A 907,019-nucleotide genomic window follows, 5' to 3' on the forward strand; every position below is an offset into this window, starting at 1 on the left:
TCCTTCATCCAGCCGGTGCCGCGATAGCGGTTGAAGGCCTCCGAGTTCTGCCAGATCCAGGCGATCGAATGGTTGGAGCGCACCGATTCGAAGTCGAGCCCGGTGATGCTCTCGGCGGCGTGGCAGGGCAGCACCTTGCCGGCCGGCGAGATGTTGAAGAATTGGCGGCCCCAGCCGCCCATGCACTTCTTCGGCCGCAGCGCGTAATAATCGGGCACGACATAGTCGATCGTCAGCCGGCCCTTCAGCCGCTCGCGCGCCTCCTCGACGTTGCGGGTGCACTCGTCGAGCTGCGCCACCGTCGGCATCAAGGCGGCGCGGTTCTTCAGCGCCCAGCCGTAATATTGGACGTTGGCGACCTCGAGCCGGTCGGCGTCGAGATCGACCGACATCTGGATGATATCAGGCAGCTGATGCAGGTTCTGCCGGTGCATCACCGCATTCACGGTGAGCGGCAAATCGAGCTCGCGCGTCCATTTTGCGACTTCGAGCTTCTTGCGGTGCCCGTTTTTGTAGCCGCCGACGCGATCGGCGAGGGCTTCTTCAACGCCCTGGAAGCTGATCTGGACGTGGCAGAGCCCGGCATCGGCAAGCTCGCTCAGCCGCTCGCGCGTCAGCAGCACGGCCGAGGTGATGAGGTTGGTGTAGAGGCCGACGTCGCTGGCATGCTTGACCAGCTCGACCAGGTCCTTGCGCGCGGTCGGCTCGCCGCCGGAGAAATGCACCTGGAGCACGCCGATCTCGGCGAGTTCGCTCAATACCTTCTTCCATTCCCCGGTGGTCAGCTCCATGCCCGAGCGGTCGAGCTCGACCGGGTTGGAGCAATAGGGACATTGCAGCGGGCAGCGATGGGTGATCTCGAGCAGCACGGCGAGCGGAATGCCGAACGTCTCTGCCGTCGAGCGGCTCTTCTCCAGCACCGCGAGGCTGTCGCTGGCGTCGGGCGGGATGGTGGGATTGCCGAGCACATCGCTCATGACGTCTTCTCCCGGGCCTCCGTGAGAAAGCCCTTGTCGGCGAGATCCTGCAGCATGACAATGACGTCGGCCAGGATCGCTTCGCGCGGCGCGGCGTATTTTGCCGCGAGCTGGTCGGCCATTTCGCCGACATTGCGCTCGCCGTCGCAGAGCTGCAAGACCTCGACCGCGATCTCGTCCGGCGCCAGCACGCGTTCGGGCGCCAGGATCACCCAGACCTTTCGCGTCTCGTCATATTTCAGCTTGGCGTGCCGCGGCAGCACCGGCCGGCTGGTCTCGCTGACGCTGATGTGACGCGGCCCGGCCATCGCTTGTTCCTCAGCTCGCTTTTTGGTGTTCTTGGGGCACGAACGCGCCCGGCGGAATGTTGCCCTCGACATAGGCGTGCTGGAGCGCGTCGAGCTGCACCCATAACACGTTGGTTTTGAAGATCAGCGCGTTGCAGACCGACGCGCGTTGCTCGGGCGTAGTGGCATGCGCCTTGACATAGTCGAGCGCAAAGCCGGCGTCGCGCGGCGCCTGTGCCAGCCGGCGTTTGAAGTAGCTCATGATATCAGGATTGACGAAGTCGTAGTGCTCCAGCATTCCGGCAATGCGCTCTTCGTGCAGGTTCGGCGCGAACAATTCGGTGAGCGAGGAGGCGATCGCCTCCAGCGGCGACTTCTCGCGGCAATAGTGCACATAGGCTTCCACCGCAAAGCGCGTCGCGGGCAGGATGCCTTCAGTCGATTCCACGTAAGCCGTGTCCAGCCCGAGGCCGTCGGTCAGCTTCAGCCAGCGCTCGATACCGCCTTCGGAGCCGATATCGCCGTCATGATCCTCGATGCGGTGGCGCCATTCCACGCGCGTGGCGCGGTCGCGGAAGCGCGAGATCACCACCGCGTCCTTGATCGGGATGGTGCTCTGGTAATAGTAGCGGTTCAGCGCCCAGGCCTGGACCTGGCCCTTGTTCAGCTTGCCGCCGTGCAGCATCTTATGGAACGGATGCAGGCTGTGATAGCGCGTCGCACCGATATGGCGCAGCGCCGCCTCCAGCTCCTCGGCGCTAGTGAGCCTGATGTCCTTGCCGACCGAGAGCGCGGTCATTCCACTCAGTGAGGCGGCATTCACAGCACGATCTCCGTTCCGTCAGCGGGTATCTGCCAGCCCGCCGCTTCAGCGGCCTTGCGCTCGGGGGAAGCGGGCAGCAGCGCCGGGTTCGAGTTATTGATATGCAGAAATATCTTCCTGTCGAGTGCGAGGTCGGCGAGCCGCGCGATGGCGCCGTGGTCGCCGGACATCGCGACGTGGCCCATGCTCTTGCCGGTCTTGTGGCTAAGCCCAGCCTTGATCATCTCATCGTCCTGCCACACCGTGCCGTCGAAGAACACCAGCGCAGCGCCGTCGATCTCGGCCTTGAGCGCGTCAGTGACCTCGGCGCAGGCGGCGATGAAGTAGAAGCATTTGCCAGTCGATTTATCGGTGATCTTCAGCCCCAGCGTATCGCCCTCGCCGGCGTCGCCGCCCGGATGCGCCTTGCCTTCCAGGTACCAGGCCGATTTGCCCGAAACCGCGAAGGGCAGCACCTCGATGCCTGAGCGCGCCCCGTCCGGCAGCCGCGGCTCGAACGGCTCGTTGATGTCGACTGGCTGGCGCTGCACGTTCTTCTCGTTCAGCACGTTGAAGATGCTATTGGCCTTCAGGATCGCCAGCACCTTCTCATGCGCATAGACCGTGAAGGGCGAGCCCTCGCGCATCGACAGCAGGCCTGTCACCGCGTCCACTTCGCTGTTGGTTAGGATCACGCCTGCGATCGGCGTATGGCGCAGCGCGCCTGCCTTCGGATGCAGCCGTGGCGTGGCATTCAGTTGCTGGCGGAGGTCGGGGGAGGCGTTGATCAAGAACCAGTGCTCGCCGTCGCCACTGAAGGCGACCGAGGCTTGGGTCCGTTGCAGCTCTTGGCCGTTTTCACGGGCCGTCCGGCAGCCCTCGCAGCCGCAATTCCATTGCGGCACTCCGCCGCCGGCTGCGGCGCCCAGGACGACGACGCGAAGCATGATCCGTCTCCTGGAAGCAATGTCGCGAGGTGGACCTCACGCAAACACAAATCCTGTCTTCCGGACATGCATCGTGACCGAAAGATCCACCTGCGCAGAACGCGAATTCACCAACCGCTTACTTGCGGGTGGCGCTCACATACATGTTGATTTCCATGCCACAGGGCACTTCGACGATCTTCGGGGCTTTCCAGGCCATTTCGGCTCTCCATTTTCGAGATTTCGGACGTGTCCGCCCGGGGCTAAGTTACTGCGAGCACAAAAGTTCGCCAGTGAAATTTTCCCGAACAAGGGCATATTGCGCCGCGAGAAAAGCGCGGGGAACGGTACTTTCTGGTGATGCGGCCCTGCGCTTGGCGCATTCGGTCGCGAACCCTGTCCTGATAAAGCAGTTGTGAGTGCAGTGCAGCTTTCAATCCGGTACAGGCGACCCAACTGGAACTTCGTGATGCCCAGATATTTCTTCAACACCCGTATCGGCGACGAACTGATCGTGGATCCTGAGGGAGAGGATTTGCGCAATCCCGATCGCGCCTGGGAGGTTGCCCGCCAGATGATTCTGGAGGTGCTGAGATCGGAAGGCACCCAGCCGGCCCTACTTGAGGCCGTCATCGAGGTCACCGACCGCGAAGGCGAGATCGTGCTCGAATTCCCCTTCACCGAGGCATTGCTGGACACCCCGGACCGGTCCGCGACGCGGCACTAGCCCCCGACTCTCTCCCCGTCATTGCGAGGAGCCCTTGCGACGAAGCAATCCAGACTGCTTCGGCGGAGGCAGTCTGGATTGCTTCGCTTCGCTCGCAATGACGGAGAATGAGCCTCACCCGGCACCCGCCCTTCGCCTTCGCCCCTGCGAAATCCGCATGGCTTTGCCGCGTTCCCGGGGCTAAAAGACGCCGGTTAAACGGAGCAAGCCATGCAAGATCTCTGGCGCCTGTCGGCGGCCGACCTCGCCAACCTCGTCAAAACCAAAAAGGTCTCCGCCAGGGAGGCCGCGCAGGCCGGCTTGGCCCGGCTCGACGCCGTCAATCCCAGCCTCAACGCCGTGATCGACCACCGCCCGGAGGACGTGCTCAAGCAGGCCGACGCCGTCGATGCCGCCATCGCCAGGGGTGAGGACCCCGGTGTGCTGGCCGGCGTGCCCGTCACCATCAAAGCCAATGTCGACCAGGCGGGCTTTGCCACCACCAACGGCCTGAAACTGCAGCGCGACCTGATCGCGCGCGAGGACAATCCGGTGGTCGCCAATTTCCGCAAAGCCGGCGCCGTTCTGCTTGGGCGCACCAATTGCCCGGCCTTCTCCTATCGCTGGTTCACCACCAATCTGGTCCACGGCGACACCAAGAACCCCCGCGATGCCTCGCTGACGCCGGGCGGCTCGTCCGGCGGCGCCGGCTCGGCGGTCGCGGCCGGCATTGGCCATATCGCCCATGGCACCGATATTGCCGGCTCGATCCGCTATCCCGCCTATGCCTGCGGCGTGCATGGTCTGCGCCCGACGCTCGGCCGCATCCCGGCCTTCAATCCGGCCCTGCCGGAGCGCCCGATCGGCCCGCAGATCATGGCGGTGTCGGGCCCACTGGCGCGCACCGTCAACGACATCAGGATTTCGCTCGCGGCGATGTCGGCCCGCGACATCCGCGATCCCTGGTTCGTGCCGGCACCGCTGGAAGGCCCGGCGCGGCCGAAGCGCGCCGCGCTGTGTCTTAATCCGGACGGCCTGGCCACCGCGCCCGAGGTGAAGGCTGCCGTCATCGACGCCGGCAAGCGGCTCGAGCGTGCCGGCTGGACCGTCGAGACAATCGAGAACACCCCGCCGATGCGCGAGGCCGTCGAGTGGCAGATCAAGCTCTGGCTGGGCGACGGCTACGAGGCGCAGCTGGAGATGGCCGAGCGTGAGGGCGATCCGGGCGCTCTGGCGTGCCTGCGCGGCAATCGCGCCAGGCTTACGCCGATGGACCAGGCAAATTACGCCAAGGCTTTGACCCGCCGCGCCACGCTGACCCGCGACTGGATGTTGTTCTTCGAGACCTATGCCGTGCTGCTGACGCCGGTCTCCGGCGAATTGCCGTTCCCCGATCATCTCGACCGCAAGGACGACGAGTCCTTCAAACGCGTCTGGGAAGCACAGCTGCCGCAGATCGCCATTCCCTTCATGGGCCTGCCGGGCCTCGTGGTCTCCACCGGCCTCGTCGGCAAGGCGCCCGTTGGCGTGCACATCGTGTCCGGCCGCTATCGCGAGGATCTCTGTCTCCTTGCCGGCGAAGCGATCGAGGCGGGCGGCGTGCCGCCGTCGCCGATCGATCCCGTGGGTTAGCGATGTCGGTGATCTACGACTTCAAGGCCAACTCGCTTCTCGGCGAAGAAGTGCCCATGCGCAGCTTCGAGGGGCAGGTGCTGCTGATCGTCAACACCGCGAGCAAATGCGGCTTCACGCCGCAATATCGCGGGCTGGAGGATCTGCATCGCGATCTCAATCCGCGCGGCTTCTCGGTGCTCGGCTTTCCCTGTAACCAGTTCGGTGCGCAGGAGCCTGGACCGGCGAGCGAGATCCAGGCGTTCTGCTCGACCAATTACGACGTCACCTTCCCCCTGTTCGAGAAGATCGACGTCAACGGCAGCAATGCGCATCCGTTGTATGAGTACCTGAAACGCCAGCAATCCGGCCTGCTGGGCGCCTCCATCAAATGGAATTTCACCAAATTCCTGGTGGATCGCGCCGGCAAGGTAGTTTCGCGCTATGCGCCGACCGCGCGGCCCGAAGGATTGCGGCAGCAAATCGAGACCCTGTTATGAGCGAGACAATCATGAGCGACGAATTTCCGGACCGCCTCTCGGTCGATCCGAACAGCCCCTTTTACAATGCAGACATCCTGGCGCGCGACGTCGGCATCCGCTTCAAGGGTGTCGAGAAGACCAATGTCGAAGAATATTGCATCAGCGAAGGCTGGGTTCGCGTCACCGCAGGCAACGCCAAGGACCGCCACGGCAACCCGCTGACCATCAAGGTGCACGGCCCGGTCGAGCCGTATTTCAGGGATAAGAAGTAGGAGCGCGCGCTCTCCACCCGTCATCGAGCGCGCTCTCTCCTTGTCATTGCGAGCGTAGCGAAGCAATCCAGGATCTTTCCGCGAAGGCAGTCTGGATTGCTTCGTCGCAAGAGCTCCTCGCAATGACGAAAGTGAAAGGCCAACCCCATGTCCGTCCGCATCGTCGACGTCCGCGAGATCACGAAACCGATCTCTTCGCCGATCCGCAACGCCTATATCGATTTCACCAAGATGACGACGAGCCTGGTTGCGGTCGTCACCGATGTCGTTCGCGATGGCAAGCGCGTCGTCGGCTACGGCTTCAACTCCAACGGCCGCTACGGGCAGGGCGGCCTGATCCGCGAGCGTTTTGCCGCGCGCATCCTGGCGGCCGACCCGAAATCGCTGCTGAACGCGGCCGGCAACAATCTCGATCCCGACAAGGTCTGGGGCGCGATGATGACCAACGAGAAGCCGGGCGGCCATGGCGAGCGCTCCGTCGCGGTGGGCACCATCGACATGGCGGTGTGGGATGCGGTGGCGAAGATCGCGGGCCAACCGCTGTTCCGCCTGCTCGCCGAGCGTCATGGCGTCAAAGCCAATCCACGCGTGTTCGTCTACGCCGCCGGCGGCTATTACTATCCGGGCAAGGACCTTTCAATGCTGCGCGGCGAGATGCGCGGCTATCTCGATCGCGGCTACAACGTCGTGAAGATGAAGATCGGCGGCGCCGATATCGAGGACGATCGCGCCCGCATCGAAGCGGTGCTGAAGGAGATCGGCAAGGACGCGCAACTCGCCGTGGACGCCAACGGCCGCTTCGATCTCGAGACCGGCATCGCCTATGCCAAGATGCTGCGGGACTATCCCTTGTTCTGGTACGAGGAGGTCGGCGACCCCCTCGACTACGCGCTGCAGGCAGCGCTCGCCGAATTCTATCCGGGACCGATGGCAACGGGCGAAAACCTGTTCAGCCACCAGGACGCCCGCAATCTGATCCGCTACGGCGGCATGCGCCCCGACCGCGACTGGCTGCAATTCGACTGCGCGTTGTCCTACGGCCTGTGCGAATACCAGCGCACGCTGGAGGTGCTGAAAACGTATGGCTGGTCGCCGAGCCGCTGCATCCCGCACGGCGGCCACCAGATGTCGCTCAACATCGCAGCCGGCTTGGGCCTCGGCGGCAACGAGAGCTACCCCGATCTGTTCCAGCCCTATGGCGGCTTCCCCGACGGCGTCCGCGTCGAGAACGGCCACATCACCATGCCCGACCTGCCGGGCATCGGCTTCGAGGGGAAATCGGATCTCTACAAGGAAATGAAGGCGCTGGCGGAGTAGCCCGACGCGAGGGGCCGCACACTCCGTCATTGCGAGCGCAGTGAAGCAATCCAGAGTCTTTCCGCGGGCGCAGTCTGGATTGCTTCGTCGCATCAGCGCAAATTGCTTTGCAATTTTGTCGCGAACTCCTCGCAATGACGATGTGGCGAAAGTCTCGCAATCATCTCTTGGTTGTGATATCATGAAAGCTCTCCTCTGCTGAGCACGATCATGAAGCAGTTGCGTGTACATGTTCGCCAATCGTCGCAACGGGACGATCTATACAGGCGTCACGTCCAATCCACCGCGCCGCGCGTTCGAGCACCGCGAGGGCTTGGTGAAGGGGTTCTCGTCAAAGTATGGCTGCAAGCTTCTCGTCTGGTACGAGCTGCATGCGACGATGACCGACGCGATCACACGCGAGAAGCAGATCAAGGCCGGCAGCCGGGAAAAGAAGCTTGCGCTGATCGAGAGCGTCAATCCGGATTGGATGGATTTGTACGAGACGCTGATCTGATTGCACCAGGTGTCACCACACACTCCGTCGTTGCGAGCGTAGCGAAGCAATCTCAGGTGTCGCCACATACTCCGTCATTGCGAGCGTAGCGAAGCAATCCAGAGTGTCTCCAAGGAGGCAGTCTGGATTGGCTTCGTCGCGAGAGCTCCTTGCAACGACGGTGGCGAGGGTGATGTCTCTCCTGTCAGCGCCTAGACCGGGGACGGTGGTCTTGATGCCTCAGGTGTCACCACACACTCCGTCATTGCGAGCGCAGCGAAGCAATCCAGAATCTTTCCGCGGCGCGGTCTGGATTGCTTCGTCGCAAAAGCTCCTCGCAATGACGGCGGAGAGTGCGTCGTCGGCTGCGTTCGCATTGACGATGTGGCGCGAGCCGGACGTCCCTTACGACAGCCGCATATCCAGCAGCCGCCGTCCTTCGCCCTTCAAGAGCTTCTTCACCGCGCTCGAGGCCACGACCTCGCCGTCATTGGCGTAGGCTTCGTGGTTCTTCTCGATGTCGTCGAGGCGGTAGAGGTAGTTGACCATCACGCCGGCGGACTCGCGCACGCCCTTGGGCGAGAGATCGCCTAGCCAGTTGATGCGCTCGAGGCGGGCGCCGTTGCCGAGATGGAAGCGGGCGACGGAGTCGATCAGCTTGCCTTTCGGCGTGCGCGCCTTAAGGAAGTAGTGCGCCGCGAGCGGTTCGATCACGCCACGCAGCAGCGTGGTCGTCTCGGGGTTCTCGAACCATTTGGGATCGTCGAGGCGCTTCAGCACTTCGCGGTCCTCATCCGACAGCGGCAAATCCTTGTCCTGCTTCACCCATGGCATGAAGCCCGGCACCGGCGACAGCGTCACGAAATTGTCGAGCTTGGGCAATTCGCGGCGCAGCTCCTCCACCACCTGCTTGATCAGGAAGCTGCCGAACGAGATGCCGCCGAGACCGCGCTGGGTGTTGGAGATCGAGTAGAACACGGCGGTGCGGGCGCGCTCGATCGGGACGGAGGGGCGATCGACGGCGAGCAGCGGCGCGATCGCGCCGGGGATCGTCTCCGTCAGCGCGACCTCGACGAAGATCAGGGGCTCGTCCACCATTGCGGGATGGAAGAAGGCGTAGCAGCGGCGGTCGACCGGATCGATGCGGCGGCGCAGATCGTCCCAGTCGCTGATCTCGTGCACGGCCTCGTAACGGATGATCTTTTCGAGGATGTTGGCCGGGGTCGACCAGTCGATCCTGCGCAGCACGAGAAACCCCCTGTTGAACCATGACGAGAGAAGATGCGAAACGTCGCGATCGAGCGCGGCGAGATCGGTGTGCCCGTTCCTCATGTCGAGCAGGTCGGCGCGCATCTTGACGAGATCGCCGGTGCCGCCGGGTGCGCGGTTGAGGCGGCGGATCAGCTCCTGCCGGCGCGGCTCGGAGGCGAAATGAAGCGCGCTGGCATCCTCGTCTGCCGGCTTGGCACGCCATGTCTCGATCGCCTTGGACAGGCGTTCCCGATCCGGGCCGAAATCGCGCACCAGGGCTTCGAAAAAGGCGCGACGTCCCGCCGCATCCAGCTCCTGGTAAATGTCGAGCACCTCACGCGCCATCGCCGTGCCCGAAGCTTCGCCCCGGCCCGACAGCAGCGCGCCACAGAGCTCGATGAGCCCGTCGGCGTCCGGCTTGGTGTCGGCAGAATCCCCGCGGCGAAGCAGCGTGCGGCCGCGCTCGGAGATGGTAGTGAGCAAGTCGGAGAAGAAGGCGTTGGCCATCGGGGCTTTCGTGTCGGGTTTGTGCGGTGCGGGAATCTTACACGGGATTTGGGCGGAAGCCGATCACAATCAAGCGGGGGAATTTGGCAAGTTTAGCGGCGGCGTGCGTTTCGAAAACCCAGAGAAAGCTGTCATGCCCCGGCTTGACCGGGGCATCCAGTATGCCGCAGCTTTTCGGTTCTAGCCGCGCCGTCCCCGAGTACTGGATCGCCCGGTCAAACCGGGCGATGACACCGAGTGTGTAGCAAACTCCGTCGGGGTCCGCCCCGTTACCTGACGGAACGCTGCGGAAAACGCAGGCACGCTGGCATAGCCGAGCTGGGTCGCGAGCTGCTTCACCGACACATTGGCATCGGTCGACAGCCGCTGGATCGCCGCCGCAATTCTTGCGCGCTGGCACCAGCTCTTGAAGCTCAGCTGCGTCTCTGTCGAAAACAGCCGCGACAGCGTGCGCGCGGAGGTTCCGACCTCGCGCGCCAGCGCGTCGATGTCGTGCAGGCCGGTGGGATCGTCGAGCACGATCATGGCCGCGCGCCGGCAGCGCGGCTCGTGTGGCAGCGGCACGAAGGTCGCGGAATCCTCGGCCTGGACCAGTTCCAGCATCACCAGCCGAACCAGCAGATCGGTCCGCTCCTCGGTATTGCGCGCATCGAACAGCGCGAGGATCGCCTGGTTCAGCAGCGGCGACACCCGCACCACGAATTCCCTGGTTAGTCCCTCATGGCGCTGCTCGCGCTTCAGCCAGGCGAGGTCGAAATAGAGCGTCCGCATCTCGATGTCGGCCAGCAGATCGATGGCGTGCCGGAGCCCGGCCGGCACCCACACCGCGCGGTCCGGCGGCACCAGCCAGCGGCCCCCGGGCGTCGTCACCTGCATGGTGCCCCTGGCGGCATAGATCAGCTGCGCCTCGCGGTGCAAATGCGGATCAATCCGCATGCCCTTGGGATAGTCGCGCGCGACCAGATGCACGCCCGCGGGCGAGCGATGATTGCTCCGGACCGCCCGGAGGATTGGCGTCTCGACGACAGTCATTGGCAGCATCCCGTCATGCCCAAGACATATAACTCATTTCGGAGCAGGAGAGGATTCCCATGAACAGCCCCAGCCGGGTGATCAGTTTCGTCAACGCGGGCCATTTCATCGACCATTACGCGATGCTGATTTTCGCCGCCGCGGTGATCATCATGGGACCGGCGCTCGGCATGGCCTATTCGGAGCTCTTGCCTTATGCGACGCCGGGCTTCGTCGCCTTCGGCGCGGGCTCGCTGCTCACCGGCTGGCTCGGCGACCGCTGGAGCCGCCGCCACATGATGCTGATCTTCTTCGTCGGCATCGGCGCCTCCATGATCTCGGTCGGCTTCGTGCAGACCCCGGCACAGCTTGGCGCGGCGCTGTTCGCGATCGGCATTTTTGCCTCGATCTATCATCCCGTCGGCACCGCCATGATCGTCTCCTACGCTGACAGGCTCGGCCGCGAGATGGGCATCAACGGCGTCTGGGGCAATCTCGGCGTCGCATCGTCGGCGCTGGTCACCGGCGTGATCGGCCAGTATCTCGGCTGGCGCTTCGCCTTCATCGTCCCGGGCATCGTCACCATCCTGATCGGCATCGCGTTTGCGATGATGGTCGTGCACGAGGACCGCAAGGGTTCGAAACAGGCGGCGGCGCAGGCGCGCGTCGCCAAGCAGGACATGTGGCGCGTGATCCTGTCGCTGCTGATCGTGGTGATCGCGATCTCGACGACCTTCAATGCCGTCACCGTCGCGCTGCCAAAGCTGTTCGCCGAGCGGCTCGCCGATCTCACCAAAAGCCCGGCGCTGCTCGGCGTCATCGCGGCCTGCGTCTACGTGTTCGGCGCAATGACGCAGTACACGATCGGCCGGCTGCTCGACCGCTATTCGCTGAAGACGGTGGCGCTGCCGCTGTCCTTCATGCTGGCGCCGTTTTTGTATCTGGCCGCGAGCCTGTCCAATTTGCCGCTGATCCTGGTCTCGATCGGCATCGTCATGGGCGCGTTCGGGCAGGTCACGGTCAACGACGCCATGGTCGGCAAATACACCAGCGAGGAATGGCGCTCGCGCGCCTATGCCGTGCGCTATTTCATCGGCTTCACCGCCGCTGGCGCCTCGGTCGGCCTGGTCGCCTGGCTCTACGAGCAGGGCGGCTTCGTCACCATGCTGCATGCCTTCGCCGCACTCTGCCTGCTCGCGATCGCAGCGGCGATCATTCTCCCGCGCGAGATCAGGACACCGCAGGCCGTGTGAGGGATCGGCGTGAGGCGCGCGCCCGTTTCAATCCCGTCATTGCGAGGAGCGTAGCGACGAAGCAATCCAGAATCTTTCCGGGGGAGGATTCTGGATTGCTTCTGCCTTCGCTAAAGCTTCGGCTGACAAATCGCTTCGCTCGCAATGACGGGGGGGGTCGGGGCATGTCACGCATGCCATTCGATGATGCCATCATGCCAGTGTTTTGCCCGACGGAGCAAGCGGTTTTCGGCAAATACGAAATATGATTTCGGCGCACACAAAATTTTCTCCAGCCTTTTCAACCTCATCTCTACTGTGCATGGGGTTGTTTTCGCGTTTTGTTGTTGTTGTCCCGTAACCCCCCCCCTGCAAGCGACAGGAACCCGCTGCGCCCACCGCGGGTTCTATCCCCGTCATCCCGGCACCTCGCCGGGGCAGATGAAGGGGGAAAATTCCTGCATGCAGTGGAGCCTGCTCCGACCGGTCGGCCTTGTCGCCGCGGCTCTCGTCCTCACCACTGTTGCGGCCAGTGCCGAGGGCGGCAAATCGGCCGGTCCGTCCGAATTCCTGCTGGTGGCCCAGATCGTGCTGTTGATCGCGGTCGGCCGCGGTCTCGGCGAGATCATGCAGCGCCTCGGCCAGCCCTCGGTGATCGGCGAATTGCTCGCCGGCATCCTGCTGGGCCCGTCGCTGTTCGGTTGGGTCTGGCCTGACGCACAGCACGCGATCTTCCCCAGAACGCCCGAACAGAAAGCGATGATCGACGGCATCGCGCAGTTCGGCATCCTGCTTCTGCTGCTGCTGACCGGCATGGAGACCGACCTCAAGCTGGTCAGGAAGGTGGGCAAGGCCGCGATCGCGATCTCGATCGCGGGCATCCTCGTGCCCTTCGCCTGCGGCTTCGCGCTCGGTGAATTCCTGCCGGACGCGCTGTTGCCGAATCCGCAAGCCCGCCTGGTTGCGTCGCTGTTCATGGGCACGGCGCTGTCGATCTCCTCGGTGAAGATCGTCGCGGTGGTGGTGCGCGAGATGAATTTCATGCGCCGCAATGTCGGCCAGATCATCGTCGCCACCGCCGTCATCGACGACACCATCGGCTGGATCATCATCGCCGTCATCTTCAGCCTGGCCTCGCACGGCACGCTGGATATCGCCTCGGTGGCGAAAGCCGTGCTGGGCACGCTGGCCTTCCTCGCCATCAGCTTCACCATCGGTCGCCGCCTCGTGTTCCAGCTCATTCGATGGGCCAACGACAATCTCGTCAGCACCGCCCCGGTCATCACGGTGATCCTGCTGCTGATGTGCGCCATGGCGCTGATCACCCATCTGATCGGCGTCCACACCGTGCTCGGTGCCTTCGTCGCCGGCATTCTGGTCGGGGAGTCCCCGATCCTGACGCGGCAGATCGACGAGCGCCTGCGCGGGTTGATCTCGAGCTTCTTCATGCCGGTGTTCTTCGGTCTGGCCGGCTTGAGCGCCGACCTCACGGTGCTCCGCGACCCCCATCTACTGATGCTCACCGGACTGCTGGTCGTGATCGCCAGCGTCGGCAAGTTCGGTGGCGCCTTCGTCGGCGGAACCGTGGGCGGGCTGAACACGCGGGAGTCGCTGGCGCTCGCGAGCGGGATGAACGCGCGCGGCTCGACCGAGGTGATCATCGCTACCATCGGTCTTTCGATCGGCGTGCTCAGCCAGAACCTTTTCACGATGATCGTCACCATGGCGATCGTGACCACGATGGCAATGCCACCGATGCTGCGCGCCGCGTTGGCGAAGCTGCCGATGAACAAGGAGGAGCAAGAGCGCCTGGAACGCGAAGAGTTCGAGAGGCGCGGCTTCGTCGCCAACCTCGAACGTCCGTTGCTCGCAGTGGACGAAAGCGTCAACGCCACCTTCGCCGCCCACATCGCCGGCCTGATCGCCGGCATGCGCGGCTTGCCGATCACCGTGCTGCACATCGGCAAGCGCGCCAAGGATCAGGAGAAGGGTCGCGACGAAGAGGAAAGCCCCGAAACCGTGGTGAAGAAAGCCGCTGAGGCGGTATCGGCCCATGGCGATGGCGATGCCGGCAGCGTCGACGTCGTCACCCGGGCAAGGCGTGCGGAGCTCGGCGAGTCCATTGCCGACGAAGCGCGCAAGGGCTTCGATCTCCTGGTCATCGGCGTCGACAAGGTTGCTGCCGCGAAGGATCGCTTCGATCGGAGGATCGAGGGCATTGCAGCGAAGTTCGAAGGACCGCTCGCGATCGTGGCGGCCAAGGGCAAGCACCTGAAGCAGCCGACGCCCGAGGCGCTCAACATCCTCGTTCCGGTCTCCGGCAGCGGCGTCTCCAAGCGCGGCGCCGAGGTCGCGGTCGCGCTGGCGCAGGCGGGATCAGGCTCGCTCCGGGTGATCTATGTCGCGACCACGCGCGACAAGGGCGCGCAACGCGGCGCCTCTCCTGGTCTGAGCCACGAGGCCGGCATCCTGAAGGACGCCAGCGATCTCGCCGCCCGCTACGAGGTCGACATCACCACGACCTTGCGCGCGAACCGGGCGCCGGAAGCGGCGATCCTGCGCGAGATCGAGACCACCGACGTCGATCTCGTGGTGATGGGCGTCGATCGCATCCAGGCCGATCATCTCTCCTTCGGCGGCGTCGCCGACGCCGTCCTCAGGCAGGCGAAGGTCTCGGTGCTGCTGGTCTCGAGCGGTGAGGCGCGGCAGGTCCCTGCGGAGAAGGCCTAGGACTTCACCTCGGCCACCGACACCGCCTTCGGCGTCTTCTTCGAGGCACGCCAGTTCTCGAAGCGCTGCACCACCACGAAGAACGCCGGCACGAACAGCACCGCGAGGCAGGTCGAGGCCAGCATGCCCGAGAACACGGTGATGCCGATCGACTTCCGCGCGCTGGCGCCGGCGCCGGTCGCGATCACCAGCGGCACCACGCCGAGGATGAAGGCGAACGACGTCATCAGGATCGGGCGGAAGCGGGCGCGCGCGGCTTCAATCGCGGATTCCAGCACCGGCTTGCCGTCGCGGCCGTGCAGCTCGAGCCCGACCTCGACGATCAGGATGGCGTTCTTGGCCGACAGCGCGATCAAGAGGATCAGGCCGATCTGGCAATAGAGATTGTTGTCGATCTTCAGGGCATTGAGGATCAGCATTGGTCCGAGCAACGACAGCGGCACCGCCAGGATCACCGAGATCGGTGCGTACCAGCTCTCGTACTGGCCGGCGAGCACGAGATAGACCAGCAGCATGGCGAGCCCGAACACCCAGTAGATCTGGTTGGAGACGGCCTTCTCCTGATAGGACATCGCGGTCCATTCGAAGCCGGTGCCCGGCGGCAGCGTCTTGTCCGCGATTTCCTCCATCAGCTTCAGCGACTGGCCCGAGGAGTAGCCCTGCGCGGGCAGGCCGATCACGGTCGACGACGGATAGAGATTGTAAAGGCTGATCAGCGAGGGGCCCGTGGCCGGCGTGATCGTGGCGACGGTGCCGATCGGGATCATGTCGCCGTTCGAGTTGCGCACCATCATGTTGGCGATGTCGCGCTCGGTGACGCGGAAGGCGGGATCGGCTTGGGTGTAGACCTGGAACACGCGGCCGAACTTGTTGAACTGGTTGACATAGGACGAGCCGAGGTAGGTCGACAGCGCGGCGAACACCTGGTCGGTCGTGACGTGCAGGGTCTGGGTCTTGATGCGGTCGATCTCGACGTTGAACTGCGGCACCGACGAGCGGAACGAGGATTGCACGCGCTGGAGCGCGCTCTGGCTCTGGCCATTGCTGACCATCGCGCCTGTGATGGCCTGGAGCTTGGCGAAATCGCTGTTGCCGTCGCGCAGCTCGACCTGCATCGAGAAACCGGCGGCGTTGCCGATGCCCTGGATCGGCGGCGGCGGCAGCACCAGCGTGCGCGCCTCCATGATGACCGCGAGCTTGTCGTTCAGCCCGTAGACCAGCGAGCGCAGATCTTCGCCCGGTCCTTTGCGCGCGTCCCAGTCCTTCAGGATGATGTAGGCGACGCCGGCATTGGCAAGGCTGGCGCTGTTGTCGAGCGCGGAGATGCCGGCGATGGTGATGACCTGCTGGACTCCCGGCGTGTCCTTGATCAGCTCGCTCGCTCTGTCGAGCACCTTCTGAGTCCGCTCCAGCGCGGCACCGTCGGGCAGTTGCACGGCGGCGATCAGGTAGCCCTGGTCCTCGATCGGCAGGAATCCGGTCGGCACCCGGGACAGGCCATAGCCGCCGATCCCGATCAGCACCAGCGCGAACGCGACCGAGATCGTGGCATGCCTGCACAGGAAGCCGATCAGGCTCGTGTAGCCGCGCTCGACGCGGTTGTAGACCGCGTTGAAGCCGCGATAGAAGAAGTTGCGCTGCTCCGGCGGCACCGTCGGCCGCAGCCACAGTGCGCATTGCGTCGGCTTCAGCGTCGCCGCGTTGATGGCGGACAGAAGCGCGGTCGCGGCGATCACCAGTGCGAATTGCGAATAGATGCGGCCGGTGAGCCCGGCGAGGAACGAGGCCGGCAGGAACACCGAGATCAGCACGAGCGTGATGCCGACGATCGGCGCGAACAGCTGGTCCATCGCCTTGATCGCGGCGTCGTGGCCGTTCATGCCCTGCTCGATGTTGTGAGCCGCGCCTTCGACCACGACGATGGCGTCGTCGACGACGATGCCGATCGCCAGCACGATCGCGAACAAAGTCGACATGTTGATGGTGAAGCCGAGCGCCGCCATGGCGGCGAAGGCGCCGATGATGGTCACCGGCACCGTGGTCGCCGGCACCAGCATCGCGCGCCAGTCCTGCAGGAAAACCAGGATGACGACCAGCACCAGCAGGCCGGCCTCGATCAGCGTCATGTAGACCTCGTGCACCGAGGCCTGCACGAATTTGGTGGTGTCGAACGGCGTGTCGTATTTCATCCCTTGCGGGAAGGCCTTTGCAAGCTCCGCCATCTTCTTCTCGACGGCCTGCTCGACCTGGAGTGCATTGGCGCCTGGCGACTGGAACACGCCGATGCCGGTGGCCGGCTGCTTGTTCAGGGAGAAGATCTGGCTGTAGGTCTGCGCGCCCAATTCGACCCAACCGACGTCGCGCACCCGCGTGACGTCGCCGCTGGTGCCCGATTTGACGATGATGTTCTCGAACTCGGTGGTGTCGTCGAGCCTGCCGTTGACGTTGAGTGTATACTGAAACGCCTGTCCCGGCGGCGTCGGCGGCGCGCCGACCTGGCCGGCGGAGACTTGCTGGCTCTGCTGCTGGATCGCCTGGATGACGTCCTGCGGCACCAAACCACGGACCTGCAGCTTGTTCGGATCGAGCCACACCCGCATCGAATACTGACCGGCGCCGAACACGGTGACGTTGCCGACGCCGGGCAGGCGCGAGAGTTCGTCGCGGAGGTTGATGGTGGCATAGTTGCTCAGATAAAGGCTGTCGAACGTCTTGTCGGGCGAGGTCAGCGTCACGAACAGCAGGATGGACGTCGACCGCTTCTGCACGGTGACGCCCTGGTTCTGCACCGACTGGGGCAGTTGCGACAGCGCGCTGGAGACGCGGTTTTGCACCAGCACCTGCGCGAAGTTGAGGTCGGTGCCGATCTTGAAGGTCACGGTCAGCGTATAGGTGCCGTCGGAGCCGCTGTAGGACTGCATGTAGAGCATATCCTCGACGCCGTTGACCTGTTGTTCGATCGGCAAGGCAACCGTGTCGATCACGGTCTTGGCGCTGGCGCCGGGATAGCGGGTCGTGACCTGCACCGTCGGCGGCACCACGTCGGGATATTGCGCGATCGCGAGGTTGAACAGCGCGACGCCGCCGATCAGGATCATCAGGAGCGCGATGACGTTCGAGAGGACCGGCCGCTCGATGAAGAACTTTGAGATCATGGCAGGCGCTCCTACTTACTTGGCAGACGCCTGCGGCTGCTCGATCTTCGTCACCTGCGGGTCGATCTTCTGGCCGGGAATGACCCGTAGCAGCCCTGCGATGACGATTCGATCCTCCGGCTTCAAGCCGCTTTCGATCACGCGCAAGCCGTTGTCGACGGGACCGATCTGCACCTTGCGCTGCTCGACAACGTTGTCGCCGTTGACGACGAGGAGATAGCGGCCGCCCTGGTCGCTGCCGAGCGCGGTGTCGGGCACGAGCAGGGCGTCCTTCTCCTGGGTGAAGGGCACGCGAACGCGGACGAAATAGCCGGGCAGCAGCACCCGCTTGTCGTTGGGCACGAGACCGCGCACCGCGAGCGTGCCCGTCGACTGGGTGAGGGTCGGGGCGACATAGTCGAGCCTGCCCTCATGCGGATAGCCGGCCTCGGTCTGCAGGCCGACTTGAATCGGAAATTGCTTCATGTCGGCGGCGGTGAGCCCCCGGCGAGCGGCCTCGGCACGGATGCGCAGCACGTCCTGCTCGTTGACTGTGAAGTTCACATAGATCGGATCCATCGCGACGATGGAGGCGAGTTGAGTCGGGGAGGAGACCCCGACGAGTTCGCCGATCGAGACCATATGGGCGCTGACGACGCCGTCGAATGGTGCGCTCACCTTGGTGTAGCCGTAGTTGACTTCGGCGAGGCGGGTGTTGGCCTGGGCCTGCTGGAGGTTGGCCTGTGCGTTGTCGCGGTTCGAGGTCGAGCTGTCCAAAGTCGCTTGCGAGACCGCTTGCCGCTGCACGAGATCGCTCTGCCGCTTGAAGTCGGCTTCCGCCTGCCGGAGCGAGGCCTGCGCGCCGGCCTCGGCTGCCTGCGCCTGATCGAGCTTGAGCTTGTAGGTCTCGGGCTCGATCGTGAACAGCTGGGTGCCTTGCTTGACGAACGCGCCGTCCTGGTAATCGATCGATTGAAGGAATCCTTGCACGCGCGCGACGAGATCGACATTCTTGACCGGCGCGGTGTTGCCGGTGGCCTCGACATACCGCGTCACCGGGCGCTGCACCGGCGCGGCGACGTCCACCTTGGGCGGCGGCGGGGCGACGAACGTATTCTTGTCCTCACAGCCGGCGAGGATGGCAACGGCCGCGACGGCGGCCACAGCCGGCCCGACATGCCTCCAGGCCCCAATGCGCTGTGCTGGTGATGCGAGATTCGCGCGCGTCATTCGGTGGCCCCGGTTGCTATCTGTCGGTGCGGCAGGCTACCAACAAACACCCGGCCATGGAACACCATAGCCATGGCAGTCAGCGGCCTTGAACTGCAAGCGGCGGTGTGGCCTTTGACGGGGTTTGTCATGACAAACCGCTTTTCATCGCGCGCACGATCGACCACAATTATCTCAAAGGCCGAGCGACGACGCGCGAAGCGTTCGGGACGAACAAGAGAAGAATAAAGGAAGAAAAGGTCGGGAGATCATGACATGCCCACGTCTCTCCAGTCGGTCCTTAAGTCGGTCCTTGCCGGCCTCGTTCTCGCCGCGGCCGTTGCCATGCCCGCGCTAGCCGATGGTCTGAAGGACGAGATCGCACCGACCGGCAAGCTGCGGGTTGCGATCGCAATCAGCCCGGCGGGCGGTGCATTCTGGTCTACCAAGACCGAAGCCGGTTATGCCGGCGTGCCCGTCGATCTCGGCAGGGAAATGGCCGCCCAGCTCGGCGTCCCCGTCGAATATGTCGTGCACCAGAATTCCGGCCAGATCACCGATGCGGCATCGAAAGGCGCTCTTGAGAAAGGTGCTTGGGACGTCACCTGGCTCCCCAAGGATCCCGAGCGCGAGACCAGGATGATGTTCGGCCCGATCTACGAGGTCGCGGACGCCACCTACATCGTTAAGGCCGGTTCGAACATCACCAGTTTTGCCACGCTCGACCAGTCCGGCATCAAGGTCGCGGCCGTCAACGCCACGACCACGATGCGCGGCGCGGTCGCGCATCTGAAGAACGCGAAGGTCACGGGCTATCAGACCTACGACGAGATCTTCGGCCTCCTCAGCAGCGGCGAGATCGACGCCTTCGCGCTGTCGCGCGACCAGCTCAACAAGATGGCGCAGAAGATCCCCGGCACGCGCGTGCTCGACGAGACCTTCAAGAAGACCGTCACGGCCGTCGCTGTCCCGCTCGGCCGCAGCCAGGCTTTGGCGTTCGTGAGCAAGTTCATGAACGAGGCGGTGACGAACGGCACCTTGCGCAAGGCCTATGACAACAACGGCCTGAAGGACACGCCGATCCGCACCGAATAAGACGGCGGCGCAGGATGGCTGCGCCGCGCTCCGGCCCTACGGCTCCGCGGTGCGGATGCCCGCGGGGCTCACTTGCATCTTGAGCGTGGATGTCTTGTTCAGCGCCTTGCCGTCGAACGAGAAGGCGATCAGCTCGTTTTCGACCATGCACTGGGCCACGACATATTTGGAGTCCTTGGACCACACCATGCCCTGGCACCAATGGCCGATCTTGGCTTCCGTCACCGGCGTAAGGTCAGTGCCCGAAATCTTGTAGACCTTGAGCAGGCCGAAATCGTTGAAGAACGGCGAGGCCGACGGCTTGTTCGAACCGTTCATGACGGTCACCGCCACGTAGTTGCCGTCCGGGGACATCTTCACGGCTTCCGGCGTCTGGCCGACGCTCACCGTCGTGACGACGCGGACCGGTTTCGCCGTCATGTCGATCAGGCTGATCGTGTCGTTGTCGCCGCTGCTGGCGCCGACATTGCCGACGATGGCGGCGGCGCTGCCGGTGAGGTCGATGTCGTAGGGGCGGATGCCCGTGGAGAGATCGCGCTTGGCGTACTCGACCTTGCTCCCGTCCACAGTCAGAAGCGAGATCTTGCTGTCTCCGTCGCGCGTGACCAGCGCGGTCGCGCCGTCATGGGAAAAGACGGCGTGGCTGGGTCCTGATTTGGCGTCGCCGAGCTGGATCTTGCCTGCCGCCGCAAGCGTGCTCCCGCTGATCGTGAAGACCGAGACCGTGCCTTCGCTGCGGTTCGCAACCAGTGCCAGTGTGCCCGCACGGTTGATCGAAACGCCGGCAGCGCCGGCGCCTGCTTGCAAGGTCGCCAGCACTTTGGGGGGCGCGGATTTCAGGTCGATGACCGAGAGCTTGTCGTCAGGCACCGTCTTGGCCGGATCCGCAGGATCGAGCTTCATCGCGCCGGTGACGAGGGCGAACGCGCCATCCGGCGCAATGGCCACGCTCGGAGGCGGGCCGACGACGCTGGCCGGGGCGGGCACTTCGCCGAGAAGTTTCAAGCCACCGTCGGTGAAGTCGATGACGCTCACCGTGTCCGGCAGCGGCTGCTTGCGCACCACGGCGCTGCCGTTCTCGAGCACCATCTTGCCGTCATTGGCCGTGACGACGATCTCGGCATGCGCGGCGAAATTGGCCAGGCCGGCCAGCGATGTTGAGATCAAGGCCCATGCGGCACGGTGCGTGCGCTTGCGAAGAGCGGCTGTCATGTGTCCCCCGAGATTTGTTCTTGTCCGGAGAAGCTAAATGCACCGGGCGCAGGACGCAATGACCAGGCGGCGACCGTTTGCCTTTGAAGACGCCGACGGACGGCTACACGGCGGGAGCTAGCTCTCACCCGCGTGCCACGCGGCGACGCCCCTCAACGCGGCTTGATCTCCGCATATTTCGCCATCGCCTTCTCGAACTTCCGCTTGAACAGCCACATCGCGCCAAGGATTTCCCGGAAGCTTGCCGAGGTGCGCGCCCGGTCGGCCTGTCCGAATGCGAAGATGCTGTTGTTGCGCAGGTGCTTCATGATCGTCGGACTGGACACCCTGTGGTTCAGGAGATCGCCGGACTTGAGCGCCGACCGCGTCGGCGTAGGAACGATCTGGATCAGCTCGAACAGCTTCATCTGGTCGATCGGGTCGGGCAGCGTCTTCACGATTCCCGGGATCTCCCGGAAAACATCCGCATGCGCGTTCATCAGGCCGTCGCGCACGTTGGTCCAGTGATTGAAGCGATGATCGGTGCCGCGGGCGCGCGCCTCCTCCTTGTCGTTGCGCGCGCTCAACCCGGGATCGGCGGCCGCGATCTCGGCCTTGATGGTCTCCCATTTCCTGCGGCCGTTGCGGTCCTCGGATGGGCCGGTCTGGAAGCTGCCCATATAGGTGTTCGAGCGCCCGTTGCGGACGTTCTGCTTGCCGTTGGTCTCGGCGAAGAACAGCCCGAGGCTGATCCGGCCCGCGGCTTCGGCGTGGTCAGGCGCCAGCCCCTTGGCGCGCGCGATCGCGACCGCGAGATCGACCACGTCCTTGAACGGCGTCGCCGAGTTCTGCGCCCCGGCCGGCGGCGCCTCCATGATCTCGAACAGCTTTGAGTATTCGTCGACCAGCGGCTCGATGTCGGCATCGAAATAGGCCGGAGGTATCTCGAACTTGTTGGGCCTGCCGATCCGCGACGGCATGGCGTCGGTGAGATCCTTGTAAGCACTGATCACGGCGACGCGTGCCAGATACAGCGCCTGGCCCGGCAGGTTCGGCAGCGGCTGCTTGGCGTCGATCTGGCGGCGCCGCTCGGCCAGAATCGCCTTGAAGTCGCCGAGCGCACGGTCGTAGTTCGCAACCGCCTCCGATTGCCTGGCAGTGAGCGTTTGCGCCCGGCACGGGACCAGCGTTGTAAGGAGCAGCCCAAGCGCCGCGATGATTGCGAGGAGTTGACGTCGTGCAGGCATGGCCGGTTCCCCCAACGATTCGTCGGTCGGGGGATCGTAGCCTAGTCGTTGGCTTCGGGCGGCAGGAAGTCGACCTCGTGCAGCGCCGAGATGCGCACGACCTCGGCCGGGTCGGTCAGGTCATGGAGCTGATTGAACAACGCCTCCAGCTTCTGCATCGGCGAGACCCAGAACAACGCACGGGCCGGCTTGTCGGATTTGTTGAAATAGCCATGCGGGATGCCGCGCGGCAGGCGCACGAGGTCGCCGGCGTGGGCCTTGACCCATTGGCCGTCGAGCTTGAGGTCGAGCGTGCCTTCCTGCATCAGGATGAATTCGTCCTGGGTCGGATGGATGTGCACCGGCACGAATTGGCCGGGATCGCTGTTGGTCTCGAACGCGAAAGTGGACTCGGTGACGGCCTTGGGGAAGTAGACCTGGCCGAGGATGTTCCAGGTCTTGCCGCCATAGCCCGTACCGTTCGCGGTGATACCTTTTTCGAGTGACGTCATGGCTCGCCTCCAATGGGATTGTAACTGACACGGAGTGTTGCGCAGCAGCCATGCGCTGTCCATGCGCAAGACGCGCCCTAACGCCTGTCGCGTTCAGCGGCCTGCCTGCGCAGAAAGCCTTCGAGATCGGCCTGCACCGAATAGGGCGTCGGGATCGGATCGCCAACCGCGTCGACGGCGGTGTCGAGAGAGCGGCGCAGCATGCGCGCGAGCTCGGCCTTCCGATAGGGCTTTGTCAGAAGCGGCGCGCCCTTGGTGGCGCGTCCCTGCGCATGCGGAGCGTCGTAGGCATAGCCCGACGTGAACAGCACCCGCAGCGAGGGGCGCGCTGCCACCATCTCGTCGGCGAGCTCTCGTCCATTCAAGCTGCCGGCCATCACGATGTCGGTGAAGAGCAGGTCGAAGGGCGTGCCTTCGGCCGCGATGGCGAGTGCCTCGGCCGCATTGGCGGCCGGGATGACCTTGTAGCCGAGGCTTTCGAGCTGGACCGTAACGTACTGGCGGACGTCGCGGTCGTCCTCGACACAAAGGATGGTTTCCGTCCCGCCCACGACCTTGCGCTCGTCATAGCCGGTCGGGCGAAGCGTGCTCGCCTCCGCCTTCGGCAGGTAGATCGTGAAAATCGTGCCGCGTCCTTCTTCGGAAGCGACCTTGATGCCGCCGCCGGACTGCTTGATGAATCCGAACACCATGCTGAGCCCAAGCCCCGTGCCCTTGCCGACGTCCTTGGTCGAGAAGAAGGGATCGAAGATCCGCTCGAGAATGGCCGGCGGAATGCCGGTGCCGGTGTCGGCTATCTCGATCTCGACATAGTCGCCGGCATATCCGGCCCCGACCGCCACGGCCTCGCGGACGCCGAACACGACGTTGCGCGTCGTCAACGTCAGTCTGCCGCTGTCCAGCATCGCGTCGCGGGCGTTGATCGCGAGGTTGAGAAGTGCCGAGCTCAATTGGCCGCGATCGACGAGGGCGAGCCAGATGTTGCCGTCGAGCCGGGTCACGATCTCGATCTTCTTGTCGAAGGTTGCCCGAAGCAGCTTTGCGAGCTCTTCGAGCAGTTCGTTGACATCGCTCTCGGCCGGCTTGAGCGCCTGCTTGCGGGCAAAGGACAACAGGCTCGACGTCAGCGCGGCGCCGCGGTCGGCGGCGTCGCTGATCAGCTTGGTGATGGTCGCAAGCGGCGGATTGTCCTTCACGGCGTCGGCGAGGATCTCGATCGTGCCGGTGATCACGGTGAGCATGTTGTTGAATTCGTGCGCGATGCCGCCGGTGAGCTGGCCGATCGCCTCCATCTTCTGGGCCTGGATCAGCTGCTCCGCGGCGGCGCGCTTCTGGGTGACGTCCTTGACGAAATTGTTGATGAGGGTGCGCCCCCCGATGCGGAGCGCCGTGCTGGAGGCCTCGATCAGGATCTCGTCGCCCTCCCGGTGCAGCAGGGTCGCTTCGAACCGGATGCCGATCGGCGTATCCGACAATTCCGGCAGCAGCCGCATCATGCGTTGCCTGAAGCCGTCGCGCAGCGGCTCGGCGATGAGGAGGTTGACGACGTCGGTGCCGAGCGCCTCCTTGCGCGTCCATCCAGTCAGGGCCTCGGCCTGAAGACTCCATTCCAGCACGATGCCGCTCTGGTCGGTCTGAATGAAGGCGTCGAGCGCGGTCTTGATGACGGCTTGCGTCATCTGCGCGCTGGCCTGCGCCTGCTCGGTCAGTAGCGCGGCGGCGCGTTTTTCCTGCGCGGTTTCGATCGCGCGCGTGCACAGACGAGCGAGCAGGACCGCAATGGCGCCGCTTGCGAGCAGGGCGACGATCTGGGCAATGCCGAACCCGGTTCCGGTCGCGGCATAGGAGACGAGGAGAGCCGCCGCGGTCACGATGACCTGCGCGGCCATCGCGAGTGTCAGAAGCCCCCTGAGTTTCATGGTCTCACACCAACGCGTCAGTCGCGGCCCCGTGGCCGCCCTGTCAATGTCCGGCTCCACGTCAGCTACAGATGTGAGCTACAGATTCCGCGCGGCGGCGTCGAGGGGCAATTTGCGGTGGTGCCGGGTTGGCGGCGCTTCAACCTGCCGGCGAATCGGTCTGGCGCAGCGTGGTCACCCAGATCACGCGGGCCGTCTGCTGGGTCGGGTTGTCGAACATGTGCGGAACGATGCTCGGAAAGCGAAAGCTGTCGCCGGCCTCGAGCAGATGGGCCTGGTTGTCGAGCCACAGCCGCAGGCTTCCCGAGAGGATATAGCCCGCCTTCTCGCCGGTGTGCTGCAGGAAATCAGTGCCGGACGAGGCGCCGGGATTGAGCGTGAGCTCGTAGAGTTCGAGCTGGCCTTTGTCTGCCGGCGTCAAGGCCTCCTTGACGACACCGCTGGCGGTGAGCCGCAGCAGACGCCGGCTGTTCTTGCGCACGATGTAGCGCTGCACATCGGCGGGATCGGTGGTCTCGAAGAAATAGGAGATAGGAACGTCGAGCGCGATGCTGAGCAGGCGCAACGTCCGTATCGACGGCATGGCACGCGCGCGTTCGAGCTGGCTGATCATGCCGTTGGAGAGGCCGGTCTTGTTAGCAACGTCCTGGATCGAAAGGCCCGCACGCTGCCGCAGCAGCCGCACGGTCTCGCCCAGGCGCTGGTCGACGGCATCGTCGGCCTCGGTCGCCGGGGCATCCTTCGGATCGCTGATCTCGCCGCGACCATCCATGTCGCTCTCCCGTGCATCATCTCAGCCCCGGACAACGACGGTCTGGCGCTTCAGTCGAAGTGAAAAGGTCGCGCATCCTAGCAATGCGATTGACAGCTGTATTTAGTCGTGATGAACTTTTGATAGAAAAATTTAGAAGCACTAAAGCCCACTCCTGTCCCTTTGCCGGGGATCTCGGGGTGCGGGAGACGGTGCCGCGTGCGACAACGGAGAGTGGTCATGGCGGACGACACCGGGAAGTTCGGCGTTGGGGCACTGTATCTCGGCAATCCGAACCGCCGTCAGATATTCCAGCTCGGCGCGGGCGCCGCGGCGGGCTGGACGCTTTCAGGCCACGCATTCGCGCAGACCGAACGCCCGACCAATCCGTCGGACAAGCCGCGCGGACAGGTGATCGCGGCGCTGTCGCAGGAGCCGACGGTCTTTCATCCCCTGATGCCGGGCATCGAAGTCGATCAGGGCATCTGGTGGCAGGTGTTCTCGCCGCTCTGGTTCATCGATCCCGACGGCAAGTTCGTTCCCGACCTCGCCCGCGAAGTCCCGACCCTCGAGAATGGCGGCCTGTCGGCCGACGGCCTGACCTGGAAGATCAAGCTCCGCAGCGACGTGAAATGGCACGACGGCACGCCGTTCACGGCCGACGACGTCAAGTTCTCGCTCGAGCTGATCAACAATCCCGATTTCCGCGCGCGCAGCCGCGTCGGCCATAGCCTCGTGAAGGACATCAAGGTCGTGGCGCCCGACGAGATTCACTGGCGCATGGAAGCTCCCTATTCGCCCTACATGTCAATCCTGGGATCGCTGACGTTCATCGTGCCCAAGCACATCCTGGAGAAGGTGACCGATCCGAACGCCTCGCCGTTCCACAACGCGCCTGTCGGCACCGGACCGTTCCGCTGGGGCGAGCGCGTGCCGGGTGACCACATTCAGTTGAATGCTCACACCGGCTATCACGGCAAGGGGCCGTACGTCGAACGCGTGGTGTTCAAATACATTCCCGATCTCACCGTCCTCTACACCCAGTTCCGCACCGGCCAGGTCGACTACACCGGCCTGCAAGGCATTCTGCCAAACTTCGTGCAGGAGGCGAAGACGCTGAAGGGGCGCAAGATCTTCGTCTCCTCGACGTCGTCGGTGGAGCACATCGCGCCCAATCTGGAGTTCGGCGCGTTGGCCGACCGCACCGTGCGCGAGGCGCTGTATCTCGCGATCAACAAGCAGGCGATCATCGATGCGCTGAACTACGGTTTGCCGACGCAGACCGAAAGCTTCGTGCCGCAACAGGCGTGGTCGTTCCAGCAGGGGCTGCCGCAGCACAAATACGATCCGGCCAAGGCCAACACGCTGCTCGATGCGGCCGGTTGGGTCCGCGGCGCTGGCGGCGTACGCGAGAAGGGCGGCGTCAAGCTCGAATTCACCAACTCGACGACGTCGGGCAATGCGGTGCGCGAGCAGACCCAGCAGTTGCTGATCCAGGACTGGCGCGCAATCGGTGCTGCGATGCGCGTCAACAACATGCCGGCCGCGGTGATCTGGGGCGACTTCTGGCAGCAATCGAAATTCAACTCGGTGATCGTGGGGGTGAATTTCATGCTCGGCAGCGACCCCGACGTGACGCCCCGCTTCGGCTCCGGCGCCATTCCTGCCAAGGGTGGCCGCGGCTACAACACCTATCAGTATCGCAACCCGGAGGCGGATCGGCTTCTCGCCGAAGGTGCCAAGCAGTTCGATCTGGCGCAGCGCAAGACGACCTATGGCAATCTGCAGAAGCTCATCCGCGACGACCTCGCGATCCTGCCGCTGTTCCAGGGCTTCATCGCCGAAGGCGTGAAGGAAGGACTCCAGGGTTTCCGCCCCAACATCAACATGTCGATCAACTGCTGGAACATCCGCGAATGGTATTGGGCCTGATGGTTCAGGTGCGCGAGATCGCCTGAGATGGCCCGTTACGTCGCCAATCGCCTGGCGCAGGCGATCATGTTGCTGGTGATCGTGTCCGCGATCGGCTTCGCCATCCTGCATCTGGCGCCGGGCGGCCCGCTCTCGCAATTCGCGGCGTCCGCGCAGATGACGCAGGAGGATCTCGATCGCGTCACCAGGCAGCTTGGCCTCGATCGTTCGCTGCCGATCCAGTATCTCGACTGGTTCGGCCGGATGCTGAGGGGCGATTGGGGCCGCTCGTATCGCGACGGCGAGCCGGTGCTGGCGGTGATCTCCTCGCATCTTGGCGCCACGCTGGAACTGATGGCGACTGCGACCATCATCGCGGTCCTGCTCGGCTGCTGGATCGGTGTGCTCGGTGCGCTGCGCCGCTATTCGCTGTTCGATTCGCTGGCGACCGTCGGCGCCATGATCGCATTGTCGATCCCGACCTTCTGGTTCGGCCTCGTTACCATCTACGTCTTCTCGGTGAAGCTCGGCTGGCTGCCGGCGGGCAACCGGCAGACCGTCGGCGACGGCTCGCCGCTCGATCTGCTTCATCATCTCATTGCGCCGGCGCTGGTGCTGGCGCTGGTCGAGACCGCGATGTGGGGCCGCTTCATGCGCTCCTCGATGCTCGAAGTCATCAACCAGGACTACATCCGCACCGCGCGCGCCAAGGGCATGCCGGAATGGCGAATCCTTACGGTTCACGCCTTGCGCAACGCGCTGCTGCCGATGATCACGGTGGGCGGCCTTCAGTTTCCGACGCTGCTCGGTGGTGCGCTGGTCGCCGAGACCGTGTTCACCTGGCCCGGCATGGGCCGGCTGTTCCTCGATTCTATCGGCTATCGCGACTATCCCGTGGTGATGGGCATCCTGATGTTCTCGGCGGTCATGGTGCTGATCGGATCGCTGCTCGCTGACATCCTCTATGCCGTCGTCGATCCGCGCATCCGGGTGGGCTAGGGATGACGACTGCCGCCCGCTCCACCGATCAAATTGCGCCCGGCCAGGCCGCGTGGCGGCGATTTCGTCGGCACCGGCTTGCGCTTGCAGGCGCGGTGATCATTCTCGTCCTTGTTCTCGGTTCGGCATTCGGCCCGTACCTCCTGCCGTTCGACGACACCTATATCGACATCATGAAGCGGTTCGCACCGCCGCTGTCGGGCGCGCACATCCTCGGCACCGACGAGCTCGGCCGCGACGTGCTGGCGCGGCTGATGATGGGCGCGCGTGTCTCGCTGTCGATCGGCTTCGTCGCGATGGTGATGGCGATGGCGGTGGGCATCGTCGTCGGCGCCTTCGCCGGCTTCTATGGCGGCGTGGTCGGCGCGGTGCTGATGCGGCTGGTCGATGCCATGCTGTGCTTTCCGACCATCTTCCTGCTGCTTGCGCTCGCGGCGCTCATCGAGCCCGGCTTCGTCACCACCACCGTGCTGATCGCGGCAACCGCCTGGATGTGGGTGGCCCGCGTCGTCGAGGCCCAAGTGCGCTCGCTGCGGGAACGCGAGTTTGCTGTTGCTGCACTCGCGTTCGGCTCGTCGAACCTGCGGATCATGTTCCGCGAGCTCGTGCCCAACGCGGTCGCGCCGATCGTGGTGGCGGCGACGCTGAACGTCGCCAAGGCAATTCTGCTGGAATCCTATCTCAGCTATCTCGGTTACGGCATCCAGCCGCCGGCCGCGAGCCTCGGCAACATGCTCAACAACGCGCAGATCTATCTCACCAGCGCGCCCTGGCTCGCGATTGCGCCGGGCCTTGCCATCACGCTGGCGGTGACGAGCTTCAACTTCCTCGGCGACGGCTTGCGCGACGCGCTCGACCCGCGGATGAACATCCCATGATCTGCAAACTGGCGACGAGCCGAGCTGTCTCGATCGAACTGAATATCTGGAGTGTCCCATGTCCCCGCCGCTCACCCGTATAAACAGTGACGAGCGCCTGCCGGCGCAGGTGGATGTCGTCGTCATCGGCGGCGGCGTCATCGGCGTTTCCGCGGCCTATCATCTCGCGAAGAAGGGCCTCTCCGTCGCCCTGATCGAGAAGGGCCATGTCGGCGGCGAGCAGTCGAGCCGCAATTGGGGCTGGTGCCGCCAGCAGGGTCGCGCGCGTGAGGAGATCCCGCTGGCCCGCGAGGCGCTGCGCCTGTGGGAGGACATGCAGAACGATGCCGGCGTCGATGCCGGCTTCCGCCGCACCGGCGTGCTGTTCCTGACCAAGAGCAAGGATGAGCTCGCGAGTTGGGAGCGATGGGCCGCAACGGCGGGCGAGATGCAGGTGCACTCGACCGTCCTGACGCCGGCCGAGGTCGCCGAGCGTCTGCCCGGCAATTCCGAGACATGGGTCGGCGGCCTGCACACGCCGAGCGACGGGCGCGCCGAGCCGTCGATGGCTGTGCCGGCGCTTGCGACCGCCGCGCGAAAACACGGCGTCACCATTCACCAGGGCTGCGCCGCGCGTGGGTTGGAGACGCAAGGCGGACGGGTGAGCGCCGTCGTCACCGAGAAGGGTACCATTCGCACGCAATCGGTGCTGCTGTCCGGCGGAGCGTGGTCGTCGCTGTTCTGCCGACGCCACGGCATCGAGCTGCCGATCGGCCTTGTCAACGCCACCGCGTGCCGGACCACGCCGGGGCCGGAGATCACCTCCGGCGCGCTCGGCACCGACTTCTATTGCATCCGCCGCCGCCTCGACGGCGGCTTTACGCTGGCGCTACGCAACCGCGGCACGGTCGAACTGTCGCCCGATCTGTTCCGCTACGCGCGCACCTTCTGGCCGACCTATCTGCATCGCAAGAACGGGTTGAAACTGTCGTTCGGCAAATCCTTCTTCGACCAGCTCATGCGCGGCACGAGCTGGAGCTTGGACAAGCCGTCGCCATTCGAGACCGAGCGCGTGCGCGATCCCGCGCCTGACATGTCGCTGGTCAATGCCGCGCTGGCTTCGCTGATCAAGTCGAACCCTGAATTGAAGGACATCGAGATCGCGGAAGCCTGGGGCGGGACGATCGACTGCACGCCGGATACCATTCCGGTCATCTCGCCGGTCGACGCCATGCCCGGCTTCTTCCTGGCCACCGGCTTCTCCGGCCACGGCTTTGGCATCGGTCCAGCGGCCGGCAAGCTCGCCGCCGACATCGTGACGGGCGCGACGCCGCTGGTCGATCCCGCGGCCTACAGCCACAGGCGCCTGATCGACGGCCGCCGGCTCGCGCCGGTCAGCCCGTTCTGAGGGTTTGGCGGCATGACGCTTCTCTACAAGGCCAACATGGTTCGCGGCGCGGAATGGGCGGGCTTCTTCGCCGATCGCGCGCCCGATGTGCCGTTCCGGCTCTGGCCCGACATCGGCGATCCCGCCGACGTCCGCTATCTCGTGGCGTGGGTGCCGCCGGACGACATCGCGACGACGTTCCCCAATCTCGAGCTCGTCTTCTCGGTCGGTGCGGGTGTCGATCAGTTCGACGCGTCAAAAGTTCCGCCGCACATTCCGCTGGTGCGCATGCTGGAGCCGGGCATCGCCGAAACTATGGTGGAATACGTCACCATGGCGGTGCTCGCCCTGCATCGTGATCTCCTGCACTTCATCTGCCAGCAGAAGGCGCAGGTCTGGCGCGAGATCCGGATCACGCCGGCCAAACGTCGTCGCGTCGGCGTGATGGGTCTTGGCCTGCTCGGCCAGGCCGTGCTCGAACGCCTCACGGCGTTCGGCTTTCCGCTTCTCGGCTGGAACCGTTCGCTCCGCGAGATCGACGGCGTCACCTGTTACGCGGGCATGGAGACGTTGCCGGATTTTCTTGCGCAGACCGACATTCTCGTCTGCCTGCTGCCTCTGACCGATCAGACCCGGGGCATCCTGAATGCGGATCTGTTCGCGCGCCTGCCGCGCGGCGCGTCGCTCGTCAACGTCGGGCGTGGCCCGCATCTGGTCGAAGCCGACTTTCTCGCGGCGCTCGACAGCGGCGCGTTGTCGGGTGCCGTCCTCGACGTCGCCGAGCCGGAGCCGCTGCCTGCGGGGCATCCTTTCTGGAGCCACCCGCGCATCCTGGTCACACCGCACAATGCCAGCATGACCACGCCGGATACGGCGGTCGATTTCGTGCTGGACGTGATCGCGCGCCACCGCCGCGGCGAGGAGCTGCCTGGGCGTGTCGATCGTAGTCGTGGCTATTAGGACACCGGCATGAGCATGGGCGCAAGCGGAGCTGATCAAGTCGCTGCCAACGCGCCGTCGCCGGTGCTGTCGGTTTCCGGCCTGACGACGTCCTTCCTACGTGAGCGGGAATGGAGTCCCGTCGTCCGCGACGTGTCGTTCGATATTGCCTCGGGGGAAACCGTGGCGATCGTCGGCGAGTCCGGTTCGGGCAAGAGCGTCACCGCGCTCTCGATCATGCGGCTCATTCCGAAGGAGAACGGCCGAGTCGAAGGCAGCGTCCGGCTTGCCGGTCGCGAGCTGCTGACGCTGCCCGAAGCGAGCATGAAGGATGTTCGTGGCAACGACATCGCCATGATCTTCCAGGAGCCGATGACGAGCCTCAATCCGGTGCTGACCATCGGCTTCCAGATCGCGGAAGCACTGATCCAGCACCGCGGCCTGTCGCGCGCGGCGGCGGAGGTCGAGACCATCCGCCTGCTCGACCGCGTGCGGATACCTGCGGCGAAATCGCGCTTCCACGAGCATCCGCATCGTTTCTCCGGCGGCATGCGCCAGCGCGTGATGATCGCGATGGCGCTGGCCTGCAAGCCGAGGCTGCTGATCGCGGACGAGCCGACCACCGCGCTCGACGTCACCATTCAGGCCCAGATCCTGGAGCTCCTGAAGGAGCTTCAGCAGGAAGAGGGGATGTCGATCCTCTTCATCACCCACGACATGGGCGTGGTGGCCGAGATCGCGGACCGCACCGTGGTGATGTATGGCGGCCAAGCGGTGGAGACCGACCATACCTCGCGCATCTTCGCCGCCCCTTCGCATGCCTATACAAGGGCACTGCTCGCGGCCGTGCCACGCCTCGGCTCGATGGATGGGCGGATGCGGCCGATGCGTTTTCCGGTCGTGGACAAACTAACGGGGACCTCGGACGAGCCGGCAGAGACGCCCGATACGGTTTCGATTGCCGAGCGACCGCTGCTCGAAGTCTCCAACCTCACGACGCGCTTTCCAATTCGCTCGGGCCTGTTCGGCAAGGTCTCGGGCCGCGTCCATGCGGTCGAGAACGTCTCCTTCTCCTTGCGCGCCGGGGAGACGCTGGCGCTGGTCGGCGAATCCGGCTGCGGCAAATCGACGACGGGCCGCTCCATTCTCAAGCTGACGGAGCCGGACAGCGGCACCGTTCTGATCGACGGGCAGGATGTGCTGGCCATGAATGCCCGCACCTTGCGTGATTTTCGCAAGCAGATGCAGATCGTGTTCCAGGATCCGTTCGCGAGCCTCAACCCCCGCATGTCGGTGGGAACGGCGATTGCGGCCCCATTGCTCGCCAACGGGCTCGCCACGGCGTCGCAGGCACGGGAGAAGGTCGCCGACCTGCTAGTTCGCGTTGGTCTCACCGCTGACATGGCCGCGCGCTTTCCGCACGAATTCTCCGGTGGCCAGCGCCAGCGCATCTGCATTGCCCGCGCGCTCGCGCTCGGACCGAAGCTGATCGTCGCGGACGAAGCGGTCTCGGCGCTCGACGTCTCGGTCAAGGCGCAGGTCGTCAATCTGATGCTGGACCTTCAGGCCAGCATGGGACTTGCCTACCTCTTCATTTCCCATGATATCGCGGTGGTCGAGCGGATGAGCCATCGCGTCGCGGTGATGTATCTCGGCGAGATCGTCGAGACCGGTCCGCGCGCGGCCCTGTTCGGCAATCCGCAGCATCCCTATACGAAGAAGCTGATGGCAGCCGTGCCGGTGCCCGATCCAGCGCGCCGCGGCACCAGGCGCGAGGTAGCGAACGACGAGATCAGAAGCCCGGTGCGCGCGCCCGACTACCAGCCGCCTGTTCGGCAATATCGCGAAGTGTCGCCGGGCCATGTCGTCCAGGCCTGGGGCGAGGAATGGTCCAACTGACGTGCGCAGACTGTGAGCGCAAGGCTCTGTCTATCCATCATTTCCAAAATGCACGATGGAATCGCGCAGCAATCTGTCGGGCAGGTCAACGGTGTTGTCCTTCGCGACGCCGGGCCGGTGACATCACGCTGAAATCACAATGAAATCATCGCGGCGCAATCTGGTGCGAGGGCCGACCGCGCCAGCTTCGTGCTATGCGCTGCAGCTGGACCGTCGGCCGGCGATCTCCGATAATGCGCGGATCTCGGGAAGGCTGGCGAAGACGTGCCTTTACGGATGGATTTACTAAAATGACCCAAGCAGGCGTCTACGGGCAGAGGCTCGGGCAGGGCCTTCGCTCGAAGCAAGCACCGGTTCTGATCACGCGTTCGCTGCACAGCGCCGAGCTCGCGGTCACCGAAGTCCGCAACGACGATCCGACACCGGATATTTCCGGCTCGCTGGCTGCGGAAGATGCCTATCTCCTCAGCCTGAAACTCCGCGACTATCCGGATTGCGAATGCTGGGAGGAGGGCCGCTGTGTCACCAAGGCGGATGTTCGCGCAGGTGCGACCTATCTGTACGACCTCAAGCGCGACCCGCGCTATGTGATCGACAAGCCATTTCACTCGCTCTTCTTCTATTTGCCGCGCTCGGCGCTCAACGGCATTGCCAGGCAACCGGGCGGACCGCGCGTTGGCGAACTCAGCTACGAGCCCGGTGTCGGTCATGACGACGAGGTCGTTCGACATGTCGGTGCCTCGTTGCGGCAAGGACTGTGTCGGCCCGACGAGACCAACCAGCTTTTCGTCGATCACATGATGCTCGCGCTCACCGCCCATGTCGCCCAGACCTATGGCGGGCTGAAGCCAGCCGCAGAACCAACGCGCGGCGGTCTCGCGCCATGGCAGGTGAAGCGTGCGTGTGACCGGCTCGATTCCGACCTCTCGGGCAAGATCGCGCTACAGCTGATCGCGACCGAGCTTGGCCTGTCAGTCAGCCACTTCTCACGCGCATTCCGGATCTCCACGGGCCTGCCGCCGCATCAATGGCTGCTCCAGCAGCGCGTCAAGGCGGCCAAGCAACTGATGTCGGTCCGCGACCTGCCGTTGTCCGAGATTGCCATCTCGGCCGGATTTGCCAATCAGAGCCATTTCACCCGGGTGTTCTCGTCCATGGTCGGCGTCAGTCCGGGCGCGTGGCGCCGCGAAACGGATGGCGGACGGGAAAAGATCTAGTCAGCGCCGCGTTTCTAGCGAATAGGTGTAGGCCGTGCGGCGCGCCGCAAAGATCTCGTCCGGCGGATGGCCGATGCCGTCGGCAAGATTGTCCGGATTGAAGATGGAGCCGTCGCAGGCCTCATTGGCCTCGAGGCTGGTGATGACGATGGTCCCGAGCCGCACCTGTTCACGGTTGTCCTCGTCCGGCCATCGCAGGGTCACGTCCATGGTGGGATCCTCGGGGCGGTCGAGCAAGGCCATCACGTTGAAGCGGACGTCGCCGGCTGCGATCCTCCGCGCGAGATCGTCATGGAGGAAATCGACCGATTTTGTCCTGGCTTCGTCTTCGCTCAAGGCGACGTCGCCGCCGACAGGCGCGACCTTGAACTTGATAAAGCGAGTCTCGCCCTTCGCGTTCGTCGCGGGAAAGGCGTGCACGCCCCAATAGGTCGTGCCGGAAAAACTGCCGGGCAGCCGGCGCGCCGCGATGTACTTCGCCTGGTTCAGCGTTTCAGGATTGGCCGCGGAAAAAGCCCGGACCTTCTCGATGTCAGGCTCGCCGTCCGCGCCCGGAATTCGCGCCTCGAGGAAGGCGAGCATCTGGTCGAGCGTCCGTGCAAAATGCACCGGAGCGGTTTCGGTCACCATGTCGGAGCGATGGGCGTCGTCGCCAAGCCTGAAGCTGAAGCCGCGCAGCACGAGGTTGTTGGTGTCGGTCACCCCGGGATTGCCGCCGCCAACGGAGAAGCGCGCCAGCACGCGCGAGGTCTTGGTGAAGCTCAGCGATCGCGTGATCTCTGCGGCGCGGTCGGACGGGGCATAGGTCCCGCGCACGCATCGGCCCTTGGCGAAGCTCGCACGCACCTTCGGCGGATTGCCTGCGACCGTTTTGAGCGCGTCGACGATCGCGGCCGGGGTGGCGGCAGGGGGTGGCAATTCGGACATGGCTTGGCCTCCGGCGGGAGCGGCATGTCCGTGTTTTAGGTTTGGTGCAGCGCCGGTGTCTTTCCCAAAGCCGCGCCGCCTTGTCCGATCCTGCTGAAGAAATGTGGCGCGGCTTCAGGAGTTCACGTGCACGAAATCCCGCAGCAGCGGGTAGATCTCGTTGTTCCAGCGCTTGCCCGAGAACACGCCGTAATGGCCGACGCCGGCCTGCATGTGGTGGACGCGGCGGTAGGCGCGCACGCCGGTGCAGAGGTCTTGCGCGGCCAGCGTCTGGCCGATCGAGCAGATGTCGTCCTTCTCGCCCTCGACCGTCATCAGCCCCATGCGGCTGACGGCCTTGGTGTTTACCGGACGTCCCCAATGCATCAGCTTGCCCTGGGGCAGAAGATGCTCCTGGAAAACGTCGCGCACGGTCTCGATGTAGAATTCCGCGGGCAGGTCCATCACGGCGAAATATTCGTCGTAAAAGGTCTTGATGCTGGCCGCCTTCTCCTTCTCGCCCTTGGCGATGTGATCGGCGAGATCGATGTGCTGCTTGATGTGGCGCTCGAGATTCATCGAGACGAAGGCGGTGAGCTGCACGAAGCCGGGATAGACTTTCCGCAAGGCACCGCGGCACTGCATCGGCACGTAGTTGATCAGGTTCTGCTCGAACCAGTCGATCGGCCTGCTCTTGGCGAATTCGTTGACCCTGGTCGGCAGGATGCGCGTGTCGATCGGCCCGGCCATCAGCGTCAGCGTCGCGGGCCGCGAAGGATGGTTGCCCTCGCACATGATTGCGGCGGCCGCGAGCGCCGAGACCGAGGGCTGGCAGATCGCGACCATATGCGGGCGCGGGCCCAATTGGCCGAGGAAGTCGATGAGATGCTCGGTGTAGTCGTCGAGCCCGAAGCGGCCCTCGCTCCGGGGAATGTCGCGCGGATTGTGCCAGTCGGTGATGTAGACATCGTGATCCTGCAGCAGCGTCTTCACGGTGCCGCGCAGCAGCGTCGCGAAATGGCCGGACATCGGCGCCACCAGCAGCATGCGCGGCTGCTCGCCCACGCCCTCCTTCTTGAAACGCAGCAGCGAGCCGAACGGGGTCGCGTAGGCGATCTCCTCGGTCACGGCGACCTCGCGATTGCCGACCATGACGCTGTCGATACCGTAGGCGGGGCGGTGGTAGGTGAGGGTGGAGCGGGAGATCAGCTCCAGCGCGGCCGACAGCCGGCCGACGACCTGATCCGACAAGCCCTGCGGCACCAGATTGAGGAATTTGACTGCGGAGGAGGCCCCCGACCGCCACGGCGCCGTCAGGTCCATATGGTTCTGAAAGGCCTGATAATACATCGACATCATACTGAAACGCCCACCTATCCCCGTGCTGTTATGCAATATCGAAGCCAAACCCGGGATGGGCCGCTCTCAAGATTGGCACGTCGCTTGCTGCTCTTTTCGCGGGAAGCACAGGCGGTGCGCACTCCCGCAGAGTCCGGGCAGGGTGCGAGTCACAGGCGTGAGGGAAGGCCACATGGCGAAGGCGATACTGACCATCAGCAGCAAGAACTATTCGTCCTGGTCGCTGCGTGGCTGGCTGCTCACGAAATTTTCCGGGCTCGGTTTCGAGGAGATCGTCACCGCACCGGACGACGCGTCGGCGCGCGCCGAAATCCTGCTGTTGTCGTCTTCGATCCTGGTGCCGTGCCTGCGGCACGACGGCGCGATCGTCTGGGATACGCTGGCGATCGCCGAATATCTCAACGAGGCGATGCCGGATGCCGGGCTGTTGCCCGCGGATCGCGTTCAGCGCGCGCATTGCCGCTCGATCTGTGGCGAAATCCATTCAGGCTTCACCACCTTGCGCGCGTCGCTGCCGGTCAACCTGAAGGGGCACTTCCCGGACTTCAAGATCTGGTCGCGCGCGCAGGCCGACATCGATCGCGTCTGGGCGATCTGGCGCGACTGCCTGGACAAATCGGGCGGGCCCTTCCTGTTCGGCGAGACCCGCACCATGGCTGATGCGATGTACGCCCCGGTGGTGACGCGCTTCGTGACCTATAACGTCAAGCTTGAGCCGCAGCTGCAGGCCTATGCCGATACCATCATGGCCATGCCGGAGATGAAGGAATGGATCGCGGCGGCCAGGGACGAGCCGGCCGAGATCGAGGAGCTCGAGGTCGAATATTAGGCAGGCCGGGTGCCATCTGCCTGTTTTGGGAGCGAGCATCCAACCGCCGCACCCCCGCAGTCATGTCATCGAAGCCGTTAACGTTCGACGCCCAGTGCCGGCTGGGCTGGCTCACGCGCTGTGCAGATATTGTGTGCGCGCGCTGGCTGCTTGCGACATCTAGCCGTGAACAGACGCGTACGGGGGCCTACGGCTGATTCGGACGTGATTCGTTCGGGCCGCGTTCCGAAGGTTAAGCCGGGACGCGGCCCCGTTGCATTTTGAGACAGAAATCAGGGCTCAGGCCACGCCCGAATGCTTCATGCGCGGGACGCGCCAGCCGATGACGGTTGCTTCGACTGCGACGCCGGCCGCGTGGTTCTGCCAGCGTCCCTCGACATAGCGGCAGGCGAACGGCAGCTGATAAGTCCCGCTGTGGTCCTCGCACAGCACTTCGACTGCAAGGCCAGGCGGCGGTTCTCCGGCGCCGTCGAATTCCGCCAGTCGTCTGTCGCGCGTTGCCATCAAAAACTCCCCTAAACAAAGCCGCGGAAGGAGCGCCCCATTTCCTCCGCGTGCAGATCATCGCTCCCCGTCCGAGGGAACAGCGCAAGCTCAACGCGAGAATGCGGTGCGAGTGTGGTAGCCTCGACAGGCTGCGTGCAAAAAGCGCACATTGCCGTGATTGATTTGACGAGGAACCTGCATGCTGCTTCGAAGCGCCGGCGTCTGTTTCGCGATGTCACTGCTCGCCACGCTGGCGATTGCGCCGGTCCGCGCGCAGGACGTGCCCGGCATCGAGATCTGCACCGTCGAGAAGACCATGGAGCGCCGCACCAGCTGCCTCCAGAGCAACATCGACTTCCTGCAGAAGACGATCACCAAGCTGAACCTCGATCACCAGCAAAAGCTGGATGCCGCGGCTCGTCAGATCGATGCGTTGAAGACGACCGTGGCCGGCTTGCAGAAGATGCTCGGCGATCTCCAGGCCGCGCAGGCGAAGACCGCGGAGGATGTGAAGAAGAAACAGGATGCGCCGCCGCCGAAGGATGCGGCGAAATAGGCGCCGCACTCAGGCGACGCGATATCGCTCCATCACGCTGCGGTCGGGCTCATAACCGAGCCCAGGCCCGGTCGGCACCGCGACATGGCCGCTGGCATCGACATCGGCGCGGCCGCCCCACAGGCAGGCCTCGCGCTTCAGGTAAAACATCTCGACGAAGCCGTCGTCGCGCCCCGCCAGCAGATGCAAGGTCGCCAGCAGGCCGGGGCCGAAATACGGGGAGTGCGGAACGATCTTGACGCCGACCCGATCTGCGAGCGCCCCAACCTTCAGGAATTCCGTGATGCCGCCGACCTTGGTCACCGACGGCTGGGCGTGGCTGACCGCGCCCGCATCCATCATCTGGCGGAATTGATATTCCGTGCAGGCGTTCTCGCCGGCGGCGACGCCGAGCCCGCCCTTGCTGCGGACCTCGGCGAGCGCCGCAAAATCCTCCGGCGGCCAGACCGGCTCCTCCAGGAACATCGGCTGCGCGTCCCGGCATGTCCTGGCGAACGCGATCGCCTCTTCGCCTGACAGCGGGCAGTTCATGTCGACCATCAGCGGAATGCCGGGCCCGATCGCCGCGCGCGCGGCAAACACCGCCGGCGCCGTGGTCTCGTGCAGCTTGATGGCGCCGTAGCCGAGCGCCAGCGCCTTCTTGCATTCGGCGGCGATGTTGTCGGGCGAGCCGATCCGCAACAGGCTCGCATAGGCCGGAATGGCCGGGCGCCTGGTGCCGCCGAGCAGGCGATGCACCGGCACGCTCTTGATCTTGGCGGCGAGGTCCCACAGCGCGATGTCGAGTCCGGAGATCGCGAACATGGTGATGCCGTATCGGCCGAACAGATGCAGGTTACGCTGGATCTGCTCCGTCACCGCCGGAATGCCGGCAGCATCGGGAACCTCCAGCCCCCGCGCCTGCGGTGCGATCATTTCCTCGACGGCACTGCGCGTGGTGCGGGGGCAGACATAGGCGAAGGCATCGCCCCAGCCGGTCAACCCGGCGTCGGTGGTGACCTCGACCATCACCATGTCGAGGGCGGTGATGGCGGAGGCGCCCTGACGGAAGCTCGCGACACCGGCGTCATAGGGGATGCGGATATGGTGCGCCCGCACATCGGTGATCTTCATGACGCAGTTCCTCCTGCTTTCTCGTGAGCGGTTGCCAGGACGTCCCGAGTGTAGCCATGAACGCCCGGACGTTGCCAGTGGCTGTTCCGGCGTTATCATCTTGCGGGACCGCAACGCCGATCAAGCGAAGCCTGCGGACTTCCGTGCATCATGATCGCGCTTCGAACGAGAAACGCCATGAACCCAGCCCAGCGCGCGCTCTGGTATGTCGAGAGCCATCTGGCCGAGCCGATGACGCTCGATGAGATCGCGGCGATATCCAGCGTGTCGCGGTTCCACATCGTGCGCGCGTTTGCTGCCGCGACCGGCCTGCCGGTGATGCGGTACGTGCGCGCGCGGCGGCTGAGCGAAGCGGCGCGCAGTCTTGCGAACGGCGCGCCGGACATCCTGTCGCTGGCGCTGGAGGCCGATTACGGCTCGCACGAAGCATTCACCCGCGCGTTCCGCGACCAGTTTGGCACCACGCCCGAAGCGGTGCGGGCCGCGCAATGCACCGGCCATCTCAAGCTTCAGGAGCCGATCCTCATGGACTCGACCATCTCCGACAAACTCGCCGCCCCGCGCTTCGAAACCACAAAGGCCTCCCTCGTCGCAGGCATCAACGAGCGCATCTCCTGCGACAACGGCGCGGTCATTCCTGGACTGTGGCAGCGCTTCCACCAGGAGGTCGCCGACATTCCCGCGCGCGTTGGACCGGTCGCCTATGGCGTCTGCTGCAACGGCGACGATGCCGGCAATTTCGACTACATCGCCGGCGTCGAGGTCGCCGATTTCTCCGAGCTGCCGCGCCGCTTCGGCCGTATCCGTATCCCCGAGCAGCGCTATGCGGTGTTCACCCACGCCGACCACGTCGCCTCGATCAGACGCACCGTCAACGCGATCTGGAATCAGTGGTTGCCGGCCTCCGGCCTGAAGGCGGCCGATGCGCCGAACTTCGAACGCTATGACGAGAAATTTGATCCCGCCACCGGCAATGGCGGCCTGGAGATTTGGATACCCGTGCGAGATTAGCGCGCAACGCTGGCATACCATCCCGCTTGCTTGGCAAGCCCCCGCGACTTTGTCATAACCGCAGGCAATCTTGCGTGTGGGGCCGTGCCGGACATCCCGTGCAAGTCATAACAAGCAGCCGGGAGGGTCCACATGTCCAACGTCCGCGTTCTCGCCACCGACCTCGAATTTCCCGAAGGGCCGGTCGTGATGCCGGACGGCTCGGTTGTGCTGGTGGAAATCCGCGGCCAGCGCCTGACCCGAATCCATCCCGACGGGCGCAAGGAGATCGTCGCGAAGATTCCGGGCGGCCCGAACGGCGCAGCCCTCGGCCCCGACGGCAAGATCTACATCTGCAACAATGGCGGCTTCTCCTGGATCCCGACCCGCAACATGATCATGCCGGGTCCGCAGCCCGACGATTATCTCGGCGGCTCGATCCAGCGCGTCGATCTCCAATCCGGCAAGATCGAGACCGTCGTGACGAAATGCGGCGAGCACGATCTGCGCGGGCCGAACGATCTGGTGTTCGACAAGCAGGGCGGCCTCTGGTTCTCCGATCTCGGCAAGCGCCGCGCGCGCGAGATGGACGTCGGCGGCATGTATTATCTCAAGCCCGGCATGAAGGAGATCGTCGAAATCGTTCATGGCGTATTGCCGGCCAACGGCATCGGCCTGTCGCCGGACGAGGCCACCGTCTATATCGCGGAGACGCCGACGGGCCGGCTCTGGGCCTACGAGCTCTCCGCGCCCGGCACGCTGAAGCCGCGCGACGTGATCTATCGCGGCGAGCGCGGCAAACCGATCTGCGGCCTCGGCGGCTACCAGATGTTCGACTCCCTGGCGGTCGAAGCGAACGGCAATGTCTGCGTCGCCACCCTCGTCTCCGGCTGCATCTCGGTGATCGCGCCCGATGGCACCCTGGTCGAGCAGGTCCCGACCGGCGACCGCGTCACCACCAACATCGCCTTCGGCGGCCCCGAGCTGAAGACCGCCTACATCACGCTCTCAGGCAAGGGCGAACTGATCGCCATGGACTGGCCGCGTGGCGGTTTGCCGCTCAATTTCCTAAACAAGTAAACGGTGCTAGTGACCGTCATTGCGAGCGAAGCGAAGCAATCCAGGAATGCGTCCGCGGTGACAGTCTGGATTGCTTCGTCGCTTCGCTCCTCGCAATGACTAAAGAGAGAGTTTCAAATGCCCTGGCCTGATCCCATTACCCTGCGCGGACAGCATGCCGGTCTGGAGCCGTTGTCGCATCAGCATCGCGAGGGGCTGATCGAGGCCGTGAAGGACGGCGAGCTCTCCACCATCTGGTACACCGCGATTCCGACGCCGGACAACATGGGCAAGGAAATCGACCGCCGGCTCGGACTTCAGGCCGCGGGCTCGATGCTCCCCTTCACCGTGTTCGATGGCAGCGGCAAGATCGTGGGCATGACGACCTACATGAACATCGATGCCGCCAACCGCCGCGTCGAGATCGGCTCGACCTGGTATGGCAAGAGCGCGCAGCGCGGCCCGCTCAACACGCAGTGCAAGCTGCTGCTGCTCACCCACGCCTTCGAAACCCTGGACTGCATCGCGGTGGAATTCCGCACCCACTTCTTCAATCACCAGAGCCGCCGCGCCATCGAGCGCCTGGGCGCCAAGCAGGACGGCATCCTGCGCAGCCATCAGGTCGCGCCCAACGGCACGCTCCGCGACACCGTGGTCTACAGCATCACCGCGGCCGAATGGCCGACCGTGCGAATGCATTTGAATTATCAACTCAATGACAAGCCGCGCTAGAGGCGGCCGAGGCACCATGGACAGATTTGATTATGTGATCGTCGGCGCGGGCTCCGCCGGTTGCGTGCTCACCAGCCGGCTGAGCGAAGACCCTGCTACCAGCGTCTGCGTACTCGAGGCGGGCCCGAGCGACTGGCATCCCTACATCCATCTGCCGGCCGGCTTCATCAAGACCTTCCACATGAAGAGCATCAACTGGGCCTACCAGCAGGAGGTCGGGCCCTGGACCGGCGGGCGCAGCATCTACGCGCCGCGCGGCAAGACGCTCGGCGGCTCGTCCTCGATCAATGGCCATATCTACAATCGCGGCCAGCGCATGGATTTCGACACCTGGGCGCAGATGGGCAATCGCGGCTGGGGCTATGCCGACGTGCTGCCTTACTTCCGGCGGCTGGAGAAGCGCGTCGGCGAGGGCGAGGATGTTTATCGCGGCCGCGACGGCAATCTCACCGTCACCACCATGAACTGGCGCGATCCACTTTGCGAAGCCTTCATGGAAGGCGCGGTGAGCCTCGGGATTCCGCGCAATCCCGACTACAACGGCAAGACCCAGGAAGGCGTCTCCTACTGCCAGCGCACCATCGATAGGGGCTTGCGCGTCTCCGGCGCCACCGCGTTTCTCAAGCCCGCGATGAAGCGTCCGAACGTGCATGTCCACACCCACGCGCACGCGACCGAGATCATCTTCGAGGGCAAGCGCGCCGTCGGCGTGCGCTACATGAAGGGCGGTAGTGGCGGCACGCCGGTCGAAGTGCGCGCCAACAAGGAAGTGATTCTCTCCGGCGGCACTTATAATTCGCCGCAGCTGTTGCAGCTCTCCGGCATCGGCTCGCCAGATTTGTTGAGCGCCCACGGCATCGCCGTGCGTCACGCGCTTCCGGTCGGCGAAGGCCTGCAGGACCATTACGCCCCGCGAACTGTCGCGCGCGTCAAAGACATCAGGACCATCAACGAGCTTCGCCGCGGCTGGCGTCTCTGGGTCGAGGCGATGAAATGGGCGACCGCGCGCAAAGGCCTGCTGTCGCTGTCGCCGACCATGGTCTATTGCTTCTGGCATTCCGGCGAGAGCGCCGACAGCTCCGACTTGCAGCTCACCTTCACGCCGGCGAGCTACAAGGAAGGCGTGCAGGGCCAGCTCGAGGACGAGCCCGGCATGACCGTCGCCTCCTGGCAGCAGCGCCCCGAGAGCCGCGGCTATGTCCGCATCCGCTCGGCAGATCCGTTCGCGCCGCCGATCATCCAGACCAACTATCTCGACGCCGAGCTCGACCGCCGCGTCATCGTCGGCGGCATGAAGCTGGCGCGGCGCCTGCTGAAGAGCGCGCCGCTGTCGCCTTACTACGCCTACGAGGATTTCCCGGGCCCGAACATCAACACCGACGACGAGTTCTTGGCCGCCGCCACCGAACGCGGCACCACCACCTTTCACCCCGGCTGCACGTGCCGCATGGGCCCGGCGGACTCCACCTGGGCGGTGGTCGACGACCAGCTCCGCGTTCACGGGTTGCAAGGTCTCCGCGTCATCGACGCCTCAGTGATGCCGCGCATGATCTCGGCGAACCTCAATGCCTCAACCATGATGATCGCCGACCGCGCCTCGGACCTGATCCGCGGCAAGCAGCCGATGGAAGCCGCGCGCGTGCCGGATGCGGCGGTGGCGTAGCAGGTCTCGTTCCCCGCGCGCAGCGCAACGCTTCCCCGGCGATGCGAAGCGTCATTCGGTGCCGCGGTGCGCTGCAGAGCCGAAGGCCCATCTCACGCGACCTTGGTCCGCCCCTCGCGATTTGAAACGCGAGTTCGAGAGGGCGATGCTCGCCCTTGCTCCGTCATTGCGAGCGCAGCGATGCAATCCAGGATCTTTCCGCGGAGGCAGCCTGGATTGCTTCGCTGCGCTCGCAATGACGAGGTGGAGAGAGTGCGCCACACTCTCGGTGTCATCGCCCGGCTTGACCGGGCGATCCAGTATTCCAGAGGCGGTTATGATTGAGTCGAGAAGCCGCGGCGTACTGGATTCCCCGCCTTCGCGGGGAATGACACCGGAAGGTGGGGCGGCAGCGGGGTGCGCTCGAACCTATACTTCCCTCCGACTCAGGAACGCCAGTCGCTCGAACAGATGCACGTCCTGCTCGTTCTTGAGCAGCGCACCGTGCAGCGGCGGGATCAGTTTTCGCGGGTCGCGTTCGCGCAGCTGCTCGACGCTCATGTCTTCGTTGAGCAGCAGCTTGAGCCAGTCGAGCAGCTCCGAGGTCGACGGCTTCTTCTTCAGACCGGGCACCTCGCGGACCTCGAAGAAAATGCGCAGGGCTTCCTCGACCAGCCGCTTCTTGATGCCGGGGAAGTGGACGTCGACGATCCGGGTCATGGTGTCGGCATCGGGGAACTTGATGTAGTGGAAGAAGCAACGGCGCAGGAACGCGTCCGGCAGCTCCTTCTCGTTGTTGGAGGTGATCATCATGATCGGGCGCTGCTTGGCCTTGATCGTCTCACCGGTCTCGTAGACATGGAATTCCATGCGGTCGAGCTCGAGCAAAAGATCGTTCGGGAATTCGATGTCGGCCTTGTCGATCTCGTCGATCAGGAGGACCGGGCGCTGCTCGGCGGTGAAGGCATCCCACAGCTTGCCGCGCTTGATGTAGTTCTTGATGTCGGACACGCGGGCATCGCCGAGCTGGCTGTCGCGCAGGCGCGACACCGCGTCGTATTCGTAAAGGCCCTGCTGCGCCTTGGTAGTGGACTTGATGTGCCAGGTCAGGAGCGGGGCGTTCAGCGCCTTCGCCACCTCCTCCGCCAGCACCGTCTTGCCGGTGCCGGGCTCGCCCTTGATGAGCAGCGGGCGCTCCAGCACGATCGAGGCATTGACCGCGACCTTGAGATCGTCGGTCGCGACATAGTCCTTGGTGCCGGTAAATTTCATCGTGCGTCCTTGTTGGTCGTCGTCCCAGGAATTGCCAGTTTCATGGCCCTGGTCCAACAAACGGAACGGCCGCGCGTGGCGGCCGTTCCTGGTTCGGTCAGGCTTTCAGACCCGTTTTATCAGCGAAAGGATGACGAGCACAATCACCGCGCCGATCGTGGCATCCACGATGGCCCCGACCGTGCCGGTTGCGAGCTGGATATGCAGCTGAGGCAGAATCCAGCTGGCCACGAGCGCACCGATGATGCCGACGACGATGTTGCCGATCAGCCCAAATCCCGCCCCATGGACAATCTTGCCGGCAAGCCAGCCTGCGATCGCGCCAATGATGAGCGCTGCGAGAATTCCCATTGCAAACGTCCCCAAAACAACCCCGTGAGACCGCCAATTCTAGAGCAAAAAGCCTCCCGGTCCAGCGCAGAGCAGTGGCCTCCGCCCCTTGACGTTCGCCCCCCGACGGGCAATCTGTCACCCATGTTCCTGCAATTCTTCACTTCTCTGCGCGATGCGCAGGTCCCCGTGACGCTGCGCGAATACCTCACGCTGATGGAGGCGCTCGACGCTGACCTCGCGGACTACTCGGTCGAGAATTTCTACTATCTCTCGCGCACCTCGCTGGTGAAGGACGAGCGCAACCTCGACAAGTTCGACCGCGTCTTCGGCACCGTCTTCAAGGGGCTGGAAAGCCTGCTCGACGCCATGGAGGGGGCCGAGATCCCCGAGGAGTGGCTGAAGAAGCTCGCCGAGAAATACCTGACCGAAGACGAGAAGAAGCAGATCGAGGCCATGGGCTGGGACAAGCTCATGGAGACCCTGAAGAAGCGCCTCGAGGAGCAGAAGGGCCGGCACCAGGGCGGATCGAAGTGGATCGGCACCGCCGGTACCTCGCCGTTCGGCGCCCATGGCTACAATCCGGAAGGCATCCGCATCGGCCAGGACAAGAACCGCAACAACCGCGCCGTGAAGGTGTGGGACAAGCGCGAGTTCAAGGATCTCGACGGCAATGTCGAGCTCGGCATCCGCAACATCAAAGTGGCATTGCGTCGCCTGCGCAAATTCGCGCGCACCGGCGCGCCTGACGAACTCGATCTCGATACCACCATCCGCGAGACCGCCAATCACGGCTATCTCGATGTGCACATGCGGCCCGAGCGGCGCAACGCGGTGAAGCTGCTGGTGTTCTTCGACATCGGCGGCTCCATGGACGCGCATATCGAGCAGGTCGAGGAGCTGTTCTCGGCCGCGAAGAGCGAGTTCAAGCACATGGAGTATTTCTACTTCCACAACTGCCTCTATGAAGGCGTGTGGAAGCAGAACAAGCGCCGCTTCACCGACCGCACCCCGACCTGGGACGTGCTGCACAAATACCCGCACGACTACAAGATCGTGTTCGTCGGCGACGCCTCGATGTCGCCCTACGAGATCATGGTGCCCGGCGGCTCGGTCGAGCACGTCAACGAAGAGCCAGGCTCGGTCTGGCTCGACCGCATCATCCGCACCTATCCGCATTCGGTGTGGCTCAATCCCGTGCAACAGAAGCACTGGGACTATTCGGAATCCACCACCATCATCAAACGCATCTTCGCCAACCGCATGTACCCGATCACGATCGAGGGGCTTGAGGGTGCGATGAAGGAATTGACGCACTAGCTCGCGCTCCGCGCGCCCCGGAATGACAACAAGAGGGAGAACCACGTGCCCCAGACCATCACCCGCGGCATCAAGGCGCTGATCGACGAGGCCAATGCCGAGATCGAGACGCTCACCGCCAAGGACGCCATCGAGATCTCCAAGAACGGCGACGTCGTCATCGTCGATATCCGCGATCCCCGCGAGATCGAGCGCGACGGCCGCATCCCGGGCGCGTTCGCCTGCACCCGCGGCATGCTCGAGTTCTGGATCGATCCGCAGAGCCCTTATGCGAAGCCGGTGTTCCAGGAGGACAAGAAGTTCGTGTTCCATTGCGCCGGCGGCTTGCGCTCCGCGCTCGCCGCCAAGACCGCGCAGGACATGGGCCTCAAACCCGTCGCCCACATCGCCGGCGGCTACGCCGCCTGGCGCGACGCCGGCGGGCCAACCCAACAGTGGGAGCCGAAGAAGAAGGGGTGAGGGTGCTGCGCTGCCGCTCCAATCTCCGGCGTCATTCCCCGCGAAAACGGGGAATCCAGTACGCGGCGGCCTTTCGGCCCAATCGCAATCGCGTCTGGAATATTGGATCGCCCGTTCCTAGTGCGTAATTGCGCACTGGCCGGGCGATGACAGCGGAGTTGGATGCACACTGCTTCAACCTCGCTCACGTTGCGCTAGCCCGGAATGACAAGAAAGACCTCGCATGACCACCGATCCCCTCGTCTCCACCGAATGGCTCGCCGCCCACATCAACGATGCCAACGTCAAGGTGCTCGACGCCAGCTTTAAGCTGCCCGGCGTGCTGCCATTGCCGAAGGATGATTACCTCGCCGCGCATCTGCCAGGCGCAGTGTTCTTCGACGTCGACGCGGTCTCGGACCATTCCAACCCGCTGCCGCACATGTATCCGAGCGCCGAGCAGTTCGGCCACGACGTCGGTCATCTCGGCATCTCCAATGCCGACACCGTCGTGATCTACGATGCCGGCGGCTGGGTCGCTGCTCCCCGCGCTTGGTGGATGTTCCTGGCTTTCGGCCATAGCAATGTGAGCATCCTCAATGGCGGCCTGAAGAAGTGGCGCGCCGAGGGGCGTCCCGTCGAGAGCGGCGAGGCGAAGCCGAAGCCAGCGACATTCAAGGCGAGCTACGATTCCAAGCGCGTGCGCAGCATGCAGCAATTGATCGCCAACGTCGAAAGCCGTGCCGAGCAGGTGATCGACGCGCGCGCCGCCGACCGGTTCGAGGGACGGGCGCCGGAGCCGCGCGCGGGCATTCGCTCCGGCCATATCCCGGGCGCGCGCAACGTGCCCTACAATCTTCTGTTCGACGCCGCTACCGGCACGATGAAGCCGCTCGATGATCTCCGCGCCGCCTTCACGGGCGCCGGCGTCAAGCTCGATGCCCCGATTGTGACGAGCTGCGGCTCCGGGGTCTCTGCCGGCGTGCTGACGCTCGCGCTCTATCGCCTCGGCATCACCGACACCGCGCTCTATGACGGCTCGTGGTCGGAATGGGGGCAGGAAAAGGGACCGCCGATCGCGACGGGGCCAGCGTAACCCTACTGACGTGCGCGCGCGGTCGTCGTCGCGGCGAGCGTGGGTTGCGGCTGCCCGAACGGATCGAGTTGCTGAACCGGCGGCGGCGGACGCCGGACAATGCGGCGGCGCTTCTTCACCCGATGCGCCCGCGGCTTGGTCGCCTTGCTCTCCGGCGAACCGCTGTCGGCCTTAGAGTCGGCCTTGGCTTTCGCCGGCGGATCCTTCCAGGCCGTGGTCGCCGGGTCGTTCAATGCGGCGAACTTCGCGCTCGCCATGTCGAACGTGGACGAAGCCGGGGCTCCGCTGGGGGCGGCAGGTGCTGGTTTGCTCGTGAGAGCGATCGAAACAGCCTTGGTCTCGGCGATGGATGCGCTGGCGTCGGCCGGAGTCAGCGTGTTGCTTGAGGCCGGCGCCGCGGCGTCCATCGTCCTCTCGGCCTTGGTCTCGGCCTCGACATTGGCCGGCTCGGCCGGGACGTCGGCCGGAGGTGCAGCGACCTGCGGCTGACCGTCGGTCTCGGTTGTCAGCGCGACGACCGGCTCGGGCTCGCTCATCGGCAGCGCGATGGTCGGGACTTGATCGCGCAGCGACGGTGTCGGATCGGTGGCTGCTTCCGGCTCGGCGCGCAGGACCGCGAGCACCGGCAGGGCCGGCTCGGGAGCCTGTGCAAACACCTGCTCCTGCGGACCATTCCGCCAAGAGGGGTTGCTGACATACTGCTCGTGGCTCGCCCGCAGCAGCGCGGCGGCGCCCAGGCCGAACACCAGGATGGAGGCTGACAGCAGGATCGCGGCAAACAGGAAGCGAAAGCCGGGAAGCATCGAGGGATTGCGAATTTCCGCCCCGGCGGCGAAGTGGCCAGGGCCCATGAGCCATCTGAACGCGGTGACGGTACTGCTTGCCGCGTTCGCCACGCGGGGATCGAAGCTCAAAGCGGAGGCGAATCAGGCTGATTCGAACATACCGCAACGATTCCGCGCCGTTCCGTAAAAAACGGAGCCGGCGACTCCTGCGATCTCGGGCGTGGGCTGATTTTCGTCCCCTGATGCAAGCAGGCAACGGTAGTCTTGCGGATCACAAATCGGCAAATCAGGCACAAATCCGCCTGTCATGTCTTGAATGTGCCGCTATCTTCCGTCATCTGGCCGTTAACGGTCCGGACGGGGCCCGGGGACTATACAAGAGCGATGATGATCAAACATTTTCTGACGATATGCGCTGCCGCAACAGTCGCTGCGGCGGGAACCTCGCTCGCGCAGGCCCAGAGCTATCCGGTCCAGCAGGCGCCGAGCTATGGCGCGCCGGCCGAATATCGGCCCGGCGACCGCGCGCCGAGTTTCGACGCGCTGGACGATGAAGACGATTCGATGCCGCAGGCAGCGCTGCCGCCGCCCGGCCCGGATCCGCGCTACGGCCGTCCGCCCGGCGCTCCCCCGGTGTATTCCGCCGCGCCGCCACAGGGGCCGGTGATGTCGCCCGATGATCCCCGTTATGGCCGTCCCGCCGGCGCCCCCGTCTACTCGGCCGCGCCGCCGCAGGGGCCCGTGACATCCCCCGACGATCCGCGCTACGGCCGCCCTGCCGGCCCGCCCGCGGTGATCTACGCCGATCGTCCGGCTCAGGCGCCCGGCAGTGACGGCCTGCGTCCGCCCGAGGCTGTCGGTGGTCCCGGCGCGACCGGAACGGTCCAGGCCGGGCAGCCGCCCGTGGGTGCCGACGGCCGGCCGATGGCGATCGCCTCGCTCCCGCCCGAGGAGCAGCCTGACGCTGCCCCGGCGCAGCTGCCGCAGAACCTGCGCCGCCAGGAAGTCTCGCTGGCGACCAAGGAGCCGGCCGGAACGCTCATCGTCGATACCCCGAATACCTACCTTTATTACGTGCTCGGCAACGGCCGTGCGATCCGCTACGGCGTCCGCGTCGGCCGCGACGGCTTCACCTGGACCGGCGTGCAGAAGATCACTCGCAAGGCCGAGTGGCCGGATTGGCATCCGCCGACGGAAATGATCGAGCGCCAGCCTTATCTGCCGCGCTTCATGGCCGGCGGTCCCGGCAATCCGCTCGGCGCCCGCGCGATGTATCTCGGCTCGACCGTCTACCGCATCCACGGCACCAACCAGCCCTCGACCATCGGCAAGTTCGTGTCCTCCGGCTGCATCGGCATGCTGAACGAGGACGTCTCCGATCTGTTCGATCGCGTCAAGGTCGGCACCCGCGTGGTCGTGATGCCGGGTGGTCCGCCGCCGGGAACTGCGACCGCATCCGCCGCGCCCGTGCCCGGCGCTGCCGGCCCCGCTCCGATGGCCGCACAGGCCGGCCCGGTCGGAGGCACCCAGCCGACAGTGGTGCCGCCGCTGCCCGCGCCCGTCACCGTGCGCTGAACTGGCCTCGCAAGAATTGATCTAGCAAGAATTGATCTGATGACGGCGCGTGGCCTTCGGTCACGCGCCGTCATCATTTGGCGCATGCGCGCATGTCTCGCTTGCGTATGCGCGTGCCTTGCTTGAACCGCTCCGCACCTCGATTACGTCCGGGAGGATTGCAACGAATTGAGGAGCACAGGATGCGCATCTTTGTTGCGGGCGCGACCGGCGCGGTCGGCCAGTATCTTGTTCCGGCGCTGGTCGCCGCGGGTTATTCGGTGATCGGCACGACACGGAGTGCGGCAAAAACAGATCTTGTGCGGCGATTGGGTGCGGAGCCGATCGTCGCCGACGGCCTCGATGCCGACAGCATGCGCGCTGCGGTGATTGCGGCAAAGCCCGACGCCGTCATCCACCAGATCACAGATCTCGCGGCCGCCACGGACCTCCGGCATTTCGATCGGGCTTTCGCGCGAACCAACGAGCTCCGCACCCGCGGAACCGACATTCTGCTGAATGCCGCACGCGAGGCCGGCGCCAGGCGCTTCATCGCGCAAAGCTTCTGCGGCTGGACCTTCAGTCGCGCCGGGGGAACGGTGAAGACCGAGACCGATGAACTTGACCCGCATCCGCCGCGAGAGCTGCGACGCACGCTTGAGGCGATCCGGTATCTGGAGCGAAGCGTCACCGCTTCGACGAAGCCGGAGGGCATCGTGCTGCGCTATGGATTCTTCTATGGACCAGGTACGGGCACGCTCTCGCCGGCGATGATCGACCAGCTGCGCCACCGGCGTGTTCCTGTGATCGGCGATGGCGGCGGCACGTGGTCGTTCATTCACACCGAAGATGCCGCCTCTGCCACGCTCGCCGCGCTTGAATGCGGACGCGCCGGCAGCATCTACAATATCGTCGACAACCATCCGGCGCCGGTGAAGGACTGGTTGCCCGCGCTGGCCGAATTGCTTGGTGTCAAGCCGCCGCGTCACATTCCCGCCTGGCTCGGGCGCCTGCTTGCGGGCGAGCATATGGTTGCGATGATGACGGAGGTGCGCGGAGCATCCAACGCCAAGGCCAAGCGCGAGCTCGGCTGGCTGCCGGCGCATGCCTCCTGGCGCCACGCCTTTGCCGATGCAGCGCGGCAGCCCGCCGGCCACCGCACGGCGGCCTGAGGCTTAGGCCAGCTTCCGCGGCAGCCCGCTGCCCTTGGTGAAGGCGTCGATCGCCTCGACCATCTGGCCGTAATGGATGCGCAAGCCGTCCTCGGTGGAATAGCCGAGATGCGGCGTCAGCACGAGGTTGTCGAGCTTGCGGAAGGGATGGTCCGTCGGCAGCGGCTCGACCGAGAACACGTCGATGCCGGCGCCTGCAATCCTCTTCTGCTGCAACGCCTCGAGCAGCGCCTGCTCGTCAACGATCGGCCCGCGCGCGGTGTTGACGAGGAAGGCCGTCGGCTTCATCCGCGCGAGATCGGCAGCCCCGACCAGCCCGCGCGAGCGCTCGCTCAACACCACATGGATGCTGACGATATCGGCCTTGGAGAACAGCTCCTCCTTGGTGGCGTAGCCGATGCCGGCGTCCTTGCACTTCTCCGGGGTCAGGTTCGGGCTCCAGGCGATCACGTTCATGCCGAACGCCTTCGCGATATCAGCCATCTTGCTGCCGAGCTTGCCGAGCCCGACGACGCCGAGCGTCAATCCCTCGATCTCGACGCCGGCAAAGGCCTGCCAAGGCTCGCCCGCATGCATGCGTGCGTTCTCGCGGCCGATGCCGCGGGTCAGTTCCAGGATCAAGCCCATGGTGAGGGGCGCAGTCGGATCGCGCGAATATTGCGTGCCGCCGATCGTGATCCCGCGCGCCTTGGCGGCCTCCATGTCGATGGAGGCGTTGCGCATGCCTGATGTCAGCAGCAGCTTCAGCTTCGGCAGGCTTTCGAACAGGCTCTTCGGGAACGCGGTGCGCTCGCGCATCGCACAGACGATCTCGAAATCGGCCAGCGCGCTCGCCGCGGCCTGCTCGGAGGCGAAGGGGTGGCTGAACACGGTGACGTCGATCCGGTCGGACAGGCTTTGCCAATCGGCGACGTCGAGGGCGAGGTTGAAATAGTCGTCCAGAATTGCACAGCGCAGCCGCATCAACAGCGTTCTTCCATGGCGAGAGGTGGAACCAGGCCATGGTTGCGCGCAATCAGGACCGTGCGCAAGCCGTTCGCGTCTTCAAAAATCCGACAGCTGATAAAGGCTCAGAGGTCGCGGGGCTTGAGCCGGAACGGCGCATTCATGCCGTGCTTGGCACGCCAGGCGGGGCCGGGGCCGCGCATGTAGTGCAGTTCGGGCCGGTAGGGATTGAAAGCGGTGGCGAAGAAGCGCTTCCAGAAGCCCTTGATCTCCGAGGCAAATGCGGAGGCGCTGCCGGCTTCCGCCGGAACGGGAAGGGAATGGGTCTCGATCATGGCCATGACGCTGTCTCGCTATGCTCCCCGTTCATTCTGAGCGGGTGGCGCTGTTTCCGCGCAAAACCGAGCTTTGGCCTGATTTATTAAAAGATGGTTTCAATTGTCCGGATCGGCGGCGGGATGGTGTCCGTCCCGTATTCGTCCGTGGTGAACGGAGGGAAAACATTGCCCTTTGGGGGCGGGATCGCTACATCGGCGGCAAGCAAATTTCCTCAAATCGAAGGTTTTCGGGACCGATGGCGCGCCAGTTCATCTATTTCATGCAGGGCCTGACCAAGAGCTACCCGACCCGGAAGGTGCTCGATAACATCCATCTGAGCTTCTACCCGGACGCCAAGATCGGCGTGCTCGGTGTCAACGGCTCGGGCAAGTCGACGCTGCTCAAGATCATGGCCGGCCTCGACAAGGAGTACAACGGCGAGGCCTGGGTCGCCCAGGGCGCCCGCGTCGGCTATCTCGAGCAGGAGCCGCATCTCGATCCGGCACTCAGCGTGCGCGAGAACGTCATGCTGGGCGTTGCCAAGCAGAAGGCTATCCTCGATCGCTACAACGAGCTGGCGATGAACTACTCCGAGGAGACCGCCGACGAGATGACCAAGCTGCAGGACGAGATCGAGGCCCAGGGCCTCTGGGATCTCGACAGCAAGGTCGACCAGGCCATGGATGCGCTGCGCTGTCCGCCCGACGATGCCGACGTGTCGAAACTCTCCGGCGGTGAGCGCCGTCGCGTCGCACTGTGCAAGCTGCTGCTCGACCAGCCTGAGTTGTTGCTGCTGGACGAACCGACCAACCATCTCGACGCGGAATCGGTGTCGTGGCTGGAAGGCCATCTGCGCAACTATCCCGGCGCGATCCTGATCGTCACCCATGACCGCTACTTCCTCGACAACGTCACGAGCTGGATTCTCGAGCTCGATCGCGGCAAGGGCATTCCCTACGAGGGCAATTACTCGTCCTGGCTGCAGCAGAAACAGAAGCGGCTCGAGCAGGAGGGCCGCGAGGACGCTGCGCATCAGAAGACGCTCGCCCGCGAGCAGGAATGGATCGCGTCCTCGCCGAAAGCCCGCCAGGCCAAATCCAAGGCGCGTTATCAGCGCTATGACGAGCTCCTGAAGCAGGCGAGCGAAAAGCAGACACAGACCGCGCAGATCACGATTCCGGTGGCCGAGCGCCTAGGTCAGAACGTGGTCGACTTCGAAGGGCTCAGCAAAGGTTTCGGCGATCGCATGCTGATCGACGATCTCACTTTCAAGCTGCCGCCCGGCGGTATCGTCGGCGTGATCGGCGCCAACGGCGCCGGCAAGACCACGCTGTTCAGGATGATCACCAAGCAGGAACAGCCGGACAAGGGCACCATCACGGTCGGCGAGAGCGTTCATCTCGGTTACGTCGACCAGTCGCGCGACGCGCTCGATGGCAGCAAGAACGTGTGGGAGGAGATCTCCGGCGGCAACGAGCTGATCCTGCTCGGCAAGAGGGAAGTCAATTCACGCGGCTATTGTTCGTCGTTCAACTTCAAGGGCGCCGACCAACAGAAGAAAGTCGGCGCGCTCTCCGGCGGTGAACGCAACCGCGTGCACCTTGCGAAAATGCTGAAATCCGGCGCCAACGTGCTGCTGCTCGACGAGCCGACCAACGACCTCGACGTTGACACGCTGCGTGCGCTCGAAGAGGCGCTGGAGGATTTTGCCGGCTGCGCCGTCATCATCAGCCATGATCGCTGGTTCCTCGACCGTATCGCGACCCACATCTTGGCCTTCGAAGGCGACAGCCATGTCGAATGGTTCGAGGGCAACTTCCAGGACTACGAGAAGGACAAGATGCGCCGGCTCGGCCAGGACAGCATCATCCCGCACCGCGTGAAGTACAAGAAGCTGACGCGGTGATCTCGGCATGATGCGGCGGGTGCTCATAGCTGCGGTGATCGCTATCACCTGCGGCCTGTCGCCCGCCCGCGCCGCTGATGCCGCCTTCACGCAGTTCATCGCCTCGCTGTGGCCGGAGGCGGAGACCGCCGGCGTGTCGCGCGCGACGTTCGAGCGAGAGACGCGCGGGCTCGAGCCGGATTACAGGCTGCCGGATCTGATCCTGCCGGGGCGGCCCGCGACCGGGGCGCCGTCCCAGGCCGAGTTCGTGCAGGTGCCGGCGGACTATGTCAGGGAAGCCTCGATCGCGCGGCTTGCGGGCGAGGGGCAGCGGCTGCTGCAAAAATATCGTCAGGCGCTGACCGAGATCGAGAAAAGCTCCGGCGTGCCGGCCACCGTCATGCTGGCGATCTGGGGCCGCGAGACCGACTATGGCCGCTACACACTGCCCTACGATCTCGTCCGTGTGCTGGCGACGCAGGCCTATGTCGGTCGCCGCAAGGACACCTATCGCAACGAGTTCATCCTCTCGCTGAAAATTCTCGGCGACGGCGTGGTGACCCGCAAGGACATGCGCTCGTCGTGGGCCGGGGCGACCGGACTCACGCAGTTCTTGCCGTCCGAATATTACAAGCACGGCGTCGATTTCGACCGCGACGGCCGCATCGACATCTGGCATTCGGTGCCGGATGCGCTGACTTCCGCCGCGCAGCAGCTCGTCAACAAGGGCTGGCAGAGCGGTGTGCGCTGGGCTTACGAGGTACAGGCACCGGCCAAGGCCGATTGCACCGCCGGCGTGCCCGAGGTGACGAAGCCGATCGGCCAGTGGCTGCGCGAAGGCTTTGTGCCGGTGCGTGGACAAAAGCTCACTGCCGCCGAGCAGGCCCAGCCGGCCTCGCTGCTGCAACCCGAAGGCATCTACGGCCCGTCCTTCCTGACCACGAAGAACTACTTCGTCATCAAGGAATACAATTTCTCCGATCTCTACGTGCTGTTCGTCGGCCATCTCGCCGACCGCATGACGAGCCCGCAACCGTTCGCGACGCCGTGGTCTGCCTCGAAGCAATTGCGAACCAGGGATGTCGAGGCGATGCAGCGCGGGCTCACGCGCGCGGGGCTCTACAAGGACAAGATCGACGGCAAGGCGGGCATGCAGACGCGCGCTGCGCTCGGCGCCTACCAGAAGTCCGCAGGCCTCAAGGTCGATTGCTGGCCGAGCGAAGAGGTGCTGCGCTCGATCCAGGCGGCGCCGTAGGCACAGGGCCAGCTAAAAGAAAAAAAGCCCGGCCGAGGTGCTCGGCTGGGCTTCGATCGCGGCGCTCATGTGCGCCATGCGATCAGATCAGTAGCAAACGCGAACCGGGCGGACGGTCCAGCCGTAGCCGTCCCAGTAGCGCTGGCGCTGCCAGTAGCAGGGCGGCGGCGGCGGGCCGGGCTCGGCCACGTAAACCGGTCCACCATAGGCGGGACGGCTCGATGCGATTGCGCCGCCGACGATCGCGCCGCCGATCAGGCCGGCTGCGATGCCGACGCCGACGCCGTCATGGGCCTGGGCGGATGGCGTAGCGGTCACCAGCGAACCGGCGATCGTCGCAACCGTGAGGGCGGCAACTAAAGTCTTCTTCATACTCTTGGCTCTCCTGAGAGATGGATGCTCCTTGTTAGGAGCGCCCGGGGTTCAAAGGTTCACGCAGACTCTGATGGAATTGGCCTTGCAGCTAGGAAGCGCGCAAATGGTCAATCCGCGGTAAACGCGCACGGAGCTGTGACGAGAAAAAGCGGTCTTTTTCAGGCCCCTAGATGAACGGCGCATCTGGAATGAACCGGCTTGGGGCGACTTCAGCCACAGACTCTGGCGCGGCGGACGCGCCAGGCATAACCGTCCCAGAAGCGCTGCTTCTGCCAGACGCAGCCGTTGCCGTAATAGTCGTCGGCGACGTAGCCCGGGCCCGGCGCGTAGTAGCGCGGCGGATAGTAGCCCGGGCTATATCCCGGACCATATGCGTAGCCGGGGCCAGGGCCGGGCCCGTAATAGTACGGAGAGGCCAGCGCCCCACCGACAATGGCGCCCCCGATGATTCCGGCTGCCACGCCCGCGGCAACGCCGCGTTGCGCCTGGGCTGGTGTAGCGGCGCTAAGGGCCACAGCGGCGACGGCAGCGATTGCCAGGAGCGACTTCTTCATTGACTGACCTTTCGAGCAAAACACGCGGGAACTCTTTGGGGTAAAGTTCCATACTTCGATTGAATGATCAATGAACGGCACCTTTGCCCGGGGCGACCAATTAACATGGACCGCAGCTCTGCCAGGGGAGGGCGATGATGGGCAACGCGATGATAAATGCATTGATCGCTGCCGGGATCGTCGTCGCGATCGGCTACGGCTGGATCACCCATCTCCAGAACCGCGGCCAGCGGCGCTCCCGCGCCGGGGCCAGCGGCAATAGCGGTGGCGACACCTCCGCGGGCACGAGCGACGGCTTCTCCTTGGGGAGCTGGTTTTCCAGCGACAGTTCCGGCAGTTCGACCGACGGCGGCAGCTGTTCCAGCAGCGATGGCGGCAGTAGTGGCGGAGATTGCGGGGGCGGCGGCGATGGTGGAGGCGGCGGAGGCGACTAGATCCGCCGCAATCTTGATACAGCGCAAGGACCTGTTTTAGAGCCGTTCTAGGCTGTTTCCGGGCTAGTTTGGAATAGCTTCAAATTCCGCTTTTTCCTTTTGCATCCGGCCGGCCCCTTAAATATCGATGATGGCGCATCACCAAAGGGCCTGCCGCTTCCATGATCGTTTGTTCCTGTAACGTGCTGAGCGATGACGACATCCGCGCCGCCGTCGCCGAGTCCGACGACGCCGTGCGCCATGCCAAGCAGGTCTATGGATGTCTCGGCTGTAGCGCCGAATGCGGCCGCTGCGCCCGGACCATCAAGACCATCATCGATGAAGCGCTCGGCCCCTGTGCCTCGTCCTGCTGCTCCGGCTGTCCGCACAATCACACTGTGGCCGCCAATGACGAGACGGCCCAGCCGGCCGAGTTCGCCCTCGCGGCCTGCTGAAATCTTCCGCAACCCTGACTGAGCTTTTCCCCGGCTGCGTCCCCGTAGCCGGTTGCCCCAGTCTTCAAACTCATTTAGAAGCGTTCTAAATTCGGTTTTACGGCCGATTTGGACTGCAAGAGCTGGAGTGAACCATGCAGGGCGACGCAAAAGTTATCGACTATCTCAACAAGGCACTGCGTCACGAGCTGACTGCGATCAACCAGTACTGGCTGCACTACCGCTTCCTCGACAATTGGGGCCTGCGGGACATGTCCAAGGTCTGGCGCAAGGAGTCCATCGAGGAGATGGAGCACGCCGACAAGCTCACCGAGCGGATCCTGTTCTTCGACGGCTTCCCGAACATGCAGGTGCTCGATCCCTTGCGTATCGGCCAGAACGTCAAGGAGATCATCGAATGCGATCTCGCCGCCGAGATGAGCGCGCGGGCGCTCTACCAGGAAGCGGCGACCTACTGCCACAGCGTCAAGGACTACGTGACACGCGACCTGTTCGAGAAACTGATGAGCGACGAGGAGCACCACATCGACTTCCTCGAGACCCAGCTCGACCTGATCGGCCGCATCGGCCTCGAACTCTATACCCAGAAGCACGTTGGCGGGCTCGAGGGCGAGGGGCACTAGTTCGGCGCGTAATCGCTGCCACAAACTCCGTGCCGGTCTGATGCACAATTGCGCGCCAGGCCGGGACGGCAGTCCAGGACGCCAGCTACAACTGCGTCTTGTAGAGCTCTTCCACGATCTCCTGGCTCTGCGGCTCACCAAGGCCGGTCTGCTCGTGGACCACCTCGACGATGCTCGGCATCACCGAGCGCGGCACCTTCTCGGATGACCACAGCTTTGAGCGCATCAGTGCCTTGCCGCAGTGGAAATAGACTTCGCTGACGGCGACGTTCAGCACCGCGCGCGGCGCCTTGCCAAACTCCACCATCGAGGCGAGCAGGTCCGGATCGGCCGACAGCGTGCCGCGGCCCCCGACGCGCAGCGTCTCGTCGATGCCGGGGACGAAGAACAACAGATGCACGAAGCCCGAGCCCTCCACCACATTCCGAAAACTGTCGATCCGGTTGTTGCCGGAGCGATCAGGCATCAGCAGCTGGTTGGGGCCGGCGACGTGGACGAAGCCAACGCCGCCGCCGCGTGGTGAGGCATCCACGCTGCCATCGGCTCCCGACGTCGCGAGCACGCAAAACGGCGACATCTCGATGAATTTCTTCGCGTGCGCATCGATCGCGGGGCGCGCTTTCGCGATTACGCGCGGGCTCGGCTGGGCATAGATGGTAGCGAGGTCTTCGGCGCAAAGATCAGTCACGAAGGTCTCCTTGGTGGAATGTCTGAGAATATCATCTCCCGGCGCGATCGCTATCCCCCTTGTCACGCCGCCACGGCCAGTCGATCACGCCAGCGCAGTACAAAGCCCACCAGATCAGCACCGGCTGCAGCGCCAGCCGCGGCCCGTGATAGAGCCAGCTGTTGGGGATGGGTGGAAGGTCGATGCCCTCCAGGGCATGCTTGATGTTGGCCGGCCACACGCAAAGCGCATAGAGCGCGAGCGCAACGCCTGCCCACCAGCGCAGCGGCTTCGTCACCAGCGCAACCGCTCCTGCGATCTCGCAAACGCCAGTGATGAGGATCAACTGTGTTGCAAACGGAACCCAGGCCGGCGTGATCGCAAGCAGCTTGTCGGGGACCCGCAGATGCGCGATGCCGGCCACGATGTAAAACGCTGCCAGCACAAAGCGCATGACCGCGCGCGTTCTGTCGTTCGCAGGAGCCATCGGCCGAACTAGCACGCGCGGCGCCGAGGCGCTATCGCGCGCTACACCGCATCGGCCGGCACGAAGCAACTAATGATGACGGCGCCGCGGTGACGGACGTACCACACAACGGCCTGACCGACCGGATTGCCGCGGTCGCGGATGATGGCGCGCTCGGGCACCTCCATCCATTGTCCCTCGATCGGCACCCAATAGGCACCGCTGCGCACGTCGTACTCCGTGCGATGGCCGTCGGAGACGTCACAGCAGGGCACGCCGTTCGGTGCGATCACGCTCTTGAACCAGGCGCGGATGTCGGGCGGGACGTGATCATATTGCCCGTTGTCGAACGCGAACGCGGCGCCCGTCAGTGCCGCGAGCCAAACGCACAGTGCGAGCCTGTGCATGCGATCCTCCTCATCGCGTGTCGTGCCGTTGGCGCGCGATTTTCCCACGCGTCGATTCGGACATCGACGCAATTAAGCCCGAGCCGTCAGCGTAATGCATGCTCAAATAATATGCGGGCTAGACGACCGTTGATGCGATGCAAAATCAGCGGCGCGCAGATTCGATCGTTTGCTGCGGCGCGGCTTGCAGAAATTGCTGGATCTGCTCGCTGTAGAATTTGGCGTTTCCGGTGGTGCCGTGGCCGCGCGTCTCGGTGCTTGCCGGGATGAGATACAGTTTGCTGTTCTTGACCCGCGTCATCGCAGCGTCCGTGATGCCGGTCTCAGGCGGATTGCGTTCGTCGTCGGCTGAATTGATCAGCAGCAGCGGCGCTTCGATGGCCCCCAGCTTCTCGCCGGCATTGTAGTCATGCGAGGACTCCCACTGGTAGACGAAGTCGTTGGCATCTGCCGTGATCGGCATGGCCAGCCGCTCGTCGACGATCTTGTCGGCCTTCGCCGCCGTCGGCGCCTGCGATTGATAGGCCAGCGTTCCACCGATGCTCGCAATGCCGTAGGCGGTGATGGCGTATTTCATCATGCGCGGCTGGCTGGTGTAATTGCCGCCGTTGTAGTCGGGGTCGCTGCGGATGGTGTCGAGCATGATCCGCCGCAGCATCCAGTTGCGCGACGCCATCTCGGTCGGCTGCGAGGCCATCGGGATCAGCGCGTCCATCGCCTTCGGATATTTCTCGCCCCACAGCCAGGTGTGCATGCCGCCCATCGAATTGCCGATGACCAGCCGCAGATGCTTGACCCCGAGCCCTTCCGTCACCAGGCGATACTGAGCTTCGACCATGTCGTCGTAATCGTATTTCGGGAAGCTCGTCTTCATCCCGTCGGACGGTTTTGACGATTTGCCATGGCCAATATTGTCGGGGATGATGATGTAGTATTTGGAGGCATCCAGTGGCTGCCCCGCGCCGAACAGCTCGCCGCCGAAGGCGGGTGACAGCATGCTCGCGCCCGAGCCGCCGGTGCCGTGCAGCACCAGGACGGGCTGGCCGCTCGGCTCACCGACCGTGATGTAGTGCAGCTTCAGCTCCGGCATGGTCTCGCCGGTGTGGAACTTGAAATCCCTGGCGACCCAGTCGCCCTGTTTCGGCGCCGGATAATCGGCCGCCCATGCGGATGTCGAGATGGCCGACAAAGAGACGGACAACAGAATGGCTGACAGCGCCGCGCAGGAAGCTTTCATGTCTATTTCCCCCGTGCGGCTCTGGTCGGCGGCCGCGTTGCGGCGGAACTTAGCAGAACTGTGCGGAAGGATGTAGGATTTCGTTTTCGCCGGTCGTCCTTGAGGGAAAGGTCAGGAGAGACTGCATGTGCCGCAACATAAAGACGCTGTTCAACTTCGAGCCGGAGGCGACGGAGGATGAGATCCACGCCAGCGCGCTCCAGTTCGTCCGAAAACTGTCCGGCTTCAACAAGCCGTCGCAGGCCAACGAGGCGGCCTTCGACCGTGCGGTGGCGGAGGTCTCGGAGGCTGCGCGAAAACTCCTGACGTCGCTGCACACCCATGTCCCGGCGCGCGACCGCGAGGTCGAGGCGGAAAAGGCCAAGGAACGCTCGCGGCTGCGGTTCGGTTAGGCGGCTCGCGCGTCCGTTCCGTGACCTGGCTCACGGTGAAAACGGTCTCAACGCGCGATGATGTTCGCCGGGCCTTTGACACCCGGGAGCACGACCATGAGCCGCCCTCTTCTTCCGCTGAAAGCAGGTGCCATCGTCTTCACGCTGCTGTGGACCGCGTGGATGACGTGGTGGAGCGGCTCGTTCTCGAGCGCGAACGTCGTGATCCTGGCCTTGTGCGGCGCAGCGGTCGGCTATCTCTGGTACCGCGCCATGCGCTGGCAATTCGAGCGCATGGGCATGCTGCCACGACGCGAGAATGGGACGAAATAGATTCGTCTGTCACTCCTTGTGGCCGTGTTTCTTCTTTTTCTTCTTTTTCCTGTGATCGCCTTCGCTGTCCTCGTCTTCGTCACCGAGGGGCGCGTCGTCGGTCTCCTGCACGGCGGCTTCCAGCGCCTCGCGCTCGGCAGCTTCATGCTCGCGCTGGCGGCGCCGCTCGTCCCAGGCGTCGAACAGCTGATCGAGCCACGGCAGCACCTGCTCGATCGACGGCAATGGGCCGGGCGGCCCGGCCTCGCCGCGCGGGCCTTGCGGCCCCGCCGGCCCTTGCGGTCCGACAGGTCCCGATGCACCGGCCGCCCCGCGCGGTCCGGCTTCGCCCTGCTTGCCTTGCGGACCGGGCTTGCCCAGAGGTCCGGGCTTCCCGATCGGCCCCGGCTTGCCCTGAGGTCCTGGCTTGCCGCGCGCGCCATCCGGCCCGCGCTTGCCCGGATGACCCTGCGGTCCCGGCCGCCCCGGTTCGCCCTGCCGTCCGCGCGGTCCCTGAGGTCCCTGCCGTTTTTGTTCGTCTGCCACGCCGCTGCTCCCTCAACCGGAAGCAAGCTAATTAGCGGCGTTTGACGACAGCGGCAATTCCGCCCGGGCCCGCGCCTGCGCATGATCAACACCAATCGGCCGCACGTCGCGCGCTAGTCGTGATAGGCCGGCACCTCGATGCCGGACGCGGCATAGAGCCTGATCTTGTTGCGCAGCGTGCGCACCGAGAGGCCGAGCACGCGCGAGGCGCGCGTGCGATTGCCGTCGCAGCGCGCGAGCGTCTGCAGCACGAGCTCACGCTCGACCTCGTCGACGGTCGCGCCGATCAGCAGCGGAACGATCTGGTTCGGTGAAAGGAAATATGCGCCCGGTTCGGACGCAGCGACGTGAACAGTGGTCATCGACACACTCCCCGATCAACGCCCGCTTCCGTCTTTGGAAGCGGATCGAGAACAAACGACCCCCAAGCCGTAGATCTACGGTGGGCGGGTTTGGTTAACGAAACGTTAACCGCAGGCGATCGCACGAATTGACCTTGGGAATGCCGCCGCACCGCCGCGATTGGCACGGATTGCATATTCCTGCGAGCATACCCTGCGTTACGGAGCGGGCATCACCCCGCTCACACCGTCCGGTATCCGCCGTCCACCATCACGATCGTTCCCGTGACGTAGGCCGACATTTCCGACGCAAGGAAGATCGCGGGACCCACGATGTCCTCGGGCTTGCCGGTGCGCGCCAGCGGGGTGTGATCGACGAAGGCCTGCACCAGCACCGGATTCGTCGCGCGCACATTGGCGTTGATATTGGTCTCGATGAAGCCCGGCCCGATCGCATTGACGCGCACGCCCTCCTTGCCGAGCTCGACCGCGAGCGCCTTGGTGAAGCCGAGCACGCCGTGCTTCGAGGTGGTGTAGGCCGCCGAGCTCGGCGTGCGCAGATGCACGAACGACTGAATCGAGCCGATATTGACGATGCGGCCCTTGGCTGCGCGCAAGGGGCTGAGGAACGCCTGCGTCATGTTGAAGACGCCGTTGAGGTTGAGCGAGATGATGTCGTTCCAGTCCTTCGCCACTGTCTCCGGCTCCGCGGTGAAGGCGTTGCGGCGGGTGATGCCGGCATTGTTGACGAGGATCGAGACCTGCCCGACCTTGTCGGCGACTTGCTTGGCGAGCGCAAAGCAGTCGTCGCGCTTGGTCACGTCGAGCGCAAAGCTCTCGGCCTTGCCGCCGGACTTGCGGATCTCCACGGCGGCTTCCGCGACCGTGTCGGCATTGACGTCGAGCAACACCACATGCGCGCCCTCGCGGGCGTAGCCGGAAGCGATGGCCCGGCCGATACCGGATCCGGCGCCCGTGATGACGGCGACGTGGTTTTGGAGGAGAGGCATGGGCGTTTCCTTGGCTGGGTTTTCAACGTTGCCGGCAAGACTAGTTGAAAACGGAAGCGGCAGAAACGCCATGCCGCGCTGACGCCTTATGCAATCGGGCGTCGCGGTGACTTCCGATGGACGTGGCAAAGATGCCACGGCACGGCACGAACATCGCCAGTTCGTTCTTGTCTGATCCGCCGTCGCTTGGGTCCAAGAAGTTTGGCGCCGTCAGCGTCACATCTGTCTCGAATATTTGGGGCGGCGGCGATTCCGCGCGGACGGGGTATTGGGCATGAAGAAATTGAGGGGCGGAAGCGCGGCTCTGGTCGCGTTCGTAGCGACGGTGCCTGCCTTGGCGGCGGATATCGGGGCCGCGCCCACCTACAAGGTCCCATCGGCGGTCACGTCGACCTGGGGCGGATTTTATGCCGGTCTTGGGCTTGGTTTCCGTGGTTCGCGCACCGACGCCACGACGACATCGGAGACGGTCGCCGGCGCCCCGCAGAATCTGGCGGACGGCCGGCCGACAAGCGCGTCCTTCGACGGGCTGGGCTTCCGCACCAGTGCCTTTAGCGGCTTCAACTGGCAATTGGCGCCGCAATGGATTGCGGGCCTCGAAGGCGATGTCGGCTTCGCCGACCAGTCCACCACGCGCCAATCGCTGGCCTTCTCCCCCGGCTTCGTCCGCTTCGCCTTGCCGCCCGACAGCCTGACCGTAAAGACCGAGTGGGACGCCAGCCTGCGTGCCCGTCTCGGCTTCCTGCTCACACCTGCCACGCTGGCCTATGCGACCGGTGGCATCGCCTGGCAGCGTAGCTACATCAATTCGAACTGCGCCAACTGTCCCGGCTTTACGTTTTCGCCCGCCGTGATTTCCGCATCGTCTATCCAGGTTGGTTGGACCGTCGGTGGCGGCATCGAGACCGCGCTGGGCGGCAATTGGTTTGCACGCGCCGAATATCGCTACGCTGATTTTGGCGCTACACCGTTCACCATTGCTCGGACCGCCGTGCCCGCTTCGGGCTTCAATTCGACCGCGGACAAATTCGATCTCAAGATCCAGACTCACGCCGCCTCGTTCGGCCTGGCCTACAAGTTCGGGGACCCGATCGTGGCAGGAGCGCAGGCAGCGATGATCACCAAGGCAGCGCCGATCGCGATGTCGTGGACCGGCCCCTATCTCGGTCTTGGACTCGGCGTCCGCGCGCAGCAGGTGGATACGGCGGCAACGTCGGAACTGTTTGGCGTTGCACTGATCCCGCTCGAGAAGAACACCGTGCCGTTCAACGGCACCGCCTTCCGCGCCAGTCCCTATGCCGGCGTCAACTGGCAATTCGCGCCCAAATGGGTCGCCGGCATCGAGGGCGACGCCGGCTTTGCCGACCGGACCGTCACGCTGAGCGGATATCCGGTGTCGCCGGCGTTCGGCACCTTCCACGAGAGCGCCGATTCCCTAGTGGTGAAGTCAACATGGGACGCGAGCCTGCGCGCGCGTCTCGGCTTCCTGGTGACGCCGGCGACGCTGCTATTCGCGAGCGGCGGTGCGGCGTGGCAGCATGACGAGGTGATCTCGACCTGCGGGAGCGCGCCCTGCCGGACCTTGTTTAATTTATCGCCGTCGGTGATAACGAACTCCACGACGAAACTGGGCTGGACCCTCGGCGGTGGCCTGGAGACGGCGCTGGGCCATCACTGGCTGGCGCGCGCCGAATACCGCTTCGCCGATTTCGGCACGTCGACTTACGCAATCAGCCGAACGTCGCACTTCGCGCCCAGCAACACCGTCGATACTTTCGATGTCACACTGCGCACCCACGTTGCGACTTTCGGTCTCGCATATCAGTTCAACTGATCCGTGCCGGGTCTGGCGGCCCATCCGGCGGAGGCGTAACGACCGCGATGGGTCTGCGCGCAGCTGCGACAATTTCCTTCAGGATTCGTTTCTAAGTTTCATGAAAGGCTAACTCGAAATTAAGGGGTCGGAAACGGCGGCCTTGGCATACTGGTCTTGATTGCTAAACGTTGCGCGCATGATGGAACGGCTTGAATCCTGGAAACTCGCACTCGAACGCCTGCGGTCGGCGGACGGCGCCGATTGGGCCGAGGCCGGACGGCTCGTGGCCGAGATCGCGCGGATGAGCACCGATACCATGCTGCGTCAGGCCGCCGAGCAGGCGCTTCCGGTGCTGCGCCAGGCCGTGGACAATGACGATCACAGCGTCACGCTGGCGGCACGGCGCCGTCTCGGCGTGGTGCTCGATGTCGTTCACGACCTGACCGCGCCGCGCTTCGGCCGCCGCAATGCTGCGCCGAAAAAATTGTCCAGCGAGGATCGCGCCCGCAAGGTGCTCGGCCTGCCGCTTGCGGTGCAGCTCACCTGCGAGGACATCAACCAGGCCTATCGCCGCGCCGCCAAGGGCATGCACCCCGACCAAGGCGGCAGCGCGCAGGCGTTCATCGACCTCGCCGCCGCGCGCGATATCCTGATCCATCCCCGCGCGTACAAGGACGCGTGAGGGCTCAGCTCTTGTTCACGCAGCTCGGATAGGGCGCGGCTTCGCCTGCTACGATCGCGCAGAGCTCGATCGGGCTGAGTGCGCGCAAACGCGCCTGCCAGCGGTCGTCGTTCACCGGCGGCTCGTCGCTTTCGGGGCCGCGCTCGGCCCACTGGATCGTGTAGTAGTCGGTCGTACCCTTCAGCGTGACCAGGAGCGCGGTCTCGCTGTGCCAGGTCGGGCCGCTGTCGACGCGGCCGCAGCCGATCACGGCGACGAAACCTTCGAAGCGGCCGAACGCGGTGGCGCCAAGCGACCTTGCCGCAAAGCTGTCGGGGCAGGCGGATTTGAAACCGCCTGCGATCGAGCCCGCGAATTTTTCCGGCGATGAACCGGGAGTGGTCGTCATGCCCTTCTCGCCGGTCACGGTGATCATCTCGGTCCAGCGTTCGGGCGTCTCGCCCTTCAGCACGGCCTCGCGGATGTAGTGGCCGCCCTTGGTGTTCTCGAACACCGCGGAAAAATTCGAAGGCATCGCGAAGCTGACAAGCTGGCCGAACAGCGGCGAGATTACGCGGAAGGATTGCGGGGCCTGTGCGTTCGCCGTTGCGGCGAGAAGCAGCGATGCGGCCAGAACCGTGGCTGTCGTCGGCGCGCGCATCGATTGGCTCCAAAGCCAGGAGGTGAAAAAACAAGCGGGCAAAAACAAGCGGGCAAGGATGCTGGTTGGCGCGGGGCGCTGGGGGGCGCCCCCGACAAGATGTGAGTAGGTCCGCCAACGGGCCAGGTTCAAAGCGCGTGCGCGGAAAATGCGCGATGTCGGCCGAAAAACCAATGGCGCGTCCAAAAAGAAAAGGACGGACCGCTCGCGCGATCCGCCCCTTGAAATCCGGTCTGTCGCCTCACGCCTAGAGCGTGCAGCGGCGCTCCGCGCGCAGCTTGATCTGGAGCTCCGAGGCGGCCGTGAAGGTCGGGAGCGGCTTGCTGACGACCTTGTAGGTCGACACGCCCCATTGGAACGGCTTGTACTTCAGGTCCTCGTTCCAGACCTGGCAGATGCCGGTGTTGTCCCAGCGGATCACGTAATAGCCGACCGCCGCGGAGGCCGGCACGGCGAACACGGAGGTGGCGATGCCGGCAACGGCACAGAGGGCGAGAACGCGACGCATGAAATATCTCCTGATGGGAACGTGAGACGGAAACTGGTGCGGCAAAATGGTGCGGCTGGCAAGCGGGGCGGCGACCGTTCACGGATATGTCAGCCGTTCGTCGGCTGTTCGGACGACCCTTATCCCTTGACTATCGCCTGACGAGCACACGTCTACCCCTTGGCCAGCGACGCCACGGCCTCGATCTCGATCAGCATCTTCGGATCGGGCAGCGCGTGGACCACGCAGGTGGTGCGGGCGGGGTAGGGCGGCGGGCCGAAGGCGCCGGCATAGAGCGCGTTCATGGCGGCCACGTCGGAGGCGCGGGTCAGCAGCACGTTGACCTTGACGAGATCGCGGATCTCGGCGCCGGCCTCTGCCAGCACGCGCTTTATGTTGACGGCGACGTTGGCGAACTGCGCCTCGAAGCCGTCCGGCAGCGCGCCGCTCGCGTCGAAGCCGGGAATGCCGGAGACGAACAGGAGATCGCCGGCGCGCGTGGCGAAGGACAGCGGCGGCGCCTTGACGTGCGGCGGGGGTGCGAAATGCTGGATCGGCATGGATCACCTCGGGTGAACAGCTGGAAGCGCAAGCGTAGCGGCAGGTCGGGGCGCCTCCAACAAAAAACGCGAAAACAACCCCATGCACGGTAGGCATCCGGCGGAAATCATTGATGTTCCTTTTGACTTCGGGAAAAGCAAAATATCATTTGCTCCGTCGGGCAAACAGGGGCAGAATGGCATGGTGGCGAGTGAGCGTCTCGTTGCGCCAATCTCCGTCGTCATGCCCCGGCTCGACCGGGGCATCCAGTACGCCGCGGCGTCTCGGTATCCCACCGCGATCTCTGGAATACTGGATCGCCCGGTTAGACCGGGCGATGAGAGTTGAGTGCGTTGCTACAGACCGCGACTCACGCCCAGCCCATCATGTTGCCGCCCCGATCCATCGGATACATTCGCGGCGTCTGATTCGTTTTCCTCCTTGAAGAATAGCCCCCCGGAGACCCCCATGAAGTTCGCATCAATCTTCCGCGCCGCGCTGGTCGGCATCGCCGCGCTGGCCGGCCTCTCGACCTCGGCGCTGGCCGACGGCGGCACCGTGGTGCTGACGATCTACAAGGCAGGCTGGATCATCGGCGGCTCCGGCGGCTCGGGCGTGATGAACTTCCGCGGCCGCGCCTATTCGCTCTCGACCGGCGGTCTCGACTACGGCCTCGTCTTCGGCGGCTCCAAGACGGTGCTGCGCGGCCGCGTCTCCAACATCAACCGGCCCTCCGACATCGCCGGCGTCTACGGCGCCGCCGGTGCCGGCATCGCAGTGGGCAGCGGCGCCCGCGCCATCGTGCTGACCAACCAGAAGGGCGCCGTGCTCGAGCTGTCCGGCACGCAGGTCGGCCTGATGGCGAATGCGGATCTGAGCGGGCTCGCGATCACGATGCGGTAGCACGGCGATCACCGCAATTCGTAACCCGCATGAGCGTAAGCAACATGCGCGACTGCTCTCAAGCCCGGATGTCGCTGTCGCTCATCCGGGCTAAGCTCCCGTTACCGCTGCATGAATCCGCTCGCAATGCGCGACGAGATTCTTCTGCGCATCGACGAACGACTTGAGCGGCGTCGGGATCGGAAAGTAATAGATGTTGGCGATGAAGCCGTAGATGCCGGCATCGATGCTGGTCGGCGCCTGGCCGTGGACGAAGCCGCTCGCCGGCACGATCTCCGCCAGCACTTGCAGATCGGCGAGCCCCCGCGCGTAGGCCTGCTCGGGCGTGTAGCGGCCGATGCCCTGGTAGTGATAGCGCTGCGCGTTGTAGGCCTTGGCCTTCTCGAACCCTGCCGCGTCGATCTGCGGATGTTGCGCGATGAAGGCGTCGCGGAACGCGGGATAGAAGCGCTCGTCCTTCCAGCGCGAATACGACATCACCCAGTAGAGATCGTCGAGCATGCGCGTGACGAAATGATCGGTGCGGCGCTGCTCCGGTGAAAGCCCCGCATCGATGGTGAGGCGGTATTTCGCGGTCGCGTGCGCGATGATGGTCTCGCTGTCGCCGATGGTCTCGCCGTCATCCACGATATAGGGCAGCTGCCCGCGCGGCGCGGTGGAGGCATCGAACACGTGCTCATGCACAAACGGCACGCACGCGAGCTTCAGGAAAGCATAGACCTTGAGGCCGTAACCGTTGTTGTCGGCTACGCCGAACAGTTCTGGATAGGAATAGAGGGTCAGCATGGGCGGGCTCCTCAAGCTGAAGTCGTATCGCCGCAGTGACGCCCTTGCAACAGTCTCGCGCCTTGTGCGCCGCCTCCTTCGATCGGAGGACGATTGGCGTCGCCCGTTCGCAGTATGGAATCGCTCGACATTCCTGCAGCGACCCAAGGCCCGACATGCGACGTTCATCGACCCGCCGAATGATTGCCGCCCTGCGGTGTGGCACGGCAATTTTGGCCGGACTGGCTCTCGTAGCACCCGCGAAGGCCGCAGACATCGCGCCAAAACCATACACGAAGGCGCCGCCGCTGGCGGCCTCGTCCTGGACCGGCTTCTACGCCGGGCTCGGCCTCGGCTTTCGATCGATCAGCGCCGATCTCACCACCACATCAGTGCTGCAAGACGGCGTTCCCCGCGACTTGACCGGCGCTGTGCTGACCCAGCCGTTCGACGGTGCCGGCTTTCGCGTCAATCCCTATGCCGGCTTCAACTGGCAGGTGGCACCCAGCTGGGTCGTCGGCATCGAAGGCGATGTCGGCTTCGGGGACAAGACCACGGCACTTCCCGGGTTTCGCGCCTCGCCCTGGGCCGGCTCGTCCACCTTCGGGATCGACAGCGTTTCAGTCAAAGCCGGTTGGGACGCGAGCCTACGCGGCCGCGCCGGTTATCTGCTGACGCCGGCGACGCTGGTCTATGCCACCGGCGGCCTCGCCTGGCAGCACTATGACGTCACCTTGATCTGCGTCAGCGCCAGCTGTGCCAGCAACGGCCTGGCACCCAATTTGATCTCGAATTCCACGACCAGGACCGGCTGGACTTTAGGTGCCGGCATCGAGACCGCGCTGTGGGGCAACTGGCTCGTGCGCGCCGACTATCGCTACGCGGATTTCGGCGCTGCGCCGTTCAATTTCACGCGCACGGCGACTGCAGGGCCGGCGCTCACGGTCGACAATTTCGACGCGAGCTTGCGGACGCACACCGCAAGCGTCGGCCTCGCCTGGAAGTTCGGCGAGCCCGTCACCGGCGGCCGTTCGCATCCGCTGGCTGCGCAGGCCGCGATCCTGCCGTCCTGGACCGCCGCGTATGTGGGCTTGGGTCTAGGTGCGCGCGCCACGCGCACCGATCTCATCACGACGTCCGAATCGCGTGCCGGCTTCCCCGAGGATCTGACGCGTCGCGCCAACATTCGCCCGATGGACAACACCGCGTTCCGCGTCAACCCCTATGCCGGCTATCTCTGGCAGTTCGCCCCGCAATGGACCGCGGGGGTCGAAGTCGATTTTGGCTTTGCCGACAGCACCACCACGCGCGAAGGCTTCACCAACATATCGCTCGCCGATTTCCAGTCGCGCGGCGGGAGCACGGCGGTCCGCGCCAAATGGGACGCCAGCCTGCGGGGCCGGCTTGGCTATCTCGTGACACCGCGGACGCTGCTCTACGCGACCGGCGGCGTGGCCTGGCAGAATGTTCAGCTGACCTCGACCTGCGTCAGCGTCACCTGCAGCGTTTTCGGGTTGACGCCGGCGATCATCACGGGATCGACCACAAAAGCAGGGTGGACAGCCGGCGCCGGCATCGAAACCGCGCTCTTCGGCCATTGGCTGGCGCGTGCCGAATACCGCTATGCCGACTACGGCAGTTCGTCCTTCACGGTCGCGAGATCCGCCACCGACGCCAGCCGCAATCCCACCGTCAACACCTATGACGTGACGATGCGAACGCATCTGGCGACGTTCGGGGTGACGTATCGGTTTGATTGAGAAGAGCGACAGCCGCTTGCTGTGATCCCGCGGCGCTGGTTTGTCCCCGACAACGCCGCCTGAAATCGCTACACTCTGCATCCTGGTGACGTCAGCAGGATGGGATCCCATGGCGAAAGAGTTGGAAGGCAAGGTTGCAGCCGTGACCGGGGCTGCGTCGGGCATCGGATTGGCCAGCACCGAGGCGATGCTGGCCGCGGGCGCGCGCGTGGTGATGGTCGACCGCGACGAGGCCGCGCTCAAGGCGCTCTGCGACAAGCACGGCGACGCAGTGATGCCGCTGCTGGTCGACCTGCTCGACCCAAAAGACTGCGCAACGCTGCTGCCGCGCGTTCTGGAGCAGGCCGGCCAGCTCGACATCCTGCATGCGAATGCCGGCACGTATGTCGGTGGCGATCTGGTCGATGCCGACACCATGGCGATCGACCGGATGCTGAATTTGAATGTCAACGTCGTGATGAAGAACGTGCACGACGTGCTGCCGCACATGATCGCGCGCGGGACCGGCGACATCATCGTCACGAGCTCGCTGGCGGCGCATTTTCCGACGCCATGGGAGCCGGTCTACGCGTCGTCCAAATGGGCGGTCAACTGCTTCGTCCAGACGGTGCGGCGCCAGGTCTTCAAGCACGGCATCCGCGTCGGCTCGATCTCGCCCGGTCCGGTCATCAGCGCCCTGCTTGCGGACTGGCCGCCGGAGAAGCTGAAGGAAGCCAGGGACTCCGGAAGCCTGCTGGAGGCCAGCGACGTGGCCGAGGTCGTGATGTTCATGTTGACGCGGCCGCGCGGCATGACAATTCGTGACGTGGTGATGCTGCCGACCAATTTCGATCTTTAGAGCGCTGCGGGTTACGCTTCGCTAACTGCCCTGCGAACCCTTCGATGCGGCGGTGAAAACCGCCAATTGCGCGTCGAACGCGCGCCTGAAAGCGGGCCGTGCTTCGCCGCGGGCGACGTAGGCGGCGATTTCTGGATATTCGTCCAGCAGGCCTGACGCGTTCAACCGGCGCAGCACCGTCACCATCATGAGATCGCCGGCGCTGAACGCACCGTCGAGCCAGTCGGCATCGCCGAGGCGGCGGGACAATTCGCCGAGCCTGACACGGACGCGATCCTGCAGCATGGGCAGCCGCTCCGCGTACCAGCTCTTGTCGCGCTCGAACAGCATGGCCATCCCGAGCTCGACGGTCGGCGGCTCCAGCGTGCTCAGCGCGGCAAACATCCACGCGATCGCGCGGACCCGGGCGTTGGCGTCGTCAGGCAGCAGCCCGGCATGGCGCTCGGCGATATGGAGCACGATGGCGCCGGACTCGAACAAGGCGAGATCGCCGTCCTCATAGGTCGGAATCTGCCCGAACGGATGCAGGGAGAGATGCGCGGGCGCCTTCATGTCCTCGAACGAAACCAGACGCACGTCGTAAGGCTGGCCGACCTCCTCGAGCGCCCAGCGCACCCGCATGTCGCGGGCCTGTCCGCGGCCGCGGTCGGGCGAGTTGGCGAAGCCGGTGATGGTGGGGGGCATGGGAGGTCTCCATTCGTCGTCATTGCGAGCGCAGCGAAGCAATCCAGACTACAACCGAGGAGACAGTCTGGATTGCTCGTCGCAAGGGCTCCTCACAATGACGAGGTTTGTGGCAGCGCGCCCCTCACAGATCACGATGCCAGCGAGGTGTTCGGTTCAGCGCTTTGCGTCCAGAGGACGAACGACCGGCGCGGATTCCGACAGATTATCTCGTTTTTTGCTCGCGCACTGTCGGGGTTGAAAAATTCCACGTCTCATGTCGGAACGTCCCGCGCAGCCTCGTCCTTGGAACATCGGCGCGCCGCCGCGCGCCCGCCCGAGGCAAAAGGATATCCGTTCATGACCTCCATCACGCCGTTTCTCTGGTTCGACAACAACGTGCCGGAGGCCGTCGCCTTCTACAAATCGGTGTTCCCCAACGCCAAGGTTGAGACCGTCAGCGACTTCATGGCGGTGTTCGAGCTCGAAGGCCAGCGCTTCAACGCGCTCAATGGCGGGCCGCAATACAAGTTCAACGAAGCGGTGTCGTTCTTCGTCAGCGTGGAGACGCAGGCGGAAGTCGACTATTTCTGGGACAGGCTCACCGCCGACGGCGGCGAGGAATCCCGCTGCGGCTGGCTCAAGGACAAGTTCGGCCTGTCCTGGCAGGTGATCCCATCAGCGCTCGGCCGCTACCTCGGCGATCCCGACCGCAGCAAGGCGAACCGTGTCATGCAGGCGATGATGCAGATGAGGAAGATCGTGATTGTGGATCTGGATAGGGCGTATGCGGGGTGAGGGGCTGAAGGATGTAGTTTGCAGACGCGAGGTGGTGGGTTACGCTGCGCTCACCCACCCCGCGAACCCCAGATCCGAGACCTGCCCATGCTGGATAGTTTCGTATGGCCCGAGCCGGACGGGGCTCCCGACGAGATACTGTTCCGCAATGTTCGGGAACACGGCTGCCATCTGATGGGCATCGCCGCTGCGGCGCAGACCCCCGCTTATGTTTTCTCGATTGGCCTCTACCTCAACTACGCGCACGCCGAACTCGTCTTGTTCGGGCTCGACTCCAAGGACGCTTGCGCCGTCATCAACGCCGTTCGCGACCGAGCCGCAGCGGGACGGCGCTACGTCGCGGGCGACGTTTGCGACGACCTTCCGCTCGAGCGTAAGGTCTGCTTCGTCGAGGTGCCGCTCAGGGCCTATGAAGCCTATCTCGGCACGGCGATCTGGTTCTATGCAAGATTGCTGTGGCCGTTTCCCTGCCTTCAGATCGTATGGCCGGATCGCGAGGGACGGTTTCCTTGGGAAGCGGGGTACGATGTGAGTCTCAAAACGTATCAACCGGTGTTGAGATCGTTTTCCTGAAGCTTGCCGATCCACTCGGCCAAATCGTGCCACGGCTCCAATGTCCAATGCCCGGACGCCGCGCCCGACGGCGAGGGCAGCACGAACACCTCAGGCAAAATCTCATCGCGCTTCTGCCGCCCCAGCGCAATCACGCTCGACGGCCTGCCATAAAACAAGCTCGCGGCCTTCTTGCTCGTGAACGCAATAGTCCTCGGGCGATACTTCTCGATCTTGGCCCTGAATCCCGGCACGTCGATCGTCTCAGCCGCGATCTGGTGATCCATCCCGGCGCCCGACTTGGACAGATCGGTGAAGCCGATCCCGAGCTCGAGCAAGCTTGCGAACTCGCCCGGCTGATAGCGCCGCGGCGTGATCCCGGCCTCATCGATCGCACGCCAGAAGCGGTTGCCGGGATGGGCGTAGTAGTGCCCGAGCTCGGCCGAGCGCGTGCTGGCGGCGGTGCCGACGAAGACGAGGCGGAGATTGGGGCGGAGTTGATCCGGGAGGCGGTGGGGGAATGTATCGGGCACGTCAATTATCCGCGGCTGTAGCCCGCATGAGCGGAGCGATATGCGGGATGGCAAAGACCCGGATGTCGCTGCGCTCATCCGGGCTACGCTTGCTGGCGTTAGTCCGATTTGCGCGTCACACGCAACGCCCGAGCCGCTTCTAGTTCATAAATTCCGTTGGTGCAGTGTCCTGTCAAAAGATCGAGGCTGAATGATATCCAAGAGTCTCCAATGGGAGACCATGCCTCGCCGGTGAGCATGGTTTCTTGAACATTTATCTTGCGGAAGCCATCCCACGAAATCTGCGGACTATTCCATCGCAAATTATCTGACCGAATTGCGCTGAAATCGACCGACCCTTGGAAAACGACTAATCCAAGAGCCGGTACGGCAATTGCACGCGCAGTGTCACTTGCAATGCGATCTCGAACGGCGTGGTGTTCCGGATCGATAATGCAAGTATCGCCGCGAGCGACAACGATCACGTCTCTTCCGTTGGGATGATCGAGCACAGTCGTGTAATCGAAGATGCCTCCCACGAAATTGCCGATCCATGGATCGGAATCGTTGGGATAGAAGCGGACTACCAAACCTTCCCGAAATTCGCGCTCACCGCGCCCGGTTAAAGAGATGGCCGGAGGTCCGTACGGTGGTAGTCCTGGTAGTATTTCAAACCGCATGGGCTGTTCGTATTGCGTTTCCAACTTTGGGGGCGACGACCGTCGCCCCCAGAATTCGCACGGGCGCCCCTCACAACACCCGATTGCTCTCCTTCACCTTCTCCGCATCGAGATACAAGCTCTCGCCCATCTCCTTGAACTTCGCGCTCATCTGCTTCATGCCGTCTTCGGCCGTCCCGCTCATCGACATCCCCACGCCGTTGGGATCGTTCAGCGTCGCCGCATAGTCCCGCACGTCCTGCGTGATCTTCATCGAGCAGAATTTTGGACCGCACATCGAGCAGAAATGCGCGACCTTGTGGGCTTCCTTCGGCAGGGTCTCGTCGTGGAAGTTCTTTGCGGTCTCGGGATCGAGGCCGAGGTTGAACTGGTCGCTCCAGCGGAAGTCGAAACGGGCGCGGGACAGCGCGTCGTCGCGCAGCTGGGCGGCCGGGTGACCCTTGGCCAGATCGGAGGCGTGGGCGGCGATCTTGTAGGTGATGACGCCGACCTTGACGTCATTGCGGTCGGGTAGCCCAAGATGCTCCTTTGGCGTGACGTAGCAGAGCATGGCGCAGCCGAACCAGCCGATCATGGCCGCGCCGATGCCTGAGGTGATGTGGTCGTAGCCCGGCGCGATGTCGGTGGTCAGGGGCCCGAGGGTGTAGAACGGCGCCTCGCCGCACTCCTTGAGCTGCTTGTCCATGTTGATCTTGATCTTGTGCATCGGCACGTGGCCGGGACCCTCGATCATGACCTGGCAGCCCTTGTCCCACGCGATCTTCGTGAGTTCTCCGAGCGTCTCCAACTCGGCGAACTGCGCGCGGTCGTTGGCGTCGGCGATCGAGCCCGGACGCAGGCCGTCGCCGAGCGAGAACGAGACGTCATACTTGCGCATGAGATCGCAGATCTCGTCGAAATGGGTGTAGAGGAAGCTTTCCTTGTGATGCGCCAGGCACCACTTCGCCATGATCGAGCCACCGCGGCTGACGATGCCGGTGACGCGGTTGGCGGTGAGGTGGATGTATTGCAGGCGCACGCCGGCGTGGATGGTGAAATAGTCGACGCCCTGCTCGCACTGCTCGATCAGCGTGTCCTTGTAGAGCTCCCAGGTCAGCTTGACCGGATCGCCGTCGCACTTCTCCAGCGCCTGATAAATCGGAACGGTCCCGATCGGCACCGGCGCGTTGCGCAAAATCCATTCGCGGGTGGTGTGGATGTTGCGGCCCGTCGAGAGGTCCATCACGGTGTCGGCGCCCCAGCGGATCGCCCACACCATCTTCTCGACCTCTTCCTCGACCGACGACGTCACCGCCGAATTGCCGATATTGGCGTTGATCTTGGTGAGGAAGTTGCGGCCGATGATCATCGGCTCGAGTTCGCTGTGATTGATGTTGCAGGGGATGATGGCGCGGCCGCGCGCGATCTCGCTGCGGACGAACTCCGGGGTGATGAACGCGGGGACTTCCGCGCCAAAGCTTTCGCCGTCGGCAAGGGCTGCTTCCGCACGCTCGAGCTGCTCTTTGCGGCCGAGGTTTTCGCGCGCGGCGACGTAGATCATCTCCTTGGTGATGATGCCGGCGCGGGCGAATTCGAGCTGCGTGATCTTGTGGCCGTCGAGGCCGCGCAGCGGCTGGTGATAGGCCGAGAAGGCGCGCGCGGCCTTGTCGGTGGAGACGCTGCCATTGTCCTCCGGCTTGATCTGCCGGCCCTGATATTCCTCGACGCCGCCGCGCTCCAGCACCCAGGCCTTGCGGCCGCGCGCGAGACCGGCGTTGACGTCGATGGTCACGCTCGGGTCGGTGTAGGGGCCGGAGGTGTCGTAGACCGGCAGGTTCGGCTCGCCGGCGCCTTCGGACAGGATGATCTCGCGCAGCGGCACGCGCAGGTCGGGCGCGGCATCGGGCGAGGCGAAGATTTTTCGCGACGAGGGCAGCGGGCCGGTGGTGACGGCGGGGACAGTCTTGTCGGGGTTGGAGCGGATGTTCATGGGATCCTCCTTGAGTTCGTTGATGTCGTTGCGCGTGCGTCAATTGCGACTGTCATCCCCGCGAAGGCGGGGATCCAGTACTCCGAGACGGTGCGGCTCAAGCCGAGAAGCCGCGGCGTACTGGATCGCCCGGTCAAGCCGGGCGATGACGACGGAGTGTGTGGATGGCCTGGGAGGTGAAGCATCATGCGGCCTCCTTGGACAGGCCGAGCCATTGCCGCACCCGCGCATCCGGGTCGGCATTCTGGGTGACGTCGGAAACGACGGCGATGGAATCTGCGCCCGCGGCAAAGATCTCCGCGGCGTGCTCGAACTTGATGCCGCCGATCGCGACCAGCGGGATATTGCCGATGCGCTTCTTCCATTCCGTTATCTTCGGAATGCCCTGCGGCTCGAAGCGCATCGATTTGAGCGTGGTGAAGAAGATCGGACCCAGCGCGACATAATCGGGCTCGGCCGCGAGCGCGGTGTCCAGCTCGTCCTCGTCATGAGTGGAGACGCCGAGCGACAGGCCGGCCTCACGGATGGCAGCGAGGTCGGCGTCCGCCAGGTCCTCTTGGCCGAGATGCAGATATTTCGCGCCGGCGACGATCGCCGCGCGCCAATAGTCATTGACGACGAGCTTGGCCTGCGTGCCCGCGGTGATCGCGAGCGCATCGGTGACGATCTGGAGCGACTGGGAGTCGTCGAGGTCCTTTGCGCGCAGCTGGATGGTGCCGACGCCGAGCTTGGTCAGGCGCTCGACCCAGGCGAGGCTGTCGACGACGGGATAAAAGCGATCAGGATACGGCATGCCAGAACGGTGTCCCAACGACAGGGGTGGAGGGGGAGGCGAAATCGCGGGCGTTCATCAGCCCGGCTTCGTAAGCGGTGCGGCCGGCCTCGATACCGAGGCGGAAGGCGTTGGCCATGGCGACGGGATCGGCGGCTTTGGCGATGGCGGTGTTGAGCAGCACGGCGTCGTAGCCGAGCTCGAGCGCTTCGGCCGCATGCGACGGCGCGCCGATGCCGGCGTCGACCACCAGCGTGATATCGGGCAGCCGCTCGCGCATCAGCTTGAGCGCGTCACGGTTGGTGATGCCTTTTGCGCTGCCGATCGGCGCCGCCCACGGCATCACCACCTTGCAGCCGGCATCGACCAAGCGGTTCGCAACCGAAAGATCCTCGGTGCAATAGGGGAACACCTCAAAGCCGTCCTTGATCAGGATGGTGGCGGCTTCGACCAAGCCGACAACGTCGGGCTGCAGCGTGTCGTTGTCGGCGATGACTTCGAGCTTGATCCAGCTCGTGCCAAACAATTCGCGTGCGAGCTTGGCGGTGGTCACCGCCTCGCGCACGCTGCGGCAGCCGGCGGTGTTCGGCAGCACGGTGACGTCGAGCTCGCGGATCAGATTCCAGAACGCATCGCCGGTCTTGCCGCCGGCGGATTCGCGCCGCAGCGACACCGTGACGATGTTCGAGCCGGAGGCGCGGATCGCCGACTGCATGATCGCAGGCGAGGGATAGAGCGCGCTGCCGATCAGGAGGCGGGAGGGGAAGGTCTTGCCGTAGAAGGTCACCATGTCGGTGTCTCCTCGATTGACGCAGTCATCCCCGCGAAGGCTGGGATCCAGTACGCCGCGGCCGTGCGGCTGGAGCCGAGACGCCGCGGCGTACTGGATCGCCCGGTCAAGCCGGGCGATGACGGCGGAGTGTTTGGCGAGCGCACCATCTTCACCCTCCCTGCCGCGGCGTGATGATCTCGATCTCGTCGCCGGCCTTCAGCGCCGTCTCGGCCCAGCGGCTCTTCGGCACGACGTCGTAGTTGAGCGCGATCGCGAAATGGGTGCCTTCGTAGTCGAGCTCGCTGAGCAGCGCGTCGACGCTGGCCGAATTCACCTCGCGTTGCTCGCCGTTCACGATCACGCGCATTGCATCACCTCATTGTCGATCTGGCCGCGCTCGACAAAGCTCAGCGTCAGCTCGGCCAGAACAGGCGCGATCAGGAAGCCGTGGCGGTAGAGGCCGTTCACGCTGATCGTGCCGTCACGGATGCCGATGCGCGGCAGATTGTCGGGAAAGGCGGGGCGCAGGCCGGAGCCGAATTCGACGATACGGGCCTCGCCGAAGGCGGGATGAACGGCATAGGCCGCGCCCAACAGCTCCAGTGCCGAGCGCACGCTGACGCCGGTGTCCTCGGCCTCGATCGAGGTCGCGCCCAACATGAACAGATTGTCCTCGCGCGGGATCACATAGAGCGGCCAGCGCGGATGGATCAGCCGCACCGGGCGCGCGAGCTGCACCTCGGCGGTCTCGATCAGGATCATCTCGCCCTTGACGCCGCGAAGCTCCGGCTGCTCGTCGCGCGCAGAAAGGCCGCGGCAGTCGATCACGATGCCTTCAGGATCAAGTTTTGCGAGTTCGGCCGCGGCGACATCACTTTCGAATTTGATGGTGCCGCCGGCGGCGCGGATGCGCTCGTGCAGTTTCGGCAGCACGCGGCGCGGCTCGACATGACCCTCGGTCGGAAAGAACAGCGCGTCGCGGAAGCGGCCTTCGAGCGACGGCTCGAGCTCGGCAAGGCCGGCGGCATCGAGCCGGCGATGGCCTTCGGTCATCCGGGCGAAACGCTCGAAGTCGCTGCGCTCGCGCGGGTGGGCGACGACCAGCGAGCCGTTGAAAGGCGTGTCGGGCAGCTCGCGCCGCCAGATGTCGAGCGAGCGCAGGCCGAGGCGGCTGATGACGGGTTCGGAGACTTCCGCCTCGCAATAGGGCGCGAGCATGCCGCCAGCCCAATGGCTGGTGGCATCGGTCATGTCGGCGTCACCGCGCTCGTGCAGGGTGACGGCGTGGCCGGCCTGCGCGAACAGCAAGGCCTGCCAGGCGCCCGCAATGCCTGCGCCGATGATGGATACCGGGGAATCCGGTCGCTTGGTCGTCTGCAACATCCCTGTCCCTTCGCCGGCATGACCCGGATCAGGTTCAAAGGGTCACCGCGGTCCTGGGCGGATTTGCCCATTTAGCGGTATCTCAGCTCCTCCTCGGAGCACCCCTCGGAACGGCTCTAATGTATGCCAGCAGGGCTGGGTGGTCAACGCGCTTGGTGCGAACCGCGCTTACCTGGGCGCCTGCGCCCGGGCGTTGCGGACGCGCTGGGCGAGCTTGCGGTGCGGGACGCTGCCGAACATCGGCTGCGGATTGCCGTTTGGCTCGAGCCAAGGGGCGCCCATATTGGCCTCGCCCATATTGGCGACCTGCACGGCCTCCTGCCGCTGGCGCTTTGCGGCGTAGTAATAGCCGCCGGCGAAATAACGAACGGCCCGGGCGTGATCGCCACTGGCGGCGTGATAGGCGCCGGCGAGATATTTCACGGCATAGGTGAGGTTGGTATTGGGATCGCGCAGGCCGGCGGCGTCGCCGGTGTAGCCGACCCCGCGGGCGGTCGCGAGCTTGATCTGCATCAGCCCGATGGTGCCGCCATGGCCGACCAGGCCGGGCTGGTAGCGGCTTTCGCGCATGATGACGCGATGCACCAGCGCCTCCGGCACACCGTTGGCGCGCGCATGGGCCGCGACCATCTCGGCGTACTCCGCTTGGCCCGCGAATGCGGCCTGCGGCGCCGTCAGTCCGGCCGCGAGCAGCGCGGCAACATGTAAAATTTTCATCAGATTTCCCGGAGGTCCCTGAGACTGATTGAAGGCCTGCGCCCGGCTGCCGTTTAGGCCTCCCGAACGCGGCGATGATGTGACCAAACGCCGCCGCTAATTTTTTCGCGGCGTCGAGCCGCAGTGACGACTCAATGCTGGCGCCAGAGTTCCCTCAGGCGGACAAACTCGCGACAGCAGGCCTGTCTATTCGCATGTGCGGACGAAAGCGAGTATGTCACGGCCAGCGAATCGGGAGAGGTGCCATGACAAAATCAACCATGGTCAAAGCCCACAGTGGCGACATGTCGGAACACGATTTGCCCAGAAACAACCCCTGTGCCCAATGCGGCACGCTGATCCCGAGGCCCGACTGGATCGAGCCGGGCGAAGGGCGTGTCTCCTATCTCTGGACGTGCCACGCCTGCAATTATCGCTTCGAGGCGATTGCGATCTTCGACGAGGCCGCCCTCGAGCACCCGCCGCTCGCTGCCTGAGTTTAGGCCGCAAGCCGCGGCTGCTGCCATGCCTGCAATTGCATCCGCACGATCAGCCCACGCGGCTCTCGGCCGTGCAGCGACAGCTCGCCGCCATATGCGATCGCGCGCGCCGCGTGATCATCGAGGGGATCGTGCGCTGCAAAATGTTCCTGAGTGACTTAGGAACAATCGCACGCGGCTTCGATACTCGCGCAGCACGCGACGAAATTGCAGCACGCGCGGAACTGGGACTGATCCGAGCTGTTTTCTCCGCACGAGTTTTCTGCTGAAGGAGAGGACAATATGTTGATGAAATCGATCGCGGCCGGTCTCGCCGGTACCGCACTGCTCGCAACCGTTGCGTTCGCGCAAAATCCGACCGCCACCACCGACAAGGCGCCGGCTGCCGCCGCCTCGACGACCACCACGACCGCGTCGGGACAGTGGCGTACGTCCAAGATGGACGGCATCAAGGTCTATAACGACGCCAACGAGAACATCGGCTCGATCAACGATCTGCTGATGGACAAGAGCGGCAACATCAAGATCGCCGTGATCGGCGTCGGCGGCTTCCTCGGCCTGGGCGAGCATCTGGTTGCCGTGCCCTATGAGAAGCTGAAGTTCGTCAACGAGGCCGTCGCCTACACCGGCGCTGCCGGGAACAACCCGAACAGCGCAGCCAACCGGCCCGCGGCGACCACCACGACGGGTGCCGCGACCGGCACCGACAACAAGCCCGCGACGACAACGACGGCCACGTCCTCGTCGAAATGGTATCCGGACCACGCCGTGTTCAATGCGAGCAAGGATGAGCTGAAGAACATGCCCGAGTTCAAGTACTCGGAGTAACGCGGCTCTGAACGGCTAAACGAAGCGCGCCCGGTTTTTGCCGGGCGCGCTGTCGCGTGTTTTTTCGCCTCCGGTCATTGCGAGGAGCTGTCATTGCGAGGAGCTTGCGACGAAGCAATCCAGGCTGCCACCGCGGAAGCATTTCTGGATTGCTTCGCTTCGCTCGCAATGACGGAGAATGCCCCTAGTTTCCCTTCACCAGCGGGCAGCCGCCCTTGTCCAGCGGACGGAAGGCTTCGTCGCCAGGCACGGTGGCGATCAGCTTGTAGAGGTCCCACTCGCCCTTGGAGTCCTCGGGCTTCTTGACCTCGAACAGATACATGTCGTGGACCATGCGGCCGTCGATGCGGATCTTGCCGTTCTTGGCGAAGAAGTCGTTGACCGGCGTTTTGCGCATCTGCTCCATCACCTTCGGTGCCTCGTCGGTCTTGATGGCGTCGATCGCCTTCAAATAATGCATGGTCGCCGAATAGAGCCCCGCCTGGATCATGGTCGGCATGTGGCCGACCTTCTCGTTGAAACGCTTGGAGAACGCGCGCGTCTCCTCGTTGGTGTCCCAGTAGAACGCGTCGGTGATGATCAGGCCTTGCGTCGACTTGATGCCGAGCGAATGAACGTCGGTGATCTCCATAAGCAAGGCGATCATCTTCTGGCCGCCCTGTACCAGGCCGAACTCGGCCGCCTGTTTCAGCGCATTGGTGGTGTCGCCGCCGGCATTGGCCAGCGCGACCACCTTGGCTTTGGAGGCCTGGGCCTGGAGCAGGAACGAGGAGAAGTCCGACGAGTTGAGCGGATGGCGGACCTCGCCGAGCACCTTGCCGCCGCTCTCCTTGACGACGTTGGCGGCGTCGCGCTGCAGCGCCATGCCGAAGGCGTAGTCGGCGGTGACGAAGAACCAGGTGTCCTCGCCGCGCTTGACCATGGCCTTGCCGGCGACGTTCGACAGCGCATAGGTGTCGTAGGTCCAGTGCACCGTGTTGGGCGAGCAGGCGACGCCCGTGATATCGGATGAGCCGCCGCCGGAATTGATGTGGATCTTGTTCTTCTCGCGCGTCAGCGCCGAGATCGGCAGCGCCACCGACGAGGTCGGCACGTCGAAGATCGCGTCGACCTTGTCGTTGTCGTACCAGTTGCGGGCGATGTTGACGCCGACGTCGGGCTTGTTCTGGTGATCGGCGGAGACCACTGCGACAGGCTTGCCCGCGACCTTGGCGCCGTAATCGGCGACCGCCATCTCGACGGCAGCGAGCGAGCCTTTGCCGGTCGCGTCCGCATAGAGGCTCGACATGTCCGTGAGCACGCCGATCTTGACGACGTCGTCGGAAATCTGCGCCTGGGCCGTGCCTGACGTGGCGGCGAGAGCGAGCCCGGCCGCGATCGCGGCGATGAGTTTTTGCATTTTGTTTTTCTCCCTCAGCGTTGTTGTTTGGGCTTTGTTGCGGGAGCCGTTCTAACGACAATCGGTCGCGGGAGCAAAGCCCGGAATGCGCGAGGAGGGTTGAGAAATAAGCAGGGCGCTGCGGTGTTTTTGCCCTCTCCCCGCAAGCAGGGAGGGGGAGAAGTCTCACGCGCTGCTGCCCTTGAGCCGTTCGTTGCGTCGGCGCAGGCCTTCCAGGGTGGCGAGCAGGATGACCGAGACCGTCGTCAGGATCACCGCCGCGGCCGTGATGGTCGGGCTGATGTTCTCGCGGATGCCGCTGAACATCTCGCGTGGCAGGGTCCGCTGTTCCGGACCTGCCATGAACAGCACGATCACCACCTCATCGAAGCTGGTCGCGAAGGCGAACAGCGCCCCCGATGCCACGCCGGGCAGGATCAGCGGCAGGATCACGCGGCGGAACGCGTCGAGCGGCGAGGCACCGAGCGAGGCGGCGGCGCGCGCCAGATTGGTGTCGAAGCTCTGCAGCGTCGCGCCGACCGTGATCACGACGAAGGGCGTCGCCAGCGCGGTGTGGGCCAGGATCAAGCCGAGATAGCTGCCGGTCAGTCCGATCGGCGCGAAGAAGAAATACAGGCCAACCGCGGTGATGACCCCGGGCAGGACGACCGGCGATAGCACGAAGGCCAGCACGAGCGGCTTGAACCGGCTCTTCCACTGCGCCAGCCCCAGCGCCGCCAGCGTGCCAAGCACCATCGACAGCAGGGTCGAGGCCACACCAATGATCATGCTGTTCTTCAGCGAATTCATCCAGCGCGGCGAATTGATGAAGTCGTCATACCAGCGCAGGGAGAGGCCCGGCAGCGGATAGGTGAGGTACGAGCCCGAGCTGAAGGACAGCGGCATGATCGCAAGGATCGGCGCGATCAGGAAGATGAACACCAGCGTGGAGATCACGATGGTCGCGGTCCACGCGATACGCTGGCTCGGCGTGTGGATTGAGGAATTGTCGCTCAATTCTTCATCCCTCCCGTGACCTGCTGTCCCTGCACCAGCTTTCCGTAGACGAGCGCAAGCAGAACAGTGGCGAGCAGCAGCACCGCACCCAGTGCCGAAGCAAGGCCCCAATTGGCCGTCTCGGTGGTGTAGAGCGCGATGAAGTAGCTGATCATCTGGTCGGCGGCGCCGCCGACGAGTGCCGGCGTGATGTAATAGCCGAGCGCCAGGATGAAGACGAGCAGGCTTCCCGCGCCGATGCCGGGCAGGGTTTGAGGCAGGTAGATCCGCAGGAAGGCGGTGAGGGGTGGTGCACCGAGCGAGGCGGCGGCACGCATGTAAGCAGGCGAGATTGCCTTCATGCTGCTGTACAGCGGCAGGATCATGAACGGCAGCAGGACGTGGGTCATGGCCACGCAGACACCGAAGCGGTTGTAGATCAGGCGCAACGGCGCGTCGATGATGCCAAGCCAGAGCAGACTGTCGTTCACCACGCCTTTGCCCTGCAACAGAACGATCCAGGCGCAGGTGCGGACCAGCAGCGACGTCCAGAACGGCAGCAGGACGAAGATCATCAGCAGGTTCGACCGGCCGGGCGGCAGCGCCGCCAGCAGGTAGGCGACCGGGAAGCCGAGGATCAGGCAAAGTGCCGTGACGCTGAGGCTGATGAGGAAGGTGCGGGCGAACACGTCGCGGTAGATGGCCTGATCCGGCGGGGCTGCGATAATCGCGCCGTCCGCGTTCCGCGTCAGATCGAGCGCCGACAAAAGGTAGAAGCCAGTCATGGGACCACGGGCATCCTTGATCGTGGTCCAGGTGGCGCGTTCGCGCCAGGCCGGGTTGATCTTGCCGAGCGTCTCCCTCGCCGTGCCGGGCTCGGGCGCAGTCTTCAGATTGCGCGCGGTGGTGGCCAGGATGGTGCGGAAGCCGTTCAGTACGTAATTGAGCCGCTTGGCCGCAATCGCAATGGTGCCGGAAGCGCGCGCCGCCATGATGTCGCCCGCCAGCGCCGCGTAGGCCTTTTCATCCGGCAGATCCCTGCCGTCCCAACTGGCGAGAGCCGCGATGGTCTGAGGCAGAACCAGACGCACCTCCCGGTCATCGACGGCACGCCACAGCATGCCGGCGATGGGCCCAGCGAAGGTGAAGAGCAGGAAGACGAGAAGCGGCAGAATGAGTGCCAGCGCCTTGACCTGGCGTGCGCGCTCCGCTCGCCGCAATCGGCGCTTGAGCGGCACCTCGGTCGACGCATCGGCGCCGGTCAGGAGCGCATCCGTCATTCGTGTTACCTTCGGTCGAGCCCTGCGGGCGCGCTATTTCGCGGCCCATTTATTGAAGCGCTCGGTCAGGCGGTCGATGTTCTCGAGCCAGAAGGCAACGTTGATCTCGACCGCATTCTTGATGTTGTCAGGCGCTGTCGGCAGGTCCTTGAGAACGGCAGGCGCGAGCAGGGCGGCTGCGTCCTTGTTCGAGGTGCCATAGGCAATGTTCTCCGACAGTTTCGACTGGTTCTCCGCTTTGCCGACGAAGTCCAGGAACTTGTAGGCCGCGTCCTTGTTCGGGCTGCCTTTCAGGATCACCCACGTGTCAATGGTGAAGAGCGCTCCGTCCCAGACCATGCCGAAATTCTTCTTCTCGTTCTTGTTCGCGGTGTCGATGCGGCCATTGTAGACCGAGGTCATCGCCACCTCGCCCGAGGCGAGCAATTGCGGCGGCTGGGCGCCGGCCTTCCACCAGACGATGTCGCCCTTGATGGTGTCCAGCTTCTTGAACGCGCGCTCGATGCCCTCGTCGGTCGCCAGCACCTTGTAGACGTCCTTTGGCGCGACGCCGTCGGCCATGAGGGCGATCTCCAGCGTCGTCTTCGGACCCTGACGCAGGGCACGCTTGCCCGGGATCTTCTTGGTGTCGAAGAAGTCGGTCCAGCCCTTCGGGGCCTCCTTGAGCTTGTCCTTGTCGTAGCCGAGAACGAAATCGTAGAGGATGGCGCCGACGCCGCAAGCGTTGACTGACGGCGGGATATAGGCGGCCTCGCCGCCGATCTTCGAATAGTCGAGCTTTTCGAACAGGCCTTCCTCGCAGCCAACCGCCAGTTCGTCGCTCTCGACCTGGACGACGTCCCAGGTGGCGGCACCACCCTGCACCTTGGCGCGCAACACGCCGACGCCGCCGTCCCAGGATTCGTCGTTCATGGGCACACCGGCCGCTTTCTTGAACGGCTCGAAATAGACCTTCTTCTGGGCATCCTGATACGCGCCGCCCCACGACACGACGGTGAGGTCACGCGCCTGCGCGACCGTGGCCAGCGCCGCGCTGGCGGTGAGTGCGGCGGCGAAACTCAGGACAATCTTGCGCTTCAGCATGGTCTTGTTCCTTCTTCTTCACGTGAATTGCTTTGAGCTTGGTCGGTGCAGGTCTGCCCGCGCTGGAGCGATGCTGCATGGTTGGATCAGACGGGGTCGAGGGCCAGGCAGTCCTCCGCGCGGAAGGTGATGAATACGTCATCGCCGGGTGTAAGGCTGCCAGCTCTCAGGCTGCCATGCGTCCCCGGCTGAAGCTTGACCATGAACTCCTTGTTGTCGGCGACGTCGAGCACGGCCAGCGCGTGGTCGCCGAGATAGATGGTGTTCTGCACCTTGGCTGGCAGTCGGTTGGGTTCGTCGCTGGAGGTGCCATCCAGAATAATGGCGATCCGCTCCGGCCGCACCGACAGCGAGGTCGATGCGCCCGTGCCCGATACGTTGACCGCGCGTGCGGTCACGGCGCCGCCGCCCGCCAGCGCAACGCGGCAATATTGTTTCTCGACCGTCTCGACGGTGCCGGACAGCACATTGTTCTCGCCGATGAAATGGGCGACGAAGCTGTTCACCGGATGCTCATACAGCGCGTCGGGCCTGTCGATCTGCTGCACGATGCCGTCGTTGAACACGGCGATGCGGTCCGACATGGTGAGCGCTTCACTCTGATCGTGGGTGACATAGACGACGGTGATGCCCATCGTCTCGTGCAGCTGCTTGATCTCCAGTTGCATCTGCTCCCGCAGGCGCTTGTCCAGGGCGCCCAGCGGCTCGTCCATCAGCACGAGTTGCGGATTGAAAACCAGAGCGCGGGCCAGCGCCACGCGCTGCTGCTGGCCGCCGGACAGCTGCCCGGGCCGCCGCTGCGCCAGGGTTTCCATCTTGATCATGCGCAATGCCGCTTTGACACGATCCTGCGCTTCGGCCTTGTTCGTGTTGCGAACCGAGAGCGGGAAGGCGATATTTTCCGCAATCGTCAGGTGCGGAAACAGGGCATAGTTCTGGAACACCATGCCGATGTCGCGCTTGTGTGGCGGCACGTTCTTGATCGGCCGGTCCGCGAGGTAGATCTCGCCCTGTGTCGGAACCTCGAAGCCGGCCAGCATCATCAGCGTGGTCGTCTTGCCCGATCCGGACGGGCCGAGCAGGGTGACGAACTCGCCCTTCCTGATGTCGAGATCGAGGTTCTTCACCACGAGGTGCTCGCCATCGTAGGTTTTCTGAATGCCGGAAAAGCGCACCAGCGCCGGCGCAGGCGTGACCATGCCGGCTTCCATGTCGTCCTCGCGTTATCAGCTACGATGCTGTCAGGACCTCGTCTGAGGTTGTGAAGAGCAGCTTAGCATCCTCCGACCAGAATGCCAGCGGCGCAAGCGACGGCGCGAACGGATCCGTTGAGGAAAGGCGCGCGCTACATTCCCGACAGCTTGGTGACGTACACATTGAGCGAGCCGCCGGCTTCGGCGACGATGCGCAGCGTCTTGGAATCGAAGGCGATGTCGGCGAGAGTGAGGCTGTCGATCTTGGCATCGACCTTGAGGCCGTCCTCGTTCTTCTGGTAGTCGGCGATCGCGGCCGCGATCTTCTCACGGGCGTTGGCGGCGATCGGCTTCAGGTCGAGAGACGCCTTCTGCACCAGCGCCTGCTGCATCTGCGGCACGACCGCGCGCGCCGCCGCGCCGAGCAGGCCGAAGGCCGCCTCGGATTCCACCGCGAGCTGGATATCGGCGAGTCGCAGCGTCTGCTGCGCCTGGTCGAGCATCGGCCGGCCCCAGATGTGCACGGTCGCTTCGGCGCCGAGACCGAGCCAGCTCTTCTTCTCCTTGGCGCGCACCAGCAGCGAGATCAGGAGGCGCTCGCCAGACGGGACCACGTTCACGCTTTTCACCGTGACGTCCACGGGACCGGAGCCGTCCTCGGGATAGGTGTGGCCGACCATCTGCGCCGCGATCAGCTTGTTGATCTCGGTGAAGGGCACGTCGATAGGCACGCCGATGTTCAAGCCGGTGCCGGTCGGCGGCACGATCGAGATCTTGTCGGGGAACGGACACTCCGGCTTGGACGGTGTCGAGATCACGCGCGTCTCGAGCTCGAGGCCAAGCAGCAGCGTCACGTTCTGTGCGTCGACGCGCGGCTGCGCCGCGATGGCGCGGGTCGGCTTCATCTCGAGCCAGAGCGGCGGCAGCGCGGCGGAAGACCCCGAGCCTTGCAGCGGAATCGAGCGGCAGGCCTTGGCCCATTGTAGCTTCGCATTCTCCCGCAGCGACGGATCGTTGCGGATGCGCTCGGAGACGATGTTGATCTGCTCGCCGACGTTCTTGTCGATCAGCGGCTTCACCTGCGCCGGCACGTTGACCTTGGCGCCGGCGACGTTGAGGTTGGTGTCGCCGAGATTGACCTGGGCGCCGAGATTGGGCTCGAGATGCCAGTTCGCGGCGAGCTTCGGGCGCGAGGTGATGACCACGTTACCCTTGATCTCGGCGCTGGCATTCAGGTTCTTGATGTTGACCGCGCCGATTCGTTTCGCCGCGTCACCGCCGAGCACGCCGCTGAGCGCGTCGCCGAGCGCGCCGGTGGCCTTCGAGGACAGCGATCCCGTCACGTTCAGCTTGCCGCTGAGTGGCGTCGAGATCGTCAGCACGTCCTTGTCGCCGGCAGCCGCCATCGGCCCGCGTACGGCGGACCAGCCGATGTCGGCGTTCTCCAGGATCTGCGAGATCGGGTTCTCGGCCTTCCCCGCGAAATTACGCGGCGCGGCCTTCTCGGCCTGCTCGCGGATCGCCGACACCGCGATGGCGACCGGTGCGATCACGATCGAGCTCTTGGAGGCCGGCGGCAGCGGCGGCAGTTGCGCGACCGGAGGCGCGGAATTGGTCGCGCGCGGCGACAGCCAGTCCATCGCCTTCAGGCTGATGAAGAACGACGCCGCGAGCACCGCGATGGCGATCAGGATAGTCTTCAAGTTCAGCGTTAGTCGCATCAATCCCCCAGGCCGCCCGGAGCGGAAGTCTACAGGGCAGGCGAGGAGGGCGCTAGCCTAGCGCGTGGGCGCCGGGGCGCTACGATCAACGAAAAGCAACACTGCAATGGCCAGCATGACAGCGCCAAGGATGCCTTCTTGTAGCTTGGCAAACCAGGCATTGCGGGAAAGCCAGCCGCCAACGTTGGAAGCGCCAGCGGCGATGCCGACATAGACGACGCAGCCAAGGGTCTTCGAGACTACTGCAAGAATCAACAGTTGTTCCCAGACCGGACCAACAGTGTGATCAGTGAATTGGGGCAGGAACGCCGTCATAAACAGGAAGACCTTCGGGTTGAGCAGGTTCGTAGTGAAGCCCTGTATGAAAGCAGCTCGGTGTGCGCCTGCCGGCGCCGCGCGTGCTGTATTCTTATCGAGGCGAATACTCCGCCAAAAAGCGCGAACACCAAGGTATGCTAGGTAAGCCGCACCGAGCAATCTCACGGCGGAGAACAGTTCCGGTGAATGCTGGAAGATTTCGGCGAGACCTAGAACAACAAGCGGTATTTGGATGAATCCGGCAAAGAATGTCCCCAAGACGCTCATGAAGGCAGCTCTAAAGCCTTGCGTCATGCCGCGCGTGAGCGTCAACATCATGTCCGGACCTGGAGTAATGTTCAGCACCAGCGATGCAAGGGTGAACGCGAGCAGAACGTGAGCGTTGAACATAGAAAGGGATACCGTGAAAAGGAATGAGCAGTATGAGATAAGTAGTGCGGAGGCCGACTGTCAATCCATTCATCGGTTCAACCCGCATTGGGGCGAGCGTCTTTCGTACGCCCCTTAGGAATGTGGCTAGGCACTCACGTCCGCATGATCGCAGCGAGCGCAACAGCCAAGTGTCGGCAAGCCATCTTGAATAAAGCTGTGGGGCCCATCCTGAGATTAGCCGCGCCGGGGACGGCGGACGGCTCTCACATTGCCGCGATTTCCCCCGCCGCAGAACAAGTGATCGCCGCCGTCGGACTCGAGCCCTGAGACCATGGCACCTGAAGGCAGGTCGAGCTGCTCCAGCACCTTGCCCGTCTCGGGGTCGATCCGCCTGATGTCGCTGTCCTCGCCTTCCCAGGTGCCGTGCCAGAGCTCCCCGTCGACCCACGTCACCCCGGTGACGAAGCGCTTGCTTTCGATGGTGCGGAGAATCGTTCCCGTCTGGGGATCGACCTGATGGATCTTGCGCTCCCGATACTGTCCGACCCAGAGCGAGCCCTCGGCCCAGGCCAATCCGGAATCGCCGCCGCCGCCGGGGGCAGGGATGGTGGCGAGCACCTTGCCGGTCGCAGCGTCAATCTTCTGGATGCGGTCCTCGGCGATCTGGAACAGGTGGCGGCCGTCGAACGCCGTTCCCGCATGCGCGGCGACATCGATGGAGCGGGTGATCTTGCCATCGGCCGGGTCGACCGCGTTCAATCTGTCGCCGGATGCGAACCACATATGGCTGCCGTCATAGGTGACGCCGTGCACGGCTTCGACCCCCGCAAAGGGTCCGTATTCCCTGACGATCTCGGCGGCTGAACGTTTCATCTGCTCGGTCCCTGTGGTGTGAATCCCACTTTACGTCTTCATGAGCGGTCCGGGGAGTAACAAGCCTGTCGGGAAACCCGGGACGGGCGGCGTCATCCAGCGCCGCGCCCGTCCGTGGCCGAAGGACTGCACCTTGTTCGATCGCGCCAGCTCTTCGAGAGCGCGTTGCACGGTGCGCGCGCTCGTTCCCAGCGCCAGCGCGAGCGCCGAGCTCGACCAGGGCTCGCCGTCGGAAAGGAAGGCGAGCACATTGGCGTGCTTCTCCTCGACGGGCCGTGCGAGGACGAGAACCTGCCACGTGTTGTGCGGCGTCAGCGCAAAACCTTGGCTGGTCGCGCTGACATCGGCGAGGGGCTTGAGCTTGGTGCGGAGCCGCCCGATTTCGACGCGCAGCCGGGCGCGATGCGATTCATCGACGTGCCTTGCCTGAAACGCTCCCGTGATCAACGCTTCCCGCGAGACGTCCGCGGGCCAGGCCTGCGCCAGGATGCGGGCGAGCGCGAACAGCACCGGCCGCCTTCCGAGCGGCACGAGGATGCCTCGTCTGCGAACCGCGTGATGGAACGTGTCCACCACGAGCGCCTCCGATGTCGCGAGGTCCTCGACCTCCTCGAGCCGCAACGGCCGTTCGTGCCCGCGCGTGATCAGGCGCGCTGCGGGCGTGTCGAGCACGTGGCTCGCGCTTTCGACCTCGGCTGCAAGCGCTGGAATGCCGGCCTGCCGTGCTGCGCTCGCCGCGCGCCCGAGCGCCGCGCGCGCGTCTTTGGTTCGGAGCCGCCTGATGGCGATGCCGGCGATCACGAGCTCACGGGCGACCTGCGAAGCCGGGGACAGCGGCGTGGAGTTGATCTCGGCCAGCGTGCGTTCGGCCTCGTCGAGGCGCCCGAGAAGGAGAAGTCGGCGCGCCTCGATGTGACCCGCATGGGCGGCGTTGGCGAGGTCGCCGTGGCTTGCAAGCGTCGCTCGCGCCGCCGCGAGCGTGTTGGCCGGCCAATTCAGGTCGCGCGAGACGAGTGCGATCTCGGTTTCCGCGACCACGCACCTGGCGCGCGCGACCGCCTCTCTCGGGCCGAAGGCGCGCGCGGCGCTGCGCAGCAATGTCTTTGCCTTTGCGAGATCGCCGAGCTGCGCCATCGCGATACCGCGCAGCGCCAGCGAAGGTGCATCGTTGCGCAGTGCGACGCGGTTCAGCGCGCCGAGCGGATCGCCGGCTTGGAGCGCGCGGGCCGCCGCCGTGATCAGCGACTCCATTCAAATCCCGCCACACTTGTTACTCCCACCACGCAACCGTCCGGTGCGAGAGATCGTTGACGGCCGACGATGTGCGGCGAGGGACGAGCGGTTCCGGATCTCGCATCGCGAGATACGGAACGGCCGCCCGGGAAAGTTGGAGAGCCATGATGACATCAGCTGACAACGCAGGAAACAACGGACAGGCCGCCATGCAAATACCGCCGGTGGTGTCGCCGCAGGACTGGGAGGCCGCCCGTCAGCAACTGCTCGTAAAGGAAAAGGCGCATACCCGTGTCCGCGACGCCCTGGCCGCCGAGCGCCGGCGCATGCCGTGGATGGAAGTGACGAAAACCTATGCCTTCGAGGGGCCCGGCGGCAAGGTCAGTCTGCACGACCTGTTTCAGGGCCGGCGGCAACTGATCGTCTACCGCGCCTTCTTCGAGCCGGGCGTGTTCGGCTGGCCGGATCATGCCTGCCGCGGCTGCTCCATGGTGGCCGACCAGGTCGCCCATGTCGCGCATCTGAATGCCCGCGACACCACGCTGGTGTTCGCCTCGCGCGCACCGCAGGCCGATATCATCAGGCTGAAGCAGCGGATGGGCTGGACCATACCATGGGTCACCGTCACCGACAGTTTCGATGCCGATTTCGGCGTCGACGAATGGCACGGGACCAACGTGTTCTTCCGCGATGGCGACCGCATCTTCCGCACCTACTTCGTCAAGAGCCGCGGCGACGAGCAGATGGGCGGCACCTGGAATTACCTCGACATCACGCCGCTGGGACGGCAGGAGGTCTGGGAAGATTCGCCGAAGGGCTATCCGCAAACGCCGACCTACAAATGGTGGAACTGGCACGACAGCTACACCGAAGGTGCGGCACCCGACAAGAAATGGGTCGAGATCTCGACCGCCGGCGAGAAGGCTTTTCGCGAGGAGGCCGCGGAAGGACGTGACTAGTCCCGTCAGCGCAACTGTCGGCGCGAGCCGCAACGGCGTGGTGGCCGCGCGCCACCTCGCCAGATGGCTGCGGCTGGTGGCGACCCCGACCTTCGCCATCATGGCCGTGCTGACGGCCATGCTCGATGGCCCGGCGGACATGCTGTGCGGCTCCGGACATGGGGCGATGCTCGGAGGGATGGTGCCGATGTATCTTTTGATGAGCGCGTTTCATTCGGCGGCGTGGCTGAGGCTGATTGCAGAGCGGTGGGGCCGGTGGCTCTACCGCGAAGCCGCCTGCAAATAGGCAACGACCTTCGCCGCTTCCTCCGCCGAGACGCCGCCATAGGGCTGCATCTTGTTGCCGGACACGACCTCGTCCGGCTTGACCATGAAGCGGGTCAGTTTGTCCTGGTCCCAGACGAAGCCGGCTTCCTCCATCGACGAGGAATAGTTGTAGTTCGGCAGCGAGCCGGCCTTGCGTCCAACGATCTTATTGAGGTTGGGGCCCAGACGATTGTCGCCCTCCTTCACCGAGTGGCAGGTGCGGCAGGAATTGTTGAAGGCCTGCTGGGCTGCGTCGTCGCTCGCCGGCTGCTGTGCGAGCGAGGGCGCGGACAGCAGCAGCGTCAGTGCGCCGGCGATCGCGCGGAGCCAAGTGCCTTGCGGCGATTGCGGACGTGATTGCATTCGCGCCTCCATTGGGGATCGCGCCGCAGCACGCGCGCGCATCGGGATGCCGAGGGCAAACGAAAACGGCCCCGGTGGGTTCCGGGGCCGTTTGCGTCACAATGTCCTGTCGCTTACCGCGTTGCGGCTCCGAGATCCGCGCGGCGTTCCGTCATCGGCAGCACGATCACCTTGGTGCCCACGTTGACGCGGGAGTAGAGATCCGCGACGTCGTCATTGGTCAGGCGGATGCAGCCGGAGGAGACGTGCTTGCCGATGGTGTCGGGCGCGTTGGTGCCGTGGATGCGGTAGATGGTGCCGCCGAGATACATGGCGCGGGCGCCGAGCGGATTGCCGGGGCCGCCGGCCATATGGCGCGGCAGATAGGGCTGGCGGGCGATCATTTCCGGCGGCGGGGTCCAATCCGGCCACTCGGCCTTCTTGGTCACCGACTGGGTGCCGGACCAGGTGAAGCCGTCGCGGCCGACGCCGATGCCGTAGCGCATCGCCTGGCCGTTGCCGAGTACGAGATAGAGGTAGGTGTTGGGTGTATCGATGATGATGGTGCCCGGCGCCTCACGCGTCGCGTAGGAGACGGTCTGGCGGCGGAAGCGGGCCGGCGTTTCGACGGCGTCCTGATCTTCGGACGGCGCGGCCTGATAGGGCGTGGCTTGATAAGGCTGATACGGCTGCGGCGCCGCGATCGGCGGCAGCGGCTGGAAGAACGGGAAGAGCTGCACGGGCGCGGCCTTCACCGGGCCGGCGAACGCGATCGCGGTGACAGCCACTGCGCCAAACGCAACGGCGCGCGAATAAGTCTTCAACGTCTCCAGATTGATCATTGGTCGCCCCTGTTTGCGCGGTGTTTCTTGGTCACCCCGGCACCGTTTCGGTGCTCTGTTGCCTAGATCACTAACGAAAAGAAGTTTCGGGACGTTTGCGCGGAAAACCGAAAACGGCTTCATGCCGGCAAGGATTGTTTCATGACGGTTTCGTGGCTGCGCGGACCCGTTAACGAACAAAACAGCGGGCCGACACTTCCATGACGTCACACGCCTGAAATATCCGTGGTTGATGGTCCAAAGCCGAGAATCATAAAAATCTCGGGATTTCCCCATGCGGGTATTAATCGCGACTGACGCCTGGCATCCGCAGGTCAACGGTGTGGTGCGGACGCTGACCTCGCTGGCTGGCGCGGCCAAGGCATTGGATGTCGAGATCGACTTCCTGACGCCGGACGGCTTTCGGTCGTGGCCGCTACCGACCTATCCGGGGCTGCGCGTTGCGCTGCCGAGCGGCAAGGAGATTGCGCGGCGGATCGAGCAGGCGGCGCCCGAGGCGCTGCACATCGCGACCGAAGGGCCGATCGGCTGGGCGGCGCGGGCTTATTGCCGCCGCAACCGGCTCGCCTTCACCACCTCCTACACCACGCGGTTTCCCGAATATGTCTCGGTGCGAACCGGCATTCCCGCGAGCGTCGGCTACGCCGTGCTGCGCCACTTCCACGATGCCGCCGCGATGACGATGGTCGCGACGCCCTCGCTGCGGCAGGAACTCTCCGAGCGCGGCTTCAAGCGGCTCGGCTTCTGGACCCGCGGCGTCAACACCGAACTGTTCCATCCTGAGTCTTCGGCCAGGCTCGATCTGCCCGGGCCGATCTTCATGACGATGGGCCGCGTGGCGGTGGAGAAGAACCTCGAGGCGTTCCTCTCGCTCGACCTGCCCGGCACCAGGGTCGTCGTCGGTGACGGCCCGCAGAAGGCCGCGCTCGAAAAGAAATATCCCGATGTGGTCTTCCTCGGCGAGAAGAAGGGCGCCGATCTGACCGCGCATCTCGCCGCCGCCGACGTGTTCGTGTTTCCGAGCCTGACCGACACCTTTGGTGTCGTGCAGTTGGAGGCGCTCGCCTGCGGCACGCCCGTGGCGGCGTTCCCGGTGACTGGTCCCAAGGACGTCATCGCCGATCATCCGATCGGCGCGATCGACCACGATTTGCGCGCCGCGTGCCTGCGCGCGCTCACCATGTCGCGCGAGACTTGCCGCAATTTCGCGCTGGAGCGCTCCTGGGAAAATAGCGCGCGCCAATTCGTCGGCAACCTCACTTCACTTCAGCCCAGCCGCGCCTTGCGCGCCTCGCCCGTCATGGCGCGGCGGCCGGTGCGCGGTTGACCCAAACGTTTTGAACCACAGCGAGAACCTCATCGATGGCTAAGATCATGAACCTTGACGGCACCCAGCAGCTCGACCTCACCCGTGGCACGGTCGAGCAGGCCTATGATCGCTGGGCACCGGTCTACGACCTCGTGTTCGGAGGCGTGTTCGCCAAAGGCCGGCAGGCCGCGATCGCGGCCACCAACAAGATCGGCGGCCGGGTGCTCGAGGTCGGCGTCGGCACCGGCATCTCGCTGCCGCTCTACGCGCCGCATCTGCGCATCTTCGGCACCGACATCTCGGAGGCGATGCTCGACAAGGCGCGCCAGCGCGTCGCCGAGGGCGGCCTAGAGCACGTCGAGGGCCTCGCGGTGATGGATGCCGAGAAGCTCGAATTCCCCGACAATTCCTTCGACGTCGTGATGGCGCAATACGTCGTCACCGCCGTGCCGAATCCGGAAGTCGCGCTGGACGAATTCGCCCGCGTGCTGCGTCCGGGCGGCGAGTTGATCATCCTCACCCGCGTCAGCGCCGATACCGGCATGCGCCGCTTCATCGAGCAGAAGTTGCAGCCGGTGGTGCGTCCGCTCGGCTTCCGCACCGCCGAGTTCGCCTGGTCGCGTTATGCCAAATGGCTCGCCGGCGCCGACGGCATCGAGCTCGCCGAGCGCCGCCTGATTCCGCCGCTCGGTCACTTCTCGCTGGTGCGCTTCCGCAAGATCGACGTCGCAAAAGCGGCGTAACCCAAGCTCACGCGTGCGTCACCGCGTCGCTGCACATCGTCACATGACAAAATGATGATGTCACACGGCCTACATCGAATCTCTGTAAATCTTGAACCCGAAAGCATTTGGGGGAGAGCATGATCAAGAACTATCTCGAGCAGCTGCGGATCCAGCGCTGGGACGACCATCGCTACTATCACCACAGCCGCATCAATCAGAGCCTGCACTTCGTCAGCGCGCTGAGCTTCCTGTTCGCCTATGTCTGGCTGTTCATCGATCCCATGGTCTCCGCGCTGGTCGGCTGGCTGGTCTCGATGACCTCGCGCCAGGCGGGTCACTTCTTCTTCGAGCCGCACGGCTACGACCAGATCAACCAGGCGACGCACGAGCACAAGGAAGAGATCAAGGTCGGCTACAATCTTCGGCGCAAGGTGGTGCTGATGTCGATCTGGGCGCTGTCGCCGCTGGTGCTGCTGGTCGATCCCACGCTGTTCGGACTGTTCACGCCCTGGGCGGGCGCGACCGATTTCATGCGGCAGGTCGCCAAGGTCTGGCTCGTCGTCGGCGGCGGCGGTCTGATGTTCCGCACGGTGCACCTGTTCTTCATTCGCGACGTCGAGACCGGCCTCGTCTGGATGACGAAGATCCTGACCGATCCCTTCCACGATTTGATGCTCTATCGCAACGCGCCGCTGGCGCTGATGCGCGGCGAGTTGATGGACCCCGGCCTGCACCTCAACCCCGAGCATACGCTGGGCCTCATCGGCGAGCCCCCGCTCGAAGAGCGGCACGCCTGAGCGCCGCGATCTCACCAAGGCTTCCGATGTCTGGTGGTTGCGTCATGCCCGGGCTCGTCCCGGGCATCCACGTCTTGCGGCTTTCGCGCGGAAGTGCGTGGATGGCCGGGACGGGCTCGGCAATGACGGCATTGGCGGACTTGGCCTCAGCGCGCGAAACGCCTGGCCAGCATCTCTTTCAGGATCTGCCGCTTGATGGCCTTGTTGGTGAGGACGCCATCGTGCCACCAGAAGCCGTCGGCCTTCATCTTCTCGGCCGCGCGGACGAAACGCTCGGCGACCTCGGTGAAATCGGCATCGGTGTAGTTCAGGCTGAAGATCAGCCGGCCGGTGCCGACCCAGCTCAAGGACAGGCCTTCGGCGCGAAGGTAGTATTGCAGCATCCAGTTGTAGCGGGATGGCGTGGTGTATTTCACCGTCCAGATCGAGGAGAAGTTGGCGAACCGCACCGGCAGGTCCGCGCCCTCCATCATCCGGTTGAGCTTTTGCGCGCGCTCGTTCCAGGTCTCGTCCAACCCGTCATAGACGGCGCGGAAGTTCGGGCTGGCGAGCCGGCTCAGAAATTCGTCCATCGCCGTCATGACGTAGGGGTGCGAGTTGAAGGTGCCGCGGGCGAAGCAAACGTCGGCGGGGCGATCGTCGCGGAAGCGGCGCATCAGCTCGCGTCGGCCGCAGACCACGCCGACCGGCAGGCCGCCGGCGAGGCTCTTGCCGTAGGTCACCATGTCGGCCTTGATACCAAAGTATTCCTGGGCGCCGCCTGCGGCGAGGCGGAAGCCGACGAAGACCTCGTCGAAGATCAGCACGATGCCGCGTTGGTCGCAGACCTCGCGCAGCTTCTTGAGCCATTCCGTATAAGCCGCGCGATCGAAATTGCCGCCGCGGGAGGAATCAACCAGCGAGGAGTCGCCGGGCGCGTTGCCATTCGGATGCAGCCCCTGCAGCGGGTTGACCAGCACGCAGGCGATGTCCTTGCGCGTCCGCAGCACGTGCAGCGTCTTCTCCGACATCTCGGCGAGGGTGTAGGTCTCGTGCGCGGGAATCGGATTGCCGACTCCGGGCTGCACGTCGCCCCACCAGCCGTGATAGGCGCCGGCGAAGCGGACGAGATGGGTGCGCCTGGTGTGATAGCGCGCGAGCCGCACCGCCTGCATCACGGCTTCGGTGCCGGACATATGGAAGGAGACTTCGTCGAGGCCCGAGATCTGGCACAGCCGCGCCACGTTCTCGAGGATGACGGGATGGTAGGGGCCGAGCACCGGTCCGAGCGCGTGCGCGCGCTTCTCGGAGCCCTCGATGCATTCCTTGTAGAAGTCGTTGCCGAAGATGTTGACGCCGTAGGACCCCGTGAGGTCGTAGGAGGTGTTGCCGTCGACATCCGTGACGGTGACGCCGCGCGACGACTCCACGAAGGTCGAGGTGCCCAGATGCTCGCGAACGAGGCGCGAGAACTGGAACGGCACGCGGTAGCTCTCGGTGAAGTGCAGGTCGGAGATCTTCTCCGCCGCCTCCCTCGTCATCGCGCGGCCCTTGGGGTAGCGCTCGGCGTAGAGACACGCGAGACGGAAGAAGCCGTCCTTGCGCTGCGTTGCGACGTTCGCCGGCGCGCCGTCGCAGGCGAAGTACGCATCGCCTTCGAATTCGTAGAACGGGAGCAGCCTCGCCACCCGGCGGGACATCTTGGAATGTCCCGCGAGCGAGCGGTGCTTGGCGCGGGACAATTCGAGCCGCGCCTTGATTTTCGGGAAGGCGGCGGCAGCGGACGCTGCGGCGGCCACGGACAAAGAAAGAATCGGAAGTGTCGTTTCCATGACAACAAGCGCTAATACTGCGAGCTGACAGATTCATGACAGTCAAAGCCCTCATCGCCTCTTTCACCCAGCAGGAAGACCTCAACTTCCTGTTGACCAACCGCATCCCCCGCGCGGCCCTGACCCGCTTCATGGGCTGGTTCTCCAAGATCGAGAACCCGCTGGTGCGGGACGGCTCCATCGCGCTGTGGAAGCTGTTCTCCGACCTCGATCTGTCTGAGGCGCGCAAGACCCATTTCAGGAGTCTGCACGACTGCTTCACCCGGGAGCTCAAGCCCGGCTTGCGGCCCTTTGATCCGGACCCCTCCATTGTCGCCAGTCCGTCCGACGGCATCGTCGGCGCCCATGGCCGGATCGCCGACACCGAGCTGTTCCAGGTCAAGGGCGCGCCGTACTCGCTGCTCGATTTGCTCGGAGACTCCGTGCTGGTCGACCAGCACCGCAACGGCTCCTTCGTCACGCTGCGGCTGACCTCGAGCATGTATCACCGCTTCCACGCGCCCTTTGACGCGCATATCGAACGCGTCACGCTGATCCATGGCGATGTCTGGAACGTCAACCCGATCGCGCTGAAGCGGGTCGAGCGTCTGTTTTGCAAGAACGAGCGCGCGGTGATCCGCACGCGTTTGCCGACGGGCGAAGCCGTGACGCTGGTACCGGTCGCCGCGATCCTGGTCGCAAGCATCCGTCTGCACTTCCTCGACATGGTGCTGAATGCGCAGACCAGGGGGCCGGTCAATTTCCCCTGCGACGTCAACGTGAGCAAAGGCGAGGAGCTCGGCTGGTTCGAGCATGGCTCGACCATCATCATCCTCGCGCCCGGCGATTTCACCTTCTGCGACGGCATCGCCGAAGGCACGCGTATTCGCGCAGGTCAAGCGCTGCTGAGAAAAAACTAGCCTTCAATCTGCCGCGTCGGCTGCCTATATCGTTCGTGGGGACGTTTCTGCGACGACGGATTGGGTGATGGCACGGGCGCCGGTCATGGCGGCGGGTGGTATTGTGCTGCGGCGAGGTGCGCCGCCGCTGATTGCCGTCGTGCGCCAGCGCAAGCGCAACGAATGGGTCTTGCCCAAGGGCAAGCTCGACGACGGCGAAACGCCGAGAGAAGCCGCGCATCGCGAAGTGCTGGAAGAGACCGGTCACGACGTCACCATCCACGAATTTTTGGGCACACTCGTCTACCAGTCGGGCGGACGTTCAAAGGTCGCGCATTTCTGGCGCATGGAGGCCGGGGACGGTCCGGTCCGCAAGCTGATGAACGACATCAAGGCCGTCGACTGGCTGACGCTGGAAGACGCGCTCGGGCGCCTGTCGCGCGAGGACGAGCGCGTGTTCCTGACCCAGGTTGGCCCGATCGCGCTCGCGGCCGCTGGGCTTGCGCCGGGGGATGCCGACGTCAGATCGCCGCTCGCGACCGAGGATGTCGATGCAGCCTTGCAGACGCTGACGCCAGCCGAAGCGGCTTCGGTCGGCGAGTTGCGGCACGGTCTGTTGCAGAAGGTGAAGGCCTGGCTGCGCGGTGAGGCGTGAGTTTTCTTCACCTCGCCCCGCGTTGACGGTGCACCCTCTCCCACAAGGGGGCGAGGGGTGTCTCTCCACGCGCGAAGCTGTCGCAATGGATTCGCGGTGAGAACCCCTCATCCGGCGCTTCGCGCCACCTTCTCCCGCAAGGGGAGAAGGAAGAAAGTCATCGCCGCTCCTTCTCCTTCGGAACTGGCGCTGGCCTTCGCGGCGCTACGGGACGTTGCGCGGCGGGGAGGCGCTGCTGGAATCCGCCCGGGCGCTGCATGCCCGGAGGTTGAGCGGCGGGCGGCTGCCCCGGCTGCATGCCGGTGCGCGGAAGTTGCGGCTGCACGTGGGGCTGCTGCTGCGTTCCGGCCGGCTGCTGCGGCGCGACTCCGCCGGGCTGCGTCGGAATCTGTCCACCGCGCTGCGGCTGGTTTTGTGGCCTGCCGTCAGGCTGCGTGCCTTGACCGGCGCGCGGTAGGCCTGCCGGACGTCCCGCGCCTTGCTTCTGGCCCTGTTGCTGCTGACCCTGACCCACGCGCGGCGTACCGGGCTGCACGGCGCCGCCTTGGCCCGGCGCTTGGCCCTGCCGCTGCGGCGGCTGGCTGCCTTGACGGCCTGGCGTGCCTGGCTGTTGCTGCCCCGGACGGTTGTTCTGACCGGGCTGACCGTTCGGCCGCTGGGGCTGTTGCGGCTGTTGTCCTGGCGCCGTGCTCGGCCGCAATTGTTGCTGTTGCGGCGGCTGGAACGGCCGCGGAATGCGCGGGCTCGCGGTCGGATTGGCGCGGCGGAAGTCGCGCTGCTCGGTGACGATCTGCCGGCCCGTGGTCTGCGCCAGATGCACCTGGCTGACGAAGCCGCGGTCGCGCGCGATCTGCTGTGGTGCGATCGTGATCGGCACCGCGGCAAAGTGCATGACGCCGGCCGCGGCTGCGCCCGGCCGGATCGCAAAACCGCTCGCGCCTTGCGTCAGCGCGCCGAGCCGCGTCCCGCTCGTGCGGTCGTCGACGTCGATGTGTCCGACCCGGCCGTCGGCGTCGGGATAGAGCTTGATGTTGACGTTGTTGGTCTTGTTCGAGGCCGCGCCTTCCGGCACGTCGACGACGCCCGTGGTGCCGCGGATGCCCAGCGTCGCCGTCGGCGTCGTGATTTTCATGTTGCCGGTCTTTGCCACCGCCGCCGCGACGAAGGCGACCGTGCCCTTGCCGATGTCGAAGATGCCTGCGTTCTGCTTGCCGCCGTCCTCATAGACGTAAGTGTCGATGGTGATTTTTGCGCTGGCCGAGAGGTTGAACGTGGTCGCGTCGTTGAAGGTGATGCCGAGCGAGGAGTTCGACGAAGTCTGCACGACGTCGTTGAGATAGATGTCGTCGCGCACGCGCAGCGGATAGGAATTTTTGTCGCGGATCACGGTCGCGATGCCCGTCACCGTCGCGACGTTGCCGATCGGCTCGACGGCGGCGGGCTGCGCCTCGGTCGGGGGAGCGGGTGAAGCCGATGGCGTCGGCGAGGGGGCGGGCGACGGTTGCGCTTCTGGCTGCGCCTGCGCAAGCTCGATCGCATCGGATGCGAACGCAACGCTTGCCCCGGCCGGCGGCAACGCCAGCAGCGCAAGCGCGAACATGAAGCGGCGCCAGGCCACGATAAATGTCACGAAGAGTCCCGGTGAGAAACGCGAGGCGAGATCGACCGATATCAGCCGGATACAGCTGAACGGCGGATGAATGTCTATCGCACGTGGGCGGTGAACGTTCAAATGGTACGCGACGTTAGCTTGTGGCCAAGCCTCTCCACCGTCATGGCCGGGCTTGTCCCGGCCATCCACGCCTTAAGCGCAGGACTAAAAACGTGGATGCCCGGGACAAGCCCGGGCATGACGAAGAATGTGCATGTGTTGGAGACGACACCTGCGGCGTCAGCTCACGCGCTTCCAGGTCTGGCCGCCGCAGAACATGCCGCCGAAGGCGCAGCCCTGCACGCGCATTGCATTCGGGCCCTTCATCGCGATCGTCGAGTCGTAGTTGCGGCCGGAGTCGGGATCGTGGATGCGGCCGCTCCACTTCGCGCCGTCGGGCTTCATGTTGATCAGGATGCGCTCATTGGTCTTCGCGGCGTAGCCGCAGAGATTGACGCCGCACTGTTCGACGCGGACATTGCCCTTGTTCTCTTCGGTGGCCCAGACGCCGATCGGCGTGTTGGCAACCGCAACAGGCGCGGCGGCGACCGGAGCGGGGGCCGGAGCAACCGCGACGGGCGCGGGCGCAGCAGCGGGCGCGGTCTGCGTCGTGGCGTCGTAGCCGGTGGACGGAGCAGCGGCAACCGTCGTGCTCGGTGCCGCGATAGCGGGCGCTGCCGGCGCGGTCGCCTGCACCGGGGCCTGCTGCACGGGCTGCTGCACCGGAGCCGGCGCCGGCTGCGCGGTCGTGGCCGGAGCCGGCGTGGTGTCGACGTCGTCGTCCTTGGAGCTGGAGCCAAGGCCCTTGAGGTTGATGTTGTTCAGCTTGATCGGCTTGTCCGACAGGCCCGGCGCCACGATGGTCACGCAATTGAGCGAGGCGCAGTTGCGCGGCGTCTCGATGCGGATGTTCTGGCCTTCGATCTGGAACGAGATCGCATTGCCGGCATGCGCGGCGGCGGTGGACGCGAGGAAGAGAGCGGTGGCGGCGATGGTGAGCTTGTTCATGACAACCTCCGAAGAATGTGTGGGTCCCGATGGGACTGAAGTCGCGGGTGGATGAAGCGTGGTTCGACCCTACGCCGGGCTGGTCGGGCGTTCTGTGATAGACGTCACAACGGCTCTCCTCTGCTGGGTGAGGCAGCGCACATTCAGCCGCGATTCCATCTGTGTAACGTCGTCGCCACACAGAGGGAGGCGCCGATGATGCGGCTTGTGACTTCGCTTGGCACCTTGATCGCGCTGATGGCGATTGCGCCCGCAGCCGAGGCCGGATCCTACGCGTTCTCGATCGGCGGTCATCGATTCCAGGTCGAGTCGCCCAGGAATTGCCGATCGGCTTCCTGTGTCGCGGTTTCCTCCCATCGCAGCTTTCGGCCGGACGTCGATACGACACCGGCGCCGACGCCGGTGCTACCGCCGCCGCAACCGCTCTATCCCGTGGCTCCGGTCAGGCCGGCGCCAGCCATTGCGGTCGCGCCTTCACTGGCGCCGGCGGCTCCTGTCCTTGCCTCGACGACGTCGCAGCCAATTGTCCTGCCGCAGGCGGCAAGCTCCAATCCCCCACGGGTGGTGCTATCGCCGATAGATCCGCCGAAGACCGTCGCGCTCGATCCGCCGCGCATGGAGGCGCCGGTCGTTGCGCCGAGGCCGGTGCTCGAGCAGGCGGTGACGAGCCCTGAGCGCAGCGACGACGAACTCGCCTATTTGCCGCTCGGCGAATGGGAGAGCGCAGGCGCCAAGGGCACGGTTCGCATCGAACGCTGCGGACCGGCACTGTGCGGCTTCGCGCTGACGGAAGCATCGACCAGGGGCGAGAGCGTGCTCGTCAACATGAAACCGAAAACGCACGACGTCTGGACCGGCAACATCTACAGCCGCTCCAGCGGCAGCACCTATTATGCGACGATGACGCTGAAGGGCTCCGGCAAGCTTCACGTCGAAGCCTGCGCAGTCGGCCATTTCTGGTGTTCCGGCAACGACTGGACGCGAGCCGAAGAGCGGCCGGAGAAGCTGATCACGACGTCGCGGCAGTGGAGCGCGCGGTCGTAAGGGACGCGTTCGATACCTCCGGCTGAAGCCGCTAGATCATGCCGAGCACGATGGCACCGACAAAAGCCATGGCGAGGTACGCGGTGATAACGCTCAGTCTCCCGGCGAACGTCATGAGGTCGCTCCCGCTGTCGCGCCGCCCTGCGCGAGAGGATCATGGTTAACAGAGAGTCTCTTTTCGAAAAAGTCAGCCTTGCTGTCGCTCGTCACCGGCAGGCGCTCCTGCTGGCGCGGGCTGACATGGTTAAAGAACACTGAAATCAACACGTTGAAGAGTCTTTAAGTAAATTCATCGAACGTGCGTGCATGACGCGCGGAGTTCGTTTGTATCTCGTCGGCTCCATCGTCCTTGTTTCGTTAGCGGGTTGCGGACGCGGCGTCTTCCAGGCCGAACGTGAACCGTGGCGGGCCGAGGCCGAAGCCGCATGCCTGAAATCAGGCGCGGTGAAAGAAGGGCCGGATCTCGTCCGCATCGACCCGATCTCCGGGCCGGGCATGTGCGGCGCGGAGTTTCCGCTCAAGGTCGCCGCCCTCGGCGAAGGCTCGAGCAGCTACGGCTTTGCCGATGAGGAATTGCGACCGCCCGGGAGCATCGGCAACCAGCCGCGCTGGCCGGTGACGCAGCCGCGATCGAATTACCCGCAGAGCCAGAACTATCCGCAACGCTCAAACTATCCCGAGAGCGCGGTGCGTCAGCCCTCCGGCTATGGCGCTTCGCCAGGCCCGATGCCGTTGAACGCGCCGGGCGTGGCTCAGCAGGAGGACGAGATCGACCTGCCGCCCGAGGGCACCGATGCCGCGGGCGCGTCGCGCTACATGAATGCGCCGAGCTATCCGGCGCGGCCGGCGCCTTACTCGCAGGGGCCCGCGCAGCAACCGCCGCCGCGTCTTGGTCCGGCACAGGGCAATCCCGTCACCGCCGTCGGCCCTGTTGCGATCAAGCCGGTTGCGACGCTGGCCTGTCCGATCGTGTCCGAGCTCGACCGCTGGCTTGCCGACACCGTGCAGCCCTCGGCGATGCGCTGGTTCGGCACCCGCGTCGCGGAGATCAAGCAGATCTCCGCCTATTCCTGCCGCGGCATGAACGGCAATTCGCATGCCCATATTTCCGAGCACGCCTTCGGCAATGCGCTCGACATCGCCGCCTTCGTGCTCGCCGACGGCCGCCGCGTCACCGTGAAGGATGGCTGGCGCGGCATGCCGGAAGAGCAGGGATTCCTGCGCGACGTGCAGTCGGGCGCCTGCGTGCATTTCACCACGGTGCTGGCGCCGGGCTCGAACGTCTATCATTACGATCACATCCACGTCGATCTGATGCGCCGCGCCAGCCGCCGCCTGATCTGCCAGCCCGCCGCCGTCTCCGGCGAAGAGGTTGCCGCGCGAGCGGGCGGGCGCAATCCCTATGCGAATGCGCGCGATCCCTCCGTGACCGGCTCGCTGGGGACGCGCAAGAGCATGGCGCGAAAGCACGAAGAGGACGAGTACGCCGACGACTGAGGATTGCGCGTGGCCCGTAGCCTGGATTACGGGCAGCGCAATAGGGAAGGTGTTCCCGCATTCCGCTTCGCTGGATGCGGGCTACGATCCCACGCCGGCCGGCTTCGCGCTGACCCCAGCCTGTTCAGCCGGCGTCGCGTCTTCGGCAGAGCGCATCTCGGGCGCAAAAATTTGCGCACGCGCAAATCTCGCCTAAGCCATTGAAGTCAGAAAGACAATTGTGCTGCCGCGGGCTTTTTCGGCAGTTGGCACGGTCGCTGCAATGAGGAAGCTGCCACGAAGCGGCGCTGCCGGCGCCGTGAGCCAGCGGATCCCGTCATGCAGATGCCTGTCACCCCTCCTTATTCGGATCTCGAACAGCGCGTGCTGTCGCGCATCACGGAGGAGCGCTGGCTTGAGCTCGCGTCCGAGCTGATCCGCACCGGCCAGCCCCGTTCCGGCAATCCGCTGGATCCCGATTTGCCGCCTGCCGAGGAAGAGGCGATCTCGATGCTGGTCGCGGGCAAGCTCGAAGCGCTCGGTATGGAGGTCACCAAGCACAGCGCGCAGCCGCACCGGCCGAACGTGCTGGGCGTGCTCAAGGGACGCGACGGCGCGCCTTCGCTCATTCTCAACGACCATCTCGACACCTATCCGGCCGTCGAGCCGGAGAAATGGCACATGACGGATTTCGATCCGTTCAAGGCGACACGCCACGGCGATCTGCTCTATGCGCGCGGCACGTCCGACACGCGCGGCAACCTCGCTGCATCGTTGCTCGCAGTGCAGGCCTTGACCGAAGCGGGTGTGAAGTTCGATGGCACCCTGATGTGCTGCTACACCGTCGATGAAGAGCGGAACGGCACCGAAGGCTCCATCTACATGCTGAACAAGGTCGGCCTGACCGCCGACTACGAGATCACCGCCGAGCCGACCGCCTGGGGCGACGTCAACAAGGACTGGGGCATGAACCTGTCGGTGGCCAATTCCGGCCACTGCCTGATCGAGCTTACCGTTCACGGGATCAAGTCGCACATCTGGCGACCGGACATCAGCGTCAACGCCATCATGGAAGCGGCAAAGCTGTTGCCGAAACTGAAGGACATGGCGTTCACGCATATCCCCAGCAAGTTCATGGGACATACGCCACCCTGCTGCGCCGTGGTGCGCATTCGGTCCGGCCTGCCTGGCGAGATGCAGTTTTCGCCGGATGCCTGCACCATCACACTCGCCGTGGTCGGCATCGTGCCCGGCATGACGCTGTCGAGCGTGATTGCGGACATCGAGCGTCTCGGACGGGACACTTTTGCCGGCGTGAACGACGTCAAGGTGGAGGTGCGCCAGGTGCCCGGCTCGCTGTTCGTCAACGCGACCGAACCGGTGCCGGTCGAGGAGGAGCCCTGCCGCTCCCTGCGCGCGGTTTACCGGCGTCTGATGGGCCGCGAGCCCGGGGTCAACCGCAAGAACGCCTTCAATGACACGATCCGCTTCCGCGAAGCCGGCATCAATGCGGTGACGTTCGGTCCCGGAGAAGACGGCTGGGCCGTCGACAACGAGAACATCTCGATCACCAAGTCGGTGATGGCGACGCGGATCTACGCGCTGACCATCATGCAGATCCTGGGAGTGCGGACATGAGCGTCGAGGCGACCCACATGACGATTCCAATCTCGCCGGATCGCACGCGACGCGGCAGCTTGCGGCTGCGGCTTCCGAAGGTCTCGCGATCGGTGCTGCTCTCGACGTTGACCGTCGCCGTGCTGCTGGCCGGCTGGGCCATTGTCACGGAGAGAGGCTGGGCCAACGAGCTGTTCCTGCCGAAGCCGCAGGCGGTTTGGGCCGCGTTCGTCAAGACGATGACGAAGGGATATCAGGGCGCGACCCTGCTTCAGCATCTCGGCGCAAGCCTCTATCGCATCCTCACCGCCTTCACGCTGGCCTGCTTGATCGGCGTTCCGCTCGGTGTCCTCATGGGCGTGTCGCGCAACGCACGCGCGCTGCTCAATCCGTTGATCGAGTTCTACCGGCCATTGCCGCCGCTCGGACTTTATACGCTGCTGGTGATGTGGCTCGGCATCGGTGAGAGCTCGAAGCTGTCGCTGCTGTTTCTTGCCGGTCTTCCGGGCATCGTCATCTCGACGATCCAGGCCGTCACCAGCGTGGACCCGGTCTACGTGCGCGCCGCCCAGTCGCTCGGCGCGACCCGGCGACACCTGCTGTTTCACGTCTATTTGCCGGCGGCGGGACCGCTGATTCTGGCCGGCATGCGCATCTCGCTCGGATTCACCTACACCGTTCTCGTCGCCGCCGAAATCGTCGCGGCATCCGCCGGCATCGGCTGGATGATCTGGGACGCCGCAAAATTCCTGCTGTCCGACGTCGTGATCATGGGGCTGATCGTGCTCGGTCTCACCGGCGTCGTGCTCGACCTCATGATGCGCGGCATCGCGAAACTGTTGATGCCGTGGGCCTGAATCCAATTCTGATCGTAGGGGAGACCTCCATGAAGAGACTGATTGCGACGCTCGCGGTTACCACGTTGGCGCTCACGGGTGCAGTCCGCGCCGAGGACAAGCCGGCGAAGGTGACCGTCGGCTATCTGAACCTCGTCAACGCGCAGCTGGTCACCAAGCATCTTGGCCTGCTCGCCAAGGAGATGCCGGGCGTCGACATCAAATACGTCAAGATCGGCGGCGGTGGCGACATGCTGCGCGCGATCGCTGGCAACGACGTCGATTTCGGCGGCCTCGGCAACCCGCCGACCGCGATCGGCGCGACGCGCGCCCTGCCGATCAAGGGCATCCTGGTGATCAACATGCTCGACTACGTCGAGTCGATGGTGGTTCGCGCCGACAAGAACATCACCTCGCTCAAGGACCTCAAGGGCAAGACCGTGGCGGCGCCGTTCGGCTCAACGACGCACTACCTCCTGCTCCAGGCGCTCAAGGACGAGGGTGTCGATCCCGCCTCGATGAAGATCCTGGACCTGGCGCCGTCGGACATCGCGGCGGCCTGGCTTCGCGGCGACATCGACGCGGCCTGGTTCTGGGAGCCGAATCTCGGCAAGGCTGTGAAGAACGGCGGCAAGATCCTCGTCACCTCGGGCGAGATGGCCAAGCGCGGCTACCCGACCTGGGACATCGGCGTCGTCATGAACGCGTTCGCGGAGAAGTATCCGTCCTACGTCGACAAGTTCATCAAGGCCGAATGCGAAGGCATCGACTTCTGGCTGAAGAACCCGGAGAAGACCGCCGAGATCATCGCGGAGGAGCTTTCGCTGCCCATCGAGGACGCGCAGCGAATGATGAAGGGAACCGGGATGATCCCCTGCAACAAGCAGCTCACGGAGGAGTATCTCGGCACATCCGCGAAAAAGGGGAAGTTCGTCGACACGCTGATCTCGACCGCCGATTTCCTGGTGAAGCAGGAGCGCCTGCCGAAGCTGCTGCCGCGCGCCGACTTCGAAGCCTTCATCCAGCCCGCCTATCTCGAGAAGGTGATCGGCCGCTAGGATCGGTGCCGGCGGGTCTGCCTCGCCGGCACATTGCCAATTCCCGCAAGCACGTGACCGACATGAATCTCGCACCTCGCCATCTCCGTGCCGCCTATCGCAGCGGTGAGCTCAAGCCGTCCGATGTCGCCGCGCATGTGTTGTCGCGCCTTGACGACGCCGACCAGAGCGGCGTCTGGATCTCGAGGGCAAATCCAGACGGCGTCATGGCGAAGGCCCGCGCGCTCGATGCGCGCATTGGCGAGATCGGCGAGCTGCCGCTCTACGGCCTCGTGTTCTCGGTCAAGGATTGTATCGACGTCGCCGGCGAGCAGACCACCTCGGCCTGCCCGGAATTCGCCTACACCGCGAAAGACACCAGCCCGGTTGTCGCCGACGCCATCGCCGCCGGCGCGATCTATCTCGGCAAAACCAATATGGATCAGTTCGCGACCGGCCTCGTCGGCGTGCGCTCGCCCTATGGCATCGCCCGCAACCCGCACAACCCCGACTACATCCCCGGCGGCTCCAGCTCGGGCGCAGCGGTGTCGGTCGCGACGGGCACCTCGTCCTTTGCGTTCGGCACCGATACTGGCGGATCGGGCAGGGTGCCGGCGTCCTATTGTGGCGTGACCGGCTTCAAGCCGGCGCCCGGCGCCTTCAGTCAGCGCGGCATGGTCTACGCGTGCCGTAGTTTTGATACCATCTCGCTCTATACGCGCGACCCCCGCGATGGCCACGACATCTATCGCGTGTTGGCGCGGTGCGATGCCGGGGACTGCTTTTCACCGGAAGCTTTCGCCGGATGGACGGAGCAGGTTCCTCCAGCGCGGCCGCTCAACATCGCAACGCCGCGTCCGGATCAGCTCAGGTTCTTCGGCAATGCGGAGACGGAGGCGCTGTTCGGCGATGGGCTGCGCAAGCTGCGGCAACTCGATCTGTCGGTCGCATCGGTCGATTTCGCGCCGTTCATCTCGGTCAACGATTTGATGTTTTTCGGACCGTTCCTCGCCGAGCGGGACGTCTCGGTCGGCGCATTCCTTGACGCCAACCCGGACGCGGGCGTGAAGATCGTGCGCGACCTCGTCATCGGCAGCCGGAAGTTCACGGCGGCCGACGCCTATCGCGCGCTCTACAAGGTCAAGGAGGTCCAGCGGTCGCTGCGCGATTTCTGGCAAGTTCACGACGCGCTGGTCGTGCCGACGGTCGGCACCGTGCTGAGCATCGACGACGTCGCGCGCGATCCGCTGACGGCCAACTTCAACAACGGCTATTACACCAACTACGCAAACCCGCTGGGCCTTGCCGCCATCGCCGTTCCGAACGCCGTCACCGCAGCCGGCGTGCCCTATGGCGTCACGTTCCTGGCGCCGGCTGGCCGGGAGCGTCTGCTCACCGATCTGGCCTGCGCTTTCGTGGAGGCTTCAGTCGGGCCCGACCATCTGCGCCGCGTTGCAATCTGAGCGGAGACCTCCTAGCCTTCGAGCCGTCACTCGAAGGGAGACCGATCGTGGAGCGCAGCGATGCGCATGAGGTGGCCGATCCCGCTGAGCCGCGCGCCGAACTGTCACGGCCCGGGACCGGACGTTATGTGCTGAAGGCGTTGGACAAGCCCGATCTGGAGCTGGTGATGCGAACCGGCCGGCTCGCGACCTACCAGAACCGCGAATATCTGCTGCGGGAGGGCGAGCCCGCAAACGGCGTCCACATCATCCTGAACGGAATCGTCGAAAGCACCCATGCCGGCACGCAGGGGCGCGAATTGATGCTGTCGACCTGGGAGGCAGGCGACTTCGTCGGGGCGCCCTATATCCTCGGCGATCACCGCCACAGCTGGTCGGCCCGCGCGCTTGGGCGCGTCGAGGCACTGCATCTCGACCAGGACGCGGTCCGCCGGTTGATCGCGCAGTCGCCGTCGTTCGCAGTCGCGCTGATCGAGTGTCTCGGCTTCAAGGGCGAGACCTATTCGATGCTGGCGCAGACGCTGGCGGGACAGAAGGCGGCGGAACGGCTGGTGCTGCTGCTGGTGAAGCTGTGCGAGAACGCGGCCCAGGACGAGAGCGGCCCGATCTCGCTCGGCCGCATCACGCAGGCCAATCTCGCGCGCATGATCGGTGCGACGCGCCAGTCGATCAGCCTGATCCTCAGCCGCCTCCAGGACGACGGCATCATCTGGACCGGCCCGACCAAGATGGTCGTCAACGATCTCGCTGCGCTCAGGAAGCAGGTGGCGGACTAGGTGTGGTCTTATAAGGTCAGCCCACCGTTGCAAACGGAAGTCTTCCGCGTTGAGCATGATGGACGGCTTGTGACCCGTTGCGGACGATCGCAGCAATGCACATCGACTACGATACCAGGCCGAGGCAATCGGCTAGATCGGCCCAAGGTTTTTACTCGGCACTTGCGCCAGTGCGGCATCGATGGCGGTTTGCAACTCTGCTAGCAAGCAAGGCTTTCTCACGACCGGGGTGCCCCTGAAGGCATCAGGCACACCCGACGATCCGTAGCCGCTCACGAAGAAAAAGGGCTTGCCGCGTCCCGCAACTGCTGTGGCGATTGGCTCGATGGTGTCGCCGCCGAGATTGATGTCCAGGATCGCGAGATCGAACTCGGCATCCGTCGCAAGAACGGCACCCTTGGTGACGTTTCCCGCTTCTGCAACAACTGAATGACCCGCTTCCTCGATCATCTCGACCAGCATCATTCGGATGAGCGCTTCATCTTCAATGAGGAGGACTGATGCAGACACGGATCTCGCCGTTTCTCAGGCGGGACCCGTCTGCTGCGAGGCCGCGTTCAGGAGCTGGGAAACAGCCGAAACGACTTGCGCGGGCGCAAATGGTTTCTGAAGCAGAATGCTGTTCGGTACACCGAAGATGGGCCATTTATCGGCCGCGCCGCCGGTCATGTAAACCACGGGAAAATGCGGGTCGATCTCACGGGCGGCCCTTGCGACCTCCCAGCCGTCGAGGCGCCCCAGCAGATTGACGTCAGTGACGAGCGCCCGGTAGGGCTGACCACCCTTCAGGAGCGTGACGGCTTCTTCGCCCGTCTTCACGGTCGCGATCTGAAAGCCTCCCTCCGAGAGAGCGTCTTCGACGATGAGCTGGAGCGCATCCTCGTCTTCGATCAACAGAATGGTTGGAAGTTCCGCCGTATTCACATGTTCCCCCTGCTTCGCCCAACGTTACAAAGTGCACATAAGGTTCTTTGTTCCATCGGTGGAACGAACAAAGCGAAGCAGTTCAAGCTACGCCGGGCACTTAGAGACCAGTACGTGCCATTCCTCCCGCGGCGCCAATTCCTCTTCAAAATTAATGGAGGAACATTCCTGCCATTGCCAAGTTTTCCCGATACCCTTCCCCAAGGGTGACCCCAATGGCCCCAGCTCAATGCCCCCCCGCGAGCTGGGGCCTCTTTTTCCCTGACGATTGAGCTGACATCGGGAAGCACAACCGCTTCTTGTCAAAGGAGTGCACGCCCGAGCGCCGGGCGCCGTAGCAAATCATTTTCGGGCCGACTTCGACGGTGCTGGGACCAGCCCCATACACAGCTGCACCTCGGCCGGGACATTGTAGGTCCGCATGATGTGGCGGCTGTCGCGCAAGCCGGATGCCTCACGCTGCACCACGAACATCCAGAGCGCGTGACCGGCTTCCATCACCAGCTTGCGCCTTGCCGGTTGCATCGAGTCCGGCACCTCGGGGAGGGCATGGGCGGCGTCGAACTCGCGCAAGCGCGCGAGCGCCTGCTCGAGCGTGCGGCCCATCCGTCCAAGCGCGGAGGCCTGTTCCTGAACGATCTCATAATGGAGGATATCGACCGGCGGCCGAAGATCACGGGACATGAGGCCCAATATAGGAGCGCCGGAATGGCCTGCAACGCATGCCCGCCTGGCGCTACTTCGCCCGATAAGCCGCCAGGAACATCCGCGTCGCGCTGTCGACGACCTCGCTCATGCGTTCTTCCGACGGTGCGGGCGCGGCCTGGAAGACGAAGGGCAGGAAGAGCGAGGCCTTGCACAGTTCCATGAACTGCGACGCCGCCAGATCGCAATCGTCGATCTCGAGATCGCCGGAGGCGACATGGGTGTTGAGATAGTCGGAGAGGCGGTTGATGGATTTGTCCAGCACGCGCGCATAATAGCGGCGGCCGAGATCGGGCATGCGCTCGGCGATCGCCATCACGGTGCGGATCGCGGACCCGCCGCCGGGCCGGCACAGCAGACGATTGTAGGCCCGGCCGAAATCCTTCAGCGTGGTTTCAACATCGCGTGCCGGATCGAAATTGAACGCGACCTGCCCGTGCTGGAGCGCCTCCTGCTCGAGGATGGCTTCGAACAGCGCGCATTTGTCAGCGAAGTAGACGTAAAGCGTGCCTTTGGAGACCTGCGCCGCGCGGGCGATTTCGCCCATGCTGGCACCGTCAAACCCGAGATCCATGAACACCTTGCGGGCCCCGTCCAGGATCTGGCGGCGTTTGGAGCTGTCCTCCTCTTGGATGACGTGCAGATGTTCGCGGCCGGCTACAACCATTGGTTCAGGGTCTCGGAAAGTTTTTGCTTCGGTCGAGGGTCATGAAACCGAAATAAAGGATTCGGGCCAGTAGGGTCTGCCCGGGAATATTATCTATATTGACCGAACCGTTCGGTCAATGATATTTGGGATCGGCGAGAGGGACCCGGCCGCACGGCGGCCGTCCCTCATTGCGCTTTTTTGGGGGAGGCCTCCATGGCCGTAGTGAGAGACCAGGCTGCGCGCGTCCTTCGCCCGGACGCCGTGGAGACGCCGACGCCCGCGGGTGGTGACGCTGCCACCGAGACGTCTGTAGCTCTCGCCGAGCAGTTGCGCTCTCATGTGGCCGAGGAAACCAAGCGCCGCCCCAGCGAGGCGCCGGAGACGCCCGTGACCGACAAGCCGGCCGCAGCCCCCGCCGCCGCCGGCGCGCCGAAGTCCGGCAAGCGCAAGTTCGTGATGATGGGAGTAGGGCTGGTGCTGGCGCTCGCCGCCGCGAGCTATGCCGGCTATTACACGCTGGTCGGCCGCTTCTACGTCGCGACCGACGACGCCTATGTCCGCGCCAATAACACCATGCTGGGCGCGCGCGTTGCCGGCCACGTCTCCTCGATCCTCGCCGGCGACAACACGACGGTGCGCGCCGGTGACATCGTCTTCCGCATCGACGACGGCGACTACAAGATCGCGGTCGACGCCGCCGCGACCAGGATCGCGACCCAGCAGGCCACCATCGATCGCATCGGCCGCCAGGTCGCGGCACTCGACAGCCAGGTCGCGCAGGCCAAGGCGCAGCTCGTCTCCGCCGAAGCCGGCCTCAAGCGCGCCGACCTCGATTATGAGCGCCAGCAGGCGCTGAGCAACAAGGGGTTTGCCTCGCGCGCCACCTTCGAGAGCTCCGAAGCCGGACGCGACCAGGGCGCCGCCGCGGTCAAGGCTGCGCAGGCCGCCTACGACGTCGCGCTCAGCAATGTCGACGTCGCCAAGGCGCAGCAGGCCGAAGCGCAGGCGCAGCTCGCCGAGCTCAAGACCACGCTGGCCAAGGCCGAGCGCGATCTCGCCTTCACCGCGGTGCGCGCGCCGGTCGACGGCACGTTCTCGAACCGCCTCGTCAGCGCCGGCGACTTCGTCGCGGTGGGCCAGCGGCTCGGCAACGTCGTGCCGCTCGACAACGTCTATATCGACGCCAATTTCAAGGAGACCCAGCTCAAGCGCATCCGCCCCGGCCAGCCGGTGACGATCAAGGTCGACGCCTACGGCATGCGCAAGTTCTCCGGTGTCGTCGACAGCATCGCGGCGGGGTCGGGCTCGGTGTTCACGCTGCTGCCGCCTGACAACGCCACCGGCAACTTCACCAAGATCGTGCAGCGCGTGCCGGTCCGCATCCGCGTGCCGAAGTCGGTCGCAAAGCAAAACCTGCTCCGCGCCGGCATGTCGGTCACTGCGACGGTCGACACCAACAAGGGCGCGGCCGACGCCGACAGCGAGGTCGATCTCGACGACGCCACCATGATCCATCCGCAGTAGCGCGCCTGCGCCGCGAGGTCAGACCATGGCGAACGCCACGATCGCTTCACCTGCCATGATGGCGGACCCCGCTTCGGAGCGCATCGCGCCGAAGCGGCTGTTCGCTTTCATCATCATGGTGTTCGGGATGTTCATGTCGATCCTGGACATCCAGATCGTCTCGGCGTCCCTGAGTGAAATCCAGGCCGGCCTGTCGGCAAGCTCCAGTGAAGTCTCCTGGGTCCAGACCGCCTATCTGATCGCCGAAGTGATCGCGATTCCACTGTCGGGATTTCTGTCGCGCGCTTTCGGCACGCGGCTGTTGTTCGCGATCTCGGCGGCCGGCTTTACCGCATCGAGCCTGCTCTGCGGCTTCGCCACCACCATCGAGGAGATGATCCTCTGGCGCGCGCTGCAAGGTTTTCTCGGCGCCGGCATGATCCCGACGGTGTTCGCTTCGGCCTACACCGTCTTCCCGCGCACCAAATTCCACATCGTCGGTCCCATCATCGGGCTCGTCGCGACGCTGGCGCCGACCATCGGGCCGACCGTCGGCGGCTACATCACCGACCTGATGTCCTGGAACTGGCTGTTCTTCATCAACATCGTGCCCGGCATCGGTATCACCATCGGTGTGCTGGCGCTGGTCGATTTCGACGAGCCGCATTTCGAATTGCTCGATCGTTTCGACTGGTGGGGGCTGCTGTTCATGGCCGGGTTCCTCGGCACGCTGGAATACGTGCTGGAGGAAGGGCCGCAATATGAATGGATGCAGGACCCCTCGGTCGCGATCTGCGCCTGGATCTGCGGCATCTCCGCGATTGCCTTCTTCTGGCGCGTCTTCACGGCGGCCGAGCCGATCGTCAATCTACGCACCTTTTCCAACCGCAATTTTGCGATCGGCTGCGTCCTTCAGTTCTGCATCGGCATCGGCCTCTACGGCCTCACCTACATCTATCCGCGCTATCTCGCCGAAGTGCGCGGCTATAGCGCGCTGATGATCGGCGAGACCATGTTCGTCTCGGGCATCACCATGTTCCTGGTCGCGCCGGTGGTCGGCCGTCTCATGGCGAAGTACGACATGCGCTACATGATCGCCTTCGGGCTCGTCGTGTTCGCGCTCGGCTCCTACCAGATGACCTGGATCACGCGCGACTACGATTTCTACGAGCTGTTGATTCCGCAGATCCTGCGCGGCATCGGCATGATGTTCGCGATGGTGCCGACCAACAACATCGCGCTCGGCACGCTCGCGCCCGACCGGGTGAAGAACGCCTCGGGCCTCTTCAACCTGATGCGCAATCTCGGCGGCGCGGTCGGTCTTGCCGTCATCAACACCGTGCTCAACGACCGCACGGACCTGCACATCACGCGCCTGCAGGAGCGCGTCACCTGGGGCAACGCGACCGCGACCGAAACCCTGACCATGTTCATGCAGAAGTTCCAGGGGCTCGGCGATTCCACGCTGATGGCGATGAAGCAGCTGTCGCAGCTCGTGCATCGCCAGGCCGTGGTGATGGGCTTCGGCGATGCCTTCTTCATCCTGACGCTGTTCTATCTCGGCCTCACCCTGCTCGTCACACTGTTGAAGAGGCCGGCCTCGCCGTTCGGCGCCAGCGGCGACGCGCACTAAGCCAGCCACTCATTCGGTGTCATCGCCCGGCTTGGCCGGGCGATCCTGTATTCCGAAAAGCCTGTAATAGAGCCGAGGCGCCGCGGCGTACTGGATGCCCCGCCTTCGCGGGGCATGACGGAGGAGAGCGCGGCGATGCGTACTAATTTGCAACACTCGTGCGTGATCTCGCGCGAGCCCCGTTGCAAATCACCAATGACACATCTATAAAGCGCACCTCATTCCATCGAACCGGGAGGATTTGCATGATTTCGTCGCATTCGCAGATCGCACGCCCGCGCTCGATGATGTTCTGGCTCGGTATCTGCTCGGCCTCCTAGAGGCCTCTTCCGCCAGCTTCGATTGGGCTTCCAGTCCCGATCGCTCCGCTCCCCAAGTCCAAAGCCAACTTCAAGTGACGCCGTCTCGGCCCTCGCGGCCGGCCTGTGTCCATCAATGGAGCCGGCCCGCGGCATAAGCGGCCGGATGATGCCATGACCGCTCTGTCAAAAAGGCCCGCGGCGATACGCGTGGTGCTGCCCTTCGTGTTCCGGCACTGGCTGAAGCAGCCGGGGCGTACGCTCGTCGTGGCCGGCGGCTTGTTGGGTGCGACCATCGCCGACCTGTTCATGCCGGTCTTCTCCGGACATCTGGTCGACGCCCTGACGCGCGGCCCATCCGATCCCGCCGCGCGTCACGCGGCGCTGATGGCATTGGGCGGTATCGTGGCGCTGGGCGCAGCGTCCATGGTGCTGCGGCTGACCGGCCTCCAGGCCATCGTGCCGTTCTCGCTGAAGATCATGTCCGAGGTCGCGCAGGAAGCCTTCATGCGCGTGCAACGGTTCTCGACCGACTGGCACGCCAACTCCTTCGTGGGATCCACGGTGCGCAAGGTCACCCGCGGCATGTGGGCGCTCGACCTGTTGAACGACACCATCTTGATGGCGCTGGCGCCGTCGCTGCTGGTGCTGATCGGGTCGATGATCCTGCTCGGCGTGCACTGGGCCTCGCTTGGCGCGGTGATCGCGCTCGGCGCGCTGGCCTATGTCACGATGACGGTGCTGTTCTCGACGCGCTACATCGCGCCGGCCGCGCGCGTCTCCAATGCCTGGGACACCAAGGTCGGCGGCACACTGGCGGATGCGCTGACCTGCAACGCCGTGGTGAAGTCGTTCGGCGCGGAGGCGCGCGAGGATGCGCGGCTTGCCCGTGTCGTCAACCGCTGGCGCGTGCGCGTGCGGCGGACCTGGCTGCGCTACAACTACACCAATCTGGCGCAGCTCTCGGTGTTGCTGGCCCTGCGCGCCTCCGTGATCGGCGGTGCCGTGCTGCTGTGGATGTCGGGGCAGGCCTCGCCCGGCGACGTCACCTATGTGCTGACGAGCTACTACGTCATCCATGCCTATTTGCGCGACGTCGGAATGCACATCAACAACCTGCAGCGCTCGGTCAATGACATGGAAGAGCTGGTGGCGATCCACGACGAGCCGATAGGGATTGCGGATGCGACGGACGCGCGGCCGATCACGATCGAGCGCGGCGAGCTCGTGTTCGACGATGTCACGTTCCATTACGGCGGCCACCACGCGCCGCTCTATGACGGACTGTCGGTCACGATCCACGCCGGCGAACGCGTCGGTCTCGTCGGCCGCTCCGGCTCCGGCAAGACCACCTTCGTCAAGCTGGTGCAGCGGCTCTACGACGTCACCGGCGGCCGCGTTCTGATCGATGGGCAAGACATCGCCAAGGCCACGCAGCACTCGCTGCGCAGCCAGATCGCGATCGTGCAGCAGGACCCGATCCTGTTTCACCGCTCGCTCGCCGAGAACATCGCCTATGGCCGGCCCGGCGCCAGCCTGGACGCGATCGAGCAGGCGGCACGGCTGGCCAACGCGCACGACTTCATCGTGCGCCTGCCCAAGGGCTACGGCACGCTGGTTGGCGAGCGCGGCGTCAAGCTCTCCGGCGGCGAGCGGCAGCGCGTGGCGCTGGCGCGCGCCTTCCTCGCCGATGCGCCGGTGCTGATCCTGGACGAAGCGACCTCGAGCCTCGATTCGGAATCCGAGGCGCTGATCCAGCAGGCGATGGAGCGGCTGATGAGAGGCCGGACCTCGATCGTGATCGCGCACCGGCTGTCGACGGTGAAGAGCCTCGATCGCATCCTGGTGTTCGACCGCGGCGAGATCGTCGAGCAAGGCACGCATGCCAAGCTCGCGGCCAAGCCCGGCGGCATCTATCGGGGGCTGTTCGAGCGCCAGGTGGTGGAGCTCGGACAGATCGCAGCGGCGGAATGAGTGACGCGCGGCCGGTGGACCAATGTCGGCCGCGTCGCCGAAGAATCGGTCAAGGATGGGTGACATGAAAGACCTGACCAACGGCTCCATCGCGAAGCACATTATGGGCATGGCGCCGCCGATCATGGTCGGTATGGTCACGATCATGCTTTGCCAGCTGGTCGATCTGTACTTCGTCTCGGGCTTGGGCGATGCCGCGGTCGCGGGCGTGGCGGCGGCCGGCAATGCCGGCTTTCTCATCAACGCGCTGATGCAGGTGCTCGGCGTCGGCGCGGTGTCGTTGATCGCGCATGCCGTGGGACGCAAGGATCGGCCGGATGCCAATTTGATCTTCAATCAGGCGATCGTGCTGTCGGTGCTGTTCGGACTGTTGACCCTGGTCGCAGGCGCGGCGCTGTCGCGCGCCTACATGCATGCGATCGCCGCGGACGAAGCCACGATCGAGGCGGGGACCACGTATCTGCTGTGGTTCATGCCGGCGCTCGCGTTGCAATTCGCGAGCCAGGTGATGGGATCCGCGCTGCGCGCCACCGGCATCGTGCGTCCCACGATGCTGGTGCAGGCGCTTGCGGTGGCCATCAACATCGCGCTGGCGCCGGTTCTGATCGCGGGCTTGGGCACGGGCCATGCGCTCGGCGTTGCCGGTGCGGGGCTGGCGAGCTCGATCGCGGTGCTGATCGGCGTCGTGATGCTGCTTGCGTATTTTCGTAAGGTCGAGCGCTATGTCGCCTTCAATCCGGCGCAGTGGCGTCCGCAGGCGCAGCATCTGAAGCGCATCCTCAATGTCGGTCTGCCTGCCGGCGGCGAGTTCGCGATGATGTTCATCTTGATGGCGGTGGTCTATTTCGTGCTGCGCGATTTCGGTGCGGCGGCGCAGGCGGGTTTCGGGATCGGACAACGGGTCCTGGGCCTGATCCAGATGCCGGCGCTTGCAGTTGCGCTCGCCGCCGGGCCGATCGCCGGCCAGAACATGGGCGCCGGAAAAGGCGAGCGCGTGCGCGAAACCTTCGTCAAGGCGGCGCTGATCACCAGTGTCGTGATGATCGGCTTCATGTGCCTCGCGCAGTTGAAGCCGCAGCTCCTGCTCGCGGGGTTCTCGAACGACCGGGAAACCATGGAGATCGCGTTCCTGTTCCTGCGGATCATCTCGCTCAACATGGTGGCGCAGGGCGTGATCTTCACCTGCTCGAGCATGTTCCAGGGCCTTGGCAATACCAAGCCGGTGCTGTGGAGTTCGGCAACGCGCGTGCTCACCTATTCGCTGCCGGCGATCTGGCTGTCGACGCGGCCGGGTTTCCGGATCGAGCACGTCTGGTACCTGTCGATCGCGGCAACCACGCTGCAGGGGGCCCTGAGCTTGTGGCTGCTACGGCGTGAATTCAGGAAGCGCCTTGTCATGCTCCGACACGAGGAATCCCCGGAGCAGGCTGCGCCGGAGCCCGTGGCGTCTCCTGTACGCGCGCCGGCGTAGCGATCGCTTGTCCCCGCCCCACGGCTCCGGCAAACTTGCCGCGCCGTGGGGATCGCCTGCAGGGGCCAAATGACCGGAGTGTTGTACGAGCAGCGGCCCAATTCCTGGCTCTCCGCGATCTGGGCGGCACGCTATCGCACGCCAGCCCGCTTCGTCGCGCTGATCGCGTTGCTGTTGCCATGGACCACGACCGGGCTCGTTTTCGCGCTCATTCCCTGGCTGATCGCGTTCGCGTTCCTCGACCTTCGCGAATTTCCGCGTTCGCTGCTTCGGCCGATCTGCCTGCTGCCGATCGCGCTGGTCGCACTCGCCGCCATCGGCACGCTCTGGTCGGATGCGCCGTGGCCGGACCGAATCCATGCGATCGGCCCGGCAGCGAAGCTGCTGGTGATTCCGCTCCTGATCTACCAGTTCGAGCGCTGGCCCTATGGCAACTGGGTGTTTTCCGCGTTCCTGGTGTCGTGCACGGCGCTGATGCTCTATTCCTTTGCCGTTGCCGCCGATCCCGCACTGTCGCTGAAACTCTATCTGTCGCGCGGGCCTTACAAGGTCGAAAGCGGGATCGCGGTACGCAATTATATCGACCAGAGCCAGGAATTCGCGCTCTGTGCGATCGCGCTGGTTTATCCCACCGTGTCGCTGCTACGACGAGGCCGCTACCGTAGCGCGGCGCTGTTCGTGGCGCTCGCGATTGGATTCCTCGCCAACATGATGTTCGTCGTGGTCTCGCGCACGGCGCTGGTGACGCTGCCGATCCTGATCGTGGTCTTCGCGCTCTTGCATTTGCGCCGCCGCACCGCGCTGCTCGCCGTCGGTGCGATGGGGCTGTTGGCCTTGACGTTGTGGACCGCCTCGCCGCATCTGCGCACGACCGTCGCCAAATTCAGCGGAGACTACGAGGTCAGCATCGTCGGCAACGACGTCAGCGGTATGGGATCGCGACTGGAGTTCTGGCGCAAATCGCTGGCCTTCACCGCGGACGCGCCGCTGCTCGGTCACGGCACCGGCGCGATCCGCGGCCTGTTCGCGCGCGCGGCTGTCGGCGAGAGCGGGGTTCGGGCTGAAATCGTCGGTGATCCCCACAACCAGACGCTCAATGTCGCCGTGCAATGGGGCGCGTTGGGCGTCGTGATCCTCTACGCGCTCTGGTTCGCGCACCTCTCGCTGTTTCGCGGCGAGGGGCTGGCCTGCTGGGTGGGGCCTTCTGGTCATGGTGCAGAACTTGCTCTCCTCGCTGCTCAACTCGCATCTGTTCGATTTCGCCGAGGGCTGGATCTACGTGCTTGGAGTCGGCGTTGCCGGCGGCATGGCGCTCGCCGCGAAGACAATACGGAGCTAGTGCGTGCCCAAACTGTTCCAGACCAGGCCGAGGCCCGACAGGAACAAGAGACCGAGCACGACATCGCCAAAATGCTTGTCGCTCAGCGCGTGGTAGACGCGCGCGCCGGCCCATGCGCCGATCAGCGTGCCCGGAAATGCGATCACCGCGAGCCAGATCACCTTGAACGCGACGAGGCCCGAGGCCGTCTGCAACACCAAAGCGGCGGCCAGCACGGTGAAATTGAAGAGCTGGAAGATGCCGCGCCGCTCGTGCTTGTTCCAGCCGCGGATGTTGGCCCACAGGATCGGAAGCGGCCCCGACAGTCCGGCAAGGCCACCTAATATGCCGCCGGCAAAGCCGATCGCGCCGTCGGCAATGCGGCCGCCGAAGGTGACGGCGAGCGGCTGCTTGTTCAGATAGAGAGCGGTTGAAAACACCAGGATCAGCACGCCGACGCTCAGCTTGAACACTTTTGGATCGGCGGAGGCGACCAGCATGGTGCCCAGCGGCACGCCGATCAGTCCTCCAATCAGGAACGGCCAGACCAGCGAGAGATCAAAACTTTTCCACATCGAGGGCAGCGTCGAGCTCTGCGCGATCACCGAGCAGATCAGCACCAGCGGCACCGCGAGCGAGGGCGGCAGCACGTAGAGCCAGATGCCGAGCGCCATCAGCGCCGTGCCGAATCCGGCAAGGCCCGAGACGAAGCCCCCGGCCAGTGCGCCGAGCAGCAGCAGCGCGTAGGTGAGTATTTCCAACAGATAGTCCCTGTCGCCTGGGCGATCCCGAACTGTTGATCGCCATTGCTCGCATAGCACAGCTGCGGCCGTGCAGGTCAATTTCAAAGCCGCACGCAAGCGTGATCCCCAGCGGCGGGCGTTCGCGAAAGACAGGCCCTAGATGATGCTCGTACTTAAACCGGGGGGTCCGTTCGACGCCATCATGCGGTTCGATCGGTGATTTCCCGAATGAGCGTATGGAGAAGGACGATGACCCGCACGAAGATTGCCGTCGCGGCCGCGCTAGTGGCGGCGGCGGCCTTGATGCCGACAATGGCGCAGGCCCAGTTTTCCGAGCCTGCGGCCTATCAGGCTGCTCATCCGGACCGCGACGTTCTGAATGGCGGCCAGCTCACGCCCGCCGCGCGCGGGGCTCGCGGCCAGTCGTTCGCGCCGAGCGAAGCCTATGCGGCCTATCCGTCTCCCGTCGCGCCGGTCGTGCGCTCGCGGCATCGCCGCCAGCATCAATAGGCTATTGCTAGACGATCTGTCTGGTGTCGGCGGGCCTGTGCAGCGCGCCGACCAGGATGCGCAGCGCCTCCGTCAATTCCGCCCTGTTGCGCGCCGCGCCTAGCGAAACGCGTGCCGCGTGTGGCGCGGTCCCGTCGACGGTGAAGGCCTCGCCGGCGACGACTGCCAGTCCATTCCGCAGCAGATGTGCCGCGACGTCGGGACGGTCCTTGGGCAGCCGCAGCCAAAGATGGTGAGCGGCGGACTTGGCCTGGAACTCGAAGCCTTTGAGCGCGCGTTGCGCGAGCTGCTGCCGGCCGACGGCCTCGCTCCTGATGGCGGTGATGATGCGGTCGGCGATGCCGGTCTCGATCCAATGCGTCACCAGCGCGACCATCAGCGGTGCCGGCATCTGCACCGTCGCCTGCAAAGAGTTGCGCATCTCCCGCTGCGAGCTGCTATCTGGCGTCACCAGATAGGCGACCCGCAGCGCGGGCGCGATGCATTTCGACAGCGTGGTTGCGAGATATGTCCGTTCCGGAATGAGATTGGCGATCGGCGATGCCGACCGATCGAGCAGCCCGTAGGCGTCGTCCTCGATCAGAATCGTATCGGCATCTTTGATGATCTTTGCGAGAGCGCTGCGGCGCTCGGGGAGAAGCGTCGCAGTGGTCGGATTGTGCAGCGTCGGAATGAGATAGACCGCTTTCGGTCTATGCGTGCGGCAGGCCTTCGCCAGCGCGTCGGCCAGGATGCCGCCGTCGTCCATGGCGACTCCGACGAGCTTGATGCCGAGCCGCGCCGCGGCGGCCTTGATGCCGGGAAAGGTGAGCGCCTCCGTCAGCACCACGTCGCCGGGCCGGGCGAGGTGGGCGAGCAGGCTGAACAGGATCGTCTGCGCGCCGGGAAAGATCACGAGCCTGTCGGCATGCGCATGCGGCACGCGTGCGCGCATCCATCGCGCGGCGACCTCGCGCTCGTGTGCGCTGCCGCCGGGCGGCTGGTAGTTGAGATGCGCCGTCAGGCCCGATTGCGCGCGGATGGCTTCCATCCCGGCGATGATGCGCTCGTCGAGTTGCGCTTCGAGAGGTTGCGGCGGCACGTTCATCGAGAGGTCGATCGCGACGGGATGCGGCAGATCGACCGCGCGGCGCGCGCTGGTCTCCGACACGAACGAGCCCTGGCCGACCCGGGCCTCCATGATGCCGCGGCGCCGCGCCTCGGTGTAGGCGCGCGTCACCGTGGTGAGGTCGATGCCGAGCGCCTTTGCCAGCGCCCGCTGCGTCGGCAGTTGCTGCCCACGCACCAGCCGGCCCGCCACGATATCGGCCTCCATGGCCTCGACGATGCGCTGATAGCGCGGCCCGCTCAGCTCCGAGATTGTAGGGGTCCAATCCATGCAATTAAGGCCTATATCCTTTGAATGTATGGATGCAAGATCTTATTGTATGGATCGTAGAAAAGGAAGAGGTGGGGTCATGGCGACCGGTTCAGTCTCTCTCACGAAAGCGATGTGGCGCGGTTTCTTGGGCAAATGCCCCAATTGCGGCGAGGGGCACGCGTTCGGCCGTTTCCTGAAGGTGGCGGATACCTGCGACCATTGCGGCGAGGAGCTGTTTCACCAGCGCGCCGACGATTTCCCGGCCTATCTCGTGATGGTCGTCGTCGGCCATCTCGTGGTGCCGGCAATCCTCGCGGTCGAGACCGCCTATGCGCCGGCCGTCTGGCTGCAACTGGCGGTGTGGCTGCCGGTGACCCTGTTCGCTTCGCTTGCGCTGCTGCAGCCGACCAAGGGCGCCATCGTCGGGCTGCAATGGCAGATCGGCATGCACGGTTTTGAGGCGGGCAAGCTGCGGCGCGAAGCTGCTCAGGGTGCACCCGTTTTCGTCAAGGTGAACACGCGCGCGGCTTAAGGGGCCTTAGCGTTTACATCGCGAGACCGGCCGCTACACTCCATCGTACAAACAAGAACGATGGAAACGCCGATGGCCGCACCCTCAAAAACCTTCCTGCTTTGTCACGGCGCGTGGTCCGGCGGGTGGGCCTGGAAGAAGATGCATCCGCTGATGGCGCAGGCCGGGCATCGCCTGATTGCGCCGACCTATACCGGCCTCGGCGAGCGCGCGCATCTGGCTAGTCCCGCGATCGATCTCGATACGCATATCCAGGACATTCTCAATGTCATCAGGTTCGAGGACCTCGAGGACATCGTGCTGCTCGGCCACAGCTATGGCGGCATGGTCGCCACCGGCGTCGCCGATCGCGCGCGCGAGCGGGTGACGCAATTGATCTACCTCGACGCCTTCGTGCCGCGTGACGGCCAATCGCTGTTCGATCTCCATGAGGGCGGGCGCGAGCCGATGCGCAAGGCTGCAAGCTCAGGCGACGGCTACCGCATCCCGCCGAACCCGCCGCCGCCGGACACGCCGCAGGCCGATCTCGACTGGCTCAACGCGCGCCGGATCAACATGCCGATGAAATGTTTCGAGACGAAGCTGAAGCTCGAACATGGCGAGCCGGTGATGCCGCGCAACTACATCTATTGCACGCGCATTCCGCCGGGCGACGTGTTCGGGCAGTTTGCGAAGCGCACCAAGAGCGAGGATGGCTGGCGCACTTTCGAACTCGACGCGAGCCATGCACCGAATGTCACGGCGCCGGAGGCGTTGATGGCGGTCCTGGAGAAGATCGTCGGATAGAGAGCCAAAATGGTGAGGGGCCCGATGCATTAACACCGAGCCCCTCGTCACTTCTTGGTAAGACACGTTTTCTTCACGCGAACCGGAAAACCACTTCGCTCGAAAACGCTTTAGAATATCAGCCGGCCTGTAAGCCGGGTTCTGTAAGGCACCGTCCGCTTGCGCGAACGATACGTGACGGCCATTCCTCTGGGACCATGTTTGCACAGGGCCTCGAGCAACCTACCCGGACGGCGGGCCTGACATCGCCCCGCGGCGTTATCGCTTTCGCGAACAGCCCGCTACGCCGTCCCTATTCGGTTTTGCTCCCGGTGGGGTTTACCATGCCGGCTCCGTTGCCGCAGCCGCGGTGCGCTCTTACCGCACCTTTTCACCCTTACCTGCCTACGCAGCTTGCGCTGCTACGGCGGGCGGTTCGTTCTCTGTGGCACTTTCCCTGGGGTCGCCCCCGCCGGACGTTATCCGGCACCGTATGTCAAGGGAGCCCGGACTTTCCTCCCCGGCGGCCTTTCGGCACTTGCCGGAGCGGCCGTCCGGCCGACTGACGGCTTACGCATGAAGCATTTGTGTCGGTTCCGCAAGCCGATAACGCCATGCACGGTTCGCCCGAAATAATTTATCCTGAAGATGTCGTTGGGTGCGTGTCCCGTTCGACTGGATGTCGGCGATCCAGCCGTGCAACAGGAGTTAAGCGATGCAGTATTTGCTGATGATCTACCAGAACGAAGCCGAGTACGCGAATATGCGTCCGGCGGCCGGCCAGCAGATGACGGCGGAATATCAGACCTTCACGCAAGGCATCATCCAGAGCGGCAATTTCAAGGCCGGCGACCGGCTGCAGCCGACCACGACCGCGACGACCGTGCGCGTGCGCGATGGCAAGACGCTGACGACCGACGGCCCGTTTGCCGAAACGCGCGAGCAGCTCGGCGGCTATTACCTCGTGGAGGCCAAGGATCTCGATACCGCGATCGAGATCGCGTCGCGGATTCCGTCGGCGCGCATCGGCTCGATCGAGGTGCGGCCGATCTGGGTCTACGACAAGTGAAGGCGCAGTCGCGCATCGACATATGACATTGTCCGAGATCGACAAGATCTTCCGCGACGAGGCGGGGCGGGCGCTGGCCACGCTGATCCGCCTCGTCGGCGATTTCGATCTTGCCGAGGACGCGCTCCAGGACGCGTTTGCGGTGGCACTGGAGCGCTGGCCGGCGTGCGAGGTCCCCGACAATGCGCGTGCCTGGCTGGTCAATGTCGCCAGGCACAAGGCGATCGACCGTATCAGGCGCCAGGCCGTTTTCCGTGGCAAGGAGCAGGCGCTCGTGCACGAGCTCGAGCTGAACGCGCAGGCGCCCGTCGAGCCGCCGGCGATGGTCGACGACGACATGCTGCGGCTGATCTTCACCTGCTGTCATCCCGCATTTGCGCCCGAAGTCCAGGTCGCGCTGACGCTGCGCACCGTCTGCGGGCTCTCCACGGCGCAGGTCGCGCGCGCCTTCCTCGTCACTGAGGAGGCGATGGGGCAGCGTCTCGTCCGCGCCAAGCAGAAGATCCGGCTCGCCGGCATTCCTTATGAGGTCCCCGAGCGCGACACGCTGGTGCCGCGGCTCGAGGGTGTGCTTGCCGTGATCTATCTGGTCTTCACCGAAGGCTATGTGGCGACGTCAGGTGCGGATTTGATGCGGCCCGATCTTGCGGCCGAGGCGATCCGGCTTGGCCGCTTGCTCGACCGGCTGTTACCCGATCGCGCGGGGATCAAGGGCCTGCTGGCGCTGATGCTGCTGCACGATGCGCGCCGCGCAGGGCGCCAGACCGCCGCCGGCGACATCGTGCTGCTGGAAGAGCAGGATCGTTCGCGGTGGGGCCATGCACAGATCGAGGAGGGTCTCCGTCTGGTGGACGACGCACTGCGCGTGCCCGGCCGGCCGCAGCCCTATGCAGTCCAAGCCGCGATCGCCGCGCTGCATGCGCGCGCGCCGAGCTATGAGCAGACAGACTGGCCGCAGATTGCCGGGCTCTACGAAGTACTATTGCGCATCAACCCGTCGCCGGTGATCGAGCTCAACCATGCGGCGGCGGTGTCGATGGTCGATGGGCCGGCACGTGCGCTCGATCTCGTGGATGCGACTACTGCGCGCGGCGGGCTTCGTGGCTACGAGCTGTTGCCGGCGGTGCGGGCCGATCTATTGCGGCGGCTCGGCCGGAATGAGGAGGCGCGCGAGGCCTATCGCGCTGCGACGGAGGCGACGCAGTTGGAGCCGCTGCGACGACTTTATGCGCGAAGGATGAGGGAGATGGAGTAGTTGCCCAATACTCCTGGATTGCTTCGCTTCGCTCGCAATGACGGGGTGTGTGGCAGTCGTCGTCACTTCGTCGCGACGGCCGTTGTCTCCTGAGGGAGACTCCCCAACAGCGCCTGCAAGGTCGACAGCGTCGAGTGATCCGCGACCCCATCCAGTCGCGCCGGGCGGAAATGGCGCTGGAACGCGGTGACGACTTCCATGGTCGCGGCGTCGTATTTGCCGGTGAGGGGAACGCCGTAGCCGTATCTGGCGAGCGCCTGCTGCAGGCTCAGCACCTCGTCGCTGATGGTGCCGAGCATCAGGCTCTCGCCGCGCACCACCGGCGCGGGCGTGACCCAATGGCCGACGCCGGAATTGGCCAGCGAATGCCACGGAAATTTTTCGCCGGGATCCTTCTTGCGCGCGGGCGCCACGTCGGAGTGGCCGAGCACCCGGTGCGCGGGCACCTTGCGGCGAAGCATGATGCCGCGGCACAGCGCGATCACGGCGGCGATCTGGCGCAGCGGAAACTCCGGATAACCCCAGTCGTGGCCGCGATTGACGATCTCGATCCCGATCGAGCAGGAATTGATGTCGTCCTCGCCGGCCCAGGCGGACACGCCGGCATGCCAGGCGCGCCTGGCCTCGGGCACGCATTGCACGATGCGGCCGTCTTCCAGCACGACATAATGTGCCGACACCTCGGTGCCCGCCGAGCAGAGCCGCGCCAGCGCACCTTCGACGTCGGGCATGCCGGTGTAATGCAGCACGATCATGTCGGGCTGCCGGCCCTTGTTACGGTCGCCATGGTTCGGTGAGGGGATGATGTCGGAGACGATCGAGGAATCCGGTTCGAACGTCCGCATGTTCGCGGCGGCCTTGGGAACCGGGAGAACGCGTTGACGCTTCGAATCAGATCCAGACGGCGTGGACGAACCGGACGACATAAACAGCTCGAGACAAACAGAGAGTGGGCCAAGCCCTTCTCTTTACTATTCCTTTACCCTCCACCGTGCGCAACCGCGCGACGAGGTTAACGGATGCATTTTGGCGCATGTGTGTGGATGAAGCATCACCGCCGCGTCAGCTTTTCGACTTGTCGCGAGCCGATCAACGCTTTCTTAACGCTAAGGGCCGTTACTGAGGGATGAAGAGCCGACCCGCGTCCGGAGGCGGCCAAAGCGTATTTTGGCTCGAAATCCCATGGCTGCCCGACAAATTCCAAGGGGAATACTGGGTTGGTGGCCCGGGACGACCGGGCTCGGTAACTATGTTGGACGGGGGTTGGGTCGTGGAACCGCCGCGACGCGGAATCATTCGAGGCGTTATGAGCTTGTTCGTCCCCGATCTCACTTGGGAGTCCGGCGGGGCGATCGGCAGGCTTGGCGCATGAGCTCGGTTCCGCACATCCCCGTTCTTGGCCGCGAGGCCATCGACCACCTCGCCCCACGCGAAGGCGGCCTTTATATCGACGCGACCTTTGGTGCCGGCGGCTACAGCCGCGCGATTCTCGACGTGCCGGGAACCCGAGTGATCGCCATGGATCGCGACCGTACTGCGATCGAGGGCGGCGCCGACCTGGTCGAACGCTCCGCAGGCAGGCTGACCCTCGTTGAAGATCGTTTCTCCAACCTCGCCGATGTCTGTGCGGCGCAAGGCCTCGCAGGCGTCAACGGCGTCGTGATGGACGTCGGGGTGTCCTCGATGCAACTCGACCAGGGCGGCCGTGGCTTCTCGTTCCGCCTCGATGGTCCGCTCGACATGCGGATGGGGCAGGCGGGCCCGACTGCGGCCGATGTCGTGGCGCGCGCGTCGGAAGGCGATCTCGCCGACATCATTTATCTCCTCGGCGAAGAGCGGCAGTCGCGCCGGATTGCCCGCGCCATCGTCGCGGACCGTCAGGAGACGCCGTTCACGACCACGCGCGCGCTCGCCGATCTCGTCGGCAGGGTGGTTCGTTCCAAGCCTGGCGATATTCACCCGGCGACGCGGACGTTCCAGGCCCTGCGCATCTTCGTCAACGAAGAGCTCGAGGAACTCCAGAGCGCGCTCATCGCTGCCGAGCGTGTGCTCAAGCCCGGTGGTCGCCTCGTGGTCGTCTCGTTCCATTCGCTGGAAGACCGCATCGTCAAGAACTTCCTCGCCGAGCGCAGCAAGACAGGTGGCGGCTCACGCCATTTGCCGGAAGTGTCTCAGGCGGTGCCGAGCTTCCAGCTGCTGACGCGGCGGCCGGTGATCGCGGGCGAGGACGAAGTCGCGCATAACCCGCGCGCGCGGTCGGCAAAACTGCGCGCCGCCGAGCGCACCTCGGCTCCCGCGCATGACGATCGCGAGCAATCGTCCTGGCCAAAACTCTCCGACGTCATGAGAGGTGGCTAGCGCATGCGCTTCATCCACCTCCTCGTCATCGGCGCGCTGATCTTCGCGGCGGCTCATGTCTACCGGATCAAGATGGACTCCACGGCGCGCACCGAAAAGGTATTGCGTCTGCATGCGGAGATCCGCGAGCAGCGCGATGCGATCGCGGCGCTGCGCTCCGAATGGGCCAAGCTCGATGCGCCCCTGCGCCTGCAAGGCCTGTCCGACCGGCATCTGCAGCTCAAGCCGGTCAACGGCACGCAGTATGACTCACTGAAGAATTTGCCCGAGCGTCCGCCGCGGATGTTCAGGCCGGGCGAGCCGGATCCAATCGGCGCCATGCTCAACACCATCGAAGCCGCGAGCGATCCCGATAATGTGACGGGCTCCGTGCCTCAGCCCGAGGACAAGCCATGAGTGCTGTGACCCCGGCCAAACCCACAGAAAAGCCGACCGAACCTTGGCGCCAACGGCTGATCCGCAGCCTGCTGTACGGGCGCAATGTCGATCGCGCGGCCAAGGCGCGGGCGCGCGTCGGCCTGGCGATGCTCGCCTTTGGCGCGGTCTACGCCCTGATCGGCGGCCGGCTCGTGATGTTCGCGATCGGCGCCGACGCCCACGGCGCGCGTCGCGCCGCGGCGCAGGAGGTGGTCGCGACCGCGCGGCCCGACATCGTCGATCGCAACGGCGCGATCCTCGCGACCGACGTCAAGGCGTCGAGCCTGTTCGGCGAGCCGCGCCGCATCATCGACAAGGACGAGGCGATCGAGCTTCTGACCGCCACCGTGCCCGACCTCGACGAGGCCGAGGTGCGCGAGCGCCTGAAGACGCGCAAGGGCTTCGTCTGGCTCAAGCGCGAGATTACGGCGAAGCAGCAGCAGGACATCCACAAGCTCGGCATTCCCGGCATCGGCTTCCTGCGCGAGAACAAGCGCGTCTACCCCACCGGCAACGAGGTCGCCCACCTCATCGGTCTCGTCAACATCGACAACCAGGGCATCGCCGGCATGGAGAAGTGGCTCGACAATCAGGGGCTCGCCGATCTCCACCGCGCGGGCTTTGCCACCGACCGGCTGCAAAAGCCGATCGAGCTCTCGGTCGATCTGCGCGTCGAGCACGCACTGCGGGACGAACTTCTGAAGGCCAAGGAGAAATACCACACCAAGGCCGCCTCCGGCATCGTCTCCAACGTCAAGACCGGCGAGATCGTGGCGATGGTCTCCCTGCCGGACTTCGATCCCAACAATCCGAAGGAAGCGCACGACCCCGACCGCATCAATCGCCTGACTACCGGCGTCTACGAGATGGGCTCGACGTTCAAGGCGTTCACGCTGGCGATGGCGCTCGATTCCGGCAAGATCAACCTGAACTCGATGTGGGATGCACGGGGAAACCTGCACTACGGCAAGTTCACCATCCATGACAGCCACGCGCTCGGACGTTTCATCAATACCAAGGAAGTGTTCACCTTCTCGTCCAACATCGGCGCCGCGCGGATCGCGCTCGGCCAGGGCGTCGAGGCCCACAAGGCGTTCCTCGCCAAAATGGGCCAGTTGACGCGGCTGCGCACCGAACTGCCGGAAAGCGCGGCTCCGCTGATACCGCGCCGCTGGGGCGAGCTGAATACGGTGACCATCGCGTTCGGCCAGGGCATGTCGGTGGCGCCGCTGCAGGCGGTGATGGGCATCAACGCGCTGGTGAACGGCGGCTATCTGATTCCGCCGACCTTCATGAAGCGCACCGAGTCCGAAGCGGCGTCCATGGCCAAGCGCGTCATCAAGACGGAGACCAGCGACAAGATGCGGTTCCTGATGCGGCTCAATGCCGAAATCGGCACCGCCAAGACCGCCGACGTCAAGGGTTACTATGTCGGCGGCAAGACCGGCACGTCCGAGAAGGTCATCAACGGCCGCTATGCCAAGAAGCGGGTGCTCAACTCCTTCACCGCAATCATGCCCTGCGACGATCCGAAATATCAGATCCTGATCATGCTGGACGAGCCCCAGGCGATTCCTGAAACGAAGGGTTTCATCACCTCGGGCTGGAACGCGGTGCCGACCGGCGGCAAGGTGATCGAGCGGATCGCGCCGCTTTTAGGCGTCGAGCCGCGGTTCGACCTGCCGCCGTCCGAGCGCCTTATTCTTGCAGCATCCAGGACAACCCAGTAATCAACCGGATGGGCCGTTGCCGCTGCTGAGTCGGGATTTCCCTGGAAATTCGGCGATCCGGTCCGGCATGTCGACTGGAAGACCATGAAGCTGCGCGACCTCCTCGGTCAGGACGTTCAGGGCAATGATGCCGCAATCGAGCCCGCCGTCGCGGCGCTCGACGTGAACGGTGTTGCCCTCGACAGCCGCGCGGTCAAGCCGGGCGATCTCTTCTTCGCGCTTGCGGGCAGCAAGACCGACGGTGCGCGCTTCATCGATGCCGCGATTGCCGCAGGCGCGGTCGCGGTCGTCGGCGACCACGCGCCTGATGGCTGCAAGGTGCCGTTCATTGCGGTTGCCAATCCGCGCCGCGCGCTGGCGCTGGCCGCGGCAAGATTTTTTTCCGCGCAACCCGCGACAATTGCGGCGGTGACCGGCACCAGCGGTAAGACCTCGGTCGCAGCATTCACCCGGCAGATCTGGGAGCGGCTCGGGCATGCCTCCGCCAGCATCGGAACCATCGGGCTCGTTTCGCCGAAGCGCACCGTCTATGGCTCGCTGACGACGCCCGATCCGATCGCGCTGCACCGGCAACTCGACGAGATCGCGCGCGAGGGCGTCACGCATCTCGCCTTCGAGGCCTCCTCGCACGGGCTCGACCAGTATCGCCTCGATGGCGTGCGGGTTTCCGCCGGCGGCTTCACCAATCTCTCGCGCGACCACATGGATTACCATCCGACCGTCGCGCATTACCTCGCGGCCAAGCTCAGGCTGTTCCGAGAACTTGTCCCGCCCGGGGGCGCGGCCGTGATCTCCGCCGATCATGATTGCTCGGCGGAGGCGATCAGTGCTGCGAATTCGCGCGGCTTGCGCGTCATGGCGGTCGGTCGCAACGGCGACGGGGCGGGCGAGGACATTCGTCTCGCCGGTGCGGAGGTCGAAGGATTTTCGCAAGTGCTCGCGCTCGACCATCGCGGCAAGCGATATGCGGTCCGGCTGCCGCTGGTCGGCGAATTCCAGATCGAGAATGCGCTGGTGTCGGCCGGTCTCGCCATCGGCACCGGCAGCGACGCCGCAGACGTGTTTGCGAGTCTCGAACATCTCGAGGGCGCCAAGGGCCGGTTGGAGCGTGTCGGCGAGCGCAACGGTGCGCCGATCTTCGTCGATTACGCGCACAAGCCCGATGCGCTGGCCAAGGCGCTGCAGGCGCTGCGTCCCTACGCCAGGCGCAGGCTGGTCGTCGTGTTCGGCGCCGGTGGCGACCGCGATGCCGGCAAGCGTCCGATCATGGGCGAGATCGCGGCTGGCAATGCCGACGGCATCATCGTCACCGACGACAATCCGCGAAGCGAGAAGCCGGAATCCATTCGCGCCGAAATCCTCGCTGCCGCCAAGGGTGCCCGCGAAATCGGCGACCGCGCCGTTGCGATCCGCACCGCGATCGCGGAATTGGAAGATGGCGATGCGCTGCTCATCGCCGGCAAGGGCCACGAGACCGGGCAGATCGTCGGCGGAGAGGTTTTGCCCTTCAGTGATCACGAGGCGGTCGCCGCCGCATTATCGTCGAGGATTGCATGAGCGCGCCCATATGGACAGTGGCCGAAGTGGCGCGCGCGCTGGGCGCCGCGGGGGCGTTCCCGGACACGCCAATCGACTTCGTCACCCAGGACAGCCGGCTGGTGAAACCGGGTAGCCTGTTCGTGGCACTGAGCGGCACCCCGAGCGGCGGCTTCATCTCGGCCTTCGCCAGCGCGCGTGACGGCTGGGAGTTCGCGGTCAAGGCGGAAGCCTCGGGCGCGGTCGCGATGATCGTGCCGCACGAGATCGCGGGCATCCGCATTCCCCAGATCGTCGTCAAGGACACGCTGATCGACGGTCTCTGGGGTCTAGCGCGCGCGGCACGCGCGCGCTTCAACGGGCCGGTGATCGGGCTCACCGGCAGCGCGGGCAAGACCAGCACCAAGGAATTCCTCGCGGCCTACCCCAATGCCTATGCCAGCCCGTCGAGCTTCAACAATTTCTGGGGCGTGCCGCTGACGCTGTGCAATGCGCGGCCCGATGCCAGTCTCTGGGTCGTCGAGATGGGCATGAACCAGGCCGGCGAGATCGCGCGGCTCAGCGAGCTGACGCGGCCGACGGTCGCGCTCGTCGTCAACGTCCAACCGGTGCACCTGGAGAAACTCGGTTCGCTCGAAGCCATCCGCCGCGAGAAGGTGTCGATTGCCCTCGGCCTGCCTTCGGAAGGCGTGCTGGTGCTGCCCGCGGGGATCAAGGCGCCGGACTGGAAGGGCAAGGTCATACGTTTCGGCGACAAAGCCGAGGTGCACGAGGTCGCGCACGCCCCGCACGGCGACAGCTGGCAGGTCGTGGCCGCGCTCGGCAAGAAGGAGATCGCGTTCAGCCTGACGCCGGGCGCGCCGCACCGCGTTCAGAATGCGCTCGCCGCGCTCGCATCGATCCGTGCGGCCAACCTCGATGCGGCGACGCTTGCGATCAAGCTCGACCGGGTCGGCATCATGACCGGCCGTGGCGTCGAGCAGGCGGTCGGCGGCGTCACCGTGATCGACGACAGCTTCAACGGCAATCCGGCCAGCGTGGCTGCCGCGCTGCAAAGCCTGCAGGCGCGCAACACGACCGGCGGCCGCCGCATTGCCGTGCTGGGCGACATGCTGGAGTTGGGCGATGGTGCGCCCGGCTATCACACCGACCTCGCCAGGCATCTCGACGGCATCGACGGCGTCTATTGCGTCGGGCCCCTGATGCGTCACCTGTTCGAAGTGCTTCCAGCCGGCAAGGGTCTCGGCTGGCACGACGACCCCGTCACGCTGAAGCCGGGCGAGGTCGCAAATCTGCTGAGGGCAGGCGATGTCGTGGTTGTCAAGGGCAGCAAGAAGATGTTCTGGGTCAACAAGTTTGTGCCGGGCCTAGTGGCCGCCTTGCAGGCAAGGGCGTAAACTGCTTGGAAGGCGCTGTTCCCGAATCCCACCCTTTCCGGCGCGAAGCCGTTCGTTTTCTTAGAGGTCGCCCGACCCCAGGATGAAGACCAGCGAATGCGCGTGAGACAGGTTGATAAGGCCAAGATCAAGGCGCGTGCAAAGGCGCCATAGGACCGTCTGAATGTTTTACTGGCTGATCGAGCTCTCCAACACATTTCCGGGCTTCGGTGCCGTTCGCACCTTCCTGAACGTCTTCCGCTACATCACCTTCCGCACCGGCGGCGCCGTCGTCACCGGCGCGCTGTTCGTGTTCCTGTTCGGCCCCTGGATCATCGACCATCTGCGCATCCGGCAAGGCAAGGGCCAGCCGATCCGGGCCGATGGTCCGCAATCGCATCTCGCCAAGAAAGGCACGCCCACCATGGGCGGGCTGATGATCCTGTCCGGGCTCACGGTGGGCACGGTGCTGTGGGCCAATCCGCTCAACCCTTACGTCTGGATCGTGCTGGCGGTGACGCTCGGTTTCGGCTTCGTCGGCTTCTATGACGACTATCTCAAGGTGACCAAGCAGACCACGACCGGCTTCGGCAGCAAGCTTCGCCTGCTGATCGAGGCGGCGATCGCGCTGGTTGCCTGCTACGCGCTGGTGCGGCTGAACCGCGATCCCGCGTCGACCGCGCTGACGATTCCTTTCCTGAAGGACACCGTGCTGCATTTCGGCTGGTTCTTCGTCGGGTTCGGCGCCTTCGTCATCGTCGGCGCCGGCAATGCGGTGAACCTGACCGACGGTCTCGACGGTCTTGCCATCGTGCCCGTAATGATCGCGACTGCGAGCTTTGCGATGATCGCCTATCTCGCCGGCAACGCGGTGTTCGCCGATTATCTCCAGATCAAATATGTCGCCGGAACCGGCGAGCTCGCCGTGCTCTGCGGCGCGCTGCTGGGCGCGGGCCTCGGCTTCCTCTGGTTCAACGCGCCGCCGGCCTCGATCTTCATGGGCGACACCGGCTCGCTAGCGCTCGGCGGCATGCTGGGTGCGATCGCGGTCGCGGTGAAGCACGAGATCGTGCTCGCGGTGATCGGCGGCCTGTTCGTGCTGGAGGCGGTCTCCGTCATCGTGCAGGTGGTGTCGTTCAAGATGACGGGAAAGCGCATCTTCCGGATGGCGCCGATCCATCACCATTTCGAGCAGCTCGGCTGGACCGAGCCCCAGATCGTGATCCGCTTCTGGATCATCTCGGTGATGCTGGCGCTCGCCGGCCTGTCGACGCTGAAGCTGCGGTGAGCGCTCGATGATCCCGGTCACGTCCTTTGCCGGCAAGACGGTCGCGGTGTTCGGCCTCGGCGGTTCGGGGCTCGCCTCCTGTCACGCGTTGAAGGCTGGCGGCGCCGAGGTGATCGCCGCCGACGACAATGCCGAGAACGTCGCCAAGGCGGCGCAAGCCGGCTTCATCACGGCTGATTTGCGCAACGTCTCCTGGGCCAATTTCGCCGCGCTGGTGCTCGCGCCCGGCGTTCCCCTGACCCACCCGGTGCCGCATTGGAGCGTGCTGAAGGCGCGCGAGGCCGCTATCGAGGTGATCGGCGACATCGAGCTGTTCTGCCGCGAGCGGCGCCGGCACGCGCCGGATGCGCCGTTCGTCGCCATCACCGGCACCAATGGCAAGTCGACAACGACGGCTTTGATCGCGCATCTGACCAAAGTCGCCGGCTACGACACCCAGATGGGCGGCAATATCGGCACTGCGATCCTGTCGCTGGAGCCGCCGCGCATGGGCCGTGTCCACGTCATCGAGATGTCGTCCTACCAGATCGACCTCACGCCCTCGCTCGATCCCTCCGTCGGCATTCTGCTCAATGTCAGCGAGGACCACATCGATCGTCACGGCACCATCGCGCATTACGCCGCGGTGAAGGAACGCCTCGTTGCCGGCGTGCAGGCCGGCGGCACCGCGATCGTCGGCGTCGACGATGGTTTTTGCCGCGATATCGCCGATCGGCTCGATCGTGCCGGCAAAAATGTGGTGCGCATCTCGGTCAGGAATCCGCTGGCCAGCGGCATCCATGTCGAGCATGGCAATATCGTGCGCAATTCCGGCGGCGCACGCAGTGAAATCGCGGCGCTCGGCGGCATCGGTTCTCTGCGTGGCCTGCACAATGCGCAGAACGCGGCGTGCGCCGCCGCCGCCGCGCTCGCGATGGGCATCGGCCTCGATATGCTTCAGAACGGCCTGCGCAGCTTTCCCGGCCTTGCGCATCGCATGGAGCAGGTCGGCCGCCGCGGCAACGTGCTGTTCGTCAACGATTCCAAGGGCACCAATGCGGACGCCACGGCGCACGCACTGTCGTCCTTTTCGGACATCTTCTGGATCGCGGGCGGCAAGCCGAAGGCCGGCGGAATCACTGGCCTCACCGGCTACTTCCCGCGCATCCGAAAAGCCTATCTGATCGGCGAGGCCGCGCAGGAATTTTCCGGCACGCTCGGCACGCAGGTGCCGCACGAGATCAGCCAGACCCTCGACGTCGCGGTCGAGCAAGCCGCACGCGATGCGGAGGCGTCGGGCATCACCGACGCGGTGGTCTTGCTGTCACCCGCCTGCGCCTCCTTCGACCAGTACCGCAATTTCGAAATTCGCGGCACCAGGTTCCGCGAGCTGGTGCAGGCGCTGCCGGGTGTGAAGCCGGTGGTGTGAGGCAATTCCAATCATCCGCGATTTCTTAACCTCCCGGTAACCAACCTCGGCGACCAATGGACCGACCTCTGTCCGAAAGCGGCCGCCATGCTCTCCCGTGAAGAACGCACCCCCTTTTCCGAGTGGTGGTGGACCGTCGACAAGCCGCTGATGGGAGCCATCCTGGCCCTGATGCTGACCGGCGTGATCCTGTCGCTGGCAGCGAGCCCGCCGGTTGCGACTCGCATCGGGCTCGATCCCTTCCATTTCTTCAGCCGCCACGTGATGTTCCTGGCGCCGTCCGGCCTGGTGCTGCTCGGGGTGTCCTTTCTGTCGCCGCGGGCGATCCGTCGCTCGGCGCTGATCATCTTCGCGGCCAGCATCGTCCTGATCGTGCTGACGCTCGCGATCGGTCCTGAGGTGAAGGGCTCGCGGCGCTGGATCACGCTACTCGGCGTCAACATCCAGGCCTCCGAAATCGCAAAGCCGTCGTTCGTCGTCATCGCCGCCTGGCTGTTCGCGGAATCGACCAAGCGGCCGGAGATGCCGGCGACCTCGATGGCGCTCGCGCTGCTCTTGATGCTGGTCTCGCTTCTCGTCATGGAGCCGGATTTCGGCCAGACCATGCTGATCCTGATGGTGTGGGGCTCGTTGTTCTTCATCGCGGGCATGCGGATGATCTGGGTGTTCGGGCTCGCCGGCCTCGGCGCCGCCGGACTGTTCAGCGCCTATCTTTTTGTTCCGCACGTCGCCGGCCGCATCAAGCGCTTCATGAATCCGGCCTCTGGTGACACCTTCCAGGTCGATACCGCCATGGAGGCCTTCTACAATGGCGGCTGGTTCGGGCTCGGACCGGGCGAAGGCATTGCCAAGCGCAGCCTGCCGGACAGCCACACCGACTTCGTGTTCGCGGTTGCCGCCGAAGAGTTCGGCATTATCCTGTGCCTCGCGATGCTGGCCCTGTTTGCCTTCGTCGTCATCCGCACGCTGTCGCGCGCTTATGCCAACGAGGACATGTTCTCGCGCTTTGCGGCCTCGGGTCTTGCGATCCTGTTCGGCGTGCAGGCCGCGATCAACATGTCGGTCAATCTCCAGCTCATCCCCGCCAAGGGCATGACGCTGCCCTTCATCTCCTATGGCGGCTCCTCGATCGTGTCGCTGGCCTATGGTGTCGGCATGATGCTGGCGCTGACGCGGCTGCGTCCGCGCACCGAAGTCGAGGCGAGCGGCCACGCCGAGGCGATGCGCAGCTACGCGTAGTTTTTCGTCATTGCGGGCGAAGCGAAGCAATCCAGAATCCCTCCGCGGTGGCAGTCTGGATTGCTTCGCTTCGCTCGCAATGACGGGGGAGACACTGTAAAACTCCCCACCATGGACACCTCCCCCTTGATTCTTCTCGCCGCGGGCGGCACCGGCGGCCATCTGTTTCCGGCCGAGGCGCTCGGCGTCGAGCTGATCCGGCGCGGAATCCGCGTCCGCCTCGTCACGGACGAGCGCGCGCTGCGCTACAGCGGCCTGTTCACGAAGGACATGATCGACGTCGTCTCGAGCGAGACTGCGCGTGGACGCAATCCGCTGCAGCTCGCCTATGCCGGCCTGACGCTGGCGGCCGGCACGCTGTCCGCCTACAGCCTGATCAAGCGATTGAAGCCGGTCGCCGTCGTCGGCTTCGGCGGCTATCCGACGCTGCCGCCGCTGGTCGCGGCGAAATTCGCCGGCGTGCCCGACATCATCCACGATGCCAATGCCGTGCTCGGCCGCGCCAACCGGTTCCTGTCGAGCCGCGTCCGCGCCATTGCGACGTCGTTACCCGGCGTGCTCGACCGCGATCCGGCGCTATCGGGCAAGACCACGACAGTGGGCACGCCGATGCGCCCGGCGATCCTCGCGGCGGCTGGCGTGCCATATGCTGTGCCTGAAATGAACGGCCCGCTGCGCCTGCTCGTCGTCGGCGGCAGCCAGGGCGCGCGCATCATGGCCGACATCGTGCCGGGCGCGATCGAGCGCCTCGAGCCCGCGCTGTGGAGCCGGCTCGTCCTTACCCAGCAGGTGCGCGACGAGGACATGGCGCGCGTGCGTGCGGTCTACGACAGGCTGAAGATCAAGGCCGAGCTTGCGCCGTTTTTCACCGATCTGCCGGCGCGGCTCGCCTCCAACCATCTGGTGGTGTCGCGCTCAGGCGCCGGCACCGTGGCCGAACTCGCCGCGATCGGACGGCCTTCGATCCTGGTGCCGCTGCCGGGCGCGATCGACCAGGACCAGTTCGCCAATGCCGGCGTGCTGGCCAAGATCGACGGTGCGATCCGCATTCCGCAAACCGAGTTTTCCCCCGATCGCCTCGCCGCCGAGATCTCCGCCTTCGCCGCCGAGCCCGCGCGCCTTGCCGCCATGGCGCAGGCCGCCCGTGGCGCCGGCCGGCTCGACGCAGCGGAGCGGCTGGCCGATCTGGTGGCCAAAATCGCAGGAATCTGACGCGAAATCAGCCAGAGTTCCTACTTTTGCCGTCATGGCCGGGCTTGTCCCGGCCATCCACGTCTTGCAAGAAGTGGTAAGGATTCGTGGATGCCCGGGACAAGCCCGGGCATGACGAGGGAACTGCGGGATACGCCATGAGACTGCCGCGCGAGATCGGACCCATCCACTTCGTCGGGATCGGCGGGATCGGCATGAGCGGCATCGCCGAGGTGCTGCTCAATCTCGGCTATTCCGTGCAGGGCTCGGACGCCTCCGACAATTACAATCTCGACCGTCTGCGCAAGAACGGCGCGAAGGTCTCGGTCGGCCACAAGGCGGAGAACGTCGACGGTGCCGAGGTCGTCGTGGTCTCCACCGCGATCAAGCGTGACAATCCGGAACTGACGGCGGCGCGCGAACGGCGTATCCCGGTGGTGCGCCGCGCCGAGATGCTGGCCGAACTGATGCGGCTGAAGAGCTGCGTCGCCATCGCCGGCACGCACGGCAAGACCACCACAACCACGATGGTCGCGACGCTGCTCGACGCCGGCGGCCTCGATCCCACCGTCATCAACGGGGGCATCATCAACGCCTATGGCTCGAACGCGCGTCTCGGTGCGGGTGACTGGATGGTGGTCGAAGCCGACGAGAGCGACGGCACGTTCCTGAAGCTGCCGACCGAGGTCGCGATCGTCACCAATGTCGATCCCGAGCATCTCGATCACTTCAAGACCTTCGAAGCGGTGCAGGACGCGTTCCGCCATTTCGTCGAGAACCTGCCGTTCTATGGCTTCGCCGTGATGTGCATCGATCATCCCGTGGTGCAGACTCTTGTCGGCAAGATCGAGGATCGGCGCATCATCACCTATGGCGAGAATCCGCAGGCCGATGTGCGCTTCGTCGACCTGGCCCCGACGGGCGGCGGATCGAAGTTCAAGGTTGCGTTCCGCGATCGCAAGACGGGCGCCGTGCACGAGATTGCCGATCTCATGCTGCCGATGCCGGGGCGCCACAATGCCTCCAACGCGACGGCCGCGATTGCGGTCGCGCGCGAGCTCGGCGTCTCGGACGAGGCGATCCGCAAGGGGATCGCCGGCTTCGGCGGCGTCAAGCGCCGCTTCACCAAGACCGGCGAGTGGAACGGCGTTACCGTCATCGACGATTACGGCCATCATCCGGTCGAGATCGCGGCGGTGCTGAAGGCGGCGCGGGAATCCACCAACGGCAAGATCGTCGCCGTCGTGCAGCCGCATCGCTATACCCGCCTGCAGTCGCTGTTCGAGGAATTCTGCACCTGTTTCAACGACGCCGATGCGGTGATCGTCGCCGAGGTCTATGCCGCAGGCGAGACGCCGATCGAGGGCATCGACCGCGACCATTTCGCCGCCGGCCTGCGCGCCCACGGCCACCGCGAAGTGATCCCGCTGCCGGCGGCGTCCGATCTCGCCGGCATCGTCAAGGGCGTGGCGAAGTCGGGCGATCTCGTCGTGTGCCTGGGCGCCGGCAACATCACGCAATGGGCGTATGCCTTGCCGGATGAGTTGAAGGCGCTGGGGTAGGGCAGTGAGCTTCCCCGACATCACACCCGACCTCAAAGCCGCGATGCCGGATCTTCGCGGCCGGCTGCTGGCGAACCAATCGCTCGCCGAGCTCACCTGGTTTCGTGTCGGTGGTCCCGCGCAGGTGTTGTTCACGCCGGCGGACGAGGACGATCTCGCTTATTTCCTCGCGCATCTCGCAAGCGACATTCCCGTCTATGTCGTCGGTGTCGGCTCCAACCTGATCGTGCGCGACGGCGGCATTGCGGGCGTGGTGGTTCGTCTGGCGCCGCGCGCTTTTGGCGAGGCGAGCGCGAGCGGCGATGCCGTCACCGCAGGCGCAGCAGCGCTCGACAAGCGCGTGGCGGAAGTCGCCGCGGGCGCGAACATCGGGGGGCTCGAATTCTACTTCGGCATTCCCGGCACGATCGGCGGCGCGCTGCGCATGAACGCGGGCGCCAACGGCGGCGAGACCAGGGACGTGTTGATCGAGGCGCGAGGCGTCGGGCGCGACGGCAAGAAGCACGTCTTCTCCAATGCCGACATGAAGTTCGTCTACCGCAACAGCGGCGTCGATCCCTCCATCATCTTCACCTCCGCGCGTTTCCGTGGCGAGATCAGGGATGCCGACGCAATCCGCGCGCGCATGGCGGAAGTGCAGAGCCATCGCGAGACCGCGCAGCCGATCCGCGAAAAGACCGGCGGCTCGACCTTCAAGAACCCGCCCGGCCATTCCGCCTGGAAGCTGGTCGATGCCGCCGGCTGCCGCGGCCTGCGCGTCGGCGGTGCAGAAGTCTCTGAGATGCACTGCAATTTCCTGATCAACACGGGCAATGCCACCGCGCACGATATCGAGGCGCTGGGCGAGACCGTTCGTGAACGGGTGAAGACGAATTCCGGAATTGAGCTACACTGGGAAATCAAGCGGATCGGAATTCCCGGCTAATCTGGACAAGCGACGAGAGAACATGCGCATCACCATCCTCTTCGGCGGCTCCAACCGCGAACGTCTGGTTTCGGTCGCCTCAGCCCAGGCGCTGCATCAGGCGCTGCCCGAGGCCGATCTCTGGTGGTGGGACGTTGAGGACAAGGTGCATGTCGTGCAGTCCAGACAGCTGCTCGAACATGCCCGCCCGTTCGAGGACGAGTTCAAGCCGGGCACGTCAGGCATTCCGTTGGAGCAGGCGCTCGACCAGGCTAGGGCGGAGAACCGGGTGCTGGTGCTCGGCCTGCACGGCGGGCGCGCCGAGAACGGCGAATTGCAGGTGATGTGCGAGGCGCGCGGCGTGCCGTTCACCGGATCGGGCTCGGCCTCCTCGCACCTCGCGTTCGACAAGTTCGCGGCCAAGCATTTCGCCGCGCTCGGCGGCGTGACGCCGCCGGCCAACATTGCGCTGGACCAGATCGACGAGGCCTTCGCGGAATACGGCCGGCTGATCGCAAAGCCCGCCAGGGATGGCTCGAGCTACGGCCTGATCTTCGTCAACGCCAGGCAGGATCTGGTCGCCGTCCGCAATGCCGCCAAGCACGAAGAGTACGTGATCGAGCCCTACATCGCCGGCGTCGAGGCGACCTGCGGCGTGCTGGAGCGGCCGGATGGCTCGATCATCTCGCTGCCGCCGATCGAGATCATCCCGGGCGAGGGCAGTTTCGACTACGCGGCGAAATATCTTTTGAAGTCGACCCAGGAGATCTGTCCAGGCCGCTTCACGGCGGAGATCACCGCCGCACTGAAGCAGCAGGCGATGCTGGCGCACCGGGCGATGTCCTGTACCGGCTATTCGCGTTCGGACTTCATCGTCTCGGACAAGGGGCTGGTCTATCTCGAAACCAACACGCTACCCGGCCTGACCAAGTCCTCGCTCTACCCCAAGGCGCTGAAGGCCGAGGGCATCGCGTTCGTCGAGTTCCTGCGCGGCCTGGTCGAGCTCGCCGTGGCCGGTGTGCGAAAATAATTAGGACTGGTTAACGGCCGAACTGGCGAAACGGCCGGTTTTGGAACCCAAAACCGGTAAAATGCCGGATATTGCGGCATAAATGCCTCACAGGCCTGGGCAAAACGCTCACGTCGTTAACGAACTTTACCTTTTGTTTACCAGGACGTCCGAAGGTTAACGCTGGCGGCGCATATGACGCTTTGGCTGCCGGCGCGTGGACCGTTGCGGGTGTTGTCACTCCCAGCGAACGCTCTGAAGGGGAGAGGTTTTCTTCTGCTGAAGACCAGCACCCGGCCCGGCAAGTCCGAGACGTCATGTTCGCCAGGACCCGCGCGATGTCGCGGGCAAACTGTTGACGAGCTCGTGCAATGGATGGAGCAGGAAGCCTCACTCGGTCGCTTTTCAGATCGCTGAGGCCCCAAGCTGACCTGAAGGCGGCCGCTATCGGAGCGGTCGTGCTTCTGCGCGAGTGGGTGCAGGACAAGCGTCTGGAACGAGTTCACGGCGCGCGTGCTGCGGCCAACGAAAAGATTAAAACCAAAGCCCGGGCCAAAGCCATCATCGAGCGCGAGCCGACGCCGCGGTTGGTCGCGCTGGTCGAGCGCTATCTGCCGCGCCGGGTCGGGATCAGCATGACGGTGCTGCTCCTGATCGGAAGCTGCGGCTTCGGTATCGTCAAGGGCGGCCATCTCCAGGATTTCATCACGGCGGTCAACGACACCCGCAACGCGCTGGCCAATTCCGCCGGCTTCCGCATCACCTCCGTCGTGATCAACGGCCGCAAGCAGCTCAGCCAGGACGAGATCCTCGCGATCGGCGGCGTCAGCGGCCGATCCTCGCTGCTGTTCCTCGACGCCGACGCCGTGCGCGACAAGCTCAAGGCCAATCCCTGGATCGCGGACGCGACCGTGCTGAAGCTCTATCCGGGCCAGCTCATGATCGAGCTCACCGAGCGCAAGGCTTTCGCGCTGTGGCAGGAGGCCGGCCGGCTCTCCGTCATCGCCGACGACGGCGCCGTGCTCGAACCCTATGTCTCTCGCCGGTTCCTGTCGCTGCCGCTCGTGGTCGGCAAGGGCGCCGATACGCAGGCCCGCGATTTCCTCGCTTTGCTGGCGCGCTATCCGCAGGTCAATTCGATCACAAAGGCCGCGATCTTCGTCGGGGAGCGGCGCTGGAACCTCAGGCTCAAGGACGGCCTCGACATCCGCCTGCCCGAGCAGGACGTCGGCAACGCGCTTGCGATGCTGTCCAGGCTCGACAAGGAGGACAGGCTGTTCTCCCGCGACATCGTCGCGGTCGACCTGCGCCTGCCCGATCGGTTGGTGGTGCAGCTGTCCGAGGACGCCGCCAAGGCGCGCGACGATTTGTTCAAGGACAAGAAGAAGAAAAAGGCCGGGGACGCTGCATGACCGGTCTTGATCGCACCCAGACACCGAAGACACGCCCGATGCCGCACAAGCGCGGCGGCCTCGTCGCCTGCCTCGACATCGGCACCAGCAAGATCGCCTGCATGATCGCGCGGCTGAAGCCGTCGGCGCCGAGCGAAGCCCTGCGCGACCGGACCCATGCGGTGGAGCTGATCGGCTACAGCCAGATCCAGTCCCGCGGCATGAAGGCCGGCGCCGTGATTGATCTCGGCGAATGCGAGCAGGCGGTACGACAGGCCGTCGGGCTTGCGGAGAAAATGGCCAAGGTGCGGGTCGAGTCCGTGCTGCTGTCGGTCTCCGGCGGTCGGCTCTCCGGTCAGCTGGTCGAAGCTGCGGCCGACATCCGCGGCGGCGCCGTGACGCCGGCCGATGTCAGCCGCGTCACCTCCACCGGCATGCGCCACGCCACCGGCGAAGGCCGCACCGTGCTGCACGCGCTGCCGGTCGGCTACACGCTCGACGGCGTCAAGGGCATCCGCGATCCCCGCGGCATGGTCGCGCATCAGTTCGGCATCGACATGAACGTCGTCACCTGCGACGCCACGGTGGCGCGGAACCTGATGCTGGCGGTCGAACGCTGCCACATCAACGTCGAAGCCATGGCGGCAAGCCCCTATGTGGCCGGCCTGTCGGTGCTGACCGACGACGAGGCCGATCTCGGCGCTGCCGTGGTCGAGATGGGCGCGGGCACCACCACGATCGCGGTCTTTTCCGGCGGTCGCTTCGTGCATGCCGCCGGTTTTGCGGTCGGCGGGCAACACATCACGATGGATCTGGCGCGCGGGCTCTCCGCGACCATTGCCGATGCCGAGCGAATCAAGACGTTATACGGGACCGTCATCACCGGCGGATCGGACTCGCGTGAGCTGATGTCTGTACCGACAGCCGGTGACGAGCAGGATCTGCCGCAGATCGTCTCCCGCGCTACCATCGCCAACATCGTCAAGCATCGTGCCGAGGAAGTCTTCGAAATGGTTCGGGACAAGCTGAAGGATTCGCCCTTCGCCTCGGAGCCCAACGGCCGCGTCGTGCTCTCGGGCGGGGCTTCGCAGCTCACCGGTCTGGTCGAGCTCGGAACGCAGATTCTCGGCCGGCCCGTGCGGGTCGGACGTCCGCTCGGTTTCGGCCGGCTGCCCAACGAGGCGAAGAACGCCGCCTTTGCGGTGCCGGCCGGACTGCTCGTCTACCCGCAATATGTTCACCACGAACATGTCGAACCGCGGCATACGCGGCAGCAGGTCAGGACGGGGACCGGCGGGTATTTCGGAAAGGTCGGACGATGGCTACGCGAGGGCTTCTGATGACTCCTTCCCGCAATATTCGATTTTCACCAACTCCCGCGGCCGCCGGCCGGGGCGAACCCACGCGCGCGTGATCGAGAGGCAAACATGACCATCAGCATCAATGTTCCTGATATTCACGAACTGAAGCCCCGCATCACCGTGTTCGGCGTCGGCGGCGCCGGTGGTAACGCCGTCAACAACATGATCACGGCGGGCCTCCAGGGCGTCGACTTCGTGGTCGCCAACACCGACGCGCAGGCGCTGACGATGTCGAAGGCGCAGCGCATCGTGCAGATGGGCACGGCCGCCACGCAAGGGTTGGGCGCAGGTTCGCAGCCGGTCGTCGGCGCGGCCGCAGCCGAAGAAGTGATGGACGAACTCCGCGACCATCTCTCGGGCGCCAACATGGTGTTCGTCACCGCCGGCATGGGCGGCGGCACCGGCACCGGTGCGGCTCCCGTGATCGCCAAGATCGCGCGCGAGATGGGCATTCTCACCGTGGGCGTCGTGACCAAGCCCTTCCACTTCGAAGGCGGCCGCCGCATGCGCACCGCGGAAGCGGGCATCAACGAGCTGCACAAGGTCGTCGATACGCTGCTGATCATCCCGAACCAGAACCTGTTCCGGGTCGCGAACGAGAAGACCACCTTCGCCGACGCTTTCGCGATGGCCGACCAGGTGCTCTATTCGGGCGTTGCCTGCATCACCGACCTGATGGTCAAGGAAGGCCTGATCAATCTCGACTTCGCCGACGTTCGCGCCGTCATGCGCGAGATGGGCAAGGCGATGATGGGCACGGGCGAAGCCTCCGGCGACAAGCGCGCGCTGACCGCCGCCGAAGCCGCGATCGCCAACCCGCTGATCGACGATAGCTCGATGAAGGGCGCCAAGGGCCTCCTGATCTCCATCACCGGCGGCAAGGATCTCACGCTGTTCGAGGTCGACGAAGCTGCGACCCGCATCCGCGAGGAAGTCGACCAGGACGCCAACATCATCGTCGGCGCCACCTTCGACGAAGCCCTCGACGGCCTGATCCGCGTCTCGGTCGTCGCCACCGGCATCGAGCAGGCCGCGATCGCGCGTAACAGCCAGGCCACCAGCGCTCCCGTGGCGAATCCTGCTCCGCAGGCGCAGCAGGCTCCCGCTGCTCCGGCCGCGGCTGCCGAGAGCCGTCTTGCCGATTTGACCGCACGGCTGCGCGCCGACAATCAGCGCATGGCCGAGCGCGCCCAGAAGTTCGAAGGGCAGACCCCGGCCGCAGGAACGGGCCAGTTTGCCGCCGCTCCCACGGCTCCGCGTCCGAACGTGGAGCGCGCTGCGCTTGCCGCCATCGCCGCCGCCGTTGCGGACGTCCCGCAGGCTCCCGCGCCGATGCAGACCTATGGCGACGTCACAGTGCGGCCGATCGCGCAGAAGCCCACGCTGTTCCCCGAGCCCGAGCAGGCGCCGATGGCCATGCATGAGCCGATGACGCCGGAAACCTTCATCCCGCCGCAGGCCGAGCGTGCGCCGGTCCGCACACCGCGGATGCCGCGGATCGAGGAACTTCCGATGCCCGCCCAGGCCGAGCTTCGCCAGGCCCGCGGCGAGGTCGAGGAGGAGACCCCGCAGAAGACCCGGCTGTCGCTGCTGCAGCGCCTCGCCAATGTCGGCCTCGGCCGTCGTGACGAGGAGAGCGAGGCGCCGATCGCGGCCCGCACCGCCGGTCCCGCGATGCCGCCGCTGCCCGATCGCCGGCCTCAGAAGACCGTGGCGCAGCAAATCGCTTCCACCGAGCCGGTGTCGGAGTATGCCCGTCGTCCCGCGCCGCAGGGCTTGGACATGCACGGCCGTCCCGCGCCTGTTGCCCCGGCGCCACAGGGAGACGACCATCTTGATATCCCGGCCTTCCTGCGGCGGCAGGCGACCTGAGGATTGTTACAATAAGGCAGACAAAAAGGGGTCCCGGCGGGAAGCTTGCCGGGACCTTTTCTTTTGCCCCGTGCGTATCCGGATTGCGTCGCCAAGCAACTGATTTTAAATAATTAATTACATATTCGATGGTTCAGTAAAACTACCGAAAACGGTCCCGAACTCCGGTCCAATTTGGTTAAGCCTTGGCACGAATACGGCGGGTTTGGGGTAACAATCGGTAAAAAAGCGTGAGTTGGCGCTGTTTGAGGCAGTGACTATGGTTTGCCGTGACTTGGGGATACGGATTCGGAAGCGAGCGGTCTGGGCCGCTCAGTCGGGTTCAGTATAAGTCGCAGTGGTCGTAGTGGGGCGGTTCCTGATGAAATTTAGCCGGCAAACAACGCTTCGTGCGCAAGCCAGTGTGGCAGGCGTCGGCGTTCATTCCGGTCTTCCCGTCACGCTCACGCTTGGACCCGCGCCTGTCGACGCGGGCTTTGTTTTTATCCGCACCGGGCTTGAGGGAAGTGACCGCGAAGTTCAGGCCACCGCCGAGCAGGTGATCGCGACCGATTTCGCCACCGTCCTCGGAGATCGCAACGGCCCGCTGGTTTCCACCGCCGAGCATGTGCTTGCTGCGCTGCGGGGCATGGGCGTCGACAACGCCATCATCGAGATCGACGGGCCGGAAGTGCCGATCATGGACGGCAGCGCGGCAGCCTTCGTTGCGGCGATCGACCAGGCCGGCATCGTGACCCAGCCGGCACAGCGCCGCTTCATCCAGGTTTTGAAGCCGATCTCGGTCAAGATCGGCGACTCCTTCGGCGAAATCAGGCCCTATGCTGACGGGTTCCGCGCCGAGGTCGAGATCGACTTCACCAATCCTGTCATCGGCCAGCAGAGCTACGCCTTCGACCTCAACCCGGAGCGTTTCCGCCGCGAAGTCGGTCGGGCCCGGACTTTCGGTCTGATGTGCGACGTCGCACGGCTCTGGAGCGCGGGGTATGCGCTCGGCGCCTCGTTCGACAACACCGTCGTGTTCGACGAGGAGCGGCTGCTCAACACCGAAGGCCTGCGCTACGCCGACGAATGCGCCCGCCACAAGGTGCTGGACGTGATTGGCGACCTCGCGCTGGCTGGTCTGCCGCTGCTTGGCGCCTACCGCTCGGTGCGTGGCGGCCACAAGCTCAACCACGCCGTCCTGACCGCGCTGCTCGCCGACCGTACAGCGTGGCGGGTGGTCGAGGGCGAGGCAGCCCGCCGTACCACGCGTCCGGTGGCTGAAACCGGTCGCGGCATCGTCGGCGGCCGGATCGCCGCGGTCTACGGGCCGGACGTTTCCTGAAGCGAGACGTTTCCTGAAGCGGACATTTCCTAAAGGAGAGACGGGCCTGAAGAGACCCGTCGCCGCAGGCGTTTGGCGGCGGCTTTCCCCGGGAAACTCCTGGTAACGATGATCGGCTAGGATTGCGGCGCGTTCGCCTTAATCCGGGCGGAATGCCTGCCTATCCGGTTGGTTGAAGATCGTTTTTCGGTTACACCGGCGTGGTCGCACGGCAGGCGCCACGGCTATATTTCGCGCCCAGGACGGGGTTCATGGGCTGGCGGACACCGCACCACAGGGCGTCAGGGCAATATTCATGTCGGCACAGCGTATGACGCGCGGATATCTCCAAGTCCCGTCTCGAGAAGTCTCGTCCCGAGAAGTCTCGTCTCGTGCCCGTGGGCTGATTCAGGTTGTCGCCCTCTTCGTGCTCGCGCTGCCGCTGGCCGGCTGCGGCACCGGCGCGCTGTGGGACAAGTTCACCGCCAAGGACGACACCTTCGTCGAGGAGCCCGCCGACAAGATCTACAATGAGGGCCTGTACCTCATGAACGAGAAGAAGGACATGAAGGCGGCGAACAAGAAGTTCGAAGAGGTCGACCGCCAGCATCCTTATTCCGACTGGGCCCGCAAATCATTGCTGATGTCGGCCTACGCGTCCTACCAGGGCGGCGACTATGACAATTGCATCGGCGCGGCCACCCGCTACGTCACGCTGCATCCCGGCAGCCCGGATGCGGCCTACGCGCAATATCTGATTGCCGCCTCGCATTACGACCAGATTCCGGACATCAGCCGCGACCAGACCCGCACCGAGAAGGCGATCGCCTCGCTGGAGGAGGTGGTTCGCAAATATCCGACCTCCGAATATGCGACCTCAGCCAAGGCCAAGATCGAAGGTGCGCGCGACCAGCTCGCCGGCAAGGAAATGAACGTCGGCCGCTATTACGCGCAGAAGCGCGACTACACGGCGGCGATCAACCGCTACAAGGCCGTGGTGACGCAGTACCAGACCACCCGCCATGTCGAAGAGGCGCTGTACCGCCTGACCGAGGCCTATATGGCGATCGGGATCGTCGGCGAGGCTCAGACCGCCGCCGCCGTGCTCGGGCATAATTTTCCTGACAGTCGCTGGTACAAGGACGCCTATAATCTTGTAAAATCGGGCGGTCTCGAACCGAGCGAGAATCAGGGGTCCTGGATTAGCAAGACCTTCAAGAAAATGGGTCTCGGCTAGGAAATAGAGTTCCATGCTGGCGCGTCTGTCGATCCGTGACATCGTCCTGATCGAACGGCTCGATATCGAATTCGCACCGGGCCTCGCGGTTTTGACCGGCGAGACCGGTGCGGGCAAATCCATCCTGCTCGATGCCTTTGCGTTGGCGCTCGGCGGCCGCGGCGATGCCGGCCTCGTGCGCCATGGGGCGGAGCAGGGGCAGGTCACTGCCGTATTCGATATCCCAAAAAACCATCCCGCGGCCAAAATCCTCGCGGAGAACGGGCTGGACGATACCGGCGAGATGATTCTCCGCCGGGTTCAACTCGCCGACGGCCGCACCCGCGCCTTCATCAACGACCAGGCGATCAGCGTGCAGACGCTGAAGGCGGTCGGGGCTGCCCTGGTCGAGATCCACGGCCAGCACGACGAGCGCGCGCTGGTCGATGCCGCCACCCACCGCCGCCTGCTCGACGCCTTCGCCGGTCTCGAAAAGGACGTCTCGGCGGTCGAGGCGCTCTGGGACGCCCGCCGCACCGCCAGCGCCGCGCTGGAGGAGCATCGTGCCGGCATGGAGCGCGCCGCACGCGAAGCCGATTACCTTCGCCACGCCTCCGACGAATTGAAGCAGCTCGCGCCCAAGGACGGCGAGGAGACCTCGCTGGCATCGAGGCGCACGACCATGATGCAGGGCGAGAAGATCGCCTCCGACCTGCGCGAGGCGCAGGAGGCGGTCGGTGGCCACCATTCGCCGGTCGCCTCGCTGTCGGCGGCCGTGCGCCGGCTGGAGCGTCGCGGCGTCAACTCGCCGGCGCTGGTCGAACCCGCGGTGAGGGCGATCGACATCGCGATCAACGCGCTGGAGGAGGCCGACCAGCATCTCCAGGCGGCGCTTGCGGCAACCGATTTTGATCCCTCGGAGCTCGAACGCATCGAGGAGCGCTTGTTCGCGTTGCGCGCCGCGTCGCGCAAATATTCGACGCCGGTCGACGGGCTCGCCGCGCTTGCTGCAAAATACGCCGCCGACGTCGTCCTGATCGATGCCGGCGCCTCCCGGCTGAAGAAGCTGGAGCAGGCTGCGATCGAGGCCGATGCGCGCTATGCGGCGGCCGCCAAGAAGCTGTCGATGGCGCGGCAGAAATCGGCGGAGAAGCTCAACAAGGCCGTCAATGCCGAGCTCGCGCCGCTCAAGCTCGAACGCGCCAAGTTCATGACCCAGGTCCAGACCGACGAGGCCGCTCCAGGCCCGCAAGGCTTCGACCGCGTCGAGTTCTGGGTGCAGACCAACCCGGGCACCAAGCCGGGGCCGATGATGAAGGTCGCCTCCGGCGGCGAGCTGTCGCGTTTCCTGCTGGCGCTGAAGGTGGTGCTGTCCGACCGCGGCTCGGCGCCGACCTTGGTGTTCGACGAGATCGACACCGGTGTCGGCGGCGCGGTCGCGGACGCGATCGGCGGACGGCTGGCGCGACTCGCCGGCAAGGTTCAGGTGATGGCCGTAACCCACGCCCCCCAGGTCGCCGCCCGTGCCGACCAGCATCTGCTGATCTCCAAGGACGCACTGGACAAGGGCAAGCGCGTCGCCACCCGCGTCAATGCACTCGCCGCCGACCACCGCCGCGAGGAGATCGCGCGGATGCTCGCCGGCGCCGAGATCACCGCCGAGGCGAGGGCTGCCGCGGACCGTCTGCTCAAGGCGGCGACGGCTTGATTTCGTGTCCCGGACGCGCGCAAGCGCCGGGGCCCTAAACGTTATGTCCGGGGTACGAAACTGTAACCGCCTTTACCCTCCCGCCCGCTCCATCGTATCCAAGCACCATGGCCAGAGCAGCAAAATCGAAACCAGCACCGCTTCGCGACGTCGCCGACCTCACCAAAGCGCAGGCCAAGGTCGAGCACATGCGGCTCGCGCTCGAGATCGAGGGGCACAACGAGCGCTACTACCAGGACGACGCGCCCACCGTCACCGATGCCGAGTATGACGCGCTGCGCCAGCGCTTCAACGCGATCGAGAAGCGCTTTCCGGAATTCGTCAGCGCGGACTCGCCGTCGCAGAAAGTCGGTGCTGCACCATCAGGCCGCTTCAAGAAGGTGCGGCATGCCGTCCCCATGCTGTCGCTCGACAATGCCTTTGCGGAAGAGGGTCTGCGCGACTTCGTCGGCCGCATCGTGCGGTTCCTGAAGCTCGACGACGACAGAATCGATTTCTCGGCCGAGCCGAAGATCGACGGCCTCTCGATGTCGCTGCGCTATGAGGGCGGTGAGCTCGTCACCGCCGCGACCCGCGGCGACGGCGCGGTCGGCGAGGACGTCACCGCCAATATCCGCACCCTCGAAGACGTGCCGCAAAAGCTGAAGGGCCGCAACGTCCCCGATATCTGCGAGGTGCGCGGCGAGGTCTACATGACCAAGAAGGCCTTCCTCGCGCTCAACGAGCGGCAGAAGGCCGAAGGCAGCACCATCTTCGCCAATCCGCGCAACTCGGCCGCGGGTTCGCTCCGGCAGAAGGACCCGACCATCACCGCCTCGCGTCCCCTCGGCTTCTTCGCCTATGCCTGGGGCGAGATGAGCGCGATGCCGGAGGGCACGCAGAGCGGCATGATCCATTGGTTCGAGCGCTGCGGCTTCAGGACCAACCCGCTGACCAAGCTCTGTCACTCCGTCGAGGAACTGCTGGCGTTTCATCGTGCGATCGAGGAACAGCGCGCAAAACTCGACTACGACATCGACGGCGTCGTCTACAAGGTCGACCGCATCGACTGGCAGGAACGGCTCGGCTTCGTCTCGCGCACGCCGCGCTGGGGCATCGCCCATAAATTCCCCGCCGAGCGCGCCACGACGGTGTTGCGCGACATCGAGATCCAGGTCGGCCGCACCGGCTCGTTCACGCCGGTGGGCAAGCTCGAACCGGTCGGCGTCGGCGGCGTGATCGTGCAGAACGTCACGCTGCACAACGAGGATTACATCAAGGGTATCGGCAACAAGGGCGAGGTGTTGCGCGAGGGCCGCGACATCAGGATCGGCGACACCGTCGTGATCCAGCGTGCCGGCGATGTCATCCCGCAGGTGGTCGACGTCGTCCTCGACAAGCGGCCGAAGGCTGCCAGGGAATTCCAGTTTCCGAAGAAGTGCCCGTGCCCGTTGCACACCGATGTCACGCGCGAGGAGACGGCGGCGGGCGAAGAGGGCTCACGCGCTCGCTGCACCGGTGAGTTCGCCTGCCCCTACCAGAAGATCGAGCATTTGAAGCTGTTCGTGTCGCGGCGCGCCTTCGACATCGACGGCCTTGGCGAGAAGCAGCTCCAGTACTTCTTCGACGAGGGTTTTGTGAAGGAGCCAGCCGACATCTTCACGCTGGAAAAGCGCAACGCAAAACTCAAATTGGAGGACATCGAGGGTTACGGCGCAACCTCGGTGCGCAATTTGTTCGGCGCGATCGAGAGCCGTCGCAAGATTGCACTGGAGCGCTTCATCTACGCGCTTGGCATGCGCCATGTCGGCGAGACCACGGCGCTGGCGCTGGCACGCGGCTACGGCTCCTGGGACGCCTTCCACGACGCCAGCCTCAAGGTTGCCAAGGGCGACGAGGAGGCAATGGCCGAGATGGATGCGCTCGACCAGATCGGCGAGACCGTGATCAAGAGCATCGCCGATTATTTCGGCGAGAGCCACAATCGCGGCATCGTCGAGCGGCTGACGAAGGAGGTCGAGATCATCGACGCCGAGAAGCCGAAGAGCAACTCCGCCGTCGCCGGCAAGACCGTGGTGTTCACGGGCTCGCTGGAGAAGATGACGCGCGACGAGGCCAAGGCCACCGCTGAGCGGCTAGGCGCAAAAGTGTCCGGCTCGGTGTCCAAGAAAACCGATCTCGTCGTCGCCGGCCCCGGCGCGGGTTCGAAGCTCGCGGAAGCCAACAAGCATGGCGTCAAGGTGCTGACCGAGGACGAGTGGCTGACGCTGATCGGGGAGTGAGGGCTTCTTTCGTCATTGCGAGCGAAGCGAAGCAATCCAGAATCTTTCCGCGGGTCGCAGTCTGGATTGCTTCGCTTCGCTCGCAATGACGGAGGACGCGGCGTGCCATCCCTCACATCATCCCGCTCTCTTCCTCTTCCGCCTGCTCGATCAGCGTCTCGTTCACCATGACCTCGCGGCGGGGGACGACGAAGATCATCGTGCAGGCGCACAGCAGGGAGATCGCCAGCACTGCGGCGGTGAGCGGCAGCGTGGTCGCGGAATGGCCGCCGAGATAGGCGCCGAATTGCGACATCAGCGCGCCGATGCCCTGCTGGAGAAAGCCCATCGCACCTGATGCGGTGCCGGCGGCCTCGGGACGGACGCTGATGGCGCCGGCGGCCGAGTTCGCCATCACGAAGGCATTGCCGACCATCACGATCATCTGCGTGCCGAACAGCCAGGCGGGTGCCTCGTTCCAGCCGGTGAAACTCCACAGCAGGTTCAACAGGCTGCCGCAAAGCTGGAGCGCGAGGCCGAACCAGATCAACTTCTCCAGCGAGTGCCGCGGCGCAAAGCGCACGCAGAGCAGATTGCCGACGAGATAGGCAAAACCCGTCGTCGCGAACCACGCGCCGTATTCGGCGCTGGTCCTGCCCATCTGCGTCACCACGATATAGGGGCCGCCGCCGGCGAAGGTGAAGATGATCTGCGACGCCAGCACCTGGCACATCACGTAGCCGACGAAGGCGCGGTTGCGGATCAGGATGCCGACATCGCCGCGAAAGCCGCTGCCGGCGGCGCGGTCTCGGCGCGTCTCGGGCAGCGCGAATGCGATGCCGACGGCGACGATGATCGCGGCGACGGTGATGGCGTAGAAGATCGCGCGCCAGCCGAATGCTGTCTCGATCAGGCCGCCGGTGAGCGGGGAGACCATCTGCCCGATCATCAGCGCCGCGACCACGAGGCTGATCATCGAGGCGACGCGATCGCGCTGGTAGATGTCGCGGATGATGGCGCGGCTCACCACCATGCCGGCGGCGCCGCCCAGCGCCTGGAAGAAGCGCGCGGCGATCAGCTGCGGCAGGGTTTCCGCGAAGATACAGGCGACGCTGGCGACGACCATCAGCGCCAGGCCTCCAAGCAGCACCGGGCGCCGCCCGAAACGGTCCGACAGCGGGCCCATGATGAGTTGCGACAGCGCGATGCCGACCATGTACAGCGACACCGTCATCTGCGCGACCGAGATGTCGCTGCCAAAGGTCGTCGCCAGCACCGGTAGCGCCGGAACCAGCATGTAAAGCGAGATCGGCGCGATGCCAGTCATGACGACGAGCAGCAGCAACACCACGCGCGAGGTCGCGATGTTTTTCGCCGTTTCCGGCGGCTTGCTTATCATGCCGTGCATGCCTGACCGTCTCATAGAAATTCGAATCTGACTGTAGCGCTCTCGCGCAAGACGGATATCGGCGTTTCGGAATGCGGCTATACGGATTCCGGGACGGTGATAATGGCGGCGCGATGATGATGAATTGGGCGCGTTGCTCGTGCCGCGTGACAGGTGTCATTCCCCGCGGAGGCGGGGAATCCAGTATTCCAGAGGCTGCAGTGATTGAATCGAGAGGCCGCGGCGTACTGGATGCCCTGCCTTCGCGGAGCATGACAGCTGTGGTGGAGAGACAGCCTTGCACAAAACACGTAGTGCCATGCGACGTCGCGACGACGCGCTTACGCCTTCAGCTCCGCCGTGGCCTGGTCCAGCCACGCCTTCGTCGTCTCATCCAGGACCGGCCGCACCTCGGCCCTGACGCGCGCGTGGTAGGCGTTGAGCCAGTCGAGCTCGTCTTTGCTGAGCATGCCGACATCGATCAGCCGGCGGTCGATCGGTGCCAGGGTCAGCGTCTCGAAGGCGTTCATCGATTTTTCCGCGCCCTTGATGTCGGCAGCGACCACCAGTTCCAGGTTCTCGATGCGGATGCCGAAACCCTCGGTCTTGTAGTAGCCGGGCTCGTTGGACAGGATCATGCCTCGCTTCAGCGGCGTGGTGCCGAGCTTCGATATCCGTGCCGGTCCTTCGTGCACCGAGAGATAGCTGCCGACGCCGTGGCCGGTGCCATGCTCGAAATCGACGCCGGCGGCCCAGAGATATTGCCGTGCCAGTGTGTCGAGTTGCGCGCCGGTCGCGCCGTCGGGAAAGATCGCGCGGGCGATTGCGATGTGGCCGCGCAGCACACGCGTGAAGCGGTCGCGCATCTCATCGGTCGGCTCGCCCACGGCCATGGTGCGGGTGACGTCGGTGGTGCCGTCTTCGTATTGTGCACCTGAATCGATCAGCAGCAGATCGCCGGGCACGATCCGCCGGTTGCTCTTGCGGGTGACGCGGTAGTGCACGATGGCGCCATTCGGGCCGGTGCCCGATATGGTCGGGAACGACACATCCTTGAGCGCGCCGGTATCGCGGCGGAACGTCTCCAGCGCCTCGACCGCGTCGATCTCGGTGAGCTTGCCGCTTGCCGCCTCGCGGTCGATGAAGGCGAGGAAGCGCGCCAACGCCACGGCGTCGCGCCGGTGCGCGGTTTGCGTGCCCTTGATCTCGGTCGTGTTCTTGACCGCCTTGAGCAGCGCGATCGGATCGCTGCCGCGCACCGGCTTGCCACCGGCACCCGTGATCAGCCGGCTGAGGGCATCGGCCGCGGTCGCATTGTCGAGCGCGATCGATCCACCGCTCTTGGCGAGCGCCATCAGCGTCGGCGCCATCGCATCGGGCTCGCGCACGTCGGCGGACTGCTCGAGATGGTCGCGGGTCAGATTGGAGAGCTTGCGGTGATCGATGAAGATGGTGGGACGGCCGTCCTTCGGCACCAGCGCGTAGGACAGCGGCAGCGGCGTATGCGCGACGTCGGCGCCGCGGATGTTGAAGGTCCAGGCCACAGCATGGCTGTCGGACAGCACCAACGCATCGACGCCGAGCTTGCCGATCTCGCTCCTGATCTGTGTCAGCTTCTCGGCTTCAGTCACGCCGGCATGTTGCGTCCCGTGCACCGTGACCGGCGCAATCGGCGGCTGTGGCCGGTCTTGCCAGATCGCATCGACCGGATTGCTGTCGACGGCGACCAGCTCGGCACCGGCCTTGGTGCAGGCGGCGGACAAACGCTCGGCTGCCGCAAAAGTGTGCAGCCACGGATCAAATCCTAGGCGGTCGCCGGCCTTCAGGTGTGCCGACATCCAGCTTTCCGGCGGGGGATCGATCAGAGATTCCACGGCCCAGGCCCTTGAATCGACCTGCTTGGCCGCCTGGATCGTGTAGCGGCCATCGACGAACACCGCGGCCTCGTGCGTCAGCACCACCGCCAGTCCCGCCGAGCCGGTAAAACCGGTCAGCCAGGCCAGACGCTCTTCCGACGGCGGCACATACTCATTCTGCTGCTGGTCGGCGCGTGGAATCACGAAACCGGTCAGCTTGCGGCGGGCGAGTTCTTCACGGAGTGCGGCCAACCGGGCCGTCAATGCGACGCCCGCCTCGGGCTCCTCGAATGTCTGGAAGTGCGCTTCGAACATGGTGGATCACTTTATGATCATGCGGATCAGTCCGCAATGTAGACGCATTTGAGGTCGTATCTGGCATGGACTGTGCTTGAACAAGTTCCATTCGAATTGAGTGGAGTACAGGATGCGGCAGTTGCGCTTCGTCCGGATAACAGGGAAATTCGAGCAAGTTGTTCATCTCAATGACGAGGGGACACTCGATGCCAGCGTTCACGTTTGAGAAGATTACGCCGCCGGTGCGCCGCGCCCCGGCTGCGGCAACACCGAAGAAACCGCGCGGCCTCATCAACCAGATGATCGACCGTTTCGCCGAACGCCGCGCGAGGCGCGCCTCGCGGGCCGAGCGCGCGATGCGCCCGGACGAGAAGGCGGCAAAGTAGCGGCATCTACAGCAGCACCCGTACTCACCCCATCTTCCGCAGCAACAAGCTGCTCCACCCCTCCATCCGCAAGTGCTTCAGAGGCACGAGGCCGCGCGCGCGGTAGGCGGCGATCACGGCGGGGACTTGGGGCGTCAACAGGCCGGAGAGGATGACGCGCCCTCCGGTCGCGAGGTGCCGCGTCAACGGGCCCGCCAATTGCCGTAACGGATTGGCCAGGATGTTGGCCAGCACCAGGTCGAACGGGCCGCATCTGCCGAAGTCGGCCGCCGCGAATCCGGTGGCGCGGATCACTCGCACATGGTGACCGACTTCGTTCAACAAGGCGTTCTCGGCTGCCACCTTGACCGAGGCCGGGTCGATGTCGGAGGCCAGCACCGCGCGATGCAGCGCCTTCGCCGCCGCGATCCCCAGCACGCCGGTCCCGGTGCCGAGGTCGAGCACGCGGCCGGGCCGGGTGCTTTTCAGGACATGGTCAAGCAGGAGTAAACAGCCGCGTGTGGTGCCGTGATGGCCGGTGCCGAAGGCGAGAGCCGCCTCGATCTCGATGGCGAGCTTGTTTGGCGCCACGCGGTCGCGGTCATGGCTGCCGTGGACGACGAAGCGCCCGGCCGGCACCGGGACGAGATCTTCCAGGCTCGACTTGACCCAGTCCCTGGCTTCGACGGTGTCGAAGGCCAGCGTGTCCGCGATCTCATTTCCTGCTGAGGTTGCAACGAGTTCGCGCAGCCAGGCCCGGTCCGGCGCGTTCGCGAAATGCAGCGCGACATCCCACTGTCCGTTCGGCTGCTCGAAGGCGGCGACCGCCGCATCGTCCTCGAAGAACATTTCGGTGAGGACGTCGACAATGCGCCTGGCGGCGATCTCGCTGCCGATCGAAAAACTGGCGCGATGGGTGGGGGAAGGCTGCATTCTCAGGGTTCCGTCCGGTTCAATTTTTGGAACTTTTGTTCCAATTTTTTCCAATAACTTGCATTCACGAGGTTAACCCGACCGCAGGTTGTACCACGTAGATTTGCGGGTGTTGGGCAACCCACACAGCTTGAAATGGAATAGGAGGCGAGACTTGAAGCGCATGATTTTGAAGTTCTGGACCGACGATTCAGGTGCAACCGCAATCGAGTACGGCCTGATCGCAGCCGGCATCGCGCTGGCGATCATTACCGTGGTGAACGGCCTGGGCACCACCATGAACGACAAGTTCACTTCGATTAGCAGCTCCTTGAAGTAATTTCCGCCTCCCATTTCCCGGCGGGGCCAATTCTCTATACGACTGCTTTCGAGCCGCGCCCGTCGGGGGAATTGCCCCCTGGCGGGCGCAGTCGTGTTTGGGAATTGGCTTGCACAGAATGCCCACTGGCTTACCCGCTGGTTTTTCCGGGCTTTGTCCACGGATTATCCCGCCGTTCATCCCCGGATTTTCCACCGACTTGTACTGGCTTCGGAGGAGCGTAACCCACCGCGCCTTCACAGCTTTGCCAACAGTCTGTCCACAGCCCCTCCACAGGCTTATCCACGGCTTCCGAACAACGACCGGTGATCCCTCAAAATCACCTGCGCGGCGTTGTGGCCGGGGGCGCCCGTGACGCCGCCGCCGGGATGGGCGCCGGAGCCGCAATGATAGAGGCCCCTCACGGGTCCGCGATAATCGGCATGGCCCAGCATCGGCCGGGCCGAGAACAGCTGGTTCAGCGTCAGCGCGCCGTGGAAGATGTCGCCGCCGAGCAGGCCGAACTGCCGTTCGAGGTCGAGCGGTGACAGGATCTGGCGGCCGAGCACGCTTGTCGCAAAACCCGGCGCGTATTTGTCCACCGTCGCGATCATGAGGTCGGCAACTTCTTCACGATGGTCGTCCCACGACTTTCCATCGGGAAGCTCCGGCGCCACGTGCTGGCAGAACAGGCTCGCGACATGCTGTCCTGCGGGCGCGAGCGTGTCGTCGAGCGTCGAGGGGATCAGCATTTCCACGACCGGCTCTCGGCTCCAGCCGTGCGCCCGGGCATCGAGAAAGGCGCGGTCCATGTAGCCGAGATCAGGCGCCAGGATGATGCCCGAGGTGAGATGATCGCCGTCGCCCGGCAGCGCCGTGAAGGAGGGCAGGCGGTCCAGCGCCACGTTCATGCGGAAGGTGCCGGAGCCGTTCTTCCAGTGCCGGATGCGATCGAGGAAAGTTTGGGGAAGCGCATCGGCGGCGACCAGCCGCGTATAGAGCAGCTTCGGATTGACGTTGGCCGCGACATATTTCGCGCGGACGGTCGTGCCGTTCTCCAGCGCCACGCCGACCGCGCGGTCGCGCTCGACGATGACCTCGCGCACGCCTGCATCGGTGTCGATCACGACGCCGCGGTCGCGTGCGGCGCGCGCCATGGCTTGCGTGATCGCGCCCATGCCGCCGATGGCGTGACCCCAGACGCCCTTCTTGCCGTTCACCTCGCCGAAGGCGTGATGCAGCATCACATAGGCCGAGCCCGCGGCGTAGGGGCTGGCATAATTGCCGACGATGGCATCGAAGCCGAACAGCGCCTTGACCAGATCATGCTCGAAACGTTCATCCAGCATCTCGCCGGCCGAGCGGGTGAAGAGATCGAGCAGGCTGCGGCTCTGCTCCAGAGACAACCCGCGCAGGATGTTGGCACTCTGGAATGCGTTCACGGCCTCGCGGATCGAGGCCGTGCCGAAGCCATCGAGCAGGTTTGGCGGCGCGCGCAGCACGAATTGCCGGAGCACGTCGGCGATATCTTCCAGCTCGCGCGAAAACCCGTCGAGCGCGTTTGCGTCGCGCGCGCTCAGCCGTGCGACGGATGCCTGCGTCCGCCCCTCGCCAGTGAGGAGATAGCTGCCGTCGGGAGCAGGCAGAAAATTCTGCGCGCGTCGTTCAACGATGCGCAGGCCCTGTTCGGCCAGCTTCAAGTCGCGGACCACTTGCGGATTAAGCAGGCTCACGGTGTAGGCCGCGACCGAATTGCGGAAGCCCGGATGAAACTCCTCCGTGACCGCGGCCCCGCCGACCACCTTGCGGCGCTCGACCACGCGCACGCGCAAGCCGGCCATCGCGAGATAGGCCGCGCAGGTGAGGCCGTTATGGCCAGCGCCGATGATGATGACGTCGGTTTCGATCATGAAGGTGCAAGCTGTTCCACGGTCAGTCCGGGACGGTCTGAGCGCCCCGGTTCGGAATGACATCTGTATATGAAGCATTCCCCGCTGCAACATCACGAGAGCCTTTATTGCTCGTTCAGGCGCCTTGTGCTCCATTGCGCGCGCCCGGCGCCCGCCGGGATATGCTGGAGCTTCCATGGATTCGATCGTGCAACCCGCCGCCACGGAGCAGCCGTCCTCGTCACGCAACCGGCTGCTGCTGACGGTCTACACCGCCGCGATCTTCGTCAGCGCGCTGTTGCTGTTCTCGGTGCAGCCGCTGTTCACCAAGATGGTCCTGCCGCGGCTCGGCGGCTCGCCGGCGGTGTGGTCGGTGGCGATGGTGTTCTTCCAGTCGCTGCTGCTGGCGGGCTACGCCTATGCGCATTTGTTGATGCAGGTGAGGAACCGCATCGTTCCCGTGCTGGTGCATCTCCTGCTGCTGATCGCGGCGTTTGCCACGCTGCCGCTCGGCATCGCCTCCGCCTATGGCGATCCGCCCGCTTCGGGCTACGCGATCTGGCTGCTCGGCCTGTTCGTGATCTCGATCGGGCTGCCGTTCTTCGCGCTTGCTGCCAACAATCCGTTGCTGCAGGCTTGGTTCGTCCGCACCGGGCATCCTGCCGGACATGATCCCTATTTCCTCTATGCGTCCTCCAACATCGGCAGCTTCCTCGCCCTGTTGTCCTATCCGTTCCTGCTGGAGCCGATGTTCACGCTGCACACGCAGAACCGGCTCTGGACCGGCGGTTACGGCATTCTGATCCTCCTAATCGCAGCATGCGGCGTGCTGCTGTTGCGCTCGCCGAAGCTGGCCCTGGTCGATGCACGAACCGAGGATTTGAATGCGCCTGCGCCCGGTTTCATGACGCGGCTGCGCTGGATATTCCTCGCCGGAGTGCCGTCCGGCCTGCTCATCGCCGTCACCGCGCACATCTCGACCGACGTCGCGGCCGCGCCGCTGCTGTGGGTGCTGCCGTTGTCGCTGTACCTCTTGACCTGGGTGGTGGTGTTCCAGTCGCGGCCGCTGCTGCCGCACAAATGGATGCTGATGCTGCAGCCGGTCGCGATCGCGGGCGTCGTCTTCCTGCTGGCCTTCGGCGGCGAACAGAACCTGCTGCTGACGCTCGGCGGCCATCAATTGTGCTTCTTCGTCATCGCCATGGCCTGCCACGGCGAATTGGCGCGGACCCGGCCGGCCGCGAAATATCTCACCGGATTCTATGTCGCGCTGTCGTTCGGCGGCATGGTCGGCGGCCTGTTCGCAGGGCTCGTCGCGCCGTTCACATTCTCCTGGATCGCGGAATATCCGATCCTGGTTGCGCTTGCCGCGCTCTGCCGGCCGCCGGCGAACGAGCGGCTGGCGGGCATCGTCAAATGGTATTGGCTGGCGCTTGCCGCGCTGGTCGTCGTGCTCGTTGCGCCCTTTGCCACGACGGGCGCCCTGTCGAGCTGGTTCGAGGATCACCGCGTCTGGCTGGCCAGCGGCGTCGGCGTGCTCGCCGCGCTGCTGGCGCTGGCGGTCAACGCCGGCCGCTGGAAGATATTCGCCACCTTCGCGCTGGCGCTGGCGTTGATCCGGGTTTATCCGGCGGACGAAGGCCGCGTCACCACGGTGCGCAGCTTCTTCGGCGTGCACAAGATCGTGGTGACGCCCGGCGGCTATTTCCATGTGCTGATGCACGGCACCACGATCCACGGCGCCGAGCGTTTCCTCAACAATGACGGCACGCCGGTCACCGGCCGGCCCGAGCCGATCACCTACTATCACAGGGATGGCGGCATCGGTCAGGCCGTCAGCGCGATCCGGGAACGCAAGGGCGCTCCGTTGAAGGTCGCGGCGATCGGCGTCGGATCGGGCACGCTCGCCTGCGCCGCGGAGCCGGGCGAAAGCTGGACCTTCTTCGAGATCGATCAGTCCATGGTCGACGCGGCAAGCGATCCGAAGAATTTCCGCTACATCTCGAGCTGCATGCCGGGCCTGAAGCCGGTGATCGGCGATGCCCGCCTCACCTTCGCGAAGGAGCCGGACGGCGCCTATGATCTCATCATCGTCGACGCCTATTCGTCCGATGCGATCCCGATCCATCTTGCGACCGAAGAGGCGATGAAGATCTACAAGGACAAGCTCGCTCCGCACGGCGCCGTGGTGATGCACGTCTCCAACCGCCACCTCGATCTCGAGACCGTCGTGGTCGGCATCGCCGATGCCAACGATCTCAAGAGCTGGGTCTACAACGAGGATTCGGGGCGCGATGGCGACTACATCTTCTCGACCGACGTCGTCATCTCCGCCCGCGAGGATGCCGACGTCGGCAGGCTCGCATCGTCGAAATCATGGGAGCAGACCGAGGCCGACGACAGGGTGCGGGTCTGGACCGACGATTACTCCAACATTTTGGGCGCGCTGTACCGGCGCTTGCGGGACGGGGAGTAAGGCCCGCTTCTACGGCTCCACCGGCGTCGCCGCGGGCAACGCAATTGCTTTCTCGCCCGCGACCTGTCGCAACAAATCGGGCCTGTCGGAGATGATCCCGTCGACGCCGATCTCGATCATGCGCGTCATGTCTTCAGGCTTGTTGACCGTCCAGACCACGACACGCAGCCCGAGCGCATGGGCCTCGGCGATCAGCGCCGCGGTCACATCGCCGAAATAGGGCGACCAGACCGTGCCGCCCGCAGCCTTGATGGTCCGGGGCAGCGACCCGCCATGATCGGCCGGGCTGAATCCTGCTGTCCAATTGGTCGCCTTGTCCAGCGCCACCGTCTGGCTCGAGCCGCGCTGGAGCGTCAGGTACACCGTCGGCATCTTCGGTGCCCGCTGCTGGACGAGCAACAGAGTCCGCCAGTCGAACGACTGGATCATGACGCGGTCGGAGAACTTTTCGGCTTCGATCAGGGCGAGCAGCTTGGTGACGAAAGCTTGCGGATCGAGCGTCTCGTCCGGATGGTTCGGATCGATCTTGGTCTCGATGTTGAAGCGCACGCGCGTATTGCCGGATTTGCGCACCAGCGCGAACAGCTCGCTCATGGTCGGAATGCGGGTCCCGGGCATGGCGCGCTGGTCGGGGAATTGCTTCGCGTAAGGGCTGTCTGGCCGGATCTCGCCGACGTCATAGGTTCTGATATCGGCGAGCCGCAGTTTCACGAAGGGCGTGCCGGGGGGCCGCGACATAGGCGCCGCTCGCATCCCGCGTGATATCAGGGTTGAGCCCGCGCTCATGCGACACGACCACTTCGCCATCGGCGGTGGTGCCGACGTCGAGCTCCAGCGTGTCCACGCCCATCGACAACGCATTGGCGAAGGCCGGAAGCGTGTTTTCCGGCAGCAGCGCCCGCCCGCCGCGATGGGCCTCAAGGTCGAAAGCCGAATCAAATGCCATGGCCGGTCCCGCAATGAGAAGTGTCAGTACGGTCAAGATCGTCGCAGCACGTGACGGCATGGCGGCTCGTGGGGCAAGGGGAAAGGGGCGATATTTCAACGCGTTTTGGCGCGTCCGGACGATTGTATAGGTTTTCGTGGCTGTTGAAACCTTGGGCGGTGGCTTGGGTTGCGGCCAGCGCGGGGGTATGTACTCATAGTCGGTGCCCTGGAATCCCGCCCGTGCAGCAGCAACGCGATCATCGAATTATCCGCAGCCGGCATTTTCGCCGGATGCAGCGCCGGCATTTCATCATCTTCGACGTTTTGCCCTTCGTCGGCACGCTGCTGGCGCTGCTCCTTCTGTTCTACCGCTCGATCGGCGCGATGGAGCTTGGCCTGTTCGTCGGCTTCTGGCTGGTTACCGGCCTCGGCCTTACCGTTGGCTATCACCGGCTCTTCACCCACCGCGCCTTCGCGACCTCCACAGCGATGAGTGCGATCCTGGTCGTGATGGGATCGATGGCCGGCCGCGGTCCCATGCTGTCCTGGGCGGCAATGCACCGCCGGCACCACGAATTGTCCGATCACGACGGCGATCTGCATTCACCGCGGCTGCACGGCGAGGGCGCGTTCGGCCGCCTGCGCGGCTTCCTGCACGCGCATTTGACCTGGATGATTGAGCACGATTATCCTAATATTGCGCACTATGTCCCGGATCTGATGGCGGATCGCAGGCTGGTTGCCGTCAACAGCTACTATTACAGTTGGGTCGGTCTCGGCCTGGTGCTGCCGGCCGCGATCGGCGGCCTCGCCACCATGAGCCTGTGGGGCGCACTCACCGGCTTGCTCTGGGGCGGCGTGGTGCGCATGTTCGTGGTCGAGCAGACCATGTCCGCCATCAACTCCGTGATGCACAGCTTTGGCGCGCGGCCTTTCGTCACCCGCGACGACAACAGCCGCAATCTCGGCGTGATGGCTTGGCTCGCCTGGGGCGAGGGCTGGCACAACAACCACCACGCCTTTCCCTATTCCGCGGCCTTCGGCCTGCGCTGGTTCGAGTTCGATCCCGGCTTCATCTTTATCCGGGCGCTGGAAGCGCTGGGACTGGCCTGGGACGTCAAGGTGCCGAGCGAGGAGAAGATTGCGCGACGCATGCTGCGGCAGCCGGGTGACGTTGCGCCCGATCTCGAAACGGGCTGAGCATCATCCGCCGGCTCACGCCGGCGATGGCGCGGCTTTGAACCGATGCTGTTCAACGACTATCCCTTTCTCCTGGTCTTCCTGCCCACGGCGCTGCTGATCTATCGCGTGGCCGATCCCTATCCGCATCTGCGCATCGGCGTGCAGGTCGCGCTGTCGCTCGCCTTCTATGCCTGGGGCAGCCCGTCCTTCATCCTGCTCCTGATCGGCTTGATCGTGATCAACTGGCTTGCCTCGGTCGCCTATGGGCGCTTGAAGTGGCCGGCGGTGCTGACGCTGGTGATCGGGCTCGATCTCGCGGTGCTGGCGTTGTTCAAATACGCCAACTTTCTTCTCGCCAATCTCGGTCTCGCGCTGGGTACGACGTTGCCGGTGCTCGACGTCGGGCTACCGCTCGGCATATCCTTCTTCACCTTCCACCACATCATGTATCTGGTCGATCTGAAGCGCGGCAGGGCGCCGCTCTATGCGCTCGACCGCTACGCGCTCTACATCGCCTTCTTCCCGCAGGCGATCGCCGGCCCCCTGGCGCGCTGGTCGGAGGTGATGCATCAGTTCGGCAGGCAGAACTACGTTCCGGGCTGGCAGCGCCAGTTCTGTGTGGCGACCTGCTTCATTGCGATCGGCCTGTTCGAAAAAATCGTGATCGCCGACGGCCTCGCGCATCTGCTCGATCCCATCTACGCGCAGGCAGCGAACGGGCCCTTGCCCAGCGGCGATGCCTGGCTTGCCTTCTGCTTCTCCTTCCAGATCCTGTTCGATTTCTCCGGCTATTCCGACATCGCGATCGGCCTTGGTCTGCTGTTCGGCGTGCAGCTGCCGTACAATTTCAATGCGCCGCTGCGCTCGACCAATATCCAGGATTTCTGGCAGCGCTGGCACATCACCTTGATGCTGTTCCTGCGCGACTACGTGTTTTATCCGCTGGTCAACCTGCGTCTTTTGCCGCGGCACTGGCTACCGATCCAGTTCTTCGGCGCGATGATGATCACGATGGCGCTGTGCGGCCTGTGGCACGGCGCGAGCTGGACCTTCGTGTTGTGGGGCGTGCTGCACGGGCTTGCGCTGGTTGCCTGCACGCTGTGGCGTCGCTATGGCCCGGAGTTCCCGTCATGGCTCGGCTGGACGCTCACCGTGCTCTTCGTGCTCGCGACCGGCGTGATTTTTCGCGCGGGCTCCGTGGAGGCGGCATGGCATGTCTTCTGTGGGCTGGTTTCGCCGCTGCCGCTCGAGCGCGGAAAGCATTTGTGGCCGCTGATTGTAGCGCCGCTGTTCGCATTCCTGCTGCCGGCGAGCCAGGACATCGTGGCGGTGCTCACGCGTCGCCCCAATCCGTGGCTCGCGGGTCTGCTCGGTCTTGGGCTATTCGCATTGCTGCTTCACATGGGTGGTCGGGATCTCCATGACTTCGTCTACTTCAAGTTCTGAGACCGACCCCGGCTGGGGTCGGAGCTTGCTCGCGTGTCTGGGCACGCTGATCGGGGCTGCGCTGCTGGTGCTCGTACTGATGGTGGTGGTCGATCCCTATGACAGCGGCAAGCTCGGCCTGCTTGGCATCGACGGCGTCGATAATCGTCGGACTCAGATCACGGCGGCGAGCCGCGCGCGAAATCCGGATTTCAATGCCGCGATCCTGGGCAATTCGACGGCGCAGATGATCGAGCCGATGGAACTGTCGCGCGCGACCGGCCTGCGATTCGTGCAGCTCTACATGACCGGTGCGTTTCCCCGCCAGGAGCTCGCGGTGCTGGACTTCTTCCTGCGGAATCACCGCGAGGTCGGTGCCCTGGTGGTCGTGACTGATCCCGGCTGGTGCGTGCATGCACGGCTCAAGGAGGAGGGCGGCGTCCCGTTTCCCGACTGGCTCTATGACAGAAGCGTCGTCACCTACGCTGCGCGTCTGATCTCATGGCAGGCCATCGAGCACGCTTTTCAACGCATCAGCATCGGCCTTGGCCGGCGACCACGGATGAACCCTGACGGCTTTGTCAGCTACGAGGACATCTGGCCGCCGGGCCAATTCAAGGAAGTCGGCTGGCCCAGGGATCCGGCGCCATCCTTGTCCGCCGAGATGCGGGCGACATTTCCCGAGATCGCTGCGCTGGCAGATATCGTCAGGACATTGCCGGCCGGTGCGCCCGTCGTCATCATCGTGCCGCCGACCTTCGCGACCACCGTGCCGAAGCCCGGCACGGAAGCCGCCCTGGAGCGCAGCGCCTGCGACGCGGCGCTGAAGAAAGTGGTCGCGGGCCGACCGCGCAGCAATTTCATCAACTATCGCGTTGATAACGATCTTACGCGCGACCGCGCCAATTTTGCCGACTTCATCCACTATCGCGCCATCCTGGCGCGCAAGATCGAGCAGGGGATCGTTGCGAGCCTGCGCGATGGGGAGAACGCGAAGATCGATTTCTGAGCGGTCCTCAGCCGAGCTGCTCGAAACCGCCATCGAGCCAGAGTTTGCGCGCCAGCTTGCGCTGGATCTTGCCGCTGGTGGTCTTCGGCAGGGTGCCGGGCCGGATCAGCGCGATGTGGCGCGCCGAGAGTTCGTGGTTGTCGGCGATGGCCTCCCGAATCCGGCCCCTGATCGCTTCGGTGTCGATCGAGTGACGCGCGGTGCGCTCGATTTCCTGGACGATGACGAGTGCCTCTTCGCCGGTCTCGTCGGGCACCGAGAACGCCGCGCCGCAATTTTCGCGCAAAGCTCCATCGAGCGATTGCACGGTGCGCTCGACGTCTTGGGGATAATGGTTGATGCCGCGGACGATGATGAGGTCCTTGATCCGCCCGGTGACGAACAGTTCGCCGGTGACGTCGAGCAAGCCGAGGTCGCCGGTGCGCAGCCACGCCCCGTTTTCGCCGGTAATCTGCGCATTGAGCCCCTCGTGCGTCGCCTCGTCGTTGCGCCAATAGGCGCGGGCTATATTGGGCCCATTCACCCAGATCTCACCGACGCGGTCCGCGGGCAGGCGCGTGCGGTTGTCCGCGTCCACGATGGCGATCCGCTCGTCGGTGAGCGCACGGCCGCAGCCGACGACGATCTGCGTGTCTTCGGCGCTGGAAGGCGCTTCCGCCGCATGCGCCTGAAGCGCCGTGCGGCTCAGGCTGCGTGTGACATGACCGCCGTCGCGACGTCCGCCGGAAATCAGGAGCGTCGCTTCCGCCATTCCATAGGCCGGATACATCGCGGACGGATCGAAGCCGTGCGGCGTAAATGTCTGGATGAACCGTTCGATGGTTTCCGCATGCACCGGCTCTGCGCCGTTCAGCGCGATCCTAAGCGAGGACAGGTCGACGCCCTCCATCTGGTCGGCGCGATAGCGGCTGACGCAGAGGTCGAAGCCGAAATTCGGGCTGCACGCCACTTCCGCGCGGTAATGAGAGATCGCGCGCAGCCAGCCGAGCGGCCGCTGCATGAACGCATTCGGTGCCATCAGCACGCAAGTCGCCCCAACATAGAGCGCCTGCAGTGCGTTCAGGATCAGCCCCATGTCGTGATAGAGCGGCACCCAATTGACGTAAGTCGATTGCCGGGTGTTGCCGAGCGCGAGCCGGATCATCTCGAGATTAGCGAGCAGATTGGCGTGGCTCACCATCACGCATTTGGGCGCGGACGTCGAGCCGGAGGTGTATTGCAGGAAGGCGATGTCGTCCGGCGCCGGCTCGGGCAGTTCGATTGTCTCATCATCGGCCGCGCCGAGATCGACCTCGATCCAGCGAATGTGCTCGTGCGCGAAGCGTGCCCGCAGATCACCACGGAGCGCGACGGCCGAATTGGTCAGCGCCACCGCCGGCGTGCAATTGGCGAGTATCGCGGCGCTCGCATCGCGCGCGCTGTTTCGCCGTGGCGTCATCATCGGCACGGCGATGATGCCGGCGATCAGACAGCCGAAGAACGCCACCATGAATTCGATGCCGGGCGGAAACACCAGGATGGCGCGGTCGCCGGGACGCGCGGCCAAGGTCAATCGCAGAGCGAGGGCGGATGCGGAGTGATGCAGTTGGCGGAAGGTGAGGACAGCTTCCTCCGTCCCGCGATCGGATACGAAGATGTAGGCCCTATCGTCGGCCTGCTCCGCCGCACGTCGGGCCAGCAGTGCCACGAGCGAGCGGAAGGTTTCCATGGGTTGCGCCGGCTTCTGTCGCCCTCAGGCGGCGGGACGGATTGCGCCCTTGTCGGCGAGAAATCGCGACAGCGCCTCAACGGTCGGATGGTCGTAGAAGTCGTCCGTCGATAGTTCGAGGTCGAGCTTCTCCTCGAGTTCCATCATCAGGTAGACCAGCATCGCCGAATCGAGCCCAAGGCGGCTGAATTTCGTGCCGATGTCGACCCGGTCCTTCGAAATTCGCAGGATATTTGCCAGGGCGGCAACGCAGAAATCCGAAATCTGCTCGCGTGTCATGTCATGTCCCAAAAACAATGGGACGACAATACGGGTGACCCCCTGGTTGTCAATTTGGCCGGAACGCCGCTGCGTTGAAGGTTGTGGACTGTTGCTTCCTTGCGTCGGCCGGTGCCCAATCCGTGCACAGGCTGGCGCTGTTTCCTGCGGTCGACTGCGGCAACGCGCCCGTCGCAGCAGCGGCTTTTTGATTCGCTGGCGCGGCAACGCCGCGTTCAGATAGGTCAGTTCTGGTAGTAATAGCCACGGGGTTGGTAAACCTGCCGGGGCTGCGGCTGATAGTAGGTGCCGTTGCCCTGATTGTAATATTGCTGCGGCTGCTGCTGATAGACCTGTGCGTCATAGAGCGGGCGGCTGCCACGCGGCGCCGGGTAGCGCGCGCCGGTGTCGGTGCCGTCGGCCGGATAGATGTAGTTGTCATCCTGCGGCATGTAGCGGCGGGCAGGTGCGGCCTGAGGCGTCAGGTTCACGGGATCGCCTGATGTGGCGTACTGCTCTTCGGCGGGCTGCGGCGCGCGGGCCACTGCCGTGGGGTTGCGGCCACGCGGATTGCGCGCCAGCGCCACCTGCGCCGAGCCGGTCAGCGTCACCGTGGTGTTGAGCACGCCCTGCTGCTGCACTAGCGCGTAGAGCGTCGTGGCATTCTGGCGCGACAGCCGCACGCAGCCATGCGAGGCGGGCGTGCCGAGCCGACCGACCGAGTCGGTGCCGTGGATGGCGTGCCCGACCTTGGTGAAGAAGATCGCGTGCGGCATCGGCGCGTCGTCGAATTCCTTGGAGTAGTGATCCTCTTCCATGCGGAAGGTGCGGAACGCGCCGTTCGGCGTCTCCCGCGAGGGGATGCCTGTCGACACCGGCCAGTGGTAGCGCGCGACGCCGTCGACAGCGACGGTCATCTGCTGATTGTCCTTGTCGACGGTGATCTCGACCTTGGCCTGCGCGGTGCCCGCGCTCAAAAGCATCAGGGAGGTGAAAGCAATAAAAAACGAACGCATCTGACTTGTGGCCTCCGGCCTGTTCACACTAGGCGCCGCGGCTCTCCGTCCCCCGGCGTGCACTATGCCTGCAATCCGGCTTTCGTTCCAGCGGCCTGCCCGCCCATCGTTAACGGGACGCCCGGCGTAAGCAAGGCCGCTTTGTGCCGCAAAGCCAGCGGTAGCGCTGACATTTTCGCGAGCGGGAGATGCGTTCATAATGCCGACAATTCATCAGAATGGCGCAACCATCCGGGGCGCAACCATTTGGCCGCATCGGCGTTGATGATCGCTGCCTCGACCGGCGGCTTCCGCCGCCGGTTTTACCTTTGGGAATGAAGATGAACAAAGTTTGCGTCGCCGCCGCTTCTCGGCCGGCCGGTCTGCCTTTCCGTCTGCTCTTTGCTGGCGCCGCCGTTCTGGCCGCGCTGTCCTGCATCCCACAGCCTGGCCATGCCCAAGGCATCGTTCGGGGCGCCCAGGAAGGTTCTTATGAAGGCAACCGGATAGCCGGCCCCGTGGGTGGCGTGGTTGGAGGCGCGGTCGGCGCGGGTGTCGGCGGTGCCGTCGGCGCGGTCGAGGGGGTGTTCGGCATTCCTCATCGCGGCCACCGTCGCTGCCGCGGCTATTACGACGGATACAACCGCTTCCACTGCTATCGGTGATGTCCCCGTAGCCCGGATGGAGCGAAGCGCAATCCGGGCTACGCCTCTCGATCAGTTCTTCAACCGATACCCCGTGCGGAAAATCCACCAGATCACGACCAGACAGATCACCAGGAAGGCCGTCGTCATGCCGATGCTGACGGCCATGCTGACGTCCGCGATCTCGTAGAAGCTCCAGCGGAAGCCAGAGATCAGATAGACGACCGGATTGAGCAGCGCCACCGTGCGCCAGGCGGGTGGCAGCATGTCGATGGAATAGAAGCTGCCGCCGAGGAAGGTCAGCGGCGTCACCACAAGCATCGGGATCATCTGCAGCTTTTCGAACCCGTCGGCCCAGATGCCGATGATGAAGCCGAACAGGCTGAACGTCACCGCCGTCAGCACCAGGAAGGCCAGCATCCAGGCCGGATGGTGGATGTGCAGCGGCACGAACAGGCCAGCTGTGGCGAGGATGATCAGGCCGAGGATGATCGATTTGGTCGCGGCCGCGCCGACATAGCCGAGCACGATCTCGAAATAGGAGATCGGCGCCGACAGGATCTCGTAGATCGTGCCGGTGAATTTCGGGAAGTAGATGCCGAACGAGGCGTTGGCGATGCTCTGCGTCAGCACCGAGAGCATGATCAGGCCCGGCACGATGAAGGTGCCGTAGCTGACGCCCTCGACCTGGCTGATGCGCGAGCCGATCGCGGCGCCGAACACCACGAAATACAGCGAGGTCGAGACCACCGGCGACACGATGCTTTGCAGCAGCGTGCGCCAGGTGCGCGCCATTTCGAACAGATAGATGGCGCGGACAGCGCGGTAGTTCATGACGCCCTCACGAGATCGACGAAGATGTCCTCGAGCGACGATTGCGTCGTGTCGAGATCGTTGAAACGGATACCGGCGGTGCGGAGGTCGCCGAGCAGGCTGGTGATGCCGGTGCGCTCGCCCTTGGTGTCGTAGTCGTAGACCAGCGTCGCGCCGCCGTCGCAGAGGTCGAGCTCGTAATGCCTGAGGCTCTCCGGCAGCGCATCGAGCTTGCCTTGCAGATGCAGCGTCAGCCGCTTCTTGCCGAGCTTCTGCATCAAGGTAGCCTTGTCCTCGACCAGCACGATCTCGCCCTTGTTGATGACGCCGATGCGGTCGGCCATCTCCTCGGCTTCCTCGATGTAATGCGTGGTCAGGATGATGGTGACGCCGGATTGCTGGAGCGTGCGCACCACCTCCCACATGCCCTTGCGCAGCTCGACGTCGACGCCGGCGGTCGGCTCGTCGAGGAACAGGATCTGCGGCTCGTGCGACAGCGCCTTCGCGATCATCACGCGACGCTTCATGCCGCCGGAGAGCGTGATGATCTTGCTGTCCTTCTTGTCCCACAGCGAGAGGTCCTTCAGCACCTTCTCGATATGATCGGGGTTCTTCGGCTTGCCGAACAGCCCGCGGGAGAAGCTCACGGTCGCCCACACGCTCTCGAAGGCATCGGTGTGCAATTCCTGCGGCACCAGCCCGATCAGCGAGCGCGCCTTGCGAAAGGAGGTCTGGATGTTCTCGCCGCCGACGAGGACCTTGCCTTCGCTCGGATTGGCAATGCCGCAGATGATCGAGATCAGCGTGGTCTTGCCGGCGCCGTTAGGGCCGAGCAACGCGAAGATCTCTCCGCGCTTGATGTCGAGATTGACGTTCTTGAGCGCCTTGAAGCCGGACCCATAGGTCTTCGACAAATTGGCGACGGAAATGATGGAGGACATGATGGCCGCAAGTCTGAGGGGGCGAAGGCTGGGGAGGGAGGCTGGAACCTGCCGGGAGGGGCGGGTCAGCGGAGCCCTGAGATAGGAATGCCCTTGCGCGGCTGCAATTAGCCGGAGAAAAATGGCCTCGAAACAGGCCCTTCCGAGGCAGGTTTCAGGCAAGTGTTGCGCGATGGTCACGACTTGCTGCTAAGATCGTCGTTCACGCGGCTCTTTGTTGCGTCTGCGAGCAGGCCATGGCTACGATTCCGGCCGAAGCATATTCCCAAGGAAAAGATCGATGAGACCGAACGGCCGTCACACCGCTGGCGCCAGCCAGTTGTCCGCCCTCCGTGCCTGGGCGATGGGCCTGCTCCTGCTGTCAGCTGTTGCCATGAGCCCGACCACCGCCAAGGCGGCGCCGAGCCAGGCTGCGGTCGCGACCACGCATGTCTACCTGCTCCGCGGCGTGCTCAACATCTTCTCGCTCGGGCTCGACACCATCGGCGCCCGGCTCCAGGCGCAGGGCATCCCGGTGACCGTCTCGAATTTCGTGTCCTGGTCCTCGCTCGCCGATGAGGCCGCCACCGCCTACAAGGCCGGCCGGCTCAAGACCATCGTGCTGGTCGGGCATTCCTCCGGCGCGACGGCGCTGCCGGACATGATCGCCAAGCTCAACCGTCTCGGCGTGCCCGTGAAACTCGCGATCGGGCTCGACTCCGTGTTCAAGACCAAGCTGTCGACCGGCGCGGAGCGCTACATCAACATCTATATCGGTGACGGCCCCGGCGAGCCGGTGAAGCGCGCGGACGGTTTTCGCGGCAAGCTCGACAATGTCGACGTCCGCGGGTCCGGCGTCGGCCACATCTCGATCGACAAGAACGAGGCGATCCAGCGCCGCGTGATTGCCGAGATCGACGCTGCAATCATGCGCTCGCGCGCACCTGCTCCGGTTGCCGAACCCGGCACGCCCAGGCCGGCGCGGTCGGCGGCGGCAACGGCTCCCCGGAATTAAGCCTTTCGCCGCAAGCCGCTGAATTGACAATGCCGCCGTCATGCCGACGGCGGCATTGTCGTATCTGCACAAGCCAAGCTCGATCACCCGCCGGTCGAGTGAAGGGAACTCTGCACACGATCTGGTGTTGTCACACCATGACAAGGAAACGAAACGTCGGTCCCATGGCGGTTCAGCCCGAGCGGGCGTGGGCCGGTCGGCCTGTTTCCGAAAACGTCCTTGAGAAAAAGCCGCAGCCTCAATCGAGCCAGTTGAGCACAACGCGAGCCGGCCTGTTGAGGCAGCACGCGCTGCGAACGCAGCGGGCGTTGCTCGCCGGCAACCGCGACGGTCGCAAGAGTTAAGAGTTCCTCGAATTGACAGGCCGGCCTTCCGTGTGCCGTCTGTCTGGGGCCAGTACACGTGAAGATTTTTCAGTGCCCGTCATGCCGCCATCCTGTCTCGTTCGAGCACGTCGCGTGCGCGAATTGCAGCACCGAGCTGGCGTTCGATTCCTCGCGCATCGAGATGACGAAACTTGCATCCCATCAATCTTGCCGTAACCGGGAGATCATCGGTTGCAACTGGTGTGTCGAGGGCGCCGACTGGTATTGCGACTCGTGCCGCCTCACGCGCACGATTCCGAATCTCGGCAGCACCAGAAACATCATGCTCTGGCGCCGGATGGAGGAAGCCAAGCGCCGTCTTCTCTATGATCTCAGTCGCCTCAGGCTTCCGCTTGCATCGCGCACCGGCGCACCATTGGCGTTCGACATTCTCTCGGACGAGGTCAGTCCGATACTGACGGGGCATCTCTCGGGTCTGATCACGCTCAACCTTGCGGAGGCCGATGATGTCGAGCGAGAAGCTCGCCGCGTGGCGTTCCGGGAGCCGTATCGCACGCTGCTCGGGCATTTCCGGCACGAGATCGGTCACTTCTATTGGGACCTGCTCGTTGACGGCACGACATTCCAGGCCCCGTTCAAGCTGATCTTCGGTGACCAGGCGCAGGACTATCAGGCCGCGATCAACACCTATTACAGCCGCGCCGATCGTTCATACGACCGAAGCGGCTTCATCAGCGAGTACGCCACGTCCCACCCCTGGGAGGATTGGGCGGAAACGTTCGCGCATTTCCTGCATATCGTCTCGACGCTCGATTCGCTGGCAGGTTTGCCGTTGTCGCTGGACGAGCGCGCCCGCCAGACCCTGACGGATCCCTATCTCGAGAGCGACTTCGAGGCACTCCTGGCCCTGTGGATGCCGCTTGCCCGCAGCATCAACGAGCTCAACCGCTCGCTCGGGATGAGCGACGCATATCCGTTCGACATATCGCCGGCGGTCAAAGGCAAGCTGCATCTCGTCCACATGGCGATCAGCGCATTCCGCGATCAGCAGAGCCTGGCGGCGTAAATTTCGCGGGGGATAGCCCCGTTTGAAGCAAGAATCTAGGGCTTCGGTTCTGATTCGATCAGAACCAATCATGCTCTAGGCAGCCGTCACCCGCACGGGCATGCTCTTCAGCCCACGCAGGGAATTGTTGAGCCTGCGCCTCGGCTCTGCCGTGAGCTCGATGGTCTTCACTCGCCTTGCGAGCTCGCCGAAGATCAATTCGCCTTCCAGGCGTGCGATCATCTGGCCGACGCAGGCGTGGATGCCGGCGCCGAAACCGACATGCCCGGTCGCGAGCCGTTCGACGTCGAAACGGTCGGCTCGGTCCCAGCGCGCGGGATCGCGGTTGGCGGAGGCCATGAACAGCAGGACCTTGCGGTGTGCGGGGATCACGCCGCCGCCGATCTCGACATCGCGCGTGGTGGTGCGGAAGAACGTCTGTACCGGTGAATCATAACGCAGCCCTTCCTCGAAGGCATTGCGCGCCAGCTCCGGCTTGTGGTGCAGCTTGCGATATTCATCCGGGTGAGCGGCGAGCGCGAGCAGCGTATTGCCGATACCGTTGACGGTGGTGTCGATCCCGGCGGTGAGGAACGGTCGCACCAGATGGGTTGCTTCATGCTCGCTGATCTCGCCGTCGTCAGCCGCCTGGTAGATCATCATGCCGAGCCCGTCCGGTTGCAACGCATCTCGCGCACAGCATTCCATGATCCAGCTCTGCGCCGCGAGGCCGGCTTGTCGTGACGCCGCCAACGTTTCGTTCTCCGGGCCAAAGCTGTCGAACACGAACGTGCTCCAGGCCAGCAGCCTGTCGCGGCCGTCCGGCCGGATGCCAATCGCATCCGGAAACACCTTCATCGGGTAGGCCTCGGCGAGATCGGTGACGGCGTCGAACGTGCCCTTGTCGATCAGCTCCGAAACCTTCTTCTCCGCTTCCTTCTGAAACGTCTCGCGCAGTCGCCGCGCGACACCCGGGGACAGGGTGCGACCGAGCACGCGGCGGCCCTTGTCGTGGTCGGGAGGATCGATCTGGAGCGTCAGCGGCTTTGGCAGGGCCGGGTTCATCCCGTGCAGCCCGACACCCTCGCCGCTGATGAACGTCTTCCAGTCCTTCAGGGCCGGCTCGACTTCGGCATAGCCTGCCATGGCCCACACGCCGTAGCGCTCCAACGCGAACGCGGGACCGAGCGCGCGCAACGCCTCATAGGCGGGATAGGGGTCCATCAGGAAATCTGGCGCAAACGGGTCGGCCGGACTGGATGCAATGCCGTTCATGGTCAGCTCCCGTCCACTATTGCCTGGTTAGCGGACACTGGCCTTCGCTCTCGGGGCGGAACGCGTCCTCACCCTTGATCGTGGCGACCACCTTCAGCAGGTCCCAAGTCGATGTCGACTCTTCCGGCGCCTTGACCTGGAGCAGATAGAGCGGGTGGATCTTGCGGCCGTCCTTGCGGATGTAACCCTTGCCGAACAGCGGATCGTCGGTCGGCATCTCCTTCATCGCCGCCACCACCGCCTTGCCGTCCTTGGCACTGCCGACCTTGTCGACCGCTTTGAGGTAGTGAATCACCGAGGCGTAGACGCCGGCCTGCATGTCGTTCGGATAGGCTTTCGACGGAATGCGTTCGGCGAACCGCTTGGCGAAAGCCCGCGTGCCGTCGTTCAGATCCCAGTAGAACGGGTTCATGATCTGCGCGCCTTGCGCAAACTTCAACCCGAGCGCGGGGAGGCCGTTCATGCCCAGGATCAACCCGACCAGCTTATGGTCCTTGGTCAGACCGAACTCGGCGGCCTGCTTCATCGACGTGATGGTGTCGTCACCGGCATTGGCGAAGCCGACGACGTTCGCGCCCGACGCCTGGGCCTGGAGCAGGAAAGAGGCGTAGTCGGCCGTTCCCAACGGATGCCGGACGCTGCCGAGCACCTCGCCGCCGGACGCCTTGACGGCCTCCGCCGCCTGTTTTTCCAGATCGTGACCGAAGGCGTAGTCAGCGGTGATGAAGAACCATTTCTTGCCACCCTGCTGGACGATCGCCTTGCCGAGGCCGCGCCCGTAGGCATAGGTGTCGTAGGTCCAGTGCACGGTGTTCGGCGTGCATTTTTCGCCGGTCAGCAGCACCGTACCGGCGCCCGATCCGACGAAGACCTTGTTCTTCTCGGCGCTCATGCCGGCGACGGCGAGCGCGATCGACGAGTTCGGAATGTCGAAGATCGCGTCGACGCCGTCGTTCTCGTACCAGCGCCGCGCGATGCCGATCCCGATGTCCGTCTTGTTCTGGTGGTCCGCGGCGACGACCTCGACCGGCTTGCCGCCGGCCTTTCCGCCAAAATCCTCCACCGCCATCTTGGCGGCGACGACGGAGCCTATGCCTTGATAGCTCGCGAACGGCCCCGACTGGTCGTTCAGGATGCCGATCTTCACCACGTCCTGAGCGAGGGCCGGCCCCGCCGCAGCCAGCATCAAGGCCGAAATGCACAATTTATGCAGAAATTTGCTGTTCATTGTCTCCCTCCCGTGGGCGGTCTTGGTGCCGCTAAATAATAGTTATATTTTATATCTATTTCCGGGAGAGTCAATTCGGCGGATTCTTGGGCCGCCGCGGTTCGAGGATCATGAGTTCGTGAAACCCGCAGGGAAGTCCGGCCAGCAGCCGGAGAAATCGTTGGATTTGCAGGCGCTCCAGCGCACGCCGGGCTTCATGCTTCGGCTCGCACAGCTGAAATTCTTCGAGGGCTTCTACGAAGCGTTCGCCGCATTGGGCGTGACCCCCGCGACCTATGCGATCTTCGTCGTCATTCGCGACAATCCCGGCGTTCCGCCAAGCAGCCTCGCAAGCCTGCTGCGGCTGCGCCTGCCCAATCTGATCAAGATCCTGAATGAGCTGGAGTCGTCGGGCTTCATCAAGCGCAACCGCTCCAAGGCGGATCGCCGCGCCGTCGAGCTCGTGCTGACGCCAAAGGGCGCCAAGCTCATCCACGAGGCGACGAGCCTAACGGAGCCGTACAACAAGAAGATGCTCGTGCCGCTCAGCGAAGCCGAGCAGCGCACCCTGCTCGAACTATTAAATCGGATCCTGCCGCTCTAGGTGGCCCGCATCGGCGGGCGTGCCGCCCGACAAGGACCATGGCCGTTGCTCCTGCTAGGTCAAGAACGCGCGAATGCTGTCCGCGATCTCCTTCGCGTGCGTCTCCAGCGCGAAATGGCCGGTGTCAAAGAACTGCACCACGGCGTTCGGATTGTCGCGCTTGAATGCTTCGGCGCCGGGCGGAATGAAGAACGGATCGTTCTTGCCCCAGACCGCGAGGAACGGCGGCTGGTGCGTGCGGAAATACTCCTGGAAGACGGGATAAAGCGCGACGTTGCTCTTGTAGTCGCCGAACAGGTCGAGCTGCACGTCGTGCGAGCCCGGGCGCGCGAGGTAGAAATTGTCGAGGCTCTGGCCGTCCGGTGACACGGTCATCGGATCGGGGACACCATGCGTGTACTGCCAGCGCGTGGCTTCCGGCGTGAGGAGCGCGCGGAGCGCCTCGCGATTGGCCGGCGAGGGATCCTGCCAATAGGCCTTGAGCGGAGTCCAGTTGTCGCTAAGGCCATCCTCATAGGCGTTGCCGTTCTGCGAGATGATCGCCGTGATCCGCTCGGGGTGGCTGAGCGCAAGCCGGAAACCAGTCGGCGCGCCGTAGTCGAAGACGTAGGCCGCGAACCGGTCGAAACCGATCACTTCGGTGAAGCGTTCGATCACACGTGCGACGCTATCGAACGTGTAACGGAAGCTTTCGCGCGAAGGCATGTCGGATTGGCCGAAGCCGGGAAGGTCGGGCGCCACGATATGAAACCTGTCCGCAAGCAGCGGAATGAGGTCGCGAAACATGTGGCCTGCGCTGGGGAAGCCGTGAAGCAGCAGGAGTTTTGGCGCTCCGACGAGGCCCGTCTCGCGATAGGCCACCTTGAATCCGTCGACATCCGCGCTGCGGTAGGTGATTGAGGCCATGACATTCTCCATTGGAGGTAACCTTATAAAAGCTATTTAAGAGGTTACTGTCAGGCGCTGTAACTTGTCAATGACGTTTTAACTGGTTATCTATGTCCATGTTCTCCCGACCGTCCGAGGACCGCTCATGGACCGCCCGCCCGCCATGTTCATCGCCGACTCACTCGGCCTCGACTTCCTCAACTCGGTGGCGACGCCGGTCGATACGCCCGTGGACTGGATCGACGACGGCGATGGCCTGATCGACTGGCTGGCGCAAGCGAAGCTGGTGCCGGCGGATGATCTCCACGCGCTGACAGCACGTGCCACGCCGGACGAGCTGGACAAGGTCGCGGATCAGGCGCGCGCCTTGCGCGAATGGTTCAGGGGGTTCGTGCGCAAGCATGCGGGCCGGCCGCTCACGACAGATGCCTTGCGCGAGCTCGGTCCATTGAACAGCCTGCTGGAGCGCGACGAAGCCTTCAGCCGGATCGAGCCCGGGCCTCACGATGGCGGCGCTCTGGCATTGCGAATCAAGCGGCGCTGGCGATCGCCGGAAGCGCTATTGCTGCCGGTTGGCGAAGCCATGGCGAAGTTCGTCTGCGACGAGGACTTTTCGAACGTCAAGGCGTGCGAGGGGCATAACTGCACCATGCTGTTCGCCGACCACACGCGCCGGCGCGCGCGGCGATGGTGCATCATGGCGGTCTGCGGCAACCGCGCGAAACAGGCCGCCCACCGCAGCAGGCTCAAGAGCATGCAGTGATTGGGTGTCGAGATGCTGGAATGAGCGTGGCTCGAGCCCCGGTTCCGTGCCCCAAATTCCACCCAATCGACCGTCACTAAGCGCCTTTGGGGGAGGCTGCAGCCTCCCGGAGTGGGACTGCTGGACTGATGATCGATTTGAGGCGACTTCTCGCGCTGGCAGCCGTTGCGCTGCTCGCCTTCAGCACCGGGACGGCCGTTGCCTCACCTGCCAAGACGAAGCCTGCCGCGGCCGCACCCGCCGCGCCACCGCCCCCACCGTTCGAGCCGTTGCCGCCGCCGAAAATCTACCTGTTCCGTGGCGCCATGGGGCCGTTCTTCTCCACCGGCATGGACCGGCTCGAAGAGAAGCTGACGCAAGCCGGCTTTTCCGCCAACGTCTATGAATTCACCATCTGCCGATGGATCGGCGATCGTGCCATCTCGAGCTACAAGGAAACGCCGGCGCCGATCGTGCTGATCGGGCATTCGATGGGCGGGCTTTGCTCGATCGTCATCTCAGAGATGGCGGCCAAGGAGAACGTCCCGATCAGCCTCGTCATCACCATCGATCCCGCGCATGCGACCGGCGACGTGCCGCTCAATGTCGAGCGCTTCATCAACATCTACCTCTCCGACAGCGTGCTTGGCGGCGGCAACGTGGTCGCGGTGCCGGGTTATCGCGGTCACTATGCGAGCTATGACCTGAAGGAGAACGCGCGGGTCAGCCACATCAACATCGAGAAGTCCGACGACATCCACCGTCAGATCGTCGACATGGTCACGCAGTTGCCGCGCATCCCGCCCCAGACGCAGGTCGATGCCGTGCCGCTGCGCTATCTCGTGCCGGCGAATACGCTGGTCGAATTGTGGGACAGTGGCGTACGGCTACCGGTACGCCGCGGCGACACCATGGAGAGCATCGCGGCAGCCAATCGCGTGCCGCTGTGGTCGCTGGCGCAGAGCAATTCGCTGCCGGAGAACGCAACCCTCACCCCCGGTCAGTCCATCATCGTTCCGCGCCACCTGACGCCGCCGGAGCCGACAGCCGCCATGGCGACCCCGCCGCCCGCACGGCGGTAAGCGGTCAGCAGCGGAGATGGCGGAGATGGGGCTTGGCTGATGCCAGGCACCATCCCCGCGGCACCTGTCATTCACGCATCTTGTGCCGCGGCAGCCATCTTGAGGCGGGTGTCGCCAAGGAGGAGCGAGCCGTGGCGGAAGCCCGGCCCGCCGGGCGATAGGGCGCGGTGAGAAGCATCAGAAACAACGCCCGCTCGGCCGTGTATTTGGCGGCGGGTCGGCCGTTTTCGCAGCCGTGCATGACCAGGCGTCCTTCCGTCGTGCAGACACGCCACCGCCATGTCCTTCGACCGCATTTCTTCAGGAACACTTCGAAGGTCGGGAGGTGATCGGGCATGTCGATTACCCGTGGCTGCTCGCCGTCAGGCGCGTGGCTGCGTTCCCCATCGCGCGGTTCGGAGCCTGAAAGGTGAGCGGAAAGGCGGAGACGGCGAGCTTCTCGATCGCCGAGCGCTCCTCGGACACGCGTCGCTCGATGAACCGCCGTTCGAACTCGGTCAGCTCGGTCTTGAGCAACCGCTGATAGCGGCTGATGTTGCTGCGGTGGCCGCGCAATAGGGCTAGCTCTTCATCGACCATCATCGCAATCCCCGTTGAGCTGTCGTTGCCTAGGCTGCGAGGCCGGTTCGCTCGACGGATCGCGTGCGGACCGGCTTGCCGCCCGGAGGTCCCTTCGGATGGTGGTCGAGGCTCGCGAGCGCTTCCAGGATTTCGTCGATGGTGACGGCTTTGCCCGAGCCGGGCAGCTCCCGCAATGTCGGACTCGAGGCGACACTGGCTGCGTCCGAAGCCCAGGACGCAAGGATCGCGCGCTTCTCGCCGATCGACAGCGTTGGGTCGGCTATGACGTCGCGGGGATGATCATAGACAGAGCCAGGGTGCAATATCGCGTTCAGATCGATGATGTTGTCGACATGATCGAGCATGAGAGGTCCTCCTCCTTTCTCTAAACCTCTGACTTGCATCCGGTACGCGGTCGAAGGCCATGGCCGATCCCGCCCGACCATCGGGCGGGATCACCGTCTCCGACAGACCGAATTCAGGCGGCTTTGCCTTCGAGTTGATGCACGTTGCCGGACGGCGCGGCATTGATGGCAATTCGCCGCGGCTTCATGGCTTCAGGGATTTCCCGGACCAGTTCGATCTTGAGCAGGCCGTTCTCGAACGAGGCGCTGTGCACCTGAACATAATCGGCCAGGTTAAACTGCCGCTTGAACGGCCGCGCGGAAATGCCCCGGTAGAGATATTCGCGTTCGGTTCTGTCCGGCTTGTTTCCCTCGACGGTCACCGCGTTCTGCTCGGCCGTCACCGTGACTTCGTTGGGTGAGAATCCCGCAATCGCAAGCGAAATCTGGTAGCGATCCTCGCTGAGGCGTTCAATGTTGTAGGGGGGATAGTTGTCCTCGCCGGCACGCTGTGCCGTTTCAACGAGGTCGAAAAGGCGGTCGAAGCCAACCGTCGAACGCCACAAGGGAGAAAAGTCGCAAGTGCGCATAGCCAGATCCTCCAAGGAGCAAAATGGATACGAACGACACCGGAGACGACCGGTGCCCGTCTCAATTTCCCGACCCACCAGGCGTCGGGAACGCCACCTCTCGGCGGCAGCGGAAAAATAAAAAAAGCCCGTTTTGGTTTCAAGAGGGGGTCCAAAATTTTTTGGAATCCCTGGCGGCTCCCGCTCCTACACTCTCTCCGTAAGAACGGGGAGGGCGAGACGTAGTTCGGACTACACGTTCGATCCCTGGATCGCCTCGATCACGGCATCAGTCACGTCCTTCGTCGTCGCCGTGCCACCGACATCCGGTGTCAGCACGCCGGCTGCGCATACTTTCTCCACCGCCGCCATCAACCGCACCGCCGCGTCTTTTTCGCCGAGATGCTCCAGCATCTGCGCGCCGGTCCAGAATGTCGCAACCGGGTTGGCGATGCCCTTGCCGGTGATGTCGAAGGCCGAGCCGTGGATCGGCTCGAACATCGAGGGGAAGCGGCGCTGCGGATCGATATTGCCGGTCGGCGCGACGCCGAGGCTTCCTGCCAGCGCGCCGGCGAGGTCGGAGAGGATGTCGGCGTGCAAATTGGTCGCGACGATGGTGTCGAGGCTCTTCGGATGCAGCGTCATGCGCACCGTCATGGCGTCGACCAGCATCTTGTCCCAGGTCACATCAGGGAATTCGGCCGCGACCTCGGCCGCGATCTCGTCCCACATCACCATGCCATGGCGCTGCGCGTTCGACTTGGTCACAACGGTCAGGAACTTGCGTGGGCGCGACCGCGCGAGTTCGAACGCATAGCGCATGATCCGCGTGACGCCGACGCGGGTGAACACCGCGACCTCGGTGCCGACCTCTTCCGGGAGACCCCGGTGGGCGCGGCCGCCCATGCCGGCATACTCGCCCTCCGAATTCTCGCGCACGATCACCCAGTCGAGGTCGCCGACGCCGACATTGCGCAGCGGCGAGGCGACGCCCGGCAAGATCTTGGTCGGCCGCACATTGGCGTATTGGTCAAAGCCCTGGCAGATCGGCAGCCGCAGCCCCCACAGCGTGATGTGATCGGGCACGTCGGGCGCACCGACCGCGCCGAAATAGATCGCGTCGAACTTCTTCAACTCGTCGAGGCCGTCGGCCGGCATCATGACGCCGTGCTTCTTGTAATAGTCCGAGCCCCAGTCGAACGTCTTGATGTTGAAGGCGAGGTCGCCGCTGCGTTTGGCCAGCGCCTCCAGCACGCGAACGCCGGCGGAGATGACCTCGGGGCCGATGCCGTCGGCGGGGATCGCTGCAATCGAATGGGTACGCATGAGGATGCTCCGTTGGGTGTCAGTGGGATTGCGTGACGGGTTCGACGCGGGCGGTCTGCGCCCGCGACAATAGCAGGGTCAGGACCGCGGAGAGAACCAGCAGGCCTGCAACGCAGTAGAGCCCGCCGACAAAGCTGCCGGTCTGGTCCTTGATCCAGCCGATCATGGCGGGCCCCACGAAGCCGCCGAGGTTGCCGATCGAGTTGATGGTGGCGATGCCCGCCGCGGCCGCGGGGCCGGAGAGGAATAACGTCGGCATGCTCCACAGCGGTGGCTTCGCCGAGGAGATGCCGATGTTGACGAGCGCCAGCGCGATCAGCACGGTCACGACGCCGCTCGCAAGTCCGGCAAAGGCGAGCCCCGCCGCCGCGAGCAGGCAGGCCAGAACGACGTGCCAGGTGCGCTCGCCGGTGCGATCCGAATGGCGCGCCCACAGCACCATGGCGACGACGGCGGCGCTCGCCGGCAGCGCGTTGAGGAATCCGACCTGGAGCGAGGACAAGCCGAACTGCTTGATGATCTGCGGCGCCCAGACGCCGAGCGTGTAGAGGCCGGCCGAGGTGCCGAAATAGATCAGTGCCAGCGCCAGCACCCGCGGATCGGCGAGCCCTCGCCAGATGCTATGCTTCGCGGTCGCAGCTTTGCTGGTGGTCTCTACGTTCATGGTCTCGACCAGCCAGCGCCGCTCGTCATCCGCGAGCCATTTTGCTTTCTCCGGGCGGTCTGTGAGGAATGCCAGCACCACGAACCCCAGCAGCACCGCCGGCAGCGCCTCCAGCACGAACAGCCATTGCCAGCCCTTGAAGCCGAGCATTCCATCCATCTCCAGCAGCGCGCCCGAAACGGGCGATCCCAGCACGGTCGAGAGCGGCGCCGCCGCCATGAACAGCGCAGTCACGGCCGCACGCTGGCGTGCCGGGAACCAGTAGGAGAGGTAGAGAATGATACCGGGAAAGAACCCGGCCTCGGCGACGCCGAGCAGGAAGCGCAGCGCGTAGAAGCTGGTCGGGCCCTGCACGAAGGCCATCGCGGCCGACACAATGCCCCAGGTGATCATCACCCGCGCGATCCAGATCCGTGCGCCGACCTTGTGCAGGATGATGTTGGAGGGTACCTCGAACAGGAAGTAGCCCCAGAAGAAGATGCCGGCGCCGAAGCCGTAGACGGTCGGCGACAGGCCGATGTCCTTGTTCATCGTCAGCGAGGCGAAGCCGATATTGACGCGGTCGATGAAGGCCACGAAGTAGAGCAGCATGATGAAGGGAACGATGCGCCATGTGATCTTGCGCAGCACGCGCGTCTGAATCTCGGTCGCCATCTCAGCCTCCCTGATTCCGTTGTGACGGCGGACCCTGAAGGTCCACTTCGGAGCCAAGCTAGGCGGGAGTGGCTGGGGGACTCAATTGGCGCTGGTTTATACAAAAAAATGATATAATCCTCGCCGGGAAGGCCAAGAGGACTGCGAATGGAATTGCATCAGTTGCGATGCTTCGTGGCCGCGGCCGAGCAGCTGCATTTCGGCCGCGCGGCACAGCATCTCCAGATGCTGCCCTCCGCGCTGGGCCGCCAGATCAAGCTGCTGGAGCATGATCTGGATACGCGGCTGTTCGCGCGGACGACGCGGGCGGTGTCGCTGACGGAAGATGGCGCGACGCTGCTGCGCGATGCCCGTGCCATCCTTGCCCGCGTCGAGGCGGTCGAGAGCAATCTGCGCAATCGCTCGCGCGCGGGGGCTGCTCGAAAACTCCGGGTCGGCGCGATCGACAGTGCCGCGGCGGGGCTGTTACCGGCATTGCTCCGCGACTTCCGCGCAAAGCACCCGGAGGTCGGGGTGCAGCTTCTGGAGGAGAAGACCGTCCGGCTGCTGCCGAAGATCCTGACCGGCGCGCTCGATCTCGCCTTCGTGCGTCCGCCGGCTCAGCGGGACAAGCGGCTCGAATTCCGCGATCTGCTGCAGGAGACAGCCATCGTGGCCTTCCCGCAGCGCCACGCGTTGGCCAAACGCAAGTCGATCACGCTGGTGGAGATCGCCGACGAAGCGATGCTGGTGCCGGACCGCCGCTCGCGGCCGCACAGCCACGACCTCACGATAAGACTGTTCGAGCAGGCAGGCCTCACGCCACGCATCGTGCAGGTCGCCGACGAGAAGCAGACCATCATCAATCTCGTCGCAACCCGGCTCGGGGTCGCGATCGTGCCACGCTGGAGCACGCGGATGGCGGTGTCAGGCGTGCGCTTCGTGCCGCTGCGGCCAAAGCAGATCGGACCCGTCGGCCGGCTGCCGCTCGCTGCCGCATGGCTGCGCGGCTCGCGTGACCCGACCCGCGACGCGATGCTGTCCGTGCTCGAGACGCGTCTGCGCAGCTATGCGCGCGACGCCTGAGGCGCTATGACATCGGCTGTGCGAGAGGGGTAATGCGATGACTGAACGGCAAGCTTCGAACGAATTGCGGGTTGCCATTGCAGGGCTCGGCTCGATCGGCACCAGGATCGCGACCGCGCTCGATCAGGGCATCGAGGGATTGACGCTCTCCGCCGTGGCGGTGCGCGAGCCCACAAAGCATCAGAAATTGCTCGGCGGCCTGCGCCGTCCGCCATCCGTATTGCCGCTCGACCAGCTCGGCGACGCCGCCGACATCGTGGTCGAATGCGCGCCGAGCAGCCAACTGCGTGCGATCGTCCAGCCCGCAGTGAAACGCGGCAGGGCCGCGGTCGTGGTCAGCGTCGGCGGGCTGCTCGACAATTTCGATCTTGTCGATCTCGCCCGCGCCAATGGCGGCCGCATCCTGGTGCCGACCGGCGCACTGATCGGGCTCGACGCCGTCAACGCGGCTGCGATCGGCACCATTCATTCGGTGAAGATGGTCACGCGCAAGCCGATCGACGGCTTGAAGGGCGCGCCGTTCATCGTCCAGAACAATATCGATATCGATAATCTGCGCGAGCCGTCGAAGCTGTTCGAGGGCACGGCGCGCGAGGCCGCGAAAGGCTTTCCGGCCAATCTCAACGTCGCGGTCGCGCTGTCGCTCGCGGGGGTTGGGCCGGATCGCACCCAGGTGCAGATCTGGGCGGACCCGACCGTGACCCGCAACGTTCACCGCATCGAGGTCGAGGCGGATTCCGCGCGCTTCTCGATGTCTATCGAGAACATCCCGTCCGAGAATCCCAAGACCGGGTTGATCACGGCGCTGTCCGTGATCGCGCTGCTCCGCAAGCAGCGCGCCACGCTCAGTGTTGGAACATAAACCTTCAAGCGCCGGTGACACGCCAGATCACGTTGCCGACGTCGTCGGCCATCAGCAGCGACTTCTTGTCGGGACCGATCACGACGCCGACCGGGCGGCCGTAGGATTCTTTCTCGTCGGGCGCGAGGAAGCCGGACAGGATGTCGCGTGCGGGACCCGAAGGCTTGCCGTTCTCGAACGGGATGAAGACCAGCTTGTAGCCTGACAGCTTGCTGCGATTCCACGAACCGTGCTGGCCGATCGCCATGCCGTTCGGGAAGCCGGGCAGCGTGCCCGCCGGCATCCAGCACAGGCCGAGCGAAGCGGTATGGCCGCCGAGCGCGTAGTCCGGCGTGAGCGCCTTGGCGATCATCGCCGGATCCTGCGGCACGCGATCGTCCACCGTCTTGCCCCAGTAGCAATAAGGCCAGCCGTAAAAGCCGCCATCGTGCACCGAGGTCAGATAGTCCGGCGGCGTTTCGTCGCCGAGGCCGTCGCGCTCGTTGACGACGGTCCAGAGCACACCGGTCGTTGGCTCCCAGGCGAGACCAACCGGGTTGCGCAGGCCGGCGCCGAAGATGCGGTGCGTGCCGGCGACGAGGTCGAGCTCGTAGACCGCGGCGCGGCCTTCCTCGACCTCCATGCCCATCTCGGCGATGTTGCTGAGCGAGCCGACGCCGGCATAGAGTTTTTTGCCGTCGGGGCTCGCGAGCAGGCTGCGGGTCCAGTGGCCGCTAGGCTTGAAAGTGGTGAGGCGCTTGCCCGGCGCGGTGATGCGATCGGCATTCGCCACGTAGGGGAAGGCCATCACGCCGTCGGTATTGCCGACATAGAAGGTGTCGCCGACCAGCGCCATGCCGAACGGCTGGCTGAGATTTTCCATGAACGCGCCGCGATACTCCGCGACGCCGTCGCCGTCCTTGTCGCGCAGCAGCGTTATGCGGTTGGCGCTGACGCCGAGCGCGGCGGCGCGTCGCATCGTGGCCTGCATTGCGTAGTGAAACACGGACCGCGGCGCCCCGGCGATCTGCGTCGCCTCCGCGATCAGCACGTCGCCATTGGGCAGCACCTCGATCCAGCGCGGATGGTCGAGACCGGTCGCGAACGCATTGACCTTGAGCCCGGGTGCGACCGTCGGCTTCTGTCCCTCGCCCCAGCCCCGCGCCGTCGGCATCTTCAGTGTCGGGATGGCGCCTTGCGGCTTTGCTTCGGGAATGGCGGGCGACTGGCCCCAGGCCGGCGCAGGCACGGTGCCCGACAGCTTTCGCCATTGCAGCGCGATGCCGCCGAGAAGCGCAACGAACTGCGCAAAGATGCTGGAAAAAGTCATGAGAGGCCCCTGTTTGCGCGCGCATCCAACGGGCTGACGGGGCAGACGTCAACCTGTGTGGAGCGCCGCGGGGCTCTATTCCCGTGGAATGGCAGCCGCTCGAATTTGCATGGGACGAATGCCGACAGGATGGGCCCGGAGATCAGCGGCCGATCTGCCGCTCTGCCCGGCGCGCCGCGCGAAAATCATCCAGATGATGGATGTTCGGCGCGAGCGCCGCCTCCCTGGAGAGGAGATGATAAACGCGCGCCACCGTGCGCTGCTTCTGCTTCGGCCGCCCGGGCGGCAGCGCCCGCGCCTTGCGGACGGCGGCGATCGCGTGCTCGCGAAAATAATCGTAGGCGTCGGACATGGCTCGATGCTCTGCGGTCATTGCAGGTGTCGAGGGGCTAACGGCCGCAGGCAGCAGGGGTTCCTGACAGCAGGTGTGTTGCGCACACAGCTTCCTCGGCGTCGTCCTGGCGAAAGCCAGGACCCATACCGCGGAATCCATCGACTGTATGCGGCCTCAGTTCCGGCAATCCCCGCCAAACCGCTCCCTGGGGTAATGGGTCCTGGCTTTCGCCAGGACGACTCAGGAGGTGCAGCCGCGCTACGCTTGTGATGACAGCGTTGAAGCGATACTCGCCTCAGCGCGGCGACAGGAACGGGATGATCATCGGGACGCGGCGGCAATAGGCGCCGTAGGCGTCTTCGCCGAGCTCCTTGGACAGGAACACCTCTTCCATCCGGCCCTTCTGCCACATGCCGAGCGAGATCAGGATGGCGCCGAGCATCGCGGTCACCGTGCCGACCGCGATGCCGGTCACCAGCATGCCGAGGATCAGCCCGGTGTAGATCGGATGGCGCACGATGCCGTACGGACCCGTGTCGATGACGCGGTGGTCTTGCTTGTGAGTGATGGTGTTGGACCAGAACTGTCCAAGATGCAGCCGTCCCCACCAGGTGAAGGAGATGCCGGCCAGCACGATCAGCGCCACGACGTAGACAGCATTATTGCTGAAGACCCAAAGCGGCTTCTCACCGAGCACCTCGGCGGTCCAGGGCGTAAACAGGATGCCGCCGACCAGGATCGGAATGCGATAGCGGCCGGACTCCAGCGTCATCACCTGCTTCTGGGTACGGCCTTGCCAGAACGAGGCGCCGACCCAGCTTGCGAGCCAGGCGAGCCAAATCAGGGCGAGCAGTTGCGTCGGCCAGGTCGTGGTCCAACCACCCCAGGCGACAGAGAGAAGCTTGCTGAAATCGAAGGACATGCGGAAAGGTTCTTTGGGTTGGGCGGCAGCTCAGCTGGCGCGCGAGGAGAGCGCGTGATGCTCGATGGCGCCGGAGGCAAGCGCGCCGCCGCGGGCGAGAAGATGGGTGATGGTTTCGCGCAGGACCGGCTCGATCGGGCGCGGCGCGTAGCCGAGTTCGGTGCGCGCCTTGCCGATCGAGAGGTCGCTCGCGGCGAGCGCGATGCGCACGCCCTCGGCGGTGCCGTTGGGCGGCCGGCGCGTGATACGATCGGAGAGATATTCGAGCATGATGCCCGACAGCTCGGCCACCTTGCCGGGAACGACGACCGGGAATTGCCGGCGGCCGCTCATCGCAGACATCATCCGCAGAATCTGGCCGAGCCTGACGCAGTCGCCGCCGAGGATGTAGCGCTGGCCGTGACGCCCGCGTTCCATGGTCAGCACGAGGCCCATGGCAACGTCGCGGACGTCGACGAGATTGACCGGGAAGTCGAGATGCGGCTGCACTTTCTTCTGCAGGAAGTACCACAGCATCGCGGTTGGCGGCGTCAGATTATGGTCGGCGGCACCGATCGGCATGGTCGGGGTGCCGATCACCAGCGGAAAACCTTCAGCTGCGGCCTTCGCGGCGCAATGCTCGGCCAGCGATTTCGACCGCGTGTAGGCGCCCGGCATCGCATCGGCCGGCTGCAGCGCCTCTTCGGCGGGAACACCGTTGAGGTCGGAATAGGGGAACAGGATCGATTCCGTCGAGCAGTGCAGGAAGCGCGAGACGCCGCGCTTCATCGCGGCCGCGAGCACGATCTCGGTGCCGCGACAATTGACGTCGTGAAAGGCCTGCTTGTCGGCGACCCACATGCCGGGCAGGCCGGCGAGGTGATAGACCTGATCGACACCCGCAATTGCGGCATCGACCGCGGCGCCGTCCAGCACCGAGCCACGGGCATATTCGACGTCGGCATACGGCGTGGCCGGCGCACGAACATCGAGGACACGCACCCGCTGCCCACGGGCGCGGAGCGCTTCTACGAGATGATGTCCGATGAAGCCGCTGCCACCGGTAACCAGTACGAGAGCCATGCAGAAGGTTTGCTGTTTCGCGTCTAGAACTATCGGGTTGAAAGGGAATTGGTCGGAACAGGCGCCACAATCGCGGCAAGGTCGCGACGGAAGCCCAATGCGATGAATAATTTTGCCATGACAAACATCGGTCCAAGCAGAAAATGCGTGGGGTGGTCGACCATCGACGGCTGCCGCTCCTCGAAAACCTTGTGCCCGACGATTTGCGACGCGACGCCGAGCCCGATCAGCACCGCAAAAATCGACCACATCATGACGATCGAGACCTGATTGCCGATCACGGTTGCGACCGAAAGCAGCACGATCATCGCGGCGAGGATGCCGAGCCCGATCCCGGCGTCCAGCATCAGCCAGTAGACCAGCACCGGCAGGGCCAGAATCACGGCCAGACTGACCTCGATCCCGAACACCGGGAAATGCACCAGCGTCAGCGGCAGCACGGCGCCGGTGAAGAGCAGGAGGATGCCGACCACGTGCATCGCGCAGTTCCAGGGATCGCGATGATATTCGACGTAGTCGGCCAGCTGGTGTCGAAAAGAACTGGCCATCTCGGTCTCGTGCAGCATGGGGTCGGGAAGGACGAAAAAAGCCTATAGCACCTGATAGGGCGGTGCACAAACCGGCGCTATTGTCGCGCAAGGCCACGCTGTCGCGCTGTGAGACAGGTCACAAAATGATCAAGACTTCAAAGGGTTCCGCCAGCCACCGTGGCGCGTCCGCTCAGTGTTTCTTGGCGGGCTTTTTCGCCGCAGGCGCAGGTGTCGCAACCGGATGCGCAGGCGCTTCCTCGGGTACCTTGGCGTAGGTCAGGATTTGCAACTGGGCGTTGGCGGCCGCGGTCGGCCTGGCCCGGTCGAGAAACTGCTCCTCACCGAGGCCGATCGGATGCAGCCGCTTGGTCGAGATCTTGAACGTGTTCACCAGCACGTCGCGAATCGCGTCCGCCCGGCGCTGGCTCAGGATCGCGTTGGCCTCGCGCGTCTTCGCGTTGGATTCGACGTGGCCGACGATCAGGAACGTGTAGGGCAGCAGCGAGGCATGGACCAGCGCGTCGGCGAGGCGCCCGACGGTCTGGTAGGACGCCGGCTGGATGATCGGCGTGTCGGCGTCGAACTGGATCTGCGCGGTGAAGGTCGGCAAATTGACCAGATCGGGCGCGATCAGCGGCCGGTTCACCGGACCGGGATCGTTCTTGATCCTGGCCTTGGCCCGCTCCATCACCTGCAGCTTCAGCGCGGGAAGATCGATCTCGGCGGCTTGTTCGAAATGGTTGAGCTTGCCGACGATGTCGTCGCGGGTCGGCGGCGCCGTCTGCGCTTCGGCTGTGCCCGCGAGCAAAGCGAGGCCGAGCGCGATGCATATTCCGGCGGTGGTAAGCCTGGTCGTTGGCATCACCGATACCCCGCGTCGTCGACGGCCTTCAGGCAATTGTTGCTGATGCCCTTGGGCGTCGAGACCAGGCAGGGGACCGCCTTGCTGGTCTCCTTGGTCGAGCCGCCGCAGACCTTGACGATCTCGCGCTGGCAGACGTTCGCCACGGTGACACGGGCTGCGACGCGCTTCTGGATCGCGTCGAAGGCGCCGAGATAATCGCTCTGGCACTGCTGCGAGAGCACGTCGCGGTTGCGCGAGAGGCACTCCTTCAGGCGGGTCGAATCCGGGTTGACGCCGCGGCAATTGGCAACGATTTCCGCACCGCAACTTTTCGCAAGCATCCCGATCGCATCGCCAAAGCTCATGGTCTCCGCCGCCGCAAGCGACGGCATACCCAATGCCAGCAAGATCAGTGTGATGGAGCCCCGGACCATGGCCGCATCTGATACGGGGAAGTTCGCGGTGGTCAAGGGGCGTTCGGGCGAGAAGTGTCGAGAGTCCGACCAGTGCGGCGAACAGTCCTCACTCCGTGGCCTCAGTGAGGGGTGGCCATTCGATCAGGGCGACCGTGTGCTTCCCGAGCTCGTCGGCCACATCAGGGTCGGCCTTGAGCTCGTCCAATGTCCGCGGCGGGGGAAGCTGGCGGCCGTCCGCGATCAGTTCCTGTGCATAGAACGCGAGTGCCTCGGGCGCATTCTCCAGGGCCTCATCGACGTCGTCGCCGCCGGAAATGCAGCCGGGCAGGTCGGGAAACCACACGCCGACGGCTTCGTCCGGGCCGGCGTCCTCGATGATGGCGATGTAGTGCGGCATGCAGGCCTCACGCCCGCTGCACAAAACTGTCCACGACCTTCTTTTCCCCCGCCTTGTCGAAGGCGATGGTGAGCTTGTTGCCGTCGATCTTGGTGACGCGGCCATAGCCGAATTTCTGGTGGAAGACGCGGTCGGAGAGGGAGAATTCCGAGGTCGTGCCGGTGGATTTGGCCACCAGCTCGCCCTCGATCGTCAGCGGCCCGCGGCGACGCGAGGAGAAGCTGCCGAAATCGGGCGAGGACGACTGGGACGAAAACGACGAGGCTTGTTCCTCGAAGCTGCCGCGGCCGCCATTGCCGCCCCCGCCGCCGCCACGATTGCGATTGGCCTGGGCGCGCTGCCAGCCGGGGGTCGAATAGGTGGAGCCGAACGCTTCCATGTCGTCGAAGCGGGAGGCGCCGTAGCCGCCGGTGCCGCCCCAGGCCGAGCCGCCCTTGGATTCCGTGATCTCGACATTGGCGGCCGGCAATTCGTCGAGGAAGCGCGACGGGATCGTGGTCGACCAGGTGCCGTGGATCCGGCGGTTGGTCGCAAAGTAGATTTTGGCGCGGCGGCGGGCCCGGGTCAGGCCGACATGGCCGAGCCGGCGCTCTTCCTCGAGGCCGGCGCGGCCCTGTTCGTCCAGCGTGCGCTGGCTCGGAAACAGGCCTTCCTCCCAGCCGGGCAGGAATACGTTGTCGAATTCCAGCCCCTTGGCCGAATGCAGCGTCATCAGCGACACCGCGTCCTCATCGGCGCCGCTGTCGCGGTCCATCACCAGCGAGATGTGCTCGAGGAAGCCTTGTAGATTCTCGAACTCCTCCATCGAGCGCACCAGCTCCTTGAGGTTTTCGAGCCGGCCCGCGGCGTCCGCCGAACGGTCCTTCTGCCACATCTCGGTGTAGCCGCTCTCGTCGAGCACGATCTCGGCGAGCTCGGTGTGCGAAGTGACCTCGCGCTGGGCGCGCCAGCGGTCGAACTGCGCGACGACGTCGCGTAACGAGCCGCGCGCCTTCGGCTTCAGCTCGTCGGTCTCGACCACCGCGCGCGCCGCCTCGAACAGCGGAATGCGGCGCTTGCGGGCGTGGTCGTGCAGCATCTGCACGGTGGCATCGCCCAGGCCGCGCTTGGGCGTGTTGACGATGCGCTCGAAGGCGAGATCATCGGCCGGTGAATTGATGACGCGCAGATAGGCCAGCGCGTCGCGGATTTCGGCGCGCTCGTAGAAGCGCGGGCCGCCGATGACGCGATAGGGCAGGCCGAGCGTGACGAAGCGGTCTTCGAACTCGCGCATCTGGTAGGAGGCGCGAACGAGAATCGCGATCTCGTTGAGCTTGTCGCCCTGGCGCTGGATCTGCTCGATCTCCTCGCCGATGCCGCGGGCTTCCTCTTCCGAATCCCACGAGCCTGTCACCGTGACCTTCTCGCCGTCATGGTCTTCGGTGCGCAGCGTCTTGCCGAGCCGGCCCTCGTTGTGGGCGATCAAATGCGAGGCGGCGGCGAGGATGTGGCCGGTCGAGCGGTAGTTGCGCTCGAGGCGGATGACCTTGGCGCCGGGAAAATCATGGTCGAAACGAAGAATGTTGTCGACCTCCGCGCCACGCCAGCCATAGATCGACTGGTCGTCGTCGCCGACGCAGCAGATGTTTTTGACGTGGGTTTTTTCGTTCGCCGGAGGCGGCGCCACATCGTCATTCTCGGCATCACCGGGCCGATGCGAAGCGTCGAGACCCGGTGATCCATCTGGCGAAGAATCGATGGCTTGCCGGGGCAAGCCGGGCAATGACGGATTGGACGATGGCGCCTGTGACAACAACCGCAGCCATAGATATTGCGCGACGTTGGTGTCTTGATACTCGTCGACCAGGATGAATTTGAAGCGCTGCTGGTACTGCCGCAGGATATCCGGATGCTCGCGGAAGATGCGGATGTCCTCGAGCAGCAGATCGCCGAAATCGGCGGCGTTCAAAATCTTCAGCCGCTCCTGGTAGCTCGCATAGAGCTTGCCGCCCTTGCCGTTGGCGAACACGGCGGCTTCGCCCGACGGCACCTGCGACGGCGTCAGGCCGCGATTCTTCCAGCCGTCGATGAGGCCGGCGAGCATGCGCGCGGGCCAGCGCTTGTCGTCGATATTGTCGGCTTGCAGAAGCTGCTTGAGCAGTCGGACCTGATCGTCGACGTCGAGCACGGTGAAGTTCGACTTGAGCTGCGCCAGCTCGGCGTGGGTCCGCAGGATGCGCCCGCCGATGGAGTGGAAAGTGCCGAGCCACGGCATCCCTTCCACCGCATGACCGAGCATCTGACCCAGCCGGTGCTTCATCTCGCGCGCGGCCTTGTTGGTGAAGGTCACCGACAGGATTTCGGATGGGCGGGCGCGGCCCTGGCTCAGGATATGGGCGATGCGCGTGGTCAGCACGCGGGTCTTGCCGGTGCCGGCGCCGGCCAGCACCAGAACCGGGCCGTCCAGCGTTTCCACAGCCTCGCGCTGCTCCGGATTGAGCCCGGACAGGTATTGCGGGCCCACCGAGGCCCGCGCACGCGCGGCGATGCCGCCGGCTGCGGGCTGGTGGTCGGGGACGCTCTGGGACGTGATCTTGCTCGGCTCGGTCATGCGAATCATTTGCCCCACGTTGGCACCGCGGGGTGGTGAAAGGGGAGCCTTCTTAACAGGGATTGGTCCCTATATGGGGCCGCGGGCGGAGGTTTTCCACGTGCGCGGAAAGCCAATTTGTTCCTGCGGGTCAGGCGAATTTCCGGCCCTAGCGGCTCGGAACCATTGTTCCGAGTTGGCGATTGGTTCTGCAAGTGAGGCGCGTCAGGCGCGCCGATCGCAGACAGACATCGAAACAGAGGTTCGGATCATGCTTAGCTGGGTAGTGACGTTTCTGGTTATCGCCCTGATCGCCGGTATCCTGGGCTTTGGCGGCCTCGCCGGCGCGTCGATCGAAATCGCCAAGATCATCTTCTTCATCGCGGTCGTGTTGTTCCTGGTCTCGGCCGTTGTCGGTCTGGCCCGCGGCCGCACCAGGGTATAGCGCGCTTACCGCTTCGAGGGCATCGCCACGTTCCGGCCGATGCCCTCGGGCCGTGGCACCGCGCTGTGGGTCTTGACCACCGCTGCGATGCGCTCGCTTATGTCTGGCGGAAAAGCCGCCACCTTTCGTGAGCCCATGTCGATGTGAAGCGACATGTTCTCCGACGTGGCGGATACCCAGCCTTCGGTGGCGTGTCGCAGCTCCTGGAAGGTGTGAAGCCGCTTTTCGTCGGCTTCCAGCAACCAGACCGAGACCTGCACGGGATCGCCGAGGTGGATTTCGCGCAGATACCGCACGTGGCACTCGGCAGTGAAGGTCGAGCCGCCGCGCTCCTTCATGTAGCCCGGCCCGATCCCGAGCGTCAGCCACATCTGATCGATCGCGCGGTCGAACATCACGTTGTAATAGGCCATGTTGAGGTGGCCGTTGTAGTCGATCCATTGCGGCTCGATCTGCATGATCGAGGCGCGGAACGGCGCGCCCTCGATCGTTGTCGCAGCAGTCTCCGGCATGTGTCCTTCCCCAGCTATGCGTCCGGTCGCTTGACTTGACCGGTGAGATGTCCTTTGCCACGGTTCGTCTCGTCGGGAGGAACGTCCGTGGGTACGACCATCACCAATAATCCGCCGCGGCCGGCGCCGAAAGCCCTTGCGAGCGCGCTGGAGCAGCTTGCCGCGCGGTTCGGCAACCGCCTCATCACCTCGCAGGCCGTCCGCGAGCAGCACGGCCATACCACCACATGGATCGTGAACCAGCCGCCGGACGGCGTGGTGATGGCGCAGGAGACCGCCGACATCCAGGACGTGGTGCGGATCTGCGCGAAAAACGGCGTGCCCGTCATCGCCTTCGGCACCGGCACCTCGCTCGAGGGCCAGGTCAACGCACCCGCCGGCGGAATCTGCATCGACCTGCGCGACATGAACAAGGTGCTCGCGGTGCATGCCGAGGACCTCGACTGCGTGATCCAGCCCGGGGTCACCCGCAAGGCGCTGAACGAGCATCTGCGCGATCAAGGCCTGTTCTTCCCGATCGACCCCGGCGCGGACGCCTCTCTCGGCGGCATGGCCTCGACCCGCGCCTCCGGCACCAACGCGGTGCGCTACGGCACCATGCGCGATAGTGTGCTGGCGCTGAAAGTGGTCCGCGGCGACGGCGAGATCATCACGACCGGCACGCGCGCGAAGAAATCATCCGCCGGCTATGACCTGACGCATCTGTTCGTCGGCGCCGAGGGCACGCTCGGCATCATCTCGGAATTGACCATCCGTCTGCGCGGCATCCCCGATACCATCGCGGCCGGCGCGGTGTCGTTCGAGACCGTGCACGGGGCGTGTCAGGCCGTGATCCTGGCGATCCAGACCGGCATCCCCGTGGCGCGCATCGAGCTGCTCAACGCCGCGCAGGTACGGGCCTGCAACGCCTATTCGAAGCTGACGCTGCCGGAAACGCCGCTGCTGCTGATGGAATTCCACGGCAGCGAGATCGAGGTCGGCGAACAGTCCAAGGCCTTCGGCGAGATCGCAAAGGACTGCGGCGGCGGCGATTTCTCCTGGACCACCAAGCCGGAGGATCGCACAAAACTGTGGCAGGCGCGGCACGACGCCTACTGGTCGGTGAAGGCGCTGCGGCCCGGCGATAGCATCGGCGTGGTCGCGACCGACGTCTGCGTACCGATCTCGCGGCTTGCCGAATGTGTCGGCGAGACCGAGGAAGATCTCAAGCGGCTCAACCTGTTGTCGCCGATCGTGGGCCATGTCGGCGACGGCAATTTCCACTGCTCGCTGGTCTGCGACACCAACGATGCCGACGAGATGGCCCGCGGCGAGGAGTTCATGCATCGGCTGGTCGAGCGCGCGCAGGCGATGGACGGCACCTGCACGGGCGAGCACGGCATAGGCCAGGGCAAGCAGAAATACCTCAAGGCGGAGCTCGGCCCCGAGGCGATCGATGCGATGCGGGCGCTAAAAAAGGCGCTCGATCCGCAGAACATCTTCAATCCCGGCAAGATCGTACCGGAGGCGTAGCGCGCAGGCTCACCGCCGTTTATGCTCGCTCCCTCACCACGGAGCAGGCAATGCAGTGGTTCGCGCGCAAGACGCGTCAGGACATCTGGGACGAGGCGATCGAACGGCCGCTCGGCGATATCGAGGCCGCCGAGCGCATCCGTGCGATCTGTGACGCCGCCGCGGCGAGCGCGGCAGGGTCCGCGCGCAGCGACAAGCGCGACAGCGAGCGCTACGAGCGCGCGGCGAAGGTCGCGATGGAAATCGCGATGAAGATCGCGGACGGACTGATGCGCGACGACGCAGTCCGTCGCATCGTCGATCTCTGCATGACAGCGAACGACCTCAAGACGGCGCAAATCCTGTTTCGCGCGATCCATGCCAGCTGGATCCGCGAAACTGTGCAGCGGGATCATCCGACATTGGCGCAGTGAGCGCAGTTATTTCGCCAGCTTGCGCACGGCCTCGTCGACACTGTGGAAGACGTTCTCCCGGGGCAGGGCCTCGAACAATTTGAACCGCTCGAACGCGTCCTGCGCGCGCACCGATTCCAGCCGGGCCAGCGCGACCGTGACACCCTGTTCGCTGCACACCCTGAACACATCGAGCAGGATCTGTGCGGCGGTGAAGTCGATCTCGACCATGCCGCTCGCCTCCAGCACCAGCAGCTGCGGCGGCGTCGCGCCGAGCACCTTGGTCACGTCGCTGCGAAAGCCGGGCGCGTTGAGGAACGACAGCGGCGCCTGCAGCCCGATCACGGCGACTCCGGCGATGCGCTCGCCGGCGATGTGCGGATGCGCCGGCCACCAGATCGTGGTGCCCGGCACGCGCTCGAACTCGACGAGCCGCGCGCGCGTCGTGCTCCAGATGCCGTGCAGCAGCGACAGCACGATGCCGAGGAACGCACCCTGCTGGATCGGCAGCACGATGATCAGCGCGGCGGTGGCGGCGATCAGCAGGAATTCGCTCGGGGATTGGCGATAGATCGTGACGATCTGCTTCACGCGGATGATGCGTAGCGCGACGAACAGCAGGATGCCGCCGAGGGCTGCGTCCGGAACGTGCTGCAGCAATCCCGTTCCAAACGCGAGCAGCGCCAGCACGATCGCAGCGGCGGCGAGACCCGCGAGCTGCGACTGTCCGCCGGTCTCGGCGACAATGCCCGTCCGCGGCGGGCTGGCATTGACCGGAAACGCGCCGAACAGGCCCGACAGCGCGCTGCCGGCACCCACGCCGAGAAAATCGCGATCGACATCGGCCGGCTTGTCGGGATCGGACGGGAACGAGCGCGTCGTCGCCGCGGTCTGCACCATCACCACGACCGTGATGACAAACGCGAGCGGCACGAGGCGGACCCATTGCTCCGGTGCAAGCTCGGGGAAGGTCGGCCGCGGCAGCGTGCCCGGCACGAGGCCTACGACGTTGACGCCCTTGTTCTCGAGGCCGAGCGCGATCGTGGCCAGGGTCGCGGCGACGAGCCCGATCAGTGCGCCCGGAATTTTTGCGCTGATCTTCTCAGCGACGAAGACCACGGCAAGCACGCCGAAGCCGATGGACAACGTGAAGGGATTAGTGCGGCCGAGCTCGCTTGCGAGCACACCGATGCGATCGATCGTCGGTCCGCCCGGCGAGTCCAGGCCCAGCACGCCCGGCAATTGCGACACGATGATGTGGACGGAGATGCCGGCGAGGAAGCCGACCATGACGGGCACGGACAAGAGATTGGCGATGCCGCCAAGGCGGAAGGCGCCGCCCGCCAGCATCATCGCACCGACCATCAACGCCAGCGCGATTGCGAGGCCCTGATACTCAGGCGAGCCGGCGGCAGCCAGCGCCGCCAGTCCGCCGGCGAAGATCGGCGTGATCGTGGAATCGGCGCCGCAGGACAGGAAGCGGTTGCGGCCGAGCATCGCAAAGCCGAGCGATCCCGCCATGAAGGCGAAGAAGCCGATCTGCGGCGCGAAACCGCCGAGCCGCGCCGTGGCCATCTGCTCGGGAATCGCGATCGCCGCGAGCGTCAGGCCGGCCATCAAATCGCCCGGCAGCGAATAGGACGCGAGTGAGCGAAACAGCGGCCAAGCTGGCTTGGCGCGAGCGTCGTGCGGCATCGATGTGGAGTCCCCGGAAAGCCTGGCGTCAGTCGGTTAGACTACAGCATTTCCGTATCGGGAAGCAGCAGACGCAGTTTATCTCCATCCGTCGACGGAGGACAGATCTGTCCTCCGTATCTCGCGAGTGGGGTCTCAGTACCGGCCGCGGTCGTTGTGATAATCGCCGCCGCGGCCGCCGCCCATTCCCATGCCGATCCCGACACCGATGCCAATGCCCTGCATGATGGCGCCTGGCGGCGGGCCGCGATCCGGTGGCGGCGCGCGCTCGTAGATCACCTCATCAGGCGGCGGCCGGCGTTGCCTGGGCGGCGTGTCGACCACCTTGCGCTTCGGCGGGGTGTCGTCGACGCGCTTCTTGATCACGGGCGCGACCGCCGGGTTGACCGGCGAAGCCGGCGGTGTGGGCGTCGAGCACGGGCAGGTCGGGGCCATTGCGACGGCGACCGGGGCAGGAGCGGCCGCGACCACAGCAGGCAAGACGTAGTTGCGGTTCTGCACGCGGAGCAGCAGCCGGCGTGCGGTCGCAGCCAGATCGCTGTTGTCCCAGTTCGTCAGATAAGCCTCGAACGAGGCGCGGGTGTTGATCGCGGTGGCGCGCTCCCACGCCAGCATCTGGCGCCGGCGCTCCACGATCGTGCGCAGGCGCGGGGTACGGGTATCCTGGGCGTACAACTCGATATAGGCCTGATACGCCGGCACGGTGTCGTCGGTGATCACCATCTCATAGGCGACCATGGCCGGCTTGCCCTGCAAATCCTTGCGCCAGTCCTCGAGGCTGCGCGTGCCGCTCGCAAGTGCCATGGAAGATGCGCCAGGAAGCGCAGCCTGACTGCCGCTGCCGTCGCCGCCGAAGAACTTGAAGTCGGTCGTCAGCGACGAGCTTTCCCAGGGGATCTGGCGTCCGTCGGTCGATTGCGCCACGGCGACGCGAATGCGCTTGAACACTTCCTCGATCGGCAGATTGGGCTGCTTGGCGACGGTCAGCGCCGCGGTGGTGTAGGGGCTGTCGATGCCGGAGCCATCCTCGGCTTCGGAGCCCGGCGAGGTCGAATAGGAAATGAAGGAGCCCGGCGCGCCGGCCTTGGTGTCGACGATTGCAAGCCCGTGGCCGGCGCCGCTGAGCGCCGGGAACGGGTTGTTGCGGCAGGCATCGAGCATGAAGATGCGGGCTCGTGTCGGCAGCGCGCCGAGCGTGTTGAGCAAATCGTTGAGCCGCACACCCTGCAGCGGAATGTCGGCTTCGCGCTTGGGGTCGAGATCGACGGGAACGAGATAGTTCTCGCCGTCGATCTGGAGGCCGTGGCCGGCATAGAACACCAGCGCGACGGTGTCGGCGCCGCTGGCGCTGACCTTGCCGGCGAAATCCGAGATCGCCTGACGCATGTCGTTCTGCGCCAGATTGGATGCCGTGGTGACGGTGAAGCCGGCATTGCCGAGCAGCTCCGTCATGCCCTTGGCGTCGTTGGCTGCGTTGGGCAGTTCCGGCACGGTGCGATAGGCCGATTGACCGATCACGAGTGCGAGCCGCGCTTCGGCCGCCGCATCCGTGGGCGTCGTCAATTGCGTGAGCGCGAGAAGAGCGGATCCAAGAAACAAATTGCGAAGAACTGGACGGCGCATGGTGTCACCTCCATCGGCAATGCGCGCGATGATGTCACCTTTTCTAGATGGCCGCCATGCGTCTGTCTGTGCAGTGGATCACGTTGAGCTGCGGCAAAATGGGGCAGGAGGTCTGCCAGAGCCAGTGCGGCATCGTTCTGGCGCCATCCATGTGAATTGCGCATTGATCCATGCGCCAATTAGATTGATTGCCGATGCCGCGCGAAAGCATCCTCGCGCACAATGGACCCGATGCCGGTCTAAGCGAGAATCCCGCAAAAAACACGGTTGTTTCGCCGCGCGCGGATGCCGTCGATCTTCGCGACGCGCGCTTTGCGACCACCGGCCGCAAGCCTTGCCTGCGCCGTCGCTTTGGCCATACAGTCCGCGCAACGGGCTGCGGCACCGACCGTCGCTCGAAAAATAATAATTGGGGAGAAACCGCATTATGTCCATCGTGCCCGTGAACCGTCGCGCGTTCATCAAGTCGTCGACGGGACTTGCCGCCGGCCTCGTGTTCTCCCCCGCACTCATCGGCCGCGCCGAAGCCGCGACCTTGAAGCTGAAATGCTCCTCCTCGCTGCCGAACGATCCCAAATTCGCCAACGGCCGCGTCTATTACGACAATCTCGTGAAAAACCTGAAGGCGAACGGCCTCGGTGAACAGGTCGAGGTCGCGTTCTTTCCCGACAACCAATTGGGTCAGGAAATCGACGTCATCAACTCGGTGAAGCTCGGCGTCATCGATCTCATGGTCTCGGGCTCGTCGATCTCGGCCAATCTGGTGCCGCTGGTCGGGACCTTCGATCTCGGCTTCCTGTTCTCGAGCTTCCCGCAGCAGACCAAAGCGTTCGATTCGGGCGCCGCCAAGCCGATCGAGGAGGCGCTGCTCAAGGGCAGCAACATCCGCATCATCGCCTGGGCGTATAATTTCGGCTCGCGCAGCGTGCTGGCGCGGAAGCCCGTAAAGACGCCGGAAGATCTCGCCGGACTCAAGATCCGCACCCTGCCGAATCCCGTCATCACGGAATGCCTGCGCCTGATGGGCGCCGCCGCAACGCCGCTGGCCTTTGGCGAAATCTACACGGCGTTGCAGGCCGGCGTGCTGGACGGGCTCGAGCACGATCCGCCGACCATCCTGGCCAGCAAGTTCTTCGAAACGGCGAAATTCTATTCACTAACGCAGCACAATTTCTCGCCGCTCGCGATCTATTTCAGCGACGCGACCTACAATCGCATGGATCCGAAGCTGCGCGAGGGTTTCCTCGACGCCGCGAAGAAGGCTGCGGCCGACACGCGCACCCACGGGCTCGCGGTCGAGAAGGAGGCGCTGTCGGCTTTGACCGAGAAGGGCGTGACGGTGGCCGAATGCGACCGCGAGGCGTTCAAGAAGCGCGTCGCGCCGCAGATCGAGAACTTCATGAAGGCGCGGCCGGACTCCAAGGCCGTCATCGACATCATCCGCGCCACGCAGGCCTGACGTGGCAATGACAGCTGCCGTACCTCTCTCGGGCGGCCGCCACGGGAGCATCGCCCTGCTGCTTCGCGTCAGCGACGCGATCGCGGCCATTCTGCTGGCCGCGGATCTCGTCGTCGTCTGCGGTTCCGTGCTGCTGCGCTTCTGCTTCAACGCGCCGGTGGAGTGGTCCGACGACGTCGCGCGCGGCCTGATGGTCGGCTCGGCCTTCTTCGGCGCGGCGAGTGCGCTCGCGCGCGGCGAGAATGTCGGCGTCTCCTTCTTCCGCGACCTGGCTCCGGTACGGCTGCGCGCGCTGGTCGATGCCGCGAGTGCGCTGCTGGTGGTGCTGATCTCGGGCTACGTCGCCTACAACGCCATCAAGCTCGGCTCGCTGACGGCGGGCCAGACCACCGGATCCGGCTTGCCGCTGGAGCTGACCTTCTACCCGATGGGCGCCGGCGCGCTGTTCATGACGGTGTTCGCGATCGACCAGCTCGGCGCCGGGCCGCTCCCTGATATCGTCAGAGGCCTCGTCGCGATTGCCGTCGTGACCGGCCTCTATCTCGCCTGGGATTATCTGTCGCCGGCCACGGTGCCGTCAGCGGGCACGCTGATGCTGATCGGTTTCTTCGCGACGTTGGTCGGCGGCTTGCCGATCGGCTTTGCGCTGGCGCTGGCCGCGCTGATCTTCATCTGGGTGGAGGGCGCGCTGCCCGGCGTGATCTTCGCCCAGCAAATGGCGCGCGGCATCGACAATTTCGTGCTGCTCGCGATTCCGTTCTTTATTCTCGTCGGCTACCTCATGGAAGCCAACGGCATGTCGGTGCGGCTGATCGAGCTGTTGCAGCGCGGGGTCGGGCGCATGCGCGGCGGCCTCAACGTCGTGATGGTAGCCTCGATGGTGCTGTTCTCCGGCATCTCGGGTTCGAAGATGGCCGACGTCGCGGCGGTCGGCTCCGTGCTGATTCCGGCCGCGCGCCGCTCCAAGCAGAACCCGGGCGGTGCCGTGGCGCTGCTCGCGGCCTCCGCGGTGATGGCGGAGACCATTCCGCCCTGCATCAACCTGATCATCCTGGGTTTCGTCGCGAATTTGTCGATCGGTGGCCTGTTCGTCGCAGGGCTGCTACCGGCGGCGCTGATGGCGCTGGCCTTGATCGCGGTCTCCATCATCTTCGGCAAGACTCCAACTGAGACGCCAACTGATGCCGAGGACATCGCGCCGCAGATGCCGGTGTCGGGCCTGTGGAGCGGCGCGATCGCCTCGTTCGGCCTGATCTTCATGATCTTCTTCGGCTTTAAGAGCGGCTTTGCAACCGCCACGGAAATCTCGGCCTTTGCCGTGGCTTATGCACTCGTCGTCGGCAGTGTGGTGTTCCGCGAGCTCAGCTTCACATCGGCCGCGCACAGCTTCGTCCAGGGCGCGACGCGCGCGGGGCTCGTGCTGTTCATCGTTGCCGCAGCGCAATCGCTGGCGTTCACGCTGACCCTCCAGCAGGTGCCGCATGCGGTCGGCGATTTCATGCTGGGATTGTCCAAGACCAGCGGCACCTGGCTGTTCATCCTGCTCGCAATCGGCGTGTTGATCGTGATGGGCTCGGTGCTGGAGGGCGCGGCCGCGCTGATCATCTTCGGGCCGTTGCTGCTGCCGGTGGCCGTCCAGCTCGGCATTGATCCCCTGCATTTCGGCGTGGTGCTCGTGATCGCGATGGGCATCGGCCTGTTCGCGCCGCCGCTCGGGCTCGGGCTCTACGGCGCCTGCCTGATCGGCAACGTGCCGATCGAGCAGACGGTGAAGCCGATCATGGGCTATCTTGGCCTGTTATTCCTTTGCCTGCTTGTGATCGCGTTCGTGCCATGGCTCAGCACGGCATTGCCGCGCGCGTTCGGCTACTGAAGGAGTCTTGCCGTGAAAGTCCTGCTGGCCCACACGCCGGAGATGCGCCGCAATTACTATGGCGATCGCAGCCTGGACGGTTTGCGCGCGACCGCCGAGGTGGTCCTGCACGAGAGCGATGAGACGCTGGTCTCAACCAGCCTCGTGCGCGCTGCGCAAGATGTCGACATCATCGTGGCCGATCGCATGACCGAGGGACGCGGCGAGATCTTTGCGCAACTGCCGCGCCTGCGCGCCTTCGTCCGCTGCGCCGTCGACATCCGCAACGTCGATGTCGAGGCCGCCTCGAACGCCGGCGTGCTCGTGACCCGCGCCGGGCCTAGCTTCGTGCAAGCCGTTGCCGAGCTCGCGCTCGGCTTCATGGTCGATCTCTCCCGCGGCGTATCCCCGGCGACGGCCGACTACCAGGCAGGCCGCAAGCCGGAAGCGCGGATGGGACGGCAGCTCGCCGGCAGCAAGATCGGCATCATCGGCTATGGCAGCATCGGGCGCTATCTCGCCGACATTGCCAAGGTGATGCGCATGGAGGTGCTGGTCGCAGATCCCTTTGCGACCGTGAGCGACAGCGCCATCCGGCAGGTCAGCCTCGATGAGCTCCTCGCCGCGTCCGACTATGTCGTCTGCCTTGCCATCGCCAACGAGCAGACCGAAAATCTGATCGGCGAGGCGGCGCTGGCGCGGATGCAGAAACATGCCGTTTTCATCAATCTCTCGCGCGGCAATCTCGTCGACGAGGCGGCGCTGGCGAAGGCGCTGCTCGAGAATCGTATCGCGGGTGCCGCGATGGATGTCGGCCGCGCGCCCGACCAGATGCCAAGCCCGGAGCTTGCGAAGCTTCCCAACGTCATCGCGACACCGCATGTCGGCGGCCTGACGCCGCAGGCGATCGAATATCAGTCGCTGGAAACGGTGCGCCAGGTCGAGGCGATCGTCAAAGGCGAGATCCCGCAAGGCGCCGTCAACGCCGACCGCTGGACGCGTCGGCCCTGATCCGGCTCTACAGCCGGTCCACTGCTTTGAACGTCCCGTCCTTCTGGATCACCGTCAAAAACACCTTCGGCGGCGCGTCGAGCATGCGCATGCCGACGGTGACGGTGCTGCCGCTGATGTCGAAGCGGCCGACATCGTTGATGGCGCGCAGCAGGTTCGCGCGCGTCGGTTGCGGCCCGGCTTGTTCCAGCGCCGCGGCGGCGAGGCGGCCGGTGAGATAGCCTTCGAGCGACACGAAGTCCGGTGTCAGCGCCGGGTCGAACGCCGTCTGCGCCGCCTGGTAGTCGGCGACCAGCTTGAGCGAGCGGTCCCAGGGAAACGGCACGACCTGGGTGACGACGACGCCTTCGCCCTCGGGGCCGAGCTCCCGGGCGAGCGCCACGGCGCCGACGAAGGAGATGTTGACGAAGGTCGGACGAGCACCGCTGCGGTGCGCGAGCTTGATGAACTCCGCGCAGGGACCGTAGGTCCCGACCATGACGATCGCCTCGGGTTCGACGCGCTTGATCGTGCGCCAGGCCGACGCGACGGCGCGGGTGTTGCGCTCGAAGGTCCCTTCGGCGGCGAGCTCGAGACCGCGTTTGGCAAGCGCGCGCTTCACGCCGGAAAGACCGTCGCGCCCGAAGGAATCGTCCTGGTAGAAAATGGCGATGCGGGTGAAATGGCGATCCTCCGTGAGGTGCTTGACCCACGCCTCGGCCTCGGCGGCATAGCTCGCACGGATGTTGACCACGTTCGCAAGCTCGAGGTCGCGCAAAATTCGGCGCCGCTGAACGGACCGATGAAGGGCACGTTCCTGGCGCTGGTGATCGGTATCGTCGCCATCGCGGTCGGCGTGCCCACCGCGCCGATCAGCGCGAACACCTTGTCGTCCTCGATCAGCCGCAGCGTCTGCGCCACCGAGCGGTCGGGATCGTAGCCGTCGTCGCGGCTGATGAGCTGGAGCTTGCGGCCATGGACGCCGCCTTTGGCGTTGATTTCGGTGAAAGCTGCGACGATGCCCTGCCGCATCCGCTGTCCGAGTGTGGAGGAGGGACCCTCGAGGGCGGCGGCCTGGCCGAACAGGATCGCATCCTCGCTGACGCCGATCTCGTCGGCTTTTGCCGGCAGCATGGTTGCTGCCAGGAGCGCGACGGTGATCACGATGGATGTCGCAGATCGAGATCGATACATCAAAAAGTCTACGGGTGCGGGGAGTGGTTTCGGGTAAAGCTATCGCCGCAGGATGAATCGCCGATGTATCGGCGGCTCCGTACTACTCCGGGGAAAACCGGCAACTTATTTCGACAAAGCCCGCATCATCCTGCACTTCATTAACTAAGCCGGCTGATGCAGAAAAGCCGCGTTCCGAAATTGTGCAGTTCTTAACCGGGGTCCTGTTCCGATAGTGGCTCCGGCGGCTCAACCAGAGGTTCGGTTGGCCGGGAGAGGGGACGGCGGTTTTTGGAATGGGCGGTCGGGATCAGAACGATCAGGATCGGGGACGTATGACCGGATGGTGGCGTGCCGCGCCGCTGCTCGGGCTCTATCGCCCTGCACTCGTCGCAGTCGGCGTTGGTCTTCTGTTCTCGGTCGCGGGTGCGGCCGCTGTGGCGCGATGGGAAGGCCGCGTCAACAAGATCGAGTTCGAAAACGCGGCCGAGACCGAAGTGATCGTCATGCAGAACGGCATGGGCGAGTACATCTCCAGGCTCGTCGCGTTGCGCACGCTGTTCGAATCGACCAACCAGGAGATCACCCGCAGCGAATTCGAGACCTTCAGCGCCCGCCTGTTCGAGCGCCATCCCGGCATGCTGCGCATCTCCTGGGTGCCGCGCGTGAACCGCAAGGAGCGCGCCGAATACGAGGCCGCGGCGATCACTGACGGCGTGTCCGGCTATCGCATCAAGTCGCTCCAGGGCGATGCGTTCGCGACCGCGCCGCAGAGCGACGAATATTTTCCGGTGCTCTACTCGACCCAGCCGAAGACGTCTCCGGTCTACGGCATGGACTACGCGACCATTCCGGAGCGCCGCGCGATCCTCGAGCGCGCACGCGACACCGACCGCGTCTCGGCCATTCGCACCCGCCTCTACGAGCCGAAGGCGGGCGGCCGCTTGCCCGACGTACTCGTCGCCATTCCCGTCTACGCCAAGGGAACATCGCGCGACACCGTCGTGGACCGGCGCCGCAATCTCGCCGGCTTCGTCGTCGGCGTCTTCGACCTGCCGCTGCTGATCCAGTCCATTCGCGCGACCACCGGGGCAAGCCCCGCGGTCAGCGTGAACGTCTATCCGCCGTTTACGGCGCAGATCGTCGGCCTGGAGGCCATGCTGCCGGATTATTCGTCGGCCGCGACGGCGCCGCAGTCGATGCGGGACGTCGCGCAGACCCTGCACTGGTCGGGCAATCTCAAGATCGGCGGCATGGATTGGCAGGTGCGGGCGGTTCCGGCTGCCGGGGGTCCGCTGGAGACGACTTACGATCGCGCGGGCGCGGTGCTGATCGTCGGCATGCTGCTGACGCTGTCGCTTTCGACCTATCTCATGCTCGCGAGCCGCAATTCGCAGCGGCTGTCGCTGGCGAACCGGCGGGTGCTCGAACTCGCCCAGACCGACGCTCTGACCGGATTGCCGAACCGCGCCTTCTTCCTCGCCCGGCTCGACGAGCTCAATGGCCGTTTGATGGACGCCGGTCCGACCTTCTCTATCCTGATGCTCGACCTCGACCGCTTCAAGAACGTCAACGACTCGCTCGGTCACGGTGCGGGCGATGCGCTGCTGCGTCAGGTCGCACAGCGGCTGAAATCCGCGCTGCGCGCCAGCGACGTGCTGGCCCGGCTCGGCGGTGACGAATTCGCCATCATTCAGGAAGCGTGCGAGGATCAGCGCGTCTGCTCGACCGAACTGGCGGGGCGGATCGCCAAGCTCGTCGCCGAGCCGTTCCTTCTTCCCGGACATCGCGTCGAGATCGGCACCAGCATCGGCATTGCGATCGCGCCCGATCACGGCACCGATCAGGAGCAGCTGCTGAAGAAGGCCGACCTTGCGCTGTACCGCTCGAAATCATCGGGCCGCAACTGCTTCACCATCTACGACAAGGCGATGTCGGCCGAGCTCGAGGCGCGCAGCACGCTGGAAGGCGATTTGCGCGACGCCATCGCGCGGTGCCAGCTCGAGGTGCACTACCAGCCCTTCGTCGACGCCCTCAGTGGCGCGCGGCGCGGCTTCGAGGCGTTGGTGCGCTGGCGGCATCCGACGCGCGGCTTGATTCCGCCGGACCAGTTCATCCCGCTTGCGGAGGAGACCGGGCTGATCGTGCCGCTCGGCGAGTTCGTGCTGCGACGGGCCTGCGCGGACGCTGTCGGCTGGCCGTCCGAGCTCGCGGTCGCCGTCAACCTGTCGCCGATCCAGTTCAAGGAGGCCGAGCTGTTCGAGATGATCAGCGCGGCGCTCGCCGATTCCGGGCTGCCGCCGCAGCGGCTGGAGATCGAGATCACGGAATCCGTTCTGCTGGAACGCGGCGTCGAGAACCACGCCTTCATGGAACGGCTGAAGAGCATCGGCATCGCGCTCGCACTCGACGATTTCGGCACCGGCTATTCGTCGCTCAGCTATCTGACCGCGTTCCCGTTCGACAAGATCAAGATCGACAAGTCGTTCATCCGCAACCTCACGCATCAGCCGCGCAGCTCCGCCATCATCTCCTCGATCGTGACGCTGGCGCGCGGGCTGGACATGTCGGTCACCGCCGAAGGCGTAGAGACCCGCGAGGAATACGAACGGCTGAAGGCGCTCGGCGTCAATTTCGCGCAAGGCTATCTGTTCGGCCGCCCGCACCCAATCGAACGGATTCTGTTCGACGCGGCCGCCAAACCGCCCCAACGCGACGCCGCCTGAGGGCGGCCGCCCAAGGATCGCTCAATGGGGCATGCGCGAAAAGCGCTTGACCCGGGCAGCCCCGGATGGTCGGAAGGACCGTCCAGGGATGAAACACACAATGCGGCTTCCGTTCTTCTACGGCTGGGTCGTGGTCGCGGTGACCTTCGTCACCATGGCCATCGGCGTCAACGCGCGCACCGCCTTCTCGCTGTTCTTTCCTCCCATCATCTCTGAATTCGGCTGGGAGCGCGGCGTCACCGCGGGCGCATTTTCCTTCGGCTTCGTGGTGTCGGGCATGGTCAGCCCGCTGATCGGCCGGCTGATGGATCGCGCCGGCCCGCGCGCGGTGATGGAGCTCGGCGTGGTTCTGATGGGTGGCGGGCTGCTGCTCGCGCCGCTCACGAGTCAGCCATGGCATCTCTACGTCACCATCGGCGTCATGGTTGGCGCCGGCTCGGTGTGTCTCGGTTATTCCGGGCAGTCGCTGTTCCTGCCGAACTGGTTCATCCGCACCCGCGGCCTCGCCATCGGCATCGCCTTCGCCGGGGTCGGCATCGGCTCGGTGACGCTGCTGCCGTGGGTGCAGCACATGATCGAAGGGACCGGCTGGCGCACCGCCTGCACGGCGATGGGCCTGATGATCCTGATCGTGCTGGCGCCGATCAATCTGTTCCTGCACAGGCGCCCCGAGGATATTGGCCTGCGGCCTGACGGCGATGCCGCGCCGGTCGCGGGTGCCGCAAAACCCGTCTCCAACATCGTCGATCCCGTCTGGGCCCAGACCGAATGGACACTCCGGAAAGCGGTCGCCACGACGCGGTTCTGGTGGATCGCGCTCGGCTATTTCTGCGGCCTCTACATCTGGTACGCGGTGCAGGTGCACCAGACCAAATTCCTGCTCGACATCGGCTTCAGCCCGGGTGTCGCGGTGTGGGCACTCGGCATCGTCAGCCTGCTCGGCATTCCCGGCCAGATCCTGCTCGGCCATGTCTCCGACCGGATCGGGCGGGAATGGGTGTGGGCGATCAGCTGCGCGGGTTTTGCGATCTCTTTCGCGGCGCTGATGGCCCTGAAATTCCAACCGTCATTGTGGCTGGTCTATCTCATGGTGTTCACGCAAGGCGCGCTCGGCTACGGCCTGACCTCGATCATGGGCGCAGTGGTGTTCGAGATTTTTCAGGGCAAGCACCAGGGCAGCATTTTCGGCACGATCATGCTGGCGGCATTGGCCGGCGGCGCCGCCGGTCCCTGGGTCACCGGCTTGCTTTACGATCAGGTCGGCGACTACACGCTCGCTTTTGGCGTTGCCATCATCGTAAGCGGGCTGTCGGCGCTTTCGATCTGGCAAGCTGCGCCGCGCAAGGTGCGTGCCGTCGCCGGGAAGCTTCAGGTGGACGCCGGCGCCGAATAGGTTCCGTACGCAGCGGATTACCCTCGCTTCTTTTGCGGAACATTAAGCATGTCGCGTCTTGGCGCGGCGCGACCGGGCTGCAAAAACGTCTTGGACACCATCGCGGCACTAGCCTCGGTTGCTGTATCTTCCCGATGCCTCCGGGTCTAGCGATGTCCGCCTCCGATTGTGCCATGACAGAAACTCCGGAAGTGCTGTTGGCCGCGCTCGAACGCGCCGACGAGGGCATCGTCGTCGTCGACAGCGCGCGTCGCATCACGCATTTCAATGCCGGTGCAGAGCGGATCTGGAATCTCGCACGCGCTGATGTGCTCGGCCGCGACGCCGAAATTCTCACCCTCAAATGCCTTCAGGCCGAACCGTTTGCGGAGTTCCGGGACGAGATCAGCCTGGTGCGCCGTGACGGCAGCCGGATCCGCGCGGCCATCTCGCTTTCATCCATTGCAAGTGGCGGCATTGCCTATCGCATCGTGTTCGCGCGCGACGTCACAGCGGACGCCGAGCGCCGCATCAGGATCGGGCTTCTCCACGCCGTCTCCGACCAGACCAACCGTGCGGTGCTCATCACCGATACCGACCAGAACATTGTCTACGTCAATGCCGCCTTCACGACGCTGTTCGGTTACACCAGCGAGGAAGCCGAGGGCCGCCGCGCCAGGGGCCTGCTCGCGGGCCGCCACACCGATCGCAAGGCCGTTGCGAAGCTCGTCAAGCGCCTGATGGATGGCGGCCACCGCGGCGAGGTCGAGATGCTCGCCTATGACAAGGACGGCGAGGAGATCTGGGTCTGCGCCCGCATCGATGCCTTCCGCGACAAGAAGGGCCAGGTCAAGCACTTCTTCGCGCTGCTCGAGGACATCACCGAGACCAAGCAGCTGCGCTCGCTGCAGCAGCTCATCATGGGCGCGCTCGCCGACGAGGTCCCGATCGGCGAGATCGCCGACCGGCTGTGCCGCCGTGTCGAGCAGATGGCGCCCGACGTCGTCTGTTCGCTGCTGCACATCGATGCCGCGGGCCTGATCCATCCGCTCGGCGGCCCAAGCCTGCCCGAGGACTATTCCCGCGCGCTGGACGGCGTGGCCATCGGCCCCAATGTCGGCTCGTGCGGAACCGCGGCCTTCTACGGCGAGCCGGTGCTGGCGACCGATCTGGAGACCGACCCGCGCTGGCAGCCCTACAAGGCGATGCCGCTCGCGATTGGCCTGCGCGCATGCTGGTCGACGCCGGTCAAGGCCAAGGACGGACGGGTTATCGCCACCTTCGCCTTCTACTACCGGGAGCCGCGCGCGCCGAGCAATTGGCATCGGCGCATCGTCGAGGCCTGCGTCAATCTCGGCGCCTTCGCGATCGAGCGCAAGGAAGCGCGCGCCGAGATCGCACGGCTCGCCTATCACGACATCCTCACCGGCCTGCCGAACCGCGCGCAATTGCGGCGCCTGATCACCACCGCCATCGATGCCTGCCCGACCGGCAGCCACGTCGCGCTGGCCTTCCTCGACGTCGATCATTTCAAGGACGTCAACGACACGCTCGGTCATGCCGCCGGCGATGAGCTCCTGATCCAGCTGGCGCAGCGCCTGCGCGAGCAGATCGGACCCGAGGACATGCTGGGGCGACTCGGCGGCGACGAGTTCGTGATCCTGCTGCCGCGTCGCAACGCCGAGGGTGCCGAGCGCGTCGCGGCCGGAATCACCGAAGCGCTGGCGGCGCCGCTGCGGCTCGGCTCCAGGCAGCTGCAGATGTCGGCGAGCATCGGCGTCAGCCTCTATCCCGATCATGCGACCGACATCGACACTCTGATGCAGCAGGCGGACGCGGCCATGTACATGGCCAAGCAGGCGGGACGTTCGACCCATCGCCTGTTCAGCGCGGAGATGAACGGGCTCACCGAGCAGCGGCTGGCCTTGATTGCGGCGCTGCGGCGCGCCATCGCCGAGGGCGAGCTGACCCTCAGCTATCAGCCGCAGATTCGCAGCTGCGACGGCGCGATCCATGGCGTCGAGGCGCTGGCGCGCTGGCATGATGCCGAGCTCGGCGACGTCTCGCCGGCAAAATTCATCCCGCTCGCCGAAGAGTGCGGCCTGATCGAGCAGATCGGTCTGTGGTCGGTGCGCGAGGCCTGCCGGCAGATGGCGAGCTGGCGCCGCGCCGGGCTCGAGATTCCATCCGTGTCCGTGAACCTGTCGCCGATCAATTTTCGCAACGTCACGCTGGCCGCGCGGCTCAAGGACATCCTCGCCGAATACGATCTGCCGGCGGACGCGCTCATGCTCGAGATCACCGAGGGCGCGTTCATGCAGGACAGCGTCGCCGCGCTCGAGACGATGAACGCGATCCGGGAGCTCGGCGTCGGGCTTTCCGTGGACGATTTCGGCACCGGCTATTCCAGCCTGAGCCGGCTCGCCCATCTGCCGATCCGCGAGCTGAAGATCGACCGCAGCTTCATGCGCGACATCGAGCGTGACGCTGGCGCGCTCGCGATCGCCACCGCCGTGGTGCGCGTCGGCCAGGGCCTCGGCATGACCGTCGTCGGCGAAGGGGTCGAGACTGAGGCGCAGCGCAAGGTGCTGGCCGAACTCGGCTGCGACGTCGTGCAAGGATTCCTCTACGCACCCGCACTCGCGCCTGTTGCCTTCGAGCGCTGGTTGATCGAGCACTGCGCCGAGCAGGCGCAGGCGATGCTGGCTCGTCTCGACATTGCACCGGCCGGCGCGACCGCAGTGAAGCGGTCAGCGTAGGGCGTCTACTCTCAGTAGCCGCCACAGCAGCAACGACTGGCTAGCCATCGAAACCAACAAACCGCGCTACTTCGATCGTGCCTGGGTTGATTTTGCTCGGCATTGACGGGGCAATGCATAGTGAACGGTCAGCAGGCTTTCGTTCCTGTCATCGAAAATCAAATGATCGGTCAAGGCCATTTCCGCGCGCATAGCATTGCAGCAGAAGATCATCCATCGATTGAAAGTGGGCAGCTGGCTCATGGACCGGTAAAGCTCGCCACACTCGATGGTCAGGTTCTTAAGGCCTTGCGCATTCGCCAATTCGAGCCGGGATCGAATCTCTTGCCGGAAGCGATCCGTTGAAACCATGCGACATCCGATAGCCGAACACCCTTCTGGAAGAGGGATCAGCCGGCCAGGATTGAAATCGAGCGATGGCCCCGTCAACTCAGACGCCAAGCCGTGTGACCATAGAGCAATGCCAACACAAAGATACAGCTAATAAAGCCGATCTGATCGATGCGCTCGTCTCGCTATTGGGTGACGGCGTTCCTATATGCTTGAGATCGCCGCCCGCCCTTGGCAGTTATCGGTGACTGAGAGCATTGCGCTCCCGCCTCAACCACGCAGGCGGTCGGATGTCCGATATCCCAAAATACAAATCTCCTGGACTAATTGGTATCTCCGGCGCCGGTGCGGGACGCTGCGTCGGCCTTCATGCAGCGAAATCCATTTTCAATTGATCTGCAGCAGCGATCTCGCACGCAGATCGTCAGGAGGTTTACGTGGCAAACACAGCAACGATCCGAAATTCGAACGGGCTTCCGGCCACATTCACGGGATCGAAGACCGGCCAGGACGACGCGCCGTTTGTCTTCGTCAAGGTCGGCGATGAAGAACGCCGCATGCGAAGGGCTGAATGGGATGCGCTTCCGCCCTGGACCGGCCCGCGCCCGGCACGAACAGTCAACGACTGATCGCACAGCCTTTCGGAGGCCCGCTTGACGGTCGAACATGCCATCGTGCGAACCAAGCCGAAGCCCTGGGGCAGCCTCGATCTGCGGCCCTGGAGCCTGGCGTCGACGAGCGACGGCCCGATCGGGGAATTGTGGTTCGAGCGTCCGGGTCTTGCTGCGCCGAAGACCACGTTGCTGCTCAAAATGCTCTTCACCACCGAGCCGCTATCAATTCAAGTTCATCCGGATGATGCGTTCGCGCGCTCGATCGGCCTTGCCAACGGCAAGACCGAAGCCTGGCATATCGTCTCCGCGATCCCCGGTGCCGGGGTCGCGGTGGGGCTGAACCATCCGCGCTCCGCCGCAGAGTTACGAGCCGCGATCACTGATGGCTCGATCGCCGATATCGTGGCTTGGCAGCCGGTTCATGCAGGCGACGTCATTTTCATTCCTGCCGGAACCATCCATGCGATCGGCGCCGGCATCGTGCTCGTCGAGATCCAGCAGCACAGCGACGCCACCTTCCGGCTGTTCGACTATGGACGAGCGCGCCAACTGCACATCGACAATGCCGTCGCGGTGGCAACGGCAGGCCCACGCCAGATCCAATCGCCGTCCGAACGCCTGAGCGGCGCGCGAACGGTCCTCACGGTCAATTCCTATTTTGCGCTGGAGCAAACTGACCTTGCTCCAGGCTCCGTTTGGATGCTCGACGCACCGAAAGAGACTTGGCTGCTCGCGATCGAAGGGCACGCCCAACTCGGCTCGACGAGGCTGGCGCCGGGGGACGCGATCTTCCTGGAAGCCGACCATGCGGAAATCGAGGTCGGTGCGAGCGGCTTGAAAGCGCTGCTGGCCTATCCCGGCCCGAAGATAAACCCTGCCGCGCTAATAGAGCGCAGCGCCGCGAGCGCCAGTCGCGCACCGCACGCCTATCCCGGCGCCCTGGTCACGTCTCCCTTCGAGACCGCCGCGCTCAAACAATCGGAGACCCCCAATTGGCTGCCGTAAGTCGTATCGCATTCATCGGAAACTCGCTTCCCCGCCGCTGCGGTATTGCGACCTTCACCACCGACTTGCAGAGCGCAATTGCGGCGTCCCGGAGTGATCTGGAGACCGTCATCGTCGCGATGACCGATCACGGCCAGGTCTACGATTATCCTCCGACCGTGGGCCTGGAGATCAACGACGACAGGCAAGATGATTATGTCCGTGCGGCCGCCTATCTGAACAGCGGCGGCTTCGAGGCCGTTTCGCTGCAACACGAGTTCGGCATTTTCGGTGGCGAAGCCGGAGCTCAGATCATGGCGCTTCTGTCGCACCTGACCATACCGATCGTGACCACCCTGCATACGGTCTTGTCCGAGCCGACGGAGGCCCAGCGCGACGTCATCGCGCGCATCGTCGAGTGCTCGTCCAAGATCGTCGTGATGGCGGAAAAAGGTCGGGAGTTGTTGCGTTCCGTCTATCACGTGGCTGACGAGAAGATCGAGATCATCCCGCACGGCATCCCGGAATTTGCGTTCGTCGAACCCGACGCGGCCAAGGCTGCGCTCGGATTCAGCAACAAGTCGGTCATCCTGACCTTCGGATTGCTGTCGCCTAACAAGGGCATCGAAGTCATGATCGATGCGATGCCTTCTATTCTGAAGACCCGCCCCGACGCCGTTTACGTGGTGCTCGGTGCGACGCATCCCAACCTCGTGCGCGATCGGGGCGAAGCCTATCGTGAGTCCCTGATGGCGCACGCGCGGCAGGCTGGCGTCGAGGATCACGTCGTGTTCCTCGATCAGTTCGTCGACAAGAAGACGCTACTCGATTTCATCTCGATGTCCGACGTCTACGTGACGCCGTACCTCAGTGAGGCCCAGATGACCTCGGGCACGCTAGCCTATAGTTTCGGCCTCGGCAAAGCCGTGGTGTCCACCCCGTATTGGCATGCCCGCGAACTATTGGCTGATGGCCGCGGCATCCTGGTTCCGTTTGGCGACGCGGCCGCGCTCGGCATCGAGATCGCCAAGCTGCTCACCAACGACGTGCTTCGGCAGGCGATGCGCAAGCGCGCCTATTCGAGCAGCCGCGCGATGACGTGGGAAAGAACCGCCGAACGCTATATGTCGGTCTTCGAGAACGCCGGCCGCCGGCATCGGCTCAAGACCATTGCGCGCACGGATACTGGTACGCTGCTGCGCGACAGCCGCGCCCCGCCGGAAATGCAGCTCGGTCATTTCCTGTCGATGTGTGACGACACGGGGCTGTTTCAGCATGCCGTTCATAGCGTGCCGGATCGTGCCCACGGCTATTGCGTCGACGATAACGCCCGGGCGCTACTCGTGGCCTGTGCGCTCAACAATCCGGGCGAAGAGCGGCTGCCGGAAGCGCTGACGGCGCGATTTGCCGCCTTCGTCCAGCATGCCTGGAATCCGGATACACGACGATTTCGCAATTTCATGGGCTTCAACCGCTGCTGGTTGGAGGACAGGGGGTCGGAGGATAGTCACGGACGCACGCTCTGGGCCTTGGGTGTGTGTGCGCTTACGGATGCCAGCACGTCGCGACGCTCATGGGCCGCGGCGCTGTTTACCGAAGCGATGGCGACGGTGGAAGATTTTCGTTCGCCCCGTGCGTGGGCGTTCGTATTGCTGGGCCTCGATGCTTACTGCTCGGCTGTCCCGGGCGATGTCCAGGCGACCCGCCTGCGTGCCGTGCTTGCCGATCGGCTGATCTTGATCTTCGACACCGTGGCAACCGGCGATTGGGTCTGGTTCGAGGATGGGTTGGCCTACGATAACGCCCGCTTGCCCCAGGCGCTGATCATGACCGGCATGGCCAGCAAGACACCGCGCTATGTCAATATCGGTCTGGAGTCGCTGCGCTGGCTTGTGAAGCGGCAAACCTCAGCGAAGGGCCAATTCCGCCCGATCGGCACGGCGGGATTTGGTGAGCGACGCCAACCCTCGCAAGCCTTCGACCAGCAGCCGCTGGAGGCCGCGGCGACCATCGCGGCATGCCTCGCCGCATGGCGGGCCGATCACGATGTCGAGTGGAAAGCCGAAGCCGCGCGGGTATTCGCGTGGTTTCTGGGCAGCAACGATCTGTCGGCCTCGCTGGTCGATCTGGAAACCGGAAGCTGCCGGGATGGCCTGCACCCCGATCGTCCCAATGAGAATCGGGGAGGGGAATCCGTGGTGTCATATTTGCTTGGGCTTTCCGAGATTCGGCAAATTGCCCGCCTGAGCGAAAGCCGGGCCAAGCCTGCTCCTCTCGTCGCCTGACGGAGCCAATTACGATTTCCTCCTTCAACCCATCGAGGCCGTTTTGTCGCAATCTCCCTTCCTCAAACGCCAAGCCCTCCAGCTGCGACCTGATCCGACCCGTGTCATCGTTCGGCCTTTCAAGCCAGCAACAGAGCCGCGCGACCTCAATCCGACGGACAAGACCCGCGCCAACCATATCGTCGAACGGGTCCTCGCGCTCGATGCCGAGACGGCTGACCGGCAATTGGCCGACGTTCTGGAGAATTTCCTCGGCCGTCACCGCAACCTGTTGCAGATCTTCGAGGCACGCGCCGCGGAAATGGAAGAGGCGCTGGCCGACCATGCTGTCTTCACACAGGTCCAACGCCAACTCGCGGGCGCCTATTTTCTCAACGAATATTCGTTCGAGGCCTCGGCATTGTTCAATCCGAGTATCGTGCCACATCCCGATCAATCCGGAACGCCGGAAGGCAGCCTCCGCTTCGTCCTGAGTCTGCGTGCCGTCGGCGAGGGGCATGTGTCTTCGCTGACATTCCGCTCGGGGCTTATTGCGGAAGACGGGACTGTGACCATCGACCCGACGGCGCGTCTGGCATCCAGCCCCGATCTCGTCAGGCTGACATCGGGCGCCGGCGGCGACGAGATTGCTGTTACGTTCGCGGCCGGCCAGGATCTGAGCGAGCGGGTAATTTTTCCAGTCACCGAAGCGCAGTCGAACGGGATCGAGGATGCCCGCTTTGTGCATTTCAGCAACGCCGGACGGAAGATCTACTACGCGACCTACACCGCCTATAGCGGACGGGCGATCCGGTCGGAGCTGATTGAGACCTCCGATTTCGTATCGTTCCGGCTGTCGACTTTGAAAGGCAATGCCGCGCGCAACAAGGGCATGGCGTTATTCCCGCGCAAGATCGGGGGCAGATATGCGATGATCGCGCGCCAGGACAACGAAAACCTCTATCTGATCTTTTCCGACGATCTCCAGACGTGGGATGGCGGCCAGCCGATTCTGAAGCCGCGATACCCTTGGGAGTTCGTGCAGATCGGCAATTGCGGATCTCCGATCGAGCTCGATCAGGGGTGGCTGCTGCTGACGCACGGTGTCGGCCCTGTGCGGAAGTATTCGATCGGGGCCGCGCTGCTGGACAAGAACGACCCTTCGAAGGTGCTCGGCCGCCTGCGCGAGCCGCTATTGCGCCCAGACCCTTCCGAACGCGAAGGATATGTTCCGAACGTCGTCTACACCTGCGGCGCGATGCGCCACCGCGACAAGATCATCTTCCCCTATGCGGTCTCCGACAGCTTCTGCAATTTCGCGACCATCGAGATTGCATCCTTGATTGCGGCCATGGACACTAGTGCATAGGAACTGCGCTGACCGTTCTCGATGTCCATCCGGTGGATTGGAAAAGCGTGAAGCGGTCGGCGCAGAACATTGCTTCGAACGGGTGATGTCCGGGCTCAGGCATCCGGTTGCAGGAACGTGCCGTATTGCTTGGTCGCGACGACCGCGGCTGCGGCCTGTCCGATCATCCGCATTGCTGCCATCATAGGCCACGGTCCAAGACTCACCCGCCGAACGCCGACGCGAGCCAGATCCGGAAGTGCGGGAACGCCTTGTGTCACCATGATGTTGACCGGCAGAGGCGTGAGCTGAACGAACCTTTCAATGAGCGCGAGGTCGGTGAGGCCGGGGACGAAAATCCCGTCGGCGCCGGCCTCGGCATAGACCTTCGCTCGCCCCGCCGCTTCGTTCATGCACTCGTCCGGCGATCCGAATTTCAGCAAGAACGGATCCGTTCTCGCATTGATGAACAGCTGAACTCCCAGATTTTTCGCGGCATCCCGCACGGCCTTGATCTTGGCGGCATGGCGTTCGGGATTGACCAGTTGCCGCTTTCCTCCCGATAGCCCGTCCTCGATATTGATGCCGACGGCGCCGGCTTTCAAAATCTCGGTCGCCGATCTGGCGGCAGCCTCCGGGGTGTCGCCATATCCGGCCTCCAGATCGATTGAGACTGGAACAGACACGGCCGCAGTCATCCGCGACACCAGGCCGGTCACCATGTCGAGCGGGACATTTTCTCCGTCGGCGTATCCAAGTGCGGAGGCGACCGCCCCGCTGCTGGTCGCGATGGCCGGAGAGGTCTTCGCGATGGCTTTGGCGGTGGCGGCGTCCCAGGCGTTGAACAGGATGAGCGGATCGCCCTTCCTGTGAAGGGCATGAAAGGTCTCGGCATATTGCTGTTGTGTCTTGGCGTCCATTGCGCGTATTCCGGATTAGAGAACTCAAAGGATGTTGTGGGCGACCGCCCTCTGCGTTCAGTCAGGCGCGTGCGTCTTGAACCAGTCCATGATCAGGCCGGTGACTTCTTCCTCACGCTCGAGGTGCGGGAAGTGCCCGACATCGGGCAGGACAATCCGCCTGTGCGGCCCCTTGAACAGCGGCTCCTCCTTGACCGAGTACCTCGCTGTCGGATCGTTGCTGCCATAGATCGTCAGCGTCGGCGTGTGCATGTCATTGATCGGCAGCCGGCGCGCGAGCGCCGCATCGGTCAGGCCTCCGTAATATTTAAGCGCTGCGGCCATCGTGCCGGGCGAGCTGAGCGTCTCCTTGATTGAACGGATGTGCTCGGCATTGTTGAATGTCGGCGACCACAGCTTCCAGAGATAGTCGACGAAGGGAAGTCCCTCGGTACTGACCGCGGATTCGGCGCCGGGAAGCTGGAAGAAATAGACATGGAAGATGGCTCGAACGAGCTCCGGATCCCGTCTGATGCTCGAAATTGTAATTGGATGTGCGGTGTTCATGACCACGGCGGCCTTGAATGCCGATGGCGCCGTGGCCAGCGCCTGAAATGTCGAGGTGCCGCCCCAATCCATGCCGACGACGCGTGCCTGTCCGTCGTCGCTCAGCGCCGCGATGAGGGCTTCGAGATCGTTGCCCAGTGCGATCGGATCGAAAACTCCGTCCGCCGGAATCTCGGTCGGTGCATAGCCGCGCAGGAACGGCGCGACCGCACGATACCCTGCATCCGCGAAGACCTGCAGCTGCTTTCGATACGACCAGGCATTATCGGGAAAGCCGTGCAGGAACATGACAAGGGGGCCGTCGCCCTGCTCGAGATAGGCGAAGCGCACGCCGTTGGCCTGCACGTATTTCAAGGCGGGTTCAATGCCTCTGGTATTCGCTTGGGCATTCGCTTGTCGTGCCGCGCTCCCAGTATTCATCGTCATTCTCCATGTCATCGTGCCCCGCGATCGAAATATGTGCGGAGCGCACATATTCGTCAAGTTGTTTTTTGTGCGCTCCGCACATATTGTCCGGCTCATGGAAAACGGAATCGCAAATTTGCTGGGGGCGCTTTCGCTCGCCGTCATGGATCGGATCGAGCAGGGCGCGCGCGAGGTCATCGGCCGCGGAGGCGAGACGCCTGCGGCACTGGTCGTCATCGGCTATGGCCAGGGCATGACCAACGACAAGCTGCGGCGGATTCTTGGCCTGTCGCATTCGGGAACGGTCCGGCTGGTGGACCGTCTGGTGTCGGATCGGCTGGTCGAACGTCGGCCCGGACAGGACGGCCGCGAGGTTGCTCTGCACCTGACCGCGAAGGGCGCCGCAACCCGCAACGACTTGATGACCTCGCGAATATCGGCGGTCGCGTCGCTTCTGGATGTGCTGTCGCCGGCTGAAACGAAACGACTCGAAACGCTGCTCCATGAGTTGTTGGCACGGCAGGATACGTCCGAGATGGATCGCTTCACGATCTGCCGCATGTGCGACGACAGCGTTTGCACGAATTGCCCCTTGCCCACGGACAAGGGCAAACGCGCTCGCTAGCGGGCGCGCTCGACACAATCATCCGGCTTGGGCCCAACGCGCGTTCACGTCGCGGAAAGGAACGTCCGGCGTTTCTCCACGTTATCGGCCGTCGAGCGCAAACCGGGCCACACGATGAAGAAGATCGCCACCATGCTTGTCATGCTCTGTAGCTTGCCGGTTGCCGCCGGTGCGGAGAGCTGGAGTGGCTATCGCATTCCCGAGACCGGGACCAACGTCGACATCCCTTCGTCGATCTTCACCGAGCAAGCCGGTCGACCCGACGGGTATGGCATGCAGTACCGGACCAGCGACGGCCGCGCGGATTTGACGGTGCAGGCCGTTCCGAACGACGGCAGCTCACCGGCCGCTTTCCTGGCGCGAAAGAATCCGCCGCCCGGCATCACCTACAAGCGCATCACGCCGCGCTTTTTCGTGGTGTCCAGCACCCGGGGCGGCAAGATCTGGTACGACCGCTGCAACTTTGGCCGTCGCTACGTGCATTGCGTGTTGATCAACTACCCCGCTTCCGAGAAGCGGCAGTGGGATGCGCTCGTGACCCGCGTCAGCCGTACGCTGAGCGGCGGTTGATCCGCTCACAAAGAAGAAGCCTGCTCACAAAGAAAAAACTGCCCGCAAGTCGCGGGCAGCAGTCTCGTGAGGATGGTTCAGCGCACGTTCGTCGATGTTGTCGACATGGTCGGCTTGGAGCCTGGCACGTGCGACATGGTCTTGGTGGTGGACCCGACCTCCTCGCCCGCCTTCACTTTGGTGCGGGTGTGGGAGCGGCTGAACGTGCCACCCTCATGCGCCTGCGCGCGCGCATTGGAATTGAGCACCGGACCGTTGCCCTTGTTCATGCTGGTGCCGGACTGCGCCTTGCCGTTGGCAGACGCGGCGCTGCCGCCCGCTGCAATCGACGAGCCGGTCTGTCCGGAGCCCGAGGTCGACGTACCGCCGGTGCCGAGCGTGCTGGCCGAGGTGCCGCCGACGGCAGCCGAACCGCCGGTGCCACCGGTCATGCTGGTTTGTGCCGCCAACGGCGCGGCGGCGGCGAGCAGGAGTGCGACCGACGAGGTCGCAATCAACATTCTCATCTGTCAAATCCTTTTGCTATGGCGACGATGTCGAGATGGTGCAGCCGTTGACTGTGACGGTGCTCGCGCTGGTCGAACCGGGGCCGCCGGCCGTCGAGGACGAACTCGACACGTTGCCGCCACCGGCCTGGACGTGCACCGACGATCCGCCGGCCGAACTCGAGCTCGAGAGCGAGCCGCTCGACGAGGTCGAGCCGGTTGTGCCCGAACCCGATGACCCCAGCGCGGTGATGCTGCCGTCGGGATGTTTTTCCACCGTGACCCGGCAGGTCTCGCCGGATGCGGTCTTGCCGGTTTTCTGCATGGTTTCCCCCACAGCAGCGCTGCTTATCAAAGTCAAAACTGCGATCGCAACGATTGGTCTGTTCATGCCAGTCCTCCTCAGGAAGGACGAAGGAGCGGCATTGCTGCCGCTCCGCCGGCCGGGATGTCAGTCCTTGTCCTTCTTCATCTCATCCTTGTGGTGGCCTTTGCCCTTTTCCATGCCCATGTCGCTGGAATGTCCCGCGGAGGAGCCGGCCGCTCCCACGGTCGAGCCGCTCTTGCCGCCGCCGGCCGAGGAGCCGCCGGTGCCGACTGTCGATGCCGAGTTGGAGCCGGAGCCTGCCGCAGAGCCGCCCGTGCCGACGCTGGACGAGCTCTTGCCGCCGCCGGCCGACGAACCGCCGGTGCCGAGCGTCGAGGCCGAGCCTGAGCCGCTGCCGGAGCCCGCGGCGGAGCCGCCGGTGCCGATCGACGAACTGCTGGTGCCGCCGCCCGCCGACGAGCCGCCGGTGCCAAGCGTCGACGCCGAACCCGAGCCGCTGCCCGAACCCGCCGATGAACCGCCGGTGCCGACGGTCGAGTTGCTGGTGCCACCGCCGGCTGACGAGCCACCCGTGCCGACCGTCGAGCTGGACTGCGCCATCGCGAGCGCCGTACCGGCCAGCAGCGCGGCTGCGGCCACAGACAATTTCAGAATCCTCATCGCTGTCTCCTCCAATGATCAAATTGCCAAAACAGGCTCGGGATAAAGTGGCAAGGTGAGGAAACGTTCCTTGGATGGGGTACGGTGATGTGGAAAATGCGCGCGTATAATCGCTTCCAGGTTCCAGCGGCGCAGCGCGGCGCGCCGATGTCGAGCGGGAACAGCGAAGCTCGACGATCTGAAGACAACAAACGCTAGTCCGACGACAATCCCGTCCTGCGCCGCAGGTCCGTGATCGCGCGCAGAAAGCTGTCGGCCGGCGTCGTCTCCGGATCGATCAGGCGGTGCAGGCGAAAGCCGTCTTCCAGCGCCAGCACGACGGAGGCCATCCATGGCGGATTGAGCGTGTCGCCCTTCGCGTTGCTCTTCAGCGTGGCCTCGACGATGTCGGCGACCAGCTTGCGCCGCGCGCGCAGGCGCTTTGCAAGCTCCGGTCGGCGCTTCTCCGCGCGCGCGACAAACAGGATCATCTCCATGTGGAGCAGCGGCGAGCGGCCGAGCGGGTCCTGCCTTGTGCGGTCCATCGCCTTCAGCGCCGCGATGAAGTCGTCGAGATTGTCGTGCTGCGCGAGGATGTCCATGTTGCGCCGGATCGACTGTGCGACGTGGTCCTCGAGCATGGCGATGATCAGCTCGTCCTTGCTCTTGAAGTTGGAATAGAACGCTCCCCGGCTGAATCCGGCCGCCGCCGCGATCGCCTCGATGCTGGCGCCGCCGATGCCGTCCTCCTCGAACACGCGCGCGGCCGCCTCGAACAGCCTGTCGCGCGTGTCGTCCCTGGTCGGCCTGGTTCTCACCCTTGACATCGGAGCAGGTTAGGGCAGAATGCAACTCGATACAACAATGTATCGAGTTGATAATTCAGGGATGGTTACGCTGCGCAAGAGGGGCTGCCCGGCGTATGCGTTCATGCGGCAACCGACATGAGGTCACCATGAACGAGCACGTGCAGGGCGCCGGCGGTCCGCTGTTCAATCCGCTGTCGCCGGACTTCATCCGCGATCCCTATCCGCATTATGACCGGCTCCGCGCGATCTATCCGATTCACGTGACGCTGTTCGGCCAGTTCGTCACCAGCCGCCATGCCGATGTCAGCCTCGTGATGCGCGACAAGCGTTTCGGCAAGGATTTCGTCGAGCGCTCCAAGCGTCGCTATAGCGAGAAGATCATGGAGGAGCCGGTCTTCCGCAGCATGAGTCATTGGATGCTGCAGGCCGATCCGCCCGACCACAGCCGCCTGCGCGGCCTCGTCGTGAAGGCCTTCACCGCCCGCCGCGTCGAGGACATGCGGCCGCGGATCCAGGAGATCGTCGACCAGACCATCGATGCCGTGATCGACCGCGGCCATATGGACCTGATCGAGGATTTCGCCTTCCGCCTGCCTGTGACCATCATCTGCGACATGCTCGGCATCCCCGAGGACCATCGCGAGACTTTCTATAACAGCTCGCGCGACGGCGGACGGCTGCTCGACCCCGTACCGCTCTCGCCGGAGGAGATCGCCAAGGGCAACGCCGGCAACATGATGGCGCAGATGTATTTCCAGCAGCTGTTCGAGCTGCGTCGCAAAAATCCCGGCGACGATCTCATCACTCAGCTGGTGCAGGCCGAGGAAGACGGCAACAAGCTCACCAACGAGGAGCTGACCGCCAACATCATCCTGTTGTTCGGCGCCGGCCACGAGACCACGGTCAATCTGATCGGCAATGGCCTGCTGGCGCTGCATCGCAATCCGGACCAGCTCGCGCTGTTGAAGGCGCGGCCGGAGCTGATGGTGGGCGCGATCGAGGAATTCTTGCGCTACGATTCCTCGGTGCAGATGACCGGGCGGGTCGCGCTGGAGGATATCGACGATCTCGGCGGCGCGAAGATCCCCAAGGGCGAGACCGTGCTCTGCCTGCTTGGGTCGGCCAACCGCGACCCGGCGGTCTATCCTGACCGGCCCGACCGGCTCGACGTCACCCGCCAGAATGTGAGGCCGCTGTCGTTCGGCGGCGGCATCCATTTCTGCCTGGGAGCCCAATTGGCCCGCCTCGAGGCCGAGATCGCCATCGCCACGCTGTTGCGGCGTCTGCCCGACCTGCGCATCGACGACGTCGAAAACCCCGAATGGCGGCCGACCTTCGTGCTGCGCGGCCTGAAGCGGCTGCCCGCGAGCTGGTGATAGCCGCCCGCGTTAACCTCCGCGCGCAACAGTCGCTGTGACTTCGCCACACTTCCCCCTATATAAGGGGCTGTTCCGGTACGTCTGAGGCCCTGCGGCTCAGGCAAGGCCCGCATCCGGTTTGGCCGAGGGGAGACCCGTGCAGACGACGCTGCTCGGATTGGCGATTGCCTTTATCTTAGCGCTGCTGGCCGCTCTGATCGGGCCTTACTTCGTCGACTGGAACCAGTTCAGGCCCCAGTTCGAAGCGGAGGCCGGCAGGATCATCGGCGTGCCGGTGCGGGTGGCGGGCGAGCTCGACGCGCGGCTGTTGCCGGCGCCGACGCTGCGGCTGCGCGGGGTCACCTTCGGCGGCAACAACGATCTCGGCCGCCTGCGCGCCGACAAGCTCGACGTCGAATTCAGCCTGAGCTCGCTGATGCGCGGCGAATGGCGCGCCACCGAGCTTTCGGTCAACGGCATGGCGGTCGATCTCGGCCTCGACGCGCGCGGGCGGGTCGATTTGCCGTCCACCGCGAGCGGCAGTTTCAATCTGGCATCGCTGGCGATCGAGCGGCTGAACCTCACCGGCCGCATCGCCCTGCATGATGCCGCCAGCCGTTCGACACTGGAGCTCAACGACATCGCCTTCTCCGGCGACGTGCGGTCGCTGGCCGGCTCGGTCCGGGGCGACGGCAGTTTCACGGCCAGCGGCGTCCGCTATCCGTTCCGCGTCTCCTCCGGCCCGAGCGCCGACGGCAACGCCACCCGCCTCCACGTCAACATCGATCCCGGCGAGCGCGCCATCCTGGCCGATCTCGAAGGTGTGCTTGCCTTCGACAACCGCCTGCCGAAATTCGAGGGCGCGCTGACGCTCGCCGTGCCGGCGCCGAAGAAGCCGGCCGAAGCGGGGCCGATGCCCTGGAAGCTCACCACGAAACTCAAGGCCGATCCGGCCGGCGCCAAGTTCGAGCAGGTCGATGCCAGCTTCGGGCCCGAAGACACCGCGCTGAAGCTCGGCGGCGTCGGCGATATCAGGTTCGGGGCGTCGCCGCTGCTGCGCGCGGTGCTGTCGGCGCGCCAGGTCGATGCCGACAAGCTGACGGCCAAGAACGATGCCGAGCCGCAGCGCATCCTTCCGGCGCTCCGCGCGGGGCTCGCCGCAATTCCGCAGGCGCCGATCCCGGCGCAGATCGAGTTCAACTCCGACCAGATCATGCTCGGCGGCCGGCCGCTCCAGAACATCACGGCCGAGCTTGCGACCGACGGACGATCCTGGACCTTCCAGCGGCTGGAGCTGCGCGCGCCGGGCCAGACGCAGCTCTCGCTCAACGGCGCGACGCCCGGCGCCGACAGCTTCAGCGGCCGTCTCAGCGTCGATTCCTCCGATCCCGATACGCTGGTGGCCTGGCTTCAGGGCCGCAGCGAGGTCAACCGCCGCAGCACGCGGCCGCTGCGCCTTGCCGGCGACGTGACCATCGCCGCCAACCATTTCGCCATCGACAGGCTGAAGGCCGAAATCGAGGGCGGCGCGGTCGAAGGCCGCATCGCTTTCGTCCAGACCGGCGCCAGCAAGGGCTCGCGGATCGACGCGGAGCTCAAGGCCGACCGCCTCGACCTCGATGCCGCCGCGAGTTTTGTGCGCGCGCTTTCGGGGCCTCAGGGCGAATGGCCGGAGGAAGCGAAGCTTTCGCTCGATATCGGCCGCGCGATCTCGGCGGGCCAGGAGCTGCGGCCGTTCACCACAAAACTCGGCTACGGCCCGGCATCGCTCTCGCTGGAGCAATTGCGGTTCGGCCAGGCCAGCGGCGTGACCACGGAAGCGAGCGGCAGCTTCGACCGCGCCAAGGCAACGGGCAAGCTCGCGCTGAAATCCTCCGCCAATTCGCTGCGCGATCTCACCGCGCTGCTCGAGCCGTTTGCGCCGTCGGTGCGCGCGCGCTTCGACGCCATCCCGTCGCTGCCAGGTGCGACTCGCCTCAAGCTCGACCTCAGCCTCGACAAGAACGCCGAGCATGCCGATCGCAACGACGCGCGTGCCGTGCTCGAGCTCGACGCGCCGCAGCTCAAGGCCAGCGCGACGCTGGCCGCGCAGACGCCGGTGGCCGCCGTCAACGGCATCGACATCGAGCGGTTGCGCAACAGCGACTTCACGCTGGATTCGAAAGTCTCGACACCGCAGGCCAGTTCACTGCTGGCGTTGCTCGGGCTCGATCGCGTGGTCGCCGCAGGCGAGGGCGCTTCGCAGTTCGAAGGCCGCTTGAGCGGCGCGTGGCGTCATCAGCTGCAATTGAATGCAAAGCTCAGCGGCGGCGGGTTGGACGCGGACGCACAAGGCAACGTCGAATTGTCGGAGCCGAAAGGCAGCGTGAATTTGCGCGTGCGCAACGCCAATCTGGCCCCGCTGTTCGGGACCAGCCCGGCCGATAAATCCGTGCAGAGCGTCAATCTGTCCTCGCGCGTCAGCCTTTCCGGCAACCGCCTGACCTTCAACGATCTCGACAGCACCTTGGCGGGCTCGCATCTGCGCGGTCATCTGGCGGTGACGCTCGATCAGGAGAAGACCGTCGACGGCGAAGTCGGCCTCGATTCGCTCGACCTCGTGCCGGCGCTTGCGATGGCCATCGGCGCGGCCGGACACGATGCCAATGCGCCGTTGAGTGCCGGGCTTCTCGGCGGCTGGCGCGGCCGCGTCGCCTTCCAGGCCTTGCACGGCACGTTGCCCGGCGGCATCGAGCTGCGCCCCTTCGGCGGTACGGTCCGGAGCGACGGTCAGTCGCTCGCGCTCGACGCAATGAAGGGCGGCGTCGGCGGCGGCGAGATGTCGGCGAGCCTTGATGCGCGCAATGGCGCCAATGGTCTGACGCTCAACGCGCGTATCGAGCTCGGCAATGTCGACGCGGCGGCGCTGCGCTATCGCGACCTCGCGCTGCCGAAGGGACGTGCCTCGGCGCAGATGGCGCTGACCAGCCAGGGCCGCAGCGTCGCGGCCCTCACCGGCGCGCTCGCCGGCAACGGCACGGTTACGCTTGATTCCGCTGAAATCTCCGGCCTCAATCCGCGCGCCTTCGAGATCGCCATCCGCGCCAGCGACGGCGGCCAGGTCGCCGACGACAACCGGCTGCGCCAGCTGGTCGAGCCCGCGCTGTCGGCGGGGCCGATTGCAGTGGCCTCGGCGCAGATCCCGTTCACGATCCGCGACGGGCGGCTGCGCGTCGGCGCAACGTCGTTGGAGGCGAAGAACGCGCGCGCCATCGTCTCCGGCGGCTACGACATCCCCGCCGACCAGGCCGACATCCGCGCCAGCCTGACGCCGATCATGACCGGGCTCTCCGGCGCGCCGCCGGAAATCCAGCTGTTCGCGGCCGGTCCCCCCGACAGGCTCAATCGCACCGTCGATCTCGGGCCGCTGTCGTCCTGGCTGGCGGTGCGCACGATCGATCGCGAGACGCGCCGGCTGGACGCCATCGAGCGCGGCGAGCCGCCGCCGGCGACCGCCGCGCTGCCGACCCTGGTGTCGCCCGAACCGACGCCGGAGCCGTCGCTGCTGGATGTGCCGATGCCCGGCCGCGATCCGCGCCGCGCGCCGCCGCCGAAGCCCAAGGCCGATATCAGGGTTGCGCCGACGCCGAAGGCGCCGCAGGCCGCTCCCGCAGCGCCAAGCCCGCCACTTACAAGCCCTCAACTCACAAGCCCGCCGCTTGCGAGCCACCAGATCGCGCCGCTGCCTCCGCCGATCGACGTGAGGCCGGCCCCCGGCCCACCGCCCGCAAAGCCCAAGCCAAAGCCGCCGCTGGTGCTGACGCCACAGAATCCGTAGGCGACAGTCCGTCATGCCCGGGGCTTGTCCCGGCCATGACGCCGCAGAGGCATCAGTGCCCCAAGCCTTTTCAGCTAGCGGGAGAGGGGCGCAGCTTCCTCGCGACGCACCGGTAAACCCATTCCCTCGCTTTTTAACGAATTTTGCTCGGCAAAACTGATCTGCCGACTTTACCGGATTCTCGCGTTTGTTCCCTAGTCTCTGTTCCCAGAGGAACTCGGCGTCCTGCGGCACAAGCAGGATGGCTAGCCAAGAACTGGGGTCATCGGGATGAACGGCGCGACAACACTTCTGCAGGATCTGGACGACGCGATCGCACGTGGCACCGACGAAAGCCGGACCAAGGCGTTGTGGCACGCGACCGACATTCTGATCACCGGCCGCTACAGCGACGACGAGATCAGCACGTTCGGCGAGGTCATCGGCCGGCTCGCCGACGAGATCGAGGTCGCCGCACGGGTGCAGCTCTCCGAGGTCATGGCAGCCTGCGATCACGCACCGCTCAATGTCATTGCGCAACTCGCGACCGCCGACGAAATCGAGGTCGCCGGTCCCGTGCTGCGCGACTCCAATCGTATCGACGAGAAGCTGCTGGTCGAGAGCGCCATGACCAAAAGCCAGTCGCATCTGCTCGCGATCGCCCAGCGCAAGTCGATCGGCGAGGCCGTCACCGACGTGCTGGTCAAGCGCGGCGACCAGGAGGTCGTGACGTCGGTTGCCCGGAACGAGGGCGCGCGCTTCTCCGGCTCGGGCCTTCTGCACATGGTCCGCCGCGCCGAGGGAGACTCGATTCTCGCCGAGCAGCTTGGCCTGCGCAAGGACGTGCCGCGTCACATCTTCCAGCAGCTGATCTCGAAGGCATCGGAGGACGTCCGCCGCCGGCTCGAGCACGAGCGCCCGGAAATGATGGCACAGATCCAGAGCTCGGTAAGCGACGTCACCGGCGATCTGCACTCCAAGTTCGGCCCGTCCTCGCGCAGCTATTTCGTCGCCAAGCGCGTGGTGACGACGCAGTACCGGCAGGGCAATCTCAACCAGGACTCGATCTCGAACTATGCGCGCCAGCACCGTTTCGACGAGGTGCAGATCGGCCTGTCGCTGTTGTCGTCGCTGCCGGTCGACGTGATCGAGCGTGCGATGATGGACCGCAATCGCGAGATGATCCTGGTGCTGTGCAAGGCGCTCGATTTCTCCTGGGACACCACCATGTCGCTGCTGTTCCTCGGCGCCAAGGATCACCTGATCACGGCGCGCGAGCTCCACGACAACGAGCGCGATTTCGGCAAGCTCAAGATCGAGACCTCGCGCAGCGTCTTGAAGTTCTACCAGTCGCGCAAGACCGGCTCCGATCCCGTCACGGGTCGTCAGCCCGAGCTGCAGGTGCACTGAGCGGTACACCGAACAGGTACACCGAGCATCATCCGGGAATTGACAGGGAGTATTTTTAATGTTGCCTCAATTCGGCACCGCAGTTCGCAAGACCAAAAGCCTCACCGCCGATGTCGGCGGAGCCGCGGACCAGGCCTCGGTCGATGCCGCCTGGCTCGTGCTGGAAGCCGCCAACGACCTCGGCGACCATGCCGCTATCGAAGCCTGCCGCCGCGTCATCGACGCCGAGCTGAACGGCACGGCCGCCGGCAGCGCGGATGTCGATCTCGTGCTGGGGTATTTCAGGTAGCAGTCGTGCCCGGCCGAGGATTGTCGGGCACCGCGAGCGGCTGTGAGTTCTACTTGCCGCGATATCGAAGGGTCTCGACGAGCAGCGAGAATGCCGGTGAAGGTTGGCGCCGACTGGGATAATAAAGGTGGTAACCCGAGAACGGCGGACACCAATCCGACAGCACCCTGATCAGCCGGCCCTGCGAGATGTATGGCTGCACGTGCCCTTCGGTGAGGTAGGCAAGTCCGAAGCCTTTGAGCGCGCCCTCCAGCAGAAGCCCTGCGCTGTTGAACACGAGCTGTCCTTCCACGCGCACGTTGAGCTCCCGACCGTTCTTCTCGAACTCCCAGGCGTAGAGGCTGCCGCCGTGAGTCGGTAGGCGCAGATTCAGGCAATTGTGCCCAGTTAGATCCTGAGGCGTCCTGGGTCGCTTGCGTTCAGCGAAGTAGGACGGCGATCCAACGACGGCCATTCGAAGATCGGGGCTTATTCGCACAGCGATCATGTCCTTGGCGACGAGCTCGCCCGGACGAATTCCCGCGTCGACCTGCTGCGCCACGATGTTGGTGAGCCCGTAGTCGATGATCACTTCGGCGTGGATGTCTGGATACTGGGGAAGAATCTTCCCCAGCGCCGGCAGCAGGATCTCGGCGGCGGCGTACTCCGTCGCGGTCAGCCGTACGGTTCCCGCGGGCTTTTCCCGGAGTTCGCTCAAGGCGGCGAGATCAGCATCCATCTCCGTGAATTTGGGCCCGAGGCTCAGGAACAGCCGTTCTCCGGCTTGGGTTGGCGTGACACTCCGGGTCGTTCGGTTGAGAAGACGGACGCCCAGGCGTTCCTCCAACTTTCGGACGATCTGGCTCAGCGCCGATTGCGTCATACCAAGCTTGGTTGCGGCACGCGTGAAGTTGCGCTCCCTCGCCACGGCGAGGAAGGCCAGGATATCGCTGGCGTCATCCCGGTTCATTGATAAGCCTGTCTTATGACTGCATTCGAATTTTATCACCTAATCGGACCGGGGCGGAAGCCTTACTTTATCATCAACATGAGGGGCCACTTGATCTCGTCATCGCCCCAGGGCTCGCCAGCCCGCGATCGGATTGGTCGCAGCCGGGCGCGATCGACGTCCGAACTCTGCCCAGCACTCGTCGCCTTGTGGCTGATGACGCACCGGCAAATCTGGAAGGATCCACGCGATGAGAATGCTCGCAGCGGCCTTGTTTTCATTCTGCCTGTTTGCTGACGGCCCGGTCGCGGCCAAAGACGCATCCAGCGACGGAGCAAAGACCATATCAAAGCCGGAAGACATCCGTGCGGTCGCGCCAGCCCTCGAAGGCTACGCGAAAAAATTTGTCGATGGCGATCTGTGGAAGCGACCGGGTCTCTCGCCTCGGGACCGCAGCATCGTCACCGTCGCAGCTCTCATCGCCCGTGGTCAGACGGTGGAGCTGCCATACTATCTGGGTCTCTCGCTGGAGAATGGCGTGAAGCCGTCGGAAATATCGGAGATCATCACGCATCTGGCCTTCTACACCGGCTGGGCCAACGCGATTGATGCGATCCCGGCTGCGAAGCAAGTCTTCGAGAGCCGCAACATCGGCGCCGATCAGCTCCCGCCCGCGATGGGACCGCAGCTGCCGCTCGACGTAGCGGCGGAGAAGCAGCGGGCAACGCGCGTCGGAGAGCAGTTCGGGCAGATCACGCCGAGCCTTGTCCAGTATACGACCGACGTGCTGTTCCGCGATCTCTGGCTCAGGCCGGCGCTGGCTCCGCGCGACCGCAGCCTGGTGACCGTGAGCGCGCTGATTGCCACGGGTCAGGTTGCGCAGATCACCTATCATCTGAACCGCGCAATGGACAACGGGCTGACGCGGGACGAAGCCGGCGAGGTGCTCGGCCATCTCGCCTTCTACGCCGGATGGCCCAATGCTTTCTCCGCGGCACCTGTCGTCAAGGACGTCATCGAGAAGCGACCGCGCTGAAAGAACGAAAATGCCTCGGTCGACAATCCCGCTCGCGATCCTCCACGAGCGGAGACATGCCATGGTGACACGCAGAGACATACTCGTTGGCGGAAGCGCCTCCGCCCTCGTCGGAATTCGACTGGCCTCGGCGCGCGCGTCCGAAGCACTGAAGGAGACTGCAATGGACATCGACATCAAGAGAAACGGATCTCGCCCTTCCCAGAAGGGCCCTGAAGACTGGTTCACCGGGACGGTGCGCATTGACCCGTTGTTCGCGGCTCCCGAGCCTGCACGCGTGAGCGGCGCCCAGGTCACTTTCGAACCTGGCGCACGCACCGCCTGGCACACGCATCCGCTTGGGCAGACGCTGATCGTGACAGCAGGGCTCGGCTGGGTGCAGCGGGAAGGCGGTCCTGTCCAGGAGATCAGGCCCGGCGACGTCATCTGGTTTCCTCCAGGGTTGAAGCACTGGCACGGCGCGTCGGCCACCACAGCCATGACGCACATTGCCATCCAGGAATCGCAGGACGGCCGAGCGGTCGACTGGATGGAGAAGGTCGGCGACGAGCAGTACCGAATGTGAAGACACTTCATCGGGCGCATCATCTGACCCGGGCGAGCGCGCCCAGTCGATCGGAAGAGGTTTCATGAGCGTACAACTCGCCCCAAAAAACGAGACGCTGTCGCCCGGTCCGGCATGGAGCGCGGTCTTTGCGCTGACCCTCTGCGTCGGGACATTGATTGCGTCCGAGTTCATGCCAGTCAGCCTGCTGACCCCCATCGGGACCGGTCTCCACATGACCGAGGGGCAGGCGGGCCAGGCCATCGCAGTCTCCGGACTGTTCGCCGTCTTCGCCAGCCTTGCGATCTCCTCGGTGACGCGGGGCATTGATCGGCGCAGTCTTCTGCTGGGCCTCACCTCGCTGATGATCGTTTCGGGGCTGATGGTGGCGCTGGCGCCGAACGCGCTGGTGTTCATGGTAGGGCGCGCGCTGATCGGGGTCGTCATCGGTGGGTTCTGGTCGATGTCGGCGGCCACCGTGATGCGCCTTGTGCCGGAGCAGCAGGTCGCGGCCGCCCTTAGCCTCCTCAATGGTGGCAACGCGCTGGCGACAACGATCGCCGCGCCGGTCGGGAGCTTTCTAGGTCAGTTCATCGGCTGGCGAGGCGCCTTCTTCTGCGTCGTCCCGCTCGCGATCATCACCCTGGTCTGGCAATACGCGACATTGCCCTCGATGCCTTCGGAGCGCGACGCCGCAGGGAACGTATTCGGGTTGCTCCGCCGGCGGTCTGTCGGCATTGGGATGCTCTCGGTCGCTCTCCTGTTCATGGGCCAGTTCGCGCTTTTCACCTATTTGCGGCCATTTCTGGAGACCGTGACGTGCGTAGACGTCTCCACGCTCTCGGCCATCCTGCTCGTGCTCGGAGTCGCGGGCCTGCTGGGGACCTACCTCATCAGCTTCCTTCTGAGGCGGAGCCTGCAAGCACTTCTGATCGGGATGCCGCTTGCGATGGCGGCCCTTGCCCTCGGCTTGATCGCCTTCGGAAGTTCAACCATCGTTGTCACCGTGCTGCTGGCCGGTTGGGGCCTCATCGGCACGGCCGCACCGGTCGCCTGGTGGACCTGGATGAGCAGGGCGCTGCCTGAGGATGCGGAGGCGGGCGGCGGGCTGATGGTCGCGGTGATCCAACTCGCCATCACGGCGGGCGCCTCCCTCGGAGGATTCTTGTACGACAGCAGTGGATACCGGAGCGCCTTCATTGCCGCCGCCATCCTGCTCTGCGGCTCCGGACTTCTAGCTTTTGGGGTCAGCACGGTGCGAGATCGGGAGAAGGAACGACGGGCCGCCTGAAAGCATCGCACGCATCCGTGATCTCCGAAACCTGCCGACGCGGGTAACGACGGAAGCTCCGCTTCGTACAGCCTTCAGCGAGCGTATTCTCGCAGAGCTGATGGATGTGAAACCGGGGAGACATGGTCGGATGAAAGAGTTCAACGTCGCTGAAGTCGGGGGCGGTTCCTATCGTCCTCTCGCCATTCTCCGCTGGGTCATGGTGATCATATTCGTATCGTTTGGCATGCAGAAATTCACGCCGCAGTCCGCGCAGGGCATCGCCCAGTTCATCAGCAACAGCCCGTTCATCTCCTGGCTGTCGGTGTTCGGCCTGAGGGGAGAGGCCTATGTCCTCGGTGTCGTTGAATTCGTGATTGCGGCGCTGCTCGCGGCAGGCAGCTTCAGCCCGGTTTCGTCCGCGCTCGGTTCATTGATGGGCATGGTGACCTTTGCGATCACCTGGTCATTCTTCTTCACGACGCCCGGCGTCGTTAAATGGAGCCTTTCATCCGATCCGATGGCGTGGAATCTGACCGGCGAATTTCTGTTCAAGGACATCGTCCTGCTGTGCGTGTGCGCGGTGTTGTTTCTGGCCTCGCTGCCACGATCGGTTGTCCGGCTGCGCACGGAGTGATCGTCAGGCCGTCTCTCAGCTACGGATCCGGTAGAGAACGCCGTTCTCGCCGTGACGGAATGTGCTTCGCTCGAGGAGATAGTTGGCCTTCTCCAGAACGCGGCGCGATGCGCCATTGCCGACATAGACCAGGCCGATGAGGGACGGCAGCTCGTGGTGTAGCAGTCCGATATCCGTCAGCGCGGCCGCGGTCTCGCTTGCAAGGCCACGGCCCCAAAATTCGCGCTTGAACGCGTAGGCAATCTCGACCTCGTCGATATCGTCCACCAGGATGTGCCGGATGCCCGCTCGCCCGGCGAATGCCCCGTCTTTCGTTCGCAGCACCCACAGCCCGAAGCCATACTGGTCCCAATGGGAGATATTTGCGTCCAGATAGGTCTTCGTCCTCTCCGCCGGGCGGACGCCGCCGAGATAGCGCGAAACGTCCGCATCGAGATGCAATGCGACGAGATCGGCGAGATGATTTTCATTCAGCCTCTCGGCGGTCAGGTTCTCGGTGCTGAAATGATCCATGGACCCGGATAGCCGCTTTCGGAGCAGGGCAGGATGACGCGCCTTCGCCGCCCCTCATGATTTCTAACACATCCTAACGGGCAATTTCGGCGGCATCCGGTCAATGTCTCCATGGAAAAGCGGTGGAATTTCCAAACAAGCACGAAGGTCGACGGAGATTGCATGACGTCCAAAACGCAAATCGAATCACTGCAACGGCCCGCGAGCGTCTCGCGCCGCGGTTTCGTGGGAGGCCTGTCGGCGGGCGTTCTGGGGGCGGTTGCGACCGAAGCGGCGGCGGCGCAAACCCTGGCCGAAATCCCTGATCGCGGGCCCGGCGCCGATCTCGGTGCGCACAGCGAACGATCGCGCTTCGTCAAGATCGATCGCATTCCCGAGGCAACACCAGGCAAGCGCAACGTCGACCCCAGCGATGCCATCAACTCCAAGACGCCGCATCAGAAGCTGGTGGGCAACATCACGCCAACCGATCTGCATTACGAGCGCAGCCATTCCGGGGTGCCGGACATCGATCCCGCGCAGCACCGTCTGCTCATCCATGGCCTGGTTCAGAAGCCGCTGGTGTTCAGCGTCGACGATCTCAAGCGGATGCCGTCCGTCACGCGCGTGGTCTTCATCGAATGCACCGGAAACGGATGGGAAAACTGGAAGAAGGCAGACCCTGACCTGACGGTGCAGAACACGCACGGCCTCGTCAGCACCAATGAGTGGACTGGCGTTCCGCTGAAGTTCCTCATTGGTCTCGCGGGCAAGGAGAAGAACTCGAACTGGATGCTCGCGGAGGGAGGCGACGGCGCGGGCGTCGACCGCAGCATTCCGTTGACCGACGAAATCGTGAACGAGGCCTTTGTCGCCTACGGTCAGAACGGCGAACCACTGCGCCCCGCGCACGGGTTTCCAATGCGACTGGTGATGCCGGGTTTCGAGGGCAACCTCAACATCAAATGGCTGCGCCGTCTCAAGTTCGGCACTGAGCCCTGGATGACCCGCTGGGAGACGGCGCGCTACACGCAACTGCTCGCCAACGGCAAGGCCCGCCAGTTCCAGCTGAGGATGGAAACCAACTCCGTCATCACACAGCCCTCGGGCACGATGCAGATCCAGCCCGGCTACAACATTATCTCCGGTCTCGCCTGGAGCGGCCATGGCAAGATCGCCAAGGTCGAGATATCGACCGACGGCGCGAAAAGTTGGAAACAGGCGCAGTTGAATCAGCCGGTGCTGTCCAAGGCACAAGTTCGATTCCAGATGGACTGGGTCTGGGACGGCAAGCCGACAAGGATCGTGAGCCGCGCGACCGACGAGCAAGGCAACGTTCAGCCGGACCGGCAGTCTTTCATCGCCACGATGGGGAGCAATGCGCTGTTCCACTACAACGCCCAGCAGACCTGGAGCATCGACGAGGCCGGGAGGGTCCGCAATGTCCTCGCATGACAATCGGCTTGTCGCAGCGGCTCTCGCGCTCGGCCTGCTCGCGGCGCCCGCATTTGCATTCGATTTAGGCCGTCCCGCGACTCCGGATGAGATCAAGCTATGGGACATCGACGTCACACCCGATGGCAAGGGGCTGCCTGTCGGCAGCGGCACGGTTGCGCAGGGTAAGCAGGTCTTCGCCGACAATTGCGCGGCCTGTCATGGCGACAACGGCCAGGGCGGGATCAAGGATCGTCTGGCCGGTGGGCAGGGCACACTCGCCTCCAGCGCGCCGGTCAAGACCGTCGGCAGCTTCTGGCCCTATGCGACGACCTTGTACGACTACATTCACCGCGCGATGCCATATCCCACACCGGGTTCGCTCAGCACCGACGACACCTATGCCGTCACCGCCTACATCCTGAGTCTGAATGGCATCGTTCCCCCCGACGGCAAAGTTGATAAGGACAGCTTGCCGAAGATCAAGATGCCCAACCGCGACGGCTTCATTCCGGACCCGGAATTCGATCCGGCAAAACTATTCCGCAAGAAATGAGCGTGTGATCATGAGGGTTTCGGCGCTGCTCAAGATCCTCGCTTTGGTTGCTGCGACATGTTTATGGGAGACCCAAGCAATGGCCGTCGATGGACTGATCACGATCAGGAGCAGTTTCGGGCCTGAAGAGACGATGAAGCGGCTGGAAGCCGAGGTGATGGCCAAGGGCCTCACAATATTCGCCCATGTCGATCATGCCGCGGGCGCCGCCGCTGCCGGCCTGCCGTTGCGCCCGACCAATCTCATCATCTTCGGGAACGCCAGGGGTGGCACGCCCTTGATGCAGCAGTCGCAGACCAGCGGCATCGATCTGCCGCTGAAGGCGCTGGTCTGGCAGGACGAACAAGGCGCGACCTGGTTGTCCTACAATGATCCGGCGTATATCGCCGGGCGTCACGGCATCGGCGAGCCGGCCAAGGCTGCAATTGTCGCCATGACGGCGGCCCTGCACGCGATCGCGACCAAGGCCACCGCCCCCTAGCGCAATGGGACGGCCGCGCGACGCGTGCGCCAGGAGGAGAGATCCATGAACAGCACAGACGGGCAACCGGAATCACCCGCTCCCGGGGACGGCAAGATCGCCAGATGGCTGGTCATAGCGGTGCTATGCGCCTTCCTCGTCGGTGCCGGCGCGCTCGGCTATCTCGGCTGGTTCAGCACGACAACGGAGGTGCCAGCGTCGGGTTATGTCGCACTGGTGCTCGGTGTCGTGTTCTCGCTGGTCGTGGGCATCGGCTTGATGGCGCTGGTGTTCTACAGCAGCCGCAAGGGTTACGACGAACCGGCGGTGCTGATCCGGGAGCCGGAGAATGATTCGGACGAAGACAGCGTCAGCGCAGGCTCCGGTCCACCGACCGAGCCCACTGAGCGAGCCCACTGAGCCGGATGCTCGCATCGAGATGCAGTGTGACGAGGTCGGCGAGGTGATCTTCGCGAAGCCTCGGTGCGCTTAGCCTCGCAAGACCGGGCTCAGCTTCCTGAATCTTTCAACCAGGAGGCAATCGTCTGATTAAGGTAATCAGGCACTTCATGCTGAATGAAGTGGCCAACGCCAGGCACGATCTTGACCGTAAGATTGTCGGGATTTTCAATCCATGACTTTTCCAGATCAATCGTGCTTAGCAAAGCGTGGCTCTCCTCGATTCCGTGCAGATGCAAGACCGGGCATTTGATCACGGCACCGGTGAGCTTCTTCATGGTTGGGCCGAAAAGATTGAGCGCAAGCTGGGAAAACGCGTAGTTGGCCTTGTAATAATTCATCATGGACGAGATGGAAGATTCCGCGAAAGCCTCGACGTATCGACTCCTCACCTGTGGATCGACAACCCAGTATGCCAAATCCCGCGCAGTCAAATTGTCGCCTTTGCCTCGAGCGAAGAAGCGTGTGGCGTAGGCGCTGGCCTTGGCCTGCGCGATAGGGTGGTTCCAAGGGAGCAATTCCCGCGTGATGGCGCCAGGATGAGGAACGCTGAGAACGACAAGTCTTTCGATCAGGTCCGGGTTTTGCCCGGCGAATAGCCACGACAAAGCGGCGCCCCAGTCGTGCCCGATCAGGATGGCCTTGCGACCGTTTCTCTCTGCATTGATCACGGCACGGATGTCATCAAGGAGAACCGGAAACTTATAGTTCTCGACGCCTTCCGGCCGATCGCTCAAATCGTATCCGCGCAGATCGAGAGCGACCACCTGATAATCTGCTGAAGATGCCTGGATCTGATTTCGCCAGGAGTACCAGAAGTCAGGAAATCCGTGCACGAACACCATCAGCGGTTTTTGATGGGATCCCATGGTGACGTAGTGGATTTTCGTTCCCGCATTGTCCGCATATCTGTGCAGAAGGTTCAGATCCTTATCGATATCAACGGCAGGCTCGCTCAAAGCGACAGGGATTTTATTGTGCCAGATGGCATCGCTTGAAGTTTCTCCGGAAACGACGCGGCTGGACATCGCAGTGAACATGGCAGCTCCTAAAAGCATCATCGCGCAGGATCTAGAGGCCATCTCGGTGGTCCCGTTCGCTAGAACAATTGCCGAAATCGAAGTTGCTTGAGCTCATTGGGTATGTCCTGCGCAGCAATCTGTGAGAGTGAAATCTCCCAGACTGCAACTTCTGGAAGTGAATCTGATAGCGGTGATACGGCGGGCACATTTACTATGGTAGTCGCCATATTATGGCGATCACCATAGCGATGTCAAGCCGGGCGTGTTATGCTGACGGGATGCCCCGTAAGACTGACGCCCGCGATCGCGCGATTGCCACTGCCGAGCGACTGTTTCGCATCCAAGGCTACACTGCGACGGGATTGAGCCAGATCATCGAAGAAAGCGGCTCGCCTAAAGGATCGTTCTATTTTCATTTTCCGCGCGGTAAGGCACAGCTCGCAGAAGAAGCAATCGATCATTACGTTGCGACTAGAATGGCTGTGTTGCGGGCTATCTCGGCGAATACGACGGGCGATGCCCTGAGTTTTGTTCGCCAGATTTTCGGCGCGTTCGCGGCCGAGATGGTCGCCTCTGATTTCCAGTATGGATGTCTCATGCAGAATCTGGCGAATGAGCTTCCTGCACTCGATGCTGAACTGACCAAACGGGTCGCGCGCGGATTTGCTGATTCAACCGAGATCGTCGCGGAGCATTTCAGGGGGTGCGGTTTCACGTCCGCGCGCGCATCTTCGACCGCTTCCGCATTGGTCGCTGCCGTCGAAGGCGCACGTACGATCGCCCGCCTGCAACGCACAGCGGCTATATTCGACGCGCTGGCGGATGTGAGTGTCCAGGGGTGGGCGGCCCCCGAGGGGAGACCCGAGGTCAGCTCCCGGCGGCGCGGACGGTAGCTGCAACGGCGGACTTCCTTGCCGTTGCAATTGGCATGAAACGATGTTCACCGCGTCGTTCCAGGCGAGCGGTATCGAATGACATTGACGCGGAATAACGGGCAGTGCTTCCTACCATTGCAAGGACGCGCTTTCGTGGGGTGACGGTCGTCCGGCGAAGTTCCGACGCGGAGTGGCAATGGATTTCGAGCGCGACATAGCCAAGGTCAGCGGGATCGCTGCGGTCTCGACCATCCTGGACGTGGTCAGCCGGACCACCGGCATGGGGTTTACCGCCGTTGCCCGCGTCACCGGGGACAGGTGGATCACCTGTGCCTCGCGTGATGAACTTGCGTTCGGGCTGAAACCCGGTGACGAGCTCAAGGTCGAAACCACGATCTGCCACGAGATCCGGCAGAGCCGTGAGGCGGTCGTCATCGACAATGTCAGCGAAGATGCGGCGTACTGCACGCATCACACGCCCACGCAATATGGCTTCCAAAGCTACATCTCCGTGCCGATCATTCTTCCCGACGGTTCATTCTTCGGAACGCTTTGCGCCATCGATCCGAAGCCGCGCAAGCTTCGGACCCCGGAAGTCATCGGCATGTTCAAGCTGTTTGCCGAGCTGATCGCGTCTCACCTCGACGCGGCCGACCGTGTCGAACTGATCGAGAACAGGCTCGCGCTGGAACAACGCAATGCCGAACTGCGCGAGCAGTTCATCGCCGTGCTCGGTCACGACCTCAGAAACCCTCTCGCCTCGATTCAGGGCGGCCTGCGGCTTCTGAACAAGAAGGTCGATGACGAGGGCAAGAACTGGATCAATCTTTTGCAGGGAAGCGTGGCCCGGATGGCGGGCCTGATCGACAATGTCATGGACTTCGCCCGCGCACGGCTCGGCGCCGGGATGCAGCTCAAGTTGAGAGAACAGCCACTCGAGCCTGTCATCAGGCAGATTGTCGCGGAGTTCGAGAACGTGCATCCGGATCGCGTCATCGAAACGGTCGTCGACGTTCCGGGATCTGTGAAAATCGACGCCGACCGCATAGGTCAGATGCTGTCCAATCTTCTCGGCAACGCGATTTCCTATGGCGCCGCCGACAAGCCGATCAGGGTGCTGGCGCAGACGACCGGCGCTGGCTTCGACATCAGCGTTGTCAACAAAGGTGCGCCAATTCCGGCGGAAGCGATGCCGCGCCTTTTCACTGCGTTCGATCGTGGCGACGTTCTGCCAAACCAGAAGGGGCTTGGGCTCGGACTGTACATCGCCCAGGAGATCGCGCGCGCCCATGGCGGGTTGATCGTCGCGTCGTCGATGCGGGATGAAACGGTGTTCACGGTGTCGATCCCGGCAACACAGGCCAGCGGCTGAGGAGGCGCGCCACGCTCTGGTATCTTGCCGTCACCGCGCGTCTCACCAATTCTCCGACAATGCCATCATGCGCCTGTTTTGCCCGACGGTGCAACCGGCCTTGTGCGCCAGGCATTGGTTCTGGCCAGCTGCGGTCAGCTGATCTTAGCACACGCGTAAGCCATTGATTTCACAACCCCCGTCTACTGTGCATGGGGTTGTTTTCGCGCTTTTTGGTTTCGAGACGTGGCTAGCCCGCTCCGAACGCGACCGCGACGTTGTAAGTCAGGAGGCTCGCGGCATAGGCCAGCACCAGCATGTAGAAGAAGGTGACGGCCATCCAGGTCCAGCTTCCGGTCTCGCGCCGGATCACGGCGAGCGTGGATGCGCATTGCGGGGCGAAGATGTACCACGCCAGCATCGACAGCGCGGTCGCGAGCGACCATTTCGTCGCCAGCACCTGGCCGATCTGCTCGGCCGCTTCCTTGCCGCCTTCGATTGCATAGACGGTGCCGAGCGCCGCGACCGCGACCTCGCGCGCCGCCATGCCCGGGATCAGCGCGACCGCGATTTGCCAGTTGAAGCCGACCGGCGCCAGCAGCGGCTCGAGCGCCTTGCCGATGATCGCGGCCAGGCTGAAGTCGATCGCCGGTTCGGTTGCGCCCGCGGGCGGCTGCGGGAACGAGGCCAGAAACCAGATCAGCACCATCATCGAGAAGATCGTGGTGCCGGCGCGGTGCAGGAACATCTTGGCCCGCGTATAGACGCCGATCGCGATCGATTTCAGCCGCGGCATCTTGTAGTCCGGAAGCTCCAGCATGAAAGGCGCCGGCGCATAGTCGCGCAGCATGAAGAATTTGATGAGGAACGAGACGGCAAGCGCGCTGGCGATGCCGACAGCATAGAGACCGAACATCACCAGGCCCTGAAGATTGATGAAGCCCCAGACCTCTTTTGCCGGAATGAAGGCGGAGATGATCAGCGTGTAGACGGGAATGCGTGCCGAGCAGGTCATCAGCGGCGCGATCAGGATCGTGGTCAGCCGGTCGCGCTTGTTGTCGATCACGCGCGTGGCCATGATCCCGGGGATCGCGCAGGCAAAGCTCGACAGCAGCGGGATGAAGGCGCGGCCGTGCAGGCCGGCGCCGCCCATGATGCGGTCCATCAGGAACGCGGCGCGCGCCATGTAGCCGAAATCTTCCAGCAGCAGGATGAACAGGAAGATGATGATGATCTGCGGCAGGAACACGATGACGCTGCCGACGCCTGATATCACGCCGTTCTGCAGGAAGCTCTGCAGCAGGCCGGCGGGCAGGGTGGCGTGCACGAACTCGCCGAGGGAGTCGAAGCCCGAGTTGAGCAGCTCCATCAGCGGCTGCGCCCAGGCGAACACCGCCTGGAACATCACGAACAGGATAGCCGCGAGCACGATCAGCCCGCCGACGGGATGCAGCACGATCGCGTCGATCCGCGCGGTCCAGGTGTCGGGCCGGCTGGGTAGGCTGACGCAGTCGGCGATGATGCGGTCGGCTTCGCGCTGGGTGGCGCGCAGATCGGCCACGCTGAGCGCCCGCCAATTGTTCTCGCCCGGCTCGGCGGCGAGCTTCGCCGAAATCTCGTCGGTCAGCGACAGCAGGTCGGCCGTGCCGCCCTTGCGCACCGCGATCGAGGTGACCACGGGCACGCCGAGCTCCTTGGCGAGCCGCTCGACGTCGACAGTGATGCCGCGGCGGGTCGCGATGTCGAACATGTTGAGCACGAGGATCATCGGACGGCCGGTGCGCTTGAGCTCCAGCAGCAGGCGGATGGTCAGGCGCAGATTGGTGGAATCGGCCACGCACAGCACGAGGTCGGGCAGGATCTCGCCGGAAGCCTTGCCGAGCACGAAGTCGCGGGTGATCTCCTCGTCCGGGCTGCGACCGCGCAGGGAATAGGTGCCGGGCAGGTCGACCACGGAGACCTGGCGGCCCATGGGCGTGACGAAGAAGCCTTCCTTGCGCTCGACGGTGACGCCGGGATAGTTCGCGACCTTCTGCCGGCTGCCGGTCAGCGCATTGAACAGCGAGGTTTTGCCGCTGTTTGGTGTGCCCACCAGGGCGAGATGAAGTAGGGGCAATTCCATGAAGTTGGGGTCCGGTCGCTTCAGGCGACGATGATGGCCATGGCTTCGCGACGGCGGACCGCGATGGTGATGCTGTCGACCCGCACGGCAATCGGGTCGCGCCCGACCAGCCCCTCGTGCAAGACCTCGACCCGGGCGCCCTCGACGAAGCCGAGCTCGATCAGCCGGCTCTCGAGCTCGATGTCCGAGAGCGCCGAGCCTGCGTCCTTGGGGGAAAGGTGCTGGATGACGCCGGTATAGCCGCGCTGGGCCAGGCCCAGCGGCATCTGCGGACGCGTATCATGGATGTCGGTCATGCCCTGTATTTTCAACGCAGGGCATCGAGGTCAAGCGCGCTCGGTCGCTGAAACTGCACCTTAGAGTGATTTTAAAGTACCAGCTTCGTGACGGAGGCGATTGGCGCCGGGATCGGCGCCAAGATCAGCGTCAAGACGGCTACTGGGCCGGGACCTTTTCCGCCTGGATGGCGGCCATGGCGCGGCTCTTGAAGTAGTCGAGCACGAACAGGCGGATCGCCGAGGACAGATTGCCCTGCTGGCGGTTGCCGTCGATCTCGCCGACCAGCTCGGACAGCGTCATGTTGCGCAGGCCCGAGATCTCCTTCATGCCGTTCCAGAACGCCTCTTCCAGGCTGACGCTGGTCTTGTGGCCGGCGACGACGATCGACCGTTTCACGACGGGCGACTTCATGGCTGCTCCTCGCGATCGATCTGGTGCTGGTCCAGGTGCGCCTTCGCCTGGTCCGCGCGCGTCTCCTCCGCCGACCGCTCCGCCTTCGTGCGGCCGAACTTCGTTCGGTTGGCGTCCGCCTGCTTCGCCGTGGCTTGCCGCTCGGCGCGCTTCCGGAAACGATTCAGGTTGATGACGTTCCCCATGTCGCGTCTCCATCATCCGATCCTCCGTGGGCAGGATGAAACATTCAGAAACTGTGCGCCGCACTGCGCCCAATGAGACTTGATCGCCATTCGCTTGTCCTCGTCAATCGACCCTTGGGCCATCAAACGATGAATTCCGCCCCGTGGGGGCGGAGGGGCTGCGTAACACGCAATCCCGCCGCGACATTGACGGTAATCAAATCCCGTCCTTTAAGCCCTACATTTAATGGAGCTTGGGGCTCCGTATCATTACGGATGGCTATCGGAATTCGGAATTTATCCCGGGCTGGTCATCTTCTCGGGGCGCACCAGGCGGTCGAACTCGTCCGCCGAGACGAAGCCGAGCCGCAGCGCCTCCTCCTTCAGGGTGGTGCCGTTGGCATGCGCCGTCTTGGCCACCTTGGCCGCGTTGTCATAGCCGATCTTGGGAGCGAGCGCCGTCACCAGCATCAGTGAACGCTGCATCAGCTCCTTGATGCGCTTCTCGTCGGCGCGGATGCCGCTGACGCAATGCTCGGTGAAGGAGCGCGCGGCGTCCGCCATCAGCCGGATCGAGTGCAGCATGTTGTAGGCCAGCACCGGCTTGTAGACGTTGAGCTCGAAATGGCCCTGGCTGCCGGCGACCGTGATCGCGGTGTGATTGCCGAACACCTGGCAGCACACCATCGTCATCGCCTCGCACTGCGTCGGATTGACCTTGCCCGGCATGATCGAGGAGCCCGGCTCGTTCTCCGGCAGCATCAGTTCGCCGAGGCCCGAACGCGGACCCGATCCGAGCAGGCGGATGTCGTTGGCGATCTTGAACAGGCCTGTCGCGACCGAATTGATGGCACCGTGCGCCAGCACATAGGCGTCGTTCGAGGCCAGCGCCTCGAATTTATTGGCCGCGCTGGTGAAGGGCAGCTTCGTGATCCCGGCAACGTGCCTTGCGAACAGTTTTGCAAAGCGCGGCTTCGAATTGAGGCCGGTGCCGACGGCGGTGCCGCCCTGCGCCAGCGGATAGAGCTCCTTCACCGCGACCTTGAGCCGGGCGATGCCGCTCTCGACCTGGGCGGCATAGCCTGAAAATTCCTGGCCGAGCGTCAGCGGCGTCGCATCCTGGGTGTGGGTGCGGCCGATCTTGACGATCTTTGTGAACTCTTTCTCCTTCTTGCGCAGCGCGCGCAGCAATTCGCCGAGGGCAGGGACGAGATCGGCGGTGATGCGGCTTGCCGCCGCGATATGCATCGCGGTCGGGAACGAGTCGTTCGACGACTGGCTCATGTTGACGTGATCGTTGGGATGCACCGGCTTCTTGGCGCCGAGCTCGCCGCCGAGCATCTCATTAGCGCGATTGGCGATGACCTCGTTGAGATTCATGTTGCTCTGCGTGCCTGAGCCGGTCTGCCACACCACCAGCGGAAAATGGTCGTCCAGCTTGCCCTCGATCACCTCGCGCGCGGCGCGGATGATGGCCTTGGCGCGGCGCTGGTCGAGCAGGCCGAGCTCCTGGTTGGTCTGCGCCGCGGCGAGCTTGACGATGCCGAGCGCATGCACGAGCGAGATCGGCATGCGATCGGTGCCGATGCGAAAATTCTGGCGCGAGCGTTCGGTCTGCGCGCCCCAATAGCGATCGGCGAGGACCTCGATCGGACCGAAGCTGTCGGTCTCGGTGCGGGTCGCCGGGCGCGAGGAGCGGTCGGTCTTCGCGCGAGAAGTCTTCGAGCGGGAGGTCTTCGAGCTGGAGGTCTTGGCCATGAGCACATCCATTCCGCCGCACGAAATGCCGCGCGGCCTCTTCATGTGCCTCTATATAGGGAGTTTGGCCGCCCGCGACGGGCTCCGGCCCGATCTAGATCATTTCTTGCGGAAACGATCTAATCGCACGACTTCGGCGCCGCCCTGGTTCGGAGCCGCCGGCTCTTCGGTGCCTTCCGCAGGTTCAGTGGCAGGCGTCGGCACCGCCACCGCGGACGGGGCGGGAGCGGCCGGCAATGTCTCGGGCGAGACGTCGGCGACATCGGAGGTGTCGAACTGGAGGCCGAATTTCACGGACGGATCGAGGAAGCTCTTGATGGCGCTGTACGGCACGATCAGCCGCTCCGGAATGCCCCCGAAGGACAGGCCGACCTCGAAGCGGTCCTCGAGCACGGTCAGATCCCAGAACTGGTGCTGCAGGATGATCGTCATCTCTTCCGGATATTGCGCCAGCAGCCGCGACGACAGCTTCACGCCCTCGGCCTTCGACACGAAGGTGATGAAGAAATGGTGCTCGCCCGGCAGGCCATGAGCCGCGGCATCGGTCAGCACCTTGCGCAGCACGCCGCGTAGCGCGTCGCGGGCCAGCACATCGTATCGGATATGATCGGTCGCCATGGTGGTCCTGTTGCATTCCAGGAGCTGGGCCCTGCCGGCCCGACTCGCCAAGCCGCAATAGTACCGCGCCTGACGGGCCAACAGGAGTCCCCGCGGGGTAGGAAATAAGAGGTAAGTGGAGGCTTCTGTTGCCAGGTGCCTCCGAACCCCGCCTAACGGAGCTTAACCCGTTAGGACTTCAGAATGGTCTTTCAAACTGCGTTACGCAGCCTGAGCAACCGGAGCAAAGTTGTCGTTGGCAACTATTGCATAGCCCGATAACGGCGGAACAATACCGAGAAAAAGAACGCCCTTTACGCCCTCGTCGATCCTATTTCGCCCCCGCCAAAACCCGCTTTCAGGGCTAGCCCGCTGGTGGGCTTTGGTGGAGGCGCCGGGTACCGCCCCCGGGTCCGAATGGTTTATTGCGACGACCGTTTATTTCCATAGCCGGCGAACCGGCACCCCCAATATAGGGGGCAAAGGTTTCAAATAACAGGTGTTTCGAGCGGCCATCCCGAGGTTCCCTTTGGATAGGTTCCCGACAGGCTTGGCCGCGCGCCGGCCGGCGTTCTAAGCTCCTGACATGTCCGAGGATTCCGCACCGGCTGCCCAACACCGAGATCACGAACTGGACCGTCCAGCCACCAGCGCCGTTCCGCCGGGCTTGCTCGCGCTGTTCCTGGCCTTCGCCCGGATGTCGCTGGCGGGCTTCGGCGGGGTTTTGGTCTTCGCCCGGCAGGCCATCGTCGAGCAGCACCGCTGGATGACGGCGGACGAGTTCAACGAGACGTTTGCGCTCTGCCATTTCCTGCCTGGGCCCAACATCGTCAATCTGTCGATGGTGTTCGGCGCGCGGCTGCGCGGGATCGCCGGCGGCATTGCCGCCTTCGCGGGGCTGTTGCTGCCGCCCACGCTGATCATGACGGTGCTCGCGATCGTCTACGCCCGGTTCGGCGATGTGGAGGTGCTGCGCCGCATTCTCGCGGGCATCTCCTGTGCGGCCGTCGGTCTCTTGATCGCGGTGGTCTTCCGGATGATGACGCCGCTGCTCAAGCGGCTGGACGCCGTCGCGCTCATCCTGATGCTGAGCGTCTTCCTCGCCATCGGCGTCCTTCGCCTGCCGCTCCAGGCCGTGCTTTTGGTCGCGATCCCCGTCAGCGTCAGCGCCATTTTCCTGATGCGGCGGAAGGTAGCAGCATGAACGCGGAGAACCCGATCTGGGCGCTGATCTCGACCTTCGGTCTGATGTCGCTGTTCGCAGTCGGCGGCGCCGCGGCGGCCGTGCCCGAGATGCACCGCATCGCTGTCGACGTGCATCACTGGATGACCGACAAGCAGTTCGCCGACGCCTATGCGATCGCGCAGCTCTCACCAGGTCCGAACGTACTTATCGTCACGTTGATCGGCTATGCCGTCGCCGGCATCCCCGGCGCCCTGGCGGCGACCTTGGCCATGTGCCTGCCCACCGCGCTGCTTGCCTATTATGTCAGCCGGCTCCTCAATCGCCCGAGCCAATCGCGCTGGCCCGGGCTGATCCAGGCTGCACTGGTTCCGCTCTCGATCGGCCTGATGGCGGCGAGCGCCCTGATCCTCGCCGAGTCGACCGATCGCACGCTTGCTGCGCTGCTCCTGACCGCGACGGTTGCAGTGGTCGCATCCGTCTCGCGCATCAATCCACTATGGATTTTGCTGGTCGGGGGCTTGTTGGGTTTTGCTGGCATTGTGTAATGAAAATGGCTAGGCAGGGATCCGGGCGGGGGCATCGATTTCCAGCCGATTAGAACAACATTGCTCGTGGCTTACGGGTCGCGGAGGAGACATGCATGGCCGATACGATGGGCCACTCGGCGACAGCCAACCGAAACACCTCGGTGGTGATCAGCTTTTGTCTGCTGGCCATAGCGCCGCAGATTTTCGAGTTCATCTGGTCGTTCGGGACGATCTTTGGCTGGGGCGCCGGACGCGGCCCGGCCGCTGTCGTGATCAGCCACGCTACGGCGCTGCTCGCGGGGGCGCCCGGCGCGTTGCTCGGGGCGGTCGGCGGTGACACTAAGAAGGCGTCATCCGACGTGCTGCTGGCGCTGATCTATTCCTATCCGATCTTTGCGGTGGCTATTCTCACGTTCTTCATGACGATCAGGTCGGCGCAGGATTATGTCGGCGGGATCGTGCTGCTGGCGCTCGCCTTGTTCGCGCTGTGGGCTTCCAGCGATTTGCAGGGGATGCGCGGCTTCTCCTTCGGCGCCGGCACCGCGCCGCGAATGTTTGGCGGGCTGCTCGTCGCACTTGGCGCGGGCATTGCGTTGACGGGACTGCTGACCGACGGGCCGAGCATGGCGCACTATGCCTGGCGCGGGCCGCTCTTCGTGATGATCTCGATCGTCTTCTTCGCGCTGGCGATTCGTCCGCTTGGGGTGGTGGTTACGGCATTCTCGAGCTTCCTGATCGCGGCGATGGGCACGCATGAGACGCGCTGGGTCGAAGCGGTCATCGTCGGCGCCTGCCTGACGCTCGGCTGCGCGCTGCTCTTCCCCTACGTGCTCGGACTGCCGATGCCGATGTTCCCGCGCTTCCTGGTTCAGTGAGGGTGTGATGTTCGATCTCTTCCACAATCTGGGGCTCGGTTTCGGTGTGGTGTTTCAGATCTCCTGGTGGTCACCCTGGTGGCTCTACGGTCTGTCGCTGCCGATCTCGATCAACATTCTCATGTGCCTGATTGGCGCATTGGTTGGCACGCTGGTCGGCGTGCTGCCCGGTATCGGCACCGTCGCAACCGTGGCGATGCTCCTGCCCATCACGTTCGGATTGCCGCCGGTCGGCGCGCTGATCATGCTCGCCGGCATCTATTACGGCGCCCAGTACGGCGGCTCCACCACCTCGATCCTGGTCAATATTCCCGGTGAGGCGACGTCGGTCGTCACCGCCATCGACGGCCACCAGATGGCAAAGCAGGGCCGTGCCGGCCCGGCGCTGGCGATCGCGGCGATCGGCTCGTTCTTCGCCGGCTGCGTCGCGACAGTGCTCATCGCCGTGCTCGGCGCGCCTCTGACCAAGCTCGCGCTGGCGTTCGGTCCGGCCGAATATTTCTCGCTGATGGTGCTCGGCCTGATCTTCGCGGTGGTGCTGGCCAAGGGCTCGGTGCTGAAGGCGATCGCTATGATCGTGTTCGGCCTGATGCTGTCGATGGTCGGCTCCGACATCGAGACCGGCGCCTCGCGCATGGCGTTCAACATTCCGGAACTCGCCGATGGTCTCGGCTTTGCGACGGTGGCGATGGGCGTGTTTGGCTTCGCCGAGATCATCCGCAATCTCGATGCCGGCGCCGAGATGAACCGCGACCTAGTGCAGCAGAAGATCACCGGCCTGATGCCGACCAGGAAGGATTTGATCGACTCGGCGCCTGCGATCCTGCGCGGCACCGTGCTCGGCTCGATCCTCGGCATCCTGCCGGGTGGTGGCGCTGTCATCGCGTCCTTTGCGTCCTATACGCTCGAGAAGAAGATCGCCAAGAACCCGTCGCGGTTCGGCCGTGGCGCGATCGAGGGCGTGGCGGCACCGGAAAGCGCCAACAACGCCGCGGCGCAGACCTCCTTCATCCCGCTGCTGACACTCGGCATCCCGCCCAACGCCGTGATGGCGCTGATGGTGGGCGCGATGACCATCCACGGCATCGTGCCGGGTCCGCAGGTGATGCAGAAGCAGCCGGAACTGGTCTGGGGCATGATTGCCTCGATGTGGATCGGCAATCTGATGCTGATCATCATCAACCTGCCGCTGGTCGGAATTTGGGTGCGGCTGTTGCGCGTCCCTTACCGGCTGATGTTCCCCTCGATCGTGATCTTCTGCGCGATCGGCATCTACTCGGTGAACAACGCGCCGGTCGACGTCATCCTCGCAGGCGTGTTCGGTCTGGTCGGCTACTGGCTGATCAAGCACGATTTCGAGCCGGCGCCGCTGTTGCTCGGCATGGTGCTCGGACCGCTGATGGAAGAGAATCTGCGCCGCGCGCTGCTGATCTCGCGCGGCGATTGGAGCGTGTTCCTGACGCGTCCGCTGTCGGCCGTGCTGCTGGCGATCGCGGCCTTCCTCCTGGTGCTCACGGTGCTGCCCGCGTTGCGTGCCAAGCGCGACGAGGTGTTCACAGAATCCGAGAACTGAGGGCGACGCGCCTGCCGGCGCGCCGTGGCTCGAACCCAAGCCGGCAAGTTGGCCAGCAGGATCAATCTGATAGACGAGGGGCGGGACGCTAAGTTCCGCCCCTTGTCGTTTGCACCGGGAACGCTCACTTTTCCGGGTATAATGCCCAGGGATGGCGAATCGCCGCTGTCGCAGCGTGGGGGCGGCCGCTAAATTCGCCGCCTCCCCAAAGGCTCACGCACATGCACCAGTATCAGGACCTGCTCGAGCGGATTCTTTCAGACGGCGCCGAAAAAACCGACCGGACCGGCACCGGCACGCTGTCGGTGTTCGGCCATCAGATGCGCTTCAACCTGTCTGCCGGCTTTCCGATGCTGACCACCAAGCGCCTGCCGCTGAAGGCGATCGTGCATGAGCTGTTGTGGTTCCTGAAGGGCGATACCAACATCAAATATCTGCGCGACAACGGCGTCACCATCTGGGACGAGTGGGCCGACGCCAATGGCGATCTTGGCCCCGTCTACGGCCATCAGTGGCGCTCCTGGCCCGCGCCGGACGGACGCAGTATCGATCAGATCGCGAACGTCATCGACATGATCAAGCGCAATCCGGACTCGCGCCGCCTGATCGTCTCGGCCTGGAATCCGGCCGAGGTCGACAAGATGGCGCTGCCGCCGTGCCACTGCCTGTTCCAGTTCTACGTCGCAAACGGCAAGCTGTCGTGCCAGCTCTATCAGCGCTCGGCTGACGTGTTCCTCGGCGTGCCCTTCAACATCGCCTCCTACGCGCTGCTCACCATGATGGTGGCGCAGGTCACGGGCTTGAAGCCCGGCGACTTCGTGCATTCATTCGGTGACACCCATCTCTATTCCAACCATCTGGAGCAGGCGAAGCTCCAGCTCACGCGCGCGCCGCGCGCGCTGCCGGTGATGCGGATCAACCCCGACGTGAAGGACATCTTCTCCTTCCGTTACGAGGACTTTGAGCTCGTCGGCTACGATCCGCATCCGCACATCAAGGCCGCGGTCGCGGTCTGAAGTCGATGTCGCTCAATATCCGCCGTGTGCGTCCCGGCGAAGCCGGGCTGGTTCTCGCTTTCATCCGCGAGCTCGCCGAGTACGAAAAGCTTTCGCACGAGGTCGAGGCGACCGAGGCTGACATCGCCGACGCCCTGTTCGGCGAGCGACCGCAACTCCATTGCGCCCTCGCCGAGTGGAACGGCGAGCCGGTCGGCTTCGCGGTGTGGTTTGCGAATTTCTCGACGTTCAGCGGCCGCCACGGCATCTATCTCGAGGATTTGTATGTGCGGCCGTCGCATCGGGGTAGGGGCCTCGGCAAGGCTCTGCTCGTGCACCTTGCCAGGGAATGCGTCGAAAACGGCTGGTCCCGGCTGCAATGGGCGGTGCTCGACTGGAACGCGCCGTCGATCGCCTTCTATAAATCCCTCGGTGCCGTCATGCTGGACGACTGGACGCTGTGCCGCGTCACCGGGCCTGCGTTGACGCGGCTTACCGGGAGCGCGTCCTGATGGAGATCGTCTTCGTCGTCGCGATCGCGGAGAACGGCGTCATCGGCGCCGGCAACGCCATGCCGTGGCGAATGAAATCCGACATGGCGCGCTTCAAGGCGCTCACGATCGGCAAGCCCGTGATCATGGGCCGCAGGACCTTCGAATCCCTGCCCCGGCCGCTTCCCGGCCGCACCAACATCGTCGTCACGCGCGATGCGGATTATCGCGCCGCCGGCGCCATCGTGACGACCTCGACTGATGAGGCAGACGCCATCGCGCGCGGCGATGCCCTGCGGCGTTCGGTCACCGAGATCGCCGTGATTGGCGGCGCCGAAATCTTCCGGCGATGGCTCGATCGCGCCGATCGCCTCGAAATCACGGAAGTGCATGCCCGCCCCGAGGGCGACACGCATTTCGGCATCGACAGGGCCGAGTGGGATGAGGTGGAGCGCATCCGTCATCCTGCCGGACCCCACGACAGCGCCGACTACTCCTATGTGACATATCGTCGGCGGGCGGGCCATTAACCGCATTTGCCAATGTTAACATTGACTTTTCTGCCCCCAAGCTTAGCTCGGAGGGCGGCGATGGCTGCGTTGTAAGGGACCTGCCTGTCCCCTATAAAGCCGGACCGGACAAAGCGGGCGGGGGGCAATTTCACCCTGCCGAGGAGAGATTCGAATGCCGTGGAAGAATCAGGGCGGTGGCCCATGGGGCTCGGGTCCGAAGGGACCATGGGGCAACGGCCCGCAACCGGTCGGGCCAAGGCCGCCGGATCTGGAAGACCTTCTGCGGCGCGGCCAGGATCGGCTCCAGCAGATCATGCCGGGTGGCTATTTCTCCGGCATCGGCATCACGCTGATCGTGCTGCTCATCGTCGCGTTCTGGCTGCTGTCGGGCTTCTTCCGGGTGCAGTCCGAAGAGCTCGGCGTCGTGCTGCGCTTCGGCAAGCATGTCCGCACCGTAGAGCCCGGCCTGAACTACCATCTGCCCTATCCGATCGAGACCGTGCTGCTGCCAAAGGCCTTGCGCGTTTCCACCATCTCGATCGGCATGACGCTGATCGACGATCCGGCGCGGCGCGGCCGCTCCATTCGTGACGTGCCGGAAGAGAGCCTGATGTTGACCGGGGACGAGAACATCGTCGATGTCGACTTCACCGTGCTCTGGCGCATCAAGCCCAACGGCGTCGGCGATTTCCTCTTCAACATTCAGAATCCCGAAGGCACCGTGAAGGCGGTCGCCGAGAGCGCGATGCGCGAGGTGATCGGCCGCTCGCAGATCCAGCCGATCCTGACCGGTGCGCGCAACGTCACCGAACAGGGCGTGCAGGAACTGATCCAGAAGACCCTGGACAGCTACGGCGCCGGCATTCAGATCAGCCAGGTGCAGATGCAGAAGGTCGACCCGCCGGCGCAGGTGATCGACGCCTTCCGCGACGTCCAGGCGGCGCGCGCCAATCTCGAGCAGCTGCAGAACGAGGCGCAGACCTATGCCAACCAGGTCGTGCCGCAGGCACGCGGACGCGCGGCGCAGATCATGCAGGCCGCCGAAGGCTACAGGGAGCAGACGGTCGCCGAGGCCAAGGGCCAGAGCTCGCGCTTCCTGAAGGTTTACGAGGAATACAAGAAGGCGCCCGACGTGACGCGTGAACGGATTTATCTGGAGACGATGGAGCGCGTGCTCGGCGGCTCGGAAAAGCTCATCTATGACGGCGGCCAGTCGGGCCAGGGCGTCGTGCCTTATCTGCCGCTCAGCGAACTGACGACCAAGCGGCCACCTGCAACCGGCCAGCAGACGACCGGAGGCAACCGATGAGATCTCCGGTCACAGGCATCGTCACGCTGCTCGGCCTCCTGCTCGTCGTGATCGTGGGCTACATGTCCCTGTTCACGGTGGCGCAGACCGAGCAGACCATCGTGCTGCAGTTCGGCAAGCCCGTCGACGTCGTCACCGCTCCCGGCCTGCACTTCAAGGCGCCGTGGAATTCGGTGATCAACATCGACAAGCGCATCCTCGATCTGGAGAACCCGTCGCAGGAAGCGATCGCGTCCGACCAAAAGCGGCTCGTGGTCGACGCCTTCGCGCGTTACCGCATCAAGGACGCGCTTCGCTTCTATCAGAGCATCGGCTCGATCCAGGCCGCCAACATCCAGCTCACCACGCTCTTGAACGCGGCGCTACGCCGCGTGCTCGGCGAGGTCACCTTCATCAACGTGGTCCGCGACGACCGCGAGAAGCTGATGCAGCGCATCCGCGATCAGCTCGACCACGAGGCCGACGGCTACGGCATCCAGGTCGTCGACGTCCGGATCCGCCGCGCCGATTTGCCGGAGCAGAACAGCCAGGCGGTCTATCAGCGCATGAAGACGGAACGCGAGCGCGAAGCCGCCGAGTTCCGCGCGCAGGGCGGCCAGAAAGCACAGGAGATCCGCTCCAAGGCCGACCGCGAGGCGACCGTGATCGAGGCGGATGCAAGGTCGCTGGCCGAGCAGACGCGCGGCGTCGGCGATGCCGAGCGCAACCGTCTGTTCGCCGAAGCCTACGGCCAGGACGCGGATTTCTTCGCCTTCTACCGCTCGATGGCGGCCTATGAAACCGGGCTGCGCGCGAACGACACCCGCTTCCTGCTGCGCCCGGACTCGGATTTCTTCCGGTTCTTTGGTAACCCGTCCGGCAAGACGGCGACCACGACGCCAGCGAAGCCGTAAGTGAGACAAGGGCGGCAGGTCTGGCCGCCCTTCGTTCAGACAAGAACAGCACAACGGGAGGTTCCAATCCGATGAGGTCCATTGCGTTCACCGACTTCCTCATCGGTTTGGGCATCCTGTTCGTGCTGGAAGGCTTGATGTTCGCGGCAAGCCCGGCCTGGATGCGCAAGGCCATGAAAAGCGCGATGGCCACGCCGGACAATGTCCTGCGGGCGGTTGGCATCGGTTCGGCCGTGGCCGGCCTGGTCCTGATCTGGGTTATGCGACGTCCAATTTAGCCGTCGCACCAACGCCAAAGTGAAGGCGAGGGACCGGTTTTCGCCTTATTGTCCGGGTCTTGAGGCCCGTTAAGGTCCGCGCTTGCGCCGTCCCCCCGTTCGAGCGCAGTCTTGACGCCGAATCCTTGTTTCCTGGAGATCACAATGACCGCTGCCACCATTGCCCCGACCCGTTTGCGCTTAGGGCTGGCCGCGCTCGCCGTTGGCGTTTTCAGCGCATTCGGCACACCGGCCTATGCGCGCGGACCGGATGGCATCGCCGACGTCGCCGAAAAGGTGATCGACGCGGTCGTCAACATCTCGACCTCGCAGACCGTCGAAGCCAAGGGCGGGGGCGGTGGGAATGCCATGCCGCAACTGCCGCCCGGTTCGCCCTTCGAGGAGTTCTTCGACGACTTCTTCAAGAATCGCAAGGGTCCCGGCGGCGGCAGCAAGGGCGGCGAGAATAGCCCGGCGCCGCGCAAGACCAACTCGCTCGGAAGTGGCTTCATCATCGACACGTCAGGCGTCGTCGTCACCAACAACCACGTCATTGCGGACGCCGACGAGATCAACGTCATCCTCAACGACGGGACCAAGATCAAGGCCGAGCTGGTCGGAGTCGACAAGAAGACCGATCTTGCCGTGCTCAAGTTCAAGCCGTCGAAACCGCTGGTGTCGGTAAAGTTCGGCGATTCCGACAAGCTGCGCCTCGGCGATTGGGTCGTCGCGATCGGCAATCCTTTCAGCCTCGGCGGCACCGTGACGGCCGGTATCGTCTCGGCGAAGAACCGTGACATCTCCTCAGGTCCCTACGACAGCTACATTCAGACCGACGCCTCCATCAACCGCGGCAATTCCGGCGGTCCGCTGTTCAACCTCGATGGCGACGTCATCGGCGTCAACACGCTGATCATCTCGCCTTCCGGGGGCTCGATCGGCATCGGCTTCGCCGTACCGTCGAAGACGGTGGCGGGTGTCGTCGACCAGCTCCGCCAGTTCGGCGAATTGCGCCGCGGCTGGCTGGGCGTGCGCATCCAGAGCGTCACCGACGAGATCGCCGAGAGCCTCAACATCAAGCCGCCGCGGGGCGCGCTGGTTGCCGGCGTCGACGACAAGGGCCCTGCCAAACCGGCCGGCATCGAGCCCGGCGACGTCGTCGTCAAGTTCGACGGCAAGGACGTCAAGGACCCCAAGGATCTCTCTCGCGTGGTCGCCGACACCGCGGTCGGCAAGGAGGTCGATGTCGTCATCATCCGCAAGGGTCAGGAGGAGACCAAGAAGGTCATGCTCGGCCGGCTGCAGGATCCCGACAAGGTGCAGGCCGCAGTGAAGACCGACGAGCCCGCACCTGAAAAGACCGTGACACAGAAGGCGCTCGGCCTCGATCTCGCGGCGCTGAGCAAGGATCTGCGTACGCGCTACAAGATCAAGGACAGCGTCAAGGGCGTGGTCGTCACCAATGTCGACGCTAATTCGGATGCCGCCGAGAAGCGCCTCTCCGCCGGCGACGTCATCGTCGAGGTGGCGCAGGAGAGCGTCTCCAGCGGCGCCGACATCCAGAAGCGGGTCGACCAGCTCAAGAAGGACGGCAAGAAGTCGGTGCTGCTGCTGGTCTCGAACGCCGACGGCGAGCTGCGGTTTGTCGCGCTGAGCGTGCAGTAGGTGGGCAAAGCGAAAGCGTGCCCACCACTTTTCCACCACTGCTGCAAGAGTGGTGGGCACGGCGCCAATGCGCCTTTGCCCACCCTACAGCAGTTGGGCGTGCGGTAAGACTTACGCCTCCACGAACTCCTCGCGTCGATACCCCTGCGCGTACAGCAGCGCGGTGAGATCGCCATGATCGATCCGCGCCGCTGCGGCAGCAGCCACCGCCGGCTTGGCGTGATACGCCACGCCCAGGCCCGCCGCCTGGATCATCGCGAGATCATTGGCGCCGTCGCCGACCGCCAGCGAGTCGATGTCGTCGAGATCGAACGACTCCATCAGATCCACCAGCGTCGCGAGCTTTGCCGCGCGCCCCAAAATCGGCTCCTTCACCTCGCCGGTGAACTTGCCGTCGCGGACGACGAGCTCATTGGCCCGGTTCTCCTGGAAACCGATCCTGGTGGCGACCGCGCTGGTGAACAGCGTGAAGCCGCCGGAGACGAGACAGGCGTAAGCGCCGTGGGCGCGCATGGTGGCGACCAGTTCGCGGCCACCCGGCGTCAGCGTAATGCGCTTGGCCAGCACCTCGTCGACGGCACTGGCGGGGAGGTCCTTGAGCAGAGCAACGCGCTCGCGCAGCGCCGGCTCGAACTCGACTTCGCCGCGCATCGCGCGTTCGGTAATGGCTGCCACATGGGCCTTCACCCCGACGAAATCGGCGAGCTCGTCGATGCATTCCTGGCCGATCATGGTAGAATCCATGTCGGCGAGAAAAAGCTTCTTGCGCCGGAAGCCGACTGGCTGCACCACGATGTCGATGGGCAGGTCGCCGCGAAGCTCGCGGAGCCGCTGTTCGATGGCGTGACGGTCGCCTTCGAGGTTACTGTCGGCGCCGAAGGGGATATCGACTGCAACCCCGTCGAACAGCCAGTGCGCGGGAGCTGCCTGAGGCAGCACGGCGCGGGTGCCGTCGACGATGGTCGAGTCGAGCGCGGGGTTATTCGGGTTACAGATCAGCGTGGCAACGAGGGACATTTGAGGTTTTCGTGAGCGAGGGGCAAGTCGGCAGAAGGCATGTTGGCAAGGCGGTGCTTATCGCAGGCCCGACCGCCAGCGGCAAGTCGGCGCTGGCGCTCGAGCTTGCGCTCGCTGCGGGCGGGGTCGTGATCAATGCCGATTCCATGCAGGTCTATCGCGACCTCCGCATCATCACCGCGCGCCCCACAGATGGCGACGAGGCGCAGGCGCCTCATCGCCTGTACGGCCATGTCGATGCGGCCGTGAATTTTTCGGCTGGCGCCTGGGTGGGCGACGCGGCCAAGGCGCTCGAAGTGGCGAAAGCCGAAGGCCGCCTGCCGATCTTCATCGGCGGCACCGGGCTGTACTTCAAGGCGCTGACGGCGGGCCTTTCCGTGGTGCCGCCGATCCCCGCCGAGGTGCGCGAGGACGTTCGAGCGCGGCTGGAGCGGAACGGCGTCGAGGCGCTGCATGCGGAACTCGCAGCCTCCGATCCGCGAGCCGCCGAGCGATTGAACCTGCGTGATCGCACGCGCATTGCGCGCGCGCTCGAAGTGGTCAAAGCCACCGGCCGTTCGCTGCTGGACTGGCACCATGAGGGCCAGCCGCCGCTGCTGCCGAAGGACAGTTTTCGCGCCGTGTTCCTCGCGCCCGAACGCGACGAGCTCTATGCGCGCATCGACGCCCGCTTCGATGCCATGTTGGGTGCTGGCGCGCTGGAGGAGGTCGAGCGTCTCGCCGCCCGAAACCTCGATCCGCTGCTGCCGGCGATGAAAGCTCATGGCGTGCCGGCCCTGGTCCGGCATCTGCGTGGTGAGCTCAGCCTGGAGCAAGCGGCTACCATCGGCCGCGCCGACACCCGCCACTACGCCAAGCGGCAGTTCACCTGGTTCCGGCACCAATTGCCCGAATTCGAGTGGGTGAAGCCGGAGGAGATTCGAGGCTGGCTGCCCGCGATCGTGAACGCGGCACGGGACCAAGGCTGACACGCTTTTGTGCCTCGGCTCCCGAATTTACCTCTCGCCCAACCCCGGGAACACCGCTACACTGCCAAAATCGCGCGGGAACGGCCACATTGCCTTGACATCGGGGCTCCGGCCGCTATGTTTCGCGCAACCTTTGGGAAGCTGGACACCTGCCATGCGTAACATTATTACCAAACTCCTTATCGCCGTCGTACCCAGGCACACCGCCGGGGGTGGCTAGCTGCCATCCACATGACAGGCGGTGTGCATGGGCCCTCTTCGGGGCCTTTTTTATTTTCGAAAACCCGACACGAACGAAGCCGCTGACAACAGCGCATCCGGAGCAAGCCAATGAGCGACAAGAGCCACGATCCGAACCAGATGACCGGCGCCGCGATGATCGTCCGCGCGCTCATCGATCATGGCGTGACCGACATTTTCGGCTACCCCGGCGGCGCGGTGCTCCCGATCTACGACGAGATTTTCCAGCAGAGCGAAGTCCAGCACATCCTGGTCCGCCACGAGCAGGGTGCGGGTCACGCCGCCGAGGGCTATGCGCGTTCGACCGGCCGGCCCGGCGTTGCACTGGTGACCTCCGGTCCCGGCGCCACCAACATGGTGACGCCGCTCACCGACGCGCTGATGGATTCGATCCCGCTGGTCTGCATCTCCGGCCAGGTGCCGACGCATCTGATCGGCAACGACGCGTTCCAGGAATGCGACACCGTCGGCATCACGCGCCCCTGCACCAAACACAATTGGCTGGTGCGCGACGTCAACGATCTCGCAAAGGTGCTGCACGAGGCCTTCTACGTTGCGACCACGGGGCGACCGGGCCCGGTGCTCGTCGACGTGCCCAAGGACGTGCAGTTCGCGACCGGCACCTATCATCCGCCGCGCAAATCCGACGTGCATCGCTCCTACGCGCCGCGGGTGAAGGGCGATGCGACGCAGATCCGCAAGGCCGTGGCGCTGCTCGCAGGCGCCAAGCGCCCCGTGATCTACAGCGGCGGCGGCGTGATCAATTCCGGCCCTGAAGCCACCAGGCTGCTGCGCGAGCTGGTCGAGGTCACCGGCTTTCCGATCACCTCCACGCTGATGGGCCTCGGCGCATATCCCGCGTCGGGCAAGAGCTGGCTCGGCATGCTCGGCATGCACGGCACCTACGAAGCCAACATGACCATGCATGATTGCGACGTCATGCTGTGCGTCGGCGCGCGCTTCGACGACCGCATCACCGGCCGCGTTGACGCGTTCTCGCCGGGCTCGAAGAAGATCCACATCGACATCGATCCGTCCTCGATCAACAAGAACATCCGCGTTGACGTGCCGATCATCGGCGACTGCGGCAACATCCTCGGCGACATTCTCCAGGTGTTCAAGGCGGAGGCGAAGAAGCCCGACATCAAGGCGTGGTGGCAGCAGATCGCGCAGTGGCGGGCCCGCAACTCGCTGTATTACAGGAAGAGCAACGACGTCATCCTGCCGCAGCACGCGATCCAGAGCCTGTTCGAGGCGACGCGCGGCAGGGACACCTACATCACCACCGAGGTCGGCCAGCATCAGATGTGGGCGGCGCAGTTCTACGGCTTCGAGGAGCCGCATCGCTGGATGACCTCGGGCGGTCTCGGCACCATGGGCTACGGCTTGCCGGCCGCGGTCGGCGTGCAGGTTGCCCATCCCGACAGCCTCGTCATCGACATCGCGGGCGATGCCTCGGTGCAGATGACGATGCAGGAGATGTCGACGGCGGTGCAGTACGAGCTGCCGATCAAGATCTTCATCCTGAACAACCAGTACATGGGCATGGTGCGGCAGTGGCAGCAGCTGCTCCATGGCAACCGCCTGTCGCATTCCTACTCGGAGGCGATGCCGGACTTCGTCAAGCTCGCGGAAGCCTATGGCGGCGTCGGCATCCAGGTGCACAAGCCCGGCGATCTCGACGGCGCCATCCAGGAGATGATCTCGGTCAAGCGCCCGGTGCTGTTCGACTGCCGCGTCGCGTCGCTGGAAAATTGTTTCCCGATGATCCCCTCCGGCAAGGCGCACAACGAGATGCTGTTGCCGGAGCAGGCGAACGACGAAGCCACCGCAAAGGCGTTCGCCGGCGGCAAGGCGCTGGTGTGATGTGATGTTCGACCTGAACGAGCTCGAACGCGCGCATGCGATCGTGGGGCAGGCGGTGCCGCCGACGCCGGCGCACGCTTGGCCGCTGCTCAGCCAGCGGCTCGGCACGCAGATCGTGGTCAAGCACGAGAATCATACGCCGACGGGCGCCTTCAAGGTGCGCGGCGGGTTAGTCTATCTTGATCGGTTGAAGCGCGAACGGCCGAACATTCCGGGCATCATCTCGGCGACGCGCGGCAATCATGGTCAGAGCCTCGCCTTTGCGGCGAGCCGCCATGGTGTGCCTGCCGTGATCTATGTGCCGCGCGGCAATTCGGTCGAGAAGAACCGCGCGATGAAGGCGTTCGGCGCCGAGCTCGTTGAGCATGGCGAGGACTTTCAGGCCGCACGCGAGGAAGCCGGGCGCCACGCGCAGTTCGCCGGGCTGCACATGGTGCCGTCGTTCCATACGGACCTGGTGCTGGGCGTGGCGACCTATGCGCTTGAATTGCTCCGGGCCGCGCCCGATCTCGACATCCTCTATGTGCCGATCGGGCAGGGCTCGGGGATCTGCGGCTGTATCATGGCGCGCGATCTGCTCGGCCTGAAGACCGAGGTTGTCGGCGTGCAATCGACCGAGGCGCCGTCCTACGCGCTGTCGTTCGCGGCCGGTCATGTCGTGACGACCGAGACCAGCAATACGCTCGCGGACGGCATGGCGACGCGGATTCCCGATCCTGAAGCGCTCGCGGTCATCCTCAAGGGCGCCTCGCGTATCGTCCAGGTGACGGACGATGAGATCGCGCTCGCGATCCGTGCGCTCTGGACCGACACGCACAATCTCGCCGAAGGCGCCGGCGCCGCCGCGCTCGCCGCAGCGCTTCAGGAAAAGACCAAGCTACAGGGCAAGCGCGTCGGTCTCGTGCTGTCCGGCGGCAATATCGATTTCGATCTGTTCCGCGGTTGGGTCGGCACGGAAGCGCCGGTCGCTCGTCGGGCGACGGCGTAACGACGAGAATGAAGGGAACGACAATGAACCAGCCCGCATCCGCCTATTTCATTGAGGAGCGCCACGACCCGAACGAGACGCACACGCTTTCGGTGCTCGTGCAGAACGAGCCCGGCGTGCTCGCGCGCGTCATCGGCCTGTTCTCGGGGCGCGGCTACAACATCGAGAGCCTCACGGTCTCGGAGACCGAGAGCCAGAAGCATCTCTCGCGCATCACCATCGTCACCACGGGTACGCCGATGGTGATCGAGCAGATCAAGCATCAGCTTGACCGCATGATCCCTGTGTATCGCGTCGTCGACATGACGCTGACGAAACGCTCGATCGAGCGCGAGCTTGCAATGGTCAAGGTGCGCGGAGAGGGCGAGCATCGCGTCGAGGCGCTGCGGCTGGCGGACGCGTTCCGCGCCCGCGTGATCGACGCCACCACCGAGAGCTTTGTGTTCGAGATCACAGGCAACACCGACAAGATCAACCAGTTTATCGACCTGATGCGTCCGCTTGGCCTCGTCGAAGTGTCGCGCACCGGTGTTGCCGCGATTGGTCGCGGGCCTGAAGGAATGTGAGCGATGCTGGCGCGCGACTGGTATTACAACGAGCGGAACCGGATGGGGATCGGGCCTGCAGTGGCCTCGATCTACGACAGTCACGACGATGCCGATCTACGGGCGCGCGCGGCGCTGAAAATGCTTGGGGTCCAACGCGGCTGGCGCATCGCCGACATCGGTTGCGGCAACGGCGTGCTCGCGACCGAGGCCGCGCTGATGGGCGCCGAGGTCGACGCCATCGACATCTCGCCCGCGATGCTGGCCCTCGCCGAGATCTACGCGCGCGACCGCAAGGCGCCCGTGCGCACGCAGTCCGCCGGCCTGCTCAGCTTCGCCTACCGGCCGGAATCCTATGACCTGATCGTCAGCGAGTTCACGCTGCACCATCTGCCGGATTTCTGGAAAGCGGTGGCGATGTCGCGGATCTATCGCGCGCTCAAGCCCGGTGCCACTTTCTATTTGCGCGACATCGTCTACGCGTCGATGCCCGATGCGCTCGAGCGCGACGTCGATCAATGGGCCGACTTCGAGATCAAGAACCACGATGTCCCGCGTGAAAGCGTCGTCACTCACATGCGCGACGAATATTCCACTTTTGGCTGGGTCATGGAACGGATGCTGACCGACGTCGGCTTCACGCTGGTCTCGGCCGATTACCACGCCCCGATGCACGGCACTTATCTGCTGCGGAAACCCAATTCTTCCATTTAAAGGCCGGCGAGCAAGGCTCGACCAGAACAACAAACAGGGCTGCACGACAGGGCAGAACCGGGAACGACAATGAAGCCGGCCGACATCCTCATCGCCATCCTGGTGGCGGTCATCTGGGGGCTTGCCTTCGTGGCGAGCCGGATCGCGCTCGACGAATTTTCGCCGGAGTTGATGACGGCGATGCGCTTCACCATTGCCGCGGTCCCGTGCCTGTTCATTCGCAAGCCGAAGGTCGCCTGGTCGCTCCTGATCGCGATCAGCTTCACGCTCTTTCTCGGCCAGTTTCTAAGCCAGGCCTATGGCATCGCCCATGGCGTGCCGGTGGGGCTGACCAGCGTCGTCGTCCAGAGCCAGGCGCTGTTCACGATCGGCTTTGCCGCGATCGCATTCGGCGAGCGGCCGACGCCAGTGCAGACGCTGGGCATCGTCATCGCAGCAATCGGTCTTTTGATGATCTGCGGCACGGTCGGCTATGATTTCAGCATCGGTGCCTTCGCCGTGCTGATGATCGCGCCGGTCAGCTTTGCGGTCGGCAATATCCTGCTGCGCGGCGCCCGCGGCGTGCCGATGTTCGATCTGTTCGCCTGGTTGTGCCTTGCCACCGCGGTCCCGCTGTTCGCGCTCACGCTGATCGTCAACGGACCGACGCCGACCTGGCAGTCGCTGATCCACATGTCGCTCACCGGCCTCATTTGCCTGCTGTTGATCGGCGCCATCTCCACCAGCATCGCCTATTGGCTGTGGGGCCGGCTGCTGCGTGACTATCCCCCTGCGCAGGTGGTGCCGTTCGCGCTGCTGGTGCCGTTCGTCGGCTCGGCCGCGTCCAGCATCGTGTTCGGTGAGCGGTTCGGCCCGCTGCGCCTCGCCGGCATGCTCACCGTGATCGGCGGTATCGCGGTGATGGTGCTGGCGAAACGCCCCGAGGCGTTACCAAGAACCGCAGCCGAAGGCCGCGTGAGGTGAGCATGTCCCAGTCGCTGCTGTATGCCTTCCTCGCCTTCATGGCCGTGATGTATTTCACGCCTGGGCCGAACAACATCATGTTGCTGTCCTCGGGGCTGACTTATGGCTTCCGGCGCACGATTCCCCACATCGCTGGCGTCGTCATCGGCTTCGCCTTCATGATTGCAGCGGTCGGCCTCGGGCTCGGCACCGTGTTCCTGGCCTATCCGATCCTGCAGACCATTTTGAAATATGCCGGCGCAGCCTACTTGCTCTACCTGGCCGCCGTGATCGCTTTCTCGGGCCCGGCCAAGCCGGGCGAGGGGGATGGCCGCGGCCCGATGACTTTCCTGGGCGCCGCCATGTTCCAATGGATCAACGCCAAAGGCTGGGTGATCGTGATCGGCACCATCACCGCCTATGCGGCGATCGCCCAATTCCCGCTCAACATCGCGATCCAGACCTTGATCAGCCTGCTCGTGGGTACGGTCTCTACGGTGGTCTGGGCCTTCTTCGGCACCGCACTGCGGCCCGTCCTGACCTCCGTGCGGCTGGTCCGCGCCTTCAACATCCTGATGGCGATCCTGCTGCTGGCGTCGCTCTATCCCGTCGTCATGGATGCATGATGCCCCGGCTTTCCATGCAGAAACGGGTTTCCCAGGGGGCCGAAAATGCTCTAGACAGCCCCCGAAATCCGCAAATTTCACCGTCCGAGACCTGACTGACAAGACCTGACCAACGGCCGATTCCGGCCCCTGAACGAGGAAACGACCATGCGTGTTTATTATGATCGCGACGCCGACCTGAACCTGATCAAGGGCAAGAAGGTCGTCATCGTCGGCTATGGCAGCCAGGGCCACGCCCATGCGCTGAACCTGAAGGATTCCGGCGTCAAGGACGTGGCGATTGCGCTTCGCAAAGGTTCGGCCTCGGCCAAGAAGGCGGAAGCTGCCGGCTTCAAGGTGATGGAAGTCGCCGAGGCCGCCAAATGGGCCGACCTCGTCATGATGCTGACCCCGGACGAGCTCCAGGGCGACATCTACCGCGAGCACCTGCATGACAACATGAAGAAGGGCGCAGCGCTCGTCTTCGCGCACGGTCTCAACGTCCACTTCAACCTGCTCGATCCGCGCGCCGATCTCGACGTTCTCATGATCGCGCCGAAGGGCCCCGGCCACACCGTTCGTTCCGAATACCAGCGCGGCGGCGGCGTGCCCTGCCTGATCGCGATCGCCAAGGATGTCTCGGGCAACGCCCACGACCTCGGCCTGTCCTATGCCTCCGCTGTCGGCGGCGGCCGTGCCGGCATCATCGAGACCACCTTCAAGGAAGAGTGCGAGACCGACCTGTTCGGCGAGCAGGTGGTGCTCTGCGGCGGTCTGGTCGAGCTCATCAAGGGCGGCTACGAGACCCTGGTCGAAGCCGGCTACGCCCCGGAGATGGCCTATTTCGAGTGCCTGCATGAGGTGAAGCTGATCGTCGACCTGATCTATGAAGGCGGCATCGCCAACATGAACTACTCGATCTCCAACACCGCCGAGTACGGCGAGTACGTCACCGGTCCGCGCATCGTCACCGACGAGACCAAGAAGGAGATGAAGCGGGTTCTGAACGACATCCAGTCCGGCAAGTTCGCCCGCGACTGGATGCTCGAGAACAAGGTCAACCAGACCTCGTTCAAGGCGACCCGCGCCAAGCTCGCCGAGCACCCGATCGAGGAAGTCGGCGCCAAGCTGCGCGACATGATGCCCTGGATCAAGAAGGGCGCGCTGGTCGATAAGTCGAAGAACTAAGTCGCGGCCGTTCGGATGCGGCGTATCGGTTACGCCGCATCCGGACACGCGAGCGAAAACACAAGCTTCGCTCGCCAAACCAATTCTTAAATCTTTCGCGGCTATATTCGAGCGAGATCGCAACCAGCGGTCTCGCTCTTTTCGTCTCGCGCGAAGCATTGCTGCTTCATTCAAATTCTTCGCGCGCTGAAGTGCTCCGTGAGCACGAAGAACTGACGCTTAAACCACATTCTTGGTCTCGCGTTGTTTTTCGGAATTCCTCGGAAGCTTCCGATCCTCAAAAGGCCGAGCGTCTTCAGAGTCAAAGATTCGGCTCTTCATCCATATCTTCAGGCTGCAATCGATCTCACGTCGCGACGTTCCCGCCTCGCTTCAACTTAAGAATTGACATCGGCGGCGTTTCCTTGAGCGGTGGACGGCATTGCGCCGCGGCACCTTTCCACTGCATGATCGCGGGAGCTCTTCGGGGGGAAAAGACCATGCGATCCGTCGTCGTCACCGGCGCGTCCACCGGGATTGGCTGGGCCATTGCTAAATTTCTGATCGGGCGCGGCTATCGTGTTTTCGGTAGTGTCCGCAAGCAGGCCGATGCGGACCGGCTCACGGGTGATTTCGGTGCGAACTTCACGCCGCTGCTGTTCGATGTCACCGACGAGGCGGCGGTCCTCGCGACTGCGCGAAAAGTCCGCGAGGCGCTGGGCGGCGAGACGCTGGCCGGTCTCGTCAACAACGCCGGCGTCGCGGTCGCCGGTCCCGTGCTCGAATTGTCGATCGACGACTTCCGCCGGCAGATGGAGATCAACGTCATTGGCCCGGTCATCGCGACGCAGGCCTTCGGGCCGCTGCTCGGCGCCGATCCGTCACTGAAGGGGCCGAAGGGCCGGATCGTGATGATCAGCTCGGTCGCGGGCAAGAACGGCAATCCCTTGTCGGCGCCTTACAGCACCTCCAAGCACGCCATCGAAGGCCTGTCGGAGAGCTTGCGCCGCGAGTTGATGCTGTTCGGCATCGACGTCATCATCGTCGCCCCCGGCGCGGTGAAGACGCCGATCTGGAGCAAGGCCGAGCAGATCGATCTCTCGGTCTACCAGAACTCGCCTTATCTGCCGGCGCTGAACAAGGTCATGGCGTTCATGATGAAGCTCGGCGAGACCGGGCTGCCGGCCGAGCGGATCGCCGAGGTCGTTTTCGAGGCGCTCACCGCCGGGAGGCCCAAGGTTCGCTACCAGATCACGCCGGACCGGATGCGACATTTGATGACGGCCGCGCTGCCCAAGCGTGTGGTCGACCGTATCATCGCCAAGCGGCTCGGGCTGCTGCCGCAGGGCTGAGCCTCCGAGGCGAGACCATTGCCAGACAGGTGATCGATTTCCGATCGTGGGAGCGTCTTGAGATGCCGGCTTATGTGATTTTCGACGTCGAGATCAGGGATTTGCAGCAGTACCAAAGCTTCATGTTGGGCGTGAAGCCCGCGCTGGAGGCCGCTGGAGCCAGATATCTGGCGCGAGGGGGCGCCCACAAGGTCTACGAGGGAGACTGGCAGCCCCGCAGGATCGTTCTGCTGGAATTCCCATCCGTCGCAGCCTGGGAGGCGTTCTACGCAGGCGCGAGCTACCAGGGACTCAAAGCGGTCCGGGACGCTTGCAGTTCTGCCCGCCTGGTCAGCGTCGAGGGCCTCGACTAGCCGCCAAGTCGGTTCTGCACTGTGGGATCGCTCTGGCTGGACGAATTGGGCGGGAAGACCGATCGGCTTCCGCTAACATTAAGCGAAGGTCGGATCGCGCCACGCGTTGCTTGTCCGTGACCGTTCAATTACAGTTTTATGACACGGTGCAGGCCTTCCGGCTGCGCCGAACGCCGCAGGCCCGGTCAGCCGGCTCGGCATCACCGTGCCGGACCAGCAGTTGCGTGTCGTCGATGGCGTCCGCGCCCAATCCAGGTCCTTCTGCCACGACCGCCGTACTGGCGAGCGTCGCCGCGCTCGGTATCTGGCGGCTGCTCGCGGTTGCGGCGCCGCATCTCGCGGCGCTCGTCCTGATGTACGAGACCGAGACGGATTTCGGCGCACGGCTCTCCTTCGTGCTGGCATGGGGCATCCTCAATTTCTTCTGGATCGCGCTGCTGCGGCGGCCGGCGCTCTCGGGTGCGCTGTCGCTGACCATGGTCGTGGTGCTGGTGCTGCTGTCGCGGCTGAAGCACGACGTCGTGCAGATGACGGTCAACTTCATCGACCTGATGATGATCGACCGCGACACGGTCGCGTTCCTGTTCACGATCTTCCCGAATCTGCGCTGGTCGGTGATCGGGGCCGGCCTCGTCACGCTGCCGCTGATGTATGCGCTGTGGTGGCTCGACCCGTTCCGCATCCGTAGGCTACCGGCACTCGCCTGCAAGCTCGCCTGCCTCGCCGCGCTGGTCGGCTATTCGCTCTATCATCCGGACGAGGCCTGGCGCGGCTATTACGACGACGGCTATCTCTCGAAGTTCTTCCGCTCCGGCGTCAGCGCGGTCTCCGACTTCGCGCAATACGGCTTCATGGAGTCGGCCGCTTCGACCAACGAACGGCTCAACATGCCGCTGGTCGATGCCTGCCATCCCGCCGGCCGGCGGCCGAACATCATCATGGTCCATGATGAATCGAGCTTCGACATCCGCGCCGCGCAGGGCATCAAGGTGCCGACCGGCTACGGTAGCCATTTCAAATCCTGGGACGGCAAGGAGCGCGCGTTTCTGGCCGAGAGCAATGGCGGGCCGAGCTGGTTCACCGAATACAATGTGCTCGCGGGGTTGTCGTCGCGCTCGTTCGGCCGCTTCGCCTATTTCGTGACGCGCATTGCAACAGGCCGTGTCGAGCGCGGCCTGCCGCTGGCGCTGCGCCGCTGCGGCTACGACACGATGTCGCTCTACCCCGCCAATGGCGGCTTCATGGCCGCGCGCAGCTTTCAGGTGACGACCGGCATCGACCGCTTCCTCGACTCCAAGGATCTCGGCGCCAAGGATGTCGAGCCGGATAGCTTCTTCTACGACAAGGCGCTCCGGCTGATGGGTGAGCGATCGCCGAACAAGCCGCTGTTCACCTTCATCTATCTCGGCGCCAATCATTTCCCCTGGGAGACGCGCTTCCGCCCGGATCTGCTGCCGAACTGGCGCGCACCGGGCAATGTGCCGTCCATCGACGAATATCTGCGTCGGCAGGCGATGAGCGCCGAGCAGTACAAGGCTTTCCTCGCGGGCTTGAAGAAGAATTTTCCCGGCGAGCCTTTCCTGATCGTGCGCTATGGCGACCATCAGCCCGAGTTCGCGCCCGGTATCCTCGAGCCCGGGCTCGACGAGGGTGCAATCGGCAAGAAGCTCGACGCCTACGACCCACGTCTCTACGCGACCTATTACGCGATCGACGCCGTCAATTTCGAGCCGGTGAAGAGCGAGGCCGTGATGGACACGGTCGATGGTCCGTATCTGCCACTGGTCATCCAGGAAGCCGCCGGCATCCCGCTCGATCCGTCCTTCGCCGAGCAGAAGGAGATCATGCTGCGCTGCAAGGGCATCTTCTACGGCTGCAAGGACGGCGCCGAGGCGCGCCGGCTGAATCGGCTGCTGATCGATGCGGGGTTGATCCGGGGGCTGTAGCCGGCCTACCGCCCACCCACCTTCTCCCACAGCCATTTCGCCACGGCATCCGGCGACGAATTCGCATCATTGCCGGCGGCGCGTAAATTGGCTTCGCGCATGGTCGCGATGTCGATCTTGCCGAGCAGCGGTTTCAGCGCGGCCTGCAACCGCTCGTCGCCGGCCCGTTTCGGGGCCAGCAGCAGGATGGCGTCGTAGGGCGGGATCGCGTGCCTGGGATCGTCGAGCGCAACGAGATCGTATTTTGCGATCAGCCCGTCGCTGGTGTAGCCCGCGATGACATCGACCTCGCCGCTGGCGACCGCCGCATACATGAAGTCCGGCTGCATCTGGCGCTGGGCGCGGAACGAGAGCCCATACGCCTTTTGCAGCGCCGCCCATTCGGGTCGCGAGAAGAACTCATAGTCGCCCGCGATCGACAGGGTCGAAGCATGCGCGGCGAGATCGGCGATGGTGCGGATGCCAAGCGCCTCGGCGCGCTTATTCGGGATCACCAGCGCATAGGCATTCTCGAAACCGAGCTCGCCGAGCAGGGTGATGTTCTCCCTTGCAAGTGTCGTCTGCAGCTCTGCCAACAGCTCCGCGCGCGGCTTGATGTCCGTGCGGTGAAGCTGATTGGCCCAGAGTGTGCCGGAATAATCGACATAGAGATCGATATCGCCGGCCTTCAATGCCTCGAAGATTACGCTCGAGCCGAGACCGGATCGTGCGACGGCGGAAAGGCCGGAGGCCTGCAGCCGGTCGCGCATCAGCGCCGACAGCACATACTGCTCGGCAAACGTCTTTGCGCCGACGACATAGCTGTTCGGTGAGCGCTCCATCGTCGGCACCAATGTTGCGGCGACCAGTGCCGCGATCCCGGCCGCGCCAAGCGCTGTACGCGCGCGGCTGCGCCGGCGCAGGCCGCTCTCGATCAGGCCGAGCAGTTGATCGACCGCGAGCGCAAGCAGGGCCGAGGCAAAGCAGCCGAACAGCACGAACACCCAATTCTGGGTCTGGAGCCCGGCAAAGATGTAATTGCCGAGGCTGGTCTGCCCGATCGGGGTCGACAGCGTCGCGGTGCCGATCACCCACACGGCGGCGGTACGGATGCCAGCCATCATCACCGGGAGAGCCAGCGGCAGTTCGACCATGACCAGCGACTGCCGTGCGGTCATTCCGACGCCTTTGGCAGCCTCGATCAGCGCGGGATCGATGCCGTTGAGGCCGGTGATGCCATTGCGCAGCACCGGCAGCATCGAATAGAGCGCCAGCGCCAGCACCGCCGGCAGGAAGCCGAAAGCGGAGAAGGAGACGCCGAACCAGGCCAGCGCCACGGAGGCCGCGAGCAGCAGGAGCGGATAGAACAGCGCGAGCAGCGCCAGCCCGGGCACCGTCTGCACGATGCTGGCGAGCGCGAGCAGGACGGCGCGCGGCGTTGGGCGGTTGCGCGTCAGGATCGCCAGCGGCAGGCTGACGATCAGGCCGAGCGCAAGTGCGGCGAGACTGACCCGTACATGGTTGCCGAGATAGTCGGGCAAATGCCCCAGCGCCTCGCCCCAGCGCGGATCGGTGAAAAGGCTCATGCCGCCCCGCTCTGTGGCAGCAACGCGTTCAATCGCTCGACCTGGCGTAGTGGCGTCCGCAACAGCTCCAGCACGTAGGCGTCACTGCTTTTCGAGAGCTCCACTGGCGTGCCCTGCGCCAGCAGCTTCCCGCTGCGCATCACCGCGATGCGGTCGGCGAGCAAAATCGCTTCCGTCATGTCGTGGGTGATCATCACGGTGGTCAGGCCGAGCTTGCGGTGCAGCTCGCGAAAATCGTCGCCGAGCGCATCGCGGGTGAGCGGATCGAGCGCGCCGAAGGGCTCGTCCATCAGCACGATGCGGGGCCGTGCCGCAAGCGCCCGCGCCACGCCGACGCGCTGGCGCTGGCCGCCCGAGAGCGCATCCGGCAACCGCTCGCGATGCGCGGCCCGGTCGAGCTGCACGAGCTCGAGTAACTCATCGACCCGCGTTGCGATATTCGCCGCCGGGACGCCGAGCAGTTTTGGCGTGATTCCGATGTTGTCCGCGACGCTTAGATGCGGGAACAGCCCGCCGCTCTGGAAGACGTAGCCGATGCGGCGCCGCAGCGCGACCGGATCGACGGATTGCACCTCGTCGCCCTCGACCGTGATCGTGCCGCCGTCCGCCTCAATCAGGCGGTTGGCGAGTCGCAGCAGCGTCGTCTTGCCCGAACCCGAGCCGCCGACGACGGCCACAAACTCGCCTTCGGCGATGTCGAGTGACACATCGTCCACGGCCTTGAGTGCGCCGAAGCTCTTGGTGACGTGGGCATAGCCAATCATCGGCCTGGATGGCATCGGGCGGGGCTCACTACGCTAACCCGCCCGTGGGGCAGGGGATGACGAGGCCCATGCGTACCACGCTTGGCGGCTTGATTGAACTTGGCCGCGCGAGCGGCTAAGGCATCGGGCCAAGTTCGGAGGGAACACATGATAACGCCTACGGCAGTGGCGCTGGAAGATGCCAAGGTCGCGTTCCAGCTGGGGGACGGGCGGGTCTATACGGCGGTGGAGAAGGCGCATCTGACGGTGGCGCAGGGCGAGTTCGTCGCCATCGTCGGCCCGACCGGCTGCGGGAAATCGACGCTGCTCAACGTCGCGGCCGGGCTGCTGAAGCCGGCTGCCGGGAGCGTCAAAATATTCGACCAGCCGCTCGCCGGGCTGAATCGGGATGCCGGCTATCTGTTCCAGGCCGATGCGCTGTTCCCCTGGAAGACCGCGCTCGACAACGTCGCGATCGGGCTCGAAGTCAGCGGCACGCCGCGCGGCGAGGCGCTGCCGCGGGCGCAGACATGGCTGACCTCGGTCGGCCTGGGCGCCTTCGCCAACCGCTACCCGCACATGCTCTCGGGCGGCCAGCGCAAGCGCGTGGCGCTGGCGCAGGTGCTGATCCGCGATCCGAAGATCCTGCTCATGGACGAGCCGTTCGGGCCGCTGGATGCACAGACCCGGCAGGTGATGGGCAACCTGCTGCTCGACCTCTGGAACGCCGATCGCAAGGCCGTGCTGTTCGTCACCCATGATCTGGAGGAGGCGATCGCGCTCGCCGACCGCGTTGTGATCATGTCGGCGGGGCCGTCCTCGCGCATCATCGGCGACTGGCGCGTGAGCCTGCCGCGCCCGCGCGACATTTTTGAAGTGCGGCTGGACAAGGAATTCCATGCGCTTCATCGCGAGATCTGGAGCGTGCTCAAGGACGAGGTCATGAAGGGCTACGCGCAATCCACGCAAGCGGCGGAGGCGGTGTGATGTCGCGCGTGACGCTGCTCCTGCTGCAAGTGCTGGTCGCGGTGGTCTGCCTCGCGCTGTGGCAATTGCTGTCGACCGTGCCCGTGTTCGGCAAGATCCTGCTGCCGCCGTTCTTCTTCTCCAATCCGGTCGATGTCTTCGCCCAGATCGTCAAATGGTTCTCGTCCGGCGTGATCTGGAAGCATCTCGGCATCACGCTGACGGAATCGATCCTGGCCTTCGTCATCGGATCGGCCGGCGGCGTGCTGATCGGCTTCTGGTTCGCGCGCCAGCCGTTGGTCGCCGCGGTGTTCGATCCCTACGTGAAGATGGTCAACGCACTGCCGCGTGTGGTGCTGGCGCCGATCTTCGCGCTGTGGCTGGGGCTGGGCATCTGGTCCAAGGTCGCGCTCGGCGTGACGCTGGTGTTCTTCATCGTGTTCTTCAACGTCTATCAGGGCGTCAAGGAGGTCAGCCGCACCGTGCTCGACAATGGCCGCATGCTCGGCATGAGCGAGCGGCAGCTGATGCAGCACGTCTATTGGCCCTCCGCGCTGTCGTGGATGTTCTCCTCGCTGCACACGTCAGTGGGCTTTGCCGTGGTCGGTGCGGTCGTCGGCGAATATCTGGGATCGGCGGCGGGGCTCGGCTATCTCATCCAGCAGGCCGAAGGCATATTCGACGTCGCCGGCGTGTTCGCCGGCATGTTCGTGCTGTCGGCCTTCGTCATCCTGATCGACTTTGGCGTGACGTTGGTGGAGCGGAGACTGCTGGTCTGGCGCCCGACCGTGGACGGACGGGGCTAGGCCGCGAGGGGCCCGCGCATCGCGCGAGCCCCGGATCGATCAGTCCAGCAGTTTGGTGTCGTCGGGGGCCTGCGGCGGCGTCTTGATCGCGATCGCCTTGACCTGTCCGCTGATCGGCTTGGTGCCGCCATGCGGCGTCCCCTTCGGGATGATGACGAGGTCGCCCGGCTTCACCGTGACTTCCTTGTCGCCGAACCAGATCGTGCCGGTGCCCTCTAAAATGTACTGGATCTCGTTGGTGTTGGGATGCATGTGCTTGGGCACATTGCCGACCTGGATCGAGATGGTGGCGCCGTCGGCGCTCGCGAACATCTTGGAACGGAAGCCGACGGCGTTCGCGTTCCCGAGCGCGTCACCCTCCATCTCGCCGGTGTGGATGATCTGCGGCGTGATGTTCTCCGCGGCCAGCGCCGGCCGAAGCAGGTGGGTTGCGCCGCATCCGGCGGCAAAAGCGGTGGCGATCGACAGCCCGATTGCTAGGCGATTCATGGATGATCCTCCCCATCAAGAATTGTTCTTGTGGGCGCATGCTATTGCGCCGAAAGGCCGATGGCCAGCGCCTTCGGTCCTGCTTCTCAAGCCAGTCCGGCTGCTCTATGGTGCCGCCAGCCGAACGGAGGAAACCAATGAAGAACACGATAGCCAGGCTCGCGGGCGCGTTGATCGCGCTGACGCTCACCACCGGTCTTGCCGCGGCGCAAAGCAAGGTCACCATCGCGATCGGTGGCGGCTCCTGCCTGTGCTATTTGCCGACGGTGCTGGCAAAGCAGCTCGGCGAATACGACAAGGCCGGTCTCAATGTCGAGCTCGTGGACCTCAAGGGCGGCTCGGACGCGCTCAAGGCCGTGCTCGGCGGCAGCGCCGACGTGGTCTCCGGCTATTTCGACCATTGCGTCAACCTCGCGGCCAAGAAGCAGGAGCTTCAGGCGTTCGTCGTCTATGACCGCTATCCCGGCCTCGTGCTGGTGGTTTCGCCCTCGCACACCAACGAGATCAAGTCGATCAAGGATCTCGCCGGCAAGAAGGTCGGCGTCAGCGCGCCCGGCTCTTCCACGGACTTCTTCCTCAAGTATATGCTCAAGAAGAATGGCGTCGATCCCGCCAGCACCGCCGTGATCGGCGTCGGCCTCGGCGCCACTGCGGTCGCCGCGATGGAGCAGGGCCAGATCGACGCGGCCGTAATGCTCGATCCCTCCGTGACCGTGCTCCAGGGCAGCCACAAGGATCTGCGCATCCTCTCGGACACCCGTACGCAAAAGGATACGCTCGAGACGTTCGGGGGCGAATATCCGGGCGGCGCGCTGTACTCGACCGCAGCCTGGGTGGCCGGCCACGAGAAGGAGACGCAGGGGCTCACCAACGCGATCCTGGGCACGCTCGCTTGGATCCACTCGCACTCGCCCGAGGAGATCATGGCGAAGATGCCAGAGGAGACGGTCGGCAAGAACAAGGACCTCTACCTCGCGGCGCTCAAGAACACGATTCCGATGTTCTCCGAGACCGGCAAGATGGACCCGAAGGGTGCGGACGCCGTGCTCGCGGTGTTCAGCGTCGGCTCCCCCGACGTGGCCAACGCCAAGATCGACGTCAGCAAGACCTTTACCAACAAGTACGTCGAGCAGGCCAAGAAGACTACGGGGAGCGCCAAATAACTGACGCGAAGGCGTGGTCATGAGGCGTCATGACGTCACCCATCATTCATCGCGTCACCACCCTTGATCTCGCCGTGCGACCGATCGTCTGGCCGTTCGCGGAGGAGCGGCGCGCCGAGATCACCGCGCATTTCGCCGAGAAGCAGCGTGAGCGACCAAAACTCTGGAACGGTCGCGTCCTGATCGGGCGGGATGCCCTGTTTACCGACGGCCATCTCGCCGCCACCTATTTCGAGACCGATTTCGCCAGCTTCCTCGCCTGGCGCGACTGGGGCTTTCCCGACAAGGCCGTGTTCAACGGCTTTGGCATGGGTGCGCTGCGCGCCTCCGACAGCGCATTCGTGATGGGCGAGATGGCGCAGCATACCGCCAATGCAGGCCGGATCTATTTCCCATCGGGCACGCCCGATCTCGACGACGTCAGGGGCGACACGCTGGACATTCCCGGCAGCGTGATCCGCGAACTCGAGGAAGAGACCGGCCTCACCGCGGCCGACTATCGGGTCGAACCGGACTGGCACTGCGTCGTCACCGGCCCCACGATTGCGATGTTGCAAATTATCAACCTGGACATGCCGGGTGATGTGGCGCGTGCGCGGATCGAAGCCAATCTGGCGCGCGAGGCCGAGCCGGAGCTGTCGGCTATCCATCTCGTGCGCGGAATGAGCGATCTCACGCCGTCCATGCCGCGATTTGTCACGGCCTTCGTCGAGCAGCAGTTCGCGTTGCGCTGACGCGCGAGGCTTGACATCGCTGCGCCCAGCCCATGTGATGGGCAAAAATACAAAAGCAAAAAGAATGCAATGCACAATCGGCCAGGGAGGTTTTGATGCGCGTGCGCATGGCTGCCCGTTTGGTACGTGGGCTGTTGGTCGCGATATCAGCGACGGGCTTGGCGCTGTCCGCCCAGGCCCAGGATCAAGGCAAAGATAAGAAGATCAAGATCGGCGTCGTTTTCGATTTGACCGGGCCTCTCGCCGGCGGCGGCTCTGAACTCGGCTATATTGGAGCAAAGATCGTCCTCGACCATTTCGCCAGGACCGGCGTCGAGGGTTACAAGATCGAAGCGGTCTATGCCGATGCGCAGAGCAAGCCCGACATCGCGATCAACGAATCCGTTCGCCTGCTCGAGCAGGAAAAGGTCGACATGGTGCTCGGCTTCTTCTCCTCGGCGCAATGCGTGCCGGTCGCGGCCCGTGTCGAGCAGCTCAAGAAGTTCATGTGGATGACGACCTGCATCTCGTCGGCCGTGTTCAACGAGAAGGGTTACAAATACGTCTTCCGCCCGCAAGCGAGCGGCGACCAGTTCGGCATGATGACGATGGATTTCATCGCGCAGAACGCCAAGGCGAAGTTCGACAAGGAGCCGAAGGATCTGCGCGTCGCGATCATTCACGAGGACGGCGCCTATGGCGTCGACGTGTCCAGGGGCAACGAGGCCGGCGCGAAAAAGGCGGGCTTCAACGTCGTGATGAAGGAAGGCTATTCGGCCACCGCGCCTGACCTCTCCGCGCTGGTGACCAAGTTGAAGCGCGCCAAGCCCGACGTCATTTTCCACACCGGCTACAACCCCGATATCACGCTGTTGCTGCGTCAGGCGCGCGAGCAGGGGCTGAAATTCGGCGCGCTGATGGGGCATGGTGCGGGTTACGGGGTCTATGAAAAACTGAAGGAAGGCATGGGCGCCGATGCCACCTACATCTTCAACACCGACCCGATCTCGATCTGGCTTGCCAACCAGAAGACCATGGATCCCAAGCTCCCGCCTGTGATCAAGATAGTCGGCGAGGAATTCGACAAGATCCGGCCCGGAGTCGCCATCCGCTCGGCGCATGTCGGCATCGGCGCGTCCAACACTTATGTGTTCATGAATGACGTGCTGCCGCGCGCAATCAAGAAATATGGCGGGGTCGATCCAGATGCGCTGCGCAAGGCTGCGCTCGACACTGATATTCCCGAGGGCGGCACCATGCTCGGCTTCGGCGTCAAGTTTTACGGCGAGGGCACGCCGATGGCCGGGCAGAACGAGCGCTCGTTCCCGGTCGTGATCCAGTACATCGACGACAAGTCCTCCGTGGTGTGGCCCAAGAGCCAGGCGCAGCGCGAGGCCGTGCTGCCGTTGCCGAAGGGCACCACCTACAGCAACCAGTAGCGCAAATGCGCGCAGAGAGGAGAGCGGGACGGTGCTGGAAGTCAGCGGGCTGGTGAAGCGGTTTGGCGGCTTCACCGCCGTCAACAATGTGTCGTTCAAGGTCGGCCAGGGCGAGATCCTCGGCCTGATCGGCCCCAACGGCTCGGGCAAGAGTACGATCTTCAATATGCTCTCGGGTACGCTGGCGCCGACGTCCGGTTCGATCCTGTTCGACGGCTCCGAGATCGCAGGCCTTCCGCCGCACCGGATCATCAACAGCGGCATCGGCCGCACCTTCCAGATCCCGCGGCCATTCCGTCGCCTGACGATCTTCGAGAACGTCGCGCTCGCCGGATTTTACGGCCAGGGCCGCCATAGCCGCGTCAAGGCGGAGGAGGCGGCCGAAAGATCGCTGGCGATGGTCGGCCTGCCGACCGATCGCCATGCCAGCGTGGATGGCCTCGGCGCAGCCGGCCTGAAGAAGCTCGAGCTGGCGAAAGCGCTCGCCACCGCGCCAAAACTCCTGCTGGCCGACGAGAGCCTCGGCGGCCTCGACGAGGCCGAGATGGGGCAGGCGGCCAACATGCTGCGCAACATCCGCGACGAACTCGGCATCACCATCATCTGGGTCGAGCACATCATGGGCGTGCTGATGCGCGTCGTCGATCGCGTCATGGTGCTCGATCACGGCGAGAAGATCTCGGAAGGATTGCCAAGTGCCGTTGCCGGCGATCCCCGTGTCATCGAGGTCTATCTCGGCACCGATGCCGAGACCACGCAGGCCGCGGCCGCCGCAGCGCGCCGCCGCGCGGGGGTGCAGTGATGCTTGAGCTCCGCGGCGTCAATGCCGGCTATGGCACCTTCCAGGCACTGTTCGACGTCGATCTCGACGTGAAGGCGGGCGAGGCCGTCGGCGTCATCGGGCCGAATGGGGCCGGCAAGACCACCCTGATGCGCGTCATCTCCGGGCTGATCCGTCCCTCGCGTGGCTCGATCAGAATGGAAGCCGTCGACGTCGTGGCCACGCCGCCGCACAAAATCGTCAGCCTCGGGATCGCGCATGTGCCGGAGAACCGGCGGCTGTTTCCGCAGCTCTCGGTCGACGACAATCTCAAGATGGGTGCCTTCATGCAGGAGGCGCGCGGCCACTATGCCGAGCGGCTGGACGTGGTGTTCGAGCTGTTTCCGCGCCTGAAGGAGCGCCGCCACCAGATGGCCGGCACCATGTCCGGCGGCGAGCAGCAGATGTGTGCGATCGGCCGCGCGCTGATGTCGAATCCAAAGCTGCTGCTGCTCGACGAGCCGTCGGCGGGGCTCGCGCCGGTCGTGGTGCAGCAGGTGTTCGAGCTGGTGAAGCGGATCCGCGCCAGCGGGCTGACCGTGCTGATCGTCGAGCAGAATGTGCAGCAGGTGCTGAAAGTGGTCGATCGCGCCTATCTGATCGAGGCGGGCACGATCAGGTCCTCAGGCACCTCGGCCGAGATGCTGGCGAGCGACACGGTCAAGGAAGCGTATCTCGGGGTGTGAGGTTCATCCAGGCATGCAAGCATTTTTGGACATTTTCGACATCTACCTGCTGGAGGCCGTGATCAACGGCATCCTGCTCGGCGGCGTGCTGGCGTTGCTCGCGCTCGGGCTCAATTTGATCTTCGGCGTCATCGACGTGACCTGGATCTGCTATGCCGAGCTGGTGATGATCGGCATGTACGCCATGTACTTCCTGGTGCAGTATTACGGCATCAGCTATTTCCTCGCCGCCCCGCTGACCATCCTTCTGGTCGCCTTGCTCGGCGCGGCGCTGCACTACCTCGTGATCGCGCCGCTGCTCACCGCGCCGCCGATCAACCAGTTGCTGGCGACCGGCGGGGTGCTGTTCGTGCTGCAGAGCTTTGCCACCGTCGCCTTCGGCATCGACTTCCGCAACCTCGGCATTCGCCTGCCGGTGCTCGCCTTCGGCGACATGCATTTCAGCTACGCACGACTTCTGTCCTTCCTGGCCGCGCTGGTCGGCATGGTCGCGGTCTATCTGTTCATGACGCGGACCTTCACCGGCACCGCGATCCGCGCGATCTCGCAGGACCGGCAGATCATGGCGCTGATGGGCGTTGATACCAAGCGGATCTATCTCATCACCTCCGCGATCGGCGGGGGGCTGGCCGGGCTCGCCGCCTGCCTCCTTGTGCTGCAATATGACGTGCATCCCTTCGTCGGCCTGTCGTTCGGACCGATCACGTTCCTGATCTGCGTGCTCGGGGGCCTCGGCAATTTCATCGGCGGCTTCATCGCCGCCTTCGTGTTCGCCGAGATCATCTCGCTCGGCGGCCTGTTCTCCGATCTCGAATGGGGCTATGTGCTCGCCTTCGCCTTCTTCATCGTCATGATGTTCATCCGGCCCGCGGGCCTGCTCGCGAGGCGCCGATGATGGGGCGGGGAGGGCTTGCTGCCTGGGCGGTGGGATTGGCGGCGCTGGTCGCGCTGCCTTTCGTCTATCGCGATCCCTATCATCTGCACATCCTGGTGCTGATCCTGATCTGGTCGTTCGCCTATACGTCCTGGTCGATGATGGGGCGGTTCGGCCTCGTCTCGCTCGGCCATGGCGGGTTCATGGGAATAGGCGCCTATGTCACCGCGCTACTCTGGAATCACCTGGGATGGTCGCCCTGGATCGGTATCCCCATCGGCATGGTCGCGGCCGGCGCGCTGGCGCTGATCGTCGGCTATCCCTGTTTCCGCTTCCGCATCACTGGGCACTATTTCGTGCTGGTGACGCTCGCGCTCTCCGGCATCGTGCTCCAGGTCATCACGGCGACGCGCGACTACACCGGCGGCTCGCTCGGCTACACGCCGAACCGGGCTGCGGGCAACAAGCTCTGGTCGCTGCAATTCGACGACAAGATCACCTGGTACCTGATCGCGCTCGGGGTCTGGCTGTTCGGCATCGTGGTCTGGCACTGGGTCGACCGCAGCATGGCCCGCTATGCGCTGGAGGCGATCTCGGAGGACGAGGACGCCGCGGCTGCTGCCGGCGTCGACGTCACCGCGGAGAAGCTGAAGATCACGCTGCTCAGCGCGCTGATGACGGCGCTCGCCGGCGCGATCTACTGCCAGTACCAGATGTTCATCACGCCCGACACCGTCAGCGGCATCGCGGTGTCGCTCCAGATGGTGTTCGCGGCCATCGTCGGCGGCCTGTTCGTCTCGCTCGGCCCGACCTTCGGCGCCGTCATCACGATTATGCTGGCCGAGACCCTGCGCATCGGCTTCGGTACCAAGGCGGTCGGGTGGGATAATCTCGTCTACGGCGTGCTGCTCGTGCTTTTCATCATATTCCTTCCGAAGGGCATCCTTGGTAGCTTGCTCGATCGATTGAAGCCGCAACGCAAGGTGCCCCGCGCTCATGAGCAAGAAGTCGTCCAAATCGCTCGCCCAGGAGCTTGACCGCTACATCACGCCATTCCGCTACGATGGTTCGGGCAAGTTTCATCTCAAGGACCACAAGACCGACGAGAAGGGCGACCTCGACAAGGAGAAGGCGCAGGACATTCTCGACGCCAACAAGAAGCGGCTGATCGCGTTTCAGGAGAAGCTCTACGCCCAGGACCGCTGGTCGGTGCTGATCGTGTTCCAGGCGATGGACGCCGGCGGCAAGGATTCTGCGATCAAGGCGATCTTCGAGGGCATCAATCCGCAGGGCTGCGCAGTCAGTGCCTTCAAGGCGCCGAGCAGCAAGGAGCTCGATCACGATTTCCTCTGGCGCCACGCGATCGCGCTGCCGGAGCGGGGCCATATCGGCATCTTCAACCGCTCCCACTACGAGGAATGCCTGGTGACGCGCGTGCACCCGGAGATCCTCGCCAAGGAGAAGCTGCCGCAAAAGCTCCTCACCAAGAACATCTGGAAAGAGCGATTCGAGGACATCTCTGCGTGGGAGCGCTATCTCTCGCGCAACGGCACCGTGGTGCTGAAATTCTTCCTCAACCTGTCCAAGGACGAGCAGCGCGAGCGCTTCCTCGATCGGCTGGAGGATCCGTCCAAGCAGTGGAAGTTCTCCATGGACGACATCAAGGAACGCGCGCTGTGGCCGCGCTACCAGGCGGTCTATCAGGACATCGTCCGGCACACGGCAACGTCTCATGCGCCGTGGTATGTCGTGCCGGCCGACCACAAATGGTTCGCCCGCGTCGTGATCGGGTCGGCCATCGTCGCGGCGCTCGAAAAGCTCGATCTGCGCTTCCCCCGCGCCGACAAGGCCTCGCTGGGCGAGTTCGACGAGGTGCGCAAGGCGCTGGAGAAAGAGGAGAAGGCGGACAAGAAACAAAAACGCGAAAACAACCCCATGCACAGTAGACGGGGATAACGAAATCAATGACTTGAAGGTCTGCGCGAGCGCTTGCGGATTCATTGCGGATTTAACGAAATCGTTGACCCGTCGGGCAAAACAGGGGCATGATGTCATCATCCCAAATTCCTCGGGACCGGCGCCCCACCCGTAGCAGAAGCGGTTCACGTTTGCAGGAAGGGCAGTCTCGTAATTCATCTACTTCCCGTATTTCGCTGCAGTCGCAGTGAGATGGAACGCGTCCTCAAATGTGATACCGCGGCCGTTGATCTTGCTTGACAGTCCTGTGTCACGGGAGGACCATCGTAATGGTCGCAAACAAGCGACGCGCAACGTCCACATCAAGAGCAAGGGGAGGTCTATGACACCACCTCCGCAGATCCAGCCGCGGTAAGTGCGATGGAGCTCGTTCGGACTATCGCATAGCGGCAGAAAACCGCGAACGGCACGCCGGGCCAAGGTTTAGAGGGCTGCATCAGTGTGGCATAGCCCCTACCTGCCCGGCGCTGTATTCTGCAGCACATCGATTGCATCACACCGAATTATGTCGGATGGCCGTGACGCGGCCGCCGCGCTTTTGACATCCTGATTCTCTCCTCCTCATCGCCGTCATTCCGGGCCGACTCCCGGAGTGACGGTGGAGGTTTTGTGCGTCCTCATTCCAGTGGCGCACGTCCCAGCTTGAGACCGCGGTTCCCGTTTCCTGCACCGCGGCAAATGCCAAGAGAATGTCGCCTCATTGGCCAACTTCCGACACAGCGCCCGGGCGAATAGCGTCGATCCGACATGATGCATGTGCTTCGGCGGTGACGGTCCCGACGTCGCCGTCGCATTCATTTTTCCCAGGGAATCCCTCGTGTCGCATAAGCTTGCCTCCGCGCTTCCCGCCGCGCTCTTGATCGCGATCTCATCTCTCTCCAGCACCCGCGCCGCGCCGCCTGCACCGGCGGCCAATAGCGCTGCCGCGTTGTCGCCCGATGAGGCCAGGCGCGCGCTGGACACGCTGCAGGACGACAAGAAGCGCGCGCAAATGATCGACACGCTGCGTGCGATCGCGAATGCGTCAGGTCCACAGCAGCCCGCGCCCGAGCCAAAATCGCCGATCCCGCTCGCGGCCGACGGCCTTGGTGCGCAGCTCATGCTCACCGTGTCCGAGGAGATCGGCGAAATTTCGCGAGACGTCGCCGATATGGCCAGGACGCTCACGCACTTCCCGGCGTTCTACTACTGGATCGTGCGGACCGCGAACGATCCCGCGGCCTACAATCTCCTGATCGAGATTGGTTGGAAGCTCGCGCTGGTGTTCGGCTGCGCCTTCTGCGCCGAATGGGTGATCTTCCGTCTGATCCGCCGCCCCGTCGTGTTCCTGGAAGGGCGCATGCCGCAAACGGCGCGCCTGCCGGTGCAGGTGTTGCCCATTGCCGATCCGCCGTCATCGGTCGCCGATGTCACCCCGGCGCCCGAACTGCAAATGCGCCGCCACAGCCTGGCGCGGGCCTGGCAAATCATGCTGCGGCTGCCGCTCGTGCTGGGACGCTTCCTGCTCGAGCTGCTACCCGTGTTGGTCTTTGTCGGAGTCGCCACGGCGCTGCTCGGCACCGAGATCGGCGAGCCCACCACCGTCCGCCTCGTGATCCTCGCCGTCGTCAACGCCTATGCGTTCTCGCGCGGGCTCATCTGTGTGGTCTGTGTGCTGGCGGGACCGTTCGGCTTGTTTCCGGTCAAGGCCGAAACCGCCGCTTATATCGAGATCTGGGCGCGCCGTATCGTCGGCGTCGGCGTCTCCGGCATCGCCTTTGCCAATGTGGCGCTGCTGCTCGGCCTGCATCGCGCCGGCTATGCCGCGCTCTTGCGCATGGTGATGCTGGTCGTGCATCTCTTCATTGTCGTCATCATCCTGCAATGCCGCCGCCAGGTCGCCGAAGCCATCCGCGCGCCGGCCGACCGGCAGGGGATCGCGGCGCGACTGCGCAACCGTATCGCGGGCGGCTGGCACTATCTTGCCATCGCCCTCGACCTCGCGCTGTGGGCGGTGTGGGCGCTGAACATCCGCAGCGGCTATTCGTTGCTGCTGCAATATTTCGTCGGCACCATCGCGGTGGCGCTGATCACGCGTGTCGCCATCATGCTGACGCTGGGCCTGATCGACCGCGGCTTCCGCATCAAGCCGGAAATCCTCCAGCGGTTTCCGGGCCTCGAGATCCGCGCCAACCGCTACCTGCCGCTGCTGCGCAAGATCGTATCCGGCGTGATCGCCTTCATCGGCCTGGTGGCCGTGCTCGAAGTCTGGGGCGTCGACGCCATCGTCTGGTTCTATGGCGGCCAGATCGGCAGCCGGCTGATCTCGGCGGTGGTGACGATCGGACTTGCCGTGTTCATCGCAGCTGCGATCTGGGAAGCCAGCAACGCGCTGCTGGACCGCCAGATCAATACGCTGTCGCGCGATGGGCACTATGCCCGCGCCGCGCGGCTGCGGACCTTTCAGCCGATGCTGCGCACGGCCTTGCTGTGCGTGATCGCGACCGTCGTCGGCCTCACGGCGCTCAGCGAGATCGGCGTCAACGTCGCGCCGCTGCTGGCGGGCGCCGGCATCGTCGGCATCGCCATCGGCTTCGGCTCGCAGAAGCTGGTGCAGGATCTCATCACCGGGCTGTTCCTGCTGCTGGAGAACACCGTCCAGGTCGGCGACAGCGTCAGCGTGTCCGGGCTATCGGGCGTGGTCGAGAACGTCTCGATCCGCACGATCAGGCTGCGGGCCGGCGACGGTGCCGTGCACATCGTGCCGTTCAGCGCCGTCACGACCATCACCAATGCCAGCCGTGGCGCCGGCAACGCGTCCGTCAGCGTCAACGTCGCCTACAAGGAGGATACCGACCGCGCCGGCCAGATCCTGAAGGACATCGTCGACGAGATGCGCCGCGAGGTGGAATTCCGCAGCCTGATCCGCGGCGATCTCGAGCTCTGGGGCATCGACAAGGTCGACGGCGCCATGGTGTCGATCGTCGGCCAGATCCGCTGCACCGAGGCCGGCCGCTGGCCGGTGCAACGCGAATTCAACCGCCGCATGAAGCAGCGCTTCCAGCACAACGGCATCGAGGTCGCATCGGCCACCCAGACCATCCTGATGCACATCGCGCCGCCGGCTGACAACGCCGCTCATCTGACGCCGCGTCGAGCCGCAGGATAGTGGCGCGGTAAACTTACCGCTTGCCTTGGTCGAACCGGCAGCGTTCACTTCGCCCCAGCCCGCTGACGACATGCGGGCGGCAAAAAAGGGTGGATGGAATGCAGGGGCGGTGGGCTGGACTGCGCGGTCATGTGATCGTCGTTTGTGCGTTGTTCGGATGTGCGGCGTGGACCGCTCCTGCGAGCGCGCAGCCGTTTCCGTCGCGGCCGATCACCCTCGTGGTGCCGTTCGCGGCGGGCGGTCCGACCGACACGCTGGCACGCATCCTGTCCGAACGCATCGCCGCCGAATTGCACGCGACGATCGTGGTCGAAAACGTAGCGGGCGCCTCCGGCAGCATCGCCGGCGCCCGCGTCGCGCGCGCAACGCCTGATGGCACCACGATCACGATCGGCCATTGGGGCACGCATGTGCTCAACGGCGCGATTTTCAAGCTGCCCTATGACGTGATCGCCGATTTCGAACCGGTCGCGACGATCGCGATGGGCACGCAGCTCATCGTCGGCCGGAAGTCGCTCGAGGCCAACACCCTGAAAGAGATGATCGCGTGGCTGAAGGCCAACCCCGGCAAGGTGACTGCCGGCACGGCCGGTGCGGGCACAGGTGCTCACGTCGCCGGTGTCTTCTTCAAGGAGAGAACCGGCACCGACTTCCAGTTCGTGCCCTATCGCGGCGCGGGGCCCGCCATGATCGACCTCGTGGCCGGGCAGATCGACATCATGTTCGATCAGGCCTCGAACTCGCTGCCGCATTACAAGAACGGTGCGATCAAGGCGTTCGCGGTGACGTCGCCGACGCGGCTCGCCTCCGCGCCCGATATCCCGACGGTCGACGAGGCGGGGCTGCCCGGTCTCTACATCTCCTACTGGCACGGCATCTGGGCGCCGAGAAATACGCCGAAGGAGATCGTCACGAAGCTCAACGCGGCCATCGTCACCGTGCTTGCCGACGCTTCCGTCAAGCAGCGGTTTGGCGAATTGGGACAGGAGACTCCTCCGCCCGATCAGCAAACACCCGCAGCGCTCGGAGCCTTCCAGAAGGCCGAGACCGAGAAATGGTGGCCGATCGTGAAGGCCGCCGACATCAAGGCGGAGTAACGCTGTCGCCCATACCACTGACTCATCCTGAGGAGCCCGCGGAGCGGGCGTCTCGAAGGATGCGCCGCGGAGAGCAGGGCCTGCATGATTCGCCCGGCGATGCAAAGCATCGTCCGGAGACGCGCGTTCCGCGCTCCTCACCATGAGGGGCGAGAGCCTCGCGGCGTTAACCTTTTTCGTGCGCACGACGACCGGTCTGTCACCAAAACCTCGCTGCGGTGCGGGATCACAATGCTTGCCGCAGTTTTCTGCGTCCTTGATCTCAGGTGAGTGCTGGCCGACAATGCTCGCCCTTCAATAAGAAACTCCCTGGGGGAATTCGTGAATAGACCTGCTCGGGTCAGCGCCCATTCGACATCGTCCGATTCCGTGCACGGCATGGCGCTGCTGCGCGATCCCCTGCTCAACAGGGGCACCGCCTTCACCGCGCAGGAGCGCGATGCGCTCGGCCTGCGCGGACTGCTGCCGCCGTGCGTGCTGACGATGGAGACCCAGGTCGAGCGCGTGCTCGTCAACCTGCGCACGCTGCCGACCGATCTCGAAAAATATGTTGCGCTGAATGCGTTGCATGACCGCAACGAGGCGCTGTTCTTCCGCGTCGTCGTCGACAATATCGACGAGATCCAGCCGATCATCTACACGCCGACGGTCGGGCTCGCCTGCCAGAAATACGGCCTGATTTTCCAGCGGCCACGCGGCATGTTCATCTCCTCGCGCGATCGCGGCCAGATCGCCGAGATCCTGAAGAACTGGCCCTATCCGGCCAAGCTGATCGTCGTCACCGATGGCGAGCGCATCCTGGGCCTCGGCGATCTCGGCGCCAACGGCATGGGCATTCCCGTCGGTAAACTCTCGCTCTATTCGGCCTGCGCCGGCGTGCATCCCGAAACGTGTCTGCCGATCGTGCTCGACGTCGGCACCAACAACGAAGAGCTCCTGAAAGACCCGTATTATCTCGGCTTGCGCGAGCGGCGGCTCACGGGCGAGGCCTATGACAGCTTCGTCGACGAGTTCATGGTCGCCGCGCGGAAGACCTTTCCGGGAGTGCTGATCCAGTTCGAGGATTTCGCCAACCACTCGGCGTTCAAGCTGCTGCACAAATACCGCGATGAGGCCTGCGTCTTCAACGACGACATCCAGGGCACGGCCGCGGTTGCGCTCGCCGGCCTGTTCTCGGCCTTGCGCGTCAACGGCGGCAAGCTGAAGGATCAGCGCATCCTGTTCCTCGGCGCGGGCGAGGCCGCGACCGGCATCGCCGATCTCGTGACGTCCGCCATGATGGCGGAGGGCGCCTCCGAGGCCGAAGCGCTCCGCCGCAACTGGCTGGTGGATTCCCGCGGCCTGGTCGTTGGCGGCCGTGAAGGCCTGTCCGGTCACAAGCTCCGTTATGCCCATGCCGACCAGGCGCCGATCGCCGACTTCCTCACCGCGATCAGGACGCTGAAGCCGACGGCGATCATCGGCGTTGCCGCGGTCGGCGGCGCCTTCACGCCCGAGGTGCTCAAGGCGATGGCCGAGCTCAACGAACAGCCGATCGTGTTCGCGCTCTCCAACCCGACCTCGAAGGCCGAATGTTCGGCGGAGGACGCCTACCGCTACACCGGGGGCCGCGCGCTGTTTGCCTGCGGCAGCCCGTATGATCCTGTGAAGCTGAACGGCCGCACCTTCGTGCCGCGCCAGGGCAACAACTCCTACATCTTCCCGGGCGTCGGCCTCGGCGTCATCGCCAGCCGCTCGCGGCTGGTGACGGACGAGATGTTCATGGCGGCCGCCCATACGCTGGCCGATTGCGTCGGCAAGGACGATCTTGCGCAAGGCAGCCTCTACCCGGCGCTGCCGCGCATCCGCGAGGTCTCGGTCCGCATCGCTGCCGCCGTCGCCGATGTCGCCTATCAGCGCGGACTCGCGGACGGACCCGCGCCCAACGACGTGAAGGGATTGGTTCAGTCCCAGATGTACGAGCCGAAGTACTGAAGCCTCCGCATCGTCATGCCCGGGACAAGCCCGGGCATGACGACCGCCCAAAGCAAGCCCCGTTCGGTCAGCATCCGATACCATTTCAGGTAGAAACCCCGTTGCGCGGCGCGGCCGTATATGCGACGTTCTGTAGCGCTACAAGAAAATTCGAAACCAAGGTAAGCCGCCATGGACGATCGTTTGCCCGACCTGGGCGACCTCGAGCACGAGGTCATGCAACTGGTTTGGGCCCATGGTCCTGTGACGGCCGAAATTGTGCGCGAAAAGCTGTCGCGTCGGCTGAAGGAATCCACCGTGCGCACGGTGCTGCGCCGGCTGGAAGAAAAGGGCTATGCTCGGCACACGGTGGACGGACGCACCTATGTCTACCACGCAGCCGAAGCGCGCGCGCGGGTTGCGGCCAAGGCGGTGCAGCGCATCGTCGACTGGTTCTGCAACGGCTCGATGGAGGAGGTCCTCGTCGGCATGGTCGACAATGCAATGCTCGACCAGCAGCAGTTGCGCGCACTGGCCGACCAGGTCGCCAAGGCGAAGAAGGCGAGGGGAGTGAAGAAAGAATGATCGCAACTCTGGCGGAGGCGGCGCTGCGCTCCCTTGTGCTGGGAGGCGTCGTCTGGTTCGGCCTCAACCTGTTTCGCGTGCGCAATCCGCACGCTCACATGACCGCGTGGGTCGTCGTGCTGCTGGCATCGCTGGCGATGCCCGTGGTGATGCATTGGCCGAGGGTCACGATCACCCGGCTGCCATTGCCGGTATCGGTGCCGGCTGATGTCCTGCCGGCTGACATCTCGATGTTCGAGATGCCGCAGCCCATGCAGCCGATCGCGCCCGGCGCGGCGATTGCTTCCCCGGCGCAGAGCGGCGTCTCGATCAATTGGTGGCTTGTCGCCACAATCGTCCATGTCGCCGTCGCCAGCCTGTTGCTGCTGCGGCTGGCCATCGGCCTCTATCTGACCTGGCGCCTCGCGCGCGCGGCAAGGCCGATCAACGGTCCGCACCTGGTCGACGCCGATGTGCGCGTCAGCCGCGACATCGGCGGTCCCGTCACGTTTGGCTCGACCATTCTGGTGCCGCCGCAATTTGCCGGCTGGGACGCCAAGAAGCGGCTCGCGGTGCTCGCGCATGAGGGCGCGCATGTCGCCAACCGCGATTTCCATATCCTCCTGCTCGCCTCTCTCAATCGCGCGGTGTTCTGGTTCAGCCCGTTCGCCTGGTGGCAGCTCGCGCGTCTTGCCGAACTTGCCGAGATCATCAGCGACGCCGAGGCAATCGAGGTGATCGACGACCGGCTATCCTATGCGGAAATCCTGCTTGATTTCGCAAGCACGGTAAACCCGCGGCCGCTCGAGCTCGCGATGGCGCGGGCCTCGACCGTGCGCGCCCGCGTCGAGCGCATCATCGCGACCGCCGCGATGCCGGTCGCGGTCGGCTGGCGCAAGCGGGCGTGGATCGCGGCCGCGATCGTCCCGGCCGTGATCGTGTCCGCCGGCATGATCGCCTATCGTACCCCGGAGCCTGCGCCGCTCGCCGCGGATAGCGGCGAGGTGCCGGCCCAGCATTACCGCCCCTTCGTCAATTTCTACGTCATGGGCCCGGCCTCGGTGTTCGCCATCTTCCGCGAAGGTGACGATCTCTTCGGCCAGCTCACCGGGCAGCGCCGGCTGCGCCTGACGGTCGACAGCGACGGCACCGCGTCCTACATGGCTTCGTCGAGCGAGATCACGTTCCCGCTCGATGCGGAACGTCGCTCCTCCGAACTGATGCTGCGGATCAACGGCCGCGACGTGCGCGCGGTGCGTGTCGCCGAGATGCCGGCGCCGACGACTGAACCTGCCTCGCTCGATCAATATGTCGGCTGGTACAGGATTGCGCCGAACCGCGTGCTCACCGTGCGCCGCGATGGCGACCGTCTCTGGTTGCAGGAAACCGGGCAGGGCACGACGCAAATCCTTGCCGAGGGCACTGATGCCTTCTCCTTCCGCGGCGACCATCTCGTCATCTTCCTGCGCGACGAGCAGTCGAGGGTCTCGCGCGTGTTGCTACAAGGTGCGGTTTTCGGCGCCCGTCTTGCGGCCCGCGTCGATGCGGCGGTGGCTCAGGCGGTCGAAGCGGATTTCGCGCGCCGCCTTGCCGAAGTCCCCGATCGCTTCAGGGAGCAGGTCCCGGCCGTCGGCGGCAAGGAGATGATCGTGCGCGGGATCGAGGATCTGCGCGCCGGCACGCCGAACTACGACCGCATGAGCGCGCCGCTCGCCGCCAAGCTCCACCGCCAGCTCAATGAAATGCACGCGACGTTCGTTGCGCTCGGCGGGCTGGAATCGATCTTCTTCCGCGGCGTCGGACCCGGCGGCTACGACATCTACGGCGCGAAGTTCGAGAACGGTACGGCCGAATTCCGCCTGCTGCTCGAGCCCGACGGCAAGGCCGGCGATGTCATCTTCAGAGCCGACGGCAACGACGAGCTCGGTGGCATCGTGCCTTGCTCTGAGGAGGCGAACGTGCGCGGTCGCGCCGGCACCTCGCCGATCAGGATCATGGTCTATAACGAGATGGGCGACGACATCCAGGTCTTCAATCTCGATGCCGACGGCAATCGGAGGACGCAGAGCGCCGTCAGGCCCAACATGACCTGGGCCTCCACCACCACCGTGAACAATCCGTGGGTGATTGCCGACAAGTCGGGACGGTGCATGGAGATCCTGGTGCCGGGCCGGCAAACGCGCTTCCACAATGTCGAGGCTTCGAACCTCGGCGCGCGTCCGAGTCGCGCGGCACGGCGCGCCGTTCCGATCGCCAATGGTGAGGAGATGCTGCGTCGCTACATCGAGGGAGTCGGCAAGGGACAGCCGGACTACGAGCGCATGACGTCGGAAGTGGCCGACATCACGCGCGCGCAGCTTCCGTTCGATCAGGCGATTCTAACGCGGCTGGGTGCGCTGCGTGCGGTCTCCTTCCGCGGCGTCACCGCGCTCGACAGCGACATCTATGTCGCCCAGTTCGCCAACGGTTCGGCGGAATGGCGCATCGGCGTCAGAAACGGCACGATCACGAAGATCGCGCTCGGGCCCAATTTCTAGAAGGATCGCCGCCGCTGATCTGCAGGACCGGCGGCTCCCGAGTTGTTGACGGCGCTCTCTCAATCTCCACTTGCCGGTCTTTGTCGTGAATGCTACAATACGTAGCATTACGCTTCGTAACTTCCCGCCGACACCGTCGGCAGGCTCGCAAGAATTGGGCATTCGCCATGAGCAGTTCTGCAAAGGCCGAGGCCGTGCTGGCACTTCATCGCTTCGGGATGGGGCCGCGTCCGGGATCGATTGCGGCTCTCGGAACCGACCCGCGCGGCGCGCTGATAGCCGAGCTCGACCGCCCGCTCGTCCTGAACGCCGCCGCGAGCCTTCCCTCCAGCGCAAAGGCCTATCGCACCGTGGCCGATGCCAATGCGCGGCGCGCCGCGCGCGCCAAGCAAGCCCAGCAGCAAGCTAAAAAGCAGCAGGTGGCGGCGACGCCGACCATGTCGGAAGACCAGACGCAAGGCCAGGGAGCGGACAAGGATGCCGCCGAGATGGCGGCCAAGCAGGCGGCCGAGGCCGTGCCCGATCCGGGGCGTCCGATCTATTTGCAGGAAGCCAAGGTGCGCACGGAAGCCGCGCTTTCTGCCGACATCGGTTTCGCCGAGCGGCTGGTGTGGTTCTGGTCCAACCATTTCTGCATCTCAGCCAACAAGATCCAGAGCATGTCCGGCGCCTATGAGCGCGAAGCCGTTCGCGCCAATACGCTCGGCCGCTTCGTCGATCTCCTGTTGGCCGTCGAGGGCCATCCGGCGATGCTGTTCTATCTCGACAATCTCGGCTCGATGGGCGCGAACTCGATCGCCGGCATCAACCGCAGCCGCGGCCTCAACGAGAACATCGCGCGCGAGATTATGGAGCTGCATACGCTCGGCGTGCGCGCCGGCTACACCCAGGACGACGTCATCAGCTTCGCCAATGTGTTGACGGGATGGACGCTGGTGCCGCCCGGCGACAATCCCGAGCACGGCGGCGAATTCACCTTCAATCCGCGGCTGCACGAGCCCGGCGGACAGACTGTGCTCGGCAAGCGCTACGAGCAGGAGGACGTTGAGCAGGGCCGCGCGGTGCTGCGCGATCTCGCCGTGCATCCGGCGACCGCGACCCATGTCGCGACCAAGCTCGCACGACATTTCGTGGCCGACGAGCCGCCGCCTGTGCTGATCGAGCAGATGGCGAAGATTTTTCGCGACGCCGAGGGCGATCTCAAGCAGGTCGCGATCGCGATGGTGTCGTCGGACGAGGCGTGGCGCGGGCCGCCGTCGAAACTCAAGCGTCCGAGCGAGTGGGGCGTCGGCATGGTGCGCGCGACCGGCATCACGACCGTCGATCCCGTCCGCTTCACCGGCGGCCAGGAGCTGCTCGGTGAAGGGCTGTGGCGGCCATCGGCGCCCAAGGGTTATCCGGATGACGAGGCAAGCTGGATCGACGGCATTGGCCGGCGGCTCGACATCGCCAACAATTTCGCCGAACGCATCGCGACCACTGCCGATCCGCAAGTGATCATCGAGGACGTCTTCGCCTCCGAGATATCACCCGAGGTGAAGCAGGCGGTCGGCCGTGCCGAGAGCCGGCAGCAAGCGTTGGCGCTCTTGTTCATGTCGGCGGATTTTCAGAGGAGGTGAGCATGGGCGTCGTCAATCATTTGCCCACGCGGCGCGAGCTTCTGGTCGGGTCCGGCGCGCTGTTCGCATGGAGCCAGATGCCGCGGGTCGCGCGCGCCGAAGGGCGCGATCCGCGCCTGCTGGTCATCGTGCTGCGCGGCGCGCTCGACGGCCTTGGCGCGGTTGCGCCGGTGGGCGATCCCGACTGGATCTCCCTGCGCGGCGATCGCGCGCTGGCGCTGGACGGCAAGCCGCCCGCGCTGCCGCTCGATGCCTTCTTCGCGCTCAATCCGGCGATGCCGAACCTGCATCGGCTCTACAAAAGCGGCAAGGCTGCGATCGTCCATGCCACCGCGACGCCCTATCGCGAGCGTTCGCATTTCGACGGCCAGGACGTGCTGGAGAGCGGGCTCGTCAAGCCGGGTATGACGAGTTCGGGATGGCTCAACCGCGCACTGCTCGCGCTGGAATCCGGCGGGCGTGTCGACCCGCGCGGCAGCCGCGCGCTCGGCATTGGCTCTGTGACGCCGCTGGTGGTGCGCGGTTCGGCGCCTGTGATGACATGGGTGCCGCAGAGATTGTTGCCGGCGAGCGAGGACACGCAGAACCGCCTGCTCGATCTCTACCAGCACACCGATCCGAAGCTTGCGACCGTGCTCCAGGCCCGCATGAGGCTCGCGTCGCTCGGCGGCGCATCGGGCGCGGGCGATCCGATGTCCGACGATCCAACCTTGGCGCCGCCCGGCATCGCGCGCGTCCGCGCCTATTTCGCCGAAGCAGCCCGCACCGCCGCGCGCTATCTCGCAAAGCCCGACGGTCCGCGTGTCGGCGCGATGGGCTTCGTCGGCTGGGACACCCACATCGCCGAGGGCGCGGCCTCGGGCCAGCTCTATAATCTGCTCGGCGCGCTCGACGGCGCCTTTGCCGCGATCGAGAGCAACATGGGCGAGGCGTGGCGCGAGACCGTCGTCGCGGTTGTCACCGAGTTCGGGCGAACCGCGCGCATCAATGGGACGCAGGGCACGGACCACGGCACGGGCACGGTCGCCTTCCTGATCGGCGGCGGGCTCACCGGTGGCCGCGTGATCGCGGACTGGCCGGGTCTGAAGCCGGCGCAACTTTTCGAGGATCGCGATCTCAAGCCGACTACGGATTTGCGGGCCGTGTTGAAGGGCCTGCTGAGGGATCATCTGCGGGTCGAGGAGAGGGTGCTGGCCGATACGATCTTCCCGGGCAGCGCCGACGTCAAACCGATGGGAGGCCTCGTCGGCTGACGACGCGGCTCTCGCAACCGGATCGGGTTCATGATGTGCACGCTGACACAACGGGAGCTCGACTTTCTCGCCGGCCTGAGGACCGGCTGGCGGCGGCTCTATCGGCGCGAACTCGCACGGCTCTTGAAGGGCGACGCCGAGCCTGGCGAGGTTCCTCCGGAGACGCGCCCGATCTGGCGCGTCGTATCGGGCTTATCCCAGGAGTCTGTCTCGATTCAGGACAAGCCAGTGTGGTGGAATCGCCACAGCTAAACCTGAAACGGCTGCGGCCGCAGGCGCGCTTTCGTTCCGACAAGGTTCTGCCCTCATTGCCCACCGAAACTCGGGGTCGTTCGGAGGGCGCATCATGTCTCGATTTGCACGTGCCGAAACTGCCCGGATTTCGCCGGCAAGCCTGTGCCGGTTGCTGCTCGCCATCATCGGCGCGGCGTCGCTTGCGGCGTGTGCGCAATCGCCCGTCGGCCGCCAGAAGGCCGATCTCGGCACCCACCGCCAAGCCGCTGTCGAACGACCGCACAGGGTGGCGGCGCTGCATCCACGTCCGATCAGCCGGGCGCGCGTCCCCGACGGTGATGCAAAGCAAAGCGTCTCGCATGGCGTCGCCAGCTTCTATTCGGACACGGAGACGGCGAGCGGCGAGAGGTTCGACAAGAACGAATTGACAGCGGCCCATCCCAGCCTGCCGTTCGGCACCAAGCTGCGCGTCACCGATGTCTCGTCCGGCCGCTTCGTGACCGTCAGGATCAACGATCGCGGTCCGTATGTTCGCGGACGCGTGGTCGACATCTCGCCCTCCGCGGCGGAGGCGCTCGGCATGGTCGACAAGGGTGTCACCAATGTCAGGCTCGACGTTGTGCAATAATTTGCGGCTGCATCGATCCGAAGCGCTGTGCTTAACCGGCTGTTAGCCCCCTCCAGCCACCATGGATACCCAATCATTCGGGACTCCAGATTGAAGCTCTTGGGAGGCGGCGTTTGACCACGATCCAGTATCTCGAAGATCAGGCGGCACGCGCCGAGCGGCTGGCCAAACGGATCACGGATACATTGACGATCGAAAAGCTCCTAACCTTCGCGGACGAACGCCGCCGCGAGATCGAGATCATTGCCGGCAAGTACCGGCGCGCCTGATTTTCATCGTCCAACGCGCGCTCAGCTGTGGCTCTCGACGAAGTCGCTGAGATAGTCGGGCAGCGTCACGCCATCAATGTCGCAGCGCGCCCGGATCTCACCGGCGACGTCGGTCGAGATGTCCTTCATCCAGTGCTCGAGCGTGTTGAACGAGATGACCTTGACGGGGTCGTTGAAGCAGCCGGCGACGAGCTCGCCAATCGTGGCGTCGAGATCGCTTCGCTCGACACGGATTTCGGTCGCCTTGTCGAGGCGATCGATCACCACGAACAGGGTCTGGTCTGCGCCATAGGGCACGACAGGGGCTGGCACGCCGGCTTCAAGCATCTGAGGCACTCACGCCTTCGCTTCCGATCACCATCAACGGGAAAAACCGGTAGAAGGTTCCCGCGCTCAGCCGGTGCTTCTGCGAGGATCAGAGAAATTCGCGCAGCCGCGCGAGCTCGGTGATGTGCTCAGGCGAGAGGATGTCCGTGACCAGCGGTGGTTGCGCGATGGTACGGATCTCATAGAGATGCCTGGTCGCCGCCGGCTTCGCCATGAACGCCGAGATGCATTCGTCGAGCGTGCCCTCGATCACCTGGTAGGACGATCTGTCCGTCCGTCGCTGGTTCGCAAGCGATGGCCATTTATGCAGCACCGCAAGGACACCAAAATCGACCTTTGAATCCCCAACCACGTCCCCCATCGTTCCGCCTCACGCAAAAAGAACCCCGGCACACTAGCCTGCGTGCCGGGGCCCACACCCATTACTGCATCTCAATGCCACAGCACCAAACGCGATGACCGGGAAATTGTTCCCGGCCGATATTCGCTTTCAGCTCGCGGCCGCCGCGATCTTATGCCCCGGGCTGGTATGAACCTGACTGCGATCGTCGCCGCGGCTGACCTCCGGCGGCAACCCTGCGAAGCGCCGCAAGGCCTCGGCCATCTGCACCCGGCCCGGCGCGCCGGTGATGATCACGTCCACCATCGTGAAGGACGAGTGGAAATGACCGCGCGCCTTGAGTTGCTCGACCGGGACGCCGGCAGCGGCCATTGCCTCGGCATAGGCGATGCCTTCGTCACGCAGTGGATCGAACTCGCAGGTGACGACGAAGGCCGGCGGGAGGCCTGCGACCTTGCCGCGGAGCGGCGAGGCGCGCGGATCGGTGCGGTCGGCCGGCGAGCAATAGAGGTCCCAGAACCAGTACATCAGCGAACGTGTCAGGAAATAGCCGGTCGCATTGTCGTTGTAGGAGGGGCGGTCGAAGGTGCAGTCGGTGACCGGGCAGATCAGGAGCTGGCCCGCGATCTCCGGCCCGCCGCGATCGCGTGCAAGCTGGCAGGTGACGGCGGCGATGTTGCCGCCGGCACTCCAGCCCGCGACCAGCACCGGGCCCGGCCTGCCGCCGAGCTCGGCGGCGTGCTCGGCGATCCAGCGCGTCGCCGCATAGCCATCTTCGGCCGCGGTCGGGAAACGGTGCTCGGGCGCATGACGATAGCCGACGCTGACGAGCATCATGCCGGTCCGCCGCACCATGTCGCGGCAGAACGGCTCGTCCGACTGCTCGTCGCCGAGCACCCAGCCGCCGCCGTGGAAATAGACCACGACCGGATGCGGCCCTGATGTTGCCGGCTTGTAGACCCGATAAGGCAAGGGACCGTCGGCGCCGGGCAGCGTGCCGTCGACGATCTCGCCGATCGGCCGTCCAGCGGGACGGCCCTTGTTGAACTCATTGACGAAGGCGCAGGCGCCTTGCGCGCCCATCGACTCGATCGGGGGCAGGTTGAGCGACGCCAGCAGGTTCAGCACCAGCCGTACATCGGGCTGGAGGCGCACCACCTCGCCGTCATTGCATTGCGCGGCAACGTTGGGACCGGTCAGCTTGAAGCCGAGCATACCGCGGCTGACGACCTCGTCGCAGATGCTGCGATAGGGACCGACGCCGCCGGTATAGGGCATCAGGCCCTGCACCTTGCCGGGAACGTTGGCGCCCGTGTACCAGGTGTTGGCGAGCCGGTGCAGCGTCACCATCGAGCAGTCCGCCATGTGCCTGTTCCAGCCGGCCTGCGCCGTTTCGGTCGGCTCGATCGTGGTGAAGCCGGCGTCGCGCAATGCCGCGAGACGATCGACAACCCAGTCGACATGCTGCTCGATCGACACCGCCATGTTCGACAGCACCGACGGGCTGCCGGGCCCGGTGATCATGAAGAAGTTCGGAAAGCCTTCGACGGTGAGCCCGAGATAGGTCTGCGGCCCCTGCGCCCAGACATCGGTGAGCGATTTGCCGCCACGGCCGGTGATCGGATGCACGGCGCGGATCGCGCCGGTCATGGCGTCGAAGCCGGTCGCGAACACGATCACGTCGACATCAACGCTGCGCCTTGCGGTCGTGATGCCGCTTGCGGTGATCGCCTTGATCGGCTCCTGACGCAGATTGACCAGCGTGACGTTCGGCCGGTTGTAGGTCGCGTAATAGTTGGTATCGAGGCAGGGCCGCTTGGCGCCGAACGGATGATCGTCCGGCATCAGCGCCGCGGCGGTCTCGGGGTCTTTGACGGCAGCGCGGATCTTCTCGCGGATCAGGTCCTGGACGATCTTGTTGCCGTCGATGTCCACCGCCTGGTCGGCCCAGAGCTGGGTCAGGATGTGGACGAGGTCGCCGGCCGCCCACGCGCGTTCGAACCGCTCTCGACGCTCGACATCGCTTAATTGCCAGCTCACGACCGTCTGCTGCGGATAGGGTACGCCGGCCATCGACTGGCGCGCCTGCTCGCGATAGGCCGCGCGATCGCCTTGCAGCAGGCTCATGCGATCGGAAGGCGCTGGGCCGTTATGCGCCGGCAGCGCGAAGTTCGGCGTACGCTGGAACACGGTCAGATGTGCGGCCTGTTGTGCGATCAGCGGGATCGACTGAATGGCCGACGATCCCGTGCCGATCACCGCGACGCGTTTTCCGGCGAGATTGACGCCGTCATGCGGCCAGCGTCCGGTGAAATAAACCTCGCCCTTGAAGTCCTTGACGCCGTCGATCTCCGGCGGCTTCGGCGCCGAGAGGCAGCCGGTGGCCATGATGTAATGGCGGCAGGAGACCGGCGCGCCATTGTCGGTGGTGAGCTGCCAGCGTCCGGTGGCCTCGTCCCATTTCGCTTCCGTGACCTTGGTCTTGAAGCGAATGTCACGCCTGAGATCGTAACGGTCGGCGACGAAGCCCAGATAGCGCAGGATCTCGGGCTGGGTCGCGTATTTTTCCGACCAGGTCCAGGCGGTCTCGAGGTCCGGATCGAAGGTGTAGCTGTAATCGATGGTCTGGATATCGCAGCGCGCACCGGGATATCGGTTCCAGTACCAGGTGCCGCCGACGTCGCCGGCTTCTTCGAGGCCGACCGCCGTGAGGCCGGCCTTGCGCAGCCGATGGAGAAGATAGAGGCCGGCAAATCCGGCACCGACCACGGCAACATCGACCTGCTGGCTGGTTCCGCGCCCCGCGTCAGAGGCACGCGCAGCAACCATTGCATCAGGCATGGCATTTCCTCCCGTGTGTTTTATTTTGCCGGCAGGCTATCGCTGCAGGTTCGGCTTGTCATCACGGCATGTGCAATCTTCGGTAGCCATTTGCGGCGTCATCATGGCCGCGTGAATGTTGCGGCAGCACACGCATCGCGATGCACAATGGCCGTGATTTCCCGGGCTAATCAGGGTCGATCCACCTGTGTATGCTCTTGTTTTGCCACGCGTGCCGACGGGCGTCATGACAGAGTTGAGTGAGCGGACCAAAGCGAACATGGACGTCGTCCTGGAGGAGACGTGCCGCCAACTGCCGCACGGCGGCGATCACGACAGCCGCAGGTTCATCGCCGAGCGGCTGATCGAGGCGGCGCGGTCCGGTCACACCACACTCGGTGAGCTCGGCATCATCGCACGCCACGCACTGGCGGAGCTTGCCGCCAAGCGGAGCTAGGCGCGGCCGCGGCGCTTGCCTCGCAGCGGGCCACGGACATAACCTGCTCAAATCCTTCCGCGCATCGAGATGCTCCGAAGATGCGGTCCGTGTTCGCGCTTTTTGCGACGTCTCTGGTCTTCTGCTGCGCCGTGTCGGTCGTGGCCCAGCCGGTCGGCCAGTTTCCATTTGCGCTGACGCGCGAAGGACAGATGCTTGGCGCCGTCGAAGGCGAAGTAGCCTCGTTCAAGGGGCTGGCCTATGCGGCCGCGCCTATCGGGCCGCTACGCTGGCGTCCGCCGCAGGCCGCGCCCGAGAGTTCGGAGATGCGCACCGCCTATGCGTATGGCGCGCCGTGTCTTCAGCCGTCGCTGCCGGGATCAAGCGAGGATTGCCTGACGCTGAACGTGTTCCGTCCGTTCGGCGTCGATGGCCCGCTGCCGGTGATGCTGTTCATCCACGATGGTGCTTTCGTCAGCGGCACCGCGAACGATCCGCTGTTCGATGGTGCCAGGCTCGCGCAAGCCGGTCTCATCGTGGTGACCGTGAATTTTCGCCTCGGCGTGCTCGGCTGGCTCACCGATCCCGCGCTGTCGGAAGACGGTTCCGGCAATTACGGCCTGATGGACCAGATCGCGGCGCTGCATTGGGTGCATGATAACATCGCGGCCTTCGGCGGCGATCCCACCAACGTCACCTTGTTCGGCAGTGGCGCAGGCGCGACCTCGATCGCGCTGCTGATGCTGTCTGAGCAATCGCGTGATCTCTTCCAGAAAGCCATTCTGCAATCGATTCCCGGCCGTGCGCGCCTGCGTTCGGCACAAGAGGCCGAGATTGTGGGGCGGCAATTCATGGCGGCGCTGGGGCGACAGGCCGATTTGCGCACCGCCGACCCGCGACGCCTGCTTGCCGTCGAAAAGCATCTGCTGGAAAAATCGCCGCGCAGCTTCGGGCCGACGATCGATGGACGTCTGGTGAGCGAGGAGGTCGCCGCGGGCTTCGCGGCCAGACATGAGAGCCGCATTCCCCTGATCATCGGCTCGAACGACGACGAGACCGGTTTCGACGGCGAGCTGGGTATCCGGGAAGAGCTGGCGTCGTCAGGCGCCACCAGCGATGAGCTGCGCGGGCTCTATCCCGATCTCGCCAGACCCTCCGGCCGCGCGGCAAGGTTCTACACCGACAAGGTCTTCTCCGAGCCAGGGAGACTATTGGCGCGCCTGCATGCCGCCAGCGGTGCGCCGACCTTTCGCTATCGCTTCGCCTATGTGCCGGAGGCACGGCGCGCAAACCCCGAGGGCGGTCACGGACGGGAATTGCAGTTCATCTTCGGCGTGGAAGGCATGCCCGGTGCGGGCATCCTGTCACGAACCGATCGCGAGGTCGCAAATCGCATGCGCGCCTACTGGATCAATTTCGCCAAGAGCGGCGATCCCAACGGTGCGGACCTGCCGCATTGGGATGCGGCCGCAGGCAGCGATCGCCTGCTGCTGATCACGAACGATCGCATCGCGAGCGGAGACGACTCCTGGTCGGAGCGCCTGGACCGGTTCGGGCGTTAGGGCATGTTGAGTTGGACTTAAGCCGCGAGCTCGACACGCGGCGCCGGGCTCAGCCGGTCTTCCTCCAGATAATCCATCGCGCCGTCTTTCTCGACGGCGTAGAACTGCTGGCCTTCCTTCGACTTGTAGGCGGCGCGAACGACGCCGCGGCGGCCCTTGTCACTGTTGACGACGTCCCCCAACGCAAACTTCTTCATTTCACGTCCCTGGCTGCTGGCCGACCCCTTCGGCTACGCCGGATTCTGGGCGGAAAATCGTTAACGTCTTGCTAACCATACGGGTTTGCCTATGCTCGCGGCCGATCGCGCGGGCAGCTCGCACGCGCATGTTGGCAATGAAACGAGCCTTCGCCCATGGTGCGACTTCCGACTTTCTTCCTGTCACATGGCGGCGGTCCCTGGCCGTTCATGGAAGACAGGCGGGTGCAATATGCGAAGACCGCCGAGGCGTTCGGCCGGCTGCCGCAGCTCTTGCCGGGGAAGCCCAAGGCCGTGCTCGTCATCACAGGACATTGGGAGGCTGACGCCTTCACCGTGTCGACCTCGGCGCATCCGCCGATGGTGTACGATTATCACGGTTTCCCCGAGCACACCTATCACCTCAAATATCCGGCGCCGGGGCGGCCCGAGCTCGCCGCGGAGGTGAAGGCGCTGCTCATTCGCGCGGGCGTCGATTGCCGGGAGGATCCCAACCAGGGCTTCGATCACGGCACCTTCGTGCCGCTCGGGCTGATGTATCCGAACGCCGACATGCCCATCGTGCTGCTGTCGCTGAGATCGAGTTACGATCCGGCCGAGCACATCAAGGTCGGGCAGGCGATTGCCTCGCTGCGGGACGAAGGCATTCTGATCGTCGGCAGCGGGCTCACCTATCACAACATGCGCGGGTTCGGCCGCGCGGAGTCGAAGCCGGTCTCGTATGATTTCGAGGCGTATCTGAACGAGGTGATTAGCCACAAGGACGCAGCGCGCCGCAACGCGATGCTGGTTGACTGGGAGAACGCACCGAGCGCGCGCCTGGCCCATCCGCGCGAAGATCATCTGCTGCCGCTGATGGTGGCCGCCGGCGCCGCCGGCAGCGACGCGGGCCAGCGCGTATTCGTCGACGAGGTCGCGAATGTCGCGATGGCCTCGTATGTGTTCGGGCGGTGATCTTCTCCTCTTCTCGCAAGCGAGGAGAGGTGAAGAAGAGTGGCTCACCCGTATTTCAGCTTCATGAACAGGATGCCGCCGGCGAGCACCATGGTGATGGCGTTGGCGGCGACGAGGGGCGCATCGCCCGACAGCAGGCCGTAGACGAGCCAGAGCGCCAGGCCCAGCACCATGACCAGAAACATGCCGAGCGAAATATCGCCGGTGGAGCGGGTCTTCCACACTTTGATGGCTTGCGGCGCATAGGCCACGGTGGTGCAGGTCGCGGCGGCAAAGCCGATCAGCTTGATCAAGAACGGGTCCATGGCGGCTCTATAGCATTGATTCGACGATGTCGGGCCTCAGGCGCGCGCGGTGATGAGGCCGCGATAGAGCGCGGCATAGTCACCGGCGCGGTTGCGCCAGGACACGTCGGTCGCAAGGCCGCTCAGTTGCAGTCGGCGCCAGGTCAGCTTGTCGTGAAAGGCGATGTTGGCCTTGCGCAGCGTGCCGGCGAGGGCATCCGCGGTGACGGGTGCGAACTTGAAGCCGGTGGCATCGTGGCCCGATTTGTCGGCCTCGCCGATATCGACGATGGTATCCTCGAGGCCGCCGACCCGCGAGACGATGGGCACGGCGCCGTAGCGCAGCGCGCAGAGCTGGGTCAGGCCGCACGGCTCGAACCGTGATGGCACGATGAGCGCGTCCGAGCCGGCCTGGATCAGATGCGCCATGATCTCGTCATAGCCGATCACGACGCCGATGCGGCCGGGGTTTGCGCGCGCAACGGCCTGATAGCGATCCTGCAGATCGCGGTCGCCGCTGCCGAGCAGCGCGAGCTGCATGCCTTCGCGCAAAATGGTCGGAACGGCTTCGAGCAGGAGATCGAGCCCCTTCTGCCAGGACAGGCGGCTGATGACGCCGAGCAATGGCGCTTCGTCCGAGGAATCCAGATTGAACTGTTGCTGCAGCACCGCCTTGTTCGCGGCCCGGAACGTGAGGTCCTCCGCGCCGAAGCGGTAGGCGATGTGCGGATCTTCTTGCGGATTCCAAACGGAGACATCGATGCCGTTGAGGATTCCGCTCAGCACGTGCGCGCGGGCGCGCAGCAAGCCGCCGAACCCCATGCCGCCCTCGTCGCTCTGGATCTCCTGCGCATAGGTCGGCGAGACCGTGGTGATGCGATCGGCGAATTGCAGGCCGGCCTTCAAAAAACTGATGCCGCCGAAATATTCGAGGTCGTTGACGCCGTAAGCGCGCCACGGCAGGCCGATCGAACTGATCAGCTCGGGCGCGAACTTGCCCTGATAGGCCATGTTGTGGATGGTCATCACGGTGGCGGGCCGCGGCCGGTTATCGTAGTGCAGATAGGCCGGCGCGAGCCCGGCCTGCCAGTCATGGGCATGCACCACGTCGGGCACGAAGGCGGGAACGAGGCCGTGGCCGATGTCGGCCGCGATGCGCGAGAGCGCGGCGAACCGCATGCCATTGTCCGCCCAGTCGACACCTTCGGCCGTCACGTAGGGGTTGCCAGGCCGTGCGTAGAGATGCGGCACGTCGAGCACGAACAGATCGAGGCCGTCATGCGAGCCGGCGAGCAAACGGCCGGGTCCGCCGAAATAATCCGGCCAGCGCCGGATTTCGTCGGCTCCCCCCAGCATCCGCATCACGTCGGGATAGCCCGGCATCAACGTGCGCATCTCGACGCCATGCGCCTTCAGCGCGATCGGCAGCGCGCCCGCGACATCGGCGAGGCCGCCGGTCTTGACGATGGGATAGACCTCAGAGGCGACCGCGAGGACGCGAACAGGCGTCATGTATTGAGCCTGTCGAGCATCGGCTGGGTGATGAGCGAAATGCCCTGCTCGGTGGTGCGGAAGCGCTTTGCGTCCAACTCGGGATCCTCGCCGACGACGAGCCCTTCCGGGATCTCGACGCCGCGATCGATCACGACGTTCTTCAAACGCGCGCCGCGGCCGATGTTCACGTACGGCATGATCACGGCGTTCTCGACCTGAGCATAGGAGTTGACGCGCACGCCGGTGAACAGCAGCGAGCGCCGCAGCGAGGCGCCGGAAATGATGCAGCCGCCCGAGACCAGCGAGCTCACGGCCTGGCCGCGTCGGCTCTCCTCGTCGTGGACGAATTTTGCCGGTGGCGTGATTTCCGAATAGGACCAGATCGGCCAGGCGCTGTCGAACAAATCGAGCTCGGGGACCACGTCGGTGAGGTCGATATTGGCGGCCCAATAGGCGTCGACCGTGCCGACATCGCGCCAATAGGCGCGCGGGTCGCTGCCGGAGCGGACGCAGGAGGTCGAGTACTGGTGCGCCATGGCGCGGCCGTTCTTGACGAGGTAGGGGATGATGTCCTTGCCGAAATCGTGGTTGGAATTCGGATCCTCGGCGTCGCGCTTGAGCTCCTCGAACAGGAATTTCGCGTCGAACACGTAGATGCCCATGCTGGCGAGCGAGACGTCCGGCTTGCCGGGCATCGGCGGCGGATCTTTCGGCTTTTCAAGGAACTCTTTGATCCAGCCGTTCTCGTCGATATGCATGATGCCGAAGCCCGAGGATTCTGTCCGCGGCATCTCCAGGCAGCCGACGGTGACGTCGGCGCCGCTCTCGACATGCTGCCGCAGCATCACCTCGTAATCCATTTTATAGATGTGGTCGCCGGCGAGAACCACGATGAAGCGGCAGGCGTGGGATTCGATGATGTCGATGTTCTGGTAGACTGCATCGGCCGTGCCGACATACCACATGTTTTCGGAGACGCGCTGGCTTGCCGGGAGGATGTCGAAGCTCTCGTTGCGCTCGGGACGGAAGAAGTTCCAGCCCATCTGAAGGTGCCGGATCAGGCTGTGCGCCTTGTACTGGGTGGCGACCGCGATGCGACGGATGCCCGAGTTCACCGCGTTCGACAGCGCGAAATCGATGATGCGGGATTTTCCGCCGAAATAGACCGCAGGCTTGGCGCGCCGGTCGGTCAGCTCCAGCAGCCGGCTGCCGCGTCCGCCGGCCAGGACGAACGCCAGCGCCTGACGGGCAAGCGGCTCGGGTCTCGCGGCACTCATGTCATTCTCCCACAACTCTGGCGCTCGCGAGAAGCCTCCCGGCCGCGCACATTGGAACCGATAGTAACGGCACGAATAGTCAATCGGGAAGGTGGTTGTTGGTTGCGAATGCGCCGGAAGCTTAATGCTTTGCCGCGGTGATCGGGCCCCAGGCACCGTCCTGCCGGTGTCACACGCGGCGAGGTCGTCGAGCCCGTCGGGTACCGGTTGATCAGAATGGAGGCATGCGTCTTGTGCGGTGCACGCAAACTCGAGGCCGAATTTCTGGCTTTGACCTTGCGCCAGGATGCCCGATCATGGGCTGCGTCCATGTCCAAGCGAAACGTCAGACAGGGAGTAAGACGATGAGGATCTGGAAAACGGCAATTGCCTGTTCGCTGGCCGGCGCGGTCATGGCCGGCCAAATCGAGCCGGCCGCTGCGGGCCCGATGCCCACGAATGTCGCGACCATGAAGGCCGCGACCGGCGATGATGTCACGCAGGTGTATTGGCGCGGCCGAGGTTTTGGATGGGGCATTGGCGGCCTCGCAGCCGGTGCGATCATCGGTAGCGCCATCGCCAGCAGCTCGCCTTACGGCTACGGCTACTATGGCGGCGGGCCTTATTATGGCGGCTACGGATACCCGGGGCCGGCTTACGGCTATGCTCCTGCCTATTATGGTGGCTATGGACCGGGTTACGGTTATGGCGGCTACTACGCGCGTCCCCGCTATTACGGCTATCGCGCCTATCGTCCATATTACGGTCCGCGCTACGGCTACTACCGGCCGTACCGGGCCTATCACCGCGGATATTGGTGATCGATCAAACGGGCGGACCGCCTCGCCGCAGCGCCACGATGCCGAAGAGGTTTGTGGGCCGCTGCAGGCAAGCGGCCCGATCGGCTTGCGCGCGTTGAACCCGGTGATGCGGCACGACGAGCCGGCCATGCCCGCCCGCGACAATCCCGATGCAGATCGCGACGATGATCGCGATCTCAATGCACCATTCCAGCGGTCCCGAGCTCATGGCAGCGCGATGGTGTTGGCGAGATCGAACTCGGACAGGCCCGGGCCGCCGCACGCAAGGTAGATTGCGAGGAGGAAGACGCGGCTGAGGACGGTGATGCCCAATATGACCCTGAGGTCGTAATGGCGAATGGCAAAAGCGAGAGGCGGGATCGCCAAATGTCTTAAAATGCTCATGGCCAACTCCTTGCCAAAATTCAGGCATCGACTGCCTGTCGACTGAAATGACAGCGTGATGAAAAGGCCGTCCGACGCCTCGCCGGCGTCTCTGAAATGGACAGGCCAATGCTAGTGCCGGCGCAGGGCGCAGGTCTTTATCGTGTCCTTACATTTGGCTGAGCTTTCCCTTAAGGTGGGGGAGCATCCGGGGGTCGGAGCCGTGCGTACAGACGCGCTTGCCTTTGGTGAATTCCACCTCGACCGTGCCAACGCACTATTGTGGCGAGGCGGGGAGCGGATCGCGCTGGCGCCGAAGCCGTTCGAGGTTCTTTGCCATCTTGTCGGTCGGCCCGGTGAGCTCGTCACCAAGGAAGAGTTGCTCGACGCGGTCTGGTCCGATCTGCACGTCAGCGAGTCGAGCCTCGCCGTTGCCGTGAACGCGCTACGCTCGGTGCTCGGCGACGACAGGCAGTCCCCCAATTACATCGAGACGGTCACGCGGCGCGGCTATCGCTTCATTGCGGCGGTCGCGACCGTCGAATTGCCTGCGATCGAGCGAGCGCGCGAACAGGAGGCGGCGTCCGCCACGGAGCAGGCCGTCGATCGACGCCGGCACTGGAGGGTCGGGCGCACCGGGGCACTCGATACGCTGGACAAGGCGTTGCAACTCGCCCGTACCGGACAGCGTCAGGTCGTCTTCATCACCGGCGAGGCCGGGATCGGCAAGACCACCCTCTTGCAAATGACGCTGGACAGGATGAACCAGCAGGGACTGGGCGTGCTGCATTGTAGCTGCAACGAGTTGTTCGGCACCCATGAGGCCTTTCTTCCGCTGATCGGAGCGCTGAACGAGTGCTGCCGTCGAACCGATGGAGCATCGCTGCTGACTTCGATCCGCGAGCACGCCCCGACCTGGCTCGCGCAAATGCCCGGTTTCCTCGGCGAAGCAGACCGGGCCGCATTCCAGCACGAGGTCTTCGGCGCAACCCGGGAGCGCATGCTGCGCGAATTTGCCGATCTCATGGAACATCTCGCCGTTACGCGACCATGGGTGATCATCCTGGAAGATCTGCATTGGAGCGACTTTGCCACCGTGGATGTGCTCTCTCGGCTTGCGCGCCGGGATCGGAGGGCTTCTATCCTCGTGCTCGCCACGTATCGGCCGATGGAAGTCGCCGTCGGCGGACATCCCATCCGTGCGGTTCACCAGGACTTGCGGATTCACGGACACGCCACCGAGCTCGCGCTCGATCGATTGACCGGCACCGACGTCGAACGCTATCTTTCCCTGCGCTTCAACTCGGCCGATTTTGCCAGAGAGCTGGTCGAGCGCATCTTCGCGCGAACCGGCGGGCATCCTCTATTCGTGTCGTCTCTGCTCGATCATCTCGTGGCCCAAGGCGCGCTGGTCGAGCACGAATTGGGCTGGCGGCTGGTCAGTGAAGACGCGGCCTCGCAGGACAGTATGCCGCGCGATTTGGAAGGAATGATCAAGCAGCAGATCGATCACCTCACCGCGGACGAGCGCTGCCTGCTCGAGGTCGCCAGTGCGGCGGGAGCGGAGTTTTCCGCGCTCCATATCGCCGGTGTGCTGGACCGTCCCGTGCTGGATGTCGAGCAGATGTGCGAGGACCTGGCGCGGACCGATCGCGTCATCGTCGTTGCCGGCATGACCGAGTGGCCGAACGGAGGCGTCTCCGGTCGCTATGCGTTCCAGCACGCGCTTTACCAGGAGATCCTCTACCAGCGGCTCGCGCCGGCGCGCCGCACGAAAACCCATGCGCTGCTTGGGGCGGGGATCGAGCAGGGATACGGGCCGCAGGCTGTGGAGCTCGCCGCCGTCGTCGCGCGCCATTTCGAGCTGGGCCGCGATTTCCCGAAAGCGATGCATTATCTGGGCGCGGCGGCCGAGGGCTCGGCGCGAAGGTTCAGCACGCGCGAGGCCGCCAATTACCTGTCCCGCGCTTTGGACCTGGTGCCGCATCTGCCGCCGGAGTTTCGAGTGACGACACGTCTGAAGTTGTTGCTTCAGCGCGCCTGGGCCTGGCGGGCCAGTGGAGATTTCCTGAATTCGCTGCAGGATCTCAGCGCAGTCGTCGCGCACGCGGCGGAGAACGGGCACGTGCGCGAAGAGGTGAACGCGCTGGTCGATCTCAGCAGATTTTGTCTCTACGTCGATCGCCGCCAGAGCCTGCCTGTTGCGGAACAGGCGCTTGTCAAGAGCCGGGCGATCGACGACGCGGCGTTCAGCGCTCTGGTCCAGGGCAACGTTGCCAATTTGAAGCTGATGCTCCGCGGCTGGGATCGCGAGAATGCCGACCTTGCCGAGCGTGCGTCAGCACTGATCACAGGGGAGCAGGATCTGAGCATGCGGCTGCGGCGCTGCTCGATGGAGATGGTGCTGGAGTTCCTGCGCGCGAATTATCCGGCCTGCTGCGATGCGACGACCAGGGGAAAGGAGCTCGCTCGCCTGGTTGGTGACGTCTATCTGTTCGTGCTCTATGAATCGGTCGAGGCCTTTGCCCAGATTTATCTCGGTGAATGGGGACGGGCGCAACGAAACGTCGTCTCCGCGTTGGCTATCTCGGAGCGGAATGCAAATCCGCAGGCCGTCGCGCTGTGTCATCTCACGATCGGATGGCTGTATTCCGAGGCGGAGGAATATGGCAGCGCGTCACGGCGTGCGGAGGATGCGCTCGGCCCGATGATCGAGGCCAATCCGTTCACCTTCTTCGTCGGCAGGAACCTGCTGGCGCGAGCTTATGTCCGGATGGGCGACCTGCCTCGGGCGCGGCAGCATCTCGATGCGATGGAGCGGCGGATGGAGGTCGACCGGGTGCCGATGGAGTCGCTGGTCATCCCGCATTATCTGCTGACCTGCTGCGACTATTGGATCGCGACCGGCGATCTGGACCGCGCGCAAACATGGGCCAGCCAGTTTCACGAGGTGACGAGCGCGGCACCCGACCGGCCGTTTCTCGCGCTGTGCTACGAGGCCATGGCGAGAATTGCGATCCTGAAGCAGGATACGCAAGTCGCCGGCGAGCATTTGTCGACGGCCATTTCGATCCTCCGCCATGCCAGGCTGCCGCATGCCAGCTGGCGGGTTTATCGCACGACCGCGGTGCTCTATGAGAGCCTCGGACAAGCGCAAAGGGCTGCCAAGTGGCGGGACCGCTCCAGCCAGGTGATCGCATCGCTGGCAGAGACGCTCGATCCCGGCGATCCGCTGCGATCGGCGTCATTTTTCGACGCAGGCCGGGACAACGGGTCCAATCATGAGGGACGGTGACCAGTTTAATCCGGCAGGTCCGCGATCTCCCGTGGTTCGCCGGGCCGTTGCTTGACCTTGAATTGATTTTGCTGCTGCCGCCGCGTGCGGGAGGCACGGTAGGCATCCCTGCGCAACCGCATGATCGAGCCGAGCGGCTGATGCGCGGCGAGACATCGCCATGGGTCGAACGAAAGCACCTCGTCGGAATAGACGCGACGCGTGGGGCTGTCGGCGGTCTGGCGCGGAAGCGTGATCTTGCCGAGTGCTTGCGGCGGCGCGACGTCTTCGGGCCAGTCGATCGAGGCATCTTCGATCGGTGTTCGCTCCAGGTCGGTGCAGAGCTGGGCAAACAGTTCGTACTCGGCCGCATTGTCCTTGAAGAACGCAACGACGCTGTTCAGCACGGCATCATCGGCATCGTGGCAGGGTTGGCCGGTGAGTTGGCGAACCGACGCCGAGATCGGTACCAGGCGAAGCCTTGCGATATAATCGCCAAACCGCAATGCTCCCTCCGTATGAAAGGTTTCTCCGAGGATATTGCTGCCGGCATCACCGAGCGCTTTCAAGACGATCGGGATCGGAATGCCTGTTCTGTCCGATGCGGCGACCAGGACGCGCGCCAAAAAGCCTATGGGTCCGTACGCCAGATCAGGCAGGAACAGGGTGTGCTCGACCTTTTGCTGTGCGCGCATATAGGCCATCGCATCTGCAAAATAGCTGGGGTGATTGACGAGCAGGAGATCCTGGTTCGTCGTATCGTCGTCGCCGAGCGCCTTAGCCCCAGTCACGCCCAGGACCTTGATGGCAAATCCCCGTGGCGAGCGTACGCGATCGCTCCTGTTGAATGCGGTGGAGAGGCGGACGATGATCGGGAAGTGGCCAGCCTGCTTGAACAGGCCCTGACGCAGATGATCCCGCAAATCGTCGTAGACGATCAGCTCGCCCCGGAGATAGCCGGCGCCCTTGGCGTGCTGCTGTCGGGTCCCGTGCTTGTCTTTGTGAAAAGTGCGATCGCTCGTTCGCGAAATCGAAGCAACGATCGCCTCGACGGCCGCCGCTTCCTCCGGCCGGATGTGTTCGACGGACGGGTCGTAACGAAGATACTGATCGGCTGACATGGCGCTGATCTCCAGCCCGAAGGTCGCCTTCCCATTGCAAGCGTCGACGGCCGCAGGGCGGATCACTGTAAGCCCGTCCAGTCGGGATCGGCAACCCGAGAGCGAGTTGTGATTGCCTGGACAAGCCGTGGGATGAGGCATCCTGTTACCGACGCGATCACACGGTCGATGCTAGGCCAGCGGCGTCTCGTAAGTCCTTATGGGCTCCTTATGTTGTCCTGATCTTTTCCTTAAGGCCGGGCCGGCGAACGGCGGCCCTGGCTGGCGTCTAACGCGATAGCCACACGATCAGGCCCATGCAGGCAAAATGCGCCAGTAAGATCGCGGCGAGATGCAGCGGGCCCGCCTTGAGACGAAGCGCGCGCATCCCGCCGACTCTGCTCTAGTTCGATCCCGCGGCCGCAGCGGTGAAGCTGCGGTCGACGGCTTTGCTCACGTCGAGCTTCTTCGGCAGGATGCCGTAGCGCGTCGAGCGGTCGGAGGCTTCCTGCACCTCCTTCACGACGTTCTCATCGATCGGAATCGGGCTGGTGCGCTGCGCGGTATAGGCCGAGAGCAGCACGTCCTCCGGTAGCTTCGTCAGTTCGGCCGTGCTCTTGGCATATTCGCCGAGATGATCCAGCGACCACAGTCGCGCCTTGTTCAGCCGCTGCACGAGGTCCTGCACCGCCGCACGCTTGCCAGCGATGGCGCTGTCGGAGGCGACGATAAAGGTGATGGTCGGCGTCAGGCCCTCACCATCGGCGATCACGCGGGCTTTGTCCTTGAGCGTCGCGAACGAGACGTAGGGCTCCCACACCGCCCAGGCGTCGATCGAGCCCGCGACCAGCGCGATCTTGGCGTCGACCGGGCCGAGCGGCGCGAAGGTCGCGTCCTCCAGCCTGATCTGCGCCTTCTCCAGCGTGGCGTCGATCAGGAATTGGCCCCAGCCGCCGCGCGTGCCGGCGAGGCGTTTTCCCTTGAGGTCGGCCGCCGATTTGATCGGCGAATCCTGGCGCACGAGAATGGCTTGCGTCTTCGCATCCGACCTGGTGCCGCCGATCGCCTTGATGGGCGCGCCGGCCGCGTAGACCGAAAGGAATGAAAGGTCGCCGGTGTAGCCGACGTCGAGCGCGCCGGCGTTGAGCGCCTCCAGGATTGGAGCTGCCGCGGGGAATTCCGACCACTCGATCTTGTAGGGCAGATCCTTGGCGTAGCCCGAGATCTCGAGCAGCGAACGGTTGCCGCCCTTCTGGTCGCCGACGCGCAGCACGATTGCGTCGGCCGCGAACGAGGCGGCGGCCGTCGACAGGGTGATGGCGGCGGCAAGCAGCGATGCTGCGAGCCGGCGCGTGATGGAATGATCGAGGGAGTTGATGCTCATGTGGCCTGTCTTGTTGCTTTGCCCACGACGCGTGAGCGAACGATGCAGCGAGACGATCAAGTCTATGATCGCGCGATGCGCGGTCAATGAAATGGCTAACCGTATTGCGCGCGCGATCAGCAAGGACGTTTCAACGAAGCTCTGATTTCGAGAACGTGCGGGATGTACGGCCGAAGCTGCGCAAAAATGAAGCAGCAGAGGGAGTCGCGCCGGTCTCCGCCAACCGATGCATCGGCGGAAATCCTTTCATCGTCCTCGCACGCACAGATGGAGAGAATGACTTCGCTTCGTGCCACATTCGAAATTCCATTTCATTGACGATACGGCGAACGCGCCGCATGATTTGCGCATCGCATCAAGGCACCGAGCAGGCGCGGGCGAAAAGAATTTCTCTCGACGCAGCTCCGCACGGAACAGTTGCAACGCAAGCCGTTGTGCCGATGGCGGAGCCGTGCCAGCGCAGGAGTGGAGACGGATGAACGACGACGACAAGCGCGACGGATCGAGGCTCGACCGGCGCCATTTGCTCCAGGCGGGATTAGCTGCGGCATTCGCTGCGCCGCTCGGTGCCTTCGGTGCGGCACAGGCCTTTGCGCCGCGGGCCATCGCGCCCGGCGTCGATCTCTCGGAGTTTCCGCTGTGCCGGACGGCGTCGGATGTGCCCGCGCTCACCGGCGCGCCGCGCAAGCTCAAGCTGTCCTGGAACGCCGGCGCGGTCTGTCTCGCCCCGGTGCCGGTCGCCATCGAGCACGGCTTCTTCCAGAAACACAATCTCGACATCGAACTCATCAATTATTCCGGTTCGACCGACCAGCTGCTCGAGGCCATCGCGACCGGCAAGAGCGATGCCGGGCTAGGCATGGCGCTCCGCTGGCTGAAGCCGCTGGAGCAGGGCTTTGACGTCAAGATTGCCGCCGGCACCCATGGTGGCTGCATGCGGGTGCTGACGCGCGCCGATTCCAGCGTGAGCAAGCTTGCCGATCTCAAGGGCAAGATCGTCGCGGTCGGCGATCTCGGCGGCCCCGACAAGAATTTCTTCTCCATTCAGCTCGCCAAGCTCGGTATCGATCCGAACAAGGATGTCGACTGGCGCGCCTATCCCGGCAACCTTCTCAACGTCGCCGTGGAGAAGGGCGAGGTGCAGGCCTTCCTGTCGTCCGACCCGCTGGGTTATCTCTGGCTCAAGGACAGCCAGTACAAGGAGGTCGCCTCCAATCTCGATGGCGAATATCGCGACAAGAGCTGCTGTATCCTTGGCCTGCGCGGCAGCCTGGTGCGCGAGGAGCCGCTGGTCGCGCGCGCCCTGACGCAGGCGCTGCTCGATGCCGCGATGTTCACTGCGCAAAATCCGTCAGTGACGGCGAAATCGTTCCAGCCTTACGCGCCGAAGACGGCGTCGCTCACGGATATCGAGGGTATGGTGCGCTACCACACCCATCACCATCACCCCGTCGGCGAAGTCCTGAAGCGCGAGCTCAAGGCTTATGCCGACGATCTCAAGAGCGTGCAGGTGTTCAAGCAGAGCACGGATACGGCCAGATTTGCGGAGCGCATCTATGTCGACGTATTCGCTGTCTGACGGCCTTGCCTCCGGCGCGCCGCGCCTCTCGCGCGCACCATGGCTGACGAGCTGGGTCCGGGACTCCGGTGTCGGCATTCTCGCCAGCGTGGCGTGGATTGCCTTCGGGCTGTCCTGCCTGTGGTGGGAGGACGTCGGCGACTGGTCGCGGACCCATTCGCTCGGCATTGCCGCACTTGTCATCGCAGCGATCGCGCTGTTCGGGACGGTCGGCGCCGATTACCTCGGTTCGACGGGCCGGGCCTTGCGCCAGCGCGCGCCGTGGCTCGTCGTGCTCGGCGTCGTTCTGACCCTGTGGGAAGTCGCGACGGCGAAATTCGCCTGGCTGCCATTGCCGTTCTTCCCGCCGCCGCAGTCGATCATCGAGGTCTACACCGACGATCTGCCGAAACTGCTCGACAGCGTGTTCGCCTCGGTCAAGCTCCAGCTGGGCGGTTATCTGATCGGCGCGACGGTCGGCTTCCTGACCGGCGTCTCGATCGGCTGGTCGCGCGCGGTCGGCTATTGGGTGCACCCGGTGCTGCGCTTCATCGGCCCGCTGCCGGCGACCGCGTGGCTGCCGATCGCCTTCTTCACGTTCCCGTCAAGCTGGAGCGCGTCGACCTTTCTGATCGCGCTGGCAACGGGGTTCCCGATCACCGTGTTGACCTGGTCGGGTGTCGCGAGCGTGAGCAACGCCTACTATGACGTCGCGCGGACGCTGGGGGCAAAGCCGTCCTTCCTGGTGTTGAAGGTCGCAATCCCCGCGGCCTTGCCGCACGTTTTCGTCGGCCTGTTCATGGGGCTCGGCTCGTCCTTTGCCGTGCTCGTCGTCGCCGAGATGATCGGTGTCAAGGCCGGCCTCGGCTGGTACCTGCAATGGGCGCAGGGCTGGGCCGCCTACGCCAATATGTATGCGGCGCTGATCGTGATGTCATTGCTCTGCTCCGGCGCGATCACGCTGCTGTTTGCGATCCGCGATCGCCTGCTGGTCTGGCAGAAGGGGACCGTGAAATGGTAGCCGCAACTGCACTGGCTGAAATCGACGCTCACTCGGCCGCGGGCGCCGCGCTCGACATCGAGCAGGTCAGCCACGCCTTCGACATCGACGGCGCCGAGCTGCCGGTGCTCAGCGACGTCAGCATCTCCGTCGAGCCGGGCGAGTTCGTTGCGCTGCTCGGTCCCTCCGGCTGCGGCAAGTCCACGCTGCTGCGCCTCGTCGCAGGCCTCGACAAGCCCCGGTCCGGAACGCTGCGCGAGGACGAGGCGCGCATCACGAGACCGCACCCGTCGCGCGTTGTCGTGTTCCAGGATCCGACCTTGTTTCCCTGGCGCACAGTCTGGGACAATGTCGCGCTCGGGCTGGAGGCGCAGGGCATCTTGAAGAGCCAGCGTCACCGCGTCGATGCCGCCCTCGATCTCGTGGGGCTATCGTCCTTCCGCAATGCCTATCCGCACCAGCTCTCGGGCGGCATGGCGCAACGCGTCGCACTGGCCCGCGCGCTGGTCAACGATCCGAAAATCCTCATCCTCGACGAGCCGCTGGGCAAGCTCGATTCGTTGACCCGCATCACCATGCAAGCCGAGCTGGTCTCGCTGTGGCAGCGCAAGGGCTTTACCACGCTGCTGGTGACGCATGACGCCGAGGAGGCGCTGGTGCTCGCCAACCGCGTCATCGTGTTCAGCGACCGCCCGGCGCGCGTGAAGGCCGATATCCGTGTCGACCGGCCCTATCCGCGCCATCGCGGTGATCCGTATCTGGCCGATTTGCGCCGCCAGATTCTTGGCCTGCTCGGATTGGACGCCACATGGTAACTCCGATCGCCAAGGGGCGCGCGGCGCATCACGAGCCCGACTACATCGCACGTGCCGAAGCGCTGGCCGAGGCCTTCGCTGCCCGTGCGGCCGAGTACGATCGCACCGGAAGCTTCCCGTTCGAGAATTTTCGCGAGCTGTCCGAGGCAGGCCTGCTGTCGCTGACGGTGCCTGCCGCCCATGGCGGCGCCGGGGCGGGCGCACGATACGCCGCACGCGTCCTCGGCATCATCGGCAAGGCCGATGCGTCGACCGCGCTGGTGCTGTCGATGCACTACATCAACCATCTGGTGATGGCACGGAGCCCGACCTGGCCGGCGCGGCTGTCGCGCAAGCTCGCGCGCGAGAGTGTCGAAGACCTTGCGCTCGTCAACGCACTCCGCGTCGAGCCCGAACTGGGTTCGCCTGCGCGCGGCGGCCTGCCCGCGACCATTGCACGCCGGACCGAGACCGGCTGGCGGCTCTCGGGGCACAAGATCTATTCGACGGGATCGCCGATCCTGAAATGGTATCTGGTCTGGGCGCGCACGGACGAAGCCGAGCCGCGTGTCGGACAGTTCCTGGTGCCAGCGGGCCTGCCGGGCACGCGTATCGTCGAGACCTGGGATCACCACGGCCTGCGGGCCAGCGGCAGCCACGACGTCATCTTCGACGACGTCGTGATTCCTCTCGATGCCGAGATCGACGTGCGTAAGCCGGCCGACTGGCGCGCCCCTGATGTCGCGCAGGCGACCGTCCACACGATCTTTGTCGCCGCGATCTATGACGGCGTTGCACGGGCTGCACGCGACTGGCTGGTCGGGTTCCTGAAGCAGCGCGTGCCGGCCAGCCTGGGAGCGCCGCTCGCGACCCTGCCGCGCGCGCAGGAGATTCTTGGCGCGATCGAGGCGCGGCTCGCCGTCAATGCACGGCTGATCGCATCCTTCGCCGGTGATTTCGACGACGGTGTCGCGCTTTCGGCGGCCGAGTCCAACGTCATCAAGCTGACCGTGACCAACAACGTCGTCGCCGCGGTCGAGGAGGCCTTGTCGCTGACCGGCAATCACGGCCTGTCCCGCGCCAATCCGCTGGAGCGGCACTATCGCGACGTCCTGTGCGGTCGCGTGCACACGCCGCAGGACGATTCCACGCGCACCGGCCTCGGCCGTGCCGCATTGGGCCTCTAGCCTGCCGCCAAACATTCAGGGAGAACATCATGTCGATCGAGTTCATCGGCTTTATCGCCAACAGTAATGCGTCCGAGACCATCGTGCGTCAGGGTCCGGTGCTCGATCCGGTTTATATCGAGACCGTCGCGAAGGCGCATGAGCTCGCGGGTTTCGACCGCGCGCTGCTGGCGTTCCATTCGACCACGCCGGATGCGCTCCAGGTCGCCCAGCATGTGCTGACCATCACCAAGTCGTTAAAAGTGATGATCGCGCAGCGGCCGGGCTTTACCGCGCCGACGCTGCTCGCGCGGCAGCTGGCGACGCTTGACCAGCTCTATGGAGGCCGCGTCTCGCTGCACGTCATCACGGGCGGCAATGCAGCCGAGCTCAGACAGGACGGCAACACGCTCGACGACAAGGACGAGCGTTACGCCCGCACCAGCGAGTTTCTCGACGTGGTGAAGCTGGAATGGACCAGCGAGAAGCCGTTCAACTACAGCGGCAAGTACTACAACGTCGAGAATGGTTTTTCGCAGGTGAAGCCGCTGCAGAAGGCCGGCATCTACACCTTCGTCGGCGGTGGCTCCGACGCTGCGATCGACGTCGCGGGCAAGCATGCCGACACCTTTGCGCTGTGGGGCGAATCCTACGCGCAGGTGCGCGACGTCACCGCGCGCGTTCACAATGCGGCCGTCAGGCAGGGCCGTCCGACGCCGCGATTCAGCCTCTCGGTGCGGCCGATCATCGCCCCGACCGAGAAGCAGGCCTGGGACAAGGCGGAAGAGATTCTTGCGCGCGCCACCGCGCTCCAGGACAAGACCGGCTATCGCAAGCCCGCTGACGGCCATGCCACCGCCGGCGCGCGGCGCCTGCTCTCGCTCGCCGACCAGGGCAGCCGCATCGACAAGCGGCTGTGGACCGAGATCGCAAAGCTCACCGGCGCCAACAGCAACACCACCGCGCTGGTCGGCACGCCCGAGCAGGTCGCCGAGGTCTTCGGCGACTATTACGACCTCGGCGTCAGCCATTTTCTGATCCGCGGCTTCGACCCCCTGATCGACGCCATCGAATACGGCCGCGAGCTGATCCCGCTGACGCGCGAGGTGATCGCCAAGCGCCAGGCCGTTCGCGGCGAGGCGGCGGAATGATCCGCCTCATGCTGGCCGGCGCGCTGCTGTTCGGCTCGTTCGAGCTGGCAGCGGCGCAAACCACCTTGCGCGTCGGCGACCAGAAGGGCAATTCGCAGGCCGTCATGGAAGCGGCGGGCGTGCTCAAGGACGTGCCGTACAAGATCGAGTGGAAGGAGTTTCCGGCGGCTGCGCCGCTGCTCGAAGCGCTCAGCGCCGGCGCGATCGAGACCGGGCTCGTTGGCGACGCACCCTTCACCTTCGCCGCCGCCTCAGGCGCGCCGGTGAAGGCGATCGCCGCGATCCGGCAGACGCGCGAGGGGCTTGCCATCCTCGTGCCCGAGAATTCGCCGATCAAGAGCTTTGCGGACTTGCGCGGCAAGAAGATCGCGACTGGCCGTGGCTCGATCGGGCATCAGCTGATCCTTGCCGCGCTCGAGAAGAACGGTTGGGCTGCGGCTGACGTGCAGATTGCGTTCCTGGCGCCGTCCGATGCCAAGATCGCCTACACGCAAGGCTCCGTCGACGCGTGGTCGACCTGGGAGCCTTATGTCAGCCAGGAGGAGGTGTTGTTCAAGTCGCGCCGCGTCATCACCTCGGAGGGCCTGACGCCGGGGCTGAGCTTTCAGGTGGCGCGGCCCGATGCGATCCGCGACAAGCGCGCGGAGCTGACCGACTTCATCCGGCGCCTCACCGCGGCGCGGGCGTGGTCGCTGAACAATATCGACAGCTATGCGGCAACCTGGGGCAGGCTGATGAACATCCCGACCGCCGTGCCGCAGAACTGGCTGTCGCGCGCAAAAATCCGGATCGCGCCGATCGATGACGATGTGGTCGCGGACGAGCAGAGCACGATCGATCTTTATTTCCGCTGGGGCCTTATCAAGCAGAAGCTCGATGCGGCCGAGGTCGTAGATCGCTCGTTCTCGGATGCGATTGCGAAGGCAGGGCTGTAGGGCACCCGGGTGTCCCGGACGCGACGCTTACCCCTCTCCCCTTGCGGGAGAGGGCGGCTCGCCGCGTAGCGGCGAGACGGGTGAGGGGTTCTCTCCGCGAGTAGTCTCTCACATTGAAGTGAGCCGATAGAACCCCTCATCCGGCGCTTCGCGCCACCTTCTCCCGCAAGGGGAGAAGGAGTGCGGCGAGCGTTGGTCTTTCCTCGAAACGATCCTTCTGCATTCCGCGCTCATGACAACACCCGCGTTGCTATTTGCACGACCTCCCTTGCGCCGCGCTCCATCCCGGCAAAAATCATAACGACGACCACATCGGGAGACCGGCCATGGGCCTGCAAGAAACAAAAATCGAATCGCTTCCCTTCGTCACCGCCGAACTCAACTATCTCGCGCCGGTTTCCGGCAAGCCGCGTACCTATGCCTTCGATCCGCCGCCTGGCGAGCCCAAGAGCACGTCGTTGCCGGAGCCGCATCAGGTCCCGATCTTCGATGCGCGACTGATCGCGCAGAATTTCTCGCTCGACCGCGAAGGTTTTGCGCTGGTGCGGCATCCAACCCAGGTCAAGGACTTCAGCAACGACGACGAGGTGAGGGCGGTCTACTATCCCGCCGTCGAGGCCTTCCTGCGCGCAACGCTGAAAGCCGACCGCGTCGTTATCTTCGACCATACCGTGCGCAGGCGGGTCGAGGGCGCCGCGGATATTCGCGACGGTGGCCCGCGTCAGCCGGCAACACGCGTCCACGTCGACCAGACCGCCGGCTCGGGCGCCAACCGCGTGCGCGAGCATCTGCCCGATGAGGCCGAGGAGCTGCTGAAAGGCCGCGTCCAGGTGATCAATCTGTGGCGGCCGATCCGTGGTCCATTGCGCGACTCACCGCTCGCGATGGCCGACGGCACGACGGTGGCGCCCGACGATCTCGTCGCCTCCGATCTGATCTATCCCAACCGCCGCGGCGAGACTTATTCGGTGAAATACAATCCGAACCATCGCTGGTTCTATTTCCCGGAGATGACGGCGGACGAAGCGCTGCTGCTCAAGTGCTACGATTCCGCGACGGACGGCCGCACCCGCTTCGGGCCGCACACCGCGTTCGTCGATCCCACAACGCCGCCCGATGCGGCACCGCGCGAAAGTATCGAGGTTCGGACGCTCGTGTTTCACAAACAGTAACAATGTGTGATGGCACCGCCGGGCGCGACCCGGCGGCGCCTGAGGAACCCACGGGAACCAACAAACGTTGCTGCGCGGGGCAGGGCCAACCGGGAGCGGTGCCGTGCGAGCGCAGACCACGCTATTTTCTTGCCTTGCCACTTTTTCGCTTTCTGCAGTTTCCTTTGCCCAGGCCGAGAGCGGGCTTGCCTCCTATTACGGATACGGAAAAGCCGGAAAAGGCGAGCTGACCTGCGCGCACCGGACGCGCCCCTTCGGAAGCGTGCTGAGGGTGTCGTACGGGAGCCGCTCGATTCAATGCCGGGTCAACGATCGCGGCCCCTTCATCCGCGGCCGGATCGTCGATCTCTCGGTGCCGGCCGCCAAGGCGTTGGGCATGATGAGCGCCGGCGTGGTGCGGGTCTCGGTGGAATAGGTCCGCCGGCGCGCTATAGTGCCGCCCAAAGCATGGGTCAGGGGGCGCTATGGCCAGGATCAGGGTGGGACTCGTCGGCTGCGGCTTCGTGTCGGAGCTGCATATGTATGCGTTCCGGCGCGTCTACGGCGTGGATGTCGAGGTCGCGGCGGTCGCTGCGCGCGGCGACCATGTCGTCGAGTTTGCACATCGCCACCAGATCCCGCGGGTCTATCGCGGCTTCGCCGAGCTGATCGCAGACCGCGAGCTCGACGTCATCGACATCTGCACGCCGCCCAATCTGCATGCCGAAATGGTCGTCGCCGCCATGCAGGCCGGCAAGCACGTGATCTGCGAAAAGCCGTTCGCCGGCTATTTCGGCCGCGACGGCGACCGGCAGCCGATCGGCAAGCATGTGCCGAAGGCGCTGATGTATGAGCGCGTGCTGGAGGAGATGGACGCCACGCGCGCCGCGATCGAGCGCACCGGAAAGCTCTTCATGTATGCCGAGGACTGGATCTACGCGCCCGCGGTGACCAAGACCGCGGAGATCATCAAGGCGACGAAAGACAAAATCCTGTTCATGAAGGGCGAGGAGAGCCATTCCGGCTCGCACGCGGCCCACGCCGCACAATGGGCGATGACCGGCGGCGGCTCGCTGATCCGGATGGGCTGCCATCCGCTCTCCGCCGTGCTGTATCTCAAACAGGTCGAGGCCAAGGCGCGCGGCGAGACCATCCGCGTCGCCAGCGTCAGCGGCGATGTCGGCAACGTCACGGCTGTCCTGAAGCCGGAGGAGCGTACCTACATCAAGGCAAATCCTGTTGACGTTGAGGATTGGGGTACGCTGACCGCGACGTTTTCGGACGGCACCAAGGCCACCGTGTTCTCCGGCGACATGATCATGGGCGGCGTCCGTAATCTGATCGAGACCTACACGTCAGGCGGCTCGCTGTTCGCCAACATCACGCCGAACAATCATTTGATGAGCTACCAGACCTCCGAGGAGAAGCTCGCCTCCGTCTACATCACCGAGAAGATCGACCGCAAAACGGGCTGGCAATATGTCTGCCTCGAAGAGGAGTGGACGCGCGGCTATCTCCAGGAGATCCAGGACTTCATGGAATGCGCCGCGACGGGACGGCAGCCGCTGTCGGACCTCGCGCTGGCGTATGAGACGATCAAGGTGAACTATGCGGGATACTGGGCGGCGGAGGAGGGACGGCGGGTGGTGTTGTAGGGCGTGACAACGCCGATCTAGCTGAACCTGGTGCGTCCGTATTCAACGCCTCCCGAGTGTCGTCAATGAGAAGCGCTGTGCGTCGCCTGGTCTCGCCAGCGACCTTGCCGCGACAAGGGCGCGAGCCTCATCGAGCGAATAGGCGCAGACTGTGAACAGCGGCTTCGGGCTCTGGCCGGGGATCGGCTGAAGGACTGTGAAGGGCTTCGGATTTCGCATGGCTTGCTCCGGGCTTGCGGACGACGATGCAGTCCTGTCCCGGTTCGGCCACCAGTGGGCGATGCAGTAAAACCAAGCTTTCGCCCCGAAATTCATTATCCGACACTGATTGCGGGGCCTGATAGCCGCCGCCGAGGTCGCGGCTAAAGTCGCTCCGTTGTGCCAAGGACCCGTCCCAGCCCATCGTAGCGCTTGACGAGGGGGCATGACTGGCAAATCTTTGTCGCGTTATTGGCACGGTCTGTTTGGATATGGATTAAATCATTGTGGAAAGTTCAGCTCAAACTACGCTTGGAAATACACTCGTCTCGCTCCTGATCTGGGCCTGCATGGCGAGCGCTGCGTTGGCTCAATCTGGCAGTGCAGGCGGGAGTATCTCGAATGATGAGAAATCCCTTTCCGGCTTGCGGCAGGCACCGCGCACGGTGGAGCCTGAGAAGCCCGCACGACGCAGCAAGCCCGAAGCCGCCCGGAAAAGCGGTGGTGGTGGTAGCGGTGTTAGCAAGTTCGACGGCGTGTGGCTCGTTACTGCAGTGGGCTGCGGTACCACCACCACGTCGACAGTCGTCGTCTCCGGCGGAAGCGTCAGTGGCGGGGGTGCCACCGGAACGATCAACGCCAACGGGGTCGGCCACTCCGTCGGCATCTACGATGGGGTCACCGTCACCGGTACCAGCTTTACTTCGGGCAATCGAGGCACCGGAACGTTCAGAGCATCGACTGGCTGTACAGGCACAGTCACCTCAATCAAACAGTAAAACGATTGCCTATTTGGGGAGGTGCGACCTACTCACCCGTCTCACCGCTTCGCGGCGAGCCACCCTCTCCCGCAAGGGGAGAGGGTGCACCGTCGTCGCGGCGCGTAGCCTCACGTCCCGTAGGTCGATCCCTTCGGCAGCGGAAACACCGGGTCTTGCGTCCTGATGTTCGTCGGCCACACCACCGAGATGTGCTCGCCGGCATTCTGCATCACGACGGGGGTCGAGCGTTCGTTCTGGCCGGAGAGCGGCGTGCCCGGTGGGAAGAACTTTACACCATAGCCCTGGATGGTGCCGCCGGCGGGAATGTCTACGTCGAGCGCGGCCTTGCGAATGGCCTCGGGCTCGAAGCTGCCGTACTTTTCCTTGGCGACCGGCAGCACGCTGTTGAGCAGAATCCAGGTCTGGTTGAAACCCATCGAGCAGTGCGGCGGCACGTCGGTCGCGCCGGTCTTGGCCTGGTAGCGCGTGACCATGGTCTTGGTCAGATCGCCGATTCCAGGCGCAAGCTTGGCGGAATCGAGCAGTTGCGCCGGCACCGGATCGATGTTGCAGAAATTGTCGATGTCGGGGCCGAAGGTCGCGCGCAACTTGTCGAGCTGGCTGTAGCCGGCGCCCGCGCCGAACAGCATCTTGAAGCGCAGGCCGCTCTCGCGGGCCTGACGCAGGAACAGGGTGATGTCGGGGTTGTAGCCGGCATGCGAGATCACATCGACCTTGGCGCGCTTGAGCTTGGTCACAAGCACCGAGAGATCGGGCGCGGACGCCGAATAGCCTTCGCGCATCACCACCTGGATGCCCGCCTGCTTGGCATAGGCCTCGTCGGCCGCCGCGACGCCGACGCCGTAAGGCCCGTCCTCGTGGATCAGCGCAACCTTGACGTCCTTCGGGTCCATGCCGAGCTTGCCTTGCGCGTGCTCGGCGACGAAGCCCGCGAAGGCCTGGCCGTACTGGTCGGAATGGATCTGCGCGCGAAACACGTATTGCAGGTTCTTGTCCTTGAACACGGCGGTCGAGACCGCTGTCGTGATCCAGAGGATCTTCTTCTGCTGCTCGACCTTCGCGGCCATCGGCACCGCATGCGCGCTGGAATAGACCCCGTTGATGATGTCGATCTTTTCCTGGCTGATCAGCCGCTCGGCCTCGTTGATCGCCACGTCCGCCTTGCTCTGCGAGTCCGCCGCGACCGGCACGATCTTGGTCTTGCCGCCGATGCCGCCCTTTTCGTTGACGAGGTCGATCGCGATCTGCGCGCCGACCGAGGAGGCGACCGAGCCGCCAGCGGCGAACGGACCGGTGAGGTCGTAGATCAGGCCGATGCGTAAATTTTCGGCTTGCGCCTGGGCCCGTGTCCAATCGAGGCTGAGTGCGGCGGCGGCAGCCGCCGAGCTCTTCAGCAGCTGCCTGCGTGAAGTCGGCATCCTATCCTCCCTCAAGAACCGTTTTATGATTTGGTCTTGTTATTCTTTTTCGAAGTATGGGGAGGGGGGCGGTGGAAAGTCAACATGGCGAAAGTCGGGGTCCCGCCTCCGCGGCGCAGAACGCAATTGCGAAATGGGCGGCGACGAGACCCGCGCTATTGTTTCAAGCGACGGGCGAGATAGCCGGCGGTCTTCCCGCCGGCCTTGGCCACCTCGCGCGGTGTCCCTGACGCAACAATGCGGCCGCCTTCATCGCCGGCGCCGGGGCCGAGGTCGATAATCCAGTCGCTGTGAGAGACGACATCCATGTCATGCTCGACCACGACCACGCTGTTGCCGGCGTCCACGATGCGCTCGAGCTGGGCGATCAGTCGCTCGACATCCTTGGGATGCAGACCGGTGGTCGGCTCGTCCAGGACATAGAGCGTGTGACCGCGTTGCGGCCGCATGAGCTCGGTCGCGAGCTTGATGCGCTGGGCTTCGCCACCCGACAGTTCGGTCGCGGACTGACCGAGACGAATATAGCCGAGCCCGACTTCGCGGACGACCGATAGCGACCGGTTGAGAGTTGGATCTTCGCGGAAGAATTCGAAGGCCTCGTCGACGCGCATCATCAGCACATCCGCGATGGATTTTCCGCGGACCTTCACCTCCAGCGTCTTGTCGTTGTAACGCGCGCCCTTGCAGGTCGGGCAGGGTGCGTAGACGCTGGGCAGGAACAGAAGCTCGACGCAGACAAATCCTTCGCCTTCGCAGGTGCTGCATCGGCCTTTCGCGACATTGAAAGAGAAGCGCCCGGCATCGTAGCGGCGGGACTTTGCCTGCGGCGTCGCGGCGAACAGCCGCCGGACGTGGTCGAACAGGCCGGTATAGGTCGCAAGGTTCGATCGTGGCGTGCGGCCGATCGGCCTCTGGTCCACCACCACGAGGCGATCGATCTGGTCGAGGCCGGCGACAATCTTGCCGCCCAATGTCTCGATCGTGGGTGCTGCCAGGCTGTCGTCGTCCGCGTCCGCGGCCTGTGTATGGCCGAGATGCTCCGCCACGGCATCGACGAGGAATTGGCCGATCAGGCTCGATTTGCCCGAGCCCGACACGCCGGTCACGCTGGCGAGAACCCTGAGCGGGACATCGACGTCGAGACCGCGCAGATTGTTGCGGGTCACCCCCCGGATCTTCAGGTGGCCCTTCGACTCGCGGCGGACCGTCGGCAGTGGCTTTCGTGGATGCGCGAGATAATGGGCGGTTCGCGATTGTGCGACCTGCCCGAGCCCTGCGGGGGGCCCGCTATAGAGGATTTTCCCGCCGCCCTCGCCAGCATCCGGCCCGACGTCGACCAGCCAGTCGGCATGCCTGATCACCTCGATCTCGTGTTCGACCACAAAGATCGAATTGCCTGCATGCTTCAACCGGTCCAGCGCCCGCAGCAGCGCCTCGGTGTCGGCGGGATGCAGACCTGCCGACGGTTCGTCGAGCACGTAGACGACGCCGAACAGGTTGGAGCGGACCTGTGTCGCAAGCCGCAGCCGCTGCAACTCGCCCGGCGACAGCGTCGGCGTACTGCGCTCGCAAGCGAGATAGCCAAGCCCGAGATCGAGCAGGACCGCCAGTCGCGCCGACAGATCCTCGCAGATGCGCCTGGCGACGATGGTCTTCTCCGATGCCCCATCCGTCGAAGCCTTCGCGAATGGCTTCATCACCTCCTGCAGCTTCTTGAGCGGCAGATGCGACATCTCGGCGATATCAAGGCCGGCGAATTTGACCTTGAGCGCCTCGGGCTTCAATCGCGTGCCGTGGCAGGTCGGGCAGTCCTGGGTGATCATGAATTGCGCGACGCGGCGCTTCATCATCGCACTCTCGGACTTGGCATAGGTCTGCATCACGTAGTGCTTGGCGCCGGTGAACGTGCCTTGGTAGCTCGGCTCCTCCTTGCGGCGGAGGGCTCGTTTGACTTCGGCCAAGTCGTAACCGGCATAGACGGGAACGGTCGGCTGCTCCTCCGTGAACAGGATCCAGTCGCGGTCCTTCCGGGGCAGCTCACGCCAGGGCTTGTCAACGTCGTAGCCTAGCGTCGTCAGGATGTCCCGGAGGTTCTGTCCCTGCCAGGCACTCGGCCAGGCCGCGACGGCGCGCTCGCGAATGGTGAGGGTGTCGTCGGGCACCATGGATTTTTCGGTGACGTCGAGCATCCGGCCGATACCGTGGCAGGTCGGGCAGGCGCCTTCCGGCGTGTTCGGCGAGAACGACTCCGCATAGAGCATCGGCTGTCCGCGCGGGTAATCGCCGGCACGGGAATAGAGCATCCTGAGCAAGTTCGAGATGGTGGTCACGCTGCCGACGGACGACCTCGTCGTCGGTGCGCCGCGCTGCTGCTGGAGCGCGACGGCGGGCGGCAGGCCTTCGATGTCGTCGACCTCAGGGATCTGCATCTGGTGGAAGAGGCGGCGCGCGTAAGGCGACACCGATTCCAGATATCGCCGTTGCGCCTCGGCGTAGATCGTCCCGAAGGCGAGCGAGGATTTTCCGGAGCCCGACACGCCCGTGAACACGACGAGGGCGTTGCGCGGAATACTGACGTCGACGTTCCTGAGATTGTGCTCACGCGCGCCGCGCACGCGAACGAAGCCGTCGTCCTGCATCAGGCCATCGGGTCGTCTTGGTCGGTCGTCCATCTGGCTGCTCCGGCCCACGCATGGGAGGTTAACGGCAGGATCGCAGGATGGGTCCACCGATGACAGCGTACCGGTGGCGTTCTGCACAAAACAAAGGCCCGTCGCGGCTGTAGCGACGGGCCTTGCAAAGGCGATGGGGCGCTCGGGACCGAGCCCGGTGCCCAGTCCGGCGTATTACTGCGACAGCTTCACGAAGCTCGGAAACTTCAGCTTGCCTTCCGCGATCTTCTCGGGCCAGACCACGACCTGCTTGGAGTCCTGCCACTGGAAGACCAGACCGGATACGGTCGTCGGACCCGATTTGATGCCGTGGGTGAACTCGTCGTCCTTGCCGTAGAATTGGATGCGGCCGATCGTGCCCTCGTAGTCGGTCTTTTCGAGTTCGGCGACCATCTTGTCGGGATCGGTCGAGCCCGCGCGCGTGATCGCCTCCGTGATGAAGTAGACCTCGTCATACGCGGTGTAGCCGGTATAAGCCGGCGGCGAGCCGAACTTGGCCTTGAACGCGGCCGCGAACGGTTTCGTCTTGGAGGTCACGGCAACGTCAGGCGTTGCGACCGCCAGCGACGGGACGCCGTCGGCGGCGCCATTGGTGTCCTTCCAGAAGGTCGGGCTCAGCGCCTGCGCGCTGATGCCGAACATCGGGATCGGCACTTGCTGGTTCTTCCACTGCACCGTCGGCTGCACGCCGACATGCGAGATGCCGGTGACGATCACGTCCGGCTTCTTGCCCTCGATATTGTTGAAGATCGGCGTGAAGTCGGTGGTGTCAGGCGAGAACCGCACGTGCTCGACCACCTTGAGGCCTGCTTTCGGAAGACAGGCCTCGTAGCCGACGTCGAGCGGCTTGGTCCAGGCGGCGTCCTCGCTCATGATCGCGACCGTCTTGAACTTGAGCTTGTCGACCAGGAGATCCTTGGCGGCGTCGCAGACGAGCTGCGCTTGCGCGGCCGAAGTCAGATAACCGTGGAAAGTGTACTTGTTCTTCTCGTAGTCGTTATGGATCGCCTTGGTGATCTCGTTCGAGGCGGCGCCGGGGGTGATCAGCGGCATCTTCAGCCGCGCCGCCCAGGGTTCGAGCGCGAGGACGACCTCGCTGATATAGCTTGCGATCACGGCGGAGACCTTGTCCTCGCTCACCGCGCGCTGGAACGCACGCACCGAGTCCGCCGAGGAGCTTTTGTTGTCGTAGGTCACGATCTCGATCTTGCGGCCGAGAATGCCGCCCTTGGCGTTGATTTCGTCGGCGGCGATCTGCGCGCCGCCAGGCGTCGCGGCACCCGCGATCGACTGCACTTCGGCGATGACGCCGATCTTGATGGGTTCGTTCGACTGCGCGTAGGCGGGAGCAGCGAGGCACAGCGCCAGCGCGGAGGCGAGGAGAAAGCTGCCGCTCAAATTCGTCGATGGTCGCATGGTCGTTTCCCTTTTGCTTGTTTGTTGTTGATATGCGCGAACTAGAGAAAATCGGCGCCAGCCTCCGCGGCGAAGCGGCCAGGATCGCCCTCCCAGACGATCCTTGCATGTTCGAGCACATAGACGCGGTCGGCATGCGGAAGCGCGAAGGTCACGTTCTGCTCGCCGAGCAGCACCGTGATCGACGTCGTCTGCCGCAGCCTCGTTAGGGCCTTGGACAGGAGTTCGAGAATGACGGGGGCGAGGCCCAGCGTCGGCTCGTCCAGGATCAGGATCTGCGGCTGCATCATCAGCGCGCGGCCGATCGCAAGCATCTGCTGCTCGCCACCGGAGAGCGTTTGCGCCATCTGGCCTTGGCGCTCTTTCAGGATCGGGAATAGCTCGAACAGCCAGGCAAGCTGTGCCGCGCGCTTGTCGTCGGCGAGGTGTTGCCCGCCGAGATCGAGGTTTTCGCGCACGCTCATCTCGCCGAACAGCTCGCGCGATTCCGGGCACTGCACGAGGCCGCTGCGGGCGATTTTCGCTGGGCTCGTGCCGCGCAGCTTCTCGCCGTTGCGTACGATCTCGCCGGTATAAGGCAGGAAGCCGGAGATGGTGTTGAACAGTGTGGTCTTGCCGGCGCCGTTGAGGCCGACAATGGAGACGAACTCGCCCTCGTGGACGTGGATCGAGACGTTCTCCAGCGCCTGCGCCTTGCCGTAGAACACGCTGACGTTCTCGACCTGGAGCAGCGGCACCTTGTCCTTGAAGCTGGTCTCGGGCCGCGCATGGGTCTCGATGGCGCCGCCGAGATAGACCCGCCGCACCGTCTCGTTCTTCATGACATCCTCGGCTTTGCCGGTGACGATCTCCTCGCCGAGATACATCGCGAGCACGCGGTCGACCAGCGCCGCGACGCTCTTGACGTTGTGGTCGACCAGCATCACCGCGCGGCCCTCGTCGCGAAAACTGCGGATCAGGTCGGAGAAGATTTCGACCTCCGCCCGCGTCAGCCCGGCAAAGGGCTCGTCCACCAGCACGACTTTGGGGTCGCGCGCGATCGCCTTGGCCAGCTCGAGCCGGCGCAGGTCGGCGAAGGGCAGCGTCGGCGGGCGGCGGTTCATCACGTTGCCGAGGCCGACGCGGTCGGCAATCCATTTGGCGCGCTCGACCAGCGCCTTGTCGGGAAACAGCATGAACAGGCTGTCCGGCAGCAGCGCGACCATGATGTTCTCCAGCACGGTCTGCCGGTTCAGCGGCCGCGAATGCTGGAACACCATGCCAAAGCCTTTGCGCGCGATCTTGTGCGCGGGAAGGCCGGCGACGTCCTCGCCCTCGAAGATCACTTCGCCGGCGGTCGGGCGCTCGATGCCCATCACGCTCTTCATCGCGGTCGACTTGCCCGAGCCGTTCGGCCCGATCAGGCCAAAGATCTCGCCGCTATTGACCTCGAAGCCGAGGTTCTTCACCGCCGTCAATCCGCCGAAGCGCTTGGTCAGGCCACGGACTTCGAGCACGGCCCTGTTTGAAGTTCGCATATCCATCACGAGCGCGCCTCACGCGAGAGGGCCGCTCCGAGGAAGCCGCCGGGGAAGAACAGCACGACGAGCAGCGCGACGGCCGAAACGATGAAGGTCGCTAGCTCGCCGGTCGGGCGCAGGAACTCGCCGGCGACGATCAGGAAGATCGCGCCCAGCGCCGCGCCAAGCACGGTGCGCCGGCCGCCGAGCACGGCTGAGACGATCACGTTGACGCCGACTGCGACGTCGACGACGGTGCCGACCGAAGCGGTGCCGAAATAGAACACCAGCAGCGCGCCTGATAACCCCGAGAAGAACGCGCTGACGATGAAGGCGGCGAGCTTGTGCTTGACGATGTTGAAGCCGAGCGCGCCGGCCTGCACCGGATCCTGGCCGCTGGCTTGCAGCACCAGGCCGATCGGCGACTGCGACAGGCCATAAAGAATAGCCGCCGAGATCGTCATGAAGCCGAGCGCGATCCAGTAATTGACCCCGGCGTTGATGGAGATGACGTCGGGAATGGTCAGGCCGATCTCTCCGCCGGTGAGGTCGGCAAACACCACGATGAAATTCTGCAGCATCAGTACCGCGACCAGCGTGGTCAGGCCGAAATACGGTCCGCGCACCCGAAGCGCCGGCAGCGCCAGCACGAGGCCCGCGATGACGGAGGCGAGCGCGCCGAGCACGATGCAAGCGTAAACCGACCAGCCGAACTGGGCATTCAGGATGCCGGCGGTGTAGGCACCGACGCCGATCAGGAAGGTCGGCCCGAAATTGACCTCGCCGGCGAAGCCGAACAGCAGGTCCCAGGCCATCGCGAACACGCCGAAATAGAAAGCGACGGTGAGGAGCCCGAGCACGTAGCCGGAGACGTAGAGCGGCAGCGTCGCCGCGATGACGACCAGCGCAAGCGAGATGAAGAACAGGCGGGTCGTAAAGAAGCTGGCCATCTCAGCGCCTCCCCAGAAGGCCCTGGGGCCGGATGTACATCACGAACACGAGCAGCAGCAGCGCCGGAATGGTGCGGTAGGCCGGCGAGATCAGGTAGGCCGTGAGCGTTTCGAGATAGCCGACCACGAAGGCCGCGATCAGCGAGCCGGAGACGCTGCCGAGGCCGCCGAGCACGACGATCGAGAACGCGCTCGCGGTCAGCGGTCCGACGCTGTAGGAGCTGACGCCGAGGAACATCCCGAGCAGCACGCCGGCGATGCCGGCGAGGATGCCGTAGATCGCCCATACCACGACGTAGATGTTGGTGAGCTCGAGGCCGAGCAGGGTGACGCCACGTGGGTTCATCGAGGCGGCCAGCACCGCCTTGCCGGTGCGGGTGCGGTTCACCAGGAGCCACAACAGCGCGATGACGAAGCAGCACACGATCGCGGTAAAGATCTCGTTCCTGGGCGTGCGTACGCCGAGGATCTCGACGACGCCCTCGACGATCGGCAGCACGGTCTTGGCGTTGTTGGTGAAGAAATAAGCGATCACCTCCTGGATCATGATCCCCCACAGCAGCGTGCCGGTGAGGACGAAGATCTCCTTCTCTTCATTCGGGATGCGCCGGGAGTCCTGGATCGGCTTCACCACCGCGAAATAGGTCGCAAAGGATGTGAGGAGGGCGACACCGACGCCGATCAGCGCGCCGGCATAGGTGCCGACATTCAGGATGCTGGCGGCGGCCCAGGCCGCCACCGCTGCCGCCACCATGATGGCCCCGTGGGAGAGGTTGAGGACGCCGGAGACGCCGAAGATCAGCGTGAAGCCGGTGGCACCGAGAGCATAGAGAGCGCTGATGGCAAAGCCATCGATCAGAATCTGGAAAGCACGCATCTAGGGTTGGCAATCTGATTTATGAGAGACGATGTTGCTGGCGCAACGTGCTGCGGGGCCGCATGTGGAAGCTCCCGGGAGCTGGTCCCGGGAGCGTGTCCTGCTAGTTCGAGAGCTTGATGAAGCTCGGGAACTTGATGTCGACCTTGGCGACTTCCTTGGGCCAGACCGCGCTCTGCTTGCCGCCCTGCCATTGCAGCATCAGCCCGGTGATCAGGCCCTTGCCGTATTTGATCGAGTGCGTGAACGGATCGTCCTTGCCGTAGAACTGGACGCGGCCGATCGTGCCTTCCCAGTCCGTCGTCTCAAGCGCGGCGACCAGCTTGTCGGCGTCGGTCGAGCCCGCGCGCTTCACGGCGTCGGCGATGTAGTAGACCTCGTCATAGGCGGTGTAGCCGGCATAGGACGGATAGTTGCCGAACTTCTTCTTGAAGGCTTCAGCGAACGGCACCGATTTCGGCGTCACCGCGACGCCTGGCCCGGAGACGCCCTGATAGAGCACGCCTTCCGCCGCCTGATTGGTGTCCTTGCCAAAAGTCTCGTTGGTAGCCTGCGAGGCGATGCCGAACATCGGGATCGGCACCTGCTGGTTCTTCCACTGCACCGTCGGCTGCACGCCGACGTGCGAGATGCCGGTGATGATCACGTCGGGCTTGGAGCCCTCGATCTTGTTGAAGATCGGTGTGAAGTCGGTGGTATCAGGCGAGAAGCGGATGTGGTCGAGCACCTTCAGCCCGATCTTTGGCAGGCATTCCTCGTAGCCGATGTCGAGCGGCTTGGTCCAGGCGGCGTCCTCGCTCATGATGACGGCGGTCTTCATGTGCATCTTGTCGACCAGCAGGTCCTTGGCGCCGTCGCAGACAGAAAGCGCCAGCGCGGCGGAGGTTAGATAGCCGTGGAAGGTGTATTTGTTCTTCTCGTAGTCGGCATGCACGCTCTTGCTGATCTCGTTGGACGCGGCACCGGGCGTGACGAACGGCGTCTTCAGCCGCGAGGCCCAGGGCTCCAGCGCCAGCACGACTTCGCTGATGTAGCTGGCGATGACCGCATTGACCTTGTCCTCGTTTACCGCGCGCTGGAATGCGCGCACCGAATCTGCCGAGGACGAGTGATTGTCGTAAGAGACGATCTCGATCTTGCGGCCGTCGACGCCACCATTGGCGTTGATCTCGTCGGCGGCGAGCTGTGCCGCCTGAGGGATGGAGGCGCCGGCAATCGCCTGCGCTTCTGCGATCACACCGATCTTGATCGGGTCGGCCGCAAGTGCCGCGCCTGACGTCATCAACACAGCGGCCGCGGCGGTACCGAGTGCTATTCGCAACGCAACAGAGAGCGGTTTCTTCATCTTGTTCTCTCCCTTAACAGGCCTCTTATGAGCCATTATGCCGCGACTATACCGGCGGAGACATTCTCGGCAAGTGAAACCGCGTCCAGGATCGTGAGGCACGGACTAAAGTCTAGCGCTGCGCAAATAGCGGGCAGGAAAGCTGTCGGACCCGTTTCACGCGTAGGCATGCAGATTTCGTTGGTAGGCATGCGCAGCTATCGCGGGCGCACAGCAACGCGATCGATGAATGCGATGCCGTCGCGTCGGCTCAGCGCGCTCGCAGCAGCGATGGATCGAGCGGCGCGAGCCGGGCCGGATCAAATGGCGAGATGTCGAGGTTGCGCGTCGCACCCTCCGCGATCAGTTGCGCCATGGCCTCGCCTGTAGCGGGCGCATTCAGGATGCCCCATACATTGTGCCCGGTCGCAACATAGAGACCTTCACTTTGCGGCACCTTGCCGATCAGCGGCAGGCCGTCCTCTGTCACCGGCCGGAAGCAGGCTTGCTGCGCAATGATCCTCTCGGAGCGGAACAGGGGCGACAGCCGCTCGGACATGGTTTGCAGGCGCGCGATCGCGTCGTGGTCCGGCGTCACGGCAGCCGGATCGAGCGGAAGCGGCGCGATGTCGGAGAGAGCGGTGATATGCGTGCTGCCGTCGGCGCGAGGAAAGACCTCGATCGACACGGCACTGCCATTCTCTTCAGACTCCAGGAACAGCGCATCGGCCGGCGCATCCGTGCCGGTGTCGTACACGATGCTTGGGCTGCGCTGGCCGTAGACGGCGGGCAGGCTCATCCATTGCGCGGCGAGCAGTGACCATGGTCCCATCGCGATCACGACGGCGTCCGCCTCGACGATGCGGCCGTCGACCTCGACGCCCGTCGCGGTCGTGCCGTCCGCATCGCGCATGATACCGGTCACGTGGCCGATGCGAAGTTCGGCGTCTTGCGCGAGCGCCGCGTTCATCACGGCCGAGGTGAATTTTTTGGGGTGAACGATCGCGGTGGTCTCCGTCGTGCCGATGCGCTGCGTGATGATGACGCCGTTGCTGAGCCAGCCAAGCGCGGACGGTGTATCCCGGCGTGGATGGCCGTCGGCAGCAACGGAGCCGCTATAAGCGGTCATCGGGCGATAGCCCCAATCGCCTGCGATCTCATCCGGCAGTTGCGCATGGAGAGCAAAGCTCCGTCGTGCCAGCGCATCGAGCGGCGAGCCCTCGCACCAGTCGCGCGCGAGGAAGCCGCCCGCCTTACCTGACGCTGCGGCCGCGACGTCCGTCCGCTCCACGACGATGACATCGATGCCGTTCCGGCGGAGAAACCAGGCGGTGCAGGCGCCGATGACGCCGCCGCCGCAGATCACAACGCGCACGAATGCTCTCTCATACAATGAAATCCTTTGCATGGAGATCCGCGGTATGGACCCCCTCCAGCGTAATCGTATCGGTCGCCGTCAGATGGATCACCGCGTTTCCTGTGCTGTCATCGCTGATCAGGCTTTTCAGCGCCGCCCAGTCTGCGAAGCCGTAATCGTGCAAATTGATCAAATCATGATCTCGCGCCGTGCTGCCGACAGCCTTGTTGCCCTGGTCGAAATCGTTGATCACGTCCAGGCCCGAGCCCTTGTCGAAGACGAATCTGTCGTCGTTCGGTCCGCCCCAGAGTTGGTCATTTCCGCCACCGCCGTTCAGCATGTCCTTGCCGCCCGTGATCGAGCCGGCCGTGAACGGGGCGTAGGTCTGTGCGTCGCCATACAGCAAATCGTCGCGGCTGCTGCCGAGAAGAATATCATCTCCGCCATGCGCGTTGCCTGACATGTTCGAGGCATCTCCGACGAGCACGATGGACGTGGAGTCCGGGTTGCCGTTGACAGCCGCGATCAGGATATCGTTGCCGCCGCGGCTATCGTCGCTCATGTAGCCGGCGTCTCCAACCAGAGACGCGCCTCCCGATCGGGCGGTGGCGCCGACGGTGTAGCTGAGGATATCGTTGCCGCCGCGCGCATCGCCGCTCATGGACACGAGGGCGTCGCCCGATATCGAAGCGCCGCCGTAACTGCCGACCTGGGTCACGCTGAGGATATCGTTGCCGCCATGTGCATGATCGCTCATGGAACTGCCGGAGTCTCCGCTGAACGCGCCGGACGATCTGTTTCCCATCGATGCAATGACGACGTCATTGCCGCCGCTCGTGTCGGCCGACATGGCGGTTTCGGCATCGCCAAAAACACCGAGGGTCGCGTAGATCGATGTCGATGCATCGACATGAAGCACATCGTTGCCGCCACGGGCGTGGCCGGACATCGCCTGCGCATCGCCGTCGACGAACACGTAATCGCCGAAGCCGGTGACGGTCGCAGCGAGATGGTCGTTTCCGCCGTGAGAATATTCTTGCAGGGTCTGGTCGTCGCCAACGAATATCAGGACCGCGTTGCCCCCGTCGACGGTCGCGATCATCTTGTCGCTGCCGCCGCGGCCGTCGTTCGGCAGGCCCGGGTCCCCGAACTCGGTCACGAATTGCTGGGACCCAACGCTGACGATGATGGTGTCGTTTGGCATACGGCGCATCGCGCAACTCCCCGTTCAAGTCGGGCGCGGGAACGAAGGGCATCATGCCTTCGCACCGCGCTGCGGCCCTGCCGCGCGATACAATCTTCGTTGGATTGATGGCGGAGATTTGCCCGGGGCGTAGCTTGATTGCGATCAGGGAACCGAAGGCGCCGGCGGTCCATGCCGACGCCCGTGCTTGTGGTCTCTCGCGCGGGCTTAGCCCGGGCCTGCGCCTTGCGTGGCCGTGTACACCGCATAGAGCGACTGGCTCGCGGCCATGAACAGGCGGTTGCGCTTGGGGCCGCCGAAGCAGATGTTGCCGCACACTTCGGGCAGCCGGATGCGGCCGAGGAGCTTGCCGTCCGGCGACCACGTCGTCACGCCGCTATAGCCGACGGCGCGGCCCGCATTGCTGGAGGCCCAGACATTGCCGTTGACGTCGCAGCGCACACCGTCCGGCCCGCACTTCACACCGTCGATCACGCACTCGCTGAACCGCTTCTGGTTGGTGAGCTTGTTGTCGCCGCCGACGTCGAACACGAAAATCTCGCCCTTGCCGCCGGGCCCGGTGTCGCCGGGTCCCTTGCCGGTTGAGACGACGTAGAGCTTCTTGAAGTCCGGCGAGAAGCACAACCCGTTTGGATCTGGCACCTGCTCCTCGGTGACGACGAGGTCGACACGGCCGCTAGGATCGATGCGATAGCAATTGGTCGGCAGCTCGCGCCTGCCCGGTGCGAAGCCGGCCGGCTGTCCAATCCGTGGATTGAGCTTGCCGCTGGAATTGCTCGGACCGCCCGCGGCGTCGGGCTCACCTTCGTAGAGCTGGCCGCCATAGGGCGGATCGGTGAACCAGTAGCTGCCGTCAGGATGCGCGACGACGTCGTTCGGCGAGTTCAGCTTCTTGCCGTTGTAATTGTCGCAAAGCACGGTCGCGGTGCCGTCATGTTCATAACGCGTCACCCGCCGGGTCAAATGTTCGCAGGAGAGTTGACGGCCCTGGAAATCGAACGAGTTGCCGTTGGAATTGTTGGACGGCGAGCGGAACACGCTGACGCGACCGTCGTCTTCGCTCCAGCGCATCTGCCTGTTGTTGGGAATGTCGCTCCATAGCAGATAGCGGCCCTGTGCACTCCACGCCGGGCCTTCAGCCCACAGCACGCCCGTATAGAGACGCTTGATCGCCGTGTTGGGCTGCGCGAGATCGTTGAAGGACGGATCGACCGCGATGACGTCGGGGTCCCAGAAATAAGTGGTCGGCGCGCCGCTGGGACCGAAATCGCGTGGTGGGGTGGTAATCGTCGTCGGCGGCGCGGCAGGTCCGGTCTGGGCCAGCGCGGAGCCGGCGCCAGCAAAAGTGGCGGCGCCGAGCGCAAGCCCCTGAACGAGCGTTCGTCGTGAAAGCGCAGCATCATGGTCACGCTGCTTTTGGCGTATCATCGCGTCCTCCCGGTCATGTTCGGCTAGCCGGTTGATCCGGCCGAGCAGGGCGAGGTTAGTCCGGTCCGATGACGGTTGCGAGGGGGAGGTACGCATCCTCAGCGAGATATCGGGGCGGCAAAAGCGCTGCAACATCGAACACGGAAACGACAAATTCGTCCGGCGCGACGGAGTTTACCGGAACTGCGTTCGGGACATTGCCAAGCTGTGGAGCATGTCAAGCCTTGACCTCCTGCGCGAGGCTGGCAGAACGTCATTGGGGGCGTAAGTCGGAGTTTACTGTGGTCGCTGTCGTCGTACTGGTTTTGCTGCTCGGGATTGCATTTGCGGCCGGCTATTTCACCCGCGACTACGTGTCCCGCAAAAGGCGGGCCGAGGCGCGCCGCTGGCGTGAGTACAGCGAGCCGGATTGGCTGAGTGCCAACGCACCGGCCAATACCAACGAGATCGCGATCGCCGGCAAGGCTGCGCCGGTTGCCACCGGCGAGCTCGGTCAGATGCTGAACCGCTGGGAGAGCAGGGCTCGCGCTCGCCGCGTTGGGTAGCGGCCAGATTGCCTGATTGCTGATCGTCTGTACCCTCGGTCCCGAGTGACTCGGAGCGTAGAGGCGTGTCTGCCCATTGAGTCCGCCTCCCTGAAAGCAAAAGACGAACGCGTGGGGTGTTACTGCCGCGCTCGCTCTTGTGCCGGTCCTACGCTCGTTGCGAGCGAGATTACCGAGTCGGCGGCAGCAGACCGGGGGCGGCGCGGGTCATCATGTCGCCAAGCGGGCCGCCGGCGAAAGCGCGTGTGCACTGCCATCTTGCCCGACATGCGGCGATCTGCTCGTGCAATTCTCCCAGGTTGTGTGAACAACTTAACACACCTGATGCGGCAATGCGCCTAATCGTGGTCCGACTGGATTCACCGGCAGGCGCAAAGGAGCCCGTCATGAGAGCGGCAGGGGTTGTCGTCGTTCTGGCAATGATTGCGGGCTCGTCGTGCCAGGCCGATGAGTGTCACAGCTTTTCGGCGAGTACAATGAAGGCGAATGGCACGGTTGCCGCGGCCAAGTGGCGAGTTGACTATCCGCCGGTGCGCCCCAATCCCAATGATCCGCAGCCTTGGGAATCGGTCGATTTTCGCACCAAGCCGGCTGACTACATGAATGCCGTGCTCAGTACCGCGAAGACGTCCTTCAAAATCGCGGACCGCAAGCTCGTCGGCACCGGTCAGGAGCAGTGGTGGATCTCGCAATGGCTCGACTACGGAAACTCCGGGCGCGAGCCGTTGATGGGGCTGACCAAGGAACGCGGCCCCGATCCCGGCGATCTGTCCAAGACCAACACACGAGGTTCCCAGGTCTGGGCGGTCGGCTTTTACAACAGGCCGGGAGCAGCAGTCTTCGGGGAGGTCTTCGCAGAGCCCTGCAATCCGTCTTTCCCGGTCGCGATGAAATTTCCGAATGACACTGTCTCCGTCAAATTTCTGTTCACCGATGCCTCACCCGACGAAGTTGCCTACCTCCAGGGCGCACCCGAATACGACGCCTTTATCGACAATTTGGGCGCTGGCTCCGGCGGTCAGGATCCCAGCACCCGCACGATCCGGTCGGTGCGCCTGCTTCAGGTCGATATTTCAGTGAAGGATTCAGCGAAGACCGGCCGGTCGCTGGACACCGGATGGGTGTTCGGGACGTTTGTCTGGCGCGGCCCGGCAAAGGGCGACGCCCTGTTCGACAATCTCGTGCCGGTATCGCTGCAATGGGGCAACGACCCCGGTGTGTACGACGGCGCGATCCGTGAGAGCTGGATCAATCCCGATTTGCGGAACGTCACCTATGGCTGGGACCAGCGTCTCACCATGGGCTTCATGGGGCGCGCCAACGGACCTGCCGACAATATCCGCTCGTCCTGCCTGTCGTGTCACTCAGCGGCGCGCACGCCGCGCGCCTCGATCGGGCTGCTCGACAGTCGCTTCAACATGGACGACCTCGCCAATCCTGAGAAGGTGAAGGGCCACATCGACACCTGGTTCCAGAACATCAAGGGCAGCCAGCTCTTCCAACCGTCCGAGCCGGCTGCATCGACGCTCGACTATTCGCTCCAGCTCGAGGCGGCGGCGTTCCGAATTTGCCTTGCCTGCCAGGCCGGCGACCTTCGCGGTCCGACGCCCGCCTTGTGTCGCAGCAGCGGCTTCTACAATCGGCCGGTCTGCAACGCGCCTCTGGAAGTGAGCGTCCGCAAGCGGTTGCTCGACCTCGTGCCGCCGCCCCGGCAATAGCCGGGGAAACCAGGTCAATCGTTCTGTCCATCTTTTGGCGTTGCGGTTGCTGCCATTTCTCGTCTAGAAACGGTAGATCGAGCCTCCCGGCAACCAACCGTCAACGGTTTTGACCGAGGATTGAGGGCTCAAAGGGTCTGGCAATGCTGATTCGCGGCCAAATCGATGGGATTTCGGGGGAGGTGGCTCTGGCCGCCGCCACGATCCCGGCCGCGCTGCTGCCCACCCTCCTGATTGGCGGGCTTCTTCTTACTTGCCCCTGAGGGCCGGCTGGGCGCCATGCGCCTGGGCGCTCAGGGGTTGGTCGAGATCACCGGACACCTCAAGCGCCTAGAAGACTGACGGCGCAAAAGCTCAAAAGGAAATTCAAATGGCCCCCGTGAACAAGTCCGACAAGGACCGCGTCATCATTTTCGACACCACCCTGCGCGACGGCGAGCAGTGCCCCGGCGCCACCATGACCTTCGAGGAGAAGCTCGAGGTCGCCGAGATGCTGGACGATATGGGCGTCGACGTCATCGAGGCCGGCTTCCCCATCACCTCGGAAGGCGACTTCCAGGCGGTCAGCGAGATCGCTCGCCGCGCCAAGAACGCCGTCATCGCCGGTCTGTCGCGCGCCCATCCGGCCGACATCGACCGCTGTGCCGAAGCGGTGAAATTTGCCAAGCGCGGCCGCGTCCACACCGTGATCGCGACGTCGCCGCTGCATATGCGGGTGAAGCTGAACAAGACCCCGGAACAGGTGCTCGAGACCTCGGTTGCCATGGTCGCGCGCGCCCGCAACCAGATCGACGACGTCGAATGGTCGGCCGAAGACGGCACCCGCAGCGAGATGGACTATCTGTGCCGCATCGTCGAAGCCGTCATCAAGGCCGGCGCCACCACGGTGAACATTCCTGATACCGTCGGTTACACCACGCCCGACGAATACACCCACTTCATGAAGACGCTGATCGAGCGCGTGCCGAACTCGGACAAGGCGGTGTTCTCCGTGCACTGCCATAACGATCTCGGCATGGCGGTGGCGAATTCGCTGGCCGGCGTCGTCGGCGGCGCGCGCCAGGTCGAGTGCACCATCAACGGCATCGGCGAGCGCGCCGGCAACGCCGCGCTGGAAGAGATCGTGATGGCGATCAACGTGCGCAACGACAAATTCCCCTACTGGAACAAGATCGACACCACGCAGCTGACCCGCGCCTCGAAGGTGGTGTCGGCGGCGACCTCGTTCCCGGTGCAGTACAACAAGGCCATCGTCGGCCGCAACGCGTTCGCGCATGAGAGCGGCATCCATCAGGACGGCGTGCTGAAGGACGCTTCCACCTACGAGATCATGCGGCCCGAGATGGTCGGCCTGAAGCAGTCCTCGCTGGTGCTGGGCAAGCATTCCGGACGCCATGCCTTCGTGCACAAGCTGGAGGAGATGGGCTACAAGCTCGGCCCGAACCAGCTGGAAGATGCGTTCACGCGGATGAAGGCGCTGGCCGACCGCAAGAAGGACATCTACGACGAGGACATCGAGGCGCTGGTCGACGAGGAGATGGCGGCTTCGCACGACCGCATCAAGCTGACCTCGCTGACCGTGATCGCCGGCACCCATGGCCCGCAGCGCGCGACCATGAAGCTCGATGTCGACGGCCAGATCAAGATCGAGGAGGCCGAGGGCAACGGTCCGGTCGACGCGGTTTTCAACTGCATCAAGCGCCTGGTGCCGCACGAAGCCAAGCTCGAGCTGTACCAGGTCCACGCAGTGACTCAGGGCACCGATGCGCAGGCCGAAGTCTCGGTGCGGCTGTCGCATGAGGGACGTGCGATGACCGCGCGCGCGGCGGATCCGGATACGCTGGTGGCCTCGGCAAAGGCCTATCTCGGCGCGCTCAACAAAATCGTCATGAAGCGCCAGCGCGACACCGTGACGACCGCCGCCGCGAGCTGAGGTTGCTACCACCGCCTCTTCCGGAAGCGGAGAGGCGGTGATTGCGGCGTTCACCATGAATGGCTGCCCTGCTAACGGCCAATAGCAGCTTGTGATGTCGACCTGTATTGATGCTAACGGCATAGGCCACCCGTGCGCCGGGTGGCCCAAATAACAACAGGGAGAGATTATGCGCACCTTCGCGATCGCTGCGTCCATCGCGGTCTTGGCTCTTGGCTTGACCGGGCCGGCATCGGCCCAAGCGCCCATCATCATCAAGTTCAGCCACGTTGTGGCCACCGACACGCCGAAGGGCAAGGCGTCGGAGAAATTCAAGGAGCTCGCCGAGAAGTACACCGGCGGCAAGGTCAAGGTCGAGATCTATCCGAACTCGACGCTCTACAAGGACAAGGAAGAGCTTGAGGCGCTCCAGCTCGGCAGCGTGCAGATGCTGGCGCCGTCCAACTCCAAGTTCGGCCCGCTCGGCATCCGCGAGTTCGAGGTGTTTGATCTGCCCTACATCCTCCCCGATCTGAAGACGCTGCGGAAGGTGACGGAAGGTCCGCTCGGCGCCAGGCTGCTCAAGCTGCTCGAACCGAAGGGTATCACCGGCCTTGCCTATTGGGACAACGGCTTCAAGGAGATGAGCGCCAACAAGAAGCTGGTGACACCGGCCGACTATCAGGGCGTCAAGTTCCGCATCCAGTCCTCGCGCGTGCTCCAGGCGCAATTCAAGTCGCTCAGCTCGCTGCCGCAGGTGATGGCGTTCTCGGAAGTCTACCAGGCGCTGCAGACCGGCGTGGTCGACGGGCAGGAGAACACATGGTCGAACATCTATACCCAGAAGATGCATGAGGTGCAGAAGTACATCACCGAGACCAACCACGGCTATATCGGCTACGTCGTGATCGTGAACAAGAAGTTCTGGGACGATCTGCCGGCCGACATTCGCGACCAGCTGACCAAAGCGATGAAGGAAGCGACCGACTTCAACAATACGCAGTCGCAGAAAGAAAATGAGGACGCGCTCGCCGAGATCAGGAAGAGCGGCAAGAGCGAGATCATCAAGCTCACTCCGGAGCAGGATGAGGCGATGCGCAAGGCCATGGAGCCGGTCTACAAGGACGCGGCAAGCCGTATCGGGCAACCGTTGATCGACGAATTCCAGAAGGAAGCGAAGAGCACGACGAACTGATTTGAACGGATGATGAATGGGGGCTTCCGTGCCGGGCGCGGAAGCCCCTTTTTGTTGCGAATGATTTCCGATTGCGACTGAATAAAGGTTCAGGAGCGTTACATCTTCGAAAGAACCCGCTCCCTGTCCAAGTTGTAAGTTGCGCGTAAGCCGCGCTGCGCCCATCCTCACGACATCCTTCCAGAGGAGAGTTCGCATGAGGAAGTTCACCATCGCCGCCATCGCCGTGCTCAGCATCGCCGGCTCGGGCGCGGTCTATGCCCACTATCATCGCCCGTGGATGCACGAGCACATGCGCCACATCCGCATGAACCCGGAAGACCGCGCCGCCATGGTCGACGCGCGGATCGCCGCCGTCCATGCCGGGCTGAAGCTCAACGCCGACCAGGAAAAGCTGTGGCCGCCGGTCGAGGCTGCCGTACGTGACTTCGCCAAGCTGCGCATCGACCGCGCCAATGCGCGGATGAATGCCGGTCCCGGCGATGCCGGCAAGGACGCGAATAAGGACGCCAACAAGGATGCCGACAGGCCGGAGGATCCGGTCGCCCGCCTGCGTCAGCGCGCCGAGGACATGGGGGCGACGTCGGCGGTCCTGAAGAAGATCGCCGATGCCGCCGATCCGCTCTACAAGACCCTGGACGAGGGCCAGAAGCGGCGCCTCGCTGTGCTGACCCGCCACCGCGGCCCGTTCGGCGGCGGCGAAGACGGCCCGCGCCGCCACTTCATGGAGCGTGGCATGGACCGCATGATGGAGCGCGGTATGGACCACTTCCACCGTGACCGTTTCGACCGCGACGGCGGCCCGGACCGGGACCGCGAGGGCCGGCTCTGAGCTGCAAGGGTTGCCGCGATCAACCTTGGCGAAGCCGCTGGAATCCAGCGGCTTTTCGCTTTTTTGGGGGATGTGGGCATACCCTTGGAAAACTTACGTACCATCGCTTGCCAGACCCGGATCGCTTTGCTAAACGACCGGCCTCGCAAGGCATTGACCGCCTTTCGGGCGCATAGCTCAGTTGGTAGAGCAGCTGACTCTTAATCAGCGGGTCCCAGGTTCGAGCCCTGGTGCGCCCACCATAAAATCCCAAACATCATCAGTCGTTTAGTTGGGCCTCGGTTCGTTCTTTTGAGGCCCGTGCGACACGTTGTGCGACAAATTCTGTCGCACGGCGTGCGACATTTCGAGCTAATCGGCCTTGTGCCATGGCCTGCTGCGATCGTTCTCGATCGCGCGCGCCTCCCGGATCTGCTCGTGACTGATCTGCGACTTCAGATCGTCCCACGCCTTGCGGAATTGCTGCTTGGCCTGGTCGAGCGTGTGGGTGCTGCCGCGATGGTGCGAGCGCTGCGGCACGTTGGGCAGAAAGCATGTCCATGACCATTCCTGCATGCCGCCGGCGCCGGGCGCCTTGTGGATGCGGCCGATCGGCAGCTCGTCCCAGATCACCAGATAGTCGTCGCGGGCGTTCTGCCCGCCGATGACGGTGCGGCGGAGGAAGAGATCGTTACTCATCGGTGGAAACCGCCAAATTTGCACTCGCCTTTGACGAGTGTCAGGGGATAGCTTGCTTCATGGGATGGTGGGCATCTTACTTCGCTAGCTGGGTTTCGCAGCTCTCCGGTCTGACAAGTCCGGTAGGAGCTGTGTTGGCGGCCACCTTGGCCATCGCGCTGTGGGCCTACGGTTGGGATCACAAGCGCCGGAGCAATGGGAGGGCGGGTGTGGAGAACTGGCATCTGCTGATCGCCGGAATTCTTGGCACGTGGTTATTCATGTCGTTGACGTTAGGTGCTGCTGCATGGGCGATCTACACGAAGCAAAGCCTTGCGGCTAACCCTTCCCAAGACGCCGATGTTGGTCCGCTCCGCTGGTATTTCAATCTCGAGATGGAGGGTGGGCCTCCGAGCGGTCAGCCCGTTTTCTCCTTGACGTTCTTCGGTTCGAACAGGTCCCAAAAAGAAGTGCAGCTTAAGAGTGCTGCAGTCGTCTCTGCTCTCAACGGAAGAAAGATCGAACTCGAAGTGATCGCGCGGGGTGATGACGGGAAAAATGCGTTAACGTCAATTAGTGACATCAACCTCGTCCCGCCCGGGGCCTCCGTCAAGTTGGTAGCAAAGTTCGGTGATCCAGATCCGGCTCATTTAGGCATGATACAGGGGCTCGACGCCAAAACCTTTCTTGAAACTTGGAGTCGGTTTTTTCTGAATGTCGAAGACGACACGCGTTCGTATCGGCTCCCATTCAACGAGGGCAATCTCATGGCATTTTTCCCCGGCATGGTGGGCCCCCACATCACCAAAAGATAACACTAGGTCAGGCCTTCCTTGCCGAGAAACGCCACCAGCTTGTCGATCGCCGCATCGGCCCTCGCGGCGTTGCGTGCGCGGTAGTGTTTCATGATCAGCTGTGCCGACTGGTAGCTGTGGCCGGTGACGTCGCAGATCGATAGCAGGTCGTTGCCGGCGCGATCGAGCAGCATGACGCAGGTGTCGCGCAGATCCTGATCGTGCTTCTGGTCGAGCGCGCCCGATGTCGGGTTGATAAATTGCAGCGAGGGGCAGGCAGGGACGCTCGGAACTTCGCTGCCGCGGATTGCGAGATCACGAACCTCGGCAAAGACGTGGCGATAGGTGTGCTCGTTGTAAGCGCGTCCGGTGACCTCATCGATGATGATCTCGTCGGGTACCGTGTTCAGTCGATGTTTCTTGGCGAGCTCGCCGACGCGAACGCGCGCTTCGAACAGCCGCTTCGCCAGCTGAGGGGTTTGCTTGATCGACACGAGCGCTCCGGTCTTGCTCTGCCGGAAGTGGCGGCGGCCATTGACCAAGCCCTCGTCTTTCAGCCGCAGACGGTCGGTCTGACGCTGACCGGTGTACAAGCCGAGATAGATCGCATCACCGATCGATGGGCGGCCGACCGCGTCCGCGGCCGCGACGAGTGCGTTGAACTCTTCAAGGGTGATCAGCACCACGCGACCCTCGGGCCGATCGAATTCCATATCGAGACGCGGGTTGTTGCCCAGCCGCCATTTGCTGCTCTCGCGGCCCCAGGTCAGGGCGGCGGAGAGGGCGGCGATGGCGGCTAGCGCCATGTGATGGCCACGGGCGCCCTTGAGATAGTTGTAGAAGTCGCGCAGCTCCGGCGCGCCGATCGCGCCGGGTGTGACGGAGGCGATCGGCTCCCTGGTCCGCTCTGGTGCGGCCTGGCCAAGCACCGCTGCGGCCTTTTCGCGCTCTCGGCGCTGCTTGGCGTCCTCTCGGCTCTCCGGCTTGAACAGGACGGCGCGCATCGCCTTGCGATACGAGCTGATCGAAGCTGGCTTCAGCTTCTGCACCTCTTTCGAGTTGATCCAGTCAGTGAGAAGGTCCTCCACCAGGCCGATGCGGACAGCGGCCGCGGGCGCGACCTTCTTGCGCGACGTTCGCGCCTTGTGGATCTCCCCGACATGCGTCTGGGCGAATGCCTTGGCTTCCTCGTAGCTGAACCATGCGCCGGTATCGTCGTGGCGCAGGTCGCGGTCGACGAAGCCCTTGGCGCGCTCGCGCGGGCCGTGAACGAGGCGCGGGCGACCCTCGCGCCATTTGATGAAGGGCAGTTTTACGGTCATGGGCCGGCTCCGGTGCGGGCGGAACGGGAAGGGGGCGATCAGCCTCGGGCGTGCTGCGGCCTCGTGTCAAGGCCTGGGGTGGCGCTTTGTGGTGCGTAAGCGGCGCGTAGCCGCGCCCGGTGCTCGTCGTCGACGATCGGCGCGGGCGGCGCCACAACATCATTCGCCGGCGCCGGCGGCCGCGCGGGGTGGTGCCGCGTCAGCCAGGCGTCGAAGCCCGAGCGCTCCCAGCGCAGCGGGTGCTCGGTGATGGGGCGCGGCAGCTGGTCGCGCGCATGGCGGGTCTCGCGCGTGCGGTACAGCGTGTCGAGCGTGATGCCGATCGCCTCGCAGATCTCGCGCGCGTTGTAGGGCCGCAGGAACGTCATCGCAGCACCAGGACCGCGCAGGCGGCCAGGAACAGGATGAAGGTGCCGACGGCGAACAGGCCGAAGCAGCCCCAGAGTGCGCCTTCGTGCGTGCTTTGATCGTGCGGCATCACAGGCCTCCGTCGAGACGATAGGGGCGAACGCGGCGGTAACAGCCTGCGCCGCGCGATGCATCGGCGATGAAGGGGTCGCCGTTGAACATGACCACTTCCGGGAAGTCGTCGCCGTTGACGATGATGCCTGCGCTCACGGCGAGCATGCCGTCTTCGTCCATGAGAATGACCTTGGCCGCGCGCAGCGCCGGGGCTGGCAGGTCGCTGCGCGCGGCGCTGGTCATCGGCCTACTCCGCGTGAGCGGTCGAGCAGGACGATGCAATCCCCGGTCTGGCCGGGGAACAAACGCGTGGCCTTGCGGCTGGCGAGCAGCGCGTCGACGACGCTGTCGCCGACGCTGGTGGCACCAAAGCGCCACTCATCGCCGAGCCGCACCAGGACGCCACGGCGCAGCAGCGCCATGGCGCGGTAGTGCTGGGTGTTGAACGCGATCGCGCTCACGAGAGGACCGCTTGCTTGTTGGCAAGCTGGCGCGCGGCGGCGACGTGGGTGTCGATCTGCGCGCTGGAATAGCCGAGCAGCTCGAGGCCCTCGCGGGTGAGCCCGCCTTCGCGATAGGCGGCCTCGCGCATGTCGGAGGCCATCTGCTCGATGGTCTCCAACGGGCTGAGCCTCGCCCTAGCCGGTACCAGCGAGGTCTTGATGTAGTCGGGAATGGCGGGCTGAGGGATTAGTCGGCTGCCGCGGGCGGGCAGGCGATTGCAGTTCGATCGACGCATAGAGAGCACCTCCTGTTGCAAACAGGTGTGCAAACTATGGGATCAATCCGACATTTGCAAGTTTGCAAATATCAAGGGGCGAAATATGCAACTAAGCCTTTGCAATGTTTCACGTGAAATCTTGCATTCAGGCCGCTAGCTTCCCGCTTAACCGGTGCGGAAGCAGCACGCCGCGAATCACTACCCGGTCTCGATCGACGACCAGCGCTGGCGGCGCCTTCGGGTCCATCGTGCGCGCGACGAGCACGTTGACCGGTCCGGCGTGCTGGAATAGCCGCATGATCGGCTCCGATCGGCCGCGGTGCTCCTCCACGGTAGCGTAAACGGCGTCGCCGGGCCGCGGCGAGGCGTTCTGATCGACCAGAACGATATCCCCCGGCATGAAGCCCTCGAGCTCCAGTGCCCGCGTGTGAAGCTGCCACGGCTCGATGCCGATGCGGTCGCCGATTAACGCAGCGAGCACGCGGGCCAGCTGCTCCCCCGACTTTCCTTCAAGGATCACGCGCACGGCTTCTTCGTGCACTGCTCCCCAGGCCGCTTGTGCCGTCGTCGGCATCGAGCTGTCTGAGTTGACCTGCCTGAGCTGCTCGACCTGGGTCATGGTCCGGGTTGAGAGCATCTTTTCGCTAGCATCTGGCAGCTTCAGAAAGCGGGTGAAGGTCGAGGCCGACAGACCGAGGGCCGAAGCCGCCCCGCTGGCAGTTATCCCCAGCTCTTTGAAGGTGTCGCGGAGATACGCGCGCTGTTTCGCGGCGATCTCGGCTCGCGCCGACCGCTCCGTTTTCACGGACTTTTTAGCCATTTGCAAATCCAACCGAGCAAGGATGCTAGGTCTAGTATGCAAAACGCCGGCACTATCTACATTATGCAACATTGCACTTGACGTTGGTTTGCAAATCACAGCTTACATTTGCAACTATGCAAATTATCGTTGCAATCGAAGAGATCAAGCGGAGATCTGAGGCGATCGGGCTCACCTTGAGCGAAATCGCCCTGAAAGCCGGCATGTCGCCCTCGACCGCGCTGCGGATCGCCAAGGGCAAGACGCGGGAGGGGTGGCCCTCCACCAACGCCAAATTGGTCGCGGCCCTGGAGGCCGAGGAAGAGCGGATGCGCAAGCATCTCGCCGATCTGCCGCGACCTGAAAAGGGGGAAGCCGCATGAAAACACGTCACTTCACCAATCCCACGCCGGAGGGGACGCGAGATCTTCGCCTCGCGCTGGCGTGGGTCGCCGCGGCGCTGATCGCCGGCGCCGCGGCGAACGTCTGGTTCTGCCTGCTGCAGGTGAGCCGATGAGCGAGAGCTGCGCCATGCCGCGAACGGCATCCACCTCCGACACGCCGTTCGGCCAGGTCGCCGACATGCAGCGCAAGGAGATCGAGCGCACCGTCGGGCTCGAGCTTGCCGGCTGCAACGTCTGCTCAATCGTTACGGCGCTCGACGAGTTCGACCTCGGGCGGATCGGCAAGATGGGTCACCGGATGGAGACCTGGCCGGAAGCCGTGCGCGCGATCATGGAGAAGGAGCTGACCGGCTTTGCTGCGCGCAACGGCGGCGCCCGGATCGAGGCGATCACGACCGCGATCGGCGGCGCGCCGAAGTGCTTCATCCTCTGTGTGCACTGGCGGGGCAAGCAATGATCCCGCAGCGCACGGCGTCCGTTGGCGGGCATGTCACCCGCGCCCAGCTGAAGAAATATCCCGACGTCGTCACGATGTGGCAGCGCCGGTTCGACACGGCGGCGATCGCGGCGGAGCTGAAGCTGCCCGAGAGCCTGGTGCACGCGTGGATCGTCAATTTCCGCGAGCTGGGCAGGGTGGCGGCATGAGCGAGGTCGAGCACCCCAAGCATTACAATTCGCACCCGAGCGGGGTCGAGTGCATCACGGTGACCGAGCACATGGGCTTCAACCTCGGCAACGCTGTCAAATATATCTGGCGAGCCGGGCTGAAGTCTGAGGCGCCCGTCACTGATCTGAAAAAGGCCGTCTGGTATCTGCAGCGCGAGATCGGCCGCATCGAAAAAGGTGCGGCATGATCGAGCGGGAGCAAATCCTGATGCGCCTGATCGCCGCCGGCGAGGCCGCAATCCAGATGCGCTTCGGCCCTGATGCCGATGAGATCAGCCGTCTGGAGGCTGATGTCGAGCGCGCCGATCGCCAGCCCGCCGAAGGCGAACGGGTGATCGACGACGTCGCCCGGCTCTATGCCCGGGCGCTGTACCTCGCTGATCACGCGCTGCGTCGACATAACCGGCCTCGCGCGCTGAGCGTCGGCCGTGTCGTTGCAGTGCTGCTGCCGGACATGCGCGACGCACTGTCAGCAGCTGTCGAGCAGCGCATCAAGTCGAGGCCCACCCCATGAGGCAGCTAGCAACCTGTCACCGGCCGGAGGGGAAGTGATGCCTATCCTTGAATGCTACGTCGACGAAGCAACGATGGAGCAGCTAGAGGCGGCCTCTGTCGAGCTCGGCCGCAAGGTCGATGAGCTCGCCGAGGCTGCGATCGCCGAGGCGGCCATTCAATTCAAAGTGTCGAGGCAGCTAAACACGTCTCACCGGCCCGCCGCACCGGACCATGCGGCTCAACAGGAGAAGTAAATGGAAGCCGAAGCACCATCGGCCGGCGCGCCGGCCAACGCAGGGGTCGGCGCCGCCGGCCTCTCGCAGCACAAGTCGCATGTCTACGAAGGCAAGCCCGACGGTCGCCAGGCTGGCGGCCTGATCCCTGTCAGCCGCTTCCGGCCGCAGTATCGCGCGCTGACAGACGAAGAGAAGTCGTTGCACGACCAGCTGAAGAGCAAGGCGGTTGAGCTCGAGGAGCTCTACGCCAAGGTGAAGCCGGGGCGCTACAACGCGCTCGCGATCACCTCGCTCGAACAGTCCGTCATGTGGATCGTCAAGGAACTGACGTCATGATGAAGAGTGACGCCGCGCAGGCAGAGCCGGAAGGCTTCCAAGGCAAAAAGAACATCTACGTCTGCGAAAAGTGCAAGGGGCACATCGTGACCGTGGATCTCGAGCGCGGCGTCACGCCCTTCATGGTCGACTGCCGCGCGACGCACGGCTGCAAAGGAATGATGAAGTCGAGCATGTACCGCGTGTTCGACCAGGAGATCCGAGCCGACCACGAATGGTACCGGCCGACGGCCATCCAGACGCTCAGCCCGTGGGAGCGCGACCACGTCTCACGGGGTGGCCTGCTGCTTCGAAAGGCCAAACACCTGAGCGTCGTGAAGTGAAGCCGCTAACCGCATATCACCGGCCGGAGGGCGAGCGTTGAGAAAGAGCCTGAAATTCATCGGCTGGAAGGTGGCGGAGCTGACGATCTATGTCGCTGGCTTCCCCTTCTTTTTTGTCGGCGCGTGGGCGCTCGATTTGTCGGATTGGTGCCACGACCGGGCGCTTCGCCACACGCCGCTATCTGACACTCACCAGCCGGAGCCGAAGTGACGCCACAGGAGCGCAACGCGCTGATCGAGGAGTGCGCCCGGGCCGCCGAAGCGCAGGATCGCACCGGCTATGAATGGGTGCGCGACAGTCTGTGGGCCAAGATCCTGCAGCGCGCCGGCGCCAACGTGCGCGGCCTCATGACCATCGAGCCGACGGCGAAGATCGATCCCGAGCTCGACCATACCTTGTCCGTGTTGAGTACTGCGTTGAACGACGAATAAACGGGGCACGCATCACCATGACCAGCTATCTCGCGCCGGCGCCGGCGCCGCGACAACTCGACATCATCGCCGACACCGCGCTGAACCTGACGTTCGCGCCGAGATCGACAAACCGCAGTGGTTCGTCAACCAAGGCGCTGAATTCAAACCGCAGTGGTTCGTCAACCGTCTCCAGCAAGCCCAACCACAGTGGTTCGTCAACCATCGCGGCGATCGACCGGCGCCGGAAGGCAGCGGGCGTCAGCCATGAAAAGCTGTGCCGCGCCGCCGACGTGCATCTCGGCAATTGGTTCTGCCTGCTGAGAGGCCAGCATGCGCCGAAACAGGCAACGATCGACAAGCTCAACGACGCGCTCGACGCGCTCGCCAGCGGAGAAGCCCCCGCGCAGAAGCTTTCGCTCTGCCAGGCTTACCTGCGATCGGTGACGGTGCAGCTCGCGATCCAGCGAGGCTGGGATCCTGAGCTGATGTTGAGCCAGGACTTCACCAGCGAGAACACGAACGATCCGGTCTGGCTGCAGGCCTCGCGCCTGCGCCGCTGCGCCGTCTACCTGCTGGTCGAAGGCCTGCAGTTTGGCAAGGCCAATATCGGTCGCGCGATCGGCGTCTCGCGGCAGGCCGTGCACAAGTCTGTCGCGGCCATCGAGGCCGAGCGCGACAAGGATGCGGGCTTCGACGTGCTGATGAGCTCCATGATGTTGCAGGTGAAGGGCAAGCGGCTGTGATCGACCTTCGCACGCGCCGGGGTTTTGACGACATCAAGCGGATCCTCGACGATCGGCCTGATGACGTGCTGTCGATGTGCAAGATCAAGATCGCCAAAAAGACAGGCGCAACGATTGTGATCGACGATCCACGCGGGCAGGGGCGCGGCAATTTCGCGATCTGGCTGAAAAGTGACGGACTGTCGTGGAAGAACTACACGACAGACGAGAAGGGCCGATCGCTCGAGCTGATCGCCTACTGCAACGGCTGGTATCACCTCGATCGCCGCGGCGCCAAGGAAGCAGCGCGCTTTGCGGTCGACCAGCTCGGCCTCGATCGTGTGTCTGCTGAAGACCTTGCGCGCGATCGCGCCCAGGCGGCCGCAAAGCAGGCCGCGCAGCGCACGCAAGCCGCGCAGGACCTCGAGCGCAAGCGCAAGGCTGCCTTCATGACGTTCACGGGCGCTCAGCCGGTGATGGGCACGCCGGCCGAGGTCTATCTGCGCGAGATCCGCGGTCTCGACCTGCGCGAAGCCCCGTTCATCGGCCCGCGCGGCGGCAACATCGCGCCGAAATGTCTGCGCTTCCTGCCGCGCCACAAATACATCCGCCGAGCTAAGGACGGCGCAAAACTGTCCGAGAGCTACCACCCTTGCCTGATCGCCTGCTGCGTCGACAAGGACATGCGGATCGTTGCGATCCACCAGACGTTCCTGCGCGATGACGGCATGGGCAAGGCCGATCTTGAGCCCGCGCCCGACGGCACGGAGCAGCCCGGCCGCAAGGTGTGGCCTGACAGCGCCGGCGCCGTCATTCCGCTCTGGAACGGCGGCGAGCATCTCACGGTGCGCCAGGCGCGGGAGAATTTCGAGCAGAACGGCGTCGTCGAGACATTGGTGCTGACCGAAGGCATCGAGGACGGGCTCTCCGCCGTCTACGCGGCGTCTCAGTATCGCGTCTGGGCGATGATCTCGCTGTCGAACATGTCGAACGTGGCCCAGCGCATTCCGTCGTTCATCGACAGCATCATCGTCCATCGTCAGAACGACTGGGACAAGCCGCAGGCCGTTGCGCAGTTCGATCGCGGCTTTCGGGACCTGCAGCGCGGCGGCCGTATCGTCGTCGAGCTCGCTGCCATCCGGGGTAAGGATTTGAACGACACTCATCGCGGCGTTGGCGACTACAGGACGGCGGTACACCGATGACAAAGCCGCCATCCAACGTCGTGCAGATGGACAAGAAGGCGCGCGAGATCGAGCGGCTGCGCAAGCAGCGCGCCGATCCCCCGCCCATGGAGCCGCGCGGCGGCGACAAGAACGTGTTCGCCGGCCAATGGAGCCCGGATCTGTACGGCATGCCGTCCGACAAGGGCTGCGAATGCCCGGTCGAGCCGATCGGCTATGAGGGCGATCTGTTTTATTTCATCGACAGCCGCGGTCAGTTTCGCGCGATCAAGGCGGAGAAGCTCAACCAGGTCGGCATCCAGGACCTGTTCTCGGCAGCGCCGAACTATCCGAAATGGATGTGCCCGCGCTGGTCGAAGCCCGTTGTCGACAAGAAGGGCGTCATCACCAAGCCGAGCGAGATCGTCTCGTTCGAAGCCGACGACATCAAGGAGATCCTGTTCCTCGCCTGCTCGCGCAAGGGCTTCTTCTCGCCTAACGACAAGATGCGCGGCCGCGGCGCGTGGACCTATCGCGGAGGCAATGTGATCTACCACGCCGGCGACGAGCTCTGGACCTGCGACAAGGGACGTTTCCGCTCGCTGCCGACCGGCGTCTATGAGGGCAAGCTCTACCCGCATTTGTCAGCCTTGCACGGGCCATGGACCGAAGAGATTACGGTTGAGGAAAATCCCTGCCGCGAGCTCCTGGCCGGCTTCCGTCGCAGCAAATGGGCGCGCCCCGACGTTGACCCGGTGCTGCTGCTCGGATGGATCGGCTGCGGCTATCTCGGTGGCGCGCTCGACTGGCGGCCGTCGGTGCTGCTGCTCGGCGACAAGGGCACGGGCAAATCAACGCTGCAGGACACGCTCAAGGCCCTGTTCGGCGATGCCATCTTCCATTCGTCGGACAGCACCGCGGCCGGCATCTACCAGGCCATGGGCCACGACAGCCGCGCGGTCGCGCTCGACGAAATGGAGCCGGGCATCGACGAGCGCAAGGCGGAGAACATCGCTGACCTGATGCGCACCTCGGCGTCGGGCGCGATCGGCCGGCGTGGATCCGCAGGCGGCACCGCCTCGGAATTCCAGATGCGCTCGGCATTCCTGTTTTCAGCGATCAACAATCCGCTGCATCGCGCCAGCGACATGTCGCGCGTCGCGGTGCTGCGCATGCTGCCGTTCGACAAGGGCAGCGAGAAGCCGCAACCGATCAACGCGGAGACGGTCGGGCCGAAGATCCTCTCGATGATGATGCGGGCCTGGGGCGAGAACGGGCAGGGCTTCCGGATGCAATATGCCCGGTTTGCCGAGGCCCTCGCCCAGGGCGGCCACGACAAGCGAGGCCAGGACACCTACGCGACGCTGCTGGCGTGCGCGGCGATGCTGCTCGGTGACGAGCTCGCGGCGGAGCTCGGCGTGCCCGTGGGGCCCGAGGAGGAACGCTTCTGGACCGAGAACATGGCGGCCGAGAGCTTGCCGGAGGTGGAGGGCGGCGCGCCGAACTACCGGCAATGCGTCGATCGCATCCTCACCTCGGTCGTGAAGGCCTGGCGCAACTCTCATCGCAACACGATCGGCCAGGTGCTGCACGATCTGCACGAGAAGGATACGGATGGCCAGCCGATGCTCGACCGGGGCACGGCCAAGCGCGATCTCAACGTTGCCGGCCTTGGGCTTTACAACACGCACGAGCTCGTGGCCGGCGTGATGCGGAGCCAGGGCCTGACGCTCGAGGCGGCCCTGACCAAATACGGACTGCCGAACTCCGGATGGGTGCTGGCGGTGCCTCACCGCTCCAGCAAGGTGGCCGAGCTGCTCGAGGGCAGTGATTGGCAGCGCGGCGCATGGCGCGATGCTCTGCAGCAGTGCCCCGTGCCAGGCGTGATGATCAAGACGGATCCGATCAACAAGATCACGATCGACGGCACGCAGCAGCGCTGCACCCTCATCGTGATTGAGCGCTACCACGCGGCGCCGGAAAAATGAGCGACCGGCTCAAGATCCCGCGCGAGCGCCGGCGGCAGCCGCAAACGCTCGAGGAGCTGCTTGCGCCCGATCGCGTCTGGGTGACGCCGTGCGGCTGCTGGCTGTGGCTTGGCGGCGATGATGGCTCCGGTGAATGGCACGGCCTCGGCGCCTATGGGCGCATCCTACGGCCCGGCACCAGGCGCGCGATGCCGGTGCACCGCTACGTCTACGAGACCTTTGTCGGCCCGATCCCGTTTGGCTACGACGTCGACCACATGTGCGCGCGCTGGGCGCCGGACCCGCGCCCGTGCCGCAAATGCGTCAACCCGGACCATCTGCAGGCGATCCCGCCAAAGCTGAACCAGCAGCTCAAGCTGCTGCGCCGGCGCGGCTACGGGATGGAAGAGATGGACTTCGATGAGCCGCCGATCGCGCGGCCGGCGGCGCCGGTGTGCGAGGCGATCCTCGCGCCAGGCGAGCGCGACGAAGATCTCTGGATTTGATTTAGCAGTCAGTCCTCGAGCCACCAGCCACGCAACGCGCGGCCTCCGCGACCAAGCTTCGTCGTGATTGGGCGAGCTACCCACCTCGCAACACCCGCGCCCATTGCCCGCCAATAGCGGACGCAAACTACATAGGCTGCAAATAGCAAGACGATCCCAGCCATCGCATAGGTGAGACCGATAAAGGGCGACGCCGGCGGATCCAAATCCTTTGCAGGGTGCTGCGTGGCGTACTCAATTTCCGCGCGATGGTCGAATACATCGAGTGCGCCCATCAGCGTGTCTCCCGCTCCCTCGCCCCGTGGCGGTTTAAAAAGGTCCGCGCGGCTTGTCCCGCGCTCGCCTTGGATAGACCTTGAACGACGATAGCAGGCGCGAGCGCGCGCCGCGCGGCCTCTATTTCCCTGCAAACAGCGATTGACGGCGATCTGTTCGGCTCATTTTAGCCGATGCGCGTGCCGTGAGCCTTGCGGGCGCGGGGAGTAGGCAGTCGATCTTGATGCTGTCTACGCGGGTGTCTAGCGACAACCTGATGAAAAGGCACAGCAATCGGCAATCTTGGACAGTGTAGACAGTTAGACAGTGCCTCCGCTCGTGTGCACGTGCACGCGCGCGCGCGCGTATAGGGATGTTGCTGTCTAACTGTCTACACTGTCTAATAATTTAAAAAGGATAGGTGTTTCATGGGTTTACAGTCAGACAGTTGATTAGACAGTCCAGACAGTGCGGCGCGGGAGCAAGCGGTTGCCGCTCGCATCGCTGAATTAAAAATGGCCGGAAATTCAGCGAGGTAGCGTCAGCGATGGCGAAGAAGGACCAGAAGGCCGCGATCGTGGGAGTGATTGCGGCGGCGGCGGCAGCGGCGCCGGCGGCCGAGCAGCTCGACCTGATGCCGGCGATGCGGCCGAGCCTCACCGACAGCCAGGTCGAGCGCGTCGAGGCCGCGATCAAGGCCGATCGCCGCGGCCGTCCGCCTGGCGCGCAGAACAAGGCGACGCGCGAGATGCTCGAATTCGTGCGGAAACTCTGCGGAGATCCGCTGGAGCGGCGTTTTCGCTATGCGATGCACACGCCGGAGACGCTGGCGATCGAGCTCGGCTGCAGCAAGCTCGAGGCATTCGATCGGCTCGACCGCATGTGGAGCGAGCTCGCGCGGTACTTCTACGCGCAGATGGCGCAGGTCGACGGCTTGGGCAATGCGGTGACGCCTCGGTTGACGATGGTGTTCCCGGGCCAGAGTGCGCCCGCGATCGGGCCGGACGGCTCGGTCAGGGCACCATGGCTGTACATTGAACAAACGCAGGAAAATCAACCACTTGCCGAACCGGCGCTCGACGTGTCGCACAGCGACGTGTCGCACGGTGAGGACAAGTGAAGCGATCTCAAGGGCTTGTGGCTGTAGGGCAGCTACTCCCAAATCACCGGCCGAGAGGCCCTCAGAGCCGGTGACGTCGGCCTCGATCGTGCGGATCGAGCGTCGACCTGGCCGCAGGCGCCGCAGCAATGCGGAGGCCTGCGGCCGAGTTTTCAAGGGTGCACCCCCCCGGCCTGGCCGGGGGGCGGTACCCCCAAAACCTAACATCGCCACCCCTTGCCCCCCTAGCGCGCGATTTTTTCCGCGCGCGTTTTCAACCTCCTGCCTTGTCGGCAGGCCGGTCTCCGCCAAGGTGCGCGATCTTTGGAAAGGCGAAACGGGGCGGGGGGAATTCGCGTGACGATCGACGCAGGCTCAAGCCCGCAGGCGCTGCTCGAGCAGACTTCGCTCGCCGATGTTCTGGGATCGGCGAACCCTTACAAAAATCAGATGAGCCACCTCGAGGCCGACGACGAATTCCGAAAGCAGTTTCCGGACGTCGTCGACGATCTGCACAAGCAGGACAAGACGGGGACGGTAAACCTGATGCGGAGCGCGGGGCCGATCAGCGATCGCTATATCCTGTCGCACAATCCGGCAGATCTCATCATCGGGCCTGGTGGCTCCGGCAAGACGATCGCGAGTGGCAAGAAAGCGCTGGTCGAGGCCCAAAGGATTTTTCCCGGTGCGGACGGGGTGCGCCGATACGTGCTCGGCACATGGCGACAGAAGTACGTGAATATCTGGAAGGCGACAATCCCCTCCTGGTGGAAACTTTTCCCCAAGGACATGCCCGGATCGAAGTGGACCGGTGCGAGCCCGCGCGAAGCCGAGCACACGCTCTCCTTCGAAGACGAGTTCGGCAGGGTCATGCTGACGAACCGCTTCCGCGCCTTCGGCGAGACCATGGATCCGGACGACATCCTCGGTAACGAGTTCACCGATTGCTATTTCAACGAATGGCCGACGCTGCCGGAGGAGCTATGCTCGGCGCTGGTCGATCGTGTCGGCCGCGAACCGCCGCGCGAGATCATCAAGCGTGCCGGCCGCTTCTACGGCGACGGCAACGCTCCCGACGTGCTGCATTTCATCTATCGCGATTTTTATGAGAACAAAAAGCCAGGCCACGTGTTGCACGCGCAACCCTCTGGTCTCGCCGACAACGCTGAGAACATCGAGGCGATGGGTCGGGGGTATTATGAAAATTCGGCGATGATGAACTCGCACCGGCCTTGGTGGATCAAACGAATGATCCACGCGCGGCCGGGCTTCACGCGCGCCAACAATCCGGTCTGGCCCGAATGGGACGAGGATCGGAACATGGCCAAGTATACCATCCCGGTCATCAAGGAGCTGCCTGTCATCACCGGCACGGATGGAGGGCTGACGCCGACGACCGTCTACATGCAGGAAAAATCCAACGGGCAGCTGCGGATCCTGGCGGAGTGTCCGCTCGATCGCGGCGGCATGAGCGAGCTTGCCACCGCAATGCTGCAGCTCGAGGCGACGCGGTTCGAGGGTTGCGAGTTTCTTTCGCTATGCGACCCGGCGATGTGCGCGGGTGAGGATCTCGAGGCGGGCTCGGATCGGCAGAACCTCGCGAAATTTCTGGGGAGAAGGGTCCATCCGGCGCCGACGAACAATCCGACGACGCGGCATGAGGCAATGAAATCCAAGCTACGCCACACCTGCGAGGCCGGCGAGCCGGGTTTGGTCGTGGATCCCAGCTGCAAGACGATCCGTCGTGGTGCAGCACAGACTTACCACTTCAAGCACATCGCCGGTACCGACGACCTCGGCTCGGTCGCCAAGACCAAAGACGGTCATACCTGCGAGGCCGCCGAGTATGGCGCGCTGGCGTGCGGCAGCTCAGAAGCCAAGCGTCGCGTCGGGGCAGCGGCGGCGCAGCGAGCGCAGCGCAAGGAAGAGGCCCGGAACGCCGGCCGCTACAACCCGATGAAGCGGAAACGAGGTTGAAAACGGCGGTTGACGGGCTAGACGCGCCCGTAGGGTCGGCAACCTCAACATAACCCCGCGGGCGCCTCATGGGCTGGTTCGGCAAAATCATGGATGACTGGTTCGGCATGGATCCGCCGGATACCAGCAAGGCCGACGCGGCACAGGCCGCCGCGACTGCGACGCAGCAGCAGGCGCTGAAGGCACAGCAGGATGCGGCCGTGCTGGCGGCCGCTGCGGCGGCGCCGGCAAGCGACAGCGAAAGTGCGGTGGTCGCGACCGAGAACCAGAAGCGAAAGCTGCAGCAGGGATCCTCGTTCGGCATTGGGATGCAGACGCAGCTTGGCGCTCCGCCCGTCGGCTTCCGCCTGCTGTCGGGCCAGTAATGTCAGCCTGGTCGGAGATCGAGGGGCGTCACGCCGAGCTGAAGAAGAAACGCGCGCTCGAGGAGCCGCGCTGGCGCGAGATCGCGCGGCTGATGCAGAGCGACGAGGATCTCTCCGGCGGCAACCGCAACGACCAGCGCCAGCCGAATGGCGATGATCCCTTCGACAGCACGCCGCTCTATGCCAACGACGACTATGTCGGCGGCATGTTCTCCAAGGCGACCAACCCGGCCGAGCGCTGGTTCTCCTGGGGCGTCCCAGCCGATCCGGAGCTCGCAAAGTGGAAGCCGGCCAAGGATTATCTGTGGAATTACACCACGCTGATCCTGGCCTCGATCGACCCGACCATCGACAATTTCTATCTCAACGTCCCCGGCTGGTTCGGCGACATGGGTATGCTCGGCTCCGGCTTCATGTGGCAGGAGGAGATGGTGGGGCAGGGGCGCATCGTTACCCCAAACCTGGCGATCTCCGGCTGCTACAAGGACGTTGACGCCAACGGCGACCTCGACACGTTCCATCGGGAATTCCGGCTCACGGGGCGCCAGGCCAAAGGCAAGTTCGGCGATCGCGCCCCGACCGCGCGAGACGATGAAGAGATCGTGTTCGTGCACGCGCTTTCGCCAAATCCTGAGTTTCGGCCAGGCAGTCCGTTCTCGAGACACATGCCGTTCAAGTCGTGCTACGCGTCGCCTGACAAGACGAATTTTTACACAGAGAGCGGCTATCTCGATCTGCCGGTGCATCAGATCGAATGGTCGATGCGCTCGGGCCGCGTCTGGGCGCGTGGTCCCGGGCACAACGCGCTGCCCGACATGTCGTCGCTCGACGAGGTCGCGCGCGCCACCATGGTCGGCATCCAGTTCGATGCAGAGCCGATGTGGTGGGCGTCCGACGAGGACGTGATGACCACGGCCGACATCGTGCCGGGCAATGTGCTGTTCGGCGACAGCGCCGGCAACGGCAAGCCGCCGGCGCAGCTGCTGGAGCGCACGAAGCAGCTCGCGCTGCCGCTGCAGCTGCAGAACGATTTGCGCAACCAGGTGCGGCGCGCGTTCCGCTTCGCGTTAGCCTCGACGCTCGGCGCGCGGCCGCAGATGACGGCAGAGGAAGTGCAGGCCTTCAGCCAGGACGAATTAAAGTCGCTGGCGCCGAACCTGATCCGCGTGCAGCGCGGCCTCGCCGGCTTCATCCGTCGCCGCGCCCTGCTGCTCGATCGCCTCGGCGTGGTGACCCGCACCATCGGACCGCCGCCGCCGGAGTTGCTGCGTGCGGCCGTGACGCCGACCTTCGTGTCGCCGTTCGTCAAGGCGCAAAAGGCCGATACGGCGAACGGCGCCACCAGCTGGGTGTCGACCAAGATCAAGCTGTTCGAAGCGACGCAGGATCCGCGCTGGGTCGACGACATCGACGTCGACGGCTATTCCGGCGTGCTGCATGACGCGCTCTCCGGCGTTCCCTCGATCAAGCTGGATCCGCGGCAGGTCGAACAGATACGGCAGGCCCGCGCACAGGCGCAGCAGCAGGCGATCGCTTTGCAGCAGCAAGAGCAGCAGGCGGCGATCTATGCAGATGTCTCGCACGCCGACCAAGCCAAGATGCTCGCGAAGGGCCGCGCCGGCAGATGAAGATCAAATTCGAGAACTGGCCCAACTGGTTTCGCACCGTCTGGGGCGACGATCAGCGCCGCATGGAAGTTATCCGCGGCTACATCGCCTTCGGCGGCCAGTTCAAGGCAACACTGGCGGACATAGCGCTCCGCAATCACGTGTTTGCGCCAATCAACGAGCCAAATGCCCATCTTGCCGCGATCGCCGAAGGGCGCCGGCAATGCGCGCTGGAGATCTTCAAGCTGGCGAACGTCGACCATCTCGCCCTGTTCGAACTGACCAAAATTGACCGCACGCAAGGAGGCACCAAGTGAGGGTTTTTGATTTCTATCGTCGGCCGTATCTTTTCGATGAAAACGCGAGCGGCACGGGCGGCGCTGGTGGCGGAGCTGGCGCAGGTGCTGGTACGGGTGCTGGTGCTGGGGCTGGTGCTGGCGCCGGTGCTGGCGCCGGTGCTGGTGCTGGCGCAGGTGCAGGTGCTGGTGCTGGCGCAGGTGCCGGAGCAGGCGCCGGATCGAATGACCAAGGCTGGTGGCGGTCCCCTGATCATGGCTTCGATGCGGACACCGTCAAATATCTCGACGGCAAGAACTTCCCCGACCTGAAAACGGCGCTGTCATCGGCGCGCCAGGCCGACGAGATGGCGCGCAACCGCAATGTCGTGGGTAAGCCCGACCCGAATAATCTGAAGGGCTGGGGTGGCTACACTGAGCTCGGCTGGAGCCCGGACCGGCAGGCCTACACGATCGAGGCGCCAAAGCTTGCCGATGGGGAGGTGCACGACGAGAAGGCGTTCGGCAAGTTCGCGGATCTCGCCCATGACGCGCGGCTGGCGCCGTGGCAGGCCAAAGCGGTCTATGACGGCATGCATGCGCATGAGAACGCGCAGCTGAAGGCGTTCCGTGATGCCGGTGCCGTCGCCAACCGCGAGCTCGACAACAAGCTCCGCGCCAACTGGGGCGACAAGTACGACGAGCGCACCACGATCGCCAAGCGCGCTTTCGCGTTCTTCAAGCCCGACAGCGTCACCGGCGCCCAGATGGATCAGGCCATGGGCTCGCCGGCGATGGTCGAGCTGTTCGAGCGGATCGGCGCCGCGATGGGCGAGGATAAGCTCGTCGGCCAGGCCGGCGGCAGCTTCGGTGCCAAGACGCCGGCGCAAGCGCGCGCCGAGCGGCTGCAGCTTGAGAACGACAAGGAATGGTTCGCTGTCTTCAACAATCCGCGCCATCCGCAGAATGCTGCCTTCATCAAGCAGCGCAATGATCTGATGGAGATCGAGGCGCGCAAATAGTCGCGCCGCAACCGAGTGTGGCAGGAGCAACAGGAGCAAACGATGGAAGCTGAACTCACGGCGGGCGAGAAGGCCCAGATCAAGCAGAACGTAGACGGCCTCGAGGCCGAGCTGAAGAAGATGGACGATGCTGCCGTCAAGGCGCTGGCGCAGCGCATCGATGTGCCGATCGAGAAATATCCCGAGCGCAAGGATCTCGAGGCGGCGATCTTGCTCAAGGCGGAAGCCGATGCCACCGAGGGTGTGCGTCGGATCCGCGCCATGGATGAGGAGGAGGCCGCGATGGTCGCCACCTCGGATGACAAGCGGACCGAAGCTGCAAGGGCGGTGCGCCGCGTCCACGCGGAATATTCCCGCGACATCCCCCAGGAGGGGCGCGCCGGCAGCTTCGAGCCCAGCGAGGACGACGAGCGTTTCGGCGGCGAGCACCCGGTGCCGGATGGAAAGTACCGTCCGGCGGGCTCCGACCATGTCTACGAGTTCAAGAAGAAGCGCCTGGTCGGTGTCATCCGCGCGACCGCCGGCAACGATTACGGCGGCAAGAACGTCAAATCGGTCGACTGATGCGGTTGACGGCCTCGGCCGTAACCTAGCTTCACGACCGTGCGGTAGCGCTCTTGCGTTACCGCTGCCCTCCTTGGGCGTTTCCTCCCTGACTTGGCGCACGGCCTTCGGGCCGGCGCCCTTTCAGGATGGCCGCACCCTCCCGCGCTCTTGCGTGCGAGAGGCCCGCCTGACCTGAGCGAAAGCCGCTCCGCCGAATGCAGGCGTTAAACGATAGGCGGGCCCGTTCGTGCGCAAGCATGAGCCGCACCCCGGCCGAAGCAACCGAACCCTTCAACGCTTCGTCCGGAGATCCCAATGGGACCGATTACCGACGCACATAAACTCACTTACCAGAACAACATCATGCTGGCCGTGCAGCAAAAGCGCTCGCGGCTCGACATGGGCTTTTCGTATCAGACTGGTCTGTCCGGCCGGCAGTCGACGATGGTTGAGCTGATTGGCTCGGCGTCGGCCGTGGTCGACCTCGGGCGCAAGGCCGACACCCCCGACATCGACAACTCGATCGAGCCGGTCTGGATCACGCCGCGCCAGCTCGCCTGGGGCAAGCTGATCGAGAAGGAAGACGCGATCAAGGCGCTGACCGATTATCAGGGCCCGTTCACCCAGGCCGGCGCCGCCGCGATGGTGCGCGGCAAGGACACCATCCTGTCGCAAGCCATGTTCGGCTCGCGCAAGATCGGCGCCGACGGCACCACCGTCTCGGCCTGGGCCGGCCAGACCGTCACCGTCGGCATCGGCGCGTCATCGACCGACGACACCACGGCGACGGGCATGAACGTGCGCAAGCTGCTCCGCGGCCGCCGGCTGATGCAGTCGGGCCAGGTCATCACGGGGGATGAGGAGCTGTTCTACTCCGGCAATGCGCAGCAGATCGAGGAGCTGTTCCGCGATCTCACCTTCATCAGCCACGACTACCGCAACGGCAAGCCGCTCGAGACCCCCGACGAGCCGCAGCGGATCCTCAACATCACCATCCTGCCGCCGAATGATGGTTCGGCAGCGTTCGCAGACTACGACGGTTCGACCTACACCTCCGCTCTGTTCTGCAAGTCCGGCGTGTATTGGGGCGAATTCGATCCGCTGACGGTCAACGTGCCGTTGCGGCCCGACAAGATGATGCGCCCGCATCCGCAGATGGAGCAGTGGCTCGGTGCGGCGCGGTCGGAAGACATCAAGGTCGTCAAGATCCTGACCAAGAAGTAACGCGCGCTGGCGTCGGCCTCGGCCGGCGCCTTCACCTTTTTCCAATTCACCAGGAGACGAAGATGTCAAAGAACTATCAGCGAGGACTGGCGATCGCCGGGTTGCTCGCAGTTGTGGCGCTTGTCGGCGGCATCGTGCAGATGGACGCTGTGCACCATGCGGCGGGCGGCGCCGGTTTCGTCGCGATGGCCGTCGTTATCGGTTACGGAAGCGGTGCGCGCGATCCGTCGTCTCTCAAGGCAATCGACGGCATCAACGCCGCGGCAGAGGTGCGGCGCATCAACTCGCTCATTGCGATCGCGAACGGCGACAGCATCGGTTCGAAGTACATGATCGGCGAGGTGCCGGCCGATGCCATTATCGATCCGCTGTCGAGCATCGTCACCACCGCAATCACCAGCGCCACCGACAACGATATCGGCCTGGCCTATCCCAACGGCGGCGCGATGATCGTGGCGGACTGTATCGTCAACGGACAGACGCTGGCCGCGGCGGCGACGGTTTCGCTGGCGGCGGCAACCGGCTCCGGCGTTGCGACGCCGGCGAACATGAAGAAGCGCGCCTGGGAGCTCGCCGGCCTGTCGGCCAACCCCGGCGGCAACCTTGCGCTTTGGCTGACGCTCAATGTGGCAGCGACGGCAGCCGGCAGCGTCTGGAGCAACATCTCGTACAGCAAGGGCGCCTGACGCCTCCACGCCGCGCGGGTGACCGCGCGGTGTTTCCTCTCGTCTTGGGGCGACGATGACCGCAACCGTCGGTACTGAAGAATTCGCGGCAAATCTCGGGCTCGGCCATCTCGGCCAGCCCGAGATCGCGTCCATGTCGGACACCACGACCCGGGCGCGCAAGGTGCGGCAGTTTTTCCCCGTGGCGCGCCAGGCCACGCTCCGGCTCAAGCCATGGAATTTCGCCACCGGCTGGGTGCAGCCAGCGCAGGATCCGGTGCAGTCGCTTGGTCACCTGAAGCTCCGCTTTCCGATGCCGGCCGAGTGCCTGCGCGTCCGCTTCATCAAGGGCGATAATCAGCGCGAGTGGGACGTCGAGAGCGGCGCGGCCTCGGTTGGTGGTGTGGACGTCGAGGTGATTATCCTCGTCACCAACATCACTGACCCGACCGTCTGCTACACCAAGGACGTCAGGACACCGCGGCTGTGGGACAGCCTGTTCCTCGACGCCTTTGGTTTCATGCTGGCCAGTTATCTCGCGGAAAGCCTCGGCCGCTCGCGCGAGCTCGGCGAGCAGATGCGCCAACGCGCCGAGGGCGCTGTCTCAGGCGCCGCAACGATCGATGCCAAGGAGCGCCGCCAGCAATGCCGTCCCGAGACCTCCTGGGAGGCGGCGCGCCGCGGCCGCGGCTTTTCCGGCCGTCGGCTCTGGTGAGGCGGCATGACCGTCCGCTCCTCCATTGACCGCGTCACGTTTGCCGGCGGCGAGATCGGCCCGCAAATCGCCGCGCGCGCGGATCTCGCGAAATACCAGATCGCCGTCGAGGCGATGGAAAACTTCATCGTCATGAAGGGCGGCGGCGCCACGCGCGCGCCAGGCACGCGCTTCGTGCTCGAGCTCAAGGATCAGTCGCAACGCGGCAAGCTGGTTCCGTTCCGGCGCACCTCGAACGACTATTACGCGCTGGTGATCAATGCCGGCGTCAGCCGCTTCGTGCGCCAGGGTGGCTTTCTGCAGAACCCGGACACGACGCCCTATGAGGCGTCGGTGCCGTGGGCGGAGGCAGATCTTGCGAATTTGCGCGCGGCGCAAGCCGGCAACCAGATCTTCGTTGCCTCGGGTACCGCAAAGCCGCAGACGATCACGCGTGTCGCAAACCTGAACTGGACCTGCGCGGACTACGCGCCCACCAGCGGCCCGCTCGACAGCCAAAATCTCGACACGACGATCACGGTTCAGGCGAACGGCGTGACTTCGACCATCACCCTGACGGGGGTGAATAGCCCGTTCACGGCCGACATGGTCGGCGGTGTCATGCGATTGGACGATCGGGATCTGTCGACGACGCCGGAGTGGTCGGCAGTTGAAACGGCTATTGCCCTGCTCGCCGAGCGGCGCTGGAACGGCAACGTCTACCAGGCGCGCATCGATGCGGTCGACGCCGGCCCGAATGCGCCAGTGCACACTGAAGGCGATGTCTCCGCGGGGCAGGGCAAACAGACGTGGCGCTTCCTGCATCCCGGCTACGGGTTCGTGCGTATTACCTCGTTCGTCAGCGCGAACCAGGTGCTGGCGACGGTTCTGACGCGGCTGCCCGCGAACGTCGTTTCCGGCGCGACCTACCGATGGTCGGCGCCGGCATGGACTTCGAGCAAGGGGTATCCCGAGGTCGTCGCCTACAATTATCCGCGGCTCGGCTGGTACCGCGGCAATATCGGCTGGCTGACAGGTGAAGACGACGTTCAGAACTTCGACCTCGCCAAGGCCGACGACACCGATGCGATCGCGTTCCGGGTGATCGCGCCTGATGGCAGTCTGGTCGAGATCAAGTGGGCGCTGCCGTCGTCGGGCATCCTGATGCTCGGCACCTCCGATATCGAGTGGGTGCTGCGCGGGCCGTCCGCTTTCGATGCACTGACGCCCAAGACGACCAGACCGTTTGCGATGGGCTCGGACGGCTCGGCCGCGCAGATCGCCAACGCGATCGACGGCGGCGTGATGTTCCTCGGCCGCACCCAGAAACGGCTACACTACACCAAGGTCGATCCGGCAAGCCAGTCGCAGCAGCTGGCGAGCCAGGAGCTCTCGGTGGTCGCCGAGCACATCTTCGCGCCTGGCGTTGTCGGCGCCTGCTGGCAGCGCGATCCGAACCGCGTGCTCTGGCTCTGGTTCTCCGACGGCAGCCTGGCGTCGCTGACCTTCATGCCGGAGCAGCAGGTGGCGGCGTTCTGCCGGCATCCGCGCACCAATGCCTTTATCGAGGACATGTGCAGCATTCCCTCGGTCTCGTCGGGGACCGATGAGGTCTATCTGATCGTGCGACGCACGATCGCCGGCCAAACCAAGCGCTATGTCGAGCAGATGGCCGACTATTTCCAGCCGCAGGACGTCAGGGCGCCGACGGCGGCCGGCGCCTGGTTCCTCGATTGCGCGCTGCGGATCACGGGCTCGGGCCTGACGCAGATCACCCAGCTGGCGCATCTGGAGGGACAAACGGTCGGGGTGTTCGCCGACGGCGCGATGCAGAAGCGCAAGGTCGTGGTCGGCGGAACGATCGCGCTCGACCGGCCGTCCGATGACATCCTGGTCGGCATTCCGGTGCGAGGCTACATCCGCGATCTGCCGCGCAATTTCAACACGCAAACCGGATCGACGACCGGCGAGCAAAAGACGGTGCATGAGGCGCTGGTACAGCTGCTCTATGCCGGCGGCGGGCGGCTGCGCGTCTACAATTCGGAAGAAGACAATCCGGAGCTTTGGGAGCCGGCGATCGAGACCGGCGCCTATGACTATTCCACGATGCCGCCGCTGGTCTCGAAAAAGCTGAAGATGACGGTCGAGGGCGCCTGGGCCGAAGAAGCCCAGCTCGAATTCGAATGCGACGACGCGCTGCCCTGCACGGTACTGGCGCTGTCACCCAAGATCGAAGTGGCGGAGGACTGAGATGGATCCGTTCACGATTGCGCTCGTGGCCTCTGCCGGCGTCAACGCGATTGGCAAGTTGATGGGCGGCGCATCGTCCTCCGCCATGGATGCGCTGCAGGGCAAGGCGTACGACAACAAGGCCTCGCTTGACGGTGTGAACGCCGAGATTGCCGGCATGGGCGTCGACTTCGCAGCGTCCAAAGAGAAGACCGAGCTCGGCAAGATTGCGGAGATGGGCCGCTCGACACTGGCGGCGCAGCGGTCGTATTTCGCCGGCGGCAACCTCGACCCGTCGTTCGGCTCGCCCTTGTTGGTGCAAGGGCAGACGGCAGGGCGCATCCAAACCGACATGAACATTGCGGCCGCGTCGTTCGACATCGACAAGGCCAACGCGCTGACGAGCAAAGCGAGCTACCAGGCGCAAGGCGCGTCCGACATGCTGAGTGCGACGATGGCTCGCTACAAGGGCGATGCGGACATGACTGCCGGCATCATCGGCGCCGGCAGCGCGCTGCTGTCAGGCGTCGGTGCGATGGGAGGCGGCGCGGGCGGCAGCTTTCCAAAGCTCAACCTGACAAGCTTCGGCTTCAATCCGATCAAGGGCATGGCGGGGGCGTGATGGCAGGCCTTCCGGAATATCACCAGCAGGAGCAGGTCGGCGCGTCGAACTCGCCGCTGCGCGCGTTTCAGCCGGCCTCGATGCCGGCAACGCCGGATGTCTCCGGTGTCGGCAAGGCCGTCAGCGGCCTCGGCCAGGAGATGCAGCAAGTTGCGACCAAGCTGCAGGAAGGCGAGCAGCACACGCTGGCCTCGCAGGGCATGGAGCAGTTCCTGACGAAGAACGCCGAGCTTCGTCAGCAGCACGTCGAAAGCCAGGATTTCCAGAACGCCGAGAAGGACTATCGCGACCAGGCTGCGGAAAACCAGCGCGACGCGCTCGCCAATATTTCCGACCCGAAGCTGCGCGCCGCAACCTCGCTGCAGATGACGCGGGTGGCGTTGTCGTCGGAAAATGAGGTCCGTACCGCCCAGCTCGGCCGCCAGCGCGACGTCAACATCGCCGGCAACGACACGCTGACGCAGACCTCGCTGAACGATGCGGCCACCGCCAAGTCGCCGCAGGAGCGACAGGCCGCGATCGACCGGGTGCAGACGGATCTGGAGCGGCTGCATGGCGCCGGCTGGATTGACGGACAGACGGCGGTTGCGCGGTTCAAGTCGTTTTCGGGCCAGCTCGATCAGGCCGACGCCATGGGGCTGGTGCAGAGCAACCCGGCGGCTGCGATCAAGGCGCTGAATGACCCGGCGGTATTTGCCTCGCTCGACCCGGTCCGGCGCGAAAGCCTGAAGATCGCAGCGCAGGGGCGGCTCGACGGCAACAGTCAACAGAGCGTAGTGCAGTCTGCAGCCTTTCATCCGGAGGCGGCCTCGCTCGCGATCGGGCGGGTTGTTCAGCCGGACCACGCTCAGAAGATCTTCGACAACGGTATCGTCGCGATTGAGAGCAATGGCGATAATTCGGCGGTGTCGCCGAAGGGTGCGTTAGGTGCGTCGCAGATCATGCCGGCCACCGCGCGCGAGGTTGCGACGGCGCTTGGCCGCAAAGATATTGCGGCGCTGTCGGATGCAGATCTGAAGCAGCGGCTGACGACCGACCAGGCGTTAAACCTGCAGCTCGGTCGGGCCTACTGGCAGCAGATGGTGACGCGCTATGACGGCAACGTGGCGCTGGCTGCTGCGGCCTACAATGCCGGGCCCGGGCGCGCCGATGCGTGGAAGGCCAAAGCGGAAGAAAAATTCGGTATCGGCTTTTCGCCCGGTCAGCTGGCCTCGATCGTCGACATCAAGGAAACCAAGGACTACATCGGCAAGCTCTACGGCCGTTTCAATGCGCCGATGGACGTGCAGTTCTCCTCGCCGTCGGCGACGCTGCAGGCAACGGCGGCCGTCGGCGCGGTGCTGCAGCAGCAGAACGCGCGCGAGACCCATCTGCTGACGACGCAGGCTGCCGCGGCAGAAACGAACGATCCAATTCCGAGCCTGGTGCGCGCGGGTTTCGAGGTCGCACCGCAGCGGATCGCCGATTACCGCGCGAGCCAGACCGCCGCGGCCGCGCGTGGCGATGCGGCGGCTGCGGGCCGTTTGCGCGATCTCGATTTTGCAGAGAAAACCGAGCCCTTGATCCGCCAGGCCAAGTCGACGCCGCCGGCCCTGCTCGATGCAGGGATCAAGCAGATGGAGGCGGAGCTGTCGACGCCGGGGGCGAACGCGACCCAGACCGGCGTCAACATGCTCAAGGCCTTCAAGGCGGTGCGCGATGACCAGGTCAAGCGGCGCGAGAGCGAGCCGGTGACACTCGGCGGCCAGGACGGCGGTCGGTTCTATGCGCTGCAGCCGATCGACCCCGGCGGTGCGATGGGGGACGATTTCATTTCGACGCTGAGGAACCGTGACGCCCAGGCCCAGATCGCGCATCGGGTCTATGGCGGATCCGGCTCGCCGTTCACGGCGCAGGAGGCCGAAGGGTTTCACCAGCGCTATGCCGACGCAACGCCGGCCGATCGCGCCGCCCTTATCGGCCAGCTCGCCAAAGGGCTCTCGCCTCAGACGTTTGCGGCCGCGTTGCCGCAGGTGGTTTCCGGCAGCACCGCCAAGAGCGACCGGCCGGCGGTGACAATGGCGGCCGGCCTCTACGGCCTGGCGCCGGAAGTGGCCGGCTCGATCCTGCAGGGGATCGATGCGCAAAAGACCGACGAGAAGTACGTACCGACCGGTACCAACCGCCAGACCTATGACAGCTCGCGGGCGAGCTACCTGCCGGCCGCCGCCTTCAACGTGGCCTCGCGCACGGATCCGCGCGGCTCCTATGCTTCGATGCAGGATGCGATCGACGCGCGGTATGCGTTCCTGTCGGCGCAGGCCAAGGACAGCAGCGGCAATCTGAGCACCTCGCGCCTCAAGCAGGCGACCGATGACGTCACCGGTGGCGTGCTGTCGCACAACGGCTCGGCCGTGATCGCGCCGGCGCGCGGCATGACGCAGGCTGCCTTTGATGGCGTGCTGCTCGGCTTGACGGATGCCGACGTCGCGGGCGCACAGACGACATCGGGCAAGCCGATCACGGCAGAGTTTCTGCGCGGCAGCACTAGGCTGCAGGCTGTCGCCGACGGCCGCTATCTCGTGCAGGTCAACCGCGACGACGGCAACCCACAATACGCGGCGAGCGGTGATGGAAAGCCGTTCGTGCTGGATCTGCGCGGCCGCAAGCCCGCTGCCCTGCCTGTCAATGATCCTCTCGCCCTATCGGGGGCTTTGCCGTGAGCCTTGATCTCTTCAATCCGCTTCCAGCGCTGCAGAATGCGCAGTCCAATCTGGCGCCCGATCTGCCGGCCGAGTTTTCCGAGGCCTTCGACGTCTCGACGCGGTCGATGACCGAATGGAATTCCTCGGTCAACTATCAGAATGCGCGCGAGCGGGCGCTTGCGACCTATTACGATGACATCAAGGCGCAAACGGGTGTGCAGCTGCCGCTGTATGGTATGGGCGGCGGGGTAAGTCTCGAGGAGCTCAACGACGGCATCGCCAAGCTGCCCAGGCCGTTGGAAGGGGCCGGGCAGAGCTGGCGGCCATTGAGCGAGAGCGACATCGACGCCATGGCGCTGTTGCGCATGCGCAAGGCGCACGAGGATGCTGCCGCGTTCGGTCACCGCGAAACCACATGGGGCGGCACGCTCGGCACCATTACCGGCACGCTGGCCGCCGGCGTGTCCGATCCGGTCGCGATTGCGAGCCTGCCGCTCGGCGGCGCCGGCCAGGCCGGCATCGCTTTCCGCGCCCTCGAATTCGCGCTGATCGGCGGCGGGACCGAGGCCGCGATCGCCGGCGCCGGCGCGAGCGCGCGGGCGGCGGCCGTCCCCGGCTCGCTGCGCGAGATCCCCGGCGAGATCGCTTCGGCTGCGCTGTTCGGCGGCATCTTCGGCGCCGGTATCGGCGGCCTGCAAAAGCTGGCCGGTACCGGCGCCAGGACGCTGCCGGTGACCGTGCGCGACGAGGTGCATGCGGCGACCAGCGAAGCGCAGCTGAACCTCTCCAACCCGTTCCCGACGGCGGCAGGCGAAGCGGCCGCGCGGGATGCGGCGGTCGATGCGACCAGGTCGGCGGTGCGTGGCGAGCCGGTGCGCGCCGGGGAAGGGTTTGATGCAACCCATGTGGCTGATTATGCGGCCTCCTTATCGCCGGATTATAAGCTGGCGACGTCTGCAGTGCCGCTCAATCCCGAAAATTCGATCGTCTTCGTCGATGCTGACAAGCTCGACGCGATGCTCGGTCCGATGAACAGAACGTACAGCGCGGACAAGCGCACAGGCGCAAAGGAATTTCTCGCATCCGAACCTGAGAATTGGAACCCGCCGGAGATCAGTGCTCGCGTCAACAAGCGACACGGCGGCGACATCGTTGATATTGTAGACGGCCAACATCGATGGGCCGCGATGCGCGACAGGGAGATGCCGGTTGTTCCCGTCGAGATGGATGCCGCGTCGGCAAGGAAGGCAAAAGACCTTGGGCTGGTTGTCGATCGTCCGCAGCCCGCTGATTATGCGTTAGCTGCCAAGTCGCAGACGCCGGAGGAGCTCGCCATTGCCGGCGAGAAGCACCTGCGGCCGGAGACCTATGGGCTTGAGCCGGAGGTCGAGCGGTTCGATCGCATGCCGAGCGAAGCCGACGACGTTGCCAGCTATTGGGACAAGCGCCTCGAGGCGGCGACGCCGGAGGAGCGGGCGGCGCTGGGCGCGACCGACGAAGACGTCGTTGCGTTACCTCGTGACGTATCTGCCCGCGATCTCACGCCGGAAGAAATGTCGACCCTCGATGCCGATCCGAAAACCTTCGACGCGGCCGTGCATGATCTCGATCACGTCCTGGCCGCCAACCCCGACGCCGAGTTCACGACGCAGACCCGGTTGCCGGACGGCACCTATCAGTTCACGACGCAAAAGCTCTCTGATGTGCTCGGGGAGCTGAATGAGTTCGAGCGTGCGGCGAAAGAGCTGGAGGCCTGCGTGATCGGTCTGGAGGCTGCGGAATGAGCGTCAAGGATTGCCTGACCAAGCTGCAGAAGATGGGCAAGATCACCCGTGCCCAGGCGGATGCTGCTGACGCGCTGTGGCGGCGGTACCAGAACAAGTTCTCGCTCGACATGCCCGCCGCCAAGGCCGACGCCGCGGCCGCGCTGCAGGCGGCGCGCGAGATGCTGACGACGTCGCGGCAGAAGAAGAACGCGGTCGCGCTGCAGGTGCAGCGCCAGACCGCAGCCGAGCAGGTGGCACAGGCGCACCCGTGGGGGCCGGCCGCCGGCGGCATGGCGGTGCTGACGCGCGACATCTACCGGACCGGCACGCAAAACGTCGACACTCGCGCGCAGACGCTGCGCGAGATCCTGTTCTCGAAATTCAATGCCGGTTTCGAGGCCTATAAGTCGCAGCTCGCAGGGCTAAAGCAGAACACGGCAGGCGCCCGCAACCTGGTATCCGAACTGTTCAACGTCGACAGCGGCGATGCCGTCGCGAAGGCCGCCGCCGCGGGCTGGAAGGACGCGACCGCATATGGCGTCAAGTTCGTGCAGTCCGCCGGCAAAATCTTCGAGGAGAACGAAAACTGGCGGCTGCCGCAGTTCTGGTCGGCCGACCGGGTCCGCCGCTTCGGCACCGGCGACGAGTTCAGGCGCGACATCGCCAACGCGATCCAGTCCGGCGGGCTGAAGGTGTTCGACAAGGAGCGGCTGGAGATCGCAACCAACCCGGCGCGCATTCAGCAGCTGGTCGACAAGGCCGCGCGCGACATCATCACGGAAGCGGGCGCCGCGCCCGCCTTCTCCAAGGAGATGCGCATGTTCCAGTTTCAGGATGGCCGCGACGGGCTCAACGCCTTCCTGCAGCTGCAGGAGAAGTACGGCTCGGGCGCGGATATCTTCTCCACCCTGATCGGCCACCTCGGCGCCATGGCGCGCGAGGGCGCCCTGGTCGACGTACTGGGCCCGCAGCATGCCGTGACCGCGTCGATGCTGGCGAAGAACGCGCGCGCTTGGGAAAAGCTGGGGCGGCCAGGCTCGGCCCGGGTCCGCCCTGCGCGCACGCTGGGGATGGAAAGCGGCAACGCAATCGACCGCACCTATGCCGTGCTGTCGGGCCGCGCCAATGGCGTCGATAACGCGATGTGGGGCGGCGTGCTCGGCTCGGCGCGCTCGCTGATGGCGGCCTCCTCGCTTGGCTCGGCCACGGTCTCGGCCTCGATCGGCGACAGCGTTACCGCGCTGCTGGCGGCCCGCTACAACGGCATGGACGGCGGCAAGGTGCTGGCGCGCGCGATCGAGACCATCTTCGCCGAAAATCCCAAGATGCAGGAGGACGCCGCGCGGCTGCTGGTGACCGGGCACGCGATGAGCGACCACGCGGTCTCGACCTTCCGCTATGCCGACCAGATGTTCACGCCGGAGCTGATCAAGAAGACGTCGGACTTTGTGATCCGTGCCTCCGGCCTCAATGCGTGGACCGAGGGCATCAAGAAGGCCTTCACGATGGAGATGCTGGGCTATGTCGCCCGCCACTCCGATCGCGCCATGGGCGACCTCGATGCGCCGCTGCAGGGCTTTCTCAAGCGCTACGGCATTACGCCGGCCGAATGGGACAAGCTGCGCGCGCTGCCGCAGTTCGATTTCAAGGGCGCCAAGTTCTTCGACAGCTCGCTGGCGGCCTCTGACGACACGGTGCGCAAGCTCTATGAGGGCGTGCTGCAGGAGCGGGCGCTGGCCGTGCTCGAGCCGGACGCGCGGATCCGCAACGTCACCACGCAGGGCGCCCAGGCCGGCACCTTCATGGGCGAGGTCGCGCGCACGGCGACCATGTTCCAGTCGTTCTCAATGACGATGATCGCCACCCACATGACGGCGCTGGCGATCAAGGACGGCGTCGCCGGCAACAAGGCCATGAACAACGCGTTGTTCTATGGGCTGCATCTGCTCGCCGGCGCGGGCATCATCCAGGCGCGGCAGATGCTGTCGGGGCGCGATCCGATCGACATGCACCAAGTCAAGTTCTGGGGGCAGGCGGCGATCCAGGGCGGCGGCGCCGGCTATTTCGGCGACCTCGTCGGCGGCGTCTCGCAGGCGGCCGACCGCAGCGTCATCGGCAAGTTTTCCGGGCCGATCGGCGGCTTCATCGATGACGCCGGCCGGTTTGGCGCGGCCGCCGTCAAGGGCCGGCCTGGCGCGATCGGGCAGGGCATCGAGCTCGTCAAGCACATCACCCCGGGATCCAATCTCTGGTTCTCGCGGCTCGCGACCGACCGGCTGATCTTCGATCAGATCCATCGCGCGGTCGACCCAACCTATTCGCAGAGCTTCGCGCGGCGCGAGCAGCGCGCCCGGAAGGAGTACGGGCAGGGCTATTGGTGGCGCCAGGGCGAGACGGCGCCGGAGCGGGCGCCGAACATCGGGGCGGCCTTCGGAGGCGGTTGACGGGCGGCTGCGGCCCGTAGGGTCGCACCACTTCATCAGGAGGTGGTCATGGGCGTCGAAAGTGCGATCGGTGGATTGGGCCCGGCAACGGGCATCGTGACGGTCGACGTTTCGGCGGCAGACCAGACGCTGTCCAAGCCGTCGCGCGGCATCATGGTCGGCGTTTCCGGCGACGTGGCCGTGACGATGATCGACGGCACGAGCGGCACGCTGCCTGCGCTCAATCCCGGCACGATCTATGCGGTGGCGGCGACCGTAATCAAGAAGACCGGCACCACGGCGACCAGCGTCAAGGCACTGCTCTGATGTCGCCTGCGATCGGCCTCGGCCTGGGGATGGCGTTCACTGACCTTGGGACAGTGGGGATAGCACCGCTGCCGCCGCCTGTCCCGGTGGGGACTACACTTGATCCTGCCGGCGCGACCGCCAACAACGTTCTCAGCAATGGAAATCTGACGGTTTCAGGAGCTTCCAATCCTCAAGCGTTCGTTCGATCCATCAAGAGTATAACATCAGGCAAGTATGAATGTGCCTTCACGATCGGCGCGGTAGGCTCTGGCATGTCGGTCGGGTGCGCCGACACCACATTGTCGCTCTCGGTGCCAGGAGGCTCCGGACTTGCTAACTCGACGTTGGCTGTCGGCTATTTCAACACGGGCGTTGTTTACTGTGGGTCTGGCTTTACCAATATCGACACGCTGGCGAGCTACACGACCGGCGACGTGATCAGGCTGCGCATCGACCGGTCGACTTCACCCGGCACGGTCTGCTTTAGCAAAAATGGAGGAGCTTTCAGCACGCCGCGCACGATGAACGCGGCAATGACACATGCCTTGCATGTTGGTGTGGGCCATCAGGGCGGTGGCGCTTCAGCGACTGTTGACTTTGACCCGACAGGGAAGGGCTCTGGCTATAGTGGCTGGACTGACGGCACTCCGATTGACGTGATCGTGACCGCTGGACAGAGCAACGCCGTTGCTCAACAACTGGATCAATCGTGGCCATATCCGGTCAACCCCAACATCATCACATGGAACGGATCTGCTTGGGTCACCATGCGACCGGGCACGATCACGGGATACGACTTCGGTGCGACGACCGGAAAATGGGCTGCGGACGTTGAGCTTTCGCGGCAATTGTTCGCTGTCACCCCTACCAAGCGAATTGCGCATATACGTTACCCGGCGTCGGGATCGCAGCTTGCGCCGACTGGGGACGGAACGTTTGACTGGTCAGAGGCAAATGAGCTTTTTGCGAACGGCGGTTTCTTTGTCCGCGATGCCATGGCTGCCCTCCGCGCGGCTGGCTACAACCCGACGATCATTCTACTCTGGTGGCAGCAGGGAGAGACCGACGCGACAGCCTCAACGCCTGCCACGAACTACGGAACCAACTTCGCAACTCTGGTGGCTGGCTTTAGGAACCAAAGCGGAGACTGGAAAATCCCGGCCGCTTGCCCGATCGCTGTCGGGCGACTCTCATCGCAATTCGGAAGCGCGACGAACCGCAATTTAGTGCGAGCTGGTCAAAAGTCTGTTTGCGATGCTGATGTTGGCGGGCCGCAGTGGCTGGTGGAATGTGATGATCTTGCCCTTGAGAACGATCAGACGCACTTCGTTAGGGTCAGCCACATTACATTGGCCGGCCGCTTAAAGCAGGTCATCGCGGGCACCTATACGCAGCCGACGAATACACCCTAATTCAGTCCTGTAACCGTTGCTCGGACTGCCTAAATCTGCGTGTCGAGCCAATCCTCGAACGTCTCTTCAGGGGGCTTGACCCCCTGATATTCCCACTTGCCGTCCTTGCGCTGCCGGCACCACACCTTCTCAAGCGGAGCAGTCCAGGCGTCATTAACCGTTCGATGAGGGAAGACGGCAAAGCGCTGGTGCCAGATCATCTCATCCGAAGAGGACGTATAAGGCACGAAGGCCTCCAATGGTCATCCCAAGCAATAGCATCAAGATCATTATCGCGGTTACGGGGTCGATATTGCGGGAAAGCATGGCAATGGATGCTGCTAAACAAAAACTACTAGCCGCAGTGTATCTCAACAACAGATCGGCCGTCCAGTCCCTTCAAGGGTGTGGCGTCATCTCGGGCCGTGGGCGCTGCGTTTCAGGCATCATCCGGAGGCAGCTTGGCTACAAGATGCGGCCAGTTACGCTCGATGATGCCGCGCATCTCGGGGTCGACTTCCTCGATGGTGTCGAACGCCTCGAGCTGCACGCGGAGTTCTTCCAGTTGATGCGGTTCGAGCACGTGGCCCTGGTAGACCTCGATCGGCATTGGCCTCTACTCCGCCTTCGTACGCTCAAGCTCCTGCACGGCCGCGACGACCTCTTCGTCATCGAGCACGGTAAGCAGGGCGTCGATGGTTGCCTTGTTGTCCGGGCCGCCCGGTTCAATGTGATGTGCCAGTATGTTCTGGGCGCTCCGGATGGCAAGCAATACGCGCTTCTCTGGGGTCATGATAGATCTCCGCCCTGAACAACGCGGGAGGGCGTTTATTGCTCCAATCCTGCCGTTTGACCACCGCCTCAAGGGCTGTGAACGGCGTCGGCTACCGGAGCAGGCTTACAAGGATCGCGACCAGCACGAGGGCACCCATGCAAATGGCGGTGCGGCGGCCGATGCGGTTCACTTTGTGCCTCCCGAGTTAGTGGTCGAGCGGGCGGTTGACGTCCCCGCGCAAGCCCTACCTTGCCGGCATGACGGTCGCAACCGAAGCCTGTTACGCCGAGCGCAGCTATACCGGGGTCGAGACCGTGTTCTCCCCCGGTTTTTCGGCTTTGTCGGCCACCGATGTCCTGGTCGGCTATTTCGACAGTACCGGCGTCTCGATCCAGCTGACCAAGGATCTGCACTTCTCGGTCGCCCTCGACGGCTCCGGCGCCGTCACCGTCACCAAGATCGCGTTCCCGTCGGCCTCGCCCGCCACCCCGGTCACGCTGTGGTTCTTCCGGCATACGCCGGCGACGCAGGGCGTCGATTTCGACAATCTCGGCCGCTTCGATCCCAGCGTGCATGAGCGTCTGGCCGACGCCGCCGCCATGCGCGACGCCGAACTGCGTTCGCAGTTCGATCGCGACATTCAGCCATTCACGACGTCGAGCGACGGGGTCGATTTTCGGCCGCGCGTGGTCAGGGCGGCCGATCCGGTCGCCTCGTACGACCTTGCCACCAAAGCCTATGCCGATCTGGTCTCCGGCTCCGATGCCGCGGGCCAGGCGGCCGCGTCTGCGCTCGCCGCTGCGGGCTCGGCAACGGCTGCCGCCGGCTCCGCCTCGGCGGCCGCCGGATCCGCCGCGAGTGCGGCGACCAATGCGGCGCTGCTCGCAAGCCCCGACTACGGATTTTTCTCTGACGCGCCGAGTGCGACGCGCGACTACGGGAGCACTTGGACATGAGCGTGCAGGTTCAACACCGCCGCGACACCAACACAAACATCGAGGGCGTGACGCCAGCCGTGGCCGAGCTCGGCTACGACACCACCAAGAAGGAAGCGCTGATCGGCGACGGTGCCACCGCCGGCGGCGTCCGCATCGCCAAGAAAAACATTCGCGACATCCTGATCCCGGCACAGATCACGGCGAACCAGAACGACTACAATCCGGCCGGCCTCAAGCATGCCGGCACCTTGATCATTTCAACCGATGCGTCGCGCAACATTACCGGCCTGGTGCCGACCACGGTTACGGATGCAACCGACGGCCGCGAGATCACGATCTACAATTCGGGTTCGTTCAATACCGTCCTGCAGGATCAGAACGCGTCATCTAGCGCGGCCAATCGCTTCGACTTCGGCGGTAGCGATGTCACGCTCGGACCGAAGCAGTCCGCGACGCTGCGCTACCGCACCCAAGGGGCGCTCAATCGCTGGGAGCTGATCTCGTCCACGGCCGGCCAGGCTGTCGCCGATGGCGCGATCAGCGCCCGCAAGCTCGCGACGTCCGCGCTGGGCGGCCGTGCCGGAATGGTCAACGGCGCCATCGCGGAAAGTCGCGCCGGCGGCGCCGCGACCTTTGCCCTGAAAACACTGGCTGGCACCGACCCCAGCACCAGCGATCCGGTTTATTTCGTGTTCCAGAACGGCGCCGGCGGCTATGCCGTTCGGACCGTCACCGCGGCGCTGTCGCTGGTGATCTCGTCGGGCTCATCGATGGGCGCCACCAGCGCGGTGCCGTTCAAACTGCATATCATCGCCATCGACAATGCGGGCACTGTAGCGCTCGGCGCGGTCAACTGTGTCAGCGGCGCCGACGTGCTGCCGTTGCTCGAAGGCCTGCCCGTCAGTACCACAGCCGAGGGCGGCGCCGGTGCTGCCGACAGTGCGCAGGTGATCTATAGCGCGGCCACGCTGGCCTCCAAATATATCTGCCTGCTTGCCTATGCAGCCTATGAGACAGGGCTCGCTACCGCCGGCACATGGGCCGCGGCGCCGACTTCGATGGGGCTGCATGGCCCGGGCGTGTCGCGGCCGGGCGATCTCGTCAGGGTGTTCTCCAGCGAAACCGGCGCGTTCGCCAACGGCACCACGCAGATCCCGTTCGACGACACGATCCCGCAGATCACGGAGGGCGATCAGTATCTGCTGCTCGCCTGCGCGCCACGGTTCGCCAGCCACATTCTCGACGTTGCCGTCGACATGGCGATCGGCAATTCCGCCAACGCAAACATTACCGGCGCGCTGTTTCAGGACAGCGGCGCCAACGCGCTTGCAGCCAAGAACACGGTGGTGGTAGCGGCCGACTTGGTGCAGCTCTCTTTTTCGAAAAGGATCGCGGCGGGGTCCACCTCGACGGCCCTGAAGGTGCGCGCCGGGGCGGCCGGCGCCGGCACCACACAGCTCAACGGCGGCAACGCCGGTCGTAGATATGGCGGCGTCGCATCCTCATCGATCCGTGCGCTTGAGATTGCGACGTGAGCGACGATGACCGTGCGATTATGGCCGCCGTTGCATCCTTGCGTCCCGGCGCTGGGTGGAATTTCAACTACGGCCACGGCCTGGCCGGCCTCTCCTGGATCGACAGCAGGATCGCAAGGCCGAGCGATGCCGAGATTGAAGCCGAGATCGTGCGCCTGGCGGCGCTGCCGCTCGCGGCCGCCAAGCTCGAACAGCACCTGACGTCGACGATCGCCGAGCTCGCAGCACCAAAGGAACACGTCATGCGCGGCATGAAACGTCTCGCCTTCCTGACGCAGGATCTCGTGAAGAACATGGACGCCGAGGCCGACAAGGTCGCCGACGAGATCCAGCTGGCGCATGATCGCGCCCAGGCCGCGATCGACAAGTTCCGGCAGCATGGCGCCGATATCCGTAAAGTTGCGGACGATATCGAGGCGGCGCTGGGGCAAATCACCAACAGCCCTACCGAGGCGTCGACCGGCTCGTCGGGCACAACGAGCGGTTGACGTAAGCGCTGCTGCCGCATGTTCGCGGCATGATGCGCATGCTGATCCTCCTTTGCCTGCTCACGGCTTCCCCGGTGTGTGCCCACGCCGGGGAAAGCGTTTTGGCGTCCTGGTACGGCTTCGAGAGCGGGTCGCGGACGGCGAACGGCGAGCGTTTCGATCCGCATGCGATGACCTGCGCGCACCGCTCGTTGCGGTTCGGCACGCGCCTGCTGGTCGCCTATCGCGGCCACAGCGTGATCTGCCGCGTCAACGATCGGGGCCCTGCCGCTTGGACCGGCCGCAGCGTCGATCTCTCCCTCGGCGCGGCGCGCACCATCGGCATGGTCGATGCCGGCGTCGGCCGCGTCACCATCGAAAGGGTTGACTGATGTCGCGCTGGCCTCACGACGATCCCGCTTCGCTGGCAGCCTTCTATGGCGATCCCGCCAAGGACGAGCCCGGCAAGCAGCTGGTGCCCGTCATCCCGCCGTTCCAGATGTACTACGACGGCAAGCCGGTGAAGCAGATCCTGTTTCACCGCAAGGCTGCCGGCGCGCTGCGGGCCGCGCTCGAGGACATCTGGACGTCCTGCGGCCGCAACCAGGCCCGGGTCGACGCCTTGCGGATCTCGCACTATTCCGGCGCCTACAATCATCGCCTGATCCGCGGCTCCGCCGATCGCTGGTCGAACCATGCCTATGGTGCGGCGATCGACTTCGACGCCGAGCACAACGGCTTCAACACCGGTCACGGCACCATGTCGCAGATCGTGATCGACGCGTTCAAGCGCCAGGGCGCGTTGTGGGGCGGCGATTACCATGGCCGCACCGATCCGATGCACTTTGAATTTTGCTCGCGCGAGGCAGCCGTGGCGCGGCCTGTGGCGCTTGTCGGTGAGGGGCAGGCCGATGGCGACAGCGATGCCCCGGAAGGGGCTGATGAGGATCAGGGGCCGCCCGGCAGCCCGCCGGGGCCCGCGCCGTCGGCAAACGGCTTCTTCAGCCGCGCCCGCAACTGGGTGGTGGCTGCCGGATCCAGCATCGGTTTTGGCGGCCTCGGCGCATTGACGGACTGGCAGATCGCCGCGGCGCTGTTCGCCTTCATCTTCCTCTCCGCGGTTTGCCTGGTCACGTTCATCATCTGCTTCTTCGGCGCCGAGCCCGTCCGGGTCTGGGTTCGAAGGCACGTCGCATGACGAGCGGGCTGTTCTGGGATCTGGCGACATCCGATGTGGCGCTGGCGATCGTTGCAGTCATCCTGATTGCATCGTTCGTGGTGTCGCGCGTGCCATTCGTCAGCATGATCCCGGCGATTGCGCCTTACGTGGTGCTCGCCGGCTTCGTGACCTATCTCGCGCTCGCCGGCCTCATGCTGTGCGTCGGCTATCGCCTGAGCGACGAGCGCGCGGCGCTGCGTCAGCTCAAGATCGACCTCGATTGGTCCGAAAGCCAGCTCGAGCAGCAGAAGGCGACGGCCGAGGACAAGGCGCAGCTGGCGAAAGAGAAGGCGGCAGAGGCCGAGGATCTGAAGGGGAAGGTCGATGGATACGAACAGCGCCTGGCGGCTCAGCCGGTCGGCGATTGCGGTCTCGATGACGGCGATCTTGATGGGCTGCGCGCACTCCGTGGTCGCGCCAAGCAGCCCGACGGTCGCCATCCCTCGCGACTGCGAGGACTTGGCGGAGCCAGTCGCACTGCCAGACCTTAAGAAGGGGCAGAGCGCCAAGTCGGCGCTGGCCCAGCACCGGGCCGCGCTGGTCAACGCCGACAACAACCTAGACGCCACGCGAACCTGCCAGGCGCGGCAGCGCGAGCGGTTCGCAAAGGGAACCTGAAATGCTTGGTGAGAATTTTGCCGCGATCTGCGCTCTGGTGAACCTCGGCGTCACGGTTTTCGGCGGCTTCGCCTTCCTGATGACCGTCAAGTCACACCAGGCAGTGCAGGATGTGCTGCTAGAAAACCTATCGAAGTCGGTCAGCCGTCTCGATGCCACGGTCGAGGCCTTGCGACGCGGCGATGGCTGGATCCAGGCGCCCCTGCATCGCTCGGTCGACCGGGAATATCCCAGCAGCTGAGCGCGGCCTGAAGCGCGACCTCGCCCAGTTTCTGATAGGCGTTTCAAAGCGATCAAATGAAAACTTCGAAACTGCCACGGTGAGCAGGAACGAGAAGCCGCACACGATCAGGTGCTGTCGCGGGAAGGTCTCGCCCTTGAAGAAGATCATGCAGACCAACAGCACGAGGCAGATGCAGTACACGTGGTACATGTACATGCCGTAGGAAATCTCGCCGAGGAAGCGGGTGATCCTGTTTTCGATCTGGATGATCGAATTCTTGTTCAGCGACACGTTGAGAACGACGATCGAGAAGGCAATGGCGTCCCACCTGAAGTCAAAATATTGCTCCTTGCCCGACAGGATGGCGGCTGTAATCACCACGCCAACGGCGGCCGCGGCCGCGCACTGAAGCATCGGCGAGAACAGCACCCTGTTGAGGGTCTCGATCTTCAGGCTGTAGATCAGGTAAGTCAGGCAGCCGATCGCAATGGTGCCGTAGAAACCCGGTGCCCAGTAGTAATCGTGAGCGAGTTTTTCGCAGGGCGCGAGGTGGCACGTCAGTGGAGCGGTGAGGCTAAGGATCTCTGGAGAAAAAGCGACGGCGAGCAGCGTGACGATCAAGGCAGGTTTGCCGAGCCCGCGCACCATGAGCGGATATAGCAGGTAGAAGCTCTCCTCGATTGCGATGCTCCATGTCTGTCCGATGAACAATGGACGGTCAGCGTAGCCAGGAAGGACGAGCAGGATCAGAACATAGTCTGTGAGGGTCATCGGCTGATAGAAGCTCGCGCTTCTGACGAGCTGGTTCAGTATCAGGGCTGGGATCACGACGAGAAAGTAAATCGGCCAAATTCTGGCAATGCGCTTGACGTAGAACTGCCTGACGTCGACGGCGCCGGTCGCCTGCACCTCGCGGTCGAGCAGGTAGGTGATCAGAAATCCGCTGATGCAGAAGAACATCACGACGCCGAATTTGCCGGAGATCCACAGCCATTCGGGATTGTAATAGCCTGCGAACTCGTACTGCAGAGCGGTCGCGTGCTGCATAATGACGACGAGCACGCTGACGGCGCGAAGGCCGTTCAAGTTCGGCAGGTAGTTGGGCAGCACCATGAGTTCCCCGGGAATTTCGGGGCGGACCTTAACGGTGCGCCCCGGTCGGGTAAATCGGCGTGCGACATGGGCCCACAGGGAGCCCACTGTTCCCGACGTGTTCACCCCAGCATGCGACACGTAAGTCATTGAGAACAGGTGACAACTAGTAGCTCTTAATCAGCGGGTCCCAGGTTCGAGCCCTGGTGCGCCCACCATATAAATCAAGACCTTAGCGAGACGAACCGTTTGAGGCGGCCGAACTAAAACGGTTTTTCAAACGGTGTTTTTGCGTGCAAGTCAAAGGGTTCGCTCTCCGCATTGTGATCGCCGTAGGAGCGCATGGCCACCGCAACACAAGGTCGATCCTTCCGGGGTCTGACGACCAAGTGAAAGTGCCCTCCGTCGCCGAACTCCTTCGATTAGCATCGAGCGGATCGACTTGGCCCTCTCAAGGCTGAAACAGGGGTTCGATTCCCCTAGGGAGCGCCAGCTTAATCAAACACTTACGCGAGATATGAATTGCAGGCCCGGTGTCAGGTAAGCACTGGGTAAGCACTAGCATCCGACTGGTCCACAGTGACGACCCCTCCGACAATCAGGCGCTGGTTAAACCGCGGCTACACTGCCGATGAGGTAAATGCGATTCTGATCTATTTGCGAGCTGAGCGGCGGCGGCTGATGAGGAGGACGCCTCCACAATCTCGCGGTCAGACGGCGGCACCAGATTGAATGGCAAGCGCTTCGTGCGACAGCAGATCCGGGCGAAGACGAAGAAGTTTTACCGATACCGCCCCCTCAACCTTCCAACGCTTCTGATGTTGGCGCGGCTCCAGAAGAATGACTTTTTGAGCGGCCTTTTTCCCGGACGCGATGATGCATGAATACCTATCCTGGAGCGGAGACCAACGGGAGCTTCGCCCGAGATCGATCTCAAAGACTTTTCTTTCGTTCGCAATCCGAGAGAGACGATGGAGAAGCTTTCCCTCGTCCTGCAGATCGAAGCAACGCAGCTACGGGCGCGACTAAACTTCGACGACGAACGCTGCACCGACATCGGCGCATTTCTGGTCCTTCAGGCAATCCGGCAGAACATCGCTCCAGTTTTTGAGGGCGGTCGGATGAACTTGCCGATGCAGAAGGTTATAGACGCCGTGGGCTTGCGAGCAGCTTTGAACATGGCCCCGTTCCATATCGAAGATAATCGCAACATTTGGCCCTTTCACTTACAGCAGAGAAGGGCAGGTAGGTCACGGTCAGCCGGCCGCCACATTGAGCCCCAAAAAAAGGAACAGGTCGCCGGTCGATTTGTCGATACCGTGAACAAGTGGCTGGCACTAGTCGCCAATCCGACACGCCGTCGACGCCGAGCACCACGGCCTCGCCGTCGATTACGAATTGCTGCTCGCGGTTCTTCAGCGCGGCCTGCACAATCCACGAGAAGCGGGCGGTCCAGTTGTGGCCGTTCTTCGTGATCAGACGCACGGACTTGCCCTGGCGCTCGACGCGCAGCCGATAGCCGTCATATTTGATTTCGTGGATCCAGTCGGGGCCGACAGGCACGGCTTTCGCTGCTGTGGGCAAGCAGAACTCGAACGCTTTCAGCATGGCAGATAGATGGGCTGGGGCGCGGCTTTTTGAAGTCTTTGTAGGGACGGCCGAATGGTGGTCCGGTTATCGCCAACAGCGTCCGAGTTCACGTCCCTGTCGGCTTCTCGGCTTGAATATGTAGAATGTAGAGGGTGTTCTGCTTCTCGTCGGTGACTTCCATGCGCCATTCGCGGCCAGGAGTGAGCTTCCCGTCCAATCCTTGGAGTATCTGCCCGGCGGTGCGCGTTGCTTCCTCCCATGCGGCATGCTTGTCCGGCAAATCTTCGCCCACCTCGTCGACTTCCCTGCGCTCGTGCGTAGTATGAAAAAAGTACCTCGGCATGGTAGTGCAATGCCGAGATTCGAAGTCCGTTCCCAATGTTCAATTGTGCACAGAAAGGCACCTCGATTTGGGAAAAGCTAATCGTGGGTAGAGGAGATCACCGTGAGCGAGTTCAGCCGCCGCGTGCAAGCGAACATGGATGTCGTTCTGGAGGAAGTGTGTGCCTCCTTGCCGCACGGCGGCGATCATGAGACCCGCAAGTTCATCGCGGAGCAAGTGAGGGAGGCCGCGAGCGCTGGGCAAACCAATCTAGGCGACCTCAAAGCAGTCGGGCTACGAGCCCTTCGCGCAATTAAGAAAGGCGCTCCGAAGTCCGCAGATGGTTAGGGAAGGACGACCTTGGCATAGTGCTTCTTCAGCCAAAGATTGCAGGCGCAGGAGCGGCGGTTGAGAGCTGCCCGGTCGCGGATTCGAATCTCTCCTCGAGCGGTCTCGAGAATGCCTTCGGCCTTAAGACCTTGAATGACTCGGCTTAGATAGCTGCGGCCTATTCCGAGCAGCCCAGCCAGCCGTTCGTGCGTAAGCGTGATATGTTCGGCGCCGGTGTGTTCGATAATGTGCAAGATCCACTTTGCGGCTCGTTGCTCGATAGAATGTGCTGCGTTGCAAGCGGCTGACTGGCTCTGCTGAGCGAAGAAATACTCAGAATATCGCTCAAGAAGGAGCCGCAGTTTATCTGATTGATGCTTCACATCGCTGAGCTTGCGAACGGGCAATTTTGCGACAGGACCTCCAGCTCTGATAAGGACGCTGGAATAGGATGGTAGAACGCCACTGCCAACCCCGCCGATCGCTCCCTCGCGACCTATCAGAACCGCGTCTACATCGCGGTCCTCTTCGGTCGCGATGGTGACAGAAATTAGAGTGGGCCCGCAGGGAAAGTAGACGGTGTCGACGACGTCGCCGGGATGATAGAGTGTTTCGCCCTGAGCGCATTCAACAAGGGACAACGAGGAGCTGAATAACTTGTACTCCCTGTCCTCGATCTGCCGAAGAAGGGCATTCAACGGCCGCATATACAAATCAACCATCGTGGTCCCGCGCTTGTTGGACCACAGCATTAACGTTCCTTAGCGGGAACCGACTGTATGATTGTGTACGTTCTTGAAGCCAGTGAGGGCTTATTTTAAAAAAGCTATTCGAGCAATCTCAGGGTTCTTCGTCCGCCCCAACGAGCGGTGACCGGTCAATACCTCTCGGTCGCTGACGCGCTGTAGGCCGCAACCTGCAAGGTCGTGCTTTCTTGCAGCTCACCCTTTCGATTGCGCATGTGAGCAGGCGGCTTATTTGCCGTCGCCAGGAAATGTCGGACCGGCCCCACGTTGTGAGGAGGGGGGCAACAATGGAGGAAGCTCATGAAGAGATTGTCGGCTGCGCTCGTCGTCTCCGCCTTGTCCGTAGGACCGGTCATGGCACAGCAAGCCACACCCAGCCAAAACCTGCAGAACGAGGCCGATAAGGGCGTCAAGACACATAACTCTGGCGCTTCCGGTAACGTCGGAAGTCAAGAGTCGCCTGGCTCCGCAGCGCACCCTCCTGGCCAGCCTGCCGCTGGTGCTGCTGCAACTGCCACTAGCGGGCAAAACTCCGGCGCCGGCATCAGCGGTGCGCCCGGCGGTAAGAGCGGACCGCCCCCCGGGCAAGGCACTGTCGGCTCAGCGGGCGATTCTACAGTGCAACAGCAGGATCCGAGCGGGGTTAAGGGACTCCCGGGCAACAAGAGTGGCCCGCCTGCGAAACGTTGAACCAGTCGCTTTAGCAACTCAGGGCTTGGTCGAGCAGCATCACCTAGCCCTGAGTGAAGCGCGTGCTATACGCCGGGCGCTTGCTGACGCAAACGGGATACGGGGCGCGGTAAGCTGTAAGGGCCGCAATCACCGCCGATTACGGTCCTTCTCAGATCCTTTCGCAACGTAGGTTAACTCGCCGTCGAGACGTCTGATTTCGGCCTTGGATGAACGCGGGAGTCGACCAGGACCTCCGTGATCGCGTCGCGAAGGCTGTCACGATCAAGGATGCGCATAAGGCGGGCCACCGTCGCTGCTGCATCCCGCTCGTCCGTGAGGTAGTCGGCCAACGCCATCATTGCGAGGTCGTAGCTCTGCTCGATCTGCTCCGCCGGCGTCAAGCGGGCCATGGTCACAGATCCTCCCGCAGGCCTTTGAAGAACGGATGTCGCACCTTCCCCTCCGCCGACTTGGCGCGATACTCGATCTCGGCGAGCAGCTTCGGTTCGACCCAGATGCCCTTGTGCGCGATGCGGCTGGTGTAGGGCTGGGTCTTTCGCTTGAGCGGCTCTAGGCGGTTGCGAAGCTCGGCTGCCGACGTCTTGTCGAAGCCGTGGTCGACTTTGCCGGCGTAGATCAGCTCGTTGCCCTTGCGCCTGCCAAGGTACATTCCATCCCACTTGCCGTCATCCAGCGCGAAGCCGGCAATGGTCAGGGTTTCGCGTTGCGCGCAGGTCTTCTTGACCCAGTTGTTGCCGCGGCCGCTCGCATAGACGCTGTCCCGCACCTTCGAGACCACACCTTCCAGCCCGATCTTGCAGGCGTGCGCGAACATCTCGCCGCCATCGATTTCGAAGCTCTCGCTGAATTGGATGTTGCTGCCCGCGAGGATCTTTTTCAACGCCGCCTTGCGCTGATCCAGCGGGAGCTTCCGCAGATCCCTGCCGTTGAGATAGAGCAGATCGAAGGCAACCAGGACGATTTTGGTCGAGGTCCCTTTGAGCTCGTTTTGCAGCACTAAAAAATCCGTGGTGCCATCTACGGCAGGAACGACGATTTCTCCATCAACAATCGCAGAGTTAGCCTTGATGTGCCAAGCATCTGCGGCGACTTTCTTGAAGCGATTGCTCCAGTCGTGGCCACGGCGGGTGAACACGGTGACTGCTTCATTGGCGAGATGCACCTGGACGCGATAGCCATCGAACTTGATCTCATGGACCCAACGCTCGCCGGAGGGCGCACGGTCGGTCGAGGTCGCAAGGGCGGGCTCGATGAATCCGGGGAACGGCGCCTTTACGCCAATCGCTTCCGTCTTCTTTCGCTGAAACGCCACCGCTAAACCAAGCGTAGGCTGAACTGCCGCAGATCCTGAGCGGCGTAGCGGTCGACGAACTCCTGAAGGTGCGAGGGAACGTCGCTCAGTTGCAGGTCGCAGCGATGCTGGATTTCACGCGCAATGTCCTCGGAAACGTCCTGGGACCAGCGCTCCGCGGTGTTGAACGCGACCACCCTGATCGGCCGGCGGTATTCTCCCGCCATCAGATCTTGGATGACCGTCTCCAGATCCGCCGTCTCGAGGTCGGCTTCGCGCCAGGCGCGGCCGGCCCGCCCGAAATCATCGGCCACCAGATACACGGTGGGCTCGTCATCGGGGACGATAGACGGAATCCAACGGGACTGACGCATACACAACTCCACGCCACAGAACCGGGATTCAATTTGACGCGAGCTGATTCGTTCCCGAAACTGGCAGATAACCCGCCGAGCGCGGGGGCAAATCGGGAGGATGATAATGGCAGTGAACAAGCCGACGGGCGACAATGCTCGGAAAGGTGCCGTGAAGAAGCGTTCCCAAACAAAGACAACGCTGGGCGGGGCTTTCGCTTATACTAAGCGAGACAAGACCTCCGGCGAGTTTATGGCTGTGAAGAAGCCCAAGAAGGGCAAGAAGGCCGCCAAGAAGTTCAAAGGCGTTCGCGTGGAGAAGAAGGCTGCCAAGAAAGCTAGCAAGAGAAAGACCGCCACAAAGCGCTGACTGGTGATGTTCTGAAAATTGGCAGACCATGCCCACGTGGTCCTAATAGCGACGCTGCTGTTCATTCACGGAGTTAGACGGGATCTTCCTTCACCCCGCGCGCGACAATCCGCAGAGAGCCATCCGGCAGCGGCCGCTGCAGCTTAAGGGCCTCCTCCGGCGGTGCCCTCATCCAAGTCTCGACCTCCTCCGGGGTGGTCAGGATCACGGGCATGGCCTTCGGGTGGATGGCGCCGACCTCGGCATTTGGCTCGGTGGTCAGGAACGCGTAGAGGTCGTTCGTGGTCTCGCCTTCCTTCACCTTCCGCACTGAGGTCCAGTTTGTCCAGATGCCGGCGAAGCAGGTGAGGGGGCGGGTCTCATCGAGCGCGAACCAGATGTCGCCGCCCTCGGCCTTGTTGAACTCGCTGAATGAGTTGAATGGCACCACGCAACGGTTCTCGAAGCCGAGCCATCTAGCCCAATGCTTGCTCTTCACGTTGCGGATGTTGGTTGTGCCGCCGTCCGGCTCCATCCGAAGCAGCTCCTTGAAATCGACCGTCTTGCCTTTGGCTTGCAGCTTCTCCGCACGCTTCTTGGTGGCGTCCATCAGCGCTTTGGACGAGGACGGCATGCCCCATCGCGCCGTAACAAGTTCGCGGCCGTCAGCGCCGTTCCTGACGATAGGGGCCTTGTAATCGGGGAATACGCCCGGCATTGGCGCGAGGTTGCCGACGTAGCGATTGACAACGCGGAACAGCGCGCTGATCGCGGCCTGGTTTGTGGTGACGCTATAGAGATTGCACATCGTCAGCAGGCCTTCTTCGTGCGCCGTGATGGTGCAGCGGGTGGGGGGTCGCCGGCCGGGCGCAGACCGATCAGGTCGGGCCGGCGCTTTTTGCCCAGGGTGCGCTGGCAGCGGCCGCAATAAAGAAAATCACGCATCAGCGCTACGTTACGATCACGGGGCTGCACGACCAAGGAAAGGTCAATAATCTCGGTGTGCTTGCAATGCTCGCAGCGCACTTCGAGGAGCGGGAAGCCTCCTGCGATGGCCGCCTTGATCGTTGGCGAGGCGTGATCGAGCTCCCCAATGAATACGGCCGTGTTCCAAGCCGCGCAATCGAGGGCATAGGCGGTGGCGCGCGCTGCGTCCGCAGCCGCATGGGCCGTGGCCGCCTGCTCAAGGAGATTGGCGAAGGTAACTTCGGCCTTATGGATCTCGCGGGCGAAGTATTTGCGGTCGCCGCCTGACATGAGTGGTGGCTTGATGATGCGGGCGGCGGACATGGCGCAATATCGGCTCGAATCGCGAACCAGAGAAGCCCCTAGTGCTAGAAGGGGGAGCTCGGTTCCGCGCAAGGTATTTGTCAAGTCCGCAATTCGGGCCAGCAAAATGCTGATGGCCCCCGTCGCCAGCGCCGAGCTGAGCTCGATCGCACTCGCCATTGAACTGTGGGACTTGCCCGTCAAGTAGCACACCCTGTACCAACTAAGGCAGCCTCAGTGGGCGGCCCGGATGTCCTCCCGGACGCGAACGAAGTTCTCTGTGTGGAGAGGTGGCCTCTTGGCCGGTCCTAGTCGATCGAGGCTAGCCCGAATGCAAAAAGTGCGGCGCCAACAACAATTAGCACGCTCAGCGGCCCCCAAAGAAGCCAAGCGCCCAAAAGTGCGAGCGACAAACCCGACAGTAAGATCAAGACCGAGATTGAGTTTTGCATTTGCGGGGAGACGGCCGAGAGTACCATATTAATCACCGAGATGAAGTGGCGTTCCATGGGTTAGGTGGCGGGCACTCCCGCCTGAAGACCGTAGTCATCCGGGCGAGAACACAGGTGCAACTTGGCTTAGGAATCCAGACTAATTCCAGCAAATGGTTTTGGCATGCCGCGGTATTACTTCGATTTTTACGATGACACGGGCGTAACGATTGACGACGATGGGCACGAACTGCCCGGCCTGGATGCTGCGCGCAGTGAGGCCCGCCGCACCATCGGCGAAGCTGCGCGTGACTTAACGGCGAAAGGCCAAGATGGTCTTATAAAGGTTGAGGTTCGCGATAAGGGCAGTGCCCTGGTGAGGGTTGCCCTCACTATCCTAACGACCGACCTCGTCGGTTAAGGCCGGCTCAGTCGGCGGACTCTCTGCCAGACATTCTCAGCGGATTCGTGATGTTACCGCTCTGGATGAACCCACTTATAGGGCCTGATTCCATGGCTTTCGGTCACCTTTATCATATGGGCTATGGGCCCGTTGCGACCCTTGCGGCGAGACCGGCATTTGAGTGAGCCTCCAGCTTCTCCGTCGCCAGCAACCTCATCGTCGCTGTCGTCCAGTTCGAGGTCATCTCCGAACGGGCTCGACCGCTTATCCGACAGCCAGCCCGGAGACGGCTCTTCGTCCTGCTGCTCCTCGAGCTCGGTCATGACGTAGGGGTCGGAGGCGTCCAGGAAGGCGATCAGCCTAGTGATCTCGGCGGATGCCTCTTTCCTCAGTCTGGCGAGGTCACCGAGAGCCCGTTCACGCTCACGCTGTTGGATGCCTAGGCCGTGCAGGATCGCACGGGTGGAGTCCGCCGGCGGTTGCGTTTCGGTCATGCCGACACCGCCATCGCTTCCACCGTCCGGCAGAGCATCAGGAAAAGCCAAGAGCCTTCCTCAAAGTCCGGCCAAGAATCTCCACGGTCCTCTCGATCGCGCGCGTAAGCCAGAAGCGCGACGGCGCCAGCCGGGCTTAAGTCATCGGTTGAAAGGAGTTCCGAGGCAGCTTCCTGCTCCTCTAGCGAGGCCCTGCAGCTCTCCTCAATATGGGCAATCCAGTCCGGGTGATCGGTCGGCACGCGCCGGTCAGGATCGCCTCTTTGGGCATCAAAGAAACTCGACTGCCGGAGCTCAAAAGGAATGCGCTCCTCCAACTCATCTTCGCCCAAAGTGGCGTCATACGCAGCATAAGCCGCCCGGTGCCGTTCGATGGCCGCGAAGATTGGATCGGGCTTGCTTTCAACGGCCAAGCCATCGCCGGCAGAAAGTGTCGCGCTTGCTGCCGCAAAAATTGCCGTCTCAAGAAAGGCGCGCCGGCTCGGCTTCGTTGTATGGCTATCAATCAAATTTTGGGCGAGCGTCTCTGTCGCGCTCGAAGTTACCCCCCCCAAAAAAATTCTAAAATCGATTAACCCAGGTTAGTGGACAGCCGGATGCGCAGGGGGAGAAACCGCGCGGCCTGTTCGTGTCACGCTGGCTGGTTAACGAGCGCTCGATCTCGCAAATTGAGGCGGCTTACCGCTGCTCAAATCCGGCCTGACGTCGGCCGCTCGGTTGCCGCATCCGGATTCAGCCAAGCGAACATTCGTCCGGCCAACGACGTATTGAAGGCAACGACCCGGGCTGGATGACGTAAGGCCGAGGAGATCAAGGCAGCCGCAGTCGCGGGAGCTACGTTTCAATAGATGTGTAATGGTATTCCAGCTGGTGGCGGCAAGCGGGACCGTTCGTTGATCATCACGACGTCGAAAAAATTGCAACGACAGCGGAAGCTCGATCCTGAGTTCGATGCGTTCGTGTCGAAGCACTTCGCGGCCAACAACTTCGTCGGTCAGCTCTTGCGCCACAACAAGGATGTGTCCGAAGAGATGAAGACGACGCTGCGTCTGATCGGAAAGATCAGGCACAAGGTCAAGGCGTCCCTCCAGTTCGTCAACGAACAACGCCCGCCGCATCGGTCTTGCTGGGGAGCACCCAATCGACCGCGAGCAGGCAAGCTTCGACGATAACAAAGGCCACCGACCCGCCGAGCCAACCGAAGAAGACGATGGAGAAGGTAGCGAGCAAGAGCGCGCAGAAGATGTCGGCGAGCACCTTGCCGTTGCGCTCGTCTCGGGTCTGGTCGGCTGTCAAGTAGGGCATTCGCGTCTCCTGCAGAGGCGCAAAGCCTAGCTTCAAGCGCGCCGGGAGTCGACCGCCGTCGGCCTCCGTCAGTGCGCTGCCGGCTCTTCTTCGATCTCCTGCCCGTGCAGATGCTTAAGCACGTCGCCGAGGTCGCGCATGTCCAGCATCTTGCCGCAGATCGTGCAGCGGATGAAGTGCTCGCGCTCGCTTTGCGGCGGAGGGCCTTCCGGCTTGCCCTCTCGGAACGTCATGCGGTGCCCTTTAGAGGCGGCGCGAGCCGCACATCAAAGCGCCTCGTCGCATTGGCGCTGATGAAGCCTTGCAGGGCGGCTGAGACATCGTCATCGCTGTCGATCGCGCGCTGCGCCAGTGCGTCCGCGACGTCGGAGGTGGCGTCGCGCGACCATCCTTCGCCCACATTGAAGCACACCACGATCCGGACCGGATAGACGTACTGGCTGGAGAGGAGGCCTTGCACCACGGCTTCGAGATCGGTGTCCGCTTCGTCCGTCTCGCGCCATGCGCAGCCCGCCCGCGCGCCGAAGTCTTCCAGGACAAGGTCGATGTCGCGGTCGAGACGATCCGCCGGGACGATCGAGGGCGAGGTACGCATACGCTCACTCCATTACAATCGACCGGCCGGAGATCACGAGTTGGCTACCCTATTGAAATGCAAGGGTACGACGGTCCCCCTTGCAGCTGAATCACGAGAAACCTCCCTGCGATGTCCTTCCGGATCTGTGCCGAGGAATGTCTAGGCAGCGTGAGATTGCCTGCACTGTGAATTAGGAGGCCACCGACAATCCGCTTGAGAAGAACTGTGATGTTCACTCTTGTCGCATAGCGTCGTTCCTGATCGGAAGAGAGGCCTTTGATTTCTTCAACAAGTTCGAGCAGCCGTGCTTTTAGCTCGTAGCTTGCTTGGTCGAGCAATGCCGGGTGAGCCAGAAAAGCAAGAACGGTGATCTCAAAGTCTTTGTATGTCCAGGCGGAGCGGCTGCAGGCGCTCTCATTCAAGACCTGTTCGCATAGGAGGACCTGCACATTCGAAATCCGATGGAAGATGACTTCGCCGCCGCAATAGGCACACGAGCATAGGTCACCGAAAATGTTAGCCAGATCATTTCCTTTGCGTCCGCGATGCGCCAGATTCTGTTGGCGCGCCGCCTGCGCAGCATCGAAAGTGGCCTTGTCAATGACTGCAGGGTAATAGCCGGAAATGGGAGGGCCGCTCGGGATTCCCTTCTTATGACCTGCGGCGAAGGACTTGGGCTGGTGCTCACCGTAGGTCGCCCGGTTCCTGAGCATCGAGTCTATGGTCGTGTTGTCCCAGTTGAGCGCACGGCTGAAGGTCGGCACCTTTAGTTCGTCAAGGTAATTCGCAATGGCGTAGCTGCCCATCCCGCCGATCGCGAGTTCGAAAATCTTTCGCACGGTTTCGGCCCGGTCCGGCAGAAACACGAACGACATCCTGTCTTCGGTCAGGCCGAGCCAACTCGGCGCCGCCGAGATCTTTTTGCTGTTCTCTTTAGACATGGTGATCCTGGGTTCCGAAGGGTGCCTTCGCCGTCTGCGGACACTCGATTCGTACGTTAGAGCATGCGTTTTTTCAGCTTCCACGGTTAGGGAGCTTGCATGTTCCCGCCGGGAAGGCCGTTCGTGGGCGACCACTCACGCGGTCGTGAGCGCCAAAATGGTCATATTCTACAATGGCTTAAATGAAATCTTTCCCCACAATGCTGCGTGATTTTTGTGCAACACCTGTCTGAAAACAAGCTTCGTCGGCCCGTTTCGAAGCGTTCTGTTGTTGTGTGTGCAGGGACCATCGATCATGGTGACTGGGCGACGGAGGGGGGCATCCCGAGGTCGTCCTGTCTTAGGTGGTTCGCTTAAGTCCCTCGCGTTAGCGGGTGTGTCCGAAGGCGCGAAGCGGCTAAGCGGTGAATTTAAGGGACAAGGGAACCAACCTTAGGGTGTCTTCACCCAGCGGATCCGGAACCTTCCCTATGGCAAACTTGGAGGTTTAACATGAAGTTGGTTAAGAGCCTTTTGCTCGGTTCCGCGGCGGGTCTGATCGCGGTTGGCGGAGCGCAGGCAGCCGATCTCCCCGTGAAGGCCAAAGCGGTCGAATACGTGAAGATCTGCTCCCTTTACGGCGCGGGTTTCTACTACATCCCGGGCACCGACACCTGCATCAAGCTGGGTGGTTATCTGCGCGCTGAAGTCGCGCTGAACACCAACTCGGATTACGGTGGGCAGTTCGTAACGAACAACGGTTCCCGCAACCGTCTGACGAACTACTACACCATGCGCGCTCGTGAAGATCTCAACATCGACACGCGCACCGCGACCGAATACGGCGTTGTCCGTACCTTCTTCGACGGCGTGTTCTCCTGGACCACCGGCAACTACAACGGCACCGGCAGCGCCTTCGGCGGCACCGCCTACAGCAACACGCTGGCCCTCAACACCGCGGGTGCGACCCCGTCGCTCGTTGGTTCCTCGGTCAACCCGACTGACGGCGGCACCTCGGGCGGTTCGCTCGGCGTGTACTACGCCTTCATCCAGTTCGCTGGCTTCACCATGGGTAAGGCCGTGTCGCAGTTCGACGCGCCCTGGACCAACTATCCCGGCAACAACTACGACAGCCTCGTCGGCGGTTCCGGCACTGTCACTGGTGTCAACCAGTTCTCCTACACCGCTGACTTCGGTCAGGGCGTCACTGCGGCGTTCTCGGCTGAAGATCGGGCGGCCTACTATGATGCCGGTAACCTGAACCTGTCGGGCGGAAGCGTCGCTGGCATCGTTGGTGGCTCATACGGCTCCAACGGCATCGGCGGTACACGTTCGCCGAACCTCGTTGCTATGGTTCGTGTCGACCAGGCCTGGGGTCTGTTCCAGGCGTCGGTCGCTGCGCATGACAACCACGTTGCCTACTACGGCGCCACCGAGCCGACTGGCCACCCCGACGACAAGTGGGGTTGGGCTGCTCAGCTTGCTCTGTCGATCAAGAACATCCCGACTGGTGCGGGTGACGTGATCAACATCCAGGGCGTCTACACCGACGGTGCGACCCGCTACAACTTCCAGAATCTCGCGGGCAGCGCCTACTCGATGTTCGGCTCTTCCGGCACTGCCTACCAGAGCGTTGGCTTCGCCAATGCTCCGGACACCGTGTATGTCACGGGTAGCCAGCAGGAGACGATCAAGACCTGGGGCTTCCGCGGTGCTTACACCCATAACTGGGATGCCTACTGGAACACGGCGATCTACGGTGCTTACGCTCAGGCGCAGTACGGCTCGCTCGGCAAGGCCGCTATCTGCGGTGTTGGTGGCACGTTCGCCACTGGCGCGGCTGTGGCTGGCGTTACCTCGTGTAACCCTGACTTCGCCATCGGCCAGGTCGGTTTGATCACCCGCTGGACCCCGGTCAAGAACCTGACGTTCTCGGCTGATTTGGCCTGGACGCATCTCGACCAGAAGTACTCCGGCGTGGTTGCCGTGGCCCCCTCGGGTGTCACAGCTAAGCCGGCTGCAGTCTACGAGCTCAAGGACCAGGACACGCTCACCCTGCTCCTCCGCGCTCAGCGCAACTGGTAAGTTCGGTCTAACGACTGCGCATTGGAGCTCTTGGCGGGTAACTGCCGAGAGCTCCTCAAAGCCCTCGGCGGGCAACTGCCGAGGGCTTTGCTGTCTTCAGGAGCAAGTTTACGAGTTCGAGTCCTTCAAGGAAGATTCGTTCCGGCCTTTGTCACGGCCGGCGGCGGCCTTTGATCTCGCATGCCTTGCTGTGGTCATAGCCGATCCGGCCGTGCAGATCGACGCGGAATTTTTTCGCACGCGGAAAGGGTGTTAAGCGCGATTCGAGCTTTAAGAGCTCGGCGCGGGATGCGTCGGGCTTCCTCGAGGCCGTCGTCGCGCGTCAACACCTCGGGCGCATCCTACCGCAACTTGCCCCTGTCATTCCGCGAGGCTGGGCTGCCAGACCGAGGTTCGCGACTTGACTTGAGCATGACGCCACTTCGCTGACTTCCAATATTCGCGCAACGCTGTCGTTCACCAGGGAAGACTCGACGAGGGCGTTAATCTACTGGAAAAGCCGATATCTCAGGCAAAGCTCGCGTTACGCGTGCGAGAAATTCTCGACCAGAACAGTGGAATTTAGCCTCTGGCACCTGGCAGACTCCAACCCCGAACTGAAGCACTACCTCTCTCTCGTTAGCGGTCGGTGAATTCATCGAGGCGACCGCCTGCGACGATGATGTCGAGCACGGCCAACCCGATCCCCGCCTTGTCGGGCTGGCGCTTAGAAAGCTGAGCCTTACCGGCTCCGGGGCTGTGATGATCGGAGAGAGGCTGCGTCGGGTGCCGGCGCCGCGGCGGCCGAGGTTTTGAGCGGCGGGTTCTCAGCCGAAGCTGCGTGAAGCGGGTTGCTTCGCGGTTGCTGATGACGCGTCCCCCTACTTGACGCGCTTGACGAGCCAAAGCCTTCGAAGGCAGGAGCGTAACCAGGAACATACGCTGCGCTGAGGAATTGGTGATCGAACTTTCCGGGACTTAGCCTCAGAGGTCATCATGTATCATCACGTGAAGAAGCTCATGTACACTGTTCGCGTGGACGAGCCGGATCCGCGTTTCGGCAACATGCTTCTTGAGCAGTTCGGCGGGGCCAATGGGGAGCTCGCGGCCGCGATGCAATATTCGATCCAGGGCCTGAACTGCGAGGATCCCGACCGTAAAGACCTTCTGATGGATATCGGTACTGAAGAACTCAGCCATCTTGAAGTCGTCGGCTCCCTCGCACGTCTTCATCTAAAGCCGACGAAATTCGACCGTGAGAAAGCGGAAGCCGATCCGCTCATCGCCATCGCCGGAGGCGGCGGCGTCAATCTCTTCAACTCGCAGGGCAATCCCTGGACGGCGGACTACCTGAAAATCACCGGGGAGCTGGACGTTGATCTGCGCAGCAACATCGCTGCCGAAGCGCGGGCCAAGATCGTCTACGAGCGACTTATCAACTTCTGCGACGATGCGGGCACGAAGGATGCGCTTCAATTTCTCATGACGCGCGAGATTACGCACATGAAAGCTTTCGCCGCCGCACTCGAAAGCATGAAGAAGCCGGCGTTCTCGATTGGGAAGATCGCCCCCACGCCTGGTCTCGTTGATCAGTTCTTCAACGATTCAACCGGCACCGGCGATGAGGGCGAGATAGATACAAGGGGACCTTGGAATGAGGGAGGCGATTGGGAATTCTTATCTTCTCCAGCCCTGTCCATCAGCGACCCCGACGGGGAAGCACTGATCAAGGCGGAAAGTTCACCTCCCACGGCGCCCGGGGGCATAAGTGAGCTGCTGGTCGACGAGTTGAGAGATATCCTGCACGCCGAGAAGCAGCTCACCAAGGCGCTTCCCAAAATGGCGGAAGCTGCGCGCTTCGTTCGGTTGCGCGAGTGCTTTGAGGAGCATCTTGTAGAGACCGAAGCCCAAATCGAGCGGCTGAACGAGTGTTTTTCGCTTCTGGGGGAGACGGCGCGGGCCAAGCCCTGCAAGGGCATGATGGGCCTTGTCGAAGAAGGTCAGGAGGTCATGGCTGAGGGAGAAAAGAAGGAAGACGCCATCGCGGACCTTGCGCTGATTGGCGCGGCCCAGCGGGTGGAGCACTATGAGGCGTCCGCTTACACGACTGCCAAAAATCTGGCCCAGCAATTGCGCCACAGCGCGATCGTGGCGCTCTTGTCGAAGTCGCTGGCGGAGGAGGAAAATGCGGATCAGCTTCTCAATCAAATCGCACGCACGCTAATGTCGGTCGCGAGGATGCCCCAGGCTATCGAACAGACCGCCGAGGAAGAATAGCAGCGAACAACGGGCCGTCTGTCGGAGCGGCCCTTATTCTTGTTTCGGAGTGCGCGCAGTGTTCTATTGGTGTCCGATGCTGTCGCTTCCGGTAGAAGCTCTGCAGGTTATCGAGCTGCGCCTTCGCCTGCTAGCTGCCGGAAAGGGTACGCCCGACGAGATATTCTTAGTGGTAAATGAGAAAATTGACGCGCTGGCGGAAGCCCGCAACATTCTAATTCGTAGCGGTGCCCCCGCCGAAATCCTGGATAACCACCGCAAGATCATCGCAGCAAGCGCGCTTCGTTTGAGCGAGACCGGTCCTAACACCCAGATGATGGGGTTATGGCGGACGAATGGGACTTCCAAAGGCGTGTCGTTTGCGCCAGCTTAATTCGTACAGGCATCTCCAGTGCAAGCGTGGTGGAGGCCCAACCCTTCCACCGATTCAACGCCGGATAGATAGCCTCAGTATGCGGTCCAAAGCTTTTCGGAAAGCAGGCTGTTCCGTAAATGGAACGAGTCGCCCGTTGCGCCGTTGAGGTGCTTTCAGGGTGCTTAAGATGCAAGTGATTGACCGCCTAATGCAGACCTACGGAATACTGTCCCCTTGGCGCATGAGGACGAAAATGCGGTCCGCCTGCAGAAAGACAAGGCGGGTCGTGATTGCATGCTGATCGTCGCGGCTTTGAGGTTTCTCCGGGGCGAAAAGCGGTTGCGCGCCACCGGATTGCAGAAACAATCGCGGAGTGAGGAATGTCAGAGCCTACGGAAAAAGAAATTAAAGTCCGCGCCTATCAAATATGGGAGCGGCTAGGCTGCCCAAAGGACAAGGAAGAAGAGTGCTGGCAGGCCGCTGTGGAAGAGCTGCGTGACCAAGACTCGTCATCACCACGAAAGACTCCTGATACCTTGTAGTCTTGCATCAGGAACTTAGGAATCTTCCATCAGGAACTTAGGACTCTTCGCAGCGTTTCGCTCTGCATAAGGAGGAATTGAATGGCCAAGAAAGCAAAGACGACTCGCGGCAGGAAACAGGATCGCGCGCGCGTCGCGAGCAAGCAGAACTACGAGGTTAGGCACGAGTCGAAGAAAACGGGAAAGTCCGCGAGCGCAGTGAAGAAGGCTGTGAAGAAGGTCGGCAGCAGCCGAAAGCGCGTTGAGAAGACGCTTAAAGGCAGTAAGCGGTAGCCGCGCAAGCGCAGTTTCATCAAATCCACACGGAGGGCGGATGTACCCCTCGTGGATTGTGAGGCCCTCCAGTCCGAACCTGGGGGCCTCTTGCATTTCGCGGCCGTCTCTATCGGGTTCGCGATTCCGCCATGCAAAGAATTCGCATGCTATCGACGCACGCCGGGGGGGGTGCCGCTTGGCCCGAGGGCAGTGGCCGCGATGGGAAGCGAACCGCTTCTAAGTGTCGATCAGTGCAGCCAATGACGTTGAGCACCTAATTGAGACTGGCCGAAGAGACCCGCTGCTACTATCAACTGATCCGGGGGCGGCGCAATAAGCCGCAAATATATCTTCGTCTGAACGTGGGAAGGACGGGCTCGTTCTGCAAGGGTATATCTGAACGGCAGAGTGGATGATCAAAGCGTTAGGTCGAATGCATCTCCTCTGGCCAAGCGCGGGGTGTGTCTGACACCATCAGGCGCTGTGGAAGTCTCGATTGCGCGGACGTTTGCATTGAAGGGCCGCTCTGACTTCTTCGTCGTCAAAGCTCTCCTCCCCATCTCGGCGCGGCCGTCCTCCCTTGCCGAGCTGCGGGGCTTCCGTGTAGGCGATGATCTCAGCAAACTGAAGCTGCACGCCATCGGCAAAGGCAACGCAACGGCATGAGGGCAACCGCTTTGGTGTTCGCCGATCATGCCGGTATTGCCGCGCAGTTGCGGAACCCTCTCTCGATCGCGCTGACTATGGCTCCTAGGGGACAATCTATTGATTTGGCTCGATGGGCAAAGCCGTTGATTTATAGACATAGTTCAGAACCGCGACAGGGGCTCCGAATGCCCCTTGTCCCCGATAGATCCGGCGAGTTGATTATGGCAGAATATGAAGCTGGGTAGTTTCGCGATGTTCGATAACGGGGACCGAGTCGTCTGCAGCGTCGATTGGGCCGCCTTGCGCTCATGCCATCGCGGACGGAATCGATCCAAACGACTGAGCAGCACGCCGCGCCGAATTGTGCGCTCCAAGTCCGCCGCGATATCCTGATCAGCGCGGTTTCGTGATCTGCTCTGGGCTTTCCCAGGTGTTCTTACCCGCTGCCGGCGCTGTCGTATTTGACCCTCCAATTCGTCGTTGGAATTGGCGAGCATCCTTTGTGCATTATCCAATCGTAGGCAGGGCAAGCCGCTCGGCGGCCCCTGGCCCGGCCGAACTCAGGCGCTCAGCACCCTTATTTCTTGACGCGTGATGATCGACCGGTTGTGGCGTTCTTGTCATCGTCGTCGTGCAGATCCGCCAGCAATTGCAGATGTTCCTTGATCTGCCCACGCGCCAGCTTCGCGACGTTGATGTGGGCTGGATCCTTGCCGCTCGCGAGATAGTCCTCCTGAATGCGCAGCAGCTTCTGGTGACCTTCGGTCTGCGCGCGGACATAGGCCGTCTCGAACTCCTTGGCCTCCATCTGCTCCATCTTCTGTAGCGTGGCTTGCTCGTCCTGCGGGACGTGCTGGCGAGCCTCGGATTCGGACGGAGGATTCGATTTACCTGTCGCCTTGCTCGGATCCATCATCGACATCAGCACGTCGCCCATGGTCTCCTGCTCGGCGACCTCGAATTCGGCAAACTCCTTGATGTCGTCGTCGCGGACCTTCTTGACCGCGACACGCGAGGCGAGCAGCGACATCGAACCCACGGCCTTCGTGTCTGTCATGTGCTTCTGCTCGGCATCCCCCATCGTGCCGGTACCTGCACCAGTGGTTTGAGACATCGACGAGTCCTTGGAGGCGTCATTCGTCCTTTCTTTGCCGGCGGTTTGAGCGAGAGCCGGCGCGGCCATGGTCGCAGCGATGCCGGCGAGAAGAATGCGTCGTTCCAGCATTTGAAAGTCTCCTTGCGCGTGGGGCGGGACAGCAGCCTTCAAACGTCTCGATTAGCGGAAGTTTCCTAGGAAACGACGCCGCTCCTGATCGCGGCGCGGGCGCAAGAGCGGCCGCGTCTTTGAGGCCTCCCGCTCATTTCGATGAAATTTGGCGGAGTTCCGCGCAATTGCTCCCGGCGCCAAGGAGGCGCAAGATGGATCGCTGGCAGAAACCATCGGCGGCAAAACATGCCCGATCGCAGCCTCAGAATTGGATTCAGGACGTCGATCACCGCGATCTTTGTCGGAACCGTCCTGTTCGTCGGGCTGTCGTTGGTCTACCTCAGCTTCGAGCGGGTCGGCGCGATCACCAGGACGGCGGCAGCGTCTTTCCTCGACACTGTCGCTCAGCTGTCGGCCGACCGGATCGACGCGCAGTTCATGGCGGTCCGCGACGGACTGGACGTCCTGCAGGATCTGCCGTCGGTGCGATCGGCCGCTGTGCGTGACAATCCCAGGCTCTACGCACTGTTGGCGTCGATGCTCCGCAACAACCGCCAACTCTACAGCCTCTACGCCGGCTACGACGACGGCAGATTTGTGCAGATGGACTACCTGGAACGTGGCGGCGAAATCGCGCGCTTGAGGACCGAAGCTCCCGATGGGGCACAATTCCGCCTGCTCGTCATCCCGGATTCCGGCGGGGCTTCGACCATCGACTTCCTGCGGGACGATCTGAGCTCGATCGAGCGGCGGCCGGGACCCTCCGATTACGACCCCCGCCAGCGGCCCTGGTACGATGGGGCGTTCGAGAAGGAGCTGCGGCCGCTGACGGAGCCCTATATCTTTTTTGCCATCGGGCAGCCCGGCTACACGCTTCGGATGCCCATAGCCGGCTCGCCCCGCGGGGTCGTCGCCGGCGACATCCTGACCGGCGAGGCCGAAGCGCTGCTCCGCAGGCAGCAGCTCGGCAACTCGGGCATGGTCGTCCTGTTCGACGACGAGAACCGCGTTCTCGCCCATCCGCAGATGTCCGAACTGATGGCAGGCAGCGGCGGGACGGCCGCAGCGGCGGGGCTGCCGAAGCTCGCGGAGGTCGATCGGATCGGGATCGCGAAGGCTGTCGATGCCTGGAAAAAGACCGGCGTGTCTCAGCAGATCTTCGAGGATGCCGACGGGCGGGTCCATGCGGCGGCATTCCGCACCATCGCGTCCGCTGGGGCGGCCAACCTCCGGCTCGGCGTCTCCGCGCCCATCGACGAGTTCTACTCGCAGATCGAAGGAGAACGCCGGCGGCTGTTCCTGACGGCGCTCGGGTTCGTGCTGGCCGTGCTGCCCATCGTGCTGTGGGTGGGCGCGATGATGTCGAAGCGGATGAGGGCGCTTGCGATCGAGACCGACGGCATCCGGCACTTCGACCTGGCCAGACCCCGCGCATCCGGTCGGTGGTGCGGGAGATCGACGATCTCGGCCGGTCGATCGCCGCCATGAAGAATCTCGTCCGGACGTTCTCGAACTTCATTCCGAAGCGGCTGGTGCGGCAGTTGGTCGAAAGCGAAGTGCCCATTGAGCTCGGCGGCGAGCGCCGGGAACTGACCGTGCTGTTCACGGACGTGGAGAACTTCACCTCGCTGACCGAAGCCGCCGAGCCCACCGGCGTGATGCGGATGACCTCGCGCTACTTCTCGGCGCTTTCCGAAGAGATCATGGCGCGACAAGGCACGGTCGACAAGTTCATCGGCGACGCGGTGATGGCGTTCTGGAATGCACCGACCGAGGACGCGCGGCACGTCTCGAACGCCTGCCATGCTGTGCTGGCCTGCGTCGAAGCCAATCGTCGGCTGAATGCCGAATTCGCTGCCGAAGGTCTGCCGCCGTTCCGGACCAGGTTCGGCCTGCACGTCGGAGACGTCGTGGTCGGCAACATCGGCTCCAAGGACCGCATGAACTACACGGCGCTGGGCGCTTCGGTGAACCTCGCCGCCCGCCTGGAGGGGCTCAATAAGAGGTACGGGACCACGGTGCTGGTGAGCGAGGCCGTCAAGGCGCGCGTCGCGGACGAATTTCTCTTTCGCAGCATCGGTCGCATCAGCCCGAAGGGATTTGCCGCGAAGTTTCAGGTGTTCGAGTTGATATGCGCAGCAGCGGACGCCAGCGACCAGCAACTAGCCCTGGTGGCGGAGTGGGAGCGCGCATACGCCTCGTTGTCGAGCACGGGCAAGCGGAATGGCAACGAAAGGCTCGAAGCCTTCTCGGTGGCTCACCCGGACGACGCCGTCGCTCGGCATCATGCCAGTGAATGACGGAAGGACGCTTGTCGACGGCGCAAAAGATACAAGCGAGCTCAAATCTCAGGCGATGCCGACACTCGCCCTGCGCGAAAAAACGTTTGCCAACATTGCGGATCGCTCTTAACATATGATGCAACCAAGAGATGATCTAAGTTCAAGAACAAGAACAAAGCTTCCTTCCTGGCGATCGAAGATCGCAGAAACGAAGGTGATCATGCGGGCACCCATCTGACCTGTTGATGTCGTTATCCGGCCGCGCTCGTCCGCGGTCCGGCTTTAGAATGCGCGAAATCAACGGGCGGCCGTGTGGCCAACCATCTCTTCTGAGATCCGCATATCACGCGGAAAACATACGTTCGCTCCTCTGCCGCATCCGTGCGGGGGGAACGTTGGCGCTTGATCAAAAGAACAATGCTCACCGCCGAGCAAAAGGGAGAAGGCCATGCGAAACGACGCTTCGAATCCGCTGCGGCAAATCGTCCTGACCGCCGCTTTCGCGATCACCGCAATCTGCTGCGCGCCTTTGCAGTCTGACGCCGCACCGCTCGCGCCGGTTTCCATCAATGCCGGCCATTTGGCCGATCAATCGGCGGATGCTCCCATCCTGCAGGTACGAGCACGCGCGGTTGCCAGGCATACGGCTGTCGGTCCGCGCGGCGGCGTCTATCAAAGCAGAACGGTGGTGCGACGCGGGCCGGTTGCCCGCCCCGGCTATCATGGCGGCGGCGTCCGCTGGGCGCGTCCAGCTAACTATCGCTGGCCGCGGGGAGGCGCGATCGCCGCGGGCGCCGCGATCGGCATGGTGACCGCAGCAACCGCCGCAGCCTGGGCGGGTGCGGCTCCCGCGCCCGGCATGTGCTGGTACTACACCGATCCGTCGCGCACCCAGGGCTTCTGGGACTACTGTCGGTAGTCGCGGCGGTAACGGCGATGTCGGAACTTGGAATCAGAAAGCGCGAGCCGCTGCGGGACGATCTGCCGTCCGCAGACATGGTGGTCATTCCCGGCGGCACGTTCCGGATGGGATCGAACGACCACTATCCGGAGGAAGCTCCGGTTCATCGCGTCACCGTCGGTGCCTTCCGGATCGACCGCACCCCAGTCACCAATCGGCAGTTCAAGGAATTCGTCCGCGCCACCGGCCACGTGACGACTGCACAGGCCCCTCCGGATCCAGCCGACTATCCGGGCGCACTTCCGCACATGCTGTACGCGGGCTCGCTGGTGTTCGCGCCGCCGCAGCGCCCCGTCGATCTCCGCGACTGGAGCCAGTGGTGGAGCTTCATGAAGGGTGCCGACTGGCGGCATCCCTATGGGCCCAAGACCAACATCAATGTGCTCGACAATCATCCTGTCGTTCACGTCTCCTACGCCGACGCGCTGGCCTATGCGAAATGGGCCGGCAAGGACCTGCCGACCGAGGCCGAATGGGAGTTCGCCGCCCGCGGTGGGCTTGAGGACGTCGAGTTCGCCTGGGGCGACGAGTTCGCGCCTGGCGGACGTCACATGGCTAACACCTGGCAGGGCAATTTCCCGCGGCAGAATCTCGGCGAGGACGGGTACGAGAGAACCTCGCCGGTGACCGCGTTCCCGCCGAACGGCTATGGCCTGCACGACATGATCGGCAACGTCTGGGAGTGGACCTCCGACTGGTACTCGCCGGGCACGAAGCCGATGCGCCCAAGGCCTGCTGCATCCCGGAAAATCCGCGCGGCGGACGCGAGGAGGGCAGCTACGACAGCCGCCAGCCGAACATCAAGATTCCGCGCAGGGTCCTGAAGGGCGGCTCGCATCTGTGCGCGCCGAACTACTGCCGGCGCTATCGGCCCGCAGCAAGACACGCCCAGCCGGTCGACACGTCGTCGAGCCACATCGGATTCCGCTGCGTCGTCAGGGAGGGGGCCTCATGAGCGCCGGCGCCCCATCGCATGCGGCGGTCGCCATGACATGGCTCGCCCTCGTTCTCGCGGCGGCGTTGCTCACGATAGGCGCCTACACCTATGGCTTTTCGCTGCAGGTGCACCAGCGGTTCTGGACGGACATCGCCGACCGCATTCACGGGCCGATGACGTTCCGCTTCTTTCTGCAACCGACGATGGCGCTCATCGCGGCCATTCCGGACGGGATCTCGAACGCGCGCGGCGACGGCGGCACTCGTGGCGGCGTGCGGCAGGCATTGCTGGCGACGGCCCGCACCGTCCTGCTGGGGCTGAGCATGGATGTGATCTACCAGTACAAGGTGCTCGACCGGTTCTACCCCGCCGAGGCGGTCATGATGGCAGTCCTGCTGGCGCTGATCCCGTATTTCGTCTTCCGCTGGATCACGCAGGTCCTTGCCCGATGGTGGCTCGCGCGCCGGGAGCATCGCACGCCATGACAGCTCCCCACATCACCCGCCAGTCCGGCTCCGACGATATCTCGGTCGAGCTCTCGTCGCGGCGGACCGGGATGTCGTTTCAGCGCACCCGGATGAGCGCCGACCGGACTCTGATGTCGGTGATCCGCACCTCGCTCTCCCTGATCTCGTTCGGCTTCACGATCGCCCAAGTATTCGAAAAGCTGCGCGAGCACGATGTGATCGCTCACGCCGGCTCGGGCCGTAACTTCGGTGTGACGCTGGTGGCGCTCGGCATTCTGATGCTCGTCGGCGGCATCATCTACCACGTTCAGTTCATGTATCACCTCCGCGAGGAGCGGAAGGCGATGGCCGCCGACGGACTCATCCATGCGCAGAGCACCTTTCCGGTCTCCCTGACGCTGCTGACCGCGATCGTCCTGCTGCTGTTCGCCGTCTGCGTGATCGTGAGCATGATGTTCAGCGCGGGACCGTTCGGCTGAGAAGGTTCTGGCGACAAGGGAGCGAACTCGAGAGAGCGAAGTAGGCGACAAGCATCGAGCAATGGAGCGAGAGAATGGCCAAGACCAAAAAGCCCAATATCCTCGTCATCTGGGGCGATGACATCGGCATCACCAACCTGAGTTGTTACTCGATGGGGGTGATGGGATACAAGACGCCCAACATCGACCGACTGGCGAAGGAAGGAATGCTCTTCACCGATTCCTACGGTGAGCAGTCCTGCACGGCCGGACGGTCGTCGTTCATCACGGGCCAGAGCGTGATGCGCACCGGTCTGTCCAAGGTGGGGATCCCGGGCGCGCCGGTCGGCATGAACGAAAAAATCGTGACGATTCCGGCGCTCTTGAAGAACGAGGGCTACACCACCGGCCAATTCGGCAAGAACCACCTCGGCGACCTGAACCACATGCTGCCCACCAATCACGGTTTCGACGAGTTCTACGGCAACCTCTACCATCTCAATGCCGAGGAAGAGCCGGAGATGTATGACTACTTTCCCAAGGAGGAGTTCGGCGACTTCATCGAGACCGTCAAGCCGCGCGGCGTGATCCACAGCTTCGCGACGGACACCGACGATGCGACGATCCATCCGCGCTGGGGAAAGGTCGGCAAGCAGAAGATCGAGGATACCGGCCCGCTCAACAAGGAACGCATGCTGACGTGCGATGACGATTTCGCCGACAGAGCGAAGAGCTTCATCAAAAAGGCCGTGGACGACGACAAGCCGTTCTTCGTCTGGGTCAATTTCACCCACATGCACCTGTTCACGCACACCAAGAAGGAAAGCCTTGGGCAGGCAGGGCGCTGGCAGTCGCCGTACCATGACACGATGATCGATCACGACAAGAACGTCGGCTCGCTGCTGGACTACCTCGACGAGTTGGGCATCGCGGATGACACGCTCGTCATGTACTCGACCGACAACGGTCCCCACCGCAATTCCTGGCCCGACGGCGGCATGACCCCGTTCCGCAGCGAGAAGAACACGAACTGGGAAGGGGCGTTTCGCATTCCGCTGGTGGTGCGCTACCCCGGCAAGATCAAGCCTGGCTCCATCTCGAACGAGATCGTCCAGCATCACGACTGGCTGCCGACCTTCCTGGAATTGGCCGGCAACAAGACCGTCGTCGACGACCTGAAGGAGGGCGTGAAGGCGCTCGGCCGCACCTACAAGAACCACATCGATGGCGTCAGCCTGCTGAGCTATCTCACCGGGGCAACGGAAAAGTCGCCGCGCAAGATGTTCATGTACATCTCGGATGACGGCGACACGCTGGGTATCCGGTACGACAATTGGAAGATCGTCTTCATGGAGCAGCGCATGAAGGGCACCATGGGCGTCTGGGCGGAACCGTTCACGCCGTTGCGGGTGGCCAAGCTGTTCAATCTCCGGACCGATCCTTTCGAGTTCGCGGATGTCACCTCCAACTCCTACTACGACTGGTTCCTCCACCACGACTACATCATCTACGGAGCGATCGCGCTGATGATGAAGTTCAACGAGACCTTCGTCGACTTTCCGAAGATTCAGAAGCCGAACACCTTCACTGCGGACCAGGCCGTCGAGAAGCTGCACGCGACGGTCGCGGGAAGCTGACAAGTTTCCGGTACGCCGGAGCGAGTGGCGTTCACGATTAATGAAGGGCGGTGGTCGCGCCGCCCTTCGCAACCGAGCATCTGGACTGGGGTCGCCCGTGAAGCAGTGGCTGATCATCGCAACGGAGAACGCCATCGTCGTGATCGACGCGATGGCGTTCGTCATCGTGGTGATCGGGACGATCGAGGCCTTCTTCAGCGGGCTGCGCGCGATGCTTTCGGCGCCGGACGGACATGAGCGCCGCGAAGTCTGGCTCCGCTACGCCCGCTGGCTGGTGGCGGCTCTGACCTTCCAACTCGCCGCCGACATCATCGAGACCTCCATCACGACCAATTGGGAGGCGATCGGACGGATCGGGGCGGTCGCGGTGATCCGAACCTTCCTGAACCACTTCCTCGATCGCGATCTCGACGACGTGCGCCGGCGCCAAAGCGAAGGCGTGAAGGGAGCGGCACCGGGATGATGCGGATGGCGATCAGCAGACGCGGATTGGCGCTGGGCTTCCTCGCCGCATGGGCTTGGGCCGGCGCCTTGGCGCAGCCGGCCGACCCGCTTCCCTCCTGGAACGAAGGTCCGGCCAAGACCGCCATCACAGCTTTCGTGGCGAGGGTGACGACGGATGGCAATCCGGATTTCGTGGCTCCGGCGGAGCGGATCGCCACGTTCGACAACGATGGCACCTTGTGGACGGAACAGCCGCTGTACTTCCAGCTCGCGTTCGCGCTCGACAGCGTCAAGGCCATGGCGCCGAAGCATCCGGAGTGGAAGACGAAGCAGCCCTTCAAGGGCCTCTTCGAGCACGACGGGCGCGCGCTGAAGGCTGCCGGCGAGAAGGGACTGCTGGAGATCATGGCTGCCACGCACGCAGGCATGACCACGGAAGAATTCTCGAGATCCGTCGTCGCCTGGACCGGTAGTGCCCGGCATCCGCGGTTCAACAGGCCCTACACCGAACTGGTCTACCAGCCGATGCTGGAACTGCTGGCCTACCTGCGGGCGAACGGGTTCAAGACGTTCGTGGTCTCCGGCGGAGGCGTCGAATTCATGCGGCCGTGGATGGAGAAGGTCTACGGCATCCCGCCGGAGCAGGTGGTCGGCTCCTCGGGCCTGGTGAAGCTGGCGAACGGTCCCCGCGGCGGTCCCGTTCTGATGAAGCTTCCGAAGGTCGAGTTCATCGACGACGGACCCGGCAAGCCGGCCGGCATCAACCGCTTCATCGGCCGACGCCCGATTTTCGCGTTCGGCAACTCCGACGGCGACCTGCAGATGCTGCAGTGGACCGCGGCAGGATCCGGCGCCCGCTTCATGGGCATCGTCCATCACACCGATGCAGACCGCGAATACGCCTACGACCGCCAGTCGAAGATAGGCAAGCTCGACAAGGCCCTGGATGCGGCCGCAGCCGGCGCGTGGACCGTGGTGGACATGAAGCGCGACTGGGCGACCGTGTTCCCATCGGGGGCGAACCGGGTGGGGACGAGCAGGGCGGGGACGATCCAATGACGGGCTACGATGTTTTCGCGTGGATCGTCCTGATCATCCTGGTCGCCAGCGCGATCGGCGTGTTCTGCATCGCGGGCTGGCTGCCGGGGCACATCGCCAAGACCCGGGGGCATCCGCAGGCGGAGGCGGTGACCGTCGCGGGCTGGATCACCCTGCTGTGCGGTTTCGCGCTGTGGCCGATTGCCCTGATCTGGGCCTACGTCGACGTGCCCCGCCGCAGGCCGGAGCAGGTCTGATGGGCGCCGCGATCATCAATACCTACCTGGTGCTGCTGTTCGTGCTGGTGCACTTCAAGATCGTTCGCTTCAACCTGTTCTGGAAGCTGTCGCCCTTCATCGTCATGGCCCTGGTGCTGTTCGGGCTGCTGATCCCGATGAACTGGGGCGCGCCGCAGGGGTCCGCTATCGTGGTGCGCAACGCGGTCGCCATCGTGCCCGACGTCGCCGGCGAGGTGACCGACGTGCCCGTCCTCGCCAACGCCCCCCTGAAGGCGGGCGACGTCCTGTTCCGGATCGACCCGACGCCGTTCGATGCCCAGGTCAAGGCGATCGAGGCGCAGTTGAAGCTCTCCGACATGCGGCTGTTGCAGATGACGACGCTGTTCGAACGCGACGCCGGGCGGGGCTTCGACGTGCAGCAGCGCCAGTCCGAGGTGGACCAGCTGAAAGCCCAGCTCGAGGGCGCCAGGTGGAATCTGGACAAGACCACGGTCCGTGCTCCGGCCGACGGCTACGTCACCAACGTCGCGTTGCGCAAGGGCGCCCGGGTCGCGAACCTGCCGCTGACGCCCGTCATGGCCTTCATCGACACGTCCGGCACCATCATCGGCGTCGAGATCAACCAGATCGACGCGCGCTACGTCGAGCCGGGCCAGGAAGTGGAGATCACCTTCAAGTTCGCGCCCGGACGGGTGTTCGGCGGCAAGGTCGAAAGCGTGCTGCAGGCGGTCGCCACCGGGCAGGCGCAGACCTCGGGCACCGCGGTCCTGCCGAAGTCGATCGAGGCGATCCCGTTCGTCGCGCGCGTGAAGCTCGACGACGGACAGTTCGCACGAAACCTGCCGGCCGGCAGCACGGGAACCGCGGCCATCTACACCGACCATCTGCAGGCCACTCACATGGTCCGCCGCGTGCTGCTGCGCCAGGTCGCGATCACCAACTACGTCAATCCGTTCTGAGGGCCTAAGCGGAAAGGAGGTCATAGTGTCGAAGGATCGAAATCTCTTAGCCGCCGAAAGCAAGCCGGTCATGTTTCCGCTGACCGAGCAGCCGACGCTGAAGGTGATCTACGACACAGCACCCATCGGGCTCGCGTTTCTCTCTCCCGATTGCCGCTATCTCCAGATTAACCAGCGTCTCACGGACATCTGCGGGATTTCCGTTGAAGGTCATCTGGGCAACACCGTCAGGGATTGCGTGCCCGCTCTCGCCGATTCGGTCGAAAGCATCGTTGCCTCGATCGTGAAGACCGGCGAGCCCGTGCTCGGGATCGAGGTTGCAGGCCAGCGCGCCGACCAGACCGAAGCGCGCTTTTGGGTCACCTACTGGCACCCGGTGCGGGGTTCGGCGGGCGAGGTCGTCGGTGTCAACGTTGCCGCGGAGGAGATTACGGACCGCAAGCGCGCCGAGGCAGCGCTCGCCACGCAAGACGCGGCGCTGCGCGAAAGCGAATCCCGTTTCCGGGAGCTTGCCGACAACATCAGCCAGTTCGCCTGGACGGCGGACGCCGCCGGTTCGATCTACTGGTACAACAAGCGCTGGCACGACTACGCGGGGACCACCCTCGAGGACATGCAGGGTTGGGGCTGGCGGAAGGTCCACCATCCCGATCACGTGGACCGCGTCGTCGAGCGCATTCAGCAAAGCTTCGACACCGGCACGCCGTGGGAGGATACCTTTCCTCTCCGGAGCAGAGACGGGAGCTACCGCTGGTTCCTCTCGCGCGCGCTACCGATCCGAAACGAGGCGGGCGAAGTCGTCCGCTGGTTCGGCACCAATACCGACGTGACGGAACAGATGGCGGCCGAGAACGCGTTGCGGATCAGTGTGGAGCGGCAGACCGCGACGGCCGACATTCTGAGCGTGATCGCCAGTTCACCCTCCGACATCCATCCGGTATTGGACGCGATCGCCGAGCGATCGAATAGACTGGTCGGAGGCCATACGACGACGGTCGTCCGGGTCGTCGGCGATGTCGTCGACCTGGCAGCGTTCACCTCACTCGGTCCGGAGGCGGATGCGGCTTTGCGCGCCTGGTTCCCGCAGAGTGTCGCAACCTCTCCGCTGCTGGATCTCGTTCGGGAGGGGCAGACGGAAATCAGCGACACCGACTCCGAGCTGGCGGATAGAGCCGGCGTCAGAGACATCGGGCGCGCGCGGGGGTTTCGCAGCCTTTTGCTGACGCCGATGCGCAACGAGAAGGGCCTGGTGGGCCTGATCAGCGTCACCCGGAAGGAGCCCGGACCCTTCGCCCGGCATCACGTCGACCTGCTGCGAACGTTCGCCGACCAGGCCGTGATCGCAATGGAGAATGTGCGACTGTTCGAGGAACTGCAGGCGCGAACCAGGGATCTGTCGATCTCGCTGGAGGATTTGCGCGCCGCCCAGGGCCGCCTGATACAGACCGAGAAGCTGGCCTCGCTCGGTCAGCTCACAGCGGGCATTGCCCACGAAATCAAGAACCCGTTGAACTTCGTCACCAATTTCTCGGCATTATCTACGGAGCTGATCGACGACTTGGACGACACGCTCGGGCAGGCCGCGCTGGACGGCACGACGCGGAAAGAGGTCGACGAGCTCACGCTCATGCTGAAGGGAAATCTCGAAAGAGTCGTGCAGCACTGTGCGCGCGCCGATTCGATCGTCAAGAACATGCTGCTGCATTCGCGCGAAGGCGCCGGCGAACTTCGTCCGGCCGACATCAACGCCATCGTCGAAGAAAGCCTCGCTTTGGCCTACCACGGCGCCCGTGCCGAGAGACCAGGGTACAACGTCACCCTCGAGTGCGACCTCGATCCCGACGCTGGCATGATCGACATCTATCCGCAGGAGATCACGCGGGTATTCCTCAACGTGATTTCCAACGGCTTCTACGCCGCGGCCAAGCGCAAGGAAAGCGCCGGGAACGGGTTCGAACCTGTGCTGAGCGCGGCCACGAAAAGCTTCAGCGACAGGGTGGAAGTAACGATCCATGACAACGGCGCCGGTATCCCGCCGGAAGTGAAGGACAAGATGTTCAACCCGTTCTTCACGACCAAACCCGCGGGCGAAGGCACCGGACTGGGTTTGTCGTTGAGCCACGACATCGTGGTGAAGCAGCACGGCGGCCGGATCGACGTCGTCACCGAGCCGGGCGCCTTCACCGAATTCATCGTCACGTTGCCGCGCACGGCGGCGCGTGCCAAGGCCGGAGGCACGGAATGACCGCATGCATACTGGTCGTCGACGACGAACCCGACGTGGAAGTCCTGTTCCGTCAGCAATTCCGGCGCGACCTTCGTGCTGGTCGCTTCCTGATGGAGTTCGCCCCCTCGGCGCCGGCGGCGTTGGCCCGCACCGCCGACGCCGCCGAACCGGCCCTCGTTCTCATCTTGTCGGACATCAACATGCCCGGCATGAGCGGACTCGAAATGCTGCCGAAGGTGCGCGCGGAGCGTCCGGACGTTCCGGTGATCATGATCACGGCCTACGGCGATGCCGAAACCCGCCGCAAGGCGATCGAACGCGGCGCGGCGGATCTTTTGACCAAGCCGATCGACTTCGCGCAATTGCGCCATGAGATCGACGCCAGGCTCGGGGAGGCCGCATGACCGCAACCGTCCTCGTCGTCGACGACGAGCCCGATCTCGAGGCTCTGGTGCTGCAGAAGTTCCGCAGGCAAATCCGCGAGGGCGCGGTGCAGTTCGTCTTCGCCCACGACGGCATCGAGGCGCTGGAATCGATCGAGCGGCATCCGCACGTCGATCTGGTGGTGTCCGACATCAACATGCCACGGATGGACGGGCTGTCGCTGCTCGCCAAGCTGCAGGAAGCCGACGAGAAGAAGTCGACCGTCATCGTGTCCGCCTACGGCGACATGAGCAACATCCGCACCGCGATGAACCGCGGCGCCTTCGATTTCCTGACCAAGCCGATCGACTTCGGCGACCTCGAAACCACCATCGAGAAGACCGTTCGCCATGTCGAGACGATGCGCGAGGCGCGCCGCCGGCTGGCCGAGGCGGAGCGCGCTCACGCCTCCCTCCTGCGATATTTCTCACCGCAGATCGCCTCCCGGCTCGCCTCCCGCGGGGAAAGCAACGGCATGGAGGTGCACCGCCGGGACGTCGCGGCCATCTTCACCGACATCACCAGTTTCACGTCCTTGGTGGAGACCGCGGCGCCGGAAACACTGAGTGCGCTGCTGAATGAATACGTGGAGGGCATGACCGAGGTCGTCTTCGCGCATGAAGGCACGGTCGCGAAGATCATCGGGGACGCGGTCCAGGTTCTCTTCAACGCGCCGGGACACCAGCCGGATTATGCCGCGCGCGCGATCGCCTGCGCGCACGATCTCGACGCCTGGGCGGAAGCTTTTCGGGAACGCTGGAAATCAAGGGGCGTGAACTTCGGGGCTACCCGCATCGGCGTACACGCGGGCCCCGCGCTGGTCGGCAATTTCGGCGGCAGCCGCTTCTTCGACTACACCGCGTACGGCGACACCATCAACATCGCGGCGCGTCTCGAAGCCGCCAACAAGTTTCTCGGCACCCGGATCTGCGTCAGTGCCGCGGCCGCCGAAGCCACCAAAAACTTCGAAAGACGGCCGGTCGGCGACCTCGTCCTGCGCGGACGCAGCGAGCCGCTTCGGGCCTACGAGCCGCTGACCACCTCGGCGTTCGATGCCCCCCCGACCAGGACCTATGCCGAGGCCTTCGCCAGGCTGGAAGCGGGCGACGTCTCGGCGATGCCGGCGTTCGCCGCGCTGGTCGGCCAGCATGCCGGCGACGCGCTGGCGGGCTTTCACCTGAGACGATTGCTGAACGGCGCCAAAGGCGTCCGCATGCAGATGGAATAAGCACGAAACAACTAGGCCACTGACCTGAATGGACCAACCTGGAGTGAGTCATGGGAAATGTCGGACACCGCTGGATCGCAGCGTTCGGAGCCTCGTTCGCGCTCGCGACATTCGCGCCGGCGCCCGCCTTGGCCGACAACGGCGGCCTCAGCTTCTGGCTGCCGGGTACCTTCGGCAGCCTCGTGGCGGCGCCCGTCATGCCGGGCTGGGCCTATTCGACCATCTACCTGCATCTGCAGCAGTCCGCCGGCGGCGGGCGGGAATTCCAGAGGGGCGGATCCATCGTCGCCGGGCTCAACGCGCACGCCGACGTCCTCGTCCAAGGCCTGACCTACACCTTCGCGACACCGGTGCTGGGAGGCCAGGCCGCGATCACCGTTCTCGGAGCGCCCGGCAACATCGGCGTCGGAATCGACGCGACGCTGACCGGGCCACGGGGCAACACCATCTCCGGAGGCGCCAGCGACAACCGCACCACCTTCGCCGACGTCTTCTACCAGGGCACGCTGAAATGGAACCAGGGCGTCCACAACGAGATGGTCTACGTCACCGGCAACATCCCGAGCGGCACCTACGATCCGAACCGTTTGGCCAATCTGAGCTTCGGCTTCACCGCGGTGGATATCGGCGCCGGCTACACCTACCTCGATCCGAAGACGGGCCACGAATTCTCCGTCGCAGGAGGCCTCACCTACAGCGGGATGAACAATGCCCTGCAGTATCAGAACGGCATCGACTTCCACGTCGACTGGGGAGCCTCGCAGTTCATCAGCAAGACCGTCCATGTCGGCCTGGCCGGCTATTACTTTCAGCAGCTTACGGGAGATACGGGGGCCGGCGCCAAGTTAGGGGAGTTCAAGGGGCGCGTTGCCGGCATCGGACCGCAGATCGGGTTCATATTGCCGATCTCGAAGGACTATCAGGGATACCTCAACCTCAAGGGCTACAAGGATTTCGCCGCCGAGAACCGGCCCGAGGGCTGGACCACATGGGTGACGTTCCAGATCTCGCCGGCGGCGCCGGAGCCCGCAGCGTCGAAACCCATGTACCGGAAGTAGGCGGACGGATCCGACCTGCGGTTCAATGCGATAGGCACGGTAAGCTGCTCAATGACGCTGATCCGAAGACGAGATGTCGTGGTGGCAATCGGGATGGCAGTGGCCACCCGGTCGCCTGCCGCTGCGGCGGAGCACCGGAATCCGGTGGTAGGTTTTCTTTCCGGCGGGGCAAAACCCGGTGACGCGACGCGTTTGGCGGCGCTCTGGCGGGGCCTCAACGAAGGCGGCTACGTCGAAGGCCGGAACGTGACGACCGAATATCGCGGCGCGGATGGCCAGAACGATCGCCTGCCGGCATTGGTCGCCGAGTTGATCCGCGCCCAGGCGGCCGTCATCGTGGCACTTGGCGGACCGAGTGTGGCAGCGGCTGCCAAACGCGGCACGGAAATCGTGCCCGTCGTGTTCACCATCGGGAGCGATCCGGTGCAACTCGGCCTAGTGGCCAGCCTCAACCGGCCGGGAGCCAACGTGACCGGCACGAGCTCGCAAGCCAGCGCAATCGTCGTGAAGCAGCTGGAGGCCGTACGCGAGTTGAAGCCGAGCCTTGCCGTGGTGGGCTGCCTGGTCAATCCTCACAATCCGAATGCCGACAACGATGTGGCCGAAGTACGTCAGGTCGCGCTCACCTTGGGACTGCAGGTTCGCATCGCGAATGCGAGCGCCGAGGCCGACATCCCCTCCGCCTTCGCGACGCTTGCCGCGGCGAAGGTCGACGCGGTCGTCGTCGTGTCGGACGGTTTTCTCAACGGCCGGACCGGTCAGATCGCCGAGCTGGCGGCCCGCTCCTCGCTGCCGTCAATCTCCACAATTCGCGAGTTCGCGTTGGCCGGAGGGCTCATGAGCTACGGCTCTAGCCTCGCGTCCGCGTATCGCCAGTCGGGTATCTATGCCGGCCGGATCCTCAAGGGTGAGAAGGCGGCCGACCTCCCGGTTCAGCGATCCGACAAGGTCGAACTGGTCATCAATCTCAAGACCGCCAAAGCCCTCCGACTGGATATGCCGCTCAACCTTCTCGGGAGGGCCGACGAAATCATCGAATAGACCTCGGCTTATCTCTCGGTTGCGCTTGGATCCAAAGCTGTCTCGCCATGTGAAGCGCAGAGGCCGCCGGACGGCACCGCGCTAGGGTCGCTGGGACCGCGACATCAGGAGGTCTGCCTAGGCCGTCCAGAGGCTGGCCTGCTGCAGCGTCCCGATCTCCGACGCTTGGGCGATGCGACGCGCCATCACTTGGAACTCGTAGGCCGAGCGCTCTGCAGGCGGGCGCGACGGCGATGTACGGTGACCGAGCTAGGATTCGTCAGCAGAATCTTGGGCGAGACTGATCTTCCAAATCCGGATCTCTCCATCCGTGCGATCAAAGTGATGCGGGTGGCCCCGCGGGATGAACAGCAAATCGCCGGCCGTGCATTCCATCTTTTTGCTGTCCAAGCGCAACATCCCGTAGCCAGAAACGACAACATAGATGGTGTCAGAGGAGCCGTCGTCAGGTGCTCCACTTTCAGGGCCGTCGAGTGGTCGGATTCTGATAGAAGCCGTTCCGGGCCTGTGGCAAATCCGCAAGGTTTCGCAGGCCTGCCTCCAGCTCATACCTGACGCGATCTCCGTCAGGTTGACCGGAGTGCCCTCAGTGGGAGACGGCCGCGCATCGAGAAAAGTAGACATCAGATTAGCCCACGCATTCGCCTGGCGGGTTCGCTGTCAGGCTCCCGTTTTGCCCGATCGAGGTGCAGATAATTGCTTTCGAAACGTGCCGCATTGCGCAGCCCGGCAGGATCACACACCGTCCAGGTATTTCCCTCAATGCTGATCAGATTCTCCTGACGGAGGCGTCCCAGCATTCGGTTGACATACACTGGTGTGAGACCGGTCGCGTCGGCCAGATCCGTCTGAGTCACGGGAAATTCGAACTTTTGGTCGTCCACCACTCCGAAGGCGCGCATCCGAAGGAATATTTCGTAGGTCAGAAACGCGATTCGCGCATATGCGTCGCGACGGCCCACATCGATGATGCGCTCACGCAGGACGCCTTCGTCCTGCAAGGTGTTCCACCAGAACGCCAGCGCGATGCTTGGTCGATTTAGAAGGAGATCCTTCATGATTTCGCCGGAGATGGATGCGACGAGGCTGGGCGCTAATGTCCCGATACTATGATCCATCTCATCGAGGATGAAGATTTCCGAATCGCAGGGGTCGCCGGGCACCAGGAACGCCATGATCTGACGGGCGCCATCTTCAAGGTGTTTGTAGCGGCATGCCAGGCCGCTGATGACGAGGTGGATATCAGAAGAATGCTCCCCCTCCCTTATGATGTCCTGTCCCGGACCATACTGTCGCTGCCGCTCACAACTAATACGGTTCAGCAATTGACGGTCTTCGTCACTGAACGGCGCGAACTGCTCCAGTTTCCTGATTAGCGGGCTGTCCATGGGTTTCCTCCACGGGAAGAACGCCGGACGACACTTTTGGTCCCTCCTGTACCTCAATTGCACGGTCGTGATCTTGATCTAGTTTAGTGTCGTGCTCGCGCCCTAGTCCCACACTGTGTTGCATGGCGCGATTCACCCCAGATCAAATGAATCCCTCCATTCACGGTCAAGGCGGCCTGCTTCAGGCAGAGTTCATCGCAGAATCGGATCAAACTTGCCAAAATAGCGCTTTCTACGCGCGCATGGATCGCTGCAGGCGGGAAATTGTGCGCTGCATGACGAGTACATCCGAACGTATTCAACACACGAAGGAGATGCTTTCAACAACGACCGAACTCGTCGCGTATAGCCAGGAAGCAATCGCACGGTCGTTTCATCTCCTTAAAGTGAATAAGAGGGCTTGAGGACCGCTCGGACCTATTACTTGTTCCTTACTCCGGAAAGATTCGGCCTTTCGTCGTAGCGCCCGATTTGCACCTGGCCATGCAACTTGGATCACGTGTTCCTGGCATCTGTGAACCGACCTCGACGGATGGTCTTGCCTTCGGCCATCAGGAGAATCATCATGCATCCCACAGAAATCCTGATCCGACGATTGCGTGCGAACACTCGGCTGTCCGACGAGGACGCCGCCGCAATCAAGACGCTGCCCGTCGATGTAAAGCAGCTTACAGCGGACACTTACGTCGTTCGTGAAGGTGATTGCCCCAAACGTAGCTGTTTGGTCCTGAGTGGCTTCCTCTGCCGTTCGAAGATTGCCGAGAACGGCAAGCGTCAGATCCTGTCCTTCCACATCCCGGGAGACATTCCGGACTTACAGAGTCTTTTTCTCAGGGCGATGGATCATGATCTGGCGACAATATCCGCTGCGACACTGGGCTTCATCGACCATTCCGCTCTTTCAGCACTGATCGAGCAGCGGCCCGCCGTCGCGCGCGCTTTCTGGTGCGAGACGCTGATCGACGCCGCCATCTTCCGTGAGTGGATCGTCAACGTGGCAGTGCGCCAAGCACCGGCCCGTATGGCGCATCTTCTCGCCGAAATGCGCGAACGCCTAGCGACGGTCGGACTTGTCGGCGATGACGAGTTTGAGTTTCCTGTTACCCAATCCGATTTGGCGGAGGCGCTTGGGCTAAGTGTCGTGCACGTCAATCGCGTTCTTCAGGGCTTCCGCGCGCATGGCGTTCTCGATCTGCAGAAGAAGATGGTCAAGCTGATCGACGTCGAGAGAGTCCTCATTGAGGGCGGATTTGATTCAGCGTATCTGCACCAGAATGGCAACGCCTCCCCGTCCTGACGGCGTGCAAGGCTTGCCGGGTTTACCGGTCGGCCTTGTTTATATGCCGATTGACGTCGGTTCAGTATGGGCTGGGAACGATGTCCGTGGCAGCTCACGTGCGGTGACGGTCTGAATTTTGCACATTTCAGATCGGCCCTCAGAAGCGGACATCCACGACATGAGTACACGTCCCGCGCGCACGGTGCCGATGTCATCGCGGGCAAGATGGCCGAACCACTACGGTTGAGGACTTCTATAGCGTGGCGCTCTTCACGGATGTCTTCTTCGGCATCGCGCTGCGCAGTACAATTCCTGAATAGCTGATGAATCCTACTCCCGCTCCCATCATTACAGCGAGAGGGATGAAGCTGATGCGTTGCGAGCTGGCAATGTGCCGCGACCGAATAGTTCGGCTCTGCTGCTGATGGAGAGTCTTCAAGTACGTCGTCTTGCGTGCTCTCTGGCTCGCTTACGTCAAGGATGCTGTTCACCCCTGTCGACTTCGTTCAATGCATCACCATGCCACCTTGACGGGCGCACCGTCATTTCCGTAATGGAAAGAACGTCGGCCATCAGGTACACCGATTGCCGTTGGCCGTTCCTAGCTCTTCTTGGCTCCCGGAAAAATGCCGAGGACCTCGCCATCTGCATCGCGAACGGTGACAGTTCGCCCAGTCATTTCAGCCAGCCGCTTCGCAAGCGCGCACGCCTCACCCGCATTTTCTAGATCCAGAGCGACCACCGACAGCTTTGTTGCGTCAGCTCCAATGACGGCGATATCGAAAGGTTTGTTATAGGCCATGGCGCAACTCCTGCTGTTGGCGGGTAGCGCGATCCTTGGTACAGCAACCGTGATTTAAGGATTAGACACTTTGTGCACAAGTGAACACGGAACATGGTGCGCCACGATTTCGCGGTAAGCAGGCGAACGGACTGTCTCAGATCGCCTGCCTCACCATCCGTAGAAGTTCTTGGCGATGGCCAGGGTCTCAAGTTCGCTCGTCTCCAAGGCTATCTTTTGCACCAGCATCACGTCTCCTTCGACGAGCTCGCCAACCGGGACAAAGCACCATCCCGTTCCCAATCGGCCGGATGCATCGACCTCGCGGATGTTGGCTGACGTTCTCTGATAGATGCGATAGCGCATGCCGGTTTCGCACCCGACGACGTCGAAATAGCCCTTGGCGTCGAACTGGGCACGCTGCTGCGCAGTCAGCCAGCCGCGGAGCAGGCACAAGCCCTTTGTCCGCCTCTCCTCCTGATAGCTTCTGTAGAAAGCCCCACACGCCCGCCGCCGAAAGATCCTGAGGTAATGAGAACCAGCCACGACAATCACTCGTTTGCTTGAAAGGCCGCATCAACGCAATTCCAGTGAAAGATGCCGAGATGCCCGCGCGTGTTCCTAATGCTTGATGCACGCCGATTGCTGCCTTAGGATACGCCGCCCTGCCTCGATCACATTTTGTGAACGATGCCCGCCGAAGAGCGCTCGCTTACGGCGCGGAATGCGGCCGGAGCGAGCCATCGCCTTCAAGGGGCATTCGCAAAATGAACTTGGTTTCTGCCTCAGACGAATCCAACTCGATCGAGCCACCGTGGGCTTTGGCGATTTCGGCCGCGATATAAAGGCCAAGCCCAAGTCCCTGCGACGGCCCGTGCGCCTCTCCCCGGTAGAACGGCTGAAACAGGCGCTTGCGAGCCTCCTCCGGAATAGCCGCGCCTCCATTGGCCACCGAGAGCTCGAACATCTCTGCTTTAGCGGTAGCTTCGACCCGAACTGGCAGGTCCGGCGCGCCGTGGCTGATTGCGTTGCCGAGCAGGTTGGAGAACAACTGGGCGATGCGGGCCGGATCGCAGAAGACCGGCCTCTCGACCTCGAAACTGGTCTCAATGCGACGCTCCGGATGGGCCGCGACCAACTCGGCCACAACCTGGTCCAGCACGGGTTCGACGGCGGTAATGGCCTTAGAGAGCGAGATACCCCCTCCAAGGCGGCCGCGCGCCAGGTCCATGACGCTCTCGATCATCTTGGCCATTCGGCTCACGCTGCTCTGCATCATGGCCTCGAGCCGTAGCGCCTCTTCAGGCATCTTGACCTTGAGCATCAGCCGTGCGCCGGCCGCGATCGATGCAAGGGGATTGCGCAGGTCGTGACCGAGCACGGCGATGAACTGCTCACGCAGCTCCGCGACCTTGCCGGGCCGCCTTCCGAAGATCCTGACTTGTACAGCGTGATGCAGCAGACCTAATACTCTGGAGCTAATCGGCGTTAGAGCCTTGGTCTAGCAGCGTCCCCATGCAGCGATCGAGAGCGTCCAAAGGGAATGGTTTCTGTAAAAGTGGCCGACCGTTGAATTGTTCTGGTACGCCATCGGCGCCATAGCCGCTCGCGAAGACGAAGGGAATGCTGCGGAGCTGCAAAGCCTGTGCGAGGGCTTCAGAGCTATCCCGGCCAAGCTGCAGGTCGAGAATAGCAGCGTCGCATTCAGCGCTCATGGCCATGGCTAACCCAGAGCCCAGATCGCTCGCCTCTCCAGGAACTTCGGGACCAAGCTCCATCAGCATATCCGAATCATCATGCGAATGAGCGTTTCGTCTTCGATCAGAAGTACTGCAGCCATGCTTCTCCTTACGCCGGCAGGCTTGTGAACGGGAGTCTTTTTCCCGGGCCCTTCGTTCGCGAGCTCGCCCACGTTCCTTCTCTCTCGAAAAACACGGGCGGAAACTAAGCCCCCTTTACACTGGGTACAGCGCAGCCTCGCGACGAGGTTAACATGAGCTGTTTTGTGCAAAAGTGAAGTTAAGCGCGTGAAGGAATTGGCGCTCCTCGCATTTTACAGCCAGGGCTGAACAATTGAGCCGAGCCGGAGTCAATTAGAACGAGGAGGGATGCGATCCGATGGATGAAAGGAAAAAGCTCGAGCATCAGATAGCACTGGCTACTCGGACAGCTGCATACACCTCAGACGAGAACACCGCCAGGAGGCTGCGGCAGTTTGCTGACCAGCTGGGGCGCAAGCTTTCCCCCTCTTCTTCGCGGCGCGCTCAAATCACGGCACGCGCCTATCAGCTTTGGGAACGGGCCGGACGTCCCTCGGGGCGAGATTTGGATTTCTGGACCCAGGCGGAGCGGGAGTTCAGCCCCGGCGATACTGCGGGCCAAGATTAGGGGACTGGCGCTCCGCGCGATCTACTCGCAAAAAATTATCCAGCGCCAGTTGTGTGCACTATCAGACCGTCAGCAAAAACGGACCATCGATCTTCATTGAGCGCACTGAAACCGACCAGTGCTGCTCACCCATGAAGAATTTGCAGCAATGCTAGGCTTGGACGAGCAAGGCAAGCCGGTCTTTCAACGCTCCATCCTGATCACTAGCAATCCTTTGCCGCCAGGATGACCACGGGCCGATTCTCATGCTCCATGCGGAGTGGCAATTTTGACCGAGGCCAAATCCGTGCTCGACGTGGCGCGCGAGGTGAAGGGCGCCCAAGGACCCCCCCAATCGCCGCCTCGAGACCGAGTGTCCGAGGCGGCGTAGTGGGCCTCAGTATTTGAACTGCGGCATAGCCTTCAATTGGTCCTTGGTCGCGTTGTAGACGACGTGGTCCGGATACCAATTTTCGTTGGCTGCACGCACGGGCCGGTTAGAGCGGTTCACTTCTCCAGTCGCGGCACCGGCATTGTTGACGCCAACCGTCGGTTTGTCGGCAGGCGGCGTGGTCGTCGACGTGCGAACGGGCTCGTTGACCCACTTCAGCTTGTCATAGGGCACAGCAACATAATGCTCGCCCATACCGAGGAATCCACCAACACCCAGGATGACGTTCGCAGTCTTGCCCGACTTATCGAGAATGACCTCGTTAATGTCGCCGATCTTCTCGTTGGCTTCGTTGTAGACGTTGACACCGACGAGCTTGGAAGCCCGCCATTCGCCTTCCTTGTGCGACGAGGCGGCACTATCAGCGGCGGTCTTGGTCGATGCAGTTTGCGCCGATGCCGAGCACGTGAACAACGCCGTGGTGAGCAAGGCGGCGACGAGATACTTGGACATGCGTCCTTCTCCGTTTGTGAATAGTGGGCGTACTTAGCGCAGCAGCATAATGAGAATGATCAGCGGGATCGGAATTCCGACGAGCCAAAGCAAAATCGGCATGACATCTCTCCTTTCGTTTTCGATGGGTTAGCGATTGGTTGCAGGCGCATACGCCTTCTTGCCCCAAGTGCCGTCGCGAAGCCCGCCGCCTTCAGTGGCAGCCAGCGATGCGCAGAAGGCGCCGATAAACAGGGAAAGCGTTAGCCAGATCGCAATCTGCATGGCGGCCTTCCTTGCCGCGTCGAGATCAGTTTTCACCTGAGTGACGACGTCGTTGACGCGCTTCTCGGCGTCCGCCTGGCTTAATCCGGTTCGCGCAGACACGACCTTAGCAACGTAGGTGCGGTCGGCGGGACTGACATCGTTGTCTTTGTGGAAGCTGTTGGTGAACAGGCGGACCATCTCACCACGCGAGTCGCCAGTCTGCTGGCCCTGGGAGGACGGGTTATCCGAGCGCAGGAGCGTGTCGACGTAGCCGCTCATCGGCGAATTCTGTGCAGCGTTCGCGGCGCCCTGCGTCGCGCCAGCAAGCGTTCCGCCTAGCAACGTGGTTGCCGGAGCAGCCAGCAACACAGCGCCGAGAACCGAGGCGGCCGCCCAAGCTAAAAAGCCATGCGCCGTATCCCGGAAGTGCACCTCGGTGGTCTGCACGCCGACCCACTTCGTGCGGAGACGGCCGGCAAGATAACCACCTACGGCGGACGAGATCATCGCCATGACGATGAAATATAGACCAGTTCCGATCTTGAAAGTCGTCGCGGACACACCCGAATTGCCCCAGGGCGACACCACAGAGAAACCCATGCCTGCGCCAAAGGATAGAAGCACGAGCGTAAGGGCGAGAGACGCCACGGCCCCGGCCAGGACGGCAGCCCAGGAAACCCCGGCCACCGACGGTTCAACCACCCCGACCTGTGCGTCTTCTCGAAAAGCTTGTGCCATTTGTTTCTCCCAGCAGCTGTTACCCTGCTTAGAAGATGCCCAAATGGAACAAAGGTTCCATGCATTCATGCGCCCACAACGACGTTTTGAGTCTTAGAGGAGGCCCACCCGGAGCCTTAACGATTGCTATCCAGCGACGGGGACTTGGCAGCCGAGAACATTTGAGAACACGCCGAGCCGTATCGGTTGCGTCCCTCGGTACGTCGGTGATCTTGGTCGAGACCTCATGCGCGCGCTGCGCCGCCTGCTGCGCGCTCGGAAGAATTCCTGCGTAGCGGCACCTTGCTCTCTACGGCCGCCGGTAATGGCGGACGAGATTTCCAAAGCCGCTCGCTCGTGCCGCTCATCTACGGGATCGCGGCGACCGACTCATCTATCGCTCCGCTTTGACCTCCGATGCCACGACGGCAAAGCCGTTCCGGCATCGCCTAGCTGTGCCGGCTCTTTCCGCCCCCTGGATCGTCATCTGAGCAGTTGAAGCTAAGGTCCGCTGTGGGGTCACAAGCGGTCCTCCGCCGGCTACGCGCGGCAGGTCAGCTACGGGCCGATTTTGTTGCAAAAGTTGGCTGCAATGGATTTGGCCGCTGGGCCTTTTGTTGAGCCGCGCTTTGAAGCGCTGGCCCTGACGCATTTTACGCAACTTTGACGCTACGCTACGCGATGCGCAGAACCTGAGCCGGCGGCGGTCGTGCGACCAGCGATGCAAACCGCCTCAGATTCTGAGCGATGGCGGCTAGAACAAACTCATCCTGGGCACCTTGCGGGCCTCGCAATCGGAGCCCACCAAGCTTCAGGATGCGCTTCAAGTGTGCGAACCTCATCTCGATCTTCTTGCGCTGACGCCGAGAGAGCTCGAAGCCCTCGGTGCCAGCGAACGACCGGGCAACGTCTCGGGCATGCTCATGGATATCGCGCGGGATCTTGCGTGATGGTTCCTTTGGGCAGCACTGCGGTTTGAGCGGGCATACATCGCAGTCGAGCTTGCTGGCACGATACAGAAGGGTCTTGCCCTCGTGCACGGTACCGCTCGTCCCAAGCCGCTTACCACCCGGGCAGTGGTAAACGTCCCCGGTTGGGTCATATCGAAAGTCGCTCCGCGAGAAGGTGCCATCATCCCGCTTCGACTTATCGAACACAGGGATATGCGGCGCGATGCCCTTCTCCTCGACCAGCCAATTCAGCATCGGAGCCGCTCCGTAAGCGGTATCCCCGACAAGTCGCTCTGGCTTGAGACCAAAGCGCTCCTCGGTTCGTTCGATCATGGTTTTTGCTGCACCGACCTCGGCCTGGCGAATGGCGCGGGAGGCCTCGACATCCACGATGACGCCGAACTTCACGTCGATGAGATAGTTGTCGGAGTACGCGAAGAATGCCGGCCCCTTGTGAGCGCCGGTCCACTGCGCTGCCGGATCGGATGGCGAGACAAACTTCGGGATGACATCGCTGGCGGGCCCCACGCCGGATCGTCGAGGGTTGCCAAATACTCCTTCACCGCGCGGCTGGACCTGGCCGGATCGCGATCCCTGCGCCAGTCCTGACCTGCGATCGAGCGCTGCTTGTTCGCGTCGGCCGCAATCAGGCTCGCATCGACTGCAAATCCTTCGCCACCAACCAGACCGGCGGCAATGCATGCCTCGACAATCCGTTCGAACACGCGGCGGAGAACATCTCCATCACGGAAGCGCTCGTTGCGGGCGCGCGAAAATGCCGAATGATCCGGGACAGCGTCCTCGATACCAAGCTTGCAGAACCAGCGATAGGCGAGGTTCACCTGCACTTCACGGCAGATCAGCCGTTCTGAGCGGATCGCAAAGACATACCCCACGACCAGCATCCGGATCATCAGTTCCGGATCAATCGACGGGCGCCCCATCGACGAATAGTGAGATGCTAGTTCACCGCGAAGCCAGGACAGATCGAGAGCAGCATCGATCTTCCGCATCAGATGATCTTCGGGTATCGCGTCGCCAAGACGAAACTCGTAGAACAGTTGACCTTGGTCACTCTTCAGACGGCCCATCATGGATCGACCTCGCCGAGATTCGCGTCAACACAACGGAATCACGGTTCGTGACTTGTCTCAACCGACTTTTGCAACAAAATCGGCCAACCGCAGACATCCCTCAAACCGGCAGCGTAATTTCGCAGACGAGCCCGTCTTTGCGCCAATCAAAGCGAACTTTTCCCTTTTGCTGGGTAATCATTTGTTCGACGATACGGGTACCGAACCCCGTTCGCGTTGGTTCCAGCGCAACTGGACCACCGGTTTCCATCCAGAGTAGCCGGATTGTACCGGTAGCGCCGTGTGACCATTCCAAGCGGACGTGGCCTTCAGGCGTGGACAAGGCGCCGTATTTCGCGGCATTCGTCGCTAGCTCATGCAACGCTACCGCAACTGCCTGGGCGGCGTCTGGCGCTAATAGAGTTTGTGGACCATCTGTGAACGTTCGCTTCCCATCGGAATAGGGAGCTAGTTCCTGTATCGCAATCGCCGAAATTTCCGCACCAATCCAACGCGTTTCCACGAAAAGCGAGCAAACATTTGCGAGTGCCTGGATGCGTCCACCGATTACCTCTTTGAGGCCTTCAGGCGAGCTCGACTGAGATAGATTGACCGTTGCCATCGCGTTCGCGAGCAAGTTCTTGCTGCGGTGTTCGGCCTCCCGGGCCAAGGTCGCGATCAGCTCCTGATTTTTCTTCTGCTCGGTAGTATCTCTCGCAATCTTTGATGCGCCGACGATTTTGCCGTTTGCATCCTTAACAGGAGAAACGGTCAGCCACACGACGATCAAGCTGCCGTTCTTGCGTTGTCGAACGGTCTCAAAATGGTCGATGCGCTCACCACGTCGGACGCGAGTCAAAATCTCACGTTCTTCGCTTTGCCGATCCTGAGGGATCACAAGCGTAATCGGCTGACCAATGGCCTCGCTGAGAGAGTAGCCGAAGACGCGCTCGGCACCGCTATTCCAGCTTGTAATGATGCCATCGAGATTTTTGCTAATAATCGCATCATCACTAGACTCGATTATGGAAGCCAGCCAGCGCAACCTCTGTTCGCTTTCGCGAAGGGCCGCTTCGATCTCCCCAGGCGTGAGCGCAATTTCTAGATTGGCTTTCTGCGTCATTAGCACCCCTAGACACGGCCCCTTAAAGGCAAGGCTATAGCACGTTGTTCTCGGCTAGGGAGGGTTTTGGATGGCCGCTTCGGGTCCGTCAGCCATCTCGCGGAGAACTCTCCGGGCCTCCAGAGTGCCGCTAAGGGCAGCTCGCTCTGCGCAAATCCTTTGAAGCTTTCGAAAGTCGCTCATGGCTGGCCAGAACCACGGGGGGAGACTATGTTCAAAATAGCACACTAGGACACTGCCGGATCTAACTTAGGACACTCGTGGTCAAATACCGACCGAGAACGCTGCGAACCGCGGCTGCGCCACGTCAACTTCCTCTTTGGGTCCGTCGTCGAGAGCTTTTACCGCTGGACGGTCTGTACGAGCAGAAGTTGCTAGCGGGCCAAAAGAGGCCGATTAGTCGAGCTGGACGCCTCGCCAGATGCGGCCAGTTCGTGAGCACATGTGAAGCGAAGCAAAACGCTCGTGGCGCGGTCGGTCGTCCGATGCTGATGAAAGTGAGTGTGAATGACTGTTTTCTCGGGCTCGGTATTCGCGATGGAAGTTGACGGCAAAGCTACGTTCGCGTTCGAGGCGAAGAATTTCCGGGAAGCCTGCGAGTTGTGCAAAGAGGACTGGGTTCGTGACGACTTGACCGCGATTACATCGAACGGCCTCCCGCTTTGCTCCTCGACGGCCAAGTTGACAGTTCGCAGAGCTGACGAAGGCGAGATTGTCATCTATCGAGACGCAGCTATCCAAGCTCAGACCGAAGACTTGGTCCTGGCATATCTTGTCGATTTGGATCGAGCGTAGCGACCTTCCCTGTGGCGCTCCCTTCTAAGAAGAGAGGGACATCCATCTACTACTTCTGCTCTGGGTCAAAAAGCGAAGACTGTTCCTCGATGTCGTCTTGACCATCTGGCGCAAATCATCCTCGCACTTATTGTGGGCGGCGGGGCCCCCGGACTGGTTCTTTGTCAGCCATGGGTGGCATCCTAAAACACTGGCGGCCGGCGCCCACTGAGGTGCCTTAGTCTCTGTCCATTGAGAAACTTACGGATGGCCATGCTTCTTGTTCGGGGGGAAAGAGGCCACCTTACGAGCGCCGTCCCATAGCTCAACGCCGCAGCCATCCACAAAGCGTTGCGCCTCAACCACAGCGGCGTCGTCATCGTCGCACTCGATAATGTCCGGCATACTTTGGATGTGGCCGGAGTCGTCAACTCGGTAAACGCGGTATCCCGCCATAGCCCCCACCGTGCATTGCGGGGGGGGAACTCTAGTGCTCAGAACGGAAGTAGGCCACTCACAAAACCACGGAAGTGGAAAACTGACTCCGACAACTGGGACGGGCTTACTCTTTGTCGTTCCGATAAGCTCTGAGTTCCACGCGCATGGTGGCGCTTTCGAGTTGGCTAGCCGACAAGCCCTGCGGACTTCCTCGGAAACACGCGCGAGGACTTCCCTCTGCGCCCTGAGCTGGCGGGCTTCGTCGATAGCAAGTTCGGCGCGGGTGAGTACGGAATCGGGCATCCGCCGAAAATGCTCCGGCGCAAACTAAGTTGCTATTTCATATGTTTAGTTCGCAGATCACGCCGCCGCGAAAATCAAACTAGGCCACTGCGGATGGAAACAGGCCAGTACCAGGTTGAGGATAAGAACAATTTAGCAACCTAAAACCTTTCCTGAACCGAGCGGATGCCGGGCCGACGTCCGTTGAGGGTCACAAGCGGTCCCGGACCCGTTGCTCGCGGCAGGTCAGCTATGGGCCACAAACCGGAATTGGCGATGCCGCGCGGGGGGCCACCAACCTAGTGGCGCTTTAAGGGACATCTTCCTCTGGCCGTGTCCGGTCTCAAAAACGAACTGGACGACGAGGCTCTGCCTCCGTGCTGCGGGCTGATCGGGATTTTGAGTACAAGCACTAGTCCAGCTGCGTCTGCAAACAGGCGAGGCGCCGACCATCGCACCATAATTCCACGGGGTGTTCGTCCACTATCGCAGCGGCCCGTTTCCTTTGTTTCGACCTCGGCCGCGCAGCCTGTCCAGGTCCAAACTCAATGCATTGCCGAGTTCGTCGAGCACGTAACTTGATAGATCATCATGATACTTGGCTGGCCAAACGGCTCGGTGCGTTCGTCACTTAAGCTAACATAGGCTTGAGATTGCCAAAATTTCCCGGCAGTCGTCAGATTCTTGTTGGCAGAAGCGAAGCAACTTGGCATGCTCCTGTAACCGGGCCGGCGCGTTCATCTCTCATCTATTTACACCCGGGTTCTGAAGCAACGGCAACGCTGCGGCAGGCGTTTTAGTACGTGTTATTTAGATCGACTGATAAACTCTTGAGGCCGCCTTTAGGTGGCCTCTTCGTTTCGCGTTCAATTCCTGCGGGGACATTGCAATGGCAAAACCAGCCGTTTCCCGTGATGCTTTTCGTGGACTATTCGCTTTCTACTGGGCGAAAGCTCATCACGATCACAAAGCCGAAGCCGAGGAATGCCTTTTGACGTTGTTCGGATCTGCGGAATACATTCCCGATCGCCTGCTGCAGCAATGGTCTGAGAAAGCTGATCTACTCGGTCCAGAAGCCGTCGGTAGTGTAGTGGAGCCGCGGGCCCGTGAAATCGCGAGCGGCGGCGCGCGGTACGACCATGCGAGTGATTTTCTCCACTCCCTCCTGAGAGACCTCGGGCGCAAAATGCAGTGATCAGATGCGCCGTTTCCGCTGCTCTTACCGCGCCTCTGATCAACTTCGACCTTGTAGGCAATCTTCTGCCGGCACGCAGCTCGTTAGACCGGCGCGTCGCCTTTTAGCCCCTCGATCTCAACCCGCGCCTTCTCCCTGAGTCTAGGGAGGTGCGTGGCGCCTCAATCTTCGAGGCGAGCGAGCAGGCTGCTGGAGAGATTTGAGTTCGATACGGAGCCGTCAATAACATTTGGAAGATTGCCCTGGTGGCCTTGTAACGAGCTGCAGTCCTGCTGCACTCGCTCCCAGTCAACAAAGGGTTGCCTGACCGGTCAATGACCACCCATCGCCAGCCACGACCCCGTCTCTGTATGGACAGATCAAAGAGAGCAAAATCGCCGGCGTTCATCAGGCAAACCTTCAATACGCACTTGGAAATCGAGGATACATTACAATTTTGACAGGGAGAACTTTCGGGCAATGGTAGAGTTCCACGCCCGCACAGGCCTGATATTATTTGAAAGCTTAATGTTTGCGGCTACTCGACGATCTCCGGTAGCCCTCCATATAGAATGCGACCAAACCTACGCGTCGCAAATTTCCGGGATGCTTTAAGCCCGAGTTGCTCCACCGAAAGCCTGGACAGATGTCCCACTCACCTACCGACAAGATCGCGCTCTTCATCGATGGAGCCAATCTTTACGCGACGGCAAAAACTCTGGGCTTCGACATCGATTATAAGCGACTGCTGAAGGAGTTTCAGAACCGCGGTACGCTGCTCCGGGCGTTCTACTACACGGCCATCATCGAGGACCAGGAATACTCCTCGATCCGGCCGCTGATCGACTGGCTCGATTACAACGGCTACACCGTCGTCACCAAGGCGACTAAGGAATTCATCGATGCGTCCGGCCGCCGCAAGGTCAAGGGCAACATGGACATCGAGCTCGCCGTGGACGCCATGGAGCTCGCCGGGCACATCGACCAGATGGTGCTGTTCTCCGGTGACGGAGACTTCCGCTCCCTGGTGGAGGCCGTGCAGCGCCGCGGTGTGCGGGTCACGGTGGTCTCTACCATCGCCAGCCAGCCGCCGATGATCGCCGACGAGCTGCGCCGCCAGGCCGATGTTTTCACCGACCTCGTCGAGCTGCAATCCAAGCTCGGCCGTGACCCATCCGAACGCCCCGCCCCGCGCGACCGGTTGCCTAAATTCTTGCAGGAGCCGAAGGGAAATGATTCCCTCGACTAAACGACCGGCGAATGCGACTGGAGAGGTCGGCGAGGAACGCTTTCGCGCTACACGTGGCACCTACGGGTTCCTACCGCCCGTCCGTAAGCGGACTTTAACGAGGTGCGTTGGCTGAAGGGCTGGATCCGGTCGTGCCAATTTGGCATCGCGCAAAGAAGACGCCGTAAGGCGGCTCTCAGATGCAACCTGAGCGATTCAGCTACCCATAAAAGCTGGCGCAGAGCTACATCCAGGTCCAGGTAACGCGCTGATTTGTTCGTTGGTGTTGACGTGTGCGGTTCGCTGTAAACGCGATTTTTTACGCTGTTCATTTGGACATTTTCCCTGTTATCAGCTTAGGGAATTGGGAGTGGATACGCTATTTTTGCGGCCTTTTCGGAGCCGCGCCCGTTAGACAGACCCCCAAGGCCGTTATTTCCCTGCAAAATTCCCTGTTTCCAGGGAATTTAGAACGGAGACCGGTGCGAACTGCACTGCGTCGCCAGCCACCAAAACATCCCGAAACATCTGATTTCGTGCGAATTTCTACGAGAAATTCCTGCGGATTTTGCTACGCGCGAACTCCCAGAACTTTCCGTTTAATTTCAAGGACTACTAAGCGCTCTCGGCGGCTCCACGCAGCATGGACGGCGCGACCAGATCTCTGTTGAGTTCTCAATTGCTGAGCGACGATTTGCCGGCCGTCAGCGTCTCCCATGTCGTTGGGCGCCATGCAGAACTTGCATTGTCGCGCCGTCCACTCGCTGAAAATTTACATCGCGCCACTCGATGCCGTTTAGATGAGCTGAGTCCGGTACCAGCAGGCCCTGGTAGTAGCGGTGTCCCTCGTAGGTGATCCCATACGATTTTCCCATCTCGGTGCGATACAGCCCAATTAGCTGCGGCGCACCTCCACTCAAAGGGTCAGCTTTGTTCTTGAGGGCGTCACAAAAGGCCCAGAATATTGCCCTGCTTGTTCTCCCTTGAGGATCATATTGTAGGTCTTCATTCTGCTTCTTGACTGCGCGCCCACCAGATCCGAGCGCAGTATGAAGTGCAGATTGTGTTTTATCGATAGATAACTCCTCATCTGTCCAAACCGCAGCTCTGGTCCAGGTCGACGCTACATAGGTCAGCGTCCAAAGACGGAAGCGTGCATTCATTCCGCTACCATCTCGCGCTCCGTGTAGAATCGCAAAGCTGCGATCGGGAGCGTTGAAACGGCTGCCTAGCGACACCTTGACTGTCTCAGCAACGATCGCGTGCCTCGCTTCCGCGCTCGCCCCCGTAGGAAAAAGCGCCCCATCGTCGGCCGCGGCTATGATCTGTCCCAGCATGAGGCTAGGAAAAAGAACATCTCCGACATATCCAAAAACGTCGGGGGTACTCTTGCAGGCAAAAAGTTTTCGTCCAGCATCCCAACGATTGAGATACGATCCCCAGCTGATCCGGCTGTCGCTGACCAAATAAAGTGATGAAGGACCACGTGGATCGACTCCACTCCAAGCGGCAAGCGTTGTCACTATTCCTGGCCCCCCTTTTTGCGTTATGATGATGGCCGGTTGGGCCGTTGCGAGGCAACTCCCAGGCGATCCACCATACTACTAACATTTCTATGGGTCGCGAGGTCGGAGGACCTACCCTGATACGGCTTTGCCGTGTCAGGGTGGCTGGGTCACGCTATTGCTTACGTCGATGCGCGTGTTGTGCGTTCTCACCCGACTTCGCGAAATGCTTCTGGACCTACTGCCGCCGCCTGGCATCAACAATACGAAGCAAATGGGTGGCGAGCATCACTTGCTCACGTGCTTCAGCCGGATCGCTGAGGTTTACGGTGCGATGCGAATGGGGATTTTTGTATGAGCCAATCGCGCCAGCAAATAGGTGTGCAAGAGCTTCACGCTCTCCGGGCGAGTGAGCCAGGTTGGTTAACCTTCCGCGATTGTCTTTCGGATTGTCGCTCGGATCAAATGCCTTGCGCATGAGGTCCGCGCCTAGGTCGGTCGCTTCGTAACCTCCGGCCTGACGTACGGCAACTTCGACAGCCTTAAAAGCGGCGAAGACAGCCTCGTCTAACTCGCCTCTTGCAAGAGCTGCCCACACCTTATCGCGTATCGCGACATGCAGGAGCTCCTTGGGGAAAAGCATCGCCGCTCGCGTTGCTTCCCAGTCCTGTCCATTGACAATAGCCAGACCAGCTTCGGTAAAGGTCTTCCATCCATGGGTACCATTGATGCCCGGCGAAGCTTCCACAAATCCTTCGCGTTCTAACTGTCGCCATGCTCTGTTTAGGTGGTCGTCTATCTGTTGTTTCTTGTGGAATGGATAACTGCTCCCCCGTTCGGTCGCCATCCCGGTGCCGAATGGCTCGGTAGTGATTGCTTCGTAAGTAAAGCCCGCGCCCTGCCGGACATCCGTGGCATCGGATGCTAGTAAGAAATCCGGGGCCTGCGGCCCCCAGGCCGTCAAGGCCAGGCCCCCACGCAAGTGTGGGGGCGCAAAACGGCGCGCCGTGTAGTCGGCTCAAGGCACTGAAGAACGACGAGCGGGCCATTTTCACCCCCGCATCGCATGCGCAGCGCTCGGCAGATTACCTCAATGGCTTCCGGTTACCGAAGCAGACGCGCGAGCCGCCTGAGCATCGAAGGCAGTCTTCTGCCTGTCCAAAAACCGGCGAGCCTGACCGCTCACCGGCTTTTTGATTTGATTCGGGCCTATGCGCGCTTGCTCAAATGAGCCCGGGAAATCGACAATGCGCCTACGCAGTTACCGGGCAAGATCGCAATTATCGACCGTGTTCCCGTTCTTAGCTTTTGCCTTTACTTTGCCCAGTCCTGAGTTGACCTCACGGATGATCTTGCACTGATCACACGAGTTCTTTTGAAAGGATTCTATGAATCCCGTCATTCCAAACGGGACTGCGTTCGGCCCTTCGATCAGTCCCGAATCCCGGAAAGCTCCCTCTCCAGCAGCATTGCAGATACCCGCGCTCGCTATGTTGGCTGCAACTAGCCGTCTTGTGAGGGATGAGAGCTGCCAGCCGAGGGGGAATTTGAAGAAGCGATGATTGAGATTTATCTGGGCGAGCCGCCACCGCTCCTCACCGAGATTTGGGGGCTGATCAAGCAGCGTTGATACGCGGTCTACAGCTTGATCTCCTCTCACCTCCCGCGTCTGCATGAAGGCATCAACTGGCGTCAGGAGTTCGGAGAAGCCATTGGCTTCGATCTGAGCTCCCTCGTAGAGACGGCTATAGTAAGCGCTGTGACCAAGTACGATCATCTTGAAAACGTATTCCGGAAACTTCTTGGCCTTGATGCCTTTGCCGCCAGGCTTGGCCACCTTCTCTGCCGGATTTTCACCCTCAATCCACTGAATGACGTTCAGCGCCGTATCAGCACCGGAATTCTCAAAGTAACCGCCATCAACGTAGCGCGTCGCAATTGCAGGCCACAGCAGGAGATGCCGTGTTTCCAAGGCAACCGAGGCTGGGGGAAGTATCAACGGAAATCGTGAGCTGAGGGTCGCTGCTGTACTTAGCGCAATATCTTGTCCCATCGAAGCAAGGTTTGCGGAGTTGACGGCCGACCTGCGCCATTGAATGTCATCGTTTGTCGGTGCAACCACGTGCTGTTCACCGGTCTCGGCCTGCGTGACGTTCATGAACATGATCGGGCCGTCTCCCAGCTTCCGGCCCTGAAGAATTCCCTGGCTCAGACCATCTGACTTGCCCGAGGTCGTATCAAGCCACCCCACTTCCAGCGCCCGCTCGAACGCCCGCGCCCGATCGAAAAGCGGAATTGGATAGGGCAAGAATCGCTGGGCAAAATCCGGGAACAGCGCGGACGCTGCCAGAGGGGACAAGAAGTCGTTCCTGAAGAACTGGTCGACCAACTTCTCGATCGTTCCTGATCCGTCGAGGCCATCCTCCGCGCATTTGGTCTTGTCCGCCGCCGGCTCGTATTGGACGGCCGCCATGAATGCCACTGCACCAACACTCCCGCCCGACACGCTGCTTATGAGAAAGATATGGTCGAGGATCGCGGGACACCGGTCGTACAGCCGCGCCAAGGTGATTGCAGTTTGATAGGCAGCATAGATGCCACCACCTCTTGCGGCCACGACATAGACTGGAAACGGGCGCCCTTGGTCTTTGAACGCCTTCACGCGCTCCGCAGGGCGATTGTGCCACCAGGCATAGAACTCGTCCTGTATGAGTCCGCCGGTTTCTGCATCGGTCTTGTTCTCGACTCTGCGGACCGTGTGATTGTCGTTGAGCCCCGCCCAATCTGCGACCAAAGCCACAGCAACGAGGCATCCAGCCATCGAGAGACCAACCCTGGCCGAAACATTTTGCAGGCGAAGCAGAAAGAACAGCAAAACCACAAGAAACAGGGAGAGCCACGTCAATGTGCCAATCAGGGCTGTTGCGGCGATCAGGAGAGCTGATGCACTTTTCACGATCCAAACGGCTTGCAGGGAAAAGGCGCCAACAAGTACGGTCGTGATGAGAAAAATGTTCGCCTCGATCCTGCGAAACCAGCTCGGGTTGCTCAGTCTTCGTCGGCAGACGGCTTCAAACACCACCACAGCGACGGCCATTATCAGGCACCCAATTGCCGCCCATTGGAGAAGGGAGATGGCAAACAATGCGTCCCGATGCAGAGCCTGAAACCCACCCGTGAGGTTGTCAAAGTACGTCTTTCCATCGGGAGAGAGCGGCTTTTCGGCGAGTTTTGCTACCACCTGCTGAAGGTCGGGAAGGTCAAAGTAACCGGTGGTTCGATAGAGACCCACGGCAATCCCAGCCAGCGGGGCCATCCCAATCCCGGCTGAGATCGCAGCACGGAGCCATGTCAGGCGGGCGCCAGTCTGACTGGCCCAGAGTTGCCGCACGCATTCGTTGATCGAGGCACAGAGCACGGCTGTCGTGACAACAAAAGCGCCGATCCTGATGAGATTGTGCGGCAGGTCACTTGCGAGAATAAAGTAGATCTCCTGAATCTGGTCAGGCTTCGAGAACATGAAATACCCAGCCGACGCGACAATCAGCGGCACTCGCAAGGTCAGGAGATTAGACACAAACGCAGCACCGACGCCGGCCATCCACAGCAGCGCTGCCCGAATGTTAGGCAGCAGCGTACTCAACCTCTTCGTCAACATCGAACGCCCCATCCATCATCAGCTAAGAATTTCGCTTGAAAGCAGACACACAATAAAAGGTTGAAAACACCCCGGAAGCACGCTGACGGTAGGATCAGTCAAAAAGGGGGTTCTGTCGAGAGCCGGCATGTACACGGCTCGCCGCGTTATCGAGACGCATCTGCCACCCTTTCCCACCGAGAAAAATGGGTTCGATTCGGCAGATCCGTAACCGAAATGTCGAAACGCACGCTGTGATGGGCACAAACAGAACTTCATTGACCCACCCAGCCGCCGTGTGGATGATCTTACGCTGGCGGCCCGGGGGAGCTGCCTGGTCGTCATCGTCCTCGATGGTCACGTCGCTAGCCCGGCCGTGTCTTCCTTGACGCCGCGGGCGACGATCCGGAGTGCCTCGTCCGGCAGCGGCCGCTGCAGCTTCAGGGCCTCGTCCGGAGGGGCCGTCATCCAGGTCTCGACTTCGTCCGGCGTTGTCAGGATCACCGGCATCGCCTTGGGGTGGATGGCGCCGACCTCGGCATTCGGCTCTGTCGTGAGGAACGCGTAGAGGTCGTTGGTCGTCTCACCTTCCTTGACCTTCCGGACAGACGTCCAGTTGGTCCAGATACCGGCGAAGCAGGCGAGGGGACGGGTCTCATCGAGCGCGAACCAGATATCGCCGCCGTCGGCCTTGTTGAACTCGCTGAAGGAGTTGAACGGCACCACGCAGCGATTTTCGGTGCCCAGCCATCGCGTCCAGTGCTTGCTTTTCACGTTGCGGATGTTCGTAGTGCCGCCGTCCGGCTCCATCCGCAGCAGTTCCTTGAAATCGACGGTCTTGCCCTTGGCCTGCAGCTTTTCAGCTCGTTTCTTGGTGGCGTCCACCAGCGCTTTTGACGACGATGGCATTCCCCAGCGCGCTGTGGCGAGTTCGCGGCCCTCGGCCCCGTTGCGCACGATCGGTGCCTTGTAATCGGGAAAAACTCCGGGCATCGGCTCCAGATTGCCGACGTATCGGTTCACGACGCGGAACAACGCGCTGATCGCGGCTTGGTTGGTCGTGATCGAGTAGAGATTGCACATCGGTCAGGCTTCGGTCCGAGAGTGGCGCGGCTGCCAGGCTAGTTGTAGCAGAGTCGCGGAGGGACGACGGCCCGCCTTGGCGCATTTGCGGCAGCGCAGCCGGCTCGCGAGATCGTGCACGAAGGTGGTCGGCGGATGCTTCATCGCAGCGAGGTCAACGTCGCTCGGCGTCTTGCAGCGCGCGCACTGAATCTCCAGCCAGGGGAAGCCGCCATTCACCGCTTGGTCGATCGTTGGGGACGGATCAATCGGTTCGCCGTCTGACCACATGCGTTCGTTCCAACTCTCGCATAGCAGCTTGTCTGCCCGCTGGATGAGCGCTTCCCCCTTCGCCCGCGTCTCCGCCGATTGGGTAGCCAGGATGTTGGCCATTGCCCGCGCCTTGCCGAGCTCCTTCTCCAGAGCCTTGCGGTCGCCGCCCGACAGCGGCGTAGGGTGATACTTCGGGGCCATCCGGACATCCAGGCGCAAAGAGATCGGACCGGCAATCCAGAGCGGGCTACGGCGTCTCGAACGCCGGCCAGCACCCGTCTTCTTCATGCCTGCCGGTGCGCTGCTGGCAGGTGTTGTCGAGCAGTCGCTGCGCGACGTCCTTCCAGACCGCGTTGCCGCCATACAATCCGACTGCATCGGCGGTCTGGATTTCCACGGTTCGCTCGCAGCGGCGGCAGGAGATGCGCAGGACGTGGCGTTGAATTTCCGAAAGACGCCGCTGCCGCATCTGGGCCCCGGTCGCGCCGGCGCGAGGATCTTTGAGGACTGATTCCCAGTATTCGGCCGGAAGCGGTGCATCTGGAGCCGCAGCGGGGGGAGTTGGCCTCCGGGCAGCTTCGCCGGCCAGTTTTTCCATCTGCTTCGGGGTCGGCATGCGCCAGCTCGCGGGTCGGTCGGTCATTCCGAATTAGAACATAAAGTGAACAAAAGTCGAGTCCGCTCAAGTGGCCGCTGAGAAAAAATCATCCTGTTGGACGGGGCGCGGCGTCGGAACCAAGCCCGGCCGTTCGTCTTGAATCCGGCACCAGTATGGAGTTCCCCGCAATGGCCCCCCGCGCTAACTGGAAAGGCTTCCTGCGTCTTTCCCTCGTCACCTGTCCGGTAGCGCTCTATCCGGCCACGTCGGAATCCGAAAAATGTCTCGTTCAACCAGCTCAACCGAAAGACCGGCCACCGCATCAAATACGCCAAAGTGGACGCTGATACCGGCGAGGAGGTCGACAACGAGGACATCGTCAAGGGCTACAAGGTCGACACCGACACATTCATCGAGGTGACGAAGGAGGAGCTCGAGAACGTCGCGCTGGAATCGACGCGAACGATCGAGATCGACGAGTTCGTCGACCGCAGCGAGATTGATCCACGCTACCTGATCCGCCCTTACTACCTGACTCCAGATGGCAAAGTCGGGCACGATGCCTTCGCCGTTATCCGCGAAACCATCCGCGAAATGAACAAGGTCGCGATCGGTCGCGTGGTGCTGACCAATCGCGAGCACATCATCGCGCTGGAGCCGCTGGACAAGGGGCTGATGGGGACCTTGCTGCGCTATCCCTACGAAGTCCGTTCTGCGGAGGAGTATTTCGACGACATCCAGGACGTCAAAGTCACCAAAGACATGCTCGATCTCGCCAAACACATCGTCAATCAGAAGGCGGGTCACTTCGAGCCGGAGAGGTTCGAAGACCAGTACGAAACCGCCCTCATCGATCTCATCAATCAGAAGCGCGCCGGCAAACCCATCACCGCGAAGTCGCGTCCTCGTGGTGAGAATGTCGTCGACCTGATGGACGCACTGCGCAAGAGCATTGGAGCCGACGCGGATTCAGCGACAGAGTCGCAAAAGAAGCCAGCCAGGAAGGCGCGCAAGGCGTCGCCCGGGCAGAAGGAAATGCTGATGCCGATTGCCGGCAAGAAACCGGCCAAGGAGACCGCGGCGAAGAAGCCGGCGGCCAAACCGCAGCGGAAGTCGGCATAGCGAGACGCTAAGCATCCAGTGGCGCCAGACGGCCGTTACTTCGTCGCCCGCGGCAGGGAGCGATATGGCTGCGCTGAAAAAGACTTCCAGGAGATTGATGTTGAGCGCGGGCATTCTCGCCTACCGCAAGGGTGCTCGCGGGCTCGAGGTTCTGCTCGTTCATCCTGGCGGTCCGTTCTGGCGCAGGAAGGATAATGGCGCGTGTTCCATTCCCAAGGGCGAAATCGATGCCGCGGATGCGCCGGACGAGGTCGCGCGGCGCGAGTTTGCCGAAGAACTCGGCCCGAGCGCTTCAATCGGTCCTCTCCCGGCGCTGGGGGAAGTCCGACAGCGAGGAGGGAAGCGCGTCATCGCATTCGCCGGCGAGGGCCAATTTGACCCGGCGGCGCTGACCAGCAATACCTTCGATATCGAATGGCCGCTCCGAAGCGGTCAACGGCAGAGCTTTCCCGAAGTCGACCGCGCGGAATGGTTTGATATCGAGCTCGCGCGGACGAAGATGCTGTCCGCTCAGGTTGAGTTTCTCGATCGTCTTTTGGCGATCGCGATTGAGAGCGCCGGGAAATGAAGTTCAGGTTTGGAATCATTTCGGACACGCACGGTCTGTTGAGGCCTGAGGCCGAACGAGGCCTGACGGGCGTCGATCACATCATCCACGCCGGCGACATCGGGCGCCCCGAGATCGTAGACGCGCTTCGCCGGATCGCGCCTGTCTCGGCCATTCGTGGAAACGTGGACAATGGCGCGTGGACCCGCGACTACCCCGACACGAAGCTTGTGCGCTTGGCGGGAAAGTCGATCTACATTCTGCACGACTTGAAGACGCTGAAGGCCGATGCCGGCGTTGGCATCGATGTCATCGTCTCCGGGCAGGCATTCCCACGTGCCGAAGATCCACACGGTCGGTGGCGTTCTCTACCTGAATCCCGGGAGCGCGGGACCGCGGCGCTTCAGGCTACCGATTACGCTGGCGACGCTCGAAGTCACGCCCGACGGCATGCGACCGGAGATCCACGACCTTGGAGGCGACTGAGTGCCAGCGCGGAGGGGGGAGGCGGTTGCATCAATTCCTTTTGCCGAGTTACGCCCTGAGGGAGCGCTACTAGCGCGGCCGTTCTCGCTCACGCACGACGTCTTTCGCCCGCTTGTCGGATCTGAGCCCGAGGTAGACGGGCTGGCGCAGTTCGCCCTTACTGGTCCATTCCGCGAATTTGCGCTCGGCAACCAATGAGGGCCTGACCCAGGTCGTGGCGGCCTCGTCTTCACTTGGCAGGAATTTGTGCCGTTCGCTTTGCGGTGAGGGCTGAAGGCGATCAGCCTGTCGCGCGGCAGGATCGCCTTCAGCCGCTTCTTGCGCTCGAGAAGAGGCTGTTTGCGCAAGTCAACTGCGTTCTGAAACATGAGATTGAAGGCACAATACAGGAGCTTCGCGTCGTGACGCAGCGCGCTTTGAAGTAGCTGGAAATGCGAGACGCCGTCCTTTCCGATCGCGACGAGCTCGCCGTCGATCACGGCGTCGCCCAACCGCGATTGGAAGCCTGCGATGCGCCGTGCGCGGGCTAGTTAGCGGTTCTTCGGTCGGCGGCACGAGCCATCAGCCATGAACTCCCGGTAGCTTATGGCCGGGCGGCTTGTACTTTATTTCCGCTTTCGGCAGATATAATTGACGCGGCGGACTTACCACTCCTAGCGACGGACCCTTAGCCGCCAGCGCTACTTAACCGAGCCCCTTGTAGGAGCGTATTGGTCCTCGATCGGAATGCGGCTTCATGTCGGCTAACGCGATCTCTCCGCAAGTTTGGCACACGGCTATCCACACCTGGAGTGCCCCAGTTGGTAATGGCTTCGGTACAACGACAAATTGTGTGGGTGTTGCGCTCTAGTTACAGACTCGATGCCGGCCCAGCGATAACGTCGAGTTAAATTAGAAGCGCATCTGTAAGTTGATTTTTTGTTTGTACGTTTGCGCCACTTCTTTGTTCGATCAATTGGCAGTCAGAGATTTGCGATGAAGCCATTGCGTTTGCTCGTCGTGTCGTTCTGCGTCCTGGTGACAGGCTGCGGCACTTACATTCCCAGTCAGCGGGACTGGCCAAACGACGGAACCGGCGATGTCGCCAATATGAATTCGGTTCTTGTTCGCAGCATCGTTTGCGAGCTGAGCTACGCTGTCACGACCGTGATCGAAACAGATGTGGAGCAGTCCAAGCTTCGACCGAATCGCAGGAAATACGCCGACTTTTTGTATGGTTGGGGCGTCGAAGTAGCGGCCGACCTGACCGTTACCGCAAATACGGCTCTAGCCTCATCGGGACTCTGGGCGCCAGTGTCTCCGGCATCCGCGATCTTCACGCTCGGCGGCGGCATCGGAGGCGGTTTCACGGCAACGAACGAGAATAAGTTCAACATTTTTTACACAGTCGCCGATCTGTACAAACCAGCCGCCTTCAGGCTCGGCTCGACTGAGCGACCATGCCGGTATCCGGAAGGCGGAAAAGAAGGCTCGCTTCTCGTCGATATCGACCTACGAGTTGTGGAATTGCTGTGGTCGCGTAGTCAAATCGTCCAGCTTCGTCTGGCGGACGCGCCGGGGACTGTTCCCGTAGCGGGAGATAAAAACGTTCTCACGCAGACCGTGTCGATCAAGGAGAGCGTTGCCGGGGACATCACACCAGCGTGGAAATTCACAACGGGTTCGGTCAATCAATCCAGCAAACTGTTCGGTGCGGGTCGCGACCGCACGCATCAGCTCGTTATTACCTTTGGACCGTTAGGACCCGGCCACAAGTCATTGAACCCACTCGCCGAGCAGTTTCATCTGAACGAACAGCTGAAAGCTGGTTTGCGCGGTAATCCGATAGGCCAGTAACGGGAGAAAGCCTTGGCAAAAACAAAGAAAGCTCCATCTAAGCCCACTCGTCTTAAGCCCAAGAAGTTCAAGGAACTGCTTGAGAACTTGGACGTTGCTGCTCTCCACGATGACGACATCGCCGATATCATGTTGCGTTGCGCGTCTACGCTGAACTTCAGAAAGACCCTGGCTAGCGATGCCAAAACCCTTGCAGGCTATTGCTATACGCAGGCTCCCGGAGAGAGCTGGGTGACCGTGTGGCAGAACGGCCATCCTGTCGAGTATCGCGTACCGTTGGCGGTTGCGCAGCAACGCCACATTCCCGTTTGTGGCGGATGATCATCCTCCGCTGAAGTGATAGGATTTCCAGCGCGGTCCGCCAAGTCATGCCCTCGTAATGGCCCGGCGGTACGCGGAAATGCGAAATCATAGTACTGGCAGGCCGAGAAATCCCCTGCGCGGTGCTGGTGGCGGCTCCGGCACCGTATAGTCAAGTTCGCCTGGTATTTCGCCTTTAGTATCGAACGCGCCCTCCTTGAGACCATAGGGCCCGAGCCCAAGCGTCACGGAAGGAAGCTCGGACACGCTGATTTTCCCAGCGTAGAGCGGAATGGTATCGGCTTCGACGACCTCTCCTTCACTGTTGAAGATTTCGTAGCTAACGACGACACCGCCCCCGTAGGAGAGCTCACTGCTGCCGGTCGAGACCTTGGAGTGCGACATGCCGCCAGCCGCAACGGGCTTGACCCACAGGATGTAGGCGCCTCTGTCCAGCCAGGCCCTCAAGTTCTCCGCGGAAAGTATCCGCGATAGCCTGCTGCTTGCCGACTTGTCGTCGACCTTGGTTAGTCCTTCTTTGAAGGCGTCGAATGCTTCCAGAGCCTTCGTCATGCGAGCGATCAATTGAGTGCGCGCAGTGGCCGGATCAATTTTGCCGCCGTCAGTGGCGCCGTCTTGCTCCGCTTCATCCGAAGGGGGCTTGTCGTTTTGAGAATGCTGTTGCGCCCGAAGTATAATTTCCAGGCTTGCCGCGGTCTCGAGTTGGGCTTTTAGGTCATTCGGGTCTGTCGACGGCTACGATGTAATATTCTTGCTGCTGAGCTTCCCGAGGGCCTCAGCCACGTCTCTTCGCGTTTTGTCCAGACCTCGAAGACTATCTAATACTTGCGACTGTTTCGCCAAGCTGGGTACGGTCGCCGAATGAAAGACCTTAAATTGTCTCTTGGATAGCAGCCTTAGTTGTCCCGCGACCGTGACGGCAAAAACCTGATCCTCAATTTCGATCTTGAAGTTCTTGATATCCTGATCCGTCCGAAAAAGTGAAAATAACTGCAGTCCGGTATTCAGCAGACCGCTAAAGACCGCGAAGGCCGGCACGAGAGTTTCGATTAGGTTTCGTTGATCCGGCGCCTCTTCCTGCGGCAGAAGCTTTGCCGCTTCGATGAGCGCGTCGAATAACGCCTTGAAGTCGTCCCTTATGGCGAGGAAGTCGCGAAGTTCGCCTAGAGACGCGAATTCTGCAGCGTTGTGAAGCAGGACCGCTTCTTTCGGCGCTATGTCGTTTATCCTCACCACGCGCTTGGCGATGTGATGAGCAAGATTGCGCGCAGCCCTGTACGCGAGGATGATGCTTTCTATGGGGGCATTGTCATTGACGGTGATAGTGCCCTTGTGGCCTGCGCTATCGGGAATTTCCGCGTTAAAAGTTTTCGCGTCTATGGCAGGCTTGTCCGGTTTGCCTTTTGGATCATTCGCAGCGTCAGTGCTTTTCGCCGCATCGCTGCCCTTCGCTGGTGCTGCTGCTTCGGTCATTTTTTTTGCCCATGCAATGTGGTATCGCAATGAAGTGCAGCTTAAAGTAGCAGAATGATCGCGAATTGTCATCCGCACAAATGGGCCGGAAGCGTGTCCCCTCTCACACCGACGCCAGTACGAACCGCCGGAATTTAGGTAGCAAATTGGTTGGATACAGTTTTCCAGCGGCTAGAGCGTTTCATTTTTTGATGGAAGCGTATCCTGCATTAGCGAAGTAGTTGCTGCATTCGCCGGGCAGAACGTTTCTGACGAGGTGGCCGATGTGGTCGCAGGCGTCGTCCATCGTGCGTTTCTGTGCGATGCGCATCCAGTGCTTGATCTTGGCGAAGACTTGCTCGATCGGGTTGAGGTCGGGTGAGTACGGTGGAAGGTACCACAGCCTTGCGCCGGCCTTCCGGATCATCTGCCGGACGGTCGGCGACTTGTGGCTACCGAGATTATCCATGACGACGATGTCGCCCGGTTTGAGCACTTTGACGAGTTGCTGTTCGACATAGGCGCGGAAGCTTTCGCCGTTGATCGGTCCATCGAACACACAAGGCGCAGTGAGCTGGTCAGAGCGTAGGGCACCGAGGAAGGTCAGGGTTCGCCAGTGACCGTGCGGCGCAAAGCCGCGCAACCGCTCACCCTTGGATCCCCAGCCGCGCAGCGGGGCCATGTTGGTCTTGATCCAGGTCTCGTCGATGAACACCAGGCGGTTTGGATCGAGGCGATCCTGCAAGCTGCGCCAGCGCTGCCGCCGCCGCGCGACGTCGGCGCGGCCCTGCACAAGGGCGAACAGTGTTTTTTTTGAAGCGGAGACCTTCGCGTCGCAGGAAGGTCCATACCGCGTGGTGCGAGACTTTCAAGCCTCGCGCGGCAAGTTCGTCCTTCAGCCCGTGCAGCGTTAGATGTGGCGTCTGCCTGATCCGCTCCACGATGAACGCACGATGCGGCTCCAGAACCGGCTTACGGTGACCGCCCATCTTGCCCGGCGCAACCGAACCCGTCGCGCGATAGCGCTGCCGCCACTTCACGACGGACGACACTGCAACATCGAACCGGGCCGCCACAGCATGGCAACTCTCCCCGGATTCCACCGCCTTCACGGCTCGTTCACGAAGATCATTCGAAAGAGGTCGGACCATCCGATACTGGCCTCCGATCCAGCCAGCATCTTGAATCACAAACCGCCGCCCGACGGAATCCCTCCCGATTCAATCAATCGATGAACCGCTCTAGTCGGCGCCTCTGATGCGATTCAGAAAGCCAACCATCTGGGAATTACGGATTTGCATCATTTAGCTGACAGCGACAAATGGCACGATTTCGTCCACTAACGGTCCCCTTAGGTTCAGGTTGTTGCGAGGAGAATTTGGTCTTCTGTTGGGATAGCGGATGTTAGGACGAGCTATCCGCTTGATAGACCACGGTCACGGCCTAGTACGTGCTGCGGTTGGTTCACCGCGGGGCGGTCTCGTCGTTTCTCTGGAGCGAGTTCCAAAACGGCCCGATGTAGCTCGGCCGGAAACGTCAGCGAATTTCCGGCGGCTTGTGGCCCATGGCCAGAAGCGATCGAACGCATCCATCACAAATCCTCACGCAGACCCCGGAAGAACGGGTGCCTGACCTTTCCCTCGGCCGACTTCGCGCGATACTCGATCTCGGCCAGAAGCTTAGGTTCAACTCAGATGCCCTTTTGGCCGATGCGCTTGGAATAGGGCTGGGTTCTTCGGACAAGGGGTTTAAGCCGCTTCTGCAGTTCGGCGGCCGAGATCTTGTCAAAGCCGTGGTCGACTTTACCGGCGTAGACGAGATCGTCGCCCTTGCGACGGCCGACATCGAGGCCATCCCATTTCGTGCCAATCGAGAGCGAAGCCGGCAATGGTCAACGTCTCCCGCTGCACGCAGGTCTTCTTGACCCAGTCGTTCGTGCGGCCCTTCGGATAGGCACTGTCCCGTACCTTTGAGACCACGCCTTCGAGGCCGAGCTTGCAGGCGTGCGCGAACATCTCGCGGCCTTCTATCTCGAAGCTTTCGCTGAACTGGATGTCAGTGCCGTTCAGGATCTTCATGAGCTCGGCCTTGCGCTGAAGGAGCGGTAGCTTCCAGAGATCGCGGCCGTTTAGATAGAGCGGATTGAACGCCACCAGCACGGTGCTCGTCGACTTGCCCTTGAGCTCGTTCTGCAGGGCCGAGAAGTCGGTCGTGCCGTCGGCGGCCGGTACCACGATCTCGCCGTCTACCACGGCCGAGTTCGCCTTGATCCGCCAGGCGTCATGGGCGATCTTCTTGAAGCGATGCGTCCAATTGTGGCCGCGCCGGCTAAAGATCGTCGCCGCCTCGTTGGCGAGGTGGACCTGAACACGGTAGCCGTCGAATTTGATTTCGTGAATCCAGCGAGCCCCTGACGGCACCTTGTCGATCGAGGATGCCAAGGCCGGCTCGACGAAGCCGGGCAGGGGCGCCTTGAGGCCGATCGGCTCGGGCTTTTTACGCTGAAACGCCACTGAAGAACTCCACGCTACAGCCGATTCAAATTGGCACAGTTCGAATCGTTCCGGAACCTCAGAATCCCATTCGCGTTGCTTGGATGTCATAACAGGAGGCACCCATGGCGGTAGCGAAGAAGACGAAGACGGCGCGTGGCCGAAAACAAGACCGTGCGCGGGTGGCCGGCGGGCAGGACTATGAAGTGCAGTACGAGGAGCTGGGCCGTTGAAGTGGGAAGGCCGGGCTGGCTTGAGGCTCGGCACGGCCTTCTAGTCCGGTAGGCATTCCGGGCAGGTATCACCAATCGAGTTCAGCACGTCACGAACCTCGGCCGCCGCTGCATCGGGGGAGACGCCTGCTGGCGGGTCGCCTCGGGCGATATCAAAGGCCCGCTCCCGTGCATGCGGATCGGCGCGATCTTGCATCCAACCGTGTTCTTCGCACTCGCGGATGGCGCCAGCTTCCTGAAGCACGTGGATTGCCCATCCGCGCAGCGTCCGTATCGCTGGCCTTCGTTCACGCGTCATTAGCATTGAAATAGCTCCTGATACGACGAATCGCTATGTGCGTCATTCGTTCCCTAGCCAGCACGGGCTGGGATTCGTAATGACGAGAGGGCAAGGTTTGGCGTGCACTGCGCGACCGAGCCACGGCATTCGAAGAGCTACAAATCTCTTCCCTATGATTCAGGTCCGAGCCTTTGACGCGCAGACCGGAGCACGAGAGGAGGTCGCAGATTCCATCGTCGTGGCTTTCCTGGCTGCCGTTAGGGCGCGTGCGGCTTCGCCGCACCGGGCTCTCGTGAACCGAGCCGCTTTGCGTCTCGGCCATCCGGCTTCGATCCCTCGCGCAGAGACGGCGGAGCTCCTCGCCGGGGGCACTCGGGAAAGGGGCTCGCCTTCGGCGATCGCTATCACTGCCCCGTTCCCGGGTGCCGCTTTTAACCGGTCTCGTCGCTGCACTCGGACCCGCGTGCCCCTTCGGGTCGCTATGCTCACGCTCTCCGGGTGCCATTTCAGTGGGGCGATGCGCCATTGGCGCACGCCTGATCAGGGCCTGCGGCCCTAAGCAGTCAAGGCCACATTCCATGAAAAAATGGGACGCAAGGTGGTCGATCCGCAGATTGCGGCGGGGCGTCATGCGTCGTCGTTTCCGCGCAAGCGGCTGAGAGTACGAGAGCTGAATGGGTTTTGCCGTGACGGGTCACAGGCTGCGAGAGAGGCTCGCCCCGCCCGTCGCGGAGACCCGCGATGTCCAGACATTATCCTAGGGCGCGCACCGGTGAGAATCGGGCAAACCTTTATGACGAAATCACCAACAAGATCATCGGCGAACTTGAGGCGGGCCGAGTGCCATGGGTGCAGCCTTGGGGCACCACCGCGAAGGCGTCTTTGGCCATGCCGAAGAGCGCGGCGACCGGCCGCCAATATAGCGGCATCAACATTCTGATACTTTGGGCCGCCGCCACCGAACACGCATTCACATGTCAGAGCTGGCTCACCTTCCGTCAGGCGCTGTCGCTCGGTGGTCACGTCCGCAAGGGCGAGCGCGGGACGACCGTGGTCTATGCCGATCGCTTTGTCCCGATCGACGAAAAGCGGCGCGCGAGCGAAACCGGCGACGAAGCGCAAGCCATCCCGTTTCTCAAGCGGTTCACGGTCTTTAATACGGATCAATGCGACGACCTGCCTTCGGAGACCGCGACGACGGCGCCGCCTCCGCCGCCAGGCCTGATCGAGCCGCGTGTCGAAGAGCTCATCAAGGCGAGTGGGATCGATTTTCGCATTGGCGGCAACCGCGCATTTTATGCGCCGGCAGAAGACTATGTACAGGTGCCTCCGCCACAAACCTATTTTGAGCCAATCAATTGGCATCGAACCGCCTTGCATGAGCTGGCGCATGCCAGCGGCCATCAGTCACGTCTCAACCGCGACTTGTCCGGCGGCTACGGCACCAAGAAGTATGCTTTTGAAGAGTTGATCGCGGAAATATCGGCTGCGTTCAGTTGCGCGTCGCTCGGTATCGTACCGACGGTGCGGCACGCCGACTATATCGGCTCCTGGCTCGAGGTACTGCGCGAGGACAATCGCGCGATCGTGCGAGCTGCCTCACAAGCCAGCAAGGTCGCGGATTATCTGCTTGGCTTTCTGCCCGAACCCTTTGTCGAGTTGACGACCGACAGAGCGGAGCAGGAGGCAGCGTGAAGGTCTCGCCAGTCGCTTCGGAAACGAGAGTGAGAGGGGAGATGCGGTTTTCGCGACGGGTTGGAGGCCGAGAGAGAGGCTCCCGGCCGCCCGTCGTGGAGATCAGACATGACGAAGGCTGTCCAAAAGATCACGCTGTCGCCCTCGCGGGACATTCCGTTCAACAAGCTGGTGCTCAGCCAATCCAACGTCCGGCGTGTGAAGGCAGGCGTTTCGATCGAGCAGCTCGCCGAAAGCATCGCGCAGCGGACGCTCCTGCAAAGTCTCAACGTGCGGGCGGTCGTGGACGCGGAAGGCAATGAGACCGGCATGTTCGAGGTGCCGGCCGGAGGCCGGCGCTATCGTGCGCTGGAACTTCTCGTGAAGCAGAAGCGCATGGCCAAGACTCAGGCCGTTCCTTGCGTCGTGCGCGAGGGCGGCATCGCTGAAGACGACTCGCTTGCTGAGAATGACGAGCGGGTAGGGCTTCATCCGCTCGATCAGTTCCGAGCCTTTCAGACCTTGCGTGGCTCCGGCTTGTCCGAAGAGGAGATCGCGGCTCGGCACTTCGTGACACCGGCCGTCGTGAAGCAGCGGCTGCGGCTGGCGTCCGTATCGCCAAAGCTGCATGAAGTCTATGCCGAAGACGGCATGACACTCGAACAGCTCATGGCCTTTTCGGTCACCGCGGATCAGACGCGGCAGGAACAGGTCTGGGAGAATGTCAGCCGCTCCGGTTACGACGAGCCCTATCAGATCCGGCGGATGCTGACCGAAAATACCGTGCGCGCCACAGATCGCCGCGTGCAGTTCATTGGGCTCGATGTTTACCAGCAGGCAGGTGGCAGCGTTTTGCGCGACCTGTTCGAGCACGATGATGGCGGTTGGCTTCAAGACGTCGCTCTGCTCGACCGTCTTGTCACGGAGAAGCTCAAAGCCGAGGCGGAAGCAATTGGTGCGGAGGGTTGGAAATGGATCTCAGTCGCCGTTGACTTCCCCTACGGCCACACGACAGGCCTGCGCGAGCTGGAAGGCCAACCTGTCGATCTCACTTCCGAGGAACAGGCCACCATCGACGCTCTCAACGCCGAGCAGGCGAAGCTCGAAACCGAATATCAGGATGCGGACGAGCTGCCCGAAGAGATCGATCAGCGTCTCGGCGCGATCGAAGCGGCGCTGCTGGCGTTCGAAGACCGGCCTGAGACTTACGATCCGGCCGAGATTGCCCGGGCCGGCGTCTTTGTCAGCATCGATTCCGAAGGACGGCTTTCCGTCGATCGCGGCTATGTACGGCCCGAGGATGAGGCGCCTGCGGCCGATTTCGATATCGAGCGGGGCACCGATGCGCCGTCGGCTGAAGGGCAGGATACCGGAGCTTCCACAACGCGCACAGCGATCTCGGTCGCAGGCGTATCGACCGAACCCGAGGAGGATGATGAAGACCCGGCAAGGCCGTTGCCGGATCGGCTCATCATCGAACTGACGGCGTACCGTACGCTGGCCTTGCGGGATGCGCTGGCCGAAAATCCTGCGATCGCGTTCCAGGCGGTGCTGCACAACTTCGTGCTGACGGCCTTTTACCGGTTTGCTTCGTCCGGGAGCTGCCTTGAGATCGGGTTGCGGACGCCAACCTTTCCCGCTCAGGCTCCTGGCTTAAGGGAAAGCGTCTCGGCGAAAGCCGTCGAGGCGCGGCATGAGGGCTGGAAGGCACGGTTGCCGCAGAGCGAGAACGACGTCTGGGATGCGCTCACAGCCCTCGACGGCACGGCGCAGGCGTCCCTGTTCGCTCATTGTGCGTCGTTTGCCGTCAACGCTCTCTACGAGCCGGCCAACCGCTATAATCAGGGTCGCGTCTCAGCCCACGGCGTCCGAACTCGACTCGACCAGGCCGACGTACTGGCGCGCGCTGCCGGACTCGACATGGTGCAGGCTGGCTGGAGACCGACCGTCGACAACTATCTTGGGCGAGTCACTAAGCCTCGCATTCTGGAGGCGGTGCGGGAAGCCAAGGGCGAGTCGTCGGCGCAACTGATCGACCACCTGAAGAAGACCGACATGGCCAAGGAAGCCGAGCGTCTCCTGGATGGCTTGGGCTGGTTGCCGGAGCCGCTGCGTCTCGTCGATTCCAGCCCGTGTTCGGCGGAGCCGGGAGGTGACGCAGGCCCACTGCCGGAATTCCTCGCCGGCGAGGAGGATCCGGAGAACGGCAGCGACGAGGATCCGGAACAGCTCGACGCGGCTGAGTGACAGCAGAAGGACTGTCTCCGGCTGTCCTGCGCTTGCTCGGGGACCGATGCACAGCGTCGGTCCCCATTTTTATTGCGAGACGGTTGAGAGGGAGAGTGCGGCCGGGAAGGGTTTGAATCGCCGTGGTCGTGAGAGCGCCGGGCGGTTCGACCCGTTCCTGCTCTCCGAAAGAAATCCCCATGACTGAATCTCTCGGCGGCGGCGCTGCCGCTGCGCCGCTCTCGATGCGTGCCGCTGCCACTATCACCTCCGCTGCGGTCAGGGCTGCGCGACAGCTCTTGACCAATCTCGAACGCGGCCAGCGCATCGATGCCGCAGTCCTCCGTGGCGCCATGGAGGCTGCTTTCGGCGCCTCGGACGCGGCCGGTGCCTGGAATTGGAAGACCGCCTATGACACCTGCGAGGCGGCCACCGTTCTATTCCTTCGCAAGTTCGGTCCGGCCATCCGGACCAAGGCTGGCTCAACGGCCGCGATGCTACCGATGCTCGCGAGAGTCGCCAGCCTCCTGCCCACCCATACGCGGCGTTCCGAGGACAGCCAGGCGCTTCAACAATTCTCGACGCCGATCCCGCTGGGCCTGGCCGCATGTACCGCAGCGGCCATCACACCTGCCGACCGCGTTTTGGAGCCTTCCGCAGGGACTGGCTTGCTCGCCATCTTCGCCGAGCTCGCCGGCGGCGCGCTGGTATTGAACGAGTTGGCTGAGGCTCGTGCAGCCGTGCTCGACCAACTGTTCGTCAACGCCGGGGTCACGCGGCTCGACGCCGCGCAGATCAACGACCACCTCGATGCAAGTGTCGCACCTAGTGTCGTCTTGATGAACCCGCCGTTCTCGGCGCTGGCGAACGTCGATCGACGAATGGCGGACGCGGCGCTTCGGCACATTGCGTCGGCCTTGGCGCGTCTATGCGACGGCGGTCGTCTGGTCGCCATTACCGGCGCGGGTTTTGCGCCGGACAATCCAGCGTGCACCGACGCCTTCGTTCGCCTTCAGGAGCGCGGGCGTGTTGTGTTTTCCGCCGCGATCGACGGCGCCGTCTACGCGAAGCACGGGACTCAGATCGACACAAGGCTGATTGTGATCGACAAGCAGCCCGCGGCCGACCCGAATGTTTTGCCGGCCTCGCTCGGCATCGCGGGCGATGTCGCTACCTTGCTCGACTGGGTGACCCAGCACGTGCCTCCGAGGTTGCCTGTTGCCGCTCCGGTCATGATCGACGTCGCCAGGCGCCCTGCGATGTCACGATCCTGTGGCGCCTCTGCACCATGCCAGACCTCTACTTTGAGCGGCGCCGCGCCAGAAGGCGTCGAACTTTCATACGAGACGGTCGAGTGGTCGCCGCCGGAGGGCGCCCGGCTCACCGATGCGCTCTATGAGGAATATGGCTTGCAGTCGATCCGTATTGCCGGCGCGCACGCGCATCCGACAAAGCTCGTGCAGTCGGCTGCAATGGCATCCGTCGCACCGCCAAGGCCTTCCTATCGGCCACACGTGCCGGGCAATCTCGTGGCTGATGGCACCTTGTCGGACGCCCAGCTTGAGAGTGTCATCTACGCTGGCGAAGCGCATTCCGAATTTCTCGCGGGCTCCTGGACGGTCGACGCGACCTTTGACGTTGTCGCGGCCGCGCGCGACGATGCAGAAAATGCCGTCCGCTTTCGCCGGGGCTGGTTTTTGGGTGACGGCACCGGCGCGGGCAAGGGACGCCAAGTCGCCGGTATCCTGCTCGACAACTGGCTCAAGGGCCGCCGCCGCGCGGTCTGGATCAGCAAATCCGACAAGCTGATCGAGGACGCGCAGCGCGACTGGGCCGCGCTCGGCCTGGAGCGGTTGCTCGTCACGCCGCTCTCACGTTTTCGCCAAGGTACGCCGATCAGGCTTTCGGAAGGCGTCCTATTCACCACCTACGCTACGCTGCGAACCGACGAGCGGGGCGACAAGCTTTCGCGCGTTCGGCAGATCGTCGAATGGTTGGGCTCCGAATTCGACGGAGTGATCGTCTTCGACGAGAGCCACGCGATGCAGAACGCGGCAGGCCAGAAGGGCGAGCGCGGCGACCAGGCAGCCTCTCAGCAGGGGCGTGCCGGCCTGAGGCTCCAGCACGCCTTGCCGAATGCCCGCGTCGTCTATGTCTCCGCAACCGGTGCCACGACGGTCCACAATCTCGCATATGCTCAGCGGCTGGGATTGTGGGGCGGCACCGACTTCCCGTTCGCCACCCGCGCCGACTTCGTCGAGGCGATCGAGGAGGGTGGCGTCGCGGCCATGGAAGTGCTGGCGCGCGACCTCAAGGCGCTTGGTCTCTACGCCGCCCGCTCGCTCTCTTACGAGGGCGTCGAGTATGATCTCGTCGAGCACCAGCTTACGCCAGAGCAGGTTCGCATTTACGACTCCTACGCCGGCGCGTTCAGCGTCATCCATAACAATCTCGATGCGGCCATGCGGGCGGCGAACATCACCGGCGAGGCCTGCACGCTGAACGGCCAGGCCAAATCGGCCGCGCGATCCGCTTTTGAGAGCGCCAAGCAGCGCTTCTTTGGTCACCTCCTGACCTCGATGAAGACGCCGTCGCTGATCCGCTCGATCGAACGCGATCTTGACGCCGGCCATGCCGCCGTCATCCAGATCGTTTCGACCTGCGCGGCATTGATGGAGCGTCGGCTCGCCGAGATTCCGACCGAGGAGTGGGGCGACGTTCAGGTCGACATCACACCGCGCGAGTATGTGCTCGACTATCTCGCCCATTCCTTTCCGGTCCAGCTCTACGAGCCCTTCACCGACCAGGAGGGCAATCTCTGCTCCCGGCCCGTCTATCGCGACGGCCAACCGGTCGAGAGCCGGGAGGCCGTTGCGCGCCGCGACCGCCTCGTCGAGAAGCTCGCTTCGCTGCCGCCGGTCCCAGGCGCGCTGGACCAAGTGATCCAGCGCTTCGGCACCGACATGGTCGCCGAGGTTACAGGTCGCTCACGCCGCATCGTTCGCAAGGACGACCGGCTGGTGGTCGATAACCGCGCCGGTTCGGCCAACCTCGCCGAGACTTCGGCCTTCATGGATGACGCCAAGCGGATCCTCGTGTTCTCCGACGCGGGCGGCACTGGCAGGAGCTACCATGCCGAGCTGTCGGCGCGGAATCGCCGCCTGCGGGTCCACTATTTGCTCGAACCCGGCTGGAAGGCCGACGCTGCGATCCAAGGGCTCGGCCGGACCAACCGGACCAACCAGGCGCAGCCGCCGCTGTTTCGCCCCATCGCAACCGACGTGAAGGCCGAAAAGCGCTTCTTGAGCACCATCGCGCGGCGGCTCGACACGTTGGGCGCCATCACGCGCGGCCAGCGCCAGACCGGAGGGCAGGGCCTGTTCCGGCCGGAGGACAATCTCGAAAGCCAGTACGGGCGTGATGCGTTGCGTCAGCTCTACACCCTGCTGGCGCGCGGCAAGGTCGAGGGCTGCTCGCTCGAGAGGTTCGAGGATGCGACCGGCCTGAAGCTGACGGACACCAATGGGCTCAGGGATGACTTGCCGCCGATCACGACGTTCCTGAACAGGTTGCTGGCGCTCCCGATCGATCTTCAGAACATCCTGTTCGCCGTCTTCGAACAGCTATTGACGGCTCGAATCGAAGGCGCCGTTGCCTCGGGCACCTATGACATCGGACTGGAAACGCTCCGCGCCGAGAGCTTTGCCGTCACCGACCGGCGGACGATCTACGTCCATCCCGGCACTGGCGCCGAGACCCGGCTTCTCACGATCACCCAGCGCCAGCGCAATCATCCAGTGAGCCTGAATGACGCCCTTGGTCGTCTTTCCGATCCACGCGCCATCCCGTTGATCAATTTGCGCTCCGGACGATCCGCGGTGCAGGTCCCAGCTCCGAGCTTCATGCTTGATGACGGCGAGATCGAGCAGCGCGTCCGCCTGATCCGGCCTATGGAGCATCATACCGCTCCCCTGAAGATGATGACGGAAAGCCATTGGGTCGAGGCGGACCGCAAACGCTTCACCGCGGCCTGGCTGGCGGCGCTTGCCGAGATCCCCGAGTTTACAGAAAGCACGATCCACGTCGTGGCCGGCTTGCTGCTTCCCATCTGGAAGCGGCTGCCGAACGAGTCGACCCGCGTCTATCGGCTGCAGACGGACGCGGGCGAGCGGATCATCGGCCGCAAGGTCTCGGCGATCTGGATCGCGAACGTCCTGGCGGCCGATGCGCCCGCGCTGACGCCGGACGCCGCCTTCGCCGCGTTGATGGAAGGACGGACCGTCCTCGAGCTTGCGGAGGGGCTCCAGCTTCGCCGTGTCCGGGTGATGGGCGCACACCGCATCGAACTCTCGGGCTTCAACGACACGATGCGCGATCGCTTGCGGGCTTACGGCCTCTTTGGAGAGATCATCTCCTGGAAACTGCGCATGTTTGTGCCCACGGATGCGAGCGGTGTCGAGATCCTGTCGAAGGTGCTCGACCGCTATCCGGTCGAGCGTGCCAGTGAGCGGGATGCAGCCTGATGCCCCGCGATGTTTCCGAACTGGCACGCCGCCTCGCGCGCGAGGCCGAGGCGGTGTGCCGACACTATCTCTCCAATGGGAAGCGGGAGGGGCGGTACTGGCTGGTTGGCGACGTCCACAACACCCCGGGCCGCTCGTTGTTTGTGCGGCTCAAGGATTCGCCGAAGGGGCCCGCCGGAAAATGGACCGATGCCGCAACTGGCGAACACGGTGATCTCCTCGACATCATTCGCGAAAGCCTAGGTTTGCGCGACTTCCGCGAAGTCGCCCAGGAGGCAGAGCGCTTTCTGAAGTTGCCTCGTATCGAGCCTGAATTGGTCTCGAAAGCCGATCGTCCAGCGATGCCAGCCGGATCCCAAGAGGCCGCCCGCCGGCTCTTTGCGATATCCAGCCCGATCCACGGGACCGTGGTTGAGACATATCTGCAGCGTCGCGGGATCGCCCGCGTACATCATGGTGGCAGCCTTCGCTTCCACCCACGCTGCTACTATCGTCCCGACGACAATTTGCCGACCGAAACCTGGCCGGCGATGATCGCTTGCGTCACGGATCTCGAAGGCAGGATCACCGGCGCACACCGCACCTGGCTCGATCCAGACGGCTTTGATCGCATTCGGCTCGGCAAGGCCCCGGTCGACACGCCACGACGCGCCATGGGCGACCTGCTCGGTAATGCGGTCCGCTTCGGCGCGGTAGCCGACGTGCTCGCTGCCGGCGAAGGTATCGAAACCATGCTGTCGCTTCGATGCGTGCTCCCGACTATGCCGATGGCCGCTGCGCTTTCGGCCAATCACCTCTCCGCCATGTTGCTGCCGTCTGGCCTGCGTCGTCTCTATATCGCCTGCGACGCCGACGCCGCCGGGGATATGATGCAGGCTATTCTGACCCATCGTGCAGCAGACGCCGGCATTGAAGCGATCACGCTATCGCCCCGGTTGGGCGACTTCAACGAGGATCTGCACATCTTCGGTCCGGATGCCCTCCGAACAGCCTTGCGGCTTCAGCTCGTGCCAGAGGACGTCGTTCGCTTTCTGGATTCCTCGATGGCGCTCGCACAATAGCTTCCCGCGTCCGATTCATGCTGCCAGGTCGGTCATAGCCGAGGCCAATACCGGAAAAGGACGCGACCTCGGCCTTCCAGAGGGCGATCGGACGGCAAGCGGCCCCGGCCGGCAATGTCTGCGTCCGGCTATTTTCCGCCGCGCGCCGGCGATGTGAGGGCACATCATACGTTTGGCCAACGCGCTTTGCATCGCGAAGCAAAATAGCCGGCCTCCGCCATCCTCCGCTGTCGCTTCGGCCCTGTCGGGTTCTGGCCGTTCCGCCTGCCGTCAGAGGATCGCCACGAAGGCCGCGATGGTCGCGGTCGATCCCGCAAAGGACCTTTTCACATGACCGACCATGACGACATCGAACCGCCGCATGCCTCGTCTCCGACCGACCATGTCCTCACGGAACTACAGCTCTTCGGCTACCGTCCCTTCGACGACCAGCCCGATCCACGGCCGCTTCCGGAGGGCAAGATGATCGTCGGCGCCGTGGTCGATATCTTCGACGCCCTTGTTGCGACCCTGAACGACACGCGGCTTGAACCGGACCTTGACGATCTGCTCTGGTCGACAGTCAACCTGTTCCATCGTGCCGTCGACCGCATCGAACGCCAGCTCGACGAAAACGAGCAGGCGCAACACAAGAGCCAGCGCGAGCAGAACGGCTCGGAAGTGCGATCGGTCGAACTCGAGCGCCTGACGGCCGAAGGCATCACGCTGATCGAGCGCCGCAACTGCCTGGAACTGTTCCGGGATCAGGCCATCGAGCGATTTGAGGTCCATACCGGTTCGTCCTGGCGTCCGCGGTCGGGATCACTGGTCAACCACCGCACGCTCACCGCGGCAATGATCGACTCCCGCGACTTCATCGCAGCGAAACGCCGCGCTGAGACTGAGGTCATGTTGCCGGCAGGGCCGAAGATCGCGCTCACCGGTGGGCTCGACTTCAACGACCACAACCTCGTTTGGGATCGACTCGACAAGGTGCACGCCAAGCATCCCGACATGGTCCTGCTCCATGGCGGATCTCCGAAAGGCGCCGAACTGATCGCCTCGAAGTGGGCGACCAGTCGCAAGGTGCCACAGATCGCCTTCAAGCCCGACTGGACCAAGCACGCCAAGGCGGCACCGTTCAAGCGCAACGATGCGCTGCTCGAGCTTCTGCCGATCGGCGTCATGCACTTCCCAGGCACGGGAATTCAGGACAACCTTGCCGACAAGGCAAAGCGGCTCGGCATTCCCGTCTGGAAGTTCGGCGGCGCGTAAGCGCCGTCACCTCGAAGACGCCAAGGCGGAGTTGCACGCCGCAACTTCGCCTCGTTTCGATTTTACGTCCGAAGCCGCGCCGCGGTGGTGGTGGAGGGCGCGACCAGTACGTTATGCATTGGAGCCACCGCCATGCTTGCCCTTGGGCTTGTCCTCAACACACTTGGTATTGGGTTGTTCTGCTGGCTGATCTTTGCGCTGGCGATCTATGCGCTGCCGTTTTTCGTCGCACTCAGTGTCGGGATGTTGGCATTTCGCGATGGCGTGGGCGTCGTCGGTGCACTGCTTAGTGGAATTGTTTCTGGCGCGCTGACGCTTGCCGTCGGTCAGGTCGCCGTCGCGGTCAGTCGGTCCCGGACTTTGCGTATCGCGATCGCAACCGCGTTCGCCGTCCCTGCGGCAATCGCTGGCTATCATGTGGTGTTTGCCCTGTCGCAGATAGGTGTTCCTTCGCTGGCTTGGCGCGAGGCCCTCGCTTGCCTCGGTGCAGTTTGCATCGGCGGCACGGCATGGACGCGCTCGACCGTTTTCGCGGAGACGCGTCCGTTGGAGTCGGCCGGGATGGCGGAGAATATGCCTCAGCCAGCTCTCACAGCCGCCACGCACGAGTGATGACGCTTCGTCGCCATCATCGGTCGAGCAAGGTCGCACAGGGCGCCACGTTGAACGAGGGGTCATCGAGCTTGAGCAAGAAGTAACCGCGCTTCTCCTCGGAGCACTTTAAGCAAGCCTTAGCAATCTCTGTCTGACCCGATAGCTGCTGTGGGTCGCCGCGCCGCGCTCGATCATTCCTTCCGGGACGATATCGCCCTTTGTGGCAGATTGTTTCTCTTTCTGCGCCGAACCGTTTCGACCTCTTGTGCAGTTCAACCGAGCTTCGCCAAGTCTTCTCCTTAAGATTGCGGTTCAGCACGCGGACGCACGTGGCCTCTTTGATGGCTTGATCTGGCCGAAGACCGGCTGCGCCTCGATCGTCTGAGCCGCAACGCCGTTGATGCGACTTTCTTCCCCTGGGCTTACGCCCATTCCTCGCGAGGCAAGAAAGTCGCAACAACGGCGTCCTCCGCTGCGCTCCGGCCCGCAAGCGGGTGCGTCGCCAATCGTCCTCGGCCTCTAGATCGCCATCGAGGCCGCGGTGGTCGCGAGCTCGAAACACAACAGGAGAAGTGACATGGCTAACATCGGTTCTTTCAAGAAAGTCGGCAACGATTTCCAGGGCGAGATTGTCACCCTGAGCCTGCAAGCCAAGGGCGTCCGTATCGTCGCCGAGACCAACCGCTCCAACGACAACGCTCCCAGCCATCGAATCTACGTGGGCCGCGCGGAGATCGGGGCGGCCTGGTCAAAGCGCTCCGAGGAGGGCCGCGATTACCTCTCGCTCAAGCTCGACGATCCCTCGTTCAACGCGCCGATCTACGCCAACCTGTTCGACGACGAAGGCGGGGAGGGCTACACGCTCCTCTGGTCGCGGCCGCGGAAGAGCGGCGAGTAGATGCTCCGTCAAGCCCCGTCCGGTCCGCCGGGCGGGGCTTCTCACAATGCCTGCTCCGGTCCGTCGAGATCAGCTTTCCGTGCTCGCCCCCCTGATGCGCCACGGCAGAAGCTGTGGATCGGATCGGCCGAGGTGATGCATGTCAGTATGCGGCGCTCGCTGGGCCTAAGGCGAACACGGAGGCGCCATCGACGCGACGCTTCGTCGAAGTCCAAATCGAAGTGGATCGCTCTGACCTAACTGCCACGGAAAGTGATATGCTGGCGCTTGCTTGAACGAACAGGAATTGTCTTAGTTGATTGTCCGAAGACCATGTGTAGATGAGCTGGGAGGCCTCTCGGATCTTTGCCTCAGATCCAAGGCTGTGTGGGGCTATGATCAAGCGTTTCTTGAAGCGTGTCGGAGGGAGCTGTCTCTCGGCCGGCGCGACCTTGAAGAGACCCTAGTCGCTGTTGCCGAACAGAATGGAGAAATTGTTGGAGTCGTGCAGGTCAAAGTGAGTTCCGGAGAAGCTGAATTGCTGAAGCTTTTCATCGAGCCGCACGCACTCCGAAACGGCACAGGGAGGATGCTCTTTGCTTGGGCGGCGGAGGTCTCCAGGAACGAGGGCGCAACCCGAATGGTTATTGAGGCCGATCCCGACGCGGCGCCGTTCTATAGTAAATTGGGAGCACGTGCCACTGGCGAGGTTCCGTCCGGCTCCATACCTGGCAGACTGCTGCCTAGGCTGACGTTCGATCTCTAGCCACATACGTGCGCGGCGGGCGCAGTTCACCTCTTATTGCGCTCTGAATAGATCAGAGCCGAGTCAGCGTGCAGCAACTACTTGCTCTTAGGGCTGGGACGAATCCGTTTCCGGCCCTTGGCTAACGGCTTTGGCGTGGCGGCTCCCTTGGGCGGCTCAAGAAAGAATTCTGACAGCCGAACATCCAGTGTTTCCGCCAGTCGCTCCAGTAGATCAATAGTTGGATTCTCGGTTTGTCGCTCCAAGCCGCTCATATATGAGCGATCGATCTCAGCATCATATGCCAATTGCTCTTGCGGAATACCGCGAGCGACGCGGATTCGGCGGACGTTCCAGGCCACGAGCGCACGAGCTTTCATGCGCAAAAGCAGCCATCGTGTAGACCATCAAACCACTGGCTATAACCAATCTATTCAGATAGTTTGGTCCTTGTTTCAATGGAATGCCGCCAATAGATATGAATGGGCCGCCATTAGATCCTGACGTTGCGGATGTCGCGCCGAACGAGCCGGCGCTGACAGCCTATGACGAACAGCATGTCGTCACGTACATTCGCCTTCTGCAGGCGGAAGGCGAGGGAGCGGATTGGCGAGAAGTGGCTCGAGTGGTCTTGCACATCGACCCTGAGCGAGAGCCCGACCGCGCGCAGACTGCATATCAGAGTCATCTTGTACGCGCTAAATGGCTGACCGAGCAGGGGCGTCTCTTACGCAGCGCCGGCTCAACATAGAAGAAAATCGCCGACCGCGACTTGCCGGCAGAACTATTTTCTTCCGCTAACTGGTGGTCATTCCAGTGCACCACGTGGTGCCAAAGTAGGGGCTTCCTACAACCGCCTCGTTCATACCTATTGCGCCGCAATCCTTGTTAGCTGTGTGCAATGGGGCGGAAGCAATGCCTGAATTCGACTGGCGGTCGCCGGAATCCTACAAGAGCCTGCAAGACGCCGAAATCACCGACATCGCCTGGGAATGTCTTCGTCGTAATGCGGACTACCGACGCGATTATGAAGCGATGATCGCTAGCAGCCCAGATGGCAAAGCGACTGCCGAGTTCAGGAGGAGGTGGGGCATCTGCTTTCGCCCATGACCCGCAGCGGTCCTTCGACGAGCAGATCATCTTTTGGGCGCCTGAGGTTCTAACGACCGTCGTTGCAGTCACGGTCGCGTCGACCACCGATCGCAATTCGGCCGCTGGGCCACTGCTCGACCTTACAGCGGGGCAGGTGCGGCGCGCCGCCGACGGCTGGCATATCGTGCTGCGCATCGGGGCCACGGATCACCGTGTCTGGTCCAAAGAACCTCCCGTGGTCGGCGCGTCATACGCAGCCGAATTGCCGTTTAACGGCGATTTGGAAGCGCGCGCCTATGCAGCCCGGCGGCTGTGGCGCGCGATGAATGGACGCGCGCCGGGTCCTGCCTTTCATAAGTTATCCAAGCAGCGGCGCGAGCGCCTGAGCGCCGCTATCCGCGCGCTTGATGCGCATAGTGCTGGCGGCAGCTATCGCATGACCGCCGAAGCCCTGTTCGGCAAAAAGCGCATCCCTGATCGCGCCTGGAAGACGCACGATTTGCGCAATCGAACGGTGCGCCTGGTGCAGGGCGGCCTCGCGTTGGTGCGCGGAGGCTACCGCAAACTTCTGCGGCCTGGCCGCAGGGACAAGTAGCCCCTCGGCCGAGGGGTATCAAAAATCGTACCCCCGATATTCGGCATCCCCCTCCGAGATCCTGCTCCTCCATGATGACCGCACACACGCCGGCCTAGCCAAGCGTAGTGCGCTGTCCTCCTGGAGTTCTCAAATGCCCGATCCGATGGCCGGTCTTCCCCCGCGATTCCTGCGCACACCTGAGGCCGCGCGCTATCTTGGCCTCTCGGGTCGAACGCTTGAGAAGCACCGGACGTACGGCACCGGGCCGACGTATCGGAAGATTGGCGGACGTGTCGTCTACGCCCTGGATGACCTGAAAGCGTGGGCCGACCGGGGCGCCAAGACGTCGACGTCCGACCCCGGCAAGGGAACGGTGTTGCCGGCCAAGAAGCATCCCGCGCTGCGCCCTTATGCCGGCCAGGAACGTCGCTGATTGCCGCGTGAGAGCAGTGACCATGCGGCGCAAACACCATTCCGAGCGCGATCAGCTTGAGCTTTTTCGGGCGCTGCCCGGCGATCTCGCACCGCGAGACGCGCAGGATCTGATGGCTTACCCGTTCTTCTCGCTTGCAAAAACGAAGCGGATTGTACCGATCGATTTCCGCGCTGGTGCGATCGCAATTCGCGTTGAAGCCGTGCCGGAACATGGCATGGCAACCATCTGGGATGCAGACGTTTTGATCTGGGCCGCGTCCCAGATCATCGAAGCACGTGACGCTGGCCTGAAGACGTCGCGCCTGATGGCTGCAACGCCTTACGAAATACTGACGTTTGTCGGCCGCGGCACCAGCGCGCGCGACTATGACCGGCTGAAGGCGGGTCTCGACAGGTTGCAGTCAACGACCGTGCTGACGTCGATCCGTCAGCCGGCAGAACGACGGCGGCATCGCTTCTCCTGGATCAACGAGTGGAAGGAGACTGCCGACGCAAATGGTCGCCCATTTGGGCTCGAGCTGATTTTGCCGGATTGGTTCTATTCGGGCGTCATCGATGATGCACTCGTGCTGACGATTGATCGCGCGTATTTTGATCTGATGGGCGGACTTGAGCGTTGGCTCTACCGGCTCGTGCGCAAGCATGGCGGGCGTCAGGATGGCGGCTGGAGCTTTGATCTTGTGCACCTCCATGCCAAGTCCGGCATCCTCTCGCCGCTCAAGCATTTTGCTTACGACGTACGGCAGATCGTCCAGCGTCAGACATTGCCAGGTTATCAGCTCGTGCTCTCGCGCGATCCGAACGGCATCGAGCGGCTGAACTTCGCACCAACGCCTGTTGATCCCTTAACGGCACGCCTGCGCCGCCGCCGTCTTATTCCAAAATCGGAGGACAACCTGTGAATCAGCTCGTGCTATCGGGGACCGCAATCCTCGTGCTATCGGGGACCCGATCCTCGTGCTATCGGGGACCGGAATCGAGCTTAAGAGCTTGTTTCTGCGCGCTTTCCAGCCGCTCTAACTTTACTAACCAGAAATCCTTCGGATTTCTTCTAACGGACCAGGCCAGGAACTGCATCGCAGGCGACTGGCAACCGCGGGCCGTCAATCCTCCTTATCGGCGGAAGCCGTGCAGGTGCTTCACTGCCGCCAATGCTTACGGATCCCCATTCCCGTCTTCGGGAGCGGCGGCATGAGCGATCTTACCGAAGTGGAAGTGCTTTGGCTCGAGAAGCGGATCGAAAACCGCATTCGATTCGGCCGCATCGTCGAGGAACGGAAGCTTGATCGTCAGCGGCGTGTCCTGTCATTTGCGCCCGGCAGCATCTTTGCCTTCGTCCGTTGGACCTCCAACGACTTTGGCACGATCATTTCGCGGATCGACATCCTGCGCGCGGTTGCGCCGGGACAGCGCTGCTCGACCGTGCCGTATGTGACACCCGGTGGAGAGATTTTGCTGCGGCTCTCCGGCTGGCCGAAGGTCGAACGGGTTCTGCAGATGGTCGATGCCGTTGAGGCGCTCGGCATCGATCCCGCTGACGTCGCGCCTGATCATTGGCATCACGTTCACAACCGTTTGTCCGTCAACGAGAACCCGCGTCAATATACGAAAGCGCGTCACCAGGCCTGGCTTCACCGTCAGAGGGTGATGCGATGACGGGTCGACTGAGGACACTGGCCGCAACGTTTGGGGCCGCTGCTGCGCTCGTCGCGACGATCGCCATCGAGCCACTCCCGCTCTACATCTGGAATGCATCCGCGAGTGTGCCGATCGGTCTTTATCGCCTGCGGACAGCCGAACGCTACCATGTCACCGAATTGGTCGCGGTGCAGCCGCCGGAGCCGCTTGCGACCTTCCTCGACCTTAACGGCTATCTGCCCATTGGCGTCCCCATGCTGAAGCGCGTGCTCGCCCTGCCGGGGCAGAGTGTTTGCAGAACTGGCCTCACGATTTCGGTCGACGACATTGCAATGGGCGAGGCGCGGGACCGCGACGGACGCGGGCGGCCACTGCCGAAATGGCAGGGCTGCCGCGTCGTCGACGATGGCGAGCTCTTTCTCATGAACTGGCAGTCTCAAGACTCTCTTGATGGCCGATATTTTGGATTCTTGCCGGCGTCGGCAGTGATCGGCCGTGCGCTGCCCGTGTGGACGTGGGAGGAGTGATCGTGCGTCTTCCACGCTCTTATCCCGCCATTTCTCTGTTCGATCGCTCGCGGGACCATTCCTCCGTCCGGACCAACGCTTGCAGGGCCGACGCGCGCCGCGGCAGTCCTGGGCGGCCGCATAGTCGGCGCGAAGCGGTTTTGCCCTGGACGGGCGGGCGCACGACGGCATGCTTGGCTCGGTCGGGCGTACGTGTTTGGGCTGTCGTGTCGCTGCTGCTCATTTTCGCTGCGTCGGACAGTGCTGCTCTGGCCGAGAGCGGGTCGGCGTCGGTTCAAGCGGTCGCTCGGGCAAGCAACCCGTTTGCGGCTTTCGTCGACGAAGCCTCGAAGCGTTTTGCAATTCCGGTGACCTGGATCGGTTCGGTCATTAACGTCGAAAGCGCTAGAGACGTGCACGCCAAGTCGCCAAAAAGCGCAATGGGCCTGATGCAGATCATGCCGGCGACTTGGGCGGAATTTCGCGAGCGCTACAATCTCGGGAACGACCCCTACGACCCGCACGACAACATTCTGGCCGGGACGGCGTACTTGCGCGAACTGCTCGACCGGTATGGCTCGCCAGGCGTGTTTGCCGCGTACAACGCGGGACCATCTCGCTATGAAGAGCATCTCGCAGGCGGCTCTCTGCCAGAGGAGACGCGAGTATATGTCGCAAAGCTTGCAAATCTGCTTGCCAGCGAACTGCCGCCGGGATGGACGTCCAGCGGACAGTCATCAGCAGCTTCAACGCTATTCGTCACGCGACCCGATCTCATGAAAACGCGCCATCGGTTGCTGGCGCTCATGCCGTCGAGCGGTGTCACGACCGCAATTTCGGCGCCTGACGTCTTGCCCATGGTCCCCCGGCCTATTGGCGTGTTCGTCCCTCGATTGGATTCAGGAGCATCGCAATGATCAAGTGTGCGGCTTCGCAACCTGGTTGCGTATGGGCGATGCCTTCGGCCCGCGCTCTACTCGTCGCTTCGCTCCTCACCGAGCCACCCTTCGGGTGTCTCGGCCCTTCGGGTAACGATCGCTATCGCAAGCGCTCAGAAGCAGTGAGGGCTACGCGAGCACCGAGTTGGCTCGGAGGTTGGGCCGCGGGAATCTGCGGCCGGGAAACCACGACGGCAGGACGGCGAGATAAAAGGGGCTCGCCGGGCGAACCGCAAGCCATTGGCATGGCTTGGGTTCTACCGTGCCGGTCGGTCGGGGCGCGTGCCGCGCCTTGCATTTTGAACAATGCAATCAAGGACAATTTCGGCACTGTAGGTGCTTTCGCTCGCTTGGAGGTCCGGCCATGACCATGGGCGACAGCGACCTACGTATTCGGCCCGGGCGCATCCGCAGCACCCGCGCGCCGAAGCCGAAGAGCTTCATCAACCAGGTGCTACGTGCCGCGAAGAAAGCCGGTCACACCTCTGGACAGGCCGCGGCTGGCAGGCGTTCTGTTGCCTATGGGCGCTCCACGTTTGGCCGCGGGCGCCTCGCCTTTAGCCGCGCCAGATTGTTCAGCCCGACACGGCGCGTTGTGGTGAAGGCGCGTGTTGTTCGGCATAAAGGGCGAGCCTTCCGTTCCGCACCAATGACCGCCCATCTCTCGTACCTGAAGCGTGACGGCGTGACTCGAAGCGGCGAGAAAGCCGAGATGTTCGATGAGGGCTGCGACCGTGCCGATAGCGCGGCCTTTGCAGAACGGTGCAAGGACGATCGCCATCATTTCAGGTTCATCGTCTCGCCAGAGGACGCCGGCGAGATGACCGACCTGAAGGCGTTCACCCGGGATCTCGCCAGGCAGATGGAAACCGACCTCGGCACGCGGCTCGACTGGGTGGCTGTCGATCATTGGAATACCGACAACCCTCACGTCCATCTGCTCGTTCGGGGAGTAGATCAGGAAGGCGGAGATCTCGTGATTTCCCGTGACTACATCAGCCAGGGCCTGCGCTCCCGCGCCGAGGAACTGGTCGCCATCGAACTGGGTCCAAAGCCTGAGCACGAGATCCGCAATTCGCTGGAGAGGGAGTGTTCGGCTGAACGATGGACGCGGCTCGATCGGGAGATCCGGCTGGCGGCAGATGACACCGGCTACATCGATCTTCGCCCCGAGAATCCCGGCAAGTCTGATCCCGAGATCCGGCGCCTGATGGTCGGTCGCCTTCAACATCTGGAGAAGATGGGTCTTGCCGCATCCAGCGCACCAGGGGAATGGATGGTCGGGCTCGAGGCCGAGCGCAGATTGCGCGACCTCGGCATGCGGGGCGACATCATCAAGACCATGCACCGTGCCTTCACCGAGCGAGGGGAAGCGCGCGGCGTTGCCGACTTCGTCATCGAAGGTGGACAGCTTTCGTCCCAGATCATCGGGCGGCTGGTCGACCGGGGATTGCACGATGAGCTGACGGGTGAGGCTTATGCCCTGATCGACGGAACAGATGGACGCGCGCACCACGTTCGCTTCCGTGGGGTCGAGGCCTTCGAACATGCACCGCCGATCGGCGGAATCGTCGAAGTCCGACGCTTCAGTCAAACCCGCGATCCGCGGCCGACCGTGGTGCTCGCGACCCGTTCGGATCTCGATCTCGGTGGGCAGGTCACGGCTAAAGGAGCGACCTGGCTCGACCATAGATTGGTTGAACGCGACCCCATGCCGCTCGCCATGGGCGGATTCGGCCGCGAGACCCGCGACGCCATGGAAGCCCGCACCGAGCATCTGATCCAGGAGCGCCTGGCGCGGCGGCAGGGCCAACGCATCATCTTGCAGCGCGACCTGCTGGACACGTTGCGCCGACGTGAACTGGACGAGGTAGCCGAAAAAGTCTCGGCCGTCACCGGCTTGCCTTACGTGAAGGGGGCCTCCGGGGAGCATGTGGCAGGTGCGTATCGCGAGCGCCTGACGCTCTCCTCGGGGCGCTTCGCCATGATCGATAACGGGCTGGGTTTCCAACTCGTGCCCTGGTCGCGCGAGCTCGAGAAGAGGCTTGGTCAACACGTCACCGGCGTGATGAAGGACGGCGGCGGTATCGAATGGGGCTTTGGTCGAAAGCGCGACCTCGGCCTCTAGCTATCTCACCAGTATGGAAGGTTGGTCGATGTCCGGAACCAAGATTCTCTGGGGTCAGGTGATCGTTGTCGGGCTGATCGTTTTGCTGGCCATCTGGGGCGCGACCGAGTGGACGGCGTGGCGGCTCGCCTGGCAGCCGGAGCTTGGGCGGCCCTGGTTCGAACTGGCCGGCTTCAAGATCTATTACCCGCCGGTCTTCTTCTGGTGGTGGTTCGTCTTTGATGCCTATGCGCCCCAGGTCTTTGTCGAGGGCGCCTTCATCGCGGCGTCGGGGACATTCATTTCGATCGCGGCGGCGATCGGCATGTCCGTCTGGCGGGCGCGGGAGGCCAACAACGTTGAGACCTATGGCTCGGCGCGCTGGGCCGATGCGGAGGAGGTTCGAGCAGCCGGACTTCTCGGTCTGGATGGGGTGGTGCTGGGTAAGCTCGACCAGGACTACCTTCGGCACAACGGACCGGAGCATGTGCTGTGCTTTGCGCCCACGCGGTCCGGCAAGGGTGTTGGCCTTGTTGTCCCTTCGTTGCTGGCCTGGCCGGGATCGGCCATCGTTCACGACATCAAGGGCGAGAACTGGCAGCTGACCGCGGGCTTTCGCGCGCGACACGGCCGCGTTCTCTTGTTCGATCCGACCAACCCGAAGTCTTCAGCCTATAATCCGTTGCTCGAGGTTCGGCGCGGGGAATGGGAGGTTCGCGACGTCCAGAACGTCGCCGACGTCCTGGTCGACCCCGAGGGCTCCCTCGATAAGCGCAACCATTGGGAGAAGACCAGTCATTCGCTCTTGGTCGGAGCCATACTCCATGTCCTCTATGCCGAGGCCGACAAGACCCTGGCCGGTGTCGCCGCCTTTCTTTCCGACCCGAAGCGGCCGATCGAAGCGACGCTGAAGGCGATGATGACCACCGCGCATCTTGGCGAGCAGGGTGCTCATCCCGTGGTCGCCTCGACCGCGCGCGAGCTCCTCAACAAATCCGAGAACGAACGCTCTGGAGTCCTGTCCACTGCGATGTCGTTCCTCGGGCTGTACCGTGATCCCGTCGTGGCCCAGGTGACTCGCCGCTGCGACTGGCGGATTGTGGATCTGATCGCAGATAGCCGTCCGACGACGCTCTATCTGGTGGTGCCGCCTTCCGATATCTCGCGGACCAAACCACTTATCCGTCTGGTGCTGAACCAGATTGGCCGCCGCCTGACCGAGGAGTTGCACGCCCCCGATCGCCGGCATCGCGTTCTGATGATGCTTGACGAATTCCCGGCACTTGGGCGGCTTGATTTCTTCGAGTCCGCCCTCGCTTTCATGGCGGGGTACGGCATCAAGAGTTTCCTGATCGCGCAGTCGCTCAACCAGATCGAAAAGGCCTATGGGGCTAACAACGCGATCCTCGACAACTGCCACGTCCGAGTCAGCTTCGCGACCAATGACGAGCGGACCGCGAAGCGCGTGTCCGATGCGCTGGGTACAGCGACCGAGATGAGGGCTATGAAGAACTATGCCGGTCACAGATTGAATCCCTGGCTGGGGCATCTCATGGTCTCACGGCAGGAGACGGCGAGGCCGCTGCTGACCCCCGGCGAGGTCATGCAGCTTCCGCCGGTGGATGAGATCGTCATGGTGGCGGGCACGCCGCCGATCCGGGCGAAGAAGGTTCGCTACTACGAAGATCGGCGTTTTACCGAGCGGGTGCTGCCGCCGCCCGATCCTGCGGCCGCCGGCCGGTCATCGCGAACGGACGGATGGTCAGCGCTCGGGATGCCAAAGCGGACCGGGAAGCCAACTGACAATGCCGTCGAGGCCGAGGAAGACACCGCGAACAGCGGGCTCCGTCGTGAGCCCGAACTCCCCGATCACGTCGCGATTGCCAACGAGACGACCGAGCCGACGCCGGCAGAAGAGTTTGCCGTCGTGCTTGACGACGACGAGGACGCGGTCCGCCAGTCTCGGCTTATACGTCAGCAGATGCGCGGCGTCGCTCGTCAGGTCGTCATGGATCCGAGCGACGGTATCGACCTGTGAGGCAATTATGCGCGACCGGATGAACGTGTATTTCCCGCCGGACCTTTTGAAGCAGATCTCGGATCTCGCCGATCGCAAGAAGCTTTCCCGATCTGCGATCGTGGAAGCGGCTGTTGCTTCATTTTTATCGCCCGACGGAGAGGACAGGCGGGAAGCCGCATTTGCCCGTCGCCTGGACCGGCTATCTCGTCAAATGCAGCGGCTGGAGCGTGACGTTGGTTTGACGGCTGAGACCCTGGCACTGTTCATCCGCTTCTGGCTGACGATTACGCCCCCGTTGCCCAATGATGCGCAGGCGGCCGCGCAGGCAAAGGGCAGGGAGCGCTTTGAAGGATTCGTCGAGGCACTCGGACGCCGGCTGCAGAAAGGGCAGAGCTTTCTGCGTGAGATTCCAGAGGACATCGTTCGTCAGGAGCCGACAGGCAAAGTTGATTGAAAACCGGCGGCAGCGATTTCCCCGGTCTTTCTTTTTCCACGCCAGCCTGCGAGTTCACCAATTTAGCCGACGTGACGAGAAGCTGGACGCGCTATCGGCTCGCATGAGCTGAGGAGCAAAAGGGCCAGCATGCAAAATTCGGAGGCATGGCGTCTCATCGTGCGCGTTTTTCTCCCATTTGCTGCTGGATACTATCTTTCGTATCTCTTCCGAACCATCAACGCTCTGATCTCCAGTCATCTTGTCGCGGAGATCGGGCTCGGCACCGCCGATCTCGGGCTCCTCACGTCCGTCTACTTCCTGGTGTTCGCGGCGGCGCAGATCCCGGTCGGTATTTTGCTGGATCGCTTTGGTCCTCGCCGGGTTCATAGTTGCCTGCTTTTGGTCGCCGCCGCAGGTGCCGGCCTGTTCGCGATGTCCGGGGGGTTGCCATTGCTCCTGATCTCGCGAGCAATGATCGGCCTTGGCGTGGCGGCGGCATTGACAGCGGGATTGAAGTCCATCGTTCTCTGGTTTCCGAGCGAACGAGTGGCCTTGCTGAATGGCTACATGGTCATGCTGGGCTCGCTCGGAGCGGTGACCGCCACGATCCCGGCCGAACACCTCCTCGGTTGGATCAGCTGGCGCCAGCTCTTTGAGATCCTGGCGGTCGCGACTAGTGCCACGGCCGCGCTCGTCTACATCGTGTTCCCGAACGAGCCGTTCGCCTACCAACAGGATCAATGCCCGGCACCTTGAGCTCTGTTTTCGGCGATCGGCGTTTCTGGCGAATTGCCCCGTTGTCAGCCACTTGCGTGGGATCGGCGTGGTCTCTGCAAGGATTGTGGGCGGCGCCGTGGCTGACCGACGTCGAGGGATCTGATCGTACGGGCCTTGTCGGGCAGCTATTCACAATGTCGCTCGTCCTTTGCGGCGGTGCCTGGATATTCGGGACATTAGTCCATTGCATCAGGCGAAGAGGGGGTGGAGTCGAGATCATTTTGGCCGTGATCGCAGGCCTGTTCATCGCGGCCGAGCTATCCTTGATCCTTCGCGTGCCCTTGCCGTCAATCTTGCCGTGGTCAGTTGTCGCAATTGTTGGAACGGCGACTGTGGTCAGCTTTGCGGTGATAGCTAATTACTTTCCGCCAGAGCTCACCGGTCGTGCCAACGGTGTGTTGAATGTGCTGCACTTCGGTTGGGGATTTCTTTCCCAGTTCGGGACCGGCTTCATCTTGCAGCAATGGCAACTCGTGGATGGCCACAGGACCGTCCTCGCTTATCAGGTCGCGTTCGGTGTCAATGTGGCGGTGCAGATCACCGCCTTCGTCTGGTTCGCTCTACCATGGCTTGGATCCTTAGGGCGGCGCATGCGTTCAATTCCACTCCTCTTGCCTGCTGGCGTTTCCGACAAGGCCGAAACGTTCATGCCGTACGAACAATTGCTCGTGGTCATGCCGGCGAATACCGATGCGGAGTGGTGAGCCGCGTCCGCAGTAAGCTTGCCGACGAATAGCATCATTCAGCAGCGCTCCAGTTCGCTTCGCGGTGCGAATATGAGTTTTCGGTCTTTCTTTTTCTACGCCAATCTACGCTTCCCGCAAGCGCTTGTTGCGCCAAATCCATTGATGCTTTTTCTAATCAATCCATCTGAGGACGCGCCCGACGTTCTCATTCGGTGGGGACGGCAGTGGCAATCCATTCCATTCAGTCAAAAGCGAATTCGCGCGGTGCGCGAATGCTGCGGAGCGCGCTTGGCGCGGCTATCGCAGGCTACCTGGAAGACGACGCTATCGTTGAGGTCATGCTCAATCCCGATGGGCGGCTTTGGATTGACCGACTGTCGAGTGGGCTGATCGATACCGGGGAAACTCTATCCGCGGCGGACGGCGAGCGCATCGTTCGCCTGGTGGCTCACCACGTTGGCGCCGAGGTGCACGCCAGTTCACCACGCGTGTCGGCCGAACTTCCCGGGACCGGCGAGCGCTTCGAAGGCCTGTTGCCTCCGGTCGTCGCTGCCCCTGCTTTCGCCATCCGCAAGCCAGCTGTCGCTGTCTTCACGCTCGACGATTACGTGGCCGCCGGGACCATGACCTTCGGGCAAGCCGAGGCCCTGAGGAGTGCGGTCGCCACTCGCAAGAATATCCTGGTGGCCGGTGGTACCTCGACCGGCAAGACCACCTTGACCAACGCGCTTCTGGCAGAGGTAGCGAAGACGGCTGACCGCGTCGTCCTGATCGAAGATACGCGCGAACTCCAATGCAAGGCGCCCAATCTCGTCGCGCTAAGGACCAAGGACGGCGTAGCCACGTTATCCGACCTTGTCCGCTCCTCGCTTCGACTGCGTCCTGACCGCATCCCGATCGGCGAGGTCCGCGGGGCTGAAGCTCTCGACCTTCTCAAGGCGTGGGGCACAGGTCACCCCGGCGGCATCGGCACCATTCATTCGGGCAGCGCACTCGGCGCGCTGCGGCGTCTCGAGCAACTGATCCAGGAGGCCGTCCTCACGGTGCCGCGCGCCCTGATCGCCGAGACCATCAATCTCGTCGCCGTGCTCGCAGGTCGCGGCGCTGACCGTCGCCTCACCGAACTCGCTGTCGTGACGGGGCTCGGGTCCGCCGGCGACTACAGCCTTTCACCAGCAGGAGACTGACATGCGTCCACTATTTCGTATTCTTCGAGAAGCTGCTCTGCTGGCGATCGCCAGCCCGGTGGCTCTGACGACAGCGCCCGCATGGGCGGCCGGCTCGAACATGCCCTGGGAGCAGCCGCTCAATCAGATCCTGCAATCGGTCGAAGGCCCCGTCGCCAAGATCATCGCCGTCATCATCATCATCGTGACCGGGCTCACGCTCGCGTTCGGGGATTCGTCAGGCGGTTTCCGCAGACTGATCCAGATCGTGTTTGGTCTGTCGATTGCGTTTGCGGCTTCGAGCTTCTTCCTGTCGTTCTTCTCCTTCGGCGGCGGCGTGGTGATCTGATGGACGATGTGGTCGCAGGTTTTGTCGTGCCCGTTCACCGCGCACTCACCGAGCCGATCCTGATGGGTGGCGCGCCGCGTTCGGTCGCGATCGTCAACGGCACGTTGGCGGCTGCCCTTGGACTCGGACTGCGGCTCTGGATCGCAGGTCTTATCCTCTGGTTCATCGGCCACATGGCCGCCGTCTGGGCCACCAGGCGCGATCCCGCCTTCGTCGATGTGGTGCGCCGCCATCTGCGCATTCCCGGTCATCTCAACATCTGAGCCCTCGATCATGATGAACCTTGCGGAATATCGTCATTCCAATACGCGCCTCGCCGACTTCCTGCCATGGGCAGCACTGGTCGACGTGGGAATCATCCTGAACAAGGATGGCTCGTTCCAACGAACTGCAAAGTTCCGGGGACCCGACCTTGAGAGTGCGGTGCCGGCTGAACTTGTCGGTATCGCAGGTCGTCTGAACAACGCCCTTCGCCGCCTGGGTTCTGGCTGGGCCGTATTCGTCGAGGCGCAGCGTCAGTTTGCCGGCAGCTATCCCCCGAGCACCTTCCCAGATGTCGCATCTGCATTGGTCGACGCCGAGCGCAGAGCTCAGTTCGAGGAGGCCGGCGCGCACTATGAGTCCAGCTATTTCCTGACCTTCCTCTATCTGCCGCCGGAGGAGGGCGCAGCCAAGGCAGAGCGACTGCTCTATGAAGGGCGCGATCGCACCGTTGGCGCAGACGCTCGCGAGCTGCTGCGCGGTTTCGTCGACCAAACCAGCCGCGTGCTCGGGCTTCTTAACGGCTTCATGCCGGAATGCGCATGGCTCGATGATCAGGCCACGCTGACCTATCTGCACTCGACGATTTCGACCAAGCGTCATCGCGTGCGTGTGCCCGAGATTCCGATGTACATCGATGCGCTGCTCGCCGACCAGCCGCTGACCGGCGGGCTCGAGCCGATGTTGGGCCCAGCCAATCTGCGAGTTCTCACGATCGTCGGCTTCCCGGGAGCGACCACTCCGGGGATCCTGGATGATCTCAATCGCCTGCCGTTCTCGTACCGCTGGTCGACGCGCGCGATCATGCTCGACAAGACCGATGCCACCAAGCTCTTGACCAAGATCCGCAGGCAGTGGTTCGCCAAGCGAAAATCCATTGGCGCCATCCTCAAGGAGGTCATGACCAACGAGGCGTCGACGTTGCTCGATACCGACGCCCACAACAAGGCACTTGATGCCGACGCTGCCCTGCAGGAACTGGGTTCGGACCAGATCGGACAGGCCTTTGTCACGGCAACCATTACGGTGTGGGACCGCGATCCCAATGCTGCCGACGAAAAGCTCCGCCTGGTCGAGAAGGTCGTTCAGGGCCGCGATTTCACCTGCATGATCGAGACGGTGAACGCCGTGGAAGCCTGGCTCGGCAGTTTGCCCGGGCATGTCTATGCCAATGTGCGGCAGCCGCCGGTTTCTACCCTCAACCTCGCCCATCTGATTCCGATGTCGGCGGTTTGGGCGGGCGAGGCGCGAGATGTGCATTTTGGCGCTCCGCCGCTCCTGTTCGGCAAGACCGAGGGATCAACCCCGTTCCGGTTTTCGCTCCACGTTGGTGATGTCGGCCATACTCTGGTGGTGGGGCCGACAGGTGCTGGCAAGTCGGTCCTGCTTGCGTTGATGGCGCTGCAATTCCGCCGCTACTCCAACTCTCAGGTCTTTGCGTTCGATTTTGGTGGTTCGATCCGAGCGGCCGCCCTCGCCATGGGCGGCGATTGGCATGATCTCGGCGGTGCCTTGTCCGACGGAGGCGACCGGCCCGTCGCGTTGCAGCCGCTGGCCTGGATCGACGATGCTTCCGAGCGCGGATGGGCCACCGAATGGGTCGGTGCGATCCTGGCACGCGAAAAGGTTGAAATCACCCCGGAGGTCAAGGACCATCTGTGGTCGGCACTGACGTCTCTCGCGTCAGCGCCGAGGGAGGAACGGACGCTCACGGGCCTGTCAGTCCTTCTGCAATCGAATGCCCTGAAACGGGCCCTGCAACCCTATTGCCTTGGCGGCTCGTCAGGACGCCTGCTTGATGCCGAATTCGAGCGCCTTGGCGAGTCCTCGGTCCAGGCGTTCGAGACCGAAGGGTTGATCGGGACGAGCGCGGCGCCAGCCGTCCTCGCGTACCTCTTCCATCGTATTGGAGACCGTCTCGACGGGCGGCCCACGCTTCTTATTGTCGATGAAGGCTGGCTCGCCCTCGACGACGAGGATTTTGCCGGCCAGCTTCGCGAGTGGCTGAAGACGCTTCGCAAGAAGAATGCGTCCGTTATCTTTGCCACCCAGTCGCTTTCTGACATCGACGGCTCGGCAATCGCGCCGGCGATCATCGAAAGCTGCCCAACACGCTTGTTGCTGCCGAACGAACGGGCCATCGAACCGCAGATCACTGCGATCTACCGCCGCTTCGGACTCAATGACCGCCAGATCGAGCTTCTGAGCCGGGCAACGCCCAAGCGTGACTACTACTGCCAATCTCGCCGCGGCAACCGGATGTTCGAACTTGGCCTTGGCGAGGTGGCACTCGCCTTCACCGCAGCGTCTTCCAAGACAGACCAAGCTGCGATCGCACAGCTCCTCGCCGAACATGGAGCTGACGGCTTCGTCCCCGCCTGGCTTCAGCATCGCGGCGCCGCCTGGGCCGTGGACCTGATTCCAAGTCTTGTCAATCTGGAGAAGTCGCAATGAGGCGCCTTGGACTATCTCTCGCCGCTGGCACCATCGCCCTGACGCTTTGCGTCACGGCGCCGGCACGAGCGCAGTGGATCGTCTTCGATCCCAACAATTACGTCCAGAACGTGCTGACCGCCGCGCGCGAGCTACAGCAGATCAGCAATCAGATCACCTCGTTGCAGAACGAGGCGCAGATGCTGATCAATCAGGCCAGGAATCTGGCAAGCCTGCCGTATTCCTCGCTCCAGCAACTGCAATCCTCGATCGAGCGGACCCAGCAATTGCTGGCCCAGGCTCAGAGGATTGCCTACGACATCCAGCAGATCGACCGCGCGTTCTCGACCAGCTATGCGCCAACGAGCGGCAGCCAATCCAGCCAACTGCTGGTCAGCAATGCCCAATCGCGCTGGCAGAATTCTGTTGCGGCTTTGCAGGACGCGCTCCGGGTCCAGGCCGGTGTCGTCAGCAACCTCGACACCAATCGCGTCCAGACATCGGCGCTCGTGACGTCGAGCCAGGATGCCAGCGGCGCCCTGCAGGCGACCCAGGCTGGCAATCAGATCCTTGCGCTTCAGGCGCAGCAGCTTGCCGATCTCACTGCCACAGTCGCGGCGCAGGGGAGGGCGCAAAGCCTTGAAGCGGCGCAGCGTGCGGCAGCACAAGACCAGGGGCGAGAACAGCTCCGGCGGTTTCTGACGCCGGGGCAGGGCTATCAATCCCAGGACGTGCGGATGTTCCACTGATGACCGATACAGGCCCATTCAAAGCGGTATCGCTACTCATGTCAGTCGGGGTGCTGATCGTCGCAGGCTGCGCGTTCCAGCTTCGTGGCGGAGGAGATACATCTCCGCCCCGGACCGAGCAGACCAAAGACGTTGACCATTCCGAGCTTGCGCGCTGCCGCAGCCTCTCTTCCGAAGATGCAGCCGACTATCAGCACTGCCAGAAGGTCTGGGCCGAAAACCGCCGCCGCTTCTTTGTCAGGCGGGACGGTGCTGCCGCTGCAGAAACCGGCGTGACAGCCGCGCCAAAGGATCAGAGCCGGATGCCACAAGGATATCCGGCCGCCGGGGTGCCGGAGGAAGCTAAGCCATGACCGGCACCGGCATCATCGACCAATTCCTTGAGACATTCACCCGCTACATCGACAACGGCTTCGGGCTTTTGAGTGGCGAGGTCGGGTATCTCGCGACAACGCTTGCCGCCATCGACATCACGCTTGCCGCGTTATTCTGGAGTTGGGGCACGGACGAGGACATTATCGCGCGTCTCGTCAAGAAAACGCTGTTCGTTAGCGTGTTTGCGTACCTGATCGGCAATTGGAACAATCTCGCTCGGATCGTCTTCGAAAGCTTTGCCGGTCTCGGACTGAAGGCGTCTGGATCAAGTATTTCAGCCTCAGACTTCCTGCGGCCGGGAAAGATCGCCCAAGTCGGGCTCGATGCCGGAAGGCCAATGCTCGACTCGATTTCGAACCTGATGGGTTACATCAGCTTCTTCGAGAATTTTGTCCAGATCGTCGTCCTTCTGTTCGCGTGGGTCGTGGTGCTGCTCGCCTTCTTCATTCTGGCGATCCAGCTCTTCGTCACATTGATCGAGTTCAAGCTGACGACGCTGGCGGGCTTCGTGCTGATACCCTTTGGCCTCTTTGGCAAGACGGCGTTCGCGGCGGAGAGGGTTCTCGGCAACGTCATATCCTCCGGGATCAAGATTTTGGTCCTGGCCGTCATTGTCGGCATTGGCTCAACCCTGTTTTCACAGTTCACGGCCGGTTTTGGCGGCGCGCATCCTACGATCGAAGATGCGATGACCCTGGTGCTCGCGGCGCTCTCCTTGCTCGGTCTCGGTATCTTCGGTCCCGGAATCGCAAACGGCCTGGTATCGGGCGGACCCCAGCTCGGCGCCGGCGCCGCGATTGGGACGGGCCTTGCAGCCGGCGGCATTGTTGCGGCGGGTGCCGGCCTTGCCGCCGGTGGCACTGGTCTCGCTGCTGGTGCGCTCGCCGGTGTGGGGCGTGGTGGGGCTGCCATGGTGAGTGGCGTATCCGCGGCGTATCGAAGTGGCGGCCTTGCTGGCATCGCGGAGGCGGGTGGCTCGGCTGCCGTGAGTCCGTTACGTCGAGCCGCGGCCGCATTGGCCGCCAGCGGGCAGGCGAGTGAGCCGGCTGCGAGTACGTCCACACAGGGGCAACCCGATTGGGCGCGGCGCATGAAGCGGGCCCAGACCGTTCGGCACGGCGCGTCGGCGGCCAGCCACGCGGTGCGCTCCGGCGATCATGGCGGCAGCGGCTCTTCTGTCGATCTCTCGGAAGGAGAGCGCTGACAGGCAGCCAACCTGCCGGTTCGGCGGGCGCCAGCAGCGGCGTCAAACCGGACACCGTGACACTCGAAACCAATCACTCGATCTCAGGGGCAAGTATCGATGTTCAGACGACCTTCCGTTCACTACGGGCGCATGCCCGAGCCGGCCACGCCCTACCAAAAGGCAGCGCAAGTTTGGGACGAACGCATTGGATCTGCGCGCGTGCAGGCCAAGAATTGGCGCTTGATGGCATTCGGCTGCCTCATGCTATCAGCCGGTCTCGCTGGCGGCCTTGTTCGGCAGTCAGCACAGGGATCAATCACGCCGTGGGTGGTCGAGGTCGATCGCCTTGGCCAAGCCCAGCGGGTTGCGCCAGCCAACATCGATTATCAGCCTACAGATGCTCAGGTCGCCTATCACTTGGCGCGCTTTATCGAGGACGTCAGAGGCTTGCCGGCCGACGGCATCGTTCTGCGCCAGAACTGGCTCAGGGCCTATGACTTTACGACCGATCGTGGCGCCGCCGCGCTCAACGACTTTGCGCGCAACAACGATCCCTTCGCCAAGTTGGGCAAGGCACAGATCTCCGTCGACGTATCGAGCGTCATCCGTGCGTCGTCGGAAAGCTTCCGGGTGGCGTGGACCCAACGTGTTTACGAGAACGGCTCATTGAGCGCGAACGAGCGCTGGACCGCAATTCTCACTGTCGCAATCGAAACGCCGCGAGATGCCGAACGGCTGCGCAAGAATCCGCTTGGCGTCTACGTCCGCGCCATCAACTGGTCAAAGGAGCTGGGTCAGTGATCAAGACGATGCGTGACATGTGTTCGAAAGGTCCGATCCAATACCGCAAGTTCAGCTCGAGCAGGTGCAAGCTCGCCGCTTTGAGGCGAGCCCTTTTACCAGCTCTGCTGCTTGGTACATCTGCCCTCGCTGGATGCGCGACCTACCTTCCGCCGGAAATCAGCTATGACGCGGAGGTCCCGCCGTTGCCAGCGCCGCCAGCGGCGCTCGATGACCGGCCTCAGGCGCTTCACGTTCCGCCGCTCTGGAAACCAGTTCTCGGCGGCAAGTCGGGGGCGAACGAAGAGGTTGAACCCGTAAGCCGGGTTGAGACCGCGAACAGCGCGGCGCGAGTGGAGCCGCGCAAAAGGGGATACTTCAACGCGGCGCAGATCTACGCCTTCAGCCCCGGTGCGCTGTACCAGGTCTACGCTGCTCCCGGACAGATCACGGATATTGCGCTGGAAGAAGGAGAGCAATTGACGGGATCTGGACCGATCGCGGCCGGAGATACCGTGCGCTGGGTCGTGGGAGATACCGAGAGCGGGAGCGGGGATACGCGTCGCGTCCACATCCTGGTGAAGCCAACCCGGGCTTCGATCGAGACCAATCTTGTCGTCAATACCGACCGGCGCACCTACCTGATCGAACTCCGCTCCCGCGAGCGGCCGTACATGCCGTCCGTTGCCTGGTACTATCCGGAAGCCGTCCGCGAACGATCGCGCTCTGTCGCCCTCAGACCCGTCATTCCCGATCCAGCCCAGCGCGTCTTTCGTTACGCGATCGAGGGCGACAGTCCACCGTGGCGCCCGCTCGCGGCCTATGATGACGGCCGAAAGGTTTATATCGAATTCCAGCAAGGGATCGTCCAGGGGGAGATGCCACCGCTGTTCGTCATCGGTCCCGACGGCAAGACCGAGCTCGTCAACTATCGCGCCCACGGCAGCGTGTTGATCGTGGACCGGCTGTTTGCAGCCGCGGAACTGCGGCTGGGTGGTGAGCACCAGCAGAAGGTCAGAATAGTCCGTACCGACGGGAGGCCGTCGTCATGACCACGCAGAACGAACATCATCCGGACGCGATTCCGCCGCAAACACCGGAGGAGCAATCCAGGAGCTTCCGCCTCCGAGCCGAACCTCCGCGGGTCACCAGATTGTCTCGCAAGGTACTGGCGGGAGGGAGCGCGGTTGCCCTGCTGGTTATCGGCGGAGCCGTATTGTGGTCACTGCAAAGCAATCGCCCTCGCAACCAGACGACCGACGAGCTCTATAGCACCGGTCATCACAATCTCGCCGATAGCATCGAGGCGCTACCGAAGGATTACGGTGGGGTCTCACGCCAAGCCGTGCCGCAGCTTGGTCCGCCGCTCCCAGGCGACCTCGGTCGACCGATCCTGGCCGCTCAAGGCCACTCGCCGACGACCGGCGGAGATCCGGAACAGCAACGCCGGGATCAAGAGAGCGAGGCGGCCCGTATCAGCCATCTGTTCGCTTCGACCAACGGCCGAGAATTGCGTCCGCCTGCCGCTACGGCAGCTGGAGGCGAGCGCGTCATGCCGCCGAACGCAATGAGCGCCAGCGACTATGGATCTGCGCAGAACGCGCAGGACCGAAAGCTTGCCTTTGTGAACGCTCCTGTGGATCGCCGCACGGTGAGCTCTGACCGAGTCACTAGGCCTGCTTCACCGTATATCGTGCAGGCTGGGACGGTGATTCCGGGAGCACTGATCACCGGGATCAGGTCAGACCTTCCCGGCCAAGTCACGGCGCAGGTGACAGAGAACTTATACGACACTCCGACCGGTCGGTTTTTGCTCGTGCCCCAGGGAGCGAAGCTGATCGGCAGCTATGACAGCCAGGTTTCGTTCGGCCAGTCTCGAGTGCTGCTGGTCTGGACGCGGCTTATCATGCCGAACGGCCGCTCGATCGTTCTGGAGCGGCAGCCCGGTGCTGACAGCGCAGGCTACGCAGGGCTCGAAGACCAGGTCGACAATCATTGGGGTGAGCTGTTCAAGGCGGCAGTGCTGTCGACGTTCTTGGCTGTCGGGACAGAACTAGGTGCAGGGTCCGACACCGATAGCAACAACAGCGCCATCATCCAGGCGTTGCGGCATGGCGCCTCCGACTCATTAAACCAAACTGGACAGCAGGTGGTTCGGCGCAGCCTCAATATTCAACCGACCTTAACGATCCGACCAGGCTTTCCCGTCCGCGTCATAGTCAATCGCGATCTCATTCTAACGCCATACGAAAGGTAACAATTTGCCCAAGCTCAAAATCGGCGCTCTTCCAGACGACAAACCGGTCAAAATCACTGTTGAGCTTCCAGCGGCTGTGCATCGGGATCTCGTTGCTTATGCCGAGGCAGTGGCACTTGAATCTGAGCAGCGGATCGATGCCGCCAAGCTAGTTGGGCCGATGTTGGCTCGCTTTATGGCCACGGACAGAGGCTTCTCTCAGGTGAGGCGCGGGCGCCGACCTTCACCCAAGGGGGCTGACGCATAGCGCCCACTTAGAAGCTCTAGAAATTGCTGAAGCGCGGGATTCACGTTGCCCTCTCGCCAATGAGCATGAAAGCTTATACGGCTTGAGCCGGCACCGTCCTGTATCTCGCGATAGATCAAGCTGGCAAAGCTAGCGTCGACGTCGGACTCAATCGAAAGGCTAACTCCGAGTCCTATACTGATTAGGCTCTTTATGACTGCGCGGCTCACATCGTGTCTTGCGACTTTTGGGCGATGTTCGTCAGTCAAGAGCTTGGAGACCAAAAGATCCTCGAGTTCGCCATCCGGATCATGCTCGCTTAGGAGCACCGTTTGGTTGCGGAGATCTGTCCAGTAGATTATCTCACGCGCGGCCAAAGGATGGTCCTGAGGGAGCAGAACGAGAACGCGCTCACTCCAGACCGGAAGCATCACGCCATCCGACAATGGCTTTTGTCGGGGAACGATCGCAATATCGATCGTACCATTCCTCAGCGCGTTCATGAGAAGGATGCGTGACCGCTCGACAGTCGCAATTTCGATATCGGGCGCGCTGCTTTTGAATTCGACTATGGTCGCTCTCAGATTACCCGCGGCAATTGATGTGCAAAAGCCTATCGACAGACGTCCGGCCTCGCCGCGGCCGCTGGATCGCGCGATAGCCGCGAGGCCGCCGACCTGCTCGAGAACCATCCGCGATATGCGCAGGACGCGCCGACCCGCAAAGGTAGGCGCGACCCCTCCGCTTGAACGCTCGAACAATGTCGCTCCTATTAGGTGCTCAAGCTGGCTGATGGACCGGCTCAAAACAGAGTGGCGGACTGCCAGGAGTTCTGATGCCTGCCGGAAGCTCCCACAATCGGCGGCAGTGATTGCATAGCGCAATTGACGCAGCTCAATGTGGGCCGATTGCGAAACATGAGCCATGCTCAAACCTCCCCTGTAGACTAGATCGTTGAGTCCTTAGATTTGCCCTCCTAGGCGGCCTTCACCGCAGGTTCCCAAAGCACCGGCGATTGCAGCTTTCCCGCATGCCGCACGCGCCTCAGGCATTCCACCGACACCTCGAGGTAACCAGCAACTGCCTCCGTGTTGCCGAATCTTCGTGGTTGGCCGGTTCGGCGTAGGACCCATCCGGCACGACGCAAGATGCGTTCGATGCGCGTGTCCGTAACGGTAACGATGTCAGTCAGATGTCGCGAAAGACCAAACTCGAGCATGCCGGCGAAGAGCTCGTAAGTTGCGCTGGCCAAGCCATGCAGCGTCGTACGCGCGGCATCATCAACGTCGAGCGCGAAACGGCTGCTTTCCCAAATTGAAGGACTTCCTTGGAAGGAATTTCCGTCCAGCAAGGCTGGAAAAGCCTCGCGCAACATGGTTGGTCCCGTCGACGGCAGCATTCGCACGCAGCCCTGAATGCGGTGGTCACGCGCTCGCTGGATCAAGTAGATGGGATGCAGCGCATCAAATTCATCTACCTCCATATCGCCGCTGATTTCGACGTCCCACTGGAGACGGTCTTTGAACACTCGATACCGAAGCCGATGCATCTCGGCTAGTTCTTCGGCAAATACTCCATAAAATGCGGGCGTGATGGTCTGCATCATGATGTGCCTCCAAAGACTGACGATGGTCTATTGAAGAACAACCCTCACGAGCGCGCATCCTCCTCAACTAAGGAGGGTGACAGCTTCCAGTTACGTGATTCAAATGCCAGACTTCGCTGAGGTGAGACGAGCGACCGCCTGGATCGTTGATCGGACGCCGAGCTTCGCCCTTGCATTTTCGAGATGAAACGCCACCGTATGATGGGAGATTCCCATAATTTTCCCGGTTTCCCAAGCCGATTTCCCTTCACTCGCCCATTGGAGGCATTGGGCTTCCCGTGGCGAAAGGGTAATTCCATCAATCGCACAGGCAGATGCGATCTTACGGCGCGCGTGGGCGTGGAAGTAGATCGCCATGAGCTGTAGAACGTCTGCATGCTTATGTATTGTGCGCTCGAACGTCGACCGTCGCTCATCGGCAGCAAACGTAACAGCCGCGATTGCTCCGCTGCTGTCGTGTATCGGAATGGTGAATCCGCAACGAATGCCGAAGCGAGCTGCTTCGTCGAATAGCTCACGTTCCATATCTGAGTTCGGGGTAGGCCCTACTCCTAAGCCCCAACTGAATGGACTTGGCTGACGGAGCGCTTGAGCGATCACTGGATCGATCGTCTCATATTGCTTTTGCAAATAGTGTGAAGTCCACGTCGAAGGATAGCTCGAAATCAGGATCGCATCGGCGCTCGGAGCGCCTCGAACAGAAAGATAGGCGAAGCAGCAGAGATCGAGCGCCGCAGCAGTGTCGGCCATCCCGTCTCTCAGGTCCTCCGAATTTCGACTCTCGATGAGACGATCTACAAAAGCTTGAAGAACGACCCGCACCGCATTTGCGCCCGCTTTGAAGGTGAATTAGCTCTGCCGGCCGGTGTGCGTTACCCGAGTAGCCGACAATTGGGCATTATTTGACCCGGCCGCGTCCTTGTGAGGCATCGATCCGCACCGGTTCATTCAACATAACCAGCGAGATCACGAATGCCGAGCTAGCTTGCGCCTGCGGCCCATCAACTTCGAAAACCTGACGCGCGAAAGCGCGGGTCCGGCTGCGCAAGCTGCTGAAGTTCGAGTGGGCGATTGGCAGGTCTCATGCATGCGACAACGGGGTGCTTCAACCGAGCGCCGAGACTGGAATCTCCAGCGCGGTGCCAGTTTCTAGCAGGGTCTTGAGGCTCGACATGATGGCAGGCCATCCTTTAGAGATGCCGTCTAGCAGCTTGCTGCCATCGGCAAACCCTTCATGGGTCAGCGTCAGCTTGACCAGCCTGCCATGCTGTTCGAGTATGAACGCCACTGCGGACGGCTTCTCGTTCCGATAATCCTCATTGGTGACGTGCTTGAATGTGTAGGATAGCCGCCTTGGCCGATCGACCTCGAGAATCTCTCCAGTCTCGGTGGTAATGCCGTCCATGACGAGAGCCCAGGGCGAAGCAGTTCTCCAGTCGCTTCGTAGTTCCGCGCCGAACCAATAGAGCTTCGAGAGATCGCTCGACGTCAAGGCCTGCCACAGTCTCTCAGGTGTGGTCTCGATGAAGGTTACGTAGACAAATTCCGGCTTACCCATCTCGCTTCTCCAGTTTGCCCCAAGTCTCCCGATCCGCGACTCCAGCTCTTGTCAAGTGCCATAGTCCAGCCCGCGCTTTCGGGTTCGGCTCGCCGGCTGGCACTGCCGTCAATTCACATCGACATTGAGCCGTCTAGTCTCAGGATTGCGGTCGCGACTGCTCGCTGAAGACCAGCTTTTAGAAACGCAGAATGACAACTCAACTTTCGCGGCCCCAAAAGCATTCGCTAGCTATTTAAGCGCCGGATCGTTTCTCGAGGCCCGGTATGTCGGAGAGAAAGGCAAAGCGGAGCACGGCAACTGGCGTGTTGATGCTCTGCGCAGGCACTCCTCCGTGAGAAGTGTCAGTCGTGTACATGACGACTGTCCATAGGCGCTTGGTTGCGATCATGCATTCCGTAATCGCGTATGACCGTGGCCACGCGCAGCCGGTAGTCGTTGAAAACGTCGCGTCGGCTACCCGCTTGCACAGCGCGGTGAACTTGCGTGCGCCGCCAATTGTCGACAGCTGCTTCGTCCCGCCAGATCGATAGGGCCAGGAGCTTTCCCGGATCTACGACGCTCTGGAACCTCTCGATCGAGATGAATCCATCCAGCGAGTCCAAATGAGCGGAGAGGGCAGCACCCATATCTAGATAGCTCTGCTTCTTTCCAGGAGCCGGCCAAGACTCGAAAATAACAGCGATCATGAATTGTAGCCTTCTGATGATGAGATCGCCGAGCGCCTCTGACCATGGCGGTACTTAGCGCCACAGCTTGCAGGGATGATGCCATTCTGTATTGTAAAATTGCGACAAGCGACCTTGAGGCCTCAGCTAGTTGCCTCGCCCAAGACTATCTCATCGAGTGGTGTGTCGCAGGCCAAGATGCCGACAACCGATCTGCGACCTCACCTGACCGATTTTCAAACAACATTGCTGCAGTTGATCATAGCGCTATACTGCAAAACTCGCACGAAACGGACTGGATTGTGACTACGTCGAGAGGCGATCGCCGGTAATCCGGAGCCGACGAAGAATTGAGAGGGTAAGGAGCGAGACGGCCATGCACAAGTTCAATATCGTCCCGATCGCTCCGTTGCGCCCCTACATCGAACGTTTGTGGGTATGGGAAAGTATCGGCGAAGAGGTGGTCGAGCTACCTACCTTGCTGCCCGGCACCGGAGCGGAGATATTCTTTCACTATCGCGCGCCATTTGTTCAATGCCGAGATGGCGAGGATCATGCATTCGACGATGCACACCTGATTTGCGTGCGACGAAGGCCTATTTACTTGCGCCCTCAGAGCGACGTCGGCTTTATCGCCGTGCGATTGCGAGCTGGTCGAATGCACAGATTTCTCGACGTGCCCGGCAAGGATCTGATCGACGGAACTCTGTGTGCGGCGGAGCTGTGGAAGAGCGGGGGCCGTCAGCTCTCGCTCGATGTGTCCAATGCTCATTCGAGAGACGCGGCATTGCAATCAATTCAGCGCTTCCTACTTGAGCAACTTCAGCACAGGCGCTCGGACGAAGTTGTCGAGAATGCCATCTCGGCGATCTATCAAAATCATGCTGCAGCTTCGATAGATAAACTTGCGTCACGATGCGGCGTGGCGCGACGAGAATTGGAGCGTCGGTTTAAAACGCTGACGGCCCAGACACCTGTAGAGTTTCGAAAATTAAGTCGAGTTCAACATGTTATGCGCGAGCTATTGCTGGACCCGTCTGCGCGCATTCTAGACGTAGTGCTTTCGCATGGCTTCTACGATCAGGCACATTTTATTCACTCCTTTGCTGAACTCAAATTGGGGTCGCCTGTACGGCATTTGAAGCTGGCACGTACCAAGCCCCATTTTTACAATACTTCGTTGCGGGGCGGCGTCAATTAATCAGCCAAATTGGCGAGAGCGGGAAGAAGCCGCGATGTACTTGCTACTCGCCGAGATGAGCGCCCGGCAGTCCCCAATGGCGAAGGTTGAGCTTGTTCAACGCAACCTACTCCAAATGACTTGCTATTGACCAGGGCGATCACCTGCAATGTTCACCGGGCTCAGGACGATAGCGGCCGTTTGCTGGTCTACGAGCCTTACAAAGATCGAAATGTTTGCGATGCGCATCTTTCGCGCGAGCCAATCAAGCGCTTGATTGCGACGACTCCAGTCGCTGTTTATCGCTCCTGCGCCCATCGGCCGCACAACAGGGCATCGACATCCGCAAGGGCGATTTCGTCATCGTCCGTACCGGCCATTAAGAACGCTGCCAATCAAAAATCGCAAGTGGGCTATCTCGGAGGATCCACCAGAAACTGCCCCAGCATGTGAGAGTTACCCTAGCGGATGAAACGGAGGAATGCAGATGTATGTTATCATGGGGGGCACCGGACACGTTGGCTCGGCAACGGCGGACATACTGCTCAATCGGGGGAAGGCGGTTACAATTATCACCCGATATTCCAGCCGCGCAAGCGGCTGGCGTGCGAAGGGAGCCGAGATTGTTGAGGCAGACGTCAACGACGTTTCGTCGCTCCATGCAGCACTTGGCTGCGGTCGCCGCGCCTTGCTTCTCAACCCGCCTGCCGATCCGAGTACAGACACCGACGCTGTTGAGAAATCCACCATAGGCAACATTCTCGCAGCGCTGGCAGGATCGGGGCTGGAAAAAGTCGTCGCGGTGTCAACTGGCGGCGCGCAATCCGGCGACAGGATCGGCGATTTGAGCACTCTGTGGCAGCTCGAGGAGGGCCTGAGGCAGCAGTCGATCCCAGCTGCGATAAATAGAGGGGCATATTATATGAGCAACTGGGACAGCTTGCTCGGCGCCGTTCGCAGCACAGGCAAGCTGCCGAGCATGTTTCCCGCTGATCTCCCCGTCCCAATGGTTGCCCCGCGGGATCTCGGCCGATTTGCCGCGGATAGATTGTTGTCCGGCACTGATGATGCGGGTGTCCGCTATGTGGAAGGCCCAAAGCGTTATTCATCCGCAGAAGTCGCGAGGGCTTTTTCCAAAGCGCTCGGACGGCCAATAGATGTTGAGGTGGCGCCGCGGGCGGAGTGGTATGATGCGTTTCTGCGGCTCGGGTTTTCAGAGGCGGCCGCTTTATCCTACACCCGGATGACGGAAGTGAGCCTCGACAATGGATTCGACATGCCTGCTGAGGCATTGCGAGGCACGACGACGCTCGAGCTCTATATCAATAGTCTCGTAGCACGCTCTGAGACCGGCTGACGTATTGGTGTCATCACGTGGAAGTTGGTCAGCGCGCAACTTCGACGGTTTGGAGCCTTGATACGCAATTCAGTGCGTTGTGGCCCTCGTCGTGCAGTCGCCGTTCGGCGCTATCTGGGATCGCAACTTGGCGACCTGCCGGGTTCGACGCGGTCGCGTGGCCATTGACATCCCTTTTGGGCAGAGGTTACTTAGGAGAGCCGAAGTAAGGAATTTGTCCATGGAGGATTGGTATCCCGAAGCGCTGGCGGCCATCGCCACCCGGCTCGGCGTTTCCTTTACCGATCTCGCGCCGCCGCGATCGCGGCGCCTCCGCACGCCACGCGGACCCGACATCCACGCCCTCGATTGGGGCGGTCTGGGGCCGTCTGCGGTGCTGCTGCATGGCGGCGCCCTCACGGCCCGCACCTGGGATTATGTCGCCCTTGGGCTTCGGGCCGATTTCCGAATCGTGGCGCTCGACCTGCGCGGCCACGGCGCCAGCGATTGGGCGAACGACTATTCGATGGAAAGCTGTGCGACCGACGTAGCGTCCGTGCTCGACGGACTGGCGATCGAACGCATGCACGTCGCCGGCATGTCGTTGGGCGGTATCGTGGCTTGCGAGTTCGCGCTGCGCCACCCGGACCGCACCGCGAGCCTCACGATGGTCGATGTGGTCTCGCGGCCGATCTTTGCCGCAACGGCACGGATGCGCGGCTTCATAAGCGACTTTCGTAGCGCCTCCACGATTGACGAAGTCGTCGAGATGGCGCTTGCCGTCAGTCCGAAGAGTGATCCACAGCGGCTGCATTATCGAATGCAAGTCCTGCTAAAGCGTGGCCGCGACGGGCGCCTGATCTGGAAGAGCGACCGCCGTCGTCCAACGGACTTTGCCGCGATCCTGCGCCATCTGGCGGGATTCGAGGCGCGGGTCCACGAGATGCCCGCGCCGTTTCTGCTGACCAGAGGCGGCGATAGCCTGATCGTCACTGAAGACGCTGCACACAATTTCACCGCCCGATTCCCCAACGGGCGGTGGCTCAACATCCCCGGCGCGGGCCACAACGTTCAGGAAGACAATCCGCGTGAGCTGGCCAATGCGATGAGGGATTTTTGGGGCGGACGGCTGCCGTGCATGACGCTCGAAGACGTTGAACACTGCACGGCACAGGATGGCTAAGCCAGGAGCTGATATGAGGAACCTAATTACGGACGTAGAAGGTGTCCTGGTCGGAAACGCGGAGGACCAGCGCGTTGCTTCAGGAGTGAGCGTCGTTCTCTTCGAGCAACCGGCTGTTGCGTCGATTGCAATACACGGCGGCGCGCCGGGTCTTCGCGACGGCGCCCTCCTCGAACCGGAGATGACAGTCTCATCAGTCGACGCGATTGTGTTGTCCGGAGGCTCGGCGTTCGGTCTGGATGCCCCCGGTGGCGTCCAGGCACACCTGCTTGAACTCGGGCGAGGGTTAGCGGTCGGCCCTGCGCGCGTGCCGATCGTCCCCGGCGCGATTCTGTTCGATCTGGCGAATGGCGGGAACAAGGATTGGGGACACCGGCCACCCTATTGGGATCTCGGCTACCAGGCGGCGAGCTCTGCGGGTGCGACGTTCACCCTCGGCACGGCCGGCGTCGGCTATGGCCTGACCACCTATGACCTCAAAGGTGGACTTGGATCCGCCAGCGCGGTCACGTCCAACGGCTTCGGAGTTGGCGCGCTGGTCGGCGTAAACGCGGTTGGACGTGCCACACGCGGCAAGGGGCCGCACTTCTGGGCGGCGCCATACGAGCACGAGGCGGAGTTCGGTGGCCTCGGGCAGGGCGGCGAACCCACCCGCGAAGATCTGCAAATGAGAATTAAGGGAAACGCACCGGCCAACTCGACCATCGGCGTGGTCGTGACCGACGCGGCCCTGACTAAGGCGCAGATGAAGCGCGTCGCAATCATGGCCCAGGATGGGTTTGCGCTTTCGCTGCGGCCGGCTCACGCGCCGATGGACGGGGACATCGTATTCGCGGCGACGACAGGTCGGGCCGCGCGTACGGCCGACCTCACTGACCTCACCGAAATCGGAATGATGGCCGCCGAGTGCCTCGCGCGTGCCATCGCGAGGGGCATCTATGAAGCAACACCGCTCTCAAACGGCGTGGCGCCGCCAAGCTGGCGCGAGGTCCATGCAGCCTCGGGTCACCGGAAGCGCCCGACGATAGAACCTTGATCAGGCTTGTATCAGTCTAGGTTCACGAAGCTCGCGTCCACGCACTTCGCTGTGAACGCTCCACGAACTGTCACGAACGTCTACAACGTTGAAAGTGCACAGCGTGGGGGATCGCTCGCGGAGCCTTCTGCAGGCGCAGCCCGGCTCAGCGGATTCCGGCCGCCGCATCGTGTTGCGAGATCGCAGCAATTTTGGCGGTTTGATAGGAATGTCGGCAAGGTGCTGTGAAAAGCGCGGCGGAAGAAGAGTACGGCTTTGGCATTCCCGGCGCCAGGATCCGAATTTCTTCGAAGTTGGCGGTTGGTCACCCCTCCGCAAGATGGCGAGCGATCAACTTGACTGCAAAGTCGAGAAAGTCGCGCTGGTGGAGGCCAGCCGGATCTTCGGCAACGCTTGCCATCAACGCTTCGCCGGACATCGCCGCAAGCATGTGGGCAGCGCTCAAGAGTGCTATGGAGAACTGGGTGCTAGAGATCCGCGGCGCAGTTCGCTTGGCCTTCCGGGCCGATTCTAGCCGCGCTCTATGAACTCGTTCGACCAGCGGCTTGAGCATGCCCGATCCTTTTGGCCGGTGGCCAGCGACGCTAAGCCAGAGGGCGAGCTTCGCGGCTCGCTCGTCAGCATAGGTGCGCTGAAAAAGCCTACCGAGGGCGGCGACGTCAATCTGGTCAGGCGCCCATTTTTGAATGGTAGATTCAATGTCATCCACCAGCCGCCGCCCGATGCGCCGCAGGAGGGCGTCCATCAACGCTTCGCGAGTGCCGAAATGATAGTGGACGGCCGCGTCCGTGATGTTCAGATCAGCGGCAATGCGTTGGATGCGCACGCCATCAGGACCGTCGTCGTGTAATCGCCGCTCTGCTGCATCGAGAATGGCAAATTTTGCTGCTTCCGGTGTACGACGCTGTCGCTTGGCTATTGACATTCTACACTCGTCAGAATTACCTGGGGTGCCCTAAGTAGTGGATTGACCATGGACGATTGGGATCCTGAGTCGATGGTGACAATAGCCGATCGGGTTGGTATTGCGATTGCCGATCTCAAGCTGTCGCAATCGCGGCGTTTCCGCGCGAAGGATGGTGGCACCGGACTCGATATCCACGTACGCTGAACGTCCGGATATTGGTAGAATTTCCTGGATGACCGATCCAGGCGATCTATGTATTAATCGTGCCGACCGGCGCCCCGTTTCGACCAGCCAAATTCGGTGGTCAATCACAAAGCCCAATGAGTCTGATGGCCGGTTTCGATCAGCTCACTGGGGCTTAAGCGCTGCATGAGACGCAAAGTTGCTCGCAGCTTGGTAGCGTACCTACCCGGTCTTCGATTTGGGCGGGATCCAGTGGCCCGCTATCGGCGAGAGCTGAGCTATGAGACCGCAGTCGGAACCTGGTGGTTGCGACGAACATGCTGTTCGCGAAGCGCCAGACCCCGGACCTGTCGCCCAACCTGCAAAGAAGAGGCGCTAAATTTCTGTCCCGCGCAGGTCAAAGTCGTGAACTGCAATGTGGTCATGGAAGACGGGCAGTTCCTCGTCTTAGCCTTCCGCGCGCGCCGGCTCACGAAGTCGCACGAAGCTCCTTCTCGAATGAGTGCAATTTGGCCAGCGAGCATGACAGGTCCAACTGGGCCTTCTCAAGCGGTACTTGCCGGCCGACGCTGATGGTGCAAGGAGGGCTTCGACATAGCTCTCCCAGACCTAAGAGACGCCCTTCAGAGCAGATGATGACATTTTCCGATCGCATGGCCATGATCCAAGGAAGATGTGGACCGTATCGCGGATCAGGCTGTTCTTGTCGACGTGAGGATCAAGCCCATATGCGTGCTTTCTGACCCCGTAATAGAAAATGCTTCCTTGGAGAGCCCACGCTATCTCCAGATAGCGAGCTTCACTGCTCGAATCGAAGACCACCTCGCGAGCGAAACAGACCTCGATTGCGATGCGGCGTATGACACGTTCTTCGACGAGCTTTATGTACGAACTCGTGATCCCCACGTTCTTAAGTCCCGCGAACAGGTACATCCGCATCCAACCGCGGTTCATGATGACGTCTGTGTAGCTAATATAGAACTCAATCAATCGATCTTCGATGGATTGCGTCCTGTCGACCAAAAGCTCGTCCCAGTGGTCGCTCCACACGTCCAGAAACACGCTGCGGTAGACTTCGTCAATTAATTCCTCCTTTCCCTTAAAGTACTTGTACATGAGAGGCTGCGTGGTCCCCAAGTGTTCCGCCAGCTCCCGCGTCGTGGCGCTGAAGCCTGACTCGGCGAAGAACTCGGCCGCCTTCTGTACGATCAATCGACGGCGTTCTTCGAAGGGAAGGCGAGTAGTTTGCGACGAGCGGGATGTCGAGCGCATCCGCTTCGCCGCCGCCTTTTTTCCTTTTGGACTTCGGGCAAGCGGCTTCTGCTTGTCGCTCTTCTTCATGGTCTTGCCTGCAGCTTCGCCCCAGTTCGGAGCGCGGAACTTCGAATTTAGCTTTATACCCATGCGGTTACTTCAGCGCAATAAATCCGCCGGACCCTGTTATCGGTAAGTAATCAACCGATAACATGGAGCATTTGGCTTTGTGGTGGAAAACGCCCTTGCAAAAGTGCGCCAGCGCTGACAAGTTATCAAACGATAACGAAGCCTGAGGGAGCGATATCGTGAAGCTGGACAGGGCGGGCATTCTGAAGGCCGCGGAGAAGATTTCAAATTGGGGTAGGTGGGGAGCGGACGACCAGATAGGCACTCTCAACAACGTCACACCGACCGACATTGTCGGCGCTGGGCAACTGATCCGTAAGGGCAAGGTGTTCTCCCTCGGGCTCTCGTTGAAGGAACCAATTCAGTCGGGTCTCTTCGGGGGCCGATGGAATCCGATCCACACGATGCTCGCGACCGGCACTGATGCGAAGCTCGGAAATCAGGATGAGCCGTTTCCCTACCTGCGGTATGCGGACGACGCGATCAACATGCCTTGTCAGGCGTCAACGCAGTGGGATGCGCTTTGCCACGTCTTCCTCGACGATAAAATGTATAACGGGTACGACGCTTCGCTCGTAGACGTGCGAGGGGCGAAAAAGCTCGGCATCGAGCATGTCCGCGACAAGATGGTCGGCCGCGGCATTCTTCTGGATGTCGCCCGTTTCAAGAGCGTCGATCATTTGGATGATGGCTACGCGATCACGTCCGAAGACCTGACATGCTGCGCTGAAGCACAGAAAGTGGTGGTCAAGAAGGGTGACTTCGTGATCGTCCGCACCGGCCACCAGGAGCGCTGCCTCGCCAAGAAGGATTGGTCTGGCTACGCCGGAGGGAACGCGCCGGGATTCGGATTCGAGACCTGTTTCTGGCTCCGTGAGAAGGATGTGGCCGCGATCTGCTCGGACACTTGGGGCTGCGAGGTGCGCCCCAACGAAACCAAGGAAGCCAATCAGCCGTGGCACTGGGTCGTGATTCCCTCGATGGGAATCTCGATGGGGGAGATCTTCTATGTGAAGGACCTGGCAGAGGATTGCGCGCAGGATAAGGTCTACGAATTCTTCTTTTGCGCGCCGCCGCTGCACCTCCCTGGTGGGGCGGGCTCTCCTACCAATCCTCAGGCCATCAAGTAACGAGGGAGATCGACATGGCTGAATATCTCAAGCGTGGCCGCGACGCGGCACTCCGGGCGGAGGATGCGGCCAGGGTCCGCGCGACGGTGGAGGAAATTCTTGCCGACATCGAGAAACGCGGCGACGCTGCAGTCAGGGAGCTCTCCACGAAATTCGACGGGTGGGATCGGGGCGACTATCGCCTTACGGAGGAAGAGATCAGGTCGTGCCTCGGTCAGCTTTCCAAGCGCGACATCGACGATATCAAGTTCGCACAGGAACAGGTGCACAACTTCGCGGGGCACCAGAGGGAGTCGATGCACGACGTCGAGGTCGAAACTCTTCCCGGCGTGGTTCTCGGACACAAGAACCTCCCAGTCAACTCGGCCGGCTGCTACGTGCCCGGCGGCAAATATCCTCTATTGGCCTCGGCCCATATGTCAGTCATCACCGCCAAGGTCGCCGGCGTGAGCCGGATCGTGACGTGCGCGCCACCGTATAAGGGGCGGCCCGCGCCCGCGATCGTAGCGGCTCAGCACCTTGCCGGTGCCGACGAGATCTACTGTCTCGGCGGCATCCAGGCCGTCGGTGCGATGGCGATCGGCACGGCGTCCATAGCCCCCGTCGATATGCTCGTTGGCCCAGGCAACGCTTTTGTCGCCGAAGCGAAGCGGCAACTCTTCGGCCGGGTCGGTATCGATCTCTTCGCGGGCCCGACCGAGACCTTGGTCATTGCGGACGACACTGTTGATGGTGAGTTGTGCGCGACCGACCTCCTCGGCCAGGCGGAGCACGGGCCGAATTCTCCAGCCATCCTGCTCACCACATCCCATAAGCTCGCGCAGGATACCATGAGCGAGATAGGCAGGTTGCTCCGGATCCTGCCGACCGCCGATGTTGCATCCAAGGCCTGGGAGGAATACGGCGAAGTCATCGTGTGTGAGAGCGACCAGGAGATGGTCGCCGAAGCCGATCGGATCGCCTCGGAGCACGTCCAGGTCATGACGAGAGATCCCGACTATTTCCTAAACCGCATGACCAACTATGGCGCCCTTTTTCTCGGACCGCGCACCAACGTGGCATACGGGGACAAGGTGATCGGCACAAATCATACTCTCCCGACACTCAAGGCCGCCCGCTATACCGGCGGCCTCTGGGTCGGCAAGTTCATGAAGACGGTGACGTTCCAGCGGGTCACGACCGACGCGGCCTCCGCCATGATCGGCGGATATTGCTCGCGCTTGTGCATGCTCGAAGGCTTTGTTGGGCATGCCGAGCAGGCAAACGTGCGTGTTCGCCGCTACGGAGGCCGGAACGTCCCCTACGGCGAGGCTGCCGAGTAGCCGTCAGGCAAGAGCCTTTCAAATCAATCGCGGAATGACTTGTTCGCCCGAGGGGCGGGATGGGATGCATTATGTTGTCTGCTCTTGATGAACGCTCGGACCTAACGTTCAATCAGAAGAAGCTGATATTTGCTGGCGCATTCGGACTGGTCCTCGAGTTTCTGGACTATTTCCTAATCGGCTTCGTCCTCACTTTCGTTTCTAAGCCATGGAAGCTCACGTTCGGAACATCCTCCATAATTCTGCTGTCGTCCGGACTAGGTGCCATTGCGGGAGCTGCGTTCTTCGGATGGCTCGCCGACCGGATCGGCCGCCGACGCGTCTTCCTGAGCACGCTCGCCCTGTTTTCGCTGGGTACCGGCGCTTTGGTGTTCACGCCCGATAGCGCCGAATACGGTTGGATCTATCTCACTCTCTTCCGCTTCGTGATCGGATTCGGTGCGGGCGGCCTCTACTGCGTCGATCTGCCTTTGATTCAGGAGTTCGTTCCGGCATCCCGAAGGGGAGAGGTGAGTGGCCTCGTGACGGCGGCCGTTCCGCTCGGCTTCTTGCTTGGCTCCGCGATGGTCGCTTTCGTTGCTCCTACGGTCGGCTGGCGTGGCCTTATGGGCATCTGCGTCGGCCTCGGTGCGGCGGCGCTTCTGTTGCGCGTCTGGATACCAGAGTCCCCGCGATGGCTACTGCGCAACGGTCGAACTTCAGAAGCCCGGGACTCGATTGCGTGGGCGATCGAGGTCGATCCGTCCGAGTTGCCTTTGGCTATTGACAGCGTGCCCCAGGATAAACCTGGATTCGGCGAACTGCTCAGATATCCGCGCAGCGTCGCGCTGTCCTTCCTGTCAAACCTTGGGATGCAAACCGGCTACTACGGCCTCACATTGTGGGCTCCAACACTGCTCGTGCACGTCCTGCACGTGCCGCCTACCTCCGCCGCGTTCTACATGATCTTCGTGACCAGCGCCGCCTTGCTCGGGCGAATCGGCTTCTCGGTTCTATCGGAAAAAACCGGAAGACGGCCTGCGGGACTGATCTCCAGCTTCGGCGCCGCGGCGATGTTGCTGGCCGCGGCCCTATTCGGCGATGCGCTCGCTTCCGTCTTGGTCGCTTTCGTCGGAATGCTGGCGCTCTCCTTCCTGTTCGGGGAAGGGGGTTTTGCCGTCGTTGGTCCGTATTCGGCCGAAGTCTGGCCTACGGCGCTCAGAGCGACCGGGATGGGTGCGGGGTACGGTTTCGGTGGCTTGGGGAAGGTGATCGGCCCGATGGGCTTAGCGTTCATCGTCGGCGCGTCGTCGGATGTCGTTCCCGCTTCTTCCGGCATCTCTTTTTCCACGGCGTTCATCTACTTTGCCTGCTGGTACGCGCTGGCGGGCTTGGCATTCGCGGTTTTCGGAATGGAAACAAAGGGGCGCACGGTTGAGGATCTCGAGTGGGAGCTACGAGCACTCAGTTCGACATCATCCGAGCGCGCTCCGGTTTCACCTGCGAGTGTGAAAGGACCAAGCTCATGAAACCTCTCCCACAGACACCTTCATTCCGGCTCGATGGCAGGCGCGCCCTGGTCACCGGCGCTGGCCGGGGCATCGGCCAGGCGGCCGCCGTCGCCTTGGCGACTGCGGGAGCGCACGTCACGCTTGCGGCCCGCACCGCTGCCGAGCTTGACCTTCTCTGTGAAAGCTTGCGCGCGCAAGGCCTGTCTGCCGATACCATGGTTCTGGATGTCCTGGACGTGGAGCAGGCGTCAATGAGGATCAGATCCAGCGAGCCCTTTGACATTCTACTCAACAATGCCGGCACCAACCGTCCGATGCCCATGGTAGCGGTGACGATCGATGATTTTGACGCCGTCATCGGTCTCAACGTGCGGGCGGCATTCTTTGTCGTACAGACGGTCGCCAAAAGACTCATGGAGGCAAACCGCTCCGGCTCGATCATCAACATGTCTTCGCAGATGGGGCACGTCGGAGGTGCGCGTCGCTCGATCTACTGCGCAAGCAAATGGGCTATAGAGGGGTTCTCGCGGTCGGCCGCGGTTGAGTTCGCCCCCCATGGCGTTCGTGTCAACACGCTTTGTCCGACATTCATAGAGACCCCGATGACGAGGCCCTTTTTCGCAGACCCCGACTTCAAGGCCGACGTCCTTTCCAGGATTAAGCTGGGGCGCGTGGGCACGGTCGAGGATTTGATGGGGGCAATCGTGTTTCTCGCCTCCGATGCGTCTGCCCTAATGACGGGCTCATCACTCATCGTCGACGGTGGATGGACCGCGGATTAGCGCCCGATGCCAGGGAGGCTCTGAAATGTTAGCGGACCGCATCGATGACCTATGTGATGTGGGCGGCGTTCGAAACCCACGGCGCGTTCCGTAGTCAGTCGTGCATCGACGGCGTGCTCAAAGGTGACGTAGACTCGGGCCGAAGTAGCGATGAATCGCATCGCGAGCGACCGATAGGTCGGACGAGGTGTCATGAATATCTCACATTTGGATTGTTGGCGGCGAGTACGGCCATCATCCTGCGGGTGGCGCCGCTACCGCGGTGGCTTTGCGGGGCAATGTTAAGCAGCGCTGCGATCTCCTGCGACAGCATGATCGTACATTCCGGGTCGAGACCGGTCTTGATACCCATCTCGGCCAGCATGCTGACGAGATCCTCGGTCGGAAAGTTGCCGACAGATCCGAGCGTTGTCGGCATAGCGATGCCGCCGCCGATGCCGCAGATCGCGCCTTCCAGCCACGTCACGCCGGCATCGAGCGCAGCCAGGATGTTGGCCGTCGCCATACCCGAGAGATTGTGGACATGGAATCCAAAGGGCCGCTTGCGGAAACAGCTCACCTAGCCGTCTGAACAGGCGGTTGACGTGAGCAGGGTCTTCCATTCCAAGCGAGCCCGCGAGGTAGAAGCGGCGGATGCCGCCGTCATGGAGTCGGCGCACCACAGCGATGACGTTGTCTTCGGGAATCAGCCCTTCATAGGCGCACCAGAACGACATCCCGAGCGCCATTACAAAGGCGATCCCGTTCGTCTCCGCGATCCGAAAGGAGTCCAGGTTCTGCGCGATCGCCTCGTCAATCGACATATTCTGGTTCTTGCGGGTATAGGTCGGGCTGATCGTGATCAGTCCAAGCATCTCGTCGACTTTGGCCTTCGCGGCCCGCTCGGCGCCCCGCGCATTCGGCACCAGCGCGCGATAAATCGTCCCGCGCCGGCGCTTGACGCGCTCAATCACCTCTTCGGCGTCGCGCAGGTGGGGCACAATCCTCGGATGGGCGAAGCTGGAAACCTCGATCACAGGAAGGCCGAGGTCGGAGAGACGATCGATTATCGCAATTTTGATGGCGGTCTCGATCAACGCGGGAAACTCTGCAGCCCGTCGCGCGCTCCGACCTCCGCGACAACGATCTTTCCGGGCAAATGCAGCACCATCGCAAATCCTCACAGGCCGATGAAGCTGGCATAGTCGGTCAGGGGCGCGCGCTCGGTCATCAGCCGGTTCACCGGCGCATCGTGATCGGCATGGCCGAGCGCCATGCCGCATATGATGACTTCGTTTTCGGGCACGTTTGAGAAGCGGTCGGATGATCGTATCGAAATCGGCGAAGGCCGCCTGGGCGCAGGTGTGCAGCCCGTGGCCGCGAGCCGCGACCATGAGGGTACCCAAATAGATCCCGAGATCGAGCCAGCTTCCGATTTCGAGGTCTTCGTCCAGGGTGAAGATCAGGCCGACGGGCGCGCCGAAGAACGCGTAGTTGCGCATGCGAGCGTGTTGCTTACCCTCGAAATCGCCCTTCGGGATGCCGAGCAGGCTGTACATGTCCCAGCCGATCTTGTGACGGCTCCCGAGGAACGGTTCGCGCCAATTGACCGGGTAGTAGTTCCACTCGCGCTGATAGGGCTCGATCCCTTCGCGCGCGACCGCGTCGCAGATCGCGTTTTCCAGACGCGCCTCGACGTCACCGGCGACCACTCTGACTCGCCGGGGCTGGATGTTGCTGCCGCTGGCGCTGCGCGCGGCGAGCTCGAGCAGATCTTCGATAGTCGCGCGATCAACTGCCGTTGGCAGGAAGGCCCGGACGGAGCGGCGTGTCCGGATCGCCTCGTCGACGGCTGCTGAATTCGAGGTTTCGCTAAGCATCGGACATACTCAGCGCCTTCATGCTTTCGGGAATTTCACCGAGGAACAGCCGCTTCACATCGCGTTGCCAAGCAACTCCTGCGCAGGCCCCTCGATCGCGACCTGGCCAAGATGCATGACGTAACCCCTGTCCGAGATCGCGAGGGAATTCCGGTGGAGCGGATGGTGGCTATGTCGTTCGGTCTTGCGGCTCTGTTGGGTGCGATCGGCGGCGTGGTGTTCACACCGATGATAAGCACCCAGTTCGATGTCGGCCTTGCCATGACGCTCAATGGGTTTGCGGCTGCGATCATCGGTGGAATGGGCAACATTCGGGGTGCGATCGTAGGCGGTATGGTGAACGGAGTTCTTCAGTCGCTCAGCACGGCCTTCATTTCGTCAGTCTCCGGCGTTGAGATCAAGCCGAAGGGCTGAGAACGCGCCGATGCATGACTAGATGAGGAGCGTGGCCGGTCGATTTGCGCGGCGAGCTCGCGGGCCTGCTACCCCACTGACCTTTCAGGGCGAGCAGCAGTCACCGAGGCGCGCAGCGCTGCTGGCATCGACGATCAATGCCCGCATACGTCGACTCAGCGAAGTCCAACTCGCAATCTTAGTTGCGTTGCGGCATCCCGGCCGGAACGATGGTTTGCACGATCGACGAGTCGAGAGCTTCGTAGTCGTGTAGACCGATCGTTGCGTAGAGCTCCGCCCGCGTCTGCATCCGCTCAACGACCTTGTGTGTGCCGCCGTCGCGAGAAATCGCCGCATAAAGCTCTGCCTGGGCCTTGTTCGCCATGCGGAGTGAAGAGACCGGCCAGATCACCATCGCGTAGCCCATGGCCTCGAATTCAGCGGCCGTGAAGAACGGCGTCTTTCCGAACTCCGTCATGTTGGCGAGCAGGGGGACATCAGGCATGCGCTCGGCGAAGGCGCGGAACATCTCGGCCGTGTTGAGTGCTTCCGGAAAGATCGCATCCGCACCCGCCTCGATATAGAGCTTAGCGCGGGCGACCGCGCCGTCGAGGCCTTCGCTTGCGGCGGCGTCGGTCCTGGCGATGATCACGAGATCGCGCCGCGCTTTCGCTGCGGCCGCAACCTTGGCCGCCATATCGTGCGCATCAGCGATCTTCTTATCGTTGAGATGGCCGCACTTCTTGGGCAGGATCTGATCTTCGAGGTGAAGGGCGCCCGCGCCGGAGTCCTCGAAGATTCGGGTCGCGTGCATCACGTTCAGCGCCTCGCCATAGCCGGTGTCGGCGTCGACGAGGAGGGGCAGCCCAGCCGCGCGGACGATCTGGCGGACGAAGAAGGCGACCTCATCCACGGTGATGACGCCGAGATCGGGCAGGCCCATCGACGCCGTCATGGCTGCGCCTGAGAGATAAAGCGCGTCGAAGCCGGCCGCCTTGGCCTGCAATGCCGCCATGCCGTTGTGAGCGCCGGGTAGTGGCAGGATGCCGGGACGCTTCAATAGGTCGCGAAAGCGACGTCCGGCCGATTCTCGGGGAAGATCGGCGGCAACGAGATAAGTCATCGTCTGGAACTCCGGGATCGTTTACGCGCTGCGCCGCGCTTGCGCAGCCGCTTTGGCCGGTCGATAGAACACGCTGCCGTCGAACAGCCGTCTGGCGGTGCGATACACTGCGCCATGAATGGCGCGGGCCTTCGCGGGATCATCGGCATGTTCTACGGCCGCGTCGACAACGGTCGTGCCGGAGGGATGGGCGATGGTGATTGGGCCATCGCCGGCACGGACCATCCGGTTCGCAAGCGTGCCCTTGATGCGCACCGCGATTGCCAAGCAAGCGGCGCCGGTGATCGGGACCGCGCGGTGCGGCTGACCGATGGAGATCATCCGGATGCCCAGCGACATGTCCGAAGGCTCAAGCTTCCGCCCCGACAGCGTCGTCATCTGCCGCGGCGACACAATCATCGCGACTTTGGGCACGCTCGGGATATTGGCAGCTGCCGCGGCGTCGGGTGCAAGACCCATCGCCACGGAGGCCGCGCAGCGGATCGCCTCCATCCGTTCGAGAAAGACCGGATCGGCCTCGAGGGCTTCAGGCATCTCGCTGCCGTCCTTGCCAAGCGAACTGGCGTCGACGAAGACGCAAGGATTGGCGGCGTCGACGAGCGACGCCTCGATTGCGCCGAGGCCGAGGATATCGAAATGATCGGATGCGCGTCCGGTCGGGAGCAGCCGTCCGGTCCTGGTGCCGCCTGGATCGACGAATTCACACCGGACGGGCGCGCCCTGTCCGCCGACACCGTCGATCGTCATGTCGCCGTCGGTCTCGACGTCCCCGTCAGCCATGGCGAAACGTGCAACGATGATCTTGCCGGTGTTGGTGTTGTGAATGCGCACGACGGCTTCGCCGTTCGCGGGCGCCACCACCAGGCCTTCGCTGACAGCGAACGGGCCCATCGCCGAAGACATGTTGCCGCAATTTGCGCTGTAGTCGACGGCGGCACTTTTCACAGAGATCTGCGCGAACGTATAGTCGATGTCGGCATCCGGCCGCGTCGGCGCGCCGACGACGCAAACCTTCGACAGAGACGACAGCCCGCCGCCCATCCCGTCCAGTTGGCGGCCGTTGGGATCGGGCGAGCCCATGACGGACAGGAAGATCGGATCCCATTGGCCAGGATCTGCCGGCAGATCCTGTCTGTTGAATACGACGGCTTTCGACGTGCCGCCGCGCATGAAAGTGGCTCTGAGCTTGTTCTGCGGCACCAGTATCGCTCCCCTGCATACCATTGTATACGTTGGATACCAGTGTATACATTTCAGAGGCGAGCTGCTACCCTTAATTCTGATCAATGGGCGCAGTTGGCCTCTTTCCAAACAGGTGGTCGGACGCCGATTATCTTGCATCCTTCGCGTGCCTTGTACGGGCGGAAGGATCGGACGCAGATCATTGATGGACGGTTTGGCGCGTCACGCTGGTACGAGCAACGCCTGCTGAATGAGATCGGGATGACTTTATGAACGACCAGATGGTGTTGCCGGACCGCGCGAAGTTCGCGTCTGCTGCTGACTACGCTTACGCGGCACTGCGGCGTGAGATCATCGAGGGGCGCTTCGCCCCAGGTCGGCGCATGCGCGAGATCGAACTGGCGGAACACCTGGGCATCAGCCGAACTCCGACCCGTCAGGCGCTGACGCGGCTCGAGCTCGACGGCCTGCTCGATCTCCGGCCGAGAACCGGGCTTGTCGTGTCCGTTCTCGACATGGATGCGGTCGAAGAACTCTACGAGATGCGCGCGGCTCTCGAAGGCACCGCAGCTGCGATGGCCTCAAAGCATGCAAGTCCAAAAGATCTTGCTGCACTGGCGCGACTTGTCGCCGAAGGTGAAAAGCTCGACCGCGAGCCGTTCAAGCTCTATCGGCACAACAGGGAGCTGCACGACGCCATTCAAGTAGCTTCGCACAACCGCTACTTAGAAAAGAGCTTGTCGGCTCTGCAAGATGCCATCGCTCTTCTGGGGCCAACGACATTGGCCGAGAAGGGCCGCTTCGCCGTCGCTCAGGCCGAGCACGCTGCAATTGTGCAGGCTATTTCGCAAAGAGAAGGGGAAAAGGCCGATCGGCTTGCGCGGGCGCATGTCCTGAGCGCGCTCGAGACCCGTCGGGCCATCCTGGCAAAAGAGCGTGATCTCGAGGACCGTCGCGAACGGGACGGTAGCTGAATCAACGGGCGGGCTGCGCCGGCGTCGCCGTTTGCGCAGCTGTCTTCGATCCTCGGTCAACCCACAGAACCTGCCATAAGATACTGTTTTCACTAAAATTTCCGTAGGAATCGGAATCTCGTCGACCCGTCTTGCATTCCAATGTATACACTGGTATCCGTCAGAATACAGAAGATAGAAGAGCAAGGCTCGGCGGGAAGGAATGGAAATGCACGAAGAGTTCGATGTGATCGTCGTTGGCGCGGGAAACGCTGCTTTGGCTGCGGCAGTCTCGGCGAAAGAAAACGGCGCGGATCGTGTCGTCGTTCTCGAGAAAGCTCCCCGTGACATGCGAGGCGGAAACACGCACTGGAGCGGCGGCGTTCTGCGTTTCGCCTATGACGAGCCGCGCGAGATCGGAGCTCTGCTGCCTGGCGTCGAAGACGAATTCGAAAACTTCTACGACGGCATTTCACCTTACACGCAGGAAGACTTTCACGGCGATCTCATGCGTGTCACGAACGGGCGCACGGATCCGATCCTGTCTCGTCTTCTCGTGTCGAACTCGCAAGCGACCGTTCGCTGGATGAAGGATACCGGCGCCATCAAGATGGAGCCGGCAATCAGCCTTTCCGCCGTCAAGAAAGACAACGTCATGGTCTGGGCGCGCGGTCTCGTTGTACGCGCGGCGCACGAAGGCGTTGGTCTTTCCCGCAGCTGGTTTTCGACCTGCGAGCGCATGGGCATCGAGGTGCGCTACGGCAACGCCGTCTCGGAGCTGCTCGTCGATGACAATGGTCGCGTCGTCGGTGTCAAGTCCAAGGATGACGAAGGTGTCAAGTCGCTCGGTGCGAAGGCGATCGTGCTCGGCTGTGGCGGCTTTGAAGCAAACGTCCAGATGCGCACGCAGCATATCGGCCCGCTCGTCGGCGCCGCGAAGGTTCGCGGCACGCCCCACAATCAGGGCGACGGCTTGCGCATGGCACTCGCCATCGGCGCCATGCCGTGGGGGCAGTGGAGCGGCTGCCATGCAACGCCGATCAGCGCCGACTGGGGTGACTTCGCGCCGCGCGAGATGACCGACCGCAGCAATCGCCTGTCCTACGTCTATTCCGTGATGATCAACCGCAAGGGCAAGCGCTTCGTCGACGAAGGCGAAGACGGCGCGCTCTTCACTTACGCCAAATTCGGCCGCGCCATCCTGGCCGAGCCCGGCGCCAAGGCCTATCAGCTGTTCGACAGCAAGGTGGTCCATTTGCTCGAGCCGCGCTATTCGACCAGCGATCCGATCAAGGCCAATTCACTCGAGGAGCTGATCACGCAGCTCGATATCGATGACAAGGCGCAGGCGATCAAAACGGTCGTGAACTACAACGATCATGCCCGCTCGGAGGACGAAGGCTTCGATCCCACCAAGAAGGACGGCCTGTCGACCAAGGGCCTCGATATCGAGAAGACCAATTGGGCGCTACGGCTCGACAAGCCGCCCTACTATGCCTACAGCGCGACGGGCGGCATCACCTTCACGTTTGGCGGCCTTAAGATCAACGAGAACGCCGAGGTGATCGGCACCGACTGGCGCCCGATCAAGGGTCTGTACTGCTGCGGTGAACTGGTCGGCGGCCTCTTCTATGACAACTATCCCGCAGGCACCGGTCTCGTCTCGGGCGCGACCTTCGGCAGGATCGCAGGCCGAAACGCAGCTGGCCAGCAGAGCGTGGCGGCGGCCAAAGCGGTGGCGGCGCAATGAGCGTCAGCGCCAAGATGTCGAGCCTGGCGGAGCGGATCAATAGCTACGATCTGGAGCAGCGCGATGCAAAGGCTGTTGGACGAGCCAAGGCCGCCATCATCACGGCGTTCGGACAGACGCTGTCCGGCGCGCCGGCCGCCATCACCCAGGCGTTGCTTGCGACATCGGGTATCGCGGCGAGCGGCGGCGCGTCGGTTGTGTTCGGCACTGAACGGCGCACCAGCGCGGTCGATGCCGCGTTGATTAACGCTACGGCGGCCGTCGCTGGATCCAGGGCGGCGCCCAATGCCGCGAATGCAGCCTTTGTCGTCGCGCTGTTCGCCCTGTGCGAGGAGCGTGGAAAAACCGGCCAGGAGTTCATTGTCGCGCTGATGGCAGGCGCCGAGATTTCGCACTCACTGCCGCCGGCTGGCCAGCTCGGAGCTGCCGTGCTGGGCAGCGTCGCGGCCGCGGCCCGATTGCTCGGACTGAGTCGGCCGAAGATTGCGGCCGCGCTGCTCATGGCGGGCAATCCCGCAACCGGGCAGGGCGGAGCTGAAGCGCTCATGGTCGGTGAAAGCCTGAGACATGCTTTGCTTGCCGCGTTGCTGGCCGAAGCGATGGACGAGGCGTCTTGCCATCAGATGACCGAAGGCGATCAGCGCGCCGCAGGCGACGGTCCGTCGGGAGCGCAAGCTCTCGATCTCCTTGCGGTCCATTCGCCGCCGGCCGCCGATCTCTGGGATCAGTTCGATCAGCACGCCGGCGCCGTCCTGCCGCGCGATGATATCGCTCCGCTCTTCGAGCGGCTCGAGACGATCGAGAAGGTGAAGGACCTCGCGACGGTTTCGCGCCTATTGCAGGGACGCGGCACGCGAGCAGCACCAAAGAAGGTCATCTTCGCGCCACGCGGAATGCATGAGCCGGAGGAGACCAACTGGGTTCCTTAAGTCCCGCGAACGAGGGCGATGACGTTAGGCCGCCATCGTAGATGACGAGCATCACCTGACAAAAGCCGCGCCTGAAAGAAACGAGCAAGGCAGACAAGAGCAACATCTGGGGAGAGATTGGAATGAAGCGTTTTGAGTTGATTGCCGTCCTGGCTGCAATGGTCACCTGTTCCGGCGCCGCCTGGGCCGAAGACAGTGTCACGATCGGCGTGCACGCCAGCTTTTCCGGCGCAGGCGCCGCGTTCGCGGAAGGCATGCTCGCCGCCACCGATTTTGCCGCGGAAGACGTCAACAAGGATGGCGGTCTCGAAGTCGCCGGCAAGCGCTACAAGATCCTGATCAAGCAATATGACGACCGCTACCGCGCCGCAGACGCGGTCACGGCGATGGATCGCCTCATGATCCAGGACGGAATCCATTTCGTGGTCGGCCCGATGGGCTCGGCCGCGGCGGTGGCGACCAAGGATCAGACCACGTCCGGCAAAGTCATCACCATGACGCTCGCTTTCACGCCGCGGGCCCTCGGGGCCGATGCGCCGTTCTCCTATCGCCCGGTGATTACGACTGGCGAATTCTCCGACCCGCAGGTGGCGTGGCTGATGAAGAGCACGTCGGCCAAGCAGGTCGTGTCGCTGCTTCCCAACGATGAGACCGGGCAGCAGATCGGCGTTGCGAACTTCAACTCGTACGCCAAGGCCGGCACGAAGCTGCAGGTCGAGTATTTCGAGCGCGAGCGCGTCGACTTCGTGCCCGTTCTCACGCGTATCCTGATGAAGGCCGATGGGCTCGAGCTCGGCGGCAATTCTCCGACCACCGCCGGCCTCATTCTGAAGCAGGCGCGCGAGCTCGGCTATCGTGGTCCGGTTTTCGTCACGGGCGGCGATGTTTCGGCCGAGATGCTGAAGGTCGCGGGCAAGGATGCAGCCGAAGGGACCTACGTTCACTTGCCCATCGACACGGGCCTGCCTGACACGGCGGCCTACGTTGCCCGCTTCAAGGCCAAGTATGGGCAGAACATGAACGGCTTCAGCCCGTTCTTCTATGCCGGCCTGCAGATGCTGTTCACGGCCATGAAGAAGGCCGGGACCGTGGACGATACGACCAAGATCGCGACGACGCTCGATGGATTGTCGGATGTCCTGACCACGATGGGCAAGGCCGGTTGGACCGGCGAGCAGAAGTACGGAAGCAAGCGCCAGATCGATCTTCCCTTCTACGTCGGGCAGATCAAGGACGGCGTCGTCACGAAGGTTGCGACCTGCGACGTCAATGCGTGCAAATAAGTGACCGCTGAAAACTGGCGAGGCATGATCTGCCTCGCCGCTGCGATTGGAGTCCTCGTCCCGTGAGCATGGACATCATTCTGGCCCAGACCGTCGTCAACGGCCTCATGGTAGGCATGATCTATGTGCTGATGGCCATCGGCTTCACTATGGTGTTCGGTATTATGCGCATCGTCAATTTTGCGCATGGCGAGTTCTACATGGTCGGCGCCTTCCTGTTCGCCATCCTCTATGGCAGCAACAACATGCCGTTCGTCGTTAGCGTCCTCCTTGCCGTGGGCGCAACGGCCCTGCTCGGGCTGGTGATGGAGCGGGTCGTGTTTCGCCGGTTTCGCGGCAACGACATCAACGGCATGATCGCCTCGGTCGGCGTCGCGCTTATCATCCAGAACAGCGCGCTGCTGATGTGGGGATCGTCGGCACGCACCGTGCCGCCCGTCGTCTCCGGCGTTCTGTCCATCGACGGGATCGTATTTCCGTGGTCGCGGCTGGTCGTCATCATCGGTGCGATCCTTGCCGTGGTGTCGCTCAATCTGTTGATCGGCCATACAAGGATCGGCCGCGCCATGCGGGCCGTGGCCCAGGACGCGGAAATTGCCCAGGTGCAGGGCATTCGCGTCGATGTCATCTTTCCCGCCGCGTTCGTGCTGGGCGTCAGCCTGGCGGCATTCGCCGGCGTCCTGATGGCGCCGGTGCTGTCGGTGTCGCCCTTCATCGGCCTGGCGCCGACCTTGAAAGCATTCGTCATCGTCGTCATCGGGGGACTGGGCAGCGTCCCAGGCGCGGTTGTCGGCGGACTGCTCATCGGCCTGATCGAGAGTTTTGCCGGCACCTTCGTCAGCGCCTCGTTGGCCGAGATTCTACAATTCTTAGTCGTGATCGCCGTCGTGCTGCTGCGCCCGCAAGGCCTGCTCGGCCGAAAGGAGCGTGAGGCGTGAATCGTCCAACCACCAAGCCTGTGCACTTTGTCGGCGTCGGCGTGGCAGTCATCCTTGCCGTGCTGCTGCCCTGGTTCGCGCCGAACCAGTTCTATGTTCACCTGGCGACAGTCGGCTGCATCAACTTGATGCTGGTGCTTGGCCTCGCCATCATTGCCCGGGCCGGGCAGCTGTCGATGGGCCATGGCGGCTTTGCACTGGTCGGCGGCTATGTCTCGGCGCTGTTGTCGATGAAAGGGTGGCCGCCTCTGCTGACCCTGTTCATCGCGGCTCTGGTTGCGGCCGTCATCGCTGCCGCTCTTGGCTGGATCATCCTGCGTCTGCGCGGCGTCTATTTCGTGCTGGTGGCCTTTGCCTTCAGCCAGATCGCGGTGTTGCTCGCGTTGGACATGAGCTCGATCACGGGCGGCGCCAACGGGCTGGTGGGCGTCCCTCCAATCTCAATCTTCGGATATGTGCTTCGCGCCAAGCCGCAATTCTATCCCTTCGCGCTCGGCTGCGCGCTGGCGACGCTGCTGCTGACCTGGCTGCTGTATCGGTCGCCTCTGGGGACGATGATGGCGGCCACCGCCGAGAACCAGCGCCTCACCGAGTCCAGCGGCATCGATACCCATCGGGTCCAGGTGATTGCGTTTACGATCGGATCGGGCATCGCCGGATTCGCTGGCGCGTTGTCGACGCACTATCTCCGTTTCATCTCCCCGGATTCGTACACGTTCTGGGAGTCGGTGTCTTACTTGACCATGCTGGTGGTTGGCGGGCGCGAGGGCGTGCTGGGTCCTGTGGTCGGCGTGCTTGTCCTCACGCCGTTGCCGGAGTTGCTGCGATCCACCGAAGGATTGCAGCACATCATCTACGGGACGATACTGGTTCTTTGCCTGATGTTCGTGCCGAACGGCCTGGCGAGCCTCGTCCACATCGGGCGTTTGCGCCAACGCGTCGCACCAGCCAACGCAACGCTCGTGGAGGAAGCGCCATGAGCATGCTACAAGTCGATAGTCTGAAGCGGTCCTTCGGCGGCCTCGTTGCCGTCCGAAACGTCTCCTTCGATGTCAATGAGGGGGACTTTCTCGGTCTCATCGGCCCGAATGGCGCCGGCAAGACCACGTTGTTCAACGTGATCTCCGGCGTGTTGAGGCCCTCGGCGGGCACGGTCCGGTTTCTGGACCGCGACATCTCGGGGCAGCCGGCCAATCAAACGGTTCGTCAGGGGCTTTCGCGGACCTTCCAGGCGGCAACCATCTATTCCGAAGCGACGGTCATCGAAAACGCAGCGCGCGGGACGCTGGGCTCGAACTCGACCCGCCTGTGGGGAGGGTTTTTCTCCGGCAAGTGGCGAGCGGAGGCCGAAGATAAAGCGCTCCATGTGCTCGAGCTGCTCGGGCTGACGCGCCGCGTGGGCCTGAAGGCCCGTGAGCTGTCCTATGGTGAGCAGCGACGTCTCGGCGTCGCGGTCGCGCTTGCCAGCGAACCGCGGCTGTTGATGCTGGACGAACCCGTCGCCGGGCTCAATCCGGAGGAAGCGGCCGAGCTCGCTTCGGTTCTGCGCCGGGTGAAGGCGGAGCGCGGCCTCACGATGGTGATGGTCGAGCACCACATGCGCACGGTCATGGGCCTGTGCAATCGCGTCGTGGTGCTGGACCACGGTACGATGATTGCGCAAGGAACACCTGCGGAAGTCGTATCAAACCCAGTCGTGATCGAGGCGTATCTCGGCAAGGAGGCGGTCCATGCTTGATGTGCGCGGGATCAGCGTCTCCTACGGTCCCCTCACGGCGGTCCGCAATCTGAGCCTGTCCGTTGCCGAGGGGGCGATCGTCTCGCTCATCGGTTCGAACGGCGCGGGCAAGACCACCACGATGAAGGCCATTATCGGCCTCAGGCCACTGAGCGGCGGTGAGATCTATTTCGACGGGGAGCGCATCGATGGCGTCTCTGCCTCGCGGCGTGTCGGGCGCGGGATCTCGCTGTCGCCCGAAGGACGGCGCGTCTTCCCGCAGATGAGTGTACTCGACAATCTGCTCGTGGGTGGCTACTCGCAGCGCGACAAAGCGCAGCAGAAGAAAACGCTGGACCAGATCTACGGATACTTCCCCCGCCTGGTGGAGCGGCGGACCCAGATGGCGGGTTCGCTGTCGGGCGGAGAGCAACAGATGGTTGCCATCGGTCGCGCTCTGATGGCGAGGCCACGACTTTTGCTCCTCGACGAACCATCGCTCGGGCTTGCTCCGATCATCGTCGACGAGATCGCGCGCATCATCGGCGAGATCAACCGCGATATCGGGACGTCGATCATCCTGGTGGAGCAGAATGCAAAGCTTGCCCTCAACCTCTGTCACGAGGCTTTTGTGCTGGAAACCGGCGCGGTCGCGCTGAGCGGGAAGGGCCAGGAACTGCTGGCCAGCGACTATGTGCGGCGGGCCTATCTCGGTATCTGAATGTTTTTTCTGTCGGGAAATTCCGGAGCTTTGACATGACTGGATCTTCGACCTTCGGCTTCATCGGTTTGGGCGTCATGGGTGAACCCATGTGCCGGCATCTCGTGCAGAAGACAAAGCAAAAGGTGCTGATCCACGACCTCAACGCGGAACCCGTGGCGCGACTGGTTCAGGCCGGGGCGGTCGATGCCGGCTCGGTTGCTGCGGTGGCCAAGGCCGACATCGTCTTCATTTCGATGCCGAGCGGCGAGCATTTGAAGAAGATTTGCGAAATGCCGGGCGGGCTGCTTGAATTTGCACGCGCCGGTCAGACCATCGTCGACCTGTCCACGAGCCCGCTGAAACTGACGCGCGAACTGGCCGGAGTCTTTGCCGCGAAGGGACCCGATTATGCCGATGCACCGGTCGCCCGGACGCGCGCGGCTGCCGAGGCGGGGACACTGGCGATCTCCGTCGGCGCTACGCCGGATGTGTTTACGCGGATCGAGCCGCTGCTGCGCTGCTTCGCTTCTGACGTGACTCATTGCGGCGACGTCGGAACCGGCCAGATCGTCAAAATTCTGAACAACATGGTCGTGGTGGGGACGGTGACGGCCCTTTGCGAGGCGTCCGCGATCGCGAACGCCGCTGGCATGTCGACTCAGACCTTGTTTGATGCCCTCTCCAAAGGCTCTGCCGACAGCTTTGCGCTGCGCAACCACGGCTACAAGGCCGTCGCGACACAAGAGTTTCCCGAGCGGGTCTTCTCGACCGACTACATGCACAAGGACGTGTCCTACGCGCTCGACATGGCGAGGGACGCAGGCATCGAGGCAAGGGAAGCGGCGCTGGGCGCGGCTCTTCTGACGGAAGCGTCCAAGGCCGGGTTTGGCGCGAATTACTGGCCGGTCATCGTGAAGGTCATCGAACGTGGCTCGAAGAAGTCGTAGTCGGCGCGTGAAAACGAAAAAGCAAAAAAAGCGATGGGAGGGTTCCGTGCGGGTGTTGTTGTTGTCGATCGCGTTCGCGCTGTCACATGTGAATTTAGCCGTAGCTGCTGAAGCCTATCCCTCTCAACGGATCACGGTCATCGCGCCGTTTGCCCCGGGCAGCGGGACCGATGGGGTGGCGCGCATTGTGTTTCAGCGGCTGTCGGAGCTGCTGAAGACGACGATCATTATCGACAACCGCGTTGGCGCAAACGGTGCGCTGGGAGCGACGGCTGCCGCGCGATCAGCGCCCGACGGCTACACATTGCTGGTTGGCGGAACGTCTACGCACGCCGCGAATCCAAGCCTGCTGAAATCGATCCAGTACGATCCCATCGCAGACTTTGCTCCGATTTCGCAGTTCGGCGTGTTTCCTTACTTTCTGATTGTCGATCCTTCACTGCCCGTCAAAAACGTGGCAGATCTCGTTGCGCTCGCGAAAAGCAAGCCCGGCACGTTGACGTTCGGATATGCCAATGCGCTTGGTCAACTGTCCGGGGAGGCGTTCAAGCGGCGGGCGGGGATCGACATTGCCGCTGTGCCTTACCGGAACAGCCCTCAGGTCGTCACCGATATTATCGCCCAGCGCGTCTCCATGACCTTCATGGACATGGCGCCCGCGGTCTCCCAGGTCGAGGCTGGCTCGGCTCGTGCGCTTGCCACCACAAATCCGGACCGCGCCTCGCTGTTCCCGCAAATCCCGACCATGAAGGAGGGCGGTGTCGCGTTCATCAACATATCCGCATGGTCCGGCCTGTTTGCTCCCAAGGACACGCCGCCCGAGATTGTCGCGAAGCTCTCCGAAGGTGTACGCGAGGTGTTGGCGGAGCCCGAGATCCGGAGCCGTCTTGCTGACATCGGCTTCGAGGTTCAGTGGATGGCCCCGTCCGATTTCGCCAGGCATCTCAAGGACGACATCGAATTGTGGGCCACGACAACGAAGGAAGCTGGCATCGAGCGCCAGTGAAAGATGGACATGTCCGAGTATGAAATCTACGCGATCCGATACGCGGCGAAGGAAGAGCGCCGCGCATCCGAGAACTTCATCGACAGCAGCGATGTGCCTGACGTTCCGATGCCGCTGGATTTTTTCGTCTGGGCGCTGGTTGGCCGGGACCGCACCGTGGTCGTCGATACCGGCTTCGACGAGAGGGCAGGCAAGACACGCAACTATGCAGTCACGCGCCCAGTCGCCGAAGGCCTCAAGCAGATCGGCATCACTTCCGATAGCGTCAAGGACGTCATCCTCACCCACATGCATTGGGATCATGCCGGCAATCACGATTTGTTTCCGCGGGCGCGTTATCACGTTCAGGAGCGCGAGATGCATTTCTGCACCGGCCGCTGCATGTGCGATGCCGAGCAGAAGAAGGCCTACAACGCCGAGGACGTCAGCCATATCGTCCGGCGGAATTTTGAAGGGCGCGTGACTCTTCACGATGCCAATTCTCATTTCGACGACGGAATAACCCTGCACTGGCTCGGCGGCCATACCGCGGGGCTTCAGGTCGTGAGGGTGAGGACGCGCCGCGGCTATGTGGTGCTGGCCTCGGATGCCTCGCACTATTACGCCAACCTCCTGCAGCGCCGGCCGTTCCCCGTGTTGTTCGACACCAACCAGATGCTGAACGGCTTTGCGGTGATCGAGAAGTTGGCCGATGGCCCGTTGCACATTATTCCCGGTCACGACCGGCAGGTGCTCTCGCTGTTTCCTCCTGCCCGCGAAGGGATCAACGGGATCTCGCGATTGGACGCCGATCCCCTCGGGGGCCCAGCCTAGCCATCAACCAAAGCCAGACCTCCCGTCCGGGATGAAACAGGCAATTCGCCAGTTGCGGAGACAATCGAGCATGCCAAAGAAATACGGAATTGCCATTGCCAACGAGACGGTCAGTGCTCCGAACCAGGAATGGTTCGCCGCCATAAACCCTTATACCCGCGAGGAATGGGCGCAGGTCGCGCAGGCGACCCCCGCGCAGGTCGCCGATGCCATTGCCGCAGCGCGACGCGCCTATGACTCCATCTGGAGCATGACCACGGGTCTTGCTCGCGCGACTTTGCTGAACAAGCTCGCCGATCTGCTCGATGAGCAGGCCAAGCGGATCGCCATCATGGAGAGCACCGACAACGGCAAGATCATCCGGGAGACGCACGGGCAGATGCACTTTGCCGCGCGCGCCTACCGGTTTTTCGCAGGCTGTGCCGACAAGATCTTCGGCGACACCATCCCGCTCGACCAGCGCGACGTGTTCGATTTCACGCGCCGCGAGCCGATCGGCGTCGCGGTGCTGATCACCGCCTGGAACTCGCCGATGGGCTTGCTTGCCAACAAGCTCGCGCCAGCGCTGGCCGCGGGCAATTGCGTCGTCATCAAGCCGTCCGAGCATGCGTCGGTAACGACGCTCGAGTTCGCCGAGCTGATTCGCGAGGCGGGCTTCCCCGCCGGCGTCGTCAATGTCGTCACCGGCAATTACAGGACGGGTCAGGCGCTGCTCTCGAGCGGCCGAATTGACCGTGTCAGTTTTACGGGGAGCCCGAACGTCGGCCGCCAGATCGCGGCGGAAGCAGGCCGGTGCCTTGTCCCGGTCACGCTGGAGCTGGGCGGCAAGTCTCCCAATATCATCTTCGAGGACGCCGATCTCGACAAGGCGACCGTCGGGGCTCTCGCCGGCATTTTCGGCGCGACCGGGCAGACCTGCATCGCCGGCTCGCGGCTCGTCGTGCAGCGATCCGTCCACGATGACATCGTGAAACGTCTCGTCGCTCGGGCGCACCAGATCAGACTGGGTAACCCCTTGGACAAGGCGACGGATATGGGGACGGTGGCGAACGAGCCGCAATTCGCACGCATCCTCAAATGCATCGGCGATGCCCAAAACGAAGGGGCAGTTCTCGCGTGTGGCGGCAAACCGGCGACGGGCGATGGTCTTGGCAACGGTCTGTTCATCGAGCCGACCATCTTCACCGGAGTCGAGAACAAGATGGCAATCGCTCAGGAAGAGGTGTTCGGACCCGTGCTCTCGATCATTCCCTTCGACACGGAGGACGAGGCGATCGGTATTGCCAACGACAGCAAATATGGCCTAGCGTCCGGAATCTGGACGACAAACCTGTCGCGCGCCTTGCGCGTGTCGAGGGCTGTCCACGCCGGAACGGTCTGGGTGAACACTTATCGCGCCTCCAGCGCAATGGCGCCGTTCGGCGGCTTCAAGGAGTCCGGCTTCGGGAAGGAGCGCGGCGTCGCGGCGCTGGACGAGTTCCTGCAGACCAAGAACGTGATGATCGATTTTTCCAACGAGGAGCGGGATCCGTTCGCCCTTAAGATGTGAGGTGCGGAGCCGCTGACGGCGTGCGCAGCTCATCGTGCGAATAGAGCGGCTTGAATGTGCCGTTTCCATCTCCAGAGCCGCGATCGGTCTTCTATAGAATAGCGGAGGTCGATGAGGTCGCCGTCGCCCTCAAGGCGTCCTCCCTGGACTCGAGCTCCGTGACCCCATGCGGTCGCGGAGCTCTTTTTCGCGGGTGGCCGGCTGCGGGCCTTCAGGCGCGGGGCGGTGAGTGTTCGACGCGCCCGGGCTGACGAGGCCGGCGCTCGCTCGCCTGAAAACGCATTATCCGGCAGCACGATGGCTGCGTTCATCCGCGGCTTCGCCGGATCTTCCTGCATTGCGAGTGTTTTCTAGTCACCGCGTTAGCAACGGCTGCAAAGCAGGTGCTCTTGCAGCGCCGTTCGGGCCATGATGAGGATCTCGTTGGCATGAACCGACCAGCTCACGTCGCGCAGCGCAACCAGTGCGCCGTACTGGACGGTTAAGCCTTCGACCCGCAGCACCTCGCCGGCACTCGTGCAGGTTCCCCCGGAATTTGCCACCCGGCTGGTCCATCCCTCGTTGTTCGATCGCAGCGGTGGACGCCGGTTTCATCGGCGGGCAGCTAACGGAGCAATGATTCGGATCAAATCGCGGGAGAAGCCTCGCAGCGGGGTCGTATTGCTGACGGACAGCGAAAACTTGTGCTGACTGGTTGCTTTCGACACTCTGGGGTAGCGCGACAGCATACCCTCAACCCGCCTGGCAAAGGCTGGTCTGCCGGCAAGCTCCTGCAGAAATGTCGCTCGGGCGCGTGCGCCTGTCAGGCGCGAAAACCGGCGCGCGGTCCACGCGATGCATGACCTAGCACTCGTTAAGATGTCCTAAAGCATCGATCCTAACTTGTTGTTTCCTTGGACTCACTAGGATGTTTGTGGGGGAGACCATGAACCACGAACTCATGTTCGCGGCACTGAACGCCACGAACGAAGCCATTCTACGTTCCGCGAGCAGCTCCGAACTTTACCAAAGAGTTTGTGATGCCGCGGTTCATGGCGGCCACATTCGAATTACAGCTGCCCTTTTCCCAAACAATACGGGGTCGCTCGACGTCGTCGCTGCAACGAGCGAGACAGGGTTCATTCCGCAAATCAGCATTTCAGTCGATGAGGCTTCAGTCCACGGCCACGGACTTGCGGGACGGGCATATCGCTCGGGGCACCCTGTTCTCAGCAATGACGTTCTTGGTGACGATACGCTGACCCCGTGGCGAGAGCATTCAATTGCTTGCGGCGTCGGTTCGACGTTGGCGGTTCCGATAGTCCAGCGCTCGCGAAGCATTGGCGTATTTCTATTCTGCTTCGCAGAAGCCAACTCTATCACAGCCGAAATAAGCGAGCTCCTCCAACGCGTTGTCGAGAACGTCGCATTTGCTCTCGAAAGGTTCGAGGGGGCAGAACGGCAAAAGGAGGCGGAGCGCGCTCAGCGCGAGGCAGAGGACAAAGAAGCTGCGTTGCACCGCATGTACATCGCGCTTTGCAAGACAAACGAAGCCATGATGCGGGCTGGGTCACGCGAAGAACTCTACGATCTGGTTTGCGAGGCAGCGGTTCTGGGCGGCCATTTTACCTCGACGACAATTGCCCTAGCTCAGCCGGACGATCACTTCTTGAAGATCGTATCAACTAAGGGACAAAATGCCGATCGGGTTCGCAGCACAGCGTTTTCGGTTTTGGCAGACCATCCCCAGGGTAAGGGACTAACCGGCACCTCGTTTCGTTCGAGAATGCCATGCATCAAAAATGAGTTCTTGAGCGACGCGGGGACGACTCACTGGCATAAGCTTGCCGAACGAGGTGGAACACGCGCTGGTGCGAGCTTTCCTCTATTCAGGGAGGGTGAAGTCATCGGAGTCTTGCTCTTCCTAGCCAGCGAGGAAGGCATCTTCACCTCCGAGATCGCTGAGCTCCTGGCTAGGCTGGCGGAAAACGTCTCCTTTGCTCTTCACAATTTTGATCGGACCGAGGCAAAGAAAATCGCGGAAGAGCGCATCCGCTTCCTGGCGACCCACGATGCTTTGACAGGTATCCCTAATCGCTCGATGTTCAACACAATGGTCTCAGAAGCGCATCAGCGCGCGAGCAGAGCGCCGGGTAGCCGGTTTGCCGTTCTCTTCGCAGACCTTGACCGGTTTAAAATGATCAACGACTCGTTCGGTCATACTGCCGGCGATCAATTGCTTATCGAAGCATCCAAGCGGATGCGTGCAAATATCCGGGCTGAGGACGCGCTCGCCAGGCTGGGCGGCGACGAGTTCGTCGTTTTAGTTGACCAGTTGACCGGCAAAGATCAGGCGACGGCGATCGCCCAACGGCTTCTGGAAGCGCTCGAGTCACCTTTCCTCCTGTGTGGTCACGAATGCCGCATCACCTGTAGCATCGGAATCGCGATCTTCCCCGATGACGCCTCAGATCCTGAGGAGCTCGTCAAGCAGGCGGACACTGCAATGTATGCGGCCAAGGCAGGTGGAAAGAATGCATATCGTTTCTTTTCGGCGGAGCTGCAGTCGCATTCGCTGAAGCACCTCGTTCTCGAAGCGGACTTGCGCCGTGCAATGGAGAAAGAGGAGCTGTTTCTCCACTATCAGCCGAAGGTAGATACCGCAGGTCGCATTGTCGGTGTGGAGGCGCTTCTACGTTGGAAGCATCCCCAAAAAGGATTGATAGCCCCCGCAGCCTTCATTCCGCTGGCCGAGGAAACCGGTCTGATCATTCCGATTGGCAGGTGGGTATTGGAGACAGCTTGCCGACAGAGCACCATCTGGCAGTCACGCGGATTGCCCGCGATCTCTATGGCCGTTAATCTCTCGCCGAAGCAGTTCACCGATCATGAGTTGCTAGGATTTCTCGACGGGGTTCTACGCGAAACGGGGTTGGCTCCCGAGCTCCTACAGCTCGAGGTGACCGAGAGCATGGTGATGCAAAACGTCACGCATGCGACTGCGGTCATGCAGGCCATCAATCGTCGCGGTGTTCGTCTGGCAATAGACGACTTCGGCACGGGCTATTCGTCTCTCTCGTTGGTGAAAAGCTTTCCGATTGACACGATAAAGATCGACCGTTGCTTCGTTGGAGAAATTGGCCAAAACCCTCAAGACCGCGCGATTTCCGCAGCCATCATCACGCTCGGACGGGCGCTTGGTCTGACCGTAGTTGCCGAAGGGGTGGAGACCGCCGAACAAGACTCTATTCTAAAGGGTTTCAACTGTCATGAATTTCAAGGCTTCCTGTTCAGTCGCCCCGTGTCGGCCGACGAAATCTCGCGGTTGTTAGATGGCAGCCAACTCATGGAGCACCAAGCGTCTCCCTGCATCGTGCCGACGGGCGAGAAGGAAGCATCCAATGTGCTTGGCGTTCCAGCTTTTGGCGAAACCGTTTAGTCCATGTGACCGACGCGCGGAGGCTTCGCGATGTTGGTGAGCTGTCTGGGTGGCTTCGCCATCATGGAAGACCTCGAATGCGACATGGCAATCCTAGCGAACAGTGGCCGCGACTGGGCGGACCGCACCAAGCGTCTTGGCGTCCGACTTCCGATCTCGACCTCTTCTCACCCCGCCTGGTCGAGCGCTTCATTGGCGGATGGAGATCGCAGCCAAGGAACGGGCAGTGCTCGCCAATGCGCCGAATTCGGTCCAGAGCGCGGAAACGGATACTGCTCTTAGCCCCTGCTTATTATCCGGAATCCGGATGGCGACGTGGTCTCGGCGTGCTTCACACACCTGGCGCGGTACCGATCAATGATGTTGCGGCAGAGGCCAGCAGTATCGCTCCGAGTACATCCCGGCCGCTCAGGCTAAAGCCCGTGTGCCGTATCCCTGAATTGCACCTCGGCAGTATGGGCTCCGACCCACTTCGTCCGAAGCCGCCCGGTTGCCGAGACGCCGGGATTGCCCCACGGTGAGACGACCGCGAAGCCCATGCCGGCACCGAACGACGGGAGAGCGAGCGTCAGGGAAAGACGCTGTAGCCCCCGTCAACACGGCCGCTCCGGAAATGCCGGCTACCGACGGCTTGACTTGGTCTGCCACGGCAGAGGCATCATGGTGTTCGCCACCGTCGCTAGAAGCGCACCCGCGGCTACGGCACTCACGGTGCAATGACCCGAAAGGCAGCGCCGTCCAAGGGATAAAATGGGCAATCGTCCGGTTTAAATTGGCGACCCGCCGACGGCGGGCCGCCCGGTGAGTCATCGCATGCCGGTGCCGTAAAGCTGGCGTTCTCTGCGAACTTCCTCTGCGCCATAAGGCTGTGCAGATGGATCGTAATTCTTCCATCCTGCCTTCTGCCAGGCTGCGATCCGGTCGCGCAAATTGACAGCTGACTCGTTCAGGATCGCTTCGTATCGCGCGCGGTCCGCGTCCGGCACACGAGCGGACACCAGCGTACCGCCGCGCCGCACACCTTCGGCATAGAGCGGAGCTTCCTCATCGGATACGCCGGCCTGCGTCAGTGCCCCGACGACGCCGCCCGTCGCGCCGCCGGCAACGGCACCAAGCGCGGTCGACGCGAGCCATCCGGCCGCCACGACCGGACCCAAGCCGGGGATAGCCAATAAACCGAGGCCCGCGAGCAAGCCGGCAGCGCCACCAAGACCTGCGCCAAGGCCCGCACCCGTAGCCGCACCTTCCGCCCGATCGTCAACCCCATCGCGATCGCGATCGACCTTCTTATCGGTGCTGTACCAGTTATCGGAATTGTTCGCGACGATGCTCAGATCCGAATGCGGCACGCCCGCGGCCTCCAGGCTGGTCACCGCGCGCTGCGCATCGGAATAGTTGTCGTAGAGACGTGAAATCGTAATGGTCATCTTGAATCCTCTCATTCTTTACTGCTGCGCGCAGCTTACTTGGCAGCGTTCACGTTGCCCTGGAAATCCAGACTGACCGCGCTTGATGCACCGCCTTTACTGGCCTTTCCGCGCCAAACGCCGTTCTTGTCCTTCTTCAGGGATGTAACGTTGGTGTAGCCGGCGTCCTCGATCTTGGATTTGGCTTGGCCCTCGGTGAAGCTGTTGGCTCCTGCCACCGGCTTGCTGGAATTGTTCTGGCCTGAACTGTTGACCGCATTATTGTTTGGCCGATCGGCCGCCGGCGGGTTTTGCGCAAAGGACGGCCCGGCCAGGAGCGAAGCAGCCAACAGCAGCAGAAGAAATTTTTTATTCATATCGCGATCTCCAGTATTGGGATGGTACAACATAGGCTAGCCCGAGAAGTTCCAAGTTTTCCCGGTCTTCCGGCTTGGAGCCAGGTGCGTCGGCGTTAAGAGAGATAAGACGAACGTCTTAGATGAAATGGGGAGAGTGCGTGGCCGCTCTAGTTCGACCATCCAGATCTTCAAAAGCAGCATGGGGCTGTCGCGCCGCATGTGTCGCATATTCGTGCTGAGTACATTCGGGCCCCTGCGGCCGGAGTTTGCGCGCAAGGCCGTAAAAGCCGCGTGCATGCAGAAAGGCCTGACTCGGGAATTGGTGATCACCGGTCATGCGATGTCGGAATGACCGGCCGGCTTGGATTTTGTCATCTTGTTGCCTGCGATTCCAAGCTACCGATACTGCTGGCGACCGATTTTACCGACATTGAAGGCGAATTGCCGATAGAGCTTCCGCGGCTTTCAAAGCCGTCCACGCAGGAGCAGCTGTCGATGGAGATCGCGGCGCTTTCAAAGAGCGGAAGAAGTGGTAGCTCGGTGACAATGCGCGGATACACGAGCCTTGGACAGGCTGTACGAAGGCCGTCGAAGGTAGGCATACCGGGGCAATTTTCCCGGACGAGCCAGCTGCGACAAAGTGTCGAAGAGGCAAGCGTCTTTGGAGTCGACCAAGCGTGCCAACGACTATAGTCGTTCTTGCTGAATGGCCAACGCAATCCAAAAGCTCATTGCCGCGCGGCTTCTTCGCGCAACTCAGGGCGGAAGGGCACTCTCGGCTCCCTGCAAATAGTAGCCGGCACGCAATGCATAAGTTACACAGAATGGGCTGTCTACTGGTGCGTTTTCCGCGAGTTTTGCGGTTCCGTCGCCGCATTTCCCGCTAACCGGCATTACTCTCCCGCCGAGGAGTACGATGTACGACGTCTATGTAAACAAGAGAAATGGTCTGCTTATTGTCGCGCGCGGCCGTTCCCTTCCGTCGAAGGCGACCGGCGTCTGGCGCAAAAAGAGGACAGTCCGGTCTGTCAGCAATCAGATTAGCGACGACGTCCGCCTTGTCGGCTATCATTCACGCAATCTAGCGACTAACCCAAAAGCCCGGTCAACTATCCCGACCTAATTCGATCATTGGAACTGCATCCAAATGAGGGCGCGCGGTTTACAGACCATCATCGCAGGCATAACAGCATCGCAGGCATAACAGCGACCTCCTTCCGGCTGCACTATCAGTTTTGGTCCGGCTGGTCGCGACTCATTCTTCGGTGGTGTTGAAGCAACCGATCGATGCGAAGGTACCACTGCTCGTACCGTTAACCCAAAAAATCAGGTCGCCTTGCTGCCGGCCAAATGTCGTCTACGCTTGAAGCCTCGGTCTGGAGCAAGATGAAAGTGATCAGGTCGTTGTACTTGGAGTGATATGTCTAGGTGGCATCGGAGCTATCGCTGCCGCTGGGTCCAAACCCGCTCCGTTATTGATGACGTCAATCACCTATCCCGCCGTCGCAGGCAACAAGGCTGATCGGCTATCGCTAGTCAGCACCCAACTCATCCAAAAAACTGTCAAGAAGGTGGTCCTGGCGTCCATGCCGCCCTCCGAGCCGCCGACCCCACCTCAGCCTCAGCCAAAAGAAGTAGATAAGGCGAGTGCGCCGGAGTTCATTCCCCGCCACTGGCACGACCCTAATGACACCCGCGTCAGCGCCAGGAAGGTAAAGGCGGAGTCTAAGAAAAGTACATCGCGAAACGCCTCCGCCACAAAGTTGGCTGATGCGCAAGAGTGCCGAGCAGATGGCGTAAGCTCCATGCTGCGCAAGCTCAACTTGCAGGCCGCCTGCTCCCGCTAATTCCTGCGGAAGGAATTGTGCGCTGCGTCTAAGCTTGGCTTTTCCGACTGCTGAAGTGAAATGGCAGGCACGTTTCGTTGCTGCCGCGGACGGTTCTCATGCATACTCGCTAATGCGCGGCTGAACAGCTCACCAGAATGGCTGAAACAGTTTGTGCTTCAAGGGAGGACAACGATGCGTGGTTCTTACGTCAACTTTGTCTATTCGACCGCAATCACCGCGGTGCTTGTCGCGGCGATCTCGTCAAACGCAAGTGCTCAAAAGAAATACGATCCCGGCGCAACGGACACGGAAATCAAGGTGGGCAACATCATGCCGTACTCTGGTCCCGCATCCGCATATGCAACGATTGGAAAGACCGAAGCCGCCTACTTCAATAAGATTAACTCCGAAGGTGGCATCAACGGTCGCAAGATCAACTTCGTCTCTTATGACGATACTTACAGCCCGCCCAAAACGGTCGAGCAAGCCCGCAAGCTTGTGGAGAGCGACGAAGTGCTGCTGATCTTCAACCCCTTGGGCACGCCCGGTAACACCGCAATCCAGAAGTACATGAACTCCAAGAAGGTGCCGCAACTATTTGTCTCGACCGGAGCAGCCAAATGGAACGACCCGAAGAACTTCCCGTGGACCATGGGATGGCAGCCCAGCTATCAGGTCGAAGCTCGCATCTACGGCAAGTACATTCTGCAGAACTACCCCGGTAAGACTGTCGGTGTGCTTTATCAGAATGACGATTTCGGGAAAGACTACGTCACCGGCTTGAAGGATGGCCTCGGTGACCAGGCCAGCAAGCTTATCGTTGTTGAGGCAGCATACGAGACGAGCTCGCCTACTGTCGATTCTCAGGTGGTGCAGATCAAGGGCGCAAACCCTGACATCTTCGTCAATATCGCAACCCCGAAGTTTGCCGCTCAAGCCATCAAGAAAGTCGCCGAACTAGGGTGGCATCCCGTGCAGTTCTTGACCAACGTCTCTGGTTCTATAGGTGGGGTCATCAAACCTGCGGGCTTCGAGGCCAGCCAGGGCATCCTCTCTACCGCATACCTCAAGGACCCCAAGGATTCAGAGTGGAAGAACGACGCATCGATGAACGAGTGGCGGGCTTTCATGACGAAGTGGTACCCCGAAGGTGATCTCGACGACTCTGCGACTGTCTTTGGCTACGGTGTGGCTAAGGGCCTGGAGCAAGTCCTCCGTCAATGCGGTGACACGCTGACCCGTGAGAATGTAATGAAGCAGGCAGCCAACCTCGATTTTGAGATTGGAATTTACATTACGGGCACACGTATCAAGACAGGCCCTGACGATTTCGCCCCGATCGAGCAGCTCCAGATGATGCGATTTAAGGGAGAAAGCTGGGAGAGGTTCGGGCCGATCATGAGCGGTGCGCGAGGATCCTGATCCTATTTTGCGGTTGTACTTTGGCCCGCACCCCTCGTTCATCGAATAGGTGCGGGCCAGAGCAACCGACTGTCATTCTGTTCAAGAAGCTTTTGAAAATCGGTCAAAGCATCCAATCTACGAGAGAACAATGACGCACGCTGAAGTCGAGACCGAGTTGCTCGCCTTGCGTTCCGAACTCAATGAGCAAGCTACCAGAGCTAAATCTCGCGAGATCGAGTGGCGCAGGCTTGGCTTAATTGCGAAGGGAAGCGGTATATTAGCTTCATTGACCGGCCTCGGGTTCATCATTTCCAATCTGATGATCTCGAAAACGCCGTCCAATGGCAATTTTCACGACCAGCTTGTTATGATGAGTATATTTGATCTTACTTGCCGTTCCCCTGATGCTCATAGGACAGGCTTTGCACAAGTCGCCGCAACTGGTCATCGGACGATCCTGACCGGTAGAGTTTCGGCGGCCAGGGTCGAAGTGACGTGCCGCACATACAGGACCCCAGTGAGTTCTCATTGTATTGGCACAGACACGCAATAGTGTGGTCTGACTTGGGACCACGAACATGGCAAGCTTTCGTACAGGGCTCTTCGCCATCGCAACTGCGGCCGCAATCGTTTCGACCGTAGGCTCGGTCTCCACTGCAAGTGCTGGACCGTATGATTGGATGAGCAATAAACCTTATGTTGCTTGCGTGCAGCAGGCTTACAGCCGCGGCCAGGTCATCACCCAGCTCTACGGTCATACGGCCGGTGTGTGAGCTGCTGCCGGTTTTGATGGACACGGGGTTAAGCTAATCCCACCTTGCGCTCGAACTCAACCGGGCTGACGTACCCGATCGTCGAATGACGGCGGATGCTGTTGTAGAACCGCTCGATGTAGTCGAACACATCTGCCTTGGCCTCATTCCTGTTGCGATAGGTCTTGCGCTCGGTGCGCTCGGTCTTCAACGACGAGAAGAAGCTCTCCATCGCTGCGTTGTCCCAAACGTTGCCGGATCGGCTCATGCTGCAAACGATCCCACTGTCTGCCATCAGGCGCTGGAACTGTTCGCTGACGTATTGGCTGCCGCGATCGGAATGATGCATCAGAGCATCCGGCTTGCCACGCCGCCAGACTGCCATCAACAGGGCATCCGCAACCAATTGCGCTGTCATACTGGAGCTCATCGACCAGCCGACCACCCGGCGCGAGAACAGGTCGATCACGGTCGACACGTAGAGCCAGCCCTCGGCGGTCCAGATATAGGTGAAGTCGGCGATCCACTTCTGGTTTGGCCGGTCGGCCACAAACTGACGATCCAGAAGGTTCGCCGGCACGTTCGCAATCTGGCGATCGCCTTGGTCCTTCGGCGGGCGCCGGCGCCTTGGCCTCGCCCGCAAGGCTTGCTGGCGCATCAGCCGCTCGATCCGATGCAGACCGCAGTCGACGCCGTCTGCCAGAAGGTCTCTCCAGACGCGCCGGGCGCCGTAGGTCCGGTCGCTGGCAACGAAGCTTGCCTTGACCCGTTGGCCTACCGTCTCGTCGCTTCGGAATCTGGCGCTGGGCGATCGGTTCAGCCAGGCATGGAAGCCCGACCGGGATACGCCCATTGCTTCGCATAGCCATGCCACCGGCCAGATGTTCCGGTGCTTCGCGATGAAGCCGAACTTCATGTCGCTTCCTTCGCGAAGTAGGCCGCGGCCTTTTTTAGGATGTCCCGCTCGGCTTTCAGCTTTGTGACCTCGCGCCGCAGCCGCTCGATCTCCAATTGCTCAGGCTTCATTTGTCCGTGGCCGGGGAAGGCCTGCACAGGGTCGGAGCCGAACTCCTTAACCCATTTGCGCAGCACGTTCTCATGGACGCCCAGATCGCGGCCCGCTTGTGCCACCGACACCCGCGTTCCCTGACTAGCTTGACCGCCTCGACCTTAAACTCTCGACTGAACTTCCGTCTCTGCATGACCACCCTCCGGCTTGATAAAACACCCAATCTCGGTGTCCATCAAACCGGCAGCAGCTCATTAGCAGGGTGTATCTTGATGGAGGTCTCGATGCCCAGGCACTTCGGTTTGAAGGCAACATCGGAAGTCGCACGGTCGGCGTTCACGGGGTCGTCCAGCGCTTCGCCGGACCGGATTGCCTCGGCGTCTGCATCGAAGAGCCATTCTCCGGACAGTTCAGCAGCGTCAAAGCACTCTTCCCCATGCTCGGAGCTGCCGTACTCGCCTGCGAGCTGGCGGGGCTCCCATGGTCGGCGGTCCATCTCAGCAAACTGAAGATGCACGCCACCGGCAAAGGCAACGCCAAGAAGCCTGACATGCAAGCAGCTGCGAAAGCGCGCTGGGGGAAAGACCTCGGCGAGGATGAAGCGGACGCGGCTTGGGCCGGCGCTTTCGCGTTGGACCTCAATCTATTCGGGTAGCAGTCAGCAAAAGGCCCCAGCCCCTGGGGGGGAGGGGCTGAGGCCTCGGGAGGGTCCCCGCGCTGTCAAGGACGCGGCGACTGAACAGAAACCTGTCCCGCGATCTGCCGTTCCTAAAAGGACCGGGGCCACTGACTTTCATCAGCGGCCCCCCGGGTCTCTTTAAAAATTACGAAATGAAAAGGGATTGCCAGCCCCGGTCTCATTATCCTCGCTCCAATATTTCCATTAGGCAATCTCATTTTGGCGTTCCCGAAAAGGAACCATCTACTTAGCTTTGCTCGCCTAGTACGCGGCGGATGCTCTGATCAGGGAGGCGTGGTCGGTGCAACGACAAGCGCCGCTCCGCCCCGATCATGGGTACCAGAAAACTGCGTCATTTCCCTGCTGGTCCAAACCGGATCAGCCGGGAGGGCCTGGCGATGTATGGCCCGCGGGGGAAGGTCGCCACGCTCAATCTAAATCGACAAGATATGCTAGCACCAAGTCTTCTGTCTGAGTTTTGTCAGCTGCGCTTCGATAGATGACAATCTCGGCTTCGTCGGCTCTGCGAACTGTCAACTTGGCCGTCGAGGAGCAAAGCGGGAGGCCGTTCGATGTAATGGTGGTCAAGTCGTCACGAACCCATTCCTCTTTGCACAACTCGAAGGCTTCCCGGAATTCTTCGCCTCGAACGCGAACGTAGCTTTGCCGTCAACGTCCATCGCGAACACCGACCCGAGAAAACAGTCATTGGCACTCACTTTTCATCAGTATCGGACAAGCGGCCGCGCCACGAGCGTTTTGCTTGGCTTCACATTTGCTCACCGCCGCATTTCGCGAGGTATGTAGGTAGTGTAACCGGATCGACCCGCAAGCAACGACCGGTCGTGGCTAGCTTTGCATCTAAGTCCTTGCAGCCAGTTCGAACGGCCAATGACTAAGTGACGTGATGGCCGAGGTCGCTGAGGTCCTTCGCTGTCGCGGAACCAAGCACCTCGCTCACCGACACCCTTACTGGCGTAATTTCCGGCTATGTCGGCAATCCCATCGATGGTCTTCAGGCCAATCATAGGTCTCGAACTCGACTCCCCGCGCGCGAAGCTCAAGCACCGTTGCTTCGATGTCCTCAACCAACCAGCCCATTTGCGTATGGGTACCAGATTGCAGTCCGGCTGAGACGAATATTGCAAACTCGCCCCCCGCGCAGACGTAGCGGAGCCCGCCTTGGCGCTGCTCGACCGGATCAAGCCCGAGTTTTTCCGAATAGAACGCCCGCGCCCGATTCAGGTCCTGGCTGGAAGCCGGCTTGCCACTTTGGCGTCTTGGGCGTTTGCTGCGAATGTGAAAAGTGACGCAAGTGGAGGCGGTTCAGTACACTCCCATCGGTGGTTGCCCAGCGTGGGTGCTCGGTCTAGGCTGGTGCTATTGCTCAAGCGAGGAGACAGACGTGGCGACAGGTACTGTGAAGTGGTTTAACTCTTCCAAAGGCTTTGGGTTTATTCAGCCAGACAACGGCGGCAAGGATGTTTTCGTGCACATTTCCGCTGTCGAAAAAGCGGGACTGAGCACTCTCAACGAGGGTGCGAAGGTGAGCTACGAGGAAATGAGCAACCGCGGTAAAACGTCGGCCGAAAACTTGAGGGTTGGCTAGCGATAATATGCCCGCCGGTTCACGCTGGCGGGCCTATTGGCTAAAGCGGACTTCGCTTGATTTAGGGTCGACCCGTTATAGTCTGAGCCTCATGGCACCCGTGCATCCAGATCTGGATGCAGGACGAGGCTCTCCTGAGCACTGGCTTCGTTGCGGGAGCCCATAAAGACCGCCGGTGTCGCCCCGCGATTGACTGCTACATGCGGCACGTTAGCAGGGATGAAGACATAGTCGCCGGGCCGAACGCTGTCGCAATGTTCCAGCTCCTTTCCGGTCCAAAGCTCAAGGACATCTCCGCTCATCATGTAGAGCGCCGTTTCGTGTTTTGCATGTACGTGCGCCTTGGTGCGAGCTCCGGGCGGGAGCGCCATCAAGCCGAGCCAGATTACCTGCGAGCCAGCTGTTTCCGCACTGATGCCTGGCTGATAATCGGACCCTTGTTCAGTCCGGTATCCTGACGCCCCCTTTACCACCATACCCCGTTCGCTGGGCAGGAGATTCGGTAACGTCGCGGTTGCGCTGCTCATGATTGGCTCTCCTGTCTCGTGTGCGGCAGTATGATCTCCCGGAGCCGATGGGGAGTCCTTAAAGGCGTTCCGAAAACTTCCAAATTGTTCCAAATGGCCGCTACGCAGCCTGTCGTACACAGGTTAAGCTTGCGGCATGAAATTCAGCTTCGGTCCGTTCGTCCTGGATACCATGCGCGGCACGCTGACGCGCGACGGACGCCTTGTGCCTGCCAACCAAAAAGTGGTCGCGCTACTCACTGCGCTCTTGCGGACGCCGGGGGAGACGGTGGGGAAGACCGAGCTCATGGACGCGGCGTGGCCTGGCGCGGCCGTTGAGGAGAGCAATCTGTCGGTTCAGATTGCGGCATTGCGAAAGTTACTCGGAGGCAGGGGCGACGGCGGCGAGTGGATTACGACAGTGCCGCGCGTCGGTTACCGTTTTGCCGGCTCCTTGTCGGGCAGTGACAGCAGCTGCTTGGGCTCAGGTCAGGAGGTGCGGCCGCTAATCGCCGTGCTGCCTTTCAGCATTGCCAGCGACGAGGTGGGCAAAGAGTATCTTGCGCACGGTATCACCGACGACATTATAACGGCGCTGGTCCGCTACCGGTGGTTTCGTGTGGTGCTGCGCGCTCTGGCTCTCTCACAGGGCGAGGGACTAATGGATGGCGCAAGTGCCGCCGCTAATACGTCCGGCGTGCACTATGCGCTGCATGGCAACGTACGACTTGCGAGGCAGAGGCTGCGCATTTCGGCACACCTTATTGACGCACAATCTGGCGAGCATCTTTGGGCCGAGCGCTACGATTTAGCGATGGCCGATGTCTTCGCGATTCAGGACGAGATTGCTGAGCGCGTGGTCGCGGCGATCGAGCCCGAGCTCTTGAAAAGCGAATCGCTCCTCGCGGTCACCCGCCACAGCGGCAACGTGACCGCCTGGGATCTCGTGCGGCAAGGCATGTGGCATTTCGACAAGGTGACGCGAGAGGGTCATCGTGCCGCGCGCGAACTATTCCGCCACGCTTGCAACATTGATCCTGAATTACCTGAAGCCTACAGCTGGCTCGGTCGGGTTAGCGCAGGCTTGATTGCTTACGGCTGGACTGACGACGCGAGCGCTGATGGTCGGGAAGGAGTAGCGGCTGCCACCCGTGCGATTGTACTGGATCCTCGCGATCCGTATTCGCATTACGCGTTCGCCATTGCGCACTGTTATGCCGGCTCTGCCAACACTGCTGTGCTTGCGGCGCAAAGTGCGATAGGGATTAATCCGAGCTTCGCGCTTGGCCACCTCGTTCTTGGCATGGCGTTGCTCTTTGATGGCGACGCTCGACGCGCTATCGCACCGCTTGAGCATGGATTGACGCTGAACCCAAACGATCCGCAAAATGTCGCTTGGTATGTGCTTCTTGCATACGCGCAACTGCTTGCGAATGACCCCTGCGGGGCACTCGATAGCGGTAATCGCGCGCTCGCTGTGCGGCCGCACTTTCGCCCTGCATTTGAGGTCCAGGTTTATTCTGCGGCTGCCCTGGGTTGCCTGGACGAGGCAAAACGATGGCTCGCGCGAATGCACGAAGTCGGCGGACCGGGTAGCTATTTCGTGGTACCACTTAGAACAAACAATCCAAGCTACGACGTGCGCATTACAGAATTGACTAAAGAGGCGGTGCTATAGCCGTGGACCACCCGCCCAGCCGTTCCCATGTTGCGTCCTCGCTGTCCGCTTCTGGCCCGAACGCGAAGTCTAAGCAGCGTCCCAGGTGGTCGGCTCATAGTGGATGACCGGAAGAAACCCGCCGGCAGTCCTAAGGGCGTTCATGACCCGTTGCAGACGAACCGTCTCTCACTCAAAATCGCGCTGTTCCAGCGTCTAAACCAAGTCCAAGGCGTCCGGCAGTGACGTAGATCGAAGGATTCAACGCGATATGCTTGGTGGCGGCCTGCACATCGCGAACGGCGCGTTCCAGTGCGCTGGTTTCGAAGATCGAGCCTGCGCCGGCCTCCGTCGCCACGCTGTCAACGATGCGACCTGCGGTCTCGCCCGCATGGGCTGCGGCCATCCGCAATCTCAGGCGCGCGTCGACGAGGCGATGGCCGCCAATATCAGTCGCAGTCATCAGCTCCGTCATCGCCTCGAGAAGGAATGCTCGTGCGGAGTTATGCAGCGTCTCGGCGCGACCGATCACTGCCTGCACGACTTCCCGATCGCGCATGAGACCGGCAGTCCCGAGCCGCCCCTTGTTGCCGCCCGCCAGCTTTGCAAAGCTCTCCATGGCACCCCGTGCGATGCCCAGTGGCACCACTGCAATCGTCCAGGCGAATGATGAGAGAGCTGGAATGCGATAGAGCAGCCCACCTTCAGCGGGTTTGTGGTCAATAAACGGATGCATCCATTCGGCAGGAACGTAGGCATTGTCGACTTCCCAGTCCGAACTTCCGGTGCCGCGCAAACCTGAAACGTGCCAAGTGTCGTGAATCGTGACCTGCTTTCGTTCGAAATAACAGCAGAAGCGCGGCTGGTCAGGCGCCTGATTTCCGCCCATTGTCACCAAACCCATGAAGTGGGTGCCATGCGGTGCGCCACTTCCGAACGGCCATCGTCCCGAGACGCGGACTCCGCCATCGGCAGGCATGGCGGTCCCTACGGCCCCCGTTGCACTCACGATAAACGTGCGGCGGTCTTCGAACCAGCGGCACACCACTGCAGAAGGCAAATAGCCCCCGACGCGGCTCATACCGCCTCCATTGCCAACCAGCCAGCCGACAGCTCCGTCGAGCGCTGCTGCGCGTTCTACGACGCTCATGAAGGCGAGCGGCGACAACTCAGGGCCGCCAAGCGATGCGGGTAGCCAAAGCCTGAAGAACCCTCCATCGGCCAGCGCTTTAACAACGTCTTCATGCAGTTGCCGTTCACGATCGAATGCCGCCCGATGTTCGGCAATCAACGGCTGGATATCTTGAAGAGCCTCCAGAAACGGGGCTGCACTGTCATCTTCCCGCATAAGTCCATAGTCGGCATTTGCTTCCGGGGGGCAAGTCTGAACATTTCATGTTCAGATGAGATGATTTCATCTACGTTGTCCGAATGCGAAAGTTACCGCCCTTGACGGAGTTGCGCGCCTTTGAGGCCGCGGCACGTCATCTGAGCTTCAAGCATGCAGCAGGTGAACTTGGCGTCACACCGACAGCCATCAGTCATCAAATCAAGCTTCTGGAGCAGCATTGTGGTCGCCCGCTATTCCGTCGCCGGCCGCGCCCGCTGGCGCTGACCTCGGCAGGCAGACAGCTGTTTCCGGTCGTTCGTGACGGATTCGGAAGATTTGCCGAGACACTTTCCAACATCAAGAGCAGCCACGCGGGCCGGCATCTGCGCATCACGGCGACAAACGCCTTTGCCGCCCGCTGGCTATTGCCACGGCTGCAGTCTTGGCGGGCGGCGCATCCACGGCTCAAGCTTGACATTGTCGGCACCGACGCCGTGCTCAATCTCGAGTCGGACGAAACCGATGTTGCGATCCGCTACGCTCTCGGGCCACCGGCCGATGGAAATGTTGTCGAGTTGATGCGCGACACCTTCTACGTGGTAGCAAGCCCAAAGCTCGTGGACACGCGAGCGACGAAGATGCGGCTGGTCGATCTGGCGCGACTTCCGCTCATCGAGGCTGCATGGCCGCCGGGCGATACACACGCGCCGACGTGGCAACGCTGGCAGCGGGCGGCACTCCCCTTGTCCAAACGCAAACTTGCTTCGCTTGTGAGTTTGCGGTTTCAAGAGGAACTTCACGCCATCGAGGCCGCGATCGCTGGTCAAGGTGTGGCGATCTGCAGCGATGTCCTGGTCGCCCCCGAATTGGCGAGCGGCGTGCTCGTTCCGGTATCGCCGGTCACTCTGAGTGGCTATGGATTCTACATCGTCCATCGCGCGGGTGCCGGGAATGGTCCTACGATAAGGAAGTTCATCACTTGGGCCCGGGCCGAGGTCTAATTCGGCGCTACGTACACGGCAATCACCGCTTGTAGGCCCGGTGCCGCCTTTGGTTACTGAGGCCACAATGTCTGCCTTCAGGAATAGCCGACCCCAGCGCGAGTCGGTGCGGAAGTCAGCCTGTGACCCGAAGCCGACTTCAATCACGCGCGGCCTGCTCTACAGTCAGCAGTTACGTCTTGCGACTTCTGCGACCGGTAAAGTTTGAGACAGTACGACACGATACAGTATGAGAGGATAAGGTATCGCGCTCTGTGCGGTCCGGTTGCTCGTATTTCTCCATGGCGCACTCGGCGCTCGCTTCGAAATCTCGCAATTTTCGCTTTCCGAATCGAGCCGACCTCTCCGTGGCCGAAAGTCCGATATAGCCCACGCCATTTTCGGCGGAGCGTGTGCAGGTCGCCGAACTGCGCAGGCTTGCATAAATAACGGCAAACCACCTTTTTAGGTAGTGTTCGGACGCAGCGAGTCCCGATATTCGGCAGGGTGCTAGTTTCTCCTACTGGGGTCAAAAATGAAAACAAAGCTTGTTGCTGCGGCCATTCTTTTCGCTTCGACAGCCATCGCCTCGGCTGCCGATCTTGCCACGAAAGCGCCTTACGCCCCGTAGCGGTCTGGAGTTGGACGGGCTTTTACATCGGAGGACATGTTGGCGCCGGTTGGGGCACCACTGAGAGCTCGATTGCCGCTATCACTCCCGCTGCGGTAGCACTTGTGACGGGCCTTCCATTGGGTCAAAACAGCAGAAGCGGCGTTCTCGGTGGTGGCCAGATTGGCTACAACTGGCAGTCCGGCTGGGCCGTATTCGGTGTCCAAGGCGATATCGCGGGACTCGATGTGAAGGGCACGCATCCTTGTCTCGGCCTCGCCATATGCAGCTCAGAGAGTAACTGGTTAGCGACCGTTTCCGGAAGATTTGGTGGTGTCGTTGCCGATCGGACGTTGGTGTACGTCAAGGGCGGCGCTGCTTGGTTGCAGAGCGACCACCGTCTCGCCGTCCCGGCTGGTTTCGGCCCATTCCCTCCGACAAGCGGCAGCACGACAGCCGTTGGATGGGTTGGCTTCGGTGCTGAATACGCCTTCTCGCAGAACTGGAGCGCGTTCATCGAATACGACTACATGGATTTCGGCAAGAAGACCGGCGTGGCGTCGACGACGGGCACCATAGATGTGAAGGAAAAGCTCTCGGTCGCGAAAGTTGGCGTCAACTACAAGTTCTGAACTTGTGTCATCATCCTCTGGCCGGGGCTTTTGCGTTCGAGCGATCGCTCAAGCATAGTCCCCGGTTGGCGCCTGATGAGCCGATTAAAAACCGGAGATCCGCATTCGGCGAGATAATTTTTGATCCTATGCGGCCGTGCCCATCTCGGGAGTCTCTGCTGTGTCCGGTTATGGCCCGAAGCCGCCTTGAAGAAAGGGGCAGAGCATGTCCGCTCTGCCCAGCTAGTTCAGACGTCGACTTGCTCTGCTGTTGCAAGCGCATCGTCGACTTCAATTCCTAGGTATCAGACGGTGCTCTCGATTTTGGTGTGCCCCAGAAGCAGCTGCACCGCTCGCAAGTTGCCCGTGCGCCGATAGATAAGGGTCGCTTTTGTTCGACGGAGCGAATGCGTTCCGAACAGGTGAGGATCCAACCCTATACCGGCCAGCCAGCCCGATAATAAACGCGCATATTGCCGCGTGGTCAGGCTGCACCCGGGGCCTCTACAGCCGGTGAACAGACGATCGCCAGGCTTCTTGCCGGTTGCCCTCAGGTAGTCATCGATCGCTTGACGGGTAGACTCTGTAAGTTCGAACTTGACCGGCCGTCCAGTTTTCTTCTGGCGGACGCTTGCTCTATCGGCCGCATACCCGCTTGATGCCACGTCATCGACTTTCAGGCCCACCACGTCGCACCCACGAAGCTTGTTGTCGATTGCGATGTTGAACAACGCCAGATCACGGATTCGTCCCTCAACCTGGAGCTTCGTCCGGATAGACCAAACGTGCTTCGGCCGAAGTGGCGGCTTAGCGCCAACGACCTTACCCTTGTTCCACGGGACGCGCTTTTGAACGTTCTCTGCGGATTTTGAGACATCGGTCATGATGACCTCCTCAGTTGATGAGGCTGGTCAGTTTCGAACTCTCTTACGTCGGCTTTCGGACCATAGGAGGCGTACTTAGGTCCAATTCGATGACTAGAGGTCGCAATTGACCCAGAACGGACTTCGCCCAGGTCTGGTCGATGTCGCCGGCGCGTCCAGTGTAGTGGCTACCCCATGGGCCCGAAACTGATCCATCGCGGCGCGCAGCGTGGACCGCTTTGATTAACCATCGACGTTGCAATACCGGGAATTTTGGCCTTAGGCTTGCGGGTGTCAGTGGAGTTGCGCGCATGGGCGGGGACACAGGTAACTTTTTCTTGTCGGGGGGCGGCGAGATAGGCGCTCTGATAAGAGCGTTTGACTGGTCAAAAACGTCGATCGGCTCCCCGGAAGCGTGGCCGCAAAGTCTTCGGGTCACGGTGCGCCTCGTTCTTACCTCACGCCACCCGATGTTTATTTGGTGGGGACCGGACCTAATCCAGTTCTATAACGATGCCTATCGCGAAACGATGGGTCCGGAGCGGCATCCGAGCGCTTTGGGAGCGCGCGGCCGTGAATGTTGGGATGAAATATGGGACATCATTGGTCCCCAGATTGAATACGTCATGGCAGGTAAGGGGGCGACTTGGCACGAGGATCAATTGGTGCCTGTAACCCGACACGGTCGGCGCGAGGATGTCTGGTGGACGTATAGCTTCGGTCCAATTGACCTTGAAGATAAAGTCGGTGGCGTACTCGTTGTCTGCAAAGACGTCACCTCCGAGCACATGGCAAGGGAAGCCTTGAAGCTTATCAACGACGAGCTAAAGCATCGCTTCAAGAACACCTTTGCTGTGCTTGGTGCAGTTGCCAGCCAAACATTTCGTGACGTATCGAGCCAGGCCGATCTTGAAAAGTATAAGGCACGACTTGCCGCGTTCGGACGAGCACACGCCTTGCTTACTGCGGCGAATTGGGCTGCTGCCCCACTTCGAGATGTCGTCAACACTGCCCTGAGCCCTTACAGAACAGGCGAAGGCCGGATTACGATTTCCGGTCCTCCGTTTGTTCTCAGATCACGACAGGCTCTCGCCCTTTCCTTAGCGGTCCACGAGCTCGCTACGAATGCAGTGAAGTATGGCGCTTTGAACGTGCCAAGCGGCCGCGTGTCCATCGTGTGGTCAACCGAAGATCAGGCGGGTGATCAAAAATTTGTCTTCGTCTGGCAAGAATTCGGCGGTCCATCTGTGTCAGAGCCCGCCGATAAAGGCTTCGGTTCGCAACTCGTTTCGGGGGCGCTGGAATACGACTTCAGAGGGTCGGTTGCGCTGTCCTACGGATCGACCGGACTCACTTGCCGCCTCACGGCTCCGCTCGAAAGTCTGGAAATTCCACCACAATAGTGGGTGCTTTTTACCCGAGCCATGTTGAGTGACCCGACGACGAGGAGCCGCTCACGGGCCCACCGTCATGCCGGCTCCTGGCCCTTTCGGACAAGCTAGGTCGGTTCCATTATGTCCGCTGTTCGAGGTCGACCGGAAGTGACAGGGTAGAAGTCTGCATCGACGCGAATGACCCAAAACGGACATTAGCCCTTGGCAACGGGATTTATTCGGCTGCTGCCAAACCGCCTACGCGCAGCTCTCCGACGGCTTGGCGGATGACGATAGCAGCACCCTGAATAGCAAGCACAGCCATGATGGCGGCCACGATCACGTCGGGCCATCCTGTGCCGGTCCCGAACACGCCAGCGGCTGCCAATAAGACCGCGAGGTTCCCAAGCACATCGTTACGGGTGCAAATCCATGCAGATCGCATGTTGGCGTCACCATGACGGTACGCCCAAAGAAGACCAAATGAAGCGGCGTTGGCAGCCAAGGCCGCAACTCCAACGGTGCCCATAGCAAATGCGCTTGGGAGCGTTCCGTGGAGCGAATGCCAAACGACTGTTGCGATGACCCATGCACCGAAGGCGGCCATTGTAGCGCCCTTCGCAAGAGCAGCAGCAGCGCGATAGCGGAGTGCCATGCCAATTACGAGCAGGCTTATGGCATAGTTTGCAGCGTCACCTAAGAAGTCGAGCGCGTCTGCTTGTAACGACGCCGATCCAGCAGCGAGGCCCGCGACGACCTCAACCGCAAACATTGCGGCATTGATCGCGAGCACAGCCCAGAGCACCCGGCGGTAAGCGGCATCCCGCTTTTTGGTTCCGCCCAAGTTGAAGGGCGGCGGAGGACAACAGCAATCGTTCATGGGCGGAAGATAAGATGAATTGAGGCCAATCGCTAGTCGAGTTCGGTCGCCTTTTAGCCCATCGCTACCGTTGGAGCGGTGCCGCGACATGTCGGCTCAGAGGGGTAGACCGGAAGTTTTCAGCCTGGCGCCAATCGCCGCTTGTGACCCTAAACGGACTCAGGGCAGTTGGTATTCTGCTCGATTCCAAAGTGATACGATTTCCGACTATCGACGGACCATGCTGGAGCTTCTTTGATGTCTTACCTACTGCCGAAGTGGCCGATCCCTGCTGATGTAAAATGGATCGAGGTCAATGGATATCCCATGGCCTATCAAGATCGTGGAGCTGGCCCGCCGCTTGTCCTGGTCCATGGATCGTTTTGTGATTATCGAATTTGGCCGGATCAGATCGAACCGTTTTCCAAACAACATCGAGTTCTGAACGTAAGCCTCAGGCACTATTTCCCTGAACTGTGGGACGGCGTGGGAAACGATTTCTCATTCGCCCAGCACGCCGACGATGTGGGCGCCTTCGTAGAAAAGCTGAATCTTGGTCCGGTCCACTTGTTGGGCGTTTCTCGCGGCGGTGCAGTTGCTATCGAAGTGGCGAAAAAATATTCTGACCTCATCCGAACCCTCATTCTGGCGGATGCAGGTGTCAGGCTTGAGCTTCCTGAAACGGAAGCGAATTTGAAGGCGACGGCCTTCCGATCAAACTTGTTTGCTGAGTTGCGGAAAGATGTAGCCAATGGAGATGTTGAGGGCGGCACGGCCCGCTTCATGCATCGCTTGGTCGGTCCGGACTTTTGGCAGAGTTTGTCAGCGGGACGGCAGAAAGAGTTTCTTCAGAATATTCGGACCGCGATCGTCGATGATCCACTTCCTCTCACCACAGACGAAGATTTGCGGAATTTCAATTTCCCCGTCCTTATGATAAATGGCGAGAAATCGCCGCCACTGTATGGTGTTTTGATCTCCGAGATGCAAAATCGGGGCAATTTCGATCCGCCGGTCATTATTCCTAACGCGGGTCACGCAATGACCGCTGAGAACCCAAAGGCTTTCAATCAAGCTGTTTTGAAGTTTACTTCGGAGCATTGAAAACAGCCTTTTCCGGTACACCTTTCATTTCCGTTTTTCGGTCCAATGACCCTGCTCGCCCGCGCCGACGAGGTGATGGAATAGAAATTGCTGCGGTGCACGAGTCCGTTCCTGGCCCGTTCCGGACCAGCTGCGCCGGCACCACCATGTCCGCTGTTCACTGCACACAAGTTCTACGAGAAGCATGGTTTTCGGCTTGTCTCAGAGACAGATGGCGCACGCAACGAAGAGAAAGAACCCGATGTTCTGTACTCGTGGACGTGACCATCTCCAACCAGGAATGACCGCTTGTGGCCCTTCGGCGAATTGGCAGCGTCGCTCCACGAGGTCCGCTTATTGAGGCATTGCGGACAAGATTTGCGGGGCTGAGTTCTTCGCATTTTGACCCTCAACGGACGTCGGCCCGGCATCCGCTCGGTTCAGAAAAGGTTTTAGGTTGCTAAATTGTTCTTATCCTCAACCTGGTACTGGCCTGTTTCCATCCGCAGTGGCCTAGTTTGATTTTCGCGGCGGCGTGATCTGCGAACTAAACATATGAAATAGCAACTTAGTTTGCGCCGGAGCATTTTCGGCGGATGCCCGATTCCGTACTCACCCGCGCCGAACTTGCTATCGACGAAGCCCGCCAGCTCAGGGCGCAGAGGGAAGTCCTCGCGCGTGTTTCCGAGGAAGTCCGCAGGGCTTGTCGGCTAGCCATCCTCGAAAGCGCCACCATGCGCGTGGAACTCAGAGCTTATCGGAACGACAAAGAGTAAGCCCGTCCCAGTTGTCGGAGTCAGTTTTCCACTTCCGTGGTTTTGTGAGTGGCCTACTTCCGTTCTGAGCACTAGAGTTCCCCCCGCAATGCACGGTGGGGGCTATGGCGGGATACCGCGTTTACCGAGTTGACGACTCCGGCCACATCCAAAGTATGCCGGACATTATCGAGTGCGACGATGACGACGCCGCTGTGGTTGAGGCGCAACGCTTTGTGGATGGCTGCGGCGTTGAGCTATGGGACGGCGCTCGTAAGGTGGCCTCTTTCCCCCCGAACAAGAAGCATGGCCATCCGTAAGTTTCTCAATGGACAGAGACTAAGGCACCTCAGTGGGCGCCGGCCGCCAGTGTTTTAGGATGCCACCCATGGCTGACAAAGAACCAGTCCGGGGGGCCCGCCGCCCACAATAAGTGCGAGGATGATTTGCGCCAGATGGTCAAGACGACATCGAGGAACAGTCTTCGCTTTTTGACCCAGAGCAGAAGTAGTAGATGGATGTCCCTCTCTTCTTAGAAGGGAGCGCCACAGGGAAGGTCGCTACGCTCGATCCAAATCGACAAGATATGCCAGGACCAAGTCTTCGGTCTGAGCTTGGATAGCTGCGTCTCGATAGATGACAATCTCGGCTTCGTCAGCTCTGCGAACTGTCAACTTGGCCGTCGAGGAGCAAAGCGGGAGGCCGTTCGATGTAATCGCGGTCAAGTCGTCACGAACCCAGTCCTCTTTGCACAACTCGCAGGCTTCCCGGAAATTCTTCGCCTCGAACGCGAACGTAGCTTTGCCGTCAACTTCCATCGCGAATACCGAGCCCGAGAAAACAGTCATTCACACTCACCTTCATCAGCATCGGACGACCGACCGCGCCACGAGCGTTTTGCTTCGCTTCACATGTGCTCACGAACTGGCCGCATCTGGCGAGGCGTCCAGCTCGACTAATCGGCCTCTTTTGGCCCGCTAGCAACTTCTGCTCGTACAGACCGTCCAGCGGTAAAAGCTCTCGACGACGGACCCAAAGAGGAAGTTGACGTGGCGCAGCCGCGGTTCGCAGCGTTCTCGGTCGGTATTTGACCACGAGTGTCCTAAGTTAGATCCGGCAGTGTCCTAGTGTGCTATTTTGAACATAGTCTCCCCCCGTGGTTCTGGCCAGCCATGAGCGACTTTCGAAAGCTTCAAAGGATTTGCGCAGAGCGAGCTGCCCTTAGCGGCACTCTGGAGGCCCGGAGAGTTCTCCGCGAGATGGCTGACGGACCCGAAGCGGCCATCCAAAACCCTCCCTAGCCGAGAACAACGTGCTATAGCCTTGCCTTTAAGGGGCCGTGTCTAGGGGTGCTAATGACGCAGAAAGCCAATCTAGAAATTGCGCTCACGCCTGGGGAGATCGAAGCGGCCCTTCGCGAAAGCGAACAGAGGTTGCGCTGGCTGGCTTCCATAATCGAGTCTAGTGATGATGCGATTATTAGCAAAAATCTCGATGGCATCATTACAAGCTGGAATAGCGGTGCCGAGCGCGTCTTCGGCTACTCTCTCAGCGAGGCCATTGGTCAGCCGATTACGCTTGTGATCCCTCAGGATCGGCAAAGCGAAGAACGTGAGATTTTGACTCGCGTCCGACGTGGTGAGCGCATCGACCATTTTGAGACCGTTCGACAACGCAAGAACGGCAGCTTGATCGTCGTGTGGCTGACCGTTTCTCCTGTTAAGGATGCAAACGGCAAAATCGTCGGCGCATCAAAGATTGCGAGAGATACTACCGAGCAGAAGAAAAATCAGGAGCTGATCGCGACCTTGGCCCGGGAGGCCGAACACCGCAGCAAGAACTTGCTCGCGAACGCGATGGCAACGGTCAATCTATCTCAGTCGAGCTCGCCTGAAGGCCTCAAAGAGGTAATCGGTGGACGCATCCAGGCACTCGCAAATGTTTGCTCGCTTTTCGTGGAAACGCGTTGGATTGGTGCGGAAATTTCGGCGATTGCGATACAGGAACTAGCTCCCTATTCCGATGGGAAGCGAACGTTCACAGATGGTCCACAAACTCTATTAGCGCCAGACGCCGCCCAGGCAGTTGCGGTAGCGTTGCATGAGCTAGCGACGAATGCCGCGAAATACGGCGCCTTGTCCACGCCTGAAGGCCACGTCCGCTTGGAATGGTCACACGGCGCTACCGGTACAATCCGGCTACTCTGGATGGAAACCGGTGGTCCAGTTGCGCTGGAACCAACGCGAACGGGGTTCGGTACCCGTATCGTCGAACAAATGATTACCCAGCAAAAGGGAAAAGTTCGCTTTGATTGGCGCAAAGACGGGCTCGTCTGCGAAATTACGCTGCCGGTTTGAGGGATGTCTGCAGTTGGCCCGTTACCGACCTCCGCCAACACAGCCGCTATGTCTGCCTTCAGGCAATAAGCCGACCCCAGCTCAAGTCGGGCGGAAGTCAGCCTGTGACCTCAAGAGGACATTGAGGTTTGCGCAAGTCGCGGTTCGTCACCCCGGCTGCCGAGTTGTTCGGATGCGATGCCCGGTATTTCCCGACCCGCGGACCTGATTCAGCCGTGCAAAAATCGTTGCGTTGGATGGAACAGTGAGTAAATTAATGTGCATCACAGTAGCGCCCATGAGTGCTGGCATGGCGGAGTATCGCCTCTATCGCTTTGATAAAGAAGGGCACATTCAGGGCCCCCCCCGTGATCGTCGAGTGCGAAGACGATGACGCTGCCGTGACGGCGTCGCAATACAGGTGTGGGACCGCGCCCGTCGAGTAGCCATACTGCCCTCCGTAGATTGAGGCCACCTCAGTTTGCGGGCCGCTTTTTCTGAATTAGGGGGTGACTTTGCCGCCCTCCGCGGAACCAAATCGCGCGCCATGCGTTTTGGTGGGTTCGGCGGGCCTCAGGGGCGTCCGCCCATGTTCATTTCAATAGGCGAGGCCCGCCTCGGGCCGTCGCTCCTCTCGCCCCCGAGAGCCGAGCGCCTCATGTCAAACGTCGAAGAATTCCCGTTTTCCGCGCGCCAAAGGCCCACGGAGTTCGAGGCGCTGGTCGCGGCCGGCCACGCCGCGCTCGATGCCATTCCCGGCGCTGTCTATCTTTGTGACGCGGACGGATTACTCGTCGCCTACAACACCGAGGCCGTGGAATCTTGGGGGCGAACACCTGACCCTGCCAAGAAGGAGCGCTTCTGCGGTTCGCATCAGCTCTACCTGGTCGATGGAACTCCGCTTGCCCATGCCGACTGTCCGATGGCCGCGGCGGTTCGTCTGGGAACGCCTACGCGCAATGCCGAAGTCATAATGGCACGGCCGGATGGCTCCCGCTTTTCGGCCCTGGTCAACATCCGGGCGTTGCGCGATCATTCTGGCGGCATCCAAGGTGCCATCAATTGCTTCCAGGACATCACCGGACGCAAGCAGGTGGAGGAGGAAGTCCGCCGGAAGACGCAGGATCTGGAGGACTTTTTCGACAACAGCGCTGTTGGTCTTCATATCGTCAGCGGAGAGGGGATTATCCTTCGCGCCAACAAAGCTGAAATGGATCTGCTAGGTTACGAGCCCGAGGAGTACATCGGCCGCCACGTTGCTGAGTTTCATGCCGACGCGCCGGTGATCGGCCATATCCTTCAGCGCCTTTCATGCGGCGAGCCGCTCGATCGTTATCCCGCGCGGCTGCGGGCGCGTGACGGCTCCATCAAGCATGTGCTGATTACGTCGAACAGCCGCATTGTCGAGGGCAAGTTCGTCAACACGCGCTGCTTCACCACAGATGTCACTGAACTCCGTATTGCCGAAGAGGCACGGAACGCTAGTGAAGCCAGGCTCGCAGCAACTTATGAGGCCGCCATCGTCGGCATCGCTGAGACCGATCAGAGCGGGCGCTTCTTGCGGGTGAATGATTCCCTCTGCCGCATCACGGGACGCTCGCGCGACGAATTGCTCGGAATGACCTTCTTCGACTACACCGATCCCGACGACCAGGCGGAGGATGCCGAACTGTACGTCCGGCAGGTCCGCGGCGACATCGAGAACTACACCACCCGCAAGCGGGCATTGCGGCCCGATGGATCCGTGCGTTATCTCGATATATTCAGCTCGTCGGTGCGGGATTCGGCAGGCCGCTTCCTTTATGGCGTGCGCGTTGCCCAGGATGTCACCACCACCAAGCAGCTGGAGGACCGCCTGCGCGAGGGCGAGCAGCGGATGCGCGATCTCCTTGAGGCGTTGCCGGCGGCCATCTACACGACGGACGCCGAGGGCCGCATCAACTTCTTCAATCGAGCCGCGGTCGAGATGGCGGGCAGAACGCCGCAGCCGGGCGACGAGTGGTGTGTGACCTGGAAGCTCTATTGGCCAGATGGCACGCCGTTGCCACACAACGAATGCCCGATGGCCATCGCGCTGCGCGAGAACCGTGAGGTCCGCGGTGGCGAAGCCGTGGCCGAACGCCCCGACGGCAGACGCGTACCATTTATTCCTTATCCGACGCCCCTGCGAGACGCCGCGGGCAATCTGGTTGGCGCCATTAACATGCTGGTCGATATCAGCGAGCGCAAGCGCGCCGAGAACGCCCAAAAGGTGCTTATCGACGAGCTCAACCATCGTGTGAAGAACACTCTGGCCACCGTGCAGTCGCTTGCGAACCAGACGGCTCGCCACGCGGGCGACCTGAAGGAATTTCTGCCGACGTTCACTGGACGGTTGCTTGCACTGGCCCGCGCGCACGACCTGCTCACCAAGCGAAACTGGCAGGACGCACCTTTCGAACAGCTGGTCCACGACGTCGTCGCTCCGGTGTCAGGTGGACGGGTGGTGACAGACGGGCCTCACGTCGATCTGGACGCGCGCAGCGCACTGAGCATCACCATGGTGCTGAACGAGCTTCTGACCAACGCCGCGAAGTACGGCGCACTCTCGGTGCCCGATGGGACTGTGTCCTTCACCTGGCGGCTTGGCCCCAACAAACTGTCGCAAAGCGCGGTGGAATGCGAGTGGCGCGAACGCGGCGGCCCCCCGGTTTCGCCACCCAAGCGGCGTGGCTTCGGCACGCGACTGATGGAGCGGTGCATAGAGCATGACCTCGCGGGCGAGTTCGATCTGGCGTTCGAGCCGGAGGGCACCCGCTGCCGCATGGTGTTCCCCCTAGTGCTTGCAGCGTCCAATGGTTGAGCTGTCTGGCGCCAGGGTTCTCCTGGTCGAAGACGAGGGCTTGGTGGCCCTCATGATTGAAGACATGCTCGAAGAATTGGGATTGAAGGTGGTCGCCTCGGCCGCCCACGTGCCAAAGGCGTGCGAACTTGCCGCCAGGGCGTCGTTCGATCTGGCGCTGCTTGACGTGAACCTGGCAGGTGAACGTGTCTTCCCGGTAGCGCGCATCTTGCGCGACCGGAAAATCCCTTTCCTGTTCAGCACCGGTTATGGCGGACCGCCGCTTGAGGAGGAGTTCAGGCATGCGCCGGCAATCGGCAAGCCGTTTTCCATCGATCAATTAAAGGAGCAACTGCAGACTATTCTGGCGCTCCCGTAGAAGCGCGGCTATGTGCGCCGTCTTGGCCAGAGCAGAAATCAGCGCCTCAGAACGGACCTGCGGCCTTTGACCCGGAATAGACGTCGCCAAGCCGGTGAACTGCGTGCTTGTTGCGATGCATCAATGGGACCGCCCACGGCGAGTTCATCAGATGTTCTTTCTTCAGGTTGAAGGCCGGGTAAAAATCGCCGTGTGCCATTCGTCTTTGTCGGCTAGGGTGGACGGACTGCGGCCAGATCTCCAGATCTAATGAATATTCCAATGGTTTAGAAGCCGTTTCAGCTCGCCGATTTCGAAGCAGCGCCCGTCGGAAGCGCGTTCAAATAGGAGTAGTTGCAGAAATAGAAATCAACTCCTGGCTCGAGAGCAAAGTCAGAGAACGGGTTCAATATCGACGGGGTCGGCGGCTGCTTGGCACGACTACCGGCTCGTTGTAGAAAGACCTAAGGTTTTCCCTTGGAGATCATCACGATGCCTGACCTCCGCGAAGGTGTGCCGCTCAGCCGGTCAGTCAAACTGGCCGGTTCCGAACTCACCTGTTCATGCCACGCTTGCGCGTTCTTCAACTCGGCCGATGAAGAGCAGGCGGTGCTGGCACCGTTCGCCAAGGACGGTTTGGCGGCGAATGACCGGCTGGTCCAGATTCTCGACGACAGCCATCGAGAGGAACGGGTTCGACGTTTGAGGACGGAGGGCATAGACGTCGATGCCGCTACTGCCCGTGGGCAGTTAGAGATGCGCCCGTGGGAGGAGGCCTACCTAAGTGGCGGGAAAGGCTTCGACCAAGATGCCATGCTGGCCCTTATTCAGGAGTTGCTCAAGGAAGGCCGCAGCAGCGGCTTTGGTATGACCCGGCTCTGGGCCAACATGGAATGGGCGCTGGAGGACCTTCCGGGTGTCGATCAGATCGTCGAATACGAGACCAGACTCAACCATGTCTTGCCGAAGTACGATGACGTAGTGGTATGCACCTATGACCTCAACAAGTTCAGTGCCGCAACGGTCATGGACATTTTGCGGACCCACCCGCAGGTGATTGTCGGCGGCGCGCTTCAGCAAAATCCATTTTTCGTTCCACCGGACCAGTTCCTGGCTGAGTTGCACGGTCGCAGAAACCAGGTCTGAGGTCACTCCTGGGGGCACGACATTGAACAAGGTCGACCAGGTCGACGACCGCGAGCTGCAGGCTTTGCGCCGCGCACTTAGCGATATGGCGGCGCTATCTTCGCTTCCGGCAATGTGGGTCAACGCGGATGAGGAACGAATAGGCGCCAGCCTCGCCGATGCTCTCATGCGGGTGCTTGATTTAAACGGCGTGCGCGTCTCTTTTGCCACTGAGCCGGGCAAAACCCTGGAAGTCAATCGGCTGCCGGACAATGGGTTAGCGGAGCTCCTGCAGGCCACCTTTCCCGCGCCAGGCGCGGGGGCGTCCTGCGATCTTAGCCCCCACGGCGGGCTCCGCGCATTCTGCACCGCTATCGGACTAACCGGCGCCGGCCGCCTAGACGCAGTGTCGGCGCGGCGAAGCTTTCCAAGCCAGGCGGAGCACTTGGCGCTCACGATGGCCGCCAATCAGGTCGCGATCGCATTGCAGAGGGCACGCGCAGAACGCGCGCTTCGGACGGAGACCGACGCGCTCAACCGCGAGCGTCACGCAGTGAACGTTCTTAACCGCAAGCTCGGAAGCGAACGGGACAAACTGCAGCGGCTATTCGAGCAGGCTCCTGGTTTCATGGCGGTCATGCGGGGTCCCGAGCACATTTTCGAACTTTGCAATCAGAGCTACTTTCGCCTGATCGGGGATCGCGACATCCTGGGTCGGCCTGTTCGCAGCGCGTTCCCCGAATTGGAAGGGCAAGGTTTCTTTGAAGCCTTGGACACTGCCTATACGACTGGTGCGCCCTACGTTTCGACTGCGGCAGCCATCGACCTCCAGCGCGAACCAAGCGGCCCGTTAGAGCGCCGCTACCTCGACTTCATCTACCAACCAATTTTCGATGAAAATGGTGAGATAACTGGCATCTTCGCCGAAGGACACGATGTCACCAAGCAGATCCAGGGTCAGGCGCAGCTCGCCTTCAACGAGGAATCCATTCGGCTGGCGACCTCGGCCGCGGACGTCGGAATCTGGGACCTCGACCTTACCTCCGAGCATCTGACCTGGTGCGACCGCACCAAGGCGATGTTTGGAATCTCGCCCGGAATGCCATGTAGCATGGCGGACTTCTATGGTGGGCTGCATCCTGAGGATCTCGAAGCTACCAGCGCTGCTTTTGCTTCCGCCCTCGATCCTCAGCGCCGCGCCACCTACGATGTCGAATACCGGACGATCGGCAAGGAGGATGGGATCACTCGGTGGGTCGCCGCCAAGGGCAAAGGTCTGTTCGAGGGCGAGCGCTGCGTTCGCGCGATCGGAACGGCCATAGACATCACGGCGCGGAAAGCAGCCGAGCAGGCCCTTCGCCGGACGGAGAATGAACTGCGGGCGGAAACCCGAGCGCTTCAGATCCTCAATCGCGCCGGCGCGCTGGTTGCGGCGAATCTCGATTTGGCCGAGGTCGTTCAGACCGTAACAGACGCCGGCGTTGAACTCACCGGAGCTAGCTTCGGCGCCTTCTTCTACAATGTTCTCAACGAAACTGGTGAAAGCTATACGCTCTACACCCTATCCGGCGCGCCGAGAGAGGCCTTTTCCAAGTTCCCGATGCCGCGCAACACGGCCATCTTCGCGCCGACATTTAACGGCGAAGGAACGGTGCGATCGGACGACATTTTGAAGGACCCCCGCTACGGCCATAACGCGCCCCGCAAAGGCATGCCAGATGGTCATTTGCCTGTGAGGAGCTATCTCGCCGTTCCCGTTCGCTCGCGTTCCGGCGAGGTGCTGGGGGGGCTGTTTTTCGGTCATCCTGAGCCGGGCGTCTTTAACGCCCGCTCTGAAGAACTCATGACCGGCCTCGCCGGCCAAGCAAGCGTTGCCATCGATAATGCCCGGTTGTTCCAAGCCTCCCAGAGAGAGATAGCGCAGCGAAAATCGGCTGAGGAGATGTTGCAGCAGCTGAACGCGACACTTGAAGAACGGGTTGCTGAAGAGATGGCGCAACGCGGAAAAGCTGAAGACGCCCTTCGTCAGGCGCAAAAGATGGAAGCGGTCGGTCAACTCACTGGCGGCGTCGCTCACGACTTCAACAATCTCCTCACTATCATAATCGGCGGCCTGGATACGATTCGGCGCAGTAAGCCTGGCGATGAAACCCGCGTTCGCCGCGCTGCAGAAATGTCATTGCAGGGGGCACAACGCGCAGCGAGCCTCACGGCCCGGCTACTAGCTTTTTCGAGACGCCAGCCACTGACCCCGCAACCTTCCGATCTCAACTTGATCATTCGCAATATGACGGATCTGTTTCATCGCACCCTCGGCGAGACCATCGAACTTGAAGGAGTGCTCGCCCCGCGGCTGTGGACCGTCGATGTGGATCCAAACCAGGTCGAGAGCGCGATCCTGAACCTTGGCATCAATTCCCGAGACGCGATGCCACAGGGCGGGCGGCTAACGATTGAGACAGCCAATGTTTTCCTTGACGAGCAATACGCCGCCACCGAGGCGGAAGTGGTCCCGGGTCAATACGTCATGGTGTCGGTGAGCGATACTGGCAGCGGCATGGATAGAGAGACGTTGGGCCGGGTGTTCGAGCCCTTCTTCACCACCAAGGAGGTCGGCAAGGGTACCGGCCTTGGTCTCTCCATGGTCTATGGTTTTGTCAAACAGTCGGGCGGCCACGTCGCCATCTACAGCGAACCCGGTACGGGCACGAGCGTCAAAATGTACTTCCCCCGCTATCGGGGCGAGGCTGAGTCGGGCACAGAAATTCAAGCGGCTCTCGCGCCACGCGGCCATTCGGAGGAGGTGATCCTAGTCGTCGAGGACAACGACGACGTGCGCGCCTATAGCGTCTCGGTGCTAGCTGAGATGGGTTATAGCGTCCTGGAAGCCCAAGATCCGGAGGCCGCTCTCAGCATCCTGCGAAGGCCGGACCGGATAGATCTACTGTTTACCGATGTCGTCCTGCCCGGGAGAAGCGGGCGGGAGCTGGCGGACTTGGCTGGGCAGCTGAGACCCGGTCTCAAGGTGCTGTTCACGACAGGCTATTCTCGTAATGCTATCGTTCACCATGGTCGTCTCGACGCTGGGGTACAACTCATCAGCAAACCGTTCACGTTCGAAAGTCTGGCGGCTCGCGTCCGGGATGTCTTGGATGCTGGATGAGGTAGAGCGCGCGTCGAGACTAATAGGCCGACATCTCACATGCAGCGCGCTGGTGTCCGTTCCTCGCCCGTTCCGGACCAACTGCGCTGGGTTCATTGTGTCCGCTGTTCGGGGTGGACCGGAAGTGACAGGTACAGGTGTGCACCGACGCATTTGACTCAAACGGGGCCAGCCTAGCTCCCGCTTCAGGGAGACGTCCTCCTATGGCCGAATTTGCATAGACGAGGCCATGCTTAGATGGACAATATTGGGAAGGTGCTGCGTCGTCGCCCTTGAGCCAAAAACCAGGAGGAAAAGAGATGCCCATCTCCGTTTCAATGATCGTCCTCAGCTCGCAGCTGGTCATGCCAGTTGCTGACGGTGTGCCAAGTTTCGACATCGCGCGGAGCTGCAAGCTCGACATCGCCGCCGCCACCGGCCTCTCCGTTGGTCAGCCGCTAAAAAGCTGTATCAGTGACGAACACAAAGCTAAGCAACAGCTCGCCAGCGGGTGGTCGAAATTCCCCGCGTCGAGCCGGGCAAACTGTGTGCCGCAAGAGAGCATTGGTGGGACGCCGAGTTACGTCAGCTTGCTGACCTGCCTGCAAATGGGGCAGTGGCTGCGCTAGCGACCTCAGCCGTAGTGATCATATTCACTCAGCGCAATCCGGACTTCACGAGCGAAGTCGACCAGCGCGACTGTAAACGCGGCGAGCGAAACAACAAAAAAGAGGGCGACGCCGCGCTCGTGCTGCAGCTGAAAGAACGCCGTTACAAAAGCGACGATCACGAGAAGCGTCACTGAGATACTTGCGATCACGGCCCAGAAGATCGCCCGATTCATCATCGCCGCGCGCTGCATCAGACGTGGCAGATCGGCCTTGAGCCGGGACCGGGCTGTATCGTCATCGGGGATCCCATTGAGGATTACCGTCCGGTCAACGATCCGGTTCAGGCGGGAGATCAGGATAGCGATGAAGGCCCCCAGTGCGCCCAGCAGGAAGGCCGGGGCCGCTGACTGCGATATGACGTGAGATAGCTGGGTTACGGAGGGCGTATCTGTCAACATTGGCGGACACCCCGTTCATGGACAGGCCCGAGCGTATAGGCCCCCGACTTACTCCCGTCACGTAACGCACCATCCACGGATCGACTATGCAAAATCGGCGCGGTCTGCATCGAGCCTTGGATCGGAGGGCAAATTATCAGCGGCGCACGTCGATGATGGTCGGATATCGCATAGGCGGATGACTGGGCCGCCTCGTATAGCTACTCGCGGACATCGGCCCGAGCGGGGTCATCTGTAAAGCCAGCGCTGTGAGCCTCCCAGGGAGTGATCCATCATGCTCAGCTACCATTTCCTCCGCGTAATGAGCCTTGCCGCCACGATACTTCTTGCTCCCGCGTTTGCGTCGGCCCAGCAGCCGCCACCGGGCGTCCAGGCGGGGATGTTGACCTGTAACCTTGCTCCGAGCATTGGACTAATTATTGCGGAAAGCCAGCGGATGAGTTGTAGGTATGTGCCCAACGGGGGATATCCGCCTCAGGACTACAATGGCGCGATGAATACGGTCGGGCTCGAACTCGGAATCAGCGCAGGTGGAGTGATGGCATGGGGCGTGTTTGCTCCTAGCCAAGGAGCGCCGATCGGGGCGTTGGCTGGTGAGTATGTGGGGGCCAGTGGCGACATTACCGTGGGGGTAGGTATCGGAGCCAACGTCCTCTTTGGCGGCTCTAATCGAACGATTGCTTTGCAACCGTTGTCGGTGGAGGGGCAGGCGGGTTTGAACGTATCGCTGGGGGTCTCGGGGCTCACGCTGGCTTTGGCGCCTTGAAGCCGATGGCGAGTCCAGCGATCAACCTGTGGCCGCGATGGCTCAGGGCATCGATTGTCGGAGCAGCGACAGCCGCGGCGATCGGCGGTGGATGGTTCGCGTATCACTATTTCGCCAAGCCCGTTGTGCTTACGGTGGCCGCCGGGTCGGCGGATGGCGAGGCGCTGGCGCTGATCTCGGCGATCTCCGCGCGCCTGACGGCATCGAACTCGCATGTTCGGTTGAAGGTCAGCGATGCCGCTACATCGGTAAGGGCTGCCGAAATGCTGGCTGGGCAGAAGGTGGACCTCGCCGTTGTCCGCGGCGACACAAGCGGTTTGGCTGACGCAAGAAGCGTGTTGCTCCTGACCCACGGCGTGGTCTTGATGATGGCCCCATCAGCTGCAAGCGCCGACAGTCTGGGCGATCTCCGCAACACGGCTATCGGCGTCGTCGGCGGAGCGATCAACCGGCCGGTAGTCGAGGCGCTGAAGCAGGTCTATCAATTCGACGGCGCCAGGGTCAGTTTTCAAGATGTTAGCCTCAACGACGCCGCAGGTGCGCTCGCGTCGGGAAAAGTTCACGCCTTGCTGACGGTTATTCCGCTGACGGAAGGATACCTCGCGAAGGCGAGGCAATTGTTTCAGCAGGAGCGCGCCAAAGGTTCGGCCGCAAAGCTGATCGAGATCGAAGCGGCCGGCGCGGTCGCCAACGTTGCGCAGTACTACGAGAGCTATGACATCCCGAAGGGCACCTTACGGGGCGCACCTCCGATCCCTTCCGATGACCTGACGTCGTTACGAGTTTCCTACGTTCTCGTCGCCAACAAGTCAGTCAATGCCGATGCGATCACCGATCTGACGCAGTCGCTGGTCGATGCGAAACGGGACCTACTGTCGCAATTTCCAATATTGGGCCAAGCCGCAGCACCGAGCACGGATGCGGACGCGCTGATTCCGATCCATCCGGGCGCCGCAACCTATTACAACGGCAGTCAGCAGAGTTTTCTCGATAAGTATGATGACAAGCTCTATTACGCTTCGCTGCTGCTGGGCACGCTGATCTCCATCCTCGTGGCGGCCTGGCGCTTCGCCCGATCCGGCACCGGGTCCGAGAGCATGCTGGAGCCCCTCTACGAGCTTGGCAACGAGATCAGGAATGCGAAAAGCGACGCCGAACTCGAGGATATCGAAAAAAGTATCGACGATATCCTGAAGAAGGAGCTTACGAAGAACGCCGGCGAAAACGCCGACAGCGCCGAGATGGCTGCGCTGGGACTTGCGGCCCACAGGCTACACTATCTGATGAGCCACCGTCGGATGCTGGTCCGTTCGACGGCGGTCTCCCCGACAGGGGCCACCCAACAGTAATATCGGTCTATCGCGTCACTTCACGATCCGGTGCTTCGTCGCCGTCACGGTGCTGGTCGGCGCCATCGGCGAGACCGAAAACGTCAGCCAGGTATTCCAGCCTGATGGCCGGTTCTCCGCCGCGAACTCACCGTAGGCTTTCAGGTTCAGGTATCCTTGCATGTCGCCGACGGGAAACAGGATCCCGGCTTGGGGGCCGATACCAAGTACGCGCGATCGAAAACCTCCGAGGATCGGATGCTGGCCGAAATCGTCGGTGATCTGCTGGTACCCATATCCGACAAGCCCGACGAAAAACTGCTTAGAGAGAAATTGCGACATTCCCCAATCGACATGGAAGTCGACACCGTTCTGGTAGTTAGTGGCGTCGTTTTTCAGATTGTAGGTAAAGCCCGCGACCGCCGAAAACTCCTGGCCCGCCGCCGGGTTAAAATAGGTATAGCCGCCGCCGGCATCGATGGCGGCATGGCCGATGCCGAGATTGGCAAGGCGGGTTGAGCTGTAGGCACCGACGGGGATGTCACCCGTCAGATAGGTCATGAAGTTGTGCACGCCGGCATTCCACTTCAGCGTTGCCTGCGGATACAGGTCGCCCACCGACGTGATTGAATCCTCGATGAAGCCGGTTCGGGTCACCGCCAGCGGGCCGACGGCTGCCGTCAGCGTGCCGTCGACACTGGCGCTCGAGCGCCCGAACAGGCCGGTGACGCCTATCGCCAGCTGTCCGCCGAGCACCGGCGTTCCGAAGGTATAGGTCGGATTGAGCAGAATGAGGTCGCCCTGCGCATTCAGATTTGCGTTCAGGCTGACAGCGACGTTGGCTGGGATCCTGCCGATCTGAATTTGCCTGGCCGCAGCCACCGCCCCAGAAGCCTCGACAGTGGTGTGATAGTAGACCGCAGCCATCGACCAGCCAGGTACGGCGGGAGCGGCTGCGAGGCTGCCAAACCGGCCAGGCAGCCAGTACGAAACGCCGCCTTCGTCGGCGCGGGACACGCTCGGAAGGGCAGCCAGCAGTGTTATCACTATGGCTGCGCTGGTATTCCAAGGACGCAAGCTTGGGGTTTGCTGAGATTGTTCGCGCGTCATCTATTTGCCCCTCAAAGTCAACTTCGGGTCAGCGTAGCGAGAAAACCACATGGCGCGGCTATGCAGATTCGACGCGGTGCAGAGTTTCGTCGCCGTTGTTGCCGGAATGCCACTTCGGATACGCTAGTTGAATGCGGGGTGTGCCACTACTACGGGCCGATATCGTCGCGGTGATGTTGAGTCTTTCGGCGCTTGAGGCGACTTACTGGCTTCGGCTTGCGACGTCCGCTGCAGAGTCTCCGAAGGGCTTTCTCCAAAAATGCGGCGATATTCAACCGAGAACCGGCCCAATTCTGCAAAACCATAGCAGGTCGCAACCTCTGTGACGGTTGTGAGGTTGCTGTCAGAGGACAACAGTGCGCGCCTTGCCTGCAGCAGCCTCTGCATGCGCAGGTGACGACAAGGGGGCACACCGTGAACATTGTGAAAGGCCTTGCGCAGCGTGCGCTCGCTGACGGCAAGGGCGCCGCAGAGAGCCGAAATGGCCAGCGGTGAATCCAGCTCTGCAAGAGCGATCGCCTCGGCTTCGACCACGAGATCGTGCCAGGTTCTGATCGTCCATCCGCTGGAAACGTCTGTAGGAGGTGATGGCAAATAGCGAATTGTCATCTAATGCCCCGGATTCTGTGATCGCGGTGAAAGCGCCGGACTTCAGGGGCAACTCAGCATCATGAGCGACAGTGCGCTACTGTACCTGAGGGCAAAACCTTTAGTTGATCGGCCTTCAGCGAGGCGCGGCCGGGGCCCTCGCGGCGACGAGCTATGAGGCGCTCTCGACGTCGGGCAAGGGCCGGGGCGCCAGGATTCCTGTTCGCTCCGCCACCGAGACTGCCTCCGCAAAAGAACCGACTTCAAGCTTCTGCATGATCATTTGTCGATGGTACTTGATGGTTCGCTCGGAAGTACCCAGAGAATGCGCAATCTGCTTGTTCATCTTGCCGCGCACCATCAACGCAAAAACTTCGTTCTCGCGGGGAGTTAGTTTCGCGACTAGCGTTTTTAGTGCATCGAGCCGGCCAAGATTCTGCTGAGCTTCGTGAAGGCGTAACAGCGCGCGCTCGATCGCTGCCAACAGCGTCTGCCTGGGAATGGGCTTGGACAGAAAGTCTTCTGCACCCGCCTTGATCGCGCGAACGCTCATAGGAATATCGCCGTGAGCGGTCATGAAGATGATGGGCCACTGATGCGATAGCTTGGCGAGCTCCTGCTGAAGCTCCAGGCCGCCGATCGTAGGCATTTGCACGTCGAGCAGAAGGCAGCCCGGTTTGGCGTCGTGGATGCTCTGCAAAAAGGCAGCCGCCGAATCAAAGTCGACCACGGCATAGCCCGAAGCCTTCAGCACGCGGGAGATCGCGGGGCGAAACGATGCGTCGTCGTCCACGATGTAAACTACGGGCGCGCCCGTCATTCCAATTTCTCGCCCTCGTCGCGACCCGCCGGCCGAGGCCCGAATAAATTCCGCATGTGATCCGCTGCGTGCACCGAAGCGTCGGCCGAGCCTGCGGTAGAGCAAAACACCGGAGATGCGAGATTAAGCGGTGGCGCCCCGGCGGTCAACGCGGAGCGTGTATGTATGCAATATGCAAGCCGGACCGGCTGGCCCGATATGAATTTGTACAATCCAGAGGGCGTTACAGGTATGCCGTATATGAGCTCACCCAAACCAGAATGGAGGCGAGCATCCCAATAACCCCCGCATTTGGGGCAAATGCAGTTGCGTTTCCGGACATGCCCAGCCTGAGCGACCCGCCGCTCAGTTCATCCGGAATAGAGATCACGGCCGGAAAACCGGACGCGCCGCCAATCGCGTTGGTCCGCGCCAACGTCCCCGATGCGGCAATCTGTCCCTGACCTATTCCCTTTGGAATTCCAGTGATTTTGGCGTGATAAATGCGGCCTGGATCATTGTCGAAGACGATATTGACGGGTGCGCCGGCCTTTATGGTCTGAAATCCGTTCTGCGCAAACATCCCGACAATTGTAATTTCATTCTCCACGATGAACGACATGGCTGACCGCAATTGGAAGGCGCGATCGCCCACCGTCAGGGCCACCGCCGTCGCGAAGCCGTCGGCAGGCGCGCGGATCGTTGTTTGCGCCAACTCCCAAAAGGCGCTCTCCAATTGCGCCTGCATTTGCGCAACCGTCGTGTTGACCCCGCCAATCTGCGAATCGAGAGCCAATTTGGCACTTTGCTGGGTTGCCCTGGCGACGTTGAGTTGTGCCCCTACCGTCTCGAACTGCACCTGAGTGTCCTGCTCTTTGAACTCGGTGTTGGATCCGCTGGCATACAGTTTCTGGATGTCTTGAAGGCGCTTCGCATTGTACTTGTATTGGGCCTCGAGGCCGGCAACGTTTGCGGTCGCCTGATCGTAATTTGCTTTCAATATTTGTGTTTGCTGTTTGGCTGCGGCTAACGACGCTTGCAGTTGCGCCACTTTATATTGGAATGGCGCCGGATCGAGTTGAAACAGAACATCACCTGAATTCACGGCTATGTTCGGCTTCACCGGAATTGCGATCACCTGGCCGGTGACGTTAGGTGTCACTTCGATCACCCGGCCCGTGACGGTGACCTTCCCTGATGGCGTTAAATGATTGAACAGCGCAAGAAATGTCGCGAGTATGAATGCGCCGATCAGGATCGAAATAGTCCCCGATAGCCAGCCCCAACGGACCAGCTTCAGCTTGGAAAATATCACCCACATCGCGAGCACATAAAGGCACAAGATAATAACCACGGGCGGCCCCTCTCGTTTGGTGGCGTCAACTGCTCATTTGCCGGGTGTGCGCCGGGACGCGCTATGCAAAATCGGCTCGTACCGGTCGCTGTTCATTTTTGGATGATTTCAGCAAATTCTTTACGCTGCCGGTTTTTGCATAGCCGATCGCGCGAAGCCTCCTCATACTTGTGAGCGAGCGTGATCATCCGAGGCGTGGTCATCCCATTCACAACAGAAGAGGCAGACATGAAGCGCACAAGGCTGGCACAAATTGCGGGAATGTTGGTGATTTCGGCATTGATTGGTCCCATTGCGGCCTTCGGACAGACAGCTCCGGCCCCCTTGAAGACAATCGGTGCGGCTTCAGGGCAAGCCAAGTCCGAGCTCGTGCCGTCGCTGTTCGTGCTCAATTCGCGCGGTGCTACCCTGCAGGGCGACGCCCTGACCATGACGGGAGTAACGCCGAACTCCATCATCTTCGCGGACCGGCCGGTGCGCGCCGCGGGTCACCAGCCAACCGCCGACGTAATCGCAGAGTGGGGATCCGGCGACGACAGCTTTGCCAAAAACCCGCCGAACGCGACCGTGTCGGTACTCGGCAAGGACGGCTCGGTGAAGGACGCTGTTGTAGTGCTGAAAAATCCGAAGCTTGAGGGCGACAAGCTCACCTTCAACGTCCAGGTCCTTGAGGGCGATCTGGCCGGGGCCGACGGTGCGGCCGCGCTCTTCATCGATATCATAGGCCGGCCGTTCACGCCGATGTCGTTTGCCGGCGTTGCCCGCCGCACGGCGTTCAGGGGCGCGATGTATGCCGGCGCTGCCGGGGCGGCTGCTTATGGAGCGGCTGCGTACTACCATCCATACGCGTATCCCCGTCCGGCGTGCGGCTACTATCCCTATCCGCCCTGTTATTGAGACCTGCGAAAGGCGGGGAGGCACCGCTTCCCCGTTTGCACGGCGTCTCGATCGGGGAATCGTCAGCGCATTTTTGAAGTGAACCAAACGAATCCGATTGAACGGGAATTTTCAATGAACATCACTCGACGAAATCTCACCTTGGGCGGCATCAGCCTACTGGCCGGCGCTTCCGCAAGCACCATCAGCCGTGCCGAACTAGGTTCGTTCCTCGGAATCGAGGAGGGCGTCGAGGATTTCCTGCTCGCCACCGATGCCTACATCTTTGGCTATCCGCTGGTGACCATGGAGATGACGCGGCGCGTCATCACCAACGTCGCGTCTCCGGTTGGAACGCGCGGGCCGATGGGCCAGATCATCAAGCTGCGGCAATATCCCGATGCATCGTTTCGCGACGTTACCGCGCCGAATGCCGACACGCTCTATACGACATCTTTCTTCGATGTCGGCAAGGAGCCGTGGGTGCTCAGCATTCCCGACATGAAGGGTCGTTATTTCTTGCTGCCGATGCTGGATGGCTGGACCAGTGTCTTCCAGGTCCCAGGCAAGCGCACCACCGGGACTGGCGCGCAGACCTGCGCAATCACCGGCCCTGGCTGGAAGGGCTCGCTGCCCTCGGGAGTCAAGGAATACAAGTCGCCCACCGCCATCGTTTGGCTGCTTGGGCGCATCTACTGCACCGGCACGCCGCAAGATTACGCCGAGGTGCACAAGCTGCAGGATGAGTTCAAGCTGGTGCCGTTGAGCGCATACGGCCAGCCCTACACACCACCTCCGGGGACCGTCGATCCATCGATTGACATGAAGACGGCGGTGCGCGAGCAGGTCAACCGCATGGATGCGGTGGCGTACTTCACGCTGTTGTGCAAGCTGATGAAGGACAATCCGGCGTCGGCGGCTGATGCGCCGCAGCTGGCGAAATTCGCCAAAATTGGTATCGTTCCCGGCGAGGATTTCGACACCAGTAAGCTCAAGGCGGATTTCGTCAAGCGGGTGCCCGAAGTCGCCTTCGACCGGATCATGCTGCAGTTCAAAATCAACAAGGCTATTACGGACGAGAACGGCTGGGCGTTCACAACCAAGACCGGCATCTACGGAACCGATTACCTGATGCGCGCGCTCGTCACCGCGATCGGGCTTGGCGCCAATCGGCCAGAAGACGCGGTCTATCCGACCTCGCAAAAGGATGCTGAGGGCCGCAAATACAATGGCGCCAACAAATACGTGATGCGTTTCGCCAGGGGCCAGTTGCCCCCGGCGGAGGGATTTTGGTCCCTCACGATGTATGACTCCGGCTATTTCTTCGTCAACAACCCGCTCAACCGTTATTCGATCAGCGCGCGCGAGAAGCTCAAGTCGAACCCGGACGGTTCGGTTGACCTCTACATCCAGAAGGACACACCCGGCAAAGACAAGGAATCCAACTGGCTGCCGTCGCCTCCCGGCGATTTCATCCTGATGCTGCGTCTGTATTGGCCGCGCGAGAAGAACCCCTCGATCATCAATGGATCGTGGAAGATTCCGCCAGTAGCGAAGGTTGCAGTCTAAACCATAAACCAGCGCCGGCTTTCGACACCGGCGTCGGACCGCGCAAACACAATCGTCCCTAAAGAGGAGTCAGCACTATGTTGACTAAACGCGATCTGCTTTGCTCTGCTGCGATGACTGCGCTCGTCGCTACAACGGCAAAGTCCACGTCAGCAATTGCGCAGAACAAAGCCGATTGGCCCAGGCTGTTAGAGGCCAAGGATATCGCCGAGCAAGGCTTCATCTATGGCCTGCCAATCGTCATGAACTACGCCATCATGTACGAGTACGCGATAGATCGCAATTCGGGGCAGTTCAAGGCACCGTTCAACCAGATCAAGAACGAACCCAACGTTTACACTTACAAGGACACAGCAATCGTCACGCCGAACAGCGACACGCCGTATTCCTTCGTGTGGCTGGATTTGCGGGCGGAGCCGGTGGTGCTGTCGGTGCCGGCGAACGACCCGAAGCGCTACTACTCGATCATGCTCTGCGACGGCAATACCTACAATTACGGTTATGTCGGTACACGAGCCACTGGGAGCGAAGCTGGCGACTACATGGTGGTCGGGCCCGACTGGAAGGGTGACACCCCGGCCGGCATTAAGCAGGTGTTCCGTTCGAGTACACAGTTTTCCCTCGCGGGGTATCGCACCCAGCTTTTTGGCCCGGATGATCTGGACAACGTCAAGAAGGTGCAGGCTGGTTACAAGGTGCAGATGCTTTCGGCCTATTTGAAGCAGACGCCGCCAGGGGCCGCGCCAACCGTCGACTTTCCGAAGATCGACAAGGAACTCGTGAAGACCAACTTCTTCGAGTATCTCGATTTTGCGCTGCAGTTCGCACCGCCGGAGGCCAAGGAGATGGAGATCCGCGCTCGGCTCGCGCGCATCGGCATTGGTCCAGGGAGAACCTTCAGTTTCAAGGACCTGCCACTGGAGCATAAGATCGAGCTTGGCCTCGGCATGAAGGAGGGCCAGCGGAAAATCGACGAGGCCGTCGCCAATGCCGGCAAGGCGATCAATGGCTGGCGGGTTAGCGGTCTTCCAGGCAATAGCGCCCACTACAATGGCGACTGGTTGAAGCGTGCCGTCGCCGCTCAGGCCGGCATTTATGGCAATGACCCGGCGGAGGCGACCTATCCGTACACGCGCATCGACAGCGATGGTCGGACGCTCGATGGCAGCAAGGGCAACTACACCCTCACGTTCCCGGCAGGGCAGCAGCCGCCGGTGAATGCCTTCTGGTCGCTCACTATGTACGACGGAAAGTCGCAGCTTCTAATCGAAAACCCGATTAACCGCTATCTGATCAACTCGCCGATGCTGCCGAATATGAAAAAGAATCCGGATGGATCGCTGACGCTTTACATCCAGAATAAGTCGCCGGGCGCGGACAAAGAGGCCAATTGGCTGCCCGCTCCGAATGACACGATCTATCTGGTGATGCGGTTGTACTGGCCGAAGACCGAACCACCTTCGATCCTGCCCCCGGGGGAAGGCACTTGGAAGCCGCCCGGTATCCAAGCGGCGCAATAATTATCCCCGACCCGGCTGCCGGATCCGTCGCCGCGCAGCTCGGACTGCGAAGGGCTCGAAGCATCGCCATACGCAATTGGGATCGGCAGCCTTACTCTTGCGCGGCTGTCGACGAGAATTGCACGAATGCAGGGCGGTTCGATAACTGCATTAAATGTTGAGGAGCATGGAAAATGTTGACGAAACGGCATTTACTTCGCTCCACTGCGGCGATCGCCGCGCTTGCCGCCACGACAGCTAAGTACACGTCGGCAGTTGCGAAAGACAAAGCCGATTGGCCCAGCCTATTAGAAGCCAAGGACATTGCCGAAGAAGGCTTCATTTACGGCCTGCCCATCATGATGAACTACGCCACCATGTACGAATTTGCTGTCGACCGGAATTCGGGGCAGTTCAAGGCGCCGTTCAACGAGATCAACAACTTATCCCACGTCGCTACTTATAAAGATACCGCCGTCATCACGCCGAACAGCGACACGCCATATTCGATTTTGTGGGTGGACCTGAGGGCGGAGCCGATCGTGGTTTCGGTCCCCCCGGTAGACCCGAAACGCTACTACGCTGTCCAGCTCATAGACGGTAACACATTCAACTACGGCTATATCGGCAGTCGCGCCACTGGAAGCGAAGCTGGCGATTACATGGTGGTCGGACCGGAGTGGAAGGGAGCAACTCCTGCCGGAGTCAAGAAAGTGTTTCAATCGACGACCCAGTTTTCATTGGTTCTCTTCCGCACCCAGCTTTTCGACGCGGGCGACATCAACAACGTGATGAAGGTGCAAGCTGGCTATAAGGCGCAGCCACTTTCAGGCTATCTGAAGCAGGCGGCTCCGCCCGCTACTCCGGCTGTGACTTTTCCGAAGATCGACAAGGAGCTCGCCAAAACGAACTTTTTTGAGTATCTCGATTTCTGCCTGCAGTTCGCGCCGGCACTCGAGAACGAGAAGGACATCCGCGCAAAGCTCGCACGCATTGGTGTCGGGCCTGGAAAGACCTTCGGCTTCAAAGATCTCCCGTTTGAGCACAAGGCGGAGATTCTCGTGGGCATGAAGCAAGGTGAACAGAAAGTGGACGAGGCCGTCGCGAAGGGTGGCGTATCGCTCAACGGATGGCAGGTCCACTCGTTCTTTGGCGATGCAGCGTTCGTCAATGGCGACTGGCTGAAGCGCGCGGCGGGCGCGAAGGCCGGCATTTACGGCAACGATTCCGTGGAGGCGGTCTATCCGCTTACGCGCATCGACGCTGAGGGCAAGACCCTCGACGGTGCCAAGCACAACTACACGCTCACCTTCCCGCCCGATCAATTGCCGCCGGTTAATGCCTTCTGGTCGGTGACGATGTACGACGGCAAGACCCAACTGTTAATCGAGAATCCGATCAGCCGCTACCTGATCAATTCGCCGATGCTCCCCATCATGAACAAGAGCGCGGACGGGTCGCTGACGCTCTATATCCAGAGCAAGTCGCCGGGTAAGGACAAGGAATCGAACTGGCTGCCCGCGCCCGACGGCCCGATCTACCTCGTGATGCGGCTCTACTGGCCGAAAACAGAAACGTCTTCCATTCTGCCGATTGGCAAGGGGACATGGCCGCCGCCCGGTATCATTGCTTGATCGTTAGCCCAGGCCCGCCGATGCGGCGACGAACTCAGCAGGAGAATGGAATGGAGCGCAAGATGTACAGGGCCTTGATATTCGCAACGCTAGTATTTGCGACGGCGATTCCCGTTGCCCGCGCCCAGGTCGATCTCAGCACCTATGCCGACGCCAACGGCTTCCTCAATGTACAGAAGCTTACATGCGCTCAGCTGGCCGGGACCTGGCAAGGCGATGCCGACCGCCTGACAGCCTGGTACAGCGGCTGGTACAATGGACTTGCTCGAAAGCACTATATGGATATCGTCAAATCAAAAGAGGCTGAGCACGAGATCATCGTTTATTGCAAGGCGAACCCTGGTGAATTGATCATTGAGGCGGTCGCCGTGGTGTTCAAGGACATGCGGGCGAGGCTAGGGATCGAAATGAAGCCCTAGCGGTTTCATAATGACCTCGGCAGCCCTGCGCTGGGCGCGGATTGTGCATAGCGTCCTAAGGAGGGCCGATGCAGATGACTTTCGAAGGCGGCGATGGAATAGTCCGGATCGCGATCCGTAGTCGGGAATCGCGTTTCTACGGCGTGGATGTCTACCACCACTCGATGATCGTTTCGCCATGCGCACCATAGCTGTCGTCGACGACAATCCGAGTATGCTGCAAGGCCTGACCCGGCTTTTATCAGCCCATGGCTTCCGTGTCCGGACGTTTGCATCGGCGGAGCTGTTTTTGGACGCCCACGCCGAGTGCGAGGTGGATTGCTTGCTGCTGGACATCCAACTTGGCGGCATCTCCGGCATGGATCTACAACGGCAATTGATCGCATCAGGCAGGGATTTGCCCGTCATTATGATGACGGCGATCGACAGTGAGGTCACTCGGCAGGCGGCATTCGACGCGGGCTGCATTGCGTATCTGAAGAAGCCGTTCCTATCAAAACTACTGATCGATGCGGTCGGCAGGATTGCCTGAGGCCGAAATCGAGTCCTTTAACGATTACAGGCACAGGTAGTGTGCAAAATCGAGTAGGATTGGTTTTCGGAGCCAATTGTAACTCCCTTTTTACCGGCCGCTTTATCGCATGAAAAATCGTACATTGTTCAGTTCGATCGTTCTGCTCCTGGCCATGACGGGTGCGGCTTTCTCTCAGCCAAAGCGGGTGCTCATCGTCCATTCAATCGGACGCGAATTCTCGCCGTGGGACGACTACGCTCGAAACATTCGAGAGGAGTTGCGGCTTCAGTCGAAGGATCCGATCGATATCTTCGAGGTCTCGCTGTCGACGGCTCGCTTCCCGGACGGGGATGAAGACGCCTTTGTCAGCTATCTGAATGCAATATTTTCCGAGCGAAAACTCGACCTGATCATGACGATCGGCGGTCCTGCGGCACGATTCTTTCAGCAAAACCGTCAGCGAATTTTTCCTACGATCCCCACCTTATACGCGGCTCTGGCGCAGCAGATGTCTTCCAACGCACCGGCGAACGATGCAATGGTTTCGGTATCTGTCGATGTATCAAGCACTCTCGACCAGATACTGAATTTGGTTCCGGAGACGACCAAAGTCTTCATCGTAATGGGAAGTTCTCCGATCGAAAGGCTGTGGCTGCAGGAGATGCGCAAGCGTTTTCAGCCGCTGACAACCAGGATGGAGATCACTTATTCCAATGAACTATCGCTGGAAGAGATCCTCGAGCAGGTGGCTACGCTGCCACCGCGGAGCTTCATCGTCTACGGGCAGATGCTTGTGGACGCAGCCGGCGTCGTGCACGAGGGCAAGCGAGCCATAGATCGTATCCGCGCGGTCGCAAATGCACCTATCTTTTCGGAACAGGACGCGTTCTTCGGACGAGGAATCGTGGGCGGTCGGATGACGAACATATCCGACGTCAGCCGCCAGACCGCCGCCGTTGCCGTGCGCATTCTGAGGGGAGAGGCGCCGGGCAGCATCAAGACGCCTGCGATTCCAGCTGCATCGCCCAGATATGACTGGAGGGAGCTGAAGCGTTGGAACATCAGCGAAAGCCAATTGCCGCCAGGCAGCGAAGTTGTTTTTCGGGTGCCCAGCCTCTGGGAGCAGTATCGGCCGCAATTCACGGCTGTTATGGCCGCCATCTTGCTGCAGGGCGGCATCATTGCATTGCTGCTCGTCGAGCGACGGCGACGTCTTGTTGCACAAGCGGAGGCGACAAGTCGCCGCCAGGAAGTCGTTCGCCTGAATCGGGTCACGACCGCAAATGTTCTGTCGTCCTCGATCGCACATGAGCTGTATCAGCCGCTCGGAGCTATCTTGAGCAACACAGAGGCCGCGCAGATGTTGCTCAAGGCGCATCCACTGGATATGGCTCAGCTCGGCGAAATCCTATCCGACATCGTCAGGGATGAGCAACGCGCGAGCGAGATCATTAGCGGCCTTCGAAACTTGCTCAACAACAGAACAGAAGCCGATCTTCGGACGATCGATTTGAATGACACTGTGCGCGACGTCGTCAAAATCGTATCTCCTGAAGTGACTAGGCGGGGGGTGATTTTACGTACCATTCTTGCGCCTGAGCCTCTGCGGGTGCGGTGCGACTCGATTCATCTTCAGCAAGTCATCATCAACCTCGTGATGAATGGCGTGGATGCCATGGAAGAGGTGCCCAGCCCGCACAATCTGACGATCCGGACAAAGCTGGCTGATACCGATCGGATCGAGGTCCGGATATCCGACACCGGGCCCGGCATTCCCGACCCGAAACTGGTAAGCATTTTTAACGCGTTTGTAACAACGAAACCGCACGGGACGGGATTGGGACTGCCGATCGCACGAACGATACTAGAAAGCTACCGGGGCGAGCTGTGGGCAGAGAACCGCACTCGGGGCGCGGTGTTCTCTTTCAGGCTTCCGGTGGCAACCGCCTAGGCTTGCGAGCCACCGCCGGGCTTGCCAAAGAGTTGGCGATGCGGGTCGGGGGCGGAAGTCGTCTCGCCAAGCGCGCCCTCTACGTGCTGTGATGCCCACCCGGTTCTTCCCTGAACGCGGAGTCCTAAGCGCAAGTTCATGTGGCTCGTCCCAAAATGCGGTCCGGGGAATGAGTAAGATGCGGTGCATCATGCCGCATTTCCCGAGCACTTTCGATGCCGTGGACCTTGTTGATGACTGGATCGACCCCTGTCCGCAGCATCGATTGGGTAACCTGACCTTTATGATACTAATGCACGCATCGACTGCTCCAACGGCGTTAGCTTCAAAGGCCGAACGGAGCTTCGACGGTACTGGTAGCCCAGACTGCTGAGGTGGGACTGTTCCGCAGCGCGTCGTGGAAGCTGCTGTTCACAGCTGTCGACTTCGTTCAAGGCCTTGATAACGTGAGGAGCGCGCGCCTTCGTCGTCATTGAAGTCGAAAAAGAACCTTGGCATGAGCCTCAAACGCCGAGTGCCGTTCGCCGTTCCTAGCTCTTCTTGGCTCCCGGAAAAATGCCGAGGACCTCAACATCTGCATCGCGAACGGTGACAGTTCGCCCAGTCATCTCAGCCAGCCGCTTCGCATGCGCGCACGCCTCATCCGCATTTTCTAGATCCAGAGCGACCCGACAGCTTTGTTGCGTCAGCTCCAATGACGGCGATATCGAAAGGTTTGTTATAGGCCACGGCGCAACTCCTGCTGTTGGCGGGTAGCGCGATCCTTGGTACAGCAACCGTGATTTAAGGATTAGACACTTTGTGTACAAGTGAACACGGAACATGGTGCGCCACGATTTCGCGGTAAGCAGGCGAACGGACTGTCTCAGATCGCCTGCCTCACCATCCGTAGAAGTTCTTGGCGATGGCCAGGGTCTCAAGTTCGCTCGTCTCCAAGGCTATCTTTTGCACCAGCATCACGTCTCCTTCGACGAGCTCGCCAACCGGGACAAAGCACCATCCCGTTCCCAATCGGCCGGATGCATCGACCTCGCGGATGTTGGCTGATGTTCTCTGATAGATGCGATAGCGCATGCCGGTTTCGCACCCGACGACGTCGAAATAGCCCTTGGCGTCGAACTGGGCACGCTGCTGCGCAGTCAGCCAGCCGCGGAGCAGGCACAAGCCCTTTCTCCGCCTCTCCTCCTGATAGCTTCTGTAGAAAGCCCCACACGCCCGCCGCCGAAAGATCCTGAGGTAATGAGAACCAGCCACGACAATCACTCATTTGCTTGAAAGGCCGCATCAACGCAATTCCAGTGAAAGATGCCGAGATGCCCGCGCGTGTTCCTAATGCTCGATGCACGCCGATTGCTGCCTTAGGATACGCCGCCCTGCCTCGATCACATTTTGTGAACGATGCCCGCCGAAGAGCGCTCGCTTACGGCGCGGAATGCGGCCGGAGCGAGCCATCGCCTTCAAGGGGCATTCGCAAAATGAACTTGGTTTCTGCCTCAGACGAATCCAACTCGATCGAGCCACCGTGGGCTTTGGCGATTTCGGCCGCGATATAAAGGCCAAGCCCAAGTCCCTGCGAGGGCCCGTGCGCCTCTCCCCGGTAGAACGGCTGAAACAGGCGCCTGCGAGCCTCCTCCGGAATAGCCGCGCCTCCATTGGCGACCGAGAGCTCGAACATCTCTGCTTTGGCGGTAGCTTCGACCCGCACGGGCCGGTCCGGCGCGCCGTGGCTGATTGCGTTGCCGAGCAGGTTGGAGAACAACTGGGCGATGCGGGCCGGATCGCAGAAAACCGGCCTCTCGACTTCGAAATTGGTCTCGATGCGGCGCTCCGGATGGGCCGCGACCAACTCGGCCACAACCTGGTCCAGCACGGGTTCGACGGCGGTAATGGCCTTAGAGAGCGAGATACCCCCTCCAAGGCGGCCGCGCGCCAGGTCCATGACGCTCTCGATCATCTTGGCCATTCGGCCCACGCTGCTCTGCATCATGGCCTCGAGCCGCAGCGCGTCTTCCGGCGTCTTGGCCTTGAGCATCAGCCGTGCACCGGCCGCGATCGATGCGAGGGGATTGCGCAGGTCGTGACCGAGGACGGCGATGAACTGCTCGCGCAGCTCCGCGTTCTCGCGCTCCTGTCGCAGACGCTCCTCCAGAGCGGTCCTGAGCTCGTCGCTCTCCTTGCGGGCGTCGATGAGCCCGCGCTCATAGCGCCGCCGATCCGTGGCGCGCATGATCGTCAGGCGCGTGAATAGGAGCGCGTCGGCATCGGATCGTCGCTCGCGGGCATTCGCGATCGCCGGCAGCCGCGTTCCGTTTTTAGTCAGGAGATCGAGAGCGAACTCGTCGAAGAAACCCTGCATCCGGAGCAGCGGCGCCACATGGGTCTCCAGGAATATGCGACCGGCCATGTTGAGCAGGTCGCTGAGCCGCATCCCGGACAGGTCATCGGGCAGGTAGCCCATCCAATCCGCCAGGGTCCGATTAGCACGATCGATGCGGCCGTCCGGGCGAACGGAGAGGTACCCGCACGGCGCGTTTTCGTAGAGATCTTCGAAGTCGCTGTCGGCGGGATGATTGTTGTTCACTCAGACGAAATCTCGAATTGCGGCGACGACTTCGTCGGGCGCGCTGAGGTTGGGACAATGGCCGGTCGCCTTCAGCACGACCATTTTGCTGTTCGAAATGTTGCGGTGGACGTACGCACCCACCTGCTGCCCGGCGATGATGTCTTCGCTGCACTGGAGGATCAGCGTGCGAGCGTTGACCTTGTCCAGGTCCGCGCGATTGTCGGACAGGAACGTGACTCGGGCAAACTCCTTGGCGATGGCGGGATCGGTCCGGCAGAAGCTGTTGGTCAGTTCCTCGCCAAGTTCGGGACGGTCCGGGTTGCCCATGATGGCGGGCGCCATCTGCGCCGACCACCCCATGTGGTTCTCTTCAAGGAAAGAAAGAAGCTCCTCGATCTGCTGGGAGCTGAAGCCGCCGACGTAGTCCCCATCGTCGATGTAGCGCGCCGAAGGGCCCACCAGCACCAGGCTTTCGAACAATGTCGGATCCTTGATCGCAGCGAGAACTCCGATCATCGCGCTGACGGAATGCCCCACGAAGACCGCGCCCTTCAGCCCAAGCGCTTGGCCAATCTCGACGACATCGTCGGCATAGCCGGACAATTTGGAATACTTCTGGCGATCGTAAGCGGTGAGGTCCGAGCGGCCCGCTCCGACGTGGTCGAACAGCACCGTGCTGAAATCGGCCTCGAAGGCCGGCGCCACGAACCGCCACATGTTCTGATCGCACCCGAACCCATGAGCGAACATCATCGGACGCTCGCCGCGGCCACGGACTTGCACGTTGTTGCGGACCTCGATCGTCATTTGTTACCCCCGAGCGTGTGACAGTTCTTGTGGTCTGGACGAGCGTAGGGTGAACTGGACCCCTATGCATCCCTTTGCGAGCGCCGGGCAGCTATGACGTTCAGATCAGGAGACCCGACAAAGCCTCGACCAACTGCGCCGGCGCGAAGGGCTTGGGCAGGATGACGCTACGCGGCACGCCGTTTGAGGCCCAGCGATGGGCGCTATCCCCGGAGACGTAGAGGATCCCGCAGCTTGGATCGCGCTCCCGTACGAGACGGGCGAGCGCCCAACCATCCATTCTGGCGGGACCCAGATTGATGTCGGTGACAAGTGCTCGCGGCAAAGAGCTCTCGCTGAGCAGGCCGGCCGCCGCTTCGCCTGAGGCGGCGCTGAGCACGCCGTAGCCTGCCTCGACCAAGGTCTCCTCCAGCATCTCGCGGAGGAGATCTTCATCCTCAACCAGAAGAATGGTTGATCTTTCTGCGGCGTTTTGGGAGTTGCTCAGGTGCATCCTCTCGCATCTCCTATCAAAATGACTCCCGCGGTCCTGATGACGCACGTCACCCGGCCCAACGTAGAACAGGACGAAGCGTTCATTTTTTCTTGCTGCGTCGCCCTCGCAAGGAACCAGGAGAAATGTTGGCGCAGACTTCGCCGATGTGCCAGCAGCAGTCAATTGCCCATCGTTGGGCCAGAGATGCACCTTAATAGGGGACAAACTTCGAAGGCGCTTCCAGTCAGGCCCCGTCCGGTCCCGGAATTATCGCTCAGTGCGAAAGTGGGGTCACAAGCGGTCCCGGACCGCTTGCTCGCGGCAGGTCAGCTATGGGGCAACACTGACACTGGAGGACCGCCAACTGAGGCGGCCTTAATTCATCTTGCGGCGAAGCTTACGTTGCAGTTCGCGCTGTTCCTCGATGTCCTCTTGGACCATCTGGCGCAAATCATCCTCGCGCTTAGTGCCGGAGGGCGGGGTCTCCCGAGGTGGTTCTTTGTCAGCCATGGTGGCATCCTAAAACACTGGCCGCCGGCCGCCGTGAGGCAGCCTTAATCTTCCCAAATGCGCTCGGCCGCACTTGTCGCACTGTCAAAGGTTGACGGTGCGACCAGTCCCCACGTCCAGCATCGAATATCGCAGCCGAAGGGGGTAGCGCAAGCCGGGCAATGCGTAGGCTGGGGGCGGGGCTGGCGAGACTGTTCGGACATGCAGATTGTATGCGCCCGAACAGCAAAATTGGCCACTAACTGAATTCAAACTAGGCCACTGAGGTCGGGAGCAGGCCGGGGCTGGCCGAATTCGGCCACTCCGCAGGCACTAACGAATTGACGCTGGGGCGTTCGGGATGGCTATCGCAAACCCATTGCCAGCCCCCGCCGATTCAGTGCGGAAAACATAGCAGGCACGGCGTTTTCACACAGCCAGGGTCACAAGCGGTCCTCCGCCGGCTACGCGCGGCAGGTCAGCTACGGGCGGCCAATTCCGGACATCAAGGCGCGATGCGCGGAGGGTGTTCTGGATTGAGGAGGATGAAGTTCTCAACATCCCGCCGGCGCTCTGGCAGTGGCTGTGCGCCCGCGTGGTGCCGAAGCGAGTCGCATGGGCGCGGGCGAGAGTGCCGAAAAGGCGGCCGGGAGGGCCGCGAGCGAGGATACGCAGGACGTGCAGGGATCAAAGGCTTGGCTAACCAGAGGCTCGCGATGCCATGCCTAGCATCGCGCCCGACGTCAGAGCTGTGTCCCCTTGTGGAAAAACCTGCGCTTCACGCGCCCGCATCCGCCGTCAGCTTCGAAAGCAGCAATGGGGCACGGCGAGAGCACAAGGGCCCTACCGGACATCCCCGACCCACTTCAAACCTACATAGGGGCCGTGCAAAGCAAAGTCCGATGGCGGCGGACGATTGTTGAAGCGGTTTAAGGCTGGACTGCCGTAGCTTCCAGTCTGGACCCCTTGAGGCTGCGGCTGAATTGGAGCCTTTGGCGTAACTGGAGCGGGTAATGTGCGGGACGTCACACCGGTCGAGATGCTGGGCCTCTGTACATTCTGGGCATTGGCCAAGGTGGAAATCAGGGTGATTCCGAATGTAAACGCCGCTGCAGCAAGGGTAATCGATCTGATCTGCATGATGCCTATCCTCAAAATACTCGACCTAAAGTGGAGCACGTCACTTGCTACTAATCAAGGGCTGGGGCCTCGCTCCGGACGCGATGGTTCCTCAATTCCACGTGTAACGGAGACCAGCTTGAACTCCCGAAGTCTGGGTCGGGTTGTACCCTGCGATCGGGGCGCTGGGGCCGCCGGTCTGCCCGATAGCATGCACCTCAAGGTAAGACGAGAAGCTCGGGCTCCAGACAATGGCAATCTTGCCAGACCCGCGGTAGCCGATCGCGCTCGATGGGATGATGGGCCCGACAGCTCCCAACGCGCTGGAGTCGGTGATCTGATACGCGAACACGGAAAGGGATGGCTGAACTATGTAATCCATCCATTTCATTTGAGTCCCGAACCGCGCCCCGGCGTGCACCTCCGTCGTGTCGGAAATCTTAATCCCGAAGTTCTCTGAGTAGCCTTCGGAGTACGTCATTCCGATACCGGGCTCGATGAACACCGAAAAAGGAAAATCAAACCGGTACTGCACATTTCCGGTGAAGCCCAGCGTGTTGCCCTCGATGACGGCAGGGACGAATCCAGGAGCCGACAGGGTGCTTCTTGTCCAGCCGAGGAAGCTGGTCAGATCGGCGGAAAGCCCTCCCCTTAGATAGGAGACCGTGATCGAGGTCGAAGGTGCGGAGGTGTCGACGGTCAACAGACCGCCTTGGTGCGACCAGGAGCTGCCTCCTGTTCCGATGAACGTCAGGGCGTCGTCTCCCGTAAAGATTCCAATCTTCGTTACGTCGAATGCTCCGGTGACTGAAGAGGTATCGGTCACGATTCCCGCGGTCATGGAGCGGTCTATCCCCCCAATCAAATTGCCGCTGTAGAGCCAGCCTGTAGCTACGGCAGGGGCCGCTCTCGTGGCCTTCGCATAAGCAAGAGCCTGGAAGGGATCGTCGACACCACGGACTGCAAATGGATCGCGGCTGTCGAACTTCGATCCGTCTGCACCGAACCTTAGTCTTCCAGAGGACGGCGGAACAGCACCTTGGCGGCGCAGGTGGTCGCGAACGTTCTGCAGAATGTTCTGCACCACGTTGTCATTGATTTCCTGATAGATGCTGATGCCGCCGGACTGAGCCGTGGCAGGTTGTACCAAGATCCACGTTAAGGCCGCTGCCGCAGTGAAGGCACCCCAAATTCTTGCGCGCTTCATTTCGATTCCGCCCCGAGTCCACTGAAGAAAGTAGCTGAACCGTAGAGCTGTCGCCAGTGCAAATGGGACGATTATGGACCCGGCTTAAGCGGGCAAATTGGTCCGCTCAGGGTCATGAACGCCCTTAGGACTGCCGGCGGGTTTCTTCCGGTCATCCACTATGACCCGACCACCTGGGACGCTGCCTAGACTTCGCGTTCGGGCCACATGCGGACATCAGATGCCTACCAAGCGTACCGCAGCAAACCCTTGCCGGCGTAACTGCGAGTGACGTTTGAGAACTCGCCTTCGAAGGTGCCGGCGGCGGACCAGCCGTTCATCCACTTCACTTCCGCGGCGGCGGTCACTAGCGCCGAGTCGCTCGCCTGCGCCGCTCCATTGACGACGAAGGACGCGCCGGGAAGCGCCGTGAAAGTGGCACCGATCGCTCGATCTGGATTGTAGTCGTGTGACCAGGCGGCGCGCCCGCGTAGCGTGAGCACGGCGTTCTCCATCGCAAATGACTTGTCGGTGCGGATGCCGAGCTCGCTGCGGGCATCCGTCACGCTCTTCGAGCCGTAGGTCAGGGCGAACGCGCCTCCGCCTGAAACGACGCTTTCCGCGTAGCCCGGCAGATCGAAGGTCGTGAACTGGCCGGCCGAATAGGGTGTGATGCCGAGCCCGTCCATCCACGGCGCCACGAAGCGGTAGCCACCCTCGAGCCGTCCCGAATAAGCATTCGCTTTGAACCGCGCCAGCAACTGATCGGTCCCGGCGATGGTCACGATGCGGTTGGTGGTGACGTCCTGCCAGCCATAGGCCAGCGCGCCCGAGAGATAGGCCGCGCCGATGGTATGCCGAACGAACACACCGGCCTGGAACAGGTCCGAACGGCCGTAGCCGCTGTTGGCGACGCTGAAATTGGTGCCGCCGCCTGCCAGCGAAAAGCCGGCGATCGTGGACGGCGAGAAGCGATAATCAGCGCCGAGCGCGGTGCCGTAGATGCTCGACGTCGCGGTGTTGGAGCCGGTGGTGGCATTGCCGTCCGTGGTCTGGGACCCACCATAAGCCGCCGCCCATACGCTCCAGCGAGGCACGAACGGAACAGCCAGCGCCGCCTTGGTGTAAATCGCCGCCAGCGCGTCAGTCGGCTTGCGCTTGACCGCGTAGCCTAGCTCTTCGTCGACGTAGCCGATGGTGCCACTGTCCGTGCTTCCGACCTCGCCGCGGCCGGCAATGAACGGATCGGTCATGATGCCCATGAACTGGTTCATGGCATTAAAGGTGGTTTGTTGGGGCGCGCTGCCGACTTCACCCGAAAGCTGCGTGAGGCCGGTGGGCGTCAGGCTGCCGAACACGATCGGGATTGTGCCATTGCTAATGAAAAAGTTGGTGAGCGCAGTCCCGACGTTCTGCTGATTGCCGCTGAGGTTGCCGGACGGCGGCACGAACGACAACGCTAGGTTCAGATAAGCGTGCGTAGCGTCATTGCTTAAGGAGGCTTTGAAGCCCGACGGAACATTCAACACCGCGGGGTCGAACGTGCCCGTGATGCTGCCCGCGGTGAGGATGGTGTACTGCTTGGCGACATAGCTTCCGGCGGCAAAGCTCGCTACCACCGTAGCCCCGCCGAGGGTTGCCGTGCCCGTGACGGCCGTGAATGACGACGTCGTCGGGTTGATCTGCACCATATAGGTCGATGCTGACTGCAGGACGAGATTGCCAGCAACCGTGGTCGATGTACCCGGCACGGCCACCGTTCCAGCGAGGAAGAGGCCTCCCGAATTCACCTGGGTGTTGCCGAGCGTGCCAGAGCCGGTCAGCCTACCGCCAGCATTCACGACAATCAAACTTGAGGTCGCGATTGAGCCGTCCACGTTCAACGTGCCAGCGTTGACGGTCCAAGGGGCCGCCGCCGTCGTCGTTCCGGTCAGCGTCCAGACGCTACTGCCAGTCTTCACCAAGGTCGAGAAACCTTGATACTGCGCCGTCGCGCCTAGCGTGGAGACGTCAAAGCCCGCGTTGTTTGCTCCACCAAGGCGAAACGTATCCGATCCGGCGCCAACGACGTTGCCGATAATCGTCGATCCTGCCCACAATTCCAGGACGTTGCTGCCCCCGCTGAAAGTGATCGCGTTGGCGCGCGTCGAACCATCTCCGGAAAAACCACCGGTGATCGTGCCGCTGTTGATGATTGCCAAGTTCGAGCCGGAGACGCCAGCGCCTCCTAGGCCAGTTGCGCCGGCAATGCCAAAGAAAGTTCCTGCGAGCCCACCACTTCCACCCGCGCCGCCGATGATGCTGCCGCTGTTGATCAAGGTCCCGCCAGCGACCGACGCCGCAATGCCGCCATTGCCTCCCTTACCTCCATTGCCGCCTATTGTTACGTCAGAATCACCTCCTGCGCCGCCGCTTCCGCCAATGCCGCCGAGGATAGACCCGTTGTTGGCAAGGCTCGCACCCGGGCTCCGCAGCACTGCGCCGAAGCCACCATCGCCTCCACCACCGCCGCTACCAGCGTCAAATTGGCTTTGCCCTCCGGCACCGCCTGTCCCTCCGGTGCCCCCCGCTATGGTTGAATTATTTGAGCTTGGGCCGACTCCCGTGAAAAGCACGCCGCCACCGCCTTCACCGCCCCCACCGCCGCCACCACCCAAGGTACCGGCGGGCAAAGGGGATGCTCCACTACCTCCAACCGTTCCTGATGTCGCAGCTATTATGGCCGCCGACGGTGCCACCAACCCGAAATTGCCCCCGTTGCCGCCGTCGCCCCCAGCCGAATCGCTGCCCAGCGGGACGATCGCTCCGCCAGTGCCGCCTATGCCCCCTGTGCCAGTCACGAGGCTTACACCGCCGCCGCCGCCACCACCACCACCATAGGAAGCCGGAGGGGCATCATCGCTTCCGTTGCCGCCGTTTGGTGTAGAGGCGTTACCGCCCGCTCCGCCGAACCCATTTACCGCGGGCGCCCCGCCTCCACCGCCATCAGCGAACGCTGGGGTTATCAGAAAACCCAGCCCCACCAGGATCGCCCAACCCAGCCGAAGGTGCGCCGTGCTTACTTGCATGCAGCCCGTTTGCAATCGAGCCCGCCGAAGAGCGATGCGTTCCAACATACGTTTCCAACCTCTGCCTGGGGGCTGAGAGGCCGAGAATGTAGATGGCCGACAACCAGCAGGCTATCATTCAACGCCATGCACGCGGGATTCACTGGCTGTGTGATGGGTTTGCAACAGTCGTGGCGCGCTAACGAGAGTGTCCGCCGACATTCTGCCAGCAAACGGCTGCAATGGGTCTTGGTCGTGTAAAAACGCTGTTGCATGACGCGGACCGGCGCGGTCGAACTCAGGCTATCGCGGTCCGATCAATTTTGGCAAGTTTTACGGCCGCTCGACCAGAACTCATCCTGAGGCAATGTCGGGGGCTCTTATACGCGCCCCATGAACCGCAACGGCGCGCGGCAACGCCCGTATCACGCCCTCACCGCCGCCAGCAGCGGTTTCATCCCGACGATGTTCAGCACGCGTGTCAGATTGTAGCCGAGCACGCACAGCGCCATCTCGGTCGCAACTTTCGGCAGCGTCACGCACAAGAACCGCGTCGCGCCCATGCGCATCTTCAGTGTGCCGAACGGATGCTCGACGGTCTCGCGGCGTGTGCGCATGGCGTTTGGATTCTTGTCGAGCCGCGCCTGAGCGCGTTCGAGAACGTCCTCGTGCACCCATCGCTTGATCCGGCGTTGTGGGCTCTTATCGCGATTATTGACTGCTTTGAATTTGCTGCCGTCGACCGCAACGCTGGCTGTCGCGAGCAAGCCCATCTTGCGGCACACCTCGACGAAGCGCGCGCAGACCTTTTTGATGCCGGGACCATTGTCCTTGCGGAAATCGGCAATCGTTTTGTGATCGGGCGCAAGCCTGGCGAGCAAGGTCTTGAGTTCATTACGTACAGAGCGCCGTAGGCGTAGGTCCTTAGTACGTGCTTGGAAAGGGTGCAATCCGGTCACCGGACACGCCGACGGCTGAAGTCATGCGGCCTTCCGAACCCTTTCTTGCTCCTCGCCCAGAGTGTTTGGTTCTAATCGGAATTGGGTCACGGCTCTTCGGCTGGCTCTGTGGCCAAGCCAATTGATCAGGACTTGCTCTTCCGTAAGCGACTTACCCAGTGCGGAAAATACGACGGTGCTGATAGCTTGTTGTTGGCTGCGCAGGTGGTCTTCAACCAGCTTGTGTCGGGTGACATAGCCAGCGTTCACACCAGGGATAGAATGGTTCATGAGGAGCTTGGCATCGAACTCGGAAACGCCGGCAGCGGTGGCAATCGTCCGAAATGTTTGACGAAGGTCATTGCCCCATTTTGATAGAATATCTCGATCTTCCTTTGTTTCCGCTAAGTGCCCTGAAGCGCTCTCAGCTGGGAATAGCCATTTTTGCGCCTGAGACGGATGCATTTGCCTGCCGAAACGAAGCACCCTGGTGAGGCTCAGGATCATTTCCCGAGATAGCGGGATGTCGAACGCTCGCTTATTGCCTCCCTTCGGCATTGGGATGTGGAGCGTTCGGCTTCGAAAATTGATGTGCTCGGGCTTGGCCTGCTGCAATGCGGTGGGCCTGGAGCCACAGAGTAATGTGAAAAGATGGAATTCGCGCCGGATCGGATTGTCCAGACTAGCCAGCTCGAAGAACCATTCTTTCAAATCACCGGTGCCCATACCAGTGTTCCTGCGCTCCTCCTGATTCCAATCGACTGCATTTGCGGGATTGTCACGTGGCAGCGATCGATTGGTCTTCCGAGCATGATTGTAGATGGCCCGCAGCGTCCGCATGCTGCCATTCGCCATATACGGACCGTTCTCCTTGGTAAGCTGATCATGCTTTTCGGCGACCCGGCCGGGATCGTTCGCGAGATCGAGCAGAGGGGTGTCAAGCCATTCCGAAAAGAGACGTTCGACGTGATCCCGATAGCCACTTATCGTTTTCTCGCTACGGCCTTTTCGGATCAGATGGGCTTCCAGATAGCGTTGCCAAGCCTGCTTTAGGGTAGCGGCCGCTACGGCACTATTCCCATCGGTCTCAGCCTGTCCGGCCTTTCCGTCTAGTCTCGTTTTCGGGTGCTGTCCTTTGCTGATCTGAGCAAGATATTCCTTGGCAATCGCGCGGGCTGCTCGGGTCGTCAACTCGCTCGCATCTCCAATCGACACTCTGATGGATGAGGCTCGCTTTCCCCGTTGTCGAAGATCACCTTGAACAGTGAACGTCCTCTTCCGCTTCCCCACAACCACGAAGAAGCCTTTCAACTCGGTATCGCGAGCCAGATACCAGCCATCTTCGGGCGTGGGTAGCTGGGCGATGGCCTTGTCGCTGAGAGTAATGCGAATGTCGGTCATGCGGGCGGCGTGAACTGCTAAAACGGTTTTCAAACGGTTTTGGCGAACTGAGGTGTTTGAAGGTGAGGGTTTGCTGGACTGCGAAGCTATGCGACAAGTCCCTATAAATAAAAGACCTTCTTGGACGCCGTCGTAGTTTGGCGCAGATTCAGAAATCGCAGAGAGGCGCCGGTTTTGAACTCTTAATCAGCGGGTCCCAGGTTCGAGCCCTGGTGCGCCCACCAAACTTTTCAATAGCTTAGGGGTTTCTCGCGGACGTCATTCCGACAGACGGCCGATGGCTATTCCGACAAACCGGCTGCTTTTGTTCTTTCCTCTCGCCGCTTCTTGGTGCCTGAAATTAGCTGTTTCCGTGTGCGCTTTGCATAGGTCGGCAATTGCCGCGATGACCGGTGGCGCCCGGCCGCTCTCAGCTCAGCGTCCGTCAGATCGCTGTCAGCCCCCTCGGTAAAGCCGCCGTGGCGGAACGAAGTGAATGACAGCTCTTCCCGTAGATTGGCCGCGCGAATGATCTTTTTCACGACCTCCCGCAGATATCGAAGATCCTGTCGCTCCGTAATCCATGGCAGCGGAATAGGTGATCTCCGGTGCTTATGATCACGCCGAAAAGCCAGCCCGGAGACGATGCCTTGCTTGATGTCGTCCAGTTCTGCCATCAGTTCGGGAAACAAGGTCTCGCCGGTCTCGTCAAAGAGGGGCCACCAAGCTTCCTCGCCATTCTTTGGGTGCACGATGCGCACGCTGTTGGGGCGCTCTTTCGGTCGATAGTGGCTGATCTCAAACGCACCAAATACATGTTCTTCTCGCTGGAGCCACTCCCACGCGACAAGCGCTGCCGTGGCGACGGATCGATAGCCGAGTTCGTTGGCCGTAGCGCGAAAAGCCACGAGTTCGTCCCAGGTCGCGGTCGGCGTCTCTCGTATCGGCTGACCCGGCGCACGCGCCTTCAGTCCCATTTTTGAGAATGGGTTGACGGTCGGCACTCTCTTTTCTTCTACACGTTGTCCGACGAACCAGGCACGTCGGCACGCCGTCATCGCAGCGTTAGCAAAGCGGCGACGCTGGCGCTGTACGATGTTTCCTTCTGCGTCCTCTTCTTCGACAATGAGCAGCTTCGCATAAACGGCGTCGACAAAGCCCTTCGTAAAGTCGGCAATCTGCTTCGACCCTGCGCGCGTGCCGTCCTTTAGCAAGTGGTCAGCGAATAATGCCAGACCTTGCTCATAGAGACGCTGCGTCTTGTGGTCGATCTCCTTCCACTTCTGATGCGCTTTGAAGACGCCGGCGAGCCAGTCAAATGATCCAGGCGAGACGCCGATGGGGACCATGTCTGTAAGGCCACGAGAACGCCAGCTGTCGAAAGCTGGCAATAGAACGTATTCGGCGCGCTCGACGGCCGATGTGTAATCTTCGCCAAGGGGCTCCGCCTTCACATGGCATCCCTGTTCGCGCGCCCAGGTCGGAGGCTCGAAAAAGTAGGCCCATCGGCCATTCTTTAAGGGCTTCCTTCTGCAATACCGAGGCAATTTCAAAGCAGTCTTCGGGGGCTTCATACCAGTGCTGCCAGATCCGTTAAGAGGCGATTCTGCCGGATAGCGCAGGCTCGTGCAACATACTCGTCTACAATCACCTTTGACCAAATTGGCTCTCGTGATCTGCCCCGGGTTCGACAGCTCGTTGGTGCGGGTGCGCAACCCTTGGAAATGGCGCGTACGAGCTCCTCTACGTTCCGGAAATCGAGATACGCGGCGAGCAAGTCAATCCGCATCTCGGCTGGCCAAGCACCGTTTTCCGGATAGCGAGGGGCGCGCGCATGCTGTCGCATTCTAGACGCGTGCGCTTTATTGTCATCGGCCGGTTCGGCTGCGGATCCGTCGATCGCCATGAAGCAGAGCAAACATCGTTCGGCAGATCATTCAACTCCAAGCCGGGCAAAGTTGCCGCATCCTGGGCTTGGGTTGGCCTGCTTGCGTCATCTCGATAAGGCTGATGGCTGCTAGGTCTAATCGATCATCTTCGCGTTATCGCAGCAAAGCGGCGACCGCTCGCGCTAGCCCGTCTCCAAAATGCGGGCCACGCTTCGCCGATCTCCGCCAACTGCAGCGACCTATGAGGCTGTACCGCGCTTTCGTTTTTGCACCGGCGAGGCGATGCCGCTGCGGGCATTGATCGTGTCCGGACCTCGCGTGTCGAGCGCGCTATCCGGCGAATATTTCTGGCCCGCACCGTCGCTTCGTCAGGCGAAAATGCCCCCGGTTCACCTTGATTTGCCCCGTGCATCGTCCTCGCGATTGACGCGCAGACGTTTATTTTTTCTGATCGATCCCCCGTTTGCCCATGCTCTGGTGAGCGATGGCAGCCATGGTCATCTCCGTCAGTCCGGTCATGGGCTCGCGTCCAACGCACTCTCGAAATGGCTGATCAGGCCCGAGGGACGGCAAGAGCCTCGATCGCCTTCCCGCAACAGCTCACGCCTGCTTTTTTCCCCTACCGCCAAGCGGCGGCATTCCTCGCGCGAGACAAAAAAGCACGCTTTCGCCGTCCTCCGCTGCGCTGTGGGCCGGTCGGCTGCGGGCCGATCGCTCCCCGGGCCAAGGATCGCCATCGAGGCTGCGATGGGCGCGGCTCGAACAAGAGACAGACGGAGATCACCATGGCGACCATCGGCACTTTCACCGCTTCGGACAACGGCTACACCGGCTCGATCAAGACGCTGACGCTGAACATCAAGGCCAAGTTCACGGCCTCCGAAAAGGACACCGACAAGGCTCCCGACTACCAGGTGGTGGTAGAGTCCCGCCCTAGAGCGACTGGCCGGAACTTGGGTCTGAAATCAGGGCCTCGCCTTTGCGCGCATGGCCTCTGCGCCGCGGTCATCGCATCGTGGCTCATCGCACACCCGACAGCCATAGAAGGATGCCCGCAATGAGACTGCTCGCGACGACGTTGTTTTCGTTCTGCCTGATCGTCTGCGGCGCCGCCGCCGCGGAGCAGACGATTGTAGAAGGAGCCAACCCCATGTCGAAATCGGAAGATCTTCGCGCCGTCGCCCCCGCGCTCGAGAACTACGCCCAAAAATACGTTCTGGGCGGTCTCTGGAAGCGTCCCGGTCTTTCGGCTCGGGACCGCGGCATAGTGACGGTGGCCGCACTCATCGCCCGCGACCAGAGGGTCGAACTGCCGTTCTATCTGGGTCTCGCGCTCGACAACGGCGTGAAGCCCGCCGAGATATCCGAGATCATCACGCACCTGGCTTTCTACACGGGATGGGCGAACGCGATGGATGCCATCCCGGCGGCGAGGGACGTCTTCAAGAGCCGCAATATCGGGGCCGATCAGCTCCCGTCGACCTCAGGTTCACAACTTCCGCTCGACGAGGCGGCGGAGGCGCAGCGCGCGGCGCGGGTAGATCAGCAATTCGGCCAGATCACGCCGAGCCTCGTCCTGTACACCACGGACGCGCTGTTCCGGGACCTCTGGCTGAGGCCGGGCCTCGCCCCCAGGGACCGGAGTCTTGTAACCGTGAGCGCTCTCGTCGCGACCGGGCAGGTTGCCCAGATCACCTATCATCTGAACCGAGCGATGGACAACGGGTTGACCCGGGAAGAGGCCGGCGAGGTGCTCGGTCATCTCGCCTTCTACGCCGGCTGGCCCAACGCGTACTCCGCGGCGCCCATCGTCAAGGAAGTCATCGAGAAGCGGCCTCGGTAGGGGATGCCGATGCATTCGCGACGAGGAGTGATCGCCGGCGGTGCAGCCGGACTGGCCATCCTGACCGTGGGCGGCAGGGCCACCGCCGAGAAATCGAACCCAGCAAGGAGTGGAATGATGGAGATCGATATCAAGCGAAACGGCTCGCGGCCTTCCGCGAAGGGCTCGTCGGACTGGTTCACCGGCTCGGTTCGTGTGGACCCGCTGTTTCAGGCGCCCGATCCGGCACGCGCCGGCGCCGGCCAGGTCACCTTCGAGCCTGGCGCCCGCACCGCCTGGCATACGCATCCTCTCGGCCAGACGCTGATCATCACCGCGGGACTGGGATGGGTGCAGCGCGACGGCGGCTCCATCGAGGAGGTGCGGCCCGGCGATGTTGTGTGGTTTCCGCCGGGGCTGAAGCACTGGCATGGCGCGACGCCGACCACCGGAATGACCCACATTGCCATTCAGGAATCCCTCGGCGGCAAGAACGTCGACTGGATGGGGAAGGTCGCCGACGAGCAATACCGAAAGTGAAGCAAACGGAGGAGAGATGAACACAAAACAGCTTTTCGGGGCATCTATGCTGGTCGCGGCATTGGGCGGTGGAGCTATCGCTCAGCAGACGGATGGACAGTACGTGCAGGTGGCGGAGATCGAGATCGATCCCACGCAGCTGGACGCGTACAGGGCCGCAGTGCAGGAGCAGATCGACGCCGCCATCCGAAAGGAGCCGGGCGTGCTGGTGCTCTACGCGATGTCCGAGAAAGATAATCCGACCCATGTCAGGGTCTTCGAAATCTACCGCGACAGGAATGCCTACGAAGCGCACCTCGGATCGGATCATTTCAAGAAATATAAGGCGACGACGGAAAAGATGGTGAAGTCGCTCAAGCTCGTGCAGACGGTGCCCATCATGCTTGGCGCAAAATCGAAGTGAGCATTAATCCAAAGAGGGAAACGAGCATGAGTAATCCATTCGCTATTGCGGCGGCGGCGATGGTAGCCGGAATTGGGATCGGTGGTTTCGGCGTCCATTCTCTAAAGGCGCATGGAAACCTGCCAGTCTACATGATCGAGGACAACACGGTGCGAGATCCCGACGCATTCGCCAAGGAATTCGCGCCGTTGGCACGTGAGAGCCTCAAGATGTACGGAGGACGTTATCTGGGCGGTGGAAGTGGAGTTTCCATCGATGGCGATCCCCCGAAGGGACGGGTCGTCCTGGTCCGGTGGGAATCACGCGAGCAGATGATTAAGTGGAGGCACTCTCCGGAATATACCAGGGCACGCACCATCGGAGAAAGGCACGGCAGTTTTCGCATCTTTGCCGTGGATGGAGTGAATTAAAGCTCTACAAAGCACAGACTGGCGATAATTGTGGTGCGCTATCGTCTGCTATTGGCCGTCGCTGTTGACCCGAAGCAGACATTGCCGTCCGCTCGGGCGCAATTCCGCTACCTTGGCTTCGGCCAGGCCGCGCGTTCGGCGGAAGCGTTCTGGATGTCGGTGGACATGTCCTGCATCAAGATGCTCTGTTCTTCTACGGGCCGCTAAGCGCAGCAGCGCCACCCATGTATGCCTCTCTAGAGACGCCACGCTTCGCCGGAAGCGGACAGCGCGCCTGCTGAACCAAGGAGCCGCTGAAGATGCCGCCGCGTCGATCGAACTTTGCCGACCTCTCGTATTTCCTGGAGATCGCGAAACATCGCAATTTTCGGCGAGCTGCGCTCGAGCTTGAGATCAGCGCCTCGGCTCTGAGCCACGCGCTGCGCGGCCTCGAAGAGCGTCTCGGGCTCCGCCTCTTGAACCGGACGAGCCGCAGCGTGACGCTCACCGCCGCAGGCGAGGCTCTTCAGTCTGCGCTCGCTCGGCCATTCGATGAAATCAATAGTGCCCTCGATGTGCTCAACCGTTTCCGCGAAACGCCCAGGGGGCGAGTGCGGCTCAGCGTACCAACCGAGGCGGCCCAATTTCTCATCGGGCCGGTGATGGCCACGTTTCTCGACCGATATCCCGAAATCGAAATCGAGTTCTCTGTGAACAATCGGATGATAGACGTTGTCGAAGGCGGCTTTGACGCTGGCATCAGGTACGGCGGCACCGTCCCGCAGGACATGATTGCCCAGCGCCTCTCCGCCGATGTCCGCTGGCTCGTCGTAGGGGCTCCATCCTATCTCGAACGGTACGGAGCACCGCTCCATCCCGATGATCTGCAGGCTCATCGCTGCGTGAGGATCCGGATCGGAGACGACAGCATCTATCGCTGGGAGTTCGAGCGCGGTGACGAGAAATTCGAGGTGAATGTTCAGGGCGGATTGACCGTTGATCAGGGGCAGATCGGACTGGCCGCCGTGAAGGACGGCGCCGGACTGATGTACGTCGCAGACCCAATGGTTCGCGAATATCTTCGCGATGGCACGATGCGTACAGTGTTGGACGACTGGGCGCCGCTTGGTCCCGGATTTCACGCATACTACTCGAGCCGTCGCCAGGTCCCAGCGGCGCTGCGGCTCTTCATCGACCATGTCCGGGAGCTGCGGCCGCTGGGCCTTTGAACCGGCTCGTTCCGGATCGCTGAATGTGGCTCAATGAAGCGTCGGATCCGCTGGAGGCCTTATGGTCGCGGTGATCCGACTGGCAATCATCTGCCCCACCGTTGGCGACCCGTTCTATGACCTGAAGGGCTAGCAAAGCACCTTCGATATCAGCGCTGCACAGTCTGTCTCCCCGCCGTCGCATACAGCGAATGGGGCTGGGCCCCAATTATCGGCATGGTCGCTCGCGGCGTTGGCCGCGTAGCCCGCCTCAGACCTACGCCGGCGTACATGAGAAACATTCATCGTCGCATCAATCTTGGGCGCATGAACTATCAAACGGTACGGGGATTGGCTTGCGTTATACGAATACACGCAACGAGATCTGGAGACGACATGGCAAACCCCGTCGAATCGGAAGTGTCGAGACGAGGCGTCTTGGTCGGCGGAACCGCTACGGCCATGATCGGAATATTTCCAGGCGGGCAAGCGCAAGCACAACCGGCAAGATCTGGCCCGGTGCGGCAGGATTTCGAGGTCTCGTTCGAAATCAACGGCAGGCCGTACAGCCTTCAATTGGACACGCGCACCACGCTCCTCGACGCGCTCCGCGAGCATATTCATCTCACCGGCTCGAAGAAGGGCTGCGACCATGGTCAGTGTGGAGCATGTACCGTAATCGTAAACGGAGTTCGCATCAACTCCTGCCTCACCCTCGCGGTCATGCACCAGGGCGATAAGATCACCACGATCGAAGGCCTCGGTACGCCCGAGCAACTGCACCCGATGCAGGCGGCGTTCGTCAAACATGACGGCTATCAGTGCGGCTATTGCACGCCGGGGCAGATCTGCTCTGCTGTCGCAGTGCTCGATGAGATCAAGGCTGGCGTTCCGAGCCATGTCAGCGCCGACCTGACGTCTCCGCCCGAGCTTACGTACATCGAGATGCGCGAACGCATGAGCGGCAACATCTGCCGCTGCGGCGCCTACTCCAACATCGCCGAGGCAATCGCCGAGGCCGCCGGGAGCAAGACATGAGGGCATTCACCTACGAACGCGTTACCTCGGCCCAAGAAGCTGCCGCCAAAGCAAAGGCGACGCCGGGCGCGAAGTTCATCGCCGGCGGCACCAATCTCCTCGACCTGATGAAGCTCGAGATCGAAACCCCGCAGCACCTGATCGACGTCAACGGGCTGAAGTTCGACAAGATCGAGAAGATCGAAGACGGTGGACTTCGCATCGGCGCCTTGGTGAGAAACACCGCTCTCGCCGCCGACATGCGCGTCAGGAGGGACTATGGCGTGCTCAGCCGCGCACTTCTCGCCGGCGCGTCCGGCCAGCTCCGCAACAAGGCGACGACGGCGGGCAATCTTCTCCAGCGCACGCGCTGTCCCTACTTTTACGACACCAACCAACCCTGCAACAAGAGAAACCCCGGGTCGGGCTGCGCGGCGATCGCGGGCTACAGCCGCCAACTGGGCGTGATCGGGGTGAGCGAGGCGTGCATCGCCACGAATCCCTCCGATATGGCGGTCGCCATGCGGGCGCTCGACGCCGAGGTGGAGACCATCGACGCCGCCGGACTGACGCGGAAGATACCCATTGCCGATTTCCACCGGCTACCCGGCGATACACCGGATGTCGAGACAACGCTTTCCTCGGGCGAGCTAATCACCGCGGTGACGCTGCCGCCTCCGCTCGGCGGAACACACATCTATAAGAAGGTCCGTGATCGTGCGTCTTACGCGTTCGCCCTGGTTTCTGTCGCTGCAGTACTGCAGCGCGACGGTACGGGACGTGTGGCGGTGGGCGGAGTGGCGCCCAAACCTTGGCGTATCGAAAAAGCGGAAGCCGAGCTGCGCGCAGGGGCGAAGCCGTTCTCCGCCCGGCTGCTTGCCGATGCGAAGCCCACCAAGGAGAACGCATTCAAGGTGCCGCTCGTTGAGCGGACGGTCGCCGCCGTCATGCACGAAGCGAGGCAGAAATGAAGTTCGATACACCCGCCCAGACCAACCCGATCGATCGCATGTGGGTAGTGGGGCGTGCGCACCCCCGCATCGATGGACCCTTGAAGACTACGGGAAAGGCGGCGTACGCATATGAGCATCACGACGTTGTGACCGATCCTGCTTACGGGGTTATCGTGGGCTCCGCAATCGGCAAGGGCCGTATCGCGAGGATCGACTTGACGGTGGCGGAGCGCGCCCCCGGGGTCATCGCCATCGTGACTGCTGAGAATGCCGGCAAGCTCGGCAAAGGAAAACACAACACGGCGAAGCTGCTCGGCGGCCCCGACATCGACCACTACCACCAGGCGGTCGCGGTGGTAGTGGCGACGACCTTTGAGCAGGCGACGGCGGCAGCCGCCTCGGTGCGCGTCGAATACGCGCAGTCGGAAGGAAGGTTCGATCTCGAAGAGGCGCTGAGGACTGCGCCCCTTGCGAAGGACCCGAACAGTCCCGAGAAGCAGGGACCTTCTGAAAGTCGCACCGGCGATTTCGAGCAGGCCTTCGCTCGAGCGCCGGTGAAGCTCGACGAGCTCTACACGACGCCCGACCAGAGCCATTCGATGATGGAGCCTCACGCTTCGATCGCAGCGTGGAACGGCGACAAGCTGACAATGTGGACGTCGAACCAGATGATAGACTGGGGCAGGACGGATCTCGCGACTACCCTCCGCATCCCCAAGGAGAACGTCCGCTTCATGTCGCCATATGTGGGTGGCGGGTTCGGCTGCAAGCTGTTCCTGCGCTCCGACGCGGTGATGGCCGCGTTGGGAGCAAGAGCGGCTGGTCGTCCCGTCAAAGTCGCGCTCCCGCGGCCGTTCGTCCCCAACAACACGACGCATCGTCCCGCGACTCGGCAACGCATTCGGATCGGAGCCACCACGGACGGAAACATCCTCGCCATCGCCCACGAAAGCGGCTCAGGCGATCTTCCCGACGGCCAGCCGGAGACGGCGACGAATCAGACGCGGCTACTCTACGCCGGCCCCAATCGTCTCACCTCGATGCGGCTTGCAGTCCTGGACTTGCCCGAAGGAAATGCGATGCGAGCCCCTGGCGAAGCGCCGGGGTTGATGGGGCTCGAGATCGCAATGGACGAACTGGCCGAGAAGCTTGGCATGGATCCCGTTGAGCTCCGCGTACGCAACGATACGCAGGTGGACCCCGAGAAGCCGGACCGTCCGTTCTCCCAACGCGACCTGGTGAGTTGTCTGCGCGAAGGCGCCGAGCGGTTCAGGTGGCAGCACCGGAGCGCGTCCCCCGGGGCGGTGCGGGACGGCAACTGGCTGGTCGGCATGGGCATGGCGGTCGCGTTTCGGAACAACATGAACATTCCTTCAGGCGCCCGTGTCCGTCTGGGACAAGACGGTCGTGTCACGGTTGAAACCGACATGACCGACATCGGGACCGGCAGTTACACGATCATCGCGCAGACCGCCGCCGAGATGATGGGCGTCGGCATTGAAAAGGTGTCAGTACGGCTCGGCGATTCCGCGTTCCCCGTCTCCTCCGGATCGGGAGGTCAGTTCGGCGCGAACAGCTCGACGTCTGGCGTGTACGCCGCATGCGTAAAGCTGCGGGAAGCGGTCGCGCAACGCCTCGGATTCAACTCAGCGGAGGCGACCTTCGTGGACGGTCAAGTGCTCGGCGGCAACCGCTCGGCCAAACTGACCGACGCCGTCCGCGACGGCGAACTCGTCGCCGAGGACAAGATTGAATGGGGAGGCCTCGACAAGAGCTACCAGCAGTCGACCTTCGGCGCCCATTTCGTCGAGGCGGCCGTCGACGGATTCACCGGCGAAATTCGCGTTCGTCGAATGCTCGCGGTCTGCGCAGCGGGCCGAATCCTGAATCCATTGACCGCCCGGAGCCAGGTGATTGGAGCGATGACCATGGGCGTAGGTGCCGCGTTGATGGAGGAACTCGCCGTCGACAAGCGCCGGGGCTTCTTCGTCAATCACGACCTCGCCGGCTATGAAGTGCCGGTTCACGCTGACATACCGCATCAGGAAGTGATCTTCCTGGATGAGGCGGACGACAAGGTCTCGCCGATGAAGGCAAAGGGCGTGGCCGAACTCGGAATTTGCGGCGTCGCCGCCGCCGTTGCCAATGCAGTGTACAATGCGACCGGCGTTCGCGTGCGAGATTACCCGGTCACCTTGGATAAACACCTCAATAGCCTGCCGGCCGTATCATGATTGGGCGCTGCCGATCTTCGACCGATGCTGCCGCTGGATCAAGATGGTTGAAACTACAACGCCAATGGCTGAGCGTCGCGCCAGCAAACGCTGCTACGACGTTGAATCGTATCGACCACAGCACGATTATTGGGAGCCGACATGCCTAACGTGAGGAATAATTTTGGCGGGAAGGTAGCCTTTGTGACGGGAGCAGGTGCGGGCATCGGCAGGGCGGCAGCGCTGGCGTTCGCGCGTGAAGGCGCCAGTGTCGTGATCGCAGATACCTCGGAAACGAATAATCAAGAAACCGCTCGGCTCGTCGAGCAATCCGGTGGACGGGCACTTGCCATCAGGTGCGACGTCTCCCGTGAGGAAGATGTCAAGGCCGCGCTGCAGAAGACAATCGAAGTATTCGGGCGCCTGGACTACGCCGTCAACAATGCCGGCATCGAACAGGCTGTCATGCCATTGGCCGATCTCACGGTAGAGCGGTGGGATCGATTGATCGAAGTCGATCTACGCGGCGTTTTCCTGTGTATGAGATCCGAGATCCCCTTGATGATGAAGCAGGGAGGCGGCGCGATCGTGAACATCTCCTCTGGGGCTGGGGTCAAGGGCATCCAAGGGCAGGCAGGGTACTGTGCAGCGAAATTCGGTGTCGTCGGTCTCTCCAAAGCGGCAGCACTCGACTACGCCAAGTCCAACATTCGTGTGAACGTCGTATGCCCCGGCATCATCGAAACGCCAATGATGGAACGCTTCAGCGGGGGCACACCAGATGGAAGGGAGCGCGTGATCGCACAAGAACCTGTCGGACGGATGGGAAAACCCGAGGAAATCGCCGCTGCCGTCGTTTGGCTGTGCTCAGACGCGGCGGCATTTGTCGTGGGGCACGCAATGGTCGTCGATGGTGGTCAGACAGCGTAGGACAGTGGATCGGGTCTGAGACCCACCCACCAATTATCGGGGTGGCATCGGAAGGAAAAGGTCATGAACATCATACGCAGCGGCTCTCGGCCATCCGGCAAAGGGCCGGCTGAATGGTTTACGGGCACCGTTCGGATCGACCCGCTCTTCAGCCCACCGGAGCCGGCCCGCGCGGCGGGCAATCTGGTGACGTTCGAACCTGGTGCGCGCACGGCCTGGCATACCCACCCACTTGGCCAAGCTCTGATCGTCACGTCGGGTCGCAGCGGGAGGGCGGCCCTGTCGAAGAGATTGGACCGGGAGACGTTGTTTGGTTCGAGCCTGACGAGAAGCACTGGCACGGAGGCACCGCGAGCACGGCAATGAGCCACATCGCAATCCAGGAGGCCTTGAATGGAACGCCGGTGACATGGTTGGAGAAGGTCTCCGAAGAGCAATACCGAAAGTGAGATCAAAGAGCTTTCCATGAACACGCGTTGTCCGTCTCATGGCAATTGTCGGGCACTTCCCAGCTGCAGGCGCCCCAAGGGGCTCCGAATGCTTTGGAGCGGACATGATGATTTGGCCGCGACGCATGGCTCGTCGGCCGAGTCACCGGGCAGGAGTTCGCGCAGGACAAGCCGTATCTGCTTCGTCGAAAGAAATCCTTCTTCGCGAACCCTGGTTCCAGTGACGGGAGGCGAAGGCCCACGGCTGTGTATGCAAAAGGGTGGCTGTGTATGCGAAAGGATGAGCCATGAAGTTCGATAGGCTCGCAGCGCCGAATCCGATCGACCGGCTCAGGGTCGTCGGCAAACCGCATGATCGGGTCGAGGGACGGCTTAAGACGACGGGCACGGCCACTTACGCCTATGAGCATGATGGCGTCGTAAGCGACGCCGCATACGGCTATGTCGTTGGTGCAGCGATTTCCAAGGGGAAAATCAAGTCCATCGATACCACCGGTGCAAAGGTTGCCCCGGGTGTCATCGCCGTCATAACCCATGAGAACGCAGGACCGCTCGCAAAGGGCGAGTTCTATACTCAGCGCTTTCTGGCCGGCCCGGAAGTCGATCATTACCATCAAGTCGCGGCCTTGGTGGTCGCCGAAACCTTCGAGCAAGCACGGTCCGCCGCCTCTCTCGTCCGTATAGACTACCTCAAGAGCGACGGTTCGTTCGATCTCGAAGCTCAGAAGCGGACAGCGCCGGTTGCCAAGCAGGGCCCATATGGTGGGCCCACCGAAACAGCAGTCAGGGACTTCGCTGGTGCTTTCGCTTCTTCCGCGGTCAAGCTCGACGAGACCTACACGACGCCCAACCAGGCGCACGCCATGATGGAGCCGCACGCGACGTTGGCGATATGGGAGGGTGACAAGCTGACCTGCTGGACATCGATCCAGCAGATGAACTGGGGCACACGCGATCTAGCCAAGACCTTGGGCATTCCAAAAGAAAACGTCAGGCTCATATCACCGTATATCGGCGGCGGATTTGGCGGGAAGGGCACGGCTCAGTCCGACCTTGTCATGGCAGCACTAGGAGCGCGCGCAGCCCGCAGGCCGGTCAAGCTCGCACTCCAGCGGCCGTTGATGTTCAACAATCTGATCCATCGTCCGGCGACCATCCAGCGCATCCAGATTGGCGCAGCTTCGGACGGCAAGATCATCGCGATCGGCCACGAAAGCCTCTCGGGCAATCTGCGAGGTGGTCGGACTGAACCGACGACGCTGTCAACTCGGGCGCTCTACGCCGGCGCCAACCGAATGACCCGCGTACGTTTGGCCGTACTCGATCTGGCTGAAGGAAACGCGATGCGAGCACCGGGCGAAGCACCGGGTATGATGGCGCTCGAGATCGCGATGGACGAAGTGGCGGAGAAGCTGGGGATGGATCCGGTCCGGTTCCGGATCCTCAACGACACCCAAGTCGATCCGGAGAAACCTGAACGACCATTCTCGGCGCGCCACTTTATCGAATGCCTGGAGACGGGGGCGGATCAGTTCGGCTGGAGTAAACGAAACGCCAAGCCCGGAAAGGTGCGCGATGGGCACTGGTTCGTCGGCATGGGAATGGCGGGAGCAATCCGAGGCGCACCGATCGCCAAGTCAGGCGCGCGTGTGCGGCTCGACAGCCGCGGCGTGGTGACGGTGGAAACGGACATGACCGATATCGGCACCGGCAGCTACACGATCGTCGCTCAGACAGCTGCCGAAATGATGGGCGTATCGATCGACAAGGTAGTTGCCAAGCTCGGCGATTCCACGTTTCCAGAGACGCCAGGATCGGGCGGTCAGCAGGGCGCGCCTTCGGTCACCGCGGGAGTCTACGCGGCGTGCGCCAAGTTGCGCGAAGCCGTCGCGCAAAAGCTCGGCTTCAACTCGGTGGATGTCGTGTTCGCAGACGGGGAGGTGCGGTCCGGCAACCGCGCGGTGCCGCTCGGGACGGCCGCGCAGTCAGGTGACATCCTCGTGGAGGATTTCATGGAATACGGCGACCTTGCGAAGCGGTTTGCACAGCAGACTTTCGGTGCACATTTCGCCGAGGTGGCCGTCGATTCCTTTACCGGCGAGATCCGGGTCAGGCGCATGCTTGCGGTTTGCGCGGCTGGCCGCATTCTGAATCCCAAGACGGCCAGGAGTCAGGTGATCGGCGGCATGACAATGGGAATAGGTGCCGCACTGATGGAGGAGATGGTCGTCGACACTCATTTGGGCTTCTTTGTGAATCATGATCTTGCCGGGTACGAGGTGCCAGTCCATGCGGACGTTCCACACCTGGACGTGATCTTTATCGACGAATTGGATCCGACAATGTCTCCGCTGCAGGCGAAGGGTGTCGGCGAACTAGGCCTGACCGGTGTCGCGGCCGCGGTGGCCAACGCCATCTACAACGCGACCGGCGTGCGGGTCCGCGAGTATCCTATCACCCTCGACAAGCTCCTTGCCGCATTGCCAGATGTAACGTGAATCGGAGCACAACGGCATTGCCGTCCGTTAAACGGGTCGCCTTGTGATATGCGGGCATTCGTGAGCGCACCGTCTCTGGCCTGTTAGAGAAACGCAAATTGAGCGGAGAGGCGGTCGATGATCGCAAGAACACCCCACCTGCCTGTAAAAATATTGGCGGCGATCATCTTCGTCCTCGGACCGACAGGAACACTCATGGCACAGGAACGCATCCAAATTTCCTCTGAATGGGGCGAGATGACTGCCGAACTGGCCGACAACGACGCGGCCAGATCGCTCCTCCGCATGTTGCCGGTCACAATCCAAATGCGTGATCACTTGCGTCAGGAAAAGACCGGCAATCTGCCCTTGCCTCTAGACGAAGTCGCGCGGCAAACGCATTTCTCAAGGGGGACGCTCGGGCTTTGGACTTCGGATCATTTTGTTATCTACTACAGAGACGGCCAAGTCCCGCAGCCCGGCATCATCATCCTTGGACAAGCGATTGGAGATGCTTCGATCTTTGATCGACCTGGACCCGTCACTGTGCGTATCAAGCGTGCGCAATGAACACCCTCGTGAGGCGCGACGGGAGCCCGAATATGACCAGCTGTATTTGTCCGTCTTTTCATGCCGTCGTTGTGTCGGACGCTCCCTCCGAGGGCCACAACTGCCCCCCGGTTGAGCCGATGTCGGCTCCTGGCCCATCAGCGAAGTCGTGGCGCGCCATATTGAGGTCCGCTCAGCGAGGCATGGCGGACTGGATTGCTCAGGTTGAGCTCTTCGCATTTTGACCCGAAGCGGACTCAACGAGCCGTTCGCGCGATGTAAAGGGTATGTTCCCGCAAAGAAAACGCGCGGTGTGTGCCGTCCGGCAACGAAAGATATTTAACAAGTTCCTTCCAGGGCGAGACCGGGACCGAACACGTCCGCCATGGATGGCCAGACCACCGCCAACCCATTGCGACCAGCCGCAGTTCCGATAATGTGCTCAGTGATGGATCACGCAACCCCAAACCTTCCCTCGCGAGACTTCGAAATAACTGCGAAGTTCTACGAGGTGCTCGGCTTCACGGAAGGCTTTCGTGATGAGGGATGGATGATCCTCAAGTGCAACAGCCTTGTTATGGAGTTCTTCCCCGATCCCACCGTCGATCCAGCGAGCAACGGCTTTAGCTGCTGTCTGCGACTCGACGACTTGGATGCATTTTATACAAGCTGTACTGCGGCAGGAATCCCTCAGACCCACACAGGTGCACCACGACTGCATCGGCCGGTAGTGGAGGATAGTGGCCTCCGGATCGGAGCTCTGATCGATCCGGACGGCACGTTGCTTCGCCTCATCCAGAATCCGAAGTAAACGGCAGATGAGGTCGGCTTATGGCCCGTAGCTGACCTTCACGGCGACGCCCGCCGACGGCCGTTTCTGACCCTTTGCCAGACCTCAGACGCGCAGCTAAAGTTGGAAGAACTCCTACAGTCAGAGCGCTGGATGGCAATAGCAATCAACGTACGAGCCGATGGGGAATCCTCTAGCTACGTTGAGCAGCTATGGGATCAGGTTGGGGCATTCGAGGACGAACCCTCGATGCGCACTCTCGGCTACCGGCCACATTTTACGTTCGCGATCTATGACTCTCCTGCAATTGAGGAGGAGACCGCACGGCAGGCAATGCTGCTCGCAGCGACGAGCGAAGTGCAACTCCGAGTCGAGTTTAGGCGCGTTCGATGGTTCGTAGGGCCGCCCCTTGTCCTTTGGCTGGAGCCTGTGGATGATGCAGCCCTCAGGAGGTGGCACGCTTCGGTCAGCGCAGCTATCGACCCAGCCTATTGCCGGCTCCATTATCGACCGGGCCAATGGACACCTCATTGTACGCTTGGCACCCGCATCATTGATGGAAGGCACCATGACGCCATGGCTTTCGCTGGCTCGTTCGACCGAAGTATCTCGGTGTTGTTTGACGTTGCGGACTGCGTCGTTTTCCCACCCGTGCGGGTAGTTGCAGAACAGAAGCTGCCGGCGTCGTGCGTGCCTTAGGTATGAGGACCGCTTATGGCCCGAAGGCGAAGATCGCCATCGTGTCCGCCGCGTCGGCAGTCGAGGCCAGACCGGACATCGGAAAGAAGCAAGCAAATCGACCCGAATGACCGAAACCGGACGATGAGCTTGCCCGCATTTGAGCCCCATTGTGGGAGTTCACTTGCGCGGTTCTCCTATCAATGGATGCGCAAATGAGAATTGCGGTAACGCTGTTGCTTGCAATCGTGCCTTGGTCGGCTTCGGCAGAGATAGGGCAAAACGAGAAGCTGCGTGAGATCATTACCAATCTCAAAGCTTGTGTCCGAACGCACGCACCTGAGGTTCAGGAGCCCGCCGACAAGGTAAGCGGCAATGCCGTCGACTACTTCATCAAAGTGTGTAGTCCTCCCCTAGCTGATCTTGACCCTGCAAAAGTGGGCGCTGCCCCTCCTGGCGTACTTCGAGTCACGATTACAGAAGAGTGGAACACCATCGAGGGAGAGACACGCACACGCTGAGGGTCAACGGCCTCGCTCTCGAATGTCGCCTTTTGGCCCATTGCTGACCTGCGGCGCGCTGCCGCTCGAGTACCGCTTGTGACCCTGGCTGTGTGAAAACGCCGTGCCTGCTATGATTCCCGCGCTGAATCGGTGGGGGCTGGCATGGCTCGTTTCATTCAAGGAGCTGATCGCGGGCAATCTACTTTGTTGCCGGAATGCCTGGACGACTGGGTTGCAGATGACAATCCGGTTCGCGCGATCGACGCCTTCGTTGCAGCCCTCGATCTGGCTGAACTTGGGTTCGGTGGCGTTGAGCCTGCCGGCACAGGTAGGCCGTCGTATCATCCGGCCGCGCTTTTAGGGCTCTACATCTACGGTTATCTCAACCGTGTCCATTCGAGCCGCCGGCTTGAGCGTGAAGCTGGCCGCAACGTCGAAGTGATGTGGCTGCTCGCCAGGCTTGCGCCCGATCACAAAACGATTGCCGATTTCCGCAAGGACAATGGTCCCGGCATCAAAAAGGTCTGCGCGCGCTTCGTCGAGGTGTGCCGCAAGATGGGCTTGCTCGCGACAGCCAGCGTTGCGATCGACGGCAGCAAATTCAAAGCAGTCAATAATCGCGATAAGAACTTCACGCGCGGCAAAGTCGAGCGGCGGCGCACGCAATTGGAGGAGAGTGTTGCGCGCTATCTCGCTCAGCATGGATCGCATGCGTCAGATGCATCGCCAGATGGGCCGAATGATGGACCAAGATGACGATCATCGACCTATGGGCCAAAACTGGCGTCGCGACGATGATTACATGGACCGGGGATACCGGTCGCCGGGCCGCGGCGAAGGCCGATATGAAGGAAGGCATTATGGGGAAATGCAGCCTTATCCTCGCGTCAAGACCTGCATCGAGTATGAAAACGGTGACGAGTTCTGCCGCTATCGGGATTAGCCGATAGGTATAGCGTGCGAGCCTCACCAAGCTGCGGCGACGGCCGCCAATTGTGAATCGCCATCGCACAGAAATTCGTCGTTAGCTGGACCTTTGTTGATGTACGCGGGTTCCTCAATCAGCATCGGATATGTTTGCTGAGACGGAGTAACACGCGTGACTTTCGGCAGCCGGGTCAGGCGCAGGATCGAGAGGCTTGGACCTTACCAGTCACTGGCTCTCTCCCCATGTGCACCGTGGAGCCTGCCAAATTATTGGCCGTCGCTCTCGTCGGAGAAGGTCACTGGGTGACCGGCACGGTGATGATCGTGCTGGCTTATGCGCTGAGCTGGCTTTCGTTCACCGGCTCTTCGTGATCGTGAAGCCCAAGTTGCTCAGGCTGCTTGTGACCCCCTCCTGACAGTGACTAAGGCCAGTCCTCCATGCGGCGCCATGAATGAAGCACCTGGCGTCTTGACCTGTTCATTGTGAAGTAGTGGCCGCCGCCCGCCGGCTGATCGTGCACGCGATTGATCTCGACATTGGCGTAGTGGCAATAGAGAAGCGTCCCGACCGCCCCATGGCCAACAAAAAGGACGTGGCCTTCCTGACGTCGGCCGAGCACGGCCTCGGCTTCGCGCACGATGCGGTTTTGGGCATCTATAGCACGCTCCCATCCGCGAATGCTCTTGTCTGGGTGAGCAAAGAAATCGTCGGCAACGACTTCGAATTCTCTGGACGGAAGGAAGCCAGTGGCCGAGCGATCATTCTCGTGCATCGCGTCGCGGATTTCGAGACGTACACCAAGAGACTGCGCAATTGGCGTCCCCGTCTCGAAAGCCTTCTTCTCTGCGCTTGCTACTACTTGTGTTGTTCCCCGCAGCCATCCAGCAGCCGCCATGGCCAACACACGTGCACGGCCCACGTCGCTCAGTCCCCACGACGGTACAGCCACCTTAGGATCGACCAGCACCTGCGGGTGGGTCAAATAGCGAGCCAGCGTCAGCATCCGGATAGAATGGATGATGCCCTTCGGGACGGCAAGAGGCCTGAGCCGAACGCCATGTACCCGTTTCCATGTCGGTTCGGTAATCGGACATTGGCCCTTGTTGCAGGTCCACCGCCGCCTTTGACCCGAAGCGGGTATTTTCGGCATTCTACACACATGGATCGACATCCTGCATTCCGGCGATAGGCGCGGGTGTCCCGAGCCTCGTTCCGTCACCGCGCCAAGTCACGAGGGCGACCTTTGGTGCTCGAGTCCGTCCGGACGTCCGCCCCGCGCTTCCCGCAGGCGGAGCAGACGCAGCGCTCCTCGATGTCGCTCAGCCGGAGTTCGTCCGACCATTTGTCGGCGATGACCGCGACGTGATGGCCGCCATGGCGCCAGACCATGACGCCGCTTAGGCGCATCTCGCCCAGCTCGCCGAAGGTGATCTTCTGCGGTCGCATGCCGTCATCAAAACGCGGCTCGGTGCCGAGCTGCAAATTATGGATGGATAGGGGACATCCGTCAGCAGCGAGGTACTGCCTGTCGTGGGTGTGGATAGGCTTGACGCGGGGCTACCCTCGAACGATCGTGTCCACTCTCAGGCACGGCAGGCACCTGTAAGCATACACTGCTGGGAGGTTCAAAATCCCCGGCAGCATCGCAAGATAATCCATTGGCCGCCTGCATTTGCTACAAATGAGGATCGGTGGGCTGCCCCGCTCCTTGCTGCGCTTCATCCGAATTAGTCCCGAAAGCCGGGCAGGGTAGTTCCATCCAGGCGGCCGCGCACCTCCGGTGGAGTACCGGGGTTTATCGGAAGTTGGCACATCCAATCAGCTAGCTAGACGACGCGGCCGTTTTGGACGTACAGCTTGGCAACGGGAGTTCTGGCGCTATTTTAGAAGCGCTGCACGGCAGGGGATTTGTTCGCGTTTGCTACCGGCTACGCGCAGCCCGGGCGCCCCTAGTGGGGGCGCTTCACGATGATTGGTGCTCCTACTGCGTTTATTGCCTTACGATGGCCCTTGCTGCTGCCGTCTTATTCGCCGCCGGCACGAATACTGACGCGAGTCGTCGAAGCCAATCGCTTCGAGCTCACCGCAAATATCGGTTGAAGCGCCGGCCTAAGGGGATTGACCTTGTTTATGCGGCTCGCTGTCATAATCATTCTCGCCGCGGTGCTCGCGGTGCTCGCCGCTTGTTCGCGCGAAGACGACGTAACCGGGTCGACAAACGCTTGCGCTGCAAAGTTATACTCTGTGTTTGACCCGAAGAATTTGGATCAATGTGTCAACGCCTGCATCAAGTGCGACCACGGGGTGATGACGACGTGCTCGACGTCTTGCCGTTTGAAGGGAGCCCGCTAGAACGTGGTTCATCTTTGGGACAACCGCGCGAACTCCATTAAACTGACTGACGCCAAGCCAACAGCCGCGGTGCCCGTGATCAATCTCATCAGTACGACGAACTCTGCGCCGACTTAGCGGGGCAATATTGCTTCACGCGTTTCGCGGCAGGGGGTTCCGATAGGCGGGGCCGGCATCCTGCTTGGTCGCGACACCATGCACCGCCACGTCGTGCTGCACCTTGGCCTGATCGTCGGCCGGTGCCGCGCTTCGCCCATTGAGAGGCCGTCTCCGGTGTCCGCTTCACCACGGCGTCGCAATGTCGCTCCAAAGGCGTTGCAGACCCCGAATGCACCCGATGGATCGTCGAGCCCGACCGATCGCAGTTTGATGCTGGCCTGGATTTGCCTCATAAGACGCGCGCCGCCGGGGCGGCCCAACAAGGGGAGTTGTTTCTATGAGAATGTTTGTGCTCGCGTTGCTATCGCCTGTCGCTCTCGGCCCGATCACCGCCCAGGCTGCCGACCTGGCGTCGATCCGTATGCCAGCAAAGGCTCCGGCCATCACCCATCAGGTGGGCAATTGGACGGGCTTCTATGCTGGTGGCAACGTGGGTTATGGCTGGGGCAACTACGGCGCTTCAAACGTCATCGGGACTTTCGTGAACGCGAACGGCGGATCGGCCCCATATGGCTTCAACACTGTATCTGGCAACGGCAATGGGATCACCGCCGGTATCCAGACCGGCTACAACTGGCAAATCGAGCAGACGGTGCTCGGCATCGAAGCTGATTGGCAATATCTTAATTCCAAGGCCACGATCGGCGATTCGGCTATTGCCGTTCTCCCCGCCATCGGTGGCAATTTCAACGGCAGCGCTTCCGTCAGCACCGATTGGTATGCGACGTTCCGCGGCCGAGTGGGTTATGCGTTTGGGCCGGCTTTGCTCTATGCTACTGGCGGTATAGCATTGGCTGACGCCAAGTTGAGCGCGAGTGCTACGGGCAGTATCCCGACCAGCCTTTTCCCGCTTACCTATGGACCGTAAGGCTCCATGAACGCTTCTGACCGCGCCGTCTTGGTGGGCTACGTAGTTGGCGGGGGCCTCGAATATGCCCTTGGTGCAGGTTGGTCCGTGAAGGGCGAGTATCTGCACATGGGCTTCGGCACGAACGGCTACAACTTAACCGGCTCCCTTCGATCGCCGGCCGGGCTAACTGGCGTCATCACAACTCACGTCGACGTCAAGTCGAGCTTCGACATCGCCCGTGTCGGCGTAAACTATCGCTTCTGATCGGCGGGTCTCAAAACGTGAATCGGGGGGCCTCAGGCCTCCTGCTCACGGATCGCACGTAATACGACGTCACTGACGTTTCGTCGAGATCGAACGATCGATCGTAAACGATCAGGCGATGACCTGTCGCGTGTCCTAGCTGGCCTGCCGAACAAGGCTGAGACGGTTGCAATGTCGGCTGTTGGATGCAGACCGGAAACGGCGCCGCACTTGCCCCGACCGCCGCTTGTGACCCATAGCCGACTTCGTCGTCCGTCATGTTGGGGTTTGGGCGCGGTACCGGCTGGCGTGCTCGGTGACCCCTGATGGACGACACTGCCGGTCGCATTATCGTGCTGCTTGACCGGAGTTTCCACTGGAGCGCGAGACCGTTGCTTTTGACTAAAAGCGGATCTTTCCAACTGGCGCTGCAACTAGGGTTCCGCTGTTCGCTCCAACGTTTTTCAGTCCAGAAGACTTCCGTGCTACCTTAGGTATAAGGCAGCAGCTTGGGTGCTTCTATCGCGTTTGGAGAATGAGAATGCCGCAATTTACCGTCAGCGTCTGCTTCTGCGCTCCGGGCAAGAATTGGCACCAAGACACGTCGCGAGACGTAACCGCCACGATCACCGCAGGCAACGGCGTGCAAGCCGTGATCGCGGTTCTCGAAAATCTTCAGTTCGACGACCGCGCTGAGCTAGTGCACTTCATCCATGTCGGCAGCCAATGAGCAGTGAGAAGGCCCCTCGCAAATCGAACTCGGGCGTGAAGAACGCTTCCCAGCGTCAGGTGAGAGTCCACCGTCAGCTGCACTGACTTCCGTTTATGGCCCGTTCGAGACATGCCGGCCCAATCTGACCACGTCCGGTTTTTCGGCTGGACCGGAAGTCATCGCCGTAAACCGAGGCGATTGACCCATAGCTGTCGTCGATCCGCGAATTTTCGGGAACACACCTCAGAAAGTCGAAGCGTCGCGACCTAGTAGGTTTTTAGCCAAAGCCCGCCCTTCTTGCGAGCGCGCTGCACGCTCGTGTGACCGGCCAAGTTATGAAGTACGGAAACTTCGTCGTTTGGCATTCCCATCGCATTAACGATGCCGCTGGGAATAAGCGGCAATGTGCGGACTGCAAACTTCGGTTTCAGCAATCGCGTCCATTCTACTACCGAACAGGACATTCAGGCCGTGCCGAAGTTTGTAAAGTCACCATTAACGATGATAGCGCTGCTGCTCGGCTTCACGCTTGCGAGCTTTTGGGCCATGATCACCTGGAAGGCCATGCAGGAAAGAGGGCTCGCCTTCGCTAAGGCCGGATCCGAGACCCAGGCGCTCACGCATTCTCTCGCACAGCACGCCTCAAAGAGTATCAACGCGGTGGCGCTCGCGCTGTTCGGAGCGGGCCAGTACATCCGGCATTCCGACAAATCCGCGCGTGCGTCGGCCGAAATCAACGATCTGCTTGCTCAATACGCGAAGAACATTCCTCAGGCGCGCGAACTGGGAGTGCTGGGGGAGACCGGCGACTGGATGTTTTCTTCGTTTGAAACCGTGCCGGCAGTCAACAACGGCGATCGCGAGTATTTCCGCTACCATCAATCCAACCCTGAAGACGCGGCGCCCCGCATCAGCGATCCGCTGATCTCCCGCGTCACGGGAAGGCCCACCCTCCTGATGACCCAGCGGCTGGCGAATGCCGACGGCTCGTTCGGAGGCGTGGTGTTCGCGGCGATCGATCTTGCCTATTTCAGGTCTTTCTACCAAGGGTTCGAAGCGGACCAGGACCGCACCGTCACGCTCATGAAGACGAACGGCAAGGTTCTCGTCCATCGCCGCGACGATCAGGTCGGCAAGGACGTCGCGGGAAGCTCGCTGTTCGTGAGCCGCCTCAAGGAGGCGGGAACGGGCCTGTATTCCATCGTGTCGCCTTTTGATGGCCGCGTGAAGCAATTTGCCTATGAGAGGGCGTCCGATTTTCCGATCGTGATCAGCGTCGCGACTCCCGAGGACGCTGTTTTGGACGCTTGGCGCCGAGATCGGAACTTCGATCTCCTGCTAGGCGGCGCAGTGTCCACGATCCTGATCGCTCTGGGGCTGGTATTGGCCAATCAGATCCGTAGACGAACGGTGATGGCTAGATTGCTGCGCGAGCGAGAGCGTGGATACAGGTTGCTCGCGGAAAACGTGGAGGATGTCGTTACCCGGTTCGATCAGACCGGTCATAGACTGTATATCTCCCCATCGGTGGAGAAGCTCCTCGGCTGGACGCCCTCGGAAGTTTTGCAGCAGCCCGCCTATTCCAACATCCACCCGGCCCACCGGGATCTCGTGAAGAGTCTGATTGCTGAACTCGGGCGGCAGACACCGACGGGAACCGCGGAGTATCTGACGCGCTGCCGCAACGGCAACTACGTGTGGGTCGAGACCCAGATGAACTATGTCGATGATCCGGACGAGCCCGGCCCGGAGATCATCGGCGTGATCCGGGACATCTCCAAGCGCAAGGCTGCCGAGGAGCAACTCGTCGCCGCAAACGAGCAACTCAAGGCGCTCTCCGAAACCGACCCCGTCACTGAGATTGCGAACCGGCGGCGATTTGACCGGTTGCTAGATGCCGAATTCAAGCGGTGTCAGCGTTCCGGCTCGCCGCTTTCCGCGCTGTTCATCGATATCGACAAGTTCAAGTCATTCAACGACACCTACGGTCATTCCGCTGGCGACGACTGTATCCGGCACGTTGCCAAGGCCATCGCGTCGTGCCTGAAACGGCCTGCCGATCTGGTTGCGCGCTACGGTGGCGAGGAATTCGCGGTTCTTCTCCCCGAGACAGCGTCCGGCAATGCCGAGTCGGTCGCCGAGGCAATCCGTCAATCAGTCGCCGACCTCTCCATTGCGCATCAAGGAAGCCCCGACGGGTGCATTACGATCAGCGTCGGGGTGGCAGGGGGCAAGTGCGATGCGAGAACATCCCCGGCTTCAATGCTGGCTGCGGCCGACGGTGCATTGTATTTGGCCAAAGAGCAGGGGCGCAACCGGGTCTGTGCTGCAGCCGAAACACCCAGCATCAGGCTGGTGAGACCCGCCGGTTAGCGTCGGATTGGTAGAATTCGGCCAAATGCTCACCGCGCGAGCTCAGGTGAGCAGCGCCTCCGTAGTTTCACGACCAGGATGCTTAATCGTTTCTCATCGCGACTGCAAATCAGTTCGATCAGCCTGATCCTGTACTATTTCGGTGGCTTCATGAGGTCAGCTTCTGGCCCGAAGCCGCCTTGAAGAAAGGGGCAGAGCATGTCCGCTCTGCCCAGCTAGTTCAGACGTCGACTTGCTCCGCTATTGCAAGCGCATCGTCGACTTCAATTCCTAGGTATCGGACGGTGCTCTCGATTTTGGTGTGCCCCAGAAGCAGCTGCACCGCTCGCAAGTTGCCCGTGCGCTGATAGATAAGGGTCGCTTTTGTTCGACGGAGCGAATGCGTTCCGAACAGGTGAGGATCCAACCCTATACCGGCCAGCCAGCCCGATAATAAACGCGCATATTGCCGAGTGGTCAGGCTGCACCCGGGGCCTCTACAGCCGGTGAACAGACGATCGCCAGGCTTCTTGCCGGTTGCCCTCAGGCAGTCATCGATCGCTTGACGGGTAGACTCTGTAAGTTCGAACTTTACCGCCCGTCCAGTTTTCTTCTGGCGGACGCTTGCTCTATCGGCCGCATACCCGCTTGATGCCACGTCATCGACTTTCCGGCCCACCACGTCGCACCCACGAAGCTTGCTGTCGATTGCGATGTTGAACAACGCCAGATCACGGATTCGTCCCTCAACCTGGAGCTTCGTCCGGATAGACCAAACGTGCTTCGGCCGGAGTGGCGGCTTAGCGCCAACGACCTTACCCTTGTTCCACGGGATGCGCTTTTGGACGTTCTCTGCGGGATTTGAGACATCGGATGATGACCTCCTCAGTTGATGAGGCTGGTCACTTTCGAACTCTCTTACGTCGGCTTTCGGACCATAGGAGGCGTACTTAGGTCCAATTCGATGGACTAGAGGTCGTAATTTGACCCGAAGCGGACTTCCTGTATTCATGAGATTGAGCATTTGGCGCGGCGTATTGGACGCAAGATTACGTGTGATGCTGGCGGCGCCGGTCATGATCAGAAGTAATCAGCTGAGCATGCCGCGATAGAAAGCTTCTTATTGGGGCAGTGTTCCCCTGGATGCAAGACGCTCGATCGTGTCGAATATTGCGGAGTCTGAAAACGCCGCGCGCGGAACGAGCATGAAGTGTCCCTCAAGCGTGGCTATCTGAAACATTCCTAAGAAATCGAGTTCGTCGAATCGCGCGCGATCGATTTTATCGATTTGAATGCGTCGCCGCATTCCGAGAAGGCTGAAGGTCAGGCTGTGTACTTCAGTAGTGACCGCGATCGTTGAGAGTACAAAAGAGATCGCGCTCGCCAGCAGAGCTGCCAGGATCCAGAGCCAAGCCTCCTGAGCCTGACCCGCTGCCGACAAAGCCGCAACGGCGCCGAATAGTGCGAATCCGGCTCTTACTGAAAAAAACAACCAGCTGTCAGGCTTGAAACTGGTTTTTTCATTCATCCTCTGGACCCCCGCTGAGGACCGCTTGTATCCGTATCTTCATGAAGCATCCGATCGCATGCGCAGCATGATTCAGATGTCGCATGCAGGCTTAGCGGCATATGTGAGTCCTTGGTGACCAGTTTAAGCGCGACGAAACTGTCTTCCTAGCGGGCACTCCGCAGCTTCTTCAAAGCCTCAAGCCGCCCCTGTTCAGTTCATTCGGCAATGAAGACGTAGGGGTGGTGCGATCACTTCTGGAAACGAACATCATCCGCAGATGCGGAGTTGGGTTCATCTTTTTGCTGAAAACGCCCGCAGCTCCATTCCCCCGAACAATTCATCAGACCTCTCACAGCAACTTAACAATGGCTTCCTGTTTCTATATATTATAATATATCTGATCGCAAGGAGCCCTCAATGAATACTGGAAACCCGTTGATGTCCGTGGTTCACCGACACAAGCGGTCAATGCTCGGTCATCTACCAACGCCATTGGAATCGCTCGACCGAATGGCCTCATGGCTGGGCGGCCCGCGCATCCTGATCAAGCGCGACGACGCGACCGGATTGGGCATGGGAGGCAACAAGATCCGCGCGCTTGAGTACCTGCTGCCGGACGCGCTTGAGCAGGGTTGCGACCTTTTGCTGACTGCCGGCGTCATTCAGTCCAACTCGGTCCGCCAAGTAGCTGCGGCTGCGGCAAAGTTAGGCCTCGATTGTCACTTTGCGATGATCACAGACAGAGTTCCGGGCGTCGACTCTACATATCGACAGACCGGAAACATCCTCCTCAATTACCTTTACGGCGCTACTCATGAGCCCATGAAGATGCGGGAAGATCGCGTTCATAGGCTTGGAGAAATTGCTGCTCGCTTCCGAGCGAACGGCCGTCGTCCCTACGTGATTCCTTATGGTTGCGCGAACCGGCTCGGTGCAGTCGGATATCTCAATGCAGCTCTGGAGATTTCTGAACAGGCCCGGGCAGCCGGGCGGCAACTGACGCACATCGTCCACGCAAGTGGGACGGGCGGGACGCAAGCCGGGCTGATCGCCGGTTTCGCCGCTCTTGATCTTGATATTGAAGTGATTGGTATCGACGTGGATGCTGATACCACTGGGGTACGTTCGCGAGTCGAGATCATCTTGCGAGAGCTCGCTCGGGAGCTGGACCTGAATTACGAGCACTTGCTACTGAAGGTCATCGTGGATGGGCGCTTTTCGGCCGGAGCCTACGGTATGGTGGACGACGCCACGCTCGAAGCAATCACAGCGGCAGCCAAGTTTGAAGCCTTGGTGGTCGATCCGGTTTACTCGGGCAAGGCACTCGCTGGGGTCATTGGTCTTGTTCGCGAAGGTCGGTTCGCGTCAACCGACGAAGTTGTTTTCCTTCACACCGGCGGCACACCCGCCATTTACGCTTATCGAAGGCTTTTTCCTGAATTCGCGACGCTTTGAACTGCCAAAGATGGATGTCTTTGCCGGGAAGCAGAAGATCCTAAGATGAGAAAACCCGTGAACAATCTCCCGCCTAGAGAGCTCGGAAGTGCCTTTTCGCAGGCGGAAGCGGCGCATCCAACTGCAAGTGCATTTGCAACCGAGCGGGTTCGTGAGGCTATCCTCAATGGCGACATCCAACCGGGCCAGCGGCTGCAGCAGCATTCACTTGCAGCTAGACTTGGGCTGAGCCACGTACCTCTGCGGGAAGCATTCTTCCGTTTGCAATCCGAAGGCTTCATTACCATCAATCCACGCAGAGGTGCATTTGTTGCTCAACTTACGAAGGCTGATGCAGAAGAGATTTTCGAATTGCGAGCTAATCTCGAGGTGGCGGCGCTGCGAGCTTCAATACCGAAACTCTCGCCGGAGCAACTAATCGTAGCAAACGATATTTGTGTCTCGGCAGACGCAATTCATGACTATGCGAAGTACGGTGAAGTCAATTGGCAATTCCATCGGGCACTGTACATAGCCTGCCAGAGACCACGAACGCTTTGCCTGATCGACACTCTCTGGCGCAACGCGAGTCGCTATTCAATGCTGCTGCGCCATCGCGATCCATATTTGCAGAAATCCCAGCAGGAGCATTGGGACATTCTGGAAGCGGTAAGCCGCCGCAGTTCGGAGCAGGCCTGCAAGCTTCTCAAGGCGCATGTTGTAGTGGCTTCCAAGCGCATTGTCGCACTTCTAAAATCATAACTCCCGCCTCTGCGAAACCGTAGGCCCGGCTGGGCTACCGTAAGGCGGTCGAGTCTAAGGGATTTATAATCGGTCTGAAAGGCTTTCGAACCTGATTGATTCGGCGATAAGCTGGCCGTGTGACGCCGGCAACAGTGCACGAACAAGAACTTCCCCCCTTTATGGTGGCAATCGGCGCGTCCGGCGGCGAGGGTCTAGGGGACATCAAGGACCTCCTTGCTGCCTTGCCCGCTGATTTGCCCGCAGTCGTGCTGGTAGTGCTGCATCGTCCTAGTGATCAGATCAGCCGTCTGAAGGAGGTGCTCTCCCAGGGATCGCAAATGCCGGTTTTCATTGCCGAGCATGGCGATCGGTTCCGTGCCGGACGGTGCTACATCGGCGAACCTGATGCTCATCTCACGCTGGCGGCAAAAAGCAATGTGCGGCTGGTGGAGGGTGCCGGCGATAGGCACCGCAATCGGACAATCGACATTCTCTTCGAGTCGATCGCTGCTCATGCCAAGGTGCGGGGGATTGGCGTAGTGCTGTCGGGCTTGCTCTCAGATGGATCGCGGGGGTTGGAAGCGATTGCACACGCTGGCGGAGTGACCATGGTGCTTACCAGGGACGGAGTGGCTGAGCCGGGAATGCCCCAGAATGCGGTCGCTTATGACGGCCCAATCGATGTGCTTGGTTCGGCGGCAACGATTGCTCGTGAGATCATCCTTCGGGTGGGAGCTTAGAGGCCGAGGGTGATTAAGCACATGCGATGCTCGGTAGTTTTTGGAGAACTTGGCAAACACCCAAGGCGCCAATTGCCCGTGCGGCTCAGCTTTGCAGTCTAGTCTGCTTCTTTAAGTTGGAATAGCGAGCTTCGACTGATGCCTGGCTACGGCCAACATCTGCTGCAATGTCGCCGAAAGACGCTCCGCTCGCCCGCATCTGTAAAAGCTTTTCTTCGTCTTCGGCGGACCAAATCGCCGAACTTCTGGGAGCCGCGGTTCGCACCATTCCAACCCTGCTACTATTTTTGCGCTGTCTAAAGGTGACCGCTATCACGCAAGTTATGGCAGCTGTCATTCCAAGACAACCGCTTACAGGTTGGGCAGTCGTACGCGCGCACGCCGGATCATAAATATCGATAGACGAGTTGGCCTCATCTCTTTGGAGGTAGCATTCCGCTGTTAGGCCATCGCATCCGGCGCGGCACCGGGACGGCTGCTACGCGCGATCTAAATCGACAAGATATGCCAGGACCAAGTCTTCCGTCTGAGCTTGGACAGATGCGTTTCGATAGATGGCAATCTCGGCTTCGTCAGCTCTGCGAACTGTCAACTTAGCCGTCGAGGAGCAAAGCGGGAGGCCGTTTGATGTAATCGTGGTCAAGTCATTACGAACCCAATCCTCTTTGCATAACTCGAATGCTTCCCGAAAATTCTTTGCCTCGAACGCGAACGTAGGTTTGCCGTCAATGTCCATCGCGAATACCGAGCCCGAGAAAACAGTCATTGACACTCACTTTTCATCAGTATCGCGTTTCGCTTCGCTTCACATTGGCTCACGACCGGCGCATTTGGCCGAAGCGTCCAGCCACAGGTGGCCTCTTTTGGCCGCAAGCAAACGCCCGCTCGTGGGCCCGTTGCTGACTTTTGCTTACGGGCCGCGATCTCTGCCTTCAGGAGATAAGCCGATCTCAGTCAAGTAGGTGTCGAGATCAGCCTTTGACCCAGAGCGGAATTTGGCCTGATTCCCATCACGCGGTCCCGCCTCTATGGAGTCAGTTGCTGGCCTCAGCCATGTGCCGCATCGCCCGCCTCCGACAGCCAGATTAGGTCCCCCTTGGCACGCCTCCTCGCGGAGCCTTTGGGACTAACCCAGAAACAGCTCCGCACGGAATTTAGTTTGCCAAATGGGAAACCTTTATCTATAGTTCTCCACATGGAGAACTATCCTCGATCATCGCTTGATGCAGCCTTCCACGCTCTCGCCGACCCCACCAGGCGGGCAGTCGTCAGCCGACTTACGAGGGGGGGCCCTGCACCCGTCAAGGAACTAGCGGAGCCCTTCGATATGGGACTGCCGGCCTTCATGAAACATCTCCGAGTCCTTGAGCAGGATGGTCTGATCAGTTCCGAAAAGATCGGCCGTGTCCGCACGTGCCGGGTCAATACCGAGCGGCTGGCGGCTGCCGAATCGTGGCTCTCCGAGCAACGTGAGCTTTGGCAGGCGAGAACAGATCGGCTTGCGAAGTATGTCGAAACGCACATGTCAGGGAGCATTGAAGATGACGCATAAAGAATCTGAACTCACCATTACCCGAATGATCAATGCGCCGCCGGCCGTCGTCTGGAAAGCATGGAGCACGCCCGAGCATCTGGCGAAATGGTGGATACCCGCGCCCATGGAATGCAAGGTAATAAAGCTGGATATCCGCCCGGGTGGCGGATTTGAGACGCTAATGCGCGAGGGCGGCGGCGAATTTCAACCACATGTCCAAGGCTGTTTTCTAGAAATCATTCCCGAAGCCCGCCTGGTTTTCACGACGGTCCTGACGGAGGGTTGGCAACCGGCCGAACCCTGGCTGGCCTTGACAGCGATCACAACTTTTGAGTCAGAAGGAAGCGGCACCCGATACTCGGCACATGTACTGCACAAAAATGCTGCGGACTCCCGAAAGCATGAAGAGATGGGCTTCCACGATGGCTGGGGGACCACGATCGAGCAACTCGCGGCATTTGTCGAACGATTGAAGTGAACGGGCGACGAGGACGCGTAGAGCAAGTCAGGCCGCGCCGTTATCCTTTCGGCTCCGAGTGTCCAAGGCCGTTTTTCTTGCTTCAAAGGGACCCGACTCGGGCTCGCCATTAACGTCGAAGCGACTGAACGAAAGCCTCACTTTCCGAACAGTGCATGAGTCCGGAAGTGGCCGGTAGGTGAAGATGGCGGCGACATTCAGCACGACCGTAATCGGGGCCAGACCGGACGTGGCGCGTTCGCGGCCAAACCGACGCTTATGACCCCAAGAGGACATTGAGGTTCGCGCAGGTCGCGGTTCGTCACCCCGGCTGCCGAGTTGTTCGGATGCGATGCCGGTACCGACCCGCGGACCTGATTCAGCCGTGCAAAAATCGTTGCGTTGGATGGAACAGTGAGTAAATTATTGTGCATCACAGTAGCGCCCATGAGTGCTGGCATGGCGGAGTATCGCCTCTATCGCTTTGATAAAGAAGGGCACATTCAGGGCCCCCCCGTGATCGTCGAGTGCGAAGACGATCACGCTGCCGTTGTCCAAGCCAAGCAATATGTGGACGGCGTCGCAATACAGGTGTGGGACCGCGCCCGTCGAGTAGCCATACTGCCCTCCGTAGATTGAGGCCACCTCAGTTTGCGGGCCGCTTTTTCTGAGATTAGGGGGTGACTTTGCCGCCCTCCCGCGGAACCAAATGGCGCGCCATGCGTTTTGGTGGGTTCGGCGGGCCTCAGGGGCGTCCGCCCATGTTCATTTCGTTAGGCGAGGCCCGCCTCGGGCCGTCGCTCCTCTCGCCCCCGAGAGCCGAGCGCCTCATGTCAAACGTCGAAGAATTCCCGTTTTCCGCGCGCCAAAGGCCCACGGAGTTCGAGGCGCTGGTCGCGGCCGGCCACGCCGCGCTCGATGCCATTCCCGGCGCTGTCTATCTTTGTGACGCGGACGGATTGCTCGTCGCCTACAACACCGAGGCCGTGGAATCTTGGGGGCGAACACCTGACCCTGCCAAGAAGGAGCGCTTCTGCGGTTCGCATCAGCTCTACCTGGTCGATGGAACTCCGCTTGCCCATGCCGACTGTCCGATGGCCGCGGCGGTTCGTCTGGGAACGCCTACGCGCAATGCCGAAGTCATAATGGCACGGCCGGATGGCTCCCGCTTTTCGGCCCTGGTCAACATCCGGGCGTTGCGCGATCATTCTGGCGGCATCCAAGGTGCCATCAATTGCTTCCAGGACATCACCGGACGCAAGCAGGTGGAGGAGGAAGTCCGCCGGAAGACGCAGGATCTGGAGGACTTTTTCGACAACAGCGCTGTTGGTCTTCATATCGTCAGCGGAGAGGGGATTATCCTTCGCGCCAATAAAGCCGAATTGGAACTGCTTGGTTACGGGCCCGAGGAGTACATAGGTCGCCACGTCGCTGAGTTTCATGCCGACGCGCCGGTGATCGGGCATATCCTTCAGCGCCTTTCATGCGGCGAGCCGCTCGATCGTTATCCCGCGCGGCTGCGGGCGCGTGACGGCTCCATCAAGCATGTGCTGATTACGTCGAACAGCCGCATTGTCGAGGGCAAGTTCGTCAACACGCGCTGCTTCACCACAGATGTCACTGAACTCCGTATTGCCGAAGAGGCACGGAACGCTAGTGAAGCCAGGCTCGCGGCAACTTATGAGGCCGCCATCGTCGGCATCGCTGAGACCGATCAGAGCGGGCGCTTCTTGCGGGTGAATGATTCCCTCTGCCGCATCGCGGGACGCTCGCGCGACGAATTGCTCGGAATGACCTTCTTCGACTACACCGATCCCGACGACCAGGCGGAGGATGCCGAACTGTACGTCCGGCAGGTCCGCGGCGACATCGAGAACTACACCACCCGCAAGCGGGCATTGCGGCCCGATGGATCCGTGCGCTATCTCGATATATTCAGCTCGTCGGTGCGGGATTCGGGAGGCCGCTTCCTTTATGGCGTGCGCGTTGCCCAGGATGTCACCACCACCAAGCAGCTGGAGGACCGCCTGCGCGAGGGCGAGCAGCGGATGCGCGATCTCCTTGAGGCGTTGCCGGCTGCCATCTACACGACGGACGCCGAGGGCCGCATCAATTTCTTCAATCGGGCCGCGGTCGAGATGGCGGGTAGGACGCCGCAGCCGGGCGACGAGTGGTGTGTGACCTGGAAGCTCTATTGGCCAGACGGCACGCCGTTGCCACACAACGAATGCCCGATGGCCATCGCGCTGCGCGAGAACCGTGAGGTCCGCGGTGCCGAAGCCGTGGCCGAACGCCCCGACGGCAGACGCGTACCATTTATTCCTTATCCGACGCCCCTGCGAGACGCCGCGGGCAATCTGGTTGGCGCCATTAACATGCTGGTCGATATCAGCGAGCGCAAGCGCGCCGAGAACGCCCAAAAGGTGCTTATCGACGAGCTCAACCATCGTGTGAAGAACACTCTGGCCACCGTGCAGTCGCTTGCGAACCAGACGGCTCGCCACGCGGGCGACCTGAAGGAATTTCTGCCGACGTTCACTGGACGGCTGCTTGCACTGGCCCGCGCGCACGACCTGCTCACCAGGCGAAACTGGCAGGACGCACCTTTCGAACAGCTGGTCCACGACGTCGTCGCTCCGGTGTCAGGTGGACGGGTGGTGACAGACGGGCCTCACGTCGATCTGGACGCGCGCAGCGCACTGAGCATCACCATGGTGCTGAACGAGCTTCTGACCAACGCCGCGAAGTACGGCGCACTCTCGGTGCCCGATGGGACTGTGTCCTTCACCTGGCGGCTTGGCCCCAACAAACTGTCGCAAAGCGCGGTGGAATGCGAGTGGCGCGAACGCGGCGGCCCCCCGGTTTCGCCACCCAAGCGGCGTGGCTTCGGCACGCGACTGATGGAGCGGTGCATAGAGCATGACCTCGCGGGCGAGTTCGATCTGGTGTTCGAGCCGGAGGGCACCCGCTGCCGTATGGTGTTCCCCCTAATGCTTGCAGCGTCCAATGGTTGAGCTGTCTGGCGCCAGGGTTCTCCTGGTCGAAGACGAGGGCTTGGTCGCCCTCATGATTGAAGACATGCTCGAAGAATTGGGATTGAAGGTGGTCGCCTCGGCCGCCCACGTGCCAAAGGCGTGCGAACTTGCCGCCAGGGCATCGTTCGATCTGGCGCTGCTTGACGTGAACCTGGCAGGTGAACGTGTCTTCCCGGTAGCGCGCATCTTGCGCGACCGGAAAATCCCTTTCCTGTTCAGCACCGGTTATGGCGGACCGCCGCTTGAGGAGGAGTTCAGGCATGCGCCCGCAATCGGCAAGCCGTTCTCTATCGAGCAATTAAACGAGCAATTGCGGACGATTCTGGCGCTCCCGCAGAAGCGCGGCTAGCCTCACTTCACCGGAGAGAATCCGCTAGAAGAACAGGGATACCCGGCGACCACATCGGCAACGGCGCAAGTTTTTAAGGACAGGAAAAGCCGTCCTAACGAGGCGGCTTTTTCGATACGCCGGCGCGATCCGTCCGAACCGGTGGCACCTCCCCATCCAGCCATTGCTGCTCTTCGGCCAAAGACCGCCACGCCTGTTCCATGCGCCGGTAGCGCTTGTAAGCCGGGCTATCCCTGGAGGGCTCTCCTTCTGCGAGCATGGCGCAGTTATCGGCGTTCTCCTTGTAGATCTCTGATGGCCTCACGGCAGGCTCCTTCCCCACAAAAGTAGTCCCAGGGCCGTAAATTTCGATCACCGGAATTTCTGGAGTTTCCGAAGTGGCGATAACTCAGCAAAAAATCTCCCGCCTGGAGCGGTGGATCACATTGAGGCGAGACCAACCGAACGGTAACTAGCGTTTCGACTTCTTACCCTTCTTCGCAGGCTTTTTTGGTGCCAGCTTCTTCGCAGTTTTCGTTGGCGCGCGTTTAGCTGAATTTTTGGGAGCGTTTTTCTTTGCCGCCTTCTTCGGTGCATTGGCATCTTGCTTGGCAGCCTTCTTAGGACGAGACGCTGTCTTCTTCGCCCTTGCTGCCGCAACTCTCTTGTTGGCTCTCATAGGGGCCGGGCCGCGCCTCTTCCGAGTGAACAGTGGAGCTGGCGTGGCCGCGGCCTGGGTCGGTTCCGGCAAGTAGACCTGTTCGTTAGTAGTTTCCGCAACCGCTTCGGAGTCCGGCCTGAGCGCTTCCGCAGCTGCTGCCGAAGCTGTGTCCACGATCTCTGACACCGCGTCTGAAATCCTATCGACTATCGACCTTTTCTTAGCCAATGGAGCCTCCCTGAGTCGGACGAGAATACCTCATTTGCCTTGGCGGGAGGGGCACCCTTGGCATATGGGCATGATTTTTGGCCTGGGCAAAAGCGTTTCGCACAAGGCGAATGATTTTGAGATTGGTCGGCCACAGCGGCAAAGTGACAAAAACGGTGGTTGGCACCCAGTTGACGCCGTTTAGCCTCTAAGGGGCGAGGCGTCTTCGGTGACTGATGGCCGGCAGCCTGCGGCTGTACCTAATGTCAGCTTACCAACGCACGGCGGAAGCTTTACAACATGAGCTTGATCGGCGGCTTGTGACCCAAAGCAGATGCGCGGCCTGCAAGAAGCCAGTGCTCAGTCACCCGATTTGGCTCGTTCGATGAAGCCCTTTCCGCTAAGAATCCCGGGTTGTCGATTCAGGGGCGAGCGTGAAGCGGGCCTTAATGCATTGCGGACTTGGTGGAACTAGAGCGATACCGAGCCATGTTTTGGCGTAACGCTTGATGGAAGGGTTCCGTCGCCTCCTGAATATAATACCAAACTTGGATTTTATTGAAGTTTGTCGGATACTGTCGTCCAGTACAGTTCGCCGGAGTGACATGAAGTGAATGCTTTGAGCGAGGCCGATCAGCGCATGCGAGAAGTCGATAACGAAAACGACGTGCTTCGCGACCTCCTTTTGAAAGCAGGCGTTCAAGCGAACGCTCACGTCGCTGCCGCAAAGCTACAAACCGTTCTTATCGAGGAACTCCACCATCGCGTAAAGAACATGCTCGCGATTGCATCCGCAATTGCGGCTCAAAGCTTACGGGATGCTTCATCTATTGACGCGGCAGCCAAGACCATCGCCGAGCGGATGAGCGCGCTCGGCGTATCTCACGATCTCTTGATTCAAGAAAGCTGGACCGGGGCGGGTTGCCGAACGCTGATCGAGAACGCGATCAAAGCAGTCAGACCAAAGGCTTCGAGCAATTCACTATTGAGGGCAACAACGTCGCCGTGTCTTCGGGACCTGCAGTCGCCTTGTCTATGGTAATTCACGAGCTAAGCACCAATGCGTTGAAATATGGCGCGCTCTCAGTTGCTGAGGGACGGGTCGCCATCACTTGGTCGATTGACGCGGAAAACCAGCGCTTTCATCTTGAATGGCGTGAACGCGGTGGACCGCGGGTTGTCGAACCAACCAAAAAGAATTTTGGCAGCCGCTTCATTCAGACGGCTTTGCCGGGTCAGCTTAAAGGGGAGGCTCGATTGCTGTTCGAGTCGACCGGAGTCGTTTGCGACATCAACATTCCCCTAAGTTCGCTTCAAGAAACGATTATAGCGGCAGTCGACTAGAGCGTGGTTGGACCGCTCGGCTCGTCCCCAAACGCTCGCAGCGAAACAGCGCCGGTGCAGTCGCCCAGCATCCGGTTGCCCGTGGCGGTGAAACCAGCCGCTCCGATCGAGCCTTCCCCACCTGCGCGCATCCACGGGTCACGCGAACACGGAGCTGGCAGCCAAAGGCCGCATCGTCTTGCCGCGGCGTTGCACCTTGTCGCACACGGCGGCTCTTCTGCTGGACCATCAAGCAACACAATCCCGGTTCCGTCCGGCGGACGCAACAGCCCGCGAGTTGGCCAGAACAGCGGCGCGTCATCTCCATGCGCGCAGGACGACAACCGGCTATGGTGGGCTCGCTGCCCGGCCTGACATCGGCGCCAAGGAGATCAAGTCCTGTGTCCCCTGGAAGCAACCGGCGGATAGGCAGCGTGCGTGTCGGCCTCCAGCTGCTCTACAGCCCGATGCCAGTATTCTTCGGCTCGCCCCTCTTGGCGCCCCTCGAGTGCCCAAAGATGGTAGGCCCGCTCTCGGATGCGCCGTTCTTGATCGGAGTGAGTGCTGGAATCGGACATGTTTTCAACCTCGGATGTTGCGGCGGGCCGTTGCCGATGAGATCTTACGCTTTAGGCCGGCTTGGCAGTTTTTTACTCCTCAATCACCATCTCGAACAGCTTCGCTATCTTGGCTCGCGTCAGATCACCGGAGTTAGAAATGTAGGGCTCGACATCAGGGGCAAAAACGAAAGGGATACCCTTTTTAGTTCCGCTGTCACCGATGCGAGTTACCACGATGTTGCCAAATGCAGTTGAGATGCTGGACGGAAGACCATTGCCGACGGTAAAAGAAACCCCGACTGGACGATGATCGTTGCGCTCAATCTGCGGAGCGAAGGAGAACTGCTCTTCGCCGAAATGATGCTTCAGCTCCTCCAGAAGCGGTATGACTTCGCGCTCCATCGCCTGCTTGCAGCGCTCGATATCGGCGGTTCGCTTGTCTTTGTTTCCTGCGGCGATGATCGCCTGCCTCTCTTTTTCAGAGACCGCTGCGGATAATTTCTTTCGGAATTTCTCAGCCAGCTGCTCGGCGTTCATTCTTGTTCCAATCGACTTCGTCCCCTGATCAATGTCTTTCATAGGACTACGGCTTATCGGCGGCACCAGCGGATCCGGACGCATCGGAGCTGGTAGCGATGCCGCACCGGCCGCTACGTGATTAGCTAGTCCTGCGAACGGGTGCCCGTGTCCATTTGTATGCGGCGGCAAATCAAAGTGTTGAGGAGACGAACGCGCTGCCCGTTGGTTTGGCTTCGTCGCGGTTTGCGGCTTCCTATCTAGGCGGCTGATTGCATGGGGAAGCAAGAGGGGGCAGGAGCGTTGTTGAGTGTCATCGCTCAGTCAGTTGGTATGGTGCGCTCTGGCCATCGTGTATGGCCATCATTATCGTAGCCTGCCGAGCCACAGTGCGGCGAGCGACTGGCGACTGCGCACGGCGAACTTGGCGTAGATCGAATTGACGTGGAAATGCGTGGTGTTCGGACTTTGCGCGAGCTTCTGCGCGATCTGCCTTTCCGTATCCCCGGCGAGCAGTCCGAGCAACACCCGGCGTTCAGCGGGTGTGAGGGGCGCGTTGGCGATGAGCAGTCCGTGACTGAGCAATTGTTGACGGTGAAACCATCTCAAGGCGCGCATCACGAAGCCCAGACGCTGGCCATCCTGTGTCGTAAAGCGGGGTTGCTGGGCATCACGAAACACGAACAGGCGAATCCTCAAATCGTCATTGAGTGCAATGCGCACGGAAATGCTGTCGGCGAAGCCGACATCCAGATAGTGCCGCCGATAGTGCTTGTCCTCAAACCATGCCGGCGGCAGCGTTTCGAACAGCAGCCGGACGCGGAACAGCTCATCGCCCGACATTGACAGGATCTGGGACAGGTCGACGTCGTCGGACCAGAGCGTATCGTACTGCTTCTGCACCGATGCCGCGACCGCCGGTATCGGGTCCAGCACCCTGACGAGGCGCGGACGCCAGCCGAGCAGGGGATCGGCCAGCTTCGGCGAAGGCAATCGCACGACCACGCCCCACAGAACATTGCGTGCCGACAACATGGTCCGCAGGGCCGACATCAGGTAGGCCAGCGCGGCATCACCATCGGCAACCGAGAAGTCGCCCAGTTGATCCCAAAGTGCGTAGACTTCTTTGCTTTGTGGATCGATGGGATCCGTCGCGAGCTGCATGTCATTCCGAGCGTGTGCAGAGTTCTCCGACCTGAGAGGTCGCAGACCCGCTCGGGCATTCATAAAGCACGGCGACCCACCTTTCTAGGTAGTTCTCAGGGCCATCAATGAGCGCGATAGCTTTGGCAGGCAGCCTTGCTGTGCGGGGGCGACTGAGCGCGCCCTCAATAAGGATCCGGAATGTCCACCGTCACCAACATTGCCCAGCTAAACGCCGCCATTGTCGCTGCCGACGGCGTCACCTCGCCCGGCATCGTCACGATCACCCTTGCCAACGACATCAGCCTCGGCGGCAATGTGCTCAAGGGGATCAACCTGCATGACGGCGTCACGCTAGTGATCGAGGGCAGCGGCCACGTTTTGAGCGGCGGGGGCACCCAGCGCGGCTTCTTTGTTTACGCCGGCACGGTCGAGATCAACGATCTTCTCATCACCGACATGCTGGCGCGGGGCGGCAATGGCGGCACCGGCGACACCGGCGGTGGGGGTGGTGGCGGAGCCGGCCTCGGCGCGGGGCTTTTCATCGGCGCCAACGTGCCCGGCAATCCCGGCAGCGTGACGCTGAGCAACGTGAGTTTCTCCCTGAATGCGGCTCATGGAGGGATAGGCTCAACAATGCCATTCCTCGGAGGCGGTACGGGGGGAGGCGGTGGCCTCGGCGGCGACGGCGGCGCCTTGTCCCTTCTGACAGGCGCCAGCGGAGGCGGCGGCATCGGGGGCGACGGCGGCGCTTCCATTCATGTTGAGGGGGGCGCCGGTGGGACAGGCCTGATTCCCGGCGCGGCCAGCGCGGCAAGCGGCGGCTTTGGCGTTGATAGTGAAGCCAACCCCGCGGGAGCGGGCGGCTCGTACGGTGGAGGTGGTGGCGGCGGCGGTGGCGGCCGCGAAATGTACAACCCGATTTATGGCTACGTCACACATCCCGGCAACGGCGGAGGCGGCGGCATTGGTGGCGTCGAAGGCGGCGCCGGAAATTCCACCAATACGCCTGGCGCGCCCGCCCTCATTGCTGGCGGCGCGGGAGGCTACGGAGGCGGCGGCGGCGGCGGTGACTTCGGTGGTGGCGACGGCGGGTTTGGCGGCGGAGGCGGCGCCGCCAACTCCGCTGACCGTCTCGGGACTGGCGCGGGCGAACCCGGATTCGGCGCCGGCGACGGGGGATTTGGCGGCGGCGGCGGAGGACACTTGCTCGCGAACGGCGCGGCCGGTTTTGGTGGCGGCGGTGAAGTCGGCGGGGCCGGGTATGGCGGCGGCGGCCTTGGTGCAGGTGGCGCCATCTTTGTGCAGGAGGGTGCCTCGCTGAGCATCGCCGGCTCGACGGCCATCGGCTTCAATTCGGTCGCGGGAGGCGGCACCAGCAACGCCCCCCTTGAAGTTGAACAAGGCTTCCCTGCCATCCGCCCCAATATTCCGGCGGGCCAGGCCTTCGGCAACGGCATCTATCTGCAAGGCAACAACACGCTGACCTTCAGGCCGAACGGCAGCGGCACCGAGCCGGACGCCCAAGGCAATCCGGTCGCCCTCGGACAATATATCTTCGACGTGATCGGCGACGATGTTGGCTCCGCCGCCGCCGCGACTTATAGCGGTGCGGCGAACTACACGATGGGCCAGACCGGCATCGTCGTGGACGGCACCGGCACTCTTGTGCTTCTGGCAACCAACACCTATTCGGGGGCCACGACCGTCGCGAAGGGAACGCTGGACGTCGAAGGCTCGATCGCGATGTCCTCCGTCATCGTGCAGACCGGCGGCACACTCTCCGGAATCGGTACTACTGGCGCGGTCACGATCCAGAGCGGCGGCTTGTTCGATCCCGGCGCGGACGGCATGCACACCGGCAACCTATCGTTTTCGTCCGGCGCGAGCTGGGCACTTCAGCTCCGTGGCATTGCGGCGGGCACATTCGAGCAGGTTATCGTCAACGGCACCGTCACGCTGAGCGGCGCGACTCTCAATCTGTCGTTGCTCGCCGGCTACACGCCCGCTGCCGGTAACAGCTTTCGCATCATCGATAACGACGGCAGTGCGGATGCGGTCAGGGGCACCTTCGCGGGGCACGCCGAGGGCAGCACGTTCACCTCCGGTGGCGCCAGCTATTCGATCACCTATCAAGGCGGCGACGGCAACGATGTCGTTCTCACGACGCTTTCAACCAACACTTCGCCTGTTGCCGTCGCTGATGCCGGCAGCATTACGGAAGACACTGCACCCAACCCGATCTCCGGCAATGTGCTGACGAACGACAGCGATGCTGACGGCAACGTGCTCTCGGTAGCGAACGCCGGAACGATCGTGCTGGCCCATGGCTCGCTCGTCATTCACGCCGACGGCAGCTACGCCTACACACTGGACAACTCCAATCCGGCCGTCGATACGCTCAATACGGGCCAGACGCTCGTCGACCACTTTACCTACACTGTCAGCGACGGGAACGGCGGCACCAGTGCGGCCAGCCTCGATATCACCATCCACGGCAAGACGAACTCCCTTCCGCCTGATGTCACCGGCACGGTCACGCTTGCTGCGATCACCGAGGACTTCGGCGCGCGGCTGATCACGCAGGCGGAGCTTTTGGAGAATGTCAGCGATGCCGACGGTCCCTCGCTCACCGCGACAGGTCTGGCGATCGCGACCGGCGCGGGCACGCTGGTCGACAATCACGACGGCACCTGGACTTATACATCCGCGCTGAACGATGACACCCAGGTGACGTTCTCCTACGAGGCCACTGATGGCTCGACCGCTGTGGCGGATAGCGCTACGCTCGACATCACGGCGGTTAACGACGCGCCCGGCATCGTCGGCGGGGTCACGCTCGCCGCGGTCGCGGAGGACTCCGGCACGCGGTTGATCACCCAGGCGCAGCTTCTGGGCAACGTCACGGATCCCGAGGGGCAACAGCTCACGGCGAGTGGTCTGGCGATCGCGACCGGCGCGGGTACGCTGGTCGACAATCACGACGGAAGTTGGAGCTACACGCCGGCTGCGAACGACGACAGTTCGGTCTCGTTCTCCTATCAGGTCACCGACGGTACGATATCGGTGGGTGACAGCGCCACGCTGGACATCACGCCGCTGGACGACGGGCCCGTTGTCGCCGGCGCGGTCACGCTTGCCGCAATCGCGGAGGATTCGGGCGCACGGCTGATCACGCAGGCGGAGCTGCTGGGCAACGCGATGGATGTCGACGGGCCGTCGCTGGCAGCAGCCCATCTTGCGATCGCGACCGGTGGCGGCACGCTGGTCGACAATCAGGACGGGACCTGGAGCTATACGCCCGCGCCGAATGACGACCATTCCGTCTCGTTTTCCTATGAGGTCACCGACGGCACGCTGTTGGTGGCCGCCGGCGCCACGCTCGACATCACGCCCGTCAACGATGCGCCGGTCGTCGGCGGCGCGGTCATTTTTGCAGCGATCGCCGAGGATTCCGGGGCGCGGCTGATCACGCAGGCGCAGCTCCTGGGCAACGTCACCGATGCCGACGGGCCATCGCTGACGGCGGCCGGTTTTGCGATCGCCACCGGCTCGGGCTCGCTCGTCGACAACCACAACGGGACCTGGAGCTATATGCCGGGATTGAACGATGACAGTTCGGTCGCGTTCTCCTGGCGAGTCACCGACGGCACGACTTCGGTTGCTGATACCGGCACGCTCGACATCACGCCGCTCAACGACGCGCCCGTCAACACCACGCCGGCGTCGCAATCCATCCTGCCGAACAGAGATGTCGCCATCACCGGCCTCGCAGTCGGGGACGTCGATTCCACAGCTCTGAGCACGACGCTTCACGTCGAGCACGGCACGCTGATCATCGGGGCGGTCGGCGGCGGCGCCACTGTCGCGGGCAGCGGCTCGTCCACTCTGACGCTGACCGGCAGCGCAGCGCAGATCGACGCCGTGCTCGGCACCGCCAATAATTTGTTCTATCACAGCACGTTCGATTTCAGCGGCACCGACCACCTCACCATGACCACCAATGATGGCGCGCTCAGCGATGTCGACGTGCTGAACCTCAGCGTCTTCCAGCAGGTCCAAGCGCAGACCTTCGGCGACATCACCCGGCCTGCGATCACGCTGGATACCACCGGCCACATCATTCTGGACCAGCCTGCGATCGACTTCGCATCCGTCTACGGCATGAAGGGTCTTTATGTCGGACTGCCGTCATCGACGCCGTTTCCACCGGTCTTCGCGCCCGATTTTCATCTGTGATGCGAGGCGCATCCACTAAAACGGCGGCTGTGCTCTTCGGGGGACAGTCAGGGAGATCAAATACCGCTACCCCTCACAAAGGAATTTGGAGAACGTGAAGTGAAAAAAGTCCTGAGCGCTGTCGCCCTTCTGACCGTGGGTCTCGTTCTTCCCGCCGCTGCGGCGGATCTTCCGGCCCGCTACGCCAAGGCACCTGCGATGATGCCTGTGATGTACGATTGGAGCGGCTTCTACATCGGTGTCAATGGCGGCGGTGCCTCAAGCCACAGCTGCTGGGACTTTACCACCACGGCCGGCGCGTTCGTGGCGGCCGAAGGTTGCCATAACGCCACTGGCGGCGTCGCCGGCGGCCAGGCCGGCTTTCGCTGGCAGAGCTCGAGCTTCGTCTTCGGCCTCGAAGCCCAAGGCGACTGGGCCAACCTCCGCGGCTCCAATGCGAGCCTGATCGCGGCGCCTTTCACCAACGTCTCGCGCATCGACGCCATCGGCCTGTTCACCGGCCAGGTCGGCTGGGCCTGGAACAGCGTGCTGCTCTACGCAAAGGGCGGTGCTGCGATCGTGGCCGATCGTTTCCACGTCGAGACTACCGCGGGCAGCGTGCTCGCCGCGACCGCGAGCAACGACACCCGCTGGGGCGCCACTGCAGGTGCCGGCATTGAATTCGGCTTCGCACCGAACTGGTCGGTCGCCGCCGAATACAATCATCTGTTCATGAAGGATCGCCTGGTGAGCTTCGCCAACGTTCCCGGCGGCGGGCTTTTCGGCACCGACCGCATTCGGCAGGACGTGGATATGGGCACAGTCCGCGTAAACTATCGCTTCGGCGGCCCGATCATCGCCAAGTACTGATAGGCCCCGCTGATAACGCAGCTCATCAAGCCCCGGCGTCGTCCGGGGCTTTTCTTTGTCGCCGGGATCCGAGGGATCGATGTGGCGCGATGATCCCGGATGTCGCTTTGTGGCGCGTTCCAGACCAGCTGCCTCGGCTCGACTGCGTCCGCTGTTCGGGGCGGACCGGAAGCGACAGATAGAGGTCTGCACCGACGCGATTGACCCAAAGCGGGCGTTTACGGCCGCCAGCTACTGAGCTTCAACGTATCGAATGATGCTCTGGTTCTGGACGTTCGCGACCAATTCATCCGTGCGGGACAAAAGCCGACGCAGCAACGGGAGTCTTTCTCCCGGGCACTACGTTCGCGAGTTCGCCCACGTTCCTTCTCTCGAAAACACGGGCGGAAACTAAGCTCCCTTTACACTGGGTACAGCGCAGCCTCGCGACGAGGTTAATGAGCTGCTTTGTGCAAAAGTGAACTCAACGGAGTGAAGGAATTGGCGCTCCTCGCATTTTACGGCCGAGGCTGAACAATTGAGCCCAGCCGGAGTCATTTAGAGCAAGGAGGAAATGGAGGGATCCATGGATGAAAGGAAAAAGCTCGAGCATCAGATAGCACTGGCTACTCGGACAGCCGCATACACCTCGGACGAGAACACCGCCAGGAGGCTGCGGCAGTTTGCTGATCAGCTGGGGCGCAAGCTTTCACCCTCTTCTTCCCGGCGCGCTCAAATCACGGCACGCGCCTATCAGCTTTGGGAACGGGCCGGACGCCCCTCGGGGCGAGATTTGGATTTCTGGACCGAGGCGGAGCGGGAGTTCAGCCAGTGCGACTCTGGGGGCCAATATTAGGGGACTGGCGCTCCGCGCGATCTCCTCGGAAAAAACTATCCAGCGCAAGTTGTGTGCACTATCAGACCGTCAGCGGAAACGGACCATCGATCTCATTGAGCGCACTGAAACCGACTAGTGCTGCTCACCCATGAAGAATTTGTGGCAATGCTAGGCTTGGACGAGCTAGGCAAGCCGGTCTTTCAACGCTCCATCCTGATCACTAGCAACCCTTTGCCGCCAGGATGACCACGGGCCGATTCTCACACTCCATGCGGAGTGGCAATTTTGACCGAGGCGAAATCCGTGCTCGACGTGACGCGCGAGGTGAAGGGCGCCCAAGGAGCCCCCTAATCGCCGCCTCGAGACTGAGTGTCCGAGGCGGCGTAGTGGGCCTCAGTATTTGAACTGCGGCATAGCCTTCAATTGGTCCTTGGTCGCGTTGTAGACGACGTGGTCCGGATACCAATTTTCGTTGGCTGCACGCACGGGCCGGTTGGAGCGGTTCACTTCTCCAGTCGCGGCACCGGCATTGTTGACGCCAACCGTCGGTTTGTCGGCAGGCGGCGTGGTCGTCGACGTGCGAACGGGCTCGTTGACCCACTTCAGCTTGTCATAGGGCACAGCAACATAATGCTCGCCCATACCGAGGAATCCACCAACACCCAGGATGACGTTCGCAGTCTTGCCCGACTTGTCGAGAATGACCTCGTTGATGTCGCCGATCTTCTCGTTGGCTTCGTTGTAGACGTTGACGCCGACGAGCTTGGAAGCCCGCCATTCGCCTTCCTTGTGCGACGAGGCGGCACTATCAGCGGCGGTCTTGGTCGAGGCAGTTTGGGCCGATGCCGAGCACGTGAACAAGGCCGTGGTGAGCAAGGCGGCGACGAGATACTTAGACATGCGTCCTTCTCCGTTTGCAAATAGTGGGCGTACTTAGCGCAGCAGCATAATGAGAATGATCAGCGGGATCGGGATTCCGACGAGCCAAAGCAGAATCGGCATGATATCTCTCCTTTCGTTTGCGATGGGTTAGCGATTGGTTGCAGGCGCATACGCCTTCTTGCCCCAAGTGCCGTCGCGAAGCCCGCCGCCTTCAGTGGCAGCCAGCGATGCGCAGAAGGCGCCGATAAACAGGGAAAGCGTTAGCCAGATCGCAATCTGCATGGCGGCCTTCCTTGCCGCGTCGAGATCAGTTTTCACCTGAGTGACGACGTCGTTGACGCGCTTCTCGGCGTCCGCCTGGCTTAATCCGGTTCGCGCAGACACGACCTTAGCAACGTAGGTGCGGTCGGCGGGACTGACATCGTTGTCTTTGTGGAACCTGTTGGTGAACAGGCGGACCATCTCACCACGCGAGTCGCCAGTCTGCTGGCCCTGGGAGGACGGGTTATCCGAGCGCAGGAGCGTGTCGACGTAGCCGCTCATCGGCGAATTCTGTGCAGCGTTCGCGGCGCCCTGCGTCGCGCCAGCAAGCGTTCCGCCTAGCAATGTGGTTGCCGGAGCAGCGAGCAACACAGCGCCGAGAACCGAGGCGGCCGCCCAAGCCAAAAAGCCATGCGCCGTATCCCGGAAGTGCACCTCGGTGGTCTGCACGCCGACCCACTTCGTGCGGAGACGGCCGGCAAGATAACCACCTACGGCGGACGAGATCATCGCCATGACGATGAAATATAGACCAGTTCCGATCTTGAAAGTCGTCGCGGACACACCCGAATTGCCCCAGGGCGACACCACAGAGAAACCCATGCCTGCGCCAAAGGATAGAAGCACGAGCGTAAGGGCGAGAGACGCAACGGCCCCGGCCAGGACGGCAGCCCAGGAAACCCCGGCCACCGACGGTTCAACCACCCCGACCTGTGCGTCTTCTCGAAAAGCTTGTGCCATTTGTTTCTCCCAGCAGCTGTTACCCTGCTTAGAAGATGCCCAAATGGAACAAAGGTTCCATGCATTCATGCGCCCACAACGACGTTTTGAGTCTTAGAGGAGGCCCACCCGGAGCCTTAACGATTGCTATCCAGCGACGGGGACTTGGCAGCCGAGAACACTTGAGAACACGCTGAGCCGTATCGGTTGCGTCCCTCGGTACGTCGGTGATCTTGGTCGAGACCTCATGCGCGCGCTGCGCCGCCTGCTGCGCGCTCGGAAGAATTCCTGCGTAGCGGCACCTTGCTCTCTACGGCCGCGGTAATGGCGGACGAGATTTCCAAAGCCGCTCGCTCATGCCGCTCATCTACGGGATCGCGGCGACCGACTCATCTATCGCTCCGCTTTGACCTCCGATGCCACGACGGCAAAGCCGTTCCGGCATCGCCTAGACGTGCCGGCTCTTTCCGCCCCCTGGATCGTCATCTGAGCAGTTGAAGCTAAGGTCCGCTGTGGGGTCACAAGCGGTCCTCCGCCGGCTACGCGCGGCAGGTCAGCTACGGGCCATAAGCGGTCGTCGTATGGCCGGTCAACCGGATAGCAACCATAAGGAAGTGGAGGCGAGCGACTCCATTCAGACAAGCATAGATTGCATCCCCGCCCCACGATAAGCTCGGCCGCTATTCTGAAAGGTGCAAAGCATGCTACCCGCAGATTACGTCTTTGGCATTGCCGTTGCGGTGGTCGTCGCGTCCAACTTTTATCTAGGCCCTCGGATCGCACGCGAGCGCGTTGCAATGCAATGGAGCCCCAGCGGCGAGCCAACATGGTACGCTCCAAAATGGTTGGCCATGTGGGGTATGATTATCTTCATGGCGGCCACTCGGCTCTTCATTTGGTTGGCTTCAACATATGCACCGCAGCATGTGCACGGTGCCGAGTTAGGAATAGCTATTTTCTCAATGATCGCCGCTGGCTCTCACCTATTTGTTTTGATGAAGGCGAGATCGAGCGGCTAACCGGCTGCGCAAGTCAGCTTCGGGTCAAAAGCAGCGATAGACGCGATGGAAACCGCAGTGAAACACCCCAATCCCAGAAGGCACCGATCAATTCGAGGTCTCCACTGGAGTCCGGATCGCGCGGGCATTATATGGATGCTGTTGTCAGCAATTATCGCTGTCGCCATCTTTGCGGCAGTTGTGGTTTATTATCCTTTCCTGCCGCAGCGGAACGCCAGTGCGGGCTTTGGACCCGACTGGGATTGCACACCTCACCCCCGCGGCGAACCCACTTGCATCAAGAAGATCGGTCGATAAATCAGCCTACCGATGGTAGTCTCACAGCATGACCGGCTCGGCATCACCGCCACAGGAATTGCCAAAACCGCTTACTAGCGATGCATCTGCTCTGGCACCGCCCATCGTGAACGGCCTAACGGTCCGACCGCGCAAGCAAACCAATCCCTGGTCCTTGGGACTTCTTTTGTTGCCGGATTTCGTGGCGATCCCCGTTCTCGTCGGTCTCGGCTTGCATCGGCTGCTGCGATACCTTCACGCCAAGGGGGACAAGGAAAGTTAGGCGCGACTTCTGCTATGGGTCAAAACGCGAAGAACTCAGCGTGAGCAAATCTCGTCCGCCGTGCTTCCGCGAGCGGACCACCGTTAGATGACGCGCCACGCCATGGGCCATAAGCGTCCCCAGATAAGTCCTTTGCTAAACCTGCGCTTCCGGTTTCGCATCTCGGCCATTTCGACCCAGACGCGGCTCCGCTCCCGTCAAAAGCCTTTGGATGTTGGCACGATGGCGGATGATCACGTACAAGCCGCCTCCGATCACCAGCAAGCGATAGGGCAATGGGTGCTCGACCGCACAGACAAGAACGATTGCTGTCAACGCCGCGAGCATCGAGCTCAAGGAAACGATCCGGGTTATAGCCAGTACGAAGCCAAAGACGGTTGCAGCCCCCAATCCCACGGGCCACGACATCGCCAACAACACACCAAGCCCGGTCGCCGCCGACTTACCGCCCGTGAAGTTCAGCCAAATCGATCGGCTATGTCCCAACAGCACGGCAATTCCAGCCAGACAAACAGCCCATGGCACCCCAACTTGCAGATCAGACGCTGTCGGCGGCTGGGTTAGTTCTGCGTAGACCCAGGGACAGAACGAGCGCGCGACAATGATGGCACCTACGCCCTTCAGCAGATCGCCGACGAGCACAAAGGGGCAGGCCATTTACCAAGGGTCCGCAAGACATTCGTTGCCCCTGTGGACTTGGAGCCATGCCTTCGAATGTCGATGCCCCTGAGCAGTTTCCCGGCCAGATAGCCCGTGGGGACCGAGCCGAGAAGATAGGCGATCACTAGCCCAGCCGCGCCCGCTGTCCAAAAAGCCATGGGTTTTATGTCCAGTGTCTGAACGCTGGTTTTATACCTGACTTCGTGTGACCGCTATGGGTCAGTCGCTTCGGTTTGGCGCGTCCAAAGTGGCGTCCGGTTTACCTCTCGCCGCCGACATCTAGGCGTCAGGCGGAAATTGTCGCGATGGGCCTATTGCCGAAGTGATCGCCTCAAATGGGGTAGCGCCACTTCAGTGCGCGGCGCACAAAAAGGAGCGCTGCGATCACGATGATCAGGGCCACGAGATACACGGCGACTGCCCGCTGTTCGTGCGGCAAATAAAGCGGGGCAAACATGAGCATCAATAGCGCAGAGAGGAGCCCCGTCTGGGCGTAGAAGAGCGGCGAGCGCAGCATGCCCGTTGGCTTCAACTCCTCAAGCCTGTCACCAGCGCGCGTCGTGCGACGGTAAAGAAAGGATAAAATTACGAGAGCGAAAATCCATTCCATGCAGCAGAGCTACCACCTCAGGATTTAGGATGGCTCAACGTGTTATGAAAAAAACAACGTATGTCCGGTTCGGGTCCAAAAGCCGCCGATCAGGGCTAAGGTGCAGGACTTCCGCTTTGCGTGGGTAAGCCGATGGTTCTGACTAAACGTCCTAGCTTCACGGCCTCCGACGTGGCTTTCCCGCCGGATTCCTCAACAGCGGGCGCATGACGTCAATGCTGGTGAGGCTGTTTTCAAATCCGGGCGGCAGCGGCATCTCGTCGGGGGCGGCATCGTTGCAGACAGGGCAGGGGTCGCCAGCGCCGCCGCAGCCGCAGGCCTTTGGCCCGTCCCAAGGGCGGTCTGGATGGTTCTCGCAAACCCAGTGGGTATCGTCACAGTGGGAGCATGCCACGTCCGGTCCTCCGTTAATGCGCCGTGGGCTCCTCCTCGATCTCCTCGCCGTGCAGATGGGCGAGCACATCGCCGAGGTCGCGCACGTCCAGCAGCTTGCCGCAGATCGTGCAGCGGATGAAGTGGTCACGCTCACTCTGCGGCGGAGGCCCTTCCGGCTTGCTTTCTCGGAACGTCATGCGGCGCCCTTTAGCGGCAGCGCGAGCCGCACATCAAAGCGCCTGGTCGCGTTGGCGGCGATGAAGTCCTGCAGGGAGGCGGAGACATCATCATCGCGGTCGACCGCGCGCTGCGCCAGCGCGTCGGCGACCTCGGATGTGGCGTCGGGCGCGGTAGCCGTCGTACTTGATCTCGTGGAGCCAGCGCTCCCCGCGCGGAACCCGCTCGACCATCTCGGCGAGGAGCGGCTCGATGAAGCCGGGATACGGCGTTTTCACCCCAATCGCGCTGGCCTTCTTACGCTGAGACGCCACTGACAAACTTCACGACGCAACACACAGGGACTGGAGTCTCGCTTGGTGAATTTGTTCCCCGACCGAAGTTGGACCGGTCGGGAAATGTTGCAGCATCGCCCAGTGGAGCTTCATGGCGCAGAGCGACAACGCTGACGTTTTTTTCAGCAAACCCTGAAGCAACGAATACTCGCTCGCCTCGTTGCAGGTGACCCAGATAGGAGACGATTTATGCGCAAACTCGCCGCAGCCGCCTTGGCCTCGATCTTGTTGGCCCCGCCATTCGCCTATGCCCACCAGCCGGGGCCAGATTGGATGCCGATGGAACAGGTCATGGCGAAAGTTAAGCAATCTGGCTATTCGCAGGTTACGAAGCTGGAAGCCGATGATGGCCGGTGGGAGGGTGAAGGGATCAAGGACGGCAAGAAGATGGATTTCCATGCCGATCCACGGACTGGTCAGATCACCTCAGAGAAGCAAGACGATTGACGCCGTGGGAGGCCGCCAACTCAGGCAGACTTACTCTCTTCGTGCGGGCAGGACGACAGCGGCGATGGTGGGCTCGCTGCCCGGCCTGACGTCGGCGCCGCGCTTCCCACACGCCTTGCAGACGAATCGCTGCGCGAGATCGGAGAGCCTGACCTCGTCCGGCCACTGGTCGGCGGCGTCGCGGCCCAGGATGACGTTGTGGCTGGCGTTATGCAGGCAGAGACGATGAGACCACGAACGCCGGCCGAGCGCATCTCACCCAGCGTGATCTTCACCGGGCGGCATCAGGTAGGTTCCGGTTTCGTGGGGGCAGGCTTGCGCATTTCGCGATCAAACCCCGCGTCGGCCGGTTGGCAAATGTTGATAGGTGGGAGGTGGGAAGCTACCGCCGCTCGTGGGTGTGGATTAACTGGCCCCGGCGCCATTATCCCCCCGGGTCGGATGCCATCACGAGGCCGAGGATTAGGACGTACACTCTCTAGGCGAAGGGAGGTACCTCCACCAAGGTGCCGATCAATCGCAACAGAGCTTGCTGCTCTGGCCCTTTCACATCACGTAAAAACTTCCCTAGCTCAATGTGAGAGAGGTGCCCGCCAGACGGAGCATTCGGCTGATGAATGATGAAAGCGTGACCATTCATCGGTTCGCGTCCGATGAACCAAGTGTCGCCGTTTGGGCTTCGATACAGTTCTCGCCTCTCAGACATAGCTTCCTCCTCAGAGATAGAGTCAGGACAGTGCGGGACACGTTCAGCAGCGCGCCATGTACATGTCCAATATTGCAAAAGCGGGCGAGTTCCATATCAGTCGCGTGGCTCAGCGCCTTTCATACTGCAACCTGGTCTTCTTTCACGCCGCGTGCCACGATCCGCAGGGCCCCATCTGGAAGCGGCCGCTGTAGCTGGAGAGCCTCGTCCGGAGGCGCGGTCATCCAGGTCTCGACTTCCTCTGGCGTGGTGAGGATCACCGGCATCGCCTTCGGGTGGATGGCACCGATTTCCGCGTTCGGCTCTGTCGTCAGGAAGGCATAGAGGTCGTTGGTGGTCTCGCCCTCCTTGACCTTCCGCACAGAGGTCCAGTTCGTCCACATGCCGGCGAAGCAGGCGAGCGGCCGGCTTTCATCAAGCGCGAACCAGATGTCGCCGCCCTCGGCCTTGTTGAACTCGCTGAACGAGTTGAACGGAACCACGCAGCGATGTTCAGGACCTAGCCAGCGCGTCCAGTGCTTCGACTTAACATTTCGGATGTTGGTCGTGCCGCCGTCCGGCTCCATTCGCAGCAGATCCTTGAAGTCGACGGTCTTGCCTTTGGCTTGCAGTTTTTCAGCGCGCTTCTTGGTGGCATCCATGATGGCTTTGGAGGATGAGGGCATGCCCCACCGAGCGGTTGCGAGCTCGCGGGCCTCGGCGCCGTTGCGTACGATAGGCGCCTTGTAATCAGGAAAGACGCCAGGCATTGGAGCTAGGTTGCCCACGTACCGGTTGACGACGCGAAATAGCGCGCTGATCGCAGCCTGGTTGGTCGTGATGCTGTAGAGGTTGCACATCGTCACGAGGCCTTCTTCGTGCGCCGTGAGGGTGCTGCGGGTTGAGGGTCACCGGCCGGCCGCAGACCGATCAGATCGGGCCGGCGCTTCTTTCCGAGGGTGCGCTCGCAGGGGCCGCAATAGAGAAAACTTCGCATCAGCGCTACCTGGCGATCACGCGGCTGCACAACCAAGGCGAGGTCGATCATCTCGGTGTGCTTGCAGTGTTCGCAGCGCACCTCGAGAAGCGAGAACCCCCCAGCGATTGCCGCCGCAATCGTGGGGGAGGGATGGTCCAGCTCGCCGATAAACAGGGCAGTGTTCCAAGCCGCACAATCGAGAGCGTAGGCGGTGGCGCGCGCTGCGTCCGCGGCGGCGTGAGCCCTGGCCGCCTGCTCCAGGAGATTGGCAAAGGTAACTTCTGCCTTGTGAATCTCACGAGCGTAGTATTTGCGGTCGCCGCCAGACATGGGTGGTGGCTTGATGATGCGAGCGGCGGACATGGCACAATGATCGCGCTGAATCGTGCCAGCGGGAAGCCGCTAGACCTAGGGCCGGCGCCCGACGGCACCACCACAAGTTTGTCAAGGCCGCCATTTGGCGGAGATCTCCCGAACTGCCACCGATTTGCACCGTATCCCTGGTACTTCCGCGGGATTGCGCAAAGCCTTCGCCCAGCTATTGTGCTCTTTTTACGGTTTGGCCGTGGGGGCTATTTTGGTTGATCTCATTGCTTCACGTCCGCATGCGCGGACGGAGGTACGGGCCATCGTCTATGTTGCAGCGCTCAGCGCCGCGGCGGCCTAGAGGCGACGCTGGACTATCTGCGGCGCGTGGTAGGCTGGCGTTCGGCAGGCTAAGTCGGGCACGGCCCGCCGACCTTCGCAGTTCATGCTCGCTATGCTGCGGTCACGCGGATCTAAATGTTTCGATCTCAGGCGGTCGCGAAATCGTCGACATTCCGGACAACGACCGACGGGTGCTTGCCCTTATTCCGATGACGCCGGGCGAATAGTGTGAACCCCGGCGTCAACTTTATCGCTGAGCATGGCAGGTGATCCGCAGGGGTTGGCCTTAAGGCAGAGCCCCACCATTAGCGATGCTGCACGGAACGAGGACGGGGGGCTACCTTTCCGAAAATAGCTTTGCGCGAGTCGCGGAAATTCCCATGTTGTGGCTGCGCATAATAAAGGAGCCCCAGACCCATCCCACCGACAACTGACACCAATCGTCAGGCCGGCAGCCGACAAGGGGAAACCTTTGACCTTGCCTTAAAACGCCGATCACTCGGCCTACACCTCCCGGGACGTCGTAAAGATCGACGTCGGAAATGATTGCTGTCGTCGTTTGTCGAGGAACACCAATAGCTCCAAAGCCGCCAGGGGAGTGTCCCGCTACGAATCCCTGAACCTTTCGAGGTACCTCATTTTGCAATACGCCGGGTTTTTTGACATTAAAATTTCCGGGTGGATCGTATTCGCAAGCCCACAGGGTTCCCTCATTTCCACCGAGCGAACAGGTCTTCTTGGCACATCCTAACTTGGCAGAGTCCTTCCAAACCACTTGGGTAAAGTGACCGTTCACCTTGTCCGGATTGTCTTCCGGACCGCACCCCTTGGTACCGCCGCCTCGCCAAACCGGATTGTCAAAATCATAAGCGTTAATTTCGCAATACCAGCCTTCAACAACATTCGCCGGAGTCTGAGCAGGTTCTCCATAGTGAAAGGAAAGATTTTCGCCAAAGGGGTTGCCGGGGCCGCAATCTCCTTGATGGCAGAAAAACTCGTCTCCATCCGAGTTCTTTGCAGTTCGACATTGGTCTACCCAAGCTTGCGCGTTGCTTGTGAGTCCTGCATCCCAAGTCAAAGCAGGCACCGCGTGCATTGCGCGGCGTTTGTTATGTTCTTCACATAGGCTTTTTGCTTCCGAATCTGGGGCTGCGCTGCATGGATCACCTGTGGGAGGGGTCACCGGCCCAGGGCCGGGGCCAGCAGTTGTTGCCGGCAGGGCACCGCATTCAATCGCCACGGCATCAAGATACGCACCAGATCTCCCCTTAAGTCCTACGGCGGCTTGTCCGGCTGGACACGGTTGGGTGTTCTCGGCGTTTGGAAAAAAGGGCGCAGTACCTACGTCGAGGTTATGCCGCGCAGCGCTCGTTGTCGAAACACAATCGAAGATGATCATACGGACGACAGAACTGCCGTTCTGCGTGCCAGGCACAATTCCTAAGCCGTGAATAATCTCGCTGTTACCGCACGCTCTTTTCGTCAGGGGGCTACCGCCGTTCCCACCATGCGGATGCTCTTTGTCTTCCGAGACGTCACCAATTGTGCCATCACCTTTTAGCGCACCACAGATGATCGATATTTGATCGACTACAGCACCTGTCTTTGCATTCACTCCAATAAGATACTTGTTGGCGGGGCAAGAAGCGGGGAAAACTCCTCCTCCAGGCCCTCCTACAGGATCAAACGCGGCTGCGGGACCTGCTGCGAGGAGAAGCGAACAAACACCAAAGAGAAACGATGCGACAGAATACTTGGCCCGCGCGCTCATGATCGCCTCCGACGCGAAGTTGTAAAGCAACAGCTTCGCTATTTCAGTTGCCGAGAGTCAAGTAGATGTTTCTGGCACTGAGTGCTGCAGCGCTGTGCCTCTACTCTGCTCACTGCGGCCTCACCTTTGCAGGCGTGTCACACTTGATCACGCAACTCGGTTCCATTTTTGAGGTCTACGCTATCCACTATTTCGACGAATAATTCTTCTCCCTCGGCATGTGAGTGAATAACCTCCGTTGATTGGCTGCAATGGCGGTCAAAGAGTCATTGCCGTCCGCGTAGGTCTGGGCCCGACCTTGCATCGCGCGGCTACAATGTCGCTCCTGGGGTCGGCAAGAAGGCCTCGGGCCGGCCCTGTCTGGCGCTTTTCTTCCATCGGCGCTACTCTTGCAGTCATTATGCCGATTTCCGCGGACTCCATCTGCAAAGACATGGGCATCGAGATCGTGCCGACGACCGTCCGTCCTGACAAGAACCAGACGTGCGCCGGCGCAACGATCGCCGCCGTTTTTGACGAACACGGGCCCGGCCATCTGACCTTGGTCCTGCGGACGATCACCGAATCGACCGGCAACGAGCGAGCGCTAAAAGCGCCGATCATCTGGGCGGTCAGCGATCTGATCGCGACGCAGCCGGCCTGGGCCGATCGAGGGTTGGGGTGGATTGAAGCCTTCGATGACGTCGATCTAAACGCCCTCATGGTGCGGGCGCGGGGCAACAGGAAGGCCGTGGGGGTGCGGGCTGGCATTGCCCTGCTGTACGAACGCCTCTCAGCGGCCTTGGGAAGCCCGGCAAGGCCAAGCTCTACAAGCGTGCTCAGGTGCTGCACGACGTGAATAATTAACAATGCCACGTTAGGCAGATGGTCAGTCGATTAGTTTCTGAAACTGAGAACGCAACAGAGGAAATGGTTCGTACAGCGCCATTTCCTTGCGCCATTTCACCAGTTCAGTGAGATCGCCATCATCAAGCGTAACAATAAATCCACGATCATCAAGCGCCGTGTCCCGGCATCGCGCCTCAAAGTGAGATTTATTTTTGAAGCTACGCGCGACCAGCAAGCCGACCCGCCCTCGGTTGGGTGAGAATCTCCCGGCGAGCTGGTCCAATTCAGGGTTTGCAGGGTCGCGGCTATAATTCTTGCATTCTATGTGAATCTGGGAAGACGGATAATGGAGGGCAATCCAGTGAAAAAAAGCCGGTTGATGCTCTGTTTGTGTAGGTAATATCGATGCGCTTGCGCTTGTCATGAATCTTATGTTGAGAGATTGGATTTGAAAGGGAAGGGTAAAACATTGCAGTAAACAGGGCTTCGATCGCCTTTTCGTAACGATCGGCATCCTCATCGCCCGGCTTGAGCTTTATAACGTCGGCTAAAAGTCGGTCCCAATCGGGCGGGGAAGTATTCTCGATTTCGGCGATCTTATCCAAGGAGAGGGGCGGCCGCTTTTTTCCTTCCTTGCTATCCTTGTATTCTTTCAACGCCTCGGGATGTTTTAGTGTCTCTCTTAGCTGCGCGTATTGGTTGTCGCACGGATTACACTCGCCTTCAAAGGGTATGTGATGTCGAGCGCAATGCAATGCTACTCCGCGTGCCTAGGTCAATTTGCGCGCTTGGGCTGTATGGGGAGGGGCCTGGGAGGCCCCTTTTCGATCGCCGTCCGATCCGAGATCAAAAACAACATCGAGCCAGGCATTTGCGATGTCCGCTAAGGGCCACCAAGCCGAAGTGGTGCCTCCAAGGAATATTTGTACAATTGGGCATTTGGATCGTCCGATCTCTCCTTGCCAAGGCGACGACAAAATGCAGCTCTTGACGCCACGGCTCATCCTCCGACCATGCCTTTTCAACACGATATCGGAGATAATTTGTGGCAAGCTGTAAATGGATTCAGTCGGCTTACAGATAAGGAAATCCGCAAGATGGAATCAGTTGGCTGACTGATAGGGTTTGGCTGCAAACGGAGTCAGTTCTTCAACTGATAAGCTTTTTACACAAAGCTTATCAGTCTGACGTGATCTTCGCACCCGCCAGTCGAGCGGCAGCCATTATCAGCCGAACGGCGGTCCCCGGCGATAGCCTAGCCCTTCCGTCGTACATGGCTGAGTTTCCAAGCAAAGAAACGTGGTCGCAGCCGCCGTCAATGTGCTGCCCCATTCGACTCAGGTAATGGGCGCGGAACATCGCCGACATCGTCAAGGTCAGGCGCCTGGCCGTATCCCATGCGTTTCATCTGCTCGTGTACTTGCGCCATGTCACCGTCGCTGAGGCGCGGCGGCTCGCCGATAGCCAACGCATGGACATACATCTTCGCCAGCGTCTCCACTTCCACGGCGAGCCAAAGAGCCTTTTCAAACGTCTGGGCCGCCACGAGCATGCCGTGATGGCCAAGCAGGCAGGCGTTGCGATCTTCGAGTGCCCTGAGGGCGTAGTCTGACAGCGCCTGCGTGCCGAAACAAGCATATGGCGCACAACGGACATCGTTGCCACCTGCAACTGCGACCATATAGTGGAAGCAGGGGATGCCACGCTCGTGAATGGCGAGAGTTGTGCTGAAGGTCGAATGCGTATGGAGCACGACGTTGACGTCTTCGCGTGCTCGCAGAATGTCGCGGTGAAAGCGCCATTCGGACGAAGGCCGATGGTTGCCCTGGTAATTCGCGGCAAAATCCATCGCAACAATATCTTCTGGCTGCATCCGATCATAGGGCAGACTGGTAGGCGTGATCAGCATGCCGCTTGGGATCCGGTGCGAAAGATTGCCGGATGTGCCCTGATTCAGTCCGTTTCGATTCATCTGCCTGCAGGTATCGACAATGCCTTGCCGGAGATCAGCATGAGTGTGGTCTGTCATAAGGCGGGCTCCGAGAAAGCGATCCAGGACTGATAGGCGGTGGAAAGGCCGCGCGGGTCGAACCCGTCGTTGCTAAGCGATGTGACAGCTTCAAGTACTACGCTCGAAACCGGCTGCGTACGCGAGAATCGCCGCCACAGCAGCGCAGCGCCAAGCGCCGTTCCGTGCGGTGATTGACTCACCCTGACGCTCTGCGAGGGTCGTAAGGTCGCAAGACAACGGGCGAAGGGCAAATTCGCCGCAAAGCCACCATCGATGACTATGCATTTTGAGCTCTCGAGTGCATCAAGGCAGCGGTTTGCGCTGAACACTGCGTAGAGAAGTGCCAATGCCTGCCATTCGGCAGGCGTCTCGGGAGACGGTCCGATGACCCGTCCGCGGCGAGCCGCGCCCGGAAATAATCCGTCGTCGCCAATGAAGGAGGGGAGCGCCAGGGTCCCCTTCGACAGCAGGGCCGACAATGCGGCAAGGACGGCTGCATCAGAAGCACGATGTTCCCCGCGGATCAGGTCGTATTCGCGGCCGGTCGCGATCAATGTCGAAGGTGCATTCTCGCCATCGACGTCGATATTGAGCACCATCGCGCGCGCGCGATCGAGTTTGTCCAGGGAGAGGTCGCGCTGAAATCCGATCATCCAGGTTCCGGTCGATAGGATCGAGGCATCGACCATGCCGGCAGCCCTGTACCGAAACAGGTTGGCGTTGGAATCATGCACGCCACAGAGGATCTCGGTCGATTGCGTCAGGCCAGTGCGCCTGGCTACGGATTCCGAAACCGTCCCTAGCACCGCGCCGGCAGCGACGCGTTCGGGCAGCAGATGGCTCCAACCGCGCTTGCGCATAATCGAGGAAGGCTGATGGTGGATGAGGTCCCAGATATGGCTCTGAGCCGCAAGCTGCGAGATTTCACTGGCCGCACGTCCGCCAAGCCGCAAGGCGAAAAATTGCGCGGTGGTCAGATAAGCTTTTGCGCGGGCGAATTCCACGGGATATGCGCTTTCCTGCCACAGCAGCTGCTTTCCGAGCCGCATCGCGCCTCCGATTCCGCAGAACACCTCATCGTAACCGGGCGCGATCCGGGCATATGCTTCATCAATTGCCGGCGGAGAGACAGCATCATAGTCCATCATCGGCAGCACCGGCGTATCACCGTCGACAAGAACTGCGCCGCATCCATGCGCAGCCACGATCACGGCGCCAATGGCATGGCCTCGAGACACCACGGCAAGGGTATCGAGAAGCCAATCTTCTAGCCCGGCAAGATCATAGGCGAGGTACGAGCCCTGAGTCATCGACACATTCGGAATCTCATGTGTTTCGAGCGGCCAGCCGTCATCGCTCGCCACTAGCAGCTTGATATTGGTCTTGCCAATGTCGAGAACCGCGATGGGGGGCGAGCCGATCGAACTCATCATCGCTGGCTACCGCGGCGCCTTGCCGGCGAAATGAGGAACCGCCGCGACGGCAATCAAGATTCCACCCCAGATCGCCAGCGTGAGGAATTGGCTGAGGTTCAAAAGGTTGAATGCCGAGGAGATCACTTGAAGGATGATCAGCGCAAGCAATAGCCCGCCGACTTTTCCGAAGCCACCAAACGGATCGATGCCGCCGAGGACGGCCGCGAGGATGGTGACCAGCAGATAGCTCTCGCCGTATGCCGCGTTGGCCGAATTGAAACGTGCCAACATGACCACCGCTGCTGCGCCCGCGAGCAGGCTGGAAAGCACATAGAGTTTGAGGAGAACGGCGCGGGTATCGACCCCGGAGTAGCGGGTTGCTTTCTCGTTCGAGCCGATCATGTAAACCTTTGCTCCGAACGGCGTCGCGTTCAGCATCAGCGCGACGGGCAAGGCGCAGAGCGCAAGTACGATCAGAGCAAAGGGTACCCCAAAAACCGTTCCATTGCCGATAAACACAATGGGCTCCGGAAATCCGGAGATGACGTTACCGCGCGACAGGCCGATCGCGACGCCCTTGCATAGTGTCATCGTGCCGAGCGTGGCGAGGATCGGGGAAACGCCGAGATAGGCGATGACGAAACCGTTGAGGAGACCTACCAATGCGGCCACTGCAAACCCTGCAGCGATCGCCAGCACTTGAATGCCGACCCAGGCAAAGCCCTGACTCCCTGGGATGTAGTGCGTCAGCAGGAAGGCGATGGTCAGTCCGGACAGATTGGCGGTCGCGATGATGGAGAGGTTGAGCCCACCGGATAGCAAGGCCAGCATCATTGCAAGCGAGAGGATGCCGAGTTCTGGCATCTGGAAAGCCATCGATTGGAGCGTGTTGACCGAGAAGAACCGGTCGCCGATCATGATCGCGAACGCCACCCAGAGCGCGAGCAACAGCAGGGTGAGGGTGGCGACAGTGCCGCTGCCAGCGAGGCCTACCATGCGCCGGCGAAGTGAGAGGGCGGGCGCATTGCTCATCGGCGCGCGCTCCGGGTTCGCCGCTCTCGCTGCGACCAGGCGGTTGCTGAGACCGAAATGAGGATAACCAAACCGACGAAGAACGGCGACCAGTAGGACGAAACGCCCAGCAAAATGATTCCATTTTGGAGCACGGCGAGCAGTGTCAGGCCCAAAAACGTGCCGAGGACGGTGCCGACGCCCCCCATCAGGCTGGCGCCGCCCAGCACGACGGCGGCGACCACATCGAGTTCCTTGCCCACCAGCACAGTCGGAGCCACGGACTGCGCGAGTTGTGCCTGGATCAGGGAAGCGATTCCAGCCATGACACCCATGTAGCAATACACCAGTATGTTAAGGCCGAAAATGTGGAAGCCGAGTCGCTGCGCGGCATCGGCATTGCCTCCCATGGCATAGATTTGCCGGCCGATATTGGTTCGGTTAAGCAGGAGCCAGGTGACGAGAAATGCCAGCGCGAGCGCTAGGATCTGCAGGTTGACACCGTACGAGCTATCCTTGCCCCATTCGAATTCGAACCAGAAGATGCCGGTCGCAAACCAGTCAGGCAGCGAATAGATGTATTTGCCGCCAGTGAAGAAGATCAGAAGCCCATAAAAAATGTTCAGCGTTGCGACCGAAACGATGATCGATGGTATTCGAAGCTTCTGGATGAAGATTGCGTTGAGGGCACCGAGCGCACCGCCAATCCCAATTGCGATGGCGAAGACGCTGATCCAGTTCGCGCCGTAAGCATTGGCAAACGAGAGTGTGACATATTGTGCCACCGACGCGGTCGCGGTGAATGAGATGTCGATTCCGCCGGCGATCAGCACGACCAGTAGTCCGAGCGCAAGGATGCCGACGAATGCGTAGGAGGTCAGCAGGTCGAACAGATTCTGCATGGTCAAGAATTGGGCATTCGCGAAGCCCAAGCTGGCGCAGAGCCCCAAGATTACCATCAGCAGCCAGAACTCATGGCTGCGACGAAACCTGCCGAATGATGCAATGGCCGATTCAGGCATTGACGGCCTGCCGAAGCGCGTCTTCTGAGGTGGCTGCGGCAGCCACGTCGGTTGTCAAACGGCCTTCCCGCATCACCAGCACGCGATGACTGTGATAAAGGACCTCGGGGATTTCGTCCGATATCATTAGCACCGCGACGCCGTCGCGGGCCAACCGCCGGATGATTTCGTAAATGCCGTCCTTGGCGCTGATGTCGACGCCCACCGTGGGACTATCGAGGATAAGCACCCGCGGGTTGGTCGCTATCCATTTGGCGAGCACGATCCGCTGCTGATTGCCCCCGGAGAGGGTCTTCACCGCGTTGGCGGGGTTGGAGACCTTGATCCCGAGTTCAGCAACCCACCGAGCAACATGGCTCTGTCGCGCGCGTGCGGCAATCAGGCCGAATGCGCCAGCCAGCCGTTCCAGCACCGTGAGCGTGACGTTCGCGGTGACAGACTGATGCAGGATGAGACCAAGCGTAAGCCTATCTTCGGATACATAGGCGATCCCTCGATCGATCGCCTCTGCATTTGTACGAAGGGCGATGGGCCGCCCGTCAAGTGCGATGGTGCCGCGATCGGGCGGCTTCATGCCGAACAGCGATAGCGCGAGTTCGGTTCGCCCCGAGCCGAGCAGACCGGTGAGACCCACTACTTCCCCCGCGCGCAACTGCAAACTTACATCCTCGTACTCACCCTCGCGGCCCAGGCCCTTAACTTCCAGCACAATTGGCCCAGCGGCAAGCTCAGGCGCCTGTATCTGATACTCGAAGGACTTGCCGGTCATCAGCTGGCTGAGCTTCCCCCCGTCGATTGTGTCTGCAGCAAAAGTACCGACTTTGGCGCCATCCCGCAGTACCGTTACGCGTTCGGCGATTTCAAGCACCTCGTCGAGGCGGTGGCTGACGAAAACGACGCAGATGCCAGTACGCTTCAGCTCGCTCACGAGCTCGATCAGGGCGTTCACCTCGTGGCGGGTCAACGATGCCGTAGGCTCATCCATGATCAGGAGCTTAGCATCCGCAGCCAAGGCCCGGCAGATCGCGACCAGCTGGCGTCCGGCAATGCTGAGCTCTGAGACTTTTGCGTCCGGGTCGAACTCAACGCCGATTTTCGCCATTGTGGCCTTCGCGGTGGCGCGCATTGAGGCCCAGTTCACCGAATGAATGCCGCCAAGATGGTGCGCCATCGCGATATTCTCGGCGACGGTGAGGTTGGGAAATAGCGAAAGATCCTGGTAGATGACCTGAATGCCGCAATGCGTGGAGTAGACCGGGTTTAGTTTGGGATATTCCTTGCCGGAAATTACGATCCGGCCGCCGGGCTCCGCTGCCTCTACGCCCGAAATGATCTTGATCAGGGTCGACTTGCCGGAGCCGTTTTCACCCACCAGGCAGTGCACCTCGCCGACTTCCAGAGCGAGATCGACGCCGCGGAGCGCGTGCACGCCGCCGAAGCGCTTCGATATGCCGGACATCTCCAGGAAAGTCGCCAAAGGTTCGCCTGCAATGGACCGTTGGATCGTGCGATCACTCGAGTGGTACCGCATTCCCGACCGGAACGCCGGGAATGCAGCGCGATGAGGCGGCTGAACCGGCTTCGGTCTAGAGCCCTCCGGCAATCAGTCCGTCGATGGTTTCCTTGTTGATGCGCATGATCTTGTCCACCTTGATCTGCTTTCCTGCAACGTCGACGGCCGCCTTGCCAAGGCCGGGTACATCGACGCCATCCATGATGGGCTTGCCATCGAGCACGAGTTTGGCCACCGCGACCATCGCGTAACCCGCATCGGTGGGATTCCACAGAAATCCTTCGCGGATCGTATCATCCGCGATAAGCGACTTCGCTTGGCTTGGCAGCACGGTGCCGACAACGGCGATCTTCTTGCCAAGACGTTGCTGACGCACAGCATTTCCAGCCCCGATTGGTCCATTCGAACCGAAGCCGAGAATACCACGCAGGTTGGGATAGGCCTTGATCACGTCGAGCGTCGTGCGCTGGCTGGTGTCGATCTCGTCGGCCCCTGGGAAGCGGTCAGCGACGAGCTTCATTTTCGGAAAATTCTTCTGCTGGTAGGCAATCGCGGCATCGGCCCATTTGTTGTGAAGCGGCGTCGTAAGAGTCCCGACATAGACTACATAATCACCTTCGCCGCCCATGTCCTTGGCGAGACGTTCCATCTGCACCTCGCCGAAGCGAACGGAGTCGATCAATTCCACATTCCAGTCACGGCCTTCCTGTTCCGGACCCTCATGCGTAATGACCTTGATTCCGGCGGCTTGGGCACGCTTCAGCACGGGCTCGCAGACTTTTACATCAAGCGGCACCAAGCCGATCACGTTGACCTTCTTGGCAATCAGATCCTCAAGGAGCTTTACTTGCTGTGCCGGATCGACGTTCGCCGGGCCCACCATGGTGGCATTAATGCTGAAATCCTTCGCACCCTTCTGGATTCCCTTTTCAAGTGCGTTGAACCACGGAATTCCCGCGATCTTCACGACCGTGACCATTTCCTTTTGGGCTTGCGCAAAGGCAAAGCCCGGAATACCGGCACTGGCCAACGCGGCCGTGCCGCCGATCAGCTTGAGCGTCTGGCGTCTGTCCATTGTTCCCTCCCAGGAAATTATCTTGGATTCCGCACCCCTGACCTGGCAGTCGCCGGGTGGGGCCGTCGACCCTGTTCTTGCTGGAGGCAGAAAGTTATTGCCTGTCCGACCGCAGGACCTTGAAGCAGATTAGAGACTGGCGCTCCAGAACGTGTCAAGCAAGTGACATGCTCGCCAGCCACCATCGCAGTGCGATACCTAGTCTGGTCTTCAAGCTGCTGAGTGAGCTGCAGCGATCGATCAGCATCCCTACAGCCATCACGTCAGCGAAGGAACGCCCACGCCATCCCGCCGGACGAAAGCAAACAGTCCCGGCCCTGGCTTCAGAACCCACCAGGTCGGCTGCGCACAGCGATTCACACTTTTCTCTGATCTCTGAGTGTCATTTTTTCGTCACCGTGTGGGTGCGCGCGCGAAGGGCCGGCATGGCGAGCTTCGCCGTTGCACAATCCCTTGCCGGCCACGACTATCTGACTGTCATCGTTACGTTTTTAGCTTCCCGTAATCGTCATCGTCCGACCGTTCGTTCACATCATTTTTCGCGCTCGGGCTCCTGCCCTCCGCTTGTCAGCATCGCGGGTCGCATGCCATCCTAACCCGCGCGCGCAGGGGAAGGGCAATTCCCGCCATTGGCTATGCGCCGCGTTAGGGCGACGTCCATGACGCTTGATCAGATAAGGTCAAGAAAGCACTGCTGCCTGGGCGAGCCATGCTGCAGAGCGATTCGATCCGCCGCTTCTCGACCCGCCTCGGGAGCGAGGCAATTCGTGAGGGCCAGGCGCTGGGCTATCAGCTGGAGGAGGTCCTGCATTTGCCGGCCGAGACCATCGCGGGCCTGGCGAGGGCGACGAAACGTGATGCACGTCCGCGACCAGCAGCGCTTTTCGGATTCCAAATACACTTCCTCCGAGCAGCGCCCCTCGATGTCCCAAGACTTGCAGAAGGGCCGTCGCACCGAAATCGAACCCCTCAATGGCTTCGTCGTGGATGATCCGAAGCACATCACGGAGCTGCGATTGAATCGAGCGGCACCCTTACAGTCTCTCCCACCACTTCCTGGAAGACGCCGCGTTTACTTGCGAGCGCAGGCCGGGTTGCCGCGCCAACAAGATGACGCATGTCTGCGGCCAAAGTCGCGGTCGCTCCAATCGATATAGACCGAAAAATTGAATCTTGCGGCCGCTGCAATTCTTCTCCTGGTACGTCGAAACGGCAGGTCCGAGAAATGGAGTCTCCGCAAATCGACGTTGATTGCTTCTGGACCGGCTCGGTCTTTGAAGGTGTGCATTCCAGATTTGAAGGCGCCCCCCCGGCAGTGAGCTGCATTGAGCAGAGAAGGCGAGCTTGAGGGCACTGACCGGGACGGTTATATTAATCCCAATTCACTTTGACGCAGCGCACTTTCACCTTTACGGCGCTGACGGTATACCTAGCCTTATGTTTGTGGGGTGGGCGTAATGAGCGAGTGCGGCAATGTCCAATGAACCGGTTGAGCTAGACGCGCTGGTTGTTGGTGCGGGCTTTGCGGGCCTCTACCAGCTGTTTCGGCTTCGGGATAACCTTGGCTTGAAAGTCAAGGCCGTAGAAGCGGCTCAGGGTGTTGGGGGCACGTGGTTCTGGAATCGCTACCCTGGAGCTCGGTGCGACTCTGAAAGCCATGTCTATTGGTATACGTTTTCCCTGGATTTGATGCGACAATGGGAGTGGTCTGAACGCTATCCGGGCCAAGCAGAAATTCTGCGTTATCTGAATTTCGTTGCTGACAAGCTCGACCTGAAACGCGACATTCAATTTGGTACCCGGGTTGCGTCGGCGCATTACGATGAAGCGACGAATCGCTGGCACATCCGTGCAGATACGGGCGAGACCTTCATCGCGAAGTTTCTCATTACCGCGGTCGGCTGCCTCTCCACTGCCAACGTGCCCGACATTCTGGGACTGAAGACCTTCAAGGGTGAGTGGTACCATACAGGGCAGTGGCCGCACGAAGGCGTCGAGTTTGCGGGCAAGCGAGTGGGGATGATCGGCACCGGATCGACCGCCATCCAGGCGGCGCCGGTGATCGCCGATCAAGCCAAGCATCTGACCGTATTTCAGCGTACCGCGAACTATTCAGTACCAGCACGCAACGTCCCATTGACGGCGGACTTCAAGCAATATGTCAAAAACAGCGCCAGCGAAATACGCGCGACTACGCATCAAACCTACAATGGCATGGGCTTCAAGGTTGCGGAACGCAAAGCGGTCGACACGCCGCCAGAGGAGCGCGAGAGAATTTATGACGAGGCGTGGGAGCGTGGCGGGCTGCAGTTCCGCGCATCCTTTGAGGACATGCTCGTTTCTAAGGAAGCAAACGACACCGCTGCTGATTTCATAAAAAGGAAGATCCGCTCGATTGTGAAGGATCCCAAGACCGCGGCGGTCCTCGCTGACATTGATCATCCGTATGCGGCCAAGCGCCCGCCGATCGATACCGACTATTTTGAGACCTACAATCGGCAGAATGTCACGCTGGTGGACGTCAAAGCTGCGCCAATCCGGCAGATCTCCGAGATTGGAATTCTCACGGATCAGGCCGAGTACCCCCTAGACATCATAGTTTTTGCGACAGGGTTCGATGCGTTGACGGGACCGCTGCTCAAGATGGATATCCGCGGGCGGGGCGGGATCGCACTCAAGCATGTCTGGGAGGCAGGACCACGCAATTATCTAGGTTTGCAGGTCGCTGGTTTTCCAAACCTCTTCACCATCACGGGGCCCGGCAGTCCATCGGTTCTGTGCAACATGCCCGTAGCCATAGAGCAACATGTCGATTGGATCACCGATTGCATCGCTCATATGCGGACTAACGGGCTGGAGCGGATCGAGGCACGGGCCGACGCCGTCGAGAAATGGGTAAGCGAAGTCAACGAGGCGGCTGCACGAACACTACTGCCGCAGGCAAAGCATTCCTGGTACCTCGGGGCGAATATTCCAGGCAAGCCGCAGGTGTTCATGCCATATGCAGGTGGCTTGGTCCGTTATCGCGAGATCTGTCAGAAGGTCGTCACCCGCGGCTACGAAGGTTTCGCTCTGTCATAGTCGTTTGCAATGAGTTCGGCTCGTCTTCCTCGGCGATGGTCCGGTCGTTAACCTGAATCGTGCCTAGCGGAGCTGCAAGCACCTATCCTTCCGAGGCCACCGTCCCTCACGGCCGAAGCGCGCCCCAGAAAGCCGCCAGCTGCAGGTAGAAAATCCTACAAGATTGACGCCTAAGCCGGTGTTCTCCGAAGTCGGGATGTGCGGAGCACAAGCCTGCGCAGGTTGAGCTCCAGCATATCTGCGAGGACCATTATCGTGCGTCGTGATTTTGACTAACACGTCCGAGTCTGGCTCGAAGGCCACATCGCAGTCCGACACCGTTCTCGTCAGAGACAAGGCGCAAAAATGCCCCGTCAAGTCCGGGGCTAGAGTTTGCTTTGGAGGTCGTCTCTTTTGTCTGCGCTCGGAGTTCAGAGATTCAAGCTCATCGCTTCGGGGTAATAGTGGAAGCCCTCCGATGTCTTGGCGATATGGCCGTAACCTGGCCAGGCAAAATGATAGGACATCACAGGAATCTTATTTGCAGCGATCATATCTAGCAGTTTGACCCGGCTTTCAGCTGCCTGCTGCGGATCGGTGTCGTACGAGAACTGCATCCGCGGTTTTTCAAGCAGCAGTATCGGATGGTGAGTAAGATCACCGAGGAAGGCGAACGATTTCCCTGCCGACGAGACCATGAAGATTGTGTGACCTACGGTGTGGCCAGGAGCTGCCATGGCCTGCACGCCGGGAAGGAATTCCTGACCGTCCTTGAAGAACACAAGGCGATCTCGTATCGGCAGTAAGTTCTTGCGTGCATGAACGACAAAGTCCTTCAATGGACTGCCAAGCTTGCCTTCATCGGTCCAGAAATCGAAATCGCTCTGAGCTATGTAGTACTGTGCGTTGGGGAATAATGGCTTACCGTCCGCGTCCACAATGCCGCCGATATGATCGATGTGCGCATGTGATAAGACCACGGCGTCGATGTCGGCTGGTTTAATGCCAGCCTCTGCCATACTCTTCTGCTGACGGCCGGTGGTCGGTCCGAAGGCCTTAGACGTTCCCATGCCAGTGTCGAATAGAACTAGCCTGTCACCCATATTCACGATCGGCGAATTCTGCTCCAGCACCACATTTTCCGGTGAGAGGAAATTGTCGCTCAGCATCTTCTTCACTTCTTCATCAGGCACGCCGATGAAGGTCCCTTTCGGAGGACCGAGTGGCAGCGGACCGTCAGAAACGACCGTCACTTCGGCGTCTCCGAGACCGAAGCGATAGAAATAAGCTGGCTGCGTCCCAAGCTTGGGTGCTCGCGCAAAAGCGTTACTGCCCAGCACGGTCGATGCGCCTAATCCTGCGCCGAGGGCGAGCAAGGAGCGCCGCGAAAGGTCGTGTGTCATGTTTCCTCCTTTTGTTATTATGAAGTAACGTAGCAGGATGCGCTCGTTCCCGAAGGCTGGCAAGGGGAGTCCGTCTTGTGCGAGCGAGCCGTCCGTATATCTCGCTCGTCGGCTCGAAGTGACCCGCGTACTGCCGTAGATCGCTCCTGGTGAGCGGAGCTGCGTCACATATCATTTGCGTCTGAGTTCTCCCGGGTCGCCATCTGTCCGCAGTTAAGGTGGGAAGGGAAATGACCGGCGCTGGATGAGCTCGACGTGAGGGACCGCGAGTAGACGTCCTTCCTTCGCGCTAAACACCTCGAGCGACAGGCGCCGTGCGCTCATCTTGAGATCGCTATGTTGTGAGTGTTCATTCCCGAAGCGGATCCGCTTCGCGAAAGTCCCTGCGATGAGCGGAATGGGCAAGGTGGATAGCGCGGCACCAGCGCATCGCGGTAAGATCCCGTGAGGTATATTGAGCAGCAAGGCGGCGCCCAACTCTACCGGAAGGTACAATGCCCATTACCGAGGCTCCGGCCTCGCTCCACCTTTATGTCGCTTGATCAGCATGGCCTCGCTGATCTACAGTCGGGCACAACACGACTGGTTGATTCAACAGCCGGATCACAGGGAGGTGCAGTTCGATGAGCGGACCCGTCACGCGTCGCACGCTTTTGGCCGGTGGCACGGCTACTTTGGTGGCCGCCCCATGGGTAGCCAGGGCACAGGCAAATACTCTCCGCATAGGCATGCAAAGCATCCTATCGGGACCCATCGCGCTGCTCGGCACCTCTTCGCGCAACTCGCTCCTCATCGAGCAAGATCGCATCAATGCCGCTGGCGGCTTCCTGGGCCGGCAAATCGAGTTCGTTTTCCGGGATTCCAAAGGCCAGCCGCAGGAAGCGGCGCGGGTCGCACGTGAACTGGTGAACACTGCAGGCTGCGAGCTGCTGGTCGATGCGGAAGCGTCGTCCGCCTCATTCGCGGTGCAGGAGGTTATGCGCGACCTCAATGTGGCTTGCATTCACACCAACAGCGAGACGTCATCGCTCACCGCAGATCCGAAGATCCGGGTGCCCACCGCATTTCGCGTGGCGCGTCAGGGCGTGCACGATGCTGTCGCCGGCAGCCTCTACCTCGCCGACTTCGCCAATGCCAAGAAAATCAACAAATGGGCGACTTGCTCACCGGACTACGCCTATGGGCGCGACACGACGGCGCAGTATCTGCAGTTCTTCAAAAAGTTCAAACCGGATGTCGAGGTCGTAACCGAGGCCTGGCCCAAGCTCGGCCAGCCGGACTTCACCGAAGTGATTACCAAACTGATCCAGGCCAAGCCGCAGGCGCTGTTCACGCTGCTGTATGCCGGGCGATCTCTCGGCGTTCGTGAACCAGGGGAATGTCTATGCTCTGTTCGGGCAGATGACCGTCGCAACTCCGAACGTCGACTATCCAGTACTGGCCGCGATCAAGAATCTGCCCGCGGGCATCCAGTCGGCCACCCGCTATCTTGAGACATTCCCGGATACGCCGGCGAACAAGGAATGGGGTCAGGCGTACTTCAAAAGGTGGAACGAACGGCCGACTAATTGGTCCTGGCAGAATTCGGTCGCCATGCACTTCTATGAGGCAGCCATCAAGAAGGCCAATTCTCTGGACGGCAAGGCGATAGCGGCTGCCCTGACGGGACTGAAGATTAATTCGCCCTTTGGCGCCGACGGCACCATCACCATGCGGGACGATCACACGACAATCGGCTATGCGATCGGGTGGGGACAGACCATTCCGAAGGATCCTTTCATCAGCGACATCAAACCCGCCGATTGGGGCAAGATTATCGAACTTGAGACGGAGTGGAAGAAGCAGCAGAATTACAGCTGACGATCGATGGACTTCAACGCGCTGGGCGCATGTTTTACGACCCCCGCCTGTGTGGTGACGCAGGCCACCAGCGGCCTGATCGTGGGCATGCTGTTATTCCTGGTGGCTGCCGGCTTGACGCTGATCTTCGGCGTTCTCAAGATCGTCAACTTCGCCCACGGCACCTTCTACATGCTGGGCGGCTATGTAGCTTACAGCGCATATGCCGCGACGGATAGTTACGCGCTCGCCGTGTTGGCGGGTGCGGTGGCCATGGCCTTGTTCGGCGTGCTCTTCGAACGCGTGCTGATGAGCCGGGTCTACGGCAGCAACGTGCTTATGCAGCTTCTGGTGTGCTACGCCGTGGTGCTGATCTTCGACGACGTCGTCAAGATTGTCTGGGGTCCCGAGTTCCGCGCCATGGGAATGCCGGCTGCCTTTCAGGTCCCGCCGCTGTTCATTGCAGGCGGCGTCGTGCCCCCGTTTTACGCCGTGCTGATCGGAATAGCAGCGCTGATAGCCATGGTGCTCAGCCTCGGGCTGTCCAGAACGCGCCTCGGCAAGACAGTTCGGGCCGCGGCGGTCAATCCGCAGATGGTCTCGGCACTCGGGGTCAATACGACGGTGCTATTCGCGATCGTCTTTGCGATCGGCGGTGGGCTCGCTGGCCTCGCAGGCGCGCTCGCGGGTCCCGTTCGCTCGCTTTCGCCCGGCATGGGCTTCTCGATCCTGATCGAGGGATTCATCGTCACCGTGATCGGCGGTATGGGCTCGATCGCTGGTGCGATGGTTGCGGCGCTCGTCATCGGGCTCGTTCGAGGCTTCGGCACGATCGGCTTCCCCGGCTTCACAGATGGGCTTATCTACATCGTGATGATTGGTATCTTGGTCCTGCGCCCGCAGGGACTGTTCGGCCGCCCTCTATGAATCGCAATCCTGCCTTGCGCGATGCCCTGTTCGCCGCGATCGTGCTGATCTTGGTGCTCGCGATTCCAATGTTGCATCGTAGCCCCGCCTTCGAGGATTTCATTATCCGTCTCAGCGCGATGGCGCTGTTCGCGACCTCGCTCAATCTGCTGGTCGGCAATACAGGAATGGTCTCATTCGGCCACGGAATGTTCTATGGCTTCGCCGCCTATGCATTTGGCCTCACGATGCAGTTGACGGAATTGCCTCTGCCGGTCGCGGCGCTATTCGCGGTGGCTCTGACGACCATCGCCGCTCTCCTGGTTGGCGCAATCTGCGTCCGACTAAGCACGGACTATTTCGCTTTCATCACCCTCGCGGTGCAGATGCTCTTCTTCAGCGTTATTGTTTCATGGCAGAGCCTGACGGGAGGTGATCAGGGGTTGCGCGGTGGTATTCCTCGCCGTCACATCTTTGGTTTCGACCTGGGCTCGCAGCTTCATCTATACCAGTTCTGCGCCATCGTAGCCGTGCTCGGATTGTTGGCGCTCCGCCATGTCTCGATGAGTCCGTTGGGGAATACGTTGCGCATGGTCCGCGACAATGCGGAACGCGCCAGCTTTGTCGGCATCGTCCTGTGGCGCGCCCGGCTGCTGGCATTCACGATCGCGGGCGGCTTCGCCGGGATTGGAGGCGTGCTGGCAGCCCTGTTCGTATCAGGCGCCTATCCCGAGCTGGCCGATTGGCCCAACTCGGGCCAAGCGATTTTTGCGGTCATGCTGGGAGGCATCAACAGCTTCCTCGGGCCCGTGCTGGGCGCGATGATCCTGCTCGCGCTGAACGACCTGGTACAGCGTTTTACGGAGTATCACGGACTTGTCCTGGGCGTCGTGATCCTCGCATTCGCGCTTGGCCTGCGCCGTGGCGTACTCGATTTCATCCACCTCGTCTGGAGCAAGCGCGCGCGATGAACGTTGAGATCAATCATCTCACGAAGTCATTCGGCGGCGTGCGCGCGATCGACGACGTGTCGCTTGCCTTTCCCTCCGGCAGCTTATCAGCAATTATCGGACCGAACGGGGCCGGCAAGACGACCTTCTTCAACCTGATCAGTGGCGCGTTCATCGCCGATTCTGGCGAGGTGCTGCTTGACGGTGAGGACATTCTCCAGCTCTCCAAAACGGAACGCATGCGGCGGGGCATTGGTCGTGCCTTCCAAGTCGCGAGTTGTTTTCCGACCATGACTGTGCGCGCGAACTTGATGGCTGCGGTCACGGCCCACGCCGGCCGCTGGGCCAGCCTGTCTCATCGCTTTCCGTCCCCTGGCATGCGCGAGCGTGCGGACGATGTGATGGAGTTCGTCGGGTTGACCGATGTTGCCAATGTCGAGGCGAACATCCTCTCGCATGGCGATCAGAAGCTGCTTGATATCGCTATTGCGCTCGCGTTGGAGCCCAAAGTGCTGTTGCTCGATGAACCTACGGCTGGCATGGGCCCGGACGAACGCTGGCGCATGATTGAGCGCGTTCGCGCTCTTTGGGAACGCCGAAAGCTAACCCTTATTTTCATCGAGCACGACATGGATATCGTCTTCAAGGTTGCCAGCAGCATTCGCGTGCTCTGCTACGGCAAGGTGCTGGCCGAGGGCACCCCAGACCAGATCCGCAACAACCAGGCTGTCATCGACGCCTATCTTGGGGCAGAGGAGAACGCGACTTGACCGAGCTCTTGCGTGCGGAGGGCGTAAGCGTGTTCTACGGCGCGAGCCAGATCCTATTCGGCGTCGATGCTGAGCTCCAGGAAAAGTGTACACTAGCGCTGCTCGGCCGAAATGGCGCGGGCAAGAGCACGACAATGAAGGCGCTCGCTGGCATTGTCCCGGTGCGCAGCGGCCACATCTTCTTCGCTGGCCGCGACATCACGCACGCACCACCTCACGCGCGCGCGCAACTGGGAATGGCTTATGTGCCGGAAGACCGGCAAGTATTCCCCGAGCACAGTGTGGAGGACAACCTCCTGATCGCGGCCAAGAGCGGCCCTGGCGGCCGGCGTGACTGGACGCTGCCGCGGATCTGGGAAACGTTCCCGCTTCTTACAAGGCTTCGATCCCGCCAGGCAGGCCGCCTTTCCGGCGGCGAGCAACAGCTGCTGGTGATCGCTCGTGCGCTGATGGGAAACCCGCTGGTCTTGCTGCTTGACGAGCCTAGCGAAGGGCTGGCGCCGATCATTGTCGCCGACATCAGCAGGGTCTTGCGAGAATTGGGCGCGGGTGGCGCCACGATTTTGCTGGCTGAACAGAACATGCATTTCTGCCTGCGGATTGCACAGGAGGCGCTCGTCATCGATAAGGGCAAAGTCGTACATCGTGAAAGCACGACAGGCCTTTCAGGAAATGATGATATTCGAAGGCGCTATCTGGCGATGTAGACCCTGCGGAGCAGACATCACGCCGCCGATAGTTGTTCCCGAAAACCGACCTCTGCCTCAGTCACGTGTCAGGCGGTTGTCGCGACCACCCGCTTCGCGGTCACCGATGCTGCTGCATAATCAGCGAGCTATGAAATGAACGCATGGGCCCCGCAGATCTCTGCGCTTAGGCCGGCCTTCGAGGGAAGCCTCTGACGCGAAGGAGATGAGAGAACGGTTGATCCGAACAACGCTGGCGGCGACAATAAGGCCGTGGCGGCTGTCATGGTTGTCTTTCAACTACCCGACACGCGCTATGCAGAGTGGAGTGTCAGTATCGCCTACCAGGCGATGGGCGCCCAGCCGATCGACATCATCGTTGTCCCCGATTCCGGTAGTTGTGCGGTGTTCATTTTCGGAACGGGGCGTGCCGCCAGCTCGAAGGAGAGAGCTAGCGAGACAGCAAGCCCGGCAAAGATGCATGGTTCCTTACCGGAGCGCCAGGAGATTCTAGCCGGGCGTTAGGAGCCGCGGATAGGTGCCGCTCTCATGCAGCCCTAGCCAGCCCTTCTCGACAGCACACCTGATGCCGGCACCGAACTCCGCGCCGCTTGCCTGGAGCGTGTAGAGGATGGGGTAGTTTGATCTTCTCGATGTGGATTCGACCGTCCTGGACCGGCTCTATGCTGGCGGCGAGCTCGAGCAGCTTGCGGGCTGCGGCTTGTGGATCGACAAAAGGGCGTTCGGTAACGTGCTTCATCGCTGGGTTCAAGACCTCAAGGGCATACGCTTGGCCTGACTTGCCCGCGGCTGTCATGCCAGTTCGGGCGATATGAACACATCGTGCGACGCCTCCTGAAGACGAGCGCAGCGGCGGAAAGTGGGGCCTAATCTGATGACAATTCAAAGGACAGCGCATCAGTCGGCTTGCTTGTAACGATCCGAAGTGGAGATACCGCTTCAGACCGATAAGGATTGGTCGCAAACCTTATCAGTTATCGTCTGACAAGGATTTCGTGTGCTCAATTGGGTCTGAGGGCAGGGTGGATCACGACTGTGAGCAACTGTCCAGGTGACTGCGCGAATCGTGACGATGATCACGGCCGGTTCCCGATCTGATGAGTGAAATCGCCGCGCGGCGATCGATTTCAACTGTGGTCACCAGGGACTGGCGGCGAAGGTGCGGAGAATGCTTCGTCTCGACCCGTTCAGTGGAGCAGCCTTCGTGTTTCGATCGAAACGAGCGGACTGGATCAAGATTTTGGTCTGGATCGAACGGACCTGGAGTTAGGTAGACTGGCCGTTGTAGGGGAAAAAATTACGGTGCAAAAATACCGCAGCTTCCCGTCGGCGACGACCCACTGCAGGATCCGGCGGCCCGCAGGTGGGCTGCGCCCGCCTGCGAAATAGGAGATTTCCCTGCGACCCGGCCTTCTGGTTATGATGCGTCGATTGCATCACAGCCGGGATCGGCTCCCATGCGAATACTGACAGCTGCTGTTTTCGCCACCTGCCTGTTCACCTCGCCGGCCTCCGCAGCGACGTGCTCAGAAGCCATCGCGCATTGCAAACAAGACGGATCCAGGCATCCAGACGCGGATTCGCAGTGTGCCGCTGCGGGGCAGGCCTGCATGAAGACCGGAATTTTCATTGGCCCCTACACGCGCAAGGCCTGGCGCGGCCTCGTCAGGCAATAGAACAGAAGCCGGACCGGCCGCGAAAAAGACAGGCGTTTTCGCTGTGTCGAGAAGCCGCTTCGTTAATCCCACGAAGTCATTTTGAAACAAACGACTGCTCTTGTGGTGGGCCTTGGGCTCTGCCGCCCTCAAGGGAGAGTGACATGAATGCTGCAATTGCATGGCTGCTGCCCCGCGCGTCCGCGGAATCAATCGAAGACATCGACACCGCCGTTTGGGTGGCGATGTTTAGTGGTTTGGGCCTGCTGCTGTCCCTCTCTGTTCTCATCATCGACAAATACACGCCGGGCGAATGGTTCTGAGCTGAGCGGCTCGGACTGCAGCGTCTGACCGCGTCTGTGCCTTGGCGCCCGACAAGGCGCTTGGCCTCCGGCAGTGCTGTTAGGCGTGCGGAATACCTCGCTTAGGGTTTTCGCAACCTCCTTGTGGAGCTGCTCTTTCGCAGGGTTCCTTTCGACGTTCCGTGTGATGATGGAGCCGTCCGATGACAGTGGTTTACCGGCCCGCTCGCGCGGAGGACCTGGAGCTTGCCGATGCGCTGGTCGTCGCCAGCATAAACGATCTCACGGTCCGTCATGGCTTTGGGCCCATGGCCGCAACGAGTCCTCCAAATTTTCAGTTGTTCTCTCTGACGGACGATCCCGACGGTCTCTGGATCGCGGAAGACGAGAGCCGGATCCTCGGCTTCGCTTGGAGCTGGGTCTGTGGCGACATCTGGTTTCTGGCGCAGCTCTTCGTATCGCCTGACCGGCAGGGTGGAAGCGTCGGCAACGAGCTGATCGAAAGGACGTTGGATCACGCCAGGAAGTCCGGCGCTTCCAACTGGGTTCTGATCACCTTCTCCTTCAACGCCGTCTCGCAGGGGCTCTACATCCGACGTGGACTGTTCCCACGGTTTCCAATCTACACCGTGAGCGTGCCCCGAGAGCGGTTGGTCGATCGGCTGCATTGGCCGCAATTCAAATGCGCTCCGCTCGACGAAGACGCTTCGACGCTGGCTCGCCTCATGCAGGCGGACGAGCGGGTGCTTGGGGTATCCCGCCAGAAGCACCATCGCTATCTCATCAAGGACGGCGGAACGCGGGGCTTTAGCCTGTACGATGGGGATGATTGGGCCGGCTACGTTTACATCGACACCGGCGGCCATATTGGACCCGTCGCGGTCCTGCAGCCCGGCGCCGCAGCCACCGCCTTCAGGACGGCGCTGCGCCTGGCGCTCGAGAGTGGTGCGCCGCAAGTATCGGCATTTCTACCGGGCGCGAGCGAAGCCGTCCTAATGACGGCGCTGGAGCACGGCATGCGGATCAAATTCCCGATGCTGCTGATGTCATCCCGCAACTTCGGCAGTTGGGCCCAGTATCTGCCTCGGAATCCAGGCTTTATGTGAAGCGATCAGATCTGGCCGTGTGTTGATTAGCTCTCATGCGTGATGGCACTGCCTACCTACCAGCAGCAGCATCGAGCGATCATGATGGCAATCCACTTCCTGTCGTCCATGGAGACATCAATTCCCGCTCCGACACCTCCTTCCGAGCATGGCCGCGCCCCGCGTTGCAAATGATCGCGATGATCTCAGTCCCTCGACCTCGATCTCCTTGGCCGCCTGTATGCGAGAGGACCTTTACCGGTGTGCGGCCATCATCGACCCCTCCGGAAGCAGCGGGGGAGCCTAGGCCTCAAGGCTTCGGCGAGTGCGAACCAGCTTTCATGTCCGCTGGATATCAACCGGGCCGGTAGCTTGCCGGCTGGAGCGCGTCCCGCTCCGGGCAGAGGTCGTCGACCTTGGCCCGCATCCTCGAGAGCAGCAGCTCGGCCGAGGCGGTCGCGACGCCGGCGCGCTGCAGCATGTGGATGTTCGCGCTCCTCTCGCGGATCTGCCCACGCATGCGGGCGATCTCGTTCCGGATCCAGTGGAGTTTCACAAGGTACTGAGGTCGTCCGGAACGTCGCCGAACTTCCGGATCAGCTTGGCGTCGTTGAAAGTCGCCGCTTGACGGGTCCGCGGTCGGGGGCAACGCGATGGCGCCGGCATGGCCAAGCTTGCGGGAGAGCGCCTCCGCCCGCATGAGCGCGGCATTGACGCTCAGGCATTCCGCCGCCTCGCCGGCGGCCACGCCGTCATCGGAGAAAAGGAACGGTAGAGCGACATAGCAGGTCACTTCAGACATCTGGCTCGTCCTTGGGTTTGCGCGCTCCTGTGAGCCGTCCCCGGGCGTAGCCGGTTGACCTGGAAATTTGAAGCGGAAGGTGCATGCGCCGTAGACCGCGACCCAGCAGGTGCGCAAGGTGGACGCGGACAGAAAGCAGCCACCGTCACGGCAAGTCAGCCTGACCTGCAACTACCCAACAACGGAGGCATTGATAGTGAGAACCACATTAGCGGCAGCGTTCCTGCTCTTCATCTCTCTGGGACTCGGCGCCCAAGAGAACCTATCGGCCGAGAGTGCGAGCGCCATTCTTCAGAAGAATTTTGCATCCGCGTACAATCGGCGCGACCTCGAGGCAATGGCGGCAGCATTCGACGAGAACGCAATCAGAGTTACTCCTGGCGGGATCTTCCAAGGCGCGATGCCATACGGCAAAGTTTTCAAGAAGCCCTAAAGATAGGACTGCACGACTACTCAGTCAGGCGTGTCATATCTCGCGGCGAAGGTTCGCCTATACTCAACGTCGGAGAGTGGCAGGCCAAAGTGGGCGATCAGCCCTTCCATGGCTACTACAGCGCAATACTGGCGGGCGAGGGCGACGAAACGAGGATCATTGAAGAGACGGTCAGCATCGCGGCTCCATAAGCCCGCGTTGCAGGGTAGCTCATTGTTTTCCTTTTGGCACCATTCGACCTTCATGCACCTCATGCGTTACGGCCCGGCTGTGCTCTGAAGCAAGCAAACGCTTCACCAGTCGCTCACTGCACCAGAGTTCGACGGAATTACCGTGCAGCATCTGCCTCGCCCAGACGACGGCGTCTTCGTCGTTGGCGCAGACGAAGGTGCGGGAGTTCTCGTGACCATTCGCATCAACGATGCAGGCTCGATATTGCATACCAGTTCTCTCGATTCGGCGTTCAGTTCGACCGAACTGTAAGCACTGGCTCGCAAAAATCGAACTACTTTCGCTCGCGTAGACCTAGCCGCGTGCGGGAATGAGCACGATTGCTGAATTGGGATCGTCGCGTGGTCTTGCACACGTGATGCCGATGTGCAGGCAAGTCATCGCATCCCCCCTGCACACGCTGCGGTGGCACCCGAAGCACCTACTAATGGTGGATTGACTGTCGTCAGAAGATTCAGGATAGCGTCACCAGTATTTCTCGCTTGCGGTTCCGCGACCAGCAGCGCCCCATCTGGGCAAGTGAACGGTTTGCCTCTGGTTACGTTGTGGCTGGCAGCCCCTGCGTCGTGTCTGGGGTGCTCTGAAAATGAGAGATGCGCGAGGATGCACCTGAGCAACTCCCAAGACATCGGAGCGAGATCGATCATTCTCTTGGTCGAGGATGAAGATCTTCTTCGCGAAATGCTCGAGGAGACATTGCTGGAGGCCGGTTTCGGCGTCCTCAGCGCCGCATCCGGCGAGGAGGCTGCCGACCTGCTCAGCGGGAGTTCTCTGCCCCGAGCCCTAATCACCGATATCAATCTGGGCCGCGCCAGAATGGACGGGTGGGCGCTGGCCCGTCGCGTACGGGAGCACGATCCAAGCTGCGCAATCGTCTACGTCTCCGGCGATAGCGCCCATCGCTGGGTATCGAACGGTGTGCCGCGTAGCGTGATCCTGCCCAAGCCCTTCGCGCCGGCGCAGTTGGTCGAGGCTCTGTCCGAACTCCTCATCCGAACGTCATAGCTGCCCGGCGCGCGAAGGGGATGCGCAGCGATTCAGTTCACCCTAGGTTCGCCGAACCGCAAGAACTGTCTCACGCTCAAGGGGTACCAAGTGTCGGTCGAGTTCCGTAACAACGTGCAAGTCCGTGGCCGCGGCGAGCGTGCGATGATGTTCGCTCATGGGTTCGGGTGCGATCAGAACATGTGGCGGTTCGTGGCGCCGGCCTTCGAGGCCGATTTCAGCACGGTGCTGTTCGACCACGTCGGAGCGGGCCGCTCGGACCTCACCGCTTACGATCGCCAGAAGTATTCCAAATTGTCCGGCTATGCCGACGATGTCGTCGAGATTGGCCAAGCGCTTGGGCTGAAAGGCGCGGTCTTCGTAGGACACTCCGTCAGCGCGATGATCGGAGTCCTGGCCGCGATCAAGGACCCCACATTGTTCGAAAGCCTCATCCTTGTGGGCCCTTCGGCCCGCTACATTGACGATGGCGACTATGTCGGCGGCTTCAGCGCCGAGCAAATCGAACAGCTTCTTTCCTTCCTGGAAGAGAACCACATGGGCTGGTCGGCGCAAATGGCGCCCGCCATCATGGGCAACCCCGATCGTCCCGAACTCGGCGAGGAGCTCACGAATAGCTTCTGCCGTACGGATCCTGCGATCGCCAAGGAGTTCGCCCGGGTCACGTTCCTGTCCGACAATCGCGCGGACCTGGACAAGGTCAACGCTCGCACGCTGATCCTCCAGTGCAGCGAAGACATCATCGCCGGGCAGCAGGTGGGTGCGTACGTGCAGCGCAACATCCCGAACAGCGAAATGGTCGTGCTGAAGGCGACCGGCCATTGTCCCAACCTGAGCGCGCCTGACGAGGTCGTCGCCGCAATCCGAGAATTCATCTGAGTGAACAACAATTATCCCGCCGATAGCGATTTCGAAGACCTCTACGAAAACGCGCCGTGCGGGTACCTCTCCGTTCGTCCGGATGGCCGCATCGATCGTGCCAATCGAACGTTGGCGGGCTGGATGGGCTACCAGCCGGACGACCTTCCTGGGATGCGACTGAGCGACCTGCTCAACATGGCAGGACGCATATTCCTGGAGACCCATGTGGCGCCGCTGCTGCGTATGCAAGGTTTCTTCGACGAGTTCGCCCTCGATCTCCTGACCAAAACCGGAACGCGACTGCCGGCGATTGCCAACGCACGTGAGCGGCGGACCGATGCTGATGCGCTCCTGTTCACGCGCCTGACGATCATGCGAGCCACAGACCGGCGCCGCTATGAGCGGGAGCTGATCGACGCTCGCAAGGAAAGCGACCAGCTCAAGACGGCTCTAGAGGAGCGTCTGCAGCAGGAGCGCGCGAACGCGGAGTTGCGTGAGCAGTTCATCGCCGTGCTCGGCCACGACCTGCGCAACCCCCTCGCATCCATTGCGGCCGGTGCACGGCTGATGCTCAAGGCCAAGACGCCGGAAGACGCGCTACGGCTCGAGTCCATGATGCAGAGCAGCGTCGGGCGGATGGCCAAGATGATCGAGAGCGTCATGGATTTGGCACGAGGCCGCCTTGGCGGTGGCATCTCGCTGTCCAAGTCAATCACGGCGATTGAACCCGTGCTAGACCAGGTCGTCGCCGAATTGACGGCGGCTCATCCGGAGCGCCGCATCGAAGCCAGCTTCGAGGTCGAGACACCGGTCTTCTGCGATCCGGCCCGTATCGCCCAGTTGTTCTCGAACCTGCTCGGGAACGCAATCAGCCACGGCGCGCCGGATCTGCCCGTGCGGGTCGAAGCTACCGCCAAAGCAGAGATGTTCGAGCTCTCGGTGGCCAATGGAGGTGCGGCTATTCCGGAGGAGGCGCGGACGCGCCTGTTTCAGCCATTCTACCGAGGAAAGACGCACGGTCCTTCGCAAGGACTGGGACTTGGTTTGTACATCGCCGCGGAAATTGCCAAGGCGCATGGCGGCTCGATTGAGGTCGCGTCGTCCGAGACAGAGACCAGGTTCACGATGCAAATGCCCCTGGAAGGCGATGGGTCGCTCCGGCCGCATTCCGCTCCATAGTGCAAGCAGCGCGGAGCGGATATTGCCCATACATCAAGGCATGACGGCGAGTCCTCGGGCGACAATCCGCGTGCTCGAGCGCTAGGAACGTATGCTGGCTTCTCGGCATCCTACTCTGGAATTCGTATGCTGCCTTTCAAATGAACGAGTGATTGTCGTGGCTGGTTTTCATTACCTCAAGATCTTTCGGCGTCGGGCGTGCGGCGCTTTCTATCGAAGCTGCCAGGAGGAGAGACGGAAAAAAGGGGTGCGCCTGCTCCAGGGCTGGCTCACCCCACAGCAGCGATTGCAGTTTGATCGGAAAGGTTATTTCGAAGTGCTCGGGTCCGATACCGGAACGCGGTACCGCATCCGTCGGGGCACGTCGGCCAATGTCCGCGAGGTCGATGCATCCGGTCAACTAGGAATGGGATGGTGCTTTGTTCCGGCTGGTGAGCTGGTCGACGGGGATGTGATGCTGGTTCAAAAGATTGCTTTAGAGACGAGCGAACTTGAGACACTGGCCATCGCCAAGAACTTCTACGGATGGTGATGTCGGAAGTCTAAGGGCCTCCGTTCGCTCGCGTATCGCCAATTCGTGGAGCGACCAGGTTGCATTCCATCAGCGTTGTCGTGCTGGGGAGCGGATCATGCACGTCTACGCTGGAGGCCACGGGCGACGATCCGGAGTAAGCCGTCCGCAATCGGCGCTGCAGCAGCAAGGCCTCCTCACAGGTGCGGTCATCCAGGTAGATCTCTTCCGGCGTCGTCAGGATCACCGGCGTGGCTTTGGGGTGGATGGCGCCCCGAAGCCTGCGGCGTCAGCGCCTGGATTTCCACGAATGTCGAGGCGACGGCGCAACTTACCGAGGGGACAGGAACAAGGGAGAGTTGGCTCGGCTTTTAGGATGCCCAGCAAGAATCGTTTGGGAGATCCCTTAGCCCCGGTTACTCATGGAGCCCAAGCGGACTCGCGGAAATAATGGGATGGCGGTCAGGCGCGGTGGAGGCCGGTCACCCTTACGAATTGCCAGCTGCTATGTCGGAGCGATAGTGATCAACCATCGAACTGGGGTACAAGAGCTGTCTTCCTTGACCGATCTGACCATGCCTCTCACCGTCGCGCGGCCGAAGGTGAGGGTGGCAACTAGCCCTCGGTACTGGGCGTAGCGGCTACGTCGGGCCTCGATAGGGTCATTGGTTTCGATCTGCTGCACGTGTTCCGCCAATCCGTTCATGAACGACATGTCTTGACCATGTCTGCCGAACAATAAGAGCATACAGTTAACGAATGGCGGGGGCCTCAGCAGATTGGTTGATTTAGAGGTAGCCTATTCTCCTCCCCATTTGGAACTGACTGTCCAATGTGGGGCCTTCGGATCGCCGCCCGTTCCGTGGCTTTTATCGGCGACGGAGAGTCCTGCAAGCTCCCCGCCCCAATAACCGCGGTGAAGATGTCGGGCGCTGTTGGAGGGCAAAGCGGCGGTCCTGCGTTTGGCGCTTGCGAATTGATCTATTTGTCTGGAATTCCTGCGTCGCGCAATGCGCTAGCAAACAGTGAAAAGATCTCCGGCACAATCCCAACAGTCACGGACCAGTTCTGTATTGTAAAAGTGGGATCGAGTTCCCTCGCGCGCTCTGCTTCTGCGATTGCTTCGGACCTACGATCGAGTCGCATCAACGCCGCGGTGTGCAGTACGCGGGGAATGCTGAAAGCCGAATTTGCTTCGACGGCCCGCTGTGCAGCTTCCTTCGATTTCTCATAATTTTCGATATGGAAGTATGCCACGGCCAATGCCAAATCGGAATTCGAGGTGTCGAACGGACTTAGCTTGATAGCGCGTTGCGCACGTTCAATCGCTAACTCGTAATTGCCCATCCAGGCAAGGACGAATGCGCTATTGCTGAGTGCTACGACATTCGAGTTGCTGGCTGCCAACGCGCGATCAAAGAGTTCAAAGGCCGTGGTGACATCGTGACCGTCGAACCAGATAACCATCGCGGCGATTGCGAGGGTTGTGGCGTCGTCCGAGCCAGCCGCCGTTGCGGCGCGCGCATGCTGAGTTGAAGTAAGGCGATCTGCTTCGCCCAGTCCGCCTCGGCTGAAGCGAAAGTGGAAGCATTGAGCGAGAAGAGCACGAGCCCAAGCATATTCTGGTTCGAGCTCCAACGCCCGTTTCAGCAGCGGGATAGCCGCGTTTGCGCCTTGTACCATTCCCGTACGTACAAAAGGTAGAGCGCGTAACACGAGATCATAAGCATCGAGATTATCAGGCCGTTTTCGCTTGACGCGCTCAATCTCGACTTTTCGGAGGTTCGGCTCGATGGCGCCGATGACCCTCATCGTAATCTCGTCTTGAACTGCAAAGATATCGTCCAACAAACGATCATAACGCTCGATCCAGAGATGGCCGCCCGTCTTCGCATCTATCAGTTGAACCGTAATCCGTACCCGATCCCCGGCCTTTCGCACGCTTCCTTCAACAAGGTAACGGACGCCCAGATCGTGCCCGATCTGCTTTAGGTCAACAGCTTTTCCCTTATGAACAAAACTTGAATTGCGGGCGATCACGAACAGCCACTTGATGCGTGACAGGCCCGTGATGATGTCTTCAACGATGCCATCCGCAAAATATTCTTGTTCGGGATCGCCACTCATGTTCTGAAACGGTAAGACCGCGATAGACGCGCCCGGTATGACGAGCCCTCCAGGGCCGCCCATTTCGGATTGGTCGGTTTCTGGTGGACGCTCTAGTCCGACGAGACGATAACCCCGGCCCGGCATAGTAATGATAAAACTCTCGCCATCGGTTCGCCTGTCCAGTTCTTTTCTCAATGCGGAGATGTGGACCTGGATATTGTTCTCCTCCACGGCCAGGCCAGGCCATACCGCGTCAAGGAGTCGATCCTTGGACACAACGTTGCCCTTCGCCAACGCGAGGACACGCAGAATATTCAACGCGCGGCTACTTAGGGCAATCGGCGCGCCCTGAAAGCTCAGTTTGCTGTCGCTCAGATCGAAATGGAAGGGTCCGAAGCTGACCTGATCTTGATCCATCGAGGCCGCCATTCTGCCAGCGGATTCAGGACAATTAAGTTTCTGAACCAAGGAGCTTAAGGGCTACGCGGGGTACAGTCCAGCAGTTACCGCGCAACTTCCTCAAAGAAGGGTGCGCATCAAAACGTGCCGAGGAGGGGTTGATTATGCACTCGACACTGGCAAGGACATTGAGCGTTTTGGTCTGTTTTGGAAGCTTCGACATTGCGCCGTCACCATCGGTGGCAGAGGTCTGGCCCGAGCGCGGCGTGAAGATCATCACTTCGTTCCCCGCGGGTACAGGCGGCGACCTTTCGGCGCGTCTTTACGCTGAGCGACTGGCGCTGCGTTGGGGCAAACCGGTCATTGTCGAGAACAAGCCGGGAGCGGACGGAATCCTGGCGGTCACGTCCGTCATCGGGATGCGTGACAATCACACCCTTCTCTATACCAATGGTGGTCCAGTCACGACCAACGCGTTCAATCATGATCATTTGCCCTATGATCCCGTGCGCGATCTCATTCCGATATCCTCGGGCGCCGATGTCTCGATCGCAGTATCGATTCCGGCATCATTGAAGATCGATACACTTGCGGGCTTCATAGCGCTCGCTCGGGCGCAACCGGGTAAGCTCAACTGGGGCGCTACTCCCGGTGCCCTCGACTACGTCGTGCCAAGTTTTTTCAAACGCGCCAATCTCGATCTGACCCACGTCTCTTATCGGGAGATCGCACCAGCGCTGCAGGACTTGGCTGAGGGCAGAATTCACTTCTACGTTTCCGCCCTGGCAAGCCAACTTGGTATGGTCGGCAGCGGAAACATCAAAGTCATCGCGGTCACCAACCGAGAGAGAAGCCCATTGCTTGCCGAAGCTCAGACCACGGCTGAAGCGGGCTTCCCCGATCTATCGTTGGAGGGTTTCCTCGGATTCTTTAGCCCAGAGGGGATGCCGAAGGATCTGGCCGAGCGGATCGGCGCTGACATTCGCGCGGTTGGTGCTGATCCGGCAATCGGTGCTCGCCTGGCCAGCGGCGGGCTGATCGCTCGCACCAGCACGGCCGCGCAATTCGGCAAGATCATTGAAAATGAACGCGCCAAGGTCGCGGCCATCGCGCGTGCCGGCGATATCAAGGCGAAGCCCTGATCTGGCCGGAGGCAGAGCGTCATGCTGCATAGCGACATCACCCCCGATCGGTTGTTTTCACTGGGTACCGGCTATCGATGTGCCAAAGTGTTACTTTGCGCGGTTGAACTGGACGTGTTCACAGCGCTTGGTGGGCAGCCGCGGGCGGCTGCAGATCTCGCGCGGATGGTCGGTGTCCATAGCCGCTCAGCATGCGATTTCTTCGACGCGCTGGTCGCACTCGGGTTGCTGGAGCGGGATGCCGATGGACGATACGCGAATACGATGGAAGCCAGCCTCTATCTCGATCGAAATAAGCCCTCATATCTTGGCGGTATGTTTGACCAGTTCAATGCCCGTGAATACCAGATGTGGTCGAAGCTAGGTGATGCATTGCGAACCGGTGAGCCTCAGATTGGCAGCACGTCCGCGGAGCATTTCGCGACGATTTATGGTGAGCCGGCGCGCTTTCGGACGTTTGTAGACGCAATGACAGCAGGCAGTCTGACGGCGGCGAAAGCCATCGCGGAAAAGTTTCCCTGGTCGAACCACCGGACGCTGATGGATATCGGTACAGCACAAGGGTGTCTTCCAGTGCAGGTCGCTCGCATGCATCCCCACATCATAGGTGGCGGCTTCGATTTACCCGAGCTTGCGAAGGCTTTCGCAGATTATGTTAGCGATAACGAGCTTTCTGAACGCCTGCGATTCTACCCGGGGAGCTTCTTCCGTGATGATCTTCCGGCAGCGGATGTGCTGGTGTTCGGCCGCGTCCTGCACAATTGGGACCTGGCTACAAAGAAGATGCTCTTACGAAAGGCCTATCAGGCGATCCCAAAAGGCGGTGCGGTGGTTGTTTACGACATGCTGATTGACGATGAGCGACGCACCGCGGTGGGTGGATTGTTATCAAGCCTGAACATGTTGCTGTGGACCAACGCTGGGTTCGGTTACGGTGGGTCGGAGTGCGCCGATTGGATGCGCGAGGCGGGATTCAGTGAAACGCGCATCGAACCGCTTGTAGCCGGGCAATGGATGGTGATCGGCCAGAAATGACGAGAACGCGGCTTCGACGGCCAATGTTCGGTGCGAAAAAAGCGCTGGTCAGAATGGACTTTCTGGCCAATCTGTTCAACGCGCAGAGCAACCAGATCGAGTATTATTATCTGTCGCGGTTGCCCGACGCGCTGAGCGGCGACGTGGCTGATCGCCATGTGCATCCCGCAGAGCCATTCGCGGTCCGGGTGACATTAGCAGGACGTTTTTGATGACGGTATGTTGCCTGTTGGCCTTAAGCCCAAGAGCGGTTCGGGCGCCGTAAAGTCCGCTGTCGGTATTGAATTGGACCCGAGCTGCACTTGCGTTGCGAGCCGCCTTTTGCGTTCAGGATGAACGGTGCAATTCGCTCAATCGCGCCCGGAGACGTACGTTATAGTTGCTTCGGTGTCCCGTAGCTGCAGGAATGAGCAGATATCTTTCCCGTTTGGCTCGTGGCGATACTTGCGAGTGAGTGCCGTTAGGCGACTGCGTTCATCTGACCGTTCATGTCATCGTGAGTGAACAGCAACCGCCTACGAATGGCCTCCTCGACCAATGCTAAGGCTTGCTTCGCGCTGTGCGCTTCTGCCTCAGCGGCTTGGGCACGGCACTCAAAGGCTGTGACCCGGTTCTGTAGGGCCTCAATGCGCTTCTGAGCTTCCTCGAGGGCCCTTGATGCATCTAGGAGTTTGCGGTCCGCATTTATCAAAAGCTCCTGGTGAGCACGCTCAGCTGCCACAGCCCGCCTCTGGCTCTGACGTGCCTGCTCTTCGATACCGCTCAACACGTCTGCGGCTTGATGCACGAGGTTGAGGGCGTGAGCGCCTGCGTGCGTTTGCGCAGGCTTGTGAAAACCAACCACGTTCTCTGCTCTTCTTAAATGATGCTGCGACATTGCCAGATCCCATTCGAGAACCCAGTATCGGAGTAGGATGGGCCGTTATGGTGAACGAGAGGTTAATCCGGGCTGCCCTTAAGCGTACCTTGCTCCTTGGGCTCTTCGGACCTCCGCAACTAGGTCTCGGCGTCGTAAGACGTCCAGCAGGGTTTCGCAAAAGCCGGTCCTGTTAGGGCCTTGTTTTAGACCGGGACCGCCCATCCTAATCGAACGCCACCCCCATCCTAAATGAGGTTCGCCAGACTACGCGACAAACCAGCTTTAAATTGTCTTCTGGAATAATCAACGTGAAGCCCGAGGGGATTCTCTCGACCCAGTCAGAGAACTGGAGCGCTGCGCCCGTAGTGGAAATGTCACGTATTGTGCAGTTAGTTGTGTCGCCCCCACGCTCGATCAGTGCTGGCTTGCACACCATTGGCTCAGTCCGCCGCTCGTAAATTGGTGCCGAAATCATCAGTGCTCTGGTTGAGCCAGAGAAGCGCCTCACGGCAATCCAACCGAACAATTTGATCGTGGTCTCCTTCGCCGGGAGTGATGTGCAGTAGAAAAGACCGTTCGCCGAGTCGGAAAAGCGTATCCTGGCGCTCGATCAAAGTCTCGGCGTCGACAAATGAATACTTTCGACTAGCGATGAGTCTCATGCCGAGGTTCCTGCCATCGTCTAACGGGATCGCTAGGAAAAACTCAAAAAGTTGTGCGGAGCGGAGAGTGGGAATGGTCCCTTAGCGATACGCTTTCAGGTTCACTGACGGAGAACGGTTGCGCTACTTAGGCTCAATCCCAAATGATGAACCATTTGGCGAGCGCCCGCTACCGAATCCGCAAGCTCCCCCGCTCGCTCGATGAGCTTGTCGAAAGTGGGGTCATCGCGAAAGTCGGACAAAATAACTTGAATGCACCGGTTGGTGAGATCCAGAATCCACAGCGCGCGCTCCATGTCATCTTGGCTACGGAGGTTTGCTCCGGTCAGTCCAGACATCACGGTTGCGAGCCCTTGAAGCTTAAGAACCGCGGGATGCAGCCGGGATTGCGGTCCTCCTGCGCGAGGAAAATTGATACTTCCGGCATGGAATTCTCTTTTTCTTAAAAAATGCAATGTGGTATTATGATCATAATCTGACGCTTGAATAGCTACCACTTCAATAAGAAGTCTGTCGTTATTCAGCAGCCCTCGCTTTTTTGGCTATCGTTATTCGGCGAATTCCCCGATCTGCGTAGCGTCACAACGCTGCTGGTGCTTCGGGCACGCGAATACTGCGGCTTCAAATATGAGGCACGTATGGCGTTTGCTCCATTCGGAGCAAGCGACGCCACGGTATCCATGACGCGCGGGAGGGGCGAGGCTCGGGTTGCGCGCTACAGGAACAGCCATAATGTGGCGCCCCGGCTGGCGCATCCAATTGCAATCAGTTCGAGCATTGGAAAGTATTGAAATGCGCATCATTTCTGCTAAGGCGACTTTGCCGTAACCAAGCATGCCTTCGTCCAAATTTTTCCCTCCCCCTAGGGTGCGGGAAAAACGCTCCGTGGACTGCACGCGAGAGCGGCTCGCTCCGCGAGTGCGCGATAAACTGACGCTCGGCCGATCTTCAATATTTGTGCAAGCGCGAACGGCCCCACGCCATCGGCCTTCACCTTTCTGATCTTCGCGGCACCGACGCTCGCCTTACCTCGCCAGCAAGCGTGATTGTGATCGCTGCGCATTGAAGTCCCGGTGTTGCAGAGTGCTTTCGGCGGCCGCCGGTCATGATGCGGTTGCGATTGCAGATGCTCACGCCCGTCTCGGCCAGATGCAGCTGGCAGCAGCGGATGTCTTCGAGTTTGGCCGTGTCGAGGGACCGCTTCACACAAGGCGCGAAACGCTTGCAGCTGCCGATGTGCTCTCGTGCCCACACAGAGCTTGCGCGCATTCATGTCTTCGATCATGCGCTGGCGCAGCGGGCTGACAGCATCCGGATAAATAGGAAGCTCCTGTCTTGAATGAGGTTGACGGCACCTCGATCTTCAAGACAGGGCGACCCGCGCGCCAATGCCGATCTTTTACCGTGCTCGCGGTCGGGCTCCCCGCGCAGCGATTTAGTGCGCTGGCCCCTCTAAGACATGCCCGGCTATCCTGAGAATGTCCCTTCACTCGGTAGGCCGGAGGTTGAACCAGGTCCGGCCGAACACGAATGACTGCAGCGGACGTGGCCGACCAACGCGAAAGGGAACGCACCCGTGGTGATGGCTAATTCGCTCTCGGCGGCCAGCGTCGGGCTGCCCACCAGCCTGCCAGAGGTGCCCCAAATGCCAGGCGCCATGTGAATTGTGCAACAGAGGGCGCGACTATGGCCAACACCGTTGCGAACACGCATGCAAAGACCGGAAAGATCGCGGTTGCCAGCAACTCGGGATTGCGGTGATCGCGCAGCGCCAAAATCCAGAGCAGCGCATTCAGGCCGGCAATGATAGTCAGATGGGAGCCGTAGCTTACTGCGACGACGCTGTCGAGCCGATACGCCCCGTAAAGTCCGTTCGTCACCGGAAGCATGACGATCGACAGCAGGAAGATGAGATTGAGGAAGACTTGGCCGCGGCTGCCTTCAGGCGCGAAAATGAGCCTCCGATGATGGCTCAGCCAAAACACGCCGGCGACGATAAAGCTGATCATCAGCGCGATGACAGGTTGGGCGTAGGCATTTGCAAGGTCTCTCCAGGCCGGCGCACTCGCGAACCTGCTGGCCTTCGGTAAATCATAGGCGAGCAGCGTCATCGCAACGCCGAAGATGGTGTTGCTCAACGCCTCTAATCGACGCATTTCAAAAAGACCGATCTGCTTCAAGCTCGTTCCCCTTCAATGCCGCCGAGCCGCTGGCTTGTCGGATTTAAGATTGCCGGTTCTGGGCAAAGTAACGCGTTCAACGCAGCACACTTCCTAGCTAATAGCAAAAGGCGACAACAGAGTTCGGCTCCGGCAAGGCACGGCTCGCGCGGTTGCGAAATTGAAAGCCAACAACGCGATTGGACTTCGCGAATGGTCCGGAGCCGGTTGTAACACAGGGAAGAGCACGTCTGCGTGCAGGTACTTTGATACGGTCCTAAGCGTCGTTCAGGTGATAAGAACATCCTCTCCTATGTCACGGTATGGCATGTAAAGGTATCTTAACAACTTCCGCGCGTAATACGTTTGATTTGACGTGACGATATCAAAATGAATTTGGGCCAGCCAATGATGGCAATTTCCGCGGCCGATCTCATTACTGAGTTGGATGCTACCATCGCGAGGAGCTCATCCGAACGTTGTGCGCGCATGCTCTGGCGCGCCACCGAGCTGCTCGTTGACGGTAATCACCGATTGCAAGAGCCGCAGGTCGGCCTGCTTGACGACGTTCTAATTCGCTTGGCCCGGCGGATTGCGCCGGGGACGCTCGCCGAGTTCAGCACGACGCTTGCCGAACTGGCTACTGCTCCGATGAAGACACTGCGACGTCTCGCCTCGTGCGACGATCCGGCGATTGCAGTCCCGATCCTTCTAAGGTCTTCCGCCCTATCGCCGGCTGATCTCGTGGCGATCGCGACGTGCGGCAGCGAGGATCACCGTCTCGCCATTGCTCGCCGGCGCAGGATCGAAAGACCCGTGACCGAGGCAATATTGCAGCGCGGCAGCAGCAAGACTTGTCTGGCCCTCTTTGGCAATCCGGGCGCGGAATTCTCAGGCGCCGCCTATGCCCTCCTGATCGGTAGGGCTATGCAGGACGACGAGATCACGAAAGCGCTGGCGCTAAGGTCGGACACCCCGGACATAGTGGTTCGGGAGCTGCTGTCGGCATCGCCACGACCGGCGGTCAGGGCGTCTAACACAAGCGCGTCCTCGCAAGTATTAGCGACAGCGAAGCGGCCTTGCGACATTGAGTACGCTGCCGCGAGGCCGGAAATAATATCGCTCAATCGAATCGGCAAGCTGAGTGACTCGACTGTCAATCGGTTCGCGATCCGGCGTGAGACAGCCAACTTGTTCACCGCGTTGTCGGTGCTGTCCGGAGCACCGATACAGGCCATCGAGCAGGTTATGGCAGAGGCCGGTCACGAAGGCCCGGTTATGGCGTGCCGGGCATCGCGCTTGAATTGGCAGACCACGCTGGCCGTCCTCAACACTCGCGGCGCGGTGCTTTCATCAGGCCAACGCGTACGAGCTCAGGAGCTGTTTGAAACGCTTCATCTCTCGACCAGCCAATGGTCCGTCCGTTGGGGTGAAATCTCTGCGGGCGCCGAGGGTCGCACCGCAGGATCGGCAGGAAGCCAATGAAATTCGACGGTCGCAAGGCGTCTCGGGTGCGCATGGACAACAGACAGCCCGTGAACCTGATGGGTTCCGACGGCACCTGGCGGCGAAGCTGCGTCTTGCTCGATATCTCGAACACCGGCGCCAAGATCGAAGTCGAAGGGTCGCTCGATGTTCTCTCGGCCAAGGAGTTCTTCATGCTGCTGTCGTCGACGGGATTGGCCTATCGACGCTGCGAGCTGGTCTGGATCGACGGAACCACGGCTGGCGTCCACTTTATCCAAGCAAATGGCAAGAAGGCCCAAACGACAGCGAGCGACAGGGGCGCGCACAAACCAAGTTGAGCCGAGCAGTCTCATCGAAGTGAGCCAATGAACTTGCACGACCGACGAGGCCCATTCAGCCCGGCACCCGACGAACGAAGGCACCAGTCATGCTCGTGCACGTATTGGCCGACACCTCCGAGAAGCTCTTCGGGCTTTGCTCGCTTTTTGGACAACAGTTCACCGTTGCCGGCGAGCGGCTCGATGTAGAAGCAAAGCTTCCGCACGATGCTGCTGCGATCATCGTTCGTGCCGACCTGCGGGCGATCGAAAAGATTGCCGCACTGAAAAAGAGAGCTGCGCGGTTCGCCAAAGCAAAGAAGCGCATCTTCCTCGTCGAGCAAACCTCCCACTTTTGCATCTCGCAAGCTTATGCGCTGGGCGCAACGTTGGTGTTGCCTGGCAAGATCGAGGCAGCCAAGCTCCTGGCCGCTTTGTTCGATCCAGCCGCCCACGGAACTGGGTCGACGAGCGGCATCTCGAAGTTTGACAATGCGGTCGAGGCCGCGCAGCAACCGCCATTGCCTCGATGTTCACTTCAATCACCCTCGGAGAGCGGGTCGACGTCGCCGGCCCCAAAGAGGCCGGCCGCAAGATCACCAACCGAATTTCCGAGCATGGGTTGACCGAATGGCTGGCCACGGTGCGGCGCCATCACGAGGGAACGTTCCAGCATTGCCTGCTCGTGACCGGCGTCGCCGTCGATTTCGGCCTTAGTCTCGGTTTTCGTAAAATTGACCTTGAACGGCTCTCCACCGCTGCCATGTTCCACGACATAGGAAAGGCGAGGGTGCCCTTGGCGATCCTGGATAAGCCAGGGCGCCTCGACGAGGACGAGCGAGCGTTGGTCGCAACCCACCCGGCGGCGGGTTACGATGTGCTGAAAGGGCACTTGGACATCTCACCCGAAGTCCTCGATGCGGTCCGGCACCATCACGAATATCTCGATGGCAGCGGCTATCCTGATGGCCTCTGCGCCGAGAACATCACCGACATTGTGCGCGTTCTAACAATTTCGGATATCTTTGCGGCGTTGATCGAGCACCGGCCGTACAAGCCGACAACGCCGCGCGCGGCAGCGTACGAGGTTCTCTGCGGGATGAAGGGAAAGCTGGACAGGGCGCTAGTCGCCTCCTTTAAGCATGTCGCGCTTACCAGATGAATTCTGGTGGACCCTATGAAGGAATTACAACTCTCCACCGACGGTGTGATAGAACGCGGTCTCCCTTCCATGCGCTTCCGCTTCTGGCCCGTTCGAGACATGCCGGCCCGATCTGACCACGTCCGGTTTTTCGGCTGGACCGAAAGTCATCGCCGCAAACCGAGGCGATTGACTCATAGCTGTCGTCGATCCGCGAATTTTCGGGAACACACCTCAGAAAGTCGAAGCGTCGCAACCTAGTAGGTTTTTAGCCAAAGCCCGCCCTTCTTGCGAGCGCGCTGCACGCTCGTGTGGCCGGCCACGTTATGAAGTACGGAAACCTCGTCCTTTGGCATTCCCATCGCATTAACGATGCCACTGGGAATAAGCGGCAATGTGCGGACTGCAAACTTCGGTTTCAGCAATCGCGTCCATTTTACTACCCGAACAGGACATTCAGGCCGTGCCGAAGTTTGTAAAGTCACCATTAACGATCATAGCGCTGCTGCTCGGCTTCACGCTTGCGAGCTTTTGGGCCATGATCACCTGGAAGGCCATGCAGGAAAGAGGGCTCGCCTTCGCCAAGGCCGGATCCGAGACCCAGGCGCTCACGCATTCTCTCGCACAGCACGCCTCAAAGAGTTTCAACGCGGTGGCGCTCGCGCTGTTCGGAGCGGGCCAGTACATCCGGCATTCCGACAAATCCGCGCGTGCGTCGGCCGGAATCAACGATCTGCTTGCTCAATACGCGAAGAACATTCCTCAGGCGCGCGAACTGGGAGTGCTGGGGGAGACCGGCGACTGGATGTTTTCTTCGTTTGAAACCGTGCCGGCGGTCAACAACGGCGATCGCGAGTATTTCCGCTACCATCAATCCAACCCTGAAGACGCGGCACCCCGCATCAGCGATCCGCTGATCTCCCGCGTCACGGGAAGGCCCACCCTCCTGATGACCCAGCGGCTTGCGAATGCCGACGGCTCGTTCGGAGGCGTCGTTTTCGCGGCGATCGATCTTGCCTATTTCAGATCTTTCTACCAAGGGTTCGAAGCAGATCAGGACCGCACCGTCACGCTCATGAAGACGAACGGCAAGGTTCTCGTCCATCGCCGCGACGACCAGGTCGGCAAGGACGTCGCGGGAAGCTCGTTGTTTGTAAGTCGCCTCAAGGAGGTCGGAACGGGGCTGTATTCCATCGTGTCGCCTTTTGACGGCCGCGTGAAGCAATTTGCCTATGAGAGGGCGTCTGATTTCCCAATCGTGATCAGCGTTGCCACTCCCGAGGACGCTGTCTTGGACGCCTGGCGCCGAGATAGGAATTTTGATCTCCTGCTAGGCGGCGCAGTCTCCACGATCCTGATCGCTCTGGGGCTGGTGCTGGCCACTCAGATCCGTAGGCGCACGGCGCTGGCTGGATTGTTGCGCGAGCGAGAGCGTGGATACCGGTTGCTCGCCGAAAACGTGGAGGACGTCGTCACCCGCTTCGATAAGACTGGTCACAGACTGTATATCTCCCCCTCGGTCGAGAAGCTGCTCGGCTGGACGCCCTCGGAAATTCTGCAGCAGCCGGCCTATTCCAACATCCACCCGGCCCACCTTCTTCTGGTGAAAAGTTTGATCGAGGAACTCGGGCCACGGAGATCGACGGGGACCGCGGAGTATCTGACCCGCTGCCGCAACGGCAACTACGTCTGGGTCGAGACTCAGATGAACTATGTCGATGATCCGCACGAGCCCGGCCCGGAAATCGTCGGCGTGATCCGGGACATCTGCAAGCGCAAGGCCGCCGAGGAACAACTCGTTGCGGCAAACCAGCAACTGAAGGCGCTCTCCGAAACGGACCCGCTCAGTGAGATCGCGAACCGGAGAGGCTTTGACCGGGTGCTCGATGCTGAATTCAAACGGTGCCAGCGTTCGAGCTCGCCCCTTTCCGTGCTGTTCATCGATATCGACAAGTTCAAGTCTTTCAACGACACCTACGGTCATTCCGCGGGCGACGACTGCATCCGGCATGTTGCCAAGGCCATCGCGTGCTGCCTGAAAAGGCCGGCCGATCTGGTTGCGCGCTACGGTGGCGAGGAATTCGCAGTTCTTCTCCCCGAGACGGCATCCGGCAATGCCGAGTCAGTCGCCGAGACCATTCGTCAATCAGTCGCCGACCTCTGCATTGCGCATCAAGGAAGCCCAGACGGGTGCATTACGATCAGCGTCGGGGTGGCAGGGGGCAAGTGCGATGCGAGAACATCCCCGGCTTCAATGCTGGCTGCGGCCGACGGCGCATTGTATTTGGCCAAAGAGCAGGGGCGCAACCGGGTCTGTGCTGCAGCCGAAACACCCAGCATCAGGCTGGTGAGACCCGCCGGTTAGCGTCGGATTGGTCGAATTCGGCCCAATACTCACCGCGCGAGCTCAGGTGAGCAGCGCCTCCGTAGTTTCACGACCAGGATGCTCAATCGTTCCTCATCGCGCGACTGCAAATCAGTTCGATCAGCTTGATCCTGTACTATCTCGGTGGCTTCATGAGGTCAGATTCTGCCCATTGCGCACCTCCACTTACACAGCCACTATGTCTCAATTCAGGAGATAAGCCGACTCCAAGTCAAGTCGGCGACGGAAGTCAGCCTGTGACCCAAAGCGGACTCCAGCGCGTCGTGCTGCCGCCCCTGAGGGAGTGAACTACTGCCTCTCAGATTTCGGTTGTCGCCGGGTCTGGCGATCGATGCGCCTCAGCTTCTGCCTTAAGCCGCTCCATCTTGAGCCTGGCTCGGCGTCTGGATGAGCGATTGGTTTCGGTCAAGCCGGCAAGGCGCTCGATCATGTTGAGCGCGCTAGCAGCGTCTTGATTTCGCGACAGTTGTTCAGTTGTTGACCCATCGCCGTTTCCTGCCTCAAGCGCCTGAACGTTGGCTTTCAGGCTGAAAGCAGACTCTGTCCGAACAGTGCCCCCTTGTGAAACCCAAAGTGGAAATCCAGATCCACACCTAGCCGACCACTTACCTATCCAATGGGGCCAACGCGCTCAGCAACGGTTCGCTCGAGATTGCCATAAGACCGGTGAAGGGATGGCTCAACTCGACTATCAAAAAAATTGCCGTTGACGCTGACAGAGCACAGACGAGCAGCGTAGCCGCGATGATCATGTTCGGACGGGCAAACAACCCGAAGCTGATGAAGATGGACGTAAGCCAAAAAACAAGTGCGTTTTCGAACGGCCTCGGGATGGAATAAGATGATTGTGCAAATAAGACCCGTGTTTGGGCCAAATCGATACCGAGCTGAATGGCTTTGGTTTGCGTAATTCGTTCTGTGTCATTGTGCGGGGTGAGCTTGAGCAACCCATCGAAGAAGAGGTCGGCCTGGGCTGTGGCTTCGAAGGGCGCAGCTCCTGTCGAGCCGCCATCTTGTTTCCGCCAAATTCGATCCACGAGACTCTGCACGGCATTTCGTAGCGAAGCACGAACTTGCTGTGCATCGGCACCTGAACGCGCGAGCATGTTGTCGAGCAAGATGACGTTGGCTGTAATTTGTTTGATTTGATTGCTCTGCGTTTGCAGCGCGCTCTGCGCGGAGGCGATGAGAAGGCCAAGGACGAGCGCCGAGAGCGTCGCAATCAAACCGGTTCCTACCCTAACAACATCCCTTGTGTCAGAATTGAGATGGTGCTCGGGAAGGACTGTGCGCAGGAAAATTCCGAGCAATGCTCCACCGAAGATAAACACGAACGCGATCCCGGCAATAAACATGCTCCATGCAGCTCCTGCTCTTTGGCGACCATGGGACTATAGCTATTACTTCGTCACGATCCGCCGCGTGGGGGTGACGGCAGTGGTCGGTGCCATCGGCGAAAGCGAGAAAGTCAGCCACGTATTCCAGCCGGCTGGCCGGTTTTCTGCGGCAAATTCGCCATAACCTTTCAGGTTTAAATATCCCTGGAGGTCGCCGACCGGAAACAGGTATCCGATCTGAGGACCGAGTCCCACCACGCGCGAGCGGAATCCACCCAGGGTTGGAGGCTGACCAAAATCGTCTGTGATCTGCTGATAGTAGTATCCGACTAAGCCAACGAAGAGCTGCTTTGACAGAAACTGCGAAGCGCCCCAATCGATATGGAAATCGACGCCGTTTTGATATTGCGTATCAATATTCTTGAAATTGTAGGTGAGCCCAGCGACAGCCGAAAACTCGTGCCCCAACTTTTCGTTGAAGTAAGTATAGCCGCCGCCGCCGTCGATCGCTCCGTGACCAATGCCAAGATTAGCAAGCCGGGTCGCCGAATAGGCGCCAGCAGGGATGTCACCCGTCAAGTACGTCATGTAATTGTGGACACCGGCGTTCCACTTCAACGTGGCCTGCGGGTAAAGATCGCCAACCGAGGTGATTGAATCGGAGAGCGTACCCGTGCGGGTCGTCACAAATGGCCCGACCGCCGCCGTCAGCGTTCCGTCCAGGGTTGCGGCGGATCGGCCAAACAGGCCAGTGATGCCGATTGCCAATTGTCCGCCGAGTACTGGCGTCGCAAACGTGTAGGTGGGGTTGAGCAGGATGAGGTCCGCCTGTGCGTTCAAACGCAGATTTAAATCGACATTGACATTAGCGGGGATACGGCCGACGCGAATTTCCCGCGCCGCGGCTGCGTTACCGAAGGCGGACACGCTAGTGTGATAATAGACCTCGGCCATCGACCAGCCCGGCATCGAAGGGACTGCCGCAAGACTGCCGAAACGCCCCGGGAGCCAGTACGAGACGCCGTCCTCGTCGGCATAAGCAGCGTGGGACAACGAGCCGGCCAACGTCACCGCTAGGCCCATCGTTGCGCAAACAAAACCAAAAGACCTGCACTTGGATACGTACTGCGCCATCGAGCCGTCCCCCCGCTTATGGAATGACAGTGTATCGACGGACTGTTCAATGTCTCGCTCAAAGGTGGCAATTTCGTCAGATTCGCGTCTGCATGTTGCGCTAAAGTCACGCCCACTCGCCGCTACTTCGGCGTCCTGACTCGGTTGCTATCCTCAAAGCAAGCTTGCTCAGGATCAATGATAACGACGATGTCGCGGCGGCGAGAAAGGTCGGTGAAAGTTGAAATCAGCGGAGCGGCTGGCGCTGCCTGCCAAACAGTCTCGCGCTCACAAAGTTTGTCTAGCATTTCAACGATAAATGTTACGACTCCCTAAACCGTGAAGCGCTAGAGAGGCGGGTGCTAATTGCGCACTGCATAAAGCGGCGTTCTGAGCGTTAGCTGGAAGGCGGGCTTCGGCACCCACATGATTTCTGCGGTAACTCCGAAAAGGCGGTTGTCATTGTCGTCCATGCGATCGAGATCCAGCCGCACAATCGGCTGCGTCAACGGCTGGATCGGCGCAAGGTTCAGAAGCTGTGCGCCCTCAAACGACTGGACGCCAATACGTCCGGTGAACTTCCAATTGTTCGGCCATTGATAGTATCCGCCGACATAGCCGACCGTGTTGGGTCTGACATTGACCACCGCACTACTGAGATCGACGCGCGTGTGCTGGATACCCGCGAGCAACCCCCTGGTCTCGTCGGCATTCAGCGCATAGTCGAACTCGAGGATGTTGTTGAACGATATCGCGGTCAGCGGTCCATTGGGGATCGATTGGCTGATGGTCGATTGCAGTGTCACCGTTGGAAAATTACCGCCGTTCTGCTGATAAAGGTCCGCTTGGAAACCGATGTTCCAGCTCGTAGTGTCAAATGACGACCATCCTCCGCCTCCAAACTGCGTTGAACTCCCGGAGACGCCGCCGTAAAGCGAGACGTTATCGGTGACGTCGACAGTGAATGGAAGATCAACGTTGACCGATTTCGCCGCTGGCAAGCTGGCCGGCAACGCCGCGCCGTTCGGCCCAGAGAGCGTCTGCACTGCATTGAAGAATGAGGGGTGGCCAAAACCAAACGCTAGGGATCCCGCAGGAATTTGCCCGTAATAGGATCTAAGGTCGAGGTACATCGTCGGCAGAGCCGGCTTTGCCTCGCCATCGTCGCCGGCATCTGCAGCCAACGAGCTGGCCACCGGACAGATCAGCACGGCGGCGAGTGCAGCCCCTACGGCAGTTTGAAGATCAAACATGCAGGCTCCGCGTTTGACACAAACCTCGCTTTACCGCATGGCTGCTTCAGATGACGAAACATTTGGCCATGGACCAGGTCGCTTTGTGGCAATGTTACTCGACGACTCTATGTCAACGCCAGCAAGCGGGCTCGGTACCGCAGTTTGCAAGCCAAGGTTAAGCAATTGAGCAGGCTGCATCGAGCATCCGGCCGGCTTGCGCCAGAAGCAGCATTAGACGAAAGCGCGTTGCATGTCTCGACAGGACCAGGAGCTTACGTCCAAGACCCACGAAAGCCAAGCGCCGCACTGCACCCTTGTCCCCCATACCCGGCCATACAACGAACGGCGCGCCATCACTCTGGGCGGCCCCTTTTCGACTACTATTTTACAAGTACGCCGTATACGAACTGACCCACACCAGGATCGAGGCAAGCAGACCGATCAAGCCGGCGTTGCCGGCAAAGGCGGTAGCGCTTCCCGACCTCCCCAAACGAAGCGAGTCCCGGTTCATTTCGTTGGGGATGGAGATGATCGCCGGGTAAACCGTCGCTCCACCGAGCGCGTTCGTGCGCGCCAACATGCCGGACGCCGCGATCTGGCCTTGGCCGATCCCCCTCGGGATTCCGATGATCCTTGCATGATAGATGCGGCCTGGAACGTTGTCGAAAACTAAATCAACTGGCGCGCCTTCCTTGACGGCCTGGAAACCGTTCTGCGCGAACATGCCGACCAGCGTGATCTCATCTTCCACGATGAACGACATCGCCGAGCGCGCCTGCAGCGCCCGGTCCCCCACGGACAATGCGACAACGGTGACATAACCGTCCGCGGGCGCACGCACCGCCGTCTGTGACAACTCCCAATTGGCATTATCGAGCTGCGCCTGAAGTTGCGCGACGGACGTGTTGACGCCTCCAATCTCGGAGTCGATGGCTAGCTTGGCGCTCTGCTGCGCCGCTTTCGCGGATTCTAATTGTGCCGAGACCGTCTCATACTGGACCTGCTTGTCTCGCGCCTGAAATTGCGAGTTCGCATCGTCTGACGCAAGCGTCTGTATGTCAGCGAGGCGCTTCGCGTTGTACGCCACCTGCGCCGTGAGTCCCGCGACATTCGCCGTCGCCTGCTCGTAATTCGCCTTTAGAATATTGGTCTGCTGTTTTGCCGCGGCGAGCGAAGCCTGCAATCGCGTGACCTTGTACTGGAATGGGGCTGGGTCGATCTGAAACAACACGTCGTCCCTCTTGACCGGGACGTTTGGCTTGACCGGCATTGCGACAATTTGTCCCGTCACATTCGGCGTCACTTCCACGACGCGGCCGGTCACCGTCACGACGGAGTGAGATAATTAAAAAGCGCGAGATATGTTGCGAGGATAAACGCGCCGATCAGCAGCGAGATTGTCCCGGACAGCCGGCCCCATTTCACAAGTCGAAATTTCGAAAACAGCAACCAAAGCGCCGCAAAGTATAGGCACACAATTATGACCATGACTCTCTCTTATAGTTCGTGCTAAGATTATTCCCGCGGAGGTGGTTGATGCATCACATCATAATCGCCGCTCAACGTTAAGCTCTACGAGCCCCTAAATTACGGCGCCTCGTATTCGAGTCCTGCAGACGCATTTTGGCGTTTAATGCAGCCTATGTTGCATGTTCTTTGAACGCGACCTGCCGCGCCCGCGCGAGAGTGTTTCCGGACAGACCGAAGTTCTACAAAGAAAAAGGAATTCGGCGTCATGCGCACTAATAGATTGAATCGGATTTTTGGAATGCTGGCTGTGTCCGCTATGTTGTGCGGTCCCCAAGCAGCGCTCGCTCAGAACGCTGCAGCGCCGCCCTCCCTGAAAACAATCGGTACTCCATCTGCTTCGGCCAAACCCGAGATCGTGCCCTCGCTATTCGTGCTCAACTCGCGCGGTGCGACGTTGAAGGGCGACACGCTCACCGTGACCGGCGTAGCACCCAGCTCGATCATTTTCGCCGATCGACCGGTACGCTCCGCGGGTCACCAGCCCACCGCCGACGTAATCGCCGAGTGGGGATCGGGCGAGGACAGTTTTGCCAAAAATCCGCCGAACGCGACCTTGTCCGTGTTCAGCAAGGATGGTTCGGTGAAGGACGCTGTCGTCGTGCTGAAAACTCCGAAGCTCGAAGGCGACAGGCTCACATTCAACGTTCAGACCCTGGAGGGAGATATCGCCGACGCCGACGGTGGAGCTGCCCTTTTCATCGACATTATCGGCCGGCCATTCACGCCGATGTCGTTTGCAGGCGTCGCGCGCCGTTCGGCGTTTCGCGGCGCCATGTATGCCGGCGCGGTAGGCGCGGCGGCGTACGGAGCGGCTGCTTACTACCACCCATACGCCCGCCCGGCCTGCGGCTATTACCCCTATCCCCCCTGTTATTGAAAACGGGAAAGACACAGGGGTGCTTGCCACGCCGGCTGGCCAAAGGCCGCGAAGGCACGATGCCCATGAGCTAACCAACGAAAACTTCCGGCCAACCATCGGGTGTGGCGGGAAGAGTCTTGGACAAAGGGAATTGAACGAAGCCGTCAATCATAAATCAACGATTCAGAAAAGGAGGCTCAACATGTTCCGAGGATTCCTGCCGCTAGCGTTGTCTCTTTGGCTTGGCGCCGCGACAGCGCCCGTAGCGCTGGCCCAGTCGGCAGCGCCCATCACCGAACAGGAGGCGCACGCAATCGCGGTAGATGCCTATGTTTATTTTTACTCCATCATGTCGATGGACGTTTCCCGCAAGCAATTCACTAACGGCATGGGGGATTTCAAAGGGCCGATGAACACGTTCGTCAATGTGGGTGAATACCCTCCGGCGGATTTCAAAGGCGTGGTGCGCTCCAACTTCGATACGCTGTATTCCGCTTCATGGCTGGACATGACCAAGGAGCCAGTCGTCATCTCGGCACCAGATACCAATGGCCGATACTACCTGCTGCCAATGCTCGACATGTGGACCGACGTCTTCGCGTCCCCGGGCTGGCGCACGACGGGCACTAGGGCCGGGACGTTCCTGGTGGCACCCGCGAACTGGAGGCCGGATCTACGCGAGAAGTTTGCAGAGGAGTTCAAGCTCCCAAAGGACACTCAACGCATCGACGCGCCAACCCCCTATGTCTGGCTGATCGGCCGGACAAAGACCGACGGCCCGTCGGATTATGATGCGGTTCACAAGATCCAAGCCGGCTACAAGGTCACGCTTCTTTCCGAGTATGGCAAAATACCAAAGCCCGCCGAATTCAAGCCAGACTCAAGCATCGACATGAAGACACCGCCAAAGACTCAGGTCGATACGATGTCGGCGGGCGTGTATTTCGCTAATGCTGCCGAGTTGCTCAAGCTGCATCCGCCTCATGTCACGGACGAGCCGATCCTCGCGCAGATGAAGAAGATCGGCATTGAGCCTGGAAAAAGCTTCGACATCGGCAAGCTCGATCCAATCCTGCAGCGAGCGCTCGAAACCGCACCGCAGGACGCGCAAAAACTGATGGCCTGGAAGCTGCCGACGCTGGCACGCGTTGCCAACGGGTGGGCGATGAACACCGACACGGTGGGCGTATATGGAAACTATTACCTGAAGCGCGCCATTCTCGCGCAGCAGGGTCTCGGCGCGAACGTGGTTGAGGATGCTATCTATCCGCTCAATCTCGCGGACGATGGCGGCAAGCCGCTTGATGGCGCAAACAAATACATGGTCACCTTCGAGAAGGGCGCCACGCCGCCTGTCAATGCGTTCTGGTCCATCACGCTCTACGACCATGATGGTTTCCAGGTCGGCAATACGCTGAACCGTTTTGCCGTCAGCAGCTGGATGCCGTTCAAGTACAACGCAGATGGATCGCTCGACCTCTATTTCCAGAACGCGAGTCCCGGCAAGGACCTCGAAGCCAATTGGCTTCCGGCGCCGAAGGGTGCTTTCAATCTGACGATGCGGCTGTACGCTCCGAAGTCGGAAGCACTGACCGGCAAGTGGAATCCGCCCCCGGTCGTGAAGTCGCAAACAACGGTAAGCATTTCGGCCCAATGAAGTGACAGAACGGCGGGCGCTTCGGCGCAGGCTACTGACCGCGTGAAGAACAACATTCCCACACAGGAGCTGACATCATGTTGACGAAACGCGAGCTTCTTCGTTCCGCGGCGTTTGCCGCGATGACAGTGACGACGATGCCCGCCCCAGCGGGCGCGCAGGCGAAGGCAGAATGGCCTGACATCCGCGAGGCAAAGGCCATCGCCGAGGAAGGCTTCATCTACGGGCTTCCGATCGTAATGAACTACGTGGTTATGTACGAGTATTCCGTCGACAAGAACTCGGGGCAGTACAAGGCGCCTTTCAATCAAATCAACAACGAGGCGCGCGTCTTCACCTACAAGGACACTGCTGTCATTACTCCCAACAGCGACACGCCATATTCAATTCTTTGGCTCGACCTGCGCGCCGAACCAATCGTTCTTTCCGTTCCGGCAGTGGAAAAGAATCGCTATTTTTCCGTGATGCTGTGCGACGGGAACACTTTCAACTACGGATATATCGGTAGCCGCGCGACCGGCAGTGATCCCGGAGATTATTTGGTTGTTGGGCCCGACTGGCAGGGCGCCACGCCGCCGGGCATCAAGAAGGTCTTTCAATCCTCAACGCAATTTTCAGCCGTTGCCTATCGCACACAGCTCTTTGACGCCAACGATATGCCGCATGTCGAGAAGGTCCAGGCCGGCTACAAGTCGCAACCCCTGTCGACTTATCTCAAGCAGCCTTCACCTCCTGCCGCTCCTGCCATCGACTTTCCGAAGGCTAATGCGGAACTGGCGAAGAAGAACTTTTTCGAATATCTCGACTTCGCGCTGCAATTCGCGCCCGCCGGACCGGAGGAAAAGGAAATCCGCGCCAAGCTCGCCCGCATCGGGGTCGGCGCCGGCAAAACCTTCAGTTTCAAGGATCTTCCGCTGACACACAAAATTGAAGTCGGGCTAGGGATGAAGGACGGCGAGGAGAAGGTTGAAAAGTATCTTGCCAGCGGACAGAAGGACGTCAATGGCTGGAAAATCGGATCGCTGTTCGGCGACCGGCAGTTTTACAGCGGCGACTGGCTGAAGCGCGCCGCGGCCGCCAAGGGCGGCATCTATGGCAACGACGCGGTCGAAGCCGTCTATCCGATGGCGAAGACGCTTGCCAATGGCGAGATCCTCGACGGCTCCAAGCACGAATATACGCTCACCTTCCCCGCGGGACAATCCCCTCCAGTGAACGCGTTCTGGTCGGTGACGATGTACGACGGCAAGAGCCAGTTGCTGATTGAAAATCCGATCGACCGGTACCTGATCAATTCGCCGATGCTGCCGGCCATGAAAACGAACCCGGACGGTTCGTTGACGCTGTACATCCAGAATAAATCGCCGGGTGCCGATAAGGAAGCCAACTGGTTGCCGGCGCCAAACGGACCGATCTATCTGGTGATGCGGCTTTACTGGCCAAAGGCCGAAGCGCCGTCGATCCTGCCGCCGGGCACCGGCAGCTGGCAGCCGCCCAGTATTAAGAAGGCTTGATAGATCCGTTACGGAAGTCAGGCACGTTCGTCACAAATGAAATGAAAGATCCTGCTAATGAAACCCATCACACGAAGAAGTTTTGTCGGCGGGGTTGCTGTGCTCCCGGCCCTTCATTTCTCGGCAGCCCACGCCCAAGCTGGCCTCGGTCCGGCGGAAGCCCGTGCAATCGCCAAGGAGGCCTATATCTATGGCTTCCCAATCGTGGACAATTACCGCGTCCAGCACGCATACTGGGTTGATAAGACCACGCCGGAATACAAGGGGCCTTGGAACCAAATATGGAACAGCGCGCGCGTTTTCACGCCCGCCGACACGGCGATCCAGACGCCCAACTCGGACACGCCTTATTCGTTCGCCGGCGCAGACCTACGTTCCGAGCCAATTGTGCTCACCGTGCCAGCAATGGAAAAGGAGCGCTATTTCAGCGTCCAGCTTATTGACTACTACACGTTCAACTTCGACTACATCGGCACGCGCACGACCGGCAACGAGGGCGGCAGCTTCCTGCTCGCTGGGCCCGACTGGAAAGGCGAAACGCCCAAGGGTATCAAGAAGGTGTTTCACTGCGAGACCGAACTGGCGTTCCCGACGTTTCGAACGCAGCTCTTCGATCCGGCCGATATCGACAAGGTCAAAAAGGTCCAGGCCGGCTACAAAGTACAGCCGCTCTCGGCGTTTCTCGGCGAGCCCGCACCCGAGGCCGCCCCGCCCATCGATTTCATCAAGCCACTGACACCAGCGGAAGAGAAGACCTCCCCGCAGTTCTTCAATATCCTAAGCTTCGTGCTGCAATTCTGCCCAACAGTCCCGTCCGAGACGGCGCTGATGGAGCGTTTCGCCAAACTGGGCATTGGCGCGGGCAAACTGTTCGCTGCCAACAAGCTCTCGCCCGAGGTGAAAACAGCTGTTGAGCAAGGCATGGCCGACGCTTGGGTCGCCTTCGCCGGCCTCAAGAAAGATTTTGAGGAGGGGAGACTGTCTTCGGGCGACGTGTTCGGTTCTCGGCAGTATTTGAAGGACAATTACCTCTACCGCATGGGTGCCGCCGTGCTTGGCATTTATGGGAATTCCAAGCAGGAAGCGATGTATCCGGCGTATTATGTGGATGCAGCGAAGCAAAGGCTGGACGGTGCCAATCGCTACAGCTTGCGGTTTGCCCCAGACCAGTTGCCACCCGTAAACGCGTTCTGGTCGCTGACCATGTATGATGAGCCGCAGAGCCTGCTCGTCGCCAATCCGCTCAATCGTTATCTTATCAATTCACCGATGCTGCCGCAGCTGAAGCGCGATGCCGACGGCGGGGTGACGCTGATCATTCAGAATGAATCCCCCGGCAAGGACAAGGAAGCCAACTGGCTGCCCGCGCCAAAGGGGCCTTTCTCCATGATCATGCGCCTCTACTGGCCGAAAGAAGCGGCCACCGAGGGCAAATGGAAGCAACCGCCACTGCAGCGCGCGACTTAGGTGATGCATGCTACAACGCGCAGGCCGATCTCGTTCTCCTGGACCGACCTGCACGTACGGCAGAGCAGTGCCATCGAAGGAGGCCGTCAAAATGACAAAGGTGTTTCTGCTCACCATTTTTTGCGGCTGCGAGGTGGTGTTCGCCACGGCCGCCTTCGGCGAAACAGCGCGCACGAAGGTCGTGTCGGCCGCCCGGTCTGGTCAGCCTGCACCTCGGGTGGATAGCTGCAGGAGCACTTTCGCCTGCAGGCAGGACTTGTTTGATCGTGACAATAGGAACAACCTGCGCTTCGACTGGCCCAGTCCTCCGGCTCAAGCAGGCCAGTTCTAACGCGATACTCTGGTTGCAATTAAGTTTAGTGCTTGGAGAACCAAGATGAAGATAGCAACATTATCTGCAGCGCTCCTCGGAGGGCATTTTTTTGTTATGCCCGTCTCGGATCGCGTCCCGGAACTGAAGGCAGAGGCGCTGTGCAGAGCCACTACCGCTGACGACAAGGCCATGGGGCTCGCCTTGGCGCAGAGCTTTACCGACTGCATGCGCGATGAGTCGGCCGCACAAAAGCAGCTCAGCACGGCTTGGGCCACTGCATCGGGGCCCCTTCGCGATAGGTGCGAAGGTGAAGCCACAATCGTGGAGCAGAGCTATGTCGATCTTCTTACCTGCATCCAAATGGCAGATTGGCTGAAATCGCCGTCAACTGCGATACGGTTGAGGGGAGCAAGTAAGGATCGAAATTCCCAGTGATCCGCTCGAGAACGGGCTGCGTTGTTCGAGCGCGCCTTGGCGGGAGCTTTCAGCCGCAATGAACTACCGGGGTCGATAGCTCGATTTCTCGGCGACGACACTCTACAAGTGCAGGCTGGGCGTGACGCAGGCAGCAGCCGGCAATAGAGGGATTTCCTTCGACCTAGCAAACTGTAGTCGGCACGTTGAGCAGGGACCTGTCGAATTGCACGGAGGCGGCAGGTACTTCATCGGAGAACAATTGCTCGTGGGCAGGAAATCTGATCCTATTCTTGCGATGAAGCTTCCTAGCCAACAATTTGAATCAAGGAGACAATGATGCGCTCGATCCTCCTCGCCGCGCTCGGCATTACCGCCTTATCCGCAACCATGGTTATCGAGACACCTAAGGCAAATGCTGTTGTCTATTGTGCAGCCGGTGTCTACCGCGCCGGCTGCGTCGTCCGACCTGTTGGCGGGGCCGTTGTCGCACCAGTAGTCGGTGTGCGAGGTGTTGCACGGCGGACCACCCGTCGTGTCGTCCGGCGATCCGACATGATGCTCAAGCACGACATCTTCCTTATCGGCCACCTCCAAAATGGCATTGGCTTCTATCGCTTCGCTTACAACGGCAGCAACAAAGCCTATGTCGGTGTGATGGCGCAGGAAGTGCAAACAATTATCCCCGCCGCGGTGCTGCGCGGCAGCGACGGCTACCTGCGAATCTCTTACGACATGCTCGACGTGAAGTTCCAGACCTACGACCAGTGGCCGCTGCTTCCGTGTGCGGCTCCTGGAGCGAGCCTAGTCACTTAAAGGCCGACTTCTTCCATCACATTGGAATCCGGACGATCGTGCGGCTTGGGAACGCAGACACGCTGATGCCTGCTGGCGTCGTCCCCCCGGGATATACAGGAAAGCACTGCAGCAGCGCGAAATTGGCGCGTAACCCGGCAGCCGACAATCGGTCTGGCGCTGCGCAGGACGCGCGCGGTCGTTTATCTCTGCGCCGGAGGAATTTTGATCCGATGTATTTCCATCTTCTGGCCGATGCCCTTCAAGTTTTGGTAGTCGCGTGACGCCGGATATCCTTTGAGGATGTCACTGACTCCGGGAGCCTCCATCACCGCTTCTGTCAGGCAAATTTCGTTGACACCAGCCAGACTTTGCACGCGGGCGGCGATATTCACGTCCTGTCCGAAGTAGTCGATCCGGTCATTGAGCCTTACGGCTATGGCCCTGCCTCTGTGCACCCCGACCTTTAGGCCGAGCGGTCGCGATGCGGTTTGGTTGAATCGCGACAGCTCCTCGATCATCTCGACGGATGCAAGAACGGCGTCCTGTGAATGCTCGAAGCCAGCCATGACTGCATCACCGATCGTCTTCACGATCGTACCAGATCGCTTCCTAATGATCGTATTCAAGATGTCGAAATGCTGACGAACGAGAAAGTAGGCGTTCACATCGCCAATGCTTTCGTACAGCGGAGTCGAGTCCTTTAGATCAGTAAACAGGTAGGTGATGTCGGAGACTGCCAGACTATCGCGCTCGTCCACCAGTTGGGTCTTGTAGAGTTCGCCGAAGCAGGGCGTGAGCAACAATCGCTTACCGGAAAGAAACGGCTCATACTCGACCAGATGGGGCTGGAACTGGGAGGGGTACTGGAGAAACCAGAAACGGCCTCGATCCTTGGTGCGGTTCTCAATGTGGATGGTGTGTTTGCCTAGGCTAAGATCGGCCGTCTGTCGAAACGCAAAGCGTCCGTCGCCAAGGATCATATTTCTCGGCCCAGTGGGTCGATCCGCAACTACGAACCGGCCCGATTCGAGCTGGACCAGCGTTTCCTGGCGTTCCGCCGGCTCACCGTTCGCGAAGAAAACCAGAAGAAGCTTATGGCTGAGATCGAGCACCTCGAAACGGCCGGCTGTTACGTCGAATTCGAAATTCAACCGCTGACCCGCCTCGATATCGGCAAATCCCCGCGAGAGTGCCGCAACGAGTTGCTCGTGTGTCATTCCGTGCGGGGGCTTGAAGTCCTTGGAGAAGTTGTAACGCAGATAGTAGTCCTGGACGGACAGCATGTCCGGATGACGATATATGATGTCGCGAACCGAACTCGAGACGGTAAAGGTGACCTGAATGTAGTCGTCAAGGGCCGCCTCATTGAGGGCGTTGCAGAATTCGCATTGGAAACGTGGATGAACCTGGTCTAGCTCACGAAAAGTGCCTGCGACCTGCGGGCAATAGGCGCAGATGAGCAGCCACTGCATCTCGAATAGGCCAACCTTCGCGGCGTGCACAAACAGCTCGATTCCTTCGGCTTCACTTAGGCGGTTGGCAGTCGCGTATTGGATAGGATTGACGCGAAAGAGATCATAGTCGCCGGAGGCGTGAATAAAACTTTCGAGATCCGGAAGCATCCGCGGCGCCCAGGTCGCTGCCGACCCGAGCTCTAGGAGGCGCTGATTCAGGAGGCCTTCGTTGACTGGTGATGACCCTTGCATATCAGTATGATACCTCGCTCCATGCCGGCAATACTGGTTGGTCGGCCATTCGATTAGCCACACGACGATCGACGCGGACGCTCTTTTGCCCAATTGTTTTAGCCGAACCGAGCCGGATAAGAAAAGTCAGCTCTATTGGCCTGTATCAGTCGGCAGCGCGACACTTTGATCGAATAGGCAATCGTCCAGCATGTCCCTGAGAGCGGTGCAGCGCGGTTCTGGAATTGAAGTCTAGAGCGGGCTGTCGGCGCTACGCTATGAAATAAGCTCAAGGCCCGGGCAGATGCCCCTCCCGCCCATTTCCGTCAACGTTGATCGCCATATGAGCTAGATAGTCATTAGCTTGGCTCGGAGGGTCATGCGTCAATGGGTCAAATAAAGCCATTTGAAGGACGCGGATGAAAAGCGTGACGCTCTTGGCCTTGGCATCGTGTCTGCTGGCGTCTGGTTGCTGGGCAGCGCCAGAGGCCGGACCTTAGTCGCTCCCCCGCCTTCGCTTGCTCCGCCCTCTCCTGAACAGGAGCCGGCGCCTCCGGCCACCCCTAAGAACGCTTGGCCGACAACGGCGGCGGGCCAAAGTGTCGCCGCTACGAGCGCCCGCCAAAAATTTGGGGCCTTCGGCAAAGACCAATGGCGGGCCGTCATCGCGGACGGACGCTCTCCTGCCGGCAGCGTCGGACAAGGCTCTGTCTACACCAGTGATCGGTGCGCCTTCGTCGGTCCTCAGCCCAGCCGTGGACTACGATGGCTTTAGCGTCGGCACGGTTCGACGATATTGACATGTCGGGGTATGCGGCGCGAAGACATGAAGTCTCGCGCAGCAAGAGGTTCCAAGCCCAGTTCGAGGGCGGATAGCATCGTGGCTCAGCACCTGGTCGAACAAGAAGATGAGGCATTGAAACGCAAGCTTACGATCTGCCGCGGCTGCAAGTAGGCAGTCGGCAATGACGGCAGGCGCTGTTGATCCATAGCAAGCGCATTTTGATTCTCGCGCAGGCCTATTGTCGGATGAAGACCTTGGCATGTGGAGGTTGCGGAGCAACGTAAAACCGTGCCTCACAGGCGAGGCACTCCAAGTGCTCCGCAATGTCAACCCGCAATCCAGATGACATTCTTCTGGACCAGCAATCCGGGCATTCTCTCCTGTTCAATGCGTCAAGAGCAACTGCGTCAGTCATTTCGAGCTCGTGGAAACTGGCTGCATCAGACACCGAAAGAGCGACCGATGTGCTTCGCCATCACGATGGCAACATCCGTATAGCGGCCGTTTGACCAGAACTGATCGCAAATCAGCAAAAAGAATAGCGCAATAAGCGAAATCAGAATTCCCTTGCACATAGCGGACTTGTCCCTTGATGAGACTGCCAACCGAGCAGGTATGAACTGAGAGAGACGATATGCTTCTGAAGTCGCTGCTGCGACGATCTGCAATGGTTATAGGCTGGCAAGAAGCCGTTACTAATCCGTTAACTGACCGATCCGACCAATCTCTGCCGAAGATTGGCCTCCGGTCCGAAGCTGCTGATCCCGAATGTCCGCTATTCGATGGTTATCGTGTCGAACCTCCGCGTGCTCTCCTTGGCGCCAACAACTATACATTCTTGAGTCGGCCGACCGTGAACTCTGAACTAAGAGCAAAGTGTGAATGTCTCAGGCGACTTGGTCAAACTAGGATACAGTTCGCCCCGGGGTCCTCAAGGTGTAACAGTCACGCTCTTGAAGACGGTGCCGCCATTGTTGGACCGGCCGCTGAAGCGGACGGTCTGCGGACCTCGCGAGGTGGCACTGAATTTCCAGATGGCAGAGCGCGTATCAGCCTCCGTTACCGTGCCGAGTGTGAGGCTGGCCGCATTTGGAAAATCCATCGCCACCCCATCCTCGCGAGTGGTCGAGACCCCGAGCAGGCTTAGACCGCTAGACGCTGCCGCCGCTGATACCTGAACCCCATATGCCTCGTAACTCGGGTTGGAAATGGTTGTCTTGATTGTGAAGGTCGAGCCGATCGCGGGGGAGGTTGTGCTCGGAGTAGCCGTCATCGAAATCGCAGGCGTTGGATCGCCGCGAATGATCTTAGCAGCAATTGCCACCGGCAAGCCAAATGAGGGAGCTCTCCAGTTGATTGCTTTGAGCCGAAGAACGCCAGGAGGCGGATTGTCGATGATAAGATATTCGACGTTGTCAATGTTAGACTGCGAGGCCCAGGCACCACATTGTCCAACCGCATCCGGCGTGCAACTCGCGCCGGGATCGGCCCACAGGTCAACATCGTATGTCACTGCCTGTGACGCTCCTGCGCTCGCTTCGGGCTCGTCCCAAGTAAGCACAGCGACGACCCGCTTGGTACCCCGAGGCACGTTGATGTCGAAGAAGCCCCAGGATTTGTCGGTGATTGTCATCCACGCCCAATGGCCGCTCCAGCCGTTGGGGTCGAGCCGCGCCCAGTGCGATTGATAATCGGAGACGCGTCCGAGCCCAAAATCATTGCGCCCGCCACCCGTGTTGTTCGCCGGACTGACCTCGTCCGAATGCAGCGTAGCGGACGCCATGAGATGGGCACGCAGCAAGTGCGGTCGATCTCTGAAATCAGGATAGTGCTCTAGCAACGTCGCCGCGATGCCACTGACATGTGGCGTCGCCATACTGCATCCGCTCTTATCCACATAGCCATCCGTCGTTCCCGCCTGCGCGGAGGTAACGACAGCGCCCGTTGCAACGAGGTCTGGCTTCATCCGATTATCGCCGGTCGGGCCGCGGCTGCTTGTGCCGGACAGTTCGCCAACTAAGCTCGATCCCGAGTCCTGCACGTTTCCGACCGTAAGCGCATTCTTGGCCACACCGGGAGACCAGATCGATTGCGCGCCCGGGCCGTTGTTGCCGGAGCACACGATGTAGGCCTGGCGTGTTTCCCAGACGCGAGCGTCGAGCTTGCGCGATTCTGAATCGGTCCCAGTCTGTCCCGATCCGCTCGCCCCACCGCTCAGATTGATGACCGAGGGGCGTGGCGCGTCGCAGCTGGTCGCGTCCGCCATGTAGTCGATCGCGTCCCGCAGCCAAGAGTTTTGTCCAGTGTTGGTCGATTTCCAGATCTTTCCAACACGGATGCGCTCACGCGAACCGACCGCAGTTGCGACGCCGCGGAACCGCGCTTTCGCAGTGCCAGTTCCGGAAATGGTTGCGAGGACGTGAGTTCCGTGGCCATTCTGATCATTCCAAACGCCCGCGGTGTCGCTCGTGAAATTGATCCCGCAACCGTTTTTGTTGAGGTCTTGGTGCATGGTTGCGGCCGCGCTTCCCAACATGGCGCCGGTGTCGAGTAAGCCCAATACAGTTCCCGCACCGAGGAAGCCGGACGCACGGATGTAATCGACACCATTCGTAGCCATGCTCTGATCGTGTCCGCCGCCGCTCCGGCGCTCGATTTCGATGAACAGGATAAAGTCCAAACCGGAAAGAATGCGAATCTGTTCGGGTGTCGCGAGAGCCTCATAGCTCCGCAACACCGGGTCGTAGCGACCTACCTCCGTGCCCGTAGCTTGGACCCGTTCAGCGAACGCAGCTTTGGAATCGGTTTCGAACAGGCTGATGATAATCGGGAATCGAGCCACCTCGGCGCCGAGGCGCTCGATGGCAAATTTCAGCTCCGGCGCTAATTTTTGGTCGGGTGAGGGGTAAGCGAGTGATCTAAACCCGGGCAATCTGGCAATACCCTCCAACGCCTGTGCTTGCAGGGGGACGCGGACCTTGAGTGCTGTCCCATGCAGCCCAAGCGATGCGACCCCGAATTCGCTCATCAGCGCGCGCTCCGTGGCCGCGTCCGGCAGCGATTCCATCAGCAGAAAGGCATAGGTCTCGGTCCGCTCCCCTGCGGCTAAATCCGATCGTATGCGCGGGTCGATCCCGGTGGCCGGCGTCGTCGTCCCTCCCGAGAACCCAAGCCGATAAGCCTCAAACGGCCGGACATCCGACGCGCCGCGCGAAGGATAGTCGGCTGGAGGCTTTGGGCGATCCTTTGCCGCCGACAGCGGCCTGTTGGGTGCCTCCGTTTGGACTGTTGTCGCCTCGGTGCTCCGATGCGGAAGTGCATCGCGCGGCGGCTTGCGATCGACAGGGAGAACCAACCGATCCGCCCCCGATTCGTCAGACTTCGTCGGCCCGAAGCCGCGACGTTTGATGCCATCCGCGCTGATGGCATTAGGTGGCCCGATGTCAGCCTGGCGCAGTTCGAAATTTTTGACCCCGTCCTGGACGGCTTCGAGCGAGATGGGGTCACCCTCGTTGTCCGGATTGATGTGCACAGCGCTATTCTGGCCGGCTGACGCGCCTTCCGCGGGAGCAACGGTCTGTGCAGACGCAAGCGCGAGAGGCGCAGCAACCAATAAGGTTGCAACGAGTAATCTCAACGGCACTGAACGACAGGAATAAGCGAAATGCTTGGGTAAGAAGGTTTCGTTCATTGGCTTCCTCCAAATGAACTTTCTTACGACGCTACTTTGATCCACTCCTGAATTGTCGGACTGCACACAAGCCAGCAGGATCAAATTTGCCTTCACCGCCCAATATCGTGACGCGGTCGCCCGACCGTTTGCGTTGAGCATCCTAGCAAATCAATAAATGAACTCTAACAGGACAAGTAGGGATTACGCAGTGATTTAGTTCACAAGGCTGCTAGTTCGATTCAAAAAAGACAGGCTCGTGACCAAATCGGCCTATCGTTCCATAACCACGCATACGCGAACGGGACGGCAGGCCAGCACCGCCGTGGGCCCAGGTCGCCTAAAAGAGGAGCGCCCGATACTGCGGCACTGCCGCCCTTCAAAGGGTCTTGGTAGTGGCGGCACAAGCCTGGATGGCATCGTCGGGTCGTGTCTCAGTCAGGTGTCGGTTTGCGCGAGCGCAGGAGTCCTCTAATTGTCTATGAATGCTTCGAAGCGAGTTGATGTCCGGACGAGCCCCTCCACCGCAATCGCCTTTAGTGCGTCAACTCAGCGAGTAAAGCTTTCGCCTGTTTCAAATCAAGTGTATCGAAGCCTTCAGTGAACCACTCATAGACCGGAGCGAGAAGTTCTTGCGCCTCATCCGATCTCCCTTCCTCGCGCCATAGCCGTGCGATGCTCATTGCTGCGCGCAGCTCCCAAGACTTTGCCTGCTGCGCCCGGGCAACAGCCAACGCACGGTCGAAGAAGCCTTGTGCTTCTGTGGCATCCCCATCCGCTGACATCATTTCTATTTCTCCGGCTGTTCGATGGATCTCGGATGCGGACCAAGTTTCTTTCGTCGCTTCCATTGTGGTCAGTGCTTCAGCAATGCTGTGCCGGGCTTCATCAAAGCGGCCCAGCTCCGCGTAGGCCCTCGCTAAAGTCGATAAATACCATGGTGTCCATACAGTTGTTCCAGTGGCCCGTAGTGCGGAGATTCCGGCGGTGCTTATGTGAACCGCATCCAAGGCGTTGTCGTTTGCGGCAAGAAGGCAGCCATGCACCGACATTCCGAAAGCTCCCCAGTATGGGACTCCGCTTTCGTCCGTCATGATGGCGAGTTCGTCTAGCTCTGCGGCTGCCTGCACATAATTTCTGCATAGTACATGAACCGTCGATGCCATATGCAGCGCAAACATTAAAGTTGCAGCGTGGCGGATTTGGCGCGCCTCTGTGAGCCCACGGGTTAAGGCAGCATTTGCGGCGTCAGGACAGCCAAGACACCAGAGCGCTTGCGCTTGATAGAACAAACTTGAGATCGCGGGATCGACGCTAAAACGCGGCGCCAGCTGACGATGCTCTGCAGGAACGTGCAAAGAGATAGCGCGATCCAGATTCGCGCATCCCTCCTTTATGTGCCCTGTAAACAATAAGGCCATACCCATGATACGGTGACCGATCATGAGCGGCGCAGACTCTCCTCGGCGTTCAGCAAGGGTCAGGAACTCCGCCGCGAGTTCATACACCAGATCACCATCAAACGCGACGAAATGGGCGATCCAAGATCCGTATAGGACTGAAAACAACAGGAGTGGGTCTTCTAATGGTTCGCCAAGCACTTCAGCTTCTTCTATGAGCAGGCGTGCTCGCTCCACCGCTGTCCTGGCTTCCGGAGCGGCGTGTCCCTTTATGTGCATGAGTGGGTTTATGAGCGCGATCTGTAGATTGATCCGCTCGCGGCGTGTTGCTGTCGTGAAGGGTAGATGCGCAAGCTGGTCGAGAGCTCGCGTAAAGTGCTTGGCGGCTTCGACCAGCGCCGATCGCTCCAAGGACCGGAAGCCCGCCTTTCCGCGCCACTCCACCGCTTGCTGAGTAAGACCCGCTTGTGTGAAGTGATGCGCCAGCACTTCGGGTTCGGACAACGCAGTTTCGGGGAGGCAGTCGCACAAGATTTCGGTCACCCGACGATGCAGAACTTGCCGCCGGCTCTTGAGAAGGTTTTCGTACGCCGCATCTTGAATAAGCGCGTGTTTGAAGCGATAGTCGGAGTCGGGCGGGAGACCCTGAACGAGCAATATGTCAGCTTCTGCAAGCCGCTCCAGCGCGGCCTGCAGCGCTGTATCGTCCATCCCAGTGAGCATACGAAGAAGATCGTAAGAGAAGCCGCGTCCAATCACCGAGCCGATCTGCGCCACTTCGCGGGCCGGGCCGAGTCGGTCAAGTCGCGCCATAAGCGATTGTTGCAGCGATGGCGGGATCACATGGGCGTCATCTTTCCCACCCCGATCCAACAAAAGCCTCGTCACTTCCTCAACGAAAAGCGGCACGCCACCGGTGCGCGCTACTACGTCGTCCACTACTTTGGGCGGCAGAGCATGGCGCGCCGAAAGCTCAGTCACCATGTTACGAGCCTGAGCTCGATCAAGCGGTACCAGCGAGATCGTGCTGTGATGTGAACGCACCCCCCAGGGTAGCTGTAATTCGGGTCTGGTTGTTCCGACGACGAAAAGAGGTGCAAGCGCGCCACGCTCGGCCAGTCCTTTTAACACGTCGAGCGTCGTGGGGTCAGCCCAGTGCAAGTCCTCTACCACGAGCACCACGGGCTGCGACTTAGCCCCTGCGATCACCCAGCTCGTGAGTGCCGCCAATTGTGCACGTCGCAATTCGTCCGGCGTCAACACCGCTTCACGCTCCTTTGGCAAGGGAACATCCACGAGCGGGGCGAGCAAAGGGACATTTTTGGCTGGATCGAGGTGGACCATCTTCAACGTATTTTCGAGGTCGTGCAATCGGCGGTCAGCGGCGATCTCTGAACCCCCGAACCGCTGGCGACCCCATTCATTGATTGGATGCAGCGCGGTATTTTGCAGGAGCTGCGAGCAATTCCACTCGACCCAGGAATGCGGCGTTTCGCGCAAGTGCGCGTGCATCTCCTGGATCAGTCGCGATTTGCCGAGACCCGGCTCGCCGACAATCAAGGCGAGCTGTCCATCGCCATGCCGCGCACGATCCCAACGCCGCATTAGCGCAGCGAGTTCTTCGTCGCGTCCAATAAGCGGCGTCAGCTGGCGCTGTCCTGCACGTCGTCCGCCGCCGCTCGCCCTCACCAGCCGGTACAGCGTCTGCGGTTCGGCTATGCCTTTCAAGTTGTAATTCCCGAGCTCTTCCGCGACAAAGAGGCCCGCGACCTGTCGCTGCACTCGAGATGTAACCAATACCGAACCCGGCTCGGCGAGCGCCTGCACTCGCGCAGCTATATTGGGCGCATCTCCGTAGATCTCGCCGGCGGTTTCGACAACGACTGGGCCTGCCTCTAAGCCAATGCGGGCTCTTAGCACGGGCATGCCCGCGTCCGTGATCTTGCGATTCAACTCGATAAGCGCCGCATGAATAGCGAGCGCCGCGCGGGCCGCGCGTTCAGTGTCGTTCTCCCGCGCAACCGGAAAGCCGAATAGCGCCATCAGCCCGTCACCCAGCTTCCTGGCCACCCGGCCGCCCATCTCTGTCACCGCGATGGTCGCGGCATCGAGATAAGCATTCACGAGATCGCGCCATTCCTCGGCATCGAGCCGAGACGCAATGTTGGTCGAATCTACTAGATCGCAAAACATAACTGTCAGGTAGCGGCGTTCGCCGGCTGCTTGCGAGGTCGGCGGGAGTAGCAGAGCGACTGCCGCGGGGATAGGGGGCGGCTCCGACCCTGTAGCTGTGCCCATAGCAGGCGCACCTGCGGCGACATTGCTGCTTAACTCACCAATTGCTGCGAGCAGCTTGCGCCGATGCCCAAGCAGAACACCCATTTTCTTAAGATCTTGGTCAGTCAGGTGCCGTAGCACCGAGATATCGATGCCGTTCTTGCGAAAGCATTCGGCGTACTCGGATAGACCGAGCTTATTGAGCCAATCCGCAAGCTGCTGCATCAGCGGCCACCACGAGATTGATGCTATCGGATCTGGACCGGAAAAGCAAAAATCACCCCGCGCAACAATAAAAGCCGGCGCGGGAAGAAAGCTCTCACCGGGTTGCCTAGTCGCTTGTTCGGGACGCTCCAGGGAAGGCCAGTATGCTGCGCGACACAGTTTGTGATTTCTACCCGGCCGAGCCCGGCATCCTGCCTTCAAGAGCGCTAACGCATTCCTAGCACGTTTTCGAAGGCGAAGGGAGTCGATTGCAAGCGCGGGTTGGAAGCCGCAGTACTGGCAACAATGGTGGTGTGTTTTATGATCGAATGCTGCGGCTTTCTAAGCACTACCGTCTATTGACCTATGCGCCCCCTCCACGAGTTTTGCATGCTGCGCCGCAGGGCGGTCGTGAGAGGGGCCGTTGCTTCTTCGTGACGTAACCTGTTTACCTCCAGCTCACGCGCCTCCCTCTCTTGCATGAGGGTATCTCGCTCTTGTTCAGCTTTCGTACGTTCTGCCGCATGCGTGTGAAAGGGTATCCTGGCGAGACCCAATCCATAGCCGATAACTGGTAAGGCAATACGCAAAACGGAGTCAGTCGGCCAACTGATAAGCTGCCGCTGCATCGCCGACCCCAACCGGATGTCCCGATGACCGACAATGTACGCGAACTGCGATCCCGGACTCCCGACACGGAGAAGATCACGATCAACCTAGGCTATGTCGATCTCGGCCAGGTCGATCTCATGGTGCAGGAAGGGTTCTACTCGAACCGCACCGATTTCATCCGGACCGCGATCCGCAACCAACTCGAGCGACACGCAGACGTGGTCAAGCAGTCAACGGCCCGCAAAAGCCTGGACCTGGGGCTGCGTAATTATGCCCGCGTCGATCTCGAACGGGCGCGGCGCGCCGGGGAGATGCTGCACATAAATGTTCTCGGCCTGGCGACCATCGATCAAGACGTCACGCCGGAGCTGGCCCGCGCCACAATTGCCTCGGTCTCGGTGCTCGGTGCCCCTTCATGCCACTCCCGCGGTCAAGGCCGCTCTCGCCGACCGAACGAGGTGAAACGATGCTGAATCCAGACATGGTTCGCGAAGCGACTCGCCTAACACGCGCCGGCCAACTGGTCGAAGCCACTGCACTGCTGCAGCGAATGCTGCGCGGCGACGGCGGCCCCGCAGCGACAAGGGGAACTACTGTGCCTGTCGAGCGTGCGAGGCTCGAGCCGCCGACACTCGAGCTGAAGGCCAATGTCGTCGAGGAGACGGAGAGCGGGCCGTCCTCACAAGCCACGCCTGCCAAACGACACAATCGCCTCGCGCACTTCGGCGGCATGAAAGATCTTTCCGGTTTCGGCATGCCAAGTCCGGTCGGGCGCACTCCAATGTCCAAAGCGGACATTGCGCCGGGCGGCACAAGGTTCGTCTCTGCCACCTTCACTAACGCGGCGGGAAGTCGGACCTACAAGCTGTTCATCCCCAGCCGCGCTGATGGAGGACCGCGTCCCCTCATCGTCATGCTTCACGGCTGCACCCAGTCGCCGGACGATTTCGCCGCCGGCACCCGGATGAATTTTCTGGCGGACGAGCGGAATTGCTTCGTTGTCTATCCGGAGCAGCCACGCGGAGCCAACCATGCGAAATGCTGGAACTGGTTTCGCACGGGCGACCAGCAGCGGGATAGCGGCGAGCCTTCGCTGATAGCAGGCATTACCCGCAAGATCATGCGGGAGCACCCTATCGATCCCAAGCGCGTCTACGTCGCAGGCCTCTCGGCCGGAGGCGCCGCCGCCGCCATCATGGGTGCGACGTACCCCGACCTGTACGCCGCCGTCGGCGTCCACTCGGGCCTAGCGTGCGGGGCTGCCAGCGACCTTCCATCCGCGTTGACCGCTATGCGGCAAGGCAACGCTGCAGCAGTCCGGAGAGCTGGCGCCTCGATTCCCACCATCGTCTTCCATGGCGATCGCGATACCACCGTGCATCCGAGCAATGCTGAACTGATTCTCCGTGGGCCGGGCGAAGCTGCAGCAAGCCCGAGGACGAAAACTCTTCGCGGGCGAGTACCTGAGGGACATGCGTATACCCGCACCGTCCTCACCGATGAAGGTGGCTTGGGCACGTCCGAGCACTGGAGCGTCCACGGGGCCGGCCATGCCTGGTCTGGAGGCAGTCCTGCCGGGTCCTACACCGATCCCCGCGGGCCGGACGCGACCAGGGAGATGCTGCGTTTCTTCCTCGAGCATTACTGGCCAGGCGCTGAATACGCTTGAACAGAGTCTCTTCGCTCTGGGCTCTTTTGCGAGAAGCATTGCAAGTAGAGCCCTTCGAGTCCGTCGCGGTCATGAAGGGTTCAAGGCGTGAAAACGCGCCCCGGAACAACGCGGCGTTCGGAGCTCTTGCAGGCTGCACAAGGTAACATGATCATCACGGTCGGGCGAGGCGTTACGCCTCGCCCGTGTGATCGGTACAATTAGCCGCGCAGTTCGAGAGCTTGTCCACTGCTGAGTGGCGGCACCTCGCGATCTAGGCCGGATAAAATCCATCACCGTATCCACAGACCTGCACCGGACGGAATCCTCGCCGGGACAGATCGTCGAAGGCTTGTTGATATGCCGCGCCATCGAGACCGTGCCGTGCTTGCCATTCGCCCGGCTGGTCCTTGTGCCAAATTGCAGCGTAGCGAGCGATCCCTGTGTCACTGTACCCGCTCACAGAAACCAGACGGAAACCTGCGGCGTTCTGGTCATCAAAAGCCTTTTGGTATTCACTCGCCGTCAACCCGTGCCGACCAATCCATTCGAGGCCAGGGCGCCGTTCCCAGATCGCTGCGAAGCGTACATCAACATTGACCCGGAAACCGCAAACTTGCACGGGCGCGAAGCCGTCGGCGGCCATCTGGTCGAAGGTCTGCTGGTATTGGCTCCGCGACATCCCGTGCCGCGCTTCCCAATCAGAAGATGTCCGCTGTTCCCAGATCGCGGCGTACCGGGCCTGTCCGTTCTCGGCGTAACCGCTGACGCAAACGAGTTGGTAGCCTTTTGCCACGAGATCATCGAATGTCGATTGGTACTGGTCGTTAGTCAGGCCGTGGCGCGCCTGCCATGCGGGGCCATCGCGCAGTTGCCAGACAGCATTGAGCCGGGAGCCCGTCCCCTCGCTGTATCCGCATACATTGGTCAGCCGGTATCCTTCTCTGACCAGCAAATCAAAAATCGATTGATAGGCCTCTGGGGTGATCCCGTGCCGTGCTTGCCATGCCGATCCGTCACCCTTGTCGAACAGAGCTGCGAAGCGTGTGTTGAAGCGGGAGAGTGCGGCGGACTCTTGTCCGGCCTGCCCAGCCGCGTTGTAGATGTCGGAAAAGTTTAGGTCGGCGTCGATCTGCCAGCCGCTCAGTGTTCCAATGGAAACTGGGGCGGTTGTCGGCGCAATAAACATACGCAGATGAGCGCCCCCGTTTAGAAATAGTCCGTTCACGTCGTGAGGCCCATCGCTCAAGTACGCCGTCCCAAGCTTCGTCGGCGTCCCCGGATTGGCAAAATCCTCAGACCTCCGCAGGATAAGCCGAAACGAGGAGTTCCCCACGTTTGCATGCCAGTTGCCAAGCCAACAAGCCTCGCTCTGCACAAACGTTGGATCGACGACGTCCGTGATGTACCAGCCCGAATTAATCTGCCAGTTCGGATCGTTGTTGTAGGCGATCTCGATGAATTTGTCTTCGCCCCAGTGGTTCTTAGCGAAGAACACCTGTCGATTGCGATCGAAGCCGATCAGCAAAAGCACGTGACCTCCGATGTTCGGGGTCTTGTGGAAGACATCGCAGATTACTTCGCGGTCCGCGAGGATGGTATTCTCCAGCGCGATGATGCTCGGGTTGTTGCCAAGAGACCCCCAACCCGCCGCTCTGTAGCGAGCGTTCACCCGCGCCAGGAGCGGAATGTGTTGTTCACAAAATTCAACGGCGTCGTAGTCCTCTTGGCTCGCCACTGCTTCCACGCCTGCAAATCCCAAAACGGGTAAGATGTCCAACAACGTCTGCTGATTTTGTAAGTATGGAGCCGCATCCTCTGGAGGCGAGGCATTCTCCGAAATTTTCTCCGCAATATCTCCACTGCCTTGGAAACCGGTCAGCGAGGAATTGTTCTCTACCGGACGCGCTGCCGCCCCCGCGCTGTCTCGATTCAAAGCAAACGCTTTGCCCATATGAAAGATGTATTCTTCGGATACATCGATGAGCAGACCATACTTGCGTCGATATGCCGCCTCCAAAGCCGCGGCACCCGCAAAAGCCCAGCATGTACCGCGGTCATTCTGGAGCTTGAATCCCGATTGCCATTGCGCCAACGAATAGACGCCGCTGACGGGCTCCCGGAGCGCTCGCGGTCCAAGCACATCCACGCGTCCAAACTTCGTAGAGGCTCGCAAGCCTTCGGCCAACGCCCTAGCATAGGCATGTTTGTCCAAAACCGGTGACGGAGTGACCCTGACGTGCTCCGGTTTTGTGGTCGAGTGCGGGTGATAGTGTTCTCTGAGAAGCTCTGCTGTCTCGGATGAATAGTGAAGCATGATACCTCCGACGGTGTTGTCGACGTGGTCGTTTCATCTATCCCTTGTCCCCTAAAGTTGAATACGCCCGGACGCGCGGAGCGCGTGTGAACTCGCTCACATCGGCAAATGAGTATACGAGTTGGTTTGCACCTAGAGTGGCGCTTGGCCGATTGTCATTAGTGGCGGCCCAAGCCTGGTTTCAGCGAGCGTCTCGGATCTAAATCGATAAGTCCGCTGGAAAGCGTGGATGCTCCAGGTCGATCAGCTTCTGCGACGCTTGGCCAAGAGCGCTCTTTTCACGATGAGTACACCGCCGATGACAATGACGTATGCGACAGACCGTTATTTGGGTAAGACGTTTCAAGAACAGGAGTGGTGTTGGTGCGGCTAGTAAGCCGTAGAACGAACCAAGCTTGCTCGCGGTGCCGCTTGGAAAGCTTGGTGCGTTGATGCAGCGCGCAAAAGCGAAAACCCCGCCGGGGGAAGCGGGGCTTTCTGGTGGGGGTGAAGCTTAGGGAAGCTTCAATTATAAGACGCTCGCATCGCGAAAAAGGTTCAAAGGTCTAAAAAGCGAACCACGCTAACATCGCACTGATCGGGGTGACTGCCAGGCCGAAAAGCACCAAGGGTGCAGGTTCATTGCCAGTCCTGTCGCTCGAAGCTGATCTCCTTAAAAATATACGCATCGCAGCAGCGGCGGCCAGTGACGGCAATGGTGGAATGACACCTTAGACCCTGCTTGCGATTTACTTCGCCGTCACGGGCTGCCTGACCCGTATCGTGATCTTCTCCGAAACAATGGGCGGCTCGAACGGATAATGCTTGGCATCGCCTAGCACGAGCTGAAGCGTGTGCGTCCCGGGCGGAAGTTCGAGCAGCGTTTCGGTTTGTCCCGCCCCGAAATGCAGATGCGACTTGTCCTGCAGGATCGGCTCCTTGGGATCGATGGGGTCGTTGACGTCGATCAGCAGATGATGGTGACCGGCGTTCTGATACTCGTCGCCGGCATGGGTCACTCCCATGTTGCGCAAGCCGAACCGGATCCAGAATCCGCCGCGGACCTTCTGCCCGTCATGCGGGGTGATGAAATACAGCTTTGCGTCCTTGGGGGCTGCCTTGCCTTGCGAGAAGGCTGCCGCCGGGAGCAATGCGAGCGCCGCCGCCAGCGCGACGCAACGAAGGATCTGCATCAAACCAACTCCTCCACTCAAGGACTGAGAGCCACGCGGAATCCGTGGGTGGGATAACGAACATTGGTGTCGTAGCCGTCGCGGTTGGACGGCCGCACATATCTCGAATCGTTCTTCCAGGAGCCCGAGCGCAGGACGTGAGCGCTGCAGTCGCCGCTGCTCCAGGTCGAGCCGTCGCCGGGCGCGCCCTGATAGGTCTTGTGCCAGCAGTCCTCGACCCACTGATCCACACCGCCGCCCATGTCGTGGAGCCCGAACGGATTTGGCTTGAAGCTGCCGACCTTCGCCGGTTGCTCGGCCGCGAGATCACCGCAATCCTTGCAACCGGCCATACCCGGCTGCAGCTTGTCGCCCCACCAATATTTGGTCTGCGTTCCGCCCCGCGCGGCATATTCCCATTCGGCTTCGCTCGGAAGCCGATAAGTCTTCTTTGTCGCCTGAGCAAGATAGGCCGCATATTGCTGGGCGTCGGTCCAGCTCACATTGCTGACCGGCGCATCGTCCTTGCCGATCGCCGTGAAGCCGCACGCCTTTGCGGCGGCGCACTCGTTCCATTCCTGCACGGTCACCGGATATTTGCCGATCGAGAATGGCCTGACCGTCACCTGATGGACAGGACGCTCGGTCGGGTCGTCGTTGCTTCCCATTGCAAAGCTGCCGCCGCGAATGGCGACCATCTCGGGTTCGCGGACGGGAACTGTCGATGGACTTGGCACCGGAGCGGGCGAGGGAGGCGACGAAGCCGAGGAGGGAGAAGGCTGCGGCCTTTGCGCGGCGCCCTCGCGCGGCGGAGGCTGCGGGCTTGGCGATGCGGCCGGAGAAGCGTTAGGAGAAGCGTTAGGAGAAGCGGCGGGCAGGGCGGCCTGCTCGCTCACCTTGCCCGGCGCCTGCGCCAGCAGGTACCACAGCACGCCGGTGGCAATGACCAGCAGCGTGAGGCTCAGGAGGAAGATCAAGATATTCTCGCGCCGGCCCTTGGTCTTGCCGACTGCATCTGCATCCGCCAGCACGCGATAGACGCGCACGGGATCGGTGATGTTCTTGACTTTGCGGTCCCCGAGCGACTCGTAGCCGCACACGACCTTGTGCTTGATCTGCTCGTAGATCGCGCCGGAGATGTAGACCTGACCAGGTTCGGCAATGCCCTCGATGCGTGAGGCGATGTTGACGCCGTCCCCGTAGATATCGTCCGACTCAACGATGACGTCGCCCAGATTGACGCCAATCCGGTACTCGATCCGCGTATCCCTCGGAAGCGAGGCATTGCGCCCGATGAGGTTCTGCTGGATGACGATGCTGCATCGCACGGCCTCGACCGGACTGTCGAAAATCGCGATGAAGCCATCGCCCGTCGTTTTCACCAGACTTCCATGGTGCTCGACGATGCTGGGCCGGATGAGGTCCCGCTCAATCCGCTTGACACGGACGTGGGTACCCTCTTCGTCCGCCTGCATCAAGCGACTGTAGGAAGCTATATCACCGACAATGATCGCTGCGAGACGACGAGGTCCGACGCCATGTGAAGGGGGGTCACCGTTGTTCCCGGATCGGAAGTTGCGAATTTCGCCCATAGCGGGACCCACAAAACTGCAAGGCGACCCAGCATACAACCCGTCAAAAGGATCATCCGCGACGATATCACATCGATGAACGCAGACAACATCGAAGCACTCGTGCATCGCCTTGCCGATCGAAATGCCATCCCAGATCACGCGGTCGCCGCCGATGCCCCTCGTGCGTAGGGATGGGCTTTAAGGCGCGCCGACCAGAGCGCGCCGATCCCCGACCTTCACACTTGCGACAATCGACTCCATGGCTTTTGACGTTCGGCGTCATCTCCGCGGTCAATCAGTGGTGCAAGCAAACTGCCGCTAGGCCGGCCTGCGTTATCGGCATCGATCTCTTGTCAGGTGTGGTGCACCGCAGCCCGCGTAACCGAGAACGGATTATCGCGTCGCGTTGGCTTACTGTTCGGCTTTGTTCTCAAGAAAGCACTGAACCGGTTATATTGCCCTCCGCGGGAACACGCTGGCAGCCCCGAAGTTATGAGTCCCGTGACTAAGAAGGTAGACTGTCCCGCCGTCGGCTCCCAACACCGGCGGCGGGGTTTTTGTGAGTTGCTTGAGTGGCAAAGCGTACCGGAGCACCGGCCAAGAAGCCGCAAACTTCCATGCCGGGCTTTATCAGTCCCCAGCTTGCGACCCTGAAGATGAAAGCTCCTTCGGGGGCTCAGTGGATTCACGAAGTCAAATACGACGGCTACCGCATCCAGCTGCACATCGGCGGCGACGGCCGGAAGGCCTTCACCAGGAATGGCCATAACTGGGTCGACAGGTTCTCGGTCATTGCCGGCGCCTTCGATATCCCGGGTCAGGCGATCGTCGACGGCGAGGTGGTCGTCATCCATAAAGAGCGAACCAACTTCTCCGAACTCCAGGCGGACCTCGGCCGAGGCGACCAGGACCGGCTGGTTTACTTCGCCTTCGATCTTCTATGGTTGGACGGCAAGGACCTTCGCAGAATGGCTCAGCTTGCCCGCAAGGAGCTCCTGAAGCAGCTGATAGACGAGAACGGGCTGGAAGCACCGATCTTCTACAGTGAGCACCATGAAGGTGACGGGCAGGCGCTGTTCGAGGCGGCCGGCAAGCTTAACTACGAAGGCATCGTCTCGAAGCGGGTTGATGCCCCGTACCGGTCGGAGCGGGTTGAGACCTGGCAAAAGATCAAGACCGTCCAGCGCGAGAAATTTCCCGTCGTTGGCTTCGTCAAGGACCCGTCCGGCGTCGCCGCGCTCTACCTCGGCAAGCAGGAAGGGAAAGAGCTGCGGTACATGGGGAAAGTCGGGACGGGCTGGAGCCGGACGAAATCGGCGGAGATCCGCAAGGCTCTCGATACCGTCATCAGTCCGAAACAAAAGCTCACCAAGCCTGTCAGGAAACCGAAGGCGACCTGGGTCGAGCCGAAGTTCTACGCCGACCTCGAATACCGGGACATCACCTCCCAAGGCCCGCTGCGGGCCAGTTCGTTCAAAGGCCTGTCGAAGAAATAACCCAGGTTTAAACTCTTGTGATTTCTTCCGCAGTCTGCGGCTGGTGGAGGAACGGCAGCGCGGCAATGCCGTTCGCCATGCTGACGATAGTGTCCCTCCTAGACTTGCCTCCGCCACTGGCGGAGGCCTTTTCTTGTGGATAAGGAACGTTAGCTTCCGCGGGTATGTTCTTCGCTTGAGCGGAGACGAACGTTTGTCACCGTCGGTCGGATAGCGAGTCTGTGCCGACGCCCAGCGCCATAGTTGCGCTGATGCTGCCCGAATTCATAACATCGGCAAAGCCGCCCCGAATTCCGGCCAGACCGCCGCTGATGGTTGCGCCGGCGCTATTGGTCGATGTCGAGCCTACCGTGCCGTTCGTTACATTAGAAATAGGCCTATGCGGCAGCCTTGATAAGTCCAAGCTGTGTCAAGGCCGCCACACCATCGTCGAGGCCAATCTCCTCGACAATCTTGCGATCCTTGAGCTTCAGGACGGTCGTACCGGTGAACTTCATGTTGCGCCCTGTGTTGGCAGGCAGCGATCCCGCCAAAAAGTCGCCGAAGGCGGGCCCGGTGTGCGTGCCACCACCTTCCCAGCGTCCAACGACGTAATCGCCTTCAGCAATCAGGTCAGCGGCACCCCAGAAGTTGAGGTCCGGAAACGCCTTTCGAAAGTCGGTCATGAAGGCTTTAATGTCCTCGCGGCCGCGACGAGGTTCGTGAAGCGAATACTGCAACAGCATGTCCGGCGCTGCGAGTTCGTCTACTATGTTCAGGTTGCAGGTCGCGCCCCAAAAGTCTGTAAACCAGCGACCCACGATGGCCTTGTTGTCACTTTCCTTCGACATGTAGCTAATTCCTCTGTTTGTGTTTTCAGTTCGAGTGGACGCCTTGGAGACGGGATCGGGGCCGGCTTGGACCATGCCGTCGGGACGGATGTGCGGCCCAGACTGAGGATCAATCGCCAGCCGTTCGAACAGCTCTCGCAGTTCTGGTCGGAGGCCATCTCCACAAGGAGCTGCGATAGAGTGAAACTTGTGCATGTCGTGCTCCTATGTGCGCCCGCCCACGATAGGATTTCACTCAGATCGATCCACCCGATTTCCGACCGGCCGCTGCGCCAACACAGGTCGGCATCGCGTCAAAAGCTACCTTGGCAGCTCGCATTGCGTGCTTCAGCTTGCCTCCCAAAAGCAGACCTCGCGGCATGCTGAGCTAAGGTCAGCTACGGGCCAACAGGCGATGTTGCTGGTGCGACGGGATGAGAGGCACTCATCAATATTGCTCTGCCCAAATTCGTTGATTAGCCGGAGAACTACAGACGCGGAACTCTGGATTTTGATCTTGCGTTCATGAGCTCAATCCTACATCTGCCGTCGATCACGGCATGTAGGTGAGGAACAATGTCCTTCGACCCGATGGCCGCTGCGGTTGATTGGCTCGACGCCTACCGCGCTGGCGAGATTGAAACTATCCTGGAGATGTATGCTGACGATGCGACAGTCCATTGCGGCTGTGGTAGCATGAAAGCTCCCATCACTGGCAGAGAGGGCCTCCACGCTTATTGGACGGACCGGGTTCGGCAATTTCCAGCTTCGGAGCTGGACAACCTGCATCCATCGGATGATGGAACTCTAATCACATATGTCGCGAGGCACGGCGTCGTCAGTGTAGTTCTAACGTTTGATGCTCTCGGACAAATCTCATCCCAAACCTGCGGTCTATCCAATTAAGCCCACAATCCGCTGGGGCTTTGGGGGCAACTCGGCAGCCAGACCGGATCAGGAAGCGGGCTGCGCGAACTCCAAAGTCGTCTTCGAGTCAAAATGCGAAGAACTCCCTTGGGCAAATCTGGACCGATGATCTCGGTGACCGGACATCCAAGCGGCCGGATTGAATTCGTAAACGGGCCTAAAGCCTCGTTCGAATGTGAAAGCAAGGAGTGGCGCGCGCACCACATACAACAGGGCTTGCTTTGGAGAAAATGCAATGCGTTTTATCTTCGGATTATGCCTTGGGATCGCGTCGTGTGCTTCTGCGAACGCCGCGCCAAGGTGGCATCACAACTCGCGGCAAGCCATCATGCGTCCTGGCCAGGCGGTCATCCCGAGCTATACCACTCCACGGGGCGTGCGCATCTATCGCGACGATTCCGTTCCGGGAGGTCTCCGGACCGATCACGACGATCCTCCTGCCTACGATGATCCATCCAAGTTTGGCGGTGGCTGATGACTGAAGTGCGCGTCCGCTGCGGGTCAATCGCGTCGGTTTGCCCGTGAGGCGATGACCAGCGTTCGAAGCGGATAAACGGACGTGGTCAGACCGGACCGGCACGTCTCCAACCGGCCCAAGAAAGAGATCAACGGGCAACCCGTGGCGCATATTGGCGGCTAAACGGAGCCGCCGTACCCAGTACCTTTAGTGTTGAGTATCGGAGGCAAGAAATGATCGTAGCTCGTCGAGAAAGCGTGCCAAAGCCGGCTCGCCCTCCAGCATGATATGATTCCGGCCTTCGAGCGGGACAAATCGGGCGCCGGGAATCCCCGCGGCCAGCCGACGGCCCGACTCGAACGGCACTCTGGCGTCGTTGCGGCAATGCATGACAAGGGTCGGCACCTTGACCCGCGGCAGTAGTGAGCTGATCTCCACTTCGCCATTTGCCAGTAAATTGCGCGCTGCGTCTTCGGCCGAGCTCGATATACGCTGTAGCTCGTTAAACCAGTCGGCCTGCTCCTTGTTAGCGTCCGGAATAAACAGCGACGTGAACATCTGCCTGAAAGCCGGGTTTTCCTGTCCCCATCCCAGCCGCATCAGCGTCAGCATCGCATCTCCGGCCGCCTTCTCCGCCTCGGTCCTGGCGCGCTTCTTCCAGCCGACAACATAACCTCCGTAGAGAATCAGATGCGACACTCGCTCCGGATGCCGGACCGCGTAGGCAATCGAGACTGCGCACCCCTGGGATATGCCGAGCAGCGCGAACCGTTCGATGCCCGCGGCGTCGACCACCGCTTCGAGGTCATCGACGAACCGCTCGAATGTTACGTCGGGGACGTCACGATCCGAAAGCCCATTTCCCCTTGCGTCATATCGGATGAAAAGGTGCTCGCGGGACAATTCCCGGTAGAGATGCCGCCAGATTGGACTTTCGAAGTCGAATTCGATGTGGGTCATCCAGTGCCCCGTCTTCACCAGCGGATGCCCTTGGCCGGTCCTGGCGTAGGCCAACTGCACGCCGTCGGCGGTCTGGCAGAAGTGAATTTCCTGCTTGTGTTGGACGGTTGACGCCGCGACCGTGTCTTCCGCAGACGAGGGAATCGCGGCGTCTGGAATCGCCTCGATGTCCTTGGCAGTGAGCCCGAACACGCCGACCGCGCGCGAGATGTTCTTCACAGCCTGCTCGCCCAAATCAGCAAAAGCCATCGACAGCTTGTCCCGGATCTGGTCGTTCGCCGCCCTGGATATGCATACGCCGCCGGGCTCGCAGAGCGTTTCCAAGCGCGCCGCGATGTTGACGCCGTCGCCGAAGATATCGTCGCCGTCGATGATAATATCGCCGACGTTGATCCCAATCCGGAACACGACCTGCCGTTCCGCAGCGACCCCTGCGTTGCGCCCCACCATGCTGCGCTGAATCTTGACCGCACAGGCGACCGCATCCACGACGCTGGCGAATTCCACCAGCATCCCATCGCCGGTGGTTTTGACGATGCGGCCGTGGTGATCGGAAATGCCGCAGTCGACCAGTTCTCGGCGGTGCGACTTGAGGGAATTGAGGGTCCCCATCTCGTCGGCGCCCATTAGCCGGCTGTAGCCGACCACGTCCGCCGCTAGAATGGCCGCAAGCCGGCGTTGCATGGCTCTTGCCCTCTCATGCCACTGCCAGTCTGCCCGCAATCAGTGGCCGCGACAAGGCTGAACGGGCCGGCGGAATCCGCCGCGGATCAAAGCGCGGTTTTGGTTTTGCCGCGCACTTCCGGTCTACCCCGATAATCGCACGTAGTCGGTTCGGCAGCCACCTCGCAAAAGGGTCAAAAGCAGTCCACGCCTCGACGCTTGCGATAGGGCAGCTAACGGCCCAATAGCCGAAGCGACAGAATTAACGTACGATCGATGCCGCGCGTGACGTCAAAGGGGGCGGACGTTGACCAATCGATTCTTACTCACTGCAGCTCTGGTTGCATCCACGGCCATCAGCGCGAGCGCCGCATCGGCGCATCATCCAAGGCATCGGCGGTATCGGTGGTGCCGGCGGCATTTTCACGATCGGCGCTGGCACCCTCGCTGAGGGCCAGTTCGCCTTTTCCGTGTTCGTTGACTATCTCCGGCTGCAGCAACTGAGCAATCTAACTCTGCTCGCCAATGTCGGTAACGACGTCCATGGCCTGCAAACGGTCGAGAGCCGCGTCCTTGCCCTTGCTGTTGGCATCACCAACGATTTCACGGTATCGGTGCGCCTGCCATGGGTGCGCCGCACCGGTATTCTCGAAGGCGTGCAGGAGGATCCTGCCACCGTGCGTGACCGCGGCAACACATCGGGCTTTGGCGATGTAACCGTGCTAGGCCAATATCGCTTTCTGAACAATCGGGTGAGCGGAACGCAGGCGGCGGTGCTGTTCGGCGCCAAGGCCCCGACCGGCGCGACCAACCTGGTCGATCCATTTCGGGAAACCTTCGAGGCAGAGTTTCAACCCGGATCGGGATCTTGGGATGGCTTGTTCGGTGTCGCCTTCAGCCAGCAATTGTATCCCGCCTTGAGCTTTCACGCCAACGTACTCGCGATTGCAACCAGGACTGGGACTCAAGACACCAATCTCGGCAACCGGTTTCTCTATAACGGCGCATTGGCCTACCGACTGTTCGGCGAAACGGCCAGCGAGCCGCATTCCCATGACCCGCGTGCTACCTATGCACACGCCGGTCATGATCGCTCACGGATGGTGACCAAGACCCCGATGCTGGCCGCTCCGCACGGTCATGTTGCCCTCGACGCTTTGCTTGAGATTAACGGCGAGTGGCACGAGAAGCAGCGAACCTTCGGCATCGCCGATCCAAACTCAGGTGGCAACACGGTGTTCATTTCGCCGGGTCTGCGCCTTACGGTCGAGAACTGGTCGAGCTACGTGATGGTCGGCATTCCGGTCCTTAACGACTACAACGGGATTCAAGCGACCCCCACATGGCGCGTTTTGGCTGGAGTCTCCGCCGTCTTCGGTCCCTGATCCATATAGACTGGCCGCCAACGAGTAAGCGTCGTGCTTTCTCTTGAGTCCGTTCTGCAACCGCCGATCACGGTCAAAGTGGGAGACTTCCGCTTGCGTTGCTAAGCCGACGTTTGTGAGAATAGGTCTTAGTTCAGCGACTTCCCGCGCCGCTTTCGGGGCGGCTTTCTCACCAGCGGCGCGCATGACCTCCATGCTGGTGATGCTGGGGTCGAAATCCTTCGGCGGCACTGGCATCTCGTCCGGCGGCATCGTTGCAGGCTGGGCAGGGCGTAGTGGCGCGGCCCTAGCCGCAAGCCGTTGGGAGCGTGCTCGACTTGGCGCGGGCGCCGGCGCGGCGTTGCCGCCTTGATTGCCGGTTGTCCCGTGTCCCGCTGTCCCCCACGCTGAGGGCTGGGACATCCCTCAGAACGGCATCCGGAACTTCTTGAACATCGTCCTGCCGTCCCGCTTGATGTCGGCCTCGATCCGGCTGAGCGTGTCGGCCTGGTGTGCCCTCTCGGGGCCGAGGAGATTGTGCTCCCGGATTTGCTCCATCGTTCGGAGGACGAGCTCGACCGATGTCGGATCGAGATCCTTCCTCCGCTCAATCGAGTCCAGCATATCCTTGTAGTCAGCGAAGAACTGCGGGCCCGTGTCACCCATTTCCACGAAGATGTCGTGCATACGCCAGAGGTTATGCAGGAGGACCGCGCGGTCCGCATCGGAGATGTTCAGCTTGAGATACATGTCTCATCCTGTTGTTGGCAGGCACAGGACCCGGCGCTAACCGCGGCGCGTTTGGTGCATGCAAACGGCCCGCGAGCGCTTCGCGCTAAAGCAGGGACATCCCCGTGGCTGCCAAGGCCACGAGCAGGAGCAGGATAGCGGCGATAATGACGCCCAGGAATACCCGTTCCATCGGGTGCAGCAGGTGAGGCCTGGTGGCGTTCCTGTGCGGCGAGCGCTTCGCGCTCACACAAACCAGCAGGGGGTGTGGCCCGGTGCCTCTTTACTACTTCTGCGCGGCACGCGCGCGGTTCGTTGTAGAATACGGCCCGGATGGCGTTTCGCTGTGCGAATTCGCTTTGGGGTTTTCTCCGAGGTTTTGGCCCGCCACTGGCGGCATTTGTCCTCGTTCAAGGGTCAACCGACCAGGAGCTACGTCCGTTCGCCCAGGAGCTTCGTCCGTCGCAATGTCGATAATCGACTTAGCGAGCTGGTTTCTAGGGCGCTTGGGTCATTCTGCTGTGCTCTAGGTTTGGGGCCGCCGAACTTGACCACTTGACCGTTTCCCAGCGGTTTTTGGCTATCTCATCAGGGACCAACAGCCGCTCGCCCTTGATTACCCTCTTGCCAACGCGTGTGCCGAGGTGGGCGCGAAGCGCGTTTTTAGCTGCCTCTTCATTGGCGAAGCCGACGTAGAACCACCCATATGTCGGGGCTAGGTCCGGCGAGACGCCGTACTCGATCGAAAGTAACCACGCTCTTTTTGCAAGCTCGCCCATTGCCCATGTGTATGCGCCCTGAATCGTCCTGACGCCACCCTTCTATCCTGCCAGTTTCAAACTGACCCAGTACCCAAGCGGTGCGGCTTTGACCCTCGATCAGCAGTCGCCGGTAGCCGAAGCGGCGGCGTTCCTGGGCAATCGCCCTCATGCGCTGGCGAAGGCTGGCATCGTCAGTCCGCGTCGTCCGATATCTCATGGTCATGCGGCAGCAGCCGATGGCTTTACACGCCCGCCGTTCGCTCATCCCATGGGCATCCACCAGAGCGCCGCATTGTTCAGCATGGCGTCGGCCCGGAGCCGCTTCAGGCTGGTGTTCTCGTCCTCCAGCGTTCTCAGCCGCTTGGCCTCGGAGACGTCCATCCCGCCGAACCTGGTCTTCCATTTTTAACTGGCGTCGCTCACGCCGTGCTTGCGGCACAGATCGGCCACTGAAACCCCGGCCTCGTGCTTCTTCAAGATTCCGATGATCTGCTCTTCCGTGAAACGACTGCGCTTCATGCTCTGGTCCTCGTCTTGGGCGAGAGCGAACTCCAAACTGGATTAAGCCCGGGGGGCAAGGTCACCATAACCCCTACCGCCCCGCATGACCTCTCGCGACTTGGTGCTCATCCGGAGGATTCCTCCGGAGGCAAGCCGTTAGACTTTGTGGCGGCTGACCCGCCTCGCCAGGTGTCGGTCAAGCCCTCGTTAGCCGGGAGACGCCCCGCCAGCCGGCCGCTGCAGCAAAGCGGGTGCCAAGTCGGGTTCCGTGACCAATCAGCGTTTAGATACTTCCCCGGGGCGGCTGACGGTCGTAGGCTAGACGCATTGCACATCCGAACTCGTATTGTGGGGTAGCGTTATGTCGAGTGCGATTGAGTTGATTGTGGACGGCTACGCAAGACTGAACGACCATCAGTCGCTCGAGGAGTTGAGGATGCACCGCCGGCGCTTGGCGCTCGATCTGAAAGCCATGACTGGCTTCGACTGCGGGTCGTCGATCGCCCAGCTCGAGCAAGACATTGCGGCCATCGAGGCCGGGATGGAGATGCTGTCGGGACCGATCGCCGGGTAGGCTAACGCGCCAACCTGGTGAGGGCGAGCGCGTAAGGAGGGCAAGTGCTGCGATCTTTCGTCATCGCTCCCCTCGCAGTGGTCTGGGCATGCCCGTCCGCGCTCAGCCTGACGTCTGAGGAGGTCATCGCCAAGCTTCGTGCCGCGGGCTACTCCCAGATCCAGGAATTACCGGCCGGCAAGATCAAGACCTACAAGGCCGTCAAGGAAGGCACCACGCGCTCGGTAATCATCGACAGCACCGGCCACATCGCAGAGGTGGCGAGATAAGCTAGACGGGCAGACGAAGCCAGACGTCTTTACTGGACAGCGTGCCGGTTGGCGTCGCAATCTCCATATCGACGACGCGAAGCGAGCCATGACTTTCGTAAAGGTAGCGAAGGTGCCAGACCGGGCCGAGTTCCGGTGAAATGGCAAAGTCGTCCAACGCGCTTGTGATGTTGTGAACGGCATCGCGTCGGCCGATCGGTGCGGAGAACATCGCGTCTATCAGCGCGGCTAGGCTCATGCCACCGACCAGCATGGCTCGTGCAGCTTCGTCGCCGTGAGAAAGCCGGAGGGCGGTCACGATGACCGCAATAGCGTCGGGATTGTTCAGAGCCGCGGCACGTTCAGACCCAAAACCGGACCATTGATGTAAGGGCGCGGGGCAGCGGTTGCGTATTCTCGCAAGGCGATGGACGACTGCTACAACACCTCAGCACGAACCGGAGCCACGCCACGATCCGTAATCCCTAAGGTACGCGCCGCGGCGAGCGAGAGGTCGAGGACGCGGCCACGGACCCATGGTCCGCGGTCGGTGATACGAACCACCACCGACTTCTTCGTCTCAAGATCAATGACCCGGACCCTCGTGCCGAACGGCAGACGTCGGTGCGCCGCGGTTAGTAGATTCCGGTCAAATGATGAACCGCTCGCGGTCTTGCCTTTGGAGTAGGAGTAGTAGGAGGCTTTTCCGGAAAAGACCCGGTTGTAAGATTGAGTGCCCGAACGAGCATTCAAGGGCTCTTGTCCGTTCGGAAGTTGCGGTTGCGCCTCATCCTTTTTTGTCTGATCGAGTCCTTCAGGAGCCGGCTCAGCGTGAGCCTTTGGAATGATGGACCACCGCTCATTGAAATCCTCTGCTGCAGCGGTGTTCGCATTCAATCCAATCCAAGCAGGGAGTGTCGCAATCGCAACCATTCTGAGGAGAAGGCGCATTGTTCGGCCTCATCAAACAATTGAAGCACAAGTCAACAATGCAACCCATCCGCCAGTGTTCCTGAACATGTATTCGCGTCTCGCGAATAGGTGATTGCATACCGACGTTGGCCGGATGTGCGTAGGAGCACCGCAGCAAGTCAATTATCTCGCTGCGATGCATCGCGCCATTTAGCGCAACCGGCCGGGGGCCTATCGGCCAGTCTTCCCAGCGCGCACTACATACGACCGGCCCATGGGAAAAGTTGCGTATCCCCAAAATGAGAAATTTCAACCCGCCTACTGACAATGGGGCAGAGTTGTTGGTGGCCATACGCCCGCCGACGCCAATGGCCCGTCGAGCGGTGCTTCGCGCTGGTCTTAGTGGACGAGCAGCGGCCCGAGCTCGAGGGGCAATCGCCAAGGCCGAACACGACGACCACGCCGAGGCGGGTGCCGAACGCGCTGTCGGGCAGCTTGATTCGAGGCAGAGGGGGTTATTAGAGGTACTTAGGAGCCTGCGGTTGGCGCTCGCTAAAGGACGCCGCATCTTCTGTTCGGCGATTTCGAAGACCGGACGAGCGTTGGCAATTGACACAGTACCTTCCCAAGACCTGCGATTGCTTGCTCGGCTTCCTCAGTCCGGTCAGCCGGCTCTTCCTTCAATGCCTCTCGCTTTGCACGCTTGTCTGCCGCAGACTTGCTCCTTTGAGCACGGCATCTTGCAGGCAACTCTGGGGCGGCGGTCGTAACTAAGTCCGATTCAAGGTGTATGATGGGGTTGCGTTCCTCATAGGAGCCCGTGATGGAACCAACAGAATCTGCCCGCACGCACCGTCAGGTGTTGCCTTGGCTCGTGGTCGCGCTGATTGTTGTGTTGGCTGGAGGCATGTTCGTTTGGATGAATAACAGAATTGATGCCCTACAGGCGGCGACTGCTATTCGTCGAGATTCTGGCGTCGAACAAACAAAGAGGGCGGTAGCAGCTCTTGAGCAGACGATGAAAGACATTCAGTCAAGCCAGCAAAGCCTTGTGGACCGGATAGCGGAGGTCCAGCGCAAACTTGCCTCGGAAGGCAGTAATCGCAAGCTAATGTCAGATCAACTAGGCGCACTCGGCGCACGCGTTGATGGGCTGGCATCCGCGAATGCGGAGAGCGCTGCGACTGCCCGTCAGAACTCACGCACAAAGCGATAGATGTTCGCGCTTAGTTCAGTGCCGGAAATTTCTTTCCGAAAGTAGGAAAAACCTTCCGCGAACATCTTCAACCAAGAGAACCAAACAGCGATGCGTCAACGTTGGTGACCAACTAGCCCGCCCTTGAAAGTGGTCCTCTCAAGGCGATTTGGGACCGCCTCCGGTCCGACGGCCGGTTGATAAGTACGGCGGGTTCTCGCACTTCTTCTGCCGCTTGCGGTTTCTTTGGAACGCCCACCGATCAATCCCGCCAGTCCGAGGACAGCTCCTGCGACGGTCACCCAGTTGGATATCCGATCCTGGAAAGCATCGCTGTTCCCGCTAATGCTCAGCGCTCACCCTCGTGCCGCAACGGCTGGGTACGCAACCCGCTTTTGAGAGCGATGTTTTCGACGACTGTTTGCTCTTTGGTCGGAAAGTACGTCGCAACCAACGACAGGACACCAGCGACGCAGAGGGCCATCAGAGCGGCGCCAGCAACGCTTACCGGACCTCGCAATAGCAACTGCCCCAACGCGCGAAACATGACATCCGCATACTCGGAAATGCTTAACGAAAATATTGCGCGCGATCAACGGCGCCCAGAAACGCACGTCGCATCGCGCGGCATCCTATCAGATCGAGGTTGCGTGGAGCGAGAGCGCTGTCGGATGACCGAGTAGGTGCCCGCTATTGCGTGCTTAGCGACAAGCCAAGAACAAATGCCTTAGCCGCCGTCGCGCCCGGCGTTCGCTTCAATTTCTTTGCGATCTTCGTGACACCAGTCTTTTGCTTCGCAAGTAACTTCAGCGTCTTCAGGTCGTCTTTCGTCCACTCGCGACGAACACTTTTTTTCTTCTTGGCCAACTTGGCGCTCCTTCGTTGATGGGAGCGCGGTCTAACACGTGTCGCGCGGTTCGCAAATGCCTTGTGAATGGCGCTGTTTGACGGACCCTGTCCTTTTCGACAGGTGTAGGCCGTCCTGAGCCGTGGGCTGATCGCGCTAGAAGGACGAGGGCCGCGGCTATGCGACGTTACTACCTCCCGATTTTTCACAAGGGAGAGACATGTGCGGACGATGTGGGGGAGCTATTTGGCTCGGCTCAACTAGCCGTCCAATACGGCGCGCGCGTCGCTCGGGACGTCGCCAGCGACCCCGACGATGATTAGCCAAGCGGCGTCGCCGTCAGAGTCAATCGTCAACGGTTAGGCAGGCGCGACGTTGGCGAACAATGCCCACCAATTCATGCCGGCGGGCTTCCTGCACAAGGCTGTGATCCGCATTGTGTGAAGTAGTTCACAACTGGCAGAGTATCACCGAGCGTAGCGTGCGCGCTTCCACTGGAGGGAAGCGCAATGAAGTGGAACTCGGCAACCTATCGAATGCTCGCGCTGACCGCCGCTGTTCTGGTTGCGGCTGGTACTACTATGGCCATCGGTACTCCTCGTGGAGTCCCTGAACCAATGTTGGGATCCGATTGGCAATGCCGGACCATGCTGCTCGTGACCACGTGTGCGCACTGAAGCATTGATCGGATAGCCGCAGACGCGCGCTCGGCAAAGCTAGCGGGCGCTCGTTCACACATCTCGGCCCTACGAATGTCGAGCTAACAATCGGTTAACGAAGCCCCCAGGCGTGTTCCGCCGTTGACCTGCATCCCGTCACGCATAACGAGGTGGGTCTAGGACGGGGCCGGTACCATGGCGGACCTAACGGAAAAATTGAACAGACTCCGTGCCGATGCCGCGGATTTGGTCCTTATGAGCAGGCGATCGAGCGACCCGCGAAAGCGCGCACTTTTCGAACGCTTGGCAGATGAGCTCGCCATAGAGGCTCTCGAACTCGAGCAGGTGGTGAAGCTGCAAAGCCGGCGCTCCGGTCACAGCGACATGGGCAAAGTCGTGCCCCTCCACGTGCGTCCAGATCGTCGCTGACGCGATCCCGCGTCGCTTTTTGGCCACGCCTTAACTCGCGGCCTTTCGTTCACACCTGGCGGTCTTCATGCGACAGAGCCTCGCGCTTTGTCCGGATCTCGGTCTACAGGCCAAACTCCGTCGGCGGCCGGGACAACAACTACCGCTCGACTTGCGCTGTCACATCGCCATTGCGAAGATGAGCGCAAAGACCGCAGTGACAGTGATCAACCGGGCCGTCTCGGATCGTGAGCGGGCCCCCCCACGTAACGCATGTGGCTCCGTTTGCTCGAAGGCGCTGCCGCGTGTTGCGACCAAGGCCTATTTAATTCGGGTGGCCAGGAGCATAATTAATCCATCACGTTGCCAGTTTTCTATTTACAGATGTGATTTGTGAGGCAAAGATCAGATATCGCCGGTTATTCGATTTCTAAATTGATATCTGTTGGATGTGCGTAGCGCGCCGCGCTTCGGATTTCTGAGGAGAGCCGAAAGCTGAACGACAGAATTGGAAACTCAGTGCCAGCGCAGCCCCGACAGCCGATCGCGACTCAAGCAGCGGCTAGCTCGGCCTGTAAGAAGGAACAGCCTGTCTAGACGCGAGCGTCGAACGGATGGCCGACCTGTACTCGTTTCGGATGCCGGCCGTCGCGCTCCTTAGTTGAAAGCCTCACTGCCAAACCAAACGGAGGGTAAGATGAAGAGTGCGCTCGCGATTATTGCTGTTGCTTCTCTCTTTGTTTCGTTTTCGTTGGAAGTAAAGGCGCAAGCCATGCCGCCCGCTCCCGGTGCGGCAAAATCAAAGGCGCCGGTGGCGCAACCAGCGAAGGGCGCGGCCGGGCAGAAAAGGATGATGACCACCTGCACGCCGCGTCAAAAAATGTCCGGAGCAACCTGCTTGTAGCAAGCCGAAGGCCGCCGACGTCGGCGGCGGCCTTTTCGCTAGAGCGGAAACGAGCGGTCGGGCCCCCGATCCTCGTGCTTGTCCACTAGTTTCCTTGGTTGGCGGTTGACCTTGATGCCAGGACAGGCTTCGACTGCATGCAAGCGACCCGAGCCGTCGCCAAGATATCTAAAGCGACATCTGCCAACGGCCCATCCGCACTTGCGAAATGCGGCGCCGCCTTCAGGGTCTACTCGTGTGGGTCGTTTCCCTTCGGTTCCTGCAAGAATTTGGGCATGTGTCCACGCGCATCACGATCGCGCGGGGCGGGGCGTTCGGACGGGTCGCGGCCGAGCTTTGACTGCAGCTCGACGAGGTCGGTGAAGACGTCGGCCTGGCGGCGCAGCTCGTCGGCGATCATCGGCGGCTGGCTCGCGATCGTGGAAATCACGGTGACCCGCACGCCGCGGCGCTGAACGGCCTGGACCAGGGAGCGGAAGTCGCCGTCACCCGGCGGCTTGCATCGTTGCAAACGTCACCCGATTGAATATTAAACAAACAAACATTAAATGAATTAAATGCTAGACAAGATTTAAATTTGGATTAGGATGCGAATGCTTGGTGCCGGACGCACGCGTCAAGGACCTCCTGGAAGCGGCCCCATCATCGTGCCCCCTGCTTACGCCGTCCAATGGATGTAGGGGCCGCTTCTTTGGCAAATTGGAACGCAATCATGCAGTTCCTGTCATTAGGTAATTGGTTTTTCATCTCCGCAGCAACGGGTACGCTCCTACTGGTCGAGGTCGGAGTTTTGATTATTGCGGGCGTGATCTGAGCCCGGACGTTTTCCCTCAAATTCAATTTCAGCGCTCCCAGCGCGCGGACTGAACATTATGCCCTCCATAGAGACTACGCACTTAAGCACAGAGCTTTCCGAGCAACGCTCCCATGGTCGCGGGCGTGCGCCTGCTGCCTGCCTCTCTTCCACTCCTACTGAGGGGGCGAGTGGGCGAAGAACCATCAACGTCATGCCCGAGGTTGCGAATGACAACGCGGGCACCTGGCCTCTGCTACCGTTTCCGGATGGTTGGTACGCCACCTGTTGATGTGTGATGCGGCTCGGTCGTGCGGGGGCTCAGCACGTAGCAGGCGGGCGGATTTTGATGGCTTTCGATTGCCCACCATCCGCCGGTTCTCGCTGGCGTGCCTTTGTGCTCAAGTAATTTCGCGGTCTGTCCGGATCGTAATCCTAGTCATCCCGCCGGGTCCCAGGTGGGCGGGCTTTTCATTTGCGAAAGCCGCCCGTTGCATCCGGTAGAAGCATCTTGACGCCAGTTAACTCAAAGGCTGTAGTGGCCATAATCTACCGCGTTAGCGGCCTCGCAGTTTCTTGTGTGTGATTATTTTTGGGGCGTTCCATGCGTAATTTTGCTCGCGCAGATGTCCTGCGCCGCCAGTATCTGAATGCACTCATCTCTGAACTTTCCGAACTCGAAGCCCTTCGCAACCGCGTGCTCGAAGCTGAGCAAAGAAGGATTGGCACGCCGCACCGACGGCGGAGAGGGTCAGTCAGAAGAACAGCTAAAGTTCGCGGGCGCCTCTAACCTTCCGCGCTCCGCAGACGACTAGTTGCCAGCTTCCCCTTTGCATGTCGGATAAAGAGCTGTGGCGACTCCACCGCTGGTCAATGACGTTCTTGCCGTAAGGCTCGTGGCAAGAAGGAAGAGCTTGAGCGAGGATTGGGGCTGCTTAACTGGGACGACAAGCCGCTCAATTTATAAGGTCGTCTGGCTCGTCGCGGCCCGCCATTCGCTCTGACTAGCCTCTGTGCTAACAGTTGCAGCCGCCACGCCGATCGTGCGGAACGTCGCGGCGTCGGTCGCAGGAGCAGCCTCTGGCCGTTCCTGCGACCTTCACTTTCGAGGCTCCGGCGCTCAAATCCGCAATTGGATTCGGCAGCGGGGAGCATTGGGGGCTGGAAAGCAAGCCGTGCCATCTTCGCTCTAAAGTGACAAGGCGCCACCGGTAGTTATACCGACTCCATCTTTGGAACGGGGTGTTCTACTCTCGGAACACCGGCGCGATTTAAGTACCAACCCAATTTCGAGTTGCCCGGGAATGCCGCAGTGGGGCTGGAACCACGCTGCGGCTTTTCCCATGGGTCGACCTTCGTTTCGAGGCTCTTTTTGGCAGCTTTCTTGTCCAAACTCGCTGAGGTTGTGGCTGGAAATGCGCCGATTCTGAGCGCATGGTAGGCAGATGCAGGTGCAATGCCCAAAATGCAAAGTGATCGTCGCCATTGGCAAAGCCAAGTGGTTCTTCGATGGCGGCGAGTGCAGGGAGCTTCGCGGTACTGTTGCGGGCGATGCTAAGGAATATGAAGAGTGCCCGGTCCTCATCGAAGCTGTTTCGACCGTCATGAAGAATGTCGCCACCTAGGCGAGCGCCTCGCTTCCCGGGGTGCCCGTGAGCGAGAGCGAACCTTGCAAAAACCAGCTAAAGCGGACGCTCCCAGCTGCGTGGTCGCCAACCGAGATACGGCCCCGGCTTGGGGGCCTGAGGGTTGATGCCGGGGCCGCTCCGCCAGCTCGAAGAAGAAGCCGGGCAGTGAATCTAGTTCCACGGCTGTCAGCAGATCTCGCCGAGTGTTAGCAGCCGGACGTAGGTACCGCTCTCGTGCAGATCGAGCCAGCCGCGCTCGACTGCATACCAAATCAGGCGGCGGACTGAACAGGAGTTTCTTTTCATTCATTCTAGCAGCGCGTAAAACGGTCCGCCGACTGAGACGGGATTTTTGGCTACATTTCGTCATTGAGCTACTTAACTTTCTAATCGACTAACACTTACTTATTTCCAAATCATAGGAGCGCGAATGTCCTCTCAAGAAGACGATCGACGCAAATTTTTAGAATCCTGCGGCAGGTTCGCCGCCGTAACACCTCCGACCATTATAGCGTTGCTTTCGACCTCACTGTGCAGCAACGCAATTGCCAGCTCCGATGGCCGGGGTCGTGTATGCCTGATAACTATCGCTGAGCGTGGAAGGTCGAACGACGGGCGGCCTTAGACTGTCGCCCGTGCTTGGCCTGACTTGCCCGCGATTGTCATGCCAGTTCGGGACGATATGCACAGATCCTGCGGCGCCGCATGCCGAGCAGACGAGGCGCAAGCCGACGCGCGACCGTGGCTGATCCTGCGGGAGTGCGTCGAGCCGCACGTCGATCCTGCGATCACAGAGGCCGTTCAGGCACTGGATGCTGCAGGTCACATGGCCGTCAGCCAGCCATTTACCAGGAGAGCGGGGCGGATAATGGCCGGCCCATTTGTGTACGTTGCGCTTTCCATGCTGATGTGGTCTGCCTGTTGCGCAATTGAGATACATGGATACTTGTAAGTGACCAAATGCCCAAATATTCGACTGCCGCAGCGCTTGTTTTTCTAGTTTACCTTGCGCCGTGCTTTGCTCAATCTCCTCAGAAGGAAGAATCCTTGAGCTCCTCGTTCGGTGCCGGACCGAACGCTTTTATCGATCTGTTGGCGCTGATGTCCGGGCACTGCAAGACGCTGAAGGTCGACGGGCGCAGCTTCGGATGCAAGACGGTGGCTTACGCCCATGGCGACAAAGGGCGGGTGAATTTTGCGGTGGCCGTCGACGATCCCGACGATGAGAGCCACGTGGTGTCGTTCTCCGGCGAGAACGGCAAACGGGCCGACGACAATTCCTACCAGCTGCCGATTGATCGCATGCTGCTCAATTCCAAGGATCGGCCTAGGGTCGACGGACTGCCGGTGCCGGCCGAGCAGCCATCAACCGGTACCTGCCGCCAGACTGGCAATTTCGCTGCGAGGAAGGTGACTGATATCACCTGCTCGGCCACCGACAGTGAAGGCCGCCGATACGAGCTGCTGTTCGTCTCCGACGGCTCGCCGGTGAGCGTGCGCCGCATTAGGCAGTCGGCGCCATCGATCCAGGATCCGTTCAACTGAGACGAGGGACGCAGCGCCAAGGGCTCAGGAGTAAACCTGCCGTCATGTTACGCAACACGATTAGCCATGCGGATTGGTGACGAGTACCGAGACACACACGACATAGAGAACCCGCTGGCCGACAAAGTCGGCGGGGCTTTTTCGAGAACGCGTGGCTACAGCGCTGTATCCCGACTCCGGCAGCAGCCAGGCGAACAACGGCTCATTGTGTGAACGCCAACGTGCATAAAGTTCCCAATTACTTAACTGTTATAAAGAGTTCCGGCCTGCCTTCGATCGCGAGTGTGGCAGGCCAGCTACAGCAAAACACCCACGAGCGAGTACTGTTGAAACGCAGGTGGGCGAACTAGCGACTCTTAAAACTGATTATCTCTGGGGAGACTCGAATGAAGAAACTTATTGCGGTTGCGGCCGGAACACTGGCTCTCGGCCTATCGGCTCCGGCAAGCGCGGCGGATATGGCAGCGCGACCCTACACCAAGGCGCCTCCGATGGTCGCCGCGATTTATGACTGGAGTGGCTTCTACATCGGCGCCAACGGCGGTTGGGGCTCAAGCCGCAATAGCTGGGACTCGGTTGCCCCGTTCCTGGTGGGCCCCGAAGGCTCGCACGATGCGACTGGCGGAGTTGCGGGCGGTCAGGTTGGTTATCGCTGGCAGACTGGGACCTGGGTGTTCGGCCTCGAAGCGCAGGGCGACTGGGCCGACTTGCGAGGCAGCAACCTGAGCACCCTGTTTGGTCCGGGCTTCCGCAACGATTCACGGATCAATGCGTTCGGTCTGTTCACGGGTCAGCTCGGCTGGGCCACCAACAACGTCCTGTTCTACGTCAAGGGCGGTGCTGCGGTGACCGATAATCGCAACCGGATCTATTCGACTGCAACTGGCGCTGTGCTTGCCACCACCGGCGATGACACCCGTTGGGGCGGTACCGTCGGGGTAGGCCTGGAATACGGCTTTGCTCCCGGCTGGTCGGCTGGTGTCGAATACGATCATCTGTTTATGCAGGATCGTACGCTCGCATTCACGGGTCCCGCGGGCGTAGCATTCGGTGCGGATCGCATCCGTCAGGACGTCGATCTCGTCACGGTTCGCGTGAACTACAAGTTCGGCGGCCCGAGCATCGGCCGGTACTGAGCAGCATCACTGAAAAAAATAGGGGCCGGCTCTTTGAGCCGGCCTTTCTTTTTTGGGGAGATTGGAATGACGAAAACTTACCGACCGGTCACCCCTTCGAAATTAGCCGACGAGCTAAACAGCGCATTTGCTTCAGCTGAACCCAAGATAATTTGTAAGGCTATCGGCGAGGCACTTGGCGCTTTTAATATCGCCGAGATGGCAAGACAGACGGGTTTAGGCCGGCAGAGTATTTATCGAGCTTTCAAAACCAACACACAGCTTCCGAATTTTTCCACGGTTCTTGCAGTGCTCTCGGCCATGGGTTTGCAGCTACAAGTAACGCCCAAGCGCGAGCGTTCCGCAGCTGCCGCGGCTCGCCTAACGAAGAAGTAGTCAACACTCAGGGGGGCGAGAGCTACCGCGCGTCGTAGGCGGGAAAAGTCCCTTGAAGCTCCGCCGGTTCACGCCGTCAGGTGCTCGCGAGAGCCGACAGTATGTGATCGCCTGCATGCACGGAGGCAGAGCTGAGGGGCGATCTCGGACGGGCCCCGGTTCCCGCTGGCGCGCCATTCTTCTTACAGAGACAAGCGACGGCAACGAGGCACCTGGTGTACTTGGGGTCGCCTCCCGCATGGCATAGGTCGGATCCAACCCTAATGGGTCGGAGTGTGACGTGGGCACTTTGCTACTCTTGATCGCATCGTGCGTTGTTGTTCTTCTCCTACTCGCATTCCGCCGATAGGACCGAACCCGGACGCAAGAGTTGCCTTGAATCCTCAGCCCAGCGCCGAGGTTAAGCTTTTCCGCCGGTTGCTTTTGACTGTGCGCGATTGCGCGCGTTCACTCCATGGCGTGGATGGAGACGAACGTGATCACTTGGCTGCTAGTCATCATCATCGCGGTCAGCGTCGCGATCCTGATCGCCCACGCGATTGACGCCATACGTTCCTAAGGCCCAGCCAAGCGGGAAACAGCGCCGCGCGTAGTCAAGTGCTAGGTGCATGTAGCGTGGCGAAGATGTCTTCGCCTCGGAGCTCTCCCCTGAGGCCGCCTAAATGCCAAGACGGATTTTCGGCGGTTAATCGCTCAGATTGATGAGGAGATCGCGACCATGGAGGCCGGGCTGCTGACACTTCCGAGTGCCTGAGCGGTAAGTTGACTCGAATCAGGAAGCAAGTGGCCCCGCTGAACGGCTCAACAAACCAGACACGTGGCGGGTCGCCTCTGACTTGAACTCAGATTTTCTGCTCAAATCGTTCACAACTCCCACAATTTGACAGACAGCCATCACCCGTGGCGGGCTTCCTCAGTCACGAGGTGCCGCCATGGCAGATCCGCCGCTCTATCAAGAATACGAGGTGCTGAAGCGCCTAAAGCTGAGGCCGTCGGAGCTCGAAGCCGTTCTCAACGTCGCATCATTGCGCCGGTTGCCCGCCGGTGGAGCGCGCCGATGTATTGCGCGGCGACGATCGAGGCTCTCGCGACCAACTATCATCAATTGCGAATGGGCTGCGCGATCTGGTGGGACTTCGATGTGCGCCGGCCAAGCTTCCTTCCTGCGCATGCCGAGTGGTCGCCGCCAGACGTTCCCTTCTACCCTTTCGAGAACGAGGAGCAGCAAGCCTGGGCCCGTCGGGTCTGTAGGCTCAAGAAGGCCTGCGCGCCGGGACCGTATCCCTATCCCGACCGCCTGGCGCGCTACCGCTCACGCATGGAGTACAAGGCAACCAAAGCCTTCCAGCGAAAGCACGGTATTAGGCCCCCCGGAAGAGCAGAAAACTATCGGTCGGCAGAGGTCTCCTCCGTAGGAACATGAGCCGCGCCGAGCTACGTGACCTCGTCTGGAGCAAGACGATGATCCGGCCAGGTGCCGACCTAGGGATCTCAGAGTTCGGCCTTCGGCAGCTGTGCAAGCGTCTCCTGATTCTGCTGCCGACCCGCGGGCACTTCAACCACCAGGATCCGAAGGAGCGGCCGTGTACTGGAAGCCCCCGGCCGCGATTGAGCGCTATCACTGCGGGATCTTTTGAAGGCGAAACTCGCTTTTTCTTCATGTGCGCTCCTCCACGACGCAATGAGTCTATCTAAGTTGCTGACGTTGCTCAAATGTTGGAGTCGCAAAAATGCCTGCGGCACAGCGCTTTCTTGTATGGAGATGCGAGATTTAAAAACCCGACAAAAGCGTGCAAATCGAGCGAACCGACGAGCGGTGGTATGAGGCGGAGCTATCTCGGCTCATGGCCGAGGCGCTGATCACCAAGTCGGATGGACGCGATGCCGAAGGCTGGCTGTGCCGCGCATTTGAAACAGCGCAGAAACAGGGCGCGAGGCTTTGGGAATTGCGCGCCGCCAGTAGCCTGGCCCGTCTCTGGCGCAATCAAGGCAAGCGCACCGACGCCCGCGACCTGCTCGCGCCGATCTACCGCTGCTTCACTGAAGGCTTCGATACGCCCGACCTCAAAGAATCCGCCGCGCTACTTGCTGAGTTGGCCTAATAAAGCAATGTCAATCGACGGATCGACGTTTATTGGTGCGGTGTCCGCAAGGCAGGCTGGTGTCCGTCCAGAGGTCCCGACCGTGTTCCTCTGCGACTTCTGTTCCGGGTCAAAAGCAGCGGTGGACACCAAGTTGGAACCGCGTCCGGATTGCCCCTGACAGCCGACATTACACGCGCTCAACCGACCTTCGGCTTCGGGCCATAAGGGTCCTCATACCTAAGGCACGCACGACGCCGGCAGCTTCTGTTCTGCAACTACCCGCACGGGTGGGAAAACGACGCAGTCCGCAACGTCAAACAACACCCAGATACTTCGGTTGAACGAGGGCATAGGACCCATCGATGGAGAGGAGTAGATCCACGTTCCTGCGAGCGAGTTCGCGGCCGATCTCCGTCTTAGAGGGAACGACGTCGGAAACCAGGGCGAGAGATGAGCGCATGATGTTTTGCCTTTAGAGCAAGACGGCAGTCCAGGGGCGAAATGACCGACATCAGACGGCCCCGCGCACCTTTGGCGTGCGCCTTGGACATACGCGCGCGGCCCCTGGACAAAATTTGTGATCGCCGCTGACCGGATTGGCTATCGGCTGATGTTTGGGCTTTCGACCCGCGATCAGGATGCGCTCTGTTGAAAATTCAGCAACAAATATTTTGTCTGGAAACGTCTAACACGTAAAACCCGACACCTTTGACGTTGATGTTTTTGCGTGTTTGTCGGAAGACCGGGAGCATTCCGACGTTCTCGAAGGTCAAGGCGCTCGGCATCGATATCCCTGCCACGCCGCTCGGCCGCGCCAACGAGTTGATTGAATAACGATCCTTCTGCGCTGCACGAGTCTGCAGTTCGCCCATCAGCGAAGTAACGCGGCGCCTCATTGAGGTCTGCTTATTGAGGCATGGCGGTCAAGATTTGCTCAAGTCGAGTTCTTCGCATTGCCCCGGAACGGAAGGTCGCAGACCAAGACCGTCCGAACCTCTGGCACGGACACCACCCGACGAATCCGGCGGTGGCGCAAATGCGAAGTGCGGCGGCGTCTCCTAGGGCGACCTTCGCATAGACCAGAGGATAGCGTTCGTGAGGATTCGCTGGTAGCGGGCGTCCTGCCAAACTGACGGCTCGTGGCCTAGCGCCGAATAGAATACTCGTCCCTCGCCATAGAATCGGGTCCAGGTGAGAGGCCAGCCATAGAATCGTTGATGCACGCCGGTCTTGCCAAGGTCCACCGAGCTTGGGTCGAGCCGCAGGAGCACGCGTGAACCACGATAGTCGAAGTCGCTGATTTGGTAGATCTCGTCCTCGACTTGCAACGAATTCCCGAGAAAAGCCACCAGGGGATCGCCAGGATCAACCACCTCGATCTTCACGGCCTGATGCCAAGGATGACCATTGAAGTAGCCGCCGACCAGATCGAGATAGTCCGGCCAAGTGTAGAATGTGTCCGTCGCCGAATGAACGCCGAGGAATCCGCGGCCCGAGCGCACAAAGTTGAGAAGAGCTCTCTTTTGCGCGGCGCTCATCGGAAGTTCTCCGGTTGTGTAGAACATCACCGCCGCGTAGCGCTCGAGGTTTTCGGTAGAAAAGTCGGACGTGTCTTCCGTTGCAATGACTTCAAAGACACCCGAATTGCTTCCGAGCTGGGTCAGGATTACTTTGGAAAGCGGTATGACATCATGCCGGTAGCCGGCGGAGTATGTGAAATAGAGGATGCGCTCTGGCGGATGCTCCGCATGCGCGCCGAGTGGTCGGATTGCCGCCGCGCCGCCCAGGAGCGCGATGAACTCACGTCGCCTCACAATCGCCTCCGCCAAAGCCAACCAACCATGTTTTGAAGAAGCCTAGCACAGATCAGCCCAGCACCGGCCTTGGGGCATCGCCCCCTGGCGTCCTATGCAACGCTGCTGGCCTATCAGCGAAGTGGCGAATCGTCTCATTGAGGTCAGCTTCGTGGGTGGAAGCGGACTGGTTTTGCTCAGGCCGGGTTCTTCGCACTTTGACCCAACCCGGACATTATGTTGCACGGGGGACAAGTAGCCCTTCTGGTTGTCCGATGCGGACATCGCGGATCCTGCAAGTGCTGCTCCTGTCGCCTTCCGAGTATGACCTTGGATTATGGTGCCTGGGAGCGGACATGAAGTAGCGCGCGTTCATGGCTCTTGATGGCCGTGCAGCTGATGGCGGTGCGGGTCCGTGAATGTGATCGGCGCAACCATGGGAGCGCCTCTGGAAAACGCCAATCCGCCGGGACGCGACGAAGGCGTCGGCGGCTCTCAGAGGATCAGATCGTGTTGGAAGGGTAGGTGTCCGCCCTGGCCAGCAGCCTCCTGGTCGAAACGCCAACCCTCCGGCGCCGCATCGGCCGGATGGGGCCATGCGGCCGCGGCGGAATCGTGCTCCGGATTGAGCGCGGCGACGGGGACCGAGGAAGCGACTGCCGGGGCCGTCGAGCTGGCATGCTGCTGTTCCGCACCCGCCTCGAAATGGAACGCGGGCTCGGCCCGGTTGTGAAAGCCTTGGTCGTCGGCGCCCTGAATGACCACGGTCACGATCTGCGGCGTGCCGTCGATCGTGGTCACGGTGAAGGTGTCGCTCAGCGCGTCGCAAGGCCTCAAGGCCTGGACCTCCGGGTCGTCGGGGTCGAGCACGTATGTCCACGTGCCGCAGGTCGTCATCGTGAAACTGCCGTAGCCGTGGTCGCTCGCCTGCGGACATGTCGTCGCCGTGAATGTGTCGTCGGGATTATCGACGTCCTTGTCGGACAAGGTGCCGCTCGCGCGTGGGGGGGCGTCGCAGGGATTGCTTGGCTCGGTCACGCGTCCGCAAATATCGCCGCAGACGACCGCGGCGTCGTTGCTGCCCTCGATGGTGACGGTCACCGTCTGTGCCGTACCGTCCGCGGCCCTCACCGTGAAATCGTCAGTCAGCGATTGACCTGCGTTCAGCGCCTGCACCGCGCAGTTGCCGTTGTCGAGCGCGAAGGTCCAGTGCCCATCCGCGGTCATGGTGAAGCTGCCGTAACCGTGGTCGCTCGGCTCCGGACATTTGACGGGATCGAACGCGTTCGAGGGGCCGTCGACGTCAGTGGCGGTCAGAAGGCCGCACGCCGTTGGGATGCCCTGCAACGAATTGTGGACCCCGCCCGCTTCGACCACGCGACCATGCGTGTCCCCAGAGATGACGGCCGGATCGTCGGCGCCCTGGATGGTCACCGTGACGACCTGCGGCGTGCCGCCGATGGTGGTCACGGTGAAGGTGTCTGTCAGGTTCTGGCACGTCGTAAGCGCCAGCACCGCGGCGCTGGCGGGATCCAGTGCGTAAGTCCAGTGCCCGTCGGACGTTATCGTGAAGCTGCCGTAGCCTTTGTCGCTGGTATGCGGAGAGCTCACCGCCGTGAACGTGTTGGCCGGATCGTCGACATCGGTGTCGGCGAGCTTGCCGGTCGCGGTTGGGACGTCGTCCGCCATGGACGCCGCCGCAATCGCGGCGGCGTCCATGGCAATCGCGGCGACGGATCCACCGGTCCCGCCGCTTATCGCCGCCGCGTCGTCGGTGCCGGCGATGTCGATCGTGAAGGTTTGGCTCGCCGAGGCGAAGCCGTCGGACGCCGTGATGGTGAAGCTGTCGGCGCTCGGCGCCTTCAGCGCGTTGATGGCATCGTTGTTCGGTACGTAGGCGTAGGCGCCGGTCGCGCTGTTCAAGTAAAGGATTCCGAAGGAACCGACCTTCTCGACGTCGTAGCTTGCGCCCGCGACGGTGAAAGGGCCGATCGCGCCGCCCGCGATGCCAAAGGTCGGGGTCGTGCCGGAGCCGAAGCTCGTGGCCGAGAAGCTGCCGCTGCTCGCCGAGAACTCATCGAAAGCGACTGTGTCGATCTCGACGGGGCCCGACCCGAGCGTCAGTGTCGGTGGCGAATGGATCAACGGCCCATCCGGCACGAAGCTGGCCGGCACCACCACCCCGGGGAGGGCATGTTGTGGATTGGGCCCGTCCGGCGCCTGGAAATCGATCGGCTGCAGCGTCTGATCGACCGCTTCGCCCGGAGGCGTGCCGGATCCGGACGGCCCATGATCCTTCGAGTAGTTGTCGAGCACGTCCTGCTGCCGACTCTGCAGGTCCTCCATCCGCGAAGCGTTGTTGGCGACCTGCGCGAAGCTGACGGATGATCCGGTCTTGCTGAGGATGACCGTCTGCCCGGGATCGTCCACGATGATGTGGCGCGGCACCGCCTCCTTCGTGATGAGTTCGAAGGTGCCATGCTCGAAGCCCTTGTAGGTGATGGAGGCCTCGTCGAACAACGCGAGATCGGGATCGGCGGCCCACGCTTCTTTCAGAGCCGAAAGGATCAACGCGACGAAGGACAGCCCTTCGGCCCATCCGAGTCTCGCGACAACCGCCGACTCTACAGCGCGCCCGCCGCTAACGGACGGCGGACTGCGTTGGTTCTGCGCCGGCCAAAGACCGGTGAAGACACGTGCGAGCGACATCTTGAACGCCTCGCATGCTGCCCGCTTCCGCCGAAGCGGCCGGACCGATCAATCGCGTGTGTGTCCACCCGCCGAGGTCCGGTTCTGCGCACCAGACTACGCTTTGTCGTCCCGAGACCCCTTCACGAAATGTTGACTGGGTGCGCGCAAATGCGCTCTTTTGTTGGCGCTGAGCGGTCGGGACCATCGTCCGTTGCCACTAAAGAGTGGCGGTCGCAACGTGCGGTATGATGCGCCGGGCGCGCTCTGCCATCATTCCGCCGAAGCGGGCTCTTCACGGACGGGAGCGGACGCATGCACGGACTAAGGACGGTCGCAGGGCTTCTCTGCCTTTTGCTCGTTGCAGTGGCGTATCCGCCTGCGCCGCTTCGGGCGCAGGACGTCAAGCCAATCGGCAAGGTCGTGACCGTCGCTGGCACGGCAGTGATCGAGCATATCGATGCCGCGGTTGTGCAGGCGAGACTGTCCGAGGACGCGGCCAGCGCGAAGGTCGGCGATCCAGTCTATCGGGGCGACGTCGTCAGGACGGGCGCCGACGGGCGCCTCGGTATCAATTTCGCCGACGGCAGCTCCTTCAGCCTGTCGAGTAACGCCAGCATGGAAATGAGCGAGTTCGTCTACGATCCGGACGGCAAGGACAATTCAACCCTGATCAGCCTGACCAGAGGCACGTTCACCTTCGTCGCCGGCAGCGTCGCCAAGACCGGGAGCATGAAGGTGGACACGCCGGTGGCGACGTTGGGGATCCGGGGCACCACGCCCCACATCGAGATTTCGGACGACGGCACGGTCGAGTTCGCCACCCTGATCGAGGAGGGCAAGGATGCCGTCATGAAGCGGAAGGCCGGTCCGACCGTTGCGCCTCCCCGGCAGCGGAGGGCCGACCGCGCTCTCGGCATCTGCCGGGGATGCTGAAGGTCTTCGGGACGGCGCCAGTTATGATCCTGCTGCTGGCCGCCCCCGCGTCGGCGCAGAAGCCGGAAGGTCAATTCCGGAACGTCGAGCTCTGCAACGCCGCCTCGTCCCCCGACCGGAGGATCGAGGCCTGCTCTGCCTTCATCGCAGCCGGCCGTGGCGGGCCACAGGCCCTGGCCATGGCCCACAACAACCGCGGCATCGCCTACGCGGCGAAGGTCGACTACGACCGCGCTGTCGCCGACTTCGACGCGGCCATAGGCATCGATCCGACCTTCGCCAAGCCCGTCAACAACCGCGGCGCGGCGAGACTGAGGACGGGCGACTTCGACGCCGCGATGGAGGATTTCGACCGAGCCATCGCCCTCCAGCCGGCATACCCCGGCGCCTTCGTCAACCGCGCCGAGGCCTGGCTGAAGAAGGGCGATCTCGTACGCGCCGAAAGCGACTACACCGCCGCGACTCGTCTGAACGCCGACATGGAAGTGGCTTGGAGCGGCCTTTGCTGGATCCGGGCGAGCACGGGCGACCCGCAAGGCGCGGTGGAAGCCTGCGACAAGGCGATCGGGTCGGGCGCGCATACGGCTGCGACCTACGATTCCCGCGCGCTCGCCCACCTCAAGGCTGGACGGACCGATGCGGCCATCGCCGACTACGACGCCGCGCTGCGCATCGACCCCACGCTCGCCGCCGCGCTGTACGGTCGCGGCCGGGCAAAGATCCGCCGCGGCGAGACGGCTTCGGGAGAAGCCGATGTCGCGGCCGCGAAAGCTGTCCGGGGCGACATCGCCGAGGAATTCGCGCGCTACGGCGTACCGTAGTCCGTCCTCAACGCGTGCCCGTCGGAGAATGCCATCTCTCCCCCACCGAGAGAACCTGAGCTGCAGCGTTCGAGCAAGTTTTTTTATAGATTCTCTCCCTCCAGCGAGCGATACCCGAAAAATGCTAAACGGTTCTGCTTCCTACAAAACTGATAAGCAGACGTACGAAACAGAGCCAGATGGCGAACTCATCAGCTTTCGAGTCAAAACGGGGTCAGTTGATCGACTGATAAGCTTTCATACAAAGCGGAGTCAGTTGGCCAACTGATAAGGTAATACGCAAAAGCTTATCAGTCCAAGAGCCCGTCTGGCTAAACCCGTTCGGGCCGCGCCGCATAGTCTTCACGTCGTGGCGTGCGGTAGCCGTTCTAATTCCAACCAGGGCGCTCATGTGGGGCGCCCGCCGGTGGCGGAGGCCTAGCGCGTAGGCGCTACAATACCAGTATTCGTATTACCCAAATCCTGCACAGCCTTGTTCATCGTAGGATCGTTGACGTAGCCGCTGGCGGGGGTTGAAGAGCCATTGTTCTCATTCCTAGCCGGATCGCCCAGCCGATTTCCCGTGGTTTGATGGTTGAGAGCGTTGCTCGTGTTAGGTCCGGGCGAACCACCCGTACCGTTCACGGTGCCACTGCTCGACATCGAGCCGGCCGCTGTGCTGCCTGAGCCTGTTCCTCCTCCCGAAGCTCCACCTGAACCACCTCCGCCAGCTTGCGCCAAAGCCGAGGTGCTGGTCAAAACGAGCGCCGCTACCAAGAGAAATCTGGAAGATCTCATTCTGAACTCCTATGCTGCAAGGAACAAACGCCCCAGCTCGATCCCGTTCCAAATGGAAGTCGCAACAGGACAATAAGGCGCTGAATCAGATTACTTGGGGGGAGCATGATCGGATTCTGCAGCCAGCGCAGGGCGCCATGCACTTTCGCCGAGCAGCTAGGTAGGGACGAAATGCTCTTGGTACAGCTGCGCTGATGATCTGCAACTGGGAGACGACGTGAATGCCTCTGATGCGTCACCTCATCGTCGAAGGTTCAAGCTCCAGTGTCGATAATGGTGGGGCTAGGACGATATCGTACCACACCCTCTACCTACCAAACGCTGTCCATGAGACTAGTCAGCAATGCTTTGCGACGGATGGTGCTCTTCTTGCAGATATGCTCGGCCGACAACCGTCAGTGATCGCCGCATTCAAAGATGTCCCGAACATCCTGTTCGTTCAGGCCGGACAAAACGATCTTCGTTCGACTGACGCTTCTGCGTGGCTTGCTGCATTTGCAAGGTATTTGGCCACTTTCCAGGATGCAATTAAATCCTCACGCAAAATCGTGCAGCTCGGAATCAGCACTCACAATCCTCGTAACGAAGGTCTCTTCAATGTTAATCGGGCCACCGCCGATGGGGGTCTGCGACGTTTTCCGAGTGAAGGAAAGTGCGACTTTGTTGTCGATTGGGCTGCCGATCCGACCTGGGGCCCTGACTCCGCTGCCGCAAACCAAGCTTTATACCCTGACGGCACGCATCCTTCGCAGGGCGGACAAAGCAACATGGAGGCAAATTACTTTCGACCTGCGCTCAACTCCCTCTTTCCTCTCACTTGATTCATCGTAGAATTCGTTCTCATTCGCTAGACCTGCAGGCTGTAATCGACTTCAACATTTCCCGAGGGCGCTGGGCGAACGCTCAAGTGTGCTGATGGAACTCTATAGCCCCTTGATCTTTGCGTTAGGCGCCGAAGTGAATAGGCAGACGATGCTCCGCTGGCTTAGCTCAGATCATCAAAAGATCCGAAGCGATCGAAAGCAGCTTGAAGTGAGGGCTCGCCGCCTGCTGCAGAGTTACCTGACGGCCAATGAGTGGCAAAAGCGCCAATACTATCAGGCCATCGCCGGCGCGGCTTCTGCATGTCAGCCTGGTATTGATGATCCGAGCTTAAGTAACGAGAAGCTTGCTGAATTAACCGCTCAGGCGGCAACAAAAGTCGTCCAAGCACGTGATCGGAAAGCCAAGGATGCGCACGACCATTCAGCTGTACTGATCACGGATGCATACGCAACCGTTGCAATCGCCTATCGACGAGCGGCTTCAGCCTACACTGCTGACAAGGAAATGGAGCAGCTGGGCACCGCCGCAGTACACCTGGTCACGATAGCGAATTCATTCATGAATGCTGAATCGGTGCGGGCACCGACAGAAATGTGACGGGGGCTTCGGCAAACCAGCCTCGCACGTTTGATCAGGCGTATACCTCGCGCAAACCCTTTCTCCTAAGCTGGCCGTAAGACGTTGCTTGTACCGTCCTCACCAACAAGAAAAGGCGGGCGGCATGTCGATTGCATTTCGAATCTCTGTTCTCTTGTTCTGTGCTTACGCCGGTTGGGAAACCCCAAGCATTCAATTCGGCGATTTGCGAGAGCCTCAGCAGCAAGAGCGTTCTCCAGCCGGATAAGTAAGGAATGAACAAAACAACCCTTCACCTGGAACGTCCGCAACCAAGCCAAGTTCGGCGTGCTGACCTCGCGCCGGCCACCGGCTTTGCGATGCTCGTCGATGGTCGCTTCAAGACTGAATTTCTTGATCAGGACGCCGCGACTAAAGCGGCCCTTGAATTGTTGGCCAAGTATCCGATGCTGAAGATCGAGATCTACGACGCAGCATCGAAGTCACGGACGCCCGCGAGATAGCCACTTTGCATCGCAACGTGCGTAGTAACCATGTCTTCCGTTTTAATCTACCTTTAGCTTTTTGCTAACAAACGAGGCCGCAAGGTCGTCCCCAAACGGAGGCGGCCTGTGCCTTTGATGAAATACTTCGGATTCGTCGGCAGCGCTCTCGTCCTGTTGATGATCGGAATCGGCTGGTGCCTGCCGCAGCAGGCGCTGGGCCCAGGGAACAGTGACGTAGAGCGACCGTCCATAAGGATCAGCTCAGTTGAGCGGGCACCTGAACGGGTAATAATCGATACCAGTTTGCCGACGCTTGGGGCTCCGTCGAACATCAGTCCTTCTACATCGACGACGTTGGTGCAATCTGCTCGGCCTCTGCAGAGCGCATTCTCCGAACTTGACGTCGCCGGGAAGCCGGTCACTCCGAAATCAGGCGGCGAGGTCTTGAAGCCGAAGCATGCGGCAAAAGGCGAATCTGGGAAAAAAGCCTCTAACCGCCGAACAGCGAAACCGTTGAATATTATTCCCGCACCCGCAACGGGAGCGCAAGCTGCGGCGCCTGATACAAGACTGTCGTTACTGGAAACGCTCAAGGAGCGGCTAGGGCAGACGTTTTTCAAGCTGAACTGATGACGGTGCCGACTATAGGACCTCGCGAGCGCCATTCACCGCGGACGCGCCCCAGGCGTCGCCCCGCAGAGGCGAGGAGCTCGGACGTACGCCTTTCCCCGGGTTAAAATTCGAGCCACGCTCATGCGGCGACGCCACAGCGGTCTCGTCCATTGCAACCACAACCTTGGTGGTTGAAGAGTGTTGCGTGATCTGTCCGGTGCCTTATTGATTTCGGAGTGCTGCCCTGATCGATTTGGCACTTGAAATCGGCAGTACGGTGAACCTCTTCGTCGTCTGCCCAGTAGGCCGCTATTCGGCCTGAGCGATAACCCAAGCACTGGGGCGTTCGAATGGGAGCTATTTTGTCTCAAAGAATGCAATTCTGGACCTCCTTTTCATCGACGCAGCCTTGGAGGAGAAGGGCCGAAGAGCCGAGGACCGCGAGGAGAGGGTAGAACAGGCCGCCGCGTTCGGATTGATTCTCCGTGGACTGACGCTGCCGGGACGCGCGGGAAAGCTCGCAACACTAAGGTGGCGCGACGTACAAGCCTTTAGGCTCGATGGAATTCCACTGCCCGCTGTTTCAGTGAAACTCTGGCCGTGAAGCCTGCCTGCAGCCACGCCATCGCCTGCGTGTGCCCAGCTTTGCGCGAACTCTCATTTCCCCACCAGGCACTGAATTTGTAAGCTGACGGCGGTAACGGCCTCCCAAGAATTCCCTCGATTTCCGAGAACGTGAGCCGAATAGTTTGCGCCCTTGTGCGCACCAGCTCCCTCAATAGCGGATCGTAAACGGACATGACGCTCGGCTCGTCACGTTGGTCTATCATCGCCGCTCGCGGGGATGTTGAACCCCCGGGCGGCAAGTTCCAGCTCGAGCTCAGTGATCCGCTCGAAGATGCGAGCAGCAATCGCCTCGGAATCTTCAACGCTTAATGATTGCATGCCCCTTAAAGATAGCTCGTCCCTGAGAACCTTCGCCACAAGCAATTGAATTGCCATTGGATCAAATCCTAAAAAGACGATCCAACCGCAACCGAAGGGCGAGTGCAAGTGTTTAGGTGGTGCTGCCGTGCTTCGGCTAGTTGTCTCCGCTCGGAATGCTGAAGCTGCGCAGCTGCTCGCACAAGCCTTTCTGCCGCAGCCCTTAACAGCAAGCCCGTGTGCTCCATCGGGTGTCCTACCCTGCGTGATCTGTAGCCGCTTGGCCGTCTCGCTTTGCTTGAGCACGAGTCGTTAGCCTATCCAGCTTCGATTGCTCCTCGCTCAGACGTCTTTCGACATACTGCCGTTCGAAGTCCGTCAGAGTGGTATGCAATAAGAGGTGATAGCGTTGAATATTGTTGCGATGTGCCCGGACCAAATCGTCGTCAATCATCGTCGCCGCCTTTTCCGCTACCGAGACAACAAACAATTCATCATCAAGTCGGATGGGCAGACGACCGGGCAACAGCAGGCCGGAGCATCTCCGCCGCTCTCTCCACGGTAGCGAGCTTTTCTTTCCCAATCTGTGAACTATTTCACACGGCCTTTGCGATCACACCTAGCTGGCAGCGGACACACTGCAGTGGTTTAATGGGCGTGGGTCGGCTTCATCCAACCCGGTAGAGCCTAGCGCAGTGCAGCGCGCCGGTTCATCGGGCTTGGCTGAAGGCCAGAAGGTCTTTTATGAAGTCCAAGTCGTTCGAAAACGCCGGAAACAAGCTGCGAAGTCTATGCGTCTGACAAGCGCCAATGGCGTGGCGGTTCGATCACTGCATTCTCCGCCCGAGGTCTCTCAGCAGCGTGTGGAGAAAGTCGCTGGCATGGTCGTATTGTGCATTGCCGTTCGTGATTTGACGGACGTGTGGATCCATTACGCGGCCAACGGTTTCGGAGCCGAGCAACTCAGCTCTGTCCGACCACTGCTGCAGCAAAGCATCGGGTATATCGTCCGCAGATCCGAATATCCGCAAAAGGGAATGTTCGGCCTCGGGCTTGTGGTCGTGATGAGCCTTCGCCGCATAGAAAGCGAATAGTCCCCGGAAGGCATCACGGGAAACGGCAGGTTTTCCCATCGCAATGTCCCTGAAAAAATTACGTTCTCAATGGACGCAAGTTTGACGCCCCCGTTCGGAAAAAGCTAGAAAAAACTAAAACCCTGTGCTCAACCGTTTTCGAAGAATTTGCCGTTGGACGCTGAGTGCAATGCCAACCCGTCAATGATCTTGACCGATTTTGACGACGGCCTGGTTGGGCATTCGAGGGGCTCTCTGGCTCTTGTTGTTCCCCAGCCGCCTCATTGGCTGAAGCGTAAGCCGGCTTTTGTACAAAGCCAGCGCAGAAGTTGCGCCGAACGGGCGGCTTGCACTGAGCTTTATTCGATTAAATCAGAATGTTTTTGTGGAGTAGCGTCATGTCGAGTGCGATTGAGTTGATTGTGGATGGCTACGCAAAAGTGAAAGACCGCCAGTCGCTTGAAGAGCTGAGGGTGCACCGCCGGCGCCTTGCCGGAGACCTGAAAGCCTGGGCGGGCTTTGACTGCAGGTTGTCGATTGCGCAGATCGAGCAGGACATCGAGGCCATCGAGGCGGGACTGGAGACGTTGTCGGGGCCGGTCGGCGGCTAGGATAAGGAGTCAACCCGATGACGGCGTGCGCGCAAGGAGGGCAAGTGCTGCGATCGTTCGTAATGGCTGCCCTCGTACTGGTCTGGGGATCCTCGTCCGCGCTCAGCCTGACGTCGGATCATCGCCAAGCTTCGCGCCGCAGGCTACTCGCAGATCCAGGAGGTGCCGGCCGGAAAGATCAAGACTTACAAGGCCGTCAAGGAAGGCACCGCGCGCTCGCTAATCGTCGACAGCACCGGCCACATCGCAGAGGTGGCGAGATAGCTAAACGGGCAGACGAAGCCAGACGTCTTTACTGGACAGTGTGCCGGTTGGCGTCGCAATCTCCATATCGACGACGCGAAACGAGCCATGACTTTCGTAAACGTAGCGAAGATGCCAGACCGGGCCGGGTTCCGGCGAGATGGCGAAGTCGTCCAAGGCAGACGCAACGTATCGAACGGCATCGCGTCGCTCAACCGAGGCGGAGAACATCGCCTCTATCAGCGCGGCCAGGCTCATGCCGCCGACCAGCATGGCTCGGGCCGTTTCGTCGCCGTAAGTAAGCCGGAGCGCGGTCACGACTGCCGCAATAGCGTCGGGGTTCTTCAGAGCCACGGTAGATCCGCTTCGCCCAGCAAAACCATAATGCGGATTCCGCCCTTTTCGTGCAACCGGCATCGATTCGCGGTCAACTATCTCAATGGCTACATGCCCAGAGCGAGCCGCTCCTGCGAAGCTCAATCAGCGGATCAGACGGGAAAGCTGCGGCTGGAGACGCTTGAGCCGTTCTCACGGTCCTCCGACTCTGAGGCGCCAACGACAGGGCGTACCTTGAGGGGCGCTCGCCGGTTCACGCTGGCCTGCCGTGCGGCGAAGGCCGCAGCGGGAGGTTAAATCGCTGCGGCCCACGCGTCGTCAAATGAAGCCGGGTCAATAATACCAAGTGAAATATGCAGCCAGCCCCGGTAGCAAAAATTCTGCCCCAACTTTGTCTCTTTTGCAAACACAATTTCGGCGGAACCGAAATCAACCTAGCGGGCATTCTGTTCCGAGGCCGGAACAATTCTGCTCTCTATTGCTGCCAAGCGAGAGGGGAGCTGCACCGAGACCCATCATGGTGGGTCGGTGAGACCCGGCTACTGGCATCTCGCCGATAGGACCGACTGCGGACGCAAGAGTTGCCTCGAGTCCTCAGCCCCTCGCTGAAATTAAGCTTTCCGGCGGGTTCTTTTTGACTGTGCGGGATTGAGCGGGTTCACATCCATAATGTTGATGGAGACGAGCGTGATCAGTTGGCTGTTAGTCATCATAATCGCGGCCAGCGTTGCGGTCCTGATAGCTCACGCGATTGACGCCATCCGCTCCTGAAGACGAGCGCACCGGCGGAAAGTGGCACCTCATCTGACGACAATTTAAGGACGCGGCATCAGTCGGCTTGCTTGTAACGATCCGAATTGGAGACGGTTCTAGACTGATAAAGATTGTCGGCAAACCTTATTAGTCAGCGGCAGTTGATATTCGACAAAATCCGGGTGGCGCATGCTCGGCGAGAAGCGCCCCGGCTGTGTTTCGGATCAACTTCGCCTGAGTTAAGCAGAACGGCCGCAGAAGCTAGATGGCGACTATGTAGCCGTCGAATGACTAGTTCTTGTACTTCCAGATCGAGCGGGCGCAGCGTTGCTTGGCCTCGAACGAGACAGCCGAAGCAGGGCAACAGCGGTCCTACAGTGATGAGCAGGGCCAATGAAGCCGCAGGATCGCTCAGTGTCATGCAAACGGAGGCGGTTCGCCGCCAGTACGCTTCAACTAAACGGGACCCATATCATCGACTGATCAGCTTCCGAAACGAAAGCAGCTTCAACATGAAGAGAGCGCGGGTGCTGCGGCTCCTTGCAAGGGAGCCGCCAGCTTCCGCGATCAGATCACACGATTGTTTTTAGATACAGACTGGGATCGAAATATTTGGTTGCCGGCGTGGAGTCCTTGATGCCTGCGTTGGCCATGAAGAAATCTGTCGACTGCTGCAGCCAGTTGGTGACCGTCCCGTCTGAGTACATTCGCTTCCACTCCCTGGACGTGAACATCTTCTGGGCCTTGAACGATTCGTTGATGTCGGCCAGCGGGGTTTGGCTATAGTGACCCTTCTGCAGCTTCTCCATCGCTTCGGTGCTGTTCGCGACAATGTAGTCATTCGCATCCGCCCAGCCACGGATCAGCTTCGCCAGCGTTTCCTTGTTTGGCTCGTAATAATCGTTGGCCGCCGCCCAGCCGCCGATGATAGCGGCCTTTGGATAGTAGGCTGACGCATCGGCGAGCTTGACCGCCCCTGGCACCTTGTCCCGAACCGTGACGTTGAAGGGTACCCAAAGAGCGACGGCCGGTACCGCGCCGGAGATAAAGGCGGTCACGGCCGCTGGCATGGTCTGGTTGACGAGTTCGACCTCCTTCGGATCGACCTTGTTGGCGCGAAGCGCGGTATCCAGGAACACATGCGCGGTGGTACCGGTCGCGGTCGCGATCCGCTTGCCCTTCAGGTCCTCAAACGACTTGATGCCCTGGTCGCCGCGAACCCAGAGCTGTGCGGTCGCGACCTCAATGTCGTTGATCAGGAACACCTTGCCCTGCCCCCGGGCAGGGAAGTTCGAGAGCACGGCGCCGGTGGCCAGTACGTCGAGGCTGCCGCCGATCAGCGCCTGGAAGATCTCGAGGCCGGTGTTGAACTGTCGCAGCTCGAGATCGAGGCCCTGCCTTTCAAAGGAACCGCGATCCATGCCGGTCCAGATCTGGCCGTCGACCGCGACGGTGTGCAGATAGCCGACGCGGACTTTCGTTTTCGCTTGCGCGATCGCCGGTGCTGAGGCCGTGAAGGTGCCGAGCGCGAGGCCCGCCGTCGTGGTCAGAAATTGTCTGCGGTCCATGGTATCCTCCGTTTTGTTTGTTATTCCGCGAACGATGCCGGACGCATTTGCGCCTGCTGGGCGCGATACTCGTCCATCACCAGTCGCCTGATGTAGCTTCGCAGCTCGCCGAATTCGGCCCGCTCCTGAATTGATTCATCGCGCGGATAGGCGAACGGCACGTCGATGATCTGCCTGATCCGTGCCGGCCGCGCGGTCACCACCACGATGCGGGAGGCGAGGTAGATAGCCTCTTCCACGGAGTGGGTGATTAGCATGACAGTCTTGCCTTCGGTCTCGAGCACTTTCAGCAGTAGGTTCTGCATGTTGGATCGGGTCTGAGCATCGAGCGCGCCGAACGGCTCATCCATCAGCAGGAACTGCGGCTTGACGGCATAGGCACGGGCGATCGCGAGCCGCTGACGCATGCCGCCGGATAAATGCTTCGGATAGGAGCTGGCGAAGTCGGACAATCCCATCAGGCCGAGATAGTGATCGCAGATGGCATCGCGCTCACCGGCCGGGACGCGGTTGGCGCTGAGCTTCAGGCCGAAAGCTATGTTCTGCTTCACGGTCAGCCACGGGAAGACGCCATATTCCTGAAAGATGACGCCGCGCTCGGGCCCGGGGCCCGCGACGGGACGTCCGTCGAACAGCACATTGCCGGTCGTCGGCCTCTGGAAACCCGCGAGCATGCTCATCATCGTGGTCTTGCCACAGCCGGAGGGGCCGATCACCGCGATGAAATCCCCATCGTTGATGTCGTAGCTTACGTCCTCGACGACGTTGAGGCGGCCCCTCGGAGTTTCGAATGACAACGAAACATTTTCGAACTGCGCACGCTTCTTCATGCGATGACCCGATCCTGCCACACCAGCAACCGCACCGTGATCTTGCGCAGGATCATGTCCATGAGCAGAGCGATCAGGCCGATACAGATGATGCCGACATAAATGACATCGAGCAGGAAATAGGTGGAGGCATTCTGGATCATCGCACCAAGTCCGCGCTGGGCCGCGATCAGCTCGGACGCGACGAGAGTTGCCCAGGCCACGCCCAATGCGACCCGCAGTGCGGTGAGAATATGCGGGATGGTGAGGGGGATGATGACCTTGCGGAAGATTTCCGCCTGAGTGGCGCCGAGGGTCTGCGCTACGCGGATGTAGAGGGGCGTGATCTGCGAGACGCCTTCATACATCACGATCACGCCGGAGAAGAATGAGGCGTAGAACAGGATGACCAGTTTTGCGACCTCGTCCACGCCGAAATAGACAATCACCAGCGGGATCAGCGCGATTGGTGGCAGCGCGCGGAAAAAGTTGATCATCGGGTCGGCGAAGGTGCGGGCCGGGCGATACCAGCCGAGCAGGAAGCCAACGGGCACCGCTGCAAGAATCCCGAGCGCGACGCCGAAGAAGACGCGTCTGGTCGAGGCGAAGATGTCGACGAGGAGGCCTTCCTTCGTGAGAAGCTCGAAGAACTTGGCGGCGACCTGGTGCGGGGCGGGGATCAGCGAGACGTTGACGAAGCCGCTCCATCGGACCGCGTACCAGAGCAGGATTGCACCGATCCACGGAATCAATCCGAGACCAAAGCGTCTTACGCCAACTCCGTTCATTCGACGCGTCCACCCGGATAGCGGTTGATATTTCGAAGGTCATATTATAAATAGGATGACCATACAAGAGCGCCTTTGGTCATAGGCGTCGCAGGCCTTCTGAGCATGACATCGTCGCCTTTCACCATTCGCAGCGTCCAGGCTTTCGGCTATCGCTATCCGCTGACGACACACGTCATCACCTCGTTTGGGCGGATGGCGGATCGGCCTGCCGTTTTCGTTTGCGTCGATGATACGGACGGTTACGTGGGTTGGGGCGAGGTGTGGTGCAATTTTCCGGCGCCGGGCGCCGAGCACCGTGTTCGGCTGGTCAACGAGGTTCTCGCGCCGGCCCTTATCGGATTTAGTGCGCAAGACCCATCAGCCGCTTTCGAGCGCCTGACGCAGGGAACATCGGTGCTCGCGCTACAATCCGGCGAAGCGGGTCCGTTCGCGCAGGCTATCGCCGGCATCGATCTTGCTATCTGGGATCTCCACGCGCGCCGCCAGAACGTTGCGCTGTGGAAACTGCTCGGCGGATCCCGGAACAGGATCAAGGTATATGCCAGCGGCATCAATCCCGCAGGGTCAGAGCGAGCCGCAGAGGCATCCCTCGCGCGTGGCTACCGCGCTTTGAAGCTGAAGATAGGTTTCGATCCGGTGGCCGACCGTGCCAATCTGGCGGCCCTGCGGCGGCTTGTTGGCAAAGGCCTGCTCGCCGCTGACGTTAACCAGGGCTGGACCATCGCGCAGGCGCTTGAGCTTGCTCCGCAGCTGGAGGCGTTCGACCTTGGCTGGCTCGAGGAGCCGATCCGCGCCGACCGCCCGCGGCAGGAGTGGAAGCAGCTCCGCCAGTTAATCAGCTTTCCGCTTGCGGCGGGTGAGAACATCGCCAGCCACGCCGGATTTGCCGAGGTGCTGGATGAGCCGGTTCTCGGCGTGATCCAGCCGGACATCGCGAAATGGGGTGGACTCTCGGCGTGCGCGGGCATCGCCCGCGATATCCTGCAGTCAGGCAAGATGTTTTGTCCGCATTATCTTGGTGCCGGCATCGGACTTCTCGCATCGGCCCATCTTCTGGCCGGCATCGGCGGCGACGGGCTGCTGGAAGTCGATTGCAATGAGAACCCGCTGCGCGATCGCTTCTGTGGCCCCGTGCTTGATGTCCGGGAGGGTGCGATCGAACTCGGCGACGCGCCAGGTCTTGGGCTCACGCCTGATCTTGCGTCGGTCGAACAGTACCGGACCGCGTGATGTCACCCCAGGGCTACGATTACATTATCGTCGGCGCGGGCTCCGCCGGCTGCGTGGTCGCAAACCGGTTGTCAGCGGATCCCGCCTGCCGCGTGCTGCTGCTGGAAGCCGGTGGATCGGACCGGAATTTTTGGCTCAGGCTTCCGGTCGGGTACTATCGGACCATCTACAACGAACGTTTCTCGCGCCTGTTCAGGACCGAGCCGTCGGAAGGCAGCGGCGGCCGTTCCATCGTCTGGCCGCGCGGCCGTGTGCTCGGCGGATCCTCGTCGATTAACGGGCTGATCTTCATCCGCGGCCAGCACGAGGATTTCGAGGACTGGGAACGCCTTGGCGCCGATGGCTGGAGCTATCGTGATGTCCTGCCGTATTTCCGGCGCTACGAACGCTACCGCGGCGGCGAGAGCCAGTTTCACGGCGGCCTCGGCGAGTTCGAGGTCTCCGATCTCCGCAATGACAATCCGGCATCCAGGGCGTGGGTCGAGGCAGGCGCGCAGTTTGGCCTGCCACTCAATCTGGACTTCAACGGCGCAACCACGCTCGGCGTCGGCACCTACCAGCTCGGCATCGGGCGTCACTGGCGGACCAGCTCCGCCTCTGCGTTTCTGCAACCGATTGCCGGCCGTCGGAACCTCTCCATCGTTACCCATGCGCATGTCAGCAAGGTCGTTTTCAACGGACGCGTCGCGACCGGCGTCGAATGGATCAGCAAGGGACAAGTGCACCGCGCGACAGCGGATCGCGAGGTCATTTTGTCAGGCGGGGCGCTGCAGTCGCCGCAGATCCTTCAGCTTTCCGGCGTGGGTCCGGCTGATCTACTGCGCAAGCTCGGCATCACCGTCGTTGCCGATGCACCGGAAGTCGGCGCAAATCTTCAGGACCACTATCAAGCCCGGCTGATCGTCCGCCTGAAGGAGCGGATCTCGCTCAACGATCAGGTCCGAAATCCCGTCGAGCTTGCGAAGATGGGCCTGCAGTGGATGCTGGCAGGCAGCGGCCCGTTGACGGTCGGCGCAGGGCAGGTGGGCGGCGCAGCCTGCACCGAATACGCCGTCGGCGGCAGGCCAGACGTGCAGTTTAACGTGATGCCACTTTCGGTCGACAAGCCCGGTGAGCCCCTTCACGCCTATTCCGGATTTACTGCTTCGGTCTGGCAATGCCACGGAAAGTCGCGCGGCCGGCTTGCGATCAGTTCGACCGATCCGTTCGAGCAGCCGCGGATCGCGCCCAACTATCTCGCCGAGGAGACCGATCGCAAGACCATCGTTGCGGGCCTGAAGATCCTGCGCGAGATCTATCAACAGAAGGCGTTTCGTCCGCTGTGGGACGTCGAGGTGGTGCCGGGAGACGCAGCAAGGAACGATGCCGGGCTGTGGGATTTCGCGCGCAACACGGGTGGCACCGTGTTCCACTGTGTCGGCACCTGCCGCATGGGCCGTGATGAGCGAGCGGTGCTCGATCCGCAGCTGCGCGTGCGCGGCGTCGAGCGGCTCCGCGTGATCGACGCCTCGGTGATGCCGCAGATCACTTCGGCCAACACCAACGCGACCAGCCTGATGATCGGCGAGCGCGGTGCAGCTCTTGTCATGGCCTGATCGGTTCATTGATCTTCTGGAGGCGAGATGGAATTGAATTCCGACAGTCACGTCCCCAAATACGCGCAGATTGCCGACATCTTCCGCCAGCGGATTGCGCGCGGCACCTGGACCCGTGGCTTTCGCCTGCCAGCCAATGACGAGCTTGCGGCCGAGTTCGGGGTGTCGCGCGTCACGATCCGTCAGGCGGTCGAGCTGCTTGCCCGCGACGGCGTCATCGGGGCCCAGCAGGGACGCGGCACGTTTGTCACGGGCTCTTTGCGGCAAGATCGGTGGCTCAAGGTCGAGACTACGCTGTCGGACCTTGCGGACATGTACCGCGACACCTCGCCGGAGATCATCAACATCTCGGAAAGCCGCAGTGATGCGCCGCTGCTTCCCGAAGACGGCAAGCCGGCCGAGAAATACGTCTTTATGCGCCGCCTGCACTCACGCCAGAAGCAGCCTTACTGCGTCATTTCCATCTATCTCGACGAGAAGATCTTTCGCAGGTCGCCAAAGCGCTTTCGCAACGAGACCGTGATCCCGATCCTCAACGATCTCAGGGATCCCGCGATCGCCAGCGCCCGTCAGACGCTTACGATCGGCACCGCGGATCTCGAGGCGGCGCGGCTGCTTCGCGTGCCCCTCAACTCGCCCGTGGCCGAAGTCCGTCGTGTCTTCACAACCAGCGACCGTACAGTGATCTATCTCGGCGAGGTCACCTATCGCGGCGATTTCGTGCGTATCGACATGGACTTGCGGCCGTAAAAGCGATGCGGCTTTCCGGCCAGGTCGTGCTCAAACCCTGACTTTGACCGTCTACCGGGAAAACAATTCCTGGTTCCGACGCTCGAGTTCTTCGCCATATGTGCGCAGCACGTGGGATTCGCTTAGCGTTCCGATCGCTATGCGACTGTCGTCGCGGTCAACGACTGCTAGCACGTCTGCCTCGCTGCGCTCGAAGGCTTTCAGGATCTCACGAACCGACGTAGTCGGAAGCAGGCATTCATCCTGTTGCTGCGCCAGCGATCCGAGCGGCTCGTCGTCCCGGTTGGCCACCGAATGCAGCGTCGCGGCCGGAACGATGCCGGCAAAAGCGTTGTTGGGATCGAGCAGCACGACCTGCCGGACCATCGCCGGCGAAAACAGCCTTTGCGCCTCGCCGATCGGCATCGTCGTCGGGGCGTTCTCGAAGTCCGTGCGCATCAGGGACGCCGCGCTCATTTGTCTGGCCCAGCCGATGTCCTGCGGGCCACGGATGACCTCGCCCCTCAAATGGAAGCGCCACGTCGCAAAGCTGTAGCCGAAAAGCTCGCGGACAATGAGAGCGCAGACCGATGATGCGACTACCGCGCCAACCGTGACGGAGAAGTCGCCGGTGATTTCAAGCGCGAGACAGACCATGCTGAACGGCGCGCCCAGCACGCCGGTGCCCAGCGCAGCCAGCGCGGCAATGGCAGCGGTGCCCGGTTGCAGGGCGAGCGTAGGAAGAAGGCCGGTCAGCACGATGCTGTAGAGCTGCCCGATCAGCGCGCCGAGCAGTAGTGAAGCGAAGAACAGACCGCCACGGAAGCCCGAGCCGAGCGAGATGGCTGAGGCAAGAATCTTGAACACGATAGTCGTGGTGAGCAGGAGCCATGTCGGATTGCTGACGAGAAGGATCTGCATCGCGCCATGGCCGGCGCCCAGCACGGTCGGCGTCAGCAGGGCAAGACCGCCGAGCAGCAGGCCTCCGAGGATCGGCCGTACGAATCCCTTGAATACCATGATGCGCTGAAAGCACCGTTCCGAGAATGCGACTGCGAGCATGACGATAATGCTGACGAAGGCGCAGATGACGCCGATCAGCACGGTTTGCCCGATCATCTCGACGGACACCGGTGAGGGGAAGCCGGGCACCATCAGGAACGACTGGTGCGTCAATTGCCGCGCGACCAGCCACGCAGTAACGGCGCTGGCGGTGACGGGAACAAGTGCGGCGGAAGTGTACGCGCCCAGCACGACCTCGAAGGCGTAGAAGGCGCCGGCCAGAGGTGCAGAAAACGCAGCGCTGATCGCACCCGCGGCGCCGCAGGCGACCAGGAGCCGCATATCGTTACGTCGTGCGGCGAGGCGCTGCCCGACATGAGAGCCGAACATCGCGCAGATCTGGGTGTAGCCCGCCTCCAGTCCGACTGATCCACCGAAACCGTTTGAGAGCAGCGTCTGCATCGAAATCAGGAGGCTGCCGCGAAACGACAGCCGGCCGCCATAGAGCGCATTCGCCTCAATCGCGTCGGCGAGCTGCTGGCCCTTTACGCGTCGGGCGAAGTAGAACCCGATCAGCGCCAGCACCAAGCCGCCGAGCATCGGGATCAGCAGTGTTCGCTGCCACGAAATCACGCCAGTGGCGCTGAGATGTGCGTCGACAGGAATGTCGAACAGCAGTGCGTGAGAGACCTGGCTGAGGCGCGAGATCGCAGCAACGAGAATGCCGCTGAGCAGTCCGACGACAATGGCGACCAGCACAAGGCCGGTCTCGCGATTGCGCACGAAGTTGCGCAGAAAGAGCGGCAGCAAACGGGTGCCGGGAGCTTGAGCCGGCTTAGCGGCCTGTGGCACTGGCGCCATCCTATGCCGAATCCCGCAGCCGTTCAGCACGCACGACACGGAAGCCGATATTGCTCGACGAGGAGTCGGGCGTATTGGAGCTTCGCGCCGCGACGCGGTAGCGGTTGCAGTAGGATTCGTGGCAGAGGAAGGATCCGCCGCGCATCGAACGGTTCGGAGCCGGTCCGCGGTTCAAGGGATCGTGAGATGTTGTGAGGCGGTGATAGCTCGGCGAAAAATTGTCCTCGCACCATTCCCAGACGTTTCCGGCGACATTGTGCAGGCCGTATCCGTTTGGGGCGAATGCATGAACGGGCGCCGTACCAAAATAGCCGTCATCGATGGTATTGTGGCCGGGAAAGTTGCCCTGCCAGATGTTGCAGCGATGCTCGCCGTCGGGCTGCAGCTCGTTGCCCCAGGGATAGGTGGCCTGATCCAACCCGCCGCGCGCGGCCATCTCCCATTCCGCTTCGGTTGGCAGCCGCGTCCCTGACCAGGCGCAGTAAGCCTGTGCGTCGTTCCAGGAGACGTGGACGACGGGGTGGTCGAGCCTGTCGAGAATGCTGCTCGCCGGTCCCTCTGGCTGTGCCCAATATGCGCGCAGCACCGGAAGCCACCATGGTGTTTCCTGAACGCGTGTCAATTGGACGGTGCGCGTCTCTTCCGGCAACAAGCCTTCGAAGACAAAACTCCAGCCGTAGCGTTCGGCCTCGGTCGTATAGCCCGTAGCGCGGACGAAGTCGCCGAACTGCAGATTGCTCACGGCATGACAGGCGATGGCGAACGGCGACAATGTGACCGGCCGTACCGGGCCCTCGCCATCTTCGACAAACCTTTTGTCGGCCGAGCCCATGTGGAAGGTGCCACCGAGTAATGAGCTCCAGCGGCGCTGGATCGTCGTTGGACTAGGGGGGACAGCTCCTTGCGCCTCGCTGGACGGCGCCGACTCCTTGCCGGCATCGCCTCGGATGCAGCAATGTGAACGATCCCCGGTCATGTGCTATTTCTGCTTCTCTTCTTCCCAGAAGGCCGTGCCGCCTTCCGCCCTCATCAATTCGAGAATCTTCTCGCGCGGGATCACGCCGCAACGATTCGCCCATTGCTGGTATTGCGCCGTCATCTCGCTGACGCGATCCGGATACTGTGCGGCCAGATCGTTCATCTCGGTACGGTCCGCTTCCATGTCGTAGAGCTCCCAGGGGCCAGGATATTTCCGTACCAGCTTCCACTTGCCGACGCGCACGGCCGCATTGCCTTCGTGCTCCCAGAACAGCGGGCCCCGATTGCCATAAGCCGCCGTGAATGATGGCACCAGGCTTTCGCCCTCGCAGGGCAAAATAGGGCTGCCGTTGTATTCACTGGGGTAGGTGGCACCGGTGACGTCAAGAATGGTCGCCATCACGTCGGTGAGTTGGCCTGGATTGTGCCGCAGGCCGCCCTTTTCGGAGATGCCGCGCGGCCAGTGCACAATGAACGGCGTGGCGATACCGCCCTCGTGAACCCAGTGCTTGTAGAGCCGGAACGGGGTGTTGGAGAGATTGGCCCAGGCGGTGCCGTAGCTCTGATAAGTGTCCTCGCCGCCGGGCATAAGGCTTGGATCGTTGCCGAAACGCACGGCCCTGCCGTCGCGGGTCTTTGCCTGCGCGATCATGAGCTGGTCGACCAGCTCCTTCGCAGTGACGCCTTCCGGAATATCCTCAGCGCAGGCGCCGTTGTCCGAGAGGAAGATGATTAGCGTGTTGTCCATCTGGCCGGTTTCTTCCAGCGCCTTCAAGATACGCCCGATGCCCTGGTCCATCCGGTCGATCTGGGCCGCGTAGACCTCCATGCAGCGCAGCGTCCATTCGCGCTGCTCGGCGTCGGTCCAGGCGGGCTGGGTCGGATCGCGGTCGGTCAGGCGCCAGTTCGGATGGATGATGCCGTCTTCGACGAGGCGCTTGAGGCGCTCCTCGCGCAGCTTGTCCCAGCCGGCGTCGAAGCGGCCCTTGTATTTTGCTATGTCGTCTTCATGGGCGTGGAGCGGCCAATGCGGGGCAGTGTAGGCGACGTACTGGAAGAACGGCCCGTCGGGCTTTTCCGCCCTGTGCTGGCGGATGAAGGCGGCTGCCTGATCGCTGATCGCATCCGTATAGAAGAACGACGGGTCCTTGACGGCCTCTTGCTCGATATTGTCGTTGCCGCGGGTTAGCGTATTCGGGTGATAGAAACTGCCGGCGCCGATGATGGTGCCATAGAAATGGTCGAAGCCGCGCTGCATCGGCCAGGCGTCGGTCGGCTCGGTGAGGCTGCTGGCGATATGCCACTTGCCGCTGAGATAGCTCGTATAATTCCTGCTCTTGAGCGCTTCGGCGATCGTCACGCAACTCTTGTTCAGATTGCCGGCATAGCCTTCCGGACCGTTGCTGTAGGTGAGGATGCCGATGCCGGTCTGGTGCGGATGCAGGCCGGTGAGCAGCGAGGCGCGAGACGGGCTGCAGCGCGCGGTGTTGTAGAACTGTGAGTAACGCAGCCCGTTCGCCGCAAGACGATCGAGGTTCGGCGTCTGGATCTCGCCGCCGTAACAGCCGATGTCCGAAAAGCCCATGTCGTCATTGAGGATGAGCAGGATGTTGGGCCTATCAGAGGTCTTTGCGCCATTCGGCATGTTTTATGTCCTCGTTATTGACGTGTGGCGTTGTCAGGAATGGCGACGCGTCAGGCTGATGCTGAGGCGGAAATATTTTGGCAGGTAGACGGCGCGCAGAAGTTCCAGCGCCCGTCCTTCCCTGCCGAAGGTGACGCGTTCGATGGCGAGCAGAGGCGAGCCGACCTTCACGCCAAGCAGTTTTGCGCTGCCGGCGTCGGCAAGATCTGCGCTGATCGTCTGCTGCGCGTCCTTGATGGTGAGGCCGAGCTCGTCCTCGAAGACGCGATACATGATAATCGAGACCAGGTCGCGCTTTTCGAGCTCGAGACCGATCTCCGGCGGATAGAAGGCGTGCTCGATCGCGATTGGCGTTTCGTCGGCGAGCCGCAGACGCTTGAGTTGCCAGACGGCGCGCTCGCGCAGCTGCTCGCGAACGGCGGCATCGTGGCGATTGGTCATGCCTTGCTGCAAAATCCTGGCGCCGGCATGGTAGCCGGCGTCGCGGATGGTCTCCGAAAAGCCCATGAGGCGGCCAACCCAGTTCTCGGGCTGGTTCGAGCGCAGGAATGTGCCGCGGCCGCGTGAGCGGTCGAACATGCCTTCGTTCACCAGCGGCGCAATGGCATTGCGGATGGTAATGCGGCTGACGCTGAAATGACGGCCGAGCTCGGCCTCGGTCATCAGGCGGCCGGTGGCGTCGATCAGCTTGCCGTCCCGAACCTGACTGCGAATGGACTCGCGAATCTGGACGTGCAGGGGCGTCGAGCCTTCCGCGACATCGCTGCCGAGCGGAGCGGACTTCTTCTTGTGGGTTTGAACAGCCATGGTGTCAGAGCCGCATGCGGGTCGTGGGATCGAACAAATGAATGTCCTGGGGACGGGTGGTGATCGAGATGGTCTCGCCTTCGCCGGGGATGTTGCCGTCGCTGACGCGCATGCGGATCATGATGCCGGCGCAGTCGAGGTCGAGCACGGCGGTATCTCCGAGGTCCTCGATCAGGTCGACGCGCGCGCCGAGTCCACCCTCCGTCATGCGCAGGGCGCCGGGGCGAAGCCCGACCACCACATCACGCTCGCCCGCGGTTGTGGTGGTCGTCTTGAGACGATGCCCGGCAATGATCACGTCGCCGTCGACGTAGCGGGCGGGGACGAGGTTCATCGGGGGATTGCCGATGAAGCCGGCGATATCAATCGAGTTCGGGCGCGCGAACACTTCTGCGGGCGTGCCGATCTGCTGGATCTCGCCTGACATGAACACCGCCATGCGGTCGGCCAGCGTCATGGCCTCTTCCTGGTCATGGGTGACGTAGACCGCGGTGACGCCCAGGGAGCGCTGCAACTTCTTTAATTCGGCCCGGGTCTCCAGCCGAAGCTTGGCGTCAAGGTTGGAGAGGGGTTCGTCGAGCAGGAACAAGCGCGCCTTGCGCACGATCGCGCGGGCGAGTGCGCAGCGCTGCTGCTGACCGCCCGAGAGCTGGCCCGGCTTCCGGTCCAGAAGGTGGTCGATCTTCACTTTTCTTGCTGCTTCTTGCACGGCGGAAGCAATCTCGGCCTTCGGAAGCCTGGCCATCTCGAGTGGGAAGGCGATGTTCTCGGCGACGGTCATGTGCGGATAGAGCGCGTAGCTTTGAAACACCATGGCGATGTCACGATCGCGCGCGTCAGTCGAGGTGACGTCCTTGTCGTCGATCAGCACTCGGCCGGCGGTCGGCGCATCGAGACCGGCAAGGATGCGCAGCGTCGTGCTCTTGCCGGAGCCGGACGGTCCGAGCAGGGCAAAAAACTCGCCCGGCTTGATTTCGAAATTGACGCCCTTGAGCGCGGCGAACTCGCCGTGCATCTTGACGATGTTGCGAAAACTGACCCGACCCTGGCCGCTCATCGGCGCCCTCCGCCTTTGACTGCACCGACCGTCAGACCCTTCACGATGTGCTTCTGCGCGACTACTCCGAGCACGACTACAGGAAGCATGGCCAGGACCGAGACAGCTGCGAGCTTGGCCCACAGCGTCTGCTCGACGGAGACGAAGTTGAACATGGCGACCGTGACCGGACGCACCGTGTTACCGCTGAGCACGACCGCGAACAGAAATTCGTTCCAGGCATTGAGGAATACGAACACGACGGTGACGGCGATGCCGCCGCGGACCTGCGGGATGATGATGCGCCACAGCGTCTTGAGCCTGCTGGCGCCGTCGAGATAGGCGGCTTCCTCCATCTCGAAGGGAATGTCCTCGAAATAGGATACCAGCAGCCAGATCGCGAAAGGCAGGGAGAACGACAGGTAGATCAGGATGATGCCCTGATAGGTATCGATCCAGCCGATGTTCCTCAGCACCAAGAAATAGGGGATGATGATGCCGACTGGCGGCAGCATCTGTGTCGCCAGGACATAGAAGCCCGCGAACTTCTTGCCGCGAAAGCGCAGCCGCGCCAGCGCATAGGCCGCAGGCACCGCCATCAACATGGTCACGATAGTAGTGCCGACCGAGATGATGGCACTCGAAAGGAGGTTCGGGAGGATCGATCCGGAGCCGAACAGCACGTCGCGATAGGCCTCCAGCGTCGGCGAGAAAACCAGCTTGGGCGGATAGGCGAGCACATCGGAATCAGTCTTGAGCGAATTCAGCACGCTCCAGATGATCGGGAAAGCCCAGGCCAGCAGGAAGACGATGGAAATCGCCAGCAGGGCGATGGCGCGGAGGCGCTTTGCCGTCACTTCGCCCTCCGCAGGGCAAACAGGATGCCGGAGATGATGATGGTCACGATCAGCAGCGCCACCGCCAGCGCCGCACCGTACCCGATTGACAACTCAGTGAAGGATTTCCTGTAGGCATAGAGGTTGAGGATCTCGGTCGCGGTCCCGGGGCCGCCGCCGGTGACGGTGAAGATCGCAGCAAACGCCGTCAGCGCCACCATCGTCCGCATGATGATGACCATGACGATCGCGGGCCGCAGCAAGGGCAGGGTGATGCGGCGGAAGCGCTGCCAGGCGGAAGCCCGATCGAGCCGCGCGGCCTCATAGATGTCCTCGGGCAGTGAGGCCAGCGAGGCCAGCAGCACCATGAACGCGAACGGCGTCCATTGCCAGGTATGGATTGCGATCACCGAGACCATCGCAAGCGTGGGATCGCCGAGCCAGTTCTTGCTGCCGAGAGCGGCGTTGATGGCGAGGAAGTCCACGATCCCGAATTCCGGTGCCAGCATGAAAGTGCGCCAGATCATGCCGACCACGGCCGGCGACAGCACCACAGGCAGGATCGCGATGACACGAAACCAGCCTTGGCCGCGCTTCATGTCCATCACCAGCAAGGCGAGCGCCAGCCCAATGATGACCTGGAGCGCGACGGTCGAGCCGGTGTAGACGAGGCTGACCAGCAGCGAGGTCCAGAAGCGCTCGTCGGAGAGCAGCACTTGGTAGTTCTCGAGCCCGACGAAGCCGTTAGTAAACGGCATCGCCAGGTCCATCCGGAACGCACTGGTATAGATCAAGAAGAGCAGCGGAAACGTCGTGGTGGCGAGCAGCGCAATAAATGCCGGTGCAAGCAGGGCTGCTGCAAACCGGCGCTCGCGCTGCGCGAGGACGCGGCCGAAATCGCTGCGAGGCGCCTCGCTCGCGATCCCGGCCGATGTCACCGCGGTCGTCGCCATGGCTCAGCCGCGCATCATGGGTTCGATGCGGCGCTGCGCATCGTCCAATGCGGCCTTGATCGTGGCCTGGCCGGAGAGGGCCGACTGAATCGCGGTTGCCATGGTGTCGCCGATCGCCGGCCATTGCGGCACGCGCGGACGCCAGTCGACGTCGGTGTCGTCCTGCAGGGCGCCCATCGTGGCCTCGACGAAGTTCTCGCCAAAGCCGTTCATCAGCTTGATGTAGTCGGGATCCTTCCACACCGAAGTGCGGTTGACGCCGGAGCGTTTGGTGGGACCGGCGAACTTGTGCGCGGTGCGCGCCTGAGTCTCGGCGCTGGCAGCCCATTGGATGAACAGCCAGGTCGCCTTGCGTTTCTTCTCCGGTAGCGCGGAATTGATGGGGAAACCCCAGTTCCAGATCGACGTGGTGCGCTTGCCCGAGGGGCCCTTGGGCCAACGGGCATAGGCGACCCTGCCGATCACCTTGGATTTCTCCGGATTGTTGATGACCGAGGCCGACGAATGCGCGTCGATGTAACTGGCGACGGTGCCTTGCGAGAAGGCATCGGCGATATCCGGCCAGTTCCAGTTCGCCGCTGCCGTCGGCGCGTACTTCTTCATGATGTCGACGTACCAGGCGAGCGCCGCCTCGGCCTCGGGACCGTTGACGGTGAGCTTGCCGCCCTTCATCCAGTCGCCACCGAACTCGCGGAAAACCGACGGATAGATGTACATGTTCTGGCCTGCGCCGGCGACGCCGCGCAGAGCCGCGCCCCAAACGCGGTCGTTTGGCGTGTTCAACGCCGCGGCGTTCGACATATAAGCTTCGAGCGTATCGGCCGGCTTAAGGCCTTTCGCATCGTAGAGATCCTTGCGATAGACCTGAATGGTCACTTCGCCGTCATAGGGCATGCCGTAGAGTTTGCCGTCGATGCCGTTGGCGCTGCGCCAGGCTGGAATGATGTCATCGAGCTTGAACCAGGCCTCATCCGTCAGCGACTTGTCCTTCAGATAGGTGTCGAGCGGCTCGACCCATTTGTTCGCGGCGTAGAGCGCGTAATACATCGGGTCGGCGGCGTGGGTCGCGTAGGTACCGGTCTTCGAGGTCAGGTCGATGACGCTCTTCTGCCGGATCTGCGCCGGGGGGATCTTTTCAAAACGGACATCAATGCCGGTCAGCGCCTTGAACTGAGGCGCCAGCGTGATCAGGTTTTCGAAGTAGCTCGCCGGGATAACCGCGACAGTGATTGTTTCGCCTGCTACCTGCTGCCAGTCGATCTTGGCGGACTTGTACGGCGCGAGGTCGGCATCCTGCGCGGCGGCCTGTCGGAGAAGAGTAGGTCCAAACGTCGCTAGAGCCGCTGCCGCGGTTCCGGTTTTGATGAGCGTTCGTCGCGTCGGCTTGAATGACGTCATACGGTCCTCCCAAAAATCCGGATTTCGCGCTCCGGTTAGTAAGGACATTTGCCTAAATGTTATAACAAGTCAACCGCGGCAAGGTTGCCGCTCGTCGTTGCCATAGGACGTCATCTTGCGCGCCTCGGAACTCCGGCGCTCGCTTCCAGAGATGGTTTGAAGCCGACGATGCGCCGCTTGACGTATCCGTTGATGTCCAGCCGCCGGTGCTCGCGCGACGTCAACCTGCGAGAAACCCGCCATCCACGGCAGCGACGGTACCGGTCGCATATTGCGACGCCGGCATGCAGAGGAAGGCGACGGCGCCGGCAATATCTTCCGGCTGTCCCCACCGCTTGAACGCGGTGCGGTCGGCATGCGCTGGTAATGCGCGAGATCAGTCCGGCCGGCGGCGTTGATCGCGGTCTCTATATAGCCGGGCGCAACTGCGTTGACGCGAATGCCCTCTTCGGCCCACTTCAAGGCAAGTGCCTTGGTCAACATCACGACGCCACCCTTACTGGCGCAATAGGCGGGGATACGCGGTAACGCCAAAACCGCGTTCATCGAGGCGATGTTGACGATCGATCCCTTTGCCTCCGCAAGCAGCGCGCGAAAAGCCATGCAGGTCCGGAAGGTGCCGGTGAGATTGACGTCGAGAACCTTCACGAAAGTCTCGATCTCGAATTCTTTGTCGCGGGCGAGAATCCCGGCGCAATTGACGAGCGCGTCGACCCGCTTGTACTTGTTGGCGAAGAATTTGACGGCCGCATCATCGGTGACGTCGAGCGTCCCGAGCGTGAGGCCCGCGCGCGGCTTGAGGAGTGTGCGGGCGAGATCGGCATCGTTGGCGCCAGTTGCGGTCACCGTCGCGCCGAGATCGCAAAACTGGTTGCTGATTGCTGCGCCAATGTCGCCGGCGCCCCCGATCACGATGGCATGAAAGCCGGAGGCTAGAGAGAAATTCAAACTCATCGGACTGTCTCACTTCAGGGATTTTGGAGGCGGCGCCGTCGACTCGCGGACCACCAGTGAAAAGTCGATCTCGCGGTGCATGATGGTCTGCTCGCCGGCGAGGCTGCGCACCAGATATTCGCCGGCGCGTTGCCAGGTTTCTCCGGTCGGAACGTGAATCGTGGTCAGGCTCGGTCGCAGATGGCGGCTCCAGTCGAGATCGTCGAACCCAACGACCGACAGATCGCGTGGTACCGAAAAGCCGCTGCGTTCCGCCTCGAGCAGCACGCCGTAGGCGATGACGTCGTTGCCGCACACTACGGCTGTGGGACGATCCTTGAGCCCCAGGAGATAGCGCGCCGCTTCGCGGGCGTCGTCCAGCGTATAGGGCACCTCGACATGCCATTGCGACGGCAGTTCGAGACCGCTCTCGGTCAGCGCGCGGCGAAAGCCGGCAACGCGAGCGCTGGCACGGTCGTTGTTGCGCTGGAGAGCCGAGACGATCCCGATGCGGCGATGGCCGAGTTCGATGACATGGGCGGCGGCGCGATGGGCGGCCGCTTCGTTGTCGGTGCCGACGCAAGGGTAGGGCCGGTCGGGCTGGTATATGCCCACATTGATGAACGGCACCGCGTTGTCCGCGAGCAGCTTGCGCAAGCCGTCGTGATGGCAGTCGCCGCGCAGCACCAGGCCGTCGACGCCGCGGCTGATCAGATTGCGCGCCTGCTGCAATTCGACGTCAAGATCGTAGCCGCTCGTCGTGAGGAACAGCATGTATCCGACCGACGACAGATAGTGCTGCAGCGAAGCGATGCCGCGCGCGAAAATCGTGTTGTCGATGGTCGGCACGATCGCGCCAAGAGTGCGCGAGCGACGTGAGGACAGGATGCGCGCGGGCGCATGCGGGATGTAGCCGAGCGCGTCAATCGCCTGTTCGATGCGCACGCGCAGAGATGGGCTCACCGCATCCGGATTGTTGAGGGCACGAGAGACCGATGCGGTTGAGACGCCGGCGCGGGCGGCTACGGCGCGGATGCCTTGTTTCACAGACTTGGCGTCGGTCAGTCCCATGAAGTCTGCGCGTTTTCGTCAAGGGCGCGGGGTATGGCAGATCACAGCGTTCCAATAGCACCTTTCGCGCCTCCTCCTAGATGAGCCCGTGATCGCTTCTGGGCGCACACGTTGATATGTCCGGTTTGGATCATGAGCGCCCTCCGGAGTGTCGGCCGGCTGCTTCGGTCTACCTCTATGAGCCGTCCACCCGGGACGCTGCCTAGACTTCGCATTCGGGCCATAAGCGGGCCTGCCAAACCATCGGCCCTTTGCTCAAGCTTCAGCGCAGAAGGACCGGCGAAGTTCTCCATTCAGGGGAGCTGATCTGCTCGCTTAGCAATTGACTCCGCCCGGCTCATTGCCGCTCCGGCCCGTGCAAACCGCAGAAGTGCACGTTCTTCTTTCAAAGAGGTGCGAAGCGCGCGGGCATGGTCGAGCAATCTGCGACTTTCCTCCCGCGTAACCTGGCACGGGGTAAATAGCGGATCATCTATAAGGGCATCTGGATGCGATCTCGACGGTTTCTGCATTTAAACAGATTAGCGTCCACACAGCGGCCCCTTGCTTTGGCTCGCGCATAGAGCAGCGCGGCGGACTTGCCCGGCGATGAGCCGCCCGGCTGGACAGCGCAAAAACCCGGTTCGATGGGGTCTCTCCGGGCCTCTGGCTCCGCTTCGTCGCGCGCCGGTTCGGGATCGAAAACCGCCGCCGACGAGACGCCGGCAACGAATACAACCTCAGCCCGAGTCGGGCGGCGAAATTGAGGCGCACACCCCGCCGCATACGCACAGCGGTCCGCGACAGCGGTGGAAGCGTCACGATGAAAAGATAAGCAAAGCCACCAGCACGACGTTGAAAGCGCCCAATGCGATCACGCCGAGGTCAAACAAACGGGTCAAGCTGATCATGGTGTCCCCCGATACAAGCTTACCGGGTGGTATGATGCGCCTCCTACGACCGGGCGTCTATGCAGTTCGTGCCATCCCAGGGAGAGACTCGCTGGGCCTAAGTCAGCTACGGGTCACAACCGGCCCTCGACCGGCGGCGCGCGCAAGTCAGCTAAGGGGCCACAACCAACATACTTGAATTGCTACGCGCGTAGGTCAGCTGAAAAGACACTCTCACGTGTCGACGAGCATTATCAGTTTTTTGGGAGTAATCGCCTCATGCTTTCCCCTCTAAGCTCGCTTTCAAAATGATCAGCCCAACCTCACTCAGGCGCATGCGGACGGTTGTGGATTGAGCCGTCGCGACGGCCGTCTGTGGCTCGTCCTCGACCAGTTCGTTCGCAAAGAGTTTCCAGAGCACGCGCGGCGAGACGCCATTGCGCTCGCTCTTCCAAGCGCTGCCGTTCGGCCCATAAGTGCGAAACACTTTCTGGTCATTGGTCGCGATCATCGCGCGACGAACCGCAGGCGTAAGGTTTAATCTCTTGTGCTCTGGCGCTCTCATCAGGCACCAAGAGAGAAGATACCAAGTTGGCTCTGTTGATCTAAATCAAAACGACCGCTTAGGGTCAGAAGCAGCCTTGGCACCTATGCTCCCGATTGGTCCGCGGAGGGCCCACAAGCCGCCGAACTGGCGCCCCGCTGCAAACTTCCGGTCTGTCCCTGTGAGCCGACATGCAGCGACACCCCGCCAACGGAAGCGATGGGCCAAGGGCGACCCGACGGTCCCCTCCCTTCAGGGAAGCGTCTATGCCTTTGAAGTGTCGCTGGCGGCGGTCCTCGCGCTCTCCTGGCGCTCAACCAATGCAAGGAGGTCGAGCTGGCTCGCCAGCGCAAGATAAGCATTGGAGACACTAAGAAGGACGTTGGCCAAGCGGGTCGATTTCTCGCTGTTGGCGCGTTCTCGGTATTGTTCGGCGATCTGCCGGTATTCCTCGGAGTTGAGCATCAATCCCCCAAAACAAATCGCAACTCACGGCTGTTGTTCTTTGTTCCTGAATTGAGGACATCCGCCTATGACCTTCGCCATATGGACCTACCCGAGCGGGGCATAGACACTCAAAAATTGATGGGTGGTTCCATCTCTTGGTGTTTAGCTGAGGTGCTTGTATGTCCTTTGACGCGATGGCCGCTGCCATCGACTGGCTCGATGCCTACCGCGCCGGCGACCTCGAAGTGATCTTGGGAATGTACGCTGAAGATGCCGTCATCGTCTGCGGTTGCGGCGGCACCAAGACCGTCGCCGGGCGGGAAAGTCGTCGCGCTTACTGGGTCGATCGGTTGATCAAATGTCCCGCGTCGCGGCTCGACAACCTTCAGCAGTCAGGCGACGGAGCGCTTATCTCTTATGTTGTGCGCGAAAGCGTGATTAGCGCGGTTTTGAGGTTCAACGCCACTGGTCAGGTATCGGCGCACACCTGCGGACCTTCAAATTAGCCCGCCGTCGTCTCGGCTCAAATCCTGTCAACGAACAACGCCAGCCGCATCATTCTTGCTCGGCACCAGCCAATCGACCGCGAGCAGGCAAGCTTCCACGACAACGAAAGCGACCAGACCGCCGAGCCAACCGAAGAAGACGATGGAAAAGAGCGCAAGCAAGAGCGCAAGCAAGAGCGAGCAGAAGACGTCGGCGAGCACCTTGGCGTTTCGCTCCCATCGCGTTTGATCTGCGGTGTAGTAAGGCATCTTGAAGTCTCCTCGAGGGCGCTCGACCCCTAGCCTCAAGCGCGCCGGCCGTCCACTCGCTGAGGAGATCGGCCGCTCCCTTCAAGGGAGCGAATGCTGTGTTGGTCCGCACTGGGTCACAAGCCGACGAACTGGCGCTCGGGTGCGAACTCCCGGTCTGCTCCTGTGAGCCGACATGCAGCGATACCCCGCCAACGGAAGCGATGGGCCGATAGGCGGCATGCCCACCGAAATTTTCGCAACGGAAAGCAAGCGAAAACTGGCCACGCCCTGATTGATTTCTGCAGCCGGATCGAGCGTCCATATCGATACCGGCGAATCGCCGGTCGGCGTTGGTTGCGGCGCGTTGAGGCACAGGCGCAGCGACGAGTTTGCGCCGCCCGCGTGATCTTTATTCGAAATGTTTGAGGCTCGCCCAATGCGCGGCAAACGGCGAGCGCCGGCCGCGCAAGAGATAAATGGGAATTCGGGTCTCGTAGCTTAAGGCGAACGGGTCGTCGAGCGCGCCAACCGTCTCGACGCCAAGATAGGCATCCGCATATCGCGCCGGATCGCCCCGACGATCAACACGACCGACCCGTCGAAGCCGCGCGGTCCCCAAAGATAATAATTGTTGTGGCCGCTTATCGCCGGCGGACCATTGAAGGCGGGGCCATAGACGTCGATCGCTGCGGCCTCACCGTAGTTTCTTCCAAAGAAGACGGCATTGGCGCGTTCTTGCGGCGGCAGCGCGTTAAAGGCGGCGCTCACTTTCTCGGCCATCTCGCGCCAGCCGAACATATCAGCAAGCTGTTGCGGCTCCCAATGCCGCGGTGGCGAAAGCCGAGGCGCTTTCGCGAAAGCCTGGCATTGTCGGCGCGGTGGCCTTCAGCCGCAGCGGGGATCCGGCTACAGGCGAATTCGGAGACGCAACCGTGATCCGCAAGTTCGGCGACGTGCTGAGAGACTTGAGCACCCTGTGAAGGGACGGGCGGAGAAGTGCTGCGCGGAGTCCCGCAAGCAACTATCTTCCGCTTAGCGACAGACTCATTCGAGTGACAATGTTGTCCCAAGCGTGTTCTTCCTCTGCAGGATAGTCGATCAACACGCAATGGATCAGCCGCCCCGAGAAGTTGCAGCGGTTGTACCAAACCTTGTCGCCCCTGTAGCTCGAGACCGCAAAGAACCGTGGTGTCACTCGCTTGTACTGAATGCGTGAAGGCGGATGCTTTTTGGCGAGAAAGGCCGCGGGTGAATCGTTCTCGACGTTGGGCGCGGTCTGGATCGTGATGTCGGCGCGCCCGTCGGCGGTTCGGAACCGTTGCCCGTAGCCGTCGGGGCGGCCAGCTTCTTCCGTGAAGATCGAAGATGGGAAATCCATCGAGGTGCCGGTCTGGGGAATGGTGTACTTGGTCCATCGCACCGGCTGCGCCGAGGCCATCGCTGTCGAGACGACAAGTGCCAATGCGAGAGCGCTCATCGATTTCATCGCACTTTCCTCCGACTATCACGGAGCAAAAAGCCGGAACGTCAATTACGTTCCAGACGCCTGTTACGATGGATTGGAAGCGCGCGAGCTAGTCGTGTTCTTCGTGGGAACCATTGGGATCGAACCTGGTCAGCTCGGTCTCGCCCGCGAGAAGCCGGCACCTCGAAAGTCGCCGTCATAGCTCCTCCGGTTCTTTGGCCGCGCTGTGTCAGGCAGCGCGCAGCGGGGGCGTTGGTCGGCGGAGCCGGCCGGCCTCCTCCGCCTGGCACTTCGGACACCTGAACTGGATTTCGCGTAGCGCGAAGGCAGACCTTTGGATGTTTGCCGCCATAGGCCATGCACCACATTGGGGACACTTCTCCAGCAGGGTCTCCGATTCTATCATCGCACCGCTCCTACCCGCGCCCACAACTCGCCAACGCGCGGAGACAACCCGCGTTCCGAACGGGTCCTGGACGAGACACGGAACGAATCAGCGCGACCGCGTTGAATCGGCATGTGTGCCGTGGCGTTGCGTCAGTCTCGTTCGGAGGTATCGCGTGTCCACGGCGCCATCAAAGTTGCTATCCCTGGTTACATCGAGCCGTGTGATCCCAAGTTGCGGGAGAAGCCGCCTCGCGGCGGAGACTGGGTCTACGAGATCAAGGCCGACGGTTACCGCGCGCAACTACACCTCGAAGCTGGTGATATTAAAGTTTATTCGCGCACGGGCCTAGACTGGACCGAACAGTTCTTCTCGATCGCAGCGAGTGCCGAGCTGCTCAAGGCACACAGCGCGATCATCGACGGCGAAGCGGTGGTTTACGGCAGCGGCGGCCTGCCGGATTTCCAACAGCTCAGAAGAGAACTCGGCCGAAAGCGCAGCGCGCGTGTGCGGTACCACGCCTTCGATCTCCTGTACCTCGACGGCTACGACCTGCGCAGGGTCGTGTACGAAGATCGCAAGCTGCTGCTGCAGCGGCTTCTGAAGAACGCACCCGAGACGTTCATGTACGTCGAGGCGCTTGCGGGCGACGGCAACGTAATCTTCGAAAAAGGGTGCCAGCTGGGGCTAGAAGGCCTGATCGGCAAACGGCTCGGCGAGCCCTACCGCTCGGGGCGGCAGGAAAGTTGGATCAAGCTCAAGTGCAAGAAAAGCGAGACCTTTCCGATTGTCGCGTTCGTGGAGAAGCTAGGAGCGCGTCCCCGGAAAGTGGCGTCGCTCTACGTCGGCCGGCGCGAGAACGGCAAGCTGGTCTACGCCGGCAAGGTGCGTAGCGGCTACACCGAGACGACCGCGCGCGAATTACGCGAGCGGCTGGATCCGGTCATCCGCAAGACTTCTCCGCTCGATGTGACCGTCAAAAAGCCCAAGGCGACCTGGGTCGAGCCTAGCCTTGAAATCGAGGTCCAGTATGGCGCGCTGACCGATGATGGCCTGCTCCGCGAAGCCGTGTTCAAGGGCTTTCGCGATGATCTTGTGGTCCGAAAGGTCAAGGCGCCGCGGCTGGTGCCGTCCGTGGCCGGCCGGCCGAAGCTGGGCATCCCCCGAGAGAACATCCTGCAGCTTCTGCCCGAAGCCGTTGTACCGTCGAAAGAAGAACTCGCCGACTATTGGACCCGGGTCTGGAAGAAGGCGTTGCCTCACCTTGGCCTTCGTCCGCTCAAGCTGGTGCGTCACGTGCACGGCACCACCTTCTATCACAAGGGGCCGCTGCCGAACGACATTCCGGCCGCCGTGCACCAGCTCAGGATTCAGAAGCGCGAGGGCGGCGAAGGCACGCGCCTGTGGGTCGACAGCCTGGAAGGCTTTCTGGGCCTTGTCGAGATCGGGGTAGTCGAGCTGCACCCGTGGAATGCGACCGTCGAGGACTTCGAACATGCCAACCGCATCGTGATCGATCTCGATCCCGGAGAGGGCGTCGACTGGGATGCCGTCGTGGAGACCGCGCTCGAGCTGCGCACGCTGATGAAGCGGGAGGGCTTCGAGACCTGGCCCAAGCTCACCGGTGGCAAAGGAATTCATCTAGTGGCCCCCCTGGATCAACCGGTGCTGCACGACAAGGCGCATCGGGTGGCGCATCAGTTGGTGTCCGCCCTCGCAGCGCGCCATCCAGACCGCTATCTCCTGTCTGCGCAGGCAAAGCGTCGTGATCGCATCTTCCTCGATTATCTGCGCAATGGCCGCGGTACCACGGCCATCGGCACCTACTCCCCGCGTGCCCGGCAGGGATTTCCGATCGCCGCGCCCGTGACCTGGAAGCGCATCGAGAGCGGGATCGCGCCAGACGCCTTCACCATCGAGAGTCCATTCCGCGCCCAGTCGAGGAGGTGAACCATATGTCGGATGCATTCGATCGATGGATGGAATGGCGTCACAAACCTACCGGCGACAAGCGGAGCATTCCTGCCGAACTCTACGCCGCCGTGATGTCTTTGCCTGACGCCGATCGCTCCGACCGGCAGAGGGTGAACGAGGCTGTCCGCGACCATGACGAGGCTCGCCGCGAGGGAAGAACCGTATGGCTCTACCTGGACGACTATCAGGACGGCAGAACGCGCACGATAGGCGAGCCCGGATGGATAAAGGTGTTTGCGTCTGCCGATACGGCCGACAGGTGGTTCAAGGAAAACGACCCTGAAGGCGTTGCTTGGGAATACGAAGTGGATGGCGGTCCAGCCGAAGGATCGGTCTGGCTCTACTCGCCGGACCCGGACTCCTGAGACGTTTCCGCTCAAAATCCGGGGGGCGGCGATCTATAAGCGAGTAAAGCTCCAGACAGCGTCATGAGCTTTGGTGATGGCCCCAGCCCTTGCCCCGGCGCTGCCGTCGCGCTTCAGGAGACCGCGATTTTCCTGGATCGATTACTACGTATGCCGAACGTTCAGCTATTTCGGGCGGCGTAATTGGAGTCCGCTGATCTCGAGCTTCGAGCTGCGCGGGCTCCAATTGGTACCTAGCGGTCCCGAGACTTAGCTCGGGAGCTTGCCCGGGAGCCTTCTATCTCTCTTCTGACAAAACCGGCGAAGTGTCCCACCAAGAGCTTTGTCGGCTTTATCTGTTTCGAATGCGCTGCATGCGGCTAAGAGGCTACTGCAGCAGAACCGGCAGATTGAGCGGGCCGCGGAATCCGAATCCGTGCCAACGCACACTCACTGGATCAGGCAAGGTCATTTTAGGGAAACGCTCGAACAGCAGCGGTAGGAGGACGTCCCCCACAGTTCGCCGCGAAAGGTGCGCGCCCGCGCAATGATGCGGGCCATTCCCAAACGCCTGATGAGGGTTGGGTTCGCGAAGGGCGTTATAGTTTTCACCGTCTTGGAAGACCTCCTCGTCCCGGTTGGCGGAGGCCTGGATTGTCATAACGGTTTCGCCCTTCGGGATGAAGTAGTCGCGAATTTCCGTGTCCTCCATTACAAGCCGTGAACTGGCCTGGATCGGCGCCACCCATCGGATTCCTTCCTCGAAGGCTGCGCGCCATTTGCCCTCTGCGCGCACGGCCTCAAGCTGATCAGGGCTGGTCAAAAGGCCGTAAAGCACTGTCAGCAGGGCGTCCCGCGGCTCATTGATACCGCCGCCAATTGCGATTTTCACGTTGGCGATCATCTGGCTTTCCGGAATCGGATTCTTTGCATTCACCATGAAGGAAAGGGCGGAGGAGTCCGGCTCGGCTCGCACCCGCTCGGCATTAGCCCGGATGCATCTATCCATCTCCGCGTTGGCGATGTCGGTTGCTTGGAAAGGGCCGGGCGTCCAGCCGAAATTGCCGGCACCGTCAATCAGCATCTGCGACCACCGCTGCATGTCCTCATCGCTCGCATCCGGAACGCCCATTGCATGCGCCAGCATCCGTGCAGCAAGGGGCCCCGCGAGCGCTGGAAACAGATCAACAACCTCGCCGCGCGGCAAACGGTCGAGATACCCTTCCGCGAGGTCCGCATATAGCGCCGCCCAGACGGATTCAATTGTCTTCGGCATCAAGGCGGGCATCATAGCCATGCGTTCGCTCCGGTGCTCCTCGTGGTCCTTCCGCATTAGCGTATGCGCAAGAAAGGCTCGCTTCATGGGCGTGTTCGGGTCATTGGAGCTGAACAAGGTTGGATTGTCTTTGACGTACTTAGTGTCAGCGGCCTTGGTGAGAAACGTGCGGCCTACTGACTTGACCCGCAACACGGGCGCTTGGCGCCTCAAGCGCTTGTAGATTGGATAGGGATCGCGAACGAGGTCCGCGATGGTGATCGTCTCGTCCATGGGGCTCGATCGGTCTGTCACGTAGGTCATCCGTCGTCCACTCCCTAGTATGAGCCGAGGCAAGCGCAATGGGCTAAACTATCATCAGCGCGGATTAGTTCACGGACAACGGCAATCGATAGGCTTTTCTGTCGAAAAAGGCCGAAGCGCTGAGGCGATTTCAAGAGGTGTGAGGGGCGCCTATCAAGCTGTGACACTGAGCTTCTTCCGCTAAAGGAGCGCTTCGGCGAACGGATGTCTGCGCACACTGCGAGACCGCGTCTGGACGCCTGGATTCGTCCTGTTTGCAATGCGCGATCGCTTCTGAGCACGTCGCTGCGGAGGCCGGCGAGGGAACAGGCAGGCGACGAAAACAGCAGCGGTCAGTATTCGCATGGGGAGCAAATCCCGGCTGTGGTGCGATCGATGTATCGTAACCAGAGCACCGGGGTCGCGGGGAAATTCCTATTTTACCGGCGGGCGCAGCGGGCTATCCGCCCACTTGCGGGCCGTTGGGTCCTGCAGCGGGTCATCGGCGCAACTGGTGCAGACGTACCGCAGCTTCCGGTCGCCGATTTCATCGCGCACAGCCTTCATCGGCCTGCCGCAAGCCGGGCACGCCTTCCGGACCGGATCGGACACTGGCATCTGGTTTTCCCCCGCTATGGCAGTCTACGTCCGCCGCCACCGCAATCTCAAGACGGTTGCGGAGAGTTGCATGGGCTTGCCGACGCTTCTTGACTCCAAGACCGCGGGTTACTCAACTCGGGGCAGTGATTGCTTCGGGGGCGTGATGGGGCAGGAGTTTTATGGAAGCCTCGCGCAGCGGGTCCGTGTCATCGCCGAAAAGGCCCAATCCGTTCACCCGACGTCGTCTGCTGGGTCTCGCCAAGCGGTACGACGCCAAGGGAGGCCCTTGGGCGATCTGGAGCAATTGACGGCGGCTGCCGGTCCCGGGCACCCCGCCGCCCGCTTCCATCTTCTCCGGACCGAGCGGGGCCTGACCAGGCCTTCGACAGCGGGCCGCTCCGTCGCAACCCTATCTCCGCGTGAAGCTTGCCAGCTAATGCTCGAGGAAGAAACGCAGCATCTCCCTGGTCGCGTCCGGCCCGCGCGGATCCGTGTAGGACCCGGCAGGACTGCCTCCTGACCAGGCGTGGGCGGCCCCGTGGACGCTCCAGTGCTCGGACGTGCCCAAGCCACCTTCGTCGGTGAAGATCGTGCGGGTATACGCGTGTCCCTCAGGTACTCGCCCGCGAAGAATCTTCGTCCTCACGCTCGCATCTTCGCCCGGCCAACGGAGAATCCGGTCAGCATTGCTGGGATGCACCGTGGTGTCGCGATCGCCATGGAAGACGATGGTCGGCACCGACGCGCCAGCCGTCCCGATCGGTCCAGCGCTGCCCTGCCGCATAGCGGCCAGTGCGGACGGAAGGTCGCTGGCAGCCCCGCAGGCCAGGCCGGAGTGGATGCCGACGGCGGCGTATAGGTCGGCGTACGTCGCGCCCATGATGGCCGCGGCGGCCCCGCCAGCCGACAGGCCTGCGACGTAGACGCGCTTGCGATCGATAGGATGCTCCCGCATGATCTGGCGGGTGATGCCAGCGATCAGCGAAGGCTCGCCGCCATCCCGCCGCTGGTCCCCCGTGCGAAACCAGTTCCAGCATTTCGCATGGTTGGCTCCGCGTGGCTGCTCCGGATAGACAACGAAGCATTCCCGCTCCTCCGCCAGAAAATTCATCCGGGTGCCGGCGGCGAAATCGTCTGGAGACTGGGTGCAGCCGTGAAGCATGACGATGAGGGGACGTGCTCCTCCTTCCGCGCGGCTCGGAATGAACAGCTTGTACATCCGGCTTCCCGCCGCGTTGCTGAAGGTGGCAGCGACGAACCTTGTGCCGTCCGGTGCAATATCCACCTTGGACAGTGGAGCGCGCCCGACCGGACCTGGCAGGCTGAAACCGGAAAGATCTTTAATGCCGCCGAAGGGCGCGGGGCCTTTGTGTCGTTTGGCAGGCCTGGCTTGCGTGGACGGCCCGCTCTCCCTCTCCTCGACGACATTGGCCTTCAGTTCGAGTGTCGGCGGCTCGAGTCTCGCACGCTCGACAGGCACAGCATTTCCCCTTGTCGCTGCGGGGCCGCCATCGCCGCGCAGCATTCGCTGCAGCAGTGCAGTGGCTTCGACCAGTTGGCCGGCACGTGTGAGGCGGGTCGCTTCGCGGACCATGTCTGGATTCAGCATCGGTTCACCTCGTTCGGTCGGCGAGAGCGGCCTTGACTGCGGGGCTGGCATGAAGGGCTCCGAGCACCGAGACCGAGGCAATTGTGGCGCGTGCCAGCTCAGGCGTGACGTCCTGGTCGATGGTCGCCAAGCCGAGGACGTTGATGTGCAGCATCTCGCCGTCGCGCCGCGCCCTCTCGAGATCGACGCGGGCATAGTTACGCAGCCCCAGGTCCAGACTTTTACGGACCGTCGATTGCTTGACCACCTCCGCGTGCCGCTCGAGCTGGTTGCGGATCGCCGTCCGGATGAAATCGGTGCGGTTCGAATAAAACCCTTCCTGCACCATGAGATCGACCTGGCCGAGGTCCACATAGCCCAGGTTGATCGTGATCTTCTCCGTATCCGGGGTCCGGGGTCGCAGTTCGCGTACATTGTCGGTCAACGGGTACATCCATTTTAACCATCCAAATGGATGGCGGTTGGATGCTAAATGGACATTCACGGAAGAATTTCAAGGCGGCAGGCAAACATCTCCCGCCGCCTTGCTTTCGGACCGGAGCCGCTGCCGTTTCGCGATTTCCCAAGGTATGACGGAACCCTTCGTCCGGTCGTCAGGTCTAACCGTCTGAAACCAACTGAGGGCTCGTTGGGCGGCGTGCTATCATCGTTGCTACAGGAGGAAGACACATGTCCACTTCCAAGAAGCGATTAGCACCCGATGATTTTCCGGTGACCGCCGAAGGACAAAAGATCAAGAAACAAGATGGCGAGCCCATCGCCACTACGGAGGATCATGAAACCGCTGCCGACCTGGCCGAGCGCATCAACGACGACGAAGCGCGCCGTGAGGAAGACAAATGGTCGGCCTGAGCGCCTTCTCTCGGCCGTCCAGCAGGGTATCGATCAGCTTCAGCAATTGCTGGCGCTCAGGGCCGCCCGCCGCTACGCGCAGCGCCCACACGTCACCATTGCTGCTTTCGTAAAGAACTCGCTCGGTCATACCGATCAATCGAACGGGCAATAATCCGTCCAGATTGGCCTAAGGCAGGTCCGAGCATCTGTGTCGATTTGCTCGCTCGCGACGAGTAGGGCGCGCTGCCGCAGCGCCCTGCACAGCTACTTCTGCCCGGACGGCGCCTGGGCGTTCGAGTTGCTCGGGTTATTGGCATTCTGCTTGTTGGCCTCATGATGTCCAATTGCGCAGCCGGCTACCGCCCCGAGCTTCCCATGGCCCGCCATGTGGCCGGCAACACCACCCACGATCGCGCCCTTGATGCATCCTTTGGCCTGCACTGGCGAGGCCAACGCAATTGCGAGCAGGCAGGCAGTGGCGACGATGTTTTCATGATCGTTCTCCTCCGAAATAAAATCGCACCGATCATCAAGTCGGGGCGAGCATCGCCGTTCCGCGAGAAATTCAGGCTGAGCCATCCAGTCCCCGCGGCCTACGCCACTCGGTGAGGCTCGTCCCCTTTCACTGCCCTCGCGCGTAGGAAACGTCCCACCTCATGGTGAGTGCACCGGGAGCATCTGAACTCGACCTCCACCTCCCGTGGGATGCTTTTGGGAAGGTTTGCGGCCATAGGCCATGCCCCGCAGTTCGGGCATTTTACCAGCAAGGTATCCGTTTCAAGCATGGTCGAGCTCTCCGCACCCGCGTGGCAACCGCACGAAACTGGAGACGTTCCTGCCCTTTGCGCCGGAGGGACAAGGCGCCGCTGGAGTGCCACCCGCCCGGCAGCAGACGAGGCAGGGACCGAATCTGCTCCAGCTCCCGGACCGAACGGGCGCTCCCGCGAGGGCTTGTAACGTTCGGCGGTCCGTCTACGATCCCGAAATGACAGAGCAAAAAGCTTGCCCGAAATGCGAGAGGACCATGGAGCAGGGCTTCATTCCCAGCCTGGGGCGTGGGCAGTTGCTCTGGTTTGCGGGAGTGCCGCCTGCCACGTACCGCGAGTCGTTCATGTTCGGCAGGAAGGCGCTTACCGTGACGACCTATCGGTGCTCGGTCTGCGGCTATCTGGAATCGTATGCGGAGGGATGATCGCCCGACGCTAAATTGAGTGCTTCATGGAAACGATTGCCACATCTACCGCCCTTGTGCTCGCGATGCTCGTGGCGCTGGCGTTCTATTCTCGCCTGAAAATAACAGGCCTGCAGCGGCGACTGGTCTCGCTGGAAAGAGTTGAAGCAAAGCTCGATTTGCTACTGAAACATGGCGGTCTGAGCTATGAGCCGCTGGGTGGTTCGACAGCAATAGAGGATGCGCTCAAAGCTGGCGAGAAGGTCCGCGCAGTTTCACTTTACCGTGCTGCGAACGGCTGCACCTTGGCAGAAGCAAAGGCAGCGATCGAAAGGGCGCAGCGTTCCTAGCCATCGTCACGTCGTCTGCCTCATGGAGCGCCTCGGCGTGACCTCCTAGACTGGAATTAACTTCGCGCCCGCGGTGGCGGGCTGGACGGAACGAATCAGCGCGCCCGCGTTGAATCGGCATGTGTGCTGTGGCGTTGCGTCAGTCTCGTTTGGGGGTATCGCGCGTCCATGGCGCTGTCAAAGCTGCTGTTCCTGGTTACATCGAGCCGTGTGATCCCACCTTGCGCGAGAAGCCGCCGCGCGGCGAAGACTGGGTCTACGAGATCAAGGCCGACGGATACCGCGCGCAGCTGCACTTGCGAGATGGTGACCCCAAGGTCTATTCGCGCACCGGCCTGGACTGGACCGAACAATTCTCCTCGATCGCGGCGAGCGCAGACAAGCTCAAGGCAAACAGTGCGATCATCGACGGCGAGGCCGTGGTGTACGGCAGTGGCGGCCTGCCGGACTTCCAGCAGCTCAGGCGGGAGCTCGGCCCCAAGCGCAGCGAGCGTCTGCGCTACCACGCGTTCGATCTCCTGTACCTCGACGGCTATGACTTGCGTGGCGTCGCGTATGAGGATCGCAAGCGCCTGCTGGAGCGGCTTCTGAAGGACGCACCGGAAACATTCATCTATGTCGAGGCGCTTGCGGCGGACGGCAACGAGGTCTTCGAGAAAGGGTGCAAGCTCGGCCTCGAAGGTCTGGTCGCCAAACGGCTGAGCCAGCCGTACCGCTCGGGTCGGCAGGAGAGCTGGATCAAGCTCAAGTGCAAGAAGAGCGAGACCTTCCCGATCGTCGCATTCGTGGAGAAGCTTGGGGCGCGCCCGCGCAAGGTCGCCTCGCTCTACGTCGGCCGGCGCCAGAACAGCAAGCTGCTCTACGCCGGAAAGGTGCGTACCGGCTACACCGAGACGACCGCGCGCGAATTACGCGGGCGGCTCGATCCGTTGATCCGCAAGAGTTCTCCGCTCGATATGGCCGTCAAAAAGCCGAAGGCGACCTGGGTCGAGCCGACCCTTACAATCGAGGTGCAATATGGCGCGCTGACAGATGATGGCCTGCTCCGCGAAGCTGTGTTCAAGGGCTTTCGCGACGATCTTGCGGTGCGTAAGATCAAGGCACCGCGGCTGGTGCCGTCCGTCGCCGGCCGGCTAAAGCTGGGCGTCCCCCGAGAGAACATCCTGCAGCTCCTGCCCGAAGCCGTTGCTCCATCGAAGGAGCAACTCGCAGACTATTGGACCAGGGTCTGGAAGAAGGCGCTGCCGCACCTGGGGCATCGTCCGCTAAAGCTCGTGCGTCACGTGCACGGCACGACCTTCTATCACAAGGGGCCGCTGCCGAAGGACATTCCGGCCGCCGTGCACCAGCTCCGTATTCAGAAGCGCGAGGGCGGCCAGGGAACGCGCCTGTGGGTCGACAGCCTGGATGGCTTCCTTGGCCTCGTCGAGATCGGCGCGGTCGAGCTTCACCCGTGGAATGCGACCGTCGAGGACTTCGAACATGCCGACCGCATCGTGATCGATCTCGATCCCGGAGCGGGTGTCGATTGGGACGCGGTCGTGGAGACCGCGCTCGATCTGCGCACGCTGATGAAACGAGAAGGTTTTGAAACTTGGCCCAAGCTCACCGGCGGCAAAGGAATTCATCTGATGGCGCCACTGGATCAGCCGGTGCTGCACGACAAAGCGCATCGGGTCGCGCATCAGTTGGTCTCCGCCCTCGCAGCGCGCCATCCAGACCGCTACCTCCTGTCTGCTCAGGCAAAGCGTCGCGATCGCATCTTCCTCGATTATCTGCGCAATGGCCGCGGCACCACCGCGATCGGCACCTATTCCCCGCGAGCCCGAGAGGGATTTCCCATCGCAGCGCCCGTGACCTGGAAGCGCATCGAGAGCGGGATCGCCCCGGATGCCTTCACCATCGACAGTCCGTTCCGCGCCAAACCGAGGAGGTGAGCCAAATGTCGGATGCATTCGATCAATGGGTGGAATGGCGCAACAAGCCTCCCGGCGACCGGCGAAGCATTCCCGCCGAACTGCATGCTGCGGTGTCGTCGCTGCCCGAACCCGATCGTTCGGACCGGCAGAGGGTGAACGAGGCGGTTCGCAGCCATGACACGGCTCGCCGCGAGGGCAGGACCGTATGGCTCTACCTTGATGACTACGAGAACGGCGAGTGGCGCACGATGGGCGATCCCGGCTGGGTAAAGGTGTTTGCATCTGGCGATGCCGCCGACGCCTGGCTGCAGGACAACGATCCCGAAGGCGTTGCCTGGGAATACGAAGTGGAAGGCTGTCCAGTCGAGGGATCGGTGTGGCTCTGCTCGCCCGACCCGGCGTCCAGAGCCATCGGTGAGCCCGACTGGATCAAGCTCTTTGCCTCGAAAGAGCGAGCGCAAGAATGGCTTGAGGGCAACGAGCCAAAGCGCGACATTTGGCAGTACCCGGTTCAGGAGTGACGCGCATGAGTGCGTTCGTTGACATCTCCGTCTGGTTCGCTGCGGCCGCCAAAGCGGGATGCTCGGAATGAGCGCGCCAAGTCGATTCTTCAGAGCATCGACCAATACCTCACGACGGACTTGGTGCTCGTCGAGACGTGCCAGCTTTTGAAAGCCCAATTTGGCCGCAGCCTGGCGGAATTCTTCTGGGAGCGGCTGCGCGACAGCGGAGTTCGGATCGAACCCATCCTCCGCGCCGATCTGGATGCGGCTTCGGAGATAGGAGCGCGCTTCCCGGACGAGAGCTTTTCCTTGATCGACCGAACGAGTTTTGCGCTGATGGAGCGCCTGGGTATCACCCGAGCAGCGACGTTCAACCCGGGCTTCGCCGCGACCGACCCCGCCGCGGTCGCAAGCAGCCGTTCCAGATACTGAGCGAAGGCCACAGCGAAGTCTTCACTGCGCTCCGCGAGGCGCTTCTCGAACGCCCGCCGTTCACGTAGGCCGTGACGGCAAGTGCCAGACGGTCTGCCCTACATCCTGGGCCACGCCAGCGGCGAGGAGCGCGCATTCGCGCTCCTTCTAGAGGCAAGTTCGAGCACGAAGCGTTCGGCACAAGCCAGGTGGATCTGCCTTCGGTTGTCGAAGACCGAGCAGGATCGCTTCGCCGATGAGCCCTGGATTGAGCGAGACTATCCGGGACGGGTGCAAAGATGTGTCGATCAGGTGCACTTGGACGCGAAGCGACGATGACAGTTTATCGGATAGCGTCAGCTAAGGGTCTGGGCTCATAAATTCGGCTCCGCAAGCCAAAGCGGAAGTCACCCTGCTTGAGCTGATCGGCGGTGACCCTAAGCGGCCGTCGCGTTGACGGGAGCCGTTCCTCCCGTAGCGCGTGCAGCGTCGCCTAAACCTACTTGCCCCAAATGGGATGCTGAGCTTGCGCAACGAAGGGTACATTGGGCAGAACGATGGTACTTACACTCGCCGTCTCACGTCAATGATTTCCTCAGCAGGGTCGTCGGCATCCCAACGCGGCAAGTGAGGTTGAGTCCGCTACCTGCCTGTAGTCCAACTCGTCTGCTGACGCGCCAAAGCAGAAGCTGCCTCCTGCTTCGCTACACTGCTAGGAGGAGCGCTGAGCGCATCCAAGGGTGTGCGAGGTGGGGCGCCTTGATGCAATAGGCGATTAACGTGGAATAATTCGGAAGTCGCCGCTGATGTTGGGGCGGCTTCCTCGAGTTCTAAAGCACATCAGGACGACTTGGCCCTTTCTTGGGCTGCCTGGACTGCATCCATACCGGTTTGCCTGATCCGATCCAGAGCCTCGGCGCCTGTATCGGAGACCTCGGCTAACAGCGAGTCGGAGCTTTCGCGCAACGCCTGCGAGACGGCACCAACACGGGTATTCAGGTCGGCCTTCACATCGTCGCTGGTCTGTCCGACGTATTCATTCTCGATGTCGGTTGTTCGAAACGCCCCCGCGACTGCCGCGCCGATGGCCAGGCCCACGACGCCAAGTACGAGCGGCTGCTTTTCGAGCACATCGGCCAAGGACGACTTTGCTTTTGTGACGGCTTCGCCGCCCGGAAGCTGGTCGCCCACTTTGGCGAAGCCGTCCCGCACCATCTCTACGCCGTCCTCGAACTGAGCCTTCATCTTGTCGGCGGTTCCTGACAAAACGTCAGATGCGGAGCTCCTGGCTGACCGCAAGCTGTCGCCGGCATCGAGGGACCCTTCGTGATCCATTTCGGGCGCGGTGGGAGGCGCCGCTGTGCGCTGGAGCGCGGATGCCGCAGTCCGCATCGTGCTCACCCCGCCATCGACCACGCCGGACGCGGCAGCCGCCGTCGACCGAGCCGCGCCCTTGATCCTGTCCTCACCAGCCATAAGCCACAGCGCGCCGCCTCCAATAAGGACTGCGGCAAGGGGATTTTCCTTGGCCGCTGCGACCAGATTGTCGAAAAACCCAGTTTGCGTACTGCTCATCGGACCATTCCCTTCACAGTTTCCTTGTCCTTTTCCAGCTGCCGGATGGTCTCCCGCGGCGCAAGATTACGGGCGTCCAGCCGATTGATGCCGACCGCAAACAGCACGCCCGCAATGCCGCCAGCGACAATCGCAGAGGTCAGGTAGGAAAGCGGCTGCGACCATCCCGCGGAGATCAACGCAGCCGACAATGCGAACAGCGCCATCACAATGGCGGGGATCACCAGAAGGGCGCCACCGGCAAGGAGGCCTGCTGCTCCCATTACCTTCTCCACTCTGTCGTTGAGTTCAGCCTTGCCCAGGTCGATCTCGTTCTGGAACAGCTTGGCGAACTGGCCCATGGCGTCGGCGATCAGCGTGGAGATGGTCCGAAGATCGTTCTGGCTCGTCTTGATATCGTGCTGAATGGTCATGACACGCTGCTGCCTTTGAAGGATGCCGTTCGCTGCGGATTGTTGCCGGACCCCGAGGAGCCCTGCATGGACGCTTGTCCGCTTCCGGTAGAAGACGTGGTTCCGCGCCATGCCTCTCCCTGCGTGGAGGACTTTCCACTGTTCGTTTCACGTCGCGACGACGGCGAGTCACCGCCAGAGGCCTTCAAGAAGCGGACGGCGGCGAAACCGGCGAGCACCGAGACGCCAAGGAAAGCGGCTGGCTGACGCTTCGCGAAATCGGTTGCGCCATCGAGGAGATCGCGGAAGCTGCCGTTGCGGATCTTCTCGGCGGTATCTTCAACATAGTCCGCGGCGGAGTTGATGCCGCGGGCGGCAAAAGGCACATCGCTCTCGAAGGCGCGAGCCGCTTCCCGAACATTGCCGGCAAGTCGCTCAATGAACTCGGCTCCAGACCGCTGCTGCTCGCGTGCCTGGCCGCGAATCTGGTCCAAGGTCCCAGAAGCGAGGTCCTTGGCCGCATCCCCCGCTTCTTTGAACTTGTCCTGTGCGACGTCAGCAGTGGTCTGAAAAGCGTCGCTGGCGCGCTGCTTCACAGTCGCTCCAGCTTCCGTCATTTGATCCTTCAGGTTCTTGGGAGAACCAGCGTCCCGATTTTGATTGGAATTCGCGCCTCTGCTCAGGTCTAGATCGCTCATGATGAGATCCTTCAGGTATTGGAATTGCGGGAGGGATTGAAAGCGGCGCCGACGACGTCGTCCGCGGCTGTTTTGAGGGAGTCAGCGAGGTTCTGAGTCATGCGGCTGGCATGCTCACCGAGACCGGCCTCAGCAACTGTGTTTGTCGCCGAGTCCGCTGCCGACATTGCGGCATCTTTTGCTACGTCAAATCCGGACTGAGCGGCCTCGGCGGCGGCCCGCTTCACGTCGTCGCTCGCCTGGCCCATTGCCTTGGCTTCAACCTTGGTTTCCGGAAGAGCGGCTGCGATGAGGGCCCCGATCGCAACGCCAAGACCGGCGATCAGCGCGGCATTGTCGCTGATAATCGCGCGAGCTTGCTCAGGCGCTCTGCCGGCGGCGTCCTTCGCTGCGGAAGCACTGTCCTTCGCCGCATCCACCCCGCTCTTGAACTTCTCGCCAATGGTATCGGCAGCCTGGGTGGCCCGTGCGCGCAAATCCGCCGCGAGACCGGCAGTCGAATCTTGCGCGGTATCGGCCATGCTGGCGGCCTGATCCCGGGCAGAAGAGAGTTGATCCCTGAGATCGCCTTGCATGGCGCGCGCTCGGCCGGCCATGTCCTCGAAAACCTCGCCCGCCTTGTCCATCGCAGGGCCGGAAACCTCGGCGGCGCGGTCTCGCACAGTCTTCGAGGTGAGCGCCAAGCCGGCACCGATCATCAAAAGAGGAAGCGGGATGCCGCGTGCCATTCGCAGGAGTGGAACGGCCATGGCGGTCCCGGCGGCCACCGCGCGCATAGGGTTGTCCATGATCTGCTGCTTCAGTCCGTCGACCCAGCTCTTGGTGGTATGGCTGACGTAGTCGGACACTTCGGACTTGATGTGCTGCGGCGACACCTTGTGGCGGATGTCCTCGGCCATCTCCGAGACTTGCTCCTTAAGCCGATCGACCGTAGTGGCCAGCTCAGCGCGACTGCGCTCGGACTCACGTCTCAATTCCTCCACGGATCGCGCCATCGCATCATCCTCTCTCGGCTTTTCGGATTTCTTGGTAATCGAACTCACCTTTTTTTGATTCGTTCCAAATTGGGTTAGGCGGTGCTTGCCGGTCAAAGAGCGCACTGGCACGGGCGAGAGCGCGATCTGTTCTGCGCACACAACACCAGACTGCAATTCAGCTCTCAGCAGGTGCTCGCCGCCGCGACGAACCGGACGCGGTCCACCGCACAGAGGAGAGTGGATATCGGTCCACGAGCGGAAGACCGGCGCCGGGCCTCTGGCCCTGTTGCGCTTGTGCCGCGCAGGCATCGACACACGTGCGGTGAGAAGTGACTTAGTCTCCGCGACGCTAGTGCTCTGCCTTCTTGTCCGGAGCACCTCTCACCAGCCGGTGCGGGCCAGGGTAGGAATACGAGGCGCCTCAGCCTGCAAGCGGTGTCGCAGATGACTTTGAGGACCGAACTGGCTGGAGCGCCAAGCGTAAGCCTCACGCTCCGGTGGATACCGGTCGATTGGTCCTCAACAGTAGCCGCAACACTAGCCAGGCGCGCTCGTCGGATCGGCGGCAGCAATCTGTAGTCCCGCCTCCTTGAGTGCCTCAGCGATCTGCTTCGCGAGCAGCTTGGCTTCTTCAATTCCTATTTCCGCGTCTGGGTGTTGTGCAAAAAACGCGCAAATGGTCGTGCAGATGATGGTATTCACTTGGTGCGGATCGATCATTAGTGGCACTCGAAATGCGAATTGCTTAATCGGATCGGCGGCCGCACCGAGTGGGAAGCAAAGCGTTCATCGCAAGCCGAAAAACGAGAGAATGGCTGCGATTACACAGTCCTACGAGGTAAATCAGGCCGTTCATCACAATTATCTGTAGTTCGGTCGAACGATTTACTTGAAGATCTCAGGCCCGTTTTTTGCGTTGTACGACTGAGCCGCCGTTAAATTTTCGAACTCAACTTCCTTTTCGATGGCCGATAAGGAGTTGCCGGTCTTGTCGACGATCCTGACTAAATCGGCACGGGTAATGCGAAGCCGCTTTCGAACTGACTTTACCTGCTCCGCGTTGGCAAGATCGAGCGTCGTGCGAATAGGCCGTGGCGGTCTTGAACACAGCATGAGCAGGTCTCCTGACTGAAGTAAGATCAGCCAGGTCTCTTTTGTTCCAATGTCCACAATGTAGGCCGCTGAAGAGCCGGATTAGTTCAGGAAGCCGGCTAATGCGTCCTGCCGCGAAAACGCAACGAAATAGAAGTCCGTCCCGCTCCTTATGACTGGGCTGCTTCGAATGCGGTGGGGTCGGCGGCGAGATTGGGCGTCTGGGGGGACGGCCGGCCTCCAGTTGCTCGGTATCAATATCGAGAAGGCAGAGATCGTGCGGCACCTAGTCAAAATCACTCGGCTCGTCGTGCCGCTCTGGTCGAGGCCGACGTTCTCTGGCCATTAGCGCAGCGTCTGCCTCTGGCCCAATCCCGTCGTATCGGGGCTGCGCTTGCTGGCCGATGCCGAATCTCCGGCTCGCCTAGGAGGAATCTCCGGCTCGCCTAGGAGCAGGTCAATTCCGCACGATCGGCGCGCAGTAAAGATCTATCGACAGTCGAGCGGTGACCGTCCAACTGTTCAAAGCCGCTCTGATCCGCCGAGGCAGAGCGCGCGCCCGCAGTCTCGTTAAGTGCCTCCCCTCGACGCTCGCACACATTGCAGGTCTCCCGCGAGAATACCCACAGCGAACCTCGCTCACGGCTGGTGGTTTGTCCCAGCCCCCACGCTGCGCCAATGGAGGATTGGAACGGCCACGGCCGTCCCGGCGGCCACCGCGCACATAGGCCGTCCATGATCTGCTGCTTCAAGGCACGTGCCTAGGAACGTTCGGAAATCTACGCCCGTTGTCAAATCTCTCCACGGCTTGGGGACGAGATGATCTCCAAGGGAAAAGAAGACCACCAGCCTCCAAAGTCGGAACCGGCAGGCAGCTCACTAGCTTCGACATTGGCCTTGATCGGCGTTGCGCTCATCGCTGATCGACTGTTCCCACCGCGCGAAGCTGCGGAGAGTCCTTCGATCGTTCCGTCGGCTGACGTCAGAGAAGATGCGCATGAGGAAGGGAGGGGCCGTCAGGCGACCACACCTTCAGAGATACCGCCGCGGGGCTGGAAGGACATCCTCCTCCGGGTCTACGCGAACATCTCCAAGCACCGCATTCTGGCACTCGCGGCGGGGATGACCTACTACAGCATCCTTGCCATCTTTCCCGCGATTGCGGCCCGAGTCGCGGTGTACGGCCTCTTTTCGGATCCGACCACCATAACCAGGCACCTGGATCAGATGGGAGGATTTCTGCCGGGCGGAGCGATCGACGTCGCACGCGAGCAACTCACAACAGTGTCCTCCAAAGGCTCACAAACTTTGGGCATCACATTCGCAATAGGCCTTGGCACTTCGCTTTGGAGCGCGAACGCGGCCATGAAGTCGCTGTTTGACACTTTGAACATCGTCCACGGCGAGGATGAGAAGCGCAGCTTCTTCAAGCTTAATGCAATTTCCCTGGGCTTCACGCTCGGTGGAATCGTGTTTGTCATCGCGGCTCTGGGATCGATCGTCGTGGTGCCCGTTATGCTCAGCTATGTCGGCTTGTCCAGCACAGGCGATCTGCTGCTACGCATCGGAAGATGGCCCGCGATGTTTTTGATCCTGAGCCTCGCCCTCGCGGTAAACTATCGCTATGGACCTAGTCGCGAGACTGCGCGCTGGCGCTGGATCACTTGGGGCAGTGCCATTGCGGCATTGCTTTGGATCGGCGTCTCCGGCGCATTCTCCTGGTATGCCACGAACTTCGGCAAATTCAATGAGACGTATGGGTCACTCGGCGCGGTCATCGGCTTCATGACGTGGCTCTGGATTTCTGCCATCGTCATACTGCTCGGCGCTGAGATCAATGCAGAAATGGAGCATCAGACTACTCGCGACACCACGACCGGACCCTCGAAGCCAATAGGGGCGAGAGGTGCACGGGTCGCCGATACCGTCGGCCCCGCGCAGCGCAGTTGAAGGCACCGAGCCCGCAGGGAGGGCAGCCGACCTAGTCCGGCGAGCGTAGACAGGACATCTTCTCAGAGACAGAACTCAGCGCCGCGGATCGCTGCGTGGCGAGCTCGTGGAGGTTCTAAATGGTTCGACGCCCTCTGCCGGCCAGCAGGCCGTATATGAAGAGAACAATAATAGCCCCAACCACGGCACCGGCCAGACCTGCGCCTTCACCGGGGCGATACCAGCCGAGAGCCTGGCCCAAATAAGTCGCCACAAAGGCACCCACGATTCCCAAGATCGTCGTCAAGATGAATCCCGACGGTTCGTTGTCGCCGGGCATAATAAACTTGGCAATTATGCCGGCGATGAAGCCTATGATGATCGTCCAAATGATGCTCATGGTCTCACCTCCTGGTGTGTTGGCTATCCGGCTGCGGGAATACGGCCATCAGGCGTGTACTTATCGATTGCGTTCGGTAGCTCGCGAGACAACCTCTCGAGAATTTCCTGCTGCGGAAGGTCAGTTTGCTGCTCAAGGCTCTGCAGAACATCCGGTCCGATGGCCTGCTTGAGTTCGGGCGCGGTCACTTCCCGGTTCGGCCCATGATTGATCCAGGATTGGGCCGTTTCGCCCTGCCCATTCTGCTTGAAGTGCTCGAGCAGTTCTCCAACTCCTCCATTGAGCAGAGAGCCTATCCCACCCCCTCCTAAGAGACCGCCTAAACTTCCAAGCATGCCGCCGAGTGAATCTGTCTTACCTGTCGCCTGTTGGCCCGAAGTCGCGTTGCGGTACATATCCGCCAACTTGTCGTGGTTTTGGTATCCGGCGATCGCGAGCATGCCCAACAGGGCTGTCATTGATGGCATTCCACGGCCCATTGTCTTCTCCTGAGTTTAGCGCTTCGTCTCGGCGAGCGAAAAAAACGACCCGCTTCGCCGGGGCCGCCTATGGGTCTCACAACAAGCCCTGGATCGTGAAGTTCCAATTTGCCCGGTTCTCGAAACGGCTGTACTCGGCGCAGATTTAGAAAACGGGACCTGTCGAGGCTTCCCGCGCGTCGGTCAGTCGCCGGTGAGGAGCTCGGACTGCACGAATCTTGTCCGCGCAGTCTTGGCGCCAAACTAAGTTTTCAAAACGAGCAACCCTCGGTCAAGCTGCGTTGAGATCGCGAGCTGAAGCGCGCTGCAACGGCGAGCGGCGCAACCGTCCAGCCTCGTCGGCCTGACAGCTCCGACACCTGAACCGCACCTCCGGCTGAGGTGACGACGTCCGCTGCACGCATGCGGCCATCGGCCAACCTCCGCAGCGGGGGCATTTTTCCAACAGGGTCTCGGTCTCGATCATGCAAAGCGCCTTCGGGCTCACTTCTTGGGCAACTGGCTCGAAACCTTCCTGTTCCTGGCCGCGATTAGCCCTCCGGAACCGGGACCGCCGATGCCCTGTTGGGAGATGGTGTGATGCCGGAGACACGATGCCCAAGGCTGACAGGCAAGAGATCGCGATGCTGTTGCGCGAATACGCGCAGCGCACCGCCTTGCGTGGCGGCAACCCCTACCGGGCAAAAGCCTATTCTCGGGCCGCTGACAGCTTGGCAGCCCTTGCCGTCCCTCTGGACGTGCTCATCGCCGAAGACCGACTGACCGAAATCCCCGGTGTCGGCGAGGCGATCGCCGACATCATTACCAAGCTTTACAAGTGCGGCACTCATCCGAGCCTTGAAAAGCTGCGCAAGGAGTTTCCCGAGGGTGTGCTCGAGATGCTGTCGGTGCCCGGCCTCCGCCCCGAGAAGGTGCTGCGTCTATACAAGGATCTCGGCATCACTTCGCTCGCCGAGTTGGAGGCTGCCGCCAAGGACGACCGCATCAAGAAGGCCAAAGGCCTCGGCGCGGCGCTGCAGACCAAAATTCTGCAGAACCTGGCCATCGCGAAAAGCGGAGAAGGTCGCCTCCATCTGCACCGTGCGGCCGCCCTGCTCTCGCACGCCAAGGATTCGCTTCGGAAGGCCCGGCCGGAGCTCAAGCGGGTGACGATCGCAGGCGACTTCCGCCGCGGCTGCGAATTAGTGGGCGACCTCACGATTGTTGCGGAGGCTTCCAAGGCCGACAAGACGTCGAAGGCCTCCGCGACGGACGGATTGCAGATCCGCCTGTCCGATCGCAAACACTTCGGCGTCGCCCTTCTCTTCGCCACCGGCTCTGCCGCTCACATCGAGCAGCTCCGGGCGATAGCCAGCGAGAAAGGAATGCGACTGGAGAGCGACGGGTTGCACAAGGGTCGCACCCTGATCGGCGGCGACGAGGCCCAGATCTATAGCGCCCTCGACCTGCCGTTCATCGATCCTGAACTGCGGGAGGGGCGCGGAGAGGTCGAACTGGCTCAGAAGGGCAAGCTGCCGAAGCTCGTCACCGACAAGGACTTGCGCGGAATCCTTCATTGCCACACCGATGCCTCCGACGGCACGGAGACCCTGGAGACGATGGCCAAGGCCACGCGCCAGCGCGGTTTTGAATATTTCGGCGTCGCCGACCACTCCAAGTCCGCGCACTACGCGGGCGGTCTCTCGGAGGAAGAGATCAGGCAGCAGCACCGGGACGCCGACCGGTTGAACAAGCGCTTCGGCAAGGATTTCCGGATCCTCAAAGGCATCGAGTCAGACATTCTGGCCGACGGCTCGCTGGACTATGCGGACGACGTGCTGCAGCGCTTCGACTTCGTGGTCGCAAGCATCCATGGCCGCTTCAAACTCGACCGCAAGGCGCAGACGCAGCGGCTGCTGCGCGCCGTCTCCGATCCTCACACCACCATCATCGGCCATATGACCGGGCGCCAGCTCAAGCGGCGGCCAGGCTACGAAATCGATGTCGAAAAGGTGCTGCGCGCTTGCGCGAGGCACGACGTCGTCGTCGAGATCAACGCCCATCCATGGCGCCTCGACCTGGATTGGCGCTGGCACCAGGCGGCGCTGGAGTTCGGCTGCATGCTGAGCATCAATCCGGACGCGCACTCGATCCCCGAGCTCGACCACATGCACTGGGGCGTCCAGATGGCGCGCAAGGGCGGTGTCCCCGCCGACCGCGTCCTCAACGCGATGCCTCTTCCGGAAATCACGCGCTACCTCCGCCAGAAGCGGCGCTCATTCGCCCGGGCCGCCTGATGCCGAAGCCGCACCCGCTCTCCTTGGAGGGCACAGTGGTCGCAGTTGCCGCCGATCGCGGTCACCACTTCAGCAAGCCCCCTCAGGATCGGATCGTGCTGGAGGAAGGCCACGGCGTCCAAGGCGACGCCCACGCCGGCCCATTCGTCCGGCACCATTACCTTGCCCGCCGCCGGCCACGCCTGCCCAATCTCCGGCAGGTTCACCTGATCCCGTCCGAACTCTTCGCGACGCTACTTAAGGCCGGCTTCGAGGTCGGCGCCGGCGACCTCGGCGAGAACATCAGCACCGCCGGCTTGGCCCTCGAGCGGATGCCGCTCGGCACCCTCATCGAATTAGGTCCCATGGCCGTCGTCGAGCTGACCGGTCTCCGGACGCCCTGTGTCCTCATCGACCGCTTCCGGGCCGGCCTTAAGCAACAGGTGCTCTCGTCGGCGGAAACGGGCCCTCCATTCAAATCCGGGGTGTTGGGCGTGGTACGGGCCGGCGGGATGGTCGCGGCTGGTGATACTGCGCGGATTCGCCTTCCGTCCTCCTCGTTTCGGCCTCTGCCGGCCTTGTAGAAAGTCCCAACCATGGCTCGCAAATCGGCCCTGCCATATCGCCTGCAGCCCATGCTGGCCACGTTGACGGATGCGCCGTTCGACGATCCCGATTGGGTCTCGAGGACAAATTCGATGGTTTCCGCATGGTCGCGGAAATCCGGCGTGGTCGGGTCGCGCTCTACAGCCGCAATGGAAAGATCATCAGCCACTCCTACGTGGAGGTCGCGAAGGCGCTCGAGGGCGTGAAGGCGGACGCCGTGATCGATGGCGAGCTCGTCGCGATCGGCAAGGACGGCGCATCCCATTTCCAGTTGCTCCAGAACGCCTTGCGCCACGAGGCCAAGCTCTTGTACTGCGCGTTCGACCTCATGTTCGCGGGGGGCGAGGACCTGCGCGCGCTGCCACTCCTCGAGCGCAAGAAGCGGCTAAAGGCGATCCTGCCGCGCCACAAGCTGCTCGCGTTCAGCAACCACCGCAAAGGCAAGGGAACGAAGTTTTTTGCAGAAGCCGAGCGGAGGCATCTCGAAGGAATCATGGCCAAGCGCGCCGATAGCCCGTACGCGTCTGGACGCCGGACCGCCGATTGGCTGAAGGTGAAAACGGCGCAGCGGCAGGAGGTCGTGATCGCCGGCTTCACGGCGCCGCGGCGAACCCGGCCATTCTTCGGCGCCCTCGTGCTGGCGGTACGCGAAGGCGACGCATGGCGGTACATCGGCCACGTCGGCACCGGCTTCAGTCACCAGGTTCTCGAAGAGCTTCACGGCAAGCTCGTGAAGCTCAAGACAGGCAAGTCCCCGTTCCCCGCCAAGGTGAAGGATGAGCAAGTCACCACCTGGGTCCGTCCTTCGTTGGTCGCGGAAGTGAAGTTCGCCGAGTGGACCAGCAAGGGGGAGCTGCGTCAGCCGGTCTATCTCGGCCTGCGGTCCGACAAGAAGGCCAGGGACGTCGCTCGCGAAAAGAGTTGGTCGCGAAAATAAGGGCAGCGGAGGCGGAAAGTCTCGGATTTAGCCTGCTTCGCGCTCGGTTGCCGAAGGCCACGGCGGCAGGGGCGGCAACCCGAGAGCCTTGCGGATGGGTCCGAACGACCGGCGGTGAACTGCGCATGCACCAAGCCTGGCAAGAGCTTCGTAATGAGCCGGCACGGGGTAGCCCTTATGATCCGCGAAGCCGTAGCCGGGGTGACGAATGTCGAGAGTCCGCATGACCGTGTCGCGTTCGACTTTCGCCAGGATTGACGCAGCAGCGATGCTGGCGGACTTGGCGTCGCCCTTGACGATGGCCTGCTGAGGGAGGTCGATTTCCTTCAATCGCTTCGCGTCGATCAGCAGATGCTGCGGCGTCAATCCTAGTCCCTTGACCGCACGCTGCATGGCTTGGATGCCCGCCCAATAGATGTTGATCGTGTCGATCTCCTCGACCTCTACGAACGCCACACACCAACTCTCTGCCTTTGCCTTGATCTCCTTCGCGAGTTCTTCGCGAGCCGCGGCGTCGAATTTCTTCGAGTCGTCGATCCCGACTATCCGCGTGCCGGGTTTCAGGATCACAGCGCCAGCGGAGACCGGCCCGGCGAGCGGGCTCATTCCAGCCTCGTCCACGCCCGCCACGGCATGAAGGCCGCTCTCCCAGAGAGAGGTTTCGAAACTGAGCATCTTGCGGAGGCGCTGCCCTTCGGACCTGTTTTCGAAGCGCCGTTTGTCGATCGAAGCCAGGATGGCTCGGGCTCCCGCTCGGGTGTCGGCCCGCAAGATCTGCTCGACACTGACCTCGAGCGGTCTTTTCTCGACGACATAGCGCTGACGCAGCACATCGAGGGAATATCGGGACATGGAAGCTTTCGTGGAGACTGACTGTGGGGAGCGTGTCGGTGAACTTTGTGGCGATTGTCTGAAGCTAAGTTACGCCGCCGAATAACTCGCAGCGCCTTGTCGAAAAGCAACAGGCCCGGCCTTCACCTGAGACGGATTGCTTCCACCGTTCTCAGAACGGAACTAACCGGGGTCTTCATCCCTTTAGGGAGTGGAGCCTCGATCCCAGGGTGCTTCCGAGGGACAGGCCCATGCTCCGACAGACCGGCAACGACGAACAGGTTCTGGACCGCACCGTCGAAGTGGCGGCTACCATCGCGGAAGAAGGCCTCCGGTACGTCAGCGACTCCGCGCCGGGTTACACGCGCAAGCGGAATGGAACCACTTTCAGCTACTACGACAAGGACGGCAAGCGCATCACCGATGCCGCCGTCATCCGACGCATCAAATCAATCGGCATCCCGCCGGCCTACGAATCCGTGTGGATCTGCCCGTCGTCGAACGGCCACATCCAGGCGACCGGGCTCGATGTGCGGGGTCGGAAGCAGTATCGCTACCATCCGAAGTGGCGCGAGCTGCGAGACCAGAACAAGTATGAGAATATCATCCTGTTCGCTGCCGCGCTGCCCGCGCTGCGGGAGCGGGTCGCCGCCGACATGAAGCGGGACGGACTGCCCCGCGAGAAGGTGCTGGCCACGATCGTTAGTCTTCTGGAAAAGACATTGATCCGGGTCGGCAATGCGGAGTATGCCGAGAAAAACAAGTCCTACGGGCTCACCACCATGCGCCGCAAGCACGTCGCGGTCGGGCGCGGCGTCCTTCGTTTCGACTTCACGGGCAAGTCGGGCAAACAATGGAAGCTTCGCGTCGAGGACAAGCGGATAGCCGCGATCGTGAAGCGCTGCGCCGAGATCCCTGGACATGAGCTCTTCAAGTACCTCGATGACGACGGACAGCCCCGTACCGTCGATTCAGGCGACGTCAACGCCTATATCAAGGACATCACGCGAGAGGACTTCAGCGCCAAGGATTTCCGCACTTGGGCAGGGACGGCCTTGGCGGCGCTGGCGCTTGCGGAGTTCAAAAAGTACGATAGCCAGGCCGAGGCGAAGCGCAACGTAGCCGCGGCAATCGAGAGCGTCTCGAAGCAGCTCGGCAACACACCGCCGATCTGCCGCAAGTGCTACGTGCACCCGGAAGTCTTGAACGCCTACATGTCCGGTGCCCTCGTGAAGATGATTGAAGCCAAGATCGCGCAGAAGTTCAAGCGCCAGCACGCCAAGCTCACTTCCGACGAGATCATGGTGTTGGCATTTCTGCGCAAGCGTCTCAATTCTCTGAAGGCTCCCGCCTAGGCTCCTGTACCACTCTCCAGAGGCCTGCTTACTCCTCGGTGCTGCCAGGCACGCCTCAAACGGCGGGTTCTTTTCGTCGGCGAAAAGGGGCCTTCCATTCAAATGCGGGTGCTGGGAGTGGTGAGGGCCGGCGGACATGTTACGGCGGCGATACGGCGCGGTGCTGATACCATCCCTTCTGTTTCCGCGTTGCCAGCGCTCTAGACGAAAGTACATGCTCGGGACCACCTGAACGCGGAACTGGAGGGCGCGGCTTTCCATTGACCACCAAGGGTGTCCTGATGGCCCGGATCGAAGATTACGCGCTTATTGGCGATTGCGAGACCGGCGCACTGGTCGGGCGCGACGGCTCAATCGATTGGCTCTGTTTCCCGCGGTTCGATTCCGATAGCTGCTTCGGGCGGCTCCTGGGAGACGAGAAAAACGGATACTGGAGCCTTCGCCCGGTCGACGGATATACGAACGAACGTCGCTACCTTCCTGGCACGCTGATCCTGGAGACCGTCTTCGCGACTAAAACCGGCCGCGCGCGTCTCCTCGACTTCATGCCGCCGAAGACTGGCGTGTCGAAGGTCGTCAGGATCGTTGAGGGCCTTGAAGGATCCGTCGAGATGCGGAGCGAACTGGTCGCACGGTTCGACTATGGGGTCAGTGTACCCTGGGTGAGCCGCCTGGAGGATGGCGCGGTCAGCTTGGTCGCGGGAGCGTCCATGCTGGTGCTAAGAACGGGGGTGCCGCTGCACGGCAAATCGATGAAGACAGTCGGCGCGTTCTCCGTCGGACAGGGCCAACGTGTTGCCTTCGTTCTCTCCTATCAGACATCGTATGAAGATCCAGCGGCTCCTGGCGATCCGTCGCTTCTCCTGGATCGTACGGAAAGTTTCTGGCGCGATTGGTCCAGCCGCTGTGAAGCGGCGGGGCCCTATTCCGACCAGGTTCTGAGATCTCTCATAACTCTCAAGGCACTGACGTTTGGACCCAGCGGCGGGATTGTCGCTGCGCCCACAACCTCGCTTCCAGAGCAAATTGGCGGTTCTCGCAACTGGGATTATCGCTTCTGCTGGGTCCGCGATGCCACGCTAACGCTGTTGGCTCTGATGGGGGCCGGCTACTACGACGAGGCGCGCGCTTGGCGAGACTGGCTCATCCGCGCGGTGGCGGGAAGCCCGAACCAGCTGCAGATCATGTACGCGGTTACAGGCGAGCGCAGGTTGACCGAGTGGGAGGTACCTTGGCTTTCGGGATACGAGAACTCAAAACCTGTGCGTATCGGGAACGCGGCCCACACTCAGCTTCAGCTTGATGTCTATGGCGAGTTGATGGACGCCTTATACCAGGCGCGCCGCGGCGGCCTGCGCGAGAACAAGCGAGCCTGGGCAATCCAATGTGCCCTCCTCGATCATCTCAAAGGAATTTGGACAGAGCCGGATGAAGGTATCTGGGAAGTGCGAGGCGGCGCCAAGCACTTCACCTACTCGAAGATAATGGCGTGGGTCGCTTTCGATCGCGCCATCAAATCGGCCGACGAGTTCGGGATGCACGGTCCCGTGGACGATTGGAAAGCGCAGCGCGCCGCCATTCAGGAAGATGTCTGCCAACGCGGCTACGATGAACAGCGGAAGTCCTTCGTTCAGGTCTACGGTGAGTCCCAGCTCGATGCATCCCTGCTGCTGATCCCGGCGATAGGTTTCTTGCCGCCCGAAGATCCGCGGGTGATCTCGACCATTGAAGCTATCGAACGCGAGTTGCTCAAGGACGGCTTTGTGCAGCGATACGATACTAAGGCGGCCAAGGACGGCCTGCCGCCTGGCGAAGGGATGTTTCTGGCCTGCAGCTTCTGGCTCGCGGATGCCTATCACCTGATCGGCCGCGATGCTGACGCCAAGGCATTGTTCGAGCGTCTTCTTACTCTGCGCAATGACGTCGGGCTGCTGTCGGAAGAGTACGACACAGAGCGAAATCGGTTGGTCGGCAACTTCCCCCAGGCCTTCTCTCACATCGCCCTGGTGAACACCGCTCATAATCTCACTCACCGCGAAAAGCCTTCCGAGCATCGCGGTGGCAAGAAAGCGCTTCCGAGCAAGGAGCAGGAAAGTAAGGGCACCACGAGGAGGCAAGTATGACAGAGAAGCCGATTGATGCTGCTGCCTCAGCCGGTCCGGAGGCGCGACCTCAAGGTCCGGTTCGCTTTCCAGTCGTGCTGGAAGGGCAGCCTGCGCTGGTGACGGGAGCGAACTCGGGAATCGGGCGCGCGGTGGCCCTTGGGCTCGCGGCCTCTGGCGCTGATGTAGTTGTCAACTACGTCGTTGACCCACAAGCAGCGGACGATGTGGCCCATCAAGTCGAAGCGCTTGGCCGGAAGGCGATCGCTATCAAGGCCGACGTCAGCAACGAGGAGGACGTCCAGTCGATGTTCTCCAGCGCTATAGGTCACTTTGGAACGCTGCACATCGCGGTGAACAATGCCGGATTGCAGCGTGATGCGCCGTTTCACGAGATGACGCTCCAACAGTGGAACAAAGTCATCGGCGTCAATCTCACCGGCCAATTTCTCTGCGCCAGAGAAGCGATCCGTGAGTTCAAGAGACGAGGTGTAGTGAAGAACGTGTCAGCGGCAGCGGGCAAACTCGTCTGCATGAGCTCCGTCCATCAGGAGATCCCTTGGGCGGGTCATGAGAACTATGCAGCCTCAAAGGGCGGCGTCATGCAGATGATGCGAAGCCTGGCGCAGGAAGTTGCTCCGCTGGCGATCCGGGTGAATGGCGTCGCTCCTGGAGCCATCCGTACCCCGATCAACCGACCCGCCTGGGAAACCAAGGAAGCCTACGACAGCCTGATGACACTCGTCCCCTATCGGCGCATCGGTGAGCCAAATGATGTCGCGCAAGCGGTCGCCTGGCTGGTTTCAGATGCGGCCGACTACGTCGTTGGCACCACCTTGTTCATCGACGGCGGCATGATGCTTTTCCCCGGCTTTACAAGTGGGGGATAGCCAAAGCTTACGATTCGCAACGAAAGTGTAGGGGGCTCAATCGGAACGGCCAAAGCATGCGGGTGTTGCGGCATGGGGCCTTCGGTAAGAGGAGGAATGAGCATTGCCAAATGGCGCACGCGCAATGGGCGCAGGCAAGATCGCCCGCGAGGTAGCGAGAGCACTGGCGTCCGCTCTGAAGCGCCAATCCATCTCTCCGAAAAAGGGTCATAGAAAAGAGGAAAAAGCACTGAGCCAGACCTCGCGACCGCTACGCCCCGAAAAGTAGCCGTAGCTCCCATGGCCATCTGGCTTACTGCGGGTCTTTGGGGGCTGCTTGGGGCCTCATCATTGCTCCTGGGAGCAGCGGTCGCATTCGTATTCAGGATGCCTCGCTACGTTACTGCAGCGATCATGTCTTTCGGCTGCGGCGTGCTGATTTTCGGCCGTGGCCCGTGACCTTCTGGAGGACGGATACCAGGAAGGCGGTATCTGGCCCATCATTGCGGGTGCGATCGCTGGCTCTGCCGCCTATGCTCTTTCCGATTGGGCAGTCTCTCTCGACAAGGAGCGCGCTTGCGCAAGCGGTCCGGCGGCCAGCAGGTCAACGCCGGCGAAGGCGGAGGCCTGGCGATTGCCGTCGGCTCACTTCTCGACGGTATTCCGGAAAGCGTTGTCCTGGGTTTGGGGCTGTTGAGCGGAAAGGGCATCAGCATCGCCATGCTCGCCGCTATCTTTCTGTCCGACTTCCCAGAGGGGCTTTCTAGTGCGCTCGGCATGCGGGCCGCTGGCCGTTCGGCTACCTATATCTTTGGATTTTGGGGCGCGATCACCATCCTTTCGGGAGTTGCCGCCGCCTTAGGAGCAGCTTTCCTGGGCGGCGCTGCTCCTCAGGTCGTTGCTACCGTAAGTGCCTTAGCTGCGAGCGCTCTTCTCACGATGGTGGTAAACACCATGGTGCCGGAAGCTGCCGAAGGCGAACAGAAGCTGGCTGCCGTGCTCGTGGTTGTCGGCTTGCTCGCGGCCTTCGCGCTTTCTAACCTCGGCGAAACGTAGAAGGGCGTTAGGCGCCTTCTGAATCAATCAGGTGTTGTCGGCCCACCTGCGATTTCAGGCGCGGCTTAGAGGTCAGCCGCCTTCGCGTAGGTACGCTTCGGGCTCGGGACTCATGGATAGTCCGCGCCAATCTAAGCCGCCGGACTTTGTCTGGGGCTAGTTCTCGCCCTCGATCTCGCCTCAGGAAGCGTTCGCCCTTGCTCGCTCGCGAGCCTCCCGACGGCGTTCGCGGCGTTCGCGCCGCCGCTTGGCACGGTCAGCAGGCTGCCGGAACGAAGGAACGTGACTTGGAGGGGCTATCACAGCCGCAGCGTCCTCGAGCAAAGGAGCTTGGACGGGTGCGGGCGCAGCGGGGCGGGTTTCCATGAACTCGAGCACCACCCGTCCCTTGGCGGTGATCTGCCACCCGCCGCTGGTTCGTTCGACCAGCCCGTGTGAAAAGATGTCGAGATCGGGCGCCCGTGCGGCGAGGCGCTTGGTCCGGTCCGCCCAATCGCGGCCGCTGGTCGCCAGAATGGCCATATCGCGCTTGAGGTCATCCATGACGGCGAAGCCGTCCGGATAGCTCACCAGGATCTTCAGCACCGTGACCTGGAAATTCACGCCCGCCTCGACCGATCAGCGCCAGATCGTGGACGCCCGCCAAAGGGCGTCACGGCCGGCTGCGTGAGTTCGTCCTGCGATATCTCGCCTCTGGTCGCCGCCTCCAGTATCTTTGAGGCGACATGGCTACGCGGTACGATCTCGCGCTGCGAAACGCTCGCAGACCTCGTCCAAGACCGCGTGCAATAGCGCAGTGGTTGCCGCATCGAACATCAATGCTCCCCAGAAAGCGAAAGTCCCACTATAGCCAACATTTCGCACGGCGCGACTCAACAAAGTTTCGATCGCGATAGGCCAAGCCAGCTGGTCTGACCGTACCTTCGGAAGATGCCTGCACGGTAGACTTGCCTTGCAAGATCGGGCAATTCGTAAGGCTATCTTCGAGATCAGGAACTCGCATGTGGAGACCTCAGCGATTTTATAGGCAGGTCGTTCTTTCGATGTCGGTCCTCTTGCTCCTGGCGGCCGGTGCCGCCGCCCAGGAGGATAAGAAGACCGACGACGACAAGCCTGCCGATCCGGATACGGGTGAGAGCACGGTGGAGGAAAAGACGCTCGGTCTTCTGCCCAATCCGCTGCAGAAGTACGGCGTGAAGTTCGCGGCCACTTACATCGGCGAGGCGTTGGGTAACGGTTCCGGCGGCCTGAAGCGGGGCCCTATCTACGAAGGCCGTCTCAACCTTGCGGTGGATGTCGATCTGCAGAAGCTCGTCGGCATCGACAAGCTCACCTTCCATGCCAACATGTTCCAAATCCATGGCGACGGCCTCTCCCGGAGCAATCTTCAGAACTTCTTTGTCGTCAGTGGAATCGAGGCGCTGCCCTCAACGCGTCTCTACGAAGCGTATTTCGAGAAGCAGTGGGGCGCGAAGAGGATCTCGCTCAAGGTGGGTCAGCTTGCCGCCGACAGCGAATTCTTCAACACCAAATATACAGACGTGTTCACCAACGCCTCGATGGGTTGGCCTGCGATCACGTCGCTCAATCTTCCCAGCGGCGGACCTTCGCCACCTTTGGCGGCCATGGGCGCAAGGCTACTGGTCAACGTGACCGACCAGCTCTCCGTTCTGGGTGGGATCTTCGACGGCGACCAAACAGGACCGGGATCGGGCGACCCGCAGGAGCGCAATCGCTACGGCGTGAATTTCCGCGTCAACGATCCGCCGTTGCTTCTAGGTCAGATCCAGTACGCCTGGAACAACACGAAGGGCGATCCCAACCTGACCGGCCAGATCAAGTTCGGCGGCTGGCGGCACTTCGGCTCATTCGCCGATCAACAGCTCGCGTCTAATGGCGCCTCGCTCGCCTCTTCCGGTAGCACCGGCCCGCCCTTATCGCTGGCAGGAGACATCGGTGGTTGGGCCGTCTTCGAGCAACAGATTTACCGCGTGCCTCACAGCGACGATCGCGGGATCGGTGTGTTCGCAAGGGCCGCCGGCGCGCCCGCTGATCGCAACCTGATCGACCTATACGCTGATGCCGGCGTCGAGTTCATCGGGCTTTGTGATGACCGGCCAGATGACAAGTTCGGGATCGCCGCGGGCTATGCCCATGTGTCCAAGCGGGCGCAGGCGCTCGACGCCGACTACCGCACGCTGGTGAATCCCAACTGGCCCTCGCGAAACTTTGAGGGATTGCTGACGACGGTCTACCAATACCAGATAAAGGACGGCTGGTCGTTGCAGCCGAACTTCCAATACATCATCCATCCCGGCGGCGGCGCTACGGGGCCGGCGACGCCATTCGCCGGAAAGGTCCTCAAAAACGCGTCGGTGTTCGGTCTTAGGACGACGTTAAAATTCTAGCACCGTGCGCATCGCACGGACTCTGCTCCAGGAAGAGCTCGTGCAGATGAACACGATGGCGCAGATGGCATCAGAGCGACCCCATGTCGTCTTCCGGGCGGACATCTCATTGAGCCTTTTCAGCCTGCTCGCGCTCGCGCAAGCCTCGGGCAAGTTGATCAACAGACGTCTCCTGCGCCAATTCGTCTTGTTGGCAATCCTCGTCATCGACATTCAGCCGCCTGGCAAGCTTCTGCAATATTCTCAAAGATCGCGTCGCCTCCCGTTCAGAGAGCAGATTAATCTGAAGTTCTAGACGATCCCGCTTCTCCAAGATGCGGTCGGTTGCATTTTGGCGAATGAGGACACAGGAGGTGAGAAGTACCGCCTCCCGCGCGAGGAATGTCCCGAGCAGCGGGAACGGGAATGGATCAAGCGCGCGATCGGGGAATACCCCGCCGAACGCAATCCAACACACCACCGCCGCGCACTGCAGCACAACGAACTGCGGAGTTCCCGCAAACGATCCGATTGCATGAAAAACACGATGATGAAGAGCGATCTTTTCCTCATCCTGCTTTTCAAGGCGCAGGATGGCGTCGATATTTTCTACCGGTCTTTTCGATGATGCCGACGCTGACATGGTCAGGTGGCGATCTGCTCGGCGGCTCGCCGCGCTGACTGTCGGGTCCGGTCGAGTGTCTCATCTCCGGCTTTTTCGGCCTTGGCACGCGCTTCACATTTCGAGCGAAGCTCCTCAATCTCATCGTCTGTGAGGTGCTCGATTCCCACGAGACTATTGCGCGCTGCGCTCACGCGAATGAGTTCGTCAAGCTTTACCTGAATGGCGGCGCTGTCCCGGTTTTGCGAATTCTGAATCAGAAATACCATAAGGAAAGTTACGATTGTGGTCCCAGTATTAATGACCAACTGCCAAGTGTCCGAGAACTGGAAGAGCGGGCCGCTGATGCCCCATACGACCACCACACCCGCGGCTAACAGGAAGGTCGAGGCGCGCCCCGCCGCAAGCGAAGTCTTGTTCGCCAAGTCACCGAAGAATTTTGAAATCGGCGATGGTTCGTGTCTCATGATTTTAACCTCTACCACCGACCACAATGTTGTGTTGGGGCAAAAAGTTCCGCGTTAGGAACCGTGGTCTCCGGCATACTCTGTGAAATGCTTTTCGCGGGCGCTCCCGAGAGAACGTATTACGAGCGATCGCGGAGTACGTCCCAAGCCGCGCCCCTTTGGAGCCGACCTCAACCATAGAATTCCACTTTGCCCCTGACTCGGAACGGATGGCCAAGGATTCGATTCCTGCCGGCTCATAAGTCAGCCGCGGAAAAATCTCTCACGCGGAGGGTCCTCCACGAGCGATCAGGTTGCGATATCGGGCCTCGTACTCCTTCGCCATCCGGCTTGCGGCGAAGCACTCCTCGAACCGCGCGCGGACCACTCGTCTGTCCAGCCGGCCCAGTTCTTTCACTGCCCTGATCGCCTGTTCCTCACCATCGACGATGAAGCCGGTCACTCCGTCCTCAACCACCTCCGGCACCGAGCCTGATCGATAGGCGATTACGGGCGTCCCGCACGCCATCGCCTCGATCATGACCAGACCGAACGGCTCAGGCCAATTGATCGGAAACAGCAGGCCCGCTGCGTTGGCGAGAAACGGCTGCTTCTTCGCGTCGTCGACCTCGCCGACGAGCTGAACCGTCTGGCCATCGATGATCGGCTCGAGCTTGTTCTTGAAGTAGGCCGTCTCCGCCCGAGGGATCTTGGCGGCTATGCGCAGCGGCATCCGGGCCGCGCGCGCGATTCGTATGGCGTCCTCCGGACCCTTGTCCGCCGTCAGCCGCCCCAGAAAGGCCAAGTACGAACCTGGTTCGTAGGAGGGCCTAAACATATCCTTGGGCAGTCCGTGCTGGATCGTCGCGATCCAGTTCGCGTCCGGAAGCGGCCGACGCTGGTCGGCGGAAATCGAGACGAATGGAGCGTCCGCAAAGGCACCGATTACCTGGGGCAGGCCGGGCAGATCGAGCCGACCGTGCATCGTCGTCAGGAAAGGCACGCCGGTCCGGCTCAGCACCGGAAGAGGCAACCAGTCGACGTGGGAGTGGATCACGTCGAAGTCGCGCGCGCGCTCGGCGATGGCCTCGATCAGAAGCGCGCAGGCGGCGTTCGGATCCGCACCCTTCCGCCCCAGGCGCAGTGCGCGCGGCCACACCGCGTGGAGCTTTCCCTTCGTCTTCGAGTCCCCGCTTGCGAACAGGGTGACCTCGTGTCCGAGTTCGACCAGTTCGTCGACCAGCCAGGCGATCACACGCTCGGTGCCGCCGTAGAGCTTTGGAGGTACGCTCTCGGCCAACGGAGCAAGCTGGGCAATCCGCATCGGCTAGGCCCCCAACACGAACCGCAGGACCGTCACGATCGTCGCGGAAATGAGCGACGAAATCGCAAGCAGCGTCCAATTGGGTCTCGTGCTTCCCCCTGCCACGCGCGCTGCGAGCGCCTTCACGGCCGTCAACATCCGTCTCGAGAAAGCCGCTGCAGGTAGGCTATTCCGAAGCCTGCGAGCTCTTCGCTATCGCTTGCGCGCGCTTCCGACCTGCTGTGGAGGTGACGCTCCAGCAGGCAGCGCCGGCTGTCGTGCGCATCGACCTCGGGGTGCCGCGCCCGGTACACCGTCCAGGCGGTCTCCGCGGCGTTCTTCAAGACGACTTCGTCGACCATACTCACTCTCTCCAGAGACCGAACCCAGTCGCTGCCAACTCAAGGCGCTCCGGAAAGTTTCCGGATTTTCCCGACAGTAGACGAAGGGAGGAAGCTCAGGATGCTCTGACATGCGCCCGCGTACGTGCCGCACGCCGGCGCTGCAGGCGTTGGCTTCGGCCGGACCTTCTGAATGCAAGGTGGTAGTCGTCGGGGTTGCGGCGGTCGGCTCCGCACTGGAGCTTCGCGCGCCGTCTCTGGCGGCGAGGATTCCATGGCCCGCGCCGCCCGGGCAGCTGCAACCATTGCCGCTTTTTCCCGTTATCGGTAGGGCGCGAGCAATGTGAAAGGAATCTCGATGAAGAAGATCGCGATGTCGGCGCTGATGGTCGGCGCTCTTGGTCTATCCTCGGTGGCCACCATCTCTCCTGCCGAAGCGCACTGGCGAGGTGGCTGGGGACCGGGCATCGCTGGCGGTCTGCTGGCTGGCGCCGTAATCGGCGGGCTTGCCTCGTCGGCTTATGGATGGGGACCTGGCTACGGCTACTACGGTGGCTCAGGTTACTACGGCGCAGGCTATTACGGCGGGCCCTATGCCTACGACTACGGCTACGACGAGCCCTATCGCTGGGGCGGTGGTTACGCCACCACGACCTACTACACGGCGCCCGTGTCTTACGGCTACCGGTACCGCCGAGCCGTGCGGCCCGCTTACGCCTATTACCGCGGAACATATCCGGTCGTGGGGCACCGCTGGCACGATCACCGCTGGTGAACACGAGCCGAACGGGCCGCGCTCCGGACGGGCGCGGCCTCTTCGTCTGCAGAAGCAAAACTCCTTCCGTTTACCGCCAGCCGCCGGCAAAGAAGTCAAGCGGGTCCAACGCCAACCGTTGGTCGGCTGGCATCGTCCTCGGCTTGGTTGGCCGCCTTCTTTGCGGATGAGTCTCCGCGTGCTTGCGAACCCAGGGCGTCCTTCTTCGGCGGAAGCCGCCGGGGCTGGCGGCCATCGCCGCAAGCACGTCGCTCGAAGGTCGTCCGTCTGCTTCAGTAGTCGGGTCCGCGTTCGCCAACACCAGAGGATCGGATCGCTGACGCGTAACCCGATTTGGCTAGGCCGCCTTAACTCTGGCGCTCTTGCGCCCGAGAGGTACGCAGAGCGTTCTGGAAATGCCACCTTGAGCATCGAACCAGAATTTCGTACTTACTGTGCTGCCGTCGTAATCGCGGTAGTCGAGGCGAACGCACTCCTGCTCCGGAAGGACTTCGTCGAGTTCGAACGCCGCTTCTGTTGCGCCGCGGAGCTTGCCTGGCCAATAGCGAAGCAAGCCGGAACGTCCGATGAACCGTTCTCCGCTGCAGCAATCAAGCGTCGCCTGATCCGCATAGAGCGCCAGCAAATCCTCCAGACGACGCTCGCGACACGCGTCCAACCAATCGATCACGATTCCGATGGGATCGAACCCAGTTCCCAAACCAGACATTCTCCACCTCACAGTTGTCCCGGTGGCAGGGTTACATTGGGCCGCGAGACTTGAATGACGCATGAACCGTCGGTTCTGCTCCCGTTTACGTCCGACCAGAATGACGTCTGGCTCGCGATCAATTGGAAAGCTACAGCGCACTATGCGCGATCAAGCGGGATGGCCGCCTCGCAGTCGGCGAGGCCGGCGCCAACTGACTTCAAAACACGCCACCAAAGGTACCGGCAGCGAGCCGTCCCCCTTAGATCTTTGAACCATTATTGCACTCACGACGTTCTCCACAACTGGAGGAGGCAACGGCCGTGCGAATGAGGACCGGATCGTCATGCGTACTGATCGTCGACGACCATCCCGTGGTCGCGGCTGGATGCCGGGCCTTGTTCACTTCAGACGCTTCCGTCGAGATACTGGAAGCTGCCGATGCGAAGGCCGGGCACCGCGCCTATCTGCAGAACCATCCCGACGTCACGGTGGTGGATGTAAGACTCCCCGACCTCACAGGGTTCGAGTTGACGCGCCGGATCCGCAAAGACGATCCGGCTGCAAGATTCGTCATGCTCAGCGTGAACGAAGATCCCGCTTTCGTGGTGCGTGCAGTCGAAATGGGCATCCAGGGGTATGTTTCGAAGAGCGACGATCCTCGATCCGAAAAGTCGCTGCGGGCGAGCGTTTCGTCTCGCCTTCGCTTAGCCGAAGCGACCAACTTCGCCGGTGCGGCCATCAAGGCGAGTCCTTTGACGCAGATGAGCTCGCGTGAACTGGAGATCTTGCGGCTTCTGGGCCGGGGCGACCGGATCTTGGAAGTCGGCGTCAGAACTCGGCCTCTCCTACAAGACCGTGGCTAACGTTACCTCCGCGCTCAAGACCATTGGCGCCAAAAGCCACTCTGACCTCGTCCGGATCGCGGTCGAGGTCGATCTTCACTGATCAAGCGACATCAACATGTCGGTTCGCGCATCCGTCGGAAAGACGCGAGGACCCATGCCCGCAGCGAAAGGATCGCCGTCCATAGTTTCGCAAACCAGGGAATGGTCAGCAGCTTGGGCTTAGCGATTGCGAAAAGCCGTTCGAGGAAGACTAAACTGAGTAGGTAGCAAGACACGATCATCGTCGTTCCGGCGAGCCAGTGGCCTTTTCCTGCAACGGCGACCGCGACCATTTCAGCGGCTCAACGGTCGCCGTCGGCACGGCCAACAGAAACAGCGACGGATAGGCGCCGAGACCTTGGATGCGGCTTTTTAGGCTCATGGGCCTCCTGCCTACAAACCGCGGAGCGGAAGTCCTTGTTCCTTGAAGGACGATTGCCACTTGGACGCGCCGAAGGTGCCAAGCTATTGAGGAGAGGAAGGCCCTCGCATCGGTGCCATGCGGAATCAGCTCCTGACCTTATGGTCAGACACCGGTTTGCCCAAGTCGCCCAAATTTTATACCGAGTCCGCTGAATGCCAGCCTCCAATCCAGCACACAATGCTATCGAAAGGCGCCAACGAAGGTTGCTGATCGTATTGGCGCTGGGATTTGCTGCCTTCGGCGCCGCGGCGGCGGCTCTCTACGTCCTGTTGCAGCCCGAGACCCTCCACATCGCCGTCGGCCCCGCAGGCAGCGACGACCATCAGGTTGTCCAAGCGATGGCAGAGGCTTTCGACGAGGAAAGCAGGACTGTCAGACTGGCCCCGATCACGACTGCAGGAGCGGCCGAATCCCTGGCCTTCTTGGGCGCCGGCAAAACCGATCTGGCAATCGGTCGCGGCGACCTTCCCATGCCGGCTGACGCGCAGACGCTGGCCGTCGTGCGCAAAAACTACGTCGTTATATGGTCCGCGTCCGGACGAGCAGGCAAAAACTCAAAGAGGAAGGCCACGGGGAAGATCGGAGAGATCGCCGATCTGGCGGGTCATAAAGTCGGCATCATCGGAAGAACCGGCGCCAACCTCGCGCTCCTGCGCACCATTTTAGTCGGCTCCGGCGTGGATCCGGACAAGGTTACGACGGCCCAATTCGGGACTGAAGAAACCGAAAAGCTTGCGCAAGACGCCACTCTCGATGCGCATCTCTCCGTCGGTCCGCTCGACAGCAAGATCACTGCCGACGCGATCGCCGCGACCTCGCGCTCGCGCGGAGCGCCCAAGTTTCTTCCGGTCGAAGCATCGGAGGCTATTGCCCTGAGGCACGGCCGCTACGAAGCGGAGGAGGTTCCGGGCAGTGTCTTCAGCGCGAATCCGGCTTGGCCGGAGGACAAGGTCGACACGATCAGCGTCAACCATCTCATCCTGGCCAGAAAGGAATTGTCGGAAGCCAAGGCCGCGGCCTTCTATCGGCAGCTCTTCGCCGTCCGAGACACGATCACGCAACGTGTGGCAGGCGCTGCGCACATCACGAAGCCCGAGACGGAGAAGGAGGCAGAGCCCTCCGTGCACAGGGGCGCCGCAGCGGTCATCAACGGGACCGAGCGGACCTTTCTGGACAAGTACAGCGACTATTTCTGGTTCGCCTTGCTTCTGCTTTCCGGGATCGGTTCGGCTGCTGCCTGGCTGCGTCGCTGAACCGGGACGAACGGGACGACAGCAACAGTCATCGCAACCGCATCCTCGCCGCGATCTCCGAGGCTCGCGCTGCAGGGCCGAACAGGACCTTCTGACGCGGCAGCGAGAGGTCGACGCGATCGTCGGCGAAACCCTCAATTGCTACGATGATGGGGCGATCGAACAAGAGGAATTGACCGCATTGGGTCTGTTACTAGAGCTGTTCAACCATGCCATGGCGGAAAGGCGAGCGACGCTGCAGAGTGGCTCCACTGAAGAAGCAAGGGCCTTGGGTCCAACCCTTGCCTCTCGTCGATAGGCAGACCCCGCGAAGGTAGGACCGCACAAAAGCATGCGAGCGAGAGCCCTATTGCTATCTGGGCGTCAGCTCGGACACGGGCCGCTTCGCAGGCTCGCCGTCAGGTTTCTTTTCGCTCGATCGTGGTGCCGATAATTGCTTTGGAACGTGCCGCATCGCAGCCCTGCGGCATCAAACACTGCGGCCGAGCGCGACCTCGTCATGGCACTTTGGGGCCTACGTCAGTGTCCAAATCCGTCCGTAGTGCGAGGGAATGTTCAACCAGATCTGCTGCAGCGCAGGAACGTTTTTCAGATCGAGAGTGCCACCATGCAGCTCTTCGACGTAGTCCCCGGCTATCGTAAACCAGAACGGGACGATCCGGTCAGTGTCTCCAAAATTCACGGCGACCAAGGTGTAGCGACCTGCGTCGTAGCGGGCGAACAGAAGAAGACCGAACTGCTGATACCGGTCCCAGTCATTGAAGAAGAAGTACGTGCCCTCACGAATGTGGTCGCGCTGCCGCCGGATGCGCAGCAGCTTGCGGACCAGGCTCACGATCGACCGGCCGGACGCATCGTAGAAGAAGTCCCACCGCATCGGCCGCAGGAGCGAGACGCGGCCCATTCCGAAATCGGGCAGAAAATAGTTCTCGGCGAATTCCTCACCTTGCCAGAGCATCGGAATCCCCTTGCTCATCAGCAGGCCGATTAAATAGGGCTGCAGCATGTACCAGCGCGCCCGGTCGCCCTCGGCGAACAGAGGATTGCCAGCTTCGTCGGGATTGGAGGTGCCGAAATTGCACAGAAAGCGCTCGTGATCGTGATTCTCGATGTACTGGAGCGCGGTCTTGGGGATGTCGTCGCCGTTGACGGTCTCCCGGTCGGGGTAGCCGAAGAGACCAAGCTGCAGGCCGAGGTCGGCGAGCCAGCCGCGATCCCCCTGGGCTACCGCGCGTGCCGCGCCATAGGTGCCGTTCTGCCACGTGCAGTTGGAATAGGTCGAGCGCAGCACGTCCTCCGGAGCTTCGAGCTGTTCGGCCATCTGCACGAGGGTCAGCGGCCTGCCGGCCGCTCCGTCGAAGCGGCTCCAGTACGGGCGACCTGCCGCGAGGTTCGCCTTGGTCAGCTGGTGCGTCTCATAGACCAGGCTCGCATAGCCCACGCCCATCGGCCCGTCCCAGTAGTTCGGGACGCAATCGTAACGGAAGCCGTCGACGTGATAGACCTCCAACCAATGGTGATTTGCCGTGTAAAAGAAGTCCCGCGTGATCGCCCGATTGAAATCCGTGCTCTTGCCGAAGTTGCTGAAGTAGTCCTTGGCAAACGGCCCCATGAATGGATTATCGCGGTACCGCAACCGCGTGTACGCGTCGTAGTACGGAAAATCCACGCCGGTATGGCCATAGACGACGTCCACGATCACCGCGATCCCGTCCTGGTGGCAGATGTCGACTAGCTGCTGGAAATCCGACCGCTTGCCGAAACGCTCGTCGACGCCGAAATAGCCGATCGGCAGATAGCCCCAATCGACCGAGTTGCCGACGTTGGACAGCGGCATGATCTCGATGGCGTTGATCCCGAGGTCGGCGAGGTAGGCTACCAGCCCGCGAGCGCGGTCGAGGTCGTTGCCAAACTCGGCGATGTTCACCTCGTAGAGGATCAGGTCTGCCAGCGCCGGCGTACGCCATTGCGCCTCGCCGGCACTCCAGAGGTAGGGCTGATAGGCCAGGGTGAAGGTGGATTGCCTGCCGGCACCGAACTCGCGCGCAAAGGGATCGATGATCCAGTCGAGCGTTCCGACGTTCGGGTTGGTGATGGTGTAGCGATAGACATAGCGGCCCGGACTGCCCCAGGCCGAGCCCGGCACCGCGGGCGGCGTCCCGGCGACGGGGACCGTGACCGACCAGAAGTCGCCATATGGAGCACGAACGCTGTGCGCCAGCCCAAACTCCCGGGCCGGCATCTCCTGCAGGAACTGGTCCGCCTCATGGATGATCTTCACGGTGACGACGTTGCCGTCGGCCGCCGACACCCAGGGCATCCAGAGTCCGAACGTCACCGCGCCGTTGCTTTCCACGGCGCCCAACGATCCGAGTGGCATCAGGTTCATGCCACGAGACCCTCCAACGACTTCCACTGAATGTTGCGAAAGAGCACGCGACCCGTATGAGTTTGCAGGCCGATGAAGCGCGGGTCCTGAGCGGTGGACGGCAGCCCGCGGCGCGGGGACTGCGGATCGCCCGCGAAATGGAAAATGTTCACCGTCTGCTCGTTCAGCGCGACGGTGATGTCCGCACCATCGACGGTGATCTCATAGCTGTTCCATTCTCCCACCGGATGGACCGTCAGCGGACCGTCGGTCGGCCCCTTGAAGGAGTAGACCGCACCCGTCCTGTGGATGGGCGCATTGTCCGGCCGGGCCAGTTCGTCGATCTGAATCTCGAAGCCGAAGTTGACGCCGACATAGGCCGTGTTGTCGTAGCCCTCGTTCCGGGGGTCCGGGAAGCCGATGAAGACGCCCGAATTGTCGTCCGGCGCCGTCATCATCCATTGCAGCCGCAAAACGTAGCGAGGTGGCGTCGGGCGCTTCAGCCAGAGCAGCCCCAGATCGGTCCCCGTTCGTGCCTCGAGAACGCCGCGCCGTACCCGGAACGAGCCAGGGTCGTCCCGACCCGGCTGGTTGCTGATCGTCGACATTGTCCAGTCCCCCAGAGAGGTGCCATCGAATAGCGTCTCGAAACCCGCCTCGGCCACGAAGGCTGGAGGCGTCATGATCATGTCGCCGGTGCGGCGCGATAGCGCTATCCCGGTCAGCATCGGGTTGGGCGAACCGATGCTCGGGAATAGCGCCGGGCCGGCCGCATACAGGTTTTCGGTGTGATGGAAGCGTCCGTCGCCGTCCGTGACGCTCGCGGTCGGATCGGTGCCCATCCAGAGCGTCCCGGCTTCATGATGCGTCGTCCCGAGCCCGTCCTGGTTGCTCTGGAGCACCTGCATGGGCTGACCGTTGGCGAAGGCGTCGGCGACCTTCTGCATCGCGGCATCCATGGCGGCCCAGAGATCCTGATCGCGCTGCGTCGGTGTCAGCGCAACCGATGCGCGACGAACGCCGTATTCGTCGGCCCGCGAGCTCAGATCAACGCGGCTTGGATGAGCGGCGGAATTGGCCGGATCGGCGGGCTCCATTTCTCCGAGCCCTCTGATTGCAATTGCGACATGCGTGTCGGTCGAGGTCTTCAGCTGATCGAAAAAGTCGACATCGGGCACCTTGCGGTAGAGCTCGTCCTCGGCGCCGATGGTGTTGCCGCCGCCGCTTGCGGAGATCTGAAGGTGGAAGTGGCCGATCAGATCACCATTCGAGCGCGTGGCTCGTCCCTTCAAAAATAGGGCCGCGGTCTGCAGCTCGTTCGCCGCCGGCGAAAGCCCGGAAATCGCCGACCGTGGTACGCGGATGACAAGGTTCGAGCGAAGGTGCGCAATCAGATTCTTGCCGATGAGCGACAGGGTCGGAAGTCCGGTGGCATCGAACGATGCGAGAGCCAGCCGCGCGTTCTCGATCGTGCCGAGCGCGATGACGACGGCACCACCGGGTGCCAGATCTATCGGACCTCGAGTGGTGTCGATGCCTGAGATGCGCCAAGTCCCTGCCGAGGTAGGAACGCTGCGCAGCGTCAACACATGCGTGTCCGGCAGTACCATGAATTCTTTGACGGAATCACTGCCGTTGGAGTCGCTCGCCGCGGTCCGGGCCGCCTTCATCAGCAGCGGAACGACGCTGAACTTGTTCAGCGGGAAGAATCCCGCGTGTGGTGGGCGCGCCTGCACAGCGAGCGGCGCTTCCAGCTTCAGCAGGTTTAGCAGGTCGTTTTGCGAAAGTCCGCCGCTCGACGACAGGCCAAGCAACTGTGCGGGGTCGGCGCCCGACTTCAGCAGCGGAGATGGCGGGAGCGCGTCGAGCGCGAACGCTCCGGGCACGCTCGACAAACTGTCGAAGAGCCGGCGACGCAGCGCATTCTGCAATTCGCCGAAAATGAAGTCGTTCGCCTCGTCGACACCGATCTGGCGAGAACTCTCATCGAAATAGCGGCTGTTCAGATCGGCTACGGTGTTTGCGGGCCAACCCAACATCTCCTCGTCCAGCAGACGAGGCGACCAACCGCCCCAATAGAGCGATCTGCCCCCAAGCGTGTACGCTAGTCCTTTGAAGGGAATAGTCGACTTCCATGGAATTCCCCAGACCTCGTTGCGTGGGGGCTCCGGCTGCGGCAGGCTTTCGTTCAAAAAGAACGGATTAGCCGGATCGGCAAACCCTTGGATCCCCGTGTTCTGAACGTGCTCAGGGACGGTGAACATCCCGGCATCGACGACCAGCGTCCTCAATCCGCCACCCGTCTGTTTCTGCCGGAACCACAAATGCTCAGCCATCGCAGAACCGAACGTCCCGCCTCCCACGATGATGAAATCGAACGGACGCCCGCCTGCGGATTTCCAGGAATCGACCTCCGCGAGATTGTTGCAGAGATAGCGGCCTTGGATGTCTTTGGTGAACGAGGTCGTTTCCGCTGTGATTGGCATTGCCCGTCTCCTGGTGCAATCCTCGGACTCGCCAGCGTGTTAAGACACGGTCTCCTTCAACCCCAAATGAGCTAGTTCACACATTGCCCTTCTTTCAGTGCCCCCGGTGCGACGACGGCCTCTTAGGCCGCCAAGTTCCAAATCCTCGCACAAGAGCCCGGAACCTGTTCAGTCAGAAACGCTGAAGCTCCGCCGAACTTCGCGCAAGCTGCTGGATACCGTCCACGCCCCCAGCCCTGCTCCGCTACTATGTCGCCAGCCACCGAACTGGTTGCGGCATTCGGCTTTGCCATCTCGATCACCTTGAAGGATGCGGACCAACTTTCGACCAATGGCCATATCCGGTGACGCTGTGGCGGGCTGATGCTGTTCGCCGAAGTCCAAAACCTGCGCCCCGGCTTGCGGGCCATCTGCGTACAACCATACCGAAGCCTAGGTTACGAGGCGCGAAGGGTAGTAGCTTTGGTGCGATCGAGGAACTTCGGAGCTTCAACAATATTCTGTCATGATCAACAAGGAGGGATCCGCATGCCGATCCAGACCGTGATGGACAGTACCGGCGACAGCCGTCACTTCTTCGATGCGGACGATGCCGGGGAAGTAGCCAAGGCGGAGCAGCGATTCCGCGAGCTGACGAACGTCGGCTTCACCGCCGCGGTCCGGACCGGTTCAGGTCAGGTGTCGCGGATCCGATCATTCGACCCCACTGCGGAAGAAACTCTCTTCTTCCCCAGGCTGGTCGGCGGCTGAATCGCTGAGCCGTGTGGCTGTTCAGGCGGTCGCGGCCGGGTGAACGCTCACGGATGAGGGCTGCAAAGGCGCTGTTCATTAGACACGGTGCCGAGTGGACTCCGGAAGGACGCGCGCTGCTGCTGCGGCATTACCTCTCGCCTGTCCAACGGCGGCAACTCGCGGAGAAGGGTTATTTCGAGGTAATCGGCGGCGACACGGGCAACCGCTACAGAATCTATGCGGGAGCGGCTGCGAATGTCTGCGAGATCGGCGAAAACGGCCGTCCAAGGATCGGCTTGTGTTTCCTGCCCGTTGGCGGCCTTCCGATTGGAGACGTCATGCTGGCCCAGAAGATCGCGCTCGAAACGTGCGAGGGCAGCGCGCTCGCAGTAGCCCGAAAGTTCACTCAGCGGTTTCTTGTTCAGCCGGTCCCGCCCGCTTCGATAGCCGCGGCGTTGCGTCGCGCGTCGGTGGCGTCGCGTGTTGCCCATCGCCGCTGGCAAACCGCAGCGGTAGGCCTGGCGATAGGTAGAGTGGAAGTGGTCCCACTCAGGGCCCGACAGCCGCCTTGACCCAAGCCGGACATTGAATGCCAAACGCTGGCGTTCCGCACATCTCTGCCAGGAGGTGGTTGCAATAACCATATCTCAGATCCGCATCGAGGATGGCCAAGCTCACCGGCGCGAGGTGAAATACCTCTGGCTCAGTCGCGGCCTTGTTGTTGGTGACCTGGTGTGACACATGAACTCCATGGCCCTACCGCGACGTCACAGAGGCCCAAAGATACAGCACACACTGCTCCAGAACCTCACGCGTCGCGAGAAGTCCCTTACAGAGGGGTGCGGGAACTACCTCGGGGGCCGAGAAGGCAGCATTCGCGGGATGACCGATCGGCTGCCGGTTCAAGGCCGAGCAGATGACCTCGATCGCGGTAGTCTAGTGCTCCAATCGGCACGCAGGCGACGAACTGGCGCTCGGAGAAGGAGCTGTCGAGCTCGGCTCGAACCGGATGCGCGTTCCACAACTGATCACGAAGGGAGCTGCGAGATCAGCGGTTCTCACGGAAGCATCTACCTTGACGCCCCTAAGAGGCGCGAGGCACGGCCACTTCAGCGGAGCCAAGGCTGGGGCGAGAACGGGATGGGTAACATCCTCAAGGGACCTCGCAACTGACCAGGACGCAACCCGACACCGGAGCGGCGACCATTACGTGAGGACAGCGTGTCCGTTCAACTCACTCGCGGTAACGACAAAATTCGTCGCCGTTTTCATATTCAAAGCAGATTTTGACGCGGCGCCGCGGCCGATCCTCATCGCGGAATCGCGAGCGACGGTCCATATCTTCATCATCACGCTGCGTCCGCCAATTGCCGCCCGTGGTGCGATGGTCCATATCTTCCATCATACGTCCCATATGCTGCTGACGCATGCGGTCCATACCCGTGCGATCCTCATCGCGCTGTGTTGTCCAGTCTCGCTTAACGCGGGTATCTTCAGCGGCCTTACGCTCCCTCTCGCGCGCCTGATCGGACTGCTGCGGCGTACGGTCCGGCTGAACAGGAGTCGTCTGGGTCTCGTTCGAGCCGGGTGCAGTCTCGGGTTGTTGAGCAAGGGCGAAGCCGGAGACTAGGAAAGAGGAGAGGAACAGAACGGTCGCTGAAGCTGACTTACGCATGGCATATCCTCGTGGCAATTCTCCTCAACCGAGCGGGCCGACGGATTGTTTCTGCTAAGGCCGCACTTTTTTTAAGCTGCGCTGCAAGGTGGCAAGGAGGCAAGGAAGCGTCCGCTCAGCACAAGGCCGGCGGAAGGAGCCGCTCTCCGCCGATATTGCAGCGCGGAGCTAAACGCTTCCGGTTTGAAACGACAGGTGCTCTCGTCGGCGGAAACAGGCCCTCCATTCAAATGCGGGGTGCTGGGCGTGGTCAGGGTCGGCGGAGCGGTCGTGCCTGGGCATAGCGCCCGGGTTCGGCTCCCGTCCTCGCCATTTCGCGCCTTGCCGGCTCTGTAGGACCACTTCAGGAGGCGTTCGCCCTCGCTCGTTCGCGCGCCTCGCGCCGACGTTCGCGACGCTCGCGCCGCCGCTTGGCTCGATCAACGGGCTGCCGCAGCGGAGGAAGCTGCGTCGCAGCGACTACCGGAGCCGTAGCCTCCTCGACCAAAGGTGCCTGGATCGGTTCGGTCGCAGCGGGGCGGGCTTCCATGAACTCGAGCACCGCCCGTCCCTTGCCAGTGATCTGCCATCCGCTGCTGATGCGTTCGACCAGCCCATGGGAAAAGATGTCGAGATCGGGCACCCGTGCGGCGAGGCGCTTGGTCCGGTCCGCCCAATCGCGGCCACTGGTCGCCAGGATGGCCATGTCGCGCTTGAGGTCCTCCATGACGGCGAAGCCGTTCGGATAGCTCACCAGGATCTTGAGGACCGTCACCTGGAAGTTCACGCCCCGGCTCCGGATCAGCGCCACATGGTGGGTGCACGGGACAGGGCGTCGCGGCCGACCTTGCCTAAGGCCATCGAGCGCAACCTCGCCTCGGGTGGTAGCTTCCAGGATTTTCGAAGCGACGTGCTCATTTGCCAGCTTTGATCTCATCAACCGCACGGTCGATGAAGCCCTCCAAGGCGCCACGAACCTGGTCTTCATCAATAGGGACAGCTGCGGTTTTAAGATCGCTCATCACCTTGTGGATGATGTCACCGTCTCCGGGTTCCTCGAGGTCAACTACGACCACGGCATCTGCATAGGTTTCGGCGTCGCTCCCGGTCTTTCCTAGCTGAGCCGCCACCCACAGACCAAAAAGCTTGTTCCGGCGGGCTATGGCTTTGAATCGCAAAGTCTCGTCGTGCGCGAACTTGCGTTCGAATGCCTCTCTGCGACCACTGAAGTCAGCCATTTCTCTCTCTCCAATTGACAACCGAAAGCTGGACGTGTGACCCGCAATTGCGACGAGGGGAGGTGGTGAGCCACCACGTGCAGCATGGGCGGGTCAGGTTATTTGCCCCCCAATGAATGCGACGACTCACGGAGGTCGCTGAAACGGCCCCCTGTCAAGGCGCATCGTCTGAACGTACGATACCGCCTTCCCCTTCCAGTCGCTGGATTTGCCTTACGTCCTGCCGAGTGAATTTTAGTCGAACACCGGCACCCATGCCGTCCTGCTCATCAATAACGGCGACGCCGAAACTGTCGAAAGCGCGGGTGATCGCGTCCACCTCAGCTGCCGAATCGAGGCGGGCACTGCCGTTCGCTTCCATCAGAGCAAGGGTTTCTGCCGGCATCCCGGCAGCTTGCGCGAAACTCTCACGATCGACTCCGGTTAGGGCGCGCGCTGCCGCGATTAGGCGTCCTGTCATTTTCGTGTTCATATTGCGCCTCGCACTTCGATTTGAATAAGCACCCTCGCCAATGTTTGCAGATGCTCAGTACGCATTAGTGAGTTTGAATTGAACGAGCCTCGCCCGGAGGCGACGCTGCGCCGACGCGAGGTAAACCTGGCGTAATTCTCCAGACCGTGTTTGACAGATCATCTGCAACAATCAAGGCGCCCCGAGGATCGATCGTCACTCCCACTGGCCGGCCACGTGTCCTCCCGTCGTCGTTTAGAAAGCCTGACACGAAGTCGATCGGCTCGCCCGCGGGCCGTCCGTCGCGAAAGGGCACGAAAACAACTTTGAAACCGACTGGCACACGCCGATTCCAACTCCCGTGTTCCCCGACAAACGCTCCTTCGGCGAAGGGACCCATGGCCGAAGTGGAGAATGCCAGGCCAAGCGCCGCTACATGCGATCCAAGACTATAGTCGGGACGAAGGGCTGTTCTCACCTTTTCCAAGTCCTGCGGCTGTGTCCGCGGATCGACTGTCTGTCCCCAGTAACTGTAAGGCCAGCCGTAAAAGCCTCCCTCTCGCACAGACGTCAGGTAGTCCGGGACGAGATTGGGGCCAATTTCGTCTCGTTCGTTGACGGCCGCCCAGAGCTGGCCCGTTCTTGGCTGGATGGCAAGAGCACTAGGATTGCGAAGGCCGGTAGCGTAAACCTTGTGGGCGCCGGTTTGTGGATCGATCCGCCAAACCATGGCCCGGTCCACTTCAGCGTCCATTCCGCGTTCGGTGATGTTGCTGTTGGATCCGATACCGACATAGAGAAAGCGACCGTCGGGACTAGCGGCCATCGCTTTGGTCCAATGATGATTTATCGCCGACGGCAGTTCCGTAATCGTGGCGGGGGGGCCATTCGCGCGGAGCTGTCCGTCTTGATAGTCAAAGCGAACTAGCGAATCCTGGTTCGCGACGTAAATGGCTCCATTGATCAGGGCGAGTCCGTACGGTGCATTCAGATTGTCGGCAAATACGTTCCTGATTTCGTAGACCCCGTCTCCATCAGTGTCCCGCAATAATGTCAGCCGGTTGCCACCCTTGACCGAACTTTTGCCTAGGCTCTTGATGTAATTCGCGATCAAATCCTTAGGTCGCAACACAGGTGCTCCCCCGCCTGCCCCCTCGGCCACCAGAATATCCCCATTGGGAAGAACTAGCGTCTGACGAGGAATCTGGAGATCAGTGGCGATCGCTACGATCTTGTAGCCCTGCGGTACGGTTGGACGATCATTGCCCCAATCTATCGGCCTAGCGATGACCATCTCTGGGAGAAAGCCGCGCTGGGGTGCCGGCAATTCAGGATTTGAACCGTACTGAATCGGATTCGGCGCCTCGTCGCAGCCCGACAACACGGTCAGGAGAATGCCCGCCAAAACGCATATGCGGATCATTTGAGGCCTCCAGCGCTAAATCCGGAATAGCCGATCCAAGCAGCAGCGAATGATAAAATGGTGGCTACCGCCGACAGCAAGAGGCTTTCAGGCATTATCGCCCATGCATCCTTCGCGTGGACGAGAGCGTTGACGAAGCCCGTTAACCACATTGCCAGGAGCACGAGGAAATAACGGACTGCCCGGCTACCGCTGCCGAGAGTCGTCAAGGCCCAAAGCACGACGAAAGCGCCCGCGAACAATCCGCCAGCGATGAGCCATGACGAAAAGTTGGCCCATTGCACTTGAGCAGTTGACCAGTAGGCAAGATCGCTGAATAGCGCACCCAGGAAGAGAGGAAATGGAAAAGCAAGAAGAACCGCGTGAAGGGGGTGAATAGCCTTCGCATGAACCGAGGCAGACATAATAACCACAGTCTCACCTTTCGTGTCCGCGCCCGCGTCGAAGGTTGCCCAATACTATGACGCACGTGATGATTGTCAACGAACCGACGTTTTACATCTGTCACGCACCAATGGTCACTGGTGCTGTCCTACTGGAGGCGGGGCTTCGAAGCTGTCGCATTCCTCCATTTCTGGCTCCAACGCTTCCTCACCCACATGTACTATCTTTGTCGTCAGAAGCTCGTGTGCCCCATCGTGGCGATTGGGAGCTTCCAACCCCGCTTCAGCGCGGCAATGCGGAGACTGAAGCAAAGGGCCGCTCCAAAAAGTGCGGCCGGTGCAGGAGGAAGTTGGAGCCTATCGGCAGGCACGACAATGCCGGCTCCGAGCAGCGCCGCGACAGCGTACAGCTCTGCGCGCAGCACGACAGGGATATCTGCCAGCAGAACGTCCCGAGCGATTCCACCTCCGATGCCGGTCAGCATGCCAGCAACGTTGCCATGACGGGATTGAGTCCGTGCGACAGCGCCTTGTCCGCTCCAGACACCGCGAAGAGAGCCAGCCCCCCGGCGTCGAATACTAGTACAGCGCTCGAACGGCGCACCACTGCGGAGGGAAAGAAGAACGTGATCCCGCCGACGGCCAGCGATACGGCGAGGTAACGCCAGTCGTCAATTGCGCCCGGCGGAACCGCCCCAATCAGGATATCGCGAGTGATCCCGCCGGTGTTCGCTGCCACGAATGACAGCACAAGCACACCGAACAGGTCCAGCTTGCGCTTGACGCCAGCGATTGCTCCACTCAAGGCGAAGACGAACGTACCTGCAAGGTCCAAGAAATAGGGTAGCGCCTGCAAGACCTGCTTCCTCGCCTGTCAAATCAATCCTAGAATAGAGACCCCTTCTTTAGACGCAGCGTTCGTTTGATGTTGATCGGCTCCGCCGCCATCAAGCTGCCTATCAAGCCGGCCCTACGACCACAAGCGTCACTGCGCGCATCCGCCTTCGCCGGCTTTACAGGGAGGAGCTCGCCGATTCGGATATTTGAACCTCATGGCTCAAAGGAGGCACAGCCAGAACGTCCACGTCGACAGACCGCAGAGTTTCCTCCGTTACGCTGCCGATGAATGCTCGGAGCAGTCCCGTCCGGCTGTGCGTACCCATCAAAAGCAAGTCTGGCTGCTCTTCTGAAACGGCGCGAGCGATAACTTGCGTCGGCACACCCTCCGTGACACGCAGAGACCAGGGTCGACCGTCAAAGCCATTCGCAACCAGAAACTTACTCAGCTCCTCCATTGCTCGTTCGCGCTCGTTCTCGACATATCCGCTGACGATGGAGGGGTCCGGGATCGATCACCGTCCTGGCGATGCTGCCCGCGTCTTCGGCAGGCAAGCTCAGCGACAGCGCATTCGCCAATGCTCTCGCCTGGATCATCGGCACGATGACGAAACTGGAGACGGCAGCCAAGGAGCGTCGTCCCCCGAACCCGTTGGCTGTCTTGCCCGAAGACTCCCACGCTCTAGCGGCGACGGACAACTCCGGAACAGAACCAGTTGCGCTGACGCTGCGTCGAATAGAGCACCAACTCAAGCTCATCTACGGGGCGCTCGGCGAGATTGCTCCACCTGGGCTTCCGGCGGGCTATCAAGCCACGAGGTCGGGAGTTAAGCTGCCCTCCGGTAAGAGAACAGCGCCTCCACAGTAGTGGGTTTAGCCATGTAGCGGTCTCCTGACTCGAACTCCCGACAGCTCGTCCTGTAGGTTCTCGCGAGCTGAGCGTATTTGGTACCGGGGCCATTCCGACAAATGGAAATCCAGTTGTGGGTTCAATGCACGTTCAACGAGACGTTTGTCGGAATGGCCATTGATCTTACCGAGAAATCATACGCCTCTTAATCAGCGGGTCCCAGGTTCGAGCCCTGGTGCGCCCACCATTCAAGATCCTGCTGATGCGGGTTCTTTTCATTTCAACGCCCAGAACAAAGTGCGCTTTGTGCGAGGTTCTTTGTGTGGGCGGACGCGGCCAGCTTGCCGTTGGCTTTCCCTTGTTTCCATACCGTCACCCATTCGACTCGGCACGCGGATCCAATGGACAGATCGATGACGTGCTCATCGTAGTATAGGATACTGGAGCGGGCAAAACGGACGATCCGTTCTGCCCGTCGCCGCAGGATATCGCTTGCTGCAGAACGAAAACGAGATTGTTCGGGTCGAGTTCGAGTCGCTTTCCTACGGACCACAGTTCGGCAACGGAGCTGATGGTCGCGGCTGGATTTTCCTGTGCGAATTCGGCTAGGCGGCCATTCGCAACAGATCGACGATCTCGGCTTCGCTCTTGAATGGCCGCGGATTGGCTTGGACGAAGCGATGATTGATCGCGATCTTGCTGATCTGATCAAATTTGTCTTCGCCGATCCCGACGTCGGCAAGACGGCCGGGCAATCCAAGTTTCTTGGTGAATTGCGCGAAGGCGGCGGCGGCTTCCATGCCCGGCTCGCCAAGGGCCGTCGCCAGGCGCTGTTGCGCATCCTCGGTGAACGGCTTGTTGTACCGAAGCAGGCTCGGCATGATGACTGGTGTGCAATAGTAGTGCGGAACACCGAAGGTACCGCCAAGCACATGGCCGATGCCGTGACTGGCTCCCATCGGCACCCGCGCCTGGAGGCCGAAAGCGGCGAGCCACGCGCCGTATTGAGACAGTCGGCGCGCCTCCAGATCATCAGGTTGCTGCAAGGTTCGCAGCATTCCCTCACGCAGGGTGCGAATGCCGGCCAGGACGACCTCGTCGGCGAGCGGCGTGCCAGCGGGTGAGCACAAGGCTTCGATGCCGTGGTCCATCGACCGCGTTCCCGACCCCATCCAGAGCTTGGAAGGCGTATGAACGGTGAGCGCGGGGTCGAGAATGATAGCCACCGGCATCATCCGGGGATGAAAGAAAATCTGCTTCAGCCTGTTGCGTTCATCGGTGACGAGCGCGGCTGCATTGTATTCGCCGCCATTCAGCGTGGATGGCACCGCGATCTGTCGGACCTTTGGCGATCGGAACGGAGAGACGGTGACCCCAAGGCCCATCGGGAAGGGATCGAAGCCCGCTTCGTCGGTGATGTCATGTTCCATCGCCATGATGACGATCTTGGCGAGGTCGATCGCCGAGCCGCCGCCGACGGCGGCGACCAGGTCGGCTCCGGCGTCTTTGGCTTGACGGGCAACGTCGGCAGCTTGCTTGCGCGTGGTGTGCTCTGCAATTCCATCGAATGTCGCGACGTGTCTTTCGCCGAGCGCGCGCCGGATCTTCTCGATCTCGTCGGTCTTGGTGTTCAAGGTGCGGCTGACGATCAGGAAGACGCGCTTGGCATCCAGCCGCACCGCTTCATCGTTCAAGGCGTCAGACGCAGCTTTGCCGTAAACGACACGATCGATTGCCGGAAAATTGTGTATCCCTGCTTTGCGCATTTGCGTTCTCCCTGTGAGTTATCAAGCACCGATCCTCAAGCGGCGACAGTGTCGCGAATCTGTCGCGACGCCGTTTCCAGAAAGGCCTGAGCGAGATCGGGATCGTTGACGACGCGTGAGAGTGTCAACGCCCCGACCATCGTCGAAAGAATGGCCATGGCTTTGCTCCTGGATTCCTCGTCGCTCGTTTCGGCAATCAGGCGGCTGAGGATTTCGATATGCGCTTTGATCCCGCCTTCGAACGACGCTTTCACCTCGCTGCTCTGTCTGGCCACATCCGAGCCGAGCGCCACGATCGGGCAACCGTCCATCTTTTCGTCGCGATGGCCCGTCCTGAGATAGAACCCCATCACCGCCCCAAGGGGATCCTCAGGGTTCGCGGCGATGGCGGTCGACCATCGAAGCGTGGCGCTCTCCAGCGCGCGCGCCGACGCCTGTGCGGCCAGGTCCTCCTTTGACTCAAACTGCTTGTAGAATGCGCCTTGGGTCAGCCCGGCAGCTTCCATCAGGTCCTTGAGGCCGATGCCGTCAAATCCCCGCGACCGAAACAGGCGGCTTGCGACATTGATGACGTTTTGCCGGTTTTCCTCAGCCTGAATGCGACTCACTCGCATCATTGGCCTCCCCATTTAGATTGCGTTCGACATCTATTATCCGATATAGAGATCGAACGCAATCTATCTGGCATGAGGCGATGTTATGACAAGACCGATGATCGTGCTGGGGAGCGTCCTGATCGCGGGATGCGCGGTGGCCGCATTCGTTGCGCTTCGCCCGCCGGCAGCCTCGGCCGTGAGCGATCCGAGGCAAGGAGCCCCGATCGTCAGGATCACGGCTGCGGCGCGGGTGACCGGATCGGAGCGTGGCTTCACCGGCATCATCGGGACGCGGGTGCAGAGCAGCCTCGGCTTTCGCGTTCCCGGCAAGATCGTGGAGCGGCTTGTGAATACCGGTGAGCAGGTCAAAGCCGGTCAGCCGCTGATGCGGATCGACGAAACCGACCTTCGTCTCGCGGTCACGGCGAAGCGCAACGCCGTTGCTGCCGCGCGCGCGTCCGTCGTGCAGACCGAAGCGGACGAACAGCGATACGCCAAGTTGGTGAGCAACGGCTGGGCTTCCCGACAGCGCTACGAGCAAGCCAAGGCCGCGGCTGAAGCCGATGCACGGGTTGCCGAGAACGAGGCGACGTACTCGATCCTGGTCGCGGACGCGGACGGAACGGTGGTCGAAACGCTTGGCGAGCCCGGGCAGGTCGTCTCGGCCGGCCAGACGGTTGTTCGGATTGCCAAGGCCGGTCCTCGCGAGGCGGTGGTCGCGCTCCCTGAAACAATCCGGCCGGCAATCGACTCCGTGGCCGAGGCCAGCGTGTACGGAGCAGCCGAAGGGTGGCGCTATACGGCGCGTTTGCGGCAATTGTCCGACGCCGCCGATGCTCAGACCCGAACCTATGAAGCCCGATATGTCCTGGACGGTGAAGCCGCGGCCGCACCACTTGGCGCGACGGTGACCATTCGGCTGCCGAGCCAGACGAGCGAGCCGCAAGTTCAGGTGGCGCTCGGAGCAGTGCTCGATGATGGCCGCAAGACCGGAGTTTGGATCCTCGACAGCGCCACCTCAACCGTACGCTTTCGGCCGATCAAGCTGGTTCGGGTGACAGACGAAACCGCCGTGATCTCCGGCTTGAATTCTGGTGATGCGATTGTTTCGCTCGGCGCTCACCTCCTGCAGGAGGGCGCTCGTGTCAGGACCGCCGCTGAAAGCCGGAGCAACTGAAGAGTCTCAATCGTTCCGCGCCAGCCGCTGGAGAAGCACATGTACAGCTACATCGTCGAGCAGGAGATCCGAAAGACCTTCGACCATGTCAACAACCATCGCTGGGATGAAGCGGTGAAGGCGGTCGCGCCGCACATCCATCACCGTGTTTCCGGCAATCACGCGTTGGGCGGGGAGCGCCACGACAAAGCGGCCCTGCGCCGCTGGTTCGAGCGGCTCGGACGCGTCCTGCCCACGCTCCAAATCAAGGTCAACAACGTCTGGGTGAAGGGCTGGCCCTGGAACACCACCGTGTTTGTCGAGTGGGACGGCACCGCAACGCTGCTCGACGGCGACGGCTCGTACGTCAACCGCGGTCTCCACGTGTTCACCCTGCGGTGGGGCAGAGTCCATGCACTCGAGGAATTTCAAGATTCACAGGAAGCCGCGCGCGGGCTTGCCGCGCAAGCGGCAGCTGGCCTCAAGGAAGCTGCCGCCCAGCCAATTGTAAGTTAGCAGATGAACCTCAATCTTTCCGCGATCGCCGTTCGCGAACGGGCCGTTACCCTGTTCTTCATCATCCTGCGTTCGGGTTCAACGCCATTCTTGGCCTGATCGGACTGGCAGGCATCCTGATGCGCAATACCCTGATCCTGACCGAACAGATCAAGGAGAATCGTTCTGCCGGCCTCGATGACTATCACGCCGTCATCGAAGCCACCGTGCAACGCACCAGGCCGGTGATCCTGACCGCACTTGCCGCCGTGCTGGCCTTCATTCCTCTGACGCATTCCGTGTTCTGGGGATCGATGGCCTACACGCTGATTGGCGGCACGGCAGTCGGCACGGTCCTGATCCTGCTGTTCCTTCCTGCGCTTTATGTCGCCTGGTTTCGCATCAAGCCGGCCCCGGACGAGCTCTACGAGCGTTCGGCGAAGGATGCAGAATTGCGAACAGCAATCGCCGCCGAGTAGGGCTCGGCGAGATCTATCCCTGCTGCGCCGTGGGTGTCTGGTTAGATAAGCCAGGCACTGCGTGGCCTCGCGCCGACCTTATAGTTCAAAAAAAGAATGTGTACAGCAGCATGGAAATGCGCAAGCGATCCTGTCCTGGAATAGCCGAAAACGCGCCCTTATGCGCGGGATCTAGACCAATCTATTTCCAAGTACGAGAGCGGGGCCCGTCGTCCAAGTCACGGCACGTGAGCATCTAATCGCTTGACGAGTTCAAAAAAAGAACTGTAGGCTGCGCACGAGATGGCCGAACGCAACGGCCGCGACGTGCCGGATTTACGGCTGGACCTGTTCTGCGCGATGCCTCTTCGCAAAGGGCGCGACGAGCCGCCACAGGCGCAACAAAACAAAGCCGCACACCCGAAAAGGGGTGCAAGTTTGGGAGGACGCAATGCTGGTGAGATGGAAGATCGTCGCGGCTCTGGCTCTATTCCTGAGCGGCCCCGCATTCGGCGCCGACGAGCCGGGAATCACTGCCACCGAGATCAAGATCGGCGGAGTTTTCCCCTTCAGCGGACCGGCATCATCGATCGGTCTCGTGGGCAAGGGGCTCATGGCCTACATCCAGGCCTTGAACGACCGTGGCGGCGTCAACGGACGCAAGATCAATTACATCGCCTATGACGACGGATATAGTCCTCCCAAGGCGGTGGAGCACGTCCGCAAGCTCGTTGAGAGCGACGAAGTGTCGTTCATGTTCGGCCAGCTCGGCACGCCCGGCATCTCGGCCACTGCAAAATACCTGAGGGCCAAGGGGGTACCGAGTGTCGCGATCGTCAGTGGCTCATCCAAGTTCACGGACGTCGCCAATTACCCCCTGCTCACCACGGGCCTTGTCAGCTACGACACGGAGGGAAGAATCTACGCCAAATACCTGACGAAGACGCTGCCGAACGCCAAGTATGCCATCCTCTATCAGAACGACGATCTCGGAAAAGATTACGTCGCTGCCTTCAAGGCGTTTCTCGGCAAGGATTTCGATCGCAAGGTCGTCACTGCGTCCTACGAGGTCACCGAACCGACCATTGATTCGCAGATTACCAATCTGAAGAGCTCGGGAGCCGAGGCCCTGGTGATCGCCGGGACGCCGAAGTTCGCGGCACAGGCCATCCGGCAGGCTTCAGTGATCGGCTGGAAGGCGACCGTGATCATCAATTTCCCGTCCGGATCGGTCGGAGGCACGCTTGCACCGGCCGGGCTCGACAAATCGGTCGGCGTGATGGTCGGCACGACCAACAAGGATGTCCTGGACGAGACATGGAAGGGCGATCCGGGCATGCGGGCTTACCGGGCATTTTTCGACAAGTATCTGCAGGGGGCCGATATCACCAACGGCAGCTATCTGACCGGTTATCAGCAAGGCGTCCTGCTCGAGCAAATCCTCAAGCAATGCGGTGATGATCTGTCGCGGAAGAATATTCTGGCGCAGGCGAAGAACCTGAAAGACGTCGTCGTTCCGACCGTGCTGCCCGGGATCAAGGTCAACACCAGCGAGACCGAGAACATGATCTGGACGCAGATGCGGCTGCAGCGCTGGACCGGCACGACGTGGCAAGCCTTCGGAGAAGTCCTGGACGCCAGGTCCGAGTGACTCTGGCGCAGCCCGTCCTATTCATCCGCGGTAATTCAGGAGATCGTTTTCGATGTCGACGAAGCCATTGACGTTTGCGCCAAGGGAGCTCTCCGTCGAGCGCCGGATCGACGGCACGCTCATATTGAGGTCGCCGCTCGAATTGGGGCCATGCGACTGGCGCGTCACCGATTTTCTGCCGCGCTGGGCAGCCGCGGCTCCGCAGCGAATATTCCTCGCACAGCGCAATGCCAGAGGGGGATGGGACGAGACCACCTATGGCGAAGCATGGTCGCAGGTGAAGGCGGTCGGCCAGAGTCTGATCGACATGGGCGCAAAGCCGGCTGACAGGCTGGCCGTGCTTTCGGGCAACTCCATCGAGAACGCGGTGATCTCCTTTGCTGCGATGTCGATAGGCGTCATTCTGGCGCCGATATCGCCGAACTACACGCTGATGCCCGGCGGCCTTGCGCGCCTCAAGGACATCGCGCAGGTGCTGCGTCCGAACTTCGTTTTCGTTCAGAGTGGACGCGACTTTTCCGCCGCCCGTTCCGTTCCCGAACTGGCAGACTCTACCTGGATCAGCGTCGATGGCGCGCCGGATACGATCCCCTTCCGCGTCCTGACGGATCGAACGGAGTGGACAGGATTTGCGCAAGCGTCGAGTGCGATCTCTACTGACGCCGTTGCGAAAATTCTCTTCACGTCCGGTTCGACCGGATTGCCAAAGGGTGTGCTGAACACGCACCGCATGATGGCGAGCTCCCTGCAAATGGGAAGCCTGCTGGTGTCGCCTCCGGAGGCGCCGGTCCAGGTCGAGTGGCTGCCGTGGCACCATACGATGGGCAGCAACGTCATTCTTCACGGCATTCTCAAGAACGGCGGGACGCTCTACATCGATGACGGCCGCCCGCTGCCTCAGCTCTTTCACAAGTCGGTGGCGAACCTCAAGGAGATCTCTCCGACGGCGATGTTCAATGTGCCCGCCGGCTATAACCTGTTGTGTGATGCCATCGAGAACGATGCGGCCCTCGGCGCGAGCATCTTCAAGCGGCTGGATCGATTGAGCTACGCCGGGGCTGCAATTTCGCAAGGCACACTTGAAAAACTTTACCGGCTGACATCATCGATCACAGGCCGGCGGATTCCGGTGATGTCGGGCTATGGGACGACTGAAACGGCGCCGACAATCAGCACGACGCATTGGGCAACGGATCGGCCGGGCGAGATTGGTCTTCCGGCGCCGGGTGTGCAGCTGAAACTGATCCCTGTTTCCGAAACGTACGAGGCCAGGGTGAAAGGCCCCAACGTTACCCCCGGTTACCTCGGCAGGGCCGATCTCACAGAGAAGGCCTTCGACGAGGAGGGGTTCTATCGCATCGGCGACACAGTGTCGTTTATCGATCCCGAGAAGCCGGAGCTCGGTCTGCGTTTCACGGGCAGAATTTCCGAGAACTTCAAGCTCGCGAACGGCACCTGGGTTGCGATCGGAGCGATGCGTGCCGCCATTCTGGCCGCAACGCGCGGCGTACTGCTGGACATCGTCGTTGCGGGAGAAAACCGTGAAGCCTGCGCGCTGCTGTGCTGGCTGAATCCGACCGAGGCGGCTCGAATTTCGAACGCGCCGGCTGCGGATTTGACTTGCGACCCCAAGGTAATCGAATTCCTGAGACATCGTTTGCAGGAATATAATGAGGCTGTCGGAAGCAGCGAAAAAATCTGCTCGTTCACCCTGCTGAAGGATCCGCCCTCATTGGCCGCGGGAGAAATCACCGACAAGGCCTATGTCAATCAACGTGCTGTGCTCAAGCACCGGGCTGAACAAACGGACCGTCTTCACTGCAACGAACCTGACGCAACTGTGATTCGGGTCTGAGGATGCGTTCAATGCCTGACGCCGGTGGCCGGCTCAAGCCGCGCTGCGGCGGGCCTTTGCCTTTGTCTTGCCAGGTGCCTCCATCGTCCGCGGGCCTTGGGCGCCTGGCCCTGGATGGGTATGAACCTCCCTGGCCAGGAGCGGCTCGCCGCATTCAGAGCACACCATGACCGGGTCGAAGTCCTTGCCGCACTTGCGGTGCTGGTGCAACAGCGGCCGGCCGCGCTCGTCGACCATGTGAGTATCGCCCCAATGCACGAGCGCCATCACGATCGGATAGAGATCGAGGCCCTTCTGGGTCAGGATATATTCGTGTCGCTTAGGCGCTTCCTGGTAGGGAATGCGGCGCAGAATGCCCAGCCGAACCAGCTTCTTCAGCCGTTCGGCGAGGAGATGGCGGGTAATTCCAAGCGCCGACTGGAATCCTTCGAAGCGCCGTGTGCGCAGAAAGCATTCGCGCAGGATCAGAAGTGTCCAGCGGTCGCCGATCACGCCGATGGTTCGGGCCATCGAACACGGCTCTTCCTCCAGTTCTTTCCACTTCATCCGTATTCTCCAGTCATCCCGGCGAGACCCGCTCGATTCGCCGCCAGGGCCGCCGCATCTCCCTAGCATTCTAGATAGGTACTGAATTCCAAACAATACCCGATGAACCGGTCAAACTAGCACAACTCCCGCCAAATTTGACAGTTCGATTTTAGAACTATAGAAGTGAGAACAAGCAAGCCATGCGATTGGATCGCTGGTCCCTGACCATCCAATACGCTCTGCGGGAGAAAGCGGTCATGACCCTCAAGGTTGAATTCCAGTTCGATTTCGGCAGCCCGAACGCGTATTTGGCGGAGGTTGCCCTCCCCGGGATCGAGCGGCGGACCGGCGTAAAATTCGAGTACGTCCCGGTCCTGCTCGGCGGGATCTACAAGGCGACCGGCAACATGTCCCCGTTCGACTCGCTTCGCGGGATCAAGAACAAGCCGGAATACCAGGCGCTCGAGACCCAGCGGTTCATCCGGCGCCACAACATCACACAATTTCGCCAGAACTCCTTCTTTCCAGTCAACACTTTGATGTTGATGCGCGGCGCCGTCGCGGCCCAGTTCGAAGGCGTGTTCGAACCCTATTTCCGCGCCGCCTACCATCACATGTGGGAGAAGCCCAAGAAGATGGACGATCCCGAAGTGTTCCGGGCCGCATTTGCCTCCTCGGGGATCGACATCGACAGGCTGGTTGCGCGCGCGCAGCAGGATGACGTCAAGAAGAGGCTGATCGACTTGACCAGTGACGCCGTCGCCCGCGGTGCCTTCGGCTCGCCGACATTCTTCGTCGGCAAGGAGATGTTTTTTGGCAAGGATCAGCTCCGGGACGTCGAGGAATCGATCGTCGAACAGACCCGGCAGCCCGTTTCCAAGACCGGCTAGTTACCAACTTGCGGTCCGTGCGTGTTGAGGCGAAGGGCTGACACTAAGCAAGAGTTTACCTTCAGCCGGTTGGCAGAAAAAGATCCAGGGAGAGTGCAATGGCTGGTCCGCTTGGCGGCGTTCGTGTCCTCGATCTGACCGGCGTGGTGTCGGGCCCGTTTGCGACGATGTTTCTGGCGGATCAGGGTGCCGACGTGCTCAAGATCGAGCCGATCGGTGGCGATATCACCCGTCGCAGCCGGGCCACCATCGACAAGGACGGCGAGTTCTCCGCGCTGTTCATTTCGTCAAACCGCGGCAAGCGTTCGCTCTCGATCGACGTCAAGAGCACGGCCGGGCGTGAGGTGCTGGCCAAACTGGTCGCGCAGGCCGATGTCCTGGTGCAGAACTTCCGGCCCGGCACAATGGAGCGCCTCGGCCTCGGCGTCGAAGAGCTGCGCCGGCGTCATCCGCGCCTGATCTACGTCTCGATCAGCGGCGTCGGCGAGACCGGACCCTATGTGAAGAAGCGCGTCTACGATCCAATCATTCAGGGCCTGTCGGGCTTTGCCGATATCCAGTCGCAGCCGGTCACCAATCGCCCGCAGATGATCCGCACCATCGTGTGCGACAAGACCACCGCCGTGTTCACCGCGCAGGCGGTGGCGGCCGCGCTCTACGCGCGTGAGAAGACCGGGCAGGGGGATCATATCCAGGTCGCAATGCTGGACGCGATGATTTCCTACCTCTGGCCGGAAGGCATGATGCAGTACACGGTGGTCGGAGCCGAGGCCGCGGCTGCCGATCCGAATGACCGGCCCGATCTCGTGTTCAAGACCAGCGACGGCTATATCACAGCCGGCACCATCTCCGATTCCGAATGGCAGGGCTTCTGCCGGGCGTCCGGCGATCCCGAACTTGCCAACGATCCAAGGTTCGCGACCCCGTCGGCGCGTTCGGTCAACGCCACGGCGCGTATCAACAAGATGGCAGAGTATATCGGCCAGCACACGACCGCCGAATGGCTGGAGCGTCTGGATGCCGCGGATGTCCCTTGCGCGCCGATCCTGCGGCGCGGCGAAATCATCCACAATGAGCAGGTGGTGGCGCGCGGGATCATCGCGGAATTCGATCAGCCGAAGGTCGGCCTTGTGCGCCAGCCTAAGCCCGCGGCCCGCTTCGAGATCAACCCGGCTGCCATCGGCGGACCAGCCCCCCGTGTCGGGGAGCACTCGCGCGAGGTGCTGCGCGAACTTGGCTACGATGACGGCGCGATCGACGATATGGTCGCTGCACGCACGTTGCGCGTGGCCATGTAGACAGAAGCGCTTCGCGCGACCGGCGAACGGTTCTCAGGCCTTGGCAGGCGTCGGTGTAATTGGCGCGCGCGGAGCATTCGCCGCAGCCGCGCGCTGGTAAGCCTCCCGGCTTCGCATACGGTCGAGATAGGGCTGCGCATTGTCGCAAATGCCGACACCGTAGGCGACCGCCCAGTCCAGGCACGTCGTCAGCAGGATATCGGCGCTGCTGAATCGCTCGCCCATGATAAAATGTCGGCCGTCCGCCAGCGCGACCTCGACATGGCGCAGCTGCGCTCGAAAGTATTGGGCGGCTTGAGCTACGACCTCCGGCGCGACGCCGTAGATCGGGCCGAGCGCATCGGCGCTGTGACGGCGCATCACGTACAGGCTGGTCGAGTCGAGCTCGGTGACGATGAAGAAGCACCATTCCAGCCACGCTGCATAGTCGCGGGTGGATTCAGGGATCAATGCACGCTCGGGCGTAGAGTACATGCGCGACAGGTAAGCGACGATCGCGGCGCTCTCGCCAATGCGGAAGTCGCCGTCCTGCAGCAGCGGAATCTTCTGGCGCGGATTGAGCCTGGTGTATTCGGCGGTCTTGGTCTCGCCGGTCCGTGGGCCGATCGGTTTGATCTCGTAGGCCAGCCCCAGCTCGTGCATCGCCCAGTGCGGCCGAACGGTGCGGCTTGTCCCGACGCCCCACAAAGTGAGGTCTGGATTGTCGCTCATGTCACCATTTCTCTACAGCGGGACGAAGATCGAGTTCATGGGTCCAGCCGTCGCGGCTTTGCTGATGGGCAAACCAATACGCTTCGGCAATCGAGGAGGTCTTGGTCAGGCTGTCAGGCGGGATCTCGCTGGCCTCGATCCCCCTGGCCGCCTTCATGCGCTGATGGATGGCTTCGCTATCGACGCCGGCGTCGATGATGAGATGGACGACGTGAATATTCTCAGGCCCGAGCTCGCGCGCCATGGCCTGGGCCAGCGCGCGGAGACCGAATTTGGCCGATGCAAACGCAGCAAACCCCTTGCTGCCGCGGATGCTTGCGGTCGCACCGGTAAAAAAGATGGTGCCGCGTCCGCGGGACAGCATGACGCGCGCCGCTTCGCGCCCCACCAGGAAGCCGGCGTAGCAGGCCAGCTCCCAGGCCTTGAAGAAGAGCTTTTCGGTAGTTTCCAGCAGGGGCTTGTTGACGTTCGAACCGGCATTGAACAGGCAGATCTCGATCGGGCCGATATCGCGTTCGACGTCCGCGAACAGCTTCTGCACTTCCGCTTCCTGGCGGGCGTCGACGCTGAAGGCGTGAATGCTGTGGCCTTTCCCCCTGAGCTCATCGACAAGCGCCTGGGACCTGGCTGCATCGCGCCTGCAGATGCAAACGGTGTAGCCGCCGCTGGCAAACCGCCGCGCAACGGCAGCGCCGATGGCATCGCCCGCGCCGACCAGCATCGCGACTCCGCGACTCTCTCCCATGCTCGCTTCTCCCATAAGTTCTTATTTGATACGCTATCGGTATCGCCTGGAAGCCGCGTTGTAAACGGGGTTCTCGATAGTCTCTGCATAGGGCAGCGAACTTGCCATTTCTTGATCCGACTGTGACAACAAAATAGCGATTGACGAGTTCTAAAAAAGAACGCATGTTTCACCACGAGGCGCAATGCTGAAAAAGGCGCCGATGTTCTTCAGTCGGGAGGCGGTTAGTCGTGGCGAAGCTGTCGCAAGCACTTCGGTTCGATCAAATTGCTCTTCGGTTTGCTGGCCGCATCGACCAATCGACAGGTCGCCATCTTGCCAAAGCGCTGGACCAGATCGGGCCGCTCGAGGACTGCGCCGCGGCCATGGTAGCCTCGATCAGCGCGATGGCGAAATCCCCATCGTTCTGGTCTGGCTCAAAACGTTGTCCACGTTCCAAGGCCGATAGAACAGCTTCGCATACAGCGCGCCTAACTTAACCGGGAGAAGTTCCTTGAAAAAGAGAAATGCAACCGTCGCCGTGATCGGCGCGGGCGATTTCATCGGCGGCGAGATTGCCAAGAAGTTTGCCTCCGAGGGCTTTACTGTCTTCGCCGGCCGCCGCAATGGCGACAAGCTGGCGCCGCTGGTCAAGGAGATCGAGGCCGCCGGCGGCGAGATTCACGCACGTTCGCTCGACGCGCGCAAGGAGGAGGAGATCATCTCCTTCCTGAACGACGCCGACAAGCACGCGCCCCTGGATGTCTGCATCTTCAACATTGGCGCCAACGTCAACTTCCCGATCCTCGAAACGACCGAGCGCGTTTTCCGCAAGGTCTGGGAGATGGCCTGCTACTCCGGCTTCCTTGCGGGGCGCGAGGCGGCCCGGCTGATGCTGCCGCGCGGCCAAGGCAACATCTTCTTCACGGGTGCGACCGCTTCGTTGCGCGGCGGCAGCGGCTATGCTGCCTTTGCCAGCGCCAAATTCGGACTGCGCGCTGTGGCGCAGGCGATGGCGCGTGAGCTGGGCCCGAAGAATATCCATGTCGCCCACCTCATTATCGATTCCGGCGTCGACACCGAGTGGGTCCGCCAGCGGCGCCTGGAAGCGCTCGGGCCCGGTGCGCTCGACGATCCGGATCTGCTGATGCCACCGGCCTCGGTCGCGACGTCCTACTGGCAGCTCTACCAGCAGCCGAGGAGCGCTTGGACCTTCGAGCTGGAAATCCGCCCCTTCGGTGAGAAGTGGTAGGGCGCTCAGGATGGAACTCGCACTGTCTCCCCAAGACGCGTCCTTCCGTGATGAGGTGCGCGCTTTCATTTCCGAAAACTATCCGAAGGAAATGCGGGTCCCCAATCCGGAGACCGACCTGACCAAAGAGCAATCGTTGCTCTGGCACCGCATTCTCTACAAGAAGGGCTGGATCGCGCCGCTCTGGCCCAAAGAATATGGCGGCCCCGGCTGGTCGATCACCCGGCGTTTCATCTTCGAGCAGGAAACTAGCCGGGCCGGGACGCTGCCGCCGCTGGCGTTCAGCGTGACCATGGTGGGTCCGGTCATCTACACCTTCGGCAACGACGCGCAAAAACAGAAATTCTTGCCGCGGATTCTTTCGGGTGAAGATTGGTGGTGCCAGGGCTATTCAGAGCCGGGCTCGGGCTCGGACCTCGCCACCGTCCGGACCAAGGCCGTGCGCGACGGCGACCACTACATCGTCAACGGCCACAAGACCTGGACGACGTTGGCGCAGCATGCCGACTGGATCTTCTGCTTGGTGCGTACCGATCCGGGCGCAAAGCCTCAGGCCGGAATCTCGTTCCTCCTGATCGACATGAAGTCGCCCGGCGTCACCGTGCGTCCGATTATCACAATCGAAGGATCGCACGAGGTCAATGACGTCTTTCTCGAGGACGTCCGCGTCCCCGTCGAGAACCTGATCGGCGAGGAGAACAAGGGCTGGACCTACGCAAAATTCCTGCTGGGCAATGAGCGCACCAGCATGGCCGGGATTGGCCGGTCGACGCGCTATCTCGACCGGTTGAAGAAGATCGTGAAGGCGGAGATCCCCGCGGATGATCCGGCGCATCTCGAATTTTGCAAGGAAATCGGGCGGATCGAGCTCGACGTGCTTGCGCTCGAGGCCACCGAGCTGCGGGTCGTTGCGCAGATGGCGCGCGGCATCGATCCGGGTCCTGCGGCTTCGCTCTTCAAGATCCGCGGCACCGAGATATTCCAGGGCATTACCGAGCTGACGCATCGCGCCATCGGCAATTACGGGCTGGCGCTTCGCGAGCAATCTTTGAGCGCAAACCAGTTCATGCCGGGTCCCGATTACGGCCACACCGCGACGGAAAAGTACCTGAACGCGCGCAAGCTCAGCATCTACGGCGGATCGAACGAAATCCAGCGCAACATCATCGCCAAAGCGGTGCTCGGTCTCTAGCAACAGCGCAACAAGAGGATCGGATGGACATCCAGTTCACGGAAGAGCAGGAACTGCTGCGCTCCAGCGTGCAGCGCATGCTGCGCGACCAGTACAGTTTTGAGGCGCGCCGCAAGGCCGTCGCCAGCGACGAGGGCTGGAGCCGCAGGCAGTGGGATGCCTTTGCGGAGCTCGGCCTGCTCGCCGCGCCCTTCTCCGAGGAGAGCGGCGGCCTTGGTGGCGGCCCGCTCTCCACCATGATCGTTGCCCAGGAGTTCGGCCGTCACCTCGTCGTGGAGCCGTACGTCGAAACGGTCGTGCTAGCCGGCGGCTTGATCGAACATGCGGGGACCGATGAGCAGAAGCAGGCTTTGATTCCCGATATCATCGCCGGACAGAAGATCTGGGCGCTGGCCTGGACCGAAAAAGCCTCGCGCTTCGACCTCGCCAATGTCGCGACCACGGCGCGACTTAACGGCAGCGATTACATGCTCACTGGTGAGAAGACCGCCGTCGTCGCCGCGCCATGGGCGGACTATTTCATCGTCTCCGCCCGCACCAAGGGCAAGCACGACGATCGCTCCGGCGTCAGCCTGTTCGTCGTCGATGCCAGGACGGCCAATCTGGATCTGCGCAGCTTCAAGACCATCGACGGCCGCCGCGCCGCGGAAATCACCTTACGGGATGTTCGCGGCGAGTTGCTCGGCAGCGAGGGGGAGGGCGTCGCCCTGCTGGAAGCCTGCCGGGACCGGGCCATCGGTGCGCTCTGCGCCGAGGCGGTCGGCGCCATGGCCGAGTTGAACTCAGCGACGCTGGAATACGCCAAGGCGAGAAAGCAGTTCGGCGTCACCATTGGCAGCTTCCAGGTGCTGCAACACCGGATGGTCGACATGTTCATTGCCCATCAGGAGGCGCTTTCCCTGATGCAGCATCTCAATCTTAGCCTCGGTGCCGGCGAGAGCGGTATCTCGCGCCTCGCCTCCGGCGCCAAGTCGAAGGTCGGCTATGCCGGCAAGTTCATCGCCGACCAGGCGGTTCAGCTGCACGGCGGCATGGGCATGACCGACGAATTGAACGTCGGCCATTACTTCAAGCGAATCTCCTCCATCAACATCCAGTTCGGCGATCCCGCTCACCACCTGCTGCGTTACGTGCAGCTCGACGCGGCTGCATAGTAAAAGAGGCAAGCATGGCGACAGAGGCAGTTATCGTTTCCACCGCGCGCACCGGCGTCGGCAAGGCCTTTCGCGGTGCGCTGAACAACACCGAAGGTCCGACCATGGCCGGCCATGTGATGGCCGAAGCGGTGAGGCGCGCGGGTATTGATCCGGGCGAGGTCGAAGATGTGGTGATCGGTTGCGCGATGCAGCAGGGCACCATGGTGATGAACGTCGCACGCAAGGGGGCGATCCGGGCCGGCCTGCCAGTCACCGTTGCCGGCACCACGATCGATCGGCAGTGTGCCTCCGGCCTGCAGGCGATCGCGGTCGCGGCACGCTCGATCATGCTTGATGGCGTCGAGGTCGCAATCGGAGGCGGCATCGAATCGATCAGCCTGGTGCAAAACGAGCACATGAACAGATTCCATGCGGTCGACGACGAGCTGATGGCGATGAAGCCGGAGATGTACATGTCGATGCTCGACACCGCAGAAATCGTCGCCGAGCGTTACAAGATTGGCCGCGACCGGCAGGACGAATACAGCCTCGAATGTCAGCGCCGCATCGGCGCCGCGATGCAGGCGGGACGCTTCGATGACGAGATCGTGCCGATCAAGACGACGATGGCCGTCGTCAACAAGGACACCAAGGAGGTCACCTATCAGCAGGTGACGCTGTCGAAGGATGAAGGTCCGCGCCCCGAGACCACGGCGGAAGGACTGGCGAAGATCAAGACGGTGTTCGAAGGCAAGACCATCACGGCCGGCAATGCCAGCCAGCTCTCCGATGGTGCATCGGCGTGCGTGGTCATGAGCGACAAGATCGCTGCGAAGAAGGGCCTGAAGCCGCTCGGCATCTTCCGTGGCTTCGTCGCCGCCGGTGTCGAGCCGGACGAAATGGGCATCGGTCCGGTCGCGGCGATCCCGCGCCTTCTCAAGCGGCACGGCCTGAAGATCGACGACATTGATCTCTGGGAGCTGAACGAAGCCTATGCGGTCCAGGTGATCTACTGCCGCGACAAGCTCGGCATCGATCCGGACAAACTGAACGTCAATGGCGGTTCGATCGCGATCGGCCATCCCTACGGCATGACGGGCAGCCGGCTTGTCGGTCACATCCTGATCGAGGGGCGCCGGCGCAAGGCGAAATACGGCGTGGTGACCATGTGCATCGGCGGCGGCATGGGCGCAGCCGGCCTGTTCGAAATTGTCAACTGACCGAAAGCGGAGAAGCGCACGTGAAGACAGCAATCACCGAACTGTTCGGTATCCAGCATCCGATCATCCAAGGCGGCATGCATTATGTCGGCTTTGCCGAGCTTGCCGCCGCGGTCTCGAACGCCGGCGGTCTCGGCATCATCACCGGCCTCACACAGCGGACGCCGGAGCTGCTGGCGAAGGAAATCGCACGCTGCCGTGACATGACCGACAAGCCGTTCGGTGTAAACCTGACCTTCCTGCCGAGCTTCACTGCACCGCCGTATCCCGAATATATCGCCGCCATCAAGGAGGGCGGCGTCAAGGCCGTGGAGACCGCCGGCCGCAGCCCGGAAGCGTACATGCCCGCGCTGAAGGCGGCTGGCATCAAGGTGATCCACAAATGCACCTCGGTGCGGCATTCGCTGAAAGCCGAGAAGATCGGTTGCGACGCCGTCAGCGTCGACGGCTTCGAATGCGGCGGTCATCCCGGCGAGGACGATATCCCGAACATGATCCTGCTGCCGCGCGCGGCGGATGAACTGAAGATTCCGTTCGTGGCCTCGGGTGGCATGGCGGACGCACGCAGCCTTGTTGCCGCGCTGTCGATGGGCGCCGCTGGCATGAACATGGGCACCCGCTTCGTCGCCACCAAGGAAGCGCCCGTCCATGCCAACGTCAAGCAGGCTCTGGTCAAAGCCACCGAACTCGACACCGTGCTGGTGATGCGTGCGCTGCGCAACACCGAGCGCGTGCTGAAGAACAAGGGCGTCGATCAATTGCTCGAAGTGGAGCGGGAGAAGGGGGCGAGCCTCAAGATCGAGGACATCCACGAGCAGGTGGCGGGCGTCTACCCCAGGGTGATGGTTGACGGCGAGATGGACGCCGGCGCCTGGAGCTGCGGCATGGTGGTCGGACTGATCCACGATATCCCGACGGTGAAGGAGCTTATTGATCGCATCATGACGGAAGCCGAACAGATCATCCGGCAGCGGCTGACCGGCTTCCTTGACGGTACTGTCGACAATGCGGCCACGCGAGCCGTTGCTTGACAAGACCTTGTGAGAGAACCTTCAGTGCAAGGATCAATACTCGCCGATCGCATTCAGCAGCAGATGGGCGTCGCCGATTGATTTATCAAATCGAGGGGGCGCGAGCCCGGCCGACATGGAAGGTGAAATGCCGTGTTCATCGAGGAGCGACCGATGAAGTACTACCTCTGCAAGTACCTTCCGCCCCGGGTGGATTTTCTGGAGACCATGAACGCCGATGAGAAACAGTGGATGAAGCAGCACGGTGCGTTCCTGGATGATCTGCTCGCAAAGGGGCAGATCGTCGCGCACGGTCCCGTCATGGACCCGCGTGGCGGTTATGGCGTGTCGCTCTACCAGATCGCGGATGATCTCGACATCGAGGTGATCACCTCGGAAGACCCCATCGTGAAGAATGGCGCCGGCCACTACGAGCATCACCCGATGCTGCATCTGAAGGCGCGCGGCTGAGATCCTCGCCTCGTCCAATTCAACCGCTTCAACCGGGCGCATCTGCCGCGCCCGGCGCGCAGGATTCAGCAATCGGCATGGCCGACGCGCCCGGAAACCAAAACGGTCCGGTTGCCGATTGACGTGCTAGCGGTGTATCACTCGCTCGATGGCGATTGCGGTCGCTTCACCGCCTCCAATGCAGAGCGCAGCCACGCCCCGCTTGAGATTTTGGGCCTCGAGGGCATGCAACAGTGTGACGATCAGCCGCGCGCCGGTAGCGCCGATGGGATGACCGAGCGCGCAGGCGCCGCCATTGACGTTCAGCTTCTCCCTGGGAATGCCGAGGTCTTTCTGCGCCGCCATCGCGACCACGGCAAAGGCCTCGTTGATCTCGAACAGGTCGACATCGCCGACACTCCAGCCGACCTTGTCGAGCAGCTTGCGGATCGCCGGGATCGGCGCCGTGGTGAACCATTGCGGCTCTTGGCTATGGGTAGCATGACCTTTGATCTCTGCCAGCACGGGTAGGCCATCGCGATCGGTGAGAGAGCGTTTTGCAAGGATGAGAGCCGCGGCGCCGTCGGCATTGGCGGAGGAGGCGGCAGGCGTAATAGTGCCGTTGGCGCGGAACGCTGCCTTCAATCCGGGAATCTTGGCTGGATCCACTTTCAGCGGATGCTCGTCGTTCGCGATGATCCGTTGTCCGGCCTTTTCTGTGAGCGTGATCGGCGCGATCTCGGCCCTGAACGCGCCCCCTTCGACCGCGTTGCGCGCGCGGGTCAGCGTCTCGATCGCGTAGGCGTCCTGGTCCTTGCGAGTGAATTGATAAGCCTCCGCTGTGGCCTCGCCGAAATCGCCCATCGAACGCCCGGTTTCATATGCGTCTTCCAACCCGTCCATCATCATGTGATCAATGATCCGGTCGTGCCCGGCGCGATATCCACTCCTCGCTTTCGTCAGCAGATAGGGTGCATTGCTCATGCTTTCCATTCCGCCGGACAGCACGATCTCCGCTGACCCCGCCTTGATGATATCGTGGCCAAGCATAGTCGCCTTCATGCCGGAGCCGCAGACCTTGTTAACGGTCGTGGCGCCGGTCGCGTCGGGCAGTTTGGCGCCGCGCGCAGCCTGGCGGGCCGGTGCCTGCCCCTGTCCCGCCGGCAACACATTGCCCATGAACACCTCGTCGATCTTTTCAGGCGCCAGCTTCGCCCGCTCCAGTGCCGCACCGATAATGTGAGCGCCGAGCTTGTGGGCGCTCAGCGGCGACAACTCGCCCATGAACCGGCCAAGGGGCGTGCGAGCGGCGGAAACAATGACGATGGGATCGGAAACGGCGGCCATCGCGAACTCTCCTGCTGATATCTGTTGTTATATGATGATAGTCATATAAGATGGCAGGCATTGCAATGAAATCTTGCCGCAGCCGTCAAGAAAGCGCGGTTCGAGAATTGTTCCGAGGGGACGAGTACGATTGTACGGCCGGTCCTCCAGGGAGCTTGCACGGGGTGGTGATGCGTTACGGAGAAAACCACAGGCGTCGGACGCACCGTCGGATCGTTGAAAATGCCTCTTACGGTTTACGCCAGAAGGGTGCCAAAGGGCTCAGCGTCATCGATTTGATGAAACTTGCGGGTCTGACGCATGGCGGCTTCTACAATCATTTCGAGTCGCGGGAGGCGCTTGTTGGCGAGGCGATCGCCTTTGCAATGGACCAAACGGCCGAGCGCTGGAAAAAGCTGACTGACGACACGGCCAACGGCGAACGCTTCGACACCTTAATTGCCGACTATCTGAGTCCGCGACATCGAGACAATCCCAAACATGGTTGCGCCCTTCCAACCCTGGCTGTCGATATCGCTCGATCGGGCTCCAGCGAGCAGCAGGCGTTTGCCGACAAGCTGGAGAAGATGATCGACGTCTTTGTCGAGCTGCTTCCCGATCAGCCACCTCGACAGGCCCGCCAAATCGCGACCGGCGCTATCGCAACCTTGGTTGGATCAATCGTGCTGTCGCGCGCTGTTGGTGCTGGGAAGCTTTCCGACGGAATTCTCGCTGCGGGACGCATGACTGCCAGTGGCCGGACTCAAAAGCCTCGGCGTCGGGCGACAGGGACGATGCGCTGACAAATAACAATACCAGGGAGGTCACCATGACGGCCGGCAAGTGGCTCAAAACAGCCTGCAACCTGTGTTACATCAATTGTGGGATCGAGGTGTTCGTGAACAACGAGCGCCTCGAGAAAGTGCGAGGCGACCGTTCGAGCCCGAAATCACAGGGCTATCTCTGCAACAAGGCGACCCGGATTCCCTATTATGCCCATCACAAGGATCGGCTGACCAAGCCGCTACGTCGGCGCGCGGACGGAGGCTTCGACGAAATCGAGTGGGACGTGGCGATCGCGGAAATCGCGGCGCGGCTGCGCGAGATCGTGGACAAGCATGGCGGAAAGACTATTGCCCTTTACGGCGGTGGCGGGCAGGGCAACCACGCCGGCGGCGCCTATGCCAGCGGATTATTGCGCGCGCTGGGTTCGCGCAGCGTGTTCAACGCTCTTTCGCAGGAGAAGACCGGCGACTTCTGGGTCAATGGCCACATGTTCGGCAGCCAGACGTGTCACACAGCCGAGGATGTCCATCATTGCGATCTCTTGCTGGTCATCGGGGCAAATCCCTGGATCGCGCACGGCTTCCCCAATGCGCGCGATCATCTCAACCAAATCCGCAAGGATCCGACCCGCAAGCTGATCGTCATTGATCCCCGGCGCACCGAAACCGCCGAAATGGCGGATCTACATCTCGCAGTGCGTCCGGGTGCCGACACGTTCCTTCTTGGCGCGCTGCTGGCCACGCTTGTCCGCTCCGATCGGATCGACGACGCATTCATTCAGGAGCACACCGTCGGCTTCTCGGAAGTGAGGCAGGCGCTACTGGATATCCCCATTGAACAATGGGCTGCAGCCGCCGATATCTCGATCACGGACCTGGAGCGGTGCGCCGCGATGATCGCAGCCGCGAAGGCCATGGTGGTGCGGGTCGAGCTTGGCATCCAGCAGGGCATCAACTCGACGCTCAACTCCTATCTCGAGAAGCTCCTGATCATGCTTTCCGGAAATTTCGGCCGGAAAGGCACCAACCAACTGCATAGCTGGCTCCAACCGCTGTGGGGCAATTCGCCGAACCAGACCTTCGCACCGACTGGCGATGCAATTATCGGGGGCTTGTTGCCGCCCAACATCTTTCCCGAGGCGGTGCTCAACGACCATCCCGACCGGTTGCGCTGCGCTTGGGTCGACAGCTCCAATCCAGCCAACACGGCGGCAAACACCGAAGCTGTAGAGCGCGCGCTGCGCTCGCTCGACCTATGCGTCGTGGTCGACGTTGCGATGACCGAAACCGCACGGCTCGCACATTACGTTCTGCCGGCGTCTTCGCAGTTTGAGAAAACAGAATTCACCTTGTTCAATTTCGAGTTTCCGAGGAACTATTTCCACGTTCGTGCGGGTGTCTTGGCGCCGCTCGCCGGGACCCTGCCGGAGCCCGAGATCTACACGCGGCTTGCGATCGCTTTGGGGCTTCTACCAGGTGACAATGTGCTGGCGCCGCTGCGCGAAATAGCACGGCGCTCGCGACCGGAATTCGCCGCGGCCCTTCGTGCTTTCATCGCGGAAAACCCAGGGGCAGTGCCAGCCCTCGTGCTCTACCATACGCTGGGGCAGACGCTTCCGGATGGTACCGCGGTCGCGGCGCCTATGTGGAGCGCGGCACTGGCTTGCGCGAAGCGGTCGCCGCAAGCGGTGCGACGGGCAATTGGTGCATCGGACGACGTGGCGGACCATCAACTTGGCGATCTCCTGTTCGACACGATCGTGACTGCGCGGCAGGGGACGGCGATTACCGAGCACGACTATGACGAGGTCTGGTCATTGATCAGCCATTCGGACCGCAGGGTTCGACTGGTGGTCCCGCAGATGTTCGAATGGCTCGCGCGGCTCGATCCACGTGCCGCGGGCGCGCCAAAGGAGTTTCCGTTCATGTTGGCAGCCGGCGGCCGCCGCATGTTCAACGCCAACCAGATCTTCCGTGACCCCGCATGGCGTCGCGAGGATCCGGATGGCGCCATGCTGATCAATTCGAGCGATCTGAGAAATCTGGGCGCGGAGGATGGTGACTGGGTCGCGGTGGAATCCGTGATTGGCCGGCTCGTCGTCCGCTGCAAGCTCGATGACGCCATGCGAAACGGCCAGCTGGCGCTGCCGCACGGCTATGGGCAGGCATACCCCGCGTCGGACGGAGAGCGACTGATCAATGGACCACGTATCAATCTGCTCACAGAGAGCGGCAACCGCGATCCCATTGCCGGCACGCCCTACCACAAGAATGTTGCGGTTCGTTTGGCCTTGGTGTCCGCGCAGGAGGCAGCCGCCTATCAGTCGCAGTCCGAGCGAATTCATTTGAAAGCGGCCGGACAATAACGTGGAGAAAGTTCAAATGAGTGAGAAACCAGTCGCGATCGTGACCGGGGTCGGGCCGGGCACCGGAGCTGCCATCGTCAAGCGCTTCTCTGCCGGCGGGTTCCGTATCATAGCGCTGGTCGCTCAGCCGAGCTCATCAATCGCCTGGCGCAAGAGCTTCCTGATGTCCACGCGGCGACCTGCGACGTTTCAGACGAAAATCAGGTGCGGACCGTCGTTGCTGATGTAAAGCGGCGTTTTGGCGCGGCTGAGGTTCTCGTCCACAACGCGGTAGGCGGAGGCTGGGGGAGCTTTCGGGAGATCGATCCGAAGATGCTGAAGGGCAATTTCGAGGTCAACGTGATGGGCTTGTTATACCTGGCGCGCGAAGTGGCTCCTGACATGATCGACCGAGGCAAGGGCGCAATCCTGGTGACCGGAAACACGTCTTCGATCCGGGGCAAGGCCAACTTCGCCGGCTTCGCGCCGACAAAGGCGGCGCAGCGCATTTTGGCCGAGTCGATCGCACGTGACATGGGACCTCTGGGCGTGCACGTCGCCTATGTTCTCATCGACGCCGTGATTGATACGCCCAGAATGCGCGCGCGGATGAGCGACAAGCCAGATGAATTCTTTATCAAGCCTGCTGCCATCGCGGACGAACTCTATCATCTCTATGGGCAGAAGCGATCGGCTTGGTCGTTCCTCACAGAGCTGCGGCCATTCGGCGAAAACTGGTGACGCCCGGCTGGCGGGAAGCAGGGTCACGGCGGTTTCCGTGTCATCTCTTCATGGAGAGCGCGACAACGCAGGACTGGAAAGGTCAAGATGATTGATATCAAAAGTTCCGTGCACGAGGTTGCGGTGATCGTGGGGGGCGGTCCGGGCATCAGCTCGAGTTGCGCCCGGCTGTTCGCGGAGAACGGCATGCGTGTCTGCGTCGCAGCCAGGAATCCCGAAAAGCCGGTCCTCGAAGCCTTGGAGAAGACGCATCGTGTGCTTCGATATGCCTGCGATGCAACTGATCCAGCGGCGGTGACACAGCTGTTCGGCAACGTCGTTCAGGACGTCGGCACGCCACGACTTGTCGTGCATAACATCGATGGCCGGGTTCCCGGCATTTTCCGCAAAAGCATCATCGAAGCCGACCCGGGCATGGCGTTCGAAACACTTCGCAACTCGGCGTTCAGCGCGTTTCTGGTCGGTCAACAGGCAGCCCGGCTCATGCTTGGGAACGAACCCGACGCCAACGGCGCGAGAGGAACAATCATCTTCACGAACGCCAGCGCGGCGCTCAAAGGCTTCCCATCAAGTGGCGCATTTGCAATGGCATGTCATGCCAAGTCCGGACTCGCGCAGAGCATGGCAAGAGAATTGATGCCGCAGGGCGTCCACATAGCGAATGTGCCGATCGACGCCGCGATCGGCTGGACCCAGGAGGACGGCACTCGCGCGCATCGGCTGGCGGGGGCAACTGCCGACGACAATATGGCCGACCCCGACCATATCGCGAAAACATATCTGCAGCTTCATCGGCAGCATCGGTCGACCTGGGCGTTCGAGGTCGTGCTGCGGCCTTGGGTCGAGAAATGGTAGTGAGCAGCGTTGGAGCGCAGCCAAGTACATCGGCCGTGCAGCCGGGGCGCACGGGAGGCGGTGACCGACCTCGACGAGTTGATCCGCCGCCTCGATCGCGAGGAGTTCGATCTCGTCGCGGTGGGGCGGGCGCTGCTTCAGGATCCGCAGTGGCTGCTGAAGATACGCGACGGACGGACGGAAGAGCTGATGGCTTTTGAACGGACTGCGTTTGCGGCGCTGAGCTGAGCAAATTGACAGGTTAATTCTGCGCAACGTCGCGCAGTTGCCTATGAGCATTCGGAGACTAGAAAATGAGCGAGACGACGCAAGTCGGTCAGATCCGTACCGAGGTGCATGGGCATGTGTTCAAGATCGTCATCGACAACGTGGCGAAGAAGAATTCTTTCAGCCCGCAGATGATGGCGCAGATGTCGGATGCGATGACGCTTCTCGACCGCACCGACGACTATTGGGTCGGTGTGCTCTGCGCCGACGGCCCGGACTTCACGGCAGGCCTTGATATGCCGAAGTTCTTCGGACCCAAGGCCGAAAATACCGAGATCAAGCCCGGCAACATCGATGCGTTCGCGCTGAAAAGCCGGTGTCGTAAGCCGATCGTGACGGCCGTGCAGGGGATCTGTTTCACGATTGGCATCGAAATGATGTTGGCCGGCGACATCGTTGTGGCCGCCGACGACGCCCGGTTCTGCCAAATGGAATCCAAGCGCGGGATCGCGCCGCTCGGTGGCGCCCATTTCCGGTACGTGGCGCGGGCAGGATGGGGGGATGCGATGTATCATCTGTTCTTGTGCGACGAGTTCAGCGCGGCGCGGGCGTATAAAATCGGGTTTGTTCAGGAAGTCGTCGCTCCTGGTCAGCAGATTCCCCGCGCGATGGAAATTGCTGGTCTGATCGCCAAGAACGCTCCGATCGGCATTCAGGTAACCAAAGAGGCCGCGCTGAAGTACATTGAGGCCGGCGAAAGAGCGGCGATCGACTATATCCCGAAAATCAAGGACCGCGTTTTCAGCAGCGAAGACATGAAAGAAGGCATCCAGTCTTTCGTGGAGCGTCGCCCGGCGGTGTTCCGCGGAAAATAGATCCGGCTGGCTACCCCGATAGACGGCGAGGTCGACAGCAGCGGCATCAAGAGAATATTGATCTTCTCGGCAAGCACGCCTTTGTCTGTGCGGACCGAGCGAGCGGCCGAGCGCCTTCCGATCTCTGACGGTATTTGAATTTACACCGCACCAGTGCGCGCACGGCAATCTTCGCCCCCACACAGTGCCGACAGTCGATTGACCCCGATAGGTACCGGAGCCACCAGCGTTGCGAGCGGCTCGAATTTTCTGTGAATTCAAGACCGAAAAATCGCAGTGGGTATATCGTCGGGATTTGTCCGTCACACGTGGAGAATTGTGCTTACAAATCAGCCGAAACGGCGTCCGATATAATTGAGGGGGCGTAGGGGCCGCGGCCTTGGCGACTGCTGGCGCGGGTCAATTTCGCGCAGGCTACGTGGCTCCGGCACGCGCGGCATCGGATGCGTGAATGCGCTCGGCAAATTTGGCGCCAACCGGTGTAAAGGCCGGTGGCAGCGGCCCGTCGGTGAATAGGTGGTTACAATCGGCGAGATGTCCGCCGCGCACCGTGGCGTTGCGGCCGAATTTTGTCGTGTCGGCGACCAGGACGGCGGTGCGCGAATTGGCAACGATGGATTGCCGCGCCAGGACTTCGTCGATGTGAAAGTCGAGCAGCGCACCGTCCTGATCGACGCCTCCGACGCCGAATATCCCGTAATCGGCTCGATAGCCCGAGAAAAAGCGGGCCGCCGCTTCGCCCACGATGTCCCGGTCGAGCGAACGGAGCGTGCCGCCCGCGATCGTGATTTCCACGTCGGGATTTTGTGCGAACGCTGCGGCCACATTCAGATTGTTGGTGATCACGCGCAGATCCTGACGGCGGGATAGCGCCTGCGCGACATATTCAGGTGTTGTACCCAGCCCGATCATAAGCGACGCCCCGTCGGGAATGAAGCTCGCAGTCGCGTGTGCGATGCGCCGTTTGGCGTCGGCATTCAATCCCTGTCTGCTTCCATAAGCGAGATTCTGGCTTTGAACGGGCAGGCTGACGCCGCCGTGCATTCGCCGGAGCAGCCCTTGATCGCAGAGCGCATTCACGACGCGGCGAATGGTCTGCTGCGTGACGTCAAAGCGCGTTGCAAGTTGCTCGATCGAGGCGAAGCCTTCGTCGCGGACGATCTCCAGTATGTAGGCCTGACGTGACGAGACTGTCTTGAGCATGGGGCTGTCCGTTCGAAGCAAACTATCATTCGAACATCGAAGGCGCAATTTTCTGTTTCATATGGCGCTCCAATATGTTCATATGAACAGAATGACTTGCCGCGCCGGTGAACGTTGCGTGGCCATCGGGAGGGACGGCATGGATCTGTCTGCTCATGGCGACCAGCTTTGGGCTGCTCCGCGCGAGCAGGATGCTGCGAGCATGCCGAGCTATGTCTGCGCGCGGCGCAGAGCCCTGCAGCTGAGAGCGAACGGGCCATGTCAGCGATTACGCTGAGTCATGTCTCCAAGTTCTGGGGCGCGATGCGCGCCGTCGATGACGTCAGTCTGACGGCGGACGAGGGCTCGCTGCTGGTGCTGCTGGGACCGTCCGGCTGCGGCAAGTCGACCACGCTGCGGCTGATCGCCGGCCTTGAGAATGCTGACGCCGGCACGATCGCCATCGGCGGCGTCGACGTGACCCATCTGACTCCGGCGCAACGGAAGATCTCCATGGTCTTCCAGTCGTACGCGCTGTTTCCGCATTTGAGTGTAGCCGAGAACATCGTCTTCGGCCTGCGTGTGCGGCGCGTGTCGCGCGCCGAACGAGACGAACGGCTCCGGCGTGTGGCCGAGATCGTTGGCCTTGCGCAGCTGCTTGAACGCAAGCCGTCGCAGCTGTCCGGCGGCCAGCGCCAGCGGGTTGCACTGGGGCGAGCCATCATTGCGGAAGCGCGGGTCTGCCTCATGGACGAGCCGCTTTCAAATCTGGACGCCAAGCTGCGGCATGAGATGCGGACGGAGATCCGCGCCCTGCAACAGCGGCTCGGAATGACGATGGTCTACGTGACCCACGATCAGACCGAAGCCATGACGATGGCGGATCGCGTCGTGCTGATGCGCGATGGTCGTATCGAGCAGAATGGCACACCGGAGGAGTTATATAACCGGCCCGCGACGGCGTTCACGGCGCGGTTCATCGGCACGCCGCCGATGAATCTTTTGCGCCATGGCGATCATCTCATCGGCATCCGGCCGGAGCATATCCGCATCGGGTCGGGCGGGGATCATTTTGCGCGCGTCAGGGCGATCGAGCATCTTGGGGCCGACAGCATCGTTCTGTGCGAGGTCGATGGTCAGCCGATCTCAGTGCGGCTCGAAGGTTTCAGCAAGGTTCGGCCAGGCGAGGATGTCCGGATCGCGTGGGAACCCGGGCTCGAGCATCGGTTCGATTCGAATTCGGAAGCTCTCTTGGAGACCATCGTCACAGAGGGCCAGCGGGCGATAACCGGTCGATAGCAGCGGCTGTTTCAAACGTGGTAACGAAGGAGATTGTCACATGTTTGCGCGACGAACGATGTTGATAGCAGCGGCACTCGCCGTGCTCTCGATGGCTGCCCGCCCGGCCGCCGCCGTGGATCTGACCATGTACTATCCGGTCGCGGTCGGCGGTCCCGTCACCAAGATCATCGACGACATGGTCTCGCGCTTCGAGAAGGACAATCCGGACATCAAGGTGACGGCGGTCTATGCCGGCAACTACACCGATACGATGACCAAGGCGATGACCGCCATGAAGGGCGGGCAGCCGCCGCAACTGTCGGTGTTGCTGTCGACCGACGTGTTCACGCTGATGGATGAGAACGCGATCGTGCCGTTTGACGGCCTCGTCGGCGACAAGGCCTGGTTCAAGGAGTTCTATCCGGCGTTCATGGCGAACGGGCAGATCGACGGCAAGACCTGGAGCGTGCCGTTCCAGCGTTCGACCATCGTGCTGTACTGGAACAAGGACGCCTTCAAGGAGGCGGGCCTCGATCCCGAGAAGGCGCCGGCGTCATGGGACGAAATGGTCGAGATGTCGAAGAAGCTGGTCAAGAAGGATGGCGGCAACACGACACGCTGGGGCATCGAAATTCCCTCGACTGGTTATGCCTACTGGATGCTGCAGGCGCTGGCGATCGAGAACGGCCAGAAGATGATGAACGAGCCCGGCAACGAGGTCTATCTGACCGCTCCGAAGACGGTCGCCGCCCTCGAGTACTGGGTCGACCTGTCGCGCAAGCACAACGTCGCCCCCGCCGGCAGCATCGATTGGGCGACGCTGCGCAACGATTTCCTCGAAGGCAAGACGGCGATGATGTGGCACACCACCGGCAATCTGACGGCGGTCAAGGACGCCGCGAAATTCCAGTTCGGTGTGGCCATGCTGCCGGCCGGGGAGCGGCGCGGATCACCGACCGGCGGCGGCAATTTCTACATCTTCAAGAGTGCGTCTCCCGACCAGCAGAAGGCGGCCGTCAAGTTCATTCAATGGATGACGGCTCCGGAACGCGCGGCGGAATGGAGCATGAAGACCGGCTACGTGGCGGTGTCGCCGGCCGCCTACAAGACGCCGACGATGGAGGCCTACGCAAAGGGCTTCCCGCAGGCCACGGTTGCGCGCGATCAGCTGGAGCATGCGGTGCCGGAGCTCTCCGTTCATGAGAACGGCCGCATCTACAAGTTTGTCGGCGATGCCGTGCAGGCCGCGATCACGGGCGCGCAGAAGCCGCAGGAGGCGTTGGCTGCCGCGCAGCAGCAGTCCGACCGCGTCTTGCGCGCTTACAAATAGGGACGAGGCGGGATGGCGCGCCGCCGCCATCCCGCCGGCTCACAGATGTCCGACGAGGTCGCCTCATCGCCAATCGCCCCGCGCCGCGCCCGATCGCAGGCGTGGTGGAACACCGTGAACGCCTGGCTGCTGCTGTTGCCGGCGGCCGTCCTGCTGATCGCATTCACGCACTTTCCGATTCTGGCGACGATCCGGCATTCGCTATTCGTCACACGCCGGAACGGCACCGAGGCCTTCGTCGGGCTTGACAGTTATCGGTCCATGGCGGCCGATCCGATCTTCTGGAAGGCGCTGGTCAATAATTTCTGGTTCGCGCTCGGCACGATCCCTACCTCGATCGCCCTGGCTCTGGTGATGGCGATCTGGGTCAATCGCAACATGCGCGGCCGCGGCTTTCTGCGACTGGCCTACTTCACGCCGACCGTGCTGCCGATGATCGCCGTCGCCAACATCTGGCTGTTCTTCTACACGCCGGACTATGGGCTGCTCGATCAGTTGCGCGGCCTTTTCGGTCTCGGCGGCTGGAACTGGCTGGGCGATCCCTCGACGGTGATGAGCTGTCTGGTCGTGATGGTGATCTGGAAGGAGGCCGGCTTCTTCATGATCTTCTACCTGGCGGCGTTGCAGCAGCTCTCGCCGGATCTCGAAGAGGCCGCGTCCATCGAAGGCGCGAGCCGGTGGTACACGTTTCGCCGGATCACGTTCCCGCTGCTGATGCCGACCACGCTGTTCGTAGCGATCAACGCAGTCATCAACTCCTTCAAGCTGGTGGACCATCTGGTCATCATGACCAAGGGCGGTCCGAACAACGCCAGCACGCTGCTGCTCTACTACATTTATGAGGTTGCCTTCACCTTCCAGGATTCCTCTTACGCGGCAACACTGACGGTTGTGCTTCTGATGCTGCTGAGCTCGGTTGCGCTGATCAAGTTCGGTTATCTCGATCGCAGGATCCACTATCAATGAAAGGCCGGACACGCCCCATTGAAGCCGTCGCAGCATGGCTCCTGGCTTTGATCTGGCTCGCCCCATTGGCCTATGCCTTCTGGAGCGCGCTGCATCCGGCCGCTTACGCCACGTCGTTCAGCCTGTCCGCGCCCTGGACGCTGGAGAATTTTGCCAGGGCCTGGAATCAGGCGCCGTTCGCCCGGTACTATCTCAACACGGTCGTACTGGTGACCCTGATCCTGGTCGGCCAGCTCATCCTGTCGACGCTGGCCGCCTATGCCTTTGCGCGCTTCAAGTTCAGGGGCAGCGGCATCGCTTTCGCCCTCGTTCTGCTCCAGCTGATGATCATGCCCGACGTCCTGATCGTCGAGAACTACCGCGCGATCGCCAAGCTGGGATTGCTCGATACGATCCCTGCGATCGCGCTGCCCTATCTCGCGAGCGCCTTCGGCATCTTCCTGCTGCGGCAGACTTTCAAGGGTGTGCCCCAGGAGTTGGTGGAAGCCGCCCGGGTCGAGGGAGCGGGTCCGCTCGGAATCCTGTGGCGGGTCTATGTCCCGCTGGCTCGCCCGACCTACGTCGCCTTTGGCCTCGTCTCCGTCAGCTATCACTGGAACAATTTCCTGTGGCCGTTGATCGTCACGAATTCGGTGGAAGCGCGGCCGCTCACGGTGGGGCTTGCCGTATTCGGCGCGCCTGAGACCGGTGTGGATTGGTCAGTGATCACGGCGGCAACCGTGATGACGATGGCGCCGCTGCTGATCGCGTTTCTGCTGTTCCAGCGCCAGTTCGTCCAGTCGTTCATGCGTGCAGGCATCCGGTAATGAGACTTCTCACCTGGAACATACAGTGCGGCAAAGGATGCGACGGCGTGACCGATCTGGCGAGGATCGTTGCCGTCGCCCAGCAGACGCTCGACGCGGACGTGTTCTGCTTCCAGGAGGTGAGCGCGAACTTCTCCAGATTTGGTGATGGAGCGGATCAGTGTGAACAGCTGGCAGCCCTTTTGCCCGGCTACTCCGCAATATTCCGACCTGCTATCGAAACTGTCGACCGTGATGGCAACCTCCATCGCTTCGGCAACATGACGCTGTCGCGGTTGCCGGTGCTGCAGATCGCCAACCACCTGCTGCCATGGCCGGACGCAGCCACGGTGCGCAGCATGCGCCGTCACGCCCTGGAGGTGACGGTTCAGGCCTCGTTTGGCGCGGTCCGCATTGTCAACACGCATCTCGAATTCCATTCGGCCGGCCAGCGCGAGGCACAGATCGCCCGTCTGCTGGATTTGCAGGAGGAGGCGTCGATGAGCCCGAAGCAGGCCAGCTCCCGGCACGACGAGCCGTATGGAAGTCAGACCGTCGCTGCGTCGAGCCTGCTGTGTGGCGATTTCAATTTTGACGTTGCCGACCCCCAGCACGCATTGATTGCCCGATCCGGCCGGCCCGGTCTGGCCTATCGGGATGCATGGATCGCCGATGGCCGCGACCGAGCGCGTGCGCCGACTTGCGGAATCTACGACCGCGCGCAGTGGGCCGACGGGCCCGACTGCCGCGACTTCATTTTCGTGACGGAAGATTTGACCGGCTACGTTCGCAGCATCCAGGTCAACGAAGCGACCGATGCCTCCGATCACCAACCCATTGCAATCGAACTTTCGGAATAGAGGAATGTGCAGGCGATGCAGAAATTCCGGCGGCCACGCTGCTAATTGCGCGATCTCAGCGCCACAAACCTTGAGGGCGTTTGGCAACTACTCGGGATAGAGCTGAACGTCCTCCGGCCTTGGCTTCTTAAAAAGGATGAAGACCAAAGGATCGCCGGGCTCGGACATTGCGTCGCTGCGTTGGCCGGTTATCTCTCCGGCGACGGCGCTTGTATACTCCGCAATCACCTCGAAACTTGTCATTCCGACATAGATATTCGAGCTTCTCCAGGCTCGCGGTGGCGTCGCGACGTGATGCCGGACTCCTCAGACCCCTACCTCCAAGAGGCCGGTGTTTGACGTCGTGGCGCCCAAGGCGATTGCGCCCGCCCTCGGGCTGGGTGAGCGCGGCCGGCAATGGACGCCAGCGAAATTTTCAGATCATTAACAATGTTGAATCACAGACCGGAGCGATTGCCCTACCGTGAACCTTTCCGCTGGGGCTTTCCATGATCGATACGGCGACAAGGGCGTTGTTGCGCACCGTTCTCGACGAGGTGTGTGAAGGTGTTCCACGCTGTGAGATCGGCGCCCGGACCCACGTGGCCTCGAAGCTTCTGGAGACTGCAAGCAGGGGGGACATCTCTGCGGATCGCCTCAAACAAGCGGCCCGCAATGCTCTCTCAGAAGTCCCGACGATGTGACGATGGTCATGTGGGGGCGGGGGTGAATTTCCACGTGACGGTCCTCAAGATCCTGGTGAGCTACCCGGATGGGTTCGCTGCCCTGGAGGATCTCAAGCGGGATATGGCCATTCTGGCGACCAGCGGTCGCGACTGGACCGAGCGCACCCGGCGGCTCGCCGGGCGGGTGCCGGGGCTGGACATCTTTTCGCAAAGGCTGATCGACCGGACAAATGGCGGGTGGCGCATCACGGCCAAGGGCCGCGCCGTGCTTGATCTGATGGAAGCTCGTCCGGACCATGCGCCGATTGCCTGCGAACAACCTCCCTCAGAGCCGGAGTGCGTACCGGCGATCACGCGGCACTTTCCGGCGGAGAGGGGGCGAGGCCGGCTCGCAGCGCGCCGTCGCCGACGCAACGCTGGCCAGCAGGCTCGGGCGTCCTAGCAAGGAACGAGCGTCACTCCCAAAGCTTGAGCTACGCCCCGTGATGGAAGATGCTCATGCAAAGTTCCGACGCCACCTTGTCGACCGCCCGTCTGTCGCGCGTGACGGACGATATCTGGGTCGTGGACGACGCCCCGATCAGCGCCGCCGGTCTAAAACTTCCGGTGCGTATGACCGTCATTCGGCTCTCGAACGGCGATCTCGTGCTGCATTCGCCGGTAAGATATTCGCCGGCTCTCCGCGGTGAGCTGGAGCGGCTTGGGACGATAAGGTACTTGCTCGCGCCGAATATCGCGCACTGGATGTTCCTGTCCGACTGGCAGAGAGAGCTGCCGCCGGCGACGACTTTCGCGGCGCGCGGCCTTGCGGCACGCAGGCAAGTTCGAGCGGCACGTATCCGCATCGACCGCGAGCTTGGAGAGGCGACGCCCGAGGAATGGAGGGCCGACCTCGAAGCCGTCTCGGTGAACGCTCCGATGTTCTCCGAGATCGAGCTGTTCGACAAGCGCAGCCGGACACTGATCCTGACGGATCTCGTGCAAAATCTCGATCCCAACGATCTCAGCGCGCCAAATGAGGCGGCGGCAAACCTCCTGGGCATTTCCAAGCCAAACGGAATGGCGCCGGTCTATCTACGGCTTCTGCTGCGCCTCGGCGGCCGTTCCGTGCGGTCCGCAGCCGAGCGGCTTATACGGCTGTCTCCGGAGCGGGTGATCTTCGCGCATGGCGACTGGTTTGAAGCGGAGGGAACTGAGCGCCTCCGGCGATCCCTGCACTGGCTGCTTCCGCCGGCCCGCTCCGGATCTGAGCCGCGGCAAATGACCGGCACGCGCGTCGTCATCACCGGTGCCTCGAGCGGAATCGGGCGTGCTGCGGCGCTGGCCTTCGCGGGCAAGGGCGCAAGCGTGGTCTTGGCGGCACGCCGTGCCGAAGTCCTGACGAGCCTCGCCGCAGAATGCGAGGCGCTCGGAGGCCGCGCATTGGCGATCCCGACCGATGTCACCGATGCCGAGGCGGTGCAGCGGCTGGCCCGAGAGGCCGAAGACGCGTTCGGTGGCATCGACGTCTGGATCAACAACGCCGGCACGGGCGTTTTCGGGGCCTATCAGGACGCGGATATCGCGCTTCATCGCCGAACGATCGAGGTCAATCTCCTCGGCACGATGCATGGCGCTTTCGCGGTGCTTCCGATCTTCCTCCGCCAGAACCGCGGCATCCTGATCAACAACATCTCGCTCGGCGGCTGGGCGCCGACGCCTTTTGCTGCGGCCTATACCGCGAGCAAATTCGGCCTTCGGGGCTTCACCGCTAGCCTGCGTCAAGAGCTCAGTGCTCGCCGCAACATCCATGTCTGCGGCGTCTTCCCGGCCATGGTCGACACGCCGGGCTTCGTCCACGGCGCCAACATGTCCGGCCGGACGCTTGATCCCGGTCCGCTGCTGTATCAGGCGGAGGACGTTGCCGAGACGTTCGTGAGCCTCGTCCGCGCGCCCCGAGACGAAGTCGCCGTGGGCTGGCCGGCTCGTGCCGGCCAATTTGCCTACGCGATGGCTCCGCAGATTACCGAGAACATCGTGGGAGCTGCCTTCCGCTACCTGCTGTCGCGCGCGCGCCCCGCAAAGAGCAGCGAGGGCACCATGATTGAAGCTGGTCCGCAGGGTACGTCGATCGATGGCGGTTGGCTGTCACGTAAGCAGCTCCCACCTGCCGGCGTCATCAGTCAGGGGCTCGCGGCGCTGGGAATAGCTGCGGGCGTAGCTCTCCTGGCGTCAGCAGTTGCGCGTCGCGCCGGCAGATCGGGACAAGGCGTGGGCAAGTACAAGCAAGTCCTGCCGAGGCAGATCACGGCAGCGCGTAGGCTCGCACGTAATCGCCGAGTTTAGTTCCGAATGACCCGTGGCCGCCGTCGACCGTCACGACATATTGCTTGCCGCCAGCCTCATAGGTCATCGGCGTCGACTGGCCGCCGGCAGGAAGGCGGTCCTGCCAAAGCTGTCTGCCATCGCGAACGTCAAACGCGCGGATGTAGTCATCCATCGTTCCCGTGATGAAGATGACGCCGCCCGCGGTGACGATCGGACCGCCCAGCATGGGAACGCCGAGCTTGAATGGCAGCGGCAGCGGGGCCTGATCGCGTATCGTGCCGATCCGATGCTGCCAGACCACCTTGTGCGTCCTAAGATCGATCGCTGCGATGTTGCCCCACGGCGGAGCAAGACAGGGAATGCCGAGCGGTGAGAGGAAAATGCCGAGATCAACGCCGTAGGGGGCGCCGTACATCGGCTGCACGCCCAGCTCGGTTCCTGGTGGATGCGCCGCATTCGGCGCGGCCGGATTGTCCTTTCCGCGCGGCACCAGGCGAGAGATGAAGGGAATCGATTGGGGATTCGCGATCGCGATCTGGCGCTGTGGATCGACGGCAATGCCGCCCCATTCGAACATGCCGAAGTCTCCGGGAAACACCAGCGTGCCTTGTTCAGACGGCGGCGTGAACGGCCCCTCATAGCGCAGGCGCTTGAACTTGATCCGGCAAGCGAGCTGGTCGAACATCGTGCTGCCCCACATCTGCGCGTCCGTAAGTTTGCCGGAGGGGCGGAAGCTCAATTCCGAAAATGGCTGGGTTGGCGACAGCCGGTCTCCATTCGCGGCGCCCTGAGGCACCGGCTTCTCCGGTGCGGGCACCAACTGACGCCCGTCGCGCCGGTCGAGCACGAAGATGTCGCCAGTCTTTGCCGGGATGTAGATCGCCGGCGTCACGCCGCCGTTAGAGCGCAAATCGACTAGACTGGGCTGCGACGGCATATCCATGTCCCAGAGATCGTGGTGCACGTTCTGGAACGACCAACGCAGTTTTCCGGTCAAGACATCGAGCGCAATCAATGCCGAATCGTAGCGCTCGTTTTCGGGCGAACGGCCGCCGCCCCAGATATCCGGAGAACTCGAGCCGAGCGGCACGTAGATGAGTCCGAGCTTCTCGTCGACCGCCGAAATGCTCCACGAATTGGGTGAGCCGGCTGTAAAATGATGCGAGGCCGAAGGCATCTCGTTCGGATCGGAATTGCCGGCATCGAACGCCCAGAGCAACCGTCCCGAATAGATATCGAAGCCGCGGATCACGCCCGACGGGACGCGATCGGAATAGTTGTCGATCACCGCTCCGCCGACGATCAGAACCTTGTCCGTGACGACGGGCGGCGAGGTGCCCTCGTAGAAGCCGAGTGTCTGGATCTCGCTGCCTTGCTTGAGGTCGATCTGTCCCTGGTTGCCAAAACTCTGGCAAGGCACACCGCTCTGGGCATCGAGCGCGAACATCCGCCCGTCGTTGGTTGGTACGAAAATGCGTCCCGCACAATCGTTCGGGGCCGGCGCGCCGTCGGCAGTCACGGCGCCGGGCCTGGTCGCGTGATAGGACACGCCGCGGCAGGTCATGTGCTGGAATGCCTTGTTGTGCTGGACTTGCGGATCGAATTTCCAGCGCAGTTGTCCGGTCGCAGCTTCGAGCGCGAACACGATCTGGTGCGGCGAGCAGGTGTAGAGGAGATCCCCCACCTTGAGCGGCGTTGCCTGGTTGGTGATCTCGTCGGGGTCATCAGGGCCCTTGTGGTCACCGGTGCGGAATTCCCAGGCGAGCTTGAGGTCCTTGACGTTGTCCTTGGTGATCTGGCTCAGCGACGAGAAGCGCGTACCAAAGCCGCTGCCGCCGTAGGCCGTCCAGTTTTGGCCGGCAGCAGGTTGGTCCGGTTCGGGAGACGCAATGGCCCCGGTTGTTTCGCCCTCAGGTATCGTGCCGGCTAGATCGCGGCGATCGCTCGTCAGGGACATGCCGACGACGATGGCTGCGGCGACCAACACAAGGCCGAGCGCCCATCGCGCCGCGCGCAAGCGAGGCGCGAGGCGAGAGGCAATGAAGGGCAGCATCAGCCATAGGCCAAGCGGCACGAGCACGTCGCCGCGCGGCGCCAGCGACCAGAAATCGAGGCCGGCCTCCCAGATCGCCCAAGCCATCGTTCCGGCCAGCAGCGTGGCATAAATCCAGAGCGCCTCGGCGCGACGGCGCGCGAGCAGCCAGCTCGTGAGCAGAAGCATGATCCCCGCGATCAGGTAGTAGACGGAGCCACCGAGGGCTGCGAGCCAGGCACCGCCAGCCAGGAGGCCCAGTCCCATGATGGCGACAACCACGACGGTGATGGCCAGCAATGGCGCGTCACGGAACCAATTCGTTGAACGATGTGTCGGAGTCATGATGGTCACTTGAGCGTATAGAGAAACGCCGCGATGTCCCGCGCGTCTTTTTGCGGGATACCCATTCTCGGCATCGCATTGCCCGGCAACGCCCGCTGTGGATCCTCGATCCAGTCAGCCATGTTGTCCGGCGAATTGTGGATGTAGCCGGCGATGTAGGTCCGCGTGCCGATCCGATGCAAGGGTGGGCCGACATTGCCTTCGGCGCCGGCAATGCCGGGAATATCGTGACAGCCGCCGCACTGGTACTGCTTGACGAGGTCGGCGCCACGACGCGCGTCGCCGGTGAAGTTGTCCGGGCCCGCAGCCTCGCAGGCGGCGGTAGCGGTAGCCAGGAGTGCAGTGACTAACAATTTCGCGATCGGATTTACCATCGCTGCTCCGCTCGGCCGATCAGGGCTTCTGGCCGAAGTTGAAGGACTTGGTGGCAGACCAGGGATCGGTCGTGGAGACCTGCTCGCTCGGGACTTGCTCGACCTCAGGCGACGGCATCGCCGAAAAGGTGCGGCCCCATTGGTGGCTGGGCTCGTTGCTGATCCTGCCGATATAGGTGACGAGGTCCCAGATCACGCTGTCGGGCAGCACGCCGCCCCAAGCCGGCATTCCGTTCGGCCGCCCCTGGTAGATCGAGAGAAAGATGTTCTCGGGCTGCGCTCCGTAAGTAAAGATGTTGTTGCTCAGCGCCGGCCCCATGCCGCCGCCGCCATTCGGCGCGTGACAGCCGACGCAGTTGAAGTTGACATAGTAGGTCATCCCGCGCTGCTGCGCGTTGGGATCACCTTGCACGGGATTCTTGATTTGGGGCGGGTCCGGCTGCGCGCCGGGATGGAGGTGACTGACCGGGACCTGCATGAAGACGCCGGGGCTGCCATTACCGACGCTGCCACCGAAATTCGGGCGCGGAGACAGCGTCGGCATCTGCGCCTCCTGCGACTGCGGCAAGGTCTGCTGGGCCAGCCCTGCACCATTCGGCAAGACCGCCAGCAGCAACGACAGGGCGCTCGCGCGCATTGCTGGAGCAGACATCACTCATGTCCTCCCGATACCGTGACGGGTTGGTCCACCAGCGGAACGCCGTAACTGCGCAGCAGCGAGGTGATCTCGGACCAATGCTCGTCGATGAACTCGTTCAGCCGGTCGCGCAAGGCGTCGTCGCCTTTGCGCACGCCCATCGCGATGGCGAACTGGAACTGCTGAGGTGAAAAGCGTTCGTAATCCCGGATCGGCGTGACCGTCAGCGGGACGAGGGAGTGCTGGGCGAAATATCCGCCGAGGGGGCCCCAAGCTGCGGCGACATCGAGGCTGCCGCTTTCGACGGCTTCGATCAGGCGTGCCGGCGGATCGGCCTGGCGATAATCGCCGTAGATGGAGTAGCCGCGGACGTTATCGACGATGCCTTGGTCGCCGAGCGCCTGCGCAGGCGGTGGATTGTTGCCGTCGTCGCCGATCAGATGCACGCCGATCACGAGGTGATGCAAGCGCGGGTCGAGCAGGGACGAAAGGTCGAGGTGCCGGTCCTGCCGCGTGACGAACACATAGCTCGAGCGATAATAGGGCTTGGTCGTCTCGACGAGATCATAGCCGGACGGTACGCCCATCACGACGTCGCATCTGCCGGCTTTCAGTGTGTTGCGGATGAAGCCGCGGCGCTGCGCCCACCAGGTGTAGGTGACCTGCTGGCCGAAATGCTCGGCCACCATCGTCGCGAGCCTGTTCTCGAATCCTGCTTCGGCTTTGTTCGAGAACGGCAGATTGTTGGGATCGGCACAGACGCGAAGCTCGCGATCCGACGCTGCCGCCGCCGTGGTTGCAAGCCCAACCAGAAAACCAAGGGCGATGCCCGGACAACTATTTCGAAGGCGCATGGCTGGTATCCTCACCATTTGCGCCGCCGAGCTTGAAGACCAGCAGTTCGCTCCCGCCGGCGGTGTAGAACGGCAGATCCTGCGTCGCGCCGGTGAACCCCAGCGCACCGTTGCGCACCCGCGGATCGACCTCGGCATTGGCCACCACACCCGGCCAGCCGCCGACGCCCGACAGGATCGCGACGTATTGCTGTCCGTCGGAGCCGCGATAGGAGATCGGTTGGCCGATGAACCCGGATCCGGCGCGGAATTGCCACAGCACATGTCCATCCTTGGCATCCACGACTTTGAAAAGCCGATCCATGGTGCCGTAGAAGGCGACATCACCTGCTGTGACCAGCGCGCCGCTCCAGACCGGCAGCTTCTCGTGGATCTCCCAGACCTTCCTGCGCGCGATTGGATCCCACGCCATGAACTCGCCGCGATAGCCGCCGGGGCCGGCATACATATCGACGTCTGCGCCGACATAGGGCGTCCCGTCGATGTAGCCGACCTGAGAGGCCTTGAAGCTCATGCAGAGATGCTGATGGGGCACGTAGAGAAGTTTTGTGCGCGGTGACCACGCCGTCGGTTGCCAATCCTTGGCGCCCGGCGCGCTCGGGCAGATGTTCTCGACGGTCTTGCCGACAAGCGGCGTCTTCTCCTCGTTCGGGATGATCTTGCCGGTCTTCAGATCGACGCCCTTGTAGCTGTTGACGAAGTCATAAGCGTCCGCCGAGATCACCTCGCCAGTGGCGCGGTCCATGACGTACATATAGCCGTTGCGGCCGGGGTGGATCAGCACCTTGCGCGGCCGTCCATTCAGTTCGAGGTCGACAAGCACGTTCTCATTGATCTCGTCGTGGTCGAACAGATCGTGCGGGTTGATCTGGTAGGCCCATTTGGCGCGACCGGTGTCGGGATCGCGGGCAAAGATTGTGGTGCTCCAGAGATTGTCGCCGCTGCGCTGGTTGGCGTTCCAGGGACTCGGATTGGCCGTGCCGTAATAGATCAGGTTCAGATCGGGATCGTAGGAGATCCAGCCCCAGACCGTGCCGCCGCCAACCTGCCAGCGGTCGGCGGGCCAGGTCTTCACGCCGAGATCCTGGCCTTTGAGATTGTCGTAGAATGGCTTGAAATCGTCGCCGATCAGCACGTCCTTGTCGGGACCTGTCGAATAGGCGCGCCAAGCGATGGCGCCGGTGGTCTCGTCGAGCGCGGTCACCCAGCCGCGCACGCCCAGTTCGCCGCCGCTGTTGCCGACGAGAATTTTGCCTTTCACCACGATGGGAGCCATCGTGATCGTTTCGCCCTTGTTGATCTCGCCGAGCTTCGTGTGCCAGAGCTCTTTGCCGGTCTTGGCGTCGATGGCGACGGTGTGGTTATCGAGCGTGTTGAGGAAGACCTTGCCATTGTCGAAGGCCAGCCCGCGATTGACGACGTCGCAGCAGGCAACGCCCGCGGCTGCGGGCTCCGGCTTCGGCGCATAGGACCATTTCAACTCGCCAGTCGTGGCATCTAGCGCGAACACGCGGTTGGGATAGGGGCCGGCATAGGGACCGACCACATACATGGTGCCGTCCACCACGAGCGGCGCCGCTTCCTGGCCCCGGTCGGCGCCCACCGAGAAGGTCCAGGCGAGCTGGAGGCGCGAAGCATTGGACGCGTTGATCTGGTCGAGCTCGCTGTAGCGGGTGTTGGCGTAGTCGCGCGCCGCCATCGGCCACTGGCCGGGATCTTTCATGCGGCTGGCGAGATCGCTTTGTGCTGACGCGGATGACAGCATCGCGCAGCAGGCGCAAAGGATGGCCGGAATCCGGTTGAGCAGACGCGTGAGACCACGCACTAACATATGTAAAGATCTCCACGGCAGGGATGCGGCCGTGCCGCATTGCAGGCCGGCTTGCGGACGTACAAACGTTCCGACTTCCCTTGGTTCCAAAAAGCGGCGATTGACGCAGCGCTATCTCACCACGTTGCCGGATACGCCGGCGCCGAGGTCGACTGATATCTGATCTTCCTTGCCGTTACACTTGGGATGGCCAAATCCCGACGGGCTTTTGCCGTCGGGGCCGATGTCGTAGATGATCGCGTCCTTCATGTTGGGGCTGACTCCGGCCGGCACCCGGTCAAGCCCGAGCTGGTGACGCACGCGCCAGGCCACGTTGTGATCCGCGCAGGAGCTGTCGCCGCTGACGCCCAGCGCGCCCGTGACGCCGTTGCCGTCATAGAGCGCGAGCCCGCCTCCGAACACGATCGTGCCGCCGATCGGCTTGCCCACCATCGGATCCTGAGCCGTGCCGAAGTTGTCCGGAGATCCGGCGTACAAGGCTTCCTGGGATGGTGGGTTGCCGAGTGCCGCGCCGAACAGGAACCCGCCCGGCTGCGCACCTGCATAGAGATTGGCGGTCGCCATCGCCTTGTCCTTCAGGCTGAACGCATTCGCTGTGTTGGCCTTCTCGGCCGCGATGGCACGGCTGCCCAGCCACTGGTCGTCGACCTTGCCGCCGCTGTAGGCAATTGCGCAGACGACGCCCTGCCGATTGACGACGGCAGCCCATTCGTTGTTGTCCAGACCTCCGTTGCTGGGGCCGCCGCCCGACTTGACGCTCTTCTTGAGGATATCGGCGAGCTTGTCATGGTCGACCGGGCACGACATCCCCGGCTGGGGTTGGTCCTGCGCGTTCAAGACTGCAGGCACCAAGAATGCTGCGGTGAAGATAGCCGTTAGCGCCATGACGGATCGTTTTTCCATGTGGCCTCCGTGGAGTGTCGCAGTCGGCAGGCGAACGTTCGAACAGAAGTTGCGGTTCCTATGCCGCATCGCTCAGCCCGGATGTTGAAGGGAGCGGCAGGTGGGAATGGCCGCCGTTCGCAGTCAGCCACCGGTGAGCAAAGAACAACGCCGCGCCGGTATAGAGTAGGCCCATGGGCACCCACATCAGGATGCCGGCGAGTTGCTGATCCTCGAGTGCCGAGAGGCCGAATTCACCGGCGAGGGCGCCTTGACCGGGGATCCACAGCCGCGGCGACACCGTCAGCAGAGCCCCGAGCACACCCGAATGCAAAATCGTGATGAACAGGCACGCGACAGCGATGCCGTCGCGAATTCGTGTGCTACGGCCCTGACCGCGGCCATGCAGCAGCACCCACCAGAACAACAGCGCGGTCGCAAAGAAGCTGATGTGCTGGAGACGATGGATCGCCGTATTCTCGAGCGCCCATGCATATAACGGCGGTGCGTGCCAGACCCAGAGCGCTGCGCCGTGGAGGATGGTCGCGCTCATGGGGTGGCTCACAAACCGCCACGGCCACGCCAGTATCGGCCAATTGAGCATTCGACCCGCCGCCGGGCGGAGCCGGGCCGGCAGGCTCCACAGCAGTGGGCCATTGATCCGGGCGAACGCCATCAGCGGTGCTGCGACCACCATCAGGAGTTCATGCTCGACCATGTGCGCGGTGAACAGACGCTCGCCGAGCCAGTGCAGCGGCGAGGTCACAGCAAGCGCGGCCACCAGCCATCCGGTCCAGAATGCGGCGACCTGGCGGAAGCTGACGCCACGGCCGCCGCCCGCATGATGCCAGAGCCGCTGCGTTCCGACATAGAAGGCGATACCGACGGCATAGAGCGGGGCCATCAGCCAGGGATCGTAGCTCCACAGCGAGCCGGGATCGACCTCCGATAGTCCGTGCGCATCGGCCGGCGCCGTGAGCAGCGCGAGCAGCAGTGCTGCAAGGTTCAGCGCAGGCATGGGCTGATCATGATCGAGGCGGCGAGCTGGTTGGCAATCACCAGCGCAAACAGCACGCCGGAGCCGACGCCGAGCCAGGCCATGAACGTTCGTGGCCCGCCGCCTTGCGCATCCGTCCATTCAGCCCCCGCCCCGCGTCGAACCGCGCGGGCGGAAATGACAGTGCCCGCGAGGGCGACGACAGCCAGAGCCGCACTCATGATCGCGCCGCTGATCCTGGTCTGTTCGCAGGCGAAGTGCGCGAGCACGTAGATGCCCTGCAAATTGATCCCCCACGCGATGGGCCCGAGCGCAACGCCGGCCCAGTAAAGCAGTCTGGAACGTCCCTCGGCTGCGGTCATAGGCGTGGCACCCAATCGAGCAAGACATAGAGCGGCAGCCAGGCGAGCACGACGAAGTTCCAGTAGAACACGTTGTCGGTCACGTCGCTGAACCGGCGCGGTCTCGCATGGCGCGTGAACATCAACACCGCCAGCACGACCGTGTCGCCGACATCCGTGGCAAGGTGGGTCGTGTGCAGCCCCAGAATGAGCCATACGATCGAGCCATAGGCTGAATTGTCCCAGCGGGTGTTGAGATGCGCGAACTCGAAGCCGCGCAGCACCAGGAGCGCGATGCCGATCAAGGCCATCACGATCAGGCCGATCCGCACCTTCGCGAGATCCTGTCGGTGTGCGGCGCGGTTCGTGAACTCGTTGGGAATGATGCTCAATAGATAAATCACCGTCTCGACCGTCCCCGGCCAGAGATCCGGCGGGGGTGCTCCGATCGGCCAGGTCGGGTTGACTGCGTAGAGATAAAGGTAGGCGCCGATGGCAATGGCAAAGCCCATGCCTTCGAGCGCCATGAAACCCATGGCGCCCCACCACGGGCCACTGCGCGGGCCGTAGCCATAAGTCGGGAGGTCCGAGACGTTGCGGACGATGGTCTGCCTCACTCCTCGTCCTCCTTGGTGCCGGTCGGCCAGAACCAGCCGATCAAGGTGACGGCCATCGGGGGCGTGCCCCAGAGCACCGCCCAGGGCGTGAAGATCGAGCCGATGAAGAAGATCGTCGTCGCGATCGCCGCGAGCAGTGGCCAGATGCTCGGTTCGGGCGAAGCCTCGCGGATCTGCGGCTCGGCTTCCGCCAGCGAGGTCAGCAGCACCTCGCGCCGCTCTGCGCTCAGGCCCGCGACCACAGGCAGGCTCTCGCTATCGGCCCACAGCGGGTCGCGGTGCTTGACGACCGGAATGCGGTCGAAATTCTGCGGCGGAGGCGGCGATGAGGTCGCCCATTCCAGCGTCGAGGCATCCCAAGGGTTGTCGCCCGCAAGCGCGCCGTTGCGCAGGCTGTAGACCACATTGGCCAGAAGCAGCGCGAAGCTAAACGCGAAAACGAGAGCACCGCCGCTGGACACGAGGTTCAGATGCGCCCAGTCCATGTCGGCGGTGTAGGTATAGACCCGGCGCGGCATTCCGATCAGCCCGAGAATGTGCATCGGGAAGAAGGCGACGTTGAAGCCGATGAAGGCCAGCCAGAAATTCCAGCGCCCTAGTCTTTCGCTCAGCATGCGGCCGGCGATCTTGGGAAACCAGTAGTAGACCGCGCCGACCAGCGGGAAGACGGCGCCGCCGATCAGAACATAATGGAAGTGGGCGACGACGAAATAGGTGTCGTGCACCTGGGTATCGATCGGGACCGAGGCGACCATCACGCCGGACAACCCGCCGAGCACGAAGATCACGATGAAGCCGATCACGAACAACAGCGGCGTCCGGTACACTGGACGTCCGTCCCAGAGCGTTGCCAGCCAGCAGAAAATCTGCAGCCCGCTCGGCACCGCGATCAGCATGCTGGAGGCCGTGAACAGGGCCGCACCGAGTTGGGGCAAGCCCGTGACGAACATGTGGTGGACCCAGAGGCCGAACGACAGGAAGCCGGTCGCGATCAGGGAGAGGATCACCACGGGATAGCCGATCACCGGCCGCCGCGCGAACGTCGCGAGGATCGCCGAAACCATTCCCGTGCCCGGGATGAAGATGATGTAGACCTCGGGATGGCCGAAGAACCAGAACAGATGCTGCCAGAGCAAGGGATGGCCGCCCGATGAGGAATCATAGAAGCGGGTATTGACGAGGCGATCCAGGATCAGTGACGTCGATGCGACCATGATCGAGGGCATTGCGAACATCACAAGGAAGGCCGTCACCAGCATGGCCCAGACGAACAGGGGAATGCGGTCGAGCGTCATCCCTGGCGCGCGGAGCTTGAACACGGTCACGACGATCTCGACGGCGACCGCGAGCGCCGCAACCTCGGTAAAGGTGATCATCTGCGCCCAGACATCGGCGCGCTTGGTCGGTGTGAACTGCAGGCTGGAGAGGGGAACGTAGGAAAACCAGCCGACGTCGGGGCCGACGTTGAACAGGAAGGAGGTCCACAGGAAGCAGCCGCCGAACAGAAACATCCAATAGCTGAAGGCATTCAGGCGCGGAAAGGCGATGTTCCGCGTGCCGACCATCAACGGCACCAGATAGACGGCGAACGCCTCCATGACAGGCACGGCGAACAGGAACATCATCGTCGAGCCGTGCATCGTGAAGACTTGATTGTACTTGTCGGCCGAGAGAAACGTCTTCTCCGGCCCGGCCAGCTGAATGCGCATCAGGACCGCAAGGATGCCGCCGAGGAGCAGAAAGGCGAATGCGGTCAAGATGTAGCGACGTCCAACGACCTTGTGGTCGACCGACATGAGCGCACCGACAAGTCCAGACGGCGTGCGCCACACCCGCTCGAGCTGCGTCGAAAGCTGCAGACCGTTCAGGACGTCGTCCCGCAATTCATTTGGTTCAGCGGCCATGCTCACTTGAGCTGCTCCAGATAATGAATGATCGCGATCAGCTCGTCCGATTGCAGCGGCATCTTCGGCATGAGATTGCCGGGCTTGATGTGCTGGGGATCGGCGATCCAGGCGCCGAGCGTCGCGGGCGTATTCGGCAGCGTCCCTGCCGCGATGGTCGTGCGGCTGCCGATATGCGTGAGATCCGGGCCGAGCTGGCCGCCGGCCAGCGTGCCTCTGATGTTGTGGCACAAGGCGCATCCGCGCGCCCGGAACAGAGCCTCGCCCTGCTTGCCGAGCTGATCCGCGGGGTTACTCGCGCTCTGGTTTTCATGGTCGCGCCAGCGGCCGAACTCGTCGGGGGACATCGCGATCACGGCGAACGCCATGTGGGCGTGCTGGATCCCGCAGAACTCGGCGCATTGACCGCGATAGATGCCCGCGTTCTTCGCCGTAAATTGCAGCTCATTCTTCTGCCCGGGGATCAAGTCCATCTTGCCGGTCAGGCTGGGCACCCAGAAGCTGTGGATCACGTCGGCGGATTCCAGCTCGACTTTAACTGGTTGCCCGGTCGGGATCCGGATCTCGTTGGCGGTCACGAAACTCTGGTGCGGACTATCGGCCTCATAGCGGACCTCCCACCACCATTGGTGACCGATGATCTTGAGTGTGTGGGTTTTCTCGTCCTTTGCAAAGACGGTGCGCTGACCGGCATAGCTGACCAGGGAGAGGCCGAGCACGACGACGGTGGTCGCAATCCCAAGCGCGAGGATGACGCGCCCGGAGCGTCGTTCGAAGGGCTGGTGGAGGTCCAGCGGCTGATCGGCTGCGCGCTTCCGGCGCAACAGCCCCACACCCAGAACGATGACGACGGCAGTCCAGACGATCGCCGCGACAATGAGGAAGAGAAACAACGTGCGACGAATCTGCTCAGACTGTAGCCCTTGAGGGTCGAGCGCCGACTGCTGGCCCGCGCACGCGGCAAGCGGCCAGGTCATGCACAACACCAGAACCCTTTGCACCCGGACCTGCATTGACGTTTTGTCGCACTCCGCTTCACAGGCGGAACCGGTCAGGCCTACAAAGGTTCCTATGCGCAGCCGGAACGGTTGGCCGACGAAGGACATGTCCGACATCGATCATCGGGCTAAAACGGCCAGCCCTTCACGGCGATCACGATCGCCGCATCGCCAGCGGCCATCAGCAACAGGACGGCAAGACTGGCGATGATCGCACCCGGCTGGGCAAGCACGCGCAACTCTCCGAGCATGTGTCGGCTCCAAAAAACGCAGCAATGCCGCGACGACCCTGAGGGTTCCTGCGGACGTGCCGGGAGTTGACCTGCGAGCGCCGGAACGAAGGCTCGAGATCGCGCGTTCCTGCGACGAATTCGAGGGTTCACGTGCCGCGCTATCATTTCGATCTGGTCGATTCGAAGACCGTTGCAGACGAGGGAGGTGCTGAATTGCCCGACGACATCATGGCCCTGGATGTTGCCGAGGAGATCGCCAGGAGACTTCTTGCGGAGCGTCCCGAACTCAGAAATCGTCATTTTTCCATCCTGGTCACGAACCAGGAGGGTGAGGAGATCGGGAAGGTGCCCCTTGATGTCCTGCACTGAAGCCCTGGCCTGACATGACGTTGAGGATCGGCGTGATCTCGGATACGCACGGCCTTCTCAGGCCGGAGGCCGAACGCCGTCTTGCGGGGGTGTCGCATATCCTCCACGCCGGTGATATCGGCGCGCCGGAGGTTCTGGAGAGGCTTTGCCGAATAGCACCGGTCACCGCCATCAGGGGAAACGTCGACGTCGCCAGTTGGGCGAAGCGCTATCCCGAAACCGAAACAGTGCACCTCGGCGCTCGTTGTTTCTACCTCCTTCACGATCTCAAGGCGCTCGCCATCGACCCCGCGGCAACCAGTGTGAACGTGGTGATATCAGGACATTCGCATCGGGTGCAGGTCAACACGATCAACGGAGTGCTTTTCCTGAATCCCGGAAGCGCCGGTCCAAGGCGCTTCAAGCTGCCGATCACGCTGGCAACGCTCGAAATGGATGAGGGCGGCGACCTGCGCCCCACCATCCATGAGCTCGACGCGTGAACGACGTGCGTGCGTGCCAGCTAGTGAGTATTCGACTTTTGCCACCGCTCCAGATCAATCGGGGGACGCTTTGGGTCGATCTGCTCCTTCTCGGGATTCCCCTGCCAAGGCTGGTCCGTCTGCCGGTGGGTTGGCAAATCAGTCTGCTGTCGCGGATCGTCGACCGGGGTTTCTCTGGGGTCGTTTTCAGGTGCTTTCGCTCTCGGCATAAGTTGTCCTCTTTATGGTCTGTCGATGCGGCGGCACGCGATCAGCGTACGCCAGCGATAATTGCCGCGACGCGGCGCGAATGCTGATCGACAATGACGAGATCGTTTCCGGCGATCAGATATTGATCGCCCCAGAACCCGTTCAGCACTTGGGTGACTTCGGGCGGCAAATCGGCAACCTCGGTCTGGCGCGGCACAGACGTACCGATCATCATTTCGAAATTCGGGCGATCCATCGTCGGGCCATGCGCCGATGAGATGGTGGCGCGGAGCTGCTCGCGTTGCTGATCGTTGAGGCCAGCCGGCTGGGCGCTCTGCTTCACATCCCGCGCACGGGCGCCGGTCGTGTCTTCATTGCCAGCCGGGTTTTCCTTGGCCGCTTTGCTGACTGCTTCGCGTTGCGTGGGAACTCCCGTGCCGACCGTTGTGGCAGGGGCACCTTTGTCGGCGCCTGTGGAGGGGCGGCCCAGATAGTCTGTTGCCCCGAACATCTGGGGCACGGCGAACCAGACGATGAAACCTACAAACAGGACCGCGGCCACTCCCGATCCTGCCATCATCAGCTTCCGGGTGCCGTCCTTCTCCGTTTCACGCGATAGATACTTGACCATGAACAAAAAGCCTTCGGTATGAACTGCGGAGTCAACCCGCGCAGGAATCGTTCGTTCCTACGGGCATGCATCAGCATCGATCAGGAACGACCGCCGCCGCATCTCATTGCCAGCACATGAGGTCGCGAGACCGAAACAAGGAGCATGCAATGTCCAAAATGCCCCCCGTTCCGCCAGAGCAGCGCAGCGACAAGGGACCCGGATCTGATCCAAAGATCGAGACGGACGAAAAGGTGCCCGGCCGCGAGAACTTCGACACCCAGGGCCGTCACGGCAACATCAAGCAGAACACGACAAACCAAGGCTACCAGCAGGACCGATGAATGCCACACAAGAACTCTGACACTGAACGCTTCGGTGGTCCGGGCTCATCGCGGCAGGATCGCAAGCACCCTGAAAAGGGAGGTCGCGACCTTGAGCGCCCTGCGCCCGGAACGCCCACCAACGACCGCAAATCACACGTCTCGGGAGGCGGTGGTGAGCGCGATCAACATCACACGCATAATGATCGTGAGAGGAGCTGAGCAATGCATAGGACAAGTTCGAGCTTGATGCTGATCGCCTTCCTGGCGAGCGCGTCGATAGGGGCCGCCTCGGCGCAGAGTGGCGGGGGTGGGGGCGGCGGCGGTGGCGGTTCGGGAGGATCTGGCGGAGCAAGCGCGAGCAGCACGAGCGGCGGCACCGGCGGTGCGACAAGCCCCGGGTCAGCCGGCGGTGCTTCGAGCCTTGGGTCTGCAGGTCCTGGGTCTGCAGGTCTTGGGTCGACAGGTCCTGGGTCTGCAGGTCTTGGGTCTGCAGGTCCTGGGTCGACAGGTCTTGGGTCGACGGGAGCGACAAACCAGGCGGGGGATGTATCGCCCAGCCTGGGCAATCCAGCCGACGCGGCCGCGGCTTCGCGCGGCACGACGGCTACCGGCACGAACACCGCTGGAACGGCCCAATCAACGGGTAGCGGCCCGCAAGGATCGACCACTGTCGGGCGGGCCGGCAATCCCGCAGGAGGCACCAGCAGCGGACGGATCGACGGAACTGCGACACCCGGTCCGTCGATGCCGGGCGACGCCGAAATACGCTCCGAGAACTCTCAGGATTCGCACGTCGATCGAAAGATCAAGAGCATCTGCAAAGGGTGCTAGACTGGTGATCAGGACGCCGGGCTTCCCGGCGTCCAATCGAGGTCATCCTCGCTTCGAGGTTCGGGGCCGGGCGAGCAGGGCTTGATCTTCAGGTCGTCCCCGAGCCTGGGCTTGCCCTCGCTGCTTTCGACCAGACCAGCGTCTTCGGCTTTCTTCAGCGTTTCCTCTTTGGTCGAAAATGTCCGGCTCAGTTTTTCGTCATCCTTGAACAGGACATACGCCATCTCGGTCCTCACAGTTTGATCATCGGCAACTTTGACGGCGGCCGTCACGCGCGGCCACCGCCAATGCTACGGCTGCCACTTCCGCTTGCGCTTGAGACGTTGCGCGCCGTTTCCCCTTTTTCCTTTGCCGTGCTTCACGGGGGCCGTCTCGATCTTCTTGCCATTTGTACCTCCTTGTCGCTGGGGTGAACCTCTAGCCGACTTCCCTGAGACTGCTCAGGATCGCAAGGTGACGCTGGATGATGGGCAGCGACATCTGTGCGACCTGCTGTTCGCTGGGGTTGCCACCGGATCGCAAATACGAATTGTTGAGCGCGAGCAATTCACGGTGTCCGCGGATCTGCCCCTGCACATACATCTGGTCGAAGGGACCCGACGGTGTGGCCTGAAGGCGCTGAAGCAGGGCGGCATGATCCGGCCGCAGCGGTGCCGATCCCGGCGCTGCTCCGAGCGCGCTCGCGACCTGGACCTGTTCGGTGATCTCTGCATTGGCGAAGTTGACGATGTCGGGATTGCCGGTGCGCGTCAGGGCGAGCTGACTCGTCTGCATCGCAAACGCGCCACCCATGAGGTCGGCCGTTCGAAAATCCCGCTGTGGGACTGGCTTGGATTGCGCAGCGTAGGTCGATAGTCCGAGGCCGCCCAACGCAAGTAAAAACGATCTTCTCAGCATGATGAATCTCCAATGTTGGATTCACAAGACACTGCGACCGTTTCGAACGTTCCTATCGTCACATAAGCAGCCGAGCGATGCTCCACCGAGCGCCTTCGGTGGCATGAGATGAGCAGGCAGGTTAACGCAGGTTATTGGCAGGGGGAGTGTGTCATGATCATAGGAACGGCAACCTGGAGGAGGGTTTGTCCATCATCCAGATGCCGACCGACGCACGAGCAGATTCATGCAAGACAGCAATTCATCCAGCTTCCCGATTTCCGCGGGTGTCCTTCTCGGGCTTGGCCTGGGCGGGTTTTTTGACGGCATTGTGTTTCATCAGCTGCTGCAATGGCATCATATGTTAAGCGGCTGGTACCCGCTCAACTCCATCGACAACGTCAAGCTCAACACGACCTGGGACGGCATCTTCCACAGTGGGACCTATCTGCTTGTGCTGCTCGGCCTGTATGTGCTGTGGCAACGGGCGCGCAGGTCCGACATTCACCTGTCGGGCGGCCGGTGTCTCGGAGCGGTCTTGCTCGGTTGGGGCATCTTCAATCTGGTTGAAGGCGTGGTGGACCATGAGATCTTCAAGTTGCATCGGGTGAATGAGACCGTGCCCGACGAACAGCGCATCTTCTGGGATCTCGGATTCCTGCTATGGGGTGCGGCCATGTTGGTGATCGGCGCAGCCATGACACGCGCCGCCACGCAAGCGAGGGTACATGCGGAAAGCAGTCTACAGGCTCGCTAGAGAGACCCCGCCAGCTCTGGTCTATGCCCTTTTTATATTGCTGCTGATGCTCGCGACAGCACCGGCCTTTCGCATCGTGCTGTTTGGTGTGTCGCTGGATGATCTCCTGCAACTACGTTGCTTCAATCCCAATTGATGCGCAGTTATCAACGCCTCATGTCCGCCCGGAGGTAACATGGTCGAGTTCAGGCTTCCGAAACACTCCCGCGTCGAAAAGGGAAGGATCTGGCCCAAGCCGGACAGCAAATCGTTGCGCGAATTCCAGGTCTATCGCTGGAATCCCGACGACGGTCGCAATCCCCGGCTCGACACCTACTTCGTCGATATCAGCGATTGCGGGCCCATGGTGCTGGATGGTCTGATCTGGATCAAGAACAACATCGACTCCACACTGACGTTCAGGCGGTCCTGCCGCGAAGGCGTGTGCGGCTCCTGCTCGATGAATATTGCCGGCCAGAACACGCTCGCCTGCACCAAATCCATGAGTGAGGACGTCCCGAACGGCGAGCCGTTGCGCGTGCTGCCCTTGCCGCATCAGCCCGTGGTCAAGGACCTCGTTCCCGACCTGACGAATTTCTACGCCCAGCTCGCATTGATCGAGCCTTGGCTGCAAACCGTGTCGCCCACGCCGCAGAAGGAATGGCGGCAGAGCCATGAGGATCGGGCGAAGCTCGACGGGCTGTACGAATGCATCCTCTGCGCCTGCTGCTCGACGTCTTGTCCAAGCTACTGGTGGAATTCCGAACGTTTCCTGGGCCCAGCGGCTTTGATCCAGGCGGCGCGGTGGGTCAATGACAGCCGCGACGAAGCGACAGGCGAGCGCCTCGACAAGCTTGAAGACCCCTTCAGGATCTATCGCTGTCACACCATTCTCAACTGCGCGAAGGCGTGTCCCAAGGGCTTGAATCCGGGCGAAGCGATTTCCGGATTGCGCCTCAAGATGGTCGAACGGAAGTTCTGATCGGAGATGGACGCTCCCCGCAGAAAGGAACGATGGCTGCGGCGTAGGCTTATCGACCAAACTGGAGGCGCCTGATGGGCAAGAAACAATTCGCCGCTTTGCCGTTCACGCTGACCAATTCCGAATTGCGCGTGATGCTGATCACGACCAGGCGTAAGGGCAGGTGGAGTGTCCCGAAGGGGTCGCCGATGCGCAAGACCGAGCCGCATCGTACGGCTGCGCTCGAGGCATACGAGGAGGCCGGTCTTGTTGGCGTCACCGCAAAGCGCGCGCTCGGGTCCTTCAAACATCGCAAACGGAAGGGTGATCGCAAGCAGACCGTGAACGTTGCCGTCTTTCCCATGAGGGTCCACGGGCAGGAGCGCTGGTGGCCGGAAAAGGGAGAGCGCGAAGCAATCTGGGTGTCGCCGAAGAAGGCGAACCGTCTGGTACACAAGGCGCAGCTTCGGCGTCTGATCGCCCGGTTTGCGGCGCAGACGGAGAAGACCGCCTCCTTACCGCTGGGCGACGGCCCAGGAACCCGTGTCTCGTCCAGCTATTCAAGGTAGATGAACCAGCAACCGACCGGACTCGCATTCGAGGAGCGACCGCCTCATGAGGTCCTAGCCGCTGCGATCAAGCGGCGCTGCGCCATCCTGTTCGTCGGTGCCGGCGTCTCGATGGCTGTCGGCCTGCCGTCCTGGCAGTCTCTGATCGACCACCTGCTGGATGACCTTGGACTTGAGCGCAACATGATCGATGGAATGCACGGCGGCTATCAGATGCTGGCTGAGTACTACCGGCTTAAGCGCGGCGGAATTGGCCCGCTCCGCAGCTGGCTCGACCGCGTGGCGCGTCGACCCGGACAGGATCGCGGCCTCGCGGCTCCACAAGCTGATCGTGGAGCTCGATTTTCCGACCATTTACACCACGAACTACGACCGCAACCTCGAGACAGCCTTCGACGTCCTGGAAAAGCCTTACGCCAAGATCAGCAACGCAAAGGATATTGCGGGCGCCCGTTCCGGCGTCACACACATCATCAAATTCCATGGCGACTTCGACGACGATGCCTCGCTCGTCCTGACCGAGACCGACTTCCTCAACCGGCTCGCGTTCGACTCGCCACTCGATATCCGGTTTCGCGCCGATGCCTTGGGAAGCACGTTGCTTTTCATCGGATACAGCATGTCCGATCCCAACATTCGGCTGCTGCTGCACCGGATTTGGCAGAGTTGGGAGGAGTCCGGGCACCGCCAGGACCGACCGAGGTCCTTCGCTTTCGTCACGCAGCGCAATCCGGTGCAGGAAGCGGTATTGGCGAACTGGGGCATCACCACCATCGCGCCGCCCGATGGCGTCAGCCCGGATGATGGTGTTACCCGGTTCTTGCTGGACATCCGCCAACGTATCGACCGAGAGAAGTGAGTGCCTCAACTGCGCCGCCACGATGCGCGCCCAGACCAAGACCACCGGCGCAAACGATCGCCGTGAGCGTTTGCTCTGCTGCCATGGGGCCGCTCGGATCAGCGGCGGGACGGGTCAGAAGGGGGCTCGATTGCCGGTCCGCAACCTGGGTCGGTCACCGATATCCCCTATATCGACGTGCATAGGCATAGCGAGGATTGACGCCGCAATAGGCGTTCGTTCCCGATGCAGTCGCCATGCACTGAGCGTAACTGGCGAACTGGCAGTTGCCCGGATAGCCCCAAACGCGGCCCTGAAGGCAGTAGCGGTCTTGTGCGACGGCGGTAGTCGAGGAGCCGAAGCCCATCACAAGCGCGAGAGACGCGGCAGCCAGGAGCAATCGATATTTCATGAAAATCTCCAATTTCAACATTGAACGTCCGTCGTGAAGCGGCGTTCCAAAGTGCAACGTTGACGGCTCCTTTTCTCGGGTTCGACGTGAATCGTTAACCCGTGTGAAGCCGTTCGATGCCGATCGCGATTAAGGTGACGGATGTCCTCGATCGGAAGCCGTATGCCTGACCAATCTCCCAGCCTTAGAAATTTCACCATCAATTTCGGTCCACAGCATCCCGCCGCTCATGGCGTGCTCAGGCTCGTGCTCGAACTTGACGGCGAAGTCGTCGCACGGGTCGATCCGCACATTGGTCTTCTGCATCGGGGCACCGAAAAGTTGATCGAGGCCAAGACCTATCTTCAGGCGATCCCCTATTTCGACCGGCTCGACTATGTCGCTCCTTTGACGCAGGAGCACGCATTTTGCCTGGCGATAGAGAAACTGATCGGGCTTGAAGTTCCGCGGCGAGGGCAGCTGATCAGGGTGCTCTTTCATGAGATCAGTCGCATCCTGTCTCATCTTCTGAACGTCACGACGCAAGCGATGGATGTCGGCGCCTTGACGCCACCCCTTTGGGGCTTCGAAGAGCGCGAGAAGCTCATGGTGTTCTACGAGCGTGCGTCCGGCAGTCGGATGCATGCGAACTATTATCGTCCCGGCGGCGTGCACCAGGACCTTCCCCCCAAACTGATCGATGATATCGAAGCCTGGTGCGATCCGTTCCTGCGCGTCGTCGACGATCTGGATCGGCTGCTCTCGCTCAACCGCATATTCAAGGCCCGAAACGTCGATATAGGCCGGGTGACGCTCGATCAGGCCTGGGCCTGGGGCTTCTCCGGCGTGCTGGTACGGGGGTCGGGCGCGGCCTGGGACTTGCGAAAGGCACAGCCCTACGACTGCTATGCCGAGATGGACTTCGACATCCCCGTCGGCAGGAACGGAGACTGCTACGACCGCTATCTCATCCGAATGGAGGAGATGCGGCAATCGGTGCGCATCATGAAGCAATGCATCAAGAAGCTGAAGTCTGCGGACGGCCAGGGCCCGGTGCTCGTGCAGGACAACAAGGTCGCGCCGCCGAGACGTGGCGAGATGAAGCGTTCCATGGAGGCGCTGATTCACCACTTCAAGCTCTACACGGAGGGCTTCCACGTTCCCGCCGGCGAGGTCTATGTCGCCGTTGAGGCTCCGAAGGGCGAGTTCGGTGTGTTCCTCATCGCGGACGGCACGAACCGCCCTTACAAGTGCAAGATCAGGTCGCCGGGGTTCGCCCACCTGCAAGCGATGGACTTTCTCTGCAGGGGGCATTTGCTCGCGGACGTCTCGGCGATCCTGGGGTCGTTGGACATCGTCTTCGGCGAGGTCGATCGCTGACTGGAAAGCCGCACTGGAGGATCAGCATGGATATCAAGGAAGCCTCCGCGATGACCGAAGCGTCCGGCCTCGTGGACGATCAGTTCACCGCGCAGAGCGACTCGCACGCGCCGCACGGTGATACACGAACAGCAGACGATACGCCTTCTCAAGCGCCTTCGGCGCAATTGGCCGACCAGCTCAGGACGATGACCAGAGCAGCGCCGCTGCAGGCAATCTTTGCGGCGTTTCTGTTGGGCGTTTTGATAGCTCGGCGTCGCTAGACGTCGGCCAGGGCCGTCCCTTTCATCGGACGACCCCGGCCGTTGCACGACAATCAGGTCAGCGCGTTCGTCACCGGCGGTTCGTTCATCTGCTCGACTTGTGCGCCGCTATCCGGCCGCGCCGGTCCGAGCACAGGCTCCTCGCCCAAAGGCTCGAACCCGGCGCGGAAGCTGAACGACCCCTGGCCGTCGAGCGAAGGACCTTCGCAGTAGCGCCCCGGCTGCAGCGGCGCCGCGTTGCGTTCGGTGCCCATGAACATGTAGCTGAACTCGATCGCCTCCTTGCTGCGGTCGAAGCTGTTCGGAATAGGCAGGGCGGCGTCCGCGCCCATCTCCTCGATCACCGCGAGCCATTGCTGTTGATGCATGGTGTCGCGCGCAATCAGGTAGCTCAGCATGTCCTGCATGCCGGGATCGCTGGTGGAGTTGAAGAGACGCACGGCGAGGGTCCGGCCGGTGGATTCAGCCGCGACGTTGCAATACATATCGGCGGCCAGATTTCCGCTGGCATAGACATGTGAGCAATCGAAGGGGACGCCGTCGCAATTGGCAGGGAAGGCAGCCATGCCGGTCGAGAGCAGATGCCGGTGCAGCATGCCCTCGATCACATGCCGCGGCCGCTCACCGCCGTTCATCACCGCGCCGACGACTGGATTGGCCTGCAGGCTGGTCTCCTGCATCGTTGCCGGCGCATTCTCCAGGTTCAGCGCTACCGCGGTCGCGAGCATCTCGATGTGGCTGATCTCTTCGGTCGCGGTATTAAGCAGGATGTCGCGATATTTGGCCGGCCCCCGCGCACCCCAGGCCTGGAAGAAATACTGAAGGCAGACGCGGATCTCGCCTTCGACGCCGCCGATGGCTTGCTGCAGCTGGCGGGCGAAGATCGGATCGGGCTTCTCGACCCTGACCGGATATTGCAGTCGTTTGTCGAAGTAGTACATGCGCAGCTCCTTTTTGTGTTGACGCTATTGCGCAATGAGTGCTGCCGGGTTGCGTTCCTATGGAGTTTCTAGCGACTATTTTGAAAGCCTTTAAATTTTAGACGTGAACGCGATGCGGCCCCGGCGAGGAGAGGATCTCGCCGAGGCCGCTCTCAGGCGCGCAACAGCAGGGAGCGCGCGTTAGAAAATTGCGAACCGCGAACCGTTAGCGCCGCGGCATGGTGCCGTTGGACGGTGGGGTCGTCTCGTTGCGCATGCCGGGAGGACTGGAAGCACCTTGTCCGCCCCGCTCGACATGGGTGATGCCGCCGCCACCGGAGCCGCCGGCTCCGCCCGAGCCGGCTCCTGCACCGCCAGCGCCAGCGCCAGCTCCAGCACCGCCGCCCGCGCCGCCGGCCCCGGCGCCCGCGCCACCTCCGGCGCCGCCCGCGCCACCTCCGGCGCCACCCGCACCACCGCCGGCGCCGCCTGCGCCACCACCAGCGCCACCGCCTGCACCTTGCGCGAACGCTGCGCCGACTGAAGCGCCTGCAAGCATTGCTGCCGTAAAGATCGTCAGGATCGTCTTACGCATCTGTCTTCTCCTTGAGGTTTCGATGTCGGACCAATCATGTGAAGCATCCACCGTTCCTAGCCGTGCAGCGCGATCAAGCTCTGTCCTCGACGACTCCGCGTCGATATTGCGAAGGCACGGCAACTTCGTCGAACCGTTCGGCGAGAGCATCGAGAGCCGCGCGCATCTGCGGCCCCTGCATGGCCGCGCCGTGCCCGGTGACGACGATCTCCGGAGCGAGCGCGGCAAGTGCGCGCACCGATGTCTTCGCGCTTTCCCAATCGGGCGTGAAATACATCGGCGGCCCGTGCATCTCCGGTGTTTGCGTCACCGCGGCGTAAACGGATTCCTGCCGCGTCGTGATGAAGGCGTCGCCGGCGATCAGCACGCGATCGCGTTCGCGCCAGAGCGAGATATGCCCTGGGGTATGGCCGGGCGTATGGATCCACTGCCATTCCGGCATGAAGGGTACGCTATGATCAAAGGGAAGATCATAGAGGCGCGATCCGACGTTCACCGGCCTTGTCGGGAAGAGCGGAGAAAGCCGGGCGAGCAGCCCGCCACCGACGCTGGGATCGGCCGACGGATAGGATTGGCTTCCGTCAAGATAGGGATGCTCGGCCGCATGGGCATAGACCGGCACCTCCCATTCACTCGCCAGCGTTTCGAGAACGCCGACGTGATCGAAGTGCCCATGCGTCATGATGATGCAGGCGGGCCGGCCGTTTCCTCCGAATCTGGCCTTGGCGGCAGAGCGGATGGCGCCAGCCGATCCGGGGATGCCGGCGTCCACCAGCACCCAATTGCCGTCGCCGGCGTTCTCGAAGCCAACGAAGATGACGTTGACGATCGCAAGCTGACGATAGGCTACGTCAGTGACGATCTGCCGCGTGTTGTCATTGCGGTCGAGGTCGGATTGCGGGTGCTCCGCGTCGGCGGAAGAGGGAAGCGAGATCTGCGTCATGTTCATTCGAGTCCGATGTAATCAATTCTCTAGCGCTCAATCGTACCCATGCGCCGGATCTTCTTCTGAAGCAGCATCACGCCGTATAGCAGCGCCTCTGCGGTCGGCGGGCAGCCGGGCACGTAGATGTCGACCGGCACGACGCGATCACAGCCGCGCACGACCGAGTAGGAATAGTGATAATAGCCTCCGCCGTTGGCACAGGACCCCATTGAGATCACGTAGCGCGGCTCGGGCATCTGGTCGTAGATCTTGCGAAACGCCGGCGCCATCTTGTTGGTGAGCGTGCCCGCGACGATGATCACGTCCGACTGGCGCGGTGATGCGCGTGGCGCGAATCCGAAGCGTTCGGCGTCGTAACGCGGCATCGACATCTGCATCATCTCGACCGCGCAGCAGGCGAGCCCGAACGTCATCCACATCAGCGAGCCGGTCCGCGCCCAGGTGATCAGCTCCTCCGCCGTCGCCGTGAAGAAGCCCTTGTCCGCAAGATCGTCGCGGATCGTCATGAAGAACGGATCGGAAGTGTTGTCCGGCCGTCCCTCGCCCGGCCGGCCAGATCCAGGCCGGCCAAGCGAAGGGCCTGAGCTGCCGACGTGCGGAAAATTGTTTGTCATTCGTGTCCCTCGGCGCTGCGGCCGTTTGGCGATGCGACCACCCGCTCCGGGAAACAGTGATTTGCATGCGGCGTTCCTGCGGCGGGAGGAGGATTTGCGTTCTGTTATCGCAGGTTAGCTTCGGGTCCGACGGCCGGAACCCGGCGCTGGCGTCGTGGATCACCCTAGGAACGATCCACCGAAACTGCGGTTGGCGGCGACAGGGCCCCGTGAAATGGAGAGCATGAAATGACGAACGCAGCCCGCGATACATTCGTGGTTGGATTACGCAATGCGCATGCGATGGAAGTGCAGGCGCGAGAGTTGATGGAGCGCCAGTCGGAACGACTGGACGAATATCCCGAAGTCAAGGCCAAGGTTGCCGCCCACCTTCAGGAGACCAACGAGCAGCTGAAGCGGCTGGAGAGATGTCTGGAAGCCTGCGGCGAGAGTACCTCCAGCCTCAAGGATACGACGCAATCCATGATGGCGAACATGCAAGCGATGGCACACTCTGTTGCCGGCGACGAGATTCTCAAGAATACGTTCGCCAACAATGCCTTCGAGAATTTCGAGATCGCTGCCTACAAGTCTCTGCTCGCCCTCTGCGGCGCCGCTGGTTTCGCGGAGGCCAAGGAGCCGCTCGAGACATCGCTGAAGGAGGAGCAGCGCATGGCCGCCTGGATCGACTCAAACGTCGAGAAGGTGACGATGGAATATCTGGCGCATCAGCGCCAGGCGGCCTGATCGAACATCACACCCGCAAGGGCGAGACCAGCGGCTTCGGCCGCTGAGTCGCCTGCGTTCTCATATGGGCTCGCACGACCGAAACCCTCTCATCCGCGTTTTGCTGCAATGGCGCACATCATCTTCAGCGACTACCGCAATCCTGCTGCCGAACAGGCCTACGAGATCGCATGGGACTTTCTGGCCCGCAGCGGGGCGATCCACGATGAGTTCGAGGCGTGCGTATTTCTTGCCCAGCGCATCACCATGATGGTCGAGGAAGGGCAGGCAAACCGAATCCGGATGGCCAATCGCGCGATCTCCGAATACCAGTGCCATCTCGAGAACCTCTGCAAGCCGGCCCGTGGCGCGGCTGCTTCACGCGCTTGAGGGCTCGCGCGGGTTCGTGGGCTGTTACTGCCGATCTGCGATCGTGAGCTGGCCGCGTGCCCCGGTACGTCCGCTCCTCCGCGGTGCAATGGCCGGGACCAGTGCTGGCGCTTCGCCGGCCATGCGCATGGCGAAATAAGCAATCGTCGCGCGAAGACCATCCTTGAGCGCCACGCGCGGGCGCCACCCCAACACCTTCACGGCCGTGTCAATGACGGGCTTGCGGCGCTTCGGATCGTCTTTCGGCAGCTCCTCGAACCGGAGCGGGGAGGCTGATTCCGTATACGCCAGCACGTCGCGCGCGATCGCCTCGATCGTAACCTCGTGCGGATTACCCAGGTTGCACGGTCCGGTGACTGACGATGGGCTCTCCATGAGCAACTGGAGGCCACGCACGAGATCGTCGACGAAGCAGAAGCTCCTGGTCTGCGTACCACCTCCATAGATCGTGATCGGCTCTCCGCGAAGCGCCTGCACGATGAAGTTGGAGACCACGCGCCCGTCGTTCTCCAGCATCCGGGGGCCGTAGGTGTTGAAGATGCGCGCGACCTTGATTTCAACCCCGTACATGCGATGGTAATCGAACATCAGCGTTTCGGCGGCCCGCTTGCCCTCGTCGTAGCAGGCCCGGGGCCCGATCGGGTTGACGTTGCCGAGATAGGATTCCGGCTGCGGATGCACTTCGGGATCGCCGTAGATCTCGCTGGTCGATGCCTGCAGCACCCGGGCGCCTTTCCGCTGCGCGAGCTCCAGCATGTTGATGGTGCCGAGCACGCACGTCTTCATCGTGCCGACCGGATCCTTCTGGTAATGACGGGGCGACGCCGGGCAGGCGAGGCTGTAGATCCGGTCGATGTCGCCCTCGATCTCGACGGGATCCCGCACGTCGTGTTCGATGAAGCGAAAATTCGGATGATTGAGCAGCGGCCGAATGTTGTCGGTCGTCCCCGTGAAGAGGTTGTCGAGGCAGATCACGGTGTGGCCGCGCTGCAAAAGCGCGTCGCAGAGATGGGATCCGATGAAGCCGGCGCCGCCGGCCACCAGAACGGTGGGAGAGCGGCGGGATGCGTTGATGCGGGTCTGAACTGTCATGGTGCTGCCTTTCAGATTTGAGCGACCTGCATGGGACGCGAGGCGGAAAGTTGCGGGGGTTTCCGGCGGCGACGTACCGATGCCTCGGCATAGTAGGTCTCCACTTGCCGGGCGCGGTGGTCGGAGGTGTGGTCGGCCAGAACGCGGCGCCGCGCGTTTTCCGCGATCGTGCGCCTTTGCTCCTCGGGCATGTCGCGCAGGATCTCCACGACGTCGCGGGGGCTCGATGCGAGCAGGATTTCCCGGGAAGGCTCGAAGACGGTCTCGATTCCAGGCCACCGGTCCGAGATGACGGGCGTGCCGCACGCGGCCGCTTCGAAAAGCCGAACGCTGGGCGAGAAGCCGAGCGCGCGCATGTCGGCGCGGGTGGCGTTTAGCGTAAAGCGTTGCTGTGCGTAAAATCCCGGATGATGTCTGGGCGTGAGGTGCTCGAACCGGGCGACATTGGCGGGCCAGACCACCTCATCAGGGTATTGCGCCCCGGCGACGACGAATTGCTCGCGTGACAGAGTGCGAGCAGGGGCGAGCAGCAACTCCTCCAGAACCGGTTGCCGGTCCTCGCTGTAGGTTCCGAGATAGCCCAGTGCCCATTTCTTCTCGGCGCGTTGCGGCGCGTAGATGTCGGTGTCGGCACTGCAATACAGCACCCGAGCCAACGGACTGCCATAGTTCTCCTCGATCATGCCGGGCACCGGGCCGCCGGCAAAGGACAGATAAAGGTCGAAGCGCGGGATCATCGCCGCGGAGAGGTAGTCCAGGCCCTGCTCGAGCTTCGCAAGCGTGACCGGCGTGTCGATGTCGTAGAAGGCGGTAATCCCCCGGGCGTGGGTCGTGATCCATTCGGAGATCGCGATGCCGTCGGGCACGTAGGAGCCGATGACCACCAGGTCGGCATCTCGGATCATCTTGCCGAAACGCTGCGGGATGTCCTTCAAGGATTGATAAAGCTCGACGGCCCAAGCGGAAGGCTTGGCAAGATCACGATGCTCGCGATACCAGGGGGCGTCGCGTTCGAGAAATGTGACGTGGTGACCTCGTCGTGCCAGGGCTTCGATCAGGGCGCGGTAGGTCGTGGCATGGCCATTGCCCCAGGACGAAGTAACCGAAAGACCGACGACGACGATGGTGAGGTTCATTCTGCTGCCTCGATTCGCGAACTGCTTGCGGCAAAGAGATCGTTGAACTTGCGCGCGCGCTGCCGGTAGGTGTGATGGCTCAGAATGCGCGCACGAGCGCGCGCTGCGATGGCCCGAGCCCGGTCGGGGCGCAGTGCGGCAAGATGCTCGGCGACCTCCGCCCCGCTCGCGGCCACCAGCACCTCGCGATCTGGCTCGAGAAAATGATCGATGCCGTCCCACTGGTCGGTGATCAGGCAAGCTCCGGCACCGATGGCCTCGAACACGCGCGTTGGCGGCGAGAAGCCGTAGCGCGCCATGCTGTCGCGATTGACGTTCAGCGTAGCGAGACCGGAGCCGAAAAACGCGTTGTGGTCGCCGGTCCCGACATGCCCGACCTTGTGCAGATTGGCTGGCGTGTCTTTGGAATCCCACCCCGATCCACCGAGCACGAACGTTTTGTCGGGCAATTGGCGTGCGACATCGATGAAGAACCGCTCGACGCGCTGCTCGCGATCGGGCAGGCGGTTTGCCAGCAAGCTCAGATCGCACGTGAAGTGCGTATTGGGCGGCGCCGGAAAGTGCGTGGCGGGGTCGAGCGCATTGTAGATCGGCACGCAGTCTCGCGCGCCGATGCCGCGATAAGCGGATACGACGGCATCGCCGCCGCCATAGGTCAGAACCATGTCGTAGGACCGGATCGCATGGCGCAGATGATGGTCTGGATTGTCCGCCACCGACTCCAGCGTCGCGGGGGCATCGACGTCCCAGTAGATGCGCATTGCATTCGACGGGACGTCGGCGACCGCGTTCTCCAGCTCAAGATCGAAGACGCCGACGCCGCTGGCCTTGACCAGCATGTCGGCCGAGCGGGCGGCGTCCTCAAGCGCGCTTCGCCAGCCGTCGGGCGTTGCGGCGTAGACCACCACCTTCGCCCAGTCCGGATCGTCGATGTCGCGATGAGCCTGGCGCTCGAAGGCATCGGGCTCGAAGAATGTGACGTCGTGGCCGAGCGCCGCGATCTCCTTCAACATGCCGCGGTAATAGGTGGCGGCACCGTTCCAGTAGGATGAGACGAGGCTGGATCCGAAGAAGCAGATCTTCATGCGGAGGCTCCGATATATCGCAGGGGCTGTGTGGAGTGGCGTGAGGCCCGGAGGTTCTGCACGATGCCGACAAGCTGTTCCGCCCGATGACGGCAGGTGTGATGCTCCTTGATCGTCCGGAATCCGGTCTCCACCGTGGCGGACCATAAGTCCCGGTCGTCGAGCAGCGCACGGAGCGCCCGCTTCATCTCTGCGCCGTCGGAGGCACTGAGATAGGCACCTTCCGGGAACAGTCCTTCCTCATCTGACCAGGGGGCCGAGACCAGTGGAATGCCGCACGCCATCGCCTCGAAGACGCGAATGGTCGGAATGCCCGGAAGCAAGCGGACATAGGGGCCGCGGGGGACGTGGACAGTCGCGCGCGCGCCGGCGAAAGCAATGGGAGCCCAGTGCGCGGGCAGCCAGCCGCCATACCGAATACCTGCGGCCTGAATGGTGGCGAGGGCTGGGTCCGAATAGCGGACGCCATAGACCCCCGCGCGCAGCTTCAGCTCGGCCACGGGTTCGACCAGAAATTCGTTGAGCTCGGCACTGCGTTCGCCGTCGCCCCAATTGCCGATCCAGACGACATCGTCGGTGCGCTCGATATGCGGCAGCGGATGATACAGGGCGACATCGGCCGCCTCGTGCCAAGTAAAGGCCCGGTCGGCCCAGCCGAGCTTCAGATAGATTTGGCGAAGCACCTCGCCAAAGGCGAGCACACCGTCGAATCCGTCGAGGTCGAACTGCGCAAGTTCGTCCGGTGCGCTGACGGCGCGATGATGGGTGTCGTGGAACAGCAGCGTGAACGGAGCGCCGCGAGCCCGTCTCGATCCGATGTCTGCGATCAGATCAGGCGAATTCCATTCGTGGACGACGACGAGATCGGCGCCGTGCAACGCCTCATCGAGATCGAGGCAGGCGTCGTAGCGACGGATGCCGATGCCGGGAAACAGTCTTGGAATATCCTCCATCGTCTGACTACCACCCTCGCGGATCGCATTCAACCGGCTCCAGCCGTCGATCGGCTCGAACACGACGACCTCATGACCGAGCGCGTGAAGTTCGCGGGCATAGCCACGCAGGAAATGCGCATTGCCGTTGTTCCAGCAGGAGGTGAACGCGTGGTAGAACAGAACGCATTTCATGCACGGACCTCCATGGGGGCGGGCGCGTGATGGACGGCAAGCAGCTCCTCGTACAGGCTGAGATAGGCGCTCGTGGTTCGGGTCAGCGAGTAGGTCAGGGAATGCTCGAAGGCGGCACGTTGCAGCCGCACCCGCTCGCGATCGTCGGTGCACAGACCTGCGAGCGCTCGATGCAGCGCCTTGCTGTCGGTGGGATCGACGAACAGCGCGGCCCCACTCCATAATTCCTTGAAGGTCGGACTGTCGGACAGGACGAGGGCACATCCCGCGGCCGCGGCTTCCAGAACGGAGAGGCCGAACGGCTCATAGAGCGCGGGGCTGGCGAAGATGGCAGCGTGCTGCAAGTGCGCGCGCATGGCTTCGTGAGACAACTGCCCGAGCCAGGTGACGGAAGCCGAAGGGCACTCATCCGCCGGCCCGGCGACCTGAACGGGCCAGTCCAGTCCAGGCGCCGCGGCCGCCAGGACCTCGATGTTCTTGGCGCGGTCCCAGAGCCGGCCCGCTGCAAAGATCATGTCTTGCTTCCGTCCCGCGAGGCCCTGAGGGTCAATTCCATTCCAGATCACGATGCCGCGCGAGCGAGGCCGATAGATTTCCGCAACGTCATCGTGGAAGGACTGGCTGGGACAAACCCAGGCCTGTGCCGTGTCGAATGCGGCCGTCACCCGTTCGGTGTAGCCGCGCCATTTCGGTTCACCGAGCCAGCTCGTATCGCGGCACGCGAGCCCCCAGGAGTTGACGCAGGAATGCGCGACGACCACCACTGGAGCGCGCCAGGCGAAGTTCGCTTCGCGAAAGCTGTTGAGGTGAACGACGTCAGGCCGGATTCTGGATTCGAGCTTCGCAAGGACGGGCCTGGCCTGGGACAGATCTTGTCCTTCCGGATCCTGCCATTCGAGTGCAAGGTCCGTTTCGATCAGGCGGACCCGCGAGCCACGCAGCATCTCAAGCTGGCCGGCCCGCGCGCGGGGGCCCATCATCACCAGGGTGACGTCGGCGCCCTTCGCTGCAAGGGACGACGCAAGAGATGACGAATAGGTCCAGACGCCTCCGACGGTATCGGTCGTCATCAGGATCCGGAGCTGCGAGCTGCGGCTCATGATGCCACCTGCAGTTCGAGAGTCTCGAGCGGGACCGGGCGATCGTTCTGCACGTCGCTGAACTGGTCGAACATCGCGAGATAGTGCCGGTGCGCGCGCTCCCAGGCGAAATCGTCGGGCTCGCCCCACAGCTTCCGATAATCCGGCGAGCCTGGATAGGGATACAGCGGGACCGGATCGTTGGCCCAGATGCCGGCATCCTGCATGGTGCGGCGCCAGCGCTGCACGATGGGGTCATCGTCCTCGGGGACTTCGATCAAATTGGCCTGCACGAAGGGGACGTGACGGCGCGCTTCGACCAGCCGTTCGGCAAGCTGGTCGGTCGTCATCTTGCAGTTCTTGGCGAGCGCGGCGCGGCCCTCGACCGTGAGGCTCTCGATGCCGGCTTCAATCGAGACGCAGCCGGCGCGGCCGAGCAGAGCCAGCATGTCCGGCTTCCAGAGGTCTATGCGGGTCTGCACCCCGAATTTCAGCCCGCGTGTGGCGAGCCCTTCCAGCAGTTCCGCGTTCGGTAGGAAAATCTCGTCGATGAAATAGACATATTCGATGCCTTGACGGCGCAGGCCCTCGACCTCTTCGAGAACGATGGTGGCAGGCCGCTTGCGGTAAGCGTTGCGGAAGTTCTCCTTGGCGCAGAACGTGCAGTTGTACGGACATCCCCTGGACGCCTCGACCTCGGCGCCCGGCGCCTGCGGCTCGGCTTCGAAACGGTGGTGGTGATGGTGGTGCCGCCGGATCATCTCCTCCGGCCAGTCAAGCGGCGGCTGATCCTTGAATGCGACGGCCTGCGGGCCGCCATTGACGCGGAGCGAGGCGCCATCGGCAAAGCACAGGCCCGGGAAGTCCCGCTCGCCATTGGCAAGACGCAGCAAGGAGGCCTCGCACTCGCCCATCACGACAATGTCGGTGCCAAGCTTTCGAAGCGCTGCCCTTGGCACAGTCGAGCCATGGGGGCCCACCGCGATAAGGATCGGAGCCAGATCTCGCACCGCCATCGCAAGCTCCTGCGGAACGCGGAGCTCGGGAGGGGCGCAGCGCCAGAACAGATAGGTCGGCGCCGTCGTGATGACGATCTGGTCGGGGCCGAACGCGCGCAGCTCGGCATGGATATCGGCGAGAGAAAGGTCGAACATGTGGGCGTCGAGCAGCAGCGTCTTGTGCCCGGCCGCCTTCAAATAATGCTCGGAGATCCCAAGCTCGAGCGGAAGGTGAGGGGATCGGCAGCCGAAATAGATGCTGCCGCCAAAATCCCAGTTCGGGTTGATGAGGGCAACACGCGTCATGCCAGTGCCTCGCGGTTGCCCTGTGACGATCCGAACCGGCCGTCCAGCCAGGTGTGCAGGGATCGGAGGCCGTCTGCGAACGAAACCTGAGGCGCCCACCCGAGCGCGCTGGAGAGCGCGTGCGTGTCGGTCACGTACCAGGGCTGATCGCCGGGCCTCCAATCGGCAAAGCGATAGGCCACCTTGCGGCCGGTCAGATCGGTGATGCAGTCGATCAATTCCAGCAGACTGATCGCGTTGGCCGGACCGCCGCCGAGATTGAAGACGCGTCCACGGGCGAGCGCGATGCCATCGAGCACGGCGAGCCAGGCCGAGACCGCGTCGGAGACGTGAAGCGCATCGCGGACCTGATGGCCGTCGCCATAGATCGTCAGCTCTTTGCTGCGGATGGTGCTCAGCAGGAAATGCGCGATCCAGCCCTGATCCTCGGTGCCGAATTGACGGGGCCCATAGATGCAACTCATGCGCATCACCACGGTCTGCAGGCCGTACACCCGCGCATAGTCGTGGACGTATTGATCCGCCGTTCCCTTGGAGCATCCATAGGGACTGTAGAAGTCGAGCGGCGCATTTTCCGAGATGCCGGCGGCGAGCAGGCCGCTTGTCGGCGTGTAGCGGCGGCCGGTGAGCGCGATCTCGCCATCGTCGATCAGGCGTCCGTAGACCTTGTTAGTCGAGGCGAACACCACCGGCGCGGCGTTGTTGTGGAGGCGCACGGCTTCGAGCACGTTCAATGTGCCCCGCGCGTTGATCTCGAAATCGGCGGCCGGATCGCTCACGCTGTCGGTGACGGCGACCTGGGCGGCCAGGTGCAGCACGGCGCGGGCTTCGCGTACGGCGTCGATCACCGGGATCGGCTCGCGAATGTCGGCCACGGTGATTGTGACCCGGTCGCCATGCCGGGACTTCAGCCACTGCGCATTCTCCCGCACGCCGGCGCGGGCGAGGTTATCCAGGATCAGCACCGGCTCGCCGCGCTCCGCGAGGCGGTCGGCAAGGTTGCACCCGATAAACCCGCAGCCGCCGGTGATCAGGACGGGTCTGTTGTCTCGTTCACTCATCACGCGACCAATCCTCGTTGCTGCAGCTCCTTGGTGGCCCGCTCCGCCTGATCGTCAGCGATCTGGTCGGCGAGATATTCCGCCAGCTCTTCGAGCCCATCCCTGAATGCGACGCGAGGCTCGAAGCCGAGCACGTCGCGGGATTTTCCCATGTCGGCGAAGCAGTGCCGGATATCTCCTGCGCGATATTTCCGCGTCAGCTCGGGCGCAATGTCGCGGCGCCCCATGACTTCGGCCAGATCCTCCGCGACCGACAGAATGGTGCGGCTCTGGCCGGAGCCGACGTTGAAGACGTCCTGCGCGTGCTCCGCCTCCAGCGCCATCCGGCAGGCGCGGGCGACGTCATGGACATGGACGAAGTCGCGGCGCTGCCGGCCGTCCTCGAAGACGAGGGGAGGGCGGCCGTTGAGCAGCCGGGCGGCAAAGATGGCCAGCACGCCGGTATACGGATTGGACAGGGCCTGACGGGGTCCGAACGCATTGAAGAATCGTAGCGCCACCGTCGGGATGCCATAAGCCTTGCCTGTGATCAGGCACATGCGCTCCTGCGCGTATTTGTTGAGCGCATAGATCGAGCTCAGCGAAGGCTGCTTTGTCTCCGGGGTCGGAACAGGATCGAGCGGATTGCCGGCTGCATCGCGCAGCTCCCAATCGCCGCGGCGAAGCTGCTCGACGGCCCGCTCCTCGCAGGCGACCACGCTCTGATCGGCGCTCCGGTAAAGGCCCTCGCCGTAAATACTCATGGACGAGGCAACCACGAGCCGCGCGACCGGGCGTTTGGATAGTGCCTGCAGCAGCACGGCAGTACCGAGCTCGTTCGTTCTGACGTAGGGTTCGATGTCGTACATGCTCTGGCCGACGCCGACTGCTGATGCGAGATGCAGGACCATGTCCGTGCCGCGCAACGCATGATCGACCGCGAGAGCGTCGGTGACGTCACCGACGACGAGCTCCGCGTCTTTGGCAAGGTAGGCGGGACGCTGGCGGTTGCCTCCGTGGACCTGCGGCGAGAGATTGTCGAGCAGGCGGACTTCATAGCCGGCCGCCAGCAGCGCGTCGGCCGCATGCGATCCGATGAATCCGGCACCTCCAGTGATCAATACTCGCGTCATTCACCGCTCCGTGCCGCCGTGAGATCGATCCTGCGGGATCAATCCGTGATGAGAATGAAAGCGCGCTGCTGTTCTGGTCGGGCGACCGGCGCGCCAGTCACATTTGGGAGTAGAAGCGATGCAAGGAATGTTCGTTCCTGCGAAACCTACAAACGAATATTTCCCTAACCTGGATCAATAACCCAGGTGAATCTGGCGGGTGCAGCGGGCTAGAAATGCACGCCGTGACCCGGCGCCCGCAGTTCGAGATGCCTAGCGACCGCTGCGCCGATGTCCGCAAATCCGGCGCGCTTGCCGATCGAAGAAGTTGAGCGCGGGCTCCATGCCAAAATCGGCACTTGTTCCCGCGTGTGGTCGGTACCGCTCCAGGTCGGGTCGCAACCATGATCGGCCGTGATGATCAGGAAATCATCGTCGCGCAGGCGGTTCAGCAGATCCGGAACGCGCGCATCGAATGTTTCGAGCGCCGCTGCATAGCCCGCGACGTCGCGCCGATGGCCGTACAGAGTGTCGAAATCGATGAAGTTGGCAAACAACATCCCGCCCTCTGCGAGAGAGGCCAGCCCATCGAGCGTGGCATCGAACAGCGCCTGGTTGCCATCGCCGCGCAGGTTCCTCCCGGTCCCGCGATGAGCGAAGATGTCGTCGATCTTTCCGATCGTGACGATGTCACGGCCTGCGCTTTCGGCAAGATCGAGGATCGTCCGCTCCGGCGGCGGGACGGAAAAGTCCTTCCTGTGCGATGTCCGCTTGAAGCCACCCGCCGACGTACCGACGAAGGGACGTGCGATGACGCGTCCGATGTTGAGGGGATCGACCAGTCCGCGGGCAATGCGGCAGACCTCATAGAGGCATTCGAGTCCGAACGTCTCCTCGTGCGCTGCGACCTGAAACACGCTGTCGGCCGATGTATAGCAGATCGGTTCGCCCGTTCTGATGTGATGCTCGCCGCATTCGGCGATGATCTCTGTGCCGGAGGCGTGACAGTTCCCGAGGATGCCGGGCAATCGCGCCTGTTCGCACAGGCTCTCCATCAAATCGCGCGGGAAGCACGGCTTGGTTCTTGGAAAATAGCCCCAGTCGAACGGCACCGGCACGCCGGCGATCTCCCAATGACCGGATGGCGTGTCCTTGCCTTTGGAGATCTCGCTCGCGCAGCCAAATCGCGCGTGCTCAGGACGGCCATCGAGCCCCGGCGGCACGCGCCCGGTGGCGAGACGGCAAGCCTGGCCAAGTCCGAGCGCAACCAGATTGGGAAGCCGAAGCGGCCCCTCCCGGCTGGGTCCGTCGGCAGTGCCGGCCATGCACATCTCGGCAATGTGGCCGACGGTATCGGCACCCTCGTCGCCGTAATTGATGGCATCCGGCGCAGCGCCGATCCCGACGGAGTCCATCACCAGGATCAGGGCACGCATGTCGGCTCCGAGATGGCCGGGCGCGAAGACGCTGCGGACGGCGCGAGTCCGGTTTTCGCGCAATAGCGTTCGACCATCTGTGCGCAGAAATCCGCGAACTCGTTGACGTCGAGCGGCGGGCTGGTGTGATGAGGCTCGATACCTCGATGTTCGGGGGTGAAGCAGAAGGTCACGGTGACCTGAAACTCGGCCAGCGCGTCCATCTGCCGATCGAACCAGGCGAGCGCATTGGGACGGAAGCTGTCGGCCCAGGACAGGCCAGTCCTGAGATGCTGCACGCCGAGCCGGCGCATCCAGCGCACGGCGTCATCGAGGCGGTGGTCCTCGAAGTGAAACCACTGGCACAGGCCCATCGCAGGTGCATATTGGCTGAACAGGCCCGCGGCAGCTTTCGGCGTGCCATCCTCGCGCAGCAGCCCCATATGGAAATGCCGATAGTAGGAGGAACCTTCAGCTTCCTTGTGCCGCGTCGTCGCCTCCCAACTGGAAGGAAGATCGTAGAGGCTGTACCAGTGAATCCGCGGCGCCCGGCCAGTCAACAGCTCGGCGGTCCGCATCAGTCCCCAGGCCTGCACCTCCTCGGCACCGAAGGACGAGACTCCCACCTCGCTCACCCACACCGGCAGCGAAGTGACGGCCTTGATCTCGTCGATCTTGGCCGGCCATTCCGCGATCTGCCACAGGTTCCAGTCCAGCGGAAAGCCATGCACGGCCACGGCATCGACATGATCGAGCACGCCGCGCGCCTGCATGTTGCGGATGAAGGACGGATCGATCGGCGATATGCCGCCGAGCACACGCGGGAGTGTGGGATGCGCGCTGCGGATCGCCTTTCCCGCAGCGAGCGCCAGGCTCGCGAACATGGTCCAATCCGGATCGATCAGGATGTCCCAGTGCGACTTGTTGTTGGGCTCGTTCCAGATCTTGGCGGCTTCGATCATCGGCCGGTCTCCCGCGACGGATAGACCGGACCTTCCGCCTGCGGCCTTGCTACCCGCTTGCATAGATAGACTTCGTCTTCCGGATGCGCCGCGATCGCAAAGCCGGCGCTGCGCAGCATGGCTTCGGCGCAGGCGCGGTTCGGCACCCACCAATTGGTGGGGTCGTCGGCATATTTGTTCTCGATGAAGTGCAGCTTTGGATAGCCCGGGGAATCGAACTGATCGGTGGTCCAGAAGTCGTAGTTCTTGTCGACGCAATCCACGCGGCTGTCGCCGCGCTGCATCGACTGGAACAGCAGGAGATCGCCGGCCACGTGCTCGTGGATCAGATCGAGTGCCAGCAGAGGGTGCCGCAGGTGGTAGAGCACGCCCATGAAGATCACGAGATCGAACTTTTCGCGCAGCTGTCCGACGTCGTAGGCTGACATCTTGCGGAATTCGATCCTGAGCCCGTTCACCTCGGCCGCGAAGCGGGCTTGTGCGAGATATTCGTCGTCAGTGTCCAGGCCGAGGACGCGCTCGGCGCCGCGCCGCTTCATCTCCATGGCGTAGAACCCGGCGTTGCAGCCGATATCGAGCACGGTCTTGCCCTCGAGGCGGTCCGGGATGATCCCGGAGAAGCGGCGCCATTTCACGTTGGGATAGTCGCCGAGAAAGTGTGAAGGCGCGGTCGGCACGCCGTTCAGGTCCAGATTGTGAAACCATGGCCCGAGCGCATCGATGCGCTGGCGGATTTCCTCGCGGGAGAGGGCGCCTCTGCTCATGCGGTCACTCCATTGTTCATTGCGTGGGCCGGGCGGGCCGCCTCCGGCGAACCGCCGGCCAGCAGTCGAGAGCGTCCGTTCCCGACGGAGCTTTCGGCGAGCAACGCCATTGCCGTCCGGTAGCCGTCGATGGTGCCGACGTCGACATAGGATTCGCCGGCCTTGACGCCGAGACCCTGGCCGCCGGCCGCGATGTAGGCGTTGACGAGCGTCCCGAAATATTCATCCCGGCGCTCGCGCTTCGTCCACAGCGACTGTAGCTCGCGAAATCCGTTGCCGGACATCTTGAAGGCGCCCCATATCCATTTCGACGCCGCATCCGGCTGCTTGACCTGGATCTCCGTGACGCGATCCCCGTCGAGCACGACGGCATCGAAGAACTCGGGGTGTTCGACCGGAAACAGCAGAAACGACAGGTCAGCGGCCGGCAGCGCCTGCAGGGCGGCCTTTGGGAACCAGACGGTATCCGGAAGTCCGACCAGGATGTCTTCGTTGTGGCCAACCACCGTGCCCGCCCTGAACACGGCATCGCACAGCCCCAACGCATCGGGCTGCACGACATAGGCGAGTTGAGCGCTGCCGTAATGATCGCCGAAATATTCGAGGATGTCCGATTTGCCGGGGGAAATCACGAAGCAGATCTTGTCGGCACCCCCAAGGATCAGCCGCTCCAGCAGATATTCGGAGACGGCGCATGGACGATCGATGCCGTCGTCCCGTTGGCTTCCGACCGGAAGCAACTCCTTGGAGAAGGCGAGCGGCTGGATGCGGCTGCCGCGGCCCGCGGCCGGAACGATGCCCCACATGATCAGGCCTCCTCGGGTTGCTGTCGGCGCGCGCCGAGGGATGCCGTCTGCTCGAGCAGCGAAATCAGTTCGGCAGCGCGCTTGTCGGATGTGTGCTGATCCATGGTCCGCTCATATGCGCGCCCGGCGATGTGCTGAAGGTCGGCGTCGGCCATCGTCAACGCAGCAAGCGTGTCCTTCGCATCGTGTGCGATCAGGATTTCCTGGCCGGGTACAAAGAATTCATCGAGTCCCGGCCAGTCGTCGCTGAGGAGCGGGGCCTTGCAGGCAGCGGCTTCGAACAGGCGGCCGGAGGGACACCAGCCCATCTCCGCCATGGCGCGGCGCGTGACGTTGAGCGTCAGCCGGGACGACGCAAAGAACGACGCGTGCTCAGACGGCGGCAAGTGCTGCACGAAGTAGATGTTTGGCGACCAGGGAAAATCTTCCGGGTACTGTGCACCCCCGATCAGGAAACGCCGATCCTGCCTGTTGCGTGCGGGTTCGACGAACAGAGCCTCGAGCGCGCGCTGGCGATCCTGCGAATATGTGCCGAGATAGGACAGATCCGCACGGTAATGCGGCTGCGACGACACCGGTCGATGGGTGTCCGTATCGACATGGCCGTAGAGCGGGCGGACATTGCCGGCGCCGAGCCTGTCGCGAAATTCGTTGCAGATGCGTGGACCGCCGGTGAAGCTCAGGACCAGCGCGAAATCCCGCAGGCCCCGCGGCCCGATATAGGGAACGGCCTCGCCGGCCATGAGCTTCGCCAGCGTGACCGGCGTGTCGAGGTCGTAGAACACGGGCACCGCGTGGCCCTCGGACAGGGCAAGTTCCGTCGCGGCGATCGCGTCGGGACAATAGGAGGTCACGATCGCGACATCGGCATCACGAATGTCGCTGCGCGCCAAAGGAAGTACATCGTCCCAGTTCGAGAACAGGCGCAATTGGCCGCCGGGCACTTCGTGCAAATCCCGCGCGCCGGCGTAATAGGGAACGTCGCGCTCGAAAAAGACGACGTTGTGGCCGGCTCGCGCGAGATGCTTGCAAAGCCCTCGCCACAAGGTGGCGTGACCGTTGCCCCAGGATGAGGAAATTGTCAGGCCGAAAATCACGATCTTCACGCTGGCACCCGCTGATTGATCCCGGTGATCTTGAGTCCGCGATTGTCCACGCTGAGGGTGCTGACGCTGCCGGGGTCGATCTCGATCGAGAGGAAGTCGTCCAGCTCTTTCCGGGAATAATGCAGCAGCGCCGCGCGGATCGGTTCGGCGTGGCTGACGGCGACGACGACTATGCCGCTACCATGATCGTTGCGCAGCTGCTCCAGATGGGCGACGACGCGCCTCTGGAGCGACCGCATGCTTTCGCCGCCCGGCGGGCGGTTCGTTCCGCGTTGTTCGTTCCAGCGCGACCATCGGGGGTCTCGGGCGAGTGCCTCGAACGACAGTCCGGTCCATTCGCCGTAGTCGAGCTCGTCGAGTGCCGGCACGATCTCCACCGGCAAGCCGAAGCGTGCGGCCAGGATGCAGGCCGACTGCATGCAGCGCCGCTGCGGGCTCGACTGAACCATGTTCGGCGGCGGCGTGAAGGTATCGGCACATCGCGCGATTTCCTCGCAGCCGAGATCATCGAGCTCTACGCCTTTGATCCGGCCACAGAGCGTGCGGCCGAGCAGGGCATGATGCCCGTGGCGGATCAGATGAATGATCTTCGCCATCAGGTGTACGCCTTGTCGTCGATGAAGGCGCGCGTTCGCCGTCCGGCTTCCTCGTCCGTGAACTGCTGAGGCGGCGACTTCATGAAATAGCTCGAGGGGCCCGTCAGCGCGCCGGCTTGCCCGCGGTCCATGGCAAGCTTGGCGCAGCGGACCGCGTCGATCACGACGCCCGCCGAGTTTGGAGAGTCCCAGACCTCGAGCTTGACTTCCGCGCTCAGGGGAACACCGCCGAACGTCGTGCCCTCCAGGCGGATAAAGGCCAGCTTGCGGTCGGTCAGCCACGGCACATGGTCGCTCGGGCCGACATGGATATTATCGGCATCCATGGGCACGTCGAACTGGCTGGTCACGGCCTGGGTTTTGGAGATCTTCTTTGATGTCAGCCGCTCGCGCTCGAGCATGTTCTTGAAATCGGTGTTGCCGCCGACATTGAGCTGGTAGGTTCTGTCCAGCCGCACGCCGCGTTCGCGGAAGAGATTGGCGAGCACCCGGTGCAGAATGGTGGCGCCGACCTGGCTCTTGATGTCGTCGCCGACGATCGGCAGGCCTGCATCCTCGAATCGCCGCCGCCAGTCGGGATTCGAGGCAATGAAGACCGGGATGCAATTGACGTAGCCGCAGCCGGCCTCGATCGCGCGCGCGGCGTAAAATTCGCTCGCGTGCTGCGAACCGACGGGAAGATAGGACACAAGCACGTCCGTGCGCGAGGTCGCGAGCACTTCGGAGACGTCGGCTTCCGGGACATCCGCGATCGGGACGTCGTCCTTGAGATAATGGCCGACGCCGTCCATGACCGGCCCGCGGCGGACCACGACGCCGGTGGGCGCGACGTCGGAGAAGCGGTGCGTGTTGTTCGGCGCTGCGAAGATCGCCTCGGCCACGTCGCGTCCGACCTTGCCGGCATGGACGTCAAAAGCCGACGCGACCTGAATGTCGCTGATGTGGTAGCCGCCGAGATCGGCGTTCATCAGCCCAGGCACCGGCTCGTTCGATTTGGCGTCCCGGTAATAGGAGAGCCCCTGAACGAAGGAGCTCGCACAATTGCCGACACCGACGATGCCGACGCGCACGCGCCGCCTGTCCTGAAGACGAGAATGCATGGATCTAGGCCCTCCGGAAGGCATTGCAGCGGCTAAGGCATGCAGCGTTGAAGAGATGCAGTGTTGACGTAAGTACGTCGGCGAACGTGAGGAACGTATGTTCGTTCCTGAACTCACGGCACTATGTCCGCCTCACGTCGGATTTCAGCCAAAAAAACTTCACGCGCTTAACCTGGGATAGAATCCCCGGCAGTTTGGCGGGAACGAAACGCTTCATGATGAAGATGAAGAAGAAGATGATGCTTTGAGAGAGTCCGGCCTGCGAAAGAACAAATCCTCGCGTCCGGCGTTCACGGCGAAACAGTCTGACGCGAGGGCCGATCCGTCGCTCGGTCCTTGTCAGGAATCGAGGTGTCACATGTCATCCAAATCACAAACCAGCGAAGCCCAGCAGACCACCAGCCACAACGTCATCCGGAAATGGGCGGAGGAGCGCGGCGGAAAGCCCGCGACGGTCAAGGCCACGGAGGGGGACGGACACGCCGGTATCCTGCGCATCGATTTCGATCCGCCCGACGACGGTCTCGACCGGATCAGCTGGGACGAATTCTTCGCCAAGTTCGACGAGGCCGGCATTGCCTTCCTTCACCAGGACCACACCAAGGACGGTAAGCCGAGCCGCTTTCACAAATTCGTGCGGCGCTAGCTGGATCACCACGTGTCGGGCAGCTGGACCGAGGCGATGCGGGCAGGCGAATTCGAACGCGCCTGGGCGATCAACGATCGCGATCTGGCAACGTTTGCGTATCCACCCAAGCATACCGGGCCTCGTCACCTCCAGCGCATCTGGCGCGGCGAGGAGCTGAGGGGCAAGGATGTACTGGTCCGCTGTTACCACGGGCTCGGCGACACCATCCAGTTCCTGCGCTTCATGCGACCGCTTCGTGACGTCGCGCGCCGCGTCACGGTCTGGTGCCAGGGCGAGCTTCTGCCGCTGGTCGAGCGAGCGGCAGGCGTCGATCGGGCTTTTGCGCTCCATGATGGTGCACCTGAGATCGACTTCGAGGTCGATATCGAGATCATGGAGGTGCCGCATGCCATAAGGGCGAGGCGGGAGCACGTCGAGATGCGTGCATCTTACGTATCGCTGCCGCGGGCGGTCGAGCAAGTCCGAGGTCTTGAAGTTGGAGCTCTTGCCGTCGGCCTGGTTTGGGAAGTCGGCAACTGGGACAAGCGAAGGACCATCCCGCCATCCCTGCTAGGGCAACTTGCCGTTCCCGGAGTGACGCTCTGCTCGCTGCAACGCGGGGCCGGAACGTGCGAACTGGCCGAGATCGACGCGAAGGACGTCAGCACGCCTGACATTACGGTTCTCGGTCGTCTCCTCCAGCGGCTCGATCTCCTCATTTGCGTTGATACCATGGTGGCCCATCTTGCGGGAGCGCTCGGCTGTGACGCGTGGGTCTTGTTGCATGCGGATTGCGACTGGCGCTGGCCGTCATCCGAGTCCCGTTCCCTTTGGTATCCGAGCCTGCGGCTGTTTCATCAGAGGACATCAGGCAATTGGGATGACGTCCTTGGAGAGGCGCGGGAAGCCCTGATTGCACGCTCCGCAAGTTTCCAACGTGTCGTCCGAAAGGGGCTCAAGCGAGCGCAAGGTCCGCCGTAAGTGGCCGGAGCCGCAATGACGACGCATCGTCGCGGCTGGACTGAATGCCCAGGTAAGTCGGATCGAATCTTGCGAGCCGCACGAGTCCCGGCCAGTCCGTAATCGTTACCGTCTTACCCTGCCATTGCAGGAGGTTGCATCGTCGCAGCTCCTGAATCGTGCGGTTGGCGTGGACCGGGGAGATGCTGCATGCTGCCGCAAGGTCCGATTGGGTAAAAGGTGATGGCAACCTGAGATCTCTCGCCAAGCCGACGCTTTGCAGGCGGATGGTGATCTCGCACAGCAGATGCGCCACACGCGTCAATGCATCACGGCTACCCAGGTTCACTGTCCAGTTGCGCTGAATCGCGTGGCTGGTGAGCAGCATCAGCAGCAATGCGCGAGACATAGCGGGCGAACGCGCGGACAAATCGCGGAAGAAACGGTGTGGCACGAGAGCGACGATGGCGGGGCCAAGTGCGATCAAATTGCCGTCAACGCGAGGACGATAAAGCGTGTGCAGATCGGCGATGTCTCCGGGAACATGGATTGAAGTGATCTGCCCGTCTGCACTCTCTGCATCCTGCCAAGACAGATATCCCTGAAGGAGCAGACAGCACTGAGTGGCATCATCGCCATGCCGCAAAACGGCCTGGCGCGAACTGAGATGCGCGATTGTGCTTGCCATGTCCGCGAGCAGGTGGAGATCGTCGGCCGTTACGGGAGTGAGGCTCGCCAACCGGTCGGCGAGCTTGGAGAACGCAAATCCTGCCTGCATTGGTCGCCTAACAACTCAGAACCCGTCCCCAATCTGATCGATGAGAACGACAGAGCGCATTAAACTTTGATAGTTTCACTCCATGCAGGTCATGTTTGTCTGCCCATGCGCCCGGAAGTCGGAGGAACCATCGGTCTAAATGGTTCCGGAACAGTAGACGGCGCATGCGATCGTCCTCAAGGATCGGACGATTCGGGAACCGGAAGCGCGAGGAGCGCTCAGGCGAAGCATCTGTGTTCTCGCGGCGGGATCCGCGGAGATCGCGCTAGTCATGCTCATACTGTTCCGAGAGAAACTGATTGATCGCGTCGAACGCCTGCAACCGGTTCTTCTCCAGCAGAACCATGTGCGTGCCTTCGCCGATCTCGACCCATCGCCGATATTACGCGTGTTTGTGCGCACCGAAATCGGCGTGCGTGACGCGTCCCCTACTCCAGGTCCACGCCGAGGGCACTGGGCGTGCCTATCAGCTGGTCACATGCTCCGCTGTGCGAGGTAGACAAGAGGTGCGATTCCGACCGTCCATGGCGGTTTTGACCCGCCACGGCTCTCGCCGCGACGGCGACGCATCATTTCCTGATCGTCCCCTATGGAGGCTCGTTCTGAAACTTGACGCGTGCGCAATCAATTGGCTTGTCAGCGTTGCCGCCATCGCGCAGGCGCCAGGCCGAATTCACGCCTAAACGCCCGGCTGAATGCTTCTCCGGATCCGTAACCCACTTCCTCTGCGATTTGGTCGATGGGCTTGCGTGTTTCTCGTAGGCTCACCTTGGCTGCCTGAAGCCGCCAGATGGTCAGATACCGGATTGGTGGCACCCCGATCAGGGTTGTGAAGCGGTCGACGAAGGCGCTCCGCGACATCGAGACTTCGCTCGCGAGGGACTCCGCGGACCACGGCAGCCCGACGTTATGATGAATGGAGGCGAGCGCGCGTCCGATTTGCGGATCGGCAATCCCCTTCAGCCATCCCCCATCTTGATCGGTGTATGTCACGGAATACTGGCGCATCGCCTCTACGAACAGCAGTTCGGAAAGCCGAGACATCAGGTTTGACGAGGCGAACCTGCCGGCCGTCAGTTCGCCGGCTGCATATCGCACTGAAGCCTCGATCCAGTCGCGTGCGACGCCCTCGCGAATGTCGAGCTTCAGCACTCTTGGCAGGGCCGCGATCAACGGATTATAGGTTTCCTCGCTGCCGAGAAACCCGCACACGATTTGCGCCGGCTCACCGCCTCCGCCGTGCAGAATTTTTGCCAGCCCTCCATCCGCTGAGGGCTGAATGAGATGACGCGCGCTTGTGGGTACCAGACCCGCGTCGCTGGCCAGCGTATGAACATCGTTTCGCGGCAGCAGTACGATTTCCCCGGCCCGCACTTCAATGGTGGGTTCACCATCGACGCTGAGCAGCAATTTTCCCGCGATGACGAAGTGGTATGCGATCAACAGCGACGGCTTGACCGCGAAAGTCCCGCAGTCCTCAGCGAGGATCTGGGTATGCACGCTCCACGGCGCGGTGAAACGCGCATCCAGAAAAATGCCGCCAGTCAGGCGAACCGATCGAAGCACTTCTGATAGCGGATCGATCATTAGGCCAATCTCAGATTTGGACGATCGGTCAAGTGATACGGCCGGGCGATCATTCACCGTGGCGGTCCCCGCGCTTATACGGGGCTCATGAACGAACTGCCAACCAATCGATTCCTCCACGTTTCCTTGAGACGCTGTCCAGACGGTGCGGCGGACGCATGACCGGTTGCGGGATGGAAAAGCGGGGCGCCAGGACTGGGTTCCGGGCAGCAACTGCGAGCAGACGGACACCTCGATCATGAGCATCGCGCAGGCTACCCAAACTGTCACTCCGTATATCGATTTCTGGAACGCGGTGCTGGTTCCGAAATTCAACGCTTGGCGCCACATTCTGGCCGGCGGCCTTCACCTGCACAGCGCGATAGTATTCCCGTCGCTGCCGATCAGAACCGGCGACAGCGTCCTGGATGTCGCATGCGGCTGGGGCGACACCGCGATTGAACTTGCGCGGCGCGTCGGACCCGCCGGATCCGTCCTCGGCCTCGACTGTTGCAATGGCTTCCTCGACGCAGGTCGCGCAGATGCGAAGGACGCGGGGATCACAAATCTCAGGTTTCTCGAAGCGGATGTTCAGACCTATCCGTTTGAGCCGGTACACGATTTCTGCTTCTCCCGCTTTGGAACCCAGTTCTTCGAAGATCCGATGGCTGGCTTGAGCAACATGCGACTTGCGCTCAAGCCGGGCGGACTGATGACGATGATTGTGTGGCGCGAACGGGCGGACAATCCGTGGCTTACACTTTCTAAGGAGGTACTGCTTCGTTACCTGCCTCCCGTCAGGGAAGACGCCGCAACCTGTGGCCCCGGACCGTTTTCGATGACCAATCCGGAAGCCGTGACCCGGCAATTGATGATTGCCGGCTACAGCGACATCAGGTTCGAACGGATCGATGCCGAAGTCCGGGTCGGGCGAGATCTCGATGAAGCGGTCGCGTTTCAGCTCGCGATCGGTCCCGCCGGGGAAGTCTATCGCGAAGCCGGTCCGGAGGCTGCTCGTCTGTTTGATACGCTGGTGGCGGCCTTGAAGGACGAGTTGAAACAATTCGTCCGCTCCGAAGGCGTGATGATGAAATCGAGTTCCTGGATGGTGACCGCGCAAAATTCGGCGCCACCGCCCGCCCCAATACGGTGATGTAGCCGCGCCGATCGCCGCTCGAAATCTCGTACCAGTAGGCTCCTACTGCGCGGATGCCGGGATGAGACCAACTGACGCAAAAACCTCGAAATCTGTGGGAGAAAAATTCATGGCGGGTCTGGTTGCCGTTCTCTACGGCATTGTCGCTTACGGTGTCACGCTCGTCGCGTTGCTCTACCTCATCGGTTTCACCGGCAATCTGATCGTTCCGAAGTCTATCGATTCCGGATTCGCCGGTCCTTTCCCGGCAAGCATCGTCGTGGATGTGCTGCTGATCGGACTGTTCGCGGTCCAGCACAGCGTGATGGCGCGTCAGGGCTTCAAACGCTGGTGGACTCGCATTGTGCCGGCTTCGGTCGAGCGCAGCACCTACGTGCTGTTCGCCAGCTTCGCACTGCTGTTGCTGTACTGGCAGTGGCAGCCGATCCCCAGGCCGGTCTGGACCGTGAACGACCCGGTCGCAGCGGGGGCGGTCGACGCCATCTTCTGGCTGGGTTGGGTCGTGCTGGTGGCCAGCACGTTTTTTCTCAGTCATTTCGAGTTGTTCGGCCTCAGTCAGGTGTTCATGCGCCTGTTCGGTAAACAGCCCTCGGAAGCGACATTTCGCACGCCGATGCTCTACCGGTATGTCCGCCATCCGATTTATCTTGGCATACTGCTTGCGGTCTGGGCCACGCCTGCGATGACGGTCGGTCATCTGCTCTATTCGCTTGGCATCACCGCCTACATTCTGATCGGCATTCGGTTGGAAGAGCACGATCTGGTCCAGCAATTCGGCGACCGGTACCGCCGCTATCGTCAGCACGCGGCCATGCTCGTCCCGCTTCCAGGCCGAAGAGTCGTTGCTTCCGAGGACGCCGACATCTGACCCAAGGCGCTCGTCAAGACAGGCCAATCAGTCAGCAAGCAGGGTGGATTGAAAGAGCCTGGGCACAAGCTATCCGCGACTGGCACTTGCTGGGCAGGCCTTGATTGCCGCGTCCGCGCCAAGTGTCGCGCTATTTGGCGGGGTTCCAGGGCGGCGCGTTGTCCGTTCGCAGCCGTATCGCACGGGCGGGGCGGCGTGCGCATCGCGTTCTGATCAACTCATTTTCAACCTGAAGCGTCCGGCCAAGATGTCACCGATCGCACTGATCATCCTCCATTTGAAGGATGGCCGATATTCCCCGCGGCCCCGATGGGACACGATCAAAATGATTTGAGCGCGACACCGGCTCGATATCAGCGGAAAAGCTTAAAGTTGTTTCATAGCTATCCTCATACCGGGGCGCGTCGTCGAATGAACAGGGTTTCACATCCGCGGTCGGCTTCGGAATCGTCGCAAGACAATTCAGATGATCAGCAGCAACTGAGCGACCTGATCAGCGTCATCTACGATGCCGCAATCGATCCCTCTCGTTGGGAAGACGCCATCGTCAGCATCGTGCAATTCGTTGGCGGCGCGGGAGGCGGGCTGTTCTGCAAAGACATTGGTGTTCAACACGCCACGGTGCCCCATCGCTTCGGATTTGACGTGCCGTTGCGGGTCGAACTTTTTCGGCAGATTTATTCCTCCGCGGAGGGTCACTTTCTCGGTGACCTCGAACAGCCGGTCGCGACGACCGATTTGATGTCCTTCGCAGCACTCACCCAGAGTGAACTATACCGGCAGTGGGCCGAGCCCCAGGGGCTTGTCGATTTCGTCAGCGCGGTTGTCGACAGAACCACGGTCAGCACAGCCATTTTTGGGGTCTTCCGCCACCGGCGAAATGGGATCGTAGACGAGCACGCGCGCCGGCAAATGAGGCTGATAGCGCCGCATGTCAGGCGTGCCGTCGTGATCGGGAAGATGTTCGAGTTCAAGGCCGCTGAACTCGCGACGTTCGTTGACACGTTGGACGGGCTCGGTGCCGGCATGTATCTCGTCGATCCCGGTGGACGTCTCATTCACGCCAATACGGCCGGGAATGCCATTCTCGACGCCCGCGATATTTTGAGTTCGGTGGGTGGGCGGCTGGTCGCCAACGATCCGCAGATCGATCGCACCCTACGAGATGTCTTCGCCACCGCGGGGCAGGGCGATGCCGCACTTGGTATAAGGGGCATCGCGGTGCCGCTGACCGGCAGGGAGGGCGACCGCTATGTGGCCCATGCATTGCCGCTCACGTCAGGCGCGCGTCGGCGGGCCGGTATTGTTTACACCGCCACGGTGGCCTTGTTCGTTCGCAAGGCGTCGCTGGCCGTCGCTTCTGTTCCCGGAGCCATCGGCAGCGCGTTCAAGCTGACGCCGACCGAGCTTCGCGTGTTGCTGGCCGTCGTCGAGGTCGGTGGCATTCCCGAGGTTGCTATGGCGTTCGGGGTCGCGGATAGCACGGTTAGGACGCATGTCAGCCGGTTGTTTGAAAAAACAGGGGCCGCGCGCCAGGCGGATCTCGTCAAGCTGGTTGCAGGCTATACGACGCCGCTGGCCGAATAGGAGAGAGGTCGCTCGCTGCAGCACCCAGAAGCAGCAAATATTTGCGCGCTCCTCCCACGTTCGCAGGACGACACCCAAGCAGCGGTTGTTCAGGATGGCATGCGTCCCGCCGGCACGCAGTGGGGTAGGTGATCAGGCGTCCCTGCCTCGCCGCATCTGGACAGGAGTTGGGAGCGCAGCATGTCCATTGACGTCGAGGGCACGGTTTCTGCGGCGGGGCATGGGCGTAAAGCAGGGGCGGCGGCGCGCAGAATAGTGATTTGTGCCCTGGCGGCGACAGGCATTCTTGCAACCAACATCTTCTTGCCTTCGCTGCCGGTCATCGCGGCCGATTTGCATGTATCCAGCGCGGCGGTCACGTCGGCTTTCACGATCTTTCTGGCGATTTTCGCCATAGGGCAATTGATTGCCGGCCCGCTGTCGGACCGGTTCGGGCGACGCATGCCGATCCTGATAGGACTCGGAATTTTCATCGCCGGTACGATCTGGTGCGCTTTCGCGCGCGATCTATCGAGCCTGCTGATCGGCCGATCGATGCAGGCTTGCGGCGCATGTGCGGCTTCGGTGCTTTCACGTGCGATCGCCCGGGATCTGTTCGATGGCCAGGCACTTGCAAAGGTCATGGCGTCGATCACAATGGCAACCGCGGCCGCCCCAGGCTTTTCACCGCTGCTGGGGAGTGTGCTCGATCTATTCTTTGGCTGGCGCTCGGAATTTGCCTTTGTCGCGGCCTTCGCGCTCTGCACGGCTTTGGCCTATGCGACCTTCGTCGGCGAAACCAATGACGGCGCGCGTCGTTCTCTGAACCCGCTCAAAATTGCCGGGGCCTATCTGGAGCTTGTTCGGGATCGCCGGTTCGTTGCGCCTGCTAGAACCGCTGGACTGGTGATGGCCGGTCTATTCGCGATTTTCTCCAGCGCGCCGCGGGTGCTGCTCGAATTGTTTGGATTCTCGCCAATCACACTTGGTCAGCTATTTGCGGGCGTCGTCTTCCTGGTGTTTGCGGCCGGCATGCTGGCGCCTAGGCTATCGGCGCGGGTTGGTACCTGCCGTGCGACGTCGGTCGGTTTGGGATTAACCGTCCTCGGAGGCGTCGGGCTGCTTTGCGCGGTGCTGCTCGCGAACGGCGCGCTGCTGCCATTTCTGTTAGCGGCTTCCGTCTTTCTGTTCGGCGTCGGAGTGGTGAGCCCGCTGTCGAGCGCGGCAGCGCTGTCGCCGTTTGGCAGCAAGGCCGGTATCGCCGCAGCCCTGTTCGGATTCTCGCAAATGGCGGGCGCTGCATGCGGTGCCTCTCTCGCGGCGATTGTCGCCAGCGATCCGGCCGTCGGGCTAGGTATCGTGCTGACAGCAACGTCGCTGGTGGCGGTTATCCTTCACAAGCGGCGCTAATCTGACGTGGATCTTGCCGAGAACAAAATGGGTTTGGTGTGAGGTTCTTTGCGGCGCCTTGGCATGCCACTATCGTCGAGCGGCGACGGCTGTGATCTCGAGTTTGACACCGGGACCGAGATCGGCCACGCCGATTGCGGCGCGCGCCGGCAGATGAGCTTGTGCAAAATGCGCCTTCCAGGCCGCATTGAACTCTGCCTTTTCCTTGAGGCTGGTCATATAGATGGTTACCTGCAAGACGTTGCTCAGATCGGCTCCGAGGGTCTTAAGCAATTGCGCCAACTGCCCGAGGACGTCGTTTGCCTGGCCCGACATATCGAGGCTCGTGTCCTCGGGGACGATGCCACCGATGTAAAGCACGCCATTGTGCTCGACTACTTCGTGGAGCAGACCTTCGTAGGGCAAGACGCGCTTGATCATGATGGGACCGATGTTGCTGTGTGACGGGCCGGGATATCGCACATTTCAATGTTAGTGTCGCCGCAAGAGATCTCGTGCCAGGTCTTGTCGGAAGACGGACCTGCACAGCTCCGAATGCAGACGGCTAACGCGTTGAAAATAAAAGTACAAATTGCTCGAAAAATCGCCGCCGGTCGTCCATGCGAATGTTCGCCAATCTGTCTTTGCACGAGCGCCCGGCATATTCGCCGGCCCAGACCCGACGACATCGAAGAGCGGATCGCTATACTGCTACCCGGATGACATCGGTACGGCCGGGACCGCGCCGACCGGAACAAGGAATGCGACGATGGACGATACGATTGGCTTCCCCGACCCCGGCCTCGACCTCTCCGACGGTTTCAAGCCGCACACCTCGCATTGGGGCGTGTTCTCGGCACGTCAAGGCGAGGCCGGGCTCGAGGTCAGGGCCTATGCGGGCGATCCCGATCCGAACGGCATCATCGACAATTTTCCCGGCGCGCTGCGTCATCAGGCGCGCATCACCCAACCCGCGATCCGCCGCGGCTGGCTCGAACGCGGTCCCGGTCCGGACGATCGCCGCGGCCGCGACGAATTCGTCTCCGTCAGCTGGGAAAAGGCGCTCGATCTGCTCGGCGACGAGCTGGCACGCATCCGTGACACGCGCGGCCCCGGCGCGGTGTTCGGCGGCTCCTATGGCTGGTCGAGCGCGGGCCGCTTCCACCACGCCCAAAGCCAGGTGCATCGCTTCCTCAACGTCGCCTTGGGCGGCTATGTGCGCTCGGTGAACTCCTATTCCTCCGGTGCGTCCTCGGTGCTGCTGCCGCAGATCCTCTGCGGTTACGAGGACATCACCAAGCGCAACGTCACCTGGGAGCAGATCGCGGCTGATACCGACGTCGTGTTGGCGTTCGGCGGCATGGCGCTGAAGAACTCGATGGTCGCAGGCGGCTCGATCAGCAAGCACGTCGAGCGCGGCGCGATGGAAGCCGCGCGCCGCCGCGGCTGCGAGTTCATCCTGGTCAGCCCGTTGCGCGAAGACCTGCCGGTCGAGGCCGGCGCCGAATGGATGATATGCGTGCCCGGCACCGACACAGCGCTGATGCTCGGCATCGTTCATACGCTGGTCGCGGAAAACCTGCACGACCAGGCTTTCCTCGATCGCTACACCGAGGGATGGCCGGTCTTCCTGCGCTATCTCACCGGCGAGAGCGATGGCGAACCCAAGCACGCCGAATGGGCCGCCGCGATCTGCGGCGTCGACGCGAATACAATCCGCAAGCTGGCGCGCCGGCTCGCCGGCAAGCGTGCGCTCATCACCGTCTCTCATTCGCTGCAGCGCGCCGAGCACGGCGAGCAGCCGGTGTGGATGGGCATGGTGCTGGCGGCAGCGCTCGGCCAGATCGGCCTCTCCGGCGGCGGCTACGCCTATTCGTTGGGGGCGATCGGCTATTACGGCCGCCGCGTCAACGACGTGCCGGGGCCGACACTGGGGCAGGGCCGCAACGCTGTCCGCGATTTCATTCCGGTGGCGCGCATCGCCGACATGCTGCTCAATCCCGGCAGTACCTATCGCTACAACGGCGAGACGCGCACCTATCCGGATATCCGCCTCGTCTACTGGGCCGGCGGCAATCCCTTCCATCACCACCAGGACATCAATCGCTTGCGCAAGGCGTTTGCGAAAGTCGACACACTGGTCGTGCACGAGCTCGCATGGACTGCCACGGCCCGGCATGCCGACATCGTGCTGCCCTCGACGATGACGCTCGAGCGCGAAGACATCGGCTATTCCAGCAACGATCCTCTGATGGTCGCCATGCACCGGATTGCCGAGCCGTTCGGCCTTGCGCGCGACGACTACGAGATCTTTGCCGATCTCGCCGACCGTCTCGGCGCGCGCGAACCCTTTACCGAGGGGCGGACGTCACGGCAGTGGCTGGAGCATCTTTATGAGCCGACCCGCGCCTCGCTCGAAGCGCGCGGCCTGGAGGCGCCGAGCTTCGAAGAGTTCTGGCGGCGGGGCAGCTTGGTGGTGCCGCAACAGCCCGACGACGGCGGCCGGCTGCGCCGCTTCCGCGACGATCCCGTCAACCAGGCTTTGCCGACGCCGAGCGGTCGCATCGAAATATTCTCTGCCAAGATCGCGGGTCATGCCGATGCGGATTGCCCGGGCCATCCGGTCTGGCTGGAGAAGTCCGACATGCCGAAGCCGGGGGCGCCGTGCTTCCTGGTCGCCAACCAGCCAGTGACGCGTCTGCACAGTCAGCTCGATTTCGGTGGACATTCGCTTCAAAGCAAACATCGCGGCCGAGAGGTCGCGCGCATGAACCCGCAGGACGCAGACGCACGCGGAATCAAGCACGGCGACATCATTCGGCTGTTCAACGCGCGCGGCGCCTGTCTCGCCGCGGTTCACGTCACCGACGGTATCGCGCCCGGCGTGGTTCAGCTCCCGACCGGCGCCTGGTACGACCCGATGGACCCCGAAGACGACGCGCCGCTCTGCGTGCACGGCAACCCGAACGTGCTCACACGTGACGTCGGCACCTCGTCCTTCGCGCAGGGCTGCACCGGCCAGCTCACGACAGTCGAGGTCGAGAAGTTCACCGGCAATCTGCCGCCGATCCGGGCTTTCGATCCGGTGTAGAAAAAAAGGGGCCGCCCTGTGGGTGCAGGGACAGCCCCGAGTGGCTCGCAGGCCCGGGAGGATGAGGGCGCGAGCGAATGTTCACGCGGCTGCGCTGATCCAGTCTCTCTCCGTAGAAGGATGACGCGGCGGGAGTGCTTGGACCTCTCGCCGTTCGCCCTTGCTGGCGAGGCGCCAGCGTGCCGGGGATTGATCGCTGATGCGCTTGAACACGGTCGAAAAATGCGCCTGCGTGCTGAAGCCGATCGCAAGCGCGATCTCCGCCAACGGCCGGTCGGTGGTTGCCAGCAGCATCTTGGCATGCTCGATCCGGTGATTGAGAAGATATTCGCGGGGCCGGTAACCGGTCGCGACGCGGAACTGCGCCGCAAAGTGCATTCTGGACAGGCCGGCGACGTTGGCGAGTTCGGACAGGCTGATGCAGCGGTGGAAATGATCGGCGACATATTGCTCGACGCGCCGCAGTCGCCATTTCGGCAAGGCATTGACCCTGGCGCGTGGCAATTCCAGGCGCGCCAGATGCATCGCAAGGGTTTGACCGATGCAGCGCGTAAAATCGTGGTCCGCGGCGTCGCCAAGTTCGATTAGCGCCTTGGCAAGCTCGGCTGCGAGCGGATCGCGCAACAGGACGAGATCATTCAATCCCTCGGTCCCGGAAAATTGTGCCGGAAATTGGTCCGCGGAAATGTGAATGTGCAGGAAGGCGCATGGCGACTGGAATTGCACGGCAAGGGGCTTCGACGGCGCGGTGAGATACAGTGTGCCCGCGGTCATGGTCCCGTCGAAAATGACTTGGCGATCCCGGGTCAGTTTCGCCCGCGTGGTCTTGAGGGCGATGCCGACGAAATAGCGATCCTCAGGCGTCGTCGCTTGGTGCGACGAGGTGCTCCGCGGGTCTTCCCATCGCGAGATCGCGATGTCCTCTGCCACCGCGCCCGTGCGCGGATCGACCTGACGCCATTGATGCTCGCGAATGATCGCCTGTGTTGCCCGGGGGAGCTCGCAATCCCCCGGGGCGCCCGGAAATTCAATCCAGGCATCACCTGCCTGCAAATTGGTCAACATCGTTCGTCCTCTCCGGGCGTTCTCCGCTGTTTGCAACCAGCAAACGTGCAAAGCCCTGCTTTCCATGTTGAGAGGATAGGCGTGAGCTGATCTGCAAGCTCGTTAGTGGTGATTAGGATGTGTTAGTTTTTGTGGGAGCGCATCAGGTGCGGCATCCCGTCTCAGGAAGCGTCCTTTTTGTACAATTTATCAGATATTTGCGCATTCTCGATCCGACTCAGGAGAGCGCCGGACGTCGCGAGGAGATCGATGCGGCGGTGTGAGTTCCATGCGTTGCCCTCGCTGGACCTCGCATCGGTGCCGGGTATAGTCGCGCCGCATTTCGAAGGAGCGATCGTCAGGATGAGTCAGAAATGACCGAGCTCTCGGCAGGACATGGCCCCCGCGGCAGCGACGCCGCAACGATTCTGGATCTCGATGCCGTCGCGTTCGGGCCATTTTCGCTTCGGTCGCGGCTGCTGGAGAAGGATGGCTTGCCGGTCAGGCTCGGCAGCCGCGCGACGGATATTTTGCGCCTGCTGGTCGGTCGCGCCGGCGAAGTGGTCCCGAAGAACGAAATTCTCGGCTATGCGTGGTCCGGACTTTCCGTCGAGGAGGTCAGCCTGCGCGTCCATGTCGCGGAGCTGCGCAAGGTGCTCGGCGACGGAAAGGATGGTGCCCGCTACATCACCAACATCCCGGGCCGGGGCTATTGCTTTGTCGCGCCCGTGCGGCGTGGCGGGCGCGCGGAGGTGGCTACACCGGCGTCGCGTGTGCCTGAAAGGGCCGCGCCGCCACCGTCGCTACCGCGCCGATTGGACCGGATGGTCGGGCGGGAGGACGCCGTGGCCGAGTTGGCAGCGCGCTTGCTCCGCGATCGCTTCGTCACGCTGCGAGGGCCGGGCGGCATCGGAAAGACCACCGTTGCGACCGCGCTCGCGCACGAGATGTGCGATAGCTTCGACGGCAAGGTCCATTTCCTCGAATTCGGTCCGCTCAAGGACGGAGCGCTGGTCGCGAGCACGGTTGCAGCCGCGTTGGGCCTCGTCGTGCACCACGAGGACCCCTCGGCCAGCATCGTCAATTTCCTGCGCGGCCGCCGGCTGCTTCTCGTGCTCGACAGCTGCGAGCACGTCATCGAGGAGGTCGCGCGCCTTGCAGAAAACATCTACCGGGAGGCGCCCGGCATCGTCATCCTCGCAACCAGCCGCGAGTCGCTGCTGGTGGAAGGCGAGCAGATTTTCGAGCTCGTTTCGCTCCCTGGTCCGCCGCAGGGCACCCGTCTCAGTGCCGGCGAGGTGCTGGCCTATCCCGCCGTGCGCCTGTTCGTCGATCGCGCCGTCGCGGCGGGGCATCGCGACGACATCACCGACGAGGATGCCGAAGTCCTGGCCCGGATTTGCGGCAAGCTCGACGGCATCGCGCTGGCGATCGAGCTGGCTGCCGCACGTGTCGGTCTCTATGGACTGCGCGAGATGGCGGCGCTGCTCGACAACCGGCTGCAGCTCGAATGGCGCGGGCGGCGGACGGCGCCGCCGCGGCAGCAGACGCTCGGCGCTACGCTCGACTGGAGTTTCGGTCTGATCGGCGAGAGCGAGCGGATCGTATTTCAGCGCCTCGCCGTCTTCGCAGGTCACTTCACGTTGAAGGGCGCGATAGCAGTCGCGGCCGGGGCGGAGATGGCGGAGGATCGCGTCGTCGAGGCCCTGGAGCAACTCGTGGTGAAGTCGCTGGTTTCCACCCAGCCGGACGGCGCATCGCGGCGCTATCGCCTGCTCGACGCAACGCGTGCCTATGCCCTGCAGAAACTGGCCGACGGCGGACAGCTGGCGCAGATCGCGCATCGTCATGCTCTCTATGTTCAATGCACGCTCGAAGCGGGCATGAGGGACAAGGAGGGCAGCGATCATGCGTCACGTTTGCAGGAACGCGCGAGCCTGCTCGCCGATGCCCGCGCTGCGCTGCAATGGGCTTATGCCAACGACGACGGCGCCGGCTTGCGCGTGCCGCTCGCCGGCAGCTGCACAAGGCTGTTCGTCGAACTCAATTTGCTGAACGAGGCCCGCATCTGGTCCGATCGCGCACTCGCAATGCTGGACGAGGCCGACCGGGGCGGCGCATGGGAACTCGAACTTCAGTCGACGCTCGGTCACGCCTTCATGTTCACCGAGCGTAACAGCGAGCAGGCGGAATCGGCGCTCAGGCGCGGGCTGGAGATAGCGGAAGCGCTTTCCGATCACGCCAACACATTCAGGCTGTTGTCCCGGCTCAACATGTTCTACCGCCGGACCGGTCGCTATCGGCATCTGGTGCCGACTGCGCTTCACGCCGAGCGGATTGCCCGTGTGATCGGCGATACCGCGGGCATCGCCGGGAGCAAAGCGCTGCTCGGCGTGTCATATCACCTCGCCGGAGACCAGGCCGAGGCGCAAGCCCATCTCGACCAGGGCCTGCGCGACGACGCTGCGCTCCGCGGGACGCAACCTGGGCATTTCGCCTATTCACGCACACCGCAGATTCCGCTCGCGCGCGTCCTATGGCTGCGCGGCTTTCCCGATCGCGCGCTCGAATGCGTCCGGCCGCTCGTCGGCGCTTCGGCGCCGCATGACGTGGTCATGCATTGTATCGCATTATGCTGGTCCGCTTCGGTGTTCGGCTGGCTCGGCGACTGGTCGTCAGTCGAGGCCATGACCGATCGCCTGGCGGCGCATGCGAGCATGCAGGGACTCGTGCCCTACGAAGCCGTCGCGACGGGTTTTCGGGCACAGAGCATGATCGCCCGGGGCGAGGTGGCCGGCGGCGTCGACCTAATGCGGAGTGCGCTTCCACGCCTGCATGCCGATCGCTACGAACTCTATGCCTCGGCGTTCGCCGCGGATCTGTCCCAAGGTTTGGTCACGTTGGGACAATTGACGGAAGGCATTCAGGTTCTTCACGAATCCATTGCTCGGGTCGAGCAGGAAGGCGGCGCCTTCGACCTGCCCGAGCTGCTCCGCCTGCGCGGAGAGCTGGAGATCCTTGGCGGCAATCCCGACGCGGCCGAGGCGGATCTTGTCGCCTCGATCTCGCTTGCCGAACAGCAGGGCGCCTTGTCCTGGCGGCTGCGAGCCGAGATGTCGCTGGCGCGGCTTCGAATCCGGCAGCATGTACAAAATCCGCTCGCACAGCTCGCTCAAACCTATGCCCGGTTCTCCGAAGGTTTCGAGACCGCCGATCTCATTGCAGCACGGCATATGCTGAACGGGCCGGCGGCCTGACCAGATCGACACGACCGTGCCCTTCTCGCTGCTGAGCGCGCCACCAGTGCTCAACCCTTGTGTCCACCCAGCCGCGCCAGGAAGTCGCGGACAAGCGTAGCGATCTCGTCGGTGGCTTCATCTAGCGCGAAGTGGCCGGCTTCGAGGATGTGAACCTCGGCATCCGGCACATCGTCGCGATAGGACGTCGCGCCTGCGACAGTGAAGGACGGATCGTATTTGCCCCAGACCACCAGCGTCGGTGGCCGCGTCTGGCGCAACCAAGCCTGCCACTTCGAATAGGAGGCGACGTTGGTCCGGTAATCCAAGAACAGCGTGGTCTGAATCTCGGCCTGGCCGGGACGCGTCAGGAACGCGTATTCGTCGATCCAGGCGTCGGGGTCGTAGCGCTCGGGACGCGGACTGGAGCCGAGATGCCGCTGACGCGTCGCCTCCAGGGATGTGAAGTTGGCCTTGAGCGCCTCGAGCTCGCGTGCCGGATCGGCCCAGTACTTCCTGCGCGCATTCCACAGCGGGCTCAGCCCCTGCTCGTGCGAAACCGCGTTCTGGATGATGATGGCGCGAACGCGTTCGGGATGCGCCAGCGCCATGCGGAAGCCGACAGGACCTCCATAGTCCTGCATGAACAAGACGTAGTCCGTGAGGCCGAGCTTCGTTGTGAGCTCGCCCATTGCGGCGGCGATGTTGTCGAACGTATAGTTGAAATCGGACGGCAGCGGCGCGCTGCTGTTGCCGAAACCGGGATAGTCCGGCGCGATCAGATGATATTTGTCGGCGAGCAGCGGCATCAGAGGTTCCCACATCCGCGACGACGAGGGAAACCCGTGAAGCAGCAGCACCGTCGGAGCGTCGGCGGGCCCGGCCTCGCGGTAGAAGATCTCGAGGCCGCGGGTGTCGACCTTGTGATAGCTGATCGAGCGCCGGCTCGATCGCAGATCCTGCGCCGAGACCTGCACGGTCGCGCAGGCCAAAGCGGCTGATAGGGCAAGAGTGATTGGGATGTTCATGTCATCGCTCCGAATCCAGCATGTGGCGTGAAGATGTGTCGCAAGTGCCGGACATTGCGCTTGCTGCGGGGCATGCCTCCGGCCTGTCGGCGTCGAGAGGCCCGATTGCGGGCACCTCTCGTGATGTGCCGCATCCGGGAACTACGAAGCGCGTGCCAGCGGCTTGCCCTTCAGGGCGGCCAGCAGGGCCTGCGCGGCTGGACCCGAGGAGTGCGGGTTCTGGCCCGTGATCAAGAGGCCGTCGGTGACGACGTGAACGCCCCAGTTTGCCGTTTTCGAGAAGACGGCGCCGAGCTTCAGCATTTCGTCTTCGACCAGGAAAGGCACCACCTTGGTGAGGCCGACGTCCTCCTCTTCACCGTTGGTGAAACCGGTCACCTCCTTGTCCTGGACCAGTGGCTTGCCGTCGGGCGCCTTGACGTGGCGCAGCGCGCCAGTCGAGTGGCACACGACGGCGACTGTCTTGCCGGCGGCAAGGAAGGATTCGATGAGCTTGACCGAGTCCTTGTCCTCGGCGAGGTCCCACATCGGGCCGTGACCGCCTGGGTAGAAGACGGTGTCGAAATCTTCCTGCTTGACGCTGTCGAGGCGAACCGTCCTGTCGAGCTGGGCTTCTGCGTCGGCGTCGGCTTCGAAGCGCAGCGTCAGGTCGGTGCGAAATTCGGGCTCGTTGCTCTTGGGGTCGAGCGGCGGACGGCCACCCTTCGGCGAGGCGAGGGTGATCTCGGCCCCGGAATCCTTAAAGACGAAATAAGGGGCGGCGAGCTCCTCGAGCCAGAAGCCCGTCTTGCGCCCGGTGTTGCCGAGCTGGTCGTGCGAAGTGATGACCATCAATATTTTCATGACCGTTCTCCTTGAGTGCGTTTGCGGCGATGACGCACTCCATTGTGGCGGAGATGCGCCGAGCTGGATCTCGTCCGAGCACGTCACGTCGTTCGTTGCTCGCGATCCCAATCTGCACTCAAGGCCGGCTGTTGGCGCGTTATGTATTGTTAGACGTTGAGAGCACGGAGATGTCGCGCGTCCCGCTACTCGAAGACGGCGTCAAAGATCTCGACGTCCATCAGCACGGGCTTGGCGACCACGGTTCCGTCGGGCCGCAGCGTCTGCGCGCGTCGGAGCGTCGGCACCACGATGCCGCCGAAGCTGTCATGGGCCCAAGAGTAATGTGCGACTTTCATGCCGAACAGATCGTGGTCGGTCCGCCGCTGCAACGCGTTGTGGTCGAAATAGAAGATCTGCTCGGGCGCGAGCGTGATCAGGCCCGGCGGGAACTGCGCCCGCAACCGCCGCCATGACTCGTTGTTCTCCTGCCACGGCGGCAGTTCCTCCACCACCACGTCGGGATGGACGAGCAGGAATGGATTGGTCAGATAATTCCAAATCGCGACGCCGCAGAAGAACACGAGATGCAGTTCGTCCGCGAGCGCGGGCGAACCAGTCTCGGTGAACGCAAGGCTCGGATTGGGCCAGGTCCTGAGAATCTCACCCTCGAGGCTTTCGATCGTGATCGCGTCAGGTTGAAAAGAGCCAGAGTGTTCGCCTCCGGTGATGCCGGTGAAGCGGACCGACTGGGTGCGGATCGAGCCCTCCGCCGTCACGTCCTTGAATTCGCTGGCATGTCCGGTGCTGGAGAACAGCGTTCCGGCGACGGAGAGGTGAAGCGTGAACCGGCTCAAGCTATTCCAGCGGGCCATTCCGCCGCTGGCATCAATTACTTCGTCAAGAAGCGCCATGTCCCGCCATATCCACCATGAAGTGTCACCACCATGGCGGGGCGGATGCGGCTTGGCGTGTTAGAATTTGTTAGGAGTTGCGAGCGGATAGCCTTGCGGTATCCCATTGAAGATACTCTCAATTCAGCGCCGTAAGGAGCTCCCTGGCGGCGACGAGATCACGGGTCTGGAGGCCCTCCTGGTATCGTGCGACGAGCGGAGCGAGCAGGGCGCGGGCGTCTCGGGCTTTACCAGCTTGGCGCCAGACCCGGCCGAGACTGATGGCCCCCCGCAGCT

At 62.2% G+C, this 907,019-nt stretch carries 854 protein-coding genes, 2 tRNA genes, 2 other RNA genes, 35 pseudogenes and 1 riboswitch (2 of these 894 cut by a window edge); of the genes and pseudogenes, 508 read left to right on the forward strand and 385 right to left on the reverse strand.

Translation table 11 applies throughout. The features are described from left to right. The 5 genes from pqqE to pqqA all read right to left on the reverse strand — a co-directional run. Positions 1 to 977 carry the 5' portion of a pyrroloquinoline quinone biosynthesis protein PqqE gene (gene pqqE / locus IVB40_RS05840; RefSeq protein ID WP_247818328.1) on the reverse strand. 223 nt of this gene lie to the left of the window's left edge, so the window shows 977 of its 1,200 coding nt (coding positions 1-977); the start codon lies at positions 975 to 977; its stop codon lies off the left edge, out of view. Then, the gene (pqqD, locus tag IVB40_RS05845) at positions 974 to 1,285 is read right to left on the reverse strand and encodes a pyrroloquinoline quinone biosynthesis peptide chaperone PqqD (protein ID WP_247818329.1); all 312 of its coding nucleotides are present in this window, start codon (positions 1,283 to 1,285) and stop codon (positions 974 to 976) included. Before pqqD ends, pqqE begins: the two co-directional genes overlap by 4 nt. A 10-nt stretch (positions 1,286 to 1,295) precedes the next feature. Further along, on the reverse strand, positions 1,296 to 2,087 hold the full coding sequence (gene pqqC, locus IVB40_RS05850) for a pyrroloquinoline-quinone synthase PqqC (RefSeq protein ID WP_247287869.1): 792 nt from the start codon (positions 2,085 to 2,087) through the stop codon (positions 1,296 to 1,298). Then, positions 2,084 to 3,013 carry a pyrroloquinoline quinone biosynthesis protein PqqB gene (gene pqqB / locus IVB40_RS05855; RefSeq protein WP_247818330.1) on the reverse strand — a complete coding sequence of 310 codons (930 nt, stop codon included), beginning with the start codon at positions 3,011 to 3,013 and terminating at the stop codon, positions 2,084 to 2,086. The genes pqqC and pqqB overlap by 4 nt, the downstream gene beginning before the upstream one ends. Before the next feature lie 118 nt (positions 3,014 to 3,131). Further along, the gene (gene pqqA / locus IVB40_RS05860; protein ID WP_007595659.1) at positions 3,132 to 3,212 is read right to left on the reverse strand and encodes a pyrroloquinoline quinone precursor peptide PqqA; all 81 of its coding nucleotides are present in this window, start codon (positions 3,210 to 3,212) and stop codon (positions 3,132 to 3,134) included. 249 nt (positions 3,213 to 3,461) lie between these two features. On the opposite strand from pqqA, the gene IVB40_RS05865 reads away from it, so the two are divergent. The 6 genes from IVB40_RS05865 to IVB40_RS05890 all read left to right on the forward strand — a co-directional run bounded on the left by IVB40_RS05865 (position 3,462) and on the right by IVB40_RS05890 (position 7,876). Then, positions 3,462 to 3,719 (forward strand): hypothetical protein, encoded by a 258-nt coding sequence (locus IVB40_RS05865; protein ID WP_247818331.1) that lies wholly within the window; start codon positions 3,462 to 3,464, stop codon positions 3,717 to 3,719. Positions 3,720 to 3,929: 210 nt separating this feature from the next. Continuing rightward, positions 3,930 to 5,330, forward strand: coding sequence for an amidase family protein (locus IVB40_RS05870; RefSeq protein ID WP_247818332.1), 1,401 nt, complete (start codon positions 3,930 to 3,932; stop codon positions 5,328 to 5,330). A 2-nt stretch (positions 5,331 to 5,332) separates the two neighbouring features. After that, positions 5,333 to 5,809, forward strand: coding sequence for a glutathione peroxidase (locus IVB40_RS05875; RefSeq protein ID WP_027519751.1), 477 nt, complete (start codon positions 5,333 to 5,335; stop codon positions 5,807 to 5,809). After that, the gene (locus tag IVB40_RS05880) at positions 5,806 to 6,063 is read left to right on the forward strand and encodes a DUF3297 family protein (protein ID WP_007613756.1); all 258 of its coding nucleotides are present in this window, start codon (positions 5,806 to 5,808) and stop codon (positions 6,061 to 6,063) included. The genes IVB40_RS05875 and IVB40_RS05880 overlap by 4 nt, the downstream gene beginning before the upstream one ends. A gap of 147 nt (positions 6,064 to 6,210) precedes the next feature. After that, positions 6,211 to 7,380 carry a D(-)-tartrate dehydratase gene (tarD, locus tag IVB40_RS05885; protein WP_247818333.1) on the forward strand — a complete coding sequence of 390 codons (1,170 nt, stop codon included), beginning with the start codon at positions 6,211 to 6,213 and terminating at the stop codon, positions 7,378 to 7,380. A 229-nt stretch (positions 7,381 to 7,609) separates the two neighbouring features. Next, complete coding sequence (locus IVB40_RS05890) at positions 7,610 to 7,876, forward strand: GIY-YIG nuclease family protein (RefSeq protein ID WP_247818334.1); 267 nt, start codon at positions 7,610 to 7,612, stop codon at positions 7,874 to 7,876. Between the two features lie 384 nt (positions 7,877 to 8,260). Here IVB40_RS05890 and IVB40_RS05895 read toward each other — a convergent pair whose 3' ends face one another. Further along, complete coding sequence (locus IVB40_RS05895; protein WP_027570588.1) at positions 8,261 to 9,613, reverse strand: malonyl-CoA decarboxylase; 1,353 nt, start codon at positions 9,611 to 9,613, stop codon at positions 8,261 to 8,263. Between the two features lie 180 nt (positions 9,614 to 9,793). Next, on the reverse strand, positions 9,794 to 10,645 hold the full coding sequence (locus IVB40_RS05900; protein WP_247818335.1) for a helix-turn-helix transcriptional regulator: 852 nt from the start codon (positions 10,643 to 10,645) through the stop codon (positions 9,794 to 9,796). Between the two features lie 59 nt (positions 10,646 to 10,704). Between IVB40_RS05900 and IVB40_RS05905 the strand changes: the two genes are divergently transcribed. Together IVB40_RS05905 and IVB40_RS05910 are read left to right on the forward strand one after the other, a co-directional pair. Further along, a complete protein-coding gene (locus IVB40_RS05905) occupies positions 10,705 to 11,877 on the forward strand; it encodes an MFS transporter (RefSeq protein WP_027519745.1) in 1,173 nt (390 codons plus the stop codon). Positions 11,878 to 12,318: 441 nt separating this feature from the next. Further along, complete coding sequence (locus IVB40_RS05910) at positions 12,319 to 14,586, forward strand: cation:proton antiporter (protein ID WP_247818336.1); 2,268 nt, start codon at positions 12,319 to 12,321, stop codon at positions 14,584 to 14,586. Here IVB40_RS05910 and IVB40_RS05915 read toward each other — a convergent pair. Further along, complete coding sequence (locus IVB40_RS05915) at positions 14,583 to 17,741, reverse strand: multidrug efflux RND transporter permease subunit (protein WP_247818337.1); 3,159 nt, start codon at positions 17,739 to 17,741, stop codon at positions 14,583 to 14,585. The genes IVB40_RS05910 and IVB40_RS05915 overlap by 4 nt on opposite strands. 15 nt (positions 17,742 to 17,756) lie before the next feature. Further along, complete coding sequence (locus IVB40_RS05920; protein WP_247818338.1) at positions 17,757 to 18,950, reverse strand: efflux RND transporter periplasmic adaptor subunit; 1,194 nt, start codon at positions 18,948 to 18,950, stop codon at positions 17,757 to 17,759. Between the two features lie 255 nt (positions 18,951 to 19,205). Here IVB40_RS05920 and IVB40_RS05925 point away from each other — a divergent pair, with 255 nt between their 5' ends. Next, a complete protein-coding gene (locus IVB40_RS05925) occupies positions 19,206 to 20,024 on the forward strand; it encodes an ABC transporter substrate-binding protein (RefSeq protein ID WP_247818339.1) in 819 nt (272 codons plus the stop codon). Positions 20,025 to 20,060: 36 nt separating this feature from the next. On the opposite strand, the gene IVB40_RS05930 is transcribed toward IVB40_RS05925, so the two are convergent. From IVB40_RS05930 to IVB40_RS05950, 5 genes are all read right to left on the reverse strand, one after another. Then, positions 20,061 to 21,236 carry a YncE family protein gene (locus IVB40_RS05930; protein ID WP_247818340.1) on the reverse strand — a complete coding sequence of 392 codons (1,176 nt, stop codon included), beginning with the start codon at positions 21,234 to 21,236 and terminating at the stop codon, positions 20,061 to 20,063. Between the two features lie 152 nt (positions 21,237 to 21,388). Then, on the reverse strand, positions 21,389 to 22,462 hold the full coding sequence (locus tag IVB40_RS05935) for a hypothetical protein (protein WP_247818341.1): 1,074 nt from the start codon (positions 22,460 to 22,462) through the stop codon (positions 21,389 to 21,391). A 41-nt stretch (positions 22,463 to 22,503) separates the two neighbouring features. Further along, on the reverse strand, positions 22,504 to 22,953 hold the full coding sequence (locus tag IVB40_RS05940) for a cupin domain-containing protein (protein ID WP_247818342.1): 450 nt from the start codon (positions 22,951 to 22,953) through the stop codon (positions 22,504 to 22,506). 77 nt (positions 22,954 to 23,030) lie between these two features. After that, entirely contained in the window at positions 23,031 to 24,872 is a 1,842-nt protein-coding gene (locus tag IVB40_RS05945; protein ID WP_247818343.1) for an ATP-binding protein, read from the reverse strand. A 139-nt stretch (positions 24,873 to 25,011) separates the two neighbouring features. Then, entirely contained in the window at positions 25,012 to 25,644 is a 633-nt protein-coding gene (locus tag IVB40_RS05950; protein WP_027570599.1) for a cupin domain-containing protein, read from the reverse strand. 219 nt (positions 25,645 to 25,863) lie between these two features. On the opposite strand from IVB40_RS05950, the gene IVB40_RS05955 reads away from it, so the two are divergent. From IVB40_RS05955 to IVB40_RS05985, 7 genes are all read left to right on the forward strand, one after another. After that, positions 25,864 to 27,555, forward strand: a complete 1,692-nt coding sequence (locus IVB40_RS05955; protein WP_247818344.1) for a peptide ABC transporter substrate-binding protein — start codon at positions 25,864 to 25,866, stop codon at positions 27,553 to 27,555. Between the two features lie 27 nt (positions 27,556 to 27,582). Continuing rightward, positions 27,583 to 28,533 carry an ABC transporter permease gene (locus IVB40_RS05960; RefSeq protein WP_027570601.1) on the forward strand — a complete coding sequence of 317 codons (951 nt, stop codon included), beginning with the start codon at positions 27,583 to 27,585 and terminating at the stop codon, positions 28,531 to 28,533. Between the two features lie 2 nt (positions 28,534 to 28,535). Then, the gene (locus tag IVB40_RS05965; RefSeq protein ID WP_247818345.1) at positions 28,536 to 29,411 is read left to right on the forward strand and encodes an ABC transporter permease; all 876 of its coding nucleotides are present in this window, start codon (positions 28,536 to 28,538) and stop codon (positions 29,409 to 29,411) included. Between the two features lie 58 nt (positions 29,412 to 29,469). After that, entirely contained in the window at positions 29,470 to 30,798 is a 1,329-nt protein-coding gene (locus IVB40_RS05970; RefSeq protein WP_247818346.1) for an FAD-binding oxidoreductase, read from the forward strand. A gap of 12 nt (positions 30,799 to 30,810) precedes the next feature. Then, positions 30,811 to 31,737 (forward strand): glyoxylate/hydroxypyruvate reductase A, encoded by a 927-nt coding sequence (locus IVB40_RS05975; RefSeq protein WP_247818347.1) that lies wholly within the window; start codon positions 30,811 to 30,813, stop codon positions 31,735 to 31,737. 9 nt (positions 31,738 to 31,746) lie between these two features. Further along, on the forward strand, positions 31,747 to 33,615 hold the full coding sequence (locus IVB40_RS05980) for an ABC transporter ATP-binding protein (RefSeq protein ID WP_247430981.1): 1,869 nt from the start codon (positions 31,747 to 31,749) through the stop codon (positions 33,613 to 33,615). Positions 33,616 to 33,905: 290 nt separating this feature from the next. After that, the gene (locus IVB40_RS05985; protein WP_247818348.1) at positions 33,906 to 34,832 is read left to right on the forward strand and encodes an AraC family transcriptional regulator; all 927 of its coding nucleotides are present in this window, start codon (positions 33,906 to 33,908) and stop codon (positions 34,830 to 34,832) included. Here IVB40_RS05985 and IVB40_RS05990 read toward each other — a convergent pair whose 3' ends face one another. Then, positions 34,833 to 35,759: a catalase family peroxidase gene (locus IVB40_RS05990; RefSeq protein WP_247818349.1), complete on the reverse strand. Its 927-nt coding sequence runs from the start codon at positions 35,757 to 35,759 to the stop codon at positions 34,833 to 34,835. It lies immediately after the preceding gene. A gap of 114 nt (positions 35,760 to 35,873) precedes the next feature. After that, a complete protein-coding gene (gene phaZ, locus IVB40_RS05995; protein WP_247818350.1) occupies positions 35,874 to 37,097 on the reverse strand; it encodes a polyhydroxyalkanoate depolymerase in 1,224 nt (407 codons plus the stop codon). Between the two features lie 172 nt (positions 37,098 to 37,269). On the opposite strand from phaZ, the gene IVB40_RS06000 reads away from it, so the two are divergent. Further along, complete coding sequence (locus IVB40_RS06000; RefSeq protein WP_247818351.1) at positions 37,270 to 37,926, forward strand: glutathione S-transferase family protein; 657 nt, start codon at positions 37,270 to 37,272, stop codon at positions 37,924 to 37,926. A gap of 279 nt (positions 37,927 to 38,205) precedes the next feature. On the opposite strand, the gene IVB40_RS06005 is transcribed toward IVB40_RS06000, so the two are convergent. Beyond that, entirely contained in the window at positions 38,206 to 38,430 is a 225-nt protein-coding gene (locus tag IVB40_RS06005; protein ID WP_027570609.1) for a hypothetical protein, read from the reverse strand. A 181-nt stretch (positions 38,431 to 38,611) separates the two neighbouring features. On the opposite strand from IVB40_RS06005, the gene IVB40_RS06010 reads away from it, so the two are divergent. Then, complete coding sequence (locus tag IVB40_RS06010; RefSeq protein ID WP_247818352.1) at positions 38,612 to 38,968, forward strand: hypothetical protein; 357 nt, start codon at positions 38,612 to 38,614, stop codon at positions 38,966 to 38,968. A 9-nt stretch (positions 38,969 to 38,977) separates the two neighbouring features. On the opposite strand, the gene IVB40_RS06015 is transcribed toward IVB40_RS06010, so the two are convergent. Next, the gene (locus IVB40_RS06015) at positions 38,978 to 40,081 is read right to left on the reverse strand and encodes a mandelate racemase/muconate lactonizing enzyme family protein (protein WP_247818353.1); all 1,104 of its coding nucleotides are present in this window, start codon (positions 40,079 to 40,081) and stop codon (positions 38,978 to 38,980) included. 177 nt (positions 40,082 to 40,258) lie between these two features. Here IVB40_RS06015 and IVB40_RS06020 point away from each other — a divergent pair, with 177 nt between their 5' ends. The 4 genes from IVB40_RS06020 to IVB40_RS06035 all read left to right on the forward strand — a co-directional run bounded on the left by IVB40_RS06020 (position 40,259) and on the right by IVB40_RS06035 (position 44,525). Beyond that, positions 40,259 to 41,092, forward strand: coding sequence for an AraC family transcriptional regulator (locus tag IVB40_RS06020; protein ID WP_247818354.1), 834 nt, complete (start codon positions 40,259 to 40,261; stop codon positions 41,090 to 41,092). Positions 41,093 to 41,224: 132 nt separating this feature from the next. Further along, positions 41,225 to 42,151, forward strand: coding sequence for an SMP-30/gluconolactonase/LRE family protein (locus tag IVB40_RS06025; protein ID WP_247818355.1), 927 nt, complete (start codon positions 41,225 to 41,227; stop codon positions 42,149 to 42,151). A gap of 117 nt (positions 42,152 to 42,268) precedes the next feature. Continuing rightward, on the forward strand, positions 42,269 to 42,862 hold the full coding sequence (locus tag IVB40_RS06030; RefSeq protein WP_247818356.1) for a GNAT family protein: 594 nt from the start codon (positions 42,269 to 42,271) through the stop codon (positions 42,860 to 42,862). Between the two features lie 16 nt (positions 42,863 to 42,878). Beyond that, positions 42,879 to 44,525 (forward strand): GMC family oxidoreductase N-terminal domain-containing protein, encoded by a 1,647-nt coding sequence (locus IVB40_RS06035; protein WP_247818357.1) that lies wholly within the window; start codon positions 42,879 to 42,881, stop codon positions 44,523 to 44,525. A 408-nt stretch (positions 44,526 to 44,933) separates the two neighbouring features. Here the strand turns inward: IVB40_RS06035 and IVB40_RS06040 are convergent, their stop codons facing one another. Beyond that, positions 44,934 to 45,776 carry a MoxR family ATPase gene (locus IVB40_RS06040; protein WP_007600695.1) on the reverse strand — a complete coding sequence of 281 codons (843 nt, stop codon included), beginning with the start codon at positions 45,774 to 45,776 and terminating at the stop codon, positions 44,934 to 44,936. A 105-nt stretch (positions 45,777 to 45,881) separates the two neighbouring features. Then, entirely contained in the window at positions 45,882 to 46,127 is a 246-nt protein-coding gene (locus tag IVB40_RS06045) for a GlsB/YeaQ/YmgE family stress response membrane protein (RefSeq protein WP_007613712.1), read from the reverse strand. A 123-nt stretch (positions 46,128 to 46,250) separates the two neighbouring features. Here IVB40_RS06045 and IVB40_RS06050 point away from each other — a divergent pair, with 123 nt between their 5' ends. From IVB40_RS06050 to sseA, 3 genes are all read left to right on the forward strand, one after another. Then, complete coding sequence (locus IVB40_RS06050; protein ID WP_247358533.1) at positions 46,251 to 47,426, forward strand: VWA domain-containing protein; 1,176 nt, start codon at positions 46,251 to 46,253, stop codon at positions 47,424 to 47,426. A gap of 45 nt (positions 47,427 to 47,471) precedes the next feature. Further along, positions 47,472 to 47,885 carry a rhodanese-like domain-containing protein gene (locus tag IVB40_RS06055; protein ID WP_018454122.1) on the forward strand — a complete coding sequence of 138 codons (414 nt, stop codon included), beginning with the start codon at positions 47,472 to 47,474 and terminating at the stop codon, positions 47,883 to 47,885. A gap of 223 nt (positions 47,886 to 48,108) precedes the next feature. Next, complete coding sequence (sseA, locus tag IVB40_RS06060; RefSeq protein ID WP_247818358.1) at positions 48,109 to 48,960, forward strand: 3-mercaptopyruvate sulfurtransferase; 852 nt, start codon at positions 48,109 to 48,111, stop codon at positions 48,958 to 48,960. Between the two features lie 2 nt (positions 48,961 to 48,962). Here the strand turns inward: sseA and IVB40_RS06065 are convergent, their stop codons facing one another. Then, positions 48,963 to 49,811 carry a hypothetical protein gene (locus IVB40_RS06065; RefSeq protein WP_247432823.1) on the reverse strand — a complete coding sequence of 283 codons (849 nt, stop codon included), beginning with the start codon at positions 49,809 to 49,811 and terminating at the stop codon, positions 48,963 to 48,965. Between the two features lie 321 nt (positions 49,812 to 50,132). Between IVB40_RS06065 and IVB40_RS06070 the strand changes: the two genes are divergently transcribed. Both IVB40_RS06070 and IVB40_RS06075 read left to right on the forward strand, forming a co-directional pair. After that, positions 50,133 to 51,320 (forward strand): L,D-transpeptidase, encoded by a 1,188-nt coding sequence (locus tag IVB40_RS06070; protein ID WP_247287909.1) that lies wholly within the window; start codon positions 50,133 to 50,135, stop codon positions 51,318 to 51,320. Positions 51,321 to 51,502: 182 nt separating this feature from the next. Next, a complete protein-coding gene (locus IVB40_RS06075) occupies positions 51,503 to 52,471 on the forward strand; it encodes an NAD-dependent epimerase/dehydratase family protein (RefSeq protein ID WP_247818359.1) in 969 nt (322 codons plus the stop codon). A gap of 3 nt (positions 52,472 to 52,474) precedes the next feature. On the opposite strand, the gene IVB40_RS06080 is transcribed toward IVB40_RS06075, so the two are convergent. Then, the gene (locus tag IVB40_RS06080; protein WP_247818360.1) at positions 52,475 to 53,437 is read right to left on the reverse strand and encodes a D-2-hydroxyacid dehydrogenase family protein; all 963 of its coding nucleotides are present in this window, start codon (positions 53,435 to 53,437) and stop codon (positions 52,475 to 52,477) included. Positions 53,438 to 53,541: 104 nt separating this feature from the next. Then, positions 53,542 to 53,757, reverse strand: coding sequence for a hypothetical protein (locus tag IVB40_RS06085; RefSeq protein WP_027519710.1), 216 nt, complete (start codon positions 53,755 to 53,757; stop codon positions 53,542 to 53,544). A 233-nt stretch (positions 53,758 to 53,990) separates the two neighbouring features. On the opposite strand from IVB40_RS06085, the gene ettA reads away from it, so the two are divergent. Beyond that, on the forward strand, positions 53,991 to 55,640 hold the full coding sequence (gene ettA / locus IVB40_RS06090; protein WP_027519709.1) for an energy-dependent translational throttle protein EttA: 1,650 nt from the start codon (positions 53,991 to 53,993) through the stop codon (positions 55,638 to 55,640). Positions 55,641 to 55,647: 7 nt separating this feature from the next. Continuing rightward, positions 55,648 to 56,874 carry a lytic murein transglycosylase gene (locus tag IVB40_RS06095; protein ID WP_247818361.1) on the forward strand — a complete coding sequence of 409 codons (1,227 nt, stop codon included), beginning with the start codon at positions 55,648 to 55,650 and terminating at the stop codon, positions 56,872 to 56,874. Between the two features lie 87 nt (positions 56,875 to 56,961). Here the strand turns inward: IVB40_RS06095 and IVB40_RS06100 are convergent, their stop codons facing one another. Both IVB40_RS06100 and IVB40_RS06105 read right to left on the reverse strand, forming a co-directional pair. Beyond that, positions 56,962 to 57,246: a hypothetical protein gene (locus IVB40_RS06100; RefSeq protein ID WP_007613695.1), complete on the reverse strand. Its 285-nt coding sequence runs from the start codon at positions 57,244 to 57,246 to the stop codon at positions 56,962 to 56,964. Between the two features lie 212 nt (positions 57,247 to 57,458). After that, complete coding sequence (locus tag IVB40_RS06105) at positions 57,459 to 57,803, reverse strand: hypothetical protein (RefSeq protein WP_247358544.1); 345 nt, start codon at positions 57,801 to 57,803, stop codon at positions 57,459 to 57,461. Between the two features lie 134 nt (positions 57,804 to 57,937). Between IVB40_RS06105 and IVB40_RS06110 the strand changes: the two genes are divergently transcribed. The 3 genes from IVB40_RS06110 (at position 57,938) to bfr (ending at position 59,294) form a co-directional block, all read left to right on the forward strand. Then, the gene (locus tag IVB40_RS06110; RefSeq protein ID WP_247430944.1) at positions 57,938 to 58,237 is read left to right on the forward strand and encodes a hypothetical protein; all 300 of its coding nucleotides are present in this window, start codon (positions 57,938 to 57,940) and stop codon (positions 58,235 to 58,237) included. Between the two features lie 161 nt (positions 58,238 to 58,398). Continuing rightward, positions 58,399 to 58,671, forward strand: coding sequence for a (2Fe-2S)-binding protein (locus tag IVB40_RS06115; protein ID WP_027570626.1), 273 nt, complete (start codon positions 58,399 to 58,401; stop codon positions 58,669 to 58,671). Between the two features lie 134 nt (positions 58,672 to 58,805). After that, positions 58,806 to 59,294, forward strand: a complete 489-nt coding sequence (gene bfr / locus IVB40_RS06120; RefSeq protein WP_007600720.1) for a bacterioferritin — start codon at positions 58,806 to 58,808, stop codon at positions 59,292 to 59,294. A gap of 85 nt (positions 59,295 to 59,379) precedes the next feature. Here bfr and IVB40_RS06125 read toward each other — a convergent pair whose 3' ends face one another. The 4 genes from IVB40_RS06125 to IVB40_RS06140 form a co-directional block, all read right to left on the reverse strand. Then, positions 59,380 to 59,982 carry an MSMEG_1061 family FMN-dependent PPOX-type flavoprotein gene (locus IVB40_RS06125; protein ID WP_247287917.1) on the reverse strand — a complete coding sequence of 201 codons (603 nt, stop codon included), beginning with the start codon at positions 59,980 to 59,982 and terminating at the stop codon, positions 59,380 to 59,382. Between the two features lie 31 nt (positions 59,983 to 60,013). Beyond that, on the reverse strand, positions 60,014 to 60,448 hold the full coding sequence (locus tag IVB40_RS06130; protein WP_247358547.1) for a DoxX family protein: 435 nt from the start codon (positions 60,446 to 60,448) through the stop codon (positions 60,014 to 60,016). A 41-nt stretch (positions 60,449 to 60,489) separates the two neighbouring features. After that, positions 60,490 to 60,834, reverse strand: coding sequence for a hypothetical protein (locus IVB40_RS06135; protein ID WP_247358549.1), 345 nt, complete (start codon positions 60,832 to 60,834; stop codon positions 60,490 to 60,492). A 145-nt stretch (positions 60,835 to 60,979) separates the two neighbouring features. Then, the gene (locus tag IVB40_RS06140) at positions 60,980 to 62,071 is read right to left on the reverse strand and encodes an alpha/beta fold hydrolase (protein WP_247818362.1); all 1,092 of its coding nucleotides are present in this window, start codon (positions 62,069 to 62,071) and stop codon (positions 60,980 to 60,982) included. A 125-nt stretch (positions 62,072 to 62,196) separates the two neighbouring features. On the opposite strand from IVB40_RS06140, the gene IVB40_RS06145 reads away from it, so the two are divergent. Together IVB40_RS06145 and IVB40_RS06150 are read left to right on the forward strand one after the other, a co-directional pair. After that, positions 62,197 to 62,463 (forward strand): DUF2277 domain-containing protein, encoded by a 267-nt coding sequence (locus tag IVB40_RS06145; protein ID WP_247401621.1) that lies wholly within the window; start codon positions 62,197 to 62,199, stop codon positions 62,461 to 62,463. Positions 62,464 to 62,559: 96 nt separating this feature from the next. After that, complete coding sequence (locus IVB40_RS06150; protein WP_018454140.1) at positions 62,560 to 62,775, forward strand: hypothetical protein; 216 nt, start codon at positions 62,560 to 62,562, stop codon at positions 62,773 to 62,775. A 9-nt stretch (positions 62,776 to 62,784) separates the two neighbouring features. Here the strand turns inward: IVB40_RS06150 and IVB40_RS06155 are convergent, their stop codons facing one another. From IVB40_RS06155 to IVB40_RS06165, 3 genes are all read right to left on the reverse strand, one after another. Then, positions 62,785 to 63,300, reverse strand: coding sequence for a collagen-like protein (locus tag IVB40_RS06155; RefSeq protein WP_247818363.1), 516 nt, complete (start codon positions 63,298 to 63,300; stop codon positions 62,785 to 62,787). A gap of 113 nt (positions 63,301 to 63,413) precedes the next feature. After that, positions 63,414 to 63,662: a helix-turn-helix domain-containing protein gene (locus IVB40_RS06160; RefSeq protein ID WP_027519697.1), complete on the reverse strand. Its 249-nt coding sequence runs from the start codon at positions 63,660 to 63,662 to the stop codon at positions 63,414 to 63,416. 221 nt (positions 63,663 to 63,883) lie between these two features. After that, positions 63,884 to 64,651, reverse strand: coding sequence for an SDR family oxidoreductase (locus tag IVB40_RS06165; protein ID WP_247818364.1), 768 nt, complete (start codon positions 64,649 to 64,651; stop codon positions 63,884 to 63,886). Positions 64,652 to 64,925: 274 nt separating this feature from the next. On the opposite strand from IVB40_RS06165, the gene IVB40_RS06170 reads away from it, so the two are divergent. Next, entirely contained in the window at positions 64,926 to 66,485 is a 1,560-nt protein-coding gene (locus tag IVB40_RS06170) for an outer membrane beta-barrel protein (RefSeq protein WP_247818365.1), read from the forward strand. Between the two features lie 178 nt (positions 66,486 to 66,663). Beyond that, complete coding sequence (locus IVB40_RS06175; protein ID WP_247287924.1) at positions 66,664 to 67,149, forward strand: J domain-containing protein; 486 nt, start codon at positions 66,664 to 66,666, stop codon at positions 67,147 to 67,149. 4 nt (positions 67,150 to 67,153) lie between these two features. Here the strand turns inward: IVB40_RS06175 and IVB40_RS06180 are convergent, their stop codons facing one another. From IVB40_RS06180 to IVB40_RS06190, 3 genes are all read right to left on the reverse strand, one after another. Next, positions 67,154 to 67,789 carry a hypothetical protein gene (locus IVB40_RS06180; RefSeq protein WP_247818366.1) on the reverse strand — a complete coding sequence of 212 codons (636 nt, stop codon included), beginning with the start codon at positions 67,787 to 67,789 and terminating at the stop codon, positions 67,154 to 67,156. A 247-nt stretch (positions 67,790 to 68,036) separates the two neighbouring features. Beyond that, positions 68,037 to 68,297, reverse strand: a complete 261-nt coding sequence (locus tag IVB40_RS06185; protein ID WP_007613673.1) for a hypothetical protein — start codon at positions 68,295 to 68,297, stop codon at positions 68,037 to 68,039. A 152-nt stretch (positions 68,298 to 68,449) separates the two neighbouring features. Then, positions 68,450 to 68,836 (reverse strand): RidA family protein, encoded by a 387-nt coding sequence (locus IVB40_RS06190; protein WP_247287926.1) that lies wholly within the window; start codon positions 68,834 to 68,836, stop codon positions 68,450 to 68,452. Positions 68,837 to 69,284: 448 nt separating this feature from the next. On the opposite strand from IVB40_RS06190, the gene IVB40_RS06195 reads away from it, so the two are divergent. Next, a complete protein-coding gene (locus IVB40_RS06195; protein WP_247818367.1) occupies positions 69,285 to 69,719 on the forward strand; it encodes a hypothetical protein in 435 nt (144 codons plus the stop codon). A 90-nt stretch (positions 69,720 to 69,809) separates the two neighbouring features. Here IVB40_RS06195 and IVB40_RS06200 read toward each other — a convergent pair whose 3' ends face one another. After that, complete coding sequence (locus tag IVB40_RS06200; protein WP_247818368.1) at positions 69,810 to 70,505, reverse strand: glutathione S-transferase family protein; 696 nt, start codon at positions 70,503 to 70,505, stop codon at positions 69,810 to 69,812. Positions 70,506 to 70,717: 212 nt separating this feature from the next. Between IVB40_RS06200 and IVB40_RS06205 the strand changes: the two genes are divergently transcribed. Beyond that, positions 70,718 to 72,244: an outer membrane beta-barrel protein gene (locus IVB40_RS06205; protein ID WP_247818369.1), complete on the forward strand. Its 1,527-nt coding sequence runs from the start codon at positions 70,718 to 70,720 to the stop codon at positions 72,242 to 72,244. Between the two features lie 109 nt (positions 72,245 to 72,353). Beyond that, a complete protein-coding gene (locus IVB40_RS06210) occupies positions 72,354 to 73,082 on the forward strand; it encodes an SDR family oxidoreductase (protein ID WP_247818370.1) in 729 nt (242 codons plus the stop codon). A gap of 21 nt (positions 73,083 to 73,103) precedes the next feature. Here IVB40_RS06210 and IVB40_RS06215 read toward each other — a convergent pair whose 3' ends face one another. Next, positions 73,104 to 73,766, reverse strand: a complete 663-nt coding sequence (locus tag IVB40_RS06215; protein ID WP_247430907.1) for a glutathione S-transferase family protein — start codon at positions 73,764 to 73,766, stop codon at positions 73,104 to 73,106. A gap of 339 nt (positions 73,767 to 74,105) precedes the next feature. On the opposite strand from IVB40_RS06215, the gene IVB40_RS06220 reads away from it, so the two are divergent. Together IVB40_RS06220 and IVB40_RS06225 are read left to right on the forward strand one after the other, a co-directional pair. Continuing rightward, positions 74,106 to 74,543, forward strand: a complete 438-nt coding sequence (locus tag IVB40_RS06220; RefSeq protein ID WP_247358565.1) for a VOC family protein — start codon at positions 74,106 to 74,108, stop codon at positions 74,541 to 74,543. An 87-nt stretch (positions 74,544 to 74,630) separates the two neighbouring features. Then, positions 74,631 to 75,116 (forward strand): DUF4262 domain-containing protein, encoded by a 486-nt coding sequence (locus tag IVB40_RS06225; RefSeq protein WP_247430904.1) that lies wholly within the window; start codon positions 74,631 to 74,633, stop codon positions 75,114 to 75,116. On the opposite strand, the gene IVB40_RS06230 is transcribed toward IVB40_RS06225, so the two are convergent. The 8 genes from IVB40_RS06230 to IVB40_RS06265 form a co-directional block, all read right to left on the reverse strand. Then, positions 75,089 to 75,628: a mismatch-specific DNA-glycosylase gene (locus tag IVB40_RS06230; protein WP_247359179.1), complete on the reverse strand. Its 540-nt coding sequence runs from the start codon at positions 75,626 to 75,628 to the stop codon at positions 75,089 to 75,091. The two genes, IVB40_RS06225 and IVB40_RS06230, sit on opposite strands and share 28 nt — an antisense overlap. A gap of 98 nt (positions 75,629 to 75,726) precedes the next feature. Continuing rightward, positions 75,727 to 76,287 carry a hypothetical protein gene (locus IVB40_RS06235; protein ID WP_247430900.1) on the reverse strand — a complete coding sequence of 187 codons (561 nt, stop codon included), beginning with the start codon at positions 76,285 to 76,287 and terminating at the stop codon, positions 75,727 to 75,729. A 70-nt stretch (positions 76,288 to 76,357) separates the two neighbouring features. Then, the gene (thiC, locus tag IVB40_RS06240) at positions 76,358 to 78,256 is read right to left on the reverse strand and encodes a phosphomethylpyrimidine synthase ThiC (RefSeq protein WP_247358571.1); all 1,899 of its coding nucleotides are present in this window, start codon (positions 78,254 to 78,256) and stop codon (positions 76,358 to 76,360) included. Between the two features lie 184 nt (positions 78,257 to 78,440). Then, complete coding sequence (locus IVB40_RS06245; protein WP_247818371.1) at positions 78,441 to 79,049, reverse strand: thiamine phosphate synthase; 609 nt, start codon at positions 79,047 to 79,049, stop codon at positions 78,441 to 78,443. Further along, positions 79,036 to 79,818: a thiazole synthase gene (locus tag IVB40_RS06250; protein WP_247818372.1), complete on the reverse strand. Its 783-nt coding sequence runs from the start codon at positions 79,816 to 79,818 to the stop codon at positions 79,036 to 79,038. The genes IVB40_RS06245 and IVB40_RS06250 overlap by 14 nt, the downstream gene beginning before the upstream one ends. A 151-nt stretch (positions 79,819 to 79,969) precedes the next feature. Further along, positions 79,970 to 80,167, reverse strand: a complete 198-nt coding sequence (gene thiS, locus IVB40_RS06255) for a sulfur carrier protein ThiS (protein WP_135175802.1) — start codon at positions 80,165 to 80,167, stop codon at positions 79,970 to 79,972. Next, positions 80,158 to 81,183: an FAD-dependent oxidoreductase gene (locus tag IVB40_RS06260; protein ID WP_247401750.1), complete on the reverse strand. Its 1,026-nt coding sequence runs from the start codon at positions 81,181 to 81,183 to the stop codon at positions 80,158 to 80,160. The genes thiS and IVB40_RS06260 overlap by 10 nt, the downstream gene beginning before the upstream one ends. Beyond that, positions 81,171 to 81,299: riboswitch (TPP riboswitch) on the reverse strand. (Overlaps the previous gene by 13 nt.) Positions 81,300 to 81,351: 52 nt before the next feature. Next, positions 81,352 to 81,900: a transglycosylase SLT domain-containing protein gene (locus IVB40_RS06265; protein WP_247818373.1), complete on the reverse strand. Its 549-nt coding sequence runs from the start codon at positions 81,898 to 81,900 to the stop codon at positions 81,352 to 81,354. Between the two features lie 245 nt (positions 81,901 to 82,145). Between IVB40_RS06265 and IVB40_RS06270 the strand changes: the two genes are divergently transcribed. Both IVB40_RS06270 and IVB40_RS06275 read left to right on the forward strand, forming a co-directional pair. Continuing rightward, positions 82,146 to 82,376, forward strand: coding sequence for a hypothetical protein (locus IVB40_RS06270; protein ID WP_247358580.1), 231 nt, complete (start codon positions 82,146 to 82,148; stop codon positions 82,374 to 82,376). A gap of 285 nt (positions 82,377 to 82,661) precedes the next feature. Beyond that, complete coding sequence (locus IVB40_RS06275) at positions 82,662 to 83,207, forward strand: PRC-barrel domain-containing protein (protein WP_027570651.1); 546 nt, start codon at positions 82,662 to 82,664, stop codon at positions 83,205 to 83,207. Between the two features lie 184 nt (positions 83,208 to 83,391). On the opposite strand, the gene IVB40_RS06280 is transcribed toward IVB40_RS06275, so the two are convergent. From IVB40_RS06280 to IVB40_RS06320, 9 genes are all read right to left on the reverse strand, one after another. Then, positions 83,392 to 84,606: an ABC transporter substrate-binding protein gene (locus IVB40_RS06280; protein ID WP_027570652.1), complete on the reverse strand. Its 1,215-nt coding sequence runs from the start codon at positions 84,604 to 84,606 to the stop codon at positions 83,392 to 83,394. A gap of 165 nt (positions 84,607 to 84,771) precedes the next feature. Further along, entirely contained in the window at positions 84,772 to 85,602 is an 831-nt protein-coding gene (locus tag IVB40_RS06285; protein WP_247818374.1) for an ABC transporter permease, read from the reverse strand. Beyond that, the gene (locus IVB40_RS06290; protein WP_247818375.1) at positions 85,599 to 86,861 is read right to left on the reverse strand and encodes an ABC transporter permease; all 1,263 of its coding nucleotides are present in this window, start codon (positions 86,859 to 86,861) and stop codon (positions 85,599 to 85,601) included. Before IVB40_RS06290 ends, IVB40_RS06285 begins: the two co-directional genes overlap by 4 nt. A gap of 33 nt (positions 86,862 to 86,894) precedes the next feature. Beyond that, positions 86,895 to 87,944: an ABC transporter substrate-binding protein gene (locus tag IVB40_RS06295; protein ID WP_247818376.1), complete on the reverse strand. Its 1,050-nt coding sequence runs from the start codon at positions 87,942 to 87,944 to the stop codon at positions 86,895 to 86,897. Between the two features lie 86 nt (positions 87,945 to 88,030). Next, on the reverse strand, positions 88,031 to 89,155 hold the full coding sequence (locus IVB40_RS06300) for an ABC transporter ATP-binding protein (protein ID WP_247460257.1): 1,125 nt from the start codon (positions 89,153 to 89,155) through the stop codon (positions 88,031 to 88,033). Between the two features lie 134 nt (positions 89,156 to 89,289). Next, positions 89,290 to 90,858, reverse strand: a complete 1,569-nt coding sequence (locus IVB40_RS06305; RefSeq protein WP_247818377.1) for a DUF4403 family protein — start codon at positions 90,856 to 90,858, stop codon at positions 89,290 to 89,292. 57 nt (positions 90,859 to 90,915) lie between these two features. After that, the gene (locus tag IVB40_RS06310) at positions 90,916 to 91,566 is read right to left on the reverse strand and encodes a LysE family translocator (RefSeq protein WP_247818378.1); all 651 of its coding nucleotides are present in this window, start codon (positions 91,564 to 91,566) and stop codon (positions 90,916 to 90,918) included. Between the two features lie 216 nt (positions 91,567 to 91,782). Next, complete coding sequence (locus IVB40_RS06315) at positions 91,783 to 92,421, reverse strand: PQQ-binding-like beta-propeller repeat protein (protein WP_247818379.1); 639 nt, start codon at positions 92,419 to 92,421, stop codon at positions 91,783 to 91,785. 30 nt (positions 92,422 to 92,451) lie between these two features. Beyond that, complete coding sequence (locus IVB40_RS06320; protein ID WP_247818380.1) at positions 92,452 to 93,672, reverse strand: helix-turn-helix domain-containing protein; 1,221 nt, start codon at positions 93,670 to 93,672, stop codon at positions 92,452 to 92,454. A 146-nt stretch (positions 93,673 to 93,818) separates the two neighbouring features. Here IVB40_RS06320 and IVB40_RS06325 point away from each other — a divergent pair, with 146 nt between their 5' ends. Then, positions 93,819 to 94,613 carry a DUF899 domain-containing protein gene (locus IVB40_RS06325; RefSeq protein WP_247818381.1) on the forward strand — a complete coding sequence of 265 codons (795 nt, stop codon included), beginning with the start codon at positions 93,819 to 93,821 and terminating at the stop codon, positions 94,611 to 94,613. Then, positions 94,606 to 94,899 (forward strand): hypothetical protein, encoded by a 294-nt coding sequence (locus IVB40_RS06330; RefSeq protein WP_247818382.1) that lies wholly within the window; start codon positions 94,606 to 94,608, stop codon positions 94,897 to 94,899. The genes IVB40_RS06325 and IVB40_RS06330 overlap by 8 nt, the downstream gene beginning before the upstream one ends. On the opposite strand, the gene IVB40_RS06335 is transcribed toward IVB40_RS06330, so the two are convergent. Beyond that, on the reverse strand, positions 94,875 to 95,282 hold the full coding sequence (locus IVB40_RS06335; protein WP_247818383.1) for a c-type cytochrome: 408 nt from the start codon (positions 95,280 to 95,282) through the stop codon (positions 94,875 to 94,877). The two genes, IVB40_RS06330 and IVB40_RS06335, sit on opposite strands and share 25 nt — an antisense overlap. A gap of 113 nt (positions 95,283 to 95,395) precedes the next feature. After that, on the reverse strand, positions 95,396 to 96,103 hold the full coding sequence (locus IVB40_RS06340; protein ID WP_247818384.1) for a L,D-transpeptidase: 708 nt from the start codon (positions 96,101 to 96,103) through the stop codon (positions 95,396 to 95,398). 274 nt (positions 96,104 to 96,377) lie between these two features. On the opposite strand from IVB40_RS06340, the gene IVB40_RS06345 reads away from it, so the two are divergent. The 3 genes from IVB40_RS06345 (at position 96,378) to IVB40_RS06355 (ending at position 98,934) form a co-directional block, all read left to right on the forward strand. Further along, on the forward strand, positions 96,378 to 97,430 hold the full coding sequence (locus IVB40_RS06345; RefSeq protein ID WP_247818385.1) for a glycosyltransferase family 1 protein: 1,053 nt from the start codon (positions 96,378 to 96,380) through the stop codon (positions 97,428 to 97,430). A 35-nt stretch (positions 97,431 to 97,465) separates the two neighbouring features. Next, positions 97,466 to 98,155, forward strand: coding sequence for a methyltransferase domain-containing protein (locus IVB40_RS06350; protein WP_247287963.1), 690 nt, complete (start codon positions 97,466 to 97,468; stop codon positions 98,153 to 98,155). A gap of 119 nt (positions 98,156 to 98,274) precedes the next feature. Next, positions 98,275 to 98,934 carry a hypothetical protein gene (locus tag IVB40_RS06355; RefSeq protein WP_247818386.1) on the forward strand — a complete coding sequence of 220 codons (660 nt, stop codon included), beginning with the start codon at positions 98,275 to 98,277 and terminating at the stop codon, positions 98,932 to 98,934. Positions 98,935 to 99,080: 146 nt separating this feature from the next. Here IVB40_RS06355 and IVB40_RS06360 read toward each other — a convergent pair whose 3' ends face one another. Beyond that, entirely contained in the window at positions 99,081 to 100,745 is a 1,665-nt protein-coding gene (locus IVB40_RS06360) for an aminotransferase class III-fold pyridoxal phosphate-dependent enzyme (RefSeq protein ID WP_247818387.1), read from the reverse strand. 35 nt (positions 100,746 to 100,780) lie between these two features. On the opposite strand from IVB40_RS06360, the gene asd reads away from it, so the two are divergent. Both asd and IVB40_RS06370 read left to right on the forward strand, forming a co-directional pair. Continuing rightward, complete coding sequence (asd, locus tag IVB40_RS06365; RefSeq protein WP_247818388.1) at positions 100,781 to 101,644, forward strand: archaetidylserine decarboxylase; 864 nt, start codon at positions 100,781 to 100,783, stop codon at positions 101,642 to 101,644. A 67-nt stretch (positions 101,645 to 101,711) separates the two neighbouring features. After that, positions 101,712 to 102,278: an NUDIX hydrolase gene (locus IVB40_RS06370; protein WP_247818389.1), complete on the forward strand. Its 567-nt coding sequence runs from the start codon at positions 101,712 to 101,714 to the stop codon at positions 102,276 to 102,278. A 157-nt stretch (positions 102,279 to 102,435) separates the two neighbouring features. Here the strand turns inward: IVB40_RS06370 and IVB40_RS06375 are convergent, their stop codons facing one another. Both IVB40_RS06375 and IVB40_RS06380 read right to left on the reverse strand, forming a co-directional pair. Next, positions 102,436 to 103,899, reverse strand: coding sequence for a FecR domain-containing protein (locus tag IVB40_RS06375; protein ID WP_247819497.1), 1,464 nt, complete (start codon positions 103,897 to 103,899; stop codon positions 102,436 to 102,438). Between the two features lie 270 nt (positions 103,900 to 104,169). After that, a complete protein-coding gene (locus tag IVB40_RS06380) occupies positions 104,170 to 104,937 on the reverse strand; it encodes a DUF2147 domain-containing protein (protein ID WP_247818390.1) in 768 nt (255 codons plus the stop codon). Positions 104,938 to 105,132: 195 nt separating this feature from the next. Here IVB40_RS06380 and IVB40_RS06385 point away from each other — a divergent pair, with 195 nt between their 5' ends. From IVB40_RS06385 to IVB40_RS06415, 7 genes are all read left to right on the forward strand, one after another. Continuing rightward, positions 105,133 to 105,981, forward strand: a complete 849-nt coding sequence (locus tag IVB40_RS06385) for a DUF2147 domain-containing protein (RefSeq protein WP_247818391.1) — start codon at positions 105,133 to 105,135, stop codon at positions 105,979 to 105,981. A 306-nt stretch (positions 105,982 to 106,287) separates the two neighbouring features. Next, positions 106,288 to 107,478, forward strand: a complete 1,191-nt coding sequence (locus tag IVB40_RS06390) for an extensin family protein (protein ID WP_247818392.1) — start codon at positions 106,288 to 106,290, stop codon at positions 107,476 to 107,478. Between the two features lie 318 nt (positions 107,479 to 107,796). Then, positions 107,797 to 109,095 carry a M20 family metallopeptidase gene (locus IVB40_RS06395; RefSeq protein ID WP_247358616.1) on the forward strand — a complete coding sequence of 433 codons (1,299 nt, stop codon included), beginning with the start codon at positions 107,797 to 107,799 and terminating at the stop codon, positions 109,093 to 109,095. Beyond that, positions 109,092 to 109,931: an ABC transporter permease subunit gene (locus IVB40_RS06400; protein ID WP_247818393.1), complete on the forward strand. Its 840-nt coding sequence runs from the start codon at positions 109,092 to 109,094 to the stop codon at positions 109,929 to 109,931. The genes IVB40_RS06395 and IVB40_RS06400 overlap by 4 nt, the downstream gene beginning before the upstream one ends. Positions 109,932 to 109,960: 29 nt before the next feature. Continuing rightward, entirely contained in the window at positions 109,961 to 110,968 is a 1,008-nt protein-coding gene (locus tag IVB40_RS06405; protein ID WP_247401810.1) for an aliphatic sulfonate ABC transporter substrate-binding protein, read from the forward strand. A 62-nt stretch (positions 110,969 to 111,030) separates the two neighbouring features. Then, positions 111,031 to 112,410 carry an amidase family protein gene (locus IVB40_RS06410; RefSeq protein WP_247818394.1) on the forward strand — a complete coding sequence of 460 codons (1,380 nt, stop codon included), beginning with the start codon at positions 111,031 to 111,033 and terminating at the stop codon, positions 112,408 to 112,410. A gap of 47 nt (positions 112,411 to 112,457) precedes the next feature. Continuing rightward, on the forward strand, positions 112,458 to 113,186 hold the full coding sequence (locus IVB40_RS06415; protein ID WP_027570679.1) for a Crp/Fnr family transcriptional regulator: 729 nt from the start codon (positions 112,458 to 112,460) through the stop codon (positions 113,184 to 113,186). 132 nt (positions 113,187 to 113,318) lie between these two features. Here IVB40_RS06415 and IVB40_RS06420 read toward each other — a convergent pair whose 3' ends face one another. The 4 genes from IVB40_RS06420 to IVB40_RS06435 form a co-directional block, all read right to left on the reverse strand. Then, the gene (locus IVB40_RS06420) at positions 113,319 to 113,696 is read right to left on the reverse strand and encodes a response regulator (protein ID WP_027570680.1); all 378 of its coding nucleotides are present in this window, start codon (positions 113,694 to 113,696) and stop codon (positions 113,319 to 113,321) included. A gap of 15 nt (positions 113,697 to 113,711) precedes the next feature. After that, positions 113,712 to 114,080 carry a response regulator gene (locus IVB40_RS06425; RefSeq protein ID WP_247438291.1) on the reverse strand — a complete coding sequence of 123 codons (369 nt, stop codon included), beginning with the start codon at positions 114,078 to 114,080 and terminating at the stop codon, positions 113,712 to 113,714. A 372-nt stretch (positions 114,081 to 114,452) separates the two neighbouring features. Beyond that, on the reverse strand, positions 114,453 to 114,794 hold the full coding sequence (locus IVB40_RS06430) for a DUF6665 family protein (protein WP_027570682.1): 342 nt from the start codon (positions 114,792 to 114,794) through the stop codon (positions 114,453 to 114,455). 52 nt (positions 114,795 to 114,846) lie between these two features. Continuing rightward, on the reverse strand, positions 114,847 to 115,482 hold the full coding sequence (locus IVB40_RS06435; protein WP_027519641.1) for a TetR/AcrR family transcriptional regulator: 636 nt from the start codon (positions 115,480 to 115,482) through the stop codon (positions 114,847 to 114,849). A gap of 195 nt (positions 115,483 to 115,677) precedes the next feature. On the opposite strand from IVB40_RS06435, the gene IVB40_RS06440 reads away from it, so the two are divergent. From IVB40_RS06440 to IVB40_RS06460, 5 genes and pseudogenes are all read left to right on the forward strand, one after another. Continuing rightward, positions 115,678 to 116,988, forward strand: coding sequence for an HlyD family secretion protein (locus tag IVB40_RS06440; RefSeq protein WP_247818395.1), 1,311 nt, complete (start codon positions 115,678 to 115,680; stop codon positions 116,986 to 116,988). Between the two features lie 25 nt (positions 116,989 to 117,013). Next, positions 117,014 to 118,600: a DHA2 family efflux MFS transporter permease subunit gene (locus IVB40_RS06445; RefSeq protein ID WP_247438295.1), complete on the forward strand. Its 1,587-nt coding sequence runs from the start codon at positions 117,014 to 117,016 to the stop codon at positions 118,598 to 118,600. Between the two features lie 473 nt (positions 118,601 to 119,073). Then, on the forward strand, positions 119,074 to 120,873 hold the full coding sequence (locus IVB40_RS06450; protein ID WP_247818396.1) for an ABC transporter ATP-binding protein: 1,800 nt from the start codon (positions 119,074 to 119,076) through the stop codon (positions 120,871 to 120,873). Positions 120,874 to 120,937: 64 nt separating this feature from the next. Further along, positions 120,938 to 122,344: an MATE family efflux transporter gene (locus IVB40_RS06455; protein ID WP_247818397.1), complete on the forward strand. Its 1,407-nt coding sequence runs from the start codon at positions 120,938 to 120,940 to the stop codon at positions 122,342 to 122,344. A gap of 711 nt (positions 122,345 to 123,055) precedes the next feature. Continuing rightward, a pseudogene (locus IVB40_RS06460) lies at positions 123,056 to 123,421 on the forward strand (O-antigen ligase family protein); the annotation flags it as partial. Between the two features lie 258 nt (positions 123,422 to 123,679). Here IVB40_RS06460 and IVB40_RS06465 read toward each other — a convergent pair. After that, entirely contained in the window at positions 123,680 to 124,423 is a 744-nt protein-coding gene (locus IVB40_RS06465; protein WP_247818398.1) for a sulfite exporter TauE/SafE family protein, read from the reverse strand. Positions 124,424 to 124,654: 231 nt separating this feature from the next. On the opposite strand from IVB40_RS06465, the gene IVB40_RS06470 reads away from it, so the two are divergent. Further along, complete coding sequence (locus IVB40_RS06470) at positions 124,655 to 124,915, forward strand: hypothetical protein (RefSeq protein ID WP_247818399.1); 261 nt, start codon at positions 124,655 to 124,657, stop codon at positions 124,913 to 124,915. A gap of 7 nt (positions 124,916 to 124,922) precedes the next feature. On the opposite strand, the gene IVB40_RS06475 is transcribed toward IVB40_RS06470, so the two are convergent. After that, complete coding sequence (locus IVB40_RS06475; protein ID WP_247818400.1) at positions 124,923 to 126,293, reverse strand: PLP-dependent aminotransferase family protein; 1,371 nt, start codon at positions 126,291 to 126,293, stop codon at positions 124,923 to 124,925. 49 nt (positions 126,294 to 126,342) lie between these two features. Between IVB40_RS06475 and IVB40_RS06480 the strand changes: the two genes are divergently transcribed. Both IVB40_RS06480 and IVB40_RS06485 read left to right on the forward strand, forming a co-directional pair. After that, positions 126,343 to 126,807, forward strand: coding sequence for a DUF983 domain-containing protein (locus IVB40_RS06480; RefSeq protein ID WP_256468207.1), 465 nt, complete (start codon positions 126,343 to 126,345; stop codon positions 126,805 to 126,807). 72 nt (positions 126,808 to 126,879) lie between these two features. After that, positions 126,880 to 127,593, forward strand: coding sequence for an alpha/beta hydrolase (locus tag IVB40_RS06485; protein WP_247818402.1), 714 nt, complete (start codon positions 126,880 to 126,882; stop codon positions 127,591 to 127,593). A 114-nt stretch (positions 127,594 to 127,707) separates the two neighbouring features. On the opposite strand, the gene rnpB is transcribed toward IVB40_RS06485, so the two are convergent. Next, positions 127,708 to 128,138: RNase P RNA component class A (rnpB, locus tag IVB40_RS06490), an RNA gene on the reverse strand. 149 nt (positions 128,139 to 128,287) lie between these two features. Here rnpB and IVB40_RS06495 point away from each other — a divergent pair. Both IVB40_RS06495 and IVB40_RS06500 read left to right on the forward strand, forming a co-directional pair. Further along, positions 128,288 to 128,641 carry a YciI family protein gene (locus IVB40_RS06495; RefSeq protein ID WP_007600836.1) on the forward strand — a complete coding sequence of 118 codons (354 nt, stop codon included), beginning with the start codon at positions 128,288 to 128,290 and terminating at the stop codon, positions 128,639 to 128,641. A gap of 22 nt (positions 128,642 to 128,663) precedes the next feature. After that, the gene (locus tag IVB40_RS06500) at positions 128,664 to 129,896 is read left to right on the forward strand and encodes an RNA polymerase sigma factor (RefSeq protein WP_247818403.1); all 1,233 of its coding nucleotides are present in this window, start codon (positions 128,664 to 128,666) and stop codon (positions 129,894 to 129,896) included. 62 nt (positions 129,897 to 129,958) lie between these two features. Here IVB40_RS06500 and IVB40_RS06505 read toward each other — a convergent pair whose 3' ends face one another. After that, positions 129,959 to 130,741: an N-acetylmuramoyl-L-alanine amidase gene (locus IVB40_RS06505; RefSeq protein ID WP_035963407.1), complete on the reverse strand. Its 783-nt coding sequence runs from the start codon at positions 130,739 to 130,741 to the stop codon at positions 129,959 to 129,961. A gap of 523 nt (positions 130,742 to 131,264) precedes the next feature. Here IVB40_RS06505 and rsmH point away from each other — a divergent pair. The 19 genes from rsmH to ligA all read left to right on the forward strand — a co-directional run bounded on the left by rsmH (position 131,265) and on the right by ligA (position 157,026). Further along, positions 131,265 to 132,254: a 16S rRNA (cytosine(1402)-N(4))-methyltransferase RsmH gene (gene rsmH, locus IVB40_RS06510; RefSeq protein ID WP_247818404.1), complete on the forward strand. Its 990-nt coding sequence runs from the start codon at positions 131,265 to 131,267 to the stop codon at positions 132,252 to 132,254. A gap of 3 nt (positions 132,255 to 132,257) precedes the next feature. Next, positions 132,258 to 132,650: a hypothetical protein gene (locus IVB40_RS06515; RefSeq protein ID WP_027570696.1), complete on the forward strand. Its 393-nt coding sequence runs from the start codon at positions 132,258 to 132,260 to the stop codon at positions 132,648 to 132,650. Next, on the forward strand, positions 132,647 to 134,401 hold the full coding sequence (locus IVB40_RS06520; protein ID WP_027570697.1) for a penicillin-binding protein 2: 1,755 nt from the start codon (positions 132,647 to 132,649) through the stop codon (positions 134,399 to 134,401). The genes IVB40_RS06515 and IVB40_RS06520 overlap by 4 nt, the downstream gene beginning before the upstream one ends. An 84-nt stretch (positions 134,402 to 134,485) precedes the next feature. Continuing rightward, positions 134,486 to 135,958 carry a UDP-N-acetylmuramoyl-L-alanyl-D-glutamate--2,6-diaminopimelate ligase gene (locus IVB40_RS06525; protein WP_247818405.1) on the forward strand — a complete coding sequence of 491 codons (1,473 nt, stop codon included), beginning with the start codon at positions 134,486 to 134,488 and terminating at the stop codon, positions 135,956 to 135,958. Continuing rightward, the gene (gene murF, locus IVB40_RS06530) at positions 135,955 to 137,334 is read left to right on the forward strand and encodes a UDP-N-acetylmuramoyl-tripeptide--D-alanyl-D-alanine ligase (protein ID WP_247818406.1); all 1,380 of its coding nucleotides are present in this window, start codon (positions 135,955 to 135,957) and stop codon (positions 137,332 to 137,334) included. The genes IVB40_RS06525 and murF overlap by 4 nt, the downstream gene beginning before the upstream one ends. A gap of 163 nt (positions 137,335 to 137,497) precedes the next feature. After that, complete coding sequence (mraY, locus tag IVB40_RS06535) at positions 137,498 to 138,601, forward strand: phospho-N-acetylmuramoyl-pentapeptide-transferase (protein WP_027570700.1); 1,104 nt, start codon at positions 137,498 to 137,500, stop codon at positions 138,599 to 138,601. A 7-nt stretch (positions 138,602 to 138,608) separates the two neighbouring features. Next, positions 138,609 to 140,009 carry a UDP-N-acetylmuramoyl-L-alanine--D-glutamate ligase gene (gene murD / locus IVB40_RS06540; protein ID WP_247818407.1) on the forward strand — a complete coding sequence of 467 codons (1,401 nt, stop codon included), beginning with the start codon at positions 138,609 to 138,611 and terminating at the stop codon, positions 140,007 to 140,009. Between the two features lie 87 nt (positions 140,010 to 140,096). After that, entirely contained in the window at positions 140,097 to 141,248 is a 1,152-nt protein-coding gene (ftsW, locus tag IVB40_RS06545; protein WP_027570702.1) for a putative lipid II flippase FtsW, read from the forward strand. A gap of 111 nt (positions 141,249 to 141,359) precedes the next feature. Beyond that, the gene (gene murG / locus IVB40_RS06550; RefSeq protein ID WP_247818408.1) at positions 141,360 to 142,460 is read left to right on the forward strand and encodes an undecaprenyldiphospho-muramoylpentapeptide beta-N-acetylglucosaminyltransferase; all 1,101 of its coding nucleotides are present in this window, start codon (positions 141,360 to 141,362) and stop codon (positions 142,458 to 142,460) included. Positions 142,461 to 142,597: 137 nt separating this feature from the next. Continuing rightward, a complete protein-coding gene (gene murC / locus IVB40_RS06555; protein WP_247818409.1) occupies positions 142,598 to 144,001 on the forward strand; it encodes a UDP-N-acetylmuramate--L-alanine ligase in 1,404 nt (467 codons plus the stop codon). Between the two features lie 4 nt (positions 144,002 to 144,005). Further along, the gene (gene murB, locus IVB40_RS06560) at positions 144,006 to 144,926 is read left to right on the forward strand and encodes a UDP-N-acetylmuramate dehydrogenase (protein WP_247818410.1); all 921 of its coding nucleotides are present in this window, start codon (positions 144,006 to 144,008) and stop codon (positions 144,924 to 144,926) included. 22 nt (positions 144,927 to 144,948) lie between these two features. Further along, a complete protein-coding gene (locus IVB40_RS06565; RefSeq protein ID WP_247288006.1) occupies positions 144,949 to 145,935 on the forward strand; it encodes a D-alanine--D-alanine ligase in 987 nt (328 codons plus the stop codon). Positions 145,936 to 146,285: 350 nt separating this feature from the next. Continuing rightward, entirely contained in the window at positions 146,286 to 147,326 is a 1,041-nt protein-coding gene (locus IVB40_RS06570; protein WP_027570707.1) for a cell division protein FtsQ/DivIB, read from the forward strand. After that, on the forward strand, positions 147,323 to 148,645 hold the full coding sequence (ftsA, locus tag IVB40_RS06575; protein ID WP_007613530.1) for a cell division protein FtsA: 1,323 nt from the start codon (positions 147,323 to 147,325) through the stop codon (positions 148,643 to 148,645). Before IVB40_RS06570 ends, ftsA begins: the two co-directional genes overlap by 4 nt. An 87-nt stretch (positions 148,646 to 148,732) precedes the next feature. Continuing rightward, the gene (ftsZ, locus tag IVB40_RS06580) at positions 148,733 to 150,538 is read left to right on the forward strand and encodes a cell division protein FtsZ (protein WP_027570708.1); all 1,806 of its coding nucleotides are present in this window, start codon (positions 148,733 to 148,735) and stop codon (positions 150,536 to 150,538) included. 361 nt (positions 150,539 to 150,899) lie between these two features. Next, entirely contained in the window at positions 150,900 to 151,862 is a 963-nt protein-coding gene (gene lpxC / locus IVB40_RS06585; RefSeq protein WP_026232696.1) for a UDP-3-O-acyl-N-acetylglucosamine deacetylase, read from the forward strand. A gap of 295 nt (positions 151,863 to 152,157) precedes the next feature. Then, entirely contained in the window at positions 152,158 to 153,078 is a 921-nt protein-coding gene (locus IVB40_RS06590) for an outer membrane protein assembly factor BamD (protein ID WP_027570709.1), read from the forward strand. 13 nt (positions 153,079 to 153,091) lie between these two features. Beyond that, a complete protein-coding gene (recN, locus tag IVB40_RS06595; RefSeq protein ID WP_247818411.1) occupies positions 153,092 to 154,765 on the forward strand; it encodes a DNA repair protein RecN in 1,674 nt (557 codons plus the stop codon). Between the two features lie 107 nt (positions 154,766 to 154,872). Next, positions 154,873 to 157,026, forward strand: coding sequence for an NAD-dependent DNA ligase LigA (ligA, locus tag IVB40_RS06600; RefSeq protein WP_247818412.1), 2,154 nt, complete (start codon positions 154,873 to 154,875; stop codon positions 157,024 to 157,026). 112 nt (positions 157,027 to 157,138) lie between these two features. Here ligA and IVB40_RS06605 read toward each other — a convergent pair whose 3' ends face one another. Both IVB40_RS06605 and IVB40_RS06610 read right to left on the reverse strand, forming a co-directional pair. Further along, entirely contained in the window at positions 157,139 to 158,413 is a 1,275-nt protein-coding gene (locus IVB40_RS06605) for a multidrug effflux MFS transporter (protein ID WP_247818413.1), read from the reverse strand. Positions 158,414 to 158,733: 320 nt separating this feature from the next. Further along, the gene (locus IVB40_RS06610; protein ID WP_247818414.1) at positions 158,734 to 160,563 is read right to left on the reverse strand and encodes an aminopeptidase P family protein; all 1,830 of its coding nucleotides are present in this window, start codon (positions 160,561 to 160,563) and stop codon (positions 158,734 to 158,736) included. Positions 160,564 to 160,751: 188 nt separating this feature from the next. Between IVB40_RS06610 and IVB40_RS06615 the strand changes: the two genes are divergently transcribed. Beyond that, positions 160,752 to 160,931 carry a hypothetical protein gene (locus tag IVB40_RS06615; protein WP_027570714.1) on the forward strand — a complete coding sequence of 60 codons (180 nt, stop codon included), beginning with the start codon at positions 160,752 to 160,754 and terminating at the stop codon, positions 160,929 to 160,931. Between the two features lie 24 nt (positions 160,932 to 160,955). On the opposite strand, the gene IVB40_RS06620 is transcribed toward IVB40_RS06615, so the two are convergent. Further along, the gene (locus IVB40_RS06620) at positions 160,956 to 161,843 is read right to left on the reverse strand and encodes a 50S ribosomal protein L11 methyltransferase (RefSeq protein ID WP_247460561.1); all 888 of its coding nucleotides are present in this window, start codon (positions 161,841 to 161,843) and stop codon (positions 160,956 to 160,958) included. A 154-nt stretch (positions 161,844 to 161,997) separates the two neighbouring features. Between IVB40_RS06620 and IVB40_RS06625 the strand changes: the two genes are divergently transcribed. After that, positions 161,998 to 162,162 (forward strand): Flp family type IVb pilin, encoded by a 165-nt coding sequence (locus IVB40_RS06625; protein ID WP_018454254.1) that lies wholly within the window; start codon positions 161,998 to 162,000, stop codon positions 162,160 to 162,162. 278 nt (positions 162,163 to 162,440) lie between these two features. On the opposite strand, the gene IVB40_RS06630 is transcribed toward IVB40_RS06625, so the two are convergent. Then, a complete protein-coding gene (locus tag IVB40_RS06630) occupies positions 162,441 to 164,051 on the reverse strand; it encodes an NAD(P)/FAD-dependent oxidoreductase (RefSeq protein ID WP_247818415.1) in 1,611 nt (536 codons plus the stop codon). Positions 164,052 to 164,226: 175 nt separating this feature from the next. Here IVB40_RS06630 and IVB40_RS06635 point away from each other — a divergent pair, with 175 nt between their 5' ends. Beyond that, positions 164,227 to 166,506, forward strand: a complete 2,280-nt coding sequence (locus IVB40_RS06635; RefSeq protein ID WP_247818416.1) for a fused MFS/spermidine synthase — start codon at positions 164,227 to 164,229, stop codon at positions 166,504 to 166,506. Positions 166,507 to 166,515: 9 nt separating this feature from the next. Here the strand turns inward: IVB40_RS06635 and IVB40_RS06640 are convergent. Further along, positions 166,516 to 167,512, reverse strand: a pseudogene (locus IVB40_RS06640) (glycerophosphodiester phosphodiesterase). A gap of 161 nt (positions 167,513 to 167,673) precedes the next feature. Between IVB40_RS06640 and IVB40_RS06645 the strand changes: the two are divergent. From IVB40_RS06645 to IVB40_RS06655, 3 genes are read left to right on the forward strand one after another with little or no spacing between them, the layout of a single operon-like run. Beyond that, a complete protein-coding gene (locus tag IVB40_RS06645; RefSeq protein ID WP_247818417.1) occupies positions 167,674 to 168,633 on the forward strand; it encodes a fatty acid desaturase in 960 nt (319 codons plus the stop codon). Positions 168,634 to 168,678: 45 nt separating this feature from the next. After that, entirely contained in the window at positions 168,679 to 170,061 is a 1,383-nt protein-coding gene (locus IVB40_RS06650) for an MBOAT family O-acyltransferase (protein ID WP_247818418.1), read from the forward strand. Positions 170,062 to 170,086: 25 nt separating this feature from the next. Beyond that, positions 170,087 to 171,049, forward strand: coding sequence for a hypothetical protein (locus tag IVB40_RS06655; RefSeq protein WP_247818419.1), 963 nt, complete (start codon positions 170,087 to 170,089; stop codon positions 171,047 to 171,049). Positions 171,050 to 171,056: 7 nt separating this feature from the next. Here IVB40_RS06655 and IVB40_RS06660 read toward each other — a convergent pair whose 3' ends face one another. The 3 genes from IVB40_RS06660 to IVB40_RS06670 all read right to left on the reverse strand — a co-directional run bounded on the left by IVB40_RS06660 (position 171,057) and on the right by IVB40_RS06670 (position 174,031). Then, positions 171,057 to 172,757: a fatty acyl-AMP ligase gene (locus tag IVB40_RS06660; protein ID WP_247818420.1), complete on the reverse strand. Its 1,701-nt coding sequence runs from the start codon at positions 172,755 to 172,757 to the stop codon at positions 171,057 to 171,059. Positions 172,758 to 172,781: 24 nt separating this feature from the next. After that, positions 172,782 to 173,036 carry an acyl carrier protein gene (locus IVB40_RS06665; RefSeq protein WP_027570724.1) on the reverse strand — a complete coding sequence of 85 codons (255 nt, stop codon included), beginning with the start codon at positions 173,034 to 173,036 and terminating at the stop codon, positions 172,782 to 172,784. Positions 173,037 to 173,260: 224 nt separating this feature from the next. Next, on the reverse strand, positions 173,261 to 174,031 hold the full coding sequence (locus IVB40_RS06670) for a L,D-transpeptidase (protein ID WP_247288022.1): 771 nt from the start codon (positions 174,029 to 174,031) through the stop codon (positions 173,261 to 173,263). A 320-nt stretch (positions 174,032 to 174,351) separates the two neighbouring features. Here IVB40_RS06670 and IVB40_RS06675 point away from each other — a divergent pair, with 320 nt between their 5' ends. Beyond that, positions 174,352 to 174,675 (forward strand): hypothetical protein, encoded by a 324-nt coding sequence (locus tag IVB40_RS06675; protein WP_027519597.1) that lies wholly within the window; start codon positions 174,352 to 174,354, stop codon positions 174,673 to 174,675. A 51-nt stretch (positions 174,676 to 174,726) separates the two neighbouring features. Here the strand turns inward: IVB40_RS06675 and IVB40_RS06680 are convergent, their stop codons facing one another. Then, positions 174,727 to 175,488 carry an ABC transporter permease gene (locus IVB40_RS06680; RefSeq protein ID WP_247288023.1) on the reverse strand — a complete coding sequence of 254 codons (762 nt, stop codon included), beginning with the start codon at positions 175,486 to 175,488 and terminating at the stop codon, positions 174,727 to 174,729. Next, positions 175,485 to 176,408, reverse strand: coding sequence for an ABC transporter ATP-binding protein (locus IVB40_RS06685; RefSeq protein WP_247288024.1), 924 nt, complete (start codon positions 176,406 to 176,408; stop codon positions 175,485 to 175,487). The genes IVB40_RS06680 and IVB40_RS06685 overlap by 4 nt, the downstream gene beginning before the upstream one ends. A 280-nt stretch (positions 176,409 to 176,688) precedes the next feature. On the opposite strand from IVB40_RS06685, the gene IVB40_RS06690 reads away from it, so the two are divergent. Both IVB40_RS06690 and IVB40_RS06695 read left to right on the forward strand, forming a co-directional pair. Continuing rightward, positions 176,689 to 177,402: a hypothetical protein gene (locus IVB40_RS06690; RefSeq protein WP_247818421.1), complete on the forward strand. Its 714-nt coding sequence runs from the start codon at positions 176,689 to 176,691 to the stop codon at positions 177,400 to 177,402. 402 nt (positions 177,403 to 177,804) lie between these two features. Next, a complete protein-coding gene (locus IVB40_RS06695) occupies positions 177,805 to 178,794 on the forward strand; it encodes a putative zinc-binding metallopeptidase (protein ID WP_247818422.1) in 990 nt (329 codons plus the stop codon). A gap of 75 nt (positions 178,795 to 178,869) precedes the next feature. Here the strand turns inward: IVB40_RS06695 and IVB40_RS06700 are convergent, their stop codons facing one another. Further along, on the reverse strand, positions 178,870 to 180,048 hold the full coding sequence (locus IVB40_RS06700) for a cytochrome P450 (RefSeq protein WP_247288026.1): 1,179 nt from the start codon (positions 180,046 to 180,048) through the stop codon (positions 178,870 to 178,872). Between the two features lie 16 nt (positions 180,049 to 180,064). Beyond that, positions 180,065 to 181,276 (reverse strand): ABC transporter substrate-binding protein, encoded by a 1,212-nt coding sequence (locus IVB40_RS06705; RefSeq protein ID WP_027570732.1) that lies wholly within the window; start codon positions 181,274 to 181,276, stop codon positions 180,065 to 180,067. Between IVB40_RS06705 and IVB40_RS06710 the strand changes: the two genes are divergently transcribed. Continuing rightward, positions 181,266 to 181,859 (forward strand): MarR family winged helix-turn-helix transcriptional regulator, encoded by a 594-nt coding sequence (locus tag IVB40_RS06710; protein WP_247818423.1) that lies wholly within the window; start codon positions 181,266 to 181,268, stop codon positions 181,857 to 181,859. The two genes, IVB40_RS06705 and IVB40_RS06710, sit on opposite strands and share 11 nt — an antisense overlap. A gap of 54 nt (positions 181,860 to 181,913) precedes the next feature. Here IVB40_RS06710 and IVB40_RS06715 read toward each other — a convergent pair whose 3' ends face one another. Then, positions 181,914 to 182,765 carry an alpha/beta hydrolase gene (locus IVB40_RS06715; protein ID WP_247818424.1) on the reverse strand — a complete coding sequence of 284 codons (852 nt, stop codon included), beginning with the start codon at positions 182,763 to 182,765 and terminating at the stop codon, positions 181,914 to 181,916. Between the two features lie 127 nt (positions 182,766 to 182,892). Between IVB40_RS06715 and IVB40_RS06720 the strand changes: the two genes are divergently transcribed. Both IVB40_RS06720 and IVB40_RS06725 read left to right on the forward strand, forming a co-directional pair. After that, the gene (locus IVB40_RS06720) at positions 182,893 to 183,510 is read left to right on the forward strand and encodes an ABATE domain-containing protein (protein ID WP_247288028.1); all 618 of its coding nucleotides are present in this window, start codon (positions 182,893 to 182,895) and stop codon (positions 183,508 to 183,510) included. Positions 183,511 to 183,638: 128 nt separating this feature from the next. Further along, on the forward strand, positions 183,639 to 184,571 hold the full coding sequence (locus IVB40_RS06725) for a LysM peptidoglycan-binding domain-containing protein (RefSeq protein ID WP_247358722.1): 933 nt from the start codon (positions 183,639 to 183,641) through the stop codon (positions 184,569 to 184,571). Between the two features lie 67 nt (positions 184,572 to 184,638). On the opposite strand, the gene IVB40_RS06730 is transcribed toward IVB40_RS06725, so the two are convergent. From IVB40_RS06730 to IVB40_RS06755, 6 genes are all read right to left on the reverse strand, one after another. Beyond that, positions 184,639 to 184,908 carry a hypothetical protein gene (locus IVB40_RS06730; protein WP_247818425.1) on the reverse strand — a complete coding sequence of 90 codons (270 nt, stop codon included), beginning with the start codon at positions 184,906 to 184,908 and terminating at the stop codon, positions 184,639 to 184,641. 5 nt (positions 184,909 to 184,913) lie between these two features. Further along, positions 184,914 to 185,153, reverse strand: coding sequence for a hypothetical protein (locus tag IVB40_RS06735; protein ID WP_247818426.1), 240 nt, complete (start codon positions 185,151 to 185,153; stop codon positions 184,914 to 184,916). A gap of 26 nt (positions 185,154 to 185,179) precedes the next feature. After that, positions 185,180 to 185,497, reverse strand: a complete 318-nt coding sequence (locus IVB40_RS06740) for a hypothetical protein (protein ID WP_027570738.1) — start codon at positions 185,495 to 185,497, stop codon at positions 185,180 to 185,182. A gap of 113 nt (positions 185,498 to 185,610) precedes the next feature. Beyond that, on the reverse strand, positions 185,611 to 186,066 hold the full coding sequence (locus IVB40_RS06745) for an Hsp20 family protein (protein ID WP_027570739.1): 456 nt from the start codon (positions 186,064 to 186,066) through the stop codon (positions 185,611 to 185,613). A gap of 231 nt (positions 186,067 to 186,297) precedes the next feature. Further along, positions 186,298 to 187,371 (reverse strand): tartrate dehydrogenase, encoded by a 1,074-nt coding sequence (locus IVB40_RS06750; RefSeq protein WP_027570740.1) that lies wholly within the window; start codon positions 187,369 to 187,371, stop codon positions 186,298 to 186,300. Positions 187,372 to 187,390: 19 nt separating this feature from the next. After that, positions 187,391 to 188,689 carry an MFS transporter gene (locus IVB40_RS06755; protein ID WP_247818427.1) on the reverse strand — a complete coding sequence of 433 codons (1,299 nt, stop codon included), beginning with the start codon at positions 188,687 to 188,689 and terminating at the stop codon, positions 187,391 to 187,393. A gap of 147 nt (positions 188,690 to 188,836) precedes the next feature. On the opposite strand from IVB40_RS06755, the gene IVB40_RS06760 reads away from it, so the two are divergent. Beyond that, a complete protein-coding gene (locus tag IVB40_RS06760; RefSeq protein WP_027570742.1) occupies positions 188,837 to 189,754 on the forward strand; it encodes a LysR substrate-binding domain-containing protein in 918 nt (305 codons plus the stop codon). Positions 189,755 to 189,791: 37 nt separating this feature from the next. Further along, complete coding sequence (locus IVB40_RS06765; protein WP_247818428.1) at positions 189,792 to 190,616, forward strand: aspartate dehydrogenase; 825 nt, start codon at positions 189,792 to 189,794, stop codon at positions 190,614 to 190,616. Between the two features lie 4 nt (positions 190,617 to 190,620). Here the strand turns inward: IVB40_RS06765 and IVB40_RS06770 are convergent, their stop codons facing one another. The 9 genes from IVB40_RS06770 to IVB40_RS06810 form a co-directional block, all read right to left on the reverse strand. Further along, entirely contained in the window at positions 190,621 to 191,925 is a 1,305-nt protein-coding gene (locus IVB40_RS06770) for a sorbosone dehydrogenase family protein (RefSeq protein ID WP_247818429.1), read from the reverse strand. 142 nt (positions 191,926 to 192,067) lie between these two features. After that, a complete protein-coding gene (locus IVB40_RS06775; protein ID WP_007613466.1) occupies positions 192,068 to 192,277 on the reverse strand; it encodes a hypothetical protein in 210 nt (69 codons plus the stop codon). Positions 192,278 to 192,554: 277 nt separating this feature from the next. Then, entirely contained in the window at positions 192,555 to 193,181 is a 627-nt protein-coding gene (locus tag IVB40_RS06780; protein ID WP_027570745.1) for an isoprenylcysteine carboxylmethyltransferase family protein, read from the reverse strand. A gap of 30 nt (positions 193,182 to 193,211) precedes the next feature. Beyond that, positions 193,212 to 194,243, reverse strand: coding sequence for an NAD-dependent epimerase/dehydratase family protein (locus tag IVB40_RS06785; protein ID WP_247818430.1), 1,032 nt, complete (start codon positions 194,241 to 194,243; stop codon positions 193,212 to 193,214). 29 nt (positions 194,244 to 194,272) lie between these two features. After that, the gene (locus IVB40_RS06790; RefSeq protein WP_346283279.1) at positions 194,273 to 194,809 is read right to left on the reverse strand and encodes an Mpo1-like protein; all 537 of its coding nucleotides are present in this window, start codon (positions 194,807 to 194,809) and stop codon (positions 194,273 to 194,275) included. 154 nt (positions 194,810 to 194,963) lie between these two features. Continuing rightward, positions 194,964 to 195,635: an OmpA family protein gene (locus IVB40_RS06795; protein ID WP_247818432.1), complete on the reverse strand. Its 672-nt coding sequence runs from the start codon at positions 195,633 to 195,635 to the stop codon at positions 194,964 to 194,966. After that, the gene (locus tag IVB40_RS06800) at positions 195,635 to 196,051 is read right to left on the reverse strand and encodes a hypothetical protein (RefSeq protein WP_247403018.1); all 417 of its coding nucleotides are present in this window, start codon (positions 196,049 to 196,051) and stop codon (positions 195,635 to 195,637) included. Before IVB40_RS06800 ends, IVB40_RS06795 begins: the two co-directional genes overlap by 1 nt. A gap of 88 nt (positions 196,052 to 196,139) precedes the next feature. Next, positions 196,140 to 196,430, reverse strand: coding sequence for a type II toxin-antitoxin system HicB family antitoxin (locus IVB40_RS06805; protein WP_247401931.1), 291 nt, complete (start codon positions 196,428 to 196,430; stop codon positions 196,140 to 196,142). A 7-nt stretch (positions 196,431 to 196,437) separates the two neighbouring features. After that, the gene (locus IVB40_RS06810; protein WP_247818433.1) at positions 196,438 to 199,029 is read right to left on the reverse strand and encodes a UvrD-helicase domain-containing protein; all 2,592 of its coding nucleotides are present in this window, start codon (positions 199,027 to 199,029) and stop codon (positions 196,438 to 196,440) included. Between the two features lie 241 nt (positions 199,030 to 199,270). On the opposite strand from IVB40_RS06810, the gene IVB40_RS06815 reads away from it, so the two are divergent. Then, positions 199,271 to 199,444: a DUF1328 domain-containing protein gene (locus IVB40_RS06815; protein WP_007613448.1), complete on the forward strand. Its 174-nt coding sequence runs from the start codon at positions 199,271 to 199,273 to the stop codon at positions 199,442 to 199,444. A gap of 5 nt (positions 199,445 to 199,449) precedes the next feature. Here IVB40_RS06815 and IVB40_RS06820 read toward each other — a convergent pair whose 3' ends face one another. Then, a complete protein-coding gene (locus IVB40_RS06820; protein ID WP_247818434.1) occupies positions 199,450 to 199,956 on the reverse strand; it encodes a thioesterase family protein in 507 nt (168 codons plus the stop codon). Between the two features lie 87 nt (positions 199,957 to 200,043). Here IVB40_RS06820 and IVB40_RS06825 point away from each other — a divergent pair, with 87 nt between their 5' ends. Further along, the gene (locus tag IVB40_RS06825) at positions 200,044 to 201,468 is read left to right on the forward strand and encodes an FAD-linked oxidase C-terminal domain-containing protein (RefSeq protein ID WP_063995261.1); all 1,425 of its coding nucleotides are present in this window, start codon (positions 200,044 to 200,046) and stop codon (positions 201,466 to 201,468) included. Between the two features lie 50 nt (positions 201,469 to 201,518). Continuing rightward, positions 201,519 to 201,881 carry a hypothetical protein gene (locus IVB40_RS06830; protein WP_247818435.1) on the forward strand — a complete coding sequence of 121 codons (363 nt, stop codon included), beginning with the start codon at positions 201,519 to 201,521 and terminating at the stop codon, positions 201,879 to 201,881. Positions 201,882 to 201,887: 6 nt separating this feature from the next. Here IVB40_RS06830 and IVB40_RS06835 read toward each other — a convergent pair whose 3' ends face one another. Further along, positions 201,888 to 203,555 (reverse strand): SulP family inorganic anion transporter, encoded by a 1,668-nt coding sequence (locus IVB40_RS06835; RefSeq protein WP_247818436.1) that lies wholly within the window; start codon positions 203,553 to 203,555, stop codon positions 201,888 to 201,890. 135 nt (positions 203,556 to 203,690) lie between these two features. Then, positions 203,691 to 205,178 (reverse strand): caspase family protein, encoded by a 1,488-nt coding sequence (locus IVB40_RS06840; protein WP_247401941.1) that lies wholly within the window; start codon positions 205,176 to 205,178, stop codon positions 203,691 to 203,693. A 427-nt stretch (positions 205,179 to 205,605) separates the two neighbouring features. On the opposite strand from IVB40_RS06840, the gene IVB40_RS06845 reads away from it, so the two are divergent. From IVB40_RS06845 to IVB40_RS06855, 3 genes are read left to right on the forward strand one after another with little or no spacing between them, the layout of a single operon-like run. Beyond that, positions 205,606 to 206,637 (forward strand): TRAP transporter substrate-binding protein, encoded by a 1,032-nt coding sequence (locus tag IVB40_RS06845; RefSeq protein WP_247818437.1) that lies wholly within the window; start codon positions 205,606 to 205,608, stop codon positions 206,635 to 206,637. 7 nt (positions 206,638 to 206,644) lie between these two features. Further along, positions 206,645 to 208,510: a TRAP transporter large permease subunit gene (locus IVB40_RS06850; protein ID WP_247818438.1), complete on the forward strand. Its 1,866-nt coding sequence runs from the start codon at positions 206,645 to 206,647 to the stop codon at positions 208,508 to 208,510. 12 nt (positions 208,511 to 208,522) lie between these two features. Continuing rightward, entirely contained in the window at positions 208,523 to 209,500 is a 978-nt protein-coding gene (locus IVB40_RS06855) for a hydroxyacid dehydrogenase (protein ID WP_247818439.1), read from the forward strand. Positions 209,501 to 209,507: 7 nt separating this feature from the next. Here IVB40_RS06855 and IVB40_RS06860 read toward each other — a convergent pair. Further along, positions 209,508 to 210,673: pseudogene (locus IVB40_RS06860) on the reverse strand (ABC transporter substrate-binding protein). A 314-nt stretch (positions 210,674 to 210,987) separates the two neighbouring features. Between IVB40_RS06860 and IVB40_RS06865 the strand changes: the two are divergent. From IVB40_RS06865 to IVB40_RS06900, 8 genes are all read left to right on the forward strand, one after another. Then, positions 210,988 to 213,378, forward strand: a complete 2,391-nt coding sequence (locus tag IVB40_RS06865) for an EAL domain-containing protein (protein ID WP_247818440.1) — start codon at positions 210,988 to 210,990, stop codon at positions 213,376 to 213,378. Between the two features lie 100 nt (positions 213,379 to 213,478). Further along, entirely contained in the window at positions 213,479 to 214,771 is a 1,293-nt protein-coding gene (locus IVB40_RS06870) for an MFS transporter (protein WP_247819498.1), read from the forward strand. A 152-nt stretch (positions 214,772 to 214,923) separates the two neighbouring features. Next, positions 214,924 to 217,509: an EAL domain-containing protein gene (locus IVB40_RS06875; RefSeq protein ID WP_247288049.1), complete on the forward strand. Its 2,586-nt coding sequence runs from the start codon at positions 214,924 to 214,926 to the stop codon at positions 217,507 to 217,509. Between the two features lie 120 nt (positions 217,510 to 217,629). Beyond that, positions 217,630 to 217,854 carry a hypothetical protein gene (locus IVB40_RS06880; RefSeq protein WP_247818441.1) on the forward strand — a complete coding sequence of 75 codons (225 nt, stop codon included), beginning with the start codon at positions 217,630 to 217,632 and terminating at the stop codon, positions 217,852 to 217,854. 422 nt (positions 217,855 to 218,276) lie between these two features. After that, on the forward strand, positions 218,277 to 218,468 hold the full coding sequence (locus IVB40_RS06885; RefSeq protein WP_035974339.1) for a hypothetical protein: 192 nt from the start codon (positions 218,277 to 218,279) through the stop codon (positions 218,466 to 218,468). A gap of 24 nt (positions 218,469 to 218,492) precedes the next feature. Then, complete coding sequence (locus IVB40_RS06890; RefSeq protein ID WP_247818442.1) at positions 218,493 to 219,458, forward strand: class I mannose-6-phosphate isomerase; 966 nt, start codon at positions 218,493 to 218,495, stop codon at positions 219,456 to 219,458. Next, positions 219,446 to 221,722, forward strand: coding sequence for a glycosyltransferase family 4 protein (locus IVB40_RS06895; RefSeq protein ID WP_247819499.1), 2,277 nt, complete (start codon positions 219,446 to 219,448; stop codon positions 221,720 to 221,722). Before IVB40_RS06890 ends, IVB40_RS06895 begins: the two co-directional genes overlap by 13 nt. Positions 221,723 to 221,765: 43 nt before the next feature. Beyond that, positions 221,766 to 223,070: a glycoside hydrolase family 130 protein gene (locus IVB40_RS06900; RefSeq protein ID WP_247818443.1), complete on the forward strand. Its 1,305-nt coding sequence runs from the start codon at positions 221,766 to 221,768 to the stop codon at positions 223,068 to 223,070. Positions 223,071 to 223,165: 95 nt separating this feature from the next. On the opposite strand, the gene IVB40_RS06905 is transcribed toward IVB40_RS06900, so the two are convergent. After that, complete coding sequence (locus tag IVB40_RS06905; RefSeq protein WP_247818444.1) at positions 223,166 to 223,969, reverse strand: isocitrate lyase/phosphoenolpyruvate mutase family protein; 804 nt, start codon at positions 223,967 to 223,969, stop codon at positions 223,166 to 223,168. Positions 223,970 to 224,026: 57 nt separating this feature from the next. Beyond that, positions 224,027 to 224,860: an alpha/beta hydrolase gene (locus tag IVB40_RS06910; RefSeq protein ID WP_247819500.1), complete on the reverse strand. Its 834-nt coding sequence runs from the start codon at positions 224,858 to 224,860 to the stop codon at positions 224,027 to 224,029. A 19-nt stretch (positions 224,861 to 224,879) separates the two neighbouring features. Here IVB40_RS06910 and IVB40_RS06915 point away from each other — a divergent pair, with 19 nt between their 5' ends. Next, complete coding sequence (locus IVB40_RS06915) at positions 224,880 to 225,545, forward strand: MarR family winged helix-turn-helix transcriptional regulator (protein ID WP_247818445.1); 666 nt, start codon at positions 224,880 to 224,882, stop codon at positions 225,543 to 225,545. Positions 225,546 to 225,659: 114 nt separating this feature from the next. Next, complete coding sequence (locus IVB40_RS06920) at positions 225,660 to 226,115, forward strand: hypothetical protein (RefSeq protein ID WP_027570768.1); 456 nt, start codon at positions 225,660 to 225,662, stop codon at positions 226,113 to 226,115. 77 nt (positions 226,116 to 226,192) lie between these two features. On the opposite strand, the gene IVB40_RS06925 is transcribed toward IVB40_RS06920, so the two are convergent. The 4 genes from IVB40_RS06925 to IVB40_RS06940 form a co-directional block, all read right to left on the reverse strand. Beyond that, complete coding sequence (locus IVB40_RS06925; protein ID WP_247818446.1) at positions 226,193 to 226,621, reverse strand: hypothetical protein; 429 nt, start codon at positions 226,619 to 226,621, stop codon at positions 226,193 to 226,195. Between the two features lie 16 nt (positions 226,622 to 226,637). Further along, complete coding sequence (locus IVB40_RS06930; RefSeq protein ID WP_245287890.1) at positions 226,638 to 226,925, reverse strand: hypothetical protein; 288 nt, start codon at positions 226,923 to 226,925, stop codon at positions 226,638 to 226,640. A gap of 126 nt (positions 226,926 to 227,051) precedes the next feature. Further along, positions 227,052 to 227,588 carry a hypothetical protein gene (locus tag IVB40_RS06935; RefSeq protein WP_247288054.1) on the reverse strand — a complete coding sequence of 179 codons (537 nt, stop codon included), beginning with the start codon at positions 227,586 to 227,588 and terminating at the stop codon, positions 227,052 to 227,054. 194 nt (positions 227,589 to 227,782) lie between these two features. Continuing rightward, the gene (locus IVB40_RS06940) at positions 227,783 to 228,394 is read right to left on the reverse strand and encodes a TetR/AcrR family transcriptional regulator (RefSeq protein ID WP_027570770.1); all 612 of its coding nucleotides are present in this window, start codon (positions 228,392 to 228,394) and stop codon (positions 227,783 to 227,785) included. A 128-nt stretch (positions 228,395 to 228,522) separates the two neighbouring features. Here IVB40_RS06940 and IVB40_RS06945 point away from each other — a divergent pair, with 128 nt between their 5' ends. The 4 genes from IVB40_RS06945 to IVB40_RS06960 all read left to right on the forward strand — a co-directional run bounded on the left by IVB40_RS06945 (position 228,523) and on the right by IVB40_RS06960 (position 235,229). Continuing rightward, positions 228,523 to 229,752: a cytochrome P450 gene (locus IVB40_RS06945; RefSeq protein WP_247818447.1), complete on the forward strand. Its 1,230-nt coding sequence runs from the start codon at positions 228,523 to 228,525 to the stop codon at positions 229,750 to 229,752. 139 nt (positions 229,753 to 229,891) lie between these two features. After that, positions 229,892 to 233,551 carry an AsmA-like C-terminal region-containing protein gene (locus IVB40_RS06950; RefSeq protein WP_247818448.1) on the forward strand — a complete coding sequence of 1,220 codons (3,660 nt, stop codon included), beginning with the start codon at positions 229,892 to 229,894 and terminating at the stop codon, positions 233,549 to 233,551. A 270-nt stretch (positions 233,552 to 233,821) separates the two neighbouring features. Then, a complete protein-coding gene (locus IVB40_RS06955; RefSeq protein WP_027570773.1) occupies positions 233,822 to 234,940 on the forward strand; it encodes a DUF2336 domain-containing protein in 1,119 nt (372 codons plus the stop codon). A 58-nt stretch (positions 234,941 to 234,998) separates the two neighbouring features. Beyond that, positions 234,999 to 235,229, forward strand: a complete 231-nt coding sequence (locus IVB40_RS06960; protein WP_027570774.1) for a hypothetical protein — start codon at positions 234,999 to 235,001, stop codon at positions 235,227 to 235,229. Between the two features lie 49 nt (positions 235,230 to 235,278). On the opposite strand, the gene IVB40_RS06965 is transcribed toward IVB40_RS06960, so the two are convergent. Next, positions 235,279 to 236,178 (reverse strand): LysR family transcriptional regulator, encoded by a 900-nt coding sequence (locus IVB40_RS06965; protein ID WP_247818449.1) that lies wholly within the window; start codon positions 236,176 to 236,178, stop codon positions 235,279 to 235,281. A 229-nt stretch (positions 236,179 to 236,407) separates the two neighbouring features. On the opposite strand from IVB40_RS06965, the gene IVB40_RS06970 reads away from it, so the two are divergent. The 4 genes from IVB40_RS06970 (at position 236,408) to IVB40_RS06985 (ending at position 239,644) form a co-directional block, all read left to right on the forward strand. Then, positions 236,408 to 237,193 carry a carboxymuconolactone decarboxylase family protein gene (locus IVB40_RS06970; protein ID WP_247818450.1) on the forward strand — a complete coding sequence of 262 codons (786 nt, stop codon included), beginning with the start codon at positions 236,408 to 236,410 and terminating at the stop codon, positions 237,191 to 237,193. Positions 237,194 to 237,362: 169 nt separating this feature from the next. Then, complete coding sequence (locus IVB40_RS06975) at positions 237,363 to 237,758, forward strand: cupin domain-containing protein (RefSeq protein ID WP_247438625.1); 396 nt, start codon at positions 237,363 to 237,365, stop codon at positions 237,756 to 237,758. 64 nt (positions 237,759 to 237,822) lie between these two features. Next, positions 237,823 to 239,028 carry an MFS transporter gene (locus IVB40_RS06980; RefSeq protein WP_247818451.1) on the forward strand — a complete coding sequence of 402 codons (1,206 nt, stop codon included), beginning with the start codon at positions 237,823 to 237,825 and terminating at the stop codon, positions 239,026 to 239,028. Between the two features lie 130 nt (positions 239,029 to 239,158). Then, on the forward strand, positions 239,159 to 239,644 hold the full coding sequence (locus tag IVB40_RS06985; protein ID WP_247818452.1) for a DUF417 family protein: 486 nt from the start codon (positions 239,159 to 239,161) through the stop codon (positions 239,642 to 239,644). Between the two features lie 15 nt (positions 239,645 to 239,659). On the opposite strand, the gene IVB40_RS06990 is transcribed toward IVB40_RS06985, so the two are convergent. Continuing rightward, entirely contained in the window at positions 239,660 to 240,157 is a 498-nt protein-coding gene (locus IVB40_RS06990) for a GNAT family N-acetyltransferase (RefSeq protein ID WP_247818453.1), read from the reverse strand. A gap of 162 nt (positions 240,158 to 240,319) precedes the next feature. Between IVB40_RS06990 and soxC the strand changes: the two genes are divergently transcribed. The 4 genes from soxC to IVB40_RS07010 are packed head-to-tail and all read left to right on the forward strand — an operon-like array spanning position 240,320 to position 243,006. Then, entirely contained in the window at positions 240,320 to 241,591 is a 1,272-nt protein-coding gene (soxC, locus tag IVB40_RS06995; RefSeq protein ID WP_247818454.1) for a sulfite dehydrogenase, read from the forward strand. Next, on the forward strand, positions 241,578 to 242,126 hold the full coding sequence (locus tag IVB40_RS07000) for a cytochrome c (protein ID WP_247818455.1): 549 nt from the start codon (positions 241,578 to 241,580) through the stop codon (positions 242,124 to 242,126). Before soxC ends, IVB40_RS07000 begins: the two co-directional genes overlap by 14 nt. 10 nt (positions 242,127 to 242,136) lie before the next feature. After that, positions 242,137 to 242,607 (forward strand): DUF302 domain-containing protein, encoded by a 471-nt coding sequence (locus tag IVB40_RS07005; RefSeq protein WP_247818456.1) that lies wholly within the window; start codon positions 242,137 to 242,139, stop codon positions 242,605 to 242,607. 45 nt (positions 242,608 to 242,652) lie between these two features. Continuing rightward, a complete protein-coding gene (locus IVB40_RS07010; RefSeq protein ID WP_247818457.1) occupies positions 242,653 to 243,006 on the forward strand; it encodes a hypothetical protein in 354 nt (117 codons plus the stop codon). An 89-nt stretch (positions 243,007 to 243,095) separates the two neighbouring features. Here IVB40_RS07010 and IVB40_RS07015 read toward each other — a convergent pair whose 3' ends face one another. Then, the gene (locus IVB40_RS07015) at positions 243,096 to 244,085 is read right to left on the reverse strand and encodes an alpha/beta hydrolase (protein ID WP_247818458.1); all 990 of its coding nucleotides are present in this window, start codon (positions 244,083 to 244,085) and stop codon (positions 243,096 to 243,098) included. A 260-nt stretch (positions 244,086 to 244,345) separates the two neighbouring features. On the opposite strand from IVB40_RS07015, the gene IVB40_RS07020 reads away from it, so the two are divergent. Both IVB40_RS07020 and IVB40_RS07025 read left to right on the forward strand, forming a co-directional pair. Further along, positions 244,346 to 244,960, forward strand: a complete 615-nt coding sequence (locus IVB40_RS07020; protein ID WP_247818459.1) for a TetR/AcrR family transcriptional regulator — start codon at positions 244,346 to 244,348, stop codon at positions 244,958 to 244,960. 178 nt (positions 244,961 to 245,138) lie between these two features. Continuing rightward, positions 245,139 to 246,314 (forward strand): GAF domain-containing sensor histidine kinase, encoded by a 1,176-nt coding sequence (locus IVB40_RS07025; RefSeq protein WP_247818460.1) that lies wholly within the window; start codon positions 245,139 to 245,141, stop codon positions 246,312 to 246,314. A gap of 229 nt (positions 246,315 to 246,543) precedes the next feature. Here the strand turns inward: IVB40_RS07025 and IVB40_RS07030 are convergent, their stop codons facing one another. The 7 genes from IVB40_RS07030 to ssrA form a co-directional block, all read right to left on the reverse strand. Further along, positions 246,544 to 248,415, reverse strand: a complete 1,872-nt coding sequence (locus tag IVB40_RS07030) for a ferrous iron transporter B (protein WP_247460377.1) — start codon at positions 248,413 to 248,415, stop codon at positions 246,544 to 246,546. A 20-nt stretch (positions 248,416 to 248,435) separates the two neighbouring features. Continuing rightward, entirely contained in the window at positions 248,436 to 248,711 is a 276-nt protein-coding gene (locus IVB40_RS07035) for a FeoA family protein (protein ID WP_007600961.1), read from the reverse strand. Between the two features lie 139 nt (positions 248,712 to 248,850). Further along, positions 248,851 to 249,105 (reverse strand): ribbon-helix-helix domain-containing protein, encoded by a 255-nt coding sequence (locus tag IVB40_RS07040; RefSeq protein WP_007600962.1) that lies wholly within the window; start codon positions 249,103 to 249,105, stop codon positions 248,851 to 248,853. Then, positions 249,102 to 249,290, reverse strand: a complete 189-nt coding sequence (locus IVB40_RS07045; protein WP_027570789.1) for a DUF4169 family protein — start codon at positions 249,288 to 249,290, stop codon at positions 249,102 to 249,104. Before IVB40_RS07045 ends, IVB40_RS07040 begins: the two co-directional genes overlap by 4 nt. A 276-nt stretch (positions 249,291 to 249,566) precedes the next feature. Then, the gene (gene fumC, locus IVB40_RS07050) at positions 249,567 to 251,039 is read right to left on the reverse strand and encodes a class II fumarate hydratase (protein WP_247818461.1); all 1,473 of its coding nucleotides are present in this window, start codon (positions 251,037 to 251,039) and stop codon (positions 249,567 to 249,569) included. 87 nt (positions 251,040 to 251,126) lie between these two features. Continuing rightward, positions 251,127 to 251,645, reverse strand: coding sequence for an SspB family protein (locus IVB40_RS07055; protein ID WP_247818462.1), 519 nt, complete (start codon positions 251,643 to 251,645; stop codon positions 251,127 to 251,129). 114 nt (positions 251,646 to 251,759) lie between these two features. Further along, positions 251,760 to 252,126: a transfer-messenger RNA gene (ssrA, locus tag IVB40_RS07060) on the reverse strand. A gap of 84 nt (positions 252,127 to 252,210) precedes the next feature. On the opposite strand from ssrA, the gene IVB40_RS07065 reads away from it, so the two are divergent. From IVB40_RS07065 to IVB40_RS07115, 11 genes are all read left to right on the forward strand, one after another. After that, a complete protein-coding gene (locus tag IVB40_RS07065) occupies positions 252,211 to 252,828 on the forward strand; it encodes a chromate transporter (RefSeq protein WP_247818463.1) in 618 nt (205 codons plus the stop codon). After that, positions 252,825 to 253,355: a chromate transporter gene (locus IVB40_RS07070; protein WP_027519544.1), complete on the forward strand. Its 531-nt coding sequence runs from the start codon at positions 252,825 to 252,827 to the stop codon at positions 253,353 to 253,355. The genes IVB40_RS07065 and IVB40_RS07070 overlap by 4 nt, the downstream gene beginning before the upstream one ends. Before the next feature lie 95 nt (positions 253,356 to 253,450). Further along, the gene (locus IVB40_RS07075) at positions 253,451 to 254,212 is read left to right on the forward strand and encodes a tripartite tricarboxylate transporter TctB family protein (protein WP_247818464.1); all 762 of its coding nucleotides are present in this window, start codon (positions 253,451 to 253,453) and stop codon (positions 254,210 to 254,212) included. Between the two features lie 7 nt (positions 254,213 to 254,219). After that, positions 254,220 to 255,785 carry a tripartite tricarboxylate transporter permease gene (locus tag IVB40_RS07080; RefSeq protein WP_007600973.1) on the forward strand — a complete coding sequence of 522 codons (1,566 nt, stop codon included), beginning with the start codon at positions 254,220 to 254,222 and terminating at the stop codon, positions 255,783 to 255,785. Between the two features lie 221 nt (positions 255,786 to 256,006). Further along, complete coding sequence (locus IVB40_RS07085) at positions 256,007 to 256,801, forward strand: thymidylate synthase (RefSeq protein WP_007613362.1); 795 nt, start codon at positions 256,007 to 256,009, stop codon at positions 256,799 to 256,801. Between the two features lie 5 nt (positions 256,802 to 256,806). Then, on the forward strand, positions 256,807 to 257,292 hold the full coding sequence (locus tag IVB40_RS07090) for a GNAT family N-acetyltransferase (RefSeq protein ID WP_247358800.1): 486 nt from the start codon (positions 256,807 to 256,809) through the stop codon (positions 257,290 to 257,292). After that, a complete protein-coding gene (locus IVB40_RS07095) occupies positions 257,292 to 257,801 on the forward strand; it encodes a dihydrofolate reductase (protein WP_247818465.1) in 510 nt (169 codons plus the stop codon). The genes IVB40_RS07090 and IVB40_RS07095 overlap by 1 nt, the downstream gene beginning before the upstream one ends. Before the next feature lie 154 nt (positions 257,802 to 257,955). Continuing rightward, a complete protein-coding gene (gene hflK / locus IVB40_RS07100; RefSeq protein ID WP_027570796.1) occupies positions 257,956 to 259,092 on the forward strand; it encodes an FtsH protease activity modulator HflK in 1,137 nt (378 codons plus the stop codon). After that, positions 259,089 to 259,985, forward strand: coding sequence for a protease modulator HflC (locus IVB40_RS07105; RefSeq protein ID WP_018454336.1), 897 nt, complete (start codon positions 259,089 to 259,091; stop codon positions 259,983 to 259,985). Before hflK ends, IVB40_RS07105 begins: the two co-directional genes overlap by 4 nt. 71 nt (positions 259,986 to 260,056) lie before the next feature. Continuing rightward, the gene (locus tag IVB40_RS07110; RefSeq protein WP_007600979.1) at positions 260,057 to 260,263 is read left to right on the forward strand and encodes a DUF2065 domain-containing protein; all 207 of its coding nucleotides are present in this window, start codon (positions 260,057 to 260,059) and stop codon (positions 260,261 to 260,263) included. A gap of 144 nt (positions 260,264 to 260,407) precedes the next feature. Then, positions 260,408 to 261,907: a Do family serine endopeptidase gene (locus tag IVB40_RS07115; protein ID WP_247818466.1), complete on the forward strand. Its 1,500-nt coding sequence runs from the start codon at positions 260,408 to 260,410 to the stop codon at positions 261,905 to 261,907. A 111-nt stretch (positions 261,908 to 262,018) separates the two neighbouring features. Here the strand turns inward: IVB40_RS07115 and serB are convergent, their stop codons facing one another. Further along, positions 262,019 to 262,924 carry a phosphoserine phosphatase SerB gene (gene serB / locus IVB40_RS07120; RefSeq protein ID WP_247818467.1) on the reverse strand — a complete coding sequence of 302 codons (906 nt, stop codon included), beginning with the start codon at positions 262,922 to 262,924 and terminating at the stop codon, positions 262,019 to 262,021. 11 nt (positions 262,925 to 262,935) lie between these two features. Between serB and miaA the strand changes: the two genes are divergently transcribed. From miaA to IVB40_RS07175, 11 genes are all read left to right on the forward strand, one after another. Continuing rightward, the gene (miaA, locus tag IVB40_RS07125; protein ID WP_247818468.1) at positions 262,936 to 263,892 is read left to right on the forward strand and encodes a tRNA (adenosine(37)-N6)-dimethylallyltransferase MiaA; all 957 of its coding nucleotides are present in this window, start codon (positions 262,936 to 262,938) and stop codon (positions 263,890 to 263,892) included. A 330-nt stretch (positions 263,893 to 264,222) separates the two neighbouring features. Then, complete coding sequence (locus tag IVB40_RS07130; protein WP_007600983.1) at positions 264,223 to 265,998, forward strand: acetolactate synthase 3 large subunit; 1,776 nt, start codon at positions 264,223 to 264,225, stop codon at positions 265,996 to 265,998. Between the two features lie 4 nt (positions 265,999 to 266,002). Next, positions 266,003 to 266,986 carry a threonine dehydratase gene (locus IVB40_RS07135; RefSeq protein WP_247358809.1) on the forward strand — a complete coding sequence of 328 codons (984 nt, stop codon included), beginning with the start codon at positions 266,003 to 266,005 and terminating at the stop codon, positions 266,984 to 266,986. Positions 266,987 to 267,009: 23 nt separating this feature from the next. Then, the gene (ilvN, locus tag IVB40_RS07140) at positions 267,010 to 267,552 is read left to right on the forward strand and encodes an acetolactate synthase small subunit (protein WP_027519532.1); all 543 of its coding nucleotides are present in this window, start codon (positions 267,010 to 267,012) and stop codon (positions 267,550 to 267,552) included. 3 nt (positions 267,553 to 267,555) lie between these two features. Beyond that, positions 267,556 to 268,245 (forward strand): class I SAM-dependent methyltransferase, encoded by a 690-nt coding sequence (locus IVB40_RS07145; protein ID WP_346283280.1) that lies wholly within the window; start codon positions 267,556 to 267,558, stop codon positions 268,243 to 268,245. 69 nt (positions 268,246 to 268,314) lie between these two features. Then, entirely contained in the window at positions 268,315 to 269,208 is an 894-nt protein-coding gene (locus tag IVB40_RS07150) for an EamA family transporter (RefSeq protein ID WP_247818469.1), read from the forward strand. 2 nt (positions 269,209 to 269,210) lie between these two features. After that, a complete protein-coding gene (locus IVB40_RS07155; RefSeq protein WP_247460395.1) occupies positions 269,211 to 269,813 on the forward strand; it encodes a LysE family translocator in 603 nt (200 codons plus the stop codon). A gap of 147 nt (positions 269,814 to 269,960) precedes the next feature. Beyond that, positions 269,961 to 270,980 carry a ketol-acid reductoisomerase gene (gene ilvC, locus IVB40_RS07160; protein ID WP_007600992.1) on the forward strand — a complete coding sequence of 340 codons (1,020 nt, stop codon included), beginning with the start codon at positions 269,961 to 269,963 and terminating at the stop codon, positions 270,978 to 270,980. A gap of 479 nt (positions 270,981 to 271,459) precedes the next feature. Next, positions 271,460 to 272,311 carry an SDR family oxidoreductase gene (locus tag IVB40_RS07165; RefSeq protein WP_247818470.1) on the forward strand — a complete coding sequence of 284 codons (852 nt, stop codon included), beginning with the start codon at positions 271,460 to 271,462 and terminating at the stop codon, positions 272,309 to 272,311. A gap of 62 nt (positions 272,312 to 272,373) precedes the next feature. Next, positions 272,374 to 272,664, forward strand: a complete 291-nt coding sequence (locus IVB40_RS07170) for a DUF1330 domain-containing protein (protein ID WP_247402024.1) — start codon at positions 272,374 to 272,376, stop codon at positions 272,662 to 272,664. Positions 272,665 to 272,897: 233 nt separating this feature from the next. Continuing rightward, a complete protein-coding gene (locus IVB40_RS07175; protein ID WP_247818471.1) occupies positions 272,898 to 274,610 on the forward strand; it encodes a sulfatase-like hydrolase/transferase in 1,713 nt (570 codons plus the stop codon). A gap of 5 nt (positions 274,611 to 274,615) precedes the next feature. Here IVB40_RS07175 and IVB40_RS07180 read toward each other — a convergent pair whose 3' ends face one another. Both IVB40_RS07180 and IVB40_RS07185 read right to left on the reverse strand, forming a co-directional pair. After that, on the reverse strand, positions 274,616 to 276,175 hold the full coding sequence (locus IVB40_RS07180; protein ID WP_247818472.1) for a glycine betaine ABC transporter substrate-binding protein: 1,560 nt from the start codon (positions 276,173 to 276,175) through the stop codon (positions 274,616 to 274,618). Next, positions 276,172 to 276,954: an ABC transporter ATP-binding protein gene (locus IVB40_RS07185; protein WP_247818473.1), complete on the reverse strand. Its 783-nt coding sequence runs from the start codon at positions 276,952 to 276,954 to the stop codon at positions 276,172 to 276,174. The genes IVB40_RS07180 and IVB40_RS07185 overlap by 4 nt, the downstream gene beginning before the upstream one ends. Positions 276,955 to 277,086: 132 nt before the next feature. Here IVB40_RS07185 and IVB40_RS07190 point away from each other — a divergent pair, with 132 nt between their 5' ends. Together IVB40_RS07190 and IVB40_RS07195 are read left to right on the forward strand one after the other, a co-directional pair. Continuing rightward, a complete protein-coding gene (locus tag IVB40_RS07190) occupies positions 277,087 to 277,905 on the forward strand; it encodes an ABC transporter ATP-binding protein (RefSeq protein ID WP_247818474.1) in 819 nt (272 codons plus the stop codon). Then, positions 277,905 to 278,690: an ABC transporter permease gene (locus IVB40_RS07195; RefSeq protein ID WP_247288095.1), complete on the forward strand. Its 786-nt coding sequence runs from the start codon at positions 277,905 to 277,907 to the stop codon at positions 278,688 to 278,690. The genes IVB40_RS07190 and IVB40_RS07195 overlap by 1 nt, the downstream gene beginning before the upstream one ends. Positions 278,691 to 278,729: 39 nt before the next feature. Here the strand turns inward: IVB40_RS07195 and IVB40_RS07200 are convergent, their stop codons facing one another. Then, the gene (locus tag IVB40_RS07200; protein ID WP_247288096.1) at positions 278,730 to 279,179 is read right to left on the reverse strand and encodes a cupin domain-containing protein; all 450 of its coding nucleotides are present in this window, start codon (positions 279,177 to 279,179) and stop codon (positions 278,730 to 278,732) included. A 137-nt stretch (positions 279,180 to 279,316) separates the two neighbouring features. On the opposite strand from IVB40_RS07200, the gene IVB40_RS07205 reads away from it, so the two are divergent. The 18 genes from IVB40_RS07205 (at position 279,317) to IVB40_RS07290 (ending at position 300,153) form a co-directional block, all read left to right on the forward strand. After that, the gene (locus IVB40_RS07205) at positions 279,317 to 280,342 is read left to right on the forward strand and encodes an ABC transporter substrate-binding protein (protein WP_247818475.1); all 1,026 of its coding nucleotides are present in this window, start codon (positions 279,317 to 279,319) and stop codon (positions 280,340 to 280,342) included. Between the two features lie 29 nt (positions 280,343 to 280,371). Further along, the gene (locus IVB40_RS07210) at positions 280,372 to 281,076 is read left to right on the forward strand and encodes an NUDIX hydrolase (protein WP_247818476.1); all 705 of its coding nucleotides are present in this window, start codon (positions 280,372 to 280,374) and stop codon (positions 281,074 to 281,076) included. 95 nt (positions 281,077 to 281,171) lie between these two features. Continuing rightward, on the forward strand, positions 281,172 to 282,494 hold the full coding sequence (locus tag IVB40_RS07215; RefSeq protein WP_247818477.1) for an ABC transporter substrate-binding protein: 1,323 nt from the start codon (positions 281,172 to 281,174) through the stop codon (positions 282,492 to 282,494). Between the two features lie 31 nt (positions 282,495 to 282,525). Next, complete coding sequence (locus tag IVB40_RS07220) at positions 282,526 to 283,296, forward strand: ABC transporter ATP-binding protein (protein ID WP_027570816.1); 771 nt, start codon at positions 282,526 to 282,528, stop codon at positions 283,294 to 283,296. Beyond that, positions 283,296 to 284,000, forward strand: a complete 705-nt coding sequence (locus IVB40_RS07225) for an ABC transporter ATP-binding protein (RefSeq protein WP_027519516.1) — start codon at positions 283,296 to 283,298, stop codon at positions 283,998 to 284,000. Before IVB40_RS07220 ends, IVB40_RS07225 begins: the two co-directional genes overlap by 1 nt. A 13-nt stretch (positions 284,001 to 284,013) precedes the next feature. Then, on the forward strand, positions 284,014 to 284,895 hold the full coding sequence (locus tag IVB40_RS07230; RefSeq protein WP_247818478.1) for a branched-chain amino acid ABC transporter permease: 882 nt from the start codon (positions 284,014 to 284,016) through the stop codon (positions 284,893 to 284,895). Next, complete coding sequence (locus IVB40_RS07235) at positions 284,892 to 285,911, forward strand: branched-chain amino acid ABC transporter permease (protein WP_247818479.1); 1,020 nt, start codon at positions 284,892 to 284,894, stop codon at positions 285,909 to 285,911. Before IVB40_RS07230 ends, IVB40_RS07235 begins: the two co-directional genes overlap by 4 nt. After that, on the forward strand, positions 285,871 to 286,830 hold the full coding sequence (locus IVB40_RS07240; RefSeq protein WP_247818480.1) for a polyphosphate kinase 2 family protein: 960 nt from the start codon (positions 285,871 to 285,873) through the stop codon (positions 286,828 to 286,830). Before IVB40_RS07235 ends, IVB40_RS07240 begins: the two co-directional genes overlap by 41 nt. 838 nt (positions 286,831 to 287,668) lie before the next feature. Continuing rightward, positions 287,669 to 289,999, forward strand: a complete 2,331-nt coding sequence (locus IVB40_RS07245; RefSeq protein WP_247818481.1) for a mechanosensitive ion channel domain-containing protein — start codon at positions 287,669 to 287,671, stop codon at positions 289,997 to 289,999. Positions 290,000 to 290,097: 98 nt separating this feature from the next. After that, the gene (locus IVB40_RS07250; protein WP_247818482.1) at positions 290,098 to 291,096 is read left to right on the forward strand and encodes a tripartite tricarboxylate transporter substrate-binding protein; all 999 of its coding nucleotides are present in this window, start codon (positions 290,098 to 290,100) and stop codon (positions 291,094 to 291,096) included. Positions 291,097 to 291,417: 321 nt separating this feature from the next. Continuing rightward, positions 291,418 to 293,070 (forward strand): NAD-dependent malic enzyme, encoded by a 1,653-nt coding sequence (locus IVB40_RS07255; RefSeq protein WP_256468208.1) that lies wholly within the window; start codon positions 291,418 to 291,420, stop codon positions 293,068 to 293,070. 171 nt (positions 293,071 to 293,241) lie between these two features. Next, positions 293,242 to 293,634, forward strand: a complete 393-nt coding sequence (locus IVB40_RS07260; protein WP_247818483.1) for a BlaI/MecI/CopY family transcriptional regulator — start codon at positions 293,242 to 293,244, stop codon at positions 293,632 to 293,634. Beyond that, positions 293,631 to 296,150, forward strand: coding sequence for a M56 family metallopeptidase (locus IVB40_RS07265; protein WP_247818484.1), 2,520 nt, complete (start codon positions 293,631 to 293,633; stop codon positions 296,148 to 296,150). The genes IVB40_RS07260 and IVB40_RS07265 overlap by 4 nt, the downstream gene beginning before the upstream one ends. Positions 296,151 to 296,317: 167 nt before the next feature. Further along, positions 296,318 to 297,769 (forward strand): DUF1800 family protein, encoded by a 1,452-nt coding sequence (locus tag IVB40_RS07270; protein ID WP_247818485.1) that lies wholly within the window; start codon positions 296,318 to 296,320, stop codon positions 297,767 to 297,769. Between the two features lie 2 nt (positions 297,770 to 297,771). Continuing rightward, positions 297,772 to 299,022, forward strand: a complete 1,251-nt coding sequence (locus IVB40_RS07275) for a DUF1501 domain-containing protein (RefSeq protein WP_247818486.1) — start codon at positions 297,772 to 297,774, stop codon at positions 299,020 to 299,022. Positions 299,023 to 299,052: 30 nt separating this feature from the next. Next, a complete protein-coding gene (locus IVB40_RS07280; RefSeq protein ID WP_247402060.1) occupies positions 299,053 to 299,274 on the forward strand; it encodes a hypothetical protein in 222 nt (73 codons plus the stop codon). 94 nt (positions 299,275 to 299,368) lie between these two features. Continuing rightward, positions 299,369 to 299,884 (forward strand): septal ring lytic transglycosylase RlpA family protein, encoded by a 516-nt coding sequence (locus IVB40_RS07285; protein WP_247818487.1) that lies wholly within the window; start codon positions 299,369 to 299,371, stop codon positions 299,882 to 299,884. Between the two features lie 113 nt (positions 299,885 to 299,997). Further along, positions 299,998 to 300,153, forward strand: a complete 156-nt coding sequence (locus IVB40_RS07290) for a hypothetical protein (protein WP_197031218.1) — start codon at positions 299,998 to 300,000, stop codon at positions 300,151 to 300,153. Between the two features lie 21 nt (positions 300,154 to 300,174). Here the strand turns inward: IVB40_RS07290 and IVB40_RS07295 are convergent, their stop codons facing one another. The 3 genes from IVB40_RS07295 to IVB40_RS07305 all read right to left on the reverse strand — a co-directional run bounded on the left by IVB40_RS07295 (position 300,175) and on the right by IVB40_RS07305 (position 303,661). Next, entirely contained in the window at positions 300,175 to 300,480 is a 306-nt protein-coding gene (locus IVB40_RS07295; RefSeq protein WP_007601056.1) for a hypothetical protein, read from the reverse strand. Between the two features lie 88 nt (positions 300,481 to 300,568). After that, positions 300,569 to 300,841 carry a hypothetical protein gene (locus IVB40_RS07300; protein ID WP_247402067.1) on the reverse strand — a complete coding sequence of 91 codons (273 nt, stop codon included), beginning with the start codon at positions 300,839 to 300,841 and terminating at the stop codon, positions 300,569 to 300,571. 129 nt (positions 300,842 to 300,970) lie between these two features. Continuing rightward, a complete protein-coding gene (locus tag IVB40_RS07305) occupies positions 300,971 to 303,661 on the reverse strand; it encodes an alpha/beta hydrolase fold domain-containing protein (protein WP_247818488.1) in 2,691 nt (896 codons plus the stop codon). Positions 303,662 to 303,887: 226 nt separating this feature from the next. Between IVB40_RS07305 and IVB40_RS07310 the strand changes: the two genes are divergently transcribed. Together IVB40_RS07310 and IVB40_RS07315 are read left to right on the forward strand one after the other, a co-directional pair. Further along, a complete protein-coding gene (locus IVB40_RS07310) occupies positions 303,888 to 304,097 on the forward strand; it encodes a hypothetical protein (protein WP_027519501.1) in 210 nt (69 codons plus the stop codon). Between the two features lie 80 nt (positions 304,098 to 304,177). After that, positions 304,178 to 305,638: a carboxylesterase family protein gene (locus IVB40_RS07315; protein WP_247818489.1), complete on the forward strand. Its 1,461-nt coding sequence runs from the start codon at positions 304,178 to 304,180 to the stop codon at positions 305,636 to 305,638. A 17-nt stretch (positions 305,639 to 305,655) separates the two neighbouring features. On the opposite strand, the gene IVB40_RS07320 is transcribed toward IVB40_RS07315, so the two are convergent. Next, the gene (locus tag IVB40_RS07320) at positions 305,656 to 305,835 is read right to left on the reverse strand and encodes a hypothetical protein (protein WP_007601069.1); all 180 of its coding nucleotides are present in this window, start codon (positions 305,833 to 305,835) and stop codon (positions 305,656 to 305,658) included. A 156-nt stretch (positions 305,836 to 305,991) separates the two neighbouring features. Here IVB40_RS07320 and IVB40_RS07325 point away from each other — a divergent pair, with 156 nt between their 5' ends. Then, positions 305,992 to 306,789: a dioxygenase gene (locus IVB40_RS07325; RefSeq protein ID WP_247818490.1), complete on the forward strand. Its 798-nt coding sequence runs from the start codon at positions 305,992 to 305,994 to the stop codon at positions 306,787 to 306,789. A gap of 44 nt (positions 306,790 to 306,833) precedes the next feature. On the opposite strand, the gene IVB40_RS07330 is transcribed toward IVB40_RS07325, so the two are convergent. The 3 genes from IVB40_RS07330 to glgC are packed head-to-tail and all read right to left on the reverse strand — an operon-like array spanning position 306,834 to position 309,844. Continuing rightward, positions 306,834 to 307,094, reverse strand: coding sequence for a SemiSWEET transporter (locus IVB40_RS07330; protein WP_018457471.1), 261 nt, complete (start codon positions 307,092 to 307,094; stop codon positions 306,834 to 306,836). Between the two features lie 36 nt (positions 307,095 to 307,130). Then, entirely contained in the window at positions 307,131 to 308,585 is a 1,455-nt protein-coding gene (glgA, locus tag IVB40_RS07335; RefSeq protein ID WP_247818491.1) for a glycogen synthase GlgA, read from the reverse strand. Next, a complete protein-coding gene (gene glgC / locus IVB40_RS07340; protein ID WP_027570833.1) occupies positions 308,582 to 309,844 on the reverse strand; it encodes a glucose-1-phosphate adenylyltransferase in 1,263 nt (420 codons plus the stop codon). The genes glgA and glgC overlap by 4 nt, the downstream gene beginning before the upstream one ends. Before the next feature lie 344 nt (positions 309,845 to 310,188). On the opposite strand from glgC, the gene IVB40_RS07345 reads away from it, so the two are divergent. Then, the gene (locus tag IVB40_RS07345; protein ID WP_247818492.1) at positions 310,189 to 310,644 is read left to right on the forward strand and encodes a hypothetical protein; all 456 of its coding nucleotides are present in this window, start codon (positions 310,189 to 310,191) and stop codon (positions 310,642 to 310,644) included. 4 nt (positions 310,645 to 310,648) lie between these two features. On the opposite strand, the gene IVB40_RS07350 is transcribed toward IVB40_RS07345, so the two are convergent. After that, positions 310,649 to 310,852, reverse strand: coding sequence for a hypothetical protein (locus IVB40_RS07350; protein ID WP_027570835.1), 204 nt, complete (start codon positions 310,850 to 310,852; stop codon positions 310,649 to 310,651). Further along, positions 310,849 to 311,028: a hypothetical protein gene (locus IVB40_RS07355; RefSeq protein WP_247358869.1), complete on the reverse strand. Its 180-nt coding sequence runs from the start codon at positions 311,026 to 311,028 to the stop codon at positions 310,849 to 310,851. Before IVB40_RS07355 ends, IVB40_RS07350 begins: the two co-directional genes overlap by 4 nt. 202 nt (positions 311,029 to 311,230) lie before the next feature. On the opposite strand from IVB40_RS07355, the gene IVB40_RS07360 reads away from it, so the two are divergent. Beyond that, positions 311,231 to 314,302, forward strand: a complete 3,072-nt coding sequence (locus tag IVB40_RS07360; RefSeq protein WP_247818493.1) for an AAA family ATPase — start codon at positions 311,231 to 311,233, stop codon at positions 314,300 to 314,302. Positions 314,303 to 314,307: 5 nt separating this feature from the next. Here the strand turns inward: IVB40_RS07360 and IVB40_RS07365 are convergent, their stop codons facing one another. Continuing rightward, entirely contained in the window at positions 314,308 to 315,402 is a 1,095-nt protein-coding gene (locus IVB40_RS07365) for a catalase family protein (RefSeq protein WP_247818494.1), read from the reverse strand. Positions 315,403 to 315,784: 382 nt separating this feature from the next. Next, positions 315,785 to 316,765, reverse strand: a complete 981-nt coding sequence (locus tag IVB40_RS07370) for an ABC transporter substrate-binding protein (protein WP_247818495.1) — start codon at positions 316,763 to 316,765, stop codon at positions 315,785 to 315,787. A gap of 475 nt (positions 316,766 to 317,240) precedes the next feature. Between IVB40_RS07370 and IVB40_RS07375 the strand changes: the two genes are divergently transcribed. The 10 genes from IVB40_RS07375 (at position 317,241) to IVB40_RS07420 (ending at position 327,152) form a co-directional block, all read left to right on the forward strand. After that, positions 317,241 to 318,344, forward strand: a complete 1,104-nt coding sequence (locus tag IVB40_RS07375; protein ID WP_247288121.1) for an ABC transporter substrate-binding protein — start codon at positions 317,241 to 317,243, stop codon at positions 318,342 to 318,344. Next, a complete protein-coding gene (locus tag IVB40_RS07380; RefSeq protein ID WP_247818496.1) occupies positions 318,322 to 319,344 on the forward strand; it encodes an ABC transporter permease subunit in 1,023 nt (340 codons plus the stop codon). The genes IVB40_RS07375 and IVB40_RS07380 overlap by 23 nt, the downstream gene beginning before the upstream one ends. Further along, positions 319,338 to 320,138 carry an ABC transporter ATP-binding protein gene (locus tag IVB40_RS07385; RefSeq protein ID WP_027570842.1) on the forward strand — a complete coding sequence of 267 codons (801 nt, stop codon included), beginning with the start codon at positions 319,338 to 319,340 and terminating at the stop codon, positions 320,136 to 320,138. Before IVB40_RS07380 ends, IVB40_RS07385 begins: the two co-directional genes overlap by 7 nt. Next, positions 320,132 to 321,304 carry an acyl-CoA dehydrogenase family protein gene (locus IVB40_RS07390; protein ID WP_247818497.1) on the forward strand — a complete coding sequence of 391 codons (1,173 nt, stop codon included), beginning with the start codon at positions 320,132 to 320,134 and terminating at the stop codon, positions 321,302 to 321,304. Before IVB40_RS07385 ends, IVB40_RS07390 begins: the two co-directional genes overlap by 7 nt. Before the next feature lie 29 nt (positions 321,305 to 321,333). Next, the gene (locus tag IVB40_RS07395; protein WP_247402089.1) at positions 321,334 to 322,434 is read left to right on the forward strand and encodes an LLM class flavin-dependent oxidoreductase; all 1,101 of its coding nucleotides are present in this window, start codon (positions 321,334 to 321,336) and stop codon (positions 322,432 to 322,434) included. Further along, positions 322,431 to 323,369 (forward strand): ABC transporter substrate-binding protein, encoded by a 939-nt coding sequence (locus IVB40_RS07400; protein ID WP_247818498.1) that lies wholly within the window; start codon positions 322,431 to 322,433, stop codon positions 323,367 to 323,369. Before IVB40_RS07395 ends, IVB40_RS07400 begins: the two co-directional genes overlap by 4 nt. Positions 323,370 to 323,695: 326 nt before the next feature. Further along, on the forward strand, positions 323,696 to 324,541 hold the full coding sequence (locus tag IVB40_RS07405) for a CmcJ/NvfI family oxidoreductase (RefSeq protein WP_247818499.1): 846 nt from the start codon (positions 323,696 to 323,698) through the stop codon (positions 324,539 to 324,541). A gap of 103 nt (positions 324,542 to 324,644) precedes the next feature. Further along, positions 324,645 to 324,956, forward strand: a complete 312-nt coding sequence (locus tag IVB40_RS07410; RefSeq protein ID WP_007601095.1) for a septal ring lytic transglycosylase RlpA family protein — start codon at positions 324,645 to 324,647, stop codon at positions 324,954 to 324,956. Positions 324,957 to 325,005: 49 nt separating this feature from the next. Beyond that, the gene (locus tag IVB40_RS07415; RefSeq protein WP_247818500.1) at positions 325,006 to 326,175 is read left to right on the forward strand and encodes a Gfo/Idh/MocA family oxidoreductase; all 1,170 of its coding nucleotides are present in this window, start codon (positions 325,006 to 325,008) and stop codon (positions 326,173 to 326,175) included. A gap of 485 nt (positions 326,176 to 326,660) precedes the next feature. Further along, on the forward strand, positions 326,661 to 327,152 hold the full coding sequence (locus IVB40_RS07420; protein ID WP_245287893.1) for a hypothetical protein: 492 nt from the start codon (positions 326,661 to 326,663) through the stop codon (positions 327,150 to 327,152). A gap of 110 nt (positions 327,153 to 327,262) precedes the next feature. Here IVB40_RS07420 and IVB40_RS07425 read toward each other — a convergent pair whose 3' ends face one another. The 10 genes from IVB40_RS07425 to IVB40_RS07470 all read right to left on the reverse strand — a co-directional run bounded on the left by IVB40_RS07425 (position 327,263) and on the right by IVB40_RS07470 (position 341,300). After that, the gene (locus IVB40_RS07425; protein ID WP_027570849.1) at positions 327,263 to 328,573 is read right to left on the reverse strand and encodes an ABC transporter substrate-binding protein; all 1,311 of its coding nucleotides are present in this window, start codon (positions 328,571 to 328,573) and stop codon (positions 327,263 to 327,265) included. 155 nt (positions 328,574 to 328,728) lie between these two features. Beyond that, positions 328,729 to 331,245, reverse strand: a complete 2,517-nt coding sequence (gene uvrA, locus IVB40_RS07430; RefSeq protein WP_247818501.1) for an excinuclease ABC subunit UvrA — start codon at positions 331,243 to 331,245, stop codon at positions 328,729 to 328,731. A 174-nt stretch (positions 331,246 to 331,419) separates the two neighbouring features. Beyond that, positions 331,420 to 332,661, reverse strand: coding sequence for an ABC transporter substrate-binding protein (locus IVB40_RS07435; protein ID WP_027570851.1), 1,242 nt, complete (start codon positions 332,659 to 332,661; stop codon positions 331,420 to 331,422). Positions 332,662 to 332,702: 41 nt separating this feature from the next. Beyond that, complete coding sequence (locus IVB40_RS07440; RefSeq protein WP_247818502.1) at positions 332,703 to 334,184, reverse strand: ATP-binding cassette domain-containing protein; 1,482 nt, start codon at positions 334,182 to 334,184, stop codon at positions 332,703 to 332,705. Continuing rightward, positions 334,184 to 335,110, reverse strand: coding sequence for a branched-chain amino acid ABC transporter permease (locus tag IVB40_RS07445; protein ID WP_027570853.1), 927 nt, complete (start codon positions 335,108 to 335,110; stop codon positions 334,184 to 334,186). The genes IVB40_RS07440 and IVB40_RS07445 overlap by 1 nt, the downstream gene beginning before the upstream one ends. A gap of 1 nt (position 335,111) precedes the next feature. Continuing rightward, on the reverse strand, positions 335,112 to 335,987 hold the full coding sequence (locus tag IVB40_RS07450) for a branched-chain amino acid ABC transporter permease (protein WP_027570854.1): 876 nt from the start codon (positions 335,985 to 335,987) through the stop codon (positions 335,112 to 335,114). Between the two features lie 103 nt (positions 335,988 to 336,090). After that, positions 336,091 to 337,332, reverse strand: a complete 1,242-nt coding sequence (locus tag IVB40_RS07455; RefSeq protein ID WP_247288137.1) for an ABC transporter substrate-binding protein — start codon at positions 337,330 to 337,332, stop codon at positions 336,091 to 336,093. 250 nt (positions 337,333 to 337,582) lie between these two features. Beyond that, a complete protein-coding gene (locus IVB40_RS07460; protein WP_247818503.1) occupies positions 337,583 to 338,686 on the reverse strand; it encodes an FAD-dependent oxidoreductase in 1,104 nt (367 codons plus the stop codon). A 10-nt stretch (positions 338,687 to 338,696) separates the two neighbouring features. After that, positions 338,697 to 339,881: a hypothetical protein gene (locus IVB40_RS07465; RefSeq protein WP_247460449.1), complete on the reverse strand. Its 1,185-nt coding sequence runs from the start codon at positions 339,879 to 339,881 to the stop codon at positions 338,697 to 338,699. Between the two features lie 198 nt (positions 339,882 to 340,079). Continuing rightward, positions 340,080 to 341,300, reverse strand: coding sequence for an SMP-30/gluconolactonase/LRE family protein (locus IVB40_RS07470; protein WP_247818504.1), 1,221 nt, complete (start codon positions 341,298 to 341,300; stop codon positions 340,080 to 340,082). A gap of 281 nt (positions 341,301 to 341,581) precedes the next feature. On the opposite strand from IVB40_RS07470, the gene IVB40_RS07475 reads away from it, so the two are divergent. From IVB40_RS07475 to IVB40_RS07500, 6 genes are all read left to right on the forward strand, one after another. Further along, positions 341,582 to 341,845 carry a hypothetical protein gene (locus IVB40_RS07475; RefSeq protein ID WP_247818505.1) on the forward strand — a complete coding sequence of 88 codons (264 nt, stop codon included), beginning with the start codon at positions 341,582 to 341,584 and terminating at the stop codon, positions 341,843 to 341,845. Positions 341,846 to 342,321: 476 nt separating this feature from the next. After that, the gene (locus IVB40_RS07480) at positions 342,322 to 343,563 is read left to right on the forward strand and encodes a hypothetical protein (protein ID WP_247818506.1); all 1,242 of its coding nucleotides are present in this window, start codon (positions 342,322 to 342,324) and stop codon (positions 343,561 to 343,563) included. A gap of 370 nt (positions 343,564 to 343,933) precedes the next feature. Further along, on the forward strand, positions 343,934 to 345,496 hold the full coding sequence (locus IVB40_RS07485; protein ID WP_247818507.1) for a 2-isopropylmalate synthase: 1,563 nt from the start codon (positions 343,934 to 343,936) through the stop codon (positions 345,494 to 345,496). A gap of 169 nt (positions 345,497 to 345,665) precedes the next feature. Continuing rightward, a complete protein-coding gene (locus tag IVB40_RS07490; RefSeq protein ID WP_247288142.1) occupies positions 345,666 to 346,670 on the forward strand; it encodes a TRAP transporter substrate-binding protein in 1,005 nt (334 codons plus the stop codon). Positions 346,671 to 346,866: 196 nt separating this feature from the next. Further along, positions 346,867 to 347,502 (forward strand): Spy/CpxP family protein refolding chaperone, encoded by a 636-nt coding sequence (locus IVB40_RS07495; protein WP_247358902.1) that lies wholly within the window; start codon positions 346,867 to 346,869, stop codon positions 347,500 to 347,502. Positions 347,503 to 347,668: 166 nt separating this feature from the next. Further along, positions 347,669 to 347,744: transfer RNA gene (locus IVB40_RS07500), tRNA-Lys, on the forward strand. Positions 347,745 to 347,853: 109 nt separating this feature from the next. Here the strand turns inward: IVB40_RS07500 and IVB40_RS07505 are convergent. Next, positions 347,854 to 348,180 (reverse strand): hypothetical protein, encoded by a 327-nt coding sequence (locus IVB40_RS07505; protein WP_247818508.1) that lies wholly within the window; start codon positions 348,178 to 348,180, stop codon positions 347,854 to 347,856. Between the two features lie 134 nt (positions 348,181 to 348,314). Between IVB40_RS07505 and IVB40_RS07510 the strand changes: the two genes are divergently transcribed. Beyond that, positions 348,315 to 348,974, forward strand: coding sequence for a hypothetical protein (locus IVB40_RS07510; RefSeq protein ID WP_247818509.1), 660 nt, complete (start codon positions 348,315 to 348,317; stop codon positions 348,972 to 348,974). Positions 348,975 to 348,976: 2 nt separating this feature from the next. Here IVB40_RS07510 and IVB40_RS07515 read toward each other — a convergent pair whose 3' ends face one another. The 6 genes from IVB40_RS07515 to IVB40_RS07540 form a co-directional block, all read right to left on the reverse strand. Next, complete coding sequence (locus IVB40_RS07515; protein ID WP_247818510.1) at positions 348,977 to 350,275, reverse strand: hypothetical protein; 1,299 nt, start codon at positions 350,273 to 350,275, stop codon at positions 348,977 to 348,979. Between the two features lie 38 nt (positions 350,276 to 350,313). Beyond that, positions 350,314 to 350,643, reverse strand: a complete 330-nt coding sequence (locus IVB40_RS07520; RefSeq protein WP_247818511.1) for a hypothetical protein — start codon at positions 350,641 to 350,643, stop codon at positions 350,314 to 350,316. A gap of 109 nt (positions 350,644 to 350,752) precedes the next feature. Further along, a complete protein-coding gene (locus IVB40_RS07525) occupies positions 350,753 to 350,980 on the reverse strand; it encodes a hypothetical protein (RefSeq protein WP_247818512.1) in 228 nt (75 codons plus the stop codon). Beyond that, the gene (locus tag IVB40_RS07530; protein WP_247818513.1) at positions 350,977 to 351,198 is read right to left on the reverse strand and encodes a hypothetical protein; all 222 of its coding nucleotides are present in this window, start codon (positions 351,196 to 351,198) and stop codon (positions 350,977 to 350,979) included. Before IVB40_RS07530 ends, IVB40_RS07525 begins: the two co-directional genes overlap by 4 nt. Continuing rightward, the gene (locus IVB40_RS07535; protein ID WP_247818514.1) at positions 351,195 to 351,476 is read right to left on the reverse strand and encodes a hypothetical protein; all 282 of its coding nucleotides are present in this window, start codon (positions 351,474 to 351,476) and stop codon (positions 351,195 to 351,197) included. The genes IVB40_RS07530 and IVB40_RS07535 overlap by 4 nt, the downstream gene beginning before the upstream one ends. 127 nt (positions 351,477 to 351,603) lie before the next feature. Continuing rightward, positions 351,604 to 352,278, reverse strand: coding sequence for a hypothetical protein (locus IVB40_RS07540; RefSeq protein WP_247818515.1), 675 nt, complete (start codon positions 352,276 to 352,278; stop codon positions 351,604 to 351,606). 176 nt (positions 352,279 to 352,454) lie between these two features. Here IVB40_RS07540 and IVB40_RS07545 point away from each other — a divergent pair, with 176 nt between their 5' ends. The 15 genes from IVB40_RS07545 to IVB40_RS07615 are packed head-to-tail and all read left to right on the forward strand — an operon-like array spanning position 352,455 to position 359,489. Beyond that, complete coding sequence (locus tag IVB40_RS07545) at positions 352,455 to 352,640, forward strand: hypothetical protein (RefSeq protein WP_247818516.1); 186 nt, start codon at positions 352,455 to 352,457, stop codon at positions 352,638 to 352,640. After that, entirely contained in the window at positions 352,637 to 352,774 is a 138-nt protein-coding gene (locus IVB40_RS07550) for a hypothetical protein (protein WP_247818517.1), read from the forward strand. The genes IVB40_RS07545 and IVB40_RS07550 overlap by 4 nt, the downstream gene beginning before the upstream one ends. Next, a complete protein-coding gene (locus tag IVB40_RS07555; protein ID WP_247818518.1) occupies positions 352,771 to 353,118 on the forward strand; it encodes a hypothetical protein in 348 nt (115 codons plus the stop codon). Before IVB40_RS07550 ends, IVB40_RS07555 begins: the two co-directional genes overlap by 4 nt. After that, positions 353,115 to 353,306 carry a hypothetical protein gene (locus tag IVB40_RS07560; protein WP_247818519.1) on the forward strand — a complete coding sequence of 64 codons (192 nt, stop codon included), beginning with the start codon at positions 353,115 to 353,117 and terminating at the stop codon, positions 353,304 to 353,306. The genes IVB40_RS07555 and IVB40_RS07560 overlap by 4 nt, the downstream gene beginning before the upstream one ends. Then, on the forward strand, positions 353,303 to 353,515 hold the full coding sequence (locus IVB40_RS07565; protein ID WP_247818520.1) for a DUF3310 domain-containing protein: 213 nt from the start codon (positions 353,303 to 353,305) through the stop codon (positions 353,513 to 353,515). Before IVB40_RS07560 ends, IVB40_RS07565 begins: the two co-directional genes overlap by 4 nt. Continuing rightward, positions 353,512 to 353,841 carry a hypothetical protein gene (locus IVB40_RS07570; protein ID WP_247818521.1) on the forward strand — a complete coding sequence of 110 codons (330 nt, stop codon included), beginning with the start codon at positions 353,512 to 353,514 and terminating at the stop codon, positions 353,839 to 353,841. Before IVB40_RS07565 ends, IVB40_RS07570 begins: the two co-directional genes overlap by 4 nt. Positions 353,842 to 353,878: 37 nt before the next feature. Beyond that, complete coding sequence (locus IVB40_RS07575) at positions 353,879 to 354,076, forward strand: hypothetical protein (protein ID WP_247818522.1); 198 nt, start codon at positions 353,879 to 353,881, stop codon at positions 354,074 to 354,076. Beyond that, entirely contained in the window at positions 354,077 to 354,394 is a 318-nt protein-coding gene (locus IVB40_RS07580) for a hypothetical protein (RefSeq protein WP_247818523.1), read from the forward strand. Further along, a complete protein-coding gene (locus tag IVB40_RS07585; RefSeq protein WP_247818524.1) occupies positions 354,391 to 354,717 on the forward strand; it encodes a hypothetical protein in 327 nt (108 codons plus the stop codon). The genes IVB40_RS07580 and IVB40_RS07585 overlap by 4 nt, the downstream gene beginning before the upstream one ends. 37 nt (positions 354,718 to 354,754) lie before the next feature. Then, positions 354,755 to 354,928 carry a hypothetical protein gene (locus tag IVB40_RS07590; RefSeq protein WP_247818525.1) on the forward strand — a complete coding sequence of 58 codons (174 nt, stop codon included), beginning with the start codon at positions 354,755 to 354,757 and terminating at the stop codon, positions 354,926 to 354,928. Next, positions 354,925 to 355,149, forward strand: coding sequence for a hypothetical protein (locus IVB40_RS07595; protein ID WP_247818526.1), 225 nt, complete (start codon positions 354,925 to 354,927; stop codon positions 355,147 to 355,149). Before IVB40_RS07590 ends, IVB40_RS07595 begins: the two co-directional genes overlap by 4 nt. 17 nt (positions 355,150 to 355,166) lie before the next feature. Next, on the forward strand, positions 355,167 to 355,874 hold the full coding sequence (locus IVB40_RS07600) for a hypothetical protein (RefSeq protein ID WP_247818527.1): 708 nt from the start codon (positions 355,167 to 355,169) through the stop codon (positions 355,872 to 355,874). Further along, positions 355,871 to 357,058 carry a toprim domain-containing protein gene (locus IVB40_RS07605; protein ID WP_247818528.1) on the forward strand — a complete coding sequence of 396 codons (1,188 nt, stop codon included), beginning with the start codon at positions 355,871 to 355,873 and terminating at the stop codon, positions 357,056 to 357,058. Before IVB40_RS07600 ends, IVB40_RS07605 begins: the two co-directional genes overlap by 4 nt. Next, positions 357,055 to 359,004: a hypothetical protein gene (locus IVB40_RS07610; RefSeq protein ID WP_247818529.1), complete on the forward strand. Its 1,950-nt coding sequence runs from the start codon at positions 357,055 to 357,057 to the stop codon at positions 359,002 to 359,004. Before IVB40_RS07605 ends, IVB40_RS07610 begins: the two co-directional genes overlap by 4 nt. Next, positions 359,001 to 359,489, forward strand: a complete 489-nt coding sequence (locus IVB40_RS07615; RefSeq protein ID WP_247818530.1) for an HNH endonuclease — start codon at positions 359,001 to 359,003, stop codon at positions 359,487 to 359,489. Before IVB40_RS07610 ends, IVB40_RS07615 begins: the two co-directional genes overlap by 4 nt. Positions 359,490 to 359,497: 8 nt before the next feature. Here the strand turns inward: IVB40_RS07615 and IVB40_RS07620 are convergent, their stop codons facing one another. Next, positions 359,498 to 359,764 carry a hypothetical protein gene (locus tag IVB40_RS07620; protein ID WP_247818531.1) on the reverse strand — a complete coding sequence of 89 codons (267 nt, stop codon included), beginning with the start codon at positions 359,762 to 359,764 and terminating at the stop codon, positions 359,498 to 359,500. A gap of 527 nt (positions 359,765 to 360,291) precedes the next feature. On the opposite strand from IVB40_RS07620, the gene IVB40_RS07625 reads away from it, so the two are divergent. The 18 genes from IVB40_RS07625 (at position 360,292) to IVB40_RS07710 (ending at position 380,663) form a co-directional block, all read left to right on the forward strand. Beyond that, positions 360,292 to 360,864 (forward strand): hypothetical protein, encoded by a 573-nt coding sequence (locus IVB40_RS07625; RefSeq protein WP_247818532.1) that lies wholly within the window; start codon positions 360,292 to 360,294, stop codon positions 360,862 to 360,864. A 336-nt stretch (positions 360,865 to 361,200) separates the two neighbouring features. Beyond that, entirely contained in the window at positions 361,201 to 362,820 is a 1,620-nt protein-coding gene (locus tag IVB40_RS07630) for a hypothetical protein (RefSeq protein ID WP_247818533.1), read from the forward strand. 89 nt (positions 362,821 to 362,909) lie between these two features. Then, on the forward strand, positions 362,910 to 363,185 hold the full coding sequence (locus IVB40_RS07635; protein ID WP_247818534.1) for a hypothetical protein: 276 nt from the start codon (positions 362,910 to 362,912) through the stop codon (positions 363,183 to 363,185). Then, the gene (locus IVB40_RS07640; protein WP_247818535.1) at positions 363,185 to 364,813 is read left to right on the forward strand and encodes a portal protein; all 1,629 of its coding nucleotides are present in this window, start codon (positions 363,185 to 363,187) and stop codon (positions 364,811 to 364,813) included. Before IVB40_RS07635 ends, IVB40_RS07640 begins: the two co-directional genes overlap by 1 nt. After that, entirely contained in the window at positions 364,810 to 365,109 is a 300-nt protein-coding gene (locus tag IVB40_RS07645; protein ID WP_247818536.1) for a hypothetical protein, read from the forward strand. Before IVB40_RS07640 ends, IVB40_RS07645 begins: the two co-directional genes overlap by 4 nt. A gap of 36 nt (positions 365,110 to 365,145) precedes the next feature. Beyond that, positions 365,146 to 365,400, forward strand: coding sequence for a hypothetical protein (locus IVB40_RS07650; RefSeq protein WP_247818537.1), 255 nt, complete (start codon positions 365,146 to 365,148; stop codon positions 365,398 to 365,400). A gap of 35 nt (positions 365,401 to 365,435) precedes the next feature. Next, entirely contained in the window at positions 365,436 to 366,089 is a 654-nt protein-coding gene (locus IVB40_RS07655; RefSeq protein WP_247818538.1) for a hypothetical protein, read from the forward strand. Between the two features lie 42 nt (positions 366,090 to 366,131). Next, a complete protein-coding gene (locus tag IVB40_RS07660) occupies positions 366,132 to 366,653 on the forward strand; it encodes a hypothetical protein (RefSeq protein WP_247818539.1) in 522 nt (173 codons plus the stop codon). A 297-nt stretch (positions 366,654 to 366,950) separates the two neighbouring features. Next, the gene (locus IVB40_RS07665) at positions 366,951 to 367,859 is read left to right on the forward strand and encodes a phage capsid protein (protein ID WP_247818540.1); all 909 of its coding nucleotides are present in this window, start codon (positions 366,951 to 366,953) and stop codon (positions 367,857 to 367,859) included. A 62-nt stretch (positions 367,860 to 367,921) separates the two neighbouring features. Then, on the forward strand, positions 367,922 to 368,545 hold the full coding sequence (locus tag IVB40_RS07670; RefSeq protein WP_247818541.1) for a hypothetical protein: 624 nt from the start codon (positions 367,922 to 367,924) through the stop codon (positions 368,543 to 368,545). A gap of 55 nt (positions 368,546 to 368,600) precedes the next feature. After that, the gene (locus tag IVB40_RS07675; RefSeq protein WP_247818542.1) at positions 368,601 to 369,239 is read left to right on the forward strand and encodes a hypothetical protein; all 639 of its coding nucleotides are present in this window, start codon (positions 368,601 to 368,603) and stop codon (positions 369,237 to 369,239) included. Between the two features lie 6 nt (positions 369,240 to 369,245). Continuing rightward, positions 369,246 to 371,468 carry a hypothetical protein gene (locus IVB40_RS07680; RefSeq protein ID WP_247818543.1) on the forward strand — a complete coding sequence of 741 codons (2,223 nt, stop codon included), beginning with the start codon at positions 369,246 to 369,248 and terminating at the stop codon, positions 371,466 to 371,468. A gap of 1 nt (position 371,469) precedes the next feature. Beyond that, positions 371,470 to 372,069 carry a hypothetical protein gene (locus tag IVB40_RS07685; protein ID WP_247818544.1) on the forward strand — a complete coding sequence of 200 codons (600 nt, stop codon included), beginning with the start codon at positions 371,470 to 371,472 and terminating at the stop codon, positions 372,067 to 372,069. Then, positions 372,069 to 374,771 (forward strand): transglycosylase SLT domain-containing protein, encoded by a 2,703-nt coding sequence (locus IVB40_RS07690; RefSeq protein ID WP_247818545.1) that lies wholly within the window; start codon positions 372,069 to 372,071, stop codon positions 374,769 to 374,771. The genes IVB40_RS07685 and IVB40_RS07690 overlap by 1 nt, the downstream gene beginning before the upstream one ends. Continuing rightward, positions 374,768 to 376,537: a hypothetical protein gene (locus IVB40_RS07695; protein WP_247818546.1), complete on the forward strand. Its 1,770-nt coding sequence runs from the start codon at positions 374,768 to 374,770 to the stop codon at positions 376,535 to 376,537. The genes IVB40_RS07690 and IVB40_RS07695 overlap by 4 nt, the downstream gene beginning before the upstream one ends. Further along, entirely contained in the window at positions 376,534 to 378,963 is a 2,430-nt protein-coding gene (locus IVB40_RS07700; protein WP_247818547.1) for a hypothetical protein, read from the forward strand. The genes IVB40_RS07695 and IVB40_RS07700 overlap by 4 nt, the downstream gene beginning before the upstream one ends. A gap of 48 nt (positions 378,964 to 379,011) precedes the next feature. Then, positions 379,012 to 379,269: a hypothetical protein gene (locus IVB40_RS07705; RefSeq protein WP_247818548.1), complete on the forward strand. Its 258-nt coding sequence runs from the start codon at positions 379,012 to 379,014 to the stop codon at positions 379,267 to 379,269. Beyond that, a complete protein-coding gene (locus IVB40_RS07710; RefSeq protein WP_247818549.1) occupies positions 379,269 to 380,663 on the forward strand; it encodes a sialate O-acetylesterase in 1,395 nt (464 codons plus the stop codon). Before IVB40_RS07705 ends, IVB40_RS07710 begins: the two co-directional genes overlap by 1 nt. A gap of 29 nt (positions 380,664 to 380,692) precedes the next feature. On the opposite strand, the gene IVB40_RS07715 is transcribed toward IVB40_RS07710, so the two are convergent. The 3 genes from IVB40_RS07715 to IVB40_RS07725 all read right to left on the reverse strand — a co-directional run bounded on the left by IVB40_RS07715 (position 380,693) and on the right by IVB40_RS07725 (position 381,435). Next, positions 380,693 to 380,890, reverse strand: coding sequence for a hypothetical protein (locus IVB40_RS07715; RefSeq protein ID WP_247818550.1), 198 nt, complete (start codon positions 380,888 to 380,890; stop codon positions 380,693 to 380,695). Positions 380,891 to 381,081: 191 nt separating this feature from the next. Next, positions 381,082 to 381,252, reverse strand: a complete 171-nt coding sequence (locus tag IVB40_RS07720) for a hypothetical protein (RefSeq protein WP_247818551.1) — start codon at positions 381,250 to 381,252, stop codon at positions 381,082 to 381,084. 6 nt (positions 381,253 to 381,258) lie between these two features. Then, positions 381,259 to 381,435, reverse strand: a complete 177-nt coding sequence (locus IVB40_RS07725; protein ID WP_247818552.1) for a hypothetical protein — start codon at positions 381,433 to 381,435, stop codon at positions 381,259 to 381,261. 206 nt (positions 381,436 to 381,641) lie between these two features. On the opposite strand from IVB40_RS07725, the gene IVB40_RS07730 reads away from it, so the two are divergent. The 6 genes and pseudogenes from IVB40_RS07730 to IVB40_RS07755 all read left to right on the forward strand — a co-directional run bounded on the left by IVB40_RS07730 (position 381,642) and on the right by IVB40_RS07755 (position 386,067). Beyond that, on the forward strand, positions 381,642 to 382,373 hold the full coding sequence (locus IVB40_RS07730) for a hypothetical protein (RefSeq protein ID WP_247818553.1): 732 nt from the start codon (positions 381,642 to 381,644) through the stop codon (positions 382,371 to 382,373). Continuing rightward, complete coding sequence (locus IVB40_RS07735; protein ID WP_247818554.1) at positions 382,370 to 383,890, forward strand: hypothetical protein; 1,521 nt, start codon at positions 382,370 to 382,372, stop codon at positions 383,888 to 383,890. The genes IVB40_RS07730 and IVB40_RS07735 overlap by 4 nt, the downstream gene beginning before the upstream one ends. Then, positions 383,887 to 384,378 (forward strand): hypothetical protein, encoded by a 492-nt coding sequence (locus tag IVB40_RS07740; protein WP_247818555.1) that lies wholly within the window; start codon positions 383,887 to 383,889, stop codon positions 384,376 to 384,378. Before IVB40_RS07735 ends, IVB40_RS07740 begins: the two co-directional genes overlap by 4 nt. 95 nt (positions 384,379 to 384,473) lie before the next feature. Then, positions 384,474 to 384,749, forward strand: a pseudogene (locus IVB40_RS07745) (septal ring lytic transglycosylase RlpA family protein); the annotation flags it as partial. After that, positions 384,749 to 385,555: a M15 family metallopeptidase gene (locus IVB40_RS07750; protein ID WP_247818556.1), complete on the forward strand. Its 807-nt coding sequence runs from the start codon at positions 384,749 to 384,751 to the stop codon at positions 385,553 to 385,555. The pseudogene IVB40_RS07745 and the gene IVB40_RS07750, both read left to right, overlap by 1 nt. After that, positions 385,552 to 386,067, forward strand: coding sequence for a hypothetical protein (locus IVB40_RS07755; protein ID WP_247818557.1), 516 nt, complete (start codon positions 385,552 to 385,554; stop codon positions 386,065 to 386,067). The genes IVB40_RS07750 and IVB40_RS07755 overlap by 4 nt, the downstream gene beginning before the upstream one ends. 254 nt (positions 386,068 to 386,321) lie before the next feature. Here the strand turns inward: IVB40_RS07755 and IVB40_RS07760 are convergent, their stop codons facing one another. Beyond that, complete coding sequence (locus tag IVB40_RS07760) at positions 386,322 to 387,530, reverse strand: acyltransferase (RefSeq protein ID WP_247818558.1); 1,209 nt, start codon at positions 387,528 to 387,530, stop codon at positions 386,322 to 386,324. A 401-nt stretch (positions 387,531 to 387,931) separates the two neighbouring features. Between IVB40_RS07760 and IVB40_RS07765 the strand changes: the two genes are divergently transcribed. Further along, positions 387,932 to 388,001, forward strand: a tRNA-Glu gene (locus IVB40_RS07765). 651 nt (positions 388,002 to 388,652) lie between these two features. Here IVB40_RS07765 and IVB40_RS07770 read toward each other — a convergent pair. Together IVB40_RS07770 and IVB40_RS07775 are read right to left on the reverse strand one after the other, a co-directional pair. Then, positions 388,653 to 389,117: a hypothetical protein gene (locus tag IVB40_RS07770; RefSeq protein WP_247438528.1), complete on the reverse strand. Its 465-nt coding sequence runs from the start codon at positions 389,115 to 389,117 to the stop codon at positions 388,653 to 388,655. A gap of 88 nt (positions 389,118 to 389,205) precedes the next feature. Then, complete coding sequence (locus IVB40_RS07775; protein WP_247438530.1) at positions 389,206 to 389,391, reverse strand: hypothetical protein; 186 nt, start codon at positions 389,389 to 389,391, stop codon at positions 389,206 to 389,208. 153 nt (positions 389,392 to 389,544) lie between these two features. Here IVB40_RS07775 and IVB40_RS07780 point away from each other — a divergent pair, with 153 nt between their 5' ends. Beyond that, entirely contained in the window at positions 389,545 to 389,769 is a 225-nt protein-coding gene (locus IVB40_RS07780) for a hypothetical protein (RefSeq protein ID WP_247438532.1), read from the forward strand. Here the strand turns inward: IVB40_RS07780 and IVB40_RS07785 are convergent. The 4 genes from IVB40_RS07785 to IVB40_RS07800 all read right to left on the reverse strand — a co-directional run bounded on the left by IVB40_RS07785 (position 389,766) and on the right by IVB40_RS07800 (position 392,804). Then, complete coding sequence (locus IVB40_RS07785; RefSeq protein ID WP_247438534.1) at positions 389,766 to 390,473, reverse strand: Crp/Fnr family transcriptional regulator; 708 nt, start codon at positions 390,471 to 390,473, stop codon at positions 389,766 to 389,768. The genes IVB40_RS07780 and IVB40_RS07785 overlap by 4 nt on opposite strands. An 887-nt stretch (positions 390,474 to 391,360) precedes the next feature. Continuing rightward, positions 391,361 to 391,579 (reverse strand): hypothetical protein, encoded by a 219-nt coding sequence (locus IVB40_RS07790; RefSeq protein WP_247438536.1) that lies wholly within the window; start codon positions 391,577 to 391,579, stop codon positions 391,361 to 391,363. A 2-nt stretch (positions 391,580 to 391,581) separates the two neighbouring features. Beyond that, complete coding sequence (gene ligD / locus IVB40_RS07795) at positions 391,582 to 392,502, reverse strand: non-homologous end-joining DNA ligase (protein ID WP_247438538.1); 921 nt, start codon at positions 392,500 to 392,502, stop codon at positions 391,582 to 391,584. Between the two features lie 2 nt (positions 392,503 to 392,504). Further along, a complete protein-coding gene (locus IVB40_RS07800) occupies positions 392,505 to 392,804 on the reverse strand; it encodes a hypothetical protein (RefSeq protein ID WP_247818559.1) in 300 nt (99 codons plus the stop codon). A gap of 157 nt (positions 392,805 to 392,961) precedes the next feature. On the opposite strand from IVB40_RS07800, the gene IVB40_RS07805 reads away from it, so the two are divergent. Further along, entirely contained in the window at positions 392,962 to 393,204 is a 243-nt protein-coding gene (locus IVB40_RS07805) for a hypothetical protein (protein ID WP_247438542.1), read from the forward strand. A 73-nt stretch (positions 393,205 to 393,277) separates the two neighbouring features. On the opposite strand, the gene IVB40_RS07810 is transcribed toward IVB40_RS07805, so the two are convergent. Beyond that, a complete protein-coding gene (locus IVB40_RS07810; protein WP_247438544.1) occupies positions 393,278 to 393,991 on the reverse strand; it encodes an SOS response-associated peptidase in 714 nt (237 codons plus the stop codon). 2 nt (positions 393,992 to 393,993) lie between these two features. Then, entirely contained in the window at positions 393,994 to 394,473 is a 480-nt protein-coding gene (locus IVB40_RS07815; protein WP_247438546.1) for a hypothetical protein, read from the reverse strand. Between the two features lie 594 nt (positions 394,474 to 395,067). Between IVB40_RS07815 and IVB40_RS07820 the strand changes: the two genes are divergently transcribed. Then, the gene (locus IVB40_RS07820) at positions 395,068 to 395,304 is read left to right on the forward strand and encodes a hypothetical protein (RefSeq protein ID WP_247438548.1); all 237 of its coding nucleotides are present in this window, start codon (positions 395,068 to 395,070) and stop codon (positions 395,302 to 395,304) included. A 53-nt stretch (positions 395,305 to 395,357) separates the two neighbouring features. Here IVB40_RS07820 and IVB40_RS07825 read toward each other — a convergent pair whose 3' ends face one another. From IVB40_RS07825 to IVB40_RS07855, 7 genes are all read right to left on the reverse strand, one after another. Beyond that, positions 395,358 to 395,780 (reverse strand): hypothetical protein, encoded by a 423-nt coding sequence (locus tag IVB40_RS07825; RefSeq protein ID WP_247438550.1) that lies wholly within the window; start codon positions 395,778 to 395,780, stop codon positions 395,358 to 395,360. After that, positions 395,777 to 396,289: a hypothetical protein gene (locus tag IVB40_RS07830; protein ID WP_247438552.1), complete on the reverse strand. Its 513-nt coding sequence runs from the start codon at positions 396,287 to 396,289 to the stop codon at positions 395,777 to 395,779. Before IVB40_RS07830 ends, IVB40_RS07825 begins: the two co-directional genes overlap by 4 nt. 135 nt (positions 396,290 to 396,424) lie before the next feature. Next, on the reverse strand, positions 396,425 to 396,886 hold the full coding sequence (locus IVB40_RS07835) for a hypothetical protein (RefSeq protein ID WP_247818560.1): 462 nt from the start codon (positions 396,884 to 396,886) through the stop codon (positions 396,425 to 396,427). Then, positions 396,876 to 397,085 carry a hypothetical protein gene (locus IVB40_RS07840; RefSeq protein WP_247438565.1) on the reverse strand — a complete coding sequence of 70 codons (210 nt, stop codon included), beginning with the start codon at positions 397,083 to 397,085 and terminating at the stop codon, positions 396,876 to 396,878. Before IVB40_RS07840 ends, IVB40_RS07835 begins: the two co-directional genes overlap by 11 nt. Before the next feature lie 68 nt (positions 397,086 to 397,153). Then, a complete protein-coding gene (locus IVB40_RS07845; RefSeq protein WP_247438567.1) occupies positions 397,154 to 397,318 on the reverse strand; it encodes a hypothetical protein in 165 nt (54 codons plus the stop codon). Next, positions 397,315 to 397,680: a hypothetical protein gene (locus IVB40_RS07850; protein WP_247438569.1), complete on the reverse strand. Its 366-nt coding sequence runs from the start codon at positions 397,678 to 397,680 to the stop codon at positions 397,315 to 397,317. The genes IVB40_RS07845 and IVB40_RS07850 overlap by 4 nt, the downstream gene beginning before the upstream one ends. A gap of 44 nt (positions 397,681 to 397,724) precedes the next feature. Further along, positions 397,725 to 398,603: a recombinase family protein gene (locus IVB40_RS07855; RefSeq protein WP_247438571.1), complete on the reverse strand. Its 879-nt coding sequence runs from the start codon at positions 398,601 to 398,603 to the stop codon at positions 397,725 to 397,727. A 492-nt stretch (positions 398,604 to 399,095) separates the two neighbouring features. Between IVB40_RS07855 and IVB40_RS07860 the strand changes: the two genes are divergently transcribed. From IVB40_RS07860 to IVB40_RS07885, 6 genes are all read left to right on the forward strand, one after another. Further along, positions 399,096 to 400,667 carry a porin gene (locus tag IVB40_RS07860; RefSeq protein WP_247438573.1) on the forward strand — a complete coding sequence of 524 codons (1,572 nt, stop codon included), beginning with the start codon at positions 399,096 to 399,098 and terminating at the stop codon, positions 400,665 to 400,667. A 975-nt stretch (positions 400,668 to 401,642) separates the two neighbouring features. Then, positions 401,643 to 402,923, forward strand: a complete 1,281-nt coding sequence (locus IVB40_RS07865; RefSeq protein ID WP_247438575.1) for a DUF892 family protein — start codon at positions 401,643 to 401,645, stop codon at positions 402,921 to 402,923. 76 nt (positions 402,924 to 402,999) lie between these two features. Further along, positions 403,000 to 403,296 (forward strand): hypothetical protein, encoded by a 297-nt coding sequence (locus IVB40_RS07870; RefSeq protein WP_247438578.1) that lies wholly within the window; start codon positions 403,000 to 403,002, stop codon positions 403,294 to 403,296. A gap of 362 nt (positions 403,297 to 403,658) precedes the next feature. Next, entirely contained in the window at positions 403,659 to 403,820 is a 162-nt protein-coding gene (locus IVB40_RS07875) for a DUF2934 domain-containing protein (protein WP_247438580.1), read from the forward strand. A gap of 81 nt (positions 403,821 to 403,901) precedes the next feature. Continuing rightward, positions 403,902 to 404,093, forward strand: a complete 192-nt coding sequence (locus IVB40_RS07880; RefSeq protein ID WP_247438582.1) for a DUF3606 domain-containing protein — start codon at positions 403,902 to 403,904, stop codon at positions 404,091 to 404,093. A 495-nt stretch (positions 404,094 to 404,588) separates the two neighbouring features. Then, complete coding sequence (locus IVB40_RS07885) at positions 404,589 to 404,741, forward strand: hypothetical protein (protein ID WP_247438584.1); 153 nt, start codon at positions 404,589 to 404,591, stop codon at positions 404,739 to 404,741. 559 nt (positions 404,742 to 405,300) lie between these two features. Here IVB40_RS07885 and IVB40_RS07890 read toward each other — a convergent pair. Further along, entirely contained in the window at positions 405,301 to 405,906 is a 606-nt protein-coding gene (locus IVB40_RS07890; RefSeq protein WP_247818561.1) for a DUF4142 domain-containing protein, read from the reverse strand. A gap of 270 nt (positions 405,907 to 406,176) precedes the next feature. On the opposite strand from IVB40_RS07890, the gene IVB40_RS07895 reads away from it, so the two are divergent. The 16 genes and pseudogenes from IVB40_RS07895 (at position 406,177) to IVB40_RS07970 (ending at position 421,329) form a co-directional block, all read left to right on the forward strand. Continuing rightward, positions 406,177 to 407,418, forward strand: coding sequence for a cache domain-containing protein (locus tag IVB40_RS07895; protein ID WP_247818562.1), 1,242 nt, complete (start codon positions 406,177 to 406,179; stop codon positions 407,416 to 407,418). Then, entirely contained in the window at positions 407,415 to 408,230 is an 816-nt protein-coding gene (locus tag IVB40_RS07900; RefSeq protein ID WP_247438590.1) for an adenylate/guanylate cyclase domain-containing protein, read from the forward strand. The genes IVB40_RS07895 and IVB40_RS07900 overlap by 4 nt, the downstream gene beginning before the upstream one ends. A gap of 430 nt (positions 408,231 to 408,660) precedes the next feature. Beyond that, positions 408,661 to 409,131 (forward strand): hypothetical protein, encoded by a 471-nt coding sequence (locus tag IVB40_RS07905; protein WP_247438592.1) that lies wholly within the window; start codon positions 408,661 to 408,663, stop codon positions 409,129 to 409,131. 17 nt (positions 409,132 to 409,148) lie between these two features. Beyond that, positions 409,149 to 410,128 (forward strand): annotated as a pseudogene (locus IVB40_RS07910) (formylglycine-generating enzyme family protein). Further along, the gene (locus tag IVB40_RS07915) at positions 410,125 to 410,595 is read left to right on the forward strand and encodes a hypothetical protein (protein WP_247438594.1); all 471 of its coding nucleotides are present in this window, start codon (positions 410,125 to 410,127) and stop codon (positions 410,593 to 410,595) included. The pseudogene IVB40_RS07910 and the gene IVB40_RS07915 overlap by 4 nt, the downstream one beginning before the upstream one ends. Further along, the gene (locus IVB40_RS07920; protein WP_247438596.1) at positions 410,592 to 411,056 is read left to right on the forward strand and encodes a DUF202 domain-containing protein; all 465 of its coding nucleotides are present in this window, start codon (positions 410,592 to 410,594) and stop codon (positions 411,054 to 411,056) included. The genes IVB40_RS07915 and IVB40_RS07920 overlap by 4 nt, the downstream gene beginning before the upstream one ends. A 74-nt stretch (positions 411,057 to 411,130) precedes the next feature. Next, positions 411,131 to 412,672, forward strand: coding sequence for an arylsulfatase (locus IVB40_RS07925; RefSeq protein WP_247438598.1), 1,542 nt, complete (start codon positions 411,131 to 411,133; stop codon positions 412,670 to 412,672). Positions 412,673 to 412,769: 97 nt separating this feature from the next. Beyond that, positions 412,770 to 413,135, forward strand: coding sequence for a DUF1622 domain-containing protein (locus IVB40_RS07930; RefSeq protein WP_247438600.1), 366 nt, complete (start codon positions 412,770 to 412,772; stop codon positions 413,133 to 413,135). Between the two features lie 5 nt (positions 413,136 to 413,140). Beyond that, positions 413,141 to 414,175 carry an HAD family hydrolase gene (locus IVB40_RS07935; protein ID WP_247438633.1) on the forward strand — a complete coding sequence of 345 codons (1,035 nt, stop codon included), beginning with the start codon at positions 413,141 to 413,143 and terminating at the stop codon, positions 414,173 to 414,175. After that, on the forward strand, positions 414,172 to 414,411 hold the full coding sequence (locus IVB40_RS07940; protein WP_247438603.1) for a DUF3302 domain-containing protein: 240 nt from the start codon (positions 414,172 to 414,174) through the stop codon (positions 414,409 to 414,411). Before IVB40_RS07935 ends, IVB40_RS07940 begins: the two co-directional genes overlap by 4 nt. Further along, positions 414,411 to 415,352 (forward strand): efflux RND transporter periplasmic adaptor subunit, encoded by a 942-nt coding sequence (locus IVB40_RS07945; RefSeq protein WP_247438605.1) that lies wholly within the window; start codon positions 414,411 to 414,413, stop codon positions 415,350 to 415,352. Before IVB40_RS07940 ends, IVB40_RS07945 begins: the two co-directional genes overlap by 1 nt. A 70-nt stretch (positions 415,353 to 415,422) precedes the next feature. Next, entirely contained in the window at positions 415,423 to 417,597 is a 2,175-nt protein-coding gene (locus tag IVB40_RS07950) for a PAS domain-containing protein (RefSeq protein ID WP_247438635.1), read from the forward strand. Continuing rightward, a complete protein-coding gene (locus IVB40_RS07955; RefSeq protein ID WP_247818563.1) occupies positions 417,594 to 417,983 on the forward strand; it encodes a response regulator in 390 nt (129 codons plus the stop codon). Before IVB40_RS07950 ends, IVB40_RS07955 begins: the two co-directional genes overlap by 4 nt. Further along, entirely contained in the window at positions 417,980 to 419,230 is a 1,251-nt protein-coding gene (locus tag IVB40_RS07960) for an adenylate/guanylate cyclase domain-containing protein (protein ID WP_247438609.1), read from the forward strand. The genes IVB40_RS07955 and IVB40_RS07960 overlap by 4 nt, the downstream gene beginning before the upstream one ends. Before the next feature lie 50 nt (positions 419,231 to 419,280). Then, the gene (locus IVB40_RS07965; RefSeq protein ID WP_247438612.1) at positions 419,281 to 420,288 is read left to right on the forward strand and encodes a transporter; all 1,008 of its coding nucleotides are present in this window, start codon (positions 419,281 to 419,283) and stop codon (positions 420,286 to 420,288) included. A 51-nt stretch (positions 420,289 to 420,339) separates the two neighbouring features. Continuing rightward, on the forward strand, positions 420,340 to 421,329 hold the full coding sequence (locus tag IVB40_RS07970; protein ID WP_247438614.1) for an ABC transporter substrate-binding protein: 990 nt from the start codon (positions 420,340 to 420,342) through the stop codon (positions 421,327 to 421,329). Positions 421,330 to 421,578: 249 nt separating this feature from the next. Here the strand turns inward: IVB40_RS07970 and IVB40_RS07975 are convergent, their stop codons facing one another. Beyond that, entirely contained in the window at positions 421,579 to 421,953 is a 375-nt protein-coding gene (locus IVB40_RS07975; protein ID WP_247438616.1) for a cupin domain-containing protein, read from the reverse strand. Further along, on the reverse strand, positions 421,953 to 422,717 hold the full coding sequence (locus IVB40_RS07980) for a Crp/Fnr family transcriptional regulator (protein WP_247438617.1): 765 nt from the start codon (positions 422,715 to 422,717) through the stop codon (positions 421,953 to 421,955). The genes IVB40_RS07975 and IVB40_RS07980 overlap by 1 nt, the downstream gene beginning before the upstream one ends. A gap of 565 nt (positions 422,718 to 423,282) precedes the next feature. On the opposite strand from IVB40_RS07980, the gene IVB40_RS07985 reads away from it, so the two are divergent. Continuing rightward, the gene (locus IVB40_RS07985; RefSeq protein ID WP_247438619.1) at positions 423,283 to 424,014 is read left to right on the forward strand and encodes a Crp/Fnr family transcriptional regulator; all 732 of its coding nucleotides are present in this window, start codon (positions 423,283 to 423,285) and stop codon (positions 424,012 to 424,014) included. Between the two features lie 583 nt (positions 424,015 to 424,597). Here the strand turns inward: IVB40_RS07985 and IVB40_RS07990 are convergent. The 4 genes from IVB40_RS07990 to IVB40_RS08005 all read right to left on the reverse strand — a co-directional run bounded on the left by IVB40_RS07990 (position 424,598) and on the right by IVB40_RS08005 (position 426,561). Further along, positions 424,598 to 424,798: a hypothetical protein gene (locus IVB40_RS07990; protein ID WP_247438622.1), complete on the reverse strand. Its 201-nt coding sequence runs from the start codon at positions 424,796 to 424,798 to the stop codon at positions 424,598 to 424,600. 150 nt (positions 424,799 to 424,948) lie between these two features. Beyond that, on the reverse strand, positions 424,949 to 425,233 hold the full coding sequence (locus IVB40_RS07995) for a hypothetical protein (protein ID WP_247288366.1): 285 nt from the start codon (positions 425,231 to 425,233) through the stop codon (positions 424,949 to 424,951). Between the two features lie 256 nt (positions 425,234 to 425,489). Further along, complete coding sequence (locus IVB40_RS08000; protein WP_346283295.1) at positions 425,490 to 426,260, reverse strand: HAMP domain-containing sensor histidine kinase; 771 nt, start codon at positions 426,258 to 426,260, stop codon at positions 425,490 to 425,492. After that, on the reverse strand, positions 426,256 to 426,561 hold the full coding sequence (locus IVB40_RS08005; protein ID WP_247434932.1) for a response regulator: 306 nt from the start codon (positions 426,559 to 426,561) through the stop codon (positions 426,256 to 426,258). The genes IVB40_RS08000 and IVB40_RS08005 overlap by 5 nt, the downstream gene beginning before the upstream one ends. A gap of 334 nt (positions 426,562 to 426,895) precedes the next feature. On the opposite strand from IVB40_RS08005, the gene IVB40_RS08010 reads away from it, so the two are divergent. After that, complete coding sequence (locus IVB40_RS08010) at positions 426,896 to 427,165, forward strand: DUF2934 domain-containing protein (protein WP_247434935.1); 270 nt, start codon at positions 426,896 to 426,898, stop codon at positions 427,163 to 427,165. 376 nt (positions 427,166 to 427,541) lie between these two features. On the opposite strand, the gene IVB40_RS08015 is transcribed toward IVB40_RS08010, so the two are convergent. The 4 genes and pseudogenes from IVB40_RS08015 to IVB40_RS08030 form a co-directional block, all read right to left on the reverse strand. After that, a complete protein-coding gene (locus tag IVB40_RS08015; protein WP_247360144.1) occupies positions 427,542 to 428,048 on the reverse strand; it encodes a PRC-barrel domain-containing protein in 507 nt (168 codons plus the stop codon). 129 nt (positions 428,049 to 428,177) lie between these two features. After that, on the reverse strand, positions 428,178 to 429,032 hold the full coding sequence (locus IVB40_RS08020; protein ID WP_247360143.1) for a hypothetical protein: 855 nt from the start codon (positions 429,030 to 429,032) through the stop codon (positions 428,178 to 428,180). A gap of 653 nt (positions 429,033 to 429,685) precedes the next feature. After that, positions 429,686 to 431,055 (reverse strand): annotated as a pseudogene (locus tag IVB40_RS08025) (IS1182 family transposase). 100 nt (positions 431,056 to 431,155) lie between these two features. Further along, positions 431,156 to 432,157: a PAS domain S-box protein gene (locus IVB40_RS08030; protein ID WP_247818565.1), complete on the reverse strand. Its 1,002-nt coding sequence runs from the start codon at positions 432,155 to 432,157 to the stop codon at positions 431,156 to 431,158. Positions 432,158 to 432,664: 507 nt separating this feature from the next. On the opposite strand from IVB40_RS08030, the gene IVB40_RS08035 reads away from it, so the two are divergent. From IVB40_RS08035 to IVB40_RS08045, 3 genes are all read left to right on the forward strand, one after another. Next, a complete protein-coding gene (locus IVB40_RS08035; RefSeq protein WP_247818566.1) occupies positions 432,665 to 432,952 on the forward strand; it encodes a hypothetical protein in 288 nt (95 codons plus the stop codon). 1,588 nt (positions 432,953 to 434,540) lie between these two features. Continuing rightward, a complete protein-coding gene (locus tag IVB40_RS08040; RefSeq protein ID WP_247439178.1) occupies positions 434,541 to 434,846 on the forward strand; it encodes a hypothetical protein in 306 nt (101 codons plus the stop codon). Positions 434,847 to 435,471: 625 nt separating this feature from the next. After that, a complete protein-coding gene (locus tag IVB40_RS08045; RefSeq protein ID WP_247439180.1) occupies positions 435,472 to 436,074 on the forward strand; it encodes an NYN domain-containing protein in 603 nt (200 codons plus the stop codon). Between the two features lie 683 nt (positions 436,075 to 436,757). Here IVB40_RS08045 and IVB40_RS08050 read toward each other — a convergent pair. The 6 genes from IVB40_RS08050 to IVB40_RS08080 form a co-directional block, all read right to left on the reverse strand. Then, positions 436,758 to 437,576, reverse strand: coding sequence for a hypothetical protein (locus IVB40_RS08050; RefSeq protein WP_247439183.1), 819 nt, complete (start codon positions 437,574 to 437,576; stop codon positions 436,758 to 436,760). Between the two features lie 220 nt (positions 437,577 to 437,796). Next, the gene (locus IVB40_RS08055) at positions 437,797 to 438,522 is read right to left on the reverse strand and encodes a TIGR02391 family protein (RefSeq protein WP_247439185.1); all 726 of its coding nucleotides are present in this window, start codon (positions 438,520 to 438,522) and stop codon (positions 437,797 to 437,799) included. A gap of 297 nt (positions 438,523 to 438,819) precedes the next feature. Continuing rightward, a complete protein-coding gene (locus IVB40_RS08065) occupies positions 438,820 to 441,216 on the reverse strand; it encodes a patatin-like phospholipase family protein (RefSeq protein WP_247439187.1) in 2,397 nt (798 codons plus the stop codon). A gap of 336 nt (positions 441,217 to 441,552) precedes the next feature. Further along, positions 441,553 to 442,278: an SOS response-associated peptidase family protein gene (locus tag IVB40_RS08070; protein ID WP_247818567.1), complete on the reverse strand. Its 726-nt coding sequence runs from the start codon at positions 442,276 to 442,278 to the stop codon at positions 441,553 to 441,555. Between the two features lie 3 nt (positions 442,279 to 442,281). Continuing rightward, a complete protein-coding gene (locus IVB40_RS08075) occupies positions 442,282 to 442,731 on the reverse strand; it encodes a hypothetical protein (RefSeq protein ID WP_247819502.1) in 450 nt (149 codons plus the stop codon). Between the two features lie 46 nt (positions 442,732 to 442,777). Next, complete coding sequence (locus IVB40_RS08080) at positions 442,778 to 443,173, reverse strand: hypothetical protein (protein WP_247439189.1); 396 nt, start codon at positions 443,171 to 443,173, stop codon at positions 442,778 to 442,780. Between the two features lie 143 nt (positions 443,174 to 443,316). Between IVB40_RS08080 and IVB40_RS08085 the strand changes: the two are divergent. The 3 genes and pseudogenes from IVB40_RS08085 (at position 443,317) to IVB40_RS08095 (ending at position 445,283) form a co-directional block, all read left to right on the forward strand. Next, a pseudogene (locus IVB40_RS08085) lies at positions 443,317 to 444,250 on the forward strand (Ku protein). Between the two features lie 64 nt (positions 444,251 to 444,314). Further along, positions 444,315 to 444,818 carry an NUDIX domain-containing protein gene (locus IVB40_RS08090; RefSeq protein WP_247439191.1) on the forward strand — a complete coding sequence of 168 codons (504 nt, stop codon included), beginning with the start codon at positions 444,315 to 444,317 and terminating at the stop codon, positions 444,816 to 444,818. Then, a pseudogene (locus IVB40_RS08095) lies at positions 444,815 to 445,283 on the forward strand (metallophosphoesterase family protein). Before IVB40_RS08090 ends, IVB40_RS08095 begins: the two are co-directional and overlap by 4 nt. 69 nt (positions 445,284 to 445,352) lie before the next feature. Here the strand turns inward: IVB40_RS08095 and IVB40_RS08100 are convergent. Further along, positions 445,353 to 445,771, reverse strand: a pseudogene (locus IVB40_RS08100) (DNA ligase); the annotation flags it as partial. Positions 445,772 to 446,258: 487 nt separating this feature from the next. On the opposite strand from IVB40_RS08100, the gene IVB40_RS08105 reads away from it, so the two are divergent. Continuing rightward, entirely contained in the window at positions 446,259 to 447,119 is an 861-nt protein-coding gene (locus tag IVB40_RS08105) for a hypothetical protein (RefSeq protein WP_247818568.1), read from the forward strand. A gap of 12 nt (positions 447,120 to 447,131) precedes the next feature. Continuing rightward, positions 447,132 to 447,440, forward strand: a complete 309-nt coding sequence (locus IVB40_RS08110; RefSeq protein WP_247439194.1) for a hypothetical protein — start codon at positions 447,132 to 447,134, stop codon at positions 447,438 to 447,440. Positions 447,441 to 447,527: 87 nt separating this feature from the next. Here the strand turns inward: IVB40_RS08110 and IVB40_RS08115 are convergent, their stop codons facing one another. The 5 genes and pseudogenes from IVB40_RS08115 to IVB40_RS08135 form a co-directional block, all read right to left on the reverse strand. Beyond that, complete coding sequence (locus IVB40_RS08115; protein ID WP_247818569.1) at positions 447,528 to 447,992, reverse strand: hypothetical protein; 465 nt, start codon at positions 447,990 to 447,992, stop codon at positions 447,528 to 447,530. 183 nt (positions 447,993 to 448,175) lie between these two features. Further along, a complete protein-coding gene (locus tag IVB40_RS08120; RefSeq protein WP_247818570.1) occupies positions 448,176 to 448,913 on the reverse strand; it encodes a hypothetical protein in 738 nt (245 codons plus the stop codon). Between the two features lie 181 nt (positions 448,914 to 449,094). Then, positions 449,095 to 450,043 (reverse strand): IS630 family transposase gene (locus tag IVB40_RS08125; RefSeq protein ID WP_247818571.1). Its coding sequence is split into 2 segments (ribosomal slippage): positions 449,095 to 449,706 and positions 449,708 to 450,043, totalling 948 coding nucleotides; the frame shifts between segments, so codons are not numbered across the junction. A 440-nt stretch (positions 450,044 to 450,483) separates the two neighbouring features. Continuing rightward, positions 450,484 to 451,405, reverse strand: a pseudogene (ligD, locus tag IVB40_RS08130) (non-homologous end-joining DNA ligase). Positions 451,406 to 451,657: 252 nt separating this feature from the next. Further along, positions 451,658 to 451,921, reverse strand: a complete 264-nt coding sequence (locus IVB40_RS08135) for a hypothetical protein (protein WP_247439199.1) — start codon at positions 451,919 to 451,921, stop codon at positions 451,658 to 451,660. Positions 451,922 to 452,638: 717 nt separating this feature from the next. On the opposite strand from IVB40_RS08135, the gene IVB40_RS08140 reads away from it, so the two are divergent. The 7 genes from IVB40_RS08140 (at position 452,639) to IVB40_RS08170 (ending at position 464,127) form a co-directional block, all read left to right on the forward strand. Continuing rightward, on the forward strand, positions 452,639 to 453,592 hold the full coding sequence (locus IVB40_RS08140) for a zincin-like metallopeptidase domain-containing protein (protein ID WP_247439201.1): 954 nt from the start codon (positions 452,639 to 452,641) through the stop codon (positions 453,590 to 453,592). Between the two features lie 108 nt (positions 453,593 to 453,700). Next, the gene (locus IVB40_RS08145; protein WP_247439203.1) at positions 453,701 to 455,818 is read left to right on the forward strand and encodes a ParB/RepB/Spo0J family partition protein; all 2,118 of its coding nucleotides are present in this window, start codon (positions 453,701 to 453,703) and stop codon (positions 455,816 to 455,818) included. A gap of 179 nt (positions 455,819 to 455,997) precedes the next feature. Further along, complete coding sequence (locus IVB40_RS08150; RefSeq protein ID WP_247818572.1) at positions 455,998 to 460,320, forward strand: strawberry notch-like NTP hydrolase domain-containing protein; 4,323 nt, start codon at positions 455,998 to 456,000, stop codon at positions 460,318 to 460,320. Continuing rightward, positions 460,320 to 461,381 carry a toprim domain-containing protein gene (locus IVB40_RS08155; RefSeq protein ID WP_247818573.1) on the forward strand — a complete coding sequence of 354 codons (1,062 nt, stop codon included), beginning with the start codon at positions 460,320 to 460,322 and terminating at the stop codon, positions 461,379 to 461,381. Before IVB40_RS08150 ends, IVB40_RS08155 begins: the two co-directional genes overlap by 1 nt. A 330-nt stretch (positions 461,382 to 461,711) precedes the next feature. Continuing rightward, positions 461,712 to 462,635 (forward strand): DUF2493 domain-containing protein, encoded by a 924-nt coding sequence (locus IVB40_RS08160; protein WP_247818574.1) that lies wholly within the window; start codon positions 461,712 to 461,714, stop codon positions 462,633 to 462,635. Positions 462,636 to 462,767: 132 nt separating this feature from the next. Next, positions 462,768 to 463,247, forward strand: coding sequence for a hypothetical protein (locus IVB40_RS08165; protein WP_247818575.1), 480 nt, complete (start codon positions 462,768 to 462,770; stop codon positions 463,245 to 463,247). Between the two features lie 559 nt (positions 463,248 to 463,806). Further along, positions 463,807 to 464,127 carry a DUF736 domain-containing protein gene (locus IVB40_RS08170; RefSeq protein ID WP_027562526.1) on the forward strand — a complete coding sequence of 107 codons (321 nt, stop codon included), beginning with the start codon at positions 463,807 to 463,809 and terminating at the stop codon, positions 464,125 to 464,127. Between the two features lie 822 nt (positions 464,128 to 464,949). Here the strand turns inward: IVB40_RS08170 and IVB40_RS08175 are convergent. Further along, a complete protein-coding gene (locus tag IVB40_RS08175) occupies positions 464,950 to 465,231 on the reverse strand; it encodes a helix-turn-helix transcriptional regulator (protein ID WP_247818576.1) in 282 nt (93 codons plus the stop codon). 98 nt (positions 465,232 to 465,329) lie between these two features. On the opposite strand from IVB40_RS08175, the gene IVB40_RS08180 reads away from it, so the two are divergent. From IVB40_RS08180 to IVB40_RS08290, 23 genes and pseudogenes are all read left to right on the forward strand, one after another. Continuing rightward, entirely contained in the window at positions 465,330 to 465,602 is a 273-nt protein-coding gene (locus IVB40_RS08180) for a DUF2285 domain-containing protein (protein WP_247818577.1), read from the forward strand. A gap of 164 nt (positions 465,603 to 465,766) precedes the next feature. Further along, positions 465,767 to 465,961, forward strand: coding sequence for a DUF6499 domain-containing protein (locus IVB40_RS08185; RefSeq protein WP_247818578.1), 195 nt, complete (start codon positions 465,767 to 465,769; stop codon positions 465,959 to 465,961). Then, positions 465,906 to 466,538: a DUF2285 domain-containing protein gene (locus IVB40_RS08190; RefSeq protein ID WP_247818579.1), complete on the forward strand. Its 633-nt coding sequence runs from the start codon at positions 465,906 to 465,908 to the stop codon at positions 466,536 to 466,538. The genes IVB40_RS08185 and IVB40_RS08190 overlap by 56 nt, the downstream gene beginning before the upstream one ends. A gap of 133 nt (positions 466,539 to 466,671) precedes the next feature. Next, on the forward strand, positions 466,672 to 466,953 hold the full coding sequence (locus IVB40_RS08195) for a helix-turn-helix domain-containing protein (protein WP_200498869.1): 282 nt from the start codon (positions 466,672 to 466,674) through the stop codon (positions 466,951 to 466,953). Positions 466,954 to 466,975: 22 nt separating this feature from the next. Then, entirely contained in the window at positions 466,976 to 467,857 is an 882-nt protein-coding gene (locus IVB40_RS08200) for a replication initiator protein A (protein WP_247818580.1), read from the forward strand. A gap of 289 nt (positions 467,858 to 468,146) precedes the next feature. Beyond that, complete coding sequence (locus IVB40_RS08205; RefSeq protein WP_247819503.1) at positions 468,147 to 468,611, forward strand: DUF2840 domain-containing protein; 465 nt, start codon at positions 468,147 to 468,149, stop codon at positions 468,609 to 468,611. Continuing rightward, positions 468,608 to 469,120, forward strand: coding sequence for a S26 family signal peptidase (locus tag IVB40_RS08210; RefSeq protein WP_247818581.1), 513 nt, complete (start codon positions 468,608 to 468,610; stop codon positions 469,118 to 469,120). Before IVB40_RS08205 ends, IVB40_RS08210 begins: the two co-directional genes overlap by 4 nt. A gap of 206 nt (positions 469,121 to 469,326) precedes the next feature. After that, on the forward strand, positions 469,327 to 470,016 hold the full coding sequence (locus tag IVB40_RS08215; protein ID WP_247818582.1) for a lytic transglycosylase domain-containing protein: 690 nt from the start codon (positions 469,327 to 469,329) through the stop codon (positions 470,014 to 470,016). 385 nt (positions 470,017 to 470,401) lie between these two features. Further along, a complete protein-coding gene (locus tag IVB40_RS08220; RefSeq protein WP_247818583.1) occupies positions 470,402 to 472,165 on the forward strand; it encodes a DUF3363 domain-containing protein in 1,764 nt (587 codons plus the stop codon). A gap of 28 nt (positions 472,166 to 472,193) precedes the next feature. After that, positions 472,194 to 474,182, forward strand: coding sequence for a conjugal transfer protein TraG (locus IVB40_RS08225; protein ID WP_247818584.1), 1,989 nt, complete (start codon positions 472,194 to 472,196; stop codon positions 474,180 to 474,182). 7 nt (positions 474,183 to 474,189) lie between these two features. Continuing rightward, entirely contained in the window at positions 474,190 to 474,618 is a 429-nt protein-coding gene (locus IVB40_RS08230; RefSeq protein WP_247818585.1) for a CopG family transcriptional regulator, read from the forward strand. 129 nt (positions 474,619 to 474,747) lie between these two features. Next, positions 474,748 to 476,081, forward strand: a pseudogene (locus IVB40_RS08235) (MFS transporter). A gap of 254 nt (positions 476,082 to 476,335) precedes the next feature. After that, positions 476,336 to 477,250 (forward strand): P-type conjugative transfer ATPase TrbB, encoded by a 915-nt coding sequence (trbB, locus tag IVB40_RS08240; protein WP_247819504.1) that lies wholly within the window; start codon positions 476,336 to 476,338, stop codon positions 477,248 to 477,250. Between the two features lies 1 nt (position 477,251). After that, on the forward strand, positions 477,252 to 477,578 hold the full coding sequence (locus IVB40_RS08245) for a TrbC/VirB2 family protein (RefSeq protein WP_247818586.1): 327 nt from the start codon (positions 477,252 to 477,254) through the stop codon (positions 477,576 to 477,578). Then, the gene (locus IVB40_RS08250; RefSeq protein ID WP_247818587.1) at positions 477,578 to 477,841 is read left to right on the forward strand and encodes a VirB3 family type IV secretion system protein; all 264 of its coding nucleotides are present in this window, start codon (positions 477,578 to 477,580) and stop codon (positions 477,839 to 477,841) included. Before IVB40_RS08245 ends, IVB40_RS08250 begins: the two co-directional genes overlap by 1 nt. Positions 477,842 to 477,851: 10 nt before the next feature. Then, positions 477,852 to 480,293: a conjugal transfer protein TrbE gene (trbE, locus tag IVB40_RS08255; protein ID WP_247818588.1), complete on the forward strand. Its 2,442-nt coding sequence runs from the start codon at positions 477,852 to 477,854 to the stop codon at positions 480,291 to 480,293. Continuing rightward, positions 480,290 to 481,021: a P-type conjugative transfer protein TrbJ gene (trbJ, locus tag IVB40_RS08260; protein ID WP_247818589.1), complete on the forward strand. Its 732-nt coding sequence runs from the start codon at positions 480,290 to 480,292 to the stop codon at positions 481,019 to 481,021. Before trbE ends, trbJ begins: the two co-directional genes overlap by 4 nt. Next, positions 481,021 to 481,374, forward strand: a complete 354-nt coding sequence (gene trbK-alt / locus IVB40_RS08265) for a putative entry exclusion protein TrbK-alt (protein WP_247818590.1) — start codon at positions 481,021 to 481,023, stop codon at positions 481,372 to 481,374. Before trbJ ends, trbK-alt begins: the two co-directional genes overlap by 1 nt. Continuing rightward, a complete protein-coding gene (gene trbL, locus IVB40_RS08270) occupies positions 481,371 to 482,600 on the forward strand; it encodes a P-type conjugative transfer protein TrbL (protein WP_247818591.1) in 1,230 nt (409 codons plus the stop codon). Before trbK-alt ends, trbL begins: the two co-directional genes overlap by 4 nt. Before the next feature lie 99 nt (positions 482,601 to 482,699). Beyond that, on the forward strand, positions 482,700 to 483,383 hold the full coding sequence (trbF, locus tag IVB40_RS08275) for a conjugal transfer protein TrbF (RefSeq protein WP_247818592.1): 684 nt from the start codon (positions 482,700 to 482,702) through the stop codon (positions 483,381 to 483,383). Positions 483,384 to 483,400: 17 nt separating this feature from the next. After that, positions 483,401 to 484,414: a P-type conjugative transfer protein TrbG gene (gene trbG, locus IVB40_RS08280; RefSeq protein WP_247819505.1), complete on the forward strand. Its 1,014-nt coding sequence runs from the start codon at positions 483,401 to 483,403 to the stop codon at positions 484,412 to 484,414. Then, positions 484,411 to 485,619, forward strand: coding sequence for a TrbI/VirB10 family protein (locus IVB40_RS08285; RefSeq protein ID WP_247818593.1), 1,209 nt, complete (start codon positions 484,411 to 484,413; stop codon positions 485,617 to 485,619). The genes trbG and IVB40_RS08285 overlap by 4 nt, the downstream gene beginning before the upstream one ends. Before the next feature lie 4 nt (positions 485,620 to 485,623). Beyond that, positions 485,624 to 485,866: a DUF2274 domain-containing protein gene (locus IVB40_RS08290; protein WP_247439205.1), complete on the forward strand. Its 243-nt coding sequence runs from the start codon at positions 485,624 to 485,626 to the stop codon at positions 485,864 to 485,866. Here the strand turns inward: IVB40_RS08290 and IVB40_RS08295 are convergent. The 5 genes from IVB40_RS08295 to IVB40_RS08315 all read right to left on the reverse strand — a co-directional run bounded on the left by IVB40_RS08295 (position 485,818) and on the right by IVB40_RS08315 (position 489,698). Next, complete coding sequence (locus IVB40_RS08295; RefSeq protein ID WP_247439207.1) at positions 485,818 to 486,771, reverse strand: LysR family transcriptional regulator; 954 nt, start codon at positions 486,769 to 486,771, stop codon at positions 485,818 to 485,820. The genes IVB40_RS08290 and IVB40_RS08295 overlap by 49 nt on opposite strands. Before the next feature lie 50 nt (positions 486,772 to 486,821). Further along, positions 486,822 to 487,451 carry an acyl-homoserine-lactone synthase gene (locus IVB40_RS08300; RefSeq protein ID WP_247439209.1) on the reverse strand — a complete coding sequence of 210 codons (630 nt, stop codon included), beginning with the start codon at positions 487,449 to 487,451 and terminating at the stop codon, positions 486,822 to 486,824. Positions 487,452 to 487,550: 99 nt separating this feature from the next. Further along, entirely contained in the window at positions 487,551 to 488,273 is a 723-nt protein-coding gene (locus IVB40_RS08305) for a LuxR family transcriptional regulator (RefSeq protein ID WP_256468209.1), read from the reverse strand. Positions 488,274 to 488,556: 283 nt separating this feature from the next. Next, a complete protein-coding gene (locus IVB40_RS08310) occupies positions 488,557 to 489,009 on the reverse strand; it encodes an SRPBCC family protein (protein WP_247439213.1) in 453 nt (150 codons plus the stop codon). A 344-nt stretch (positions 489,010 to 489,353) separates the two neighbouring features. Next, the gene (locus IVB40_RS08315) at positions 489,354 to 489,698 is read right to left on the reverse strand and encodes an antibiotic biosynthesis monooxygenase (protein WP_247439215.1); all 345 of its coding nucleotides are present in this window, start codon (positions 489,696 to 489,698) and stop codon (positions 489,354 to 489,356) included. Positions 489,699 to 490,053: 355 nt separating this feature from the next. Between IVB40_RS08315 and IVB40_RS08320 the strand changes: the two genes are divergently transcribed. From IVB40_RS08320 to IVB40_RS08335, 4 genes are all read left to right on the forward strand, one after another. Beyond that, positions 490,054 to 490,878, forward strand: coding sequence for a helix-turn-helix domain-containing protein (locus IVB40_RS08320; protein ID WP_247439217.1), 825 nt, complete (start codon positions 490,054 to 490,056; stop codon positions 490,876 to 490,878). A gap of 466 nt (positions 490,879 to 491,344) precedes the next feature. Beyond that, positions 491,345 to 492,214, forward strand: coding sequence for an NmrA family NAD(P)-binding protein (locus IVB40_RS08325; protein WP_346283281.1), 870 nt, complete (start codon positions 491,345 to 491,347; stop codon positions 492,212 to 492,214). Between the two features lie 157 nt (positions 492,215 to 492,371). Beyond that, positions 492,372 to 493,376, forward strand: a complete 1,005-nt coding sequence (locus tag IVB40_RS08330; protein ID WP_247439221.1) for an alpha/beta hydrolase — start codon at positions 492,372 to 492,374, stop codon at positions 493,374 to 493,376. A gap of 13 nt (positions 493,377 to 493,389) precedes the next feature. Next, entirely contained in the window at positions 493,390 to 494,412 is a 1,023-nt protein-coding gene (locus tag IVB40_RS08335) for a P1 family peptidase (protein WP_247439224.1), read from the forward strand. A 304-nt stretch (positions 494,413 to 494,716) separates the two neighbouring features. Here IVB40_RS08335 and IVB40_RS08340 read toward each other — a convergent pair whose 3' ends face one another. Beyond that, entirely contained in the window at positions 494,717 to 495,337 is a 621-nt protein-coding gene (locus tag IVB40_RS08340) for a TetR/AcrR family transcriptional regulator (protein WP_247439226.1), read from the reverse strand. 48 nt (positions 495,338 to 495,385) lie between these two features. Between IVB40_RS08340 and IVB40_RS08345 the strand changes: the two genes are divergently transcribed. Next, on the forward strand, positions 495,386 to 495,523 hold the full coding sequence (locus IVB40_RS08345) for a hypothetical protein (RefSeq protein ID WP_247439228.1): 138 nt from the start codon (positions 495,386 to 495,388) through the stop codon (positions 495,521 to 495,523). A gap of 588 nt (positions 495,524 to 496,111) precedes the next feature. Here the strand turns inward: IVB40_RS08345 and IVB40_RS08350 are convergent. Beyond that, entirely contained in the window at positions 496,112 to 496,906 is a 795-nt protein-coding gene (locus IVB40_RS08350) for a TetR/AcrR family transcriptional regulator (protein ID WP_247818594.1), read from the reverse strand. Positions 496,907 to 497,064: 158 nt separating this feature from the next. Here IVB40_RS08350 and IVB40_RS08355 point away from each other — a divergent pair, with 158 nt between their 5' ends. From IVB40_RS08355 to IVB40_RS08370, 4 genes are all read left to right on the forward strand, one after another. After that, positions 497,065 to 498,015 carry a cyclase family protein gene (locus tag IVB40_RS08355; protein ID WP_247818595.1) on the forward strand — a complete coding sequence of 317 codons (951 nt, stop codon included), beginning with the start codon at positions 497,065 to 497,067 and terminating at the stop codon, positions 498,013 to 498,015. A gap of 14 nt (positions 498,016 to 498,029) precedes the next feature. Further along, entirely contained in the window at positions 498,030 to 499,337 is a 1,308-nt protein-coding gene (hisD, locus tag IVB40_RS08360; protein WP_247818596.1) for a histidinol dehydrogenase, read from the forward strand. Between the two features lie 71 nt (positions 499,338 to 499,408). Continuing rightward, the gene (locus IVB40_RS08365; protein ID WP_247439236.1) at positions 499,409 to 500,845 is read left to right on the forward strand and encodes an MFS transporter; all 1,437 of its coding nucleotides are present in this window, start codon (positions 499,409 to 499,411) and stop codon (positions 500,843 to 500,845) included. Continuing rightward, entirely contained in the window at positions 500,842 to 501,609 is a 768-nt protein-coding gene (locus tag IVB40_RS08370) for an SDR family oxidoreductase (protein ID WP_247439238.1), read from the forward strand. Before IVB40_RS08365 ends, IVB40_RS08370 begins: the two co-directional genes overlap by 4 nt. A 281-nt stretch (positions 501,610 to 501,890) precedes the next feature. On the opposite strand, the gene IVB40_RS35860 is transcribed toward IVB40_RS08370, so the two are convergent. Next, complete coding sequence (locus tag IVB40_RS35860; protein ID WP_346283282.1) at positions 501,891 to 503,468, reverse strand: nitroreductase family protein; 1,578 nt, start codon at positions 503,466 to 503,468, stop codon at positions 501,891 to 501,893. Positions 503,469 to 503,621: 153 nt separating this feature from the next. Here IVB40_RS35860 and IVB40_RS08385 point away from each other — a divergent pair, with 153 nt between their 5' ends. After that, positions 503,622 to 503,882 carry a hypothetical protein gene (locus tag IVB40_RS08385; protein ID WP_256468210.1) on the forward strand — a complete coding sequence of 87 codons (261 nt, stop codon included), beginning with the start codon at positions 503,622 to 503,624 and terminating at the stop codon, positions 503,880 to 503,882. A gap of 178 nt (positions 503,883 to 504,060) precedes the next feature. On the opposite strand, the gene prpB is transcribed toward IVB40_RS08385, so the two are convergent. Both prpB and IVB40_RS08395 read right to left on the reverse strand, forming a co-directional pair. Continuing rightward, positions 504,061 to 504,984, reverse strand: a complete 924-nt coding sequence (gene prpB, locus IVB40_RS08390; protein ID WP_247439253.1) for a methylisocitrate lyase — start codon at positions 504,982 to 504,984, stop codon at positions 504,061 to 504,063. A 21-nt stretch (positions 504,985 to 505,005) separates the two neighbouring features. Next, positions 505,006 to 506,271, reverse strand: coding sequence for a PrpF domain-containing protein (locus tag IVB40_RS08395; protein ID WP_247818598.1), 1,266 nt, complete (start codon positions 506,269 to 506,271; stop codon positions 505,006 to 505,008). Between the two features lie 164 nt (positions 506,272 to 506,435). On the opposite strand from IVB40_RS08395, the gene IVB40_RS08400 reads away from it, so the two are divergent. From IVB40_RS08400 to IVB40_RS08455, 12 genes are all read left to right on the forward strand, one after another. After that, the gene (locus IVB40_RS08400) at positions 506,436 to 507,140 is read left to right on the forward strand and encodes a GntR family transcriptional regulator (protein WP_247439257.1); all 705 of its coding nucleotides are present in this window, start codon (positions 506,436 to 506,438) and stop codon (positions 507,138 to 507,140) included. Positions 507,141 to 507,348: 208 nt separating this feature from the next. Next, complete coding sequence (gene tcuA, locus IVB40_RS08405; protein ID WP_247439259.1) at positions 507,349 to 508,869, forward strand: FAD-dependent tricarballylate dehydrogenase TcuA; 1,521 nt, start codon at positions 507,349 to 507,351, stop codon at positions 508,867 to 508,869. Further along, on the forward strand, positions 508,866 to 509,798 hold the full coding sequence (locus IVB40_RS08410; protein ID WP_247439260.1) for an MmgE/PrpD family protein: 933 nt from the start codon (positions 508,866 to 508,868) through the stop codon (positions 509,796 to 509,798). The genes tcuA and IVB40_RS08410 overlap by 4 nt, the downstream gene beginning before the upstream one ends. A gap of 122 nt (positions 509,799 to 509,920) precedes the next feature. Continuing rightward, positions 509,921 to 511,081, forward strand: coding sequence for an ABC transporter substrate-binding protein (locus IVB40_RS08415; protein ID WP_247439262.1), 1,161 nt, complete (start codon positions 509,921 to 509,923; stop codon positions 511,079 to 511,081). Positions 511,082 to 511,149: 68 nt separating this feature from the next. After that, positions 511,150 to 512,019: a branched-chain amino acid ABC transporter permease gene (locus tag IVB40_RS08420; protein WP_247439308.1), complete on the forward strand. Its 870-nt coding sequence runs from the start codon at positions 511,150 to 511,152 to the stop codon at positions 512,017 to 512,019. Further along, positions 512,016 to 512,999 (forward strand): branched-chain amino acid ABC transporter permease, encoded by a 984-nt coding sequence (locus tag IVB40_RS08425; RefSeq protein ID WP_247439264.1) that lies wholly within the window; start codon positions 512,016 to 512,018, stop codon positions 512,997 to 512,999. The genes IVB40_RS08420 and IVB40_RS08425 overlap by 4 nt, the downstream gene beginning before the upstream one ends. Beyond that, positions 512,996 to 513,757, forward strand: a complete 762-nt coding sequence (locus IVB40_RS08430; RefSeq protein WP_247818599.1) for an ABC transporter ATP-binding protein — start codon at positions 512,996 to 512,998, stop codon at positions 513,755 to 513,757. The genes IVB40_RS08425 and IVB40_RS08430 overlap by 4 nt, the downstream gene beginning before the upstream one ends. Then, positions 513,750 to 514,457 (forward strand): ABC transporter ATP-binding protein, encoded by a 708-nt coding sequence (locus tag IVB40_RS08435; protein WP_247439268.1) that lies wholly within the window; start codon positions 513,750 to 513,752, stop codon positions 514,455 to 514,457. Before IVB40_RS08430 ends, IVB40_RS08435 begins: the two co-directional genes overlap by 8 nt. Before the next feature lie 35 nt (positions 514,458 to 514,492). Further along, positions 514,493 to 515,386, forward strand: a complete 894-nt coding sequence (locus tag IVB40_RS08440; protein ID WP_247439270.1) for an NAD(P)-dependent oxidoreductase — start codon at positions 514,493 to 514,495, stop codon at positions 515,384 to 515,386. A 46-nt stretch (positions 515,387 to 515,432) separates the two neighbouring features. Beyond that, positions 515,433 to 516,392 (forward strand): tripartite tricarboxylate transporter substrate binding protein, encoded by a 960-nt coding sequence (locus tag IVB40_RS08445; protein ID WP_247439272.1) that lies wholly within the window; start codon positions 515,433 to 515,435, stop codon positions 516,390 to 516,392. 9 nt (positions 516,393 to 516,401) lie between these two features. After that, complete coding sequence (locus IVB40_RS08450) at positions 516,402 to 517,205, forward strand: N-acyl homoserine lactonase family protein (RefSeq protein WP_247439274.1); 804 nt, start codon at positions 516,402 to 516,404, stop codon at positions 517,203 to 517,205. Between the two features lie 70 nt (positions 517,206 to 517,275). Continuing rightward, positions 517,276 to 518,754, forward strand: coding sequence for an aldehyde dehydrogenase (locus tag IVB40_RS08455; protein ID WP_247818600.1), 1,479 nt, complete (start codon positions 517,276 to 517,278; stop codon positions 518,752 to 518,754). Between the two features lie 362 nt (positions 518,755 to 519,116). Here the strand turns inward: IVB40_RS08455 and IVB40_RS08460 are convergent, their stop codons facing one another. Beyond that, complete coding sequence (locus tag IVB40_RS08460; RefSeq protein WP_247439287.1) at positions 519,117 to 519,257, reverse strand: hypothetical protein; 141 nt, start codon at positions 519,255 to 519,257, stop codon at positions 519,117 to 519,119. Positions 519,258 to 519,679: 422 nt separating this feature from the next. On the opposite strand from IVB40_RS08460, the gene IVB40_RS08465 reads away from it, so the two are divergent. After that, positions 519,680 to 522,172 carry an EAL domain-containing protein gene (locus IVB40_RS08465; protein WP_247818601.1) on the forward strand — a complete coding sequence of 831 codons (2,493 nt, stop codon included), beginning with the start codon at positions 519,680 to 519,682 and terminating at the stop codon, positions 522,170 to 522,172. Positions 522,173 to 522,978: 806 nt separating this feature from the next. Here the strand turns inward: IVB40_RS08465 and IVB40_RS08470 are convergent. Beyond that, the gene (locus IVB40_RS08470) at positions 522,979 to 523,599 is read right to left on the reverse strand and encodes a general stress protein (RefSeq protein WP_247439299.1); all 621 of its coding nucleotides are present in this window, start codon (positions 523,597 to 523,599) and stop codon (positions 522,979 to 522,981) included. A 35-nt stretch (positions 523,600 to 523,634) separates the two neighbouring features. Then, on the reverse strand, positions 523,635 to 523,955 hold the full coding sequence (locus IVB40_RS08475; protein ID WP_247439310.1) for a hypothetical protein: 321 nt from the start codon (positions 523,953 to 523,955) through the stop codon (positions 523,635 to 523,637). 2,003 nt (positions 523,956 to 525,958) lie between these two features. Here IVB40_RS08475 and IVB40_RS08480 point away from each other — a divergent pair. Further along, positions 525,959 to 527,188 (forward strand): ABC transporter substrate-binding protein, encoded by a 1,230-nt coding sequence (locus IVB40_RS08480; protein ID WP_247439301.1) that lies wholly within the window; start codon positions 525,959 to 525,961, stop codon positions 527,186 to 527,188. Between the two features lie 783 nt (positions 527,189 to 527,971). Here IVB40_RS08480 and IVB40_RS08485 read toward each other — a convergent pair. Next, a pseudogene (locus IVB40_RS08485) lies at positions 527,972 to 529,124 on the reverse strand (IS3 family transposase). A 69-nt stretch (positions 529,125 to 529,193) separates the two neighbouring features. Here IVB40_RS08485 and IVB40_RS08490 point away from each other — a divergent pair. Continuing rightward, complete coding sequence (locus IVB40_RS08490; RefSeq protein ID WP_247818602.1) at positions 529,194 to 529,586, forward strand: hypothetical protein; 393 nt, start codon at positions 529,194 to 529,196, stop codon at positions 529,584 to 529,586. A gap of 993 nt (positions 529,587 to 530,579) precedes the next feature. Here IVB40_RS08490 and IVB40_RS35865 read toward each other — a convergent pair. Continuing rightward, positions 530,580 to 530,909, reverse strand: coding sequence for a VOC family protein (locus tag IVB40_RS35865; RefSeq protein ID WP_346283296.1), 330 nt, complete (start codon positions 530,907 to 530,909; stop codon positions 530,580 to 530,582). Positions 530,910 to 531,015: 106 nt separating this feature from the next. Between IVB40_RS35865 and IVB40_RS08495 the strand changes: the two genes are divergently transcribed. Further along, the gene (locus IVB40_RS08495) at positions 531,016 to 531,219 is read left to right on the forward strand and encodes a cold-shock protein (RefSeq protein WP_247435801.1); all 204 of its coding nucleotides are present in this window, start codon (positions 531,016 to 531,018) and stop codon (positions 531,217 to 531,219) included. An 89-nt stretch (positions 531,220 to 531,308) separates the two neighbouring features. Here IVB40_RS08495 and IVB40_RS08500 read toward each other — a convergent pair whose 3' ends face one another. Beyond that, the gene (locus IVB40_RS08500) at positions 531,309 to 531,746 is read right to left on the reverse strand and encodes a cupin domain-containing protein (protein WP_247435796.1); all 438 of its coding nucleotides are present in this window, start codon (positions 531,744 to 531,746) and stop codon (positions 531,309 to 531,311) included. A 136-nt stretch (positions 531,747 to 531,882) separates the two neighbouring features. Between IVB40_RS08500 and IVB40_RS08505 the strand changes: the two genes are divergently transcribed. After that, the gene (locus IVB40_RS08505) at positions 531,883 to 533,403 is read left to right on the forward strand and encodes a winged helix-turn-helix domain-containing protein (protein WP_247435793.1); all 1,521 of its coding nucleotides are present in this window, start codon (positions 531,883 to 531,885) and stop codon (positions 533,401 to 533,403) included. 172 nt (positions 533,404 to 533,575) lie between these two features. On the opposite strand, the gene IVB40_RS08510 is transcribed toward IVB40_RS08505, so the two are convergent. Then, positions 533,576 to 534,730, reverse strand: a complete 1,155-nt coding sequence (locus tag IVB40_RS08510; protein WP_247435790.1) for an acyl-CoA dehydrogenase family protein — start codon at positions 534,728 to 534,730, stop codon at positions 533,576 to 533,578. A 101-nt stretch (positions 534,731 to 534,831) separates the two neighbouring features. Here IVB40_RS08510 and IVB40_RS08515 point away from each other — a divergent pair, with 101 nt between their 5' ends. Together IVB40_RS08515 and IVB40_RS08520 are read left to right on the forward strand one after the other, a co-directional pair. Beyond that, positions 534,832 to 535,713, forward strand: a complete 882-nt coding sequence (locus tag IVB40_RS08515; protein WP_247435785.1) for a LysR substrate-binding domain-containing protein — start codon at positions 534,832 to 534,834, stop codon at positions 535,711 to 535,713. A gap of 486 nt (positions 535,714 to 536,199) precedes the next feature. After that, on the forward strand, positions 536,200 to 536,934 hold the full coding sequence (locus IVB40_RS08520) for an outer membrane protein (protein WP_247435783.1): 735 nt from the start codon (positions 536,200 to 536,202) through the stop codon (positions 536,932 to 536,934). Positions 536,935 to 537,218: 284 nt separating this feature from the next. On the opposite strand, the gene IVB40_RS08525 is transcribed toward IVB40_RS08520, so the two are convergent. Next, positions 537,219 to 537,797, reverse strand: coding sequence for a tyrosine-type recombinase/integrase (locus tag IVB40_RS08525; protein WP_247435780.1), 579 nt, complete (start codon positions 537,795 to 537,797; stop codon positions 537,219 to 537,221). Positions 537,798 to 538,087: 290 nt separating this feature from the next. Here IVB40_RS08525 and IVB40_RS08530 point away from each other — a divergent pair, with 290 nt between their 5' ends. Next, complete coding sequence (locus tag IVB40_RS08530) at positions 538,088 to 539,179, forward strand: PAS domain-containing sensor histidine kinase (RefSeq protein WP_247435776.1); 1,092 nt, start codon at positions 538,088 to 538,090, stop codon at positions 539,177 to 539,179. A gap of 205 nt (positions 539,180 to 539,384) precedes the next feature. Here the strand turns inward: IVB40_RS08530 and IVB40_RS08535 are convergent, their stop codons facing one another. Then, the gene (locus tag IVB40_RS08535) at positions 539,385 to 540,029 is read right to left on the reverse strand and encodes a cation transporter (protein WP_247435808.1); all 645 of its coding nucleotides are present in this window, start codon (positions 540,027 to 540,029) and stop codon (positions 539,385 to 539,387) included. Between the two features lie 237 nt (positions 540,030 to 540,266). On the opposite strand from IVB40_RS08535, the gene IVB40_RS08540 reads away from it, so the two are divergent. Next, positions 540,267 to 541,112, forward strand: coding sequence for an alpha/beta hydrolase (locus IVB40_RS08540; RefSeq protein ID WP_247435773.1), 846 nt, complete (start codon positions 540,267 to 540,269; stop codon positions 541,110 to 541,112). Between the two features lie 162 nt (positions 541,113 to 541,274). Further along, positions 541,275 to 541,376 (forward strand): annotated as a pseudogene (locus IVB40_RS08545) (GNAT family N-acetyltransferase); the annotation flags it as partial. A gap of 1,030 nt (positions 541,377 to 542,406) precedes the next feature. On the opposite strand, the gene IVB40_RS08550 reads toward IVB40_RS08545, so the two are convergent. Continuing rightward, entirely contained in the window at positions 542,407 to 542,694 is a 288-nt protein-coding gene (locus IVB40_RS08550; RefSeq protein WP_247435872.1) for a hypothetical protein, read from the reverse strand. Between the two features lie 507 nt (positions 542,695 to 543,201). On the opposite strand from IVB40_RS08550, the gene IVB40_RS08555 reads away from it, so the two are divergent. From IVB40_RS08555 to IVB40_RS08580, 6 genes are all read left to right on the forward strand, one after another. Next, positions 543,202 to 544,203 (forward strand): PAS domain S-box protein, encoded by a 1,002-nt coding sequence (locus tag IVB40_RS08555; protein WP_247818565.1) that lies wholly within the window; start codon positions 543,202 to 543,204, stop codon positions 544,201 to 544,203. A gap of 637 nt (positions 544,204 to 544,840) precedes the next feature. Continuing rightward, entirely contained in the window at positions 544,841 to 547,024 is a 2,184-nt protein-coding gene (locus tag IVB40_RS08560) for a PAS domain S-box protein (protein WP_247818603.1), read from the forward strand. Then, complete coding sequence (locus tag IVB40_RS08565) at positions 547,017 to 547,382, forward strand: response regulator (protein ID WP_247438661.1); 366 nt, start codon at positions 547,017 to 547,019, stop codon at positions 547,380 to 547,382. The genes IVB40_RS08560 and IVB40_RS08565 overlap by 8 nt, the downstream gene beginning before the upstream one ends. Positions 547,383 to 547,853: 471 nt before the next feature. After that, positions 547,854 to 548,507 carry an MEDS domain-containing protein gene (locus IVB40_RS08570; RefSeq protein WP_247356820.1) on the forward strand — a complete coding sequence of 218 codons (654 nt, stop codon included), beginning with the start codon at positions 547,854 to 547,856 and terminating at the stop codon, positions 548,505 to 548,507. 22 nt (positions 548,508 to 548,529) lie between these two features. Beyond that, positions 548,530 to 551,649, forward strand: a complete 3,120-nt coding sequence (locus IVB40_RS08575) for a GAF domain-containing protein (RefSeq protein ID WP_247818604.1) — start codon at positions 548,530 to 548,532, stop codon at positions 551,647 to 551,649. Positions 551,650 to 551,948: 299 nt separating this feature from the next. Further along, complete coding sequence (locus tag IVB40_RS08580) at positions 551,949 to 552,257, forward strand: hypothetical protein (protein WP_247438657.1); 309 nt, start codon at positions 551,949 to 551,951, stop codon at positions 552,255 to 552,257. A 5-nt stretch (positions 552,258 to 552,262) separates the two neighbouring features. Here the strand turns inward: IVB40_RS08580 and IVB40_RS08585 are convergent, their stop codons facing one another. Continuing rightward, the gene (locus IVB40_RS08585; protein ID WP_247438655.1) at positions 552,263 to 552,697 is read right to left on the reverse strand and encodes a DUF2721 domain-containing protein; all 435 of its coding nucleotides are present in this window, start codon (positions 552,695 to 552,697) and stop codon (positions 552,263 to 552,265) included. A gap of 274 nt (positions 552,698 to 552,971) precedes the next feature. Between IVB40_RS08585 and IVB40_RS08590 the strand changes: the two genes are divergently transcribed. Continuing rightward, on the forward strand, positions 552,972 to 553,463 hold the full coding sequence (locus IVB40_RS08590) for a DUF992 domain-containing protein (protein WP_247356815.1): 492 nt from the start codon (positions 552,972 to 552,974) through the stop codon (positions 553,461 to 553,463). Between the two features lie 5 nt (positions 553,464 to 553,468). After that, the gene (locus IVB40_RS08595) at positions 553,469 to 554,812 is read left to right on the forward strand and encodes a TAXI family TRAP transporter solute-binding subunit (RefSeq protein ID WP_247438665.1); all 1,344 of its coding nucleotides are present in this window, start codon (positions 553,469 to 553,471) and stop codon (positions 554,810 to 554,812) included. Between the two features lie 15 nt (positions 554,813 to 554,827). On the opposite strand, the gene IVB40_RS08600 is transcribed toward IVB40_RS08595, so the two are convergent. From IVB40_RS08600 to IVB40_RS08615, 4 genes are all read right to left on the reverse strand, one after another. Next, positions 554,828 to 555,901, reverse strand: a complete 1,074-nt coding sequence (locus IVB40_RS08600) for a transporter (RefSeq protein WP_247438653.1) — start codon at positions 555,899 to 555,901, stop codon at positions 554,828 to 554,830. A gap of 123 nt (positions 555,902 to 556,024) precedes the next feature. Continuing rightward, entirely contained in the window at positions 556,025 to 556,510 is a 486-nt protein-coding gene (locus IVB40_RS08605; RefSeq protein ID WP_247438651.1) for a helix-turn-helix domain-containing protein, read from the reverse strand. A gap of 151 nt (positions 556,511 to 556,661) precedes the next feature. Then, positions 556,662 to 557,309, reverse strand: coding sequence for a response regulator (locus IVB40_RS08610; protein ID WP_247438649.1), 648 nt, complete (start codon positions 557,307 to 557,309; stop codon positions 556,662 to 556,664). A 223-nt stretch (positions 557,310 to 557,532) separates the two neighbouring features. Further along, positions 557,533 to 558,642 (reverse strand): biotin/lipoyl-binding protein, encoded by a 1,110-nt coding sequence (locus tag IVB40_RS08615; RefSeq protein WP_247438648.1) that lies wholly within the window; start codon positions 558,640 to 558,642, stop codon positions 557,533 to 557,535. A gap of 228 nt (positions 558,643 to 558,870) precedes the next feature. Between IVB40_RS08615 and IVB40_RS08620 the strand changes: the two genes are divergently transcribed. From IVB40_RS08620 to IVB40_RS08650, 7 genes are all read left to right on the forward strand, one after another. Continuing rightward, positions 558,871 to 559,539: a hypothetical protein gene (locus tag IVB40_RS08620; RefSeq protein WP_247818605.1), complete on the forward strand. Its 669-nt coding sequence runs from the start codon at positions 558,871 to 558,873 to the stop codon at positions 559,537 to 559,539. 114 nt (positions 559,540 to 559,653) lie between these two features. Then, positions 559,654 to 561,087, forward strand: a complete 1,434-nt coding sequence (locus tag IVB40_RS08625) for a DUF1254 domain-containing protein (protein ID WP_247438646.1) — start codon at positions 559,654 to 559,656, stop codon at positions 561,085 to 561,087. Between the two features lie 77 nt (positions 561,088 to 561,164). Then, the gene (locus IVB40_RS08630) at positions 561,165 to 562,607 is read left to right on the forward strand and encodes a DUF1254 domain-containing protein (RefSeq protein WP_247438645.1); all 1,443 of its coding nucleotides are present in this window, start codon (positions 561,165 to 561,167) and stop codon (positions 562,605 to 562,607) included. Positions 562,608 to 562,780: 173 nt separating this feature from the next. After that, a complete protein-coding gene (locus IVB40_RS08635; RefSeq protein ID WP_247438644.1) occupies positions 562,781 to 564,220 on the forward strand; it encodes a DUF1254 domain-containing protein in 1,440 nt (479 codons plus the stop codon). A 50-nt stretch (positions 564,221 to 564,270) separates the two neighbouring features. Continuing rightward, positions 564,271 to 564,639, forward strand: a complete 369-nt coding sequence (locus tag IVB40_RS08640) for an HdeA/HdeB family chaperone (protein ID WP_247438643.1) — start codon at positions 564,271 to 564,273, stop codon at positions 564,637 to 564,639. 178 nt (positions 564,640 to 564,817) lie between these two features. Next, positions 564,818 to 565,171: a response regulator gene (locus tag IVB40_RS08645; protein ID WP_247288360.1), complete on the forward strand. Its 354-nt coding sequence runs from the start codon at positions 564,818 to 564,820 to the stop codon at positions 565,169 to 565,171. A gap of 109 nt (positions 565,172 to 565,280) precedes the next feature. Then, positions 565,281 to 567,104, forward strand: coding sequence for an ATP-binding protein (locus IVB40_RS08650; RefSeq protein WP_247438642.1), 1,824 nt, complete (start codon positions 565,281 to 565,283; stop codon positions 567,102 to 567,104). An 879-nt stretch (positions 567,105 to 567,983) separates the two neighbouring features. Here the strand turns inward: IVB40_RS08650 and IVB40_RS08655 are convergent. From IVB40_RS08655 to IVB40_RS08700, 11 genes and pseudogenes are all read right to left on the reverse strand, one after another. Next, positions 567,984 to 568,268 (reverse strand): hypothetical protein, encoded by a 285-nt coding sequence (locus tag IVB40_RS08655; protein WP_247288366.1) that lies wholly within the window; start codon positions 568,266 to 568,268, stop codon positions 567,984 to 567,986. Between the two features lie 256 nt (positions 568,269 to 568,524). After that, positions 568,525 to 569,685 carry a PAS domain-containing sensor histidine kinase gene (locus IVB40_RS08660; RefSeq protein ID WP_247818606.1) on the reverse strand — a complete coding sequence of 387 codons (1,161 nt, stop codon included), beginning with the start codon at positions 569,683 to 569,685 and terminating at the stop codon, positions 568,525 to 568,527. After that, positions 569,686 to 570,474 (reverse strand): alpha/beta hydrolase, encoded by a 789-nt coding sequence (locus tag IVB40_RS08665; protein WP_247436079.1) that lies wholly within the window; start codon positions 570,472 to 570,474, stop codon positions 569,686 to 569,688. It abuts the gene before it with no gap. 100 nt (positions 570,475 to 570,574) lie between these two features. After that, on the reverse strand, positions 570,575 to 570,967 hold the full coding sequence (locus IVB40_RS08670) for a response regulator (RefSeq protein WP_247288369.1): 393 nt from the start codon (positions 570,965 to 570,967) through the stop codon (positions 570,575 to 570,577). Between the two features lie 357 nt (positions 570,968 to 571,324). After that, a complete protein-coding gene (locus IVB40_RS35750) occupies positions 571,325 to 571,459 on the reverse strand; it encodes a hypothetical protein (protein WP_256464258.1) in 135 nt (44 codons plus the stop codon). Positions 571,460 to 572,669: 1,210 nt separating this feature from the next. Next, on the reverse strand, positions 572,670 to 573,764 hold the full coding sequence (locus IVB40_RS08675; RefSeq protein ID WP_247436083.1) for a hypothetical protein: 1,095 nt from the start codon (positions 573,762 to 573,764) through the stop codon (positions 572,670 to 572,672). A gap of 224 nt (positions 573,765 to 573,988) precedes the next feature. Continuing rightward, positions 573,989 to 576,061: an autotransporter domain-containing protein gene (locus IVB40_RS08680; RefSeq protein ID WP_247436086.1), complete on the reverse strand. Its 2,073-nt coding sequence runs from the start codon at positions 576,059 to 576,061 to the stop codon at positions 573,989 to 573,991. A 1,154-nt stretch (positions 576,062 to 577,215) separates the two neighbouring features. Next, positions 577,216 to 577,491, reverse strand: a pseudogene (locus IVB40_RS08685) (transposase); the annotation flags it as partial. A gap of 3 nt (positions 577,492 to 577,494) precedes the next feature. After that, positions 577,495 to 577,701: pseudogene (locus tag IVB40_RS08690) on the reverse strand (IS5/IS1182 family transposase); the annotation flags it as partial. A 69-nt stretch (positions 577,702 to 577,770) separates the two neighbouring features. Continuing rightward, positions 577,771 to 579,129: an integrase family protein gene (locus tag IVB40_RS08695; protein WP_247436090.1), complete on the reverse strand. Its 1,359-nt coding sequence runs from the start codon at positions 579,127 to 579,129 to the stop codon at positions 577,771 to 577,773. A gap of 281 nt (positions 579,130 to 579,410) precedes the next feature. Beyond that, positions 579,411 to 580,562: a hypothetical protein gene (locus tag IVB40_RS08700; protein ID WP_247818607.1), complete on the reverse strand. Its 1,152-nt coding sequence runs from the start codon at positions 580,560 to 580,562 to the stop codon at positions 579,411 to 579,413. A 1,220-nt stretch (positions 580,563 to 581,782) separates the two neighbouring features. Here IVB40_RS08700 and IVB40_RS08705 point away from each other — a divergent pair. From IVB40_RS08705 to IVB40_RS08790, 18 genes and pseudogenes are all read left to right on the forward strand, one after another. Continuing rightward, positions 581,783 to 581,914, forward strand: a pseudogene (locus IVB40_RS08705) (DUF736 family protein); the annotation flags it as partial. Positions 581,915 to 582,147: 233 nt separating this feature from the next. Then, on the forward strand, positions 582,148 to 582,840 hold the full coding sequence (locus IVB40_RS08710) for a carboxymuconolactone decarboxylase family protein (protein ID WP_346283297.1): 693 nt from the start codon (positions 582,148 to 582,150) through the stop codon (positions 582,838 to 582,840). Positions 582,841 to 582,963: 123 nt separating this feature from the next. After that, a complete protein-coding gene (locus IVB40_RS08715) occupies positions 582,964 to 583,359 on the forward strand; it encodes a cupin domain-containing protein (protein WP_247819507.1) in 396 nt (131 codons plus the stop codon). Between the two features lie 16 nt (positions 583,360 to 583,375). Then, positions 583,376 to 583,762, forward strand: a complete 387-nt coding sequence (locus IVB40_RS08720) for a putative quinol monooxygenase (protein WP_247818609.1) — start codon at positions 583,376 to 583,378, stop codon at positions 583,760 to 583,762. Positions 583,763 to 583,788: 26 nt separating this feature from the next. Continuing rightward, positions 583,789 to 584,172 (forward strand): DUF1330 domain-containing protein, encoded by a 384-nt coding sequence (locus tag IVB40_RS08725; RefSeq protein ID WP_247818610.1) that lies wholly within the window; start codon positions 583,789 to 583,791, stop codon positions 584,170 to 584,172. Between the two features lie 33 nt (positions 584,173 to 584,205). Further along, positions 584,206 to 584,379 (forward strand): hypothetical protein, encoded by a 174-nt coding sequence (locus IVB40_RS08730; protein WP_247818611.1) that lies wholly within the window; start codon positions 584,206 to 584,208, stop codon positions 584,377 to 584,379. A 92-nt stretch (positions 584,380 to 584,471) separates the two neighbouring features. Continuing rightward, on the forward strand, positions 584,472 to 585,380 hold the full coding sequence (locus IVB40_RS08735) for a LysR family transcriptional regulator (protein WP_247818612.1): 909 nt from the start codon (positions 584,472 to 584,474) through the stop codon (positions 585,378 to 585,380). A 375-nt stretch (positions 585,381 to 585,755) separates the two neighbouring features. Next, positions 585,756 to 586,397, forward strand: coding sequence for an aldehyde dehydrogenase iron-sulfur subunit PaoA (gene paoA / locus IVB40_RS08740; protein ID WP_247818613.1), 642 nt, complete (start codon positions 585,756 to 585,758; stop codon positions 586,395 to 586,397). Further along, positions 586,394 to 587,347, forward strand: a complete 954-nt coding sequence (locus IVB40_RS08745; RefSeq protein WP_247818614.1) for a xanthine dehydrogenase family protein subunit M — start codon at positions 586,394 to 586,396, stop codon at positions 587,345 to 587,347. Before paoA ends, IVB40_RS08745 begins: the two co-directional genes overlap by 4 nt. Beyond that, positions 587,344 to 589,563, forward strand: coding sequence for an aldehyde oxidoreductase molybdenum-binding subunit PaoC (gene paoC / locus IVB40_RS08750; RefSeq protein ID WP_247818615.1), 2,220 nt, complete (start codon positions 587,344 to 587,346; stop codon positions 589,561 to 589,563). The genes IVB40_RS08745 and paoC (IVB40_RS08750) overlap by 4 nt, the downstream gene beginning before the upstream one ends. A 141-nt stretch (positions 589,564 to 589,704) precedes the next feature. Continuing rightward, positions 589,705 to 590,472 carry an SDR family oxidoreductase gene (locus IVB40_RS08755; protein ID WP_247818616.1) on the forward strand — a complete coding sequence of 256 codons (768 nt, stop codon included), beginning with the start codon at positions 589,705 to 589,707 and terminating at the stop codon, positions 590,470 to 590,472. Between the two features lie 63 nt (positions 590,473 to 590,535). Continuing rightward, positions 590,536 to 590,921: pseudogene (locus tag IVB40_RS08760) on the forward strand (cupin domain-containing protein). A 287-nt stretch (positions 590,922 to 591,208) separates the two neighbouring features. Next, positions 591,209 to 593,419, forward strand: a complete 2,211-nt coding sequence (paoC, locus tag IVB40_RS08765; protein ID WP_247818617.1) for an aldehyde oxidoreductase molybdenum-binding subunit PaoC — start codon at positions 591,209 to 591,211, stop codon at positions 593,417 to 593,419. 117 nt (positions 593,420 to 593,536) lie between these two features. Beyond that, positions 593,537 to 593,968 carry a cyclophilin-like fold protein gene (locus tag IVB40_RS08770; RefSeq protein ID WP_247818618.1) on the forward strand — a complete coding sequence of 144 codons (432 nt, stop codon included), beginning with the start codon at positions 593,537 to 593,539 and terminating at the stop codon, positions 593,966 to 593,968. A 424-nt stretch (positions 593,969 to 594,392) separates the two neighbouring features. After that, the gene (locus IVB40_RS08775) at positions 594,393 to 594,758 is read left to right on the forward strand and encodes a bleomycin resistance protein (RefSeq protein WP_247443056.1); all 366 of its coding nucleotides are present in this window, start codon (positions 594,393 to 594,395) and stop codon (positions 594,756 to 594,758) included. Positions 594,759 to 594,986: 228 nt separating this feature from the next. Further along, positions 594,987 to 595,436, forward strand: a complete 450-nt coding sequence (locus IVB40_RS08780; protein ID WP_247819508.1) for a 2'-5' RNA ligase family protein — start codon at positions 594,987 to 594,989, stop codon at positions 595,434 to 595,436. 194 nt (positions 595,437 to 595,630) lie between these two features. Beyond that, complete coding sequence (locus IVB40_RS08785) at positions 595,631 to 595,936, forward strand: hypothetical protein (protein WP_247818619.1); 306 nt, start codon at positions 595,631 to 595,633, stop codon at positions 595,934 to 595,936. Between the two features lie 144 nt (positions 595,937 to 596,080). Further along, positions 596,081 to 596,611 (forward strand): annotated as a pseudogene (locus tag IVB40_RS08790) (transposase); the annotation flags it as partial. A 656-nt stretch (positions 596,612 to 597,267) separates the two neighbouring features. Here the strand turns inward: IVB40_RS08790 and IVB40_RS08795 are convergent. After that, positions 597,268 to 597,849, reverse strand: coding sequence for a histidine phosphatase family protein (locus IVB40_RS08795; protein WP_247819509.1), 582 nt, complete (start codon positions 597,847 to 597,849; stop codon positions 597,268 to 597,270). Between the two features lie 212 nt (positions 597,850 to 598,061). After that, positions 598,062 to 598,292 (reverse strand): hypothetical protein, encoded by a 231-nt coding sequence (locus tag IVB40_RS08800; protein ID WP_247818620.1) that lies wholly within the window; start codon positions 598,290 to 598,292, stop codon positions 598,062 to 598,064. A 1,342-nt stretch (positions 598,293 to 599,634) separates the two neighbouring features. On the opposite strand from IVB40_RS08800, the gene IVB40_RS08805 reads away from it, so the two are divergent. The 4 genes from IVB40_RS08805 to IVB40_RS08820 all read left to right on the forward strand — a co-directional run bounded on the left by IVB40_RS08805 (position 599,635) and on the right by IVB40_RS08820 (position 603,535). Then, the gene (locus tag IVB40_RS08805; RefSeq protein ID WP_247818621.1) at positions 599,635 to 600,225 is read left to right on the forward strand and encodes a hypothetical protein; all 591 of its coding nucleotides are present in this window, start codon (positions 599,635 to 599,637) and stop codon (positions 600,223 to 600,225) included. A 6-nt stretch (positions 600,226 to 600,231) separates the two neighbouring features. Then, positions 600,232 to 600,471, forward strand: coding sequence for a hypothetical protein (locus tag IVB40_RS08810; RefSeq protein WP_247818622.1), 240 nt, complete (start codon positions 600,232 to 600,234; stop codon positions 600,469 to 600,471). 520 nt (positions 600,472 to 600,991) lie between these two features. Beyond that, the gene (locus IVB40_RS08815) at positions 600,992 to 601,180 is read left to right on the forward strand and encodes a hypothetical protein (RefSeq protein ID WP_247818623.1); all 189 of its coding nucleotides are present in this window, start codon (positions 600,992 to 600,994) and stop codon (positions 601,178 to 601,180) included. Between the two features lie 363 nt (positions 601,181 to 601,543). Next, positions 601,544 to 603,535, forward strand: a complete 1,992-nt coding sequence (locus IVB40_RS08820; protein WP_247818624.1) for a diguanylate cyclase — start codon at positions 601,544 to 601,546, stop codon at positions 603,533 to 603,535. A gap of 220 nt (positions 603,536 to 603,755) precedes the next feature. Here the strand turns inward: IVB40_RS08820 and IVB40_RS08825 are convergent, their stop codons facing one another. Continuing rightward, positions 603,756 to 604,349: a tyrosine-type recombinase/integrase gene (locus tag IVB40_RS08825; RefSeq protein WP_247819510.1), complete on the reverse strand. Its 594-nt coding sequence runs from the start codon at positions 604,347 to 604,349 to the stop codon at positions 603,756 to 603,758. 285 nt (positions 604,350 to 604,634) lie between these two features. Next, on the reverse strand, positions 604,635 to 605,042 hold the full coding sequence (locus tag IVB40_RS08830) for a hypothetical protein (RefSeq protein WP_247818625.1): 408 nt from the start codon (positions 605,040 to 605,042) through the stop codon (positions 604,635 to 604,637). A 399-nt stretch (positions 605,043 to 605,441) separates the two neighbouring features. Between IVB40_RS08830 and IVB40_RS08835 the strand changes: the two genes are divergently transcribed. The 10 genes from IVB40_RS08835 (at position 605,442) to IVB40_RS08885 (ending at position 615,508) form a co-directional block, all read left to right on the forward strand. Next, positions 605,442 to 606,479 (forward strand): D-cysteine desulfhydrase family protein, encoded by a 1,038-nt coding sequence (locus tag IVB40_RS08835; protein ID WP_247818626.1) that lies wholly within the window; start codon positions 605,442 to 605,444, stop codon positions 606,477 to 606,479. 45 nt (positions 606,480 to 606,524) lie between these two features. Continuing rightward, positions 606,525 to 607,220: a GntR family transcriptional regulator gene (locus tag IVB40_RS08840; protein ID WP_247818627.1), complete on the forward strand. Its 696-nt coding sequence runs from the start codon at positions 606,525 to 606,527 to the stop codon at positions 607,218 to 607,220. Positions 607,221 to 607,339: 119 nt separating this feature from the next. Further along, the gene (locus IVB40_RS08845) at positions 607,340 to 607,942 is read left to right on the forward strand and encodes a chemotaxis protein CheB (RefSeq protein ID WP_247818628.1); all 603 of its coding nucleotides are present in this window, start codon (positions 607,340 to 607,342) and stop codon (positions 607,940 to 607,942) included. Positions 607,943 to 609,137: 1,195 nt separating this feature from the next. After that, positions 609,138 to 609,494: a metalloregulator ArsR/SmtB family transcription factor gene (locus tag IVB40_RS08850; RefSeq protein WP_247818629.1), complete on the forward strand. Its 357-nt coding sequence runs from the start codon at positions 609,138 to 609,140 to the stop codon at positions 609,492 to 609,494. Next, positions 609,484 to 609,954, forward strand: coding sequence for an SRPBCC family protein (locus tag IVB40_RS08855; protein WP_247818630.1), 471 nt, complete (start codon positions 609,484 to 609,486; stop codon positions 609,952 to 609,954). Before IVB40_RS08850 ends, IVB40_RS08855 begins: the two co-directional genes overlap by 11 nt. Before the next feature lie 438 nt (positions 609,955 to 610,392). Then, positions 610,393 to 610,572 carry a hypothetical protein gene (locus IVB40_RS08860; protein ID WP_247818631.1) on the forward strand — a complete coding sequence of 60 codons (180 nt, stop codon included), beginning with the start codon at positions 610,393 to 610,395 and terminating at the stop codon, positions 610,570 to 610,572. 191 nt (positions 610,573 to 610,763) lie between these two features. After that, positions 610,764 to 612,947 carry a PAS domain S-box protein gene (locus IVB40_RS08865; RefSeq protein ID WP_247818632.1) on the forward strand — a complete coding sequence of 728 codons (2,184 nt, stop codon included), beginning with the start codon at positions 610,764 to 610,766 and terminating at the stop codon, positions 612,945 to 612,947. After that, a complete protein-coding gene (locus tag IVB40_RS08870) occupies positions 612,940 to 613,317 on the forward strand; it encodes a response regulator (protein ID WP_247287504.1) in 378 nt (125 codons plus the stop codon). Before IVB40_RS08865 ends, IVB40_RS08870 begins: the two co-directional genes overlap by 8 nt. A gap of 1,457 nt (positions 613,318 to 614,774) precedes the next feature. Next, the gene (locus IVB40_RS08880; RefSeq protein ID WP_247818633.1) at positions 614,775 to 615,206 is read left to right on the forward strand and encodes an HWE histidine kinase domain-containing protein; all 432 of its coding nucleotides are present in this window, start codon (positions 614,775 to 614,777) and stop codon (positions 615,204 to 615,206) included. Then, complete coding sequence (locus IVB40_RS08885; protein ID WP_247818634.1) at positions 615,194 to 615,508, forward strand: hypothetical protein; 315 nt, start codon at positions 615,194 to 615,196, stop codon at positions 615,506 to 615,508. Before IVB40_RS08880 ends, IVB40_RS08885 begins: the two co-directional genes overlap by 13 nt. 629 nt (positions 615,509 to 616,137) lie before the next feature. On the opposite strand, the gene IVB40_RS08890 is transcribed toward IVB40_RS08885, so the two are convergent. Next, positions 616,138 to 616,584, reverse strand: coding sequence for a hypothetical protein (locus IVB40_RS08890; RefSeq protein ID WP_247818635.1), 447 nt, complete (start codon positions 616,582 to 616,584; stop codon positions 616,138 to 616,140). A 345-nt stretch (positions 616,585 to 616,929) separates the two neighbouring features. Next, entirely contained in the window at positions 616,930 to 617,727 is a 798-nt protein-coding gene (locus IVB40_RS08895; protein ID WP_247818636.1) for a helix-turn-helix transcriptional regulator, read from the reverse strand. Positions 617,728 to 617,907: 180 nt separating this feature from the next. On the opposite strand from IVB40_RS08895, the gene IVB40_RS08900 reads away from it, so the two are divergent. From IVB40_RS08900 to IVB40_RS08910, 3 genes are all read left to right on the forward strand, one after another. After that, positions 617,908 to 621,945 (forward strand): cadherin-like domain-containing protein, encoded by a 4,038-nt coding sequence (locus IVB40_RS08900; protein ID WP_247818637.1) that lies wholly within the window; start codon positions 617,908 to 617,910, stop codon positions 621,943 to 621,945. A gap of 99 nt (positions 621,946 to 622,044) precedes the next feature. After that, positions 622,045 to 622,794, forward strand: a complete 750-nt coding sequence (locus tag IVB40_RS08905; protein ID WP_247818638.1) for an outer membrane beta-barrel protein — start codon at positions 622,045 to 622,047, stop codon at positions 622,792 to 622,794. Positions 622,795 to 623,359: 565 nt separating this feature from the next. Further along, positions 623,360 to 623,629, forward strand: coding sequence for a DUF2934 domain-containing protein (locus IVB40_RS08910; protein ID WP_247818639.1), 270 nt, complete (start codon positions 623,360 to 623,362; stop codon positions 623,627 to 623,629). A 375-nt stretch (positions 623,630 to 624,004) separates the two neighbouring features. Here the strand turns inward: IVB40_RS08910 and IVB40_RS08915 are convergent, their stop codons facing one another. The 6 genes and pseudogenes from IVB40_RS08915 to IVB40_RS08940 form a co-directional block, all read right to left on the reverse strand. Continuing rightward, a complete protein-coding gene (locus IVB40_RS08915; protein WP_247360144.1) occupies positions 624,005 to 624,511 on the reverse strand; it encodes a PRC-barrel domain-containing protein in 507 nt (168 codons plus the stop codon). Between the two features lie 129 nt (positions 624,512 to 624,640). After that, positions 624,641 to 625,495: a hypothetical protein gene (locus tag IVB40_RS08920; protein WP_247818640.1), complete on the reverse strand. Its 855-nt coding sequence runs from the start codon at positions 625,493 to 625,495 to the stop codon at positions 624,641 to 624,643. A gap of 1,692 nt (positions 625,496 to 627,187) precedes the next feature. Then, positions 627,188 to 627,870, reverse strand: a pseudogene (gene plsY, locus IVB40_RS08925) (glycerol-3-phosphate 1-O-acyltransferase PlsY). Between the two features lie 173 nt (positions 627,871 to 628,043). After that, positions 628,044 to 628,322 carry a hypothetical protein gene (locus tag IVB40_RS08930; RefSeq protein WP_247818641.1) on the reverse strand — a complete coding sequence of 93 codons (279 nt, stop codon included), beginning with the start codon at positions 628,320 to 628,322 and terminating at the stop codon, positions 628,044 to 628,046. A gap of 407 nt (positions 628,323 to 628,729) precedes the next feature. Continuing rightward, on the reverse strand, positions 628,730 to 628,894 hold the full coding sequence (locus tag IVB40_RS08935) for a hypothetical protein (RefSeq protein ID WP_247818642.1): 165 nt from the start codon (positions 628,892 to 628,894) through the stop codon (positions 628,730 to 628,732). 135 nt (positions 628,895 to 629,029) lie between these two features. Continuing rightward, positions 629,030 to 629,188: pseudogene (locus IVB40_RS08940) on the reverse strand (DNA ligase); the annotation flags it as partial. 210 nt (positions 629,189 to 629,398) lie between these two features. On the opposite strand from IVB40_RS08940, the gene IVB40_RS08945 reads away from it, so the two are divergent. After that, positions 629,399 to 629,656, forward strand: a complete 258-nt coding sequence (locus IVB40_RS08945; RefSeq protein ID WP_247818643.1) for a PepSY domain-containing protein — start codon at positions 629,399 to 629,401, stop codon at positions 629,654 to 629,656. Positions 629,657 to 630,481: 825 nt separating this feature from the next. Here IVB40_RS08945 and IVB40_RS08955 read toward each other — a convergent pair. The 3 genes from IVB40_RS08955 to IVB40_RS08965 form a co-directional block, all read right to left on the reverse strand. Further along, positions 630,482 to 631,201 carry an SOS response-associated peptidase gene (locus IVB40_RS08955; RefSeq protein WP_247819512.1) on the reverse strand — a complete coding sequence of 240 codons (720 nt, stop codon included), beginning with the start codon at positions 631,199 to 631,201 and terminating at the stop codon, positions 630,482 to 630,484. A gap of 2 nt (positions 631,202 to 631,203) precedes the next feature. Further along, the gene (locus tag IVB40_RS08960; RefSeq protein ID WP_247818644.1) at positions 631,204 to 631,683 is read right to left on the reverse strand and encodes a hypothetical protein; all 480 of its coding nucleotides are present in this window, start codon (positions 631,681 to 631,683) and stop codon (positions 631,204 to 631,206) included. A 622-nt stretch (positions 631,684 to 632,305) separates the two neighbouring features. Then, positions 632,306 to 633,739 (reverse strand): CAP domain-containing protein, encoded by a 1,434-nt coding sequence (locus IVB40_RS08965; protein WP_247818645.1) that lies wholly within the window; start codon positions 633,737 to 633,739, stop codon positions 632,306 to 632,308. Between the two features lie 433 nt (positions 633,740 to 634,172). On the opposite strand from IVB40_RS08965, the gene IVB40_RS08970 reads away from it, so the two are divergent. After that, a complete protein-coding gene (locus IVB40_RS08970; RefSeq protein WP_247818646.1) occupies positions 634,173 to 634,577 on the forward strand; it encodes a hypothetical protein in 405 nt (134 codons plus the stop codon). 30 nt (positions 634,578 to 634,607) lie between these two features. On the opposite strand, the gene IVB40_RS08975 is transcribed toward IVB40_RS08970, so the two are convergent. The 8 genes from IVB40_RS08975 to IVB40_RS09010 form a co-directional block, all read right to left on the reverse strand. Then, entirely contained in the window at positions 634,608 to 634,850 is a 243-nt protein-coding gene (locus IVB40_RS08975; protein ID WP_247818647.1) for a hypothetical protein, read from the reverse strand. A gap of 22 nt (positions 634,851 to 634,872) precedes the next feature. Then, on the reverse strand, positions 634,873 to 635,223 hold the full coding sequence (locus IVB40_RS08980) for a hypothetical protein (RefSeq protein WP_247818648.1): 351 nt from the start codon (positions 635,221 to 635,223) through the stop codon (positions 634,873 to 634,875). Between the two features lie 659 nt (positions 635,224 to 635,882). After that, entirely contained in the window at positions 635,883 to 636,596 is a 714-nt protein-coding gene (locus IVB40_RS08985; RefSeq protein WP_247818649.1) for a class II aldolase/adducin family protein, read from the reverse strand. Continuing rightward, positions 636,593 to 638,011, reverse strand: a complete 1,419-nt coding sequence (locus tag IVB40_RS08990; RefSeq protein ID WP_247818650.1) for an FGGY-family carbohydrate kinase — start codon at positions 638,009 to 638,011, stop codon at positions 636,593 to 636,595. Before IVB40_RS08990 ends, IVB40_RS08985 begins: the two co-directional genes overlap by 4 nt. Before the next feature lie 6 nt (positions 638,012 to 638,017). After that, the gene (locus IVB40_RS08995; RefSeq protein WP_247818651.1) at positions 638,018 to 639,025 is read right to left on the reverse strand and encodes an ABC transporter permease; all 1,008 of its coding nucleotides are present in this window, start codon (positions 639,023 to 639,025) and stop codon (positions 638,018 to 638,020) included. Then, positions 639,022 to 640,026, reverse strand: a complete 1,005-nt coding sequence (locus IVB40_RS09000) for an ABC transporter permease (RefSeq protein WP_247818652.1) — start codon at positions 640,024 to 640,026, stop codon at positions 639,022 to 639,024. The genes IVB40_RS08995 and IVB40_RS09000 overlap by 4 nt, the downstream gene beginning before the upstream one ends. Continuing rightward, positions 640,019 to 641,503 (reverse strand): sugar ABC transporter ATP-binding protein, encoded by a 1,485-nt coding sequence (locus tag IVB40_RS09005; protein WP_247818653.1) that lies wholly within the window; start codon positions 641,501 to 641,503, stop codon positions 640,019 to 640,021. The genes IVB40_RS09000 and IVB40_RS09005 overlap by 8 nt, the downstream gene beginning before the upstream one ends. Before the next feature lie 109 nt (positions 641,504 to 641,612). Next, on the reverse strand, positions 641,613 to 642,614 hold the full coding sequence (locus IVB40_RS09010) for an autoinducer 2 ABC transporter substrate-binding protein (protein WP_247818654.1): 1,002 nt from the start codon (positions 642,612 to 642,614) through the stop codon (positions 641,613 to 641,615). A 1,473-nt stretch (positions 642,615 to 644,087) separates the two neighbouring features. Here IVB40_RS09010 and IVB40_RS09015 point away from each other — a divergent pair. Continuing rightward, positions 644,088 to 645,695 (forward strand): NAD(P)/FAD-dependent oxidoreductase, encoded by a 1,608-nt coding sequence (locus IVB40_RS09015; protein WP_247818655.1) that lies wholly within the window; start codon positions 644,088 to 644,090, stop codon positions 645,693 to 645,695. Positions 645,696 to 646,105: 410 nt separating this feature from the next. On the opposite strand, the gene IVB40_RS09020 is transcribed toward IVB40_RS09015, so the two are convergent. Next, positions 646,106 to 647,077 (reverse strand): MBL fold metallo-hydrolase, encoded by a 972-nt coding sequence (locus IVB40_RS09020; RefSeq protein WP_247818656.1) that lies wholly within the window; start codon positions 647,075 to 647,077, stop codon positions 646,106 to 646,108. Between the two features lie 623 nt (positions 647,078 to 647,700). Here IVB40_RS09020 and IVB40_RS35705 point away from each other — a divergent pair. Genes IVB40_RS35705 through IVB40_RS09045 form a run of 6 tightly spaced genes read left to right on the forward strand, consistent with a single transcriptional unit; the run spans position 647,701 to position 652,249 of the window. Beyond that, a complete protein-coding gene (locus IVB40_RS35705) occupies positions 647,701 to 648,570 on the forward strand; it encodes an ABC transporter substrate-binding protein (protein WP_253075450.1) in 870 nt (289 codons plus the stop codon). Further along, the gene (locus tag IVB40_RS35710) at positions 648,479 to 648,937 is read left to right on the forward strand and encodes an ABC transporter substrate-binding protein (RefSeq protein ID WP_253075451.1); all 459 of its coding nucleotides are present in this window, start codon (positions 648,479 to 648,481) and stop codon (positions 648,935 to 648,937) included. The genes IVB40_RS35705 and IVB40_RS35710 overlap by 92 nt, the downstream gene beginning before the upstream one ends. A gap of 6 nt (positions 648,938 to 648,943) precedes the next feature. After that, on the forward strand, positions 648,944 to 649,843 hold the full coding sequence (locus IVB40_RS09030) for a branched-chain amino acid ABC transporter permease (protein ID WP_247288235.1): 900 nt from the start codon (positions 648,944 to 648,946) through the stop codon (positions 649,841 to 649,843). Positions 649,844 to 649,857: 14 nt separating this feature from the next. Beyond that, positions 649,858 to 650,793 carry a branched-chain amino acid ABC transporter permease gene (locus IVB40_RS09035; RefSeq protein ID WP_247818657.1) on the forward strand — a complete coding sequence of 312 codons (936 nt, stop codon included), beginning with the start codon at positions 649,858 to 649,860 and terminating at the stop codon, positions 650,791 to 650,793. After that, positions 650,790 to 651,542, forward strand: a complete 753-nt coding sequence (locus IVB40_RS09040) for an ABC transporter ATP-binding protein (RefSeq protein WP_247288236.1) — start codon at positions 650,790 to 650,792, stop codon at positions 651,540 to 651,542. The genes IVB40_RS09035 and IVB40_RS09040 overlap by 4 nt, the downstream gene beginning before the upstream one ends. Next, positions 651,539 to 652,249 carry an ABC transporter ATP-binding protein gene (locus IVB40_RS09045; protein ID WP_247288237.1) on the forward strand — a complete coding sequence of 237 codons (711 nt, stop codon included), beginning with the start codon at positions 651,539 to 651,541 and terminating at the stop codon, positions 652,247 to 652,249. Before IVB40_RS09040 ends, IVB40_RS09045 begins: the two co-directional genes overlap by 4 nt. 489 nt (positions 652,250 to 652,738) lie before the next feature. Here IVB40_RS09045 and IVB40_RS09050 read toward each other — a convergent pair. After that, positions 652,739 to 652,988, reverse strand: a pseudogene (locus tag IVB40_RS09050) (hypothetical protein). Positions 652,989 to 653,369: 381 nt separating this feature from the next. Between IVB40_RS09050 and tnpB the strand changes: the two are divergent. The 3 genes from tnpB to IVB40_RS09065 all read left to right on the forward strand — a co-directional run bounded on the left by tnpB (position 653,370) and on the right by IVB40_RS09065 (position 655,312). After that, the gene (tnpB, locus tag IVB40_RS09055; RefSeq protein WP_256468222.1) at positions 653,370 to 653,519 is read left to right on the forward strand and encodes a transposase; all 150 of its coding nucleotides are present in this window, start codon (positions 653,370 to 653,372) and stop codon (positions 653,517 to 653,519) included. Between the two features lie 549 nt (positions 653,520 to 654,068). After that, positions 654,069 to 654,227, forward strand: coding sequence for a hypothetical protein (locus IVB40_RS09060; RefSeq protein ID WP_247288239.1), 159 nt, complete (start codon positions 654,069 to 654,071; stop codon positions 654,225 to 654,227). 182 nt (positions 654,228 to 654,409) lie between these two features. Continuing rightward, positions 654,410 to 655,312, forward strand: a complete 903-nt coding sequence (locus IVB40_RS09065; protein WP_247818658.1) for a GNAT family N-acetyltransferase — start codon at positions 654,410 to 654,412, stop codon at positions 655,310 to 655,312. 334 nt (positions 655,313 to 655,646) lie between these two features. Here the strand turns inward: IVB40_RS09065 and IVB40_RS09070 are convergent, their stop codons facing one another. Both IVB40_RS09070 and IVB40_RS09075 read right to left on the reverse strand, forming a co-directional pair. Further along, on the reverse strand, positions 655,647 to 655,811 hold the full coding sequence (locus IVB40_RS09070) for a hypothetical protein (protein WP_247288244.1): 165 nt from the start codon (positions 655,809 to 655,811) through the stop codon (positions 655,647 to 655,649). Between the two features lie 32 nt (positions 655,812 to 655,843). Then, positions 655,844 to 656,093: pseudogene (locus tag IVB40_RS09075) on the reverse strand (hypothetical protein). A gap of 109 nt (positions 656,094 to 656,202) precedes the next feature. On the opposite strand from IVB40_RS09075, the gene IVB40_RS09080 reads away from it, so the two are divergent. Then, complete coding sequence (locus IVB40_RS09080) at positions 656,203 to 656,526, forward strand: hypothetical protein (protein WP_247818659.1); 324 nt, start codon at positions 656,203 to 656,205, stop codon at positions 656,524 to 656,526. 210 nt (positions 656,527 to 656,736) lie between these two features. Here the strand turns inward: IVB40_RS09080 and IVB40_RS09085 are convergent, their stop codons facing one another. Then, on the reverse strand, positions 656,737 to 656,967 hold the full coding sequence (locus IVB40_RS09085) for a hypothetical protein (protein ID WP_247288247.1): 231 nt from the start codon (positions 656,965 to 656,967) through the stop codon (positions 656,737 to 656,739). 393 nt (positions 656,968 to 657,360) lie between these two features. Between IVB40_RS09085 and IVB40_RS09090 the strand changes: the two genes are divergently transcribed. The 4 genes from IVB40_RS09090 to IVB40_RS09105 all read left to right on the forward strand — a co-directional run bounded on the left by IVB40_RS09090 (position 657,361) and on the right by IVB40_RS09105 (position 660,334). Continuing rightward, a complete protein-coding gene (locus tag IVB40_RS09090; protein WP_247288249.1) occupies positions 657,361 to 657,762 on the forward strand; it encodes a response regulator in 402 nt (133 codons plus the stop codon). 90 nt (positions 657,763 to 657,852) lie between these two features. Continuing rightward, on the forward strand, positions 657,853 to 658,641 hold the full coding sequence (locus IVB40_RS09095; protein WP_247818660.1) for an alpha/beta hydrolase: 789 nt from the start codon (positions 657,853 to 657,855) through the stop codon (positions 658,639 to 658,641). Next, positions 658,642 to 659,802 carry a PAS domain-containing sensor histidine kinase gene (locus tag IVB40_RS09100; protein ID WP_247818661.1) on the forward strand — a complete coding sequence of 387 codons (1,161 nt, stop codon included), beginning with the start codon at positions 658,642 to 658,644 and terminating at the stop codon, positions 659,800 to 659,802. 181 nt (positions 659,803 to 659,983) lie between these two features. Further along, entirely contained in the window at positions 659,984 to 660,334 is a 351-nt protein-coding gene (locus IVB40_RS09105; protein WP_247288310.1) for a hypothetical protein, read from the forward strand. A 960-nt stretch (positions 660,335 to 661,294) separates the two neighbouring features. Here IVB40_RS09105 and IVB40_RS09110 read toward each other — a convergent pair. Beyond that, positions 661,295 to 662,839 (reverse strand): winged helix-turn-helix domain-containing tetratricopeptide repeat protein, encoded by a 1,545-nt coding sequence (locus tag IVB40_RS09110; protein ID WP_247818662.1) that lies wholly within the window; start codon positions 662,837 to 662,839, stop codon positions 661,295 to 661,297. Positions 662,840 to 662,985: 146 nt separating this feature from the next. Here IVB40_RS09110 and IVB40_RS09115 point away from each other — a divergent pair, with 146 nt between their 5' ends. The 3 genes from IVB40_RS09115 to IVB40_RS09125 are packed head-to-tail and all read left to right on the forward strand — an operon-like array spanning position 662,986 to position 665,210. Further along, the gene (locus IVB40_RS09115) at positions 662,986 to 663,963 is read left to right on the forward strand and encodes a tripartite tricarboxylate transporter substrate binding protein (RefSeq protein ID WP_247818663.1); all 978 of its coding nucleotides are present in this window, start codon (positions 662,986 to 662,988) and stop codon (positions 663,961 to 663,963) included. A 21-nt stretch (positions 663,964 to 663,984) separates the two neighbouring features. Next, positions 663,985 to 664,998 carry an acetylserotonin O-methyltransferase gene (locus IVB40_RS09120; RefSeq protein WP_247818664.1) on the forward strand — a complete coding sequence of 338 codons (1,014 nt, stop codon included), beginning with the start codon at positions 663,985 to 663,987 and terminating at the stop codon, positions 664,996 to 664,998. Positions 664,999 to 665,021: 23 nt separating this feature from the next. After that, complete coding sequence (locus tag IVB40_RS09125; RefSeq protein WP_247819653.1) at positions 665,022 to 665,210, forward strand: hypothetical protein; 189 nt, start codon at positions 665,022 to 665,024, stop codon at positions 665,208 to 665,210. Positions 665,211 to 665,458: 248 nt separating this feature from the next. Here IVB40_RS09125 and IVB40_RS09130 read toward each other — a convergent pair whose 3' ends face one another. From IVB40_RS09130 to IVB40_RS09145, 4 genes are all read right to left on the reverse strand, one after another. Continuing rightward, positions 665,459 to 665,875: a hypothetical protein gene (locus IVB40_RS09130; RefSeq protein WP_247818665.1), complete on the reverse strand. Its 417-nt coding sequence runs from the start codon at positions 665,873 to 665,875 to the stop codon at positions 665,459 to 665,461. A gap of 205 nt (positions 665,876 to 666,080) precedes the next feature. Then, complete coding sequence (locus tag IVB40_RS09135) at positions 666,081 to 666,332, reverse strand: PilZ domain-containing protein (RefSeq protein WP_346283283.1); 252 nt, start codon at positions 666,330 to 666,332, stop codon at positions 666,081 to 666,083. After that, entirely contained in the window at positions 666,298 to 666,519 is a 222-nt protein-coding gene (locus IVB40_RS09140; RefSeq protein ID WP_247818667.1) for a hypothetical protein, read from the reverse strand. The genes IVB40_RS09135 and IVB40_RS09140 overlap by 35 nt, the downstream gene beginning before the upstream one ends. A gap of 1,586 nt (positions 666,520 to 668,105) precedes the next feature. Next, the gene (locus tag IVB40_RS09145; RefSeq protein WP_247819513.1) at positions 668,106 to 668,675 is read right to left on the reverse strand and encodes a TMEM175 family protein; all 570 of its coding nucleotides are present in this window, start codon (positions 668,673 to 668,675) and stop codon (positions 668,106 to 668,108) included. Between the two features lie 411 nt (positions 668,676 to 669,086). Between IVB40_RS09145 and IVB40_RS09150 the strand changes: the two genes are divergently transcribed. The 4 genes and pseudogenes from IVB40_RS09150 (at position 669,087) to IVB40_RS09165 (ending at position 673,968) form a co-directional block, all read left to right on the forward strand. Then, entirely contained in the window at positions 669,087 to 670,163 is a 1,077-nt protein-coding gene (locus IVB40_RS09150) for a DUF2336 domain-containing protein (RefSeq protein ID WP_247288314.1), read from the forward strand. After that, the gene (locus IVB40_RS09155; protein ID WP_247818668.1) at positions 670,160 to 670,483 is read left to right on the forward strand and encodes a PilZ domain-containing protein; all 324 of its coding nucleotides are present in this window, start codon (positions 670,160 to 670,162) and stop codon (positions 670,481 to 670,483) included. Before IVB40_RS09150 ends, IVB40_RS09155 begins: the two co-directional genes overlap by 4 nt. 89 nt (positions 670,484 to 670,572) lie before the next feature. Continuing rightward, positions 670,573 to 671,624, forward strand: a pseudogene (locus IVB40_RS09160) (HD domain-containing phosphohydrolase). Between the two features lie 373 nt (positions 671,625 to 671,997). After that, positions 671,998 to 673,968, forward strand: coding sequence for a diguanylate cyclase (locus IVB40_RS09165; RefSeq protein ID WP_247818669.1), 1,971 nt, complete (start codon positions 671,998 to 672,000; stop codon positions 673,966 to 673,968). Positions 673,969 to 674,594: 626 nt separating this feature from the next. Here the strand turns inward: IVB40_RS09165 and IVB40_RS09170 are convergent. The 4 genes from IVB40_RS09170 to IVB40_RS09185 form a co-directional block, all read right to left on the reverse strand. Continuing rightward, the gene (locus IVB40_RS09170; protein ID WP_247288269.1) at positions 674,595 to 675,344 is read right to left on the reverse strand and encodes a hypothetical protein; all 750 of its coding nucleotides are present in this window, start codon (positions 675,342 to 675,344) and stop codon (positions 674,595 to 674,597) included. Between the two features lie 45 nt (positions 675,345 to 675,389). Continuing rightward, positions 675,390 to 676,409: a transporter gene (locus IVB40_RS09175; protein WP_247288316.1), complete on the reverse strand. Its 1,020-nt coding sequence runs from the start codon at positions 676,407 to 676,409 to the stop codon at positions 675,390 to 675,392. 392 nt (positions 676,410 to 676,801) lie between these two features. Continuing rightward, entirely contained in the window at positions 676,802 to 677,692 is an 891-nt protein-coding gene (locus IVB40_RS09180) for a hypothetical protein (RefSeq protein ID WP_247288270.1), read from the reverse strand. A gap of 367 nt (positions 677,693 to 678,059) precedes the next feature. Then, positions 678,060 to 679,004 (reverse strand): biotin/lipoyl-binding protein, encoded by a 945-nt coding sequence (locus IVB40_RS09185; protein WP_247818670.1) that lies wholly within the window; start codon positions 679,002 to 679,004, stop codon positions 678,060 to 678,062. Positions 679,005 to 679,442: 438 nt separating this feature from the next. Here IVB40_RS09185 and IVB40_RS09190 point away from each other — a divergent pair, with 438 nt between their 5' ends. The 7 genes from IVB40_RS09190 (at position 679,443) to IVB40_RS35870 (ending at position 686,244) form a co-directional block, all read left to right on the forward strand. Then, positions 679,443 to 680,081 (forward strand): hypothetical protein, encoded by a 639-nt coding sequence (locus IVB40_RS09190; protein WP_247288273.1) that lies wholly within the window; start codon positions 679,443 to 679,445, stop codon positions 680,079 to 680,081. Positions 680,082 to 680,265: 184 nt separating this feature from the next. Beyond that, complete coding sequence (locus IVB40_RS09195) at positions 680,266 to 681,720, forward strand: DUF1254 domain-containing protein (protein ID WP_247819514.1); 1,455 nt, start codon at positions 680,266 to 680,268, stop codon at positions 681,718 to 681,720. A 77-nt stretch (positions 681,721 to 681,797) separates the two neighbouring features. Further along, positions 681,798 to 683,234 carry a DUF1254 domain-containing protein gene (locus tag IVB40_RS09200; protein ID WP_247818671.1) on the forward strand — a complete coding sequence of 479 codons (1,437 nt, stop codon included), beginning with the start codon at positions 681,798 to 681,800 and terminating at the stop codon, positions 683,232 to 683,234. Positions 683,235 to 683,291: 57 nt separating this feature from the next. Continuing rightward, a complete protein-coding gene (locus tag IVB40_RS09205) occupies positions 683,292 to 684,701 on the forward strand; it encodes a DUF1254 domain-containing protein (protein WP_247818672.1) in 1,410 nt (469 codons plus the stop codon). Between the two features lie 91 nt (positions 684,702 to 684,792). Next, positions 684,793 to 685,032, forward strand: coding sequence for a hypothetical protein (locus tag IVB40_RS09210; RefSeq protein WP_247288277.1), 240 nt, complete (start codon positions 684,793 to 684,795; stop codon positions 685,030 to 685,032). 45 nt (positions 685,033 to 685,077) lie between these two features. Then, a complete protein-coding gene (locus IVB40_RS09215; protein ID WP_247818673.1) occupies positions 685,078 to 685,449 on the forward strand; it encodes a hypothetical protein in 372 nt (123 codons plus the stop codon). Between the two features lie 315 nt (positions 685,450 to 685,764). Continuing rightward, entirely contained in the window at positions 685,765 to 686,244 is a 480-nt protein-coding gene (locus IVB40_RS35870) for a hypothetical protein (RefSeq protein ID WP_346283284.1), read from the forward strand. A 182-nt stretch (positions 686,245 to 686,426) separates the two neighbouring features. On the opposite strand, the gene IVB40_RS09225 is transcribed toward IVB40_RS35870, so the two are convergent. The 3 genes from IVB40_RS09225 to IVB40_RS09235 form a co-directional block, all read right to left on the reverse strand. Beyond that, positions 686,427 to 687,848: an adenylate/guanylate cyclase domain-containing protein gene (locus IVB40_RS09225; protein WP_247818674.1), complete on the reverse strand. Its 1,422-nt coding sequence runs from the start codon at positions 687,846 to 687,848 to the stop codon at positions 686,427 to 686,429. A gap of 1,778 nt (positions 687,849 to 689,626) precedes the next feature. Next, complete coding sequence (locus IVB40_RS09230) at positions 689,627 to 692,386, reverse strand: S8 family serine peptidase (protein ID WP_247818675.1); 2,760 nt, start codon at positions 692,384 to 692,386, stop codon at positions 689,627 to 689,629. A 515-nt stretch (positions 692,387 to 692,901) separates the two neighbouring features. Next, the gene (locus IVB40_RS09235; RefSeq protein WP_247288284.1) at positions 692,902 to 696,267 is read right to left on the reverse strand and encodes an AAA family ATPase; all 3,366 of its coding nucleotides are present in this window, start codon (positions 696,265 to 696,267) and stop codon (positions 692,902 to 692,904) included. Between the two features lie 632 nt (positions 696,268 to 696,899). On the opposite strand from IVB40_RS09235, the pseudogene IVB40_RS09240 reads away from it, so the two are divergent. Beyond that, positions 696,900 to 697,320 (forward strand): annotated as a pseudogene (locus IVB40_RS09240) (CopG family transcriptional regulator). 4 nt (positions 697,321 to 697,324) lie between these two features. Beyond that, positions 697,325 to 698,527 carry a PHB depolymerase family esterase gene (locus IVB40_RS09245; protein WP_247818676.1) on the forward strand — a complete coding sequence of 401 codons (1,203 nt, stop codon included), beginning with the start codon at positions 697,325 to 697,327 and terminating at the stop codon, positions 698,525 to 698,527. A 253-nt stretch (positions 698,528 to 698,780) separates the two neighbouring features. Here IVB40_RS09245 and IVB40_RS09250 read toward each other — a convergent pair whose 3' ends face one another. The 3 genes from IVB40_RS09250 to IVB40_RS09260 form a co-directional block, all read right to left on the reverse strand. After that, entirely contained in the window at positions 698,781 to 700,823 is a 2,043-nt protein-coding gene (locus tag IVB40_RS09250) for a hypothetical protein (protein ID WP_247818677.1), read from the reverse strand. Positions 700,824 to 701,551: 728 nt separating this feature from the next. Continuing rightward, on the reverse strand, positions 701,552 to 701,995 hold the full coding sequence (locus IVB40_RS09255) for a DUF4399 domain-containing protein (protein WP_247818678.1): 444 nt from the start codon (positions 701,993 to 701,995) through the stop codon (positions 701,552 to 701,554). Positions 701,996 to 702,012: 17 nt separating this feature from the next. Next, entirely contained in the window at positions 702,013 to 703,566 is a 1,554-nt protein-coding gene (locus IVB40_RS09260; RefSeq protein WP_247818679.1) for an SUMF1/EgtB/PvdO family nonheme iron enzyme, read from the reverse strand. Positions 703,567 to 704,120: 554 nt separating this feature from the next. Here IVB40_RS09260 and ligD (IVB40_RS09265) point away from each other — a divergent pair. Then, a complete protein-coding gene (gene ligD / locus IVB40_RS09265; RefSeq protein ID WP_247282086.1) occupies positions 704,121 to 705,044 on the forward strand; it encodes a non-homologous end-joining DNA ligase in 924 nt (307 codons plus the stop codon). 377 nt (positions 705,045 to 705,421) lie between these two features. On the opposite strand, the gene IVB40_RS09270 is transcribed toward ligD (IVB40_RS09265), so the two are convergent. Next, positions 705,422 to 705,874 carry an ester cyclase gene (locus IVB40_RS09270; protein WP_247282102.1) on the reverse strand — a complete coding sequence of 151 codons (453 nt, stop codon included), beginning with the start codon at positions 705,872 to 705,874 and terminating at the stop codon, positions 705,422 to 705,424. Positions 705,875 to 706,444: 570 nt separating this feature from the next. Here IVB40_RS09270 and IVB40_RS09275 point away from each other — a divergent pair. Then, a complete protein-coding gene (locus IVB40_RS09275; RefSeq protein ID WP_256465064.1) occupies positions 706,445 to 706,759 on the forward strand; it encodes a nuclear transport factor 2 family protein in 315 nt (104 codons plus the stop codon). 685 nt (positions 706,760 to 707,444) lie between these two features. Here IVB40_RS09275 and IVB40_RS35875 read toward each other — a convergent pair. Next, entirely contained in the window at positions 707,445 to 708,881 is a 1,437-nt protein-coding gene (locus IVB40_RS35875; RefSeq protein ID WP_346283275.1) for an alpha/beta fold hydrolase, read from the reverse strand. 320 nt (positions 708,882 to 709,201) lie between these two features. Between IVB40_RS35875 and IVB40_RS09290 the strand changes: the two genes are divergently transcribed. Further along, complete coding sequence (locus IVB40_RS09290; RefSeq protein ID WP_247818680.1) at positions 709,202 to 710,245, forward strand: transporter; 1,044 nt, start codon at positions 709,202 to 709,204, stop codon at positions 710,243 to 710,245. 405 nt (positions 710,246 to 710,650) lie between these two features. Here IVB40_RS09290 and IVB40_RS09295 read toward each other — a convergent pair whose 3' ends face one another. Both IVB40_RS09295 and IVB40_RS09300 read right to left on the reverse strand, forming a co-directional pair. Then, positions 710,651 to 710,974: a hypothetical protein gene (locus tag IVB40_RS09295; RefSeq protein WP_247282088.1), complete on the reverse strand. Its 324-nt coding sequence runs from the start codon at positions 710,972 to 710,974 to the stop codon at positions 710,651 to 710,653. An 855-nt stretch (positions 710,975 to 711,829) separates the two neighbouring features. Then, positions 711,830 to 712,233, reverse strand: a pseudogene (locus tag IVB40_RS09300) (transposase); the annotation flags it as partial. Positions 712,234 to 712,576: 343 nt separating this feature from the next. Here IVB40_RS09300 and IVB40_RS09305 point away from each other — a divergent pair. Both IVB40_RS09305 and IVB40_RS09310 read left to right on the forward strand, forming a co-directional pair. Next, a complete protein-coding gene (locus IVB40_RS09305) occupies positions 712,577 to 712,789 on the forward strand; it encodes a hypothetical protein (protein WP_247291457.1) in 213 nt (70 codons plus the stop codon). 44 nt (positions 712,790 to 712,833) lie between these two features. Continuing rightward, complete coding sequence (locus IVB40_RS09310; protein ID WP_247282090.1) at positions 712,834 to 713,058, forward strand: hypothetical protein; 225 nt, start codon at positions 712,834 to 712,836, stop codon at positions 713,056 to 713,058. A 1-nt stretch (position 713,059) separates the two neighbouring features. Here the strand turns inward: IVB40_RS09310 and IVB40_RS09315 are convergent, their stop codons facing one another. Next, the gene (locus IVB40_RS09315) at positions 713,060 to 713,356 is read right to left on the reverse strand and encodes a hypothetical protein (RefSeq protein ID WP_346283285.1); all 297 of its coding nucleotides are present in this window, start codon (positions 713,354 to 713,356) and stop codon (positions 713,060 to 713,062) included. A 119-nt stretch (positions 713,357 to 713,475) separates the two neighbouring features. Then, positions 713,476 to 713,988 carry a septal ring lytic transglycosylase RlpA family protein gene (locus IVB40_RS09320; RefSeq protein WP_247282091.1) on the reverse strand — a complete coding sequence of 171 codons (513 nt, stop codon included), beginning with the start codon at positions 713,986 to 713,988 and terminating at the stop codon, positions 713,476 to 713,478. Between the two features lie 784 nt (positions 713,989 to 714,772). Here IVB40_RS09320 and IVB40_RS09325 point away from each other — a divergent pair. Next, positions 714,773 to 715,165, forward strand: a complete 393-nt coding sequence (locus IVB40_RS09325; RefSeq protein WP_247282092.1) for a hypothetical protein — start codon at positions 714,773 to 714,775, stop codon at positions 715,163 to 715,165. Positions 715,166 to 715,834: 669 nt separating this feature from the next. Here the strand turns inward: IVB40_RS09325 and IVB40_RS09330 are convergent. After that, positions 715,835 to 716,011 (reverse strand): hypothetical protein, encoded by a 177-nt coding sequence (locus IVB40_RS09330; protein ID WP_198293370.1) that lies wholly within the window; start codon positions 716,009 to 716,011, stop codon positions 715,835 to 715,837. Between the two features lie 1,744 nt (positions 716,012 to 717,755). Here IVB40_RS09330 and IVB40_RS09335 point away from each other — a divergent pair. Beyond that, positions 717,756 to 717,962: a hypothetical protein gene (locus IVB40_RS09335; RefSeq protein WP_247818681.1), complete on the forward strand. Its 207-nt coding sequence runs from the start codon at positions 717,756 to 717,758 to the stop codon at positions 717,960 to 717,962. A 229-nt stretch (positions 717,963 to 718,191) separates the two neighbouring features. Here IVB40_RS09335 and IVB40_RS09340 read toward each other — a convergent pair. After that, a pseudogene (locus IVB40_RS09340) lies at positions 718,192 to 718,452 on the reverse strand (NYN domain-containing protein); the annotation flags it as partial. 1,775 nt (positions 718,453 to 720,227) lie between these two features. Between IVB40_RS09340 and IVB40_RS09345 the strand changes: the two are divergent. From IVB40_RS09345 to IVB40_RS09365, 5 genes are all read left to right on the forward strand, one after another. Then, complete coding sequence (locus IVB40_RS09345) at positions 720,228 to 720,380, forward strand: hypothetical protein (protein ID WP_247288202.1); 153 nt, start codon at positions 720,228 to 720,230, stop codon at positions 720,378 to 720,380. Between the two features lie 963 nt (positions 720,381 to 721,343). Further along, positions 721,344 to 721,928, forward strand: coding sequence for a hypothetical protein (locus IVB40_RS09350; RefSeq protein ID WP_247288203.1), 585 nt, complete (start codon positions 721,344 to 721,346; stop codon positions 721,926 to 721,928). Between the two features lie 386 nt (positions 721,929 to 722,314). Further along, positions 722,315 to 723,064 (forward strand): outer membrane beta-barrel protein, encoded by a 750-nt coding sequence (locus IVB40_RS09355; protein ID WP_247288204.1) that lies wholly within the window; start codon positions 722,315 to 722,317, stop codon positions 723,062 to 723,064. Between the two features lie 66 nt (positions 723,065 to 723,130). Next, positions 723,131 to 723,439, forward strand: a complete 309-nt coding sequence (locus tag IVB40_RS09360; RefSeq protein WP_247452949.1) for an addiction module antidote protein — start codon at positions 723,131 to 723,133, stop codon at positions 723,437 to 723,439. Positions 723,440 to 725,283: 1,844 nt separating this feature from the next. Next, positions 725,284 to 725,541 (forward strand): hypothetical protein, encoded by a 258-nt coding sequence (locus IVB40_RS09365; RefSeq protein ID WP_247818682.1) that lies wholly within the window; start codon positions 725,284 to 725,286, stop codon positions 725,539 to 725,541. Positions 725,542 to 726,581: 1,040 nt separating this feature from the next. On the opposite strand, the gene IVB40_RS09370 is transcribed toward IVB40_RS09365, so the two are convergent. Both IVB40_RS09370 and IVB40_RS09375 read right to left on the reverse strand, forming a co-directional pair. After that, complete coding sequence (locus IVB40_RS09370) at positions 726,582 to 727,337, reverse strand: ThuA domain-containing protein (protein ID WP_247818683.1); 756 nt, start codon at positions 727,335 to 727,337, stop codon at positions 726,582 to 726,584. Between the two features lie 474 nt (positions 727,338 to 727,811). Further along, the gene (locus IVB40_RS09375; RefSeq protein WP_247818684.1) at positions 727,812 to 730,025 is read right to left on the reverse strand and encodes a VCBS domain-containing protein; all 2,214 of its coding nucleotides are present in this window, start codon (positions 730,023 to 730,025) and stop codon (positions 727,812 to 727,814) included. A gap of 294 nt (positions 730,026 to 730,319) precedes the next feature. Between IVB40_RS09375 and IVB40_RS09380 the strand changes: the two genes are divergently transcribed. From IVB40_RS09380 to IVB40_RS09405, 6 genes are all read left to right on the forward strand, one after another. Continuing rightward, on the forward strand, positions 730,320 to 730,940 hold the full coding sequence (locus IVB40_RS09380) for a FecR domain-containing protein (protein WP_247818685.1): 621 nt from the start codon (positions 730,320 to 730,322) through the stop codon (positions 730,938 to 730,940). Between the two features lie 23 nt (positions 730,941 to 730,963). Then, positions 730,964 to 731,761: a tetratricopeptide repeat protein gene (locus IVB40_RS09385; RefSeq protein ID WP_247288209.1), complete on the forward strand. Its 798-nt coding sequence runs from the start codon at positions 730,964 to 730,966 to the stop codon at positions 731,759 to 731,761. A gap of 998 nt (positions 731,762 to 732,759) precedes the next feature. Next, complete coding sequence (locus IVB40_RS09390; RefSeq protein ID WP_247816413.1) at positions 732,760 to 733,359, forward strand: SGNH/GDSL hydrolase family protein; 600 nt, start codon at positions 732,760 to 732,762, stop codon at positions 733,357 to 733,359. 94 nt (positions 733,360 to 733,453) lie between these two features. Next, positions 733,454 to 733,960, forward strand: coding sequence for a hypothetical protein (locus tag IVB40_RS09395; protein WP_247816412.1), 507 nt, complete (start codon positions 733,454 to 733,456; stop codon positions 733,958 to 733,960). Positions 733,961 to 734,214: 254 nt separating this feature from the next. Beyond that, on the forward strand, positions 734,215 to 734,442 hold the full coding sequence (locus IVB40_RS09400; RefSeq protein ID WP_247430601.1) for a hypothetical protein: 228 nt from the start codon (positions 734,215 to 734,217) through the stop codon (positions 734,440 to 734,442). A 117-nt stretch (positions 734,443 to 734,559) separates the two neighbouring features. Beyond that, positions 734,560 to 735,054 (forward strand): hypothetical protein, encoded by a 495-nt coding sequence (locus tag IVB40_RS09405; RefSeq protein WP_247818686.1) that lies wholly within the window; start codon positions 734,560 to 734,562, stop codon positions 735,052 to 735,054. Positions 735,055 to 735,849: 795 nt separating this feature from the next. On the opposite strand, the gene IVB40_RS09410 is transcribed toward IVB40_RS09405, so the two are convergent. After that, positions 735,850 to 736,038 carry a hypothetical protein gene (locus IVB40_RS09410; protein ID WP_247289126.1) on the reverse strand — a complete coding sequence of 63 codons (189 nt, stop codon included), beginning with the start codon at positions 736,036 to 736,038 and terminating at the stop codon, positions 735,850 to 735,852. Positions 736,039 to 736,655: 617 nt separating this feature from the next. Here IVB40_RS09410 and IVB40_RS09415 point away from each other — a divergent pair. Then, positions 736,656 to 737,054, forward strand: coding sequence for a hypothetical protein (locus IVB40_RS09415; protein ID WP_247818687.1), 399 nt, complete (start codon positions 736,656 to 736,658; stop codon positions 737,052 to 737,054). Positions 737,055 to 737,431: 377 nt separating this feature from the next. Next, positions 737,432 to 737,644, forward strand: a complete 213-nt coding sequence (locus IVB40_RS09420; protein ID WP_247818688.1) for a hypothetical protein — start codon at positions 737,432 to 737,434, stop codon at positions 737,642 to 737,644. A 264-nt stretch (positions 737,645 to 737,908) separates the two neighbouring features. Here IVB40_RS09420 and IVB40_RS09425 read toward each other — a convergent pair whose 3' ends face one another. From IVB40_RS09425 to IVB40_RS09440, 4 genes are all read right to left on the reverse strand, one after another. After that, positions 737,909 to 738,241: a hypothetical protein gene (locus tag IVB40_RS09425; RefSeq protein WP_007604755.1), complete on the reverse strand. Its 333-nt coding sequence runs from the start codon at positions 738,239 to 738,241 to the stop codon at positions 737,909 to 737,911. Between the two features lie 1,307 nt (positions 738,242 to 739,548). Next, the gene (locus IVB40_RS09430; RefSeq protein ID WP_129276093.1) at positions 739,549 to 740,544 is read right to left on the reverse strand and encodes an ABC transporter substrate-binding protein; all 996 of its coding nucleotides are present in this window, start codon (positions 740,542 to 740,544) and stop codon (positions 739,549 to 739,551) included. A gap of 20 nt (positions 740,545 to 740,564) precedes the next feature. Continuing rightward, entirely contained in the window at positions 740,565 to 741,374 is an 810-nt protein-coding gene (locus tag IVB40_RS09435; RefSeq protein ID WP_247818689.1) for an ABC transporter ATP-binding protein, read from the reverse strand. Further along, positions 741,371 to 742,141 (reverse strand): ABC transporter permease, encoded by a 771-nt coding sequence (locus IVB40_RS09440; RefSeq protein WP_247818690.1) that lies wholly within the window; start codon positions 742,139 to 742,141, stop codon positions 741,371 to 741,373. Before IVB40_RS09440 ends, IVB40_RS09435 begins: the two co-directional genes overlap by 4 nt. A 105-nt stretch (positions 742,142 to 742,246) precedes the next feature. Here IVB40_RS09440 and IVB40_RS09445 point away from each other — a divergent pair, with 105 nt between their 5' ends. From IVB40_RS09445 to IVB40_RS09455, 3 genes are read left to right on the forward strand one after another with little or no spacing between them, the layout of a single operon-like run. After that, entirely contained in the window at positions 742,247 to 743,374 is a 1,128-nt protein-coding gene (locus IVB40_RS09445) for a mandelate racemase/muconate lactonizing enzyme family protein (RefSeq protein WP_247819516.1), read from the forward strand. Next, the gene (locus tag IVB40_RS09450) at positions 743,374 to 744,969 is read left to right on the forward strand and encodes a GMC family oxidoreductase N-terminal domain-containing protein (RefSeq protein ID WP_247818691.1); all 1,596 of its coding nucleotides are present in this window, start codon (positions 743,374 to 743,376) and stop codon (positions 744,967 to 744,969) included. Before IVB40_RS09445 ends, IVB40_RS09450 begins: the two co-directional genes overlap by 1 nt. Before the next feature lie 27 nt (positions 744,970 to 744,996). Beyond that, on the forward strand, positions 744,997 to 745,719 hold the full coding sequence (locus IVB40_RS09455) for a GntR family transcriptional regulator (RefSeq protein ID WP_247460506.1): 723 nt from the start codon (positions 744,997 to 744,999) through the stop codon (positions 745,717 to 745,719). A 51-nt stretch (positions 745,720 to 745,770) separates the two neighbouring features. Here IVB40_RS09455 and IVB40_RS09460 read toward each other — a convergent pair whose 3' ends face one another. From IVB40_RS09460 to IVB40_RS09515, 13 genes and pseudogenes are all read right to left on the reverse strand, one after another. Further along, entirely contained in the window at positions 745,771 to 747,552 is a 1,782-nt protein-coding gene (locus tag IVB40_RS09460; protein WP_247818692.1) for a chloride channel protein, read from the reverse strand. 10 nt (positions 747,553 to 747,562) lie between these two features. Then, the gene (locus IVB40_RS09465; RefSeq protein WP_256468223.1) at positions 747,563 to 748,435 is read right to left on the reverse strand and encodes a formylglycine-generating enzyme family protein; all 873 of its coding nucleotides are present in this window, start codon (positions 748,433 to 748,435) and stop codon (positions 747,563 to 747,565) included. A 105-nt stretch (positions 748,436 to 748,540) separates the two neighbouring features. Further along, entirely contained in the window at positions 748,541 to 750,184 is a 1,644-nt protein-coding gene (locus IVB40_RS09470; protein WP_247818694.1) for an arylsulfatase, read from the reverse strand. 33 nt (positions 750,185 to 750,217) lie between these two features. Beyond that, positions 750,218 to 750,991 carry a GntR family transcriptional regulator gene (locus IVB40_RS09475; RefSeq protein WP_247818695.1) on the reverse strand — a complete coding sequence of 258 codons (774 nt, stop codon included), beginning with the start codon at positions 750,989 to 750,991 and terminating at the stop codon, positions 750,218 to 750,220. 4 nt (positions 750,992 to 750,995) lie between these two features. Further along, positions 750,996 to 752,048, reverse strand: a complete 1,053-nt coding sequence (locus tag IVB40_RS09480; RefSeq protein ID WP_027519177.1) for an ABC transporter ATP-binding protein — start codon at positions 752,046 to 752,048, stop codon at positions 750,996 to 750,998. Then, complete coding sequence (locus IVB40_RS09485) at positions 752,045 to 752,884, reverse strand: carbohydrate ABC transporter permease (protein ID WP_247818696.1); 840 nt, start codon at positions 752,882 to 752,884, stop codon at positions 752,045 to 752,047. Before IVB40_RS09485 ends, IVB40_RS09480 begins: the two co-directional genes overlap by 4 nt. Then, a complete protein-coding gene (locus IVB40_RS09490; RefSeq protein ID WP_247818697.1) occupies positions 752,881 to 753,816 on the reverse strand; it encodes a sugar ABC transporter permease in 936 nt (311 codons plus the stop codon). Before IVB40_RS09490 ends, IVB40_RS09485 begins: the two co-directional genes overlap by 4 nt. A gap of 3 nt (positions 753,817 to 753,819) precedes the next feature. Then, positions 753,820 to 755,214, reverse strand: a complete 1,395-nt coding sequence (locus IVB40_RS09495) for a sugar ABC transporter substrate-binding protein (protein WP_247818698.1) — start codon at positions 755,212 to 755,214, stop codon at positions 753,820 to 753,822. Positions 755,215 to 755,434: 220 nt separating this feature from the next. Then, complete coding sequence (locus IVB40_RS35715; RefSeq protein ID WP_253075452.1) at positions 755,435 to 755,527, reverse strand: hypothetical protein; 93 nt, start codon at positions 755,525 to 755,527, stop codon at positions 755,435 to 755,437. A gap of 125 nt (positions 755,528 to 755,652) precedes the next feature. Further along, a pseudogene (locus tag IVB40_RS35720) lies at positions 755,653 to 756,168 on the reverse strand (SDR family NAD(P)-dependent oxidoreductase); the annotation flags it as partial. A gap of 9 nt (positions 756,169 to 756,177) precedes the next feature. Beyond that, positions 756,178 to 757,218, reverse strand: a complete 1,041-nt coding sequence (locus IVB40_RS09505; RefSeq protein ID WP_247818701.1) for a LacI family DNA-binding transcriptional regulator — start codon at positions 757,216 to 757,218, stop codon at positions 756,178 to 756,180. A 1,146-nt stretch (positions 757,219 to 758,364) separates the two neighbouring features. Next, positions 758,365 to 758,598 (reverse strand): hypothetical protein, encoded by a 234-nt coding sequence (locus IVB40_RS09510; RefSeq protein WP_247818702.1) that lies wholly within the window; start codon positions 758,596 to 758,598, stop codon positions 758,365 to 758,367. Between the two features lie 297 nt (positions 758,599 to 758,895). Then, complete coding sequence (locus tag IVB40_RS09515; RefSeq protein ID WP_247818703.1) at positions 758,896 to 759,096, reverse strand: hypothetical protein; 201 nt, start codon at positions 759,094 to 759,096, stop codon at positions 758,896 to 758,898. A gap of 161 nt (positions 759,097 to 759,257) precedes the next feature. Here IVB40_RS09515 and IVB40_RS09520 point away from each other — a divergent pair, with 161 nt between their 5' ends. Beyond that, positions 759,258 to 759,584 (forward strand): nuclear transport factor 2 family protein, encoded by a 327-nt coding sequence (locus IVB40_RS09520; RefSeq protein ID WP_247818704.1) that lies wholly within the window; start codon positions 759,258 to 759,260, stop codon positions 759,582 to 759,584. Positions 759,585 to 759,611: 27 nt separating this feature from the next. On the opposite strand, the gene IVB40_RS09525 is transcribed toward IVB40_RS09520, so the two are convergent. The 3 genes from IVB40_RS09525 to IVB40_RS09535 all read right to left on the reverse strand — a co-directional run bounded on the left by IVB40_RS09525 (position 759,612) and on the right by IVB40_RS09535 (position 761,301). Continuing rightward, a complete protein-coding gene (locus tag IVB40_RS09525; RefSeq protein WP_247818705.1) occupies positions 759,612 to 759,833 on the reverse strand; it encodes a hypothetical protein in 222 nt (73 codons plus the stop codon). Positions 759,834 to 760,313: 480 nt separating this feature from the next. Then, a complete protein-coding gene (locus IVB40_RS09530; protein WP_247818706.1) occupies positions 760,314 to 760,613 on the reverse strand; it encodes a hypothetical protein in 300 nt (99 codons plus the stop codon). A gap of 223 nt (positions 760,614 to 760,836) precedes the next feature. Then, entirely contained in the window at positions 760,837 to 761,301 is a 465-nt protein-coding gene (locus IVB40_RS09535; protein ID WP_247818707.1) for a hypothetical protein, read from the reverse strand. A 496-nt stretch (positions 761,302 to 761,797) separates the two neighbouring features. Here IVB40_RS09535 and ligD (IVB40_RS09540) point away from each other — a divergent pair, with 496 nt between their 5' ends. Together ligD (IVB40_RS09540) and IVB40_RS09545 are read left to right on the forward strand one after the other, a co-directional pair. Continuing rightward, positions 761,798 to 763,615 carry a DNA ligase D gene (gene ligD / locus IVB40_RS09540; protein WP_247818708.1) on the forward strand — a complete coding sequence of 606 codons (1,818 nt, stop codon included), beginning with the start codon at positions 761,798 to 761,800 and terminating at the stop codon, positions 763,613 to 763,615. 5 nt (positions 763,616 to 763,620) lie between these two features. Next, on the forward strand, positions 763,621 to 764,004 hold the full coding sequence (locus IVB40_RS09545; protein ID WP_247818709.1) for a hypothetical protein: 384 nt from the start codon (positions 763,621 to 763,623) through the stop codon (positions 764,002 to 764,004). Positions 764,005 to 764,371: 367 nt separating this feature from the next. On the opposite strand, the gene IVB40_RS09550 is transcribed toward IVB40_RS09545, so the two are convergent. The 3 genes from IVB40_RS09550 to IVB40_RS09570 form a co-directional block, all read right to left on the reverse strand. After that, the gene (locus IVB40_RS09550) at positions 764,372 to 765,562 is read right to left on the reverse strand and encodes a cytochrome P450 (RefSeq protein WP_247818710.1); all 1,191 of its coding nucleotides are present in this window, start codon (positions 765,560 to 765,562) and stop codon (positions 764,372 to 764,374) included. Between the two features lie 1,012 nt (positions 765,563 to 766,574). Further along, complete coding sequence (locus tag IVB40_RS09565) at positions 766,575 to 767,750, reverse strand: PHB depolymerase family esterase (protein WP_247818711.1); 1,176 nt, start codon at positions 767,748 to 767,750, stop codon at positions 766,575 to 766,577. Positions 767,751 to 767,754: 4 nt separating this feature from the next. Further along, a complete protein-coding gene (locus IVB40_RS09570; RefSeq protein WP_247398624.1) occupies positions 767,755 to 768,183 on the reverse strand; it encodes a CopG family transcriptional regulator in 429 nt (142 codons plus the stop codon). A gap of 236 nt (positions 768,184 to 768,419) precedes the next feature. Between IVB40_RS09570 and IVB40_RS09575 the strand changes: the two genes are divergently transcribed. Further along, entirely contained in the window at positions 768,420 to 768,602 is a 183-nt protein-coding gene (locus IVB40_RS09575; RefSeq protein WP_027568297.1) for a hypothetical protein, read from the forward strand. Between the two features lie 246 nt (positions 768,603 to 768,848). Here IVB40_RS09575 and IVB40_RS09580 read toward each other — a convergent pair whose 3' ends face one another. Beyond that, positions 768,849 to 769,070, reverse strand: coding sequence for a hypothetical protein (locus IVB40_RS09580; protein WP_247819517.1), 222 nt, complete (start codon positions 769,068 to 769,070; stop codon positions 768,849 to 768,851). Between the two features lie 538 nt (positions 769,071 to 769,608). Between IVB40_RS09580 and IVB40_RS09585 the strand changes: the two genes are divergently transcribed. The 5 genes from IVB40_RS09585 to IVB40_RS09605 all read left to right on the forward strand — a co-directional run bounded on the left by IVB40_RS09585 (position 769,609) and on the right by IVB40_RS09605 (position 772,959). Next, the gene (locus IVB40_RS09585; protein ID WP_247818713.1) at positions 769,609 to 769,776 is read left to right on the forward strand and encodes a hypothetical protein; all 168 of its coding nucleotides are present in this window, start codon (positions 769,609 to 769,611) and stop codon (positions 769,774 to 769,776) included. Between the two features lie 26 nt (positions 769,777 to 769,802). Next, complete coding sequence (locus IVB40_RS09590; protein WP_247431419.1) at positions 769,803 to 770,105, forward strand: hypothetical protein; 303 nt, start codon at positions 769,803 to 769,805, stop codon at positions 770,103 to 770,105. A 119-nt stretch (positions 770,106 to 770,224) separates the two neighbouring features. Beyond that, positions 770,225 to 772,042 (forward strand): DNA ligase D, encoded by a 1,818-nt coding sequence (ligD, locus tag IVB40_RS09595; protein ID WP_247818714.1) that lies wholly within the window; start codon positions 770,225 to 770,227, stop codon positions 772,040 to 772,042. Positions 772,043 to 772,047: 5 nt separating this feature from the next. Then, complete coding sequence (locus IVB40_RS09600; RefSeq protein ID WP_247818715.1) at positions 772,048 to 772,545, forward strand: hypothetical protein; 498 nt, start codon at positions 772,048 to 772,050, stop codon at positions 772,543 to 772,545. A gap of 9 nt (positions 772,546 to 772,554) precedes the next feature. Then, a complete protein-coding gene (locus tag IVB40_RS09605) occupies positions 772,555 to 772,959 on the forward strand; it encodes a PIN domain-containing protein (protein ID WP_247818716.1) in 405 nt (134 codons plus the stop codon). An 819-nt stretch (positions 772,960 to 773,778) separates the two neighbouring features. Here IVB40_RS09605 and IVB40_RS09610 read toward each other — a convergent pair. The 6 genes from IVB40_RS09610 to IVB40_RS09635 form a co-directional block, all read right to left on the reverse strand. Further along, a complete protein-coding gene (locus IVB40_RS09610; RefSeq protein ID WP_247818717.1) occupies positions 773,779 to 774,513 on the reverse strand; it encodes a hypothetical protein in 735 nt (244 codons plus the stop codon). Further along, positions 774,510 to 774,926, reverse strand: a complete 417-nt coding sequence (locus IVB40_RS09615; protein ID WP_247818718.1) for a phage holin family protein — start codon at positions 774,924 to 774,926, stop codon at positions 774,510 to 774,512. The genes IVB40_RS09610 and IVB40_RS09615 overlap by 4 nt, the downstream gene beginning before the upstream one ends. After that, the gene (locus IVB40_RS09620; RefSeq protein ID WP_247818719.1) at positions 774,923 to 775,603 is read right to left on the reverse strand and encodes a hypothetical protein; all 681 of its coding nucleotides are present in this window, start codon (positions 775,601 to 775,603) and stop codon (positions 774,923 to 774,925) included. Before IVB40_RS09620 ends, IVB40_RS09615 begins: the two co-directional genes overlap by 4 nt. Positions 775,604 to 775,614: 11 nt before the next feature. After that, on the reverse strand, positions 775,615 to 776,754 hold the full coding sequence (locus IVB40_RS09625; RefSeq protein ID WP_346283286.1) for a DUF3618 domain-containing protein: 1,140 nt from the start codon (positions 776,752 to 776,754) through the stop codon (positions 775,615 to 775,617). 363 nt (positions 776,755 to 777,117) lie between these two features. Continuing rightward, positions 777,118 to 777,300 carry a hypothetical protein gene (locus IVB40_RS09630; RefSeq protein WP_247818720.1) on the reverse strand — a complete coding sequence of 61 codons (183 nt, stop codon included), beginning with the start codon at positions 777,298 to 777,300 and terminating at the stop codon, positions 777,118 to 777,120. A gap of 165 nt (positions 777,301 to 777,465) precedes the next feature. Next, positions 777,466 to 777,693, reverse strand: coding sequence for a DUF3606 domain-containing protein (locus IVB40_RS09635; RefSeq protein WP_247818721.1), 228 nt, complete (start codon positions 777,691 to 777,693; stop codon positions 777,466 to 777,468). A gap of 798 nt (positions 777,694 to 778,491) precedes the next feature. Between IVB40_RS09635 and IVB40_RS09640 the strand changes: the two genes are divergently transcribed. Further along, on the forward strand, positions 778,492 to 779,622 hold the full coding sequence (locus IVB40_RS09640; protein WP_247818722.1) for a YihY/virulence factor BrkB family protein: 1,131 nt from the start codon (positions 778,492 to 778,494) through the stop codon (positions 779,620 to 779,622). A 115-nt stretch (positions 779,623 to 779,737) separates the two neighbouring features. Here the strand turns inward: IVB40_RS09640 and IVB40_RS09645 are convergent, their stop codons facing one another. Together IVB40_RS09645 and IVB40_RS09650 are read right to left on the reverse strand one after the other, a co-directional pair. After that, positions 779,738 to 780,001, reverse strand: a complete 264-nt coding sequence (locus IVB40_RS09645; protein ID WP_247818723.1) for a GlsB/YeaQ/YmgE family stress response membrane protein — start codon at positions 779,999 to 780,001, stop codon at positions 779,738 to 779,740. A 23-nt stretch (positions 780,002 to 780,024) separates the two neighbouring features. Beyond that, complete coding sequence (locus tag IVB40_RS09650; protein ID WP_247818724.1) at positions 780,025 to 780,480, reverse strand: YidB family protein; 456 nt, start codon at positions 780,478 to 780,480, stop codon at positions 780,025 to 780,027. Between the two features lie 593 nt (positions 780,481 to 781,073). On the opposite strand from IVB40_RS09650, the gene IVB40_RS09655 reads away from it, so the two are divergent. The 3 genes and pseudogenes from IVB40_RS09655 to ligD (IVB40_RS09665) all read left to right on the forward strand — a co-directional run bounded on the left by IVB40_RS09655 (position 781,074) and on the right by ligD (IVB40_RS09665) (position 784,278). After that, on the forward strand, positions 781,074 to 782,756 hold the full coding sequence (locus IVB40_RS09655) for a DNA polymerase/3'-5' exonuclease PolX (protein WP_247818725.1): 1,683 nt from the start codon (positions 781,074 to 781,076) through the stop codon (positions 782,754 to 782,756). Continuing rightward, positions 782,756 to 783,319, forward strand: a complete 564-nt coding sequence (locus tag IVB40_RS09660) for an MOSC domain-containing protein (protein ID WP_247818726.1) — start codon at positions 782,756 to 782,758, stop codon at positions 783,317 to 783,319. Before IVB40_RS09655 ends, IVB40_RS09660 begins: the two co-directional genes overlap by 1 nt. 12 nt (positions 783,320 to 783,331) lie before the next feature. Beyond that, positions 783,332 to 784,278, forward strand: a pseudogene (gene ligD / locus IVB40_RS09665) (non-homologous end-joining DNA ligase). Between the two features lie 27 nt (positions 784,279 to 784,305). On the opposite strand, the gene IVB40_RS09670 reads toward ligD (IVB40_RS09665), so the two are convergent. Beyond that, a complete protein-coding gene (locus IVB40_RS09670) occupies positions 784,306 to 785,130 on the reverse strand; it encodes a ribonuclease HII (protein WP_247818727.1) in 825 nt (274 codons plus the stop codon). Between the two features lie 230 nt (positions 785,131 to 785,360). Between IVB40_RS09670 and IVB40_RS09675 the strand changes: the two genes are divergently transcribed. The 4 genes from IVB40_RS09675 to IVB40_RS09690 all read left to right on the forward strand — a co-directional run bounded on the left by IVB40_RS09675 (position 785,361) and on the right by IVB40_RS09690 (position 790,491). Further along, entirely contained in the window at positions 785,361 to 786,464 is a 1,104-nt protein-coding gene (locus tag IVB40_RS09675) for a DNA topoisomerase IB (protein WP_247818728.1), read from the forward strand. Positions 786,465 to 786,742: 278 nt separating this feature from the next. Beyond that, positions 786,743 to 788,587 (forward strand): glycoside hydrolase family 15 protein, encoded by a 1,845-nt coding sequence (locus tag IVB40_RS09680; RefSeq protein WP_247819519.1) that lies wholly within the window; start codon positions 786,743 to 786,745, stop codon positions 788,585 to 788,587. Next, positions 788,584 to 789,456, forward strand: a complete 873-nt coding sequence (locus IVB40_RS09685) for an SDR family oxidoreductase (RefSeq protein WP_247353729.1) — start codon at positions 788,584 to 788,586, stop codon at positions 789,454 to 789,456. Before IVB40_RS09680 ends, IVB40_RS09685 begins: the two co-directional genes overlap by 4 nt. Before the next feature lie 555 nt (positions 789,457 to 790,011). Continuing rightward, complete coding sequence (locus IVB40_RS09690) at positions 790,012 to 790,491, forward strand: hypothetical protein (RefSeq protein WP_247818729.1); 480 nt, start codon at positions 790,012 to 790,014, stop codon at positions 790,489 to 790,491. A 180-nt stretch (positions 790,492 to 790,671) separates the two neighbouring features. Here the strand turns inward: IVB40_RS09690 and IVB40_RS09695 are convergent, their stop codons facing one another. Together IVB40_RS09695 and IVB40_RS09700 are read right to left on the reverse strand one after the other, a co-directional pair. Next, positions 790,672 to 791,094, reverse strand: a complete 423-nt coding sequence (locus IVB40_RS09695; RefSeq protein WP_247818730.1) for a hypothetical protein — start codon at positions 791,092 to 791,094, stop codon at positions 790,672 to 790,674. Between the two features lie 15 nt (positions 791,095 to 791,109). Next, positions 791,110 to 791,307: pseudogene (locus IVB40_RS09700) on the reverse strand (hypothetical protein). 227 nt (positions 791,308 to 791,534) lie between these two features. Here IVB40_RS09700 and IVB40_RS09705 point away from each other — a divergent pair. Next, on the forward strand, positions 791,535 to 792,899 hold the full coding sequence (locus tag IVB40_RS09705) for a carbohydrate porin (RefSeq protein WP_247818731.1): 1,365 nt from the start codon (positions 791,535 to 791,537) through the stop codon (positions 792,897 to 792,899). A 106-nt stretch (positions 792,900 to 793,005) separates the two neighbouring features. Here IVB40_RS09705 and IVB40_RS09710 read toward each other — a convergent pair whose 3' ends face one another. The 4 genes from IVB40_RS09710 to IVB40_RS09725 all read right to left on the reverse strand — a co-directional run bounded on the left by IVB40_RS09710 (position 793,006) and on the right by IVB40_RS09725 (position 795,611). Continuing rightward, entirely contained in the window at positions 793,006 to 793,521 is a 516-nt protein-coding gene (locus IVB40_RS09710) for a DUF1003 domain-containing protein (RefSeq protein ID WP_247818732.1), read from the reverse strand. Between the two features lie 2 nt (positions 793,522 to 793,523). After that, positions 793,524 to 793,967, reverse strand: coding sequence for a low affinity iron permease family protein (locus IVB40_RS09715; protein WP_035961610.1), 444 nt, complete (start codon positions 793,965 to 793,967; stop codon positions 793,524 to 793,526). Between the two features lie 262 nt (positions 793,968 to 794,229). Further along, positions 794,230 to 795,270 carry a glycosyltransferase family 4 protein gene (locus IVB40_RS09720; RefSeq protein ID WP_247818733.1) on the reverse strand — a complete coding sequence of 347 codons (1,041 nt, stop codon included), beginning with the start codon at positions 795,268 to 795,270 and terminating at the stop codon, positions 794,230 to 794,232. A 131-nt stretch (positions 795,271 to 795,401) separates the two neighbouring features. After that, positions 795,402 to 795,611: a hypothetical protein gene (locus IVB40_RS09725; protein WP_247398554.1), complete on the reverse strand. Its 210-nt coding sequence runs from the start codon at positions 795,609 to 795,611 to the stop codon at positions 795,402 to 795,404. A gap of 337 nt (positions 795,612 to 795,948) precedes the next feature. Here IVB40_RS09725 and IVB40_RS09730 point away from each other — a divergent pair, with 337 nt between their 5' ends. After that, a complete protein-coding gene (locus IVB40_RS09730) occupies positions 795,949 to 796,365 on the forward strand; it encodes a hypothetical protein (protein ID WP_247818734.1) in 417 nt (138 codons plus the stop codon). A gap of 337 nt (positions 796,366 to 796,702) precedes the next feature. On the opposite strand, the gene IVB40_RS09735 is transcribed toward IVB40_RS09730, so the two are convergent. After that, positions 796,703 to 797,074, reverse strand: a complete 372-nt coding sequence (locus IVB40_RS09735; RefSeq protein WP_247818735.1) for a nuclear transport factor 2 family protein — start codon at positions 797,072 to 797,074, stop codon at positions 796,703 to 796,705. Positions 797,075 to 797,382: 308 nt separating this feature from the next. On the opposite strand from IVB40_RS09735, the pseudogene IVB40_RS09740 reads away from it, so the two are divergent. Then, a pseudogene (locus tag IVB40_RS09740) lies at positions 797,383 to 798,001 on the forward strand (response regulator transcription factor). A gap of 177 nt (positions 798,002 to 798,178) precedes the next feature. On the opposite strand, the gene IVB40_RS09745 reads toward IVB40_RS09740, so the two are convergent. Continuing rightward, positions 798,179 to 798,322 (reverse strand): hypothetical protein, encoded by a 144-nt coding sequence (locus IVB40_RS09745; protein ID WP_247818737.1) that lies wholly within the window; start codon positions 798,320 to 798,322, stop codon positions 798,179 to 798,181. Positions 798,323 to 798,516: 194 nt separating this feature from the next. On the opposite strand from IVB40_RS09745, the pseudogene IVB40_RS09750 reads away from it, so the two are divergent. Beyond that, positions 798,517 to 799,915, forward strand: a pseudogene (locus IVB40_RS09750) (TAXI family TRAP transporter solute-binding subunit). Between the two features lie 216 nt (positions 799,916 to 800,131). Here IVB40_RS09750 and IVB40_RS09755 read toward each other — a convergent pair. Together IVB40_RS09755 and IVB40_RS09760 are read right to left on the reverse strand one after the other, a co-directional pair. Further along, positions 800,132 to 802,006 (reverse strand): alpha-amylase family glycosyl hydrolase, encoded by a 1,875-nt coding sequence (locus IVB40_RS09755; protein WP_247818738.1) that lies wholly within the window; start codon positions 802,004 to 802,006, stop codon positions 800,132 to 800,134. Then, positions 802,003 to 804,321, reverse strand: a complete 2,319-nt coding sequence (locus IVB40_RS09760; protein WP_247818739.1) for a family 16 glycoside hydrolase — start codon at positions 804,319 to 804,321, stop codon at positions 802,003 to 802,005. The genes IVB40_RS09755 and IVB40_RS09760 overlap by 4 nt, the downstream gene beginning before the upstream one ends. A gap of 678 nt (positions 804,322 to 804,999) precedes the next feature. Between IVB40_RS09760 and IVB40_RS09765 the strand changes: the two genes are divergently transcribed. Further along, the gene (locus IVB40_RS09765) at positions 805,000 to 805,221 is read left to right on the forward strand and encodes a hypothetical protein (RefSeq protein ID WP_027516267.1); all 222 of its coding nucleotides are present in this window, start codon (positions 805,000 to 805,002) and stop codon (positions 805,219 to 805,221) included. A gap of 53 nt (positions 805,222 to 805,274) precedes the next feature. Then, a pseudogene (locus IVB40_RS09770) lies at positions 805,275 to 805,650 on the forward strand (hypothetical protein). A gap of 787 nt (positions 805,651 to 806,437) precedes the next feature. Here IVB40_RS09770 and IVB40_RS09775 read toward each other — a convergent pair. The 11 genes from IVB40_RS09775 to IVB40_RS09825 form a co-directional block, all read right to left on the reverse strand. After that, positions 806,438 to 806,878, reverse strand: a complete 441-nt coding sequence (locus IVB40_RS09775; RefSeq protein WP_247398534.1) for a hypothetical protein — start codon at positions 806,876 to 806,878, stop codon at positions 806,438 to 806,440. Between the two features lie 343 nt (positions 806,879 to 807,221). After that, on the reverse strand, positions 807,222 to 807,644 hold the full coding sequence (locus tag IVB40_RS09780; protein WP_247818740.1) for a hypothetical protein: 423 nt from the start codon (positions 807,642 to 807,644) through the stop codon (positions 807,222 to 807,224). 127 nt (positions 807,645 to 807,771) lie between these two features. Then, positions 807,772 to 808,095, reverse strand: coding sequence for a DUF1476 domain-containing protein (locus IVB40_RS09785; RefSeq protein WP_247818741.1), 324 nt, complete (start codon positions 808,093 to 808,095; stop codon positions 807,772 to 807,774). Between the two features lie 154 nt (positions 808,096 to 808,249). Beyond that, on the reverse strand, positions 808,250 to 808,567 hold the full coding sequence (locus tag IVB40_RS09790) for an XRE family transcriptional regulator (RefSeq protein WP_247398526.1): 318 nt from the start codon (positions 808,565 to 808,567) through the stop codon (positions 808,250 to 808,252). A gap of 64 nt (positions 808,568 to 808,631) precedes the next feature. Continuing rightward, on the reverse strand, positions 808,632 to 809,969 hold the full coding sequence (locus IVB40_RS09795; RefSeq protein ID WP_247398523.1) for a sorbosone dehydrogenase family protein: 1,338 nt from the start codon (positions 809,967 to 809,969) through the stop codon (positions 808,632 to 808,634). Beyond that, the gene (locus tag IVB40_RS09800; protein WP_247398520.1) at positions 809,966 to 810,373 is read right to left on the reverse strand and encodes a DUF2231 domain-containing protein; all 408 of its coding nucleotides are present in this window, start codon (positions 810,371 to 810,373) and stop codon (positions 809,966 to 809,968) included. Before IVB40_RS09800 ends, IVB40_RS09795 begins: the two co-directional genes overlap by 4 nt. A gap of 212 nt (positions 810,374 to 810,585) precedes the next feature. Continuing rightward, entirely contained in the window at positions 810,586 to 810,837 is a 252-nt protein-coding gene (locus IVB40_RS09805; protein WP_247818742.1) for a TRIC cation channel family protein, read from the reverse strand. After that, on the reverse strand, positions 810,831 to 811,208 hold the full coding sequence (locus IVB40_RS09810) for a TRIC cation channel family protein (protein WP_247818743.1): 378 nt from the start codon (positions 811,206 to 811,208) through the stop codon (positions 810,831 to 810,833). The genes IVB40_RS09805 and IVB40_RS09810 overlap by 7 nt, the downstream gene beginning before the upstream one ends. 157 nt (positions 811,209 to 811,365) lie before the next feature. Continuing rightward, a complete protein-coding gene (locus tag IVB40_RS09815) occupies positions 811,366 to 811,701 on the reverse strand; it encodes a universal stress protein (RefSeq protein WP_346283298.1) in 336 nt (111 codons plus the stop codon). Positions 811,702 to 812,644: 943 nt separating this feature from the next. Continuing rightward, a complete protein-coding gene (locus tag IVB40_RS09820) occupies positions 812,645 to 813,805 on the reverse strand; it encodes an iron-containing alcohol dehydrogenase (protein WP_247358904.1) in 1,161 nt (386 codons plus the stop codon). A gap of 35 nt (positions 813,806 to 813,840) precedes the next feature. Then, positions 813,841 to 814,419 (reverse strand): TetR/AcrR family transcriptional regulator, encoded by a 579-nt coding sequence (locus tag IVB40_RS09825; protein WP_247359196.1) that lies wholly within the window; start codon positions 814,417 to 814,419, stop codon positions 813,841 to 813,843. 85 nt (positions 814,420 to 814,504) lie between these two features. Between IVB40_RS09825 and IVB40_RS09830 the strand changes: the two genes are divergently transcribed. From IVB40_RS09830 to IVB40_RS09850, 5 genes and pseudogenes are all read left to right on the forward strand, one after another. After that, a complete protein-coding gene (locus IVB40_RS09830) occupies positions 814,505 to 815,578 on the forward strand; it encodes an efflux RND transporter periplasmic adaptor subunit (protein ID WP_247818745.1) in 1,074 nt (357 codons plus the stop codon). A 39-nt stretch (positions 815,579 to 815,617) separates the two neighbouring features. Next, positions 815,618 to 816,073 carry a nuclear transport factor 2 family protein gene (locus IVB40_RS09835; RefSeq protein ID WP_247358907.1) on the forward strand — a complete coding sequence of 152 codons (456 nt, stop codon included), beginning with the start codon at positions 815,618 to 815,620 and terminating at the stop codon, positions 816,071 to 816,073. A gap of 71 nt (positions 816,074 to 816,144) precedes the next feature. Next, positions 816,145 to 816,531: pseudogene (locus tag IVB40_RS09840) on the forward strand (efflux RND transporter permease subunit); the annotation flags it as partial. Positions 816,532 to 816,961: 430 nt separating this feature from the next. After that, positions 816,962 to 818,161, forward strand: a complete 1,200-nt coding sequence (locus IVB40_RS09845; RefSeq protein ID WP_247818746.1) for an ABC transporter substrate-binding protein — start codon at positions 816,962 to 816,964, stop codon at positions 818,159 to 818,161. Between the two features lie 52 nt (positions 818,162 to 818,213). Next, positions 818,214 to 820,016, forward strand: coding sequence for an AMP-binding protein (locus IVB40_RS09850; RefSeq protein ID WP_247818747.1), 1,803 nt, complete (start codon positions 818,214 to 818,216; stop codon positions 820,014 to 820,016). Between the two features lie 33 nt (positions 820,017 to 820,049). Here the strand turns inward: IVB40_RS09850 and IVB40_RS09855 are convergent, their stop codons facing one another. Beyond that, on the reverse strand, positions 820,050 to 820,562 hold the full coding sequence (locus tag IVB40_RS09855; RefSeq protein ID WP_247818748.1) for a helix-turn-helix domain-containing protein: 513 nt from the start codon (positions 820,560 to 820,562) through the stop codon (positions 820,050 to 820,052). Between the two features lie 239 nt (positions 820,563 to 820,801). On the opposite strand from IVB40_RS09855, the gene IVB40_RS09860 reads away from it, so the two are divergent. After that, positions 820,802 to 821,434: a 2-hydroxychromene-2-carboxylate isomerase gene (locus tag IVB40_RS09860; protein WP_027570870.1), complete on the forward strand. Its 633-nt coding sequence runs from the start codon at positions 820,802 to 820,804 to the stop codon at positions 821,432 to 821,434. 98 nt (positions 821,435 to 821,532) lie between these two features. Next, positions 821,533 to 822,732: a CaiB/BaiF CoA-transferase family protein gene (locus tag IVB40_RS09865; RefSeq protein ID WP_247818749.1), complete on the forward strand. Its 1,200-nt coding sequence runs from the start codon at positions 821,533 to 821,535 to the stop codon at positions 822,730 to 822,732. Between the two features lie 33 nt (positions 822,733 to 822,765). Here the strand turns inward: IVB40_RS09865 and IVB40_RS09870 are convergent, their stop codons facing one another. Together IVB40_RS09870 and IVB40_RS09875 are read right to left on the reverse strand one after the other, a co-directional pair. Continuing rightward, positions 822,766 to 823,443 (reverse strand): glutathione S-transferase family protein, encoded by a 678-nt coding sequence (locus IVB40_RS09870; protein ID WP_247818750.1) that lies wholly within the window; start codon positions 823,441 to 823,443, stop codon positions 822,766 to 822,768. 1 nt (position 823,444) lies between these two features. Then, the gene (locus IVB40_RS09875; protein WP_247818751.1) at positions 823,445 to 824,188 is read right to left on the reverse strand and encodes an SDR family NAD(P)-dependent oxidoreductase; all 744 of its coding nucleotides are present in this window, start codon (positions 824,186 to 824,188) and stop codon (positions 823,445 to 823,447) included. Positions 824,189 to 824,681: 493 nt separating this feature from the next. Between IVB40_RS09875 and IVB40_RS09880 the strand changes: the two genes are divergently transcribed. The 6 genes from IVB40_RS09880 (at position 824,682) to IVB40_RS09905 (ending at position 830,448) form a co-directional block, all read left to right on the forward strand. Next, positions 824,682 to 825,419 carry an SDR family oxidoreductase gene (locus IVB40_RS09880; RefSeq protein WP_027570875.1) on the forward strand — a complete coding sequence of 246 codons (738 nt, stop codon included), beginning with the start codon at positions 824,682 to 824,684 and terminating at the stop codon, positions 825,417 to 825,419. Positions 825,420 to 825,429: 10 nt separating this feature from the next. After that, entirely contained in the window at positions 825,430 to 826,611 is a 1,182-nt protein-coding gene (locus tag IVB40_RS09885) for an acyl-CoA dehydrogenase family protein (RefSeq protein ID WP_247818752.1), read from the forward strand. Positions 826,612 to 826,634: 23 nt separating this feature from the next. Continuing rightward, positions 826,635 to 827,765 (forward strand): acyl-CoA dehydrogenase family protein, encoded by a 1,131-nt coding sequence (locus IVB40_RS09890; protein ID WP_247818753.1) that lies wholly within the window; start codon positions 826,635 to 826,637, stop codon positions 827,763 to 827,765. Positions 827,766 to 827,779: 14 nt separating this feature from the next. Continuing rightward, positions 827,780 to 828,967, forward strand: coding sequence for an acetyl-CoA C-acyltransferase (locus IVB40_RS09895; RefSeq protein ID WP_247818754.1), 1,188 nt, complete (start codon positions 827,780 to 827,782; stop codon positions 828,965 to 828,967). A 20-nt stretch (positions 828,968 to 828,987) separates the two neighbouring features. After that, on the forward strand, positions 828,988 to 829,998 hold the full coding sequence (locus IVB40_RS09900; protein WP_027570879.1) for a nitronate monooxygenase family protein: 1,011 nt from the start codon (positions 828,988 to 828,990) through the stop codon (positions 829,996 to 829,998). 153 nt (positions 829,999 to 830,151) lie between these two features. Next, on the forward strand, positions 830,152 to 830,448 hold the full coding sequence (locus IVB40_RS09905) for a YciI family protein (protein WP_247818755.1): 297 nt from the start codon (positions 830,152 to 830,154) through the stop codon (positions 830,446 to 830,448). A gap of 126 nt (positions 830,449 to 830,574) precedes the next feature. Here IVB40_RS09905 and IVB40_RS09910 read toward each other — a convergent pair whose 3' ends face one another. Then, positions 830,575 to 831,774, reverse strand: a complete 1,200-nt coding sequence (locus tag IVB40_RS09910; protein ID WP_247818756.1) for an acetyl-CoA C-acyltransferase — start codon at positions 831,772 to 831,774, stop codon at positions 830,575 to 830,577. Positions 831,775 to 831,944: 170 nt separating this feature from the next. Here IVB40_RS09910 and IVB40_RS09915 point away from each other — a divergent pair, with 170 nt between their 5' ends. From IVB40_RS09915 to IVB40_RS09945, 7 genes are all read left to right on the forward strand, one after another. Next, positions 831,945 to 832,556 (forward strand): TetR/AcrR family transcriptional regulator, encoded by a 612-nt coding sequence (locus tag IVB40_RS09915; RefSeq protein WP_247818757.1) that lies wholly within the window; start codon positions 831,945 to 831,947, stop codon positions 832,554 to 832,556. 26 nt (positions 832,557 to 832,582) lie between these two features. After that, entirely contained in the window at positions 832,583 to 834,904 is a 2,322-nt protein-coding gene (locus IVB40_RS09920; RefSeq protein WP_247819520.1) for a molybdopterin-dependent oxidoreductase, read from the forward strand. Between the two features lie 16 nt (positions 834,905 to 834,920). Then, positions 834,921 to 835,133, forward strand: a complete 213-nt coding sequence (locus tag IVB40_RS09925; RefSeq protein ID WP_247818758.1) for a hypothetical protein — start codon at positions 834,921 to 834,923, stop codon at positions 835,131 to 835,133. Continuing rightward, complete coding sequence (locus IVB40_RS09930; RefSeq protein ID WP_247819521.1) at positions 835,049 to 835,624, forward strand: SDR family NAD(P)-dependent oxidoreductase; 576 nt, start codon at positions 835,049 to 835,051, stop codon at positions 835,622 to 835,624. The genes IVB40_RS09925 and IVB40_RS09930 overlap by 85 nt, the downstream gene beginning before the upstream one ends. Positions 835,625 to 835,711: 87 nt before the next feature. Then, positions 835,712 to 836,479, forward strand: a complete 768-nt coding sequence (locus IVB40_RS09935; RefSeq protein ID WP_247818759.1) for an SDR family oxidoreductase — start codon at positions 835,712 to 835,714, stop codon at positions 836,477 to 836,479. A 60-nt stretch (positions 836,480 to 836,539) separates the two neighbouring features. Next, positions 836,540 to 836,707 (forward strand): hypothetical protein, encoded by a 168-nt coding sequence (locus IVB40_RS09940; protein ID WP_197031219.1) that lies wholly within the window; start codon positions 836,540 to 836,542, stop codon positions 836,705 to 836,707. A gap of 65 nt (positions 836,708 to 836,772) precedes the next feature. Next, positions 836,773 to 837,561 carry a crotonase/enoyl-CoA hydratase family protein gene (locus IVB40_RS09945; RefSeq protein WP_247818760.1) on the forward strand — a complete coding sequence of 263 codons (789 nt, stop codon included), beginning with the start codon at positions 836,773 to 836,775 and terminating at the stop codon, positions 837,559 to 837,561. A 414-nt stretch (positions 837,562 to 837,975) separates the two neighbouring features. On the opposite strand, the gene IVB40_RS09950 is transcribed toward IVB40_RS09945, so the two are convergent. Then, the gene (locus tag IVB40_RS09950; protein ID WP_247818761.1) at positions 837,976 to 838,812 is read right to left on the reverse strand and encodes a DeoR/GlpR family DNA-binding transcription regulator; all 837 of its coding nucleotides are present in this window, start codon (positions 838,810 to 838,812) and stop codon (positions 837,976 to 837,978) included. A gap of 210 nt (positions 838,813 to 839,022) precedes the next feature. Between IVB40_RS09950 and IVB40_RS09955 the strand changes: the two genes are divergently transcribed. The 5 genes from IVB40_RS09955 to IVB40_RS09975 are packed head-to-tail and all read left to right on the forward strand — an operon-like array spanning position 839,023 to position 843,965. Then, positions 839,023 to 840,042, forward strand: a complete 1,020-nt coding sequence (locus IVB40_RS09955) for an ABC transporter ATP-binding protein (RefSeq protein ID WP_247819522.1) — start codon at positions 839,023 to 839,025, stop codon at positions 840,040 to 840,042. A gap of 58 nt (positions 840,043 to 840,100) precedes the next feature. After that, a complete protein-coding gene (locus IVB40_RS09960; RefSeq protein WP_247359199.1) occupies positions 840,101 to 841,354 on the forward strand; it encodes an ABC transporter substrate-binding protein in 1,254 nt (417 codons plus the stop codon). A gap of 45 nt (positions 841,355 to 841,399) precedes the next feature. After that, entirely contained in the window at positions 841,400 to 842,320 is a 921-nt protein-coding gene (locus IVB40_RS09965) for a sugar ABC transporter permease (RefSeq protein ID WP_035963518.1), read from the forward strand. Beyond that, a complete protein-coding gene (locus tag IVB40_RS09970; protein WP_027570890.1) occupies positions 842,317 to 843,126 on the forward strand; it encodes a carbohydrate ABC transporter permease in 810 nt (269 codons plus the stop codon). Before IVB40_RS09965 ends, IVB40_RS09970 begins: the two co-directional genes overlap by 4 nt. Continuing rightward, complete coding sequence (locus tag IVB40_RS09975; protein WP_256468213.1) at positions 843,126 to 843,965, forward strand: endonuclease/exonuclease/phosphatase family protein; 840 nt, start codon at positions 843,126 to 843,128, stop codon at positions 843,963 to 843,965. Before IVB40_RS09970 ends, IVB40_RS09975 begins: the two co-directional genes overlap by 1 nt. Before the next feature lie 87 nt (positions 843,966 to 844,052). Here IVB40_RS09975 and IVB40_RS09980 read toward each other — a convergent pair. Continuing rightward, positions 844,053 to 844,202, reverse strand: a pseudogene (locus tag IVB40_RS09980) (peptidase M14); the annotation flags it as partial. A 251-nt stretch (positions 844,203 to 844,453) separates the two neighbouring features. Between IVB40_RS09980 and IVB40_RS09985 the strand changes: the two are divergent. From IVB40_RS09985 to IVB40_RS09995, 3 genes are read left to right on the forward strand one after another with little or no spacing between them, the layout of a single operon-like run. Next, positions 844,454 to 844,648: a hypothetical protein gene (locus IVB40_RS09985; RefSeq protein WP_247818763.1), complete on the forward strand. Its 195-nt coding sequence runs from the start codon at positions 844,454 to 844,456 to the stop codon at positions 844,646 to 844,648. Further along, positions 844,620 to 845,072, forward strand: a complete 453-nt coding sequence (locus IVB40_RS09990) for a hypothetical protein (RefSeq protein WP_051462984.1) — start codon at positions 844,620 to 844,622, stop codon at positions 845,070 to 845,072. Before IVB40_RS09985 ends, IVB40_RS09990 begins: the two co-directional genes overlap by 29 nt. Positions 845,073 to 845,128: 56 nt before the next feature. After that, complete coding sequence (locus IVB40_RS09995; RefSeq protein WP_247818764.1) at positions 845,129 to 846,955, forward strand: SDR family oxidoreductase; 1,827 nt, start codon at positions 845,129 to 845,131, stop codon at positions 846,953 to 846,955. Here the strand turns inward: IVB40_RS09995 and IVB40_RS10000 are convergent. From IVB40_RS10000 to IVB40_RS35755, 12 genes are all read right to left on the reverse strand, one after another. Continuing rightward, a complete protein-coding gene (locus IVB40_RS10000; RefSeq protein WP_247436145.1) occupies positions 846,915 to 849,314 on the reverse strand; it encodes a glucose/quinate/shikimate family membrane-bound PQQ-dependent dehydrogenase in 2,400 nt (799 codons plus the stop codon). The genes IVB40_RS09995 and IVB40_RS10000 overlap by 41 nt on opposite strands. A 5-nt stretch (positions 849,315 to 849,319) precedes the next feature. Beyond that, a complete protein-coding gene (locus IVB40_RS10005) occupies positions 849,320 to 849,688 on the reverse strand; it encodes a c-type cytochrome (protein WP_027570896.1) in 369 nt (122 codons plus the stop codon). 19 nt (positions 849,689 to 849,707) lie between these two features. Continuing rightward, on the reverse strand, positions 849,708 to 850,340 hold the full coding sequence (locus tag IVB40_RS10010; protein WP_247818765.1) for a cytochrome c: 633 nt from the start codon (positions 850,338 to 850,340) through the stop codon (positions 849,708 to 849,710). Next, positions 850,340 to 851,179, reverse strand: a complete 840-nt coding sequence (locus IVB40_RS10015; RefSeq protein ID WP_247818766.1) for a substrate-binding domain-containing protein — start codon at positions 851,177 to 851,179, stop codon at positions 850,340 to 850,342. Before IVB40_RS10015 ends, IVB40_RS10010 begins: the two co-directional genes overlap by 1 nt. Then, positions 851,163 to 852,944 carry a methanol/ethanol family PQQ-dependent dehydrogenase gene (locus IVB40_RS10020; protein WP_256468225.1) on the reverse strand — a complete coding sequence of 594 codons (1,782 nt, stop codon included), beginning with the start codon at positions 852,942 to 852,944 and terminating at the stop codon, positions 851,163 to 851,165. The genes IVB40_RS10015 and IVB40_RS10020 overlap by 17 nt, the downstream gene beginning before the upstream one ends. Before the next feature lie 177 nt (positions 852,945 to 853,121). Further along, positions 853,122 to 853,913, reverse strand: coding sequence for a heme-binding protein (locus IVB40_RS10025; RefSeq protein ID WP_027570900.1), 792 nt, complete (start codon positions 853,911 to 853,913; stop codon positions 853,122 to 853,124). 58 nt (positions 853,914 to 853,971) lie between these two features. Further along, complete coding sequence (locus IVB40_RS10030) at positions 853,972 to 854,910, reverse strand: cytochrome c oxidase assembly protein (protein ID WP_247818767.1); 939 nt, start codon at positions 854,908 to 854,910, stop codon at positions 853,972 to 853,974. Next, a complete protein-coding gene (locus IVB40_RS10035; protein WP_247818768.1) occupies positions 854,898 to 855,251 on the reverse strand; it encodes a hypothetical protein in 354 nt (117 codons plus the stop codon). Before IVB40_RS10035 ends, IVB40_RS10030 begins: the two co-directional genes overlap by 13 nt. Continuing rightward, the gene (locus IVB40_RS10040; protein WP_247818769.1) at positions 855,248 to 855,847 is read right to left on the reverse strand and encodes a cytochrome c oxidase subunit 3; all 600 of its coding nucleotides are present in this window, start codon (positions 855,845 to 855,847) and stop codon (positions 855,248 to 855,250) included. Before IVB40_RS10040 ends, IVB40_RS10035 begins: the two co-directional genes overlap by 4 nt. Further along, on the reverse strand, positions 855,844 to 857,751 hold the full coding sequence (gene ctaD, locus IVB40_RS10045) for a cytochrome c oxidase subunit I (RefSeq protein ID WP_247818770.1): 1,908 nt from the start codon (positions 857,749 to 857,751) through the stop codon (positions 855,844 to 855,846). The genes IVB40_RS10040 and ctaD overlap by 4 nt, the downstream gene beginning before the upstream one ends. Before the next feature lie 2 nt (positions 857,752 to 857,753). Further along, positions 857,754 to 858,857 carry a cytochrome c oxidase subunit II gene (gene coxB, locus IVB40_RS10050; protein WP_247818771.1) on the reverse strand — a complete coding sequence of 368 codons (1,104 nt, stop codon included), beginning with the start codon at positions 858,855 to 858,857 and terminating at the stop codon, positions 857,754 to 857,756. 20 nt (positions 858,858 to 858,877) lie between these two features. Further along, positions 858,878 to 859,000: a hypothetical protein gene (locus IVB40_RS35755; protein ID WP_018460395.1), complete on the reverse strand. Its 123-nt coding sequence runs from the start codon at positions 858,998 to 859,000 to the stop codon at positions 858,878 to 858,880. 132 nt (positions 859,001 to 859,132) lie between these two features. Between IVB40_RS35755 and IVB40_RS10055 the strand changes: the two genes are divergently transcribed. Together IVB40_RS10055 and IVB40_RS10060 are read left to right on the forward strand one after the other, a co-directional pair. Beyond that, the gene (locus IVB40_RS10055; RefSeq protein ID WP_027570906.1) at positions 859,133 to 859,351 is read left to right on the forward strand and encodes a hypothetical protein; all 219 of its coding nucleotides are present in this window, start codon (positions 859,133 to 859,135) and stop codon (positions 859,349 to 859,351) included. 14 nt (positions 859,352 to 859,365) lie between these two features. Next, complete coding sequence (locus IVB40_RS10060) at positions 859,366 to 859,833, forward strand: metallophosphoesterase family protein (RefSeq protein ID WP_247818772.1); 468 nt, start codon at positions 859,366 to 859,368, stop codon at positions 859,831 to 859,833. A gap of 20 nt (positions 859,834 to 859,853) precedes the next feature. Here the strand turns inward: IVB40_RS10060 and IVB40_RS10065 are convergent, their stop codons facing one another. Together IVB40_RS10065 and IVB40_RS10070 are read right to left on the reverse strand one after the other, a co-directional pair. Beyond that, a complete protein-coding gene (locus IVB40_RS10065) occupies positions 859,854 to 860,042 on the reverse strand; it encodes a hypothetical protein (protein WP_081747987.1) in 189 nt (62 codons plus the stop codon). 41 nt (positions 860,043 to 860,083) lie between these two features. Beyond that, positions 860,084 to 860,653 (reverse strand): DUF1236 domain-containing protein, encoded by a 570-nt coding sequence (locus IVB40_RS10070; RefSeq protein ID WP_247289217.1) that lies wholly within the window; start codon positions 860,651 to 860,653, stop codon positions 860,084 to 860,086. A gap of 149 nt (positions 860,654 to 860,802) precedes the next feature. Between IVB40_RS10070 and IVB40_RS10075 the strand changes: the two genes are divergently transcribed. Both IVB40_RS10075 and IVB40_RS35880 read left to right on the forward strand, forming a co-directional pair. After that, entirely contained in the window at positions 860,803 to 860,976 is a 174-nt protein-coding gene (locus IVB40_RS10075; protein ID WP_247818773.1) for a hypothetical protein, read from the forward strand. Beyond that, positions 860,977 to 861,177, forward strand: a complete 201-nt coding sequence (locus IVB40_RS35880; RefSeq protein WP_346283287.1) for a hypothetical protein — start codon at positions 860,977 to 860,979, stop codon at positions 861,175 to 861,177. A gap of 620 nt (positions 861,178 to 861,797) precedes the next feature. Here IVB40_RS35880 and IVB40_RS10080 read toward each other — a convergent pair. After that, on the reverse strand, positions 861,798 to 862,061 hold the full coding sequence (locus tag IVB40_RS10080; RefSeq protein WP_247818774.1) for a hypothetical protein: 264 nt from the start codon (positions 862,059 to 862,061) through the stop codon (positions 861,798 to 861,800). A 145-nt stretch (positions 862,062 to 862,206) separates the two neighbouring features. Then, positions 862,207 to 862,686 (reverse strand): DUF4142 domain-containing protein, encoded by a 480-nt coding sequence (locus IVB40_RS10085; RefSeq protein ID WP_247818775.1) that lies wholly within the window; start codon positions 862,684 to 862,686, stop codon positions 862,207 to 862,209. A 226-nt stretch (positions 862,687 to 862,912) separates the two neighbouring features. Here IVB40_RS10085 and IVB40_RS10090 point away from each other — a divergent pair, with 226 nt between their 5' ends. From IVB40_RS10090 to IVB40_RS10105, 4 genes and pseudogenes are all read left to right on the forward strand, one after another. After that, complete coding sequence (locus IVB40_RS10090; RefSeq protein ID WP_247818776.1) at positions 862,913 to 863,422, forward strand: DUF2243 domain-containing protein; 510 nt, start codon at positions 862,913 to 862,915, stop codon at positions 863,420 to 863,422. 175 nt (positions 863,423 to 863,597) lie between these two features. After that, on the forward strand, positions 863,598 to 864,383 hold the full coding sequence (locus IVB40_RS10095) for a succinate dehydrogenase iron-sulfur subunit (RefSeq protein ID WP_247290829.1): 786 nt from the start codon (positions 863,598 to 863,600) through the stop codon (positions 864,381 to 864,383). A gap of 74 nt (positions 864,384 to 864,457) precedes the next feature. Beyond that, on the forward strand, positions 864,458 to 864,931 hold the full coding sequence (locus IVB40_RS10100) for an NUDIX hydrolase (RefSeq protein ID WP_247436184.1): 474 nt from the start codon (positions 864,458 to 864,460) through the stop codon (positions 864,929 to 864,931). Further along, positions 864,932 to 865,790, forward strand: a pseudogene (locus IVB40_RS10105) (SIR2 family protein). It begins immediately after the preceding gene. 154 nt (positions 865,791 to 865,944) lie between these two features. Here IVB40_RS10105 and IVB40_RS10110 read toward each other — a convergent pair. Continuing rightward, on the reverse strand, positions 865,945 to 866,181 hold the full coding sequence (locus IVB40_RS10110) for a DUF3551 domain-containing protein (protein ID WP_247818777.1): 237 nt from the start codon (positions 866,179 to 866,181) through the stop codon (positions 865,945 to 865,947). 162 nt (positions 866,182 to 866,343) lie between these two features. On the opposite strand from IVB40_RS10110, the gene IVB40_RS10115 reads away from it, so the two are divergent. Both IVB40_RS10115 and IVB40_RS10120 read left to right on the forward strand, forming a co-directional pair. After that, on the forward strand, positions 866,344 to 867,540 hold the full coding sequence (locus IVB40_RS10115; RefSeq protein ID WP_247818778.1) for an NADH-quinone oxidoreductase subunit D: 1,197 nt from the start codon (positions 866,344 to 866,346) through the stop codon (positions 867,538 to 867,540). Between the two features lie 26 nt (positions 867,541 to 867,566). Continuing rightward, on the forward strand, positions 867,567 to 867,803 hold the full coding sequence (locus IVB40_RS10120) for a hypothetical protein (RefSeq protein ID WP_247818779.1): 237 nt from the start codon (positions 867,567 to 867,569) through the stop codon (positions 867,801 to 867,803). 53 nt (positions 867,804 to 867,856) lie between these two features. On the opposite strand, the gene IVB40_RS10125 is transcribed toward IVB40_RS10120, so the two are convergent. The 4 genes from IVB40_RS10125 to IVB40_RS10140 all read right to left on the reverse strand — a co-directional run bounded on the left by IVB40_RS10125 (position 867,857) and on the right by IVB40_RS10140 (position 870,878). Continuing rightward, complete coding sequence (locus IVB40_RS10125) at positions 867,857 to 868,744, reverse strand: manganese catalase family protein (protein WP_247818780.1); 888 nt, start codon at positions 868,742 to 868,744, stop codon at positions 867,857 to 867,859. 205 nt (positions 868,745 to 868,949) lie between these two features. Beyond that, positions 868,950 to 869,318 (reverse strand): hypothetical protein, encoded by a 369-nt coding sequence (locus IVB40_RS10130; RefSeq protein WP_247818781.1) that lies wholly within the window; start codon positions 869,316 to 869,318, stop codon positions 868,950 to 868,952. Positions 869,319 to 869,391: 73 nt separating this feature from the next. Next, a complete protein-coding gene (locus IVB40_RS10135) occupies positions 869,392 to 870,261 on the reverse strand; it encodes an MBL fold metallo-hydrolase (RefSeq protein WP_247818782.1) in 870 nt (289 codons plus the stop codon). A gap of 29 nt (positions 870,262 to 870,290) precedes the next feature. Beyond that, positions 870,291 to 870,878, reverse strand: coding sequence for an NADH-quinone oxidoreductase subunit B (locus IVB40_RS10140; RefSeq protein ID WP_275993239.1), 588 nt, complete (start codon positions 870,876 to 870,878; stop codon positions 870,291 to 870,293). 228 nt (positions 870,879 to 871,106) lie between these two features. Between IVB40_RS10140 and IVB40_RS10145 the strand changes: the two genes are divergently transcribed. Both IVB40_RS10145 and IVB40_RS10150 read left to right on the forward strand, forming a co-directional pair. Continuing rightward, complete coding sequence (locus tag IVB40_RS10145) at positions 871,107 to 871,604, forward strand: ferritin-like domain-containing protein (RefSeq protein ID WP_026234016.1); 498 nt, start codon at positions 871,107 to 871,109, stop codon at positions 871,602 to 871,604. A gap of 108 nt (positions 871,605 to 871,712) precedes the next feature. Further along, on the forward strand, positions 871,713 to 871,973 hold the full coding sequence (locus IVB40_RS10150; protein ID WP_247818783.1) for a hypothetical protein: 261 nt from the start codon (positions 871,713 to 871,715) through the stop codon (positions 871,971 to 871,973). Between the two features lie 24 nt (positions 871,974 to 871,997). Here the strand turns inward: IVB40_RS10150 and IVB40_RS10155 are convergent, their stop codons facing one another. The 15 genes from IVB40_RS10155 to IVB40_RS10225 all read right to left on the reverse strand — a co-directional run bounded on the left by IVB40_RS10155 (position 871,998) and on the right by IVB40_RS10225 (position 887,697). Next, complete coding sequence (locus tag IVB40_RS10155; RefSeq protein WP_247818784.1) at positions 871,998 to 873,065, reverse strand: UDP-glucuronic acid decarboxylase family protein; 1,068 nt, start codon at positions 873,063 to 873,065, stop codon at positions 871,998 to 872,000. Between the two features lie 11 nt (positions 873,066 to 873,076). Then, positions 873,077 to 874,201: a glycosyltransferase gene (locus IVB40_RS10160; protein ID WP_247818785.1), complete on the reverse strand. Its 1,125-nt coding sequence runs from the start codon at positions 874,199 to 874,201 to the stop codon at positions 873,077 to 873,079. Continuing rightward, entirely contained in the window at positions 874,198 to 875,286 is a 1,089-nt protein-coding gene (locus IVB40_RS10165; protein WP_247818786.1) for a glycosyltransferase, read from the reverse strand. Before IVB40_RS10165 ends, IVB40_RS10160 begins: the two co-directional genes overlap by 4 nt. Then, on the reverse strand, positions 875,283 to 876,413 hold the full coding sequence (locus tag IVB40_RS10170; RefSeq protein ID WP_247818787.1) for a glycosyltransferase: 1,131 nt from the start codon (positions 876,411 to 876,413) through the stop codon (positions 875,283 to 875,285). Before IVB40_RS10170 ends, IVB40_RS10165 begins: the two co-directional genes overlap by 4 nt. Next, positions 876,410 to 877,513, reverse strand: coding sequence for a glycosyltransferase family 4 protein (locus IVB40_RS10175; protein WP_247818788.1), 1,104 nt, complete (start codon positions 877,511 to 877,513; stop codon positions 876,410 to 876,412). The genes IVB40_RS10170 and IVB40_RS10175 overlap by 4 nt, the downstream gene beginning before the upstream one ends. Continuing rightward, on the reverse strand, positions 877,510 to 878,796 hold the full coding sequence (locus IVB40_RS10180) for a TIGR04295 family B12-binding domain-containing radical SAM protein (protein ID WP_247818789.1): 1,287 nt from the start codon (positions 878,794 to 878,796) through the stop codon (positions 877,510 to 877,512). The genes IVB40_RS10175 and IVB40_RS10180 overlap by 4 nt, the downstream gene beginning before the upstream one ends. Beyond that, on the reverse strand, positions 878,793 to 879,857 hold the full coding sequence (locus tag IVB40_RS10185) for a GDP-mannose 4,6-dehydratase (protein ID WP_247818790.1): 1,065 nt from the start codon (positions 879,855 to 879,857) through the stop codon (positions 878,793 to 878,795). The genes IVB40_RS10180 and IVB40_RS10185 overlap by 4 nt, the downstream gene beginning before the upstream one ends. Continuing rightward, positions 879,857 to 880,969, reverse strand: coding sequence for an NAD-dependent epimerase/dehydratase family protein (locus IVB40_RS10190; protein WP_026234015.1), 1,113 nt, complete (start codon positions 880,967 to 880,969; stop codon positions 879,857 to 879,859). The genes IVB40_RS10185 and IVB40_RS10190 overlap by 1 nt, the downstream gene beginning before the upstream one ends. A gap of 209 nt (positions 880,970 to 881,178) precedes the next feature. Further along, complete coding sequence (locus tag IVB40_RS10195; protein ID WP_247818791.1) at positions 881,179 to 882,384, reverse strand: phosphopentomutase; 1,206 nt, start codon at positions 882,382 to 882,384, stop codon at positions 881,179 to 881,181. Further along, a complete protein-coding gene (locus tag IVB40_RS10200; protein WP_247818792.1) occupies positions 882,372 to 883,325 on the reverse strand; it encodes a beta-xylosidase in 954 nt (317 codons plus the stop codon). Before IVB40_RS10200 ends, IVB40_RS10195 begins: the two co-directional genes overlap by 13 nt. Continuing rightward, positions 883,322 to 884,089: a TIGR04290 family methyltransferase gene (locus tag IVB40_RS10205; protein ID WP_247290777.1), complete on the reverse strand. Its 768-nt coding sequence runs from the start codon at positions 884,087 to 884,089 to the stop codon at positions 883,322 to 883,324. The genes IVB40_RS10200 and IVB40_RS10205 overlap by 4 nt, the downstream gene beginning before the upstream one ends. Beyond that, the gene (locus IVB40_RS10210) at positions 884,086 to 884,895 is read right to left on the reverse strand and encodes a nucleotidyltransferase family protein (protein WP_247818793.1); all 810 of its coding nucleotides are present in this window, start codon (positions 884,893 to 884,895) and stop codon (positions 884,086 to 884,088) included. The genes IVB40_RS10205 and IVB40_RS10210 overlap by 4 nt, the downstream gene beginning before the upstream one ends. Positions 884,896 to 884,897: 2 nt before the next feature. Continuing rightward, positions 884,898 to 886,001 carry a glycosyltransferase gene (locus IVB40_RS10215; RefSeq protein WP_247436229.1) on the reverse strand — a complete coding sequence of 368 codons (1,104 nt, stop codon included), beginning with the start codon at positions 885,999 to 886,001 and terminating at the stop codon, positions 884,898 to 884,900. Further along, positions 885,998 to 886,597, reverse strand: a complete 600-nt coding sequence (locus IVB40_RS10220; protein WP_247818794.1) for a histidine phosphatase family protein — start codon at positions 886,595 to 886,597, stop codon at positions 885,998 to 886,000. The genes IVB40_RS10215 and IVB40_RS10220 overlap by 4 nt, the downstream gene beginning before the upstream one ends. Continuing rightward, a complete protein-coding gene (locus IVB40_RS10225) occupies positions 886,597 to 887,697 on the reverse strand; it encodes an inositol-3-phosphate synthase (protein WP_247818795.1) in 1,101 nt (366 codons plus the stop codon). The genes IVB40_RS10220 and IVB40_RS10225 overlap by 1 nt, the downstream gene beginning before the upstream one ends. Before the next feature lie 358 nt (positions 887,698 to 888,055). Here IVB40_RS10225 and IVB40_RS10230 point away from each other — a divergent pair, with 358 nt between their 5' ends. Together IVB40_RS10230 and IVB40_RS10235 are read left to right on the forward strand one after the other, a co-directional pair. After that, on the forward strand, positions 888,056 to 888,343 hold the full coding sequence (locus IVB40_RS10230; RefSeq protein WP_247818796.1) for a hypothetical protein: 288 nt from the start codon (positions 888,056 to 888,058) through the stop codon (positions 888,341 to 888,343). A gap of 12 nt (positions 888,344 to 888,355) precedes the next feature. Then, positions 888,356 to 889,306: a hypothetical protein gene (locus IVB40_RS10235; RefSeq protein ID WP_247818797.1), complete on the forward strand. Its 951-nt coding sequence runs from the start codon at positions 888,356 to 888,358 to the stop codon at positions 889,304 to 889,306. On the opposite strand, the gene IVB40_RS10240 is transcribed toward IVB40_RS10235, so the two are convergent. Both IVB40_RS10240 and IVB40_RS10245 read right to left on the reverse strand, forming a co-directional pair. Further along, on the reverse strand, positions 889,281 to 890,063 hold the full coding sequence (locus tag IVB40_RS10240) for a Crp/Fnr family transcriptional regulator (RefSeq protein ID WP_247459908.1): 783 nt from the start codon (positions 890,061 to 890,063) through the stop codon (positions 889,281 to 889,283). The two genes, IVB40_RS10235 and IVB40_RS10240, sit on opposite strands and share 26 nt — an antisense overlap. A gap of 636 nt (positions 890,064 to 890,699) precedes the next feature. Next, a complete protein-coding gene (locus IVB40_RS10245) occupies positions 890,700 to 891,650 on the reverse strand; it encodes an AraC family transcriptional regulator (protein ID WP_247818798.1) in 951 nt (316 codons plus the stop codon). Positions 891,651 to 891,888: 238 nt separating this feature from the next. On the opposite strand from IVB40_RS10245, the gene IVB40_RS10250 reads away from it, so the two are divergent. The 4 genes from IVB40_RS10250 to IVB40_RS10265 all read left to right on the forward strand — a co-directional run bounded on the left by IVB40_RS10250 (position 891,889) and on the right by IVB40_RS10265 (position 896,629). Continuing rightward, the gene (locus IVB40_RS10250; protein WP_247818799.1) at positions 891,889 to 892,782 is read left to right on the forward strand and encodes a methyltransferase domain-containing protein; all 894 of its coding nucleotides are present in this window, start codon (positions 891,889 to 891,891) and stop codon (positions 892,780 to 892,782) included. A 112-nt stretch (positions 892,783 to 892,894) separates the two neighbouring features. Then, complete coding sequence (mddA, locus tag IVB40_RS10255; RefSeq protein ID WP_247818800.1) at positions 892,895 to 893,653, forward strand: methanethiol S-methyltransferase; 759 nt, start codon at positions 892,895 to 892,897, stop codon at positions 893,651 to 893,653. 411 nt (positions 893,654 to 894,064) lie between these two features. Continuing rightward, on the forward strand, positions 894,065 to 895,240 hold the full coding sequence (locus tag IVB40_RS10260; protein WP_247459900.1) for a helix-turn-helix transcriptional regulator: 1,176 nt from the start codon (positions 894,065 to 894,067) through the stop codon (positions 895,238 to 895,240). 180 nt (positions 895,241 to 895,420) lie between these two features. Next, positions 895,421 to 896,629, forward strand: a complete 1,209-nt coding sequence (locus IVB40_RS10265; RefSeq protein ID WP_051462638.1) for a multidrug effflux MFS transporter — start codon at positions 895,421 to 895,423, stop codon at positions 896,627 to 896,629. Positions 896,630 to 896,698: 69 nt separating this feature from the next. On the opposite strand, the gene IVB40_RS10270 is transcribed toward IVB40_RS10265, so the two are convergent. Next, entirely contained in the window at positions 896,699 to 897,049 is a 351-nt protein-coding gene (locus tag IVB40_RS10270; RefSeq protein WP_247818801.1) for a RidA family protein, read from the reverse strand. Between the two features lie 328 nt (positions 897,050 to 897,377). Here IVB40_RS10270 and IVB40_RS10275 point away from each other — a divergent pair, with 328 nt between their 5' ends. Continuing rightward, positions 897,378 to 899,699 carry a molybdopterin guanine dinucleotide-containing S/N-oxide reductase gene (locus tag IVB40_RS10275; RefSeq protein WP_247818802.1) on the forward strand — a complete coding sequence of 774 codons (2,322 nt, stop codon included), beginning with the start codon at positions 897,378 to 897,380 and terminating at the stop codon, positions 899,697 to 899,699. Positions 899,700 to 899,780: 81 nt separating this feature from the next. On the opposite strand, the gene IVB40_RS10280 is transcribed toward IVB40_RS10275, so the two are convergent. Then, positions 899,781 to 900,764, reverse strand: a complete 984-nt coding sequence (locus IVB40_RS10280) for an AraC family transcriptional regulator (RefSeq protein WP_247818803.1) — start codon at positions 900,762 to 900,764, stop codon at positions 899,781 to 899,783. Positions 900,765 to 901,117: 353 nt separating this feature from the next. Here IVB40_RS10280 and IVB40_RS10285 point away from each other — a divergent pair, with 353 nt between their 5' ends. Next, complete coding sequence (locus IVB40_RS10285; RefSeq protein WP_247818804.1) at positions 901,118 to 904,000, forward strand: winged helix-turn-helix domain-containing protein; 2,883 nt, start codon at positions 901,118 to 901,120, stop codon at positions 903,998 to 904,000. 50 nt (positions 904,001 to 904,050) lie between these two features. Here the strand turns inward: IVB40_RS10285 and IVB40_RS10290 are convergent, their stop codons facing one another. The 4 genes from IVB40_RS10290 to IVB40_RS10305 form a co-directional block, all read right to left on the reverse strand. Then, complete coding sequence (locus IVB40_RS10290; protein WP_247818805.1) at positions 904,051 to 905,007, reverse strand: alpha/beta hydrolase; 957 nt, start codon at positions 905,005 to 905,007, stop codon at positions 904,051 to 904,053. A 141-nt stretch (positions 905,008 to 905,148) separates the two neighbouring features. Continuing rightward, positions 905,149 to 905,850 (reverse strand): type 1 glutamine amidotransferase domain-containing protein, encoded by a 702-nt coding sequence (locus tag IVB40_RS10295; protein ID WP_247459885.1) that lies wholly within the window; start codon positions 905,848 to 905,850, stop codon positions 905,149 to 905,151. 185 nt (positions 905,851 to 906,035) lie between these two features. Continuing rightward, a complete protein-coding gene (locus tag IVB40_RS10300; protein WP_247818806.1) occupies positions 906,036 to 906,743 on the reverse strand; it encodes a hypothetical protein in 708 nt (235 codons plus the stop codon). A gap of 118 nt (positions 906,744 to 906,861) precedes the next feature. Then, positions 906,862 to 907,019 carry the final stretch of a winged helix-turn-helix domain-containing protein gene (locus IVB40_RS10305; protein ID WP_247818807.1) on the reverse strand. It continues 2,686 nt past the right edge of the window, so only the last 158 of its 2,844 coding nucleotides appear in the window; its start codon lies beyond the right edge, outside the window; its stop codon occupies positions 906,862 to 906,864.

This window comes from Bradyrhizobium sp. 40 (assembly GCF_023100925.1).
In the GTDB taxonomy this organism is placed as follows: domain Bacteria; phylum Pseudomonadota; class Alphaproteobacteria; order Rhizobiales; family Xanthobacteraceae; genus Bradyrhizobium.

Excerpts from the sequence above, each read along its gene's own strand:
- pqqD (WP_247818329.1), bottom strand. The coding sequence starts at position 1,285 with ATGGCCGGGCCGCGTCACATCAGCGTCAGCGAGACCAGCCGGCCGGTG.
- pqqB (WP_247818330.1), bottom strand. The coding sequence starts at position 3,013 with ATGCTTCGCGTCGTCGTCCTGGGCGCCGCAGCCGGCGGCGGAGTGCCG.
- pqqA (WP_007595659.1), bottom strand. The coding sequence starts at position 3,212 with ATGGCCTGGAAAGCCCCGAAGATCGTCGAAGTGCCCTGTGGCATGGAA.
- IVB40_RS05865 (WP_247818331.1), top strand. The coding sequence starts at position 3,462 with ATGCCCAGATATTTCTTCAACACCCGTATCGGCGACGAACTGATCGTG.
- IVB40_RS05870 (WP_247818332.1), top strand. The coding sequence starts at position 3,930 with ATGCAAGATCTCTGGCGCCTGTCGGCGGCCGACCTCGCCAACCTCGTC.
- IVB40_RS05875 (WP_027519751.1), top strand. The coding sequence starts at position 5,333 with ATGTCGGTGATCTACGACTTCAAGGCCAACTCGCTTCTCGGCGAAGAA.
- IVB40_RS05880 (WP_007613756.1), top strand. The coding sequence starts at position 5,806 with ATGAGCGAGACAATCATGAGCGACGAATTTCCGGACCGCCTCTCGGTC.
- tarD (WP_247818333.1), top strand. The coding sequence starts at position 6,211 with ATGTCCGTCCGCATCGTCGACGTCCGCGAGATCACGAAACCGATCTCT.
- IVB40_RS05890 (WP_247818334.1), top strand. The coding sequence starts at position 7,610 with ATGTTCGCCAATCGTCGCAACGGGACGATCTATACAGGCGTCACGTCC.
- IVB40_RS05895 (WP_027570588.1), bottom strand. The coding sequence starts at position 9,613 with ATGGCCAACGCCTTCTTCTCCGACTTGCTCACTACCATCTCCGAGCGC.
- IVB40_RS05900 (WP_247818335.1), bottom strand. The coding sequence starts at position 10,645 with ATGACTGTCGTCGAGACGCCAATCCTCCGGGCGGTCCGGAGCAATCAT.
- IVB40_RS05905 (WP_027519745.1), top strand. The coding sequence starts at position 10,705 with ATGAACAGCCCCAGCCGGGTGATCAGTTTCGTCAACGCGGGCCATTTC.
- IVB40_RS05910 (WP_247818336.1), top strand. The coding sequence starts at position 12,319 with ATGCAGTGGAGCCTGCTCCGACCGGTCGGCCTTGTCGCCGCGGCTCTC.
- IVB40_RS05915 (WP_247818337.1), bottom strand. The coding sequence starts at position 17,741 with ATGATCTCAAAGTTCTTCATCGAGCGGCCGGTCCTCTCGAACGTCATC.
- IVB40_RS05920 (WP_247818338.1), bottom strand. The coding sequence starts at position 18,950 with ATGACGCGCGCGAATCTCGCATCACCAGCACAGCGCATTGGGGCCTGG.
- IVB40_RS05925 (WP_247818339.1), top strand. The coding sequence starts at position 19,206 with ATGCCCACGTCTCTCCAGTCGGTCCTTAAGTCGGTCCTTGCCGGCCTC.
- IVB40_RS05930 (WP_247818340.1), bottom strand. The coding sequence starts at position 21,236 with ATGACAGCCGCTCTTCGCAAGCGCACGCACCGTGCCGCATGGGCCTTG.
- IVB40_RS05935 (WP_247818341.1), bottom strand. The coding sequence starts at position 22,462 with ATGCCTGCACGACGTCAACTCCTCGCAATCATCGCGGCGCTTGGGCTG.
- IVB40_RS05940 (WP_247818342.1), bottom strand. The coding sequence starts at position 22,953 with ATGACGTCACTCGAAAAAGGTATCACCGCGAACGGTACGGGCTATGGC.
- IVB40_RS05945 (WP_247818343.1), bottom strand. The coding sequence starts at position 24,872 with ATGAAACTCAGGGGGCTTCTGACACTCGCGATGGCCGCGCAGGTCATC.
- IVB40_RS05950 (WP_027570599.1), bottom strand. The coding sequence starts at position 25,644 with ATGGATGGTCGCGGCGAGATCAGCGATCCGAAGGATGCCCCGGCGACC.
- IVB40_RS05955 (WP_247818344.1), top strand. The coding sequence starts at position 25,864 with ATGGCGGACGACACCGGGAAGTTCGGCGTTGGGGCACTGTATCTCGGC.
- IVB40_RS05960 (WP_027570601.1), top strand. The coding sequence starts at position 27,583 with ATGGCCCGTTACGTCGCCAATCGCCTGGCGCAGGCGATCATGTTGCTG.
- IVB40_RS05965 (WP_247818345.1), top strand. The coding sequence starts at position 28,536 with ATGACGACTGCCGCCCGCTCCACCGATCAAATTGCGCCCGGCCAGGCC.
- IVB40_RS05970 (WP_247818346.1), top strand. The coding sequence starts at position 29,470 with ATGTCCCCGCCGCTCACCCGTATAAACAGTGACGAGCGCCTGCCGGCG.
- IVB40_RS05975 (WP_247818347.1), top strand. The coding sequence starts at position 30,811 with ATGACGCTTCTCTACAAGGCCAACATGGTTCGCGGCGCGGAATGGGCG.
- IVB40_RS05980 (WP_247430981.1), top strand. The coding sequence starts at position 31,747 with ATGAGCATGGGCGCAAGCGGAGCTGATCAAGTCGCTGCCAACGCGCCG.
- IVB40_RS05985 (WP_247818348.1), top strand. The coding sequence starts at position 33,906 with ATGACCCAAGCAGGCGTCTACGGGCAGAGGCTCGGGCAGGGCCTTCGC.
- IVB40_RS05990 (WP_247818349.1), bottom strand. The coding sequence starts at position 35,759 with ATGTCCGAATTGCCACCCCCTGCCGCCACCCCGGCCGCGATCGTCGAC.
- phaZ (WP_247818350.1), bottom strand. The coding sequence starts at position 37,097 with ATGATGTCGATGTATTATCAGGCCTTTCAGAACCATATGGACCTGACG.
- IVB40_RS06000 (WP_247818351.1), top strand. The coding sequence starts at position 37,270 with ATGGCGAAGGCGATACTGACCATCAGCAGCAAGAACTATTCGTCCTGG.
- IVB40_RS06005 (WP_027570609.1), bottom strand. The coding sequence starts at position 38,430 with ATGGCAACGCGCGACAGACGACTGGCGGAATTCGACGGCGCCGGAGAA.
- IVB40_RS06010 (WP_247818352.1), top strand. The coding sequence starts at position 38,612 with ATGCTGCTTCGAAGCGCCGGCGTCTGTTTCGCGATGTCACTGCTCGCC.
- IVB40_RS06015 (WP_247818353.1), bottom strand. The coding sequence starts at position 40,081 with ATGAAGATCACCGATGTGCGGGCGCACCATATCCGCATCCCCTATGAC.
- IVB40_RS06020 (WP_247818354.1), top strand. The coding sequence starts at position 40,259 with ATGAACCCAGCCCAGCGCGCGCTCTGGTATGTCGAGAGCCATCTGGCC.
- IVB40_RS06025 (WP_247818355.1), top strand. The coding sequence starts at position 41,225 with ATGTCCAACGTCCGCGTTCTCGCCACCGACCTCGAATTTCCCGAAGGG.
- IVB40_RS06030 (WP_247818356.1), top strand. The coding sequence starts at position 42,269 with ATGCCCTGGCCTGATCCCATTACCCTGCGCGGACAGCATGCCGGTCTG.
- IVB40_RS06035 (WP_247818357.1), top strand. The coding sequence starts at position 42,879 with ATGGACAGATTTGATTATGTGATCGTCGGCGCGGGCTCCGCCGGTTGC.
- IVB40_RS06040 (WP_007600695.1), bottom strand. The coding sequence starts at position 45,776 with ATGAAATTTACCGGCACCAAGGACTATGTCGCGACCGACGATCTCAAG.
- IVB40_RS06045 (WP_007613712.1), bottom strand. The coding sequence starts at position 46,127 with ATGGGAATTCTCGCAGCGCTCATCATTGGCGCGATCGCAGGCTGGCTT.
- IVB40_RS06050 (WP_247358533.1), top strand. The coding sequence starts at position 46,251 with ATGTTCCTGCAATTCTTCACTTCTCTGCGCGATGCGCAGGTCCCCGTG.
- sseA (WP_247818358.1), top strand. The coding sequence starts at position 48,109 with ATGACCACCGATCCCCTCGTCTCCACCGAATGGCTCGCCGCCCACATC.
- IVB40_RS06065 (WP_247432823.1), bottom strand. The coding sequence starts at position 49,811 with ATGGGCCCTGGCCACTTCGCCGCCGGGGCGGAAATTCGCAATCCCTCG.
- IVB40_RS06070 (WP_247287909.1), top strand. The coding sequence starts at position 50,133 with ATGATCAAACATTTTCTGACGATATGCGCTGCCGCAACAGTCGCTGCG.
- IVB40_RS06075 (WP_247818359.1), top strand. The coding sequence starts at position 51,503 with ATGCGCATCTTTGTTGCGGGCGCGACCGGCGCGGTCGGCCAGTATCTT.
- IVB40_RS06085 (WP_027519710.1), bottom strand. The coding sequence starts at position 53,757 with ATGGCCATGATCGAGACCCATTCCCTTCCCGTTCCGGCGGAAGCCGGC.
- ettA (WP_027519709.1), top strand. The coding sequence starts at position 53,991 with ATGGCGCGCCAGTTCATCTATTTCATGCAGGGCCTGACCAAGAGCTAC.
- IVB40_RS06095 (WP_247818361.1), top strand. The coding sequence starts at position 55,648 with ATGATGCGGCGGGTGCTCATAGCTGCGGTGATCGCTATCACCTGCGGC.
- IVB40_RS06100 (WP_007613695.1), bottom strand. The coding sequence starts at position 57,246 with ATGAAGAAGACTTTAGTTGCCGCCCTCACGGTTGCGACGATCGCCGGT.
- IVB40_RS06105 (WP_247358544.1), bottom strand. The coding sequence starts at position 57,803 with ATGAAGAAGTCGCTCCTGGCAATCGCTGCCGTCGCCGCTGTGGCCCTT.
- IVB40_RS06110 (WP_247430944.1), top strand. The coding sequence starts at position 57,938 with ATGATGGGCAACGCGATGATAAATGCATTGATCGCTGCCGGGATCGTC.
- IVB40_RS06115 (WP_027570626.1), top strand. The coding sequence starts at position 58,399 with ATGATCGTTTGTTCCTGTAACGTGCTGAGCGATGACGACATCCGCGCC.
- bfr (WP_007600720.1), top strand. The coding sequence starts at position 58,806 with ATGCAGGGCGACGCAAAAGTTATCGACTATCTCAACAAGGCACTGCGT.
- IVB40_RS06130 (WP_247358547.1), bottom strand. The coding sequence starts at position 60,448 with ATGGCTCCTGCGAACGACAGAACGCGCGCGGTCATGCGCTTTGTGCTG.
- IVB40_RS06135 (WP_247358549.1), bottom strand. The coding sequence starts at position 60,834 with ATGCACAGGCTCGCACTGTGCGTTTGGCTCGCGGCACTGACGGGCGCC.
- IVB40_RS06140 (WP_247818362.1), bottom strand. The coding sequence starts at position 62,071 with ATGAAAGCTTCCTGCGCGGCGCTGTCAGCCATTCTGTTGTCCGTCTCT.
- IVB40_RS06145 (WP_247401621.1), top strand. The coding sequence starts at position 62,197 with ATGTGCCGCAACATAAAGACGCTGTTCAACTTCGAGCCGGAGGCGACG.
- IVB40_RS06150 (WP_018454140.1), top strand. The coding sequence starts at position 62,560 with ATGAGCCGCCCTCTTCTTCCGCTGAAAGCAGGTGCCATCGTCTTCACG.
- IVB40_RS06160 (WP_027519697.1), bottom strand. The coding sequence starts at position 63,662 with ATGACCACTGTTCACGTCGCTGCGTCCGAACCGGGCGCATATTTCCTT.
- IVB40_RS06165 (WP_247818364.1), bottom strand. The coding sequence starts at position 64,651 with ATGCCTCTCCTCCAAAACCACGTCGCCGTCATCACGGGCGCCGGATCC.
- IVB40_RS06170 (WP_247818365.1), top strand. The coding sequence starts at position 64,926 with ATGAAGAAATTGAGGGGCGGAAGCGCGGCTCTGGTCGCGTTCGTAGCG.
- IVB40_RS06175 (WP_247287924.1), top strand. The coding sequence starts at position 66,664 with ATGATGGAACGGCTTGAATCCTGGAAACTCGCACTCGAACGCCTGCGG.
- IVB40_RS06180 (WP_247818366.1), bottom strand. The coding sequence starts at position 67,789 with ATGCGCGCGCCGACGACAGCCACGGTTCTGGCCGCATCGCTGCTTCTC.
- IVB40_RS06185 (WP_007613673.1), bottom strand. The coding sequence starts at position 68,297 with ATGCGTCGCGTTCTCGCCCTCTGTGCCGTTGCCGGCATCGCCACCTCC.
- IVB40_RS06190 (WP_247287926.1), bottom strand. The coding sequence starts at position 68,836 with ATGCCGATCCAGCATTTCGCACCCCCGCCGCACGTCAAGGCGCCGCCG.
- IVB40_RS06195 (WP_247818367.1), top strand. The coding sequence starts at position 69,285 with ATGAAGTTCGCATCAATCTTCCGCGCCGCGCTGGTCGGCATCGCCGCG.
- IVB40_RS06200 (WP_247818368.1), bottom strand. The coding sequence starts at position 70,505 with ATGCTGACCCTCTATTCCTATCCAGAACTGTTCGGCGTAGCCGACAAC.
- IVB40_RS06210 (WP_247818370.1), top strand. The coding sequence starts at position 72,354 with ATGGCGAAAGAGTTGGAAGGCAAGGTTGCAGCCGTGACCGGGGCTGCG.
- IVB40_RS06215 (WP_247430907.1), bottom strand. The coding sequence starts at position 73,766 with ATGCCCCCCACCATCACCGGCTTCGCCAACTCGCCCGACCGCGGCCGC.
- IVB40_RS06220 (WP_247358565.1), top strand. The coding sequence starts at position 74,106 with ATGACCTCCATCACGCCGTTTCTCTGGTTCGACAACAACGTGCCGGAG.
- IVB40_RS06225 (WP_247430904.1), top strand. The coding sequence starts at position 74,631 with ATGCTGGATAGTTTCGTATGGCCCGAGCCGGACGGGGCTCCCGACGAG.
- IVB40_RS06235 (WP_247430900.1), bottom strand. The coding sequence starts at position 76,287 with ATGCGGTTTGAAATACTACCAGGACTACCACCGTACGGACCTCCGGCC.
- thiC (WP_247358571.1), bottom strand. The coding sequence starts at position 78,256 with ATGAACATCCGCTCCAACCCCGACAAGACTGTCCCCGCCGTCACCACC.
- IVB40_RS06245 (WP_247818371.1), bottom strand. The coding sequence starts at position 79,049 with ATGCCGTATCCTGATCGCTTTTATCCCGTCGTCGACAGCCTCGCCTGG.
- IVB40_RS06250 (WP_247818372.1), bottom strand. The coding sequence starts at position 79,818 with ATGGTGACCTTCTACGGCAAGACCTTCCCCTCCCGCCTCCTGATCGGC.
- thiS (WP_135175802.1), bottom strand. The coding sequence starts at position 80,167 with ATGCGCGTGATCGTGAACGGCGAGCAACGCGAGGTGAATTCGGCCAGC.
- IVB40_RS06260 (WP_247401750.1), bottom strand. The coding sequence starts at position 81,183 with ATGTTGCAGACGACCAAGCGACCGGATTCCCCGGTATCCATCATCGGC.
- IVB40_RS06265 (WP_247818373.1), bottom strand. The coding sequence starts at position 81,900 with ATGAAAATTTTACATGTTGCCGCGCTGCTCGCGGCCGGACTGACGGCG.
- IVB40_RS06270 (WP_247358580.1), top strand. The coding sequence starts at position 82,146 with ATGACAAAATCAACCATGGTCAAAGCCCACAGTGGCGACATGTCGGAA.
- IVB40_RS06275 (WP_027570651.1), top strand. The coding sequence starts at position 82,662 with ATGTTGATGAAATCGATCGCGGCCGGTCTCGCCGGTACCGCACTGCTC.
- IVB40_RS06280 (WP_027570652.1), bottom strand. The coding sequence starts at position 84,606 with ATGCAAAAACTCATCGCCGCGATCGCGGCCGGGCTCGCTCTCGCCGCC.
- IVB40_RS06290 (WP_247818375.1), bottom strand. The coding sequence starts at position 86,861 with ATGACGGATGCGCTCCTGACCGGCGCCGATGCGTCGACCGAGGTGCCG.
- IVB40_RS06295 (WP_247818376.1), bottom strand. The coding sequence starts at position 87,944 with ATGCTGAAGCGCAAGATTGTCCTGAGTTTCGCCGCCGCACTCACCGCC.
- IVB40_RS06300 (WP_247460257.1), bottom strand. The coding sequence starts at position 89,155 with ATGGAAGCCGGCATGGTCACGCCTGCGCCGGCGCTGGTGCGCTTTTCC.
- IVB40_RS06305 (WP_247818377.1), bottom strand. The coding sequence starts at position 90,858 with ATGCGACTAACGCTGAACTTGAAGACTATCCTGATCGCCATCGCGGTG.
- IVB40_RS06310 (WP_247818378.1), bottom strand. The coding sequence starts at position 91,566 with ATGTTCAACGCTCACGTTCTGCTCGCGTTCACCCTTGCATCGCTGGTG.
- IVB40_RS06315 (WP_247818379.1), bottom strand. The coding sequence starts at position 92,421 with ATGAAACGTTCAGCCGCCGAGATCGTCAGGGAATACGGACCCTTTGCG.
- IVB40_RS06320 (WP_247818380.1), bottom strand. The coding sequence starts at position 93,672 with ATGGAGTCGCTGATCACGGCGGCGGCCCGCGCGCTCCAAGCCGGCGAT.
- IVB40_RS06325 (WP_247818381.1), top strand. The coding sequence starts at position 93,819 with ATGATGACATCAGCTGACAACGCAGGAAACAACGGACAGGCCGCCATG.
- IVB40_RS06335 (WP_247818383.1), bottom strand. The coding sequence starts at position 95,282 with ATGCAATCACGTCCGCAATCGCCGCAAGGCACTTGGCTCCGCGCGATC.
- IVB40_RS06340 (WP_247818384.1), bottom strand. The coding sequence starts at position 96,103 with ATGATCAATCTGGAGACGTTGAAGACTTATTCGCGCGCCGTTGCGTTT.
- IVB40_RS06345 (WP_247818385.1), top strand. The coding sequence starts at position 96,378 with ATGCGGGTATTAATCGCGACTGACGCCTGGCATCCGCAGGTCAACGGT.
- IVB40_RS06350 (WP_247287963.1), top strand. The coding sequence starts at position 97,466 with ATGGCTAAGATCATGAACCTTGACGGCACCCAGCAGCTCGACCTCACC.
- IVB40_RS06355 (WP_247818386.1), top strand. The coding sequence starts at position 98,275 with ATGATCAAGAACTATCTCGAGCAGCTGCGGATCCAGCGCTGGGACGAC.
- IVB40_RS06360 (WP_247818387.1), bottom strand. The coding sequence starts at position 100,745 with ATGGAAACGACACTTCCGATTCTTTCTTTGTCCGTGGCCGCCGCAGCG.
- asd (WP_247818388.1), top strand. The coding sequence starts at position 100,781 with ATGACAGTCAAAGCCCTCATCGCCTCTTTCACCCAGCAGGAAGACCTC.
- IVB40_RS06370 (WP_247818389.1), top strand. The coding sequence starts at position 101,712 with ATGGCACGGGCGCCGGTCATGGCGGCGGGTGGTATTGTGCTGCGGCGA.
- IVB40_RS06380 (WP_247818390.1), bottom strand. The coding sequence starts at position 104,937 with ATGAACAAGCTCACCATCGCCGCCACCGCTCTCTTCCTCGCGTCCACC.
- IVB40_RS06385 (WP_247818391.1), top strand. The coding sequence starts at position 105,133 with ATGATGCGGCTTGTGACTTCGCTTGGCACCTTGATCGCGCTGATGGCG.
- IVB40_RS06390 (WP_247818392.1), top strand. The coding sequence starts at position 106,288 with ATGACGCGCGGAGTTCGTTTGTATCTCGTCGGCTCCATCGTCCTTGTT.
- IVB40_RS06395 (WP_247358616.1), top strand. The coding sequence starts at position 107,797 with ATGCAGATGCCTGTCACCCCTCCTTATTCGGATCTCGAACAGCGCGTG.
- IVB40_RS06400 (WP_247818393.1), top strand. The coding sequence starts at position 109,092 with ATGAGCGTCGAGGCGACCCACATGACGATTCCAATCTCGCCGGATCGC.
- IVB40_RS06405 (WP_247401810.1), top strand. The coding sequence starts at position 109,961 with ATGAAGAGACTGATTGCGACGCTCGCGGTTACCACGTTGGCGCTCACG.
- IVB40_RS06410 (WP_247818394.1), top strand. The coding sequence starts at position 111,031 with ATGAATCTCGCACCTCGCCATCTCCGTGCCGCCTATCGCAGCGGTGAG.
- IVB40_RS06430 (WP_027570682.1), bottom strand. The coding sequence starts at position 114,794 with ATGTCCCGTGATCTTCGGCCGCCGGTCGATATCCTCCATTATGAGATC.
- IVB40_RS06435 (WP_027519641.1), bottom strand. The coding sequence starts at position 115,482 with ATGGTTGTAGCCGGCCGCGAACATCTGCACGTCATCCAAGAGGAGGAC.
- IVB40_RS06440 (WP_247818395.1), top strand. The coding sequence starts at position 115,678 with ATGGCCGTAGTGAGAGACCAGGCTGCGCGCGTCCTTCGCCCGGACGCC.
- IVB40_RS06445 (WP_247438295.1), top strand. The coding sequence starts at position 117,014 with ATGGCGAACGCCACGATCGCTTCACCTGCCATGATGGCGGACCCCGCT.
- IVB40_RS06450 (WP_247818396.1), top strand. The coding sequence starts at position 119,074 with ATGACCGCTCTGTCAAAAAGGCCCGCGGCGATACGCGTGGTGCTGCCC.
- IVB40_RS06455 (WP_247818397.1), top strand. The coding sequence starts at position 120,938 with ATGAAAGACCTGACCAACGGCTCCATCGCGAAGCACATTATGGGCATG.
- IVB40_RS06470 (WP_247818399.1), top strand. The coding sequence starts at position 124,655 with ATGACCCGCACGAAGATTGCCGTCGCGGCCGCGCTAGTGGCGGCGGCG.
- IVB40_RS06475 (WP_247818400.1), bottom strand. The coding sequence starts at position 126,293 with ATGGATTGGACCCCTACAATCTCGGAGCTGAGCGGGCCGCGCTATCAG.
- IVB40_RS06480 (WP_256468207.1), top strand. The coding sequence starts at position 126,343 with ATGGATCGTAGAAAAGGAAGAGGTGGGGTCATGGCGACCGGTTCAGTC.
- IVB40_RS06485 (WP_247818402.1), top strand. The coding sequence starts at position 126,880 with ATGGCCGCACCCTCAAAAACCTTCCTGCTTTGTCACGGCGCGTGGTCC.
- IVB40_RS06495 (WP_007600836.1), top strand. The coding sequence starts at position 128,288 with ATGCAGTATTTGCTGATGATCTACCAGAACGAAGCCGAGTACGCGAAT.
- IVB40_RS06500 (WP_247818403.1), top strand. The coding sequence starts at position 128,664 with ATGACATTGTCCGAGATCGACAAGATCTTCCGCGACGAGGCGGGGCGG.
- IVB40_RS06505 (WP_035963407.1), bottom strand. The coding sequence starts at position 130,741 with ATGCGGACGTTCGAACCGGATTCCTCGATCGTCTCCGACATCATCCCC.
- rsmH (WP_247818404.1), top strand. The coding sequence starts at position 131,265 with ATGAGCTCGGTTCCGCACATCCCCGTTCTTGGCCGCGAGGCCATCGAC.
- IVB40_RS06515 (WP_027570696.1), top strand. The coding sequence starts at position 132,258 with ATGCGCTTCATCCACCTCCTCGTCATCGGCGCGCTGATCTTCGCGGCG.
- IVB40_RS06520 (WP_027570697.1), top strand. The coding sequence starts at position 132,647 with ATGAGTGCTGTGACCCCGGCCAAACCCACAGAAAAGCCGACCGAACCT.
- IVB40_RS06525 (WP_247818405.1), top strand. The coding sequence starts at position 134,486 with ATGAAGCTGCGCGACCTCCTCGGTCAGGACGTTCAGGGCAATGATGCC.
- murF (WP_247818406.1), top strand. The coding sequence starts at position 135,955 with ATGAGCGCGCCCATATGGACAGTGGCCGAAGTGGCGCGCGCGCTGGGC.
- mraY (WP_027570700.1), top strand. The coding sequence starts at position 137,498 with ATGTTTTACTGGCTGATCGAGCTCTCCAACACATTTCCGGGCTTCGGT.
- murD (WP_247818407.1), top strand. The coding sequence starts at position 138,609 with ATGATCCCGGTCACGTCCTTTGCCGGCAAGACGGTCGCGGTGTTCGGC.
- ftsW (WP_027570702.1), top strand. The coding sequence starts at position 140,097 with ATGCTCTCCCGTGAAGAACGCACCCCCTTTTCCGAGTGGTGGTGGACC.
- murG (WP_247818408.1), top strand. The coding sequence starts at position 141,360 with ATGGACACCTCCCCCTTGATTCTTCTCGCCGCGGGCGGCACCGGCGGC.
- murC (WP_247818409.1), top strand. The coding sequence starts at position 142,598 with ATGAGACTGCCGCGCGAGATCGGACCCATCCACTTCGTCGGGATCGGC.
- IVB40_RS06565 (WP_247288006.1), top strand. The coding sequence starts at position 144,949 with ATGCGCATCACCATCCTCTTCGGCGGCTCCAACCGCGAACGTCTGGTT.
- IVB40_RS06570 (WP_027570707.1), top strand. The coding sequence starts at position 146,286 with ATGGATGGAGCAGGAAGCCTCACTCGGTCGCTTTTCAGATCGCTGAGG.
- ftsA (WP_007613530.1), top strand. The coding sequence starts at position 147,323 with ATGACCGGTCTTGATCGCACCCAGACACCGAAGACACGCCCGATGCCG.
- ftsZ (WP_027570708.1), top strand. The coding sequence starts at position 148,733 with ATGACCATCAGCATCAATGTTCCTGATATTCACGAACTGAAGCCCCGC.
- lpxC (WP_026232696.1), top strand. The coding sequence starts at position 150,900 with ATGAAATTTAGCCGGCAAACAACGCTTCGTGCGCAAGCCAGTGTGGCA.
- IVB40_RS06590 (WP_027570709.1), top strand. The coding sequence starts at position 152,158 with ATGTCGGCACAGCGTATGACGCGCGGATATCTCCAAGTCCCGTCTCGA.
- recN (WP_247818411.1), top strand. The coding sequence starts at position 153,092 with ATGCTGGCGCGTCTGTCGATCCGTGACATCGTCCTGATCGAACGGCTC.
- ligA (WP_247818412.1), top strand. The coding sequence starts at position 154,873 with ATGGCCAGAGCAGCAAAATCGAAACCAGCACCGCTTCGCGACGTCGCC.
- IVB40_RS06605 (WP_247818413.1), bottom strand. The coding sequence starts at position 158,413 with ATGCACGGCATGATAAGCAAGCCGCCGGAAACGGCGAAAAACATCGCG.
- IVB40_RS06610 (WP_247818414.1), bottom strand. The coding sequence starts at position 160,563 with ATGTTCGAAGCGCACTTCCAGACATTCGAGGAGCCCGAGGCGGGCGTC.
- IVB40_RS06615 (WP_027570714.1), top strand. The coding sequence starts at position 160,752 with ATGCCAGCGTTCACGTTTGAGAAGATTACGCCGCCGGTGCGCCGCGCC.
- IVB40_RS06620 (WP_247460561.1), bottom strand. The coding sequence starts at position 161,843 with ATGCAGCCTTCCCCCACCCATCGCGCCAGTTTTTCGATCGGCAGCGAG.
- IVB40_RS06630 (WP_247818415.1), bottom strand. The coding sequence starts at position 164,051 with ATGATCGAAACCGACGTCATCATCATCGGCGCTGGCCATAACGGCCTC.
- IVB40_RS06635 (WP_247818416.1), top strand. The coding sequence starts at position 164,227 with ATGGATTCGATCGTGCAACCCGCCGCCACGGAGCAGCCGTCCTCGTCA.
- IVB40_RS06650 (WP_247818418.1), top strand. The coding sequence starts at position 168,679 with ATGCTGTTCAACGACTATCCCTTTCTCCTGGTCTTCCTGCCCACGGCG.
- IVB40_RS06660 (WP_247818420.1), bottom strand. The coding sequence starts at position 172,757 with ATGGAAACCTTCCGCTCGCTCGTGGCACTGCTGGCCCGACGTGCGGCG.
- IVB40_RS06665 (WP_027570724.1), bottom strand. The coding sequence starts at position 173,036 with ATGACACGCGAGCAGATTTCGGATTTCTGCGTTGCCGCCCTGGCAAAT.
- IVB40_RS06670 (WP_247288022.1), bottom strand. The coding sequence starts at position 174,031 with ATGCGTTCGTTTTTTATTGCTTTCACCTCCCTGATGCTTTTGAGCGCG.
- IVB40_RS06675 (WP_027519597.1), top strand. The coding sequence starts at position 174,352 with ATGAACAAAGTTTGCGTCGCCGCCGCTTCTCGGCCGGCCGGTCTGCCT.
- IVB40_RS06680 (WP_247288023.1), bottom strand. The coding sequence starts at position 175,488 with ATGAACTACCGCGCTGTCCGCGCCATCTATCTGTTCGAAATGGCGCGC.
- IVB40_RS06685 (WP_247288024.1), bottom strand. The coding sequence starts at position 176,408 with ATGTCCTCCATCATTTCCGTCGCCAATTTGTCGAAGACCTATGGGTCC.
- IVB40_RS06690 (WP_247818421.1), top strand. The coding sequence starts at position 176,689 with ATGAGACCGAACGGCCGTCACACCGCTGGCGCCAGCCAGTTGTCCGCC.
- IVB40_RS06700 (WP_247288026.1), bottom strand. The coding sequence starts at position 180,048 with ATGAACGGCATTGCATCCAGTCCGGCCGACCCGTTTGCGCCAGATTTC.
- IVB40_RS06705 (WP_027570732.1), bottom strand. The coding sequence starts at position 181,276 with ATGAACAGCAAATTTCTGCATAAATTGTGCATTTCGGCCTTGATGCTG.
- IVB40_RS06715 (WP_247818424.1), bottom strand. The coding sequence starts at position 182,765 with ATGGCCTCAATCACCTACCGCAGCGCGGATGTCGACGGATTCAAGGTG.
- IVB40_RS06720 (WP_247288028.1), top strand. The coding sequence starts at position 182,893 with ATGGACCGCCCGCCCGCCATGTTCATCGCCGACTCACTCGGCCTCGAC.
- IVB40_RS06725 (WP_247358722.1), top strand. The coding sequence starts at position 183,639 with ATGATCGATTTGAGGCGACTTCTCGCGCTGGCAGCCGTTGCGCTGCTC.
- IVB40_RS06730 (WP_247818425.1), bottom strand. The coding sequence starts at position 184,908 with ATGCCCGATCACCTCCCGACCTTCGAAGTGTTCCTGAAGAAATGCGGT.
- IVB40_RS06735 (WP_247818426.1), bottom strand. The coding sequence starts at position 185,153 with ATGATGGTCGATGAAGAGCTAGCCCTATTGCGCGGCCACCGCAGCAAC.
- IVB40_RS06740 (WP_027570738.1), bottom strand. The coding sequence starts at position 185,497 with ATGCTCGATCATGTCGACAACATCATCGATCTGAACGCGATATTGCAC.
- IVB40_RS06745 (WP_027570739.1), bottom strand. The coding sequence starts at position 186,066 with ATGCGCACTTGCGACTTTTCTCCCTTGTGGCGTTCGACGGTTGGCTTC.
- IVB40_RS06750 (WP_027570740.1), bottom strand. The coding sequence starts at position 187,371 with ATGCGTACCCATTCGATTGCAGCGATCCCCGCCGACGGCATCGGCCCC.
- IVB40_RS06755 (WP_247818427.1), bottom strand. The coding sequence starts at position 188,689 with ATGGCGACCGAGATTCAGACGCGCGTGCTGCGCAAGATCACATGGCGC.
- IVB40_RS06760 (WP_027570742.1), top strand. The coding sequence starts at position 188,837 with ATGGAATTGCATCAGTTGCGATGCTTCGTGGCCGCGGCCGAGCAGCTG.
- IVB40_RS06765 (WP_247818428.1), top strand. The coding sequence starts at position 189,792 with ATGACTGAACGGCAAGCTTCGAACGAATTGCGGGTTGCCATTGCAGGG.
- IVB40_RS06770 (WP_247818429.1), bottom strand. The coding sequence starts at position 191,925 with ATGACTTTTTCCAGCATCTTTGCGCAGTTCGTTGCGCTTCTCGGCGGC.
- IVB40_RS06775 (WP_007613466.1), bottom strand. The coding sequence starts at position 192,277 with ATGTCCGACGCCTACGATTATTTTCGCGAGCACGCGATCGCCGCCGTC.
- IVB40_RS06780 (WP_027570745.1), bottom strand. The coding sequence starts at position 193,181 with ATGTCCTTCGATTTCAGCAAGCTTCTCTCTGTCGCCTGGGGTGGTTGG.
- IVB40_RS06785 (WP_247818430.1), bottom strand. The coding sequence starts at position 194,243 with ATGGCTCTCGTACTGGTTACCGGTGGCAGCGGCTTCATCGGACATCAT.
- IVB40_RS06790 (WP_346283279.1), bottom strand. The coding sequence starts at position 194,809 with ATGCTGCACGAGACCGAGATGGCCAGTTCTTTTCGACACCAGCTGGCC.
- IVB40_RS06795 (WP_247818432.1), bottom strand. The coding sequence starts at position 195,635 with ATGCCAACGACCAGGCTTACCACCGCCGGAATATGCATCGCGCTCGGC.
- IVB40_RS06800 (WP_247403018.1), bottom strand. The coding sequence starts at position 196,051 with ATGGTCCGGGGCTCCATCACACTGATCTTGCTGGCATTGGGTATGCCG.
- IVB40_RS06805 (WP_247401931.1), bottom strand. The coding sequence starts at position 196,430 with ATGCCGCACTACATCGCCATCATCGAGGACGCCGGCCCGGACGAAGCC.
- IVB40_RS06810 (WP_247818433.1), bottom strand. The coding sequence starts at position 199,029 with ATGATTCGCATGACCGAGCCGAGCAAGATCACGTCCCAGAGCGTCCCC.
- IVB40_RS06815 (WP_007613448.1), top strand. The coding sequence starts at position 199,271 with ATGCTTAGCTGGGTAGTGACGTTTCTGGTTATCGCCCTGATCGCCGGT.
- IVB40_RS06820 (WP_247818434.1), bottom strand. The coding sequence starts at position 199,956 with ATGCCGGAGACTGCTGCGACAACGATCGAGGGCGCGCCGTTCCGCGCC.
- IVB40_RS06830 (WP_247818435.1), top strand. The coding sequence starts at position 201,519 with ATGCAGTGGTTCGCGCGCAAGACGCGTCAGGACATCTGGGACGAGGCG.
- IVB40_RS06835 (WP_247818436.1), bottom strand. The coding sequence starts at position 203,555 with ATGCCGCACGACGCTCGCGCCAAGCCAGCTTGGCCGCTGTTTCGCTCA.
- IVB40_RS06840 (WP_247401941.1), bottom strand. The coding sequence starts at position 205,178 with ATGCGCCGTCCAGTTCTTCGCAATTTGTTTCTTGGATCCGCTCTTCTC.
- IVB40_RS06845 (WP_247818437.1), top strand. The coding sequence starts at position 205,606 with ATGTCCATCGTGCCCGTGAACCGTCGCGCGTTCATCAAGTCGTCGACG.
- IVB40_RS06850 (WP_247818438.1), top strand. The coding sequence starts at position 206,645 with ATGACAGCTGCCGTACCTCTCTCGGGCGGCCGCCACGGGAGCATCGCC.
- IVB40_RS06865 (WP_247818440.1), top strand. The coding sequence starts at position 210,988 with ATGACCGGATGGTGGCGTGCCGCGCCGCTGCTCGGGCTCTATCGCCCT.
- IVB40_RS06870 (WP_247819498.1), top strand. The coding sequence starts at position 213,479 with ATGCGGCTTCCGTTCTTCTACGGCTGGGTCGTGGTCGCGGTGACCTTC.
- IVB40_RS06875 (WP_247288049.1), top strand. The coding sequence starts at position 214,924 with ATGTCCGCCTCCGATTGTGCCATGACAGAAACTCCGGAAGTGCTGTTG.
- IVB40_RS06905 (WP_247818444.1), bottom strand. The coding sequence starts at position 223,969 with ATGGACGCCAAGACACAACAGCAATATGCCGAGACCTTTCATGCCCTT.
- IVB40_RS06915 (WP_247818445.1), top strand. The coding sequence starts at position 224,880 with ATGCCTCTGGTATTCGCTTGGGCATTCGCTTGTCGTGCCGCGCTCCCA.
- IVB40_RS06920 (WP_027570768.1), top strand. The coding sequence starts at position 225,660 with ATGAAGAAGATCGCCACCATGCTTGTCATGCTCTGTAGCTTGCCGGTT.
- IVB40_RS06925 (WP_247818446.1), bottom strand. The coding sequence starts at position 226,621 with ATGAGAATGTTGATTGCGACCTCGTCGGTCGCACTCCTGCTCGCCGCC.
- IVB40_RS06930 (WP_245287890.1), bottom strand. The coding sequence starts at position 226,925 with ATGCAGAAAACCGGCAAGACCGCATCCGGCGAGACCTGCCGGGTCACG.
- IVB40_RS06935 (WP_247288054.1), bottom strand. The coding sequence starts at position 227,588 with ATGAGGATTCTGAAATTGTCTGTGGCCGCAGCCGCGCTGCTGGCCGGT.
- IVB40_RS06940 (WP_027570770.1), bottom strand. The coding sequence starts at position 228,394 with ATGTCAAGGGTGAGAACCAGGCCGACCAGGGACGACACGCGCGACAGG.
- IVB40_RS06945 (WP_247818447.1), top strand. The coding sequence starts at position 228,523 with ATGAACGAGCACGTGCAGGGCGCCGGCGGTCCGCTGTTCAATCCGCTG.
- IVB40_RS06955 (WP_027570773.1), top strand. The coding sequence starts at position 233,822 with ATGAACGGCGCGACAACACTTCTGCAGGATCTGGACGACGCGATCGCA.
- IVB40_RS06960 (WP_027570774.1), top strand. The coding sequence starts at position 234,999 with ATGTTGCCTCAATTCGGCACCGCAGTTCGCAAGACCAAAAGCCTCACC.
- IVB40_RS06965 (WP_247818449.1), bottom strand. The coding sequence starts at position 236,178 with ATGAACCGGGATGACGCCAGCGATATCCTGGCCTTCCTCGCCGTGGCG.
- IVB40_RS06970 (WP_247818450.1), top strand. The coding sequence starts at position 236,408 with ATGAGAATGCTCGCAGCGGCCTTGTTTTCATTCTGCCTGTTTGCTGAC.
- IVB40_RS06980 (WP_247818451.1), top strand. The coding sequence starts at position 237,823 with ATGAGCGTACAACTCGCCCCAAAAAACGAGACGCTGTCGCCCGGTCCG.
- IVB40_RS06985 (WP_247818452.1), top strand. The coding sequence starts at position 239,159 with ATGAAAGAGTTCAACGTCGCTGAAGTCGGGGGCGGTTCCTATCGTCCT.
- IVB40_RS06990 (WP_247818453.1), bottom strand. The coding sequence starts at position 240,157 with ATGGATCATTTCAGCACCGAGAACCTGACCGCCGAGAGGCTGAATGAA.
- soxC (WP_247818454.1), top strand. The coding sequence starts at position 240,320 with ATGACGTCCAAAACGCAAATCGAATCACTGCAACGGCCCGCGAGCGTC.
- IVB40_RS07000 (WP_247818455.1), top strand. The coding sequence starts at position 241,578 with ATGTCCTCGCATGACAATCGGCTTGTCGCAGCGGCTCTCGCGCTCGGC.
- IVB40_RS07005 (WP_247818456.1), top strand. The coding sequence starts at position 242,137 with ATGAGGGTTTCGGCGCTGCTCAAGATCCTCGCTTTGGTTGCTGCGACA.
- IVB40_RS07010 (WP_247818457.1), top strand. The coding sequence starts at position 242,653 with ATGAACAGCACAGACGGGCAACCGGAATCACCCGCTCCCGGGGACGGC.
- IVB40_RS07015 (WP_247818458.1), bottom strand. The coding sequence starts at position 244,085 with ATGTTCACTGCGATGTCCAGCCGCGTCGTTTCCGGAGAAACTTCAAGC.
- IVB40_RS07020 (WP_247818459.1), top strand. The coding sequence starts at position 244,346 with ATGCCCCGTAAGACTGACGCCCGCGATCGCGCGATTGCCACTGCCGAG.
- IVB40_RS07025 (WP_247818460.1), top strand. The coding sequence starts at position 245,139 with ATGGATTTCGAGCGCGACATAGCCAAGGTCAGCGGGATCGCTGCGGTC.
- IVB40_RS07030 (WP_247460377.1), bottom strand. The coding sequence starts at position 248,415 with ATGGAATTGCCCCTACTTCATCTCGCCCTGGTGGGCACACCAAACAGC.
- IVB40_RS07035 (WP_007600961.1), bottom strand. The coding sequence starts at position 248,711 with ATGACCGACATCCATGATACGCGTCCGCAGATGCCGCTGGGCCTGGCC.
- IVB40_RS07040 (WP_007600962.1), bottom strand. The coding sequence starts at position 249,105 with ATGAAGTCGCCCGTCGTGAAACGGTCGATCGTCGTCGCCGGCCACAAG.
- IVB40_RS07045 (WP_027570789.1), bottom strand. The coding sequence starts at position 249,290 with ATGGGGAACGTCATCAACCTGAATCGTTTCCGGAAGCGCGCCGAGCGG.
- fumC (WP_247818461.1), bottom strand. The coding sequence starts at position 251,039 with ATGGATGTGCTCATGGCCAAGACCTCCAGCTCGAAGACCTCCCGCTCG.
- IVB40_RS07055 (WP_247818462.1), bottom strand. The coding sequence starts at position 251,645 with ATGGCGACCGATCATATCCGATACGATGTGCTGGCCCGCGACGCGCTA.
- IVB40_RS07065 (WP_247818463.1), top strand. The coding sequence starts at position 252,211 with ATGTCCGAGGATTCCGCACCGGCTGCCCAACACCGAGATCACGAACTG.
- IVB40_RS07070 (WP_027519544.1), top strand. The coding sequence starts at position 252,825 with ATGAACGCGGAGAACCCGATCTGGGCGCTGATCTCGACCTTCGGTCTG.
- IVB40_RS07075 (WP_247818464.1), top strand. The coding sequence starts at position 253,451 with ATGGCCGATACGATGGGCCACTCGGCGACAGCCAACCGAAACACCTCG.
- IVB40_RS07080 (WP_007600973.1), top strand. The coding sequence starts at position 254,220 with ATGTTCGATCTCTTCCACAATCTGGGGCTCGGTTTCGGTGTGGTGTTT.
- IVB40_RS07085 (WP_007613362.1), top strand. The coding sequence starts at position 256,007 with ATGCACCAGTATCAGGACCTGCTCGAGCGGATTCTTTCAGACGGCGCC.
- IVB40_RS07090 (WP_247358800.1), top strand. The coding sequence starts at position 256,807 with ATGTCGCTCAATATCCGCCGTGTGCGTCCCGGCGAAGCCGGGCTGGTT.
- IVB40_RS07095 (WP_247818465.1), top strand. The coding sequence starts at position 257,292 with ATGGAGATCGTCTTCGTCGTCGCGATCGCGGAGAACGGCGTCATCGGC.
- hflK (WP_027570796.1), top strand. The coding sequence starts at position 257,956 with ATGCCGTGGAAGAATCAGGGCGGTGGCCCATGGGGCTCGGGTCCGAAG.
- IVB40_RS07105 (WP_018454336.1), top strand. The coding sequence starts at position 259,089 with ATGAGATCTCCGGTCACAGGCATCGTCACGCTGCTCGGCCTCCTGCTC.
- IVB40_RS07110 (WP_007600979.1), top strand. The coding sequence starts at position 260,057 with ATGAGGTCCATTGCGTTCACCGACTTCCTCATCGGTTTGGGCATCCTG.
- IVB40_RS07115 (WP_247818466.1), top strand. The coding sequence starts at position 260,408 with ATGACCGCTGCCACCATTGCCCCGACCCGTTTGCGCTTAGGGCTGGCC.
- serB (WP_247818467.1), bottom strand. The coding sequence starts at position 262,924 with ATGTCCCTCGTTGCCACGCTGATCTGTAACCCGAATAACCCCGCGCTC.
- IVB40_RS07130 (WP_007600983.1), top strand. The coding sequence starts at position 264,223 with ATGAGCGACAAGAGCCACGATCCGAACCAGATGACCGGCGCCGCGATG.
- IVB40_RS07135 (WP_247358809.1), top strand. The coding sequence starts at position 266,003 with ATGTTCGACCTGAACGAGCTCGAACGCGCGCATGCGATCGTGGGGCAG.
- ilvN (WP_027519532.1), top strand. The coding sequence starts at position 267,010 with ATGAACCAGCCCGCATCCGCCTATTTCATTGAGGAGCGCCACGACCCG.
- IVB40_RS07145 (WP_346283280.1), top strand. The coding sequence starts at position 267,556 with ATGCTGGCGCGCGACTGGTATTACAACGAGCGGAACCGGATGGGGATC.
- IVB40_RS07150 (WP_247818469.1), top strand. The coding sequence starts at position 268,315 with ATGAAGCCGGCCGACATCCTCATCGCCATCCTGGTGGCGGTCATCTGG.
- IVB40_RS07155 (WP_247460395.1), top strand. The coding sequence starts at position 269,211 with ATGTCCCAGTCGCTGCTGTATGCCTTCCTCGCCTTCATGGCCGTGATG.
- ilvC (WP_007600992.1), top strand. The coding sequence starts at position 269,961 with ATGCGTGTTTATTATGATCGCGACGCCGACCTGAACCTGATCAAGGGC.
- IVB40_RS07165 (WP_247818470.1), top strand. The coding sequence starts at position 271,460 with ATGCGATCCGTCGTCGTCACCGGCGCGTCCACCGGGATTGGCTGGGCC.
- IVB40_RS07170 (WP_247402024.1), top strand. The coding sequence starts at position 272,374 with ATGCCGGCTTATGTGATTTTCGACGTCGAGATCAGGGATTTGCAGCAG.
- IVB40_RS07175 (WP_247818471.1), top strand. The coding sequence starts at position 272,898 with ATGGCGTCCGCGCCCAATCCAGGTCCTTCTGCCACGACCGCCGTACTG.
- IVB40_RS07180 (WP_247818472.1), bottom strand. The coding sequence starts at position 276,175 with ATGAGCCTTTTCACCGATCCGCGCTGGGGCGAGGCGCTGGGGCATTTG.
- IVB40_RS07185 (WP_247818473.1), bottom strand. The coding sequence starts at position 276,954 with ATGCCATCCAGGCCGATGATTGGCTATGCCCACGTCACCAAGAGCTTC.
- IVB40_RS07190 (WP_247818474.1), top strand. The coding sequence starts at position 277,087 with ATGATAACGCCTACGGCAGTGGCGCTGGAAGATGCCAAGGTCGCGTTC.
- IVB40_RS07195 (WP_247288095.1), top strand. The coding sequence starts at position 277,905 with ATGTCGCGCGTGACGCTGCTCCTGCTGCAAGTGCTGGTCGCGGTGGTC.
- IVB40_RS07200 (WP_247288096.1), bottom strand. The coding sequence starts at position 279,179 with ATGAATCGCCTAGCAATCGGGCTGTCGATCGCCACCGCTTTTGCCGCC.
- IVB40_RS07205 (WP_247818475.1), top strand. The coding sequence starts at position 279,317 with ATGAAGAACACGATAGCCAGGCTCGCGGGCGCGTTGATCGCGCTGACG.
- IVB40_RS07210 (WP_247818476.1), top strand. The coding sequence starts at position 280,372 with ATGACGTCACCCATCATTCATCGCGTCACCACCCTTGATCTCGCCGTG.
- IVB40_RS07215 (WP_247818477.1), top strand. The coding sequence starts at position 281,172 with ATGCGCGTGCGCATGGCTGCCCGTTTGGTACGTGGGCTGTTGGTCGCG.
- IVB40_RS07225 (WP_027519516.1), top strand. The coding sequence starts at position 283,296 with ATGCTTGAGCTCCGCGGCGTCAATGCCGGCTATGGCACCTTCCAGGCA.
- IVB40_RS07230 (WP_247818478.1), top strand. The coding sequence starts at position 284,014 with ATGCAAGCATTTTTGGACATTTTCGACATCTACCTGCTGGAGGCCGTG.
- IVB40_RS07235 (WP_247818479.1), top strand. The coding sequence starts at position 284,892 with ATGATGGGGCGGGGAGGGCTTGCTGCCTGGGCGGTGGGATTGGCGGCG.
- IVB40_RS07240 (WP_247818480.1), top strand. The coding sequence starts at position 285,871 with ATGAGCAAGAAGTCGTCCAAATCGCTCGCCCAGGAGCTTGACCGCTAC.
- IVB40_RS07250 (WP_247818482.1), top strand. The coding sequence starts at position 290,098 with ATGCAGGGGCGGTGGGCTGGACTGCGCGGTCATGTGATCGTCGTTTGT.
- IVB40_RS07260 (WP_247818483.1), top strand. The coding sequence starts at position 293,242 with ATGGACGATCGTTTGCCCGACCTGGGCGACCTCGAGCACGAGGTCATG.
- IVB40_RS07265 (WP_247818484.1), top strand. The coding sequence starts at position 293,631 with ATGATCGCAACTCTGGCGGAGGCGGCGCTGCGCTCCCTTGTGCTGGGA.
- IVB40_RS07270 (WP_247818485.1), top strand. The coding sequence starts at position 296,318 with ATGAGCAGTTCTGCAAAGGCCGAGGCCGTGCTGGCACTTCATCGCTTC.
- IVB40_RS07275 (WP_247818486.1), top strand. The coding sequence starts at position 297,772 with ATGGGCGTCGTCAATCATTTGCCCACGCGGCGCGAGCTTCTGGTCGGG.
- IVB40_RS07280 (WP_247402060.1), top strand. The coding sequence starts at position 299,053 with ATGATGTGCACGCTGACACAACGGGAGCTCGACTTTCTCGCCGGCCTG.
- IVB40_RS07285 (WP_247818487.1), top strand. The coding sequence starts at position 299,369 with ATGTCTCGATTTGCACGTGCCGAAACTGCCCGGATTTCGCCGGCAAGC.
- IVB40_RS07295 (WP_007601056.1), bottom strand. The coding sequence starts at position 300,480 with ATGCTTGAAGCCGGCGTGCCAGCCCCTGTCGTGCCCTATGGCGCAGAC.
- IVB40_RS07300 (WP_247402067.1), bottom strand. The coding sequence starts at position 300,841 with ATGGGGGACGTGGTTGGGGATTCAAAGGTCGATTTTGGTGTCCTTGCG.
- IVB40_RS07305 (WP_247818488.1), bottom strand. The coding sequence starts at position 303,661 with ATGCCTGATGCAATGGTTGCTGCGCGTGCCTCTGACGCGGGGCGCGGA.
- IVB40_RS07310 (WP_027519501.1), top strand. The coding sequence starts at position 303,888 with ATGACAGAGTTGAGTGAGCGGACCAAAGCGAACATGGACGTCGTCCTG.
- IVB40_RS07315 (WP_247818489.1), top strand. The coding sequence starts at position 304,178 with ATGCGGTCCGTGTTCGCGCTTTTTGCGACGTCTCTGGTCTTCTGCTGC.
- IVB40_RS07320 (WP_007601069.1), bottom strand. The coding sequence starts at position 305,835 with ATGAAGAAGTTTGCGTTGGGGGACGTCGTCAACAGTGACAAGGGCCGC.
- IVB40_RS07325 (WP_247818490.1), top strand. The coding sequence starts at position 305,992 with ATGGTGCGACTTCCGACTTTCTTCCTGTCACATGGCGGCGGTCCCTGG.
- IVB40_RS07330 (WP_018457471.1), bottom strand. The coding sequence starts at position 307,094 with ATGGACCCGTTCTTGATCAAGCTGATCGGCTTTGCCGCCGCGACCTGC.
- glgA (WP_247818491.1), bottom strand. The coding sequence starts at position 308,585 with ATGACGCCTGTTCGCGTCCTCGCGGTCGCCTCTGAGGTCTATCCCATC.
- glgC (WP_027570833.1), bottom strand. The coding sequence starts at position 309,844 with ATGAGTGCCGCGAGACCCGAGCCGCTTGCCCGTCAGGCGCTGGCGTTC.
- IVB40_RS07345 (WP_247818492.1), top strand. The coding sequence starts at position 310,189 with ATGAGGATCTGGAAAACGGCAATTGCCTGTTCGCTGGCCGGCGCGGTC.
- IVB40_RS07350 (WP_027570835.1), bottom strand. The coding sequence starts at position 310,852 with ATGAGCTCGGGACCGCTGGAATGGTGCATTGAGATCGCGATCATCGTC.
- IVB40_RS07355 (WP_247358869.1), bottom strand. The coding sequence starts at position 311,028 with ATGAGCATTTTAAGACATTTGGCGATCCCGCCTCTCGCTTTTGCCATT.
- IVB40_RS07365 (WP_247818494.1), bottom strand. The coding sequence starts at position 315,402 with ATGTCAGCCGATCAGTATCTTCGTTACGACCCGTCCGTCGAACACATC.
- IVB40_RS07370 (WP_247818495.1), bottom strand. The coding sequence starts at position 316,765 with ATGAGCATCAACTCCCTCGATCATTCCATCACGCGCCGGCTCGCAGCA.
- IVB40_RS07375 (WP_247288121.1), top strand. The coding sequence starts at position 317,241 with ATGAACGACGACGACAAGCGCGACGGATCGAGGCTCGACCGGCGCCAT.
- IVB40_RS07380 (WP_247818496.1), top strand. The coding sequence starts at position 318,322 with ATGTCGACGTATTCGCTGTCTGACGGCCTTGCCTCCGGCGCGCCGCGC.
- IVB40_RS07385 (WP_027570842.1), top strand. The coding sequence starts at position 319,338 with ATGGTAGCCGCAACTGCACTGGCTGAAATCGACGCTCACTCGGCCGCG.
- IVB40_RS07390 (WP_247818497.1), top strand. The coding sequence starts at position 320,132 with ATGGTAACTCCGATCGCCAAGGGGCGCGCGGCGCATCACGAGCCCGAC.
- IVB40_RS07395 (WP_247402089.1), top strand. The coding sequence starts at position 321,334 with ATGTCGATCGAGTTCATCGGCTTTATCGCCAACAGTAATGCGTCCGAG.
- IVB40_RS07400 (WP_247818498.1), top strand. The coding sequence starts at position 322,431 with ATGATCCGCCTCATGCTGGCCGGCGCGCTGCTGTTCGGCTCGTTCGAG.
- IVB40_RS07405 (WP_247818499.1), top strand. The coding sequence starts at position 323,696 with ATGGGCCTGCAAGAAACAAAAATCGAATCGCTTCCCTTCGTCACCGCC.
- IVB40_RS07415 (WP_247818500.1), top strand. The coding sequence starts at position 325,006 with ATGGCCAGGATCAGGGTGGGACTCGTCGGCTGCGGCTTCGTGTCGGAG.
- IVB40_RS07425 (WP_027570849.1), bottom strand. The coding sequence starts at position 328,573 with ATGCCGACTTCACGCAGGCAGCTGCTGAAGAGCTCGGCGGCTGCCGCC.
- uvrA (WP_247818501.1), bottom strand. The coding sequence starts at position 331,245 with ATGGACGACCGACCAAGACGACCCGATGGCCTGATGCAGGACGACGGC.
- IVB40_RS07435 (WP_027570851.1), bottom strand. The coding sequence starts at position 332,661 with ATGCGACCATCGACGAATTTGAGCGGCAGCTTTCTCCTCGCCTCCGCG.
- IVB40_RS07440 (WP_247818502.1), bottom strand. The coding sequence starts at position 334,184 with ATGGATATGCGAACTTCAAACAGGGCCGTGCTCGAAGTCCGTGGCCTG.
- IVB40_RS07445 (WP_027570853.1), bottom strand. The coding sequence starts at position 335,110 with ATGGCCAGCTTCTTTACGACCCGCCTGTTCTTCATCTCGCTTGCGCTG.
- IVB40_RS07450 (WP_027570854.1), bottom strand. The coding sequence starts at position 335,987 with ATGCGTGCTTTCCAGATTCTGATCGATGGCTTTGCCATCAGCGCTCTC.
- IVB40_RS07455 (WP_247288137.1), bottom strand. The coding sequence starts at position 337,332 with ATGAAGAAACCGCTCTCTGTTGCGTTGCGAATAGCACTCGGTACCGCC.
- IVB40_RS07465 (WP_247460449.1), bottom strand. The coding sequence starts at position 339,881 with ATGCGCCGTATGCCAAACGACACCATCATCGTCAGCGTTGGGTCCCAG.
- IVB40_RS07470 (WP_247818504.1), bottom strand. The coding sequence starts at position 341,300 with ATGATACGCCAAAAGCAGCGTGACCATGATGCTGCGCTTTCACGACGA.
- IVB40_RS07480 (WP_247818506.1), top strand. The coding sequence starts at position 342,322 with ATGAAGGCGAATGGCACGGTTGCCGCGGCCAAGTGGCGAGTTGACTAT.
- IVB40_RS07485 (WP_247818507.1), top strand. The coding sequence starts at position 343,934 with ATGGCCCCCGTGAACAAGTCCGACAAGGACCGCGTCATCATTTTCGAC.
- IVB40_RS07490 (WP_247288142.1), top strand. The coding sequence starts at position 345,666 with ATGCGCACCTTCGCGATCGCTGCGTCCATCGCGGTCTTGGCTCTTGGC.
- IVB40_RS07495 (WP_247358902.1), top strand. The coding sequence starts at position 346,867 with ATGAGGAAGTTCACCATCGCCGCCATCGCCGTGCTCAGCATCGCCGGC.
- IVB40_RS07505 (WP_247818508.1), bottom strand. The coding sequence starts at position 348,180 with ATGAGTAACGATCTCTTCCTCCGCCGCACCGTCATCGGCGGGCAGAAC.
- IVB40_RS07515 (WP_247818510.1), bottom strand. The coding sequence starts at position 350,275 with ATGACCGTAAAACTGCCCTTCATCAAATGGCGCGAGGGTCGCCCGCGC.
- IVB40_RS07520 (WP_247818511.1), bottom strand. The coding sequence starts at position 350,643 with ATGACGTTCCTGCGGCCCTACAACGCGCGCGAGATCTGCGAGGCGATC.
- IVB40_RS07525 (WP_247818512.1), bottom strand. The coding sequence starts at position 350,980 with ATGACCAGCGCCGCGCGCAGCGACCTGCCAGCCCCGGCGCTGCGCGCG.
- IVB40_RS07535 (WP_247818514.1), bottom strand. The coding sequence starts at position 351,476 with ATGCGTCGATCGAACTGCAATCGCCTGCCCGCCCGCGGCAGCCGACTA.
- IVB40_RS07540 (WP_247818515.1), bottom strand. The coding sequence starts at position 352,278 with ATGGCTAAAAAGTCCGTGAAAACGGAGCGGTCGGCGCGAGCCGAGATC.
- IVB40_RS07550 (WP_247818517.1), top strand. The coding sequence starts at position 352,637 with ATGAAAACACGTCACTTCACCAATCCCACGCCGGAGGGGACGCGAGAT.
- IVB40_RS07555 (WP_247818518.1), top strand. The coding sequence starts at position 352,771 with ATGAGCGAGAGCTGCGCCATGCCGCGAACGGCATCCACCTCCGACACG.
- IVB40_RS07560 (WP_247818519.1), top strand. The coding sequence starts at position 353,115 with ATGATCCCGCAGCGCACGGCGTCCGTTGGCGGGCATGTCACCCGCGCC.
- IVB40_RS07565 (WP_247818520.1), top strand. The coding sequence starts at position 353,303 with ATGAGCGAGGTCGAGCACCCCAAGCATTACAATTCGCACCCGAGCGGG.
- IVB40_RS07570 (WP_247818521.1), top strand. The coding sequence starts at position 353,512 with ATGATCGAGCGGGAGCAAATCCTGATGCGCCTGATCGCCGCCGGCGAG.
- IVB40_RS07575 (WP_247818522.1), top strand. The coding sequence starts at position 353,879 with ATGCCTATCCTTGAATGCTACGTCGACGAAGCAACGATGGAGCAGCTA.
- IVB40_RS07580 (WP_247818523.1), top strand. The coding sequence starts at position 354,077 with ATGGAAGCCGAAGCACCATCGGCCGGCGCGCCGGCCAACGCAGGGGTC.
- IVB40_RS07585 (WP_247818524.1), top strand. The coding sequence starts at position 354,391 with ATGATGAAGAGTGACGCCGCGCAGGCAGAGCCGGAAGGCTTCCAAGGC.
- IVB40_RS07600 (WP_247818527.1), top strand. The coding sequence starts at position 355,167 with ATGACCAGCTATCTCGCGCCGGCGCCGGCGCCGCGACAACTCGACATC.
- IVB40_RS07610 (WP_247818529.1), top strand. The coding sequence starts at position 357,055 with ATGACAAAGCCGCCATCCAACGTCGTGCAGATGGACAAGAAGGCGCGC.
- IVB40_RS07615 (WP_247818530.1), top strand. The coding sequence starts at position 359,001 with ATGAGCGACCGGCTCAAGATCCCGCGCGAGCGCCGGCGGCAGCCGCAA.
- IVB40_RS07620 (WP_247818531.1), bottom strand. The coding sequence starts at position 359,764 with ATGGGCGCACTCGATGTATTCGACCATCGCGCGGAAATTGAGTACGCC.
- IVB40_RS07625 (WP_247818532.1), top strand. The coding sequence starts at position 360,292 with ATGGCGAAGAAGGACCAGAAGGCCGCGATCGTGGGAGTGATTGCGGCG.
- IVB40_RS07635 (WP_247818534.1), top strand. The coding sequence starts at position 362,910 with ATGGATGACTGGTTCGGCATGGATCCGCCGGATACCAGCAAGGCCGAC.
- IVB40_RS07640 (WP_247818535.1), top strand. The coding sequence starts at position 363,185 with ATGTCAGCCTGGTCGGAGATCGAGGGGCGTCACGCCGAGCTGAAGAAG.
- IVB40_RS07645 (WP_247818536.1), top strand. The coding sequence starts at position 364,810 with ATGAAGATCAAATTCGAGAACTGGCCCAACTGGTTTCGCACCGTCTGG.
- IVB40_RS07650 (WP_247818537.1), top strand. The coding sequence starts at position 365,146 with ATGAAAACGCGAGCGGCACGGGCGGCGCTGGTGGCGGAGCTGGCGCAG.
- IVB40_RS07655 (WP_247818538.1), top strand. The coding sequence starts at position 365,436 with ATGGCGCGCAACCGCAATGTCGTGGGTAAGCCCGACCCGAATAATCTG.
- IVB40_RS07660 (WP_247818539.1), top strand. The coding sequence starts at position 366,132 with ATGGAAGCTGAACTCACGGCGGGCGAGAAGGCCCAGATCAAGCAGAAC.
- IVB40_RS07665 (WP_247818540.1), top strand. The coding sequence starts at position 366,951 with ATGGGACCGATTACCGACGCACATAAACTCACTTACCAGAACAACATC.
- IVB40_RS07670 (WP_247818541.1), top strand. The coding sequence starts at position 367,922 with ATGTCAAAGAACTATCAGCGAGGACTGGCGATCGCCGGGTTGCTCGCA.
- IVB40_RS07675 (WP_247818542.1), top strand. The coding sequence starts at position 368,601 with ATGACCGCAACCGTCGGTACTGAAGAATTCGCGGCAAATCTCGGGCTC.
- IVB40_RS07680 (WP_247818543.1), top strand. The coding sequence starts at position 369,246 with ATGACCGTCCGCTCCTCCATTGACCGCGTCACGTTTGCCGGCGGCGAG.
- IVB40_RS07685 (WP_247818544.1), top strand. The coding sequence starts at position 371,470 with ATGGATCCGTTCACGATTGCGCTCGTGGCCTCTGCCGGCGTCAACGCG.
- IVB40_RS07690 (WP_247818545.1), top strand. The coding sequence starts at position 372,069 with ATGGCAGGCCTTCCGGAATATCACCAGCAGGAGCAGGTCGGCGCGTCG.
- IVB40_RS07700 (WP_247818547.1), top strand. The coding sequence starts at position 376,534 with ATGAGCGTCAAGGATTGCCTGACCAAGCTGCAGAAGATGGGCAAGATC.
- IVB40_RS07705 (WP_247818548.1), top strand. The coding sequence starts at position 379,012 with ATGGGCGTCGAAAGTGCGATCGGTGGATTGGGCCCGGCAACGGGCATC.
- IVB40_RS07710 (WP_247818549.1), top strand. The coding sequence starts at position 379,269 with ATGTCGCCTGCGATCGGCCTCGGCCTGGGGATGGCGTTCACTGACCTT.
- IVB40_RS07720 (WP_247818551.1), bottom strand. The coding sequence starts at position 381,252 with ATGCCGATCGAGGTCTACCAGGGCCACGTGCTCGAACCGCATCAACTG.
- IVB40_RS07725 (WP_247818552.1), bottom strand. The coding sequence starts at position 381,435 with ATGACCCCAGAGAAGCGCGTATTGCTTGCCATCCGGAGCGCCCAGAAC.
- IVB40_RS07735 (WP_247818554.1), top strand. The coding sequence starts at position 382,370 with ATGAGCGTGCAGGTTCAACACCGCCGCGACACCAACACAAACATCGAG.
- IVB40_RS07750 (WP_247818556.1), top strand. The coding sequence starts at position 384,749 with ATGTCGCGCTGGCCTCACGACGATCCCGCTTCGCTGGCAGCCTTCTAT.
- IVB40_RS07755 (WP_247818557.1), top strand. The coding sequence starts at position 385,552 with ATGACGAGCGGGCTGTTCTGGGATCTGGCGACATCCGATGTGGCGCTG.
- IVB40_RS07760 (WP_247818558.1), bottom strand. The coding sequence starts at position 387,530 with ATGGTGCTGCCCAACTACCTGCCGAACTTGAACGGCCTTCGCGCCGTC.
- IVB40_RS07770 (WP_247438528.1), bottom strand. The coding sequence starts at position 389,117 with ATGCTGAAAGCGTTCGAGTTCTGCTTGCCCACAGCAGCGAAAGCCGTG.
- IVB40_RS07785 (WP_247438534.1), bottom strand. The coding sequence starts at position 390,473 with ATGGTTGATTTGTATATGCGGCCGTTGAATGCCCTTCTTCGGCAGATC.
- IVB40_RS07790 (WP_247438536.1), bottom strand. The coding sequence starts at position 391,579 with ATGGCCCGCTTGACGCCGGCGGAGCAGATCGAGCAGAGCTACGACCTC.
- IVB40_RS07805 (WP_247438542.1), top strand. The coding sequence starts at position 392,962 with ATGGCAGTGAACAAGCCGACGGGCGACAATGCTCGGAAAGGTGCCGTG.
- IVB40_RS07810 (WP_247438544.1), bottom strand. The coding sequence starts at position 393,991 with ATGTGCAATCTCTATAGCGTCACCACAAACCAGGCCGCGATCAGCGCG.
- IVB40_RS07815 (WP_247438546.1), bottom strand. The coding sequence starts at position 394,473 with ATGTCCGCCGCCCGCATCATCAAGCCACCACTCATGTCAGGCGGCGAC.
- IVB40_RS07820 (WP_247438548.1), top strand. The coding sequence starts at position 395,068 with ATGCCGCGGTATTACTTCGATTTTTACGATGACACGGGCGTAACGATT.
- IVB40_RS07825 (WP_247438550.1), bottom strand. The coding sequence starts at position 395,780 with ATGACCGAAACGCAACCGCCGGCGGACTCCACCCGTGCGATCCTGCAC.
- IVB40_RS07840 (WP_247438565.1), bottom strand. The coding sequence starts at position 397,085 with ATGCCCTACTTGACAGCCGACCAGACCCGAGACGAGCGCAACGGCAAG.
- IVB40_RS07845 (WP_247438567.1), bottom strand. The coding sequence starts at position 397,318 with ATGACGTTCCGAGAGGGCAAGCCGGAAGGCCCTCCGCCGCAAAGCGAG.
- IVB40_RS07850 (WP_247438569.1), bottom strand. The coding sequence starts at position 397,680 with ATGCGTACCTCGCCCTCGATCGTCCCGGCGGATCGTCTCGACCGCGAC.
- IVB40_RS07855 (WP_247438571.1), bottom strand. The coding sequence starts at position 398,603 with ATGTCTAAAGAGAACAGCAAAAAGATCTCGGCGGCGCCGAGTTGGCTC.
- IVB40_RS07860 (WP_247438573.1), top strand. The coding sequence starts at position 399,096 with ATGAAGTTGGTTAAGAGCCTTTTGCTCGGTTCCGCGGCGGGTCTGATC.
- IVB40_RS07865 (WP_247438575.1), top strand. The coding sequence starts at position 401,643 with ATGTATCATCACGTGAAGAAGCTCATGTACACTGTTCGCGTGGACGAG.
- IVB40_RS07870 (WP_247438578.1), top strand. The coding sequence starts at position 403,000 with ATGCTGTCGCTTCCGGTAGAAGCTCTGCAGGTTATCGAGCTGCGCCTT.
- IVB40_RS07875 (WP_247438580.1), top strand. The coding sequence starts at position 403,659 with ATGTCAGAGCCTACGGAAAAAGAAATTAAAGTCCGCGCCTATCAAATA.
- IVB40_RS07880 (WP_247438582.1), top strand. The coding sequence starts at position 403,902 with ATGGCCAAGAAAGCAAAGACGACTCGCGGCAGGAAACAGGATCGCGCG.
- IVB40_RS07890 (WP_247818561.1), bottom strand. The coding sequence starts at position 405,906 with ATGGCCGCGCCGGCTCTCGCTCAAACCGCCGGCAAAGAAAGGACGAAT.
- IVB40_RS07895 (WP_247818562.1), top strand. The coding sequence starts at position 406,177 with ATGCCCGATCGCAGCCTCAGAATTGGATTCAGGACGTCGATCACCGCG.
- IVB40_RS07900 (WP_247438590.1), top strand. The coding sequence starts at position 407,415 with ATGAAGAATCTCGTCCGGACGTTCTCGAACTTCATTCCGAAGCGGCTG.
- IVB40_RS07905 (WP_247438592.1), top strand. The coding sequence starts at position 408,661 with ATGCGAAACGACGCTTCGAATCCGCTGCGGCAAATCGTCCTGACCGCC.
- IVB40_RS07915 (WP_247438594.1), top strand. The coding sequence starts at position 410,125 with ATGAGCGCCGGCGCCCCATCGCATGCGGCGGTCGCCATGACATGGCTC.
- IVB40_RS07920 (WP_247438596.1), top strand. The coding sequence starts at position 410,592 with ATGACAGCTCCCCACATCACCCGCCAGTCCGGCTCCGACGATATCTCG.
- IVB40_RS07925 (WP_247438598.1), top strand. The coding sequence starts at position 411,131 with ATGGCCAAGACCAAAAAGCCCAATATCCTCGTCATCTGGGGCGATGAC.
- IVB40_RS07935 (WP_247438633.1), top strand. The coding sequence starts at position 413,141 with ATGGCGATCAGCAGACGCGGATTGGCGCTGGGCTTCCTCGCCGCATGG.
- IVB40_RS07940 (WP_247438603.1), top strand. The coding sequence starts at position 414,172 with ATGACGGGCTACGATGTTTTCGCGTGGATCGTCCTGATCATCCTGGTC.
- IVB40_RS07945 (WP_247438605.1), top strand. The coding sequence starts at position 414,411 with ATGGGCGCCGCGATCATCAATACCTACCTGGTGCTGCTGTTCGTGCTG.
- IVB40_RS07950 (WP_247438635.1), top strand. The coding sequence starts at position 415,423 with ATGTTTCCGCTGACCGAGCAGCCGACGCTGAAGGTGATCTACGACACA.
- IVB40_RS07955 (WP_247818563.1), top strand. The coding sequence starts at position 417,594 with ATGACCGCATGCATACTGGTCGTCGACGACGAACCCGACGTGGAAGTC.
- IVB40_RS07960 (WP_247438609.1), top strand. The coding sequence starts at position 417,980 with ATGACCGCAACCGTCCTCGTCGTCGACGACGAGCCCGATCTCGAGGCT.
- IVB40_RS07965 (WP_247438612.1), top strand. The coding sequence starts at position 419,281 with ATGGGAAATGTCGGACACCGCTGGATCGCAGCGTTCGGAGCCTCGTTC.
- IVB40_RS07970 (WP_247438614.1), top strand. The coding sequence starts at position 420,340 with ATGACGCTGATCCGAAGACGAGATGTCGTGGTGGCAATCGGGATGGCA.
- IVB40_RS07975 (WP_247438616.1), bottom strand. The coding sequence starts at position 421,953 with ATGTCTACTTTTCTCGATGCGCGGCCGTCTCCCACTGAGGGCACTCCG.
- IVB40_RS07980 (WP_247438617.1), bottom strand. The coding sequence starts at position 422,717 with ATGGACAGCCCGCTAATCAGGAAACTGGAGCAGTTCGCGCCGTTCAGT.
- IVB40_RS07985 (WP_247438619.1), top strand. The coding sequence starts at position 423,283 with ATGCATCCCACAGAAATCCTGATCCGACGATTGCGTGCGAACACTCGG.
- IVB40_RS07990 (WP_247438622.1), bottom strand. The coding sequence starts at position 424,798 with ATGGCCTATAACAAACCTTTCGATATCGCCGTCATTGGAGCTGACGCA.
- IVB40_RS08005 (WP_247434932.1), bottom strand. The coding sequence starts at position 426,561 with ATGCTGATGGAGCTTGGTCCCGAAGTTCCTGGAGAGGCGAGCGATCTG.
- IVB40_RS08010 (WP_247434935.1), top strand. The coding sequence starts at position 426,896 with ATGGATGAAAGGAAAAAGCTCGAGCATCAGATAGCACTGGCTACTCGG.
- IVB40_RS08015 (WP_247360144.1), bottom strand. The coding sequence starts at position 428,048 with ATGTCCAAGTATCTCGTCGCCGCCTTGCTCACCACGGCGTTGTTCACG.
- IVB40_RS08020 (WP_247360143.1), bottom strand. The coding sequence starts at position 429,032 with ATGGCACAAGCTTTTCGAGAAGACGCACAGGTCGGGGTGGTTGAACCG.
- IVB40_RS08030 (WP_247818565.1), bottom strand. The coding sequence starts at position 432,157 with ATGACGCAGAAAGCCAATCTAGAAATTGCGCTCACGCCTGGGGAGATC.
- IVB40_RS08035 (WP_247818566.1), top strand. The coding sequence starts at position 432,665 with ATGACTGTTTTCTCGGGCTCGGTATTCGCGATGGAAGTTGACGGCAAA.
- IVB40_RS08040 (WP_247439178.1), top strand. The coding sequence starts at position 434,541 with ATGGCAAAACCAGCCGTTTCCCGTGATGCTTTTCGTGGACTATTCGCT.
- IVB40_RS08045 (WP_247439180.1), top strand. The coding sequence starts at position 435,472 with ATGTCCCACTCACCTACCGACAAGATCGCGCTCTTCATCGATGGAGCC.
- IVB40_RS08065 (WP_247439187.1), bottom strand. The coding sequence starts at position 441,216 with ATGTTGACGAAGAGGTTGAGTACGCTGCTGCCTAACATTCGGGCAGCG.
- IVB40_RS08070 (WP_247818567.1), bottom strand. The coding sequence starts at position 442,278 with ATGTGCAATCTCTACTCGATCACGACCAACCAAGCCGCGATCAGCGCG.
- IVB40_RS08075 (WP_247819502.1), bottom strand. The coding sequence starts at position 442,731 with ATGGCCCCGAAGTATCACCCTACGCCGCTGTCGGGCGGCGACCGCAAG.
- IVB40_RS08080 (WP_247439189.1), bottom strand. The coding sequence starts at position 443,173 with ATGACCGACCGACCCGCGAGCTGGCGCATGCCGACCCCGAAGCAGATG.
- IVB40_RS08090 (WP_247439191.1), top strand. The coding sequence starts at position 444,315 with ATGGCTGCGCTGAAAAAGACTTCCAGGAGATTGATGTTGAGCGCGGGC.
- IVB40_RS08105 (WP_247818568.1), top strand. The coding sequence starts at position 446,259 with ATGAAGCCATTGCGTTTGCTCGTCGTGTCGTTCTGCGTCCTGGTGACA.
- IVB40_RS08115 (WP_247818569.1), bottom strand. The coding sequence starts at position 447,992 with ATGACGAAGGCTCTGGAAGCATTCGACGCCTTCAAAGAAGGACTAACC.
- IVB40_RS08120 (WP_247818570.1), bottom strand. The coding sequence starts at position 448,913 with ATGACCGAAGCAGCAGCACCAGCGAAGGGCAGCGATGCGGCGAAAAGC.
- IVB40_RS08135 (WP_247439199.1), bottom strand. The coding sequence starts at position 451,921 with ATGCTAATGACGCGTGAACGAAGGCCAGCGATACGGACGCTGCGCGGA.
- IVB40_RS08140 (WP_247439201.1), top strand. The coding sequence starts at position 452,639 with ATGTCCAGACATTATCCTAGGGCGCGCACCGGTGAGAATCGGGCAAAC.
- IVB40_RS08145 (WP_247439203.1), top strand. The coding sequence starts at position 453,701 with ATGACGAAGGCTGTCCAAAAGATCACGCTGTCGCCCTCGCGGGACATT.
- IVB40_RS08150 (WP_247818572.1), top strand. The coding sequence starts at position 455,998 with ATGACTGAATCTCTCGGCGGCGGCGCTGCCGCTGCGCCGCTCTCGATG.
- IVB40_RS08155 (WP_247818573.1), top strand. The coding sequence starts at position 460,320 with ATGCCCCGCGATGTTTCCGAACTGGCACGCCGCCTCGCGCGCGAGGCC.
- IVB40_RS08160 (WP_247818574.1), top strand. The coding sequence starts at position 461,712 with ATGACCGACCATGACGACATCGAACCGCCGCATGCCTCGTCTCCGACC.
- IVB40_RS08165 (WP_247818575.1), top strand. The coding sequence starts at position 462,768 with ATGCTTGCCCTTGGGCTTGTCCTCAACACACTTGGTATTGGGTTGTTC.
- IVB40_RS08170 (WP_027562526.1), top strand. The coding sequence starts at position 463,807 with ATGGCTAACATCGGTTCTTTCAAGAAAGTCGGCAACGATTTCCAGGGC.
- IVB40_RS08175 (WP_247818576.1), bottom strand. The coding sequence starts at position 465,231 with ATGAAAGCTCGTGCGCTCGTGGCCTGGAACGTCCGCCGAATCCGCGTC.
- IVB40_RS08180 (WP_247818577.1), top strand. The coding sequence starts at position 465,330 with ATGAATGGGCCGCCATTAGATCCTGACGTTGCGGATGTCGCGCCGAAC.
- IVB40_RS08185 (WP_247818578.1), top strand. The coding sequence starts at position 465,767 with ATGCCTGAATTCGACTGGCGGTCGCCGGAATCCTACAAGAGCCTGCAA.
- IVB40_RS08190 (WP_247818579.1), top strand. The coding sequence starts at position 465,906 with ATGGCAAAGCGACTGCCGAGTTCAGGAGGAGGTGGGGCATCTGCTTTC.
- IVB40_RS08195 (WP_200498869.1), top strand. The coding sequence starts at position 466,672 with ATGCCCGATCCGATGGCCGGTCTTCCCCCGCGATTCCTGCGCACACCT.
- IVB40_RS08200 (WP_247818580.1), top strand. The coding sequence starts at position 466,976 with ATGCGGCGCAAACACCATTCCGAGCGCGATCAGCTTGAGCTTTTTCGG.
- IVB40_RS08205 (WP_247819503.1), top strand. The coding sequence starts at position 468,147 with ATGAGCGATCTTACCGAAGTGGAAGTGCTTTGGCTCGAGAAGCGGATC.
- IVB40_RS08210 (WP_247818581.1), top strand. The coding sequence starts at position 468,608 with ATGACGGGTCGACTGAGGACACTGGCCGCAACGTTTGGGGCCGCTGCT.
- IVB40_RS08220 (WP_247818583.1), top strand. The coding sequence starts at position 470,402 with ATGACCATGGGCGACAGCGACCTACGTATTCGGCCCGGGCGCATCCGC.
- IVB40_RS08225 (WP_247818584.1), top strand. The coding sequence starts at position 472,194 with ATGTCCGGAACCAAGATTCTCTGGGGTCAGGTGATCGTTGTCGGGCTG.
- IVB40_RS08230 (WP_247818585.1), top strand. The coding sequence starts at position 474,190 with ATGCGCGACCGGATGAACGTGTATTTCCCGCCGGACCTTTTGAAGCAG.
- trbB (WP_247819504.1), top strand. The coding sequence starts at position 476,336 with ATGCTGCGGAGCGCGCTTGGCGCGGCTATCGCAGGCTACCTGGAAGAC.
- IVB40_RS08245 (WP_247818586.1), top strand. The coding sequence starts at position 477,252 with ATGCGTCCACTATTTCGTATTCTTCGAGAAGCTGCTCTGCTGGCGATC.
- IVB40_RS08250 (WP_247818587.1), top strand. The coding sequence starts at position 477,578 with ATGGACGATGTGGTCGCAGGTTTTGTCGTGCCCGTTCACCGCGCACTC.
- trbE (WP_247818588.1), top strand. The coding sequence starts at position 477,852 with ATGATGAACCTTGCGGAATATCGTCATTCCAATACGCGCCTCGCCGAC.
- trbJ (WP_247818589.1), top strand. The coding sequence starts at position 480,290 with ATGAGGCGCCTTGGACTATCTCTCGCCGCTGGCACCATCGCCCTGACG.
- trbK-alt (WP_247818590.1), top strand. The coding sequence starts at position 481,021 with ATGACCGATACAGGCCCATTCAAAGCGGTATCGCTACTCATGTCAGTC.
- trbL (WP_247818591.1), top strand. The coding sequence starts at position 481,371 with ATGACCGGCACCGGCATCATCGACCAATTCCTTGAGACATTCACCCGC.
- trbF (WP_247818592.1), top strand. The coding sequence starts at position 482,700 with ATGTTCAGACGACCTTCCGTTCACTACGGGCGCATGCCCGAGCCGGCC.
- trbG (WP_247819505.1), top strand. The coding sequence starts at position 483,401 with ATGTGTTCGAAAGGTCCGATCCAATACCGCAAGTTCAGCTCGAGCAGG.
- IVB40_RS08285 (WP_247818593.1), top strand. The coding sequence starts at position 484,411 with ATGACCACGCAGAACGAACATCATCCGGACGCGATTCCGCCGCAAACA.
- IVB40_RS08295 (WP_247439207.1), bottom strand. The coding sequence starts at position 486,771 with ATGGCTCATGTTTCGCAATCGGCCCACATTGAGCTGCGTCAATTGCGC.
- IVB40_RS08300 (WP_247439209.1), bottom strand. The coding sequence starts at position 487,451 with ATGATGCAGACCATCACGCCCGCATTTTATGGAGTATTTGCCGAAGAA.
- IVB40_RS08310 (WP_247439213.1), bottom strand. The coding sequence starts at position 489,009 with ATGGGTAAGCCGGAATTTGTCTACGTAACCTTCATCGAGACCACACCT.
- IVB40_RS08315 (WP_247439215.1), bottom strand. The coding sequence starts at position 489,698 with ATGATCGCTGTTATTTTCGAGTCTTGGCCGGCTCCTGGAAAGAAGCAG.
- IVB40_RS08320 (WP_247439217.1), top strand. The coding sequence starts at position 490,054 with ATGCACAAGTTCAATATCGTCCCGATCGCTCCGTTGCGCCCCTACATC.
- IVB40_RS08325 (WP_346283281.1), top strand. The coding sequence starts at position 491,345 with ATGTATGTTATCATGGGGGGCACCGGACACGTTGGCTCGGCAACGGCG.
- IVB40_RS08335 (WP_247439224.1), top strand. The coding sequence starts at position 493,390 with ATGAGGAACCTAATTACGGACGTAGAAGGTGTCCTGGTCGGAAACGCG.
- IVB40_RS08340 (WP_247439226.1), bottom strand. The coding sequence starts at position 495,337 with ATGTCAATAGCCAAGCGACAGCGTCGTACACCGGAAGCAGCAAAATTT.
- IVB40_RS08345 (WP_247439228.1), top strand. The coding sequence starts at position 495,386 with ATGGACGATTGGGATCCTGAGTCGATGGTGACAATAGCCGATCGGGTT.
- IVB40_RS08350 (WP_247818594.1), bottom strand. The coding sequence starts at position 496,906 with ATGGGTATAAAGCTAAATTCGAAGTTCCGCGCTCCGAACTGGGGCGAA.
- hisD (WP_247818596.1), top strand. The coding sequence starts at position 498,030 with ATGGCTGAATATCTCAAGCGTGGCCGCGACGCGGCACTCCGGGCGGAG.
- IVB40_RS08365 (WP_247439236.1), top strand. The coding sequence starts at position 499,409 with ATGTTGTCTGCTCTTGATGAACGCTCGGACCTAACGTTCAATCAGAAG.
- IVB40_RS08370 (WP_247439238.1), top strand. The coding sequence starts at position 500,842 with ATGAAACCTCTCCCACAGACACCTTCATTCCGGCTCGATGGCAGGCGC.
- IVB40_RS35860 (WP_346283282.1), bottom strand. The coding sequence starts at position 503,468 with ATGCTTAGCGAAACCTCGAATTCAGCAGCCGTCGACGAGGCGATCCGG.
- prpB (WP_247439253.1), bottom strand. The coding sequence starts at position 504,984 with ATGACTTATCTCGTTGCCGCCGATCTTCCCCGAGAATCGGCCGGACGT.
- IVB40_RS08400 (WP_247439257.1), top strand. The coding sequence starts at position 506,436 with ATGAACGACCAGATGGTGTTGCCGGACCGCGCGAAGTTCGCGTCTGCT.
- tcuA (WP_247439259.1), top strand. The coding sequence starts at position 507,349 with ATGCACGAAGAGTTCGATGTGATCGTCGTTGGCGCGGGAAACGCTGCT.
- IVB40_RS08410 (WP_247439260.1), top strand. The coding sequence starts at position 508,866 with ATGAGCGTCAGCGCCAAGATGTCGAGCCTGGCGGAGCGGATCAATAGC.
- IVB40_RS08415 (WP_247439262.1), top strand. The coding sequence starts at position 509,921 with ATGAAGCGTTTTGAGTTGATTGCCGTCCTGGCTGCAATGGTCACCTGT.
- IVB40_RS08420 (WP_247439308.1), top strand. The coding sequence starts at position 511,150 with ATGGACATCATTCTGGCCCAGACCGTCGTCAACGGCCTCATGGTAGGC.
- IVB40_RS08430 (WP_247818599.1), top strand. The coding sequence starts at position 512,996 with ATGAGCATGCTACAAGTCGATAGTCTGAAGCGGTCCTTCGGCGGCCTC.
- IVB40_RS08435 (WP_247439268.1), top strand. The coding sequence starts at position 513,750 with ATGCTTGATGTGCGCGGGATCAGCGTCTCCTACGGTCCCCTCACGGCG.
- IVB40_RS08440 (WP_247439270.1), top strand. The coding sequence starts at position 514,493 with ATGACTGGATCTTCGACCTTCGGCTTCATCGGTTTGGGCGTCATGGGT.
- IVB40_RS08450 (WP_247439274.1), top strand. The coding sequence starts at position 516,402 with ATGTCCGAGTATGAAATCTACGCGATCCGATACGCGGCGAAGGAAGAG.
- IVB40_RS08455 (WP_247818600.1), top strand. The coding sequence starts at position 517,276 with ATGCCAAAGAAATACGGAATTGCCATTGCCAACGAGACGGTCAGTGCT.
- IVB40_RS08465 (WP_247818601.1), top strand. The coding sequence starts at position 519,680 with ATGAACCACGAACTCATGTTCGCGGCACTGAACGCCACGAACGAAGCC.
- IVB40_RS08470 (WP_247439299.1), bottom strand. The coding sequence starts at position 523,599 with ATGACCATTACGATTTCACGTCTCTACGACAACTATTCCGATGCGCAG.
- IVB40_RS08475 (WP_247439310.1), bottom strand. The coding sequence starts at position 523,955 with ATGAATAAAAAATTTCTTCTGCTGCTGTTGGCTGCTTCGCTCCTGGCC.
- IVB40_RS08480 (WP_247439301.1), top strand. The coding sequence starts at position 525,959 with ATGCGTGGTTCTTACGTCAACTTTGTCTATTCGACCGCAATCACCGCG.
- IVB40_RS08500 (WP_247435796.1), bottom strand. The coding sequence starts at position 531,746 with ATGAGCAGCGCAACCGCGACGTTACCGAATCTCCTGCCCAGCGAACGG.
- IVB40_RS08505 (WP_247435793.1), top strand. The coding sequence starts at position 531,883 with ATGAAATTCAGCTTCGGTCCGTTCGTCCTGGATACCATGCGCGGCACG.
- IVB40_RS08510 (WP_247435790.1), bottom strand. The coding sequence starts at position 534,730 with ATGCGGGAAGATGACAGTGCAGCCCCGTTTCTGGAGGCTCTTCAAGAT.
- IVB40_RS08525 (WP_247435780.1), bottom strand. The coding sequence starts at position 537,797 with ATGACCGATGTCTCAAAATCCGCAGAGAACGTTCAAAAGCGCGTCCCG.
- IVB40_RS08530 (WP_247435776.1), top strand. The coding sequence starts at position 538,088 with ATGGGCGGGGACACAGGTAACTTTTTCTTGTCGGGGGGCGGCGAGATA.
- IVB40_RS08535 (WP_247435808.1), bottom strand. The coding sequence starts at position 540,029 with ATGAACGATTGCTGTTGTCCTCCGCCGCCCTTCAACTTGGGCGGAACC.
- IVB40_RS08540 (WP_247435773.1), top strand. The coding sequence starts at position 540,267 with ATGTCTTACCTACTGCCGAAGTGGCCGATCCCTGCTGATGTAAAATGG.
- IVB40_RS08550 (WP_247435872.1), bottom strand. The coding sequence starts at position 542,694 with ATGACTGTTTTCTCGGGCTCGGTATTCGCGATGGAAGTTGACGGCAAA.
- IVB40_RS08555 (WP_247818565.1), top strand. The coding sequence starts at position 543,202 with ATGACGCAGAAAGCCAATCTAGAAATTGCGCTCACGCCTGGGGAGATC.
- IVB40_RS08560 (WP_247818603.1), top strand. The coding sequence starts at position 544,841 with ATGTCAAACGTCGAAGAATTCCCGTTTTCCGCGCGCCAAAGGCCCACG.
- IVB40_RS08565 (WP_247438661.1), top strand. The coding sequence starts at position 547,017 with ATGGTTGAGCTGTCTGGCGCCAGGGTTCTCCTGGTCGAAGACGAGGGC.
- IVB40_RS08570 (WP_247356820.1), top strand. The coding sequence starts at position 547,854 with ATGCCTGACCTCCGCGAAGGTGTGCCGCTCAGCCGGTCAGTCAAACTG.
- IVB40_RS08580 (WP_247438657.1), top strand. The coding sequence starts at position 551,949 with ATGCCCATCTCCGTTTCAATGATCGTCCTCAGCTCGCAGCTGGTCATG.
- IVB40_RS08585 (WP_247438655.1), bottom strand. The coding sequence starts at position 552,697 with ATGTTGACAGATACGCCCTCCGTAACCCAGCTATCTCACGTCATATCG.
- IVB40_RS08590 (WP_247356815.1), top strand. The coding sequence starts at position 552,972 with ATGCTCAGCTACCATTTCCTCCGCGTAATGAGCCTTGCCGCCACGATA.
- IVB40_RS08595 (WP_247438665.1), top strand. The coding sequence starts at position 553,469 with ATGGCGAGTCCAGCGATCAACCTGTGGCCGCGATGGCTCAGGGCATCG.
- IVB40_RS08600 (WP_247438653.1), bottom strand. The coding sequence starts at position 555,901 with ATGACGCGCGAACAATCTCAGCAAACCCCAAGCTTGCGTCCTTGGAAT.
- IVB40_RS08605 (WP_247438651.1), bottom strand. The coding sequence starts at position 556,510 with ATGACAATTCGCTATTTGCCATCACCTCCTACAGACGTTTCCAGCGGA.
- IVB40_RS08610 (WP_247438649.1), bottom strand. The coding sequence starts at position 557,309 with ATGACGGGCGCGCCCGTAGTTTACATCGTGGACGACGACGCATCGTTT.
- IVB40_RS08620 (WP_247818605.1), top strand. The coding sequence starts at position 558,871 with ATGAAGCGCACAAGGCTGGCACAAATTGCGGGAATGTTGGTGATTTCG.
- IVB40_RS08625 (WP_247438646.1), top strand. The coding sequence starts at position 559,654 with ATGAACATCACTCGACGAAATCTCACCTTGGGCGGCATCAGCCTACTG.
- IVB40_RS08630 (WP_247438645.1), top strand. The coding sequence starts at position 561,165 with ATGTTGACTAAACGCGATCTGCTTTGCTCTGCTGCGATGACTGCGCTC.
- IVB40_RS08635 (WP_247438644.1), top strand. The coding sequence starts at position 562,781 with ATGTTGACGAAACGGCATTTACTTCGCTCCACTGCGGCGATCGCCGCG.
- IVB40_RS08640 (WP_247438643.1), top strand. The coding sequence starts at position 564,271 with ATGGAGCGCAAGATGTACAGGGCCTTGATATTCGCAACGCTAGTATTT.
- IVB40_RS08645 (WP_247288360.1), top strand. The coding sequence starts at position 564,818 with ATGCGCACCATAGCTGTCGTCGACGACAATCCGAGTATGCTGCAAGGC.
- IVB40_RS08650 (WP_247438642.1), top strand. The coding sequence starts at position 565,281 with ATGAAAAATCGTACATTGTTCAGTTCGATCGTTCTGCTCCTGGCCATG.
- IVB40_RS08665 (WP_247436079.1), bottom strand. The coding sequence starts at position 570,474 with ATGACGATCGAGGTCCGCAACAACGTGCAAGTCCGTGGCCGCGGCGAG.
- IVB40_RS08670 (WP_247288369.1), bottom strand. The coding sequence starts at position 570,967 with ATGCACCTGAGCAACTCCCAAAACGCCGCAGAAAGATCAACCATTCTT.
- IVB40_RS35750 (WP_256464258.1), bottom strand. The coding sequence starts at position 571,459 with ATGGCTGACAAAGAACCACCTCGGGAGACCCCGCCCTCCGGCACTAAG.
- IVB40_RS08675 (WP_247436083.1), bottom strand. The coding sequence starts at position 573,764 with ATGAAGCGCGCAAGAATTTGGGGTGCCTTCACTGCGGCAGCGGCCTTA.
- IVB40_RS08695 (WP_247436090.1), bottom strand. The coding sequence starts at position 579,129 with ATGACCGACATTCGCATTACTCTCAGCGACAAGGCCATCGCCCAGCTA.
- IVB40_RS08710 (WP_346283297.1), top strand. The coding sequence starts at position 582,148 with ATGTCGAAATCGGAAGATCTTCGCGCCGTCGCCCCCGCGCTCGAGAAC.
- IVB40_RS08720 (WP_247818609.1), top strand. The coding sequence starts at position 583,376 with ATGAACACAAAACAGCTTTTCGGGGCATCTATGCTGGTCGCGGCATTG.
- IVB40_RS08725 (WP_247818610.1), top strand. The coding sequence starts at position 583,789 with ATGAGTAATCCATTCGCTATTGCGGCGGCGGCGATGGTAGCCGGAATT.
- IVB40_RS08735 (WP_247818612.1), top strand. The coding sequence starts at position 584,472 with ATGCCGCCGCGTCGATCGAACTTTGCCGACCTCTCGTATTTCCTGGAG.
- paoA (WP_247818613.1), top strand. The coding sequence starts at position 585,756 with ATGGCAAACCCCGTCGAATCGGAAGTGTCGAGACGAGGCGTCTTGGTC.
- IVB40_RS08745 (WP_247818614.1), top strand. The coding sequence starts at position 586,394 with ATGAGGGCATTCACCTACGAACGCGTTACCTCGGCCCAAGAAGCTGCC.
- paoC (WP_247818615.1), top strand. The coding sequence starts at position 587,344 with ATGAAGTTCGATACACCCGCCCAGACCAACCCGATCGATCGCATGTGG.
- IVB40_RS08755 (WP_247818616.1), top strand. The coding sequence starts at position 589,705 with ATGCCTAACGTGAGGAATAATTTTGGCGGGAAGGTAGCCTTTGTGACG.
- paoC (WP_247818617.1), top strand. The coding sequence starts at position 591,209 with ATGAAGTTCGATAGGCTCGCAGCGCCGAATCCGATCGACCGGCTCAGG.
- IVB40_RS08770 (WP_247818618.1), top strand. The coding sequence starts at position 593,537 with ATGATCGCAAGAACACCCCACCTGCCTGTAAAAATATTGGCGGCGATC.
- IVB40_RS08780 (WP_247819508.1), top strand. The coding sequence starts at position 594,987 with ATGCGCACTCTCGGCTACCGGCCACATTTTACGTTCGCGATCTATGAC.
- IVB40_RS08785 (WP_247818619.1), top strand. The coding sequence starts at position 595,631 with ATGAGAATTGCGGTAACGCTGTTGCTTGCAATCGTGCCTTGGTCGGCT.
- IVB40_RS08795 (WP_247819509.1), bottom strand. The coding sequence starts at position 597,849 with ATGCTGACGCTGGCTCGCTATTTGACCCACCCGCAGGTGCTGGTCGAT.
- IVB40_RS08800 (WP_247818620.1), bottom strand. The coding sequence starts at position 598,292 with ATGCGACCGCAGAAGATCACCTTCGGCGAGCTGGGCGAGATGCGCCTA.
- IVB40_RS08805 (WP_247818621.1), top strand. The coding sequence starts at position 599,635 with ATGAGAATGTTTGTGCTCGCGTTGCTATCGCCTGTCGCTCTCGGCCCG.
- IVB40_RS08810 (WP_247818622.1), top strand. The coding sequence starts at position 600,232 with ATGAACGCTTCTGACCGCGCCGTCTTGGTGGGCTACGTAGTTGGCGGG.
- IVB40_RS08815 (WP_247818623.1), top strand. The coding sequence starts at position 600,992 with ATGCCGCAATTTACCGTCAGCGTCTGCTTCTGCGCTCCGGGCAAGAAT.
- IVB40_RS08820 (WP_247818624.1), top strand. The coding sequence starts at position 601,544 with ATGCCGCTGGGAATAAGCGGCAATGTGCGGACTGCAAACTTCGGTTTC.
- IVB40_RS08830 (WP_247818625.1), bottom strand. The coding sequence starts at position 605,042 with ATGAATGAAAAAACCAGTTTCAAGCCTGACAGCTGGTTGTTTTTTTCA.
- IVB40_RS08835 (WP_247818626.1), top strand. The coding sequence starts at position 605,442 with ATGAATACTGGAAACCCGTTGATGTCCGTGGTTCACCGACACAAGCGG.
- IVB40_RS08840 (WP_247818627.1), top strand. The coding sequence starts at position 606,525 with ATGAGAAAACCCGTGAACAATCTCCCGCCTAGAGAGCTCGGAAGTGCC.
- IVB40_RS08850 (WP_247818629.1), top strand. The coding sequence starts at position 609,138 with ATGGAGAACTATCCTCGATCATCGCTTGATGCAGCCTTCCACGCTCTC.
- IVB40_RS08855 (WP_247818630.1), top strand. The coding sequence starts at position 609,484 with ATGACGCATAAAGAATCTGAACTCACCATTACCCGAATGATCAATGCG.
- IVB40_RS08860 (WP_247818631.1), top strand. The coding sequence starts at position 610,393 with ATGGCGGAGTATCGCCTCTATCGCTTTGATAAAGAAGGGCACATTCAG.
- IVB40_RS08865 (WP_247818632.1), top strand. The coding sequence starts at position 610,764 with ATGTCAAACGTCGAAGAATTCCCGTTTTCCGCGCGCCAAAGGCCCACG.
- IVB40_RS08870 (WP_247287504.1), top strand. The coding sequence starts at position 612,940 with ATGGTTGAGCTGTCTGGCGCCAGGGTTCTCCTGGTCGAAGACGAGGGC.
- IVB40_RS08890 (WP_247818635.1), bottom strand. The coding sequence starts at position 616,584 with ATGAACGCCGAGCAGCTGGCTGAGAAATTCCGAAAGAAATTATCCGCA.
- IVB40_RS08895 (WP_247818636.1), bottom strand. The coding sequence starts at position 617,727 with ATGCAGCTCGCGACGGATCCCATCGATCCACAAAGCAAAGAAGTCTAC.
- IVB40_RS08900 (WP_247818637.1), top strand. The coding sequence starts at position 617,908 with ATGTCCACCGTCACCAACATTGCCCAGCTAAACGCCGCCATTGTCGCT.
- IVB40_RS08910 (WP_247818639.1), top strand. The coding sequence starts at position 623,360 with ATGGATGAAAGGAAAAAGCTCGAGCATCAGATAGCACTGGCTACTCGG.
- IVB40_RS08915 (WP_247360144.1), bottom strand. The coding sequence starts at position 624,511 with ATGTCTAAGTATCTCGTCGCCGCCTTGCTCACCACGGCCTTGTTCACG.
- IVB40_RS08920 (WP_247818640.1), bottom strand. The coding sequence starts at position 625,495 with ATGGCACAAGCTTTTCGAGAAGACGCACAGGTCGGGGTGGTTGAACCG.
- IVB40_RS08930 (WP_247818641.1), bottom strand. The coding sequence starts at position 628,322 with ATGGAATGGATTTTCGCTCTCGTAATTTTATCCTTTCTTTACCGTCGC.
- IVB40_RS08935 (WP_247818642.1), bottom strand. The coding sequence starts at position 628,894 with ATGACGTTCCGAGAAAGCAAGCCGGAAGGGCCTCCGCCGCAGAGTGAG.
- IVB40_RS08945 (WP_247818643.1), top strand. The coding sequence starts at position 629,399 with ATGCGCAAACTCGCCGCAGCCGCCTTGGCCTCGATCTTGTTGGCCCCG.
- IVB40_RS08955 (WP_247819512.1), bottom strand. The coding sequence starts at position 631,201 with ATGTGCAACCTCTACAGCATCACGACCAACCAGGCTGCGATCAGCGCG.
- IVB40_RS08960 (WP_247818644.1), bottom strand. The coding sequence starts at position 631,683 with ATGTCCGCCGCTCGCATCATCAAGCCACCACCCATGTCTGGCGGCGAC.
- IVB40_RS08965 (WP_247818645.1), bottom strand. The coding sequence starts at position 633,739 with ATGAGCGCGCGGGCCAAGTATTCTGTCGCATCGTTTCTCTTTGGTGTT.
- IVB40_RS08970 (WP_247818646.1), top strand. The coding sequence starts at position 634,173 with ATGGGCATCGAGATCGTGCCGACGACCGTCCGTCCTGACAAGAACCAG.
- IVB40_RS08985 (WP_247818649.1), bottom strand. The coding sequence starts at position 636,596 with ATGACAGACCACACTCATGCTGATCTCCGGCAAGGCATTGTCGATACC.
- IVB40_RS08990 (WP_247818650.1), bottom strand. The coding sequence starts at position 638,011 with ATGATGAGTTCGATCGGCTCGCCCCCCATCGCGGTTCTCGACATTGGC.
- IVB40_RS08995 (WP_247818651.1), bottom strand. The coding sequence starts at position 639,025 with ATGAGCAATGCGCCCGCCCTCTCACTTCGCCGGCGCATGGTAGGCCTC.
- IVB40_RS09000 (WP_247818652.1), bottom strand. The coding sequence starts at position 640,026 with ATGCCTGAATCGGCCATTGCATCATTCGGCAGGTTTCGTCGCAGCCAT.
- IVB40_RS09010 (WP_247818654.1), bottom strand. The coding sequence starts at position 642,614 with ATGGACAGACGCCAGACGCTCAAGCTGATCGGCGGCACGGCCGCGTTG.
- IVB40_RS09015 (WP_247818655.1), top strand. The coding sequence starts at position 644,088 with ATGTCCAATGAACCGGTTGAGCTAGACGCGCTGGTTGTTGGTGCGGGC.
- IVB40_RS09020 (WP_247818656.1), bottom strand. The coding sequence starts at position 647,077 with ATGACACACGACCTTTCGCGGCGCTCCTTGCTCGCCCTCGGCGCAGGA.
- IVB40_RS35705 (WP_253075450.1), top strand. The coding sequence starts at position 647,701 with ATGAGCGGACCCGTCACGCGTCGCACGCTTTTGGCCGGTGGCACGGCT.
- IVB40_RS35710 (WP_253075451.1), top strand. The coding sequence starts at position 648,479 with ATGACCGTCGCAACTCCGAACGTCGACTATCCAGTACTGGCCGCGATC.
- IVB40_RS09030 (WP_247288235.1), top strand. The coding sequence starts at position 648,944 with ATGGACTTCAACGCGCTGGGCGCATGTTTTACGACCCCCGCCTGTGTG.
- IVB40_RS09040 (WP_247288236.1), top strand. The coding sequence starts at position 650,790 with ATGAACGTTGAGATCAATCATCTCACGAAGTCATTCGGCGGCGTGCGC.
- IVB40_RS09060 (WP_247288239.1), top strand. The coding sequence starts at position 654,069 with ATGAATGCTGCAATTGCATGGCTGCTGCCCCGCGCGTCCGCGGAATCA.
- IVB40_RS09065 (WP_247818658.1), top strand. The coding sequence starts at position 654,410 with ATGACAGTGGTTTACCGGCCCGCTCGCGCGGAGGACCTGGAGCTTGCC.
- IVB40_RS09070 (WP_247288244.1), bottom strand. The coding sequence starts at position 655,811 with ATGCGTGGGCAGATCCGCGAGAGGAGCGCGAACATCCACATGCTGCAG.
- IVB40_RS09085 (WP_247288247.1), bottom strand. The coding sequence starts at position 656,967 with ATGCAATATCGAGCCTGCATCGTTGATGCGAATGGTCACGAGAACTCC.
- IVB40_RS09090 (WP_247288249.1), top strand. The coding sequence starts at position 657,361 with ATGCACCTGAGCAACTCCCAAGACATCGGAGCGAGATCGATCATTCTC.
- IVB40_RS09110 (WP_247818662.1), bottom strand. The coding sequence starts at position 662,839 with ATGGATCAAGATCAGGTCAGCTTCGGACCCTTCCATTTCGATCTGAGC.
- IVB40_RS09115 (WP_247818663.1), top strand. The coding sequence starts at position 662,986 with ATGCACTCGACACTGGCAAGGACATTGAGCGTTTTGGTCTGTTTTGGA.
- IVB40_RS09120 (WP_247818664.1), top strand. The coding sequence starts at position 663,985 with ATGCTGCATAGCGACATCACCCCCGATCGGTTGTTTTCACTGGGTACC.
- IVB40_RS09125 (WP_247819653.1), top strand. The coding sequence starts at position 665,022 with ATGTTCGGTGCGAAAAAAGCGCTGGTCAGAATGGACTTTCTGGCCAAT.
- IVB40_RS09130 (WP_247818665.1), bottom strand. The coding sequence starts at position 665,875 with ATGTCGCAGCATCATTTAAGAAGAGCAGAGAACGTGGTTGGTTTTCAC.
- IVB40_RS09135 (WP_346283283.1), bottom strand. The coding sequence starts at position 666,332 with ATGATTTCGGCACCAATTTACGAGCGGCGGACTGAGCCAATGGTGTGC.
- IVB40_RS09140 (WP_247818667.1), bottom strand. The coding sequence starts at position 666,519 with ATGAGACTCATCGCTAGTCGAAAGTATTCATTTGTCGACGCCGAGACT.
- IVB40_RS09145 (WP_247819513.1), bottom strand. The coding sequence starts at position 668,675 with ATGCGTCGATTAGAGGCGTTGAGCAACACCATCTTCGGCGTTGCGATG.
- IVB40_RS09150 (WP_247288314.1), top strand. The coding sequence starts at position 669,087 with ATGATGGCAATTTCCGCGGCCGATCTCATTACTGAGTTGGATGCTACC.
- IVB40_RS09155 (WP_247818668.1), top strand. The coding sequence starts at position 670,160 with ATGAAATTCGACGGTCGCAAGGCGTCTCGGGTGCGCATGGACAACAGA.
- IVB40_RS09165 (WP_247818669.1), top strand. The coding sequence starts at position 671,998 with ATGTGCGGACTGCAAACTTCGGTTTCAGCAATCGCGTCCATTTTACTA.
- IVB40_RS09170 (WP_247288269.1), bottom strand. The coding sequence starts at position 675,344 with ATGTTTATTGCCGGGATCGCGTTCGTGTTTATCTTCGGTGGAGCATTG.
- IVB40_RS09175 (WP_247288316.1), bottom strand. The coding sequence starts at position 676,409 with ATGGGCCTAGCGGTGACGTTGGCCGGCTCGTTGTCCCACGCTGCTTAT.
- IVB40_RS09180 (WP_247288270.1), bottom strand. The coding sequence starts at position 677,692 with ATGTTTGATCTTCAAACTGCCGTAGGGGCTGCACTCGCCGCCGTGCTG.
- IVB40_RS09190 (WP_247288273.1), top strand. The coding sequence starts at position 679,443 with ATGCTGGCTGTGTCCGCTATGTTGTGCGGTCCCCAAGCAGCGCTCGCT.
- IVB40_RS09195 (WP_247819514.1), top strand. The coding sequence starts at position 680,266 with ATGTTCCGAGGATTCCTGCCGCTAGCGTTGTCTCTTTGGCTTGGCGCC.
- IVB40_RS09200 (WP_247818671.1), top strand. The coding sequence starts at position 681,798 with ATGTTGACGAAACGCGAGCTTCTTCGTTCCGCGGCGTTTGCCGCGATG.
- IVB40_RS09205 (WP_247818672.1), top strand. The coding sequence starts at position 683,292 with ATGAAACCCATCACACGAAGAAGTTTTGTCGGCGGGGTTGCTGTGCTC.
- IVB40_RS09210 (WP_247288277.1), top strand. The coding sequence starts at position 684,793 with ATGACAAAGGTGTTTCTGCTCACCATTTTTTGCGGCTGCGAGGTGGTG.
- IVB40_RS09215 (WP_247818673.1), top strand. The coding sequence starts at position 685,078 with ATGAAGATAGCAACATTATCTGCAGCGCTCCTCGGAGGGCATTTTTTT.
- IVB40_RS35870 (WP_346283284.1), top strand. The coding sequence starts at position 685,765 with ATGATGCGCTCGATCCTCCTCGCCGCGCTCGGCATTACCGCCTTATCC.
- IVB40_RS09225 (WP_247818674.1), bottom strand. The coding sequence starts at position 687,848 with ATGCTTCCGGATCTCGAAAGTTTTATTCACGCCTCCGGCGACTATGAT.
- IVB40_RS09230 (WP_247818675.1), bottom strand. The coding sequence starts at position 692,386 with ATGAACGAAACCTTCTTACCCAAGCATTTCGCTTATTCCTGTCGTTCA.
- IVB40_RS09235 (WP_247288284.1), bottom strand. The coding sequence starts at position 696,267 with ATGCAGCAGCTTGCGGATTGGCTCAATAAGCTCGGTCTATCCGAGTAC.
- IVB40_RS09245 (WP_247818676.1), top strand. The coding sequence starts at position 697,325 with ATGCTGAATCCAGACATGGTTCGCGAAGCGACTCGCCTAACACGCGCC.
- IVB40_RS09250 (WP_247818677.1), bottom strand. The coding sequence starts at position 700,823 with ATGCTTCACTATTCATCCGAGACAGCAGAGCTTCTCAGAGAACACTAT.
- IVB40_RS09255 (WP_247818678.1), bottom strand. The coding sequence starts at position 701,995 with ATGCAGATCCTTCGTTGCGTCGCGCTGGCGGCGGCGCTCGCATTGCTC.
- IVB40_RS09260 (WP_247818679.1), bottom strand. The coding sequence starts at position 703,566 with ATGGGCGAAATTCGCAACTTCCGATCCGGGAACAACGGTGACCCCCCT.
- IVB40_RS09270 (WP_247282102.1), bottom strand. The coding sequence starts at position 705,874 with ATGTCGAAGGAAAGTGACAACAAGGCCATCGTGGGTCGCTGGTTTACA.
- IVB40_RS09275 (WP_256465064.1), top strand. The coding sequence starts at position 706,445 with ATGGCCGCTGCGGTTGATTGGCTCGACGCCTACCGCGCTGGCGAGATT.
- IVB40_RS35875 (WP_346283275.1), bottom strand. The coding sequence starts at position 708,881 with ATGCAACGCCGGCTTGCGGCCATTCTAGCGGCGGACGTGGTCGGCTAC.
- IVB40_RS09295 (WP_247282088.1), bottom strand. The coding sequence starts at position 710,974 with ATGTATCTCAAGCTGAACATCTCCGATGCGGACCGCGCGGTCCTCCTG.
- IVB40_RS09305 (WP_247291457.1), top strand. The coding sequence starts at position 712,577 with ATGTCGAGTGCGATTGAGTTGATTGTGGACGGCTACGCAAGACTGAAC.
- IVB40_RS09320 (WP_247282091.1), bottom strand. The coding sequence starts at position 713,988 with ATGCGCCTTCTCCTCAGAATGGTTGCGATTGCGACACTCCCTGCTTGG.
- IVB40_RS09325 (WP_247282092.1), top strand. The coding sequence starts at position 714,773 with ATGGAACCAACAGAATCTGCCCGCACGCACCGTCAGGTGTTGCCTTGG.
- IVB40_RS09335 (WP_247818681.1), top strand. The coding sequence starts at position 717,756 with ATGAAGAGTGCGCTCGCGATTATTGCTGTTGCTTCTCTCTTTGTTTCG.
- IVB40_RS09350 (WP_247288203.1), top strand. The coding sequence starts at position 721,344 with ATGCCCAAATATTCGACTGCCGCAGCGCTTGTTTTTCTAGTTTACCTT.
- IVB40_RS09355 (WP_247288204.1), top strand. The coding sequence starts at position 722,315 with ATGAAGAAACTTATTGCGGTTGCGGCCGGAACACTGGCTCTCGGCCTA.
- IVB40_RS09360 (WP_247452949.1), top strand. The coding sequence starts at position 723,131 with ATGACGAAAACTTACCGACCGGTCACCCCTTCGAAATTAGCCGACGAG.
- IVB40_RS09365 (WP_247818682.1), top strand. The coding sequence starts at position 725,284 with ATGGCCGAGGCGCTGATCACCAAGTCGGATGGACGCGATGCCGAAGGC.
- IVB40_RS09375 (WP_247818684.1), bottom strand. The coding sequence starts at position 730,025 with ATGTCGCTCGCACGTGTCTTCACCGGTCTTTGGCCGGCGCAGAACCAA.
- IVB40_RS09380 (WP_247818685.1), top strand. The coding sequence starts at position 730,320 with ATGCACGGACTAAGGACGGTCGCAGGGCTTCTCTGCCTTTTGCTCGTT.
- IVB40_RS09385 (WP_247288209.1), top strand. The coding sequence starts at position 730,964 with ATGATCCTGCTGCTGGCCGCCCCCGCGTCGGCGCAGAAGCCGGAAGGT.
- IVB40_RS09390 (WP_247816413.1), top strand. The coding sequence starts at position 732,760 with ATGCCTCTGATGCGTCACCTCATCGTCGAAGGTTCAAGCTCCAGTGTC.
- IVB40_RS09395 (WP_247816412.1), top strand. The coding sequence starts at position 733,454 with ATGGAACTCTATAGCCCCTTGATCTTTGCGTTAGGCGCCGAAGTGAAT.
- IVB40_RS09400 (WP_247430601.1), top strand. The coding sequence starts at position 734,215 with ATGAACAAAACAACCCTTCACCTGGAACGTCCGCAACCAAGCCAAGTT.
- IVB40_RS09405 (WP_247818686.1), top strand. The coding sequence starts at position 734,560 with ATGAAATACTTCGGATTCGTCGGCAGCGCTCTCGTCCTGTTGATGATC.
- IVB40_RS09410 (WP_247289126.1), bottom strand. The coding sequence starts at position 736,038 with ATGGCAATTCAATTGCTTGTGGCGAAGGTTCTCAGGGACGAGCTATCT.
- IVB40_RS09420 (WP_247818688.1), top strand. The coding sequence starts at position 737,432 with ATGTCGAGTGCGATTGAGTTGATTGTGGATGGCTACGCAAAAGTGAAA.
- IVB40_RS09430 (WP_129276093.1), bottom strand. The coding sequence starts at position 740,544 with ATGGACCGCAGACAATTTCTGACCACGACGGCGGGCCTCGCGCTCGGC.
- IVB40_RS09435 (WP_247818689.1), bottom strand. The coding sequence starts at position 741,374 with ATGAAGAAGCGTGCGCAGTTCGAAAATGTTTCGTTGTCATTCGAAACT.
- IVB40_RS09440 (WP_247818690.1), bottom strand. The coding sequence starts at position 742,141 with ATGAACGGAGTTGGCGTAAGACGCTTTGGTCTCGGATTGATTCCGTGG.
- IVB40_RS09445 (WP_247819516.1), top strand. The coding sequence starts at position 742,247 with ATGACATCGTCGCCTTTCACCATTCGCAGCGTCCAGGCTTTCGGCTAT.
- IVB40_RS09450 (WP_247818691.1), top strand. The coding sequence starts at position 743,374 with ATGTCACCCCAGGGCTACGATTACATTATCGTCGGCGCGGGCTCCGCC.
- IVB40_RS09455 (WP_247460506.1), top strand. The coding sequence starts at position 744,997 with ATGGAATTGAATTCCGACAGTCACGTCCCCAAATACGCGCAGATTGCC.
- IVB40_RS09470 (WP_247818694.1), bottom strand. The coding sequence starts at position 750,184 with ATGCCGAATGGCGCAAAGACCTCTGATAGGCCCAACATCCTGCTCATC.
- IVB40_RS09475 (WP_247818695.1), bottom strand. The coding sequence starts at position 750,991 with ATGGCTGTTCAAACCCACAAGAAGAAGTCCGCTCCGCTCGGCAGCGAT.
- IVB40_RS09480 (WP_027519177.1), bottom strand. The coding sequence starts at position 752,048 with ATGAGCGGCCAGGGTCGGGTCAGTTTTCGCAACATCGTCAAGATGCAC.
- IVB40_RS09490 (WP_247818697.1), bottom strand. The coding sequence starts at position 753,816 with ATGGCGACGACCGCGGTGACATCGGCCGGGATCGCGAGCGAGGCGCCT.
- IVB40_RS09495 (WP_247818698.1), bottom strand. The coding sequence starts at position 755,214 with ATGACGTCATTCAAGCCGACGCGACGAACGCTCATCAAAACCGGAACC.
- IVB40_RS09505 (WP_247818701.1), bottom strand. The coding sequence starts at position 757,218 with ATGGGACTGACCGACGCCAAGTCTGTGAAACAAGGCATCCGCGCCGTA.
- IVB40_RS09510 (WP_247818702.1), bottom strand. The coding sequence starts at position 758,598 with ATGATCGCGACCAATGACCAGAAAGTGTTTCGCACTTATGGGCCGAAC.
- IVB40_RS09515 (WP_247818703.1), bottom strand. The coding sequence starts at position 759,096 with ATGCTCAACTCCGAGGAATACCGGCAGATCGCCGAACAATACCGAGAA.
- IVB40_RS09520 (WP_247818704.1), top strand. The coding sequence starts at position 759,258 with ATGTCCTTTGACGCGATGGCCGCTGCCATCGACTGGCTCGATGCCTAC.
- IVB40_RS09525 (WP_247818705.1), bottom strand. The coding sequence starts at position 759,833 with ATGCCTTACTACACCGCAGATCAAACGCGATGGGAGCGAAACGCCAAG.
- IVB40_RS09530 (WP_247818706.1), bottom strand. The coding sequence starts at position 760,613 with ATGTTCGGCTGGCGCGAGATGGCCGAGAAAGTGAGCGCCGCCTTTAAC.
- IVB40_RS09535 (WP_247818707.1), bottom strand. The coding sequence starts at position 761,301 with ATGAAATCGATGAGCGCTCTCGCATTGGCACTTGTCGTCTCGACAGCG.
- ligD (WP_247818708.1), top strand. The coding sequence starts at position 761,798 with ATGTGTGCCGTGGCGTTGCGTCAGTCTCGTTCGGAGGTATCGCGTGTC.
- IVB40_RS09545 (WP_247818709.1), top strand. The coding sequence starts at position 763,621 with ATGTCGGATGCATTCGATCGATGGATGGAATGGCGTCACAAACCTACC.
- IVB40_RS09550 (WP_247818710.1), bottom strand. The coding sequence starts at position 765,562 with ATGACCTACGTGACAGACCGATCGAGCCCCATGGACGAGACGATCACC.
- IVB40_RS09565 (WP_247818711.1), bottom strand. The coding sequence starts at position 767,750 with ATGCTGAATCCAGACATGGTCCGCGAAGCGACCCGCCTCACACGTGCC.
- IVB40_RS09570 (WP_247398624.1), bottom strand. The coding sequence starts at position 768,183 with ATGTACCCGTTGACCGACAATGTACGCGAACTGCGACCCCGGACCCCG.
- IVB40_RS09575 (WP_027568297.1), top strand. The coding sequence starts at position 768,420 with ATGTCCACTTCCAAGAAGCGATTAGCACCCGATGATTTTCCGGTGACC.
- IVB40_RS09585 (WP_247818713.1), top strand. The coding sequence starts at position 769,609 with ATGGAGCAGGGCTTCATTCCCAGCCTGGGGCGTGGGCAGTTGCTCTGG.
- IVB40_RS09590 (WP_247431419.1), top strand. The coding sequence starts at position 769,803 with ATGGAAACGATTGCCACATCTACCGCCCTTGTGCTCGCGATGCTCGTG.
- ligD (WP_247818714.1), top strand. The coding sequence starts at position 770,225 with ATGTGTGCTGTGGCGTTGCGTCAGTCTCGTTTGGGGGTATCGCGCGTC.
- IVB40_RS09600 (WP_247818715.1), top strand. The coding sequence starts at position 772,048 with ATGTCGGATGCATTCGATCAATGGGTGGAATGGCGCAACAAGCCTCCC.
- IVB40_RS09610 (WP_247818717.1), bottom strand. The coding sequence starts at position 774,513 with ATGAGCAGTACGCAAACTGGGTTTTTCGACAATCTGGTCGCAGCGGCC.
- IVB40_RS09615 (WP_247818718.1), bottom strand. The coding sequence starts at position 774,926 with ATGACCATTCAGCACGATATCAAGACGAGCCAGAACGATCTTCGGACC.
- IVB40_RS09620 (WP_247818719.1), bottom strand. The coding sequence starts at position 775,603 with ATGAGCGATCTAGACCTGAGCAGAGGCGCGAATTCCAATCAAAATCGG.
- IVB40_RS09630 (WP_247818720.1), bottom strand. The coding sequence starts at position 777,300 with ATGATCGATCCGCACCAAGTGAATACCATCATCTGCACGACCATTTGC.
- IVB40_RS09635 (WP_247818721.1), bottom strand. The coding sequence starts at position 777,693 with ATGCTGTGTTCAAGACCGCCACGGCCTATTCGCACGACGCTCGATCTT.
- IVB40_RS09640 (WP_247818722.1), top strand. The coding sequence starts at position 778,492 with ATGATCTCCAAGGGAAAAGAAGACCACCAGCCTCCAAAGTCGGAACCG.
- IVB40_RS09645 (WP_247818723.1), bottom strand. The coding sequence starts at position 780,001 with ATGAGCATCATTTGGACGATCATCATAGGCTTCATCGCCGGCATAATT.
- IVB40_RS09650 (WP_247818724.1), bottom strand. The coding sequence starts at position 780,480 with ATGGGCCGTGGAATGCCATCAATGACAGCCCTGTTGGGCATGCTCGCG.
- IVB40_RS09655 (WP_247818725.1), top strand. The coding sequence starts at position 781,074 with ATGCCCAAGGCTGACAGGCAAGAGATCGCGATGCTGTTGCGCGAATAC.
- IVB40_RS09660 (WP_247818726.1), top strand. The coding sequence starts at position 782,756 with ATGCCGAAGCCGCACCCGCTCTCCTTGGAGGGCACAGTGGTCGCAGTT.
- IVB40_RS09670 (WP_247818727.1), bottom strand. The coding sequence starts at position 785,130 with ATGTCCCGATATTCCCTCGATGTGCTGCGTCAGCGCTATGTCGTCGAG.
- IVB40_RS09675 (WP_247818728.1), top strand. The coding sequence starts at position 785,361 with ATGCTCCGACAGACCGGCAACGACGAACAGGTTCTGGACCGCACCGTC.
- IVB40_RS09685 (WP_247353729.1), top strand. The coding sequence starts at position 788,584 with ATGACAGAGAAGCCGATTGATGCTGCTGCCTCAGCCGGTCCGGAGGCG.
- IVB40_RS09705 (WP_247818731.1), top strand. The coding sequence starts at position 791,535 with ATGTCGGTCCTCTTGCTCCTGGCGGCCGGTGCCGCCGCCCAGGAGGAT.
- IVB40_RS09710 (WP_247818732.1), bottom strand. The coding sequence starts at position 793,521 with ATGTCAGCGTCGGCATCATCGAAAAGACCGGTAGAAAATATCGACGCC.
- IVB40_RS09715 (WP_035961610.1), bottom strand. The coding sequence starts at position 793,967 with ATGAGACACGAACCATCGCCGATTTCAAAATTCTTCGGTGACTTGGCG.
- IVB40_RS09720 (WP_247818733.1), bottom strand. The coding sequence starts at position 795,270 with ATGCGGATTGCCCAGCTTGCTCCGTTGGCCGAGAGCGTACCTCCAAAG.
- IVB40_RS09725 (WP_247398554.1), bottom strand. The coding sequence starts at position 795,611 with ATGGTCGACGAAGTCGTCTTGAAGAACGCCGCGGAGACCGCCTGGACG.
- IVB40_RS09730 (WP_247818734.1), top strand. The coding sequence starts at position 795,949 with ATGAAGAAGATCGCGATGTCGGCGCTGATGGTCGGCGCTCTTGGTCTA.
- IVB40_RS09735 (WP_247818735.1), bottom strand. The coding sequence starts at position 797,074 with ATGTCTGGTTTGGGAACTGGGTTCGATCCCATCGGAATCGTGATCGAT.
- IVB40_RS09745 (WP_247818737.1), bottom strand. The coding sequence starts at position 798,322 with ATGAGCCTAAAAAGCCGCATCCAAGGTCTCGGCGCCTATCCGTCGCTG.
- IVB40_RS09755 (WP_247818738.1), bottom strand. The coding sequence starts at position 802,006 with ATGAACCTGATGCCACTCGGATCGTTGGGCGCCGTGGAAAGCAACGGC.
- IVB40_RS09760 (WP_247818739.1), bottom strand. The coding sequence starts at position 804,321 with ATGGCTGAGCATTTGTGGTTCCGGCAGAAACAGACGGGTGGCGGATTG.
- IVB40_RS09765 (WP_027516267.1), top strand. The coding sequence starts at position 805,000 with ATGCCGATCCAGACCGTGATGGACAGTACCGGCGACAGCCGTCACTTC.
- IVB40_RS09775 (WP_247398534.1), bottom strand. The coding sequence starts at position 806,878 with ATGCGTAAGTCAGCTTCAGCGACCGTTCTGTTCCTCTCCTCTTTCCTA.
- IVB40_RS09785 (WP_247818741.1), bottom strand. The coding sequence starts at position 808,095 with ATGGCTGACTTCAGTGGTCGCAGAGAGGCATTCGAACGCAAGTTCGCG.
- IVB40_RS09790 (WP_247398526.1), bottom strand. The coding sequence starts at position 808,567 with ATGAACACGAAAATGACAGGACGCCTAATCGCGGCAGCGCGCGCCCTA.
- IVB40_RS09795 (WP_247398523.1), bottom strand. The coding sequence starts at position 809,969 with ATGATCCGCATATGCGTTTTGGCGGGCATTCTCCTGACCGTGTTGTCG.
- IVB40_RS09800 (WP_247398520.1), bottom strand. The coding sequence starts at position 810,373 with ATGTCTGCCTCGGTTCATGCGAAGGCTATTCACCCCCTTCACGCGGTT.
- IVB40_RS09805 (WP_247818742.1), bottom strand. The coding sequence starts at position 810,837 with ATGCTGACCGGCATCGGAGGTGGAATCGCTCGGGACGTTCTGCTGGCA.
- IVB40_RS09820 (WP_247358904.1), bottom strand. The coding sequence starts at position 813,805 with ATGCGCAAAGCAGGGATACACAATTTTCCGGCAATCGATCGTGTCGTT.
- IVB40_RS09825 (WP_247359196.1), bottom strand. The coding sequence starts at position 814,419 with ATGCGAGTGAGTCGCATTCAGGCTGAGGAAAACCGGCAAAACGTCATC.
- IVB40_RS09830 (WP_247818745.1), top strand. The coding sequence starts at position 814,505 with ATGACAAGACCGATGATCGTGCTGGGGAGCGTCCTGATCGCGGGATGC.
- IVB40_RS09835 (WP_247358907.1), top strand. The coding sequence starts at position 815,618 with ATGTACAGCTACATCGTCGAGCAGGAGATCCGAAAGACCTTCGACCAT.
- IVB40_RS09845 (WP_247818746.1), top strand. The coding sequence starts at position 816,962 with ATGCTGGTGAGATGGAAGATCGTCGCGGCTCTGGCTCTATTCCTGAGC.
- IVB40_RS09850 (WP_247818747.1), top strand. The coding sequence starts at position 818,214 with ATGTCGACGAAGCCATTGACGTTTGCGCCAAGGGAGCTCTCCGTCGAG.
- IVB40_RS09855 (WP_247818748.1), bottom strand. The coding sequence starts at position 820,562 with ATGAAGTGGAAAGAACTGGAGGAAGAGCCGTGTTCGATGGCCCGAACC.
- IVB40_RS09860 (WP_027570870.1), top strand. The coding sequence starts at position 820,802 with ATGACCCTCAAGGTTGAATTCCAGTTCGATTTCGGCAGCCCGAACGCG.
- IVB40_RS09865 (WP_247818749.1), top strand. The coding sequence starts at position 821,533 with ATGGCTGGTCCGCTTGGCGGCGTTCGTGTCCTCGATCTGACCGGCGTG.
- IVB40_RS09870 (WP_247818750.1), bottom strand. The coding sequence starts at position 823,443 with ATGAGCGACAATCCAGACCTCACTTTGTGGGGCGTCGGGACAAGCCGC.
- IVB40_RS09875 (WP_247818751.1), bottom strand. The coding sequence starts at position 824,188 with ATGGGAGAGAGTCGCGGAGTCGCGATGCTGGTCGGCGCGGGCGATGCC.
- IVB40_RS09885 (WP_247818752.1), top strand. The coding sequence starts at position 825,430 with ATGGAACTCGCACTGTCTCCCCAAGACGCGTCCTTCCGTGATGAGGTG.
- IVB40_RS09890 (WP_247818753.1), top strand. The coding sequence starts at position 826,635 with ATGGACATCCAGTTCACGGAAGAGCAGGAACTGCTGCGCTCCAGCGTG.
- IVB40_RS09895 (WP_247818754.1), top strand. The coding sequence starts at position 827,780 with ATGGCGACAGAGGCAGTTATCGTTTCCACCGCGCGCACCGGCGTCGGC.
- IVB40_RS09905 (WP_247818755.1), top strand. The coding sequence starts at position 830,152 with ATGAAGTACTACCTCTGCAAGTACCTTCCGCCCCGGGTGGATTTTCTG.
- IVB40_RS09910 (WP_247818756.1), bottom strand. The coding sequence starts at position 831,774 with ATGGCCGCCGTTTCCGATCCCATCGTCATTGTTTCCGCCGCTCGCACG.
- IVB40_RS09915 (WP_247818757.1), top strand. The coding sequence starts at position 831,945 with ATGCGTTACGGAGAAAACCACAGGCGTCGGACGCACCGTCGGATCGTT.
- IVB40_RS09920 (WP_247819520.1), top strand. The coding sequence starts at position 832,583 with ATGACGGCCGGCAAGTGGCTCAAAACAGCCTGCAACCTGTGTTACATC.
- IVB40_RS09925 (WP_247818758.1), top strand. The coding sequence starts at position 834,921 with ATGAGTGAGAAACCAGTCGCGATCGTGACCGGGGTCGGGCCGGGCACC.
- IVB40_RS09935 (WP_247818759.1), top strand. The coding sequence starts at position 835,712 with ATGATTGATATCAAAAGTTCCGTGCACGAGGTTGCGGTGATCGTGGGG.
- IVB40_RS09945 (WP_247818760.1), top strand. The coding sequence starts at position 836,773 with ATGAGCGAGACGACGCAAGTCGGTCAGATCCGTACCGAGGTGCATGGG.
- IVB40_RS09955 (WP_247819522.1), top strand. The coding sequence starts at position 839,023 with ATGTCAGCGATTACGCTGAGTCATGTCTCCAAGTTCTGGGGCGCGATG.
- IVB40_RS09960 (WP_247359199.1), top strand. The coding sequence starts at position 840,101 with ATGTTGATAGCAGCGGCACTCGCCGTGCTCTCGATGGCTGCCCGCCCG.
- IVB40_RS09965 (WP_035963518.1), top strand. The coding sequence starts at position 841,400 with ATGTCCGACGAGGTCGCCTCATCGCCAATCGCCCCGCGCCGCGCCCGA.
- IVB40_RS09970 (WP_027570890.1), top strand. The coding sequence starts at position 842,317 with ATGAAAGGCCGGACACGCCCCATTGAAGCCGTCGCAGCATGGCTCCTG.
- IVB40_RS09975 (WP_256468213.1), top strand. The coding sequence starts at position 843,126 with ATGAGACTTCTCACCTGGAACATACAGTGCGGCAAAGGATGCGACGGC.
- IVB40_RS09985 (WP_247818763.1), top strand. The coding sequence starts at position 844,454 with ATGATCGATACGGCGACAAGGGCGTTGTTGCGCACCGTTCTCGACGAG.
- IVB40_RS09990 (WP_051462984.1), top strand. The coding sequence starts at position 844,620 with ATGCTCTCTCAGAAGTCCCGACGATGTGACGATGGTCATGTGGGGGCG.
- IVB40_RS09995 (WP_247818764.1), top strand. The coding sequence starts at position 845,129 with ATGCAAAGTTCCGACGCCACCTTGTCGACCGCCCGTCTGTCGCGCGTG.
- IVB40_RS10000 (WP_247436145.1), bottom strand. The coding sequence starts at position 849,314 with ATGACTCCGACACATCGTTCAACGAATTGGTTCCGTGACGCGCCATTG.
- IVB40_RS10005 (WP_027570896.1), bottom strand. The coding sequence starts at position 849,688 with ATGGTAAATCCGATCGCGAAATTGTTAGTCACTGCACTCCTGGCTACC.
- IVB40_RS10010 (WP_247818765.1), bottom strand. The coding sequence starts at position 850,340 with ATGTCTGCTCCAGCAATGCGCGCGAGCGCCCTGTCGTTGCTGCTGGCG.
- IVB40_RS10015 (WP_247818766.1), bottom strand. The coding sequence starts at position 851,179 with ATGCGCCTTCGAAATAGTTGTCCGGGCATCGCCCTTGGTTTTCTGGTT.
- IVB40_RS10020 (WP_256468225.1), bottom strand. The coding sequence starts at position 852,944 with ATGCTGTCATCCGCGTCAGCACAAAGCGATCTCGCCAGCCGCATGAAA.
- IVB40_RS10025 (WP_027570900.1), bottom strand. The coding sequence starts at position 853,913 with ATGGAAAAACGATCCGTCATGGCGCTAACGGCTATCTTCACCGCAGCA.
- IVB40_RS10030 (WP_247818767.1), bottom strand. The coding sequence starts at position 854,910 with ATGCCTGCGCTGAACCTTGCAGCACTGCTGCTCGCGCTGCTCACGGCG.
- IVB40_RS10035 (WP_247818768.1), bottom strand. The coding sequence starts at position 855,251 with ATGACCGCAGCCGAGGGACGTTCCAGACTGCTTTACTGGGCCGGCGTT.
- ctaD (WP_247818770.1), bottom strand. The coding sequence starts at position 857,751 with ATGGCCGCTGAACCAAATGAATTGCGGGACGACGTCCTGAACGGTCTG.
- coxB (WP_247818771.1), bottom strand. The coding sequence starts at position 858,857 with ATGTCCTTCGTCGGCCAACCGTTCCGGCTGCGCATAGGAACCTTTGTA.
- IVB40_RS35755 (WP_018460395.1), bottom strand. The coding sequence starts at position 859,000 with ATGCTCGGAGAGTTGCGCGTGCTTGCCCAGCCGGGTGCGATCATCGCC.
- IVB40_RS10060 (WP_247818772.1), top strand. The coding sequence starts at position 859,366 with ATGACGTTGAGGATCGGCGTGATCTCGGATACGCACGGCCTTCTCAGG.
- IVB40_RS10065 (WP_081747987.1), bottom strand. The coding sequence starts at position 860,042 with ATGCCGAGAGCGAAAGCACCTGAAAACGACCCCAGAGAAACCCCGGTC.
- IVB40_RS10070 (WP_247289217.1), bottom strand. The coding sequence starts at position 860,653 with ATGGTCAAGTATCTATCGCGTGAAACGGAGAAGGACGGCACCCGGAAG.
- IVB40_RS10075 (WP_247818773.1), top strand. The coding sequence starts at position 860,803 with ATGTCCAAAATGCCCCCCGTTCCGCCAGAGCAGCGCAGCGACAAGGGA.
- IVB40_RS35880 (WP_346283287.1), top strand. The coding sequence starts at position 860,977 with ATGCCACACAAGAACTCTGACACTGAACGCTTCGGTGGTCCGGGCTCA.
- IVB40_RS10085 (WP_247818775.1), bottom strand. The coding sequence starts at position 862,686 with ATGCTGAGAAGATCGTTTTTACTTGCGTTGGGCGGCCTCGGACTATCG.
- IVB40_RS10090 (WP_247818776.1), top strand. The coding sequence starts at position 862,913 with ATGCAAGACAGCAATTCATCCAGCTTCCCGATTTCCGCGGGTGTCCTT.
- IVB40_RS10095 (WP_247290829.1), top strand. The coding sequence starts at position 863,598 with ATGGTCGAGTTCAGGCTTCCGAAACACTCCCGCGTCGAAAAGGGAAGG.
- IVB40_RS10100 (WP_247436184.1), top strand. The coding sequence starts at position 864,458 with ATGGGCAAGAAACAATTCGCCGCTTTGCCGTTCACGCTGACCAATTCC.
- IVB40_RS10110 (WP_247818777.1), bottom strand. The coding sequence starts at position 866,181 with ATGAAATATCGATTGCTCCTGGCTGCCGCGTCTCTCGCGCTTGTGATG.
- IVB40_RS10115 (WP_247818778.1), top strand. The coding sequence starts at position 866,344 with ATGCCTGACCAATCTCCCAGCCTTAGAAATTTCACCATCAATTTCGGT.
- IVB40_RS10120 (WP_247818779.1), top strand. The coding sequence starts at position 867,567 with ATGGATATCAAGGAAGCCTCCGCGATGACCGAAGCGTCCGGCCTCGTG.
- IVB40_RS10125 (WP_247818780.1), bottom strand. The coding sequence starts at position 868,744 with ATGTACTACTTCGACAAACGACTGCAATATCCGGTCAGGGTCGAGAAG.
- IVB40_RS10130 (WP_247818781.1), bottom strand. The coding sequence starts at position 869,318 with ATGCGTAAGACGATCCTGACGATCTTTACGGCAGCAATGCTTGCAGGC.
- IVB40_RS10135 (WP_247818782.1), bottom strand. The coding sequence starts at position 870,261 with ATGACGCAGATCTCGCTTCCCTCTTCCGCCGACGCGGAGCACCCGCAA.
- IVB40_RS10140 (WP_275993239.1), bottom strand. The coding sequence starts at position 870,878 with ATGACAAACAATTTTCCGCACGTCGGCAGCTCAGGCCCTTCGCTTGGC.
- IVB40_RS10145 (WP_026234016.1), top strand. The coding sequence starts at position 871,107 with ATGACGAACGCAGCCCGCGATACATTCGTGGTTGGATTACGCAATGCG.
- IVB40_RS10150 (WP_247818783.1), top strand. The coding sequence starts at position 871,713 with ATGGCGCACATCATCTTCAGCGACTACCGCAATCCTGCTGCCGAACAG.
- IVB40_RS10155 (WP_247818784.1), bottom strand. The coding sequence starts at position 873,065 with ATGACAGTTCAGACCCGCATCAACGCATCCCGCCGCTCTCCCACCGTT.
- IVB40_RS10160 (WP_247818785.1), bottom strand. The coding sequence starts at position 874,201 with ATGAACCTCACCATCGTCGTCGTCGGTCTTTCGGTTACTTCGTCCTGG.
- IVB40_RS10165 (WP_247818786.1), bottom strand. The coding sequence starts at position 875,286 with ATGAAGATCTGCTTCTTCGGATCCAGCCTCGTCTCATCCTACTGGAAC.
- IVB40_RS10170 (WP_247818787.1), bottom strand. The coding sequence starts at position 876,413 with ATGAAATGCGTTCTGTTCTACCACGCGTTCACCTCCTGCTGGAACAAC.
- IVB40_RS10175 (WP_247818788.1), bottom strand. The coding sequence starts at position 877,513 with ATGAGCCGCAGCTCGCAGCTCCGGATCCTGATGACGACCGATACCGTC.
- IVB40_RS10180 (WP_247818789.1), bottom strand. The coding sequence starts at position 878,796 with ATGACGCGTGTTGCCCTCATCAACCCGAACTGGGATTTTGGCGGCAGC.
- IVB40_RS10185 (WP_247818790.1), bottom strand. The coding sequence starts at position 879,857 with ATGAGTGAACGAGACAACAGACCCGTCCTGATCACCGGCGGCTGCGGG.
- IVB40_RS10190 (WP_026234015.1), bottom strand. The coding sequence starts at position 880,969 with ATGACGCGAGTATTGATCACTGGAGGTGCCGGATTCATCGGATCGCAT.
- IVB40_RS10195 (WP_247818791.1), bottom strand. The coding sequence starts at position 882,384 with ATGCGTGCCCTGATCCTGGTGATGGACTCCGTCGGGATCGGCGCTGCG.
- IVB40_RS10200 (WP_247818792.1), bottom strand. The coding sequence starts at position 883,325 with ATGATCGAAGCCGCCAAGATCTGGAACGAGCCCAACAACAAGTCGCAC.
- IVB40_RS10205 (WP_247290777.1), bottom strand. The coding sequence starts at position 884,089 with ATGAGCAGAGGCGCCCTCTCCCGCGAGGAAATCCGCCAGCGCATCGAT.
- IVB40_RS10210 (WP_247818793.1), bottom strand. The coding sequence starts at position 884,895 with ATGTGGGGCATCGTTCCGGCCGCGGGCCGCGGCAGCCGCATCCAGCCG.
- IVB40_RS10220 (WP_247818794.1), bottom strand. The coding sequence starts at position 886,597 with ATGGCGAAGATCATTCATCTGATCCGCCACGGGCATCATGCCCTGCTC.
- IVB40_RS10225 (WP_247818795.1), bottom strand. The coding sequence starts at position 887,697 with ATGCATTCTCGTCTTCAGGACAGGCGGCGCGTGCGCGTCGGCATCGTC.
- IVB40_RS10230 (WP_247818796.1), top strand. The coding sequence starts at position 888,056 with ATGTCATCCAAATCACAAACCAGCGAAGCCCAGCAGACCACCAGCCAC.
- IVB40_RS10240 (WP_247459908.1), bottom strand. The coding sequence starts at position 890,063 with ATGCAGGCAGGATTTGCGTTCTCCAAGCTCGCCGACCGGTTGGCGAGC.
- IVB40_RS10245 (WP_247818798.1), bottom strand. The coding sequence starts at position 891,650 with ATGATCGATCCGCTATCAGAAGTGCTTCGATCGGTTCGCCTGACTGGC.
- IVB40_RS10250 (WP_247818799.1), top strand. The coding sequence starts at position 891,889 with ATGAGCATCGCGCAGGCTACCCAAACTGTCACTCCGTATATCGATTTC.
- mddA (WP_247818800.1), top strand. The coding sequence starts at position 892,895 with ATGGCGGGTCTGGTTGCCGTTCTCTACGGCATTGTCGCTTACGGTGTC.
- IVB40_RS10260 (WP_247459900.1), top strand. The coding sequence starts at position 894,065 with ATGAACAGGGTTTCACATCCGCGGTCGGCTTCGGAATCGTCGCAAGAC.
- IVB40_RS10265 (WP_051462638.1), top strand. The coding sequence starts at position 895,421 with ATGTCCATTGACGTCGAGGGCACGGTTTCTGCGGCGGGGCATGGGCGT.
- IVB40_RS10270 (WP_247818801.1), bottom strand. The coding sequence starts at position 897,049 with ATGATCAAGCGCGTCTTGCCCTACGAAGGTCTGCTCCACGAAGTAGTC.
- IVB40_RS10275 (WP_247818802.1), top strand. The coding sequence starts at position 897,378 with ATGGACGATACGATTGGCTTCCCCGACCCCGGCCTCGACCTCTCCGAC.
- IVB40_RS10280 (WP_247818803.1), bottom strand. The coding sequence starts at position 900,764 with ATGTTGACCAATTTGCAGGCAGGTGATGCCTGGATTGAATTTCCGGGC.
- IVB40_RS10285 (WP_247818804.1), top strand. The coding sequence starts at position 901,118 with ATGACCGAGCTCTCGGCAGGACATGGCCCCCGCGGCAGCGACGCCGCA.
- IVB40_RS10290 (WP_247818805.1), bottom strand. The coding sequence starts at position 905,007 with ATGAACATCCCAATCACTCTTGCCCTATCAGCCGCTTTGGCCTGCGCG.
- IVB40_RS10295 (WP_247459885.1), bottom strand. The coding sequence starts at position 905,850 with ATGAAAATATTGATGGTCATCACTTCGCACGACCAGCTCGGCAACACC.
- IVB40_RS10300 (WP_247818806.1), bottom strand. The coding sequence starts at position 906,743 with ATGGCGCTTCTTGACGAAGTAATTGATGCCAGCGGCGGAATGGCCCGC.